Genomic DNA, 913379 nt, shown 5'->3' on the forward strand with positions numbered 1-913379 from the left:
CGGGTTGGGCATGGAGGCATTGGCGAACAGCGCGTTGTTCCAGCCCAGCGGGCGGCTGCTGTCCAGATAGAACGACTTGAGATAGGTGTAGACCCAGTCACTGCCCCGCACGCGCGAGATCAGGCTGAGATCGGGCGGCATCTTGCCGAACCACTTCTCCGCGTTCTCCTTGGGCATCGCCACCGGGATCGGGTCGCCGATCGCCGAGCCGGTGAAGTTGAGGTTGTTCATCACCTCTTCCTCGGTCAGGCCGAGGTCCTGCGCCATCCGCGAATAGCGCAGGTACTTCAATGCGTGGCAGCCGGAGCAGTAATTCATGTACAGCTGCGCGCCGCGCTGCAGCGAGGCGCGGTCACCGAGGTCGTTGCCGGCCTGCAGCAGCGGGGTGCCGCCTTCGGCGGCGGAGGCCAGGAAACTGCCCAGCATCAGGGTGGCCGCCAGGGCCAGCCGGACCATCCAGCGCTCAGTCATGCGTGGTCACCCTCTCCGGTACCGGCTTGGTCCTGTCCAACCTTGTCCATAGCGGCATGGTGATGAAGAACGCGAAGTACAGGAAGGTCAACACCCGCCCGATGTAGGTCTCGTGCACATCGGTGCCCGGGCCGGAACCAATCACGCCCAGCCACACGAAGCACACCGCCAGCACGCCCAGCATCACCTTCGAGATCCAGCCGCGGTAGCGCACCGATTTCACCTTCGCCTTGTCCAGCCACGGCACCAGGAACAGGATCGCGATGGCCGAGAACATCACCAGCACGCCGCCCAGCTTGTTCGGCACCACGCGCAACATCGCGTAGTACGGCGTGTAGTACCAGACCGGCTTGATGTGTTCCGGGGTCACCAGGCGGTTGGCTTCGGTGAAGTTGTCGTGCTCCAGGAACAGGCCGCCGAAACCGGGGGCGAAGAAGATGATGAAGGCGGCGATGATCAGCAGGAAGCCGGCACCGACGCCATCCTTGAGCGTGTAGTACGGATGGAACGGAATGCCGTCGGCCGGGGCGTTCGGCGACCAGCGGTTGCCCTTGGGCCCCTTCTTGATCTCCACGCCATCGGGGTTGTTCGACCCCACCTCGTGCAGCGCGCCCAGGTGCAGCACCACCAGCAACAGCAGCACCAGCGGCAGTGCGATGACGTGCAGCGCGAAGAAGCGGTTGAGCGTGGCGTCACTGGGCAGGTAGTCGCCCATGATCCACTCGGTCAGGCCGTTGCCGATCACCGGTATCGCGCCGAACAGCGAAATGATCACCTTGGCGCCCCAGAACGACATCTGCCCCCACGGCAGCACGTAGCCCATGAAGGCTTCGGCCATCAGCACCAGGTAGATCAGAATGCCCAGGATCCACACCAGCTCGCGCGGCTTCTGGTAACTGCCGTACAGCAGGCCGCGGAACATGTGCAGGTAGACCACGATGAAGAACAGCGAGGCCCCGGTGGAGTGCATGTAGCGGATCAGCCAGCCCCACTCCACATCACGCATGATGTATTCGATGGAGCCGAACGCCTCGGCGGCGTTGGTCTTGTAGTGCATCGTCAGGAAGATGCCGGTGACGATCTGGTTGACCAGCACCAGCAGCGCCAGCGAACCGAAGTAGTACCAGATGTTGAAGTTCTTCGGCGCGTAGTACTCGGTGACATGCTTGCGGTAGACCGGCATCAGGCCCGGCGCGCGGGCATTGACCCAGTCGGCCACGCCGCTGGCGGTACGAGCGAGGATATTGGCCATCAGGCTGCCCCCTGCGGATCGACACCGATGATGATGGTGTTGTCGTCCTGGTAATGGTGCGCGGGCACCTTCAGGTTGATCGGCGCCGGCACGTCCTTGAAGACGCGGCCGGACATGTCGAAGCGCGACTTGTGGCAGGGGCAGAAGTAGCCGCCCTTCCACTGCGGGTCATAGGGTTCAGGCCGGATCTCGGCGACCATTTCCGGCGAACAGCCCAGGTGCGTGCACAGGCCGACCAGCACGGAAATGTCCGGCTTGATCGAGCGCAGCTCGGGGTTCTGCTTCAGCACGTAGTCCGGCTGCTGGTCCTTCTCGCCGGACTCGGGGTCCTTGAGGCGGCCATCGAGCCCGTGCAGTGCATCGAGGATCGCCTTGGACCGCTTGACGATCCAGATCGGCTGGCCACGCCATTCCACGATCAGGCGTTGGCCTTCCTGCAGGGCGCTGATGTCGGCCACCACCGGTGCGCCGGCAAGCTTGGCACGGGCACTGGGGTTCCAGGATTTGATGAAAGGAACAGCGGTGAATCCGACGCCGACGGCGCCCACCACGGCTGTGGTGGCAGAAAGAAAACGCCGACGTCCGGTGTTGACTGGATCGTGTACCCCATCGTTGGCCATCCGGCACTCCGATATTGATTAGGTAGCTTTAAGGCTGCCAGCGGATCCGGTGGGGGCCAGAGCCGCATTGAATCATGGGCGAGTGTAGCGGAACCGTCGAGCGCCACACAACGCATTGCAACAACATTGATTACGGGGCTGCCAGCCAGTGGCCGGTCGGTACCGGCCATTGCCCAAGGTTGCCGGCCAGCGGCCGGCACTACTGGTGCGTCAATGCGGTGCGGTAACGCTCGGCCAGCTGCCCGACCCGGCGCACGTAGTACTGGGTCTCGCTGTAGGGCGGCACGCCACCGTGGCGGTCAACCGCGCCTTCGCCCGCGTTGTAGCCAGCCGCGGCCAGGGTCAGGTCGCCATTGAAACGCTTCAACAACCACGCAAGATACTGCACGCCACCGCGGATGTTCTGCCCGGCATCGTAGGAATCGCTGACTCCGAAACGGGCCGCGGTTGGCGGCATCAGCTGCATCAGGCCCTGCGCGCCGGCGCGGCTGAGCGCGGTCGGGTTGTAGGCCGACTCGGCGTGGATGATGGCGCGCACCACGGCTTCGTCGACGCCGAACTCGCGCGCGGCCGAGCTGATCTCGGTCTGGAACGCGGTGGTGTTCAACCGCACCGAACCGAAGTCCACGCGCGGGTTGACGCCACAGGCGTAGCAGCGCTCCATGAAACTGTAGCGGATGGTGCGCACCGGGCCGAGGTTGGCGACCTGGGTCGGGCGCGCACTGGTGTAGTGGCGCACGCCGTCCTTCATGAAGGAATAGACCTGGCCGCTGACCATGCGCCCGCTGCGCGAGGCGACCGGGGGCGCGGGTACGGCGGCTGGCGCAGCCGCCGGCGCCGCAGTGCTGGCCGCCACCGCCACCGGGTTGCGCTCGATGCTGGCCACGGTGGTCGGCGCCGGCTTCGGCGCGGCCACCACCGGGCGCGGTGCCGGGCGGAGGTCGCGGCTGTAGCTGATGGCGCTGCAGCGGGCCCCGGCCAGGCGCTTGCTGACATAGCTGGTGACCCCGTCGGCGCCCTGGCACTTGAACAGGGTGCCCGCGCTGGCCGGCGCAGCGGTCAGCGCAGCGATGATGATCGCCGTTGTCCCCAGTATCCCCTTCATGCCGGCGAGTGTCCCAGCTTCGCCGGGGCTTGCCAAGCGACGCGGCTCAGCCTGTGACCGGCGGCACAGCCAGCACCTGCCCCAATCCGGCCAGACGCTGTGCCAGTTCATCGCGCAGGCCCGGCGGCGTGGTCCACACCGCCACCGGCACCCGGTCCAGGCTGAGGATCTGCGCCAGCATCATGCCGCGGCTCTCGGCGCCCATGCGCAGCAGGCAATGGTCGGGCCCATCGTCCTCCAGCACACCACACCAGGGCGGGATGCGGCCTTCCAGCTCGGCGCGGCTGCCGGCCAGGCGGACGATGGCCTGCAGGGCGAACGGGGCCTGGCTGACCGCCTGCCGCACCATCACATCCGGCGGTGCGGGCGTACGGCGGTGCATGCCCGGCTCGGCGCATTCGCGCACCGCGCCCATCCGGTCCACGCGCAGGGTGCGCCAGTCCTGCCGGCCCAGGTCCCAGGCCAGCAGGTACCAGCGCCGCCCGTAGTTGACCAGGTGCTGCGCCTCGACCTCGCGCTGGGTCACCGCTTCCTGGGCACTGCGGTATTCGAAGGCCAGCCGTGACGCCTGCCGGCAGTGCTGGGCCAGCTGCCCGAGCAGGCGTGCGTCGGTGGACGGAAGGTCGGACAGGGTGGCGGTGGCGGCATGCACCTCGCCGGCCTGCTGGCGGCGACGGGTCGGCACCAGCGGATCGAGCTTGGACAACAGGCCGCGCGCGGTGTCGTCGATGCCGGCGACGGTCGCAGAGGCCGCGCGCAGGGCGATGGCCAGGGTAGTCGCCTCCTCCTCGTCCAGCAGCATCGGCAGCACCGGCGCCCCTGCCCCCAGCTGGTAGCCGCCGCCAACCCCGGACGAGGCCCGGACCGGATAACCCAGCTCGCGCAGGCGCTCGACGTCACGGCGGATGCTGCGCCGGTCCACGCCCATGCGCTCGGCGAGCTCGGCCCCGGACCACTGGCGACGGGCCTGCAGCAGGGCGATCAGGCGCAGCAATCGATGGGCGGTATGGCGCATGAAGGATCGAGGACAGAAGTCGTCCGCAATAGTGCCCCAGGATGGCCTCCAGTTCACCACCCACCGCAAGGAGCAATGCCATGAATTCACGCCAGATCACCCTGTACCACGCCGCCCGTTCGCGCTCGAGCGGCGCCGTGGCCCTGCTCGAAGCACTGGGTGCCGACTACCGCATGCAGGTGCTGGACCTGAAGGCGGGCGCCAACCTGGCCCCGGCCTACCTGGCCATCAACCCGATGGGCAAGGTGCCGGCGATCGTCCACAACGGTGCGCTGGTGACCGAGCAGGTGGCGATCTATCTGTACCTGGCCGACCTGTATCCGGAGGCCGGCCTGGCACCGCCGATCGGCGACGCCCTGCGCGGGCCCTACCTGCGCTGGATGGCCTTCTATGGCGCCTGTTTCGAGCCGGCGATGATCGACAAGGCGATGCACCGCGAGCCGCCGCCGCGCCTGATGTCGCCGTACAACGACGCCGAGACCGTGCTGCAGGTGATCGAGGCCCAGCTGGCGCAGGGCCCCTACCTGCTCGGCGAGACGATGAGCGCCGCCGACGTGCTGTGGGGCAATGCGCTGGCCTGGACCACGGCCTTCGGCCTGGTGCAGCCCGCGCCGGCCACGGCCGATTACATCGCACGGATGAGCGCGATGACCGCCTTCGACCGTTCGCGGCAGATCGATGCGGAGCTGGCGGCGTAAGCAGCGGCCTCTTGTAGAGCCGAGCCCACGCTCGGCTGCTCCTCCGCCTTGCAAAGGCAGCCGAGCACGGGCTCGGCTCTACGGTGATGGCCACGCTGGGCATGGGCTCGGTTGCACGGGCGCGGCGGCTGGCGTGGGATGCGGGTAGAATTGCCCGCTTTCCCGCCACCCGAATGGATTAAGCGCCATGACCGGGACGCCAGACGTCTTTCCGCCCACCACACCGGGCGGTACCCCGCTCGTTGCCCTGCCCGCTGGTCCGCGCAAGCCCGACCAGGTGAAAGGCAAGCTGTACATCAAGACCCACGGTTGCCAGATGAACGAGTACGACTCGGCCAAGATGGCCGACGTGCTTGCCGCCAGCGATGGCCTGGAACTGACCGACAGCCCGGACGACGCCGACGTCATCCTGGTCAACACCTGCTCCATCCGCGAGAAGGCGCAGGAGAAGGTGTTCAGCCAGCTGGGCGTGTGGAAGGGCCTGAAGAACAAGGGCCGCGAAGTCATCATCGGCGTCGGCGGCTGCGTCGCCTCGCAGGAAGGCGAAGCGATCATCAAGCGTGCGCCGTTCGTCGACCTGGTGTTCGGCCCGCAGACCCTGCACCGGCTGCCGGAGCTGATCCGCGCACGCCGCGAACAGAAGCGCCCGCAGGTCGACATCAGCTTCCCCGAGATCGAGAAATTCGATCGCCTGCCCGAGCCGCGCGCCGAAGGACCCTCGGCATTCGTGTCGATCATGGAAGGCTGTTCCAAGTACTGTTCGTTCTGCGTGGTGCCCTACACCCGCGGCACCGAAGTCAGCCGCCCGTTCGAGGACGTGGTGGTGGAGGTGGCGCAGCTGGCCGCACAGGGCGTGCGCGAGATCAACCTGCTCGGGCAGAACGTCAACGCGTATCGCGGGCCCTATGGTGACGGTGAGTTCGCCGACCTCGGCCTGCTGATCCGCACCATCGCCGAGATCGATGGCGTCGGCCGCATCCGCTTCACCACCTCGCATCCGCTGGAGTTCAGCGATTCGCTGATCGATGCGTTCCGCGACGTGCCGCAGCTGGCCAACTTCCTGCACCTGCCGGTACAGGCCGGCAGCGACCGCGTGCTGTCGGCGATGAAACGCGGCTACACCGCGCTGGAGTTCAAGTCGAAGATCCGCAAGCTGCGGGCGGTGCGCCCGGACATCTCGATCAGCTCGGACTTCATCGTCGGCTTCCCCGGCGAGACCGACGCCGATTTCGAGAAGACCATGAAGCTGATCGAGGACATCGGCTTCGACCACAGCTTCTCCTTCATCTATTCGCGGCGCCCGGGCACGCCAGCCGCGGACCTGGAGGACACGATCAGCGATGCCGAAAAGCATGCGCGCCTGTCGCGCCTGCAGGAGCGCATCAATGCGCATGCCGCCGGCATTTCCGAGAAGATGGTCGGCACCGTGCAGACCGTGCTGGTGGAAGGCCCTTCGCGCAAGAACCCGAACGAGCTGACTGGCAAGACCGAGAACATGCGTTCGGTGAACTTCCCGGCGCCGGCGCGATTGATCGGCCAGTTCGTGGATGTGGTGATCACCGAAGCGCTGACCAATTCGCTGCGCGCGCGGGTGGTGGCGGAATGAATCTTCGGGTCGGAGCCCCAAAGGGGCTCCGACCCGCCGGCCCGATAAATTGGGGTCGGAGCCCCTGCGGGGATCCGACCCCCTGCCTTCAATCCAGGCGCTTGCGGAAACGCAGGATGGCCAGGGTCATCATCACCACGATGAAGGCCAGCAGCGCCAGCGCGTCGTGCCACAGCTCCCACAATGAGGCGCCGCGCAGCATGATGCCGCGCACCAGGCGCAGGAAGTGGGTCAGCGGCAGCACCTCGGCCAGCCACTGCACCGGCCGCGGCATGCCAGCGAACGGGAACATGAAGCCCGACAGCAGGATCGACGGCAGGAACAGGAACAGGGTCATCTGCATCGCCTGGAACTGCGAGCGCGCACGCGTGGAGATCAGCAGGCCCAGCGCCAGGTTGGCCAGCACCAGCAGCACCGCGGCCAGATAGATGTCCAGCAGGCTGCCGCGAATGGGTACCTGGAACAGCCAGGTGCCCAGCACCAGCACCAGCGTGGTCTGCAGCAGGCCGATGGCCGCATAGGGCAGCACCTTGCCGACCATCAGCTCGCTGCGCGACACCGGCGTGGCGATCAGCAGTTCCATGTTGCCGCGCTCGCGTTCGCGCACCACCGCTACCGCCGTGAACATCACCAGGGTCATGGTCAGGATCACCCCGATCAGGCCCGGTACGATGTTCACCGCCGAGCGCCGCTGCGGGTTGTAGAAGCTGGTCACGCTGACCGGACCACTGGCGATGCTGCCTTCGCGCAGGGGACGGGTGTTGCTGGTCGGGCGCGTGTCCAGCGGCACCTGCGCCAGCTGGATCGCCGCGCTCTGCACCACGGTGTCGCTGCCATCGACCAGCACCTGCACCGCCTCGCGTCCATCGAAGCGGCGACGCTCGAAGTCGGCCGGCACCACGATGCCGACACTGATCTCGCCACGGCGCAGCGCCTGCATCAGCTGGGCAGGCGTGTAGGCTTCGCTGCGCGGCGTGATCACGCCGGTGGCCACCATGTCCTGCACCAGCGCGCGCGAAGCGGCGCTGTTGGCCTGATCGGCGACACCCGCATCGAGATGACGCAGGTTGAGGTTGATCGCATAGCCGAACAGCAACAGCTGCATCACCGGAATGCCAACGATCATCGCCAGCGTGATGCGGTCGCGGCGCAGCTGCCGCAGCTCCTTGAGCATGATCGCCCACAGCCGGCGCAGGTTCATCCCGCCGGCTCCCGGCCGCGGCCACGGGTGGCGGCCACGAACACATCTTCCAGGTTCGGCGCCACCGTCTGGATGCGGGCCTGCGGGTCAGCGTTGGCAAGTGCACGGGCCAGCACTGCGACGTCCGCTGCGCCCTCATTGCACAGCACGCGCAGCTGGGTGCCGATCTGCGCCACGCTCAGCACACCGGGCAGCTCAGACAGTGCGCGGCTGGCCTGCCGCGGCTGCGACGACGTGACCTGCAACGTGCGGCCGTCCAGCCGTGCGCACAGCTCAGCCGGCGTGCCATCGGCGACCAGCGCACCACGGTCCAGGATTGCCAGCCGGTGGCAGCGCTCGGCCTCGTCCATGTAGTGGGTCGACACCAGCACGGTGGTACCGGCGTCGGCAAGTTCAAACAGGGCTTCCCAGAAATCACGGCGCGATTCCGGATCGACCGCGCTGGTCGGCTCGTCCAGGAACAGCAGCTCGGGCGCGTGCACGACGGCGCCGGCCAGGGCGAGGCGCTGCTTCTGGCCACCGCTGAGGGTTCCGGCCAGCTGCGGCTGCCGGTCCAGGAGACGGTACTGCTGCAACAGCTCGTCGACCCGCTGCCGGGCCTGCGCGCGTGGCAGATCCTGGATGGCGGCGAGGAATTCCAGGTTCTCGCGCACCGACAGGTCCTCATACAACGAGAAGCGCTGGGTCATGTAGCCGATGCGCCGGCGCAGTGCTTCGGCCTGCTCGGGAACCTGCAGCCCCAGCACCTGGATCTGCCCAGCGCTCGGTTCCAGCAGGCCGCACAGCATGCGGATGGTGGTCGACTTTCCGGATCCATTGGGCCCCAGGAAGCCGTACACCTGCCCGCGCGGCACAGTCAGGTCGACATTGTCCACGGCCAGAAGATCGCCGAAGCGGCGGGTCAAGCCCTGCGCATGCACCGCGATGTCGTCGCCGGTGTTCAGAAGCGCACCTGCACCGGCAGTCCGGCCGGAAGCTTCTGCATGTCGGTGGCCGTGTCCACTTCGATCTCGGCCAGATAGCTCAGGCGCTCGACGTCATCACCGGTCAGTGCGTAGTACGGGGTGAACGAGGGCTCGCTGCGGATTGAGCGCACGTGCCCCTTCAGCACGGTGCTGCCGTCTTCCAGCTGCACCTGCGCAGCCTGCCCGACCTTGACCTGCAGGCGCAGCGGCTGCGGCAGGTAGACGCGTGCATAGGGGCGCTCGCCGACCAGCATCACCGCCAGTGGCGCCCCGATCGGCGCCTGGTCACCCTGCCGGTAAGGCAGGGCATCGACAATACCATCGCGCGGCGCGCGCAGCTGCAGCTTCTGCAGGTTGACGCCCTGCACCACCTGCTGCGCCTGCGCGGCATCGGCGGCCGCCTGGCCCTGGGCGATGTCCTGCGCGCGGCTGCCGTGCACCAGTTCCAGCCAGGCCTGCTCGGCGGCCCGCACGCTGGCCTCGGCACTGCCGGCAGCCGCCCGTGCACGGTCCAGCTCGGCGGCGGCGATCAGGCGCTGGCGTGCCAGCGGTTGCACCCGACGGTAGTAGGCCGTGGCTTCGGCGGACTGCGCGCGCAACGCGGCCAGCTGCGCCTGGGCCTGCGCGATCTGTTCCTGGCGCGGGCCGATCTTCAGTTCTTCCAACTGGGCCTGCGCGCGCACCGTGTCGGCCTGCGCCGCGGCGAACTGCGCGTCGCCGCGGGCGGGGTCGAGCTGCATCAGCACTGCTCCGGCCTTGACCTGCTGCCCCTCGCGCACCTCCACCGTGGCGATCACTTCGGCCGCCGGCGCCGGCACCGTGATCCGGTCCCACTCCAGCGTGCCGAGCGCTGCAGGCGGCGCCTGCCCACACCCGGCCAGCAGGCCGATACCCACCAATCCGATTCCACGCATCCCATTGCCGATGCCCATGCCATCCCCTCCTGCGACGGCGCCACGGTGCCATCCGCCCCGTGCACCCTCTATGATTCCGATCAGCCCTGACGGTTTTTTCACCACGCGTTGGCGAGCCTTTGGCTGCAAGGCTCCGCGCCACCTATCCACAGGTTGATTCGGCATCATTCCACAACCGGTGTGGAAAACCGGCAACACGGGATCCTGTTGCTCGCCTGGCAGCGGAACCTGCGCTGCGATCACGAAGAACGCCGGCGTGCCCGGGAAGTTCTCGGCCACGCGCTGCGACGTGCCCTCCCTCCCGGTCCGCCCGTCCTGCGGGTGCCGGCACGCCCGGGTCCGTGACGATTTTTTCACCACCCCCTCATGACGCTTGTGGCACAAGCACTGTAGAGGTCTATCCACAGGTTTCCGCAGCCCCCGTCCACACCGGGTGTGGAAAAGCATGTATCGACCCCGTGCTGGCCGCGCGCCCGCTGCGCGCGCTACCCTTGTCCTCCCTGAATACACTGCGGTGGAAGGCTTCCGCCCCACCCAAGGCAATGAAAAGCATCGAACATCGAGACTTCACCCTGTCGCCGGAAGACACCGAGCGGCTGGCCAACCTGTGCGGCCCCTTCGATGGGCACCTGCGCCAGATCGAGCTGAAGCTCGGCGTGGAGATCGCCAACCGCGGTTTCGTGTTCCGCATCAGCGGGCCCAACGAAGCCATCGTCGAGGCGCAGAAGCTGGTTGAAGCGCTGTACGCCGAAGCCGGCGAAACCACCTTCGACAACCACGCCATCCACCTGCGCCTGGCGCAGGCCAACGTCGAGCAGATCGCCGAACGCTCCTACGAAGCGCAGGAGGTGGCGATCAAGGTCAAGCGCGGCACGGTGCGCGGTCGCGGTGTCAACCAGGGCCGCTACCTGCACCAGATCGCCACGCATGACATCAACTTCGGCATCGGCCCGGCCGGCACCGGCAAGACCTTCCTGGCCGTGGCCAGCGCGGTCGAAGCGCTGAACGAATCACGGGTGCAGCGCCTGATCCTGGTGCGCCCGGCGGTGGAGGCCGGCGAGAAGCTGGGCTTCCTGCCCGGTGACCTGAGCCAGAAGGTCGACCCCTACCTGCGACCGCTGTACGACGCCCTCTACGAGATGATGGGCGTGGAGAAGGTGGTCAAGCTGCTGGAAAAGAACGTCATCGAAATCGCGCCGCTGGCCTACATGCGTGGCCGCACGCTCAACGATGCCTTCGTGATCCTGGACGAAGCACAGAACACCACCATCGAGCAGATGAAGATGTTCCTGACCCGCCTCGGCTACGGTTCCACCGCCGTGGTCACCGGCGACCTGACCCAGACCGATCTCCCCAAGCACGTGAAGTCCGGCCTGCGCGATGCCATCGACGTGCTGCGCGAGGTCGAGGGCGTCAGCTTCACCTTCTTCGAGTCGCGCGACGTGGTCCGCCACCCGCTGGTGGCGCGCATCGTCAGCGCCTACGATCGCCGTGACCTGCATCAGATCCAACCTGGAGCAACTCCATGACCCGTGGTCCCGTGCGACTGGACGTCGCCGTCAGTTATGCCCTGCCGCGCACCGGCCTGCCGGCGGCGGTCAGCTTCCGCAAGTGGGTGGCTGCTGCGCTGAAAGGCCGCATCCGCGAGGCCGACCTGGCCATCCGCGTGGTCGATGCCAAGGAAGGGCAGTCACTGAACCGCCATTATCGCGGCAAGGATTACGCGACCAACGTGCTCAGCTTCCCGGCCGAAGTGCCCGAAGGGCTGCCCAAGGGCGTGAAGTTTCCGCTGCTGGGCGACCTGGTGATCTGCGCACCGGTGGTGGCCCGCGAGGCCGATGAACAGGGCAAGGCGCTCAACGCCCACTACGCACACCTGACCGTGCACGGCGTGCTGCACCTGCTCGGCTGGGACCACGAGGACGACAAGGAAGCCGACGCCATGGAACAGCTGGAGCGCGAGATCCTGGCCGAGCTCGGCATCGCCGACCCCTACGCCGGCGAGCGCTGAGGCCCACGCACACCGGGATCTTCACGGAGGACGCGCCCATCGCGCTGCTGCCCGCACTCATCGCCGCTCTTCTGCAGGTGACCACTGCCCCGGGCATCGACCCCGGCCGGGAACGACCGTCGCCGTTCCCGGCCAGCGACAGCGCCGCCGACATTGCCGCCAAGGTCGCCGAGGTGCAGGCGTTCTTTGACGTCAGCCAACAGACGGCGCGTCAGGCGGTCGCCGAGGCGCAGCAGCACGCATTGATGGAACGTTTGAAAGCGCGCCACGCGGCACGCCTCGCCGGAATCTGGGTGGACAACGCGGCAGGTTGGAACGTCGTCGTTCGACTGACTGGCCCAGCACCCGCGGCCGATGAGACACATCCAGGGGCGGATGGCCCGCAACGCGTGCGCTACATCACCGGCGCCGCGATGACCGAAGCGGAGATGCAGCGCCGCCTGCACGCACAGCGGGACTGGCTGCTGGCCCAGCTGCCCGACCTGTTCGGCTATAGCCTGGATGTCACGACCGGGGAACTGGAGGTTGAGCTGCGCGATACCCCGGCCAACCGCGCGACGGCGGCGGCCGTGCGCGACCACTTGCAAGTGCAACTGGGCTACCCGGTCAGGCTGCGCTGGTACCCAGCGACCACGCGCAGGCATCCGCCCTGATTGCCTTGGGGCGCTCGCGATGGCTGGCCGGGACCGGTACGATCACCGGCCTGCCTTCCGTTGCGGATCCCGTGCCCGTGCTGCGTATTGCCCTGCCCCTGTTGCTCGCCGTGTCCGCCCCGGCCGCTGCCCTGGACCTGCCGGCCCTGATTGAATGCCGCCAGGGCGTGGCCGAGCAGGCCGCGTTGGCGCCCCTGCTGGCTGATCCGCTGAAAGCCGTCGCCCACGGCCTGCAGCCGCTGCCGCAGGGCAACCAGTTCATGAGCGAGTACCGGCTGGCCCAGCCGATCAGCGTGTTCGGCGCCCGCACCGAACGGGTCGCCGTGGCCGGGTCCAGCGTCATGGCGATCCTCGACCAGGCCGATCCGCGGCCGCTGGCCAGGCAGCTGGGGCTGGAGACCGGCTACGACCAGGACGGCAAGTTCATGGCCGGCCGCGAGCTGGTCAGCCGCGACGTGACCGATCCGAAGACCGGCGAGGCCCGGATCGAGTCGATCATCCTCAGCGTCTCCACCGTGGCCTCCCATCCCGGCAAAACCCTGGCCGGCTGCACCTACAGCCTGGACCTGCCCGAGGAAGAAGCCCCCGCCCGGCCTGAACTGGCCCCGCCGCCGATCACCGGACCGGGCAGCGACGGTCACTGACAGGCCGCCACATCCTGCTAGACTTGGGCCAACGCCCGGCTTGCCGGGTGCCCTTTTTCCAGAGATGTCAGAAGACGACAGTAGTAGCTCCGCACAGGAGCCCAGTGAAAAGAAGCGCGGCTGGCTTGAACGCCTGACCTCCGCCTTCTCCGGCGAACCCCATACCCGCGACGAGCTGGTCGCTGTCCTGCACACCGCGCAGGAAGAGGGCCTGATCGCCGCCGATACCCTGAAGATGATGGAAGGCGCCATTTCGGTGGCCGAGCTGACCGTGGGCGACGTGATGATCTCGCGCTCGCAGATGGTTTCGCTGCCGGTCGAAGCGCCCTTCCTGGAACTGATGAAGCAGGTGGTCGAATCCGGCCATTCGCGCTTCCCGGTGCACGGCGAGAACAAGGACGACATCCTTGGCATCCTGCTGGCCAAGGACCTGCTGCGCGGCGTGGTCGCCGACAACGGCCCGGCCAACGTGCGCGAGCTGCTGCGCCCGGCAGTGCTGATCCCGGAGGCGAAGAAGCTCAACGTGCTGCTGAAGGAATTCCGCCTGTCACGCAACCACATGGCCATCGTGGTCGACGAGTACGGCGGTGTCGCCGGCCTGGTCACCATCGAGGACGTGCTGGAACAGATCGTCGGCGAGATCGACGACGAGCATGACGAGGCCGAGGATCCGTCGGCGCAGATCGCCATCCAGTCCGACGGCCAGTACGTGGTCGACGCGCTGACCCCGATCGGCGACTTCAACGAACGCTTCGGCGCTACCTTCTCCGACGAGGACTACGACACCATCGGTGGCCTGGTCACCGAGGCCGTGGGCCACCTGCCGGAAGTCGGTGACGAGCTGGCGCTGGACCGCTTCATGTTCCGCGTGGCCCGCGCCGATGCGCGCCGGGTCCAGGCCTTCCACGTGACCGTGCTGCCGCCGGACGCGCAGGACGACGCTTGAAGCGCGGCGCCCTCCTGGCACTGCGCCTGAGGTTGTGGCTGGCACTGTGCGTGCTGGCCACGGCCCTGCCGCTGGCCGCCTTCGCGCAGCCGGCGGCACCCGAACCTGCTGCACCCGCCACCAGCGCCGAGGCTCCCGCCCCGCGCATCGGGGTGGTGACCATGCAGCCGGGCACGGTGTTCTTCGAGCGCTTCGGCCACGACGCCATCGTCGTGATCGATCCGCTCAGCGGCGAAGCGACCTCGTACAACTTCGGCTACTTCGATCCGTCCGAGGACGATTTCATCAGCCGCTTCGTGCGCGGCGACATGATGTACTACCTGGTGGCGCTGCCGCTGCAGCAGGATCTGTCGTACTACGACGAGACCGGCCGTGGCGCCAGCGTGCAGTGGCTGGACCTGCGCCCGGAGCAGGCACGTGCACTGGCCGCCGACCTGGCCGAGCGGGCCAAGCCGGAAAACGCGCGCTACCACTACGACTACTACACCGCCAACTGCGCCACGATGGTACGCGACACGGTGGACAAGGCGCTGGGTGGCGGCCTGCAGTCGCAGCTGTCGGGGCGCTCGCGCGGCAATACCTACCGCAGTGAATCGGTGCGCCTGGCCTCGCCGGCACCATGGATGTGGCTGGGCTTCGATGTCGGCCTCGGGCCGTTCGCCGACCAGCCGCTGTCGCGCTGGCAGGAAGCCTTCGTGCCGATGCGCCTGGCCGATGCGCTGCGCCAGGCGCGCAACAGCGATGGCCGGCCGCTGGTGCAGTCCGAACAGGAACTGCTGCCGCACCGCATCGACCCGGAGCCGAAGGAATTCGCACGCCGCTGGTGGCCGTGGCTGCTGCTTGGGCTGGTCGTGGCCGGCGGCGTGCTGGCGCTGCGCAACCGCCCGCGCCTGCTGGCCGGGCTGGCCCTGCCGTTCTGGCTGCTGTGTGCCATCGCCGGCAGCCTGCTGGCGTTCCTGTGGGGCTTCAGCACCCACTACGCCGCCTGGGCCAACCGCAACCTGCTGCTGCTTTCGCCACTGGCCGTGCTGCTGCTGCCAGGCGCGATCGCGCTGCTGCGCCGGCGCGCGCCGGGCCGCATGTTCAGGGTCGTGCTGTGGCTGCTGGCGGTGCAGGCCGTGGCGGCGCTGGTGCTGCACTGGCTGAGCCTGCAGGCGCAGTACAACGTGCAGTGGATCGTGCTGCTGCTGCCCGTCCACGTCGCGCTGGCGTGGGTACTGGGGCGCCGTCCTCACTTGTCCGAAACACGGCACTGACGCACGATGGCGGGCATGTCATTGCCCGCCTCCGCTTCCGCCCCTGCCTCGGCCAACCCCGCCTGCGTCATCAACTGCGTCCACTACGATGACGACGGCAAACGCCACGACATCAGCCTGGATGCCATCAGCGATGTCATTGCCAGTGGCAACGGCTTCGTCTGGGTCGGCCTGTACGACCCCAACGACGATGTGCTGCTGAAACTGCAGGAAGAGTTCTGCCTGCACGATCTGGCCATCGAGGACGCGCGCAATGCGCACCAGCGGCCCAAGGTCGAGACCTACGGCAATTCGCTGTTCGTGGTGGTGACCACCGCGCAGATGGTGGACGAACGCATCCAGTACGGCGAAACCCACGCCTTCCTCGGCCCGCGTTTCCTGGTGACGGTGCGCCACGGCGCCTCGCTGTCCTACGCCCCGGTGCGTGCACGGGTCGAGCGTGAACCGCAGCTGCTGAAGATGGGCCCGTCGTACTGCCTGTACGCGGTGACCGACTTCGTGGTCGACAACTACCTGCCGATCGTGCACCGCTTCCGCGACACCCTGGACCTGCTGGAAAAGGACATCTTTGCCGACAGCTACAAGCGCAGCACGGTGGTACGGCTTTACGAGCTCAAGCGCGAACTGAACAAGATGCGGATGGCGGTGGCACCGCTGCAGGATGTGCTGGCGCAGCTGCGCCGCTACCAGGGTGACCTGATTCCCGATGAAGTGAAGCTCTACGTGCGCGACGTGCATGACCACGCGGTACGCATCAGCGATGTGATCGACACCCTGCGCGAGATGCTGGGCACCGCACTGAGCGTGAACCTGTCGCTGGTGACGCTGGCGCAGGGCGAGACGGTCAAGCGCCTGGGTGCATGGGCCGCACTGCTGGCAGCGCCGACGCTGATCACCAGCTGGTACGGCATGAACTTCAGCCACATGCCCGAGCTGAGCCAGCCGTGGTCGTATCCGCTGATGATTGTCGGCGTGGGCGGTGTGTGCGTGGGCCTGTACCGGTTGTTCAAGCGCGCGAAGTGGCTGTAGCGCGAATCGACCAACGGTCGATACCCACCATGCACGGGGGCGTCGATACCCACCATGCACGGGGGCGTCGATACCCGGCAATCCGGTAGGCCGCGACCGTTGGTCGTGGCACATGCCCCGCTTCTGGTAGTGCCGGCCGCTGGCCGGCAACCAGGGCAATGCCGCCCAGCGGCCGGCACTACCCTTCGGCATCAAGCCACGTAGACGGTCTTGATGTTCATGAACTCGTGGATGCCGTGGTCGGCCAGCTCCCGGCCGAATCCGGACTGCTTGCTGCCACCGAACGGCAGCCGAGCGTCGCTCTTGACGATGGCGTTGACGAACGCGGCGCCGCATTCCATGCGCTGCGCGAAGGCTTCGCCGCGCACCGGGTCGCGCGTCCACACGCTGCCGCCCAGGCCGAAGCGGGTGTCGTTGGCCACGCGCAGCGCCTCGGCCTCATCCTTGACCCGGATCACCGCAGCCACCGGCCCGAACAGCTCCTCGTCGTAGGCAGGCATGCCTGGGCCGACCTGATCGAGCACGGTCGCCGGATAGCCCGCATGGGTGCCGGCAATGGGCTCGCCGCCGACCAGAACGCGCGCGCCCTTGGCGACGCTGGCCTGCACCTGCTTGTGCAGTTCGTCGCGCAGATCGGCACGGGCCATCGGCGCCAGCGTGGTGCCACGCTCACTGGGATCGCCATACTGGCGCTGGCCCGCGGCTTCAACGAAGCGTCGGGTGAAGTCATCGGCGACCGCATCGACCACGATGAAGCGCTTGGCCGCAATGCAGGTCTGCCCGCTGTTGTCGAAACGCGACTTCACCGCCGCCGCCACGGCCTTGTCGAGGTCGGCATCGTCGAGTACCACGAAGGCATCGCTGCCACCCAGCTCCATCACCGACTTCTTCAGCTGGCTGCCTGCAGTGGACGCGATCGAGCGCCCTGCCCGTTCGCTGCCGGTCAGCGTCACCGCCTTCACGCGTGCGTCGCGCAGCACCTCGGCAGCCTGGTCGTTGTCGATGTGCAGCACGTCGAACACGCCCTCAGGCAGGCCTCCGTCACGACACACCGCCAGGATCAGGTCGGCGCACTGCGGCACGTTGCTGGCGTGCTTGAGCAGGGCCACGTTGCCGGCCATGAACGCCGGTGCCAGGAAGCGGAACACCTGCCAGACCGGGAAATTCCACGGCATCACCGCGAACACGCAGCCGATCGGCTCGTAGCGCACATAGCTGCGCTGGGCTTCGGTGTCGATCAGCTGCGGCTTGAGATAGTCGGCCGCGTGGTCGGCGTAGTACTCGCAGGCGGCAGCGCACTTGTCGACCTCGGCCAGCGCCTCGGCCTTGAGCTTGCCCATCTCATGGGTCATCGCCTGCTGCAGGTCGTCGCGACGCGTGCGCAGCTGCGCGGCGATCTGGCGAAGGACGGCACCGCGATCCTGCAGCGAGCGATCGGCCCAGCCGGGGAAGGCATCGGCGGCAGCCTGCAGGCGCTGCTCGATGTCAGCAGCGCCCATCAGTTCATGGCGGTAGGTCACCTGGCCGGTGGCCGGGTCGATGATCTCGACGGTCATGGGGGATCTCCATCTGGAAGACCCCCATTGTGCGCCGCTGTCCGTGAGCCGGATGTTGCCGGCGCTGTCGACAGGCCGTGTACTCAGCCGTTGTCCTGCCGCGCCAGCTGCAGGTCGCGCTGGCGCCGCTTCTCGGCGCGGGCGTTGATGTACCAGCCGATCACCGCAGCGATCGACACCGCCGACACCAACAGCGTGGCCAACGCGTTGATCTTCGGACTGATGCCCATGCGCACCGAAGCGAACACCTTCATCGGCAGCGTGGTCGAGCCCGGCGTGGCCACGAAGCTGGCCACCACCACGTCATCCAGCGACAGGGTGAAGGCCAGCAGCCAACCCGCCACCAGCGCCGGCGCGATGATGGGCAGGGTGATGCGGGTGAACACGGTCAACCGGCTGGCGCCCAGGTCCATCGCCGCTTCTTCCAGCGACAGGTCCATTTCCTGCAGGCGCGAGGACACCACCACGGTGACGAAGCAGAGGGTGAAGGTCACGTGCGCGATCCAGATGGTGGCCAGGCCACGCGCCGGGAAGCCGGGAATCGCGCCCATCGATGCCAGCAGCGCCATCAGCGAGAAGCCCAGGATCACGTCCGGCATCACCAGCGGCGCGGTCACCAGCGCGCCGAACAGTGGCTTGCCACGGAATCGCTTGAAGCGGGTCATCACCATCGCCGCCAGCGTACCCAGCACGGTGGCGGTACAGGCGGTCCAGAACGCCACCACCAGGCTGGTCCACATCGCGTCCATCAGCGCGCGGTCGGCGAACAGGTCGCTGTAGGCGCGGGTGGAGAACCCGGCCCAGACCATCGCCAGCCGCGAGCTGTTGAACGAGTAGAACATCAACAACAGGATCGGCAGGTACAGGAAGGCGAAGCCGAGCAGCAGCACGCCCAGCCCCAGGCCCTTGGCGGTACGCGGGCTCATGCCTGCTTCCCTTCCAGCAGGCGCTGCTGGGAACGGTTGAACAGCAGGATCGGCACCAGCAGCAACAGGATCATCGCCACCGCCATCGCCGAAGCGCCCGGCCAGTTGCGGTTGTTGAAGAACTCGTTCCACAGCTGGCGGCCGACCATCAGCGTCTCCGAACCACCGAGCATTTCCGGGATCACGAACTCACCCACCGCCGGGATCATCACCAGCATGCAGCCGGCGATGATGCCGGCCTTCGACAGCGGCAACGTGATGCGCAGGAACGCCTGCCACGGCTTGGCGCCGAGGTCGTAGGCCGCTTCCAGCAGGCGGTGGTCATGCTTGACCAGGTTGGCGTACAGCGGCAGCACCATGAACGGCAGGTAGCAGTAGACGATGCCGATATAGGCGGCGGTCGGCGTATCGATCAGCTGCAGTTTCGGCAGCCCCATCGACGTCATCAGCGTCTGCAGGCCAGTGAACTGCAGGAACTGGTCAAGCAGGCCATTGCGGTCCAGGATTGCCTTCCACGCATACACGCGGATCAGGAACGAGGTCCACGACGGCAGCACCACCAGCATCATCGCCACGTTGCGTGCGGCCGGCGACAGGCGCGCGATGGCATAGGCCATCGGATAGCCGATCAGCAGGGTGAAGAAGGTGGCGATCGCCGCGATCTTGATCGAGCTCAGGAACGCCTGCGCATAGATCGAATCGCGGAACAGCGCCAGGTAGTTCTCCAGGTTCAGCTTCAGCGAGAAGCCGCCGTCGGCGTACTGCAGCAGCCAGGTATACGGCGGCGAGCCGACCCGGCTGAGCGAGAAGCTGATCATCAGCACGATCAGGAACGGCACTGCGAAGAACAGCAGCAGCCACAGGTACGGAATACCGATCACCGTGGCACGCAGCCCCGGCAGCCAGCGCTTCAGGCCGGCGACGCTCATGAGGTCAGCACCACGCCGTCGTTGTCGCGCCAGTGCACCCATACGCTGTCACCCCAGGTCAGGCCGTCGCTGGCCCAGCGCTGCGAGTTGGCGAAGTTGGCCAGCACCTTGGCGCCGCTGGGCAGCCGCACGTGGTAGACCGAATGGCTGCCGAAATAGGCGATGTCCTCGATCACGCCCTGCGCTTTGTTGGTGTGCCCTTCCGGCTCGTCCTTGCCGATCATCACCTTTTCCGGGCGCAGCGCGAATGCGACCGGCTGCCCTTCGTAACAGGTGATGCCATGGGCGATGTAGATCGGTGCCGGGAACAGCGGCGAGCGCACGGTCACGTATTCGGGCAGGTCCTCGTCGATCACCCCGTCGAACAGGTTGACCGAGCCGATGAACTCGGCAACGAAGCGGTTGGCCGGCTGCTCGTAGACCTCGTCCGGCTTGCCGACCTGCTGGATCCAGCCGGCATCCATCACCGCGATGCGGGTGGCCATGGTCATCGCTTCTTCCTGGTCGTGGGTGACCATCACGCAGGTCACGGCCGACGATTCGATGATGCTGACCAGTTCCAGCTGCATCTGCGAGCGCAGCTTCTTGTCCAGTGCGCCCATCGGCTCGTCCAGCAGCAGCAGCTTCGGCCCCTTGGCCAGCGACCGCGCCAGCGCCACGCGCTGCTGCTGGCCACCGGACAGCTGGTGCGGCTTGCGCTTGCCCAGGTGGCCCATCTGCACCAGGTCGAGCATCTCGCCGACGCGCTTGCTGATCGCGTCCTTGCCCAGGCCATCCTGCTTCAGGCCGAAGGCAATGTTCTGTTCGACCGTCATGTGCGGGAACAGGGCATAGGACTGGAACATCATGTTGACCGGCCGCTGGTACGGCGGCAGCGCGTCCAGGCGCTGGCCATCGACGGTGATGCTGCCCTTGGTGGGCGTCTCGAAGCCGCCCAGGCAGCGCAGCAGGGTCGATTTGCCGCTGCCGGAGCCTCCGAGCAGGGCAAAGATCTCGCCCTTGCGCACGTCCAGATTGACGTCGTCGACGGCGACGAAACCGTCGAATTCCTTGCGCAAATCACGAATGGAGAGATAGCCGGGCGCACCGGTCGTGTCGACGACGGCGGCTACCGGCTGGGCTTCAACGGGCATGGGGGCTCCGGGAGCGGGCGGTGGACAGCGGCCGCCATTCTAACGGCCGGGGGCTGCAGGGGATATGACGGCAACGGGTGGCACCCACCGGGCCGGGAGGATCTGCAGATCTGGTGGGGGCCGACCGTTGGTCGGCCCCGCCGGAAAAGCATGCCGACCAACGGTCGGCACCCACCTGCCAGCCAGCCCTTAGCGCCCGGTCTTCACCTCGGTCCACAGCCGGGTGTAGAGCTTGTCGGTCTCCGGCGTGTTGATCGAGTAGGTGAACATCTTCTCGGCCACGTCGGCCGGCGGGTAGATGGTCGGGTCGGTACGGATCGCCTCGTCCACCAGCGGGGTCGCGGTCGGCACCGGGTTGGCGTAGTGGATGAAGTTGGTGTTGGCCGCGGCAACCTTCGGCTGCAGCAGGTAGTTGATGAAGGCGTACGCGGCTTCCGGATGCTTGGCGTCCTTCGGGATCGCCAGCATGTCGAACCACTGCGGTGCGCCTTCCTTCGGGATCGAATAGGCCACGTGCACGCCATTGCTGGCTTCCTCGGCGCGGTCGCGGGCCTGGATGATGTCACCCGACCAGCCGACCACCAGGCAGGTACCGCCGTTGGCCAGCGAACCCACGTACTGCGAGGAGTGGAAGTTCTGCACGTACGGGCGGATCGACTTCAGCAGGTCGGCGGCCTTCTGCAGCTCGGCCGGGTCGCCGCTGTGCGGGTCCAGGCCCAGGTAATGCAGTGCGATCGGGATCATGTCCGCTGGCGTGTCCAGGATGGTCACGCCGCAGTCCTTCATCTTGCTGATGTTCTCCGGCTTGAACACCAGGTCCCAGCTGTTGGCGATGTCGGCGCTGCCGCCGAAGCGCTGCTTCAGCATGTCCACGTTGTAGCCGATGCCGGTGGTGCCGATCATGTACGGCACGCCGTACTGGTTGCCCGGGTCCTGGGTGGCGATGCGCTTCATCACCGCCGGATCGAGGTTGGCCAGGTTCGGGATCTTGCTCTTGTCCAGCGGCAGGAACACACCGGCCTGGATCTGGCGACCGAAGAAGTTCAGGGTCGGCACCACCACGTCATAGCCGCTGTTGCCGGCCAGCAGTTTGGTCTCGACCATCTCGTCACTGTCGAACACATCGTAGGTCACCTTGATCCCGCTCTCCTTCTCGAAGGTCGGAATGGTGTCCTCGGCGATGTAATCGCTGTAGTTGTAGACGTTCAGGACCTGGCTGTCCTGCGCGCCGCCATTGCCACCGCCACAGGCGGCGAGCATGGCGGAGGCCAGGCCGAGCGTGAGGATACGCAGCTTCATCGGGTGCTCCAGAATGCGGGAAGGGGGGGCCGGCGGGGCCGGCGACGGGTGTCAGCCTACCCCCCGGCGGCGGATTTTTCTATTCCGGATGCTCAGACGTTCAGCAGCAGGAACTCGCGCTCCCACGAGCTGATGACGCGGAAAAAGGTCTCGTATTCCTTGCGCTTGACCGAGATGTAGGCCCGGCAGAAGCGCTCACCCAGCAGGGCCTGCAGCTCGCTGCACCGCTCCAGCCCGTCCAGCGCCTCGCCCAGCGAGCGCGGCAGGTCGTAGCCCAGTTCCTTGGCGCTGCCGGTCACCGGCGCATCCGGTGCCAGCCGCTCGCGGATGCCCAACAGGCCGCAGGCCAGGGTCGCGGCCATCGCCAGGTAGGGATTGGCATCGGACCCGGCGAAACGGCTTTCCACGCGCATGTTCTCCGGCGTATCCAGCGGCACGCGCAGGCCGCAGGTGCGGTTGTCGAAACCCCAGTGGACGTTGCTCGGCGAGACTTCGCCGAACACCAGCCGGCGGTAGGAGTTCACGTTCGGCGCGAAGAACGCCATCGCCTGCGGTGCGTACTTCTGCAGGCCGCCCAGGTAGTGCCCGAACACCGGGCTGAACTCGCCCTCGGCATCGGTCTCGCCAGCGAACACGTTGCTGCCATCGCTCACCCGCACCAGGCTCTGGTGGATGTGCATGGCACTGCCCGGCTCGTTTTCCATCGGCTTGGCCAGGAACGTGGCATACACCCCGTGGCGCATCGCCGCTTCGCGCATGGTGCGCTTGAACAGGAACACCTGGTCGGCCAGGTCCATCGCATCGGCATGGGTGAAGTTGACCTCCAGCTGCGCCGCGCCGGACTCGTGGATCAGCGTGTCCACGTCCAGCTTCATCGCATCGGCGTAGTCGTACATCAGGTCGAGGATCGGGTCGAACTCGTTGACCGCATCGATCGAGTACGACTGCCGCGCGGTCTCCGGGCGCCCGGAGCGGCCGGCCGGTGGCAGCAGCGGGAAGTCCGGGTCGGTGTTCTTCTGCACCAGGAAGAACTCCAGTTCCGGCGCCACCACCGGGCGCAGGCCCAGCTCGGCGTAGGCTGCCAGCACGCGGCGCAGCACGTTGCGCGGCGCCAGTTCGTGCGGCTCACCGCTCTTGGTGTAGCAATCGTGGATGACCTGCGCGGTGGCGTCGGCCGCCCACGGCACCATGCGCACCGTGTCCGGATCGGGGCGCAGCATCATGTCCGAGTCCGACGGCGAGGTCAGCTCGTAATAATCGTCAGGGAACTCGCCGGTGACGGTGGTGGCGAAGATGCCCTCAGGCAGGCGCGTGCCGTAGTCGTGCGAGAACTTGTCGGCGGGAATGATCTTGCCGCGCGCGTTGCCGGTGATGTCCGGCACCAGGCATTCCACCTCGGTGATGCGCCGCTCCTTCAGCCAGCGCAGCAGCGTGCTTTCCTGCGGTGCGGGGGGCGTGGCCGTCTTGCGCGGGCGCGTTCGGGAACTCATCGGGAATCCAGTCGGTTCTGTTGGTGCTGCCGGCAAGCCTGGCCGAACGCACGGAAAATAGCGTGATAGAACGGCGCCTGCATGACACGCCACTCCGGGTGCCACTGTACGCCGAGCGCGAAACGATGGTGCAGGCTGCGTGCCGCTTCGACCAGCCCATCGTCGGCCACGGCCTCGACCTGCAGCCCCTGCGCCAGGCGGGCGACACCCTGCCCGTGTACCGAATTGACCTGCGCGCGGCCACTGCCGTGCCACTGCGCCAGCCAGCCATCGGCGGCCAGCGTGACCGCGTGCGCCGGCCCATACTGCACCTCCACCGGCGCCTGCGGTTCTTCGCGATGGTCGGCCAGGCCAGGCACCGCGTGCACCTGCGGATGCAGGCTGCCGCCCAGCGCGACGTTCAACTCCTGGAAGCCGCGGCAGATCGCCAGCACCGGCAGGTCCAGCGCCAGTGCCTCGTGCAGCAACGCAAAGGCATTGGCATCGCGGGCCGGGTCATGTGGATTGCCTGGCCAGCTGCGACCACCTTCATAGTGCTGCGGTTCGATATTGCTGACCGCGCCGGTCAGCAGCAGGCCATCCAGCCCCTGCAGCCAGTCGCCGGCCGGCAGCGGTGGCTGCAGGCTCGGCAACACTACCGGAGTCACCTCGGCCGCCTCGGCCAGCGCGCGCACGTACTTCTCGCCGGCCACCACGAAACGGTGATGGCCGAGCACGGTGCTGTCGGTGGGCAGGCCCACCCAGGGCAGGCGGCGCATGGGAAAACTCCTTGGCGTGCCGACACGTTACCCGTCGCCCGGCGAAGGCGGCAAGTCGGTGCCGTCACACCACAGCCGTCACGCATCGGCGAAACTACCGGGGTGAACGCCGATCGACCTGCCCCGCTCCGCCCTCCCGCCCTGCACCCGCGAGGCCTGCAGTGAGCGCCGCGTTCCCGCCCAGCTGGTACGCCGCCAGCCTGCCCGAACCGCCCGCACTGCCCCCGCTGCAGGGTAATGTGCAGGCCGACGTTGCGGTGCTGGGCGCCGGCTATACCGGCCTGACCGCAGCCCTGGAACTGGCGGCACGTGGCCGGCGCGTGGTAGTGCTGGAAGCGCAGCGGATCGGCTGGGGCGCGTCCGGCCGCAACGGCGGGCAGGCGCTGGTCGGCTATGGCTGCGAGGTGGACGAACTGGAGCGTCAGCTCGGTCGTGATGATGCGCGCCACCTGTTCGACTGGTCGCGCGACGCGGTGCAGGCGATGCGCGCCCGCATCAATCGCCACGGCATTGACTGCCATTGGGTGGAAGGCCACGCCAGCGTCGCCATCCGCGAACGCCATGAGCGCGAGCTGCGGGCCAACTGCGAGCACCTGCAACGCCATTACGACTACCCCATGCAGTGGTGGGACCGTGACGCCCTGCGCGCGCAGCTGGACAGCCCGCGCTATCGTGCCGCGATGTTCGATCCGCTCAGCGCGCACCTGCACCCGCTGGCCTATGCGCGCGGTCTGGCCGATGCGGCGCGCGCGGCCGGCGTGGTGATCCACGAGGATTCGGCGGTAACCCGCGTGCAGCGCGGACCGCAGCCCACCCTGCACACCGCGCAGGGCAGCGTACGCGCCGCGCATCTGGTGGTGGCCGGAAATGCCTGGCTGCAGGGCCTGTTGCCCGAGCTGGAACGGCGGATCATGCCGGTCGGCACCTATATCGGCGCCAGCGCGCCGCTGGGGGCCGAGCGCGCCCGCGCCCTGATCGGCAACGACATGGCCGTGGCCGACACCGCCTGGGCATTGGACTATTTCCGCCTCAGCCATGACCATCGGCTGCTGTTCGGGGGGCGCGCCAGCTACTCGGCGCTGCCCCCACCCGGCCTGCGCGGGGTGATGCAGCGGCGCATGCACCAGGTGTTCCCACAGCTGGCCGACGTGGCCCTGGACCAGGTCTGGGGCGGCTACGTGGACATCACCCGCAACCGCGCCCCGCACTGGGGCCGGCTGGACGGCAATCTGTACTTCGCGCAGGGCTTCTCCGGCCATGGGGTGGCCGCCGCCGGGCTGGCCGGCGAGGTGATCGCCGCCGCCATTGCCGGCCAGAGCGAGCGCCTGGACGTGTTCCAGCGCCTTCGGCATGCGCCCTTCCCCGGCGGCCGGCTGCTGCGCACGCCGCTGCTGGTGGCGGCGATGTCCTGGTACAAGCTGCGGGATGCGTTGTGGTGAAGATTCTGCATCTCCACCTGTATTGAACGTTCTGACAAACGTACCGCAGCGCTGATCGTGCTGCACACGTCACAGATTTTCACGCGACATCTGTGATGGATGGCTGGACAATTTCCTAAATGCGCAGCTATGCAATTGCATAATCGTTCGCAGACCGATACCGTCCTGAGAAACCGGGCCCCGCGGCGAATGGATGCTGACAGGGGACACGTAGGAGAGGGGGACGTGCGATTGGACTGGTGGAAAGAAGGATTGTTGCTGAAGGTGCGCATTCGTCCGGCTGGCCTGATGATTGCCTTGCTTTATGCAGTGGCCTATTGGGCAACCCGACAGCTGTCGCTGGATCAGTTCTATTTGCCAGCCGGCATCCGGGTGGCAGCCGTGCTGTTGTGCCCGCCGCGCCTGTGGCCCTACCTGCTGCTGGGCGAATATGCGTACTTTGCACAGTCCCGCGTGCCGATGATCGAGAAGTACGGCCTGACATGGGTCATTGTTGCCTCCGCATTCCTCATGCCAGCGGTGATGCTGATTGTGAAGCTGCAACGGCGACTGATGGCGGAGTCGCAGACGATCGGCCTCTTGTTGATTGCCGCCGCTTCCAGCGTCGTTATTACTCTGCTCAACCTCAGTTTTTCCCATCTGCTCTGGCCAACACCTCCTTCCACACCCTTCCTGACCAATGCCGCGCGCTTCAGCGTGGGTGATTTCATCGGCATTCTGACGGTGGCCCCCATCGCCATGCTGTGGGCGCGGCAGGACGTGGGGCAGGAGTGGAACGCTCGACGAAAGACCCCGATGCTGGCAGCACTTTCATCGATGCTGCTGATCGGGATAGCAGCGACTCAACTGCCCGCAGACTGGATTGCATTGAAGGCAACGTTCCTGCTGCTGTTGGCACTCCCCGCGGCCGCGCTTACCTGCCTGTATGGCTGGAAGGGGGCTGCCCTTGCAGTGCCGGTGCTCAACATGGTCATCGGCCTGACCACGCCCAACACCCATCCCACCGCATTCGATCCAGCGGCCTTCATCACCCAGCAGATCATGGCGATCAGCGGCATCGTATTGCTGCTGCTCGGATCACGCATCACCCACTTCTACCACCGTTACAGGCTGCGCGAGATGGGGGAAAGGGACGCCATCCATCTGGCGAGGAGCTCGCAATTGGCCAGCGAGATGGAGCTGCGTGAACGTGCCCTGCACCTTCGCAAGCTCGGCGACGGCATTGATACGTCGCTGGTTGAGCTGGCCGAATGGCTCAAGGCCCAGGGACATCACGCAGTGGCCAACAGCCTTCTGCATACCTCGAATGTACATTCGCGGCTCTTTCGCGAACAGACAAGCATGGTCTATCCCTCGGGCCTGGAGCATCTTGGGCTTTACGTGGCCCTGCAGGCGGGTGGCATCCGTGAGTCGTGGAAGCTGACGGAGCGCGTTCTCCGCCCGGATCTGAAAGGCGACCCCTGCAACCTGAGCGTGGAACTGCAATTGGCCGCTTACCGGACACTGATTGACGCGGTCTCCATTCTTCTCAAGCATGAAGGTGGTCAGATTCGCATTCGTGCAAGGTGCGGCAGAATGGGCTCCAGGCGCGGAATCCTCATGGTCGTGTCACTGCTGGAACAGCGCAGACGCCTTTCCAAGCAGACAACGATGGCAGCGTTCGAGCGACTGACCGGGCGAACCCTCCCCTATGACGGGACCGTTGACTGCTATCGCAACCGGGTCAGGATTCTGTTCCTCGACCGCGAAACCAGACTGGAGGCAGTAGCCAGTACTCCATCGCGGTACGGCTGCCCCGCACCCTCTGCGCTGCAGTAGTGCATTTCACAGTCAAGCGACCGGATCGAACCAACACAGCAGAATCGCATAACGTCCCGCTCGTCCCCCTGGCCCAGGGCGTCATGGGCACCCGGCGAACACCGGGTGCCCATGCAGTCTGATACTGAAGCTGGCCGATATCCCGGCAACTGTCAGTATCAGGGTGCCTCTACTGCCCACAACACATCAGCTCCGCTTGCATATCTGACCAGCGTGAATGCGGGGGCCCGATAGACAACCGTTCTGGTGGCCTTGGCGGGAACAGGCAGGCGCTGCTCCGGCAACGACACCTTCGCAGACGGGTCACCTGCCGGCAGCACCCAGAACGTGCCGGCAGCATTGCCGATCACGATGTGCACGTGCCCTGCGAGATCGTTTACCTGGAAATAATCCATGCCATCGCGCTCGAACCCATAGACCAACCAGCCGGGATCCACGCTGAGGTCTTGTGCCTGCGGAATCGACTGGCCGAGTCCTTGGCCGGCCAACTTGATTCCATGGTCGTCACTCGGGGCAAAAGCAAAAACGGATACCGGCACCAACATCAATGCACCAGCAAATGCATGAATTCGGAAACTTCTCACACTGACCTCCAGGTTGGATGCAATACGGATCAAGAAGGATGCTACCGCCAATCGCATCAGCATATACCGGGCGGACTCCGCAGTGCCTGTCGGAGATAATCCACTGGATCGATGCAAACCCATGCCACGCCGAAGCTGCCTCCGAAATCGCCAATACCCGCGGCGAAACCCGCGCACGGTGCGGGTCAGCGGCATCTGCGACAAGGACCTGGACAGGCGCGTGCAACAGCAGGATGTCGTCGATTGTGTGACGGCGAACACAGCGGACAGCATCAACCGCCGAATGTGGCGGGTGCAACGGCTGAAACGCGATCGACACATGGGCGCACTGATTGTGGATGATTCACCGTCCTCTGGTGGCTATGCCGCCGCACTGCCGGGCATGTAGGGCCTCGAAGCATGGGAAGCCGCCGATTGCAGCGCAAAGGGAGGCCAGACACCTCGATTGCACCCATCTCCAACTGTCGATAGTGTCTGCGGAAGTGGTCAGTCATCATTGGCCGGGAGACGAGAGGCGCGGGCTTGGACCGATTCAAAGAAGCAATTGAACTGAGCTTCCGGATCCGACCCGTCGGAATCGCACTCGCGGCCGTCTACGCCCTGGGCTGCCTTGCCTCGCGTCAGTTCTCGCTGGATCAGTTCTTCCTGCCCGCGGGCATCCGGGCAGCGGCACTACTGATCGTCCCGACCCGCCTGTGGCCCTACCTGCTGCTTGGCGAGTACGCGTACTTCACAACCTTGCGCATTCCCATGATCGACACCTACGGCCTGGCCTGGGTCATCCTGGCCTCGACGCTGCTGATGCCGGTGGCGATGCTGGTGGTCTACCTGCATCGCATTAGAATGCCATCGGAGTCCGCCACCGGCCTCTGGTTGCTGTCGTTGACCTTCTGCATGGCGTTGTTCGTCCCGGCTCTCAATATGGGCATTTCATTTGCTCTGTGGTCGAACCCACCGCCGAGCAACCTGCTTAGCGCAGTTGATCGCACGATCTTTGGCCACTTCGCCGCCATCATCACCCTCGTGCCGTTGGCATTCCTCTGGTCGCGACGACACGCGGCCCCCAATTGGACGCGCCGCTTTGCTGCGCCTACGGTCACGGCCATCCTGGTGATGCTGGTCCTGGGCCTGTGCATGCAGCTTACGGCCATCAGCGCCCACACCACACGCACCCACCTGGTACTGCTGTCCTCCCTCCCAGCGATCGCCCTGACCTTCATGCATGGGTGGCGTGGCGCTGCCATCGCGATTCCGCTGTTGAACCTTCCACTCCATTTCGCCACACCCAGCACCGGCCTACCGTCCTCGTTCGACCTGGGCACCTTCGCCACCCAGCAGAACATGGCCGTGATGAGTGTCGCACTGCTCGCCCTGGGGTCCAGCATCAGCTATCACCATGAGCGTGCACGGTGCCGTGGACTGGCAGAGGAAACCACGTTGCGCCTGGCACGTAGTTCGCACCAGACCCGTGAGCGTGAGCTTCGCGAGCGCGCCTCCCATCTCAAGCAACTCGGCGAAGGCATGGACAGCTCGCTCGGCGAGATGGTCAGCTGGCTGAAGGCGCAGGGGCATCATGCGGTGGCCAACAGCCTGCAGCACGCCTCATCCGTGCACTCGCGGCTGTTCCGTGAACAGGCCAGTCTGGTCTACCCCACGGGGCTGGAGCAGGTTGGGCTGTATATCGCGCTGCGGGTTGGCGGCGCATGCGAAAGCTGGGACAACTCTCATCGCGTGATTCCGCCCCGGCTGGAGGGCAACCCCTGCCTGCTGACTGTCGACCTGCAGCTCGCCATCTATCGCTCGCTGATCGAGGCGGTGTCGCTGCTGCTGGAACTGGAGTCGGGACAGGTCAGCGTGCGCGCCCGGAGCGGCCAGGCGGGCGACCGGCGCGGCATCGTGGTGGTCGTTGGCCTGCTTGACCGCGGTCGCACGCTGTCGAACCGGACCGTTCAGCAGGCCATCGAGCGTCTGGCCGGCCGGATAATGGCCTACGGCGGCACGGTGCATTGCCGTGGCAACCGGCTCCGGCTCGTCCTGCACGAATCGCTTGCGGGTACAGCGGCGGCATTCGCATCGCCTGCCTGATCGGTGAACGACGCGCAGGGCACGCTGCTCCGGCTAAAGTTGCACCCGAAACCGCCGCTATCCGTGCCGAGTCCCTCCCTCGTGAGCCACCGCATCATGCCCGTCCTGCCGCAGGCCGCCGTCGATGGCGACCTGGCCGATCCGCTGCCGCAGCGGATCCTGCTGGTCGAAAACTCCCGTGCGTTCACCGGCATGCTGCGCGAGGCCATCGAGCAGCGCCTGGAACTGCCGGTGGTGATCGCTTCCACCCTGGCCGAGGCCGATCGCCTGCTGAGCGAGGATGGGGGCTGGTTCCTGGTACTGACCGGGCTGGTGCTGGCCGACGGCGACCGCGACGCGGTGGTCGAGTTCTTCCTCAGGCGCGGCCTGCCCACCGTGGTGGTCAGCAGCGTCTACGACGAGGATCTGCGCAAGCGCGTACTGCAGCAGCAGATCATCGACTACGTGCTGAAGAACACGCCGGGCAGCATCGACTACCTGGTGTGGCTGGTGCAGCGCCTGGAGCGCAACCGGCGCATTGCGGCACTGGTGGTGGACGACTCGCCGTCCGCGCGCGGCTATGCCGCCGCCCTGCTGCGCATGTACGGCCACGAGGTGCACGAGGCCGCTGACGGCAACGAGGGCCTGGCCGCGATCGACGCGCATCCTGCGATCCGCCTGGCCGTGGTCGACCAGGAAATGCCCGGCATGCAGGGCGTGGAGTTCACCCGCCGCCTGCGCACCCTGCGCTCGCGCGACAAGGTGGCGGTGATCGGCATTTCCGGTAACACCGACGCTTCGCTGATCCCGCGCTTCCTGAAGAACGGCGCCAACGACTTCCTGCGCAAGCCGTTCTCGCGCGAGGAGTTCTTCTGCCGGGTCTCGCAGAACGTGGATCAGCTGGAGCTGATCGGCACGCTGCAGGACCTGGCCACCCGCGACTTCCTCACCGGCCTGCCCAACCGTCGCTGCTTCCTGGAACAGAGCCAGCGCCAGCTGCCGCAACTGCAGCTGCATGGCCAGTGCGTGGCGGTGGCAATGATCGACATCGACCACTTCAAGCACATCAACGACACCTACGGTCACGAAGCCGGCGATGACGCGCTGCGCGCGGTGGCCGGTGCGGTGGCCGCGCATGCCCGCAGCCACGACCTGACCGCCCGCTTCGGCGGCGAGGAGTTCTGCCTGCTGGTGCCGGACATGGAGCAGGACGAGGCCCTGCTGTACTTCGAGGAACTGCGCCAGCGCATCGCCGCGCTGGAAGTGGACATCGGCACCGCCAGCCTGCGCATGACGGTGAGCATCGGCCTGTGCTGCCTGCGCCCGCAGCGCGATGCACTGCATCGGCTGATCTCCGAAGCCGACCGCCAGCTGTACCTGGCCAAGGCCGGCGGCCGCAACCGGGTCAGCTGCACCACGGTGGCCAGCCCGCTGCGCCCGCGCGAGCCCGCGCTGACCTGACCGGGCAGCCTTGATCCAGATCAACGCCGCGCCAGCGCGGCAGCTCTACAGTCAGCCCCGACATACGCATGAAGGGGAGCCGGGGATGGCACTACTGGTCTGGCAGGACGATCTGAACATCGGCATCGATGTGATCGACCAACAACACCGCCGCATCATCGAGATGCTCAACCATTTGCACGTGGCCCAGGCCAGCATGCAGCGTGCGGCAGTGGGCGAGGTGATCGACGAAGTGGTGGACTACACCATGTCGCACTTCGCGTTCGAGGAAGAACTGATGGAGGAAGCGGGCTATCCGTTCTGTGCCGCGCACAAGCGCGTGCATGAAGTCTTCATCAAGCGGGTATCGGAGTACCGCATGCGCTTCCAGGCCGGCGAGGACATCAGCGATGAACTGCGCACCATGCTCTCGCGCTGGTTGTTCAACCACATCCGCGGCGATGACCAGGCCTACGCCGAACAGGTCAAGGCGCACTTGAACCAGTTCGCCCGCGAACACCAGGGCGGCGGTTGGCTGGGGCGCACGCTCAAGCGCTTCTTTGGCTGAGCCGCAGCGCGCGCCGGTGCAGGGCCACCAGCGCGCACAGGGTCGCTGCCGCAGTCAGGCACAGGTAGTAGCCGACCGCGACCAGGCCGAAGCGTTCCGCCAGCCAGGTGGCCAGGTACGGCGCCGGCGCCGCACCCAGAATGCCGGCCAGGTTGAATGACAGCGAGGCGCCGGTGTAGCGCACTTCCACCGGGTAGATCTCGGCCAGGAAGGTGCCGCAGGGGCCGTAGGTCAGCCCCATCAGAAACAGGCCCAGGCACAGGAACGCCGTGACCAGCCAGGGACTGTGCGGCTGGAACAGCGGAGCGAACAGCACGCCGAAGCCGATGATCAGCACGCTGGCCACGATCATCGTGCGACGCGTGCCCCAGCGGTCGCCATAGCGCGCCGACAACGGGATGCCCAGCGCGAAGAACAGCATGCCGGCCATCTGCATCAGCAGGAACTGCTCGCGGCTGTAGCCCAGCACGGCGGTGCCATGGCCGAGGCTGAACACGGTCATCAGGTAGAACAGCACGAAGGTGGCGAACGCCCCCAGCGTGCCCAGCAGCATCGCCACCGGATGGTCACGCAGCACCGTCCACATCGGCAGCCGCACCGGCGCCTTGCGCTCCAGTGCCTGCTTGAAGTCGGGCGTCTCATGGATGTTCAGGCGCACCCACAGGCCCAGGCCGACCAGCAGCGCGCTGGCCACGAACGGAATACGCCAGCCCCACTGCAGGAAGTCGTCCTGGCTCAGGCAGCGGCCGAGCGCCAGGAAAATGCCCGCCGACAACAGGAAACCGATCGGCGCGCCCAGCTGCGGGAACATGCCGTACCAGGCGCGCTTGCCCGGCGGCGCGTTCTCGGTGGCCAGCAGCACCGCCCCACCCCACTCGCCGCCCAGCCCCAGGCCCTGGCCGAAGCGGCACAGCGCCAGCAGCGCGGGCGCCCACAGGCCAATCTGCGCGTGGGTCGGCAGCAGACCGATCAGCACCGTGGACAGGCCCATGGTCAGCAACGCGGCGACCAGGGTGGCCTTGCGGCCGATGCGGTCGCCGAAATGGCCGAACACCGCCGAGCCGACCGGCCGTGCGATGAACGCCACCGCGAAGGTCGCCAGTGACTGCAACAGCGCCGCCTGTTCGCTGCTGTCCGGGAAGAACAGGTGCGGGAACACCAGCACTGCGGCCGTGGCGTAGATGTAGAAATCGAAGAATTCGATGGTGGTGCCGATCAGGCTGGCCAACAGGACGCGGCGGGGAGAGTTCACGGGCGGTGCGGCAGCGGTGATCGTCGACATCGGCAACACGGGTAACGGCGGATCGCCCGATTCTGCCACGGGCCGGTGGCCGCACGGGACGATGGTTTCAGCCGACACCGATGCCAACGAGGGTGGCAGGCGCCATTGTTCTGCAGGTCCTCGCCCCTGCTCGACCACATTCCACGAAATGCAGCCGAGCATCGGCTCGGCTCTACATGTGGGCGCAAGCCCCGGCGCTGTTACAGCTGGATCCAGGTGGCCTTGATCTCGCTGTACTTGTCGAACGCATGCAGCGATTTGTCGCGCCCATTGCCGGACTGCTTGTAGCCACCGAACGGGGCGGTCATGTCACCGCCATCCCAGCCGTTCACCCAGACGCTGCCGGCGCGCAGCTGGCGTGCGACGCGGTGGGCGCGGCCCAGATCGCGCGTCCACAGGCCGGCGGCGAGGCCGTAGCGGCTGTCATTGGCCAGGCGCACCGCTTCGGCTTCGTCGTCAAAGCCGAGCACCGCCAGCACCGGCCCGAATACTTCCTCGCGCGCCAATGCCTGGTCGGGGCTCACCTGATCGAACACCGTGGGCTGCACATAACAACCGCCCGCCTCGACATCGGCGCGATGACCGCCCAGCAGCAGGCGGGCGCCCTCGCTTTCGGCACGCACGATATCCCCCATCACCTTGTCCAGATGCGCGGCATCCACCAGCGCGCCCATCGGTGCGTCGGCGTCAAGCGGGTGGCGCGGCTGCATGTGCTGGCCGTAGGCAACCACCTGGTGCACGAAATCCTCGCGGATCGAGCGCTGCACCAGCAGCCGTGACCCGGCAGTACAGACCTCGCCCTGGTTGAAGAAGATGCCCCGTGCCACCGCCTTCGCAGCGGCATCCAGATCGGGGGCATCGGCAAACACCACGTGCGGGCTCTTGCCACCACACTCCAGCCAGACCCGCTTGAGGTTGGACCGCCCTGAATACTGCAGCAGCCGCGCGCCGGTGGCCGTGGAGCCGGTGAACGCCAGCACGTCCACATCCATGTGCAGGGCCAACGGCTCACCGACGCGCGCACCGTGGCCCGGCAGCACGTTCAGCACGCCCTCCGGCAGGCCCGCTTCGGCGGCCAGCGCCGCCAGCCGCAACGCACTCAGGGGCGAGCGCTCGGAAGGCTTGAGCACCACCGAGTTGCCCATGGCCAATGCAGGCGCGATCTTCCAGCACGCCATCAGCAACGGGAAATTCCACGGCACGATCGCCGCCACCACGCCGGCGGGCTCGCGCGTGACCAGGCCCAGCTCATGCGGGCCGGTGGGCGCGACCTCACCGTACAGCTTGTCCACCGCTTCGGCCGTCCAGCGCAGGCAGCGCACCGCGCCGGGCAGGTCGATACGACGCGCATCACGCACCGGCTTGCCCATGTCCAGGGTTTCCAGCAGGGCCAGCTCGTCCGCGTGTTTTTCCACCAACGCCGCCAACGCCAGCAGCACGCGCTTGCGATGGGCCGGGCTGGCCTGTGACCAGTGGCCCGCATCGAAGGCACGCCGCGCCGCGCCCACTGCGCGCTCCACGTCCTGTGCATCGCAGTCGGCGCCCCCCCCCCAGCACGCGACCATCAATCGGGCTGATGCAGTCGAAGCGCGCGCCGCTGGCAGCGTCGGTGTAACGACCCTCGATAAAGGCCTGTCCGGGTATCGAAAGCTGCTGGGCCAGCGCCTGCCAGTGGCTGCGGTCGGGAAAGTCGGCCATGTCGGGCTCCTCGGAACAGTTTCCCCGGTTATACCGGCGCGGCCGCGACTCCACCGTGACGTGGCTGCGCTACATTTCCCCCATCGGACCCGATGGAGCTGGCATGAAGCGTTCCGCGAGCGACCTGCACGATCTGGCCACCCGACGCCCGGAGTCATTGGAGGCGTACTGGATGCCGTTCACCGCCAACCGCCAGTTCAAGGCTGCGCCGCGTGTGCTGGTGCGTGCCGAGGGCATGCACTACGAGGATGTCGACGGCCGCCAGATCCTCGATGGCACCGCCGGCCTCTGGTGCTGCAACGCGGGCCATGCACGGCCGCGCATCGTCGAGGCCATCGTCGAGCAGGCGCGCACGCTCGACTATTCGCCGGCCTTCCAGATGGGCTCGCCGCCGGCCTTCGCGCTGGCGCAGCGGCTGGCCGCCTTGGCGCCGGCCCCGCTCAACCATGTGTTCTTCACCAGCTCCGGTTCCGAGGCGGTGGATACCGCGATGAAGATCGTGCTGGCCTACCACCGCCAGCGCGGCGAGGGCCAGCGCACGCGCTTCATCAGCCGCGAGAAGGCCTACCACGGGGTGGGTTTCGGCGGCATGGCGCTGGGCGGGCTGCCCAACAACCGCAAGCCGTTCGGCCTGCAGCTGGGCGGCGTCGACTACCTGCGCCACACCCTGGACCTGCCGCGCAATGCGTTCAGCAGGGGCCTGCCGCGCCAGGGCGCGGAGCTGGCCGATGACCTGGAACGGCTGATCGCGCTGCATGATGCCTCGACGATTGCCGCCGTATTCGTTGAACCCATTGCCGGCTCAGCCGGGGTGATCCTGCCCGCACCGGGTTACCTGCAGCGCCTGCGCGAACTGTGCGACCAGCACGGCATCCTGCTGGTGTTCGACGAGGTCATCACCGGTTTCGGCCGGGTTGGGATGCCCTTCGCCGCGCAGCGCTTCGGGGTCACCCCGGACCTGCTGACCTTCGCCAAGGCGGTCAGCAACGGCGCGGTACCGCTGGGTGGCGTGCTGGCCAGCGACGCCGTGCATGCAACCCTGATGCAGGCACCGCCACAGGCCATCGAGCTTTTCCATGGCTATACCTGTTCGGGGCACCCGCTGGCCTGCGCCGCGGCGCTGGCGACGCTGGAGGTCTATGCCGAGGAGCGTCTGTTCGAGCGCGCCATCGAGCTGGGCGAGTACTGGCAGGAACGACTGCATGCGCTGCAGGGCCTGCCCAACGTGATCGACATCCGCAACTTCGGCCTGGTCGGCGCGGTTGAGCTGGCGCCTCGCCGCGATGCGCCGGGCAGCCGGGGCTACGAGGTCTACCGGCGCTGCTTCCACGACGGCCGACTGCTGGTGCGCTGCACCGGCGACATCATCGCGCTGTCGCCGCCGCTGATCGTGGACAAGGCGCAGATCGACCAGATCACCGGCACCCTGGGCGAGATGATCCGGGCCACCGCCTGAGCCGGGCCGATGGTGGCGAGCGGGTACAATGGGCGGTTCCGCTCCTGCTCGCTGCCGTGCCCATGGATATCGTCGTCAAAGAAGAACTCAAGGCCTACATCGACCCGCTGACCGCGGACGAACATGACGCGCTGGAGCGCAGCATCCTGGCCGAAGGCTGCCGCGATGCGCTGGTGCTGTGGGGGAATGTACTGGTCGATGGCCATAACCGTTTCGGCATCTGCCAGAAGCATGGCCTGCCCTTCAATACCGTGCAGAACACCCGCTTCCAGAGCATGGAAGACGTGCACCTGTGGATGATCGAACAGCATCTGGGCCGCCGCAGCGTGTCCGACTTCCAGCGCGGCGTGCTGGCGCTGCGCAAGCGTGACATCCTGGCCGCCCGCAAGCAGGTCGAGCAGGCGCAGCTGCAGCGCGAGAGCGATGGCACCGCCGACGTCGCCGATGAGACCGGTGAAGACAGTCCGCCGTGGGAACCGGCACCGAAGATCAGCCGCGCCGAGCTGGCGCGCGAAGCCAAGCTGAGCACCAGCCAGGTCGGCATGATCGAGCGCATCCACGCCCAGGCCGCCGCCGAGGTGGTGGAAGCGGTCAAGGCCGGCGTGATCTCGATCAGCGCCGCCGCCGCCGTGGCCGACCTGCCGGAAGAAGAGCAGCGCGCCGCCGCCGCCGGTGGCAAGGACGAGCTGAAGCAGGCCGCCAAGCGCGTGCGCGAGTCCAAGCGCAAGCCGCGCGCACCGAAGCCGGAAGCGGCCGAGATGGACTTCGAGGAACCGGACGAGGAGCAGATCGCCAGCCGCGACGCCGAGGTGCTGTCGGCGCTGGAACAACTGGGCGAGGATGCCCCGGCACTGCGCCGCCGCGTCGTCGCGCTGACCCGCGAGAACGACACCCTGCGGGCGCAGCTGGCTGCGTTGCGCAAGCAACTGGAAGCGCTGTAAGCGCTCTCGACGCGCTTCTGTAGAGCCGAGCCCATGCTCGGCTGCTCTTTGCCACGCGCAAGGCAGCCGAGCATGGGCTCGGCTCTACAGGCAGGCGTCACCGGGCTGCGGTTAGACTTCCGGCATGACGCCTGCCCACGATCCGCGCCGCGCTCAGCTGCGACGCCTGAAAGCCCTCGCACTGGGCCTGCTGCTGTTGATGCTGGCCGGATTCGCAGTCAGCCACTGGCAGGGCGAACGCGGCATCTGGGCCTGGGTCTCGGCGTTCTGCGAGGCCGCAGCCGTGGGCGCACTGGCCGACTGGTTCGCCGTCGTTGCGCTGTTCCGGCGCCCGATGGGCCTGCCGATTCCGCACACTGCGATCATCCCGCGCAGCAAGGAACGCATCGGCGACAGCCTCGCCCTGTTCGTGCGTGACCAGTTCCTGGAACCGCAGGTGCTGCTGGCCAAGCTGCAGGTGTTCGATCCGGCCAGCCGCCTCGGCAGTTGGCTGGCCGACCCGGCGCGCTCGCGGATGCTGGCCGACATGGCACGCGGCTGGGCCCTGCAGGCACTGGACTTCTTCGACGAGACAGCGGTGCGCCGGCAGCTGCATGCGTTCGTGGTGCAGCAGCTGCGGCAGTGGAATGCCGCCGCCACCGCCGGTGAGCTGCTTGCCCTGCTGACCGCCGACGGGCGCCACCAGCGCGTGCTGGACGAGGGCCTGCAGCGGCTCGGCCGCTGGCTGGAACAGCCAGAAGTGAAGGAACGCGCCTCGCAGTTGATCGTGCGCTACATCCAGCGCGAATGGCCGACGCTGTCGAGCACGGTGAACTGGGTGAAGCCGATCGATGAGATCGGCGACAGCCTGGCCGAGCGCCTGGCGCGGGCGGTGCTGGAAGAACTGCAGCAGGTATTGGCCGAGCCGCAGCATCCGCTGCGCCAGGACTACGAGACCTGGCTGCAGAACTACGTGCAGCGCCTGCGCGAGGACCCGGCCCTGGCCGAGCGCATCGAACAGCTCAAGCGGGAAATGATCGACCACCCCGCCCTGCAGGACTACGTGCAAGGGCTGTGGGCGCGCATCCACGCCAGCCTGCGCGACGACCTGCAGCGCGAGGACTCGGCGCTGGTCGGACACCTGCAGCGCAGCCTCGCCTCGCTGGGCGCCAGCCTGCAGGCCGACCCGGCCCTGCGCGAGGCCCTCAACCAGCACCTGCTGGAAGGTGCGCAACGCCTGACCGGCCGCCTGCGCGAGGGTGTGACCACGCATATCGCGCAGACCGTGAAGGGCTGGGACGAGCGCCATCTGGTCGAACAGCTGGAACTGAGCGTGGGCCGCGACCTGCAGTTCATCCGCTTCAACGGCACGCTGGTGGGTGGGCTGATCGGCCTGTTGCTGCATGCGGCGACAGTGGTGTTCAGGTTCTAGGCCTCGGTGCGCCCCCGGATCATCATGCTTGATTCATAAAATGCGAATGCCTATCATTTACTGATCGGTTGTACGCTTAGCCAAGCGGGCGCGGAAGACGCGCCCATCGCCCGTGTACATCCCCGACCTCTGGATTGCCCGCCTGCGCGGGCAGTGCTTCGTCGATGGGACACGCTGGGCGACATGCGCAGGGCGCAAGGGGGCCGCGGACGCGTTCCATCCCCTCCCCTACCTGCAGGAACGCCGTGGACCGCTCGCCCGCAACCGCCAGCCCCCGCACCTTCTTCTCCAATCCACGCTGGGGCGTGCTGTCACGCTCGCTGGCCGCGATCTTCGGCGGCTACGCGCTGGCTTCGGCCACCAGCGTGTTCTGCGCGGTGGCGCTGCCCGGTGCGCGCGGCCAGGCCGTGCTGACCGGCATGCTGCTGGCCATCCTGGTGGCCGCCTGCGCAGCGCTGTGGGCGTTCGCGACCCGCAGCGCGCTGCGCGCCTGGGTGGGCATCCTCGCGCCCGCGCTGCTGATGGCCGCCATTGCGCGCCTGCTGGGGGCCTGGGCATGAAGAACGGCTTCCGCCAGTCGATGGCCTGGCTGCACACCTGGACCGGCCTGCTGGTCGGCTGGTTGCTGCTGCTGATCTTCATGGCCGGCACGGCCAGCTACTACCGCGAGGAAATCAGCCGCTGGATGCGACCGGAACTTCCGTCCAGCCAGGTCAGCATCGATGTCGCCGCGCAGCGCGCCGTGGATTACCTGCAGGCCAATGCGGCGCAGGCCGGGAACTGGTTCGTCACCCTGCCGCAGCCGCGCAACCCGGCCATGCAGATGTTCTGGCGGTTGCCACCGGAGCTGGCCGATCCCAGTCGCGGCCGTCGCGGTGGCTTCGGCGAAGCCACGCTGGACCCGAATACCGGCCAGGCACTGAAGGCACGCGAAACGCGGGGCGGTGATTTCTTCTACCGCCTGCATTTCGACCTGCACTACATCCCGGTGCTGTGGGCGCGCTACCTGGTCGGCTTCTGCGCGATGTTCATGCTGGTGGCGATCATCACCGGCGTCATCACCCACAAGAAAATCTTCAAGGACTTCTTCACGTTCCGCAAGGACAAGGGCCTGCGTTCCTGGCTCGATTTCCACAACGTCAGCGCGGTGATGGCCCTGCCCTACCACGCGATGATCACCTACACCGGCATCGTCACCCTGATGGTCATGTACCTGCCGTGGGGGGTGAAAGTCGCCTACCCGCAGGACGAAGACAAGTTCTTCAGCGAAGCCTTCGGTGGCATGCCGGAGGTGACCGCGCCGGCCGAAGGCCGCGCCACCCCGCTACCGATCGCGCAGCTGTTGGACAGCGCGCGTGCGCATTGGCACGGCGTGGAAGTGGCCGGCTTCACCGTGTCCAATCCGGGCGCAGCCAACGCCGTGATCGACATCCGCCAACGCGACGGCAAGCGCCTGTCCACCGACACTCCCGCCGTTCGCTACGACATGGTAAACGGCGCGCTGCTGGAAGAGACGCCGCCGTCCGGCGGTGCCACCGCCACCCGTGGCGTGCTGTACGGCCTGCACCTGGCGCGCTTCGCCGATTGGGGCCTGCGTGCACTGTTCTTCCTGTCCGGCCTGGTCGGCTGCCTGATGGTCGCCAGCGGCGTGGTGCTGTGGGCGGTGAAGGAACGGCCCAGGCATGCCAAGAGCGGCCGCACCGGCTTCGGCCTGCGCCTGGTCGATGCGCTGAACATCGGCACCGTGGCCGGCCTGCCGATCGCCTTTGCGGCCTACTTCTGGGGCAACCGCCTGCTGCCGCTGGACATCGCCGGGCGCGCGAGTGCGGAGGCCAACGTCTTCTTCTACGCCTGGGGCGGCGCGCTGCTGGCCGCCTTCATCTGGCCGAAGCGGATGATGTGGGCGTGGCAGCTGTACCTGGGTGCGGCTGCGTTCGCGCTGGTACCGGTGGTCAACGCGCTGACCACGCACGCGCATCTTGGCGTCACATTGCGCAGCGGTGACTGGGTACTGGCTGGCGTCGATCTGTCGATGATCGCGTTCGGTGCGATGCTGGCGCTGTGCGGCTGGCGCATGCAGCGCTGGACGCCACCGCTGAGCGCGGCCGAGAAGAAGAAGCGCGCCGCCGCAGCAGCACCCAGGGCCCCGGTGGACGCTGCGGAAACCGCCGAAGCGGAGGCCAGCGCATGATGCTGCTGGCACTGGCCCTGTCGTTCTCCGCGTTCACCGCGTTGTCGCTGGCGATGGAAAAGCACCAGCACGACCTGCACGGCAGCGCCGCAGCCACGCCCGCACGGCGCACCCAGTGGCGCGTGCTGGGCTGGGCCCTGCTGACGGTGGCGTTCGCGCTGTGCGTGATCGACCACGGCTGGGCGATGGGCCCGGTGCTGTGGCTGGGCACGATGACACTGGGCGGTCTGGCGCTGTCGTTCGGGCTGTATCCGTACCGGCCGAAGTGGATCGCGGCGTTGGCGATCGTGCTGCCGGTGCTGGGGCTGGTGGTGGCGGTGCTGTAGCCGGGCCACCGGGGTCGGATCCCTTTCGCGAAGCGCAAGGGCTCTGACCCCTGGTGCGTAGATCCGGATGGGGTCAGAGCCCCTGCCCTTCGCGCAGGGGATCCGACCCCGGGCGTCGCGTTACCCCAACCGCTTCAATTCCCACGCGCGGTGGATGCGCGCGTTGCGCTCGAAGTCCGGGCCGATGGTGCGCGCGGTGATCTCGCGGCACTGGGCGAATTCGGCGATGGCGTTCTCTTCCAGCTTGAAGCGGCGGAAATTGTTGGAGAAGTACAGCACGCCGCCCGGCGCCAGCCGCGCCACGGCTGCACGCAGCAGCTTGATCTGCTCGCGCTGCACGTCGAAGTCATCGGCGCGCGCGGAGTTGGAGAAGGTCGGCGGGTCACAGAAGATCACGTCGTACTGGCCACGGTCGCCCTCCAGCCACGCCATCGCGTCGGCCTGCACCAGCAGGTGCTGGTTGCCGCCCTGCCCGTTCAACGCCAGGTTGTCGTAGCACCACTGCAGGTAGGTCGCCGACAGATCGACGCTGGTGGTGCTGGCGGCACCGGCCACCGCCGCCTGCACGCTGGCCACGCCGGTGTAGCAGAACAGGTTGAGGAAGCGCTTGCCACGTACCTGCTCGGCCATCATCCGGCGCAGCGGGCGGTGGTCGAGGAACAGGCCGGTGTCCAGGTAGTCGAACAGATTCACCTGCAGCAGTGCATTGTTCTCGCGCACCACGATGAATTCGTCACGCTGCTCAAAGCGGCCGTACTTGCTGCCGCCCTTGCCGCGCTCGCGCGACTTCATCGAGACCTGCTCGGGCGGCACGCCGAACACTTCGCGCGCAGCGGCCAGCAGCTCGTTGCGGCGGCGGCGCACGTCGTTCTCGGGAATGGCAGCCGGTGCGGCGTATTCCTGCACGTGCAGGAAGGTACGGCGCTTGCCGCCGTCTTCCTCGTAGACGTCGATGGCGGCCGCGTACTCCGGCAGGTCGGCGTCATAGGCGCGGAAGCAGGTGATGTCTTCGCGGGCACGCCAGCTCTTGAACTTCTTCAGGTTCTTGCGCAGGCGGTTGGCCACCATCTGCGCGCCTTCGCTCAGCTCGCGCGGCTGTGCCGGATCACGGCCCGGCACGGCGATCGGGTCGCAGACGATCAGCGCACACTCCAGCGCACCATTGAACATCTGGTACTTCTTGCCGGCGCGCAGGCCGGTGGCGAAGGCCAGTTCGTCGTTGCCGCACAGCAGGCTGGCGCGCCACTGCGGCACCGCCTTCTGCAGGGCGTTGCCCAGCGCGCGGTACAGCGCCGGATCGGCGGCCAGGCGTTCGTCGTACGGCGGGTTGCAGACCACCGCACCGATCTCCTGTTCCGGCGCGGCCAGGTCGGCCACGTCGGCGCGGGTGAAGCGGATCGCGTGGGCGACGCCCGCGACCTCGGCATTCTCGCGTGCCGCCTGGATCGCGGTCGGGTCGATGTCGCTGCCGTGGATGACCGGCTTCAGCGCGGCCAGGCCAGCGGCCTCACGGTCACGCGCTTCGCTCTGGATGGTCTTCCAGACGGACTTGTCGAAGCCCAGCCAGCGGCTCGGCGGCAGGCTGCCATGACGCATCAGGCCGGGAGCGACGTCGGCGGCCATCAGCGCACCTTCGATCAGCAGGGTACCGCTGCCGCACATCGGATCCAGCAGGCCACCACCGGCAGCGTGCAGGCGCGGCCATTGCGCGCGCAGCAGCAGCGCGGCGGCCAGGTTTTCCTTCAGCGGTGCCTCGTGGGCAGCACCACGCCAGCCACGGCGATGCAGCGGGCCGCCGCCGAGATCGATCGACAACGAGGCACGGCCCTTGCGCAGCGACAGGTTGACGCGCACATCGGGCAGATCGGTGTTGACCGAGGGGCGTTCCAGGCCTTCATCGCGCATGCGGTCGACGATGGCGTCCTTGATCCGCTGCGCGGCGAAGCGGGCGTGGGTGATCTTGTCGCCGGACACGTGCGCGTCCACCGCCAGGGTCATCTCCGGCGTGATGTGCTCGTGCCACGGCAGCGCACGCACGCCGTCATACAGGGCCTGCTCATCCGGGCACTCGAACTCGTCGATGGGCCACAGCACGCGGCTGGCCAGGCGCGACCACATCACGATCCGCAGCGCCTGCGCCAGTTCGCCCTCGGCGTTGACGCCGGCAATGGTGGCAGTGGCCTTGCCAAGGCCCAGGGCCGACAGTTCATCGGCAAGCAGGTATTCCAGGCCCTTGGCGCAGGAGACGAAGAATTTCACGGGATCGGTTCGCAGGTGGTCGGGCGCGGCACAGGGGCCGGGCCGGTCGGAAAGGAGGGCCGTAGGCACGGCCGGCAGGCCCGCGCCGGGGGCGGCGGGGCTGCCATTGTAGTCAATGCGGGCGGGCGCGCCGTGCGCCCGGGCTTCACAGTTGCCGCAGCAAGCGCTCGAAGGCCTGCGCGGAAGCCTCCACGTGGCGCTCGAGGCGGTGGCCGTCGTCGACCAGCAGCAGCTGCGCCGAGCGCGCCTGCGCCCACGCGATCACTCCCGCTGCTGGCACCACGTCGTCATGCCAGGCCTGGACCACGGTGGTCGGCACGGCGGCGGCATCCAGCGCCGGCATCGGGCCCATCGTGGTCGGCGGCACCATCAGGAACAGGCCGGCCACCGGTACCTGCAAGGAGGCGATGGCGGAGATGTAGGCGCCCAGGCTGGAGCCGGCCAGCACCACCGGCCCCTGCCGGGCCGCGATGGCGGCGCGCTCGACCAGGCGGCGCAGGCGGGTCGGCACGTCGCCTACCCGGCTGACCTCGCTCATCGCGTCCAGGTCGGTGTAGTCCGGGCGCTCATGGGTCCAGCCCAGGCGCTGCGCCACGTCGGCCAGCGCGGTGACCTTGGTCGCTTCCGGGCCGCTCTCGAAGCCATGCGACAGGATGCAGTGGCCGCGGCTCATGCACGTGCTCCGTGCGAGCGGGCCAACGAGGAAAGAGAAGGCAGGTTCATGCCGCAATGCTAGCATCGCCGGATGCCCAACCCGCTCCTGCCCGGCCTGCAGCTGCAGCCCCTGCCCTACCACGACCGACTGCCGCTGCGCGACCCGGCCACGCTGGAGATGGTGGTGATCCACTGCACCGAGCTGCCCGATCTGGCGACGGCCCGCGAGTACGGCGAGCGCGTGCTGTACGACAGCGGCGCCGGCAACAGCGGGCACTTCTACATCGACCGCGATGGCAGCGTGGTGCAGTACGTGGCACCGGAACGCGTGGCCCATCACGTGCGCGGCATGAACGCGCATACGCTGGGCATCGAGCTGGTCAATACCGGGCGCTATCCGGACTGGTTCGACAGCCGCCACCAGGCGATGGACGAGGCGTACACCGAGGCACAGCTGCAGGCGCTGGAACAGCTGCTGCTGGCGCTGGTGGCGCACTACCCGTCGCTGCGACGGATTGCCGGGCATGACCAGCTGGACCTGGAACGGGTGCCGGCCAGCGACGATGCGACGTTGACGGTGGCGCGCAAGCGCGATCCGGGGCCGCTGTTCCCGTGGGCGCGGGTGCTGGCGAAGGTGCCGTTGCAGCCGGTTGGGTAAGCGGCAGGGCTGCGCCCTGCACCCGCAGAGGCAACGGCAACGTCAACGTCAAACGCTGGCATTCCGTGGGATGGCGGGGTGGGTCCGGTTGCGGACACCCCCGCAACCGGCCCCACCCCGCCTTCGACAGTTCTCCGCGATCCTTCGAATCGACACGGGGTTGGATCCCGTTGCTACGCAACGGGCTCTGACCCGATTTTCGGTTGATGGGGTCAGAACCGTTCTCCGTTGGAAAACGGATCCGACCCCGCGCGGCTCAGGCGCCGGTCGCCACCGGGCGGCTGCTGTCGCTGACCCACCCGCTCCAGGAGTCGGCGTAGATGCGCGCGCCGGACAGGCCCGCCGTTTCCATCGCCAGCAGCAGATGGCAGGCGGTCACGCCGGAGCCGCACATCAGCACCACCTGCTGCGGATCGCGGTTGCCGATCACGCCCTGCAGTTCGGCGCGCAGCGCCTGTGGGTCGCGCAGGTGGCCATCGAGTACGTTCAAGGCGAACGGGCGGTTGACCGCGCCCGGCACGTGGCCGGCGACCGGGTCCAGCGGCTCGACGTCACCGCGGAAGCGCTCACCCGCGCGCGCGTCGACCAACCAGCCCGGCGCGTGCTTCAGCCGTGCGCTGATTTCATCGGCGTTGGCGATCTGGGTGGTGTCGAAACGGCCCGGGTAGGCAGGTAACGCCGTCACTTCAGTCGGCCCGCTCGCCAGCGCGTGACCGGCGGCCTGCCAGGCGGCAATACCGCCGTCGAGCACGGCCACCCGGGTGTGCCCGATCAGCCGCAGCAGCCACCACAGGCGCGAGGCGGCCATGCTGCCGTCGCTGCCGTCGTAGACCACCACCTGGGTTTCGGGACCGATGCCCCACGTACCGAGCTTCGCGGCGAACGCATCGCTGTCCGGCAGCGGGTGCCGGCCATGGCCGCTTCGGGTCAGATCCGACAGATCACGGTTGAGATCGGCATGCACCGCAGTCGGTATGTGCCCTGCCAGATACTGGCCGCCCGCAGCCTGCGGATCGGCCAGCGAAGCACGCGCATCGACCACGCGCACGGCGGTGCTGGCGGTGGCACGCGCGTCGACGACGCGCACGCCTGCGCCCAGCGCAGCGGCAAGGGTGGTGACATCGACCAGGGTGGTCCACGGCGGATCGATCGGCTTCATTTCACTTGCTCCAGGCGACGACGCAGGTTGTAGAGAATGGCGGCGGTCGCGCCCCAGATGCGCTGCCCCGGCCAGCCATACTCCAGGACGTGGCGGACCCGGCCGCGATGAGTGATTTCGACCTGGCGCAGGCTGTCGGGCGCCATCAGATAATCCAGCGGCACCTCGAACACTTCGGCCACTTCGCTGGGCTGCGGCACCGGCACGAAATCCGGGTCGACCACCGCTACCACCGGCGTGACCCGGTAGCCGGTGATGGTGACGAAGGGATCGAGATACCCCAGCGCCTGCACCTGGCCGGGCGCCAATGCGATTTCTTCCTGGCTCTCGCGCAGCGCGGCCGCCAATGCGTCGCGGTCATCGGGTTCGGTGCGGCCGCCGGGGAATCCGACCTGGCCCCCGTGCGTGCGCAGGGTTTCGGTGCGGCGGGTCAGGATCACCTGTGCGCCGTTGGCGCGCGGGACGATGCCGGCCAGCACCGCAGCCTCCACCGGAGGCCCGGGCGGCAGCAGGTCGATCAGCTCACTGCGGTTCCAGCCGTCGCCGGCCGGCGGTTGGGCCAAGGGGTGCAGCGCGCGCATCAGTCGCTCGTGGTCGGCCAGCGAGCCACGCAGCGATTGCTGCAGTTGTTCGCGCAGGGGCTGCACGCGGTGCAGGATGCGGCTGCGTTCCTCGTTGCTCATCGACGACCACCGCGCGATCTCATCGATATGCCGCGCGCAGCCGGTGCATTGCCGGTACGGATCCAGCGTGCACACTCCGATGCAGGGACTTGCGACAACACGCGCCGTTTCTTCCATTGTTTGCACCCGGCAACAGTAGCGCGATCGGGCTGAATTTGCGCGGGTGGCCCGGCCCAACGGTAGAGTCGACTGTCAGTCGACGCTCGCGCGCAGCGCGGGCGTTTCACCGCCAGGGGCTGCACAAACAGAAACGCGCCGGTGGGATCACCGGCGCGTTTCGTTTGCTGTTTCGATTTACTTGACGCTGACCAGCTTGATCTCGAACTGCACAGCCACGTTCGGCGGGAACGGGGTGCGCGGGTCGGCACCGTAGGCCTGGTCCGGCGGCAGGGTGACTTCCCACTTCGAGCCGGCCGGCATCTGCAGCAGGGTCTCGCGCATGGCCTTCATTTCAACTTCGCTGACCTTGATCGACGGGATCTGCTGGGCAGGGCGGGCTTCGGTCGGGCGCTGGCCGTACGGGAACGGACCGGCCACCTCCAGCTGCACGGTGCTGGCCTGGGTCGGCTTGGCGCCCTTGCCGGCTTCGATCACGCGGTACTGGACGCCGCTCGGCAGGGACTGCACGCCGGCCTTGGCCTTGTTCGCCGCGATGAACTGATCGCTCTTGGTCTTGTTTTCGGCAGCCGCCTTTTCGTACTCGGCCTTGGCAGCCTGGGCACGGCCCTGCTCGCGCTTCTGGAACGCTTCAACGGCCGGCTTCAGCTGCTCGGCGGTGATCGCCGGCTGCTTCTTGGCGTAGGCATCCTGCAGGCCCTTCACCACCGAGTTGATGTCCAGCTGCTCACCGCGACCGGTCAGCTCCGCCAGGTTGTTGCCGTAGTCGTAACCGAAGTAATAACTCAGCTTGCCCTTCTCGGACGCGATGTCCTGGGCGAAGGCATTGCCCGTCAGGGCCAGGGCCGCGACGGCGACCGCGATAGAACGCAACTTCATCAAACAGTTCTCCAGGGGTGGTAACTCAGGGACGTTCTTCGCCGCCCTGAGGCGACGGGTTAGGATAACGGGCACAACGTGTAACCGCTACTCACGATGCAGGCTATGACCCGTCTGCGTTTGCAGAGTTCAATATCACTTTTTTTTAACGTTCCAGGAGTTTCCCCGTGGCCGATGCCCTGATCGCTGTTGCCGACGAAGGCGCCATCCGCACCGTGACCGTCCAGCGCCCGGACAAGCTCAATGCCCTGAACGCCGCGACCCTGCAGGCGCTGGCCGATGCCTTCAGGGACGCCGCTGCCGATCCGGAGGTGCGCGTGGTGGTGTTGACCGGGGCGGGCCCGAAGGCCTTCGTGGCCGGTGCCGACATCGCGGAAATGAACACCCTCAGCGCCGTTCAGGGACGTGATTTCTCGCTGCTGGGCCAGGCCCTGATGCGCCAGATCGAACGCATGCCCAAGCCGGTCATCGCGCGCGTGAACGGATTCGCGCTGGGCGGCGGGCTTGAGCTGGCGATGGCGTGCCACCTGCGCATCGCCGCCGATACCGCCAAGGTCGGCCAACCGGAAATCAATCTCGGCCTGATTCCCGGCTTCGGCGGCAGCCAGCGCCTGCTGCGCCTGTGTGGCCGCGCCGCCACCCTGGAGCTGTGCCTGTTGGGGGCGCCGATCAACGCCGCGCGTGCGCTGGAGCTGGGCATCGTCAACGAAGTCGTGCCGGCTGACGCGCTGGACAACCGCGTGCAGGACGTCGCCCGCCAGCTGGCACGCTCAGCACCGCTGGCCCTGCGTGGCCTGCTCGACGCGGTGCACGTGGGCGGCGAGTGCAGCCTGGAGGCCGGGCTGGAATACGAAAGTGCGCAGTTCGGCCTGCTGTTCGCCACCGAGGACATGCGTGAAGGCACCAGTGCCTTCCTGCAGCGCCGCCCGCCGGCCTTCCAGAACCGCTGACGCCATGGCATCCCGACCCAACCCCGCGCAGTTGTTCGCCCGGGTCCAGGCAGACGATCTCGATGGCGCCCTGCAGGCGGGGCTGATGGACTACGTCGCCCGAGCCGGCGACGAACAGCTGCTGCCTGGCCACCCGGACCTTCCGCAGCGGCTTCAGCAGGCCCAGCAGCAACTGCGTACGGCCTGGGCCGCACGCGAACGCTATCGCGCCCGCGCGGTGCGCCTGGCCCGCCGCGAAGCCGAGCGCGATGCACGTCGCACCCCGCCCCCGGCGCCGGACGTGAAGCCCCCCCTGCCCGCCGCGGCGGCCGCGATTCTCGCCCGGGCCAAGGCCCGCGTCACCGGCAAGGAGCCGTAATGGCCACCGCGAAGAAGACTGCCCGCGCACCGGCGCGGCGCGGCGGCCGCATGCCGCGCGCCGACGTGGTGGAAATGTTCACCCGCCTGCGCGAGCTCAATCCGCACCCGAAGACCGAGCTTGAGTACAGCTCGCCGTTCGAACTGCTGGTGGCCGTGGCGCTGTCCGCCCAGGCCACCGACGTCGGCGTCAACAAGGCCACCCGCCGCCTGTTCCCGGTCGCCAACACGCCGGCGAAGATCCTCGCGCTCGGTGAGGATGGCCTGAAGCCGTACATCGCCACCATCGGGCTGTTCAACGCCAAGGCGAAGAACGTGATCGCCACCTGCGCGATCCTGCTGCAGAAGTACGGCGGCGAAGTGCCGCGCGACCGCGAAGCGCTGGAAGCGCTGCCCGGTGTGGGCCGCAAGACCGCCAACGTGGTGCTCAACACCGCCTTCGGCGAGCCGGTGATGGCGGTGGATACGCATATCTTCCGCGTCTCCAACCGTACCGGCCTGGCCCCCGGCAAGAACGTGCGCGAAGTGGAGGACACGCTGATGAAGGTGATTCCGGCCGAGTTCCTGCTCGACGCGCACCATTGGCTGATCCTGCATGGCCGCTACGTGTGCAAGGCGCGCAAGCCGGATTGCCCGGGCTGCGTGATCGCCGACCTGTGCCGGTTCAAGGAAAAGACCACAGCCGAGACGTGACGCGGATCGTGTTGTGACGAAACGAAGACGGCGGGCACCAGGCCCGCCGTCCGCGTGTATGGACAAGGGTGCTTCAGGAGATCAGAACGACAGGTCGCCCCAGACGCCGAATTCCTTGGTCTTGTCGTTCTTCTTGTCGCTGGCGTTGGCCAGGTGCGTGTACTTGTACACGGTCGACAGCTTGAGGTTCTTCATGACCGGGAACTCGACGCCGACGTTCCAGTACTTGTCGCTCAGGGTCGGGTCCAGGGTCTTGCTGACGTCGGTGTCATCGTAACGACCGAACACGTTGATGCCGCCGTCGGTCACGCGCACGCTGCCCCACACCGACCAGCCACTGGTCTTGTCGGTGGCAACGGTCAGCACGTTGTTGAGGTTCTTGGCCTGGAAGTACTCGCCGCCGACGCGGAAGTTGCTGTCGGCGTAGGCCACCATCGCGTTGGCGCGGGTGTAGGTGTTCTCGGCGCTCTGGATGTCGGTTTCCTTGCCCAGCTTGCCGCTGTAGCCGCCGACGGCGACCACGAAGTTCTCGTTCGGGGTGTAGGCCACGCGGCCTTCCACGTCCATGCCCTTGCTGCGGGTCGGGTTCTTGTAGCCGGCGCCGGACACGACCGAGACGGCGTAGTTGAAGTTGTTGCCCAGGTTGCCGAAGCCATGCAGGCCCCAGTCGGACGAGTTGCCGTACTTCAGGCGGTCGGTCAGGGTGTTCTCGACATAGCGCATGCCGTAGAACTTCTCGACGTACGGGATCCACGGCATGTCGGCGGCACCGACGCGCAGGTTGAAGGCCGGGTCGAAGCTGCCCTGCACGTAGGCCTTCTTGACGAACAGTTCGGTGTTGCCGATGGCCGAGCTGTACTGGAAGTCGGTGGTCAGGTTGGCCGACCAGATGTCGTTGAACTTGTGGTCGACGGTCAGGTAGAAGCGCTTGACGTCCAGGCCGGTGCCGCTGGCGGCGGTGTCCTTGCCGTTGCTGGTCTTGTCGATGTTGGTCAGGTCGAAGAACATGCGACCGCCAATCTTGTTGTCATTGACCAGCTTGGCCAGCTTGTCGACGCTGGTCTGGGTCTTCTGCGCACCTTCCAGGGCCTGCGCCTGGGTGATGTTCACTTCGGACTGCGCGTCGGACTGCGCCTGCAGCGCCTGCGAATCGTTCTGCAACTGCTGGACCTGGGCCTGCAGCGCAGCGATCTGTGCCTGCAGCTGCTGCAACTGTGCCTGGGACACGCCCGAGCTGGCGGGGGCTGCGAAGGCGTCGGCGGAAACCAGACCGAGGCTTGCAACGACCGCGGCGGCGAGCAAATGGGAACGCATTTTGGATTTCTCCAGAGGGTTGGAATGGCTTGGGCAGAACGCCACGCCGGCAGGCCGGTCAAGCGTTTTGCGAACGTTCCGTTAAAACCATGACAGCCGAATGACAGATTGAGCACCAACCCCAGATTTCTTCGTGCGGTCATGCGTACGACTCATTTGCGCGCACATGCTTATCGATCCGTTGCGCCCCATGGCGTGGTGTATCGGCACCGACACGCGGGCAAGCCGCCGGGTCCCACTGGTCCGCACCGCCCGGCTTCGCGCGGATGACGCGGAATCCCTGCGCAACGCCAGGCGCAGACCGCGCGAAGGGAGGCAGCCGTCACCTCATCGGCCACCTATGCAAGGTGACCGCAACCGGCGCCGGCGCACCTCCCTTGTGCCCGCACGACCGCCTCAGCCGCTGCGCGAAACCTTCACGGCCCGCGCTGCGCAAGCGCCAGCCAGCGCTGTAACGGATGCGTCATACAACGGTCCCCGCGCTGTCATCGAACCGTTATGGAATGTGCGCCGGGCGGGTAACCCCGCATTCCAATCAACCCAGGAGCCACCCCGTGATCCACGCCTTCAAGTCGCGCGTTGCCGTTGCCGTCTTCGCAGCGTCGTCCGTGTTCGCCGCCAACGCCGCTGAAATCACCGGCGCGGGCGCCTCGTTCATCTACCCGGTGATGTCGAAGTGGTCGGCCGACTACAACGCTGCCACCAGCAACAAGGTCAACTACCAGTCGATCGGTTCCGGCGGCGGCATTGCGCAGATCAAGGCCAAGACCGTTGATTTCGGCTCTTCCGATGCACCGCTGAAGCCGGAAGAACTGGCCGCCTCGGGCCTGGCCCAGTTCCCGTCGGTGATCGGCGGCGTGGTGCCGGTGGTCAACGTGGCCGGCATCGCCCCGGGCGCACTCAAGCTGGACGGCACCGTGCTGGCCAACATCTTCCTGGGCAAGATCAAGACCTGGAACGACCCGGCCATCGCCGCGCTGAACCCGGGCGTGACCCTGCCGAGCGCCAAGATCACCGTCGTGCACCGCTCGGATGGTTCGGGCACCACCTTCAACTTCGTCAACTACCTGTCCAAGGTCAGCCCGGAGTGGAAGAGCTCGGTCGGTGAAGGCACCTCGGTCCAGTGGCCGGCCGGCATCGGCGGCAAGGGCAACGAAGGCGTTGCTGCCTACGTGAAGCAGATCAAGGGCGGCATCGGCTACGTCGAACTGTCCTACGCACTGCAGAACAAGCTGTCGTACACGGCGATGAAGAACGCTGCCGGCAGGTTCGTGCAGCCGAGCGATGCATCGTTCGCCGCCGCTGCCGCCAGCGCCGACTGGGCCAGCGCCAAGGACTTCTACCTGGTGATGACCAACGCCCCGGGCGCCGAGTCCTGGCCGATCACCGCCACCAACTTCATCCTGGTGCACAAGAAGCCGAAGAACGCTGCCAACGGCAAGGCCACCCAGGAGTTCTTCCGCTGGGTCTACAAGAGCGGCGACGCCCAGGCCCGCCAGCTGGACTACGTGCCGCTGCCGGACAGCCTGGTCCGCCAGATCGAGACCTACTGGTCGCAGAACCTGAAGTAAGCACGTTCCCCCGCAGGAACGGGGCCGGCGGGTCCTCTCTCCCCCGCCGGCCCCAACCGGGCGCGAGATCCTCGAGATCTCGCGCTCTTCTTGTTTTCGGGGATGCATGCATCTGCCTCTGCAGCGCCGAGCCCACGCTCGGCTGGGTGCTGGAGCGTGCGGACCGACGGTCCGCACCTACCGAGGGCAGGGAGCCGTCGAACATGGCTTGACTCCACACGGGCCAACCGGCCGCCATACCGGTGCGCAGATCCGGGGTCTCCGGGGCTCTGCCGGATGGGGGCCAACCCGGTGAAACCCTTGTCAGAACGTGATCCAGGACACCTCTGTCATGGTCGTAATACGGCTGTAACAAAAACATCATTTCATAGCCGCATCCGCCGACCACGTCGGCTCTTCCCCGCTATGGAGTGACCATGAAACTGCACTCGGCCGGCCTTGCCGCCCTTTCCCTGGCCATCGCCCTGGGCCTGTCGGCCTGCGGTGGCGACAAGCAGGCCGCGCAGCAGCCGGCGGCCGACGGTGCCGCTGCCCCGGCCGCTGCCGGTGCCAAGGTGACCGCCGAAGTGTCCGGCGCGGGCGCGTCCTTCATCTTCCCGCTGGTCTCCAAGTGGTCGGCCGACTACAACGCCACCACCGGGGCCAAGATCAACTACCAGTCGATCGGCTCCGGCGGCGGCATCGCCCAGATCAAGGCCGGCACCGTCGACTTCGGCTCCTCCGACAAGCCGCTGAGCAGCGAAGAGCTGGCACAGGCCGGCCTGGCCCAGTTCCCGTCGGCCATCGGCGGCGTGGTGCCGGTGGTCAACATCGAAGGCCTGGAAGCCGGCAAGCTGCGCCTGAGCGGCGCCCTGCTGGCCGACATCTTCCTGGGCAAGGTCAAGACCTGGAACGATCCGGCCATCGTCGCCGCCAACCCGGGCGTGAAGCTGCCGGACGGCAAGATCACCCTGGTCCACCGTTCGGACGGTTCGGGCACCACCTTCAACTTCTCCAACTACCTGTCCAAGGTCAGCCCGGAGTGGAAGAGCAAGGTCGGCGAAGGCACCTCGGTGCAGTGGCCGGACGGCGTCGGTGGCAAGGGCAATGAAGGCGTCGCTTCGTACGTGAAGCAGATCAAGGGCTCCATCGGCTACGTCGAGCTGGCCTACGCGCTGCAGAACGGCATGCCGTACACCGCCATGCAGAACGCCGCCGGCAACTGGGTCGAGCCCAGCGCGGAAACCTTCGCCGCGGCGGCCGCCAGCGCCGACTGGGCCAGCGCCAAGGACTTCAACCTGGTCATCACCAACGCCCCGGGCGAGCAGGCGTGGCCGATCACCGCCACCAACTTCATGCTGATGCAGAAGCAGCCGAAGGACGCCAAGCGCAACCAGGACACCCTGGCCTTCTTCAAGTGGGCCTTCGAGAACGGCCAGGCCCAGGCCAACGAGCTGCACTACGTGCCGCTGCCGGCCGAACTGGTCAAGCAGATCGAGGCCTACTGGGCGACCGACCTGAAGTGATGGACTCGACGGTGCCCGCCCCGCGCGGGCACCGCTTCCACGCCGTGCCGCCCCGCCCCTTCCTGGCCCTGCCGTCCCCATGAATGCCATCGCCCAGCCTGTAGCCGCCCCGTCCACGCGTGATGCGCGTGATGCCCGCAACGACAAACTGTTCCGATGGGTGCTGGTCGGCACCGTCATCTTCGTCCTGATCGCCCTGGCCTGCGCCGCGCTGTCGATGCTGTGGGGCGGCCGCCATGCCCTGCAGATGCAGGGCCTGAGCTTCTTCTTCTCCGCCGACTGGAATCCGGTCGAAAACAAGTTCGGCGCGCTCGCCCCGATCTACGGCACCCTGGTCACCGCCGTCATCGCGATGGTCATCGCCGTGCCGGTCAGCTTCGGCATCGCCTTCTTCCTCACCGAAGTCGCACCACGCTGGCTGCGTGGCCCGGTCGGCACAGCCATCGAACTGCTGGCCGGCATTCCCTCGATCATCTACGGCATGTGGGGCCTGTTCGTGCTGGTGCCGGTGATGACCGAGTACGTCACGCCGTTCCTCAACGAGACCCTGGGCGAATGGCCGATCATCGGCCCGATGTTCCAGGGCCCGCCGCTGGGCATCGGCATGCTCACCGCCGGTTTCGTGCTGGCGATCATGGTCATTCCGTTCATCTCCTCGGTGATGCGCGAAGTGTTCCTGACCGTGCCGACCCGCCTGAAGGAATCGGCCTATGCGCTGGGCTCCACCAAGTGGGAAGTGAGCTGGGACATCGTGCTGCCCTACACCCGCTCGGCGGTGATCGGCGGCATCTTCCTCGGCCTCGGCCGCGCCCTCGGCGAGACGATGGCGGTGGCCTTCGTGATCGGCAACAGCGTGCGCCTGTCGCCGTCGCTGCTGGAACCGGGCACCACCATTGCTGCGCTGATCGCCAACGATTTCGGTGAAGCCACTGAAACCTACCGTTCGGCCCTGCTGCTGCTCGGCTTCGTCCTCTTCATCGTCACCTTCGTGGTGCTCGCCATCGCCCGCCTGATGCTGATGCGCCTGTCCCGCAAGGAGGGCAACTGATGTCCAGCACCGCTGACTCCCTGTACCTGCGCCGCCGCATCGGCAATGTCGTTGCGATCACCGCCTCCTGCGCCACCGCGCTGTTCGGTTTGTTCTTCCTGGGCTGGATCCTGTTCACCCTGGCCTCCAAGGGCCTGGCCGGCATCAACCTGGATCTGTTCACCAAGATGACGCCGCCGCCGATGCAGGAAGGCGGCCTCGCCAACGCGTTCTTCGGCAGCGCCGTGATGTGTGCGCTGGCCATCGGCATCGGCACCCCGCTGGGCGTATTGGCGGGCACCTGGCTGGCCGAGTACGGCAACGCCCGCAAGGCCGGCACCGTGGTCCGCTTCGTCAACGACATCCTGCTGTCGGCCCCGTCCATCGTGCTCGGCCTGTTCGTCTACACCCTGTACGTGATGCAGACCGGCGGCAACTTCTCGGCGTTCGCCGGTGCGCTGTCGCTGGCCTTCATCGTGCTGCCGGTGGTGGTACGCACCACCGACGAGATGCTGCGCCTGGTGCCCTCGCAGATGCGCGAAGCGGCCCTGTCGCTGGGCATCCCGCAGTGGAAGGTGATCGTGCAGGTGCTGTACCGCAGTGCCTCGGCCGGCATCATCACCGGCATCCTGCTGGCACTGGCCCGCATCTCCGGCGAGACCGCACCGCTGCTGTTCACCGCCTTCGGCAACCAGTACTGGAACAACAACATCTTCCAGCCGATGGCCTCGGTGCCGGTGGTGATGAACCAGTTCGCCGGCAGCCCGTATGAATCCTGGCAGGTGCTGGCCTGGGCCGGTGCCCTGGTGCTGACTGTCTTCGTGTTGCTGGTCAGCCTTGCCGCCCGCGGCATCCTGCTGCGCAACCGTATCTCCCATGACTGACCTTTCCGTGGATAACGCCATGAACGACCTTTCCAACGCCGTGCCGATGCAGCGCATCGCCGTGCCGTCCTCGCACGAGAGCCTGCACACGCCGTCGCCGGTGAAGCTGGCTGCGCGTGGACTGGACTTCTACTACGACAAGTTCCACGCCCTGAAGGGCATCAACCTGGAAATCCCGGAAAAGCGCGTGACCGCGCTGATCGGTCCTTCCGGTTGCGGCAAGTCGACCCTGCTGCGCATCTTCAACCGCATCTACGCGCTGTACCCGAAGCTGGAAGCGCGCGGTGAAGTGCTGCTGGACGGCGAGAACATCCTGTCGCCGAAGTACCCGATGAACCGCCTGCGCAGCAAGGTCGGCATGGTGTTCCAGAAGCCGGTGCCGTTCCCGATGACCATCTTCGAGAACGTGGCCTACGGCATCCGCCACCACGAGAAGCTGAGCAAGGCCGACATGGCCGACCGCGTCGAGCAGGCGCTGCGCCAGGGCGCGCTGTGGGACGAAGTGAAGGACAAGCTGGGGCAGAGCGCACTGGGCCTGTCCGGCGGCCAGCAGCAGCGCCTGTGCATCGCCCGTGCCGTGGCCCTGCGCCCGTCGGTGCTGCTGCTGGACGAGCCGACCTCGGCGCTGGATCCGATCTCGACCAGCCGCATCGAGCAGCTGGTGGAAGAACTCAAGCACGAGTACACCATCGTGATCGTCACCCACAACATGCAGCAGGCCGCTCGCGTGTCCGACTACACCGCCTTCATGTACCTGGGCGACCTGATCGAGCACGACCGCACCGAAGTGATCTTCTCGCAGCCGTCGCAGCGGCAGACCGAGGACTACATCACCGGCCGCTTCGGCTGAAACGTCAGTCGAGCACGGCTCGACCCTGCAGACACCATCAGTCGAGCGTGGCTCGACTCTACAGAGTGGAACAACCATGAACCTTCCCAACGACCACATCGTCAAGAGCTACGACGAAGAGCAGCAGCGCCTGGTGGCCGAGATCGTGCGCATGGGCGAGATGGCCGTCGCCCAGCTCGAAGCGTCGATGGACGTGATCGAGAAGCGCGACGAGAACGCTGCCCATCGCATCATCGCCAACGACGAGGCGATCGATGCGCTGGAACAGCAGATCAGCCACGACGTGATGCGCCTGGCGCTGCGTGGCCCGATGGCGCGCGACCTGCGCGAGATCCTTGCCGGCCTGCGCATTCCGGCCGACATCGAGCGCATCGGTGACTACGCTGCCAACGTCGCCAAGCGCTCGATCGCGCTGGGCAAGGTGCCGCCGCTGCCGCAGATCCAGGGCCTGCGTGCACTGGGCCGCCTGGCCGCGCAGCAGGTCCGGCGTGCCATTGCCGCCTACCGCGACAACGATGCTGATGCCGCGCTGGAACTGCGTGAGGACGACGCCCGCCTGGACGCGCAGTACACCGCGCTGTTCCGCGAGCTGCTGACCTACATGATGGAAGACCCGCGCAACATCACCCCGTGCACGCACCTGCTGTTCATGGCCAAGAACCTGGAGCGCGTGGGCGACCACGCCACCAACATCGCCGAGAACGTATGGTTCCTGGTGCATGGCGAGCAGCCGCTGCCACCGCGTGAAAAGCGCGACGAGACCTCCAGCACCGGCCAGCCCTGACGCTGCACTGCAACACCGGAGTCGACTCCAAGGTGGCCGCTGTCCTGGTGACAGCGGCCTTCTTTTTTGGGGTGTTTCATCCGCATTGTGGGCGCCACGCGTGCCCGGTGCGGACCTGCCGGATGCTTCTGTAACAGATCTCACGAAAATTTGAGTTCTTGGCGAGGATTCGTTGAGTAGGATCGCTGCACCATCGATTCACCCCGGGCACCTGCCCACCACCCAGGAGTAAGACCGATGAGCAGTTCCAACAAGACCCTGTCCCTGCTGACCGCTACCGCCCTGGCCGCCGGCCTGGGCATGACCGCCAGCGCCTCGGCGCTGAGCATGAGCGACCTCGCCCAGGGCTACCTGGTGGCCGGCCAGGCAGCCAAGGCCAGCACCGATGCCAAGGCCGCCGATACCAAGATGGCAGCCGACGCGACCAAGCACGCCGAAGGCAAGTGTGGTGCCGACGGCAAGACCGGCGAAGGCAAGTGCGGTGCCGACAAGGGCAAGGCTGCCGGCGCAGCGGGCGCCAAGGCCAAGACCGGCGACACGAAGTCGGCTGAAGGCAAGTGCGGCGAAGGCAAGTGCGGTGGCAAGCACTGACGTCCGCGCCAGCCTCGTCCACCCGCAGTCGCCGCTTCGCGCGGCGGCTGCAGGGTTGGGCCTGCGCCGGGCGCTGCTGCAGGATCTGCGTGACGCTCCGGCAGGCGACTTCGACTTCCTGGAATGCGCGCCGGAGAACTGGATCCATGTCGGCGGCCCGGCCGGTGATGCCCTGGCCGAACTGGCACACCGCCATCCGCTGAGCTGCCACGGCCTGTCGCTGTCGCTGGGCGGCAGTGCCGCCCTGGACACCCCGCTGCTGGAGCAGGTCGGCCGGTTCCTCGAAAAGCACCGCGTGCCGCTGTACAGCGAGCACCTGAGCTACTGCAGCGACGACGGCCACCTGTACGACCTGCTGCCGATCCCCTTCACCGACGAAGCCGTGCGCCATACCGCGCAGCGCATCCGCCGCGTGCAGGACCTGCTCGGCCGCCGCATCGCGGTGGAGAACGTGTCCTACTACCTGGCGCCGGAACCGGCGATGGACGAGCTGGCGTTCACCAATGCGGTGCTCGCCGAAGCCGACTGCGACCTGCTGCTGGACGTCAACAACGTCTACGTCAACGCCTGCAACCACGGCTACGATGCCGATGCCTTCATCGCCGGCCTGCCCGCGCAGCGCATCGTCTGCCTGCACGTGGCCGGGCACCTGGACGAGGCACCCGACCTGAAGATCGATACCCATGGCAGCGCGGTGATTGATCCGGTCTGGGAGTTGCTGGCGCGTACCTATGCTCGCATCGGCCCACGCCCCACCCTGCTCGAACGCGATTTCAATTTCCCGCCCTATGCGGAACTGCAGGGCGAACTGCAGACCATCCGCCGCCTGCAGGCCGCACACGCCGGGGCTGCACATGGCTGACGCTATCGACACCCTGCGCGCGCAGCAGCACGCGTTCACCGCGCACCTGCGCGATCCACAGGCGGTGCCGGCACCGGCCGGCCTGGATGCACGCCGGTTGGCGGTGTACCAGCACCTGCTGTTCAACAACCTGCTCGGGCTCCTGAGCAACGGTTTCCCGGTCTGCGTCCGCCTGCTCGGCGAACCGGCATGGAGCGCGCTGGTGCGCCACTACTTCGCCACCCATCGCTGCCAGACCCCCCTGTTCACCGAGCTGGCCGCCGAGTTCGTGCAGTGGCTGCAGGCACAGCCGCAGCTGCCGCACCCGGCGCTGGCCGAACTGGCCCACTACGAGTGGGTGGAAACCGCGCTGTACCAGTTGCAGGCCGAGCCACTTCCTGCGCCTGGCGATGTCGATCCGCTGCGGGTGCCGCTGCAGCGTTCGCCGCTGGCGTGGCCGCTGCTGTACCAGTGGCCGGTGCACCGTCTCGGTGCAGAGGATGCGCCGACCCAGCCCCTCCCAGAACCCACCGGCCTGCTGGTCCGCCGCGAAGCCGACGGTGAAGTGCGATTCGCCGCGCTCAGCCCCTTGGCGGTGCACCTGCTGTCCAGCATCGGTGAACAGCCTGGGCTGGAAGGCCGTACGTACCTGCAACGCCTCGCCACCACGCATGGGCTGGCCGAAGACGCGCTGGCCGGCCCCGGTGCCGCGCTGCTGCGGCAGTTCCTGCAGGCCGGCGTGATCGGCCCGCTCACCGCCCCGCCCTGACACCCCATTTGCGGAGATCCCCTGATGAACCTTCCGACCCTGGCCGCCGCGCGTGACCAGCTGGACCGTCTCGCCCCCTGGTTGGCCCCGCTCGGCCTGCGCCTGCTGCTGGCCTGGGAATTCTTCGAATCCGGCCGCGAGAAGCTGCGCGGCCAGAACTGGTTCGCCGACCTGCAGGACGCCTTTCCATTCCCGTTCGACCAGTTGCCGGCCACCCTGAACTGGCAACTGGCGACCTGGTTCGAACTGCTCGGGGCGGCCTGCCTGCTGTTCGGTTTCGGCACCCGTTTCGCCGCCGCGAGCCTGCTGGTGCTGACCGTGGTGGCCACCTATGCGGTGCATTGGCCGATGGAGTGGAACTCGCTGGCCGACCTGGCCATGGGCTATGCGATCAGCGACCAGGGCTTCGGCAACTTCAAGCTGCCGGTGCTGTTCATGGCCATGCTGCTGCCGCTGATCTTCACCGGCGCCGGCAAGCTGAGCGTGGACGCCTGGTTGGCGCGGTGGTCTCCCTCGGCCACACCTGCGCGGCCAGCGGTTCGGTAGATGCCGACCTTGGTCGGCGCGTCATGTGCCAACCAAGGTTGGCACCTACCGGGTTCTGCGTTCGTGCCACCACGGTGGCTGGCATGGGCTGCGTGGCCGGGCGCTCAGGGCCGCTCTGATAGAATTCACGCATGACTGACCCCATCCCCGCACCTGCCGCCGTTCCCGATTCCGCACTTCCCCAGGCGCAGCGCGCGATGTCACAACGCTTCCGCGGCTTCCTGCCGGTGGTGGTGGATGTCGAAACCGGCGGCTTCGACAGCCAGCGCAACGCGCTGCTGGAAATCGCTGCGGTGCCGATCGAGATGGACGAGAACGGCCTGCTCTACCCCGGCCAGACCGCCAGTGCCCACGTGGTCCCGGCCGAGGGCCTGGAGATCGACCCGAAGTCGCTGGAAGTGACCGGCATCATCCTCGACCATCCGTTCCGGCTGGCCAAGGAAGAAAAAGCGGCGTTGGACCACATCTTCACTCCGGTGCGTGCGGCGATGAAGAAGTACGGCTGCCAGCGCGCGATCCTGGTTGGCCACAATGCCCATTTCGACCTCGGCTTCGTCAACGCGGCCGTGGCGCGGACTGGCCACAAGCGCAACCCGTTCCATCCGTTCAGCGTGTTCGACACGGTCACCCTGGCCGGTATCGCCTACGGCCAGACCGTGCTGGCGCGTGCGGCCACTGCCGCCGGGCTGGGTTGGGATGCGAATGAAGCGCACAGCGCGGTATATGACACCGAGCAGACCGCGCGGCTGTTCTGCACCATCGCCAACGCCTGGCCGCGGTAAGAAAGCGCTTTCTGTAGAGCCGAGCCATGCTCGGCTGCACCTTTTTCCGCGCTGCCGCGCGGTGGTCGAGCACGGCTCGACTCTACAGGCCGACGTCGTTCCATCGATGCATGGTGGCGAATCAATCGCCGCACAGTAGATCCACGCCATGCGTGGATGCGATCAACCAATGCTCGTGCGATCGCGGCCGTCGCTCTTGGCGCGGTACAGCGCGCGGTCGGCGCGCTGGTACAGCAGCGCCGGGGTGCGGTCGTCGGCATCCAGCTCCACCAGCCCCGCACTGAAGGTCACGCGCAGGCCTTCCACACCGGCCCAGTCGGGGTGGTCATGGAACAGGCCGCGCAGGCGCGCGCACAGCTGCGCGGCTTCCTCCAGGCGGGTGTCGTTGAGCAGCAGCGCGAACTCTTCGCCGCCGGTGCGCGCCGGCAGGTCGGAGTCGCGGCTGGCGGCTGCGATCAGCGTCGCCACCTGCACCAGCACGGCATCGCCGATGCTGTGGCTGTGGCGGTCGTTGACGTCCTTGAAATGGTCGATGTCCAGCACCACCAGGCACAGTGGATGACCACTGCGCTGCGAACGGGCGAAGTCACGCGCCAGCGTCTCGTCGAAGCCGCGGCGGTTGGCCAGCCCGGTCAGCGCATCCTCGCGGGCCTGGCGCTCGAAGGCTTCGGCCTGGCGCGCCAGGCGTTCGGCCAGCTCGGTCTTTTCCTGGTTCAGCGCCTGCAGGTGCACGGTCTTGGCCTGCAGGTCGAAGGTCGCGTCGTCCACCCGCCGCGCCAGGCGCAGGTTGCTGGCCTTCAGCTGCTGCAGCAGCAGGCGGTACAGTGCCACCAGGCCGGCCAGCAGCAACAGCCCGCCCAGCGCCTGCACGCTGCGCCGCTGCCACCAGAACGGCTCGACGCTGAAGCTCCACACCGCCTCCTGTTGGCCCCAGCTGCCGCCCGGATGCGCCGCAGCCACATGCAGGGTGTAGTCGCCCGGCGGCAGGCCAACGAACTCGACGCTGCGCTGCGGGCCACGCTCGACCCAGCCGGCATCGAGGCCATCCAGCCGCGTGCGGTAGCGGATCCGGTCGGACATCAGGTAGCTCAGGCCGACATAGCTCACCGCCAACCGGCGGCCACCGGGAATGTAATTGCGATCCGGTCCCTCCCAGTGCACCGGCGCACCATCCACCTGCACGCTCTCGATCGCCGCCGGCGGCGATGGCCGCTCGCGGAAACGCTGCAGGCGTTGCGGGTCGACCGTGCTCAGGCCACCGGCGGTGACCACCCAGAACGTGCCATCCTGGCGCAGGATCGCCGATGGACTGGAGCTGCCATTGGCCTGTGCATTGGCCATGCCGTCGATCTCGTTGTAGCGCTCCAGCACCACCCGCGGCGTGCGGCCATCGGCCACCGCATTGAGGGTGGCCATGTCGGTGCGCAGCACACCACGGTTGCTGCTGATCCAGACATTGCCGAGGCGGTCCGGCACCAGCTGGAACACCGCGTCCACCGGCATGCCCTGCTCCAGGCCGACCCGCGCCAGCGCACCGTTGCGCCAGCGGTACAGGCCACGATCACTGCTGATCCACATCGCATCGCCCAGCTGGTGGAAACCGAACACGCTGCGGCCGCCCCCCAGCGGGGCCAGGTCGATCGACTGCACGTGGTCGCCACGCAGCACGCGGATGCCTTCGATGGTGCCGATCCACAGGTTGCCCTGGTGGTCATGCTCGAGCGCGGTGATCAGGCCGCCGGGCATGCCCGGCACGTTCGAGACCTGCACCCGGTCGCCGTCGATGCGCACCACGCCCTTCTGCGTGCCGGCCCAGACCACGCCCTGCGGGTCAACGGTGATCGCACGGATGTTGCCGCCCGGCATGCCGTCAGCCGCCGCATAGTTGTGGCGCAGGCCCCCATCGCGACCCAGCCGGTAAACGCCGTCGCCGAAGGTTCCCACCCACAGGTCACCGTCCGGCCCCTGTGCCAGGCTCAGTACCGAGGGCGCCTTGCCGCCGCGGTTGTGCAGCGGCACCGCGCGGAAACGACCGTCGCGGGTCTGGAGGTCAAGGCCGCTGGCGCTGCCGACCCACAGCTGGCGGTCGCGATCCTCGAACACCGTGCGCACGTAGTCGCCACTGAGCCCATCGCGCTCGGTGAAGCTGCTGAACAGTGTTTCGCGCAGGCGGTACAGGCCCCCATTGGCTCCCACCCAGATGCTGCCTTCGGCATCCTCGCGCAGGCTGACCACGCGTCCGCCCGGCAGGTTCAGGCCGGCCGGCAGCCGCTCCAGGCCATGGGCGGAAATGCGCAGCAGGCCCTGGTTCTCGGTACCCAGCCACAGATCGCCATGCCGGTCCTGCAGCATCGAGGTCATGTGCAGCTGGCCCGGCAGGCGGTGCACCAGCACCAGCTGGTCGTCCTCCACCCGGTACAGGCGCTCGCCGGCGACGATCCACAGCGCGCCATCCGGTGCCCGGTACGGCCACGACAGGCCGCTGCCGGCGCCCAGCCCCCACGCGGCGGGCGCGCGCTTGAGCACGCCGTCGTTGTCGCGCAGCACCAGCCCGTCGAGCGTGCCGACCCATACCCGGTCCTGTGCATCGACCACCAGCTTGGTGAAGCTCATCGCCATCGGCAGGTCCGCCGCCGGTGCCTGGTAGACGATGCCGGCATCCGGCGTCAGGTAGCCGATGCCCTTGCCTTCGTACAGCAGCCACAGCCGGCCCTGGCTGTCCATCTGCATGGACTGGATCAGCACCTGCGGTGTACCGGCCTGGTGCTCCCAGACCCGCCATTGGCCGTCGCTGCCGCGGTGGCTGACGTTGCCGCGCGAATCGCTGATCCACAGCCCACCCTGGCGGTCGACGAACAGTGCGCCGATGCCGTTGTCGCGCAGGCCCGGGCGCGTACTGCGGTCGAACACGGTGAAGTCCAGTCCGTTGTAGCGCACCAGCCCTTCCCAGGTGGCGAACCACAGATGGCCCTCCGGCGTCTGTGCGATGTCGCGCAGCGAGTTGTGCGGCAGGCCGTTGCGCGAGGTCCATACGTCGATGGCGTAGTCGCGCAGCGGGGGCGCGCCCTCCTGTGCCGCCAGCGGCAGCGCGAGGGCCAGCAGCAACCACAGCAGGCCCTGCCGCAGTGCCCGCCTGAATCCTGATGCGCGGCGCTCCACCCAGCGCCCCTCGTCCCCCTGCCCGCCCATCACCGCAGCAGCGGCGGCCAGGTGCGGCTGCAGGGCGCGGCAGCGTGCGGGAACAGCCGGGCAGCGCGCACTGGCATGCCGGCGGGAACGGGCTGGCTCATCGAGGGGAGACTGGGGAGATGGGCAGATGATAGGCCAAACCCCGGCCCCGGCGTCACCGTCCGCGGCCCGCCGGCTCAGCCGGCGCGGCCGGGCGCCACCACCTGGGCACTGGCCGGCCACTGCACCACCGCCTCCAGGCCACCTTCGGCCCGGTTGCGCAGCCACAGCCGCGCGCCGTCCTTCTCGGCCAGGGCGCGGGCGATGGTCAGGCCCAGGCCGGCCCCGCCGGTCTGGCGCGAACGCGAGGTTTCCACCCGCACGAACGGATCGAACACCGCCTCCAGCTGCTCTTCGGCCAGGCCGGGACCGTCATCGGCCACCACTACGGTGATCGCACCGCCGCTGCGCTCGACCCGTACCCGCGCCCGCTGCGCGTACATCACCGCGTTGTCCACCAGGTTGGAGAACAGGCGGTGCATGGCCAGCGGACGCAGCATCAGCACCGAACCACTGCCCCCCTCGAAGACCACGTCGGCGCCGCCTTCGGCGGTGTCCTCGACGATGCTCTCCAGCAGTGAATCCAGGTCGAGTGCGGCGCGCTGCTCGGCACTCTCGGCACTGCGGGCCAGTTCCAGGCCCTCGCGCACCAGCGCCTGCATCGCCGCCAGGTCACCGATCAGGCGCTCGCGCAGGGCTTCGTCGCTGACATTCTCCAGGCGCAGGCGCAACCGGGTCAGCGGCGTCTGCAGGTCATGGGTGATCGCCGCCAGCATCTGCGTGCGTTCGGCCAGGTGCCGCTGCAGGCGGTGCTGCATGGCGTTGAAGGCTTCGGCGGCGCGCTGCACTTCACGCGGCCCGCGCAATGGCAACGGGTCGCGCTGCAGATCGTCGCCGAGATCCTCGGCAGCGGCGGCCAGTTCCTGCAGTGGCGCACTGGCCATGCGCGCAACGATATAGGCCAGCACGGCAATCGCCAGCACCAGCAGGGTCAGGAACCACGGGTCCACGGCGAGGATGCCGTTGTGCGCCACCGCCGGCGAGTCCAGCGCCAGTTTCAGCAGCGTGCCGTCGTTGAGGGTCACGTCCACCGCGCGGCACTTGGGCGGGATGAACGCCGGGTCGCGTTCGCGCGGCGGCCGCCGGTGACCCGGCGGTGGCGGCGGCAGCAGGTCCTGCAGCTTGGGAATGCAGGAGCGGAACGAAGCGAAGTGCACATGCGCGCGCGACACCGGTCCGGGGCGGTCTTCCAGCACTTCCATCAGCGCCGTGTCGGCACGCCCGAGGCGGGCTCCGGGCTGCAGCGCGCGCACGCTCGGCCCGCCGATCGCCAGCAGGCGCTCGCGCAGCTCCGGATTGCCGTCCAGCAGGTTGACGTAGCCCTGCAGGCGGTCGGCGATGCGGTTCAGGTTCTGCCGCTCGAACTCCTGCTGGCGCTTGGAAGTGGCCAGCATGGTCGCGCCGATCGCAGCCACCGCCATGCCCAGCAACAGGATCACGAACAACCGCCCGACCATCGAGGACAGGAAATGGCGCAGGCGCTTCATCGCGGCTTATTCCAGGTTGACCGCGGAGGCCAGCACGTAGCCCTCGTTGCGCACGGTCTTGATCAGTCCGTCCGGGCCACCGTCGTCGCCCAGCTTGTTGCGCAGGCGGCTGACCTGCAGGTCGATCGCGCGGTCCTGTGCCTCGTAGTTGCGGCCACTGCTGAGCGCGACCAGCTGCTCGCGCGACAGCACCTTGTTGGCGTGCGCGATGAACACGCGCAGCAGGCGGAACTCGGCGCCGGACAGCACCACCACGCGGTCATCCGGATCGACCAGGTGGCGATGCTCCAGGTCGAACACCCAGCGCGAGAAGCGCGCACGGCGCACCGCCAGCGGCTCCAGGTTGGCCGGCAGCGCCTCGGTCCGGCGCAGCACGTTGCGGATGCGTGCCAGCAGCTCGCGCGGTTCGAACGGCTTGGCCAGGTAGTCATCGGCGCCCATTTCCAGGCCCAGCACGCGATCGATCGGCTCGGCGCGTGCGGTCAGCATGATCACCGGCGTGTTCGAACGCGCACGCAGGTCACGGCACAGGGTCAGGCCATCCTCGCGCGGCAGGTTGAGGTCGAGCACGATCAGGTCCACGTGCTCGCGGTCCAGCAGCTGGCGCATGGCGGTGCCATCGGCCGCCGTGCTCACCAGGTAACCGGCGCGGCCGAGCTGCTCGGCCAGCAGCGTGCGGATGTCGTTGTCGTCGTCGACGATCAGCAGTCGATGCATCGGGTTTTCAGTCTCCATGTCGCGATCATCCCGTGTCGGCAGCTGAACCGCATCCGGGGCAATGCGTACCAGTGTATCCACCCACGGGCGGGATACCTGTGGTTACGCGTATTCACCGACAGTGTTACATACAGACATACCCCGAGGATTGAGCCGTCCATCGCCCGGTCTTCACAATGCCCGCCAACGCCGCACGCGCGGCCCCGAGAGTGAAGCCACGACGTGACGTTCCGCCTGCTGCCCGCGACACGCCGGAGTCGCCTGATACTGATCGCCCTGCTTGCCCTGATCGTCGCCGCCACCGCCTGGTGGCTGCTGCGCAAGCCCGCCGCGCCGGCGGTGGCCACCTCGCCGGTCAGCCGCGGTGACATCGAGCAGACGGTGGACGCCACCGGCGTGATCGATGCCTACAAGCTGGTCAGCGTCGGTGCGCAGGCCTCGGGCCAGATCAAGTCGCTGAAGGTGCAGCTGGGCGACACCGTGAAGGAAGGCGACCTGATTGCCGAGATCGACGCCACCACCCAGCAGAACCAGGTGCTCAACGCGCAGGCCTCGCTGGACCAGGTCACCGCCCAGCGCGCCGTCCAGCAGGCCACCCTGCGCCAGGCCGAACTGGAATTCGCGCGCCAGCAGCAGATGCTGGCCGCCGAGGCCACCTCGCGCCAGGAATACGATGCCGCCGAGGCGCAGCTGAAGACCGCCCGTGCCCAGCTGCAGTCCTACGAGGCGCAGATCAAGGGCCGCGAAACCGAGCTGGGCACCGCCCGCGCCAACCTGGCCTACACCCGCATCACCGCGCCGATGGACGGCACCGTGGTGGCGGTGGTGGCCGAGGAAGGCCGCACGGTGAACGCCAACCAGACCGCGCCGACCATCGTCATGCTGGCGCGGCTGGACGTGGTCACCGTCAATGCGGAGATCTCCGAGGCCGACGTGGTCAAGATCAAGGCCGGCATGCCGGTGTACTTCACCACGCTCGGCGACCCGGACCGCAAGTACCACGCCACGCTGCGCCAGATCAATCCGGCGCCAGCCTCGATCGCCAACGAGAATTCATCCAGCTCCAGCAGCTCCTCCAGTTCCAGTTCCAGCAGCGCGGTCTACTACAACGCGCTGTTCGACGTGAAGAACCCGGACGGCACGCTGCGCATCGACATGACCGCGCAGGTCTCGGTGCTGCTCAAGCAGGCCAAGGGCGTGCTGATGGTGCCGGCAGTGGCGCTGGGGCCGAAGCGCCGTGGCGACGAGCGCATGGTGCGGGTGCTGGACGACAAGGGCCAGCCGCAGCCGCGCAAGGTCACGGTGGGCATCAACAATGGCGCCTCGGCCGAGATCCTGTCCGGGCTGAAGGAAGGCGAGCGCGTGGTGGTTGGCGAAGCGGGTGCGGCCGGTGCCAGCGCCGGCGGCGGCAACCGCGGCGGCATGCAGATGCGGGTTGGCGGCCCGGGCATGGGGCGCCGATGAGCACGACGGCGCCGCTGCTGCGCCTGCGCGACCTGCGACGTGAATTCCCGGCCGGCGATGATGTGATCGCCGTGCTGCGCGACGTCAATCTCGACATCCACGCCGGTGAGATGGTGGCCATCGTCGGCCAGTCAGGCTCGGGCAAGTCGACGCTGATGAACATCCTCGGCTGCCTCGATCGTCCCACCCGTGGCGGCTACCAGGTGGCCGGCCGCGAAACCGGGAAGATGCAACCGGACGAACTGGCCGAACTGCGCCGCGAGCATTTCGGTTTCATCTTCCAGCGCTACCACCTGCTCGGCGACCTGGACGCGCGCGGCAACGTGGAAGTGCCGGCGGTGTACGCCGGCAGCCCCGGCCCGGTGCGCAACGCGCGTGCCGAGCAACTGCTGCAGCGGCTGGGCCTGAGCGACCGCATGCATCACAAGCCGGGCCAGCTGTCCGGTGGCCAGCAGCAGCGCGTGTCGATCGCACGCGCCCTGATGAACGGCGGCGAGGTGATCCTGGCCGACGAACCGACCGGCGCGCTGGACACGAAATCCGGCGAGGAAGTGATGGCGATCCTCGGCGAACTGCATGCCGAAGGCCACACCATCATCATCGTCACCCACGACATGAGCGTGGCCGAGCACGCGCAGCGCATCATCGAAATCCGCGATGGCGAGATCATCGCCGACCGCGCCAACCCGAATGCGCCGACCTACCGTGCGCAGCGCGAGGCCAGTACCGGCGTCGCCCGCGGCAACAGCTGGCGGGCCGCGCGCGACCGCTTCACCGAAGCGTTCCGCATGGCGCTGCTGGCGATGAACGCACATCGGCTGCGAACCTTCCTGACCATGCTCGGCATCATCATCGGCATCGCCTCGGTGGTCTCGGTGGTGGCGCTGGGCAATGGCTCCCAGCAGCAGATCCTGCAGAACATCAGCGCGCTCGGCACCAATACCATCGACGTCTATCCCGGCCGCGGTTTCGGCGACATGCGCTCGGCGCGCGTACAGACGCTCAAGGCCAGCGATGCCGATGCACTGGCAAGGCAGAGCTACGTGGACAGCGCCACCCCCAGCGTATCGACTTCGGTCACCGCGCGTTACCGCAACCAGTCGTCCACCGCCCAGGTCAGCGGCGTTGGCGAGCAGTTCTTCCGGGTCAAGGGCGTGACCCTGCTCAGCGGCAGCTTCTTCGATGCCGATGCGGTCAAGGGCCTGGGCCAGGTGGCGGTGATCGACGAGAACACCCAGTCCCAGTTCTTTCCCGATGTCGACCCGGTCGGCCAGGTGATCCTGCTCGGCAACGTGCCGGCGCGCGTGGTCGGCGTGGCCAAGCGGCAGAGTTTCGGCTTCGGCGGCAGCACCAGCCTCAGCGTGTGGGTGCCGTACACCACGGTGATGTCGCGCATGCTCGGCCAGAGCCACGTGTCCAGCATCACCGTGCGCGTGGACGATGACACGCCGATGGACGCCGCGCAGGAAGCGATCACCCGCCTGCTGACCCTGCGTCATGGCACCGAGGATTTCTTCCTCAGCAACAGCGCCGAGATCCGCGAGACCATCGAGCAGACCACGCGCACGATGACCCTGCTGATCGGTGCCATCGCCGCCATCGCGTTGCTGGTCGGTGGCATCGGCGTGATGAACATCATGCTGGTATCGGTGACCGAGCGCACCCGCGAGATCGGGGTGCGCATGGCCGTCGGTGCACGGCAGAGTGATATCCGCCAGCAGTTCCTGATCGAAGCGGTGCTGGTCTGCCTGCTCGGCGGCGTGCTCGGTATCGGCCTGGCCCTGCTGCTGGGCTCGATGATCGGCCGCTTCGCCAGCGACTTCCAGGTGCTGTTCTCCACCGCCTCGATCGTCGCCGCGTTTGCCTGCTCGACCCTGATCGGCGTTGCGTTCGGCTTCCTGCCAGCGCGCAACGCCGCGCAGCTCGACCCGGTGGAGGCCCTGGCCCGCGAATGAAGATGATGACCCGACTGCCCTTCCCCGCTCCCCGGCACCTGCTGCTGGCCGGTGCCGTTCTACTCGCCCTGTCCGGCTGCGCGTCGGTCAGCCGCTACCCGGTGCACGACCCGGCCGTGGCGGCGCAGTATGGACGTGGCGATGCCACCCTCAACGCGCCAGCCGATGACCCGCGCAGCAGCCTGGATACACCGGGCCGCGACATCCGCCAGGACACCTGGTGGACCGGCTTCGGCGATGAACGCCTGGACCGCCTGGTGGCGCAGGCGCTGGCCGCCAACAGCGATCTGGCCGCCGCCGGCCTGGCCGTGCAGCGTTCGCGCCTGCAGGCCGGCCTGGCCAGCAACGCACTGTGGCCGCAGCCCTCGTCATCCGGCGTGAGCGGCAGCGCCAGCCGCGCCACCGACCAGTCTGATGATTGGCGCCGCAGCTATTCCACCGGCGTCTCGCTGGGTTGGGAAGTGGACCTGTGGGGCCGCCTGCGCACCCAGCGCGACATCGCCCGCTGGGAAGCCGAGGCCAGCGAGGAAGATCGGCAGAACACCGCGCTGCTGGTGATCAGCGACACCATCACCCAGTACTGGAACCTGGCCTACCTCAACCAGTCGATCGCCACCGGCCAGGCCAACCTGGAGCGCCTGGAACGCACCCGCGAACTGGTGCAGGCCCGCTTCGACGCCGGTGCGGTATCGCGCCTGGAAGTGCGCCAGGCACTGCAGAACCTGCAGTCGCAGCGGTCCTCGCAGAGCGCGCTGGAACAGCAGCGGGTGGAGGTGCGCAACGCGCTGACCGTGCTGCTGGACGGCACGCCCTGGCCCCAGCAGGACGAACCACAGGACCTGCTGGGCGCACGCAGCCCAGCCATCAGCGAAGGCCTACCGACCGATCTGCTCGGCCGCCGCCCCGATCTGCGCGCGGCCGAACTTCGCCTGCGCAACAGCCTGAAGACCATCAAGGTCACCGCCACCCAGTACTACCCTGCGCTGAGCCTGACCGGCAGCCTCGGTTCCAGCGCGACCTCGCTGGGCGATGTACTGCGCAACCCGGTGGCCACGCTGGGCGCCGGCCTGTCGCTGCCGTTCCTCAACCTGCAGCGTGCGCAGCTGGATACCGATATCGCCGGCACCGCCTACCAGATCGCCGCCAGCAACTTCCGCAAGACGCTGTATACCGCGCTCTCGGAAGTGGACAACGCACTGTCGGCGCGCGAGCAGCTGGCGCGCCAGGTGGCGGCCTCGCAGGCTTCATACGACGAAGCGGTGGAAGTGGAACGCGCGCAGGAAGTGCGTTACCGCGTGGGTGCCACCGATCTGCGCACCTGGCTGGAAGCGCAGCAGACCCGGCGTGATGCCGAACTGTCGCTGGCACGTGCGCGCCAGGGCCAGCTCAACAACGACGTGACGCTGTTCAAGGCGTTGGGCGGCAGCGCGGGGTGAGGCGGGACATGAAACGGGGTCAGATCCCTTTTCCCATTGGAAAAGGGATCTGACCCCGATCACATCGCGCTGGCCGATCAACCGCGCTGGCGCACGGCCTCGAACAGGCTGACGCCGGCGGCGACGGAGACGTTCAGGCTCTCGATCTCGCCCGGCATCGGGATCTTGACCAGGCCATCGCAGTTCTCGCGGGTCAGGCGGCGCAGGCCATCGGCTTCGCCGCCCAGCACCAGCGCGATGTTGCCCTTCAGGTCCAGCTGGTACAGCGAGGCCGTGGCTTCACCGGCCAGGCCGTAGATCCACACGCCCTGCTTCTGCAGGTCCTTCAGGCAGCGCGAGAGGTTGGTCACCGCCACCACCGGGATCAGGTCGGCGGCACCGGCCGAAGTCTTGCGCACAGTGGCATTGACCGTGGCCGACTTGTCCTTCGGGATGATCACCGCGGTCGCCCCGGCGGCAGCGGCCGAGCGCAGGCAGGCGCCGAGGTTGTGCGGGTCCTGCACCTCGTCGAGCACCAGCAGCAGGGCCTTGCCCTCGGCCGCGGTGACCAGCCCTTCCAGCTCGTTCTCGCTGTAGGTACGGGCGGCGGCGTAGCGCGCGGCCACGCCCTGGTGGCGCACCGAACCGCCAACACCGTCCAGCGCCTGGCTGTTCACCTTGCGCACATCGATGCCCTTGCGGCGGGCGTTCTCTTCGATCTCGGTCAGGCGCGGGTTCTTCGCACCGGCCTCGACCAGCACTTCGCGGACGTTCTCGGCGTCGTTCTCGATGGAGGAGGCGACGGCGTTGACGCCGACAATCCACTGGCTGTTCTTGCTCATGCGGGCGGGGACCGGAAAGGGGGTGGCTATGGTAGAGCATCGGCAGGCCGGGCGCTGCGACCGGCCGCCCCTCTGTAGCGCCGAGCCCATGCTCGGCTGGCGGGGGGCCGATGAAGCCTGAACCCGGAGCAGCCGAGCGTGGGCTCGGCGCTAGAGGGGCGTTACCGACTGCGCGGCGGCCAGTGCGGGGTGTCGTGGTCGGGGTGCTGGTGGGAGACGATGGTGGCCAGGAACTCCAGCGCGGCGACGTCGTCCTCGGTGCGCCGCGCCGGCAGGCCGGACAGGCTGTCGACGAACGGCAGCTTGCGCTCCACCCCGTACTGGATCGTCGGTGGCAGGCGTTCCGGCTCATCGAAGGCGCCGGCAGCCACGGCCACGCCATCCGGGGCTTCATAGGTCAGGGGTGTACCGCAGTCGGCGCAGAAACCACGCCGCACCACGTTGGACGACTGGAAATGGCGCGGCTGGCCGCGGGTCCAGCTGAACTGCACGCCGCGCACGGATACCAGCGGCGCGTAATAGGCACCGAACGCCTTCTGGCACATCCGGCAATGGCAGATCGAGCTGTCGGTGAGCTCGCCACGCGCCTGGAAGCGGACCGCGCCGCACTGGCAGCCGCCACTGTATTCGGGTTGGCCTTGCATGCTGGGGTTCCTCCGGAACGTCGTGCCAACCAAGGTTGGCACCTACCAGTTGCGGTAGGTGCCGACCGTTGGTCGGCACACCTTTCAATACTTCTTCTTGGTGCGCTTGGCCGGCTTGCCCCGCTCGGGCGGCGGCGGCAGGCCATCGCCCTCGTCCTCGCCCTTGTGCTCGACCAGGCGGAAGTCGATCTTGCGCTCTTCCATGCTGGCCTTCAGCACCAGGATCCGCACGCGGTCACCCAGCCGGTAGCTGCTGCCGCGGCGTTCGCCGGTCAGCGTTTTGCGGGTGGCGTCGAACTTGTAATAGTCCTGCGGCAGCTGGGTCACATGCACCAGGCCCTGCACCTTGGACTCGTCCAGTTCCACGAACAGGCCGAAGCTGGTCACGCCGCTGATCACGCCGTCGAACTGGCCGCCCACGTGCTTTTCCATCCACGCCGCGCGGTAACGCTCGTCGACCTCGCGCTCGGCTTCGTCGGCACGGCGCTCGCGCTCGGAACACTGCAGCGCCAGGGCCGCCATTTCGCGCGCGTTGTAGGTGAACTTGTCCAGCGGCTTGCCGGACAACGCATGCTTGATCGCACGGTGCACCAGCAGGTCGGGGTAACGGCGGATCGGCGAGGTGAAGTGCGCGTACGCCTCCAGCGCCAGGCCGAAGTGGCCGTGATTCTCCGGGCTGTAGATCGCCAGGCTCTGGCTGCGCAGCAACACCGATTCCAGCAGCGTGGCATCGGGGCGGTCGCGGATCTTCTTCAGCAGCTTGGTGTAATCGCCCGGGCGCACCTTCGACCACGGCGGCAGGCTCAGCTTGAACTCCTTGAGGAATTCCAGCAGGTCGGCGTACTTGGTTTCCGGCGGCTTCTCGTGGATGCGGTACGGCGCCGGCACATGGCGCGACAGCAGGTACCTGGCGGCCTCGACGTTGGCCGCGATCATGCACTCCTCGATCAGCTTGTGCGCGTCGTTGCGCACCAGCATGCCGGCCTGGGTCACTTCACCACGGTTGTCCAGCACGAAGCGCACTTCACTGCTTTCGAATTCGATGGCACCGCGCTTGGCGCGTGCCTTGGACAGCACCTTGTACAGCTGGTGCAGGCGCTGCACCTGCGGCAGCAGGTCGCCCATCCAGGCCTTGGTATCGGCATCGTCCTCGCCCACCGCCTTCCACACCTGGGTGTAGGTCAGGCGCGCATGCGAGTTCATCACCGCCTCGTAGAAGCGCGAATGCGTGACCAGGCCATCGCGGTCGATCTGCATGTCGCAGACAAAGCACATGCGGTCGACCTTCGGCATCAGCGAGCAGATGCCGTTGGACAGTGTCTCCGGCAGCATCGGCACCACGAAGCCCGGGAAGTACACCGACGTCGCACGCTTCTGCGCCTCTTCATCCAGCGGCGTACCAGGGCGAACGTAATTCGAGACGTCGGCAATCGCCACCACCAGGCGGAAACCCTCGGCATTCGGCTCGCAGTACACCGCGTCGTCGAAGTCCTTGGCATCCTCGCCATCGATGGTGACCAGCGGCGTGCTGCGCAGGTCGACACGGTCGCCAATCATCGCCGGCTCGACCACCAGCGGCACCGAGGCCGCTTCGTCCAGCACCTCCTGCGGGAACTCGAACGGCAGCTCGTGGCCATGGATGGCGGTCTCCACCACCAGCGACGCGGTCAGCTTGTCGCCGAGCACCGCGATGATGCGGCCGATCGGCGGGCGGCGGCTGTCCGGCGCCTGGGTCAGTTCACAGACCACCAGCTGGCCGTCGCGCGCACCACCGGTCTGGTCCGGCGGCACCTGCACGTTGCGCTGCACGCGCTTGTCGTCGGGCACCACGTAGTTGATGCCCATCTCGATGCTGAAGCGGCCGATCAGGCGGGTCATGCCGCGCTCCAGCACGCGGGCGATGCTGCCTTCGCGACGGCCACGGTGATCGATGCCGGTCACGCGGGCCAGCACCTTGTCGCCGTGCATGACCTTGCGCATTTCATAAGGCGGCAGGAACAGGTCGTCGCCGCCCTCGACCGGGCGCAGGAAGCCGAACCCTTCCGGGTTGGCGATCACCACACCAGTGACCAGGTTCAGGGTCTGGATCGGGGCGAAACCGCCGCGACGGTTCTGCACCAGCTGGCCGTCGCGGACCATCGCACCGAGCCGGCGCGACAGCGCCTCGGCCCGGTCCGGAGCGGTCAGGCCCAGGCGCGCGCCCAGTTCCTCGGCGGTCTGCGGCCCTTCGCAGCGCTCCAGCAGGGCCAGGATGGCCTCGCGGCTGGCGATGGGCTGTTCGTACTTCTCCGCTTCGCGGGCGGCATAGGGATCGTCGATCACCTTGCCGGCCGGCGGCAGCTTGCGGCCCGGGGCCGGGCCCGGTGCATCGGTACTGCGGACCTTGCGGCCGCGTGGCGGTGCACCGCCTTCATTCAATTCGGGGAACCAGCCCGGCAGCGGCTTGCCCGGCTTGGTGGTGCGGGCTGCACCCGCCTTGGCGCCCTTGTTCGGGGCCTGGCTGCGGGACTTGCTCCCGCCCTTGCTTGGTTTTTTGGTAGTCATCGCCCTACATGGTAGCCGCTGGCGGCGTGCAGAACGGGTCAGCGGTCGCCTTCAAGCGATCGCGTCAAAAATATTCAGGAAGTCGTTGACAGCCTGCGGATTCATCTTCACAATTGCGCCTCTGGAACGCCCAGGTGGCGGAATTGGTAGACGCACTAGTTTCAGGTACTAGCGGGTAAAACCGTGGAGGTTCGAGTCCTCTCCTGGGCACCAACGAAAAAACTCCTCGCTTCGGCGGGGATTTTTTTTGCCTGTGATCCGGCAGCCGGGGTCGGATTCCTTTCCAGAGGAAAGGGCTCTGGCCCCAAGCGAGTGAGATGGGGGGCAGAGCCCGTTTCGCATGCGCAACGGCAACCGACCCGGGATCAGCAAAAAGTGTTGACACCCCCGTCACGGCACCCCATAATCTCGCTCCTCGACGCCCAGGTGGCGGAATTGGTAGACGCACTAGTTTCAGGTACTAGCGGGTAAAACCGTGGAGGTTCGAGTCCTCTCCTGGGCACCACGTCGAGAATGAGAAAAACCCGCGAAAGCGGGTTTTTTCATGCCCCGGATCCGGCATCAGAACAACGGCCGCAGCACCAGTTCCAGCCCGAGCAGCAGCAGGAACCCCAGGAAGCAGGCGCGGAACACGCGGGCACTGATGCGCTGCCGGATCACCTGGCCCAGCCACATGCCCAGCAGCGCCGGCAGCACCGCCAGCGCACTCAGCCCCAGCTGCTGGATGCCGAACGCACCGTGCAGCACCAGACCGGTGGTCAGCGAAATCGTCGACACGGTGAACGCCAGCCCGAGCGCCTGCACCAGCTCCTCGCGCTGCAATCCCAGCGACTGCAGGTACGGCACCGCCGGCATCACGAACACACCCGTCGCCCCCGTCACCACGCCGGACAGCGCACCCACCAGCGGCCCCAGCCAGCGCTCGCGCCGCTGCGGCACGCGGAACACCGGCGCGAGCAACGCATAGGCGGCATAGACCACCAATGCCACGCCCAGCGCAACGCGCGACCAGGTGCGATCGACCCGCACCAGCAGTGCGGCCGAACCCAGCGTCACCACCACCACGGCAAGCATCATCGGCCACAAACGCCGCACGATGTGGCCCAGCGACGGCCCGGACAGCAGTTGCCACGCATTGGTGACGAAGGTTGGAATGAACAGCATCGACGCCGCCGCCACCGGTGACAGGGTGCTGCCCAGCAGGCCCATCGCCACCGTCGGCAACCCCATCCCTGTCACGCCCTTGACCACGCCGGCCAGCACGAACACCACCACCAGCAGCAAATAGAAGTATGTCGATTCATGCATGGCTTCATTGGACCGGGCCCTCGCCAGGCGCACAATGCGGTCTTCCCGGCCCAGCCTTCGGCTGACCCGAAGGCGCCGGATCAGCAATGAGGCACGACATGCGGATGGACATCGCCGACCTGCGCCTGTTCCTGGCAATCGCCGAAGCCGGCAGCATCACCGCCGGCGCGGCACAGGCAAACCTGGCATTGGGTTCAGCCAGCGAGCGCCTGCGCACGATCGAAGCCGATGCCGGCACCGCGCTGTTGCACCGGCACCCACGCGGCGTCAGCCTGACCGAGGCCGGCGCCGCCCTCGCCCACCACGCACGCCTGATCCTGCAGCAGCAGGCACAGCTGCGTGGCGAACTACAGGCGTTCGCGCAGGGTGCGCGCGGCACCCTGCACCTGTATGCCAACACCGCCGCGCTGACCAACTACCTGCCCTCGCGGCTCGCGCCGTGGCTGGCCGGACGCCCACGCCTGCATGTGGAACTGCTGGAGCGCACCAGCCCCGAAGTCGTACGCGCGATCAGTGCCGGCCAGGCCGAAGCCGGCATCATCAGCGATGCGGTCGACGCTGCCGGCCTGCAGCAGCATGTGGTCGCCGAAGATCCCCTGGTGATGCTGCTGCCGGCCGACCACCGCTTCGCGACCCGGCGCAGCCTGGCTTTTGCCGAGGCTGCCGGAGAGACCTTCGTTGCCCTGGCCGACGGCAATGCACTGCAGACCTACATCGAGGACCAGGCGCGCGACATCGGGCGCCGCCTGGATGTACGCATCCGCATGAAGACCTTCGAAGGCGTGTGCATCATGGTCGGCCACGGCATCGGCGTCGGCATCGTGCCGCGGACCATCGCGCGCCAGCATCGGCGCAGCACGCACACCGTCGCCGTACCGCTCGCCGATGCGTGGGCGCAACGACGCCTGTGCGCGTGCTTTGCCGAGTGGACACGACTGTCATCGGCGATGCGCAGCCTGCTGCATCACCTGGGCGTGCAGCCCCAGAAAAAAGTGTGAAATGTTGTTGACACATCTTCTGTCGCTCCCCATAATTCATCTCCTGAGTCGCCCAGGTGGCGGAATTGGTAGACGCACTAGTTTCAGGTACTAGCGGGTAAAACCGTGGAGGTTCGAGTCCTCTCCTGGGCACCACGACTCAAGATGATCAAACCCGCGAAAGCGGGTTTTTTCGTTTCCGGGGTCTGGGAATTCACGCCCCGAGATCCATCCATGCGTGGCGTGGATCCATCAAAAGAAAAACCCCGCCTTGCGGCGGGGTTTCTGCGTTTCAACAGCAATGAACGGTCAGTGCCCGCCGCCGGCGGCAGCACCTGCACCCGCGCCGAACGGCGGCTTGGCCAGCCACAGGAACGTGATGATCGCCAGGAAGATCCAGCCCAGCAGGAAGAAGATGTCGTTGAAGCCCATCTGCGATGCCTGGTGGTTGATCATGTTGTTCAGTACCGCTGCACCGTGTTGCAGGTCGCCCTGCCCCATCGCCGTCACCTGGTCCTGCATGCCGGGCTGATAGGCCGAGATGTGCTCGGTCAGGTCGGCATGGTGCACCTGGGTACGCCGCGCCCACAGCCACGTCGTCAGTGACGCCGCGAAGCTGCCACCCAGCGTACGCAGGAACGTGGCCAGGCCGGAGCCCGCCGCGATCTCGCGCCCATCCAGGTCCGACAGCAGGATCTGCAGCACCGGCATGAAGAACAGCGCGACGCCGATGCCCATGATCAGCTGCACGCCGGCCACGTGCATGTAGTCCACCTGCTGGTTGAAGTTCGAACGCAGGAAGCTGGTCATCGACAGCACGATGAAGGCCACCGTGGCCAGCATGCGCATGTCGAAGCGCGATGCGTACTTGCCGACGAATGGCGTCATGATCACCGGCAGGATGCCGATCGGCGCGGTCGCCAGGCCTGCCCAGATCGCGGTGTAGCCCATGTCACGCTGCAGCCACTGCGGGATCAGCAGCGCCACGCTGAAGAACGCCGCGTAGGCCACCACCATCGCCAGCGTGCCGGCGCGGAAGTTGCGGTGCCGGAACAGCTTCAGGTCGACGATCGGATCCTTGTCGGTCAGCTCCCAGATCAGGAACACCGTCAGCGTCACCACCGCCACGCAGGCCAGCACCACGATCTTCATCGACGAGAACCAGTCCTCGTCGTTGCCCAGGTCGAGCACCAGCTGCAGGGCACCGACACCGATCACCAGGGTGACCAGGCCGACGTAGTCCATCTTCGGCTTCTCGATCTGCTCCGGGCGTCCCTTCAGCTGGTTGCCCACCACCAGCGCGGCGAAGATGCCCAGTGGCACGTTGATCAGGAAGATCCATTCCCAGCTGTAGTTGTCGGTGATCCAACCACCGAGGATCGGACCGCAGATGGGCGCCACCACCGTGATCATCGCCAGCAGCGCCAATGCCTGTCCGCGTTTCTCGCGCGGATAGATCGAGACCAGCAGCGACTGGGTGATCGGGTACATCGGGCCGGCCACGAAACCCTGCAGCGCACGCGACAGCACCAGCATGCCCATGCTCTGCGCCAGGCCGCACAGCAGCGAGGTGATGACGAAGGCCAGCGTGGCCCAGACGAACAGCTTGCGCTCGCCGAAGCGACGGCTGAGCCAGCCGGTCAGCGGCAGCGCGATGGCCGTGCTGACCGCGAACGAAGTGATGACCCAGGTCGCCTGCTGCGAGCTGGCGCCGAGATTACCGGCGATGGTCGGCAGTGAAACGTTGGCGATGGTGGTGTCGAGCACCTGCATGAACGACGCCATCGCCAGGCCCACGGTGCACAGGGCGACGCTGGGTGGCAGGAACCCGGAGGCCGCACCCGGCGCCGCCGGTGCACCCGGAGCGCCGGGTGCGGCTGGAGCTTGTGCGGACATGGCGACCTCAGCCCACCTTTGCCTGTTGCTGCGGCAGGTTGCCCTGGATGATCGTGTGGATCACCTCATCGGCATCATGCAGCTGCTTGGCATATACGTCGGTGTCGAACACGGTGCCCTTGGCCGGGGTGCTCGGCAGTACTTCACCCTTCTGGTCGCGCAGGCTCACTTCGGCCTTCATCGACAGGCCGATGCGCAGCGGGTGTTCGGCCAGCTGCTTGGCATCGATGGCGATGCGCACCGGCACGCGCTGCACGATCTTGATCCAGTTGCCGCTGGCGTTCTGCGCCGGCAACAGCGAGAACGCCGAGCCGGTACCCAGGCCCAGGCTCTGGATGCGGCCCTTGTACTTCACGTCACCGGCATACAGGTCCGACTTCAGCTCCACTTCCTGGCCCAGGCGCATATGGCGCAGCTGGGTTTCCTTGAAGTTGGCCTCGACCCACATCTGCTCGGTCGGCACCACGGCCATCAGTGCATTGCCCGGCTGCACGCGCTGGCCCACCTGCACCGAACGACGGGCAACGTAGCCGGTGACCGGCGCGACGATGCCGGCGCGGGCGTTGTTGAGGAAGGCCTGGCGCAGCTGCGCGGCGGCGGCCTGCACGTCCGGCTGGGTGGCGATCACGGTGTCGTCGACCAGCGCGCGGTTGCGCTCGACGGTCTCGCGCGAACCGGCAACGGCCGCTTCGGCCGCAGCCAGCTCGTCGCGGGCGTGGGCCAGTTCTTCGTTGGAAATGGCGCCAGTGGCGGCCAGATCCTTGCGGCGGGCGAAGTCCTCGCGCACGCGCTTCAGGGTCACCTGGCGGGCGTTCAGGTCCGCCTGCGCGCCTTCCACGCTGCGGTACAGGCCACGGGTCTGGCGCACGGTCTTGGCCAGGTTGGCTTCGGCCTGCTGCAGCGCCACCGAAGTGTCGGACGGGTCCAGCTGCACCAGCAGCTGGCCGCGCTCCACGCGCATGCCGTCATCGGCATTGATGGCGACCACGGTACCGGCCACCAGCGGGGTGATCTGCACCTGGTTGCCCTGCACGTAGGCATCGTCGGTCTCTTCGAACCAACGGCCGAACATGAAGTACCACAGCGCCAGGGCGGCAAGCAGCAGCACGACGATCACGAACAGGCCGCGCAGCAGGTTGCCGCGGCGGTTGGGGGCGGCCGGGGCCGCGGTGTCTTGGGTCTGGCTCATGGCGGGCGTCTTCAGGAATGCGAGGAATCGGAATGGGAGGCGATCGGTGCGCGGTCGGTGTCGGCGGGCTGGAAACCACCGCCCAGCGCCTTGCTCAGGCGCACCGAGGTCTGCACCTGCTGCGACTGCAGGCCGGCCAGCTGCTGCTGCGACTGCAGCAGGGTGGACTGCGCGGTCAGCACGTCCAGGTAGCTGCCGATGCCGGCGCGGTAGCGCTGCTGGGCCAGGTCGAAGGCCGAGCGTGCGGTGTCCACTGCCTGCTGCTGCGCGTGCGCCTGCTGCGCCAGCGAGCGCACCGCGTTGACCTGGTCGGCGACGTCGCGCAGTGCATCGAGCACGGCCTGGTTGTAGTTGGCCACCGCCAGGTCGTACTGCGCGTCGGTGTTGGCCAGGTTGGCGCGCAGCTTGCCGCCTTCGAAGATCGGCAGGCTCAACGCCGGGCCGATGTAGGCGAAGGTCGAGCTGCTCTTCAGCAGGTCACCCACGTTCGGGGCGACCACGCCGGCCAGCGCGGTCAGGTTGAAGCTCGGGTAGAACTTGGTCTTGGCGACCTTGATCTGCTTGTCGGCCGCTTCCACGCGCCAGCGCGCAGCCACGATGTCGGGGCGACGGCCGAGCAGTTCGCTGGGCAGTACGCCCGGCAGCTGCAGTGCCATCGGGTTCAACGGCTGCGGGCGCTGGATCGACAGGCCACGGTCCGGCCCCTTGCCGACCAGTGCAGCCAGCGCGGTGCGGGCGGCGTCGATGCGCTGCTGCGCGGCCAGCACCTGCTGCTGCGCGGCCGGCACGCGGGCCTCGGCCTGGCGCACCTGCAGATCGCTGTCGATGCCGGCGCTGCGGCGCTGGCGGGTCAGCTGCAGCGATTTCTGCGAGCGGGTCAGTTCTTCCTCGGCCACGTCGTTGAGCTGCCACGCGTAGGCCAGGTCGGCATAGGCCTGGGCAATGCCGGTGGACAGGTTCAGGCGTGCGGCCTGGGCTTCAACGGTGGCGGCATGCGCGCCATCCACGGCGGCTTCCCAGGCAGCGCGCTTGCCGCCCCACAGGTCCACGCCGTAGCTGAAATCGAAGGCGACCTGGCTGCTGCCGCCATAGCGGCCGCCCATCTCGCTGCCGACCATCGACTCGGGCAGGCGCAGGCCGGTGTAGCCACCGGACACCGACAGGCTGGGCAGTTCGTCGGCGCGCGCGGTACCGACCTGGGCCTGGGCCTGGCGCAGGCGCGCGTCGGCGGCGTCCAGGCTCGGATGACCGGCCAGGCCTTCGGCGACCAGTGCGTCCAGCTGCGCATCGCCCAGTGCCTTCCACCAGTCCTGCGCCGGGAAGCCGGCGGCGCTCAGGTCGGTGTCAGCCAGGGTGCGTTCGCTGTGCAGGCTGTCCACGTCAAGCACGTGGCCCTGCGGGTTGAGGCCACGACTGCTGGCGCAGGCGGCCAGGGCCAGCGCCAGCGCTGACACCAGCAGCGCGCGCCCGGACCGGCGGAGAGTGGAATGCGGGATCGGGTTCATGGGGTCGTCAGTGAATCGCGGATTCGGGTAAGGAGGGACAGCAGCAGCGTGCGCTCGTCGGCGGAAAGATCACGCAGCGCGTAATCCATCACCGCGTCGCCGCGCAGCTTCAGCCGCGCCCACAACGCACGGCCTTCGTCGGTCAGCACGATCTGCAGTGCCCGCCGGTCCTGCGCATGCGCCTCGCGGCGGACGCAGCCCAGCGCCTCCAGCTTGTCCAGCAGGCGGGTGACCGCGCTGGGCACCTGGTCGATGGCCTGGGCCAGTTCGTTGGCGGTGCAGGGCGCCATGTGGGAAAGCACCTTCAACCCGATGTAATGGGTGAAGCCGATTCCCAGATCTTCTTCCGCCATGGACGCGTCGAGTTGGCGCACCAGGCCGTCGCGCACCTGGCGCAGCAGCAGGCCGAAGCTGGGGGGAGTGGTTGCAGGACAGATCATGGGGGAGCATTCTCTTCCAAAAAAAATATTTCTCAATGGAAATATTCGATCTGGCATCGAATGCTGTGTTGCAGCAGCGGGCTCGATCAGTGAAGGCGCCTACCTTAATGATCTGGTCAGGTGGCCCGGTAGTACAATCCAGCCAATGGATGTCACATTTCAGCCAGCGGACATGATGAACAAGGCAGAAATTCAGGTTCCCAAACGCCTACTCAGAGATGAGGCACTGGACTGGTTCGAGCGCAACGACGGCCCGCCGGTCATCGCCTTCCGCTTCGACAGCCAGCAGGGCCTGGCCCGCGAGGTCGACTGGCACCACCACCAGCGTGCCCAGTTGATCTGCGTCGAACGCGGCCTGCTGACCACCCGCACCTCGCATGGCACGTGGTCGCTGGCGCCGGGCTCGGCCGGCTGGATGCCGCCGCTGGAACCGCACACCGTCACCCTCGACGGCCCGTTGCGCGGCTGGGGCATGGCACTGGCTGCACCGGCCTGCGCCACCCTGCCCGCCGACCCCTGCGTGCTGGGCCTGTCCAAGCTGGCGCAGGCGCTGGCCGACCGCATCTGCGAATGGCCGCTCGGCCATGACACCACGCCCGAGCGCCAGCACATCATCGACGTGCTGCTGGACGAGATCCGCACCGCGCCGCGCCAGCGCATGCACCTGCCGATGCCGCACGACCGGCGCCTGCTGAAGATCGCCTCGCAGTTGCTGGCCGACCCCTCCGACGAACGCAGCCTGGCCGAATGGGCGCATTGGGCCGGTCTGTCACCGCGCAGCCTGACCCGTCACTTCCGCGACGAGACCACGCTCAGCTTCGCCCAGTGGCGGCAGCAGGCGCGCCTGTCAGAGGCCCTGCGCCAGCTGACCGACGGCCGCAGCGTGGCCGACATCGCCCACGCGCTGGGCTTCAGCAGCGCCAGCGCGTTCGTTACCGTGTTCCGCCGCCACTTCGGGCTGCCGCCCGGTCGCTACCTGGCACGGGCCGGGCACGGCCTGGAAACCGGGCTGGACCCTGCGCGCGGCTTGGCATCCCCCGCCGCATCCGGATAATCACAGGATTGCGAGCGGCGACCGCCGTCGCCGCCTCCCGACAACAGGTAACAACGCCGCATGACCGAACTTGCCCGCCCCGTGTTCCACGGATTCGAACAACTGCCGCTGCGCGAGTACGCCGAACGCGCCTACCTCGACTACTCGATGTATGTGGTCCTGGACCGCGCCCTGCCGTTCATCGGCGACGGCCTGAAGCCGGTGCAGCGCCGCATCATCTATTCGATGAGCGAGCTGGGCCTGAATGCCGCGTCCAAACCGAAGAAGTCCGCGCGCACTGTCGGTGACGTCATCGGTAAGTACCACCCGCACGGCGACAGCGCGTGCTACGAGGCCCTGGTGCTGATGGCACAGCCGTTCTCGTACCGCTATCCGCTGATCGAGGGCCAGGGCAACTTCGGCTCCAGCGACGACCCGAAGTCGTTCGCGGCGATGCGTTACACCGAATCCAAGCTGACCCCGATCGCCGAAGTGCTGCTGGGCGAACTGGGCCAGGGCACCACCGACTGGGCACCGAACTTCGACGGCACCCTGCAGGAGCCGACCTGGATGCCGGCACGGCTGCCGCACCTGCTGCTCAACGGCACCACCGGCATCGCCGTGGGCATGGCCACCGACGTGCCGCCGCACAATCTCAACGAGATCGTCAGCGCACTGCTGCACCTGCTGGACCACCCCGATGCCAGCGTGCGCGACCTGTGCGAGCACGTGCAGGGTCCGGACTATCCGTCCAGCGCCGAGATCATCACCTCGGCCAACGACCTGCGGAACATCTACGAGACCGGCAACGGCAGCGTGCGTGCACGTGCGACCTTCACCAAGGAGGCCAGCAACATCGTGGTGACGGCGCTGCCGTTCCAGGTGTCGCCGTCGAAGGTGATCGAGCAGATCGCCGCGCAGATGCGCGCCAAGAAGCTGCCGTGGCTGGAAGACATCCGCGATGAATCCGACCACGCCAACCCGGTGCGCGTGGTGCTGGTGCCACGTTCCAACCGCGTCGACGCGGACCAGCTGATGGGCCACCTGTTCGCGACCACGGACCTGGAGCGCAGCTACCGCGTCAACCTCAACGTGATCGGGCTGGACGGCCGTCCGCAGGTGAAGAACCTGAAGATGCTGCTCAGCGAATGGCTGACCTTCCGCAGCAACACCGTCACCCGCCGCCTGCAGCACCGCCTGCAGAAGGTCGAGCGCCGCCTGCACCTGCTGGAAGGCCTGCTGGTCGCCTTCCTCAACCTGGACGAGGTGATCCACATCATCCGTACCGAGGACGAACCGAAGGCCGCGCTGATCTCGCGCTTCGGCCTGTCCGAGGAACAGGCCGAGTACATCCTGGAAACCAAGCTGAAGCAGCTGGCCCGCCTGGAAGAGATGAAGATCCGTGGCGAGCAGGACGAGCTGGCCAAGGAGCGCGAGAAGATCCTCGGCATCCTCGACAGCAAGGCCAAGCTGAAGAAGCTGATCCGCGACGAACTGACCGCCGACGCCAGGAAGTTCGGCGACGCACGCCGCTCGCCGCTGGTGCAGCGCCAGGCCGCGCAGGCCATCGACGAGACCGAGCTGGTGCCGAGCGAGCCGATGACCGTGGTGCTGTCGGAGAAGGGCTGGATCCGAGCGGCCAAGGGCCACGACGTCGATGCGTCCGCCCTGTCCTACCGCGATGGCGACGCCCTGCAGGGCGCAGTGCGTGCGCGCAGCACCCAGCAGGTCGCGTTCCTCGACAGCGAGGGCCGCGCCTACTCGACGCCGGTGCACACCCTGCCCTCCGCGCGTGGCAATGGCGAACCGCTGACCGGCCGCTTCTCGCCGGCAGCGGGTACCAGCTTCGTGACCCTGGCCAGTGCCGAGCCGGATGCCCGCTTCGTGCTGGCCTCCAGCCACGGCTACGGCTTCGTCACCCGCTTCGAGAACCTGATCGGTCGCAACAAGGCCGGCAAGGCGATGCTGAACCTGTCGTCCGGCTCGTCGGTGCTCACCCCGTCGATGGTCGCCAACGTGGCCACCGACCGCATCGTGGCGGTGACCAGTTCCGGCAACCTGCTGGCGATCGCCGCCAACGACCTGCCGGAACTGGACAAGGGCAAGGGCAACAAGATCATCGAGATCCCGAAGGCCAAGCTCGCCACCGAACGCGTGGTCGCCATCGTGGCGATCAGCCCGGGGCAGACCCTGCAGGTGCGCAGCGGCCAGCGCACCATGGGCCTGAAGTTCAACGAGCTCGACGCCTACCTCGGCGCCCGTGCCACCCGCGGCCACCTGCTGCCGCGCGGCTGGCAGAAGGTGGAAGGGCTGTCGGTGGAATAAGAGGTACGGGGGTCGGATCCCTTTCCATGGGAAAGGGCTCTGACCCCAGGCACGAAAAAGCCGGGGCATTCCCCGGCTTTTTCGTTGTCGGCTGGCGGGCGGTGGAGCGGCTGGCGGGCGAAGGCTGGCTGGCGGTGCTCCGGTGCTGGCGGGCGACAGAACGCTGTGCTGCTGGTGGAGCCGACCGCTGGTCGGCTGCTTTTGGCTCCTGGTGGAGCCGACCGCTGGTCGGCTGCTTTCTGCAGAGCAGCCGACCAGCGGTCGGCTCTACCGGAAGGCAGCCGAGCATTGGCTCGGCTCTACAAAAACGATGCCCGCTCAGTGCGCCGGGGCGCCGTTGCCGTCGATCTTGCTCAGCTGGTACAGCTCCAGGCCGATGCGCTTGATCAGGCCCAGCTGCTGCTCCAGCCACCAGGCGTGGTCTTCCTCGGTGTCCTTCAGCTGCGCCAGCAGGATGTCGCGGCTCACGTAATCGCCCTTCTCCTCGCACAGCTTCATGCCGGCGGCGAGATTGTTCCGAACGGCGTATTCAGTATCGAGATCCTTCTGCAGCATCTCCTCCACGGTCTTGCCCGGCTCGGTGGCATGCGGGCGCATGTCCGGGTCGCCACCCAGGAACAGGATCCGGCGCAGCAGCGCATCGGCATGCTGGGTTTCCTCTTCCATCTCGTGGTTCAGGCGCTCGTACAGCGCGAACAGGCCCTGGTCCTCGTAGCGGCGGGAATGGATGAAGTACTGGTCGCGCGCAGCAAGCTCGCCGCGCAGCAGTTCCTTCAGGCAGGCGATGACGTCCGGGTTGCCTTTCATGGGGGGCTCCTGTGAATCGATGCGGCATAGGGTGCCGCATTTCAAAATACGGTGATCTAATCGGAATCAGTCGCAGTTGCGCCTGCGGCTACAATCGGCCCACGAGTTCGGAAAGGACGTGCGATGCGACGTACATGGCGTTGGGTGCTGGGCGTGTTGATCGCCATCGTGCTGGTCACCGCACTGGTGCTGTGGCTGCTGCTGCGCGGCAGCCTGGCCGACCTGGACGGCGAGCATGCGCTGCCGGGGCTGGCCAAGCCGGTCACCATCGAGCGCGATGGGCTGGGCGTGGTCACCATCACTGCCGGCAGCCAGGCCGACGCGATGCGTGCGCTCGGCCGCGTACACGCGCAGGAACGTTATTTCGAGATGGACCTGATGCGCCGCAGTGCCGCTGGCGAGCTGTCGGCGCTGTTCGGGCCGAAGGCCATCGACGCCGACAAGCGCATGCGCGTGCACCGGCTGCGTGCACGCACCGAGGCGAATCTGCAGGCCGCACTGGGCGACAACGGCACGGCCGTGCGCGCCTACGTGGATGGCGTCAACGAAGGCCTGGCCGATCTCTCCGTGCGCCCGTGGGCCTACCTGCTGCTGCGGCAATCACCACAACCGTGGCAGGCCAGCGACAGCGTGCTGACCGGGCTGGCCATGTATGCCGACCTGCAGGACCCCGGCAACCAGACCGAGCTTGCGCTCAGCCGCATCCGCGCAGTGGTGCCGCCGGCGCTGTACGCGCTGATCGCCCATGACGGCACCGAATGGGATGCGCCGCTGTTTGGCGAACCCACCGGCAACGCCGCCCTGCCCGATGCCAGCCAGCTGGACCTGCGCACATTGAAGGGAAAAACGGGCACTGAGCAGGAAGAGGGCGACGTCATCGGCAGCAACAACTTCGCGGTGGCCGGCGCGCTTACCGCCGACGGCCGCGCCATCGTTGCCGACGACATGCACCTGGGCCTGCGTGCACCCGGCCTGTGGTTCCGCGTGCGCCTGCGCTACCCCGACCCGCAGGCCGCCGGCGGCCAGGTCGATGTCACCGGCTTCTCCCTGCCGGGCCTGCCGGCGGTGATCGTCGGCAGCAACGGGCACGTCGCCTGGGGCTTCACCAACAGCTACATCGACACGGCGGACTATCGCACGGAACCGGCCAGCGCCGCCGTGACCGTGCACGAAGAGCGCATCGCCGTGGCCGGCCAGGCCGACGTGCTGTTCGCGGTGCGCGAAACCGACTGGGGGCCGATCCTGCATACCCATGCCGATGGCAGTGGCGACGCCCTGCGCTGGGTCGCACACCTGCCCGGTGCCGTACGCCTGGATTTCGCTGACCTGGCCCGCGCCGGTGACCTCGACGGTGCACTGCACTTCGCCGACCGTGCCGGCATCCCCGCACAGAACCTGGTGGTCGGTGATCGCAGCGGGCGCATTGCCTGGCGCCTGATCGGCGCTCGCCCGGACCGCGGCCCCGGCTGTGCACCGGCCGGCTTCAATGCCGCCAGCAACCAGGGCTGCGCGCCGTGGCCGATCCGCAGCGATGCCTCGCCGGCATTGATCGATCCCCCCAACCATCGCCTGTGGACCGCCAATGGACGCGTCCTCGACGGCGAGGCACTCGCCAGCGTCGGCAACGGCGGCTATGACCTGGGTGCGCGGGCGCGGCAGATCCGCGACCTGCTGGCAATCCAGGAGCGCTTCGACGAGCACGACCTGCTGGCGATCCAGCTCGACGACCGCGCGGTGTTCCTGCAGCGCTGGTGGGCTCTGCTGCACGACGTCATCGAACGCAGTGACGACCCTGCGCTGAAGCGTTTGAAGGAGGCCAGCCATCAATGGGGCGGGCGCGCCTCGGCCAGTTCGGTCAGCTACCGGGTGGTGCGTGAATTCCGCACGCAGGTCATGGCCACGCTGTCCGATGCACTGCTGGCCCCGGCCAACGCGCAGCTGGGCGATGCCTACCTGGACCCACGCCTGGCACAGCTGGAAGGCGTGGCCTGGCCGATGCTGGAACAGCGCCCGGCCAACCTGCTGCCACCGGCCTTCGACAGCTGGGATGCGCTGCTGATCGACGCCGCCCGCCGTACCGAGGGTGAGCTGGCCAAGCAGGGGCCGCTGGCCAAGCGCAGCTGGGGTGAACGCAATACCGCGGCGATCTGCCACCCCATCGCACGGGCGCTGCCGGACATCGCCAAGCGCTGGCTGTGCATGCCCGCCGACCGCCTGCCCGGCGACCGGGACATGCCGCGCGTGCAGACGCCGAACTTCGGCGCCTCCGAGCGCATGGTGGTCTCGCCCGGCCACGAGGCCGACGGCATCGTGCACATGCCCGGCGGCCAGAGCGGCCATCCGCTGTCACCGTACTGGGGTGCCGGCCACGAGGACTGGGTGCATGGGCGCCCGACACCGTTCCTGCCGGGCAAGACGCAGCACGTGATGACACTGGTGCCAGCGCGGTAGTGCCGGCCGCTGGCCGGCATCCATGCAGGTGTGTCCAGCATCATCAGGTTGCCGGCCAGCGGCCGGCACTACCGTTCAACGCTCAGGCCCTGCGCCGTTCGATCAGGTTCAGCAGCGGCCCGGTCATCGCCGTGGTCACCAGTGCCATGATCACCAGCACCGCGAACAGGCGGTCACCGAGCAGGCCCAGCTCATACCCCAGGTTGAGCACGATCAGCTCCATCAGGCCGCGGGTGTTCATCAGCGCGCCCAGCCGCCACGCTTCGCGCGTGGGCATGCCGGCACTGCGCGCGGCACTGAAGGTGCCCAGCAGCTTGCCCGTCGTGGCCACCGCGATCACCACCACGCACAGCACGATGTCGCTGGCCTGCAGCGCATCGGCGCGCATGCGCAGCCCGGTCATGGCGAAGAACAACGGCAGCAGCAGCGTGACCGCGAACGGCTCGACACGGGCCATCAGCAGGTCACGCAGCTGCGCGTTGGACGATACCGCGACACCCGCAGCGAACGCGCCGAACAGCGCGTGGATGCCCAGCATCTCGGTGACCAGCGCACTGCCCAGCGACAGCAGCAGGATGCCGAGCAGCCAGCGCCCCTCACGGCCCGGCGCAATCTGCCGGCGCGCGAACCACGGCTTCACCAGCCCCAGCATCAGCGCCACGAACGCGACCACGCACACCAGGTTGAGGCTGGCCGGCAACCAGCCGCTGGCCTGGGCGGCAGCCACGATCAGCGCCAGCAGGCACCACGCGGTGGCATCGCCCAAGGCAGCGCAGGCGATCGCGGTCTGCCCCAGCGGCGTCTGTGTGATCCCGCGGTCGGCCAGGATGCGCAGCAGCACGGGGAAGGCCGTGATGCTCATCGAGATGCCTACGAAAAGTGCGAATGCGGTGAAGCCCACACCCTGTGGGCCATGCTGCGGATACAGCCAGATCGCCAAGGCGACGCCGAGCACGAACGGCACTGCAATGCCGGCATGGCTGACGGTAAAGGCGAAACGCCGACGGCCACGCAGCGCCGCCAGGTCCAGTTCGGCACCGGCCACCAGCAGGAACATCAGCACGCCCAGCTGGCTGAGCATGCCCAGCGGGCCCAGCGAACTGGCCGGGAACAGCGCACCATGCAGCTGCGGCAGCAGGCTGCCAAGCACCAGCGGCCCCATCATCAGGCCAGCGGCCATTTCGCCGATCACCGCCGGCTGTCCCATGCGCTTGAGCAGCGCCCCCGCGCCCTTGGCCACCAGCAGCAGTACCAGCAGCTGCAGCAGGAACAGGCCCAGCGGAGACGCCAGATGCTGCACCCAGCCGCCTTCGGCGGCGACGGAGGCACGGGCAACCGCCTCGGGCGCCGCCGGCCCGGCATACCGCGCCAGCAGCACGCCAGCCAGCAACGGAACCCCGGCCCACGCCAGGTAGCGCCATCCCCATTTCGTGGGCGGCGCGTTGCCGCCTGCCTGTACGTCCATGAACATTCCCCAATGCGCAGGGGGCGATCATACAAAAAGGGGACGGAGGGGATTAAGTCGTTTGTGCCACAAACGACTTAATCCCCTCCGTCCCCTTTTGGGGTGCTTAGGCCAGTGCCTGCTCGTGCACGCCGGCGATCGCGCGACCGGAGGGATCTGCCGCCGCGGCGAAGCTGGCGTCCCAGGCGATGGCCGCGGGCGACGAACAGGCGATCGACTTGCCTCCCGGCACGGTCTCGGCCGCTGCCCGGCTCGGGAAGAACTGCTCGAACAGGTGGCGGTAGTAGTACGCCTCCTTGGTCTGCGGCGGGTTGTGCGGGAAGCGCTTGTCGGCGGCCGCCAGTACACGGTCGCTCACCTGCGCCTCGGCATGTGCCTTCAGCCCATCGATCCAGCCATAGCCCACGCCATCGCTGAACTGTTCCTTCTGCCGCCACAGGATGCTGTCCGGCAGGTAGCCGTCGAACGCCTCGCGCAACACGGCCTTCTCGATACGGCGGCCGCCAAAACCGGCACCGACCATCTTGTGTGCGGCATCGAAGCGCATCGCCACATCGAGGAACTCACGGTCGAGGAACGGCACGCGCGGCTCCACGCCCCAGGCCATCATCGACTTGTTGGCGCGCAGGCAGTCGTAGTTGTGCAGGGCGTCGAGCTTGCGTACCAGCTCGTCGTGGAATTCACGCGCATCCGGTGCCTTGTGGAAGTACAGGTAGCCACCGAAGATCTCGTCGCTGCCCTCGCCGGAGAGCACCATTTTCACGCCCATCGCCTTGATCCGCCGCGCCAGCAGGAACATCGGCGTCGATGCGCGGATGGTGGTGACGTCGTAGGTCTCGATGTGGCGGATCACCTCCGGCAGCGCATCGAGGCCTTCCTCGAACGTGTACTCGAAACCGTGATGCACGGTGCCCAGCGCTTCGGCGGCGATCGCTGCGGCGGCCAGATCGGGCGAGCCCTTCAAGCCGATCGCGAACGAGTGCAGGCGCGGCCACCAGGCTTCGGTCTGTCCCCCATCCTCGATGCGACGACGTGCATAGCGCGCGGCCACCGCCGCCACCAGCGACGAGTCCAGGCCACCGGACAGCAGCACGCCATAAGGCACATCGCTCATCAGCTGGCGCTCCACCGCATGCTCGAACGCCTGGCGCAGTTCAGCCAGATCGGCCTGGCGGCCCTGCACGTCGGCGTAGTCGCGCCACGGTTGCTGGTAGTAGCGCACCAGCTCACCGCTGGCACTGTCGAAATAGTGGCCCGGCGGGAACTGCGCGACATCGGCACAGGTATCGACCAGCGCCTTCATTTCCGAGGCCACGCGCAAGCGCCCCTGGGCATCGTGGCCCCAGTACAGCGGCACCACGCCCACCGGGTCGCGCGCCACCAGCACGCGTCCACTGTCACGGTCCCACAGCGCGAAGGCGAAGATGCCGTTGAGCTGTTCCAGCCACTGCGCCGGCGCGCCGCCCTGGCGGTAGAGCGCGTTGATCACCTCGCAGTCCGAGCCGGTCTGGAAGTCGTAGGTGGTGGTCAGCGCCGCCTTCAACGCCTGGTGGTTGTAGATCTCGCCGTTCACCGCCAGCGCCAGCTGGCCATCGGCCGACAGCAGCGGCTGCGAACCACCGGCCGGATCGACGATGGCCAGCCGTTCATGGACCAGCAGCGCACCTTCGTCGAGGTACACGCCGCTCCAGTCCGGGCCACGGTGGCGCTGGCGTTGCGACAGTTCCAGCGCGTGCCGGCGCAGGGCGGGAAGATCGTCACCGGCCTGCAGGCCGAAGATTCCGAAGATCGAACACATGGGGGAGCTCCTGTTGGGGATTTCACGGGTGGGAAGGTGTTCGACCGGCCATCCAGGCCCGGGCAGGCTGCGCCCGGGCACAAAAAAAACCCGCATCGGCTGATGCGGGTTTTCTGGTGTCCGGGCGTGTGTTGCTGTCTATCTACCCAGGGCGCAGTCCCGCATCGGCCGCGCACGATTATTCGCGCGCAGATTATTGCGGTTGTTGTTATTGACGGCGGTGGCCAGGCGGATCGACATGGCATCGACCCTACCCCGCTTTCCGGCGCAGCGCAACCGTTGCGTTGGCAACCACTCCCCGGCGCGCATAATGGCGCGCCGTGAAACGTGTAATGGAAATGCAACACCGCACTGGACGCAACGTGGCGCTGGCCGCCCTGCTCTGCCTGGGCCTGGTCGCCTGCCAGACCCTGCCCCCACCGTCGCCCCTGCCGCCGGCCCAGCTGCAGGGCCTGGAACAACGCGGCACCGACGGCAGCTTCGAGGGTGCCTTTGACACTGCGCAAACCTTCGAGCGCTTCAACGATCCACGCGCCATCGCCTACTACGAGCGTGCCGCCGCGGTCACACCCTGGACCTTCCACAACACCAAGGCGGAAGAAGCGCTGGGACGGATCTGGATCTCCGGCACGCTGCGGCATGCCGACAGCCCCCACATCAACCCGGCACCGGTGCTGCGCGCGTCCTGGCGACGTGGCGAACGCGCGTATCTGGCGGCCGCCTACCACGGCAATCCCTATGCGTTCTACGAACTCGCCAAGGCCTATCGTCAGCGAGGCGACGCGCAACAGGCGCTGCGCTGGGACCTGCGCGGAATGATCTACGAGCGCTACCCGAGTTCATCGTCACGGCTACCGGATGCGGTGGCCGCACAGGATGGCACCGTGCATCCACTGGTTGCGCAGATCCAGCGCCGCGCCGAGCGTGGCGATGCCGAAGCGCAGGTAGACCTGGGCGCGCTGCTGGAAAAGGGCATGGGACTGCCGCGCGATCCCGCACGTGCGCTGCAGCTGTACCAGCGTGCCGGCGAGAAGGGCAATGTGTTCGGCCAGTACTTCGCCGGACTGCTGCTGGGCCGCGGTGCACCGGGCGTGGAGAAGGACACCGACGCAGCCGCACGCTGGTTCGCCCGGGCCGAGGCGCAGCGCTTCTACATGGCAGCGCCGAGCTACTGGGAAAAAGCGGTCGAGCCGCCGTTCTTCATTTTTTCTGAGTAGAGCCGAGCCACGCTCGGCTGGGCATTCCCTGCAGAAGCAGCCGAGCATGGCTCGGCTCTACAGGAAAGCAATGCCGGCGAAAGGCGTGCCGACCAACGGTCGGCACCCAGCGTCGCAGGTTCACGCCAGCAGCCGCTCCACCAGCCGCTGGTACAGCCCCGGCAATGCCTCCAGATCGGCCACGCGCACGTTCTCGTCCACCTGGTGGATGCTGGCGTTGACCGGCCCCACTTCGATGCACTGCGCGCCCAAGGGCGCGATGAAGCGTGCATCGGAGGTGCCGCCGCCGGTGCTTTCTTCCGGTGCACGGCCGATGTGCTCGGCCAGCACCGCACGCGCGGTGGCACGCAGCGTGCCCTCCGGGGTGTAGAACGGCTCGCCGCTGCGGTGCCACTTCAGCGTGTACTGCAGGCCATACCGTTCCAGCAGCGCGGTGATCTCCGCTTCCAGCTTCGATGCATCCCAGTGCGGGTTGTAGCGGATGTTGAAATCCACCTCGAGCTCGCCGGGAATCACGTTGTTGGCACCGGTACCGGCATGGATGTTGGAGACCTGCAGGCTGGTCGGCGGGAAACTCTCGTAGCCGTCATCCCAGCGCCGCGCACTCAGCTCGGCCAGGGCCGGCGCCGCCTGGTGGATCGGGTTGCGTGCCTTCTCCGGATACGCCACGTGGCCCTGCACGCCCTGCACGCGCAGCTTGGCCGACAGGCTGCCGCGACGCCCCACGCGCAGCAGGTCACCCAGCGTCGCAGTCGAAGACGGCTCGCCGGTGATGCACCAGTCGATGCGCTGGCCGCGTTCGGCGAACAGGCGTGCGACGTGGCGCACGCCATCGATGGCGTCGCCTTCCTCGTCGCTGGTCAGCAGCACCGCCAGCGTGCCGGGATGATCAGGATGCGCGGCAACGAACTGCTCGGCGGCCACCACGAACGCCGCCACGCTGCCCTTCATGTCGGCGGTGCCACGGCCGTACAGCACGCCGTCACGGATCTGCGGCATGAACGGGTCGCTGGCCCAGGCCTCACGCGGGCCCGTCGGCACCACGTCGGTATGGCCCAGCAGCACCAGTACCGGCGCGCCCTGGCCGTGGGTCGCCCACAGGTTGTCGACCTCACCCAGCCGCAGGTGATCGCACTGGAACCCGGCCTGCTTCAGGCGTGCCGCCAGCAGCGCCTGGCAACCGGCATCATCGGGCGTCACCGAGGGCCGCGCGATCAGCTCGCAGGTCAGGTCGAGCACCGCGCTCATGCGTCACCCACGCCGAAGCGGGCCTTGAAGCCGTTGTCGCTGAAGCCCTGGCTGACCGTGCCATCGGCCGTGACCACCAGCGGGCGCTTGATCAGCTGCGGGTACTCGCGCAGCAGCAGCTTCCATTCGGCCTCGGAATCGGCGGCCTTGCGGTTGTCCGGCAGCTGCCGCCAGGTGGTGGAGGACCTGTTGACCATCGCGGCCAGGCCCCCCAGCTGCGCGGCCCACGCCAACAGCATTTCCGGGCTGGGTTTGTTGTCGCGGTAGTCGACGAAGGTGTACGGCACGCCGAAGCGGTCCAGCCACCTGGTCGCCTTCTTGCAGGTATCGCAGTTCTTCAAACCGTAGACAGTGGTGCTCATGGCCATCTGTGATGCTGGAAAACAGACGGCCAGAATCTCACAACAGGCGCTCGGACACGACCCGGAAAGGTACCCTTGGCAGCTGGAAGGCCAGCCCCTCGTGCAGCGCCACGCCCATCGCCTGCAGGCGCGGGCACTGCTGTTCGCCTTCCAGCTGCAGCGGTTGCAGCTGCGCGATGTCCACCGGCAGGGCAATGCGGGTGCTGGCCCAGCGCTGGTCGCAGGTGCGGGCGATGGCCTCGTCCTGGCAGGTCAGCAAGCGCAGCAGGGCCTGGTGGCCGCCGAAGGCCGCCGCCCACCCGGCATCGTCCCAGCCCGCAGCGCCCTGCCACTGCAGGTGCAGCGCCGGCGCACTGCCCTGCCCGCCCTCGATCAGGGTGTACCCACCGCCATCGGCGCGCACCACGTGCGCGAAGCGCACCGACAGATGCGGCTGCATGGCATCGCTGAAAGCGCGCGCCGGCGACGAAGGCCAGCTGGTCCATCACGTTGCGATCAAACAGCACCACCGGCGTCCCGTCCCGATCGTCGTCACGACGCAGGTACCAGCGCCAGTTGCTCTGCCGGGGAGACGGCATCAGCGAGCGCAGCGGCCCGGCCAGCGCGGGCCCGAAGTGGCCGTGCCGGTAGCTGAGGATGGTGTAGGGCGTGCGTCCGGCATGGACCACGTAGTGATGGCCTGGTGGTGGCATCGGCGCTTGGCGTACGTCGACCCACCAGCTCACGTAGACCACGTCGCGCACATCGCTTACCAGCGCCGGCATCGGCCAGCGCCGCGACAGCGCGCGGCGCAGCCGGGTCCAGCGTGGAGCGTGCAGCAGGCGCGGCAGCATCCGCCCGAACAGGGTGTCGGACGGATGCTGGTAGATCGCGGACTGCGCCAGATCCTCCGGCGCCGTCATCTTCAGTCAGCCAGGCCGCGCAGCAGGTCGTTGACGCTGGTCTTGCTGCGGGTCTTGGCATCAACCTGCTTGACGATCACCGCGCAATACAGCGAATGGGTACCGTCCTTGCTCGGCAGCGAGCCGGACACCACCACGCTGTACGGCGGAATGTAGCCGTAGGTGACCTCGCCGGTGGCACGGTTGTAGATGCGGGTGCTCTGGCTGAGGAACACGCCCATGCCGATCACGCTGTGGTGGCCGACCACCACGCCTTCCACCACTTCCGAACGCGCACCGATGAAGCAGTGGTCCTCGATGATGGTCGGGCTGGCCTGCAGCGGCTCCAGCACGCCACCGATGCCGGCGCCGCCGGACAGATGGCAGTGCTGGCCGATCTGCGCGCAGGAACCGACGGTGGCCCAGGTGTCGACCATGGTGCCTTCGCCGACATGGGCGCCGATGTTGGTGAAGCTCGGCATCAGCACCACGTCCTTGCCGAAGTAGGTACCGCGGCGGGCGATCGCGCCCGGCACCACGCGCACGCCACCACGGCGGAACTTCGCTTCGTCATAGCCGGCGAAGCGCGATTCGACCTTGTCCCAGAACGGCGCCGGGCGTGCATCGACCACCGCCATGTCGTTGACGCGGAAATACAGCAGCACGGCTTTCTTCAGCCACTCATTGACCTTCCAGCCGCCCTGGCCGTCCGGCTCGGCGACGCGGAACTCACCGCTCTCCAGGCCGTCGATCACGCGGTTGACCAGCGGCTTGGTCGACCCTTCCAGCTCGTGCAGGGTCAAGGTGGCGCGGCGCTCGAAGGCGCTCTCGATGCCGAACTTGAGTTCTTCCACGCCTGGTGCCGACGGCTTGCGCAGCGACTTGCGGGCGATGGTTTCGGCGCGGACGGCTTCGGCGCTCCTGGCCGGGGCCGGCTTCTTCACAGCACGCTTCACTGCAGCCGTTTTCTTCGCCGGGGCCTTCACCGCAGCGGCCTTCTTCGGCGCAGGAGTCTTCTTCGCGGCCGGTGCGGCAGCAGCGGGTTTCCGGGCCGCTGCGCTCTTGGGGGTCGCGGCGGTCTTCTTGGCGGGCTTGGTGGCCATCAGGCGGGGTCTCCGGCGTTTCGATCAGGGTCCAGGCAGGCCAGCATCGCGTCATGCAGCTGCTGCCGGGCAGGTTCAGTCAGGGGGAGGTCGTGTTCGTCACTGATCACGAAGGTGTCTTCGGCGCGTTCGCCGAACGTGGCAATGCGCGCATCATGCACGCGCAGGCCCTGGTTGCGCAGCACGAACGCCACATCGGCCAGCAGGCCGGGACGGTCGGGTGCGACCAGGGCAAATCGGGTTGCGCCCGGTTCATCGCGGAACTCGATGCGCGGGGCGAAGCGGAAGTGCCGCAGCTGCCGCGGTACCACCCGGCGCGACGGCCGCAGGCGCGACAGGTCACCGCTGAGTGCCTCGCGCAGTGCCGCTTCCAGGTTGGCACTGCTGCCATCGGCAAAGGTGTCGGCCGGGTTCACTTCGAAGGTATCGAAGATGGTGTCGGCCGGACCGTCCAGCACGCGCGCGCGATGGATGCCGTAGCCCTTGCGGTCCAGGGTCATCACGATCGCGGCAAACAGGCCATCACGGTCGGGCGAGTGCACGAACACTTCCAGCGCCGGGTCGTCGACGCTGATCCGGCGCACCTTCACCAGCGCCTGGCCCTGCTTCACCGGCACCAGTGCGGCGGCCTGCCAGGCCAGCTGCTCGGGGCGCAGGCGGATGAAGCCCTCATCCGGCATCACCGCGAACTGGCGGTCGATGGTGGCATCGTCGTAACCCTGCTCGCGCACCAGTGCGCGCACGCTGTCACGTGCCTCGGCCACGCGCTCGGCGGCCGGTACCGGGTGCTCCAGCCCCTCGCGCAGCGCGCGCCGGGTGGCAAAGTACAGATCGGCCAGCAGGCGGTCCTTCCAGGCATTCCACAGTTTCGGGCTGGTGCCGGCGATGTCGGCACAGGTCAGCAGGTACAGGTAATCCAGGCGGTCGCGGCTGCCGACCAGGGTGGCGAAGCGATGGATCACCACCGGATCGGCGATGTCCTGCTTCTGCGCGGTCACCGACATGCGCAGGTGCTGTTCGACCAGCCATGCCACCAGCTCGGTATCGGTGCCACTGAGCGCATGCGCCTGGCAGAACGCGCGCGCGTCCACCGCGCCCAGCTCCGAGTGGTCGCCGCCGCGGCCCTTGGCGATGTCATGGAACAGGCCGGCCAGCAGCAGCAGTTCCGGCTTGCGCAGGCGCGGCCACACTTCGTGCGCGATCGAGAAGCGCTCGTCGGCGCGGCTGCTGGCGAACTGGCCGATGTTGCGCAGGACCATCAGCGTGTGCTGGTCGACCGTATAGACATGGAACAGGTCGAACTGCATGCGCCCGCTGACCTGGGCAAACGCGGGAATCCACTGGCCAAGCACGCCCAGCCGCGCCATGCGCGAAAGCGTATCGACCGGACGCTGGCCGCGCAGCAGGGCCAGGAACTGCTCGCGTGCATCGGCATCGGCCTGGTCATAGGCCGGCAGCAGCGGCAGCGACTCGGCCAGTGCACGCGCAGTGAGCGAATGCAGGCCGCGTACCTGCGGGTTGTTGGCCCAGCTGGAAAACAGGGCGAACACCTGGCCGATGTCGCCGCGCGGCCAGTCGGCCTCGTTGGCGGCCAGATAACCACGGCGCAGGGAAAAACCCACGGTCAGCGGCTCCGGCTGGGCCTCGCCGTCGAACTGTTCCTCGAAGCGCTGCAGCAGCCGGTCGCTGATCCGGCGCACCACCAGCGCGGCGCGGTAGAAGCCCTGCATCATCTTCTCGACGCCGAGGTTCTCGGCATCGTCTTCGAAGCCCAGCCGCGCGGCCAGGGTCTTCTGGTAATCGAAACGCAGGCGCTCTTCCGGACGGCGCGCGACCAGGTGCAGACCGAAGCGCAACCGCGCCAGCACTGCACGTTCGCGCTTCAACGCCGCGGCTTCGTCGGCGCCCAGGTGGCCAAGCCCGACCAGGGCCTCCAGGTCGCGCACGCCGAAGGCACGCAACGCCATCCAGCCCAGCGTATTGAGATCACGCAGGCCGCCGGGGCCATCCTTCAGGTCCGGCTCCAGGTTGTCGGCGGTATCGCCGAAGCGCTGGTGGCGGTTGCGCAGCTCTTCCAGCTTGGCCAGGAAGAAGGCGCGTGCCGGCCACAATTCGCGGTCGTCGATCGCCTCGCGCAGCGCGCGGCGCGCAGCATCATCGGCCAGGATCGGGCGCGCCTCGATCAACGCGGTCAGCACGGTCTGGTCAGCCGCCGCCTCCCGGCACTGCAATGCAGAACGCACCGCATGGCTGACAGCCAATCCGCAGTCCCACAGCAGCGCGAACAGGCGCGCCAATGCCGCCTCGTGCGCCAGTTGTGCCGGCGGATCGCCGAACACCAGCAGGTCGATGTCCGAACGCGGGAACAGTTCACCGCGGCCATAGCCGCCGACCGCGAACAGCGACAGGCCGCTGTCGGCCGGCAGGCAGCGCTGCCAGGCTAGGCGGATCAGATGGTCGGCAGCGCGCGCGCGCAACGCCAGCAGGCGCTCGATGTTGTCGCCCTGGTCGAAGCGGCGGTACAGGCGCGCGTCGGCCTGCTGCAGCGCCTGGCGCGCGGCAGCAGCCCAATCCGGGTCGTTGAGCGACGCGGCCGGCGTGTCCAGCAGCGAACTCGCCGGCAGCATCTTCAGGAAACCTGCGACTCGCCTGGCGACAGGGTCAGCACGTCCACGCCGGTCTCGGTGACCGCGATCATGTGCTCCCACTGCGCCGACAGCTTGCGGTCCTTGGTCACCACGGTCCAGCCATCCGGCAGCACCTTGTTGTAGCGGGTGCCCTCGTTGATCATCGGCTCGATGGTGAAGGTCATGCCGGGCTGCAGCACCAGGCCCTGGCCCGGGCGGCCGTAATGCACCACCTGCGGCTCGTCGTGGTAGACCTTGCCGATGCCGTGGCCGCAGTACTCGCGCACCACGCTGAAACGCTCGCCTTCGGCGTAGCTCTGGATGGCATGGCCGATGTCGCCCAGGGTGGCGCCCGGACGCACCGCACGGATGCCGCGCCACATCGCTTCGTAAGTGGTTTCCACCAGGCGGCGGGCCATCACCGACGGGGTGCCGACGAAGTACATGCGGCTGGTGTCGCCGTGCCAGCCGTCCTTGATGACGGTGACGTCGATATTGATGATGTCGCCATCCTTGAGCACCTTCCCTTCACTGGGGATGCCGTGGCAGATGACATTGTTGACCGAGGTGCACACGGTCTTCGGGAAGCCGCGGTAGCCGACGTTGGCCGGAATGGCACCCTGCACGTTCACGATGTGGTCGTGGCAGATGCGGTCCAGTTCCTCGGTGGTGACACCAGGCTTGACGTGGGGGGTGACGATGTCGAGCACTTCGCTGGCCAGGCGGCCGGCGATGCGCATCATCTCGATTTCCTGCGGGGTTTTCAGATTCACGGTCATGGCACCCATTATCGCCGATCCGGCCGCAATCTGAACGAACGCCGCCCAACTGGCGATCCGGGCCATGCACGATTCCGGCAAGGAAAGTGAAAGCGTGATGGCCTCCGCTCTTGCGCCTGCCTATTTATCACGGATTACAGACACTTACGCCTCCTAAGCTGGACCCACTGTCGTCAAAGCGGCGCCGAACGTGCCGTCTTCGCCTTGTTCAACGGACCTTCGGGTCAGGGAGGTTGTCCATGCGATCCCCAGTTCGATCCCCGCTGACATGGGTCATGGCCGGGCTGCTGCTTTCCAGCCCGGCGTTGGCCGCCGACACCACCACCTTCAACGTCACCCTGGTGGTCACCAAGGCCTGCACCATCACGGCGGCGGCCGCCACCAACGTCGACTTCGGCACGGCGGCCTCGACCACCGCCACGCCCACCCTGGGCCAGGGTACGGTGACCGCGCAGTGCTCGGCACTGACGCCCTACACGATTGCGCTGAACGCGGGCGCCAACGCCGGCACCGCCAACGACGTCACCACCCGGCGCATGAAGAACACCAATGCCGCGGTGACCGCCAACAACTATGTCGGCTACCAGCTCTACCAGGATGCCGCACATACCCTGGTCTGGGGCGCCACAACCGGCACCAATACCCAGGCCGGCATCGGCACTGGCCTGGCCGTGCCCTACATCGTCTATGGCCAGATCCTGAACCTGAGCACCAACAACCCGGCCACCGGTAACTACCTGGATACGGTTACCGCCACGATCACCTATTGATGGAGCACGCCCGCATGGCCGGACCCCGCCCGTGGCGCGCCACCGGCGTGGCGCTGCTCGCCCTGTACCTGCTGGCCCCCGCCGGTGCCGGCGCCACCAGCCTGCAGGTCGCCCCGACCAGCCTGCAGCTGGAAGCCCGCCAGCGTGCCGGCGAGCTGTGGCTGACCAACAGCGGCACCTCACCGGTGACGCTGCAGGTGCGCGTGTTCCGCTGGGTGCAGCAGGACGGCCAGGAACAGCTGCTGCCCACCGACGAAGTGATGGCCACGCCGCCGATGCAGGAACTGGCCGCCGGCCAGCAGCAGCTGGTGCGGGTGATGCGTCCGGACAGCGAGCCACCGCCTGCACAGCGGCACTACCGGCTGATCGTGGACGAGGTACCCGACCTGGCCACCCGTGCCGAGGGCATGCAGTTCGTGCTGCGCTATTCGATCCCGGTGTTCGTGCAGCCTTCGGCCGGCCGCCTGGCCCCCCGGCTGCAGGCGCACCTGGTGAAACTGGCGGACGGCCGCAATGGCGTGGAAGTCGCCAATACGGGCGACAGCTACGCACAGATCGCCGATCTTGCGCTGGGCAGCGCCGCGCGCCCGCGCATTGTCCATCCCGGGCTGCTGGGCTACGTGCTGCCGGGCCAGGTGATGCGCTGGCCGATCGAACGCACGGCGATCGACCGCGACAACGACCAGATCACGGCCAAGCTCAATGGCGAGTCGGAACAGACGCCACTGTCGCCCCCACCGGCTCGCTGAGGCGTTGATGGGCGCGCTGTTGGCGGCCCTGGCTCCCGCGGCGACCGAGGCCGCCGATGTGTCCGGCGTGGCGGCCGTTGATGTATCCGGCGTGTCGGCCGATGCCATCCTGCCTCCCCCGACCCCGCTGACCGCCAGCCAGGCGCTGTACCTGGATGTGTCGCTCAACAGCACCCCGCGCGGCCTGCTGCCATTCACCGAGAACCGCGGCCGGCTGCAGGCCAGCCCTGAAGTGCTGCGCCAGCTTGGCTTCAACGCCAGCGGCGATGCGCCGGTCTACCTGGACCAGATCAGCGGTGCGGTGGTGCGCTATGACGCGCACATGCAGACCCTGGCACTGGACGTGCCGCTGGACCAGCTCATCCTGCCCACCACCGTGCTCAGCCGCCCGCAGACGCGCGCGCCCACCGGCAACGCCTCGCCCGGCGCGCTGCTCAACTACGACGTCTACGGCAGCCGGGTGGACACGCTCAGCAACCTCAGCCTGAGCGCGGAGCTGCGCGTGTTCGGTATCGGCAACGGCACCTTCGAAAACACCGCCATCAGCCGCCGCTACCAGCAACCCGGCGACCGCCATTGGCGCGGCGAGAGCGTGCGCCTGGACACACGCTGGAGCCTGGATTTCCCGGACAGTGCAACCACGCTGGAGGTCGGTGACTTCTACAGCGGCTTCGTCGACTGGACCCGCCCGGTTCGCCTGGGCGGCCTGCAGATCGGCCGCAACTACGGCCTGCAGCCCTACCGTGTGCTCACGCCCACGCCGAGCTTCCTCGGCCAGGCGGTGGTGCCCTCCACGGTCGAGCTGTATGTCGATGGCCTGCGCCAGTACAGCGGCCAGGTGCCGGTCGGGCCCTTCCAGCTGGCGGCGCAGCCCGGCATCAGCGGCACCGGTAACGCGCAGGTGGTGGTGACCGATGCGTTCGGCCGCATGCAGACGCTGGATTTCAGTTTCTATGGCACCCAGCAGCTGCTGGCCAGGGGCCTTTCGGACTGGTCGGCCGGCGTCGGCCACCTGCGCGAGGACTTTGGCCAGCGCTCCTTCGCCTATGACGATCGCACGGTGGCCAGTGCCAGCTGGCGCGGCGGTGTCACCGACACGTTCACCGGCGAGGCGCATGCCGAAGGCGGCGGCGGCCTGGCCCAGGCCGGTGTCGGTGGCTGGTGGCTGCTCGGCGCCGCTGGCGTGTTCAATGCCGCCTATGCGCACAGCGGCTACCACGGCCTGCAGGGTGGGCAATGGGCACTGGGCTACAGCTGGAACAACCGTCGCTTCAACGTCAATCTGCGCAGCGTACGCAGCCATGGCGATTACCGCGACCTCGGCGCGCTGCAGGGCAACCTGCCGCCGAGTATCAGCGAGCAGGCCACGCTCGGCCTGGACCTGCTGCGGCTGGGCACGCTCAGCGCCAGCTATCTGCGCCTGCGCTACCCGGATGGAGACGACAACCGCTATGCCAGCCTGTTCTGGTCACGTACCTGGAGCCAGCGCTGGTCGGCCTATCTTTCGGTAAACCAGAACCTGGACCGCAGCGACGACCGCAGCATCTACCTGTCGGTGACTGCCAGCCTGGGCAACAACCGCCAGGCCAGCCTTTCGAGCCAGCGCAACGGCGACAGCCAGAGCTGGGTGGCGGACGTGACCCAGCCAGTGCCGGGCGATGGCAGCGCCGGCGGCGTCGGCTGGCGCGCGCAGCTGCGCCACGGCGAGGACGGCAACGGCGGCCTGGCCGAGGTCGGCATCCTCAACGATGTCGGTCGCTACTCGTTCGGCGCCTCGCGCCAGGGTGGACTCAACTATGCCTACGCCAGCGCCAGCGGCAGCCTGGTGTGGATGGGCGGGCACACCTTCGCCACGCGCGAGGTGTCCGATGCGTTCGCGGTGATCAGCACCAATGGGGTGGGCGGCGTCCCGGTGCGGCTGGAGAACCGCCTGATCGGCGTCACCGATGATCGCGGCCTGCTGCTGGTCAGTCCGTTGCTGTCCTGGCAGCGCAACCGGGTCTCGATCGACACCCTGGACCTGCCCGAAGACATGCGCGCCGACCGCATCGAGGACTGGGTGACCCCGCGCCAGCGCGCCGGCACCCGCGTGACCTTCCAGCTGCGCTCGCGGCCGTCACTGAGCCTGACCCTGCTGGCAATGGACGGCCAGCCTCTGGAGGTCGGCAGCGAGGTGCGGTTGCCCGATGGCCGCCAGGCCACGGTCGGCTACGACGGCCTGCTCTATCTGGAAGACGTTGCCGCCGGCAGCGTGCTGTACGTCACCACCAGCCGCGGCCCCTGCCGCGTGAAAGTGCCGGACCTGCCCAAGGTGGTGGCGTCCGGCGCACGGCCGAAGCCGGCGCCGCAGCAGTGCATCCCGGAGGTGGCGCCATGAGGGTGCTGCTGCTCGTCCTGCTGCTCTGGGCCGGCCTGCTGGCAGCGGCGCCCGCCGGTGCCACCGCGGTCTGCACGGCGGTCGCCAATCCGACCCTGCCGTTCGGCAACATCAACAGCAATGCACCCGGCCCGAGTACGGCCAACCTCAACATAACGGTGACCTGCACCACCGCCGCGCTGAGCCTGCTGGCCACCACCGGCGTGCGCGTCTGCGTGGGCATCGGCGCAGGCAGTGGCGGCGGCAGCAGTTCCACCTTCCGCACGATGGCCACCTCCAGCAGTGACACCCTGAATTTCCAGCTGTACAACAACGCCAGCTTCGGCCAGGTCACCGGACTGGTGCCGCGCGGCACGCCACCTGCGCAGGAACTGACCATGACCTACAACGTGCCGCTGGTGACGGGCGGCAGCGGTGCGCAGTCCATACAGCTGTTCGGGCAGATCCCGGCCAACCAGATCCTGGCCTCCGGCGCGTACAGCAGCACCTTCAGCGGGGCCAACGTGGTCCTGACCTGGGCCTGGAACGAAGTCCTGCTCGGTACCGCCACCGTGCCCGCCACCTGCAATGGCGGCGCCACCGGCACCAACAGCGCCAGTGCAGCCTTCAGCTTCACCGCCACCGCCAACGTGCTGCCGCAATGTGGCAGCTACGTCACCACCACCATGGACTTCGGCAACGTCGCCGGCGGCATTCCGGCCAACATCGACCGGACCGCCACCCTCACCCTGACCTGCCTGAAGAACACTGCCTTCCAGGTCGGCCTCGACAACGGCCAGAACAATCCCACTGCCACCACCACCCGGCGCATGGCCACCACCCTCGGCGGAAGCACCTATTACCTCGCCTACGAGCTCTACCGGGACTCGGCGCGGAGCCTGCGCTGGGGCAATACCCTGACCGTCGACACGGCCAGCGGCACCGGTACCGGCAGCGCGCAGCAGCTGACCATCCATGGCCGGGTGCCGCCGGTCAGTGGCCAGCCGCCGGCCGGCACCTACAACGACCTGGTGACGGTGACGATCACCTACTGACCGGCGTGCCGACCAACGGTCGGCACCCACCGGACGAAGGCCGTGCCGAGCGCCGGCTCGGCGCTACAGTTCCGGCACATCCCGCCGATACCGCGCAGCAAGTCTTTCAGCATGGTGGATGGCAGGTGGTTCGCACATTCCTGATCGGGGCGATGCTGGTCGCCAGCCTGCCGGCATGGGCCGAACCCAGCAGCCCCCTGCAGATCCGGCTGACCGTGGTTGAATCCTGCAGCGACGATGGCGGCGGCATCCGCTGCCCGGCACCGCACCAGCGCAGTGACGCACCCCAGGCGCCGCGCCAGGTCCGCGAGCTCGCACCACCGGCGACGGACGGGAACGCAACACCCTCCGTGACCCTCATCTACTGATGCGCGCGTTGCTGATCCTGCTGGCACTGCTGCTGGCACTGCCTGCCGCAGCGCTGGAGCTGTTGCCGACCACCCTGCAGCTGCCGGCCCAGGGCGGCAGCGCCGAACTGTGGTTGCACAACCCCGGGCCCGGCCGCTGGCAGGGCCAGGTGCAGGTGCTGGCGTGGGATCAGCAGCTGGACGCCGAACGACTGCACCCCAGCGACCAGATCCGGGTCAGCCCGGCGCGGCTGGACCTGGCCCCCGGCAGCACCCAGCGCGTCTGGCTGTTGCCGGGCGATCCGGCAGCGGCGGCCGCTGAACAGGCCTATCGGGTCGTACTGGCACCGACGTTGCCGGGGTTGCCGCGCTATTCGCTGCCGCTGTTCCGCGGCCCAGCGGGGCCAGCACTGCAGGCCCGGCTGCTGGGCCGCGTCGAGGCCCACGGGTCTCTGGCCGTACTGCGACTCAGCAATGCCGGTACCCTGCACGGCCGCCTGCACGATCTGCGCTTCATCACGGCGGACGGCCAGGCAACGCTGCTGACGGCTGGCCTGGCCGGCTACATTCTGGCGGGCCATGAACGCCGCTGGCCCCTGCCTGCCCGCGCCGATGGCTATGCAGGCGGCCGCTTCCAGGCACGCCTGCAGGACGGCCGCGAGGTCGATCTGGCCGCAACTGACCCTGCAATTGCAGCAAGCGCCCCCAGCGGGCTATAATCGACCGGATTCCTGCCGCCAGCGTGCGCGCGAACCCGTCCACACCGGACGTCACCGGTGAATCCACACCTGCTGCCCCCATCCGTGCCGGGGTGCTCCGCAAGGAGTTCGGCCACGGAGGCAACAGGGAAGCCCAACCCCGGAACCGATCGCGCTTCCACGCGTCCCGCATACCTATCCCCGCGGGCGGAATCGCTGGTTCCATATCAGGAGTATTGCAATGCCCCAGGTCACCATGCGTCAGATGCTGGAAGCCGGCGTCCACTTCGGCCACCAGACCCGCTACTGGAACCCGAAGATGGCGCCGTACATCTTCGGCGCCCGCGGCAAGATCCACATCATCAACCTGGAAAAGACCGTCCCGCTGTTCAACGATGCGATGAACTTCATCTCGTCGGTTGCCCAGAAGCGCGGCACCGTCCTGTTCCTGGGCACCAAGCGCAGCGCCCGCGAAACCATCAAGGAAGAAGCCGAGCGTTGCGGCATGCCGTTCATGAACCAGCGTTGGCTGGGCGGCACCCTGACCAACTTCCGTACCGTCAAGCAGTCGGTTGCCCGCCTGAAGGAACTGGAAGCCGGTGAAACCGACGGCACCTTCGAGAAGCTGGTCAAGCACGAAGTGCTGGGCCTGCGTCGCGAGCGCGACAAGCTGGAAGCCTCGCTGGGCGGCATCAAGGACATGAACCGCCTGCCGGACGCCATCTTCGTGATCGACATCGGCCACGAAGACATCGCGATCAAGGAAGCCAAGAAGCTGGGCATCCCGGTCATCGCCGTGGTCGACACCAACTACAACCCGGAACTGGTTGATTACGCCATCCCGGGCAACGACGACGCCATCCGCGCTGTGCAGTTGTACGCCCGCGCCGCTGCCGACGCCGTGCTGGAAGGCAAGGCGGCTGCCCCGCACGCCGCTTCGGTGCGCGAGGAAGAATTCGCTGAAGCCGCTGCTGAAGGCGAAGAGAAGCCGGCCCGCCGCGCTCCGGCCAAGAAGGCTGCCAAGAAGGGCGACGACGCCCAGGCCTGATCCAGGCCCCGGGTGGACGCCCGGCGTCCACCCTCCCTGCACGCAGCCATCGGCGCGTGACAGGACCGTGTCACACGGGCCGGCCACCATGCCGGCCCAACCCCTTTCTTTCGTGAGGTAATCCCGTGGAAATCACTGCTTCCCTGGTCAAGGAACTGCGCGAGCGCACCGGCGCCGGCATGATGGAATGCAAGAAGGCGCTTACCGAAGCCAACGGCGACATCAACGCCGCTGCTGAAGCCATGCGCAAGTCCGGCGCCGCCAAGGCCGACAAGAAGGCTGACCGCGTGGCCGCCGAAGGCCGCCTGGGCCTGGCCCAGGACGGCGGCAAGGCCGTGCTGGTCGAAGTCAACTCGGAAACCGACTTCGTCGCCAACGATGACAACTTCAAGTCCTTCGTCAACGCCGTCGCCGCTGCTGCCCTGGCATCGGGCGCCAACGACGTCGAAGCCGTGAAGGCCGCCACGCTGGCCGACGGCCGTACCGTCGAGGAAGCCCGCGCCACCGCCGTGCAGACCCTGGGTGAGAACATCCAGATCCGCCGCATGGTCAAGGTCGACACCACCGGCAACATCGGCGCCTACGTCCACACCAACGGCAAGGTCGGCGTGCTGGTCGACCTGATCGGCGGCGACGTCGAGCTGGCCCGTGGCCTGGCCATGCACGTGGCCGCGCTGAAGCCGCCGCACAACAAGGCTGCGGACGTCCCGGCCGAGTTCGTCGAGAAGGAAAAGGAAATCGAGCTGGCCAAGATGACCGATAAGGACAAGGCCAAGCCGGCCGACATCCTGGAAAAGATCATCAGCGGCAAGATCAACAAGATCGTCAGCGACGTGACCCTGTACGGCCAGACCTACGTGCTGGGCGACACCACCGTCGAGCAGGTGGTCAAGGCCGCCGGCGCCGACGTGGCAGGCTTCAAGCTGCTGATCGTCGGCGAAGGCATCGAGAAGGTGGTGGAAGACTACGCCGCCGAAGTTGCCAAGGCGATGCAGGTCTGATTCCAGCCTTCCGGCTGTGAAGCGACCAGAAGGAGCCGCGGGAAACCGCGGCTCTTTTTTTATGCATGGGCCCAGGGATCAACCCATGGCCCAGCGGTGGATGCGCACCGTTGGTGCGCACAACCGGCACCTTTGCGTTGCGCGCGAATCAAGCCGATACTCGGCGCAGGGAATCCACAGTCATTTAGCAGGAACGAAAATCGCGGACTGTGATGCATTCCTAGGTATTCTTGTCCTAATGGAATTGAACGACCCGACATGCCTCCCGAGCTGACAGCTGCCCTGGCGCTCTGCCGCAACCTGCCTTCGCCACCCGGTATTGCCCTGCGCATCATCGAACTGGCCCAGGACCCGGAAGCGGACATCGCCACCGCTGCCGACATCATCGCCATCGACATGGCGCTGAGCGCTCGCATGCTGCGCATCGCCAATTCGCCGCTGTACGCCAGCCGCCGCCGGATCGAGAACCTCGGCCAGGCGCTGACCATGCTGGGCCTGAACGCCACGATCAGCCTCGCCCTCGGCTTCACTGTCACCCAGGGCCTGACCGGCGGCACCGGCGCCGACCACGACCTGCGCCAGCGCGCCTGGAAGCGCAGCATCCTCAGCGCCCTGGCTGCCAGCCAGCTGGGCCAGGCGCGCGGCCTGCGCCGGCTGGAAGAACTGATGCTGGCCGGCCTGCTGCAGGACCTGGGCGTACTGTGCCTGGCCCAGGCCGAGTCGGAGCGCTACCTGCCGCTGCTGCGCGAGGCACGCGACAACATCGACCTGGTCGCCCGCGAACGCGAGGAACTGGGCTGCAGCCATGCCGAGGTCGGCGCGTGGGTGGCCGAGCAATGGGGCCTGCCCCGCTACCTGGTGGAGAGCATCAGCCACAGCGAGGACGAGGACGCCGCCGAATCGCCGTTCCAGGCCTGCGTGCAGCTGTCCGGCGCGGTGGCCGACATCTGGCTGGACAGCGACGCCGACGCCGCGCGTGAGCGCGCCCTGCAGCAGGTGCACGACCGCCTGGAGCTGGACAGCGCGCGCTTCGACCAGGTCCTCGCCCGCATCAGTGAAGCCCTGCCCGACATCGCCAGCCTGTTTGATGCCGGCCTCAATTCCCCGGCGCGGGTGCGCGAGCTGATCGATCACGCGCAGGAGCTGGCCACGCTGCGCAACCTGCGCGAACTGCAGGACGCCGACCAGGCACGACGCCGCGCCGACGAGTTCGAGGCGCGCGCCAAGCGCCTCGCCGACCAGGCCCATCGTGACGCGTTGACCGGCGTGCTCAACCGCCGCCAGCTGGAAGCGGTGCTGGAGCAGGAATTCCTGCGCGCCGGCCGCCAGGGCTGGCCATTGTCGGTGGCCTTCATCGACCTGGACGACTTCAAGAAGATCAACGACGCCCACGGCCACCTGACCGGCGACGAGGTACTGCGCGCCTTCGCCGGCAAGCTGCAGGGCCAGCTGCGCAACAGTGACACCGTCGCCCGCTTCGGCGGCGAGGAATTCGTCGCGCTGCTGCCAAACACCAGCGAAAGCGTGGCCCTGGACGTGATCCGCCGGGTGCTGGCCAATATCGTCGCCACGCCGATGGCCGAGCTGGAGGGCGGGCCGCTGTTCGTCACCTTCTCCGCCGGCGTGGCCACCCAGGGTGGCTACGAGCGCTTCGCCGACGTGCAGGACCTGCTGCGCGCAGCCGACGACGTGCTGTACCGCTCCAAGAACCTGGGCCGCAACCGGGTGATCGCCCGCTCGCCAGGTGCCCTCGGCCACGACGAGCTGTCGGCCACCGCTGGCGCCGAGCTGGGCTGAACGGGAAGCCCCGTTTGACCGGGGCGAACGACCGGATTCTGCGCCGCAGTGCACAAAACACTTTGGCACGACGCCGCATGCGCGTAGAATCGCCCGCGATTTCCACGCACCCGAGGTCCTCATGTCCAAGCTCGCCTATCGCCGCATCCTTCTGAAACTGTCCGGGGAGGCGCTGATGGGAGACGAGGACTACGGCATCGACCCGAAGGTCATCAATCGCCTGGCCCGCGAGGTCATCGAAGCCCAGCAGGCCGGTGCCGAAGTGGCGCTGGTGATCGGGGGCGGCAACATCTTCCGCGGCGCCGGCCTGGCCGCCGGCGGCATGGACCGGGTCACCGGCGACCAGATGGGCATGCTGGCCACGGTCATCAACGCCCTGGCCATGCAGGATGCCCTCGAGAAGCTGGGCGCCAAGGCCCGCGTGATGAGCGCGATCAAGATCAACGACGTGTGCGAGGACTACATCCGCCGCCGCGCCATCCGCCACCTGGAAAAGGGCCGCCTGGTGATCTTCGCCGCCGGCGTCGGCAGCCCGTTCTTCACCACCGATTCCGGCGCCGCCCTGCGCGCGATCGAGATCGGCGCCGATCTGCTGCTGAAGGCCACCAAGGTCGATGGCGTGTACGACAAGGACCCGAACAAGCACAGCGATGCGGTCCGCTTCGACAGCCTGAGCTACGACGAAGTGATCCGCCGCGGCCTGGAAGTGATGGACACGGCGGCCTTCGCATTGGCCCGCGACAGCGACCTGCCGATGCGCGTGTTCGACATGGGCCAGCCGGGCGAGCTGCTGAAGATCCTCAACGGCGCGAACATCGGCACCCTGGTCCAGGGCCGCGACCCGGCCTGAGCCTGAGCGCAAAGCGGCGATCGGGCCGATTCAGGCCCGGCAGCGTCCCGTATTCGCCTATAATCGCCCGATTCCAGATACATCCAGGACCGGGCGATGCTCAACGACATCAAGAACAACGCGCAGACGCGCATGGCCAAGAGCATCGACGCTCTGAAGCACACCCTCACCTCCATCCGGACCGGGCGTGCCACGCCTGCCCTGCTGGACCGCGTGACGGTCAGTGCCTATGGCAACGCCAGCACCCCGCTGAACCAGGTTGCCTCGATCTCCAACGCCGACGCGCACTCGCTGCTGGTCACGCCGTTCGACAAGGGCATGATCAAGGAGATCGAAAAGGGGCTCTACAACGCCGAGTTCACCCCGAACACCCTCGGCACCGCGATCCGCATCAACATGCCGCCGCCGACCGAAGAGCGCCGCAAGGAGCTGGCCAAGCAGGTGCAGAAGGAAGGTGAAGGCGCCAAGATCGCGATCCGCAACATCCGTCAGGACGCGAACAAGGAAATCGCCAAGCTGGTCAAGGACAAGGCGATCAGCGAAGACGAGAAGAAGCGCGGCGAAGACGACATCCAGAAGCTGACCGACGCCAACATCAAGGACGTCGACAAGGTCGTCGCCGACAAGGAAAAAGAACTGCTGTCGGTCTGAAGTCGATGCCTTCAGCCCCGCCTCCGTTACCGGCCGCCCTGCCCCGCCACATTGCCATCATCATGGATGGCAATGGGCGCTGGGCACAGCAGCGCCGTCGCCCCCGCGTGATCGGCCACCGTGCCGGCGCGCGCGCGGTCAACCGCACCATCGAGCGCTGCCTTGAACTGGGCATTCCGGCGCTGACCCTGTTCGCCTTCTCCAGCGAGAACTGGGGCCGGCCGCAGGAGGAAGTGGATGCGTTGATGAAGCTGTTCCTCGGCGCGCTCGACCGCGAGGTGGACGAGCTGCACCGGCGCGGCGTGCGCGTACGCTTCATCGGCGAACGCGAGCGCTTCGGTGCCGGGCTGGTCAGCCGCATGCAGCTGGCCGAACAGCGCACCGCCGACAACACCACCCTGACCCTGTCGATCGCGGCCAGCTATGGCGGCCGCCAGGACATCGCCCGCGCCGCGCGCGCCCTGGCCGTCGAAGTGGCGGCCGGTCGCCTGTTGCCCGAGCAGATCGACGAATCGCTGCTGGGCAGCCAGGTCGCCCTTGCCGACCTGCCGCCGCCGGACCTGTTCATCCGCACCGGCGGCGACACCCGCATCAGCAACTTCCTGCTGTGGCAGCTGGCCTACACCGAGCTGTGGTTCACCGAGGCCCTGTGGCCGGACTTCGATGCCGGGCAGCTGCAGCAGGCGCTGGACGCCTATGCCGGCCGCGAGCGTCGTTTCGGCCTGACCAGCGCCCAGATTGCCGCACTGGCCACCGAGACTTCCAGCCCATGACCAAGACCCGAGTCCTCGCCGCGCTGATCATGGCGCCGGTTGCCATTGCGGCGATCCTGCTGCTGCCCACGCAATGGCTGGCCGCCGCCGCCGCTGCGGTGCTGCTGATCGGCCTGTGGGAATGGCTGAAGCTGGCCGGTATCGAAGACACCCTGGCACGCACCGTACTTCTGGTGCTGAACCTGCTGCTGATGGTGCTGCTGGTCTGGGCCGATGGCAGTACGCTGGTGCTGTTCCAGATAACCACGCTGGCCGGCGTTGCCTGGTGGCTGGCCGCGCTGGTCTGGCTGCGCTTCTTCAATTTCGGTGCACAGCCGTCGGCGCCCTCGCGCATCCTGAAGATGCTGGCCGGCACGCTTGCCATCGTGCCCGCCTGGGCCGCGCTGGTGCTGATCCATGCCGGTGGCGATCCGCCGGGCCAGCAGGGCCACCTGTGGCTGCTGGCTGCACTGGCACTGGTGTGGGCGGCCGACTCGGGCGCCTACTTCGCCGGCCGCCATTTCGGCAAGCACAAGCTGGCCCCGCGGATCAGCCCCAACAAGACCTGGGAAGGCCTGTTCGGCGGCCTGCTGGCCGGTGTCGCCGTGGCCGTCGGCCTGGGCTGGCTGGCCGGGATCGATACCGCACACCTGCCGGGCCTGCTGATCACCGCGGTCGTGGCCGTGTTCGCCTCGGTGCTGGGTGACCTGTTCGAGAGCCTCATCAAGCGCCACGCGGGCGCCAAGGATTCGGGCCACCTGATCCCGGGCCATGGCGGCGTGCTCGACCGGGTCGACGGCGTCCTCGCCGCCGTCCCGGTGTTCGCGCTGGGCAAGGAAATCTTCGGGTTCTGACCATGAATGCTGCTGCAGACCTGCGTCGGGTCGCCGTATTCGGCGCCACCGGCTCGATCGGTACCTCCACGCTGGACGTGATCGCCCGCCACCCGCAGCGCTACCAGGCGACCGTGCTCGCCGCCGGACGCCAGGTGCAGGGGCTGCTGGCGTTGTGCCGCCAGCACAAACCCGCGCACGCGGTGATCGCCGACGAATCGCTGTTTGCCGAACTGCGTGACGGCCTGCGCGACGCCGGACTGGCCACCGAAGCCCATGCCGGCCATGCCGCGCTGGACCAGCTGGCCGCCAGCGACGCCTGCGATACCGTGGTCGCGGCCATCGTCGGCGCTGCCGGCCTGTCCTCGACCCTGGCCGCGGCCGCCGCCGGCAAGCGCATCCTGCTGGCCAACAAGGAATCGCTGGTGCTGGCCGGCGAACTGCTGACCCGTACCGCCGAACGTGCCGGCGCCGAAATCATCCCGATCGACAGCGAACACAGCGCGATCTTCCAGTGCCTGCGCTCGCGCGACGCCAGCGTCGACGGCGCCGGCGTGCGCCGGATCCTGCTGACCGCCTCCGGCGGCCCGTTCCGTGGCCGCAGCCGCGCCGAACTGGCCCAGGTCACCCCGGCCCAGGCCGTTGCCCACCCGAAGTGGTCGATGGGACCGAAGATCTCGGTCGATTCGGCGACGTTGATGAACAAGGGCCTGGAAGTCATTGAGGCCCACCACCTGTTCGGCGTGCCCGGTGAACGCATCGAAGTGCTGGTGCACCCGCAGAGCCTGGTCCATTCGCTGGTCGAGTTCGTCGACGGCTCGACCCTGGCGCAGATGGGCCTGCCGGACATGCGCACCACCCTCGCCGTTGGCCTGGGCTGGCCACAGCGCATCGAATCGGGCGTGGCCGGGCTGGACCTGCTGGCCCAGGGCCGGCTGGATTTCGAGGCCCCGGACACCGACGCCTTCCCCTGCCTGGCCCTGGCCTGGCAGGCCATGCAGGCCGGCGGCACCGCACCGGCGGTGCTGAATGCTGCCAACGAGGAGGCGGTTTCAGCGTTTCTTCAGGGCCGGATCGGTTTCCTGACGATCCCGGCGCTGGTTGCTAACGCTCTTTCAACACTGCCGACGCAAGCAGCCGATACACTGGAGGTCCTGTTGTCCGCCGACCAGCGGGCACGCCAGCTCACCCTGAACGCCATCGACGCCGCCTGAACGACCGCCTCGCCCAGCATGACGCCGCCGCCCCTGCCCGCCACTGTGAGCCTGCATGACTGACTTCATCGGATCGGTCTGGTGGATGATTGTCAGCCTCGGGCTGCTGGTCACGTTCCACGAGTTCGGGCATTACTGGGTCGGGCGCCTGTGCGGGGTCAAGATCCTGCGTTTCTCGGTCGGCTTCGGCCGGCCGCTGTGGTCGCGCCGCGACCGGCATGGTACCGAGTTCGCCATCGCCGCCATTCCGCTGGGTGGCTACGTGAAGTTCCTCGACGAACGCGAGGTCGAAGTCCACCCGCACGAGCGCGGCCAGGCCTTCAACCACAAGACCGTCTGGCAGCGCATCGCGATCGTTGCCGCCGGCCCGATCGCCAACCTGCTGCTGTGCATCCTCCTGCTGTGGGCGATGTTCGTGATCGGCAAGCAGGACTACTCGCCCACCGTCGGCCGCGTCAGCGGCATCGCCGCCAGTGCCGGCCTGGCCAGCGGCGACCGCGTGCTGCGCGTGGACGACCGCCAGGTAGTCACCCTCGGCGAGGCCAGCATGGCACTGACCGCGGCCGCGATGGACCGCCGCGACGTGAAGCTGGAAGTGCTGGATACGGCCGACCAGGTGCGCACGCGCACGCTGCCGCTGTCGCAGCTGCCGCCGGGTTTCGATGAGCGGCGGGTGCCGATCCTGGCTGGCATGTACTGGCAGTCGTGGCTGCAGCCCGCGCTGGTCGAGTCGCTCACCACGGACTCCGTGGTGGCCGGGCAACTGCAGCCGGGCGACCTGATCGTGGCCATTGACGGCCAGCGCATCGACGGCGCCGACCAGGTGATCGGCGAGATCCAGGCGCTGGGCCGTGCCGGTGGCCCGGGCATGATCGAGGTCCTGCGTGGCGGCGAGCGCCTGGCGCTGGAAGTGACGCCACGCAAGGGCCAGGACGCCAAGGGCGGCCCCACGTGGCAGATCGGCGTTCAGTTCCCGACCAAGTTCAGCCCCCCCTATGACACCCTCCTGCGCTACGGCCCCCTGGACTCGGTCACCGTCGCGGTACGCGAAACCGGCCGCCTGGCGGCCGACTCGCTGGGCATGATGGGCCGCATCGTCACCGGCAAGGCCTCGCTTCAGAACGTTTCCGGGCCGGTCACCATCGCCCGCGTGGCCAATGTCTCGGCCAAGCGCGGCCTCGACTGGTTCCTGCAGTTCCTTGCCCTGCTGTCCCTCAGCCTGTGCATCATCAACCTGCTGCCGATCCCGATCTTGGACGGCGGCCACCTGCTGTATTACCTTATCGAGTTGGTCAAGGGCAGCCCGCTGAGCGAGCGTGCCATCGCCGCCGGCCAATACATCGGCCTGGCGTTGCTGGCCGGGCTGATGGGGTTGGCGTTCTACAACGACATCCTCGGCCTGGTCCCGCGATGAACTTTTCCATGTTGTTGCCGTCTACAGCGTCGGCATCCCGCACCAATGAAATCGACCTTCCTACCGGACGTGACATGACGCGACTCCCCAATCGCCGCCTGCTGGCCCTCGCCCTCGCCGCCGTCACCGGCGCTCCCGCCCTGGCCCAGGCAGCCGAGCCCTTCACTGTCAGCGACATCCGCGTCGATGGCCTGCAGCGCATCAGCTCGGGCACGGTATTCACCTACCTGCCGGTGGAACGTGGCGAGACGGTCACCGACAACAAGGTCGGCGAGACGATCCGCGCCCTGTACAAGACCGGCTTCTTCGAAGACGTGCAGCTGGACCGCCAGGGCACGATCCTGGTGGTGACCGTCAAGGAACGTCCGGCGATCAACAAGCTGACCGTGACCGGCAACAAGGACATCAAGTCCGACCAGCTGCTCAAGGGCCTGTCCGACATCGGCCTGACCGAGGGCGGCACCTTCGATCGCCTGAGCCTGGACCGCGTGACCCAGGAACTGCGCCGCCAGTACAACGACCGTGGCAAATACAACGTCGACATCACCCCGACGGTGAGCCCGCTGGACCGCAACCGCGTGGACATCGCCATCGCCATCAAGGAAGGCAAGGCGGCCAAGATCCGCCACGTCAACCTGGTCGGCACCGAAAAGTTCGAGAGCAAGGACATCCTGGAGACCTGGGAGTCCAAGGAGCACAACTGGGCGTCGTGGTACCGCCGTGACGACCAGTACTCCAAGGAAAAGCTGTCCGGTGACCTGGAAAAGCTCAACTCCTGGTACCTGGACCGCGGCTACGTCGATTTCAGCATCGATTCCACCCAGGTCTCGATCAGCCCCGACAAGCGCGACATGTTCCTGACTGCGGGCGTGACCGAGGGTGCGCAGTACAAGATCTCCGAGATCAAGGTCAGCGGCGACACCATCCTCCCGCAGGAGGACGTCGAGCGCATGGTGATCCAGAAGTCCGGCGACACTTTCTCGCGTGCCCTGCTGGAATTCAGCTCGGACACCATCACCAATTCGCTGTCCAACATCGGCTACGCGTTCGCCAAGGTGAACCCGATCCCGACCACCAACCGTGCCGAGCAGACTGTCGCCATCAACATGCAGGTCGTGCCCGGCCCGCGCGTGTCGGTGCGCCGCATCCTGTTCCGTGGCAATACCCGCACCTCCGATGAGGTGATGCGCCGCGAAATGCGCCAGTTCGAGAACAGCTGGTACTCGCAGGCCGCGATCGACCGCTCCAAGATCCGCCTGCAGCGCCTGGGCTACTTCGAATCGGTGGAAGTGGAGACCCCGGCCGTCAGCGGCAGCAACGACCAGGTCGACGTCGTCTACAACGTCAAGGAAACCACCTCGGGCAGCTTCGTGTTCGGCCTGGGCTACTCGCAGTCCTACGGCATGACCACCTCGGTGCAGCTGTCGCAGAACAACTTCCTCGGCGGCGGCAACCGCGTGTCGGTCGAAGCCTCGCGCAGCAGCTACCTGCAGCGCTACGGCTTCAGCTACACCAACCCGTACTTCACCGATGACGGCGTGTCGCTGGGCTACAACCTGTCCTGGCGCGAACTGGACTACTCCGACTTCAATACCGCGCAGTACAACAGCACCAATGGTTCGGCGCAGGTGGTGTTCGGCGTGCCGCTGACCGAGACCGATACCGTCTCGCTGATGTTCGGCATCGACAGCAACCAGATCACCACCTACCAGGGCTCGACCCCGCAGTCGATCATCGACTACATCAACGCGGTCGGTAAGCGCACCTTCCACGCCTGGCGCACCGAGCTGGGCTGGGCGCGCGACTCGCGCAACGACTACTTCATGCCGACGCGCGGCACCTACCAGCGCATCGGCCTGGAAACCACGCTGCCGGGTTCGACCATCGAGTACTACAAGCTGAACTACCAGATCAGCAAGTACTGGCCGATCATGCCGTCGCTGGTGATCAACACCCGCGCGGAAATCGGCTACGGCGATGCCTACGGCAACGACTACACCCGTACGCTGACCAATCCGGATGGCACCACCCGCACCGTCACCGCCAGCGGCCTGCCGTTCTTCGAGAACTTCTACGCCGGTGGCACCAACTCGGTGCGCGGCTTCGAGGACAACACCCTCGGCCCGCGCGAAGTCACCACCGGTTATCCGGAAGGCCAGCCGCTGGGTGGTTCGCTGAAGACCGTCGGTTCGGTCGAAGCCTACTTCCCGCGCCTGTTCGACAGCCCGTCGGCACGCGTGTCGGCCTTCGTCGACTTCGGCAACGTCTACAACGGCACCCAGAACTTCAAGGCCAACGAGCTGCGCGTGTCCACCGGCGTGGCCCTGCTGTGGCGCGCCCCGGTCGGCCCGATCTCGATCAGCTACGCCTTCCCGCTGAAGAAGGAAGACGATGACAAGATCGAGCGTCTGCAGTTCACCTTCGGCGGTCAGTTCTAAGAACTGACCACCGAAGGTGCGCCGCGGCTTGCTGCGCAAGCAGCGGGTCCCGACCTACCTCCTATCCCCCGCGCCATTGGCGCGCCCCCCTTAACAGAAGGGGGGCTCTCCACCAGACGGGGCGCGAAGCGCCGGGCATTGCCCGGCGTTTTCGTTTTGCAGATGACACTGCACGGCACGGGCTTTTGGCCGCGCTCGCGGGAAATTGTCCAGAGGCGGCGGGTGGCCCTGGACAGGACCGTTGGCGCCATGGATGGCGCCATCGAGCACCATGGAGGGGGTTTTGCGTGTCCTGGCCAGGGCCACCCGCCGCCTCCCGCCCGTACCAGGCAGGCGCCAAGCCCTGCCCCCGCATGACCGAAATGGCGTCACACGTTAAACTCCCGCCGTGAATACTCCCACCTACACCGCCCAGCAACTCGCCGAGCAGTTCGGCCTGCAGGTCCATGGCGACCCCGCCACCGCCATCCATGGCGTGGCCACCCTCGCCCATGCCGGCCCTGGCCAGCTGACCTTCCTTGCCAACCCGCGCTACCGCGCCCAGCTGGCCGACAGCCAGGCCTCGCTGGTGGTCCTGCGTGCCGACGACGCCGAGGCCGCCCCGGGCACTGCGCTCGTCGCCAAGGACCCGTACACCGCGTTCGCCAAGATCGCCGCGCTGTTCGACATCGCGCCGACCCGCCCGCCGGGCATCCACCCCAGCGCCGTCATCGACCCCAGCGCCCAGGTGGCCGCCAGCGCCCATATCGGCCCGTTCGTTTCGGTCGGTGCGCGCAGCGTGGTCGGCGAGAACTGCATCATCGGCACCGGCAGCGTGATCGGCGAGGACTGCAGCCTGGATGCCGGCTGTGAACTGATCGCCCGCGTGACCCTGGTCACCCGGGTCACGCTGGGCAAGCGCGTGCGCGTGCATCCCGGTGCCGTGCTCGGCGCCGACGGTTTCGGCCTGGCGATGGACGCTGGCAAGTGGATCAAGGTGCCGCAGCTCGGCGGCGTCCGCATCGGCGACGATTGCGAGATCGGCGCCAATACCTGCGTCGACCGCGGCGCGCTGGAAGACACCGTGCTGGACGAGGATGTGCGCCTGGACAACCTGGTGCAGATCGCCCACAACGTGCAGATCGGCGCGCATTCGGCCATCGCCGGCTGCACCGGCATCGCCGGCAGCGCCAAGATCGGCCGCTACTGCCTGCTTGGCGGCCACGTTGGCGTGGTCGGCCACCTCGAAATCTGTGACAAGGTCGTGATCACCGGCAAGTCGGTGGTCCGCAACTCCATCCATGAGCCAGGCGAGTACTCGTCCGGCACCCCGTTGACCGACAACCGCACGTGGCGCAAGAACGCCGCGCGCTTCAAGCAGCTGGACGCATTGGCTCGCCGCGTCCTGGCTGCTGGCAAGGAGAAAGAATGAACGATTCGCTGCAGCTTCCGATCGATGTCTGCCAGATCCAGGAACTGCTTCCGCACCGCTACCCGTTCCTGCTGGTGGACCGGGTGCTTGAACTCGACGTCGAGGCCAAGCGCATCCTGGCGCAGAAGAACGTCAGCATCAACGAGCCGTTCTTCCAGGGCCACTTCCCGGGCCGCCCGATCATGCCCGGCGTGCTGATCATCGAAGCGCTGGCGCAGGCCGGCGGCGTCATGACCCAGCTCACGCTCGGCCGCGATGCGCAGTCCAAGCTGTTCTACATGGTCAAGGTGGAAAACGCCCGCTTCAACAAGCAGGTCGTGCCCGGCGACGTGCTGATGCTGGACGTGCAGATGAAGCGCCTGATCCGCAACATGGGCTGGTACTACGGCGAAGCCAAGGTCAACGGCGAAGTCGTCGCGTCGGCCGAGGTCATGTGCGCCGGCGCCAAGGGCTGATCCACTGGAGGCAGCAATGACTGACAACGCACCGCGGATCCACCCCACCGCCGTCATCGATCCGGCCGCGCGCCTGGCCGACGATGTGCAGGTGGGCGCCTTCACCCTGATCGGCCCCGATGTTGAAATCGGCGCCGGCACGGTGGTGGGCCCCCATTGCAGCATCCACGGCCCGACCCGGATCGGCCGCGACAACCGCTTCGTCGGCCACGCCGCGATCGGTGGCGAGCCGCAGGACAAGAAGTTCGCCGGTGAGCGCACCGAACTGGTGATCGGCGACCGCAACGTGTTCCGCGAGTTCGTCACGCTCAACCGTGGCACCGGCGGCGGCGGCGGCATCACCACCATCGGCAACGACAACTGGATGCTGGCCTACACGCACGTGGCGCACGACTGCCATGTCGGCAATTTCTGCGTGTTCTCCAACAACACCACCCTGGCCGGCCACGTGACCGTGGGCGACTACGTGATCATCAGCGGCTTCGCCGGTGCCCACCAGTTCTGCCGCATCGGTGCGCATGCCTTCCTCGGCATGGGCGCGCTGACCAATGGCGATGTACCGCCGTTCACCATGGTCGGTACCGATTCGCTGGGCCGCCCGCGCGGCATCAACAGCGAAGGCCTGAAGCGCCGCGGCTTCGACGCCGACCGCATCTCGGCCATCAAGCGGGCCTACCGCACGCTGTACGTGGCCGGCCTGCCGTTGGCCGAAGCCAAGCAGCAGCTGACCGAACAGGCGCGTGACAGCAATGACGTGAAGGCCATGCTGGACTTCATCGAGCACGCCGAGAGGCCCTTGCTGCGATGAGCAGCACGACCGGCCAGGCGGCGGCCGGCGCCGCGGTGATTCCGTTGGCCTCGATGGCCGGCAGCGTTCCCGCACAGCGGGTGCTCAGCGAGCGCCCGTTGCGGATCGCGCTGGTTGCCGGCGAAGCGTCCGGCGACCTGCTCGGTGCGGGCCTGGTGCGTGAACTGAAGGCGCGCTTCCCGAATGCCGAGTTCGCCGGCATTGGCGGCGATGCCATGCGCAGCGCCGGCTGCCAGACCTGGCACGATGCCAGCGAGCTGGCGGTGATGGGCCTGACCGAAGTGCTGCGCCACCTGCCGCGGCTGCTCAAGCTGCGCTCGGCGTTCCGCCAGCGCGCCCTGGAATGGCAGCCGGACGTGTTCATCGGCATCGACGCACCCGACTTCAACCTGGGCATCGAGCGCTGGCTGAAGCAACGCGGCGTGCGCACCGTGCATTACGTCAGTCCCTCGGTCTGGGCCTGGCGCGAGAAGCGCGCCGAGAAGATCGGCAGCAGCGCGGACCTGGTGCTGTGCCTGTTCCCGATGGAACCGCCGATCTATGCCAGGCACGGCATCGACGCACGCTTCGTCGGCCACCCGATGGCCGATGACATTCCGCTGCAGGGCAACCGCGAGGAAGCCCGTGCCGCGCTCGGGCTGCCGACCTCGGCCAAGGTGCTGGCGGTGTTGCCGGGCAGCCGCCTGGGCGAGATCTCGCGCCTGGGCGAACCCTTCTTCGAAGCCGCCTGGCAGGTCTCTGAACGCATTCCGGGCCTGCATGTGGTGGTGCCTGCCGCCAACCCGGCCTGCCGGCAGCTGATCGAAGAACAGCTGTCGCGCTCGGCATTGCCGGTGGCCTACTCGCACGTGCTGGATGGCCAGGCGCGCAACGCGATGATCGCCGCCGACGTGGTGGTGCTGGCCTCCGGCACCGCGACCCTGGAAGCCATGCTGGTGAAGCGGCCGATGGTCGTCGGTTACCGCGTCAACGAACTGACCTATCGCCTGGTCAAGGCGCTGGGCCTGATCAAGGTCGACCGCTTCGCCCTGCCCAACATCCTGGCCGGCCAGGACCTGGCGCCGGAGCTGATGCAGCACGACTGCACGCCGGACAGGCTGGCCGCGGCCATCCAGCAATGGTTCGACCACCCGCAGCGGGTGATCGACCTGCAGGACACGTACGTGCGACTGCACGAGCGCCTGCGCCGCAATGCTTCGGCGCGTGCCGCCGATGCCGTCGGCGAACTGCTGATGCGCGACCAGGCGCAGGCATGAGCCGCCGTCACGCCGCAGCGGCCAGCCTGGCCCTGTTCGACGGCGCGACGGTGGTCGAGCCGGAACGCCTGGTCGCTGGCGTCGACGAGGCCGGACGTGGCCCGCTGGCCGGGCCGGTGGCGGTGGCGGCGGTGGTATTCGATCCGTCACGGCCACGCATCAACGGCCTGGACGATTCCAAGCAGTTGACGGCGGCCCGCCGCGAACAGCTGCATGACCGCATCATCGAGCGTGCCCTGGCCTGGCACGTGGTGCTGGTGGACGTGGACACCATCGACCGCCTGAACATCTACCAGGCCACCCTGCAGGGCATGCGTGACGTTGTTGCAGCGGTTGCCCATGTGGCCGGCTTCGCCCGCATCGATGGCAACGTGGTGCCCAAGGGCCTGGTGCTGCCGGCGCAGGCGCTGGTCGGCGGCGATGGCATCGACCGCGCGATCATGGCCGCCTCGATCCTGGCCAAGGTCTCGCGCGACCGTTACATGCAGGTCGTGCATACCCGCCACCCGCAGTACGGCTTCGAACAGCACAAGGGCTATGGCACCCCGGCCCACCTGGCCGCCCTGCGCGAGCACGGCCCCTGCATGGAACACCGGCGCAGCTTCGCCCCGGTGCGTGAGTGCCTGGGCCTGACGCAGGCGGCGGCCATCGCCTGAGCCTGCTGGAGTTGTAGAGCCGAGCCCATGCTCGGCTGCTGTGGACAGCCGAGCATGGGCTCGGCTCTACAGAAGGCGGCCTCCCGCACGCCTGAATCCGGCGCCACGCCGTGCCCCTGTCAAGCCTTGTGGCAACCCCCTGCCCTCGCTACCCTGACCGGGCATTCCAGCGCTTCCCGACCCCGGCGACGATCGTCCGTCAGCACCCGGGGCCCGCGCGCTCCAACCTGGTCCGGCATGTCCAACTCCCGCTTCGTACATCTCCACGTCCACACCGAGTTCTCGCTGGCGGACTCCACCATCCGTGTGCCGGCCAAACCGGACCAGGCGGACCCGAAGAAGGCCAAGCAGGCCAACCTGCTGTCGCGCTCGGTCGAACTCGGCCTGCCCGCGCTGGCGGTGACCGACCTCAACAACCTGTTCGCCCTGGTCAAGTTCTACAAGGCCGCCGAAGGCGTGGGCATCAAGCCGATCGCCGGTGCCGACGTGCTGATCGCCGAGGAAGGCCAGGACCCGTGGCGGATGACCCTGCTGTGCCGCGACCGCGAGGGTTACCTGAGCCTGTCGCGGCTGCTGACCCGCGCCTGGATGGAAGGCCATCGCCCCGAGGGCGGCGTGGCCGTGCACCCGGACTGGCTGAAGGCCGGCAACGCCAACCTGTTCGCATTGGCCGGGCGGCAGAGCCTGGCCGGGCGCCTGGCGCTGGACGGCAAGCATGAACTGGCCGAGCAGCAGCTGGCCGACTGGCAGCGCGTGTTCGGCGATGGCCTGCACCTGGAGCTGACCCGCACCGGCCGCGAGGGCGAGGAAACCTTCAACCAGTTCGCGCTGATGGCCGCCGGCCAGCGTGGCCTGCCGGTGGTGGCCAGCAACGACGTGCGCTTCCTGTCGCCGTCGGACTTCAGCGCGCACGAAGCGCGCGTGTGCATTTCCACCGGCCGCGTGCTGGACGACCCCAAGCGCCCGCGCGAATACAGCGACCAGCAGTACCTGAAGTCGGCCGAGGAGATGTGCGCGCTGTTCGCCGACATCCCCGATGCGATCGACAACACGCTGGCGCTGGCCGAGCGCTGCAACATCGAGATGCGGCTGGGCACCTACTTCCTGCCCAACTACCCGGTGCCGGACGACGAGACGCTGGACACCTGGATCCAGAAGATGTCGCGCGATGGCCTGGAAGAGCGCCTGGAGAAGAATCCGCTGGCGCCGGGCAAGACCCGCGAAGAGTATTTCGAGCGCCTGGAATTCGAGCTCAACACCATCATCAAGATGGGCTTCCCGGGCTACTTCCTGATCGTGGCCGACTTCATCCAGTGGGGCAAGAACCAGGGTATTCCGATCGGCCCCGGCCGTGGTTCGGGTGCCGGTTCGCTGGTGGCGTGGGCGCTGAAGATCACCGATCTGGACCCGCTGCCGTACAACCTGCTGTTCGAGCGCTTCCTGAACCCGGAACGCGTGTCGATGCCCGACTTCGACATCGACTTCTGCATGGACCGCCGCGACGAGGTGATCGACTACGTCGCCCGCAAGTACGGGCGCGAGCGCGTCAGCCAGATCATCACCTACGGCACCATGGCCGCCAAGGCGGTGGTGCGCGACTCCGGCCGCGTGCTCGGCTTCCCGTACGGCCTGGTCGACGGCGTCTCCAAGCTGATCCCGAACATTCTGGGCATCCACCTGAAAGATGCGCTGGGCAAGGGCAAGGAAGGCCCGAGCTCTGAGATGGCGTCGGCCGAACTGATCCAGCGCTACGAGACCGAGGACGATGTCCGCGACCTGATCGACCTGGCGCTGCAGCTGGAAGACCTGACCCGCAACGCCGGCAAGCACGCCGGTGGCGTGGTGATCGGGCCCGAGCCTCTGAGCGAGTTCTGCCCGCTGTACGCCGAACACGACGAGAACGGCCTCGGCAAGAACCCGGTCACCCAGTTCGACAAGAACGACGTGGAAGAAGTGGGCCTGGTGAAGTTCGACTTCCTGGGCCTGCGCACACTGACCATCATCGACTGGGCGGTGAAGGCGATCAACAAGCGCCATGAGCGCGCCGGCATCCCGCCGGTGGACATCGCCGCGATTCCGCTGGACGACACGCCCACCTACAGGGACATCTTCGCCAACGGCAATACCGGCGCGGTGTTCCAGTTCGAATCCTCCGGCATGCGCCGCCTGCTGAAGGACGCGCGCCCCGACCGTTTCGAAGACCTGATCGCGCTGGTGTCGCTGTACCGCCCCGGCCCGATGGACCTGATTCCCTCCTTCAATGCGCGCAAGCACGGCCAGGAAGAGATCATCTATCCCGATCCGCGCACCGAAGCCATCCTGAAGGACACCTACGGCATCATGGTGTACCAGGAGCAGGTCATGCAGATGGCGCAGATCGTCGGCGGCTACTCGCTGGGCGGCGCCGACCTGCTGCGCCGCGCGATGGGCAAGAAGGTGCCGGCCGAAATGGCCAAGCACCGCGAGATCTTCCGCGAAGGTGCAGCCAAGGGCGGCGTCGATGGCCCCAAGGCCGACGAAATCTTCGACCTGATGGAGAAGTTCGCCGGCTACGGCTTCAACAAGTCGCACGCCGCTGCCTACGCGCTGGTCAGTTACCAGACCGCCTGGCTGAAACGCCATTACCCGGCTGAGTTCATGGCGGCCACGCTGTCGTCCGATCTGGACAACACCGACAAAGTGGTCGGCTTCCTCGACGAGGTGCGCAACCTCGGCCTGACCGTGCTGCCGCCCAAGGTGAACCAGTCGGCCTTCATGTTCGAAGCGGTGACGCCGGACACCATCCAGTACGGCCTCGGGGCGATCAAGGGCGTCGGCCAGGGTGCCTGCGAGGCGGTGGTCGAGGAGCGGCTGAAGGGCGGCCCGTTCAAGGACCTGCTCGACTTCTGCACGCGCGTTGGTTCGGCCAAGCTCAACAGGCGCACGCTGGAAGCGATGATCAACTGTGGTGCGTTGGACGAGCTCGGCCGCAACCGTGCCTCGCTGATGCTGCAGCTGCCGGAGGTGATCAAGGCTACCGACCAGATGGCCCGCGAGCGGGCTTCGGGACAGAACTCGCTGTTCGGTGGCCCGGACCCGAGCGCGACCACGATCCAGCTGGACCTGCCCGAAGCCGAGGAGTGGCCGCTGCTGCAGCGCCTGAACGGCGAGCGCGACACGCTGGGCTTCTATCTCAGTGGCCACCCGTTCGATCCCTGGCGCGACGATGTGCGCGACCTGGTCGGCAACGACCTGGGTTCGGTGGAGAAGATCTGGAGCGCCAACAGCGGTGGTGGCGGCGGCGGCGAAAAGCGCTGGCGCCCGGAAGTGCAGACGGTGCTGGCCGGCCAGGTGGTCGGCGTGCGCCGCAAGGGCGAGAGCCAGATCTTCATCCAGCTTGAGGACGGACGTGGCCGCGTCGAGTGCAGCGCGTTCTCCGACGCGATGGCCGAGTTCGGCCACCTGATGACCAAGGACCGCATCCTGGTGGTCAAGGGCGGCCTGCGCGAGGACGAGTTCAACGGCGGCTTCGCGCTGCGCATCCGCCAGTGCTGGGACTTCGATGAGGTCTGCGCCAACTACGCCACGCGGCTGTCGCTGCGCCTGGACCTGCGCCAGCAGCGCCCGGTCTGGGAGCGCATCGATGCGCTGCTCGACCGCCATCGCCCGGGACGGACGCCACTGCGCCTGGACCTGCTGCTGAAGGGGCCGCACGGCGGCGTCGCCGGCATGCTCGATGTGTCCGGGCAGAGCGCGGTACGCATCGATTCCAAGCTGATGGAGGCGCTGCGCGCCGACCCGGCCGTGCGCACGCTGAAGGTGCGCTACAGCCCGCCATGGGCCAGCTGAGGCTGGCTCCCTCGCTGTCCTGTCTCCCCTGTTTCCCCGTTCCAAGTATCAAGGACGATTGCCGATGAAGACCCTGCTGTTCCCGTTCGCTGCCGCACTGGCCCTGGCCGCCTGCTCCCCGTCGAAGATCGAGTTCCAGATCGACAACCCGACCGACACGCCGCTTGCGTTGAGCATCGACGGCCAGGACCTGCCGGTGGCCGCACAGGGCTCGCGCCCGGTCTCGCTCGCTGTCGGCGAGCATCGCCTGCATACCGACAAGCTCGGTGATGTGCGCTTCATCGTCTACGTCGACGGTCGTGGCGGGCTGATCAATCCGACCCTCAGCGAGTACGTGATCGCCCGCGAGATCTACGTCACCGACGAGAGCAAGGTGAAGAACTTCGGCGTCGGCAACAGCGGTATCCAGCTCGGCGGCGTCGACTTCGAAGGCCCGTTCGAGAAGCGCCACGACCTGTTCATCGACAAGACCTGGACCTACGGCGTGCGCGAACCCTTCCCCAAGGAAAAGGTGGTGGCCCACGTTGATTCCAGCGGCGGCCAGATCGTGGCCAAGGTGTTCACCGCTCCCGACTTCATCGCTTACGTGGAAGAAGGCATGGGCGAGCCCGGCGCGTTCAAGCGCGAACAACCAGGTGGCTACGTGGCCCCGGCCTACAGCCTGGAACCGGCCCCGGCCAGCCTGCCGGCGCTGGTGCCGGCCTTCGAGGCCCACGCCGCGCCCCTGCGCGAGGTCTACGCGCGCTGGCTGAAGGCCACCACCGCCGATGAACAGAAGGCCCTGCGCAAGCAGGATTTCGCCGCGCAGATGGCCTTCACCTCGGCCACTGCCACCCTGGGCAGCGGCCTTGGCCGGGAAGCCAACGAGGCCTACAACGACTTCGTCTCCCAGCGCAGCCAGTTGATGGGCCGCAGCGCCCTGGTGGTGCCCTGAGCTGACTGGCGCCCCCTGCCCGGCTGCGCTACCGTCGCCTTCCAGACGAAGGCGTACGGGTGGTTTGCACGCATTCGGCTAGAATTCCCCCCTTCTTTACACGACGGCTTCCGATGAATCCGAACTACCTCGACTTCGAGCAACCCATCGCCGACCTGGAAGCCAAGATCCAGGAGCTGCGCAACGCCAGTGCCGGGCCGGCGGTCAATGTCGAGGCGGAAGTGCACGCGCTGCAGGACAAGCTGCGCATGCGCACCGCGCAGATCTTCCGCAACCTGACCTCGTGGCAGGTGCTGCAGCTGGCCCGCCACCCGTCGCGCCCGTACACCGCCGACTACCTCCGCGTCATGTTCGATGAGTTCCAGGAGCTGGCCGGTGACCGCGCCTTCGCCGACGACAAGGCGATCATGGGCGGCCTGGCCCGCATCAATGGCCGCGCGGTAATGGTGATCGGCCACCAGAAGGGCCGCGACACCAAGGAAAAGATCAAGCGCAACTTCGGCATGCCCAAGCCGGAGGGTTACCGCAAGGCACTGCGCCTGATGAAGATGGCCGAGCGCTTCGGCCTGCCGGTGCTGACCCTGATCGACACCGCCGGCGCCTGGCCGGGCATCGACGCCGAGTCGCGCGGCCAGTCCGAAGCGATCGCGCGCAACCTGATCGAGATGGCCGAGCTGAAGGTGCCGATCATCTGCACCGTGATCGGTGAAGGCGGCTCCGGCGGTGCGTTGGCACTGGGTGTGGGCGACCGCACCGTGATGCTGGAATACGCGGTGTACTCGACCATCACCCCGGAAGGCTGCGCCTCGATCCTGTGGAAGGACGCGGGCAAGGCCAAGGAAGCGGCCGAACAGCTGGGCCTGACCGCGCCTCGCCTGAAGAGCCTGGGCCTGGTCGACAAGGTCGTGCGCGAGCCGACCGGTGGCGCCCACCGCAACCCGACGCAGATGGCCAAGCGCCTGAAGGCCGTGCTGCTGAACGAACTGGACGCGCTGGACAAGCTGTCCACCGAACAGCTGCTGGAACAGCGCTACACGCGCCTGCGCAGTTACGGCACGTACGAAGCGGCCTAAGCCCGGTAGTGCCGGCCGCTGGCCGGCAACACGAGGTGATTGCAGAAATGAAAGAGCCGGGCATTTGCCCGGCTCCTTCGTTTGCGCCCTGACAGCATCCACGCATGGCGTGGATCTACCGGACGCAGGTGACCCCGCCTCAGAACGGCTTGGCCAGCACCAGCCACACGATCGGAATGAACGCCAGCAGCGGGATCTCGTTGATCCAGCGCAGCGCGCGCGACGACGGCAGTGCCCGGCCCTTGGCCACGCCCTTGAGCAGGCGGCCGGTCCAGCCGAAGTACACCAGCAGCACCACCACCAGCCCCAGCTTGGCGTGCAGCCAGCCGGCAGCTCCCGGAGCCACCATGGTCGGGAAATCGGGGATGACCTTGTAGCCCAGCCACAGCACCAGGCCGAGCAGGAACGCCAGGCCGAACATCGAGTGGCCGAAGCGGTACAGGCGCAGGCCCATCAGCTGCAGGCGCTCGGTCACCGCCGGCTGGCCCGCGGTCTCGGCCAGGTTCACCAGGATGCGCGGCAGGTAGAACACCGTGGCCATCCACGCCACCACGAACACGATGTGGAAGGTCTTGACCCAGTAGTAGCTCTGCATGCGCTCGCTCCGGCGGCTGGCGTAGGTTGGCGGCCATTCTCGCATGCCGTGGCGAAGCCGCCGCAGGCACGCCCGCCGCGACACATCGACGCATGGCGCGCCGCAACACCGTACGATAGGCGCCGTTTTCCCCGATCGCGCACCGCCCCATGGACAAGACCTACGACGCCGCCTACTTCCAACGCTGGTACCGCCGTGCCGACATCGGCGGCAGCGCCCGCCTGGCGCGCAAGGTGGCGTTGGCCGTGGCCAGCGCCGAGTACTACCTGGAGCGGCCGATCCGCAGCGTGCTGGATATCGGCTGCGGTGAAGGCGCCTGGCGCGCGCCGCTGCTGAAGCTGCGTCCGAAGGTCGAATATCTCGGCTTCGACAGCAGCGAGTACGCTGTGCGCCGCTACGGCAGGACCCGCAACCTGCACCTGGCCCGCTTCGGCGACTTCGCCTGGCTGCGGCCCTGCGCCCCGGTTGACCTGCTGGTGTGTTCGGACGTGATGCACTACGTGCCCGACCGCGAGCTGCGTGCAGGACTGGCCGGCGTGGCCGAGCTGACCGGCGGCGTGGCCTTCCTGGAGACCTTCGCCGCCGAGGACGCGTTCGAAGGCGACCACGACGGCTTCCAGGCCCGACCGGCGCGCTGGTACCGCCGCACGCTGGCCCGCCAGGGCCTGCAGCCGGTAGGGTCGCACTGCTGGCTCGGTCCCGCCCTGGCGGGCGATGCGGCCGCGCTGGAACGGATGTGAATCCGGATTCATTATTTTCAGCCGACTTAACCTGCGGGACACCCGGATGGGATATGCTGCGCGGCAACATATGACCATACATATTCGGTCGTCATGCTCTATCAACTGCACGAACTGACCCGCAACCTGCTCGCCCCCTGGGTGCACCAGGCCCAGGCCAACGCCAGGTTCTTCGCCAACCAGGGCCACTGGTGGTCGCAGATGCCCGGCGCTGATCGCCTGGCGGCGGTCAATGAACTCTTCCACCGCATCGGCAAGGATTACGAGAAGCCCGAGTGGGGCATCAACGAAATCGACGTCGATGGCGAGCGCGTGCCGATCGTCGTGCACGAGGAAGTGAGCAAGCCGTTCTGCAAGCTGCTGCGCTTCAAGCGCCACAGCAATGAAGCCGACCAGCTGCACACCATGCTCAACCAGCCGTTCGTGCTGGTGGTGGCGCCGCTGTCCGGCCACCACGCCACGCTGCTGCGCGACACCGTGCGCACGCTGCTGCGCGACCACCGCGTGTACGTCACCGACTGGGTCGACGCGCGCATGGTGCCGGCCAGCGAAGGCGAGTTCGGGCTGGATGACTACATCGCCTACATCCAGGAGTTCATCCGCCACCTCGGCGTCGAACGCCTGCACGTGGTGAGCGTGTGCCAGCCGACCGTACCGGTGCTGGCCGCGGTTTCACTGATGGCCAGCCGTGGTGAACCGACGCCGCGCACGCTGGTGATGATGGGTGGCCCGATCGATGCGCGCTGCAGCCCGACCGCAGTGAACAACCTGGCCACGCAGAACCCGCTGTCGTGGTTCGAGAACAACGTCATCCACACCGTGCCGGCCAGCTATCCGGGTGCCGGCCGTCGCGTGTACCCGGGCTTCCTGCAGCACGCCGGCTTCCTGTCGATGAACCCGAGCCGCCACTTCAGCTCGCACTGGGATTTCTACACCGACCTGGTCAAGGGCGACCTGGAAGACGCCGACGCGCACCGTCGTTTCTACGACGAGTACAACGCGGTGCTGGACATGCCGGCCAGGTACTACCTCGATACCATCCGCGTGGTGTTCCAGGACTTCCTGCTGCCGCGTGGCGAGTGGGTGGTCAACGGCGAGAAGGTCGATCCGTCGGCGATCCGCGATACCGCGCTGCTGAGCATCGAAGGCGAGCTGGACGACATCGCCGGCCTTGGTCAGACCGAAGCCGCGCAGGCGCTGTGCACCGGCATCACTGCGGACCGCCGTGAGCATTTCATCGTCGAAGGTGCCGGCCACTACGGCATCTTCAGCGGCCGTCGCTGGCGCGAGGTGGTGTACCCGAAGGTGCGCGACTTCTTCGCCGCGCATGCCGAAGCCCCGGCGGCGAAGGCCGCGAAGAAGAAGAGCAACGTCACCCCGTTGCGGCGCAAGGCGGGGTAATGCCCCGCCCGGGGTCGGATCCCTTTCCAACGGAAAGGGCTCTGACCCCAGCATGATGGGATCCGGGGTCAGAGCCCTGTTCTGCGAACAGGGATCCGACCCCTGGCCTGTTACAGCCGCACCAGCAGGTTCTTGGCAATCAGCCCATGCAGCTTGCCGATGCCGCGTGCCAGGTGCATCGTCAGCACCAGCAGCAGTGCGCCCGCCGCAGCAACCGCGATCGCCACCAGCGGCGAGGCCGCCATCGGCAGCACATTCACGTCGTTGATGTACACGCCGGGGATGTCACCACTGAAGATCGCCGCGACCGGCGCCCAGATCAGGCTCAGCGACAGCGACAGCAGCGTCACCGCGATGGTGAAGTAGATCACGCCCAGCGGCAGCATCAGCACGAAGTACAGCAGCGTCAGCCAGGTACGGCCATCGGTGAACATGTCGCCGATGCGCTGCAGCCAGGTGCGGCTGCGGTCGGTGTAACGCGGGCGGCGCGGCATGCGCTCGCCCAGCAGCGCTTCCACCAGCCGTCCTTCCAGCAGCGCCAGCCCGCGCACCGAGCCGAAGAACAGCACGGTCAGCGGAATGCCGATGATCAGGATCAGCAGGCCCAGCGACAATGACAGGCCGGTCACCACCCAGGTGAAGAAGAAGATGCCGGTGGCCAGCGACAGCAGCATGTAGAACAGCGCACCGTAGGTGTGCGGATCGGTGACCACGCCGAAGAAGCGCGCCAGCAGCGAACGCTGCACCGGCGCCTGCGGCGGTGAGGCTGGCTCGACGCCACTGGCTTCCGCCGCTGCACGCAGCACCGGCGCGGTATCCGCACGCGGCGTACGCAGCGCGCGGTTCACCGTCACTTCGGTCTCGCGGTAGATGTCGGCCACTTCATCCGGCGCGCCATAGCTGCCGGCAACGTCGGCGATCACCTCGGCCTCGCTGCGGCCGGGCTGCGCCGCCAGCTCCGAGCGCAGGTATTCCTCGGCGTCGTACAGCGCGTCCTGCACCATCGCCGGATCGGCACCTTCCAGCGCCGCGCGCAGCTGCGCCAGGTACTGCGGGATGGTCGTAGGCAGGGCGCGGCCTGCCAGGCTCGGGTCGTTCATTGCGGTACCCCCTCCAACACGGAATCGACGGAATCGCGGGTGGCCTGCCAGGCCTGGCGCCACTGCGCCAGCACCTCGCGGCCACGTTCGTTGATGCGGTAGTAGCGCCGCGGCGGCCCGCTGCTGGAAGGTTCCACATGGCTTTCCAGCAGGCCGGCGCCCTCCAGGTTGCGCAGTACCGGGTACAGCGCGCTCTGCTTGCCGCTCAGCACGCCCTCGCCCACCCGCTCCAGCTCCTTGGCAATGAGGTAGCCGTACAGCGGCTCCCCGGCCCGGGCCAGCACCGCCAGCAGGGCCAGCGACACCGTTCCGGCGCTGAGCTCCTTCTGGAACTTCTTCAGGTGGACATCGTCCTCGGACATGACCGGCCCTCCACTACGTTGAAGTCCACAGTAGTGCGAAGTTCGGTATAGCGAATGTGTCGTTAGTCACTCTGCCGGTTGGCGCGGCTGCGCGGCTCGCGCAGAATCGAAGCCTCGTTCACGTTCCGGGGTTCCCATGCCGCACCGTCGTCGCCTTGCCCTGACCGCCCTCGCCCTGGCCTGCCTGCTGCCCGCCCTGGCCAGCGCAGCCACGCCCTACCGCAGCCCGCAGCAGATCCTGGACGCATCGGCGGCCAGCGACTGGCGTACCCCGGACCCGGCCAACCTGCTGTACATGGACCTGCCGGCCGGTCGGGTCATCATCGAGCTGGCGCCGCAGTTCGCCCCGCGCCATGTCGCCAACATCCAGACCTTCGCCCACGAGCACTTCTGGGACGGCACCAGCATCTACCGCTCGCAGGACAACTTCGTGGTGCAGTTCGGCGATGCCGACGCCGATGACGCAGGCAAGGCCAAGCCGTTCGGCAGCGCCGCGCGCAAGTTGCCGGCCGAGTTCGAGCGCGCCAGCGCCGGCCTGAAGGTCACCGTGCTGCCGGACCGCGATGGCTGGGCCGCGCAGACCGGTTTTGTCGACGGCTTCCCGGTCGGCCAGGACCCGCAGGCCGGCAAGGCCTGGCTGGCACATTGCTACGGCATGCTGGGCGCGGGCCGCAGCAACGAGGAAGACAGCAGCATCGGTGCCGAACTGTACGTGGTGACCGGACAGTCGCCGCGCCAGCTGGACCGCAACATCACCCTGGTCGGTCGCGTGCTGAAGGGCATGGAGCTGCTCAGCGCGACGCCGCGCGGGCCGGCGCCGATGGGCTTCTACACCGACCCGACACTGCGCACGCCGATCGTGTCGATCCGCCGCGCCAGCGACGTGCCGGCAGCCGAGCGCACGCCGATCCAGGTACTGCGTACCGACTCGAAGACCTTCGCCGATACGGTGGAGGCGCGGCGCAACCGCGTGGATGATTTCTACAAGCGTCCGGCCGGGCATATCGATCTGTGCAATATTCCGGTGCCGGTTCGCTGATGGTTTCCTGCGCGTGACGCGTGCTGAAGGTGCTTCACTGTTCATGGGCGTTACTTTTCTTTGTACGCAAAGAAAAGTAATCAAAAGAAACGCGCCGCCAGGTCGCGAGCCGCCGTGCTTCGCACGTCGGTCCCCTGCGCTTCTCGGTGAATCAGGGGACGGTGTGCACAAGGCAGCCGACTAGCAGTCGGCTCTACAGGACATCGGCACCTCTTCGCCCCTGATTCCCCTGCGATGCTCGGGTCGCTCAAGGCGGACCCAGTTCAAAGGCCACAGCTGCATCCAGAAGATCCACGCAATGCGTGGATGCTTTTGCTGTTGATCTTGACCTTCCAGTCCGCCTTGAGCGAGCCGAGCACCGCAGGTCTGGCGAGGGCGAAGAGGCGCGGGTGTCTGAGCGCAGCGAGTTCCCGCGCCGTCCCTCGACGGGCCGAGGAGCGCAGGGCACCGGTGCGCAGCACCGGCTCGCGGCCTGGCGGCGTGTTTCTTTGGTTACTTTCTTTGCACGAGCAAAGAAAGTGACACCTCTCCGCAGGCGTGGAAAAGAGCTGCCGGGCAGCGCCCGGCACTACCAGTGCGTCGGCGCGCTCAGCCCTTCTGACTCACCGCCACGCTGCCCAGAATCAACACACCCGCAATCAACATCTGCACCGTCACCGCCTCCCCCAGGAACAACCACGCAAACGCCGCGCCGAACAGCGGAATCAGGTAGGTCACCGTCGACGCCCGCGACGGGCCGATACGACCGATCAGGCGGTAGAACATCAGGAACGCCAGCCCGGTGCAGGCCACGCCCAAGGCAATCGCCGCGCCCCACGCCTTCAGCGGAATCGCCGCCTGCGGCCAGTGGGTCACCGCCATCGGCAGCATCCACAGCGAGGCACACGACAGCGTTGCAGCAGCGGCCGCCGCCGAGGGCAGGCCGGTCATGTGCCGCTTCACCAGGTTCACGCCCAGGCCGTACAGCAACGAAGCCGCGGCACCAGCCAGCACTGCAGTGCCGATGCTCAGGCCCGAGACCTTGGCCGTGGCGAGTACCACCACGCCGGCGAAGCCGACCAGCAGCGCGCCCGCACGGCGCATGCCGATCTTCTCGCCGAAGAACAGGAAGGCGATCAGCGCGGCGAACAGCACGGTCATCGCATTGCAGATGGCGCCGATCGCCGCAGGGGCTCGCTCGGCCGCGTAGGCGAACAGCACGAACGGCAGCGCCGAGTTGATCAGCCCGATCGGTGCCAGCCACAGCCAGCGCCGCGGTGGGAACTGCGCGCGGGCACGCCACAGGAACGGCAGCAGCACCAGCGCGCCCAGCACCAGCCGCACCTCGACCAGCGCGAACGGACCGAACGACGGCACCGCCACCCGCATGAACAGGAACGAGCAGCCCCAGATGGCGCCCAGCAGGGTCAACTCCAGCGGTGTGCGCCAGTCGCGCTCGGCTGCCTGTGGGACCGCATTCATGCCTCGCCTCCGTCCATCGTCAATTCCTCGTCAAGGCAGACAGGATCGGGCGCAGACGCCTGCCGCACAAGCGCGTAGTATCGCTGCCAGCCACAAATATGGTTTGAGGCTCGACATGCAGCTACGCCCTTCCCTGCTCCCCGCACTGGCCGTGTTCGCGGTCGCCGCGCGCCACCAGAACTTCGCCCAGGCCGCGCAGGAGCTGCACCTGACCGCCAGCGCGGTCAGCCACCATGTGCGCCGGCTGGAAGAAGTGCTGGAAGTACGCCTGTTCCTGCGCCACGCCCGCGGCGTGCGCCTGACCGCCGAGGGCCGGCAACTGGCCGACGCCGCCAGCGCCGCCTTCACCGATGTCGCGGCCGTCGCCCATCACCTGCAGCCGGATGCCGACAGCGTGCCGTTGCGGATCACCACGCTGCGCTCGCTCTCCTACTGCTGGCTGCTGCCACGGCTGCCGCGCTTCACCCAGGCCCATCCGCACATCCGCATCGAGCTGCACACCGGCAGCGGCCTGGATCGCTACGACGACAATGGGCCGGAAGTCGGCATCCGCTACGGTCTGGGCCAGTGGCCGGGCCTGCGTGCGCAGCACCTGATGGACGACTACCTGTTCCCGGTGGCCTCGCCGGCGCTGGCCGGGGTCGAAGCACTGGTCGATCCGGCGCGCATCGCCGACCTGCCGCTGCTGACCGACCTGTCGCCGCAGGGCTGGCGCGACTGGTTCCGTCATGCCGGCGTGCGCCCGCCCTCGCCGCTGCCGCCGATGCACACCTTCGCCGACAGCACCGATGCGATGCGTGCAGCGGTGTACGGCATGGGCGCGGTGCTGGCACGTACCCACATCGCGCAGCCCTACCTGCAGCGCTACGAGGTGGTACGCCTGCCCGGCCCGGCGCTGAAGGCGCGCTATGCGTATCACGTGGTGCATGCCGAAGGACAACCGCCGAGCCCGGCCGCACGCCTGTTCATCGACTGGTTGCTGGAGCAGGCGCAGGACGAACGCACGCCGATTCCCGCATTGCCGGACAGCCTGCTCGGACGCCCGGCCACACGCGCCTGACTGCGCCCTCACCCGTTCTTTGCCCGGCGCTGGCTAGGCTGCAGGCAACTCCACAACGTACCTACGCCATGGCCATGCTGCGACTGCGCATCACCGGAACCGAAGACGACGCCCGCGCCATCAGCGACCTGCTGCTCGGCCTGGAGGGCATCGAACATGTCGAGGAAACCGACGACCTGATGCCGCACATGGACGACGACGATTCCAGTTCGGCCGGGCTGTCCGATGACATCGGCCCGGGCATCCACGAGCTGGAAGTGGAAGTCGGCAATGAAAGCACCGCGCAGAAGGTGCGCGACGCGGTGCAGGAACTTGCGCTGGAGCTGGATGTGTTCGTCGAGTACGAGACCGACGAGGGCTGACGCCGGCTCCCTGCCGGCATCAGCCGTCACCTCAGCGGGTGGGCGGCAGCGTGCGACGGCGGCGACGCCACCACGCCCGCACACCCCAGGCCACGACCAGGGCCAGCACACCCACCGGCAGCAACGCGGCGACGGCGCGGATCAGGAACGCAATGCTGCCGCTGAGGATGCTGCCCGACTCGCTCAGCGCCTCGCCGATCTCGCTGCGGCTGCGCTGGCCCGAGGTGGTGTCGAAGTGGATCGTCACCAGCTGGGTATCGATGCGCCGACGCTGCTGTGCGGCATCCTTGTTGGCCTGCTCGACGCCTGCTTCGATCTCCGACAGCCGCGTGGTGATCGCCATCAGGTCCTCGATCTTCAGGTCCTTGCGGTCCTGGTAGGACAACAGCCGCGCGTGTTCCTTCTCCAGCCGGGACTTGGTCAGCGCGGTGTCCGCTACTTCCTGCGCGAGGTCCTCCGCGCGCGTGTTGCGCGACTGCAGCGTGCCGCCCTCACCGGCCATCGCGATCAGCGGCTCGGTGCCCTTCGGCGCGATGCGCACCTTCACTTCACCGCTGGGCTGCTCGCCGCCGCGCTGGTCGACCTGCAACACTGCACAGTCGCCGAACTTCGCGCTCTGGCAGGCCTGGGCGATCTGCTGGATGCGCGGTGCGATCTGCGCCGCCTCCAGCTGCACCTGCACGTCATGTTCGTAGGCCAGGAATGCGCCTTCCGGCGAAGCAACAGCGGCATCGGCCGCGGTCGCGCCCGCCTCTGCAGCGCGCTCACCGTTCTTGGCGCAGGCTGCCAGTGCCAACAGCAGCACCGGCACTGCCAGCGTGCGCGTCCACGCGCACAGCGGCCTCACAGCGCGGCTCCGTTGTAGGAGGTCACCGAAAGACCGGCCAGATCGACCTGCGGCACGCAGCGAACGTTCACCGCCACCATCGGTGTGCCGGTACGCGGATCGATCGCTTCGCTGTAGGGGGCGATACCGCATTGGCGGCAGTGGTGGTGGTCGATATGCGCCTTGTTGAAGTGGTAGGTGGCCACGTCAGCCGGATCGGTGGCCAGCTGGAACGCCTCGCGCGGGGCGAACCACAGCAGGCTGCCGCGACGGCGGCACATCGAGCAGTTGCAGTCGATGACGTCGCTGATCGGCGCCTCGGCCTGTACGGTGAATGCGATCATGCCGCAATGGCAGCTTCCTTGGTATTCCATGTCCTGCGCTCCTTTGGAGGGTCCTTGAAACCGCCCATGGTAATCCTATGGCACGGGGACAAAGCAGCGACGGGGCCCTATGCTCAGGGTTTGACCCCGTACAGGAATGCCGATGCGCCCGCATCTTCTTGCCCTCGCCCTGGTCGCTGCGCTGGCCGGTTGCCAGCCTGCCGACGCCCCGACCAACGCTTCCACCCCGGCCACCAGCCAGCAGGCCGGTGACGCGGCGGTCGATGCCGCCTTCGCCGATCTGTCCAAGCGCGCCCTGGACACCTGGATGCAGCTGTCGCCGGTCAGCGCCACCCAGATCGGTGACCACCGCTACGACAGCGAACTGGACGACCTGAGCGCCGCCGGCCAGCAGAAGACCGTGGCCGCCTACAAGGCGCTGCTGGGCGAGCTGGACAAGATCGAGGTGGCCAAGCTGGGCCGCGAGAACCAGGTGGACGCGGCGATCCTGCGCAACCAGCTGCAGTCGGAAATCTGGAACGCCGAAGTGCTCCAGTCCGGCAAGTGGGACCCGCAGCTGTACAACGGCATCGCCGGCAGCGCGATCTATGGCCTGATGGCCCGGGAGTTCGCACCGCTGCCGGAACGCCTGAAGTCGGCGACCGCGCGCATGGAAAAGCTGCCGGCGATCTTCGCCCAGGCACGCGAGAACCTGGATCCGGCCCGCGTTCCGAAGATCCATGCCGAGACGGTGGCCAAGCAGAACAAGGGCATCCTCAGCATCGTCGATACCTTCATCACCCCGCACATCGGCGAACTGCCGCAGGCCGACCAGCAGCGCCTGCAGGCCGCCATCGACGGCCTGAAGAAGGCCGTGGACGAGCAGCAGACCTGGCTGGACAAGACCCTGGTGCCGAACGCCAAGGGCGACTTCCGCATTGGTGCGGGAAAGTACGACCAGAAGCTGAAGTTCGCGCTGAGCTCCTCGCTGTCGCGCCAGGAGATCGGTGAGCGTGCACGCGCCGAACTCAAGCGCGTGCGCGAGGACATGTACGGCATCGCGCAGACCGTACTGAAGGACAAGCCGGGTGCGCCGGAGATGCCGGCCCAGCCGACCGACGAGCAGCAGCAGAAGGCGATCGAGGCCGCACTGGAACTGGCCTACGCCGACAAGCCGGCGCGCGACAAGGTAGTCGATGATGCCAAGGCCGCGCTGGAGCAGTCTACCGCGTTCGTGCGCGAGCACGACCTGGTGACCCTGCCCGATGCGCCGGTGGACATCATCCTGATGCCGGAATTCCAGCGTGGCGTGGCCGTGGCCTACTGCGATTCTCCGGGCCCGCTGGACAAGAACCTGAAGACCTTCTACGCCGTGTCGCCGATTCCGGACGACTGGAACGAGAAGCAGGTCGACTCGTTCCTGCGTGAATACAACTCGCGCATGATCCACCTGCTGAGCATCCATGAAGGCACCCCGGGCCATTACCTGGAAGGCTGGCACTCGGCCAAGTTCCCCTCCACCCTGCGTGCGGTGCTGCGTTCGGGCCTGTTCGCCGAAGGCTGGGCGGTCTATACCGAGCGCATGATGCAGGAGCAGGGCTACCTCGACAACGACCCGCTGTTCCACCTGGTGCAGCTGAAGTTCTACCTGCGCACGATCTCCAACGCGATCCTCGACCAGGGCGTGCACGTGGACAACTGGGATCGCGAGAAGGCGATGCACCTGATGACCCACGACGCGTTCCAGCAGGAAAGCGAAGCGGCCGGCAAGTGGGTGCGCGCGCAGCTGACCTCGGCGCAGCTGCCGACCTACTTCGTGGGTGCGCAGGAACACTTCGACACCCGCAAGGCGGTGCAGGAAAAGCTGGGCGACAAGTTCAACTTGAAGGCGTACCACGACCAGGTACTGTCCTACGGCGCACCGCCGGTGCGTTTCGCACGCCAGCTGATGCTGGACCAGCCGATCGAGTGATCGAACCGGTGTGAGGTGAAACGGAGCGGCCCGGGCAAACCCGGGCCGTTCTGTTTGTGCAGCATCGCCACGCCATCGCCGCATCACATGCCGGCAACATGGCCGGGCGCATCGTTCGCCGGATTCCCCGTTACGCTGGTTTCCAATGTCTCTCCCCTTGCTTCGCCTCGCCCTGCTGCCCACGCTGCTGGCCAGTGCGGGTGCCTTCGCTGCCTGCCCCCCGCCGCCGCCCGGCCAGCCGGACATCCGCGCCCTGGGCTACTACACCGACAAGGCCGGTTCGGTGATCGACCCGGTACTGCACCAGCAGAACAAGGACGCCACCGCGCCGCTGGACCGCTATGCCGCCGACGTGGCACGCATGAGCGATGACTACCTGCGCACCGGTGACCGGGCGGCGGCGCAATGCACACTGGCCTGGCTGGGTGCGTGGGCCGACGACGGCGCCATGCTCGGGCAGATGATCCGGGTCAACAACAACCAGTCGTTCTACATGCGGCAGTGGATGCTCGATGCGGTAGCGATGGCCTACCTGAAGGTGCACGACCAGGCAGATGCCCGGCAGCGCGCGCGCATCGATCCGTGGTTGCAGAGGCTGGCCCGGGCCAACCTGGTGTACTGGAACAATCCGAAACGGCGCCGCAACAACCACTACTACTGGGGCGGTCTGGGCGTGCTGGCCACCGGACTGGCCACCGACGACGATGCCCTGTGGCAAGCCGGCCACGCCGCCTTCCAGAAGGGCGTCGATGACATCCAGGACGATGGCAGCCTGCCGCTGGAGATGGCGCGCGGGCAACGCGCCCTGCACTACCACGACTACGCATTGGCGCCGCTGGTGATGATGGCCGAGCTGGCACGGCTGCGCGGCCAGGACTGGTACGCCAGCAGGGATCGCGCCATTGACCGCCTTGCCCGCCGCGTCATCGAAGGCAGCAAGGACCCTGCATGGTTCAACGAACACACCGGCGTTGCACAGCTGCCCCTGCAGGCCAGCGGCTGGGTCGAGTTCTACCGCTTGCGCTCACCCGATGGCGGCCTGTTCGATGCCGCGCATGCACGCGGACCGTTCCGTTCCCCACGGCTGGGCGGCGACCTTACGTTGATGGCTGCGCAGGGCATCGTGCGCACGCCGCTGCGATAGCCCCCTGTTTCAGCGACGGGCCCGCTGTAGCAGCTGCTGGAACTGCGCACGGCTGCAGCCCTGCCGGTCACAGCCCGGCAAGGGCAGTGCGACGCGTCCCGGCGGCTGCGCCTCGGTCAGCGGCACGGCATCGCGCAGCTGCGCGGTGGTCGGATAGACGTAGGCCAGGCGGAAACGCTCGCCACCGCCCTGGCGGTCACGCCAACGCTCGAACTGCAGCAGGCCACCGATCGGCGTCTTCTCGAACTGGCCTGGCAGGCTGTAGTCACCGATTCCTATCGCCGCCAGCACCGAACCGATATTGGAATCATGGCCGACCAGCAGGATCACCTTCGGCGACGCCGGATCACCGAACGACGCTTCCACGCGCGCCAACAGCGGAGCGGCCACGTCACGCGCCACCGCGGGTGTTCCGAACAGGATGTCCTGGTAGCGGTTGCGGATCTGCGCCAACGCCAGCCATTGGCCTTCCGTGTTCAAGCGGCCCCAACCTTCGCGCGGAACGCCACTTCCCTGGTAATGCTCCATCAGCAGGGCATCGACCAGACCGCTGGCCAGTGCCAGTGAACCCGAAGCGCGTGGCTCCTTGCCCGGCTCCGCATTGAAGGTCGTGTCGCCCAGCACCAGATGACAGTCGCTGCGCCCCGCACAGGCCGCCGACTGCGGGTAGAGGGTGATCCCCTCCACCACGGACAGTGCGGGTGCCAGATCCGATGCTGTCAGCGCCTGCTGCATTGCCGCCAGCGCGCGCTTGCGGAATGCCGCGTCATCGTTGTGGATCACCGGGTCGAACAGCGGATCCATCGTCCCCAGCGCCATGCGCTGTTCGACCGCAACATGGCAGCCCGGAAACGCACCGGCAATGAAGAACTGCGCGGTGGCCTGGGTACGCTGCAGGCTGTTGGCATGGGCGTGGAAGTCAGCCGGCTGCGGGCAACCCGACGCCGGCAACAATTGCGCCTGGCGCAGCCACTGGCCGATGTAGCGCCCCATGTAGACTTCCAGCACGCCGCCCTTGGTGGTCAGCTCGCCGGGGCCTACGTCCCAGCGTGGCCAGCGCTCCGGCGTGGCATGGGCAAGGGCGCCCGACGCCACCACCGGCGCGCGCAGGTTGTGGCGGCTGAGCAGGACGACCTGCTCGAGCTGGTCGCCTTGCACCGGTGTCGTCGCCGCGGCTGCGGCCGTGGTGGCCAGAATGAGTGCCAGCAACAAGGAGCGTACGGGTCGGATCATGCAGGTCTCCGGAAACACGTTGGGGTCAGAGCCCTTTCCTGCGGAAAGGGATCCGACCCCAAGGCATACGTGGCCAGGGTCGGATCCTGCTCGCAGAGAAGGCTCCGACCCCGAAAGCAATCATTGATCGGCGGCCACAAAACCACCGGTCTGTCGCGCCCACAAGCGCGCGTACAGGCCACCGGCGGCGATCAGTTCGGCGTGGCTGCCGGTCTCGACGATGCGGCCCTGGTCCATCACCACCAGCCGGTCCATGCGTGCGATGGTCGACAGCCGGTGCGCGATCGCGATCACCGTCTTGCCGCCCATCAGCTCATCCAGGCTGTCCTGGATCGCCGCTTCCACTTCCGAGTCCAGCGCCGAGGTCGCTTCGTCCAGCACCAGGATCGGGGCATCCTTCAGCAGCACGCGGGCAATGGCGATGCGCTGGCGCTGGCCACCTGACAGCTTCACGCCACGCTCGCCGACATGTGCGTCGTAACCACGACGCCCCTGCCCATCCACCAGCGTGTCGATGAAGGCTTCGGCACGCGCCTTGGCCACCGCAGCGCGCAACTGCTCATCGGTCGCGTCCGGACGGCCGTACAGCAGGTTGTCGCGGATCGAGCGATGCAGCAGCGAGGTGTCCTGGGTGACCACGCCGATCTGCTGGCGCAGGCTTTCCTGAGTGACGTAGGCAATGTCCTGGTCGTCGATCAGGATGCGGCCGCTTTCCAGGTCGTACAGGCGCAGCAGCACGTTGACCAGGGTCGACTTGCCGGCACCGGAAGGACCCACCAGGCCGATCTTCTCGCCCGGCTTCACCACCAGGTCCAGGCCTGCGATCACGCCGCCCTTCTTGCCGTAGTGGAAGTGGATGTCCTGGAAGTGCACGCCACCGCGGGTCACCTGCAACGGCACCGCGTCCTCGCGGTCCTGCACGGTCAGCGGCTGGGCGATGGTGGTGATGCCGTCCTGCACCGTACCGATGTCCTCGAAGATGCCATTGATGGTCCACATGATCCAGCCGGACATGTTGTGGATGCGGATCACCAGGCCGGTCGCCAACGTGATCGCACCGACGGTGATGTGGCCGCCATTCCACAACCACAGCGCGAGCCCGCAGGTACCGGCAATCAGGAAACCGTTGACGATGGCGATGGTCAGGTCCATGCCGGTGGTCACCCGGGTCTGCGCGCGGTGCTTGACCGCCAGTTCCTGGATCGATTCGGCCACATAGGCCTGCTCGCGCCCGCCATGGGCGAACAGCTTCAACGTGGGAATGTTGGTGTAGCCATCGACGATGCGGCCCATCGCCTTGGAACGCGCTTCGGACGCAATCCAGGCCCGTTCCTTCGCGCGCGGCACGAAGTAGACCATGATCACCGCATAGGCCAGCAGCCACAGGACCAGCGGCACCATCAGCCGCCAGTCCGCCTGCGCGAACAGGTACAGCGCGGTGCCGGTGTAGACCACAATGTACCAGAGCGAGTCGACCATCTGCACCGCCGACTCGCGCAGCGAGGTACCGGTCTGCATCACCCGGTTGGCGACGCTGCCGGCGAAGTCATTCTGGAAGAAGCTCAGGCTCTGCCGCACCACGTAGTTGTGCATCAGCCAGCGCGAGCGGTTGCTCAGGCCGGGCACGATCGCCTGGTTGACCAGCAGGTTGTGCAGGCCGACCAGGATCGGCCGCGCGATGACCGTGATGAACAGCATCCAGCCCAGTTCATTGGCATGGCGCTTGAAGAAATCGGCCCCCGGTTGCTCGGCGACCATGTCGACGATGCGGCCCAGGTAATCGAACATCGCCACTTCCACCAGCGCCAGCAGCAGGCCGGCGATCAGGGTCGCCAGCAGCACCGGCCACACCGGGCGCAGGTAGTGCAGGTAGAACGGCAGCACCTTGCGCGGTGGCATGCGCCCATCCACGGGCGGGAACACCGGGATCAGGGATTCAAACCAACGGAACATCGCACTCCCTCGCCTCTTGCAAGCGGCGAAGTATCCCACGCCGGATGTGTACGCCAGCCGATGATCGCCGCCGCTCCGGTAGTGCCGGCCGCTGGCCGGCACCCTTGCGGCATTTCGGAAGATCATGAGGTTGCCGGCCAGCGGCCGGCACTACCTTCATTCGTTGACCGGGGTGAACAGCAGGTCCTGGAAATCGAAGCTGAAATCGGTCAGGTCGGAGATCGACTGCATGCGCACCTCGCGCACCTTGCCGTCCGGGTCCAGGCTGAAGTTCACGAACGCATCGGCGTTGAGCGAGCGGTCATCCCAGCGCACGATGAAGGTGTCGTGCTGCCAGTGCTCCAGGCGGCCGCTCAGCTGCGCGGTCTTCATGAAGCGCAGGCGCAGGCCCTTGCCCGCGGCACTGACCTGCATGTCGCCATACCAGCGGTCGCGGAACGTACCGATGTAGCCGGCCAGCGGCAGCGACGGCCTGCTGCCCTTGTCGCGCGCGCTCTGATGCTTGGCCCAGGCCTCGTCGGCCTTGTCCTGGCCCTTGGCCACGGCCTTGGCATAGGCGTCCACCCAGTCGTGCTTGTCGCCGCCCAGATAGGCATCAAGCACGCTCAGGGTGATCGCGTTGAACGCCGCGCCCACTTCCTGGTTGGTCAGCACCACCACGCCCAGCTTCTCGCCCGGCACCAGGGTCAAGCGCGAGACCATGCCCGGCCAGCCACCGGTGTGCCAGACCAGTTTCCGGCCGCGATAGTCACTCAGGCTCCAGCCTTCGCCATAGCCGGCAAAGTTGGCCCGTGCCGGTGCCAGCTCCGGCACGCTCGGCGCCGGGATCGACTGCGGGGTGATCATCCGCCACATCTGCTGCTGGCTCTTTTCGCTGAACAGCGCAGTGCCGTCGGCCAGCTTGCCTTCGGCCAGCTGCACCTGCATCCAGCGCGCCATGTCGTGCGCACTGGAATAAATGCCACCGGCGCCGGCATTGTTCGACCAGGTCAGCGGTGCGACGGTGCGCAGGTCCTTGAAATCGTACTTGGCGTGGCCGACCGCCGCCGTGTCACCCGGCTTCAGGTGGTCGGCGTTGTAGCGCGTGCCGGCCATGCCCACCTTGTCGAAGATGCGGGTCTGCAGGAACTGCTGGTAGCTCACGCCCGAGACGTGCTCGATCACCTGCTGGGCGACCGCGTACAGGATGTTGTCGTAGGCATAGCTTTCGCGGAAGCCGCCCTTCAGCGGCACCTTGCCCAGCCGCTGCACCACTTCGGCGTTGCTGTAGGACGTGGTTGGCCAGAACAGCAGGTCACCGGCGCCCAGGCTCAGGCCGCTGCGATGCGACAGCAGGTCGCGGATCGTCATCTGCCCGGTCACGAACGGGTCGGACATGCGGAACGACGGCAGGTGGTCGATCACCTTGTCGTCCATCTTCAACTTGCCCTCTTCCGCCAGCAGGTTCAGCGAGGTGGCCGTGAACGCCTTGGTGTTGGACGCAATGGCAAACAGCGTATCGGCCTGCACCGGTTCCGGCTTGCCCTGCTCGCGCACGCCCCAGCCGCGCTCCAGCACCACCTCGCCATCCTTGACCACCGCTACGGCAATGCCGGGCACGTCGAACTGCGCGCGCACGCGCTCGACGGTCGCATCCAGGTCCTGCAGCGGCGGCGGGGTCGCCGCGCTCGCCATGGTCGTGCACGCCAGCAGCACGGCTCCTCCGATCCAGGGTTTCATCCAGCACGATCTCCGAACAGGGGTGGCGGCCATGTGCAGGCCGTCACCGGGGTTTCGCGGGATGGTAACGTCCGGCGGCGCATCCTGCCCTGTGCCATAGGAGGGGTGTCATGGGCGAGAACGGCCAACCCAGCAGCGGCTCCACGATCATTCCGTGCCTGCGCTATCGCGACGCGCAGGCCGCCATCGACTGGCTGCAGCGCGCCTTCGGCTTCCATGCCCAGGCCGTCTACGCCGATGGCGATACGGTCTTCCATGCGCAGCTCACCTTCGGCAGCGGCATGATCATGCTGGGCTCGGCCAGCAACCAGAGTGCGTGGAGCAAACACGCTGCCCTGCCTGACGAGGTCGGCGGACGCCAGACCCAGAGCGCCTGCGTGATCGTCACCGATGCCGATGCGCACTACGCGCGGGCCAAGGCCGCCGGTGCCCGCATCGTCATCGACATCGCCGACCAGGACTATGGCGGACGCGGCTACGCCTGCGCCGACCCGGAAGGCTACCTGTGGTGGTTCGGCAGCTACGACCCATGGCGCACGGACCACGGCCAGTGACCACGGCCGGCCGGCAGGCAGAGATCCGCTGCGGCATCGGCGGCTGGGTGTTTCCCGGATGGCGCGGCGGTGTGTTCTATCCAGCAGGCCTGCCGCAGCGGGAGGAACTGGCCCACGCCAGCCGCACCCTGCGCTGCATCGAGATCAACGGCACGTTCTACCGCACGCCAACTGCGGCCCAGTGCGCGCAATGGGCTGCGCAGACACCCGACGGTTTCCGCTTCTCGATGAAGGCGCCGCGCTACCTGGTGCAGCGACGCGACCTGTCCAGCACCGTGGAAGCGGCCACACCGTTCCTGCAGGCGGCACTGGCGCTCGGTGACCGGCTCGGCCCATTGCTGTGGCAGTTCGATCCGCGCCACCCGGCCGACGCCGATGCACTGGAGGCGCTGATGGCACAGCTGCCTAAGCAGCTGGACGGGGTGCCGCTGCAGCATGCGCTGGAGGTCCGCAACGCCGAGGCACATGGCCCGGCACTGGTCGACGCCGCCCGCCGCCATGGCGTGGCGCTGGTGATCGAGGACAGCGACGAGGCGCCATTGCACGGTGATGTCAGTGCCGGCTTCGTCTATGCGCGGATCAAGCGCAGCCAGGCCCGCTTGAACGAGGGCCTGCCGGCGCCCGTGCAGCAACGCTGGGCCGAACGCGCACGCCGCTGGTCACGCGGTGAACCAGTGGATGACCTGCCCTGCCTGGCCGGGCCCGCTGCGGAGGCCCCGCGCGAGGTCTACCTGCTGTGCATCGGCGCAGGCAAAGCGCGCAACCCGGCGGCAGCGATGGCCCTGCAGCGCCTCATCGACAGCGCCAGCGGTCCAGCCCCCACAGCAGGGTCCACCCCACCACGAACACGCTCGCAACGCGCAGCACGTTGAGCAGGAACGCCGCCAGCCCCAGGCGTTGCAGTTCGAGGAACGGATACGGCGCCTGTCCTGTCACTTCGGCCACCAGCATCGCCCAGCCCAGGTACACCAGCGGTACCAGCAGCACCCCGCCCAGTGCGCGCCAGCGCAGCGCGCCATGCGGCAGCAGCCACCACCACCCCAGCAGGTACAGCGCCGGCACAGCGTAGTGCAGGCCGGCATCGCCCCACCATTGCAGCCCGGTGGGTTGCCACAGCCCCTGCAACGCCAGCACGTAGATGCACGCGGTCACCCCGATGCACAACGCGATCACCGCGGCGACAGTCGCGTTCAGCACACCCGCACGGATCAGCCGGACGCATCCCAGGCACACCGCCAGGTTGCTGAGAATCGTGAAGTAACCAACGAAGCGCAGCGTCGCCATGCCGACCCCGGCAGCCGCCCCGGGGCCATGCAGCAGCAACAGGTATTGCAGCAGCAACGAGGTGGCCGCCATCAGTGCAGTCAGCGCTGCCCATGCACGCTGGGCGGAACGGTTGGCAGCCATTGCGGGGTTCCCCTGGGGAGTTTCCGCGAGCATGCCACAGGCATCGCCGGCGGCCGTGCGATTGCCGCACAATAGGCGGATGAGCACACCCGACACCCGCAAAGCGTTGTGGCAGATTCACTTCTGTGTCCTGCTGTGGGGCGTCACCGCCATCCTCGGCAAGCTGATCACCCTGCCCGCACTGCCGCTGGTGTGGTGGCGCATGCTGCTGGTGACGGCGATGCTGGCGCTGCTGCCGCGGGTCTGGCGTGGACTGCGTACGCTGCCAGTGCGGCTGGTGGCCGGTTATGCCGGCATCGGCGCCCTGGTCGCCCTGCACTGGCTGACGTTCTACGGCGCGGTAAAGCTGGCCAATGCGTCGGTGGCCGCCACCTGCATCGCGCTGGCGCCGGTGTTCACCTCGATCATCGAACCGTGGGTGGCCAAGCGGCCATTCCAGCTGCGTGAACTGGCGTTCGGCCTGGCGGTGCTGCCGGGTGTCGCGCTGGTGGTCGGTGGCGTGCCCGACGGCATGCGCCTGGGTGTGCTGATCGGCGCGATCTCGGCGCTGCTGGTGGCAGTGTTCGGCTCGCTCAACAAGCGCATGGTCAGCCACGCCGATCCGCTCACGGTCACCGCGCTGGAGCTGGGTGCGGGCACCCTCACCCTGACCCTGCTGGCGCCGCTGATGCCCTACCTGCTGCCTGCGCTGGCCAGCCCGTTGTGGGTGGTCCCGGACCTGCACGACGGCATCCTGCTGCTGGTGCTGGCCGGGTTCTGCACGCTGCTGCCGTTTGCCCTGGCCCTGGTCGCACTGCGCCACCTGAGCGCCTACACGGTGCAGCTGGTGACCAACCTGGAGCCGGTCTATGCGGTGGTGCTGGCGGTGGTGCTGCTGCGCGAGCAGCACGAAGTCACCCCGTGGTTCTACCTCGGCGTGGCGATCATCGTAGGCGCCGTGTTCCTGCATCCGCTGCTGAACCGCCGCAAGCCGGTGCAGCATCCGGAGATTCTTGGCACGGCCGAGGCGCGCAACATCGCCGATTGAGTGCATCCACGCATGACGTGGATGCCCGTATCAACGCTGCGGCCAGTGCCATGCAGGTGCATCCAGCAGGCCCTGCCCGCTCAACAGCGTGCGGCCCTGTTCCTTGTACAGATGCAGCGAATGGCACCCTGGCGCCTGTTCCAGCGCCGCGATCAGCCGGCTGGCGTGCGACACCACCCATACCTGGCTGCGCGCACTGGCTGCGATGATCAGCCGCGCCAGCGCCGGCAGCAGGTCCGGATGCAGGCTGGTCTCCGGCTCGTTGAGCACCAGCAGCGGCGGTGGACGCGGCGTGTGCAGCGCAGCGGCCAGCAGCAGGAAGCGCAGCGTGCCGTCGGACAGTTCGGCCATCGACAAGGGCCGCAGCAGCCCAGGCTGGTGGAAACGCAGCGCCAAGCGTCCATCCAGCTCCTCGAAGCCGACCGTGGCGCCCGGGAACGCATCGTCGACGCTGCGTGCCAACGCCACCGGGTCACCGATCTCGAGGATGGTGACCCAGGCCGCCGCCAGATCCCGGCCGTCGTGATGCAGCACCGGCGTGCGCGTGGCCATCGCCGGTTGCCGCGCCGGGGCATCGGCATCACTGCGGAAATGATCGTAGAAGCGCCAACGCCGGATGTACTCGCGCAGGGCGATGGTTTCCGGCAGGCGCTGCGGATCGCCGACCTGGGTGAACAGGCTGTCGAACAGCGACAACCGGTCATCCACCAGATCCCAGCCGCGCGCATGGCGTTGCCGCACCATCGCTCCACGACGGTCGACCAGCAGGTTGGCGCTGCGCAGGAACGGGCCGGCCCAGATCGCCTCGGCCTTGATCTGCGGGTCCAGTGCGAAGGCCGATCGACTGGGCGGCGGGTAGCCCAGATCGATGGCGTAGCCGAATTCGTCAGTGGCGAAGCCCAGCTTCAATCCCACCGATTCCTGGCGTGGGCCGCCCTGCAGGGGGATTTCGCCGGCAGCAACCCGACGGTCCATCTTTTCCGGACCCGCCCACAGCGCCGAGCCCAGCCCGCCTTCGCGGGCCAGCACCGCCGCGACGCCGCCCTGCGCGGTCTCGGCCAGCAGGCGCAGGGCACGGTACAGGCTGGACTTGCCACTGCCGTTGTCACCGGTCACCACGTTCAACTGCTGCAACGGCAGTACGAGCCCGTGCAGCGAGCGATAGTGGGCGATGGCCAGGGTCTGCAGCATGGTCGGCGTCCGTGGGAACAGGAGCGGCATTTTCGCCGGGCGCAATCGCACAGGCCGCGACACGGCGTGATCCAATCGGCAAAAGCATCCACGCATGGCGTGGATCTACTGCATGCAGGGCTTCAGCCCGCCCGTTCCACCCGGTTGCGGCCATTGCCCTTGGCCCGGTACAGCGCCTTGTCGGCACGTGCCAGCGTGTCATCCACGCTTTCACCGGGCTGGTGCTGGGCCACACCAATACTGATCGTGACCGGGAATCCCAGCGGCAGATCAGCCACGGCCAGGCGCAGGCACTCGCACTGCAGTTCGGCGGTGCGCAGGTCGGTAGCCGGCATCACCGCCACGAATTCCTCGCCGCCATAGCGCGCGGCCATGCCGCGACCGGCGAAATGCGAACGCAGCAGCACGCCCAGTTCGGCCAGCACGCGGTCACCGGTGGCGTGACCCTGGAAATCATTGATGTGCTTGAAATGGTCGATGTCCAGCAGCGCGACGCAGGCCACCCCGGGCTGGTCTCCGTTCACCGCCACCGCCTCTTCCAGCGCTGCCGCCATCGCACGGCGGTTCGGCAGGCCGGTCAACGCGTCGGTGCGGCTCTGTTCGGCCAGGTCGGCATTCTGCGCGAGCAGTACGTCCTGGTACTCAGACAGCAGTCGCTCGTAGTCATCGCGCTCCAGCATGTGTTTCTGGATGTCGAGCGCGAAGCGGCGCAGTTCCATCACCAGCATCACCTGCCGCGACAGCGCCGCCAGCGCTTCGGCCTTGTCGCTGGCCAGGTGCTGTGGCTGCGCATCGAATACGCACAGCGTGCCCAGCGGCAGGCCATCGGAGCTGATCAGCGGCGCGCCCGCATAGAAGCGGATGTGCGGATCGCCCACCACCACCGGATTGTCGTGGAAGCGGATGTCCTGCAGCGCGTCCTCGACCACCATGACCTGCTGCGGTTGCAGGATCGCGTGGCCGCACATCGATTCGCTGCGCAGGTTTTCTGCCGCATCGATGCCCTGGATCGACTTGAACCATTGCCGCTCGACGTCGATCAGGGTCACCGCCGCCATCGAGGTGCCGCAGACCGCCTTGGCGATCACCACCAGGTCGTCGAAGGATTTTTCACGCTCCGAATCGAGAATACGGTAGCGGTACAGCGCCTCAAGCCGAAGGGCTTCATTGGCAGGCTTGTCGGGCTTGATCATGCAGCGTCACGTTCCGGCAGGTCACCGCGAAGTCTAGCTGATGTAGAGCCGAGCCCATGCTCGGCTGCACCCGGACAAAAGAGCAGCCGAGCATGGGCTCGGCTCTACAGAAGCCGTTTACCAGTCCAGCTGCCTCGGCAGCAGGCCCTGCAGCTCCTGATCGGTCAGGTTGCGCCACTGGCCCGGCTTCAGCGCACCGATCTTGATGTTGTCGATGCGCACGCGACGCAACTGGGTCACCCGATAGCCGAACTCGGCCGCCATCAGGCGGATCTGTCGGTTCAGGCCCTGCTGCAGGGTGATGCGGAAACCGAACTTGGCGATGCGCGAGGTCTTGCACGGCAGCGTCATCTGGTCGTGGATGCGAACGCCACGGGCCATGCCACGCAGGAACTCGTCGGTGACCGGCTTGTTCACCGCCACCAGGTACTCCTTCTGGTGGCCGTTCTCGGCGCGCAGGATCTGGTTGACGATGTCGCCGTTGCTGGTCATCAGGATCAGGCCTTCGGACTCCTTGTCCAGGCGGCCGATCGGGAAGATGCGCTGTTCATGGCCGACGAAGTCGACGATGTTGCCCTTGACCGAGGTCTCGGTCGTGCAGGTGACGCCGACCGGCTTGTTCAGCGCGATGTAGACATGGCGGCGGGCACCGGGCTTGCGGGCCACGCGCGCGCGCAGCGGCTGGCCGTCGACCAGCACCTGGTCTTCCTCGCCCACCACCGCGCCGGTGCCGGCCGGATGGCCGTTGACGGTGACCCGGCGGGCGGCGATCAGGCGATCGGCCTCGCGGCGGGAGCAGAAGCCGGTGTCGGCGATATGTTTGTTGAGTCGGGTGGTCATCGCCCTATTATCCGGCATCCCCGCCCGCTGCGCTTCATGCCGGGGGCGGCGGATCGAGTTCTTCGCCGTCGAATACCCGGTTGCGGCCGGCACGCTTGGCCACGTACATGGCGTGGTCGGCCCGGCGCAGCAGCGCGGCGAGATCGTCCTCGCCCGGCCGCCACTGCGCCAGGCCGATGCTGGCGGTGACCTCCAGACCGGGCACCTGCAGCGCCCGGGCCGCCTCGCTGAGGTGCTGGCGCAGGCGATCCAGACGCGCCGATGCCGCCTCGCGCGGCATGCCCGGCATCAGCAGCAGGAACTCTTCGCCACCCATCCGCACCACCTGGTCCTGGCTGCGGACCGCGGCACGCAATGCACGTGCCACCGCCACCAGTACCTGGTCACCCACGGCGTGGCCATGGCGGTCATTGATGTCCTTGAACAGGTCGATATCGAGGAAACCGATCACCAGCGGGCCGCGCTCGCGATCGACCCGTTCCAGGTGCCGTGCCAGCTGCTGCAGCCCGGCACGGCGGTTGGGCAGCCCGGTCAGGCCATCGGTCTCGGCCAGCTGGCGAAGTTCATCGCGCTGCTGGCGCAGGCGGCCCAGCCGCTGGTTCAGCGCATAGGCAGCCATCATCAGCAGCCAGGTCACCGACAGTTGCAGTGCCTCCACGCGGTACTCCAGCAACCACGCAGCGCGGCAGGCGTCGGCCAGGATCAACACCAGCATCGGTGCCAGCGCCGCCAACCCCGCCTGCGCCCAGCGGTCGCCGCGCAGCCATGCCCACACCCCGGCCATCAATGCCAGGCCGCAGCCCAGCAGGTAGGACACCTGCAGGCCCTGCGCCACCCAGGCCAGGCTGTCCCGCTGCAGCCAGGGCACCCACGCGGCCAGCGCCAGCAATCCCCACAGCGCCAGCAGCTGCACCGGGCGCGATCGCGGCAGCAGGCGGTCGCCGCCGTTCAGTCGCCACAACGCGGGCAGCACCAGCGCCTGGGATGCAGCGGTCAACGACAGCAGCCACCACGCGCTGCGCTCACCCACCGGCAGCCATGGCTCGGGGTAGCCGCTCAGCCCTCCGAGAATGGCCTGCCACAGCACCAGCACGGTGGTACCGGCGATGTAGACCAGGAAACTGCGGTCGCGGGTGGTAAGGAAGGCCATCAGGGCCGACAACGCCAGTGCGATTGCCACGGCAATGCAGGCCGCGCGCACCAGCAGGCGGGCGGTATCGTTCTGCTGCACGGGACTGGGCGCGCCCAGCCGCAGGGTCGGTACCCAGCGCGCCTTCAGCGGCGTCTGCCATGACACCAGGAACGGTTCATGGCTGCCCGCCGGCGGCACCGCGACCAGGCCGATGCCTGCGCGGAACCGGGAATCACGGGTACGGGCATCGTGCATGTTGCCGCAGATTTCGCGATCCCCATGCTGCACGCGGACTTCGCCCGCGAACACATTGAACACGTCCAGTGCCTGCGGCTGGCCCGACCAGCCGCCCGCTGGCGCGGACACCTGCACGTGTTGCCGTGGCCCCGCCAGCATCTCCGGCGTGCATGCGCGATGCGGGGTGGGTTCATCGGTCGCCGCACCGACCAGCAGGTAGTCACGCCCGGCTTCGGCTACGGCCGCCGACAGCGGCCACGGCATTGCCAACCACACCAGCAGCACGACCAGCACCGCTCCCGTTCCGTACTGCCCCTGCCTGCCGCCCACGCCACGTCCTGTTCCTGCTTACGCCCGCGCCCACTGCGCGTCGCCCCTGCCGGGCATTATCGCAGCCGCGGCTGCAGCCCACGTGTAGACCAAAGTCGCCGACGGGCGTTCAGCCAGCGGCGGGCGGACCTTTCACCGCCACCAGGCGCACCGGCCGCAGGTCGGCCAGGGTCATCCGCTCCAGCGGTTGCGGCCGCTCGACCGCATATCCCTGCAGGCCCTGCACCCCAAGCCGGGTCAGCGCGGCGGCGACGTCGGCAGTCTCCACCCATTCGGCCACCACCTCCATCTGCAGCTCGCGCCCCAGTTCACTGATCGCGCGCACGGTGGCATGGCTGACCGGATCGGTATCCATGTCGCGCACGAAGGCCCCGTCGATTTTCAGGATGTCGGCCGGCAGCTGGCGCAGGTAGCCGAACGAGGACAGCCCGGAACCGAAATCGTCCAGCGCCATCCGGCAGCCACGCGCCTTCACTGCATCGATGAAGGCACGCGCCTGGCTGAGGTTGCTGATCGCAGCGGTCTCGGTGATCTCGAAGCACAGCTTGGAGGCCAGCGCGCGGTTGCGCTCCAGCAGGTCGCAGACGAAGGCGAGGAAGCCGGGCTCGGCGATCGACTGCGCCGAAACGTTGACATTGCACAGGCCCAGCTGCCGCACGTGTGCCGGGCACACCTGCAGGTGCCGGAACAGCAGGCCAAGCACGTGCCGGTCCAGCGCCACGGCCATGCCATAGCGCTCCACCGCCGGCATGAACTGGCCCGGCAGGTGCAGGCTGCCATCGCTGCCACGCATGCGCACCAGTACCTCGTAGTGCAGGTAGGAGGGATCGCCGACGCGGGCGATGCGCTGCGCATACAACACCATGCGGTTTTCGGCCATGGCCAGGCTGACGCCCTGCAGCCGCTCGGCTTCCTGGCGCCGTTCCTCCAGCGCCATGCGGTTCTCGTTGAAGCAGTGCACGCGGTTGCGGCCGGCCTGCTTGGCCGCATAGCACGCGCTGTCGGCGGCGCTCATCAGCCAGTTCACATCCGGCGCATCGGCGCTGACCTCGACCACGCCGATGCTGCAGCTCAGCTGCGGGCTGCCTTCGCTGACCGGGAACGTCGCCTGCCCCAGGTTGCGGATTACCCGCTGCAGCACGCGCTTGGCCTCGTCCTGCCCGGCATGGGCCAGGAACACGGCGAACTCGTCCGCGCCCAGCCGGCCCACCCAGTCGCCATCGCGCACCGCCGCCACCAGGTAGTCGGCGAAGCTGCGCAGCATCTGGTCGCCAGCGGCGTGACCGAAGCTGTCGTTGACCAGCTTGAAATGGTCCAGGTTGATGTAGCACAGCGCGTGCGTGCCACCTTCGCTGCGCACCTGCAGCAGCGCGCGTTCCAGCAGCCGTTCGATCTCGCGGCGATTGATCAGGCCGGTCAGCGGGTCGTGGCTGGCGTGGTGCTCGATCTCGCGCGCCAGTGCATGGTTCTGGCTGACGTCTTCGATGATGGCGAACACCGACAGGCCACCGCCGGTGCTGCGCACGCCGGTGCCGCTCCAGCGGCCCCAGACAAGGCTGCCATCGCGACGGCGGAAGCGCAGTTCGCTCGGGCGCAGCTGGCGGTCCCAATCGATGCGGCCCACCCCATCGATGACCAGCTCGCCGTCCATCAGCAGGTCGCCCAGCGACAGCTGCAGCAGCATGTCACGACGATGGTCGAGGATATCGGCCATCGCCTGGTTGGCCTCGATCACCTTGCCTTCGGCATCGAGCTTGAGCATGCCGACGTTGGCCTGGTAGAACGCCGCGCGGAAACGGCTCTCGTGTTCGGTCAGGTCCTTGCCGACGCGGCGCGCCAGGGCGACCGCCATCAGGCTGATCGCCAGCACCGACAGGCCCGCCACCATCAACGTGGCCAGCCTCACCAGCGTCGCCATCCGCAGCAGCGCCTGCGAGAACGCCTGGCTCTGCACCTTCATCCGCTGGTCCAGGTCACGCAGCTGCTGCAGGTAGCGGTCGCGTGCGGCAACGGGCACCAGGTTGCCGTCGTGCCGCAGCTGCAGTTCATCGATCAGTCGCTGCAGCGCCATCAGGTCGCCATCGGTCTGCCGCCACAACGCGCTCGCTTCGCGGAATGCACCGATGTCGCGCGCGTAGCGGAACGAGAACACCAGGCGTGGGATGTCGGCACGCGCATTGCCGCCCTGCAGGAAGCCCTGCCTGGCCTTCTCCTCGTCCGGTTCGGCCTGTTCCAGCGCCAGTCGCGCCTGCAGATCGCCCAACGGCACCTGCAGGGCCTGGCGTGCGTCGTCCAGGTCCTCGGCATCGCCACGCGCCAGGTAGCGACTGAGTGCGGCAGTGGCATCCTGCTGGCCACGCGACCAGTAGCCCTGGCCGGCGATCCAGGCAGTAGAGGCCGCCTGCAGTTCCTGGATCAGGGCGGACAGTGCGACCAGTCCGATCGCCATGCCGGTCAACAACGCAAATCGCAGTCCCAGCCCCCGGGTCATCGGCACCCGCCGGCTGTGTTGGTCCGTGCCACTCCTACCCATCCCGGATCCCCCTGAATGTGCTGCGGTGACAACCTCCTTAGGAACCGGCCCAGCCTAGGACCGGCAATGTGTGGGCCATGCGAAAAAGGGGACGGAGGGGATTAAGTCGTTCTTGGCACAGGCGCATGACCAGCCAGATACGACTTAATCCCCTCCGTCCCCTTTTTCTGTCCGCCAGCCCGGGGGCTGGCGGTGGTGTGGACGGCTGCGGGTGCGGCTTAGAAGCTGCGCGGGCCGCGCGGCTTGAAGCCGTCACGACGCGGCGGGCGACTGTCGCGGTCACCGCCGCGGTCGCCGCCATGGCCGCCCGGGCCGCCACGACGCGGGCCACCCGGACCGCCCGGGCCACGCTTGTCGAAGCGCGGCTTGAACGGGCGCGGGGCCGGGTTGGTGTCTTCACCCGGAGCCAGCGCACGCATCTGCAGCTGCTGGCCGGACACCCAGACCTTCTGCAGGTGCGACAGCACGTCCGGCGGCATCTGTGCCGGCAGGTCCAGCAGCGAGAAGTCGTCGTGGATGTCGATGCGGCCGATGAAGCGGCTTTCCAGGCCGGCTTCGTTGGCAATGGCGCCGACGATGTTGGCCGGCTTCACGCCATGCTGGTGACCGACCGAAATACGGTAGGTCTCCATGCCCTGCTCCGGTGCACCACGCGGCGGAACCTCACGGCGCGGACGCTGTTCAAAACCACCTTCGGCGTCGTCACGGCGCGGGCCACGCTCGAAGCGCGGACCCCGTTCGTTGCGGTCGAAGCGATCACCACGTTCCGGGCGGTCACCACGGTCGAAGCGCTCGCGCGGTGCGCGCTCTTCGCGCGGGGCACGCACCGGCGGCTGCAGCAGGAAAGGGGTATCGCCCTGCAGCAGCTTGGCCAGCGCGGCAGCGATCTCGATGGCCGGCACGTTCTGCTCGTTCTCGAAGCGCTCCAGCAGCTGGCGGTAGAAGTCCAGGCCACCGGCGCCGAGGGTTTCGCTGATGCGCGAGGTGAACTTGTTGATGCGGGTGTCGTTGACCGCTTCCACGCTCGGCAGCTGCATCTCTTCGATCGGCTGGCGGGTGGCGCGCTCGATCTGGCGCAGCATGCCCTTCTCGCGCGGGGTGGCGAACAGGATCGCCTCGCCGCTGCGGCCGGCACGACCGGTACGGCCGATGCGGTGCACGTAGCTTTCGGTGTCGTACGGGATGTCGTAGTTCAGCACGTGGCTGATGCGCTCCACGTCCAGGCCGCGCGCGGCCACGTCGGTGGCGACCAGGATGTCCAGCTTGCCTTCCTTCAGCATGGCGATGGTCCGCTCACGCTGGGCCTGCTGCATGTCACCGTTGATGGCGGCAGCGGCCAGGCCACGCGCCTGCAGCTTGCTGGCCAGTTCTTCGGTGCCGGCCTTGGTCCGCGCGAAGATGATCATCGCGTCGAACGGCTCGACTTCCAGGATGCGGGTCAGCGCGTCCAGCTTGTGCATGCCGCTCACCCACCAGTAACGCTGGCGGATGTTGGCCGACGTAGTGGTCTTGGCCGCGATGGTCACTTCCACCGGGTCCTGCAGGTAGGTCTGCGCGATGCGGCGGATCTGCGGCGGCATGGTGGCCGAGAACAGGGCCACCTGGCGCTGCTCCGGCAGCTTCTTCAGCACCGCTTCGACGTCGTCGATGAAGCCCATGCGCAGCATTTCATCGGCTTCGTCCAGCACCAGCGTCTTCAGCTCGGACAGGTCCAGGGTGCTGCGGTCCAGGTGATCGATCACGCGGCCGGGGGTACCGACCACGATATGCACGCCGCGGCGCAGGGCCGACAGCTGCTGGCCGTAGGGCTGGCCGCCGTACACCGGCAGCACGCGGAAGCCGGGGATCTTCGACGAATAGGACTGGAACGCCTCGGCAACCTGGATGGCCAGCTCGCGGGTCGGCGCCAGGATCAGGGCCTGGGGCTTGATCTGCTGCAGGTCGATGTTGGACAGTACCGGCAGTGCAAAGGCAGCGGTCTTGCCGGTACCGGTCTGGGCCTGGCCCAGCACGTCGCGGCCTTCCAGCATCGCCGGGATGGTGGCGGCCTGGATCGGCGAAGGGGTTTCGTAGCCGATGGCGGTGACGGCCTGCATCACGGGCTCGGACAGGCCGAGCTGCGCAAACTGCAGCGGCGCTTGGGAATCTTGGGACATGGGGAACTCCGAAGGCACTGCCGTCTTCCTGGCAGTGCGATAAAAAAGGTGATGGTCCGCGCTTTGGGCGCCCTTCTTATCGCGTGCCCTGGCGCTGCTCGGTCGGAGGAGATTTCACTCGCTCAGAGCGGAATGATACCGCATTGATGCTGAACGAGGCATACAGCTTTCCTCACAGGTGCCGTCGGGCCCGTGCTGGCGCACAATACGCGCCCTCTTCCCGGCCCGGCCGCTGGCCTGCGCCCTCTTCCCAGGAACCCCGCTCCATGCAGATTCTCGAATTCGACCTCGACGGTGACTACGTCGAACTCAAGCAGCTGCTCAAGCTGGCCGATCTGGTCACCAGTGGCGGCGAGGCCAAGATGGTCATCAGCGAGGGCCAGGTACGGGTCGACGGCGAAGTGGAACTGCGCAAGGCCTGCAAGATCCGCGCAGGCCAGGTGGTCGAATTCGCCGACAGCCAGATCCGGGTGCTGGCTGCAGGCTGATCTGAAGCTGTTCAGGCCACGCGCTGGGTCAGGTGCGAGGCAATCAGCTGCCTGAACGGTGCCACGCCCTGCGCCAGGCGCAGGCCGGCCGCACGCAGCAGGCGCGCCGGGCGACGGTCGTCGGTGTACAGGCTGGCGATCGCATTGGTGGCCTCGTACAGCGGCCGCGACGCCAGCCGATGACCACGCTGGTAGCTGGCCAGCATGCCGGCGGCGGCAATGTCGGCACCACGGCGCTGCTGCGCGACGATGCCCTGCGCCAACCGCTGTGCGCTGGCCAGGCCCAGGTTGAAGCCATGCGCGGTGACCGGATGCATGCCCACCGCGGCATCACCGATCAGCGCAGAACGCTCGCCGACGAAGCGATCCGCGTACACACCCACCAGCGGATACGCCTGCGGCGTGGCCACCGGCTGCATCCGGCCCAGGCGGTGTTCGAAGCAGGCACTGATGGCCTCACCGAAGGCTACCTCGTCCATCGCCAGCAGCGCCTCGATCTGCCGCGGCGGCAGCGTGATCACCGCCGATGCCTGGCCCTCGTTGAGCGGCAGCAGCGCCATCGTGCGGCCGTAGCCGAACCACTCCCAGGCGGTGTGGTGATGGTCGCGCTCGACCTGCATGCGGCACACCAGCATCGACTTGCCGAAGTCGCGCATCTGCGCACCGATGCCGAGCATGCGGCGGGTGGCGGAGAAGCGGCTGTCAGCGGCCACCAGCAGCCGCGCATGCAGTTGGCTGCCGTCATCGAGTTTGACCACGTGGCCCTGCGCATCGGCCTGCACGCCCAGCACCTTGCGCCCGTCGAACAGCTCCAGGCCGTCCTGGCCCTGCACGGCATCCCACGCGGCGCGACGGATCAGATGGTTGGGTACCAGCCAGCCCAGCGGCTGGCCGTCGACCTGGCTGCTGGCGAAGGTCAGCGCGAACGGCGAGCCGCCGTTCATCACCCTGGCATCGCGCAGATCAGCAATTTCAGCGTGCGGCAGGCGCTGCCACAGCCCCAGCTGCTCCATGCTCTGCCGCGAGGCATGGGTCAACGCGATCTCACGGCCATCAAAGGCGGCCTCGGCCAGCGCCTGGCGCGGCTGCACTTCGACCAGCCCGACCTGCAGGCCATTGCCCGCCAGCGCACGCGCGAAACACAAGCCCGCCGGTCCGGCGCCGACCACCACCACGTCCAACCTGCGCATGCGCGCCTCCTGCCGTTGATCCAGTCCGCGCCAGCATAGCGCCGCGCGCCTGAGCGGCCTTGATCTGGATCAGGCCGACTTACAGAAGTGCGAACACCAGCGCCAGGATCGACAACAGCGACACCAGCCACACCAGGCTGCGCACGTAGGGCACGCCCGCGGCATACAGCGGCAGATAGACCACGCGCGCCCAGAAGTAGGCCTGCGCGGCCAGCGCCGTGGTGTCGTTGCCGCGACCGGCCACGACCACTGCGATGGCGGCGGCGGCGAAGAACGGGAAGGTCTCCAGGAAGTTGGCCTGCGCACGCTGCAGGCGACCGGCCAGCGGGCTGAGCGGCTTTGCATCGCCATCGCGTGCCGAAGCATTCCACTTCATCCCGCGCTCGCGGGTGACCACCGTGGAGGTGGCGAAGATGTACACGAAGCCCAGCAGTACCGACCAGGCCAGCATCGTCAGTTCAGTTGCCATCATTCACCTCCTCAGGGTGCCGACGCGCGCAGGCTGTAACCGGCCAGGCGCCACACCTGGTCCTCGTCGAAACGAAACGAGACCAGCTCGCGCACCGGCTGTGCGCTGTTGGCGAAACGGGTCGGGAAGCTGACGTTGATGTACAGCCCTTCCGGCACTGCTGCACCGGCGCTGTACTTGACCCGGGTGATGGTCGGCTGGCCACGCCCGGCCAGCGCACCCAGGCGCGTACGCTCGGCGGCCAACTGGCTGACGAAAGCGGCCTTCGGCACCGCACGACGCGCGACGGCCGAAGCGCCATCCCACAATTCGCCGGCGCGGTTGGCGTCGACCAGCTGCGCTGCCTTCACTGCGGCGGCGCCCATTTCCGCGTCCTGTTTCTGCACCTGCGCCTGTTGAGCAGCGGTCAACGCAGGGGAACCGGCGGTAGCGGGCTTCGCAGCTGCCGGCGAGGCTGGTGCCGGGCGTGCCGGGGCCGGTGCGGGCGTGGCCGGCGCAGGGGCCTGCGCCAACACGGTCAGGGGCAGCAGGGACAGCAGCAGGAGCACGCGCTTCATGGACACCGCCGGTTTTCTGGAGAGAACCGCAGTCTACGCCAGCGCGGTGACTACGCCGTCAGCGTGCCGGAGCGTTGCCCTCCACCGCTGCCGCATCAGCTTGCGCGGCGGGCGCGGCGGTGTTCGCTGGCGGCTGCTCGGCCACCGGCGGCGGCTCCGACGGTGCCGGTGGCAGCGTCGCCACATCGATCTCCGACAGCGGGCTTTCGTCCGGGCATACCGCATCCGGGAAACCGAAGCGCTGCTTCAGGGCCTGGCCGCAGCTGTTGATCGATTCCATGTCGGCGCCGTCGCGCTTGCACTGCTGGTCGAAGGCGATCAGGAACGCGTCCTTGCGCTGCACGAAGTCATCGCCGCAGGCGCGCATCTGCTTGATCCGTTCCAGATCGTCCTGCACCGCGTTGGTGCCATCCAGGCCGTACTGGCGCAGCTCATCCGGCGTCAGCAGGCGAAGGCTGCGGTTGGGCACGGTCATCATCAGATCGGCCACGCCCACCGCCACGCCATTGCGCTGCAGGTAATCCTTCACGTTGTCGTAGACCTCGTGCAGCTCGCGGTTGAGTTCCGCGCGCGAGGTGGCCTTGGAGCTGATCCGCATCATGCGATGGATGCCGACCTTGCCCGACAGCAGGCGGTTGTCACCGGCAGCCAGCACGAACACGCAGGCGCTGTGGCAGATGGAGCCTTCGCGCACCCAGATGGTCCAGCCCGATTCACCGATGCTGTCACCGGCCACGATCGCCGACTCCACCTGGCCACCACTGGAGTCCAGGTCGAGGATGCGCTTGTGGATCTTCAGTTCGTCAGCGACCACCGCCAACCGCCACATCATTTCGGCGAAGCCCGGATTGATCTTGCCGGCGTAACGCACGCGCATCAGCCCACGCTCGGCACACGGCGCCAGGGCCTGGGTGATCTGCTCGCGCTGCAGCCCTTCCAGTTCGGCACCGTCGCCGGCATCGCCCGCATATTCCGTGCTGCAACTGACCCACGCACGCCCATTTTCCAGCTGCGCCTGCGGCCACGGCCGACCCGCCTGGCTGCGCGGTGGTGCCGGTGCCGGTGGCGCGTCGGCGGCATTGATCGAAACCATGTTCTCGCCATCACTGGCCGGCGCCCGCGCTGCCTTGTCGGCAGCGGTCACGTTGCCCGGATTCTCCAGCTGACTGCAGCCCGCCAGGGCCAGGCACAACAGGGGCAACCAGCGGAATTTGGCGGACATCGGGCAACCGGGATTCATGGGACCAAGAGCCACAGTCTACCCGTCCAGGCCGCGCATTCAGCGCGTGGCACTGAACCCCTTCTGACCCTTGGGAAAGCGTGTCGACCAAGGTCGGCACCTACCAACAGCCTCAGGAACCTGTCGAAGGCGTGGTGGGTCCGGTGGCAGGGGTGCGAGCGGCATGGATGCCGCGACCAAGTCCCCAGGGGTGAGGGCGCTTTGCTTGCGAAGCACTGCTTCGCAAGCGCCCGAACGCACAGCCGCCAGCGGCTGGGCCGGTCTGGGGGTTCACGGCGTCCCCTGCCACCGGACCCACCACGCCATCCCACAGGAATCCCGCTTCTGCTGTTGCTGTTGCTGTTGCCGGCCAGCGGCCGGCACTACCGCGGGTCCGGGCGCAGCCCGGCGTGACCCCCTTCAGCATCCATGTCCGAATGTGGCGAGTATCCCCGCCCGCACCCGCCTAGACTGCCGCCATGGACACCGCCCTCGCCCTCGACACCGCCGCCTGCGACCGCGCCCGCCTGGCCCGCGACGCACGTTTCGACGGCGTGTTCTTCACCGCCGTGCGCAGCACCGGCATCTATTGCCGCCCGGTCTGCCCCGCACCGCCCCCGAAGCCGCGCAACATCACCTACTACCCGACCGCCGCTGCTGCCGCCGCCGCCGGCTATCGCCCGTGCCTGCGCTGCCGCCCGGAGCTGGCACCACAGGCCCAGCAGGCACTGGCCGGGCAGACCGTACAGCGCGCCCTGGCCCTGATCCACGGCGGCTTCCTGCAGGAGCAGCCGGTGGCCGATCTTGCTACGAAGCTCGGCCTCAGCGCGCGCCAGCTGCAGCGCCTGTTCGTCGAACGCCTGGGCGCGACGCCCGGGCAGATCCACGCCACCCATCGCCTGCTGCTGGCCAAGCAACTGCTGACCGAGACCACGCTGGCGGTGACCGACGTCGCACTGGCCGCCGGATACAACAGCCTGCGCCGCTTCAATACCGCATTCCTGCAGGGCTGCGGCATGGCCCCCACCGCACTGCGCCGCCAGCATCAACCGCTGGCCGCCGACGATGGCGGCCTGGTGCTGCGCCTGGGCTACCGTCCACCGCTGGACTTCCCGCGCATGCTGGCGTTCCTGCGCAAGCGCAGCCTGCCCGGCATCGAACTGATTGGCGAGGACAGCTACCAGCGCGTGCTGGGCACGCCGGAGCGCCCCACCCTGCTGCGCGTCACTGCCGACCCGAAGCGCCCGGAGCTGCGCCTGCAGCTGGGTGCGGTGGATCCGCGCCTGATCCCGGACATCGTGCGCCGCGTGCGTCGCGTGTTTGATCTGGATGCCGACCTGCAGCAGGTGCACGCCGCATTGGGTGAGGAACCCTTGCTGGCGCGCGGCATCGCCGAGCGCCCGGGGCTGCGCGTGCCCGGCGGCTGGGATGGCTTCGAAGTGGGCGTGCGCGCCGTGCTCGGCCAGCAGGTTACTGTTGCCGCCGCCACCACCTTCGCGCGGCGGCTGGTCGATGCCTATGGCGCGCACCTGCCGGGCATGTCGTCCGACTTTGATCGCCAGTTCCCGGCACCCGAGGTATTGGCCGAGGCGCCTCTGGAATCAATCGGCCTGCCGCGCAGCCGCGCCGCGACCGTGCGTGCACTGGCCACCGCCTGCGCCAGCGGCCAGCTCGACTTCGGGCCCGGCCAGGCGCTGGAAGAGTTTGTTGCCCGCTGCGTGGCACTGCCCGGCATCGGCCCATGGACCGCGCAGTACATCGCTTTGCGTGGCCTCGGCCAGCCCGATGCCTTCCCGGCCGGCGATCTTGTACTGCAGCAGGTCCTCGGCCACGCGCAGGGCCAGCGCCTGAGCGAACGCGCAACCGAAGCGCGCTCGCAACCGTGGCGTCCCTGGCGCGCCTACGCCGTGCTGCACCTGTGGCACCTGTCCGGCACATTCGTTGGAGAACCGACATGACACTGTTGTTCGATCGTTTCGACAGCCCGATCGGCGTGTTGACCATCGCCGGCGACGAGCGTGGCCTGTCACACGTGCTGTTCCCGGAGAACCGCCACCCCGCGCGCGGGCGTGATGACTGGCATTACGCACCGGATGCCTTGCCGGAAGCACGCGAGCAGCTGCTGCAGTTCCTGCACGGCGAGCGCAACAGCTTCGACCTTGTGCTGGCGCCGCGTGGTACGCCGTTCCAGCTGCGCGTGTGGCAGGCGCTGGCGCTGATTCCGTTCGGCCAGACCTGGAGCTACCTGCAACTGGCGCAACACCTGGGACAGCCCAGCGCGACCCGCGCGGTGGGCGCGGCCAACGGGCGCAACCCGTTGCCGATTATCCTGCCCTGCCACCGCGTGATCGGCAGCAACGGCGCGCTGACCGGCTTCGGTGGCGGCCTGGAAACCAAGGCGGCGCTGCTGCGGCTGGAACAACGCCAGGCCCCGCTGTTCGCCTGAACATCGGGGTCAGATCCCTTTTCCCGTGGAAAAGGGATCTGACCCCGGGCGATCCTGGCGCGCCGTGTCTTGGGCCGGTAATTGCACCGGCTTATCATGCACGGATGACTTCCGTACGCCTGACCTGTTCGCTGGCGCTGCTGCTGCCATTGGCTGCCTGCACCACTGCGCCTGCCCCTACCGCCTCCGTTCCCACGTCCGTCGCATCGGCCGCACCGCCGAAGCTGCTGCTGATCTCCATCGACGGCCTGCGCGCCGATGCGCTGGACCGCGGGCTGACCCCGAACCTGCAGCGGATGATCGACGGCGGCGTGCGCGCCCGCTGGATGACACCGTCCTATCCTTCCCTGACGTTTCCCAACCACTACACCATCGTCACCGGCCTGCGCCCGGACCACCATGGCATCGTCAACAACAGCATGGACGATGAAGCGCTGGGCCGTTTCGAGCTGAGCAACCGCGAGGCCGTCACCACCAGTGCCTGGTGGGGCGGTGAACCGATCTGGGTCGGCGCCGAGAACGCCGGCGTGCGCACCGCCACGACGTCGTGGCCGGGCAGTGAATCGGAAATCCGTGGTGTGCGCCCCAGCCAGTGGCGCATCTACGACGGCAAGGAACCGCTGGAGCAGCGTGCCGGTATCGTGCTCGACTGGCTGGCACAGACCGACGCCGATGCCCCGCGACTGACCACGCTGTACATGGAGCACGTGGACAAGGCCGGGCACAACTACGGCCCTGGGTCGAAGCAGTACGCCGACGCCATCGCACGCGCCGACCTGATCGTCGGCCAGGTGCTCGACGGCCTGCAGCAGCGCGGCCTGGCCGCCACCACCAATGTGATCGTGGTGTCCGACCACGGCATGGCCAGCGTCGCCGACGGCCACGTGATCGCCACCGAATCGATGGCCGACCCGTCCATCGCGCGCAACGTCAGCCAGGGCCAGTCGGTGGGCTTCGCGCCAGTGGCCGGTCGTGAGGCTGAGGCCGAACGCGCCCTGCTCGGCCGCCATGCGCACTACGAGTGCTGGAAGAAGGAGAACCTGCCGGCGCGCTGGCACTACGGCACGCATCCGCGGGTTCCGGCCATCGTCTGTGCGATGGATGAAGGCTGGGATGCGCTGCACCGCGAGAAGATCGCCAAGCGCGCGAAGCAGGACCGTGGCTCGCACGGCTACGACAACGCCCTGCCCTCCATGCGCGCAGTGTTCGTGGCCAGCGGCCCGTCGTTCCGCCAGGGCCTGGTGATCGACGGCTTCGACAATGTCGACGTCTACCCGCTGCTGGCCCACCTGCTGCAGGTGCCGGCCGCGCCGAACGATGGCAATCCGGAAACGCTGAAGCAGACCCTGCGCTGAATTCCCTGTAGAGCGAGCCCATGCTCGGCTGCATTACGCCAGCCGAACATGGGCTCGGCCCTGCAGGAACGTGCATAAAAAAACGCGGCGCCAGGCGCCGCGTTTTCCTTGGACCGGTCGGTCGGCCTGATCAGGCCTTGGCGACGGCCTTCTTCGCCACGGCCTTCTTCGCCGGAGCCTTGGCCACGGTCTTCTTGGCAACCGGGGCGGCGGCGCCTACGGCGACCTTGCTCGCGGTGTGCGAACGGGCGTTGCCGTAGCTGGCGTTGTAGCGCTTGCCCTTGGCGGTCTTGCGGTCACCCTTACCCATGTCTTCAACTCCTCAAGTGTGAAATCTGGTTACCCCGTACTGACACGGGTTCGGCGGGGCCGCCTTGCTGGGCGCCCCCGCGCACGATCGGAAATCCTATCACGGCGTGCCTAGTGCGCGCAGCTTGCGTCGTGCACGTGGCCGTGGTTGAGGCGCAGGTTGACCAGGTGGGCAACGCCCACCAGCAGGCCGCCGATGGTCATCACCACCGCATGCGGCACCGCATTGTGGTGCAGCGGGTCGTACAGCACGCCGGCCCACAGCGCGACCAGGCCGGGGATCAGGAAGCCGAGCGCACGCAGCGCACCGTGGCGGCGATAGCCCCAGACCAGGCTGAACAGCCCGAGCAGGGTCACGAACACCACCAGCGCCTGTTCCACGCCATCGCTCAGCCAGAACGACAGGCCCAGCGACGGCGCCGCCGCCAGCAGCACGGGGATCACCGCGCAATGCACTGCGCACAGCATCGAACCAGTGGCACCGAAACGGTCGAGCAGGTGGCGCAGGCGTGAGGACAGGGACATGACTTCCAGCAGGGTCGGCGAATCGTTATGGAATAATATAACATCCCTCTCCGAACCGCACGGTTTTCCCTCCCCCTGTCCCCTCGACGGGATTCGTGCGCCCTGCGATTGATACATTGTAACAAAGGACCTGCCCATGCCCGCCCACACCCCTCGGCTCAAGCCGCATTCCCTGGCCCTGGCCCTCGCCGCCCTGTTGCCGTCCGTCGCCTTTGCAGCCGGCCAGGACACCTCCCACCGTGACCGCCACCTGACCGAACTCTCCTCGGTACAGGTCACCGCGTCGCCGCTGCAGGGCGATGCCGAATCCCTGGCGCGCCCGGTGGACGTGCTGGCCGGTGAGCGCCTGGACGAGCAGAAGGCCGGCACCCTGGGCGATACCGTGGCCAAGCTGCCCGGCGTACAGAGCACCTTCTTCGGCCCCGGCGTCGGCCGCCCGATCATCCGCGGCCAGGAAGGCCCGCGCGTTGCCGTGCTGTCCAACGGCATGGGCAACATGGACGCCTCCACGGTCAGCGCCGACCATGCCACCAGCATCGAGCCGTTCCTGGCCGACCAGATCGAAGTGCTGAAGGGTCCGGCCACGCTGCTGTTCGGCAGCGGCGCCATCGGTGGTGCGGTCAATGTGGTGGATGGCCGCATCGCGCGCGAACTGCCGGAGCGCCCGCTCAGCGGCCGCGCCGAGCTGCGCGGCAACTCGGTGAACAATGAGCGCAGCGGCATGTTCCGCCTTGATGGTGTCAGCGGCAATGTCGTGCTGCACGTGGATGGCCTGGTGCGCAATGGCGACGACTACCGCATTCCCGGCTACGCGGTGATCGACAGCCTTGAAGACCACCATGACCACGATCACGACCATGATCACGATGCAGCCGAGGGCGAAGAACCGCGCCGCGGCCGCCTGGACAACAGTTCGATCCGCACCCGCGCCGGCGGCGTCGGCGCAACGTGGCTGGGCGACGGTGGTTACTTCGGTGTGTCGGCCAGCACCTATCGCACCAACTACGGCATTCCCAACGGCGCGCACGTGCATGCCGATGGTGATGACCATGGCCATGACCACGGTCACGACCACGGCGATGAAGAGGAAGGCGGCGACGAGCATGACGTGCGCATCGACATGGTGCAGAACCGCTTCGAGACCAAGGCCGGCATCTACAACCCGGTCTCGTTCCTGAAGAACATCAACGCACGCGTGGCTTACACCGACTACGAGCACGTGGAGCTGGAGGCCGGCACGCCGTCGACGCGCTTCACCAACCGTGGTATCGAAGCGCGCCTGGAAGCCGTGCAGCAGCAGATCGGCGGCTGGGACGGCGCGTTCGGCCTGCAGTTCGGCAACAGCGATTTCGGCGCCAAGGGCGAAGAGGCGTTCGTACCGGATACCGGCACCAGGAACATCGGCCTGTTCGTGCTGCAGGAAAAGCAGTTCGGCCCGTTCAAGCTGGAACTGGGTGGCCGCCACGACCAGGTCAAGCTGGACCCGACCGGTGACTACCGTCGCCGCACGTTCGGTGCCACCAACCTGTCTGCCGCCGGTATCTGGAAGCTCAACGATGCCGTTGACCTGCGCATCGGCGTGGACAGCTCAGAGCGTGCACCCACCAACGAAGAGCTGTACGCCGCCGGCGCGCACATCGCCACCCGCTCGCTGGAGATCGGCGACGCCAACCTGAAAACCGAGCGCGGCCAGCGCGTCGAACTGGGCATCCATACCCACAGCGATCGCCTGGACTTCTCCGCGTCGGTCTACCAGACGAAGTTCAAGGACTTCATCTACCTCGCCGACACCGGTGTTACCGAAGGCCTGCCGGTCCGCGCCTGGACCCAGCAGGACGCGGTGTTCCGCGGCGCCGAGGCCGAAGCGCTGGTGCACCTGTTCGAGGGTGGCGCCGGTGACTGGGATCTGCGCCTGTTCGGTGACTATGTGAAGGCCAAGCTGGATGGCAGCGGCAGCCGCAACCTCGACATCGCCGTGCCGCACGGCGACCACAACCACAATTACAACGTGGAGCTGGCCAACACCGGCTACCTGCCGCGTATCGCCCCGGCCCGCGTGGGTGCCGACCTGCGCTGGTCGAAGGACGGCTGGCGCGCCTCGGTCGGTGCGGTGCGTTACAGCCGCCAGAAGGACGTTGCCCAGAACGAAGCCCCGAGCGACGGCTACACGCTGGTCGACGCGCACCTGGCCTACCGCTGGGATCGCAACGCGGGCAACAGCTACGAGGTGTTCCTGGATGGCAGCAACCTGACCAACCGCGAAGTGCGCCCGCATACCTCGCTGCTGCGCGACTACTCGCCGCTGCCAGGCCGTGGAGTCGCATTCGGGATCCGCGCGTTCTTCTGATCGCGCAAGGCGGGGTCGGATCCCTTTCCGAAGGAAAGGGCTCTGGCACCACCCCATTGCACGGGGGCCTTCGGGCCCCCGTTTTCATTCCGTCCCACGCCATCACGCATCCGTCACAAAGGTGTGCGTACGACAACAACCGGACAATCCCGTCACTCAAAGTCTCGCCAATCGGACACTTTTGTCCGAAAATGATCCCATGACCGCTCAACGTGCCGATGCTGCTGCCCGCCGTGCCCTCATCCTCGACGCCGCCGATCATGTCTTCGGCCAACATGGCGTCACCGCCCCGCTGGATCTGGTGGTCGAACGCGCCCAGGTGGGCCGCGCCACCCTGTACCGCAACTTCCCCGACCGCACCGCGCTGATCCAGGCGCTGCTGCAGCGCACGGTCGACCGCATCCGGCGCCAGGTCGAACAGCTCGGTGACCGCGATGACGCCCTGTTCGAGGTGTTCGAGGGCATGGCCCAGCGCATCATCGATTCGCCGGCACTGGCCGATTACTGGCGTGCGGTTGATTCGGACGTGCCGTCCATGCGCGCCGCGCGCGAGACCGTGCGCGACCTGCTGGAGGAACCGATCGCGCGCGCCAAGGCCGCCGGGCTGTGCCGTGACGACCTGGAAAAGACGGATATTTCACTGATCTCGGGCATGCTGGGTGCGGCCCTGCGCGGCAAGACCCGCGACGAGCGCGCCCAGTTGGCCGGGCGTGCCCTGCAGCTGCTGCGTGGGGGTCTCCAGGGAGCTGCCAGCGAGGCCCGTTGATGGTCCAGCCGTATCTGAAGCCGGTTCCGGATTGGGAGGAGCATGAGAAGCCGACCATGCCCGGCTCGGCGTCGATGCCCTGGCACCCGCCGTACCGGCGCGCGGCCTATGCGCTGGTATCGTTGCTGGTGGCGATCACCGGCGGCCTCGGCAATGCGCTGGTCACCGCCAACCTGCCGTTCCTGCAGGGCCAGCTGGCGCTCACTCCGACCCAGGGCAGCTGGCTGGTGGCCGCGTATGCGATGGTGAATGTCACCGCCAACCTGCTGGCCTTCAAGTTCCGCCAGCAGTACGGCATCCGCCTGTTCGCCGAGATCGGCCTGGGCCTGTATGCGGCGCTGGCGGTGCTGCACCTGTTCGTCGGCAGCTTCGAGACCACGATGCTGACCCGAGCCGCCAGCGGCTTCGCGGGTGCGGCCTGTTCCACACTGGGCACGCTGTACATGCTGCAGGCGCTGCCGCGCCGATTCACCGGCAATCTCCTGGTGGTCGGTGTCGGCCTGTCGCAGCTGGCGGTGCCGATCGCCTGGATCGTTTCACCAGGCCTGGTCGATACCGGCCAATGGCACCAGCTGTACTCCTTCGAAGCCGGCCTGGCCCTGTGCGCGTTCGCGGCAGTGGTGGTGCTGAAGCTGCCGCCGGGCATCCAGGTAAAGGCGTTCGAGCCATTGGACTTCCTCACTTTCGCCCTGCTCGCGCCGGCGGTCGCGCTGCTGGTGATCGTACTGGCGCAGGGCTACACGCGCTGGTGGCTCAACACCCCATGGCTGGGCTGGGCGCTGGTCGCCTCGATCGTGCTGTCCACCACCGCCTTCATCATCGAACACTACCGGCGCAATCCGCTGCTGCAGATCCGCTGGCTGTCGAAGCTGCCGGTGCTGCACTTCATCGTCGGCGCGTTCCTGATCCGCTTCCTGACCACCGAGCAGTCCTACGGCGTGGTCAACCTGATGCGCACGCTGGGCATGGGGCCTGACCAGATGCGGCCGTTGTTCGTAGTGATCCTGGCCGGGGTGATCGTCGGCATCGCCGGCGCCTCGCTCACCTTCGGACCGAAGCGGCTGATCGCGCAGCTGCTGATGGCGATCCTGCTGCTGGGCGCCGCCGCGTTCTTCGACCAGCACCGCACCAGCCTGGACCGGCCGCACGACTTCTACGCCAGCCAGTTCCTGGCCTCGGTCGGTGCCGGCATGTTCATGGGCCCGCTGATCATGCTCGGCATCTCCGCCGCGTTGAAACAGGGCGTCGACCACATGATCACCTTCCTGGTGACGCTGTCGATCACGCAGACCCTGGGTGGCCTGGCAGGTTCGGCGGTGCTGGGGACCTTCCAGCTGCATCGCGAGCAGCTGTATTCCAGCGCGCTGACCAGCCAGCTCGATCCGGCCGATCCGGTGGTCGCGCAACGGCTGCGCATCCAGCAGCAGCTGTACGCTGCGCAGATCACCGACCCGGTGCTGCGCAGTGCGCAGGGCAGCGCGCAGCTGGCGCAGACCACGCGCCGCGAAGCCAACGTGCGTGGCTTCAATGACGTGTTCACGCTGAGCGGCTGGCTGGCGATCGGCTTCCTGTGCTGGTTGCTGCTGCTGTCGCTGCGCACCGCCGTGCTCAAGCAATGGCGCAAGCGCCACCCCGCCCTTTCCACCGCGTCCACGCCGGCCGCGTCCCGTTGAGTCCTCCCATGCCTCCCGTCCCGCCCCGCCCCGACGACACCGACAACGTCACCCCACCGCCGCCGACCGACGCGGCGCCCGCGGCCACGCCGGTAGAACCTGCGGTCGCGCCGAAGTACCTCAAGCCCAGCGCCCGCAGCGTGGTGGTGATGGTGGTAGTGGCCTTGCTGGGCATTGCGCTGATCCTGCGCGCCTGGCACCTGTGGCCGTTCACCAGCAGCGTGAGGGTGACCGATAACGCCTATGTACGCGGCCAGATCACGGTGATGGCGCCGCAGGTCAACGGCTATGTGACCGAAGTGCTGGTGAAGGATTTCCAGCATGTGAAGCAGGGCGAGCCGCTGCTGCGCATCGATGACCGCATCTATGCGCAGCGCGTGGCCCAGGCGCAGGCGACGCTGGACAGCGCGCGCGCGGCGCTGGCCAACTCGGACCAGTCACAGGCGCAGAACCGCGCACAGATTGCCTCCGCCCGCGCCACGCTGTCGGCTGGCCAGGCCGAACTGCAGCGTTCGCGCAATGAATTGAAACGCTACGAGGAACTGGCGGCGCAGCAGCTGGTGTCCATCAACGACCGCGACAAGTTCCGCACCACCCAGGCGTCGGCACAGGCCAGCGTGCAACAGTCGCAGGCGCAGATCCGCATCGCCGAGGAAACGCTGGTGTCGACCCAGGTCGCGCGCAAGAGCCTGGAAGCGCAGGTGGAAAGCGCGCAGGCGCAGCTGGAACTGGCCCGCATCGACCTGGCCAACACGGTGATCCACGCACCACGCGACGGCCAGATCAGCGAAGCCAGCGTACGCGTGGGCCAGTACGTCGCTGCCGGTTCGCAGCTGCTGTTCCTGGTACCTGACACGTTGTGGGTGGTGGCCAACTACAAGGAAGGCCAGACCTGGGGCATGGCGATCGGCCAACCGGCGACGTTCTCGGTGGACGCGTTCCAGGGCCAGGTGCTGCGGGGCCGCGTGCAGGAGATCGCCCCAGCCACCGGGTCGGAGTTCAGCGTGCTGCGCCCGGACAATGCCAGCGGCAACTTCACCAAGGTGGTGCAGCGGCTGCCGGTGCGGATATCGATCAACAGGGATCAGAAGCTGGCAAAGCAGCTGCGGCCCGGCATGTCGGTGATCGTGCGAGTGGATACCCGGTCCAAGCCGATGGACTAGGACGCAGGCCCTGCCGCACCGGTATGAAACGGGGTCAGATCCCTTTGCCAGTGGCAAAGGGATCTGACCCCGTTTCCAAAATGCCGGCCAGCGGCCGGCCCTACCGTGCGTTAGCCGGCGCAGCGCGCGCAGAGGCCATGCACTTCCAGCGTCTGTGCCTGCGGCTGGAAGCCCAGCTCCTTGGCGCGCTTCTCCAGCTGGGTGACGATCTCGCGGTCTTCCAGTTCCACCGCGCTGTGGCAGCTGTTGCAGATCAGGAACGGCACCGAATGCGCGGCACTGCTGGGATGGTGGCAGGCCACGAAGGCATTGACCGATTCCAGCTTGTGCACGAAGCCATTGGCCATCAGGAAGTCCAGCGCGCGGTACACGGTGGGCGGGGCATCGGCGCCCACGCCCTTGCCGTTGCGCACCCATTCCAGCAGCTCGTAGGCCTTGACCGGCTTGCCAGCCTCGGCGATCAGCTTCAGCACGTTGGCGCGGATCGGGGTCAGGCGCAGCCCGCGTTCGCGCGAGACACGCTCGACCACCGCCACGAAATCCGATGCGTCGTGGACATGGTGGTGCGGGGCGGTACAGGCAGTGGCGGTCTTGGCGGGCATGCGTGTTCTCCGGTTCGGGCCTGGCAAGGATGCCTCAGGCCGTTGCTACCTTGGTGATGGCCACATCAATGCGTTTCAAGGCCTGCTCGCGGCCGGCCAGGTAAACGGTATGGGAGATGTCAGGACTGACCTGGGTGCCGGTGATCGCCACGCGCAGCGGCTGGGCGACCTTGCCCATGCCGATCTCCAGCGCTGCGGCCGCGTCGTGCAGGGCGACGCCCACCGACTCGGCGGTCCACTCCGGCAACGCTGCCAGCAGCTCGCGGGCCTTGCCCAGCGCCACCTCGGCACCGGCCTTGAGGTGCTTGGCCACCGCCGCTTCGTCGTACCCGGTCAGCGGCTGGTACCAGACCACGGCCTTCTCGGCCATTTCCTTCAGGGTCTGCACGCGTTCACGCAGGGCGATCACCACATCCTCCGGGGCCGGGCCGGCGGCCACGTCCAGGCCCAGCTTCTGCAACTGGTAGACCAGGTGCGGCACGATGGCGGCCACGTCCTCGGTCTTCAGGAAGTACTGGTTGACCCAACCCAGCTTGGCCATGTCCAGGCGCGAGGCCTTGGAATTGCAGTCCTTCACGTCGAACAGGTCGATCAGTTCCTGGCGGCTGAACAGCTCCTGGTCACCGTGCGACCAGCCCAGGCGGGCCAGGTAGCTCAGCAGCGCGTCGGGCAGGTAGCCGGCGTCCTTGTACTGCATCACGTCGGCCGCACCGGTGCGCTTGGACAGCTTGGCGCCCTGCTCGTCCAGGATCATCGGCATGTGGCCGAACTTCGGCACCGGCGCACCAATGCCCTCGTACAGGTTGATCTGGCGCGGGGTGTTGTTGATGTGGTCGTCGCCGCGGATGACCTCGGTGATGCCCATGTCCCAGTCGTCCACCACCACCGCGAAGTTGTAGGTGGGGTAGCCGTCCGGGCGGAAGATGACCATGTCATCCAGCTCGCTGTTGGCGATCTCGATGCGGCCCTTGATCAGGTCGTCGAACACCACCGTACCTTCCAGCGGGTTCTTGAAGCGGATGACGCGGTTCGGGTCGTCCTTGTACGGCAGGCCCAGTTCGCGTGCAGCGCCGTTGTAACGCGGCTTTTCCTGCCTGGCCATGGCGGCCTCGCGCATCGCGTCCAGCTCTTCGCGGGTTTCGTAGGCGTAGTAGGCCTTGCCGTCGGCGATCAGCTGCTCTGCCACTTCCCGGTAGCGGGCGACGCGGTCGGTCTGATAGATCGGGCCTTCGTCGTAGTCCAGGCCCAGCCACTCCATCGCCTCCAGGATGGCGTCGATCGCGCCCTGGGTGCTGCGTTCACGGTCGGTGTCCTCGATGCGCAGCACGAACTCGCCGCCACGGTGGCGGGCCTCCAGCCAGCAGTACAGCGCGGTGCGGGCACCACCTATGTGCAGGTAGCCGGTGGGACTGGGGGCGAAGCGGGTGCGGCAGGTCATGGACGGCTCGAGGAACGGGAATCCCCCGATTTTACCAGCCCGCCGCCCCCGACGGAAAAAGGGGACGGAGGGGATTAAGTCGCGATTGCCCAGCCCGTGGGCACTGCAACCGGGAAACGGAGGGGAGATGCGACTTAATCCCCTCCGTCCCCTTTTACGGTTCCACCTTGCGCGGGAACGGCTGCTCGCGCATCGCGGCGTTGTAGGCGAACGAGGCGACGATGGCTGCGGCCTGCTTCAGGTCTTCCGGCTCGGCGTGGTCCCAGGTGTCCAGGTGGCTGTGGTGGACATTGGTGAAGTAGTCCAGCCGGTCCTGGATGAACTGGAAGCCCGGCAGGCCGATGCGGTCGAAGCTGATGTGGTCGGTGCTGCCGGTGTTGCGGGTCGCCACGGTGGTGGCGCCGACGTCATGGAACGGCGCCAGCCAGGCTTCGAAGATCGGCATCGCCGCCAGGTTTTCCTGGGCGTAGATGCCCCGGAAGCGGCCGGAGCCGTTGTCCATGTTGAAGTAGACCTGGAACTTGCTGTAATCGCGGGTCTTCTGCAGTGCACCGGTCGGCTCGCGCAGCGACGCCGGCAGCGCCTTCTGCGCCGGGTCGGTGGGCTCCGGGAACCGGCCGAAATGCTTGGCCACATAGGCCTGCGAGCCGATCAGGCCCTGCTCTTCGCCGCTCCACAGCGCCACGCGGATGGTGCGCTTGGGCCTGGCGCCGGTGGCCTTGAGGATGCGCATGGCCTCCATCATCACCGCCACGCCTGCGGCGTTGTCGGCCGCGCCGGTGCCGCTGTGCCAGGAATCCAGGTGCGCGCCGATCATCACCACTTCATCAGGCCTGCCGCTGCCGCGGATCTCGGCCAGCGTGTTGTAGCCGGGCCGGTCGGCATCATCGGTGAAGCGCGCGGCCACATCCACGCGCAGGCGCACGGTCTGCCCGGCCTTCAGCGCGCGCACCAGCGGGTTGAAGTGCTCGCTGATCATCGCCAGCTCGGGGATGCCGACCGGCTCGCCGGCCTTGCGCGAACCACCACCGGCAACGCGGATGATGCCGTTGTCCCAGCTGCTGATGCTGATCGAGGCCAGCGCCCCTTCTTCGACGAAGAACGCATTGACCTTGGTCGCCAGCTGCTGGCGTTCCTGGTACTCCTTGACCCGCTTGGCGCGCTCGGCGGTGGCGTCCTGGTCCTTGGGCAGGGTGAACGCCTGCAGGCCTTCCAGCGAAGTCGCGTCATGCCGATGGGAATCCGGCTCGGTGCCGCGCTTGTACTCGCGCGCCTCGCCCAGCAGCAGGATCTTGCCGCGCAGCTTGCCGCGGTACTTCTCGATGTCTTCGGGCTTCTTGATCTCGACCTGGACCAGCTCGCCTTCAACCGGGCCCTGGGTGCCAGGCGTCCACGCCTTGGGCAGTGCGTGCAGCGGCTGCACACGGTCACCCAGCATTTCCACGCTGGCCGAGGTGAACTCCCAGCCACGGCCAAAGTCATCGAACGCTTCGTCGTGGACGTTGTCCAGCTTCCATTCGTTGAACTTGCCGCGGGTCCACGCGTTGGCGCGGCCCATCGCCGGGGAGTTGGTCAGCCGCGGGCCGATGCGTTCGGTGAGATAGCTGAAGGTGTCCATCACCTGCGAACGGTGGAAGGCCTCCTGGCGGATGCGGCTGACCATGTCCAGGTCCACCGTCTCGCGCTGCTGCGCCGCTGCATTTCCACCCATCGCCAGCGCTACGGCCAGCACGCCCCACTTCAACACATCGCACCCCTGCCTTCCGGCCTGCTCATCAACCCATCGAGTCTAGCCAGCAGCGGCGCCGCGATACCGTCCCATCGGTCATGGGCGGCGCGGAAGCGTGCGAACCAGGGTTCGCCCCCACAGAAGAGTGGTTGGGTCGCATCTGCCAAACCACCTCACCCACTCCACCCCAGCCACAGCTGCGCCCGCTCCGGCAGCAGCAGCAACCAGTGCCGCCGGTCGATGCTGCTGCAGCCATACACCGCCGCATGCGCGGGCCAGTCATCGGGCAGGCCACCGATGCCGATTTCCGCAAGTGCTTCCGCCCCGGCCTTCCATGGCCGGTAGCGCGGCACCTTCCCCGCCAGCGCACCGCGTCCCTGCCGCGCGCCCTGCAACCAGGCCAGGCCCTTGCCCTGCAATCCCTCGCAGGTCACCGCGGCCAGCTGGAAGCGGACCAGACCGGGGGCGATCCGTGCCCCCGGCAGGGCCGCCAGCACGCCATGTGCCTGCAGCAGTGCATCCACTTCCAGCAGGGCCGGAATGCCCTGCCGCGCCCGTTGCCGCAATCCCTGGCGCCAGCTCATGGCGTGCTCCTTACTTCAGGTCCGCGCCAAGCGCGTACCAGTCGACCCGGCGGGTCACCCACATCGCCAGCGCCAGGATCACGAACAGCAGCAGCGATCCCATCAGCAGTGCGTTGTTCTCCGACACCAGCAGGCCATACAGCGCGCCGTACAGCACGGTCAGCAGCGCAGCGAAGCCAAGGCCGCGCTTCCAGTGGCCCAGCACGTTGGCCAGGTACACCGCCTGCAGGCCGATGCAGGCCACGGCCGAGACCAGGTAGGCCTTCCAGAACGCGATGTGCTCGGACAGGCTGATCAGCAGCAGGAAGAAGATCGCCAGCGCCAGGCCGACCATCAGGTACTGCAGCGGATGGATGCGCAGCGACTTGATCAGTTCGAACAGGATGAAGCCGACGAAGGTCAGCACCACGAACAGCACGCCGTACTTCGAGGCACGGTCGGCCTGGGTGTAGGTATCGACCGGATCGACCAGCGACACCGTCACGGCCTGCGAATCGATCGTCCCCTCGCTGCGCAGCTGGCGCTGTGCATCGGAGGCCAGCGAGGACACCGCCCAGCGTGCTTCGAAGCCCTGTGCATCGACACGCCGTTCGTTGGGCAGGAAGGCGCCGCTGAACGACGGATGCGGCCAGCTCGACCGCAGCGCGATCCGGGTGTCATCGCCCACCGGCACCACCGACAGCATGCGGCTGCCATCCAGGCGCAGCTCCAGTTCAACGGTGCTGGCGGCCAGCGCGCCGCCCTGATCCGCGGCGAAACCGCTCACCGGCGCATGCAGGCCACGTCCGATTTCGCTGGCCACGCCTACACCGGGCAGCAACCGCAGCTGCTTGCCGTCCACCCGCAGGTTCGGCGTGCCCACCAGGCCGCGCACATCGGAAACCCCCAGCGCCACATAGGGCTGGCCATAGGTGCGGCCGTTCTTCACCGGATAGTCGTCTTCGGCGAAAGTCGCCTTCAACTGGCCATTCCAGCTGTACACCGGCACCTTGAACAGGCCGACCTCGCGCTGGCTCGGCAGCATCTCGCCGCCCACCTCCAGCGACGCCGGCATCTGCAGCCAGTGGCCCTCGGTCACCTGGATCTCGGTCTTCTTGACGCCCAGCGGGTCAACCAGTTCAACCTGCTTGCGTTCCACCCACGGCACCACCCGTACCGGGCCCACCAGCTGCTGCGTGCCGGCACGGCTGTCGGCCACCCGGGCAAAGGCCTCGTCGCGGTACTGGCTGCGCTCGGTGATGACCCCGCGGATCATCATCAGCGGCACCAGCAGCAACAGGATCAGCCCGCCGACAATGGCGAACCTCAGCAGCATCTTCAGGGATTTCATGGTCCATCCTCGTTGGAGAGGGCTGCAGGATGGACCGCTGCGGTGAGCAGGGTTTGTGGCGAAGTTGAAGCGAGTGTGAAGTCAGCGGCGCGGACGCTGGCCCGGCACTGACAACGGCAGCCACAGGCTGGCCACGGTGCCACCGCCGTCGCGCGCGTCGAGGCTGGCGCGACCATCGTGCAGGCGCGCGACCTCCTGCACGAACGGCAGGCCCAGGCCGGAACTGCGCCGGCCGCTGCCCGGGCGGGCAAGCGAATAGAAGCGTTCGAACACCCGTTCGCGCGCGTAGTCGGGAATGCCGGTACCGCGATCCGCCACCTGCAGGCGCACGCCCTGCCCGTCCACCTCGGCCTGCAGTGCGATGTCCGCGCCGGGCGGTGAGAAGGCAATGGCGTTGTCGATCAGGTTGTGCAACGCCTGCCGCAGCAGATAGGCATCGCCCTGCACGCGCAGGTCGGGCGCGCTGCCGATGCTGACCTGCACGCCGGCCGCCTGCGCACGCACCTGCGCCGCCGCTGCCGCATCGGCCAGCAACGTTGGCAGCGCGATCGGATCGCGGGTCTGCAGCCAGCCGTGCTGTTCCACTTCGGCCAGCGCCAGCAGCTTGTCGATGGTCTCGGTCAGCCGCTCCTGCTGGTCGACGATGCTGCGCGCGAAATGCACGCGGTCGGCCTCGGGCAGCGGCTCCTGCAGCAGCTCGGCGGCACCGCGGATCGCCGCCAGCGGGCTCTTCATTTCATGCGTCAGTGACTGCACGTACTGTTCGACATAGGCCTTGCCCTCCAGCTTGCGGCGCATGGTTTCCAGCGCCTGGCCCAGGTCGCCGATCTCGTCGCGGCGGCGCCGTGGCGGTGGCACCGGTTCGCCGGCGCTGACCGCGCGTGCATAGCGGCTGAGCTGGCCGAGGCCGGTGGTGAGCCACATCGTCACCAGCACGCCGACCAGCGCCGACAGCCCGATCAACCAGGCGCCGCGCTCGATGATGGCGCGCTGGCTGGCGGCGATGAACGGATCGATGCTGCGGTTGGGCTGGGCCAGGCTGAGCACGCCGATCAGGGTGCGCCCATCGGCCGGGTCGTATACCGGCGCCGCCACGTGCATCACCGTATCGCCTTCTTCGCCTGGTATTTCCGGGCTGGAGCGGGCGCCGTACTCGCCACGCAGGGTGCGGTAGACATCGTTCCAGCGCGAATTGTCACGCCCGAGGTCGCGGCCCAGCGAGTCGTAGATGACGATGCCCCTGGCATCGGTGATGGTCACCCGGTAATCCAGCGATCGCTTGGGAAAACGCCAGACCATCGCCTTCAGGTCGCGCTGCCGCGCCTTGGCCAGGTTGCGGGTGAAGCTGCCGCTGCGGATGGTGCCGTCCTTGACGTCGGCGGCGGCCATCTCGGCCAGCACGTTGGCCGCATCGACCAGGGTCGATTCCATCGCCTGGCGCACACCGGGCTTCACCTCGTTGACGAATACGCGCATCACGAAGAACGCGGCGATGCCGGTGATCAGGAAGAAGCCGAGGAACAGCTTCAGTACCAGGCGCATCGGCTAGACCTCCAGCGCGTAGCCGAGGCCACGGTGGGTGCGGATCGGGTCGTCGCTGGCACCAGCCGCACGCAGCTTGGCGCGCAACGTCTTTACATGGGTGTCGACGGTGCGGTCGGCACTGTCGGCGCTGCTGTCCCAGCCCCGGTCCATCAGCTGCGCGCGGCTGAGGATGGCACCGGGGCGCTGCAGCAGCGCTTCCAGCAACGCGTACTCGTATCGGGTCAGGTCCAGCGCATGGCCGCGGAAGCGGATACGCCGGCCTTCGCGGTCGATGGCGAAGGCGCCATGTTCCTGCCAGCCCGCATCTGCGCCGGGGGCTGCCACGACCGGTGCCACGCGACGCAGGCGCGCACGCACCCGCGCCACCAGCTCACGCGGCGAGAACGGCTTGGTCATGTAATCGTCGGCGCCCAGTTCCAGGCCGAGCACGCGGTCCACTTCATCGTTGCGGGCGGTCAGGAAGATCACCGGCAGCTGCGCCGCCGGCCCGGGCTGCGCACGCAGCCGCCGGCAGACCTCGAAACCGCCCAGGTCCGGCAGGCCCACGTCCAGCACCACCACGTCGATATCGCCGGCCTGCAGCCGTTGCAGGGCCTCGCCGCCCAGCAGGCAGTGGCTGGCGGCATAGCCTTCGCTGCGCAGCGCATAGAGCACGGTTTCGGCGATGGCGGCTTCGTCCTCGACCACCAGGACATGGGCAACGGGAGCTGTCATGGCGCGCAGCATAGCCGCTGCGGCCGCCGCCCCGTACACTGCCGCCCATGAACTATCGCCACGCCTTCCACGCCGGCAACCACGCCGATGTGCTCAAGCACATCGTGCAGCTGGCCCTGATCGACAGCTTCAAGCGCAAGGACAGCCCGTTCTTCGTGCTCGACACCCACGGCGGTGCCGGCCGCTACCTGCTGGCCAGCGAAGAGAGCCGCAAGACCCTGGAGGCCGAATCCGGGATCATGCGGCTGATGGCCCAGCCCAGGCTGCCGGAGGTGGTCGAGCGCTACCTGAAGGCGGTGCAGGCCGACAACCCGGTGGGCGCGCTGACCAACTACCCGGGCTCGCCGCTGCTGAGCGCACAGGCGATGCGCGCGCAGGACCGCATGGCGGTCTGCGAGCTGCAGGAAGCCGAAACGGCCACGCTGAAGGCCCTGTTCGCCCATGACAGCCGCGTCGATGTGCGCCCCGGCGATGGCTATGCCCTGCTGCGCTCGCTGCTGCCGCCGAAGTTCAACGGCAGCAAGATCGGCCGTGGTCTTGTGCTGATCGACCCGCCGTACGAGGCCCAGGACGCCGAGTACCAGGCCGTTCTGGCCGCCCTGGCCGAGACCCTGGCGCGCTGGCCGCAGGCGACCTGCGCGGTGTGGTTCCCGATCAAGCAGCGCCGCACCATCCTGCACTTCCTGCGCAAGGCCACCGCTCTGCCGGTGAAATCGGCGATGACGATCGAGTTCCTGGTGCGCCCGGACGACTCGCCGCTGCGCCTCAACGGCAGCGGCATGCTGCTGCTCAACCCGCCGTGGCAGTTCGACCGGGTGGTCGGCCCGGCCCTGCCGGCGCTGCGCCAGCACCTGGGCGAACCGGGGGCCAGCACCCGCCTGGATTGGCTCAAAGCCCCCGAATGACGGCCTTCACGAGGCTGTACCGCCGTGAGCCTTTCGTTCACGGAATGCAGCCCCGGTGATGCCACAATCGATGGACCACCAAGGAATCACCCGGTATGGCCACTCGCAACCGCATGCCGCCCTGGCATGAGATCTTCAAGGCTCCCAGCGGCCACGAGCTGCTGATCCGCCCCATCCGCCCGGAAGATGGCGCACCGCTGCAAGCGGCGTTCAGCCTGTTCGGGCCGGAAGAAATCCGTGATCGTTTCCTGCAGGCGGTGACCGAGCTTTCGCCGGAAACCACCCAGCGCCTGACCCACCCGAATCCCAAGACCGAGATCACCCTGGTCGCAGCCGAATCCCTGCCTGCTGGCGAAGCGGTGGTCGGCGCGGTCGCCCGGGCCTCGATCATCCCCGGCACCCGTGAAGCCGAGTACGCGATCCTGATCAGCCGCTTCCTCATTGGCCAGGGCCTGGGCCGGCAGCTGATGCGCAAGCTGGTGAAGTGGGGCCGCGGCAAGTACCTGGACCGCCTGTACGGCGACGTCGCCGCCGAGAACGAGCCGATGAAACAGCTGGCCGCCTCGCTGGGCTTCAAGCCGGTCCCGCACCCGGCCGGTGCCGAAGGCCTGGTGCGGATGGTGCTGGAGCTGGACAACTGACAGATGCGCCGGGCCCCGCCCGGCGACGCCTGCCGGTAGTGCCGGCCGCTGGCCTGAACTGCGTTACCCCAACGGCACATGAGGCTGCCGGCAATCGGCCGGCACGACCCACCGGGCTTCGATCGGGCTTCTGCTAAAATCCGGGGTCCATGTCGCGTACCTCATACCCCGCCCCGCCGCTGCCGCGCGCCGGCCAGCTCCGCGCCTGGTGGCGCGCCCCCGCCTCGCCGACCGCCCTGGCCTGGTACCTTGCCCAGGCCGCGCGTGCGCACGACGCCCCGCTGCTGGTGATCGCCCGTGACAACCACGGTGCCAACCAGCTCGAAGCCGACCTGCACACCCTGCTCGGCGGCGATCCGGCCCTGCCGGTGGTCGCCTTCCCGGACTGGGAAACCCTGCCCTACGACCGCTTCAGTCCGCATCCGGACATCATTTCGCAGCGCCTGGCCGCCCTGCACCGCCTGCCCGCGCTGAAGCGTGGCCTGGTGATCGTGCCGGTGCAGACCCTGCTGCAGCAGCTGGCCCCGCGCAGCTACGTGATCGGTGGCAGCTTCGACCTGAAGGTCGGCCAGCGCCTGGACCTGGAAGCCGAGAAGCGCCGCCTGGAAAGCGCCGGCTACCGCAACGTGCCGCAGGTGATGGACCCGGGCGACTTCGCTGTGCGCGGCGGCCTGCTCGACGTGTACCCGATGGGTGCCGACGAGCCGCTGCGGGTGGAACTGCTGGACGAGGACATCGACTCGATCCGTGCCTTTGACCCGGAAAGCCAGCGTTCGCTGGACAAGGTCGAGGCGGTGCACATGCTGCCCGGCCGCGAAGTGCCGATGGATGAAGCCAGCATCGCCCGCGTGCTGGCCACGCTGCGCGAGCGGTTCGATGTCGATACCCGGCGCAGTTCGCTGTACCAGGACCTGAAGTCCGGACTGGCGCCGGCCGGCGTCGAGTACTACCTGCCGCTGTTCTTCGAACGCACCGCAACCCTGTTCGACTACCTGCCCAGCGGCAGCCTGCCGGTGGTCTGTGCCGGTGCGTATGAAGCGTCCGTCGCGTTCTGGGCGCAGACTGCGGACCGCTATGAGCAGCGCCGCCATGATGTGGAGCGCCCGCTGCTGCCGCCGTCGGCGTTGTACCTGTCGCCGGAGCTGCTGCGCGAGCGCCTGAACGATGCCCCGCGCATCGAGGTGTGGGCGGCTGACCATGCGCGCATCGCCGACGCGCACGCGCTGGGCGACCAGCCGCTGCCCCCGCTGCCGGTGGCCGCGCGCGAAGCCCCCGCTGGCGATGCGCTGAAATCCTTCCTCGGCCATTATCCGGGCCGGGTACTGATCGCCGCCGATTCACCCGGCCGCCGCGAGGCGCTGCTGGAAGTGCTGCAGGCCGCCGAGCTGAAGCCGCCGGTGGTGGCCGACCTGCCCAGCTTCCTCGCCGATGATGCGCGCTTCGCGATCGCGGTGGCACCGCTGGAGGATGGCTTCGCGCTGGACGATCCGCGCATCGCGGTGCTGACCGAGCGCCAGCTGTTCCCCGAGCGCGCCGGCAGCACCCGGCGCACGCGCCGTGCCGGCCGCGAGCCGGAAGCGATCATCCGCGACCTCGGTGAACTGACCGAGGGCGCGCCGATCGTGCACGAGGATCATGGCGTCGGCCGCTATCGTGGCCTGATCGCGATGGACGTCGGCGGCATGCCCGGCGAGTTCCTCGAAATCGAATATGCCAAGGGCGACCGCCTGTATGTGCCGGTCGCCCAGCTGCACCTGATCAGCCGCTATTCCGGTGCGTCGGCGGAAACCGCGCCGCTGCATTCGCTCGGTGGCGAGCAGTGGAGCAAGGCCAAGCGCAAGGCCGCCGAGAAAGTACGCGACGTCGCCGCCGAACTGCTGGAGATCCAGGCCCGCCGCCAGGCGCGTGCCGGCCTGGCACTGCAGGTCGACCGCGCGATGTACGAGCCGTTCGCGGCCGGTTTCCCGTTCGAGGAGACCCCGGACCAGCTGGCCGCGATCGACGCCACCCTGCGCGACCTGGCCAGCAGCCAGCCGATGGACCGCGTGGTCTGCGGCGACGTCGGCTTCGGCAAGACCGAGGTGGCGGTGCGTGCGGCCTTTGCGGCCGCCAGTGCCGGCAAGCAGGTGGCTGTGCTGGTGCCGACCACGCTGCTGGCCGAACAGCATTACCGCAACTTCCGCGACCGCTTCGCCGATTACCCGCTGAAGGTCGAGGTGCTGTCGCGCTTCAAGACCACCAAGGAAATCAAGGCCGAGCTGGAAAAGGTCGCCGCCGGCACCATCGACGTGATCGTCGGTACCCATCGCCTGCTGCAGCCGGACGTGAAGTTCAAGGACCTGGGCATGGTCATCGTCGACGAGGAGCAGCGTTTCGGCGTACGCCAGAAGGAAGCGCTGAAGGCGCTGCGCGCCAACGTGCACCTGCTGACCCTGACCGCCACGCCGATTCCGCGCACGCTCAACATGGCCATGGCCGGCCTGCGCGACCTGTCGATCATCGCCACGCCGCCGCCGAACCGGCTGGCGGTGCAGACCTTCATCACCCAGTGGGACAACGCGCTGCTGCGCGAAGCCTTCCAGCGCGAGCTGGCGCGTGGTGGCCAGCTGTATTTCCTGCACAACGACGTGGAAAGCATCGGCCGCATGCAGCGCGAGCTGTCCGAGCTGGTGCCGGAGGCGCGCATCGGCATCGCCCATGGGCAGATGCCCGAGCGCGAGCTGGAAAAGGTGATGCTGGATTTCCAGAAGCAGCGCTTCAACGTGCTGCTGTCGACCACGATCATCGAGTCGGGCATCGACATCCCCAACGCCAATACCATCATCATCAACCGTGCGGACCGTTTCGGCCTGGCCCAGCTGCACCAGCTGCGTGGCCGCGTCGGACGTTCGCACCACCGCGCCTACGCGTACCTGATCACGCCCGACCGCCGCGCGATCACCCCCGACGCTGAGAAGCGCCTGGAAGCGATCGCCTCGATGGACGAGCTGGGCGCCGGCTTCACCCTGGCCACGCACGATCTGGAAATCCGCGGTGCCGGCGAACTGCTCGGCGAGGACCAGAGCGGGCAGATGGCCGAGGTCGGCTTCAGCCTGTACACCGAGCTGCTGGAGCGCGCGGTGCGCAGCATCAAGCAGGGCAAGCTGCCCGACCTTGATGCCGGCGAGGAAGTGCGTGGTGCCGAGGTCGAACTGCATGTGCCGGCACTGATCCCGGAAGACTACCTGCCGGACGTGCATACCCGCCTGACCCTGTACAAGCGTATTTCCAGCGCGCGCGACAGCGATGCGCTGCGCGAACTGCAGGTGGAGATGATCGATCGCTTCGGCCTGCTGCCGGATGCGGCCAAGCACCTGTTCGCCATCGCCGAGCTGAAGCTGAAGGCCAACACGCTGGGCATCCGCAAGCTGGACCTGGGCGAAAATGGTGGCCGCATCGTGTTCGAATCCAAGCCGAACATCGACCCGATGGCGGTGATCCAGCTGATCCAGAAGCAACCGAACCTGTACGCCATGGAAGGGCCCGACAAGCTGCGCATCAAGCACCCGCTGCCGTTGCCGGAAGACCGCTTCAACGCGGCCCGCGCCCTCCTGACCACCCTCGCCCCGGGTTGATCGCCCCCCGAACACCCCGCACCGGTCCCCACCCGGTGCGGGCGGATGACCATGTTTCCTGACGCCGTACCCGCCCCCGACCTGCTGCACGCGCACGCCTGCCTGATCGATGCCCTCTCGATGTCGCTGCAGATGCGCGACGCCTACACCCGCCATCACTGCGACCGCGTCGGCCTGTTCGCGCAGCGGCTGGCCGCGCACTGCGATCTCGACGACCAGGCCTGTGCGCAGGTCGGCCTGGCCGCGCGCTTCCACGACATCGGCAAGATCGGCATTCCCGACGACGTACTGCTGGCACCGCGCCGGCATACCGATGAGGAGCGCGCGATCATGCGCGAGCATCCGGTGCGCGGCGAGCACATCTTCCTGGCCACCGGCCGCAGCGACGCCGCGCCCGTGGCGCGGCTGATCCGCGCCCATCACGAAGCCTTCGATGGCAGCGGCTATCCCGATGGGCTGCGCGGCGAATCCATCCCGCTGGGCGCGCGCATCGTCACCATCGCCGATGCCTACGATGCGATGACCAGCGTGCGCCCGTACCGCGACGCGATGGAGCACGAAACCGCGTTGCGGATCATCGATTCGCAGTCTGGAGGGCTGGTGGATCCCTACGTGCTGCAGCGCTTCCATCGCATGCTGGCGCGGGAGCCGGAGCTGGCCTGAGATCTTCCGGAAGGTGAAACGACCCGTCGGTAGAGTCGACTGTCAGTCGACTGCTCTTCGTCCAGATCGCGAAAATCCCGCGCTGCGCGCGATAGTCGACTGACAGTCGACTCTACCAGTCGGCGCTGCGCTACCGGCCTGGAAGACAAAAGGCCCGGCATTTGCCGGGCCTTTCGCATCACGCAGTCACGGGTGATCGATTACCAGATCACCACGCGCTTGTCGTCGGCACGCACCATCGCGTCGCCGGCCTTGCACTGGAATGCAGCGGCATAGGACGGCATGTTCGACGGTGCGCCGTTGGCACGGAAGTTGGCCGGGGCGTGCGGATCGGTGTTCAGGCGGACGCGCAGCTCACCATCGGTGAAGTTGCGGCGCCACACGGTGGCCCAGTTCATGAAGAAGCGCTGGTCCTGGCTGTGGCCATCCACTTCGACATTCGCCTTCGGGTCTTCCTTCAGCGCCATCTGCAACGCGTCGTAGGCCACGGTCAGGCCGCCGAGGTCGCCGATGTTCTCGCCCAGGGTCAGCTTGCCCTTCACGAACACGCCCGGCACCGATTCATAGCCGTCGAACTGCGCGACCAGCTGGTCGGTACGCTCGGTGAAGGCCTTGCGGTCGGCGTCGGTCCACCAGTTGTCGAAGTTGCCGTTGGCGGCGAACTGGCTGCCCGAGTCGTCGTAGCCGTGCATCATCTCGTGGCCGATGACCGCACCGATGCCGCCGTAGTTCAGCGCCGGATCGGCCTTGGCGTCGAAGAACGGTGCCTGCAGGATCGCCGCCGGGAACACGATCTCGTTCTTGGTGGCGTTGTAGTACGCGTTGACGGTCTGCGGGGTCATGCCCCACTCGGTCTTGTCCACCGGCTTGCCGATCTTGTCCAGCATGTAGCGGTAGTTGAACGCACGCGCCGCCTGCATGTTGCCCAGGTAGCTGTCGCCGTTGGTCTGCAGGCCCGCCCAGTCACGCCACTTGTCGGGGTAACCGATCTTCGGGGTGAAGCTGGCCCACTTCTCCAGGGCCTTCTTCCTGGTTTCTTCGCCCATCCACGGCAGCTGCTCCAGGCGCGCCTTCAGCGCCTGCGACAGGTTTTCCACCAGGTGCTGCATGGCGACCTTCGACTCGGCCGGGAACACGGCGTCGACGTACAGCTGGCCCAGGGCCTCGCCCATGCCACCGTTGACCGACTCCAGCACGCGCTTCCAGCGCGGCTGCATTTCCTTCTGGCCACGCAGGGTGGTGCCATAGAAATCGAAGTTGGCCTTCTCGAACTGGCTGCTCAGGTACGGCGAGGCGTCGTCGATGGTGTGGAAGCGCAGGTAGGCCTGCCAGGTGCTGGCCGGCACATCGGCCAGCATCTTGTCCATTTCAGCGAAGAAGCCCGGCTGGGCCAGCGAGAACTTCTGCGCGGCCGGCACCTTGAGGGTCTCGAACAGCGCGGTCCAGCTGAAGTTCGGGGTCAGCTTGTCGGCCTCAGCCGCGCTGAGCGGGTTGTAGCGCTTGGCCGGGTCACGCATTTCGATGCGCGACATTGAGGCCTTGGCCAGGCGGGTTTCGAAGGCCATCACGGCCTTCGCCTGCTCGGCGGCCTGCGCCGCGTCCACGCCGGACAGGGTCAGCACCTGTGCGATATAGGCCACGTAGGCGTCGCGGATCTTGGCCTGCGCATCGTCGAAGTAGTAGCCCTTCTCCGGCAGGCCCAGGCCACCCTGGCCGACGTAGGCGATGACGTTGGCCGAATCCTTGTAGTCGGCATTGGCGAACAGCGAGAACAGCACGCCCTTGCCCTCGGCCTGGCTGTCGCGCAGGTACCGGGTGATGGCGGCGGTGTCGTTCAGCGCGGTGATCTTGTCCAGCTGCGGCTGCAGCGGCGCCAGGCCGGCAGCTTCGATCTTCGCTTCATCGTTGCCGGTCTTCCAGATGTCACCGATCTTCGCTTCCACCGAGCCCGCCTTGGCCTGGCTGGCGGCGGCCTGCTGCACCAGCGCGTGCTGCACTTCCAGCGAGCGCTCGCGCAGGATCTCGAAGCTGCCCCAGGTGGTCTGGTCGCCCGGCACCGGGTTGGCCTTCAGCCACTTGCTGTTGACGAAACCATTGAGGTCGGTACAGGCCGGAATGGCCGGATCGAGGTCGGCGCTGTTGAGCGAGATCAGCGGCGTCTTGATCTGCGACAGGTCGAAGGCCGGCTTGGCGTCGGCACTGGCCGCCGGGGCGGTTTCGTTCTTGCCACAGGCCGCCAGTGAGGCAGCGATGGCGATGGTCAGGCCCAGCGGGACCAGGTTGCGGACGTTCATGAGGCTCTCCTGCGGGTAATTTCACAGGGTAGCCGCGGGAGCGACGCTGGGGACCGGCCAAAGGTCACGAGCGCATGGCGCGGCTCCGTCTGCATGCCGCTATGCTCTGGCTTCCGCGATCACTGGACTTCATGACCATGGACGAAGCTGCGCTGCTGCAGGCCATCGACGCTTGTGAGTGTCTGTTCCTGGCGGGCATCGGCGAGCCGGAAGCGAATCGTCTGCGCCTGGTCGTCGAGGAAGGCCTGGTGGTCGGAAAGCCCTCCCGTGTGGAGCTCGCTCATGGACGTTCAATCGATGATGCGCGTGCGATAGAGGTGATGCCCCACTCGCAGCGTTTTGAGCTGATCTGGGACCACTACATCAGCTACGCCGTGCACAACGAGTCCTACCAGAGCTGGGACGACGCCGAAACCTGGAGCGGCAACCTGTTCCGCCGCTACAGCCGTTCGAAATTCCTCGATTATCTGGACCATGCCACCTTTGCCGATGTCAGTTACCCGGGCCCATTCACGCACTATCAGGTGATATGCCAGGAACACGTCATCGACATTGCCGCGTTGCAGCCGCCGAAGGTGCGCCGCATGGATCCCTCGTAGCTGGCTGATGCAGCCCCCATGGCTTGGCTCTACCGGGTTGCGACAGCGCCGGCCGAGCGTGGGCTCGGCTCGACAAAAGCGAAGGCCGGCTTGCGCCGGCCTTGTGCTTCTTACTTCGCCTTGCCCTGGTTGGCCACGGCTTCGGCGGCCTTGCGCGCTGCTTCCGGGTCGCCCAGGTAGCGGAACGACTGCACGGTCAGGTCGTCGTTCAGTTCGAACAGCAGCGGGATGCCGGTCGGGATGTTCAGCTCGAGGATCTCCTCGCGCGAGACATTGTTGAGGTACTTGTACAGCGCGCGCAGCGAGTTGCCGTGGGCAGTGACCAGCACGGTCTTGCCGTCCTTCAGCTGCGGCGCGATGGCGTCGTGCCAGTACGGCAGCACGCGGTCCAGGGTGGTGGCCAGCGACTCGGTGCCCGGCAGCGCGTTGCGGTCCAGACCGGCGTAGCGGCGGTCATGGATCGGGTGGCCCGGATCTTCCAGGTCCATCGGCGGCGGCGGGATGTCGTACGAACGACGCCAGACCTTGACCTGCTCTTCGCCGTGCTTGGCCGCGGTCTCGGCCTTGTCCAGCCCCTGCAGGCCGCCGTAGTGCCGCTCGTTGAGGCGCCAGGACTTGTTCACCGGCAGCCAGTCCTGCTCCAGCTCGGCCAGCGCACCCTGCAGGGTGTGGATGGCACGCTTGAGCACGGAGGTGTGGGCGACGTCGAACTGCAGGCCTTCCTCGCGCATCAGGCGACCGGCGGCGGCCGCTTCCCGGCGCCCCTGCTCGGTCAGGTCGACATCGACCCAGCCGGTGAAGCGGTTGTCCAGGTTCCACTGGCTCTGGCCATGGCGCAACAGTACGAGTTTACGGGTCACTGCAGGGTCTCCAACGCGAGGAAAGGCAGGCCGCCATTGTAGCCCGGCCGCCGCTCACCGGGCCGTGGCGCCGCCCGTGCGATGCTGTGACCGATGAATACGGTGATCGATCCCGGATGTTGGGAAGGCAGCGTCTCCGCGGCACGCGCGCAGCAGCTCCAGCTGGCCGGCCGCGTGGAGCGCCAGGACCGCCTGCCACGCGACGTCCGTTGGCTGGCCGGGCTGGATGTTGGCTTTGAAGACGACGGCGCCATCACCCGCGCCGCGGCGGTACTGCTGGACGTGGAGACGCTGAAGCCCGTGGCGCAGGAGATCGCGCGCATCCCCACGGTGATGCCCTACATCCCCGGCCTGCTCAGCTTCCGCGAGCTGCCGGCACTGCTGGCCGCGCTGGCGCTGCTGCCGCGCACGCCGGACCTGGTGTTCGTCGATGGCCATGGCATCAGCCATCCGCGCCGGCTGGGCGTGGCCGCGCATCTGGGCGTGGTCACCGACCTGCCCAGCATCGGCGTGGCCAAGTCGAAGCTGGTGGGCCGGTTCGTCGAACCGGGCGCCGAGGCCGGTGCACATGCGCCGCTGCAGGATGGCGACGAACAACTGGGCTGGGTGCTGCGCAGCAAGGTGCGCTGCAAGCCGCTGTTCGTGGCCGGCGGCCATCGGGTCAGTGCCGATACCGCGCTGGACTGGGTGCAGCGCACGCTGCGCGGTTACCGGCTGCCGGAACCGACCCGGCTGGCGGATCGGCTGGCCTCGCGACGCGACGAATGACCGCACCGGGCATTCCCCGGTGCGGCTTTCATTTTCATTCAATGATGCACGTGGCCGCGATGGCCCTGCGCGTCCTCACCGTGGTCGTGGCCTTCATGGCCCTGCTGCGCGCCGCCCTTTGCCGACGCCGGTCCAGCGCAGGCTTCACCACAGTGGTCCGCTTCGATCTGCAGCGTCACGTGTTCGATGCCGAAGTCATCGTGCAGGCGCCCGCCCAGCTCACGGCGCAGCGCATCGGCGTCGGTGCCGTCGCGCATCACGATGTGCGCGGTCAGCGCCGGCGTGCTGGAGGCCAGCGCCCACACATGCAGGTCATGCACGTCCAGCACCGCAGCATGACCGGACAGGCTGTCGCGCACCTTGGCCACGTTCATGCCCTTGGGCACGCCTTCCAGCAGCACGTTGATCGCCTCGCGCATCAGCACGTAGGTGCGCGGCAGTACCCACAGGCCGATCAGCACCGCCAGGATCGGGTCGATCGGCTTCCAGCCGGTCCACTTGATCAACAACGCACCGGCGATCACCGCCACCGAGCCAAGCATGTCCGCCCACACTTCCAGGTAGGCGCCCTTCACGTTCAGGCTCTCGCCGCTGCCGGCCTGCAGCAGGCGCATCGAGATCAGGTTGATGACCAGGCCTGCGGCGGCGATCACCAGCATGCCCGAAGATGCGATCTCCTGCGGTTCGCGGAAACGACCGATCGCCTCCCACAGGATGTAGGCGGCGACCACGAACAGCATGGCGCCGTTGATCATCGCGCCCAGCGCTTCCAGGCGTGCATAGCCGTAGGTGCGGCGCGCGTCCGGCGGGCGCCGGCTCAACCGCACCGCGACCAGCGCGATCATCAGTGCCAGTGCATCGGTGGCCATGTGTGCCGCGTCGGACAGCAGCGCCAGGCTGTTGGTCCAGAACGCGCCCACCACCTCGATGACGAGGAAGGTGGAGGTCAGGCCGAGCGCCCACCACAAGGGTTTCTCGTGGCGGATCTGGGATGGCAGGTGATCGTGGTCGTGGCCCATGGCAACAGCTCCTTTGCGATGCGGTGCAGGCTACGCCGTGCTGGCGGGGGAGACTATTACGGTGTTTATAACATTGCAGCCCAGGCGATCCCTCACCGTGCATGGCCCGGCGCTACCGGAGCGTGGCCGGCAGCGCCAGGCCTGGCCTGGCGACCGCAGCGGACCGGCGTCCGCGTGCGGTCAGAACCCGAAGCGCAGGCTGGCCCAGTACGCGCGGCCCGGTTCGTTGTAGGTCGCCGCACCGGCATCGCTGCTGTTGGCCTCGCGGAACAGGCGCTTGTCGGCCAGGTTGTTCACGCCGAAGCCGAAGCTGACCGTCTCGGTCACCCTGTAGCGCGCGCTCACGCCCCAGATGTTGTAGGCACCGCGGTCCTGCAGCGCGATCGAGGGATCGCAGCTGCCGGTGCAGCGCGGATCATTGTTGATGTTGGCGGTGGCCGGTTCCTGCTTGCCGTAGAACGTGCCGGTCAGCAGCACCGACAGCTTGTCGGTGGCCTGCCAGTCCAGCATCGTGTTGACGGTGTACTTCGGGATCACCGACAGCGGCTGGCCGGTGCTCTTGTTCTCGTTTTCCACCATGTAGGTGAAGTTGTTGCTCCATTTCAGGCGATTGCCCTGCTCGCCCAGCAGCGGGATCACCAGGTTGCCTTCAAGCCCCTGCACGATCGCCTTGGGCGCGTTCTCCCAGCGGAAGATGCGGCCCTTGGAGTCGGCGGTCAGGCCAACCTGGGTGTAGCCGGCCTGGATCTTGTCCTTGTAGTCGTTGTGGAAGTAGGTCAACGAGGCCTGCCAGCCGCTCTGCGGTGCCCACTCGATGCCCAGTTCCTTGTTCAGGCTGGTTTCCGCCTTCAGGTCCGCGTTGCCGCGCATGTAGCAACCGGCACCCAGGCTCGGCAGTGCATTCGGGCAGCCGTTGCCACGGGTGTAGTACAGATAGTCCGGATTGGACTGGTACAGGTTCGGCGCCTTGAACGCGCGGGCGATGCCGCCCTTCACCACCCAGTCGCTGTTGATGCGGAACTGCGCATTGAGGCTGGGGCTGGTGTTGTTGCCGAACTGGCTGTGGTGGTCGAAGCGCAGGCCCGGGGTGACGATCCAGCGCTCACCCAGGTAGATGTTGTCTTCGACGAACACTGCGGTGGTCTGCGCGTCGGCCTTGCCCCGCGCGCGATCGGCCGACAGCCCCGGGATACCGCCGCCGCTGCTGCTGGACTGGCTCATCGAGTACGGGTCGGTCAGGCGGCTGTCCAGGTATTCAAAGCCCAGCGTCCAGATGTTCTCGGCGCTGCCCAGCGAGGTCGGGAAGCTCACTTCGCCATCCAGCTGGTAGTTGCGCAGGCGCGAGGTCGACCAGTCGGTGCCGTTGAAGCTGCCTTCCGGGCCACCGGCCAGGCCTTCATTGATGCGCGAGTTGTTGACCGCTTCCACCGCGGCGGTCACCCGCGAGGTCACGTCGCCCCAGCGGCCGCGATGGGTGATCGCGCCGGTGTTGCGGTACATGCGGTTGGTTTCCGCTTCGCCGTCGGCCAGCGCCGCCAGGTCAACGCCGGTCGAGGTACCGGTAGTGCTGACCGCGCGGTCACCGGCGTAGATGTTGCCCTGGCGGCTGGTGCCGGCTTCGAACTCCACCACCTGGTCGGCGGTGATGTCCCAGCGCAGCAACGCGTTGACGTCGCGGTTCTTGACACCCTCGCGGCCAGCCGGCGGCACCGCGTTCGGGTTGGTGGCGTACTGGCGGTTGAGGTCCAGTGAGTCGGCGTCGGTCTTGTTGAGGTTGCCGTACAGGCGGAACGACAGGGTGTCGGTCATCGGCCCGCTCAGCTGCAGGCCGACGCGCTCGCTGCCGCCTTCGGCGCTGTGCTCGGGCACCAGGCCATACAGGTCGACCGCGCCGGTCAGGTCGCCGGTCGGGCGCTTGGTGATGATGTTGACCACGCCACCGGACGCACCGGAGCCATAGCGTGCCGCCGCAGGGCCGCGCAGCACTTCGATGCGCTCGATCATTTCCGCCGGCACCCAGTTGGTATCACCGCGGGTATTGCGCTCACCGCTACGGCCCATGCGCACGGCATCACGCGCACCGATGCGCTTGCCGTCGACCAGGATCAGGGTGTTTTCCGGGCCCATGCCACGCAGGTCGATCTGGCGGTTGTTGCCGTACTGGCCCGAGGCGCTGTTGCCGGTGAGGTTGACGCCCGGCATGGTGCGCAGCAGCTCGGCGATGTCGTTGGCCGGCGGGCGCTTGGCGATGTCCTCGGCGGTGATGGTCGAGGTACCCAGTGCCTGGCGGGCAATCTGCGAGGCGGTGACATGCACCGTGTCGATATCGGTGGCATCGGTTTCGGCCTGGGCGGTCAGGGCGCTTCCCGCCAGCAGGGCGGCAACGGCGAGCGCCAGCGGGCGCGGCGAAAGGACAACGGCAGGAGACATGATCTGGACCTTCTGGCAGGGCAACGGGGCCTCTGGCAAAGGGCTTGAGGCAACGACGAGGGGGAGGCGGAGCGTCGCTGCAGTCGCCTGCGGGCCGATCCGTGCGCGCATTCTCCCATCAATGCGAGTGATTCTCAAATGCGTTCACTCATTGCCGCCGCGGCGCCGACGTGCTTTGCGCGCCGTGCAACCCTGCATCGCGCATAAACTGACCGGCCAACCCGCCATCAACCGTGCGCCACCGCGGCCGATACCCGTGGTTTGCCGTACGCAGTCAGAGATCGACGTGGAACCACCCCAACTGGACGATGCCAGCCAACCGCTGGCCGAGGCCTGGCAGCACTGCCTGCAACAGGCCGGCCCTGCCGCCACCGCGCTGCTGCACGCCGCCGCCGCCGATGCCCCGCCGGCGCTGGCCCAACGCTTCTACGAGGTACTGCTGCAGGACGGGCGTGCACGCCGCTTCCTGTCCCACGATCAGGTCAAGCAGCGCCTGCAGCCGGCCATGCAGCGCTGGCTGGTGCAGTTGCTGACCACCAATGCCGACGGTATTGCCGGCGCCGTTGCCTCGCAGCGGGTGATCGGCGATGTGCATGCCCGGGTCGGTATTCCGGTCGACCTGGTCACCCGCGGCGCGCGCGTGCTCAAGCACGAACTGTTCGTGCGCCTGCACGACGACGCGCCCGACAGTGCCACTGCGTTCGCCGCCATCGACTGCCTCAGCGCGATCATGGACATCGCCATGGAAGGCATGACCCTGGCCTATACCCATGCACGCGAGCGCTCGACCCGCGCCGATGCTGCGTACCGGCTGTTCTCGCTGGTGCAGAACGTCGGCACCGAACGCGAACGCCAGCGCGCACTGCTGCTGGACTGGGAGAACGCCCTGCTCTACGCGCTCGCTGGCCACGTACAGGCCAGCGACAGCGCCAGCCTGGCCACTTCCGAGTTCGGCCTGTGGTTCACCCACAAGGGCATCCCCAGCTTCGGCGAGAGCAGCGAGACCCGGCAGGTCGGCCAGCTGATGGCCCGCATCGACAGCAACCTGCAGCGGGCGAGCAACGATGCCCCGGCACAACGACTGGCGGTGCTGCCGGCCATCCGCGAGGACCTGGCCGCCATCCGCACCCTGATGACGCTGCTGTTCGAGCGCATCGGCGAGCTGGATGCCGGCAGCGATGCGCTGACCAACCTGCTCAACCGCCGCTTCCTGCCTACCGTGCTGCGCCGGGAGATCGAGCTGGCCACGCGCAACCGCACGCCGTTCTCGCTGCTGCTGCTCGACCTGGATCACTTCAAGGCGATCAACGACGGCCACGGCCACGACGCCGGGGACCGCGCGCTGCAGCACGTCGCCGGCCTGCTCGGCCAGCTGACCCGCGGCAGTGACTACCTGTTCCGCTATGGCGGCGAGGAGTTCGTGGTGGTGCTGGTCGCGGCCAGCGAATCACAGGCCGCGGTGATCGCCGAAAGCCTGCGGCGGCAGATCGCGCAGTCACCGGTGGCATTGGCCAACGGCCAGGTACTGGCACTGACCGCCAGCATCGGCGTAGCCGGCCATGACGGCCACCCGGACTACGAGCGGCTGATGGCACGGGCCGATGCGGCGATGTACGAGGCCAAGCGCAGCGGCCGCAACCGCGTGGTAGTGGCCAGCGCGGACCTTGAGGAAGCACCGGGACGGCGTGCACTGCAGCGATGACGACAGGACAGGTAGAGTCGACCGCTGGTCGACTATCGCACGCAGCGCGGGATTTTTCGCACGCGGGGCGAAGAGCAGTCGACTGACAGTCGACTCTACCGACAGTCGACTCTACCGATTCGCCCGCCAGCCGATGCATTGGACGCCACCACCCGCCATGCTGCCCACCACAGCAGCGCCAGCGCCGCGATGCCTGCACCCAGCAGGCACACGGCAGGCCAGCCATGCCGGGCCTGCATCCAGGGCCCGGCAGCCGCACCGGCACCACTGCCCACTGCATAGAACAGCATGTACAACGCCACCAGGCGTCCATGCTGTTCTGCCGGTGCACGCAGCAGCAGCGCCTGGTTCGATACGTGCAGTGCCTGCCCACCGAGGTCGAGCACGATCACGCCCAGCAGCAGCAACGACAGCGACTGCGGCAGGCCCAGCAGCGGCCACCACGCGGCCAGCATCAGCAGCAACGCGCCAAGACTGACCCGACCGGCGAAACCGCGGTCCATCCAGTGCCCGACCCGCGCCGCCATCAAGGCGCCCACTACGCCGGCCAGGCCCAGTGCGCCGATGGCCGCGGTGGACCACTGCAACGGCGGCGCCGACAGCGGCAGCGGCACCGCCGCCCAGAACACGTTGAGGCCAGCAAACAGCAGCAATGCCAGCGGCCCACGCTCGCGCAGCGCGCGGTCCCGGCGCAGCATGCCCAGCATCGAACCCAGCAGTTCGCGCCAGCGCGGTGGTACCGCCGGCACCGGCACCGCCGGCAGACGCCGCCACAGCAGCACGGCCAGGGCCGCCATCAGCGCTGCCGACAGCAGATAGACCGCCCGCCAGCCGACGGTGGCCGCGACCGCGCCCGATACAACGCGCGCCAGCAACAGGCCGATGAACACGCCGCCCTGCACCACGCCCACCAGGCGCCCGCGCTGCTCGGGCGGCGCAAGCGTGGCGGTATAGGCGATCAAGCCCTGGGTCAGCGCGGTGCCCAACAGCCCGGCCAGCAGCATGCCCGACAACAGCCAACCGGCCGTGCGTGCCGCTGCCAGCCACAGCAGGGCCAGCACCAGCGCCATCAACTGCATCCGCAGCAGGCGTCGCCGGTCACCGCGATCGGCGAGCGGCAGCAGGCCCAGCAATGCCAGCACACTGCCGGCCTGGGTTGCCGCCAACACTGCGCCCGCCACGGCACGGTGCAATGCGAAGGCCTGTGCCAGCCGATCCAGCAGCGGTTGCGCGTAATAGACGTTGGCAACGCTGGCGCCGGCCGCGACCGCGAGCAGGGTCAGCAATGGGCGGGACATCGATGCGCTCATGATGTAGTTGCAATTTGAAACTTGATGCAGGCTATCGTCATTGGTTTTAAACTGCAACCACATTCGGAGGCCACAGCATGCACGCCAACAGTCCCTGCCCCGTTGCCCGCAGCGCCGACCTGCTCGGTGATCGCTGGGCACTGCTGGTGATCCGCGATGCCTTCGACGGCGTCACGCGCTTTGGCGACTTCCAGCGCAGCCTCGGCGCGGCGCGCAACATCCTCAGCGATCGCCTGCGCAGGCTGGTCGAGGCCGGCATCCTGCAACTGCAACCGGCCTCCGATGGCTCGGCCTACCAGGAATACGTGCTCACCCACGCCGGCCAGGAACTGTTCCCGCTGCTGGTCGCGCTACGCCAGTGGGGAGAACGCCATCGCTTCAGCGCCGGTGAAGCCCATTCGCAGTTGATCGAATCCAGCACGCGGCGACCACTGCCCTACATGCAGCCACACGGGCGCGACGGTCAGCCGCTGCAGGCCGCCGCCACCCGCGTGCGCAAGCTCAAGGACGACCGGCGCGGCGCCTGGTCCGCCCATTCGCGCACACCACGATCCGGCCGCGCCGGTTAGCATCGGAGGTTTCCGCCGCCGGACGCCGCCGATGCCGCGCTATCGCCCTTTCCTGCTGACCGCCCTGCTGTTGCCGCTGCTGGCCTGCGCCACAGCAACCACGCAGGCCCGCGAGGTTGCCGCGCCCGCCGACCACGTGCAGGCCGATGGCCCCTATGTATTCCGCCAGGGCGACCAGCTGCAGGCCAAGTGGATCTGCGACGACAAGGTCGAGTCGCGCTCGCTGGCCATCAACACGACGGGCACCGATATCGCGCCGCGCTGTGGCTACGAACACACCGTGCACGTGGCCGCGCCGAATGCGGCCTCGGTCTCCGTGCTGCCGGCCGCGCCGCGCATCGTCGCGCTGTCGGACATCCATGGCCAGTACGGGCTGCTGGTGCGCCTGCTGCGCGCCCACCAGGTCATCGACGCGCAGGATCGCTGGGCCCTGGGCAAGGACACGCTGGTCATCGCTGGCGATGTATTCGACCGCGGCCCGCAGGTGACCGAGGCGTTCTGGCTGCTGTACGGCCTGCAGCAGCAGGCCGCCGCCGCCGGTGGCGCAGTGCACTTCGTGCTAGGCAACCACGAAACCATGGTGCTGTACGACGACCTGCGCTACGTCAACCCGAAGTACCTGCGCAGCGCCCAGCTGCTGGGCCGCAGCTACCCGCAACTGTATGGCGCCGACTCGGTGATCGGGCAGTGGCTGCGCACCCGCCCGGTGCTGCTGAAGATCGGCGATACCCTGTTCCTGCATGGCGGCATCTCGCCCGAAGCGGTGCAGCTGGCGCTGGACCCGGCACGCACCAATGCGGCCTATCAGGCCTCTCTGGGCCTGCCCAAGGCCGAAGTGAAGGCCGACCCGGCCACCGCACCGCTGTATGACGGCAAGACCAGCCCGATCTGGTACCGCGGCTACTTCGATGGCCGCCTCGACACAGCGGGGGTACAGGCCGTGCTCGACCGCCTGCAGCTCACGCGCATCGTGGTTGGCCATACCTCGATGCCACACGTCAGCAGCTTCCACGGCGACCGCGTGATCGCCATCGACAGCAGCATCAAGAACGGCGAGAACGGCGAACTGCTGTTCATCGAGGATGGCAGGCTCAGCCGCGGCCTGCTGGACGGCTCACGGGTGCCGCTGGCACTGGGTGAGCCGGGCCTGCAGGACTGAATGGCGGGACAGCGCGACGGTGCCGGGAGGTGCCGGCGCGCTCCACCTTCACCCGGTTTGCGGCTACCCTCGGCAGCCGAGAGGCCCGCCCCGTCCACCCGCTGGGCCCGACCGTTACAGGAGCTCCCCGCGCATGCGCGTTCTGATTGCTGAAGACGACCCGGACATCGCCTCCGGCCTGTGCGCCTCGCTGCGCCGGCAGGGGCATGTGGTCGACCACGTCGACAACGGCGCGCACGCCGACGCCGCGCTGGGTTCGACCCAATACGCGCTGCTGGTGCTGGACCTGGGCCTGCCACAGCTGGATGGCCGCGACGTGCTGCAGCGCCTGCGCCAGCGCGGCGATGGCCTGGCGGTACTGGTGGTGACCGCCCGCGACGGCCTGGCCGAACGCGTGCGCGTGCTCGACCTCGGTGCCGACGACTACCTGGTCAAGCCATTCGCACTGGACGAATTCGAAGCCCGCGTGCGCGCACAGCTGCGCCGCGTGACCAGCAATGGCAACCCGGACCTGCGCATCGGCCGCCTGCGCATCGATCTGGCCGGGCATCGGGTGTGGATCGACGACCAGTCGCTGGAACTGACCGCACGCGAGTTCGGCCTGCTGTCGGCACTGGCGGTACGCGCCGAGCGCATCGTCTCGCGCGCACAGCTGGTGGAGGCGCTGTGCGACTGGGGCCAGGACCTGACCGACAACGGCCTGGACATCGCCCTGCACCGCCTGCGCCGCAAGCTGCAGCCCGGCGGCATGGGCATCCGCACCGTGCGCGGACTGGGCTACATGCTGGAAGACGCGCAGGACGACAGCGCCCCGTGATCAGTGGCCCCCCCAGCCTGCGCCGGCGCCTGCTCGCCTTCCTGGCGTTGCCGATGCTGGGCCTGCTTACCTTCAATACGATCCTGGCCTATTACGTTGCGTTGGATTATTCCAACCGCATCCACGACCGTAACCTGATCGACGACACGCACTCGTTCGCGCAGATGCTGAGCACCATGCCGGTGACCAGCGACCTGTCTCCGCAGGCGCGCTTCCTGATCGAATACGAGCCCGACGGCCATCGCTATTTCAACGTGGACAGCAGCCGCCAGGGGACACTCAGCGGCAATGCGGATTTCAGTGCCTACGCGCCTTCGCAGGAATGCACCGGCGTGGACCCCACCCTGTACGATGGCATTCTCAACGGCCAGCCGGTGCGCATGGCCACCGTCTGCACGCGTGCGATGAACGATCCGCAGGACCAGCTGGCGGTGACGGTGGCCGAAAGCATGGCCGAACGACGCCAGCGTGCGCGCGAGATCCTGATGATCATCATCCCGCTGATGACCATGCTGGCGCTGGGCACCGCCGCGCTGGTCTGGCTCGGGGTGACCCATGGCCTGCGCATCCTGACCCCGCTGAGGACCCGCCTGGCGCAGCGCCGCGGCGAACTGGCACCGATCTCCGATGCCGACGTGCCCGAAGAGATCCAGCCGCTGATCAGCACCATCGACGATCTGTTCGCGCGCCAGGCGGAAATGATCACGCTGCAGAACCGTTTCATCGCCGATGCCGCGCACCAGCTGCGCTCGCCGTTGGCCGGCATGGCCCTGCACGTGGACCAGGCACTGGCACATGGCGACCCGGACACGGTGCGCGAGGCATTGCAGCACATCCGCCGGCTCAACCAGCGCACCGCCCGGGTCAGCACCCAGCTGCTCGCACTGAGCCGGGCGCAGACCGTGCCCGATACCGTGGAGGCACTGGACCTGTGCGAGCTGGTGCCGCAGTGGGTCGGCATGCGCGTGCCCGAAGCGATCCGCGATGGCATCGATCTGGGCTACCGCGGCAGCCCCCACCCGCTGCGCGTGCTCGGCAATGGTGCCCAGCTGCAGGAAGCACTGGACAACCTGATCGACAATGCGCTGCGCTATGCCGGCCGCGATGCGACCGTCACGGTCGGCGTGCATGCGCTGGATGACAATGACGTCGAACTGTACGTGGAGGACAACGGCCCCGGCGTGCCCGAGGACGTGATGCCACGGCTGGGCGAGCGCTTCTTCCGAGCGCCTGGCACCGCAGCCAGCGGCACCGGCCTGGGCCTGGCCATCGCGCACGAAGCGGTGGAGCATTCCGGCGGCCGCCTGACCTTCCTCAACCGCGCCGGTGGGGGCCTGAAGGTCGCCATCACACTGCCGCTGCTGAAGGCCCCCTGACCCGTACCGGGGCGCTGAAAGGCTGGCGAAAATCGCGCTTGCGATCCTGACCATCCCCACTGCCGTCCCGGAGCCGCCAGGTGACCGAATCGCACGACTTCTTCCTCCCCGGTGGCCCGCAGGGCGTGCTGCTGGTCCACGGCCTGACCGGCACCCCGGCGGAAATGCGCATGCTGGGCAAGGGCCTGAACAACGCCGGCTTCACCGTACACGGCGTGCAGTTGCCCGGCCATTGCGGCACCGTGGATGACCTGCTGGCGACCACCTGGGAACAGTGGTACCAGGGCGTGGAAGATGCAGCGGCGAGCCTGCGTGGCAAGGTCGACCAGTTGTTCGTCGGCGGCCTGTCGATGGGCGCGGTACTGGCGCTGGCGCTGGCTGCACGCCGCCCCGAATGGGTGTCCGGCGTCGGCGTGTATGGCGCCACCTTCCGCTACGACGGCTGGAACATTCCCGCCGTGGCCCGCCTGTCGTTCCTGCTGCCGTGGTTCAAGCGCTTCAACATCGGCCGCGACCGCATGTTCATGGAAGAACCGCCCTATGGCCTGCGTGACGAGCGCCTGCGTGCGCAGGTCAGTGCCGCCATGCTGTCCGGCGACAGCGCCGCGGCCGGCCTGCCGGGCAACCCCTGGCACGCGCTGGCCGAGATGCGCGCCCTGAGCAACTGGACCCGCCGCCACCTGCACCAGGTCACCGCACCGTGCCTGGTGATGCACGCCCGCGAAGACGACGTGGCCAGCATGGGCAACGCTGAACTGGTGATATCGAGGGTCAGCGGTCCGAAGGAACTGGTGGTGCTGGAAGACAGCTACCACATGATCACGATCGACCGCGAACGCCGCGAGGTGATCCGCCGCAGCGCGCGTTTCTTCACCGAAATCGGTGAACGCAGCGGCGTGCTCAAGGCGGTGGCCTGAGATGGGGGCACTCGCCACGCTGCTGTGGCTGGCCAATGTGGTGCTCGATACCGGTGGCCAGCTCGCCTTCAAGGCCGCCGCCAGCGACCCGCAGGATGGCGAAGGACTGCAACGCTGGAAACACATGCTCAGCCGTCCCTGGCTGTGGATCGGCATCGCCTGCTACGTGCTTGAGTTCGTTGCCTGGATCGCGTTCCTGTCGCTGGTGCCGTTGTCCAAGGGCGTGCTGCTGGGCTCGATCAACATCGTCGCGCTGATGATCGCCGGCCGCATCCTGTTCCGCGAAAAGCTCACGCCATTGCGGGTGACCGGCATGCTGCTGGTCACGGCGGGCGTGGCGGTGGTGGGGGCCGGCTCATGAGGCGCCTGTATGTGATCGGCTTTCCCCTGCTGATGGCCTTCGACACGCTGGCCCAGCTGTGCTTCAAGTACGCCGGTGACGCCGCGCTGCCGGTCGAGGCCAACACCGCGTGGCTGCTGCGCGTACTGTCGCAGCCGTGGGTATACGGCGCGGTCCTCGGCTACGTCGGCGCGTTCTTCACCTGGATGAGCCTGCTGCGCCATGCGCCGATCGGCCCGGCGTTCGCGGCCTCGCACCTGGAGGTGATCAGTGTGCTGCTGCTGTCGGCCTGGCTGCTGAAAGAGCCGCTGACCCTGCATCACCTTGTCGGTGCGGTACTGATCGTGGCTGGCATCGTCTGCCTCGGCCGCGCCGAAGCGGATGATCCGCACAGCCCCGCCGACAGCACTTCGTGAGCGGGCTGCGATGAGCCTGTTCGCGCGCGAACTGCCGCCGACCGCTGGCCTGCCGATGCAGGCCAGCGACTTCCTTCCCGGCGGCGGCGACCTGCGCGACATCCTGGCCACCCAGCTCGGCACACCGCCGCTGCAGCTGACCTGTTCCGGCACCCACGCGCTGCTGATCGCACTGCGCACCCTGCGCAAGCGCGCGCCCAAGCGCGATACCGTGATCCTGCCCGCCTATACCTGTCCGCTGGTGCCGATCGCGGTGCACAGCCTCGGCCTGCGCGTGCAGCTGTGCGATACCCGGCGTGGCCATTTCGACTTTGATCCGGCACAGCTCTCGCGCCTGGCCGACGCACGGACGCTGGCGATCCTGCCCACCCACCTCGGCGGGCGCATCGCCGATGTCGAACGGGCCTGCGAGGTCGCACGCGGCGCCGGCGCCTGGGTGATCGAAGATGCCGCACAGGCGCTGGGCGCACGGGTCGGCAACAGCAGCGTGGGCCTGCGTGGTGACATCGGATTCTTCAGCCTGGCCGCCGGCAAGGGGCTGAGCCTGCATGAAGGCGGCCTGCTGGTCAGCCGCGATGACGAGCTGCGCGCCGCGCTGGCCGAACATGCCGCCGAACAGGTACGTTTCAGCCTGCGCTGGGAGCTGCTCCGCAGCGTGCAGCTGCTGGGTCTTGCCGCCTGTTACCGCCCCTCGCTGCTGTCGCTGGTGTACGGCAATCCGCTGCGCAGCGCCCTGCAACGCGGCGATCTGGAAGACGCGGTCGGAGACATTTTCCCGCTGGACATCCCCCAGCACCGGGTCAGCCAGTGGCGGCAGAACGTGGGCGCCCACGCTGCACGGCGGCTGCCTGCGTTCCTGCAGGCCGGGCGCCTGCGCGCACTGCAGCTGCGTGTGCAGCTGGCACAGCTGCCGGCGGTGGAGGTGGTCGATGGCCTGGCCGGCACCGGCGGCACCTGGCCGATGCTGATGCTGCTGCTGCCCAGCCAGCGCGCGCGCGATGCCGCACTGGACGAACTGTGGCCGCGCGGCCTCGGTGCCAGCCGCATGTTCATCCATGCCCTGCCCGACTACGCCTACCTGCGTGGCATCGTGCCGCAGGACGACATGCCGAACGCGCGCGACTTCGCCGCACGCATGCTGACCCTCGGCAACAGCGCCTGGCAGACCCGGGAAGAGACCGCGCAGATCCTGCGGGCGCTGGCCGCTGCGCAGCCCTGAAAGCGCGGTTTTCACGGCATCACGCCCATTCAGCACGCTCGATTCCTGAACACTTTCCCCACCCGGCGGTGCAGGCTTTCAACAGGAAAGGAACGAGAAAGGCTGCCTGCCTACATTGAGCCTGCCCCGGCATCGTGCCGGACGTTTCTTTCATCGACGGACCTGCCCATGCACTGGAGCATCCTGTGTGACTTCGATGGCACCATCAGCCTCGAAGATGTCATCGACTCGCTGCTGGAGAAGTACGGCCAGCCGGGCTGGCAGCAACTGGAAGACCAGTGGAAGGCGGGAAAGATCGGCTCGCGTGAATGCATGCAGGGCCAGGTGCGGCTGTTGAAGCTGGACCCGGCCACGCTCGACGCGCACCTGGACCAGGTGCAGATCGATCCGGGCTTCGCCGCCTTTGTCAGCCGCGCCGAACAGCTGGGCGTGCCGCTGCGCATCGTCAGCGACGGGCTGGACTATGCGATCCACCGCATCCTCGCCAACCACGGCCTGTCGCGACTGCCGGTGGTGGCCAACCACCTGCGCTGGTGCGAAGACCATTGGGAACTGGAGTCGCCCTACCAGGCCGAAGGATGCCGCAGTGGTACCTGCAAGTGCACCTGCGCCGCGCAGGCGCGTGCCGACGAAGCACCACGCGTGCTGATGATCGGCGATGGCAGCTCGGATTTCTGCGTCTCCGAAGATGCCGACTTCGTGTTCGCCAAGCGCCGCCTGATCACCCATTGCACGAAGGCCGGCATCGAGCATGCCGCCATCGATACCTTCCACGATGCAATCGCACTGTTGCCGCGCTTGCTCGATGGCAGCCTGCTGCAGCCACGTCGCCTCGACGCCAGCCCGCAGCCCGCCGCACTGCCCCTGCTGCTGGCCACCGCCTGAGCACTCCCTTCCAGGCGCGCTCCCTGTCACCCCTTTCGAACGTCCTTCACGGAACCGAACTGCATGAACATTTTTGACAAGAACGCCGACGCGGCTGCCTCCGACGCGCAGCTGCTGGCCGACGAAGCCCGCTACAGCTCCTTCGGCGACACCGTCCACTACGTCGACCCGCCGAAGATCTTCCAGCGCGGCGAAGGAAGCTACATGTTCGACGGTGCGGGCGTGCCCTACCTCGACCTGCAGATGTGGTACTCGGCCTGCAACTTCGGCTACAGCAACAAGCGCCTGAACGACGCGCTGAAGGACCAGATCGACACCCTGCCGCAGGTCGCCAGCCAGTACCTGCACCCGACCCGCGTGCAGCTGGCCAAGACCATTGCCGTGGACATGCACCAGAAGTTCGGCCTCGACGGCCGCGTGCACTTCAACGTCGGCGGCGCGCAGGCCATTGAAGATTCGCTGAAGATCGTGCGCAACGCGCGCGGCGGCAAGAGCCTGATGTTCGCCTTCGAAGGCGGCTACCACGGCCGCACCCTGGGTGCCTCGTCGATCACCTCCAGCTACCGCTACCGCCGCCGCTACGGCCACTTCGGCGAGCGCGCGATGTTCATCCCGTTCCCGTACCCGTTCCGTCGTCCGAAGGGCATGACCCCGGACGAGTATTCCGACCACTGCGTGTGGCAGTTCGAGCGCCTGTTCGAAAGCGAATACAACGGCGTGTGGGATCCCAAGGTCGGCCAGGCCGAGTACGCCGCGTTCTACGTCGAGCCGATCCAGGGCACCGGCGGCTACGTCATCCCGCCGCGCAACTTCTTCACTGGCCTCAAGCGCGTGCTGGACAAGTACGGCATCCTGATGGTCGTCGATGAAATCCAGATGGGTTTCTGGCGCACCGGCAAGCTGTGGTCGATCGAGCACTTCGGCGTTACCCCGGACGTGCTGGTGTTCGGCAAGGCGCTGACCAACGGCCTGAACCCGCTGTCGGGCCTGTGGGCGCGCGAAGAACTGATCAACCCGACCGTGTTCCCGCCGGGCTCCACCCACTCCACCTTCAACTCCAATCCGCTGGGCACCCGCCTCGGCCTGGAAGTGCTGAAGCTGGGCAAGGAAATGGATTACGAGCGCACCGTGCCGGAGAAGGGCGCGTACTTCCTGGACGGCCTGCGTGGCCTGCAGAAGCGTCACCCGGAGATCGGCGACGTCGACGGCCTGGGCCTGGCCCTGCGCGCCGAGATCTGCCAGACCGACGGCTACACCCCCAACAAGGAACTGCTGGACCGCATGGTCGACATCGGCCTGGCCGGTGACCTCCTGCACGACGGCAAGCGCATGGGCCTCGTGCTCGACGTGGGTGGCTGGTACAAGAACGTGATCACCTTCGCGCCGTCGCTGGACATCAGCTACGAAGAGATCGACCTGGCGATCACCCTGCTCGACCAGGCGCTGACCAAGGCCAAGGGCTGAGGTCGATGCGCTGCCGGTTCCCGTGCCGATGGAGATGACGTCACGCGCATCCAGCACCGCGCTGGAACCGGCCGCGCTGCTGGAGGGCTTCCTGGCCCACCCGCCGCTTGGATTCGAGGCAGGCCTGCTTCCCAGCGGCCTGCCGACCTTCCGTGCGCCGCTCGACCTGACCACCACGATGGACGACGACCTGCGCGGCAAGCTGCTTGGCTTGCCGCTGTCGCGCCTGTGGCGGCCCTGGATCACCTGGAAGACCCGCTTCGTCGGTGCCACCAGCACCGAGTACACCCCGTTGCCCGCGCACGTCGCACCAGAGGCATTGGCCGAGGACGTGACGCGTCACGCGATCGGCGATTCCCGGCTGCTGGTGGTCAAGGACCTGGCAATGGATTCGCCGCTGCTGGACGACGCGGCCAATGCACACAGCAGCGCCTTCCTGCAGGCGCTGCTGGCACGCGGCTTCGTCGAGCTGGAAGGCATGCCGCTGGCCTGGGTGGCGATCGATTTCGATTCGATCGATGGCTATCTCGGACGCCTGTCGTCCTCGCGCCGCAAGAACATCCGGCGCAAGCTGCGCTCGCGCGATGGCCTGCAGATCGACTGCATCGCCACCGGCGATCCGGCCCTCGCCGACCCGCAACTGCAGGCCGAACTGTACGCGCTGTACCTGGGCGTGTTCGCGCAGAGCGCGGTGCATTTCGACCAGCTCGACCTGCCCTACTTCCAACACCTGCTGGCCGACAGCCAGGGCCAGGGACGGATGTTCCTGTATCGCCACCAGGGCCAGTTGATCGGCTGGAACCTGTGCTACATCCACGCCGGAAAGCTGGTGGACAAGTACATCGGCCTGGCCTACCCGCAATCACGCGAGCACAACCTGTATGCGGTGAGCTGGATGCACAACCTCGAGTACGCGCTGCTGCACGGCCTGAGCCACTACGTGGCCGGCTGGACCGACTCGCGGATCAAGGCCGAGCTGGGCGCCCGCTTCACCTCCACCCGGCACGCGATCCACGCCCGCTCCCCGCTGCTGCGCGCTGCCCTGCGCAAGCTGGCCCCGTACCTGCAGGGCGAACCTGATGGAGGCGGTTGAACGATGTCGTCGCGTTTTCCGCTGATCCTGGACCTGGACGGTGGCGTACTGCCGCTGCCACAGGCGCAGACCCTGGCGCTGCCGCAGTGGCACGATCCGCTGCGCTTCGCCTGCAGCACTTCAACCCTGGACCGTTTCGCCGCTGAAGTGCTGGCACCGCTGCCGGCCCAGCTCGGCACGGTGATGCTCGGCAGTGGCGACTTCCACCACCTCAGCCTGCCGCTGCTGCGTCGCATGCGCGCGCACCAGCCGTTCCAGCTGGTGGTGCTGGACAACCATCCGGACAACATGCGTTTCCCGTTCGGCATGCACTGCGGGTCGTGGGTGAACGCGGCCAGCAAGCTGCCGCAGATCTCGCACATCCATGTGCTCGGCATCACCTCCAGTGACATCGGCCTGGGCCACGCCTGGGAGAACCATTGGCGCCCGCTGATGGGCGGGCGCCTGACTTACTGGTGCATGGATGTGGACGTGGGCTGGGGCCACCGCCTCGGCAGCGGCCGTGCATTCCGACGGTTCGAGCACCCGGAGGCACTGGTTGCCGCGTTCGCCGCCGAGCAGGCCAAGTCGCCGCAACCGACCTACCTGTCGATCGACAAGGATGTGTTCGCCGAGGACGTCGCCCGCAGCAACTGGGACCAGGGCCGCTTCCAGCTGGAACACGCACTGGTGGTGATAGAAGCGCTGCGCGCCGGCGGCCTGGTCGGCAGCGACATCACCGGCGAAGTGTCGCTGGCCAACTACAAGAGCCGCTTCAAGCGCTGGCTGTCGTCGCTGGACGGCCAACCTGACGTCAGCGCCGAGGATCTGCCGGTGTGGCAGGCACGGCACCAGCAGGTGAATCGCGAACTGCTGGCGGCGATGGCCGCCGTGCCGACCGCCTGCTGACCGCGCCGGTCGTGCCGGCCGCTGGCCGGCAACCTCATCGTTCCCAGGCTCGCCGGGATGCCGGCCAGCGGCCGGCACTACACTGGACTCCCGCCCCGGAGCCTCGCGATGCCCCAGACCGTCATCCCGCAACTGCGCATGCGCCATGCCGACACCACCCTGCCGTTCTACGTGCAGGGGCTGGGTTTCGTGGTCGACTGGGAACACCGCTTCGAACCCGGCTTCCCGCTGTTCGCCCAGCTCACCCGCGACGGCCAGACGATCTTCCTCACCGAACACAGCGGCGACTGCGAGGTCGGCGGCGCGGTGTACTTCATCGTTGAAGACGTCGACGCCCTGCACCGCGCCTTCAGTGCCGCCAACGTACCGATCGAGCAGCCACCGCACGACACCGGATGGGGCAGCCGCGAGATGCTCCTGCGTGACCCGGACGGCAACCGACTGCGCTTTGCCACCCACGTGGACTGAACGATGCGGGCTTGAGGCGGATATACGGAACATATATGCTTCATATATCCATTCCGCCAGGACCGCCCATGGGCATCGTCAACATCGATGACACCCTGCACGACCAGCTGCGCCGTGCCTGCACCGTCTCCAGCCGTTCGATCAACGCCCAGGCCACCTTCTGGATCCGGGTCGGCATGCTGTGCGAGATGAACCCCACGCTGAGCTTCCAGGACATCGTCGCCAGCGAACTGCGGGCAGCCGGGGTGCAGCCGCAGGCGCTGGCGCCCGGGCGGGCCTGACATGACGATGATCAAGCAGCCGCACGAAATCGCGTTGCTGGCCGAATCCGGGCGCCTGCTGGCGCAGGTGTTCGCCGCGCTCGACCAGCTGCCGCTGCAGGGACGCAGCACGATGGAGATCAACGACTTCGTCGAGCGCATGATCGTCGATGAGCTGCAGGCGCGGCCGGCCAGCAAGGGCCAGTACGGCTTCCCGTATGTGCTCAACACCTCGATCGACAACGTGGTCTGCCACGGCGTTCCCAGCACCACCGACGTGCTGCGCAACGGCCAGATCGTCAACCTCGACATCACCCTGGAGAAGAACGGCTACATCGCCGACTCCAGCACCACCTACCTGGTCGGTGAGGTCGACTACGCCGCGCGCAGGCTGGTGCAGGCCACCTACCAGGCGATGTGGAAAGGCATCGCTGCGGTGCGCCCGGGAGCGCGCCTGGGCGATATCGGCCACGCCATCGCCCGCCACGCGCGCAGCCACGGCTACAGCGTGGTGAAGGAATACTGCGGCCATGGCATCGGCCAGCAGATGCACGAGGAACCGCAGATCCTGCATTACGGCCATCCCAACACCGGCATGGTGCTGGAAGAAGGCATGGTGTTCACCATCGAGCCGATGCTCAACCAGGGCAAGCCGGCCATCCGTCAGCAGCCGGACCAATGGCCGGTCTACACCCGCGACGGCAAGCTGTCGGCGCAGTTCGAGCACACCGTGGCGGTCACCCGCAGCGGCGTGCGCGTGCTGACCCTGCGCCCCGGCGAAACCCCGCAGTGCGCGGTGGACGCGGCCTAGAGCGGGCGCAACAGCAGCAGCGTGGCGAGGCAGGACATGAAGACCGCCACGGCGGCATCCAGCACCCGCCAGGCGCCCGGCCTGCGGAACACCGGCTGCAACAGGCGCGCGCCATAGCCCAGCGTGCAGAACCAGGCCACGCTGGCGGCGCAGGCACCGGCGGCGAACGCCCAGCGCAGGTCACCGGGGTAGCGCGTGGACAGACTGCCCAGCAGCACCACCGTATCCAGATAGACGTGCGGGTTGAGCAGCGTGAACGCCAGGCAGGTCAGCAGTACCTGCCGTCCGCTGCCGCCCTGCGCCTCGGCGGCGGCCAGGGCACTGCCACCGCGCCACGCGCGCAGCCCCGCCCGCAGGCCATACCAGAACAGGAAGGCCGCACCACCGAAGCGCAGCACCTGCAGCAGCAGCGGCCACTGCAGCACCAGCGCGCCCATGCCGCCAACGCCAGCAAGGATCAGCGCGATATCCGCGCCGGCGCAGGCCAGCACTACCGTCCCCACATTGCGCTGCTGCAGGCCCTGGCGCAGCACGAAGGCATTCTGCGCGCCGATGGCGATGATCAGGCCGGCACCTGCGAACAGGCCGGCGGCGGTAGCGGCAATCCACATCGGGACAGGCCAGGCAGCGAGGGGACGCGCAGGGTGCGGCAAACCGCCTTGATTAGACAAACTGATTTTTCTTTATCCTGTGCAGGAAAACTGAAGAGGCACCGGCATGGACCTGGTACACCCGCAACTGGCCGCGTTTGCCGCGGTGCTGGAGGAAGGCAGCTTCGAGGCTGCGGCACGCCGCCTGTCGATCAGCCCGTCAGCACTGTCGCAGCGGATCAAGGCCCTGGAGGACAGGCTCGGGCAGGTACTGGTGGTGCGCCAGGCACCCTGCCGGCCGACCGCCGCGGGTGAAGCGCTGCTGCGCCGGGTGCGACCGATGCAGGCGCTGGAGGCCGAGGCATTGGCCGAGCTGCTACCCGAGCGTGGCAGCGACGCTGCGCGCACGCCGATCCCGCTGGCGGTCAACGATGACTCGCTTGATACCTGGTTCGTGCCGGCCATCGCCGACCTGCACCAGCGCCACGGCTATCTGTTCGACCTGCGCATGGACGACCAGGACCACACCCTGCAGCTGCTGCGCGATGGCAGCGTGCTCGGCGCGGTCACCGCCGAAAGCCAACCGGTGAAGGGATGCAACGCGCACCCGCTCGGCGCGATGCGCTACCACGCCATCGCCTCGCCCGGCTTCGCCCGCCAGTACTTCCGCGATGGCATGCAGGCCGCAACCCTGGCGCACGCACCGATGCTGGTGTTCAACCGCAAAGATGAACTGCAGTGGCGCTTCGTGCGGCGCCTGACCCGCGCGCGGCTGCAGCCGCCGCTACACTACCTGCCCTCCTCCACCGGTTTCGTCGAAGCCGCCGCGTGCGGACTCGGCTGGGGCATGGCTCCGGAAACCCTGGTCGCGCCCGCCGTGCGCGCCGGCCGCGTGGTGGTACTGGAACCCCGCCGCTGGCTCGATGTGCCGCTGTACTGGCAGCATGCCGCCGTGCGCTCAAGCACGCTGCAGCACATCACCCAGGCGCTGCGCACTGCGGCCAGAGGCACCCTTCGTTGAGGACAAACCGATGATCGCAGACCCGGGCTTCACGCTGCACGCACTACCGTTTGCGCACTTCTTCACTACTGGGACGGCATGGGCGTGATCGGCCGACGTACAAGGATGCACCGCGCGAAGGCCGCGCTGGCGCTGGCAGCCTGCCTGCCATTCGCTGCCGCCGCGCAGCCCACCAGCAACGCACCGGCATTGGACTGGGAACAGGCACGGCAACGCCTGGAGCAGGTCTCCGATGCGTTGGCCGCTGCCGACGCCGCCGTGCGCAACAAGCAGGACCTGCAGGACGCGACCCGCCTGCTGCGCCTGCCGGAGATCACCGGCGAAGTGCGCCGGCTGCAGTTCCAGAAGACGCTCACCCTGCCCCTGGGTTCGCTGGCTCCGGTGGCCGAGGCCTTTGGCATCGACTCGCCGCTGTCGTTCACCGAACGCGACTGGCGTACCCGCCCGGTGGTGACTGCAGTGCTGCCGCTGTACACCGGCGGCGTGATTCCGGCCGCGCAACGTGCGGCCAGTGCCGCCCACGAACAGGCCAGCGCCGAGCGCGAAGCACAACGCCAATCGCTGACCGTGCAGCTGGCCCAGGCCTATTTCGGCCAGCGCCTGGCCGAGCAGGCGGTGGACGTGCGCCGCGATGTGCGCGATGGCCTCAACCGCCACCTGTCCGACGCAGAGAAGCTGGAACGCGAGGGCTTCGCCACCCGCGCGCAGCGCCTGCAGGCCACCGTGGCCCGCGACAAGGCCGAGCGCGAATACCAGAAGACGGTGAACGACCTGGCCACGCTGAAGGCCGCACTGGCCACGCTGCTGCGCAGTGGCGGCGAGGTGCAGCCGGTGTCGCCGCTGTTCGTGCAGCGCGTGCCACTGGAACCGGTGGCCAGCTTCGAACGCACCGCGCAGGCGCGGCAGCCGCAGATCGCGCGCCTGCGGGCGATGGTGGCGCAGGCCGAACAGGGCGTGCGCGTGCAGCAGGCCAAGCTGAAACCACAGATCTTCGCCTTCGGCCAGTACGACTTCCGTCGCCGCGACGAGATGCTGACCGATCCGGACTGGGCGTTCGGCATCGGCCTGAAGTACACCTTCCTGTCGCCGAACTCGCGGCCGGCGCAGATCAGCGCCGCGCGTGCGCAGCAGGACCAGGCCGAAGCGGGCCTGCGCGAGGCCGAGAACCAGGTCGCGCTGGGTGTGCGCAAGGCCTGGAACGAGCTGGAAACCGCACGCCAGCAGTACGTGCTGCTCGACAGCAGCATCGCCCAGGCACAGGAAAACCTGCGCCTGCAGGAGCTGGCGTTCCGCGAAGGCCAGGCGACTTCGCTGGATGTGATCGACGCGCGGCTCGGCCTGGGTGGCGCCCGCGTCGAGCGCGCACAGGCCGCCTACCAATACGATATTGCGCTGGCACAGTTGCTGGAGATCAGTGGACAGATGGACCGTTTCGAAGAGTTCCGGCGGCGGGCGGACGAGGTGATCGACCATGAGTGATGTGCTGCACGACGATGCGACGACGCCCCCGGGCAAGCGCCGGTTGGGACCGATCCTGGCAGTGGTGCTGCTGGTCGTGGTGGTGCTCGGCCTGTGGCTGGCCTGGCGCAGCCCGGCCGACCAGATCCAGGGCATGGCCGATGCGGACACGATCAACGTGGCCGCCAAGATCACCGCGCGCGTGGCCGAACTGAAGGTGCGCGAGGGCGACCGCGTGCAGGCCGGGCAGGTGCTGTTCCTGCTCGACAGCCCCGAAGTGGCCGCCAAGGAACAGCAGGCGCACGGCGCTTTGGCCGCCGCACAGGCAGTGGCCGACAAGGCCGACGAAGGCGCGCGCAGCGAAGACATCCGCGCCGCCGAAGCGAACTGGAAGCGGGCCGAAGCCGGTGCGGCGCTGGCTGAAGCCACTTACCAGCGCGTGCAGAACCTGTTCAACGAAGGAGTGATGACCCGGCAGAAGCGTGATGAAGCGCATGCCCAGGCCACCAGTTCGCGTGAACTGGCCCGTGCCGCGCGCGCGCAGTACGACATGGCCCTGGCCGGCGCGCGCGAGCAGGACAAGCGTGCCGCGCAGGGCCAGGTGCAACAGGCACAGGGCGCGGTGGCCGAGGTCAACGCAGCGCGTGTCGAAGTGGAAGGGCGCGCGCCGGTCGCCGGCGAAATCAACAAGCGCATGGCCGACCCGGGCGAACTGGTGCCGGCCGGCTACCCGGTGTTCACCCTGGTCGACATCGACCGCATGTGGGTCGCCATGAACCTGCGCGAATCGCAGATGCAGGGCCTGAAGGTCGGCAGCAAGCTGCAGGGCAGCGTGCCGGCGCTCGGCCTGGACGGCGAATTCGAGGTCTACTTCATCAATCCGGCCGGCGACTATGCAACCTGGCGTACCACCCGCCAGTCGTCCGGCTACGACGTCCGCAGCTTCGAGGTGCGGGTGCGCCCGGTACGCCGCATCGAGGGCTTCCGCCCCGGCATGAGCGTGCTGTTCGCATGGCCCCAGCACTGAGCCCCGGCCGCGGCGGCTTCGCCGCCAGCTGGCGGCGCGAGCTGCAGTCGCTGCGCGGCAACCGCGCCGACCTGCTGCTGGTCACCGTGCTGCCGCTGCTGATGCTGGTGGTGATGGCGTGGATGTTCACGCCTTCGGTGATGCGCGACATCCCGATCGCGGTGGTCGACCTCGACCACAGCAGTGACAGCCGCCTGCTGCTGCGCATGCTCGACGCCAGTCCCGGCGTGCGCGTCGCCAGCCAGCCGGTGGACCTGGAAGACGCACGTTCGCAGCTGCGTCGGCTGGATGTGTTCGCCATCGTACTGGTGCCGCGCGATGTCACCCGGCAGGCGTTGCGTGGACGCCAGGGCACGGTGTTCGCCTATTACAACGCCACCTACATGACCACCGGCCAGTCCGCGTCGCGCGATATCGGCGACGCGGTCTCGGCCTGGAACGCGCGCCTGCTGCGCGAGCGCATCGGCCTGCAGGTCGGCCCGGGCAAGCTGCGCGCGGCACCCATCGCGGTGCAGTCGGACATTCTGTACAACCCAGCACGCAGCTACGAGCTGTTCCTGCTGCCGTTGATCTTCCCGGCGGTATTGTCGCTGGTACTGGCACTTGCAGTGGCCGGCAGCCTTGGCCGCGAGATCCGCGACGGCACCCTGCCCGCCTCGTTGGGCCGCACGCCATGGCCGGCGATTGCCGGCAAGGTCGCGCCATACATCCTGCTGTTCTCGCTGTATGGCGCGCTCGGCATCGGTTACCTGGCCTGGCTGCGCGGTGACGGCGTGGCCGGCAGCGTGCTCCTGCTGCTGCTCGCACAGCCACTGTTCTACCTTGCCACGGCCGCCTACGCGTTGTTCTTCGTCGGCGTCACCCGCGACATGGGTACCGCGCTGTCCGCAGTCGGCCTCAGCATCGGCACCGCGTTGGCCTTCTCCAGCGCCACCTTCCCGGTGCTGGACGGCCCTCTGTTCACCCGCATCTGGCATCAACTGCTGCCACTCAGCGCCTACATCAAGCTGCAGACCCAGCAGCAGTTCATCGGTTCGCCGCTGCAGGTTTCGGTGTGGCCGCTGGCCACGCTGTTGTTGATGGCGGTGGTGGCAGGAGGCGTCGGTGGCCTGCGCCTGATCGCCTTTGCGCGCACACCTGCCGCCGCACAGCCCGCAGGGGCCGACGCATGAGCGCACTCTGGCGCAGCCTGCGGCAGACCCTGATGGCAGTGCTCTGCGACCGCTACGCGATCGTGGTGATGGTCGGGGCGGTGATCCTGTACTCGTTCTTCTATCCAGCCGCCTACCGGCACCAGGTGGCCGGCAACCTGCCGGTGCTGGTGGTGGACGAAGACCACAGCGCGACCAGCCGCGAGCTGCTGCGCAAGCTCGACGCACTGCGCGTTGCGCGCGTGGTCGGTCAACCCGCGGACGTCGACAGCGCACGCCGGCAGCTGGAAGCCGGCCATGCCGAAGGGATCGTCGTGATCCCGGCCAATCTGGAGCGCGACATCCTGCGCGGCCACCCGGCCAAGCTGGTACTGCTTGGCAACGGTGCCTACCTGGGCCGCGCCAGCTGGGTGCTGGGCAGCGTGGCTGACGCGCTGGGTGCGTTCGGGCGTGATGCCGTGGTCGGCCAGGCCGCCTTCATGGGCGCACCGCAGGCACCACCGGTCACGCTTGTGCAGCGCCCCCTGTACAACACGCAGGAAGGCTATGGCAGCGCCATCGTTCCCGGCGTGGCCGAGCTGATCGTGCACCAGACGCTGCTGATGGGCATCGGCGTCCTGCTCGGCGGCCGCCGCCTCGCGCTCGGCCGGCGCCTGCGCTTCGACCTGCCGACCCTGGCCGGCATGGCACTGGGCTTCGGCCTGATCGGCCTGTTCGGTCTGTTCTGGTATGCCGGGTTCACTGCCTGGGTGCAGGACTATCCACGCGGAGGCAACCCGCTGGGCCAGCTGCTGGGTGGCACGCTGTTCATCGCGGCGACGGTGGCCTTCGGCCTGTTCGTCGGCAGCTTCTTCCGCACCCGCGAACGCGCCTTCCAGTACATCATCGCCACCTCGATCCCGCTGTTCTTCCTCGCCAACCTGTCGTGGCCCTCGGTGATGACGCCACAACCGCTGGTCTGGCTGGCGCAGCTGCTGCCGACCACCTCCGGCATCAACCTGATGGTGCGCCTGAACCAGATGGACGCCAGCCTGGCCGAAGTCAGCCACGAACTGATCACCCTCACCGTCCTGCTGCTGCTCTACGGCAGCCTCGCCACCTGGCGCCTCCTCGCAAAAAAGGGGACGGAGGGGATTAAGTCGTAAGCGGCCGGTTGGGGGGATTGCGACTTAATCCCCTCCGTCCCCTTTTCCTGCAATGAAGAACGCCGGCGCGAGGCCGGCGTTCGAGTACTGCGATGTGGAAGGGGAAAAACGGGGGCCGTCGGCGATCGATCAGCGATAGACGCGTTCGCAGCGGCGCTCGACCACGCGGTCGCCATTCTTCTGCTGGCTGTTGCCCTGGATCTGGCGGCCCGCCGCACCACCGGCAACAGCACCGGCCACGGTAGCGAGCTTCTTGCCATTGCCGCCGCCCACCTGGTTGCCCAGCAGGCCGCCGATCACCGCGCCAGTGGCCGTACCGGCGATGCGGTTCGGATCGCGCGAGTTGCGCTGCACTTCCACGTTCTTGCAGACCACGCGGCTGCCATCGTTGAATCGGCGTCCCTCATCGCGCGGACCATAGGTCTGCGCGCCGGCCACCGACGAAGCCGCCAGCAGGGTGCCCAGCACAAGCAATCGGGTCGAGGTCTTCATGGCCATCTCCTAGGTTCCGGTATGGCGCAAGTGTCCTCCCGCGGCTGGCAACCGGAAGTGAAATGCGCGTGTCCGCGGCCTCATCGGCCATTGCGCGTTCAGGAAGAAAATCCGCACCCATCACGATCAGCCAGCGTGATGGGCGCCGTCTCCCTACCGGCATTGCCCTCTGCTAGAACTCTTCCCACCCCCCGGCATTGGCCGCCAGTGTCGGCTCGATGCGCGGCGACAGCGTTGCCGCCCTGCGCACCGGGGTGGCCTTCGCGGCCACCGCAGCCAGGGCCGGACGCACGGCTGCAGCCGCCGTTGCCGCGCCGGTGCGGAACACCGAAACCGCCTCGGCCAGCAGGTTCGCCTGCTCCTCCATGGAACGCGCCGCAGCACTGGCCTCTTCCACCAGTGCCGCATTCTGCTGCGTGGTCTCGTCCATCTGCACCACCGCCTGGTTCACCTGTTCGATGCCGGAGCTCTGCTCCTGCGAGGCAGCAGAGATATCGGCCATGATGTCGGTCACGCGCCGCACGGAAGCAACGATCTCGCCCATCGTGGTGCCTGCCTGTCGGACCAGGGCCGATCCATCGGCGACCTTCCCAACCGAATCCTCGATCAGGCCCTTGATCTCCTTGGCCGCACCGGCCGAGCGCTGTGCCAGCGTGCGCACCTCACTGGCCACCACCGCAAAGCCCCTGCCCTGCTCGCCGGCACGCGCGGCTTCCACCGCCGCGTTCAACGCCAGGATGTTGGTCTGGAAGGCAATGCCATCGATGACCGAGATGATCTCGGCGATCTTCTTCGACGAGGCCTCGATGGCCGACATCGTGGTGACCACCTGGCCGACCACCTCGCCGCCCTGCGAGGCGACACCGTGCGCACCGATGGCGAGCTGGTTGGCCTGGCGGGCGTGCTCGGCGTTCTGCTTCACGGTGGAGGTCAGTTCCTCCATCGACGCCGCCGTCTCTTCCAGGTTCGCCGCCTGCTGCTCGGTGCGCCGCGACAGATCGGTGTTGCCCGAGGCGATTTCGCCTGCCGCCAGATTGATGCTGGACGCGCTGGCCTGGATGCGCCCGACGATCTGCTTGAGCTGATCGACGGTGGCATTGCAGTCATCGCGCATGCGGGCGAACACGCCGTGGAAGTCGCCCTGCATGCGTACGGTGAGGTCACCGCGCGAGATCGCCTGCAGCAGGCTCGACACCTGCACCAGGTTCTGGTCGGTGGTCTGCATCAGGCGATTGAGCCCGGCCACCATGTCGCGGAAATCGTAGGCGAAGCGATCTTCATCGCCGCGCAGGCTGAAGTCGCCCGCCGCCGCGGCCGTCGCCAGCCGGCGGATCTCGCTGTTGATCGCCGACAGGCTGGTCTTGGTCTCGTCCATTGCCTGGGTGATCGCCGCCTTCTCGCCCGGCAGCGGATCCATGTCCACCGACAGGTCGCCACGGGCGTAATGCTTCATCACTTCGATCAGCCGGTTCTGTACCTGCACGTGTGAGCCGACCAGCGCGTTGGTCTCGTGCACCATGCGCCCGTAGTCACCAGGGAAGGCACTCTCGTCCATGCGATAGCTGAGGCTGCCGGCATCGTGCTGGCGGGCCAACTCGCCCTGCGCCGCCATCACCGACTGCAACTGCGCCTGCATGCGCTGCATCGACCTGAGCAGCTGCGTGACCTCATCGTTGCCGGAGGCGTCAATGCTGTTGTCCAGCCGCCCATTGGCGATGCCGTCGGCCAGCTTCACCGCGCCTTCCAGCGGGCGGGTCAGGCTGCGGGTGATGGCCCACGCGGCCAGCGAGCCCAGTACCAGGCTCAACACGCCGAACACGATCGACAGCGTGCCGGTCCAGGATTCGGTTGAACGGTATTCCTCGCGGCTGCGCTCGGTCAGTGTCTCCTGATGCCGCAGCAGGGTCGAGATCGCTTCGTTCCACGCGGTTGCCAGCCCCTGCTCGGCAAGCAGTTCCTTGGCCGCGCCGTCGAAATCCCCGGCCTTCATGCGCTCGTGAAGATGCCGGGTGGAGGCGTCGGTGGCCTTGCGTGCCGCGTCGATTTTCGCCACCAGGGTATCGCCGGTCGCGTCGCGCGGAATCCTGATGTACCTGGCCCAGATACCGTCGTAGGTCTGCGACAGCTCCTGCGCCTTCTGATAATCCCTGTCGAAATCCTCGCCGCGCTTGATCACCATCAGGCGGCGGTGCATCAACACCGCGTTGTTGGTATCCAGCATGTCGTTCAACAGCCGCATCTTCACCATGTTGACGTCCACCACTTTCTCGAACTGGGCGGACTTCAGGTGATTTCCGTACAGCGCCAGGCCAACGATGGCCACGATGAACAGCAGCAGCAATCCAAACCCGGCACCCAGCCGGGATCCCACTCGGAGGTTGCGTAAGGCGAGCATCTCAATTCCCTTGATCATGGCCGTACGATCGATGGCGGCGCAGCGCGGGGAAACTTTATGGGTCGATATTATTGTATCGATCCAAATCTCTGGAACTGTGCAGACAGGTGTGAAGGACACACTTAATGGAGGTGGTTATTCCTGCCGGGCATATCAATGCACGAGCACATCAATCGCAGTCATCACGCATCGCTCGCGAGTCGTGACCGCGGAAACCGTCACTTGATGCACGGAGGGGGAGGATGAAGCCCATCGATCCCGGCACCCTTCTGTCCAGAGGAACAACGCGCTGCTTCGCGACTACCGTCAGGGCTGCAATCTGGCATCTGCCATCGCAGGGCCCCGACCCTTGAGTATTTCAACCCTGATGAAGGGGTCCAGACCCCATTACAATCGACTGCCACTGATCTCCCACTTATTGACCTTCAAGTCAATAAAACCGCAGTCATTGAGATTCTCGTCGCTCTGGAAGTAGGAGACGGGAAGGTCACCCCATGCTGCACGGACCCACGCGCTGCGCTGAGGCAATACGATCGAGGAGTGCATGGAAACTGCGTACTTTCTACTCATGCCTGTCCACGGAAATTGACTCCCAGGACGGGGCGACGGAAATTTCCTCAAGATACCGCTCAAGGTCTCTGAACGGAGGGACCCCTATAGCAGCGAAGGAGAACCACACGGCATCGCACTCGTCGCAGACAAATATCTGAACGCCGCGCTCCTTTACTTGAGCTTTCAACACCTCACCCTGCTCGCAACGGGGACAGATCAAACTACCCCCCACCTCACCGGAGACGCAGATACAACGTTACTGACCATCCCAGAAACGATTTTCCAGACCTTTCTTGCCGATGATACAGGAGGAGAATCTATTTCCATCACCCAGCCAGTCATCACTGACAGTGGAAGTTGAACGCGCCCGAGGGGGTCCTGCTGCCGATGGCACCAATCAATGAAGAAGAAGACTTCGGGCGAACTCTCTACCAGCTGATGGCCCTGCTATTGGCGATGGGTCACGTCGTTTTCTTCCCTGCAAACCGGCGCGCGCCACGACGGGAGTGCCGAGCACTTGACTCAGCAAAGAAGTTTGCCAAACCCCAGCATGGGTCCCCAAAGCATCCGGCGCTCAGCCATGTCCAACGCACAGGGAACAACGCTACAGTCGACATATGACGCTCATCCTGCAGATCGAAGGCTGTGCCATTCACGACATCCCCAGCCTGTATGCGGAGATCAACCGCGTGTTCATGGCCGGCGAGGACTGGCAGCTCGGGCCAAGCCTGGACGCCCTGGATGATCTGCTGCATGGCGTCCATGGCGTGTTGGCCGGCCATGAGCGGGCCACGGTGATCTGGAGTGATATCGAGCACAGCCGCGCCGCACTGGGACGAACTACCACATGCCAGTGGCTGCAGTCCAAGCTGGAAGCCCCGGGCACCTTCAACACGCGGACCATTGCGCGCCAGCTGGACGCCCTGCAACAGGGCGAGGGCCCAACCTACTTCGAGATCGTGATGGATATCTTCGCCAGCCACCGGCAGATCACCCTGGTCCCGGCCTGACCTCGTCGCTGTGCGGTACCCGCCTGCCACCGGTGGCGGCAGCCCTGTGCCCCAGCAGTTACCATGGACGGCCCTGTACCCGCTCCGTTGCCGCTGCCCTCCGGCGCGAACGGACGCCCCGGATTCACGAGCCCCATGTCCAAAGAAAAGTCCGCCGAACACACCCCGCTGATGAAGCAGTTCTTCGCAGCCAAGTCCGAGTATCCGGACCTGCTGCTGTTCTTCCGCATGGGCGACTTCTACGAGCTGTTCTACGACGATGCGCGCAAGGCCGCGCGCCTGCTCGACATCACCCTGACCCAGCGTGGCAGCTCCGGCGGCGCGCCGATTCCGATGGCCGGCGTGCCGGTACATGCCTATGAAGGCTACCTGGCGCGGTTGGTGGCGCTGGGCGAGTCGGTGGCGATCTGCGAGCAGATCGGCGACCCGGCGCTGGCCAAGGGCCTGGTCGAACGCAAGGTGGTGCGCATCGTCACCCCCGGCACCGTGACCGACGAAGCGCTGCTGGACGAACGCCGCGACACCCTGCTGATGGCGCTGTCGCGCACGAAGCAGGGCTACGGCCTGGCCTGGGCCGACCTGGCCGGTGGCCGCTTCCTGGTCAATGAAGTCGAGACCGACGACGCGCTGGAAGCCGAACTGGCCCGACTGGAGCCGGCCGAGCTGCTGGTGCCCGACGAGGAGAACTGGCCCGACTTCCTGCGCCACCGCACCGGCGTGCGCCGCCGTGCGCCGTGGCTGTTCGACGCGGACAGCGGCCGCCGCCAGCTGCTGAACTTCTTCAAGCTGCACGATCTGAGCGGCTTCGGTATCGATGACAAGCCACGTGCCACCGCCGCCGCCGGCGCCCTGCTCGGTTATGTCGAGGAAACCCAGAAGCAGCGCCTGCCGCACCTGACCTCGATCGCGATGGAAACCGCCGCCGAGGCGATCGCGATGAACGCCGCCACCCGCCGCCACCTGGAACTGGATACGCGCGTCGACGGCGATACCCGCAATACCTTGCTGGGCGTGCTCGACAGCACGGTGACGCCGATGGGCGGGCGCCTGCTGCGCCGGTGGCTGCACCGCCCGCTGCGCCTGCGCGAGGTGCTGGTACAGCGCCACCATGCGGTGGAAACCCTGATCGATCGCGGCAGCGATGCCGACATCCGCGAACAGTTCCGCCGCCTCGGCGACCTGGAACGCATCCTGACCCGCGTCGCACTGCGTTCGGCGCGCCCGCGTGATTTCTCCACCCTGCGCGATGGCCTGGGCCTGCTGCCGGCGGTGCGCGAAGTGCTGGCGCCGCTGGATTCACCGCGCCTGCAGGCACTGCATGCCGCCTTGGGCGAGCACGACGCGTGCGCACAACTGCTGGCCAGCGCCATCGCCGAAATGCCGCCACTGAAGCTGAGCGACGGCGGCGTGCTGGCCGATGGCTTCGATGAAGAGCTGGACGAGCTGCGCCGCCTGTCCACCCATGCCGACCAGTTCCTGGTTGACCTGGAACTGCGCGAGCGCGAGAGCAGCGGCATTCCCACCCTGAAGGTGGGCTACAACCGCGTGCACGGCTACTACATCGAAATCAGCAAGGGCCAGTCCGATCGCGCGCCGGTGCACTACACCCGCCGCCAGACGCTGACCAATGCCGAGCGTTACATCACCGAAGAACTGAAGGCATTCGAGGACAAGGTGCTGTCCGCGCGCGACCGTTCGCTGTCGCGCGAGAAGTACCTGTACGAGCAGCTGCTGGACACCCTCGGCGAACAGCTGGAACCGTTGAAGCAGTGCGCCGCTGCGCTGAGCGAACTGGACGTGCTGGCCGCCTTCGCCGAACGCGCGCAGGCGCTGGACTGGTCGCGGCCGGAACTTGAAACGGCACCTTGCCTGAAGATCGAGCGTGGCCGCCATCCGGTGGTCGAGGCGGTGCGCGAGCAGCCGTTCGAACCCAACGATCTGGATCTGCATCCGGACCGCCGCATGCTGGTCATCACCGGTCCGAACATGGGTGGTAAATCGACCTACATGCGGCAGAACGCGCTGATCGTGCTGCTGGCCCACATCGGCAGCTTCGTGCCGGCCAGCCGGGCGCTGATCGGCCCGATCGACCGCATCCTGACCCGCATCGGCGCCGGTGACGACCTCGCCCGCGGGCAGTCGACCTTCATGGTCGAGATGGCCGAGACCAGCTACATCCTGCACCACGCCACCGCGCATTCGCTGGTGCTGATGGACGAGATCGGCCGTGGCACGTCCACCTACGACGGCCTGGCGCTGGCCGACGCGGTGGCCCGCCACCTGGCCTACCAGAACCGCTGCTACACGCTGTTCGCCACCCACTACTTCGAGCTGACCGCGCTGGCCGACGAGCAGCACGAGGGCGGCCGCAGCGGCATCGCCAACGTGCACCTGGATGCCGTCGAGCACGGTGAAGCGCTGGTGTTCATGCACGCCGTTAAGGACGGCCCGGCCAACCGCAGCTTCGGCCTGCAGGTGGCCGCACTGGCCGGCCTGCCGCGCGCCACCGTGGCGCAGGCGCGCCGTCGACTGGCCGAGCTGGAACAGCGCGGCGGTGAGAGCCATGCCGCCGAGCTGGCGCCGCAGGCATTGGATGCACCGCAGCAGTTCGGCCTGTTCGCGGCGCCGTCGAACAAGGCACAGGAAGCACTGGCCGCCATCGATCCGGACGAACTGACGCCGAAGCAGGCACTGGAAGCGCTGTACCGACTGAAAGCACTGCTGTAACCGCAGCACGCACCCATGGCTTCCCGCCGCCACGCGGGAGGCCTGTCGAAAGATCCGGCAAATCTGATTCTTTGTTTCAATTGACAAAAACTATCAAACTGAGCGGATCATTCGATTATTCATTTCATCTGGCCCTAGCTAAAGTCGAGTGAAGATGTTCCATCCCGTCTTCACCCGCAGGAGCCAGCCATGAGCCAGTCCGATAACAACAGCCCGAAATGTCCGTATCACACCGCGCCGTCGCCTGCGGAAGGCGCCCAGCAGCAGCGCGAGCTGAGCACTACCCCGAAGCAGAAGCACGGCGATGAACCGGTCACGCCGATGACCACGGCCTTCGGCGCACCGGTGGTGGACAACCAGAACAGCAAGACCGCCGGCCCGCGTGGCCCGCTGCTGATGGAAGACGTGTGGCTGCTGGAAAAGCTGGCCAACCTCAACCGCGAGATCATTCCCGAGCGCCGCATGCACGCCAAGGGCTCGGGCGCATTCGGCACCTTCACCGTCACTCACGACATCAGCAAGTACACCCGCGCCAAGCTGTTCGAGAAGGTCGGCAAGCAGACCGAGATGTTCGCCCGCTTCACCACGGTGGCCGGCGAGCGTGGCGCCGCCGACGCCGAGCGTGACATCCGCGGCTTCGCCCTGAAGTTCTACACCGAAGAAGGCAATTGGGACCTGGTCGGCAACAACACGCCGGTGTTCTTCCTGCGCGACCCGCGCAAGTTCGCCGACCTCAACAAGGCCGTCAAGCGCGACCCGCATACCAACCTGCGCAGCGCACGCAACAACTGGGATTTCTGGACGCTGCTGCCCGAAGCCCTGCTGCAGGTGACCGTGGTGATGAGCGACCGCGGCATTCCGCGCAGCTTCCGCCACATGCACGGTTTCGGCTCGCACACCTACAGCTTCACCAACGCCGACAGCGAGCGCTTCTGGGTGAAGTTCCACTTCGTCAGCCAGCAGGGCATCGAATCGCTGACCGACGCGCAGGCGCAGATCCTGGTCGGCCATGACCGCGAAAGCCACGGCCGCGACCTGTTCGCCGCGATCGAGAAGGGCGACTTCCCGAAGTGGAAACTGTTCATCCAGGTCATGCCGGAACTGGAGGCGGAAACCTACCGCATCCATCCGTTCGACCTGACCAAGGTGTGGCCGAAGAGCGACTACCCGCTGATCGAAGTGGGCCAGTTCGAACTGAACCGCAATCCGGTCAACTGGTACCAGGACGTGGAGCAGTCAGCGTTCGCGCCGAGCAACCTGGTGCCGGGTATCGGCCCGTCGCCGGACAAGATGCTGCAGGCGCGCCTGTTCGCCTACTCCGATGCGCAGCGCTACCGCCTGGGCGTGAACCACCACCAGATTCCGGTGAACGCGGCGCGCTGCCCGGTGCACAGCAACCACCGCGACGGTGCGATGCGCGTGGACGGCAACTACGGCGGCCTGCCGCACTACGAGCCCAACAGCTACGGCCAGTGGCAGGAACAGCCGCAGTACCGCGAACCGCCGATGAAGATCCGGGGCGACGCCGACTTCTGGAACTTCCGTGAGGACGACGCCGACTACTTCAGCCAGCCCGGTGCGCTGTTCCGCAGCTACAACCAGGCACAGAAGGAGCGACTGTTCGCCAACACCGCCCGTGCCCTGGGCGATGCGCCGGACTTCATCAAGCAGCGCCACATCGACAACTGCAGCAAGGCCGACCCGGCCTATGGCGCTGGTGTTGCCGCGGCGCTGAAGGCGCTGGCCAGCCAGCCAACGGATCCGTTCAAGCCGGCCCAGCCGGAAGCGGACTTCCCCACCGCGACCCCGGGTGCCGAAGACATCGAGCTCTGATCGCCCTGCCCCGTGAACGCCACGCCACCTCCCCGTGAGGCGGCGTCGCCGTTTTAACGGTCTGCGTCGTACCTTCTGCACGCCCAACCCCAATCAAGGATTCCGCAGATGAGCCTGACCGACGAACTTCTCGCCAAATTGCAGGGCGCCCCGCTGCAGCAGGTATCGCAGCAGCTCGGCATCAGCGATACCCAGGCCTCCGGTGCGATCAGTGCCGCGCTGCCGGTGCTGATGGGCGCGCTGGGCAACAACGCCTCGCAGCCGCAGGGCGCACAGGCGCTGCTCGGTGCACTGCAGAACAACCACAGCGGCCTGGACCTGGGCAGCGTGCTCGGCTCGGTACTGGGCGGCGGTGGCGGTGGCGCCGCCAGCGACGGTGCCGGCATCCTCGGCCACATCTTCGGCGGCAGCCAGCAGAAGGTGGAAACCGGCCTGGCCCAGGCCACCCAGCTCGACAGCGGCCGTACCAGCCAGCTGCTGCAGATCCTCGCACCGATCGTGATGGCCTTCCTCGCCCAGCGCCTCGGTGGTGGCCAGGCCGATGCCGGCTCGCTCAGCCAGGCCCTCGGCCAGGAGAAGCAGCAGGTGCAGCAACAGGGCGGCCTTGCCGGCGGCCTGCTTGGCAGCGTGCTGGACCAGGACGGTGACGGCCAGCTCGGCGTGGGCGATCTGCTGAAGATCGGCGGCAGCCTGCTGGGCGGCAAGCGCTGAGCCAAGGCGGCGCCGGACCCGGTCTGGCGCCCTGCAACTTACAACGCGTCGATATCGCCGAGCGCGCGGATCAACCGCCGTGCGCGTTTGTCCGGCTTGTGCTCCGGCGGCTGGAAACCATCGCGTGCGGCGATGCGCAGCGCCCGCTGCTCGGCGCGGCGGGCCCTGGAGGCCTCACTCTCGGCATACAGCTGCTGCGCCGCCGGCGCCGGCCCGCGCTGATCGCTCAGCCCCAGCACCTGGATCTCGAAATGCTCCTCGCCGCGATCCACCTGCAGCTGCTCGCCGACGCGCACCGCGCGTGAGGATTTCGGGCGCTGCCCAGCCACGCTGACCTTGCCGGTCTCGATGGCCTGCTTGGCCAGGCTGCGGGTCTTGAAGAAACGGGCCGCCCACAGCCAGATGTCCAGGCGGACACTGGGCGGCAGCGGGGAAAGCTCGGTCATCGGCAGGGACTACTCCGTTCGCTTGTTCAGGGGACGCGGGTTGTCGGGGTCGGTGCGGCAGCCGCTGCCCCCGATCAGGGTGGGTACGCCGGCAGAAAGATCCTGGCGCTGGCTGCCGACCAGGCACTCGGGCCGGTCGGTGGGCCGCACCTGGGTATCGCCCAGCCGGTCACCTGTCGAACATGCGGCCAGTACGACGCTGATCAAGGCCAGCGCCAGGCTCCACTTCACCTGCAGTCGTTGATGCATTGCCACATCCCGCAAACCGGCTTGGTGCTAGTGTGCGCCTCCCGGGATTCGATCACCACTCCATGGCCAAAGCGCCGCTTGACCTGACCTCCGGCCCGATCGGCCGCAATCTCCTGCTGTTTTCCCTGCCGATCCTGGCAGGCAACATCGCGCAGTCGCTGAACGGTTCGGTGAATGCGGTCTGGGTCGGGCGCTTCCTCGGTGAGGCGGCACTGACCGCCACCGCGAACGCCAACAACATCATGTTCTTCCTGATCGGCTCGGTGTTCGGCTTCGGCATGGCTTCGACCATCCTGATCGGACAGGCGATCGGCGCGCGCGACATCGCGCAGGCGCGGCGCGTGGTCGGCACCAGTGCCACCTTCTTCATCGGCCTGTCGGTGATCATCGCCATCGCCGGTTGGTTCATGGCCCATCCGCTGCTGGCGGCGATGGGCACGCCGGCCGCCTCGCTGCCATTGGCCGAGGCCTACCTGCAGATCATCTTCCTGGCGATGCCGACGCTGTACGCGTTCGCCTTCCTCACCGCCGCCCTGCGCGGTGCAGGTGATTCGCGCACGCCGTTCCGCTTCCTGATGGTATCGGTGGCACTGGACATCGTGCTGAACCCGGTACTGATCTTCGGCATGGGGCCCTTCCCCGCGCTGGGCATCGCCGGCTCGGCCTGGGCCACGCTGGTCGCGCAGACGCTGTCGCTGGCCGGCCTGCTGCTTTACATGCGGCACAAGCGCCACACCCTGTGGCTGGGCCGCGCCGACCTGCGCCTGTTCAAGCTCGACATGACCATCCTCAAGGCGCTGGTGGTCAAGGGCGTGCCGATGGGCCTGCAGATGGTGCTGATCTCGCTGTCGGTGATCCTGCTGATGACCATGGTCAACCAGTACGGCACCGACACCGCCGCGGGCTACGGCGCGTCCCTGCAGCTGTGGAACTACCTGCAGATGCCGGCGATGGCGATCGGTGCGGCGTGTTCTTCGATGGCCGCACAGAACGTCGGTGCGCAGCGCTGGGACCGCGTGCGCGGTACCGCACGCCAGGGCGTGCTGTTCAACTTCCTGCTGACCGGCGCGCTGATCCTGCCGTTGGTTGTGTTCGATCGCCAGCTGCTGGCGCTGTTCCTGCCGCCGGCCAGCCAGGCGCTGGACATCGCCCGCCACCTCAACCATGTGGTGATCGGCTCGTTCCTGTTCTTCGGCGTCAGCTTCGTGATCTCCGGCGTGGTGCGCTCCACCGGCGCGGTGATTCCGCCACTGCTGATCCTGGCCGGCTCGCTGTGGGGCGTGCGCGTGCCGTTCGCCGAACTGCTGCAGCCGTACTGGGGCGCCGATGCAATCTGGTGGAGCTTCCCGGTCAGCTCGCTGGTGTCGATGCTGCTGTCGCTGGCGTATTACCGCTGGGGCGGCTGGCGCAAGGCGAAGATGATGGGCAAGCCCTCGCATGCCGAAGAACTGGCGACGCCGTCGGAGATTCCGGCCTGTCCGCCGTCGCCGGTGGCCGACCCGGATGCCGCACCGCTGCGGTAGTGCCGGCCGCCGGCCGGCAACCTCATGGACCGGCCAATGACAAGGTAGTGCCGGCCGCTGGCCGGCAACCTCACACCGCTCCAGCAGCATCGCGCAACAGCCGGCCAGCGGCCGGCTCTACCGTTTCTTCTTCGCCGCATTGAACGCCGCCGCTGCGCGCAGCAGCGCCTTGAACGCAGCGGCATCCGGCATCGCACCTTCATGGATGTCGATCGCACGCCGCGTGTTGCCCTCCAGGCTGGCGTTGAACAGGCCTTTGGGATCGGTCAGCGCCGCACCGTTGGCGAAGGTCAGTTTCACTGCCTGCTTGTAGGTCTCGCCGGTGCACAGGATGCCGTTGTGCTCCCACACCGGTGTACCGCGCCACTTCCAGGCTTCCTGCACGTCCGGCAGCGCTTCATGGATCAATGCACGCACGCGTGCCAGTGTTTCACCGCGCCAGTCTGCCAGCTCGGCGATGCGTGCATCGATCAGTTCGGTCGCCGGGGTTCCGGCATCGTCAGGGTTCGGCGCGTGCGTGGCCATCAGCGGTTCTCGTCGGGAAAGGAATCAGAACGGTGGGCTTACATGCGCTCGCCGGGCAACGCGGCGGCCTGGCGCACCCAGTCGAGGAACTGTGCCTCATCCAGCGCGCCATCCTGTGCGATATGCAGGTAGCGCGTATCGGCACTCCTGGACGGCTCGGGCGGCATCGGCTTCAGCACCGCGCCACGAAAGAACGCCACCTTGATGTAGCGGGTGAAGCAATGGAAGCTGAGAAACCAGCCTTCGCCCGGCGCCACCGCATACATCGGCGAGTTCCACTTCACCGCCTTGTGCACGCCGGGTACGGCCCGTTCGATCAACGCATCCAGCTGTGCGCCGACCGGGCGTTTCCAGTCCGGCATGGCGGCGATGTATGCCTGCACCGGAGCATCGCCCTCGCCCTTGGCGATCCGGGGGTTGCCGCCGGACAACAGCGTGGGCGCGGTGGAAGGTGCGGTTCGCTTGGCAGGCATCGCACGGCACGTCCATCGGGATGAAACCGCAGCCTAGCGCGGCCCGTAGCCAGCGGTCACGGCGCAGTGCGCCATCGGCTCAGTCCGCCTGCCGCGCCCGGAACTGGCGCCAATCCGGCAGCTTGCGGTGGCGGCGCAGCGAGCGCATCAGCGCCGCCATCACAAGGCCGAACAGCGCGCCGGCCACCAGACCGGCCACCAGCAACAGCACCAGCGGACGTTCGCTGCCCTGCCACAGCATCAGCCACATCAGCGCGGTCCAGAACAGCCCGAACAGCAGGCCCTGCACCAACGCGTTGGTGCCAAAGCCGGCCAGGATCGGTGGCGGCAGTGCGATGCCCAGGCGCCACAACAGGCGATGCAGCAACGGCGCCGATTGCACGCGTGCCAGCCCCTTGCCGTCGAGAAAGCGCAACGCCGACTGGATCACGGCCGGATAGCGAAGGTTGATGTCGTTCATCACCTGATCGTGGCCGATGCGATGCCGGAAACGCAAACGGCCACCCGAAGGTGGCCGTCGCGGCAACAACCGAAGTTGTTTATCAGGCCTTGTCGGCCAGACGGGCAGCCTTGGCGGCAGCAGCGGCAGCCAGGTCTTCCTTGATGCGGGCAGCCTTGCCTTCCAGGCCACGCAGGTAGTACAGCTTGCCGGCGCGGACCTTACCACGACGCTTCACTTCGACCGAGTCGATGATGGCGCTGTGGGTCTGGAAAACGCGCTCGACGCCGTAGCCGTGCGAGATCTTGCGGACGGTGAACGAGGAGTTCAGGCCGGCGTTCTTGGTGGCGATGACGACGCCTTCGTAGGCCTGCACGCGCTCGCGGCTGCCTTCCTTCACCTTCACGTTGACGACAACGGTGTCGCCCTGGCTGAACTTCGGCAGTTCACGGGTGATCTGGGCGGATTCGAATTCCGCGACGATGGACTTGTTCAGCTTGCTCATGGGTTACACCGATTCTTGTTCGGGTGGGCGTGTCGTATCGACAACGTAGGCTCATGCAGTCACCGGACTGTGCTGCACGTTTGTTTTGGGTACTGCGCGCGCCGACCAGGGTCGACGGGAATTGGCCATGATAGCCGATAAAGCCGACCCTGCGCTAGGGGCTGGCCTTCTGGTTCCGGGCCTGACGGCCCTGCTCCAGCAGTTTGCGGTCGGCCTTGCCCAGTGCCTGTTCATCCAGCAGGTCCGGGCGCCGCTCGGCGGTCCGGAGCAGCGACTGCTGGCGGCGCCAGGCGGCGATGGCCGCGTGGTTGCCCGAGCGCAGCACGTCCGGCACGTCACCCAGCGGGTGCTGGGCCGGCTGGCTGTAATGCGGGCAGTCGAGCAGGCCGAGGTCGCCCTCGAAGCTGTCCTGCGCCGCCGATTCGGCGTCGTTCAGGGCACCGTCCTGCAGGCGGGCCACGGCGTCGATGATCACCGCCGCGCCCAGTTCCCCCCCGGACAGCACGTAGTCGCCGAGGGAGATCTCCTCGTCGACATTGGCCTCCAGGAAACGCTCGTCGATGCCCTCGTAGCGGCCGCAGAGCAGGACCACGCGCGGCAGCGCCGCCAGTTCCCGCACCTTGGCCTGGGTCAGCGGCGCCCCCTGCGGGCTGAGGTAGATCACCCGCGCCGGGGTCGGATCGGCCTCACGGATCGCCTGCAGGCAGGCCTGCAGCGGCTCGATCAGCATCACCATGCCCGGGCCACCTCCGAACGGACGGTCGTCCACGCGGCGGTAGTTGCCTTCGGCGTAATCACGGGGGTTCCAGCCGTGCAGGCTGAACAGCCCCTTCTCCTGCGCGCGCCCGACCACGCCCAGTCCGGCGGACTGGGCGAGGAACTCGGGGAACAGGGTAATGACGTCGAAACGCATGCTCACGCTCAGAACTCGGGATCCCAGTCGACCACGACCAGGTTGGCCTCGAAGTCGACCGACTTGACGAAGTCCGGCTGCACGAACGGAATCATCCGCTCGCGGTCACCGCGGACCACCACCACGTCGTTGGCGCCGGTGCTGAACAGGTGCGAGACCTGGCCCAGGGCAACGCCCTCGGTGGTCTTCACGTCCAGGCCTTCCAGGTCCACCCAGTAGTACTCATCGGGCTTCGGTGGCGGCAATGCACTGCGGGCCACGTAGATCTCGGTGCCGTGCATCGCTTCGACGGTATCGCGGTCCTCGACGCCGGGGAAACGGGCGACCAGGTGCTTGCCGCTGTCGCGGCCACGCACGCCTTCAATCGTGGTTTCCACGCCGGACGGGCTGCGCACGATCCACGGCTGGTAACGGAAAATGGCGGAACGTGGCTCGGTCCAGGACTCGAGCTTGATTTCGCCGCGCACACCAAAAGCGCCGACAACCCTGCCCAGCAGGATGCGGCGCTCGATATCTTTCATCTGCTTCAACCAAGAGGGCCACGCCGAAGCGTGGCCCGTCAGGATCAGGCCGCAGCGGCCTGGGACTTGGTCGCTTCCTTGATCAGGTTGCGGACCTTGTCGGTCGGCTGGGCGCCGTTCTTGACCCAATGGTCAACGCGGGCCAGGTCCAGCTCGATGCGCTTCTCGGCGCCCTGGGCAACCGGGTTGTAGAAGCCAACGCGCTCGATGTTGCGGCCGTCGCGCGCGCTGCGCACGTCGGTGACGATGATGTGGTAGAACGGACGCTTCTTGGCGCCGCCGCGGGTCAGTCGAATCTTGACCATGGTGTTTTTCCTATTGCCCAGTCGCCAGGATGGCGAGGTAAGCGGGCGATTATAGCGGCAGAGCCCGGCCGAGCCAACCCCGGGCTGTATCCATCTTCACGGTAGCGCAGTGCTATGCCTCGCCACTTTCGTTCAGCAAAGTGATCAACCTCCGACCGCCCCTCCAAGATTCCCGGGGCGATAGCGTCAGAGCGCTCCCGCTACCGGCGCCCGATGCATGTCCAGCACATCTACCTCGTGCCGCTGCAGCAGGTCGTCAAATGCATCGCCGCCAATCCGCTCGACAAGTTGCCGCTCGGATTCGTGGATGGCGATGCACTGCAGCCAGTTGATGGCAACCGGCGGGAACTGCAGCCCCGGGAACCTGGCGTCATTCCAGAAGAAGGGCGGCACCAGATAGACGTGCGGCATCCGGGTCGACGGGAAGTAGTCCTGCAGGATGTCGGGAATCACGCTACCAGGCTGCACCGCCGCACGATCGCGCATGATCGCGAAAGCCGTCGAGGCGACGACGTTGTCCCAATGCAGCGCGTCCTGTTCTGCACACGCACACAGCTCGACGCGCGTTTCCAGTTCGTGCCCCTCCGCATGACGTAACCCAGAATCCGATAGGCCGATGGACGAGATGGACTTCAGCCCTGCTTCCGGAGAGCTGAACGTCGTGAGGATATCGACTGAACGTAGGCGATGATCATCGTGAAAGGCCTGGACCTTGGGCCGCCCCTCAGAGCCCATGACCTTGATTGCGTGCATCGCTACCGCGCGATGCTGCTCGGTGACCATACCCATATCTGATTGAAACTCCTGAGTGTTGTTCGCTGCGGACGCATCCGCCGGGCATGGCCCGGCGCTACCGGCTGCAACGCTTCAAGGTAGCGTCCGGCTATGTCCAGCGATCGGCAACCACGCGCCTCGTTCAGGAAAGCGGCTGCCAGGCCACCGCCGCCAGCACCGCCCTGCCCTGTTCAGCCAGCGCCTGCGAGCCGGGCAGGACATGCCCGTCAATGGCCTCCAGCGCCCACAGGCCGCTGGCGTTGCAGGCAAAAGCCGCCTTCACGCCGGCCAGATCGGCCAGCGGCAGCGGCTGAGTGACCTGAGGCCCCGGCCAATGCCGCTTCAGCAGCGCTTCGGCCGTCCCGCGCAGGGCAGGCGCCTGTGGCCAGAGCAGCCGCTCACCATCGTGCACGGCCAGGTTCCAGGTGCTCCCTTCACTCACGTCGCCATCGGCGGTCACGAACAGCACATCGTCGAATCCTTGCGCCATCGCCGCGCGCCGCTCGGCAAACAGGCCAAACGTGCCCACATGCTTGATCTGCGGCATTTCGCGCTGCCAGGCCACGCTGCGCACGCGCTTGGGCGCGGCCAGGGCCACCGGCGCTGAAACTGCCACCAGCACGTCCACCGGCACGGCCGCCAGCGGATTGCGGAAATCGAAGCGGCGCGAGTACACCGTCACCCGCAGCGAGGCATCGGCCAGGCCGGCCTGCCGCAGCGCCTGCGCCATCCACGCCTGCACCTGCACCGTGTCCAGTTCGCTGCCGAACAGTTCGCGCGTGGCCTGCGACAGCCGCGCCAGATGCAGGTCCAGCCCCTGCACTGCACCACCACGCACCTGCAGCGAGGTGAAGTGGCCGTAGTTCACCAGCGCCGGCAGCAGGTCCGCCACCTGCGCCGGCTGGCCATTGCAGGTGACCCTCATCGCAGCAGCGCCTGCGCCTGTTCCCACATGCCGCGCAGCACGTCGGCGGCCGGCTGTGCAGGCGCCATCCACGCCGACTGCCCGGCCCAGGCCTGCATCGCCGCCAGGCGATTTTCCTGCACGGCCTGCTTGCGCATCGGCGCGGTCAGGCCACGCTGCACCGGGTACGGGCGCGGCGCAGGGGCGCCTTCGGCAGCAGCGGCGCGCACATACGCGGTCGCCAGGCCACGGCCAAGGCGGCCGCTGAACGCGCGCGTCGGCCAGGTATCTTCCGGTTCGCTGGCGGCCAGCCCATCGGCCCACGCCGACGCGATCGCCGCCTCGGGCGTGCGCAGGAAGGCGGTGCCGATCTGGACGGCGCTGGCCCCCAGGGTGAGTGCGGCAGCAATGCCACGGCCATCGGCGATGCCACCGGCAGCGATCACCGGAATCTGCAGGTGATCGGCCAGGCGCGGCAACAGCGCGAACAGCCCGACCAGCTGGCGTTCGGCCATTGCCGGATCAAACGCACCGCGATGGCCACCGGCCTCCATGCCCTGCGCCACCACGGCGTCGGCACCGGCGTCCTGTGCGGCACGCGCTTCGGACAAGGTGGTCGCGCAGGCGATCCAGGCAATGCCGGCGTCCTTCAGCTGCTGCACGTGGCGCGGCAGCAGCACGCCCATGATGGTCGACGCCACCGCCGGGCGTGCCGCAAGCAACGCAGCGAACTGTTCTTCGAAATCGGCAGGCGTGGCGTCGGCGGCGCTGGCCGGCACGTCCGGGCCCCACTGCGCGAGGAAAGCGCGGCTGGCGGCCTCGGCAGCGACATCACGGCTCGGTGCGGGGTCCGGCAGCCACAGGTTCACCTGCGCCGGGCCGGTGGAGGTCGCGCGGAAGTCCTCCATCCAGCGACCGATATCGGCCGACGACGACAGCACCGCGCCCATCGCCCCCATGCTGCCGGCATTGGCCAGCGCGGCGGACAACGGTACGGGGCAGGCACCGGCCATCGGTGCCAGCAGGATCGGAACGGATACGCCAAAGCGCTGGCAGAACGCCTCGACGCGGGAAGTTACAGCGGAACTCTGCATGACGGCCCATCGTTTCGGACAGGCCACCATGGTGCGCGCGGGACAGGGGTGGCGTCGAGCCTGCTGCTGCGCGCCGCCGCCCGAGCGTGAGCTCGGGCGCTACATCACACTGCGGACGGGGCCGTCATCAACGGAACGGCATGCCGCGGCCGCCCATGGCGCCCATCATGCCCTTCATGCTGCGCAACATGCCCTTCATGCCACCGCCGGCCATCTTGCTCATCATCTTTTCCATCTGCATGTACTGCTTCATCAGCTTGTTGACGTCGGCCGGGGTCACGCCCGAACCCTTGGCGATGCGCGCGCGGCGCGAGCCGTTGAGCAGGTTCGGGTTGCGCCGTTCCTTCTTGGTCATCGAGCCGATGATGGCGATCATGCGCGGCACTTCCTTGCCCTGGCTGACCTGCTGCTTCAGGTGGTCGGGGATGTTGCCCAGGCCCGGCAGCTTGTCCATCAGGCCGCCGATGCCGCCCATGTTCTGCATCTGCTCGAGCTGGTCGCGCATGTCGTTCAGGTCGAACTTCTTTCCCTTCGCGACCTTCTCGGCCAGCTTGGCGGCCTTGTCCTTGTCGACCTGCTGCTCCACCTGCTCGACCAGCGACAGCACGTCGCCCATGTCGAGGATGCGGCTGGCGATGCGGTCCGGATGGAACACGTCCAGGCCTTCCGGCTTTTCGCTGACACCGACGAACTTGATCGGCTTGCCGGTGATGTAGCGCACGCTCAGCGCGGCACCGCCACGGGCGTCACCGTCGGTCTTGGTCAGCACCACGCCGGTCAGCGGCAGCGCATCACCGAAGGCCTTGGCGGTGTTGGCCGCGTCCTGGCCGGTCATGGCGTCGACCACGAACAGGGTTTCGGCCGGGTTCACGGCAGCGTGCAGGGCCTTGATCTCGGCCATCATCGCTTCGTCGATGGCCAGGCGGCCGGCGGTATCGACCAGCAGTACGTCGACGAACGACTTGCGGGCATCGTCGATGGCGGCGCGGACGATGGCTTCCGGCTTCTGGTCGGCGCTGGACGGGAAGAACAGCACGCCGACCTGCTCGGCCAGGGTCTTCAGCTGCTCGATCGCGGCCGGGCGGTAGACGTCGGCCGAAACCACCATCACCTTCTTCTTGCGCTTTTCCTTCAGGTGCTTGGCCAGCTTGCCCACCGTGGTGGTCTTGCCGGCGCCCTGCAGGCCCGCCATCAGGATGATGGCCGGAGCGGGCACATTGAGGTTCAGGTCGCTGGCCTCGGCACCCATCACCGCGGTCAGTTCGTCGCGCACGACCTTGATCAGGGCCTGGCCCGGGGTCAGCGACTTCAGCACTTCCTGGCCGACCGCGCGCACCTTGATGCGCTCGATCAGGGCCTGCACCACCGGCAGCGCGACGTCGGCTTCGAGCAGCGCGATGCGTACTTCGCGGGTCGCCTCGCGGATGTTCTCCTCGGTCAGGCGGCCGCGGCCACGCAGGCGCTCGATGGTGCCGGAAAGGCGCTGGGTCAGGGACTCGAACATGCGGCGCAACCTGTCTGAAAGCGGGGGACAATAAGGCAAACAGTATAACGGGTCCGGCTGTCCGCCCGGACTGCGACCACCGGGCCGTCGCCAGCATCACAGGGGTATGCGAAACTGCAACGATGACAATCGTTCTCATCGCCGTCCTGCTCTACCTGGCTGCCAGTGCCCTGCTGGTGCGTGCGCTCGGCCGCGATGAAAGCACCGGCTCCCCCACCTGGCTGTGGCCGGCCCTGCCAGCGATGCTGCTGCATGGCGGTTACCACGTGATGGTGGCGATGCGCACCAACGGCGGGCCGGACATGCACTTCTTCGCCGCGCTGTCGCTGGTCGGCCTGGGCATGGCCTGGCTGACCTCGCTGGTGGGCGCGCGCGGCCGCATGTCGGCGCTGGGCGTGGTGGTGTTCCCACTGGCCGCGGTACTGCTTCTGGCCTATCACGGCTACGGCCACGAGCCGAGCAAGGTGCTGGGCTGGCGCCTGGCCAGCCATGCCTGGCTGGCGCTGCTGGCCTACGCCACGCTGAGCATCGCCGCGCTGCTGGCGATCATGCTGTGGCTGCAGGAACGCGCCCTGCGCCGCCGCGAGTTCCGCCCGTGGCTGCGCGCGCTGCCACCGCTGGCCGACCTGGAATCGCTGTTGTTCCGGGTGATCACGGTCGGCTTCGCGCTGCTGACCCTGACCCTGGTCACCGGCGTGCTGTTCGTCGACGACCTGCTGGCGCAGAAGCTGGTGCACAAGACCGTGCTGAGCGTGCTGTCGTGGATCGTGTTCGGCGTGCTGATGATCGGCCGTCGCCGCTACGGCTGGCGCGGCATGAAGGCGGTGCACTGGACGCTGGCGGCAATGCTGTTGCTGCTGCTGGCGTTCTTCGGCAGCCAGTTCGTGATCGAACTGGTGTTCGGGCATTCGCGATAAAGGCATGCCGACCAACGGTCGGCACCCACCCCAACATCACCGGGTAGTGCCGGCCGCTGGCCGGCAACTGAACCGCACCCTGCGCGGATGCTGCCGCCGATCAGGGAATCGACTGCGCCAGGATCTTCCGCACCGAGCGACCGCTGTTGGTGAGGATGTCATCGACCTGCCAGCAGCCCTGGCCCTGGCGAACCATCGGCAGGCGGGTCACGTAGGCCTTATTCCATACCGCATAGCGCATCTCGACCTGGCCGGCAGTGGCCGAGGCCTCTTTCCAGCGGTAACGCACCGGGGTTTCAATGTCGCCGTCCTGCGCATCCAGCCACGGGTCGGAATCTATCGTGCAGATGCCCTGTTCGCGCTGCTGGCAGGCACGCTCGCCACGCAGTGCCTTGCCGAACGCCGGGCTGACCAGCGCGGGCGGTGGCTCCAGCAGGTCGCCATTGCCGGTCGTGGCCTCGAACAAGGCACGGGCAACGGCCATGGGCTCTTGGCAGGCCGGTGCGGCCTGCACGGTGGGGGCCAGCAGCAGCCCGGCGATCACGAACATCCCTGTCTTTCGCATGTATTCCATTCCCTGGGGGTGATGATGATCCGTTGTAGAGCCGAGCCCATGCTCGGCTGCTTTCCGCGTGGGCCGAGCGCAGGCTCGGCTCTACAGGAGCGTGCAGCTTACAGCCCGTAACGCTCGATCACGTCCAGGTGCGGCTGGCGATCCTGGTCACAGGCTTCAGCCAGGCGCAGCCAGCAATGCGGATGCGGCCACGTCGCGGTGTGCTGCTGGAGGAAGCGGTGCAGCGCCAGCGGCGCATGGTCCTGCGGCTGGGCGACGGTGAACAGCAGGCCGGGCAGCGTGCCCTCCTCCCTATCGGGGTCGGTGACAGTGTAGTCCGGGCGGCTGTGCGACCACACCTTCCAACCCTGTGCTTCGGCCGCCTCGACGAAGGCATTCCACGCCTCTTCGCCCGGGTGCGCGCCATCGATCATCCAGCTGCGGGCGAAGCCTCCGCGCTCCAGCACATGCACCTGCGCATAGGTCGGGATGAAATGCTCGCGCGCTTCCTCCTCCTCGGGTGCCGGATGCACCAGTGCGGCATCGAACACCACCCAGTCGCCCACCTGCTGGGCGCGGTTGGACGGCGCATTCTCGACGATGCGCGCGGTCACCGGGCCGCTGCGGCGGGCGTAGTACTCCATCGGCTCGCCGTTCTCTTCGCTGCGGATGATCACCCAGCCCCATGGCTCCTCGACCACACCTTCCTGGCTGGACAGCTCCATGCCGATCGCCGCGGCCGAGCGGCGCACCGCGTCCCAGTCGCGCGCCGCGCTGGCCGCACTCATGTGGTCCCAATGCGCGGCGTTCGGCTCGTCCAGCAGCTCCACCAACTGCGCATAGCAGGCCTGGGCCTCACTGAAGCGGCCGGTTTCCATGTACATGCGCGCCAGCGTGCCGCGCGCGCCGTGCGAGCCCGGAGACAGCTCCAGAAGCGATCGGGCCGCCTGCTCCAGCGCCGGCCAGTCGGACACCCGGCGTGCGCGCTGCACGTCGCACCAGTGCGCGAACACCGGCACGCTGCTGCGGTAGACCTCGGCCAGCTGGCGCAGGCCGTCGTCGTCCCCCTGCTCGGCCAGCCAGCGCATCAGCGTGTAGGCTGCGGGACCATCGTTCTGCGCATGGCTGCGTACGAACCGCCACAACAGCGCTCGCGCCTCGGCCTGCGCGCCGCAGGCGCTCAGCGCTGAGGCGGCCATCTCGGCCAAGGCCTCGTCATCGGGCAGCTGCGCCTGCGCCTGCAGCAACCACTGCGCCTCGCGCTCGGGGTCGCGCGCCTGGTTCTGTTCGCCCTGCGCGTCCAGCCATGCCAGCAGCTCGCCGGCCGGCACCGGCAGCGGTGCGACATCCGGCAATGCATCGATGCGTGCCGCCAGGCCGGCCACCAGCGCTGCCGCCCCCCGGTCCTGGCGCAGCTGCGCCAGATGGGTGCGGGCCAGTTCCAGCTGGCGCAGCGCCACCCAGCGCGCACCACGCTGCAGGGCAAGCTCCAGGCTCAGCGCTGCCACTTCGATCAGCAGGCGATGCGATCCGACCCGGGCGAAGTGCTCGATGATCGTGTTGAAGCGCGTGCCCAGGTCCCACGTATTGCGCGCAGGGTCACGCTGGCACAGCGCTGCGGCGGTGTTCGCCCACAGCCGCCAGTAGTTCGGGGTCAGCTCGCTCCACGGCACCAGCTGTTGCAGCGCTTCTTCGTCGCGGCCCAGCTGGGCCAGCGCCCATGCCTTGGACAAGCGGCGCGGCACCGTGCAGTTGGCCGGCTCGTACTCCCCGGAGGCGGCCACTTCGGCTTCGCGCTTCTCGATCAGCGCCAGTGCCTCGTCGGCGCGGCCGACAGCGAGCAGGATCTTGATCTGCATCTCCGGGAAGCTGTCGAACACTTCCTTGCCACAGGCCTCCACGGCGTCGGCCTGCGCCTGCAGGTAATCCAGCGCCTCCTGGCCACGGCCATCGTCGAGCAGCGCATCGGCTTTCTCGCAGCTCAGGCACTGGAAGCAGGCCCAGCTGGGATCGATGCGGCCGAGGGTCTCGTCGCACACCTCGATGCGCTCGGGCACCCAGCCCGGACCATCGATGTTGCCGTAGCAGGCGGCCAGGTCCTGGGTCACGCAGATCGACTGCGGGCATTCCAGGGTGTCTTCGCGGTGTGCCCGCTCGAACAGCGAAACGGCTTCGCCAAGTGCGCTCTCGCCTTCAACACGGTTGCCGACGCGGTTGCGCAGCGCCCAGTGGCCGACGTAGACGTCGACCCAGGGGTTGTCGAGCGCCTTGCCCAGTGCGCGTGCTTCGGGCAGCAGTGCATCGACGCGGTCGATCTGCAGTTCACTGACCTCGTCGGCGAGGCGGTTCAGCAGGTGCGCGTTCTGCGCCTGGCCGGCCTGGCGCAGGTCGCCCTGCAGTTTTTCGACCCAGTTCCAGATGTCCATGGGGTAAGTACTCCTGTCTAGCGAAGGCTGGATGAGAGGGCGCGGTGCTCAGCGCAGCATCTGCTGCAGAGCACCGGCGATATCGGTAAAGGCGCCGTTGAGATCCGGGCCCTGCGTGGCGGTCGTTGCCCGGGCCAAGGGACGGCCCTGCGCAGCGACGATGATCTTCAGCGAGCGCAGCAGGCGTGCCGCCGCTTCGGCCTGCGGGTGGCCCTCGCGCTGGGCGCGCAGCAGCGCCTGCACCGCCGGGTTGTCGAGGTTGAGGTACAGCCGCGAGGGTGCGCGCGATTCGATGCGTGCGGTGAACTGGCGCGCCAGGCGCAGCGCCGCCATCGAAACGCGCTTGTCGTTCTCGTCGTCTTCCAGGCGCTGCTTCAGTTCGGCCTCGCGGTCGGGCACCACCACCACCGGCAGTGCTTCCGGGCTGAAACGCGCCGGCAGCAGCTGCTCGCCATCACCCAGCTGTTCGCGCAGCCAGGCCAGCTGCGCGTCGTCGAGGCTGTCATCGCTGCGGAACAGTGCGCGATTGCCCTGCTCGGTGCCGAGTTCAACCAGGCGCAGGCCCTTGGCCTGGGCCCAGCGCCGCAGGAACGGCACCACGGCGTAACGATGGCCATGCGCGACCGGCACCCCCATCGCGCGGAACAGCATCTCTTCGAAGCCACCGCCATTGTCGAGGATGACATGCACGGCACCGCGCGCCGGCAGGGCACTGGCCGGCAGGTCGCCCTGCGAGGTCGGCACGCGCACATGCTCCATCAGCAGGTCGAACAGGCGGTCATCGCACAGCGCCGCGCCCAGCAGCGCCTCGTTGTGGCGGCTCAATACGCGTCGCCACGCCTCCGGCTGCTGCCGCGCAACGTCGGCCAGACCATCGATCAGCGCCTCCAGCAAGGCATGTTGCACAGCGCGGTACTGGTCATCGCGCTGCAGGTCTTCGCGGCTGGCGGTGGGAGTCAGCCGCGAGGATTCGATCACCCCGCCGATGAAGCCGGCCCACGGCGGCAGCAGGTCACGGGCATCGTCATCCAGCAGCATGCCGCGCACGAACACCGACAGGTTGCGGTTGTCGCTGGTGCCATAGGTGGCCCCATCCTGCACCCACAGCAGGCCGGTGGCATCGCTGTTGCCGTCGGCACGCAGCGGCACGGTGACGATCGGCTCGAAATCGTGCTCGAAGCGCGCGGCGAACTGCAGTGCCTGGCGGCGTGCCTGCACCGGGTGCACGGCCACGTCACCCTGCCCCCGCCACGGCGGCGGCTCGGGGTTGAGCGCTTCGGTCGCAGCACCGATGAAGATCGGTTCGGACAGCAGCGCGCAGTAGCGGCCCAGCACCTCATGCAGGCGCGCCTCGTTGGCCAGCGGCAGGAAGTCCGGATGCAGCTCCAGTTCCACCTCGGTGCCGACCGCACGTGCCGGCACTTCGCTGACGGTGTACTGCTCGGCATTGCTGGACACGTACAGATGGCCCAGCTCCGGCGTCTGGTACGAGGTGGTACGCACGCTGACCCGGCGCGCCAGCACGAAGGCCGACAGGAAGCCGAGGCCGAACATGCCGATCAGGCCTTCATCATCCTCGCCGCCCTGGCGCAGGCCACGGGTATAGCCGACGCCGACGGTGGCCAGGTAGTCGTGGATCTCCTGGCGGGTCAGGCCGGCACCGGTATCGGTGATGCGCAGCACGCCGGCACCGGCATCGACCTGCACCGAAATGCGCGAAGGCACCTCGACGCCGGGCTGCTCGATGCGGCGGCGGATGATCGAGTCGTGCGCGTTCTGCACCAGCTCACGCAGCGCCACCACCGGGGTGGAATACAGGTGCTTGCCCAGCACCGTCATCAGTCCATTGAGATCGACCCCGGCACGACGGATCTCGGCGTTGGGGGCGGTGAGCGCGGTGTCCTGCATGTAATCGTTTACTCCTGGGCACGGAAAGGCGCCAGAGGGCGCCTTCGTCGAGCGGGAAAAACTAGCACAGCCAGCCTGACCGTTGCCGTATATGACGTATGTAGAGGCAGGCCCCGCAGCAGCCCCCGTGCCTCACGCCGCGTCGATGGCCTCGGACAGGCGCTCCACCGCGATCACTTCCATGCCTTTCACCAATCCGCCCTTGGGCGCATTGGCCTTGGGCACGATGGCGCGCTTGAAGCCATGGGTGGCGGCCTCGCGCAGGCGGTCTTCGCCATTGGGCACCGGTCGGATCTCACCGGACAGGCCCACCTCGCCGAACGCAATCGTCTTTTCCGCCAGCGGCCGGTCCTGCAGCGAGGACAATACGGCCAGCAGCACCGGCAGGTCGGCGGCGGTTTCCTGCACGCGGATGCCACCGACCACGTTGACGAACACGTCCTGGTCGCCGACCAGCACGCCACCGTGGCGGTGCAGTACCGCCAGCAGCATGGCCAGGCGGTTCTGCTCCAGGCCGACCGCGACACGGCGCGGATTCGACAGCGGCGACGCATCGACCAGCGCCTGCACCTCCACCAGCAGCGGCCGGGTGCCCTCGCGGGTGACCATCACGCAGCTGCCCGGCTGATGGGTGCTGCCGCCGGACAGGAAGATCGCCGATGGATTGGAGACCTCCTTCAGGCCCTTGTCGCCCATCGCGAACACGCCCAGTTCGTTGACCGCACCGAAGCGGTTCTTGAACGCGCGCAGCAGGCGGAAGCGGCTGCCGCTCTCGCCCTCGAAATACAGCACTGCATCGACCATGTGCTCGAGCACGCGCGGGCCGGCGATGCCGCCCTCCTTGGTCACATGGCCGACCAGGAACACGGCCGTGCCGGTCTCCTTGGCAAACCGGACCAGCCGCGCCGCGCTCTCGCGCACCTGGCTGACCGAACCGGGCGCGGCGGTCAGGCTCTCGGTCCACAGGGTCTGCACGGAGTCGGCCACGATCAGCCGCGGGCCGGCCTTGGACGCATGCTGCAGGATCGATTCGACCCCGGTCTCGGCCAGTGCGTTGACCCCGTCCAGCGGCAGCTCCAGGCGGTGCGCGCGGCCGGCGACCTGCGCCAGCGATTCCTCGCCGGTGACGTACAGCACCGGCAGTTCGGCCGCCATCTTCGCCACCGCCTGCAGCAGCAGGGTCGACTTGCCGATGCCCGGATCGCCACCGACCAGCACCACCGCGCCCTCGACCAGGCCACCGCCCAGCACCCGGTCGAACTCGCCGATGCCGGTGGAGACCCGGCGATGCTCGGTCTGCTCCACGTCCTTCAGGGCGGTGATCTTCGGCGGGTCGATCTTGCCGGCCCAGCCGGCCCGGCGCGAAGCCGGCGCCTTGGCCGCCGCCGCGCTTTCCAGCACGATCTCCGACAGCGAGTTCCAGGCGTTGCACTCGGTGCACTGGCCCTGCCACTTGCTGAATTCGGCGCCGCATTCATTGCAGACGTAGGCGGTGCGGGCTTTTGCCATCGGATGATTTCCAGCAACGGGAACAGGCGTGGCAGGATAGCCGAGCCGGGTCGCAGGTGCTGCGACCACTCAAGTCCTGCCCACCTGCGCCGATAGGGGTCGCGGGCGTGCGCCTTGCGGGCGCCCCTCCCTCCCCCACTGGATTCATCATGACTGGCAGCTACAGTCAGAGCCTGGTCATCATCTCCCTGCTGGTGGCCATTCTTGCTTCGTACACGGCGCTGGACATGGCCGGGCGCCTGGCCACGGCCGAGGGTCGCGTGGCCCGCTGGTGGCTGGCCGGCGGCGCGGCGGCCATGGGCCTGGGCATCTGGTCGATGCACTTCATCGGCATGCTCGCCTTCGACCTGCCGATTCCGGTGGGTTACGACCTTGGCATCACCCTGTACTCGCTGGCGGTCTCGATCGGCGCCTCGGCCTATGCGCTGTGGCTGGTGTCGCGGCCCAGCCTGCCGTGGCGCCGGCTGCTGGCCGGGGCCGTGCTGATGGGCCTGGGCATCGCCACCATGCACTACCTGGGCATGGCGGCGATGCGCATGCAGCCGGGCATCGACTACCACCCGGGCTGGTTTGCCGCCTCCATCGCGGTGGCCATCGGTGCCGCCGGCGCCGCACTGTGGATCGCCTTCCGCCTGCGCGCCGAGCGGCGCAACACCCTGCTGCTGCGCGCGCTTGCTTCGCTGGTGATGGGCCTGGCCATCGTCGGCATGCATTACACCGGCATGGCGGCGGCGCGCTTCCCCGAAGGCAGCATCTGTGGCGCCGTCGGCAGTGGCGGCATCGACACGCGCTGGCTGGCGGTGCTGGTGATCGTCACCACCGTGGCCACGCTGGGCATCGCTCTGGTCGCCTCGCTGTTCGACCGGCAGATGCGCGTGCGCACCGGTCTGCTGGCCGATTCGCTGGCGCACGCCAACGACAAGCTGATCCAGGCCGCGCTGCACGACCCGTTGACCCAGCTGCCCAACCGCATGCTGCTGCAGGACCGCATCGAGCAGGCGATCGAGAAGGCGCGGCGCCGCAACCATGCAGTGGCGGTGATGTTCTGCGACCTGGACGGCTTCAAGGCGGTCAATGATGCGTACGGCCACCAGCTCGGCGACCGCCTGCTGGTGGCGGTGGCACAGCGCATCGGCGGCCAGCTGCGACCGCAGGATACGTTGGCCCGCCTCGGCGGCGATGAGTTCGTGATCGTGCTGGCCATCGACATTCCCGACGATGCGGTGGTGGTGGCCGAGCGCATCATCGCCGCGGCCGGCGAACCGTTCCTGCTGGATGCGGCCGAACTGCAGGTCAGCGCCAGCCTTGGCATTGCCCTGTACCCGGATGACGCCGGCAACGAGCGCGAGCTGATGGCCCACGCCGATGCGGCGATGTACCACACCAAGGAAACCGGGCGGAACGGCTACACCTTCTTCACCCCGTCGATGCAGCTCAGTGCCAACCGCCAGCTGCGCCTGCTGCAGGACCTGCGCAAGGCCATCGCCCGCGACGAACTGATCCTGCATTACCAGCCCAAGTTCCCTGCCGCCGGCGCACCGGCCACCGGGGCCGAAGCGCTGCTGCGCTGGCAGCACCCGGAGCTGGGACTGCTGGCGCCGGACGTGTTCATCCCCATTGCCGAGCGCAGCGGCCTGATCCTGCCGATCGGTGACTGGGTATTGGACCGCGCCTGTGCGCAGCTGCGGGCATGGCACCAGGCCGGGCATACGGAATGGACAATGGCGGTGAACCTCTCGCCGCTGCAGTTCGCCTCGCCGGCACTGCTGGACAGCGTGCGCGAGGTGCTGCACCGGCACCGGATCGAACCGGCGCGGCTGACCCTGGAGATCACCGAGACCACGGCGATGAAGGACGTCGATGCCAGCCTCGCGATTCTCAACGACCTGACCGCGATGGGCGTGCACATCGCCATCGATGATTTCGGCACCGGCTATTCCAGCCTGCTGTACCTCAAGCGCATGCCGGCCACCGAACTGAAGATCGACCGTGCGTTCGTGCACGACCTGGAGCGCAATGACGAGGACGCCGCCATCGTCTCGTCGATCATCGCGCTGGGCCGCACCCTGCAGCTGCAGGTGGTGGCCGAGGGCGTGGAGACGCAGGCGCAGCGCGAGTACCTGAGCGAACTGGGGTGTGATCAGTTGCAGGGTTACCACCTGGGCCGACCGATGGACGCCGAGGAATTCCTGCGCCGGGTGGGGTGAGGCGCCAGGTCCGGGGTCGGATCCCTTGCCGCAGGCAAGGGCTCTGACCCCATCCACGCATGGCGTGGATCTCCTGGTAGAGCCGGCCGCTGGCCGGCTTCGCGTAATTGCCGGCCAGCGGCCGGCACTACCAGCCTGGTGGGTGCACGAAACGCGCAACCACAGCAAACAGAAAGGCCGCCCGAGGGCGGCCTTTCTGCGTGGCAACGTCGCGAGGACGTCAGTGCATCATGTGCACGTTCATGTTGTGCATGACCCACAGGGTGCCGATCACGATGATGCCGATCACCACAACGGTGAAGGCCGCAGCGTTGACGTTCCAGCGGCTTTCCGAAGAGCGGTCCAGGTGCAGGAAGAACACCAGGTGGACCAGCATCTGCAGCACCGCGGTGACCGCGATCACCACACCGTTGACGGTGCGCGAGAAATCACCCGACATCACCATCCAGAACGGGATGACGGTCAGCACCACCGCCAGCACGAAGCCGATCAGGTACGACTTCACGCTGCCGTGGCTTTCGCCGCCGGTGCCGTGGTCGTGTGCGTGGTTGTCATGTGCCATTACAGCGCTCCATTGAGGTAGACGACGGAGAACACGCCGATCCAGATCAGGTCCAGGAAGTGCCAGAACAGGCTCAGGCACGCCATGCGGGTCTTGTTGGTCGGGGTCAGGCCGTACTTCTTCAGCTGCACGAACATCACCAGCAGCCACAGCAGGCCGGCGCTGACGTGCAGGCCGTGGGTGCCGACCAGGGCGAAGAACGCCGACAGGAAGGCACTGCGGTCCGGACCGTAGCCCTGATGGATCAGGTGCTGGAACTCATAGACTTCCATGCACATGAAGCCGAAGCCCAGCAGCCAGGTAACCGCCAGCCACAGGAACATCTGGCCAACCTGCTTGCGGTGCATGGCGATCATGCCCAGGCCGAAGGTCAGCGACGAGGTCAGCAGCAGCGCGGTTTCCCACGCCACGAACGGCAGTTCGAACAGGTCCTTCGCGGTCGGGCCACCATCGGTACCGCCTGCCAGCACCACGTAGGTGGCGAACAGCGAGGCGAAGATGAGGCAGTCGCTCATCAGGTACACCCAGAAACCGAAGACGGTGTTGCCGCCGGTGTCGTGGTGCTCGTGGTCGTCATGGCCATGGGCCGCCGCGTGCGCGGCGTGCCCGTGGCTCAGGGTCGAGGTATTGGTGCTCATGCCTTCAGCTCCGACTTCACCAGGCCCTGGGCTTCCAGGTGCTTGCGGTGTTCGTTCTCGATGCGTTCCACCTCGGCGGCCGGGACCCAGTAGTCCACGTCCTGGTCGAAGGTGCGGTAGATGAACGTGGCGATCATGCCGACGAAGCCGACGATGGCCAGCCACCAGATGTGCCAGATCATCGCGAAGCCGAACACCAGGCTGAAGGCACCGATGACAACGCCCGTGCCGGTGTTGCGCGGCATGTGGATGTCGGTGTACTTGGCCGGCTTCGGCCAGGCTTCACCGCGCTGCTTGCGCTCCCAGAAATCGTCCAGCTCGGTGACTTCCGGCAGCGTGCCGAAGTTGTAGAAGGCCGGCGGCGAAGAGGTTTCCCACTCCAGCGTACGGGCATCCCACGGGTCGCCGGTCAGGTCGACGGTCTTCTTGCGGTCGCGGATCGAGACGGCCACCTGGATGATCTGGCACAGGATGCCGGCGCCAACGATGAAGGCACCTGCGGCGGCGATCAGCAGCAGCGGCTCATAGGCCGGGTTGACCGTGCTCTGCAGGCGACGGGTCATGCCCATGAAGCCCAGCACGTACATCGGCATGAAGGTCACGTAGAAGCCGATGAACCAGCACCAGAACGCGCACTTGCCCCAGAACTCATTGAGGCGGAAGCCGAACATCTTCGGCCACCAGTAGGTGATGCCGGCGAACATGCCGAACACCACGCCGCCGATGATGACGTTGTGGAAGTGGGCGATCAGGAACAGGCTGTTGTGCAGCACGAAGTCGATGGCCGGGATCGCCAGCATCACGCCGGTCATGCCGCCGATGACGAAGGTGACCATGAAGCCGATGGTCCACAGCACCGGGGTGGTGAAGTGCACGCGGCCGCGGAACATGGTGAACAGCCAGTTGAAGATCTTCACGCCGGTCGGGATCGAGATGATCATCGTCGTGATGCCGAAGAAGGCATTGACGTTGGCACCGGAGCCCATGGTGAAGAAGTGGTGCAGCCACACGATGAACGACAGCACGCCGATGCAGGCGGTGGCGTAGACCATGCCCTTGTAGCCGAACAGCGCCTTGCGCGAGAAGGTCGCGATGACTTCGGAGAACACACCGAACGCCGGCAGGACCAGGATGTACACCTCCGGGTGACCCCAGATCCAGATCAGGTTGATGTACAGCATGGCGTTGCCGCCACCGTCATTGGTGAAGAAGTGCGTACCCAGGTAACGGTCCAGGGTCAGCAGCACCAGGGTGATGGTCAGCACCGGGAAGGCAGCGACGATCAGCACGTTGGTCACCAGGGCGGTCCAGGTGAACACCGGCATCTGCATCAGCTTCATGCTGGGGGTACGCATCTTCAGGATGGTGATGAAGAAGTTGATACCGCTCAGCGTGGTACCCAGGCCTGCGACCTGTAGACCCCAGATGTAGTAGTCCATGCCGACGCTTGGACTGTATTCGATGCCCGACAGTGGCGGGAATGCCAGCCAGCCGGTGGCAGCGAACTCACCGATCCACAGCGACAGCATGATCAGCACCGCACCGGACACGAACAGCCAGAAGCTGAGCGAGTTGACGAACGGGAACGCGACGTCGCGCGCACCGATCTGCAGCGGCACGGCCAGGTTCATCAGGCCGGTGATCAGCGGCATCGCCACGAAGAAGATCATGATCACGCCGTGGGCGGTGAAGATCTGGTCGTAGTGGTGCGGCGGCAGGTAGCCCTCGGAGCCACCGACGGCGATGGCCTGCTGGGTACGCATCATGATGGCGTCGGAGAAACCGCGCAGCAGCATGACGAAGGCGACGATGAGGTACATCACGCCGATCTTCTTGTGATCCACCGAGGTGAACCACTCCTTCCACAGATAGCCCCACAGCTTGAACTTGGTGATCAGGGCGACGACGCCCAGGCCACCAAGAACCGCGCCGATCAACGTCGTCAGGACGATCGGATCGTGGGGGATCGACTCAAGAGAGAGTTTTCCCAACATGTTCATTCTCCCGAACCCGCGTGGCCGGCATGGCCTGCGTGTTCGTGTTCGTTGGCATCCAGGTTTTCACCCGATTCCTTGGAATCATGCGCGTCACTGGGGGCATGGCCCTCGTGCGCTTCATGGGTGGCGGCATCGGCAGCGGCGGCACCGGCATGCGAGTGCTTCATGCCGTAATGCTTGTTGTCGCCCATGTGCTTGGCGATGACCCAGTCGAACAGGCCTTCTTCGGTCTTGCCGAAGTAGGTGACCGGATACCACTCGGCGTTGCGTGCTTCACCCAGCGCCTTGAACGAGGCCTTGTCCAGGGTCTGCTCACCGGCGCGGACCTGGTCCAGCCACTGGCGGTATTCGGCATCGGTGACCGAGTAGGCGGTGAAGTGCATCTTGGCGAAGCCCGCGCCGCTGTAGTGCGAGGACATGCCCGGGAATTCGCCGGTCTCGTTGGCGATCAGGTGGAGCTTGGTCTCCATCGCAGCCATCGAGTAGATCATGCTGCCCAGGTGCGGGATGAAGAACGCATTCATCACCGAATCGGACGTGATCTTGAAGTTCAGCGGCGTGTTGACCGGGAACTTGATTTCGTTGACGACCGCCACCTTCTCTTCCGGATAGATGAACAGCCACTTCCAGTCCAGCGAGATCGCCTCGATGGTGACCGGCTTGACGTCCGAATCCAGCGGACGATACGGGTCCAGTGCGTGCGACGAACGCCAGGTCAGGACCGCCAGCACCAGCACGATCATGCAGGGAATGGACCACACCACCACCTCGATCGCCGTCGAGTGGGACCACTTCGGCTCGTAACGGGCCTTGGTGTTGGAGGCGCGATACTTCCACGCGAACGTCAGGGTCATGATGATGACCGGGATGACGACCAGCAGCATGAGCACGGTGGCCGTGATCAGCAGGGTCTTCTCATCCTGGCCGATCTGGCCCTTCGGACTGAGGATGGCCACCGCATCGCAACCGGTGAGCATCACCAGCAACGACAGCAGCAGGCCCGGGCGCAACCAGCGCCCAAGGGTTTTCAACGGAATCATCGGTCGATCCAATTGCGAGGGAATGCCGTTCCCCGTCCCTGCCTGTTCCGGCCAAAAGCCGGTCCCACCGGTCCGGAAGACAGGCAGGGAGGTGGGGTCGAGTCAGCCTTTCAATTTTAGGCCGTCACCCACCATTTAAGAAAGGCATTGACATTGATCGAGCGCAGGAAAGGCCCGATTCTGGCTGCGACACGTTGTCGCACCGCGCAGGTGTGACGGGCGCATGACCCAGGACTGCGTCGCGGCCCCGCGCGCTCGTGGGGCCATTCGCCCTCGTTCGGCAAAGTCACCTGAACCGGTTCAGCGTACTGGCGGGTACCTGGCGTGGGATGCTCTGCACAGGAGGAAGCCCCCGATGGACAAGATCGACTTCAGGAAGCGCGACCGGGCGCTCTATCAACCGCCCGCCGGCAGGTTCGTACCGGTCGATGTGCCGCCCCTGCCCTACGTGATGGTCGATGGTCGCGGCGACCCGAACACGGCCCCCGCCTACCTGCAGGCCGTGCAGTGGCTGTATTCGGTGAGCTATGCATTGAAGTTCGCGCTGAAGGCCGAAGGGCGCGACTACGTGGTGCCACCGCTGGAGGCGCTGTGGAGCGCCGAGGACCCGGCCAGCTTCATCGCGCGACGCAAGGATGAGTGGGCCTGGACCGTAATGATCCGCACGCCCGAGGGCATCGGCCCTACGCAGTGGCAGGTCGCGATCAGCAAGGCGCGCACGAAGCTGGGGGATGCGCCGCCCAGCCTCCGCCATGAAATCCTTGCCGAGGGCCCCAGCCTGCAGACCTTGCACGTGGGCGCCTACGACGACGAAGGCCCCGTCCTGGCGCATCTGCATGACGAAGTGATGCCCGCACTGGGTTACACCTTCGCCGGCCCCCATCATGAGATCTACCTGAACGACCCGCGCAGGACCGACGCGGCGCGGTTGAAAACCGTGCTGCGGCAGCCGGTGCGGCCGATCAAGCCTGATGAGGATTCCGGCACATGACACAAGGAATGCCATGCACCTGATCAACCGACTGCTGCACTGGACCACCCTGCCCGCCGGGCGCCGCCTGATGGCCGTGCTGGGTGCCACGCTGATGATCGTGCTGGCCTGCAATCCGGATCTGCTGCCGTTGTTGCCGGTGGTGGATGCGCTGGGCCTGGACGTGCTGATGCTGTTGCTGGGTGCGCAGGTGGTGGCGGTCCTGCCTTGGGTGCGGGAGTGGGCCGTGCGCGGGACCAGAGTGCTCGCACACACCTGCTGATCGGCGCATCGGCCGGAGCAGCAGGTGGCTATCTCCGGCAGCTCGCGTGGTGGCTGGCACGGGATGCAGGGATGAGGAGACGTTGATGAAGGCTTGCAGCCTTCAGTGAGGTGACCATCCAATGATCACCGGCAGGCGCAAACAAAAAGCCCCGACCAAGGCCGGGGCTTTTCATTACAACTGGTGCCGGAAACAGGAGTCGAACCTGCGACCTACGCATTACGAATGCGCCGCTCTACCAACTGAGCTATTCCGGCCTAGCTGGACATTGTAGGACTACAAGCAACATGCGGTCAATGGCTGCGCATCTACCCTCTTCATGGGCCAACAAGCCGCTACCAGCTACTGATAGTGGCTTTCACGGATGACCTTGGAACATCGCTGGTCGAGATCAACATGAAATGACTTCAGTCCACCTTCTGGCAGCAGAACCCTGTCATGGACGTGCTGGACTGAGAAGCCAATATCTGCGGTGCCGGAAGACTCCTCCGCAATGCGATACATCTCCCGTTTCCATCCCCTCGTCTCTTGGACGTAAGTCTCGATTGTCGTCACGCATCTTTCTAGCCCTTCCAACCCCTTCTCACCTCGGGGCTCCTTCGCTGCACAGCCGCCTGCCATCAGCAATGAAAACAGCAGCCCCACTTTCAAGATGACTGAGCGTTTCATCTGCGTCCCTCCATGATAGGTACGAACTCATAACCCTCATGACTTCTAATCATCCCAGGCACTCCCATTTCTTCAAGGAACTGATAGTCATACCCGTTAGCTGCAGGGCGATAACCCTCTTCCCGAGTATTCGGGTGAGTATGGAAGAATCCTATAACTCGGCAACCACACTGAAACTCTGAAGGCTTGAAAAGCACATCCTGCCCCATTTGAGCACGAGTACCAGGTTGAGCACGAATCAATTGAGGGGCGCCAACCAGGTTCGGAGCCACGATCCACCCTCCTTGTTCCCGCTTCAGCGATCCAGGTTGCCCCCACAATACAGTTGGCGCATCGGGGTTGGAGTCCTGCCAAGCTCGCTCCATCTGCCGCTTCAGCCCAGGATCTCTCGTCCAAGCAGGATCAGTCGATTGCGGAGAGCGACCGTAACTTGGTGACGCCGAAGTTGACTGCCTGCTTCCCACTGCCCCCGTGCCCATCGTTCCTCGACCTGCAGAAGAACCACCGTATGCCCCCTGCTCCAACTGGCAGTCAGTGTCTTTGCCACATGCTCGCCGGCCATCGGGATCAAAGTAGCGATATGGGTTCGAATTGGCATACCTGTAGCGTCCGAATGCTCCCACCGAATCGCTTTGGGGCGACACCGGATCCACACTAAGGAACACACCAAGGATTGGATCCATATACCGCTGCTGCATGTAACTCAAGCCCGTCGAAGCATCACTCACGTGCCCTGCATAGCCAGGCCCATCAGCAACGGACCCACCAACCACGGCGCCATAGGGCTCATAGGTGGTACGCCGGATAACGCTGCCAGCCGCGTCAGTCTCAGCGACCGGTGACCCTAACGCATCGGTATGGATATAGGTAATCGTCTCCGCAGCAGCCTGATTGAACAGTCCACCCAGAATCAGCGCGGCCCCACCTACGGTTCGACTCACCAGCATCTTCATTCCTGCGTTCATCGCGCCCACCTCAGTTCGACCAGGCCGAGCACGCCTGCGCGTTGCAGGCACGCACCTTGTAACCACCCTGGCAGCGCGTATCGAGGTCGTAGCCGATGCCTTCTGCCCTATAGGTCGCGCCGCCGCTGCTTGAACGCATGTTGTAGTAGGTGGCACCCGGCGACGCATTCCAGATGACCGAGCAGATGTTGGGGCCGCTCTTTACGATCCTCACACCCGTAGGTACGGCCGGCGCACTGGAAATCGCAACCAGGCCAGCAGCAGAACTGGGGCTGCAGCCTGCGGGATTGCAAGCACGACCACGGTAGTAGAAGTTGCCTCCGCCGCCCTTGCTGAGGGAAACGGCTCGATCCCCCGCAATCAGCGACCAGTTGGCGCCGTCAGTACTTTCGTCGATTTCATAGCGCGTCGCGTCCGCCACTTCCAGCAGGGAGATCGAGTAAGCCGCGCCGATTCCCACCCCATCCGGCACGCGCAGGACCGGGGTCGCCGGAGGACCAATCACGCGCACGCCCGCTACCGCGGACCACGGTCCGCAACCGGCGACATTGCAGCCACGCACCTGGTAGTCCCACTGTCCCGGCCAGCGGCCGCCTCGGGCCACGGCGGTCGCACCGTCTTCCTGGGCGAGTCCGAAGCCACCCCCATTGAGCTGCTCCATCAGCTGGTAGCTCGTCGCTGCGGGGATTGCGCCCCACCACATGCTCACGGTTGAACTGTAGCTCACGCCACCGAGATTGATCGCCGTGGCTTGGACCGGTGGCAATGTCACGACGATACTGCCTACGGCGCTTGACGCACTGCACCCGGCGTCATTGCATGCAAAGGCACGATAGGCGTAACTGCCGGCGATTCGTCCGCTGATGGCCAGTTGATTCCCACTGATCCGGTTGATCTCAGTCCATGCTGCTCCGTTGAATTGTTCTTCAATGCGATAGCTGCTGGCCTGTGCCACGCTCGAAACAGAGACGGCGTAGCTGCCGTTGTAGCTCGCAGCAGGTACCGACAGTGCGGGTACGGATGGGGCATACAGCGCGGTAATCGCCGCTTCGGCCGAGTAGACGCCGCAGCCCTGTGGATTGCATGCTTTGACCCGATAGCGATAGGTGCCTGCCGGTTTGCTGGTCACTTGATAGGTGCGGCCAGCACCATCAAAGACCACGCTCCATCCACCACCCACGGCCTCTTCAAGCACAAAGCGGGCGGCACCCTGTACCGCTGACCAGCTCAGGAAATAGGTTCCGTTGATACCTTGCGCCGGTGCAGTGATCACCGGCGCAGCGGTGGGAGCAAGCTCCACCTGGATGGAGGCTTCCACACCCCAAGCACCGCAGACAGTGCCATTGCAGGCACGGCCACGATAGCGATAGACGCCGGAGCTTCGCCCGGCCAGCGAAACGTTCAGCGCAGGCCCTTGATAGACAGCCTGCCAGTCACCGCCACCCGACTCCTGCACCTCGTAACGCTGCGCACCGGCAACGGCTGTCCACTGCACCGCAAACGCACCGTCCGCGCTGTAACCCGGAACCGTTACGACCAGTGCTGCAGGCGCGATATCCACGGCACGCTTGGCAACAAGGCTGCCGTTGAGCTGGATATAGTCAAAGCCCTTCGCCTGGCGCTGATCGTGCTGATAGCGCAGCACGCCATCCTGCCCATAGAGGGAACGAATGTTGCCATTGGGCGCACTGGCCAGGGTGCGGCGTCCATGCGCGTCGTACTGATAGGCCTCCTTGCCATCGACCTCGCGCAGGCGATTGCCGTAGTCGAACCGGAACGCGACGCCATTGCGGATCTTCAGGTTACCCTGGCTGTCATAGCCAAGCCCGGTCACGGTCGCACCACTGCCGACATCCCGCACGTTCGTCAACCGATTGTTGAAGTCGTACTCAAAGGACTGCCGCCGTGCGCCGACGCTGGCGGTGACGATATTGTCCAGAACGTTGTACGCATAGCTTGCGTTTCCGAAGCTGGCCGCCGTCACCGTGGTCAGACGATCCAGGCCGTCGTAGCGCATGTCGCGGTTTCCAGGGGCTGCCGGCAGGCCGTCACTGATGGCCGCCACATTGCCATTGGCATCGTAGTCGTAGCCGTCATCGATGACCTTGCCACCTGAACCACTGTCGGTGCTGCGATCGGGCAGGCCGCGCGCGTTCTGCGTCATCTGATGCACGACGCCGTTGCCATAGGTGAAGCCGCTCATGCCGCCGTTCGCGTAATAGCGCACGTTGGTGGCGAAGGCTCCGGCTCGCGTCGGCTGCCCCAGCGCATTCGGGCCGTAGTCGATCGTCAGGCCGGACGGCTGCACATGGGTTGCCAAGGCACCGTTTGCATCGTAGCCATAGCCCAGCGCCCAGGCCTCGCCACCGTCGTAGGCCACGCTCTCGGACGTGGGCAGTCCGCGCAGGTTGTAGGTGTAGTCGTTGGTGGTGATGGCGCCGTTGTTGCGGGTCTGCACACGCTTCACTTTCCCGCCAGGCCAGTAGTTCCAGTCCTGATCACCCTGGCCATCCGAGAAGCGCAGCGTCAGCAAGCGATTCATGCTGTCGTAGGTCCGGTCAGCCCGCGAAGGCGACGCATAGGCAGCCTCGCTCTCACATTGAGGGCCCAGCAACGTCAGGCCCGAGGCAGACCAGAGCAGATTGCCTGCGGCGTCGTAGCCCATGCCGGTTGCACCGGTCTCAGGCTCCATGCTCTTGCACAGGCGCTGGGCGCCGTCATAGACATACTGCCGCCGCACACTGACGCTGCCATCGTAGTTGCGCCGCAGGATCGACAGCGGCTTGCCCAGCGTGTCGCGCTGAATCTCCGTCACCACTCCCTCAGCGTGGAGAATCCGGATGGGCGTGTCCTGGCTGGGCTTGCCGTACATCAGGTAGTCGGTGGTGGTGGCAATGCCGCGCGGATTGGTCACCTTTACGCTGCCTCCGCCAAGTTGCTCGGTGGTCGTGACAAGCCGCCCCAGTTCGCTGTCCTGCTCGCTGCGATTGGGGCGCCCGAGTGCGTCATAGCCGGTATAGGTGCCGGGCAGCGCCGAGCGGAAGTCGGACGCCGTGCGCGTCGGATAGGAGGTGAAAACCGGGCGCCCATTGCTGTCATAGCGGGTCACCGTCTGGCGCAATGTACCGCCACGGTCCGCAGCGTCGAACGACTCTTCCAATACTGGGCGCCACAACCCGTCGTAGTACGTCACCGCGCGTGCGTTGCCGGTACTGGACTCGCGCTTCCAATGGCCTGCTTCCAGCCCGATCTCCGCGCCCGCCACCTGGAAGAACCGCGTTGTGGAAGGATTCCAGGCCACGCTGTCATTGGCGGCCTGGGTCGCCAGTACGATCCGGCCCATCCCGTCGTAGTCGAAACTCCGGCTGGCACCATTGGGCTCCACCGCCGTGCGCACCCAGCCATTGTCATCCACCTGCAGCGAGGCACTGCTGCCGTCCGGGTACGCAACACTCTGCGGCAAGCCGCGCTTCCAGCTGCCCAGCGCAATGGTATTGCCCTTGCCATCGGCCACGGAGGCGAGCGTGCCATCGGCGTGATAGCCCAGCGTCTGCTGCAGCACGCCGAAGGCGTAGGTGCGTTGCGGGCGCGCCATCGAGTCGAACTCGGTACGCTCGGTCTCGATCTCAACGCCGCCAACGCTCTGTGTGCTGCGCCCGACCTGGCCGAGTATCCAGCGGCCGGTGTCGTCGAAGTAGGTGGTTCTCAGCGTCCGCGAGCGTCCCAACGAGTTACTCTCGGTATGCACCACCGGCCGCACATGCGCGTCGAACTGATCGGTCGTGTTGACGAAGTTGACGCCATCCTGGCTGAGCACAGATTGCTTCAGGGGACGAATCTTGACGGCGAAGGGATCATCGGCTGCGGTCATCGAACCGTAGCTGTCCGGGAACGGTCCGGCCTGGACCTCGTCCGAACTCATATAAGTATTGGTGGTGACCTGGACGATCTGACCGTCCGGAGCACGCACTGCCTCCTGCAACAACTGCCCCTCGTTCTCATCGAGTTTTCGTCCGAACACACTGTGACGGCGCGTACCATCCGGTTCCACGATCGTCGACACCGCGGAATTCGGTAGACCCGAGTCATACCCACCCGACTCGTAGGTCCAGGTCAGGTTGCCCAAGCCCGGCCCCGTCAGCGTCTTGCTGGTGATCGCGAAGAGGTCGAACGCATTGGAGGCGCGTTGCGCGTAGCGCCCACCGCCCATGTCTGCGCAAGCGGTACTTTTTACACCCAGCCGGGTGCGGCGCAGGTACTTGAACTCAAACTGTCCACGCGTTCCAGATGGGTGGGTCGCGATCAGGCTGAATCCAGACTGCTCGAACGTGGGCTTGGTGCAGAGCTTCGGTTCGCCATCCCAGCTCTGATATTCCGGATTCAGGCCACCGAACCCACCGTCCTGCCAGCTGTATTCGTAGCCCAAGCGCGCGCCATCAGGCTGCTGGACGGCGCGCAGCGCGGGCCAGCGTGCAAATCCCATCCCACCGGAACCTTCGTTGTACTCGTAGCTCCAGGTACGGCCATTGGCTGCCGCACTGGCAATGCGGTCCCCGGCATAGGCAATGGAGATGGCGCGACCATCACTGCCGCGAATGCCAACCAGCTTGTCGCCCGAATAGTCATAGGCTACCCAGTTGCCGTGGCGATCTTCGACCCGGCTGGCCATCAGCAGAACACGCACCAGCTTGGACCCCATGCCTTGGCCCAGCTCCATGAAGCCAGCCGTTCGTTCAATCCCCACATTGAAGAAGTAGCGATTCCCCGATGCATCCACGCCCAGGAATCCTTCGCCGGGATAGCCATTGGCCGTCGAGCCCAGGCAACTGAGGCGCATGTTGCCCCGAGTACCCCAGCGATAGGTTTCACCGCTGGTGGGTTTCGGGTTGGAGGCGTTGGCGATCAGCAGCATCTCCTGCTCGCCCTGGTCGGGGACACGCACCTGCACGCCGGTCCAAATCTCGAAGGTGCCCACGCCGGTACGCGTCTTGGGGTAGAAGGTCTGCGAGCAACGCTGGGTGGCGCCATTACCCGACTCGTTCCACTTCCAGATGGAGTCGAAGGTGGCGTGCATGTAGGGGACTTCGATGTCCCAGCTGCCGAATCCCCCCAACGGCTGCCGGTCCTTGAAGGACTGCACAGCGAGGCGACGCTGCAATCGCACCGGCAGCGCGTTGTTGCCTGGCAGGTCGATGTCGGTAACGACAAATTCGGTCGACCCCGAGCTGGGGCTGATGCTATCCCCGAACAGGCTCGAGTTCAGCGGTGCCAGCCCCTCGCCGTTCTTGATCTTTTTGTAGTACTCGGTATGCGGGGTAACCGGGCTGCTCGCCCAGCTCCCCCCGGATGACATGGCCAATGCCGCGCCCAACAACGCCTGCCACTGCCAGATACGCATGGAACATCCCTTTGTCCAAATGCGTCGGCAATCACCAGACGTTCGGTAATCCACCGACGTGTGCTGGCGTCATGTTCCGGCCGGAAAGTAGCTGCGCCGTCCCTTGCGCCCCCCTGTACCTTCAGGGGCACAAGCCCCTTCACGACAGCTTCATATGATATTCATCCAAAGTAAATACCCCAAGCGAGGAATGGGCGAGGCCCATTTCCGCATCGTGTCTGCTAAGCCCTCACCCGGTTCGCACACACCCGCCCCTCCGCGAAATCCCGCAGGTTCCCCAGCGTGATCGCCGAGATCTCCTGCAGCGCCTCAACGGTAAAGAAGCCCTGGTGGCCGGTCACCAGCACGTTGGGGAAGGTCATCAGGCGCTGGAAGGCCTCGTCGTCGATGATCTCGCCGGAAAGGTCCTGGAAGAACAGCGCGCTTTCCTGCTCATAGACGTCGATGGCCAGGTGGCCGAGCCGCCGCGACTTCAGCGCGCGGATCACCGCATGGGTATCGACCAGCGCTCCGCGTGACGTGTTGACCAGCATCGCGCCGGTCTTCATCCGCGCCAGCGAGGCGTCGTTGATCAGGTGCTGGGTATCGGGCGTCAGCGGGCAATGCAGCGAGACGATATCGGCGCGCGCCAGCAGTTCATCCAGTCCAACCCTGTCGCCCACGCCGGCAAAGGCCGGCGACGGATACGGATCATGCCCCAGCACGGTGCAGCCCATGCCATGGAAGATGCGCGCGGTGGCCAGGCCGATCTTGCCGGTGCCGACGATGCCGACCGTGCGCCCATGCAGGGTGCGCCCGAGCAGGCCATCGAGCATGAAGTTGCCCTCGCGCACGCGGTTGTAGGCGCGATGGGTCTGCCGGTTGAGCGTCATCACCAGCGCCAGCGCGTGCTCGGCCACGGCTTCGGGGGAATAGGCCGGCACCCGTGCGACGAACAGGTCCAGCGCTTTCGCGGCGGCCAGGTCCACATTGTTGAAGCCGGCACAGCGCAGCAGTACGGCGCGTACGCCCAGCGCATGCAGCGCGTGCAGTACCGGCGCGTCGAGGCGGTCATTGACAAACACGCAGACGGCGGCGCAGTCCTGTGCCAACGCAGCGGTATGCACGTCCAGCGCGGCATCGAAGTACACGAACGCAAAGCCCTGCCCGGCCGCATCGCGCTGGTTGGCCTCGTCGAGGAAACGACGATCGTAGGGGCGGGCACTGAAAACGGCGATCTGCATGACGGGGCCTGGCGGGAGTTCCCTGCCGACCATACCGCAGCACCTGCCCTGATGGGATGGCCCCGGCGATACGCATATCGCCGGGGCCGGGTACCGCTTAGAACCGGTAGCCCAGGCCCAGCATCACGCCGTTCTGGATCTGCCCGTCGCGGCGCTCACCCACGTAGTCGGCCATGATCGACAGGCGCTCGCTGGCGCGACTGGTCACGCCCACGTTCCAGGCCAGCACCTGTTCGCCCACGGCCTGGCTGCTGGCACCAAACACCAGGTCCGGGGCCGCAGCAAAACCGGTGCTGTAGCGCGCCTGTGAATCGCCCAGCTCCTTCTGCCAGACCACGCGGGCGCGCGGGGTGATGCGCTCGCCGTTGTTGCCCTCGAAGGTCTTGAACAGCTGCAGGCCGGCACCCACGCGGATGCTCTCCAGGCTGCCGCTGCGCCCCACCAGCGCGCCAGCGCCCTGCCCTTCGTTGAAGCGGGTGGCCGAGGTCCGCGCGTAATCCACCACCGGCAACAGCGGCTGGATCACCAGTCCCTTGCCGGTGGTGAAGGAGAACGCATGCTCCACCCGCGCCGAGATCGCGTCGTTGCTGTATCGGGCACGCAGCGGCTGTTGCAGGCCATCGATGGCCGAAAGGCTGCGGCGGGTATCGTGGCGCAGGTCGGTGTAGCGCACGGCCGCCGACAGGTAGCCACGCGAATAGGTCGCATCCAGGTAGCCGCCCACATCCAGCGCGCGCACGTCGCCACTGAAACCGGAGCCATCGCTGGCCTTGGTCGACATATCCGCGGCGGCCACGCTGACGCCGAGGGTGACGCGGTCATCGGCCACGCGCGTGTCGGCACCGACCACGATGCCGCCGATGTTATGGCTCAGGCCGGCCACACCACCGTCGGCGTCGATGCGGCCATGGCTGGCGAAACCGCGCGCCCACAGGCCACGGCTGCCACCCGCCGCGCGGCTGTCGCCAGCAGCCTCGCCGGCCGGCTCGACCAGATGCATGGCCAGCTGGTTGAACAGGCTGCCATGGCGCATGCCCGGCTGCGCCGACACCGACTGCGCCGCCTGCGAGGCCAGGCCATCGGCATCGCCGCCACTGCGCATCGCCGCCTGGTGCTGCTGCACCACGTTGCCGATGCTGCCCAGCAGTGCATTGTCGGCCAGGCGCAGGCTGGCGTGTGCATCACCGCGCAGGGCGCCGGCCTGCTGTGCGATCACATCGCGGTCGGCGAACTGCAGTGCGCCGAGCAGCGACTTCAGGCCGCTGTCCTGGCGATCCGATGCGGCTGCCAGCGCGCGCCCCAGTCCATCGCCGGAGGTGCCGTTGGCAAACAGGCCCAGCTGATCGAAGCCCGGGTTGGCGGTCAGCCACAGCCCGTCGGCCGTCTGGTTGACGTTGAAGCTGAGCAGCGAATTGTGGCGCGGGCGGAATACTTCGCCCGCGGTGATGCTGGCGCTGTAGCCGGTGTCGCCCAGTCGCACGGCATCCTGGAAACCGCCCTGGTAGATCGGCCCTTCCACCAGATCGCGGCGGTAGCCGCCGGCATAGAAGCCCTGGGCGACGTTCAACGCCAGGTGTGCGCCCTGCGCGATCACCAGCGCCCCCTCTTCGGCCCCGCCATCGTAGAAGCTGCCGACGCGCAGGCGGCCACTGCCGGTGCCTCCGGCCTCGGTAACATCGAACAGCACCTGCCCGCCGGGCATGATGTTGACGTAGCCGTGGGTCACCAGATCACCGCCACGCGGCATCAGCGTGCCGAACACGCGCAGTCGGTTGAAGCCGTCTTCGCGCCAGGACGGGCCGGTGCCATCCAGCAACGCATCACTGTCGGTGCCGACCGATGCGATATCGCCATGGCCAACCACCACGCTGCCCGGCATCACCCGCAGCTCGGGGGTACGCAGCGCGCCGCCCTCCAGCGCGATGGTGCCGTTGTCGACCAGCATGAAATCGGCGCCGGTGGTTTCGGCGGTGCGCCAGGTGGCGCCATTGCTGACACGGATCACGCCCGCCGAACCTGCCAGGGTGGACGCATCCAGATCGGCCAGCCGCAACTGGCCGCGCAGCTCATCCTGGAGGTCGGGGTCGGCAAGCAGCTGCTGCAGCGACTGCGTGCCGATGCCGTTCGGCCCCCGCGTGGAGACGTTGTACAGGCTCACCGCGTAGTTGATGTAGGTGCTGGCCCAGTCGGTGTTCCAGCGCGCGAAATCGTCGTCGACGAAGGCCTGCAACTGGCGCGCGGTGCGCAGGTAGCCCGGATTGATGTCGCCGCTGACGTTGCTGGTCACATGCAGGGTGTCGCCCGGATCGCGATAGCCTGCCGTGTTGATGATGTTGTTGCCGCGGATGTCCTGGCCCGGGAACGACTCCAGCTTGCTGCCGCTGCCATCCGGATCGAAGGTGACCGATGTACCCGTGGTGCGCGCCGGGTCGCGGAACACCAGCAGGCCATTGGGCCGCACCACCTCATACATGGCCTTGTGCAGCAGGCCGGCATCCATGCCGCCGCCATAGTTGCCGGTGTAGATCTGGGTCATGCGCGGCGACGGTGCGTAGGTGATCCTGCCACCACTGCTGGCGGCATGGATCTGCACCGAATCGACCAGCGGCAGGTCGCCGCCGAGATAACGGTTGACGCCGCCGGACTGCATGATCGAGCAGGACGAAATGCAGTGACCGGACACAATCGTGTCCAGGCCCTGGGTGCGGATCACCGCCTGCAGCCACTCGCCGGCGATCAGCGCGCCACCGTTGGACGTGCGCAGCACGACTTCGCGGATCGGGCGTCCTTCGGCCTGCGCCTTGGCCAGCAGCGCGGGCAGCGCCACCACATCGGCAACGGTTACGCCGCCGCTGAGGAAGACGCGATCGTCCTGCACGTGATAATTCATTGCCATGACGTCATCAACCGCCGCCATGGCGGTGATGCCCAGCAACGCTGCCAGGGCCAGGCTCAACTTCGAATGCTTCATGTGTTCTCTCTCTCCACCCGCAACGCACGGGTCGAAAGTTCAACGTCCGGACGGTGCGCCCTCCCCCAGTGCAGCGCCCCTCGAAACATGAACGCATTCACAATGGATTCGTGGGCCACGCACACTCTTCCCCATCCGGTCATCGTCGCGTAAAACTCGAAGACGTACCCGCCACCGACGTCCGAGGCCAGCCCTGTCCGCCCCCTCTCCTCTGATCCATCGCGCGCCGGACCTGTCCGCGCCGGCGGACGCGTTCATTGCGTTCGTGCGGGAGGAACGCGCGCCGTTGTGTGCGTTCCTGCGCACGCGCGGTGTCGGGCCGGAGGATGCCGAGGACATCGCGCAGGACTGCATGGAGCGGCTGATCCGCTATCGCGCGCACAGTGCCGACGAGCTGCGGCTGCTGCTGTATCGTATCGCCCGCAACCGCCTGGCAGACCGCGGCCGTTCGTCGCAGTCGCGGCCGCATCTGTCCCTCGCCGAACATGATGGCGGCAACGAGCCTTCCAGCACGTCGCCCGATCCATTGCGCCAGGCCGAGTCCGGGCAGATGCTGTCCCTGCTGCGGCAGGCCCTGTTCAAGCTGCCCGAGCGCGCGCGCGAGGTGTACCTGCTCAACCGGATCACCGGCATGAGCTATACGCAGATCGCGCGGCACTGTGGAATTACTGCCAAGACCGTGGAAAAACACATCGCCCGCGCCCTGCAGGGCCTGCGCCAGGAACTCGGAACGGATCCGCTGCACAACGACAGGGACAACGGATGAGTCACGCCAGGCCCAGGGAAGATACGCAGCTGTTCGAACGCGCCAGCGCCTGGGTGGCGCGGCTGGAGGCTCCGGACTGTACGCCGGGCGAGCGCGAGACGTTCGAGGACTGGTTGGCCGAGGACCCGGCCCATGTCACCGCCTGGATCCAGGCCGAGACCCTGTTCCAGCAGGGCGAGGAACTGGCCGCCGACCCGTGGCTGCGCACCGCCGCGGCACGTGCTGCACGGCCGGCGCCGCGTCGCTGGCTGCCGGCAGTGGCCGCTGCCGCAGGCGTCTGCCTGGCCATCGGGATCGGCTGGATGATTGCCGTCGACGGCAACCCCACGCCGCTGCGCTATGCCAACGATTCCCACCAGCCCCGGCTGCAGACGCTGGCCGATGGCAGCGTGGCCACGCTGGATGCGGGCACCACCCTGCACGCCCGTTTCGGTTGGCGCCATCGCAACCTGGTGCTGGAACGTGGCCGCCTGCAGCTGCAGGTCGCACCGTCGGGCAAGGCCCTGCAGCTGCGCGCCGGCGACAGCACCATCCGCGACATCGGCACCACCTTCCAGGTGGAACGCCTGCATGATGGCCTGGTCGAAGTCGCACTGCTGGAAGGTGCGGTGGAAGTCAGCAGCGGGGGCACCCAGCACACCCTGGCGCCCGGCCAGCAACTGCAGGTACTGCCGTCGGGCCGCATCCAGCCCGGTCCGGCACTGTCGTCCAATGCCGCCGCTGAAGGCTGGCTGCAGGGACAGCTGGTGTTCGATGCCACACCGCTATCGATCGTGGTCGAACGCATGAACCGCTACGGCCACACGCCGCTGGTGATCGCCGATCCGGAGATCGCCAGCCTGGCGGTAAGCGGCACCTTCCGTGCCGGCGACGCGCAGGAACTGCTGTCGGCACTGGAACTGGGCTGGTCGGTGGCTGGCCAGACGCGACCGGATGGCGCGCTGGAACTGCGCCGCACGTACTGAGGAGGCCTGCGGTGATGGCAGTACCGGGCGCGCTGCAGGGGGGGCTGCTGCTCCGCACCCTGTTCTGCCTCGCGTTGGGCATCCCCGCGCTGCCGTCTGCCGCTGCGGCCGAGCAAGCGGGCACCCTGGAGGTCGATGTTGGCTCAGGCCCGCTGGCGCCGGCCCTGCAGCAATGGGCGCGACAGAGCGGCATTGCCCTGCTGTTCGATGCGCGTGAGCTGGATGGCCTGCGCACGGCCGGCACCCATGGCCACCGCGATGCGGCTGCGGCCCTGAAGGAACTGGTCGCGGGCATGCCGGTGAACATCCTGCGTACGCCTGCTGGCGGATTCGTCGTCCGCCGCACCCGCCCCGCGCCACCATCGCCACCGTCGGTCGCGGCACGCGCCACGCCCGCAGCACGTTCGCCACACAAATCCGCCGACGCGCCGCCGCAGGTGGAACTGGCGCCGATCCATGTCACCGGCAGCCGGCTGCCGCGCACCTCCGTGCAGACCACGCTGCCGGTCACCATCATCGACCGCGATGACATCCTGCGCAGCGGCTACGGCAGCCTGTTCGACCTGCTGCGGCACTTGCCGGGCATGAACGGCCACCCGGCGATGAGCACCTCGCGCAGTGGCGATTCGCAGTACCTGCCGGTGGGTGCGGCCACCACCACCAGCCTGGACGGCATGGGCCCGCGTGCGACCCTGTTCCTGGTCAATGGCCGGCGCCTGCCACGCTATCCCATGGTGTCGCTGGAACAGGGTGGGCTCACCGATCTTGGGGGAATTCCGCTCAGCTTCGTCGAACGCATCGAGCTGGTACGTGGCGGCGCCTCGGCCATCTATGGCGCCGACGCGATGTCCGGCGTGGTCAACATCATCCTGCGCGACCAGGCTGACGGCCCGGAAGCCATGCTGCAGACCGGCCTGAGCGGGCGCGGCGACGCTGGCCAGTATCGCGTGCAGGCGGCCACCGGCGGCGTGCGCGACGGAGGGGACCGCTGGTTCGCCGGCATCGACCTGCACCGCATCGACCACGTGGCCGGTGATCGCCGCCAATGGCATGCGGAAACCTCGCAGTACCTGATCGGCGCGTTCCGCGATGGACGCTACTGGCCGGCAGAACGCTGCGAAGGCCCATTGACGCGGCGCGATGGTGCCTGCTGGTTCGACAGCGCCCGACCACGCTCGCTGCAACCGGCCTCGGATACCGCCTCGACCTACCTGCGCTACCGGCATGAGCGCGGCGAAGGTCGCTATGCCTACGCCGAGGCGCGGGCCAGCCACAACCGGCAACGCTTCGACCTTGGTCCAACCGCCGTTGCCATCGGCCTGTACGGGTTCACCTTCAACAGCGTGCTGCGCGAAGCCGGCAACGTGCGTCCGCATGTACGTGCCACCGACGCCGACGTCACCTTCGGCATTGGCCGCGACCAGGGCCGGCGCAGCTGGGATGCCGGCATCAGCGCACAACGCAGCGATGTCAGCCTGTCCACGTCGGGCACCGTGCGCGCCGAGCCCCTGCTGCGGGTCGCCGAGACACTGGATTTCCTGCCCGGCTTCACCTCGTTGCCGGCGGGCGCGGCCGAGCAGTTGTTCCCGTCGATCCGCAATCGCGGGCGCACCGAGCAGTGGCAGGGCTGGTGGGGCATGCAGCGGGAGCTGATGCCATTGGCCGGCGGTGCTGCACAGCTGGCCACCGGCATCGACCTGCGCCAGGAGCGCTGGACCTCGCATCCCGACGCCCTGCTGAGCCAGGGTGACCTGGCGCTGGGCCTGCCGCAGGAGCAGCGCCACCTGGCGCGCCGCAGTGGCGGCGCCTACGCCGAACTCGGCCTGCCCCTGGCGCACACGCTGCGCATGGACCTGGCAGCACGCTGGGACCGCGATGGCGACTACCAGGCCTTTTCACCCCGTGTTGGCCTGCGCTGGAGCCCCACGCCCCGGTGGTCCTTCCTGCTTGCCAGCGGGCGCGGCTACCGTGCGCCCAGCCTGTTCGAGCAGCGGCGCCCCCCGGGCTATTTCGGTGCGATCGAGCTGCCGGCCTCCAGCGCCCTGCCCGACTGCGCGCAGAGCAGCGGCAACGGGCGCTGCAGCGTCACCGTGGACGTGGTGGAGAACGATGCGTTGAAGGCCGAGCGGTCGCGCAGCCATTCCCTGGCCGCGACCTGGACGCCGACCGATACGTTCTCGCTGTCACTCACCCACAACATCGTCGAACTGCGCAACGAGATCCTGGCCCTGCAACCGGCCGACGCGGTGTGGAACCCCGGCACCTGGGAGCTGGACGAGGACGGCCAGCTGAGCAACCTGCGCCTGTCCTTCGACAACATCGGCCGCACCACCTCGCGCAACTTTGTACTGCGCGGGGAGTACCACATCGATACCGGCAGCACCGGCCAGTGGCTGTTCTCGCTCGATGCGCTGAAGCAGCAGGAACTGCGCCGCGAACGTGGCCATGATGCAACGGTGGACCTGCGCGGCCATGTCACGCCGACGATGGCCGCCGTGCTGAACGTGCAGTGGCAGAACAGCAACTGGGACATCGCCCTGCGCGGCAACCAGGTGGGGCGCACGCGCGCCTGGCTGCCCGGTGCGGAATGCCCGGAGGAACAGCGCGAGCAGAACCACTGCATGAACCCCCGGCAGCTGCGCTGGAACCTGCATCTCGCACGACGCCTGGGGCCGCGCGTGGTCGCCGCGCTGGACGTGCACAACGTGCTCGACACGCAACCGGTGAACTATCTGGTCGGCAACGGTGGCCAGATGCCGGGGCTGGACGATCCGCTCGGCCGCTACTTCCTGCTGACCCTGCAGATCCGCTGAGCGTAGTACCCTACGCGCCCTGTTCCATCGGTTCCCCACCACCCCATGAAGGCCTATCTCTGGTTCTGGGGCGCGTTCCTGCTGTTCTTCGCGTTGCCCTTCCCCTGCATCCTCTATGTCGGCACGTCGTGGCCGGTGCAACTGGCCGACCGCAGCGCGCCATGGCTGGCCCTGCTGCTGCTCGCGCTGTCGGTGATCCTGTGGCTGGCCCTGCTGCTCGCCTTCCTGCACTACCTGCTGCTGGGCCCGCCGCGCGCGCTGCATCGGGTGCGCACCATCCTGGCCGGCGGTGAGCCGCGCGACGCGTTGATCGAACAGGCCGAGCAGACCGGCGTGCACGTGCGCGGCTTCGCGCAGTGGAAGCTGCAGCTGGGCTTCCAGAACCTGTCCGGCACGCCCATCAACGAACAGATGCTGGTGGTGGACAGCAAGCCGCAACTGCAGCGTTTCGTTGCCGGCCAGCGTATCGAGGTACGCCTGAGCCGGATGCCGGGCGCGTTCCCCAACGTGGTGCTGGAGGGGGCGCAGCCCGAACTGGATGTCGCCAGCCTCTGGCGTCGTGGTGTCGGCGCAGCGATCGGCATCGTGGCGGTGGCCAGTGCCTATGTGGCCGCCTATCGGCTGCAGAGTGAGGGACTGGGCTGGACCTTCCTGTCGCTCGGTCATCCGCTGCTGGTGTGCCCGCTGGTGTTGTGCGGCTACGCGCTGGGCCTGCGCCTGCTCGGCCGGCTGCTGCAGGCCGACGCCCGCGGTGACGCGCTGAAGTATCGCGGCATCGGCGTGGATGCGAAGGTGCTGAAGCTGCGCCAGACCGGCACCTATCTCAACGAGCAGCCGCAGGTGGAGTTCCAGCTGGAATACATCGACCGCGAAGGTGGCGTGCAGCAGGTGAGCGTGCGCCGCTTCATCCCGTTGATCGAGCTGGCCAATCTTCCGCGCGAGCGGGTCACGCTGTTGTACGACCCGGAAGATCGCCGCAACGTTCGCCTGGAGGGTGTATGAAGCAACCGCCCTCGACCCGGCTGGTGTTCTCCGTGGTGTTGCTGGTGCTGGCCGGCGTCGCCGTGGCAGGCGGAGCCCTGCAGACGCTGGGCGAAACACTGGGCCATTCGGTGCAGGCCAACAGCGCAAGCGCGCCGATCGCCATGCCGCCAGCGCGCGAGAGGCCCGCTTCGCTCGCGCCGATGACCGAGCCGCGGTTGCCGCCGGTGCCCGAACGCAACAACCGGTTGTTCGATGCGGACTACCTGCTGGCCGCCCGCCAGGCACTGGAACAGATGCCTGCGCTGGCCGGGCACCGGCTGACGGTATTCCACAGCATCCACTTCTACGACGATGGCCGGATCAATCTGGACCTGGTGGATCCGCAGCAGCCGTCACGCGTGGACAGCTACCACTTCGAACGCGGCCAGTGGCGCAAGGGCGACCCGGTCAATCCGCAGCGCTTCGCGCCCACCATCACCCTGCGCCGCAGCAGCACGGCGCTGGCCAACATCGATTTCGAGGCGGTGCCGCGCGTGGCCCAGGCACTGCAGGCACAGCGCAACGCATTGATGGGCACTCCCGGTGAAGTCGGCCACGTCTATGTGATCGTGCGCAAGGGTGGCACTCTGGTCTGGCTGCCGGACGAGGTCGCCGGTGATCGCCAGTCCGCACGACTCTCTTTCGACGCACAAGGCCGTTCCGGCAACGCGACCCTCCGATAGTCAACGCGAAAAGGGGACGGAGGGGATTAAGTCGCTTGTGCCTTGGTGCCGTCTGCGACTTAATCCCCTCCGTCCCCTTTTTGCTGTTTCACGGAGCGGGCGATGGCGTACTGCGCGCCGTAGTAGGTGGACAGCACCAGCAGGCTGGCCAGTGGCAGGCCGCCGGCGAAGCGGTCCCAGGCCAGCAGCGAGTCGCTGGCGACGAACAGCAGCGCACCGGCGGCCGCCCAGCGGGAGCTGCTGGCATCCATTGCATCGGTGTGCGGTCGCCGCCACTGGCGTGCGAGCGCCAAGACCGCCATCGAGGCCAGCACCACCACGTATGCCAGCACCGGAATGCGCATCGGTGCGGGCAGGTGCGGCCACAGACCAAGTACATTGAGTACAGCGAACGCACCGAGCCGGACGCTGGCGGCGAGCAGGCCACGCCCGGCACGCAGGCCATCGCGGAAGGCGACGATGTAGCAGAGGTGCGCCAGCAGGAACGCGACCAGCCCCGGCACGAACGCATCCACCGGCAACATCAGCGCGATATCCCCCACGCACGACAGCAGCATGCCAGCCAGCACCGCGCGTCGGTAGAACGGCTGCGCTGGATCATGCACGCGCCAGGCGATGCCAGCGATCAGCAGCGTGGTGGTCGGCTTGGCCAGCCAATGCAGCCAGCGCCCGTCGCCGTGCAGGAACGCACCGAGGATGGCGAGGATCGCCATCAACAGGATCACGCCATCGCGGGCGCGCGGTTTCATCGTGCCTTCCACAGGTCCGCAAGGCGGTCAGGCTTGCCGGCGATACGCTCCAGCACCGGGTACTGCAGGCCACCGTGGTAGGCGATGTTCATCGTTTCGATGCGGTCGAACTGCTTCACCAGCAGCACGATCGGCGCCTTGTCCTTCGCCGCCGCAGCTACCGCATCCTTCAAGCGCTGGCTGCTGTACTCGCGCCCGCCAACGGCAATCACCTTCATGCCCGGCGCCAGGCCGGCATTGAACGCCGGGCTGTCCCAGATCACGTCGCCGACCACACCGCTGTCGAGCACGGTCGCGCCCAGCGAATAGGCGAGCAGCGCCGCCTTGGCGCGTTTTTCCTGTGCCTTGTAGGCGTCGTTCGGCGTATCGCGGTAGACCAGCTTCCAGCCCGCCAGTTCCAGGCCGCCGGTCAACGAACCGTGGCCGTCCAGCCGCCCGCGCAGGAACGTCGCCCAGTCATACGGCGCGATGCCGTTCAAGGTCGCGACCACGTCGTTGAAGGTGTACGGGTTGACGTCCCAGTCGCCGTTGCCGACGCCGAAGAACGCACGTGCGAAGTCATCCAGGCTACGCCGGTTGCCGCTCAGTTCGCGCAGCTTGCCCTCCACTTCCAGCCACAGCATCTGGCCGCCGGAGTAGTAGTCCTCGCTCATCTGATAGTTGCGGTAAGGCAGCGTGCGGCGCTGCGCGATGGTCGGGTCATTGGTGGTGTCCTGCAGCGGCCGCCAGGCCAGGCCCGGGCGACCACGGTCATAGGTCGCGGCCACGTTGGCCAGCATGTCGCGCGCCTGCGCGGTCGACCACAGCCCTGAACGCGCCGCCAGCACCTGGCCCCAGAACTGGGTCTGGCCTTCGTAGACCCACAGCAGGCTGTCGCCCATCGGCGTGTTGAAGTTGGCGGTGGCGAGATCCGCGCCGCGACGGTACTTGCCGTTCCAGGAATGGGTGTACTCGTGCGGCAGCAGATCGCGCATCCACGCGTTGTTGTCCCACTCGGTGAAGTAGCCCGGGTCGGCGCTGTTCTCACTGGAACGGTGATGCTCCAGGCCGATGCCGCCGAGGCGGTCCGTCAATGCCAGCAGGAACTCATAGTGGTTGTAGTGCCGCGCGCCGTAGAGCTTGTCGGCCTGCTGCACCAGCGCGCGGTGCATCGTGATCTGCGCCTCGCTCGGCTTCAGCGATTTGGCGTCGTCGGCAAACACGTTGAGGTGCACCGGCACCTTCGCGCCCGGATCGAGATCGATGCGCTGGTAGTGCTCGCCGGCAAACAAGGGCGAATCGACCAGATGGTCATAGGAGATCGGCTTGAACACCACGGTGTCACCGTCGCGGCGCGCGGTCTCCAATGCAGTGGCGAACGACCAGCCCTTGGGCAGGGTAACGCTGGCCTGCGCCTGCAGCTGGCGCGCGTCGATGCCGGCCGGATACAGCGAGTTGGCGTTCCACTGCAGGTTGAGCATTTCCGGGGTCATCACCACCCGGCCCTGGCTGCCGCCCTGCGAGGACAGGAAATCGAAGTGGGCGACGATCTCGCTGGCGCCCTCGGGCACGTTCACCTTGAACGCATAGACGTTGTACTGATCGCGCTGCCAGGCCAGCGGCTTGCCGTTGGCGGTCACGCGCAGGCCGGCCAGCTTGTCGATCGGGCCGGTGGGCGAATGGTTGCCGGGAATCCACTGCGGGTACAGCAGGGTCATCGGGCCGGGCTTGGCCGGCACGGTGGCGGTCACCTTGAAGATGCGCCGGGCCAGATCGCGCGCGTCCACATCGATGCGCAGCAGTCCTGGGGCTGCCGCGTTGGCCGGTGGCGAGGTCTGCGCAAGTGCAGGCGTGGCCGCCAGCGCGAACAGCAACGACATCGCCAGGGCTCGGGTCTTCATCGGGCAACTTCCAACAACGGAGAATCTTCCGATGCTAGGCCTGTGCCGTGCCCTGCCCCATGGCCAAAGGTCATGGGGCGAGAGAACTGTCTACGCAAATCCATGAGGGAACGTGCTTGCCAGACCGATCGCCGGCCTGGCAAGCCGCCCGGAAGGGAAGTCTAGTTTGATGCGCCTTCTTTGTAAGCCGCCTCAATGGCCCCCTTCAATCTCGTCGGATCTTCGATCCTCACACCGGTCAAGCACTTGGAGCCGGTCGCATCGAAAAACACTGTCGATGCGGAGCCGCCCTGGAAGTGTGCATAACCAAACACCGGCGCGGGGGAATCGGCCAACGGCGCCCATACGATTTTTCCGAGGAGCAGTCTAGCCTTGGCAACATCCCGCTCGATGCATCCGCCCGACGCCTTCACGACGATCGTTACCTGGCCGGATCGCTGTTCAAGTTGGGGCAGAAGCGCGATATCGCCGAAATTGCGGGCGATGCCGGAAGCCGAAGCGGAGTTCGCGCGGAAGCCATTCTCAATACCCAATGCATCAGCGGCGGCCTGCGGCCCAGCACTTCGCACCACCTCCAGCCTCTCGATGTAATCCAGTGCTGCCAGTTGGGAGTCCCTTGAGGCGGCACTCCACATTTGAGAAGGAGGTGTCACCGCAACCGCTGCGAGGGGAATGACCGCAGACAAGATGAGTAGTGCTTTCAGGGGCACTCTCACGAATTCACCAAGGATAGTTGGCATCGTAGTAGTCCTCATGCTGCTTGGTATAGGTTTTCCCCGATGCGACATGGTTGTTGTCACAGAATGCCTTGCCAATATCCACAAGCGAAGCACCACTTGACCACATGCCCCAAAGCGTAGCGGAATTCTCGGAAATCAGCGGAATCTCAACGGTTCCTTCCGAAAATCCTCGAATCTGATCACTCACGACCGCGTTATTGACAACGGCCTTGGCCTCCCACACACAATTTCTTTCAACGTACTGCGCCTTGGTAATCGGAGCATCAATATTGGGAACACCAGCCACGTGATGACCAAGCTCATGACTGAGATAGCCTACGGTCTTGTAGAGCCCGGGCAGATCAAAGCTATCACAAGAGTACGGCGGAACCAGTATTTTCGCCGTAAGCGGGTCATAGCTGGGAGGGAGACCATATGCCCTGACGCCCGAATGAGCCTGGATCTGCGAGGTAAGTGTTGTGGATGCAGCGGAGATGAAGTCTACGCATTGGCCCAAACCAGTTACAGGATAAGTTTGCGCCTTCGCGTAGACGGGACAAATAAGTGAAAAGATCAAAATCAGGTATTTCCATACCATATTCCAGCCCCATTCCCCGGATCCCAGCGATCCGGCTCAAATCCTGGCGCTAAGGATCTTTTCTCTCTATAGGAAAACTCCTAAAGACTCCGCTACCTGCAACCGATCACACCTGAAACGAGAAGGCCTTCGAACTTTCCGGCACCAAGGGGCAAGGGCTAGGGGCGTGAGACCACAACGCTGAATGCTCGCAGAGAGGTTCCAGGGTCATACAGGCGATACGACCGCTCATCACAGTGCGTCACATTCACGTCAAAATGATCACCCTGTTAAACAAGCCATGAGCGGCGCGAGAGCACGGGTCTTCATCATCAGACAAGTTCCAGCCATGAGAGAGGCCCCGCTGCCAGACCAGTAGCAGGCGCAGCACCGTCACCAAAGGCCATGGTTGTAGCATCCATCCAGATATGGAGCGGATGATGCGCATGCAGGCGCATTGCGCAGTGCGAACCAAGGTTCGCACCCACCAGAGTCAGGCCCGGTCAGTCGACCAGGCGCAGGCGCAGTTCCTTCGGCAGCGCGAACACCATCGATTCCGGTTCGCCGTCCAGCTCGCCCACGCCGGTGGCGCCCAGCTCGGCCAGGCGCGCCAGCACGCCATCGACCAGCACCTGCGGCGCCGAGGCGCCGGCGGTCACGCCGATGTGCTGCTTGCCTGCCACCCATGCCGGGTCGATCTCGTGCGCACCATCGATCAGGTACGATTCCACGCCTTCGCGGCGGGCCAGCTCGCTCAGACGGTTGGAGTTGGAGCTGTTCGGCGAACCGACCACCAGCACCAGGTCGCAGCGCTTGGCCAGGTCGCGCACGGCATCCTGGCGGTTCTGCGTGGCGTAGCAGATGTCGTCGTTCTTCGGGCCCTGCATCGCAGGGAACCGCTCGCGCAGCGCATCGATGATGCCGCGCGTGTCATCCACCGACAGCGTGGTCTGGGTGGTGTAGGCGAAGTTTTCCGGCTGGTTGATCTGCAGCGTCGCGACCTGCTCGACATCCTCGACCAGGTAGATCTGCCCGGTCCCGGCTTCGCGGTTCCACTGGCCCATGGTGCCCTCCACTTCCGGGTGACCGGCGTGGCCGATCAGCACCACGTCACGGCCGGCACGGCAGTGGCGCGCGACCTCGAAGTGGACCTTGGTCACCAGCGGGCAGGTGGCGTCGAACACCTTCAGGCCACGGCGCTCGGCTTCCTGACGCACGGCCTGGGACACGCCATGCGCGCTGAAGATCACGGTGTTGTTGTCCGGAACCTCGTCGAGCTCTTCGACGAAGATCGCGCCGCGCTGCTTCAGGTCGTCGACCACGAAGCGGTTGTGCACCACTTCATGGCGGACATAGATGGGCGCGCCCAGCGTTTCGATCGCGCGCTTGACGATCTCGATCGCACGATCGACACCGGCACAGAAACCACGCGGGTTGGCGAGCAGCACATCCATCAGTTCAGTCTCCCGGCGGCAGCCGGCTTACGGTTTCGGGTTGGCATTATCCGCCTTTTTGGCGGACTTGCCGTCGAACAGGCCAAACAGCGCGATGCCGACGGCACCCACCACGATGGCCGAGTCGGCGATGTTGAACGAGGGCCAGGTGTAGCTGCCCACATACCACTGGATGAAGTCGACCACGTGGCCGTGCACCTGGCGGTCGATCACGTTGCCGATGGCGCCACCGATGATCAGCGCATACGGCACCGCGGCCTTCCAGTTGCCGCGGGCGGTGCCGCGCAGCCACCACGCCATCAGCCCGCTGATGGCGATCGCCAGCGCGGTGAAGAAGTACTTCTGCCAGCCACCGGCGTCGCTCAGGAAACTGAATGCCGCGCCGGTGTTGTAGGTGCGGTACCAGTTCCAGAAGCCGTCGATGACCACCACCGGCTGGAACTCCGGCAGGCTGGACAGCACCCAGGCCTTGGACCACTGGTCCAGGCCGATGATGGCCACCGACAGCAGCAGCCAGACCAGGGCGTTCGGATGCGGACGGGGCGCGGCCATCAGAACCAGCTCCGCACTTCGCCGGCGCCGGTCACGTTGCTCACGCAACGGCCGCACAGCTCGGGATGGTCGGCGTTGCTGCCGACGTCGGCGCGGTGGTGCCAGCAGCGCACGCACTTGGCCTTGGTGGTCGGCTGGGCGCTGACGAACACCTCGTCGGTGGTCGCCGGGCGCACCTGCACGTCGCCACTGATGAACAGGAAGCGCAGTTCATCGGCCAGCGGCTGCCACTTCGCGGCCTGCTCCTCGTTGGCGGCAATGGTGATCTCCGCTTCCAGCGCGGCACCGATGGCGCCGTTGGCACGCATCGGCTCGAGCACCTTGGCCACCTGCTCGCGCACGGCCAGCAGCTGGTCGAAGTCGGTGGCGTTGAGCTGGGCATCGGCCGGCAGCGGCGCCAGGCCGTCGTACCAGGTGGTGAACAGCACGTGGCCGGCGTGTTCGCCCGGCAGGTAGCCCCACAGCTCGTCGGCGGTGAAGGTCAGGATCGGCGCAACCCAGCGGGTGAACGCTTCGGCGATGTGGTACATCGCGCTCTGTGCCGAACGGCGACCGTGCGAATCGGTCGGCATCGTGTACAGGCGGTCCTTGGTCACGTCCAGGTACAGCGAGCCCAGGTCCACGCTGCAGAAGTTCAGCAGCAACTGCACGATCTCGGCCATGTTGTAGCCGTCGTAGGCCGCCTTGATCTTCTCCTGCAGCTCCCACGCGCGATGCACGATCCAGCGGTCCAGCGCGACCATCTGGTCGAGCGGACGCAGGTGCTGGGCCGGATCGAAACCGTCCAGGTTGCCGAGCAGGAAGCGTGCGGTGTTGCGCAGGCGGCGGTAGGCGTCGGCGTTGCGCTTGAGGATCTCCTGCGACAGCGACATCTCGTTGCTGTAGTCGGCCGAGGCGATCCACAGGCGCAGGATGTCCGCGCCCAGCTTGTTCATGATGTCCTGCGGCTCGATACCGTTGCCCAGCGACTTGGACATCTTGCGGCCGTGCTCGTCCACGGTGAAGCCGTGGGTCAGGCACTGCTTGTACGGGGCGCGCTTGTCGATCGCCACGCCGGTCAGCAGCGAGGACTGGAACCAGCCGCGGTGCTGGTCGGACCCTTCCAGGTACAGGTCGGCCGGCTTGCCGAAGCCACGCGCGGCGAGAACGCCTTCATGGGTCACGCCCGAATCGAACCAGACGTCGAGGATGTCGGTGACCTTCTCGTAGTCGGCCGCGTCGGCACCGAGCAGTTCGGCGGCGTCCAGCGAATACCACACGTCGATGCCCTCGGCTTCGACGCGGTCGGCGACCTGCTGCATCAGCTCCACCGAACGCGGATGGATCTCGCCGGTCTGGCGGTGGGTGAACAGTGCGATCGGCACGCCCCAGGTGCGCTGGCGCGAGATGGTCCAGTCCGGGCGACCGTCGACCATGCTCTGGATGCGCGCCTTGCCCCAGGTCGGGAACCAGCCGACGGTGTCGATGGCGGCCAGCGCATCGTTGCGCAGGTTGGCCTTGTCCATCGAGATGAACCACTGCGGGGTGGCGCGGAACACCACCGGCGTCTTGTGGCGCCAGCAGTGCGGGTAGCTGTGGCGGATCGGATGGAACGCCAGCAGCGAACCGTTGTCGCGCAGCACGCCGACGATGGCCTCCTGCGCCTTCCACAGGTGCTGGCCCGCCAGCACCACGTCACCGGCCGGCGGGGTCGATTCCAGGTACACGCCGCGGCCGTCGATCGGAGTGACCTGGCCAGCGTTGTACTTGTCCAGCAGGCCGTACTTCTGGCTGACCACGAAGTCTTCCTGGCCGTGGCCGGGGGCGGTGTGCACCGCACCGGTACCGTCCTCGTCGGAGACGTGGTCGCCATTGAGCACCAGGATCTCGCGCTCCGGGTAGAACGGATGCGCCAGCAGCTGGTTTTCCAGCGCAGCGCCGGTGGTTTCACCGTGCAGCACCACTTCGTCCACGCCATAGCGCTGCAGCGCGCGCTCGGCCAGGGCCGCGGCCAGCACCAGCCAGCGGCGCTTGCCGTTGTGGGCCGGGCCTTCGGCCAGCACATAGTTGATCTCCGCGCCCAGCGACACCGCCAGCGAGGCCGGCAGCGTCCACGGCGTGGTGGTCCAGATCGGTACGGCCACTTCGACGTCGACCGGCACGCTCACGCCGAACGCCTGGCCGATGGCCTGCGCATCGCGTGCAGCGTAGGCGACGTCGATCGCCGGCGATTCCTTTTCCTGGTACTCGATCTCGGCCTCGGCCAGCGCCGAGCCACAGTCGAAGCACCAGTACACCGGCTTGGCGCCGCGGACCAGGTGGCCGTTGGCCACGACCTTGGCCAGCGCGCGGATCTCGTTGGCTTCGAAATCGAAGCTCAGGGTCTTGTACGGGTTGTCCCAGTCACCGGTCACGCCCAGGCGCTTGAAGTCCACGCGCTGGATGTTGATCTGCTCTTCGGCGAACTCGCGGCACTTCTGGCGGAATTCGACGGCGTCAAGCTTGGTGCCGACCTTGCCCCACTTCTTCTCGACCGCGATCTCGATCGGCAGGCCATGGCAGTCCCAGCCCGGCACGTAGGGCGCATCGAAGCCGGCCAGGTAGCGCGACTTGACGATGATGTCCTTCAGGATCTTGTTGACCGCGTGGCCCAGGTGGATGCGGCCGTTGGCGTATGGCGGGCCGTCATGCAGCACGAACAACGGGCGGCCGGCGGCGTTGTCGCGCAGCTGCTGGTAGAGCCCCTGCTCTTCCCACCGCGCCAGAATGCCCGGCTCGCGCTTGGGCAGGTCGCCGCGCATCGGGAATTCGGTGGCTGGCAGGTTCAGGGTGGTCTTGTAGTCCTGGCTCACGCAGTGGCTCGCAATCTATGTTCGGAAAGGATGGCGCGCGCCTGTTCGGCGTCGCGGTGCATCTGGTCGGTCAGCGCCGCCAGATCATTGAATTTCTCTTCGTCGCGCAGCTTGGCGACGAACTCCACGTCGATGTGGCGGCCGTACAGGTCGCCCTGGAAATCGAACAGGTGGGCTTCCAGCAGCGGCTCCACGCCCTCCACCGTCGGCCGCGTACCGAAGCTGGACACCGAAGGCCAGGGCTGGTCGAACACGCCGTGCACCCAGGTCGCGTAGATGCCCGACAGTGCCGGGGTCTTCGGGAAGCGCAGGTTGGCGGTGGGGAAGCCCAGCGTACGGCCGAGCTGGCGCCCGCGCACCACCCGCCCGCTGATCGCGTAGGGGCGGCCGAGCAGGTCGTTGGCGCGGGCGAAATCGCCCTCCTGCAGCAGCTGGCGGATGCGGGTGCTGGAGATGCGCTCGCCATGCAGGTCCACCGCTTCGATCTCGCCCGCGGTGAAGCCGAGTTCGGCGCCCATCTCCTGCAGCAGTGCCAGATCACCGCGGCGGCGGTTGCCGAAGCAGAACTCGGGCCCGATCCACACTTCGCGGGCGCCCAGCCGGTGCACCAGCAACCGGCGCACGAAGGTCTCGGCCGGCATCGCCGCCATCGCCGCGTCGAAACGCAGCAGGCCGATCGCATCGACGCCGAGCTCGCGCAGGATCTCGACCTTGCTGCGCGCCAGGGTCAGCCGCGGCGGCGGCGTGCCCTGGGCGAAGAATTCACGCGGCAGCGGCTCGAATGCCACGGCCACTGCGGCCACGCCCAAGGCGCGCGCGCGGGCAACCGCGTGGCGGACCAGCGCACGATGGCCCAGGTGGAGGCCGTCGAATGCACCGATACAGACCACGCTTCCGTTGGGGAACAGCTCCCCGCCCTCGACGCTTCTGAACAGCCTGCTCATCAACTCTCGTTCCGGCCCGACCGGGGCCGCCGCTTCAATGGTGTAACCCTGAAGTATAGCCGCCACGGACCGCGATCAATGCCCGCGCAGGTCGCGCGGGCGGAAGCCCATCGCCAGCATGGCCACCACGTAGGTCGCGCCGCCGCCGCCGACCAGCAGCATCAGGCCACCGATACGGTGCCATTTGTCCATGCCGGTGAAGTCGGGGACCCAGTGCAGCAGGGCCAGCAGCACGCCGACCATGGCCACGCAGGCCACCCCCAGCCGCACCAGATAGCCGCCCCAGCCCGGCCGCCGCTGGTAGACGTCGGTCTTGCCCAGCCAGTACCAGAGCAGGCCCAGGTTCAGGTAACTGGACAGCGCACTGGCAATGCCCAGCGCCAGGTGCAGGCCCGGCTGCTTGCCGATGGCCGCCATCACGCCCTGTGCCTTCAGCTCGTCCGGCACCATCACCTGGTACAGCACGGCCAGCAGGGCGAAGTTGAACACCATGTTGGCCACCAGCGCGGCAACACCGGCGCGCACCGGGGTCTTGGTGTCCTGGCGGGCGTAGAAGGCCGGCAACACCACCTTGAGCAGGGCGAACGCCGGCAGGCCGAAGCTCAGGCCATACACCGACAGCGCGGTCATGCGGGTATCGAACGCGGTGAACTGGCGGTACTGGAACAGGGTGGCGATCAGCGGCTCGGCCAGCAGCACCAGGCCCAGCATCGCCGGCACCGAGATCAGCAGGGTCATGCGCAGGCCCCAGTCCAGCGAGCGCGAGAAGCCCTCGCGGTCGGTGCTGACATGGTGGCGGGCCAGCGCCGGCAGGATCACCGTGCCCAGCGCCACGCCGAACACGCCCAGCGGCAGCTCCAGGAAGCGATCGGCCAGCGACAGCCAGGACTGCGAGCCGTCGGTCAGCTTGGCCGCGATGAGGGTATCCAGCAGCAGGTTGATCTGCGCCACCGACGAACCGAACAGCGTCGGCACCATCAGCGTCAGCACCTTGCGCACGCCCGGATGGTTCCAGCCCCAGCGCGGCAGGGTCAGCAGGTTGATGCCCTTCAGCGAGGGCAGCTGGAACAGCAACTGCAGGAGACCGGCCGCCAGCACCGCCCAGCCCAGCGCCAGGATCTGCTTCTCCGGGGTGCCGCCCAGCCGCGGCGCCAGCCACAGCGCACCGGCGATCATGCACAGGTTGAGGATGACCGGGGTCAGCGCCGGCATCGCGAAGCGCTGGAAGCTGTTCAGCGCACCGCCGGCCAGCGCGGTCAGCGACACGAACAGCAGGAACGGGAAGGTCAGGCGGAACAGGTCGACCAGCAGGGTCTGCTTGACCGGGTCGGTGTCAGCACCACTTGAGAATGCCACCGCCAGCTGCGGCGCGAAGATCAGCGCCAGGGCGGTGACCAGCATCAGCACCCCGCCCAGGGTGCCGGCGGTCCGGGACATCAGCTCACGCAGTTCGGCGTGGCTGCGGGTCTCCTTCACCTCGGTGAACACCGGCACGAAGGCGGTGGAGAAGGACCCCTCCGCGAACAACCGGCGCAGGAAATTGGGTATCCTGAAGGCAACCCAGAACGCATCGGTAACCGCATTGGTGCCGAACGTGGTAGTGATCACCTGATCCCGGACAAGTCCGAGAACCCGCGAGACCATGGTCATGCTGCTGAACGACAGCAGGCCCCGCAACATCTTCGGTGAACTCACTCAGCGTCCCTCTTGACAATCGACTTGACGTGCATTTCTCGGGCCATCATACTAGCTAGCTTGCTGTTCCCATAACACCGATTTTTTCAGGAAACCACCACCGTGGCCAATATCAAGTCCGCCAAGAAGCGCGCCAAGCAGACCGTCGTGCGCAACGCGCGCAACGTGGCTCAGCGCTCGATGCTGCGCACCGCTGTCAAGAAAGTGATCAAGGCGCTGGACGCCAACGATGCCGCCGGCGCCGAAGCCGCCTTCGCCGTTGCCCAGCCGATCCTGGATCGCTTCAGCGCGCGTGGCCTGATCCACAAGAACAAGGCTGCTCGCCACAAGAGCCGCCTGAACGACCGCATCAAGGCCCTCAAGGCCGCCTGATCCGGCGTTGCCACCCTGCCCTTCGGGGTTGGGCAGCAGACAAAAGCCCGGCCCCGGCCGGGTTTTTTGTTGCCTGCGGTTCACCGGGATTGCCGGCCAGCGGCCGGCACTACCAAATGAAAAACCCGGCCGAAGCCGGGTTTTCCGCATGGAACCACAACGGCATTCACTGCGCGTTGCGGGCTTCCAGCTCGTCTTCCTTCTGGCGATCGAAGAAGGCCATGATCCGGCTCATGATCGGGAAGGTACCTTCGCGGCCCAGCGCGGAAACCAGGAACCACGGCTCCTTCCAGCCCAGCTCGGCGACGATCTGCTCGGCCGCGGCCTGCGCCTCGTCTTCGAACATCAGGTCAGCCTTGTTCAGCACCAGCCAGCGCGGCTTGTTCAGCAGCTCCGGATCGTGCTTCTCCAGCTCGCGTTCGATCGCACGCACCTGCTCCACCGGCGAAATGCCCTCCACGCCGCCTTCCATCGGCGAGATGTCCACCAGGTGCAGCAGCAGGCGGGTGCGCTGCAGGTGGCGCAGGAACTGCGCACCCAGGCCGGCGCCGTCCGCAGCGCCTTCGATCAGGCCCGGAATGTCGGCGATCACGAAGCTGCGGTGGTTCTCCACCTTCACCACGCCCAGGTTCGGGTACAGCGTGGTGAACGGGTAATCGGCCACCTTCGGCGTTGCCGCCGAAACGGCACGGATCAGGGTGCTCTTGCCGGCGTTGGGGAAGCCCAGCAGGCCGACATCGGCCAGCAGCTTCAGCTCCAGCTTCAGCGTGCGCTCTTCGCCCGGCTCGCCCGGCAGCGCCTGGCGCGGCGAGCGGTTGGTCGAGCTCTTGAAGTGCATGTTGCCCAGGCCACCGCGACCGCCCTTGGCCACCAGCAGGCGGTCGCCGTGCTGGGTCAGGTCGCCGATGACTTCATCGGTGGCAACGTTGATGACCACGGTGCCGACCGGCACGGTGATGGTCAGGTCTTCGCCGCCCTTGCCATAGGCCTGGCGGCCCATGCCGTTCTCGCCGCGCTGCGCCTTGAAGATACGCTCATGGCGGAAGTCGACCAGGGTGTTCAGGTTTTCGTCGGCGCGAATGTACACGCTGCCGCCCGCACCGCCGTCGCCGCCGTCCGGGCCGCCGAGCGGAATGAACTTCTCGCGACGGAAGCCAATGCAGCCGTTGCCGCCGTTGCCGGCGAACACTTCGATTTCTGCTTCGTCTACCAGTTTCATTGTTTCGATGCCTGCGATGGGCGCGACCTGCTGGCCGCCACCTTGAATGTCATGCCGGCCGCGGGCCGGCAACCCGGCCCAGCCGGTCTTGCTTCAACTCTAACGAAAAGCCCCGCCGAAGCGGGGCTCTCCATGCAGCGTGCTCTTCATCCAGCACGGCCATGCCGCGGCACGGGTGCCGGCGATGCCTGGATCAGGCGTCGGCCGAGACGATGCTGACGGTGCGACGCTTCTTGACGCCCTTGACCGAGAACTCCACCTTGCCGTCCACGAGGGCGAACAGGGTGTGGTCACGGCCCAGGCCAACGCCGGTGCCCGGGTGGAACTGGGTGCCGCGCTGACGCACGATGATGTTGCCGGCTTCGATGGCCTGGCCGCCGAAGATCTTGACGCCCAGGTACTTCGGGTTGGAGTCGCGACCGTTGCGCGAGGAGCCTACGCCCTTTTTATGTGCCATGACTGCTTCTCCTGATGCTTAGCCGGCGATGCCGGTGATCTCGATTTCGGTGTAGTACTGACGGTGACCCTGACGCTTCATGTGGTGCTTGCGGCGACGGAACTTGATGATCCGGACCTTGTCAGCACGACCCTGGGACAGGACCTTGGCGGTGACGGCAGCGCCCTTCAGCGCATCGCCCAGCTTCACGCCGTCGCTGTCACCCAGCATCAGGATGTTGTCAAACTTGATCTCGCTGCCGACTTCGACTTCGAGCTTTTCAATGCGGAGCTTTTCGCCCTGCGCCACGCGGTATTGCTTACCGCCGGTGACCAGTACTGCGTACATGACCAGGCCTTCCTCTGTAGTTATTGTGGTCTGAGCTGCCGCCATCGAGGGCGGACAGGAGCGGAATTGTACGCAGATCAGCGGGCGCGGGTCAAGTCAACCCCCGAACGCCGCGGGGGGACGGCTCCGGAACGGGGTCAGATCCCTTTTCACCCCGTGAAAAGGGATCTGACCCCTGCCTGACGGCCTGTCTCACCAGATGAGACATCGGGCTGGCATTGTCGCCCATTGCCCCCATCTGGTCACCTCGGTAGGCTGACCGATTGCCGTTCCCTGCTGGCCCGGCACCCAGCCAACGCCCCCACAACCGGATCCCCCATGGCGATGGATTTCATCCGCATCCGCGGCGCGCGGACGCACAACCTGAAGAACCTCGACCTCGACCTGCCCCGCGACAAGCTGATCGTGATCACCGGCCTGTCCGGCTCGGGCAAGTCCTCGCTGGCGTTCGACACCATCTATGCAGAAGGCCAGCGCCGCTATGTCGAGTCGCTGTCGGCCTATGCGCGCCAGTTCCTGAGCGTGATGGAAAAGCCGGACCTGGACCACATCGAGGGCCTGTCCCCGGCGATCTCGATCGAGCAGAAGTCGACCTCGCACAACCCGCGTTCGACGGTCGGCACGATCACCGAGATCTACGACTACCTGCGCCTGCTGTACGCCCGCGTCGGCACCCCGCGCTGCCCGGACCACGGCTATCCGCTGGAGGCGCAGACGGTCAGCCAGATGGTCGACCAGGTGCTGACCCTGGACCCGGAACAGCGCTACATGCTGCTGGCCCCGGTCATCCGCGACCGCAAGGGCGAGCATGCCCAGGTGTTCGACCAGCTGCGCGCGCAGGGTTTCGTGCGCGTGCGCGTGGACGGCGAGCTGCATGAAATCGATGCGGTGCCGCCGCTGGCGCTGCGCCAGAAGCACACCATCGAGGCGGTGATCGACCGCTTCCGCCCGCGCGAGGACATCAAGCAGCGCCTGGCCGAGAGCTTCGAAACCGCGCTGAAGCTGGGCGACGGCATGGCCTCGGTGCAGAGCCTGGACAGTGCCGACGCTTCGCCGACGCTGTTCTCCTCCAAGTACTCCTGTCCGGTCTGCGATTACTCGCTGCCGGAGCTGGAACCGCGCCTGTTCTCGTTCAACGCACCGATGGGCGCGTGCCCCGGCTGCGACGGCCTGGGCATGGCCGAATTCTTCGATCCTTCGCGCGTGGTGGTGCATCCCGAGCTGTCGCTGGCCGCCGGCGCGGTGCGCGGCTGGGACCGCCGCAACGCCTATTACTTCCAGCTGATCGCCTCGCTGGCCAAGCACTACCGGTTCGACGTCGACGCGGCATGGAACTCGCTGCCGCAGAACGTGCAGCAGGCCGTGCTGTACGGCAGCGGCGATGAGGCGATCACCTTCACCTACTTCACCGAAGCCGGTGGCCGCACCCAGCGCAAGCACCGCTTCGAGGGCATCATTCCCAACCTCGAGCGCCGCTACAAGGAAACCGAATCGCCGGCGGTGCGCGAAGAGCTGTCCAAGTACATCAGCGAACAGCCGTGCCCGGAATGCCATGGCGCGCGCCTGAACAAGGCGGCACGCAACGTGTTCGTGGCCGACCGCCCGCTGCCGGAGCTGGTGGTGCTGCCGATCGACGAGGCGCTGAAGTTCTTCAGCGAACTGAGCCTGCCGGGCTGGCGTGGCGAGATCGCCGCGAAGATCGTCAAGGAAATCGGTGAGCGCCTCGGCTTCCTGGTCGATGTGGGCCTGGATTACCTGACCCTGGAACGCAAGGCCGACACCCTGTCCGGTGGCGAGGCACAGCGCATCCGCCTGGCCAGCCAGATCGGCGCCGGCCTGGTCGGCGTGATGTACGTGCTCGACGAGCCGTCGATCGGCCTGCACCAGCGCGACAACGAGCGCCTGCTCGGCACCCTCACCCGCCTGCGCGACCTCGGCAACACGGTGATCGTGGTCGAGCATGACGAGGATGCGATCCGCCTGGCCGACTACGTGCTGGACATCGGCCCGGGCGCGGGCGTGCATGGCGGCGAGATCGTCGGCCAGGGCACCCTGCAGGACATCCTGGAGGCACCGCGCTCGCTGACCGGCCAGTACCTGTCGGGCAAGCGCGCGATCGAGATCCCCGCGCGCCGGCACAAGCCGAACCCGAAGATGACCCTGCACCTGCGCGGGGCCAGCGGCAACAACCTCAAGGGCGTGGACCTGGCGATTCCGTCGGGCCTGCTGACCTGCGTGACCGGTGTATCCGGCTCCGGCAAGTCCACCCTGATCAACGACACCCTGTTCTCGCTGGCCGCCAACGAGATCAACGGTTCCTCGCACCCGATCGCCCCGTACAAGGAGATCGATGGCCTGGACCTGTTCGACAAGGTGGTGGACATCGACCAGTCGCCGATCGGCCGCACCCCGCGTTCGAACCCGGCCACCTACACCGGCCTGTTCACTCCCCTGCGCGAACTGTTTGCACAGGTGCCCGAAGCGCGTGCGCGTGGCTATTCGCCGGGCCGTTTCAGCTTCAACGTGCGCGGTGGCCGCTGCGAAGCCTGCCAGGGCGACGGCCTGATCAAGGTGGAGATGCACTTCCTGCCGGACGTATACGTGCCCTGCGACGTCTGCCATGGCAAGCGCTACAACCGCGAGACGCTGGAGATCCTCTACAAGGGCTTCAACATCAACGACGTGCTGGAAATGACCGTCGAGGATGCACTGAAGCTGTTCGAGCCGGTGCCGTCGATCGCACGCAAGCTGGAAACCCTGGTCGACGTCGGCTTGAGCTACATCAAGCTGGGCCAGAGCGCGACCACGCTGTCCGGTGGTGAAGCACAGCGCGTGAAGCTGTCCAAGGAACTGTCGCGCCGCGATACCGGCCGCACCCTGTACATCCTCGACGAACCGACCACCGGCCTGCACTTCCACGACATCGAAGCGCTGCTGGGCGTGCTGCACAAGCTGCGCGACGAAGGCAACACGGTGGTGGTGATCGAGCACAACCTGGACGTGATCAAGACCGCCGACTGGATCGTCGACCTGGGTCCGGAAGGCGGCCACCGCGGTGGCACCATCCTGGTCACCGGCACGCCGGAAGACGTGGCGGCCTGTCCGCAGTCGTATACCGGCCAGTTCCTGGCGCGCATGCTGCCGTCCACCAGCGCGCGCCCGGAACAGCCGGCTGCCGTGGCCAACAAGCCCGACGCCCGCCCGCCACGCAAGGTGAAGCCTGAGAAGCCGGCCAAGGTTGCCAAGAAGGCCGCGGCCGCCAAGAGCACCGGCAAGGCCAGCAAGAGCACATCGAAGAAGAAGGACGCCTGATGAGCAGCGAACACAAGATCCTGGCCCGCATCCCGATCAGCGTGCGCTGGCGTGACATGGACAGCATGGGCCACGTCAACAACGCCAAGTACATTTCCTACCTGGAAGAAGCGCGCGTGCGCTGGATGCTGGGCGTGGACGGCGTATCGATGACCGACCGCATCGCACCGGTGGTGGCCGCGACCAACGTCAATTACCGGCTGCCGATCGTGTGGCCCAACGACATACTGGTCGAGCTGTTCGTCGAGCGCCTGGGCAACAGCAGCGTGACCATCGGCCACCGCATCGTCGACCAGCAGGACGCGTCGAAGCTGTATTCCGACGGCAACGTGGTGGTGGTGTGGATGGATACGCAGACCGGCAAGAGCGCGCCGCTGCCGGAGGCGATCCGCAGCGCCTCCACTTGACGCGCCCTGGTAGGTGCCGACCTTGGTCGGCACGCTTTGGCTGCAATGAGGTTGCCGGCCAGCGGCCGGCACTACCGATCCCATTCAATGGACTGACATGATCCACCAGACTGAACTGCGCGACCTGCTGCCCGGCATGGTCCCCTTCCCCACCGACGTCTTTCCCGCCGACCAGGCCTGGCTCGGCCAGCACCTGCTGCCGCTGCTGAAGATCGACCTGGGCGTGCTGCGGCCGGAGCTGGCCGGCCAGGTGGCGACGATGCTGTGCCCGATCGAGCCGTACGACGGCTGCATCGGCGAGACCACCGAAGAACACCACAACGATTTCACCGGCACCAACTGGATCGCCTTCGAACTGACCGCCGGCAACGAGATGCGCTTCCTCGGCAATGAGGGCTATTTCATCGGCGAGGCGGTGCAGGACAAGGATGCGCAGGAGCACATCGCGCAGATGCGCGACAGCTACGCCAAGGCCCGCGATTACCATGCCGCGCACGGCCGTCTCGCCTGCTACTCGCGCTACGGCAAGGGTGAGGCCAGCGAACGCGACTACCTGGATACGCTGGGCGGACCGATAGGCTTCGGCAACTGGACTGAGACCGCGGAGATTCCCGCGGCCTTCGAACTGGGCTTCACCGACGCTGCCGATGACCCAAACGCTGCGGACGATGCCGAAACGGTGATCATCACCCGCAACGGCAACAAGTTCTTCGCCGTGGCCGGCGTAGCCGGCTACAACTGGTGCGCCACCGGCGCCGATGCGATCGTGATGCTGTACGAGCCGGAAAGCCGCACCGTGCTGTTCTCGTACGACTGGTCGTAAGGCCCTGTGGTAGTGCCGGCCGCTGGCCGGCATTGCCCGTGCTGCCGGCCAGCGGCCGGCACGACCATCCCGCTACGGCGCAGCCTTGCGTACGGCCAGCGTCGCACTTGCTTCGCCGCCGCCTTCCAGCTGCAGCCGTAGCGGCACCGCCTGCCCCTCCTTCAGCGCGCCCTTGCCCTGCATCAGCATCAGGTGCAGGCCACCGGGCTTGAGCTCGGCACGTGCACCCGGCGCCAGCGGCAGGCGCTCGATCGCGCGCATCCGGCTGACCCCATCCGTGATCGTGGTTTCGTGCAGCGACACATCATTGAAACTGCTGCTGGTCGCGCCGGTGATCACCACCGCCTTGCCGCAGCCGTTGTGGATGACGCCGTAGCCAGCGGTCATCGGCATTGCCGGATTCGGTGGCAACCGCGCCCAGCCCTGATCCACCGTGACGCAGCCCGATTCCGCCGCCGAGGCCGATGCTGCGGCCGCACACAGAAGCCACAGTACGCCAACGAATGGTTTGGTTATCATCGCCCAGGTTCCTTCTTCGCAACGAGACCGCAGCATGACGACGCTCATCGAGGTGATCAACCATGGCCCCATCCGCGAACTGCGCCTGGCGCGGCCGCCGGTCAACGCACTGGACACCGACCTGTGCCGGCAGTTGATCCATGCCATCGAGCTGGCCATGGCCGAAGACGCGCACGGCATCGTGCTGTCGGGCAGCGAGCGCATCTTCACCGGCGGCATGGACGTGCCGCACCTGCTCTCGCATGGCGATGACAAGCACAAGCTGCTGGACACCTGGAACGCCTTCTTTGGCGCCGTACGCACGCTGGCCGAGAGCCGCATCCCGGTGGTCGCGGCGATCACCGGCCACGCCCCGGCGGGCGGCTGCGTGCTGGCCCTGTGCTGCGACTACCGGGTGATGGCCCGCAGCGCCGATCCGTCGCGGCCATATGCCATCGGCCTGAACGAGGTGCAGGTGGGCCTGATCGCGCCGGAGGGCATCCAGCGCCTGCTGCGCCGTGCGGTGGGCGTGCACCGCGCCGGCGTGCTGCTGACCACCGGTTCGCTGGTACCGGCCGAACAGGCGGTGCAGATCGGCCTGGTGGATGAGCTGGCAGAGGGGGACCTGGTGGTGGCACGCGCGATTGCCTGGCTGCAGGACCTGCTCAGGCAGCCGCGCCAGCCGATGCTGCTGACCCGCGCCATCGCCCGCGCCGACCTGCACGTGGCGCTGCAGCCGGACCTGATCCAGCTCGACCGTTTCGTCGAGGCCTGGTTCGCCCCGGACGCACAGAACGCCCTGCAGGCCCTGGTAGCCCGGCTGGGCAAATAGCGGTTGCCCCGCCCGGGGTCAGATCCCTTTCGCCGGGCGAAAGGGATCTGACCCCTGACCGGTATAATCAGGCCCTCTTTCACTGCTGTGGCCGCCCCCTTGAACGACACGCCCGAACCCGTCGTCTCCGAGCTGATCGACCTGCTCACGCTGGAGCGGCTGGAGGACAACCTGTTCCGCGGGCAGAGCCGCGACATCGGCACCAAGTACGTGTTCGGCGGGCAGGTGCTGGGCCAGGCGCTGGCCGCGGCACAGGCCACGGTCGACAACGGCCGCCACGTGCACTCGCTGCACGCCTATTTCCTGCGCGCCGGCAACATCGACCACCCGATCGTCTACGACGTGGACCGTACCCGCGACGGCGGCAGCTTCTCGGTGCGCCGGGTCACCGCGATCCAGCACGGCAAGGTGATCTTCTTCTGCGCGGCATCGTTCCAGCAGGCCGAGACCGGCGCCGAGCACCAGCACAAGATGCCCGAAGTGCCGCAGCCGGAAGACATCGAACCGAACCGGCCGCTGCCGGCCGAAGTGCTGGAGCGGCTGCCGATCAAGGTGCAGCGCTGGCTGTCGCGCGGCGGCCCGTTCGAATTCCGCCACGTCTACCCGCGCGACGAACTGAACCCGCCCAAGCGCCCGCCCTACCACCAGGTGTGGCTGCGCCTGAGCGAGCCGGTCGGCGATGCTCCGGAACTGCACCAGGCCCTGCTGGCCTATGCCTCGGACTTCCACCTGCTGGGCACGGCGACGTTCCCGCACGGCATCAGCTACTACCACCCGCACGTGCAGATGGCCTCGCTCGACCACGCGATCTGGTTCCACCGCCCGTTCCGTGCCGACGACTGGCTGCTGTACTCGCTGGACAGCCCCAGCGCGCAGGATTCGCGCGGCCTGGCCCGCGGCCAGTTCTTCACCCGCAATGGTGTGCTGGTGGCCAGCACCGCGCAGGAGGGCCTGATCCGCGTGGTTCCCGACCAGGCTGCCGCGGCCGCCGTGCCGGCCAAGGAGTAAACCCATGCGCCAGATCTTCAGCAGCCAGCGCGTGGAAACCGTCGAAGGCGTGGCCGAGCTCCTGCGCGGGCATGGCATCGACGTCAAGGTGACCAACGGGCGCTCGTACAAGACCCGTCGCCGCGGCCAGTTCAGCTATACCGACCTCGGCAACGCCAACGCCTACCCGGCGGTATGGATCGTGCGCGCCGACGACCAGCCGCGTGCACGCGAGATCCTGCGTGAGGCGCGCCTGCTCGACACCACCCGCCGCGACCATCCGACCGCCGAGTTCGCCTTCCGCGACACGCCGGAACAGGGCAGCGGCGGCCGCAGCTGGGCCTGGCGCATCCGCATCGCCCTGCTGGTGGTGATCGCCGGCGTGGCGCTGGTGATCGGCCTGCGCCATCGCGGTGCCCCGGCCCCGGCAGCACCGGCCCCTGCCCCGCAGGCCCAGCCGCAGCAGGCGCAACCGGCCCCGCAGGCCGCAGCGGAAGAGGAAGAAGTCCGGGTCCGCATCCAGCCATCGAAATAACCCACGGGTCGTACCCGCCGCTGGCCGGCAACTGCAAAAAGGGGACGGAGGGGATTAAGTCGTTTGTGGCACAAACGACTTAATCCCCTCCGTCCCCTTTTTTGTCAGCACAGAAAGTCGGTCACATTGGGCGCGCGGCTCCGTCATGGGACACAATCCCAGCAGGAGAGCCGCCGCCATGACGACGTTCGCCGCATCGATCGACCAGACCCTGGAACGCGAACTGCCCGCCGCCGCCAGCGGTTGCCAGCACGCCTACGGCCGTATCGTGCTGGCCTGCCAGAACACGGTCACCGCCATCGCCCTGGCCATCACCCGCGACCGCCAGGCCAGCGAGGACATCGCCCAGGAGGCCTTCGTGAAGGGCTGGCAGCAGCTGCACCAGCTGCGCAGCGCGACCAGCTTCCTGCCCTGGCTGCGGCAGATCACCCGCAACCTGGCCCGCGACTGGCTGCGCGCCCAGCGTGGGCGGCCGCTGACCGGCGAGGCGGCCGAGGTAGCGATGGGCATGGCCGCCGACCCGTCGCCGGGCGCGGCTGACCGCCTGCAGCGGGTGGAGGAAGAGATCGCCGCCGAGGACATCATCTCCACCCTGCCCGCCGACAGCCGCGAAGTGCTGTTGCTGTACTACCGCGAGGGACAGCGCTCGCAACAGGTCGCCGACCTGCTCGGGCTCAGCGATGCAGCCGTGCGCAAGCGCCTGTCGCGTGCACGTGCCCTGGTGCGCGAAGGCCTGCTGCAGCGCTTCGGTGAATTCGCCCGCAGCAGCGCGCCGAGCGCTGCATTCGCCACCGCCGTGGTGTCGATGGTGCTGGTGGCCGCGCCCGGCACCGCCAGTGCAGCGGTGCTGCTCGGCACCGGCGTCGGCATCGGCGGCAGCAAGCTCGGCCTCGGCGGCGCCAGCGTTGCCGGTGGAACCGCGATGGGCTCGTTGACCGCCACCCTGGGCCAGCTGCATGTGTTGCCGGCCGAAAGCTGGGGGGCGGTCATTGGTGGCGTTGCCGGTGGCGCGATCGGGAGCTATCTCGGCGGGCGCTTCCTGATGTCGTACACCGAAACTGCGGCAGAGCGGGCCGATGTGCGCCGCTTCCTCTACCTCAACATCACCACCGGCATGTTCTGGTGCCTGGCGATCCTGCTGGCTGTGGTGCTGCAGGCACCGGTCTGGACGCAGCTGACGGTGCTGGCGGTCGGGTTGGGCGTGGTCAACTACCAGTGCCTGGTGACGCTGCAGCGGGTGATGGCGCCGATGATCGCGCGCGATTCGGCGCGGCGCGGGCGAACCGGCATCAACTGGAAGTTCGAATCGATGTACGGCCGCACCGCCATCATCGCCATGAACCTGATGGTCATTGCGCTTGTGGCGTACTCGCTGATGCGCAGCGGCCGCTTGTAACGGACAACGCCGGCAGTGCCGCCGGCGTTGTCGTCATCACTGCATTGACCCTCAGCGCTGCGGCTTCGGTGCGCCGCCGTCGCGCGGACCGCCATGGCGCGGGCCACCATGCATCGGGCCCTTGGCCGCATCAAACTCGGCCTTGCTCAGCTGGCCGTCCTTGTTGGTGTCGGCGGCGGCGAACCAGGCATCACGATGCTGCTTCATGCGCAGCTCGCGGTCGGCCTTGTCCAGGTAGCCGTCCTTGTTCAGATCAAGCTGGTCGAAGCGCGCGGCCAGGCGCGGATCGGCCTTGGCTTCCTCGCGGCTGATGCGGCCATCCTTGTTGACGTCCAGCGCGGCCCAGCGCTCACCGCCGTGGCCACGACGGCCATGCTGCCAGCGCGGCAGCTCGTCGCGCGAGAGCTTGCCGTCCTTGTTCTTGTCCAGCTCGTCGAACTTCGCGGCCAGGCGCGGGTTGGCGGCCGCCTCGCTGCGGTCGATCACGCCGTCACCATTGGTGTCCAGCTTGGCCGGGCGCGGTGCCGGCGTGGCCGGGGTGTCGGCCGCCAGCGCGATACCGGATGCGGAGGTGCCGAGCAGCAGGGCCAGCAGCAGGGGGGTACGGATCATGAGGTCACTCCTGGGGATGGGAACAGCGTCGGGGTGATCACTTCACCCTCGGGGGACAACAACGCCCGGGCGCGACGTCGGTTGACGCTACTGCCGATTCCATTCATCCGGCGGACAGTCGCCGCCACTGCGACAACCTGGGGCTATGCTGTGCCCATGGCGATACATGGCGACAGAGACGACGAACTGCGACTTTTCCAGACCGGCGAGCACCCCTGCGGGTACTGGTCGGACCGGGTGGCACGCGACCTGGTGCTGGACCCGAACGACCGCCGCCTCGGCGCGCTCTATCCACTGGCACTGAGCTGGGGCTTCCGCCGCAGCGGCGACCTGGTCTACCGGCCGCATTGCGCGCACTGCCAGGCCTGCGTGGCGGTGCGCATCCCGGTGGCCCGCTTCGCCCCGGACCGCAGCCAGCGCCGCTGTGCCACCCGCAATGACGACCTGGAGGTGCGGATCACCGCCGCCACCGCCCGCGATGACCTGTTCGCGCTGTACCACCGCTACCTCACCCACCGCCACGCCAACGGCGGCATGGACGACCACGGCCCGCACGAGTTCGAGCAGTTCCTGATCGGCAGCTGGTCGCACACCCGCTTCATGGAGATGCGCCTGCCCGGCCACGACGGCCAGCCCAGCCAGCTGCTGGGGGTAGCGGTGACCGACGTCACCGAGCACGGCCTGTCGGCGGTCTACACCTTCTTCGACCCGGACCACGCCACACGCGGGCTGGGCACCTTCGCGATCCTGCAGCAGATCGAGTGGGCACGCCGAGAGGGCCTGCCGCACGTGTATCTGGGCTACTGGATCCGCGGCCACCAGAAGATGGACTACAAGCGCCGCTTCCATCCGCTGGAAGCCTACGATGGCCGCCGCTGGCACGATTTCGACAAGGATCTGGACGGGCGCTGACAAACCGCTGACACCGGGCCGGGTGCACAATACGGCCCATGAACATGACCCGCCGCCATCCCCTGATCCTCGCCCTGGCCCTGCTCTGCGGCGCCACCGCCCCTGCCTTCGCCACGTCCCCTGCGATGACCGAAAAGCCGTCCGCTGCGCTGCGCCTGGCCACCTACAACACCTCGCTGTACTCCGATGACGCCGGTGGCCTGATCAAGGAGCTGGAAGGCGACAGCGAACACGCGCGCAAGATCGCCGCAGTGCTGCAGCAGGTGCGCCCGGACCTGGTGCTGCTGAACGAATTCGACTTCGACGACGCCCATCGCGCCGCCGACCTGTTCCAGAAGCGCTACCTGGAGGTCGCCCAGCCCGGTGGCGGCAAGCCGCTGCACTTCGCCTACCGCTATCTGGCACCGGTCAACACCGGCGTGCCCAGCGGCCTGGACCTGGACAACAACGGCGTGGTCGGTGGCGAAGGCCGCAGCCGCGGCAACGATGCCTGGGGCTACGGCCTGCACCCGGGCCAGTACGGCATGCTGGTGCTGTCGCGCTACCCGATCGACGAAGCCAGGGTGCGCAGCTTCCAGCTGCTGAAGTGGAGCGCGATGCCGGGCGCGATCCGACCGGTCGATCCACGTACCAGCCAGAGCTTCTACAACGACCATGTGTGGTCGCAGCTGCGCCTGTCGTCGAAGTCGCATTGGGACGTGCCGGTGAAGACCCCGGCCGGCGTGGTGCACGCGCTGGTGTCGCACCCGACCCCGCCGGTGTTCGACGGCCCGGAAAAGCGCAACGCGGCGCGCAACCATGACGAACTGCGCCTGTGGCAGGAATACCTGTCCAAGGGTGACAAGCCATGGCTGTGCGACGACAAGGGTCAGTGCGGCGGCCTGGCCCAGGACGCGCGCTTCGTGATCCTCGGCGACCTCAACAACGACCCGGTCGATGGCGATGGCCGCCATGAGGCGATCGTCGAACTGATCGAGAACGCCCGCGTGCTGCGCTACCCCACCCCGCGCAGCGTCGGTGGCGAGCAGACCAGCCTGGCCTATGCGGCCAAGGGCATCGAGCGCAAGGGCGCACCGTTCCATGCCACCGGCGATTTCGGCCCGAAGTCCGGCACGATGCGCCTGGACTACGTACTGCCCTCGACCGGTTTCGAGTACGTCGGCAGCGGCATCTTCTGGCCGGCCAATGAAAGCCCGGAAGCGAAGATCGCCGACGGCAGCGACCACCACCTGGTGTGGGTGGACGTGCGGTAGAGTCGACGGCCCTGAAAAGGGGACGGAGGGGATTAAGTCGTTTGTGGCACAAACGACTTAATCCCCTCCGTCCCTTTTTTGCTTTACGGGCGCAGTTCGACGCCGATGGCGTCGGCGGCATCTCGCGCGATGGCGCGCGCCTCGTCGATGGTTTCCGCGCGCGCCAGGGTGACACCGACGCGGCGATGGCCATGCACGCTCGGCTTGCCGAACAGGCGTACGGCAGTATCCGGCACCTGCAATGCAGCGGCGACGTTGTTGAAGTACGGCACGCCCTCGCCGTGTGCCAACAGCGCGCACGACGCCGACGGGCCGCTCTGGCGGATCACCGGGATCGGCAGGCCGAGGATGGCGCGCGCATGCAGCGCGAACTCGCTCAACTCCTGCGATACCAGCGTCACCAGGCCGGTGTCGTGCGGGCGCGGCGACACTTCGCTGAACCACACTTCGTCGCCCTTCACGAACAGCTCCACGCCGAACAGGCCCCAGCCGCCAAGGTCGTCGGTGATCGCACGTGAGATCTCCTCGGCACGTGCCAGTGCCGCGCTCGACATCGGCTGCGGCTGCCAGCTTTCGCGGTAGTCGCCATCCTTCTGCAGATGGCCGATCGGCGCACAGAACGAGGTGCCACCGGCATGGCGCACGGTCAGCAGGGTGATCTCGTAATCGAAATCGATGAAGCCTTCGACGATGCAGCGACCGGCACCGGCGCGGCCACCGGTCTGCGCGTAGTCCCAGGCCGGGGCGATGTCTGCCTCGCTGCGCAGGGTGCTCTGGCCCTTGCCCGAGGACGACATCACCGGCTTGACCACGCACGGCAGGCCGATGGCGGCGACGGCAGCACGGTATTCGGCCTCGGTATCGACGAAGCGGTACGGCGAGGTCGGCAGGCCCAGGGTTTCGGCGGCCAGGCGACGGATGCCTTCGCGATCCATGGTCAGGCGTGCGGCGCGCGCGGTCGGGATCACCCGCAGGCCCTGCTCCTGTTCCAGCTGGACCAGGGTCTCGGTGTGGATGGCCTCGATTTCCGGCACCACCAGGTGCGGCTGCTCCTGGGCGATCAGCGCCCGCAGCGCCATCGCATCGAGCATGTCGATCACGTGCGAGCGGTGCGCGACCTGCATGGCCGGGGCGTCGGCATAGCGATCGGCGGCGATCACCTCCACGCCCAGCCGCTGCAGCTCGATGGCCACCTCCTTGCCGAGTTCGCCCGAGCCCAGCAGCAGCACGCGGGTGGCGGAGGGGGACAACGGCGTTCCAAGCTTGGCCATGGCGGTTCCAGCAGCGATGTGAAGGCGGGAGGGCATTCTAGCTGGCCGGGCACCCTGACCATGGCATCCGACGAACGGTAGTGGACAGGTGATATCACTTTGATATCTTCAATTTGAACCCTCAAGGACGTACCGCCATGAAAGAGAAGTCGCTGTCTTCCCTCAACGGCCTCGGCACGCTGGTCGGCGCCCTGCTCGTCGGCCTCGCCGGCGCCGCCCTGTTCGTGGTGGGCGTGGCAGCCAAGGCCAGCACCGGCTCGCCCAGCCTGCTGCTGATGCTGCTGGGCGCCCTGCTGGTGGCGCTGGGCGTGTTCATCCTGGCCGGTCTGTACACCATCCAGCCCAACCAGGCGGCGGTCCTTAGCCTGTTCGGCAAGTACGTGGGCACGGTGAAGGACAACGGCCTGCGCTGGAACAACCCCTTCTTTGCCAAGCGCCGGGTCAGCCAGCGCGTGCGCAACTTCGAGAGCGGCAAGCTGAAGGTCAACGAGCTGGACGGCAGCCCGATCGAGATCGCCGCGGTGATCGTCTGGCAGGTGGTCGACGCCTCCGAGGCCGTCTACAACGTGGACGACTACGAGAGCTTCGTGCACATCCAGTCCGAATCTGCGCTGCGTGCGATGGCCACCAGCTATCCCTACGACCAGCACGAAGACGGCCAGCTGGCCCTGCGCAGCCATGCCAGCGAGATCTCCCAGCACCTGAAGAACGAGCTGGCCGAACGCCTGGCCGACGCCGGCGTGCAGGTGATCGACGCACGCATCAGCCACCTGGCCTACGCCGCCGAAATCGCCCAGGCGATGCTGCAGCGTCAGCAGGCCAACGCGGTGATCGCCGCACGCACGCGCATCGTGGCCGGTGCGGTGGGCATGGTTGAAATGGCCCTGGCCGAACTGCAGAAGAACGGCGTGGTGCAGCTGGATGAAGAACGCAAGGCGCACATGGTCAGCAACCTGCTGACCGTGCTGTGCTCGGACCGCGGTACCCAGCCGATCGTCAACGCCGGTTCGCTGTACTGAACCACCCTCGCAACGGGGTGCCCCACCACCCCGCCAGGAGCTTGCATGAGTGAGAAGAAAGCCTACCCGCTGCGCATCAATGCCGACGTCCTGGCCGCCGCGCAACGCTGGGCTGACGACGAGCTGCGCAGCCTCAACGCACAGATCGAATACGTGCTGCGCGACGCCCTGCGCAAGGCAGGACGCCTGCCGAAACCCACGCCATCTTCGGGGGACAAGGAATGAGCAAGCGCTGGAGCTACCAGACGATCGAGGTCAAGACGTCCATGATGGGCCAGCTCAAGGCCGAGGACATCCAGAGCGAACTGAGCCGCCAGGGCCAACTGGGCTGGGAGCTGGTCAACATCATCATCCCCGCACCGATGCGCCCGGCGATGCTGGTATTCAAGAAGGAGGCCTGAGCCATGGGTGCCAGCGATCCAAAGCAGTACGAGGTGGCCGAGAGTTCGCCGTTGCGCGTGCTGTGGATCGTGCTGCCCCTGCTCGCCGCCTTCGTGGCCTGCCTGTATGCGCAGTTGTACAAGGCACCGGCCACGGCGCCCTGGATCGAAGTGACGCTGTCGCCGCCCTGGTTCCGGATGGGCGGCAGTGCCGCCTGGAGCCTGCTGGTGATCGCCGCGCTCGGCATCGGGTTGGGCGCGGCGTTCTTCCGCCGCCGGGTGGAACTGGCCGACGACGTGCTGGACGTGCGCTCGACGATGTACCGCCGCCGCGTTCCGGTGGCACAGCTGCGGCTGGACCAGGCCGAGGTGGTCGACCTGCAGCGTGACCGCCGCTATGGCATTCGTTTCAAGACCAATGGCTATGCGATGCCGGGCTTCTATTCCGGCCACTTCCGCCTGCAGGGCGGCGGCAAGGGGTTCGCGCTGGTCACCGACCGCACGCGCGTTCTCGCCCTGCCGGTCAGCGATGGCAGCACGCTGCTGCTCAGCCTGGAGCGGCCGCAGGTGCTGCTGGACGCACTGCGCAAGGTGGCCGCACCGGCGCCTCGGCGGTAAGCTGCGGCGATGCAACGACGCGCCCCCCTGCTGATCAATACCGAGGCCATCGAGCTGTGGCCCGCCCACCTGCTGCGCGCACGAAGCAACCCGGATGCCCGCCTGCTGTCGCAGGCACAGTGGGTGCTGCGGCGCAAGCGCGATGGCCGCTACCTGGCGGCGGTAACGACGCATGGCGTGCATTCGCTGGTGCCACGCCTGCTGCGCGAGGCCGGGGCCGAGGACGCACTGGCGCTGCTCGATGCAGCGGCGGCACGTCCGTTCGGCGCCGCGCTGCAGGAACAGTGGCTGCCGCTGGCCGGGCTGCAGCAACGCCTGCAGCAGCTCGGCCTGGATGCACAGCGCTATGCCGACGACAGCGGCCTGCCACTGGAGCCCGAACCGTGCCTGCTGCACTTCGCCGGCCGTGACCGCTTCGGCCGCCCGCTGTGGCTGCGCCGTGGCGCCGCGCAGGGATGGCGGCGGATGCGCCTGCAGGCGGCACGGGAGGGCATCGCGCTCGACGCAATTTCCGGCTTCCGCAGCCATGCCTACCAGCTGGGCATCTTCGAGCGGAAGCTGGCACGTGGGTTGAGCGTGACGGAGATCCTGAAGGTCAATGCAGCGCCGGGGTTCAGCGAACACCACAGCGGCCATGCGCTGGACATCGGCAGACCGGGCGATGCCCCGGCCGAGGAATCATTTGAAGCCACCGACGCGTTCGCCTGGCTGCAGGTGCATGCCGGCGGGCATGGCTTCCATCTGAGCTACCCACGCGACAACCCGCACGGCATCGTCTACGAACCCTGGCACTGGTGCTGGAGGCCGGCCAACGGCTGAGCCCCTCGTGGCGCCCGCACGCGGAATGGAACGAGAGAGCGAAGCCAAAAGCGGGCCGCTTCGCTCGAAGCCGAGCATGGCTTGGCTCTACAGCAGCTGCCGCGCAACGCCCCCATGTAGTGCCGAGCCATGCTCGGCTGTACCCGGATTGCCGTCACCGCCTCAACGCATTGATCGCCAGCACCACCCAGCCGGCCATCATGCTGGTGCCACCGATCGGCGCCATCCGCGTCGGCCACTGCCACAGCGCCCCGCCCACCAGGCTGCCTGAAAACAACAGCACACCCAGCAGCAGCACGTACAGCGCCAGGTGTGCGATCGCCCCGTGCGCGCGCGGCCCGAGTGCCACCAGTACCGCACCATGCGCGAACGCGTACAGCGCCGCCATGTTCAGGTGCTGCTGCGCCAGCGGATCGGCCACGCCATGCGAGGCGTAGGCGGACAGGCCGATCGAGGCAGCGGCCAGCAGCGCCCCCAGGCAGGCGAGCAGGGACGGCTTACGTGCACGACGTTCGAGATTGAACATGGGGGCTCCTTGCGCAGCGCCCCTTGCCGGGCGCCGGATCAAAAAAAACGCGCCGCAATGAGCGGCGCGTTTTCGTGTCCAACACTACATGGCTCAGCCGAGGCTTACTTGACGGCCCAGTAGATGTCGTAGGTCGCTTCCGGGGTGAACGACTTGTCGATGCCGTCCTTCCAGGTTTCGTACGGGCGGTCGATGACTTCGTTGCCCGAAGTCACGGCCCAGGCACGCAGGCCGTTGCGGGCCACGTCCAGACCCGCCATGTGGCCGGTGTAGGCCGCATGCGCCGAACGGTGCGGAGCAACGTGCACGTACTTGACCGGAGCGCCGCCGTCGATCTTGACGGTCAGCTCGTCGGCAGCAGCACCTTCAGCACCCTTCTTCTTCACCGGCTGGGCGATGTCGAAGGCGTACTTCTCCTGGCCGAAGTCGGTGGTGATGATGCGGAACGGGCCGGCGGCTTCAAGGCCATTGGCCTCCATCACGCGCTTGATCCACTCCTGGTTGTCCTTGATGGACTTGGTGATGGTGTCCTGACCGCGGTCCACGTTGCCGGCGTTGACCACCAGCAGGTTCTCGGCCGGCACTTCAACGATGGCCAGGTCGGTCAGCGGGGCTTCCGGCGTGCGGTAGTCCACGTTCGGCACGGTTGCGAGCATGTTGGCGATGCGCGACAGGCCCAGCTTGATGTCGTCGCCGATCTGGCGGCTGACATACAGGCCGGCGTAACGGCCGAACAGGTCGAAGCCGTACTTCACCGAGTAGTCCTGGGTGATCTTGACGTTGCGACCGCCCTTGCCGGTCGGCTCCAGGTTGAAGGTGGTGACCTTGTCGTGACCCTTGGTGGCGTCTTCGATGGCGATCACAACACGCTTGTTCTCTTCGGCTTCGGTGATCTTCCAGGAACCGGTGCCCAGGTCCTTGGAGGTGAAGTCGAGAGTGGCACCGGTACCGGAGGCCGGGCCGGACAGCTTCAGTTCAACGGCGGGATCGCGCAGTACCAGCGGGTTCCAGTCCTTGAAGCGGCGCAGGCTGCTGACCGTGTCGTACACGATCGTCATCTTGCGGTTGGTCTCGATGCTTTCGGTGATGTGACGCTCGCCCGGCAGACATACGCCAATGATGACGAACAGGCCAGCCACGATCCCCAAGGCGATCAGGAACTCGATAATACGGGTCATTCAGAGAGTCTCCGGGGCCGATCCCACGGCCGGGTTGATTGAAGCGAAGCGCCAATCCTAGCAGGCTTCGCGGGCATTGTTTATCGGGATTGGCGCACCGGTTTCCCTGCCGGCTGCGTATTTGTATGGACAAAGAATTCGAAGGGTAACGCATACCGCTACCCGGCAAGTAGGGGGCAACCTTGGCAGGAACCCGTAACTACGACCCAAGTCTTTGTACTTGAACGATTTTCTTCAGACCAGCTGGAGTTCGAACGCCTTCAGTACGGCACGCGTACGGTCGCGCACGCCCAGCTTGGACAGGATGTTGGACACGTGGTTCTTGATGGTGCCTTCGGCCACGCCCAGCGAATTGGCGATCTCCTTGTTGGAGAAGCCGCTGGCCATCAGCCGCAGGATCTCGGTCTCGCGGTCGGTCAGCGGGTCCGGGCGGTCCAGGCTGACGAACTCGTTGCGCATGTGCTCCAGGCCGGACAGCAGGCGCTGGGTCACCGCCGGCTGCACCAGCGAACCGCCGTCGGCCACGGTACGGATGGCACCGACCAGCTGCGCCAGGGTGACATCCTTGAGCAGGTAGCCCTTGGCACCGGCCTTGAGCCCGGCCAGCACCAGCTGGTCATCGTCGAACGTGGTGAGGATGATGGTCGGCGGCAGCTGTTCCTGCCGCGACAGCACCTGCAGTGCCTCCAGACCGGACATCACCGGCATGCGCATGTCCATCAGCACCACGTCGGGGCGCACCTGCGGTATCAGCTCGACCGCCTGCCGGCCGTCGCCGGCCTCGGCCACCACCTCGATGCCGTCGTCGAGCGCCAGCAGGGAGCGGATTCCCTGCCGCACCAGGGTTTGGTCGTCGACCAGGCAGACGCGAATCATCAACGCACTCCTTCAGGAACCTTGGTAAGGGCCGCCACCAGCACCGTTGCCGGCACCGTCGCCCGCAGCCGGAAGCCTTCTCCGGGACGGGTTTCGATCTGCAGCTGGCCACCACATTGTTGCAGGCGCTCGCGCATGCCGCGCAAGCCATTGCCTACATTGACCATATCCGCGCCGACGCCGTCGTCGCGGGCCTCCACCACCACCCGGTCGGGGGCTTCACGGTACACCTTGATCCACAGGTGGCGGGCGCCGGCGTGGCGCACCGCGTTGGTAATGATCTCCTGGGTACAGCGCAGCAGCACGTGGGCCCGCTGCGGGTCTTCCACGTTCAACGGATCCTCGATCTCCAGCTGGATGTCCAGCGAGGGCACGTTCTCGGTCAGCGGGCGCAGCGCCGCGGCCAGATCGATCGCGCCGGTCTCGCGCAGCTGGCTGACCACCTCGCGCACATTGCCCAGCAGCAGCTTGGCCAGCGCGTGCGAGCGCTTCACGTGGTCCAGCGCCTGGCCCTCGGCCAGGTGGCCGGCGACCTCCAGGTTCAGGGTCAGCGCAGTCAGCTGGTGGCCCAGCAGGTCGTGCAGCTCGCGCGAAATGCGGGTGCGCTCGTTGACCCGCGCGCTCTCGGCCAGCAGGGCGCGGGTGGCACGCAGCTCCGAATTGAGCCGGCGCTGCTCGTCGCGGGCCTCGGTCTGCTGCCGTGCAACCAGGCTGGTCACGAAGATGAACATGGAGAAGCCGCCGTACAGCAGCGACTGCATCACCGCTTCGAACAGCGGGAAGCGCAGCAGCAGGTAATAGACCGGCGCCACCGCCAGCTGGCTGACCAGCAGCCACAGCACCCCCAGCCGTACCGACAGCATCCACGGAATGACCCCGGCGGCCACCATCATCAGGATGCTGCCCAGGCCCGAACCGCTGAGGAAACTGACCCCCAGCGCCGAGACCGTCAGCAACAGCAGCAGGCCGCGGTCCAGCCAGCTGGTGTGGCTGTCGCTGCGCAGGATGCGGGTCAACCAGTAGTAGGCCGTGCCGAAGGACAGGTAGGCGACGAACAACAGGATCGCCCAGCCGCCCATGTCACCGCGGCTGTGCAGGTTCTCGAACTGCGAGTACGCCAGGGGCAGGCCGACCATGACCCAGGTGAACAGGCCGGCCAGGCGGAGGACGCGGGTATGGCTGAGGACTCCCAACATGCCAGCACTCTACGGGCCGCGCCTGCGCACCGCACCCCACGGAAGTCATGCCTGCCCGGTCGCCTGTTCATGCCGCAGCCCACCCCGGGCATGCAATAATCGTGCGCAGGGTCCCTTGATGGACCAACCGCGTTACCCCACGGAGTCACAATGTCGATTGTCATCCGCGACGTGCGCGAGCACGAGCTCGATTCCGTCCTGGCTTTGAACAACAACGCTGGCCTGGCCATCCTTCCCCTGGATGCGGCCCGCCTGCGCCTGTTCTATGAAACCGCTGAGTATTTCCGCGTCGCCGAGCGCGACGGCAACCTGGCCGGCTTCCTGATCGGCTTCGGCAGCGACAGCCAGCACGACAGCAGCAATTTCGCCTGGTTCAAGCAGCAGCTGGACACCCCGTTCTTCTATATCGACCGTATCGTGGTCGCCAGCCGCCGTCGTGGCGGTGGCGTCGGGCGTGCGTTCTACGCCGACGCGCAGAGCTTCGCCGAGCTGCGCTACCCGCAGATGACCTGCGAAGTCTTCCTCGACCATGGCGCCGATGCCGCCCTGCTCTTCCACGGCAGCTTCGGCTTCCGCGAACTGGGCCAGAACACCATGCCGCAGGTCGATGTGCGCGCCAGCATGCTGGCCAAGGAACTGTGCAGCTACCCGTGGGTCCAGGAGACCTACGGCGACAAGCTGCCGGATGTGGCATGGACACGCGCCCGGCAGCTGCCGGCGCAGGCACAGCGGCCGACGGGGACCTGAGCGTGGCGGTGAATTTCGATTACGAACAGGCCGGTGAACTGAAGATCGGCCAGGTGGGCATCGCCAACCTGCGCATCCGTACCCTTGATGTCGAACGTCTCGTGCAGGAAATGCGCGAGCGCGTGACCCGCGCCCCGAAGCTGTTCGGCCGCGCCGCGGTGATCCTCGACTTCGGCGGCCTGAGCCAGGTGCCGGACGTGGCCACCGCGCAGGCGCTGGTCGACGGCCTGCGCAGCGCCGGGGTGCTGCCGGTGGCGCTGGCCTACGGCACCAGCGCGGTCGACCTGCTCTCCCAGCAGCTCGGCCTGCCGCTGCTGGCCAAGTTCCGCGCGCAGTACGAGCGTGCCGAGGGCGAACCGGCCCCGCCGCCGCCCGCACCGGAACCGCGCCGGGCAGCCCGTGCCGAACCGAAGCCAGCCCCAGCGACGCCGATGGCCAAGGTGGCCGACGCCGCTGCACCGCAGCCGGGCCGCATGCAGCTGGGCAACGTGCGTTCGGGCCAGCAGCTGTACGCGGAAAACTGCGACCTGACCGTGATGGCCACTGTCGGCGCCGGCGCCGAGGTCATCGCCGATGGCAGCATCCATATCTACGGCACCCTGCGCGGCCGCGCGCTGGCAGGGGCCCAGGGCAACACCGCGGCACGCATCTTCTGCCGTGATTTCCATGCGGAACTGGTGGCCATTGCCGGCCACTACAAGGTACTGGACGATGTTCCGGACAACCTGCGCGGCAAGGCCGTCCAGGTGTGGCTGGAACAGGACCAGATCAAGATCGCTGCGCTGGACTGACGCAGCACCAAACTCATGCAGAACCAGGAGAAGTCCTTTGGCTGAAATCATCGTAGTCACCTCCGGCAAGGGCGGCGTCGGCAAGACCACTTCCAGCGCGAGCCTGGCCTGCGGCCTGGCGCGGCGCGGCAAGAAGGTGGCGGTGATCGACTTCGACGTCGGCCTGCGCAACCTCGACCTGATCATGGGCTGCGAACGCCGCGTGGTGTACGACTTCGTCAACGTCGTGCACGGCGAAGCCACCCTCAAGCAGGCCCTGATCAAGGACAAGCGCTTCGACAACCTGTACGTGCTGGCGGCCTCGCAGACCCGCGACAAGGACGCACTGACCCAGGAAGGCGTGGGCAAGGTCCTGAAGGACCTGGCCGCCGACGGCTTCGACTACATCATCTGCGACTCCCCGGCCGGCATCGAGAAGGGCGCCTTCCTGGCGATGTACTTCGCCGACCGCGCGGTGGTGGTGGTGAACCCGGAAGTGTCGTCGGTGCGCGACTCCGACCGCATCATCGGCCTGCTCGATTCGAAGACCCACAAGGCCGAATCCGGCCAGGACGTGCCGGCCTTCCTGCTGCTGACCCGCTACACCCCGCTGCGCGTGGAAAGCGGCGAGATGCTGAGCATCGCCGACGTCGAGGAAGTCCTCGGCCTGAAGGCGATCGGCGTGATTCCGGAATCGGGCGACGTGCTCAACGCCTCCAACAAGGGCGAGCCGGTCATCCTGGATGTCGAATCCGCTGCCGGCCAGGCCTATGAAGACGCCGTCGCGCGCATCCTCGGCGAAGAACGCCCGATGCGCTTCACCAACGTCGAGAAGAAGGGCTTCTTCAGCAAGCTGTTCGGAGGGTAAGCATGGGCCTGTTTGATTTCCTCAAAGCGAAGAAGACCACCGCCGAAACCGCCAAGAACCGCCTGCAGATCATCATCGCGCAGGAACGCAGCCACCGTGGTGGCCCGGACTACCTGCCGCTGCTGCAGCGCGAGCTGCTGGAAGTGATCAAGAAGTACGTGAACATCGACGTCGATGCGGTGAAGGTCGACCTGGTGAAGGATGGCCAGCACGATGTGCTGGACATCTCCGTGGCGCTGCCGGAAGGCCCGGACAAACCCTGATCCCCTGCCCCGCCCGTGCCTGCATGGGCGGGGCTGCCTGACCCGCATGACCGATACGACAACCGCCGTGGACATCACCTGCGTGGGCGACATCGCCTTCGCCGATGCGCAGTGCCTGCTCGCCGCGCATGGCCTGCGGCTGCACCACGTGGCCGCCGGCGAGCCGATTCCCGGCAGCTACTGGGGCGAGCCCGAGGCGGGCATCATCGCCAGCAACGTCTACGTGCGCGATGACACGCCCGTGCACTCGATGCTGCATGAGGCCTGCCACCTGATCGTACTGCCGCCGGAGCGGCGGGCGCAGGTGCATACCGATGCCACCGACTCGGTGGCCGAGGAAGACGCGACCTGCTACCTGCAGATCGTGCTGGCCGGGCAGCTGCCCGGCGTCGGCAGCCAGCGGCTGATGGCCGACATGGATGCCTGGGGGTATACGTATCGGCTGGGATCTACCCAGGCGTGGTTCGAGCAGGACGCCGAAGACGCGAAGGCATGGTTGATCGAACGCGGGTTGCCGGTGGCGTGATTCACCGGGAACCGGGGTCAGATCCCTTTTGCGTCGCAAAAGGGATCTGACCCCATCACCCCGTCGCCGTATCAGCCCTGCCCGGCCAGTGCGCGCAGGGTGATGCCGACGATGTAGGCCAGGTAGGTGCCGGTGGCATAGCCCATCGTGCCCAGCAGCACGCCCACCGGCGCCAGGGCCGGATGGAACGCGGCCGCCACCACCGGCGCCGAGGCCGGGCCACCGATGTTCGACTGCGAACCGACGGCGAAATAGAAGAACGGCACCTTCAGCAGCTTGCCCAGGCACCACAGCAGCACGATGTGCACGGCAATCCAGATCAGGCCAAGCAGGAACAGCCACGGGCGATCCAGCAGCGCCAGCAGATCCATCTGCATGCCGATGCAGGCGATCAGGAAGTACAGCAGCAACGAACCCAGCCGCGATGCACCCGCCCCTTCCAGGTTGCGTGCGCGGGTGAAACTCAGGCTCAGGCCCAGCGTGGTCGACAGCACCACCACCCACACGAACGGCGCGTCCAGGCTGAACTGCGACGCCCAGCTGACGTTGGCCTTGAACCAGGCCGCCAGCGGCGCACCGATCGCATGCGACAGGCCGACGCCGCCGAAGGCCACCGCCACGATCAGCATCAGGTCGGTCAGGCTGGGAATGCGTTCGTGCTCGGCCTGGAAGCGCGCGATGCGCTCCTTCAGTTCATCGATGGCCGAGGTATCAGCGCCACTGCGTGCATCGATCTTCGCTGCACGTCCTGCCAGGAAGATCAGCGCGGCCATCCACACGTAACCGACGCCGACATCGACCACCGCGAACTGGCCAAAGGTGGTCGCGTTGACGTCGAACACTTCGCGCATCGCCAGCATGTTGGCACCACCACCGATCCAGCTGCCGGCCAGTGCCGCCATGCCGGCCCAGGTATCGCCGGCCACGGTGTCGGGATGGATCGCGCGCATCACCAGGAACGCCACCACCGCACCGAGCATGATGCTGGCCGAGGCGCCCAGGTACATCAGTACCAGCTTCGGGCCGAGCCGCAGGATGCCCTTGATATCCACTGCCAGGGTCAGCAGGATCAGCGCCGCCGGCAACAGGATGTCGCGCGCGATCGGGTTGTAGAGCTTGGTGTTCTGGCCGTCGATCAGGCCGACGGTGTTGTAGATGCCGGGAATCAGGTAGCACAGCAGCAGCGCTGGCACGAACGTATAGAAGCGCTTCCACAGCCCCTGCTCGCGCGAGGCGGTCCAGAACACGGCGCCAAGAGTGGCGGCGATCAAACCGAAGACGACGATGTCGTTCTGGATCAGGGCAGTCGAAGGCATGCAGGCGCTCTGGTAGAGCCGGCCGCTGGCCGGCTGCTGGTGGCGGCAGATCAGGAAGGTGTGCCGACCAACGGTCGGCACCCACCGGTAAAGCAGATGGTGAAACAGAAGCGCCGCCCCGGAGGGCGGCGCCGCAACCATCAGTTGCCGATGTGCTGCTTCAGCCAGGCATTGACGGTGTCATGCCACAGGATGCTGTTGTTCGGCTTCAGCACCCAGTGGTTTTCATCCGGGAAGTACAGGAACTTCGATTCGATGCCCTGGCGCTGGGCAGCGGTGAACGCGGCCAGGCCCTGCTCGACCGGGATGCGGAAGTCCTGCTGGCCGTGGATGACCAGGATCGGCTTCTTCCAGTCCGCCACGTGGTTGACCGGGTTGAACTTCTCGTAGTTCGCCGCCTTCTGGTACGGCGTACCGCCCTGCTCCCACTCGGTGAACCACAGTTCTTCGGTGGCGTAGCCCATCATGCGCTGGTCGAACACGCCGTCATGGTTGACCAGGCACTTGAACGGGCTGTTCCAGTTGCCGGCAATCCAGTTGACCATGAAGCCGCCGTAGCTGGCGCCCAGCGCACAGGCCTTGTCACCATTGAGGAAGGAATACTTCTTCAGCGCCGCATCCCAGCCCTTCTGCAGGTCTTCCAGCGGGCGGTCGCCCCAGTGCTGGCTGATCGCATCGGTGAACGCCTGGCCGTAGCCGGTGGAGCCGTGGAAGTCGATCATCACCACCGCATAGCCCTGGCCCGCGTAGGTCTGCGGATTCCAGCGGTAGCTCCAGCCATTGCCGAAGCTGCCCTGCGGGCCGCCGTGGATCAGGAACGCGACCGGGTACGACTTGCCTTCCTGGTAGTTGTGCGGCTTGACCACGTAGCCATGCACGGTGTCGTTGTTCCAGCCCTTGAACTCGAACTGTTCGTAGTCGCCGAAGCTGACATCCTTGAGCACCTCACCAGCGGCCGGGGTCAGCGCGCGCAGCTCGCCGATGGCTTCGCCCGCGGCCGGCAGCAAGCCAACCAACACCTGGTCGTTGCTCTTCAGGCTGTTGCGGGTGATCGCCACGCTGTTGCCGGCCACATCCACCGAGGTCACGCTGCCGTCGCCGATCAGCTTGGTGGCCTTGCCGCTGGCCACGTCGATCTGGAACAGCGGGTGTTCGCCGAGGTCATCGGCCGTGGTGTAGATGCTGGCGCCGTCGGCGGACAGGGTGATGCCCCCAGCCGAACGATCCCACTGCGGGGCGATCTCTCGGGTCTTGCCACTGGCCAGGTCCATCGCCATCAGGCCGAAGCGGTCAGCCTCGAAGCCCGGGCGCTTCATCGCGCGGTAGAACAGGGTCTTGCCGTCGGCACTGAACACCGGGCCGGCATCCCAGGCCGGGTTGGAGGCGGTCAGGTTGACCGGCGCCTGCTTGCCCGCCGCGTCGAAGCGGTACAGGTCGAAGTTGGTCGACCACGGCTCCTGCTTGCCGGCCACGCGGATGCTGGCGACCACGCTGGCGCCATCCGGCGACCACGCGAAATCATCATTGCCGCCGAACGGCTTGGACGGGGCATCACCGTCGATGGTGGCGCTCAGCGCGGAAGCGCCCTTGACCGGACCGGCCTTGGCTGCCGGCAGCGGCGCGACGAACAGGGTGTTGCGGCGGCCGTCGTTCCAGGTATCCCAGTGGCGCACGAACAGCGAATCGAAGACCTTTCCACTGGCCTTGGCGCCGGCGACGTCCTTGAGCTTCTTCTCGGTGCAGGCCAGGTCCGAGGCACAGGCCTGGAACACGCCGGCGCTGAACAGCACGCGGTCGTCCTGCGGCGACACGTGGTAGCTGTCCACGTCGACCGGGAAGTCGGTCAGCTGGCGCGGGGCGCCGCCGCTGAGCGGCTGCGCGTACAACTGCTGGCTGCCGCTCCTGGCGCTGAGGAAATACACGGTCTGGCCATCGGCCGACAGCGAAGCGGAATTGACGTTCCAGCCGGCCGGGGTGATCTGCTTCGGCGGTGCTGCGTCGCGGGTACGCAGGTTGCGCGCGTACAGCGCGGTGGAGGCCTTCAGGTTGGCATCCACGCTGCGCTTGGCGAACACCACGGTGCCGCCGTCAGCGGTCAGTACCGGCGCTGAGACGCGGTCCATGGCCACCATGTCGCGGACTTCCAGGCCACGGGCAGCGGCGACGCTGGGCAGGGCGGCCAGCAGGCTCAGTGGCAGCAGGGCATGACGCAGTTTCATCGGGGTCTCCGCAGGACGGCAAAAAACCGATGGTAGGCCCGTGCGGCCGGGGCTGCCAAGGCCATCGGTCATGGCTGCCGGTGGGGCGCGGCCCCGCCGCCAGAAAAAGCAAACCGCGCCGTGGCGCGGTTTGTGGGGACACCGGGGTCGGATCCGATTCCGACGGAATCGGCTCTGACCCCAGACGCTGTCAACCCGGGGTCAGAGCCCTTCCCTGCGGGAAGGGATCCGACCCCAACCCTTACGCCATGGCGCGCTTGCCGGTGCGGTAGATCAGCCAGCCGACCAGGAACAGCACGGCCAGGCCGATCCACTGTGCGCCCGGCAGGTGGAACGGCACGGCCAGCACGTCGGCGCGACTGCTCACCACGATCGGAATCGCGATGGCGATGCCCATCAGTGCCTCACCGGTGATCAGGCCGGCGGCGAACAGCACGCCCGGCTTGTGCACGCGGTCGCGACCTTCTTCGTCATCGGCACGCACCTTGTGGAAGCGCTCGACGAGGTAGGCGATCAGGCCGCCGAGGAAGATCGGCACCATCAGTTCCAGCGGCAGGTAGATGCCGATGGCGGCGGCCAGCACCGGCACGCGGAAGCGGGCGTTGCGCGACTTCAGCCAGCTGTCGAAGGCGATGATGGCGGCACCGACCACGGCACCGATGCCGATGAAGGTCCACGGCAGTTCACCACCGAACAGGCCCTTGGCCACCGAGGCCATCAGGTTGGCCTGCGGCGCGGCCAGCGCGTTCGGGTGCAGCTCCGACTTCACGCCGATGCCGTAGGCGGTGGCCAGCAGGTTCAGCACCGGGGCCATGATCAGCGCGCACGAGAACGCACCGATGCCCAGCATCAGCTGCTGCTTCCACGGGGTGGCACCGACGATGTAACCGGCCTTGAGGTCCTGCAGGTTGTCACCGCCGACCGCTGCAGCACAGCACACCACCGCGCCGATCATGATCGCGGCCACCGCGCCCAGCGGCGCGCCGAAGGCGCCGACCGGCTGCAGGCCATCCTTGCCCAGCAGCACCACCAGCACGGCCGAAGCGAACAGGATGGTGGAGATGGTGATGCCCGAAACCGGGTTGTTGGACGAGCCGATCAGGCCAGCCAGGTAGGCCGAGACCGAAACGAACAGGAAGCCGGCGACGATCATGATGAGGGTCATCGGGATGGACACGTGCCACTGGCCGACGATGGCCTGGTACAGGGCCAGCAGCGGCAGCACGAACACCACCAGGGCGACCAGCATCCACTTCATCGGCAGGTCGCGCTCGGTGTGCGCCAGCACCGGGCCACCGCTCTTGCGGGCGGCGGCAAAGCCGCTCTTGACGCCGTTGAGCAGCGACTTGCGCAGCGAGATCAGGGTCCAGATGCCACCGATCAGCATCGCACCGACGCCCAGGTAGCGCATCTTCGCGCCCCAGATGGCGAACGCGGCCTCGGTGGACGAGGCAGCGGCAACCGACGCGGCCAGCGCCGGGTCGGTGTTCATGAAGAACGCCTGGTAGATCGGGATGGCAATGTGCCAGGTCAGGATCGAGCCGGACACCACCACGATGCCGACGTTGAGGCCGACGATGTAGCCCACGCCCAGCAGTGCCGGCGACAGGTTGGTGCCGATGAAGGCGGTGACCTTGGAACTGCCGACGTAGGCCGAGGTGGCCCAGGCATCGGGAATCAGGCGCATGCCGCTTTCCGCGGCCAGCTTGACGAAGGCACCGATCACCGCCGACAGGCCGAGGATCTTCAGGCCCGGGCCAGGGTTCTCACCGGCCTTGAGCACTTCGGCCGCAGCCTTGCCTTCCGGGAACGGCAGCGGGTCTTCGACAATCATCGAACGGCGCAGCGGCACCGAGAACAGCACGCCCAACAGGCCACCGAGGCCGGCGATGCCCAGCACCCACCAGTACTTGAAGTCCGGCCAGTAGCCCATGATCACCAGCGCCGGGATGGTGAAGATCACACCGGCGGCGATCGACGAACCGGCCGAGGCGCCGGTCTGCACGATGTTGTTCTCGAGGATGGAGCCACCGCCCAGCAGGCGCAGCACGCCCATTGAAATCACCGCGGCGGGAATGGCGGTGGCGATGGTCAGGCCTGCGAACAGACCGAGGTAGGCGTTTGCGGCCGACAGCACCACCGCCAGCACGATGGCCAGGGCCACTGCGCGGAAGGTGAGCTGCTTGGGCGCAGCGTCGTGGTTCATGGGAGCCCCTGCTGGCAAAAAATCCCCTGCACGCTAGCGTTCAGGAGGCGGCAAGTCCAGTGCGGTTCGGGAGGGTTGCGGCCAGGTCGGCAGTGAGATAGTCGTTTCTGGCCAAACTCGGCCAACGCATCAAGCGCGTGAGGCACATCCCGGAGGGCTGCCGGGCCTCGCGGTCTCTTTGTCCTGCAGGGGCCAGGCCAACCAGTACTGCAGCATTCCAGCCATCATCGTTTGAAGTGCCTCAACGCCCCGTGCATCGTGTTCATGATCTGAACCGATGACGCTGAGCCGCCCGATGAACAACCCACTGCGGATCCGCCCGATCAAATCACCGGTCGTAGCTGTCGTGACCCTGACCTGCCTGATGCCGCTTTGCGATTACGCATCTGCCTGGAGCCGCATTGGCGCAGTCGAGATCACCGACCACGCCGGCAAACCTTGTTTCGGACTACCCAAGAAGGAGCGCAAGCGTATCGGTAAAACTCCAGAGGTGTTTGGTGTGGAGGTGCATGACGCAATTACTCCACCGCTGCGGCGGCAATGGTCTTTCTACTTTGCCCATCCCGCATCAATCCCACTTCCCCCCGGAGCCTGCGTGGTCTACGGAGAAGTGCCAGCCAACGCCATTACAAGGCAGACGGCGATGCCGCTGCAGCCCGGACGCCTGTACGACGTATCGCTGTCGGCCACCAGGACCGGCGCCACGCAACACCACAGCGCCCGATTCTGCTTGAAGGCCAACCCCGACGGGAGCCTGCGAGCGATTCAGGTCCACTACGACGAGGCGCTGGGCTGGAGCCCCTCGGTTTGCCTGCCCTGAGCCGACGCGCGCGCTCGTCGGAACAGCTCAGCACGCGCTGGAAAGACGCAATTGTTATGTTATATCCTGCCACGCCGACCGAACTTCGTACGTGGCCCCTTCCCCCACTACCCGCCTGGCCTCCATCGACCAGCTGCGCGGCACCGTGATGCTGTTGATGCTGCTGGACCACGTGCGCGAGACCTTCTTCCTGCAGCACCAGGTGAGCGACCCGATGGACGCAGCGACGGTCTCCCCTGCGCTGTTCGCCTGCCGTCTGTTGGCCCACCTGTGCGCCCCCGTGTTCGTGCTGCTGACCGGGCTGTCGGCCTGGCTGTACGGCCAGCGCCAGGCGGATCCGCGCGGGGCCACAGCTGCGTTCCTGCTCAAGCGCGGGCTGTTCCTGGTGGTGCTGGAACTGACCCTGGTGAATTTCGCCTGGACCTTCCAGCTGCCGCCGGAAACGCTGTACCTGCAGGTGATCTGGGCCATCGGGCTGAGCATGATCGCGCTGGCCGGGCTGCTTTGGCTGCCGCGCCCGGCCCTGCTGGTGCTGGCAATCGCGGTGGTGGCCGGGCACAACCTGTTCGACGGCTTACGGGTGCAAGGCAATGGCCTGCTGGCGCTATTGTGGAAAGTGCTGCACCAGCGCGACTGGATCGAGGCCGGCGCGCTGCGCCTGCGCACCTCCTACCCGATACTGCCGTGGATCGGGGTGATTGCGCTGGGTTATCTGATGGGGCCCTGGTTCGGCCGCGCGCGCGCGCCGGAGCAGCGCCAGCGCTGGCTGCTGTGGGCAGGCGTCGGCGCGCTGGCCCTGTTCGCGCTGCTGCGGTTCGCCAACCAGTATGGGGATGCTCCCTGGTCGTACCAGACCACTACGCTGCGCACGTGGTTGAGCATCTTCAACGTCACCAAGTACCCGCCGTCATTGCAGTTCCTGTTGCTGACCCTGGGCGTGGGGCTGTTGCTGCTGCGGCTGTACGAATGGCCGCCGCTGGCGCGGGCACTGCAGCCGCTGGCCGATATCGGCGCTGCGCCGATGTTCTTCTACCTGCTGCACCTGTACGTACTGAAGGGGCTGTACCTGGCCGCGTTGGCGGCCTGGGGGCCGACCCATGGCGAACTGTATGCCCTGGATTCGGTCAGCGGCCTGCTGCTGGTGGCCTGTGCGCTGGCGGTGGTGCTGTACCCGCCGACGCGGGCCTTCGCGCGGTTCAAAGCGCGAAGGCGCGATCTGCCTTGGTTGCGATACCTGTGAGCGGTGGCCGCCGGGGGAGCGCCATCCCTGCATGGCGTGGATCCACCGGCGGCTGCCTGCCCAGGCCCAGAGGCCTATAATCGCGCCCTTTCCGCTGTCCCCGCCGTCGATGACCGTTGCCGCCTCTGCTTCCGACGACTTCCTGGGCCACCCCAAGGGCGTCTACGTCTGCTTCTTCACTGAAATGTGGGAGCGCTTCTCCTTCTACGGCATGAAGGCGCTGTTGCTGCTGTACCTGACCAAATACCACCTGTTCGGCGACAAGGCCGGCCTGGACCTGCTCGGTGCCTACGGTGGCCTGGTGTACTGCATCCCGGTGTTCGGCGGCATGCTGGCCGACCGCTGGCTGGGCATGCGCCGGGCAGTGCTGTTCGGCGGCATCCTGCTGGTACTCGGCCACCTCGGCATGGCCTTCGAGGGCCACGCCGCGTACCGGGTGAACGGCGAAGTGGTGCGCGACACCTCGGCGCTGGCGGTGACCTACCTGTCGCTGGCGCTGATCATCATGGGCGTCGGCTTCCTGAAGCCGAACATCTCCACCATTGTCGGCAAGCTGTACGCCAAGGACGACCCGCGTCGCGACTCGGGCTTTTCGCTGTTCTACGCCGGCATCAACCTCGGCGCGCTGTTCTCGTCCCTGGTGTGTGGCTTCCTCGGTGAGGCCTACGGCTGGAAGTACGGTTTCGGTGCGGCCGGCATCGGCATGCTGGCCGGCCTGGCGATGTTCCTGTGGGGCCAGAAGTACCTGCAGGGCCATGCCGAACCGCCGCAACCGGCGGCGCTGAAGCAGAAGGTGCTGGGCCTGCCACGCGAATGGCTCATCTATCTGTGCGCGGTGCTCGGCGTGCTGCCGGTGGCATGGCTGATGTGGGCCGCCGGCAACGGCGCGTTCGCGCTGGGCGGTGAAATCAGCCTGGCGCTGATGCTGATGCTGGTGGTGCTGGGCGGCGTGCTGGTCTGGTTCGCCTGGTTCACCGGCACGAAATGCACGCCGGTGCAGCGCCAGCAGATGATCGCGCTGATGGTGCTGATCTTCATGGCGCTGGTGTTCTTCACGATGTACGAGCAGTCCTACGGCTCGTGGGTGACCTTCACCGACCGCCTGCTGACCAAGGACATCGTGCCCTCGCTGGTGATCACCGGCGGCACGCCGCTGCCGTGGTCGATCCTCTCGCTGCTGCTGGCACCGCTCGGCTTCGTGGTCAGCGCGCGCCTGTCGGAACGGCGCCCGGGCTCGGCCGCGCCGCGCACGTTCTTCGCCGCCATCGTCGTACTGATGCTGGTGCTGCTGGTGCGCGACTGCCTGGTGATTCCGCAGACCGCCGGCTCGCTGACCTACCTCGGCGGCCTGTTCCTGGTGCTGCTCGCTCCGGCCTTCGCCGCGCTGTGGACGTGGATGGACCGCCGCGGCTGGGAACCGGGCAAGCCGGTGAAGTCGGCCTGGGGCCTGGTGATCGGCGCGCTGTCGTTCGTGCCGCTGGCGCTGGCCGCACAGCAGGTGGGCGCCACCGGCGAGATGGCCAGCGTGTGGTGGCTGGTGCTGGCCTACTTCCTGCTGGCCAGCGGCGAGATGTGCCTCTCGCCGGTCGGCCTGTCGGCGGTGACCCAGCTGGCCGTGCCGCGGGTGATGAGCCTGATGATGGGCACTTGGTTCCTGGCCACCGCATTCTCGGAAACGCTGGCCGCGCTGTTCGGCAAGCTGGCCGCGATCGAGGTGCCGGAAGGCGAATCGCTGGACATGGTGGCTGCCGCCGGTGCCTACGCGCACCTGTTCTGGCTGCTGATGTGGATCGGCCTGGGTTGCGCGTTGGTGGCCTTCATCGCCGCGCCGCTGCTGAAGAAGATGATGCACGGGGTGAAGTAAGTCCCGCGTGCCGAAGACCAGGGCGGCGGAAAATTCATCCGCCGCCCTGTCAGCTCAGGGCGCCTTGTCCTTGCCGGCCACGGGCGCGGTCGTCGCGGTCTTGCCCCCCAGGCTGCGCGCCAGGAACGCCAGCAGCTTGTCGTAGTACTCGCTGCGATGCGCCTCGGTGTAGAAGCCGTGGCCTTCGGTCTTGTAGTACAGGCTTTCCACCGGTGTGCCGGTGCGCTTGAGCGCCGCTTCCATGCGCTCGGTATGCTGGATCGGCGCACGCTTGTCTTCGCCACCGGCGGCGAGGAACACCGGTACCTTGATCCGTTCGGCCAGGTTCACCGGCGACACCGCGCCCAGCTTGGCCGGATCACCCAGCCATTCGCGCAGGTAGGTCACGCCTGAGCCGCGGTCCTGGATATCGCCACGGGTGTACATCATCGGCAGGTCGTAGACCCCCACATAGCCGGCCGCGCACTGATACAGCCCGGGTTCGCGGGCGGCCCCCATCATCGCCGAGTAGGCCCCGTAGCTGGCGCCATAGATGCAGATGCGACGAGCATCGGCGATGCCTTCGCTGATTGCCCAGCGGGTGGCATCGGTGACATCGTCCTGCATCGCCGCGCCCCACTGCTGCGCACCGGCCTGGGTGTGGGCCCGGCCGTAATTGCCCGACCCACGGAAGTTGACCTGCAGCACGGCATACCCGGCGGCGGCCAGCATCTGGGTTTCGCGGTCGTACTGGCCGGAATCGAAGATGTCGAACGGACCGCCATGCGGCATCACCACCATCGGCAGGTTGCGGCCGTTGCTGCCGGCCGGCAGGGTCAGGAAGCCATGCAACGGCAGCCCGTCCCGCGCCTTCAGTGCAATCGGCTTCACGCTGGCACTGCGGTCCACGTCAATCCAGTCGCTGCGGCTGATCAGGTGGTCAGCCTTGCGCGCCACCGTGTCGTAGACGTAGAAATCGCCCGGGTTCGAGCCCGACCAGGTTTCCACCAGCACGACACGGCCATCGCGGGTGCTGGAGGTGATGTAGACCGGCCCTCCGAAGGCGGCTTCCAGGCTGCGGTACAGGCGCGCCTCCGGCGACTTCTCGTCGAAGAACCGGGTACGCGGCGTATCGCCCAGATAGAGCGCGCCCACCGGCACGTGGGTGCCGGGCCGATGGATGATGCGATACGGATTGACCACCTCGTCGCGCAGCAGCGTGGCACGCTCGCCGGTCTGCGGGTTCCAGCTGACGATCGCGTCCGGGCCCTGGGTCTGCTCGACGTTGAGGTAGGCCAGGCTGTCATCGGCCGAGAAGCCGAGGGCGGTTTCGATGCGCTTGCTGACGGCCTCGTCGTTGATCAGCTTCCAGCTGTCGCCACTGCGTTCGCGGAAGTACAGCTTGTTGATGTTGTCGCTGCCCGAGCCATGCACGAAGCGCACTTCGCCGGCGCCGTCGGTGGTGAACTCGCCGCGCCGTACCGGCGAGGACGCCACCCGCGAGCGACGCCCCGTAGTCACATCCATGCGATCTACGCGGGTGTACGGATCCTCGGCCAGCGGCCATACGGTCACCAGCACGTTGCGCTCGTCGCCCGGCAGGTCGTCGGCCAGGAAGGCGGCCACTGCTTCGACCTTCTTCGGCTGGATGCGGGTCCCCGGGCCCTTGCTTTCGACGCGATAGCCGACCAGCAGCTCGCCACGGTTGCCGTTGGCGTCGATGGCATAGAGTTCGCCGGTGGGATTGGGTTGGTCGAGCGAGCCCCACTTCTGGGCCAGGCCGATCAACAGGCGCTCGTTGCTGACCCAATCGAATTCCTGCGCGTGGTTGCGGCTGGGCGGCCAGAAACTGCCGACCACCTCCTTGTCCTTCAGGCGCAGGATCGCGATCGCGGTGCTGTCCTCCCTCGGCACCGTTGCCGCTACGTACTCGCCCCCCGGCGAGATCTTGATGTCGGTGAAGGTCTCCCGCCGCAGGTACTGCGTCAGATCCACCGCCCCCGCGCTGCCTGCGGCAACGCCCCCGATGACGGCCAGTGCGGCCGCCAGAATCGTCCTGTGCATCCTTCCCCTGCTCCTGTGGACACCTTGTCCTGGTCTCCGATTCTAGGCAGGGCAATGGGTTTCCCGCCAGAGCCGGAAAAGACGACGGCACCGTTGCCGGTGCCGTCGTTGCCACTACCTTGGAGAGAGAGTCAGGACGTGGGTTCGGGGGGCGTGCGCCGGGTCAGTGGACCCCGCGCACCGCCAACATGAGGGCCAGGATGCTGAGGATCACGGCGATGGTGCCGTCGAGCACGCGCCAGGTGCTGGGCTTGGTGAACAGCGGCGCCAGCAGGCGTGCGCCAAGGCCCTGCGCGGTCAGCCACAGGCAGCTGGCCGTGACCACGCCCGCAGCGAAGGCCATGCGGGCATTGCCGAAGTTCTCGGCGATGGAGCCGATCACCATCATGTCCAGCCAGAAGTGCGGGTTGATCAGCGAGAAGCCGACCGCGGCCATCAGCACCGCGCGACGGCTGCCGTCGTCGCTGTCGGCCTCGCCCATGCCACCGCCGCCGGCGATCGCACGGCGTGCCGACTTCATCGCATACCAGGCCAGGAACGCGACACCGGTCCACAGCACGGCGGTGGTCAGCCACGGCAGCGCTGAAGTGAGCGTGCGCAGGCCGGCCACGCTGGCAAAGATGAAGATGGCATCGATGGCCGCGCAGGTGGCGACCACCGGCACGATGTGCTTGCGCAGGATGCCCTGGCGCAGAATGAAGGCGCTCTGGGCCCCGACCACGGCGAACAGGCCGATGCCGGTGGCTGCACCAGAGAACCAGGCACCGAGGCCGGTGCTGGCGGAGATGACCGAGAACATGGGATTCACTGCCTTGTATTGCTTGGGGGACGGTGCCTCGCGAAGGCGGACAGCACCGGAACGGGCGCCATTGTCGCGCCGCAACATGGAAAAGACGAGCTAAACTTCCTAAACCAACATTAGCGGAGCTTAATTCGATGCGCATCGATCACGCCCAGCTGCGCGCCCTGGCCGCGGTGATCCGCGAAGGCAGCTTCGACCGCGCCGCGCAATCGCTGAATGTCACGCCCTCGGCCATCTCGCAGCGGGTCAAGGCACTGGAGGACCGGATCGGCCGCCTGCTGGTCAAGCGTGGCACCCCGGCCACCGCCACTGCCGAGGGCCAGTTGCTGGTGCAGCTGGCCGAGCAGACCGCCCTGCTGGAACACGATGCGCTGCACCGCATGGGCCTGGCCGACGAGGACCTGCCCCAGGCCAGCATCCCGGTGGCAGTGAACCACGACAGCCTGGAAACCTGGTTTCCGCAGGCCGCGGCGCAGTTCGCGCAGGGCACCGGGACCACCCTGGACCTGCGCGTGGAGGACCAGGACCACACCGTCGAACTGCTGCGACAGGGCACGGTGCTGGGTGCGGTGACCACGCTGGACGAGCCGGTGCAGGGCTGCCAGATCCACGCGCTGGGCAGCATCCGCTATGCAGCGACCTGTACTCCTGAATTCCGCGAACGCCACTTCGCCAAGGGAGTGACCGCGCAGGCACTGGCGCAGGCACCGGTACTGGTGTTCAACCGCAAGGACGACATGCAGTCGCGCTTCGCCCGGCGCATGGCCGGCGATGACCTGCCCAGCACCGCACCGACCTGGTGGATCCCCTCCACCCGCGCCTTTGTGCAGGCCAACCTGGGCGGCATGGGCTGGACGATGAACCCATTGCCGCTGGTCAAGCGGCACCTGGATGCCGGGCGACTGGTCTACGTACGCCAGCGCGCGTGGGAAGACGTGCCGCTGTACTGGCAGCACTGGAAGGGCGACGTGCAGACCATGGCCCTGCTGACCCGCGCCGTGCTGGATGCATCCTCGGCATTGATCCGGCGCAAGCGCTGACGCACAGCGCAAAAAGGGGACGGAGGGGATTAAGTCGCTTAAGGCCAATACGACATCCAAGGCAAATACGGCTTAATCCCCTCCGTCCCCTTTTTCGGGGCTCCATCGGATCTCCATCAAGCCTACACACCGGGTCCATGCGCGATGCGGATACTGGCGGGCCGACCATTACAAGGATGTCCGGCATGCCCGTGTACCTGCGCGATGCCCGCCCCGAGGATGCCGCTGCCTGCATCGATCTGCGTGGGCGCACCCGCGAGAACGCCTTCAGCGCCGAGCAGCTGGCCCAGCTGGGCATCACTGTGGACAGCTGGGCGGCCGGCATCGCCCAGGGCGATTCGATCGGCCGCGTCGCCTGGGAGGGCGAGCGCATGGCCGGCTACTGCTTCGCCGACCGCGACAGCGGCGAGGTGCTGGTGCTGGCCCTGCTGCCGGACTACGAGGGCCGCGGCATCGGCCGCCAGCTGCTGCAGGAAGTGGTCAGCCTGACCCGCGATGCCGGCCACCGGCGGCTGTTCCTGGCCTGCTCGGCCGACCCGCGTTCGCGCTCGCACGGCTTCTACCGCCGCCTGGGCTGGCGCCCGACCGGCGGGGTCGATGAGGCTGGCGACGAGATCCTTGAGCTGGTCTGATCCCACCGTCGCCGGGCATCGTCTGCCGCCCATGTGGCAGCGCCGCGAAACGTCGGATGCTGCGTTGCATCAAAAAAGGACCGGATCCGGTTAGAATCATCGGTGGATGATGCAAGGCGTTGTTTCTTCACGCCCTTTCCCTGCCCCACGCGCATCCTGACCCCTTCCCCTCCGCCAACGATCCCGCCCCCATGAAGAAATTTGGCAAGGCTCTTCTCGCCCTGCTCGTGCTGCTGTTGCTGGCCGCCGCGCTGTTCCTGTACTGGCCGCTGACCCAGCGCTCGGTGCCTGCCGCCAGCAACGACAAGCCCGTCGATGTTGTGCTGGTCGGCGCCGGCATCATGAGCATCACCCTGGCCACCTACCTGCAGGAGCTGCAGCCGGACTGGAACATCCAGGTCTACGAACGCCTCGACGGCGTCGCCGGTGAAAGCTCCGATGGCTGGAACAACGCCGGCACCGGCCACTCGGCGTTCGCCGAACTGAACTACACCCCGGAACTGCCCGACGGCAGCATCGAGACCAAGCGCGCGGTCGGCATCGCCGAATCGTTCGAGGTCTCGCGCCAGTTCTGGTCGCACCAGGTGAAGGAGGGCCGGCTGAGCCAGCCCAGCGACTTCATCAACCCGACCCCGCACATGAGCTTCGTCTGGGGCGATGACAACATCGCCTACCTGCACAAGCGCCAGCAGGCCCTGGTCAAGAATCCGCTGTTCTACGGCATGCAGTACTCCGAGGATCCGGCCCAGATCAAGCAGTGGGCCCCGCTGCTGATGGAAGGCCGTGACCCGAAGCAGAAGGTTGCCGCAACCTGGATGCCGCTGGGCACCGACGTCAACTTCGGCGTGATCACCCGCCAGCTGACCGCCGGCCTGCAGCGCAGCCCGAACTTCAGCCTGCACCTGAACCATGAAGTGAGCGCGCTGCGGCAGAACGCCGACAAGAGCTGGAACGTGACGGTGAAGGACCTCAAGGCCGGCACCGAATCCACCACCCACGCCCGCTTCGTGTTCATCGGTGCCGGTGGCGCCGCACTGAAGCTGCTGCAGATGTCGGGCATTCCGGAATCGAAGGACTACGCCGGCTTCCCGGTCGGCGGCCAGTTCCTCGCCTTCCAGGGCCAGGACGTGACCTCGCGCCATGGGGTGAAGGCCTACGGCATGGCCGAGACCGGCTCGCCGCCGATGTCGGTGCCGCACCTGGATGCGCGCAAGCTGGACGGCAAGCCGGTGGTCCTGTTCGGGCCGTTCGCGCTGTACAGCACCAAGTTCCTCAAGCACGGCTCGTGGTGGGACCTGTATTCCTCGGTCACCCACAACAACGTTGGCCCGATGCTGGAAGTGGGCAAGGACAACCTGGACCTGGTGCAGTACCTGATGGGACAGGCGCGCCTGAACGATGCCGACCGCCAGGCCGAACTGGTCAAGTACTTCCCCAATGCCAAGCCGGGTGACTGGAAGCTGGTCACCGCCGGCCAGCGCGTGCAGATCATCAAGCGCGATCCGCTGAAGGGCCCGGTGCTGCAGTTCGGTACCGAGATCGTGACCGACAAGGACCACACCCTCGCCGCCCTGCTCGGCGCGTCGCCGGGCGCGTCGACCTCGCCGCCGATCATGCTTGACCTGATGGCCAAGGCCTTCCCGGAGCAGATGAAGGCCGGCTGGGAAACCCGCCTGCGCGAGATCGTGCCGTCGTACGGGCGCAAGCTCAACGACAGCGCCGCGCTGGTCAACGAGATCCGCACGCTGACCAGCCAGACCCTGCAGCTGCCCTACCTGGAGGTGCCGGTGGACGCGAACGCGGCATCGCCCGCTCCGGCGGCGGTTCCGGCGCCGGCCAAGGAAAAGCGCAACGCCAACGAGGAACTGCAGGCGCTGTAAGCCCGCAGGTTCCTTTCGATGCAGACGGACGGCCACCTTCGGGTGGCCGTTTGCGTTTGTGCAGGTTACGCCTGTAGAGCCGAGCCCATGCTCGGCTCCGGCAAAAAGCAGCCGAGCATGGCTCGGCTCTACAGAAAGCGATGCCCCGTGCCGGGAACCCTGCGCACAATGACGCGAATTGTAATGTTGTTAAGAATTATTTACATTTGCGTCCTGCGCAGTGACCGCGCCTCGCCCCAGACGGACCTGACCGTGCCCGAAGCCGCCGCCCCGGGTGCTGGACGACTGTTGCCGCCCCTCCCCGCCTCCACGCTTCGAGCCCACCATGTGCCTGACCTTCGATAACCGCCTGCCCCGCCGCGCGCTGCTGCCGGCTGCCCTGCTTTCGTCTTTGACCCTGCTGGCCGCGCCCAGCGCGTTCGCCGCCACTGATGGCGCTGCCGACGCCAAGACCCTGGACCGGGTGAGCGTGCGTGCCGAACAGTCGGCGCCGCCGGCCAGTACCACGCGCCTGCCGATTACCCTGCAGGAAACCCCGCAGTCGGCCACCGCGATCAGCCTGCAGCGCCTGCAGGACGAATCGCTGTTCAGCATCAACGATGTGATGCGCAACGTGACCGGCGTCAGCGTGTCCTTCTATGACACGCAACGCCCGCTGTACTACGCGCGCGGCTTCGCCATCACCGACTTCCAGGTCGACGGCATTCCCACCTACAGCGGCTCGACCAACCAGGAGTACGACACCGCTTTCTACGACCGCATCGAAGTGATCCGCGGTGCCAACGGCCTGCTCAGCGGCGCCGGCGTGCCGTCGGCCACGGTCAACCTGCTGCGCAAGCGCCCCGGCAAGGAATTCGACGCGTCGTTCGCGGTCAGCGCCGGTAGCTGGGACTACCGCCGCATGGAAGCCGACGTAACCGCGCCGCTGACCGCCGACGGCCGCTTCCGCAGCCGCGTGGTCGCCGCCTACACCGATCGTGGCCTGTATTACGACCGCTACAAGGAAAACAAGATGGCCGGCATGGCGGTGCTGGAAGGCGATGTCACCGACAGCACCACGGTTACCGTCGGCTACCAGACCCAGGACAACAACCCGACCGGTTCGACCTGGGGCACCGTGGCGTTCTTCGACAACCAGGGCAACTTCGCCCATCTGGCGCGCTCGACCAACCTGTCGCCGAAGTGGAGCTACTGGAAGCGCGAAAGCAATACCGCCTTCGCCAACCTGGAACAGCGTTTCGGCGACCACTGGCTGCTGAAGATCAACACCGCCTACACCCGCGGCAACGTGCAGAACGTGCGCCTGTACGGCACCGGCAACCCGGACCCGGTGACCGGCGCGGGCATCTACCTGCGCGCGGCCGCCGGTGATTCGAAGGACACCCGCCGCAATGTCGATGCCTACCTGACCGGCAGCTTCCCGCTGTTCGGCCGCGACCACGACCTCACCGTCGGCGCGCAGTGGTCGGACCTGGAAGGCACCACCAATACCGTGGCGCTGAACTTCCCGGGCGACTGGGCGACCTGCGGGCGTGAGCGCTGCTACTACATCCCCAACGTGTTCAACTGGAACGGCGACATCTCCGAAGTGACCTACACCCGCACCGGCGCACGCCGCGTGGCCAAGACCACGCAGAGCGGCGTCTACCTGGCCACCCGCCTGCGCCTGGCCGAGCCGCTGTCGCTGATTGCCGGTGCGCGCCTGAGCCGCTGGGAAACGCTCAGCCGCTCGTACAACGCTGCCGGCGCCTATACCGGCACCAGCGGTGCATACAAGGTGAGCGATGAGGTCACTCCGTACGTGGGCCTGGTCTACGAGATCACCCCGAACGTGTCGGCCTATGCCAGCTACACCGAGATCTTCAATCCGCAGAACTACAAGGACCGCAACGAGAACCTGCTGGCACCGGTGCAGGGCTCGAATCTGGAAGCGGGCATCAAGACGCAGTGGTTCGATGGCCGCCTGACCGCCAATGCGGCGGTGTTCGAGGCCAAGCAGGACAACTACGCGGTGCGTGACATGAGCGTGCCGGAAGGTACGCTGAGCGACGGCAGCTCGGCCTATATCGGCATCAACGGCACCAAGGCGCGCGGTTGGGAGATGGACGTCAACGGCGAGATCCTGCCGGGCTGGACGGTCAATGCCGGCTACACCCGCGTCAAGGTGACCCGCGCCGCCACCGACCTGCTGTACGCCAATCCGCCCAAGGACCTGCTGCAGCTCAACACCCAGCTGCAGCTGCGTGGCGCACTGGAGCGACTTAGCATCGGCGGTGGCCTGCAGTGGCAGAGCCGGGTGCAGGGCTACAACATCGCCTACCCGCTCGGTGGCACGGTGACGGTGAACCAGCCGGCGTATTCGCTGGTGCAGTTCAACGCCAACTACCGCATCAGCGACAACTGGACCGCGACGCTGAGCGTGCGCAACGCGCTGGACAAGACCTACTGGGCCAACCTGGACTACAACAACTTCGGCGAGCCGCGCTTCGTGTCGGCCAGCCTGCGCTGGAAGTTCTGAGCAAACGACGGGTGCAAGGTGGGTGCCGACCGTTGGTCGGCACGCCCTCCGCCACGACCACGGTCGTGGGCTACCTGAATGGGCCCGTCTCCGTGCGGGCCTTTCCTTTTGCTGCACTGCAGGTTGCACCCTACGCCGTAATTATGCCGTAATTATTCCAACACCCGTCGGAAGCCGGTCAATGAACCCGAGCTGGGATACGTTGGAACGCAGTCGCCAGGCCCGCTTGGAACGTGCCGCGCCGTGGGCCCGGGGACGCGAGGTCGCCGCCGGCGACGTAGGCGAGCTGCTGCATGCACTGCTGGAGCCCGGCGACAAGGTCTGCCTGGAGGGCAACAACCAGAAGCAGGCCGATTTCCTCGCCCAGGCCCTGGCCGATCTTGATCCGGCCCGCGTGCACGACCTGCACATGGTGCAGTCGGTGCTGTCGCTGCCCTCGCATCTGGATGTATTCGAGCGTGGTATCGCTTCGAAACTGGACTTCTCGTTCTCCGGCCCGCAGTCGGTGCGCCTGGCCAACCTGGTGGCTGAAGGGCGCATCCAGATCGGTGCCATCCACACCTACCTGGAACTGTTCGGCCGCTACTTCATCGACCTGACCCCGCGCGTGGCCCTGGTCGCCGCGCAGGCCGCAGACCGGCACGGCAACCTGTACACCGGCCCGAACACCGAAGACACGCCGGTGATCGTCGAAGCCACTGCCTTCGGTGGCGGCATCGTCATCGCCCAGGTCAACGAGATCGTCGACGCCCTCCCCCGCGTCGACATTCCCGCTGACTGGGTCAACTTCGTGGTGCAGGCACCGAAGCCGAACCACATCGAACCGCTGTTCACCCGCGACCCGGCGCAGATCTCCGAGATCCAGGTGTTGATGGCGATGATGGCGATCAAGGGCATCTACGCCGAGTACGGCGTGAACCGCCTCAACCATGGCATCGGCTTCGATACGGCGGCCATCGAACTGCTGCTCCCCACCTACGCCGAATCGCTCGACCTGAAGGGAAAGATCTGCCAGCACTGGGCGTTGAACCCCCACCCGGCACTGATTCCGGCGATCGAATCGGGCTTCGTCAGATCGGTGCATTCGTTCGGTTCGGAACTGGGCATGGAGAAATACATCGCCGCGCGAGGTGATGTGTTCTTCACCGGCGCCGATGGCTCGATGCGTTCCAACCGCGCGTTCTCGCAGACCGCCGGCCTGTATGCCTGTGACATGTTCATCGGCTCCACCCTGCAGATCGACCTGCAGGGCAACAGTTCCACTGCCACCCGTGACCGCATCGCCGGCTTCGGCGGTGCACCGAACATGGGCTCGGACGCACGCGGCCGCCGCCATGCCAGCGAGGCCTGGATCAAGGCCGGGCAACAGGCTGCGCACCCGGGCGAAATGCCACGCGGGCGCAAGCTGGTGGTGCAGATGGTGGAAACCTTCCGCGAGCACATGGCACCGGCCTTCGTCGAACGGCTCGATGCCTGGGAACTGGCCGAGCGCGCGCAGATGCCGCTGCCGCCGGTGATGATCTATGGCGACGACGTCAGCCATGTGCTGACCGAAGAAGGCATCGCCAACCTGCTTTTGTGCCGCACCCCTGAGGAACGCGAACAGGCGATCCGCGGCGTGGCCGGCTATACCGCCGTGGGCCTGGGCCGCGACCGCGCGATGGTGGAAAACCTGCGCGACCGCGGCGTGATCCGCCGTCCCGATGACCTTGGCATCTCCGTGCGCGATGCCAGCCGTGACCTGCTGGCGGCGCGTTCGGTGAAGGACCTGGTGCGCTGGTCCGGCGGTCTGTACGACCCGCCCAAGCGCTTCCGCAACTGGTAAGGGGCTGAGCATGGAAACCCTCGACTATCGATTCGAAGGACACACTGCGGTGCAGTTCCCGCGCGAAGCGGTGCTGGTCGGCGTGCTGGCCTCGGGCAACCTGGAAATCCTGCTGGAACCCGCTGCGCTGGAAGGCGCGATGACGGTGCGCATCATCACCGCCGCGAAGGGCTTCGGCAGCGTGTGGCAAGCGGTGATCAACGACTTCGCACAGCGTCATCCGCTACGCGATGTACGCATCTCGATCAACGATGCCGGTGCCACCCCGGCGGTGGTCAGCCTGCGCCTGGACCAAGCCGTGGAAACCCTGCGTGCTGGAGATCCACGATGAACCGGACGCAGCGCTACAGCTACTACGAAGCCGATGCGCGCGAGCGTATCGCCAGCCTGGTCGATGCCGGTTCCTTCAGGGAATTCCTCGGCCCGGCGCGGCGGATGATGAGCCCGCACCTGGCACAGCTCGACCAGCCCGCGGCGTTCGACGACGGCATCGTTGTCGGCGAAGCCACGCTGCGTGGCCGACGCGTGCTGCTGGCCGCGCAGCAGGGTGAATTCATGGGCGGCGGCGTGGGCGAAGTGCACGGTGCCAAACTGACCGGGCTGCTGCGCCGCGCAGCCGAAACACATCCCGAAGGCGTGCTTCTGCTGCTGGACACCGGTGGTGTGCGCCTGCACGAAGCCAATGCAGGGCTCATCGCCATTTCCGAGATCATGCGCGCCACCCTGGACGCGCGTGCAGCGGGTGTGCCGGTGATCGCGCTGATCGGCAGCGGCAACGGCGCCTTCGGCGGCATGGGCATCGTCGCCCGCTGCTGCAGCACGGTCATCATGTCCGAAGAGGGGCGCCTGTCGCTGTCCGGCCCGGAAGTGATCGAAACCGTGCGCGGCGTGGAAGAGTTCGATTCCCGCGATCGCGCGCTGGTCTGGCGCGTAACGGGAGGCAAGCACCGCTACCTGATCGACCAGGCACAGGTGCTGGTGCCCGATGCCATCGAGGCCTTCGCGCAGGCGGCCAGCAACGCGCTGCAGCCTGATACCAGTAGCACCGATCCGGATACTGCACTGGCTGCGCTGCAGGAACGCCATGCGGCATTGAAGGCGCGCGTGCAGGCCTGGGGCGATTGCCGCGATGGCCTGGAGATCTGGGCCCGCCAAGGCATCGCAGCCCCCGAGCGACTACCGCTGCTCGACACCGATGAGTTCCTCATCGCCACCGCCGACCGGAGCCTGCCATGAGCATGCCGTTGCAGAACCTGCTCGATGCCCTGTTCCCGCATGGGCATGCCATTGCGGTGAACGATTCGGTGCTGACCGGCAGCGCCACCACCGAGGATGGCGAGGTGGCCGTGATCGGTACCGCCGACAAGCTTGAAGTCGGCGTGGACCACGCACTGGCACTGGCCGAAACCGTGCTTGCCAGCACCGGCGCACATCCACAGCGACCGATCGTGATGCTGGTGGATACCGCCGGACAGCGCCTGGCGCGGCGCGACGAACTGTTGGGCATCAATGGTTACTTTGCGCATCTCGCGCAGACGCTCGATCTGGCACGCCGCCGTGGTGCGCGCCTGATCACCCTGGTCTACGGCGAATCGGTCAGTGGTGGCTTCCTGTCATTCGGCCTGATGGCCGACCACATCCACGCCCTGCCCGACGCACAGGTGCGGGTGATGGACCTGCGCGCGATGGCACGGGTTACCAAGCAACCGCTGGAGAAGCTGCAGGCGCTCAGCCAGAGCTCGCCGGTATTCGCGCCGGGCGTGGCCAACTACGTGGCGATGGGTGCGGTGGACTCGTTGTGGGAAGGCGATCTTTCCCAGCACCTGCTGCAGGCCCTGCGCACACCCGCCGAAGGCGACCGACGTGCCGCACGCGGCGCACAGCGCGGCGGTCGCGCCCTGGCGGCAGCGGTTTCGACTGCGGTGGCCCACGGCGATGCCTGAGCGGCCCGCCCGCCACACGCTGGCCTGGCTGTCGGCCGATGCCGACTGGCGGGCTGACGTGACTGGACACGAACCGCGCCTGGCAGCATGGTTCGCACAGGGCCTGCCAGCCATGGTGGCACGCAGTGCGGCGGGTGATCCCGACCCGCGGCTTCGCCTGGGGGTGCCGCTGCCGCCAGGCGAAGGCAAGCAACGGCTGGCGCTGCGCGTGGCCCTGCAGGACATCCAGCACCTGCAGCCTCCCCCTGCCCTGGATCAGATTCTCGCCGGCGGCGTTCCGGCTGATTGGCAGGCGGCACTGCAGGCAATGCTGCGGCTTGCACCGGCCCGCGTGTTCGGCGCCTTCGCCTGGCAGCACCTCAGCGGTCTGCCCTATGTGCACGCACGCTCGGACATCGACCTGCTGTGGCAGGTGGGCGACGCGCGCCAGGCCGACCTGCTGGTCGAGCGCCTGCAGCACTGGGAAAGCGCCTTCGGGCATCGGGTCGATGGCGAACTGTGCCTGGTGGATGGTGGCGCGGTGAACTGGCGCGAATACGCCGGGCGCAGCCGCGAGGTACTGGTCAAGCGCCTCGATGGTGCCGCACTGGAACTACGTGATGCGTTGTTCGCCTCCACCGGGGTGAGCGCGTGAACGCCCTCGTGCAACCGGCGGTCAGGCCAGCTGCCGTGGACAGCGCGCGTCTGGGGCGCCTCGCCATCGCCAGCCTGCACGCCGAACTGGCCCTTGCACCCAAGCCAGGGTTGGTCACCCCCTTCGACAGCGGCAGCCACCACGACATGGACGCCGGCACGTTCCTGCGCAGCCTGTTCACGCTGCGCCACTACTTCATCGCCGTGGCCTGCCTCGGTGCAGCCGAGGCGGACTTCAATGCCTTGCGCCGGTGTGGCATCTCCGCCGAAATCGCGATGCTGCGCGCGACCGCCGGCATCAACACTCATCGCGGCGCGGTCTTCAGCCTTGGCCTGCTGGTCGCGGCTTCCGCTGCCTGTCGGGGCCGCGCGGGCGGTGCCATCGCAGCCGAGCAGGTCTGCCAGGAAGTGCGCCGCTGGGCTGCCGAGCTCGCCGGCGCACCACTTGATGCGAACAGCCCTGGCCAGCGCGCGCGCGCACGGCACGGCGTGCAGGGTGTGCGCGAACAAGCGGCCGCCGGCTACCCGCTGTTGCGCGAGGTGGCACTGCCTACACTGCGCCACGCGCTGGCCAGCGACCTGCCACGCGAGGCCGCGATGTGCCAGACCCTGGTGCAGCTGATCGCGTGCGTGGATGACCTCAACCTGCTGCACCGTGGCGGCGCCAACGGCCTGCGCTGGGCCCAGCAACAGGCGCGAGGCTTCCTCGATGCCGGTGGCGCCTTCGTACCCGGCTGGCAGGCACGCCTGCACAGCATCGGTGATGGATTCGTCGCACGCCGGCTGAGCCCCGGCGGCAGTGCCGACCTGCTGGCCTGTGCCTGGTTCCTGCTGCAGCAGGAGGTCGCATGAGCCTTGCCCTGCTCTGCCCCGGCCAAGGCGTCCAGCACGCGGAGATGTTCGAACGCGTGCGCGATCTTCCGGCCGCGCGCCACATCCTTGATCTGGCCAGCACGGTGCTCGGCCGCGATGTATTTTCCGCCGCTGGGGCCGAAGACCGCTTCGACAATGCGCAGGCGCAACCGCTGCTGTGCGCGGCCAGCCTGGCGCAGTGGCAAGGACTGCGCGACTGCGTGCCAGCGCCGACGCTGATCGCTGGCTACAGCATCGGCGAGCTCGCCGCGCACGCCATTGCCGGCAGCTTCGATGCGGCCACCTGCCTTGCCCTTGCGGCGCAGCGCGCGCGATTGATGGACAGCGCCAGCCCCGCCGATGCAGGCCTGCAGGCGGTGCTTGGCCTGGAACGCCATGTACTGCAGCCGCTGTGCGATCTGCACGGTGCGCACGTGGCCATCGCCAACGGGCAGGACCATTTCATCGTGGGCGGCACGCACGCCTCGTTGCAGCGGCTGGCCGATGCAGCGCGGGCGCAGGGCGCGGACATCCGTCTGCTGCCGGTGCGCGTGCCCGCACACACACCATTGCTGGCGGCGGCGGTCGCACCGTTCGCTGCCGCACTCGATGCATCGCCACTGCAGGCCCCACGCCTGCCGCTGCTGGCCGGCATCGATGCGCGACCGGTGCGGGACCGCGCAACGGCAGTCAACACGCTTTCGTTGCAACTGGCGCAGACCATCGAATGGGCGCAGGTGATGCGCCAGGCCTTCGAGCGCGGCGCGCGGGTATTCCTGCAGTTGGGCCCGGGCAACGCGCTGGCGCGCATGGTCGCGCCGGCCTATCCGTGCTGCGAGGTGCGCGCGGTGGAAGAGTTCCAGAGCCTCGAAGGCGCGGCGGCATGGGTCCGCAGCGCGCTGGAACGGCTGCAGTAACGGGTTCGAGCAGTACGTATCACGCAACACGCCGTACGTCGCCTTACCCCGGGATGGCGGGTCTCCATCCGCGCTGTACGTGAGTCACGTGTCTGGGAGGGCGCATGAGTCCACAAATCGCAACGATCATCGGTCTGGTGATCATGTTCATCGTCGCCACCGCGATGCCAATCAACATGGGTGCCGTCGCTTTCGCGCTGGCCTTCATCATCGGCGGGCTGTGGGTCGACATGGGCGGCAAGGAGGTCCTGGCCGGCTTTCCCGGCGATCTGTTCCTGACCCTGGTCGGCATCACCTACCTGTTCGCCATCGCGCAGAAGAACGGCACCATCGACCTGCTGGTGCACTGGGCAGTGAAAGCGGTGCGCGGCCATATCGTGGCCATTCCGTGGGTGATGTTCGTGATCACCGCGGTCCTGACCGCGTTCGGTGCGCTGGGCCCGGCCGCGGTCGCGATCATCGGCCCGGTCGCCCTGCGCTTTGCCAAGCAGTACAACATCAATCCACTGATGATGGGCCTGCTGGTCATCCATGGTGCGCAGGCCGGCGGCTTCTCGCCCATCAGCGTGTACGGCAGCATCACCAATGGCGTGGTGCAGAATGCCGGGCTGGAAGTGACCGAGATGGCGGTGTTCCTGACCAGCCTGGGCTTCAACTTCATGATGGCGACGATCTGCTTCTTCGCCTTCGGTGGCATCGCCCTGCTGCGTCGCGGTTCGATCACGGCAGCGGGAACGATCGGCAATGCCGAGCTGGCGATGGCCGGTGGCCCGCAGGCATCCTCGCGCCAGTTCGCGATCGAAGGCCATGGCGCGCTGGTCGCGGCGGGCGGCGGCACCCTGTCCAACGATCCGGCGGCACTGGATGAGGTCAGCCTGACCCGCGAGCGGTTGTTCACCCTGATCGGCCTGCTCGGCCTGGGCGTGGCCGCGCTGATCTACAACCTCAACGTCGGCCTGGTCTCGATCACCGTGGCTGTCGCGCTGGCACTGCTGTCGCCACAAAGCCAGAAGGGCGCGGTCGATGGCATCAGCTGGTCCACCGTGCTGCTGATCTGCGGTGTGGTGACCTACATCGGCGTGCTGGAACATGCCGGCGCGGTGGACTTCATCGGCAATGGCGTGTCCGACATCGGCATCCCGCTGCTGGGTGCACTGCTGGTCTGCTACGTGGGTGGCATCGTCTCTGCATTCGCCTCGTCGGCCGCGGTGCTCGGCGCAACGATTCCATTGGCCGTGCCGTTCCTGATGCAGGGTCACCTCAGCGCCGCTGGCGTGATCTGCGCGCTGGCGGTGTCGTCCACCATCGTCGATGTCAGCCCGTTCTCCACCAATGGCGCACTGGTGGTGGCTTCGGCAGCCAAGGAAGAGCGCGAGAGCCTGTTCCGTCGCTTCCTGGTGTACAGCGGTCTGGTGGTGGCGCTGGGGCCGTTGCTGGCCTGGCTGGTGTTCGTGGTGCCGGGCTGGATGTAACCGCCATCGGGTCGTGCCGGCCGCTGGCCGGCGCGACCTGGCGTTACACTCTGCGCATGGCCATTGCCCCTGCCCCGCGGTCACCGAAGAAGCGCGCGCCTCTGTACGAAGAGGTGGCCGAACACGTGCGCGAGCGCATCTATGACTACCGGTTGCCGCCGGGCGAGTGGATCGACGAGCCCGCGCTGTGCGAGGAACTGGGTATCAGCCGTACGCCCCTGCGCGAGGCGTTGAAGCTGCTGGCAGCCGAAGGCCTGGTGCAGATCGATGCCGGTCGTGGCAGCCGGGTCACCCGGCTGACGCTGGAAGACCTCAACCAGCTGTTCCCGGTGATGGCCATGCTGGAAGGCCGTTGCGCACACGAGGCGGTGAGGCACATCGACGATGCCGGCGTGCAACAGCTGGAGGCCCTGCATGCGGCGATGGAAGCGGCGGCGGCCGAGGGCAACATCGCCGAGTACTACCGCAACAACTACCTGATCCACGAAACCGTGCAGCATTACGCCGGCAACCCGTGGCTGATCCGCATCACCCACGACCTGCACCGCATCCTGAAGATGCATCGCGGCCGCCAGCTGCTGACCCCAGGGCGCACCGCGCAATCGCTGGCCGAGCACCGCGAGCTGATGGAGTGCTTCCGCCGCCGCGACGCGCAGGCCGCCGAACGCACCATGGAACGCCATCTGCTCAGCCAGGGCCAGGCCCTGGCCGCCTATGTGGCGGCAGGCGGGCTGTTGAACGTGCCGGCGCCCTTGCCGACCGAAGGCGGCGGCTGAGCGGATGTGGTTGCCGGCCAGCGGCCGGCACTACCGGGACGTGCCCTTGGTTGGACTGTTGAACGTGCCGTGGGCGCTTGCCCGCCGAAGGCGGCGGCTGAGCGGATTTGGTTGCCGGCCAGCGGCCGGCACTACCGGGACGTGACCTTGGTTGGGCTGCTGAACGTGCCGTGGCCGCTTGCCCGCCGAAGGCGGCGGCTGAGGGGAAGAGGTTGCCGGCCAGTGGCCGGCACTACCGGGACGTGACCTCGGCGGGTTAGTGCCGGCCGCTGGCCGGCATCCCGAAACGTCTGATCAATCGCCACCGCAGCTGCCGCCGTCCCCCCCACCACCATCACTGCTGCAGTCGGAGCTGCTGTAGCTGTGATGGCTGTGGCTGTCACTGGAATAGCCAACGGAGGTGTCATGGCTTCCGCCGCCATCCCCCCGGCTGCCCGAGCCACCGGCCGTGGCCACTGCCAGGCACAGGATGGCGCCGACCAGCGGCAGCAGCCAGACCAGCAGCAGCTGCACCGCGCGGCCACCCGCCGACAGGCCATCACGCCTGACGATCACCACGGTAGCCGCCACGTTCAGGCCCAGCACCAGCAGGACCAGCAGAAGGGCAACGATCAACATTCGGCGGCTCCATGCCTGGACTGGAGGGCATTATGGGCCTGCCAGCCCGGCAATGGCCCTGCCCGTCATGAAGATGGGACAATGCAGGGCGCGCCTGCCTGCTTCCAGGCCGCCGGCGCCCCCCGCACCACACGGAAGAAGAAGAACAACAACATGCTGAAAGTCATTTTCGATACCGACCCGGGCGTCGACGACGCCCTGGCCCTGCTGTACCTGCACAAGCACGCCCAGATTGACCTGATCGGCGTCACCACCACCTTCGGCAATGCCTCGGTGGAGTCGACCACGCACAACGCGCTGTACCTGAAGCAGGCCTGGGGCTTCGCCGCCCCGGTCGCGCGCGGTGCCGGTGGCCCGCTGCAGCCGGAAGCCACCCCGGAAGCCTGGCCGGTGCACATCCACGGCCACAACGGCCTGGGCAACCACCCGGTGCCGACCGAACTGGACGTGGCCGCCGACGCGCGCCCCGCTCACCAGCTGATCATCGACCTGGTCCGCGCCCATCCGGGCGAAGTGACCCTGGTCGCGGTCGGCCGCATGACCAACCTCGCGCTGGCCCTGCAGCAGGCCCCGGACATCGCCGGCCTGGTGCGCGGCGTGGTGATCATGGGCGGCGCGTTCCACGTCAACGGCAACATCACCCCGGCCGCCGAGGCCAACATCTGGGGCGATGCCGAAGCGGCCGACGTGGTGTTCACTGCCAGCTGGCCGGTCACCGCCATCGGCCTGGACGTGACCACCCGCGTGGAAATGGACCGTGACGGTCTGGACAAGCTGGCCGCCATCGGCGGTGCCGATGCCGAACTGGTGCGTGCGCTGTCGCAGGATTACGTGGACTTCTACCTGCAGGCCGGCCACAAGGGCATGGTCGTGCACGACTGCTGCGCCTGCATCGCGCTGACCCGTCCGGAGCTGTTCCAGTTCGAGCGCGCCAGCGTGCGCGTGGCCACCGACGGCGTCGCCCGCGGCATGACCATTCCCAAGCCGGAAGGCCTGGCGTTCGGCCCCAGCGTGTGGGACGGCCACGTGGTGCAGTCGATTGCCATCGGCGTGGATGCGGCCGCCGTGCTGGCCGACATCGAGCAGACCCTGAAGGTCTGACCCGCTAGCGCTTGGCCCTGCCCGGGACCGTCTCGGGCAGGGTCCACAGCACCGGCAGCACCAGCACCGCCACCAGCGCGATCATCGCGCCTGGCGCTGCTGCCCAGCCGCTGCGCTCCACCCACCATTGCGCCAGCCATGGCGTTGCCCCGCCGAAGAAGGCCGTGGCCATGGTCACCCCCAGTGCCAGCCCACTCACCCGCCCTTCGCCGGGGAACTGCTCGGCCGTGGCCGGGGCCGCGACCGCGCTCACGCCGCCGGCCACGCAGGCCAGCAGCACCGCCGCCAGCGCAATGCCCAACGGCGGCGCCTGTGCCATCCAGGCGAACAGGGACAGCGGCAACAACGCTGCCAGCAGGGTCAGGCCCAGCAGCATCGGCCGCCGCCCGACGCGGTCGGACAATGCGCCACACAGCGGCGTGATCGCAATCACTGCCACCGCCGCAATTGTCGAAAGCCACAGTGCATCGCCCTCATCGTGGCCCTGCGCGTGCAGGAACGCAGGCACATAGGTGATGCCCACGTAGTAGGTGATCGATCCCAAGGCCGAGATCGCGAAGGTGCGCGCCACCGCCAGCGGGTGGTGCTGCAGCACATGCCGCAGCGGCGTGGCAGGAATGCTGCCTTCGCGGCGCTGGCGTTCGAACTCAGGCGATTCGTGCATGCCCGAGCGCGCGACCAGGATCACCAGTGCCAGCGCAGCGCCGACGAAGAACGGAATACGCCAGCCCCAGCTGTCCAGCTGCGCGGGCGCGAGCAGCGCCACGGTGACCGCCGAGATCGCTACCGCCAGCAGTGCGCCTACTTCACTGGCGGCCGAGGCCAGCGAGGTCACCAGGCCACGCCGCCGCGCCGGTGCGCTTTCCAGCAGGTACGCCACCACGCCGGTGTACTCACCGCCCACCGAAAACGCCATCACGCAGCGCAATACCAGCAGTAGCACGCCCGCCGTGGTACCTGCGGTGGCCGCGGTCGGCAGCAACGCAGTGGCCAGCATCGCCGCCGCCATCAACGCCATCGAAGCCAGCAGCATCCAGCGCCGGCCCAGGCGGTCGCCCAGGTGGCCGAAGCACAGCGCGCCCAGCGGGCGCATCAGGTAGGACACCGCGAAGCCTGCCAGCGTGACCAGCAGCGCCTGTTCGCCGCCGCCGAAGAACACCCGCGACAGCACCGTGGCGAAATACAGGTACAGGGTGAAGTCGTACCACTCCACTACCGTGGACAGGCCCGCCACCCACATCGAGCGCTGCCGCGCCGCGGTCATTGCGTGTTCGCCTTCAACAGCCTCGGTCCCGGTTGCGCAGGTTCGGGGCAGGATGTCATGGCCCGGGTGAAATACCGGTCATCGGCCATCCGCTGCCTGCATGTACTGGGTTTCATGGCCGGTGAAGCGCTCACCGTCAAAACCGAAGCAGAAGCGCCCTTCCTCGAACACGCGGTAGACCAGCAACGCGCCATCGAGGCAGAACTGCTGCCGGTCCACGCCCGTCTCCAGTGTCCCGTAGCCGGTAGCATCACCGCCCTTTCCCGCCGGCCCGGTGAAGGCATCGAACGGCAGTGGCGTCGCCCTGCCCGTGCGGGTATCGACCAGCACCAGCGTGCGCTGGAAATACTCCGGACGATCATCGACCTGTACCAGCAGGTAGTGCCGGTTGAAATTGGGTTTCTGATGCTGGAGGGCATCTTCGATGGCTGCGCGGTGCCGCGCATCGCAGAAGTCGACCGGGCTGTAGCGGTAACTGCAACCGTCGTGGTCGTAGGGCAGGTTCATGCCGGAATAGCTGATGCTTCCCTCGCTGTCCACGTCGTGGCCCAGTTCCGGGGTGCTGCACAGCAGCCACGAACGCTGCGCATCTTCGGGATCGGCCATCAGCTTCGGCTCGCGGCCCTCCTCGTAAGCCGCACCACCCGGGAAGTCCTGGCCGAAACGCTGGCGGACGATGGGACGTGCCTTCTCCAGCGGCAGGCCGATCCTGGCCCCACGGAACGAAACGAATGTCATCGTCGGCAGGATCACCTCTTCCACCGGCAGCCCCTTCCACTGCCCCTGCACGCAGAACGTGGCGATCTCGTTCTCCCCGTCCTCCTTGCAGGGCTTCGGCGCGTTCGCCGCCAACCAGGGATGGGCCGGGCGCCCGGTCTGCTGATCGATGTACCAGCCGTCCAGCGCGCAGGTCGGCAAGGCGTCGAGCAGCGGAGAGAGGTCTGTTGCGGTGGCCGGGGCGGCAGGCGGTGTGCCCGCTGCGGGTGCCACGGTCGGCGCGTCCGGTGTGCGCTGGCAGGCCGCCAGCGCGAGCAGACCGACCAGCAGCGCGACGTGGCGCGGGCGCTGGATTGAATGCTGCGTTCCCTGCATTGCGTGTTTCCTGGTTTCGACACTCCCTGCAGATGATCGCCGATCCCAAGGCCGTGCAGGAACGTCACAGATCCCACATCGGGGTCAGAGCCCTCCGCTCCCGCAAAGGGATCCGACCCCGCCCGTTACCCCGGCAGCTGCAGCTCAGCCCTCAGCCCGCCACCCTCGCGGTTGCGCAACCGCAGCGAGCCGCCCAGCGACTGCGCCAGCTGCACCGCGATGGCCAGGCCCAGGCCAGTGCCGCCGGTATCGCGATTGCGCGAGCTTTCCAGCCGGTGGAACGGTGCCAGCACTGCCTGCAACTGGTCTTCGGGAATGCCGGGGCCACGGTCGGAAATTCCGATCCACACCCTTCCGGCCTCATCGCGGCCCGCCTCGATCTCGGCGGCACCGGCGTAACGCAACGCGTTGTCGACCAGATTGCCGACCACCCGGCGCAGCGGCTGCGGCCAGGTCTGCACGACCAGTCCAGCGGGTGCTCCGCCACTGACCGGCTTGCCCATGTCCTCGTAATCGCCGACCACACTGGCCAGGAACGCGCCCAGGTCCATCGACACCGGCGCGCCACTGGCGACGTGGCTGCTGCGCGCATAGGCCACACCCTCGCGCACCAGTTGCCCAAGGTGGTCGAGGTCGGCCAGCAGCCGCTGCTGGGTGCTGTCTTCAGGCAGGGTCTCCACCCGGAGCTTCATGCGCGTGATGGGGGTCTGCAGGTCATGCGAGATCGCGGCCAGGATCTGCAGGCGTTCACTGACATGGCCACGAATGCGTGCCTGCAGTGCGTTGAGAGCGGCTGCTGCGCCGCCCACTTCGGCCGGGCCATCTTCAGGCAGTGCAGGCCCGTCCTTGCCCGGCTGCAGATGCTCCACCGCATGCGACAACTGCTGCAGCGGGCGCATGGCCAGGCGCACCGCCAGCCACGCGCACACCAGCAGCAGCGCCAGCTGCACCAGCAGCACGGCGGGCAGCCAGCGCGCCAGCGGCAGGCCCGACGGGGTGACTTCAATGGTCAAGGGAGTGCCGTCGTGCAGGCGCAGTTCCACCTCGAACCGCTCCGGCAGGCGAGCCACCTGGCGCGCCTGCAACGGATAGCGGTGCTGCAGGCTGTCATCGATGATCGCCGTGACCTGGCGTGCACGATCGGTCTGCAGCCCCGGTCCGGCCGCGGCCGGGCGCAGCAGGTAACGGTAGGTGCGCCGCTCCAGCCGCGGCACCCAGGCATCGCGCTGGTCCGCGGGCAGGTGCTCCAGCAGCGCGACACTCACGGCCACGTCTTCGTCCAGGTTGCGCAGCATCATGCTGCGGGTGGACTGGTAGCGTTCGAAGAACAGCAGGCCGAAGGACAGTGCGTGGGCCAGCGCCAGTCCGCCCAGCAGCACCAGCAGCAGCCGCGCCGACAGCGTGCGCGGCCAGCGTGGGCGGCGTGCGGTGGCGTTCATTCGTCCGGCCCCAGCAACTGCACCGGCACGCTGAACACATAGCCTTCGCTGCGCACGGTCTTGATGTAGGTCGGCTCGCGTGCGTCGTCACCCAAGCGCTGCCGCACGCGGCTGACCAGCAGGTCGATCGAGCGGTCAAACAGTTCGGCATCGCGGCCCTGCGTGAGGCTGAGCAGCTGGTCGCGGCTGAGCACCCGATTGGCGTGATCGAGGAATACGCGCAACAGGCGGAATTCGGCGCCACTGAGTGGATACGCGGTGTCCTGTGCATCCAGCAGATGGCGTGCGGTGGTGTCCAGGCGCCACTCGCCGAAGGCCAGCTGGCGACCGGCTTCGCTCACCTGCAGATTCGGCGGCAACATCCGGGTACGGCGGATCACCGCATTGATGCGTGCCAGCAGTTCGCGCGAAGAGAAGGGCTTGGTCACGTAGTCATCAGCGCCCATTTCCAGGCCGATGATGCGGTCGGTTTCGTCGTCGCGGGCGGTCAGCAGCACCACCGGCACCGCACGATGCTTGCCGGCGCGCAGGTTGCGGCACAGGCTCAGTCCGTCCTCGCCCGGCATCATCACGTCCAGCACGACCAGATCCACGGCATGGGTATCCATCAGCGCGCGCATGGCCCGGCCACCGTCGGCCTGGCTCACGCGCAGGCCGTTGCGTTGCAGGTAATCGGCCAGCATCTGGCGGATCTCGCTGTCATCGTCGACGACCAGGATGTGCGGTACGTGGTTCATTGCGTTCTCGATGAGGACGAAGGTCAAGGCCGCGCGGTGCGGCCATGGTAGCGCGGCTCAGGGGTTGCCCAGCAGGCGCTGGATCTCGCTTTCGGTACGTGCGTAGTCGCCCTCGCCGTAATGGCGGTAGACCACCCGCCCCTGCCGGTCGAGCAGGTACAGTGCGGGCCAGAAGCGGTTGCCCCAGGCGTTCCAGATCCGGTACTGGTTGTCCTGCACCACCGGCCAGGCGATGTCCAACCGTGCGATGGCCTTGCGCACGTTGCCAGGCAGCCCTTCATAGGCGAACTCCGGCGTATGCACGCCGATCACCCTCAGGCCCTGCGACGCGTAGCGCGCATGCCACTGGTGGACATACGGCGCCACGTTGAGGCAGTTGCTGCAGGTGTAGGTCCAGAACTCGACCAGCACCACCTTCCCCCGCAACTGCTCCAGTGTGAGCGGCGGGCTGTTGTGCCAGGGCCCGCCACCGTCGAACCCGGCGGCGGGAACGGCCTGTGCCGGCTGCGCATCGGCCTCCGGGCTGGGCCAGGCCATCAACAGAGCAGCCCCACCCAGCACGCCCATCAGCAACGGCAGCACGTACGCACGCAGGCCGGCCATCGCTCAGCCCCCCTGCTCGGCCAGTGGCAGTTCCGCCGGCTTCACCCCCGCCGCTTCGAGGATACTGTCGGCCACCTGCGCCGGATGCGAAAGCAGCGACACATGGCTGCTGCCGATCGATTGCAGCTGCGCGCCAATGCGCTTTGCGGTGGCGGCCTGCAGCTGCGGCGACAGCATGCGATCGTCACGGCTGAGCACGTACCAGCTCGGCTTGCTGCGCCACGCCGCAACGTTCACTACTTCGCCCAGCGCGCTGGCCTTCAACGGGACCTGCGTGCTGTACAGCAGTGCGGCCGACTTCTTCATCACGTCCGGCGCGAAGTCCTGGGCGACAGCGTCAGCCGGCAACGTCAGGTAGCCGTCCCTTTCCTGCAGGCGGGCCAGGCCCGGACCGACCGGGAAGCCTTCGCCCTGTTGCGCCGATGATTGCCCTGCATCCGGTGCGAACGCCGCCACATACACCAGCGCCTGCACCTTCGGGTCATTGCCCGCTTCGGTGATGACCGTGCCACCCCAGCTGTGGCCGACCAGCACCACCTTGCCAGGCGCAGCGGCAATCGCACGACGGGTGGCGGCGACGTCGTCGGCCAACGAGGTGAGCGGATTCTGGACGGCCACCGCCGGCAGCTTCCAGTCATGCAGGGTGCTGATGACCTTGCTCCAGCTGGAGCCATCAGCGAACGCGCCGTGCACCAGGATGACGGTGGGCGGTGCAGCGGTATCGGCCCGGGCAGCGAAGGCAGGGGCGGCGGCGGCAAGGGCGAGAGCGGCGGCCAGCAAGCAGGTACGGATCATGGGGGCACTCCGGAGTTGGGAGTGGCCATTTCCGCCTGCCGGTGTATCGGCGCTGTTTCTCCGCAGCGCGGAGTTGTACCGGACTGTAGGGCGCAGGCGGGTTTCTACAGTGGGATACATTCGCGCGCCGGTCCTGGCCGGGCGCTTTCGGGTGGATATCGCTGCCCGCACGCGGGCGCGCAACGCCCCGATGCGCATCCGCGCATCGTCTTTGTATCTGACTGTACGAAACCCCGGCCGCGGCCACAGTCGCTGACAAAACCCCGGGCAACGGCACACGTTGCCGATACCTGCGCCGCCTGGAATGGCTTCCATCGACCACTGGCCCGCAGGACACCACCATGATCAGCACCGCTTCTTCCGTGTATACGCCCCGCCTGGACGCCGTCGGCCGCTGGCTCTCGCCGTTGGCGCTGCGCACCCTGCTGGCCTGGGAGTTCTTTGAATCCGGCCGCGAGAAGCTGGGCGGCCAGAACTGGTTCGCCGACCTGGAAGGCCGCTTCCCGTTCCCGTTCTCCACACTGCCCGCGTCGCTGAACTGGCAGCTGGCCACATGGCTGGAACTGGTGGGTGCGGTGATGCTGCTGCTCGGCCTGGCCACGCGCTCGGTGGCCTACGTCTTCTGGGTACTCACCATCGTTGCCATCGCCGCCGTGCACTGGCCCGACCAATGGAACGGCCTGGGTGAACTCTGGCAGGGCTATGCGATCACCGACCAGGGCTACGGCAACTTCAAGCTGCCGTTGCTGTTCCTGGCCATGCTGCTGCCACTGATCCTCAACGGCGGTGGCGCACTCAGCGTGGACCGGCTGCTGGCCGGGTCCGGCCGTGCCACGGCACGCAATGACGGCCTGGGTTGGGGCGTCAGCCTGATCGCCCTGCTGCTGCCGGTTGCCGCGCTGTTGCCCGGCATCGGCTTCGGCGGTGCCCTGCTCGGCGGTGTGCTGGTGCTGGGCCATCTGCTGCGCCGTCGCCGCGCCGCCTGAGCCGACTCCCCTGTTCCCGCGCGTTTCGCTTTCCGTCGCCTCTTCGGCGGCGTCCATCCCGCACGCCCCGCGTGCTTTCCCAAGGAGTCACCACCATGTCCATCTCGACCAAGAACACCTCTTCCTCCCGCCTGCCGCGCATCGGTGCCATCGGCATCGCCCTGGCCGGTGGCCTGCTGCTGGCCGGCCAGGCCGCGGCGATCCAGCCGCTGGCGATCAGCGCGGTGGCCATGAGCGCCGCCGCCGAAGGCAAGTGCGGTGAAGGCAAGTGCGGGGCCAACAAGGCCACCACCGGCAAGCCCGCCGGCAAGGCCAAGGTGGCCGAGGGCCAGTGTGGCGAAGGCAAGTGCGGCGACGCCTCGTTTGCCCGCACTGATCGCGACCACGACGGCAAGGTCTCGCGTGCCGAATTCAACGCTGTGGCCGCCAAGCGTGCCGCCGAGTTCGACCGCATCGACACCGACCACGACGGTTACATCAGCGAGCAGGAAGCGCACGACTACCTGCGCAGCGTCTACACCGCCAACGGCAAGCCGATGCCGAAGGGCCTGTTCTCCCGCGTTGCCGATTGATCGACGTTCACCCGGCGCCGCCTTCAAGGCGGCGCTCTCTGTGGAGCATCCGCCATGTCCCTGCCCCTGCCCACCCATGCCGCCGGTCTTGGCCTGCGCCGTGGCCTGATCGACGAACTGCTGGCCATGCCGGCCGGTGCCATCGACTTCCTCGAAGTATCCCCCGACAACTGGATCGGCGTCGGCGGTACACACGGCGACGCGCTGCGCCAACTCAGCGAGCGCCACCCCTTGACCTGCCACGGCCTGTCGCTGTCGCTTGGCGGTCCTGATCCGCTGGACCGCACCCTGCTGGCACAGACCCGTGCCTTCCTCGACCTGCACCAGGTGCAGCTGTACAGCGAACACCTGAGCTACTGCGCCGCCGGTGGCCATGTCTACGACCTGCTGCCACTGCCGTTCACCGCCGAGGCCGTTCACCATGTCGCCGGCCGTATCGCCCAGGTGCAGGACATGCTGGGCCGGCGCATCGCCGTGGAGAACATTTCCTACTACGCCGTTGCCGGCGCGGACATGAGCGAGATCGACTTCATCAACGCCGTGCTCGCCGAAGCCGACTGCGACCTGCTGCTGGACGTCAACAACGTCTTCGTCAATGCCTGCAACAACGGTTACGACGCCTTCGAATTCCTGGCCCACGTGCCGTCCCACCGTGTCGCCTCGCTGCACGTAGCGGGCCACTTCGATGAAGACGACGGCTTCAAGATCGATACCCATGGTGCGCCGGTGAAAGGCGTGGTCTGGGCGCTGTTGCGCGAGGCCTACATGCGGGTGGGCGTGCGTCCCACGCTGCTCGAGCGCGACTTCAACTTCCCGCCGCTGGCCGGGTTGCTGGCCGAGGTCGCGCAGATCCGCCAGGCACAGGCTGAGGCACGTTGGCCGGAGGCGGCCCATGGCTGAGTCGCTGGCTACCCTGCAACGGCGCTGGGCCGATCATGTGCGGGACCCTGCAAAGACCGCACCCGATGACGTGGAGGCGCGCAGGCTGGCGATATACCGCCGCCTGTGCATCGACAGCCTGGACACCCTGCTGGCCGGCAGCCTGCCGCGACTGCAACAGCAGTTGGGCACGTCGCGCTGGCGCGACACCGTGGCGCACTACTACGCCCACCACGCCTGCCAGACCCCGTTGTTCCCACGGATCGCCGGCGAGTTCGCGGCCTGGCTGGCAGTGCAGGACACGCTGGCACTGCCGGACTGGGCGGCGGAACTGGCGCACTACGAGAGCACGCAGCAGTCGCTGCACATTGAAGCGCGTGGCGCTGGGTGTCTGCTGCAGCGCTTACCCGAGGACAGTGATGTGCTGGCGGTTTCGCCGCTGGTGCGGGTGCTTGGGTACCGGTGGCCGGTGCATGAGGACGAGGGGCTGGAACCGGTGTTGGGCGCAGCTCCCACGCTGCTGGTGATCCAGCGCCGCGCCGATTTCAGCCTGAAGGTCGAGCAACCGTCACCGCTGGCCTACGCGCTGCTTTCGGTCTTCGGTGACGACGGCGCGCGTGTGGATGAGGCACTGCAGGCGCTGTCCGAAACACATGACGTGGCAACGGACGCATTGCGTGCTGCCTGCGTGCCCGTTCTGGGCGAGCTGTGCACGGCGGGGGTGCTGGTTGCATTGCCTGCTTTCTGAGGTTGCCGGCCAGCGGCCGGCACTACCCGTTCATTGACCGGCAAGCGGCCGGCACTACCCGCCCCCTACTTCGAGGTCTCATCATGGCTGCTTCCAACATTTCCTTCCTGCACGGCTGGCGTCTGTTCGTAGCCATCGCCGTGGTCCTGATCGCGTTCGCACTGACCGCCTTCGCCCTGTATCCCGATGCAGCCGAAGGCAGCCGCGCGGCGATCCGGCTCACCGCCCGCACATCGTTCCTGCTGTTCCTGGCGGCATTCACGGCATCCTCCTTCGCCACCCTGCTGCCCGGCCCGTTCACCCGGTTCCTGCTGCGTGAACGGCGCATCATCGGTCTGTCCTTCGCGTTCTCGCACCTGCTGCACGCAGTCGCCATCACCAGTTTCGGCATCCTCAACCCGGCGTTCTGGCCAGCACGCTCCGCGCTGGCCAACCTCCCGGGCACGGTGGGCTACATCGCCATCCTGGCGCTGGCCATCACCTCGCACCGGGGGCTCGCCCGGCGCATGGGACCCACCGCCTGGCGTCGCTTGCACGTCACCGGCATGTGGATCATCGCGGCGGTGTTCACCTACTCGTACTTCAAGCGCGTGCCCGGCAACTTCTGGTATGCGGTGCCGTCGGCGCTGCTGTTCACCGCCTTCGTGGTGCGCTGGATCGCCAAGCGGGCGCAGGCCCTGCGTCGAAGTGCGCATGCGCGGCCGCCGCTGCGGGCGGCCTGACGGGCCGGGGTCAGATCCCTTTGCCAAAGGCAAAGGGATCTGACCCCACATCAGGTCAAGGCGCGCGGCGCAGCGTGATCAGGGTGATCTCCGAAGGCACGCCGATGCGCGCCGGGAAACCGGCCCAGAGGCCCGCGCCGTTGCCCACGTACAGCGTCATCCCCTCCACGTCGTAGCGGCCGGAGACAAAGCCACCATTGGCCCGCTTCACCAGCTGGTCCATGCCGATGATCTGCCCGCCGTGGGTATGCCCGGACAATTGCAGCTTTACCCCGCGCGCCGCCGCCTCGCGCGCATTGCGCGGGCGGTGGTCAAGCAGGATCACCGGTGCAGAGGGATCGGCACCGGCCAGTGCAGCGTCCAGATCCGGCAGCGGCAGGCCGTAGCGTGCGGCCACCGGATCGGTGACACCGGCGATGGTCAGCGCCGCGTCGCCGCGCCGCACCTGCAGGTGGCTGTTCTCAAGCACCTGCATGCGCAGCGCGCGGAACGCCTGCATCCATTGCTGATACTGCGCGTAGTACTCATGGTTGCCGGTGATGGCAATGACGCCGTCCGGCGCCTGCAGATCGGCCAACGGGCGCGCGTCGTCACGGCGGGCCTCGACGCTGCCGTCGATCAGGTCGCCAGTGATCACGATCAGGTCCGGCTTCAGCGCGTTGCTCTCGTCCACCACCCTGCGCACCCAGTCGCCGGTCAGCAGGCGGCTGGCGTGGATGTCGGTCAGCTGCAGCACGCGATAGCCGTCGAACGCAGCAGGCAGATCCTTGATCGCCACGTCGATCTGCCTGGGCTGGGGCACGGCCATGCCCTGGCTGACGCCATAGCCACTCACAAGCAGCGCCAGCAGGCCAGCCAACGGCCGCAGCTTCGAGGCGCGCAGGGCCGATACGATGCGCGGCCAACGCAGCAGGCGCGAAAGCAGCAGGCCCACATCCAGCACCAGCATCAGCAACGCCAGCAGCAGCACCGCCGTGGAGCCGGTGGCCAGGACGGCGATGGCCATCCTCGGGATTTCCGGTGATGCCATCGTGCCCCAGAAGGTGGCCACGATGCGCAGCTGCACGGCCATGGCCACCACCAGCAGCGACAGCACGACCTTCAACCCGATGGGCATGCGCAGCGGCCAGAACAGGCGCCAGGCCACATACAGGCCCATCAACAAACCGATCGTACTCAGCACTGCAACCATCCATGACAGAAAGCGGGCCCGCCATGGTGACGGCTGCGGGTCGTGTTGTGTAGAGCCGCGCCCATGCTCGGCTTCTCGACACGCAGCCGGGCATGGGCCCGGCTCTACAACAACAGGCGGTCAGGCCATTCCGTCGAGGCGCTCCACCCGCAGGCGGGCGATACGGCGCTTCTCCATTGCCAGCACGGTGATGCGCACGCCGGCCACCTCCACCGCGTCGCCGACGTCCGGCAGGCGGCCCAGCTGCTCCAGCACCAGACCCGAGATGGTCATGTAGTCGGCACTGCGGGGCAGCGACACGCCCGCCAAACGCTGCAGGTCGTCCAGGGTCAGCGCACCATCGGCCTCCCATTGATCCTCGCCCTGCGCCACCACGCCATAGCGCTCGTCCTGGGTATCGACCAGGTCACCGGCAATCGCAGCCAGCAGGTCGTTGGCGGTCACCAGGCCCTCCACGCTGCCGTACTCGTCCACCGCCACCGCCAGCGGCACCGGATGCTGGCGGATCAGTTCCAGCGCCTGCAGCGCACTGGCAGTGGACAGAACGTACTGCGGTTCGCGCAGGTTGCCCTCCAGCTGCAGTGGCTTGCCCTGCAGCAGGTCGGCCAGCACGTCCCGGCTCTGCACCACGCCACGCAGGCTGTCCAGGTCACCGTCGCCGACCAGCAGGCGCGTATGCGGCGAGGCCACCAGGCGCGCCACCACATCCTCCTGACCACGCGCCAGGTCGATCCATTGCACGTCGGCACGCACAGTCATCACGCTGGACACCGGACGATCGGCCAGGCCCAGCACGCTGCGGATCATTTCGTGCTCCGCCGGCTGCAGGCGCTCGTCGGCGTCCACCTGCTCGTCCACGCCTTCGTCGTCGTGGCCGTTCACTGGACGCGCACCCAGCATCCTCAGCACGGCATCGGCGGTGCGCTGGCGGAACGGCTGGCGGCGCTCGTTGCGCTCACGGTTGAAACGCACCCACTGGTTGAACGCCTCGACCAGGATCGAGAAAGCGATCGCTGCGTACAGGTAGCCCTTCGGGATCTTGTAGCCCAGGCCTTCAGCCACCAGGCTGAAGCCGATCATCAGCAGGAAGCCCAGGCACAGCACCACCACGGTGGGATGCTTGTTGACGAAGCGGGTCAGCGGCTTGCTGGCCAGCAGCATCAGCGCCATGGCGATGGTCACGGCCGCATACATCACGCCCAGGTTGTCGACCATGCCGACGGCGGTGATCACCGAGTCCAGCGAGAACACCGCGTCGAGCACCACGATCTGTGCCACCACCATCGCGAAGCTGGCATAGACCTTCTTGCCATCCTCGTGATGCGCGCGGCCTTCCAGCCGTTCGTGCAGTTCCATGGTGCCCTTGAACAGCAGGAACAGGCCACCGCCCAGCAGGATCAGGTCGCGCCCGGAGAAGCTGTGGTCGAACAAGGTCACCAGCGGCTCGGTCAACTTCATGATCCAGGCCAGCGCCGCCAGCAGCACCAGCCGCATCAGCAGTGCCAGCGCCAGGCCGATCACCCGCGCGCGGTCGCGCTGGTGCGGCGGCAGCTTGTCGGCAAGGATCGCAATGAACACCAGGTTGTCGATGCCGAGAACGATCTCCAGCACGACCAGGGTTGCAAGGCCCATCCATATCGAGGGGTCAGCCAACCATTCCATTTCAGGTCCGTTTCGTCAGTGGGTAAGGGAAAAGGGCGTCCACTCAGTCGGCATCCTGCGCCTGCGCCGGGTCATGCCCAAGCAGGTCGCCGGGCGTGCACTGCAGCTCGCGGCAGATCGCATCCAGCGTGGAAAAGCGGATGGCTCGCGCCTTGCCGGTCTTCAGGATCGACAGGTTCGCCAGGGTGATGTCGATGCGCCCCGCCAGCTCGGACAGGGTCATGCCCCGTGCCTGCAGCATGCGGTCCAGGGTGATGACGATCGCCATCAGATGACACCATCAAGGTCATCGCGCATCGCCGCGCCCACGGCGAACACGCGTGCGAGCACGAACAGCATCAGCACCGCCACCAGCCCGGTGATCGACATGCCGCCGCCCACCTCCATCCAGGTGAAATCCGGGCCCATCCAGGCCGCGTAGGCACCGATCAGGATCGACAGCAGTTCCATTGCCAGCATCAGCCAGGCCATGCGCTGCAGGCGCTGTGCATTGGCATGGGTGAACGGCCGCTCGCGCGCCGCCGACTTCAGCAGCCTCAGCAGATGGCGCAGGAACAGCACGCACAGCACCAGCAGCGCGACGATCGCGCCCAGGCCCAGGCAGAAGTGCAGGAACAGGTCGTTGCCATGCGCGGCGGCGGCCTCGGCGTCATGCACGCTGTCGAGCAGCCAGCGGCGGTCATGGGCGACCAGGGGCACCGCCAGCAGTGCGGCCAGGATGCCCAGCCAGCACATCGCCCGGACGGCCTGTACGGCGGCCTGGGCCAGGGTGAACAAGCCTCGCGCGGGTCTGGCGCGGGCGGGACGAGCGGTCAAGCGGCCTCCGGCATTGGGGTGGTCTCGCCGCCCCAGGGTGGATTTATCGATAAACGATATAACACATCCTGCGTGAAAGGCTGAATCGCGGGCATGGTCCACCGGCTGGGCGCGGGCCCCGGCAGGCGTTATCGGGTGGGAGCCGCGGGTTCGAGCATCGCGTCCCCCGGCGTCACCGAGGCCATCGCCTGTACGCCGGCCTCGGCCGCCTGCCGCGTCACCAGCCGGAAGCGCACCTGCAGCTTGGCCTGCCCCGGCGTGGCCCAGCCGTATTGGATCGCCACCTGGTCGGCCGACAGCGGACCACGGCCTGGCAGCGAGCGCGCCTGCAATGGCTTCGGTGCCGCCTGCACCAGCCGTGCGAAGCCCTTCTGCACCACCGCCGCATCGGCCTTCTCCGCATACACCGAGCAGGTGCCATCGTCGGCCCAGCTGACCGCATAGCGGCCGCTGGCCAGCGGCACCATCCAGGCCACGCCCGACTGCCCCTGCAGCAACGTTGCCGCTTCGGCAGGCTGCAGCGGTGACAGCCCGTTGGATTCCATCAGCGACTGCAACCGCGCCGGCGCACCGATGTGCTGCATGCAGGCGGTATCGAACAACTCGCTGAAGGGATCCTGCGCCGGGGCCTTGGCCTTGGGAGTACGCGCGGGTTGCGCCACCGCCAGGGTGGGCAGCAGGGCCAAAGCCAGCCAGAACGCAGGACGCATCGGGATTCCACGCTACGGAAAACAGCAGGGAGGATGGCAAAGCCCGGGCGCGCCGCGCAATGGGTCATGGCTTGACAGTCCTAAGCTGCGGGAGCAACATTAATTAACGAATTAGTTAACTAGCTCTCCATGGACCGCATCTTCGAAGCCCTTGCCTCCACCGCCCGCCGGCAGATCCTGGCCTATCTCAGCGCCGGCGAGCTCAGCGCGGGCGAGCTGGCCGAGCGCTTCGACTTCAGCAAGCCGGCGTTGTCCAGCCACCTGCGCATCCTCGAGGAAGCCGGACTGATCGACCGCGAGAAACGCGGCCAGTTCGTGTACTTCAGGCAGGTACCCGACCGTTTGGCCAACACGTTGTTCTCGTGGGCGGCCGAAGTCTGCCCGGTCGGCGGCCCGCTCAAGCGTGAAGCCCGCGCCCGCCGCAAGTCCCCCGCCCGCTGATCCGCCCCGCCAAGGAGCATGACGATGCCTGGTTCGACCCGCGATCGCCGTTCGTTTCCAGCAGTGCAGCTTCCGGCACAGGACGGCGGCAGTCCGACCGAAGTCACCCTGATCGCGCAGCTCGGCATCGGTGCCGGCGACGCGCTGGTGAGTGACGCCGGCCAGCGTCAGCGCCACCACCCGGCCTTCATCGATGCGTTGGATGAACCTTCGGCGCGACTGGGTGGCATGCACCTGCAGCACGGGGATGCCTCCTCGCTGTACAGCTTCACCGTCGGTGCCGGTGGCCACCCGTTTCATCGCCATGCAGGCCCGCGCATGTTCACCGCCATCGCCGGCAGCGCGGGAGCCGAGCTGCGTTTCGCTACCGCCTCCGACGCGCAGCTGGCAGCAGGTCCTGGTGCCTTCGCGCGCACGCTCCGGCGCGTCCGCATCCCACCGGACTGCCTGTTTACCGTGCGCTTCGGCGGCGGCACCTGGCACCAGTTCGCGTCGAACCATCCTGCACATCCGGCGCTGTTTGCGCTGTCCTGCCACAGCGATGAACTGGCAGGCCGAATGAGCGAGCAGACCCGTGCGCAGGTGGAGCGCAATGCCGCCGATATCCCCAGCCTGACCGAGGTGCTTCCGGAATCGTACTGGCCTTCGTGCACCTCGCTTGCGGCGGCACCGCTGTTGCAGCTGTCGCTGCAGGCGGCACCTCCCAGCGTGTGCGCGCACCTGTGCGCGCGTACCCGTGCCCTGCTCGGCCCGCTGCGCCGCATCCCCATGCGGCCGCTGCGCGGGTTCGTCGAACGTGCCACACCGGCCTATCCCATCCATTCGCGGCCCGCGCCCACCGATGGCCTGCTGACCACAGCGCTGCCGCACAGCCACTACCAGGACCTGACCACCCTGTGCCTGGAACCCTCGCAGGTGCTCCACCGTTCCGCGTCGGCGCTGCTGGCCGACGTACTGGAGGGCTTCCTGCGCAATCCACCCAGCGGCGTAGGCCAGCTGATGGCGCTGCGAAACCGACTGGTGGCACCGTTGCGGTTGCGCACGTCGCCGCTGGGATGCCCGGTGTCGTCATTGCTGTCGACCGATCGCAGCCGGTTGTTCGCTGGTCGATTCCCGGTGCTGGATTCGCACATCGATACGCAGGACAACGACGCCGAAGTCCTGCTCGGCGCCGACGATCGGCACCTGCGTTTCCGCAGCAGCGTGCGCGTGCAGCGGCATCGCGATGGACATGTCGAGATCAGCCTGGGCTCACGCGTGCAGACCCTCAATGCGTTCGGCGGCATGTACATGGCCCTGATCGACGCCGGGCACCGGCACTATGTCGCACCGGCACTGCTGCGACGTGCGGTGGAGCACGCCTTGGCACCGGAACTGGCCAACCTTGAGGATCCGGCAGCACACCCTGCGCACTGCTGACCGTGGAACGCGATGCGCCGGGCGCTGCGCGGTTCCGGTCAGATCACGATTTCGCCCTCGTCCTCGCCATCCCAGTAGTGGATGCGGCTGGCGCGCACGTGAATCAGCACCAGTCCCGGTGTATCCACGCCCTGTTCGAACCAGCGCTCCAGGTCCTTCACCCAGTGCTGGCTCATCGTGGCCCGGTCGCGCACCAGCACAGCCCTGCCCTGCACGTGCACGAACAGCGGCGGCTTGCCCAGCAGCGACTTGCTGCCGGAAAAACCCAGCGCAACGGCGGGGTCAGCTTCAATCTCGCGCACCATGTCGGTGTCTTCGGTGGTGAAGAACCAGCTGTCACCGTCATAGTCCACGTCGCCATTGTTGCTCATCGGACGGCCGGCAATCTCTCCACCGGCGTGGGTCTGCAGCAGGCTGAAATCAATGCCGGCCATTTTCCTGGCCAGTTCGGGCAGGGTGAGCTGGGTCATGGCGTCGTCCTTCATGGAATGGAATCCCAGCGTCTGCGCAGCGCGGTGACCTGGGCGTGGAGGGGTAGTTGCGGCCTCTTCACAGGAAACGAGATAGAGCGCATGGCGCGTACGTGACGCATTCCTCACCACCACACTGGCGTTAACGGCAGATGGAGGAACGGCCCTGCAAGCCGCGACACGCCCCTAACGGCGTGCTGCCCCAGAATCGCGCAACCCCGTGGCGCGACCGGCATGGCTGCCGGTACAAACGCGGCCTTTCCTCCGCAACCGCATGGCCTCCACATGGACCTGTCCGCCTGGCTCGCGTTCGGCTGCTACCTGTTGGCGTTCTTCATTGTCTGCCTGTTTGCTGCGGCCTATCTGAAACGCTCCGACTTCATGCCCTACCACGGCCAGGCCGTGGACAGGCCGTGGGCACAGATCGACCCCCGCATGCAGGTGCTGCTGATGGCACTCATCCGCGTGGTCGGCGCTGCCTGGATCGCACTGGCCGGTGCCGGCGTGATGCTGGCCTGGTTGATCTTCTTCGGAGGTCACTTCGCACTGCCGCAGCTGCTGGCGTTCCAGCTGTTCTGCCTGGTCGCCACCCTGCCGCCGGTCCTGGTCGCTTCCGGCGTGCGGCGACGCACCGGTGCGCGTACACCGGTGCCCGCCGGCGCCGCGGTGGTGCTGCTGTCGGTCATCGGATTCGTGCTGGCCCTGTTGTCGCTACCGCAGTGAGTTCTTTTTCTCCCCTCTCCCCCGCGAGGCTCCACGATGAATCCCGAATCGATCTTCTACAGCGTGGTCAACGGTGATCTTCCACGCTCCCAGGCCGGCACCCTGCTCGGCTGGCGCTTCGTCGGTTACGACGATGCACTGCGCCGCATCCAGGTCGAGTTCGAGGCCGGGCCGGTGCTCACCAACCCGATGGGCAACGTGCAGGGCGGTTTCCTGTCAGCGATGCTGGACGACTGCATGGGGCCAGCGATCTACGCCACCCTGCCTGCCAACCGCATCGCGGTCACGGTCGAATCCAAGACCAGTTTCGTCAGCCCCGCACGGCCCGGGCGGATCATCGGCTGGGGCGAAGTCGAGCACAGCAAGGGCAGCATCGCCTTCACCCGCGGCTGGCTGACCGACCCGGCCGGCAAGGTGCTGGCCACTGCCAGCGCCACCTTCCGCGTGGGTGCGCTGCGCTGGCGTGGACTCTCGGTGCCGCGTCCCATCGCGCGCCGGATGATTGCGCGCACGCTGCGGCGCGTGCATGCGCAGATCGGCTGATGGGTGCCGTCAACGTGCGTTGCGGCCGCCGCCGGCCACGCGCACGCGGTCGCGGCCCTGCGCCTTGGCCTGGTACATGGCCGCGTCGGCGGCACGCAGCAGGGTGCGCCAGCCCAGCGCGTCGGTGCCGCCCTCGGCCACACCGAAGCTGGCGGTGACGCGCAGCACCTTGCCACCGACCAGGGCGATGTCCAGCCGCTGCAGCGCCACCCGCAGCGACTCGGCCAGCTGGCGGCCACCGGCCAGATCACCGTCGGCCAGCAACACGAGAAACTCCTCGCCACCATAGCGGGCAATGCTGTCGCTGCGGCGCAGGTGGCGCTGCAGCAGCTGCGCCACCTGCACCAGCACCTCGTCACCGGCGTCATGCCCGTGGCCATCGTTGATCGCCTTGAAGCGGTCCACGTCCAGCAGGATCACCACCGCGCTGTTGCCACCGTCGGCATGACGCTGCTGCACCAACTCGTCCAGCGCGCGCCGGTTCAACAGCCCGGTCAGCTCATCGGTGCCGGCCAGCTGGCGCAGCTCGCTGGTCAATGCCGAGCGCTCGCGCGACTTCTCGCGCAGCACTTCGATGGCATCGAACAGGCGCTGCATCTCGGCCAGCGGGTGGGTCACATGCTGCTCCGGGCCGGGCGCTTCCGAGGCGATCTGGATGACCTGCTTCTGCGCCTGCAGCAGCGGCCGCAGGATCTGAAGATGCGCGATGCGCAGCGCCACGCCCAGCACCACCAGCGTGCCCAGCACCGTCGCCACCAGCACCACCAGGCGCGTCGCTTCGCGATTGCGGGTGCGCTCGAAACGGGCGATGGACACGCTCAGGTAGCCGTCCCGCAGCGCTTCCAGCGACCGCAGGGTCGGCACGTAGCGAGTGGTGAATTCGGCGGTGGTCCACGGCGGCGGCACGCCGCGCCGGCCATCCTCGATCAACTGTTCGATCATCGGCAGCGATTCGCCGAAGAACTGCCGGCGCGCCATGTCCCAATGCCAGGACAGCGCCGGATCACTGCGGAACACCGCTTCATGGCTGCCTGCCAGCCGCCACAGCTCCAGCAGACGGCCTTCGGTCTGCAATGCCGCCCGCACCTGTTCGTCACGCCAGGCCCCCGGTACCGCCACCGGCGCCATCACGTTCGAGGCCAGGCGGCCGCCATGCTCGCGCAGGTCGATCAGCACCTGGCCCTGCATCGCCGGAATCGCCGCTTCGCGGTCGGCGCTGACCAGCACGTTGATCTGCGCCGAGGTCAGCACGTGCAGGCGATCAACCACGGCGAACATGCTGCTGATCGCGCGCTCCACGTCCTCCACCTGGCGCGCGCCATGCGGCTGTGCCGCCACCCGGTCCACCGCGGCCCGCGCCGATTGCAGGCGACGTTGCGCATCGGCCAGCAGCCCGTGTTCGTCGACCGCGCCCGGGTCAGCGTTGAACACGGTGTCCAGGCGTTGCAGGGCGGTATCGACCCGCTTGCGCGCGACTGCCAGCTCCGCCGCCAGCCGGGCCTGTTCGCCCGCATCGGCCGTGTCGGCCCCGAGCAGGCTGTTGGCGGGGCCGCGCTCGGCCGACACCAGGTTGGCCAGGTCGAAGGTCTGCCGCAGCTGGCGCAGGCTGACCAGGTTGTCCTCGGCGGCAGTGAAGCGCAGCGTGCCCTGCACCAGCGCGATGGCCATCAATGGCAGCGTACAGACTACGAACAGCCCGGCCAGGATCCAGACCCAGGTCCGCAATCCGATGGGCGACGCCTTGCGGGCCATGCACATTTCCCCTGTAGTGCACAACACTGTAGCGGCCGCCTGCACAGGCGCCAAGCCGCTACCGGATCAATCGTTGCCATGGGTATACCGCGCCCGCCGCGAACGCACCGACAAAGGCCGCACGGGTTGTCGAATCGGGGCAAATTACGTCATGCCCCGCCGCGTCAGATCCAGCGCTGGTCGACCAGTTCGCGCTTCACGTAGGCATAGAACACCGGTGCGGCGACCAGGCCCGGCAGGCCGAAGGCCGCCTCCATCACCAGCATGGCCAGCAGCAGCTCCCAGGCACGCGCCTGGATCTCGCCACCGACGATGCGCGCGTTGAGGAAGTACTCCAGCTTGTGGATCACGATCAGGTACAGCAGCGCCGCCACCGCCACATAGAACGAGACCGACAGCGCGACGATGGCGATGATCGTGTTGGAAATGATGTTGCCCACCACCGGCAGCAGGCCGGCCAGGAAGGTGATCAGCACCAGGGTCTTGGACAGCGGCAGGTGCACGCCGAACAACGGCAGCACGCCCAGCAGGAAGATGGCGGTGAACACGGTGTTGAGCAGCGAGATCTTCACCTGCGCGAACACCACCTGGCGGAACGCGGTGGCCAGGCGGCTGGTGCGCCCGACCAGCTCCTGCGCCAGCGGGCCCATCTTCGGCAGCGGCAGTTCGTCATACAGCGCGATCATCGCGCCCAGCACCATACCGATCAGTACGCGCACACCGACCTGTACCACCGAGGTACCGGCCACGCCCAGCTGCCGCTGGTGCTCGGCGGCCCAGTCGTTCAGCGCCGCGCGCAACGCCGGCATGTCTTCGGGAATGTAGGGTTGCAGCAGCGCCGGCACCTGGTGCCGCGAAGTGTTGAGAATCTCCATCAGGCGCGCCAGCAATGCGTCCGGGCCGCCGGTCTCGTTGCGGAAGAACGAGGCCACGCCGATGCCGGCCAGTACCAGCCCGCTGATGATGATCGCCGACAGCACGATCACTGCGATCGCCCGTGCCCGCCCCGGCGGCAGCTTGCCCTCCACGGTGGAGGCCAGCACGTGCGTCAGCTGGAACACCAGCAGGCCGGACAGCAGGGTCACTACCAGGCCGAGCTTCAGCGCCAGCCACATGCCCAGCAGCATCATCAGCCACGCCGCGATCCTTGGAATGGGGGGTTTGGGCTGGGCAACGAGAGCGTCTTGCATGGGAGCGCGTCCGGGCGGGGTGGCCCATGGTAGAGGATTGGCATGCCGATTCCGCGTGCAGGATGAACGGGCATTTCACCCTCGTTCGGCGGCGGCGGTGCCGCACTCACTCGCCGTAGCTGGCCGTGTTCTTGCCCTGCCGCTTGGCGTGGTACAGCGCGCGGTCGGCCAGTGCCAACCAGTCCTCGACACTGCCGCCACGCGGTGTGGCGGCAATGCCGATACTGACGCTGAACTCCACGCCCGGCGTGGCCTGCTGCGCGGCCTCCAGCAGGTGCAGGCGCACCCGCTCGGCCACGTGCATCGCATCGACGGGTGCGCAGTCGCGCAGCAGCACCACGAACTCATCGCCCCCCAGCCGCGCGGGCGTATCACCGGGCCGGGCAAAGGTGCGCAATGTCGCCGCGATATGCCGCAGTACCTCGTCACCGGCGCGGTGGCCATGCGAGTCATTGATGCGCTTGAAATCATCCACATCGAGCATCAGCAGGCAGGCAGAACCGCCCTGGCCCTGTGCCCGGTCCAGCGCCTGCTGCGCACGCAGGATCAGGAAGCCACGGTTGGCCAGCTCGACCAGCGGGTCCATCCGGCTGAGCCGCTGCAGCTGACGGTTCTGCGATTTGACCCGGCGCGCCAGCTGCCAGCTGAGAATGCTGAGGCCGATGCCATACACGAACAGGAACGGGACACTCAGCACGATCGTGCGCTGCGAGGTGACCGGCTGGTAAGGGAAGCCGAGCAAGCACCAGGTGAGTGCGAAGCCCAGCAGCAGGGACAGCGTGGCGCGCATCGCCAGGCGCACGCCACCGGCGGCGATCTTGTCGGCCACCAGCAGCGCGGCGAACAGTGCGCTGGGCACCGCGCTCAACGCCATGAAGGCGATCCAGCCACCGCCGAAGAAGGAGTCGGCCACCATGCAACGGAACTGGACGACCGCCGGCTGGCGGGAGCGCTGGGTCAGCCGCAGTGCCAGTGCCGGCCACGCCAGCGCGTTGAGCAGCAGCAGGACCCAGGCCAGCCCGCCGTCCTGGCGTTCAAGCATGATCGAAGCGATGGGGATCGCCCCCAGCCCATTGCCGACGAAACGCATCCAGCCGATGCGACGTGCCGCGCCAATGCCTTCGACCGCGCCTTCCGCCGAATCGGTGAAGAATGGCATTGCCGACCCCCTTGCGCGATCGCACCTGGTGCTACGGCCCTTGCCGGGCTGCCTGCGATGAGTCTGACAGCTTTGCGTCAATTCGGGATCAAGGTTGCGCGATATCGCGCGGGCCGCTGCCGCTGCCCCTCCCGCTGCCGCTCCCCGTGGTTACCCGGGGCGGGGCGCAGCCGTCGAGCCACGCAGCTTGAAGCTGAACTCCAGCGTCTGCTGAAGCGGCACATCGACGTGCTCGATGATGGCGAGCAGCAGGTTGACCGCACGCTCGCCAATCTCCCGCATCGGCTGCCGGATGGTCGTCAGCGGGGGCGTGAGGTAGCGGGAGGACGCCAGATCATCGAAGCCGACCACGGACAGCTCGTCCGGCACGCGGATGCCCAGGTCCCGGCAAGCGGCCAGGGTACCCAGTGCCATCTGGTCACTGAAGCAGAACACCGCGGTCGGCGCGGCCGTGCCATCCAGCAGCGCCATCGCCGCTGCATGGCCGGATTCCACGGAAAAGTCACCCGGCACGATGCTCAGCTGGCGCAGGCGGCCACGCGCCTTGCCGGCCGCGCGGACCCCTTCCAGCCGTTGCTGGTGCAGGGGGTTGTCAGGCGGCCCGCCGACCACCGCAATCCGTTCGTGTCCCAGCCCGTACAGATGCTCCATCACCGCGCGTGCGGCGGCGGCGTTGTCGATGTGGACGCTGGGGATGCCCAGCGCGGGGTCGAACTCGCAGCCGTTGACCACCGGTGCGGCGGCGCCGCGCTGCTCGACGATCTCGCGCGCGGTCGGTGGCAGGCGATGGCCCAGCACGATCATGCCGTCGGCCTCGTTGCGCCGGAGCATCTGCGCGTAGCGCTCCTCACGATCGGGTTGATGCTGGGTATCGCCCAGCAGGACCGCATAGCCCACCGCCTGCGCGGCCTCCTCCGCCCCCTGCAGGATCTGCGCGAAGAACGGATTGGCGATGTCCGGGACGGTGACGAGGATCTTGCCGCTGCGCTGGGTCTTGAGCGTGCGCGCCACCGTGTTGGGCACATAGCCCAGTGCGGCGGCGGCCTGCTCGATGCGCGCGCGGGTGGCCGGCAGCACCTTGTCCGGCCGGGAAAGCGCGCGCGACACCGTACCGGCGGACACGCCGACGTGTTTTGCGATGTCGTAGATGGTGGCCATGGCGTTAGTCCTCCTGCCCGCTGTGCACTGCACAACAGGTCCTGCGTAAGCCCCTGCTAGGATAATGCAATCGATTGCATCGAGGGCGAATCACGTTGAAGACGCTCAAGGGTCCAGCGCTGTTCCTGGCGCAGTTCATCGGCGACACAGCTCCTTTTGATCGGCTGGACACGCTGGCCGGATGGGCCGCGGGTCTGGGCTATTCTGGCGTACAAGTCCCCACCTCCGCGCCCCACCTGTTAGACCTGGCGGAGGCGGCGCGCAGCCAGGCGTACTGCGACGACATTGCCGGCATGCTGGCCGGGCACGGCCTGCAGATCACCGAACTGTCGACCCACCTGCAGGGGCAGTTGGTTGCCGTCCATCCTGCCTACGACAGCCTGTTCGACGGATTCGCGCCACCGGACAAGCGCGGCAACCCGGCCGCCCGCCAGGCCTGGGCGGTGGAGCAGCTGCGGCTGGCGGCGCAGGCCAGCCAGCGCCTGGGGCTGACCGCGCATGCCACGTTCTCCGGTGCATTGGCCTGGCCCTACTTCTACCCCTGGCCGCAGCGCCCGCCGGGACTGGTGGAAGAAGCCTTCGCCGAACTCGGCCGTCGCTGGCGCCCGATCCTGGATGCGTTCGATGCCTGCGGCGTTGACCTGTGCTTCGAGATCCACCCGGGCGAGGACCTGCACGATGGTGCAACCTTCGAGCGCTTCCTCGATGAGGTCGACCACCATCCCCGCGCGAAGATCCTGTACGACCCCAGCCACCTGCTGCTGCAGCAGATGGATTACCTCGGTTTCATCGACCGCTACCACGCGCGCATCGGCATCTTCCACGTCAAGGACGCGGAACATCGCCCCAGCGCAAGCAGCGGCGTGTACGGCGGCTACCAGGACTGGATCGACCGTCCGGGCCGGTTCCGTTCACCCGGTGACGGCCAGATCGACTTCAAGGCGATCTTCTCGAAGTTCGCGCAGTACGACTTCCCCGGCTGGGCGGTACTGGAGTGGGAGTGCTGCCTGAAGCACCCGGAAGACGGCGCGCGCGAGGGTGCCGCCTTCATCCGCGACCACCTCATCCGCGTGACCGAACGCGCCTTCGATGACTTTGCCGACAGTGGCACCGACGCCGCATCACTGCACCGCATGCTGGGAATCTGAGCCAAGACCGCCCCGGGAGGGCAAGCCATGACGCACGCCATGTCGCGCCTGGGCGCGATGATGTTTCTGCAGTTCTTCATCTGGGGGGCGTGGTTCGTCACCCTGGGCACCTACCTGGTGCAGGGCCCGCTGCAGGCCAGCGCGAGCCAGGTGGCGACCGCGTTCCTCAGCCAGTCGATCGGTGCCATCGTGGCGCCGTTCCTGGTCGGGCTGATCGCGGATCGCTACTTCGCGGCGCAGCGCATCCTTGCGGTACTGCATCTGGCCGGTGCCGCGCTGATGTGGCTGGCGTCCACGGCAACCAGCTTCAGCATGTTCTCTGCGTGCGTCATGGGCTACATGTTGCTGTTCATGCCGACCCTGGCACTGGCCAACAGCGTGGCCATGCGGCACATGCAATCACCCGAGAAGCAGTTCCCGCTGGTCCGCGTGGCCGGCAGCATCGGCTGGATCGTGGCGGGCGTGCTGATCGGCTGGCTGGGCTGGGAACAGGCGCATCGGCTTGAGCTGACGTTCCGGATGGCGGCGGCGGCGTCGCTGGTGCTCGGGCTGTATGCGTTCACCCTGCCGCACACACCGCCACTGGCGCAGCAGCGCGATGCCGGGCTGGGGCAGATCCTGGGGCTGGATTCGCTGCGGCTGCTGAAGTCGCGCGCCTACCTGGTGTTCTTCCTGGCCTCCATCGCCATCTGCATCCCGCTGTCGTTCTACTACAACTTCACCAATCCCTATCTCAACGACCTCGGCGTGCGCGGCGCGGCAGGCCTGCAGTCGCTGGGCCAGGTTTCCGAAGTGCTGCTGATGCTGGCCATGCCGTTCCTGTTCGTGCGGCTGGGGGTGAAGACCATGCTGGCGGTGGGCATGGCCGCCTGGGTGGTGCGCTACGCGCTGTTCGCCTTCGGCGATGCAGGTGGCGGTTTCCCGCTGCTGGTGATCGGCATCGTGCTGCACGGCATCTGCTACGACTTCTTCTTCGTTACCGGCCAGATCTACACCGATGCCCATGCCGGCCCCGCCGTGCGCAGCAGCGCGCAGGGCTTCATCACCCTGGCCACGTACGGCGTGGGCATGCTGATCGGCACCTTCCTGTCCGGCGCGGTGGTGGAGCACTTCACCACCGAGGCCGGTCCCGACTGGCAGCAGATCTGGCTGTTCCCGGCCGCTGTTGCGCTGGTGGTGCTGGTCGCCTTCCTGCTGCTGTTCCGCGACCGGCCGGCGGCTGCGGCCGCGCCCTCCACACCCTGAGGATCCCCGTCGATGCCCAAGCTTGGAATCGCCATCGTCGGCACCGGCATGATCGGCGCCGTGCACCGCCGCGCGGCCTTGCTCGCCGGCGCCGAGGTACGCGGCGTGGCCGCCTCGTCACCGCAGCGCGCGCATGAGGCAGCGCACTCCTGGAATGTCCCGCGCGCCTACCGGGATATCGAGGAGGTGATCGCCGATCCGCAGGTACAGGTGGTGCACGTGTGCACGCCCAACCATCTGCACCGCGCCATGGCACAGGCTGCGCTGGAAGCCGGCAAGCACGTGATCTGCGAGAAGCCGCTGGCGACGACGCTGGACGATGCGCAGGCGCTGGCGGTACTGGCCGCCTCGACCGGATTGGTTGCCACCGTCCCCTTCGTCTACCGCTACCACCCGGTGGTGCGCGAGGCGCGTGCACGCATCGCGCAGGGTGACCTGGGGCCGCTGCACCTGATCCATGGCAGTTACCTGCAGGATTGGCTGCTGGACCCGGCCAGCAACAACTGGCGCGTGGACCCGGCGCTGGGCGGCACCTCGCGCGTGTTCGCCGACATTGGTTCGCACTGGTGCGACCTGGTCGAATGGGTCAGTGGCGAGCGCTTCACCGAAGTGAACGCGGCGTTTGCCACGGTGATCGCCGAACGCAGCGCCGTCACCGGCCAGAGCTTCAGCACACCGGCGGCGAACGGCGCGACGCAGGCGGTCGCGAGCGAGGACGTGGCGACGGCGATGTTCAGGACCGGCGCCGGTACGCTGGCGTCGTTGACGGTGAGCCAGGTTTCGGCCGGACGCCGCAACCGCCTCTGGTTCGAGATCGATGGCGCCAAGGCCAGCATGGCGTTCAACCAGGAGGACGCCGAGCGGCTGTGGATCGGCCTGCCCGACCAGCGCGAGGAGATCTTCGTACGCGGGCCAGGCGCTGGCAGTGCCGAGCAACGCCGGCTGTCGGCGCTGCCGGCCGGGCACGCGCAGGGCTACGCCCAGTGCTTCGAGGCGTTTGTCGCCGACACCTATCGCGCCATCGACGGCGAGCAACCGGACGGCCTGCCCACCTTCGAGGACGGCATGCGTTCGGCGCGGATCGTTGATCGTGTCATTGCATCGGCCAGGTCACGCGCCTGGACCACCATCGGTTGAATCCCGGGAGGATCTGTTGATGAAAGCCCTTGTCCGTCGAAGTGCAAGCCTCGTCCTGCTGCTCGCGGCGCTGCCCGCCTTCGCAGTCGAAGCCGCCAGCGCGCAGAAGCCGATCGCGGTGCAGATGTACACCCTGCGCAATGCCGGCTCGCTCGAGCAACAGTTGAAGATCGTCCACGATGCCGGTGTGCACGCGGTGGAAACCGTCGGCACGCAGAACGTCAGTGCCGCGGAACTGAAGCAGCTGCTGGACCGGTATTCGATCAAGGCCATTTCATCGCATGTGCCGCTGGCCGAGCTGCGCAGCAACCTGGATGGGGTGGTGACCTTCAACCGGTCGATCGGCAACACCACGCTGGTGGTGCCGTACCTGGACAGGAAGGAACGCCCGAGCGATGCCGCCGGCTGGACCGCCCTGGGACAGGAACTGGGCCGGATCGCGAAACAGGTGCGCGGCAAGGGCATGCGCCTGGCCTATCACAACCACGACTTCGAGCTGGTCGACTTCGATGGCAGGACCGGGCTGGAACTGCTGTTTGCCGCCGCCGGCCCCGACCTGCAGACCGAGCTGGACCTGGCCTGGGTCGCGCGTGCGGGCCTGGACCCGGCGGTGATGCTGGGAAAGTTCCGCGGCCACGTATTCGCGGTACACGCCAAGGACAATGCGCTCAAGGGCCAGGCCGAAGACGAAGGCGGATTCGCTGCGGTCGGCCAGGGCGTACTGGACTGGAACACGATCCTGCCTGCTGCGAGGGGCGCCGGCGTGCATTGGTACATCATCGAGCACGACCAGCCACGCGAGCCGGCCAAGGTCGTCCAGGCCGGCGCCGACTATCTGCGTGAACACCTGACCACCAATACGCCTGCCCGTGCGCGGCGCTGACGCATCAAGGAGCCCCACATGAAAATGATCCTGGCAATGGCGGTGGCCCTGGGCGGCATGAGTGTTGCGACAGCCGCCTGGTGCAAGGGCGACCCGGCTGCGGGAGCAAAGCTCTACACCGCGAACTGCGTGGCCTGCCACGGCGCCGATCGCGCGGGCATGCCGGGCGCGTTCCCGACACTCACCGACATCGGCAAGCGCATGGCACCTGCACAGATCAAGGAAAAGATCAGCAAGGGCGGCGGCCTGATGCCGCCCTTCTCCCAGCTGTCACAGCAGGAGATAGACGATATCGCCAGCTACCTGGCGAAGTAAGCGGCCGGCGGCCACGCCAGCCGCATGCCACTACAGCTCGCGCACCCAGATGTTGCGGTAACTGACCCTGGAGTCATGCTCCTGCAGATAGAGCGGCGCACACGCGTGGGGCGAATACGAGGGCGCCCCGATGTACTCGGTCTTGCCTGCCAGCACGGTGTCATCCTGCACCAGCACGCCGTTGTGCAGCACCGTGATGCGCGCGGGCGACACAAGCCCACCGCCCACCGAGAAGCGCGGTGCCTTCCAGATGATGTCGTAGGCCTGCCACTGGCCAGGCGCGCGCGAGGCATTCACCCGCGGCATGGCCTGCTTGTAGATGGAGCCCGCCTGGCCATTGGCATAGGTCGGGTTGTTGTAGCTGTCGAGCACCTGCAGTTCATACAGTTCCTGCAGGAAGATCCCGCTGTTGCCCCGGTTCTGGCCGTCGAAGCCCTTCGTGTCAGTGGGCGTGCGCCACTCCACATGCAGCTGGACATCGCAGAAGCGTTGCCGGGTGCGGATGCCCTTGCTGCCCGGAACGACGGTCATGGCGCCCCCGGCAACCTTCCAGGGCACGCGTCCGCCCTGCTCCGATTCCCACGCGGAGACATCCTTGCCATCGAACAGCACGATCGCGTCGGAGGGGGCTTTGCCTGGCGGCGTGGCCACGACAGCGGGCACGGGGGTCCACACTTCGGTCTTCTTCGGGTCGCGCGCAGCGTCGGCACTGTCCTGCGCGAATGCAGATGCAGCGGCCAGCAGGCCAACAGTGATCAACGCAGGGCGGATCATCAGGGTGGTGTCCATCAGCTGGTCCCCCACGCGGGCGTACCGGGGACATAGGCGAGGTCGCCGTCGTAGCGGCCGGGCACCGCGACGTACTGCAGCACGCCGGTCGCCCCGACCTTGGAGGTGAAGAAGCCGAAGATGGCCAGCTGCTTGATCATCGTGAAGTAATGCGGCATCGCCTCGCCCTCTTCAGGCGTACCGGTCTCGGTCACGTCGGCAGAGCGCGCCTTGGCTTCGGCGTCCAGCGTTCGCAGCAACTGGGTGCGGGCTTCCGGCGCAAGCGCCACAAACCGGCCGCCGGCGCGCTTGTCGATATCGACCAGGCCTGCCCGGAACGTTGCCTGCTGCCGGGCGGTGTAGCAATCGCTGACGAAGGTCGCCATGAACAGGCCGGCGCCGGCATCCTTCGCCCCTGGCGTCCGGGTCCGCGGCAGGATGGTCTCGGCGATCTCGTCCAGCGTGCCGATGTCGGCATCGGAGAACAGGGTCTTCACCGGTGCCGCAGCGGCGTTTCCCTGCGCGAGCGCAGGCAGGCCGACCATGGCCGCGCCGGTGGCGGCAACGATCATCTTCAACAGTTCGCGGCGATCCATCAGAGGTTCCCCGCTTTCAGTTCGCGTACCGCGTGGTCGGCCGCGCGCGCGGTCAGCGCCATATAGGTCAGCGAAGGATTCACGCAGGCGCTGGAGGTCATGCAGGCACCGTCGGTCACATAGACGTTGGGCGCATCCCAGACCTGGTTGTGCGCGTTCAATACCGAGCTCTTCCGGTCACGTCCCATGCGTGCGGTCCCCATCTCGTGGATGCCCTTGCCCGGGGCATAGTCGTGGTCGTGCATCTTCACGTCCTTGACGCCAGCCGCCTCCAGCATCTCGGCAGCATCGGCGGCCATGTCCTTGCGCATCGCCAGTTCGTTGGCGCGCATGGACACGTCCATCGCCAGCACCGGCAGCCCCCATTTGTCCTTGCGGTCGTGGTCCAGGCGGATCGTATTGTCGTGGTGCGGCAGCATTTCACCGAACCCGGTCATGCCGATGCGCCAGTCGCCCGGTACGGTCAGCGCCTCCTTCAGGTCGGCACCGATGTTCAGCTCGGCGATCTCGCGCGACCAGCCGGTGCGGCTGGCACCGCCCTGGTAACCGAACCCGCGCAGGTAGCCGCGCTTGTCGGCCGCGACGTTGCGGAAGCGCGGAATGTAGAAACCGCACGGACGGCGGCCGAAGTAGTACTTGTCTTCGTAGCCCTCGACCCGGCCCGAGGCGCCCGCACCGAAATGATGGTCCATCACGTTGTGCCCCAGCTCGCCCGACGAAGAACCCAGTCCCCCCTCCCACACATCGGTCGCCGAGTTCATCAGCAGCCAGGTCGAATTGAACGACGATGCATTGAGGAAGATGACCTTGGCGGTGTACTGGTAGGTCTGCCCGGTCTCGGCATCGATCACCTCCACGCCGCGCGCACGCTTGCGATCCTTGTCGTAGAGCACTTCCTTGACGATCGAGAACGGCCGCAAGGTCAGGTTGCCGGTCTTCATCGCCGCTGGCAGCGTCGCCGCCTGGGTCGAGAAATAGGCACCGAAGGGACAGCCCAGGATGCACTTGTTGCGGTACTGGCAGTTCACGCGCCCCTGCTCGGGCATCGGCTGGGTGATGTTGGCGGTGCGCGAGTGGATCATGTGCCGCGTTCCGCCGAAGGCCTTCTTGATCCGCGCGGCCACGTCCTTCTCGACGATGTTCAACGGGATCGGCGGCAGGAACTCGCCGTCCGGCAGCACGTCCAGTCCTTCGCGCGTGCCGGCGATGCCGGCGAACCTCTCTACATGGTCGTACCACGGCGCGATGTCGGCATAGCGGATCGGCCAGTCGGTGGCGATGCCATCCTTGAGGTTCGCTTCGAAGTCCAGGTCGGAAAACCGATAGCTCTGCCGGCCCCACATCAGCGAGCGCCCGCCTACGTGGTAGCCACGGAACCAGTCGAAGCGCTTGGTTTCGATGTAGGGTGAGTCCTGCTCGTTGGCCCACATTCCTTCCAGGTTCTCGGCCAGGCCGTAGTCGCGCATCAGCACCGGGAAGGCGGCCTTCATCGCCTGCGTCGGCCGGTTGCGATGCGGGAAGTCCCACGCTTCCTTCATCGCATTGACGTAGTCCTTGACGTGCTCGATGTTGCGCCCGCGTTCCAGCATCAGGACCTTCAGGCCCTTCTCGGTCAGCTCCTTCGCTGCCCAACCGCCACTGATTCCCGAGCCAACAACAATGGCGTCGTAGTGATTATCTGCCATGGTCTCTCACCTGGGTGGATATCGTTTCAGACGTCGCAGAGGCGGATCGCCTCGCGCAATGAGGCAACGGGATCGGGCGCTGCAGGCGTGAATTCCTGCGCCAGATACCCCTTGAAACCGGTGTCGCGGATCGCGCGACAGATGGCCGGATAGTGGAGCTCCTGCTGGTCTCCAATCTCGTTCCGGCCCGGCACGCCTGCAGTGTGGTAATGCTTGAAGCAGGCGTGATGCTTGCCGATGGTGGCGATGATGTCGCCCTCCATGATCTGCATGTGGTAGATGTCGTAGAGCAGGCCGAAGTTGTCCGAGCCGAGCCGCTGGCACAGCTCCACGCCCCAGGCCGAGTGATCGCACAGGTAGTCGTGGTGATCGACCCTGGAGTTCAGTAGCTCCATCACCAGCACCACGCCGCGCTTCTCGGCATGCCCGAGGATGCGCTTGAGGCCCGCCTCGGCATTGGCCATGCCGTCCTGCGGGTCCATGCCGTTGCGATTGCCGGAGAAGCAGATGAGGTTGCGGTAACCGGCATCGGCGACCAGGTCGATGTGCCGCGTGTAGCGCTCCACCAGCGGGTCGTGGAATTCGCGGCCGGCAAAGCCCTTGGTCAGGCCCAGCTCCGCGCCATTGCACATCGAGCTGTAGACGCCGTTCGCCTTCAGCGTGGGCCAGTCTTCCGGGCCGACCAGGTCGATGGCGGCGAAGCCGATGTCCTTCACCGTCGTGCAGAGCTGGGCGACCGACAGCTGCGGGAAGGTCCAGCGTGCGACGGAGTGCTTCAGGTTGCCCTTGAGCGCTGCGGTGGCGGCGAATGCAGGCAACGCTCCCGCAGTACCCAGGGCTACGCCTCCAGCAACCGCCATGCGCAACGCATCACGCCGCGTGAGGCCCGTCGCCGGAGCCGGTCTGATCGAATGGATGGACATCCACCTGCCGGCCTCCCAACCGGTATCAAACGCAACGATTCACAGCAATGCAATCGATTGCACCATAGGGGAGGAAATTGCCTGTTTGCAAGTCGCGGCGCACGAAAACTGATGCTGCGGAGCACAATGCCAACGACATCGCGCAGAAAGAAAAGCCCCGCATTGGCGGGGCTTTCTTTTCTAACCAAATCAGTCGCCTGAGATGAAATCTACTGGTTTTTTGCTCAAGCGAGCGAACAAAATCAGTACTTCTTCAACGCCCCGAGCCTATGCATTGGCCCTTTTCTCGGAAGCATTGAATGATCACTGGGCGTTCGTAGGCTCACGAACCATATCAACCAGTTCCTGGATGTCTTCGTTCTGCATCCGGGTGCACCCCGCCGCCAGGGCCCAGCCCTGCCTCGGAGACGGCGGATTGCAGAACTGCATAGCTCGCGACGGCGAGCGACAGTAGTCAACCAAGCCAAGGCTTCGCGAAACGCGTACGCATCAGCTTTTTCCGATGACCGACTCAGACGCCGTCACAGTCACCACCTGCATTGGCTAGTCGGATAACTTCACGCAGGGAACCCTGGATGTCCGCCACTGAGCTGCAAATGTTCTCGGGCGCCACGTCGAACTTTGCAGGGCCGGCCCGACGCTTGAAAGCAGCAAATTCGGACATGCATTGCCCTGCCAGCTTCTTGGCATCCAGCTTCGACGCGGCCTGAACCACTGAATTGCCCTGCGCAGCGAGGTAGCACTTGTAGTCCTCTGAAAGCGCTCCATCCATACGGAATCGCGACAGTTCAACCAAGTGCAGAGGAGCGGCAGCACTCCTGCTGCCCCCTATCAAGGCGAGACCAAGCTCAGCACCGTCTGCTCCTGCACAAGCATATGGCGTCTGAGAGCACAGTGACTTGCTCTCGGAACTTTTGTGCACCACCAGCGAGGCAAGAATAGAGTGTTCGGCCATCTCAATGTCCGCCGCGAGTCTCTCTGACAGCGGACGGGCAGCTAGCGAGGACCCAAATTGAGCACAAAAGACGAAGCACGAAATCAGTGCGGTGGTTTTCATCGACTCACCAGAAACGTCGGAAAGGCGCGCAAACTGACACATCCTAACTCTCCACTCCTGCTCGGGGGCGAATCAAGAACAGCACTCTCGCGCAAAAACTTGAGAAACTCATCGAAGACAACGCTGCCAGCCAGGCACGGCTCGGAGAGCAACCTAACCAAAGCTTAGAGCTCGTGACGTCGAGCGAAAGTAATCGGTCAATCCAAGGCTTCGCGATTAGCGAACGCTTCAGCTATTCGTCTTCGTCACCTGCAGCCTCAACGCTATTGTTGATGAACTGGAGTGCCTTGCGGTGCTCTTCAAGGACCGTGTCGTGAGCGGGCATTCCAGGACGAGCAACCTTAGAGAAGGCATGAATGACCTCCTTAACTTCCTCGTATCGCTCCAACCGAAGCAAGCAATCCACCAATCCAGACGCGACCAACACATCGTGAGGACGAAGCTTCTCAAGCCCACGAAGTGCCCACAGGGACAACTCAGTATCATCGCTCCGAAACCCAATCCCAACAAGAAACAACCACGCGGCGTCACAAGCAGGTTCGCGCCTTACAAGATTCAAAAGGTGGTAACGCGCGCCATTGTCGTCACCCGCCTCAAGCATCTTGGTAATTTCATTAATATCCATCAAGATCGCTCTGCTTCATTAACTTCTGACACCGATAGGGAACGCACCCAAGCATGCAGCGCGCCAAGTTCCCACCCCAGACGCCCGGCTGATCGAAATCACCCTTAGCGCGCGTGCAGGTAGTCTTACAGCCCTGAATATGGCTTTGGCAATCAGCAATGAAGTCATCGTCATCTCCGTCGGCACACGCAGATCTGATCAATGCAACAGCCATCTGCGACGCTGGGCTATTCGGATTCAGAATACCGTTCGGACCAACCCCCAGCATCTCACCCGCCTTAAGAGCATTCCTAAGGCTATCGCTGTTGAACTTTGGACCAAAATCCCAATTGCCGTTCGGATTGCTGAGGTCGCCCCCATTGTACGCCCCAGCGGCACCCGGGGCGCCCGTGACCACGGGGGGCGGGGGCAGTAAAGGAACTGCCTGCATCCCATCGGGGTCAACTGATGCGAGCGGGTTGCCCTTCACGTAGCCGTAGGTGCTGATTCCCCCCTGCAATCCGAGCGGGTCTGACGTCACGAAGCGGCCACTGGCGGGATCGTAGTCACGCTGAACGTTGTAGTGAAGGCCGCTTTCAGCGTCGTATCGCTGCCCAGGGAAGCGCATCGCGAACTCAAAAAGCGTGCCGTCCTGGTCCGGATCGTCGTTTGGTGCCGTCGCACCGAACGCTTCCCCCTTCAGATCCCAACTCCAAACTGCGACGTCACGGGCTGGGTCAACGACAACGCGAGGGGTGCCCAGATGATCCGGCTGAACGTAGTAGAGCGCGCTACCCTTCAGCAATCCGACTGGCAGGTTGTCCAACCAGATCACCTGCTGACGCGCAATACCCGCCTGGTCGTATTCCCCCAGCCATTGCCCGCGCTCATCGTAAAGACTCAGTGCTGAGGCACCTCCGGCCTTACGGGCTATCTGCTGGCCAAGATCGTTGTAATGGTATTCCGCAGCAACTGTGCCGTTTCGCTTTACCGCACTCAAGCGCCCCATTGCGTTGTAAGCAAACTCGCGCTCCACGCCTTGGATCGAAAGCGTGTTGCCAGCCGCATCGTAGGCACGCGACACGCCCCCGACGCTTTGCAGGCGGTGACTGTCTGACGGATAGACGTAGGCTTGATCAGCTCCATTGACCTTCGCAGACATGCGATTGCCCGTGGCGTCGTAGGAGTAGCTGTCGATGATCGAGCCAGTGGCCGCATCCTTGAAAGCAGTCAATCGGCTCAAGGCGTCGTAGGTCAGCGATACAGACGCTGCCCCAGTCCCGCCGGCGGTGAGGCCGGTCAACTCGCCCACAGCACTGAACGAGAAGGCTGCATTCAGTGCTCCCGAGCCACTGCCGATCAACGCCGACGGACGGTAATCCTGGTCAACGTCTCGCGTCAGTGTACGCCCGTTGCCGTAGGCCCAGCCCGCAGAGGGGCCGAAGGGATGGCGCTTTGCACTGGAAAGTAACACGACACGAGCAGCGCCCGGTCGAGTCACGCCGATCTCGGTGACCATGCCGGCTGCATCTCGCTTGTAGTCCGCTACCGTTCCGTCAGGATAGGTGACAGAACGAAGTCGGCCAGCATTGGTATAGGCATAGCTGACGCCTACGCTCTGCCCCGATGACGTCTGCACCTTGCGCGTCACATTTCCGGCGCGATCGTAGCAATACTGGGTTTTAGCGCCGTCATCCTGCATGGATGAGAGGCGCCCGCTTGCAAACGACTCACCAGCTGAGCAGATGTCCTCGACTTGGTCATACACGTATGACGCAACAATCGCTTGGTCCCCATAAACCTTGCGCACCACGCGCCCCAGGGCATCGTATATGTAGCTGCTAGCCGTGCCATTGGCGTCAACCTGCTTCGCCGGCTGCCCTGCACTGTTGTAACTGGCAGTGGTTGCGCCCGTGTCAGGACTCTGGCGGCTCAACAAGTCACCCAGCCCTGAATAGCCGTAAATGGTCGCCAGGCCTTTGGGATCGACAACCTTGGTGGTCCGGCCTTCGACGTCATACTCGTATCGCGTCTCGACCGCCAACCCGGCAACATCCTGAAGCACCCTGCTGGGCCTTCCATAGGGATCGTAGTCAAACTGTGTCTTGCGCTTCAGGGCATCGGTGATGAGCTGGACGTTGTTCGCCAGGTCATAAGTAAAGTCGGTTGAATTCCCCGCTGCCGTCTTCTGGGACACCAGTTGCCCCAACTTGTTGTAAACGCGAGAGAGCGAACGCTTCAGTCCACCACCTGCGTCGAACACCTCCTCTTTGGTGCGATTGCCTGCCACATCGAGGGTGTAGCGAATGTGGTTGCCGGCCCCGTCATTGATCTGGACGAGACGGTGCGCATCATCGTAGGTGTAGCTGAGGGATACTCCGTCGGGGTCAACAACCGATGCGACATTGCCTGTCGCATCATAGGAAAGGGAGGTCACTCGATCGTTGGTAGACGCAGTTCCGTCCACGCTGCTCCGCTCGGTTATCGAGGTGAGCTTGCCTCGAGTGGAATAGCCAAAATCATGGATCGTGCCGGTCGCGTCTCGAAGGCGGCTGACACGTCCATTTCGGTCGTAGGCCAGCCGTGTCGTCACTTGACCCAAGGCATTGGTCTCGGTCTGAAGGTCACCAGCGCGGTGGCAGGAGCCCCCGAGAACGCCGCAACCCGACTCATCCGCGGTCAGGTAGTAGCTGTACCCGGTAACGTCCTGAACATCGGACCGCGGCCCGTCTTCGGCAAGGACAAGACCGACTTGCGGGCAGTGGGTGGCATCCACCGCCGAGCAGTAGGCGGTGGTCCATTGACGAACCCCAGCGGGTGCATTGGTTGCAGTTCCGCACACATACCCGACCGCAGCCGAATTGGCAGGATCCACCTCGCACCGCGCGACCTCCAGGCCCAACGCGTTGTACTTCCATGAGCTGCTGGAAACGGCCACGCCCGCAGAGTTCTTTACCACCCGACTAAGGGGCGAACGCAGTGCGCTATCCCACGTGGTCGTCGTGGTGCGCTGCTGGGGGGTGTCGGCGGCGTCAACCTGTTCGGCCAGCAACCCGTCTGCCGTGTAAGTGGTCCTTGTAGTGATTCCCTTGAAGTCCGTGACCGACGCCGGGTAGCCGTTCACGTCATAGGTCATGGCCTTGTAGGGTTGGTTGCATTGGTCACCGCAGGCGGCCGAACCGCCCGCGGGCATCAGACGCCCCTTTCCTGTATCCACGAAGCCCAACTTGGAAGTTGCTCCGAGTGGCCCCTTGACAGTTACTGGCAGCGTTCCCTTCCACGTGGAAGCGGCATAGTCCAGGGTTGTGGTATCAACGCCGCCGGCGAACTCCGCGTGATAAGCGCGATGGGTGTAGTCGAATTTGATGGTCTCGTAACGGACGCCTTTCTCATCCACAATCCCTGTGAGGAAGGACGTGCCTGCGACAGTGGGGCTGTTGGCTGTTTCGTTGTAGATGTAGCCCTTGCTTGTGGCGTCCGGATAGGTCACCGAGGCAAGCTGTCCTGCGGGGTTGTAGCCAAATGTTTGCGATGCACCGTCTGGCAACATCATCGTGGTCAATCGCGATGAGGCATCATACTTAAAGCTCAACGTGCGCCCGCTGGCGTCGCCAACGGTCAACAGGAGTCCAGCGACTGGCGCCACGTCCGCCGGCGTGGTTGCGTCCGAATACTGCAAGGACAGAAGCTTCTTGCCAGCAGCGTCGTAGACTTCCTTCAGCAAGCCTGTCGCATCGTAGATTTCGGTTTGGCGGTTCGCCGCCAACTGCAATGCATAGCCGGTGCCCGCCTCTCGATCAACGAGCACGTCTGCGACATCGGCGTCGACAGTCCAGCCGCTTGAGGTTCGAGTGAACCGCTCTGAACTGCCATCCGGCCGAATAGCACGGATGAACGTGTATTCTCCGGCCGCTCCAGTATTGGAAGCTAGCACCTCAAGTCGCCGATCAAACAGGTGGCGCCACTGAGGCCCCAAGGAAGAACCCGGAGCACGGGGAGAACTGTTGTAGAACCGCCGGAACATCAGGCCTGACGGAGATTCGAAGTCGGTTTCCTGCCGGTAAAAGTTGCCGGTAGACGTATTGATCGGATCGCCCTCAAACGGGCTCCCTGGGTCACGGGCATTGGCCTTTGAAGCACTGTCAGCAGCACCACGAGCCCCGGTTCCATCGGTTGCAGAGCCAAGCCCGGCTGAACAGCGTTTCTGACACCCTCCGAAATTCTTCTGAGGCTGTCCAATCAATATCTCGGAAGCAAAAACATTGTCACTTGCACTCCCGTTGACGTAGATCGTCGCCGCCCAGCCATCGTTGCCGTATCGCACGGTAACAACGGGCGGCTTGGTGCACTTAGGGTCCTGTTGGCAAGGGGCTTGGATCTTCCCGACCAGGAAGTTGACCGCAGCGCCGACGCTCTCAAACGAGCCAACCCCGCGGAACGACTGGACCTTATAGGGAGGGCCGTAGTAGGTGGCTGCACTTGCAGTCGATGTACCGCCTAATGCTAGGCAGAAGGAGAGAATTGCGGCAGCCTTGTGGCTGCGCAGGGGCATTGCAAATGCCATTGGTACACACTCCATGTGAAAGACAACTGGCAAGTCCGGCCAAAGGATTCCATCCGACATCAGTCCTTAATGCGCGGAACGAACATCTTGTCCCCCCAACCTTGCTGGGGATGGGCAAATCCTAGAGCAAGCTAATGACAGATTTTGTGCGACAAGACAAGCTTTGGAGAAGCACACCGCAATTGAGCATAGGCCCGCGGTAACCGTGTCCACAGGGTGTGCGACAGCCACGCGCCAGCTCGTTGGGCTTATGCCTGTCCTTCGCACGCCGTATCAAGACCCGACGAAGCCATGCACCAGCGATGGGCTCGAGCAGACGGCTTTCCCGTGCCGCTCTCCATTCTGATTCGCTATGGTGTGTCGCCAGTCATCCATCAACACCCTGCCGCAAGTAGAAGGTTAGATCACGGCTGGATTCTGCCTAACGAAAAAAAGGCCCCCATCCACAACGATGAGGGCCTCTATCAACACTAAAACCGTCAAGTAGGAATCAGAACGGAATATCGTCGTCAGCGAAGTCGTCCATCGGCGGCGCCTGCTGCGGCTGCGGGCGCTGGTTGCCACCCTGGTTGCCGTAACCCCCGCCCTGGTTGCTATAGCCGCCGCCCTGGCCACCACGCTGGCCACCACCGCCGCCACCGTACTCCTGGCGCGGCGCCTGCTGGCGCTGCGGACGATCGCCGCCGTAGTTGCCACCACCACCGCCACCGCCGCCTTCACCGCGGCCGCCCAGCATCTGCATTTCATCGGCGATGATGTCGGTGGAGTACTTCTCCACGCCGTCCTGGCCGGTGTACTTGTCGTAGCGCAGGCTGCCTTCGACGTAGACCGAGCTGCCCTTGCGCAGGTACTCGCCGGCGATCTCGCCGAGCTTGCCGAAGAACACCACGCGGTGCCATTCGGTGCGCTCCTGCTGGTTGCCATCCTTGTCCTTGCGGACGCTGGTGGTGGCCAGGCTGATGCGGGTGATCGCCATGCCGCCCTGGGTGTACTTCACGTCCGGGTCGTTGCCGAGATTGCCGACCAGGATGACTTTGTTGATGCCGCGCGCCATAGGTACCTTCGTCCGTTGTCCAGGGGCAGACCGCCAGTGATAGCACAGCCCCGGGCGGGGTGCAGTACGCTGAGCCGCCCCTGGTGAAATTTGGGGGAATGCGAGAACGACGCATCTTACCATTGCCGCCGCCTTCCGCCCGGTCAGGAGACCCCGACCGCAACGAAGGATCACGCTGATTTCCTTGTCCGGCAATGACTTACCTGTGCCCAGGCCGACGTTAAGAGGGGCATTCGCGTCTGCGCATGGCATCATGCCCGGGCACCTCCCACCTGCCCGCTCCGCCCACACATGACGATCAAAGGCAAAGCCACCTCCCTGGACATCGCCCACCTGGCCGGGGTCTCCCAGCCGACCGTGTCGCGGGCCCTGCGTGGCAGCCCGATGGTCAACGCCGAGACCCGTGAGCGCATCCTGCGCATTGCCCGCGAGCTGAACTACAAGGTCGACAAGAACGCCTCCAGCCTGCGCCTGCGCAACGCCGGCACGCTGGCCCTGCTGTTCTTCGAGGACCCGACCAACGACGACTCGCTGATCAACCCGTTCTTCCACTCGATGCTGGGCTCGATCACCCGCGCCTGCGCCCTGCACGGGCAGGACCTGCTGGTCTCGTTCCAGCAGCTGTCCACCGACTGGCAGGCCGATTACGAGGACAGCAACAAGGCCGACGGCATCATCCTGCTCGGCTACGGCGACTATCACGAATCGCGCGACCGCCTGCAGCGGCTGGTCGAACAGGGCACGCACTTCGTGCGCTGGGGCGCCGCCCTGCCCGGCCAGCCCGGTGTCTCGATCGGCAGCGACAACTTCCAGGGCGGGCATGACATCACCACCCACCTGCTGCAGCAGGGCTGCCGCCGCATCGCCTTCCTCGGCCATGCCTCCAGCCACTACCCCGAATTCCAGGAGCGCTACCGCGGCCACGTCGCGGCTCTGCAGGACCACGGCCTGGCCCCCGAACCGGCGCTGCAGCACGATGCGATCACCACTGAAGCCTCCGGCCAGGAAGCCTGCCAGGCCCTGTTGGCGCGCGGCGAGCCGATCGATGCGATCTGCGCGGCCAGCGACCTGATCGCCATCGGTGCGATGCGCGCCCTGCGCGAGGCCGGGCTGCGGGTGCCGCAGGACGTGGCGGTGACCGGCTTCGACGACATCCCGCTGGCCGCTTCGGTATCCCCCGCGCTGACCACGGTGCAGCAGGACACCAAGCAGGCCGGCCAGCTGCTGGTGGAACGCCTGCTGGCGCTGATCGGCCGGCAGCCGGTGGACAGCCAGAGCATCCCGGTGAAGCTGGTGGTGCGCGAATCATCCCTGCGCGGGTAAGGCGCCGCTGGGCCGGCGCGCTGGCCAACGCACGACGGCGGGATTCTCCCCCCATGACCAACGGCGGATGCGCACGGAGGCGGTAGCGCGGATAACGCGCAGACATTGCCCATGGAAAGGTGTACGTCGCATGCTGAAGATCGATTCGCTGTCCAAGACGTACGCCAACGGCGTGCATGCCCTCAACAACGTCACCCTGGACATCCCGCGGGGCATGTTCGGCCTGCTCGGCCCGAACGGCGCCGGCAAGTCCTCGCTGATGCGCACGCTGTCCACCCTGCAGGAGGCCGACAGCGGCACGGTGACGCTCAGCATTCCGGGCGAGGCGCCGATCGACGTGCTGCGCGACAAGGACGCCGTGCGCCGTCGGCTGGGCTACCTGCCGCAGGATTTCGGCGTGTACCCGAAAGTCAGCGCGCTGGACCTGCTGGAGCATTTCGCAGTGCTCAAGGGCCTGACCCAACGCGCGCAGCGCCGCGAGGTGGTCGATGGGCTGCTGCAGCAGGTGAACCTGTGGGATGCCCGCAAGCGCAAGCTGGGCACCTACTCCGGCGGCATGCGCCAGCGCTTCGGCATTGCCCAGGCGCTGCTGGGCGACCCGCGGCTGGTGATCGTCGACGAGCCCACCGCCGGCCTCGACCCGGAGGAACGCAACCGCTTCCTCAACCTGCTGGCGGCGATCGGCGAGAACGTGGCGGTGATCCTGTCCACCCACATCGTCGAGGACGTGACCGACCTGTGCCCGACGATGGCGATCATGAACAAGGGCCAGGTGCTGCTGACCGGCCGCCCCAGCGAAGCGATCAACGCCCTGCAGCACCAGGTCTGGCGCAAGCAGGTCGATCCTTCGGAGCTGGCCGACCATGAAGCGCGCTACGTGGTGCTGTCGACCCGTCTGGTCGGTGGCCGCCCGGTGATCCATGTGCACAGCGCCAACGACCCCGGCGACGGCTTTGCGGCCGTGGCTCCCGACCTCGAAGACGTGTACTTCCAGCGCCTGCGCCTGCAGGCCCGTGCTCGCGCAGCAGCCTGAGCGGAGCACGCCATGATCCTCGATTTCTTCCGTTTCGAGCTGCGCGAGCAGCTGCGTTCCCCGCTGCTGTGGCTGCTGGCCGGGCTGTTCGCCCTGCTCGCCTTCGCCGCTGCGTCCAGCGACGCCGTACAGATCGGTGGTGGCAGCGGCAACGTGCACAGCAACGCGCCCACCGTGATCGCGCAGATGCTGGGCATCTTCACCCTGCTCGGCATGCTGGTCACCGCCCTGTTCGTCAGCAATGCGCTGCTGCGTGACTTCGAACTGGGCACCGCCGAGCTGATCTTCGCCAGCCCGGTGAAACGCCGCGATTACCTGGCCGGCCGCATCGCCGCCGCCTTGGCTACCGGCCTGCTGTTCTGCCTGCTGGTCGCTTTCGGGCTCTGGCTGGCACCGTTCATGCCCTGGGTGGACGCCGAGCGCATGGGGCCGATCAGCTGGCAGGGCTATGCCTGGAGTTTTGCGGTCATCGTCATTCCCAACCTGTTGTTCACCACCGCGCTGCTGTCATTGCTGGCAGCGGTCACGCGTTCGATCCTGTGGGTCTACATCGGGCTGGTGGCCTACCTGGTGCTGTTCGGCGCCAGCGCGGCGGTGCTGCGCGACATCGACAACACCTGGCTGGCGGTGCTCAGCGAGCCTTTGGGCATGCGCGCCCTGTCGCGCACCATCCGCTACTGGTCCACCGCCGAGCACAACAGCGGCGTTCCCGGCCTGGCGGGCTACCTGCTGGCCAACCGTGCCCTGTGGCTGGGTGTGACGGCGCTGCTGTTCGCCGCCACGTTCGCCCTGTTCCGCACCGAGCGCAGCGGCAGCGGCCGTCGTCGCTGGGGCCGCCGGCAGGCGCAGCCGGTTGCCGACGCCGCCGCCCTCCGGCCCAACCGCACCCCGTTGCCGCGCGTGGTACCGGCATTCAGCGCGACCACCGCGTGGCAACAGTTCCTGCGCCAGGTGCGCTTCGACACGCGCGGCGTCCTGCGCAGCGTGCCGTTCATCGTGCTGCTGGTGCTGGGCCTGGCCAATTTCCTGCCCAACGCGCTGTTCCGGCAGACCCTGTACGGCACCTCGATCTGGCCGGTCACCTCGCAGATGATCATGGGCCTGCAGGGGGCCTTCAGCTGGCTGCTGGTGATCATCGTGCTGTTCTTCGCCGGTGAGCTGGTGTGGAAGGAACGCAGCGCGCGCATCAACGAAGTGACCGATGCCATGCCGGTGCCGAACTGGGTACCGCTGCTGGCCAAGTTCACCGCACTGCTGGCAGTGATCATCTGCTTCCAGGCCGCCGGTGCACTGGCGGCGATGGGCGTGCAGCTGGTCAAGGGCTACACCCACCTGGAGCCGCTGCTGTACCTGCGCAGCCTGGCGCTGGACTCGGTGATCTACATCCTGATGGGGGGCCTGGCACTGGTGCTGCAGGTGCTCACCAACAACAAGTTCGTCGGTTACGCGCTGCTGATCGTGGTGATGATCGGCCAGGGCGTGCTCGGCATGCTGGACTACACGCAGAACCTGTACACCTTCGGTGGCTGGCCCAACGCTCCCTATTCGGACATGAACGGCTACGGCCACTTCCTGCCGGGGCAGCTGGCGTTCCAGGGCTACTGGGCGCTGTTCCTGCTGACCCTGATGTGCCTGGCATCGGCGCTCTGGGTGCGCGGTGTCAGCCAGGGCCTGCGCCAGCGCCTGGCCCTGGCCGGCCGCCGCCTGCGCGGCCCGACCGGCGTCTTCGCCGGACTTGCGGCATTGGCCTTCGCCGGCGTGGGCAGCTGGCTGTACTGGAGCACCAATATCCGCAACGAGTTCATCTCGCCCGACCAGCAGCTGGACCTGCAGGCCCGCTACGAGCGCGAGCTGTCGAAGTACCGCACCCTGCCGCAGCCGCGCATCGTGGCGGTGGACAACCGCGTGGACCTGTTCCCGGAATCGCAGTCGATGGTGATCGATGCGAACTGGACGGTGCGCAATACCCATGCCACGCCGATCCAGGACGTGCATGTCTCGATGGGCGATGACAAGCAGCTGGTCGACGTCGACCTGGGTGGGCAGACGCTGTCGTTGCACGATGCCGATCTCGGCTACCGCATCTACCGCCTGCAGAAGCCGCTGCAGCCGGGCGAAACCCGCAGCGTGCATTTCCGGGTGGTGCAGAAACCCAACGGCATCACCGCCGGGCTGGCGCCGAGCAACATCGTGGACAACGGCACCTTCTTCAACAGCCGCGTGCTGCCCTCGTTCGGCTACAACGAGGGCGCCGAGATCAGCGACCGCAACGAGCGGCGCAAGCGCGGCCTGGGTGAGCCGCGGCGCATGCCCAGGCTGGAGGACGACGCCGCGCGTGCCAACACGTACATTGCCAATGATGCCGACTGGCTCGACTTCCGCACCACGGTCTGCACCGCACCGGACCAGGTGGCGCTGGCCCCGGGCTACCTGCAGCGCGAGACCACGGTCAACGGCCGGCGCTGCTTCAGCTACGCCATGGACCGGCCGATGCTGAACTTCTATGCCTATCTATCGGCACGCTGGGAGGTGCGCAAGGCGAAGTACAAGGACATCCCGATCGAGGTCTACTTCGATCCGGCGCACGGCTACAACGTGGACCGGATGATCGAGGCGGTGCAGAAGTCGCTGGCCTATTACGAGGCGAACTTCACCCCGTACCAGCACCGCCAGGTACGCATCATCGAATTCCCGGGCTATGCCCGCTTCGCGCAGTCGTTCGCCAACACCATCCCCTATTCCGAGGCCATCGGTTTCATCGCCGACCTGCGCGACCCGGACAAGGTGGACTACGTGTTCTACGTGACCGCGCACGAGATCGCGCACCAGTGGTGGGCGCACCAGGTGATCGGCGCCAACGTGCAGGGTGCGACCGTGCTGTCCGAATCGCTGTCGCAGTACTCGGCCTTGATGGTGATGGAGCAGGAATACGGCCGCCAGCACATGCGCCAGTTCCTCAAGCGCGAACTGGATGGCTACCTGTCCGGCCGCGGTGGCGAAGCCATCGAGGAACAGCCGCTGGAACGCGTGGAAAACCAGCAGTACATCCACTACCAGAAGGGTTCGCTGGTGTTCTACCGCCTGCGCGAGGAAATCGGCGAACAGGCGCTGAACCGTGCGTTGAAGCGCTTCCTGCAGGACAAGGGCTACCAGCAGCCGCCGTACACCACCTCACGCGAGCTGCTGGGCTACATCCGCGCCGAGACCCCGGCCGACCGCCAGCAGCTGGTCACCGACCTGTTCGAGAAGATCAGCTTCTACGACAACCGGGTGATGGCCGCCAGCGCCCGCAAACGTGCTGACGGCCGCTACGACGTGACCCTGGACCTGCATGCCGCCAAGCAGTACGCCGATGGCAAGGGCAGGGAGAGCGACGCGAAGATGGATGACTGGGTCGAGATCGGCGTGTTCGCCACCGGGCCGTCGGGCAAGGAACGCGACCAGAAGGTGCTGTACCTGCAGCGCCACCACATCACCAGCGCCGCGCCGAAGATCACGGTGACGGTGGATGAAAAGCCGAACGAAGCAGGCTTCGATCCCTACAACAAGCTGATCGACCGGGTGAGCGATGACAACCGGCGCAAGGTGACGATGTGAAGCAACGGGGCGCCGGCCGATGTGCCGGTGCTCCGCGCGACGCGTGCGGGCTTGGCTTGGCCTTGCTGTAGTGCCGAGCCCTGCCCCGCACACCGTCCACGACAACCGCGAAGGTTCAGCGCACCGGGGCCTTCGGCCCCAGCAACGCCAGCAGCACGAAGACCACGATCGAGGCGACGGTGCCAAGCACCGCCGGCAACCCGAATGCCCACGCCGGACGGCCCTGCTGGCGCGCCCACTGGCCCAGATGCCAGGCCGCCCCCAGGTTGATCAGCCAGGCAATGGCGAACACCGGCCACAGCACCATGCCCACCGCACGCAGAACAGGCATGGACACCAGTGCGGCGACGATGGCCGCGATCAGGAAGACCAGTGCGGAGCGGGAATGGCGTGATCGTGCCGGTGCGTCGGCGGGTGATTCGCTGAATTCCATGGAGAGTGCCTCGATCCCGATGTAGTCCAAAGGGGATCACGTACGGTGCCCGAAGGGAAGCTCTCTGTAGTATCGAGCCGTGCTCGACTGATCCGGCATTGCGCGAACGGCAGCCGAGCATGGGCTTGGCTCTACATGACAATCAACCCTGGGCGAAGTCCTTCAGGATCTCGCCGACGCCGCTGGGCGAGATCTCGAAGCCCAGCGAAGTGCCCGGGTTGATCACCACGCCGTAGCCACCCGGCACGCGGCGCAGCACGTCCAGCATCCGCCAGCGGATCTGGTGTTCGGCCTGCTGGCTGTAGATGCCCACCCGCGACGGATCGGTGAACACGGCCACGTGCAGGGTGCCCTGCTTGTCGAACAGCAGCGGGTCGAAGCCGCTGCCATCGGGGGTCACCAGGTTGCCGGTCAGCAGTACCACCTCGGAGGCGACGAAGGCCTCCATGAAGGCGCGGATCGGCACCGACCCGTCCATCGCCGCCTTCAGCAGGGTTTCGATCGGGGTCTGCGGGGCGAGGTCGGTCATGGCGATACGGCGGGGCGTGAGGGGGGGCCTATTGTGCCGGATATGGTCACCCCGGTAGTGCCGGCCGCTGGCCGGCACCTGAAGGTGCCATGGATTCATGGGTTGCCGGCCAGCGGCCGGCACTACCGCCCCAGACGCACGTCCCGCGCCCGCTGGTCGGCCATCGCCTTGTCCAGCTCGGCCTGCAGCGCCGGCTGCTGCACGGCGGCATCGAGCACGTACACCTTCACCCCGTGCGCCGGCACTTCGGCCTTCAGGGAAGCATCCACCTGCAACGAACCGCCGTCCAGCGCATCACGCCAGCGGCCCGCCTGGACGTACCGCGCCACGGTGAAGGTCTTCGCACTGTCGCCCTTGTTCAGCAGCACCAGCGCGGTCTGCGCCACCTCGCCATGCTGCAGCACGCGGAAGAACACCGCCTCATCACCCTGCAGGCGCTCGTTCACCTGCAGGCCGCGCTGCAGCGCCGGAGTGGCTGCGCGCAGCCGGGCGATACGCTGCAGCGGCGCGAAGATCGGACTCTTCGGCGCAGCATCCACACGCGGCTGGCCGAAGTAAGCGCGATTGCCGGCATGCTCGGCACGGCCACGCATGAAGCCCGTCTCCGAGCCGTAATAGACCACCGGAATGCCGCGCGCGGTGAACAGCCAGTTGTGCGCATCGATGAAGCCGTTGTCACTGGCCTGCAGGCGCGGCATGTCGTGGTTGTCGTAGAAGCTCATCAGCTCGTACGGGTTGGCATACGGCCCCCCCCTCAGGTGCAGCGGCTCGGCCAGGGTTTCAAAGCCCTTGCCGGCGGTGCCGAACGCCTGCTCCAGCGCACCGCGCAACGGGAAGTCGAGCACGCTGACGTTGGCGTTGGCCGGCCAGGTGTGCTCTGCAATGCGCGCGGCATCGTAATCGAACGCTTCGCCGAACATGAACATGCCCGGGTGCTCGGCGCGGATACGCTTGACGAAGGCATGCCACCACGGGTGCGGCAACCAGCCGATGGTGTCGATGCGCAGCGCATCCACGCCCTGAGCGGCCCATTGCAGGTAAGCACCGACCAGGTAGTCCATCACCGCCGGATTGTCCTGGTTGAAGTCGGACAGCTCGGCAAGGTTGCCATCGAAGATCGAGCCGTCCTTGCTGTCGACCGGTCCAATGCTGTTGTAGAACGCGTGCAGCGGGTTGTGCTTCGGATCCAGTTCCTGCGGCGGCAGGTTCTGGTGGTCGGCGATCAGTTTTCCGTCCTTGTCGAAGATCTGCCCGAACTGCGGCTGCCGTGTCGGCATGGTCCAGGCCGGCGAACCGTGGTTGCCTACGATGTCCAGCACCACCTTCAAGCCGGCACCGTGCAGGCCCTTGGTCAACCCGGCGAAATCCAGGTCTTTGCTGGGCAGGTGCTCATCGAGCTTGTAGAAGTTGATGCCCCAGTACCCGTGGTAGCCGGTCTTGCCGCGGTCGGTCAGCGTGCTGGTGCAGCTGATCGGCTTGCTGCCGGTAAAGGCCTCGTCCGGGTTGTCGACGATGGGCGTGATCCACACCGCGCCGAAGCCGAGGTTGCGGATGTACTGCGCATTGTCGAGCACGCCGCGGAAGTCGCCGCCGAGATAGCCGATGTTGCCGTCCACCTTGTCCGGGCAGGGCACCGGAATATCGAAGGTGCGGTGCACGCCGCCCTGGTCACGGTGATCGTTGGACGGATCACCGTTGACGAAGCGGTCGGTGACCACGAAGTACACCGCATCGCTGGCGAACGGTTCGGTGGTGCCCACATAGTCCGGGCGCGGCGCGGCCGCCGCATGGCCGGCCAGCAGCATCAAGGAAACAGCAACAGACAACGCAGCACGCATCACACCACCTCCGGACGGGACGGAACCCACAACACGCACAGGCCGGCAATGAACAGGCTGCAGCCGCCCAGCACCAGCACATGCATCGGCTGGCCGCCCAGCAACGTGCGCAGGGCGAAGCCGAGTGCACTGGCCGCCACCAGCTGCGGGATCACGATGAAGAAATTGAAGATGCCCATGTACACGCCCATCTTCGATGCCGGCACGCTGTCGGACAGCAGTGCATACGGCAGCGAGAGGATGGACGCCCAGGCGAAACCGACGCCGACCATCGACAGCAGCAGCCAGTGCGGGTCGCGGATGAACATCAGCGAGACCAGGCCGGCACCGCCCAGCCACAGGTTGACCAGGTGGCTCCAGCGCAGGCCGATCGCACGCACCATGAGTGGAATCAGCACCGCCGCCAACGCGGCGAACCCGTTGTAGGCGCCAAACAGCACGCCCACCCAGTTGGCGCCCTCGTTGTAGGCCGCCGACTCTGGTTCAGTCGAACCGAAGTGGGCGCCAGCCACCGCGGCGGTGGTGTAGATCCACATCGCAAACAGCGCGAACCACGAGAAGAACTGTACCCACGCCAGGCGACGCATGGTGACCGGCATCGCGCGCAGGTCGCCGACGATGGCGGCCAGCATGTGCGTGGCCGGCAGCGTACGCGCGAGCGCCAGCAGCAGGCCATAGCCGGCACACAGGCCGGCCAGCACGTACAGCATCCGGTCGCCCTGCCGCCAGGTGATCAGCAGCGCCAGCAGTACGCCCAGCCCCAGCCATCCGGCCACCTGCACCCAGGGCGCCGGGCCGCTGATCGGCGCCGCTGCGTGATGTGCCGGAGGTTCGGCGTCATCGAAACCGGCCAGCTCCGCCGGTGAGTATTCGCGGGTGCTGACCACCGTCCAGGTGATTGCCGCCAACAGCACCACCGCGCCGAAGTAGAACGCATAGCGCACGGTATCAGGCACCTCACCTGCGGCGGCCGTATTGGCGACCCCGAAGTGGGCCAGGATGAACGGCAGGAAGCTGGCGACGATGGCGCCCACGCCGATGAAGAAGCTCTGCATGGCATAACCGGCCGGACGCTGGCGCGGCGCCAGCTGGTCGCCGACGAAGGCGCGGAACGGCTCCATCGACACGTTGATCGAGGCATCGAGTACCCACAGCGTGCCGGCGGCGATCCACAACGTCGGCGAGTTCGGCATCACCAGCAGCGCCAGCGTGGTCAGCACCGCTCCGATCATGAAATAAGGACGGCGGCGCCCCCAGCGCGTCCAGGTGCGGTCGGACAGGTAACCGATCACCGGCTGCACCAGCAGGCCGGTCAGCGGCGCGGCGATCCACAGCCCGGGCACCGCGTCGATGTCCGCGCCCAGCGTCTCGAAGATGCGGCTGGCATTGGCGTTCTGCAGGGCGAAGCCGAACTGGATGCCCAGGAAGCCGAAACACATGTTCCAGATCTGCCAGAACGACAGCTGCGGCTTGGCGGTACGATTCATCGTGCGCCCTCTGCCGCGGCCACCGGCGCCACCATCAGCGCCTGCACCTGGGCCTGGTTGAGCACGCCATCGCGTCCGCCCTTGCCCCCGGTGTAGTGCGCGAAGTGCTGCAGCGCGCTCATGTTGAAGCCTTCTTCAAGCGTGACCGTGCATCGGCCCTTGGGCACCGTGAATGTCGCCGAGGTCGAGTCCTGCACGGCCACGCTGTGCGGCAGGGTGACGGTGTGCCGCTGCAACGGCTGGCCCGGGCACTGCAGCACCAGCTGCTTCACCGCAGCGGTGACGCCGGTGTTGATCGGCCCGTTCGGATTGCGGTACTGCAGGCGCAGGCGCACCTGCCCGGCCCTGGCGGAGGTGAACTGCCAGCGCTGCGTACCCTTCAGTCGCTGCTGCGGACCGACGCAGACCATCGGGCTGTGCAGCGATTCAATTGCACCGTCGCGCCGGGTCAGGCTGAGGCAATGCTGCAGGCCATCGTCACCGATGCGTGCCAGGCCATTGCTGGCGGCGAGCGCCCGGCCGTCCTGCCACAGCACCTGGCCGGCAGCGACCACGACATTCCAGCCCCTGCCCTTGCGTTGCACCTGCGGTGCGGCCGGCGTGGCCGGTGCGCGCGCATCTGCGTCGGCCGTCGTCGCCGCGCTGCGTGGCGCGGCTGCGGCGGGCACCAGCTGCACGGTGGTGGTGGCGCCACGGGTCTTCACCTTGCCCGCCACCAGCAGGCCATCACCCACCTGCTTCGGTCGCTCCAGCACATAACGCCTGCCATCGGCCTCCAGGGAGATGCGGCGCTGATTGCCGAACAGTTCGGGCACCAGCACGGCCGGCAGCTTGGGCTGCACGCGGCCATCGTCCTGCACGCCGAACACGCCCTCGACCACCATCGACAGATAGCCGGCCACCGACCACAGCTGGCGTTCGGAGTTGACCACCGGGCCGCTCAGCACGCCCTCGTCAACATGCACCGCCTGGCTGACCAGCTCGTAGTTCTCCATGTTGGAACCGGCCAGCGCGGCGCCCTGCATCAGCGAGCGGATCTCGGCGGCGATGCGCGGTGCATCGTCCAGCTGGCGCGCCGCGCGCAGCGAATAGGCACTGACGAACGGCCAGATCGCGCGGTTGTGGTAGATCGGCTGCTGCGCCTCCTGCGGCCACACCACCGGGCTGCCGGCCGGCCCCATCGGATAGGTGGCCAATGCACGGCGCGCCCGCTCGGGTGGCAGCACTTCGGCCAGGATGCCCAGCGACAGGCCAAGCAGATCGACCTTGGCGTACGGCACCGGGTGCGCGGCCTCGCCGATGTAGCTCATGTACTGGCCGATATCCTCGCGCCAGAAGCGCGCATTGATCTGCTGCGCCAACGCATCGGCCCAGGCCCTGTAGTCGGTCGCGCGGGCATCGCCGTGCTGCCCGGCCAGGCGTTCGGCCAGGCGCAGTGCCTGGTAGTGCAGCACGTTGGTGGACAGTGCGTAGGAATCACCGATGAAACGCACGTCCTCGCGGGTCCAGTCTGGATAGGTCTGCTCGCGCCAGTCCAGGAAGGAGGTCTCGCCGCGGTACAGACCCATCTGCGCGTCGAACACCATCGCGCGGTCCTGCGCCAGCGTGCCCTGCAGCGCCTGCCAGACCTGATCGGCAAACGCTCGGTCCTCCAGCAGGTGGCGTGCCGCCAGGAACCACACCACGCGATCACTGCTGATCGGCCAGCTGCCGCCGGAACCGGTGTCCTGCGCCACGAACAGGCCGGGCGTACGCCCGTCACGGGCTGCCGACAGCTTGAACTGCAGCGACTGCCGGGTGCGCTGCGGGTCCAGCCGCGCCAGCGCCAGGTCGGCGGCGAAGCTGACATCACGGGTCCACACATAGGGCCAGCGTGCACCGGTCTGGAAGCACTCGCACGGGACCGGCCGACCCTCGTCGAACGCCGGATCGCGGATCGCGTCCACGCGGTCCTGGGACATCTCCTGCTGGGCCAGCGCGAACAGGGCATCGAACATCACGCTGCCGGTCTGGCTGCGCATCGGTGCGGCTGCGATCTGCACTGCGCCCTTCGGCGCATGCAGCACGAAGCTGCCCTTGGCAGCGGCTTCGGCGCGCGCATGGCGACCGTCGAATTGCAGGTCGGCCGCCTGCGCGGTCGATCCCAGCGCTGCCCCCAGGGCAGCGGTCAGGCAAATGATCTTCAGCATCGAAGCGGCGGACCGGCTTGCGCCCGTCGGCCTCCCTCCCTCTCTGCACGCGTTGTAGGTCCGCACCGTCGTTGCCGGCGGGCGGGCGCGGCCCCTCCCTCAAGGTGCCTGGGCCCCATGGTAGACGCGGGGCTGTCGGCTGCGTCCAGTTGCATACGTATTCATGGCATCGCGCGGTGGCGCGCCCGCCGCGCTGGCTTATGGTCCGGGTCTGCCAACGGCGCCTTGGGAGGGGAATTGCCGATGTCATCCACTGCTGTACGCGCGGTGTTCGCGCACATGCTCGGCCTGGCCCTGATCGGGTGGGCCACGCTGGTACAGGCCGCGCCACAGGTGGCCAGCGTCGAATCGCCGGGCAAGGTATTGAAGGTCAGTCTGCTGCTGGATAGCGGCACCGCCCGCTACCGTGTCGAGCGCCTGGGCGACACCGTGGTGGAGGATTCGAAGCTCGGCTTCGCCCTGCGCGACGGCCGCCTGGACCGCGATTTCGCCCTGCTTGGCCAGCAGCGGCGCAGCGTCGATGACACCTGGGAGCAGCCGTGGGGCGAGCGCCGGCTCACCCGCAACCACTTCAACGAGCTGACCGTGCAGTTGGCTGAAACCACCGGCAGCAAGCGGCGGCTGGATGTGGTGTTCCGCGTCTACGATGATGGCCTTGGCTTCCGCTATGTGTTCCCTGAACAACCGAACCTGCGCGAAGCCATCATCGATGACGAACTGACCGAGTTCGCCATCGCGCCCGAATCAACCGCCTGGTGGATTCCCGCCGGCGAACCGATCCACTACGAATACCTGTATCAGCGCACGCCGCTGCGCGAAGTGCCGCTGGTGCATACGCCGATGACCCTGCGCAGCCGCGATGGCCTGCATCTGGCGATCCACGAGGCCGCGCTGGTGGACTATGCCGGCATGTGGCTGCGGCGCACCGAGGGGCAGCGCCTGCGCGCGCAGCTGTCGCCCTCGGCCGAAGGCTGGAAGGTACGCCGCACCCTGCCCTTCGCCACGCCGTGGCGCACGCTGCAGATCGCCGATCGTGCCGGTGGCCTGGTCGAATCGGACCTGATCCTCAACCTCAATGAACCCAACGCGCTGGGCGATGTGAGCTGGGTGAAGCCGGCCAAGTACCTGGGCGTGTGGTGGTCGATGCACCTGGACAACGAGAGCTGGGCAACCGGACCGAAGCACGCGGCCACCACCGCCAAGACCAGGAAGGTGATCGACTTCGCGGCCGCGCACGGCTTCCGCGGCGTGCTGGTGGAAGGCTGGAACCCGGGCTGGGATGGCATGTGGGTGGGCAATGGCTACGACTTCGATTTCACCCGCGCCACGCCTGATTTCGACATTGAAGCGCTGACGGCGTATGGCCTGAAGAAGGGCGTGCACCTGATCGGCCATCATGAAACCGGCTGCGCCATCGAGCACTACGAGGACCAGCTGGGTGCCGCGCTGGACCTGTATGCACGGCTGGGCGTGGACCAGTTCAAGACCGGCTACGTCTGCGACGACGGCCAGGTCGACCGCCGCAATCCGGCCGGGGGCCCACTGTGGCGCGAGTGGCACGACGGGCAGTTCATGGCCCGCCACCACCTGAAGGTGGTGCAGGAAGCCGCGCGCCGGCACCTGTCGGTCAACCCGCATGAGCCGATAAAGGATACCGGCCTGCGCCGCACCTATCCCAACTGGATCTCACGCGAAGGCGCGCGCGGCATGGAATACAACGCCTGGGGCCAGCCGCCGAACCCGCCGGAGCATGAGGTCAACCTGGTGTTCACCCGCATGCTGGCCGGGCCAATGGATTACACCCCCGGCATCCTCAGCCTGAAGGGCCGCCACGGCCAGGCCATTCCCAGCACGCTGGCCCGCCAGCTTGCCCTGTACGTGGTGCTGTACAGCCCGATCCAGATGGCCGCGGACCTGCCCGAACACTACCTGCAGCATCGCGAGGCGTTCCGTTTCATCGAGGACGTGGCGGTGGACTGGGAGCAGAGCCGCGTGCTCGATGGCGAAGTGGGTGACTACGTGACGATCGTGCGCCGCGACCGCAACAGCCGCGACTGGTTCCTCGGCAGCATCACCGACGAACACGGCCGCGTGCTGCCGGTACCGCTGGGCTTCCTGGAGCCAGGCGTGCGCTATCGCGCCGAGATCTACCGCGATGGTGAAGGCGCTGATTTCCGCAGCAACCCGTTCGCGTTCGCACGCGAAACCCGCGAGGTGACCAGTGCCGATGCACTGACGCTGGTGCTGGCACCGGGCGGTGGGCAGGCCATTCGCTTCACGCCCATCCACTGAACGTTTTCCTACCTGCGCTCCCGTAGCGCCCGAGCCCATGCTCGGGCGGCGGTGCGTAGCACCGAAACGCAGCCGAGCATGGGCTCGGCTCTACCGAACAAGGCACCTGAAAGCGATTACAACCCTGCAGACGCCATTGAATACGTATGCAGGGTGATTCCCGCGAAGAACGCGCTGCCTACCATAGCGGCGACGACAGCGGCCACCGCGTCGCACGTTCACGGCCCCGCCGGAACGCTCACAAATCGATCTGCAACATTGCCTGGGAGGGGAAAATGTTGAACCACAAGCGCAGCGCGCTGAGCATCGCGCTGGCCGTTGTCCTGGCGCCGACGCTGGCGTCGGCACAGTCCACGCAGAACACCACCACGCCGGCCGGCACCGCCGCCACCAACCTGGATACGGTGCAGGTCACCGGCATCCGCCGCGGCATCGAGAGCGCGATCGCGGTCAAGCAGGACGCCACCTCGGTGGTCGAGGCAATCTCCGCTGAAGACATCGGCAAGCTGCCCGACGTCAGCATCGCCGAATCCATCTCGCGCCTGCCCGGCCTGGCCGCCCAGCGCGTGGCCGGCCGTGCGCAGGTGATCAGCGTGCGCGGCCTGTCGCCGGACTTCGCGACCACCCTGCTCAATGGTCGCGAAGTGGTCAGCACCGGCGACAACCGCGGCGTCGAGTTCGACCAGTACCCGTCCGAGCTGGTCAACGGCGTGACGGTGTACAAGACCCCGGACGCGGCGCTGGTCGGCCAGGGCCTGTCAGGCACCATCGACATGCAGACCGCGCGCCCGCTCAGCTTCGGCGAGCGCGTGATCGCGGTCAGTGGCCGCTACCAGAAGAGCTCGCTGGGCCGCGCCGCCAACACCGATCCGTACGGCAACCGCTTCAGCGCCAGCTACATCGACCAGTTCCTGGACAAGACCCTGGGCATCGCCATCGGCTATGCGCACAGCGACATGCCGATCCAGGAGAACCAGGTCGGCCTGTACGAGCCGTGGACCACCGAGCACACCGACAAGGGCGACCGCCCGGGCGTGGGTGCCGGCACCTACTTCTCCGATGGCATCAAGGCGCTGCGCCGCACCGGCAACAACAAGCGCGACGGCGTGATGGCCACGATCCAGTTCCGCCCGAACAACAGCTGGACCAGCACCTTCGATGCCTTCCACACCGAAGCCGAGCAGATCGACACCGCCAACCAGTTCGAGCTGAACCTCAGCAACTACAACGGCAACTACACCCCGGGCCTGCTGGTCAGCAACCCGCAGGTCAACGCCAACGGCTCGTTCACCGGCGGCACCGCCAGCGGCGTGTATCCGCTGGTGCGCGGCATGTACAACAAGCGCAAGGACAAGATCGATGCGTTCGGCTGGAACAACGAGTTCAACTTCGGCGGCGTCAAGCTGGTCGCCGACCTGAACTACTCCAAGGCCACGCGCGACGAGCTGAACCTGGAAAACAACCTGCAGCTGACCCCGATGCCGCAACTGGATACGGTCGGCGTGTCGATCCGCCAGGACGGCTTCTCGCAGATCACACCGGGCCTGAACTACTCCAACCCCGATGCACTGTTCCTGACCAACACGATCTACGGCTCCGGCTACGGCAAGGTGCCGCAGGTGGAAGACCGCCTGAAGGGCGGCAAGCTGGCTGCCACCATCGCCCTTCCTGATGCCATCGCCTCGTGGGCACCGGACATCGACATCGGCGTGAACTATGCCGACCGCCGCAAGGTGAAGACCCAGTCCGAAGGCAACATCCTGCTCGGCGCACAGGGCGATGCCAACATCGCCTCGGACCTGCAGTACCGTCCGGTGGACCTGGGCTTCGCCGGCCTCGGCACCATCCCGGCCTGGAACGTACCGGCCGCTGTGGGTCGTTACATGACCTTCAACCCGGTCGACAACCTGGACTACCTGATCCCCAAGTCGTGGACGGTCGAAGAGAAGATCACCACCGCCTGGGCGCGCCTGAACATCAACACCGACATCGGTGAAGTGGGCGTGCGCGGCAACATCGGCGTGCAGATGCAGCACACCGACCAGAGCTCGGATTCGCGCTACTGGGACAGCTCGCAGTCAGCCGGCAACAACGTGCAGCCGTATTCGAACGGCCGCACTTACAACGACTGGCTGCCGAGCTTGAACCTGGCCTTCATGTTCCCCCACCAGCAGACGCTGCGCTTCGCCGCCGCCAAGCAGGTCGCGCGCCCGCGCGTGGACCAGATGCGCGCCGGCCTGGAGTTCGGCGTGGATACCGGCACCGGCCGGCCGGGCGGCAGTGGTGGCAATCCGCTGCTGGATCCGTGGCGCGCCACCGCGCTGGACCTGTCCTATGAGAAGTACTTCGGCGAGAAGGCCTACGTGGCTGCCGCGATCTTCTACAAGGACCTGAAGAGCTACGTCTATACCCAATCGGTGGACAACTACGACTTCACCGCGCTGCTGGGCAGCTACGTGCCGCCGCCGGGCATGACCGCGCCGGTGCTGACCACCGGCACCTTCTCCGCGCCGCAGAACGGCAAGGGCGGCACGTTGAAGGGCCTGGAACTGACCGCATCGTTCCCGCTGGACATGCTGACCGACAGCCTGCGTGGCTTCGGCCTGCAGGCCAGCGCGACCTTCAACAAGAGCGACATCACCATCCTGGATCCGGAGAGCGCCTCCAGCGTGGGCAGTGACCCGATCAGCCTGCCGGGCCTGTCCAAGCGCGTGTACAACTTCACTGCCTATTACGAGCGCAGCGGTTTTGAAGCACGCGTCAGCCAGCGCCGGCGGTCGGACTTCATCGGTGAGATCGGCAACTTCAACGGCAACCGCAGCCTGCGCTATGTCGTCGGCGAAAACGTGACCGATGCGCAGGTCAGCTACACCTTCAGCGACAGCAGCGCCCTGCGTGGCCTGACCCTGCTGCTGCAGGGCAGCAACCTGACCAACGAGCCGTACCGCACCTACGCCGGCAGCAAGGACCGCCCGCTGGAGTACATCGAATGGGGCCGCACCTACATGCTGGGCGTGAACTACAAGTTCTGAGGCAGCGCCGGGCCCTGCCCGGCAGCCCCGGACCCGGTAGTGCCGGCCGCTGGCCGGCAACAGGAAACAGGGAGCAGGACCGGAAACCCGCTGCGCAGGCAGCGGGTTTTCCTTTGCGCGGATGCCGGCCGCTGGTCGGCAAGGCCCAGCCACAAAAAAGGGACGGGGCGCTTCGGCCCCGTCCCCGCAAGTACCGCCACCGGAGAAAACGGTCAGCTGCGTCGGGCGCAATACACCGCGCGTGGCGGCAGCTGGAGTTCATTGCCCTGCACCGTGCCCGCATCCGGGCCCGGTACCACCACCTGCTGCCAGTTGCCCGGCGGCAGCGGATGGCTCACCGCTTCGGCCGACAGGTTGAAGGCCAGCAGGAGGGTTTCATCTGCAAGCATACGCTCGAACAGCAGCACGGGCTCGGCGCTTTCAAGAAATCTGATGCTGCCATGCAGGAGGGCCGGCTGGGTATGCCGCCAGGCCAGAAACGCGCGGAACGCCGCCAGCACCGAATGCGGGTCGCGCTCCTGCACGGCGACCGCCGCGGCCCGGTGTTCGGCCGGGATCGGCAGCCAGGGCTGGCCAGTGGTGAAGCCGGCCAGCGGTGCATCGGTCCACGGCAGCGGGGTACGGCAGCCGTCACGGCCCTTGAAATTCGGCCAGAAGGTGATGCCATAGGGGTCCTGCAGGGCCTCGAACGGCACCTCGGCCTCGGCCAGGCCCAGCTCCTCGCCCTGGTACAGGCAGACCGAACCGCGCAGCGAGCACAGCATCGCCACCAGCATCCGCGCCAGGCGCGGGTCGGCGGGGTGGCCGCCCCAGCGGCTGACCGCGCGCTCCACATCGTGGTTGGACACCGCCCAGCACGGCCAGCCTTCGGTCATCGCTGCTTCCAGGCGCGAGACCGTATCGCGGATGTAGGCCGCACTGTAGTCGTCCACCAGCAGCTCGAAGCTGTAGCCCATGTGCAGGCGGCCATCGCGGGTGTACTCGGCCGTGGTGGCCAGCGAGTCTTCCGAAGAGATCTCGCCCAGGCTGACCGCCCCCGGGTATTCGTCCAGCAGCGCGCGCAGGCGCTCCAGGAACGGCAGGTTCTCCGGCTGCGTGTTGTTGTAGTAGTGGTACTGGTAGGCGTACGGGTTGTCCGGGCTGAAGCCGCGCCCCACCCGCTTGTCGGCGGGCTTGGCCGGGTTGTCACGCAGCTGTGCGTCGTGGAAGCAGAAGTTGATCGCATCCAGGCGGAAGCCATCCACGCCGCGGTCGAGCCAGAAGCGCACGTTGTCCAGGGTCGCCTGCTGCACGTCCGGATGATGGAAATTCAGGTCCGGCTGGTCGACCAGGAAGTTGTGCAGGTAGTACTGCTCACGGCGCGGCTCCCACTGCCAGGCGCAGCCGCCGAACAGCGACAGCCAGTTGTTGGGCGGGGTGCCATCCTCGCGCGGGTCGGCCCAGACGTACCAGTCGGCCTTCGGATTGCTGCGGTCCTGGCGGCTCTCGCGGAACCACGCATGCTCGATCGAGGTGTGGCTCAGCACCTGGTCGATCATCACCTTCAGGCCCAGGCCGTGGGCCTTGGCCAACAGGCGGTCAAAGTCGTCCAGGCTGCCGAACAGCGGGTCGACATCGCGGTAATCGGCGATGTCGTAGCCGAAGTCGGCCATCGGCGACCTGAAGAACGGCGAGATCCAGATCGCATCCACGCCCAGCGCGGCAATGTGGTCCAGGCGCTGGATGATGCCGGGCAGATCGCCCACGCCATCGCCGTTGGCATCAAGGTAACTGCGCGGGTAGATCTGGTAGATGACGGCTCCGCGCCACCATGGATAGTGCGACATCGACAGCCCCCCTCCGGGCATGCGGGACCCGCCGGCAGCGGGCCGAAATCCTGATCCGGCAAGCTTAGCGGCGGGCTCCCAGGCATGGCGCAACCTGCATACGTATTCACGCGGAGGGCCGCGCAGGCCGGGCTGGAATTGCCGCTCGGGCCGGTTTGCGCCCGAATTCACGGCCAGCGCCTATAATCGGTGGTGAGCCTGAAAGCCTGATCGCATGACCATCACCGAAGACACCCGTCCCGCCCTGGGCCTGCCCCAGATCCAGTCGCTTGCCGCGGCCGACATGGCCGCCGTCGACGCCCTGATCCGGCGCCGGCTGTCCTCGGACGTCGTGCTGATCAACCAGATCGCTGACCACATCATTTCCGCCGGCGGCAAACGCCTGCGCCCGATGCTGGTGATGCTGGCCGGCCATGCGGTCGGCCAGGCCGGCCCGGAGCACCACCAGCTGGCGGCGATCATCGAGTTCATCCACACCTCCACCCTGCTGCACGACGACGTGGTGGACGAATCCAGCCTGCGCCGTGGCCGCAGCACCGCCAACGCACTGTGGGGCAACGCGCCCAGCGTGCTGGTCGGCGACTTCCTGTACTCGCGCAGCTTCCAGCTGATGGTCGAGCTGGAGCGCATGCCGGTGATGCAGATCCTGGCCGACGCCACCAACCGCATCGCCGAGGGTGAAGTGCTGCAGCTGCTGCACGTACACAACCCGGACACCGACGAAGCCGCCTACCTGCGCGTGATCGAGCGCAAGACCGCGGTGCTGTTCGCCGCCGGCACCCGCCTGGGCGCGCTGGCCAGCGGCGTGGATGAAGCGACCCAGCAGGCCCTGTTCGACTACGGCATGCACCTGGGCTACGCGTTCCAGATCGCCGACGACGTGCTGGACTACTCGGCCAACGCCGAGGAGCTGGGCAAGAACCTGGGCGACGACCTCGCCGAGGGCAAGGCCACGCTGCCGCTGATCCACGCGATGGCCCACTCCGACGACATCACCCGCGAGCGCCTGCGCACCATCGTGCAGGACGGTGACGCCTCGGCGATGCCGGAAGTGCTGGCCGCGATCCGTGCCACCGGCGGCCTGGAGTACAGCCGCGCGCGTGCAGAGGAATATGCCCAAGCCGCCGAGCGCGCGCTCGACGGCCTGGGCGACAACGATGCCGTGGCCGCCCTGCGCGGCCTGGCCCGCTACGCGGTGCAGCGCTCGCATTGACCGGCTGAGGTGTGCCGACCAACGGTCGGCACCCACCAAACCGGCATTCCGGTGGGTGCCGAGCGTTGGTCGGCACTGAAGCATCGGTAGTGCCGGCCGCTGGCCGGCATTCCCGATGACATCCGCAGCATCATGAGGTTGCCGGCCAGCGGCCGGCACTACCACTGCACGAATCAACGTTTCTCGAAGCGTTCCTCGAAGAACTCATCCAGCGCCTTCCACGCGCGCTTCGCCGCCCGCTCGTTGTACTGGCAGCCCGGCGGACTGTTGGCATCGCGCTCGGCGAAGCAGTGCACCGCACCGCTGTAGTTGGTGAATTCCCACTCGACCTTGGCCGCGTCCATTTCCTTCTGGAAGCCAGCGATGTCCTCGGCAGTCACGCTCCTGTCGTCTGCGCCGTTGAGCACCAGCACCGACGGATGGCTGCCACCGGCCTGCGCCGGCAGCGGTGAACCCAACCCACCGTGCAGGCTGACCACACCGGCCAGCGGCGCACCGGCACGGGCCAGTTCCAGCACCGTGGTGCCGCCGAAACAGAAGCCCACCGCGCCGATCCGGCCGGCATCGAGCGGCACCTTGCCCGCCTGCGCCCTGAGCACGTTCACCGCCTCCAGCGCACGTGCGCGCAGCAGCGGCCTGTCATTGCGCAGCTTGGTTGCCACCGGCCCGGCCTCTGCATCGGTCTTCGGCCGCACGCCCTTGCCGTACACATCGGCCACCAGCACCACGTAGTCATCGCCGGCCAGCTGCTTGGCCTTTTCGACCGCCGATTCGTTCACGCCCTTCCAGTTCGGCACCATCACCAGGCCCGGGCGCTTGTCGTTGTCGCCGTCGTCATAGACCAGCACGCCACTGAAGGTCGTGCCCTGGTGTTTCCATTCCACCGGCTGGGTCTTCATCGCCGCCCACGCCGGCATCGCCGCCAGCCCCAGGATCACCGCCACACCGCATCGCCAACGATTCATGCGTCTGCTCCGCAAGAAAAAGGGGACGGAGGGGATTAAGCCGCATTTGCCCCTCCCGCGTCGCATTCTGCATTGGCGACGTGACGCAGGTGTGGTTGGATACGACTTAATCCCCTCCGTCCCCTTTTTCCGTATGAACGTTGTTGACCGCTTTCTGTCTGGCCTGAACCCGCGCCTGCCTGCTGACGACGCCTCGCAATGGATCCACGTCCAGGGCGCCAGCGCCGAAGACCTGCAGCGCCTGCGCACGCAGTGGCCGCAGGTGCCGGACAGCCTGGTCGAACTGCTGTCGCGCGTGGATGGCACCCACTTCCGCGAATACCCCGGCGGCGAGGTCTGCGTGCTGATGCTCGGCTCGGACGTTGAGGACGGCGGCTATCCGTACTACCTGCGGTCGGTCGCACAGATCTTCGAAGACCAGCAGCAGTGGGACGACAGCATCCGTTCGATCTACGAAGAGTGGCTGGATGACGAACCGGAGATCCTGGGTGAGGGCATCGACGCCGATCTGCCGATGAACCGCCGCCTGTGCTTCTCGCACTGCATGAACAACGGCGGCACCTCGATGCTGTACCTGGATTTCGATCCCGCGCCGGGCGGCACGGTCGGCCAGGTGGTGCGCTACCTGCACGATCCGGACAGCTACGCGGTGATCGCGCCCAGCTTCGACGCCTACCTGCAGCAGCTGATTGACGGCGATTACGCGTTCATCGACGAAGATCTGTAGATCCACGCCATGCGTGGATAGCTGCACAGGATCCCGCCGGGGTCAGAGCCCTTTCCTGCGGAAAGGGATCCGACCCCTTACCCGATACCCAGCCCCGGAATCGCGCTGATGCTGTCCGGATCGAACCCGGCCAGCGCGGCGAAATGACGGCCACGCGCCACGTAGTCGCGGTACGCACCAAAGCTCGGTGCACCCGGCGACAGCAGCACCACCCCGCCCTGTTCGCCCAGCGCGGCGCGCGCCAAGGCCATCGCCTCGGCGAGATCGCCCGCCGCATGCAGGCCGAAGCGACCGGCGTCGGCCAACGGCTGCAGCATCGCGTGGATGCGCGGGCCGTTGCTGCCCATGGTCACGATCTCCACCGGCGGCACATCGTGCGCCATGTGCTGCATGAAATCGGTCCAGTCCAGGCCACGGTCATGCCCCCCCACCAGCAGCGCGATGCGCTGGCCGGCGAAGCACTCCAGCGCGGCCAGGCTGGCATGCGGCGTGGTGCTGATCGAATCGTTGACGTAGGTCAGGCCATCGGCCACGCCGATGCGCTGCAGGCGGTTGGGCAGCGGACGGAAGTCCTGCACCGCCGGTGCCAGCGCTACGGCATCCAGCCCCAGCGCTTCCAGCGCGGCCAGCACCGCGCACAGGTTGCCGCGGTTGTGGCGGCCTGGCAGCGGCGTGTTGCAGGTATCAAACACGGCCTGCTCACCGCGATGCACGATGTCGCCGCGCATGTGCCAGCCCTGCGGCTGGTTGAACCAGACCACTTCGCTGTCGGGCAGCGACAGCGCGGCCAGGTGCGGATCGGCGGCGTTGAGCACAGCGATGCGCGGTGCAGCTTCAGTCACCAGCCGCAGCTTGTCTTCGATGTAACGCTGTTCGCTGCCGTGCCAGTCAAGGTGTTCCGGAAACAGGTTCAGCACCACCGCCACCTGCGGGCGGGCGCCACTGCGTGCCACCTCACCGGTCTGGTAGCTGGACAGTTCCACCGCCCAGTACTCCGGCGCGGGCTGCGGATCCAGCACTTCCAGCAGCGGCAGGCCGATGTTGCCGACCAGGCCGGTGCGATGGCCGGCGGCACGCAGCAGGTGCGCAACCAGCGCGGTGGTGGTGCTCTTGCCCTTGGTACCGGTCACGCACACGGTGTCGTGCACGATGCCATCGTCGGCCGCGTGTTCGGCGAACCAAAGCGCGGTGCCACCGATGAAGCTGGTGCCCTGCCCTGCAGCCGCCAGCGCGATCGGCTGGTACGGGCTGATGCCGGGCGATTTGATCACCACGTCGAACGCGGCCAGCGCTTCAGCGGAAGGCTCGCCACGCACGTCCAGCGCGCCCTCCGTTTCCGCACGCGCCGCCTCGACCTCGGACACCGGGCAGAACAGGCTCAATGCCAGCGTGGGCAGGCGCGCGCGCAGCACCGCAAACGCGGCGCGGCCCTCACGGCCCCAGCCCCACAGCGCGACGCGCTTTCCTTCAAGCTTCGAAATCTTCACGCACCCGTTCCCACAGCGCAGCTGGAACACGGTGCTCGCCCTGCAGCTGCAGCAGCGGTGCCAGTTCCAGTTCGGCGGCATCCAGCTGCGGCTGGATCTCGTTGCAGAAGCGCTTCACCAGCACGTCTTCCTTCCACTCCGGGCGCTGTGCCAGGGTCGCCATCGCCGCACGCGATTCGCGGCCTTCGCCCACGCACTCGAACGGCTTGTGGTCCTGGAATTCCAGCAGCGCATCGAAGCCACCGGCCTGCTCGGCATCGTCCAGCAGGTTGCGGCCGAAGATGCGCACCAGGCGCGTCTTGGGCATGAACGGGGCCAGCGCCAGGAACACGAAATGGCATTTCGGGCAGACGCCGCACCAGCGGTTCACCGGGCGCTCGCCGAGGATGTGGAAGTTGCGGTTGCAACTGGAGAAATGCGCGTCGTAGAAGTCACTCTTGGCGAACTGGCGGGCCACCGCCAGCTCGGACATCGGGCGCAGCAGCGAGTAGTACTGCAGGTCCGCCGCCACGTACTTCTGCACATGGCTACCGAAGGCCTGCTCGCAGGCCCACCCCTTGGACCACTGGTGGTTCACTTCGCCGGTGCCTGGAATCTGGCTGCCGTAGCTGGCCGAGCGCTCGTTGGAGAACACAACCTGGTCCACGCCGTGCAGCAACGCGGCCAGCACCATGATCGCCGAGTTCACCACCGTCACCGGGATATGGCCGTTCCAGGCGCCCTGGCGGTTCAACTCGAACAGTTCCGGTGCCAGCGTGCGGCCCAGGTTCAAGGTCGGCAGGCCAGTGCGCTCGGCGCACGCACGGATCAGCTGCGAGCCACCGATCCAGGTCACGGTCTCGTCCACGCCGGCACGGCGCAGCGCTTCGATGCTGACCAGCGAATCCTTGCCGCCGCCGATGGCCACCAGCGCGTGCGGCTGCAGGCCCAGCGCCGGCGCCTGCGCAGCTACGCCCTGCACCGGCAACCGGAAGCGGCCGCGCAGGTTCAGGCCGTTGCGGTAGGCGAATTCGCCCAGGCCGTTGAGGTAAATGGTCTCCACCAGCGCGGCGGTATCGGCATCGATGCTGTAGCTGTCGATGCTGACCGTATCCGGTACGCCGGCCTTGTAGTAGCTGACACCGGCGATCAGGTGCAGCAGCTGCAGCGCGCGCTGCACGGCGGCGCTACGCGCTTCGTCCAGCACGAACGGGGCGCCGGGCACGGTGATGGTTTCCACCATCTCCGGGCCGTCATCAAAGGCGTAGACCAGCCTGGCCACGCCGGTATCCGCGGCGAATTCGCAGCGGACGAAGCGGAAGCGGGAAACCTGGTGTTTGTCGAAAGCAGTCATGGTGTATCCGGTCAGGCACGGGCCCGCGCGATGGCGCGGGGCGTGTCGGTGGGCGGGTGCAGGGCGCGCGCGGTGGTCATTCGATCACGTCTTCGCGCGGCAGCATCCGCTGGTTGTAGGTGTTGGCCATCACATAGCCGTACGCGCCGGCGTCGGCGATCAGCATCACGTCGTCCGGCGCAGTTGACACCGGCAGCTTGCGGCGCTTGCCGAACACATCGCTGGATTCGCAGATCGGGCCGACCACATCGAACGCCGCTTCGGCATAACCACCCTGGCGGCTGAGATTCTCGATGTCGTGCCAGGCGTCGTACAGGGCCGGGCGCATCAGCGTGTTCATGCCGGCATCCAGGCCCACGCGGCGCACGCCGTCCTTTTCCACCACCTGGGTGGCATGGGTCAGCAGCACGCCCGATTCGGCCACCAGGTAGCGGCCCGGCTCGATCGCCAGGCGGAATGCCGGGTGCAGCGCCTTGACCTCGGCCAGGCCCTCGGCCCAGGCGTCCAGGTCGAACGGCTCGTCTTCGTCGCTGTACGGAATCGGCAGGCCGCCACCGATGTCGATGGTGTGCACGCTGCCGATGCGGCGGGCGAAGCCGGCCAGCTCATCGCACATCAGGCGCCAGTGCTGCGCGGTTTCCACGCCACTGCCCAGGTGCGCATGCAGGCCGACCACGCGGCTGCCCAGCTCGGAGGCCGCGCGCACGAACTCGTCCACGCGGGCGATCGGCAGGCCGAACTTGGACTCCTTGCCGCCGGTGCGGACCTTGGCATGGTGGCCTTCGCCACGCCCCAGGTCGACGCGCAGCCACAGCTCGCGGTTGCGGAACAGGTCCGGCCAGCGTTGCAGCGCTTCGACGTTGTCGACGGTGACGGTCACGCCAAGGGCGAACGCCGCCTCGTACTCGCTGCGCGGGCAGAAGCTGGGAGTGAACAGCACGCGCCGCGGCGACAGCTCCGGCAGGTGCTGGAACACATGCTTCAGCTCGCCGTACGAGACGCACTCCAGCCCGAAGCCCTCGGCTTCCAGCAGCTGCAGGATGGCCGGGTGGCTGTTGGCCTTGATCGCGTAGTAACGCTGGTCGATCGGCTTGATCGCGGCCAGCGCGCGGGCGCGGGCGCGCACCGTCGGCAGGTGGTAGACATAGCGCGGCGTACCGGCATCGGCCAGCTGCAGCAGGTGCGCACGCTGGCCGCGCCACCACGGCGTGCCGCGCGGGCGCACGGTGCCGGCAATCTCGCGCCAGCGCGGGCCGAACACTTCGGTTTCTTCCACCGGCATCGCACCGCTGTCGATCAGCTCGGCATGCAGGATCGGCAGCAGGCCATCGGCATCGGCCTCGTCGATGACGAAGGTCAGGTTCAGGTCGTTGGACGACTGCGAAATCATGTGCACGCGCTCGCGGCCGAAGGTGGCCCACACGTCCGACAGCTTGTGCAGCAGAGAACGCATGCCACGGCCGACCAGGGTGATCGCCGCGCACGGCACGATCACCTTCACCTTGCAGATCTGCGACAGGTCGGCCGACAGCGCGGCCAGCACATCGGTGTTGACCAGGTTCTCGGACGGGTCCAGCGACACGGTGACGTTGGTCTCGGCCGAACCGATCAGGTCCACCGACAGGCCATGCTTCTTGAACAGGTTGAACACATCGGCCAGGAAGCCGACCTGCTGCCACATGCCGATGCCTTCCATCGACACCAGCACGATGCCGTTGCGGCGGCTGATCGCCTTGACGCCTGGTACCGGTGCAGCACTGCCGTCAATGCTGGTGCCCGGCAGTTCCGGACGCTCGGTATCGAGGATGGCCATCGGCACGCCTGCATCGCGGCACGGCTTGATCGAGCGCGGATGCAGCACCTTGGCACCAGTGGTGGCGATTTCCTGCGCCTCGTAGTAGTCCAGGCGGGTCAGCAGGCGCGCGTCCGGCACATCCTTCGGGTTGGCACTGAACATGCCCGGCACATCGGTCCAGATTTCCACGCGGCTGGCGCCGAGCAGCGCGCCGAAGTACGCCGCCGAGGTATCCGAGCCACCACGGCCGAGGATGGCGGTACCGCCATCGGCATGCCGCGAGATGAAACCCTGGGTGATCAGCAGGCGGGTCGGCTGCGCGCGGAAGCGCTGCATCCACTCCGCGTCGGCACGCCACTGGCAGTTCACCGACAGGCGCTGTGACCAGTCGCTCTGGTTCGGCTGCGGCGGCATCGCGTCCAGCCACTGGCGGGCATCCATCCAGCCCATGTCCAGGCCCGAGGCGTGCAGGTAGGCCGCGCCCAGCGTGGACGACAACAGTTCGCCCTGGCCCAGCACTTCGGCCTGCCACTGCAGCGGACGGGTGGCCGCACGCGGGTCGTCGAGCAGGCCCTGCAGTGCCGCCAGGCGCTCGGCCAGTACTTCGCGGCCCAGGCCCAGTTCGGCCAGGAAGCCTTCATGGCGTTCGACCAGCGCGGCCACGCGATCACGGCTGTCCGGCGCGCCATCGGCGATCGCGGTCAGCTCGTTGGTGACCCCGGACAGCGCCGACACCACCACCAGCACGCGCGAGCCGGTCTCTTCCGCGCGTTTTTTCGCCAGCTTCCCGATCGTGTCCCAGCGGTGACGACGCGACACCGAGGTGCCGCCGAACTTCAGTACGATCCAACGATCGACAAGGGGGGAAGCTGACATGGATTGGCTATGTAGAATGTGGGGAAGCCGCCCTCGGGGGCGGAACCTTTGATTCTAAGCGCAATATCCCCGTAGATGGCCCTCCTCCGTTACCTGCAGCTCGATGTCTTCGCCTCCCGCCCCGGAACCGGGAATCCACTGGGTGCCCTGCTGGACGCCGATGCGCTCTCCGGCGAGCAGATGCAGGCCCTGGCCGCCTGGCTGAACCTGTCCGAGACGGTATTCTTCCTGCGCCCCAGCGCGCCCGGCGCCGACTACCACATCCGCATCTTCACCCCGACCCGAGAGCTGGCGTTCGCCGGCCACCCGAGCGTCGGCGCGGCCTGGGCGGCGGTGAGCTGCGGCCTGGCCCAGCCTCGCGACGGCGCCCTGCTGCAGCAGTGCGCGGCGGGGGTGCTGCCCGTGCGGGTGAGCGGCCCGGCCGAGGCACTCCAGATCCAGCTGGCCAGCCCACCGGCGCGGCAACTGGCGACTGGCGCAGATGCGGCACCCGAAACACTGCTGGCCCTCGCCGCCAACGGGCACGTGCCCGAACTCTGGGACAACGGCGCGCGCTGGTGGCTGCTGCCGCTGCGCGATGCCGCCGCTGTGCGCGGCCTGGCGCCGGACATGGCCGCCCTGCGCGACTGGAGCCTTGCCACCGAGGCCACCGGCGTGGCCGTATTCGCCGACGAAGCCGGTACCGACCACACCCGCGTGGTGCGCGCATTCTGCCCCGCCGATGCGGCCAGCGTGCCGGAAGATCCGGTCACCGGCAGCGCCAATGCCCTGATCGCTGCCTGGCTGCGGCAGCGCAACGCCCTGCCCGGCCGCGAGGGCCACTACGTGGCCAGCCAGGGCCGCGAAGTCGGCCGCGATGGCCACGTGCAGGTGCAGGTCGACGCGCAGGGCACGGTCTGGATCGGCGGCCAGGTGCAGCCGGTCATCGACGGCCACCTTCGCTGGTAGCGCACGAAAAAAGGGGACGGAGGGAATTAAGTCGCTTATGGCACTTGGGGCACAAGCGACTTAATTCCCTCCGTCCCCTTTTTTGTGCCCCGCGCTACGCTATGCCGCCTGTTTACTGGAGTCCTGCCTGATGTCCACCCGCCGTTTCCTGCAGCTGGATGTGTTCTCCCCGCGCGCCGGTGCCGGCAATCCGCTGGCCGTGGTGCTTGATGCCGAAGGCCTGGACGATGCCAGCATGCAGGCCATTGCGCGCTGGACGCGCCTGCCCGAGACCACCTTCGTGTTCCCGCCGCAGGTCGCAGGCGCCAGCTACCGGCTGCGCATGTTCAGCCCGCAGAAGGAGGTCCCGTTCGCCGGCCATCCCAGCGTCGGCACCGCGCATGCGGTGCTGCAGGCGGGCCTGGCCGCGCCAGTCGACGGCGTGCTCGTGCAGGACGGCATCGCCGGTGCGCTGCCGCTGCGCGTGAGCGGCGAGGGCGCGCAGCAGCGCATTGCCATCCGCACCCCGCGCGCGCAGCTGGCGGAGATCGCCGAGGCCACCGACCCGCGCCTGCAGGCGGCGCTGAAGGATTGGCCGCTGGGCTCGCTGCCGCCGGCGCGCATGCAGGGCGGGCGCAGCTGGTGGGTGGTGCAGGTGGCCGATGAAGCGGCACTGCGCGCACTGCGCCCGGACTGGGACGCGGTCGCGGCTCTGGCCGAATCCACCGACAGCATGGGCGTGTTTGCCTACGCCTTCAGCGATGGCGGCGAAGGCTTCGATCTTGCAGTACGTGCCTTCGTCGGCAATGGCCGCCGCTTCGAGGACGCCGCCTCCGGCGCGGCTAATGCCGTGCTGGCCGCGTGGCTGGACCTGCGCGATGCGCTGCCCCGAGGCCGTGCACCGTTCGAAGTCAGCCAGGGCCGCGAAGTCGGCCATGACGCGCGCCTGACCCTGCGGGTCGATGAAGACGGCGAGGTCTGGTCGGGCGGGCAGGTGCAGACGGTGATTACCGGCACCCTTGATTGGTGATCGCGCTTGGCGGGTGGTAGAGCCGAAGGCAGCGGCAGGAGCCGCTGCCAACGTCGGACGCGACGGCCCGGAGGGTGGGGACCAGGAAGGCCGCCATAACGCTGGCCGGCTGCTACATGGACCCCGGCATCATGCGGTTGCCGGCCCGCGGCCGGCACTACCGTGGCTCAGCCCAGTTCGGCTTCCAGGCTGATCGGCACCGCGCTCAGCGCCTTGGACACCGGGCAGTTCTGCTTGGCGTCATCGGCAATGGCACGGAACTGTGCGGCGTCGATGCCCGGCACCACGGCCTTCACCTTCAGCCGGATCTGCGACAGCTGCGGGCCGCCCTCCAGGGACAGATCGACCTTGGCCTCGGTGTCCAGCGAGGTCGGGGTGAAGCCGGCCTCACCAAGCTTGGCCGACAGCGCCATGGTGAAACAGCCGGCGTGCGCGGCGGCGATCAGCTCCTCCGGATTGGTGCCCTTCTCGTCGCCGAAGCGGCTGTTGAAACCGTAGCGGGTCTTGTCCAGCAGCCCGCTCTGCGGCGTGCTCAGCTGTCCCTTGCCCGACTTCAGATCGCCTTCCCAGTGCGCGGTGGCGTTTCGCGAGATTCCCATGTGCTGCTCCTGCGTGGCGGTGATGAACGGCCACTCTCGCACGGGACGCGTTAGCCCTGCGTCGCTCCGCCGCATGCCGCACGTCCGCCGGACATCGGACAGCTGGTCACTTCTTCGCCAGACTGACGCGGACTTTTCCCTTGTTTTCAGTGGTTTCGCACATTCCAGCAACGGGCAGGCAGCAGCCATCGCGCACGCTGCAGCGCCCCCGTCCCCCACCGCCGGCCATGTACTGAATCGGCCTGGATATGAAAAAACATGCACTTTCCGCGCTTCGGGCTATTGGCGGCGCCCGAGAGTTGCCCTACATTGCGCTTGCCGACGGGGTTCGGCGCCGACCACACAACCAACCGTTCACGGAACAGGAAACCATGGCAAAGACCGCTAAGAAGGCTGCCCCGAAGAAGGCAGTGAAGAAAGTCGCGACGAAGGCAGCCGCCAAGCCGGCCGCTCCGAAGCCGATCAAGGAAGTGCTGACCAAGTCCGGCCTGGTTGCACACATCGCTGAAGCCTCCGGCGTCATCGCCAAGGACGTCCGCGCTGTGCTGGCCTCGCTGGAAAGCGCCGTCGCCTCCTCGGTGCACAAGAAGGGCGCTGGCTCGTTCACCCTGCCGGGCCTGCTGAAGATCACCACCGTCAATGTGCCGGCCAAGCCGAAGCGCAAGGGCATCAACCCGTTCACCAAGGAAGAGCAGTGGTTCGCTGCCAAGCCGGCCACCACCAAGCTGAAGGTGCGTCCGCTGAAGAAGCTGAAGGACGCCGCGCTGTAAGCGCGCGCCCCAACGCGGATTCCGACGGGACGGCTCTGGCCGTCCCGTTTTTTTTGTCCGCACCACACCCCGCAACACAGCGTTGCCGCGGCCCCGGCAATCCCCGTACAGGCCCGCCAGCATTGGCTGCCGGTGCTCCGCAAAGGGCGCGGAACGTACCGGGTGGAACACTGCGTGCAGCGCCGGCCGTCGCCGCCAGCCGTGGCCTTGCCTATGGTGGGCACATCCTCCACAGCTACGGCGAGCACACCCTCATGGCCAGCCCCTCCACCCGCTACCGGATCTCGGTAACCCCGATCGAAAAGGACGGGCTGCAGTGCACCGGGCGCTGCACCATCGAACTGGAACACCGCGCCGGCCGCGACCTGATGCGCCTGCTGGAAGCGGCCCCGCGTACCGCCGGCATCAGTGGCGACGAGCGCGCGACCCTGGTGATCGCCACCCAGCTGCTGCGCGACATCGTGCAACGCCACGCCGAGACCGACGGCCACGCACTGGCCGCCATCGCCGGTCAGGTCCTGCCGGCGCTGGACGCGCTGGAGCAGCTGCCCTCCTCCCGCTGATAGCGGCGCAACCGATACACTGCCGCCCTCCAGGTTGCCTCGGGGAGGAGGCGGGCATGCGCAGGATCCTGTTCCTGATCGCACCACTGGTGCTGCTGGGTTGTTCACGCCCGGCGGCACAGACGAATGATCACATCACGGCAGCGTCCGCTCCCGTCGCCGCAGCAGCGGACACCGGTACCGGCCCCGGTCCCGCAGCATTGCAGGCGAGCGATATGACGCTGCTGTCCGCCGTCGACGACGGCGCAGAGCCGCCGTCGACGATGCTCAACCGCTACGTCGCCGCACTGCTCAACCGCGACCGCGCCGCCAGCGATGCTGCCTGGACGATCCCACCCGGCGACCCGCGGCATGCAGACGACGCCGCGCTGCGGCAGCTGCAGGACCTGCGCACGCTGCGCCTGCACAGCGATACCCCGATCGCCCGAGATGACCGGCAGCCACCGCGGCTGCTTGAAGTCCCTGTGCAGATCCGTGCGGTCACCGCCAATGGCACGTTCCGCTTCGGCGGCTGGTACCGCGTGCAGCCCAGCAGCGACGGCAGCGCCTGGCAGATCCAGTCGGCACAGCTGCGTCCAACGCTGGACTGAACCGTTGCAGCGGCATGCACGCGCGATTCAGCCTGCGCGGCTACTCTTTGATCCATCCATCTGCTTCCCACCGGTCACCGACATGCGCCTGCGTTCCCTGATGACCCGCCTCGCGGCCTCCACCGTGCTGATCGCCGCTGCGATCGGTGCACAGGCGGCTCCCTCCATTTCCGGCCGCGAACTGTCGGTGGGCGCCAGCGACGTGCAGCAGTACCTCGATGGCAGCTTCCCGCGCACCCAGGACGCCCTCGGCGGCCTGATCGCCCTGACCATGAGCCACCCGCAGCTGAGCCTTCCGGCCGGCGAACGGTTGAACCTGGGCATGGACGTCGCGCTGGCCACCGCCGGCGGCAACCCGGCCCGACTGGGCACGGTGAAGCTCAGCAGCGGCCTGCGCTACGACGCGCAGACCCAGGGCTTTCACCTGCAGCAGCCGAGCGTGGATGACTTCACCCCGGCCAACCAGGGCGGCCGCCTCGACTCGCGCACCCGTGGCCTGCTCAATGCGTGGCTGAGCGACTACGCCCAGCGCGAACCGATCTACAAGCTGGACCCGGCCGTGGCCGGGGTGCTCGGCGCCCTGCAGGTGCAGTCGGCACAGGTGAAGAACGGCAAGCTGGTGGTCACTTTCAACCAGAACCTGGGCAACCTGGTACCGGCAGGCCTGCTGGGCAAATGAGGTGGTGCCGGCCGCTGGCCGGCAGCACGTCACTGCATCTGCCGGCCAGCGGCCGGCACTACCGGTAGCGCATCAGGCGGCAAGCGCTTTTACCACCGCCTCGCTGAAAGCCGGAATGTCATCCGGCTTGCGGCTGGTGATGACGTTGCCGTCGACCACCACCTCGGCATCGCGCCATGTCGCACCCGCGTTCGCCAGATCCTGCTGCAGGGAAGGCCAGGAGGTCAGCTCGCGGCCATCGGCCAGGCCGCTGTTGATCAGCAGCCACGGGCCATGGCAGATCGCCGCCACGGGCTTGCCGGCTTCATCCACTGAACGGATGAAGGCCAGTACGGCATCATCGGTGCGCAGTGTGTCCGGATTGATGACCCCGCCGGGCAGAACCACCGCATCGAAGCGTGCAGGATCGGCCTCATCCAACGGGATATCCACCGCGACGGCGTCGCCCCAGTTCTTCTCCTTCCAGCCCTTGATCGTCGCTTCCTTTGCGGGCGAGACCACGCTGACGCGCGCCCCTTCCGCTTCCAGCAAACGCTTGGGTTCGATCAGTTCAGACTGTTCGAAGCCGTGGGTGGCAAGGATGGCAATCTGCTTGCCCTTCAATCGCTCTGCCATGGAGGCACTCCGGTTGGGGGAGCCCACAGAATGGAAGAACGGCCCTTGCGCGGCGGTGACCCTGTCGTGCACGGCAGGTGGAGAGCCGCCGGGTGGTGCCGGCCGCTGGCCGGCACCTGGATTGCGCCTTGCCGGCCAGCGGCCGGCACTACCCGGTACCGATCAGCGCTTGGGCTGCAGCATCGTGCCGGTGCACTTGGGCGAGCCGCAACGGCACTCCCAGATCTTCTTCAGCTTGGCGGTGTGGCGCTCGGCCAGGGTGATGCCGTAGTTGTAGGTCAGCTCCTCGCCGGCCTTGATATCACGCAGTGCCTCGATGAACACCTTGTCGCCCCGGCTGTCGCCGTCCTCGTCCTCCTCGATCACCGCCTCGCAGTTCGGGTCGCAGCTGTGGTTTATCCAGCGCGCGTCGTTGCCCTTGTAGTTGGCGTCGATCACCCAGTCATCGTTGAGGGTGAACAGGAAGGTATGGCCACTTTCGACGTCGCCGCTGTCATCGGCATCAACGTCGCCGTGGCTGCGCAGCAGGCCCTTGTACTGGATCACGCGCTCGCCCTGCTTGATCGGGGCCACGGCGAACACGCCGTTGCCATGGATGGCGGACTTGCGGGCTTGGATCTTCTTCGGCATCGGCGCGGGCTGTTTGCAGCGAATGGAATGGGGATTCTCGCCCATTCCGGGTGATTGCGAAAATCACCCCGTTGGCGCAGCATTGCGCCCCGGCAACGGCCGCGGTGTGTCCTCCCGGCCTGGCCCAAGCGCCGGCTGAATGCCCGGCTTGGATGGTGGCGAATAAAAGCGTACAATTTCAGTCCGCTTTAAGAACCACTCGCATCCCCATGTTGCGCGTCACCAAACTCACCGATTACGCCACCGTCGTGCTGACCGTGCTGGCCGCCCGTCCGGGCGAAGTGCTCAGTGCCACCGAGCTGGCCGAATTCACCGGTCTGGAGCCGCCCACCGTCAGCAAGGTGCTCAAGCCACTGGCCCAGGCCGGCCTGGTCGAAGGCCTGCGTGGCGTCCGTGGCGGCTACCGCCTGACCCGCCCGGCCATCGAGATCTCGCTGTTCGAAGTGGTCGAAGCGATGGAAGGGCCACTGGCCCTGACCGAATGCAGCCACGACCACCACCAGTGCGGCATGGCGCCCAAGTGCGGCGCGCGCAGCAGCTGGCGGCTGATCAACGACGTGGTCTCCGAGGCCCTGCGCGATGTCACCCTCGCGCAGATCCTGCCCCCTCTCCCCCTTGCCGATGACGAACAGCGCCGCACCATCGCTGTCGACGTCGTCTCCTGATCCGTAGGCAGCCCCCCATGGCCACCGAAACCATCGAAAACGTCGCCCACGGCGACACCCCCAACCGCGAGATCCACGAGCAGCTCGGCCGCAAGTATTCGGCCGGCTTCATCACCGAGATCGAGTCGGACTCCCTGCCGCCGGGCCTGGACGAGGACACCATCCGTGCCCTGTCGGCCAAGAAGGACGAGCCGGAGTGGATGACGCAGTGGCGCCTGGATGCCTACCGCCACTTCCTGACCCTGCCGATGCCGGACTGGGCCAAGCTGGAGATCGCGCCGATCGACCTGCAGGCGCTCAGCTACTACTCCGCGCCGAAGGGCCCGAAGTACGCCTCGCTGGATGATGTGCCGAAGGAACTGCTCGACACCTACGACAAGCTGGGCGTGCCGCTGCACGAGCGCGCCAAGCTGGCCGGCGTGGCGGTGGATGCGGTGTTCGACTCGGTATCCGTGGGCACCACCTTCCGCAAGGAACTGGCCGAGAAGGGCGTGATCTTCTGCTCGATGTCCGAGGCCATCAAGGAACACCCGGCGCTGGTGCGCCAGTACCTGGGCACCGTGGTGCCGGTCGGTGACAACTACTTCGCCGCGCTCAACTCGGCGGTGTTCTCCGATGGCAGCTTCGTGTTCATTCCCAAGGGCGTGCGCTGCCCGATGGAACTGAGCACCTATTTCCGCATCAACGCCGGCCACACCGGCCAGTTCGAGCGCACCCTGATCGTGTGCGAGGACAAGGCCTACGTCTCCTACCTGGAAGGCTGCACCGCGCCGATGCGCGATGAGAACCAGCTGCACGCCGCGGTGGTCGAGCTGGTTGCGCTGGAAGATGCGGAGATCAAGTACTCCACGGTGCAGAACTGGTACCCGGGCGACGAGAACGGCGTCGGTGGCATCTACAACTTCGTGACCAAGCGTGCCGAATGCCGTGGCGCGCGCAGCAAGGTCACCTGGACCCAGGTCGAGACCGGCTCGGCGATCACCTGGAAGTACCCGTCCTGCGTGCTGCTGGGCGACGATTCGGTCGGTGAATTCCACTCCGTCGCGCTGACCCATCACCGCCAGCAGGCCGACACCGGCACCAAGATGATCCATGTCGGCAAGCGCACCAAGAGCAAGATCGTCAGCAAGGGCATCAGCGCCGGCCGTGGCCAGAACACCTACCGCGGCCTGGTGCGGGTGGACCGCAACGCCGAGGGCGCGCGCAACTACACCCAGTGCGACTCGCTGCTGATCGGCAAGCAGTGCGGCGCGCACACCTTCCCCTACATCGAGGTGAAGAACCCGGGCGCCACCGTCGAGCACGAGGCGACCACTTCCAAGATCTCCGATGACCAGCTGTTTTACTGCCGCGCCCGTGGCATCAGCCAGGAAGACGCGGTGTCGATGATCGTCGACGGCTTCTGCAAGCAGGTGTTCCGCGAACTGCCGATGGAGTTCGCGGTGGAAGCCAAGAAGCTGCTGGAAGTCTCGCTGGAAGGTTCGGTCGGATGAAGGCCCTGTTCGCCTTGGCCCTGCTGCTCGGCACCGCCGCGCCGGCATGGGCGGCCAGCGCCGACGCCGACGGCTGCAATCCGGAAGGCACGCAGATGGAGCTCAACGCCTGCGCCGACCGCGATTTCCGCAAGTCCGACGCCGAGCTCAACGTGGTCTACCGGCAGGTGCTGGCCAAGCTTGCCGGGCAGCCGGTGGCACTGGCCCGGCTGAAGGACGCGCAGCGCCTGTGGGTGCAGCTGCGTGATGCCGATCTGGAGGCGCGCTACCCGGTCGGCAAGGACGAGAATCCGCGCGTCCTGTACGGCTCGATGTACCCGATGCTGTATCTGCACGCCAAGTCCAGCCTGACCGATACGCGCACCGCCTACCTGCGCAGCGAATTCCTGGAGCGCAGCGAAGACGACCTGTAAGTCGCGCTGCCTGCCATCCCCCATTCGACAAGACGACCATTCCAATGCTGAAGATCGAAAATCTCCACGCCCGCATCGGCGACAAGGAAATCCTCAAGGGCCTGTCGCTGGATGTGAAGCCCGGCCAGGTGCACGCCATCATGGGCCCGAACGGCGCCGGCAAGTCCACCCTGGGCAACGTCCTGGCCGGCCGCGACGGCTACGAAGTGACCGAAGGCAGCGTGCAGTTCGACGGCGTCGACCTGCTGGAGCAGGACCCGGAAGCACGTGCCGCCGCAGGCCTGTTCCTGGCGTTTCAGTACCCGGTGGAAATCCCGGGCGTGAACAACACCTACTTCCTGCGCGCGGCACTGAACGCCCAGCGCAAGGCGCGCGGCGAAGAAGAACTCGATTCCATGCAGTTCCTCAAGCTGGTGCGGCAGAAGCTGGCCGTGCTGCACCTGAAGGACGAACTGCTGCACCGTGGCGTCAACGAAGGCTTCTCCGGCGGCGAGAAGAAGCGCAACGAGATCTTCCAGCTGGCCGTGCTGGAACCGAAGCTGGCGATCCTGGACGAGACCGACTCGGGTCTGGACATCGACGCGCTGAAGAGCGTGGCCGACGGCGTCAACGCACTGCGCGGCGCCGACCGTTCGTTCCTGGTCATCACCCACTACCAGCGCCTGCTGGACTACATCAAGCCGGACGTCGTGCACGTGCTGGCCGATGGTCGCATCGTCAAGAGCGGCGGCCCCGAGCTGGCGCTGGAGCTGGAAGCGCACGGCTATGATTTCCTGAAGGACCGGGTCGTGCCCGAGGCGGCGGTCTGATGAGCGCCCTGCTTGACTCCATGGCCCAGGCCTTCTGCGGCAGCGATGCGCGCCGCGAAGTGCTGGATGCGGCCCTGCGCGACGGTCTTCCCGCCGCCCGCAATGAAGCCTGGAAGTACACCTCGCTGCGCCAGCTGGAACGCCGTGCGTTCGCTGCAGCGCCGCTGCAGGGCCCGGCGCTGGACGCCGCGCTGCTGGACGACATCCCGGCGCCGCGCCTGGTGTTCGTCAACGGCCGCCTGGATGCCGCGCTGAGCGATGTGCAGGCCCTGCCGTCCGGCGTGCAGCTGCAGCCGCTGTCGTCCGCGCTGGCCGCTGGCGAAGACGCCGTGCGATTCCTTGGCCGTCGCTACGAGCGCAGCGAAGAGATCTTCGCCCGGCTCAACGCCGCACTGGCCGATGAAGGCGTGGTGCTGCGCGTGGATGAAGGCGTGCAGGTCGAAACGCCGCTGCAGCTGGTATTCGCCAGCGTCGCCGGCGAAGCCGACCTGGCCTGGCACCATCGCCACCTGATCGAACTGCGCGCCGGCGCCAGCCTGGGCGTGGTCGAGCACCGCTTCAGCGTGGGTGACTCCGCCCACCTGGACAACACCGTGCTGCATGCCCACGTCGCCCGCGATGGCGTACTCAAGCACGCCCGCGTGCAGGCCGGCAGCGCCCGCCAGACCAGCTTCCTGCGTACCGACGCGGTGCTGGCCCGCGACGCGCAGTACCACCGCGTGGACCTGGAACTGGGCGCCGCGCTCAGCCGCCACGAACTGAACGTGCGCCTGGAAGGCGACAACGCCCGGCTGACCGCCAACGGCGTGCTGCTCGGCAATGGCCGCCGCCACGTCGAGACCCGCCTGGGCATCGACCACATCGCGCGCGATACCGCCTGCGAGCTGCTGTGGCGCGGCGTTGCCGCCAACCGCAGCCGTGTGGTGTTCCATGGCGGCATCCAGATCCGCGAAGGCGCCGACGGCACCGACGCGAACCTGTCCAACAAGAACCTGCTGCTGTCGGCCGATGCCGAGATCGACACCCAGCCGACGCTGGTGATCGACGCCGATGAAGTGAAGGCCGCGCACGGCGCGACCGTCGGCCAGCTCGATGCCAATGCGCTGTTCTACCTGCGCTCGCGTGGCCTGCCCCAGGTCCAGGCGCAGGCACTGCTGAGCGCTGCGTTCTGCCATGAACCGCTGAAGATCCTGCCGGACGCGTTGCGCGAGCAGCTGGCACGCCGCCTGGACAAGGCCCTGGCCGAGGCGGGTGTGGCATGAACCTGTCCACGCCACGCCCGATCGAAGAACGCACCGGCGCCCCGGACTGGGATCGCGTCCGCCTCGACTTCCCGCTGCTGATGCGTGAAGTGCACGGCAAGCCGCTGGTCTATTTCGACAACGCCAACACCGGCCAGAAGCCGGTACAGGTGATCGGCGCGGTGGATGAGTTCTACCGCCGCTACAACGCCAACGTCAGCCGCGCGGTGCATGCACTGGGCAGCGAAGCGACCGACGCCTACGAAGGCGCACGCAACAAGCTGGCACGCTTCCTCAACGTGCGCGCCAGCGACCTGGTGCTGTGCAGCGGCACCACCTTCGCCATCAACCTGGTGGCCTACTCGTGGGCGCTGCCGCGATTGAAGGCCGGCGACGTGATCCTGATCACGCGCATGGAACACCATGCCAACATCGTGCCGTGGCAGCTGGTCGCGCAACGTACCGGCGCCACCATCCGCGTGGCCGAGATCACGCCCGATGGCGCGCTGGACCTGGATGCGCTGCGCGCGGCGATGACCCCGGAGGTCAGGCTGCTGGCGGTCACCCATGTCTCCAACGTGCTGGGCACGGTCAATCCGGTGCGCGAGATCTGCCGTGAAGCGCGCAAGCGCGGCATCATCACCGTGGTCGATGGCTCGCAGGCGGTGCCGCACCGCAAGGTCGACGTCGCCGCGATCGGCTGCGACTTCTACGCCATCACCGGCCACAAGATGTGCGGTCCGACCGGCACTGGTGCGCTGTGGGCGCGCCGCGAGCACCTGGACGCGATGCCGCCGTTCCTCGGCGGCGGCGAGATGATCAAGGAAGTCAGCTTCGACGGCACCGTGTTCAACGATGCCCCGCACAAGTTCGAAGCCGGCACCCCGAACATCGCCGGTTTCATCGGCCTGGGCGTGGCCGCCGACTACCTGCAGCAGCTCGGCCAGGAGAACGTGGAAGCCCGCGAAGCCGAACTGCTGGCGCACTTCACCGAGGAGCTGCGCCGCGTCGACGGCCTGCGCATCATCGGCGAAGCGCCGGAGAAGGCCGCCGTGGTCTCGTTCCTGATCGATGGCGCGCATGCGCACGATCTGGCCACCCTGCTCGACCTGGAAGGGGTGGCCGTGCGCTCGGGGCAGCACTGCGCACACCCGCTGCTGCAGTACTTCGGCGTCGCCGCCACCTGCCGTGCCTCGCTGGCGTTCTACAACACGCACGCCGAGATCGAGCGCTTCATGACCGCGCTGACCAAGGTACGCAAGCTGCTGGGCTGAGCCGGCACACCGGGGTCAGATCCCTTTCGCGACGCGAAAGGGATCTGACCCCACCAGTATTCCCGACAGCCGCCGCTGCGACCGCAATGCCCGCCGGATCGCGACCAGATGAACGCGGCATACCGCCCGCAGCACACCGGGGTCAGATTCCTTTCGCCACGCGAAAGGGCTCTGACCCCACCAGCATTCCCGACAACCGCCGTTGCGACCGCAATGCCCGCCGGATCGCGACCAGATGAACGTGGCATACCGCCCGCAGCACACCGGGGTCAGATCCCTTTCGCCACGCGAAAGGGATCTGACCCCACCAGCATTCCCGACAACCGCCGTTGCGACCGCAATGCCCGCCGGATCGCGACCAGATGAACGTGGCATACCGCCCGCAGCACACCGGGGTCAGATCCCTTTCGCCACGCGAAAGGGATCTGACCCCACCAGCATTCCCGACAGCCGCCGTTGCGACTGCAATGCCCGCCGGATCGCCAGCAGATCCCCCGCCGGAATACCCGCCTCGATGAACTCCACATAGCGCCTGCACCGTTCATCCGCATCAGAACCCATCAGCTCAAATGCCGAATGCGGCTCGAGCAGCGCATTGGGCCTGCCACGCGCATTGGCACGATAGCTCGACCAGCGATAGTCACCGGGATGCGCCACCTTCCCCGCCCGAACCGGGTTGAGCTCGATGTAGCGCTGGCAGGCCAGCAGATAGCGATCCGTATCCACCACCGTGGAGTGGAAGCGCCCTTCCCATAACGTGCCGGTGCGGCCCTGCCGATCATTCACCCGACGTACGTAGGTCCGGTTCACGGCCTGCATCATCCGCGACAGCCCGCCGCAGAGATCAGGCGTTGCCAGAAGATGGACGTGATTGTCCATCAGCACATAGGCGTGGACCCGGCACTGCTGCTGACCTGCGTGATGACACAGCAGGCGCAGGTAGGCGACGCGGTCGCCATCCGCAAAGAACACGGGCTGGCGATTGTTGCCGCGCTGGACGACATGTTGCGGATATCCGGGCGCATCGATGCGCCGTGGCCTTGGCATGGGCTGCTCCTGGTAGCAGGGGGTCAGGGCCCTTCGCTGCGCAAAGGGATCTGACCCCGAGCATCTGCCGATTCCGGGCCCGTGCCAGTCGGTCCATGGCCTGCCGTTGAGTCAGTAGATGCCGGGGTCAGATCCCTTTCGCGTTGCGAAAGGGATCTGACCCCACTCCCCCATTTGCGCCCGCCCACGCCCCACCTAGAATGGGGCCATGAGCACCCTGACCTTCCGCGCCGCCACGCCGGCCGACATCCCCGCCCTGATCGCCCTCGTCACCTCGGCCTACCGTGGCGACGCCAGCCGCGTTGGCTGGACCACCGAAGCCGACCTGCTGGATGGCGCCCGCATCGACGCCGAAGGCATCCAGGCCGACCTCGACCGCCCGCGCTCCACGATCCTGCTGGCCGAGCGCGAGGGCCAGCTGGTGGCCTGCGCCCACGTTGCCGACGTCGACGGCAACGGCTACTTCGGCATGTTCTCGGTCGATCCGGCCCAGCAGGGCGGCGGGGTCGGCAAGCAGCTGATGGACGCCGCCGAAGCGCACGCCGCACGCGAATGGAAGGTGCCGGTGATGCAGATGACGGTGATCGACGTACGCGACGAACTGATCGCCTTCTACGAGCGCCGCGGCTACCAGCGTACCGGCATCAAGAAGCCGTTCCCATATGGCGACGAACGCTTCGGAATCCCCAAGCGCGACGACCTGCGCTTCGAGGTCCTGGAAAAGCCACTGGCCGGAGCCGCCGCGTGAGCGATACCTGGACCTTCGTGTGTGCCGGCAACGAGCTGCTGCCCGGTGAAATGAAGAGCGTGTTCGACGAAGTGACCGGCACGCCGATCGTGGTGTTCAACCTCGACGGCGAGCTGTACGCGCTGGAAGACCAGTGCACGCATGAGGAGTTCGAGCTGTCCTCGGGCGAGTTCAACACCGACGAAGGCAGCGTGGAATGCGTGCTGCACGGCGCGCGCTTCGACGTGCGCGATGGCCGCGCCCTGTGCGCCCCGGCCTATACGCCGGTACCCAAGTTCCCGGTGAAGCGCGAACACGACGCCGTCTGGACCCGCGACGACCGCGATTGAAGCGCCCCCTGGCCTCCGGCGACTCCGCCCAGGGGATGGAAGCCAGCGGAGCGCGCTGAGAGGCGTTCAGGGGCCTCCCCGGGCCTCCAGACTGCTCGTTCGCCCACGCATATGCGAATCATTATCGTTGATGTTATTCTACGTAACACCTTCGTAACGACGCCGCCCCCTGCGCCATGGCTTTGCCCGCGCCCGCCGCCACGCTGTGCCAGCTTGCCCGCCATGGGTGGCCGTTGGCTGTGGCCCTGCTGCTGACGCTGCTGCTGGGCTGGTCGGCCCTGCACGAAGGGCGCGATGGACCCGCCACCTACGGCTGGCAGGCACACGCTGAAGATCTTCAGCAGGCCGTGCCGATGCCGGCCCCGCCGGCGGACGAGTGCCCGCGCCATGCGGTGCCAGCACCGGAGCCGCCGCTGGATGGCAAGGGCACAACGCCCTGTACCGGACTGGCTCCCCCGCGCGCCGCCCTGGTCGCGCATGTTCCGCTGTGGCGCTCCGATGCCCTGCACTGGCAGCTGCACGATCCCGCACTGCGGTTGAACCCCGGCCACGCACCGCCTGCACCGCACGCCAGCTGAGGCGCCCTGCGGCCGTTGCCGTGCGCCTGGAGTCGTCCGCTGCGTAGCCGAGCATCGGCTCGGCTCTACAGAAAACGCCCTCTACATGCCGTCGCGCTGTCTGCGCTTCGGCCCTCGCCCCTTTCCGATCCCAGCCACTACCACCCAAGCCATGACCCACATCACGTCCCGCAAGCGCGCCCCGCGCGTTTCCCTGCTCGCCACCGCCACCCTGGCCGCCGGCTTCGCGCCGTTGGCCGCACAGGCGGCCGACAGCGCTGACGCAGCCTCCTCCCGCAAGGCCACCGACCTGGACAAGGTGCAGGTGCGCGGCAGCTGGTTCAATCCGTCGTCACCGAAGTTCACCGCCGAGCTGCTGGACACCCCGAAGTCGGTGTCGATCGTCTCGGAAAAGCTGATCGCCGAAACCGGTGCGACCAACCTGCAGGATGCGCTGCGCATGGTGCCGGGCATCACCTTCGGCGCCGGCGAAGGCGGCAACCCCACCGGCGACCGTCCCTTCATCCGTGGCTTCGATTCGCAGAGCAACGTCTTCGTCGATGGCCTGCGCGACGTCGGCTCGCAGACCCGCGAGATCTTCGACCTGGAGCAGGTGGAAGTAGTCAAGGGCCCGAGCTCGGCCTACGGCGGCCGTGATTCCGGCGGTGGCAGCCTGAACCTGGTCAGCAAGACGCCGAAGCTGAAGAACGAGACCAGCGCCAGCATGGGCATCGGCACCGACAGCTACGCGCGCGGCACCGTGGACGCCAACTACGTGCTGGGCGATGGCATCGCCGCGCGCCTGAACCTGATGAAGCACGAATCGGACATCGCTGGCCGTGACGCCGCCAATGTCAGCCGCTGGGGTATCGCGCCGTCGATCGCGTTCGGCCTGAACGGCCCGGCGCAGCTGATCGCCAGCCACTACCACATGCAGAGCGATGATCTGCCCGATGCGGGTGGCTTCCCGTATGGCAACCCGAACGGTGCGCCGGCCTCGAAGTGGGTCGACGGCCGCCCGATGGTGCCGGACCGCAACAACTACTACGGCCTGGTCGACCGTGACTTCCAGCGTACCCGCGCCGACATCAGCACCCTGGATGCCAGCTACGACTTCGGCGGCCACAAGCTGCGCAACATCGCGCGCCTGGGCAACACCAGCAACGACTACCTGTGGACCCAGCCGGACGACAGCCAGGGCAACCCGAACAACTACGGCACCCTGTGGCGCCGGACCAACAGCCGTGCCGTCGACGTCAAGAGCTTCGCCGACCAGCTGGGCCTGACCGGTGCCTTCCAGACCGGTGCGCTCAAGCACAGCTACAGCGCGGGCGTGGAATACAGCGACGAGAAGATGACCCGCGGCAGCTATCTGATGACCCCGGGCACCAGCAACCCGCTCACCGGCAACAGCAAGTGCCCGACCACCGGCGCGGCCACCGGCTACAACTGCACCGATTTCGCCAATCCGAACCCGCGCGATCCGTGGGCGGCCACCCATTCGGTGTACCGCAGCGACAAGGCACTGGACGTAGAGCAGCGCACCAGGACCACCTCGGCCTACGTGTTCGACACCATCGAGCTCAATGAGCAGTGGATGATCAACCTCGGCCTGCGCTACGACGACTTCCGCACCACCCTGACCACCCCGGTGGCCGGCAAGGCACCAACCCGCGTGCGCAACAGCAACGACTTCCTGAACTACCAGGCCGGCGTGGTGTTCAAGCCGGCCGCCAACGGCAGCATCTACCTGTCGTGGGGCACCTCCTCGACTCCGCCGGGCATGGACGGTGGTGATGGTTCGGACGGCCTGAGCGCCGCCGTGGCCGACCTCAAGCCGCAGGATACGAAGAACCTCGAGCTGGGCACCAAGTGGGACCTGTTCGACCAGCGCCTGAACCTCACCGCGGCGATCTTCCACACGGTGATGAACAACGCGCGCGTGACGGTCGACAACGGCACCAGCCAGAATGCCGGCAAGAAGGAAATCAACGGCTTCGAGCTGGGCTTCACCGGCCAGCTGACCGACGCCTGGAGCCTGTACGGCGGCTACACCTACCTGGACTCGGAACTGAAGGACAACGGCTTCGTCTGTGGTGCACCGGTCGGCCGCACCTGCCCGTCCAACGTCTACGTGCCCTCGCCGTACAACGGCAACGTATTCCCGAACACCGCCAAGCACAGCGCCAACCTGTGGACCACCTACCGCTTCCCGATCGGCCTGACCGTCGGTGCCGGTGCGTTCTACTCGGACAAGCAGTACGGTGACGTCGCCAACACCAAATGGATCGCCAGCTACACCCGCTTCGACGCAATGGCCAGCTATGCGATCCAGGACAACATCAGCCTGCAGCTCAACGTGCAGAACCTGACCGACAAGACCTACTTCACCAAGGCCTATGCCTCGCACTACGCGAGCATCGCCCCGGGTCGCTCGACCACCCTGGCACTGAACGTGAAGTTCTGATGTAGCTTCGCTCCACCACGGCGGCAGGCTCTCCTGCCGCCGTTTTTGTTTCCGGCGATACTCACCCCATGGCAACCCGTACCCCCATCGACAGCGACGCCCTGGCCGAACTGCTGCAGCACGATCCGCAGGCCGCGTTCGCACGCGTGCGCGACGCTGCGCAGGCTGGGCAGGTCGATGCACAACTGCTGCTCGCGCAGATGCACATGGAAGGCAAAGGCACCGCGCAGGACGCCTCGGCGGCGCTGCTCTGGTACGAAACCGCCGCCAACAACGGCGCGCCGATGGCGATGAACATGCTCGGCCGCTGCCATGAGCTGGGCCACGGCACGGCGGTCAACCTGGCGCTGGCGGCGGTGTGGTACCGGCGCGCGGCCGACACCGGCCTGGACTGGGGCCTGTACAACCTGGCCAACCTGCTGGCCACCGGCCGCGGCATTGCGCAGGACCGCGCGCAGGCACTGGCCCTGTACACCCGTGCCGCGCACCTGGGCCACGCCAAATCGATGAACCTGCTGGCCCGCCACCTCGAAGACGGGCTGGATACCGCACCCGATCCGCAGGCGGCGCTGGCCTGGTACCAGCGCGCGGCCGAGGCCGGTGATTTCCGCGGCCAGGCCAACTACGCCTCGATCCTGCTGCAGGCCGGCCAGGTCGAGCAGGCCGTGCACTGGCTGCGGCTCGCACTGGCGCACGGCAGCCCGGCATTCATGGCGCACATCGTGCCGGAGCTGGCCGCGTCACCGCATCCACAGGTGCGCGCCCTGGTCGCACCGCCGTCCCTCTGAGGAGTCCCGCATGCTGCTGCACATCCCCGACATTCTCAGCGCCGACCAGGTCGCCGACTTCCGCCGCCGCCTCGACGCCGCCGACTGGACCGATGGCCGCGAAACCGTGGGGCATCTGGGCGCACAGGCCAAGCACAACCAGCAGCTGCCCGAGGCTTCGCCGCTGCGCCGCGAACTGGGCGAGATCATCCTCGTCGCGCTGGCCCGGCACCCGCTGTTCTTCAGTGCCGCGCTGCCGCTGAAGTACCTGCCACCACGCTTCAACCGCTACAGCGGTGGCGGCACCTATGGCTACCACGTCGATGGTGCGGTGATGAACCTGGCCAATGGCGAGCAGCTGCGCTCGGACATCTCCTGCACCCTGTTCCTGTCCGCGCCCGAGGAGTACGAAGGCGGCGAGCTGATCATCAGCGACACCTACGGCGAGCACGAAGTGAAGCTGCCGGCCGGCGACCTGGTCGTGTACCCGTCCAGCAGCCTGCACCAGGTGCGGCCGGTCACCCGCGGCGCGCGCGTGGCCTCGTTCTTCTGGGTGCAGAGCATGATCCGCGACGATGTGCAGCGCCGCCTGCTGTGGGAAATGGATGGCGCGATCGAGCGCCTGCGGCAGACCGGCGGCGACGCCGAGGCGATCCTGCAGCTGACCGGCGTGTACCACAACCTGCTGCGGCGCTGGAGCGAAGTCTGAGCCTTGCCGGGCCGGTCTGCGACATTTTGGCAATCATTCTCATTTGCAACAGCTAACAGCTCTCATTACAATCACGCCCCGTTGATGCCGGCCGCTGCCGGCAGCCCCAGGGAACCCCCGCTTGCTGCGCCCGCTTCGCCCTCGCCCACTCATCCATCGCAAGATGGGCACCGCCATGCGCGGCCAGCGTCCTGCGCTGGCCAGCCTGCTGGCGTGGGTGGCAATGCTGGCGTTGCTGCTGGGCACCCTGCCGCTGCTGCCACAGGCCCACGCCGGCATCGCCGTGCAGGTGCCGTTGGAGGAGCGCGGAGGCGAAGCGCCCCTGCAGGAAGAGGCGCCGGCCAAGCTGCGCCGCTGCGCCTCCGCTCCGGTGAAGTCGGCCGAGAAGGCACGCCCGCCGTTGCTGCTGGCCAGCCACTGGCTGCGCACTGAGCTCGACCTCGTACCCCCCATGCCGGCCATGCCCGGCGTGCGCGCGGACTGGCCGCTGGCCGCTCCGGACACGCCCTGGGCCGATGCGCCCGGGCGCCGTCAGCAACGCGGCCAGGCGCCGCCGCTCGCCTGATCCACGGCCCGACGTGACCGCCTGCGCGGTCGCGCCTGCACGCCGCTGCCTGCTTCATCCCTGCCGCCCCTGACCGGCCCTTCCGTGCCTGCCGCGCCCTTCGCGCACGGCACCGCGCCACCCTGCATCCTTCGAGGTAACTGCCATGGCCCAGCGCCATCGTGTCCGTTCGTCCCTGTCCCGTACCCTGCTGACCAGCGCCGTGCTGGCGGCTTGCGCCAGCCCCGCCTTCGCCCACGGTGACGCCGCAGGCGCGCCGCAGACGCTGGACAAGGTGGTGGTCACCGCCGCCGGCTTCGAGCAGAAGGTGATCGATGCCCCGGCCAGCATCAGCGTGGTCAGCCGCGAGGAACTGAGCAAGCGCCCGTACACCAGCCTGGTCGATGCGCTGCGCGACGTCGAAGGCATCGACGTCGGCCTGGAAGCGACCGACAAGAACGGCCGCGCCACCGTGTCGATGCGCGGCCTGCCGTCCGAGTACACCCTGGTGCTGATCGACGGCCGCCGCCAGAGCAATGTCGGCCAGATCTATCCGAACAACTTCGGTGGCGGCCAGTTCGCCTACCTGCCCCCGCTGGATGCGATCGAACGCATCGAAGTCGTGCGCGGGCCGATGTCCACGCTGTACGGTTCGGACGCGATGGGCGGTGTCATCAACATCATCACCCGCCGAAACCAGGACAGCTGGCACGGTTCGGTCAGCCAGGGCTTCACCGTGCAGCAGGACGACCAGTTCGGCGATGCACGCACCACCGACCTCTACCTCAGCGGCCCTTTGCTGAAGGAGCGCCTCAGCCTGGCAGTACGCGGCAGCTACTACGACGCGAAGGCTTCCAACCCGGAATGGGATGCGTTGTCCCTGCCCGACGGCACCCTGTGGGAGCGCAGCATCGGCTTCGGCGGTGGTGGCAAGTCGGTGGCCAACACCAACTGGAACAGCGGCGTGCGGTTGGACGTCCGCATCAACGACGATCACGAACTGTGGCTGGACTACGACGTGTCGCGGCAGAAGTTCGACAACAGCGAAGGCCAGACCGGCACCCTCGACAGCCTGGCCAGCCTGTGGCGCGTCGGCAATGCCGTCATTCCCAACCCGAACGGCAGCGGTACCGTCACCCGTCGCGTGGTGCAGCCGCGCGTGGGCTACACCGCCTACCAGCGCTACGAGCGCGACCAGTTGTCGCTGACCCATCAGGGCCGCTACAGCTTCGGTACCTGGCAGACCTCGCTGACCCACAGCAAGAGCAGCAACCTGGGCCGTTCGCTGCCGCTGACCCTGGAAGAGCGCGCCAACCTGCAGACGCTGTGGAATGACGTCTGCCGCCGCACCGGTGCTGCCAACAACTGTGCGGCCGGCCGCGGCAACGCCCTGGTTGCCCTCAACCCGAGCGAGATGGCGCGGCTGCAGGCGTTCCTGCCGCGCCCGCTGCGCACCATGGAACTGGAAGGCTACGTGCTCGACACGATGCTCGACCTGGACTTCGGCGCGCACACGCTGACCGTGGGCGGCCAGTACAACGACACTGACATGGTCGACGGTGTGTTCGGCATGGATGGCGCCGGCTACCGCAGCAACGTCAAGCAGACGCACCGCATGTGGGCGCTGTTCGCCGAGGACAACTGGGCGCTGACCGACACCCTCACCGCCACCTTCGGCCTGCGCTACGACGACCACAACGTATTCGGCAGCCATGTCAGTCCGCGTGGCTACCTGGTGTGGAATGCCAGCGATGCGTGGACCTTCAAGGGCGGCGTCAGCACCGGCTACAAGACCCCGCGTCCGGACCAGCTGTTCCCGGGCATCACCGGCTTCGGTGGCCAGGGCGTGCTGCCACTGGTCGGTTCGCCGAACCTCAAGCCGGAAACCAGCACCAACTACGAGCTGGCCGCATACTACGAAGGCCAGCGCTGGGGCTTCAACGTCACCGGCTTCTTCAACACGTTCGAAGACAAGATCGCCAGCGGCGGCACCTTTGCGAACTGCGAAGTGGCCCGCGCCGGCAGCGGCTACTGCGTGGACATCGGCCCGGGCTGGGCGGCACTGGGCTACAGCACGTTCACCCAGAGCGTGAACATCGACAAGGCCGAGACCCGCGGTGCCGAACTGGCCGCGCATGTCGACCTGCTCGACACCCTGCAGCTGCGCGGCAACTACACCTGGACCAGGAGCGAGCAGACCAGCGGCGCGCAGAAGGGCCTGCCGATCAGCGGCACGATGCCGGCCAGGCACATGGCCAATGCAAGCCTCAACTGGCAGGTCAACGAAGCGATCAGCCTGTCGCTGATCGGCGAAGGCCGCTACGACCGCTACCGCGACACGCTGCTGGACGCCAACGGCGCCAGCCACACCCGCTACTACCAGGACTACACCATCTTCCATCTCGGTGGCAGCTGGAAGGCCACGCCATGGCTGACGGTGAACGCACGGGTCAACAACCTGTTCGACAAGGACTTCGTTTCGCAGTCGTGCCTGCTGATCAGCCAGAGCGAGTTCAACTGCGTGGACGACTACGCGACCAAGGACCAGCGCCGCAGCTACTGGATCTCGTTGAACGCGAAGTTCTGATCGCCGCGCCCGGCCCCGGTGGGTGCCGACCTTGGTCGGCACCGCTTCATCCACGCGTGGCGTGGATCTACCGATCGGTAGTGCCGGCCGCTGGCCGGCAATCGCCCTCCAGCGATACAGAACGACACGCAATTGCGAGCTATTCTCATCAATGATGTAATGGGCAGTCCCCGTCCGCCTCGAACCGTGCCGTGAGCCGTCCTGCCTCTTCCACCGTGGCGCAGCAACAGAACCGTGGCTTCTGGCTGCGGACGCTGCACCAGTGGCACTGGATCAGCTCGGCGGTGTGCCTGATCGGCATGCTGCTGTTCGCGGTGACCGGCCTGACCCTCAACCACGCCGCGAAGATCGAAGCCAAACCCCAGGTGCAGAACCAGCATCTGGAACTGCCGGCCGATCTGCTCGGCCAGCTCGGCACGCGCGAAAACGGCAATGCACCGATCCCGCGCCCGGCCCGGCACTGGCTGGACACGCAGCTGGGCATCGCCATCGGCGGGCGCCCGGCAGAGTGGTCGGCCGAGGAGATCTACCTGTCGCTGCCGCGCCCCGGCGGCGACGCCTGGCTGAGCATCGATCGCGGGACCGGCGCGGTGGAGTACGAATCAACCTCGCGCGGCGCGGTGTCCTACCTCAACGACCTGCACAAGGGCCGCAACGCGGGCCCGGCGTGGGGCTGGTTCCTGGACCTGTTCGCCGTGGCCTGCCTGGTGTTCTGCATCACCGGCCTGTTCCTGCTGCACCTGCATGCACGCCAGCGGCGCATGACCTGGCCGCTGGTCGGCCTCGGCCTGATGATTCCGCTGCTGATCGCCCTGCTGCTGATCCACTGACTTTCCTTCGTTTCCGGAGCCGCCCCATGCGCGTCACCCTGACCATCGCCCTCAGCGGCCTGCTGGCCACCTCGCCGGCGTACGCCACCACCCTCGACATCAACGTCGAAGTGCCCAAGCTCAACGTGGCCGAGTACCACCGCCCGTACGTGGCGGTGTGGCTGGAAGGCGCCGACCAGAAGGTCGCGGCCAACCTGTCGGTCTGGTACCAGCAGACCAGCAACAGCGAAGGCCACGGCACCAAATGGCTGCCGGACCTGCGCCAGTGGTGGCGCAAGAGCGGCCGCACCCTGCAGGTGCCGGTGGACGGCGTGACCGGCCCGACCCGCCCGGCCGGCAAGCACGCGCTGTCGTTCAACGACAGGCAGCCGGCACTGAAGCAACTGGCCCCGGGCAACTACACCCTGGTGGTGGAAGCGGTGCGCGAAGTCGGTGGCCGCGAACTGCTGAAGATCCCCTTCACCTGGCCGGCCACCGCCGCGCAGAACGGCAAGGCGCAGGGCGCCACCGAACTGGGCCAGGTCACCCTCGCCGTCAAACCATAACTGCCTGAGCCGGGGTCGGATCCCTTCCGCAGGAAGGGCTCTGACCCCATCGCCCTATCCCTCGGGGTCAGAGCCCTTTCCGCTGGAAAGGGATCCGACCCCTTCCAACTGGAGTCTTCCGCATGAAGCGCACGCTCGTCCTCGCCGCCGCCCTGGCCGCTGCCCTTCCCTTCTCCGCCCTGGCCCACAAGGCCTGGCTGCTGCCCTCGCAGACCGTGATCGCCGGCAACGCGCCGTGGATCACCGTCGACGGTGCGGTCTCCAACGATCTGTTCTACTTCAACCACGTGCCGCTGCGCCTGGAATCGCTGGTGATCACCGCGCCGGACGGCAGCACCGTGCAGCCGCAGAACGCGTCGACCGGCAAGTACCGCAGCGTGTTCGACATCGAACTGAAGCAGTCGGGCACTTACCGCATCGCGTCGGTCAATGACGGCCTGTTCGCCACGTACGAGCAGAACGGCGAGCGCAAGCGCTGGCGCGGCAGCGCGGCTACCTTCGGTGAATTGCCGAAGGACGCGAAGAAGCTGGAAGTGAGCCAGTCGATCGGCCGCGTGGAGACCTTTGTCACCAACGGTGCGCCGAACGACACCGCGCTGAAGCCGACCAACCGTGGCATCGAGCTGGTCGCCGTCGGCCACCCGAACGACCTGTTCGCCGGCGAGGAAGCCACCTTCCGCGTGCTGGTCGATGGCAAGCCGACCGCCGGCCTGCAGTTCGAGATCGTGCGTGGCGCCACCCGCTACCGCAACGCGCAGGACGAGCTGAAGCTGACCAGCGATGCCAAGGGCGAGATCAAGGTGACCTGGCCGGAAGCCGGCATGTACTGGCTGGAGACCGGCACCGAGGACAACAAGACGTCGGTGAAGCAGGCCGCCAAGCGCCGCCTGAGCTACGTCGCCACGCTGGAAGTGCTGCCGCAGTAATGTGGACCGCGATGCCGGGCATCCCCCGGCATCGCCACCGCAACGCATCACCATGACCGATTCCCATCTCGACATCGCCCGCCTCGGTGGCACCACCATGGGCACCACCTGGAGCGTGTCGCTGGTCGCGTCGCGCCAGCGCGACCTGCACCCGCTGCACGCCGGCATCCAGGCGCGGTTGGACGACGTGGTCGCGCAGATGAGCACCTGGGAGCCCGGCTCGGATCTGAGCCGCTACAACCGCGCCGACGCTGGCCAATGGTGCGTGCTGCCGGCGGAGACCCGCCACGTTGTGACCTGCGCACAGGCCATCGCTGCCGCCAGTGACGGCGCCTTCGATCCCACCATCGGTCCGCTGGTTGCACTGTGGGGCTTCGGTGCACATGCCGGTGAACGCCGCCAGCCCGACGCCGCTACCCTGCAGGCCACCCGTGAGCGTTGCGGTTGGCAGCGCCTGCAGTGGCAGGATGATGCGCTGCTGCAACCGGGCCGGCTGGAACTGGATCTCTCTGCGATCGCCAAGGGCTTCGGCGTCGATCACGTAGCCGCCTGGTTGCGTAGGCAAGGGATTGGGGCGGCGCTGATCGAAGTGGGTGGCGAACTGGCCGGCTACGGCAGAAAACCGGACGGCCAACCGTGGCGCGTGCTGGTGGAATCCGCACCGGAAGAGGATGTGCACACCGAAACCCCGCCACGGGTGCTGGCGCTGGACGGCAAGGCGGTGGCCACTTCGGGCGATCGCTGGCACCAGTACCAGGCCGATGGCGAGGCCTACAGCCACAGCCTCTACCCGCGTACGGGCAGGCCGGTGCAGCAGGTCGCCGCAGCGGTCACCGTCGTGGCCGACGACGCCATGCACGCCGATGCCTGGGCTACCGCACTGACCGTGCTGGGTCGCGAACAGGGCATGGCGCTGGCCGAGCGCGAAGGACTGGCCGCGCGCTACCTGCAACGCACCGCAGACGGCCCGCAGGAATTTCTCAGCAGCGCCTTCCAGCGCCTGCTCGACGGGCAGGACGCATGAGCACTCGGCCATCGCGTGCGTGGCTCGGCAACACACTTGTACTGATCGTACTGGCGCTGATCGCCTGTGCGCTGCTGCGCCTGCACCTCGGCGAAGCCTGGTGGCAGGGCGCACCGCCGGCACGGCAATCGCAGATCGCCATCATCGCCACCGCGCTGTACGCGCTGGCCTGCGCAGCCCTGTGGTGGCGCACTCGTCCGCGCGATGATGCGGCGTCCGCCGATACCGCGCCGCTCCTGCTGGTCTGGTCCAGCCAGACCGGCTTTGCCCGCGAACTGGCCGAACGCAGTGCCGAGGCCCTGCGTGGTGCCGGCGTGCCGGTGCGTGTGCGCGGATTGCATCAGGTGGATGCAGCGTTGCTGGCCGACAGCCAGCGCGCGCTGTTCATTGCCAGCACCACCGGCGAAGGCGATCCGCCCGACCACGCCCTGCCGTTCCTGCGCGGGGTGATGGCCACGCCGCCTCCGTTGCAGCATCTGCAGTACGGCGTGCTCGCGCTGGGCGACCGCAGCTATGGCCACTTCTGCGGATTCGGCCACCAGCTGGACCAGTGGCTGCGCCAGCATGGCGCGCACCCGCTGTTCGATGCGATCGAGGTCGACAATGCCGATCCGGCGGCGCTGCGACATTGGCAGCAGTTGCTGGGACAACTTGGCGGAGGCGCCACTGAACTGCCCGACTGGAGCCCGGCCGAGTATCAGCCGTGGACGTTGCTGCAACGCCAGCATCTGAATCCGGGCAGCCCCGGCGGCCCGGTGTACCGGGTGCGCCTGCAGCCACCGCCTGGCGTCGATGTGCAGTGGCAGGCCGGCGACATCGCCGAGATCGGCCCGCAGCACCCACGCCACAGCGCGCGCGCCTGGCTCGATGCACAGGGCTTCAATGCAGACACCGTGCTGGATGACGGGCAGGCGTTACTGGCCCGTATCGAGCGCTCGCATCTGCCCTCGCTGGTTCCCCCGGGTGATCTGCCCGCACTGCTGGCAACCCTGCAACCGCTGCCGCATCGCGAGTACTCGATCGCCTCGGTGATGGCCGACGGCGCGGTGGAGCTGCTGGTGCGCCGCCAACTGCGCGCCGACGGTACACCCGGCATCGGCAGCGGCTGGCTGTGCGACCACGCGGCCATCGGCGAACCGGTGCAACTGCGGCTGCGCCGCAACGACAATTTCCATGGCGTGCCCGCCGATGTACCGCTGCTGCTGATCGGCAACGGCACCGGCATCGCCGGCCTGCGCGCGCACCTGCACGAACGTGCCCAGCGTGGCGCGCGCCGCACCTGGCTGCTGTTCGGCGAGCGCACCGCCGCGCACGACTTCCATTTCGGCGAAGAACTGCAGGCGATGCTGGCCAGCGGCACGCTGGCACGGCTGGATGCAGTGTTCAGCCGCGACGGCGGCGCGCATCGCTATGTGCAGGACCGGCTGCAGGCCGAAGCGGCGACGCTGCGGCAGTGGGTCGATGAAGGCGCGACGATCCTGGTCTGCGGCAGCCTGCAGGGCATGGCCCCGGGCGTGGATGCAGTGATCGAGCGGGTGCTGGGTACCGCAGGCAAGGAAGCGATGCTGCTGGCCGGTCGTTACCGCCGCGATGTGTATTGAACGAACCGTCGGGGTCGGTTCCCTTTCCGCAGGAAAGGGCTCTGACCCCAACCACAGCCGCACCATGACGGCGTGCCCAGGCATGGTGGCAACCGCACAGCAGTAGATCCACGCCATGCGTGGATGGCGCCCACCGGCGCCCAGGAATCATGCCCCCGCCGCGCTCACCCGTATCGCCAACAACTCGCCACCACCGCTGAGCGCATGCCGTTGCCTCTCGCCCCCCGCCAACCACGCGGTGTCTCCCGCCTGCAGCGCCGGCAGGCCACTATCGGCACCGAACTGCGCCTGTCCGGCCAGCAGATGCAGCGCCCACGCAACGCCCGGTTCGCAGAAGAAGAACATCGACCCCACCAGCGGCCGGTGCAGCAGTTCGGCCTGCAGCAGCTCGCGCTTCCACATCAGGTTGAAGTCGTGGGTGGTGCCATCGACCAGTTCACCGTGCAGCGTTTCCTCACCGGCAAAGCGCGCCCGCCCGTGTGGCGGCAGCACCTGGGCCACGCGGCCATCCTCGAAACGCAGGCGCACGCCATTGCCCTGCAGCAGCACCAGTTCGCGCTCCACGCCGGGGAAGGTGGAGAACGCAGCGTCCTGCTCGATCTCGGCCACCGACAGGCGCAGCGCCCAGTCATCACCCTGTGCGGGCAGGCGCAGGATCTCGCGGGTCCAGCCAAGTCCATTCCGCCAGCGTTCGCGACGATAGTCCAGGCTGGAAATGACCTGGCTCGGAGTGTGCAACAGGGAGTCGACGTTCATCGGCGCATTGCATCACGCCACGCGCCATCATGCATCACCGCGTAGCGAGCGTGCCCTGGCCACCGCATCCGCCGGCCAGCAGCTGCGAGTGCTTCAGCCAATCCTGGTCAGGGTAGTAAGCAAACACCATCGTGCCGCCACGCAACGCATCGATCAGCGGCTTGGCCACCGAAAGGCGCACCGCCGGGCAACCCAGGCTGCGACCCAAGCGCCCCTGCAGCTGCGCGGTGGCCGGGTTCACGTACGGCGCACCGTGGATGACGATCGCGCGTTCGCGCGCACGGTCGTTGAAGCCCGGCTCCAGCCCGGCCAGGCGCAGCGAATATCCATTACCGCCCATGTAGGTCTCCTGCGCGGTGAACGCGCCGAGACTGGACATGAAACTCCCATCGCGGTTGGAGAAGTGCTGGGTGCGGTTCTCGCCGCTGTTGCGGCCATGCGCCACCCATTCCTCGAACAGCAGGCGCTGGTGGGCCAGGTCGAACACCCACAGGCGCGGCTCGGTGGACGGCCGCGAATAATCGATCACGCTGAGACGATCACCGTTGATGCCCAGCTCCGGCCGCTGCAACGCACAGCGCATGGCGTGCGCCGCCAGCTGCAACACGTGGCGGTCAGCCTTGGGCGCACTGCGCGACAGCAAGGCAGCCAGATCATCAGCGCTGGTGGCAAGGGCGGGCGTCTGTGCCAGCGCCGGGGCGCTGGCCGAGGTCGCCAGCAGGCCGAACGCGGCCAGCCGGCACAGGCGGGATGCAGTCATGGGCACAACGAGGGGACTCAGTTGCCCTTGAGGGTGGACCCTGGCGGCTCGGATTCCAAGACCGGCTGCATTCCGGATTCAGCCGGGCTTGGGCGGACCGCCGGCAACGAGGTCACCAGCAGGGTCGTGCCCGGCACCAGCACCTGGTACAGCTGGCGGGCAAAATCGGCCGGCAGCGCCATTGGCAACGAGGGCGTGGCCAGCAGGTCCGGGGTGGCCTGGGCACGATCCTGGCCCAGCAGCGGATAGGCCGTCCACTGGTGCAGGCGCTGGTTCACGTCCAGCGGGCTGGGCGTATCACTGTAGCCCTGCCCCATCACGAACAGCGTGGTGCCCTGGAATGCCGGCAGGGCGTCGGCCTTCAGCGGCGACTCGCCGATCATCACGCCATCGCGCAGCACGTACAGGCGCTGGTCATGCAGGCTGACCAGGATGCCGACCTGCCCGGCCGGGGCTGCGCTGTCGTCCCACCAGGCCTGCGCCGGGGCCCCGCCCTCGGTTTCCGGCAAAGCCTGGCCGCGCGCGTTGACCGGGGCCAGCACCGAAGGATAGGCCAGGGTCATCGGCGAACTCTTGGCGTCGGCCACCACCACCGTATCGCCGCGCTGGGTTTCGCTGAACAGCTTCTGCGCGAACGCCTGCGGCAGGCGCACGCAGCCATGCGAGGCCGGATGCCCGGGCAGGCTGCCGCCATGCAGGGCGATGCCATCCCAGGTCAGCCGCTGCATGTAGGGCATCGGCGCGCTGTTGTAGAGGTTGGACCTGTGGTCCTTGTCCTTCTGCAGGATGGTGAATACGCCAGTTGGCGTCTCGTGCCCGGCCTTGCCCGAGCTGATCGTGGTCAGGCCGATGGCGATGCCGTTGCGGTAAACGTAGGCACGCTGCTCATCGAGGCTGACCACCAGCACGATCGGGCCGGTCGGCGAGATTTCCGGATGCCACAGGTACTCGCCCGGTTTCAGGTCGGTCGGCCCGCGCACGTCGGCGGTGCTGGCTTCGGCCGCAGGCTTGGCTGTCGGCGTCGGCGCAGCGGCATGGGCCAGCAGTGGCAGGGTCAGTGCCAGGGCGAGCATCAGGGTCGTGGGGCGGTGCACAAGCATCCAGCGGGGTCCTTTCCATGCGGAGCGGCCACCGTACACCATCGGCCCGTGGTGGCCGCGGCAAAACCAGGCGCCGGAAATGAAATTGCCCGGCGACACAGCCATGTGTCGTACCGGGCAATCGTTACGTCCTTGTCGGCCTGCTGCCGCCCCCTCGCATCCTGCGCTGTGGGGGTAGCGTTGCATCCTGCACGCGGCCGCGTCTGTCCTGTTTGTATCTCAGCCCCTTCCACAGGTCTGTGATGCCACCATCCTGGTGATTGGTGCCGCGTCCTGCGGCGGTCGGTGGTCACGGCCTTCCTGTCCGTGACCGGTGAACCAGCCTCCTGCCGGTTCCGACGATTCCTGCTGTCAGCGCCTGGGTACGGTCCGCACCGGTACCGATCCGGGTACCGGATCCGCCGGCAACAACCTGTTGCCTACGGTGATCCGCTGTCGATTCCGTTCGACGATCACTTTCCCTATCCCCTTCACCTGCGTCAGGTCCTCGACGCGATGAAACGGGCCGTGTCTGCGCCGGTGCTCGACGATCGCCTCGGCCTTGGCGGCTCCGACCATCGTCAATCCCTGCTGCAGCGCCTGGGCATCGGCGCGGTTGATGTCGATCGGTTCGGCGGCATGCGCCCCAGCGATCCCCACTACCAGCACCAGCGCCCTCAACACGACAAACCAAGGCACGACGTGTATCTCCCTGTGATTCTGGCCGCCCCGACCGGCAATCCCGTCGGCAGGAACAGTGTCCGTCACCACATGTACACAGCCTATCGGTTTCCCGGATTTCCGTAAGCCAGCCAAATACCCGACGTGATGTAGGAAAAACCCTACCCGCGGCACAGGCGTAGAATGGCCGGATCAGCCCATGCAACCGGAGTTTCAGATGGACAGCGCCAAGCTCGGCCAATTCGTCAATGACAAGTGGGACAGCGAAATCGTCCCGCAGTTGGTCGACTACATCCGCATTCCCAACAAGTCGCCGATGTTCGACGCCAATTGGGTGCAGAACGGCTACATGGAACAGGCGGTCACCCTGATGGAGAACTGGGCCAAGGCCCAGCAGCTGCCCGGCCTGAAGGTTGAGGTGGTGCGCCTGGAAGGCCGTACCCCGCTGATCTTCCTGGAAATTCCGGCTACCGGCGCCGAAACCGGCGACGACACCATCCTGCTCTATGGCCACCTGGACAAGCAGCCGGAAATGACCGGCTGGGACGACGACCTCGGCCCGTGGACCCCGGTCCTGCGCGGCGACAAGCTGTATGGCCGCGGCGGTGCGGACGACGGCTACGCGATCTTCGGCTCGCTGGCTGCGGTACTGGCACTGCAGGCCCAGGGCCTGCCGCACGCCCGCTGCGTGGTGCTGATCGAAGCGTGTGAAGAGTCCGGCAGCTACGACCTGCCGGCCTACGTCGACCACCTGGCCGACCGCATCGGCAAGCCGTCGCTGGTGGTCTGCCTGGATTCGGGCTGCGCCAACTACGACCAGCTGTGGTGCACCACCTCGCTGCGCGGCCTGACCGGCGGCAATTTCACCGTGAAGGTGCTCAACGAAGGCGTGCATTCCGGCGATGCCTCCGGCGTGATCCCGTCCAGCTTCCGCCTGCTGCGCCAGATCCTTTCGCGCATCGAGGACCAGGACACCGGCCGCATCCTGATCGACGGCATGAACGTGGAGATCCCGGCCGAGCGCCTGGAACAGGCCAAGCGTGCCGCCGAAGTGGTGGATACCGAGATCTTCGAGAAGTTCCCGATGGTCGACGGCCTGCGCCCCATGAACGAGGACCTGACCGAGCTGGTGCTCAACCGCACCTGGCGCCCGGCGCTGTCGGTCACCGGCGTCGGTGGCATGCCGCCGCTGGAATCGGCCGGCAACGTGCTGCGTCCGCAGACCTCGGTGAAGCTGTCGCTGCGCCTGCCGCCGACCGCCGATGGCAAGACCTGCGGCGAGCTGCTGAAGGAAGCACTGCTGCGCGACCCGCCGAACGGCGCGCAGGTCACCCTGGACCTGGAAAAGGCCTCCACCGGCTGGAATGCCCCGGCGATGGCGCCGTGGCTGACCCAGGCCATCGACGACGCCAGCCAGGCCTTCTTCGGCAAGCCGGCGATGTACATGGGCGAAGGCGGCTCGATCCCGTTCATGGGCATGCTGGGCGAGAAGTTCCCGGGCGCGCAGTTCATGATCACCGGCGTGCTCGGCCCGCACTCCAATGCGCATGGCCCGAACGAGTTCCTGCACATCCCGATGGGCAAGAAGGTCACCGCCTGCGTGTCCAAGGTGATCAGCGAGCACTACGCCGCCAGCCTGCGCGGCGAGACCAGCGGCTCGCCGGTGGCTGCCGACAGCGGCACCCGCCACGGCGACCACGGCTGCTGCTGATCCGGCACTCGTGACGGACGCAGCCTGGCCTTGCTAGGCTGCGTCCACACTCAAGCGGAATCCGCGCGCATGAATGGTCTGTTCGGCAGCAGCAGCTGGCTGTACATCCTGCTGGTCGGCTTCTTCGTCGGCCTGCTCGGGCGTTTCTTCATGCCCGGCAACAACCGCATGGGCTGCCTGCTGACCATCGTGCTGGGCATCCTTGGTGCCCTGCTGGCCGGTTGGTTCGGCCAGTACATGGGCTGGTACGCCCCCGGCGAACCGGCCGGTTTCCTCGGCGCGGTGGTGGGCGCGGTGGCCGTGCTGGCCGTCCTGCGCCTGTTCAGCGGTCGCCGCTGACGCCGCTCCCCCTTCCCTTCCTGTTGCCGACGTTGGCGCGCCCGGCGCGCCCGGATATGCCCGCATGACCGAACCCGCCTCCGATCCCCAGCGCAGCGCGCAGCGCCTGCAGTGGGCCCGTACCCAGCTCGATGATGCCAACGCGGTGGTCGAACGCGCTTCGGTTGACGCCGGCATGCGCAGCTACTGGCGCACCACCAGCACGCGCGGCAGCCACATCGTGATGGACGCCCCGCCGGGGCTGGAAGATCCGCGGCCGTGGCTGCGCATGCGCGGCCTGCTGCACGACAACGGTCTGCGCGTGCCCATGCTGCTCGCGCAGGACCTGGATGCCGGCTTCCTGCTGCTGGAAGATCTCGGCGGCCCGACCCTGGCCAGGATCCTCGACGAGCGCAACGCTGACGAATGGTTCGGTCGTTCGATCGAGCAGCTGCTGCGCCTGCAGGCGATCCCGGTGCCGGCCGACTTCGGCCAGTTCGGCGAAGCACTGCTGCAGCGCGATGCCGGCCTGTTCGACGAATGGTTCCTGCAGCGCCACCTGAACCTTGAACTGGACTGCGGCGAGATCGAAGACCTGCAGCTGGTGCATCGCCGCCTGATGGACAACGCGCTGGGCCAGGCCCAGCTGATGACCCACCGCGACTACATGCCGCGCAACCTGATGCCGGTCGACGACGGCCCCGCGGTCCTGGATTTCCAGGACCTGGTGCGCGGCCCGATCGCCTACGATGCGGTGAGCCTGTTCAAGGACGCCTTCCTGAGCTGGCCACTGCAACGCGTGGACGAATGGCTGGCGCAGTATCACGAGCGCGCCCGCGACACCGGCCTGCCGGTGCCCGACCGCGCCACCTTCCTGCGCGATGCCGACTGGATGGGCATCCAGCGCCACGTGAAGATCCTGGGCCTGTTCTGCCGGCTGCGTTACCGCGACAACAAGGGCCATTACCTCGACGACGCACCGCGCTTCATCACCTATCTGGATGAAGTGCTGCCGCGCTACCGCGAGCTGGCACCGCTGCAGCAGCTGCTGGACGACCGCATCAAGCCGGCGCTGGCCGAGCTGGGTGCACCGATGCGCGTAGCCCGATGAAGGCACTGGTCTTTGCCGCCGGCCTCGGCGAGCGCATGCGCCCTTTGACCCTGCACACGCCCAAGCCGCTGCTGGAAGTGGCTGGCAAGCCGTTGATCGTCTGGCACCTGGAACGCCTGGCCGCACTCGGCGTGCGCGAGGTGGTGGTCAACACCGCATGGCTGGCCGAACAGTTCCCGGCGACGCTGGGCGATGGCAGCCGATGGGGCCTGCGCCTGCATTTCCTGTACGAAGGGCAGACCCCGCTGGAAACCGGCGGCGGCATCCTCAACGCCCTGCCGGTGCTGGGCGATGCCCCGTTCCTGGTAGTGAACGGCGACATCTGGACCGATTTCGATTTCGCCACGCTGCCGCGCGAGCCGCAGGGCCAGGCGCACCTGGTGCTGGTCGACAATCCGGTTCAGCACCCGAATGGTGACTACCGCCTGGATGCACAGGGGTTCCTGCACCACGACCGCGAAGGACCATGCCTGACCTATGCCGGCATCGGCGTGTACCGTCCTTCGATCGTGGCCGACTGGCGCGCGGTGATCGGCGATGCGCCGGGCAGCGAGCGGCTGCCACCGAAGTTCTCGGTGGTGCCGCTGCAGAAGCACTTCATGGCGCAGGGGTTGATGACCGGGCAGCACCATCGCGGGCGCTGGACCGACGTCGGCACCGTGGATCGCCTGCGCGCGCTGGATGCGGAGTTGGCGGCGAACGGCTGAGCCCCTCGTGGCTGGACGTTTTGAGAGCAGTAGCCTTGCTTGGCCGGGCGGGGTGGATTCGCGGGGGACGCCGTGAACCCGTCCCTGGGGGCTTGGCCGCGGCATCCATGCCGCGGACACCCCCGCGAACCCACCCCGCCCGGCCTCAGACAGTTTCCGTGGGCGTCCAGCCACGGAAGAAAGAAAGAAAAGCAAAAGCGGGTCGCTTCGCTCTGGTGACGACCAACGGTCGTCACCCACCACAAGCAAGACACGTATCGACCAAGGTCGACACCCACCAACAGCAGTGCAGTACAGAGACCAGGCAGATCGCGGGAACCTGTCGAAGGCGGGGCGCTGTGGGCTTGCGGGGTGTGAGCCGCATGGATGCGGCGACCAAGCCCCCAGGGACGGGTTTACGGCGGCCCCGCAAGCCCACAGCGCCCCGCCTCCCCTCAGGAAGCCAGCTTTTGACGTTGACGTTGCTTCTGCGGGTGCAGGGCGCAGCCCTGCCGAACAACATCCCTCAGTAACGAGGCCGGCCTTCTTCCAGCACCTGGCGCAGGAACGGCACGGTGATCCGCCGCTTCGCCGCCAGCGATTCGCGGTCCAGCCAGTCCAGCAGGGTGATCAATCCACCCAGCTCACGGCCGGTGTGCGACAGCAGCCACTCGATGGCCGCTTCGTCGATGGCCAGGCCGCGTCGCAGTGCACGCTCGCGCAGCACGGCCGCCCGCCCTTCCTCATCCAGCGGCTGCAGCAGCACGCGTACGCACTGGCCCAGCCGCGAGCGCAGGTCCGGCAGCACCAGGCCCAGTTCGCCCGGCGCCTTCTGTGCCGTGTACAGCACGGTCACGCCCGCAGCGCGCGCACGGTTGTGGAAATCGAACAGCGCGATCTCATCCTCGCGGTTGCCGGCAACCTCGTCCAGGCCGTCCAGCGCCACCAGTTCGCGCGCTTCCAGCCCATCAAGCGCCGCACGGACACGGCCGACGGCGCTGGCCAGCGGCACGTACGTCGGCAACCGTCCGGCCTGCTCGGCGCTGGAGCACATCGCCAGCGCCTGGTGGGTCTTGCCGGTTCCCGCCGCGCCTTCCAGGTAGACCCAGTCGGGGCTGGCGCCAACCGCGATCGCGCGCAGCTGCGCCAGCGCGCCATCCGGCGCGCCGATGAAGGTCTCCAGGCGCTGGTCCCGCGGGTAATGCAGGGCCAGCGGCAGTTGCGGCACACCCATCACTTCAGGTCGGGGCCCTTGTCGTCCGGAACGATGATATGGGGCGCGTCGACCACGCCATCAAGCACGATCGCCGGCTTCTCGCCCACGTACAGTTCGCTCTGCCGATAGCGCTGGTGGGCATAGCGCAGCAGCACGTTGGTCACCGCCGCTACCGGCAGCGCCAGCAGCATGCCGAGGAAGCCGAACAGCTGGCCGCCGGCCATCACCGCGAAGATCACCGCCACCGGGTGCAGGCCGATCTTGTCGCCGACGATGCGCGGGGTCAGCACGTAGCTTTCCAGCAGCTGGCCCACGGTGAACACCACGCCGACCAGGATCAGCAGCTTCAGGTCGAAGCCCTGCGCCTGCACCAGCGCGGCGATCACCGCCATCAGCACGCCGGTGGTCGCTCCCAGGTACGGGATGAAGCTGATCAGGCCGGCAATCAGGCCGATCAGCAGGCCCAGCTTGAGGCCGACCAGCGACAGGCCACCGGCGTAGATCACGCCCAGCGCCAGCATCACCAGGAACTGGCCACGGATGAACGCACCCAGCACCTCGTTGGATTCACGCGCCAGCGCGCTGATGGTGCCGATCTGGTTGCGCGGAATCACCGAGGCCACCCGCTCGACCAGCTTGTCCCAGTCGCGCAGGAAGTAGAACGCCAGGATCGGCAGCAGCAGGATGTTGACCACCCAGGTCACCATCGCAAAGCCCGAACGCGAGACGTAGCCCATGAACGTGGTGGCGAAGCCGCCGGCCTGCTGCCAATGGCTGCGCACCCATTCGATCAGGCGGTCCGGATCCAGCCACTGCATCACTTCCAGGCCGGTCTTGTGCTCGAACCAGGGGATGCCGGTCTGCATCAGCCACGCCTGCGCCTGCGGCGCGGCCGCGATCAGGGTGGTGATCTGGCGCTCGATCATCGGCACCAGCACCAGCAGCAGTGCCACGATCACCAGCACCATCGCTGCGAACACCAGCACCACGCCGGTCATGCGCGAGCGGCCGGTGGCCTCGATGCGGTCCACCAGGGGGTCACCCAGCCAGGCCAGCGCCAGTGCCAGCACGAACGGGGTCAGGATCGGCGCCAGCAGCCACACCACCCAGCCGATCAGGCCGGCGAACAGGATGTACTTCAGCCGACGCAGGAACTGCGCGATTTCAGCTTCCGGGCTCAGGATCATCGCAGGCGGTACTCGTTGCTGACCGGCGCGGCCACCGGGGCACCGGTGGTGTCATCGATCGGGGTCGGCAGGGCCGGCAGCGGCGCGCTTGGCACCAGCACGCCGTTGTCGCCAAGCATGCGGTTGAAGCCGGCCAGGCCGGTGGTCATCTCCACGCTCAGCTCCAGTTGGCCGGCCGAGGCGTGCAGCGGGGTGACGTTGCGCACCACCGGCACCTCGCGCAGGCCAGCGGCCAGCCGCAGGTAGTCATCGGCGCTGTTGATGCCGGTCACCACCAGGCGGTAGGTGCCGGCCTGGCCGACGGCCACGCCGGCCTTGGCATAGCGCTTGACCAGCGCATCGGCGGCACCGTCGGCACCGGCGGCCATCGCGCGCATGGCGTTGGCGTCCTTGCTGGTCCACTTGTTCAGTTCGCGGCCGTTGTCGACGAACACCCAGTCCGCCTGCCAGCCACCGTTGGCGCGGTACAGCTTGCCGATCAGCTGCATCGGCGGTGAGTAGCGCGAGGAGGCACGGGCCACGGCCGCGCTGTCCTGGCGCCAGATGGCACCGGCCAGGGCCTGTTCGGCAGCACCGCCGCTGGGCAGGCCCAGCTTGTAACCCCGCTCGATGGCGCGGTTCAGCAGCGGGCGGGCGGCATTGGCCTGCTGCACGCTGACCAGGCGCGGGCCACTGCCGTCGTCGACGGCCAGCCACAGCACCGGCTTCGGTCGCGGCTGCGGCCACAGCGGCAGGCCCAGCGCCGAGACCAGCGAATCGACATCGTCCTCGCGGAAGCGGGCCACCAGCAGGGTCCGGAAGCTCGGTGCGCCGCTGGCACCCACGCTCTGGTCCTGCTTGTAGTCGTAGCTGGCCACGTAGTCCTTGGCATTGCGCAGCGCCTGCACCACGCCGGGGCGTGACATCACGTTGCGGTCGCCGGACAGCTTGCCCAGCACCACGCTCAGGGCACGGGCCAGGGCACCGTTGCGATCGGCCTCGGCCTGGCTGTTGACGGGCACTTCGGCCTCGTAGGCCCCCGAAGCGGTGGCGACATCTCCCTCGGTGCGCAGGCCGCTCTGGGCCATCGTGGCCACCGGCAGGCTCAGTGCAAGGAGCAGGGTCAGAATCAGGCTGCGGCGCATCAGGACATCCATTGGCTCGACGAATCCGGGGGAATTGTTGCCCGAATACGGCCTTTGCGCCAATGCGGCCTGTTAAAATCGCTCATTCAACCCCTGCCAGCGCCGACGCCCGTGACCAACACCCCGTCTTCCGCCCCTTCCCCCCTCACCTACCGTGACGCGGGTGTCGACATCGACGCCGGCAACGCGCTGGTCGAGCGGATCAAGCCCCTGGTCAAGCGCAGCTTCCGCCCGGAAGTGATGGGCGGCCTGGGCGGCTTCGGCGCCCTGTTCGACCTGTCCAACAAGTACCGCGAGCCGGTGCTGGTGTCGGGTACCGATGGCGTGGGCACCAAGCTGAAGCTGGCCCACCAGCTGAACCGCCACGATACGATCGGCATCGACCTAGTCGCCATGTGCGTGAACGACGTGCTGGTGCAGGGTGCCGAGCCGCTGTTCTTCCTGGACTACTTCGCCACCGGCAAGCTGGACATCGACACCGCCGCAGCGGTCGTGGGCGGCATCGCCAACGGCTGCACCGAGGCCGGCTGCGCGCTGATCGGCGGCGAAACCGCTGAGATGCCCGACATGTATGCCCCGGGCGAGTACGACCTGGCCGGCTTCACGGTCGCCGCGGTCGAGAAGAGCGAGCTGAAGGACGGCGCCAGCGTGGCCGCCGGCGACGTGCTGATCGGCATCGCCTCGTCCGGCCCGCACTCCAACGGCTACTCGCTGGTGCGCCGCATCTACGACCGCGCCGGCCGCCCGGCCGACCTGGAGCTGGAGGGCGGCGTGAAGCTGGTCGACGCGCTGATGGCACCGACCCGCCTGTACGTGAAGCCGATCCTGGCACTGCTGAAGTCGCACGGCGAGGCCATCCACGGCATGGCCCACATCACCGGTGGCGGCCTGACCGAGAACATCATCCGCGTGGTGCCCGACGGCCTCGGCCTGGACATCCAGGCCTCGTCCTGGACCCTGCCGCCGGTGTTCCAGTGGCTGCAGAAGGAAGGCGCCGTGGCCGACAGCGAGATGTGGCGCACCTTCAACTGCGGCATCGGCTTCGTGCTGATCGTGGCAGCCGACCAGGTCGCCGCCGTGTCCGAGGCGGTCAAGGCGCAGGGCCTGGACCACTGGACCATCGGCCAGGTGGTCACTGCTGAAGGCGCCGAGCGCGTCCACATCGGCTGAACCCGGCCCCGAGGAGCCCGCATGGACGCAATGCCCCCGCTGCCCCCTACCCCCGTGCCGCCGCCAACGACGGCGGTACCGGCGTTCAGCCCCCAGGACGCCGACCACCTGCGCATGCTGTCAATCGCGCACTACGTGGTCGGCGGCCTGATCGCGCTGTTCTCGCTGATCTTCATCGTCCACATCGTGCTCGGCGTCACCGCGCTCACCGGCAACCTGCCGATGAACTCCGGCGGCCAGCCCTCGTCGCCGGCCGAACAGCGCGTGTTCGGCTGGATGTTCGTCGTGATCGGCTGTGTCATCGTGTTCGGTGGCGTCACCCTGGGCGCGTTCGTGGCCTACGCCGGCCGTTGCCTGGCCCGCCGCCGCCGCTACCTGCTGTGCCTGATCGTGGCCGGGCTGGCCTGTCTGTTCACGCCGATCGGTACCGTGCTGGGAGTACTCAGCCTGATCACGCTGCTGCGTCCGCAGGTCAAGGCCGCGTTCGACACAGCGGGCACGGCGGCATGACGAGCCCGGGCGCACCGCCGCCGCTGCCGCAGCAGACCCTGCCGCACCTTCAGCTGGGCAGCCACCTGCAGACGCTGAAGGTGCTGTTCTACGCGCTGGCGGTTTTCCACTGGATGGCCGCGCTGGCCTTCCTCGGTTTCATCGGCCTGGTTGCCAGCTCGCGCGGGCTGGACGATGGCGCGGTACTGGCCACCGTGTACGGCGTCGTTTCAGCGCTGGCTGCCGCGCTGGGCTTCGTGCAGCTGCACACCGCGCGCCTGCTGTCGCGCCGCACCGGGCTGGCCTGGTGCCAGCGCGCGGCCTGGCTGGCGGTGCTGGCCGGCCCGCTGGGCATGGCCCTGACCGCCTATGCCTGGGTGTTCCTGTCCAAGCCTGACATGGCCGCCCTGTTCGACCGCGGCGACCATCTCCGCGTCTGAACTTGCCGGCAGACGCCCCGCCCTTTCCTGATCGACTTCCCATGTCCGCGCCTGCCCTCCCCACGACCGCTTCACCCAGCGCCTTCCGTTTCTCGCGCCCCAAGAAGCTGGCCTTCGCTGCCGTACTGGCGGTATTCGCGGTCAGCTGGATCCAGCCGCTGTGGCCCACCGAGCAGGCGCTGCACAGCACGCTGACCGTGATCGGCCTGGGCGCCCTGCTGTGGGTCGACCGCCGGGGTGGCTGGCTGGGCAACGGTGCCTTCATCGCGATCTGCGGCTTCATCGCGCTGCACTGTGTGGCCGCCCGCTGGCTGTACTCGAACGTTCCCTACGACGCGTGGACGCAGGCGCTGATCGGCTGGTCGCCGAATGCGGCGTTCGGCTGGCAGCGCAATCATTTCGACCGCCTCATCCACTTCCTGTTCGGCGTCTGTTTCACGCCGGCACTGCTGCAGCTGGCACGTCACGCCTGGCCGGCGCTGCGCCGCGGCCAGGCCTTCGCCCTGGTGGTGATGACGGTGATGTGCGCCAGCCTGGTCTACGAGTGGTTCGAATGGGCCATCGCGCTCGCCCTGTCGCCGGACGCCGCCGAGGCCTACAACGGGCAGCAGGGCGACATGTGGGACGCCCATGCCGACATGCTGATGGCCACCGTGGGCAGCCTGCTGACCTGGCCGCTGATCCGCCGGAGTACCCCGCAATGACCGCGCCCACCCGCATTGCCGTGCTTGCCTCCGGCCGCGGCAGCAACCTGCAGGCCATCCTCGATGCCATCGCTGCGGGACGCCTGCGCGCCGAGGTCGTCGGCGTATTTTCCGACCGCCCGGCCGCCGCCGCGCTGCAGCGGGTCAGCGCCAACCTGCGCTGGGCGCATGCGCCGAAGGAATTCGACGACCGCGCCGCCTACGAGCAGGCACTGGGCGACGCACTGGCCGCGGTCGCACCGGACTGGATCGTCTGCGCCGGCTACATGCGCATACTCGGCGCCGCCTTCGTGCAGCGCTTCAATGGCCGCCTGGTCAACATCCACCCGTCACTGCTGCCGCTGCACAAGGGGCTGGACACGCATGCGCGGGCACTGGATGCAGGCGATGCCGAGCACGGTGCCAGCGTGCACCTGGTCGTACCCGAGCTGGACGCCGGCGCCGTGCTGGCCCAGGTGCGGGTACCGGTGCTGCCCGGCGATGACGCCGACACCCTGGCCGCGCGTGTGCTGGCGGTGGAGCATCCCCTGCTGATCGCCACGCTGCAGCTGCTGTGCGCCGGCCGCCTGACTGAACGGGAGGGCCAGCCGCAACTGGACGGTCACCCCCTGTTTAGCCCGCTGGCCCTAGATTCCGCCGGGAACCTGAACCGGTAACGCCCACGCACACGCCCCGCTGACTGCGGGGCTGGCATCCTGCCCACCTCCTGCGGCTCCTCTCTTCCATGAAGACCACGACCCTGCTGTCCACTTCGCTGCTGCTGTCGCTTGTCGTGCTTCCCGGCGTGGGTTGGGGCCAGGCGCAGGCGCCTGCCGCCTCGCCGGCTCCGGCTCCGGCGCCGCTGCCAGCGGTGCAACCGCCGGCCGAAGCGGCGGCCCCGGCCCTGCCGGCCTTGGCGTGGGAACCGCCGCCGCTGCAGCCGTTCAGCGCCACCTACCAGGCCTTCTACAAAGGCAAGGAGGCCGGCGACGCCAGCATGCAGGTCACCCATACCGGCGGCAACCAGTGGCGGGTCGACATGCAGGTGGTCGGCCGCCGCGGCTTTGCCAGCGTGCTGGGCCTGAACATCGAGCAGAGCACGGTGTTCGAGGAGCGCGCCGGCGCCTATGCACCGCTGAGCCAGAGCACGGTGCGCAAGGGCCTGTTCCTGGGCAAGAAGGCGGTCGGCACGTACAACTGGCAGGCCGGTACCGCGCAGTGGACCGGCGACGTCGAGAAGAAGCGTGCGCAGCCGATTCCGCTGCAGCCGGGCGACCAGAGCGCCCTGCTGATCAACCTGGCGATCATGCGGGATGCCCGTCCGGGTGCCACCATGCACTACCGCTACGTGGACATGGGCAAGGTCCGCCAGCACGACTACCAGGCCGCGCCGCAGACCGAGAACGTCGAGGTCGGCGACCTGTCCTACAACGCGCTGCGGGTCTACCGGACCAACGGCGGCAACAACGAAACCATCCTCTGGATCGCCAACGGTGTCCCCACCCCGGTGCGCATCCTGCAACGCGAAGACGGCGAAGACCGCGTCGATCTGCGCCTGATCGAATACCAAGGAGTCTGAGCATGAGCACCCTGACCCGCCCCCTCACCTGGATCGCTGCAGCCGCGCTGTCGGTGGCCAGCCTGCCGGCCATGGCCCTGCAGCCGTTCAAGGCCGATTACCTGGCCAGCTACATGGGCATGCAGGCCAATGGCAGCATGACGCTGAGCAGCGAGGGTGCCAACAAGTGGCGCTACACGCTGCAGGTGAAGAACCAGCTGGCCGACCTGAGCCAGAGCACCGTGTTCGAAGAAGTGCGCGGCCAGCTGCGCCCGCTCAGCAGCCAGGACCGTTCGGCGCTGCTGGTGAAGAAGCGCAACGTGCAGGCCAACTACAACTGGACCAGCAACCAGGCCACCTGGACCGGCGACATCAAGCCGGACCGCGCTGGACCTATCGCACTGAAATCCGGTGACATGGACGCGCTGCTGATCAACCTGGCGATCGCCCGTGACCTCGCCGCCGGCAAGCCGCTGACCTATCGCATGGTCGACGAAGGCCGCATCAAGAACATGACCTACCGCGTGATCGGCAAGGAGTCGATCACCGTGGGCGGCAAGAGCTACGAAGCGACCAAGGTCTCGCGTGCCGACGGCAACAAGGAGCTGATCGCCTGGATCGTGCCGGAGTTCCCGGTGCCGGCGCGCATGCTGCAGCGAGAGAACGACCGCGATGCACTGGACCTGACCATCAAGGCGATGAACTGAGTGCCGGGGTCGGATCCCATTCCCTCGGGGATGGGCTCCGACCCCAGGCCCCGCGAAAAGAAAACGCCCGCTTTCGCGGGCGTTTTTCTTACTTCTTTTCTTCGGCCGCCGCCGGCTTGAACTCGGTACGGCAGTCCACGCGGATCTGCTCGCCGGTGCTGCGCCAGACGAAGGTGCGGCAATGGCGGTTGCCGTCCTGGCTGTCATTCACCGCAACCGCATAGAACGACTCGATGATCTCGTCGCGCGAGACCGTGCCATCGCCATTCCAGTCCATGTCCGTCTGCTCGATGCCCTGGGTGATGGCGATGTTGGCGTACCAGGCGTAGCCCAGCCACGCCAGCACGATCAGCACCAGCGCCAGCAGCGCCTTGCGACGCGGGCTGAACTTGCCGCGCAGGATCATGGCACGCGCCGGATGGTGGCACCGAGCGAAGACAGCTTCTCTTCGATGTTCTCGTAGCCACGGTCAAGGTGGTAGATGCGGTCGATGGTGGTCTCGCCGCTGGCCATCAGGCCGGCCAGGATCAGCGAGGCCGAGGCACGCAGGTCGGTGGCCATCACCGGTGCGCCACTCAGGTGCTCGCTGCCCCGCACGATGGCGGTGTGGCCTTCGACCTGGATGTCCGCGCCCAGGCGCAGCAACTCGTTGACGTGCATGAAACGGTTTTCGAAGATCGTTTCGTTGATCACGCCGACGCCGTCGGCCACGCAGTTGAGCGCCATGAACTGCGCCTGCATGTCGGTCGGGAACGCCGGGTACGGCGCGGTGGTCAGGTTGACCGCCTTCGGCCGCTTGCCCTGCATGTCCAGAGTGATGGTGTCGTCGGTGGTCTCGATCTTCGCACCGGCTTCGACCAGCTTGGACAGCACCGCGTCCATGGTGTTCGGGCGCGCACGGTTGACCGTGACCTTGCCGCCGGTCATCGCCGCAGCCACCAGGAAGGTGCCGGTCTCGATGCGGTCGGGCAGCACTTCATGGCGGCCGCCGGACAGGCGCTCGACGCCTTCGATGACCAGGCGGGCAGTGCCCAGGCCTTCGATCTTCGCGCCCAGCGCGATCAGGCAATGCGCCAGATCGGTCACTTCCGGTTCCATCGCACAGTTGTCGAGGATGGTGGTGCCTTCGGCCAGCACCGCGCCCATCAGCACGTTCTCGGTGCCGGTAACGCTGACCATGTCGAAGGTGAAATGGCCGCCCTTCAGGCGCTTGGCCGTGGCCTTGATGAAGCCGTTCTCGACCACGATCTCGGCGCCCAGCGCCTGCAGGCCCTTGATGTGCTGGTCGACCGGACGCGAGCCGATCGCGCAGCCGCCGGGCAGCGACACTTCCGCCGCGCCGAAGCGGGCCAGCAGCGGGCCCAGCACCAGGATCGAGGCGCGCATGGTCTTGACCAGCTCGTACGGGGCAACATGCTGGTTGACCGGACGCGGGTCGACCACGATCGCACTGCCGCGCGACAGCGTGCCCTGGTCGATGGTGACCTTGGCACCCAGTTCACCCAGCAGCTTCACCGTGGTGACCACATCGTGCAGGTGCGGCACGTTGGTGATCTCCACCGGCGCATCGGCCAGCAGGGTCGCGCAGAGAATGGGGAGGACGGCGTTCTTGGCGCCGGAGATGCTCACTTCACCGTGCAGCGCAGCGCCGCCGGTCACAACGATCTTGGCCATGTATTCGGGATCTTCTGCGGTTCAGCCGGCTTCGGCCGGGGTCACGGTTTTCAGCGCCAGCGCGTGGATCGCGCCGCCCATCAGGTCGCCCAGGGTGGCATAGACCATCCGGTGGCGGGCCAGCGGCATCTTGCCGGCAAAGGCCTCGCAGACCACGGTCGCTTCGAAATGCACGCCATCGTCGCCCTGCACGTCGGCGCGGGCGCCGGGCAGGCCGGTTTCGATCAGGTTGCGGATGGTGTCGGCGTCCAACGGGCTTTCCTAATAAAATGTGCCTCCATTCTACTTCCGCTGCGTGGCGTCCGCATGGCCGAATCCCTGTTGCCCCCCCGTTCCGTCGACCCTGCCGGCCTGGTCGCCAGCGGCCGCCGCGTCTTCGAGATCGAGCGGCAGGCGCTGGATGCCGTGGCCGACCGCCTCGGCGAGGCCTTCCAGCAGGCTTGCCAGGCGATCCTGGCCAGCCGCGGCCGGGTGGTCGCCACCGGCATGGGCAAGTCCGGGCACATCGCCCGCAAGATCGCCGCTACGCTGGCCTCCACCGGCACGCCCGCGTTCTACGTGCATCCGGGCGAAGCCGGCCATGGTGACCTGGGCATGATCACCGAGGCCGACGTGGTGCTGGCGCTGTCCTATTCGGGCGAATCGGACGAAGTGCTGATGCTGCTGCCGGTGCTCAAGCGCCAGGGCAACGTGCTGATTTCCATGACCGGCCGCCCGCAGTCCAGCCTGGCCACCGCCGCCGATATCCACCTGGACGTCAGCGTGCCGGCCGAGGCCTGCCCGCTGGCGCTGGCGCCGACCTCCAGCACCACCGCCTCGCTGGCGATGGGCGATGCGCTGGCCGTGGCCCTGCTCGACGCACGCGGCTTCACCGCCGACGATTTCGCCCGCTCGCACCCGGCCGGCAGCCTCGGCCGCCGCCTGCTGCTGCATATCACCGACGTCATGCACACCGGGGAGGACCTGCCCAGCGTGGGGGCCGACGCCAGCCTCAGCGAGGCGCTGGTCGAAATGAGCCGCAAGCGGCTGGGCATGACCGCCGTGGTCGATGCCGACGGTGTGCTGATCGGCCTGTTCACCGACGGTGACCTGCGCCGGGCGCTGGACAGCGCGCTGGACGTGCGCACCGCGAAGATCGCCGATGTGATGACCCGCAACCCACGTACCATCGGCGCCGACCAGCTGGCGGTGGAGGCTGCCCGGCTGATGGAGACCCACAAGATCACGGGCCTGATCGTGGTCGACGACCAGGGCCGGGCGGTCGGTGCCCTGAACATTCATGACCTGTTGCGGGCCCGGGTGGTTTAACCGACAGTCCGTAGACCCCATTCAGTCTGTACCGTCCCAACCCGAATCCACCGAGCCTGCCACCCTGATGCCCTGGTCCCCCCTGCCCGCCTTCCCCGCCCACCTGCATGCCGCCGCGGCCCGCGTCCGCCTGGCCTGCTTCGACGTGGACGGCACCCTCACCGACGGTCGGCTGTACTACGACAAGGACGGCAACGAGAGCAAGGCGTACTTCGTGCAGGATGGCCTGGGCCTGAAACTGCTGCAGCAGCACGGCATCCACCCCGTGCTGATCACCGCGCGCAACAGCCAGTCCGCGCTCAGGCGCGGCGCCGACCTCGGCATCGATACCCAGATCGCCGTGGGCGACAAGCTGGCCAGCGTGCAGGCGCTGTGTGCGCAGCACGGCATCGGTCTGGAGCAGGTGGCCTTCATGGGCGACGACCTGCCGGACCTGGCACCGCTGGGCGCGGTCGGCCTGGCGGTGGCGCCGGCCAACGCCCACCCGTGGATCGCCGAGCGCGTGCATTGGCAGACCCGCGCCGACGGCGGACGTGGTGCAGCCCGTGAGCTGTGTGACATCCTGCTGGCCGCGCAGGGTCATGTGGACGCGGTCCTGGCGAGGTTCGGCGCATGAACCTGCCGAGCCTGAACTGGCGCACCCTGCTCGGCATCGGCCTGCTGCTGGCGGCCCTGCTCAGCAGCTGGGCGGCCCTGCGCAACCGCGACAAGGGTCCGGCCACTGCCGGCCAGGATGTCGGCGTGGACTACGTCCTGCACGACTTCCAGGTCGTCGCCCTGGATGAGCACGGCAAGGAATCGACCACCCTGCGCGCACCGTTGCTGGAGCGCCAGCGTGGCGACCAGACCATCAACATCGCCACGCCGCTGTTCGAGATGCCGGACAAGGATGGCAAGCACTGGACCCTGCGTGCCGAGACGGGCTGGCTCAGCGCCAAGGGCGACCAGATGAAGCTGCGCGGCAATGTCGCCGGCGACAGCCCGGCCGATCCGGGCGTGGTGCCGACCACCTTCCGCACCGACCACCTGGACGTGTTCCCGAAGGAGAACCGTGCCCGCACCGATGCGCTGGTCACCATGACCCGCCCCGGCATGGAACAGTCCGGCGTTGGCTTCGAGGTGGATTCGAAGAACAACACGTATCATTTCCTCAGCCAGTCCAAGGGCCGTTACACGCCCCGACGCTGATTCCGCCGCCCTCCTGCGACGTCCCCGGACAGGCGCAAGGCAGGCAGCCCACCCATCCGCCCCCGGTTTCCCGGGCGGCCCCACCGGTAGAACGGACCCCGATGAAGATTCCCTTTGCAGCCGTACTCGCGCTCGGTCTCCTTGTTCCCAGCGCTGCCTTTGCCAAGTCCACCGACCGCAACGAGAACATGAACATCGACTCCGGCGCGCAGTCGGGCGTGCTCACCGGCGATGGCAAGACCGTGCTCTCGCAGGGCGTGACCGTCACCCAGGGCTCGCTGGACATCCGCTCGTCCGAAGCCGAGATCTACCTGAAGGACGGCGAGGCCGTGCGTGCGGTGTTCACCGGCAAGCAGGCCACGATGAAGCAGCAGCTCGACGATGGCACCTGGATGGACGCGGTGGCTGATCGCATCGACTACGACATCAAGACCGAGATCATCACCCTGACCGGCAACTACAAGGTCACCAGCGCGCGCGGCACCAATGCCGGCCAGCGCATGGTCTACAACACCCGTAGCGGCGAAATGAATTCCGGTGGCGATGGCAGCCGCGTGCGCACCGTCATTCCGCCGAAGAACAAGAACGCGGCGGCACAGCCGGCGGCCACGCCCAAGGCGGCGGCGCCGGCCAGCACGTCGGCCAAGCCGGCCGGGAGCAAGAAGTAATGCTCGTCGCCAAGGGCCTGCGCAAGCGCTACAAGCAGCGCGAAGTCGTGAAGGACTTCGGGCTGACCCTCGACGCCGGTGAAGTGGTGGGCCTGCTCGGCCCCAACGGTGCCGGCAAGACCACCTGCTTCTACATGATCGTCGGCCTGGTCGCCGCCGATGCCGGCAGCATCGTGCTCGACGGCAAGGACATCACCAGCGATCCGATGTACACCCGTGCCAAGCAGGGCGTGGGCTACCTGCCGCAGGAGCCGTCGGTGTTCCGCAAGCTGACGGTGGCCGACAACCTCCGCCTGGTACTGGAGCTTCGCGAAGACCTGGATTCGGCCGGCCGCGAACGCGAATTGAACAGCCTGCTCGACGAATTGCAGCTGGCCCATGTGGCCGACCAGCTCGGCGCCAGCCTGTCCGGTGGCGAACGTCGTCGCTGCGAGATCGCCCGCGCACTGGCCGCGCAGCCGCGCCTGATCCTGCTCGACGAACCGTTTGCCGGTGTCGACCCGATCTCGGTGGGTGAAATCCAGCGCATCGTCACCCATCTCAAGCAGCGTGGCATCGGCGTGCTGATCACCGACCACAACGTGCGCGAGACCTTGGGAATCTGCGACCGCGCGTATATCCTCGCCGAGGGCACCGTGCTGGCCCAGGGCTCGCCGGAGGCGATCCTGGACAACGCCGACGTACGTCGCGTCTACCTTGGGGATTCCTTCAAGCTGTGACCGCAGGCGCCGGGTCCCTTTCCTTCCGTTCGGCACAGGCATGAAGACTCGGCTGCAGACATCGTTGGGACAACAGCTGGTGCTCACGCCCCAGCTGCAGCAGGCGATCAAGCTGCTGCAGATGTCCACGACCGAGCTGGAGCTTGAAATCGCCCAGGCCGTGGAGAGCAATCCGCTGCTGGACTGGGCCGACAGCAACGACAGCAGTGCCGCCAATGAGGCCAGCGACAGCACCGATGCCGACGCGCCCGCCGAACGCACCGACAACGGCGACGACTGGGCGCCGGCCGAACTCGACTGGAGTGCCGCCGGCAGTGGTGGCAGCTTCGACGATGACGATGACACCGGCAGTGCCGCCGAGCGCGTGGCGGAAACCGAAACGCTGGCCGACCACCTGCTGTGGCAGCTGCACCTGTCGCATCTTTCCACGCATGACCGCAGCATCGGCGCTGCACTGATCGATGCGCTGGACGACGATGGTTACCTGCGCGAACCGCTGGCCACCATCGCCGAAACCCTGCTGCCGGCGGTCCATGCCGGTGAGGATGAAATCCTCGCGGTGCTGCATCGCATCCAGCGTTTCGACCCGGTCGGCGTTGCCGCGCGCACGCTCGGCGAGTGCCTGCAGCTGCAGCTGGACGTGTTGCCTGCCGACACGCCGGGGCTGGCGCTGGCGCGACAGATTGCCGCAGGCCCGCTGGAACGGCTGCCGCGCAGTGGCGTCTCCGGGCTGGCGCATGAACTGAAACAGCCGCTGGACGAGGTCGAGACGGCGGTCGCGCTGCTGCGCTCGCTGGACCCGCGTCCGGGCACGCAGATCGCGCCGCTGTCGCAGGACACCTATGTGGTGCCCGACGTGGTGGTGTGGCGGCAGAACGGCATCTGGCGCGCAGCGCTGGCGGCCCATGCCGGGCCGAAGGTGGTGATCCACCGTGGCTACGAACAGCTGATCCGCCGCTGTGGCGAGGCCGACGCCGGCTACCTGCGCGGCCAGCTGCAGGAGGCGCGCTGGCTGCTGAAGGGCCTGCAGCAGCGCGGCGAAACCCTGCTGCGGGTGGTGCGCAGCCTGATCCTGCAACAGGCCGGCTTCCTCGAATTCGGCGAGCAGGCGCTGCGCCCGCTGACCCTGCGCGAGATCGCCGCCGAGCTGGGCCTGCACGAATCCACGGTGTCGCGCGCGATCGCCCGCAAGCACGTGCGCACGCCGCGCGGCACCCTGCCGCTGCGCGCCTTCTTCGCCTCGGGTATCGATACCGAAGGCGGTGGCGAGGCGTCCAGCACGGCCATCCAGGCGATGATCCGCCGCCTGATCGACGACGAGAACCCGCGCAAGCCGCTTTCTGACGCCAAGCTGGCTGACCTGCTCAAATCGTCGGGAATTCCAGTAGCGCGACGCACCGTGGCGAAGTATCGTGAAGCCATGAACATTTCCGCCTCGCACGAAAGGGTCAGAATCGCTTGACGCGCCGCCGCGCCCGGCGGAGAGGTTCATTGGCACATCCGAACACAGGAGAAACCCGATGCGCATCGAAACGTTTGGCAAAGACGTCGAAGTCACCCCGGCCCTGCAGTCCTATGTAGAGGAGAAGCTGGCCCGGATCGGAAAACACTTCGACCAGCACTGCGAAGCGCGGGTGACCCTCAAGCTGCAGAAGACCGAACACCACGTCGACGCCAGCCTCAACATTCCGGGGCAGACCCTGCACGCCGAGGCCGGCGGCCAGACCATGTATGCCGCGATCGACCTGCTCGCGGACAAGCTTGACCGCCTGGTCATCAAGCACAAGGAAAAAAAACAGCAGCACGCACCGCTGCCGGTGGGCGACAATGGTGGCTGATCGCCACCGTTCCCCGCAGACATGCCCCTGACTGACCTCCTGGCGGCCGTGCAGACCCAGCTCTGCACGGCCACCGACCGTGACAGCGTCCTGCAGGCCGCCGCCGGGTTGCTGGCCTGCCGCCAGGCCAACGCCGAACAGATCTATCTGAACCTGTGCCAGCGCGAAGCCCTGGGCAGCACCGCGATCGGCCACGGCATCGCCATTCCCCACGGCCGCGCGCCGACCCTGGACCGCCCCCGTGGCGCCCTGCTGCGACTGGCGACCCCGGTCGATTTCGGCGGCGACGAACCGGTGGACCTGGTGTTCGCGATGGCCGTCCCCGCCCACTACACCCACCAGCACCTGATGCTGCTGTCCGAGCTGGCCGAGCTGTTTTCCGCACCGGACATCCGCCAGGCCCTGCGCGAAGCCGGCGATGCCCGGGCGCTGCGCGAGGCGCTGGACATGACCCCACCTGCGAGTGCCGCATGAATACCAGCATCACCGCCCGTGAACTGTTCGAACAGCAGCGCGAGCGGCTGGGGCTGCGCTGGGCCGCTGGCAAATCCGGTGAGAAACGCGAGCTGGAGGCCGGCAACACGGTCTCGCGGCGTCCGTCGCTGGCCGGCTACCTCAATGCGATCTATCCCAACAAGGTGCAGATCCTGGGCACCGAGGAACTGTCCTGGCTGGACGCGCTGGAACCCCGCCAGCGTTGGGAGACCATCGAGAAGATCATGCAGTCGCATCCGCTGGCGCTGGTGCTGACCCGCAACCAGGCGTGCCCGGAAGACCTGCGCGCGGCCGCCGATGAATCCGGCACACCGCTGTGGCTGTCGCCCAAGCGCGGCCACGAACTGCTCAACCACCTGTCCTACCACCTGGCGCGCACGCTGGCGCCGCGGGTGATCCTGCATGGCGTGTTCATGGAGATCTATTCCATCGGCGTGCTGATCACCGGTGAGGCCGGGTCGGGCAAGAGCGAGCTGGCGCTGGAGCTGCTAAGCCGCGGCCATCGCCTGGTGGCCGACGATGCGCCCGAATTCACCCAGATCGCCCCGGACGTGCTCGACGGCACCTGCCCCGAACTGCTGCAGGACCTGCTGGAAGTGCGCGGCCTGGGCGTGCTGAATGTGCGCGAGATGTTCGGCGACACGGCTGTAAAGAAGAACAAGTACCTTCGGCTGATCGTCCACCTGACCAAGCCGATGACCGAACCCACCCCGCATGGCTACGAGCGCCTGACCGGCGACTCGGGCACCCGCCATGTGCTGGACCTCGACGTTCCGCTGATCACCCTGCCGGTGATGCCCGGCCGCAACCTGGCCGTGCTGACCGAAGCCGCCACCCGCCTGCACATCCTGCGCACCAAGGGCATTGATCCGGCAGCGATGTTCATCGCCCGCCACAGCAATCTGCTGGAACGGCGAACACCCTGATTCCCCTGCCCCTCGAAGAGCCTGTCCATGAGCACCGCCACCCCCTCCGCCCCGACCCTGATCATCGTCAGCGGCCTGTCCGGCTCGGGTAAATCCGTCGCCCTGAAGACCTTCGAGGATCAGGACTACTACTGCTCGGACAACCTGCCGATCCACCTGCTGCCGGACTTCGTGCGCAGCCTGCTGGCCAACCACGATGGCAGCGCGCCGCGCCGGCTGGCGGTGGGCATCGACGTGCGCGGCCAGGCCGACCTGAGCCAGCTGGGCGACTGGCGGCAGCTGGCCACCGACGCCGGCGTGGAAGTGAAGGTGCTGTTCTTCGAGGCCAGCGACGAAACGGTGCTCAAGCGCTATGCCGACACCCGCCGCCGCCATCCGCTGAGCCAGCTGGGCCTGTCATTGCCCGAGGCGATCGCCCGCGAGCGCGAGCTGACCGCGCCATTGCGCCGCGAGGCCGATGCGGTGATCGATACCAGCAACCTCAACGTGCACCAACTGCGGCGGCGGATCATCACCGAGTTCGCGATGGACCATGCCACCGGCCTGTCGCTGCTGTTCGAATCATTCGCCTACAAGCGCGGTGTACCCGCCGAAGCGGACTTCGTGTTCGATGCGCGGGTGCTGCCCAATCCACACTGGGACCCGGACCTGCGTGCGCTCAGCGGCCGCGAACCGGGTGTGCGCGACTACCTGGAAGCGCAACCGGACGTGCAGCGCTACCTGGCCCAGCTGATGGATTTCCTCGATACCTGGCTGCCGAAACTGGGTGATGGCACCCGCAGCTACGTGACCGTGGCGTTCGGCTGCACCGGCGGCAAGCACCGCTCGGTGTTCCTGGCCGAGCGCATGGCCCGGCATGCCCGCGAGATGGGCTGGCAGGACGTGGCGACGTACCACCGCGAACAGGATTGAGGGGGGCCGGCCGGGCTGCGCCCGGCACCCGTCGGTAGTGCCGGCCGCTGGCCGGCAACAGCAACAGCAACAGCAAAAGCGGCATTCCGTGGCATGGCGGGGCGGTGTGGGTAGGTGTCGACCTTGGTCGACACGATGGATCCACACCATGCGTGGATGAATCGCTGCCAGGCATCGAAAAACGCATGGGGTCGGATCCCTTTTCCAGGGGAAAAGGGCTCTGACCCCGATAACGCTGAATACGGGACACAGTGCCCCTCATCTGCTGCTATCGCCGATTCACCTTGACCTGTTAACGTGCAGTAATGACCTGTGGCATTCTCCTCGTAACACATCCCGGGGTCGGGACCGCCCTGCTTGACGTGGCGACCCGGCTCCTGCGGCAATTGCCGCTGAAAACCGAAGCTTTCGAAGTACCGTTCGACGCAGACATGGACGCCCTGCTCCCGCTCGCCTCGGCCGCCCTGCGGCGGGTCGACAGTGGTGAGGGCGTGCTGATCCTGACCGACCTGTACGGCGCCAGCCCCGCCAACCTTGCAGGGCAGCTGGCCCGGCTGGGGACCCCGGTTCGCCGGGTGTCGGCGCTGAGCCTGCCGATGTTGCTGCGGGTGATGAATTATCCGGAACAGGGACTGGATCAACTGCCCGCCACAGCCGCGGCGGGCACCCGTAATGGAGCGATAGTCGACGATGCTTGAACGAGAACTCACCGTCAGCAACCGCCTGGGCCTGCATGCCCGGGCCACCGCCAAGCTGGTGCAGACCCTGGCGCCGTTCCGCTGCAACGTGACCATGGCCGCCAAGGGCCGTGAGATCAACGCCAAGAGCATCATGGGCGTGATGCTGCTGGCCGCCGGCCAGGGCACTCCGGTCACCGTGCGCATCAACGGCGAAGATGAAGCCGCCGCGATGGAGGCGGTGGTCGGCCTGTTCGAACGCCGCTTCGACGAGGACAGCTGAGCGTGCCACGCGCACGCGCCGGCCAGCTCCCTTCCGGCCAACGGCCGGTACAGCTGTTGGCCGGCCATGGCGCGGCGCGCGGAACGGCGATGGGCCGGGCGCGCGTGCGGCTGCCGCATGCACTGGAAGTGGCCGAGCAACGCGTGGCCGCCCACCAGGTCGAGGCCGAACTGGCCCGCCTGCACCGTGCGCTGGATGCCGCGCGTACGGAAATGCACGAACTGCGTCAGCGCCTGCATGGCGCACTGAACCAGGAAGTGGGCGAGTTCCTCGACCTGCACGCGTTGCTGCTGGACGACCCCGAGCTGCTGTATGGCCTGGACGAACTGATCCGCAGCGGCCCGTACAGTGCCGGCTACGCGCTGCGCCTGCAGCGTGACCGCCTGGCCAAGGTCTTCGATGGCATGGACGATGCCTACCTGAAGAGCCGCATGGACGATCTCGACCATGTGATCGGCCGCATCCACGCCTTCCTGCAACCCGAACGCCCGCCGGTGATGAAGGGCCTGGCCGGCGAGATCCTGGTCTGCGACAACATCGCCCCATCCGAACTGGCGCAGCTGCAGGCGCAGGGCGTGGTCGGCATCGTCACCGCCGCCGGCAGCGCGCTGTCGCACAGCGCGATCCTGGCGCGCAGCCTGCACCTGCCCCTGATCGTCAATGTGCCGCAACTGCTCAGCCGCGTCGCCGACGGCGACGTGCTGATCATCGACGGTGCCGACGGCAGCATCACCGTCAACCCGCTGGCCGACAACCTGCGTGACTACCGCGCACGCCTGAAGGAACACGCGCGCGAGCAGCGCGAGCTTGGCCGCCTGCGCAGCAAGCCCAGCCGTACCCGCGACCAGGTCGACATTGCCCTCCTGGCCAATGCCGAATCGCTGGAGGACGTCACCCAGGCGCATGCGCTGGGCGCGCAGGGGCTGGGCCTGTACCGCACCGAATTCCTGTTCCTGCAGCGCAACGAGCTGCCGGACGAAGAAGAACAGTTCCAGACCTACCGTGATGCCGCACTGGGCATGAGCGGCCGGCCGGTGACCATCCGCACGCTCGACCTGGGTGCGGACAAGGCCGATCGTACCGGTCTGACCCTGAGCAACGAAGAGAACCCGGCACTGGGCCTGCGCGGCGTGCGCCTGTCGCTGGCACGGCCCAAGGTGGCCGACACCCAGCTGCGCGCGATCCTGCGCGCCTCGGCCTACGGCAAGCTGCGCGTGCTGGTGCCGATGGTCAGCACCCGCGAGGAACTGCTGGCGGTGCGCCGGCGCATGCTCAAGCTGAGCGAACAGCTGCGCAGCGAAGGCCATATGGTGTCCGAGCACGTGCCGCTGGGCGCGATGATCGAAGTCCCGGCGGCGGCATTGGCGCTGGAGAGTTTCATCGATCTGGTCGATTTCCTGTCGATCGGCACCAACGACCTGGTGCAGTACCTGCTGGCCGCCGACCGCAACAACGAGGCGCTGGGTGAGTTGTATTCACCGTTGCACCCGGCGGTGCTGCGGCTGTTGCAGATGGTGATCGAGACCGGCGCACGCCACCGCATTCCGGTGGCGGTCTGCGGCGAGATGGCCGGTGATGCGCGGATGACCCCGTTGCTGCTGGCGCTGGGCCTGAGCGAGTTCAGCCTGCATCCCGGTACGTTGCTGGAGGTGCGCCGTGCCATCCGCGAAGCCGATCTGGGTGCGCTGCGCGCCCGTGCCCCGAAGCTGCTGGCCGCGCGCGACCGCCGCGCCATCGAACGCTGGCTGGCGCTGGTGGCCGATACGCCCTGACACCACCCGCTCGCCGGACATGCACGCCTGGGGTCAGATCCCTTTTTCGCGGGAAAAGGGATCTGGCCCCGTCTCGTTGAAGGCCAAGAGGTTGCCGGCCAGCGGCCGGCACTACCGCCACCCGGCGGCTATGCGCTGAAACATCCCCTTGCGATAATGACGCGCTGAACACCCCTGTTGCCGCATCCTTGCCGGGATCGCGGCTTTTCTTATCCCGCGGGAGCTGCGATGGCTGAAGCTGTACGCCACGACAAGACTGCGCGCCAACTGCGGATGTTGTCCGATGCACTGGACAGCGGCCGGCTGGGCCCGGTACGTCGGCTGGTCAACACCCTGGCCCCGGCCGAGATCGGCAACCTGCTTGAATCGCTGCCGCCGGGCAAGCGCGAGGTGGTGTGGGGCCTGGTTGATCCGGAAGATGACGGCGAGGTGCTGGTCCACGTCGGCGAAGACGTGCGCGAGAGCCTGCTCGCGGACATGGACCCGGACGAGATCATCGCCGCGGTCGAAGACCTGGACATCGACGACCTGGCCGACCTGGTCGAAGACCTGCCCGATACGGTCATCGACGAGGTCCTCAAGTCGATGGACCGCGAGAACCGCGAGCGTCTGGAGCAGGTGCTGTCCTATCCCGAGGACAGCGCCGGCCGCCTGATGAACCCGGACGTGGTGACCGTGCGCGCCGACGTCAATGTCGACGTGGTGCTGCGCTACCTGCGCCTGCGCGGCGAACTGCCGGACCATACCGATCACCTGTTCGTGGTCAGCCGGCGCCATCAGTACCTCGGCCGGGTGTCGCTGGCGGCACTGGTGACCCACGAGGACACCACCCCGATCAACCGCCTGATCGACGACGAGCAGCCGGCCATTGACGTCGGCGAGAGCGACCAGGAGGTCGCCCGCCAGTTCTCCGACCATGACTGGATCTCCGCGCCGGTGGTGGACGACAACAACATCCTGATCGGCCGCATCACCATCGATGACGTGGTCGACATCATCCGTGGCCAGGCCGAGCACCAGGCACTGGGCGCCGCCGGCCTGGACGAGGACGAAGACCTGTTCAGCCCGGTCTGGCGCGCCATGCGCCGGCGCTTGATGTGGCTGTCGGTGAACCTGTGCACCGCCTTCCTGGCCTCCAGCGTAGTCGGCCACTTCGAAGGCACCATCGACAAGCTGGTGGCGCTGGCCGTGCTGATGCCGATCGTGGCGGGCCTGGGCGGCAATGCCGGTACCCAGGTGCTGGCGCTGATGGTGCGCGGCCTGGCACTGGGCCAGGTAGGCGCGTCCAACGCGCGCACGCTGCTGTGGAAGGAGGTGCGGGTCGCCTTGTTGAACGGCGTGATGCTGGGTTCCGTGCTGGGGCTGATCGTGCTGGCCTGGTTCCACTCGCCCGGGCTGTCGGCAGTGATCGCCATCGCGCTGACCTGCAACCTGCTGTTCGCCGCACTGGCCGGCGTGCTGGTGCCACTGACCCTGAAACGCTTCGGCTTCGACCCGGCGCTGGCCAGCGGCATCTTCCTGACCGCCGTGACCGACTCGATGGGCTTCTTCACCTTCCTCGGCCTGGCCACGCTGGTGCTGCTGCACTGAACCCTGCAGGGTCCGATCCCCGCCGCGCGGAGTTCCGACCCACGCCAAAACCCAGGGTCGGATCTCCGCTGCGCGGGGCTCTGACCCGTTTCCAACTGGACACCCATGGCCACCACGATCGAAAACTATTTCCAGCCCGGCTGGCGCGACCAGCAGCACACCTGCCCGGCCTGCGAATGGAAGGGCAGCTCGCGTGCCATGGAGATGGAGCTGGACGAGGACGCCACCGAGTACGCCTGCCCGGTCTGCGAGAACCCGCTGCTGGTGGTGCTGCATCCGGACATCGCGCAGGTGCAGGCGGCCGCCGCCGAGGGCAATGCCGAAGCGCAGGAGCAGCTGGACATCATTGCCAGTTTCCCGCGACCGGAGTGACGCGCCGCACGATGCCGCGTTGACCTGCGGCGGGCTAGGATGCAGCTGACCCTGCCGCCCCGGGAAATCCCATGGTCCGATCGATGTCGCGCTGGCTGCCGCTGCTGGCCTTTCTGATGATGAGCGGTTGCACTTCGCTGCCGGACAGCGCGCGCGGCCGCTTCGAGGGCCGCGCAGTGAAGGTGGACGGCGAGACCGCCTACTACCAGGTGTTCATTCCGGCCGGCGTTCAGGCCACCGCTCCCACCAGACTCCCGGTCATCCTGTTCCTGCACGGCTCCGGCGAGCGTGGCGGCGACGGTGTCAAGCAGACCCATGCGGGGCTGGGGCCGCACCTGCGCAGGCACGCGGCCGACTTCCCCGCATTGGCCGTATTCCCCCAGGTGCCGGGCCACCAGGAATGGAGCGGGCGCAACAACCGCGTTGCGCTGGCCGCCCTGGACGCCACCATCGCCGAGTTCGGTGCCGATCCCTCACGGCAGTACCTGACCGGGATGTCGATGGGCGGCTATGGGAGCTGGAACATCGCGCTGGATGACCCCGGGCGCTTCGCCGCGATCGTGCCCGTGTGCGGCGCGGTGCTGGCGCCACGCGCGGTGCGCCCGACCCTGTTCGTCGAGCAGGTCGCCCAGGAAACCGATCCGTATGCGGCCATCGCCCAGCGCCTGAGAGGCACGCCGATCTGGATCTTCCACGGTGCGCTGGATGATGTAGTGCCACCGGACGACGATCGCAGACTGCACGCCGCATTCCGGAGCGCCGCTGCACGCGACGTGCGCTACACCGAGTACCCGGAAGGCAACCACAACGCCTGGGACGCCACCTATGCCGACCCGGCGATGTGGGCATGGCTGTTCGCGCAGAAGCGCTGAGCCGCAGCTTCAGTAGTTGCCAACCTTGGTTGGCATTGACTGCCCTGGTAGTTGCCAACCTTGGTTGGCACTGACTGCTCTGGTAGTTGCCAACCTTGGTTGGCACTGGCCTACCTGAAACCAACCCATTCCCCGATGTTCACTGGAAGCAGGCCCGTCCATGCTTGCTCCATGCAGAACACACGTCTCCTGCTCGGTCGTCGCTCCAGCATCGGCCTCAGCTATATCCTCACCGCCGTCGTCCATGACCGCGCGCCGCTCTTCACCAACGCCGCAGCGGCCGCCTTGGCAGTCCGCGAATTCCAGCGACTGGATCAGGAAGGCTTCACCCGCTCGATTGCGTACGTGGTCATGCCCGACCACATCCACTGGCTGGTCGAACTACGTGCGGGAACGCTGGAAACCGTCATGAAGCGTTTCAAGTCGCGCACAGCCCAGCAGGCAAACCGGTTGCTGGGGCGAGTCGGGCGCTTCTGGCAGGCCTGCTATCACGATCATGCGATCCGCTCTGACGAATCGTTGCACCGGCGTGCGATGTACCTGATGGGAAATCCGATCAGGGCCGGACTGGCGACGCGGCTTGGGCAATATCCCCATGCATGGTGCGAATGGGAGCTCGGGGCTTCGTGTGATCCGCTCGACAACTTGGGCGCGGATGGATAGTGCCAACCAAGGTTGGCATCTACCAGAGCGGTGCGCGGACAAGCCGCGCGGCAAGTGTGTCAACCAAGGTTGACACCTACCAGAGCGGGTGGTCAGCCCAGCAGGGTTTCCAGCACGGCCATGCGCACGGCGACGCCGTTGGCGACCTGGCGCAGCACCCACGACTGCGGGCCGTCGGCCACGTCGTCGGTCACTTCCACGCCGCGGTTGATCGGGCCCGGGTGCAGCACCGCGGCATCCTTGCCGGCGCGCGCCAGGCGCTCGCGGGTCAGGCCGTACTGGGCGTGGTACTGCTCCAGCGACGGCACCAGGCCTTCTTCCATGCGCTCGCGCTGCAGGCGCAGCATCATCAGCGCGTCGACGCCTTCCAGCATCGCGTCGAAATCATCGCCGACCACGCAGCCCTTCAGGGTCTCATCGTCCGGCAGCAGCGACTGCGGGCCGCACACGCGGATCTCACCCACGCCCAGCGTGCGCAGCGCATGCAGGTCGGTGCGGGCCACGCGCGAGTGCTTCACGTCGCCGACGATCACCACTTTCATCTTCGAGAAATCCGGGCCCTTGGCCTGGCGCAGGGTCAGCATGTCCAGCAGGCCCTGGGTCGGGTGCGCGCTGCGGCCGTCACCGGCGTTGATCAGTGCGGTGCCCTCGCCCGCCGCTTCTGCCAGTGCGGCTACCGCGCCATCCTCCGGGTGGCGCACCACGAAGCCGCGCACGCCCATCGCTTCCAGGTTGCGCAGCGTATCGCAGGCGGTTTCGCCCTTGCGGGTGGACGAGGTCGAGGCATCGAAGTTGAGCACATCGGCGCCCAGGCGCTGCGCGGCCAGCTGGAATGAGCTGCGGGTGCGCGTGGACGGCTCGAAGAACAGCGTGCACACCGCCGAACCGGCCAGCACGTGGCGCTTGTTGCCGACGCGGCCGACTGCGGCATCGCGGATCTGACCTGCCCGGTCAAGCAGCTGCAGCAGGGTCCCGCGCGGCAGGCCCTCCAGGGTCAGCAGGTGGCGCAGGCGTCCGGAGGCATCGATTTGCTGGGCGGTCATGGCGGTGTCGGGCAGTCAGGGAATGGGGGTGGCGTCGTCGGGGGACGACAGCCAGCGGTCGATGATCACCGCCGCGGCCACGGCATCGAGCGCGGCCGCATCACGGCGGCGCTTGCGCCCTTCGGCGCGCTCGACGGCGAAGCGGCGGGCGGCCTCGACCGAGCTGGAACGCTCGTCGATCATCACCACCGGCAGCTTGAAACGTTCCCGCAGCTGGCGGGCGAAGCCCTGCGCGCGCTTGCGGTTGGGTTGGTCCTGGCCGTCCAGGGTCAGCGGGTCGCCGACCACCAGGCCGTCGGGCTTCCATTCCTTGAGCAGGCGTTCGATCGCGGTCCAGTCCGGGCCATTGCCGTGCACATCGACCACCGCCACCGCGCGCGCATGCGCAGCGAAGGCACTGCCGATGGCCACGCCGATCCGCCGCGAGCCGACGTCGAAACCCAGAACGGTGCCGTCACGGCGGATCGCCGGGGCAGCAGGAGCCGGTACGGGCGTGGCCGGCTCAGACATGGCCGCTGTAGTCGGTCAGGCGGAACAGGTCCACGCCGATGCGCGAGGCCGCACCCTGCCAGCGCTGCTCCAGTGGCAGCTGGAACACCAGCTCGGCATCGGCCGGCACGGTCAGCCAGCTGTTCTCGGACAGCTCGCTTTCCAGCTGCCCTGCGCCCCAACCGGCACAGCCGAGGGTGACCACGGCATTGGCCGGGCCTTCGCCACGCGCCATCGCTTCAAGGATGTCGCGCGAAGTGGTCAGGTACAGGCCGTCACCCACGATCAGGCTGGAATCCCACGCGCGCGCGTCGTCATGGATGACGAAGCCGCGCTCGGGATGCACCGGGCCGCCGTTGAGCACCATGCGCGCCTGCAGGTCGCCGTCACCGGTGGTGATGTCCATCTGGGCAAGCACTTCACCCAGCGTGTACTCGGAAGGCTGGTTGACCAGCACGCCCATCGCCCCGTTCTCGTCGTGCTGGCAGATCAGCGCGACGCTGCGGGCAAAGGTCGCGTCGAGCAGCGACGGCAGCGCGACGAGGAGGTGATCGGCGAGGGAGGTCGGCGTTACAGGCATGGTCCCATTCTACCTGCTGGGGGCGGGATGGTCGCGCAAAGGCGGCGAACCGCGATGGGCTAGGATGGTGCTTTGCCATGGAAGGTCATCGATGCAGTCTTCATCGCCCCTGACCCTGCCGGCACGCGGCGCCATCGTCCTGATTGCCCTGCTGCAGGGTCTGATGCTGTATGCCGCGCAGGAACTGTCCGATGCGTGGCCGTTCCGCGATATCGGCTGGCGCTACTGCTGGTACGCCTGGGTGCTGGCCATTCCCAGCGCGGTGGCGCTGAGCCTGGTCGAGCTGGGCCAGCGCCGCCTGTGGCTGCAGGCCGTGCTCGGCTCGGCGGTGGTGCTGGCGCTGGCCGCCTGGATCGGCTGGAACCTCACTGGCGAGACCGCGCTGGAGTCGAGCGCGCTGCAGTTTCCACTGACCCTGGGCATGGCCGTGGCGGTGTTCGTGGTGCTGCCCTGGTGGCAGTTCCAGCTGCAGCACGGGCACTGGCGCGCCAGCTACCCCGAGCTGTTCGAGCGCGCCTGGCAGAACGGTTTGACCCTCGCCCTGGCGGCACTGTTCACCGGGCTGACCTGGCTGCTGCTGTGGCTGTGGGCCGCGCTGTTCCAGCTGCTGGAGGTCACCGTCTTCCGCGACCTGTTCCGCCAGGATGCCTTCATTGCGCTGGCTACCGGCAGCCTGGCCGGGTTCGGCGTGCTGATCGGGCGCACCCAGCACCGCGCGATCCAGATCACCCGCCAGGTGCTGTTCGCGATCTGCCGCGGACTGCTGCCGCTGCTCTCGTTCATCGCCGTATTGTTCGTGCTGAGCCTGCCGCTTACCGGGCTGGAACCGCTGTGGAAGACCCGCTCGGCCGCCAGCCTGCTGCTGGTGCTGTCGCTGTTGCTGGTGACGTTCACCAATGCGGTCTACCAGCAGGGGGACGACACCGCGCCCTACCCCGTCGTGCTGCGCCGTCTGGTTGAAGCCAGCCTGCTGGCGCTGCCGGTCTACGCCGCACTGGCGCTGTACGCACTGGGGCTGCGCGTGGTGCAGTACGGCTGGACCGTGGACCGGTTCTGGGCGGTACTCGTCGCAGTGGCCGTGGCCGGCTATGCCGTGGGCTACGCGCTGGCGGTGCTGCGCCGGCAGCGCCGCTGGTTGCAGATGCTGGAGCCGGTCAACCGCTGGATGTGCTGGGCGGTGCTGGCACTGGCATTGCTGGGCAACTCGCCGCTGCTGGACCCGGTGCGGCTGACCCTGTCCAGCCAGCTGGCGCGCCTGCGTGCGGACCCGCCCGCGATCACCAGCAGTGACGTCAACGTGCTGCGCTTCGATCTTGGCCACCGCGGCGTGCGGGCGCTGCGCGAGCTGCAGCGTGATCCAGCCATCACCGCCGATGCCAACGCGCCACAGGTGATCGCTGCCGCGCTGGCACGTACCTCGCGCTGGGATGACGGCCAGCGCCTCGACAAGGGGCCGCAGGACGTCGTCGCCCTGCAGCGCGCGCTGAAGCTGGCCAAGGGATCCAGCTCGCCACCGGACGACTGGTGGCAGGCACTGGCCACGCGCGTGATCGATGGCGAATCCTGCGCCCAGAGCGAGCGCGACTGCCTGATCGTGCATCGCGACCTCGACGGCGATGGTACCGGCGAAGTGCTGCTGTGCGAGCTGTACACCATCCGTGGGCCGGACTGCGTGCTGTACGCACGTGGCAGGGATACCCACTGGCGCCGGGCCGGTTCGCTGTTCGGCACCGCCAGCGGCCAGGCCGAGGCGATCAACCAGGCGCTGCGTGATGGCAAACTCACTCTCGAACCGCCGCGCTGGCCGATGCTGTCCATCGGTGGGCGCCCCGCAGTGGCCATCGATCCCGAACCCGAATCCAGCGAGTCTTCCCCATGAGCGGCTACTGCCTCATCGCCCCGGGCCATCCGGTGCACGACTACTACCACGCCAACGAGTACGGCTTCCCGCAGCGTGACGAGGGCGAACTGTTCGAGCGGCTGGTGCTGGAAATCAACCAGGCCGGGCTGAGCTGGGAAACGATCCTGAAAAAGCGCGAGGGCTTCCGCGCGGCCTATGACGGCTTCGATGTCGACCGCGTGGCGGCCTATGCCGAGCAGGACATCGAGCGCCTGCTATCGGACGCGGGCATCATCCGCAACCGGCTGAAGGTACTGGCCGCCATCCACAACGCGCAGGTGATCCAGCAGCTGCGGGCCAGTCATGGCAGCTTCGCGGCGTGGCTGGATGCGCATCACCCGCGCAGCAAGGCCGACTGGGTGAAGCTGTTCAAGAAGACCTTCCGCTTCACCGGTGGCGAGATCACCGGCGAGTTCCTGATGAGCCTGGGCTACCTGCCCGGCGCGCACGCCGAGGATTGCCCGGTGCATGCGCGGCTGCTGACGCTGTCGCCGCCGTGGTTGCAGGCCGCCGTCCGCTGAGGGATCTCCGCGCGTGGATGCCGGTAGTGCCGGCCGCTGGCCGGCAACCCCGTTGAACGGTCACACGCCCATGTAACGGCCGGGGCGGTGGTTGAACATCAGCACCAGGCTGAGCACCACCGCGCCGATGGCCGAGTACAGCACCTTCGATGGCGACAGCACGAAGAACGCGGCCACCATCAGGCAGGCGTCGTAGGACATCTGCACCTTGCCGGCGCTCCAGCCTCGGGTGCGCTGCAGGTATACCGCCAGGATGCCGATGCCGCCCAGGCTGGCGCGGTGGCGGATGAAGAACAGGATGCCCAGGCCTGACAGCGCACCACCGACGATCGCCGAATACAGCGGGTTGATGTGCGAGAAGTCGATCCAGCGCGGCAGCAGGTCGGTCAGCACGCCACAGGCGGTGACCGCAGCGAAGGTCTTCAGGGTGAATTCCCAGCCCATGCGCCGCAGCGCCACCCAATAGAACGGCAGGTTGACCAGCACGAACACCAGGCCGAAGTTCCAGCCCATCGCGTAGTGCAGCAGGAAGGCCATGCCCGCCATGCCGCCGATCATCAGCCCGCCCTTGGCGAAGATGGCCAGGCCCAGCGAGGCCACCATCGTGGCCAGCACCATGCCCTGCACGTCCTCGGCGATCGAGTGACGCAGCGCTTTTTCGTCGGCGGTGGTGCCAGCACTGTCGGGCGGCGGGGTCAGCGGACCGGCGGTGACCAGGTGGCCGTCAGCGTCGTCGCACGGCGCGGGGCCATGGGAAGGAAGGGACATGCGGTGGGGGAACAGCAGGTGGGGAGCGGTATTAGACACGATCTGCATGACAGTTGCAGATGAAATCGTTCAGCTGAATGCGCCCCGCCCTGCCTCGGGCCCGCCGCTGCTCAGCCCCTGCCGGCCAGATGGTGCGCCACCAGCGCGTTGGCATGGCCATGGCCCAACCCATGCTCGCTCTTCAGGAAGCTGACCAGTTCCATGTGTTTCAGGCCCTTCTTCCCGGCCAGCAATCCGAACCAGTGCGCCACCGGCTGCCCGTAGGTCTTCTCGATGGAGGGGAAATACGAGGCCGGGCCTTTCGGCTTGGTGTCAGTGCTCATGTGCAGCTCCCGTTGAAGTCATTCATTCGACGAACCACAGACGCAGAAATCGACACACCCAAACGTCCGACCCCGCCTCGCCCGACAGGCCGCAGCCAACTGTCGAAGGCGGGGTGGGTCCGGTTGAGGGGGTGTGAGCGGCATGGATGCCGCGACCAAGCCCCCATGGATGGGTCTACGGCGTCCCCCTCAACCGGGCCCACCCCGCCATCTCACGGATAGCCAGTTTTTGAAGTTGACGTGGCCGTTGACGTTGCTTCGGCAGGTGCCGGGCGCAGCCCGGCCGTATCATTCCAGCATGCCCCGCGAAAACCTCAACGACCTGCAGGCCTTCGTCCACGTTGCCCGCGAGGGCAGCTTCACCCGGGCCGCCGCCCAGCTGGGCGTGTCCCAGTCCGCGCTCAGCCATGCCATGCGCGGCCTGGAACAGCGCCTGGGCGTGCGCCTGCTGACCCGTACCACCCGCAGCGTATCGACCACCGAAGCCGGTGCCCGCCTGCTCGACACCCTGGGCCCACGCCTGGCCGAGATCGAGGACGGGCTGGCCGCACTGGCCGAGTACCGCGAACGCCCGGCCGGCACCATCCGCATCAATGCCACCGGCCATGCCGCCGAGTACATCGCTTGGCCGCGGCTGGCGCCGTTGTTGCAGCGTTATCCGGACCTGAAGGTGGAACTGACCACCGACTACGGCCTGGCCGACATCGTCGCCGAGCGCTACGACATCGGCATCCGCCTCGGCGAGCGCCTGGCGCGCGACATGGTCGCGGTGCCGATCAGCCCGCCGCTGCGCATGCGCGTGGTCGGTGCACCCAGCTACTTCCGCCAGCACGTGGTGCCGCAGCATCCGGACGACCTGGCCAAGCACAACTGCGTGACCCTGCGCCTGCCTACGCATGGGGGACTGATGCCGTGGGATTTCGGCCAGGATGGCAACGAACTGAGTGTGCGCGTTGGCGGGCAATGGACGTTCAACACCATGGGCATGACCCGCGCCGCTGCGCTGGCCGGCAGCGGACTGGCCTGGCTGCCGGAAGACCAGGTGCAGCCGATGCTGGACGATGGCCGCCTGCAGTCGGTGCTGGACGACTGGTGCCCGCACTTCGATGGCTACTACGCGTACTACCCGTCGCGCCGCCACGTCACCGTGGCGATGCGCACGGTGCTTGATGCGCTGCGCGGGCCGCTGGGGTGAGGGGCAAGGCGTGCGGACCAACGGTCCGCACCCACCACCAACGGTCCGCACCCAGCTGGTGATCAGCCCTTGGCCTGGGCGGCACGCTGCGCGTTGTAGCGCTCGCCGACGATCGACACTTCGTCCAGCGCCTGTGCGATGCGTTGCAGCTCCTCCGGTGCCAGCTGCAGGTCGGCCGCGCCCAGGTTTTCTTCCAGGCGATGGATCTTGGTGGTGCCTGGGATCGGCAAGATCCACGGCGCCTGTGCCAGCAGCCAGGCCAGCGCCACCTGCGCCGGCGTCGCGCCTCGTGCTGCGGCAATCGTACTGATGCGATCCACCAGCGCCTGGTTGGCGCGGCGCGCCTCCACTTCGAAACGCGGAACGCTGTTGCGGAAATCGTTGGCATCGAAGGTGGTGTCGGCATTGATCGTGCCGGTGAGGAAGCCGCGGCCAAGCGGGCTGAATGGCACGAAGCCGATGCCCAGCTCCTGCAGCGTCGGCAACAACTCGCGCTCCGGTTCGCGCCACCATAGCGAGTACTCACTCTGCACGGCGGCAACCGGCTGCACCGCATGCGCGCGGCGCACGGTGGCAGCGCTCGCCTCGGACAGCCCGAAGTGGCCGACCTTGCCTTCGGCGATCAGGTCGCGCACGGTGCCAGCCACATCCTCGATCGGCACGTTCGGGTCGACGCGGTGCTGGTAGAACAGGTCGATATGGTCGGTGCGCAGGCGCTTGAGGCTGGCTTCGGCGACGGCACGGATATTCTCGGGGCGGCTGTCCAGGCCGTCATCGGTGCGCGCGCCCTTGAATCCGAACTTGGTGGCAATCACCAGCCTGTCGCGGTAGGGCGCCAGCGCCCGGCCGAGCAGGTCTTCGTTGGTGTACGGACCATACACCTCGGCGGTGTCGAAGAAGGTCACGCCGCGCTCGACGGCGGCCTGCAGCAGGGCGATGCCCTGGCCCTGCTCCACCGGCTGACCGTAGGCATGGGTCAGGCCCATGCAGCCCAGGCCGAGGGCGGAGACCTTCAGGCCACTGCGGCCCAGTTCGCGTGTCTGCATCGTCGTGCTCCAGAGGGGGAGTGATGACGATACGCCTGTCGTGGCGCTGGATTGAGCCAGCCCGGCCGCAGTCGGTCATGACCGGAATTCATCAATCCAGCCACGACCGATACCGGCCAGGTCAACGGATCTCCGAGATCTCCACGCCGTCCAGCCCCTGCGACAGGGTACGTGCGTCGCCGCCCTGGCTGAGCTTGATGCGCAGGCGCACCTCGTTCTGCGAATCGGCGTAGCGCAGCGCGTCCTCGTAGCTGATCTCGCCGGCCTGGTACAGCTCGAACAGGCTCTGGTCGAAGGTCTTCATGCCCAGCTGGACCGAGTCCTTCATCACTTCCTTCAGCTTGTGGATCTCGCCGTCGCGGATGTAGTCCTGCACCAGCGGCGTGCCCAGCAGGATCTCCATCGCCACCTTGCGCGAGCGGCCATCGGGCGATGGCACCAGCTGTTGCGCGACCACGCCCTTGAGATTCAGCGACAGGTCCATCAGCAGCTGGTTGCGGCGGTCTTCCGGGAAGAAGTTGACGATGCGGTCCATCGCCTGGTTGGCGTTGTTCGCATGCAGGGTGCACAGCACCAGGTGGCCGGTTTCGGCGAACGCGATGGCGTGATCCATGCCTTCGCGGGTACGCACCTCACCGATCATGATCACGTCCGGCGCCTGGCGCAGGGTGTTCTTCAGCGCGGCTTCCCAGCTGTCGGTATCGATGCCGACTTCGCGCTGGGTGATGATGCAGCCCTCGTGCTTGTGCACGAACTCGATCGGGTCTTCGATGGTGATGATGTGGCCGGTCGAGTTCTGGTTGCGGTAACCGATCATCGCTGCCAGCGAGGTCGATTTACCGGTACCGGTGGCGCCGACGAACAGGATGATGCCGCGCTTGGTCATTGCCAGCGTCTTGATGATCGGCGGCAGGCTCAGTTCTTCCACGGTCGGAATGCGCGTCTCGATGCGACGCAGCACCATGCCGACCTGGTTGCGCTGGTAGAAGCAGCTGACGCGGAAGCGGCCGACGCCGGACAGGCCGATGGCGAAGTTGCATTCGTGCGTCTTCTCGAATTCCTCGCGCTGCGCCGGGGTCATCACGTTGAGGACCAGGTCGCGGCTCTGCTGCGGCGTGAGCGGGGTCTGGGTGATCGGCGAGATCTTGCCGTTGACCTTCATCGCCGGCGGCATGCCGGCCGTGATGAACAGGTCCGAGGCGCGCTGGTGCGCCATCAGCTTGAGGAACGAAGTGAAATCGATGGTGGTCGCGGTGCTGTTCACGGCGGGCTCCCAAGAGGGCATGTACCAGGAAACGGTCGGTGGAGGAAACGGCACGGGGACGGCGCCGCACTGGTGCACGCCGCCCGTGGTTGTCCCGCCTTACTCGAACAGGCGCTTGTCCTTGGCGTACTCGCGGGCCTGGTTGCGGGTGATCAGGCTGCGCTTGACCAGGTCCTGCAGGTGCTGGTCCAGGGTCATCATGCCGTACTGCTGGCCGGTCTGGATGGCCGAGTACATCTGCGCCACCTTGTCTTCGCGGATCAGGTTGCGGATGGCCGGGGTGCCGACCATGATTTCCCACGCTGCGGTACGACCGCCGCCAACCTTCTTCAGCAGCGCCTGCGAGATCACCGCACGCAGCGACTCGGACAGCATCGAACGCACCATCGGCTTTTCGCCGGCCGGGAACACGTCGATGATGCGGTCGATGGTCTTGGCCGCCGAGCTGGTGTGCAGGGTGCCGAACACCAGGTGGCCGGTTTCCGCGGCGGTCAGTGCCAGGCGGATGGTTTCCAGGTCGCGAAGTTCGCCCACCAGGATGATGTCCGGGTCCTCACGCAGTGCCGAGCGCAGCGCTTCGTTGAAGCCATGCGTATCGCGGTGCACTTCGCGCTGGTTGATCAGGCACTTCTGCGAGGTGTGCACGAATTCGATCGGATCCTCGACGGTGAGGATGTGGCCGTATTCGTTCTTGTTGATGTAGTCGATCATCGCCGCCAGCGTGGTCGACTTGCCCGAACCGGTCGGGCCGGTCACCAGGATCAGGCCCTGCGGCTGCTGGATCACCTCGCGGAACAGCGGCGGGCAGGCCAGGTCCTCGAGGGTGAGCACCTCGGACGGAATGGTACGGAACACCGCACCGGCGCCACGGTTCTGGTTGAACGCGTTCACACGGAAGCGCGCCAGCGACGGGATCTCGAAGGAGAAGTCCACTTCGAGGAATTCCTCGTAATCGCGGCGCTGCTTGTCGGACATGATGTCGTACACCAGCGCATGGACCTGCTTGTGGTCCAGGGCCGGGATGTTGATCCGGCGAACGTCGCCGTCCACGCGGATCATCGGCGGCAGGCCTGCGGACAGGTGCAGGTCGGACGCTTTGTTCTTTACGGAAAACGCCAGCAGTTCGGCGATATCCATGAGCGGCTACTCCCCAATAACGGCTTCGACTGGAAGGATCTTTCCCCGGGCGGCAGTATAGCCTCCTGATTCAACGGAACGCGTTACGTGGCCACTCCCCTGCCCCAGATCCTGAGCAACCTGCATGCCGCCGCCGAGGCGGCCGGCCGGCCCGATCCGCGCCTGCTGGCCGTTTCCAAGACCCAACCGGCCGAGGCCGTGGCCGCGCTGGCCGCGCAGGGCCAGCAGGCCTTCGGCGAGAACTATGTGCAGGAAGCGCTGGCCAAGATGCAGGCGCTGCAGCACCTGGCGCTGGAGTGGCACCTGATCGGCCACCTGCAGTCGAACAAGGCCGAGGCCGTGGCCACCCACTTCGATTGGGTGCAGAGCGTGGACCGGCCCAAGCTGGTGACGGCGCTGGCGCGCCATCGCCCGGCAGCGCGTGGTCCGCTGAATGTGCTGATCCAGGTCAACATCGACGATGAATCCAGCAAGCACGGCTGTGCGCCGGAGGATGTCGAGGTGCTGGCCGCTGCGATTGCCGCCGAGCCCACCCTGCGCCTGCGTGGCCTGATGGCGATTCCCGCGCCATGGCCCGAGGCGGAACGCCGTCGGGATGCGTTCGTGCGCATGCGCACACTTTTCCAGTCGCTGGCCGCCCAGCACGCGCAGGTCGACACGCTGTCGATGGGCATGAGCAGCGACTACGCCGACGCCATCGCCGAGGGCGCCACTTTGGTGCGCATCGGCACCGCCCTGTTCGGCGCGCGTCCTCGCCCGGCCTGATCTTGCAAGGAGAGTTTCATGACAGCTGATTCCATCACCTTCATCGGCGGCGGCAACATGGCGCGCAGCCTGATCGCCGGCCTGATCCGCCAGGGCGTGCCCGCCGCACACATCCACGTGGCCGAACCGGTTGCAGCACTGCGCGAGTCGCTGGCCACCGATTTCGGCGTGCAGGTGCACGACAATGCCGCCGATGCCGCCGCACAGGGCCGCACCTGGCTGCTGGCGGTGAAGCCACAGGTGCTGCGCGAGGTCTGCCAGTCGCTGCAGGCACTGGCCCAGGCAAGCCGGCCACTGGTGGTGTCGATTGCCGCCGGCATCACCAGCGCGCAGCTGGAACGCTGGCTGGGCGGCAACCTGCCGGTGGTGCGTGCAATGCCCAACACGCCGGCCCTGCTCGGCGCCGGCGTGACCGGCCTGTATGCCACGCCGTCGGTGGATGCACAGCAGCGCTCGCAGGCCGAACAGGTATTGGCCAGTGCTGGCCGTACCGTGTGGATCGAGCGCGAGGCGCTGATGGATTCGGTCACTGCCGTGTCCGGCAGCGGGCCGGCCTACGTGTTCCTGCTGGCCGAAGCGATGGAAGCGGCGGGCATTGCCCAGGGCCTGCCGGCCGACGCCGCGCGCACGCTGGTGGTGCAGACCCTGCTGGGCGCCTCGCGCATGCTGGATGAAGCCGGCGAAAGCCCCGCCGAGCTCCGCCGCCGTGTGACCTCGCCGAACGGCACCACCCAGGCCGCGATCGAGAGCTTCCAGGCCGGAGGTTTCGAAGTGCTGGTGGACAACGCGCTGCGTGCTGCGCAGGTGCGCGGGCAGGAATTGTCTGCGGCGAATGATTGATCCCGATGTGTGCCGACCAACGGTCGGCACCTACCATCATCCACGCATGGCGTGGATGCTCATTGCCCAAATGTGGCCATGACGAAATCCACGAAGCACTGCAGCCGCGGGCGCGGCCGTCGATCCGGCAGGTAGATCAGATGCATCGGTCGCGGTTCGGGCAGGTAGTCGCGCAGCAGCGGCTTCAGGCGCCCTGCTGCGATCTCCCCCGCCAACAGCGCGGTGGGCTGCAACACCAACCCGGCCCCGGCCACGGCGGCTTCGCGCAGCGCGAACCCGTCGTTGCAGGTCAGCCGCGCCTCCCAATCCACCTGTTCACCGTTGGCCAACTGCCAGCCATGGCCACCACGCCAGGCAAGATGGCTCAGGCAATCATGCCCCTGCAGGTCCGCCGGCGTGCGTGGCGTGCCGCGCCTGCGCAGGTAAGACGGCGCCGCGCACAGGCTCATCGCATACGGCGGCAGCGGCCGCGCCACCACCTCCTGCGATGGCAACGGCCCGACCCGGATCGCCACGTCGAAGCCGTCCTCGATCAGGTCCACACGGCGGTTGCTCAGATCCAGTTCGATGTTCAACTGCGGCTGCGCGCGCAGCAGGCCGGCCAGCTGCGGCGCCAGCACGCAGCTGCCCCAGGTGGTCGGCGCACTGACCCGCAGCAGGCCACGCGGCTGTACCTGCAGACCGGCCACATCGGCCTCGGCCTGCTGCACCTGCTCCAGCACTTGCCGGCATCCGGCCAGATAGGCGCTGCCGGCTTCGGTCAGGCGCTGGCGGCGGGTGTTCCGTTGCAGCAGCGCGGTACCCAGATGCGCCTCCAGCTGCTGGATGTACTTGCCCACCATCACCGCCGAGACCTGCAGCTGTTCGGCGGCGCCGGCGAAGCTGCCACGCTCGGCCACGGCAACGAAGGCCTGCATGCATCGAAGGGTATCCATTACTAATCCTTAGTTAGGAATCTGCGAATCATACGCCGCTTACCTAACCCCATTGTGAGGGCGCAGACTGCGCTCACTCCCTTACGCAAGGAACGGCCATGAAGATCCTCCTCGTTGGTGCCAGCGGCACCCTCGGCCAGGCAGTCGCCCGCCAGCTCGGCCAACAGCATCAGATTCTCGCCGCCGGCCGCAGCAGCGGCGAACTGCGCGTGGACCTGACCGATGACGCCAGCGTCGCCGAACTGTTCGCACGTACCGGCCCGGTCGATGCGGTGATTTCCACCGCCGGCAAGCTGCACTTCGGCCCGCTGCAGCAGATGACGCCGGCGCAGTTCAACCTCGGCCTGCAGGACAAATTGCTGGGCCAGGTGAGGCTGGCACTGGCCGCGCAGCATCATCTCAACAGCGGCGGCTCGATCACCCTGACCAGCGGCATCGTCAGCGCACAACCGATCCGCGACGGCGTCAACGCCACCTCGGTGAATGCCGCACTGGAAGGCTTCGTGCGCGCAGCCGCACTGGAGCTGCTGCCGCGCGGCCTGCGCATCAACGTGGTCAGCCCGAACGTACTGATCGAATCGATGGCCGCCTACGGCCCCTACTTCCCGGGCTTCGAGGCGGTAAGCGCACAGCGCGCGGCACTGGCCTTCCAGCGCGCGGTGGAAGGCATCCAGAGCGGCGAGACGATCACGGTCTGGTAAGAAAAAGGGGACGGAGGGGATTAAGTCGCAAGTGCACAAACGACATAATCCCCTCCGTCCCCTTTTTGTCGCTCACTCCCAGCGCATCGGGCCGTCGCCGCGCTCGCCGAGGACGTCGCCGGGATTGGCCAGGCGGCAGTGCTGCAGCGACAGGCAGCCACAACCGATGCAGCCGGTCAGTTCGTCGCGCAGCAGCTGCAGCATGTGGATGCGCTCTTCCAGCTCGGTGCGCCAGCGCGCGGACAGCCTGGCCCAATCCGCTTTGGTCGGTGCGCGTCCGTCAGGCAGGCTTTCGAAGGCACGGCCGACTGCTTCCAGCGGCATGCCCACCCGCTGCGCCACGCGGATCACCGCCAACCGGCGCAGCACGTCCCGGCTGTAACGACGTTGGTTGCCCGAGGTGCGCAGGCTGCTGATCAGCCCCTTGCGCTCGTAGAAATGCAGTGCGGAAACGGCCACGCCACTGCGCTGGGAGACCTCGCCAACGCTGAGTTCCTGGGATGCCATTGCTTGACCTCAACTACAGTTGAGGTGGCATGCTGCTACCTTCGCCGCCCGTTGACAAGCGCGGCCTGCACCTGACCCGTATGACCCCGACCCTCTCTCCCGCCGACACCCACCTGCCGGCTGAGAGCTCGATCCTGTCCGCGCGCTACCGCGCCACGACCATCGGCATGGTCGCTCTGGTCGCGCTGCACGCCTTCGAAGCACTGGCCGTCGCGGCCGCGATGCCCACCGTGGCCGAAGCACTCGATGGACTGCGCCTGTACGCACTGGCCTTTGGCGGCACCCTGGCCACCAGTGTGATCGGCATGACCCTGGCCGGGCGCTGGGCCGATCGCCACGGCCCCGCGCGGCCACTCTGGTACGGCCTGGGCTGCTTCGTGCTGGGCCTGCTGCTGGCCGGCTTTGCGACGCGCATGGGCATGCTGGTGGCCGGGCGCCTGATGCAGGGCCTGGGCGCGGGCGCGATTTCGGTCTCGCTGTACGTGATGGTCGGCCGCAGCTACCCCGAACACCTGCGGCCGAAGGTGTTCGCGGCGTTCTCCGCAGGCTGGGTGGTGCCCTCGATGGTCGGCCCGGCGTTGAGTGGCCTGATGGTGCAGCACCTGGGCTGGCGCTGGGTATTCCTGGCAGTGCCACTGCTGGCGATACCGGCCGCACTGCTGCTGCGCCCGGCACTGGCGCGCATGCAACCTCCCGTTGCGGTCTGCAACGATGGCGAACGCAGCAACGTGGTGCGCTGGGCCTCTGGCGCCTCACTGGCCGCACTACTGCTCTACGTCGGCGGCCAGCAACAGGGCATGGCCGCCCTGCTCTGCATCGGCGTGGCGATGCTGGCGCTGCTGTTCTGCGTGCATCGGCTGCTGCCGGCCGGAACCCTGATCCTGCGCCGCGGCCTGCCCAGCGTGATCGCGTTGCGCGGCATTGCTGCAGCGGCGTTCTTCGCCTGCGAGGCCTATCTGCCCCTGCTGCTGCAGCGCGAACGCGGGCTCTCGCCCAGCTGGGCAGGCGCCGTGCTCAGCCTCGGTGCGCTGGGCTGGTTCGCCGGTTCATGGCTGCAGGGCCACCAGCAGCGTGGCTGGTCACGCCAGCAGCTGCTGCGCGTTGGCACGGTGATGATGACGTTCGGCATCGCCGCAACGCTGTCGGTGCTGTTCAACCCGATGCCGCTGCCGGTCGCGCTGGTCGGCTGGGCCGTCACCGGCTTCGGCATGGGCATGATCTACGCCAGCCTGTCGGTGCTGACCCTGTCGCTGTCAGCACCGCATGAGCAGGGTGCCAATACCTCGGCGCTGCAGCTGAGCGAGGCGTTGTCGGTGACCACCGCGCTGGCGGTGTCCGGCGCGTTGTTCGCCATGTTCGTGGAAAGCGCGCCGCACACCGGCTACCTGCTGTGCCTGGCCATCACCTTCGGTCTGGCGGTGCTGGCCGCAGTGATCGCGCGGCGGGTGTAGCGCCGCCGGATTCCGGTAGTGCCGGCCGCTGGCCGGCAACCTCCGCGCACGCGGGAATCCCATGATGGCGACGGCCAGAGGCCGGCATTACCGTGTACCGGCTCCCACATCATCGATATCCCGATGCAGGATGCGGCGCACTTCCAGCACGGCCTGCGGGGTCTCCTGCACGCTGTGGCCGGAAATGATCACCTTCTCCGACAGCGCGCCCGGCAGATGCGCGCTCCAGTACGGCACCAGCCCGTCATCGGACTTCTCCACCGGCAGCTCCGGCTTGCGCTGGGCGATGATCGAGTGGTACTTCAGGCCCGCTTCGATCGGCAGCTGTGCGGCGGCCTTCACGAACGGATCGCTGGCCTTGAGGTTGTCGATGCTGTTGGGAATCTTCGGCTTGGCGGTGCCGTCGACCTGCTGCTCGGCCTGTGCCAGCGCCATGAACACGTCCTCGAACTTGCCGAGAATGGTCAGCGGCAGGCGTACCAGGCGCCCGATCAGCCGCCCGACCTTGTTGCCTGCGATATCCGTGCCCTGGTGCGGCGCGGCGATGAAGATCGCGCGTTCCACGTTCGGCTGCGCCTTGAAATGCAGCAGTGGCCCCAGCTTGGCCTGCACCCGCTTCAGCCGCTCGCCCTTCAGGTCATAGTTGGCCAGCAGGTCATCCCACAGCACATCACCCGAGTCGCTCACCAACAGCCGCGCGAGCACGCCGCCCATGCTGTGGCCGATATAGACCATGTCCTTCGATGCGCGTGTGCTGCCGTTGGGGTCGAAGTGCTTGAGCGTGTCATTGAACGCGTTGGCGATCTCGTAGCGGTTCAGCGCGATCGGCGCGTTGGTCGGGTAGTAGACCTGCCACACCTGGAACTGCTGGCGCAGCTCGGGGTCGCCCATGATCTCGTTGGCCAGGTTCACCCAGGCTTCCGGGCTGCTGGCCAGGCCGTGCAGCATGAAGATGATGCGGCGGTTCGGGTCCCACGGCTGCATCAGGTAGATGTGCGGTTCGCCGATGCCCTCACTCATGCCGAACAGGGTGCGCAGTGACTGCCGGGCGAAGCCACTCTGCGCCAGCCACAGGCCGTAGGCAGCGGTGAAATTGCCGGCCAGCGGCACCTGTTCGCCGTGCAGGGTGATGCGTTCGGTGGCCTCCGGCGAATAGGCGTCCAGTTCAACCCGGCGCGTACGCATCACGTCTTCCAGGCTGCTGCCTTCGAAACGCAGCAGCGCGGTGACGTTGATCGAGGACATCTCGCTGAATTCCGGCACCGAATCGTCATGCCGATGGCGGCGGCCACGGCGCTCGTCGTCGGCATCATCCGCCGCTGTTTCCGCCTTCGGCCCATCGCCCGCGATCACCGGCGCGACCAGCTTGGGCGGGTCCATCACCATCACCAGCTCGGCACCGAAGCCATCGCGGCGATAGGTGCTGCGCAGGCCGACGAAGCTGACCGTGCCGGCCGGCACCAGCTGCGCCGGAATGCTCTTCAGGTTCAACTGCTGGTAGTTGGAGGCCAGCGACCAGCTGCCGACCGAGATCGGCTTCGTATAGTCCTCGCCGGCCAGTGCCGCTGCACGCGCGCGCACGAACAGCACCACCGCCGCCTTCTCGGCGGCGTAGTTGTAGTAGTCGCGCACCTGCGTCTGCCGGTCTTCGAAGGCGCGGTCGGACGGCGAGCGGCCGCTGTAGAACAGGTAGGCATAGGCATAACGCGCGGCTTCCAGCCAGGCATCCAGCGCCGCATCGCTCATCGGCGGATCGCCAGCGGCGGTCTTCTTCGGCGTCAGCGCCAGCGCGGCCTTCACCCACAGTTCGGACAGCGCCGACAGCCGCTGCTCGACGTTGAGGTCATCGGTCATCAACAACGTGCTGCGGCAGACCAGGAAGTCCTTCTCGCACTGCGACTCATCCAGGCCCGCCGCACTGAGCGTCTCGCGCGCGGCCGGGCTGAGCTTGCCGGTGTTGAGCACATCGGCGCGCTTGTTCACCAGCGAATCGCTGGACTTCACCTGCTTGACAGTCACCATCGCGCAGCCGCTGCTGCCCAGCAGCAGGAAGGCGGCGAACAACACCGGCAGCGCGCGCTGCCAGCGGATCAGGAAGAGTCGGGTCATTACTGCGGGTCCTGCTCGGTGCCGGGCACGCCCTGGCGGATCACGGTAGAGAAGTGGTCGCCGCTGCCCAGGTCCAGCGCACGCTGGGTGATGCGGCCCTTGTCATGCAGTTCGGCATAAGGCACGCCCGGCGTGAGCGCGCCGACCTCCTGAGCGTATTCGGCCAGGTAGCCGGACAGCAGCAGGCGGTAGTCCAGCGGCAGGCGCGGCGCGATGTGGCGGGCCAGATCGAAGACGATGGTGGTGCAGTTGCTGGTGAGCGTGTTGTAGAAGCCCGGCTTCGCATCCAGTTCGCGCGCCTGCGCGATGTACGCGGCGAACAGTTGCTTCAGTTGCGCCTGGTCCATGCCGTGCAGGCGGTACAGGTAGACATCCTCGCCACGCGCGTTGGTGCGGGTGCGGATGATGTCGGTCTCCTCCGCGGCCACCAGGGTCATCTCGAATTTGCGGAAGAAGCCGCCCAGCGCCGAGAACGATTCGCCGCGTTCCTTGCGGATCTCCAGCGAGAACACCACGTGGCGCCCATCCTCGAAACCGAACGAGATCAGGGTGTGGGCGATCGCCGGGCCCATCCAGTACGACAGCACCAGATCGGCCGAGCGGAGTTGGTCCAGGTCGTACGCGCGGCGCACCCAGTGCGCGTCGTAGTCGGTCTCGCTGCGCCAGGTGAAATCACGCACGTTGTCGAGCACCACGTGGCGCCCGTCGAAGGACACCACGTGCAGGCGCTGGGCCACGTCATCGGCCCAGACGCGGTCCTGGCGCGGGGTGAGCAGCAGCCACCACAGGCCGGCCAGCGCCAGCGACGCGCCGAACGCCATGCCCAGGCGACGATGGCCACGGCCACGCGCGACCTGCCACGACGCCCACAGCGCAACCAGCAGCCACAGCACCGCAATGCCATTGGCCAGCCAGCCCGGCCCCGGCATCTGATAGGCCAGCAGCCCGGTCACCCACAACGCTGCCAGCGCCATGGCACTTCCTGTCATCCAACGTCCTGCGGCTCTCACTGGCATCCTGTCGCGGTCCCGAAGCCGCATAGTTAGCCACAAGCGGGTTCACCGTGGCATCTACGGCCCGTTCAGGGACCGCGGCGCACCGTCTGCGGCGGTCCATGCGGCCAGGTTCACCTCACAGGAGCAACGATGGGCATCACTTCCGTGGCCGGCGTTCCGGTCCAACCCCAGCACCGCGCCACCTGCCACTGCGGCACGGTCGAGCTGTTGCTGGACCTCCCGGACGGCATCGTCGACCCGCGCCGCTGCGACTGCTCGATGTGCCGGCGCCGGGGTGCCATCGCCGCCAGCGTCCCCCGCCAGGGCCTGCAGGTGGTGCGCGGGCAGCATCACCTGCAGAAGTACCAGTTCAACACCCATGTGGCCGAGCACTACTTCTGCGGGGTGTGCGGCATCTACACCCATCACCGGCGCCGCTCCAACCCCGACCAGTACGGCTACAACGTGGCCTGCCTGGAGGGCATCGACCCGTTCGCGCTTGGGGTGATCCCGGTCAGCGACGGGGTCAACCACCCATCAGACCGCACCGGCTAGTGGCGCGTGCGCCGCGGTGGCGTGGCCACCTTCTGCCAGGGCGCCATGCCGCTGCGCCCGGCCCGCGCCGGGCGTTTCAGCCAGGGCCGGCGTGACGGTGCCTGTGGCGCGTCCTCGACCGGGGGAGGAAGGGGTCGACGGCTGGGCCAGAGATGGTCGAGCAGCCACATGGCGGGTCTCCGTGGGGGACGGGGACGATCAACACTAGGCCCGGGTGGGCATAGGCGGCGTGAGCGGGACACGACAGCGGGATGACGGCGGAGGCGGCGATGAGCCTGCTACACCATGTCCCCGACCAAGGCACCTGTCCTTTTCCGCAGCAACAGGCGCAACACGGCGGCACAGGCGGCGGTCAGCAGCGCCAGTACGCGCAGCAGTGTCGCCAGCGCCTCACTACTGGCGTGCTGCAGCTGCATGCGGCTCATCGTCGGTAGCAGTGCCTGCGCCTGTTCCCGCGCCCCCGTGGCCAGATAGGCACCGGCACGCACCAGCGATGCCGGCGACGCGCCCTGCAGCTGATGGCCGATCAGCAGCGCAAGCAAGGCAGTGACTGCGGCCAACGCGATGCCTTCGCCGGCCACCCGCACGGTTCCGAATATGCCTGCGGCCATGCCGGCACGTTGCACCGGTACCACGCTCACCGACAGTCCATCCATCAGCCCCCACGGCAAAGCCGTGCCTGCGCCGACCAGCATCAGCAGCGGCACCCACTGCAAGGGCGACGGGTGCGACGCCTGCCGCGACAACAGGTACAGGCCGGCGGCACACACCAGCAGACCCAGCGTGCACAACCGCGCACTTCCCACGCGCTCCGCCCAACGCGCGGCCAGCATCGGCAGGACCAGCATCGGCGCGGACAGCGCCAGCATCTGCAGTCCCACCAGCGTCGCGCTCTGGCCATGCACGCCCAGCAGTTGCACAGGTAACACGACCAGCAGCACCACGTAGCCGAAGCAGGTCGCCACCGGCAGCAGCTGGACACCGAGGAACGCCGGTTGTGAGAACAGTGAGAGGTCCAGCAACGGTGAGGGGTGCCGCCGTTCGATGAAGACGAACACCCCGCCCAACAGCAGCGTCACCAGCAGCGCCAGCCGCACGCGCGCGGCATGCAGGCCGAACTCGCCCAGCCACAGCAGCGCCAGGGTCAACGCCGCCAGCGTCAGGCTGAAACTCAGCATGCCGCCGATATCCAGTGGTCGGCGCTCGCCATGACTTTCAGGCAACGCGCGTGCCCCCAGGCCGAAGGCCACCAACGTGAGCACACCGCCCGCGGCGAACACGCTGCGCCATCCCAATGTCTGCAGCAGCAGGCCCGCGAGCAGGGGCCCCAGCGCCAGCCCCATGCCGAACGTGGTGCCCAGCAGGGCGAAGACACGGGCACGCGCCGGCCCCTGCCAAGCCTGTGCCAGCAGCGCCGTGCCGGATGCCAGCGCCGCCGCCGCGGCAACGCCCTGCAACCCGCGCGCCAGATCCAGCCATAGCAGCGTGCGAGCAAGGCAGACGGCGGCGGTGGCGGTGGTGAAGCCCGCCGTGCCCAGCAGGAACAGCCGCCGACGGCCATATCGATCGGCCAAGCCGCCCGCAGCGAGCAACAGACTGCCGAAGGTGAGCATGAAGGCGTTGGTCACCCAGGCCAGCGCGGTGGGCGAAGCCGCCGCGGAACGGGCCAGCGCCGGCACCGCGACTGCACCGGCAGAGAAGGACAACGGCAACGCCAGCGCGGCCAGGCAGACCGCAAGCAGCGCCCAGCGCTGCTGCGCGCGGACAGGTACAGGGAGCATCGAATCCGGGGCCATGCGGGCCTCCATCCATCAGGGGGCATTGATGATGGACAGGCCGCTATTCCAGAAAAACAGGCTCGGTGGATGTTGATTGCGGCGAGATGTTCCGCAATCATCCAAGCATGGACTCCATCTCCGCCCTGCTCGCCTTCGTCCGCACCGCGGAGGCCGGCAGCATTGTCGGTGCCGCCCGCGTACTCGGCCTGTCAGCCTCGGCCGTCGGCAAGCGCATCGCCCGGCTTGAACAGGAACTCGGCACGCGCCTGTTCCAGCGCACCACCCGCCGCGTGCATCTCACCGACGAAGGCGAACTGCTGCTGCAACGCTGCCGGCGTGCGCTGGACGAGCTTTCCGAAGCACAGGCGGACCTGGCGCAGCGACAGCACGCCCCCAGCGGGCTGCTGCGCATCGGCCTGCCCACCATCGGCTACCGCTTCCTGCTGCCGGTGCTGCCCGGCTTCCAGCAACGCTATCCGCAGGTGCAGCTGGAACTGGACTTCAACGACCGCATCGTCGATGTGGTCAGCGAAGGCCTGGATGCGGTGATACGCAGTGGCGAACTGGCTGATTCCAGCCTGACCGCACGGCGGCTGGGGGGTTTTCGTTTCATCCTCTGTGCGGCGCCGGGCTATCTGCAGATGCATGGAACGCCCGGCGATGTGGGCGACCTGCGCATGCATACCGCGCTGCGCTTCCGTTACCCCACCACCGGAAAGCTGCATCCGTGGCAGCTGCCCGGCATCGAAGGCGACGCCGGGGCGCGCCTTCCCACGGCGATGACCTGCAACAACATGGAGGCCGTGCTGGCCGCTGCGATCGGATGCATGGGCCTGGCCTGGATGCCTGACTTCCTCGCCGCTGACGCGCTGGCCGATGGCCGCCTGCAACAGGTGCTGCCCACACTGCCCACGCACCAGGGGCAGTTCTCGCTGCTGTGGCCCGGCGGGCGCCATCCCAGTGCACGCTTGCGGGTGTTCATCGACTACGCCGTTGCGCACCTTTTCCGCAGCACCCCGGAAAAGGGGACGGAGGGGATTAAGTCGTAATTGGCCCTGCTGTGCCTGAAACGACTTAATCCCCTCCGTCCCCTTTTTCCTAGCGGCTGAAGCGGCGCGCGCCGGCGACGCAGATCACCGCGACCAGAGTCACCAGCACCATGCTGAGGCTGACCGACTCGTGCAGCAGCAGCGCGGCCAGGGCCAGGCCGAAGAACGGCTGCAGCAGCTGCAGCTGGCCGACGGCAGCGATGCCGCCCTGGGCCAGCCCGCGGTACCAGAACAGGAAGCCGATCAGCATGCTGAACACTGCCACGTAGCCCAGTGCCCACCACGCCGAGGCACCGACCGCGGTGAACGAGGCCGGGCGCATCAGCACCGTCAGCGGCAGCATCACCGGCAACGCCAGCAGCAGTGCCCAGCTGATCACCTGCCAGCCGCCCAGATGACGGGCGAGCCGACCACCCTCCGCGTAGCCCAGCCCGCACACCACGATCGCCGCCAGCATCAGCAGGTCGGCCTGCAACGAGGCTTCGATTCCGTTGCGCGCGGCATAGCCGACCACGCAGGCACTGCCCAGCAACGAGAACAGCCAGAACGCCGGGCGCGGCCGATCGCCACCGCGCAGCACGCCGAACACCGCTGTACTCAACGGCAGCAGGCCAAGGAACACGATGGTGTGCGCCGACGACGCGTGACGCAGCGCGAGCGCGGTCAGCAGCGGGAAGCCGACCACAACGCCGAGGCTGACCACCACCAGCCCCGGCAGGTCGCCGCGCCGCGGCCATGGCTGGCGCAGCAGAAGCAGCAGCCCCAGACCGAGCACCGCGGCGATGGTGGCGCGTGCGGCGGTGACGAACCCGGCATCCAGCTGCAGCACCGCCAGGCGGGTGGCCGGCAATGAGCCGGCGAAGATCACCACACCGATGAAGCCATTGATCCAACCACTCACCGACCGTTCCACGCCTGTACTCCTGAAGGTGCCGGACGATGCCCGGCTGCACCTGTATGGAAGCATCCGGCGCGGAACGACCCCAGCTACAATCCAGTACAGCCGCAAGTAACTGTACTGCCCACACTTCCACTACGGTTCCACCATGCCGCGCCCGCTCACCCGCATCGAATCGGTCATCCAGACCGTCCGCACCCGCATCAGTGCACGGGTGGATGGCCCCGGCTCCCGCCTGCCTTCGGTACGTGCGCAGGCGGCGACCATGGGGGTTTCAGTCTCCACCGTGGTCGAGGCCTACGAGCGCCTGGCGGCCGAAGGCCTGATCAGTGCGCGCGCAGGCTCGGGCTTCTACGTCAGTGGCCCGGCCGCACCGCTGGCGCTGGCTGAAATGGAGCCGCGGCTGGATCGCGCGGTGGATCCGCTGTGGGTATCACGGCAATCGCTGGAAACGCCCGCGGGCGATCTCAAGCCAGGGTGCGGCTGGATGCCCAGTGACTGGCTGTATCACGATGGCGTGCGCCGCGGCCTGCGCCGGCTGGCGCGTGCCGATGCCATGCAACTGGTGGACTACGCCGGTCCGCTCGGGCTGCCCGCGTTGCGCCAGCTGCTGCAAAGGCGCAGCGCCACGCTTGGCATCGATGCACCGATGGAGCAGATCCTGCTGACCGAATCCGGTACGCACGCGGTCGATCTGCTCTGCCGTTTCCTGCTCAAGCCCGGCGACTGCGTGCTGGTCGATGACCCGAGCTACTTCAATTACCACGCGCTGCTCAAGGCGCACCAGGTGCAGGCCATCGGCGTGCCGTACACGCACAGCGGCCCGGACCTGGAGGCGTTCGCGCAAGCCCTGCAGGCGCATTCGCCGCGGCTGTACATCACCAATTCCGGCCTGCACAACCCGACCGGCGCGGTGCTTTCGGCCAACACCGCGCACCGCCTGCTGGGCCTGGCCGAACGCAGCGAGTTGATCATCGTCGAGGACGACATCTTCGCCGACTTCGAACTGCAGCCGGCACCGCGGCTGGCCGCGCTCGATGGACTGTCACGGGTGATCCACGTCGGCAGTTTCTCCAAGACGCTGTCGGCAGCGTCGCGCTGCGGCTACATCGCTGCGCGCCACGACTGGATAGAAGCACTGACCGACCTGAAGCTGGCGACCAGCTTTGGCGGCGGCCATCTGGCCGCGCAGTTGATGCACATCGCGCTGACCGATAGCGGTTACCGCCGCCACATGCAGTCGATACGTTCGCGCCTGGCCGATGCACGCCGGCACACACTGCGGAAACTGCAGGCGCTGGGCATCACGCCGTGGCTGCAGCCGGAAGCCGGCCTGTTCCTGTGGTGCCAGCTGCCCGACGGCCGCGACGCCGCCGCACTGGCGCGGCAATGCCTGCGCGAGGGCATCGTGCTGGCGCCGGGCAACGCGTTCAGCCAGTCGCAGCGCGCGGCCGACTATCTGCGCTTCAACGTCTCGCAGTGCCAGGACCCGAGGATCTGGCAGGTGCTGGCGCGGGCGTTGCGCTGAGCTGGATGCAAGCCGGTCAGCGCAGGCAGGAGCGACCCGCGGCAAAGGCACTTGCATGCCACGGTACAGTGGTATGTCCCTGTTGCAGGAATGCACGCATGTCTTCGTTCTCCGATCCGCAGGCCGTTGCCCGCTATGCCGAGGGCCCGCTGCGCCAAGTGCCGGGCTTCCTCGCGTTGCAGCAGATGAGTCGCCTGTTGCTGGCCGAACACGTTCCTGCGCAGGGCCGCGTGCTGGTGCTGGGCGCCGGTGGCGGGCTGGAGCTGAAGGCTTTTGCCGAGGCGCAGCCGGGCTGGCAGCTGCTGGGCGTGGACCCGGCTGCACCGATGCTGGCCCTGGCCGAGCAGACACTGGGCCCGCTGATGTCGCGCGTGCAGTTGCTGGAAGGCTACATCGACGATGCCCCCGACGTGCGCTTCGATGGTGCCAGCTGCCTGCTGACCCTGCACTTCCTCGACGCCGCGCAGCGCCTGCACACGCTGCGGGAGCTGCACAGGCGCCTGCAGCCCGGCGCACCGCTGGTGGTGGCCCACCACAGCGTGCCGCAGGATCCGGCCGGCAAGCTGCGCTGGTTGGAACGCTACGCCGCGTTCGCCGAAGCCTCCGGCGTTGCCCACGCCGATGCACAGCGCGCGATCGACGCCATTGCCGAGCGGCTGCCGCTGCTGGCCCCCGAACAGGAAGTGACGCTGCTGCAGGAGGCCGGCTTCGACGACGTGGAGCTGTTCTATGCGGGCTTCAGCTTCAAGGGCTGGGTGGCGTACGCCGGCTGATGCCTACGGCACCACGGTGATGCCGATCCGCTGCATCAACAGCGCCACCTGCTGGACATCCAGCGTGGCGCCACGCAGGTTGGTGCTGCGAAGGTCCAGCTCGCCCAGATCGGAATTGGTCAGGTCGCAGTCGGTGAAGTTGGCGCTGTTCCAGTCGATTCCCTCGAACTGGCCACCGGACAGGTCCGAGCCGGCAAAGCTGGCGCCGCTGACGTTTGCACCGTCCCAGCGGTTTTCCCACAGTTCGCACTTCTCCAGCGTGACCCGCGAGAAATTGGCATAGCGCAGGTTCGACTTCTTGATGAAGGCGCTGCAGAACCAGCTGCGCGTGGTGATCTGGTTCATGAAGCTGGCGTTGCTGAAATCCGCACCCTGCGCGCGGCACTCGCTGATCTCCAGGCCCAGCGCCTTGATGAAGTTGAAGTGGCACATGCTGATGTCGCAGCTGCGGAAGCTGGCCTCCTTCAATGTGGCGCCATTGAAGCGGCAGCCGCTGCGGCTGTCGGCATCGTAGAAGCTGCAGTTGATGAACTCGGTGGCGGTCAGGTCGGCACCGGAAAAATCGCACTCATGGAACTGCTGGTCGACCACTTTCTGGCCGGTGTACTGGTCCGCGCCGATGCGCAGCTTGCGGTGAACGGTGGGGGACATCAGGGATTCCATGCCAGGTGCCCCGCCATCATGCCGGGCCGCGAGGGCGATCCATAGACGTGGGCGCGGGCGGATTCACCGGCAGTCCAGCCGCCCTGCGTCCCAACGCCGAATGCACATTGTTGCACGTTAATGCACGAACGTGCAGACTTGCAGCATGAGCTCCGATCCCAGCCCCCTCCCCGCCCAGCGCACCCGGCAGATCCTGGAGGAACTTCGCCAGCAGGGCCGCGTGGTTGCCGCCGAGCTGGCGCGCCGCTATGCCGTGTCCGAAGATTCGATCCGCCGCGACCTGCGCGAGCTGGCCGCGCAGGGCCTGTGCCAGCGCGTCTACGGTGGCGCCGTGCTGCCACCGCCCAAGGAACGCCCGCTGCGCGAGCGGCTGACCCGCGACCGCGGCGACAAGGCCGAGCTGGCCGCCCGCGTCTGCGCGTTGCTGCAACCCGGCCAGGTCGTACTGCTCGACGCCGGTTCAACCAACCTGGCGATCGCCCAGCAGTTGCCGGCCGCCCTCGGCTTGACGGTGATCACCAACGCGCCACAGATCGCCACGGCCGCCAGCCTGCTTGAAGGCACCTCGGTGCAGCTGATCGGCGGGCGCCTGGCCAGCGGTGGCGGCGCGGTCGGCGCCGAAGCACTGGCCCAGGTGCAGCGCCTGCGCGCCGATGTGTACCTGCCCGGCCCCTGCGCGGTGGACGGCGACACCGGCGTGTGGGCAATGGATGCGGAAGAAGCCACGCTGAAGCGCGCGATGGTGGCCTGCAGCAGCCGTGTCATCGTCGCCGCCACGACTGAAAAGCTGGGTGCACGCGGCAACTGGCAGATTGCCAGCCTCGACGAGATCGACGACCTGGTGCTGACCACCACCGCACCGCCCGCATTGGCGGCACGCTTCCGCGCCGCAGGCATCGCGGTACACCCCACTCCCCCCTGACCGTACCGCTCATGTCCGTTGCCAACCGCGCGCGTGCCGAACAGCACGCGACCCGCGCTGCGTTCTTCATTCCCGGCTTCGCCACCGCGCTGTGGGCCACCCTGGTGCCGTTCGCAAAGGCACGCACCGGGATCAACGACGCCACGCTGGGGCTGGTGCTGCTCTGCCTCGGTGCCGGTTCGCTGCTGGCGATGCCGTTGTCCGGCGTGCTGGCCGCGCGCCTCGGTTGCCGGCGGGTGATGGTGGCCAGCAGCCTGCTGATCTGCCTGACCGTGCCCGGCCTGGCGCTGGCCGGTTCGGCCTGGACACTCGGGCTGGTCCTGTTCGTGTTCGGCGCCGCCGTGGGGGCAATGGACTGCACGATGAACGTACAGGCCGTCATCGTCGAGCGCGAAGCACGGCGCGTGATGATGTCCGGCTTCCATGCGTTCTTCAGCATCGGCGGCTTCCTCGGCGCGGCCACCATGACCGTGCTGCTGTCTGCTCACCTGCCTCCCTTGGCGTCCGTGCTGATCGGCGTTGGCGCCATGCTGCTGGTGATGCTGCTGTCGGCGTCGTACTGGCACAGCGAACGCATGCCGCACGACACACCGATGCTGGCCCTGCCACACGGCATCGTGCTGTTCATCGGCGTGCTGGCGTTCGTCGCGTTCCTCGGCGAAGGTGCGATGCTCGACTGGAGCGCGGTGTTTCTCAGCGACGTGCGCCGCGTCGATGCCGGCCTCGCCGGCATCGGCTATGTGACCTTCACCCTGACCATGACCGTCGCACGCCTGTTCGGTGATGCACTGGTGGCACGCGTGGGCCGCCAGCGCGCGATCGTGTTCGGCGCGTTGCTTGCCGCCGCGGGCGTGCTGGTGCTGACCCTGGTCACGCCGTGGCAGGCGTCGCTGATCGGCTATGTGCTGGTCGGCCTCGGCTGCGCCAACATCGCACCGGCGCTGTTCTCGCTGGCTGGCCACCAGACCCGCATGCCCGGCGCGCTGGCCATCACCGCCGTTTCCACGCTGGGCTTTGCCGGCATCCTTGCTGGCCCGGCACTGATCGGTTTTGCCGCCAACCACTTCGGCCTGATCGCTGCATTCATCGGCGTGGCCACGGCCTTGTTGCTGGTGGCGATGTCCACGCGTTGGCTGCGGGTGTAGCCCAGGGCATCAGCGCCGCCTGCGCCGCAGCTTCATCCGCAATCGCCGATAGCCGATCACCGTCGCCGTGGCACACAACGCGGTGCCGGCAGCGCTCAGCAGCAGCAACACCGCCAACCGGGCACCTTCCTGGCGCAGCATCGCCGGCAGGTCCCAGCTATGCAGGAAGTAGAACAGCCAGCGCCCCACCCGCTCACGATGCCCCATCGTCAGCAACGGATCGCCGGTCGCCAGATCGAGATAGACGCGTGTCGCCTCGGCATCACCGAAATCCACCACTGCCACCGGGAAGCGACGTACCGCTGCACCATTCATGGCCTCGGGCGCACGCGGGTAGAAGTACGCATCCGCTGCATGCTGCACCACGAAACCCTGCATGGGTGTAGCGGACAGCGCACGTGCCCTCTGCTGCAACCACGCGGTCGGCAGCCACCGTGCGACATGCAGGTGCCCATTGCCGCCGGACACGATGCGCGTATCACCCTGCCCGTCCAGCAACACCGCGAACAGCTCACCACCGATCCGTCGCCACTGGATCTCCACCGGCTGGAAGCGCGCAGCTTCGGCCATCGCCAGAAGCTTCGCAGGATCACCCAGCGCACCATCCACCGCCACCGCGCCGCCACGGTAGTGCTCAACATCGATCGCTTCACCCGTACTGCTGAAGACACCCAATGGGTTCATCGACATCAGCCCGCTGAAGATCCAGGTGAACACGAAGGCGGACGCCATCAGGCCAAGCAGGTGGTGCCAGCGCATCCACGACTCCACGTACGGCGTCTTCGCACCGGAACGATAGTGCCCACGGAAACGCCAGCGCCATACGCCCACCACGATGCCGCTGATCGCCGCCACCGTGCACAGTGCGGACAGCACGATCACCACCCACGTCCACACCGGGTCGACCGACTGCATGCGCAGGAAGTACAGCCAGTGCAGCCAGGCGCCCACATAGTTCCAGCGCTGCTGCACATGCGGAGCGTCCAGCACCACTTCACCGGTACGCGAGGACACATACAGGTCGCCCGGCTGCGCGCCGCCCACCTCCACCCGATACAGCGGCCGATGCGCGTCCAGTGCACGCGAATGCGTCCAACGATCCTCATTCACGCGCATCGCACCCACGAAGGCCTGGCCGCCCGCGAACTGCGCAGCGGATGCTTCGGCGCGCTGTGCCGACACCGGCAGCAGCGCCTGGCCGGTCACGGCAGACCAGGCGCCCACGTTGCTGCCACTGCGCACCACATACGCCGGCTCGCCACGCAGCGTGGTCAATGCCACAGCCTCCGGCTCGGCCTGCACGGCGGCAGGCAGTACCGACAGCCCCTGCAGGTCGCGGGCCTCACCCAGCACCGGCAACGCCGCCAGCCGCTCGCCGGGCGTCAGCTTCGGGTAACCAATGAACAGCATCACCATGCCGCTGACGAACCACAGCAGCATCAGCAGGCATCCGCCGATGCCCAGCCAGCGATGCACCAGGTAGGTCCAGCGCTTGGCGGTGGAACGCATCGTCATCGCCAGCGCCCTCAGAAGCGATGGTCGACGGTGAATTCGACGCGCCGGTCCGCACCCAGCAACCACTGCGTACTGGTGTAGTACGCGGTGGCGTAGTACCCCTTGTCGAACACGTTGAACAATCGCGCGGACAGCCGCGTGTGCGGTGCCGCCTGCCAGGTCAGGGCGAGGTCGGTGGTGCTGTAACCGGGCAACTCCAGCGTGTTGGCATTATCGGCGTAGCGCTTGCCGACATAGCGAACGCCACCCGCCGCGCTCCAGTCCGGCGCGAACTGCCAGCTCAACCACATACTGGCCAGGCGCTCGGCCACGTTCGGCGGCACGTTGCCGTCGCGCGACACCAACACCGCCGGCGAACCCGTGGTTTCCAGGAAGTCCTCGAACTCGGCCTTCAGCACCGTCGCGTTGGCATCCAGCGTCCAGTGCGGCGCGACATTCCAGGTCAACGACGCTTCAATACCGCGCGAGGTCTGCGCGCCCACCTGCACCCGGCGATCCGGCACCAGCGGATCGCGGCTGAGCAGCCCGGTCTTGCGGATGCGATACGCCGCCAGCGTCCACTCGCCACCGTCGAAGGCCTGCTTCAGGCCCACCTCGATCTGCCGGCCCTTGGCCAGGTCAAAGGCGCCGTTGGCCGGGCTGATCATCAGCAGGCCACTGACCGGGTCCGCCGCCTGCGAATACTGCGCATACAGGCTCAGCGTCGGCTGCAGCGCGAGTACCGTACCCGCACGCCAGCCTGTGCTGCTGTAGGTCTTCGAGAACGCGTTCTGGCCGCTGATCAGATCGGTGCGATCAATGCGCGCGCGGTCGTGGCGCAGGCCACCCAGCACCGACCAGCGCTCGCTCAGCGCCAGCCGGTCTTCCACGAACAGCGCGTACTGCTCGGCACGGTTGCGGTAGCGCGGCAGGTTCGGCGCGTCGCTCGCGAACTGGCCCGGGACAGGATCGAACGGATCGACCGGGCCCGAGCTGCCGGCATAGGTGTTGTTGGTGTGCTTGAAGTGCGCGCGGTTGGCGTCCAGGCCCACCGCGAAGTTGTTCTGCAGGCCACCCGCCGTTCCCTGCACACGCAGCGTCGAGGTCAGTCCGGTCTGGTCCTGGTTGTGGGTGATCTCGGTATTGCCCGAGCGATCGATCAAGCCGGTAGCGCGGTTGTAGACATAGGCCTCGGCATTGCGCCAATCACGCTGGCTGTCGATCTGGTAGACGCGGGTTCGCCATTCCACGTTCGCGTTCGGTGTCCACAGCGCGTCGAGCTGGGTCCAGCGGTCGCGGAAGCGGATCTCGCTGTCGTCCACGTTGTAGTTGCGGTGGCGCAGCGCCTCCAGCTGGCGGCCCTCGACCAGCGGCGTGCCGAAGTAGCGCATGGGTTTCTGGTAGCCCTGCGCATGGGTGAGCATCAGCTGCAGGTCCGCACGTGGCTGCCACAGCAACGCACCGGAGAATGTCGCGTCGCTGTTGCGTCCACGATCAACCCAGCCACCGCTGTAGTTGCCGCTCACATCCAGCCGGTAGGCCAGCTCGGGCGTCAGCGCGCCACCACTGCCGAAGCCCAGCCGCGCGGTGTCCTCGCTGCCCACGGTCACGCTGATCTCGTTCTCGATCGCCCCACGCGTGGGCTTCTTCGGCACGATGTTGATGACACCGCCGATCGCACCGTCGCCATGGATGACCGAGGCCGGGCCGCGCAGCACTTCGATGCGCTCGATCGACCAGGTATCGAACGGGAACGTGATGCCCACGCCGCCGTACTGGCGCAGCCCATCGTACAGCCGCATCACCGAGGCACCGTCGGTGAAGCCGCGGCTGGACAGCGCACTCAGGCCATTGCCCGGATGCGGCATGGCACTGATCGCACCCGCTCGGCTGATCGCATCGTTGAGGTTGCTGTCGCCGCGCTGCTCCAGCTGCTCGCGCGAAATTACCGTCAGGCTGGCCGGTGTCTGCAACACGCTCAGGCCCAACGCAGAGCCCGCGCTGGCGGTGGACGACAGTTCACCGCTGCGGGTATCGACCACCCGCACGGTATCCAGCGTGGTCGGTGGGGCCGCGTCAGCGGCAAGTACGGGGGCGGTGTGCAGGAGCAACGCGCACAGGACAGGCAGCGTCGCCCGGCGCAGGCGCGCGGAGTTGGGGTTCGTTTTCATTTTTTCACGGCATGCAAGGCCACCCCGCAATGGCAGGGCAGCAATCAGAAAGGGACAGACACGCGCGTGCGGGCACCGGCCGTGGCCGGCAACCTCATGGAAGAACGTTCAATGCAGCGCGCGTGCGGCTCAGGCGGCCATCAGTGCCGGCGGCCCACGCGCGCCCAATGTGCCGCTGATCCGTTGCGGCAACGCCCGCACCGCGCCGCGCAGTGCGCGGCACACCGGTGCCATCGGCGCCAACAGCAGCACGGCCGCCACCAGCAGGGTGATCAGCCGTGCAGCGATCAGGCAGTAATCGCAGTCCACACCCATCTCATGATCGGCATGTGGATCGGCGGGCGGCTTCTTCGTGGCCCCGCCGTGCGGCATGGCCATTGCGTGATGGTCGTGGTGCCCTTCCATCGCGTGCAGCGCGTGCTCTGCGTGCATTGCGTGGTCCATGGCCGCCACCGGCGCAGCGGCAGCCACGTGACCATGCGCCAGCCAGCGGCTCACCAGCGGGGCGAGCAGCACCAGCAGCATGGCAAGCCATGCCAGGGCCTGGAACCGGCGGTGGAGGGCAGAACGGCACACGCCGCCATTCTACGGGGCGATGGCCAACCTTGGATCCCGTTCAGGGTTTGGCCCCTGCGACACGGTGACGCAGGGGCTCGCCTCCAGCGGCGACATGTGAGTGCACCGCACCGCGGTCCCTACGCTTGCAGGCCCCGCCTCGCCAACGTTAGGGTTCAGATGGCCACGGCAAGGAGCCAGAGGGATCCGCATGACCACTCGCATCACACACCGGCTGCGCATCAGCCTGCTCGGCCTGACCGCGTTGCTTGCCGCCTGTGCCGACAAGGGGCCGCCCCCACCGCCAGAGCCGCTGGAACTCTCACAGCCCATCGCCGTGGACACGCCGGGCCAGCAGGTGCAGTTCGAGTTCGAAACCACGGCGCGCAATTTTGCCAGCTACCGCACTTATGCGGTGGAACTGGAACTGCAGCGGCGAAGTCCAGCTACAACGGGCACGCCCGATATAGCAAGTATCAACATCCCATTCGAAGTATCCCTGCAGCGTCGGGAAGGTACTACCTGGCAGGAGATTGCAACACAGGACAGCTATCAGGCACGCGCGCGCAACGGTGTTGAGCCGCTCCCCTCGTGGCACCACTCTGAGAGCTGGCGCTATGCCTCGCTCGCATCAGGCAGCGACGGCAGCTACCTCCTGAACGTGACAGCGCTGCCGCTGGAGCTCGACAGCAGATACCGGCTGCAGATTCAAACGGTCCATGCCATATCAGGACTGCAAGACTATTCGGCAAGGCTAGTCGTGCACGCCTCGCGTCCTGCAGGGAAGTGACACCATTCATTCGAAGGAACGAAGGAGTTTCCATGAACAAGCCCCGCTACAGCCTGGACATTGTCATTGCCGCACCCGGCACCCCACTGCTCGATCCCGATTCGGGAAAGCAGCAGCTGACGCCCGATGGCACTCCTGATACTTCCGGGCCTGGCCACATGTTCTACGTTCTGCACGCTCCAGGTAAAGCGGCGCAGAGTTTCGGCTTCGCACCCGTCGAGCATGGCAGCATGAATGGTCCCGGGCGCATCGTCAGAGACGACGTGAAAGTCTATAAGGACCCCGCCCATGTCCGTACCATCGAAATCACCGAAGCCCAGTACAACAAGCTCAAGGCGTTCGGCGACGATCCAGTGGCGCACGGCTTCAGCAAGCACTACGCCGACGTGCGTCACAACTGCGTGGACTTCACCTGGGACGCATTGAATCATGCCGGCATCCAGCGCAAGCACAGCCTGGACGTGAACAGCATCGGCGGCCCCGTCGGCCAATTGCTGCCAGACGTCCGCATTCCGCTGGGCGTCCAGTCACAGGGCAAGGACGGTTATCGCCCCCTGCGCAACATCCATGGCGTGGACAGCATTGAACCGCCCTTCCCCAACAGCGAACTCAACCGCACCACCACCCATCCCCTGCCCGAGCGCAGCTTGAAGCAGCGTCTGCTCAGCGAAACCGATGGCATTGATGGCCCCTTGGGCGAGCGTCTGGCTGCGGACGCGCGCGCACCGGGGCACAGCCTTCATGCCTTGGACCAGAAAGTGCGTACCGCACTCGCCCAGGCCAGCGAACAGCAGGGACTGCCCCCCGGACAGGAGCACGAACGACTGGCCGGCCATCTGACCCACGCGGCGGTGCAGGCCGGCTTCAGCGAAAAGGACACGCTGCAGGTGGCATTCAGTTCAAACAGCACCGCCGAGGCACCCGGCTACGTATTCCTGCATCGCAGCGGCGACACCGCCTCGCCGGACCCTGCCGCCAATCGCCAGCGCCTGTCCCTGCTCGATACGCAGCAGGGCGACGCGGACACGCTGTATCAGCAGGTCAACGTGCAGCAGCAATCCCGCGACGCAAGCCGGCTGGCGCAGGACGAGCAACAGGCACAACAGCAGGCGTCGCCGCGCATGGCCTGACCAAACCGCGTCAGGCGCAGGCACCGTTCCCGCATCAACTCACGTACTGCGCCTGCCCATTGCCAAACGACCAGTTCTCCTTCTTCACCTCCACCAGATTGATGAACACGTCTTCGCGGCGGATGCCCACCGCCGCATGCAGGCCGTCGGCGATGCCCAGGTACAACGCCTTCTTCTGCTCCAGCGTGCGCCCTTCGTTCCAGGTGATCTGGATGCAGATGAAGTCGTCGGTGCGATCCACGCCCAGGTAGCCGGGGTCGTGGATCAGCGTGCCGGGCGCGTGTTCCTGGAAGATCTGGAAGCGATCATTTTCCGGCACCCCCACCGCGCGCATGGCCTGGTAGATGGTTTCGCCGACGCGTTGCAGGTAGTCGGCGGATTTACCTTTGCGAAGATCGATGCGGGCGAGCGGCATGGTGGCACTCCAGAGTGGATGGGCACGGCAACGGGCTGAGACTACGCCTGCCCGGGGCGGCGGGACAGCGCAGGGATGGAACCCTCTGGCTCCATGCGTGGCATGGTCCCGCCTCCGCCGCGCAGGGTGACGCGATTGCCGTGGCGGCGCCGCTCTGGAGTCGTCTCGTGCACGGTCGGCAGGGGCGGCGATGTGCGCCATCAGTGATGGGCCGCACTACTCGCAGGTGTCCGACGGCACACATCGGAAAACGTCTGGCCTGCCTAGGGCCAGTTGAGAACTTTCCTTACAGACTGATGTGATGGCCCGGCTTGAAGATCGCCGCGCCGAGGCAAGACGCCTTGGCCGGGATTGGCGTCTCGAATAAACGAACAGGCTTCAAGGACTGCGAGAGAAATCGCAGTTGAGAGAATGCACCGACTGCCCTCAATGGCGGGCGGTGCGTGGGGATCGCAAGATCCGCCAGGCGTTCTTCTCCCTTGAAGCTTGTTTGCCTTGGCACGCCAACCCGCACCGTCCGCCACCTTCACTCCAGAAGGTGGCCCTACGCCAGTGAGGGTTTCGCCATGACCAACCGAACCGCCATCCATCCCCGCCTGCACGCGCTTATCGGCGACGTCGCAGCCGACGTGCCCGAAGACCTTGCGCGTGAGATCGAATGCGCTCTAGCGGAGCGACTGCTGCCGCCTTCGCGCCCAACGTTCCTTTCCTGCCTCGATGCCATCCGCGCCGGTGATGACCAAGCCGGGCGCGCATGTACCCCGCAGACACTCAGCGCCACAGGCTTCGGCTCGCTCGACCGCTCGCTGGCCGCTTTGAATGCCGTACTGGATCTACTGCATGCCGCCGAACGTGCGCGCCTGGATAGCGATCCGCAGGATCAACTCGGTGACTTCCATCGGGACGGATTGATCGTTGCCGCACGCCAGATCGCGCGCGCTGCACAGGATGGGCTAGGCCATGCCATGGGATTCGCGGCAGGAAGACCTGGCTGATGCACGTGCAGCAAAGATGGCCCATTGCTGGAGGCCCTTTTTGTTCTGCAACATGGTAGGTGGCACAGGGATGGACGCGGCTCTTCTACCCAGCGAAGGCGGCCATTGCGGTATATGATCCACTCGGATCGGTGCACGAACGCCACGGTCATACTGCCTAGTCAAGTCATCTTGGACAGCGCTTTCGGGGAAAGAAAGGATGCATACATTCAAAAGGAACGCGGGCGATGAATCCGCCTGCGCATCAAGGGTTGGAGTTCGTCTCCGAACACTGGTTGCAGCAAGTACTTGGCTACACATTGCGCTGCCAATTGGGCTTGGCCTGCCTCCATCCGCGAACGCTGCAGGTCCGGAGACGGTTACCTACATTCATACCGACGCCCTTGGCTCCCTTGTTGCTGAGAGCGACGCCAACGGCAACGTGATAAAGCGTTATGACTACGAGCCCTATGGGACCCTGGTAGGAGGACAGGTCACCGACGGACCCGGATACACAGGGCATGTGAGCGACTCGACTACGGGCTTGAGCTACATGCAACAGCGATACATGGATCCGGAGCTGGGAGTCTTCCTCTCAGTGGACCCGGTCTCAGCGTATGACCAGCCTGTAGGCCAGTTCAATCGCTATCGGTATGCCAACGGGAATCCGTACAAATTCACTGATCCAGATGGGCGAAATCCAGCCCTGCCATTCATCTATGGCGCGATAGCGGGGGGCCTGTCCAATATTGCCATCCAGAAGCTGATGAATCCGGATAAACCAATCGATCAGACGCAGGCATTGATAGCAGCAGGGGTGGGTTCGGTCTCAGGCGGCGTGGGCGGTATCGCTGTCGCAGCCGTGGAGTCTGGAGTGATTTCTGTCGGCCGAGCCGTTGCCATTCAAGCAGCGGCGAATTTCGTCACTGGCGGCGCCGGTGCCGCCGCAGAGAGCGCCCTCAAGGGAGAGCCGATTTCCGCTGGTGGAGTGCTCACGGCAGCGACCGGAGGCGCTGTTGGTGGTCTGGCAGGTTCCGGTGTTGCAGCTGCAGCAGGCGACTTCGCGGGACCAGCCGCCAAAGGCGCTCTGAATAGGCTGAGCAGCTCCGCATCTCCCGGCGCCCCGAACATCGCCTCCACCACCGCATCAACAGGAGTCGCAATTCCTCGTCAGTCGATCACACAAGCGGGAGCATCACAGCTAGGGCAGAGCACCGCCGGAGCCGCCGTAGATGCGGCACAAAAGACGATGGAGAAGAAGAAGTGAATCCAGTACTACGTGGCTTTCTCGCATACCAAGCCGGGGGCATTCTCGTTCTTGGCGCCCTCTACTTCATTGCGATTCAATCAGGAAATCCGCATCCCTTTCGCGCATCATTCAGATTGTGGGCGGCGTATGCAGTTTTCTTTGCTGCCATATCTGCATTTGAGCTAGTAAAGCGACGACGGTATCGCAATCGGCGATGATCGGCCTCTGAAGTCGGGCTGCGCTCAACAATCGAATGAGAATCGAAAAGCGCTGAACCTAAAATCGGTCATCCAGACGTCCTCGAACTTCGACCATCGACTTGCAAGGACACGGATAGTGGAGTTCACGAAGGGTTTCGAGTACGAAAGCGTACAGGTGATAGTGGAGCGGGTAATCGAACGCAGAGACCTGCTTGACTATGTACGCACAAGCCTTTTCGCTAGGGAAAAAGTCAAAGCGGGCCAGGGTAAGCTAGTAGAGTCCCATATCCATCTGACGGCGAGTCACCGGTTACTTGGAGCCGACACGACCTCCATGCACTTACTCTGCGCATACGAAAAAGCCGGCTGAAAGCCGGCTTCTTCGTAACACCTGAAAAGTCAGGTCTACTATTTGGTGGGCGGTACAGGGATCGAACCTGTGACCCTTGCCGTGTGAAGGCAATGCTCTACCGCTGAGCTAACCGCCCGGTGTGTTGCTGAGCCGCTCATTATAGGGGCTTTTCAGAGGCCGTCAACAGTTTTTCACAGTCGTGTTCACGGCGTTTCGGGGCACGCAGCCGGGCATGGCCCGGCGCTACCGGAATCACATCGTATGGGTCGGCTTGTCCGAGCCGGTCAGCCCGGCCAGCAGGGTCTCGATCTTGTGCCGCACGCCCTCGCCTTCGGCACCGTCGGCCAGCTGCACGCCGATGCCGGCGGTGCGGTTGCCCTGTGCGCCGGCCGGGGTCACCCAGATGACCTTGCCGGCCACCGGCAGGCGCTCGCTGGAATCGGGCAGCGTCAGCAGCAGGAACACCTCGTCGCCCAGGAAGTAGCGCTTGGGCGTGGGCACGAAGATGCCGCCATTCTTCACGAACGGCATGTACGCGCTGTACAGCGCGGCTTTGTCCTTCACAGCCAGGGACAGGATGCCCTGGCGGGCGTTGCTGGCACTCATCGATTTCCCCTTGCGGCAGGCCGCTCGTTCACCTTGTTCCAGGCCAGCAGCAACTCGACCACCGCAAGGTCTGCACGCACCGTGGTGCGCAGCAGGTCGCGGGTGCGGTTGGCCGCATCGAACCAGGCTGCAAGCTTGTGCAATCGCTCCGGCGTGGTCAAGGCGTCGGTACTGGCCTGGGCCAGCGCCAGATCGGCAGCGAAGCGCAGGCGCAGCGCCGCGTTGTCATCACCACACCACTTCTGCGCCAGCTCCACCGCGCCGGTCTTGCCGGCGGCCAGCTGTTCCAGATCTCGACCGACTTCGCGGCGCAGGCTCAGGCCGTCTTCGCGCAGCCAGTTGTCGGCCTGGCCGGGATGGCCGCGGGCGGCGTCCAGCGCTTCGCGCGCCAACGCCTCGTTATGGCCCTGCTGCTGCAGCCAGGCCAGTGCTTCGTGCTGCGGCGGCAGCTTGAACTCCAGTCGCTGGCAACGGCTGCGGATGGTCTGCGGCAGGCGTGCCGGGTCGCTGCTGATCAGCCACAGGTAGCGACCGGGCTGCGGCTCTTCCAGGGTCTTCAGCAGCGCATTGGCCGCCGAGCGGTTGATCGCATCGGCCGGGTCGACGATCACCACCTGCGCCACGCCGTACTGCGGGGTCAGCGCCAGCTTGTCGGTGATCTCGCGCACCTGCTCGATGACGATCTCGGTACGCAGCTTGTCGCCGCTCTTGTTCGGAATGAAGCTGACCAGCTGCAGGTCCGGATGGGTGCCGGCGGCGATCAGCTGGCGCGTGCGCGTGGCATGCGTTGCATCACCCCGCGCCAGCACGTGGTCGGCCAGCGCCAGCGCCACCTCGCGCTTGCCCAGCCCGGCCGGGCCGCAGATCAGCAGGCCATGACCGAGGCGACCGGCGTCGAGCGCAGCCACGGTCTGGTCGAACGCGCGCTGCTGCCACGGCGAAAACGTGCTCATGCGCCCTCCCCTTCCTGCAGCCAACGCTCGACATGTGCGACCACATCGGCGGCCACGCGTTCCTGCACCTGGCCGGCGTCGATCAGCGCGAAGCGCTGCGGGTCCTGCTGTGCGCGGCTGCGGAACACGGCGCGCACGCGCTGGAAGAAGTCGTCCTGCTCGCTCTCGATGCGGTCCGGCCACAGGTCGCGACCGTTGGCGCGCGCGCGGCCGACGGCCACGTCCACGTCCAGCAGTAGGGTCAGCCCTGGCAGCAGGCCGACTGCGCGGCGCTCCAGGTCGGCAATCCACTGCGGGTCAAGCCCGCGGCCACCGCCCTGGTAGGCGTAGCTGGAATCGGTGAAGCGGTCGCTCAGCACGTAGGCGCCGCGCTGCAGCGCCGGCCGGATCACCTGGCGCACATGCTGCGCGCGCGCGGCGAATACCAGCAGCAGCTCGGCTTCGGCGCTGAGCGGTTCGGCGGCGATCTCGGCATCGGGCTTCAGCACCAGGCCGCGGATGCGCTCGGCCAGCGGCGTACCGCCCGGCTCGCGGGTCAGTACCACCTCGTGGCCGTGGCGTCGCAGGCAGTCACGGATGGCATTGATGGCGGTGGTCTTGCCTGCGCCCTCGCCGCCTTCCAGGCTGACGAAACGCGGGTGGCGAAGCAGCGCGGGACTCATTGCGCCGGGGTCTCCTGGGTACGTTGCTGGCGCAGCTGCTGCAGGTAGCGGGCTACGGCGGCGTTGTGCTGGTCCAGGCTGGGCGAGAACACGTGCGCGCCGCTGCCGTCGCCCGCGGCGACGAAGTACAGCGCATCACCGGCGGCCGGCTGCGCCGCGGCCATCAGCGCGTCGCGACTGGGCATGGCGATCGGGGTCGGGGTCAGGCCGGCACGGGTATAGGTGTTGTACGGCGTATCGGTGGTCAGGTCGCGGCGGCGGATGTTGCCGTCATACGCGGCACCGATGCCGTAGATCACGGTCGGGTCGGTCTGCAGGCGCATGCCGATCTTCAGGCGGCGCATGAACACGCCGGCGATCTGCGGGCGCTCGCTGGCCAGCGCGGTTTCCTTCTCGATGATCGACGCCAGCGTCAGCAGTTCGTAGGGCGTGTTGATCGGCAGGTCCGGCGCGCGGCTTTCCCAGGCTTCGTCCAGCGCCTTTTCCATTGCGGCGTGGGCGCGCTTGAGCACGTCCAGATCACTGTCTCCGCGCTGGTAAACGTAGGTCTCCGGCAGGAAGCGGCCTTCCGGGTGCTGGCCACCGAAGCCAAGGCGCTGCATCAACGCGGCGTCATCCAGGTTGTCGGTGGTGTGCAGCAGCGGCTCGGCGCGCTTGAGTGCGGCACGCAGCTGGCGGATGTTCCAGCCCTCGACAATGGTGACGCGGTGCTGCAGCACCTTGCCGGCGCGCATGCGCAGCAGCAGCTCGCGCGGGGTCAGCTCGCCACTGAGCGCGTACTCGCCCACCTTCAGTTTGCCGGCCGCATCGAGCTGGCGCGCCAACAGCTGCCACTGGGTGTCCTGGCCCTCGTCCACGCCGGCATCGCGCAGCTTGCGCAGCACGCTGTTCATGCCATCGCCGCTGGCGATGACCACGCTCTCGGCGGTCGGGGTGATCGGGGCATCGGCGAACCGGGTCTGCTGGTAGAAAAACCACGCGCCCGCGCCGGCCACGACGGCGGCCAGCACCACCACCAGCGTTACCACGAACAGACACCCGCGCTTGGCTCCCGCCATGGATTACCTCTGAACTCGATTCCGTCGTGCAGGATACCGTGCCGATGGATTGGGGTCATGACCGGGGTGGCGCCTGCGTGCCGGCCAACGGTCGATCAGTAGATCCACGCCATGCGTGGATGAACGCCCGGCGGCATGACTGCGGGGGTCAGAGCCCTCGCGCGGTGCGCAAGGGATCCGACCCCGACCGGATCAGCCCTGCTGGCCGAGCGCGCGCAGCAGGCCGCGGGCCTTGGCGCGGGTCTCGTCCAGTTCCTTGTCCGGGTCCGAATCGACCACGATGCCGGCGCCGGTGCGGAAGCTGACTTGGCGGCCATCCACTTCGGCGGTGCGGATCAGGATGTTCAGGTCCAGGTCGCCATCGCGGTTCAGCCAGCCGAACGCGCCGGTGTAGGCACCACGCGGCACCTGCTCCAGCTCGCTGATGATCTGCATGCAGCGCACCTTGGGGCAGCCGGTGATGGTGCCGCCCGGGAACGTGGCGGCGATCACCTCGCCGGGGGTGACCTCCGGGCGCAGGTGGCCGCTGACGTTGCTGACGATGTGGTGCACGTGCGCGTAGCTCTCCACGGTCATCAGCTCGTCGACCACCACGGTACCGGGCATGCAGATGCGGCCCAGGTCGTTGCGCTCCAGGTCGATCAGCATCACGTGCTCGGCGCGCTCCTTGGGGTGGCCGACCAGCTCCTGGATGCGTGCGGCATCATCGTCCCCCTCGAAGCGCGGACGCGTACCGGCAATCGGACGGGTCTGCGCGTGGCCGGCATGCACCGACACCAGCCGCTCCGGCGAGGAACTGACCACATGGCGGCCGTGGGCGCTGAACAGGCCGGCGAACGGTGCCGGATTGGCACGGCGCAGCTGCGCGTACAGCGCCTGCGGGCTGACCGGCGCAGCGAACTGCGCGCTCCAGCGCCGCGACAGGTTCACCTGGAACACGTCGCCGGCACGCAGGTACTCGATCACCCGACGCACGCCGTCGGTGAAGCGCTGCGGCGCATCCTCGCCCACCGCCTGCGGCGGCTGCCAGCCCTGCCCGGCCTCGGGCAGCGCGGCCGAGGCCAGTGCCACCAGCGCATCCAGCAACGCCTGCTCGCCGGCCTCGGCGATGACGAAGCTGGCGCCGTTGTGATGGTCATGCAGCACCGCGGCCGGGCAGCGCAGCGCCAGCGCGGTCGGGCGGCCGTCCTCGCGCGCACGCGCCGGCAGCACCGGTTCGATCTGGCTGGCCACTTCGTAATCGAGCATCAACGCCCAGCCGCCGCGGAACGGCAGGCTGTGGCTGCCGTCATGCGGCAGGCGTTCGCGCTGCCAGGCACGGTCCAGCACCTGCAGGAAGCTGCCGGCGTGCACCGCGTCGTGCTGGTCGCGCACCTGGCCATCCGCATCCAGTCGCAGGCCATCGCCCTGCGCGGCCAGCAGCAGGCTCCAGCGGCCCTGCGCGGTGCCCGAGGCAGTGGATTCCATCAGCAGCGGAAAGCGCGCCGGGTCATGCTGCTGCAGGGCCAGCAGATCGATCGGGTGCGGCAGCGGGTGGATCAGCGGTGCGTGGGTCATGGCAGCCAGTTCTGGGGTTCAGATGCACGGAAGCCGCCTTGCGGCGGCTCCGTAGAACGCGGCGTCGAGCATGGCCCGACGCTACAACTCGGTCAGACGCGCTTGAAGACCAGCGTGCCGTTGGTGCCGCCGAAGCCGAAGCCATTGGACATCACCACGTCGACCTTGGCCTGGCGTGCTTCGTTGGGCACGTAGTCCAGGTCGCAGCCTTCGCCCGGCTGCTGCAGGTTGATGGTCGGCGGGATGACGTTGTCCTGCAGTGCCATCACCGAGAAGATCGCTTCCACGCCGCCGGCAGCACCCAGCAGGTGGCCGGTCATCGACTTGGTGGAGCTGACCATCATCTTGTAGGCGTGGTCGCCGAAGGCGGTCTTCATCGCCATGGTCTCGCCCAGGTCGCCCAGCGGCGTGGAGGTACCGTGCGCGTTGAGGTAGCCCACCTGTTCCGGGCTCACGCCCGCGTCCTTCATGGCCATGGCCATGCAGCGCGCGGCGCCTTCGCCGTTCTCGCTCGGTGCGGTCATGTGGTACGCGTCGGAGCTGGCGCCGAAGCCGGCCAGTTCACAGTAGATCTTCGCGCCACGCGCCTTGGCGTGCTCGTACTCTTCCAGGATCAGGATGCCGGCGCCGTCGCCCAGCACGAAGCCGTCACGGTCCTTGTCCCACGGGCGCGAGGCCTGTTCCGGGGCATCGTTGCGGGTGCTCATGGCCTTCATCGCGCAGAAGCCGCCCAGCGCGGTCGGCGACGAGCCACGCTCGGCACCGCCAACCACCATCACGTCGGCGTCGCCGTACTGGATCATGCGCATCGCGGTACCGATCGAATGGTTCGAGGTCGCGCAGGCCGACACCGCCGAGAACGACGGGCCCTTCAGGCCGGTGATGATGCTCAGCTGGCCCGGCAGCATGTTGATGATGGTCTTGGGCACGTAGAAGGGCGAGATCTTCTTGCCCTCGTGGAACTCGATGGTCTGCTCTTCGATGCCGAGCAGGCCGCCGATGCCGGCGCCGACGATGGCGCCGATGCGCTCGGCATTGGCGTCGGTGATCTCCAGGCCCGAGTCGTGCAGGGCCATGAACGAGGCACCGAGGCCGTAATGGATGAACGGGTCCATCTTCTTGGCATCCTTGCCGCTGACCCGGAACTTGCCGAACAGTTCATTGTCGGCGGTGATGTCGAATCCCTTGACCTCACCGGCAATCTTGGTGGTGAACCGATCCAGATAGGCATCAGAAACGTTGGTCAGCGGACCGATGCCCGAACGACCGTGGGTGATGCCTTCCCAGCTGCTGGCCAGATCATTGCCCAACGGCGAGACGATACCCAGGCCGGTTACGACGACGCGACGCTTCATTGCTGATTCTCCTGGCCCGGCTGATTTCAACGGGCAACGCGGTTTGCTTCGGTGTGATGCTCAAACACACGGGGCCGCAACTGCGGCCCCATGGGGTGCGGTGCGCGGCGAGCGTGGGCCCGCGCGCGCACTGCCGTCTGACATCAGGCCTTGACGTGGGCCTTGATGTAGTCGATGGCGGCCTGCACGGTGCTGATCTTCTCGGCTTCTTCGTCCGGGATCTCGCACTCGAATTCTTCTTCCAGGGCCATCACCAGCTCGACGGTGTCCAGCGAGTCAGCGCCCAGGTCATCGACGAACGATGCGCTGTTGGTGACTTCTTCTTCCTTGACGCCAAGCTGTTCGACGACGATTTTCTTGACGCGTTCTTCGATGGTGCTCATGGGATCTCGCTCCAGATGGAGTTGTGGTTCAAAAGTGGTCGCCATCAAAGGCGATGGCCGTGGGATAGTGTAGTGGAAACCGGCGCGGCCTTGCATTGCAGCAAAAACCTCCGCAGATCAACCACTTGCGGCGCAATCCCTGCGCCCCTTGCTTACGGCATGTACATGCCGCCGTTCACATGGAGGGTTTCGCCGGTGATGTAACCGGCAGCCGGGCTGGCCAGGAAGGCCACCGCATGGGCGATGTCTTCCGGCGACCCCAGGCGTTCGAGGGCGATGTCGTTGATCAGCGCGGTGCGCGCTTCTTCCGGCAACGCCTTGGTCATGTCGGTGTCGATGAAGCCAGGTGCGACAACATTGACGGTGACGCCGCGCGAACCGATTTCCTTGGCCAGCGACTTGCTGAAGCCGATGATGCCCGCCTTGGCCGCGGCGTAGTTGGCCTGGCCGGCATTGCCGGTCACGCCCACCACCGATGCGATGTTGATGATGCGGCCCTTGCGCGCCTTCATCATGCCGCGCATCACCGCCTTGCTGGTGCGGAACACGCTGGTCAGGTTGGTGTCGATGATCGACGCCCAGTCCTCGTCCTTCATGCGCATGAGCAGGTTGTCGCGGGTGATGCCGGCATTGTTGACCAGGATCGAGATCGGGCCGAATTCCTTGGCGATGCCATCGAGCACGCTGTCCAGCGCGGCGGCATCGGTGACGTTCAGCGCGCGGCCGTGACCACCGTGGGCGGCCAGGCGTTCGCCGATCGCGGCAGCGCCGGATTCAGTGGTGGCGGTACCGATGACGGTGGCGCCCTGGGCGGCCAGCAGATCGGCGATGGCGGCACCGATGCCACGGCTGGCGCCGGTGACCAGTGCGATTTCACCCTGCAGGGGCTTGCTCATGATGTTTTCCTCAGGCTGGGGCGACCGCCGCACCCGTGCCGCTTGCCGCGGCCACCGGTACGGTCGGCAGGAACAGGGGGGATCAGGCCGACCATGCCTCGCGGGCGGCTTCGAAGTCGCCCGGCGTGGCCAGCGAACGGCCGTCGATGGCCTTGTCGATGCGCTTGACCAGGCCGGTCAGCACCTTGCCCGGGCCGCACTCGGCGATCCGGGTGACGCCACGGGCAGCCAGCGCCTGCACGCACCCGGTCCACTGTACCGGCTGGTACAGCTGCTGGACCAGCGCGGTGCGGATCGCGTCGATGCCGCTGTGCACCTGGGCGTCGACGTTCTGCACCACTGGCAGCTGCGGCGCGTGCCAGGACAGGCCGGCCATCACTTCGGCCAGGCGGTTGGCGGCTTCGCGCATGAGCGGGGTGTGCGAGGGCACGCTGACGGCCAGCTTGACCGCCTTGCGCACGCCCTTCTCGGCCAGCAGCGCCAGCGCACGGTCGACCGCGTCGGCGTCGCCACCGATCACGATCTGGCCCGGCGAATTGAAGTTGGCCGGCACCACCACCTGGCTGCCTGCCGCTTCGGCGCAGACGTCCAGCACCAGCTGGTCTTCGGCGCCGAGCACGGCGGCCATGGCGCCGACACCGGCCGGTGCGGCTTCCTGCATCAGCTGGCCGCGCAGGCGCACCAGGTGCGCACCGTCATGCAGGCTCAGTGCGCCTGCGGCAACCAGGGCGGTGTACTCGCCCAGGCTGTGGCCGGCCAATACCGACGGGCGCGGACCGCCCACGGCGTTCCAGGCGCGCCACACGCCGATGCTCGCGGCCAGCAGGGCCGGCTGGGTGTATTCGGTACGGTTGAGCATTTCCTCCGGGCCGCCCTGGGACAGCGCCCACAGGTCGACGCCGGCACCATCGGATGCCTCGGTGAAGGCTTCACGCACCTGTGGGTGCAGTTCGGCCAGCTCGGCCACCATGCCCACAGACTGCGAGCCCTGGCCGGGGAAGACAAAAGCGAGGGTGGATACGGTCACGCGGTCATCCGCTTGTTGCAATCGAAGCGGGCCATGATAAGGGCGAATCCGCTGTGTCGTCTGTACGTGCGCGTATGCAGGCGTATGGAGCGCGGCCGGGCAAGCGCAACGGGGTCAGATCCCTTTTCCTGCGGAAAAGGGATCTGACCCCTATCAGCCTCAGCAGAACAGCTGCAGGACGTCCAGGTCGCCGTCGGCGAGGAAATCCACGCACAGGCCCACCAGCATCAACACGCCGGCGGTGCTGGCGCCGTGGGCGATGAAGATGGAATGGGCCAGCGCGCGCGCCGAACGGCCCAGCTTCATGCAGACCCGGGCCAGGCTGCGCAGGCGGCCGCTGACCGCATGCACGTGCTCGCGCACCGGCGCCTGAACGTCACCCATCGCCTCGGCCATCATCGCCTGCAGGTGCCCGGGGCGGTCGGCGTAGTACTTGGCCACGCCGTAACCGAACATCAGCCAGTCGCGGGCCTGCGCTTCGGACAGATCCATCACTTCCAGCGGATCTTCCTCGAAATCGATGAAGCCGACCTTCTCGCCATCCCATGTGAGGTTGCGCGGCAACGGCTGGCCGAAATAGGCGCCGCGGGCATGAGCTTCAGCAATGGCCAGCATCGCCGCCATCACCAGCCGATCGCGACCGGCTTCGTCGGCTTCGCGCAGGCAGGTATTGAACGAGCTGCCGTTGTCGCCGATCACCAGCGCGGCATGGCCGGTGCCCAGTACGTCCGGCACGTTCACACCCTGCGCCTGCAGTTCCGCGAGGCGGCGGGCCTCGGTTTCGCGTGCGGCGTCGCCACCGCGGTGCGGCGGCGGGCGCAGCGCATCCAGATGGAAACGGCGCGCAACAAAATTGAGCAGGCCCAGGGCCATTGCCCGGCTTCCCTTGCCGTACTGCTTCAGCCAGGCACGTTGCCCTTCGATGACGATGGGCTCAACCATGACAGGTCCTCCTTAAACGCGTTACGGCCCCGAAGGGGCCGTAACGACAAGACTTCACATTGTCGTAACTTGCACTATCAATAGCGCAGCAGGGCCGAACCCCAGGTGAAGCCGCCGCCGAAGGCCTCCAGCAGCAGCAACTGGCCACGCTCGACCTTGCCCGAACGCACCGCGGCATCCAGCGCCAGCGGCACCGAGCCGGAGGAGGTGTTGCCGTGCTTGTCGACGGTCACCACGACCTGGTCCATCGACATCTCCAGCCGCTTGGCGGTGGCTTCGATGATGCGCAGGTTGGCCTGGTGCGGGATCAGCCAGTCCAGGTCGGACTTGTCCAGGCCGTTGGCGGCCAGGGTCTCGTCCACGACCGAGTCCAGCGCCTTGACGGCGTACTTGAACACGTCGTTGCCCTTCATGTTGATGGTGCCGCCACCGTTGGCGCCGTCCTTGAAGCCGGTCGAAACGCCGACCGGGTTCCACAGCAGTTCCTTCTTGCTGCCATCGGCATGCAGGTGGGTGCTGAGGATGCCGGTGTCTTCGTCGGCCTTGAGCACGACGGCGCCGGCGCCATCGCCGAACAGCACGCAGGTGGTGCGATCGTTCCAGTCGACCATGCGGGTCAGCGTTTCGGTGCCGATCACCAGCACGTGCTTGCAGTCGCCGGAGCGGATGAACTTGTCGGCCACGCCCAGCGCGAACACGAAGCCGGAACAGGCTGCGTTGACGTCGAAGGCGGGGCACCCGGCCACACCGAGCTTGGCCTGGATCAGGCACGCGGTGGACGGGAAAATGAGATCAGGGGTGGTCGTGCCGACCACGATCATGTCGAGCTGCGAGGCATCGATGCCTGCGGCTTCAAGCGCGCGCAGGGCGGCGTTGTAGCCAAGGTCGCTGGTGGTTTCGCCTTCGGCCGCGATGTGCCGTTCACGAATGCCGGTGCGCGACTGGATCCACTCATCCGAGGTTTCGACCATTTTTTCCAGGTCGGCGTTGGTCAGGACTTTTTCCGGCAAATAGCTACCGGTGCCCGCGATCCTCGAATAGATCCGCTTGCTCATCATGTTTCCTGTTGCGCGGGCCGCCGATCACCGGCACGCCCGGGAAAGAAGGCAAAGGCCGCTGCCCGGAGGCAGCGGCCTTCCGGCACATCAATCTTCTTCGACGGCCGAGGTCTTGGTCTGGATGACCTTCTTGCCGCGGTAGAAACCGTCGGCAGTGATGTGGTGACGCAGGTGCACTTCGCCGGTGGTCGGGTCGGTCGACAGCTGCTTGGCGCTCAGGGCGTCGTGGGCACGACGCATGCCGCGGCGGGACGGGGTGACACGGGATTTCTGCACAGCCATGGGATTGCTCCAAACTCGGTTCGATTTGCTTCGTCGTATCGTCGCGCAGGACGCCAGCGCCCAGCACACTTTCGCTTTCGCCGCAGCCGCCGACGACAATCCGGCTGCTATTGTTTCTTCAGTGCTGCCAACGCCGCAAACGGGTTGGCCTTCTTCGTTTCTTCTTCGCTCGGTGCCCAGTCCTTGTCGACTGCTTCACCGTCGGGCGACAGCGGCACCACGGGCACCGCCAGCACCAATTCGTCCTCGACCAGATCCAGCGGACGCAGCTGGCCGTCTTCCGGCACCAGCAACGCCTCGTATTCCTCCGGCAGGGACGATTCCTCGTCCTCGTCGCGGATCAGGCCAAGCCTCTGGGTCACCTTCACCGGCAACAGGAATCGCTGCATGCTGCGCTGACAGGTCAGCGGCAGCGCGGTGTCGATGGTCACTTCCACATAGGATACCCGCAAGACGTCGTCGCGACCGAATTCAAGCGAGTAGACACACTCGCCGTCGGTATCTGCGACCAACCCCTGCAGGCGGGTCAATTCAGCCAGGGAGACCTGACCGTCGAAGCGCCTTCGCGCTACAACCATCCGCCAGGCATCCAGCGTTTCGGGCACGTTCGCGGACATAAGCCGCTGAATACTAAGGATCGCACCGCCCGCTGTCAAATGCCCGCCCTGCAGCACTTGCCGCTGGCGCCGTGGAGGGGCCAGACTGCCGCGCCCTGCCCCGGTATTGTCACATGTCACTGGTCCTGGCCTCCACCTCCCGCTACCGTCGCGAACTGCTGGAACGGCTGGGCCTGCCCTTCGACTGCGCACGCCCGGACGTGGATGAAACCCCTCTGGGCGCCGAGACCCCGCTGGCCCTGGCCACGCGCCTGGCCGCCGCCAAGGCCGCCGACGTGGCCGCCCGCCATCCGGGCGCCTGGGTGATCGGCTCGGACCAGGTGGCCGACCTGAACGGTCAGCCGCTGGGCAAGCCGGGCACGGTCGAGGCGGCCTGTGCGCAGCTGGCGGCAATGTCCGGACAGACGGTGCGCTTTCACACGGCCATCAGTCTCAGGCGGGATGGAGAATCCCTCGCCACCCTGGATCTGACCGAAGTACGCTTCCGCGTGCTGGACCCGCAGGAAATCATCCGCTACGTCGCCGCCGAGCAGCCGCTGGACTGCGCCGGCAGCTTCAAGTGCGAGGGCCTGGGCATCAGCCTGTTCGAGGCAATCGACAACCGCGACCCGACCGCGCTGGTCGGCCTGCCACTGATCGCGCTGTGCGGCCTGCTGCGCAGGGCTGGATTCGCGGTGCCGTGAACGGTGGAGCCGAGCCCTTGCTCGGCCGTTTTTTTCGAGGCTGCCCACCATCTGTAGCAGAAGCAGCCGAGCATCGGCTCGGCTCTACAGGACCAGGGACCTCAACGAACTTCGAACGGCTGCTCCTGCCACGCCTCCACGCTGCCGTCGCGGCCGTGCAGGCGCAGGCCAAGCCAATGCCGCCCCGGCGCCAGCGTGGTGGTATCCAGCAATGCGTCGAAGCCCACCGCCGGATGCTGCGGATCGGTGCTGTCCGGCCAGGTGTGGCGGATGTCGAACATGCGCCCGTAGCGCGCATCGCCAATCGAATGGCCATCGACCAGCACTTCGATGCGCGCCAACCCCACGCCATCCTTGAATGCCCAGCCCTTGATGGCGAGCGTTCCGGAGACCTTCTCACCGTTGGACGGCGCATCCAGCCAGGCCATTGCCGGCGTCACGCAGGGCCCCTGCGCGCGCTGCACCGGCAGCTGGAACAGCAGGAAGCGCTGGAAACCATGATCGCTGCTGACCACGCGCGGCGCCGGCAACGGCCCCACCTGCTCGCAGATCGCGTGATAGCGCGCCAGCAGATCGCGGTAGCGCTGGTCGCTGGGTGACAGCACCAGCAGCATCGGCGCACTGCGCGGGCCTTCGTGCAGCAGGCCCCACTGTGCCAGCTGTGCGGTCCGCCCATGCTTGTCGTTGAGCGGGTGCGGCAGCACCTCGATATCACCGTTGCCCAGCTGGAAGCCCAGTTCGGCACCGACCTTGAAGTTGCCCGCCAGCACACGCGTGCCCGGCGGCATCTGCCGCAGTTCGTCGCGCACCGCCACGGCCAGCGGCTGCCAGCCGGCAAAGTTGCGCGGGTAGTACTTGCTGCCGGCCATCTGCTCGCGCAGCGCCGGCGTGGACGCCATCAGGTAGTAGCCGAAAGCCAGTACGGTGCCTGCAGCTGCCAGCCACCAGCCGGTGCGGCGCAGCCAGCGTGGCCAGCCGTTGAGGACCACCGGCACGGCCACCAGCAGCGCCAGGTAGCCCGGCAACGGCCAATGGAAACTGATCCGCTCGACATCGGTGAAGAAGCCCAGCAGGAAGATGCCCAGCGTCGACACCCCGCCCACCAGGCCGAAATAGCGCCATTGCACCCGCACACCACCACCGCTGCGGGTACCCGCCAGGGCGACCTTCCACATCGCGATGCACAGGATCGGCGTCACCAGCATCGGCTGGATCACCAGGAACCACAGCCCTTCCCACTCGAACGTCCACGGGTGGCGCTCGACCACCTGGAACTTCAGGCCGGCATCATGGTTGTCCGCATTCCACGCCAGCAACGGCAGCCAGGCCAGTACACCCACCGCCAGCGCCACCCATACGCGCGGGTCGGCCAGCATGCGGCGGCCCTGCGGCAGCGCCAGCAGCGCAATGAAGCCGACACCGATGACGCCAATGAAACGGTAGTGGCTGAGCGCACCGATCAGCAGGCCCAGCGCCAGCTTCATCGCCGACGACGCATCCACGTTGTGCAGCAGGCGCGCACCGGCCTGCAGGCAGATCACCGCCGCAAGCGCCATCGGCACATCCGGCACGGCCAGCAGGCCCAGCGTGGCCGACAGCGGCATCAGCAGGGTCAGGCTGCCCGCCTGCCACCCTGCGACGTTGCCAAACCAGCGCGTGGCGATGCGCACCACCAGCAACGGCAGCAACGCACCGATGGCCAGGAACGGCAGGCGCAATGCGAGCACGTGATGGCCACCGATTTCCACGCCCAGGCGTGCAAGCCATGCTGTCAACCCCGGCAGGTCGGAATAGGCGGCGGCCAGGTGCTGGCCTTCCTGCCAATAGAACGCCTCATCGACGAACAGCGGCAGGCGTGCAGCCACCACCAGCTTGGCCGCTGTGATCAGCGTCCATAACCAGAGAAATATTGCCCGCGCGCGCTGTTCGCCTTGCATTGCTCTATGGATAATCGAGTGGATTCCAGACCTGAGACGATCATGCCAGCCTCGTCCCCCAATCCCAGCATGCTAACCGATCAACTGCGCCAGGCCCTGCGGGAGGCACAGGATCAGGTGAACGCACTGGTACTGGGCAAGGTGCCGGAAGTCAGGCTGGCCTTTGTCGCCCTGCTTTCCGGCGGCCACCTGCTCATCGAAGATCTGCCCGGGCTGGGCAAGACCACGCTGGCGCATGCATTGGCCAGCAGCCTCGGCCTCAGCTTCCAGCGCGTGCAGTTCACTTCCGACCTGTTGCCGGCGGACGTACTGGGCGTATCGGTGTACGAGGCCGGCAGCCGCCAGTTCCAGTTCCACCCCGGCCCGGTGTTCACCCACGTGCTGCTGGCCGATGAGATCAACCGCGCACCGCCGCGCACGCAGAGTGCGTTGCTGGAGGCGATGGCCGAGCAGCAGGTCACCCTGGATGGACAGACGCATCCACTGCCCGATCCATTCTTCGTGATCGCCACGCAGAACCCGGTCGACCTGTCCGGCACCTTCCCGTTGCCGGATTCGCAGCTCGATCGTTTCCTGCTGCGGCTGGCGATGGGCTACCCGAGCGTGCAGGCCGAGCGCGAGCTGCTGCGTGGCAGCGATCGCCGCGACCTGATCGCCCGCGCGGTGCCGAAGCTGGATGACACCCAGGTGCGTGCGCTGCGTGAAGCCGTTGGCCAGGTACACGCCAGCGACGCGCTGATCGACTACGTGCAGGCACTGTTGACCCGCAGCCGCCAGCATGCCGGCGTACGCGTGGGCCTGTCACCGCGCGCCGGGCTGGCCCTGCTGCGTGCCGCCAGGGCGCATGCACTGCTGCTCGGCCGCGGGCATGTGGTGCCCGAAGACGTGCAGACCCTGTTCGTGGCAGTGGCCGGCCATCGCCTGGTGGCGGAGGCCGAATCCAGCTCCGGGCCGGCACTGGCGCGGGCGATCCTGCAGACCGTCGCGGTGGACTGAAGGTGGCCACACGCTGGGCACGCATGCAGCTGCTGGCACGCCCACGCAGGCCCGAAGCCCTGCCGCAGCGACTGGATCGCCATCGCATCTATGTACTGCCGACGCGCTTCGGCCTGTTCGTCGCCACCCTGCTGTCGGCGATGCTGCTGGGCGCATTGAACTACAACAACAACCCGGCCCTGCTGCTGGCACTGTTGCTGGCCGCAGCAGCGATCGCCAGCGCCATTGCCGCGCACCTGCAGCTGTCCGGCATACAGATCGATGCAATCTCCGCCGAGCCGGTTCCGGCCGGGCACCCCCTGCGCCTGCGCGTGGACCTGTCGTTGCGCGACCCGCGCGCGCGCCACGGGCTGCACCTGCAGCTGGGCGCAAGCGAGGCGTGGGTCGCACTGCCTGCACACGGTCGCGGCGAAGTGGAGCTGGATGTCCCCAGCGAGCGCCGCGGCTGGCTGGAACTGCCGCGCATCCGCCTGTCCAGCACGCAGCCGCTGGGGCTGGTGCGGGCATGGTCGTGGGTGTGGCCGGAGCAGCCGCTGCTGGTTTATCCACTGGCCGAGGCACTGGCACCACCCCTTCCGGAAAGTGGCAGCGATCCACTGCACACCCGCGCCCATGCCAGTGGCGAAGAGCTGCACCAGCTGCGCCCCTATCGTGCCGGCGACGCCCCGCGCAGCATTGCCTGGAAACACTCGGCACGCCGCGACAGCCTGCTGGTACGCGAATACGAGAAGCCGATCGGCATCGAAGTGGTGCTGGACTGGCGCACGCTGGCGCCGCTGGGCCATGAAGCACGCATCGCGCGGTTGGCACGCTGGGTCGACATGGCCGAGCGCGAAGGCCGGCGCTACACGCTGCTGCTTCCAGCCCATCCCCCGTTCGGGCCCGGCCAGGGCGCCAGCCACCACCACCTGTGCCTGCGCGCACTGGCGCTGATGCCCCATGACTGAGCCTGCCGTCCTGCTCGATCGCAACGCCCGCAGCTGGACCCTGGCCAGCGCAGCGCTGGCACTGCTGCCACTGCTGCTGCAGCTGCCGCCGGTGCTGGCCGTCGTGATCGCGATCACCGCCGTGCTGACCGCTGCGCTTTCCTGGCGGCGGGTGCTGCCGATGCCGGTGCGCCTGCTGCTGGTGCTGGCCATGCTCGCCACCATTGTCTGGCAGATGGGCATGGTGCGGCCGGGGCGTGATACCGGCTGTGCGCTGCTGGCGGCGATGCTGGCCATCAAATCCAGCGAACTGCGCAACCTGCGTGATGCGCGCAGCCTGCTCGGTTTCGCGCTGTTCTCGCCGTTCGCGGCCTTCCTGCTCGACCAGGGCCCGCTGACCACGGGACTGGCTGCGCTGGCCGCGGTTGCCGCACTGCTGGCCCTGCAACGCCTGGCCCAGGACGAGGGCCGCAGCCCACGCCTGCCACTGCACGGTCAACTGCGCGGCGTCGGCCGCCTGCTTGGCATCGGCCTGCCGCTGGCACTGGCCTGCTTCTGGCTGTTCCCGCGCTTGTCCACGCCGTTGTGGGGCGTACCCGAACGAGCGGTGGGTACACCCGGCCTGGCTGACAGCATGGCGCCGGACCAATGGCTGGACCTGATGGCCGACGACACCCCGGCGCTGCGCGTGCAGTTCTTCGGCGCGGTGCCCGAGCCCACGCAGCGCTATTGGCGCGGCCCGGTGCTGACCTCCTTCGATGGCCACCGCTGGAGCCGCGATCGCGCGACGGCCCGGCGCCCCGCCCCCGTGGTCGAAGCCGCCGCACAGGGATGGGACTACCAGATCGACTACGAACCCACCGACCGTCGCCTGCTGGTGGCCCTGGACCTGCCCAGCCGCGCACCGGAAGGCAGCAGTTTCGATGCGGACATGAGCCTGCGCAGCGACCGCACGCTGTCCGCGCTCAGCCGCTGGCGGTTGCATTCGGCGCCTCCGCAACGGTTCGACACCGATCTGTCGCCCTACCTGCGCCGTGCCGCGCTGCAGCTTCCCCCCGGCTTCAATCCACGCACCGCCCAGCTGGCACGGCAATGGCGGCAGGAGGCCGGCAACGATGACGAAGCCATCGTCCGCCGAGCGCTGCAGTGGATCACCCGCGACTTCTCCTACACGCTCGATACCCCGGTGGCCGGGCGCGATCCGGTCGACGATTTCCTGTTCAACTACAAGGCCGGCTTCTGCCAGCACTTCAGCTCGGCCTTCGTGGTGCTGATGCGCAACGCCGGCATTCCGGCCCGGGTGGTGACCGGCTTCGCAGGTGGCACCCGCAACCGCATCGGGGACTACTGGGTAGTGCGGCGCATGGACGCCCACGCCTGGGCCGAAGTCTGGCTGCCCCAGCGCGGCTGGGTCCGGGTCGACCCGACTGCGGCCGTGGCACCGGAACGCATCCTGGACACGCTGGACGACCGCTTGCAGGCCGGCACGGACACCCCGCTGCAGCAGCGCTGGCTGCAGCTGGGGCAGATGGGTGACTGGCTGCGCCGTGGCTGGAACGACCTGGTGCTTTCCTTCGACGCACGCCGTCAGCAGCAGCTGCTCAGGCCGCTCGGGCTGGATGATCTCGGGCCGGCGCAGCTGGTGGCCGGCTTCGTGGTCGCCGCACTGCTGGCATTGGCATGGATGGCCTGGCTGCTGGCCCGCGGCGAGCGCGAGCGCGACCCGCTGCTGCGCGCCTGGCACCGGCTGGGGCGGCGCTATGCACGCCTTGGCCTGGCCCGCGTACCCCACGAGACGGCATGCGACTGGTCACGACGGGTACACGCCGTGCGCCCCGACCCCGCCCTGCTGGCACTCAGCCACCGTTTCGCCGACGCGCGTTACGCTGGAACTTGCACCGACCTCGCTTCATTATTGCGGGACCTGCGCAGGCATCGCCCGACTTCCGGAGCCTCCCCATGAACACCAAGTTCCTCCTCACCGCTGTGGCCACGCTGGCCCTGTCGGCCTGCGCCACGGCCCCCAAGCCGCTGCAGGGACAGTTCAGCCTGGTCTCCCCGCGCGACTCGGTCGCCACCCAGCAGGTCGGCACGCCGGTCCGATGGGGTGGTCGCATCATCGAGACCAAGCCCGGCCAGGGCGAGACCTGCTTCCAGATGATCTCGCGCCCCCTCAACGCCAGTGGCCGCCCGAACACCACCTCGTCCGACGCCAGCGACGGCCGCTTCATTGCCTGCCGCGCCGGCTTCTACGACCCGGCCGTGTTTGAAGCCGGCCGCGACGTGACCTTCATCGGCAAGATCGACGGCTACCAGAACACCCGCATCGGGGAGTACGACTATCGCCTGCCGAAGCTGTCGGCCGATGTCATCTACCTGTGGCCGGAACAGCGCCAGGTCGATGTGGTGCCCTACCCCTATGGCCCGTGGGGCCCGGGCCCGTATGGCCCGTACTGGGGTGGTTACGGCCGTTGGGGCTGGTGGTGATCGCCACCGGCCATGCGTGATCGAAAAAGGCCGCCTTCGGGCGGCCTTTTTTTCATCCACGCATCGCATGGATCCACTGCGGGCAATGGTGGATGCCGGGCGCTCAGCGCCCCGGCGTACCGAAATGCCCCAGCGGCGCACCGGCCAGCAGGTGCATGTGGATGTGGAACACGGTCTGCCCGGCATCCTCGCGGCAGTTCATCACGATGCGGTAGCCGTCCTGCGCGAACCCTTCGCGGCGCGCATATTCGGCGGCAGCCAGGGCAAGCTTCCCGATCAGGTGCGCCTGCGACGGCTGCAGGTCGTCCAGGGTCGGGATGATCTCGTTCTTCGGAATGAACAGTACGTGCACCGGCGCCTGCGGTGCGATGTCCTTGAAGCCCAGCACCTCGTCGTCCTCGTAGACGATGGTGGCCGGGATCTCGCGACGGATGATCTTGCTGAAGAGGGTTTCGTTGCTCATGGTCGGCCTCGGCGGGATGTCTTCCGCATTGTAGGCCGGACACGCCGGGCGCTGCCCGGACAGCGCTCAGTCGCGGAATTCGCTGCGCGTGCCGAACGCGTGCGACAGCGTGCCGCGGTCAACGTATTCGAGTTCGCCGCCGAGCGGCAGGCCCTGCGCCAGGCGGCTGGGCTGCACCTTGCGCGCGCGCGCCAGCTGCGCCAGGTAGTGCGCGGTGGCTTCGCCTTCGACGGTGGCACTGGTGGCGATGATCAGCTCCTGCACCTCACCTTCGGCCAGACGCTGCTCCAGCTGCTCCAGGCCCAGCTCGCGCGGGCCGATGCCATCGAGCGGCGACAGCCGGCCCTGCAGCACGAAGTAGACACCGCGGAAGCCGGTGGCGTTTTCGATGGCCAGGCGGTCGGCCGGCGATTCGACCACGCACAGCTGGCTGCGCTCGCGGCTGCTGTTGGCACAGGTCGGGCACAGCTCGGTTTCGCTGAAGTCGCGGCACTGCGCGCAGTGGCCGATGCGCTCCACCGCCAGCGCCAGGGCTTCGGCCAGTCGCTGGCCACCTTCGCGCTCGCGCTCGAGCAGGTGGTACGCCATGCGCTGTGCGGTCTTCTGGCCCACGCCAGGCAGCACCCGCAGTGCGTCGATCAATTGTTCAAGCAGGGGTGCGGACACGGCGGCATGCTTTCATGGCGTCGAGCAGGCTCGACAGCTACAGATTCTGTGGCACCCGCTTGCACGGGTGCCACGCTGGCAATCAGAACGGCAGCTTCATGCCCGGCGGCAGCTGCATGCCGGCGGTGGCCGAACCCATCTTCGACTTCGACTCGGCGTCGATCTTGTTCGAAGCGTCGTTGAAGGCGGCGGCGATCAGGTCTTCCAGCATCTCCGGGTCGCTGGTCAGCGACGGGTCGATGCGCACCTTGCGGCATTCCTTGGCACCGGTCAGGGTCACGCTGACCATGCCGCCGCCGGCACTGCCGGTCACTTCGATCTTGGCGATTTCTTCCTGGGCCTTCTGCAGGTTTTCCTGCATCTTCTGGGCCTGCTGCATCAGTTGGGCGATGTTTCCGCGCATGGTGTCTTACTCGTCAAAAGAACGGATGGAATCGGAAACAACCCGGGCACCGTGCTGCTGGATCAGCACCTGCACTTCCGGGTCGTCCATGAAAACGGCCTCTGCCACCTGCTGCCGCTCGCCACGCTGGCGGTCGGCCCGCTGATGCAGGGTCTCGGCCGGAACGTGTTCGGTTTCCACGGTCTCGACCACGATCTTCGGCGCCTGGCCGAGGGCCTTCTGCAGCATCTCGCCCAAGGCAGCCAGCGCGCGCTCCGAGCGCAGGTATTCAAATCCGGGCGAAAGGCCCAGTTTCAAGGTCCCATGCTGGCAGCTGATGAAGGCGGCGTTGGCGGCCAGCTGTCGCGAGGGGCCGCTCAGGCCGCTGTTGGCGACCAGGTCCAGCCAGTCTTCGGCCGTGGCCAGCTCGCTGACACCTTCCTGCGGCGCGGCGGCATGCGCCGGGGCCGGCTTGGCATGTTCGGCCGGCGCAATGGCAATGCCTTCGGCGCGGAACGGGCGCTCGGGCGGCGCAGGCTCGCTGGGAGCCGCGACGGGAGCCGGCGGTTCGTGCCAGGGCGCAGCCATGGCGGCGTCCGGGCCGGACATCTCGGCCGCCAATGCCTCGTCACGCGCCTCGGCTTCGTCAGTGGCCCACGGCGGCAGGTCGTCGCCTGCCTCTGCAGTGACGGCAGGCGCCGGCGCCTGTGGCTCAGCCTTCACCGGCGGCGGCGACACGGGCTCTTCCACCGGAACCGGCTCGGGCTCGGGCGTCGGATCTGGTTCCGGTTGCGGGGCCGGTTCGGGCTCGGGTTCAGGTTCGCGCGGCGCGGCTGCCTGCGCCGCTACCGCCGGGCTGCCCGAAGCGGCAGCAGCGGCCGGCGTCGCATCGCGGCTACCGGTACCGGCGCCACCACCGGCAGCGTTGCCACCCGGCGTGCCGCCCAACGCACCGTCGACGGCCTTCGGCACCGGCGGTACCGCTGCGGCCGGACGGAACGCCAGCATGCGCAGCACGGCCATTTCAAAGCCCGCGCGCGGGCTGGGTGCCAGCGGCAGGTCGCGGCGGCCATTCAAGGCCATCTGGTACCAGAGCTGCACCACTTCCGGGCGCAGGCGCTCGGCGAATGCGGCGACATCCAGGCCTTCCGCCGCGGCAGCGCCCGGCACCAGCTGCTGCACCTGGATGCGGTGCAGCCCTTCGGCCAGCGCTTCCAGCACACCACTCCAGTCCGGCGAGAACTCTGCCAGCGCGGCTACCACCTGCAGCAGGCGCGGGCCATCGCCGTCGGCCAGCGCATCGAGCATCGCCGCCACCTGGGTGCGGTCCACGGTACCCAGCATGGTGCGCACCACGTCCTCACGCAGCGCGCCGCCGGCATAGGCGATCGCCTGGTCCAGCAGTGACAGGCCATCGCGCAGGCTGCCGTCAGCGGCCTTGGCCAGCTGCACGATGGCGCTGCCATCGGCCTCGATCGCTTCCGCCGCCAGGATGCGGGTCATCTGGCCCTGGATCTGGTCTTCATCCAGGCGCTTGAGGTTGAACTGCAGGCAGCGGCTGAGCACGGTGACCGGCAGCTTCTGCGGATCGGTGGTGGCCAGCAGGAACTTCACGTGCTCCGGCGGTTCTTCCAGCGTCTTCAGCAGCGCGTTGAACGCCGCCTTGGACAGCATGTGCACTTCGTCGATCAGGTAGACCTTGTACTTGCCGCGCGAGGGCATGTACTGCGCGTTCTCGATCACCTCGCGCACGTCATCCACACCGGTGTTGGACGCGGCGTCGATTTCCAGCAGGTCGATGTAGCGGCCGGCGTCGATGTCCAGGCAGGCCGCGCACTGGCCGCACGGGTCGGCGCTGGTACCCTGCTCGCAGTTCAGCGACTTGGCGAAGATGCGCGCGATGGTGGTCTTGCCCACGCCGCGGGTGCCGGTGAACAGGAACGCGTGGTGGACCCGGCCGCTGTCCAGCGCGTTGCTGAGCGCACGGACCACGTGTTCCTGGCCCACCAGCTCGGCGAAACGCTTCGGACGCCACTTGCGGGCAAGGACGAGATAGGACATCAGGCCACCGTTTTCCATCGGATGTTCCATTGTGCCATGCCTGTCCAGCCCCCTCGCCACCCATGGCCATGGATACGCCGTCGATCGGGGTGCTTGTGTCCGGCCGCGCCGCCCGCTAGAATCTGCGCCCCTGCTGAGGCGTTTGCCGATGGCAGGGATCCGGAGAGGTGTCCGAGTGGTTGAAGGAGCACGCCTGGAAAGTGTGTAAGCGTCTAAACCGCGCTTCGGGGGTTCGAATCCCCCTCTCTCCGCCAGACAAATGAAGAAGCCGCCCTCTGGGCGGCTTTTTTATTTGGCTGGCGGAGAGCATCGGGCGAGAGAAGCCCTGCCGGGGTTCGACGGTTCTGCAGGAGCAGAACCGGACCGCCGAAGGCGGGTCCCGGGGCGCAGCGCGCACCGGGATCGGGTGCATGGATGCACCCGACAATCCCCCTCTCTCCGCCAGATAACTGAAAAAGGCTGCCTTCGGGCAGCCTTTTTCAGTTATCTGGCGGGGGATGCGAAGTGCGCTGCGCGCGCTTCGCCCCAAACGTTGCTGCGCAACGTTCGGGCCCCTCCCCTTGCCGGCCTCTCCCCGCCCCTGTCGGGGCAGCCCCTCAACAGAGGGGCTTGTTGCTCCAGATCCATCAATGGGTTTCCGCCGTGCGGGGATGCCTGGTCGGCTGTACCTCGCAGAAGCCACTGGCGGGAGATGCGAAGTGCGCTGCGCGCGCTTCGCCCCAAACGTTGCTGCGCAACGTTCGGGCCCCTCCCCTTGCCGGCCTCTCCCCGCCCCTGTCGGGGCACCCCTCAACAGAGGGGCTTGTTGCTCCAGATCCATCAATGGGTTTCCGCCGTGCGGGGATGCCTGGTCGGTTGTACCTCGCAGAAGCCGCTGGCGGGAGATGCGAAGTGCGCTGCGCGCGCTTCACCCCAGACGTTGCTGCGCAACGTTCGGGCCCCTCCCCTTGCCGGCCTCTCCCCGCCCCTGTCGGGGCAGCCCCTCAACAGAGGGGCTTGTTGCTCCAGATCCATCAATGGGTTTCCGTCGTGCGGGGATGCCTGGTCGACCGTCCCGCTTCCACGTTCGATGGCCGTCCAACGACAGGATCTGCCCCACGTCGTGGCACCCCGCGCTTCCTGTCCACGCCCTGACCACTGGCCGTGCCGTGGCGATGCAACGACACGCTGGCACTCACTGCCTGTTGCTATGCTCGGGCCACAGGGGATTGATGCCCGCTATCGGGCCGGATGAGGAACATCAACATGCGGTATTTCATGACGAAGCTAGTGATCACCTCCGCCTTGCTGATCGGCAGCGGCACCGCAGTCGCACAGGGCGGCGGTGCGGCGCAGTTCGGCGCACTGGGAGGCACGCATGCAGGCAATGCCCTGGCGTGCGGCGCAACCCCGGAACAGGCCGCCAAGCTGCGCGCAAGCCACAAGGCACAGGCAAAAACCGTGTTCGGCGCCGAAGCAGGCTTCGACCAGGCCTATGACACGGCCGAAGCGCAGACACAGAAGAAGATCACCGATGCCTGGAAGAAGGGCCAGTACAAGCCCACCAGCGAAGTCTGCAACGAACTGATGAAGCAGGTGCGTTCATGACGCAGAAGCACGGATCGACGATGTCCGCAGTGCGCGCGAGCCTGTTGGCCGCCAGCCTGGTACTGGCACTGGGTGCCTGCAAGCGCGCTGGCGAAGCGCCTGCAGAGGGTGGCGCTTCCTCGGCCGCACCTTCCAGCACCGCAGCCGAACCATCACCGCAGGCGGCTGCGGCCACGGATGGAAGCCAGAAGGCCGCAGCGTTCAATGTTGCCGAGCTGCCCGTATCGCAGGCAACGATCGGCAGCTTCCCTTATCTCGGACTGCCGCAGGGCTACACCAGCCAGGACGTCGTAGACAGCGAATTCGATCGCGTACCGTTCTGGACCGGCGATCGCGTGGAATGGATTGAAGGCAAGGTTCATTCTTCGGTCCTGCAGAGCAGCAGCGATCACCCTTATTCGCAGCTGGAGCTCAGCCGCAATGTACAGAGCCTGGTCGAGGCCCTGGGGGGCAAGCGCATTTTCTCCGGCACCATACCGGCCGATGCATCGCGTGACATCGGCAACAGCAAGGCGGCGACCACCTATGTCGGCGGCATCGGCGACATCTACAACGAACCCGCAGAAACCTATGTCATCCATCGCGAAGATCGCGATATCTGGATTCACCTGGGCTCGGGTGGAAACTCCGGCGGCCTGCTCGTCGCAGAGACAAAACCGGTGCAGATCACGGCCAAGGTCATTGAAGCGGACACGCTGAAACAGGCACTGGACAGCAGTGGCAAGGTATCCATCCAGGTGAACTTCGCAACCGACGCGGCCGAGATCCTGCCCGATTCGGAACCGCAGATCGCACAGGTCACCCAGCTGTTGAAGGCCGACCCACAGCTTCGCCTTTCCGTTGAAGGACACACCGACAACAGCGGCAGCCAATCGCACAACCAGACGCTCTCGCAGGCGCGTGCGGAGTCGGTGCGCACGCGTCTTGTCGGCGGTGGAATCGCAGCCGAACGCCTGAGCGCGAAAGGCTATGGGCAGAGCCAGCCGGTCGCCGACAACGCAACCGAAGAAGGGCGCCGCGCCAATCGTCGCGTGGAACTGGTCAAGCGCTGATATCACCACGACGTTACTGCGTTGAAGCACTCCGGAAAAAGCACATGCCCTGCATGTGCTTTTTTCTTTTCCGCGCCGCACGGTCATTTGTTTTGCCGCGGATGCAACGAGATAAAAACACGCGGATCTCTCATCCCGTTCGAACAAGAAGCAGGCCGTGCACGCGCCCTCTGTAGCGCGCCAATATTCCGGCACCACAAGCCGCCTGCGTGACACAAATATGTCAGTTAAGTGTTAATTTCCTTAACGAAAAGCGGTGCATCTAGCTCAAATTTGACGTGATTATGTGCAGACAATTGTTAATCTGCAATGTGCATCACATTTTCAAATATTTCATTGCATATCGGAAAAACCTGACTTGTATCGTCAATTTTCTGTCGATAGGCTTGGCCCCGTTCTCGAACAAGCGACAAATTTTCGACGAACCAGGGTGTGAGCTTCCTGTCTTTACCTCGCCCTGCCATTAATCAGGATCCCCCAGCGGACACGCCGAATATCCCGCACACCCGGGAGGATTCCTGCCATCAAGGAGGAAATACATGGAACGCAGCCGTCGTCACATCCGTTTTTCCCGTAAGCAGGCCGGTCAGGGCATGACCGAGTACATCATCATCACCGCGCTGATCGCCATCGCCGCGATCGGAGCCGTCACCTTCTTCGGAGGCACGGTTCGCAGCCAGGTGGCAGGCATGTCGAAGGAACTTTCCGGCCAGAGCGCGACGCAGTCGATCAACCGCGCCAAGAACCAGGCCAACAGCGCCCAGCAGGAAGCTGACAAGACCAAGGGCATGGACGCGTACAAGAACAAGTAATACCCCAGCCCTGGCGGCATGAAGCCGCCAGGGCCCTCCCAGCATAATCTCCCTGCGCGCACCGCACGCGGCGCGCGACGGGCAGCCATGGCCTCCGGCCCAGGAATTCGTTATGCGCAGCGCATTGGCTTTGGCACGAAGCCGTGCGGCCCGGGGCGTTTCCAGCCACCGAACGGTCGCCGGCCAAGCAATGGTTCTCGGGCTGGCACTCATTCTGGTTCTATGCATCGGGATTGTCCTGCTGTTCAACACAGGGCAGGTGGTGAACAAGAAGGTGGAGTTGGTCAATGCGGCTGACGCCGCCGCCTACAGCGTTGCGATCCAGCAGGCACGCGCACTGAACTACGCGGCCTACATGAACCGTGCCCGCGTTGCCAACGAAGTGGCCGTGGCACAGACGATCAGCCTCTATTCGTGGCTGAACCAGATGCACACCACCTCCATCGTCATCCGCACCACGCTGGATGTGCTCTCCGCCATTCCCTACATCGGCGTGGTGTTCAAGGCATTGGCAACCGCCTTCAAGGTCGCCGAACGCATTCTCAAGGTCACCCGCCAGACGTTCCAGCCTGTCGCGCAGGCGGCCATCATCGCCATCGACAAGCTCAACATGATGTTCGCCGCCTCGGTGCAGCTCGTCATCGAGGGCGTATCGCGGCTGGACAGCTACACCATCGCCAAGGATGTGCTGCAACGGAACTCACCGCAGGCACAACTGGGCACCATCGGAACCGCGGTGCTCGGCACGCAACTGGCCACGGCCGAGAACCGGCTGCTGCAGCGCTACAGCATTCCCCGTACCGCCAACGGTGGCTCGGCCACGCAGCGCCAGGGCGCCGACCGCTTCCGCAATGTGGTGATGCAGTCGCGTGATGGCTTCAGCAAGAGCCGCAGCGATGATTTCCTCGGCTTCCTGGTGCAGTCCGGCGGCACCGACATGGTCGACTACAACCGATGGGCAGCGCTGGATACCATGGCCGTCGAGCTTCCGCTGCCATGGCCGCTTTCCGATATCGATATTCCGGTCGGCTGGGGCGGTGCGCAGGCCGTGGAAAGCTATCGCAACCAGCGCTTCCTCAACGGCTTCGGCAACGGCAACGGCTGGTACTCGGACTGGGACCGCCGCCGCTACCGCCCGTATGGCGAAGCGGTGCGCCGCAATCGTGGCGCGGCGTGGATTGTCGACCGCAGCCAGGATGCCAACGTGCGCTTCGCCAATGGCCAGCATCGCAAGGCCTTCTTCACCGGCTACAACGGCCTGCGCGACTATCACGACGTCAAGGCCGGGCAGGCACTGCAGCCCTACGCCGAGAATGATCGTGACCGCGACAAGGTCGGCCCGGTCTTCACCATCTATGCCGAGACCGCCGGCACCAGCGCGCGCACCACGTCCGGCGCCGGCATCGGCGCCCCGGCCGGCTCGCAGATGGAACTGCCGGACAGGATGGCCAACAACAAGATCGCCGCACTTTCCTCCGCGCAGGTGTTCTTCGACCGCCCGGTGCAGCTGCGCATGTTCAGCCGCGATGACCGCAAGCGTGAAACCGGAAACCTGTTCAGCCCTTACTGGCAGGCACGACTGGTCAAGACCGATGCCACCACCAAGGCTGCCCTGGCGGCAGCCGGAGCCTTGATGCCATGACGTTTGCTGTTTTCAATCGCTTGCACCTGTCGATCGCCACACTGCTGATCAGCGGCTGTGGCAGCGCGGCGGACAACGGCGAGCCCGCCGCTGCCAGGAACATGCCGGGCATCCATCTTGACCAGATTGCCGAAACCCTGGTGGATGGACGCAACGCGGCGCGCACCAGCTACCAGCAGGCACTGAGCGACTGCCAGGCGGCAGGATTGCCGACCCGCGCACTGGATGACGCCGATGTCGCCCGCCTGGGAACCGTTCGTTACGAAGCCTGGCTTTCCAGCAAAGAGGAAGTGTTCCGTACCCGCGAGTGGCGCCTGCTCAACGATGGCCCTGCGACCAGCTGCCAGTTCCGGCTGGAGGCTACCGGCCTGCAGGAGACCCAGAGCGCCTCCGGCGTGGAGCAGGTCGATCTGGCAACGGGAGAGCGTAGCCAGTCCCCCGCCGACAGCGACGGGCTCACCCGCTTTGCCGCCGAAGCCGACGAAGGCAGCGCCTCGCCGGGCTTCCAGCGCGCGGGCAACCGCAGGGTCGCTGGCCAGCCGTGCAACGTGTGGAAGGACGAGAACGGACGGTTCAGCCAGTGCGTGTGGTCGGCTGGTGCCAGCTGGGGCTTTACCCCCGGTGCACTGAACGACTACCGGCCGAGCCGCTACGCCATTGTCCTGGAGCAGGAACCCCTCGACGGCAATGGCACCCGCCTGACCACGCAGCGCATGACGGTGGGCCAACCCTTTGAACGCGGCGACCTCGAGGTACCGCGCGAACCGTCCTCCCAACGATGACCTGCTGAGGTAGCCATGGACAGGGAACGCCCATTCCGCGGCGCGCGTCGCCAGCGCGGCCAGAGTCTCACCGAAGTCGCCGTGCTCTGCGCCGTGCTGGTGCCGATCTTCCTGCTGATCCCGATCCTGGCCAAGTACATCCACGCCCGCCAGGCCACCCAGCAGGCCGCGCGCGCGATCGCCTGGGAAGCCACCGTATCGCCGGACTACAAGCTGCCGGCCAGCGGCCGCCAGCGCGATCTTGCCGTCGACCGCTATTTCGGGCGTGCCAACGATCCCATCGTCAGCCAGGCGCAGACCGGCGCACGCGATGCCGCCGTCGGCGACGTCCTGATGAATACCTTCTCCAACCAGCCGCTGGTGCGGCGCGGTGACCTCGCCCTGGTCTCCTACACCAGCACGTCGGCAGGCGGCATGATGAAGAAGATCGGCGACGTGACCTCGATGTTCGGTTCGTTCCCGCCCAACCGCAACGGCCTGACCCAGGCCCAGCTGCGGTTGGATGTGCAGGATCTGAAAAGTGCCAACGGCAGTGCTGCCGCCTATCTGGAACCCTTCGATTCGCTGGGCCTGAAGCTGCAGGCCACCCATGTGGTGCTGGCCGACCCCTGGAATGCAGCCGGTTCCGGGCTCAAGGTCAACTCGTCACGCTCGGTGATCGCGCAGGTCAAGCCACTGGTGCCATCCCAGCACATGGCGGGCATCGCCAAGGCGTTTGACGGCCTCTCCGGCATCCCGATGATCGGGACGCTGAGCAGGCTTGATCCCGGTTACATCGCGCCCGACGTGGTGCCTGTCGACAAGTTGCCTGCCTATGCGCCGTCGCGTTGACCTGCTGGCGGCACTGGCCGCGCTGCTGTTCGCCTGGCCTGCGCTGGCCGCGTCCTGGCCGGACATTCCCGAGCCCGAGGGCGCGCAGAGCGAGTGGGTGGCCAAGGACATGCTCTACAACGGCCTGCCCATGCGCATCTCGCGCTTCACGTCCGCATTGCCGGTGTCGTCCATCGTCAGCTACTACAACCGCGAATGGCCCGGGCAGACCGTGATCAACGAGGTCGGCGGCAAGACCGTGATCGGCCACGCACACGGCGAGTACTACGTGACCATCGAGGTATCGGCCAAGGGCAGTGGCAGCCAGTCACAGATCGGCATTACACGCCTGCTCAAGCGCAAGCCCGATGCCGCGGCCGGCGCCGATTTCCCGAAACCGTCCGGGACGCAGGTGATCAATGACATCACCTACCTGGACACGCCCGGGCGCAGCCTGTCCATGGAAAGCACGCTGTCTCCGTTCCAGACCGATGCCTTCTATGCCAGCCGCCTCCCTGCGGACGGCTGGAGCCGAAGTTCCGGCCCTGCGGGGTGTTCGATGATCGCGCTGCAGTGCGTTGTCCGCTACAGCAAGGGCAGCCAGGAAATGACCATGACCTTCAACCGGCACGAGCAGGGAACCTCGATTGTCGTCAACCAGTCGCAGCACTGAGACCACCGCCATGAGAAAACGCATTCCCCCGTCCCTACGCCGCCAGCGCGGGGCCGCACTGATCGAGTACGCCGTGGTCGCTTCCGTCGGTGTCCTGGTCCTGGTCGCCGAGCCGAACATCGTGCTCGAGCTGATCGATTCACTGCGCAAGGCGTACCAGGGGTTCACCTACATGCTGTCGATGGGAGTCGTATGAAGGCGCTCCCGCTGAAAGCCAACCGCAACGTCGTCTTCATCATCATCGCCCTCGCGCTCGGCCTGTTCGCGGCCCTGGTCGCCGTGCGCTACGTGCAGAAGGCAGTGAACGAGCGTGCCGCTCCGCCGGTGGAAATGGTGCCGGTAGCCGTGCCCAAGACCGACATGGAGCCGGGCAGCATTGTCACCGTTGCCGACCTTGCAGTGCGCGAAGTCCCCGCCGACCTGCCGCCTGCCGATGCGATCACGCCGGACAATGTGTCCGAGTACAGCGGCCGCATGCTGCGCGCGCCGATCCGCGAAGGTGCACCGCTGGGTGCCAGTGCACTGGTACCGCTGTACGACCAGTTCTCGCGCGTGATCGCCAAGGGCAACGTGGGCTACACCCTCCAGGTGGACGAGACGAACTCGATCTCCGGCATGATTGCTCCCGGAGATCACGTCGACATCCTGCTCACCGTCGAGCAGGAACAGACCGGTGCCCGGGTGCTGCCGCTGCTTGAGGACATCAACGTTCTGGCAACCGGCAACCGCGTCGGCGAAACGCCGGCCTCGGAAGACCAGCAGGGCTATTCGAACATCACTCTGGAACTGACACCGGCACAGGCGCAGCGACTCACGGTCGCCGCCAAGGCGGGTTCGATGCGGGTGATGCTTCGCCAGGTGGAGGATCGTGGTGCGTTCGGCCTCAGTGGCATGACGCAGAGGGAACTGCTCGGCAACGGCACGCAGGGTCGTGCTGGCGTGCAATTCATCATTGGGGGCAAAGGGTCGACGAATGCGCAGCAATAATGGAATCCGCAGCCTCATCGCCGCCACTGCGGCCATCGCTGTTGTCACCTCGCCACTGCTGGCCGTGGCACAGACCACCGGCACCCAGCTGACCCCGGTACCGGTCATGGCCGCACCGCGCCCTGCTGTCCAGGCGCAACCGCAGCCCAACACCAACCATGCACCGGTACCCGGTGGGCAGAGCGCCTTCCCGGCGCCGGTTCCCGATCCCGCCTATCGCACCAGCGCATCGGCCATGCCTGCGGTGCCGCTGCCCACCCGCGCCCGGATCTATGCCGGCCAGGCCGCCGTCTACACGCTGCCCAGCGGGCTCAAGCGCGTGGCCGTCGGTAGTGGCGAGATGCTCGAGGTCACCAACGTCGGCCCGCGCGACCTGATCATGATGGGCATGAAGCCCGGCTCCACCACGGTTCACCTGTGGCTGCAGAACGGCAAGCAGCTGCAGGTGCAGGTGGACATCTCCGAGAACGATGCCGTCAGCCTGGCCGAGACCATCCGTACCCTGCTGGCCGACGTGGAAAAGATCAATGTGCATGCGGTCGCCGACCGTGTGGTCATTACCGGCCAGGACATCAACCCGGGCATCGGCAGCCGCATTGATGCGATCCAGAAGATCTACCCGACGGTGTTGAATTTCACTACTGCCGACCCGGTGGGCATGCGCCCGATGGTGCAGATGGACGTGAAGATCATGGAATTCGACACCAATGCGCTGGAAGAACTCGGCATCCAGTGGGACAACGTCATCCGTGGCCCGGTGGCGGGCATCGTCAAGGATTTCACCAACAACAACTACTACCGCATCAACCCCGAGCAGAGCCCGGCCAACGGCGTGCTGCTGCCGAACAAGCTGCAGGGAACCCAGGCCTTCTTTGGCATCGCCACGCAGATCGGCTCGGCGATCAACCTGATGATGAACAAGGGCAAGGCGTTCCTGCTGGCCTCGCCCCAACTCAGCGCCCGCAGCGGCGGGCAGGCCAAGTTCCTGGCCGGCGGCGAAGTGCCGATCCCGGTTCCGCAGGGCTTCGGCCAGGTCACCGTCGACTACAAGGAATACGGCATCAAGCTCGACATCGAGCCCCTGGTCAACTTCAACCAGGACATCTCCACCCGCATCCTGGCTGAGGTCAGCCGCGTCGATCCGACGGTGACCGTGCAGGGCGTGCCTGGCTTCACCACCCGCCGCACCGAGTCGGAAATCAACGTCCACGCAGGGGAAACCATCGTCATCTCCGGGCTGATCGACTCCAGCGCGCAGCAGGATGCCAAGCGCCTGCCGCTGCTGGGCGATATCCCGATCCTCGGAAAGCTGTTCCGCTCCGATGGCTTCCGTGGCAACCGTACCGAGCTGGTGATGTTCGTTACTCCGCGCGTGGTGACGCCGGGCTCGCAGGAAAACCTCGATGGCCTGGAGCGTGCGCGACAGATCCAGGAGCGCGGCCAGCAGGCCATGCCGCGCCGGAACAAAGATTTCGTGCAGTGACCGGAGCCGTCGCATGTTCAACATCCTCATCGACACACCCAACCGCGACCAGCGACGTGTCCGCTGCCTGCACCGTGAATGCGGGATCGGCCGTGGCGACGGCAACCTGGTGGTGCTGCAGGGCTGGAGCATCGCCCAACGCCATGCGGCGCTGAAGCGCGAGGACCAGGGCATCTTCATCGAGAGCCTGGGAGGCCGCTCGCCGGTACTGGTGAATGGCGAACAGGTCAAAGGCAGCCGTGGCCCGCTCACCAGCCGTGACCGCGTGCAGATCGGCGACTACCTGCTGCAGGTGGTGGACGACGACCCGCCGGCCGAACCCCTCGCCGATGCTGGAAGTTTCAATGCGGGCGCGGCCAACGATGTACCGGTGGACGCCACGCCCGCACCGGCACCCGCACCGGCGCAGCCATCCAGCGAACGCCAGCTGGCGCGGCCGGAGCAGCTGCCGCCGGACATGGCGGTCTATCGTGCAAAGCTGCATGCCTCGCTGGTCAAGCAGATGGACCTGCGCCGGCTTGACGTGCGCAGCATGGACGATGAGTCGCTGCGCAACGCCACGATCAAGCTGATCGATGAGGTGATGCAACGGGAGTTCTCCGAGCTGCCCAAGACGATCAACCCACGCAGGCTGGCCAAGGAGGTGCTCGATGAGGCCATCGGCCTGGGCCCGCTGGAAGACCTGATCGACGATGCGACGGTGACGGAAATCATGGTCAACGCGCACGACCAGATCTTCATTGAACGTGCGGGCCGGATCGAACGGTCCCCCATTGTCTTCACCAGTGACCGCGCGGTGCTGTCAGCCATCGAGCGCATCGTGACGCCCCTCGGTCGCCGCATCGACGAAAGCTCGCCGATGGTCGACGCGCGGCTGAAGGATGGCTCCCGCGTCAACGCCATCATTCCGCCGGTGGCGCTGCGCGGTCCGAGCATCAGCATCCGAAAGTTCGCCAAGCGCAAGCTGGAAGGAAAGGACCTGCTCACCTTCGGTTCGCTCAGCCAGCCGATGCTGGAATTCCTGATCGTTGCGGTGCGCGAACGGCGCAACATCGTCGTCACCGGCGGCACCGGCTCCGGCAAGACCACCCTGCTCAACATCCTTTCCAACTTCATTCCCGATACCGATCGCATCGTCACCATCGAGGACGCGGCCGAACTGAAGCTCGTCCAGCCCAACCTGGTTGCCCTGGAAGCGCGTCCTCCCAACATGGAAGGCAAGGGCCACATTTCCATCCGCGACCTGGTGCGCAACGCGCTGCGCATGCGCCCGGACCGCATCGTGGTCGGCGAGTGCCGCGGCGGCGAAGCACTGGACATGCTGCAGGCCATGAACACCGGCCACGAAGGATCGCTGACCACCGCCCATGCCAACAATCCGCGCGAGGCGCTGTCGCGCCTGGAAGTGATGGTCATGATGTCCGGCATGGAGCTGCCGATGACGGTGGTGCGCGAACAGATCTCGTCGGCAGTGGACCTGATCGTGCACCAGAAGCGCTTCCCCTGCGGTTCGCGCAAGGTCAGCCACATCACTGAGTTGACGGGCATGGAAAGCGGAACCATCCAGCTGCAGGATGTGTTCCTGTTCAAGGCACGCTCCACTGCCGGACGCGATGGCAAGGTGGTGGGCGAGTTCGTCGCGACCGGTGCAGTGCCGGAGTTCTATGAAGAGCTTGCCGAGCGCGGCGTCGCCGTTGACCTGGACATTTTCCGTACCGGGGGACGGCGGAATGAGTGACATCCTGCTGATCGCCCTGCTGTGTTTTGCCTGCGTGACGGGCTCGGTGCTGTTGCTGGCGCGTGCCAGCTCCGGCTTCATGGACCGCTACCGCGCCAACTTCATGGACCAGGCGCGGGTCAATCTGGCCGACATGTTCCTGTTCGTCGACCCGCGCGTGCTGTTCAGGACCAATGTCCTGATGCTGCTGGCGATTCCCGTGCTGCTGTGGATCGTCACCGGCGGCAACCTGCTGCTGCCGATCCTGGCCCTGATCCTGCTGGCCATAGCGCCACGCAAGATCTACCTGTGGCTGAAGCAGCGCCGCCTCGACCAGATCCAGCAGCAGTTGCCCGACGGGCTGCTGATGCTGGCCGGCAGCCTCAAGGCCGGCGTCGGCTTCAATCCTGCGCTGGAAGCACTGGCCCATGACGGCCTGCCTCCGCTGGCCCAGGAGCTGGCACTGGTACTGCGCGAGCAGCACATGGGCGTGCGCACGGAGGAGGCGCTGGACAACTTCGCCGCCCGCGTGCCCATTGCCGACGTGAAGCTGTTCGTGGCCGCCGTCAGCATTTCGCGCGAGGTTGGTGGCAATCTCGCCGAGAGCCTCTCCACGCTCGCCGAAACGCTGCGGCGCAAGCTCATCATGGAAGGCAAGGTCAAGGCACTTACCGCGCAGGGGCGCCTGCAGGGCATCGTCATGGCGATGCTGCCAGCCGGCCTTGTCGGCTTCCTCGTGCTGTTCTATCCAGAAACGATGAACCCCATGTTCCACACCTTCATCGGCTGGTGCGTCATGGCCCTGATCGGGGTACTGGAATACCTCGGCTACCGCATGTGCCGCAAAATCATGACGATCGATATATGAACGCCCTGCTCATCCTGGTCGCACTGCTTGCCGCTGCCGCTGTTGGGCTGCTTGCATTCGCGCTGCGCGGACTGGTGCAGTCGGTCGAGGTGGACCAGCGCAACTACCAGGATCCGCTGCCGCTGCTGCTGCGCATCCTGTGGCCGCTGATTACGGTCGCTACGCGCCTGGCCGGGCCGCGCCTGTCCTCGGCACAGCTGGAGCGCGCGCATCGCAGCCTGCAGTCGGCCGGCCAGGACTTCGTGCTGTCACCGGAAGAACTGTATGGCGCACGGATCGTCTCCGCCGCCGTGGCCAGTACCTTCCTGTTGCTCACCATCATCCTGCTGGGCCGGTTCGGAGTCGGCTCCGTGCTGATGGCCCTGGCATTCGGCGCACCCTTCGGGTGGATGTATCCCACGCTGTGGCTGGGCGAACGGCGGAAAGCGCGCTCCAAGCATGTGATCCGCGACCTGCCTATCTTCCTCGACTTCATCACCATGGCCGTCGAAGCGGGCCTGAACATCACCGGTGCGATCGAACAGTCCGTCGACAAGGGTCCACCCGGTCCGCTGTCACAGGAGTTCTCGCGCATGTTGCGTGATCTGCGCGCCGGCCTTCCGCGTGCCGAAGCGCTGCGGCGCATGTCCGATCGCGCCGACATTTCCCAGGTGACCAGCTTCACCAGCGCTTTGATCCAGGCGGACCGGGTGGGTGCCAGCCTGAGTGACACACTGCGCTCGCAGGCCATGCAGCGCCGCGAAGAGCGCTTCCTTCGCGCCGAGAAGCTGGCCCTGGAAGCGCCGGTGAAAATGATGCTGCCGCTGGTGCTGTTCTTCTTCCCGCTGATCTTCGTCGTCCTGGCCTACTTCATCTTCCTGCAGATGAAGCAGCAGGGCATCCTGTGAGTCCCCGCACATGAGAACCGGCGCCCTGATCCGCAACCACCAGCAGTTGCTCAGCTGCGTCTGGCATGCCGATCGCTGGCACCAGCGGCTGCGCGGCCTGCTGTTGCGCGCGCCACTCCAGCCTGGGCAAGGCCTGCTGATAACCCCCTGCTCGAGCGTGCACACCCTGGCCATGGGGTATCCACTCGACCTGTTGTTCCTGGACCGCGATCAGCGCGCCGTTGGCTGGCGCGAGGCCGTGCGCCCATGGCGCGGCGCCTGGTGCCGCGGCGCCTACTCGACGCTGGAAATGCCGGTGGACAGCCTCAGGCATATTGCTCCGGTGCTGGGCGAGACGTTCCAATGGTGCCCTTCTCCGCCTGCGGCACCGCCATCCACGAGGGCGTTGCAATGAAGCACATCCGCACATCCATCCGCCAGCAGCGGGGGCAATCGCTGATTGAATTCTGCATCGTGGTTCCGGCCTTCGTCTTCCTCATCCTGGTCATCTTCCAGTTCGTCCTGATCTATCGCGCCAAGTCGCTGCTGGATTTCGCCACGCTGCAGGCCGCGCGTGCCGGCGCGGTCAGTGGCGTCAATCATTCCGAGATGCGCAGCGCACTGGAAATGGCAATGGCTCCCCTGTACGCGACCTCGCCGGATGCCGCCGGTGCCGTCGCCGCCCGCGCCAAGGTCGCCCTGCTGTGGAAGAACCCGTTGCTGTCACCGAAGATCGAGGTCATTTCACCCAGCCGCGCGGCGTACAACGAGTTCCGCGAGCGCCAGTTCGATGGGCGCTATGCGCTGCCGAACGACAATCTTGCCTTCCGCGATGCACGTGTCGGCAGCAGCCGCGTCAGCGTGCAGGACGCCAACATCCTCAAGATCAAGGTCACCTATCCGATGCCCCTGATCGTTCCCTTTGCCGACCGGGTGATTGCCGGTCTTTCAGACCTGGTCAGCGAAGGCGACAGCTTCCGCCCGGCCTCGATGCTGATCGAGGACCCGATCACCGGCCATCGCCGCATGCCGATCGAGTCCTACGCGATCGTCCGCATGCAGAGCCCCGTGCATGACAGCAACAACCTGGCGCGCTGACATGCAGGTGCTGCTGGCCAGCCTGTTGATGGCAGCAACCTGGGCCGTCGCCGCACAATCCACGGACGCTGCTGACAACGAACCTCCACAGGCGCGATTGCTGGCACGCGCTTATGGCCTGGGCCCACTCGGTCCAAGCTCGCCTGGTGGTGAGGTCGAGGTCGAGATCCGTTTGCGCGGGCCTGCCATCCGTATTGATTTCCGCGGCGACAATGCGCCCGATGCATGGCTGACCACCCAGGGCCAGCGCGGCCGGGCATGGCTGGTGAGCGAGCGCGGCAACTACACGCTGCCGGTCGCCGACGCCAGTGGTCCCTACTGGTACGATCCTGCCGCCCCATGCCACACGATCGGAGGGCGCTGCTCTCCCGCACCCGGCGAGTTCATCCTGGGTCGCCTCGCTGCCGGCTGGCGCTATGACAATGCGCAGGGCCCTGATGGCACCACCTCCGGCACGTTGTGGATCGATACCCGCACGGGCCTGCTGCTGGGTTACCGCGGACGCACCGGCAACCAGCGTACCGAACGCGGCCTGCGGGTTACCGAGGTCACATTCGATGAGGTGCCGTCGAGCCTGTTCGACCCGCCCGCCGGATTGCGGCGACGCACGCAGGATGCGGCGAACTGAGCGAGGTGGTTGCAGTGCCGACACCGTGGCGCGGGAGGTCTCACTCCCTCCGCGCCGGTAGATCCACGCAGCGCGTGGATCTACCGCTGGCCCGCCCCCCTTAGAAGCCTACCCGCAGGTTGATCTGCCCGCCGACATCGCGGCGGCCATCACCGTGCTGGCCCTGCACGAACATCGACAGCTGGCTGTTGCGACCCAGGCCGACCGCCACGCCGAGCTGGCTGACCAGCGCATTGCGTGCCATCACCGCGCTGTAGACATCGAAGGCATCGCCACCGACCGCGAAGCGGTTGCGGCTGGCCACATCGGTGTCACCCGATGCATGCTGCCAGCCCAGGCCGACGGTCAGCTGCGCCGGGAAGCGCGCGCCGCTACCCACGTCCCAGCGGCCCCGCACGCCCACTGTGCTGACGTTGAGCGTGTCCTTGCCACCTTCCAGCACCAGTGCGGCACTGCCACCCTGCTCCAGCGCACGATCACTGTCGACCCAGTGCCGGGTGAACTGCACGTACGGCTGCAGTTGGGTCCTGCCATGGGTCCAGGTCCAGCTGCCTTCGACCTGGGCGATGGTCACGTCCGAATCCTGGCGGCTGTACAGGGTCTGGCCCAGCAGAGGCACTTCACGCGTGGTGCGCGTGCGGTAGTCACCGCGCGACACGCTGCCACCGACCGCAAAGCCGTTGTTCCACTGTCCCTGTGCATACAGGCCGAACGTGTTGCCGCGCAGGCGGGCGCGCGAACTGCGATCGTACAGGCGCGTATCCAGCCGTTCGTTGCCGGCCGCCGCACCCAGCACCACGTGTTCACCCAGCTGCCAGTCCACACCCGCCATCACCGCATTGCGGTTGGAACGGATCTCATCGCCATTGCCATCGCCATCCTGCTTGAACACCTTGCCGCTACCAGCCAGCCAGGCCGAGGCACGCTCACCACGCACGGTCGGCAGCTCACTGCCCAGGCGTTGGCGGATGCCCTCTTCCAGATAGTTGTCGTACAGCAGCACCGCGCGGCTGGCCGCGTGCACTTCGCCGGAGAGCTGGTCGAATGCGCTGCGCGCAGTGCTGGCGTCATACAGCAGCACCGTGTTGTACAGGCCCAGCGCCGCGCCACTCTGCGGCAGGCTGTCCAGCGCCGCAGCGGTGTTGTACTGGTTGCGCGTGTTGGCCACGGTGGTGAACGCCGCCGTCTGCGCCACGTCGATCTGCAGGTTGGCGGTGTTGGCGGTGTAGACCGGGGTGATGGTCAGGAAGGCCGACGGCGAGTTCGCCGAGGCGAACTGCCCGCTCACCCCACCGCCCGCGTTGATCACCGTGTACTGCTGGCCCTGCTGGTAGCTGGTGCTCGGCGAGATGGTGTTCACCTTTACGGTGCTGCCACCCACGTTGGCGCTGCCGCCCACCTGTACCGTATCGCTGCCGCTGGCACCCAGATCGATGCCCAGCGTGCTGCCCGGCGACAGGGTCAGGTTGCCACCCACGGTGATCGTGCCGGTGCCATTGCCTGTGCCGCTGCCGTTGCCCGGGCCATTACCCGGCGACAGCACGCCACCACTGGACACCGTCACGCCACCGCCGGTGCCACCAATGGTGCCGGTGCCGGACAGCGTGGTACCGCTGCCGATGGTCCACTGGCCGCCGATGGTGCCGGTGACATTCAGGCCGCCGCCGGTGACCTGGCCGGTACCGTTGAAGCCACCACTGTTGCCGCCGAGGTTCAGGCCACCGGGGCCGGCCTGCACGATGCTGCCGCCGCCGCTGATGCTGCCGCCCAGCGTGGTGGTGCCACCGGTGTTGATCACCAGGCCACCGTTGTTGGTGATGTTGCCGGTGATCGCGCCGCTGGCCCCACCGTTGCCGACCTGCACCGTGCCACCGGCGTTGATGGTGGTGCCACCGGTATAGGTGTTGTTGCCGGTCAGGATCACGGTGCCGGTGCCGGCCTGGGTCAGGCCGCCGCTGCCGCTGATGGTGCCGCCGACGGTGCTGTTGCCGCCCACGTTGAACACCAGGCTGCCGTTGTTGCTGACGTTGCCGGTGATCGCACCGCTCGCGCCACCGTTGCCGACCTGCAGCGTGCCGCCGGTGTTGATGGTGGTGCCGCCGGTATAGGTGTTGTTGCCGGCCAGGACCACGGTGCCGGTGCCGGCCTGGGTCAGGCCGCCGCTGCCGCTGATGGCGCCGCCGACGGTGCTGTTGCCACCCACGTTGAACACCAGGCTGCCGTTGTTGACGACACTGCCGCCGATCGCACCGGTCGCGCCGCCATTGCCAACCTGCAGCGTGCCACCGGCGTTGATGGTGGTCGGGCCGGTATAGGTGTTGTTGCCGGTCAGGGTCAGCGTGCCGCTGCCGGCCTGGGTCAGGCCGCCACTGCCGCTGATGGTGCCGCCCAGCGTGGTGTTGCCGGCCACGTTGGACAGCAGCGTGCCATTGTTGGTGACATCACCGACGATCGAACCGGTCGCACCGCCATTGCCCAGCTGCAGCGTGCCACCGGCATTGATGGTGGTACCGCCGGTGTAGGTGTTGGTGCCGGTCAGCAGCAGCGTACCGCTGCCGGCCTGGGTCAGGCCGCCACTGCCACTGATGGTGCCGCCCAGCGCGGTGTTGCCGGCCACGTTGGAAATCAACGCACCATTGTTGGTGATGTCGCCGGCGATGGCGCCGGTTGTACCGCCATTGCCCACCTGCAGCGTGCCGCCGGCATTGATGGTGGTACCGCCGCTGTAGGTGTTGTTGCCGACCAGGGTCAGCACCCCGCTGCCGGCCTGGGTCAGGCCACCACTGCCACTGATCGCGCCGCCGACGGTGGTGTTGCCCGCGACGTCGAAGACCAGGCTGCCGTTGTTGGCGACATTGCCGGTGATCGCACCGGTGGCACCGCCATTGCCCACCTGCAGCGTGCCACCGGCATTGATGGTGGTACCGCCGGTATAGGTGTTGTTGCCGGTCAGGGTCAGCGTACCGGCACCGGCCTGGGTCAGGCCACCGGTGCCGCTGATGGTGCCGCCCAGCAAGGTGTTGCCGGCCACGTTGGACACCAGCGCACCGTTGTTGGTGATGTCACCGACGATCGCGCCGGTCGCACCGCCATTGCCCACCTGCAGCGTGCCGCCGGCATTGATGGTGGTACCGCCGGTGTAGGTGTTGTTGCCGGTCAGCACCAGCGTGCCACTACCGGCCTGGGTCAGGCCGCCGCTGCCACTGACCACCGCACCCACGGTTGCCGTCGTGCCCAGGTTGTAGACCAGGCTGCCATTGTTGGTGATGTCGCCCAGCACCGAGCCGGTGCTGCCGCCATTGCCGATCTGCAGCGTGCTGCCACCATTGATGGTGGTGCCGCCGGTATAGACGTTGTCGCCGCTCAAGGTCAGCGTGCCGGTGCCGCTCTGCACCAGGCCACCAGTGCCGCTGAGCACACCGCCGAAGGTGGTGCTGCCGTTGTTGCCGCCGGTGGTCAGGGTCGCACCGCCCAGCACCACGCTGGATCCGGTCACGCCGGCCAGGCCACCGATGCTCTGGCTGCCACCGGCACTGATGTCCAACGTGCCGGCACCGGACAGGTTCACCGTGCTGGCACCGGACAGGCTGCCACCGGCCGCCACCGCCAGCGTGCCGCTGTTGATGGTGGTGGTACCGGTGTAGGTGCTGGCGCCGCCCAGGGTGACGGTTGCCGCGCCATCTTTCAGCAGGCCGCCAGCGCCGCTGATCGGGCCATTCAAGGTCAGCGCGTTGCTGCCCGCCAGGGTCAGCGTGCCATTGGCCAGCTGCACGGTGTTGGCCAGGGTCAGCGCGCTGGTGCCGTCCAGGCTGGCGTTGCCGCCCACGGTCAGCGCGCCGGTGCCCAGCGAACCGTCGTTGCCCAGCAGCAGGCCACCGGCATTGAGGGTCACGCCGCCCGTGAAGACATTGACGCCAGTCAAGCCCTGGATGCCTGCGCCGTTCTTTACCAGGCCACCGGCCCCTCCGATGGTGCCGGCGAACGTGGTATTGCCCACGCCATTGAGGGTCAGCGTGCTGCCGCCCAGCACAACGGTCGAACCCGCCACGCCTGCCAGCGAACCGATCGCCTGCGCACCACCCGCGCTGATGTCGAAGGTGGTACCGGCATTGGCCAGGTTCACCGCACCGGTCGCCGCCAGGCTGCCACCGGCGCCGATCGCCAGCGTGCCGGCGTTGATGGTGGTACCCCCGGTGAAGGTGTTGGTGCCGGTCAGCGTCTGAGTCCCCGAGCCCTCCTTGATCAGGCCACCCGAGCCGGCCAACGAACCACTGAACGTGCCATTGCTGGCATCACCGATCGTCAGCGTGTTGGCCCCCAGGTTCACCGTACCGTTGCCGACCAGTGTGCCGAACTGCTGCGTGCCGCTGCCCGCCGACAGATCGAAGATCGCACCCGAGGCCAGGTTGACGATGCCACTGGCGTGCAGGCTCGCGCCAGCGCCCAGTGCCAATGTACCGGCGTTGATGTTGGTGCCACCGGTGTAGGTGTTGGTGCCGTTCAGGGTCAGCGTTGCGGCTCCCTCCTTGGTCAGGCTGCCGGTGCCGCTCAGGTTGCCGTTGAGGGTGAGGTTGTTGCTGCCGAGGACGGTCAACGCGTTGTTGAGGGTGAAGTTGTTGGCGAGGGTGACCGCTGTGTTCGAATCGAGCGTCGCAGCGCCTGCGACCGTCACCGCACCGGTGCCCAGCGCAGCATTGTTGCCGACCACCAGGCCGCCGGCGTTGAGCGTTACGCCGCCGCTGAAGGTGCTGCCGCCGTTGAGCGTCTGCACGCCTGCACCGTTCTTGACCAGGCCGCCGTTGCCACTGATCGCACCGCTGAAGGTGCTGTCCACGGTGCCGCCCAGGGTCAGCGTGCTGCCACCCAGCGCCACCGTGCTGCCGGCGACGCCGGCCAGCGAGCCGATGGCCTGGTTGCCCGCCGAAATGTCGAACGTGCCGGCACCGGCCAGGTTCACCGCGCCGGTCGCGGCGAGGCTGCCACCCGCGCCGATCGCCAGCGTGCCGTTGTTGATGGTGGTACCACCGGTGTAGGTGTTGGCACCGCTCAGGGTCACGGTGGCCGCACCGTCCTTGACCAGGCCGCCGGTACCGGAAATCACACCGCCCAGTGTCAGCGCCTGGCTGCCAAGCAGGTCGAGGTTCGCGCCCGCTGCGAGCCCGATGTTGTTGGCCAGGTTGACGCCTGTCGATGCGTCCAGCGTCGCGTTGCCGCCCACTGCCAGCGCACCGCTGCCGAGCGCAGCGTTGTTGCCGACCACCAGGCCACCGCCGTTGAGTGCGACGCCACCACTGAACAGATTGGCGCCTCCCAGTGTGAGGACGCCGGCGCCATTCTTGACCAGGCCACCGGTGCCGGAAATCGCGCCATCGAAGAGGCTGTTGCCCACACCACCGAGTGTCAGCGTCTGTGCACCCAGGCTCACCGTCGAGCCCGCCACGCCGTTCAACGAGCCGATGGTCTGGTTGGCCCCTGCGGTGGAGATATCGAAGCCGGTGCCTGCAGCGCTCAGCGTCACCGCGCCGGTGGCTGCAAGGCTGCCGCCCGGACCAATCGCCAGCGTACCGGCAGTGATGAAGGTGCCGCCGGTGTAGGTGTTGGCACCGGTCAGCGTCTCGATGCCCGTACCGACCTTGGTCAGGCCACCCGTGCCTGCGATCGAGCCACTGAAGGTGCCATTGGTGGCGCCGCCGACTTCGATCGAGTTGGCGCCGAGGTTCACCGTACCGTTGCCGACCAGGGTTCCGAACACCTGCGTGCCGCTGCCGGCAGACAGATCCAGCGTGGCACCTGTGGCGAGGTTCACGGTACCGCTCGCCGCCAGGCTGGCACCGGCCCCCAGCGCCAGCGTGCCGGCGTTGATGTTGGTGCCACCGGTATAGCTGTTGATGCCATTCAAGGTCAGCGTCGCGCTGCCGTTCTTGGTCAGGCTGCCGGCACCGGAAAGGACGCCGTTGAGCGTCAGTGCGTTGGTCCCGAGCACGGTCAGCCCGGCGTTGAGCGCGATGTTGTTGGCCAGCGTTGCCAGGCCGGTGGTATCCAGCGTGGCAGCACCGCCGACCGTCAATGCACCGGTGCCCAGCGCCGCGTCATTGCCGAGTACCAGCCCGCCTGCATTGAGGGTCACGCCGCCGCCAAAGGTGTTGGCACCGGACAGCGTCTGTACGCCCGCGCCCACCTTGACCAGCCCCCCGCCGCCACTGATCACGCCGTCGAACGCGGCGTTGCCGGCCGTACCGAACGTCAATGAGTTTCCGCCCAGCGCCAGCGTGCTGCCGCCCAGACCATTGAGTGCGCCGATGGTCTGGCTGCTGCCGGCACCGGAGATATCGAAGCCGGCGCCCGCCCCCAACGTGACGTCACCCGCCGCGGCCAGGCTGCCGCCCGTGCCCAGCGCCAGCGTGCCGGCATTGATGGTGGTACCGCCGGTGTAGGTGTTGGCACCGGACAGCGTCAGCGTGGTAGCGCCGTTCTTGATCAGGCTGCCATTGCCGCCGACCACGCCCGACAGCGTCAGCGCATTGCTGCCCGGCACCGTCAGTGCAACGCCCGAGCCCAGCGTGACCGCATTGCCGAGCGTCACTGCCGCGCCCGCATCCAGCGTGGTGCTGGTATTCACCGCCAGCGCGCCGGTACCAAGCGCACCATCCGCACCGACGACCAGGCCACCACCGTTCAGGGTCAGGCCGCCAGCGAAGGTGTTGGTGTTGTTGAGGGTCAGCAGGCCCGTACCGTTCTTGACCAGGCTGCCATTGCCGGCCACCACGCCACCGAGCGTGACATCGTTGCTGCCGCCCAGCGTCAGCTGCGTGCCCGCACCGAAGTTCACTGCATTGGCCAGGTTCAACGCCACCGTGCTGTCCAGCGTGGTGGTGCCACCGATGCCCAGCGCACCGGTGCCGAGCGCGCTGGCATTGCCGAGGATCAGGCCACCCGCGTTGAGTGCAACACCGCCACTGAAGGTGTTGGCACCGGACAGCGTCTGCACGCCGGTACCCGTCTTGACCAGGCCGCCAGTGCCACCGATCACGCCGGCAAAGCTGCCGTTGCCGGCGCCGCCAAAGGTCAGCGACTGCGCGCCCAGCGCCAGCTGGCTGCCTGCGACGCCGTTGAGTGCGCCAATGGTCTGCGCGGCACCGGCTGCGGAGATGTCCAGCGTCGCACCGGCGCCGGCAAGATCCACCGCACCGGCCGCGGCAAGGCTGCCACCGGCCCCCAGCGCCAGCGTGCCGGCGTTGACGGTGGTGCCCCCCCCGAACGTGTTGGCGCCAGACAGCGTGAGGCGCGCCGCGCCATCCTTGATCAGCCCGCCGGCGCCGAACACCGGACCGGTCAGCGTCAGGTCATTGCTGCCCAGCACGGTGAGGTTCGCGCCGGCGGCGAGGCCGAGGGTGTTGCCCACCGAAAGCGCCGCAGTGGCATCCAGCGAAGCGTTGCCGCCCAAGTCCAGCTGGCCGGTACCCAGCGCCTGTGCGTTGCCAAGCTGCAGTACGCCCGCGTTGAGCCCGACGCCCCCGCTGAACGTATTGGCGCCGTTCAACGCCAGTGTCGCCGCACCGTTCTTGACCAGCCCGCCGGTGCCGCTGATGACGCCCCCCAGCGACACGTTCTGGCTGCCCAGCAGATCCAGCACCGCACCGGCGCCGAGGTTGACGCTGTTGGCCAGGTCCAGCGCCACCGAACTGTCCAGCGTGGTATTGGCCCCCACCGACAATGCACCGGTGCCCAGCGCGCCGGCATTGCCCAGCAGCAGGCCGCCGCCGTTGACGGTCAGCCCGCCACCGAAGCTGTTGGCGCCATTGAGGGTCAAGGTGGTGGCACCGTTCTTCACCAGCCTGCCCGCACCGGACACCACCCCACCCAGCGTGATCGACTGCGAACCCGGCAGCGACAACGCGGCGCCTGCACCCAGTGCCACGTTGTTGCCCAGGTTCAGCGGCGCACTGCCGTCGAGCGAGACGTTGCCACCGATGCCCAGCGTCCCCGTGCCGAGTGCGCCGCTGTTGCCCAGCAGCAGGGCGCCAGCGTTTGCGTTCAGTCCACCACTGAAGGTGTTGGTACCGTTCAAGGTCAGTGTCGCCGCGCCGTTCTTGACCAGGCTGCCGGTGCCCGTGATGTTGCCGGCCAGGGCCAGGTTCTGGCTGCCCGGCAGGGTCAGGGCCGCGCCGAGGTTGATCGCATTGCCCAGGTTCAACGCTGCCGTGGTATCCAGCGAACCGTTGCCGCTGACCGTCAACGCCCCGCTGCCGATCGCACTGCTGTCGCCCAGCAGCAGGCCACCCGCCGTCAGATTCACGCCGCCACTGAAGGTGTTGGCGCCGCTCAGCGTCTGCACGCCGGTGCCCTGCTTGATCAGGCCACCGGTGCCGCCGATCACGCCGGCGAACGTCTGGTTGGTGGCATCACCGAAGGTGAGCGTGCTGCTGCCCAGCGTCACCGTGCTGCCGGCAATACCGGACAGCGCGCCGATGGTCTGGTTGCCGCCGAGCGAGATGTCCAGGTCCGCGCCAACGCCGGCCAGGCTGACCGCACCGCCGGCGGCCAGGCTTCCGCCGCTGCCCACCGCAACCTTGCCGGCATTGATCGCCAGGCCGCCGGTGAAGGTATTTGCGCCACCCAGCGTAAGCGTGGCTGCACCGTTCTTGACCAGGCTGCCGGTGCCACCGATGGCGCCGCCCAGCGTCAATGCGTTCGAGCCCAGCACATTGAGCGAGCCACCCGCGCCCAGCGTGATGCCATTGCCGACCGCAAGCGCCGCGCTGGTGTCGAGCGACACCACGCCACCAACATTCAGCGCACCGGTTCCCAGTGCTCCAGCGTTGCCCAGCACCAGGCTGCCGGCATTGAACGCCACGCCGCCGCCGAAGGTGTTGGCGCCATTGAGCGTCAGCGACGACGCACCGCTCTTGACCAGGCCACCGGCGCCACCGATCACGCCGTTGAACGTCAACGCCTGGTTGCCGAGCAGATTGAGGCTGGCACCCGAACCGAGGTTGACCGCGTTGGCCAGTGCAAGCGCCCCCGTGGTTCCATCGAGCGTCACGTTGCCGCCGACACTGAGCGCACCGCTGCCCAGCGCAGCAGCATTGCCCAGCAGCAGGCCGCCGCCGTTGAGTGCCACGCCGCCACTGAGGTTGTTCACGCCCGACAAGGTCTGCACGCCGGTGCCCAGCTTGACCAGGCCACCCGTGCCTGCGGCGAACGTGCCGCTGTAGCTGGTATCGCCCAGCCCCGCGAGGGTGAGCGTGTGGCTGCCCAGGTTGACCGAACCGCCGAGGCCCGCCAGCGAACCGATGGTCTGGTTGGCGGCCGCCGACAGGTCCAGGGTGGTACCGACGCCGACCGTGATCGCACCGGTGGGTGACAGGCTGCCGCCCGCGCCCAGCGCCAACGCGCCTCCGGCCAGGTTGAAACTGCCGGTCAGCGCATTGGCGCCGTTCAAGGTGAGGGTGCCGGCGCCGCTCTTGGTCAGGTTGCCGGCACCGGAGATCGAACCGTTCAATGACAACGCATTGCTGCCGAGCAGGTTCAGCGAGCCCCCGCCATTGATCACCAGATTGTTGCCCAGGGTGAAGCCCGCCGTCGTATCCAGTGAAGCGCTGCCACCCACGGTCAGGTTGCCGCTGCCCAGTGCACCGGCATTGCCCAGTACCAGGCCGCCGGCATTGAGGTTGACGCCGCCGGAGAACAGGTTTGCGCCGCCGAGAGTAACGATGCCGGTGTTGTTGACCGTCAGCCCGCCAGTACCGGACAGCAAGCCCCCCAGGCTGAACGCATTGGTCCCTGCCAGGGACAGACTGCCACCAAGGCTGAAAGCGTTGGCCAGGTTCAGACCGGCCGTGGCGGAGGCGATGGCACCGCCGTTGGCGGTGAACAGCCCTGTGCCGAAGGAACCGGCATTGTTGAAATTGACCAGGCCATCATTGAGCGTGGTCGTACCTGCACCCGCCCACGCACCCTGCAGGTTCCAGGTGCCGCTGTTGACGGTGAGCTTCTGGAAGTTGAGGTACTGGTTCCAGCCCAGCGTGGTCACCGCTCCGCCGGTGCCGGACCCCGGACCGCTGACGACGTTCTGCAACACCAGCGTGTTGTTGGCCGCACCACTGCCGGTACCGGCGTCGACCGATCCCGCAGCCGCAACCTTTACCCCGGTGACACCGGTAATCACGCCGGCAAGAGCGCTGCCGCCGCCGCTCACAACGCTGGAACCCGACACTGCGGTGAAGGTGTTGCCGCCGCTTGAATCACCCAGGTGAACGCTGCCACTGACCGCCCCCGCATTGAGGAACGTGTTACCGCCAGAAGCACCCAGGCCGACGCGTCCGTCGATGGTGCCTGTGTTGGCCACATTGGCGGCTGCACCACCATAAGTCACCACCGTGGTCGCGTCGGAAACGCTGCCTGCACCGATCAGCGACGTGCTGATCAGGCCGGCGTTGTTGATGGTGGTGGTGCCGTTGACATTCTGTGCCACCAGCGCCTGTCCACCGAAGCCCAGCAGCGTTGCGATGTTGACGACACCCTTGATCTGTCCGCTGGCGTTGTTGTTGACGACGATCGCGCTGTTGTTGGCAGAACCATTGCCGATGACCAGGCCGGGCGAGGCGAGGATGATCGAGCTCGGATCGATCGTGCCATTGTTGTTGACCGTCACGTTGTCGCCGGTCAGCGTTGCTGCGTTGCCGCCGCCTACAATCGGCGGCGTACGCAGCAATGCACCCGCGTCGATGTTCAGCGTGAGGCCGTTGGTCGCGTTGGAGTAGTTGTTGATGCTGGTGGTGCTGTCGCAGTTTACGGTTGTGGTGCCCGTGCACGCTGCGAATGCCGATCCGCTGGCCAGTGTGGCGGCCAAAGCCGCCGCCAGCTGGTGCGCCCGCAATCGCGGCACCCGCCCTGCGCTGACCGCGCTTCCGCCGGGGTTCTGGGCGACCTCCGAAGCAACCTGCATTACCCCAAGGGCACGATTGAAAACCAGACGGTAAATGCGGTTCATCGGTAAATCTCCATGAAAAGACCGGATGGCACAGCTGGCAGGTTTTTTGGAGACAATGCGGCCCACCCCGGCTCCCCGAACGGGAACAAGGCCTGAAGGCATTAACTCCTGAAAATCTTCACATCTTCACGCGATCGCACCCGGGGACAGGTGCGCCAGCGCGTCCGTCAAGCCGAAAACTCCCCGATTTCGCCCGACGAATGGCGGCACTGTGCGACCGACGGTGCCAGCGGCATGTGAATCACGCGCGCTATTTTTATGACGTGCGTCAAATAACAGGGGCGGACAAAATGGTTTTGCCGAAAATGCATATTGCTGCATGTGGCGGAGAATCCATTCCCCGCCATGAGTAAATAAATTCAGCTGCTGGAGAGTTTCATCAGCACCAGGCCGGAAACGATCAACACCGCCGCACCGATCCGCATCGGGCTGACCTGCTCGCCCAGGAACACAATGCCAACCACGAACGCCCCGACCGCGCCGATGCCGGTCCAGATCGTATAGGCGGTTCCCAGCGGCAGGCTGCGCATGGCCACCGCCAGCAACCAGAAGCTGGCGATCATGCCGATGATGGTGACCACGGTGGGGGTGAGCCGGGTGAAGCCTTCGGACTGCTTCATGGACACGGCCCAGACGATTTCCAGCAGGCCGGCAAACAACAGATAGATCCAGGCCATGACGGCCCTCCTCTTGGTAGGGCCAGGCCGTCCTGGTCATTGGTTCCCGATGTGGGGGAGGTCGTTCCTCCTGGCCGGCATTCTAGCAACGGGGGTGGGTACCGGCCGCTGCCGCCGGGAGCGGGTTACAGCCGATTCAGTGCATGAAGCTGGCGTCGATGGGCCCGTCTGCGCTAGAATGCGCGTCTGCCATCGGCCAGCCCGATGTGCAGTCCGGCTGTGGTCTCCGGCGCGCCGCGCGCTGTTTCCCCTGATCCGTGAACTGGCCGCCCACCGGGCGGCCAACGTCTCTATGGTGGCCCCGTCGGCCCCTCGCGACGCTAGGTCGAAAACCCCGCCAGGGCCGGAAGGCAGCAACGGTATCGATCGACGCGGGCGCCGAGGTCAGCCGGCGGGGCCACCGCCTTTTCCGCACTGGGCTCAGATCCCTTTGCATGGCAGAGGGATCTGACCCCGGCTTCGCATTCTTGGCCCGGCATGGCGCCGCGCTACCCTGCCTCGGGCGTGCCCTGGTGGAACACCATGCGCCATCTGTCCCCGTGCCGGCGCCACAGCGAACTGCGCAGCACCCAGTGCTGCAGCTGCCCATCAAGGTGATGGCGGCTGCGGTAGCGCACCTGGGCCAGGTCCTGCGACAGCAGCCAGACGGCGTACTGCTCCGATTCGATCTGCACCTGGGCACGCTCCAGCGGAATCTCCACCAGCGCGGCCGCACGGTCGTAGCACTGGCCGGAGCTGCCGATCTCGCTGAAATCCTCATCCAGCAATGCGGCCAGTTGCTCGCGGTCGGCACGCACCTGCGGCGCATGCAGTGCGCGCTCCAGCGCCTCCAGCCCGGCAGCCAACGCCGCATCTGCGGGCTGGCCGGTACCCCTCACGGCGGGTCCTGGGCCAGCACGTGCGGGGCGGTCGGGCTCGCCAGCGGCACGCACTGCCCCGGCTGCGCCACGCGGTGCCCACGCGCAGCCAGCGCCAGACCATCGGCCGCGCTGGCGTAGTGGTACAGCATCATCCGCGCCTGCAGTTCGGCGCTGTACTCACGCTCCAGATCGTCCACGCCGGTATGCGAGGGATTGCCGTGCAGGCCGCAATCGTGAGCGATCAGTTCGTTGTCACTGGCAAAGCGTGCCAGCATCTCCGGAATCGGCCGGGTATCGCCGCTCCAGGTCAGCGCGCCCTGCAGGCGCAGGCCATAGGCCGTCTCCGGCCAGTGGTGGCGCACCGGAAACACTTCCAGGCGCACGCCCTCGTGCCAGAACGCCTCGCCCACCACGATCAGCTGGAAGGCATCCCAGAAGTTCGCACCGCCCTCGGCCAGCACGTTCGGGTAATCCCCGATGCGCTTGTGCAGCAGCGGAACCACCGTGGCGGGCACGTACAGGCGCACCTTGCCGCGCCGGTGCGCATTGAAGAAGGTATCCACGAACAGGCGCTCGAAGCCGGCCACGTGGTCCAGGTGCACATGGGTGACGAACAGCGCCTGCGGCATCTGCCCGTAGTGCGCCTTGAACGCGGTCAGGCCTTCGCCACCACAATCGATGGTCAGCCATGGGCGCCCATCGCGCTCGATCACCGACATCGGCGACCCCAGCTCGACCGCCGACGCATTGCCGACGCCGAGGAAACGCAACGCCCAGTCCATCAGGTGCCCCGGTTCCAGGCCATGTCATAGGCACGGCGCAGCCGCGCGTAGTCCTTCTGCACGTCTTCCACGCTGCGCTCGCCGCGCAGCTTGATCAGCGAGCGCAGCAGGCGCTTGAGGTTGCGCTCGCGCCAGGCGGTCGCCGGGATGCGGATCACGCCGCGGTCGAAATCGATCAGCCAGCCATGGCCGCTGCCATCGAACAGGATGTTGTGCGCGTTGAGATCGGCATGGTCCAGGCCGGCACGATGGAAACGGGCAATCAGGCGCCCGGTCTCCTCCCAGGGAGCCCCCCGGCCGGCCACCAGTGCGCGGTCGGCCAGCGAGCGCACGCCCTCGATCCGCTCCATCAGGATCGCCGCCCGGTAGCGCAGGCCCTCGCGCATGTAGAACGCGGCGATCGGCCGTGGCACCGGCAGCTTTTTCTCGCGCAGGGCGCGCATCAGGCGGAATTCGGCGAAGCTGCGGGTCCGGTCCGAGCCGCGCCAGAGGTACTGGTCATGGCTGATACGGGCCGCCATGCCGCCGCGCAGATAGTGGCGCAGCACGCTGGCACCGAACGGCGCATCGACGAACCAGGCGCTGCCGCGGCCGCCCTCGCCCACCGGCCGGGCCCTGCTGCCCCAGTGCTGGGGCGAGAACAGGCCGATCTCGGCTTGCCGCAGCCGCTCGCGGTCGAACAGAATGGCCCCGATGCCGCGACCCTCGCGGCATGGCGTCAGCGCTTCATTGGCGTCGAATGCGACCATTTCATTGAGTCTAACAACACATGGCATCAGCGTCCTCCTCCTTGTGCCTCCTGCGCCTGTCCGCACTTGGCGATGTCACCCACGTGGTGCCCCTGGTGCGTACCCTGCAGGCCGCGCGCCCGGACACGCCGATCCACTGGATCATCGACAAGGTCGGCCACAAGCTGCTCGACGGCCTGCCCGGCGTCACCTTCCATGCCTACGACAAGAAGAGCGGCATGGCCGGGGTCAAGGAACTGCGCAGGCAGCTGCCGCCGGGGCGCTTCGAAGCGCTGCTGCAGATGCAGGTCGCGTTCCGCGCCAACCTGCTGTCGGCCTTCATTCCGGCCGAGCGCCGCATCGGCTACGACCGCAGCCGCTCGAAGGACCTGCATGGGCTTTTCATCAACGAACGCATTCCCGACCGTCCGGGCATCCATGTGCTCGATGCCATCGGCAGCTTCTGCGAACCGCTGGGCCTGCGCCAGACCGAGGTCAGCTGGGACCTGGCCGTGCCGCAGTCGGCATATGAGTGGGCCGCCGCGCAGTGGCACGACGATGGTCGCCCGGTGCTGATGATCTCGCCGTGCTCCAGCCACGTGCGCCGCAACTGGTACGCCGACCGCTACGCCGCCGTGGCCAACCACGCGGTCACGCGCGGCTGGCAGGTGGTGCTGTGCGGCGGCCGCAGCGAACTTGAGCGCAGCATGGCCGACGCCATCCAGGCACAGCTGCACACGCCGGCGCTGGACCTGGTAGGCAAGGACACGCTGAAGCAGCTGCCCGCCCTGCTGGCCCGCGCCAACCTGGTGATGACGCCCGATTCCGGCCCGATGCACATCGCCAACGCGATGGGCGCCAAGGTGCTGGGCCTGCATGCGGCCAGCAATCCGAACCGCAGCGGCCCGTACTCGGATCGTCGCTATTGCGTGGACCGCTACGACGATGCGGCACGCAAGTACCTCGCCAAGCAGGCCACCGATCTGAAGTGGGGCACCAAGATCGAGTTCGACGATGTGATGGAACTGATCACCGTGGAAGACGGTATCGCTGCCTTCGAACGCTACGTCGCCGACCACCTGGGGTGAGCGGCAGGCCGCCCGGGATTACACGCGCTGCGCGTAATCCTGATAGGACTTCTCCTCCACGTACGCCGAGCCCAGCGCCAGGTTGATCGCCTTCTTGATGCGCGCGCGTTCGTCATTGCGCAGGTACACGCTGCGCGCCAGGTCGATGAAGCCCTGGTCGAACGCCTGCGCCTTCTCCTTCAGCCGGATGTCGTCCTCGATTTCCCACAGCTGCTCGTTGACCACCTTCAGCTCGGCACGCAGCCTGGCGATGTCCTTCACGGCCGCCGGGTGCGCCATCCAGGTCTGCTCCAGCGCCGACAGCTCCCTGCGCACGTTGGCCAGCTTGCCCTCGTCGCTGATGCGCTCGGACTTGATCTGCAGGATCGAAATCTTGTCCAGCAGCTCGCCGAAAGAAACGGGAACGAGGATTTCAGCGGTCATGGGGAAAAGCTCCAGCAGGTGATGCGTACATGGTAACCCGCAGCGTCCGCACGGATATCCCCGGTAGATCCACGTCATGCGTGGATGAGCCTGCCAGCAGGAACAGCATCCACGCACCGCGCGGATCTCAGTGATGCATCTGGAGGACCAAGCCCCTCTGTTGAGGGGCTGCCCCGACAGGGGCGGGGAGAGGCCGGCAAAGGGAGGGGCCCACGCGTTGCGCAGCAACGTGTGGGGCGACGCGCAGAGCGCGTCGCGTCCCGCGCCAGATCAGTACAGGGTCACTACGGCGTGATTCCCGCCGCGCATCGCACCGCGCGGATCTCCCGTGATGCATCTGGAGGACCAAGCCCCTCTGTTGAGGGGCTGCCCCGACAGGGGCGGGGAGAGGCCGGCAAAGGGAGGGGCCCACGCGTTGCGCAGCAACGTGTGGGGCGACGCGCAGAGCGCGTCGCGTCCCGCGCCAGATCAGTACAGGGTCACTACGGCGTGATGCCCGCCGCGCATCCACGCACCGCGCGGATCTCCCGTGATGCATCTGGAGGACCAAGCCCCTCTGTTGAGGGGCTGCCCCGACAGGGGCGGGGAGAGGCCGGCAAAGGGAGGCGCCCACGCGTTGCGCAGCAACGTGTGGGGCGACGCGCAGAGCGCGTCGCGTCCCGCGCCAGATCAGTACAGGGTCACTACGGCGTGATTCCCGCCGCGCATCCACGCACCGCGCGGATCTCAGTGATGCATCTGGAGGACCAAGCCCCTCTGTTGAGGAGCTGCCCCGACAGGGGCGGGGAGAGGCCGGCAAAGGGAGGGGCCCACGCGTTGCGCAGCAACGTGTGGGGCGACGCGCAGAGCGCGTCGCGTCCCGCGCCAGATCAGTACAGGGTCACTACGGCGTGATGCCCGCCGCGCAACCACGCACCGCGCGGATCTCAGTGATGCATCTGGAGGACCAAGCCCCTCTGTTGAGGGGCTGCCCCGACAGGGGCGGGGAGAGGCCGGCAAAGGGAGGGGCCCACGCGTTGCGCAGCAACGTGTGGGGCGACGCGCAGAGCGCGTCGCGTCCCGCGCCAGATAAAGAAAAAGGGCTGCCTTTCGGCAGCCCTTTTTCTTTATCTGGCGGAGAGGGGGGGATTCGAACCCCCGAGGCGCTATAAACGCCTGCCTGATTTCGAGTCAGGTACATTCAACCACTCTGCCACCTCTCCGGGTGGTCCCCGGCGGACCGGGGACGCGCATCATACGAGGAAGTCAGGCCGACGACAAGTCATTCCGGTCAATGAAGTGAAAATTTCCTGGATGCATGCCTTGCCGGATGCCCGCAGCCCCCCGATGATGCCTGTCTCCCCAGCAATACCCCGCCCCTGCACACCATGATCGAATTCGGACACCTCACCCACCCCGGCCTGCGCCGCGAGCTCAACGAAGACACCTACTACGGTGACAGCGAGCTGGCCCTGTGGCTGGTGGCCGATGGCATGGGCGGCCACGCCTGCGGCGAGGTGGCCAGCGCGCTGGCGCGCGAAACCATCGTGCGCGAGATCCGCCGTGGCGCGCCGCTGGCCCAGGCCATCCGCACCGCCGACGAAGAGATCATCCGCGCCTCGCGGCGGCGCAACGACACCCTGCCGATGGGTACCACCGTGGTCGCCGCACGCGTGCAGGGCAATCGCTATGAAGTGGCATGGGTCGGCGACAGCCGTGCCTACCTCTGGCGTGACGGCCAGCTGGCACAGCTCAGCCAGGATCACAGCGTGGTGCAGGAACTGGTCGCGCAGGGCAACCTGACGGCCGAACAGGCACGCGCGCATCCACATCGCAACGTGGTCACCCAGGCGCTGGGCGTCACCGATCCGGCACATCTGAACGTGGCCACCACCAGCGGCGAGCTGCGCCCCGGCATGCAGCTGCTGCTGTGCAGTGACGGCCTGACCGAGGAAGTGGACGACCGCGGCATCGCCCGCACCCTCGCCTTCGAGGATGCAAGCGCACAGGAATGCGTGGACACGCTGGTCGCCGCCGCGCTCGACGGCGGTGGCCGCGACAACATCAGCGTGATCCTGGTGCGCTGCCATTAACCCGTAGATCCACGCCATGCGTGGAGGCGGTAGTGCCGGCCGCTGGCCGGTTCACCGGGAAACGTGTTCACGCAAATGCCGGCCAGCGGCCGGCACTACCTCTTCCAGGCATTACGCGCTGGCGGCCTCTTCCACCTTCGGCCCATCCCACAGTGCGTGGCCGGCCTTCTTGCGCAGCCGCTCCAGCCGCGCGGCATGCGCTTCCAGCTCCGACGGCGTGGCCATTACGCGCGGGCGCGGCAGCAGCTTGCTGGTATCGAAGGCCTGCAGCGCCGCACCGGCGCCACCGCCATCGTCATCCCCCAGGCCGAATCCGATCTCTTCCTGCCCCGAGGTCAGCGCGATGTACACGTCACCCAGGATCTGCGCATCGAGCAGGCCGCCGTGCAGCGCACGGTGCGAGTTGTCAACGCCCAGTCGCTTGCACAGCGCATCCAGCGAATTGCGCTGGCCCGGGAAGCGCTCGCGCGCCATCACCAGGGTATCGATCACTGTGCAGCGATCGGTGATCTTCCCGTACTGCGGGCCCAGCAGCGACAGCTCGTTGTCGAGGAAGCCCAGGTCGAACGCCGCGTTGTGGATGATCAGCTCGGCGCCATCGATGAAGGCCAGGAACTCATCGGCGATCTGCGCGAAGTCCGGCTTGTCAGCCAGGAACTCCAGGGTCAGGCCGGTGACTTCCTGCGCGCCCTGTTCGAACTCGCAGTCCGGCTTGATGTACTGGTGGTAGTTGTTGCCGGTCGGGCGGCGCTTGAACAGCTCCACGCAGCCGATTTCGACGATGCGGTTGCCCTTCTTCCATTCCAGGCCGGTGGTTTCGGTATCGAGGATGATCTGACGCATGGGCTCAGTTTACCGGGCTGGCGTCGCGGATCTGGATGGCCGCGTTGCGCGCCAGCGTATCCACCCGCTCGTTGTCCGGGTCACCGGAGTGGCCCTTTACCCAGCGCCAGTCGATCTGATGCCGCAGCGTCGCGGCATGCAGGCGCTCCCACAGCTCGCGGTTCTTCACCGGGTCGCCGCCGGCGGTCTTCCAGTTCTTGCGGATCCAGCCGGGCAGCCACTGCGTCAGGCCCTGCCGCACGTACTGCGAATCGGTATAGAGCACGATGTTGCAGGGCTCGGTGAGCGTCTCCAACCCGGAAATGGCCGCCATCAGCTCCATCCGGTTGTTGGTGGTGTGCGCTTCGCCGCCGCTCAGTTCACGCTCGTGGCCCTTGTAGCGCAGCAGCGCAGCCCAGCCGCCGGGGCCGGGATTGCCAAGGCAGGAACCGTCGGTGTGGATTTCGATGGTTTTCAATACAACTCCAGATCAGGTGGCAACGGTGCCGAGCCAACGCACCGGCAACGGTTTCGGCCCGGGCAGGGCCAGCGTGCGCTTTTCAGCATGGAACAGGCAGGCCGCGCGCAGCGGCGCCCAACCGCCCGTGCGGCGACTGCCTGCACCGCGCCAGAGCGGGCCGAGGTAACGCATATCGTCGCACTCCAGCCCGTGGCGGCCGAGCAGCAGGCGGATCCGCTGTGGCGTGCGCACCACCAGTCCGTGCTGGCGCCAATGCGTGCGGTAAGGGCTGAACGGGTTGAGGCTGCTCAGCCACAGGTGGCCGCCCGGCATCAGCACGCGCTCGCACTCGTCCAGCAGTCGCTCCGCATCGCCCGCGGTCACATGCTGCAGCACGACCGCGTTGACGCTCTCGCTGGCCAGCGGCAGCGGCAGCGCACAGCGGGTGTCGCCGGCATAGCCCTGGCCCTGCCGGAACAGCCGCAGCCCGCGCCCGCCCAGCTGCGCATCCTCCAGCCAGGCCGCACTCGGTGCGATCCACAGCCAGGGCTGCGTCGGCAGGACAGACAGCTGCGGCAGCAGCAACTGCCGCTCCAGCACGCGCAAGGAGCCCGCCGGTTCAGTGTCGAACCACGGGGCCTGGCTCGCTTGACGGGTGCTCTGCAGCGCGGGCATGGTCCAATTCTATGCGACTGACTGCCCTGCCCGCATTTGCGGACAACTACATCTGGACGTTGATCGACGACGCTGGCGCCGCCGTGGTCGTCGATCCCGGCGATGCCGCGCCGGTGCTTGCGCTGGCCGATCAGGGCCTGCGCGTGGACACGATCCTGCTCACCCATCATCACGATGACCACATCGGTGGCGTGCCCGCGTTGCGGGCACGTTTTCCCGGTGTACGGGTCATCGCGCCCGTCGAGGAGCGCATCCCTGCAGCGACCGAGCGGGTCGGCGAAGGTGAACGCGTTCAGGCACTGGGCCGGACGTTCCACGTACTATCCGTGCCCGGGCATACCCGCAGCCACATCGCGTTTCACACTGCTGAACATCTTTTCAGCGGAGATTCGTTGTTCAGCCTGGGCTGTGGACGCCTGTTCGAAGGTACGCCGTCCCAGCTGCTGGCATCGATGCGCAAGCTGGGTACCTTGCCCGCGCAACTGCTGCTTTGTTGCGCCCACGAGTACACCGTGTCAAATGCCGTCTTCGCGCGGCATGTCGACCCCGCCAACGCTGCCCTGTGGCAGCGCCAAGAGGAGGCTTTGGCCATGCGCCGCGATGACCGTTCCACCCTGCCGGTAACCCTGGCCAACGAATTCGACTGCAATCCGTTCCTGCGTGTGCACACGGCGCCGATCCGCGCGGCAGTGTCGGCGCACCTGGGCCGCGACGTCGTTGACGACGTCGACGTCATGGCCGGTCTCCGGCACTGGAAAGACGGCTTCCGCGCATGATGCGCCGAAGTCTGCCGCTGGCCCTGGGCCTGGTCCTGGGGCTGGCCGGAACCGCCGGTGCCCAGTCGCTGGGCGCGGGCATCGGCCAGAACCTGGCCGCCGCGGCGGCCCTGCCGCTGGATCCGGCCGCGTTGCCGGCCGCGTCGGTCCGCAATGGCCAGGAGATCTTCTCCAGCTTCCGCGACGGCCTGGCCGAGCCCACCTGCAATGCCGAGGCCACCAGCCCGCGCTGGCAGAAGCAGTTCGCCCACGCCCCGTCGCGCCTGGCCAACCAGGATGACGATGCGCTGGTGCTGTTCGGCTACGTGGTTGAAGAGCTGCGCAAGGCCAACCTGCCTACCGAATTCGCACTGATCCCGTTCGTGGAAAGCGGCTACCGGCCCAATGCCCGCAATGGCAGCGGCCCGACCGGCCTGTGGCAGTTCATCGCCACCACCGCGCGCAACCACCGCGTGCCCATGGCCAACGGCTACGATGGCCGCCTGTCGGCGGTCGATTCCACCCAGGCCGCAGTGCGCTACCTGAAGACCCTGCACGGCATGTTCGGCGGCGACTGGCGCCTGGCCACCATGGCCTACAACGCCGGTGAGTACCGCGTGTTGCAGTCCATGCGCAAGGCCGGCATGAACGCGCAGAACGCCAAGCCGTCGGCGCTGCCCGGCCTGTCGCCGGTCACCCATGCCTACGTCGAGAAGCTGCACGCCCTGGCCTGCGTGCTGGAAGACGTGGAAGACCAGCCGGGCGTGATGGCCTCGCTGGACCGCACCGTGCCGGTGCTGAAGGACCACACCCTGCCCGCCGGCACCAGCGTCCAGCAGTGGGCCGCACAGCGCGCCCTGGACCCGGCCAGGATCGCCCGCCTCAACCCCGCCCTGGCGGGCGGTGGCCGCGCCTCGTCGGGTACCACCCGCGTGCTGGCTCCTGTCTCGGCTGCCAATGCGACGGTGGCGGACACCGCATCCGTCTTGGTCGCCAGCGCTGCGCCGGTCGCCACCGCAGCACCGACGTCGCAGGTGGCCAAGACCGTCGCCGCGATCGCCGATCGTCCGCGCAGCCGCCGCCACACCGTGCGTGATGGCGAGTCGGCCTGGACCATCGCCCGCCGCTACGGCATGCCGGTCAAGGCCCTGTTGTCGCTGAACGGCCTGAGCGGCAGCAGCGTGCTGAAGCCGGGCGCCGTGCTGCGCGTGGAAGACTGAGTCCGGCGCGGCACCGCCGCGCCCTGCCCTGTTTCCTGCAGAGCCGAGCCCTTGCTCGGCTTTTTCATGCCTGCGCCCGGCAGACGCAGTCGAGCATGGCTCGACGCTACACATCGGCAGGCACAAAAAAAGGCCCGGCAGTGCCGGGCCTTTCTCATGGATGCAGCCGCAAGGCTTACAGGTTCGCCTCGGTGGTCTGGATCACGAACTTCTTGCGCATCGCCTCGATGTAGGCCTTGGCCGCGGCCATGCCATCGATCTGGCTCAGCTGTTCCTTCAGCTGCTTCTGCTGCTCTGCAGTCACTTCCTTGATGTCGCCCGGATTGACCTTGTTCACCGCGAACAGCAGCGCGTGGCCATTGACGTCGACCTTGCCATAGCTCGGCTTGCCTTCGGCCGGCACCGGCGCACTGAAGATCGCGCGGTTGATTTCCGGGGTCGGCACCGGCTGGCTGCGCGGCAGGCCCGGCATCGGGCTCAGCTGCAGCTTCTCGCTGGCGGCCAGCGACTGCAGGGTGGCACCCGCCTTCAGCTTGGCCAGGATCGCATCGGCCGCCTTGTCGCTGGCCTGGCGCTGGCGGTCAGCGCGGATCGCGGCGATCACCTGGTCACGAGCCTTGTCCAGCGGCAGGGCCTGTTCCGGGGTGTGCGCAGCCACGCGGATGACCACGCTGTGGTTGGTCGCGCCCCCCAGGGCGATCGGGTCACTGGCGGTGCCGTCCTGCACCAGCACGTCGGAGAACGCCGCACGCAGCACGGCCGGGTCAGCGGCAATGCCACTGGCGGTCGCGCGGGTGATCGGGCCCAGCGTCTGCAGCGGCAGGTTCACCTCCTTGGCGGCAGCGGCCAGGTCGCTCGGGCTCTTGTTGATGGCATCGACCAGGCGACCGGCCAGCTCGTTGAAGCCACGCTCACCGTCGGCCTTCAGCTGTTCGGCGGCCAGCGTGTCACGCACTTCCTCGAACGACTTGCCCTGGCCACCGCGCACAGCGGCCACCTTGATGATGTGGTAACCGAACTCGGTCTTCACCGGGCCGATCACATCACCGGCCTTGGCCGCAAACAGCGCGTCCTCGAACGGCTTCACCATCGCACCGCGCTCGACCCAACCCAGGTCACCGCCCTGGTCCTTGGAGCCCGGATCTTCCGAATTGGCCTTGGCCAGCGCGCCGAAATCGGCACCAGCGGCCTTGGCTTCGGCAGCGATCCTGCTCGCCTTGGCTTCTGCACCGTCACCGGTGATCAGGATGTGCGAGGCCTGGCGCTGCTCCGGCGAGGTGAACTTCGCCTTCTCGTCTTCATAGCGCTTGCGCAGGGTGGCTTCATCGGCCGCCGCCGGTGCCGGAAGGTTCGCGCCGTTGATCTCGACGTATTCCAGCGACACGCTCTCGGCCTGGCGGAAATCCTTGCCGTGGCTGTCGTACCACTGCTTGATCTGCTCATCGGTCACCGGCGCGGTATCGGCCGGTACGGGCGGCAACGCGGCCAGCTCGACGTCGCGGGTTTCGCCCAGCAGCTTCAACAGGCGCTCGGTCTCGGCCTGGGTGACGAAGCCGGAGCTCTGCAGGCCCGACGGAATCACCGACTGCTGCAGGCTCTCGCGCACCAGCTCCTGGAACTGGGTCGGCGTACGCGGCGGGTTGCCGCCGGCCAGGGCCAGGCGATAGTTGTTCTCGTTGAACTTGCCGTTCGAATCGAGGAATGCGGGCATGGTCGCGATGTACTCGCGCACCGCGCCGTCGCCGATCACCACGCCTGCCCGCTCACCGACCAGGCGCACGACCTGCTCGTCGATCAGCTGATCGAGCACGGCCATCTTGTTCTCGGTGCTCTCGAACGCGCGCGGGTCGAAGTTGTCGCCCTGCTGCTGGCGCTCACGCATGCGCTCCTGCTCGAAACGCGTGCGGAAATCCTGCGAGCTGATCTCGTGGTGCTGCCACAGCATGCGCACCGGCCACCACGACGGCGCCGAACGCCACCAGGTCGGCGGCGCGGAAACCTTGGCCACGTTCTGTGCGCCAACGCCACCGAGGTAGCTGTTGTCGATCACGAACAGGAACGGAATCATCAGCAGCCCCAGGATCACAGTGACGATCCAGCCTGAGGTCTTGTCGCGGAGTTTCTGCAGCATGGTGAGGAATCACAAGGCCTTATTGGCGAGCCCGGCAGTGTAACCCGCTTCGCCGCAGGGACCAAAAGCAGCGCCAGCGCGGCCTGCGCCCACATCGGCAGGCATGCGCCATCCGCGTGTCGGCCATTTCCACCATGGCGCAAAGAAAAAGCCCCCGGCTTGCGCCGAGGGCTTTTGAAGTTGGCGGAGCGGACGGGACTCGAACCCGCGACCTCCGGCGTGACAGGCCAGCATTCTAACCAGCTGAACTACCGCTCCGCGCTTGAACTTTGCAGGCGCCCAGTATATCCGAAGACTGTCTGGAAACCCAGCCCGATGAACACTTTTTTCAAAGTTTTTTCACAGGGACTTAAGAATTCTGCAATGGCGGAGCGGACGGGACTCGAACCCGCGACCTCCGGCGTGACAGGCCAGCATTCTAACCAGCTGAACTACCGCTCCGTTCTTGCAAAAACCTTTTCGCCTTCCTTCCGAACCTGTCGGTGAGAAGACAAGGCCCCCAGCTTCAGGCCGGGGGCCTCGATGTAGTGGCGGAGCGGACGGGACTCGAACCCGCGACCTCCGGCGTGACAGGCCAGCATTCTAACCAGCTGAACTACCGCTCCGCGTTGTTACCTTTTTTGCTTTCAGCCGGCCTGGACCGGGGAGAAAACAAAGCCTCCAGCTTTTGGCCGGAGGCCTCGTTGAATGGCGGAGCGGACGGGACTCGAACCCGCGACCTCCGGCGTGACAGGCCAGCATTCTAACCAGCTGAACTACCGCTCCACACTCAAACTTTTACCGCGGTGCTGTGGTGGGTGCTGAGGGTTTCGAACCCCCGACCCTCTCCGTGTAAAGGAGACGCTCTACCGCTGAGCTAAGCACCCCAGCGAGCCGCTTAGTTTACAGCATCCTTCAGGGCCTTACCAGCCTTGAACGACGGATTCTTCGAAGCAGCGATCTTGATGGTGTCGCCGGTCTTCGGGTTGCGGCCGGTGCGGGCAGCACGGTCGCGGACCTGGAAGGTACCGAAGCCAACCAGGGTGACCGCATCGCCGTCCTTCAGCGCCTTGGTGACGGCAGCAACGACGGCATCGACAGCGCGGCTGGACTCGGCCTTGGTCAGGTCTGCAGCTTCAGCAACGGCATCGATCAATTCGGTCTTGTTCATTCTCTACAACTCCTTTGGCGGTGGGTTCCGCTTATTCGACAGGGAAGCAACCGCACGCGCTCTGCATGCGGCCGCCATGTGGAAACGGTTCGCCGAATTCAGCGATCGCCAGACTGCGATCACTCATTCGCGAGTGCTGCTTTTATACCAGTGGCCCTACCCCCACGCAAGCTGGAAAGCCAGCAACGACGCGGGTTTCGGGCCATTGGACAGCGCGCGTCAATGCTTGACGCGCGCGTTTCCACTCGGTTTGGCCTTGCTGCGCACCGTGACACGTTGCGCACTCTTGCGCGCCTTCTTCGGTGCCAACGGACGCTCCAGCGCCAGGTCCAGGACTTCTTCGATGTACTTCACCGGCACGATCTCCAGATCGCGGGTGACGTTGGCCGGGATGTCGGCCAGGTCCTTGCGGTTCTCCTCGGGAATGATGACCGTGCGGATTCCGCCACGCAGTGCGGCCAGCAGCTTCTCCTTCAGTCCACCGATGGCCGTGACGCGACCACGCAGGGTGATCTCGCCGGTCATCGCCACGTCGGCACGCACCGGCACCTTGGTCAGCATCGATACCAGCGAGGTGACCATCGCCGCGCCGGCACTCGGGCCGTCCTTCGGCGTAGCGCCATCGGGCACATGCAGGTGCACGTCGTGCTTCTGCAGGAAGTCGCTGTCGATGCCGAAGCCGACGGCGCGCGAACGCACCACCGACAGCGCCGCTGAAGCCGATTCCTTCATCACGTTGCCGAGCTGGCCGGTCAGGATCAGCTGGCCCTTGCCCGGCACCAGCGTCGATTCGATCTGCAGCAGATCGCCACCCACCTCGGTCCAGGCCAGGCCGGTGACTAGGCCGATCTCGTTCTCTTCCTCGGCACGGCCGAAGTCGAAGCGACGCACGCCCAGGTACTTGTCCAGGTTCTTGCTGGACACGCTCACCAGCGCCTTCTTCTTCGCGCCCTTCTTCGCCTTCACCGGCTGCGGGCCGGCCAGCGCGATCTCCTTCACCACCTTGCGGCAGATCTTGGCGATCTCGCGTTCCAGGTTGCGCACGCCCGACTCGCGCGTGTAGTAGCGCACGATGTCCTGGATGGCGTCACTGCCGATCTCCAGCTCTTCCGGCTGCAGGCCGTTGGCCTTGACCTGCTTGGGCACCAGGTAACGGGTGGCGATGTTGAGCTTCTCATCCTCGGTGTAGCCGGGGATGCGGATCACTTCCATGCGGTCCAGCAGCGGGCCGGGAATGTTGAGCGAGTTCGAGGTGGCCACGAACATCACTTCAGACAGGTCCAGGTCCACTTCCAGGTAGTGGTCGTTGAACGCGTTGTTCTGCTCAGGGTCGAGCACTTCCAGCAACGCCGAGGACGGATCGCCGCGGAAGTCCATCGACATCTTGTCGATCTCGTCGAGCACGAACAGCGGGTTCTTGCTGCCGACCTTGTTGAGGTTCTGCACGATGCGGCCCGGCATCGAACCGACGTAGGTGCGACGGTGGCCACGGATCTCGGCCTCGTCACGCACGCCGCCCAGCGACATGCGCACGAACTTGCGGTTGGTGGCCTTGGCGATGGACTGTCCCAGCGAGGTCTTGCCCACGCCCGGCGGCCCGACCAGGCACAGGATCGGGCCCTTCATCTGCTTCACGCGCGACTGCACCGCCAGGTATTCAAGGATGCGTTCCTTGACCTTCTCCAGCCCGTAGTGATCGGCATCGAGGGTGTCCTGCGCCACCTTCAGGTCCTTGCGAACCTTGCTGCGCTTCTTCCACGGCACGCCCAGCAACCACTCCAGGTAGTTGCGCACGACCGCCGCTTCGGCCGACATCGGCGACATCTGCTTGAGCTTGTTCAGCTCGTTGCGCGCCTTGGCCTCAACGGCCTTCGGCATGCCGGCCTCGGCGATCTTGCGCGCCAGCTCTTCAAGCTCGCCAGGCGCATCGTCCAGGTCACCCAGTTCCTTCTGGATGGCCTTCATCTGTTCGTTGAGGTAGTACTCGCGCTGGCTCTTCTCCATCTGCGACTTCACGCGGCCGCGGATGCGCTTCTCCATCTGCTGCACGTCGATCTCGCCGTCGACCAGGCCGACCAGCATCTCCAGGCGGTCACCGACGGTCAGCGTTTCCAGCAGGCGCTGCTTGTCGGCCAGGCGCACGCTGATGTGCGCGGCGATGGTGTCGGCCAGGCGCGCCGGCTCATCGATGCCCGACAGCGTCTGCAGCAGTTCCGGCGGCAGCTTGCGGTTGGTCTTCACGTACTGCTCGAACAGCGACATCAGCGAGCGGGCGATCGCCTCGACCTCGCGCGCTTCGCGCTCGTCGCTGGCGTCGATCTCCACGGCCTGGCCGTGCAGCGAGCCGTTGCGCTCGTCAACGTGGGTGACCTGCACGCGCGACAGGCCTTCGACCAGCACCTTGATGGTGCCGTCGGGCAGCTTCAGCAGCTGCAGCACCTGCGCCAGCGTACCGACCTGGTAGAGGTCGGCCGCATGCGGGTCGTCGGTTTCGGCCGACTTCTGCGCCAGCAGCAGGATGCGCTTGTCCGCCTCCATTGCCTGTTCGAGCGCGTGCATGGACTTGTCACGGCCGACGAACAGCGGAATGACCATGTGCGGGAACACCACTACGTCGCGCAGCGGCAGGACCGGCAGGTCGAGGGTTTCACTTGGGGAACGGGCCATGGGGGCTCCAGGGAAGGGGGAAAACCGCCTCCGGGAGGGCATCTTCCGGAGACAAAAAAAGCCGATGGCCCCGTTATGGGGCCATCGGCTTTCAGATGCAAGGCATTCCTTGAAAATCCTTTCCAATCAACAACCTGGAAGGATCACTCGGCGCCTGCGGCCTTCTGTTCAGGGACCGCCGGGGTCTGGTAGATCAGGTACGGCTCGGACTTGTGCTCGATCACCGATTCGTCCACCACCACCTTGCTGACGTTTTCCTGCGACGGCAGGTCGTACATGGTGTCCAGCAGGACCGATTCGACGATGGTGCGCAGGCCACGGGCACCGGTCTTGCGCTTGAGCGCCTTCCTGGCGATGGCCGACAACGCGTCCGGACGGAACTCCAGCTCGACGTTCTCCATCTCGAACAGCTTCTTGAACTGCTTGGTGATGGCGTTCTTCGGCTCGGTCAGGATCTTGATCAGGGCCGGCTCGTCCAGCTCCTCCAGGGTCGCCACCACCGGCAGGCGGCCGACGAACTCCGGAATCAGGCCGAACTTGATCAGGTCTTCCGGCTCGACTTCGGCCAGCACCTTGCCCACTTCCTGCTTGCGCTCGCTGCTCTTCACCTTGGCGCCGAAGCCGATGCTGCCGACGTCGGTGGAACGGGCCTGGATCACCTTGTCCAGCCCGGCGAACGCGCCGCCGCAGATGAACAGGATGTTCTTGGTGTCCACCTGCAGGAATTCCTGCTGCGGATGCTTGCGCCCGCCCTGCGGCGGAACGCTGGCCACGGTGCCTTCGATCAGCTTCAGCAGGGCCTGCTGCACGCCTTCGCCGGACACATCGCGGGTGATCGACGGGTTCTCGCTCTTGCGCGAGATCTTGTCGATTTCATCGATGTAGACGATGCCCTGCTGTGCCTTCTCGACGTCGTAGTCGCACTTCTGCAGCAGCTTCTGGATGATGTTCTCCACGTCCTCGCCCACGTAACCGGCTTCGGTCAGCGTGGTGGCGTCGGCCATGGTGAACGGCACGTTGAGCAGGCGGGCCAGGGTTTCGGCCAGCAGCGTCTTGCCCGAACCGGTCGGGCCGACCAGCAGGATGTTCGACTTCGCCAGTTCGACGTCGTCGTTCTTCTGCCGGCTCTCGATGCGCTTGTAGTGGTTGTACACGGCCACGGCCAGGGTGCGCTTGGCGCGGTTCTGGCCGATCACGTACTGGTCGAGGACCTCGAGGATCTCGCGCGGCTTGGGCAGCGAACTGCGCGCCGACTGCGCCTTTTCCTCAAGTTCCTCACGGATGATGTCGTTGCACAGCTCCACGCACTCATCGCAGATGAATACGCTCGGACCCGCAATCAGCTTGCGCACTTCATGCTGGCTCTTGCCGCAGAAAGAGCAGTAGAGGATCTTGCCGGTGTCCGTGGAACGACCTTGGCGGTCTTCGCTCATGCTTCGCTTACCCAGTTACCCCACCCGCTGAACGGGGGTTCGATTCGAGAATAGCACAGGGCCGAGGGGACACCAGTCCCGCCCGACCCTGCAGGAACGGGGCCTCCCTGGCCCCGTGAAGGCCGGTCAACCGGCCTGGATCGACTCATCCGGACGACGCTCCAGGACCTGGTCGACCAGACCGTAGGCCTGCGCCTCGAAGGCGCTCTTGAAGTTGTCGCGCTCGGTGTCGCGGGCGATCGTCTCCAGCGACTGGCCGGTGTGCTTGGCCAGGATCTCGTTCAGGCGCGAACGCAGGGTCAGGATCTCACGCGCGTGGATGTCGATGTCGGTGGCCTGGCCCTGGTAGCCGCCCAGCGGCTGGTGGATCATCACGCGCGAGTTCGGCAGCGCATAGCGCTTGCCGGCTTCGCCCGCGGCCAGCAGCAGGGCGCCCATCGAGGCGGCCTGGCCGATGCAGGTGGTGCTCACATTCGGCTTGATGTACTGCATGGTGTCGTAGATCGCCATGCCGGCGGTGACCACGCCACCCGGCGAGTTGATGTAGATGTTGATGTCCTTTTCCGGGTTCTCCGATTCCAGGAACAGCAACTGCGCCACCACCACGTTGGCCATGTGATCGTCGATCGGGCCCACGAGGAAGATCAGGCGCTCCTTCAACAGGCGCGAATAGATGTCGTAGGCACGCTCGCCGCGGCTGGTCTGCTCGACCACCATCGGAACCAGGTTCAGGGCTTTGGTTCGGTTGTCCATTACGTGAGGTACCTATCTTGGGGGGCAACAACCCCGCGCCGGCAAAGGCGCGGGGCATCCGGTGATCCGCCGGCTTACTGGCGGATCGCGTCCTGGAACGACAGCTTCTCTTCGGTGTGCTGGGCACGCTCGGCGATCCAGTCGATCACCTGCTCTTCCATCACACGGTTCTGCAGGCCAGACATCAGCTGGGGGTCGTTGCGGTACATCTCAATGACCTGCTCCGGCTCTTCGTAGGTCGAGGCGATCAGACGCATCGTTTCGTTCAGGCGCTTGGCTTCCAGGCGCAGGTCGTTGATGCGGGCCACTTCACCGACCAGCAGGCCGACCAGCACGCGCTTGGCGGCGGCGTCCTTGAAGCCTTCGTGGGCATCGGCCGGGATCTCGCCGACGTTCTGGCCGTTGCGGCGCAGCTGCTCGACCTGCTGGGCCAGCATGGCGCGGGCTTCGTTCTCGACCAGGCGCGGCGGCATTTCCACCGACGAGTAGGCCGCGATCAGCTGCTCGCCCACTTCGCGGCGCAGGCGGTTCATCAGCGCGCCCTTCAGCTCACGCTCCAGGTTGGCGCGGATGTCGCTGCGGAACTGCTCGACGTCGCCCCCCTTCACGCCGAAGCTCTTGATGAAGGCTTCGTCGACCGCCGGCACGACCGGCTCGGACACGTCGGCAACCTTGACGGTGACCTGCACGGTCTTGCCGGCCAGCACCGGCACGCGCCAGTCAGCCGGGAACTCGACGTCCAGGGTCTTCTCTTCGCCCTTGGCCAGGCCGACCAGGCCCTTTTCGATGGTGTCGAACATCATGCCCTGGCCGAGCACGATCGAACCCTTCTCGGTGCCCTCGGCCGGCAGGCGCTCTTCGCCGGCCTGCGACCAGGTTTCCACCGCGACCAGGTCACCGTCCTGCGCGCCACGGCTGACCGGGGCCCAGGTGCGACGCTGGTTCTGCAGGTTCTCGATCATCTGGTCGATGTCGGCGTCGGTGATCTCGGCGGTGTGGCGCACGACGGTCAGCTTGCTGACGTCGATGTCGCCGAAGTCCGGCACCACTTCCACGGTGGCCACGAAGGAGAACTCACCCTCGTCGCCCTTGTCGATGCGCGGGCTGCCGACGACGCGCAGGTCGTGCTCGCGCACGGCCGCGTCGAAGGTCTCGCGCAGCAGGCCGTCCAGCGCCTCGCCACGGACCTGCGCGCCGAAGCGCTGCTCGATCACCTTGGCCGGCACCTTGCCCGGACGGAACCCCTTGATGCGGGTGGTACGGGCGATTTCGCCCAGGCGGCCGGCGATGTGGCTCTGCAGACGCTCTTCCGGCAGCGAGAAGCTCAGGCGGCGTTCCAGGTTGCCGGTGGATTCGATCGAAGCTTGCATGTTGACTCCTGCCACCGGTGGCCCAGGCCCCCGGCTCGATGATTGGGATGAAACGGTTGTTAGGACACGACGTCTGGGACGCGCCTGCTTGCCGCAGCCCTTTAGTTTCGCCCAATTCGGCCTGCACTGCCAGCGCGTGCCGGTCAAGGGGGCGCCGATGGCCCGATCAGGGCGGGGACAGGCCGGCACTGGTGCGAAAGGGGGGACTCGAACCCCCACGCCTTGCGGCACTGGAACCTAAATCCAATCCGGTCCGAGCTAACTATTTGACTACGTAGAGTTTAGCGCCGTTTTGTGTGCCAGACGAAAGGGCTTGTGCCTCCGCCTTCGGATTTCCATCAGGGAACGGAGGCACATCCGATGACTGCAGCTTCTTCATGGCGCCCTTCAGGTTGCTGGCGGACAGGTGCGCGTAGCGCTTGGTCACCTCCACCGAGCTGTGTCCCAAGAACGCGGCCACGGTGTAAATCTCCTCGCCGGACTGGATCAGGCGGCTGGCCGTGGTGTGGCGCAGGGTGTGAAGCGTCACTCCCTCAATGCCCAGCTTCAGCATCACCACCTGGAGCGCGCGCCCGGCGTTCTGGCTTGTCCAGCGTCCGTGGACCGGCGAGGCCAACATCTCCCGGGCCGAATACGACGCCCTTGGCGTCAGCGGGACCATGCGCCCCCTGCCCGACTTCGTGTCGCCGTGAGGTAGATGCACCAGCCAGTCGCCGTCGCGGTCCTGGACGAGGCGGTCCTTGGTCATCACCTCCAGTGCCTCCGTAGCCCGCATGCCCGTGTCCAGGAGGAGGATCACGAGGTGCCACAGGTAGCTGCGCTCCTTCATACCCGGGGCCGTGTTGTCCGCGAACCAACCGAGCAGGCGCTGCTCTTCCTCTTGCGTGAGGTAGCGCTCCTTCACGTTGTTCTCGGGCCACGAGGGCAGCTTCGGGACGCGGTACGCGCTGTCCTCCCGGTACGCATAGTTCAGGGCGGTGCTGATCGCGGACACATAGCGGTTCTTCGTGGCCGCCTTCATGGGCTTGGGATGCGCTGTACCCACCTGCAGGCTATCGAGGTAGTCCCTGAGACGGTCATGGGTGATCAGATCGCGGGGCCAGTGGCCGATTTCCCGCATGATCTTGCCGACGAGCTTCCGCTTCTCCGGCTCAGACTTCTGGCCGCGCCAGACGTGCTCTAGGGCGACTTTGAGGGCGTCCCCGAGGGTGCCCGTCGGGGCCGCAGAAGGGGTCATCAGGTGTTCGTTGACGATGCGCAGGGCCTCAGCTCGCGCCTCCATCTCGATGGATTTCCCTGTACTGATCCTCATCCGCTCGCCGTTATTTCCGGCAAAATGAACGTAGAACGGTCCGCCCGGGGACCGCCTCTTGAGGGTGATGTCTGTAGCGCTCATGCAAGGTTCCTTAGAAGTTTGTCCACGGCGGTCCGGCCGGCTTTCGTCAGGCGGACCAACCGGCGGCGTCCATCAGCCGGATCGAGGAAAAATTCAGCCAACCCGTGTTCCTGGCACATCAGCTTCAGGTTGCGGGAGGTGGTGCTCTGGGCCGATTCAGTGGCCTTTTCGATAGATGCCTGCTCCGCGCCTGCCTCGCCCGCCTCGGCGATCATCAGGAGCGTCAGCACTTGCCGGTTCGTAGCGTCCTGGCCCAGCAGCTCGGCGGCGGTACGAAGTAGGCGAAGCGACTTGTGCAGCGACATCGTATCCATGGTGGATATCCTTTAAGTGATGGGCAAACGGAAGGAGAAAAGCAACCGCCAACGGAAGACTACCACGGCGAAGTTAACGAATCCCGAATGTCGGGACGATTTCAGACGGTCGGCTACTTCGCCGGGGAGCAGTGTTTCGATTGCAAACATCGGGTGTTCTCAGGTGGTGAAGAGACGCAGTCTGCGCGGGTCCAGTCGCGCGGCTTGCGATTCGGTGAGGCACTCCCTGCTCATCCGTATGACGCTTCCTTCCGTACTACTCGCCACCAGAACCGAATGGTTCAGGTGCCGCGCCTACACGGGACATTAGGTACTGCAAAGCCCGTGCCACTCTGAAAAATGAATGCGGGTTGTCCCCTCCCCGCTCACTGGCGTTTGTTCCTGGGGACGAGGATGCAGGCCGCACTGGCAGCGGCCCACAGGGCGAGGATCAGGTTCGCCAGAGTCATGGCCGGGCCGCCTTCAGACTGCGGTTCATTCGCTCGACGTACGCAGCGGCGTCCTCAGGGGTTGCCTCGGTGCGCACGAGGGGCTCGTGATAGGTGTCGGGACGGTGCAGGTAGACGCGGCAGGTTCCGTAGGTGCGCAGTTCCATTAGCGCCCCTCCGCTTCAATCATCTCGGCCAGCTTGGCGTCCACTGCGGCGCGCAGCGGCGGCAAACCGGTGGCCGCGTAGGTGTTCACCCACCACATGCCCAGAGGCTCAGCGATGTCGTAGGCCCAGCAGCCGCCAGTCCAGCCCTCTGCAGTCGCGTCGATCTGCGCCCAGGTATCGCGCAGGGCCGCATCGCAAGCGCCCAGCATCTCGCCGATCAGGCCGCACTCGCCGTCGGCCACGGTCAGGTTGTCGTAGGGCTTATCCTTCAGCGCCTTCAGCGCCTGATAGGCACCGATGGTCAGATAGGCGGTGTCCAGCGGGTCGCGCTGGCGGCTCACGGATTCGTTGCTCATGGGTGTGGCTCCGATGCACAGACGCGCAGCGCCGGGCCGCCTGAGGGGCACCGGGCGGGCGCTTTGGGATGGGTAGGAAGTGGCGGCGCAGGGGCCGCGAGCGGGCCGCGTAGGGCCGCGCTCCGAAGGGTGGCGGCAGGGCCGCTAGGGCGTTACAGGAACAGCTTGGTGAAGGCCGCAGCGGCGCCGAAGAAGGCCGCACCGACGACGAACGGATACCAACGCGATTCCGCGTTGATCTTCGACGTTTCGGCGATCAGCTTGGCAATTTCGGCGTCTACCTTTTGGGCGTCCATCGACTTAGCTCGGGGTGTCATCGGGTGTCCTCAGTGTACTGCGCACTTGGCGCGTGGTGGGTGAAGTGGTTCCGTGGTGTCCGCCTCAATGCCAGGGCGTAAGGCGGACACGGCGGAATCACTGCTGGGCCGCGTAGGCGCGGTAGACGGTGGCTAGCTCGCGGTAGGAGACGGCCTGCCGGGTATGGAACGCGGCGCGGTGGGCGTGCCCTGCGGCCGCGTCCTCTGCCGCCCATGCTTCGTGTTTAGCGGCGACGGTATCCGCGTCGGTGGCGAGCTTGAGGTCTGCGTTTCTGCTCATGCGAGAGGATCAATCCGGGTGATGGTTGAGGTGTTGAGCGTCAGGCCGCGCTTCCAGCTCTCCTGATGCTCTCGGGTGATTCGCGCCTTTGCCCCGGCCTCTGTGTAAAGGCCGTCATCGTTGAGGCTGTAGAGCGGCACAGGCTCGCCCGGCATTTCGTGGTACTCGACAGTCACTGCGTATCGGCGCATCAGGTGTTCTCCAGAATCCAGCGGTGTGCGTTGATGTGGTCTGCGGCGTCGTGCATGGGGTGTCCCCGTGGTGGTCAGCGGATGCGCCCTCAGGGAAGGCGCACCGACTGGCAACCTCAGTTGTTCACAAGCAGCATTTCGGAGTAGCCCATGGCCGTGCCGATGGCGCGCAATGCGTCCTCAATCGCTCGGTGGCCGACACCGGCAATGGACTTGTGCAAGCCAATGCCCGCGCTTTGGATCGCGGCAGCAGCAGCCGACGACCGCTTGCAGTAGCCGTAGCCGCCCGCCTGCCCGTGCCCCGCGGTGTAGTAGGAGGCACCACCGCTGTACTGGCCGCCGACCCAGATAGACGCGTAGACCGTCGATGCTCCGCGAGACCTGCCCATGTAGAGCCTCAGGGTTACAGCGGTGAACATCTCGCCGACTTTGTTCCGCACTACGAGGTTGAACGTCTCGACAGTCTCTTTATCCCCGCCGAGGTTCTTTCCGTTGTCTTTGGGGGCGCTCAGGGTTGCGACTTGTTCGTTCATGGGATGCATATCCTTTAACTGATGTATTAGAGAAAACGACGGGCCACAGCGCGGCCGATGAGGTAGCCCGACAGGCAGCAGGCGGCGAATACGGGAATCATGCGTGGTAGTCCTTCAGAGCGTTGGCGAGCAGGCCCGCAGTCATCAGGTTGTCGCAGTCGGCTACCCAGGTGAAACCGATGGTGTCCTTCGGCATCACGTAGACGCTCCACACTGCGCCCTTATCCAGCGGGTCGCAGGCGAGCATTTCGCCGTCGTGATCCTCGCGGCGTGGGCCGTACTGGATCATGGTGCCGTCTGCAGCGGTCAGAAACGTGTCGTGTGCCATGCTCATTCCTCAGTAGGTGAACTCGGTGGACAGGATCGTGCCGCGCTTCACGTAGACCTCCCGGCTTACGTTGTCGCAGTCGATCAATGCGAAGCGCTTCGTACTGGGGCAGTAGTCGCCGCGCTGGTAGGTGCGGGCTTGCTCGCTGCCGTCTTTGTTGACCTTGCGGACAAACTCGCCGCGCTTGATATCCTCAACAGGCTTCATGCGGTGTTACTCCGGTGGGTTCGTTGATGCACCCTCTAGCGAAGATGCATCCCCAAGCCTTGCGGGTGGGTGGCGCTATGTTGGGAAAGAGCGGAGGGGCTGAACCCCTGTCCCGTTGGCCTCAGCGCCGCTGGTGAGAGAATCATCCCATTGCGGATGCATCTCCGTCAACGGATATTTCATAAGTGATTGATTTGTATCCTGTGCAGGATGCGTCGAGAGGCGCATTTAGGGCACTCGAATAGGCCCGCAGCCTTACTGCCCCAACACTTGCGCAGTTTTCGACAGGTGCATACCTGCCCTGTGCTGCCCCATCTCATATAGGCGCGCGTGGGCGCTCCTCAGGAACCCTCAGGCGTCCTCAGGTGCGAGCAGCAACGATGCAGCGCCCTGCCCTCAGGCATGCCCCTCAGCGATCCTCAGGCGGCCTAGCGCTGGTCCTCAGGGGCCAGCGGTCCCCGTGGCCTCAGGGATGCCGCAGGTAGGCAGTGAGTGGGCCTCAGGTGTGCGTGGGTGGCCGGGTCGAAAAAGACAGATAGGGGCGAGAGGGCGCGGGAATCCGCAGGCCCTCAGGCATCCCCATGCCCTGCCCTATGCAGCCCCTCAGGCCACCTCAGGCATGCCCCATGTGTGCCTCACAGGATGCGCTATCCAATGCACTGCCCTTGCCCATCAATCACTTACGCCGCAGGTGTGCCCGATGTGTGCCATCTAGGCCCCCGAAGGTGCCCTCAGGACGGCGGAAGGAGGCCAGGGCGAACGCGTTCCGACGCAGGGGGCCAGGGGGGATTTGGCGCAGTCCGATCTATCGATGCCCCTTCGGATTTTTCTGCAGAAACCGCTCGTTGCGCGCGCCCATTACCTGCTGCAATCTAACTAGGACACAGCGCCCCAAGGTCAACCTATGGAAAGAGACAGCATTTTTAAGGAACACCACTTCAGGGAGCTGCAACGCCGCGATAGTCTGCACAGCGGTCTGTCGCTCACCATCGGCGTCGCGACGTTGATCGTGGGAGGACTAGCCAGCCTAACGAAGGAGATACCACTGGGGAGCCAGTGGCTGACCAAGCTGCAGTTCGGCCTCGCGGGGATCACTGCGCTCACCACGCTTGCTACCATTTTCTGTATCGCACGCGCTCTAATTGGATACCGATACGCTCAGTTCGCTGATCCACGGAAACTGTTTGAGCGGAGAAAGGAGTGGTTGGAAACCCATGATGGGGACGAGAGTAAAGCGCAGGCGTCCTTCAACGAACAGGTGGATGAGCTGTATGCGTCCAATGCCGGGCACAACGGCGAAAACAACAAGACAAAAAGCACTTGGGCTGCAAGAGCCAATCGTTGTCTGCTCTTCTCCCTTTTAGGCTTCTTTCTGCTAGGGAGCATCCAGTTGCTGGGCAGCCTTGGCAAACCCAAGGAGCCGTTTCAAGTAGTCCTCAAACAACCAGGAGTCGTCATGATTCAGAAGTCTGAACCCGAGAAGCCCGCCCCGTCCCCGGAGCAGCCTGCAACCCAAGACAAGCCGGTCCCGCCCCCGCTGGAAACGATCTACTCCCAGGATGGCAAGCTGCCCAAGCCGCCTGCCGGCTACCGTTAACTCCTGACGGAGGGCCAACACGGCTCTCCTCAGGTACACTTGCCGGGCACTGCGGGATTGGCGGAATTGGTAGACGCAACGGTTTTAGGTGCCGTCGCCTTTGGCGTGAGGGTTCGACTCCCTTGTCCCGCACCACATCAGGACCACACAGGTGGACCTCAGGAGAGGCAGGGGACCGATCGCTGATCCCCTGCCCTACTCCCTCTCTGTCAGCGGTGCCTGGACCGGGCAAAGTTGCTAGTGCTCGCAGACGCGGCCTCAGCCCTCCGCGAGAAGAACCCAGCCCAACGGGCCTCGTCCAGCTTCTTCAGGTGCTCCCGCTCCAGGGCCTCAGCGTCCACCCTCAGGCTCGTCAGGAACCACCTCACGCCGTGTGCAAGCGCGTCCAGGCGGTCGTCATGGCGCAGGCACCCGCGATCCTTGGTGACCCGCGTGAGCTGATACAGCAGGCTGTACTTCTGCTCCTTCTCGTCACCCTTGCAGGCCTCGGCGTCAGCCTTGGCAGCTCGGGCATCCACGATCAGGCGGTGCTGATTGAGCACAGGTTCCAGGTCGTCGATGATCCGGCGCTCCTTCTGGCCGGTCGCTCGGACCTCCTCAAGGGTGCAGGGGTATACGCGGGACATCACCGGCTCCAGCAGCGCGGCGAACATGCCGTCACCGAAGTTGCTCTCGATGAGCACATGGTTGACCCGGTACTGCTTGGCAGTGAGAGCCAGGCCGTCCAGGCACGCCTTGTCGTAGCCGGACCGGAATCCGCCCCAGGCCTTCAGGAACAGGTTACCTTCCAGCAGATACAGCACCACCCATGCGGTCTCGTCTCCGCCCCGGCCCGAGGGGTCGATCACCAGCAGGCGCCCTTGGTATTCCTTGAAGACGTCTGAGGTGTTCATCGGGCGGTACATCCGGTCCCCGGTGAAGCCCAGGTTCGGGATGTCGTCGCCGTAGCACTGCTGCGGCCCACTGGCCCACACCAGCTTGACCGGCGCAACGTCGTTGTCGATGTCGGTAACGATCAGGTCGGAGGTCTTCAGCGGGTAGCGGTCGGCATCCGCCAGGGACGTGTCGAGCATGAACTGCAGGGCGAAGCCGGAGCGGCCGTAGGACGCCTCACGCTCCGCGAGGTCCATATCGGTGAACCGTGAGGGCTCCACTGTGCGGCCGGCGAGAGAGGGGTCACCCAGCAGCTCAGCCAACAGCTCAGGACACAGGGCCCCGTCGTACTTGTTCGGGTCGATGGGGTAGCGGACAGGCCAGATGCGGCAGGCATAGCCACGCTCACGGACCTTCTTGTAGATCGACTGCTCCGTCTGGGGTGTACCCAGGTAGATGATGTCGAAGCCCTCAGGCACCACCAGCGCGTCGTACTCCTTGATCAGCTCGGCCAGTCGCTCACGCATCGCCTCGGTCAAGGAGTTCTTCGGCACCTCGACGTCGTCGGAGATGAGGATGGTGGCGCGGCCGCCAGTAAGCTGGCCGGTGATGCCCACACAGGAGACCGAAGGGGTCACTGCGGCATCCGAAGGGCCAACATCGAAGGCCTGGGTGGCGTCTCGCTGGCTACCCTTCGCCTTCAGGAATTGGAGTTGCGGCACCTCGTGGATCAGGCGCTTGATGAAGACGGCATTCTCAATGGCCTTGTCTTCGTTGGCCGAGACGATCTTGATGCGCTCGTTCGGGTTCCTATAGAGACGCCACAGGGCGTACGCACAGGTGATCCAGGTCTTCGCCGCACCACGCCACGCCTGGATCATTCGGCGGCGTGGGCCGGTCGCCACGTACTGGGCGATGGCGTACTGACGCTTGGTCGGCGGGGGCAGCTTCAGGTGCTTCCATAGGACGAACAGGAAGACGCGGAAGTCGTCGAACATCCGACGCTCCGTCTCGCAGGTCACCCATTCTGGATAGGATTTAGATTCGCTCACGGATACATTTGCCCGCAGAGGCCCCTAGGCGCGCCTCACGGGCACGCGCAGTGGCGATTTGTACGGATATGGCGGGCCCCCCGGGGCGGCCCCTCAGGGGCTGTTCCGGGGGCCCGAAGGAAGACTCAGGACGGCCCGATCACGCTAGACTTCCCGCACCACAAGGAGCGGATATGAAGTACGTACTGGGCGGGCTGATAGCCCTGGCTGCAGCGGGGAGCGCCGAAGCATCGGCACTGGTATGCAAGGGCGTGTTCTTCACGAAGGCGGAGGGTCCGATGCAGATCGAGGTCACGATCACACTCGATGACGCGAAGACAAAGGCACGCATGCCGTCAGACGTTGGTTGGGTTGAGGGCCCCTTGGCTCTTGCCCCTGACCGCTACACAGGGAGCCTCACCTCTAAGGACGGAACAGTGCGTTTCCTTACGCTTGAACGCTACACCGGCGACATGCTCCTCGAAAACCGGGAAGCGAACCGGGTGATCTATCAAGCGAACTGCAAGGCAGCGGAAGCACGCTTCTGAGGAGCGCTGACATGACTGACTACAAGAAGTTGGCTGAAGACTTGGAGCGGCGCCAGAACGAGCGCGCAGTGAAGTACGTGTACTTCCTGCTAGCTGCGACTGGCGCGGGATTGGGCTTTGCCGTGCAAAAGCTCGACGGGCAAACATTTGATTTGCCCGGACTGCTTTGTCTAGGCGGAGCGGCATCTTGGTTGATCAGCCTCATCTTGGGATGTCTGTCACTTGAGCACGAAGTGCTGATGACAGCTGAGAGCGTTTCACTGGCTGACTACTACGGAGATACGGCGGGCACAGAAAAGGGCCCAGACCCACAGGAGGTCGCAAGGCTCCGCAATCAGTATGTTAAGCACTCGGACAAAGCGCACGGGTGCCAGCAGTGGCAAGTTCGCATGCTGATCTTAGGCGCCGTGCTTCTTGTCGCATGGCGCATGGTTGAAATGCTGCCGCCTTTGGACCCTAGTGAGGCACCCCCGCCCCCACCGCATCTTCTGGACCGAAGTCCGGCAGATGAGGCGCCATCGAGTCGTGCGCCTTCTTCGCCCGCACAGGTGACTCAATCCCGTTGTCCTTCAGGAGCTTGATGGCCTGCCCAATCAGGGCGGGCGGCACCGGTTCGTTCCGGTCGCGGTAGCCCTGAATCTCCTGCTGGATCACCTCGAAGGTGAGCGCATGCAGGGCGTCCGCCGCTTCTTCACTGGCGCGGCTCATTTCGTACCTCCTTGAGCTGCTCCTGGAACACTGCGAGGTTCTTGTTGGTCTCCGTGAGCTGCTCGCTCAGGGAGTCGATCTTGAGCAGGGTCTTCTCGTGGCGATCCAACTGAGCGTCCTGGAGGGCGTTCGTGGTCTTGCCTTCTACGAGGGTCGAGGTGGCCCACAGGGCACCAGCGGTTACGACGCCGATCAGGATCTTGGGGATCACTGCGGAGGCCGTCAGGTTCATTCGGTCTTGTCCTGGTGGAGGAAGGACACCCGAAGGTGTCCTCAGGGGTTACTTCGCCTGCGATTCACTGTTCGGCCGCTTGGCCGGACCCACGCCACCTGAGCCGCCCTGGGAGCCCTTGGACTTCGAGCGACGGCGAGCGATGGTGATGACGGCCGCGAAGGCGACCACGACGACGATTGCAATTGCGATTTCCACGATAGTTCTCCTGATTCGTGCTTAGAGCGTGTTGTAGTAGTTGTAGGAGGTGCCCGTCGTCACAGTGGCCGACAGGCCGAAAGAAACGTCAGTGACTACGCACTGGAGGCTCACAGAGCCACCGCCATTGAGAGTGCAGGTAGCGTTGACGGTCGCGCCTTGGGAGCTGGCATTGCTCAGCGAGACCCCGGTCACTCCGGAGCTGCTCAGGATGCTCCAGCTGTAGGCGTAATTGCCGGAACCGCCATTAGGGAACGCGGTGACTCCCACGGATGTAGCCACCGTGCGCGGCGTGTTGGCGTTACCGATGTTCCGTTCAAATGAGCCGCCGCTCGCGCTTGCCGAGAAGGCTGACCACACGTTTCGCCATACGCCGCCCGTGGCGACCCATACATTCCTCACGGCAGAGCCACCCACACGCATACCGCGCGGAGTCCTCCAGCTTCCACCTGAGGCAGCGTAGAGAGGCATGAGAGCTACTCTGCCGGCGACAGGGCCACGTCGTAGGTGCCGCCGATGGTGTACCGCGCCGCCTCCTCAGCGGTAACGGTGATCACCAACGTGTTCTGGCCGTACAGGCCCACACCGACAGCGGCCACTTCGACAGAGGCGAAGGTAAGCGCGTGGGTGCGGTCCTCGGGCTTGGTCAAATCGCTCACATTTGAGGCGATGGTCTTGAGCTTGAGCTTCATTACTGTTCCTTAGATTTGAATCCAGATGCGGCCGTCGGCAGCACCGGGGTCGCCCGAAGAGACAACGAGGTTTCCTGAGTGCCAGAGCTTTCGCCATGGCTGGTCGTAGCCGCCGTTGTACTTACGGCGATACCACAGGTCGTCCTCGAACCAACCATGGCTGATCTGGAAGCCCCATGTGCTATCGCTGTTAAGCGCGTTGATCATGGTTGTCCATGACCCCGTCGGCGTGTTCTGCGTTGTGCCGCCCGGGAAGTTGGCGATGTAATGACCGCCCGCCACTGCGTTAGCGTCCGTGGTGCCCATATAAACGTTCGGACCGAAGCGCAAGCCGGCCCAAGTCAGGTTCTCTCCATTCCAACCCAGTGAGTAGCCGGTGCCGAACTGAAGGAAGCCGATGCTTCCGGAGGTAGAACTGCGAAGGCCCAGGGTATGAGCAACGCCAATGTCGAGTAACGACGTGTCGTCGCCAATCGACAACTTTCCGGTGCCCTGCCCGATCTGGAGCGAGCCACCTGAGTTCGGCCCCAGGATGTATGCGTCTCCACTCATCCCTACTTTGAATACGTCACCGTTGTAACTACTCCAGACGCGATACTGATTCCCCGAGGCGTATGTGGACCATGTCTGCCCAGCATTGTCACGAGCAGCCATGTTGTAGCTGGAGCTGACGCCGGTCACGCCGACGCCGCCATCCCGCGTCGCCTTGAAGAACGGCTGCGCACCTGGGGTCGCGTCCGACAACGTCAGCGCGCCGGTCGAACAGTTGACGCCAAGCTCAAGGTAGTTCGCGTGGTTCACACCTGAGGGCCAGCTGCGGAGCATGGTCGAACCGCCCCAGGAGCCCACGAAGCCCTCACCTTGGGTCACTGGCGTGCCCGGCTGGCGGAACTCCACGAGCGGGTAGAGGTGGGAGGAGTAAATCTGACTACCGAAGCTGCCAGACCCTGCAACGGAGAGGGAGCCAGTGTTGTCGATACTGACGTCCTTGAAGTTGCCGCCCGAGTCGTACTTGCGTAGCGTCAGCAGATCGCCGGCACCGTCCCAGAGAGTTACCGCGCGGCCCTTACCAGCGGAATCGGCAAACCACAAAGTGCTATTGCCCCCACCAGCAGCTGCACGAACGGTTGCGGTGCCGCCAGCGGCGGCCAATGCACCGCGCACGGTGAAGTCACCATTGACGCCCGCGATAGGTGCGAAGTTGGCCGGGTTGAAGGTGTTGGCCTGAGCTGCGGAATTGGCAGCGGCAGTAGCGGAGCCTTTTGCATCTGCGGCACTGCCGTCTGCGGAGGCGGCACTAGAAGCGGCGGACCTCGCCGACTCTGCCGACTCCGAAACCGAATCGGCCAAGGCCTGGAGGTCGATCTTCGCCAGTTCCGCAGACGCGGCAGCATCTTGCGCGTAGGCGCGAGCGTTAGCGGCATGGGAGCCGGCCTGATCCGCATACATCTGCGAAAGATCCCTCGCGACCATAGCCGCTTGGGCGAAGTCGTTGGCAACGTCCCGCGCCAGCGAAGACTGCGTCAGAAACGTCTGCGACGCAGCCAGGGAAGACGACGCCTGCGCGGCATAATCCCTGGCCGAGTCAACCTGACCATTCACGCGAGCGCTATCTAGTGCCGGGCACGGAACGAGATAGGTCGTACCCAGATAGTCCGTCAGGGGATACGTTCCGTTACCCTCGGGACCACCCGTCGGCGTGCCTGCGAGCCACTCTTTCTGCTGCTTGGTGAACGTCTGAAAGCGCATCAGAAGCTCGGACATTTGTTGTGCGAGCTGCGCCTGCGTAGGTGCCTCTGTGGTCATTACTGCTCCGTAGATACGATGCCCACGCGCTGACTCCAGTCGCTGATGTTGATGCCGCTCACATGAGTGAATCCGGCGTCAGTCCTGGAGATGATTTGAGCGCGATACGTGATGTTCGACGCGCCAGTGTTGTCGGTGAACGTCCCCGAGCCCGCGCAATGCGACTCGGCGATGTCAGGGCCGTCGAACTCGTTGTTGATCGAGACGCCGCCGCTGAACGACCATCGAGCGCACTCGACGAAGCCGCCCCCGTTGATGCTCCGGTAGAGCGCAATGGTTGCGGCGGGGTTGACGCCATTCCACTGCATGTTGTTGCGGTTGTACGCGTTGCTTTGCTGGAAGTTGTCGAGCTGATAGGACACGACCACAGTCTTCTGCTTGCCGTTCGTCCAGAACGGACCAACGTCCACGTAGGCGGACCCGCTGGTCGATGTGGTTTGCGCCGCGTTGTAGAGCACGCCGGCCCGCAAGTTGCCGCCGAAGTAAGCAGACCCGTCCGTACCGACGTAGGTCGTCGCGTTCGTCTTCGTACACTGATTGATGGGCATGACCGGGCCGAACCATTCGATCAGGTCTCCGTACATTCCAAACCCGACGCCGAGCACTTTCATGAAAGCACCTGTGTTCAACACGATGCGCCCTGAAGAGCTATTGAGTGCCCACTCGCTCTGAATGGCGCCACCGCTAATCTTGTCCACGCTCAGGTTGCGGATGTACGCGTTGTTCATGTAAACGCCGTTAGCGTCCACAGCGAACGGAACGACGCCTGGGTAGCCCGGGGATACGATGGCGAACCTGTCTGCCAGGATGTTGAACTGCGAGGTCGCACCGTTGTTCCATAGACCGAAGCCGGCAACGTAGCCGTTCACGTCGGTCTTCAGCATGTAGTTCGCACTCAGCCCGTTGACCGTGTTCATCGTCTGCTGAATCTGCGCGCTGTTACCGTCCACCTTCGTTCCCAGCTGGGTGATCGCGAGCGCATTGGCAGAGTTGGCAGTGGTGAGCGTCGTCACCTGCTGGTCGAAGGTCGCCTTCAGGCTGCTCGCGGCCGTCTCGATGGACGACTCAAGCGAAGTGAACGCATCGGCGAGGGACTTGCCCGGCTCGACCTGGACGGTGTCCGTATTGAGCACCCAGGCCTTCCCGTCGCCGGACTTGGCGCCAATCAGCGCAAGCTGCTGGGCAATGGCCTTGTCACCGTCCACGACCTGCTTCTGCAGGTTTCGCAGGAACGTCCCGGTCTCTACACCGTCCAGTTCAGCGAACGCGTCCAGAACCTCGGCGAATCGGTTGAGCTGTAGGCGCACACCCAGAAGCGCCGCTGCAGTGTCGTCAATGCTGACGATGCGGCCTTGCAGCTCCTTCAGCTCCTCGCTTTCAAGGATCTTCTGGATGACCTTGTCGATCACAGGACCAGCTGTCGGCGCCCCGCTCTGCAGTACCAAGGCATCCAGCGTGCCGTCGATTAGGGCTTGGTAGTAGTCCTTCATCTCCTGGGTCGAGTAGAGCGACTGCAGGACGGCCATGTTCAGCTCCTCTTGAGTGAGCTGTGAGCCATTGTGGAAGGTGACCAGCGCCTCTTCAGTGGGCGTGTTCCGGATCACTTCCAGAACGCCCTTACCGGGCGCCGTGAAGAACTCGATGTTGGCTGCGTCCTTCCAGTAGTAGTCGATACCCGCCTTCTTGATGAGGCGGTTGAACGCGACGATGACGTGCCGCTGGCTGATATAGGGGAACGGAACCGAAAACTGCGAGTCGGTCGCCTCAATGGCGATGGCAATGCGTGACGTCATTGGGAGTCCAAAAGAGAAGAGGCCCCGAAGGGCCTCTTGTGGTTACTGCCAGGACCACTTGGTGGAGTCCGGGTCGTCGTCTTCGTCGGTCGTCGGCAGATCCTGAGCAATGCTCTGGAACAGCGGCGCCACCGCGAGGTGGTTACCGAACGGAATCAGCGCCTGGAGCGCCTTGAGGTCTTTCTGCTTGTACTGCCGGTCACCCCGAAGGATGGCCTGGGTGACACCTGAGGCCGCCGTGCCGATGTTGTTGACCAGCGCAACGCCCGGGACGCCTCCGATCAGGTCGGAGCTGTTGCCGGAGTTGCGGAAGTCGAACAGCGGGTTGCCGGTTGCGCGGCCGACGGTCGAGTCCGCCGCGTCGGGCAGGAGGAACATAAAGCCTGCGTTGCGCAGCGCTGCACGAGCGATCTGAGAACCGCCCATGGTGTCCTTCTGGAACTTGTCCAGCTTTGCCTGCTCGACCCCAGCGGCCTGCATGCCTTGCAGCTGCAGCTCCTGCTTGGTCCAGTACGCGGCGCCCGCCAGGATCACCTGGAGCGCGTTGCGAGTAATGGCCTCTGCGTCGCGCTCATTGAGTGAGCGCAGGAACTGCTTGCTGTAGGCGGTGATGCTGAAGCGACGGAACTGCGACAGGAACTTACCCAGGCCGGAGTGCTGCCACAGGAACGTGTCGCCGAGGTCTTCTTCCTGGATGTTCTTGCGGGCTTCCTTGTTGACGGCATACAGCAGCCGGTCGCGGGCCTCCAGATCCTTCCAGTCGGCCCAGTTCACCTTGCGGATCTTTCCGCCCAGCTCACCTTCGGCCCATTCCGTGTGCGCCTTCATCTCCTTGGCGATGCGCTTGCCCATCTCATCGTCGATGCCCAGGGCGGCCATACGCACCTTGTTGAACTCGCCGCGACCGAAGAAGTCGTCCTTGAGGCGGTGCAGGATGTTCTGCGCGGCTGCGCGTTGGGCAAAGGCGTTGAGCCCGGCCATGCCGGAACCAACGGTCACCGCACGGCCCGTCACACGAGCGCCGTGGGAAACCGCCGAGCCAGCTTTAGCCAAGGTCCGGAGACCGGCATTAGGGATCACAGCCTCGGCCGCCACGTCGTAGGACGAGAACACGGTGTTGTTCAGGTAGTCAGTGCCGATGCCCAGCCACTCTTCCTGCTCTCGCATGGTCGCGTCCTTCAGGCGGCCATCGGCGTCCCGAGCGAACATCGAAGGGAGATGCATGATGTTGCGAAAGGTGTACCGGAGGTTGCCCCAGGCCAGCAGCGACGCGAGGTCTGGCACGTTTGCGAGACCAGCGTTCTCCATCTGGGTCGCATAGGTCAGGTCGCGCGTGGTGCGCATCATCTCCTGCCAGAAGCCAGCCTCTTCCAACGGACGGCCGGCCACGATGTCGTAGGCGGCTTGGCCCTTCTTCAGGATGGTATCCCGGTCAGGGTGCCCTTCCAGGGCGTTGGTCACGGCCTTCACTCGGTCGATCCAATCAGCGTTGCTCTTGATGCCGATCTTCGCCAGCGCCGTGTTGCCCGTCATGGTTCGCGTGTAGCGCCCCAGGAGCGTCTCCACGTTACTGTCGAGGAGGTCACTGATGGAGACCCTTACGGTCGAACCATCGTTGGCTACGCTGTCGCGCAGCTCCATGCTGAAGCTCTCATCGAACTTCGCCCGCCGCTTTGCGTTCCGGAACCCACCCTCGCCCGTGCCCGTCTCCTTCCCGGTCTTCGCCTTGGCGAACTTGGCGACCACCTCTTCCAGCTCGTCGCCGTCGATGCCAGCCTCCTTCAGGAACGACCGGAGGTACGCGATGTCGTCGAAGGTCATGCCTGCCAGGATGCCCGGGTCATTACCCACTCGCAGCTCTCGCATCCTTTGGATGTAGTGCGCGCCGAGCCTGTCGGCGATCTTCTCGTCCAGCTCGGGATTGACCTCCCGCATGCCGTGGCTGATCAGCTTCGCGAGCTGGTCGGTGCCGTGCTTCAGCTCCAGGTCGTGGAACCGGTGGAAGTCGAAGATGCGCGGCAGATACCTGTCGTTGACCTCGACCGAGTCGAAGCCCTGGACTCCGGCGTCTTTCGCCTCCTTCAGCATATCCGCGAACAGCTTGCGGACACGGCCGGCCATCGCTTCGACTGCAGGCGACTCTACCTCCCCGCCCCGGATGTGCAGACCCACGTCCGTCATAAACTTGGCGCGGACGCCTCGGTCGTAGTAGCGCCAGGACGGAATGCCCTGCTCCTTCAGCCAGGGGCCGTAGTGAGCCTTGACGGCAGTGTTGAAGTGGCCCACGAAGCGCTTCGTCAGCAGGGAGGCAATTTCGCTCGCACCGCGATCAACGGCGGTGCCGTCTACGTGACCGAACTCGTTGCCCACAAGGCGCCCGAAGTTGTCCCGGACGGCCTCCACTTCGCTACCACGCAGGACACCACTGAAGGTGCCCTTGTTGGCAAGGCGGAGTGCCCCGGCCATCTTCATCTGCGGTAGCTTCTCGCCGGAGCCGACTGCGGTCGGGAACATCTCGTCGGAGTAGCCGAGCACCTTCGCAGCGGACAGGGTGTCCTTACCGAACGATGCCTGCCCCGCGATCACCGCGTCCGTGTTCGCCTTGGCGGCATCGAACTCCTCCAGGCGGTCCAGCTTTTCGCGCATCGGGGCAACCTGCCGGTTCTCCTCACGAAGGCCTTCACGCCGCGCATGGAGACCCAGTGCCTCCCGAAGCGCCTCGCGGTCGGCCTCTTGGGCGCGGATGCGCTTGGCCTCCCCGCGTGCCACGACGGCCCCCTGATGCATCTTGAGGGAGGCCTCACGATCTGCCTTAGTCTTCTCGGTGGTGCGCCGCAGGGCGTCGTACTTGCCCTGCAGGTCGGCCAGCTTGGCCTTGAGGGGGGCGGTCTGCTCGGCAATCTGCCGATCAACGACGCCTGCCCGGAGCTTCGAGTATTGCTTGCTCTCGGCGACGTCGTTGCCCAGCTTCAGGCGGTCCTCTGCGAGCATTCGCTCAAGAGCACCCTCGCGGCCCTCTGCCAGCGCCTGCACTTTCGCCTGCAGGGCGTTCAGCTCAGCACGGGCCTGCCCCAAGGGGGTGCCGTGGTTGTCCCGCAGCGACGCCGCGTCGCGGTCCAGGGCACGTTCGAGTGCGCGGGCCTCGCCGTTCTTCAGCGCGGTTCCGGCCTCGAAGTCCAGTGCGGTCAGCCGGCCTTCGTCGGCGAGGTACTCACGCATGCGTACGTCAGCACCGTCGGCGTCGAAGTCGGCCAGGGCGCTGGCGCGGTACTGCTCGGCCGTGCCCAGGCCGGTGCGACGGATCATCGTGTCGATGTCCACGCCACCCTTCCGTGCTCGCTCCGTCCAGTTCGTTACGACCTCACCCTTCGTCTTCCCCTTGAGGTAGGGATTGGCGTCGAGCACGCCCTTAGGCAGCAGGTCTTCCATCAGTGCATCGGCTTCAGCCTTCGCGAACTTGATGGCGCGCTGCGGCCCAAAGTGGTGCGCGGCGTACAGGTTGAACACGTTAACCGGGACGCCAGCCTTCTCCAGCGCTGCGCTGTTCTGGCTGTCCAGGAAGTTCGCCATCTCGGCGGACTTGGCCGGATCAGTGCGAAGCTTCAGCAGGTCTTCTTCCGATAGGCCATCAGCCCACGCGGGCTTGGCCTGGGCGACCACCGATTTCCACGTCTTGGCGATGAACTGATCAGCGCCAGTTGCGCTCGACGTCGAAGAAGCTGCGTCGGCTCGCCCACCTGATTCGAGCGTACGGCGGAAGTCGGCGTAGTTGGCGATGTCGCCGTTGTGGCTGGTCAGGAAGTCGGCAGTGCGCCCATCCACCACGCCCGACGCCATCCGCGCCGCAGCTTCACCACCGGCAAGGGAGGCGACGATTGCGCCGCGCTGCTCGACGATGGATTCAGCCAGCTGATGCAGCTTGAGCTGATTGCTTGCCTCGGCGGAAAGTTGGGCGAGCTTGCCCACCTCGGCGCGCGTATGGACGCCGCTGATGGCGCCATGCAACGCCATACCTGCGAACGCAGCAATCGCCACGTCGGTGCCGTCTTTGGTCACATCGCCCTGCTGTAACGCGGACTGGATGAGCGCGTTCTCGACACCACTGCCCGCGAGACCTGCGATGTAGCGCGTGGCTGTGCCAGCCTTGGCGGCATCGACGGCAGCGAGCGCAGTCTTCGCTGTTGCAACAGAGTCCACGATCTTCACCGCGTCACCGAGCTGCGCCACCTTCGTAGCGTAACCGGCGCCGCCTGTGCTCATTCCGATCAGCAGCATTCCCGGGTCTACAACGCCCATGCCCATGCGGCCGGCGATGCCCCAACCGCCGTAGGCGGCCAGCTCTTCCTCGTTCTTCATCTGGCGATGAGCCTCGTCCGCCAGGAAGTACAACTTCTCTCGGCTGGAGGCTTGGTAAGCCAGTTCTTCCTTCGCGCTGTCGGGCAAGCCTGCGGTGAGCTGATTCCACTCCGCCTTCGGCACGGAATGCTCGACGCTGAACGTCTCGTCCTCCGGCATCTGGCTCACAACCGCCCAGCGCGCTGCGGAGTTGCCCATTGAGTCGGTGTCGCGCCACAGCGCCAGGAAGCCCCGCTTGTCGGGGTCATCCTGGGCCACGGGTGCCTTAGGGGCTACCAGGGTCGGCGCTACAGTCGCGATGCCATCTTCTTGCTGGGCCGATTGCAGGTCGGCGATCTGTGCGTCTTTGGTTGCCATGAGGTTCTCGTTACTGGAGCATCTTGGTTGCGAAGGGGTTGTCGGGTGAATAGATTTCGTTCATGCGCTGGCGGTATGCCTGCCCCTGACGACTCTTCTTCACCACTTCGTCGTAGTTGTCGCCGTGCGCCTTTCGGTATGCCTCGGTGAGCTTCGACAGGCTGAGGACCGGCCCGAAGGGGACACCGTGGGCATCCACGGTCATCACCGTCGCGTCCTGGCCGTTGGCCGGGGGCATGAAGCGAAGAGTGGCGCCCTTAGGATTGACGCCTGCAGCCTTGGCGAGTTCTTCGGCCTTCGGAGCTGCCCATTCGATGGTGGCTTTGAGGGTCTGCGGGTCGCCGCTGGTCGTTGGCACTAGGATGTTCTGGCCGTTGATCCGAATCGCTTGGTTCGTCGCCTTGAAGCGATCGGTCGCCTTCTGCACTGCGGCGTCCGGCGAATCCCCCATGCCGACGAACACGTTGGCGATCTGCTTGATCTTGGACTGCGCGTACAGGCGGGAGGGCCCTGCCATTGAATCGAGACCCTGATCGAACCACTTGCCCTGCGTGTCGAAGCTCGCTGAGGCCACCTTCTTGTCGATCTGGGAGCGGGCTTCAACTTGAGAGGCACGGAAGGTCGGATCGTTGTACCGCGCGATGTTCCGCGCGATGTCCTCATCCTTCACCCCCATATCCTTCTGCCCAAGCGCGGCTTCATACACGGCAGCTTGGGTGTCGTCCGGAAGGTAGCTCGCGGTCTGGCCTTGGGCCTTCACTGCGCGGTACGCGTCCAGGCGCTTGATGACCGTGTTGCCGTCCGACAGGTCGATGTTGTTCAGCGCGCCCTTCAACGCCGGGAAGGCGGTCCGGGTTGCCTTCGACAGCGCCAGCGCCTGGGCCATCGCCTGAGGGCTCTGCATGATCTGCGGGCCCGACAGTTCAGTGCCCTGGCCGATGGTCGCAGACATCACCTCGGTCATCCGACGGCCATTCCACTCGTCAGCCTCAGAGGCCGTCTTGGGGCCGTCCGTGACGCCGATGATGTCGTGGAACGATTGGACACCGAAGGACGACAGGAGGCTCTTCTCGGTATCCCACTTCAGCGCCTTCTCGTGCAGCGCCTTACGTGCGGTCTCGGACCGATTCACTAGGCCCCAGGCACCCTCAGCGGACATCTGGCCGGACGTGACGAACGGCTTGAGTTCCGCGAAAGCGATGGGCAAGCCCTTGTCGATGCGATCCTCGAACGGCGCCAGCGCCTGGGTGAACTCCCACTCCTTCTGCGGCTTGGCGATCTTGGCCTGATACTGAGCGATTCGGTCCTTCGCGAGGTTCAGGCGGGCCTGGGCCTTCACTGAGTTGATCGGGGACGCCACTGTGACGCCGTCGTCGTTGACGTAGGTCTTCGGCAACAGCTCCAGTACCGTCAGGTCATTCCGCTCCTCGGCGATCTGGGCCAGCCGGTCCACACCGACTTCCCACGCCTGCGTACGACCTCCTGGGAACACGCCTGCGGCCTGCGCGATGGCGTCCGGGAGGCTGATAGGGCCACCGTCCACGGCGGCGCCGATCTGGGCGCTGAGGGCGTCTGCCGCTTCAGCCTGATGCTGACCAACCAGGGACTGACCCCGGGTTCCGGCGATCTGACTGTAGTAGTCCCGAATCAGGGGCGCCGCAGCGCGTCGCGCGATGGGATCGGAGGCGACGATGGGGCCGGTGTGGGATTGAATGATCCCATCCACCTTGAGCATCTGCTCGTCGAGCGGGAGGGTCTTATCGACCGTCTCCTCGATTTCCTGCAGGGCGTCCTGAAGGGCGGCCTGGGTCTGCGTCACAGCAGCAGCGTGGGTAACGCCGTCCGCGTAGGCGCGATGCTTCTGCTCCAGCGCGTCGTCAACATGGTCGGTCTGCCGGTCGGCAACGCCCTGCGCCTTCCAAGCGGCAGCGTTTGCTTCTTCCTGTTGCTTCGCCACTCCGGCAATCTGTCCACCGAGCAGGAGGACATTCTTCAGGCTCGCCCAGTTGTCCGGGGCGTTATTGCGCGGGGCGACGATTTGCGCCGTGACCTCAAGGCCCGGCGCGCTGGTGACTTGCGGGTTGGAACCGGCTCGCTGACGCGATGCCGTTACGGTTTCGCGGGGCATAGAGATTCCTTAGGTGCCCGGAGGCTTCTGTGCGAACGAGCCACCAGCGGAGGCGTAGGTGCTTGCACCGGCCTGAGCGGCGTCCATCGCGATGTTCAGGCCGGACTTGAAGTTGAGCTGAGACAGGGAGACGTTCAGCGAAGTGCTGTTCGACTCGATGCTGTTCTTCAGGTTCTTGGACTGCAGACCTTGGGCTTCATCAAGCTGCGCGTCGAACGCGTTGAGCTGTGCCAGGAACGATCCCGAGCCGAGGTTGATACCCGCACCGCCAGCGTTCGCGCGAGCCGAAGCCCGGGCTGCTCTGACCTGCTTGGCACGGACATTCATCTCAGCACTGGCCTGATCAGCAAGCTGGTCAGCGCGCTTGCTTGCCTGCTCCCTCAGGAGGTCGGCCTGCTTCTGGGCCTTCTTGTTCTGCTCGATACCGGACGCCACGGCGGCTGCAGCGGATGCTGCGGCCATCGCCCAGGCGACGGCGGGGGCTACAACTACGCACATGGGAGGATTCTCGTGAAGCGAACAAACGGCACGCCGTGCGGCCCGAACGGCTCCGGCTCGTCGAAGACGAAGCCCATGCGTTCGAGCCACTTCAGGCAGACGTAGTTGTCCGGGAGGATGTAGTTCTCCAGGACCGGGTACATGCTGTTGAACTCGTCAACAAACTGCGTGCCGAAAGAGAACATGAAGTCCTTCTCAGTCACCAGCTCATCCGTGGCGAGCATCCAGGTGCAGCCGATTTCTGGGATGTCGGTGGGGGCGACGCCGAAGATCGCGACCACGCGACCCTCGTTCGTCCAGGTGTAGCACTTGTCGCTCGCCGCCACCGAGGTCTCCACGACGGAGGTCATGGACGCATCGGTCAATGCCACAATCTCGCGGCGATCCTGATCACGCAGGTTGCGGGCCAGCAGCGCGGCGTCAGAGGCGACGGTGGGGCGAACGATGTTCATCGGAACTGTGCTCTCTTTTGCCAGAACAGCTCGACCTCAGCGCTCGTGAAGAACGCACCGAGGTGGCTGTCGTTGGCGATGGTGATGGTTGCGTCTTCAGCGGAGCCGTACACCTGGAAGGAGTACACGCCGTCACTGAAGGATGGGGAGCCGACAAGCAAATCAGCGTTGCCGATGGTCTTGCCTGTGAACTGCGCCAGCAGATGGGGAACAACAGGCTGCACGTCCGGCGCAGTCCCATAGGGCGCCACCTCTGTGCGGAAGTAGCCAGCGCGGGTGTAGGCCAGGGAGACCGTTCGGATCTGCAGTCGGCCAGAAAGGTCTGGCGCACCCTGCGAGTTCTTCTGATACCAGCGCGAGAAGGTCCAGCGTGCGTCGTACTGCACGCCCACGAACGACTTCCCGTAGGTCACATTGCCGGGGACAAGGATCGTCCAGTCGTTGAGCCATACGTACGTTTTGGGATCGACGAGCCCGCCTGCACCTGAAGGTGCCTGTGGTCCCCTGACGATCTGCCACAGGTTGTGCTCAGATGCGGGCACCTGGAACGGCAGATCGAACAGGGTGTAGTCGCCGTTCGCGTTGTAGCTGCCCTGTAGGGACATACGGCGATCCAGGTGGACTTGGAAGCCCATGCCCGGCGCATTTGCCGTGGCCGAGAGGTTGATCTGCTCCAGGAACGTACCTCCAGGGCGCGCAATGACGAGCCAGAGGACGCCGTTGATGCACTGGCAGGCGAGCACGCGGGTGCCCTGAGGGAACTCCCAATGGCCCCACGCGGACTGCGCGAGCTTGTCGCCTTCCCAGTAGAACTTGTAGTGGTAGACGCGGTTCGGCGCACCGTCGGTGATCAGGAAGACGGCGTCCAGGTCCGAGCTGACGGCCAGCCCCCGAATGCCCTGAGGAACGTAGCGCGGCACATGGCCGGTCACATCGTCTGCGTCGGTGCTGTTTGTACCGTCCTGTCGAACGTAGTACTGGAGTAGCTTGGCCCAGCCCCCCTCTTCCGAGGTGAAGTAGACGTCGCTGCCGAGCGGCGCGGGCGGGACGCTGCTCGACGCCGGGTACTGCGTGACCGGAGTCAGCGAGCAGCCGTTTGGCGTGAACGCACCGTTGTTGCCCTTCTCCATGCGGAACTGGACTTGGTCCGAGAACAGCATGATCGAGCCCAGCATCGGCAACGCGTGGAGCATCTTGGTGACCTTGGTCTCCGATGCCTGGATGTCAATGACGTCATCGTCGAGCTGCTGCGTGACCGTCATACGCCAGAACATGCCGAAGTCCCCCGCCCGGCTAAGAACGGTGCTCTCGTCGCAGAGGAACCCAAGCCGATTCTCGACAAACAGCACGTCGTTGATCGTGCGGCCAAGAAACGACGGGCCGGGATTGGTGACTGCGTCGCCCGCGCGACGGGGGCCCCATGCGAACGGCGCGACCTCGAACACACCGTCCGACTGGCGAACAAGCGCCCACGGCATGGTGTACGGGTCGATGGTGTTGTTGCCGTTAGGATCAGTGACCTCGATCCAGGTGCCCTGCGTGCGGCGCACGAAGTAGCCAGCGAAGCCGCTGTCTGAGGTAGCCACGACGCGGTAGGTCTGACCTTCGGACGCGGCCTTCGGCAGATCCTGGAACGTCTGAACGTTACCCATGAACGTGCCGACTGAGGGGTTCGGGGCGTAGGAGCCGTATGAAGCACCTGGGGCGGCGGTCTGGCGATTTGGATCGTAGTAGTTGTACTGCGAGGTGGCGCGGTCGCTGTCCTTGACGCCCTGCTTGACGACCACAGACTTGTTCACGATGAACGTGTAGTCAGCAACGGTCACAGCAGCGAAGGTGTCGCGTGCAGTGGCACCTGCTGGGATCGTCAGGTAGGCCTTGCCGTACGGGAAGTTGACCGCACGAGGCTTGCCTTCCATATCGAAGCACAGCACCTGGGCGGCGCTCGTGATCACGACGACGTACCGTTCGCGGACGTCGCGATTGATGATGTGGATGAAAGCGTCCTGCAGGTTGTCGCCGGACAGTAGCGCGGCGAACTCCGTCGGAGCGCGCTTGCCCACACCATCCACGATGGTTGCCCAGCAGTTGGTCATTTCTTGAAGCTGAATCTCGCTTCGCAGTGTGTCCGGCTGCTGCGAAACGCCGCCGTACAGCGCGGGGATCGACTTAGAGGTGAGCATGCTAGCTCCGGCTGAAGATGCGGTTGGACGTGGCGCCAGAGGTGAACCAATTCGGCTTCTTCCCGCGCAGGTTGTTGCGATCCATCTCGACCGACGCTTCCGCTTCCATCTCCTTGGTGAACTGATAGAGGATCGGAGAGCCGACGATGTTCGACTGGAAGACGCGACCGGCGCGGGCTTCGATGTAGCGGCGGGCGACTTGGGGAAGCTCTGAGTACGCGAGGAACAGGTTCAGGGTCGCCGTCGGGGGCGACTTAAGGACGAACGTCCGGTTGACGGTGTCGTAGAGCTTTCCTGCGCGCTCCACCAACGTGGTGTCGTCGGGCAGGGTCTCCATCGCGTTGGCCGGAAGGACACACATACGGTTGACGTCTAGAGGCAGCGGGTAGGCGGTTTCGGTGTTGAACCACCAGCCCTTCGACTGCACCTCGCGGGAGGTGTTGTGCAGCGTGAGCTGCGCGATGCTGACGTCCTTGACGCCGGGCACCGCAAGCGAATTCACAGGTGACTGCCCAATCGACATCAGGAGGTTGTTCACGCTGTCCAGTTCGGTCAGCGGGACGAAGTTCAGAGGAGGCAGTGACATGGGAACTCCAGAAAGAAAAAAGGCCCCCACCCCGGTGAGGGTGAGGGCCGATTCGGCTGTGCTTACTTGCCCTTCAGGGCAACGGCGCACTTGTTGCGCAGCGAGTCACCGCCTGCACACATTTCCGCGATCAGCAGGGTGGCGCGACGACGCGCGTCCCAGTAGGTCTCGGTGTTCAGATCCAGGACGTGCAGCATCGCGGCGGCGTCCTCGGTGAACACGAGGCCACGGACCTTGGTCAGGTCGCCCTGATACTTCGCGGCGATGGTGGCCGGCAGGCGGCGGACATCGGTCGGGTGACCGACCAAGCCATCGGCATTGGTGCTCGCGTTGTACGGGGTGACATCGCGGCCGAACATGAAGTTGTTCGACTTGTGGATCTGGATGTCGCTGATGGTGCGCAGGACGGTGGACGCGGTGGAACCCTGACCGCCGAAGTCGCGGTTGATGTTCTTGTCCGAGTTCGCGATCAGCGACCACTGCAGCGGCAGCAGCACCGAGTGCAGCACGTTGGTATCGACGTCCTTCTGCTCCAGGGCCAGCTTGGCGGCGTTCAGCGAGTCGATCAGGTCGCTGCCCGAGGTCATGAAGTCCTGGGAGGCCGACTCGGTGATGGTGGTGCCACCGCCGTCGCCCGGGAACAGCTCGCCGCCCTGCGATGCCTTGAACACCAGCATCTGGGCCATGACGTCGTAGATGCGCGCGATGGCTGCGCCCTGGGCCTTGGCGTACGGACCGCGCAGGTCGTAGTGCAGAAGCATCTCGTCGATGCGGTCCACGTAGATGTCGTGGATCAGCAGGCCGTCAGCTTCGATGGTCACTTCGTTCTTCAGCACGTCCTTGCCGGTCAGCTCGGTGCCCGGCACCATCAGATCGGCGAAGGCCTTGAAGAAGGCCGGGAACTGGGCGGTCTTGCCACCCGAGATGGAACGGTTGCGGATCAAGCCGTTCATCACGACGTTGGAGTTGAAGGCCTCCAGCACCTCGCCACCGTACTGGACGAGACGCAGGGCGTCGGTGTCACCCGCGCCGCCCTTCTGGGCGCCGTAGGAAATTGCAGCGTTGGTCATGTTGTTTTTCCGAAAGGGGTATAGGTTGTGAAGCAGTCGGCCCGGCGCGCCTTAGCGGCGTACACGCAGCTGCGTCCCGCAGTTGTCCACCGTGGCGGGCTGCAAGCTGTAGAAGGTGTTTGCGCTATGAGCGCGCTGTAGGCATTGGCGATGGAATCGCCGTGGTACACGTCAAGCGGTCCCTAGGTGAGCCTCGGGACGACGGCAGGACTTATCGGCGGCTGACGCTCACGCCCAGCTGCACGCCGTTCTGCAGGGCTGCCTGCAGCTTCTTCTCGACGCTGGCGCGGAACGCCGGGTCGGTCTTGTACTCAGGCTTTCGGATGTCGGCCAGCCACTCGGACTTGGTCGTGTAGCCACCCGGGACGGTGTTTGCGGATTCGCCCATGACCATTCGGCCTTCGGTGCCCATAGCTTCGTTGTACCTGTTCTGGAGGGTGCGCACTGCTTCGAGCGCGGCGTTCTTGTCGGGGCCGAAGATGGCGGCGTTGTACGCCTCCGCTTCTTCGACCGTGTACGAACCGGCGACCGCCCAGTCGAGCAACGCCCGGTACTGATCTGGACCACCAACTTCACTGGCGACCTGCAGCGTTCGCAGCTCGAACATTGCGTTCTGGCCCGCGACGTGCGCATCCACGGCCGCGCGCGGCACGCCGGCAGCTTCGAGCAGGCCGTAGGTTTCCTCGGAGATGGCGCCCGCCTGGGCAAGCTCCTCGGACGCGCGGTCGGCGGCGGCCTTGTAGGCCTCCTGGTTCGTCACGCTCGCTGGAGCTTCGATGGGCGGTGGCGCATCCACAGGCGTCGGCGCCTCGGACAGCCTGCGCTCGGCCTCGGCATAGGAGGCCAACAGGGCCTCGGTGTTCACCGAGCCGGTCTCGGCGTTCCAGAATTTCTCCGGTACGTTCTCTGGCCGGGCGGCAGGAGCCACTGCAGCGGGGGCGCCCCCTTCACTGCCGGGGACGACTTCGGGTACGGGATCAGGCATGTTCTCTCTCGGTTATTGCTGGGCCATCTGGCCGAGCTGTGATGGGTCGATGTCACCCCGTGCAACGCCCTGGGCCATCGGGCCTGCGGCCTTGTCGATCAGGTTGGAGGCCATGGCCTGCTGCTGCGCAGCCGCCTGCTCCTGCTTGATCTGCTCGGGGGACTTGAGGATTTCCGTAAGGTTCGTCACGCCCCAACCGGTGCCGAGGCGCTGTGCCAGGACCGGCGCATTGAGCAACGGCAATGCGTACTGCGGCGTCAGCATCTGGAAGACGTCCGCAACGAAGCCACGAAGCTGGTTGAGCTGATGATTCCGGCCGAGGGCCTGGAAGCCGGTCACGATGACGGGCGTCACTGAGCCCTTAGGGAGCTGCGGGATGAGCCGCCCCTTCTCCAGGATGTGAATCGTCCGGTTCACCCACGGGAGCTGAAGGTCTTGCGACTGGACGGTGTAGATACCGCCGACGACATCTTCCAGTTCCTGAGCGGTCTGGCGGATTTCCTCGGCAGTGACGCGCTCGGCATTGCGGGTCGTACCCGACTGCAGCAGGAAGGCCTGCGAGAGGCGCTGCTCCAGGGACTCGCCCGTCTTCTGGGCCACCTGGAAGTCTGCATACTTCTCTAGCTGCAGGACGTCGATGTCGGCCTTGCTGCCCGCCACACAGTCGCCGGACTCGGCGTTCGTGATGTCCTCGATTCGGGTCGAGGACGACGGATGTTTCAGGAAGACGATCTTGGCGGCCACGGCGGCGAACCGCACGATTGCCTCACAGATGCCGTCGTAGGAGATGAGGTCACCCAGCAGCTCCTCGATATGGCCTCGGCCGTAGTGCGAACTTGGCACCGCCTTCCAGCGGCCGACGATCCACGGGGCCTTGTCGGCGGGAACTGTCGAGCGCGAGCCCGGGACTTCGATGTCGTTGATTTCCTGCCAGTACACGCACTTTCCAGCGCGCCACTGGACGGCGGTATACATCTCGACGTCTTCGTTCGAGGCCGGGTCCAAGTCGCATGCAGTGACGACCTCTAGTGGCAAGCCTGCCGGAGAGACCTTCTCCAGGATCGCGAGGTCGAGCATTGCACCCGACGGTGTGCGACGGGCCCGGAATTGATCCAAGGTATACATCCGCACGTTCTGCATATCCGGATAGAAGAGGACGGCATTGCCGGCCACGATCAGATGCAGGAAGTATTCGTAGAGGATCGGGCGCTGAGGCGAAGCCTCGACCTGATCCATGATGTCGCTCTCTCGCTGCGCGAGAGCGGCCTCGACCTCAGACGTGTCTTCAGTCCCGGCACCTTGGCGCGCGATCTTCGAGAGCGTGTACCGGAACGGCGCGCTACCGGGCGGGAACAAGGCCATCAGCATCTTGGATGCGAGGTTGTTGACGCCGCGCGAGCCGAGGGACTGATACGGGTTCGTGAGGGTGCTGGAGTCATTGCTGCCTTCCGGGGGAAGGAGCGACGGAATGGTGAGCGCAGAGGCCGTGCGGGCGCGGGTCAGCGGCGCAGAGTGCGCCGACGAGTTCGCGTTCCAGAGGCCCTTCGCCGACACCACCGGTTGCTTGGAGGCATCGGTCATGGTGGGCTCATCTCAGTTGGGTTTGCACGTTCCGCCAGGGGGACCCACCGCCAGTTCGCATACCGAGGCCGCTGGGCGGCGTGGGCGAAGGCATAGGCGTTTCGACTGGGGTCGCTACGACAGGTAGGCGTACGGTGGGCTTCTGCCCACTGCCTAGGTCCATGCGCAACGCGTTGCGGGTGATGCCTTCGGACGAAGCTGCGCCGTCCAGCCAGACGTTCGACAGGTACTGGACGACCTTCTCCTCTTCCTTCTCCGTCTTCGGAGCGTTGGGGAAGAGGTTGAGGGGGTCCGAGAGCTTGTCTACGGTCTTCTGGCCGAGCACCTTGTTGAGGCCCGGGTGCGTGATCTTGCCCAGCGTGCCCTTCGTTACGTTGCACATCAGGGCGACCTCTCGCGACGTGAGGAGTCCGCAAGGGACTTGAGGTGACCGATCAGGCGCGCGGCGCCGAGCTTCATCCAGACCTCTCGGTCCGTGTCGGCGGCAATGGGCGTGATCGGGTAGGTCTCTTCGAGGAGCTTCACGAGCCCCTCGGCGTGCAGCGCTGTGGCCTCAGCCCAGCGTTCGTTCTGAGTAGCCATGCGGAGTTCTCGAAAAAAATAGCCCCACCAGCTCCGGGAGAGAATCGGAGTGGTGAGGCTATTGGCGATCTGAGGCGGCTTGCCTCTGATCAGTCGGATGGTCGCCCTGCTTATCCGCTGCCTGGTCTAGGACTCTGGCTTGGAACCGCAGGGCGGTGGAACTTAGGGGAGGCACCTGGACGCTATCGCGCCGCTTACGGTGCCCCCAATATGGCTGGCAAGGCAGGACTTGAACCTGCAACTGGCGGCTTAACGGGCCGCTGCTCTACCAATTGAGCTACTCGCCAATGTTGCCGACGCTGCGTGTCCTTTTACGGCGGGACACTTCACCCCGCCGGTTCTTGGGGTTACAGCGAAGATGGTCGCCCTATTGTCGGACCTCTCACGGTCCTATCGTCGGGCGGTAATAGGGCCGCGTGAGGGGACTCGAACCCCCGACCCCGGACTCATCTATGTCCGGCGCTCTCGCCACTGAGCTACACGCAGCATTGTGGCCCCCGCACCTTGAGCAGGGGGCCGGAGCACCTAAGTAACCTTAGGTTGCTCTGTAAGGACTATCTGTCCCTCTTGGGTGCGCCACAATCAAAATGGCGGCGTCCAGAGGCGGACCCGCTTGTTCGGGAAGTCCCAGTCGTTGGCGCGCAGGATGCGGGCACACCGGGCTTGAACAATCGCGTCCTTCTCCGTCAAGCCCTTCTTGGCGTAGGCGGCCTTGACCAGCTCCCACATCTCCCTGGCTGTCTTGCACTCCTCCAGCCCGGTCACGAAGGGGGACTTCTCGCCGATCCCCGGGGCACCGGGGTAGCCGTCGGTCGAGTCTCCGATCATGGTCTGGCGCATGAAGTAGCGGTCGGCCATGACCTCGGTGATCGTCCGGACCTCGCGGTCCTTCTTTGGGTTGAACAGCAGGCCGGGGATGGTCTGCATATCCTTGTCGTCGGAGACGATCACCTTTCGGCCCGGGATCAGGGTCTTGTGGGTGGACAGGATGCCCATGCAGTCGTCAGCCTCCAGGCCGGGACGCTGGTAGGTCTCGTAGTTGCGCCCCAGGTAGTCCTTGATGGCGCGGAGGGTGCTCGGCTTGCGCAGGTTCTTCCGGTTGCCCTTGTAGTCCGGGTAGACCCCGTACCGAAAGTTCTCGGTGTCGGTCAGGCAGACGATCAACCGCGTCGCCTTGAGCTTGTTGGCGACCGCTTCGATGTCGGCCTTGGCCTTGCGCATGCCCTCCTCCAGGTTCTCGGAGACGGAGGGCTCTTGGTCAACGCCGTTGAAGTAGAAGACTTTCTCGGTGGCAGACGAAGCTGCGAACGCGAAGATGTCTGCGTCGAGCAGCAGGGTAGTCATTCCAGAGCACTCCGTACATCATCAGACAGGCACTCCTCCGGAACCTTCACGAGCTGGTCGAACGACGGTCGGCCGTTCATCTTCGACCACCCCCTGCCCCAGCTGCCGTCAGCACGCCGCACGCAGCCCCTGCTGACGACGTGCAGCTTCCCATCGGCTCGGACCTTGCCGGCGCGCATACCGACGCTGCGGTTCTGCAGCGCGGCGTACACGAAGGCGTCACCCGGGCGCAGCTCGTTGCCCATCATGTCGCGAAGGGTGGTTGAATCGGTTGACATCAGGATTCCTTTGGATGTCGTTTGAGCCACGCCGCGAGGTCGGTCTCGTACTGCTGGTAGCGGCGCACGTAGTCCGGTCCGTCACCGGCCGGGTACTCGTGTTGGTCACAAACATAGTTGGAAGAAGGAACGAACACCGGGTATCCGTTGCCGTCGATAGCAACGTAGGAGGTGTCCTCCTCGTGCCCGGCAAGGCATTCGCCGTAGTCCATGAAGAATGGCGGCGTGGGCTTCCAGTCATGGCGGCACGCTGCGATGACAAGCACCACAAGCAGACCAGTGAGGGCGGCGATCAGGAGGCTGCGCTTCACCACTCCACCCCCAGCTCCCGCAAGATGTCGCGAGCCATCTCCACTTCGCCGTCCAACAGGCCGTGCTCGTATGCGCCGTCCAGGTTTCCACCAGCGAAGTCATCGATGCAGACGTCGTCATCTTCTTCCTGGCGGTCACGGATCGTGACGCGGCGGGCAAGCGCCTTGAGGCGCTCGATTGCATCAGCGGTCAGCTCGTTCACGGGTCCATCCCCAGGTCTTGGATGACACCCACGAGGAAGCCGATAGCGGTTCCCACGACGAACCCCACAGCCAGCCAGATCACTGGCCGGCTCCGTGCAGCTCGCGCCATTTGCGCACGACCGCTGCCTCTGCCTTGGACATACTGCCGTCGGCCCAGATGGCGCGAGACAACTCGTCCCAGCTCATTTCCATCAGACCGGAGACATCCGGGGCCGGGGTGTTGGCGCGCTCATGGGCGGACAGCAGGTTCCATGCTGCCAGGGCGCCGAAGGCGTACCAGCCAGCGTTGCTCTGGACGAACGAGGGGCGCGGGGCCGGATTGCTGTAGTAGCTGTAGTGCGGACGGCTGTAGGAGCCGCGATTGACCACGGTCGTACGGTTGACGACGGTCCGGTTGACCACGGTGGTGTTGCGCGGAGCAGTGGCCGGACGCGACGCCGGCCGCACGGAGGGCGCAGTACGGGCGCCGCTGAAGTAGCTGCGGCTCGGGCCGGCGTAGCTGCGGCTCGGTGCCGAGTAGCTGCGCGAGGGCGCGGTGTAGGAGCTACGGAAGCTGCTCGACGAGAACGACGAACGGCTCGACGAATAGGAACCAGCGGTTGCGGCAAAGGAGGCCAGCAGCAGCGCCGCAGCCATCAGGAACTTCTTCATGGGTCTCTCCAGGTTCAGTTGAGGGGCAAACCGAGGGCAGTACGCCCGGCTGCGGAAATGAGGTCGCGGGTCAGCTCACGGACAACGTGCTCACCCATCGAATCGGCGTAGGCGCCGTGACAGGCGTAAAGGTTGATCCGATGCGAGACGCCCAGGGTCTGCCCCTCGACGTTGGCGCGCGCTTCAACGCGGACGTCATTCAGGCCGACTTCCACGGACCAGCTGGTGTTCTTGAGATTAGGGAATGTCAGGCGCATCAGGGTTCCTTGAGCACATTCCGTGCGGCGGCCTTGTCGGCGTTGCACTGCTTCAACCCGTCTTCAGCGCTTCCGCCGAACAGGTACAGGTCGTAGGTGGTGGACGTGGTGTCCTTCAGGACGGCATCCAGCGAGGGGTACTTCCCCTCAATGACCGTCGGCTGCAGAAACGGACTGGTGTCCGGCCGGCTCACCGAGGTGTGCCCGGCGCAGGCTGTCAGGAATACGCTCATCGAGATAAGCGCGAACTTGCGGATCATCGGTATGTGCCTTGTCGATTCGCACGACGACGCTCTGCCGCTCCGCGCGAATGGCGGCACTGAGCTTGTCGCGGGTGATGGTTTCGGACGCGAGGGTCTGCTGCTGCTTCTGCAGCGCTTCGACCTGGGCCTGGAGAGGCGCGATCTGCGCGACCTCTCCCTCCATGCGGTTGTAGTTCCACACGAAGTAGCCGCAGACCCCGAGGAACGCCAACAGGACCAAGCCCTTGGCGACGTCGAGGTACTGCTTCATCAGATGTTGTTCCACAGCCAGATGCAGCCGAGGATCGGCAGCGCCACCGAGGCGATGACGGCGACGGCGTAAACGGCGATCAGGGCAACGCCCACGGTGACTTCGATCAGGGTCTTCATTTGGTTCTCTGCATGAGTGCGTCGCGCAGATCCGGCTTCCACCAGCCGATGACGGCGAGCAGAACGTTCCACGCTGCGGGGGTGATGAGGCCAGCCACCAGCGCGCCGACGATTGCGTCGTTGCCGGTGTTGCCCCAGGAGAGGAAGGTGACTGCGAAGGCGATGACGAATACGAGGGCCTGGGTGGCGACCTCGTGCGTCTTGTCATCCCACACGTCGGGCAGCAGCTTGCGCAGCCGCTGGGTCACGCCGAAGCCTGCGAACAGGCCTGCGGCGATTGCCCATACCGGACGCGGGACTTCGCTCACCTTCGACAAACTGTCGAGGAGGGCGTCAATCATTGGCTGACGCCGTCCCAGAACGACTTGAAGCCCTTTCGGCCGTCGCTGATGTAGAAGAACAGCGAGCCGACGAACACGATCAGCAGGCCCAGCAGAGCAGCCGGCCACTGGATGGTGTAGGCGAAGAGCGCCTTCGCGGCGGCCTTCGCGTCTGCACCAGCGGCGCGCAGCAGACGCTTCACGAACTTCTTCGCGTAGTAGCGCTGCGTGTTCGCGAGGACGGCCTTCTCAGCCTTGTGATCGGCCTGCAGGGCGGCCTCGGCAGCGGCGTGCAGCTTGCGCAGGTCGGCCAACTCTTCAGCATGTGCGGCGCGACGGTCGCTCAGCCGGGCTTTCGCCTGGGCCACGTAGCGCTCATCGCCCTTGAGGTGCTCACTTGCCGAGTGCCAGTCGGCCTTGATTTCCTTGGCGGCGTTCTTCAGGTGCATAGGGGTTACCTTTGGTGGGTGGTGCGTTTCAGGAGGGTCAGCGCCTGGACCACGCGGTCGCGGTCGGGCCCCTTGGGGAGAGAGCGGAAGTGCTTTCCGAGGTAGGCCTGCGGGCCTTTCTCGACGAGGTACGGCTCGATGGACGCGAGGGCGTCTTCAGCGCGCTTGCCGTACGTGCGCCACACCCACGACAGGCGGGACTTCTCGTCGCCTGCGTTGTGGATGTCCACGGACCCGCCGAACAGCTGCTGGAATCGCTCCAAGGCTGGCTTGTAGGTGTTCGTGATGCGCACGCAGAGGGAGCCACCGGCGATGCCGATGGACCCCTCCCCGTCGAAGTAGCCGGCGAGGTACGCCAGCTCAGTGGGTGTCGCCCCAGTTACTTCCGATGTCGAATGCCCCGGCGAGGGGGCAACGCATTCCGAAGTGCTCGCCTGCGAGGCGAATAGCGTCGGCTGCAAGGCGTCCGAGTTCTGCTGCAACATCAGGGTGTGCTTCCATTTGGAACTCGTCATGCACGTTCGCGACGAACATCACGGCGCGCATGAGAGGGTTGGGGTGAGTGCGAAGGGCTTCGTCCAGGATCACGAGGGCCTTCTTCATGGCGACGGCGCCGCCTGACTGCAGCAAGGTGTTGAGCGCGGCGTGCTCGCCTCGAACGTGCAGGAGGCGGCCATCGAGGCCCTTGAGGTTGCCGCGCTTCTTTGCGGCTTCCTTGACTGCCTTGGTCAGTGCGGCCAGTGCTGGCAGACGCTCCATTAGGCGCTGACGACGCTTACGTCCCAGCGTTGCCAGGGCGCGGTCTTTGGACTTCTTCGCACCTTCCGACGAGTCGAACTTCTGCTTCTGAGCGTCAGTCATGTCGTCGTAGATGACGGTGCCGAGCTTGAAGTCACCGGCGCCATAGATCAGCGCGTAGATGAAGGTCTTCGCCGCGTCGCGCTTGTTGAGGCCGACGGCATGTTGGTTGACCGTATGAACGTCAGTTCCGTCTTCCTTCTTGCCGTTGACCACGGCATCGCCATAGGCGCCGCCATCCCACCGGGCCATGTAGTGCGCAAGCATGCGCAGCTCTAAGCCCTCCGCGTCGCAACCCACCAGCACGTTCCCGGCAGCGACCGTCCACAAAGCGCGCATCGGCTTCCACTTGTCGCACTGAGCCACGTTGGGTTTGCTGTGGGTCATACGACCCGTCACCGCACCGTTCGTGTTCACGCGGCCATGGATGCGGCCGTTTCGTACCGCCTTCAGCCAGCCTTCCTTGCCGTCTGCGAGCTGCCCGAGGCGCTTCGTCACGGTCAGGTACTCGGTCAGCTGCTTGGCCTCCGGCCAGGGCAGCGCGCCTAGGACGACTTCGTCCACCTTGGGCTTGCCCTTGTCGGTGAACTCCGTGGGCTCCCATCCGTAGATGGCCTTCAGGCGGTTGGCGATGTGATCGCGGGAGCCAGGGTTGAACACCATCGTCTTCACGACGACGTACTCTTCCCCCTTCACCCGGCCGAGCTTCTTGTTGTTGGCCTTCGCGATTGCCCGCTTGGTGATGACTTCCCAGGGCGGGAAGATGTCGCGCAGGCTCTCCTCCAGAACGATCTTCTGCTTCAGCAACAGCGCATGCAGCTCCAGGGCAGCCGCTTCGTTGAAGGCGAAGCCGTTGCGGGTCTGCTGGCTGATGATCAGCGCAACGGCCGTCTCCAGCGTCAGGCACTCGAACGAGTAGTCCTTCGAGTCGATCTTGTCGAACCACTTCTCGGTGACCGTGCAGTCCTGCGAGCAGTAGTCGTCCATCTCCACGAGGAACGGGACGTTCTCCCAGGTGTAGCCAAAGTCCTTCGGGTTGAAGTCGCCCTTGAAGCAACCAAGGCGGTAGCCCCACGCTTCCAGCTTGTGGAGACCGATGAGACCCTTCTTCGCGAACTCTGGAGGCAACTTGCCGGCGCGGATCATGGTGAAGTCCACGTCCCGCATGTTGGTCCAGATGACGCGGGACTCGACCAGCGTGTCTCGGACACGTTGCTCAGGCCGGGGCTCCCATCCGTAGAGCTTCTTCAGGACGGGGTTGTCGTAGTCGATGACGTTCTGCCCACCGATGACGCTGGCCTCCGAGAGCAGCTTCAGGCCGTCGGCCAGAGTTCCGTTACGCTTCGTGGGGGCGCCGCAGTGGTAATGCGTGTGGTCGGTGAAGCGCAGATCGCGCTGGTTGACGCGGTCGCGAATGTTGAGGCAGTGGATCTTCGTGACGGTCTCAAGGAGACCATCCGTCTCCAAGTCGTAGATGAGCATGTGGCTCCTTGAGTTGCGGTCAGTAACCGCCGTTGCCGCAGCGGGGCAGACGCGCGATGTAGCGCTGCTTCGGGGTCGCGCTGACCACGGAGACCTGACCCAGGTCATCCAGGACGTCGGTATCCGCCTCTTCGGTCAGGTGCTCGACCACGTCGAGGTCCAGCTGATAGCCGTAGTCCAAGACGTAGTGATCGATGCGGCGCAGCGTGCGCTCCGTACCGTTGTTGACCATGACGATCAGCGCCTTGATGACGGCGTCGGAGACCGCATGCGGATCGGACACGAACTCCATCCCGCCGTTGACGTTCATCCACGCAGCCATGCGGCAGCAGCGGAAGTCGAAGCGCTCGATCGTTTCCAGCGGCGTACCGAACGCGAAGCCGATCAGGTTGAACTCGATGCCGTCCGCGACTCGGGTGAATACCTCCGAGCGCCCCTTGCAGCCGCCGTAGCGGAACCCGGGGTGCGCGTGCATTACGTCCAGACAGCGGAGGTAGTCCTCATCACTGCGGAAGAACAGATCGACGTCTGCTTGCTCGGTCTTGTCGAAGAAGCAGCGCAACGCGCCACCAGCGAGAATCACATCGCCACGCACTGCCGTGGGCAGCAGCATGAGCAGCGCCTTGGCGTAGGCGCCGATACCGGGTGTGAACATGGGTCTCTCCAGAATGAGAAAGGCCCCTTGCGGGGCCTTGAGGGGTTACAGCGGCGCGAACATCTCGGGCGGCGGTAGATCGTTCCCGGACTTGAAGCTGTCGTAGAACGTGCGGAGCATCACGAGGTTGCACATGAAGTGCCCCTCATGGGCTTCGTTCGATTCCGCGTCCAGGGTTTCGTCCAGATCCAGAATCGCCAGCGCGTGACGTGCGGCGCATGCCAGCGGCACGGACCACGCCATGCCCTTCGCCCAGTTCCACTCGGCGTACTTCCTGCGGCCGTAATCGAAGACGCGCGCGCAAGAGAACCAGCGGTGGCTCAGCCACTCGATTGCCTTGTCCAGCTCGGCAACGTCGTGGGTGGTCTGGAAGCGGCCGAGGTGATACAGCGCCTTCTGCACCGGCTCCAGGTCGTCGTCGTGGCTCGCCTTGTCAGCGAACGAGTTGGCGACGACCCACAGCGGGATCAGATCCATTGGTGCCTTGTTCGCGTTGTACCGCGCACCGCTGCCACGGGCATTGCTAGTTACGTCGCCGACGGTGGCGACCGGTGGGATGTGAGCTTGCATTTTCTCTCCAGGTCAGAACGAATCGGACTCATCACGGAAGCCGTGAGGGGAGCCGGAGTTGTCATCGAGCGCGCATTCGGTCATGCGGCCGGTTTCTTGGTCGTACATCAGCCCGATGCACAGGCCGTTGGAGTCGCCAGTGAAGCGATCCTTCAGGACGCGCAGGACGCGCGGTGATCCGGGCGATTGCTTGTCGCCTTCGACCGCGAAGATGAAGTGGCTCCAGAAGACGATTGCGCGGGAGCCACGCAGGTGCTTCTCCAGGACGCGGCCACCCTCTTCGTGGGACTTGCCCTCGGGTGTCGTCAGATGGCTGATGTAGTACAGCGTGGAGTCCAGCTCCAGCATCAGCGCGGCCAGCTCTGCCATCATCTTGTCGATGGCCTTGCGCTCGTCCTGGGCATCCATTACTGCCGCCAGCGCCGTCAGGTGATCCAGGAAGAAGTCCCGAACACCAAAGGCGTGGTGCATGTACCGCATCTTCTCGATGATGGCTTCGTAGGTGATGCCACCGAAGTGGTCGAAGAGATACACGCGGCCGGCGAGTCCTGTCAGGGTCACCTTCAGCTTCGCCGGGTCGTAGGCCGTGCCCGGCACGTGGTAGCGGACGCCGTCAATCACGCCCGCCAGCGTCTTCGCGGAGTGGTGCGGCGGCTCTTCCAGATGGAACAGAGCGATCGGCAGCTTCTCGGTGTCGCAGATGTGTGCTTCGATCTGCTTGAACACAGTCGTCTTGCCCATGCCTGTGCCACCAGCGAGACCATAGACCTCGCCACGGCGACGACCGTAGGTCATCTTCGTGAGCGTGGGCCACGGCCACTGCAGCTCGGACACAGACACCGTCTCGGCCGCCTTGTCGGCGACGCTGCAGATGTCCACGATCCCGTCGGGGCGGAACTCCTTTGCACCCCAGATGGCGTCGATTACCCGACTGCCCTCCTTCGCCACCAGCGCCTCGTTGGCATCCTTGTAGCCGTCAATGCGGCCCACCTTGCATTGACCCGGCTTGAAGAGCGGCGCGCATTCCTCAGCGGCCTTGCGGCCCACCTCGTCATCGTCGAACAGCAGTACGACTTCGTCGAACTTCTGCAGCCACTGCAGTGCCGCACCCAAAGACTTCTTCGCCGCTGGCGCCCCGTTGGGCAGGCTCACGACCGGCCATTTGTGGCCCTGGAGCTGGGATACCGAGAGGGCGTCAATTTCGCCCTCGACGATCACGACCTTGCGGCCACCGTCGCGCCACAGCCATTGACCGTACAGGCCAACGTGCTTGAAGTCGCCGACGGTCTGGAAGCTCTTGTCCTTCCAGCGCAGTTTCTGCGCAACCGGTCGCCCCGCCTCGTCGCGGTAAACCGCGATCTGGCACGTCTCCATTTCCTTCGTCTTCGGATGCGGCACTTGGCCTACCAAGTAGCCCCACTTCTTGCAGGTTTCATCTGTCAGGCCACGCGATGCGAGGGCGCGCACCTCGCCGGTCGCCAACGCACGTGGCCTCTTGCCCGTCGTCGGTTCCTGCGGTGCTGCGCCCTCGCCCGGCGTGTAGTGGTTACAGACGAAGCAGTAGGAGTGCCCATCGGTGTAGAGCGCGTTGCCATCGCTGCTCCCACATTCATCGCAGGCGCCCTTGCTCACGAGTTCGCTGTCGGTTGTCGTCTGTTCCACGTTCGTTCCTTACAGAGGGTTGTTGGCTAGCCACTCCTTCACGTCGAATGACGGACAGGCCTTGCCCTTGTTGAGGTCGCGATGACCTACGATCTGTGCGTTGGGATAGAGCGCCTTGAGCTTCTTCAGCAGGAAGCGCAGTTCGTGGAACTGCTGCGGCGTGAAGTTGTTCTCGGCGACGTTGACGTCGTGCTCGGTGACGCCGCCGACGAGGCAGATGCCCAGGCTCTTGCCGTTGAAGCCGGACACGTGCGCGCCTGGACGGGTGTCCTCACGCCCCTTCTCCAGGGTTCCGTCACGTCGAATGACGTAGTGGTAGCCGATGTCGAAGAAGCCACGCTGCAAGTGCCACTTGCGGATTTCGGCTTTACCCACGTCCATCGACGGGCGGGTGGCGGCGCAATGGACCACGAGGTAGGCGATTTTGGAGGCGTCCAGCGCCTTGAAGGTCGGGCCGCTCATGCGTGGAATACCGAGACGTCGATCTGATCATCCGGCCCCCACTGCTTGATCACGGCCAGCTCGCGAACCAGCGTGTCGTCGGGCCACAGGTCAGCTTGGGTCATTGCGTCGAGCACGCCCTTGGCGAAGTTGTCCACGTCCGGCTTCGGATGCGGCAGCTTGGTGGTCTTGGGTTTCTTGAGGGTCACCGTGATGCAGACGCGCACCGGTACTTCGATGAACTCGCTGTAGTCGAAGTCGCGCCGGAAGTCCGCCGAAAGGGCCTTCAGGTACTCGGTGTATTCCTTGGGGTTGTACGTGCTGCTGATGACCTTGCCCTTCACCAGGAAGGCACGGTGCCGGGCGCGCGGCGTTGGCATTGCCGCCCGGTTGATGAGGAAGCGCATGGTGTTGCTCCAGAAATGCGAAAGGCCCCACGAGGGGGCCTTCCGGGCTGCTACGGGGCGGGCGACTTAGAAGTCGTCGGTGCCGCCGTCGCCGGCAGCGCTGTCGTCAACCGAGCCAGCGTCGTCACCGACGTCTTCCTCGGCGCTGTAGCCGTCTTCGGAGCCGAAGCCGTATGCACTGGCCGAACGGCCGCCACCGGACACGAGGTCGATGACTTGCACCGCTTCCAGTCGCAGGGTGATGCCCACGACGTTGTCGTTGGCGGCGTAGTACGGCACGGCTTCAACCGCCACCTTCAGCACGCTACCGCCGTAGATGGCCGGGGCCTTCGCCGGGAACGGCTTGCCCTTGGCGTCGAACAGCTTCGGCGCACGGGTCCACGGCTTGCCGTCCTTCTTGCTGATGCCGCTGGCCTTCATCTTGGCCTTCAGGATCAGGTTGCCGGTCTCTTCGCCGGTATCGTCGTCGCACTCCATCTCGCCGATGTCGCGGACGGTGAGTTCCTTGGCCTTCTTCTTCTGCTTGCCGTCGCCGGCCATCAGCTCTTCGCGCTTGGCGTCGGCGAACTCATCGCGCAGGGTCTTCAGGCGTTCCAGGATGCCTTCCAGGTCGATTTCGTTTCGACCGATCAGGCCCAGCTCGGTCTGGCCCTCCTCGTAGCGCAGCTTCACTTCGTAGACGCCGTCCGAGTCGAACTTGGTGTCCGGGGTGTTCAGCTTCGGGAAGATGGCCGGTGCCTTCGGCAGCAGCAGCTTGATGACCGGGTATGCGTTGTTCTTTGCCATTAGGCGGTGACTCCTTCGGTTACGACTGCCGTCTTACGGGCGGGGCGGTTGGGGGTACGCGGCGGGGCCTGGATCAGGTCCAACTGCGGTGCTGCATCGGGTGCCGGGGACACGGTCGGGGGTTCCGGAGCCGTGGTTGCGGCCGGCGCTGCAGGGGTCTGCGGGTCGTCCTGCTGCTCTTCCTCGGTCTCCGGCTCGGCGTCGATGACAACTTCGGCGTAGGTGATCCAAGCGCCGCGCAGCGGCACACGGTTGATCACGAACAGGAAGGCGTGCTGGCTGTACTCGAACTTGACTTCACCGCGTACGTCCACGGTCATGCCGTGGTCGATGCTCAGCACCGCGCCGGTGTCGTCCACGGTGGCGACGGTAGCGACCGTCTGGCAGTTGCCCAGGCCACGCTCGGCGTTACGCGAGATGGCTTCGGGGTCGATCAGGAGAACCTTGCGAGTGCCTTCGGCGAGGATCTTCATGCGCGCTCCAGGACCAGCAGCAGCTCGTCGAAGTTGAGGTTTGCCAGGGTCTCGTCCGACAGGTAGCCGCTGTCTTCCAGCTCGGCGACCGCCGAGTTCAATTTGCCGATCATGTGGATGCTCCGGTTCAGGCGCGCCGCAGTTCGCTCGTGGCGTAGTCGCGGATGGCCTGGATTTGATGGGTGTAAGGGGATTCGAGGTCGTTCATGGCGCGCCGCGAGACGGCGACCACGTCGTACGGGTCGAGCCCTGCTGCCTCGGACATAGCGGTGAGCGCTACGGCCGTGGAGAAGAGCTGCATTGCGGGCGAGGTGCCCTGGATGTGGTTGATCTGCTGGACCGCGAGCGGCCTGCATGCGCTGAGGTCAGGCATGCCGATCTGATCGCGGACGGACTGGGCTGAGGCCATTGGGTCTCCCAAGAACGAGGAAGCCCCGACCGGAGCCGGGGCGGTTTGGTCGTGCTTGGGTGCGACTTAATTGCTCACCACTCGAACGAGGTGGTGTCCAGAAATGAGGAAGCCCCCGGCCGGATGGCCGAGGGCGACTTGGTCGTGCTTGGGTGCGCCTCAATCACCTCACGGATACATATCCGCTCATCGATATATCAGGCAAATAGATAGTCGGACTCCCGGATGCCTTCCAGCTCCAGCGTCCCCATCGGCGGCAGTGGTGCCAGTTCTTCGACCAGCTCCGGTGCGACCATGGTCAGATGGCTGACCACCTCGTCGCGGAACATCTCCAGGCGATTCGGTGTGTACTGCTGCACCAGCGCCTCCCGGATCACCGCATGGAGCATATCGGTGTCGGCCGCATGCGTGCCGAAGGAGTCGTGGATGACCGCAAGGGCTGTGATGCCGTTCAAGCTAGCCAGCTTTGCCGTCCGCATCAGGTGGGCACCGTCCAGGCTGTGTACGTAGTTCGGAGCGATGCCGGCCGCCTGCCTGCGGCTGTCGATCACAGACGTCTCGGCGTTGAGCGTCAGCTCCACACGCTGACCGTTGACGAACACCTTCACGCGGGTGCCCTTCTCTTCCTTGTACGCCTGCATAACCGGCAGTCCCATCGGCGTGGTCCAGCGCATCGGCAGGTTCGCCTTGGCGACGACCTTGGATGAGTGCTGCAGCCACTCCATGGCGCCGCGAGCGGCCACCACCACCTTGCCCAACGCGATCCAGATGCAGTCGGCAGCGTAGACGCAGGCCTTGTAGAGGTCCACGTCATTGTTGAGGTACGTCGAGCCATCCTCCTGCTCTTCCTCAACTGCCTTCAGGATCATCTTCGCCATACCCAGCTTCGTTGCGGAGTAGCAGAGCGTCATCGTCGGGTGCTTGCTGATGCTGCGCTTGAACTTGCCAGCCCAGGCAGCAGCGAACTCGGCGTACTTCTCCTCCCCTGCCCGGCTGTCGCTGATGATCTGCGCTTCCTTGTAGACCGCCGTGTAGATGTCACCCGGCTTGTCCTGGGGAACCAGGTTGACGGCCTTGCCGCCTACCGGGTCGCGCAGCAGCGCGCTGAAATGCTGAAGGCCCGAGCACGAGCCGTCCATGGCGATGGCGAGGTGGGACACATATGCCTCACCCTGCAGCTTGTAGCCCACCCATTCCATGCAGGCCGCCAGCGCACACACCTTACTGTCGGCGGTCTCCCAGAAGCGAGCGCCGTCCAGGGGGTCCATACCGCTGTCGAGGATCTGCTCCTCGTTCTCCATCACCCACTGGACCCGGTCCTCAAAGGACACCTTGTCCACGCCGAAGCAGTTCGCGATGTGGACCGCGAGCCAGTACGCGCCGGTATCGCCCAATGCCTTGCCTTCGGAGAACCGCAGGAGACCCTTGGACAGGTCACTGCCTTGCGGCGACAGGTAGGCGGAGAACGGGTATACGCGGCCCCGGAAGTCCAGGTAGTGGGGAAAGTAGATGGCAGCGTCGTCCGCAAACTTGCCGGCCACCGACAGTGCCTTGGCGACCTGGGCACGCTGAGAGACGCGCTTTGCGTTCTTCTCGTGGATGCGCGCGCACTTGCCCTTGAACACCTTCAGCTCCTCCTGCTGATCCAGCGTCATGTGCTCCTTCGCGAGGTCCGCAGGAATGCCGTAGGGGCGCGGGGGCATCGGCTCATCGTGCGCCGGGGGCATGCAGGGGCTGTTCTCTTCCGCGTCCACGATGGCCTTCAGGACTTCGTAGACTGGCTTGTTGATCTGCCACGCGGTCGCCTGCACGGCGTTGATGGATTCCAGGACGTCGGACAGGTCCAACCCGCCCAGCTCAGTCATGTAGTCCTTGTTGGACGTCGCGACGAGCTGCGTGGGGAGGAACTTGGTCAGGTAGCCGCCTTCATAGGCGTTCCGCCAGGGCATCGGCGGGTGGACCATCGGCTGATACTGCGGGCACAGCAGCGCGCACTGATCGTGGGCCTTCTCGATCACCGCCAGCCAGCTTTCCTCGAACTGCACCTCGACCACGGTGTCGTGGGTGCCCCGGGAGACCCGCTCCAGCTTGACCATGCCGGTAGCTTCAATGAACAGCTCCAGCAGCTTCATGCCCAGGTTGAGCATCTCCTGATCATCCCAGGTCACCGCCTGCGCGCCGTAGCGGCTGCAGACGACGCTGTAGACCTTAGAGCGGTGGCGGGCGTTGTTCACGCTCTTGAGCTGATCGGCCACCTTCTTGTAGAGCCCCTTCTTCTCGTCGGCCAGCTTGCTGATGTTCAAGTGGGCCTCCACCGAGCGCCCAATGTTCAGGGCCACGCTCTGCACGGTCCGCTTCTTGGCCGTCGCGCCGTCCAGAGCACCTCGGGCCGCCAAGTAGGCCGCCTCGTACTCGTCGAGCTGGCACACGTAGGGCAGCGCCATGTGCTTCCGCCCCGCCTTGCCGTTGCCGGCCTCCTCAATGAACTCCACGATCCGCGCTGCGGTGGGCTCGACCGCCTTCTTCAAGAGACGCACGCCCGGCAGCATCTCGGACTCAGGGGTGTCCGCGCGCATGTCGTTGTAGGCCTTCTGGCCGAGGGTCACCGATTCAGCTTCGAGCGTTTCCTGGCGGTCGCGCAGGGACTGAAGGTTGCTCTGGATGTTCACTTTAGGTCTCTCCTGTAGAAGGTGGGCTTCGCCCTTGGGTGCGCCTCAATCGCCCCGGATGCATATCCGATAACGGATGCTTTCGGGCACAACTTCCCCAGCACGGCCGATGGCCGCCTCGGGCAAACTGGGGGTGGGTGGGGATGCGCATCTTAAACGGATTCATATCCGCTCGTCGATGCATTTCGCGCACGGCTGCGCTGACTCGTTCAGGACGAGTCGCTGGGACGTCTCACGCGGTGAGCGCGCGGGGTCGTAAGGTGGGCGCTATGAGCACTTCAGACGATCCGAAGCACGGACCGGCCGCAGCCGAGAGGCCGCCACCGGTGGACCCCTCGCAGATGATGCCTACGAGCTGGCATCTCTCCCTCCAAGACAAACGAAGTCCTGAGGAGCAGGCGGAGGCGCGGCAGCGGGAGGCCGACAGGCGCGCCGGGAGGAAGCGGGGAAAGTGGTGGGAAAAGACGCCCTGACGAGGGCCCAGGGCTGTCGTTAGTCTTGGAAATTGTCCATCTGGAATTTCAACATGCGCAGCACCTCGTTGCTCTTGGGCTTAAGCCCGCTGCGTTGCGCAAAGCGAATCCCTTCGTCGGCAAGCGAGTACAACTTGCCTCTCAGATGGTCGATATGGAACGACACGAAGCGCTGCTCGTTCAACTCTCGAAGAGCGAGGTTCACGTCTGCTAAAGGCCATTCACCTAGCTCCAACGCGCGCATCATCCCTCGCACTTCATTTGCGTTCAGGTAGCCAGCATCCACGGTCCGCAGCGCCTTCACGACCTCTAAATGCAGTCCTTCAGGCGTCCAGCTTTCGTGCTGAGGCGGGGCATCTTCAGGCTCCTTCGCCGGGGCTGTAGGAGAAGAAGCACGTCTCTCTACTAAGATCAGAAACAGCGTCCAACCCATAAAGACGCTAAGCAACAGCCAGCGGGGCATGACCGCCTCCACGCTCAGCCACTTCCCAATTACAGGTAGCTTGTTAAGCGCCCAGCCGCCCGCAGCCAGGATGGCGCCCGCTACCACGGCCTCAACGATTGAGCGCCAAGATGTCTTGCCGTCCGCCACCTATCCCCCTGCAGTTGATCGCTTGCCTTAGCCGCTACGCGCCCCTGACTACATCTTAAGGGTGCCTAGGTGTGCCAAACCATGTGCCAAGGCGGCGGCACAATTCTTCAATTTGGCTGTGCCATCTGTGCCACTGTGCCAGGATTGTGCCGTGTCTTTGTCCGTAAGCCCCTGATCGAGAAGGGACCGGAAAGGAACCTAAATCCAGGGCGTCTACCAATTCCGCCACTTTCGCGTGGCCGGCACAGGTGTTCATTGTCGCAGGCGGCGACTGGAATCGGAAGGCCTGCACAAAGCTGAATCCACTACGCTCCGCGCCATCGCTGCATCGCGGCCACCCCGGCGGGCGCGCGACCCGCCGGGCTGGCCGCAGCCTACTGCTGCGGTACCGTGCGGGCCGGCGCCGCGCCTGAACCCGGGTCGACGGCCGCATCCACCTTCCGGACCTCCACGCCCCCATCGTCGGTGCGACGCAGGGCCACCGACGCCGGCGCAGCCCTGCGCACATCCACCGAACCGTCCGCATTGCGCTGTACGTCCACCGCGCCGGGCAGGACCTCCCCCTCCGCGGGCCGGGCCGGCCGCAACTGCATGGCGTCGTCGATCTGGCGCGCCGGAATGCGCTCTGCGCCCGCATCGCGCTCGACAGCCTGCGCAGGATCATTGCCCGGCGTGCAGGCCGCCAGTGCCATCAACGCGAAGGGAACCCACACCGTGCCGTGCAATCGAGTGATCTCAGCCATCAACTTCTTCCTTCCTGCATGCGCCATCAGCGCGGAAGATCTATTGGGTGCGATGCAGGACGCCATGCGGTGAGAAGCAGTGCACAGCATTGAAAACACTGATGACGCGTATGCCACTGATTTCAGCACTGCTTCAGTAGATCCACGCCATGCGTGGATGAAGCGCAACCCGGCGTACGGGCAAGAAAAAAGCCACCTGGATGACCAAGTGGCTTTCGTCTGGTGGGCTGTCAAGGATTCGAACCTTGGACCTATTGATTAAGAGTCAACTGCTCTACCAACTGAGCTAACAGCCCGAAATCGGGGCGCGAATTATGACCCGATCCGCTCGGTGGGTGCAAGCACTTTCTTCAACATCGTTGAAACCAGCACTGCGATCCCGATGCGCTGCAGATCCACGCCAGGCGGGGCCCTGCAACGTGTGGCCCATTGAAACGAAAGGGTCACACCTATAAGAAAAAAGCCACCTGGCGTACCAGGTGGCTTCCGTCTTGGTGGGCCGTCAAGGATTCGAACCTTGGACCTATTGATTAAGAGTCAACTGCTCTACCAACTGAGCTAACGGCCCGTGAAACCCAGACGCACATTGTAGCGTGCTTTCTGTTTATTGCAATACCGTTTCGGCTGCGCCGATGCGGTTGAATCAGTGGGGTGGCTGAGGGGATTCGAACCCCCGACCACCGGAATCACAATCCGGTACTCTAACCAACTGAGCTACAGCCACCACTGAAACTTTCGCTCCACCGCCGATACCGCCAGCACTGGAACCTTGAAACCTTGCCTGGAGACTGTCACCGAAGTTCCGGTCCGCCGAAGCGAGTCCGATATTCTGGTGGAGTCTTTACGCTTTTGCAAGCACTTCTTCACATCCGCCGATGCGATCCCGCTTTCCCGCCAATGGCGCGCCCGACAGGAATCGAACCTGTAACCGCCGGCTTAGAAGGCCGGTGCTCTATCCAGTTGAGCTACGGGCGCCCGAACCGGAACGGTGTCCAATCCGACGTGACGTGGGATTGGTCGGGGTAGAGGGATTCGAACCCCCGACATCCTGCTCCCAAAGCAGGCGCGCTACCAGACTGCGCTATACCCCGGTCTTGCAATCCCCTCGGGTCAGGCCCGGGGAGTTGGTCATTGTCGCCAAGCGCGCTGGGAACTGTCAACGAAGGATGCGCAGTTCCGCGGCCTGCCACAACGCCGAAAGCAGTCATCGGCTATGCTCACGCCCATCGGCCGGATGGCCGTCCTGACCCTCATTCGCACGGAGAACACGCATGCGCAGCGGCAACCCGGCTCTTTCCGAGTCGACCTTCCTCGACCTCGCCAGCGGTTCGGTGGTGACCAGCCCCGACCAGGCAATGACCCTCAACGGCACCGTCAACAAGACCGGTTTCCTGCTGCTGTTGACCGTGCTGACGGCCGCTTTCGCCTGGAACCAGACCATCGACGACTACGGCCAGGTCATGGACGCGGCCAAGCTGTACGCCATGGGCGGCGCCATCGGCGGCCTGGTGCTGGCGCTGATCACCATCTTCAAGAAGGAATGGTCGCCGGTCACCGCGCCGATGTACGCGCTGGTGGAAGGCGTGTTCCTCGGCGCCATCTCGGCCGTGTTCGACGCCAAGTTCCCGGGCATCGTGTTCCAGGCCGTGCTGCTGACCTTCGGCACCCTGTTTGCGCTGCTGTTCGCGTACCGCAGCGGCGTGATCAAGGCCACCGAGAACTTCAAGATGGGCGTGGTCGCCGCCACCGGCGGCATCGCCCTGCTCTACCTGGCCTCGTTCGTGCTGGGCTTCTTCAACATCAACGTGCCGGTGATCCACGACTCCAGCTGGCTGGGCATCGCCTTCAGCCTGTTCGTGGTGGTCGTGGCGGCGCTGAACCTGGTGCTGGACTTCGACTTCATCGAAACCGGCGTGGCCCAGCGCGCGCCGAAGTACATGGAGTGGTATGGCGCATTCGGCCTGATGGTGACCCTGGTCTGGCTGTATGTGGAGTTCCTGCGCCTGCTGTCGAAGATCCAGCAGCGCTGAGTCCAGCCTCGCCGAGAAAGACAAGCCGCGATCCGCAAGGGTCGCGGCTTTTTTGTAGAGTCGAGCAAGCCCACACGTCCCCTGCCCCCATGCCCGACACCTTCCACAGCTACCGCCCGGCAGAGGGCCACCGTCTGCCGCATGACCCGTTCAACGCCATCATCGGCCCGCGCCCGATCGGCTGGATTTCCAGCCGCGACGCACAGGGCACGTTGAACCTGGCGCCCTACAGCTTCTTCAACGCCTTCAACTACACCCCGCCGATCATCGGCTTCTCCAGCCAGGGCCGCAAAGACTCGCTGCGCAACATTGAAGCCACCGGTGAATTCGTCTGGAACCTGGCCACCTTCGACCTGGCCGAGGCGATGAACGAAAGCTGCCGTGCGGTCGCGCCGGATGTCGACGAGTTCGCCCTTGCCGGCCTGACACCACTGGCCTCAACGCAGGTCGCACCGCCCCGCGTGGCACAGAGCCCGGTAAGCATGGAATGCCGCTGCACGCAGATCGTCCGCCTGCGCGATGCCGCCGGCCAGGACACCAACGGCTGGCTGGTGCTGGGCGAAGTGGTGACGGTGCATATCGATGAACGGCTGCTGGTCGATGGCATCTACGACACCGCTGCGGCGGCCCCGATCCTGCGCGGCGGCGGGCCTGCCGACTACTTCCGCATCGGCGCCGGACAGCGCTTCCGCATGTTCCGCCCGACCTGACGTTCAACCGGTTACGACCGCGCCAGCAGCGCCGGCATCGACGACGCCAGCAATGCGATGCCCGACGCGGTCAACAGGCTCAGTACGATCTGCCGGAAGCGCGCCTCGCTGATGCCGATGTAGACGCGCGCACCCAGCAGGGTCGGCACCAGCATCGCCGGCGCCACGATGGCGAAGTACGGCAGCATCTGCCGGCTCACCAGGCCGCTGCCGACATAGGTGGCCATGGTCACTGCCAGCATCGCCAGGTTGAAGTTCTGGATGACCGCGCGCTGCTCGTCCTTGCCGAAGCCACGCAGCGTGCTCCACAGCGTCGGCACCGGTCCGGCGAAACCGCCGATGCCGCTGAGCACCCCACCTGCCATGCCGGCGATCGCGTCACCGATGCGACCACCCACGCGGATCGGCGGCAATGATCGCGCCATCAGCATCACCGGGCACCACAGCGCAAGGAAGCCGCCCAGCAGCGCCTTGAACCAGTCCATGTCCAGGTGTGGCAGTACCATCACGCCGAGCGGAATGCCCGCCAGGCCGCCCAGCACGAACGGCAGCAGCAGGCGCAGGTTGAAGCCACGCCGCACGGTGAACACGGCCACCAGCTGACCGACCAGCGCGCCGAACACCGACAGCGCAGCGGCCAGTCGCGGCTCCAGCCCCCATGCCCAGAACGACATCGCTACCATCCCGAAGGCGAAACCGGACAGGCCCTGTACGAATCCGGCGACGATCGCGCCAAGCGCGACCAGCAGATACACCGACTCCATCATCACCCCGGCTGCAACCGCGCGACTACCCTGCCGCGCTCACCTGTGCAGCGTAGTGCGCCGCGAGATGCTCGACCAGCGCACGCACCTTGGGCGCCAGTGCACGTGCATGCGGGTACAGCGCGAAGTAGCGTCGCTGGCCCGCATGCCAGGCCGGCAGCACGCGGATCAAACGACCGGCGCGCAGATCCTCCTGCACGGTGAAGGCGGTGAACAGGCTGATGCCCATGCCGGCCAGCGCGGCGGCGTACAGTGCGGGCGTGGCATCCACGCGCAGGCGCTGCCCGGCTTCGATGCTCGCGGTTGCGCCGCGCGGCCCCTGCAACTGCCAGGGCGGCAGTGCTGGCGTGGGACTGAAACCCAGCAGCGTGTGATGAGCCAGGTCCGCTGCCTGCCGCGGCAGTCCGTGGTGTGCCAGGTAGGCCGGTGCGGCGACCAGGATGCGCGGGCAGCTGGCCAGCTCGCGCGCGACCAGCTGGCTGTCCGGCAGTGAAGCCGCGATGCGCAGGGCCAGGTCGAAACCACCACCGACCACATCGACCAGCTGGTCATCGGCCGACAGGTCCAGCGTGACCTGGGGGTAACGCTGCAGGAATGACGGCAGCCAGTGCGGCAGCTCCTGGCTGGCCACCACCTGCGGCACGCTGATCCGCACGCTTCCACTGGGCTGCGCCTGCCCGGCACGGGCACGGTCGTCGGCTTCCTGCAGGCGGTCCAGCAGCGTTGCCGCCTCACGGTAGTAGTCGCGCCCGGCCTCGGTCAACGACAGCCGGCGGCTGTTGCGATCGAGCAGGCGCACCTGCAGGTGTTCTTCCAGCTGCCGCAGTTGCCGCGACATCGCCGAGTGGGTGGTACCGAGGCGCTCGGCTGCCGCGGTGAAGCTGCCCGCATCGACGATGGCGCGCAGTGCACGCAGGGCAGCGAAGTGATCCATCGGCGGGCAGCTCCACGTGGCGGAGCCCGCGGCATGCGGGCCCCGCCAGCTTATCAAGCGCCGTCGCCGGCCTTGCGCACCGGCAGTGCCAGGATCGCGTCAGTCGTCATGACATCGCCGAAGGCGTCCTCGATCTGGGCCAGAGCGGCTTCATGCAGCGTGCGATGGCCGATGCGCCGGCCGCCAGCCAGGTCCAGGTCACGGCTGGCGCTGGCATCGGACGAGACGATCACCCGGTAACCACGGGGCGCGGCCGCCGCGTCGCGCGCGGCACCAGCCACGCAGGCATGGGTCTGCAGGCCGGTGACGATCAGGGTGTCGATGCCGGCGTTCTTCAGCAGCGGGTCGAGCACGGTGGAGGACGCGCCGGCGAACACGCTGACATTGTCCTTCTGCACCACGGTCTCGCCCTGGCGCGGCTGCAGGTCGCGATGGAAGGCAGCATTGACGCTGCCCTGTGCGAACAGCGGCGCACCCGCCGGCAGCACGTGCTGCACATGGATCACGCGGATGCCATGAGCATCGGCGAATTCGACCACCCGCTTCGCCTGCCGCAGCGCGGCCACGCCATCGGGAATGACCATGCGGCCACCGGCAAAGCCCGGTGCGGCCGTGGCATCGAAGTACTCATTCTGGAAGTCGATGACCAGCACGGCGGTCTTTGCCGCATCCAGCGAGGTCGCGACCGGCGCGCCAGCCATGTGGCGGATGGTGGGATGGGCCGGCTCGGCGGCGGCGACCGGGGCGGTGGTGGCCATGCCGATCAGGCTGGCCAGGCCGAAGGCGGTGAGGTTCATGTTCGAGCTCCAGTGCGTTGGGCAGTGGGCACAGGATGCGGAGCGCGTGACGCACGAACCAGCTGCGTAGCGGCACATGATCTGTGCAATGTACGCACAGACAATTTCCATGTAGAGCCACCCCATGGGTGGCTGCGGACCAAGGCCCCGTCATTCCACGCACGGCGTGGATCTACCGGGCCGGCCCACAACGCAACGGGGCGCCCGAAGGCGCCCCGCTGTGGATCCAACCGAGGTCGGCCGGCCGCTTACAGGCGGCTGGCGATGGCCTGGGCAAAGCTCATGGTGGTGCCGGTGCCGCCCAGGTCGCCGGTCAGCGAATCCTTGGCTTCCATGGTCGCCACGATGGCCTTGCGCAGGCGCTCGGCGTTTTCCGGCTGGCCGACATGGTCCAGCATCTGCGCGGCTGCCAGCAGCAGCGCGCACGGATTGGCCTTGCCCTGGCCGGCGATGTCCGGCGCGGTGCCGTGCACGGCTTCGAAGATCGCCGCGTCCTTGCCGATGTTGGCACCCGGGGCCAGGCCCAGGCCGCCGACGAGACCGGCGCACAGGTCGGAGATGATGTCGCCGAACAGGTTGGTGGTGACGATCACATCGAACTGTTCCGGACGCATCACCAGCTGCATGCAGCAGTTGTCGACGATCATTTCCTGGAACTCGATCTCCGGGTACTGTGCGGCGACTTCACGGGCGACGTTCAGGAACAGGCCCGAGGTCGACTTGATGATGTTGGCCTTGTGCACGGCAGTGACCTTCTTGCGGCCAGTGCTCTTGGCCAGCTCGAAGGCGTAGCGCACGATGCGCTCGGAGCCCTTGCGGGTGATGCGGGTGCCGGAGAAGGCGGTTTCGCCGTCGGCCGACACTTCCTGGCCTTCGGCCAGGTAGGCACCTTCGGTGTTCTCACGGACGGTGATCAGGTCGACGTTGTCGAAACGCGACTTGGTGTTCGGGAAGGTGTGGGCCGGACGCACGTTGGCGTACAGGTCGAAGTGGCGGCGCAGGCTGACGTTGATCGAGGTGAAGCCACCACCGACCGGGGTGGTCAGCGGGCTCTTCAGCGCGACCTTGTTGCGCGCGATCGATTCCAGGGTCACTGCCGGCATCAGGTCGCCGTGCTTTTCCAGGGCCACCAGGCCGGCGTCGGCGTCTTCGTACTCCAGGCCAGTCTTGAGCTGGTCGAGCACGAACAGGGTGGCGTCCATGATTTCCGGGCCAATGCCGTCGCCGCGGATGACCGTAATTTTCTGCGTCATTGATCGATGTTCCGAACAGGGGGAAAAACGCCGTCCGGACGTGCCCGGAAACGCCGGCGCAAAGGAAGTTTCACCGGCAATTATGCCTGAGCCGGGGCCGAGGTCCCAAATAGACCATGGTCCCAGTGCCCGGCCCAGGCAGAATTGCCCGCGCATTCCGCCTTATCCCCGCGCCTGTCGGCGCGCCCCCTTGAACAACAAGGGGGCTCCTGGGCTGTTGGATCGTGGGAAGGCCCCTCGCGGGTGCGGTAGTGCCGGCCGCTGGCCGGCAACCCCGGCCATGCCGGATTCAGGGAATACCGGCCAGCGGCCGGCACGCCCCTCAGTGCTCGTGCGCTGCCGGGGCGGCGGCGCCACCTTCAAGCTGGTCGAGGAAGTCGACCGCGCGGCGCAGGTGCGGGATCACGATCGATCCGCCCACCACCAGGCCGACCGAGAAGGTCTCGAAGAACTCCTCGCGGGTCACGCCGGCGTCCTTGCACTGGGCCACGTGATAGCTGATGCAGTCGTCGCAGCGCAGCACCATCGAGGCCACCAGGCCCAGCAGCTCCTTGGTCTTCACGTCCAGCGCGCCGGCCTGGTAGGTCTGCGTGTCCAGCGCGAAGAAGCGGCGCACCACCTGGTTCGGCTCACCCAGGATCCGCTCGTTCATGCGCTTGCGGAACTCGGTGAACTCGGCGATGCGGTCCTTGCTGCCGTCGTCGGCCGCGCTCATGCCTGGCCCTGCCCGGCCAGCAGCGGCTCGAGCTTGCCTTCACGGTGCAGGGCCATCATGTCGTCGTAGCCGCCGACATGGACGTCGCCGACGAAGATCTGCGGCACGCTGGTGCGGCGGGTCAGCGCCATCATCTTCTCGCGCTCGGCCGGGTCCAGGTCGATGCGGACCTCGGTCCACTGCTGGCCCTTGCTCTTCAGGAAGTTCTTGGCGGCCACGCAGTACGGGCAGACGGCGGTGGAATAGATGGTGATGGCGGGGGCACCGCCGGCGGTCTGGGCTGTCACGGGAAACTCCACGATGGATCGACGGTCTACATATGGTACCGGTGCGCTGGAATTTCCACGCCACGGCCGCAACACTGTGGATTAACGAATGGTTGCCCCCCGCCCTGCCACGCTTGGCGCGCCCCGCCCGAGGAACTCCTGCTTGCGAGCCCTGCTGCTGACTACCGCCGTCACCCTGGCCCTGACCATGCCGCTGGCCCAGGCCCAGGAGAAGCTGCCCGACATCGGCTCCTCGGCCGGCGAGCTGCTGACCCCGGCCCGCCAGGCCGAGTACGGCGCGATGATGCTGCGCGAGCTGCGCAACTACGGCTACCTGCTGGAAGATCCGCTGGTAAACGACTGGCTGCAGACCATGGGCACCCGGCTCGGCTCCAACAGTGACCAGCCGCGGCAGCCGTACACCTTCTTCGTGATGAACGACCGCCAGATCAACGCGTTCGCCACGCTGGGCGGCTACATCGGGGTCAATGCCGGCCTGGTGCTGACCGCCGAGCGCGAGGACGAGGTCGCTGCGGTGCTGTCCCACGAAATCGCCCACGTCACCCAGCAGCATGTGCTGCGCGGCGTCGAGCGCGCCCAGCGTGACCAGATCCCGATCCTGCTGGGCATGCTGGCAGCGGTGGTGGCCGCCCAGGCCAGCAACAGCACGTCGTCCGGCAACGCGACGATGGCCGCGATCAGCTCGGGCATGGGCCTGATGCAGCAACGGCAGATCAACTACACCCGCTCCAACGAGTCCGAGGCCGACCGCCTGGGCATCCGCACCCTGTCGCGCAGCGGCTACGACGTGGATGCCATGGCCGGCTTCTTCGAACGGATGTCGGCGGCCATGCGTGGCAACGAAGGGGGCTACAGCGTGCCCGAGTTCCTGCGCACCCACCCGGTCAACATCACCCGCATCAGCGAAGCCAAGGCCCGCGCCGAGCAGATGAAGAAGGATACGGTGCTGCTGACCACCAGCACCCCCACCGGCGAGCGCAAGGAGCGGGTGGACCCGGCCGATCCCAGCCTGGGCGAGCCGCTGCTGCGCGGCAACAACCCGCTGCTGCCCAGCAGTGTGCTGCGCCTCCCGATCGGCCAGCTCAACCGTGGCGCCAGCGGCGACTTCGACTGGGCACGTGAGCGCCTGCGCGTGCTCAGCGCGGATTCCACCCCCGAGCTGGAACGCGAGTATGCCGACCTGGCCAAGCGGCAGAAGGACGGTCTCAACGATGCGCAGCGCTATGGCCAGGCGCTGGCGGTCATGCGCGGTGGCCGTGCCGGCGCCGGCCAGGCCCGGCAGACCCTGGCCGGCCTGCTCCAGACCCATCCCGGCAACCTGTGGCTGGCGCTGGGCCTGGGCGAAGCGGAATCGCGGGCAGGCCAGGCGGCCCAGGCCAACAGCCGCTTCGAGCAGCTGCTGCGCGAACACCCCAACAGCCGCCCGGTGGCGCTGACCTATGCCGAGATCCTGAACGAACAGGGCAACCGCGAGGCCGGCCAGCGCGCGCAGGCGATGCTGCGCCCCCTGTTGTCGCAAAGCGGTAACGATCCGGTCTTCCAGCAGCGCTTTGCCCGCGCCAGCGAGCTGGCCGGCGACAGCGTGCGTGCCAGCGAGGCCTATGCCGAGGCCGCCTTCCTCAGCGGTCGGCCGGAACAGGCGCTGCTGCAGCTGCAGGCGCTCAAGCGCAACCCGGCGCTGGATTACATTGGCCGCGCGCGGGTCGATGCCCGCATCGAAGCGATCACCCCGACCGTGCTGGAGCTGCGCCGCCAGGGCGTGCAGGACCCGGACCTGGACCGGCGCTGAGCGCTGCATGACCGGCCGATGGCAATCCAGGCCGGTTCCGGCCGGGCAGTCACAAACATGTCATCAAACCGTAGTCTACTGGCACCACTCCAGTAACCGAGCCCTACGGTGTCCTCGTGCAGAAACGCATCCTGATCGTCGATGACGAGCCCGCGATCCGTGAAATGGTCGCCTTCGCCCTTCGCAAGGGCGATTACGAACCGGTCCACGCCGGCGATGCCCGGGAGGCCCAGACCGCGATCGCCGACCGCGTTCCGGACCTGATCCTGCTGGACTGGATGCTGCCCGGCACCAGCGGCCTGGACCTGGCCCGTCGCTGGCGCAAGGAAACGCTGACCCGCGAAGTGCCGATCATCATGCTGACCGCCCGCGGCGAAGAGAACGACCGCGTCGGTGGCCTGGAAGCCGGCGTCGACGACTACGTGGTCAAGCCGTTCTCGGCGCGCGAACTGCTGGCGCGCATCCGTGCGGTGATGCGCCGTGCCCGCGAGGACGACGAGGACGGCAGCGTGGCAGTCGGCCCGATCCGCATCGACGGCGCCGCCCATCGCGTGTTCGCCAACGACCAGCCGGTGCCGATCGGCCCGACCGAATACCGCCTGCTGCACTTCTTCATGACCCATCCGGAGCGCGTCTACACCCGCGCGCAGCTGCTGGACCATGTATGGGGTGGCAGCGTGTACGTGGAGGAGCGCACCATCGACGTGCATATCCGCCGCCTGCGCAAGACGCTGGAACCGTTCAACGCCGAGAACATGGTGCAGACCGTGCGCGGCGCCGGCTACCGGTTCTCCACTGCCACCTGAGTCTCGTCGTGCCGGCACCGCGCACCTGCAGGTGCCGGTGCCGGCAACTCTGCTATAACCCTTGGTTCACTCCAGTGAACCGCCGCACCTCAACGACGAGACCGCAATGCCCCGCCACATCCGCTCTGCCTGGTTGAAGACCCTGGCCACCGTTGCCGCGGTACTGCTGTTCGCCGGACTGGTGGGGTGGTTCACGGGCCATCTGTGGTTGTGCATCGCGCTGGGCGCACTGGCCACCCTGGCCTGGCATTACTGGCGCCTGCGCAGCGTGCTGCGCCGCCTGACCGCACGCCAGCGCTGGGATACCGCCGAAGAAGGCACCGGCGTCTGGAACGAACTGGACCGCCTGCTGTATCGCAACCAGGTGGAAATGCGCGTGCGCAAGCGCCGCCTGCTGGACATGCTGCGCAGCTACCGCGCCGCCGCCGCCGCATTGCCCGACGCGGTGGTGGTGCTGGACCGCAACAGCCAGCGCGTGCAGTGGTTCAACGAAGCGGCCACCGCCCTGCTCGGCCTGCACCATCCCGGCGACCTTGGCGAGGCCCTGGTCGAACGCCTGCAGCCGATGCCGCTGGCCCACTGGCTGGCCGGTGGCCGCAATGCCGAACCGATCCTGGACGTGCCCTCGCCGGTCGATCCGGCGATCCGCCTGAACCTGCGCCTGATTCCCTATTCGTCGGATTACTGGCTGCTGATCGCCCGCGACGTCAGCAAGCTGCTGCGCCTGGAACAGGTGCGCCGCGACTTCGTGGCCAATGTTTCACACGAGCTGCGCACGCCGCTCACCGTGGTCCACGGCTACCTGGACATGATGGATCCGGAGGACTTCCCCGGCACCGGCCCGATGCTGGAAGAAATGCGCAAGCAGAGCCAGCGCATGGCCCAGCTGGTGGAAGACCTGCTGACCCTGTCGCGGCTGGAATCGCAGGAGCACAGCGAGGAAGAGACCGTGGCCATGCAGCCGATGCTGGCGACCCTGCGCCGCGAGGCCGAGGCGCACAGCCAGGGCCGCCACCAGATCAGCATCGATGATCTGGCCGGTGTCGACCTGCAGGGTTCGACCAAGGAACTGCACAGTGCCTTCTCCAACCTGGTCACCAACGCGGTGCGCTATACCCCGGCCGGGGGCCGCATTGCGGTGGAGTTCCGCCGCGAAGGCGACGGCGCCGTGCTGGCGGTGCGCGATTCCGGCTACGGCATTCCCGCCACCCACCTGCCGCGCCTGACCGAACGTTTCTACCGTGTGTCCAGCAGCCGCTCGCGCGAGAGCGGCGGCACCGGGCTGGGCCTGTCCATCGTCAAGCACATCCTCGGCCTGCACCACGCACGGCTGGAGATTGAAAGCGAAGTCGGCAAGGGCTCGGTGTTCTCCTGCCATTTCGATGCCGACCACGTGCGCCCGCGCGAGTCCGCCCCCCTGACCTCCATCGAAGAATGATGCCATGAGCAGCCTCGGATCCCTCCCCCTCCCCGTGAGCCCGGACAACGATCCGTTGCGCGACCCGTCGCTGTACATCAACCGCGAGCTGTCGCAGCTGGATTTCAACTTCCGCGTGCTGGCGCAGGCCATGGACCCGCAGGTGCCGCTGCTGGAGCGCCTGCGCTTCATGTGCATCTCCTGCACCAACCTCGACGAGTTCTTCGAGATCCGTGCCGCCGCCGTGCGCCACGCGCAGGAATTCGGCCTGCCGCCGGCGCCGGACGGCATGAGCCCGCAGGCCATCCTCAACGCCATCCATGACCGCGCTGCGGAGCTGGTGGACCAGCAGTACCGCTGCTGGAACGAGACGCTGCGCCCGGCGCTGATGGAGGCCGGCATCGGCGTGCTCGGTCGCCATTCCTGGACCGACCGCCAGAGGCGCTGGCTGCGCGCCTACTTCCGCAACGAGATCATGCCGGTGCTGTCGCCGCTGGGCCTGGACCCGGTGCACCCGTTCCCGAAGATCCTCAACAAGTCGCTGAACATCGTGGTGGTGCTGAAGGGCACCGATGCGTTCGGCCGCGCCGGCCACCTGGCGATCGTGCGTGCGCCGCGCTCGCTGCCGCGCATCATCCAGCTGCCGGAGAAGCTCGGCGGATCGCAGAACTTCGTGTTCCTGTCCTCGGTGCTGTCGACCTTCGTCGATGAGCTGTTCCCGGGCATGGAAGTCCAGGGTGCCTACCAGTTCCGTGTCACCCGCAACTCCGAGCTGGTGGTGGACGAGGAGGAAGTGGAGAACCTGGCGCTGGCGCTGCGCGACGAACTGGTCGACCGCGGCTACCGGCCGGCGGTGCGCCTGGAGATCGCCCACGACATGCCGCGCGAGATCGTGCGCACGCTGCTGCAGAATTTCGGCCTGACCGAGAACGCGGTGTACCGCATCGACGGCCCGGTCAACCTCAACCGCATCATCCAGCTGTACGACCTGATCGCGCAGCCAGACCTGAAGTACCCGCCGATGACCCCGCGCACGCTGCGCGACAGCGACGGCATCTTCGAGACCACGGCGCGCCAGGACCTGCTGCTGCACCACCCGTTCGATGCCTTCACCGCGGTGCTGGACCTGATCCGGCAGGCGGCGATCGATCCCAACGTGCTGGCGATCAAGCAGACGCTGTACCGCACCGGCAAGGATTCGCTGATCGTCGACGCACTGATCCAGGCCGCGCGCAACGGCAAGGATGTGACTGTAGTGGTCGAACTGCGTGCGCGCTTCGACGAAGAGGCCAACCTGGGCCTGGCCGATCGCCTGCAGGAGGCCGGGGTGCAGGTGGTGTACGGCGTGGTCGGCTACAAGACCCACGCCAAGATGCTGCTGATCGTGCGCCGCGAAGGCCGCAAGCTGCGCCGCTACGTGCACCTGGGCACCGGCAACTACCACAGCGGCACTGCCCGCGCGTACACCGACATCAGCCTGATCACCGCCGATCCGGACATCGGCAATGACGTGCACCTGTTGTTCCAGCAGCTGTCCGGGCTGGCCTCGAAGATGAAGCTCAAGCGCCTGCTGCAGTCGCCCTTCACCCTGCACACCGGCATCCTCGGCCGTATCGAGCGCGAGACGCGCATCGCCGCCGCCGGCCGCCCAGCGCGGATCATCGCCAAGATGAACGCGTTGAACGAACCGCAGGTGGTGCGCGCGCTGTACGCCGCGTCGCAGGCCGGCGTGCAGATCGACCTGATCATCCGTGGCGCCTGCACCCTGCGTCCGGGCGTTCCGGGTGTCTCGGACAACATCCGCGTGCGCTCGATCGTCGGCCGCTTCCTGGAGCACAGCCGCGTCTACTGGTTCGGCAACGACGGCGCGCCGGAGATGTACTGCGCCAGCGCCGACTGGCTGGAACGCAACCTGCTGCGCCGGGTCGAGACCTGCTTCCCGATCCTCGATCCGGAACTGGCCAAGCGGGTGTACCGCGAGGTCCTGCAGAACTACCTGGACGACAACCTCAACGCCTGGGAACTGGACGCCGACGGCCTCTACCACAAGCGTGCGCCGGCGCACGACGAAGCCCCGCATTCTGCGCAGATGGCATTGATGCAGGGGCTGTAGTCCTGCCCCGGTGGACCCCGACCGCTGGTCGGGATTCGATCAGCGGTCGCCCGGGGTCAGATCCCTTTCCTGCGGGAAAGGGATCTGACCCCTTGCAATCCTGCTGCACGCCTCCTTCCAAAATGTGAAGGCCGCGCGGTGACGAGCACACCGCCGCTTCGGCTAACATTCGCCCATGCCGCATACCTCCACGACTCCGCCCGCATTGCAGGATGGCGACCTGCTGGCCGCCATCGACCTTGGCTCCAACAGTTTCCACATGGTCATCGCGCGCTACACGCTCGGCCAGCTGCGGGTGATCGACCGCCTGCGCGAGACGGTGCGCATGGCCGACGGGCTGGATGGCAAAGGCGGACTGTCTTCCGCCGCACGGCAGCGCGCGCTGGAATGCCTGGCCCGTTTCGGCCAGCGCATCCGCAATGTGCCGCCGCATCGGGTGCGCGCGCTGGCCACCAACACGGTGCGCCAGCTGCGTTCTCCCCAGTCGTTCCTGGTCCCGGCCGAAACTGCACTGGGACACGCCATCGAAGTGGTCAGCGGCCGCGAAGAAGCCCGCCTGATCTACCTGGGCGTGGCCCACGCGCAACCCCCCAAGCCCGGCCAGCGCCGGCTGGTGATCGACATCGGTGGCGGCTCCACTGAATTCATCATCGGCATGGGCATGCAGACCCTGGAGCGCGAAAGCCTGCAGGCCGGTTGCATCGCCAGCACCCGGCGCTTCTTCCCCGGCGGCAAGCTCAGCAAGAAGCGCTGGAAGGACGCGCTGGCCGAGATCGGCCGCGAGTTCCAGCCCTTCGCCAGCAAGTACCGCGCGCTGGGCTGGCAGGAGGCGCTGGGTTCTTCGGGCACGCACAAGGCGATCAGCGAGATCTGCGCGACGATGAAGCTGAGCAAGGGCGCGATCACCGCCGAGGCCCTGCCGCAACTGCGCGATGAGCTGCTGAAGGCCAAGAAGATCGACGACATCCAGTTGCCGGGCCTGTCCAGCGACCGCCGCCCGATCATCGCCGGCGGCATCCTGGTGCTGGAAGCGGCGTTCCAGGCACTTGGCCTGCAGAAGCTGCTGGTCAGCAAGGCCGCGATGCGCGAGGGCATCCTCTACGACATCGTCGGCCGTGCCGGCGAGAACGACCTGCGCGATGAATCGGTGGCCGCGCTCAGCCAGCGCTACGGTATCGATACGGTACAGGCCGACCGCGTGCAGGACACCGCTCTGTCACTGCTGGAGCAGGTGCAGGAACGCTGGAAGCTCGATGCCGATGATGCGCGCATGCTCGGCTGGGCCGCACGCCTGCACGAGCTGGGCCTGATGATTGCCCACAGCGGCTACCACGTGCATGGCAGCTACGTGCTGGAGCACTCGGACATCGCCGGCTTCTCCCGCCAGGAACAGCAGATGCTGGCCGCGCTGGTGCGCAGCCATCGCCGCAGCGTGACCAAGACCGCCTTCGACGCCCTGCCCGAACGCCTGCTGCTGACCGCGCGCCGGTTGGCGGCCCTGCTGCGGCTGGCGGTGCTGCTCAACCGCGCGCATGAAGACGACCCGCTGCCGGCGCTGGAACTGACCGCCGACGACAACCGGCTGTCGCTGATCGTGCCGCAGGCGTTCATCGATGCCCGTCCGCTGCTGCGCGCCGACCTGATCGGCGAGACCGACGGGATCGCCGGGCTGGGCATCCAGTTCCGTCCGTTCGTAGCCTGAATACGCCGTCGCCTGTTGTCCACAGGACAGCAGGAGTGACGCACTTCGCACCCCCACTTTGCGCAGTCTGGCGGTTTTTTGTGCTGCTTCGCATCACGACGGCACCGTATCGCGTATCGCACCTCTCACGTAAGCGCCTGCTTTTGTTCACGTTTTGTGAAGGATGGGGGTGTCCCGTGACATAAATCGATACGAACTCTTTACAGAGCATTAACTAACGAGACTACTATCGGGTCACCGGCTCGGTCATCAACCCAGCTGGCTCCTTCGACGCCCACTTTGGCGTCTTGTGCACGACCTGAGAGAGAGAGCTCGCCATGACTTCACGCACCACCGCACTGGGGCAGGCCATCCGCTATGCCCTGGCTACCACCGCAACGTTGGCCGCCCTGCCCGCGTTTGCCCAGGACGGCAGCAACGCAACGCCCACCAACCTCGACCGCATCGAGATCACCGGCTCGCGCATCCGTCAGGTGGACGTGGAAACCGCCCAGCCGGTGTTCGCGATCAGCCGCAACGACATCGAAAAGCAGGGCTTCAGCTCGGTTGCCGACATCCTGCAGAACGTCACCGCGATGGGCAGCCCGACCATCAGCCGCGCCAATGCGCTGACCGCGGGTGAAAACGCGGGTGGCACCTACATCGACATGCGCAACCTGGGCACCCAGCGCACGCTGGTGCTGGTCAACGGCAAGCGCATGGGCATCAGCACGTCCGGCTACCAGGACATCTCCACGCTGCCGGTGTCCGCCGTGGAGCGCATCGAGGTGCTGAAGGACGGCGCCTCTGCGATCTATGGCTCCGACGCCATGGCCGGCGTGGTGAACATCATCACCCGCTCCAATGTCACCGGTGTGACCGCCAACGTCTATCACGGCCAGTACAGCCAGGGCGACGGCGCACGTGACCGCTTCGACGTGGTCGCCGGCTGGAGCAACGATCGCGTGTCGTTGACCTTGTCCGCCGAGCATGCCGAAGAGAAGGGCGTGTGGGCGCGCGATCGCGGCTTCAGCAAGTACGGCATGACCGATCGCCATCCGTACGACAGCAGCAACTGGACCACGATCAGCCAGTACGGCCAGTTCACCGGTCTGCGCGGCCCGGGCTGTACCGCCACTGCGGGCTGCGGCTATTCCCTCAACCGCGGCGCGGATCCCACCAACCCGGCCAATTACCACCTCACCGATAGCACGCCGTTCACCGGTGACGTGAGCAACGCCAACGACCAGATGCACGTGATGTATCCGGTCAAGCGCGACTCGGTCTATTTCGACGGCCGCTTCAAGATCACCGACAACGTCAACTTCCGCACCGAGCTGGGCTACAACCAGCGTGAGTCCACCCGCCAGATCGCGGGCTATCCGCTGCAGTCGAGCACCGCCGGTGTCGGCTCGATGTCGATCAACAGCTACTTCAATCCGTTCGGCCGCCAGCACGGGTATGCCACCCCGACCGCCGTGGCATGGAACCGCCGCACCTGGGAAGTGCCGCGCGTGACCACCAGCGAGCTGAAGACCTACCGCGCGGTGGCGTCGTTCGACGGTTCGTTCGAGATCGGCAGCCGCTACTTCGACTGGGAAGTGGGTTACCAGTACAACCGCAATGAACTGGAATCGGTGGCGACCGGCAACCTGCACAAGGGTCGCGTCGCCGGCGGCGTCGGCCCGTCGTTCTACAACGCCGCCACCGGCAAGGTGCAGTGCGGCACCGCCGCTGCACCGATCTCCTATGACGTGTGCAAGCCGTGGAACCCGCTGGTGCCGTACGGCACGACGGCTGCCGATGGCCTGTACGGCAACGAAGAACTGCAGGCGTGGCTGTTCCCGGAAGAGATCACCAAGGGCCGTACCACCTCCAAGAACTTCTTTGCCAACATCGCTGGCAGCATCGTGACCCTGCCGGCTGGCGACCTGGGCTTCGCGTTCGGCGTGGAAAGCCGCAAGGAAGAAGGCAAGTACACCCCGGATGCCCTGGCCCAGACCGGCGCGACCACCAACCTGGCCGCGGGCCCGACCGGCGGTGACTACACCGTCAACGAGGCCTACCTGGAAGTGAACGTTCCGGTGCTGGCCGACCTGCCGGGCGCGAAGGAACTGACCTTTAATGGCGCAACCCGCTTCTCGGACTACAACACCTTCGGCAACACGCTCAACAGCAAGTTCGGCTTCAAGTGGAAGCCGATCGACTCGCTGATGGTGCGTGGCACCTGGGCCGAGGGCTTCCGTGCACCGACCATCAGCGACCTGTTCGGTGGTGGTTCGGAGACCTTCGCGCAGTTCAGCGATCCGTGCGACACCCGCTTCGGTTCCTCGGCCTCCAGCGCGGAAGTCCGTGCACGTTGCGCACGCGACATCGCCAATGCGAATACCTTCCGCCAGCTGCGCCAGGGTGGCACCCCGGTGAACACGTCGACGGACGCGACCCCGGTGCCGTTCACCTCCGGGTCGAACCCGCTGCTGACGCCGGAAACCTCGACCAGCAAGACGCTGGGCCTGGTCTGGAGCCCGAGCTTCATCCAGGGCTTCAACGCCTCGCTGGACTGGTGGAAGATCCGCATCGACAACACGATCATCGCCGACACGCCGACCCAGATCCTGCAGGACTGCTACGAATCGGGTATCGACGCGCGCTGCTCGCGCTTCCAGCGTGACCCGGTGACCGGCATCGTGACCAACCTGAAGTTCGGCAACCGCAACGCGGGCTTCATGGAAACCGAAGGCTACGATCTGGACGTGAGCTACCGTCTGGACACCCGGTTCGGCAAGTTCAACGTGAACTCGGCCACCACCTACGTGTCCAGTGCGACCTACCGCACCTCCAACGACAGCTCGATCGTCCCGATCGTCACCAACGGCATCGGCAGCGCTTTCCGCGTCCGTTCCAACCTGGTGCTGGGCTACGAGCGGGGCAACTTCGGCGCGAGCTGGACCGCGCGTTACTATTCGGGCGTGAAGGAAACCTGCTCGAACATCGCGCTGTACCCGGACGAGTGCTCGGATCCGGGTGTGTACGCACCGTGGTACAAGGGCGCACGCAACTACAACGAGCGCGGCGCGGTCACCTTCCACGACGTGCAGGTGCGTTACTCGCTGCCGTGGGACGCCACCGTGTCGGTCGGTGCCAACAACGTGTTCGAGAAGACCGGCCCGGTCATGTACAGCAAGCCGAACTCGGCCTTCTCGTACTACGGTGGTTACGATATCGGCCGCTTCATCTACATGAAGTACCAGCAGCGCTTCTGATCCATCGCGCTGTGACGGAAGCATGACGACCACGGCCCTTCGGGGCCGTGGTTTTTTATTGGCCGCCGCGCCCAGGCGCTGGCCGGCGCCACCGTCATCTGATGGTCGCAAAGCGGTCATGTCGGCTACATCGCCAGGCCCGAGCATGCCGGAAACCCGGAGGCCCGCCATGCGCTATGCCATCGTCACCGAGACCTATCCACCGGAAGTGAACGGCGTCGCCCTCACCGTGCAGGGGCTGGAACAAGGTCTGCGCGCAGCCGGGCACGAGATCGACCTGGTCCGCCCCCGCCAGTCCAGCGAAGCGCTGGATTCGGCACCCGGCACCTTGCTGGTTCCCGGCGCCGCCCTGCCCCGCTACCCCGGCCTGCGTTTCGGACTGCCGGCGCCGATCCGGCTGGGCCGCCATTGGCAGAAACAACGCCCGGATGCGGTCTACATCGCCACCGAAGGTCCGCTCGGCTGGTCGGCACTGCGCACTGCGCGCCGCCTCGGCATTCCGGTCGCCAGCGGCTTCCACACCCGCTTCGACGAGTACCTGCCCGACTACGGCGTGGCGTGGCTGCAGGCCGCAGCCATGCGCTGGATGCGCCGTTTCCACAACCAGGCCGATGCCACCCTGGTGCCGACCCGCGAGCTGCAGCAGTTCCTCGGCGAACAGGGCTTCGAGCGCGTGCGCCTGCTGGCCCGCGCGGTGGACAGCCAGCAGTTCGATCCGGGACGGCGCGATCCCGCGCTGCGCGAGGAATGGGGCGTGGATGGCAACGGCCTGGTGGCGATCTATGTCGGCCGCATCGCTGCTGAAAAGAACCTCGGCCTGGCAGTGAAGGCATTCCGCCGGCTGCAGCAGATCCGGCCCAAGGCACGCTTCGTGTGGGTCGGAGATGGCCCGGCCCGCGAGAAGCTGGCACATGAAAACCCCGACTTCATCTTCTGTGGCATCCAGCGCGGCGATGCGCTGGCCCGGCACTTCGCCAGCGGCGATCTGTTCCTGTTCCCCAGCCGCAGCGAAACGTTCGGCAACGTGACCCTGGAAAGCATGGCCAGCGGTGTGGCCACCGTGGCCTTCGACTACGGCGCCGCGCGCGAGTACCTGCGCAATGGCGAGAACGGCGCAGCCGTGGACAGCGACGATCAGTTCATCGATGCCGCCGTGCGACTGGCCGCCGATGACGCGCAGCGCCGCGAACTGGGCGGCAATGCCGCACGCGCGATGAAGCGCCTGCATCCACAACAGGTGGTGGCCGAGTTCGATGCACTGCTGGCCGAACTGGCACAGTCGCGGAGGAACGGCCATGCGCACTACGCCGCTTGAGCTGCTGGCCGGGCGCGAAGCACGCTGGTGCCGGCGCGCAAACCACTACTGCCGGCGGCGCCGCGTGCGTCGCCTGTTCGCGGTCATCAGCCGGCTCGGCGATGGCGTGTTCTGGTACGTGCTGATGGCCGCGCTGGTGGTGCTGGACGGCTTCGACGGCCTGCGCGCCTCGGTGCACATGGCCGCCACGGGCCTGGCCGCGCTGCTGCTGTACAAGGTCCTCAAGCGCTGGACCCGGCGCCCGCGGCCCTACGCGGCCGACCTGCGCATCCGCGCCTGGGTGGCGCCGCTGGACGAGTTCAGTTTCCCCTCCGGACACACCCTGCATGCGGTGTCGTTCACCATCGTGGCACTGGCCTACTACCCGTGGCTGGCGCCGCTGCTGGTGCCGTTCACCTGTGGCGTTGCACTGTCGCGGGTGGTCCTGGGCCTGCACTATCCTTCCGATGTGCTGGCAGCCACCGCCATCGCCATCGTGCTGGCTTCGGCCAGCCTGACCTGGCTGCCGCTGCCGGTGTGACGACCGGAGCCAGGCAAGGCCCGGCGCCACCATCATCATTGATGGCCTAGAATGCGGGCATGACCACGCTGTTCATTTCCGACCTGCACCTGGACCCCAGCCGTCCGGAGATCACCGACCTGTTCCTGCGCTTCCTGCGCGAGCAGGCGCCCGGCGCCGATGCGCTGTACATCCTCGGCGACCTGTTCGAGGCCTGGATCGGCGACGACACGCCCTCGCCCGCCGCCGACACGGTGGCCGATGCGTTGAAGGTGCTGTCCGACAGCGGCGTGCCGGTGTACTTCATCCGCGGCAACCGCGACTTCCTGCTCGGTGAGGACTACGCGCGCCGTGCCGGCCTGCGCATCCTGCCCGACCCGTGCATGATCGAACTGTACGGCCGCGCGGTGCTGCTGCAGCACGGTGACCTGCTGTGCACCGATGACATTCCCTACCAGCAGTTCCGTGCACAGACGCGCGACCCGGTATTCCAGGCGAAGTTCCTGTCGCAGCCGCTGGCCGCACGCATCGCGTTCGCGCAGAAGGCGCGCGAAGCCAGCCAGGCGCGCCAGTCCGAGATGAAGCAGGACGATCGTGCGCAGTTCGAGTCGGTGACCGACGTGGCCCCTGCCGAAGTCGATGCCACCTTCGTGCGCCATGGCGTGGACACCATGATCCATGGCCATACCCATCGGCCGGCGATCCACACGCTGCAGGCCGGTGGTCGCGAGCGCACCCGCATCGTGCTGGGTGACTGGTACGAACAGGGTTCGGTGCTGCGCGTGGATGCCAGCGGCTGGACGCTGGATACGCTCGCGCGCGAATAACGGATCGCAAGGTGCCAACCAAGGTTGGCATCTACCAGAGCAGGTGCATGCGCCCGGGTAGACGCCGGCCTTGGTCGGCGCCTGGACAGTGTCAGCGGAAGGCCGCGATGGTGGCCTTGGTGTTGACCAGCACGCGCTGGTTGTCGGCGGTGCTGGCGTTGCCCATCGGGATGCCGTTGTAGCTGATGTTGGGGTTGGACCAGTAGTTCAGGCGCGGGCAGCTGCGGGTGCAGTTGTAGGCCATGATCGTGCGCCAGCCGGTGCCGGTGGCCGGCTCGTAGCGATAGCCGTGGCCATAGGCATAGGGCGAGGTGCTCGAGTCGGTGGCGATGTCATGCCGCGCACTCTGCAGATGGCCGATCTCGTGCGCGAACGAGTAATAGCCGGTCGCGCAATCCCAGTACACGGCCGCGAACGCGGTCGACGCCGTCGAGCCGATGCCCGAGGCCAGGCCGCAGTAGGCGGTGTTGTTGATCAGCAGCACGCCCACATCAGCCGTGTAGGTATTCCGGCTGGTGTGGATGCTGTCCATGTAGCCATCGCTGGTGCCACGGAAACGCGCCAGGTCGGTATCGAAGCTGCCCGATTCGGTGTAACTGGTGGTTTCGTAGCGGGCCAGTTCCATGGTGATGCCGACGTTGCTGTTGACATAGCCCTGGTTCGATTCGGCCACGGCCAGCTGCACCAGTGACTGCATGTTGCCGCCATAGGCGGCGACGGCGGCATTGGTCGCCACCACCAGCACGCGGATGGTGGCCGGCGTGCCGGACGACGCCTGCGCGATGCCGAGGCGATCGTTGTTGCCCATCGGGATCTTCGGCAGCTGGTTGTAATCGGCCGGATGGTCGGCCGGCATCCGCGACTCGTCCACTTCCACAAGCACGTGGCGGTTGCCCAGCGGGCGCAGGCGGTACAGCTTTCCATCCTTGCGGATCGAGCCGGTGATGGTATCGCCCGAGCGCACCAGGATCAGCGAATTGCCGGGGTCGTCCTGGCCGTTGGAGGTGGCCGCGGTCAGCTTGTCCGAGGGCGAACGGAACTGGCCATACCAGATGCTGCCGCCATCGGGCAGCGCTTCAACCTTGCTGCGCACGGCCTGCACGCGCTGGCCGAGCAGTTCGAATTCCAGCTGCGGCTGTGCAGTCGCGGCTGCATCAACGCGCACTTCCTGTACCGTCGCGGTGGACGGGGTGGCCAGCAGCTTGCCCAGCGCGGGCTCACTGTTTGCCGATGCGCGGCTGATGACCGTCACCGGCTCGAACAACGGTGCCGCATGCGCGGCCGCCGCCACCGACAAACCCAACACCAGGCCACCTGCCGCTTTGCCAATCGATCTGGACAACATTGCGTCGCTCCTTGAATGATGTGAACAGCGTGGATGCAGCACGACCCGGTTTGCCGGGTTTGGCCATATGGCCTGCGCGGCTCGTGTGAATTCAATAGGCGAGTGGAATGAAAGTCAGGATTTGTGATCGACCGCATCTGCGTTCAGTCAGGTCAAAAGCGTCACTACACTTCGCCAATACACCGCTTTCGCGCTACCGTGACGCAGCCACGACGGGGAATGCACATGGCACCATCGCAGGACACGGACGAAGATGTCGGCTTGCTGCGGATCGGCCTGTTCTTCGATGGCACCCGCAACAACGCGCACAACCTCGCGCGTGGTCGACCACAGCAGCCGCGACCGCGCCCGGCGCAGCTGCGTGCGGATGATGATTCGACCTACCAGAGCCGGCTGACCAGCAGCTACGACAACGGCCTGACCAACATCGCACGCCTGCAGCAGCTGTACCCGGACAGCCGCCGCGATGCGATGGCCACGCCTTCGCTGTCGATCTACGTGGAAGGTGTCGGTACCCGCGATGACGCCGACGACGACCTGATCGGACTGGCGTTCGGTATCGGCGCCAGCGGCGTCCGCGCAAAGGTGCAGCGCGCGCTGCAGGTGGTGCTGCCGGCTGCGCTTGCAGAACTGTCCACGCGTTGGCGGCAACCGCTGCGTCGCGTGCAGCTGGATCTGTTCGGGTTCTCTCGAGGCGCTGCCGCCGCACGTGATATCGCCAACCAGCTGCAGGGCTGGGATACCACGCGTTGGCGGCAACTGCTGCAGTCGTCCGGCCTGGTCTGTACGCCGGACTTCGCCCCTGCCCTTCCGGTGCTGCGATTCATGGGCCTGTTCGATACCGTGGCTGCGGTCAGTGGTGGCCGCGCCGACGAACAACCGCAGCTTGCCTTGTCCAGTGGCATCGCTGCACGCGTGGTGCAGTTGACCGCGCGCGACGAGCATCGCCAGCACTATCCGCTGACCACGGTGGCACCGCCGTTCACCGAGATCGCTTTGCCCGGCGTGCACGCCAACATCGGCGGGGGCTACAACCAGCTGGAGGAAGGCCCCAAGCTGCTCAGCCGCCCACGTCGCCAGCAGCTGCGCCGCCCCGCCGTTGCCGACTACCAGATTCCCCCGCTGGCGATGCTGCAGGCCACCACGGCTTACGCTGAAACGCAGGCCGATGCCGAACGCTGGCGGCAGCAGCTGGGCGTGGACGAAAAGGAAGTGTGGGTGGATGTCTGGCACCAGTGGCAGCAGCAGCGCCGCGCCGGCAGCCGCAGCGTGCTGCTGTCCCCGGTGCTGTACGTGACTGCCGCCGTGGTACTGCGGCGGCGCATCGACTGGCGCTACCAGTTGATCGCGCTGCAGGTGATGCAGCAGCATGCCATCGATGCCGGCGTGACCTGGCGCGCCAGCGCTGCCGAGGTTCCCGGCTGGGAACTGCCGTCGGCCCTGCAACCGATCGCACGGCGGCTGGTGGCAGGGCAGGCGTTGACCCAGACCCAGGAGGCGCTGCTGCGCCGACGCTACCTGATGCAGTCGGCGCACTGGAATTTCGACGCGCTGGGCGACACCGCCCTGACCTATGCCGCCGATGCCGGCGTCAGCGAACTGCCCTACCGGCCCGGTCCCGGCCTGTTCTACATCAACCGGCCCACCGTGGATGGCAAGCGCGTGGTGCTGCCCAACGCATGAAAAAGGGGACGGAGGGGATTAAGTCGTTTGTGCCACAAACGACTTAATCCCCTCCGTCCCCTTTTGTTCAACCGGCCTGTTCGACCAGGTTGCCGAGCTCGTCGGCGTCGAAGCCGGCCAGCAGGCGCGCTTCGATGTTGAACGGCCCGTGCAGGTAGCCGCCGGCGTATTCCACCAGCAGCGCCTTGAAGCGCGCACGCGGCTCGACGCCGGCGCGATCGCAGTACCAGCGGTACCAGCGCGAACCGGCGGCAACGTGCGCCACTTCCTCGCGCAGGATCACTTCCAGTACGTCGGCGGTTTCACCATCACCGACATTGCGCAGCTTCTCGATCATGCCCGGTGTCACGTCCAGGCCGCGCGCTTCCAGCACGCGCGGTACCAGGGCCATGCGCGCCAGGCCGTCATGCGCGGTCTTTTCGCACATTTCCCACAGGCCGTTGTGCGCGGGGAAATCGGCGTAGTCGTGGCCATGCGCCTGCAGGCGCTCGCGCAGCAGCATGAAGTGCCGCGATTCGTCGTCGGCACAGCTGACCCAGTCGGCATGGAACGCTGGCGGCAGGCCGCGGAAGCGGTACACCGCATCCCAGGCCAGGTCGATCGCGTTGAGTTCGATGTGGGCGATGGCGTGGATGAAGGCGGCGCGTCCTTCCACGCCGCCCAGCCCGCGCCGGGGCACTTCGCGCGGATGCACCAGCACCAGCCGTGCCGGCCGGCCAGGCATGCGGATCGGTTCCGGCGGCGGCGCATCGGCAGCCACCTTCAGGCGACCGGCACGGAACGCGGCGGCATACGCCTGGGTCAACGCGACCTTGCGCAGCGGGTCGGCTTCGGCCAGGCACTGCTGCGCCGCGCGCAGCAGGTCGCCACCAACGTCGGGTACATCGACCACGCCTGGACCTCAGGCGCGGCGCTTGTGCTTGGCGTCGTCCGAACGCAGCTGCTGGATGCGCTCGAAGTAGCCCGGCTCGATACCCGTCGGGTAGTGGCCGTTGAAGCAGGACGAATCGAAGTTGCGCAGCGCCGGGTTGCCCTCGCTCACCGCCGCTTCCATGTCCTCCAGATCCTGGTAGATCAGCCAGTCGCAGCCCAGGTGGGCCTCGATCTCTTCGACGGTGCGGTTGTGCGCGACCAGCTCTTCGGCCGCCGGCATGTCGATGCCGTAGATGTTCGGGTAGCGCACCGGCGGTGCCGCGCTGGCCAGGTAGACCTTGCGCGCGCCCGCATCACGGGCCATCTGCACGATCTGCTGGCTGGTGGTGCCACGCACGATCGAGTCGTCCACCAGCAGCACCACGCGGTTGCGGAACTCCAGGTGGATCGGGTTGAGCTTGCGGCGCACCGACTTCACGCGTTCGCCCTGGCCCGGCATGATGAAGGTGCGGCCGATGTAGCGGTTCTTGATGAAGCCTTCGCGATACTTCACCCCAAGCACGTTGGAGATCTCCAGCGCGGCATCACGCGAGGTATCCGGGATCGGGATGATGGTGTCGATATCGTGGTCCGGGCGCAGGCGCAGGATCTTCTCGCCCAGCTTGATGCCCATGCGCATGCGCGCCTTGTGCACCGAGACGTTGTCGATCATCGAATCCGGACGCGCGAAGTACACGTACTCGAAGATGCACGGGGTGTGCTCGGCAGGCTCGGCGCAGATTTCCGAGAACAGCTCGCCGCGGGCGGTGATCACCAGGGCTTCGCCCGGCTGCACATCGCGCACCCGCTGGAAGCCCAGCACGTCCAGCGCGGCCGACTCGGAGGCCACGATGTACTCGTCGCCCTCGGCATGGCTGCGCTTGCCCAGCACCAACGGACGGATGCCGTGCGGGTCGCGGAAGGCCACCAGGCCCAGGCCCAGCACCACGCTGACCACCGCGTAGCCGCCCTTGCAGCGGCGGTGCACGCCAGCCACCGCGCGGATCGCGGCTTCCGGGCTCAGCTGGCGCTGCTGCTCCAGCTCATAGGCGAACACGTTCAACAGCACTTCGCTGTCCGAATCGGTGTTGACGTTGCGGCGGTCCTGCTCGAACACCTGCTGGCGCAGCGCCTCGGTGTTGATCAGGTTGCCGTTGTGGGCCAGCGCGATGCCGTACGGCGAGTTGACGTAGAACGGCTGCGCCTCGTCCATGCCTTCCGAGCCGGCCGTCGGGTAGCGCACATGGGCGATGCCGACGCTGCCTTCCAGGGTGGACATGGTACGTGCATCGAACACATCGCGGACCAGGCCGGTGGCCTTCTGCACCCGCAGGCGGCTGCCATTGGCCGTGGCGATGCCCGCGGCATCCTGGCCGCGATGCTGGAGAACGGTCAAGCCGTCATACAACTGCCCGGCGACGTTCTGGTTGCCGACGATTCCGACGATGCCACACATGGTGCGAAGTCTCCGCTGGGCTGTGCCCAGTTACAAGGAAGGTGGCCGTACCTGGCCGCGGTGGTCGCCGCGCCTGCGGTCGACATTGGCCGGATCGCCCGGCTCGATACTGTCTGGCAGTGCTGGGGCGTCCGGGCGCACTTCGGCCGGATCGTATGCGTCGCCCTGTTCCGCTTTCGCGGGCCGCAGCCATCCGCTGCCCGCCACTACCTGGTTGAGGATGCCATTATCGCCTGCCGCGCCCGGCTTTCCCAGATCGGCGCCTGCGCTCTTCCCCAGCTCCATCAATGCAGATGGGGACAGCATGTCGGTCGGCAAGGTCTTGGGCAGCAGATCGGCGCCGGGCACCTGCCAGTGCGGCAGCTTCCCGTTCATCCAGGCCACGGCCGGGTTCAGCACCGGGCGGACCGCCGAGCGCTTCCAGGAGGGTTCGGCGGTCAGCGGGGTGAAGCCGGCCAGCAGCACCAGGATCGCCGCTATCAGGCCGCCACGCACGGCGCCCAGCACGCCGCCCAGCAATCGGTCCAGGCTGGTCAGCATGCTGCGATGGATCATCGCCTTGATGACCATGCCGATCACCGCGACCACGATCATCACGCCAATGCCCACGCCCAGGTAGCCGCCAACGAAATGCTCGCCGCCGGGTGCGGCCGGGGCCGCCCACCAGCGTGCCGCATCGTTGCCGAAGGCGAAGGCCGCCCACGCGGCCAGCAGCCACGACAGCGTGCCGATGACGATTCCAACAAAGCCACGCAGCATCCCGAGCAGGGTCGAGGCGGCGATCACGATCAGCAGCACCACGTCGATCATGGCGCCCCGCTCCTTCGGCGGCGCTGGCAACGGGCCTGCGCGTGGATCATGGGTGCGGTCGGACCATGCCGGCCACGCCGACCTTGGCGGCGACCTGCGCCTTCAGCTGCTCGGCGTCAGCGCGGTTGGCCACCGGTCCGACGCGGACGCGATGCAGCGTGCCCTTTTCAGTGCGTACCTGCTCGACGAAAGCACTGAAGCCGGCGGCGCGGACCTTGTCGCGCAGCGCGTTGGCATCGTTGGCCTGGCCGAACGCGCCCAACTGCACGGCGAAGCCGACGCCACTGGCCGCCGGTGCTGTCGGCGTGGCAGGGGCCGGCTTGCTGGCGGCAGCCTCCGGCTTCGGCTCGGGCTTGGCGTCCGGCTTCGGAGCCTCGGGCTTCGGTGCCGGCTTGGGCGGCTCTGGTTTGGTGGTCGCCGTCGGCGTGCTTGGCGGCAGGCTTTCGCTGCGCACCGGGTTGCTGGTGGCCGACGGCGTGGTGGCCGCGGCCGGGGTGCTGGTGGTCGGCGCCGGCGTGGCGGCAACCGCCGCACTGCTGCCTGCCGCCGCATCCAGGGTGATGACTTCTGCCTTCACATCGGCGCGGATCTTGACCGCCTGCAGGCGCGCGGCTTCGGCCTGGGCACGGTCGGCATACGGCCCGACACGCACACGCCACGCCTGGCGCCCGCTGATGGTGGTGGTTTCGGCGAAGCCTGGCAGCTGCGAGCGCTGCAGGTAGGCGATCACCGCATCGGCGTCGGCCTTGCTGCCGTAGGCGCCAAACGTGACGGCGAAGTTGCCGGCGGCAACCGCCGGAGACGTGTCCACGGTCGGCGGCGTAGCCGGCGCGGCCGTCTCCTGCAGCGGCTTGGCCTGCCCGGTCTGCAGGCCGGTGGCTCCACCGGCCGGAGCAACCAGCGGCAGCTCACGGGTTTCGAACTGGCCATCGGCCGGTGCGTCCGGCGCGGCGATCGGCACCGAGGCCACACCGCTGTCCGGCGCCGGTCCCTTGACCAGCATCGGCAGGAAAATCACGGCCAGCGCCACCAGCACGATGGCACCAATCAGACGCTGTTTCAGAGGCGTATCCACGTGAGGCGGCAACTGTCCGGAGGTTGCGGTCGATTATACGGGTGCCGGACCGGACGGCGTCGGCATTGGCTGAACGCGGATCAGGCGGCGCCCTGCAACCATTGCAGCGCGGCAGCGGCGGTATGGAAGGAGCCGAACACCAGTACGCGGTCACCGCGCCCGGCCTGGGCCAGTACCTGTGCCAGCGCCTGCTCGACAGTATCAGCGCGCTGGGCCTTGGCCGCCGCCGTACCGGCCAGGCGGGCCTGCAACTGGGCAGCACTCTGCCCGCGCGGGCCGTCCAGTCCGGCCAGGGTCCACTCGCCGACCACGTCCTGCAGCGCCTGCACAACGCCCACCGCGTCCTTGTCCTGCAGCGCGGCGTACACCGCCAGGGTGCGCCCGGCCGACGCTTCGGCCTTCAGCGCGCGCGCCAGCTGGCCCGCCGCCTGCGGGTTGTGCCCGACATCGACACGGACCTGCACGCCGTCACGCTCGAACGCCTGCAGGCGGCCAGAGATGCGCGCCGCCGCGACACCAGCAGCCCACGCCGCACGCGGCACCGGCTTGTCCAGCGCGCGCAGCGCAGCGATGGCGGCACCCGCGTTGGCCAGCTGGATCGGGCCGGCCAGCGCCGGGGTCGGCAGTTCCATGCGCAGGCCGACATCGCGCCAGCGCCAGCGCTGGGCATCGATTGGTTCGTAGAAATAATCGCTGCCGCCGCGGATCGCGTTGGCGCCGACCAGGTAGGCACGTGCGAGCACGCTCGACGGCGGGTCGGTCTCGCCCAGGATCACCGGCTTCCAGCCACGGATGATGCCGGCCTTCTCGGTGCCGATCGCTTCGCGGTCCTCGCCCAGCCATTCGGCATGGTCGATGTCCACGGTGGTGATCACCGCCACGTCAGCGTCGACGATGTTGACCGCATCCAGGCGACCGCCCAGGCCCACTTCCAGCACCGCCAGGTCCAGCCCGGCGTCGGCGAACAGCTGCAGCGCGGCCAGCGTGCCGTACTCGAAATAGGTCAGCGTGATATCGCCACGCGCGGCCTCGATGGTGTTGAAGGCGGCGACCAGCGCCGCATCCTCCACATCGTGGCCGTCGATGCGCACGCGCTCGTTGTAGCGCAGCAGGTGCGGCGAGGTGTACGCGCCGACCTTCCAGCCGGCAGCACGCGCGATGGCTTCGATGAAGGCCACGGTGGAGCCCTTGCCGTTGGTGCCACCGACCACGATGGTGCGCTGGGCCGGCGCCCCCAGGCCCATCGCCGTGGCCACGGCGCGCACGCGCTCCAGGCCCATGTCGATGGTCGCCGGGTGCTGGCGTTCAATGTAGTCCAGCCAGTCGGCCAGGGTGGTCGGGGTGTTCGTCACGGCAGCGGTTCCAGCAGAAGCAGTTGATGCGAGGGGATGGATCAGAGTGCGCGGTGCTTGGCTTCGCCGAAGAACGGCGTGTGGTGGGCACAGTCGTTCAGGCGCACCACTTCCAGGCTGTCCAGGTCGGCGCCTTCGAGCAGGTTGAGCGTGGTCGGCGCCTGGCGGAAGGTCCACAGGCGGGAGATCGGCAGGCCCAGCACCTTGCACAGGATCACGCGGTTGACCGCATCATGGGCGACCACCAGCAGGGTGTCGTGCTCGCCGAGGCCTTCGGTGGCGCGGGCCAGGCCGCGCCAACTGCGCTCCAGCACCAGGCGCAGCGATTCACCGCCGGGCATCAGCACGGTGTCCGGCTCCTCGCGCCACGCCTTCAGGCGCGACGGGTCCTTTTCGTTGATTTCGCTGGCCAGCAGGCCTTCCCACTCGCCGTGGGCGATTTCCTGCAGCTCCGGCTCGGTCAGCAACATGTCGGCACGGGCGGCACCGAGTGCCAGCTGCGCGGTGCGCTGCGCGCGTGACAGCGGCGAGGCGACGGCACGGGTGATGTCCACCGAGGCCAAGCGGGCGCCCAGGGCCTGGGCCTGGGCTTCACCGATCGGCGAAAGCGGGATGTCGATCTGGCCCTGGTAGCGGCCTTCGGCGTTCCACGGCGTTTCGCCGTGGCGGGCAAGCAGGATGCGCATGCGTGCAAGGGGTCCTGGGGGGAGGAGGTTCCGCGTTTCGTTCACATCCTGTGAAGTGCGCGGAACAGGGATGATACCCGTTCGGCGCACCGGGCCGTGCCGGGCATGAAAAAACCCCGCGACGTGGATCGCGGGGTTTTGGAAACTCCGGCTATCTGGTCGGGGTTGCCGGCCAGCGGCCGGCACTACCGCAACGGGTTTATTTCGCCAGGTTCAGTTCCTTCAGCAGCGCCGGCGCCGGCGCCACTTCCTGCATGATCCACTGCATGTAGCGGCTGTCGACCGCGATCATGCGGGTCATCACCGGGTCGAACACCCAGTTGGAGCTGACCGATTCCCAGTTGCCGTCGAAGGCCAGGCCGACCAGCTTGCCGTTGGCGTCCAGCACCGGTGAACCCGAGTTGCCACCGGTGATGTCCAGGTTGGACAGGAAGTTCACCGGCACCGAGCCCACGCGCTTGTCTTCCAGGCCGCCGTAGCGCTTGGCCTTGACCGCGTCGAGCAGGGCCTTGGGCGCATCGAACGGATCGACGCCGGTGTCCTTGGCGACGATGCCCTCCAGCGTGGTGAACGGGGTGTAGGCCACGCCGTCCCTGGGCTCATAGCCCATCACGTTGCCGAAAGTGATGCGCAGCGACAGGTTGGCATCCGGGTACACGAACTCGCCCTGGCTCTTCTTGTAGTCAGCCAGTGCCTGCAGGTACAGCGGACGTGCGGTCAGCGACTCGCCTTCGCGGATCTTCTTCTGCTCTTCCTGCTTCAGCAGCGACGGCATGATCGCCACCGCGTACTGGATGGCCGGATCGGTGCTGGCTTCGAACGCGGCGCGGTCGGCCTTGAACCACTTCAGGCGTGCATCCAGGCTGCCCAGCTCAGTGCCCGACAGCTTGCTCACCAGTGCCTTGACCGCGCTGGCATCGCTGCCGCCCAGCCAGGTGTTCAGCACGTCGTTGTTGCGCTGCGCGGCCGGCAGGGCGACGTACTGGTCCAGCCAGTAGGTCTGCAGCTGCTGGTCCATCTTCGCCACATAGCGGCGATCCATCTGCTTCAGGCCGCCTTCCAGGGTCGGCAGGTCGCGCTGCTGGTAGCCGACCTCGCGCTCGGCGTCCGGCTTGGTGCGCTCGATCGACAGGCGGTACAGGCCGATGGCGGCGTTGACCGCCGAGGTGTTGTTGAACTGGCCGACGAACAGATCGCGCTCGCGGGTCGCCTTGCTGGTATCCAGGTGCTTGACCAGCTGCGCGTGCGCTGCCAGGGCCGGCTTGCCGGCGGCGCCCTGCTTCTTCAGCCAGGCCAGCACGGCGGCTTCTTCAGCCTGCTTCTGGCCAGCAGCGTCGATGCGCTTGAAGCCTTCCAGCTGGCCGGCGTAGTTCTTGGCCACGTTGTTCATGCTGGCCGCGGTGGCGGCGTACTTCACCTTGACGTCGGCGTCGGCCTTGCCCGCCTCATCGATCATCTTCAACACTGCGTTGTAGTGCCTGGCGATGGTCGGGTAGGTCCAGCTGGCGGTTTCGTTGAACTCACCGGCCAGCGCGTAGCGGTTGGTGCGGCCCGGATAGCCTGCCACCATCACGAAGTCACCGGCGCCCAGCGGCTGGTCGGTGAACTTCAGGAAGTGCTTGGGCTGGTACGGCACGTTGTCGGCCGAGAATGCGGCCGGCTTGCCGTCCTTGCCGACGTAGGCGCGGTAGAACGAGAAGTCGCCGGTGTGGCGCGGCCACATCCAGTTGTCGACGTCGCCGCCGTACTTGCCGACGCTGCCCGGGGGCGCGTAGACCAGGCGCACGTCCTTGATTTCCATGTTGCGGAACAGTCGGTAGGTGTTGCCGCCGGAGAAGGTGTACAGGCGGCAGCGGAAGCCGTCCTCGGCTTCACACGCGGCGACCTGGGCCTTGTCGAAGGCATCCAGCGCACGGCTGCGGGCCAGCGGGTCGTTGCCGGCGGCGGCAATGGCGGCCTTGGCCTGGGCGGTGACGTCGGTGATCTGGTCGAGCACGTAGACGCGGGCGTTCGGGCCGGCGCTCAGTTCATCGCTGTGCTTCGGCGCGTTGAAGCCGTCCTTGATCAGGTTCTTCTCGGCGGTCGAATTCAGCTGGATCGCACCGTAGGCGCAGTGGTGGTTGGTGACCACCAGGCCCTGCGGCGACACGAAGCTGGCGGTGCAGCCGCCGAGGGCGACGACCGCGCCCATCGGGTCGCCGGTGAGGTTGGACAGCTGCTCCGGGGACAGCTTCAGGCCGGCCTTCTGCAACGGACCGGCGATTTCCGGCAGCTGCTGCGGCACCCACATGCCTTCAGCGGCATGGGCGACCTGGGCCAGCCCGAGGCTGGCGACGATGGAGAATGCAAGCAGGTTCGAGCGCATGGAGCAGCCCCTGGTAGTGGAACCCTCGATTGTAGCCCGCCGCCCTGCCCCGGCCCGAACCCCGGAAGTCATGGGCCTACTTCTTGCTCTGCCATGCGCACATCGGCCGCGCACATGGAATCGTCCAGAGGAGGCGTGGTCACCCTGGCCGGGACCGTTGGCGCCATGGGCCGGGCGCATGCGACTGGCGGGTTGGGCAGGACGCCCAACCCCGGTCTTGCCGTGTGCGCAGGATAGCGCGCACGAGCAAGGCGCCATCGAGCACCATGGATGGGCTTTTGCGTGTCCCGGCCAGGGTGACCGCGCGCCCTCCCCAGGAATCAAGGAGGCGCTGCTGTTTGCAGCACGTTCGAAACGCCCGTCGGCGCACGCCTTTCGTTCCGCCATTGCACCCGCAACGCAACATGGGAAATCCGCGCGGCACCCTATAATCCGCGCTTTCCCCCTGATGAGTTCCACCCCGATGGCGCAGCAAACGATGAAGGCCCTGGTCAAGCGCGAAGCGGCCAAGGGCATCTGGCTGGAAGAAGTTCCGGTGCCGACCCCGGGCCCGAACGAGGTCCTGATCAAGCTGGAAAAGACCGCGATCTGCGGCACCGACCTGCACATCTACCTGTGGGACGAGTGGAGCCAGCGCACCATCAAGCCGGGCCTGACCATCGGCCATGAGTTCGTCGGCCGCATTGCCGCGCTCGGCTCGGCGGTGACCGGCTATGAGATCGGCCAGCGCGTCTCGGCCGAAGGTCACATCGTCTGTGGCCATTGCCGCAACTGCCGTGGCGGCCGCCCGCACCTGTGCCCGAACACCGTCGGCATCGGCGTCAACGTCAACGGCGCCTTCGCCGAATACATGGTGATGCCGGCCAGCAACCTGTGGCCGATCCCGGACCAGATCCCGTCGGAACTGGCCGCGTTCTTCGACCCGTACGGCAATGCCGCACACTGCGCGCTGGAATTCGACGTGATCGGCGAAGACGTGCTGATCACCGGCGCCGGTCCGATCGGCATCATCGCCGCCGGCATCTGCAAGCACATCGGTGCGCGCAACGTGGTGGTGACCGACGTCAACGACTTCCGCCTGAAGCTGGCCGCCGACATGGGCGCCACCCGCGTGGTCAACGTCGCCAACCAGTCGCTGAAGGACGTGATGAAGGAGCTGCACATGGAGGGCTTCGACGTGGGCCTGGAAATGAGCGGCAACCCGCGCGCGTTCAACGACATGCTCGACTGCATGTACCACGGCGGCAAGATCGCCATGCTCGGCATCATGCCCAAGGGCGCCGGCTGCGACTGGGACAAGATCATCTTCAAGGGCCTGACCGTGCAGGGCATCTACGGCCGCAAGATGTACGAGACCTGGTACAAGATGACCCAGCTGGTGCTGTCCGGCTTCCCGCTCGGCAAGGTGATGACCCACCAGCTGCCGATCGACGAGTTCCAGAAGGGCTTCGACCTGATGGAAGAAGGCAAGGCCGGCAAGGTCGTGCTCAGCTGGAATTGACCCGAAGGGTCAATTCCCCCGCATGTTTCCTTATCCCCGCGCCTTTGGCGCGCCCCCTTGAACAACAAGGGGGCTCTTCCCCAGATGGGATCAAGAACACCGCGGAACTGAAAAAGGCGCCCGATGGGCGCCTTTTTCGCAATGCGTGCCAGGCAAGCTTGGCACCTACCGTAACGCCTGCGGCGTTACTTGCCCACGGCCACGGTCAGCAGCACCCGGCTGTGGGCCAGCTTGCCCGAGTTCTCGCGTCCATTGCCGTCGGTGCCGTAGTAGCCCAGGCCGACGTTGAACAGGCCGAACTGGCGGCTGACGCCGACGTTCCAGTCGGTATAGTCCTTGGCGATGCCGTCCTCGAAGGTGCTGCGACCGACGTTGGCATTCAGCGTGAAGTCCTTCGGCAGGCCCCAGCTGCCGCCCAAGCCGTAGTACCAGCCATCGGTGCCGCTGTTCCACTGGTCGTTGGTGTAGGCCACGGTCAGCTTGTAGGTGTCGTCGAGCGTGGTGGTGGTCACCAGCTCGTTGTAGTTCTGGTGGCTGGCACCGAGGTAGGTGTAGCGGTTCAGCAGCACGTCGAAGTTGACGCGCGAAGTGACGTCCACGCCGTAGCCGATCTGGTAGTCGATCTCGGTGTTCGGATCGCCCGGACCGAAGTCCACGCCCGAACCCCAGACACCGGCATACAGGCCCACCGGCGAGGTGTAGGTGAAGCCCGCCTGCAGGGTCGGCTTCTCGTCGGTCTGCGACACGCCACGGAACAGGTAGTCGGAAACGGCGGTGACATTCCAGCTGTACGGCGATTCGTTCTCCTGCGCGCTGGCGGCGAACGGGGCGGCCAGGGTCAGGGCAGCGGCAATGGCGAGGCAGGCACGGGCGTGCTTCATGAGCGTCTCCGGTGGGGGCGGTGGCGTGGCGTGGAAGGCGGGAGCGGCCGGAGCGCGACAGCTCCGGTTCACGAATTCTTAACCACTTTGCTATTGCGATGCAACATGCACTGCCCATGGCGATGCCCCATCCAGCCCGGTTGATGACCGGCGATGCCCGGTAGAATCAGCGGTTTCCCCGTTCAGAGCCGTGCCCACGCCATGACCGACGTCTCCTCCGCCCTGACCCGCCACTACGCCGAGGAACTGGACGCCATCCGCGCCCAGGGCCTGTTCAAGTCCGAGCGGATCATCACCAGCCCGCAATCGGCCGAGATCACCCTCGACGACGGCCGCAAGGTGCTGAACTTCTGTGCCAACAACTACCTGGGCCTGGCCGACCATCCGGACCTGATCCAGGCCGCCAAGGACGCACTGGATACCCACGGCTTCGGCATGGCCTCGGTGCGCTTCATCTGCGGCACCCAGGACCTGCACAAGCAGCTGGAGAAGCAGATCGCCGATTTCTTCGGCAAGCAGGACACCATCCTGTACGCGGCCTGCTTCGATGCCAACGGTGGCCTGTTCGAGCCGCTGCTCGGCGAGAACGACGCGATCATTTCCGACGCGCTGAACCATGCTTCGATCATCGACGGCGTGCGCCTGTGCAAGGCCAAGCGCTTCCGCTACGCCAACTGCGACATGGCCGATCTGGAAGCGCAGCTGCAGGCCGCCGATGCCGCAGGCTGCAAGACCAAGCTGATCACCACCGATGGCGTATTCTCGATGGACGGCTTCATCGCGCCGCTGGACGAGATCACCGCGCTGGCGAAGAAGTACAACGCGCTGGTACACATCGACGAATGCCACGCCACCGGCTTCCTTGGCGCTACCGGCCGTGGTTCGGCCGAGGTCAAGGGCGTGCTGGAGAAGATCGACATCATCACCGGCACTCTGGGCAAGGCCATGGGCGGCGCGCTGGGCGGCTTCACCTGCGCCAGCGCCGAGGTGATCGAACTGCTGCGCCAGCGCTCGCGCCCGTACCTGTTCTCCAACTCGCTGCCGCCGCATGTGGTGGCCGCCGGCATCAAGGCGTTCGAAATGCTGGCTGCCGCTGACGACCTTCGCAGCACGCTGGCCGAGAACACCGCCTACTTCCGCGAGAAGATGGCCGCCGCCGGTTTCGACGTGAAGCCGGGCGTGCATCCGATCAGCCCGGTAATGCTGTATGACGCACCGTTGGCGCAGAAATTCGCCGAGCGCCTGCTGGAAGAAGGCATCTACGCGATCGGCTTCTTCTTCCCGGTGGTGCCCAAGGGCCAGGCCCGCATCCGGACCCAGATCAGCGCCGCGCACAGCCGCGAGCACCTGGATCGCGCGATCGATGCGTTCACCCGCATTGGTGTCGAACTGGGCGTGGTCAAGGGCTGATCATGCCGGGGTCGGATCCCTTTCCTGCGGAAAAGGCCCTGACCCCGCTGGTCAAAGCGTGCCGACCAAGGTCGGCACCTACCGGGCTGGATGGCTGCCGACCACGGTCGGCACCCGCCGTGGCCTGAGGGCGTGCCGGCCAGGGTCGGCACCGCCAGGCGTCACTTCTTTTTCTTCTTGCCCTTCGGCTCTTCCTTGCTGGCCACCACTACCGGCTTGGCGGCGGCGTCCTGGCCGTTGCCCTTGGCAACGCGGATGCCGTTGGCCTTCATCCAGGCATCGAACTCATCGGCGGTCATCTTCTTGTCGCCGTTGCTCATCAGGAAGCGGTAACTGCCGCGACCATCCAGCTCCGGGGTCTTCACTTCCACCACCGGGGTCTCGACAGGCGTTTCCGCCTTGGCCACCTTCTTGTGGCCGCCACAGGCGGCCAGCAGCACCATCGGCAGCAGCAGGCCTGCGCAGCGCAGGGTTTGGTTGAGGGTCGGGTGGTACATGGGCAGGCTCCGTTCGGGAAATTCAGCAACCAGGCGCCCCCTACGCCTGGAACGGTGGCCGGCAACTGCCGGCCGCGGGCGATGATCAGCCCGGTGCAGCGGCCCCCAGCCGCTGCTGGTCGCTGACCTCCAGCACCCGCCATTGCCCCTTGCCGAGATCGCCGAGCAGCAGCCCACCGATCGCGACCCGGACCAGGCGCAGCACCTGCAGGTCGAAGGCCGCCAACAGGCGGCGGATATGGCGGTTGCGTCCCTCGTCGAGGACCACCTCCAGCCATGCGGTCTTGTCGCCACTGCGCAGTACGCGCACGGCCTGGGCGACGAGGAACTCGCCCTCGTCCTCGACACCGGCGCGCAGCGCGGCCAGGGTGTCCTCATCGGGAAGACGATCCACCTGCACGTGATAGGTCTTCTGTGGGCCGGTCTCCGGATCGGTCAGGCGCGCCGCCCACTGCGGATCATTGCTGAACAACAACAGCCCTTCGCTGGCCTTGTCCAGGCGCCCGACCGGCGCGATCCACGGCAGGCCGGCACCATCGAAGCAGCGATACACCGTGTCGCGACCACGCTCGTCCTGCGCCGTGGTCACCACGCCGCGCGGCTTGTTGAGCACCAGGTACAGCCGCTGCGGCGCATCCATCGGCCGGCCATCGACTTCGATCGGCGGGTGCGGACTGGCAATCGGGAACTCGGGATCACGGATGATGCGGCCGGACACGCGCACGCGGCCATCGGAAATCCATCGCGCGGCCTCGCTGCGTGAGCACACGCCGGCCTTGGACAGCACGCGCGCCAGGCCATGGCGCACGCCATTGGAGACATCCGGAACCGCACGCCCACGCGATGCGTGGGAGCGGGCAGCGGGGGCAGCAGGTGGGCGGCGCGTGCGCAAGCCTCTGCTCCCCGCCGCGCTTACTTCTTGTCGACCGGCTTGGTCTCAGCCGGTGCTTCGGCCGCAGCCGGAGTGGCGGCCGGAGCCGGACGCGCCTTGACCACACGCACGCCACGCGCCTTCATCCAGGCGTCGAACTCTTCGGCGGTCATGCGCTTGCCGTTCTGGCTCATGTCGAAGCGCCAGGGCGTGTTGTCGAATTCGGTCTGCGGCTTGTAGGCCGCCGGATCGTTCGGCTTCACCGCCGGTGCGCTCGGAATGGCCTTGGCGATGTTCTGGCACCCATCGATGCGCAGGCGCTGCAGCACCTGGTCCAGCGACTGCGACGGATCGTAGTTGCTGCTCAGCACGCCGGCCGGCATGCCCAGCTGGTTGCCACGGATGTAGAGCTCGTCGGCCACCGGCGCGATGGTCGTGGCCGGCAACGGCAGCGGCGAGGCGCTGGTGTTGACCGAGCAATCGACCGCAGCGTGGGCGGCGGGAACCAGGGCCAGCGCCAGGAAGGCGGCCGATGCAGAGCGCAGCATGAAGGGCATCCAGGAAAGGAAGTGACGCGGCGAGTTTAGCAATGCCGCGACAGCTTTCAAGCGCCACTTTCAATGAATACGGCAACTCATTGGTTTTATGGGCAAAATCCCGACGAACGGTTACTCCCGCGCCTGAAACGCCGGGTTCCGGACCGCAGAAACAACAAGACCCGGCCGAAGCCGGGTCCTGCTGTGTCCTACTGGCAGAGCGTCAGAACTTAGTTCTGGACGTTCAGCTCGGTACGACGGTTCTTGGCGCGACCTTCCGGGTTGTCCGAACCATCCGGGTTGGTGTTCGGAGCAATCGGACGGCTCTCGCCGTAGCCGATCGGGCCGACCAGGCGACCGGCGTCGACGCCGTTCTTGGTCAGGTAGTTGTACACGGCGGTGGCGCGACGCTCCGACAGCTTCTGGTTGTAAGCGTCGGTACCCTTCGAGTCGGTGTGACCGGCAACTTCAACGCGCAGATCCGGGTAACGCTTCAGGATCTCGGTGGCTTCGCTCAGGATCGCCACGGCGTCCGGACGCAGGTTCGACTTGTCGAAGTCGAAGTTGACGCCCTTCAGGTCGATGGAGACCGGAACCGGGCAACCGTCCGGACCGATGGTCTGACCCGGCTGCGAGTTCGGGCACTTGTCGTCGCAGTTGTTGACGCCGTCACCGTCGTCATCCAGGTCGGCGCAGCTCGGGGCAACCGGAGCCGGAGCCGGAGCAGCCGCGACCGGAGCCGGGCCCAGCGGGATCACGACGCCGACCGAAGCCAGCACGTCGCCGAACCAGCTCTCGTCCTTGGCGGCGATGCTCTGGTCGTCGAAGTCAGCGCGGTAGGCCACTTCGGCGCGGACAGCAACACGCTTCTCGAAGGTGGTCTGCAGGCCGACGCCCAGCTTGGCGGCAACGTTGCCGTCCTTACGCTGGCGCGGACCGTTGTTGTCGATTGCAGCGTACTCTTCTTCCGACTTCTGGTAGCCCAGGCCACCGACGATGTACGGGTTCCAGCCGCGGCCTTCCTTGATGAAGTGGCGACGCAGGTCCAGCGAGACGCCGTACTGCGACCAGTTCAGGTCCTGGTTGCTGTCGAAGTTCGGGTTCTGGTAGTTCAGTTCACCGTCCAGCGACCAGTTCGGGCTGATGAACTTACCCAGGCCCAAGGTCACGAACGGAGCGTCATTGGTCAGACGGTCGCTGTCCTGGAAGTTGAAGCCGGCCGAACCGGTCAGGTACCAGCGGTCATCGAACTCCTGCGCCGAAGCTGCCTGGGCGAAAGCCAGGCCGCCCAGCAGCGCGGCAGTAAGGATCTTCTTGTTCATTGAGTACAGCTCCTATTTCGGGGGTATGAAACCGGTAGAGGCATGGGCCAGCACTAGTGCGTCGATGTACGACAGCCGATTCAGCACGCCACCGCCGCGAACATTATGCTCAGGCGGGTGAAGGCCATGTTAACAGTCCCGTAACATGTGAAGTGTTGCGCCCGACCGTCGACCGGTCCGACGTTGAAACCCTATACAGGATGATGAAAATCCGCAAGACCCACACGCTGCAAGGGTTTGACGGGGTTTAAGCGCGAAAACCGACATACTGCGCAGCACATTGCATCGCACGGTTCAGCAGGTTTGCGGAAACGTGAGGAACCTTATGATGTGATCACGAACCCAGCCGGAGCCGTGATGAAAGCCGTCGCCCTGAGTCGTGAATACGCACCTGCCCTGCGTGATGTCCTGCTGCCGCCGCCGCTGCCTCCTCGCGGCCGCGATCTGCTGGTGCGGATCGAAGCGGTATCGGTCAACCCCGTCGATGGCAAGCAGCGGGCCGCTACCGATCCGGCCACCCTTGAGGTTCCCCGGGTGCTCGGCTGGGACGCCGCCGGTGTGGTCGAAGCCATCGGTGACGAGGCCAGCCTGTTCGCCTCCGGTGACGAGGTCTACTTCGCCGGTGACGTTACCCGGCCGGGCTGCAACGCCCAGTACCAGTGGGTGGACGAGCGCCTGGTCGCCCGCAAGCCGAGCACGCTCGATTTCGCCGAAGCCGCCGCACTACCCCTGACCACGCTGACCGCCTGGGAGCTGTTGTTTCAGCGCATGCCGCTGCACCTGGATGATCGCCGCCATGGCGGCCAGCACCTGCTGGTGATCGGCGGTGCGGGAGGCGTGGGCTCGATGGCGATCCAGCTGGCCCGCCATGCCGGCTTCGAGGTGATCGCCACCGCCTCGCGCGAGGCCTCGATCGACTGGTGCCGGCAGATGGGGGCCACGCATGTGATCGACCATCGGCAGCCGCTGCAGCCCCAGCTGCAGGCACTGGGCATCGACGCAGTGCAGGTGGCGCTCAACCTGGCCGACACCGATCACTACTGGGACGAACTGGGCCAGCTGCTGGCACCACAGGGCCATGTCGGCCTGATCGTGGAGCCGCGTGGCGCACTGCGCATCGGCGATCCGTACAAGGCCAAATGCATCGGCATCCATTGGGAGTTCATGTTCGCGCGCTCGCGCTTCGCCACCGCCGACTGCATCGAACAGCATCGCATCCTCAGCCGCGCCGCCAGCATGATCGATGCCGGCCAGCTGCGTGGCACGCTCAGTGAAACGCTGGGCACGATCAATGCGGCCAACCTGGACATCGCGCATCAGCGCCTGGCCAGCGGGCACACGGTGGGCAAGCTGGCGCTGGTGGGCTGGGACACTGACGCCGTGATGTAGGCCGAGCCCACGCCAGGCTGCTACGCCTGCCGCCACCAGCAGAGCACGGGCGCGGCCCTGCTCAACCGCCCGCCTGCAGGATCGGCGCTGCCTGTACCAGCGGATTGGCTGGGATCTGTATCTATGGGCTCAAGGAAATCAGGGATACGGTGGAAACAGATCTCCCCTCCCCCGAGCCCACCATGCCTACCGCCCTGCCCCTGCGCCTGCTGCAACTGATCACCGGCCTGTTCCTGTATGGCTTCGGTGCCTCGCTGATGATCCGTGCCGCCATCGGCGTGGCGCCCTGGGACGTGCTGTCGCAGGGCATCGCCGCACAGACGCCGCTGTCCTTCGGGCTGGCGACCAATGTCATCGGCGCACTGGTGCTGTTGCTGTGGTGGCCACTGCGCCAGAAGCCGGGCGTCGGCACGGTGCTCAACGTGATGCTGATCGGTCCCTCCGCACAGTTCGGGTTGTGGCTGCTGCCACCGGCCATCGGCGTGGGCTGGCAGCTGGCGATGTTCTGTGCAGGCATGCTGCTGGTCGCGCTGGCCACCGGCCTGTACATCGGCGCCCGCCTCGGCCCGGGACCGCGCGATGGCTTGATGACTGGCCTGCATGCCCGCACCGGTTGGCCGATCTGGAAGGTGCGCAGCCTGATCGAAGGCAGCGTATTGCTGCTGGGCTGGTGGCTGGGCGGCAATGTCGGCCTCGGCACCCTCGCCTTCGCCCTGCTGATCGGCCCGCTGTGCGGCGTCACGCTGGGCTGGTTCGGGATCGGCCGCCCCCCGGTCGTACCCGCCGCTGCCCGGCAGCCGCAATCACCCTGAGCTGCCCCGAATGCCGGCCAGCGGCCGGCACTATCGCCCCCGGAGTTCGGGGGCAGCGCCGCAGGCGCGGAGGGGGAGGCCGGTAAGTGGGGCCCGCGATTCGCGCAGCGAAACGCGGGAGCGACAGCACGCATGTGCCGAGCGTACCCGGCCAGCGGCCGGCACTATCGCCCCCGGAGTTCGGGGGCAGCGCCGGCGCCATCCAGCGGCCCTTGCCCCGGCCGCCGTTTCGCGGCACGCTTCGCGCTTCCGTACGCAAGCGTATCGACCATGTCGCCAGCCAACGAAAGCGCCTATCCCCATCTGTTCGCCCCGCTGGACCTGGGCTTCACCCAACTGCGCAACCGCGTATTGATGGGCTCGATGCACACCGGCCTGGAGGATCGCGCCCGCGACTTCCCGCGGCTGGCGGCGTATTTCGCCGAGCGCGCCGAGGGCGGCGTCGGCCTGATCGTCACCGGCGGCTTCGCACCGAATGTGGTCGGCTGGCTGAAGCCGTTCGGCGGCAAGCTGTCCTGGCCCTGGGAAGTGCGGCCGCACCGCCAGCTCACCGCCGCCGCGCACCAGCACGGCGCGAAGATCTGCCTGCAGCTGCTGCATGCAGGCCGTTACGCCTATCACCCGTTGTCGGTGGCACCGTCGAAGCTGAAGGCACCGATCAACCCGTTCACCCCGCGCGTGTTGTCGGCCAGCGGCGTCGACCGGCATATCGCCGATTACGCACGCAGCGCGAAGCTGGCCCGCGAGGCTGGCTACGACGGCGTGGAAGTGATGGGTTCGGAGGGCTACCTCATCAACGAATTCATCGCCCCGCGCACCAACAAGCGCACCGATGCCTGGGGCGGCGACGCGCGCCAACGCATGCGCTTCGCGGTCGAGATCGTAGGCCGCATCCGCGAGGCCTGCGGCCCGGACTTCATCATCATCTATCGCCTGTCGCTGGTGGATCTGGTCGACGACGGCAGCAGCTGGGAAGAAATCGTGCAGCAGGCGCAGGCCATCGAGGCGGCCGGCGCAACGATCATCAATTCCGGCATCGGCTGGCACGAAGCGCGCATTCCGACCATCGCCACCTCGGTGCCGCGTGCTGCCTTCGCCGGGGTCACCGCCAAGCTCAAGCCGCATGTGAAGGTGCCGCTGGTGGCGACCAACCGCATCAACATGCCCGACGTCGCCGAGCGCATCCTCGCCAATGGCGGCGCCGACATGGTGTCGCTGGCGCGCCCGCTGCTGGCCGACCCGCAGTGGCCGAACAAGGCCCGTGCCGGCCGCGCCGAGGCGATCAACACCTGCATCGCCTGCAACCAGGCCTGCCTGGACCACGTGTTCGAGAACAAGCTGGCCAGCTGCCTGGTCAATCCGCGCGCCGCGCACGAGACCGAGCTGGTCTATCACCCCACCGCCACGCCGAAGAAGATTGCCGTGGTCGGTGCCGGCCCTGCCGGCCTGGCCTGTGCCACCGTCGCTGCCCAGCGCGGCCACCAGGTCACCCTGTTCGACGCCAATGATGAGATCGGCGGCCAGTTCAACGTGGCCAAGCGCATCCCCGGCAAGGAAGAGTTCCACGAGACCCTGCGCTACTTCCGCCACAAACTGGCCGAAACCGGTGTGCAGCTGCGCCTCGGCACCCGCGCCGATGCCGCCCAGCTGACCGGCTTCGACGAAGTGGTGCTGGCCACCGGCATCACGCCGCGCAGAGTTGATTTCCCCGGTGCCGACCACGCCAGGGTGGTCAGCTATCTGGACGTACTGCTGGGCCGGGTCGAAGTGGGCGCCAGTGCGGCGATCATCGGCGCCGGCGGCATCGGCTTCGATGTCGGCGAATTCCTCAGCCACGCCGGCGAGTCCCCCTCCCTCGACCCGCAGCGCTGGATGGCCGAATGGGGCGTGGACAGCACCTTCGAGGCCCGCGGCTCACTGGCCAGGCCGGAGGTTGAAACCTCGCCGCGCCGGCTGTGGCTGCTGCAGCGCAGCCCGGGCAAGCCCGGCGCGCGCCTGGGCAAGACCACCGGCTGGATCCATCGCGCCACGCTGAAGGCCAAGGGCGTGCGCATGCTCGGTGGCGTCGAGTACCTCGGCGTGGACGACGCGGGCCTGCGCATCCGCGTGGACGGCAGCGAACAGCTGCTGCCGGTCGACCATGTGGTGATCTGCGCCGGGCAGGAACCCAACCGCGCGCTGCAGGCCGAACTGCAGGCGGCCGGCATCAACGCGCAGCTGATCGGCGGTGCCGACGTGGCCGCAGAACTCGACGCCAAGCGCGCCATCGACCAGGGCAGCCGGGTTGCCGCCGGGCTCTGATGAGCGCCTGAATGGGGGGCGGAATGTGATTTCCGTCACCCTCATTGAACCTGAATGTCAAGCCGAGCGGTTCACGATGCGTTCGGCTACGCCCCCCTACCTTGCGCCATCTTTCCGCTCACCAGCCAGTTTCCGGTGAGCCGGCGCAGCCCCACGATCGGTACTGGTCGTTTCTTTTGGGGCTGCCCAACGGGGCGGCCCCGATGGCCGCCTCCCCATGACGCCAAGTCGTACCCCGCCTCCTGTCGCCCTGCGGCCGGAACCGGAGGGTGCGGCCCATACGGAGCAAGGAGTTATATGAAACTGGCCTGGATTCTCTGGCTGTCGCAGTTGTTGCCGCAGCCGGCCGCTGATTCACTGTGTTTGAGCACCACCGTTTACCTGGAAGCCCGCGACCAGACCCTGCGCGGCCAGCAGGCCGTCGCCGAGGTCGCACTGCGCCGTCTCGACAGTGGCCTGTGGGGCGACTCGATGTGCCAGGTGGTCACCGCGCGCAAGCAGTTCGCACCGACCATCGTCTCCCCCGGCACCCAGTTGGGCAACGACGCGGCCTGGAGCGAGGCAATGAACGTGGCCTTCGACGCCGAGCGCAACTGGGCGCTGCCGGCCGGCGAGCGCCGCGAGATCGTGCCCGGTGCCAGCCACTTCGCCGCGCTGTCCATCGCCAGCCCGAACTGGCGCAATGCCTACCAGGTGGCCACCATCGGCGATCACACCTTCTATAAGGTGCAGAACCTCAAGCCGCGGCAGTCGTAACGATCCGTGCCGGCGGCAGCGTTGCCGCCTGCCGGCAGGCTCTGGGATAGTGGGCGTTTCCCGCCCGCATCGCCTGGAGTTCCCATGAAGCTGTACAGCAAGCCCGGTGCCTGTTCCACCGCCGACCACATCGCCCTGCAGTGGACCGGCCAGCCGTTCGAGGTTGAACTGCTGAACAAGGACACCCTGAAGGGTCCGGAATTCCTCAAGATCAATCCGGCCGGTGCGGTGCCCGCGCTGGTCGACGGCGACTTCGTGCTGCTGCAGAACGCCGCGATCATGGGCTATATCGCCGACAGCTTCCCGCAGGCCGGCCTCGGCGGTGACGGCAGCCCGCGCCAGCGCGCCGAAGCCACCCGCTGGCTGGCGTTCGTCAATTCCGACGTGCACCCGGCCTTCTCGCCGCTGTTCGCGCCGGGCAAGTTCATTGCCGACGAAGGCCAGTACGACGCGATCCGCGCCGCCGCGCACAAGCGCCTGCGTGGCCTGTTCGAGACCGCCGACAGGCAGCTGGCCGACAAGCCCTGGCTGGCCGGCTTCCGCAGCTTCGCCGACCCGTACTTCTACATCACCCTGCGCTGGGCCGCCGGCACCAAGGTCGACCTGTCGGGCCTGGACAATCTGGCCGCCTACAAGGCACGCATGGATGCCGATGCCGGCGTGCAGGCCGCGCTGAAGGCCGAAGGCCTGGCCTGACCTTGGTCAGGGGTCAGAGCCGTTCGCGTGGCGGACGGATCTGACCCCACCGGCCACCAGACGGGGTCGGATCCGCCTGCGCAGCAGGCGGCTCCGACCCCTCGATATCATTCGCGCGATCAGCCGATCTGGCGGATCACTTCCCCCTTGGCATCGCGCAGGTAGGTCGGCACCACTTCGATGCGCAGCGCCCCCGCCACCGGGTAAACCCCGCGCTCGGCGCGCACCCCTGCCAGGGCCTGCAGGCCCGCCTCGTCCAGTGACCAGCGCGCGCTGTCGGCGGATACGTCCGCCGCTTCACCGCCCCCGTGCGCGATGAACTCCCACTGCCGCTCGCGGCTGGCCAGTTCCAGCGATTTGCCATGGCGCAGGCGCAGCGGCAACAGTTCGCACACGCTGGCGACCTGACCGGCGCCGAGCACCAGCGTGGTGACGCCCGCCTCCTGCCGCCAGTCCAGGGTCTCGATGAACAGCATGCCGGTGCTGGAACCCTCGCGTTCGCTGCCGGCCTGCACCCGCTGTGCCAGCGCAGGGTCCTCCAGCAGGTTGTCGCGATGCAGATCGCTGATCCACAGCGGCATCGCCGGCAGCAGCGCCTGCAGCACGCCACGCGTCGACCAGCGCTTGACCGCCTCCATCTCCTCATCGGTCAATCCGACCAACTGCAGGAACTGCAGATGGCCGTTGGCCGTGTCCCGCGCCGGCAACTGCGGGTCCGCAATGAAGGCCAGATGGCACAGCCGCGTGCCGGTCTCCAGCGCGATCGGACCGTTGGCGTTGAGGTGATGGCCATCCTCGAACACGTTCCCACTGCCGAACACGTAACGCGCCAGGTTCTGCAGCAGGTTCATCGGCCACACCGGCGGGGTGCTGCCGGCGTTCTCACCGGCCTCGGCAGCCAGACGGAAGGTCAGCTCGAAGCCATAACCGCTGGCATCTGCATCACTGCTCTCCTTGGCGTACAGCTCGGAGAAGCCGTAGGTGATGTAATGCCAGTGCGGTACCGGCGCATCCGCCCAGTACACGCTGATGCCATCCAGTGGATCCTGGCCACCGAGCGTGTACGGAAGCGCGGTGCCGAAGTGGCGCGGCTCCTGGCCGGCATACAGCGGCGCCAGCGCCGCATTGATCGCGTCCCAGCCTGGGGTGTCGGTGTCGTCGTGGTCGTCCTGCACGCGGGACTCCTTGTAGGGAAGTGAACCGATCACTTTACGCGGTGGCTCAGGCCTGCACGACCTCACTGCCAGCGTTCAGCACCGCCGACTGGGTTTCCTGCCACCAGCGCTGCGCCAATGCCGGGCTGCGTGCCTTGCCCACCGCCGCCAGCAACTCCGGGCACAAGCGCTCCAGCGCCAGCGCATCGGTGCAGCGTTCGATCTTCAACTGCATGAAGTAGCCCTTCAGGCCCAGGTGGCGGCGCACCGCCTCGCTCATCGCGTCGTACAACTGCTGGTACAGCACCGGGTCGTGTTCGCGCCCGGTGCTGATGCCGCGCGCCGGCGCCACCTCTGCGCTTCCGCCGATCACTTCGATCAGGCCCTGTGCTGACAATTGCTCCAGTGCGTCCGGTGGTGCCCGCAGGCCTTCGAACAGGCCACGCAGTTCGGTGTCGTTGCGATGGCCATCGACCATCAGCAGGATCGAACGCAGTGCCGCCGGCAGGCGCCGGCTACGGTCTTCGATTTCCTGACGGCCAGCAGCCGTCTTGGCGTGCAGCAATGCCATTGCCTCCCCCTCGCTCGATGCGCAATGCCAGCGCGCCCTCGCGGGCACGCTCCCCTGTGTTGCCATCTCCGGACGGCACGCGCGTTCCCCGGCGCGAGCCGCGTATTGCAGGTCGATGACAGGCCGAGCTTAGCGCAAGTACTGCGGGTAGTGCCGGCCGCTGGCCGGCAACCTCGGGGTGGATGGGGGGGGCCGGCCAGTAGCCGGCACGACCGGCTCAACGGCCCAGCGCCCGGCGGATCTCCTCCAGCGCGCCGGGATCGTCCAGCGTCGACAGGTCACCCGGGTCGCGCTGCTCGGCCAGCGCCTGCAACGAGCGCCGCAGCAGCTTGCCCGAACGGGTCTTGGGCAGCGCGTTGACCACGTGCACGTGCGCCGGGCGGGCCACTGCGCCGAGCGAGGTGGTCACCGTGGCCATCATCTCGGCCACCACTTGCGCCGGATCCTCGCCATCCAGGCCCTGCTTGAGGGTGACGAACACCAGCGGCACCTGCCCCTTCAATTCGTCCTTGACCCCGATCACGGCAGCCTCGGCCACGCGCGGGTGGCTCGAAATGGCCTCTTCGATCTCGCGCGTGCCCAGCCGGTGCCCGGCCACGTTGATCACATCATCGGTACGGCCGAGGATGAAGGTGTAGCCATCGTCGTCGCGGATTGCCCAGTCCAGCGAGCTGTACAGCAGTTCCTTGAAGTGGCTGAAGTAGCTCTGCAGGAAACGGTTGTCGTCGTTCCACACCGTGCTCATGCAGCCCGGCGGCAACGGTGGCGACACCACCAGCACCCCCTTCTGCCCCGGTGCGACTTCCTCGCCGGTGTTCTCGTCGATCACCTTCATCCGGTAGCCGAGGTTGGGGAAGCCCGGCGAACCGAAGCGCACCGGCTTCATCTCCAGGCCCGGCAGCAGGGTCAGCGCCGGCCAGCCGGTCTCGGTCTGCCAGTAGTTGTCGATGATCGGCTTGCCGAGCGCTTCGCTGATCCAGTGCGCGGTCGGTTCGTCCAGCGGCTCGCCGGCCAGGAACAGGTATTTCAGCGCGCGCAGGTCGTGGCGATGGATGAAGTCCGCATCGTGCTTCTTCAGCACGCGGATGGCAGTGGGGGACGAGAACATCGTGCGCACGTTGTACTGCTCGCACAGCGCCCACCAGATGCCCGGGTCCGGGTTGGTCGGCAGCCCTTCGTACAGCAGCGAGGTGCAGCCGCCGATCAGCGGGCCGTACACATTGTAGGAATGGCCTACCGCCCAGCCGACATCGGAAGTGGAGAACATCACCTGCCCCGGCCTGCAGTCGAACACGGTTTCCATCGACTGTGCCATCGCCACCGCGTAGCCGCCGACATCGCGCTGCACGCCCTTCGGCTTGCCGGTGGTGCCCGAGGTATACAACAGGTAGCTCGGCTCGCTCGATTCCAGCCACTGCACCGGCACGTCGACCTCACCGATCTGCGCACGCAGCGCGGCGTACTCCACATCGCGGCCCGGCACGCGTGGTTCGGCGGCATCCAGTCCGCGCGACACGATCAGCACGTGCGGCGGTGGCGACGTGGCTTCGGCGCAGGCTGCATCGACCATCGGCTTGTACGGAATCAGCTTGCCACCGCGCATGCCGGCATCGGCGGCGATCAGCAGCTTCGGCTTGGCATCGTCAATGCGCAGCGCCAGGTTGTGCGCGGCGAAGCCACCGAACACCACCGAATGCACCGCACCGATGCGCGCGCAGGCCAGCATCGCGAACACGGCTTCGGCCATGTTCGGCATGTAGATCACCACACGGTCACCGTGACCGACGCCGAGGTGCTTGAGCACGGCAGCGAAGTCGTTCACTTCCCGATACAGCTGGCGATAGGTGATCTCGCGGGTGCTGCTGGTCTCGGTGGAAATGGCAACCAGCGCGAGCTGGTCGGCGCGCTCGGCCAGATGGCGGTCGACGGCGTTGTAGCAGAGATTGGTTTCACCGCCGACAAACCAGCGCCGGAACGGCGGGTTGCTGTAGTCGAGTACCTGCTGCGGCGGTTTGTGCCAATGGATGCGCTTGGCTTCCTCGCCCCAGAAGGCCTCCGGCTCGTCGATCGAGCGACGGTAGGTTTCCTCGTAGTTCATGACGCAGCCCTCCCAGACAAAGTCATGGGTTCGAGGATAGTCCGGCGCTGCCGCGCGGGCCGCCCTACCTTGGTAGGGGGTGGGGTTTTCATGCAGGGCTGCGCCCTGCACCCGCGGTAGTGCCGGCCGCTGGCCGGCAACCTCAGAAGCAACAGCCGAAGCAACAGCGGGTTTCCCGTGGGATGGCGAGGTGGGTCCGGTTGCGGGGGACGCCGTGAATCCGTCCATGGAGGCTCGGTCGCCGCATCCATGCGGCTCACGCCCCCGCAACCGGACCCACCCCGCCTTCGACAGACTTCCGCGATCTGTCGGAGCACGGGGTCGGATCCCCAGATTCAATATTCAATTCGATATCTGACAGAAAAATCGTGTCGACCAAGGTCGACACCTACCAAGACCAACAGCGACAGCCGTTACCAACTGCCGCGGGAATCTGTCGGGGGTGGGGCGGTGTGGGTTGGCAGGACCGTTGGCGCCATGGATGGCGCCATCGAGCCCCCTTGGGTGAGGGCGCTTTGCTTGCGAAGCACTGCTTTGCAAGCGCCCGAACGCACAGCCGCCAGCGGCTGGGCCGGACCCCGGAGGGGGGTTTACGGCGTGTCCTGCCAACCCACACCGCCCCGCCCAGCAAGCAGAAGACCAGAGCCGCCTTGGCCTTTGACGTTGCTCCGGTTCGTAGCAGGTGCAGGGCTGCAAGCCCTGCCGAACCCCTAGAACGGAGTGGCGGACTCGAACGCGAGCGCCTCGCCCGTCACCGGGTGGGTGAACCGCAGGCTGCGCGCATGCAGATGCACGCGCTGCGCAGGCGCGGCGTCATAAAGCACATCGCCAACGATGGGATGGCCGAGACTGGCCATGTGCAGGCGCAGTTGATGGCTGCGGCCAGTAACCGGCTCCAGCGCCACGCGCGTGCGCTGCGCTTCGGCATCACGCGCCATTACGCGCCAGCGCGTCAGCGCCGGCTTGCCGCGTTCGTGATCGATCATCTGCTTCGGCCGGTTTGGCCAGTCCACGATCAGTGGCAGGTCCACGTCGCCGGCATCGCCTTCAAGCAGCCCCTCCACGATCGCTTCATAACGCTTGCCGACCTGGCGCTGCTCGAACTGCATCGACAACGCCACCTGCATGTCCTTGCCGCGCGCATGCAGCAGCAGGCCGGAGGTCACCTGGTCCAGGCGGTGCACGGTCAACGCATCCGGGTACAGCGCCTGCAGGCGCGCGACCACGCAATGCTGGTTCTCGGCGCCGCGGCCGGGCACGGACAGCAGGCCGGCCGGCTTCTCGGCCACCAGCAGCGCGTCGTCGATGTAATGCAGGTGGATCATGCGGCTCCGTATCCGTCCAAACAGAAACGGGGAAGCCGAAGCTTCCCCGTTCTGCGTACCGACCAACGGTCGGTACCTACCTCGATGGGAATGTACCGACCAGCGGTCGACACCTACCTTGATGAAAGAGGTACCGGCTCGAGCCGGTACCGCCTGCATCAGCCCAGCAGGTGGGCAACGCCGGCGCGCTCTTCTTCCAGCTCGGCCAGGGTCTTGTCGATGTACTTCTGGCTGAAGTCGTCGATCGGCAGATCCTTCACCAGGGTGTACTTGCCGTTCTCGGTGGTCACTGCGAAGCCGAAGATCACGCCTTCCGGAATGCCGTAGGAACCGTCGGACGGCACGCCCATGGTGACCCACTTGCCGTTGCTGCCCAGCACCCAGTCACGCACGTGGTCGATGGCAGCGTTGGCGGCCGAAGCGGCCGAGGACGAGCCACGGGCTTCGATGATCGCCGCGCCGCGCTTGCCCACGGTCGGGATGAAGGTGTTGGCGTTCCATTCCTGGTCATTGATCGCATCGGCGATCGACGCGCCATCGGCGGTGGCGAAACGGTAGTCCGGGTACATGGTCGGGCTGTGGTTGCCCCACACGACCAGCTTCTCCATGCCACCGACCGGCTTGCCGAGCTTGGTCGACAGCTGGCTCAGCGCGCGGTTGTGGTCCAGGCGCAGCATGGCGGTGAAGTTTTCCGGCTTCAGGTCCGGGGCCGACTTCATGGCGATGTAGGCATTGGTGTTGGCCGGGTTGCCGACCACCAGCACCTTCACGTCACGGCTGGCGACCTTGTTCAGCGCCGCGCCCTGGGCGGTGAAGATCTTGGCGTTTTCCAGCAGCAGGTCCTTGCGCTCCATGCCCGGGCCACGCGGACGTGCGCCAACCAGCAGGGCGATGTCGGCGTCCTTGAACGCGACTTCGGCATCATCGGTGCCGACCATGCCGGCCAGCAGCGGGAAGGCGCAGTCTTCCAGCTCCATCATCACGCCCTTCAGGGCGGCCTGGGCCTTGTCGACCGGCAGTTCCAGCAGCTGCAGGATGACCGGCTGGTCCTTGCCCAGCATTTCGCCGGAGGCGATGCGGAACAGCAGGGCATAACCGATCTGGCCGGCGGCGCCGGTCACGGCAACACGAACGGGTGCTTTCATGGGGGTTTCCTCTTGCTTGCAAGCGTTTGATGGGACGCCGCGGGCAGAGCCACGCAGGCCTGGCGGGCGGCGGGGAACAGGGAAACGGCCACCCGTGGGTGGCCGTTTCGAAGGGGGATCAGGCGGCGAGGTGCTTGTTCCACTCCGCGACGCGGTCGGCCTGGGCGGCCAGCACGGCGTCGACGTCGCCTTCCAGGGTAATCGAATGGATCACGTCGCCCTGCTTGACCGAATCGACGATCGCCTGGCCTTCCAGGACCTTGCCGAAGACGGTGTGGCGGCCGTCCAGCCAATCGGTCTTGATGTGGGTGATGAAGAACTGGCTGCCGTTGGTGTTCGGGCCGGCGTTGGCCATCGACAGCGAGCCGACCTCGTGCTTCACGCCATTCTTCTCGTCTTCGAACTTGTAGCCCGGGCCGCCGGTGCCACGACCCTGCGGGCAGCCGCCCTGGATCATGAAGTCGGCGATAACGCGGTGGAAGATCAGGCCGTCATAGAAGCCGTGCTTGACCAGGTTCACGAAGTTGGCCACGGTCAGCGGTGCCTTGTCGGCGAACAGCTCGACCTTGATCGGGCCCTGGGTGGTGTCGAAAGTGGCGATGAGGGACATGAAGATCCTTGATGCAAAGGGGAATGCGTCTAGCCACCTAGTTTACACCCGCCTCGTGTCGGCGGCGGCTTCGACCATTGGTGAAGCGCCCCGCTTCAGCCCCCGGACGGGGAGCCGCGCAGCCGGGTCCTGGCGACCCCGGCCGGGGCGGCGGATGCCCAGCTGAATGGGCCCCGTGACAGGCGTGAAATCCACCTTTTCGCGAATCGTCAAGTTCGACGTATAATGTTGGACTTCTTTTTCCAAATCCGGCGCCGACTGGCCCCCTTTCGTATGTCCATCGAAAATCTTCGCAACATCGCCATCGTCGCCCACGTCGACCATGGCAAGACCACCCTGGTCGACCAGCTGCTGAAGCAGTCCGGCACCCTGTCCGAGCGTACCGTCCTCGCCGAGCGCGTGATGGACAGCAACGACCAGGAAAAGGAACGCGGCATCACCATCCTGGCCAAGAACACCGCCATCACCTGGGAAGACAAGAAGACCGGCATCAAGAACCGGATCAACATCGTCGACACCCCCGGCCACGCCGACTTCGGTGGCGAGGTCGAGCGCGTGCTGTCGATGGTCGACACCGTGCTGATCCTGGTCGATGCGATGGACGGCCCGATGCCGCAGACCCGCTTCGTCACCCAGAAGGCCTTCGCGATGGGCTTCAAGCCGATCGTCGTGGTCAACAAGATCGACCGTCCGGGCGCGCGTCCGGAATGGGTGATCGACCAGGTCTTCGACCTGTTCGACAAGCTCGGCGCCACCAATGAGCAGCTGGACTTCCCGATCGTCTACGCCTCGGCCCTGAACGGCTACGCCGGCCTGGAAGACACCGTGCGCGACGGCGACATGACCCCGCTGTACGAAGCGATCATGCAGCACGCCCCGCGTCCGGAAGTGGACCCGGAAGGCCCGTTCCAGATGCGCATCAGCCAGCTGGACTACAACAACTTCGTGGGCGTGATCGGCATCGGCCGCATCCAGCGCGGCACCCTGAAGAAGAACATGCAGGTCGCCGTCATCGACCGTGAAGGCAAGAAGCGCAACGGCAAGGTCGCCCAGGTGCTGGGCTTCCTGGGCCTGGAGCGCATCGAGCAGGAGACGGCCGAGGCCGGTGACATCGTGGCCATCTCCGGCATTCCGGAGCTGACCATCTCCGACACCCTGTGCCACCCCGATACCCCCGAAGCCCTGCCGGCGCTGACCGTCGACGAGCCGACCATCTCGATGACCTTCCAGGTCAACAACTCGCCGTTCGCCGGCAACAAGGACCTGTCCGGTGGCAAGTTCCTGACCAGCCGCCAGATCAAGGACCGCCTGGACCGCGAGCAGGTCCACAACGTGGCACTGAAGGTCGAACAGCTGGAAGACGCCGACAAGTTCCTGGTCTCCGGCCGCGGCGAACTGCACCTGTCGGTGCTGATCGAGAACATGCGCCGTGAAGGCTACGAGCTGGCGGTGTCGCGCCCGGAAGTGATCATCAAGGAAATCGACGGCCAGATGATGGAGCCGATCGAGCAGCTGGTGGTGGACATCGAAGAAATCCACCAGGGCGGCGTGATGGAAAAGCTGGGTACCCGCAAGGGCCAGCTGAAGAACATGGAACCGGACGGCAAGGGCCGTGTGCGCCTGGAATACCAGATCCCGGCCCGTGGCCTGATCGGTTTCCAGAACGAGTTCAAGACCCTGACCCAGGGTTCGGGCCTGCTGTTCCACGTGTTCGACCATTACGGTCCGAAGGAACAGGGCGCGATCGCCAAGCGCATCAACGGCGTGATGATCGCCAATGCGCCGGGCGTCACTCCCGCCTACTCGCTGGGTCCGCTGCAGGAGCGCGGCAAGCTCTTCGCTGCCGAAGGCGACAACGTGTATGAAGGCCAGCTGGTCGGCATCCACTCCAAGGACAACGATCTGACCGTCAACGCGATCAAGACCAAGCCGCTGACCAACATGCGCGCTTCGGGCAAGGACGACGCGATCCAGCTGACCCCGGCGATCAAGTACTCGCTGGAACAGGCCCTGGACTTCATCGAAGACGACGAGCTGGTCGAGATCACCCCCAAGGAGATCCGTCTGCGCAAGAAGTTCCTGACCGAAAGCGACCGCAAGAAGGCTTCGCGCGGCGGCTGAGCCAGCACCCCGTGGACCAGAGCGGCTGCAACCCGGATCCGCACCGGCATCCGGGCCTCCACGTCATCGCCCTGCTCGAAGCGAGCAAGGCGATGCTGGCGCTGTTGGCCGCCACCGGGCTGGAAGTGCTCGGACCGCAGCCGCTGCGGCACGGCATCATGGTCCTGATCCGGCGTTTCAGCCTGGATCCGGACCATGGCACCCTGCCCTCGCTGCTGCACATGATCAGCCCCGACGCGGTCCACCTGGCCGCGGCGGGGATGATCGGCTACGGCCTGCTGCACCTGGTCGAAGCCTGGGGCCTGTGGCGGGCCAAGGCCTGGGCCTCCTGGCTGGGCTGCCTGACCGCCTCCCTGTACCTGCCTTTCGACATCTTCGCGATCATCCGCCATCCCGGCTGGCCATCGTGGACGATCCTGGCGATCAACCTGATCGTGGTCTACGTCCTCGCCCGCGACCTGCGCAAGCGCCACCGCTGAGCACCGGCTACACTGGGGATTGGAGCCGACCAAGCCGCCCCATGCGCCCGTCCTTGCCGCCTCTGCTGACCTGCCTGCTTGCCGCGCTGCCTGCGCTGCTTTCGGCTGGCTGCAGCCCGGCCGCGTCCAGCGCGCATGCGGCCGAACCCGCGAGCCGCAACGTGCCGTTCCCGTACGCCGAAACCGATGTCACCGACCTGCAGGCGCGGATGAGCGCCGGTGAGCTGGACAGCACCACCCTGACCCAGGCCTACCTGCAGCGCATCGCCACCCTGGACCGCACCGGGCCGCGCCTGCGCGCGGTGATCGAGCTCAACCCGGATGCACTGAAGGAAGCCGCTGCGCGCGACCGCGAGCGCCGTGATGGACGCCTGCGCGGCCCGCTGCACGGCATTCCGGTACTGCTGAAGGACAACATCAACGCCGCCCCGATGGCCACCAGCGCCGGCTCGCTGGCCCTGCAGGGGTTCCGCCCGGACGACGCCTACCTGGTGCGCCGGCTGCGCGACGCCGGCGCGGTGGTGCTGGGCAAGACCAATCTCAGCGAGTGGGCCAATTTCCGCGGCAACGATTCGGTGTCCGGCTGGAGCGCACGCGGCGGCCAGACCCGCAATCCCTATCGCCTCAGCCACTCGCCCTGCGGCTCCAGCAGCGGCAGCGCGGTGGCGGTCGCCGCCAACCTGGCCAGCGTGGCGATCGGCACCGAAACCGACGGCAGCATCGTCTGCCCTGCGGCGGTCAATGGCATCGTCGGCCTCAAGCCGACCGTCGGCCTGGTCAGCCGCGAGGGCATCATCCCGATTTCCTTCAGCCAGGACACCGCAGGGCCGATGACCCGCAGCGTCGCCGACGCTGCAGCCGTGCTGACCGCTATCGCCGGCCGCGACGATGCCGACCCGGCCACGGCGACCATGCCTGGCCGCGCGGTGTACGACTACACCGCGCGCCTGGACCCGCAGGGCCTGCGTGGCAAGCGCATCGGCCTGCTGCAGACACCGCTGCTGAAATACCGCGGCATGCCGCCGCTGATCGAACAGGCGGCCACCGAGCTGCGTCGGGCGGGTGCCTTCGTGGTGCCGGTGGAGCTGCCCAACCAGGGCGCCTGGGCCGAGGCGGAACGCACGGTGCTGCTGTACGAATTCAAGGCCGGGCTGGAGCGCTACTTCAGCACCCATCGCGCGCCACTACGCAGCCTGGCCGACCTGATCGCCTTCAACCAGGCGCACAGCAAGCAGGAGCTGGGCCTGTTCGGCCAGGAACTGCTGGTGGCGGCCGACGCTACCGCCGGCCTGGCCGACCCCGCCTATATCCGTGCACGCAGCAATGCGCGCCGGCTGGCCGGCGCGGAAGGCATCGACGCCGCCCTCGCCGCCCACCAGCTCGATGCCCTGGTGGCGCCGACCACCGGTGTGGCGTGGCCGATCCGCAGCGAAGGCGACGACTTCCCCGGCGAGAGCTACAGCGCCGCCGCCGTCGCCGGCTATCCCAGCCTCAGCGTGCCGATGGGCCAGATCAATGGCCTGCCGGTCGGCCTGCTGTTCATGGGCACCGCCTGGAGCGAACCGAAGCTGATCGAAATGGCCTACGCCTACGAACAGCGCACCCGCGCGCGACGCCCGCCGCACTTCGACACCGACACCCTGATCGACGCCGGCGAGCCGTGATCGTGTTTCTGTAGAGCCGAGCCCACGCTCGGCTTCAACGGAAAATCGAAAGCAGCCGAGCATGGCTCGGCTCTACAGCGGCTGGTCGGGCTCCACCGGCACGATCGCCGCCTCACCGTCTTCAGCCCCCGGCGAACGCACATCCGCAGTGCGCGCACGTGGACCGCGCGGCATGTCCAGTTCGTCTGCATGCTGCAGCCGCGCACGCACCTGCGGCAGCGACTGCGGATGCTCGCGCGCGAGGAAATCGAGCATGCGTTCGCGCACCAGGCAGCGCAGATCGAAGGCATCACCGGAGCTGCGCGCACTGACCAGCAGGCGCACCTGGATCGCGCGCTCGCTGGTCTCGGTCACCTGGGTCACGCAGACCCGGCCATCCCACAGCGCTTCACCGCGGCAGATGCGTTCCAGCTCGGCACGGATCGCTGCCACCGGGGCACGATAGTCCAGCCACAGGAACGCGGTGCCGAGCAGGTCGGCGCTGCGCCGCGTCCAGTTCTGGAAGGGGTTCTCGATGAACCAGGTCAGCGGCACCACCATTCGCCGCTCATCCCAGATGCGCACCACCACATAGCTGCTGCCGATCTCCTCGATGCGCCCCCACTCGCCTTCGACGATCACCACATCATCCAGCCGGATCGGCTGCGTCACTGCGATCTGCAGGCCGGCGATCAGATTGCCGAACACGGGCTTTGCAGCGATACCGGCCACCAGGCCGATCAGGCCCGCCGAGGCCAGCAGCGCGGTGCCGATCTTCTGCACCATGGGGAAGGTCAGCAGCACCAGCGACGCGCCCAGCACGATGATGCCGCCCATCAGCACGCGGCTGAGCACCCGCGTCTGGGTCTGGATGCGGCGCGCCTCCAGGTTGTCGGAGACATCGATGGGATGGCTGCGCAGGATGGCACGTTCGCCCGCCGCCACCGCCCGCACCAGCAGCCAGATGAAGCACGCGGTCAGCGCGATATGCAGCACCCGTTGCAGGTTGCCCAGAACGGGATCCTGCAGCGGCGTGGCCTGCAATGCAGGGATCAACAGCAGCAGCGGCCATGCGGTGGCCATCGGCAGCCCGAGCACACGCCCGATACGCGCGCGCCGACGATCGCGCCCCTTCAGCCGATGGTAGATCCACAGGATCAGCCACGCGCCGATGCCACCCACCACTACGGCCAATCCCAACGGCCATGCGTATGCCTGTGCGCTTTGCCAGTGCACCGTTGCCACCTCCACTCGAACAGCCAAGTGGACAGACTCGCGCATGGCGCATGAGCGCCACGTCAGTCGTTCGTAAGCAGGGTGTTGGTCGGCAGGGCTTGCAGCCCTGTACCTGCGGTAGTGCCGGCCGCTGGCCGGCAACCTCAACAGCAACAGCAACAGCAACAGCATGCATTCCGAGGGATGGCGGGGTCGGTCCGGTTGCGGGAGACGCCGTGAATCCCGCTCCGGGGTCCGGCCCAGCCGCTGGCGGCTGTGCCGGACCCCGGAGCGGGATTCACGGCGTGTCCTGCCTGCCCACATCGCCCCGCCATCCCACGGAATGCATGCTGTTGCCGTTGCTTAGGCCGTTGCCGTTGCCGTTGCGTCAGCAGGTGCAGGGCTGCAAGCCCTGCCGCAACGCCCTTACCGCACCTGCTCCTGCTTGCGCACGATCGCCATCGCGATCTCCAGCGACTGCTCGTAGTTCAAACGCGGGTCCACCGTCGAACGATACGCACGTTCCAGGTCGCGCTCGGTCAGTTCGCGCGCGCCACCGGTGCATTCGGTCACGTCTTCGCCGGTCAGTTCCAGGTGCACACCGCCCAGTCGCGTGCCTGCGGCCGCATGCAGATCGAACGACATCTCCACTTCGCCACGCACGTTGTCGAAGCGGCGCGTCTTGAAGCCATTGGCGGTGCTTTCGGTGTTGCCATGCATCGCGTCACACACCCACAGCACGCGACGGCCATCGCGCTTGACCGCATCCAGCAGCGGCGGCAGCTTCTCGGCAATCTGCGCTGCCCCCATGCGGTGGATGAAGCTCAGTCGCCCTGGCTCGTCATGCGGGTTGAGCACATCGATCAGGCGCAGCAGCTGGTCCGGCGTCACCGACGGGCCGACCTTGATCGCAATCGGATTGCGCACGCCACGCAGGTATTCCACGTGCGCGCCGTCAAGCGCGGCGGTGCGCATGCCGATCCACGGATAATGCGTGCTCAGGTTCAACCAGCCCTGCTGGCGCGGCACCTGCCGGGTCAGCGCCTGCTCGTAGGGCAGCAGCAGCGCTTCATGCGAGGTGTAGAAGTCGATGCGGTTGAGGTTGTGCACGCGGGCCCCGGCCAGGGTTTCCATGAAGTGCACCGCATCACCGATCGACGCCACCATCTTCTGGTACTCGGCGGCCAGCGGCGAATGCCGCACCCACTCCAGGTTCCAGTACTCCGGATGATGCAGGTCGGCGAAGCCGCCATCGATCAGCGCACGCACGAAGTTCATGGTCATCGCCGAATGCGCATGCGCCTGCAGCATCCGCTTCGGATCCGGCAGGCGCGCCGCCTCGGTGAACGCCGGCGCATTGATCACATCGCCGCGGTAGCTGGGCAGGGTCACGCCGTCGCGGGTCTCGGTATCGGCCGAACGCGGCTTGGCGTACTGGCCGGCAAAGCGCCCGACGCGGATCACCGGCTGGCGAAGGCCATGCACCAGCACCAGGCTCATCTGCAGCAGCACTTTCAACCGGTTGGAAATCGTGCCCGATTCGCAGTCGCTGAAGTTCTCGGCGCAGTCGCCGCCCTGCAGCAGGAAGCGCTTGCCTTCCTGGGCCTCGGCCAACTGTTGCTTCAGCGCCAGGATCTCCCACGAGGTGACCAGCGGCGGTAGCCGCTTCAGTTCGTGCAGGGCGGCGTCCAGCGCCACCGGGTCCGGGTAGGTCGGCATCTGCAGCGCGGTCTTGCCGCGCCAGCTCTCCGGCGACCAGGCAGCGCCAGCGGCGGTCGCGGCAGGATCGAGGACGGGCGGAACGGCGGACAGGCTCATTGCAGACTTCCGGGGAGGGGGGCGGTCATGGTCGCAGAGCCAGCCGCTGGCGCAAAGGGCTGGGCACGCCCTGCACATGACTGAACGCCGGGGAAAGGGCATCGCGATCGGCCAGAAACCGCATGGTCACGGCCGCCCGGACAGGCGCATGATTCGCCACGCACTGTTACGAAGTAACACTCCGTCCCCGTCGGCCCCTTCCACAGCCTATCTGCCATGAAGCCCTCCCTGCTCGCTACCGGCATTACCTTCGTCCTGACCCTGGCCAGTCTGCCCACCCTCGCTATGGCCGCCGATGCCGCCGCTCCCGTGAAGGACCTCGACACGGTCACTGTCAGCGCCCAGCTCGATCAGGCCCGCAATGCGCTGTCGCCGGACATCGGCAGCAGCCAGTACCAGATCACCGCCGAGGACATCCAGAAGCAGCCGCTGGGTGCCTCCGCGCCGCTCAGCCAGGTGCTGCTGCAGGCTCCGGGCGTGGTCCAGGATTCCTACGGTGGCGTGCACGTGCGCGGCGACCACGCAAACCTGCAGTACCGCATCAACGGCGTACTGCTGCCCGAGTCGATCTCCGGCTTCGGCCAGACCCTGGATGCCCGCACCATCAAGAGCATCCGCCTGATGGACGGGGCGCTGCCGGCGCAGTTCGGCGAGCGCACCGCTGCGGTGGTCGACATCACCACCCGCAGCGGCGCCGAGCTCGGCAATGGCGGCAGCGCCGGTCTGACCGCAGGCTCGTTCGGCAAGATCAATCCGAATGCCTCGTGGTGGGGCAATCAAGGGCGCTGGAGCTGGTTCCTGACCGGCAACTACGACCAGAACGAGGTCGGCCTGGAGAACCCGACCCGCTCGCGCAAGCCGCTGCACGACGACACGCACCAGGGCAAAGCCTTCGCCGACCTGACCTACCTGGTCAACGAGAACACCCGCCTGAGCGTGTTCGCCGGCTTTGCCAACAATCGCTTCCAGATCCCGGTCAATCCCGGGCAGACCCCGCAGTTCGGTTACCTGGACACGACCACCTTCGACTCCAGCCAGCTGGATGAAACCCAGCGCGAGACCACCCGCTTCGGCATGCTGGTGCTGCAGGGCACGCTGGGCGGCACCGCCTACCAGCTGTCCGCCGGGCAGCGCTACAGCGACGTGGCGTTCAACCCGGATGTCATCGGCGATCTGGTATTCAGTGGCGTCGCCTCCCAGGTCCAGCGCAGCAACCGCGCCAACACGCTGCAGGCCGACCTCTCCACCCCGCTGGGCAACGACCACACGCTGCGCTACGGCCTGTACGGCAACTACGAGAATGCGCGCGCCAGCAACAACAGCTGGGTGTTCCCGGTCGATGGCGCCGGCCAGCAATCCAGCACCACGCCACTGCTGATTCCAGACCGCAGCGCCTTCCACGCCAGTACGCTGGCGGTGTACGTGCAGGATGAGTGGAAGATCGGCGACGACTGGACAGTGAACTACGGCCTGCGTGGTGATCGCTACAAGGCCTTCGGCCGCACCGAGGGCCAGCTCAGCCCCCGCCTGGGCGCGGTCTGGAATGCCAGCGACAGCACCACCGTGCATGCCGGCTATTCGCGTTACTTCACGCCACCGGCCAGTGAGTTGATCGCCAGCAGCGATATCGCCCTGTACGACGGCACCAGCAACCAGCAGCCGGGCGGCGGCAACAACATTCCGCTGGCCGAACGCAGCGACTACTACGACATCGGCGTCTCGCAGCAGCTGGGTGAACACCTGACCCTGGGCCTGGACGCGTACGACCGCCGCGTCGCGCGCCTGCAGGACGAAGGCCAGTTCGGCGCCGCCTACATCTACTCGACGTTCAACTACCGCCGCGGCCATATCCGTGGGCTGGAGTTCAGTGCCGACTACAGCAGCGGTCCGTTCAGCGCCTACTTCAACGCGGCGTACAACAAGGCCATCGGCACCCAGGTCATCACCAGCCAGTACAACCTCGATCCGGACGCGCTGGCCTATGTGGCCGACCACTGGATCCACCTGGACCACGACCAGAAGCTGACGTCGTCGGGGGGCTTCAGCTACGCCTTCGCCGGGCACAACCGGGTCGGTGCCAACTACGTGTTCGGCAGCGGCCTGCGTTCGGATATCGAGGGCGTGCCCAACGGCGGCGAGCTGCCGTCCTACCTGCAGGTGAACCTCAGCGCCGGGCATGATTTCAATGCCGACAGTGGCCATCCGCTGCACGTGCAGCTGGCCGTGATCAACGCATTGGATCGCAGCTACCAGCTGCGCGATGGCGGCGGTGTCGGCGTGTTCGCCCCGCAATGGGGACCGCGCCGCGGCGCCTACCTGAGCCTGCAGCAGGACTTCTGACGAGACAGGGGTCGGATCCCTTTCCGCAGGAAAGGGCTCTGACCCCGCACCGGGAATGGGGTCGGATCCCTTTGCGATGCAAAGGGATCCGACCCCATCCTGCTTCAGCGCTTGACCTTGCGCAGCGACACCACCAGTGCCCACAGCGCCAGCAGCACGAACCACACGCCCGACCACATCGGCATGGTCAGGCCCAGGAACGTCCAGTCGATGTTGCCGCAGTTGCCGGTACCGGTCAGCACCGTGCGGAACACTTCCAGCGGCCCCATGGTCTCGCGCAGGAAGCTCAGCGGCGGGCCACAGGTCGCGCCCATCTCCGGCGGCAGCATCTGCACGTAGACGTGGCGCGCAGCGATGCCCACGCCGACGGCCGCCGCGATGAAGGCGAGCACGCCGTAGGTGGCGCGCCCGGAACGGTTGGACGGCCCGTGCAGCGCACCGATCAGGAACAACAGGCCCAGCGCGGCAAAAGCCAGGCGCTGGAAGATGCACAGCGGGCACGGCTCCAGGCCCATCTTCAGCTGCAGGAAGATCGCGTAGCCGAGCAGGCCCGCGCAGATCAGGAAGCCCAGGAAGAACTGGGCGCGGAAGGGCCAGCGCAGTGGATTCATCGTCAACGCTCGAATGGATCAAGACGCCAAGCGTAACCGAGAGCGCGCCCCGTTCGAACCGCCACAGGTGACGCCTGTCGGAACGGTGCGGGTCGGATCCCTTTGCGAATGCAAAGGGATCTGACCTGCGGTGCTGCCTGCTCGGGGTCAGAGCCCTTTCCTGCGGAAAGGGATCCGACCCCTGGAAACGCAAAAGCCCGGCAGGAGCCGGGCTTTCGCTGTGTCGCGTTGGAGCGGTCCGATTACTCGGCCACTTCCTCGGCCACGACCGGACGGTCAACCAGCTCGACGTAGGCCATCGGTGCGTTGTCGCCGGCGCGGAAACCGCACTTCAGCAGGCGCAGGTAGCCGCCCGGACGGTTCGCGTAGCGCGGGCCCAGGATGGTGAACAGGTTGCCCACGGCTTCGTTGTCGCGCAGGCGGGCGAAGGCCAGACGGCGGTTGGCGACCGAGTCGACCTTGGCCAGAGTGATCAGCGGCTCGGCAACGCGGCGCAGTTCCTTGGCCTTCGGCAGGGTGGTCTTGATCAGCTCGTGCTTGAACAGCGAGGCGGCCATGTTCTTGAACATCGCTTCGCGGTGCGCGCTGGTGCGGCTGAACTTACGGCCAGACTTCTGGTGACGCATGGTGATATTCCTTGGTTAATGATGCGGCTGTGTGGATCGTTGTCGCCATCCTGGCGTTACTGCGCGGACTGCGGTTGGTCCTGGCCGCCCGTCCTGGACGACCTGCCCGCGAACCTGCGGTTCGTCGTGGCATGGTGTGTTGCGTTGAAGGCTCCACCGCGAGCGGTGGAGCCTCCAGGCATTACCGATATCAGCCCAGCATGCCGTGGCTGGCGACGCCGGCCGGCGGCCAGTTCTCCAGCTTCATGCCGAGGGACAGGCCGCGCTGAGCCAGCACTTCCTTGATCTCGGTGAGCGACTTCTTGCCCAGGTTCGGGGTCTTCAGCAGCTCCACTTCGGTCTTCTGGATCAGATCGCCGATGTAGTAGATGCTTTCAGCCTTCAGGCAGTTGGCCGAACGCACGGTCAGCTCCAGATCGTCGATCGGGCGCAGCAGCACCGGATCCACGCCGTTGTTGGCCGGCTTGGCCGCACCGCGGTCGCGGTGGGTGAAGTCACCGAACACCGACAGCTGGTCGCTGAGGATGTCGGCGGCGGTGCGCACGGCTTCCTCGGCATCGATGGTGCCGTTGGTCTCGATATCGATGACCAGCTTGTCCAGGTCGGTACGCTGTTCGACACGCGCCGCTTCCACGGCGTAGGCGACACGGCGGACCGGCGAGAACGAGGCATCCAGGACCAGGCGGCCGATGGCACGGGTTTCTTCGTCCGGACGACGACGCGCGGCAGCCGGCTGGTAGCCGAAACCACGTTCGATCTTCAGACGCATGTTGATCGCCGTATCCTTGGTCAGGTGGCAGATCACATGGTCGCCGTTCAGGATCTCCACATTGTGGTCGACCTTGATGTCGGCAGCGGTGACAACGCCCGGGCCCTGCTTGGACAGGGACAGGGTGGCGCTGTCGCCGGAGTGCATACGGATGGCCACGTCCTTCAGGTTCAGCAGGACTTCGAGCACGTCCTCCTGCAGACCTTCGACCGTGGTGTACTCATGCAACACGCCGTCGATTTCGACTTCCGTGATGGCGAAGCCCGGGATGGACGACAGCAGCACGCGACGCAGGGCATTACCCAGCGTATGCCCGTAACCCCGCTCCAAAGGTTCGATAACGACCTTTGCACGGGTGTCGGTAAGGCGTTCGATCTGCGGACCGCGAGGACGCAGAACCTGGTTGGCGGTAACCGTCATGTTGCGGGTTCTCCTAGTGAACCCCCGGCCGTCGCCGGGGGCTCTCCAATGTGAATTACTTCGAATACAGCTCGACGATCAGCGCTTCGTTGATGTCCGCAGGCAGATCCGAACGATCCGGAACAGCCTTGAAGATGCCGGTGAACTTGCCGGAATCCACTTCAACCCACGACGGGCTCAGGTCATGCTGGGCGGCGACGGTCAGGGCTTCCTGGACGCGCAGCTGCTTGGCAGCCTTTTCAGACAGGGCGATGGCGTCGCCAGCCTTGACCTGGTACGAAGCCAGGTTGACCGACTTGCCATTCACGGTGACGCCGCGGTGCGACACCAGCTGACGGGCAGCCGGACGGGTCACGGCGAAGCCCATGCGGTAGACGACGTTGTCCAGGCGGGTTTCCAGCAGCTGCAGCAGGTTCTCGCCGGTGTTGCCCTTCTTGGTCGAGGCCTTCTTGTAGTAGTTGCGGAACTGACGCTCCAGCAGGCCGTAGATACGCTTGACCTTCTGCTTTTCACGCAGCTGGGTGGCGTAGTCGGACAGCTTGCCCTTGCGGGCAGTGGCGCCGTGCTGGCCGGGCTTCTGCTCCAGCTTGCACTTCGAGTCCAGCGCACGCGCCGGGCTCTTCAGGGACAGGTCGGCGCCTTCGCGGCGGGCGAGCTTACAGGTAGGACCGATATAACGAGCCATTTCTTATCGCTCCCTTTAGACGCGACGCTTCTTCGGCGGACGGCACCCGTTGTGCGGGATAGGCGTCACGTCGATGATGTTGGTGATCTTGTAGCCGACGTTGTTCAACGAACGCACGGCCGACTCACGGCCCGGACCCGGGCCCTTGATGCGGACTTCCAGCGACTTCACGCCGTAGTCCAGCGCAGCACGACCGGCCTTTTCAGCAGCCACCTGGGCAGCGAACGGGGTCGACTTGCGCGAACCGCGGAAGCCAGCGCCACCGGAGGTCGCCCACGACAGAGCATTGCCCTGGCGGTCGGTGATGGTGACGATGGTGTTGTTGAACGAAGCGTGGACGTGGGCAACGCCGTCGGTGACGACGCGCTTGATCTTCTTCTTGGTCTTAGCAGCGGGCTTAGCCATTTCTCAGTCCCTTACTTCTTGATCGCCTTGCGCGGACCCTTGCGGGTGCGGGCGTTGGTACGGGTGCGCTGGCCACGCAGCGGGAGGCCACGACGGTGACGCAGGCCGCGGTAGCAGCCCAGGTCCATCAGGCGCTTGATCGCGATACCGATTTCACGGCGCAGATCGCCTTCCACGATGTACTTGCCGACTTCGGCGCGCAGGCGCTCGATTTCCGGCTCCGACAGATCGCGGATCTTGGTGGTCGAAGCAACGCCTGCGACTTCGCAGACCTTCTTCGAACGGGTACGGCCGATGCCGTAAATGCTTTGCAACCCGACCCAGACATGCTTCTGGGCTGGCAGGTTGACGCCTGCAATACGCGCCATGACGCGGTTCTCCAGCTGAGTGATGGCCGACAGCGCGCCTCGGGCACGCCAATCCGGCAGGATGGATCAAAAAAGTGAACTAGCGATACTAACAAGGTTCCGGTTTACATGGAAGCCCGTGAAACCGTTGGTTTCATGAACCCGGCCTGGGGAGTGTGCCCAGGCTCCGGCGCCGGATGGGGTTGGACCTGGGGTTTCCCCCGGGGCCGCCCGCGCTACTCCAGCGCGGGACCACCTCATCACACCCCCACCCGGAACCGCTGCGGGGGCCGCCCTTCGTTTGTGTGGCCGGAGTCCGCGAAGCGGAGGGACCATCACGTCAGGAAGACGAAAGTATAACAGGCCTATCAGCCGCGGGCAAAACCGCCGCGGTTGCCACCCTTCAGGTTGGCCTTCTTCAGCAGGCTCTCGTACTGGTGGGACATCAGGTGCGCCTGCACCTGGGCGATGAAGTCCATCACCACCACCACCACGATCAGCAGCGAAGTACCACCGAAGTAGAACGAGGCGTTCAGCTGCGTGCGCATCAGTTCCGGCAGCAGGCAGACGATCACCAGGTACGCCGAGCCGGCCGCGGTCAGGCGGGTCAGCACGCCGTCGATGTAGTCGGCGGTCGCCTTGCCCGGACGGATGCCCGGAATCAGCGCACCGGACTTCTTCAGGTTGTCGGCGGTTTCCTGCGAGTTGAACACCAGCGCGGTATAGAAGAACGCGAAACCGGTGATCAGCGCAGCGAACACGATCATGTGCAGCGGCTCGCCCGGGCCCAGGGCGTTGGCGACCTTCTGCAGGACCTGGCCGAAGCTGCTCTGGTTGGCGGCCTGGCCGGACCACATGGCCAGGGTGGCCGGGAAGGCCAGCAGGCTCGAGGCAAAGATCGCCGGGATGACGCCGGCCATGTTGAGCTTCAGCGGCAGGAACGAGGTCTGGTTCATGTACGCGTTGCGACCACCCTGGCGGCGCGCGTAATTGACCGTGATCCGGCGCTGGCCACGCTCGACGAACACCACGAAGAAGGTGAAGGCGAGCACGACGATGGCGATCAGCAGCAGCTGGATGAACTGGATGTTGCCGTCGCGGTAGGCATCGAAGGTGTGGATGACCGCACCCGGCAGGCCCGCCACGATACCGGCGAAGATGATCAGCGACACGCCGTTGCCGATGCCGCGCTCGGTGACCTGCTCACCGACCCACATCAGGAACATGGTGCCGGCGGTCAGTGCGACCACGGCAGTGAGCACGAAGCCCATGCCCGGCGCATACACGACCGGAGCGCCCGACGGCGAGACCTGGCCCTGCAGGGCCAGCGCGATCGAGCCGCCCTGCACCACTGCCAGCAGCACGGCGCCGATGCGCGAATACTGGGTGATCTTGCGGCGGCCGGACTCACCTTCCTTCTGCATCGCCTTCAGGGCGGGGAAGATGTGCACGGCCAGCTGCATCACGATCGATGCCGAGATGTACGGCATCACGTTCAGCGCGAAGATGCTGAAACGGTGCAGGGCGCCGCCCGAGAACATGTTGAACATGTCCACGATGCCGCCGCCCTGCTGTTGCATCATGGCAAGCATGGCATCGGGATTGACGCCCGGCACCGGCACGTAGCAGCCGATGCGATAGACGATCAAAGCCCCGACGACGAACAGCAAACGTTGGCGAAGTTCAGTGAACTTGCCCATTCCGCCCGCGAGGTTACCGATGCCAGCTTGCGCCATGATTTTCTTACTCCGTTACGCTGCCGCCGGCAGCTTCGATTGCAGCCTTGGCACCCGCCGTGGCAGCAATACCCTTCAGGGTGAACGCCTTGGTCACTTCGCCCTTGACGACGACCTTGGCCTTCTTTGCGGTGCTCGGGACCAGCTTGGCAGCACGCAGGGCGGCGAAATCGATCTCACCGGCCGGCAGCTTGTCCAGCGCGTACAGCAGCACTTCAGCGGTGTCCTTGGCGATCGGCGAACGGAAGCCGATCTTCGGCAGACGACGCTGCATGGGGGTCTGGCCGCCTTCGAAGCCAGCCTTGATCTTGCCGCCACCCTTACGGGCGAACGAACCCTTGTGGCCGCGGCCGGCAGTCTTGCCCAGGCCCGAGCCGATACCGCGGCCGACGCGGGTGCGCTCGGTGCGGGCGCCCGGTGCCGGGCTCAGTTCATTGAGACGCAGAGTCATGGTCGATTACTCCTCAACCTGGACGAGGTACTGAACCTTGTTGATCAGGCCGCGTACCTGCGGGCTGTCCTTCAGTTCACGCACATCGTTGAGCTTGTTCAGGCCCAGGGCACGCACCGACAGGCGGTGACGCGACTGGGTACCACGCAGGCCACGCACCAGGCGGACCTTCACAGTCTTGTTGGACTCATTAGCCATGGTTGAGTTCCTCCACCTTCTTGCCGCGCTTGGCCGCGATGCGAGCCGGCGACTGCGCAGCAGACAGGCCCTTCACGGTGGCACGCACCAGGTTGATCGGGTTGCGCGAACCGGTGGCCTTGGCCAGCACGTTCTTCACGCCAACGGCTTCCAGCACGGCGCGCATGGCACCGCCGGCGATCACGCCGGTACCTTCCGAAGCCGGCTGCATGAACACGCGGGCTGCGCCGTGACCATCCTTGATGGTGTGCCACAGGGTGCCGTTGTTCAGGTCAACGCTGACCAGGTTCTTGCGGGCCTGTTCCATCGACTTCTGGATGGCGACCGGCACTTCGCGGGCCTTGCCATAACCGAAACCGACCTTGCCTTCGCCGTCGCCGACAACGGTCAGGGCGGTGAAGGTGAACTGGCGGCCACCCTTGACGGTCTTGCTGACGCGGTTGACCGCGACCAGCTTTTCGATCATGCCGTCGTCGATCTTCTCTTCGCGGTTACGGTCGCGATCGCGACCCCGCTGCTGACGCTCTTCTGCCATGTTGATTCCTTGGTTGTTTGGGTATGTACGGCTCGAGGCCGCTTATGGTTGTGGAGTGACGCGTTGTTCCGGTGGGCCACTGCAGAAGAGCGGCGCCGTCCAGCCTCGCTCAGGCTGGCGAGCAGGCAGGCAGGAGGCCATCGACCCCCTGCCCTTGTCCCTTAGAACTGCAGGCCGGCTTCGCGGGCCGCTTCTGCCAGGGCCTTGATGCGGCCGTGGTAGCGGTAGCCCGAACGATCGAAGGCAACCTTCTCGACGCCGGCGGCCTTGGCGCGCTCGGCGACGATGCGGCCAACCTTGGCAGCGGCATCGGCGTTCTTGCCGTTCTTCAGGCCTTCCTTGACGTCGGTCTGGGTGGTGTTGGCGGCAGCCAGCACCTTCGAACCGTCAGCGGTGAAGACCTGGGCGTACAGGTGCTGGCCGGTGCGCAGCACCGACAGGCGGGCGACGCCGAGCTCACGGATGTGGGCGCGGGTCGACTTGGCGCGACGCAGGCGGGCGATGTTCTTGTTCATTTTGATTATTCCTTGAAAGCTGAAGGATGGGCTTCTCCCTGAGGAGTCCGCACATGGATGTGCGGGCTCTTGCGAGGGACTCGCACTTACGCCTTCTTGGCTTCCTTACGGATGATGACTTCGTCGGAGTACTTCACGCCCTTGCCCTTGTACGGCTCCGGCTTGCGGAACGCACGGATCTTGGCGGCGACTTCACCGACGACCTGCTTGTCAGCGCCCTGGACCAGGATCTCGGTCTGGGTCGGGGTGGTGATGGTGATGCCTTCCGGCGCCACGAACACGACCGGGTGCGAGAAGCCCAGCGACAGGCTCAGGTCTTTGCCCTGCATGGCAGCGCGGTAACCCACGCCAACCAGCTCCAGCTTGCGCTCGAAGCCTTCGGACACGCCCTTGACCATGTTGGACAGGATCGCACGCACGGTGCCGGTCAGTGCGACCAGCTCGGCGTTCTCGGTGCTCAGGGTGGCAACGCCATTGTCGACGTTGATGGCAATGCCGGCCGGCTTGGCCAGCGACAGGGTGCCCTTCGGGCCCTTGGCGGTGACGCTGTCCGACTGGACGTTCAGTTCAACCTTACCCAGGGTGATCGGCTTCTTGGCTACGCGGGACATAGTTCTACTCCTTTCGCCTTAGGCCACGAAGCACAGGACTTCGCCGCCGACGCCCAGCTGGCGCGCCTGCGCATCAGTCATGATGCCCTTGGAGGTGGAAATGATGGAGATACCCAGGCCGTTCATGACCTTCGGCAGCTCGCTCTTGCCGCGGTACTGGCGCAGGCCCGAACGCGAGAAGCGCTTCAGGGTCGCGATGACCGGCTTGCCTTCGAAATACTTCAGCACGATTTCCAGCTCGGACTTGTTGTTTTCCAGCTGGGTCACGCGCAGGTCGGTGATGTAACCCTCGTCCTTCAGGACCTGGGCGATCGCAACCTTGATCTTGGACGACGGGGCTTTCACCGTCTGCTTGCCAACTGCGGCCGCATTCTTGATGCGGACCAGCAGGTCGGCGATGGGATCAGTCATGCTCATATGAGTACCTTTGAGTGCACCGATATCCGCTTTCGCGAAAATCTGTTGTCTCCTGGAAACGGGCCAGGTCCCTTGATGCAGCGGGCCAGGCCCACTCCTACAACCCCGTCTGCACAGGGCAAGACGCGGGAGTATACGCCAAAAGAGCCCGACTTGCGTCGGGCTCTTCGGGTTTTTTCGCAGAAAGGAAGCTGAACAGCCCCCTCCCCCGGTTCAGCACCCCCGCAAGGGGGTGCTGAGCGCAGGGCCGGCTGGGATTACCAGCTGGCCTTGCGCAGGCCCGGGACGTCGCCACGCATGGTGGCTTCGCGCAGCTTGTTGCGGCCGAGGCCGAACTTGCTGTACACGCCACGCGGACGACCCGACAGCTCGCAACGGTTGCGCTGACGGCTCGGCGACGAATCGCGCGGCAGCTTGGCCAGCTTGGTTGCGGCGTCGATCTTCTCTTCGTAGGTCGCGTCCACGGAGGACACGATCTTCTTCAGAGCCGCACGCTTCTCAGCGTACTTCTTGGCCAGCTTTTCCCGCTTGATGTCGCGGTTGACCATGGAGGTCTTTGCCATTTCGGTTTCCTCGACAGATCAGTTACGGAACGGGAACTTGAACGCTGCCAGCAGCGCCTTCGCTTCCGCGTCGGTCTTCGCAGTGGTGGTGATGGCGATATCCATACCGCGGATCGCGTCGACGGCGTCGAAGTCGATTTCCGGGAAGATGATCTGTTCCTTCACACCCATGTTGAAGTTGCCGCGGCCGTCGAAGGAACGACCGGAAACACCACGGAAGTCGCGCACGCGCGGCAGCGAGATGTTGATCAGGCGGTCCAGGAACTCGTACATCTTGTGGCGACGCAGCGTGGTCTTGCAGCCGATCGGCCAACCATCACGGATCTTGAACGACGCAACCGAGATACGCGACTTGGTGACAACCGGCTTCTGGCCGGAAATCTTGGTCATGTCCGCGACGGCGTTTTCCAGGATCTTCTTGTTGGTGGCAGCCTCGCCGACACCCATGTTCAGGGTGACCTTGACGAGCTTCGGTACTTCCATCGGATTGGTGTAGCCGAACTGCTTCATCAGCGCCGGCACCACTTCTTCCTTGTAGATCTTTTCGAGACGGGAAGTCATCTTCACATTCCTCAGGCGTCGAGCGCCTCACCGCTGGAGCGGAACACACGCAGTTTGCGTCCATCCTCCAGCACCTTGAAGCCAACGCGTTCGCCCTTGCCCGAAGCCGGGTTCAGCACGTTCACGTTGGAGATATGGATCGAAGCTTCGCGCTCGACCACGCCGCCGGCAACACCTGCCTGCGGGTTCGGCTTGGTGTGGCGCTTGACGATGTTCACGTTGGCGACGACCACACGGTCACCGTCGACGCGGACGACTTCGCCCTGCTTGCCCTTGTCCTTGCCAGCGTTGACGACAACCTGGTCGCCCTTCTTGATACGGTTAGCCATGATTATCTCCTGTCGCTCACAGCACTTCGGGAGCGAGCGAGACGATCTTCATGAACTTCTCCGAACGAAGTTCACGGGTCACCGGCCCGAAGATACGGGTACCGATCGGCTCCTGCTTGTTGTTCAGCAGGACGGCAGCGTTGCCGTCGAAGCGGATCAGCGAACCGTCGGCGCGACGCACACCCTTGCGGGTACGCACCACGACGGCGTCATACACTTCACCCTTCTTGACCTTGCCGCGCGGAATCGCATCCTTCACGGTGACCTTGATGATGTCGCCGATGCCGGCGTAACGGCGCTTGGAACCACCCAGCACCTTGAAGCACATCACCTGCTTGGCACCCGAATTGTCCGCGACGTCAAGGTAGCTCTGCATCTGGATCATGATTCAGACTCCTTATTCAGCCGCACGCGTGATGACTTCCACCACGCGCCAGTTCTTGGTCTTGGACATCGGAGCAATCTCGGTCACGCGGACGACATCGCCTTCCTTGCAGGCGTTGTCGGCATCGTGGGCGTGCAGCTTGGTCGAGCGCTTGATGTACTTGCCGTACAGCGCGTGCTTGACCTGACGCTCAACCAGGACGGTAACCGTCTTGTCCATCTTGTTGCTGACGACACGGCCTTCGACCGTGCGCAGCGTCTTCTTTTCAGTATTGTCGCTCATAGCGGCCATCCTTACTTCGTGCTGCCGAGCAGGGTCTTGACGCGAGCAATCTCGCGACGGACCCGGCGAATGTCGTGGGTCTTCGGCAGCTGGCCGGTGACCTGCTGCATACGGACAGAGAACTGTTCCTTACGCAGGTCGATCAGGTGGGCCTTGAGTTCGTCAGCCGACTTTTCACGGAGAGTTTTGATATCCATCAGCGCACCGTACGGGTCACGAAAGTGGTGGTGACCGAGAGCTTGGCGGCGGCCAGGCGGAACGCCTCGCGAGCCACTTCCTCGGAAACACCCTCGATTTCATAGATCATGCGGCCGGGCTGGATCTGGGCCACCCAGTATTCCACGTTACCCTTACCCGAACCCATTCGAACTTCGATGGGCTTCTTGGTGATGGGCTTGTCGGGGAACACGCGGATCCACATCTTGCCGCCGCGCTTGACGTAGCGGCTGATCGAGCGGCGGGCCGCTTCGATCTGACGCGCGGTCAGCTGACCGTGTGCGGTTGCCTTCAGGCCGTATTCGCCGAAGCTGACAGCGTTGGCGCTCCAGCTCAGGCCATCGTTACGGCCCTTGTGTACCTTGCGGTACTTGGTTCGCTTGGGTTGCAACATTGTCGTTACCTCGCTTCACGGGCCGGGCGCTGACGGTCACCACGGTCGCCGCGATCGTGACGATCGTTGCGCGACGGGGTGTCGTCCTGCTTTTCCTGGCCAACCTGGGAGAAATCGAAGACCTCGCCCTTGTAGATCCAGACCTTGATGCCGATGATGCCGTAGGTCGTCTTGGCTTCAGCGAAGCCATAGTCGATGTCGGCACGCAGGGTGTGCAGCGGCACGCGGCCTTCGCGGTACCACTCCGAACGGGCGATTTCAGCACCGTTGAGGCGGCCACCAACGTTGACCTTGATGCCCAGGGCACCCAGGCGCATCGCGTTGCCGACCGAGCGCTTCATTGCACGGCGGAACATGATGCGACGCTCCAGCTGCTGGGCGATCGACTCGGCAACGAGCTGCGCGTCCAGTTCCGGCTTGCGCACTTCGGTGACGTTGATGTGCGCCGGGACGCCCATCATCTCGCTCACTTCCTTGCGCAGCTTCTCGATGTCCTCACCGCGCTTGCCGATCACCACGCCCGGACGGGCGGTGTGGATCGTCACGCGAGCGGTCTTGGCCGGACGCTCGATCAGGATCTTGCTGATGCCGGCCTGGGCCAGCTTCTTGCGCAGCATTTCGCGCACTTTCAGGTCGGCTGCCAGGTAACCGGCGAACTCGGCCTTGTTGGCGTACCACTTGGAGTTCCAGTCCTTGGAAATGCCGAGGCGGATACCAATCGGATGAACTTTATGACCCATGGTCTTTTCCTTATCCGCTTACTTGGCGGCGCCCACAACCACAGTGATGTGGCTGGTGCGCTTGAGGATGCGGGTACCGCGGCCTTTCGCCCGCGCCATGAAACGCTTCAGGGTCGGACCTTCATCAACCATGATGGTCTGAACCTTCAGCTCGTCGACGTCGGCGCCCTGGTTGTTCTCGGCGTTGGCAATTGCCGACTCCACCACCTTCTTGATCAGGTGGGCAGCCTTCTTGTCCGAGAACTTCAGCAGGTTGACCGCACGTTCGGCCGGCAGACCGCGCACCTGGTCAGCGACCAGACGAGCCTTCTGCGGGGAGATGCGCGCAGTGCGCAGGATGGCTTTCGCTTCCATTGTCATCTCTCCTTACTTGCCCGACTTCTTGTCACCACCGTGACCCTTGAAGGTCCGGGTGATGGCAAATTCGCCGAGCTTGTGGCCGACCATGTTCTCGTTGACGAGAACCGGGATGTGGTTCTTGCCGTTATGCACGGCAATGGTGATGCCTACCATGTCAGGCAGGATCATCGAACGGCGCGACCAGGTCTTGATCGGCTTCTTGCTGCCCGCAGCGGCCTCCACCTTCTTGACGAGGTGGTGATCGACGAACGGGCCCTTCTTGAGTGAACGTGCCATGGTCGATTAGCCCCTACGATCGCGGACGATGAACTGCTGAGTGCGCTTGTTATGGCGCGTCTTGTAACCCTTGGTCGGAACACCCCACGGGGTGACCGGATGCGGGTTACCCTGGCCGGCCTTGGCCTCACCACCACCGTGCGGGTGGTCAACCGGGTTCATGGCAGCACCACGAACGGTCGGGCGGACGCCGCGCCAACGCTTGGCACCGGCCTTGCCCAGCTTTTCCAGGCTGTGCTCGTCGTTGCCGACTTCGCCGATGGTGGCGCAGCACTCGACCGGAACCTTGCGCATTTCACCCGAGCGCAGGCGCAGGGTGGCGTAGATGCCTTCGCGAGCCACCAGCTGCACGGCCGCACCAGCGGCGCGAGCGATCTGAGCGCCCTTGCCCGGCTTCAGCTCGATGCAGTGGATGGTGGTGCCGACCGGGATGTTGCGCAGCGGCAGGGTGTTGCCGGCCTTGATCGGGGCGTCCGAACCAGCGATCACCTGATCACCGGCCTTCAGGCCCTTCGGGGCGATGATGTAGCGACGCTCACCATCGACGTAGCACAGCAGGGCGATGTGGGCGGTGCGGTTCGGATCGTATTCGATGCGTTCCACGCGCGCCGGGATGCCCAGCTTGTTGCGCTTGAAGTCGATGATGCGGTAGTGCTGCTTGGCACCACCACCGACGTGACGCACGGTGATGCGGCCGTGGTGGTTGCGGCCACCCGAGCGGCTCTGCGACTCGACCAGTGCGGCGTGCGGAGCACCCTTGTGCAGGTCGGGCGTAACCACGCGCACGGCCGAACGGCGGCCGGGGGAAGTGGGCTTGAATTTCATCAATGGCATGGGATGTACCTCAGGCCTTGGCCGTTACATCGATCGACTGGCCGTCGGCCAGGCGAACGTACGCCTTGCGCCAATCGCCGCGGCGGCCAGCACGGTTACGGAAGGACTTGTTCTTGCCCTTGACGTTGACCACGTTGACGGCTTCGACCTTGACGTCGAACAGCTGCTCAACCGCGGCCTTTACATCGGCCTTGGTGGCTTCGTTCGAAACTTCGAAGACATACTGGTTGGAGAGTTCCTGCAGGCGCGCGGTCTTTTCGGAGACACGCGGGGCACGCAGCACGCTGAAGATTTTTTCGTTGCTGTTCATGCCAGCCACTCCTCGACCTTCTTGACCGCGTCAGCGGTGATGACGACCGTGTCGGCACCCACCAGCGAGACCGGATCCAGACCCTGGACGTCACGCACCTGCACGTACGGCAGATTGCGGGCGGACAGGTACAGGTGCTCGGACGCTTCTTCGGTGACGATCAGCGGGCGCTTGCCCACTTCCAGGCCGGCCAGCTTGGCGATCAGACCCTTCGTGTTGGTCACTTCGACATCGAAGGACTCCACGATGGTCAGACGGCCCTGACGGTTCAGCTCGGACAGGATCGCGCACATGGCGGCACGGTACTGCTTACGATTGACCTTCTGCTCGAAGCTGCGCGGCTTGGCCGCGAAGGTGACACCGCCGCCGACGAAGATCGGAGCCGTCAGTGCGCCATGACGCGCGCCGCCGCCCTTCTGCTTCTTCGACTTCTTGGTGGTACCAGCCACTTCGGAGCGAGTCTTCTGTGCCTTGGTGCCGGCGCGACCGGCGTTGCGGTAGGCAACGACGACCTGGTGGACCAGATCTTCGCTGAAATCGCGACCGAACACGGCGTCGGAGACCGAGACCTTGTTGTTGCTACCCGTGATAACGAGTTCCATCGTCATCTCTCCTTATGCCTTGCTCGCCGGACGGACGATCACATCGCCACCCGCCGCGCCCGGAACGGCGCCGCGAACGGCGATCAGACCGCGCTCGACGTCGACCTTGACCACTTCCAGGTTCTGGGTGCTCTGCTGCACCGCGCCCATGTGGCCCGACATCTTCTTGCCCGGGAAAACGCGACCCGGGGTCTGGCGCTGACCCAGCGAACCCGGCGCGCGATGCGACAGCGAGTTACCGTGGGTTGCATCGCCCATACGGAAGTTGTGGCGCTTGATGGTGCCCTGGAAGCCCTTGCCCTTGGTGACACCCTGGACGTCGACGATCTGGCCGACTTCGAAGATGTCCGCCTTGACTTCGCCGCCAACGGCGAAATCGCCGAGCTGCGCGTCTTCAACGCGGAACTCCCACAGGCCACGACCCGCTTCCACCTTCGCCTTGGCGAAGTGGCCGGCTTCCGGCTTGTTGACCAGGGCAGCGCGACGCGCGCCGACGGTCACCTGCACGGCGCTGTAGCCGTCGGTTTCGACGGTCTTGATCTGCGCGATGCGGTTCGGGGTTGCTTCGATCAGGGTCACCGGGATGGAACGGCCATCTTCGGTGAACACGCGGCTCATGCCGGCCTTGCGGCCCACGAAGCCCAACGAATACTTCTTCGTCATGGTCGTAGTCCTCAGGTCAGCTTGATCTGAACGTCGACGCCGGCAGCCAGTTCGAGCTTCATCAGCGCGTCCACGGTCTTGTCATTCGGGTCAACGATATCGAGCACGCGCTTGTGCGTGCGGGTCTCGTACTGGTCACGCGCGTCCTTGTCGACGTGCGGGGAGACGAGAACGGTGTAACGCTCGATCTTGGTCGGCAGCGGGATCGGGCCACGCACTTGCGCGCCGGTCCGCTTTGCCGTTTCAACGATCTCGCTGGCCGAACGGTCGATCAGACGATGATCGAACGCTTTCAGCCGGATCCGGATCTTTTGGTCCGCCATGGCGGTAGGTTCCTTCGTTAAAAGAGCGACAGACAAAGCCTCTGGGTTGCTTTGCCCCATGAAATTCCTGAATACGGACGGCCCGCAGTCCTGCAGGCCGACAAGGTCACTCCATGGACCTCAAAAACGTAGGCAGACCAGTTTCCCGGCCTGCCCAGACGTAGAAGCATAATGGCACGCAAGGCAGCTGTCAACAGTCGCCTGTTGACGCCGCCTGAATGGCATTGACCCTTCCTGGTCCGGGGAACACAAGGCACATCCTGTGCCTGCTTTCCCATTTGATACGCCCCGATGCCCTACCCAGGCAACATCGGGGCGCAGATACTACCAGATTACTCGATGATCTTCGAGACCACGCCGGCGCCGACGGTACGGCCGCCTTCGCGGATGGCGAAGCGCAGGCCTTCGTCCATTGCCACCGGGTTGATCAGGGTGACGACCATCTTGACGTTGTCACCCGGCATCACCATTTCGACGCCTTCCGGCAGCGCAGCTGCGCCGGTGATGTCGGTGGTGCGGAAGTAGAACTGCGGACGGTAGCCGTTGAAGAACGGGGTGTGGCGGCCGCCCTCGTCCTTCGACAGGACGTACACTTCGCCTTCGAACTTGGTGTGCGGCTTGATCGTGCCCGGCTTGGCCAGCACCTGGCCACGCTCGACGTCGTCACGCTTGGTGCCGCGCAGCAGCAGGCCAGCGTTGTCGCCTGCCTGACCCTGGTCCAGCAGCTTGCGGAACATTTCAACGCCGGTCACGGTGGTCTTCTGCACCGGACGGATGCCGACGATTTCGATTTCGTCGCCAACCTTGATCACGCCGCGCTCGATACGACCGGTCACCACGGTGCCGCGGCCCGAGATCGAGAACACGTCTTCCACCGGCATCAGGAACGGCTTGTCGATCGCACGCTCCGGCTCCGGAATCCAGCTGTCCAGCGCGTCGACCAGCTTCAGGATGGCCGGCACGCCGATGTCGCTCTGGTCGCCTTCCAGCGCCAGGCGGGCCGAACCGGCGATGATCGGGGTGTCGTCGCCCGGGAACTCGTACTTGCTCAGCAGTTCGCGCACTTCCATCTCGACCAGCTCGAGCAGCTCGGCGTCGTCGACCATGTCGGCCTTGTTCAGGAACACGACGATGTACGGCACGCCGACCTGGCGCGACAGCAGGATGTGCTCACGGGTCTGCGGCATCGGGCCGTCAGCGGCCGAGCACACCAGGATCGCGCCGTCCATCTGGGCGGCACCGGTGATCATGTTCTTGACGTAGTCAGCGTGGCCCGGGCAGTCAACGTGGGCGTAGTGACGGATCGGGGATTCGTATTCGACGTGCGCGGTCGAGATCGTGATACCACGAGCCTTTTCTTCCGGCGCGGCGTCGATCGAGGAGTAATCCTTGAACTCGCCACCGAAGCGCTCGGCACCGATCTTGGTCAGTGCGGCGGTCAGCGTGGTCTTGCCGTGATCGACGTGACCGATGGTGCCGACGTTGACGTGCGGCTTGGTGCGCTCGAACTTACCCTTTGCCATTGTTCTATACCTTGATTGTTCGTAAGTGGTTTCAAGAGAGGCTGAGCGAGGCTCAGCCCTTCTTCATGACGGCTTCGGCGATGTTGGTCGGAGCCGGCTCGTAGTGATCGAATTCCATGGTGAAGGTGGCGCGGCCCTGGGTCTGCGAACGCAGCGCAGTGGCGTAGCCGAACATTTCACCCAGCGGGATCATCGCGTTGATGATGCTGGCCGAACCGTCACCGGTGGTGTCGGAACCCTGCAGCACGCCGCGACGACGGCTGACGTCGCCCATCACGTCACCCTGGTAATCCTCCGGGGTCACGATCTCGACCTTCATGATCGGCTCCAGCAGCACCGGCTTGGCCTTGGCGAAGCCCTGCTTGAAGGCCATCGACGAAGCCAGCTTGAACGCCATTTCCGAGGAGTCGACGTCGTGGTACGAACCGAACACCAGCTTCACCTTGACGTCCACGACCGGGAAGCCAGCCAGCGGACCGCTGGTGATGGTTTCGCGCAGGCCCTTTTCAACCGACGGAATGAATTCCTTCGGGATCACGCCGCCGGTGATGTCGTTGATGAACAGGAAGTCGTCCTTGATGGCCGGAGCCAGCTTCGGATCGGCACGGTCTTCAGCGGTGATCGGCGACAGCTCGATCACGACGTGACCGTACTGACCCTTACCACCGGACTGCTTGGCGTGCTTGTAGTCCGACTTGACGTCGGCCAGGGTGATGGTTTCGCGGTAGGCCACCTGCGGCGCGCCGACGTTGGCTTCAACGTTGAACTCGCGCTTCAGGCGGTCGACGATGATGTCCAGGTGCAGCTCGCCCATGCCCGAGATGATGGTCTGGCCGGATTCTTCGTCGGTCTTGACGCGGAACGACGGATCTTCCTGCGCCAGACGGCCCAGGGCCAGACCCATCTTTTCCTGGTCCGACTTGGTCTTCGGCTCGACGGCCATCGAGATCACCGGCTCCGGGAAGGTCATGCGCTCCAGGATGATCGGCGCGTCCACGGCGCACAGGGTGTCACCGGTGGTGGTGTCCTTCAGGCCCACGGCAGCAGCGATGTCACCAGCCAGAACTTCCTTGATTTCCTCGCGGTTGTTCGAGTGCATCTGCAGGATGCGACCGATGCGCTCCTTCTTGCCCTTCACCGAGTTCAGCACGGTGTCGCCACCGTTCAGGGTGCCCGAGTAGACGCGGAAGAAGGTCAGCGCGCCGACGAACGGGTCGGTGATGATCTTGAAGGCCAGCGACGAGAACGGAGCCTTGTCGTCCGACTTGCGGGTCATCTCGACGGTGTCGTCGTCAACGTCCACGCCCTTCACGTCCGGCACGTCGACCGGCGACGGCAGCAGCTGGATCACGCCGTCCAGCATGGCCTGCACGCCCTTGTTCTTGAAGGCCGAGCCGCAGTACATCGGCACGATCTCGGTGGCCAGGGTGCGGGTACGCAGCGCGTTGATGATTTCAGCCTCGGCCAGCTCCTCGCCGCCCAGGTACTTTTCCATCAGCTCTTCGCTGGCTTCGGCAGCGGTCTCGACCATGAACTGGCGAGCCTCTTCGGCAGCCGCCTGCAGATCGGCCGGGATGTCGCTGTATTCGAACTTCATGCCCTGCGAAGCCTCATCCCAATGGATGGCCTTCATCTTCAGCAGGTCGACAACGCCCTTGAAGTTGTCTTCAGCGCCGATCGGCAGCTGCATCGGCACGGCGACCGCGCCCAGCTTGGCCTTCAGCTGGCCGACGACCTTCTGGAAGTTGGCACCGGTGCGGTCCATCTTGTTGACGAACGCGATGCGCGGCACGTGGTACTTGTTGGCCTGGCGCCACACGGTTTCCGACTGCGGCTGCACGCCACCGACGGCACACAGGACGAAGACGGCACCGTCGAGCACGCGCAGCGAGCGCTCCACTTCGATGGTGAAGTCGACGTGCCCGGGGGTGTCGATGATGTTGAAGCGGTGCTCCGGCAGGGACTTGTCCATGCCCTTCCAGAACGCGGTGGTGGCAGCGGACTGGATCGTGATGCCACGCTCCTGCTCCTGCTCCATCCAGTCCATGGTGGCGGCGCCGTCGTGCACTTCACCGATCTTGTGGCTCTTGCCGGTGTAGAACAGGATGCGCTCGGACGTGGTGGTCTTGCCGGCATCGATGTGAGCCATGATGCCGAAGTTACGGTAACGCTCGATGGGAGTGGAACGGGCCACGGGAGCCTCTCAGATTTCTTGGATTTCGGATGGCCGAACGCCGCCTTTCGGCGGCCTTCGGATTGGCGCAGCCCTTCTGGGACCGCGAGGCAGCACGCACCGAAGTGGTGCTGCCCTGCCTGTTTTACAAGGCCGTCAAACTCACCAGCGGTAGTGGGCGAATGCCTTGTTGGCTTCGGCCATGCGGTGGGTTTCTTCGCGCTTCTTGATGGCGCCGCCACGGTTTTCCGAGGCGTCGATCAGTTCAGCAGCCAGCTTCTTCGGCATGGTGTTCTCACCACGCTTGCGCGCGGAGTCGATCAGCCAGCGCATGGCCAGGGCCATCTTGCGCGACGAACGCACTTCGACCGGCACCTGGTAGGTGGCACCACCGACGCGACGCGACTTGACTTCGACCGCCGGAGCGACGTTGTCCAGAGCCTTCTGCACCAGTTCAATGGCGTTGGCGCTGCTGTTCTTCTCGGTGATCACGTCCATGGCGCCGTACACGATCTTTTCGGCGACGGACTTCTTGCCGCTCTGCATGACCATGTTGATGAAGCGGGCGATGGTTTCGCTTCCGTGCTTCGGATCGGGCAGGACGGAACGCTGCGGAGTATTACCCTTACGCGACATAGTGCTCTCTCCTTATGCCTTCGGACGCTTGGCGCCGTACTTGGAACGGGCCTGGCGACGCTTGGCAACGCCGGCGGCGTCGAGTGAGCCACGAACGGTGTGGTAACGCACACCCGGCAGGTCCTTGACGCGACCGCCGCGGATCAGGACCACGGAGTGCTCCTGCAGGTTGTGGCCTTCACCACCGATGTAGGAAATCACTTCTTCCTGGTTGGTCAGGCGGACCTTGGCAACCTTGCGCAGAGCCGAGTTCGGCTTCTTCGGAGTGGTGGTGTAGACACGGGTGCAGACGCCACGGCGCTGCGGGCACTTGTCGAGCGCCGGCGAGGCACTCTTGTAGGTGGTCGCTTGCCGCGGCTTGCGGACCAGCTGGTTGATCGTCGCCATCAGTAGGTTCTTCTGATTGGTGGCCGGAAAATCCGACCAGAGATGCGGAAATGTTAAAGCAGGCCGAAATTCTGGCCTGCTGAGACAGACGATTGTAGCAACCTGCCAGGAAAGCAGTCAAACGCCTCCTGTCAAGCCCGTCCCTGATCCCGGGACGTTACTGGGGGGCCTCCATGTACCCCGTTCAGGTTGACAGGGTCGATCGCGGACGATCTCCCCTGCCCTTTCCCAATCCCATCGATGGACCGATGGGGTGGTCCGGCCTTGCGGCCGGACCGGCTACCTCATTCTTCGCCCGACGCCTGTTCAGCTTCGGCTTCAACCACCGGCGCCTCGACCGCGACCGGGGTACCGGCCAGGGTCTGCATTTCCGACTCGGTGAGACCGGAAGCGCCGCGACGGCGGTTGCTGTGGTACGCCAGGCCGGTACCGGCCGGAATCAGGCGACCCACGATGACGTTTTCCTTCAGGCCACGCAGGTTGTCCGAGGTGCCGCGGACGGCCGCTTCGGTCAGCACGCGGGTGGTTTCCTGGAACGAAGCGGCCGAGATGAACGATTCGGTCGCCAGCGACGCCTTGGTGATACCCAGCAGGACCGGATCGAAGTGCGCCGGCAGCTCGTTGCGGGCCGACAGGCGCGCATTTTCCTCGATAACGCGCTGACGCTCCACCTGTTCGCCGTTCAGGAACTTGCTGCTGCCCTGATCGGTGATCTCGACCTTGCGCAGCATCTGGCGGGTGATCACCTCGATGTGCTTGTCGTTGATCTTCACGCCCTGCAGGCGGTACACGTCCTGGATTTCCTTCACCAGGTAGGCCGCCAGCGGCTCGACGCCCAGCAGGCGCAGGATGTCCTGCGGGCTCGGCTCGCCGTCCACGATGGTTTCACCCTTGGTGACATGCTCGCCTTCGAACACGATGACCTGGCGGTACTTCGGGATCAGCTCTTCGTGCTCCGAACCATCGGTGTCCTTGATGATCAGGCGCTGCTTGCCCTTGGTGTCCTTGCCGAAGCTGATGATGCCCGAACGCTCGGCCAGCACCGCCGGATCCTTCGGCTTGCGCGCTTCGAACAGGTCGGCCACGCGCGGCAGACCACCGGTGATGTCGCGGGTCTTCGACGCTTCCTGCGGGATCTTGGCGACGACGTCGCCCACGCCCACCGGGGCGCCGTCCTGCAGGTTGACGATCGAACGCGGCGGCAGCAGGTACTGCGCCGGCAGGTCGGTGCCCGGAATCGACAGGTCGTTGCCCTTGGCGTCGACGATGCGCACGATCGGGCGCAGGTCCTTGGCCTGGGTACCACGACGCTTCGGATCGGTGATTTCGCGCGAAGCCAGGCCGGTCAGCTCGTCGGTCTTCTCGATGACGGTGATGCCATCAACGAAGTCGATGAAGCGGATGAAGCCGGCCACTTCCGACACGATCGGGTGGTTATGCGGATCCCAGTTGGCCACGGTCTGGCCAGCCTTGATCGCATCACCGTCCTTGGACGTGATGGTCGCACCGTACGGCAGCTTGTAACGCTCACGCTCACGGCCGTGGGCATCGAGCACCGAGATTTCGCCCGAGCGCGACACTGCGACCAGCGAGCCGTTGGCATGCTCGACCGACTTGAGGTTGCTGAACTTGACCGAGCCGGTGGTCTTGACGGTGATGTTGTCGACCGCTGCAGCTCGCGACGCCGCACCACCGATGTGGAACGTACGCATGGTCAGCTGGGTACCCGGCTCACCGATGGACTGCGCGGCGATGACGCCGACTGCTTCACCGATGTTGACCAGGTGGCCACGGGCCAGGTCGCGGCCGTAGCAGCGCGAGCAGACACCGAACGCCGATTCGCAGGAGATGGTCGAGCGGACCTTGATGGTCTGCACGCCGGCATCTTCCAGCTTGGCGACCCAGGCTTCGTCGAGCAGGGTGTTGCGGGTGACGATCGGATCCTCGTCGTTGCCCGGCAGGAACACGTCCTCGGCAACCACGCGGCCCAGCACGCGGTCCTTCAGCGGCTCGACCACGTCGCCGCCTTCCACGATCGGGGTCATGATCAGGCCTTCGGTGGTACCGCAATCCACCTCGGTGATCACCACGTCCTGCGCGACGTCGACCAGACGACGGGTCAGGTAACCCGAGTTCGCGGTCTTCAGTGCGGTATCGGCCAGACCCTTACGGGCACCGTGGGTGGAGTTGAAGTACTCCTGCACGTTCAGGCCTTCGCGGAAGTTCGCCTTGATGGGCGTCTCGATGATCGAGCCGTCCGGGCGGGCCATCAGGCCGCGCATGCCCGCCAGCTGACGGATCTGCGCCTGCGAACCACGCGCACCGGAGTCGGCCATGATGTACAGCGAGTTCATCGACTTCTGGTCGATGGTCTCGCCCTTGGCATTGACCACCTTCTCGGTACCGATGGTGTCCATCATCGCCTTGGCGATGCGCTCGTTGGTGCGCGACCAGATGTCGACCACCTTGTTGTAGCGCTCGCCGGCGGTGACCAGGCCCGACTGGTACTGCTCCTGGATTTCCAGCACTTCGGCTTCGGCCTCGGTGAGGATGCCCTTCTTCTCGTCCGGGATCAGCATGTCGTCGATGCCGATCGAGACGCCGGCGCGGGTCGCGTAGGCGAAGCCGGTGTACATCAGCTTGTCGGCGAACACGACCGTGTCCTTCAGGCCCAGCTGGCGGTAGCTGGAGTTGATCAGGCGGCTGATGTTCTTCTTGGTCAGCTCGGTGTTGGCCAGCGCGAACGGCAGGCCTTCCGGCAGGATTTCAGCCAGCAGGGCGCGACCGATCGTGGTGTCCACGATCGAGGTCTTGTTCTGCTTGTTGCCGTCTTCGTCGGTCACCACCTCGGTGATGCGGACCTTGACCTTGGCGTGCAGTTCCACCACACGGTTGTCGTAGGCACGCTTCACTTCGGCGATATTGGCGAAGGCCATGCCCTCGCCCTTCTTGTTTTCCAGCGAGCGGGTCATGTAGTACAGACCCAGCACGACGTCCTGCGACGGCACGATGATCGGCTCGCCGTTGGCCGGCGACAGGATGTTGTTGGTCGACATCATCAGCGCACGCGCTTCCAGCTGGGCTTCCAGCGAGAGCGGCACGTGGACGGCCATCTGGTCACCGTCGAAGTCGGCGTTGAACGCGGTGCAGACCAGCGGGTGCAGCTGGATGGCCTTGCCTTCGATCAGCACCGGCTCGAACGCCTGGATGCCCAGACGGTGCAGGGTCGGCGCACGGTTCAGCATCACCGGATGCTCGCGGATGACCTCTTCCAGGATGTCCCAGACTTCGGCTTCTTCGCGCTCGACCAGCTTCTTGGCGGCCTTGATGGTGGTGGCCAGGCCACGACGCTGCAGCTTGGCGAAGACGAACGGCTTGAACAGCTCCAGCGCCATCTTCTTCGGCAGGCCGCACTGGTGCAGGCGCAGGTACGGACCGACCACGATGACCGAACGGCCCGAGTAGTCGACGCGCTTGCCGAGCAGGTTCTGGCGGAAGCGACCCTGCTTGCCCTTGATCATGTCGGCCAGCGACTTCAGCGGGCGCTTGTTGGTGCCGGTGATGGCACGGCCGCGACGGCCGTTGTCCAGCAGCGCATCGACCGATTCCTGCAGCATGCGCTTTTCATTGCGCACGATGATGTCCGGCGCGCTCAGCTCGAGCAGGCGGCGCAGGCGGTTGTTGCGGTTGATGACGCGGCGGTACAGGTCGTTCAGGTCGGAGGTCGCGAAGCGGCCGCCATCCAGCGGGACCAGCGGGCGCAGGTCCGGCGGCAGCACCGGCAGCACGGTCATGACCATCCACTCCGGACGGTTGCCCGATTCCAGGAAGGCCTCGATCAGCTTGATGCGCTTGGTCAGTCGCTTCAGCTTGGTTTCCGAACCGGTAGCGGCGATTTCCTCGCGCAGGCGGGTCATTTCCGACTGCAGGTCGATCGTGCGCAGCAGCTCGTACACCGCCTCGGCGCCCATCGCGGCGTCGAAGTCGTCACCGTGCTCCTGGCGGGCCTGCAGGTACTGTTCTTCGGTCAGCAGCTGGCGGCGCTCCAGGGCGGTCAGGCCCGGCTCGGTCACCACGTACGCTTCGAAGTACAGCACGCGCTCGATATCGCGCAGGGTCATGTCCAGCATCAGGCCGATGCGCGACGGCAGCGACTTCAGGAACCAGATGTGCGCGACCGGCGACGCCAGGTCGATGTGGCCCATGCGCTCACGGCGCACCTTGGCCAGGGTCACTTCGGTGCCGCACTTTTCGCAGACCACGCCGCGGTGCTTCATGCGCTTGTACTTGCCGCACAGGCACTCGTAGTCCTTCACCGGGCCGAAGATGGCGGCGCAGAACAGGCCGTCGCGTTCCGGCTTGAAGGTACGGTAGTTGATGGTTTCCGGCTTCTTCACTTCGCCGAAGGACCACGAACGGATCAGGTCCGGCGAGGCCAGCGCGATCTTGATCGCGTCGAAGTCCAGCGTCTGGCGCTGCTGGTTGAAGAGGTTGAGCAGGTCTTTCATGGTGTTCTCCAGAAGGAGGAATGCTGTGTCGATGGGCTTTCAGTTGACTGCCAGCGGCGCGGCGGCGGAGGCCGCCGCGCCGGCATGGATCAGTTGTCTTCCAGTTCCATGTTGATGGCCAGCGAGCGGATTTCCTTCACGAGCACGTTGAAGGATTCCGGCATGCCCGCGACCATCTCGTGCTCACCGTCGACAATGTTCTTGTACATCTGGTTGCGGCCCTGCACGTCATCGGACTTCACCGTCAGCATTTCCTGCAGGGTGTAGGCCGCGCCGTAGGCTTCCAGCGCCCAGACTTCCATTTCACCGAAGCGCTGGCCGCCGAACTGCGCCTTGCCGCCCAGCGGCTGCTGGGTGACGAGCGAGTACGGACCGGTCGAACGGGCGTGCATCTTGTCGTCGACCAGGTGGTTCAGCTTCAGGTAGTGCATGTAGCCAACGGTGGTGTGGCGATCGAAGGCTTCACCGGTGCGGCCGTCGTACAGCTGGGTCTGGCCGCTGCTCGGCAGGTCGGCCAGTTCCAGCATGCGCTTGATTTCCGCTTCGGTGGCGCCGTCGAACACCGGGGTAGCCATCGGCACGCCGTCGGTCAGGTTGCGGGCCAGGCGCAGCAGTTCCTCGTCGCTGAACTGCGACAGGTCGACACGGTTGGCCACGTTGGTGTCGTCGTGGTTGTAGATGTCGTCCAGGAACTTGCGCAGGTCGGCGACCGCCGCCTGGGCTTCCATCATCGCCTGGATCTTGCGACCCAGACCCTTGGCGGCCCAGCCCAGGTGCACTTCCAGAATCTGGCCGATGTTCATGCGCGACGGCACGCCCAGCGGGTTCAGCACGATGTCCACGGTTTCGCCCGAGGCCATGTACGGCATGTCCTCGACCGGCACCACGTTGGAGACCACACCCTTGTTGCCGTGGCGGCCAGCCATCTTGTCGCCCGGCTGGATGCGGCGCTTCACGGCCAGGAACACCTTGACCATCTTCAGAACGCCCGGAGCGAGGTCGTCACCGGCGGTGATCTTGCCGCGCTTGTCGGCGAAGCGACGCTCGAACTCCTTCTCGTGCGCCTGGATCTGCTTCTGCGCGCGCTCGATGGCTTCCGAAGCGTCCTCGTCCTTCATGCGCAGGGCGAACCAGTCAGCCTTCTTCAGGCCGTCCAGGAAGGCGTCGGTGATCACGTCACCCTTCTTCAGGCCAGCGCCACCGTTGACCACCTTGCCCACGATCTGCGAACGCAGACGCATGTAGATGGCGGCTTCCAGGATGCGGAACTGGTCGTCGAAGTCCTTCTTGACGCGCTTGATTTCAGATTCTTCGATCTGGCGGGCGCGCTTGTCCTTCTCGATGCCGTCGCGGGTGAAGACCTGCACGTCGATGACGGTGCCGTCCATGCCCGGCGGAACGCGCAGCGAGCTGTCCTTCACGTCCGAAGCCTTCTCGCCGAAGATCGCGCGCAGCAGCTTCTCTTCCGGGGTCAGCTGGCTTTCGCCCTTCGGGGTGACCTTGCCGACCAGGATGTCGCCGGCACGGACTTCCGCGCCGATGTACACCACGCCGCTCTCGTCCAGGCGGTTCAGCGCCTGCTCGGAGACGTTCGGGATGTCGGCGGAGATTTCCTCCGGCCCCAGCTTGGTGTCACGCGCGACGCAGGTCAGCTCTTCGATGTGGATCGTGGTGTAACGATCCTCTTCCACCACGCGCTCGGAGAGCAGGATGGAGTCTTCGAAGTTGTAGCCGTTCCACGGCATGAACGCGATCAGCATGTTCTGGCCCAGGGCCAGTTCGCCGATGTCGGTGGACGGACCGTCGGCCAGCACGTCGCCGCGGGCGATGACGTCACCGACCTGGACCAGCGGGCGCTGGTTGATGCAGGTGTTCTGGTTCGAACGGGTGTACTTGACCAGGTTGTAGATGTCCACGCCTGCGTCGGTGGCGCCAACGATCTCTTCCTCGTTGACCTTGACCACGATGCGGGCCGCGTCGATCTGCACGATCTCGCCACCACGACGGGCATTCACGGTCACACCGGAGTCACGCGCCACGGCGCGCTCGATGCCGGTACCGACCAGCGGCTTCTGCGCACGCAGGGTCGGCACGGCCTGACGCTGCATGTTGGCGCCCATCAGTGCGCGGTTGGCGTCATCGTGCTCCAGGAACGGAACCAGCGCGGCCGCGATCGACACGGTCTGCATCGGCGAGACGTCCATGAAGTGGACTTCCGCCGGCGGCTTCAGCAGCGATTCGCCCTGGAAGCGGCACGGGACGAACTGCTCGGTCAGGGTGCCCTTGGCGTCGGTCAGCGCGTTGGCCTGCGCAATGACGTACTCGTTTTCTTCGATCGCCGACAGGAACTCGACTTCGTCATAGACCTTGCCGTCCACGACCTTGCGGTACGGGGTCTCGAGGAAACCGTACTGGTTGGTGCGGGCATACACGGCCAGCGAGTTGATCAGGCCGATGTTCGGGCCTTCCGGGGTTTCGATGGTGCAGACGCGGCCGTAATGGGTCGGGTGCACGTCGCGCACTTCGAAGCCGGCGCGCTCACGGGTCAGACCGCCCGGGCCCAGGGCCGAGACGCGACGCTTGTGAGTCACTTCCGACAGCGGGTTGTTCTGGTCCATGAACTGCGACAGCTGCGAGGAGCCGAAGAACTCCTTGATGGCAGCGGCGACCGGCTTGGCGTTGATCAGTTCCTGCGGGGTCAGGCCTTCCGACTCGGCCATCGACAGGCGCTCCTTGACCGCGCGCTCGACGCGGACCAGGCCGACGCGGAACACGTTCTCGGCCATTTCACCGACCGAACGCACGCGACGGTTGCCCAGGTGATCGATGTCATCGACCACGCCGCGACCGTTGCGGATCTCGGTCAGGACCTTGATCACGTCCAGGATGTCGGAGCTGTCGCCGTGGGCAGCGACCAGGCGCTTGGACTCTTCGTCGTTGCGCTCACCGAAGTACTTGCTGTCGTACAGCACGGCTTCGCCGGTGGTTTCCTTGCGGCCCACGCGACGGTTGAACTTCATGCGGCCGACCGCGGACAGGTCGTAGCGCTCGAAGGTGAAGAACAGGTTGTGGAACAGGTTCTGCGCGGCATCCTTGGTCGGCGGCTCGCCCGGACGCATCATGCGGTAGATCTCGACCAGGGCTTCCAGCTGGGTCTTGGTCGGGTCGATGCGCAGGGTGTTGGACAGGTACGGACCACGATCCAGGTCGTTCACCCACAGGGTGCCGACCGCGTCAACGCCGGCCTTGCGGAAGGCCTGCAGCTGCTCGTCGGTGATCTCGTCGTTGGCCTGGGCCAGCAGCTCGCCGGTGGAGGCATCGACCACGTCGTGCGACAGGATGCGGCCGACGATGTAGTCGTCCGGCACGGCCAGGGCGGCGATGCCCGAGGCTTCCAGCTGCTTGATGTGGCGCGCGGTGATGCGCTTGCCGGCTTCCACGATGACCTTGTCGCCGTCGGCGAGGTCGAAGCCCAGGGTTTCGCCACGCAGGCGCTCCGGCACCAGCTCCAGCTGGACGCCTTCATCCGGATTGATGTGGAAGGTGTTGATCTCGAAGAACTCGGCCAGCATCTCCTCGTTGCTGTAGCCGAGCGCGCGCAGCAGGATCGACACCGGCAGCTTGCGGCGACGGTCGATACGGGTGAACAGCGCGTCCTTCGGGTCGAACTCGAAGTCCAGCCAGGAACCGCGGTAAGGAATGATGCGGGCGCTGTACAGCAGCTTGCCCGAGCTGTGGGTCTTGCCACGGTCGTGGTCGAAGAACACGCCCGGCGAGCGGTGCAGCTGCGAGACGATGACGCGCTCGGTGCCGTTGACGATGAAGGTGCCGTTCTCGGTCATCAGCGGGATTTCGCCCAGATAGACCTCCTGCTCCTTCACGTACTTGATGGCCTTGGTCGACGACTCACGGTCGTAGATCACCAGGCGCACGGTCACGCGCAGCGGGGCGCCGTAGCTCATGCCGCGCTGGCGGCACTCACGCTCGTCGAAGACCGGTTCGCCCAGCTTGTAGCCGACGTATTCCAGGGCAGCATTGCCGCTGTAGCTGGCGATCGGGAAGACCGACTTCAGCGCAGCGTGCAGGCCGTGGTCCGTGCGCTTGGCCGGATCGACGTTTTCCTGCAGGAATTCACGATAGGAATCCACCTGGATGGCGAGCAGGAACGGCACTTCGAGAATCGAGCGCTGCTTGCCGAAATCCTTGCGGATACGCTTTTTTTCGGTGAACGAATAGGACGTCATGAGGTCTTCCACCTTGTTGTGCGGATCGTGCGCCCACGATCCGAAGGGAACTTGAAATTGTCAGTTGGAAGTCGCTGGTATTGCCGGCACCAGCACGCCTTCTCCCGCTACTTCCAACTGCCAACTCGTCTGCTACCACTCCCCCGCTGCCGCGCCGTGCGCTGGCCTGCCGGGGTTTGACTGCAGCCCGTGTTGGGCTTTTTCCTGCTTTTGAAACAGTCGACTAACAGTCGACCCTACCGGTACCGCAACAACGACCAAAGGCCGGGGGCTTACGCCCCCAGCCTTGGCTGCATCGCCGTGAATCGGTGACGATGCAAGGTAACTGCTTACTTGACTTCGACAGTCGCGCCAGCAGCTTCCAGGTCCTTCTTCATCTTCTCGGCGTCTTCCTTCGAAGCGCCTTCCTTCAGGACGCCACCGGCTTCGGCCAGGTCCTTCGCTTCCTTCAGGCCCAGGCCGGTGATGGCGCGGACGGCCTTGATGACCTCGACCTTCTTCTCGCCGGCGGTCTTCAGGGTGACGGTGAACTCGGTCTGCTCTTCAACAGCAGCGGCCGGGCCAGCGGCAGCAGCCACGGCAACCGGAGCAGCGGCGGAGACGCCGAACTTCTCTTCGATGGCCTTGACCAGCTCCATCACTTCCATCAGGGACTTCTCGGCGATGGCGTCGACGATCTGTTCGTTGGTAAGGGACATGATTAATACCTTTGGATGATTTTCTGGGTTGAGGTTCCGTCAGGAACCACGGTAAGTCGAAACTCAGGCGGTCTCGGCGGCCGGCTCGGCAGCGTCGGCGGCGACATCGCCCCCCCCCTGCTTCTCGCCAACGGCCTTGATGGCGCGGGCAAACATCGTGACCGGCTCGGTCAGGACGCGGGCCAGCATGGCCAGGGCCTGGTCGCGGGTCGGCAGCGAGGCCAGCACTTCGACGTGGCTTGCCGGGAACACTTCGCCACCGATGGCGACGACCTTAGCCTTCAGCTTGTCGTTGCCCTTGGCGGCTTCCTTGATCAGGCGACCGGCAGCGCCGGGCTCCTCGAGCGAGAACGCGTACAGCAGCGGACCAACCATCTGGTCCTGTGCGACTGCGAACTCGGTGCCTTCAACGGCGCGCGAAGCCAGGGTGTTCTTGACAACCTTCAAGAAAACACCGGTTTCACGAGCCTGCTTGCGCATCGCGGTCATCTGGGCGACCGTGGTGCCAGCGTATTCGGCTGCGATCAAGGAGTGGGCCTTGGCGGCGACGTCTGCCAGCTCGGCGACTACTTCTTGCTTCTGGGACAGATTGAGAGCCATTGCACTCCTCCTATTGAACTCCGCTTACGGCTCCTGCCGTGTGCGGTCCTGTGCGGCATCCGTCCTGGACGCCGGGAACATCGGGATGATGTTCCGGGGGTGGGCCGTTCTAGACCTGGAGTGGGCCAACCTGGGAAACCCAGACGTGCGTGAACCAGAAAAACTCCAGAAGGGCACCATCTACGCAGGGTGATTCCGGGGAATCGATTAAGCGCTCATGACTGCTCCGGCGGCGACTCCTTGCCAGATCGAGCTTCCGTGCCCGTCGCCGGTATTGCCACGACCGCGCCTGCGGTCTTTGACGGCTACCGCAGGCGATGCACTGCCAGCGATGCCTTCAAATGTCACGGTCACGGCACCGAAGGTACCGTGACCGCTTGAAACAATTACTTCAGGGTCAGCGACGACTGGTCGACGGTGACGCCCGGGCCCATCGTCGAGCTGACCGAAACCTTCTGCAGGTAGGTGCCCTTCGAGGTGGCCGGCTTGGCCTTGATCAGGTCCAGCAGCAGCGCGGTCAGGTTCGACTTCAGCGCGTCTTCGGCGAAGTCGGCCTTGCCGATGGTGCAGTGGATGATGCCGGCCTTGTCGGTGCGGTAACGGACCTGACCCGACTTGGCGTTCTTCACGGCTTCACCCGGGTTCGGGGAAACGGTGCCGACCTTCGGGTTCGGCATCAGGCCGCGCGGGCCCAGCACGGTGCCCAGCTTACCGACGACACGCATGGCGTCCGGGGTTGCGATGACGACGTCATAGTTCAGATCACCGGCCTGCATCTTCTCGGCCAGATCGTCCATACCGACGGCTTCGGCGCCAGCGGCCAGGGCTTCATCAGCCTTGGCACCGGCCGGAGCGAACACGGCGACGCGGACCGACTTGCCGGTACCGGCCGGCAGCACGGTGGAGCCACGGACCTGCTGGTCGGACTTCTTCGCATCGACGCCCAGGCGCACGGCAACGTCGATCGACTCGACGAACTTGGCCTTGGTGGCGGTCTTCAGGATGTTGATCGCGTCCTCGAAGGCGTACGCCTTGCCCGGAACGACGGCGGCCTTGATGGCCTTCTCACGCTTGGTCTGTGCCATCTTATTAACCCTCCACCACGAGGCCCATGGAACGGGCAGAGCCAGCGATGGTACGCACGGCGGCGTCCAGGTCGGCGGCAGTCAGATCCGGTTCCTTCGCCTTGGCGATCTCTTCCAGCTGCTTACGGGTGACCTTGCCGACCTTCTCGGTGTTCGGGCGCTTGGAGCCCGACGAGATGCCAGCGGCCTTCTTCAGCAGGGTGGTGGCCGGGGTGCTCTTGGTGATGAAGGTGAACGTACGGTCCGAGTAGGCCGTGATGATCACCGGAACCGGCAGACCCGGCTCGAGCTTCTGCGTGGCAGCGTTGAACGCCTTGCAGAATTCCATGATGTTCAGACCACGCTGACCCAGCGCAGGACCGACCGGCGGCGAGGGGTTGGCCTGACCGGCCTTCACCTGCAGCTTGATGTAACCGACAACTTTCTTTGCCATGTGAGTGCTCTCCGGGTGCTAGCGCCTTTCGACAACAGGCTCCCCATCGGACCGGGAATCACGCGTCCCGGCATCGCGTTTTGAAATCATGCTGAAGGCCACCTTGCGGCGGCCTCATCCTGCTGGCTTTCCCAGCAGGGAGCCGCGCACTATAACAGGTTTTTTCTTCACATGCCTGAAGCGGCAGGTAAACGAACGAAACCGGGCCAGGCCCGGTTTCTGGTCCGACGCCGAGCCATGCTCGACGCTACAGACAGGTCAGACGGCCTTTTCGACCTGGCCGAACTCGAGCTCGACCGGGGTCGCACGACCGAAGATCAGCACCGAGACGCGCAGACGGCTCTTCTCGTAGTTGACTTCTTCGACGACGCCATTGAAATCATTGAACGGACCGTCGGTGACGCGGACCATCTGGCCCGGCTCGAACAGCACCTTCGGACGCGGCTTCTCGACACCTTCCTGAACGCGGTTCAGGATGGCCTCGGCCTCGGAATCGGCGATCGGCAATGGACGATCGGCAGTACCGCCGATGAAGCCCATCACACGCGGGGTTTCCTTGACCAGGTGCCAGCTTTCGTTGTCGATGCGCGGAATACCGGCTTCTTCGTGGGTCTCGATCTGGACCAGCACGTAACCCGGGAAGAACTTGCGCTCGGAGCGGCGCTTCTGGCCAGCGCGCATCTCGACCACTTCTTCGGTCGGGACCAGGACGTCGCCGAAGCGCTCTTCCATGCCGTCACGGACGATGCGATCGCGCAGGGCCTGCGCCACCGACTTCTCGAAGCCCGAATAGGCGTGAACGACGTACCAACGCTTCATGCAATTCTCCTTAGCGGCTCAGGAACCACTGAGTCAGTTTCTGGATCAGGAAGTCGAAGCCACCCAGCAGCAGGCTGAGGATGAGCACCACGACGATCACGACCCAGGTCATGCGGATGGCTTCCTGGCGCGTCGGCCAGACCACCTTGCGCAGTTCGAAGCGCGACTCGGAGAGGAATTCGCGGGTGTCGCGCCCCTTGCCGGTCAGCATGAACACGCCGATACCGCCAACCAGACCGACCACGACCGCCAACGCACGCACCTGACCCGCCCACGCACCCAACTGGGCGGCGCGACCGGAGTCGGCGGAGAACCAGAACCAGACGAACAGACCGGCCAGCACCAGCAACGATGCGGCGACATACTTGACGATATCTCCACCATTGGCGGAGTTGTCCTTGGAGTGTTCGATCTTGCTATTCATCCGGCTGTGTCTGCTTTAGCGGCGCAGGCCGCTGGGTAAGGTGGGCAGATGGCACGCCAGGAGGGACTCGAACCCCCAACCTGCGGTTTTGGAGACCGCTGCTCTGCCAATTGAGCTACTGGCGTACGTTGAAAACTTGCCTTCCCTTAGACGGCGAAGGCGGACCGAGGTTCCCGGCCCGCCATTCGCGTAACCGGCGGCGCTATGCAACCACCGGTACTGCAGGCTTACTCGATGATCTTCGAGACCACGCCGGCGCCGACGGTACGGCCGCCTTCGCGGATGGCGAAGCGCAGGCCTTCGTCCATTGCCACCGGGTTGATCAGGGTGACGACCATCTTGACGTTGTCACCCGGCATCACCATTTCGACGCCTTCCGGCAGCGCAGCTGCGCCGGTGATGTCGGTGGTGCGGAAGTAGAACTGCGGACGGTAGCCGTTGAAGAACGGGGTGTGGCGGCCGCCTTCGTCCTTCGACAGGACGTACACTTCGCCTTCGAACTTGGTGTGCGGCTTGATCGTGCCCGGCTTGGCCAGCACCTGGCCACGCTCGACGTCGTCACGCTTGGTGCCGCGCAGCAGCAGGCCAGCGTTGTCGCCTGCCTGACCCTGGTCCAGCAGCTTGCGGAACATTTCAACGCCGGTCACGGTGGTCTTCTGCACCGGACGGATGCCGACGATTTCGATTTCGTCGCCAACCTTGATCACGCCGCGCTCGATACGACCGGTCACCACGGTGCCGCGGCCCGAGATCGAGAACACGTCTTCCACCGGCATCAGGAACGGCTTGTCGATCGCACGCTCCGGCTCCGGAATCCAGCTGTCCAGCGCGTCGACCAGCTTCAGGATGGCCGGCACGCCGATGTCGCTCTGGTCGCCTTCCAGCGCCAGACGGGCCGAACCGGCGATGATCGGGGTGTCGTCGCCCGGGAACTCGTACTTGCTCAGCAGTTCGCGCACTTCCATCTCGACCAGCTCGAGCAGCTCGGCGTCGTCGACCATGTCGGCCTTGTTCAGGAACACGACGATGTACGGCACGCCGACCTGGCGCGACAGCAGGATGTGCTCACGGGTCTGCGGCATCGGGCCGTCAGCGGCCGAGCACACCAGGATCGCGCCGTCCATCTGGGCGGCACCGGTGATCATGTTCTTGACGTAGTCAGCGTGGCCCGGGCAGTCAACGTGGGCGTAGTGACGGATCGGGGATTCGTATTCGACGTGCGCGGTCGAGATCGTGATACCACGAGCCTTTTCTTCCGGCGCGGCGTCGATCGAGGAGTAGTCCTTGAACTCGCCACCGAAGCGCTCGGCACCGATCTTGGTCAGTGCGGCGGTCAGCGTGGTCTTGCCGTGGTCGACGTGACCGATGGTGCCGACATTGACGTGCGGCTTGGTGCGCTCGAACTTACCCTTGGCCATGGCTGCTTATCTCGAATTCGTCTGAGAGGTGATGCTTAAGATGGTGCTCACGAAAGGAATCGAACCTTCGACCTCTTCCTTACCAAGGAAGTGCTCTACCGACTGAGCTACGTGAGCCGAGTTTTGCATTATGACATGAACTCGATAAGATTCAAAGTTCATTCAATGGAGCGGGAGACGGGAATCGAACCCGCACCATCAGCTTGGAAGGCTGAGGTTCTACCATTGAACTACTCCCGCGCCGGGAATGTCACAACGTGAAACTGGTGGAGGGAGGTGGATTCGAACCACCGAAGGCGTAAGCCAGCAGATTTACAGTCTGCCCCCGTTGGCCGCTTGGGTATCCCTCCTTACCACCCCATTCCGTTGCCGCCGAAGCGTTGCGGTGTGTGGTGGTGAGCCGCTTATTCTGCTGATGGGACGGGGGGCTGTCAACGCTTTTTTCCATCTTTTTCACACGTTGTCGCAAACCCATTGATACGCAAGGTTATTGACCGGGGACCGGCAGGGTCTCGCTGGCGAAAATTGCGACATGGGGGACTCCGTCGGCGCCGATCCAGCCCCGATACATGCCCTGGGTGTTGAACGGCGTGGCCATTCTGCCGTCCGCGGCAAGCACGATCGCACCACCGTCGCCGCCCATCTGCGGAATCGTCTCGTTGATCACGCCCTTGCCGGCCTGCTCCGGGCTCTGCCCCTGGTAGCGCATGCGCGCACAGATCTCGTGCGCGGCCGCGGTGCGGATGTAGTACTCGCCCCAGCCGGTGCCCGACACCGCACAGCGCGCATCGGCCCAGGTGCCGGCGCCGATGATCGGCGAGTCACCCACCCGGCCATAGCGCTTGTTGGTCATGCCGCCCGTGGAGGTGCCGGCGGCCAGCTGCCCCTGCGCATCCAGCGCGACCGCACCGACGGTACCGAAGTGCTTTGCGGTCTCCAGGTCGGCATGGGCCTGGCCATTGGCCTCTTCCTTAAGCGCGCGCTGCAGCTGCTGCCAACGCTTCTCCGTGCGGAAGTAGGAGGGATCAACCAGAGCAATGCCCTGCTCCACCGCGAAGGCTTCGGCACCCTGCCCTACCATCATCACGTGCCTGGACTTCTGCATCACGGTCTGCGCCAGCAGGATCGGGTTACGCACCCGCTGCACGCCGGCCACCGCACCTGCTGCCTGGGTGGCACCGTCCATCACCGCCGCATCCAGCTCGTTGTGGCCGTCATGGGTGAACACTGCGCCCTTGCCAGCGTTGAAGGTCGGATCGTCCTCCAGCACGGTGATTGCCGCAGTGACCGCTGCAAGCGCCGGACGACCGGCCGCCAGTTCGGCATGGCCTTTCAGCAGTGCGGCGCGCAACGCATCGCGCGCAGCCTTCTCTTCGGTCGGCGACAGGTCCTTGCGTTCGACGCCGGCGCCGCCATGGATGACCAGCAATGGCGACGCAGCCGGGGCGGCCTGGGCGATCAATGGAAAGGACAGCAGCGCGGACAGCGCCAGGCGCAGTTTCATCAGGTACGTCTCCAGCAGGACAAGGGAATGGATTGCAGGGTAGCGCCGGCCGCTGGCCGCAAGGGGCGCATCAGCTCAGGGAAAGTGAGTTGCCGGCCAGCGGCCGGCGCTACCGAAGCGTGAACTCGATCTGGCCGTCGCTGATGTCGGCCACGGCCTGGTAGTCGGCCTCGGCCTGGAAATCGTCCAGGCGCATACGGCTGCCACTGGCGACCACGGTCACCGGAACGGCATGGAAGCGCAATGGTTCGCCCTCGACCAGGCGATCGGCATCACGACCGGGGCTGACCACCCAGACCTTGCCCTCGCCATCAGCGCTGTAGACCTGGGCCTGGCCATCGGGCTCCACGCACAGGGCGGTGTCCTCATCAACGCCGATGCCGACGATGTCAGGGTCGCCGCTGTCCTGCGCGGCGCGTGCCACGAACACGATGAGGCGGCCAAGGCGGTCACGCTTGTCGAAATGGGTGTCGGTGACCACGCGCTGCAGGTAGGGCATCTGCAGGAAGCCACTGTCCATGGTGACTGCGCTGCCCATCGGATCGGCCAGCGCACCGGCCGAGCTGATGCTGCCGCCATCCATGGCGCCATAGGCATAGCCGCCGAGGATGGCCAGGCCAGCGCTGGTACCGGCAATCGGCTTGCCGGCGCGTACATGGGCGTTGAGCGCGCGGTTGAGTGCGGTGCCCTTCCAGAAGCGGATGTAGCGCGACTGGTCGCCGCCGGCAATGAAGATGGCATCGGCCGCAGCGACCACGCGCAGCACGGCTGGATCATCGGCACCGCGGCGGCTGTCGAAGACCAGCGTCTGTACCGCGGTGGTGCCGCCGATCTCGCGGTACAGGCGGTCCTGCAGTTCATCGCCACCGGAGGCACGCAGGATCAGTACACGGCCATTGCCGGCCTGCTTCAACCACCACTGGAAGGCATCCGGCACCCACTCGCCACCGCCCATTAGCATCATCGCGGATGCACGCGGCCCGGGACGTGGGGCCTCAAGGTCGCCGACCTCGTAATAGGAAAAGCCCGGGCCCTGCAGATCCTGCGCGGGCGCGGCCGACGGCCAGGCCAGCATCAGCAGCGCCAGCCAGGCAACAGGGGTACGCAGGGTTCCGTGAACGCGTCGCATCTTGATCTCCCTGAACAAAATCGACTTGCAAGCGTTTTCACTCTTTGCCAGATAGGGACCCAGTAGTCAAGGACATAAAAAAGGCGTTAAATGCGCGCGCCCATTCCGGAAATCTGAATGGGGGACAGGCCCCTCCTCTGCGGGCCGGCTTCATTTCCGAGAATTCCTCATGCGTAGAAAGGCGATGGCGTGGTCGATCCAGCTAGCGTTGATGGGTGTGGCTGCTTCCGCGGCCGCCCAGGCTCCGGCGTCCTCTCCGGTACAACAACTGGACGCGGTGCAGGTCACCGGTTCGCGCATTCCGCGCGCCCAGGTGGAAGGCCCCGCCCCGATCACGGTGATCAACGCCGAACAGATCCGCTCCAGTGGCTTCACCAGCGTGCCGGACGTGCTGCGTGCGATGACCCAGAACGGCGGTGAGACGCAGAGCCAGCAGTCTTCCAGCGGCGCCGACTTCTCGCCGGGTGCCCAGCAGGTGGACCTGCGCGGCCTGGGCCCGAACCACACGCTGGTGTTGGTCAATGGCCGCCGTATCGCCGACTTCCCGATGCCGTTCAAGGGCCGCAGCAACTTCACCGATGTCTCCAACATTCCGCTGGGGATGATCGAGCGCATTGAAGTACTGACCGGCAGCGCCTCGGCCATCTATGGATCGGACGCGATCGCCGGCGTGGTCAACTTCATCCTGAAGAAGAAGGCCGACGGCACCACGATCGACATGCGCATGGGCACCACCACTGAAGGCGGTGGCGAGTCGTTCGACATGAGCATCGCCAGCGGTTTCAGCCGTGGCAACTTCAACGCGGTATACAGCGTCGAACTGCAGTCGCAGACGCCGCTGTGGGCCTATGAGCGCGACATCCAGGACTCGACCCAGGACGGCCCCACCGAGGGTTCGCGCATCGCGCGCCGTGCGTACCTGCGCACCGACTACAACGATGACTATCTGGACCCCGGCGCCGCCACCTGCGAAGCGCTGTCCGGCCAGAACCAGGGCAGCACCTACCGCGCCTACCGCCCGAAGTACGGCTACTACTGTGGCAGCGACAGCTCGATCGGCTACGGCACCATCCTCAGCAAGCGCCGCGGTGCCAACGGCTACGCGTCGTTGAGCCATGACTTCGACAATGGCCAGCAGTGGTTCGCCGACGTGCAGCTGGGCTACCACACGATGTCGCTGATGCGCGACGTCACCAAGTGGGGCCGCATGGACGCCAACGGCGATGAGTCGGGCTACTTCAACAACGAAGCCACCGGCGAGATCGAGTTCTGGCAGCGCCAGTTCTCGCCCGAGGAAATGGGTGGCCTGCGCAATGCCATGGTGCGCAGCACGCAGAAGACCTTCAGCGTGACCACCGGCTTCAAGGGCAACCTGGCCGGCAACTGGGACTACGAAGCGGCATTGAGCCATTCGCAGTACCAGTCGCGGATCAGCTGGGCGCAGATCATCGCCGCCAAGGCCAATGACCTGTTCCTCGGCCCGCAGCTGGGCGTGGATGACGACGGTTTCCCGATCTACAACGCCGACCCGTCACGCCTGTACCGGCCGCTGACCCGCGCCGAGTACGATTCGATCGCCGCGCGTACCACCTACACGCCGAAGTCGCGCACGGAGACGGCGGCATTCACTCTGACCAATTCCGCGCTGTTCGGCCTGCCCGGCGGTGACGCCGGTTTCGCCGCGACCGTGGAAGTGGGCCAGCAGGCGTACTCGCTCAATCCTGATCCGCTGGCGACCCAGTACTACTATTACAGCTGGAAGGATTCGGACGGCCAAGGTTCGCGCAACCGCTGGGCTACGGCGGCCGAGCTGCGCATGCCGCTGCACGAAACGGTCAACCTGAGCGTGGCCGGCCGCTACGACCAGTACCGCTATTCCGGCCACACCATCGGCAAGGCGACCTGGAGCGGTGGCCTGGAATGGCGCCCGATCGACACGCTGCTGGTGCGCGGTTCGTATGGCACCGCGTTCCGTGCGCCGGACCTGCACTATGTATTCGCCGGCCCGGGCAACGATGAGACCACCGCCGAAGACCTGTACAGCTGCCGCGCCGACGGCGCCACCGACTGCGCCGACTACGAGCGCAACCTGATCCGCAGCCGCACCGGCAACCGCCAGCTCGACCCGGAAACCAGCACCTCGTGGAGTGCCGGCTTCGTCTGGTCGCCGGCCGTCGGCCTGGACCTGTCGGTGGACTGGTTCGACATCGACATGCGCGACCAGGTGCAGGACATGGACGTGCGCACGATCCTGGCCAACGAAGCGAACTGCCGCCTGGGCAGCGCCGACATCACCTCGCCGACCTGCGTGGATGCACTCGCCCGCATCACCCGCAGCAACGACGGGCGCCTGTATGGCGTGCGCGTGGCGCCGATCAACGTCGCCCGCGAATCCACCTCCGGCATCGACGTCGGCCTGCGCTACCGCCTGCAGACGGGCATCGGCGACTTCATCTTCAACGGCACCCACACCTGGGTGAAGAAGCATGACTTCCAGCGCTACCCGGGCGACCGTACCGAAGACCAGTTCGCAGTGAACAGCGGCTTCGACATCCCACGCACCAAGACCAGCCTGAGCGTGACCTGGGAAAAGGATGCGTGGTCGGCAACGGTGTACGGTTCGCGCCTGGGCAAGCTGCCGACCTCGGACAGCTACGACCAGGTGTTCGACTGGGACAGCGGCGACAGCCCGTACGTGAAGGCGACCTATCGCTACAACGCCTCGCTGCAGTACCGCTTCGACGACCACTCGCGCCTGTCGCTGTCGGTGGTCAATGTGTTCAACAAGATGCCGCCGACGGACCGTACCTACACTGCATACCCGTACTACGACGTGTCCTGGTTCGACAGCGTGGGGCGCACGATCAACCTGCAGTACACCCACAAGTTCGGTGGCAGCGCGCTGTAAGGCACGCCGCATTGCAGAACGTGGACGACAAGGCCCGCCATTGGCGGGCCTTGTTGTTTGCGGTTCTGGTAGATGCCCACCCTGGTGGGCACTGTTTCGCCCCGCCCACCAAGGTGGGCGACTGCCAGAGCGGGCCATCTGGGGTTTTCCACACCGCACGTGGAAAGCAATGGGAACTTGGTGTGGACAAGTGGGTTCGAGCGTTGCGGTGCAGGCGTTTCCGGACGTGGTGATTCTTTGTCCACGGCCCCGATTGTTTTCCACACGGTACGTGGAGAGCAATGGGAACTTGGTGTGGACAAGTGGGTGCGAGCATTGCAGCGCAGGCGTTTCGAAGCGCGGTGAAAATTTGTCCAGGTCGCGCGGGCGAGCCCCTTGTAGAGCCGAGCCCACGCTCGGCTCCGGCTGGCATCAGCCGAGCATGGGCTCGGCTCTACATCAGGTTCGTCGGTTCTCCACACCACGCGTGGAAAGCGATGGGAGTTTGCTGTGGACAAGTACCGGCGAACGTCACACCGCAAGCGTTTCGCAGCCTGGTGTTTTTTTGTCCATCACCGGAAACGCGAACGCCCCGCACAGGGCGGGGCGTCCGGGGTCGATCCGATGCCGCAGGATCAGACGTTGAAGCGGAAGTGCAGGACGTCGCCTTCCTGCACGCGGTACTCCTTGCCTTCCAGGCGCAGGCGGCCGGCTTCCTTCGCGCCGGCTTCGCCCTTGTACTTGATGAAGTCGTCATACGCGATGGTTTCGGCGCGGATGAAGCCCTTCTCGAAGTCGGTGTGGATGACGGCGGCAGCCTGCGGAGCGGTAGCGCCCTTGCGCACGGTCCACGCACGGACTTCCTTCACGCCGGCGGTGAAGTAGGTCTGCAGGCCGAGCAGGCTGTAGGCCGCGTTGATCACGCGGTTCAGGCCCGGCTCGCTCAGGCCCAGGTCCGCCAGGAAGGTATCGCGGTCTTCGTCGTCGAGCTGGGACAGCTCTTCTTCGATCGCGGCCGACACCGGCACCACCTGCGCGCCTTCGGCGGCAGCATGCGCACGCACGGCTTCCAGGTGCGGGTTGTTGTCGAAACCGTCTTCCAGCACGTTGGCGATGTACATCACCGGCTTCAGGGTCAGCAGGAACAGGTCGCGCACCAGCGCCTTCTCTTCCTCGTCCAGCCCGGCCGAGCGCCCAGCCTTGCCCTCCGACAGTGCAGCCTGCAACTTGGCCAGCACCGGCTTGCGCGCCGCCGCATCCTTGTCGCCACCCTTGGCCGCACGCTCGGCACGGTTCAGCGCCTTCTCGACACTGTCCAGGTCGGCCAGCGCCAGTTCGGTGTCGATGGTTTCGATGTCCGAGATCGGGTCGACCTTGCCGGCCACGTGCACGATGTCACCGTGCTCGAAGCAGCGCACCACGTGGGTGATCGCATCGACTTCGCGGATGTGCGCCAGGAACTTGTTGCCCAGGCCCTCACCGCTGGCGGCACCGGCGACCAGGCCGGCGATGTCGACGAACTCGACCGCGGTCGGGATGACCTTCTGCGGGTTGATGATGCCCGCCAGCTCGTTCAGGCGCGGATCCGGCACCGGCACGATGCCGACGTTCGGTTCGATGGTGCAGAACGGGAAGTTCGCCGCGGCGATGCCCGCCTTGGTCAGCGCATTGAACAGGGTCGACTTGCCGACGTTGGGCAGGCCGACGATGCCGCATTTGATACCCATGGGTTGAATCCGGGTTTGAGTGTAAGTGGATGATTCGGGATTCAAGGCTCGCCTGCGGGCATGCCCTCAATCCCCAATCGTCCTTCCAGTAGCCAAAGCTAGAACGCAGCGTACAGCTTGTGCTTCTCAGCGTAGGTCTGCAGTGCAGTAGAAAGCTCTAGCCTCTCCTCAGTCTCACAAAATCTCTGGCTCAAGCGGCCCAGCAGAGCTTCGACACCGTCCGGCAACTCATTATGCTGACCGTACATTTTCTCCCACCGGACACCTCCATCCTTGGGCACGGCGTCGTCACCGAACAGCACCATCTTGGCTTCTTTCAGCACGTCTCCCAATTCGACCAGCCCCATTTCTTCAAGACCTGCGAGCGTCTCTTCGTAATAGGCACCCGAGTAACTGTCGAAGTACGTACCAATGCCGCCACGCCAGACTTCGCTACTTGTCACCGAAACCGCGAAGTAGCGCTGATCTGGCGTCAGGAGACCTGAGAATCCACAGCCCGAGCCGCCTTCCTGTTCCACCAGCCAGTTCCAGTGGCGCCCCGCAGCGGAATTCTCGTATCGGTCCAGCTCTTCGCGCATTTCCTTGTTTCGCATCTTCGCCTCTTCCATGCTTTGCCGCGTGCCATTCCGGCACGGCATGCAGAGCCCATCGTTCCGGGCCGCCGTCGCCAGCAGGATCATGGCGCCACACACGGTGCAGGGAGTACGCGGGTCGGTCATGGTCAGCGCGGGGTGTGCAGCCGCTTCATCGCTTCGTTGAAATCGCCCTGCACCGCCAGCGGCAGCACGTCGATCGCATCGTCGATGGCGCGTGCGATCAGCACGTCATCCTCCTTGGACGGGCGCCCCAGCACCCAACCCACCACGCGGTCCTTGTGGCCGGGATGGCCGATGCCCACGCGCAGGCGGTGGAATTTGCCATGACCCAGCAGGCGGATGGTATCGCGCAGGCCGTTCTGGCCGCCGTGGCCACCGTCGAACTTCAGTCGCGCCGCACCGGGCGGAAGGTCCAGCTCGTCGTGGGCCAGCAGGGTTTCCTCCGGCTCGATCTTCCAGAACCGCTGCGCGGCGGTGACCGACTTGCCGCTGAGGTTCATGAAGGTGGCGGGCTTGAGCAGCCACACCGTCTGCCCGGCGATCTCGACCTTGGCGGTCTCGCCGAACAACTTGCTGTCCACATTCCATCGCGCACCGGCTTTTTCCGCCAGGGCCTCAACGAAATGAAACCCGGCATTGTGCCGGGTCCGGGCGTGTTCCGATCCGGGATTGCCCAGACCGACGATCAGTCGCAGTCCTGCCATGGTTCCTTCCAGTACGGTGCCTGCCCGGAGGCAGGCACCGTAACGGTATTACTCGGCGGCAGCCGCTTCTTCGTCAGCCTCGTCGGCCTTGCCGGCCTTGGCGGTGACGATGGCGTCGTCGTGGTCCTTGCCCAGCGCCAGCGCCGGGATTTCCACGCCCTTCGGCAGCTTGATGTTGGACAGGTACACGACGTCACCGGCCTTCAGCTCGCCCAGGTCGACTTCGATCGACTCCGGCAGGTCCTTCGGCAGGCAGGTGATGGTCACTTCCTTCAGTTCGTGGGTGACCACGACGTCGGCAGCCTTGCCGGCCGGCGAGGTGTCTTCGTTGACGAAGTGCAGCGGGACCGAAGCGGTCAGGGCTTCGTTCTCGTTCACGCGCTGGAAGTCCAGGTGCATGATCAGCTGCTTGTACGGGTGGCGCTGCATGTCACGCAGCAGGACCTTCTGCACCTGGCCATCCAGGTTCAGGTCCAGGATCGAGGCATAGAACCACTCGTTCTGCTGGGCCAGCCAGATTTCGTTGTGGTCCAGGCTGATGGCGACCGGCTCGGCGTTGCCGCCGTACACGATGGCCGGGATCACACCAGCGTGACGCAGGCGGCGGCTCGCACCCTTACGCTGCAGTTCACGCTTGGTGACCTTGATTTCATGGGTCTTCGACATTTTCGACTACTCAGGTTGTTGCCGCGCCCTGCGGCGTGGCGGTTGAAGATGCTTCCGCGACCAGAAGCATCCGGGTATGTCCCGCCGTTGCCAGCAGGGACGAAAACTCAGTCGACGTACAGCGAGCTGACCGACTCGCCGAAGGCGATGCGGCGCATCGTTTCGGCCAGCATTTCCGCCACGCTCAGCTGGCGGATCTTGCTGCACACCCGCGCTGCGTCCTTCAGCGGGATGGTGTCGGTCACCACCAGCTCGTCGAGCTGGGAATTGGTGATGTTGTCCACCGCCGGGCCCGACAGCACCGCGTGGGTGCAGTAGGCGGCGACCTTGAGCGCACCGCGCGCCTTCAGGGCAGCGGCAGCGGCGCACAGGGTGCCGGCGGTATCGACGATGTCATCGACCATCACGCAGGTCTTGCCTTCGACGTCACCGATGATGTTCATCACGGTGGAGACGTTGGCGCGCGGGCGGCGCTTGTCGATGATCGCCAGGTCGGCGTCATCCAGGCGCTTGGCCACCGCACGGGCGCGGACCACGCCGCCCACGTCCGGCGAGACAACAATCAGGTTCTCGGTGCCGTAGGCGCGCCAGATGTCGGCCAGCAGCAGCGGGGACGCATACACGTTGTCCACCGGAATATCGAAGAAGCCCTGGATCTGGTCGGCGTGCAGGTCGACGGTCAGCACGCGATCAGCGCCAGCGGTGCTGAACATCTTGGCCGCCAGCTTGGCGGTGATCGGCACGCGCGAGGAACGCATGCGGCGGTCCTGGCGCGAGTAGCCGAAGTACGGCACCACGGCGGTCACGCTGGCCACCGATGCGCGCTTGAGCGCGTCGATCAGCACCAGCAGTTCCATCAGGTTTTCCGCGCTCGGCGCGCAGGTCGGCTGGATCACGAACACGTCCTGCTTGCGGACGTTCTCTTCGATTTCCACCTGCACTTCACCATCGGAGAAGTGCGACACCAGCGCCTTGCCCGGGCGGACCCCCAGTTCCTTGCAGATGTTCTGCGCCAGACGTTTGTTGGCGTTGCCGGAAAAGACCAGCAGGTTCGGGGACTCTTGCATCATGATTGTCTCGGGCGGGGACGAGTGGCGGGGATCCGGAGTCGGCAAGGACCCCGATGGACCCTTGCTGCTGACAACACCGCGGTTGTTTCCACGTCCCGCGCGGGCGATGCGCTGGAAGGCGCGGACACAGCCGCTATTGGCAGGGGCGGTAGGATTCGAACCTACGAATGCCAGGATCAAAACCTGGTGCCTTGGGCCTCTTGGCGACGCCCCTGCATTGATAAATCAGTGTTGCTCGAGTGCATCCAGCAGTGGCGAACGCGCAACGCCCGCTGCCACCCTTGCCCGCAACTCCTTCGGCAACTTCGACCGCCCCTGCTCTGCAGCAGCCTGCGATGCGAACTCGACGAAACAACCACTTCCCGAACCGGTCAGCCGCGCCGCGCCGATGTCGCTCAACGCGGCAAGCGCTGCCTCGACGGCAGGCTCACGGCGGCGCAGCACCGGTTCGAACGCGTTCCCGACCAGGGTCCCGGAAGCGAAGTCCTCTATTTTCGCCACTGGGCTGTCGCGCGTCAAATCCGGGTCTGCAAACAGGACCGGCGTAGGAACATGAACACCCGGTTCAACCACCACATACCAGGCCGGCGCCAGCGTGATCGGCTGCAAGCGCTCGCCCACCCCTTCGGCCCAGGCATTGTGGCCACGCACGAACACCGGCACGTCGGCGCCCAGGCGCAGGGCCAGCGCGGCCAGGGCATCCTCGTCCAGGCCGGCGCGCCAGAGCCGATTCAGCACCACCAGCACGGTGGCCGCATCGGACGAACCGCCGCCGAAGCCACCACCGGCAGGAACGTGCTTTTCGACGATGATGTCAGCACCTTGCGCGCCCTTCGCCTCATCCTGGAGCAGGCGCGCGGCCCGCACCGCCAGGTCATCGGCCTCGGCCACGCCGGCCAGGCCCTCGCCCTGCCGACGCACCTGACCGTCTTCACGCAGGCGCAGGCCGATGCGGTCCCCCCAGTCCAGCAGGCGGAATACGGTCTGCAGCTCGTGGTAGCCGTCGGCCCGGCGGCCAGTGATGTGCAGGAACAGGTTCAGCTTGGCCGGGGCCGGCCACCAGGACCAGCCCGCGTCGTCGCGCCCGGCGCTCATGGCGTGCCCTGCCCCCACTGGTCCACCAGCAGGCGCACCTTGGCGTCGCCATTGCTGGCCTCGATCCGTCGCGGCAGCGCCGGTCGTCCGGCGTCGGCCGGGTACCAGTCCAGGTACTGCACCTGCCAGCCCATCTGCTGCATGCGGCGCGGCCGGCCTTCACCGTCGCGCTCGACCTTTTCCGGACCGGCAGCATCCCCGGCCACCAGGCCGCGGATCCACTCCGGCAGCTGATTGACCGGGATGTCCCAGCCAGTCGCTTCCAGCAGCAGCTGCTGGGCGTCCTCGCCATCGCGCGGACCGCCGGACAGCCCTTCCAGGCGACCGGCTTCGGAATGGGTGTCGCCGGTCAGCTTCCAGCTCTGCCGGGTCACCGGCGCGCTCAGTTCGACCACGTAGCGGCGGCCGTCCTGCTTCCAGTCGATGCGACCGCTGCCGCCGTCCTTGCCCTTGCTGACCGCCACCCGCCCCTGGAAGGCCCAGTCCGGCTGTGCCTGCAGCGCGGCCACGCGCGCTGCCTCGGCCTGCGCCGCTTCAGCCGAAACAATCTCGACCACCGCTGGCGCCGGGGTCTTCTGCGTGCCGACACTGGTACAGGCGCTCACCGCCAGGGTCACGGTCGCCAACAGCAGCGGCCGGATCAGGGAACCACTCATGGATTGAATTTCTCACGGGCGCGCAGCAGCGCGCGGTTTTCAGGGTCGAGCTTGGCCGCTTCGTCGAAGAAGTGGCGGGCCTCGTCATGCTTGCCCAGCACCCACAGCACTTCGCCGACGTGGGAAGCGATCTCCGGGTCCTTGGCCAGGGTCCAGGCCCGGCGCAGCTGTACCAGTGCCTCTTCCTTGCGGCCCAGGCGATACAGCACCCAGCCATAGCTGTCGACGATGGCGGCGTTGTCCGGCTCGGCCACGCGGGCGCGGTCGATCAGCTCCAGCGCTTCCTGCAGGCGGCCGGTGCGATCGGCCAGGGTGTAGCCCAGCGCGTTCAGCGCCGGCACGTTTTCCGGGTCGGTCACCAGGATCTTGCGCAGGTCGGCCTCGGCGCGCGGGATGTCGTCGCGGCGCTCCCAGGTGAGCGCACGTGCGTACAGCAGGCCGTTGTCGTCCGGGTAGGCGGCCAGGCCGCGGGCCAGCGCATCCAGTTCACCGGCGCTGTCGTCACCACGCTGGCGCAGTTCGGCTTCCAGCAGGTAGGCGTCACGGCGCACATCGTCGTCGACCACCGCGTCGGACTGGATCGCGTGCACTTCCTCCAGCGCCAGCGGCAGGCGCCCGGCCAGGGCCTGGGCATTGGCCGCGCGCAGGCGCGCTTCGCTCAGCTCATCGCCACCGGGCACGCTGTGGTACCACTGCACCGCCTCGGGGTAACGCTTCAGGTATTCGGCGATCTTGCCCAGCAACAGGCGCTGCGCCGGATCCGGCTTGGCCGCCTGCCGCGACAGCTCGTTGTAGAGGTTGGACAGCGCCGCCTTGTCGCCCTGCTTGGCCAGCAGCGAGGCGCGCATGCCCCAGGTCTGTACGTCCTGCGGGCCGAACGCCAACACGCGCTCGGCCGCAGCCGGCTGGCCCAGGCTGTCGTAGGCGATGGCCACCGCATTGCGCAGCTCGGGGTCCTGGCGGGTCTTCGGCTCGACGTCGTGCAGCAGCGACAATGCCTTGTCGGTCTCGCCCGCCTGCTGCAACTGGCTGGCACGCAGCAACGCTACGCGCGGCTCTTCCGGGAAGCGCTTGACCACTTCATCGATCATGCGCCGCGCCAACTCGGGCTTGTCCATGCGCAGGGCCAGGCGACCGAACTCCTGCCAGGCCTCGATCTTCGGCGGAATCGCATTGGCATCGACCAGCTCGCCGAGCACCTGCGCCGGCACCGCCGGGTCGCGGCCACCGCCGATCAGCGCGGCCAGGGCGAACTTCCAGCCGCGCTCGTCGGGGTCGGCCAGCAGCGCCTGCAGCTCGGTGCGGGCAGCCTTCACATCGCCCTGGCGCATGGCCAGCGCACCGGCGGCGCTGCGCATGGTCAACGAGCGCGGGGCGCGCTGCTGCCACAGGGCCAGGCCCTTGGCGGCGCTGGCATCATCGTTGGCCAGCATGGAGATACGGGTCGCGCGCTCGGCCAGGCCGGCGTCGCCGTCGGTCTGCTGCGCGGCCTGCAGGTACCAGCGCGCGGCCTCGGCCAGCTTGCCGGCCTGCAGGGCGAACTCACCGGCCATCACCGGTTCCAGCGCCAGTTCCTCAGTGGCCGCGGCCCGCACGGGGGCCTTGGCCGGCACCGCCGCCAGGGCCTGGGTGCAGGCCAGGGACAGCAGCAGAACACTGGGGATGCGAATCAATGCGGGCATCGTCGGCATCGGGGCCTTAAAATGTCGTCCAATGGCCAGCAGCTTATCGCAAGCAACTGAACAATGACCCTGTGGGTGCTCGGACTGAATCACCAGACCGCACCGGTGGAGCTGCGCGAGCGCGCGGCCTTCGCCGGTGAGGCGTTGCCGCGTGCGCTGGGCTCGCTGCGCGATACCCCGCAGATCGCCGAGGCAGTGCTGCTGTCCACCTGCAACCGCACCGAACTGTATGCCGTGGCCGAGTCGGCACAGGCGCTGGACCAGTGGCTGCACAGCCAGGCAGGCGACCTGCAGGGCTACCTGTACCAGCATGCCGATGCCGAGGCCGTGCGCCACCTGTTCCGGGTCGCCACCGGGCTGGACTCGATGGTGCTGGGCGAACCGCAGATCCTCGGCCAGGTAAAGGATGCCTGGTCGACCGCGCGTGACCACGGCCTGCTCGGCCAGCGCCTGGACCGCCTGTTCCAGCAGACCTTCTCGGTAGCCAAGCGTGCGCGCACCGATACCCAGGTCGGCGCCAACCCGGTGTCGGTGGCCTCGGCGGCGGTGCGCCTGGCGCAGAACGCCTTCGCGCGCCTGGATGACTCCACCGTGCTGCTGGTCGGTGCCGGCGAGACCATCGAGCTGGCTGCACGCCACCTGAGTGAGGGCAAGGTGCGGCGGCTGCTGATCGCCAACCGCACCCTCGCCCACGCGCAGGAACTGGCCAGCCGCCATGGCGGCGTGGCCCTGCCGCTGACCGAACTGGACCGCCATCTCGGCGAGGCCGACATCGTGTTCTCGGCCACCGCCGCGCGCGAACCTGTGATCCATCGCGAGATGGTGGCCAAGGCACTGCGCGCGCGCCGGCACAAGCCGATGCTGCTGTTCGACCTGGCCGTGCCGCGCGACATCGAAGCCGAGGTCGGCACGCTCAACGACGCCTTCCTCTACACCGTCGATGACCTGGAACGCGCGGTGGAAGACAACCGTCGTGGCCGCCGCGAGGCCGCCGCCGAGGCCGAGGCGATCATCGACCTGCAGGTGTCGCGTTTCATCGAGACCCAGCAGGCCAGCGCCCACCAGGCACCGCTGCGGCAGCTGCGTGCGTTCGGCGAAGCGACCCGCGCCGAACTGCTGGAGCGCGCACGGCAGCAGCTGGCCAACGGCAAGCCCGCCGACGAAGTGCTGGAACTGCTGGCCCATGGCCTGACCAACCGCCTGCTGCATCCGCCGACCGCCGCTCTGCGCGCGGCCGCGCTGAGTGGCGATGCCGACCTGACCCGCGCCGCCGAGCGCCTGTTCCCGGCCACGCCGGGTTACCGCCACCCACCCGTGAGACCCGATGACGCCGACCCTGCGCCGTAAGCTGGAAGCGCTGGCCGAGCGCCGCGAAGAACTGGAACGCCTGCTCGCCGAACCCGATGTGGTCGCCGACAACACCCGTTTCCGCGACCTTTCGCGCGAATTCGCCCAACTTGAACCGGTCGCTGCCGCGCTCGCCGAGGAAGCCCGTGCCAAGGCCGACCTGGCCGCCGCCGAAGGCATGCGCGCCGACCCCGACCTGCGTGAACTGGCAGACGAGGAAATCGCTGCGGCGCAGGCGCGCCTGCAGGAACTGGAACAAGAACTGGCCCTGCTGCTGGTACCACGCGATCCGCGCGACGAAGGCAACCTGTTCCTGGAAGTACGCGCCGGCACCGGCGGCGATGAAGCCGCGATCTTCGCCGGCGATCTGTTCCGCATGTACGCCCGCTATGCCGAGCGCCAGGGCTGGAAGGTCGAGATCGAATCGGACAACCCCGGTGAGCATGGCGGCTACAAGGAAGTGGTGGCGCGCGTGGTCGGCCGTGGTGCGTTCTCGCGCCTGAAGTTCGAATCGGGCACGCATCGCGTGCAGCGCGTGCCGGCCACCGAATCGCAGGGCCGCATCCACACCTCGGCGGCCACCGTGGCGATCATTCCCGAGGCCGACGAGGTCGATGACATCGTCATCAACCCGGCCGACCTGAAGGTGGATACGTTCCGCTCGTCCGGTGCCGGCGGCCAGCACGTCAACAAGACCGAATCGGCCATCCGCATCACCCACGTGCCGACCGGCGTGGTGGTGGAGTGCCAGACCGAGCGCAGCCAGCACGCCAACCGCGACAAGGCGATGAAGCGCCTGAAGGCGCAGCTGCTCGATGCCGAGCGCCAGCGCCAGGACGCCGCGCAGGCCGAATCGCGGCGCCTGCAGGTCGGCAGCGGCGACCGCAGCCAGCGCATCCGCACCTACAACTTCCCGCAGGGCCGGATCACCGACCACCGCGTGGAAGGCCTGACCCTGTACGACCTGCCCAACATCCTGGCCGGCGACCTCGACCCGCTGCTGCAGCGGCTCAGCCACGAACACCAGGTCGATGCCCTGGCCCAGCTGTCGGCGGGCTGAGCACGATGTCGGCCTGGCAGCAGCGACAGCACCTGCAGCAGGCGATCGCACGCCAGCCCGGCGATTTCGTCGCCTGGGTGATGCTGGCCGACCTGGAACTGGAAGCCGGCGACATCGCCGCCGGCGAGCAGGCGGCACGACGCGCGCTGCAGCTGCGCCCGAACCACCCCGAGGCCCTGGCGCGCCTGGGCCGCGTGGCCTGGATGGCCGGCGCGCACGCCGACGCGGCGAAGCTGCTTGGCCAGGCCTCGGCATTGGCCCCGCAGCACCCGGGCATCGCGCTGTGGCTGGGCCATGCGCTGGAAGACGCCGACGATGCCGAAGGCGCAGCAGCGGCCTATCGCCGCGCGCATGCGCTGATGCCGGAGGAACCCTACATCGCCGCGCAGCGCCTGGCATGGCAGCGCCGCCTGTGCGACTGGCAGGACGTGGACACGCTGGCTGCGCAGGTACGCGCCGCGCTCGCCGCCGGCCACGGTGCGGTGGAACCCTTCGCCTTCCTCAGCGAAGACGCCAGCGCGGGCGAGCAGTTGGCCTGTGCACGTGCGCGCGCCGCACTGATCGCCGCCTCGGTCCGGCCCTTGCCGGCAGTGACGGTACGCGCGCGCGGCCCGTTGCGCGTCGGCTTCCTTTCCAATGGCTTCGGCGCCCATCCCACCGGGCTGCTGACCGTGGCCCTGCTCGAACACCTGCGTCATGACCCGGCGTTGCAGCTGCACCTGTTCGCGCTGAACCGCGCCGATGGCAGCGGCATCCGCGAACGCCTGCAGTCCGCGACCCGGCTGCATGAGGTGGCCGCACTGCGGCATGCCGACATCGCGGCCCGCATCCGCGCACAGGGCATCGACCTGCTGTTCGACCTGCGCGGCTGGGGCGGCGGCGGCACGCCCGAAGTGCTGGCGATGCGCCCGGCCCCGCTGCAGCTGAACTGGCTGGCCTACCCCGGCACCTCGGGCGCGCGATGGCTGGACGCCGTGGTCGCCGACGAATTCGTACTGCCGGCAGCGCTGGAACCGCACTTCAGCGAACGCGTCCTGCGCCTTCCGCGGGCCTTCCAGCCCTCGGACAACACCCGCACGCTGGAGCCGTCGCCGTCCCGCGCCGAGTGCGGGCTGCCCGAGCACGGCGTGGTGTTCTGCTGCTTCAACAACAGCTACAAGCTCAACCCGCGCAGCATGGGCCGCGCCTTCGCAGTGTTGCAGGCCGTGCCCGGCAGCGTGCTGTGGCTGCTGTCCGGCCCCGGCCAGGCCGACGCCCGCCTGCGCACCGCCGCGCAGGCTGCCAGCCTGGACCCGGCGCGGCTGGTGTTCATGGCCAAGCTGCCGCATCCGCAGTACCTGGCCCGCTACCCACTGGCCGACCTGTTCCTCGACACGCATCCGTACAACGCGCACACCACCGCCTCCGATGCACTGTGGGCCGGCTGCCCGGTGCTGACCTGCCCGGGCGACACCTTCGCCGCGCGCGTGGCCGGCAGCCTCAACCACCATCTGGGGCTGGCCCGGATGAATGTCGCCGATGATGCGGCGTTCATCGCCACCGCCAGCGCACTGGGCAATGACCCCGCAGCACTGGCCTCGCTTCGCGCCGAGCTGGCGCAGGCGCGCGAACGCAGTGGCCTGTTCGACATGGCCGGGTTTGCCCGCGACCTGTCGGCCCTGCTGCAGCGGCTTGCCGGTGAACACGGCTGGCAAGGTGTCGACAACACCTGAGCGACCCCTGCGTTACGCTCGGGCTTCCTCCCCGCGTGGTGTGACGATGGCCAAGCTCAAGCGCAAGGACTACGACGAACTGCTGCTGCCGCTGCAGCTGGAACTGACCGCGATGGCGCGCTGGGTGCAGCTCAGCGGGCAACGCCTGCTGGTGCTGTTCGAGGGACGGGATACGGCAGGCAAGGGCGGCGCGATCCAGGCCATCAGCCAGCATCTCAATCCACGCCAATGCCGGGTGGTAGCACTGCCCAAGCCTACCGACCGCGAAGCCACGCAGTGGTATTTCCAGCGCTATGCCTCGCATCTTCCCGCCGCCGGCGAGATCGTGCTGATGGACCGCAGCTGGTACAACCGCGCAGGCGTCGAGCGGGTGATGGGCTATTGCAGCGAAACCGAGTACCAGCAGTTCCTGCGCCAGGCACCGGTGTTCGAGCAGCTGCTGGTGGATGACGGCATCCTGCTGTTCAAGTACTGGCTGTGCGTGGACCAGGAGCAGCAGGAGAAGCGCTTCGCCGAACGCCACCTCGATCCGCTGAAGGGCTGGAAGCTGTCCCCGGTCGACCTGAAATCGCGCAGCAAGTACAGCGCCTATACCGAAGCCCGCGAGGCGATGCTGCGCGCGACGCATCGCGAGGCGGCGCCGTGGACGCTGGTGGATTTCAACGACCAGCGGCTGGGGCGACTGACCCTGGTGCGCAACCTGCTGGACCGGTTGCCGGACACACGGGTGGATGCGCCGTTGCCGGAGCTGCCGAAGCTGAAGGGCAAGCTGCATCGCGAGCACTACGATGTGCTGAAGCCCATCGAGGATTTCCCGGTCGAGGATTAGGGTTGTTCGGCAGGGTTGCACCCTGCACCTGCTCAACGCAACGGCAACGGCAACAGCAACAGCGGGCATCCGCGGGATGGCGGCGCGGTGGGTGGGCACGACCGTTGGCGCCATGGATGGCGACATCGAGCCCCATGGACGGGTCTACGGCGTGTCCTACCCACCCAACCGCCCCGCCTCTGACAGATCCCTGCGGCTGTTGGTAGGTGTCGACCTTGGTCGACACATCTGTCAGATATCGAAATGGAACCGGGGTCAGATCCGTTTTCCTGCGGAAAGCGGATCTGACCCCATCGGCAATCCCATTGGCCTGGCGGGCGTCGGATCGTGTCTGGGGCAGAGCCCCCTGAGTCAGGGGGCGGCCGCGAAGCGGCGGGGGTTTGGGTGCTGGTAAGTGGGGCCCGCGGTTCGCGCAGCGAAGCGTGGGAGCGGCAGCGCGCATGCGATGGCGCGTACCGAGGTGCAGGGCCGCAGGCCCTGCCGACCCACCCACTACTTGGCGGCCGCGATCTGCTTTTCGATGTCGGCGGCGGTCACCGGGCCAAGGAAGGTGTGGGCCAGCTTGCCCTGCGGATCCAGCAGATGCGTCAACGGCAGGCCTCGCGGCGTGGCGAAGTCGGCCGGCGGATCGAACGGGTCCACGATCACGATCGGATAGGTCACCGGATGCTTGGTCAGGAACGACTGCATTTCCGGCACTTCGATGTCCTCGTAGGCCAGGCCGACCACCTCGATGTTGCTGCGCATCGCATGCAGCGCCGACAGCTCGGGCATCTCCTTGCGGCACGGGGCGCACCAGGTCGCCCAGAAGTTCACCACCACCCACTTGCCACGATGCGCGGCCAGATCGTAGTCGCTGCCATCCACCGCCTTCATCTTCAAGGTCGGGAATTCGGCAGTGGTGCGCTCGGCCGGGGTTTCATCGACCGGTGCCGGAGTGGTCGGCGTCGGCGCCTGTGCCGGCGGCTGGCTGCTGGCCGGTGTCGGCTCCTGGGCCGGCTTGCAGGCCGCCAGGGCCAGCAGCAGGGTCAACGGGAGCAGCAGCGGCAACGGCGTCTTGCGGGTCATGGCATGTCTCCAGAGTCGGTATAGATATCACTGACCTTGCGCTTCAGGCGTTCGCGCAGGGGCAGCCGCAGATCGTCCAGCGCCGCCAGTGCGGCACGGCCCAGGCTGTCATCACGGTACGGCAGGTGCTGCTCGGCCACCGGGATGCGCAGCTGGGTGCATTCGTACAGATCGGCCAGGCTGACCTGGTCCAGGTCACGCGACAGCAGCCACTCGCCCCGCTCGTCGCGGCGCAGCAGGTCGATCTCCTGCAGGTTGCAGATCAGGTCCTGCAGCAGTGAATCGGTCAGCATCGGCTCCAGCCGCAGGATCTCGTCATCGGCCAGGCCCTTGCCCTTGGCCCGTGCATGCTGGAAGCGGCCAAGCAGCCGCAGCAGTCCATAGAACTCATACCCCTGCGGCAGGCGCAGTTCCACCGGCTGGTAGCGGAAGGCGGCCATCGAAGAAGCCAGCGACGCCCCCAGCAGCACCGCCACCCAGCACAGGTAGATCCACAGCAGCAGGATCGGCACGAACGCCACCGTGCCATACAGTTTCTGGTAGGACTGGAAGCTGCCCAGATAGGCACCGATGCCCCACTTCACCAGTTCCAGGATGACCGCCGCCAGGATCGCGCCGGGCACGGCATGCCGCCATTTCACCGTGTGGTGCGGCACCACCCGGAACATCAGCGTGATGCAGACGAACTCGATCAGGATCGGCGCCAGCCGCAGCGCCAGCTCGGCCAACCAACGGCCCTCCTGGGTACCGAACAACGGCATCGCGAACACCCGCGCCGATACCGCAAGCGATGCGGCGGCGAGCATCGCGCCCAAGGTCAGCACGGTCCAGTAGACCAGGAAGCGGGTCAGCTTGGGCCGGGTCGAGCCGACCCGCCAGATCTGGTTGAAGGTCTCTTCCACACTGTTGAGCGTGATCAGCAGTGAGGCCACCAGTGCGATGAAGCCGGCCGCCGTCAGCTGGCCGGCACTGGCCGAGAACTGCCGCAGGTAGCCCTCGGCCGCACGCGCCGCGGAGGGCACGAAGTTGGAGAATACGTAGTCGCTGAGCTGATCGCTCCAGCGGTCGAAGACGGGGAAGGCCGACAGCACACCGAATACCACGATCGCCAGCGGTACCAGCGCGAACACCGTGGTGTAGGCCAGCGCCGCCGCTGCCTGGAACAGGCGGTCGTCGAGGAAGCGATGCCACAGGAAGCGGCCGAAACTGATGGCCCGTGCGCGATCCCGCGCGCGCTCCATCCACAGGTTGAGCGTATCCAAAGGTTCCATCGGTGGAAGGGTACCCGATGCGGAATGCTGGCAGGATAGCCATACTGGTAGCCACACGACGAGGAGAAGCGGGCACGATGGGCGAGATTCTGGTGCTGTACTACAGCCGGGGCGGTTCGGTGGCACGGCTGGCGCGCCAGATCGCGCGGGGCATCGGCGAAGTGCCGGGCATGACCGCGCGCCTGCGCACGGTGCCGCCGGTGGCCGCCGTGACCCAGACCGCGCAGCCACCGGTACCCGACGATGGCGCCCCCTACGTGAGCGTGCAGGACCTGGTCGACTGCCAGGGCCTGCTGCTCGGCAGCCCCACCCGCTTCGGCAACATGGCCGCGCCGGTCAAGCACTTCCTGGATGGGCTGGGCGCCGAATGGGTCAATGGCACCCTGTCCGGCAAGCCGGCCGGCGTGTTCACGTCCACCGCCTCGATGCACGGCGGCCAGGAATCGACCCTGCTGTCGATGCAGGTGCCACTGCTGCACCACGGCTGCGTGATCGTCGGCATCCCGTTCACCGAACCGGCGCTGAGCCACACCATCAGTGGCGGCACGCCCTATGGCGCCAGCCACGTGGCCGGTGCCGCCGACGATCCGCAGCCGACCGACGACGAAGCGGTTCTGGCGCGCGCGCTGGGGCGCCGGGTGGCCGACATCGCGCAGCGGTTGGCCCGATGAACCGCGCGCCGCGCACGGTCCTGCTGTTGGCCCTGATGGGGCTGGCCGCGCTGTTCGCAGGCTGGTTCATCAATGACAGGCACTGGCTGGCCACCCAGCTGGTGTTCACCGCGCCACCGCTGGCGCTGGCCATCGCCGTGCGCCTGGGCTGGCGCAAGGCCGGCTTCTGGGCCTCGGTGCTGGCGCTGGGCTGGTTCAGCCACGGCGTGATGAGCGCCTGGAGCCACCCGGAGACGCGCTGGCTGGCGCTGATCGAGATCGCGCTGGCGCTGCTGGTGATCTTCAGCGCCAGCCTGCCCGGCCTGCGCGCCCGCTTCGGCAGGCGGCGCTGACGCTGCGCGCCCAGGGCCTTATCATCTGCATTCCTGGCCCCGCGCCGCAGTCCCTGTCCTGGTTTCGCGCATGCACATGATGGAAGAGCTCCTGGTCGTCACCACCGGTGGCACGATCGACAAGATCTACTTCGACGACAAGTCGGACTACCAGATCGGCGATCCGCAGATCGGCATGATCCTGCGCGAGCTGGGCGTGACGTTCCGCTTCAACGTGATTCCGATCCTGCGCAAGGATTCGCTGCACATCAACGACGAAGACCGCGAGCTGATCCGCGCCACCATCGCCGCGCAGCCCACCCGGCACGTGCTGGTGACCCACGGCACCGATTCGATGGTGCAGACAGGCAAGGTGCTGGCGACGATCCCGGACAAGACCATCGTGATGACCGGTGCGCTGAGCCCGGCACGCTTCCGCGGCTCGGATGCGGAGTTCAACATCGGTTGTGCGATCGGTGCGGTGCAGTCGCTGCCGAGCGGCGTGTACATCGCGATGAACGGGCGGATCTTCGACCCCCAGCATGTGCGCAAGAACGTGGCGGCGAACCGTTTCGAGTCGGTCTGAGGAACAGCGTGCCGGCCGAGGTCGGCACCCACCCGGACAAAAACGCCCCGGCCGAAGCCAGGGCGTGCCCTTGGAGAGGGACTTGGGCTCAGTACTGGGCGCTGAGGGTCAGGCCCGAGAAGGTGCTGTACGCCTTCACCCGCACATACCAGGTGCCGGCGGCAGGGCTGTTGATGGTGCAGGTCTCGCTGTTGCCGCTCAGGTACGGACGGCAGGTGTAGGTGGTATCGGTCGGGGCACTGCCCTGGCGCACGTACAGGTCGGCATCACCGCTGCCGCCACTGATTGCCACGCGCAGCTGGGTGCTGCCGGCCGGGACGGCGACGGTGTAGTTCAGCTCGGCACCGGTCGCGGCGCCCAGGCCGGTCACCGGCACATTGTTCTGCAGCACGTTGCCACCCGGGTTCGGGTTGCCACCGCCGTTGATCGCTGCGGTGACCGCCGCGTTGGCGTCGACGATGCCGGCGCCGCAGCCCCCCGAGCAGGCGCCCGGCAGCGGGCGTGCGGTGCTCTTGATGATGCTCTCGACCTGTGCCGGGCTCAGCGGGCTCGGCGCCACCGACTGCATCAGGGCCACCACACCGGCCACATGCGGCGCCGCCATCGAGGTGCCGTTGTAGGACGCGTAGCTGGCGCTGCCCGGCGTGGTGGTGCCGGTGTTGAGGGTGGACAGGATGCTCTGGCCCGGGCCGGAAATGTCGATGCCGGCACCATAGTTGGAGAAGCTGGCACGCGCACCGGCCGAGGTCGTGGCCGCCACCGCGATCACGTTCGCGCAGTTGGCCGGCACCGACGAGGACACGTTGGTGTTGCTGTTGCCGGCGGCGACCACCACGGTGGTGCCGCGGCTGACCGCGCCGTTGATCGCGTTCTGGTAGGTGGCCGAGCAGGTGCCGCCGCCGCCCAGCGACATGTTGATGACTTCCGCCGGATTGGCATTGGCCGGCACGCCACTGACGGTGCCGCCGGAGGCCCACACGATCGCATCGGCGATGTCGGAGGTATAGCCGCCGCACTTGCCGAGCACGCGCACCGGGACGACCTTGGCGTTGAACGCCGTGCCGGCCACGCCGGTGCTGTTGTTGGTCACCGCCGCCACGGTGCCGGCGACGTGGGTGCCGTGCCAGCTGGAGTTGGACGCCGGGATGCCCGAGCCGCACTCGTTGGCGCCATACCAGTCGCCCTCGTCGTTCGGGTTGCTGTCGCGGCCACCGCCATCGCGCGCCATCGCGGCATCGCTGATGAAGTCATAGCCGGGCAGGATGTTGGCGTTGAGATCGGGATGGTTGGTGATGCCGGTATCGATCACGGCCACCACCACGCCGGTGCCGGTGGCCTTGTCCCAGGCCGGCCGCACGTTGATCGACGCGTTGGAGGTACCAAAGCCCCACTGTTCGCTGAAGCGGGTGTCATTCGGGGTCAGCGTCGCACGCATGATCTGGTCGACTTCGACGTATTCCACGTTCGGGTCGGCGGCCAGCTTGCGCATCAGCAGCTCGGATTCAGCCTGGTCAAGCGGGCGGTCGGTCCTGACCAGGGTCGGGCCGACGGCCAGCTTGCGGACCTGCTGCAGGCCCAGCGCACGGCCCTGGCTGCTGGCCAGGCCGGCGGCGGCACTCTTCAGCGAAGAGGCCAGTGCGGTGGTGTTGGCCACCGGCGCACTGCCGTCGCGGTACTTCACGATGAAGCGCTGGTGCGTCGGCGCAGACTGCAGGCCGCTGAGCTGGACGTCACCGGCCAGCGCAGGCGTGGCCAGCAGCAGCGATGACAGAACGGACGCACCAAGGACCACCCACACTCGACGCACACGCGGTTGCGTTACCTGGGACATCGTATTTCCCTTTCTAGTGGTGTGAATGCCGGAATCGGCAGAAGCACCGGCCCGAACCATGGGCTGGCTTGCGTTGGCGAGGTTCGAAGTCCGGCGAGTCAGCGGATCCCCCTATCGATCCGCCGTGCAGATGACGCTAATGACCAAAACCGGACACCACAAGATTTTCAGCGTCTTTTCAGCAAGATGAAATGTTCGTTCTGAGACTTCCCGGGTCGAGGGTTTGTGAAGGTGAAGGAACTTTCTCATCTTCTGCACACACCTGACTGGGTCATCACCTGTCCTGCGATGACTTTGCCGACATCGGCATCCGCCGATTCGGGGTCGGAGTGGGGGGGGCAGATCCCTTTTCCCACGGAAAAGGGATCTGACCCCACCCACCTGTCCACAACGCAGAAAGCCCGTCACAGGGACGGGCTTTCCAGAAACGCAGCCGGGCGTGGGCTCGGCTCTACAGTTCAGCGTGAGCGATCAGCCCAGCTTGACCAGCCAGTTGTGCCGGTCCGGCAGGCGGCCGTACTGGATGTCGGTCAGTTCCTTGCGCAGCGACATGGTCACTTCGCCGGCCGGCGCGTTGATGTCGCCCACCGAGAAACCCTCGCCCTTCAGCTGGCCGATCGGGGTGACCACCGCCGCAGTGCCACAGGCAAACACTTCGCTGATCGCACCGGAGGCCACGCCGTCCTTCCACTCGTCGATGCTGACCTTGCGCTCTTCGACCTTCATGCCACGGTCGCGCGCCAGCTGCAGGATGCTCTCGCGGGTGATGCCCTCGAGGATGCTGCCGGACAGTTCCGGGGTGACCAGCGTGCCGTCCTTGTAGACCAGGAACACGTTCATGCCGCCCAGTTCTTCCAGGTACTTGCCTTCGACCGGGTCCAGGAACAGCACCTGCGAGCAGCCCTGCGCCTGCGCCTTCTGCTGCGGCAGCAGCGAGGCGGCGTAGTTGCCACCGCACTTGGCGGCGCCGGTGCCGCCCTTGGCCGCGCGCGCGTATTCGGTGGACAGCCAGATCGACACCGGGGCCACGCCCTTGGCAAAGTACGGGCCGGCCGGGCTGGCGATGACGTAGTAGCCGGCCTTGTGCGCGCCGCGCACGCCGAGGAAGGCTTCGTCGCCGATCATGAACGGGCGGAAGTACAGGCTCGACTCGTCGGCCGACGGCACCCACTCGCTGTCGACGGCGATCAGCTGCTTCAGCGATTCGACGAAGATCTCCACCGGCAGTTCCGGCAGCGCCAGGCGCTGCGCCGAACGCTGCAGGCGACGGCCGTTGGCATCCGGGCGGAAGGTCCAGATCGAGCCGTCAGCATGGCGGTAGGCCTTGATGCCTTCGAAGATCTCCTGGCCGTAGTGCAGCACGGCCGCGGCCGGGTCCAGCTGCAGCGGGCCGTAGGCACGCACGCTGGCGTTGTGCCAGCCGGCATCCTTGTCCCAGCGCACTTCCACCATGTGATCGGTGAAGTGCAGGCCGAAGCCCGGCTTCTCCAGGATCTTGGCGCGCTCTTCAGCGCTGCGCGGGTGGTCCGAACGGGTGACGGCGAAGCTGGGAATGGACTGGGACACCGGAGGATTCCTGTTCTGGTTGCGGGTAGTGCCGGGCCCGCGTCACTGCGGGCCCTGGGTCAAAGCATGCCGGTCTCGAGCCGCGCCGCCTCGGACATCATGTGCTGGTTCCACGGCGGGTCGAACACCAGGTCGACGTCGGCCTCGGCCACCGTCGGGATCATTTCAAGCTTGCTGCGCACGTCGTCGACCAGGATCTCGCCCATGCCACAGCCCGGTGCGGTCAGGGTCATCTTCACGTCGATCTCGCGCTTGCCTTCGTCCAGATGCTTGATCTCGACTTCATAGACCAGGCCCAGTTCAACGATGTTGACCGGAATCTCCGGGTCGAAGCAGGTGCGCAGCTGCTGCCACACCAGTTGTTCCACCTGCTCATCGGTGGCGTCGGCCGGCAGCTCGAGCGGTGCCGGCGCCTCCTTGCCGATGGCGTCGCCGTCCTTGCCGGCGATGCGGAACAGGTTGCCCTCGACGAACACCGAATAGCTGCCGCCCAGCGCCTGGGTGATGTACCCATAGCTGCCGGCAGGCAGGGTCACGGTATCGCCCTGCGGGACCATCACGGCCTCGCAATCGCGTTCGAAGTGGACAGGTTCGCTGCTACGGGAATACATGGGGACCGATATGGGGCCGTGGCCGGGGCCACGCAAGACGGCATTCTAGCCCAGCCGCCCCGGCACCGCCGGTGCACTGCGGCAAACCACAGTATCCTGTGGGTGATCTTCAGGGAGCTTCGATGTCCTCCATTGCCACGCGTGCCAGGACCGTCACCTGGCTCTGGTCCCTCATGCTGTTGCTGGGTCTGCTTGTTGCTCCCCTCGCCTGGATGGTCCTGGCGCTGATGACCGGCCGACAGGTCGGCTGGATGGCGGTAGTGTCCGCCCTGGAACTGGTGTTCATGCTGCGCCTGGGCACACTGGGCCCGGGCCGGTTGCGCATCGCCCTGGTCGTGCTCGGCACTCTGCTGGTGGCCGCCGTGGCCAACTGGGCCATCGCCAGCGCCTGGATGGGCGGCTCGATCGGTCTGGACCTGTGGGACGCCACCACGCGGATGGGCCCGCACCTGGCCTGGACCCTGATCACCCTGGCCAATGGCGCGATGGAATGGCTGTGGCTGGCCGTGGCCGTGGTCGTCGGCGCCTGGCTGGCGCGCTGAGCGCGTAGATCCACGCCACGCGCGGATGGGGGGTAGTGCCGGCCGCTGGCCGGCAAAAGCGTGCGGACCAAGGCCCGCACCTACCAGATGCAACCACCACGCGCGGATCCGGTAGTGCCGGCCGCTGGCCGGCAAAGGGATCAGAGCCCTGTCCTGCGGAAAGGGATCCGACCCCGGTCTTCAATGCCCGCCGTCGAGCGCCTTCAGCTCGCTCACCAGCGAGGCGGCCGCTTCGGCGCCGTCGCCATAGAGCATGCGGGTATTGTCAGCGTAGAAGAGCGCATTCTCGATACCGGCGAAGCCGGTGCCCTTGCCGCGCTTGATCACCACCACGTTGCGCGCGTTGACCACGTCCAGCACCGGCATGCCGTAGATCGGGCTGGCCGGATCAGTACGCGCGACCGGATTGACCACGTCGTTGGCACCGATCACCAGTACCACGTCGGTGTTGGTGAACTCCGGATTGATGTCATCCATGTCGGCGATCAGGTCGTAGGGCACGCCCGCTTCGGCCAGCAGTACGTTCATGTGCCCGGGCATGCGCCCGGCGACCGGGTGGATGGCGAACTTCACCTTCACCCCGCGCTGGCCCAGCCGCTGCGCCAGTTCCCAGATCTTGTGCTGGGCCTGGGCCACGGCCATGCCGTATCCAGGCACGATCACCACGCGTTCGGCGTAGGCCATCATCGCCGCGACATCCGGGGCTTCGATCGGCTTCTGCGCGCCGCTGATCGCCTGCGCTTCGCCACCAGCACCGCCGCCGAAGTTGGAGAACAGCACGTTGCGGATCGGCCGGTTCATCGCCTTGGCCATCAGCCGGGTCAGCAGGATGCCGGCCGCGCCGACCATCATGCCGGCGATGATCAGCGCCTCGTTGCCCAGCACATAACCTTCGAACGACACTGCCAGGCCGGTGAACGCGTTGTACAGCGAGATCACCACCGGCATGTCGGCACCGCCGATCGGCAGCGTCATCAGCACGCCCAGCGCCAGTGCCAGCACGAAGAAGGCGACGATCGCCCAGGCACTGAGCGTACTGGCCGCGATGATCGCCAGCACCACCACCGCCAGCGCCACCAGCAGGTTCATCACCTGCTGGCCGGGCCAGGTCACGCGCTTGTCCAGGCGTCCATCCAGCTTGGCCCAGGCGATCACCGAGCCGGACAGCGACACCGCGCCGATCGCCGCGCCGACCACCGCCAGCAGCAGCATCGTGCCGGACGGCTGGCGCGCGGCCAGGTCGGCCAGCGCCTGCGCGCTCCAGTGGCTGGTATCGCGGTGGGCCAGGAAGGCATAGCGCAGCAGTTCCACCGCGCCGATCGCCGCCGCCGAGCCGCCGCCCATGCCGTTGTACAGCGCCACCATCTGCGGCATGTCGGTGATGGCAACCTTGCCGGCCGACCACCAGGCCAGGCCCGCACCCAGCAGCAGTGCCACCAGGATCAACGGCACGTTGTGCAGTTCGGGCAGGAAGAAGGTGGCCGCGGTGGCCAGCAGCATGCCCAGCCCGGCCCAGCGGATGCCGCTGCGCGCGGTCAGCGGCGAGGCCATGCGCTGCAGGCCGAGCAGGAACAGCGTGGCGGCGACCAGGTAGCTGGCCTTGACCAGCCAGTCGAGCAGTTCGACGGTGCTGATGTTCAAGCCTGCGGCTCCTTCGGTTCGTCCTTGCCGCCCCTGGGCGCGCTCGGCTTGAACATTTCCAGCATGCGCGCGGTGACCACGTAGCCACCGGCGGCATTGCCGGCGCCGAGCACCACGGCCAGGAAGCCCAGTGCCTTCTCCAGCGGCGTCTGCGCATGCCCCAGTACCACCATCGCGCCGATCAGCACGATGCCGTGGATGAAGTTGGAGCCCGACATCAGCGGGGTATGCAGGATCACCGGCACCCGCGAAATGATCACGTGGCCGGCGATGGCTGCCAGCATGAAGATGTACAGCGCTACGAACCCGTCACTCACCGGCAACGCTCCTGCTCTGTCTTCGTCGGCCCATCATAACCATGGGCTGAACCCGGCGCGCACCCGGCGTCAACCGGAGCGCCGCTCACGCGTTGTCGATGGTGACCCCGAGCGAGGAACCGTACCCTGTGCTGGTGAGCAGCCCCGCCCCCCCGAGCGCCGAGACCGATGCCCTGCCGGCATCGCTGGAGGCATTCCTGGCCAGCGTCGGCCCGCGTGCGTTCCGCTTCGCCGAGGCCGGCCTGCGCCAGCGCGAAGACGCCATGGATGCGGTGCAGGACGCGCTGCTGCGCATGCTGGACTACGCCGACAAGCCGGCCGCCGAATGGGCGCCGCTGTTCTGGAGCATCCTGCGCCGCCGGGTGATCGACCTGCAGCGCCGGCGCCGCTTCCGCCTGCCGTTCTGGCGCGACAACCAGGACGCGGAAGGCGGCGAGATCGACTGGGCCGATCCCGGCCCGGACCCGGCACAGGCACATGAGCAGCGCCAGCAGTACCAGCAGCTGGTGGACGCGTTGCGCACCCTGCCCGCCCGCCAGCGCGAGGCCTTCACCCTGCGCGTGCTGCAGGACCTGGACGGGGCCACCACCGCCCGCGCCATGGGCTGCAGCGAAGGCGCGGTAAAAACCCATCTGGCACGCGCCCGGCAGGCGCTGCAGGACTACCTGGAGACCCACCCGTGAACCGCTCCCTGCCTTCCGATGACACCCTGCGCCGCCTGCACGCGCAGTCGCTGCAGGCGCTGGCGCCGGCAACGCTGGCCCGGCTGCGCCAAGCTCGCCACGGCGCCACGGCCACCACCCATCGTGGGCGCTGGCGCTGGTGGCTGGCCAGCGCCTGCTCACTGGTGGTTGCACTGGGCATCGGCCTGCAGTTCACCGGCCATGGCACGCTTGCGGGTCCGCCGCCGGACCCCGTACTTGCTTCAGTGGAAGACAACGGCGCGCTCTACGACGAGAATCCCGATCTGTACCTGTGGCTGGGCGATACCGACCTGGCGATGGAGTAAATCATGTCCCGACTGCTTGCCCTGCCACTGCTGTTGACCCTGGCGCTGCTGCCGGCCGTTCCGGCGCTGGCGCAGAACGCCACGCCCGCCCCTGCCGCACCGGTCGCGCCATTGCCTGCGTGGGAGCAATTGAGCGAATCCCAGCGAGAGTCCCTGCTGGCGCCGCTGCGCGACCGTTGGAACAGCGCTGATGCCGGCCAGCGCCAGCGCATGCTCTCGCACGGCCAGCGCTGGCAATCGATGAGCCCGGAGGAGCGCGACAAGGCCCGCCGCGGCCTGCGCCGCTTCGAGCACATGAGCCCGGAACAGCGTGAACAGGCACGCGCCCTGTTCGGGCAGATGCGCAACATGCCGCCGGCACAGCGCGACGCGCTGCGCGAGCGCTGGTCGCAGATGACGCCGGAGCAGCGCCGGGACTGGGTGCGCGACAACCCGCCGCCGGCGAAGCCGCGGTAAGGCCCCGGGGAACGGGGTCAGAGCCCTTTGCTGACGCAAAGGGATCCGACCCCTGGCAGATTGCGGGAGATCGGGGTCAGATCCCTTTGCCAGAGGCAAAGGGATCTGACTCCACGTCATTCATGCCTGCCAGCGCGTCTTTGCCAGCAGCTCGTCGTCCCAGTCGAAACCGAGCCGCCCCTCGCGCACGAACAGCGCAACGAAGTTGAGCAGGTTGCGCGCATACATCTCACTGGCCTGGGTCGCGCCGCGACTGGCCAGGCCCAGCGGACCATCGATGGTCACGCCCTGGTGTTCGATGCAGTGCCCCGGCTGGGTCAGTGCACAGTTGCCGCCGCTCTCGGCCGCCAGATCGACAATGACGCTGCCGGTGGCCATGCCCTCCACCATCGCGGCGGTCACGATGGTCGGCGCCGGCCGACCGGGTACGGCAGCCGTGCAGATCACCACGTCCACGCTGCGCAGGTGGTCGGCCAGCCGACGCTGCTGCTCGGCGCGCTCCTCGTCGGTCAACGCACGCGCGTAGCCGCCTTCACCGGCCGCGCTCACGCCAAGATCGAGGAAGCGCGCACCCAGTGACTGGATCTGCTCGCGGGTTTCCGGGCGCACATCGAAACCTTCCACCTGTGCACCGAGGCGCCGCGCGGTGGCGATGGCCTGCAGGCCCGCCACGCCGGCACCGATCACCAGCACCTTGGCCGGTCGCACGGTGCCAGCGGCGGTGGTCAGCATCGGGAAGAAGCGCGGCGCGCGTTCGGCGGCAATCAGCGCGGCCTTGTAGCCGGCCATGCCGGCCTGCGAACTGAGTACATCCATCGCCTGCGCGCGGGTGGTGCGCGGCAGCTGCTGCAGCGGGAACAGCTGCAGGCGATCATCGGCCGCCAGCGCGGCCAGCGCCGGATCGTTGGCCGGGGCCAGCAGGCCAACCACGCTGGCACCGGGCCTGAGCTGCTCCAGCACCGTCGCAGGAGGTGCCTGCACGCACAGCAGGATATCGATCTCGGCCCAGCGGCCCGCGTCGAAGACACGTGCGCCGGCGTCGTCATAGGCGGCATCGGTGAAGCCGGCGGCCAGCCCGGCGCCGGCCTCGTACCAGACCGTAATGCCGAGGGCACCGAGCTTGCGCGCGGTTTCCGGTGTCAACGCCACGCGCCGTTCACCCGGCGCGGTCTCCTTGATCCCCAGCAACGCCACGGCCATGCAGGTCCCCGCTGATCGGTGAGTTTTCCCGATCCTAGCAGGCAGCCAGCACTCAGTGCAGGGTGGTGCTGCCCGGGTCGAGGCGGTCGATCACGCCCTGCATGGCGCTGTCGAAGGCGCCATCGTCAACGTGGGCACGCAGGCGGCCGAGCCGCACCATCACCGCCAGCTCTTCTGGCGAGGCCACGCAGAAGCGCACGCCGCGACGGTTGACGAACAGCAGGCGCGAGGAAATCGGGCTGACCCAGGACAGCTTGCCCGCCTGGACCTTGCCGTCCTTGTCGACGAAGTCCAACCAGTTGCCGATTTCCATGCGTCGGAAGCGGTCGGCATCGGCGTTGTCGAAATCGTCGGCATCGATCTGCCCGCTGAGTTCCACCGCTGGCGATTCGGCCACCGGCGGTGCCGGCAGCGCGACCTGCGGCAGCTCGGGCAGCGCGCGCTGCAGTTCCGGCCGCGACTCGGCGATGCCCTGCAACGTGTCGTGCAGGGCGTCGATCGCACCGGTAGCCGCATCGCCGTGCACACCGACGCTGGCAAACACCTTGGCCAGCACCGGCTGCCAGGCCTGCAGCCATGGCTTGCCGACAATCTGCCGGCGTGCCTCGGCCACTTCCTCCAGCAGGCCGTCGCCGAGGCTCAGTGCCTCGGCCACCGACGCGCCTTCTTCGCCCTCGCGCAGCAGCGCCAGGGTCAGGTGGTGCTGCCAGGGCTGGCGCAGGAACTCGGCAATGGCCGGCGGAAGGGTGGCATCACCGATGCGACGATCCAGTTCCGCACCGGCCCGGGTGCGGGCCATTTCCAGCTTTTCCTGGCCGCGTTGCGTTTCTGCGGCGCGACGCTCGGCGATTTCCACGCGGCGGCGATGCTGCACCAGGAACTCGCGGAATTCTTCTTCCAGGGTCAGGAAGATCGCCAGGTTCTCGTTGAACTCGGCCACCAGGCGCTCGATGATCTCCTCGACCTTGGCCATCAGCATGCGCTCGGCCTGGCTCTCGCCGGTGTTGCCCTCGCAGGCCTCGGCCAGCGAATTGAGCAGCTTGCGCGCCGGATGGGTCTTCTGCACGAACATGCGGCGGTCGAGCATGGCGACCTTGACGAAAGGCACGACCAGGCGGCCGATCAGTTCGCGCGAGCGGCCTTCCAGTTCACGCTCGTCCAGCATCACGTCGAACAGCATGCCGACCAGGTCGATGGCATCCTCATCCTGCGGGTCCAGCCGGGTCTGGCCCGGATCGACGCCGAGCTGGGTGGCGCTGGACAGCACTTCGCTCTTCAGCCGCTGCGCCAGCGATTCGCCGTCCTCGCCGATGGCTGCACGCAGCGTCGCGCTCGGCGTGGCCTGCAGCAGCGACAGCACCGACATCATTTCGCGCTGGCTGAGCGGGCGCTGCTGGCCGACCGCCACCTGTGCCGCAGACGTGGCGTCCTCACGCACATGGCGGGTCTGCTGCAGCAGTTCGTGCAACGCTTCCAGCAGCATGCCCTGCTGGCCGGCGTAGGCCTCGCCGGCGGCGCCATCATCGCCGCCCAGGTGCTGCTGCATATGCCCGCGGCGCTCGGACCAGCGGGCGGCAAAGCGCTGCGCCCAAGCCGGTGCGGCCTGCTCGTCATCGCTGAACCCCGGATCGACGCCCGCGCCGTGGCGATGCTCGACCAGGTCATCCAGCATCCCGGTCATGCGCGGATCCGGTGCCGGCGGTTGTGGGCGCTGCGGAGCCCCCATCTGCGACATCACGCCGGCTGCGGCCAGCTGCTCGTCCAGCTTCTCGTAGATGCGGCCGACCGGTGCACGCAGGTCGCGCTCGCACAGCTTGATCAGCACCAGATGCACTTCCGGGGCCAGTTCGCAACCGGCAAAGGCCTCGTGGATGGCCACGCCCAGATGTTCGGGGCTGATGGGATTGTGGTCGGCGTCCAGTTCCACGCCGCCGATCAACCGGCCCAGGCGGCGGTCCAGCCGCGCCAGCACCGGCTTGAAGTCACGCAGCAATACAGTGGCGAAATTGCGCACCGCCAACCGCGATTCCAGTACGTGTTCGGCCAGCAGGCTCAGGCCATCCTCGGCCGGCCCCGACAGGGTCGCCTCGGCCGACAGCGGCTCACCGGCCGCCAATGCGGCCCACGCCTGCTGCAGGTGGCCGGCGAAGGCGGCAGCGATCTCCTCACGGCGGCGGCGCAGTTCGCGCATCGCGTCCAGGAACAGCAACTGCGACGAGCCGGCATTGCCGGCGCGGTCGAACAGGGCATCGTCGAATCGCGCCAGTGCGGCCCCGAAGGCCTGGCACAGCGCGGGCAGGACCATGTCCCGGGCAAGCTGGAGCTGGGCCGGGTCACGGCCCGGCGATCCCATCGGTGTGGGCACGCTCATCATTCGGGAAGGCTCCCCACCTTCTCTGGTACGACAGACAGCATGGACATCGCGACGACCGGCACACCCCATGTACCGGAACGTCGATGGTAGGCCGGCCAGCCCGTCACGGACAGTGAAACAGTCCTCACTTCAAACCTCATGACCGGCGGCCCGGCAAGAGGGGTATCGTAAGCCGTGCAAGGCCCACGAGGCGAGGGGAAGCGGCTGTCCGTTTCCCGCCAGTGGCATGATGTTCATCACAGTTTGGTATTCAGGGGCCGGACGCGACACAGACGGCGTCATTGACCACCCCGACTATAATCAAACACCCGTGATGACCGGTTCAGACTCCATGCCCGACCCCGCTGCCCTGCTCGCCCTGGATGCCCGCCGCTCAGTGCCTTCGCGGCAACTGGGCGAGCCCGGCCCGGACCCGGCCACCCTGCAGCGGATGCTGGCGTCGGCCGTGCGCGTGCCCGACCACGGCAAGCGCGTGCCGTTCCGCTTCCTGAAGATCGCCGGCGATGCACGTCACACTCTGGGCGACTTCCTGGCCAAGCGCAGCCGCCAGCGCGACCCGCATGCCGGCGAGGCCGTGTTCGAGAAGGACCGCCAGCGTTTCAGCCACGCCCCTCTGGTGATCGTGGTGGTCGCCAGCCCGCGCCCGGACCCGAAGGTGCCGGAACAGGAACAGCTGATGACCGCCGGCTGCGTCTGCTTCGCCCTGCTGCAGGCCGCGCAGGCGCTTGGCTTCGGCGCACAGTGGCTGACGGCCTGGATGGCCTTCGATCCGGTCGTGCAGGCCCACCTGGGCCTGGTCGAGGGTGAACGCATCGCCGGCTTCATCCACATCGGCACCGCCAAGGCCGACGTGCCCGAGCGCGAGCGCCCCGACCCAGCGACCCTGCTGCAGGACTGGACGCCGCCGGCATGACCCTGCCGGCACCGCCGCCGTCGCTGTACCTGGTCGATGCCAGCATCTACGTGTTCCGCGCCTGGCACTCGCTGCCGGACCAGTTCCAGGACGCGCAGGGCTGGCCGACCAATGCTGTGCACGGCTTCGCCCGCTTCCTGCTGGACCTGCTGGAGCGCGAGCGCCCGCGGCACATCGCCATTGCCTTCGACGAAGCGCTCGACAGCGGCTTCCGCCACCGCCTGTATCCGGCCTACAAGGCCAACCGTGATCCGGCACCGGAAGCGCTCAAGCGCCAGTTCGTGCACTGCAAGGCGCTGTGCGCGGCGTTGGGCCTTGCCGTCCTCGCCCACCACGACTACGAAGCCGACGACCTGATCGGCAGCGCACTGCACGTGCACCGCGGCAGCCATCGCGGGGTGATCATCTCCGCCGACAAGGACCTGTCGCAGCTGCTGCTGGATCACGACGAACAGTGGGACTACGCCCGCAACCAGCGCTGGGACGTGGCCGGCGTGAAGGCAAGGCACGGCGTGCACGCGCACCAGATTGCCGATTACCTGGCGCTGTGCGGCGATGCGGTGGACAACATTCCCGGTGTCAGTGGTGTCGGCAGCAAGTCCGCCGCCGTGCTGCTGGCCCATTTCGGCAGCTTGGATGCGCTGTACGAACGCCTGGACGAAGTGCCGTTCCTGCGCCTGCGCGGTGCCGCCCAGATGGCGGTGCGCCTGCGCGAGCAGCGCGAGCACGCCCTGCTCTGGCGCCAGCTGACCACCATCGCGCTGGACGCGCCGCTGGAAGGCAGCCAACCCGGCCTGCTGCGCCAGACCGCCGACCCCGAGCTGCTCGGCGGCCTGTGCCAGACCCTGCGCTTCGGCCCGATGACCCGCCGCCGGCTGTTCGATGCCGCCGGCGTACCCGATATTCTTCCCACCCACAGCGAGCCCGCATGAGCCAGCGCAACACCGAAGCCCCGCGTGTCGTCTATGAAGGCAAGTACCAGCGCATGCTGGTACGCGGCACCTGGGAATACAGCGAACGTACCCATGCCGGTGGCCTGGCCGCGATCATCATCGCGGTGACCCCGGAGGACAAGGTGCTGTTCGTCGAACAGTTCCGCGTGCCGCTGCAGGCCCCCACCATCGAGATGCCGGCCGGCCTGGTCGGCGACATCCACGCCGGCGAATCGATCGAAGTCTCGGCCGTGCGCGAGCTGGAAGAAGAAACCGGCTGGACCGCCGATCACGCCGAAGTGCTGATGATCGGCCCGACGTCCTCCGGCGCCAGCAGCGAGAAGATCGCCTTCGTACGCGCCACCGGCCTGCGCCGGATCGGCGAAGGTGGCGGCGATGACAGCGAAGACATCACCGTGCACGAGATTCCGCGCGCGCAGGCGGCGGCCTGGCTGGTGCAGAAGATGGGCGAAGGCTATGAGCTGGATGCCAAGCTTTGGGCGGGCCTGTGGATGATCGAGCACCACCTGGACGGGCGCCCGCGTGGCTGACGCCGATCTGCACGTACTGCCGGCGCTGCTGGGCGCCGACGACCCGGCGATCTATACCCTCCACCGGCCGCAGGGCGCCTCGCCTTACCTGCTGCTGGCCGATCACGCCGGCCAGCAGGTGCCACGCGCGCTGACCGGGCTCGGCCTGGCCCAGGCCGAGCTGGACCGCCATATCGGCTGGGACATCGGCATCGCCGGCACCACCCGCGCACTGGCCGAACGGCTGGATGCATGGGCGATCGAACAGACCTATTCGCGGCTGCTGATCGACTGCAACCGCCCACTGGCCTCGCCGACGCTGATTCCGGAAGTGAGCGACCACACCGTGGTCCCGGGCAATGCCAGGCTGTCGGCTGCACAGCGGCAGCAGCGCATCGATGCGATCCACGCGCCCTACCATGCGCGCATCGACGCGGAACTGGATGCACGCCGCGATGCCGGCCGCCCCACCCTGCTGGTGATGATGCACAGCTTCACGCCAGTGATGAACGGCACGCAGCGGCCGTGGCACGCCGGCGTGCTGTACCACCAGGACACGCGCTTTGCGCATGCACTGCTGCAGGCACTGCGCGATGAAGGCGACCTGGTGGTGGGTGACAACGAACCGTATTCGGTCAGCAGCACCAGCGACTACGCGGTACCGGTGCACGGCGAAGGGCGCGGCCTGGTGCACGTGGAACTGGAGATCCGCCAGGACCTGATCGCCGATGCCGCCGGGCAGCAGGCGTGGGCGGAGCGGCTGGCGCGGATCTTCAGCGCCTTGCAGCCACAGTTGCTGGCGTTCGGTTGAACGCTCTTGGACCCATCCCGTATCGGTAGTGCCGGCCGCTGGCCGGCAACCTCAATGATCCAACCACCCCGAGGTTGCCGGCCAGCGGCCGGCACCACCGCAGGCGTGGCACATCCACCTACGGCAGCGCCTTCAATCATGCCTCGTTGACCGGGCAGACGGCAGCAGCCGATTCGACCGGCGCCGGGCGCAGGCCCAGCGCGATCACCACGCCGAGCGCGGCGAACAGCGCGGCGCCGTACTGCGCATTGACCATGCCCTGCAGCGCATCAGGGCTGGTTGCCTCCTGCGTGCCGCGCGCGGCGTTGGCCACCATCACCAGTACCGCCAGTCCCAACGCGCCGCCGATCTGCTGTGCGGTGGCGGCCATGCCGGACGCCACACCCTGCTGCGGCCCCGGCACGCCCTGCCCGGCCACGATCCACATCGCCGTCCAGCTCATGCCCTGGCCCACGCTGAGCACCACGATGCCCGGCAGCAGCGGCCAGTAACCGGCGCCATGCGGCATCGCCAGCGCCACCGCAGTGATGCCGATGGCACCGGCCGCGAAGCCCCAGGCCAGCACCTGCCGTGGCGAACGGCGCCGCAGCATGCGTTCGGCAATGCGGATGCCGAAGGTGCACACCACGGTCGGCAGCAGGAAGGCCATGCCGGCCTGCAGCGGGCTCCAGCCGTAACCATCCTGGAAGTAGAGCGCCAGGAAGTAGTACTGCACGCCATAGCTGCTCATGAAGGCGAAGGTCAGGCCGAGTGCCGCGCGCAGGCCGGGCAGGCGCAGCAGCGCAAACTGCATCAGCGGGTCACGGCTGCGCTTTTCGATCTGTACGAACACCGTCAACAGCACGGCTGAAAGCAGCAGGCAGATGAGCGTGGCCCGTGCCGTCCAGCCCCACTCCGGCCCTTGCACCAGGGTGGTGACCAGCAGGCTGCCGCCGGCGGTGACGGTGAGGCAACCGGCCAGATCGAAGGAACGGCCCTGCACACGCGGGCCATCGGCCGGCAACCACGCGCCGGCCGCGACTGCACAGGCGGTGGCCAGCGGAACGATCACCGCCAGCACCGCCGGCCAGCCGAACGCCTGGGTCAGCACGCCACCGAGCAGCGTGCCCAGCGCCAGGCCGACCGCACTGGCCATGCTCCAGATCGCCAGTGCGCGGTTGCGCACCGGGCCTTCCGCATACAACGTGTTGATCAGCGCCAGCGTGGCCGGGAACAGCAACGCGGCACCGATGCCCTGCGCCGCGCGCGCGATGATCAACAGGGTGGCATTCGGCGCCAGCGCGCCGAACAGCGACGCCAGCGCGAACAGCAGCATGCCCAGCCGGTAGAAGCGGCGGCGGCCGATCAGGTCGGCGGCGCGCCCGCCCAGCAGCAGGCTGCCGCCGAACGCCACGGTGTAGGCACTGACTACCCATTGCAGCTGCTGCGCGTTGATCTGCAGCGCGCGGCCCATGTCGTGCAGGGCGACGAAGATGATGGTGGCATCCAGGGCGATGATCAGCTGGGCAGTGGCCAGCAGGGTCAGCGCCCAGCGCGGGTACTTGAGGGGAGGCATCGGCGGTCTGGCGCGGTGGGGGAGCGCAGTCTCATTGATGCGACCGAATCAATAAACCCCCTGCCAGCCATATCTGTCATGATTTTCATCATGAATGGAACTTCGATGGACCTCAATGCAGTGCGCATGCTGGTGCAGGTGGCCGAAGCCCGCAGTTTCACCGTCGCCGCCGGGCAGCTGGGCCTGAGCCAGTCCGGCCTGTCGCGCGCGATCGGCCGGCTGGAGGCCACGCTGGGGGTGAAGCTGCTGCAGCGGAACACCCGCAACGTGGCGCTGACCCCGGATGGCCGCCAGTTCGTCGATCAGGTGGCACCGCTGCTGTGTGGCCTGGAGGATGCCGAACGCCAGTTGGCCGACCGTCCCTGCACGCCCGCTGGCACCCTGAAGATCAGCGCGCCCTCGATGTTCGGGCGCAAGGTGCTGGTACCGCTGCTGGCGCCGTTGCTGCAACAGCACCCGCAACTGCAGGTGGAGGCCGTGCTCAGTGACCGTCTGGTCGATCTGGTCGAGGAAGGTTTCGATGCCGCCCTGCGCACCGGCGTCATCGCCGACCAGCGCATCGTCGCGCGCCCGCTGCGTCCGCTGCGCTGGGTGACGGTGGCCAGCCCCGCGTATCTGGCCCGCTGTGGCGCACCGGACGATGTGGCCGCGCTGCGGGATCACGCGTGCCTGGCGGTGCGCAACCTGCGCAGTGGCCGGCTGGTGGACTGGCAGTTCCTGCAGGAGGGCCAACTGCGCGACTTCACCCCACCGACGCGGATGGTGTTCGACAGTGGCGATCCGCTGGTGGAAGCGGCCATCGCCGGCATCGGCATCGTGCAGGTGATGGATTTCGCGGTGGCCGACGCGCTGGCTGACGGCCGCCTGCAACGCGTGCTGCAGCCGCTTGAAGGCCGCAGCCGCGCGCTGTCGCTGATCTACCCACCGTCGCGCCAGCACTCGCCAAAGCTGCAGGTGCTGGCCGACGCGTTGCTGGCCGGGGATTGGTAAATCCACGCCATGCGTGGATGAAGGTTTCGGCGGGGTCAGAACCCTTGGGTATCCGGTAGCGCCGGCCGCTGGCCGGCGAGCCACATCGGCCGGCGGCGAAACGGACCGGCAAGGCATTGCCGGCCAGCGGCCGGCACTACCGATCAGGCGAAGCCATCGGTGGCGCGCACCAGCGCGTCCACGTTCTCGGCCTCGAACGCCGAATGGCCCGAGGCCGGGGTGATTTCCAGCTTCGCCTTCGGCCACACCTTGGTCAGGTCCCAGGCGTTGGCCAGCGGGCAGACCACGTCGTAGCGGCCGTGCACGATCACGCCCGGGATGTCGGCGATGCGGTGCGCGTCGCGCAGCAGCTGGTCTTCCACCTCGAAGAAGCCACCGTTGACGAAGTAGTGGTTCTCGATGCGGGCGAAGGCCAGGGCGAAGTGCGGGTCTTCGTGGCTGTTGATGAAGTCATCATCGACGTGCAGGAAACTGGTCGCGCCTTCCCACACCGCCCACGCCTTGGCGGCTTCCAGGCGGGTGGTTTCGTCGTCGCTGGTCAGGCGGCGGTGGAAGGCCGAGATCAGGTCATGACGCTCCACCGACGGGATCGGCTTCAGGTAATGCTCCCACGCATCCGGGAACAGGCGGTTGGCGCCTTCCTGGTAGAACCATTCCAGCTCCCAGCGGCGCAGCATGAAGATGCCGCGCAGGACCAGTTCGGTCACGCGCTGCGGATGGGTCTCGGCATAGGCCAGGGCCAGGGTCGAGCCCCAGCTGCCACCGAACACCTGCCAGCGATCGACCTTCAGGTGCTCGCGCAGCTTCTCGATATCGGCGACCAGGTCCCAGGTGGTGTTGTCCACCAGGTCCGCGTGCGGGGTGGATCGACCCGCACCACGCTGGTCGAACAGGATGATGCGGTACTTGGACGGGTCATGGAACTGGCGCATCTTGTCGCTGCAACCACCGCCCGGGCCACCGTGCAGCATCACCACCGGCTTGCCGTCCGGGTTGCCGCACTGTTCGAAATACAGCGTGTGGCGGTCGTCGACCTTCAGGGTGCCGACGTCGTAGGGGGTGATGGCGGGGTACAGCGTACGCATGCTTGCAGCTCCAGGGTGATGCCCTGCCGGGGCAGGAGAACCCCCATTCTAGGCCGGTCGCCGGCCCAGGGTGATGCGGTCGCGCTGCTCCAGGTCCTGCACGGTCTGCACCTCGGCAAAACCGGCGGCGTCGAACAGCGCGCGGATCGCCGCGCCCTGGTCCCATCCGTGCTCGATCAGCAACCAGCCACCGGGCAGCAGATGCGCCTGGCCGCCGTCGATGATGCAGCGGATGTCATCCAGGCCGTCCACACCGGACGCCAGCGCGGAGGCCGGTTCGAAGCGCAAGTCGCCCTGTCGCAGGTGCGGGTCGTCGCTGGCGATGTACGGCGGATTGCTCGCAATCAGGTCGAAGCGCATGCCCTGCAACGGCGCGTACCAATCGTGCCCGCCCTCGGCGAAGCGGACGTTGCGCAGTTCATGGCGCGCGGCATTGCGTGCGGCCACGGCCAGCGCACCCGGGCTGGCATCGGTGGCCAGCACCTGTGCCTGTGGCCGCTCGCTGGCCAGCGCCAAGGCGATCGCGCCGCTGCCGGTGCCCAGGTCAGCCAGCCGCAGCGCACGGTCCTGCGGCAGGCGTTCCAGCGCCAGCTCGACCAGCAGTTCGGTCTCCGGGCGCGGGATCAGCGTGGCCGGATCGACCTCCAGATCCAGCGTCCAGAATCCGCGGCGGCCGGTCAGGTAGGCCACCGGCTCGCCGGCCACGCGGCGGGCCAACAGCGTCTCGAAGGCGGCCTGGTCGGCGGCGGCCAGCGGATCGGTGGCATGCGCGAACAGCCAACTGCGTGGGCGTTCCAGCACATGCAGCAGCAGCAGCTCCGCCTCATGGCGGGCTTCGACGCTGCCGAGGCGGACACTGGCCTCGGCCACGATCTGGCGCAGGGTGGGTTCGGTTTGGAAAGGCATTCCGCAATTGTAGAGCCGAGCCCACGCTCGGCTGCTTCTGGAACAGCCGAGCATGGGCTCGGCTCTACAAAATCGGAATCCGTTCAGTTTCCCCCGGACGGGATAAGGAGGGGCTATCGGCCCCAGGCAGCGGTCCGGCGAGATTTTCCTTGTCACACAGTCAGTTGCAGGATGAAAGCGGCCGGGTTCAGTGCCTGCTCAGTGCATTTTGATAGACTCCATCTATCAAATAGATGCAATCAATGCATTGTTCTTATCGCCAGCGAATGGGTAACCTAGCTCCTGTCGATTCACCCACTCCCCTTCACCAAGAGGAAAAATGATGTCCCTCATCAACACCCAGATCCAGCCGTTCGAAGCCAACGCTTACCACAACGGCGAGTTCATCAAGGTTTCCGACGCCAGCCTGAAGGGCCAGTGGTCCGTCCTGATCTTCATGCCGGCCGCCTTCACCTTCAACTGCCCGACCGAGATCGAGGACGCAGCTGACCACTACGCCGAGTTCAAGAAGGCCGGCGCCGAGGTCTACATCGTCACCACCGATACCCACTTCTCGCACAAGGTGTGGCACGAGACCTCGCCGGCCGTCGGCAAGGCCCAGTTCCCGCTGGTCGGCGACCCGACCCACCAGCTGACCAACGCTTTCGGCGTGCACATTCCGGAAGAAGGCCTGGCCCTGCGCGGCACCTTCATCATCAACCCGGAAGGCGTGATCAAGACCCTGGAGATCCACTCCAACGAGATCGCCCGTGACGTGTCCGAGACCCTGCGCAAGCTGAAGGCTGCCCAGTTCACCGCCGCCAACCCGAACCAGGTCTGCCCGGCCAAGTGGAAGGAAGGCGAGAAGACCCTGACCCCGTCGCTGGACCTGGTCGGCAAGATCTAAGGCAGTACCGGCCTGCCGTGGCCCCACGCCGCGGCGCGCCCTTCATCCCCGTGCCGGTCCCCCCGCCGGCGTGGGGGTGAACCCAAGACAGCCAACGCTCGCCCGCCTTGGCCAGCCAGCCCCTTCCACGGTCGCTGTCTTGGGTTCACCCCTACCCCCAGCTGGTCCGCTACCTTGTACAGCGGTGCCACGCCCTCTGTTTGCCTGAAGCCAGGAGAAGACCGATGTTGGACGCCAACCTGCAGTCGCAGCTGAAGACCTATCTGGAGCGCGTGACCCGCCCGATCCAGATCACCGCGCACGCCGACGACGGCGCCAAGTCGCAGGAAATGCTGGAACTGCTGCAGACCCTGGACAGCCTGTCGGACAAGATCTCGCTGCAGGTGCTGCGCGATGGCCAGGGCCGCGTGCCGTCCTTCGACCTGGGCACCCCGGGCCAGGACATCCACCTGACCTTCGCCGGCCTGCCGATGGGCCACGAGTTCACCTCGCTGGTGCTGGCGCTGCTGCAGGTCGGCGGGCACCCGTCCAAGGCCACCGCCGAGCTGATCGAGCAGGTGCAGAACCTGGAAGGCGACTACCGGTTCGAGACCTACTTCTCGCTGTCCTGCCAGAACTGCCCGGACGTGGTGCAGGCGCTGAACCTGGCCGCGGTGCTCAACCCGCGCATCCAGCACGTGGCCATCGATGGCGCCCTGTTCCAGGACGAAGTCGAGAAGCGCGAGATCATGTCGGTGCCGACCGTGTACCTCAACGGTGAAATCTTCGACCAGGGCCGCATGACCCTCGAGCAGATCGTGGCCAAGCTGGACACCAACGCCGGCAAGCGCGATGCGGAGAAGATCGCCGCCAAGGACGCCTTCGACGTGCTGGTGGTGGGCGGTGGCCCGGCCGGCGCTGCAGCGGCGATCTATGCCGCACGCAAGGGCATCCGTACCGGCATCGCCGCCGAGCGTTTCGGTGGCCAGGTGCTGGACACCATGGCGATCGAGAACTTCATTTCGGTGAAGGAGACCGAGGGCCCCAAGCTGGCCACGGCGCTGGAGCAGCACGTGCGCGAGTACGAGGTGGACATCATGAACCTGCAGCGCGCCAGTGCGCTGGTGCCGGCCGGCGAAGACGGCCTGGTGCAGGTGCAGCTGGAAAACGGCGCGGTACTGAAGTCGCGTTCGGTGATCCTGTCCACCGGCGCGCGCTGGCGGCAGATGAACGTGCCGGGCGAAGACCAGTACCGCAACAAGGGCGTGGCGTACTGCCCGCACTGCGATGGCCCGCTGTTCAAGGGCAAGCGCGTGGCGGTGATCGGCGGCGGCAACTCCGGCGTGGAAGCGGCCATCGACCTGGCCGGCATCGTGTCGCATGTAACCCTGCTGGAGTTCGATTCCAGCCTGCGCGCCGATGAAGTGCTGCAGAAGAAGCTGCGCAGCCTGGGCAACGTGACCGTGCTGACCAGCGCGCAGACCACCGAAGTGCTGGGCGACGGCAGCCGCGTCACCGGCCTGGTCTACAAGGACCGCGTCGGCGGCGATGCCCACCGCGTCGAGCTGGAAGGCATCTTCGTGCAGATCGGCCTGCTGCCCAACACCGAGTGGCTGAAGGATGTGGTGGCGCTGTCGCCGCGCGGCGAGATCGTCATCGACGACCGCGGCCAGACCAACCTGCCGGGCGTGTTCGCCGCTGGCGATTGCACGACGGTGCCCTACAAGCAGATCATCATTGCCATGGGCGCCGGCTCGACCGCCGCACTGAGTGCGTTCGACCACCTGATCCGCTCGTCGGTGAGCAACAGCAGCGGTGCCGTTGCTGAAGCAGCCTGATCCACCGTTCCCAGATCACCGGGAACATTGTCTGCCTGTCGGGTAACCACGCCGTCAGCCGGTCCGTTACCCCTGGGGTGTAAGGATGAACCTACGTGATCTGAAGTACCTGGTAGCCCTGGCCGACCACAAGCATTTCGGCCGGGCTGCCGCCTCCTGCTTCGTCAGCCAGCCCACGCTGTCGACGCAGATCCGCAAGCTGGAAGAAGAGCTGGGCCTGCCGCTGGTGGAACGCGCACCGCGCAAGGTGATGCTGACCCCGGCCGGCCAGGAAGCGGCGGCACGGGCGCGGGTGATCGTGTCCGAAGTGGAACAGCTGAAGGAAGCGGCGCGACGCAGCCGCGATCCGGAAGCCGGCACGGTGCGCCTGGGCATCTTCCCGACCCTCGGCCCGTACCTGCTGCCGCATGTGATCCCGCGCATCCGCGAGCGCTTCCCGGAGCTGGAACTGCTGCTGGTCGAGGAAAAGAGCGACGTGCTGCTGGACCGCCTGCGCGAAGGCAAGCTCGACGCCGCACTGCTGGCCCTGCCGGTGATCGACGACCAGCTGCATGCCGAATTCCTGTTCGAGGAACCGTTCCTGCTGGCCGTGTCCGGGCGCCACCCGCTGGCCCGCCGCGAACACCTGGACGTGCAGGAACTGGCCACGCAGAAGCTGCTGCTGCTGGAAGACGGGCATTGCCTGCGCGACCAGGCGCTGGAAGTCTGCCGCCTGTTCGGCGCCAACGAGAAGTCCGAATTCCGCGCCACCAGCCTGGAAACCCTGCGGCAGATGGTCGCCGCCGACGTCGGCATCACCCTGCTGCCGAGCCTGTCGGTGCAGCCGCCGGTGCCGCGCTCGAACAACATCCGGCTGCTCGATTTCACCGGCGAAGGCCGTCCCAGCCGCCGCATCGCCATGATCTGGCGCCGCAGCTCGGCCATGAACGACTTCCTGATGGAGCTGGCCGACCAGTTCAAGCGCCTGCCGCAGGCACTGTTCACGCTGGAGGCGCTCGATGCCGGCAGCGATGCACCGGCCCTGCCCGGCCCCGCGCTGAACGGCTGAGCCCCCGCAGCACCGGCCCGGAATCGGCAGGAGTCGATTCCGGCCGCATTTGTCCCCACAATACAGACAGGCGGCGCCAGCAGGTGCCGCCTTTTGCATGGCTTTCAACCAAGGAGCTTCACCATGAACACCGCCAGCGGCCTGCCGCCGTCGATCACCGTTTCTACCTTCGACATGGACCGCCTGGACGCCATGCTCGAATCCCCTGCGCTGAGCCAGACGCCTGCCGCGCTCGCGCTTGCTGAAGAACTCAACCGGGCCACCGTGCTGGCACCGGACCAGATTCCCGAAGGCATCGTCATGATGCATTCGCGCGTGGAGTGCGAAGATGAAGTGTCGGGCGAAAAGCACGTCCTGACCCTGGTCTTCCCCCGCGAAGCCAATGTCGATGAAGGCAAGGTCTCCGTGCTGGCCCCGGTCGGCAGTGCCCTGCTCGGCCTGGCCATCGGCCAGAGCATCGACTGGAACGCGCCCGGCGGCCGCAAGCTGCGCCTGCGCGTGACTGCGGTCCACAACGACCGCCCCTGATTACCGCTGCGCACCGCGCGCGATTCGATCCCCCTGCACCAGGAGCCGTAATGAGTACCCCGTCCAAACTGTCCCAGCTGCGCGAACTGTCCGTGGTCGTTGCCGATACCGGTGACTACGAGGCGATCAAGCGCCTGCAGCCGGTGGACTGCACCACCAACCCGACCCTGGTGAAGAAGGCGCTGGACCTGCCGGTCTACGCCGAACTGATCGAACGCGAACTGGCCTGGGGCCGCCAGCAGGCCGGCGACCGCGAAGCCGTGGTGCACGCCGTGGCCGACCGCCTGACCATCGGCGTCGGCGCGCTGCTGAGCACGCTGGTGCCGGGCCGCGTGTCCACCGAAGTGGACGCCGACCAGGCCCACGACACCGCCGCCACCGTGGCCAAGGCCCGCCAGTTCATCCAGATGTACGCCGATGCCGGGGTGCCGCGCGAGAAGATCCTGATCAAGATCGCCGCGACCTGGGAAGGCGTGGAAGCCGCGCGCATCCTGCAGGCCGAAGGCATCGACTGCAACCTGACCCTGATCTTCAACCCGACCCAGGCGCTGGCCTGCAGCGAGGCCGGCGCGTTCCTGATCTCCCCGTTCGTCGGCCGCATCCTGGACTGGTACGTGGCCAACGGCCAGACCCCGGCCAGCATCGACGAAGACCCGGGCGTGAAGTTCGTGCGCGGCGTCTATGCCGAATTCAAGCGCCGCGGTTCGAAGACGGTGGTGATGGGCGCCTCGTTCCGTTCGACCGCACAGATCGAAGCGCTGGCCGGCTGCGACCGCCTGACCATTTCGCCGGACCTGCTGGAGAAGCTGGACGCCGACCACGGCGCGCTGCCGCGCAAGCTGGTGGCCGGTGCCGCTGATGGCGCGGCGGTGCCCCCGATCGATGCGGCGACGTTCGCAGCAGACCTGGCGGCCGATCCGATGGCGACCGAGAAGCTGGCGACCGGTATCGATGCGTTTGCCAAGGATCTGGAAGCGCTGCGCGAGCGGATCCGCGCGGCACTGTGAGGATTCCGGCCAACGGCTGAGCCCCTCGTGGCAGGTCGGTTGGTCGCAAAGAGCAAAAAGCCGCGCTGGGTCGGGCGGGTTGGGTTCGCGGGAGACGCCGTGAATCCATCCCTGGAGGCTTGGCCGCCGCATCCATGCGGCGGACACTCCCGCGAACCCAACCCGCCCGCCCTCTGACAGTTTCCGGTGGCCACCCGCCACGGAAGAAAGAAAGAAGAGCAACAGCGGGTCGCGCGCTTCGCTTGCTCGGAGCCGAGCATGGCTCGGCTCTACAAGGGCAATGCAGAACCAAATAAAAAGGACGCGGCGAACGCCGCGTCCTTTTTGTTTTCCATCAGTTCGTCAGTAACCCAATGCTCTTTCCCACCGTCACCGGGAAACTGTCGGGGGTGGGGCGGTGTGGGTTGGCAGGACCGTTGGCGCCATGGGCCCGAGGCATGCCTCGGTCGGGTTGGGCAGGACGCCCAACCCCGGTCTTGCCGTGTGCGCAGGACAGCGCACACGAGCAAGGCGCCATCGAGCCCCCAGGGACGGGTTCACGGCGTGTCCTGCCAACCCACACCGCCCCACCCAACAAGCAGCAACCCAGAGCCGCTTTGGCTTTGGCTTTGGCTTTGGCTTTGGCTTTCAGCCGTTGACGTTGCCCGCCGCAGGCGGACCACCGCGCGTCAGCGCGGCGCCTCCACATCCAACCCGATCGGGCAGCTCACGCCGGTGCCGCCGATGCCGCAGTAGCCGTTCGGATTCTTCGCCAGGTACTGCTGGTGATAGTCCTCGGCGTAGTAGTACGCCGGTGCCGGGTACACGATCTCGGTGGTGATCGGGCCGTAGCCGGCCGCATCCAGCTGGGCCTGGTAGGCCTCGCGGCTGGCCAGCGCGGCAGCGTACTGTGCCTCGTCGGTGGCGTGGATCGCCGAACGGTACTGGGTGCCGGTGTCGTTGCCCTGGCGCATGCCCTGGGTCGGGTCGTGGCTTTCCCAGAACAGCTGCAGCAGCCGTTCCAGGCTCACCACCGCCGGGTCGAACACCACCTGCACCACTTCGGTGTGCCCGGTCAGGCCCGAGCACACTTCTTCATAGGTCGGGTTCGGGGTGATACCGCCGGCGTAGCCGACCGAGGTGCTGTACACGCCCGGCTCGGTCCAGAACTTGCGCTCGGCGCCCCAGAAACAGCCCAGCGCGAAGCGGATCTGCTGCAGGCCGGCGAAACGGTCCTTCAGCGGATGGCTGTTCACGAAGTGCTGGTTGCTGTGCAGCGGCAATGGCTGCTCGCGCCCCGGCAATGCCTCTTCCGGGCGCGGCAGGCGCTGCTTGAAGGCCCCGATGCCGAGGATGCCCTGGCCAATTCCCAACATGATGCGCTCCTACGCCGGCAGTCCGGCCATATCGTCTGCATCGGAAATGGGGTCGGCGGCGGCCTGGCCCAAGTCCAGCGCCGCGATGATGTCCTCCGCCTGCGGCCGCGCCGCGTCGGGGATGCCGACCCGCAACACACCGAACAACGGCAGCTCGCCCATGCCCCCCAGCAGCTGCTCGCCGAACACGAAGGCGGGGATGCCGGCGTTCTCCAGCGCGTGCTTGACCAGATGGGCGTCGAACAGGTTGTCGGCCTTGTACACGATGTGCATGCGGCGGCTCCTCGGGGCAGGGCTCCAGCATACGCCCGGGGGCTGAATGGTGCCGGGGGCGGGATCGGAGAGTTGCCGGCCAGCGGCCGGCACTACCAGAGGGCGGGGCCGGCATCCCCACACCCCACCGGGCAGCCCTGCCCCGTACGCGCTAGACTGTTGGTCTTTCTGCCTTTCTTTTCGCCGACTCATGTCCGAGCACACCCCCGCCAGCCCCGAGACCCCCGCCGACAGCCACGAAAAGCGCGATTTCATCCGCCAGATCGTGCGCGAGGACCTGGCCAGCGGAAAGCACCAGGCGATCAAGACCCGCTTCCCGCCGGAGCCGAACGGCTACCTGCACATCGGTCACGCCAAGTCGATCTGCCTGAACTTCGGCATCGCCGGCGAGTTCAGCGGCGTCTGCAACCTGCGCTTCGATGACACCAACCCGGCCAAGGAAGATCCGGAATACGTGGCCGCGATCCAGGACGACGTGCGCTGGCTGGGCTTCGAGTGGAACGAGCTGCGCCACGCCTCGGACTATTTCCAGGCCTATTACCTGGCCGCCGAGAAGCTGATCGAACAGGGCAAGGCCTACGTCTGCGACCTGTCGGCCGAGGAAGTGCGCGCCTACCGCGGCACCCTGACCGAGCCGGGCCGCCCGTCGCCATGGCGCGACCGCAGCGTCGAGGAAAACCTCGACCTGTTCCGCCGCATGCGCGCCGGTGAATTCCCGGATGGTGCGCGCACCCTGCGCGCCAGGATCGACATGGCCAGCGGCAACATCAACCTGCGCGATCCGGCGCTGTACCGCATCAAGCACGTCGAGCACCAGAACACCGGCAATGCGTGGCCGATCTACCCGATGTACGACTTCGCCCACGCGCTGGGTGATTCGATCGAAGGCATCACCCACTCGCTGTGCACGCTGGAATTCGAAGACCACCGCCCGCTGTACGACTGGTGCGTGGACAACGTCGACTTCGCCCATGACGACGCGCTGACCCAGCCGCTGGTCGATGCCGGCCTGCCGCGCGAAGCGGCCAAGCCGCGCCAGATCGAGTTCTCGCGCCTGAACATCAACTACACGGTGATGAGCAAGCGCAAGCTGATGGCGCTGGTCACCGAACAGCTGGTGGACGGCTGGGAAGACCCGCGCATGCCGACCCTGCAGGGCCTGCGTCGCCGTGGTTACACCCCGGCCGCGATGCGCCTGTTCGCCGAGCGCGTGGGCATCAGCAAGCAGAATTCGCTGATCGACTTCAGCGTGCTGGAAGGCGCGCTGCGCGAGGACCTGGACAGTGCCGCACCGCGCCGCATGGCAGTGGTCGATCCGGTCAAGCTGGTGCTGACCAACTTGCCGGAAGGCCACGAAGAGCAGCTGACCTTCAGCAACCACCCGAAGGACGAAAGCTTCGGCAGCCGCGAAGTACCGTTCGCACGCGAAGTGTGGATCGACCGCGAGGACTTCGCCGAAGTGCCGCCGAAGGGCTGGAAGCGCCTGGTCCCGGGGGGCGAAGTGCGCCTGCGCGGCGCCGGCATCATCCGCTGCGACGAAGTGATCAAGGATGCCGACGGCACCATCACCGAGCTGCGTGGCTGGCTGGATCCGGAATCGCGTCCGGGCATGGAAGGCGCCAACCGCAAGGTCAAGGGCACCATCCACTGGGTCAGCGCCGTGCACGGCGTACCGGCCGAGATCCGCCTGTACGACCGCCTGTTCTCGGTGCCGAACCCGGACGACGAATCGGAAGGCAAGACCTACCGCGATTACCTCAACCCGGAATCGCGCCGCACTGTCACCGGCTATGTCGAGCCGGCCGCGGCCAGCGCCGCGCCGGAGCAGTCGTTCCAGTTCGAGCGTACCGGCTACTTCGTGGCCGACCGCCGCGACCATACCGCAGCCACGCCGGTATTCAACCGCAGCGTGACCCTGCGCGATACCTGGTCGGCCTGAGGGCCTGCGCGGGCGCCTGGATGGCGCCCGCACGACCGCGACGATGATCACCGCCCTTTCCGTCCTGCTCTGGTTCATCTCGCAGCATCCGCTGCTGACGTTCTTTGCAGCAATGGTGCTGGCCGGGCTGGTCTCGTGGTGGCGGCGCTTTCCGGGCTACGCCATCGTGGTGTTCCCGCTGGCGATGCTCAACATGTTCCTCGGCCACTTCCTCAACGCCGCCTTCCTCAACGTGGTGGGCGAGCGTGGTGAAGCGGTGATCGTCAAGACCGAGCGGACCAGCTCCACGCTCAACGAGCAGTACATCTGGCGCTACGAAGGGGTGCTGCGTACCGCCGAGGGCCGCGACGTGGACGTGGTGTTCCACACCAACACCGCTTCGCTGTGGCCGCTGGAAAACGCCATCCGTATCCCGGCGCGCGACCAGCCGTTCGTGGTCAAGTACACGCCGGGCTTCCCACGCAACTTCGTCATCCTCACCAACGAGTCACCGCACGGCGTCGCCCAGGCCCGGGCCAGCGCGCGCGAGCGGGTGGAGGTGGCGGCACGCAAGCTGCATTTCAGCCCGGGTAATGCCGGTTTCCGCGCGGACTATCGCCGCGAGCTGGAAACCTGGCTGCGCGACCACGGCAACGATCCGCGGCAGCAATCCGACGCGCAGCGATATCGCGCCGAGCTCGACGCACTCGACCGCTAGCCCCAGGCCCTGCCTGGATGTTCCGCCCCATCCATCCACAGGCCTGACATGACCACGAGCGCCACCGCCCTCCTCCCGCTGCTGCAGCAGGCCCTGCAGGACACCGGCACCGCCAGCCGCATCGACGGCAACGCGCTGCTGCTCGACAGCGGCCTGCGCCTGACCCCGCATGCAATGGCCGCGCAAGCGCGCGACAACGGCGGCTGGCAGACCTCCACCGTCATTGAAAGCCAGCATCCGCAGTTGTTCGCCGATGGCCTGTTCGAGTACCAGCACGCAAATGGTGCCGATGAGCAGGCATCGCTGTTGTCCGGCTTCCAGGCCTGGGCCCGGGTGGACCTGGTGACCCTGCAGACCGCGATCGGCGCCCAAGACGCACAGGGCCTGCCGATGATGGGCCTGACCTATCCGGTCGGCGACGAGGGTGAGGAACATCAGCGCACCGTTGTGCTGGGGCCGTTGGCGCACTACCGTGCACAGGACGTGGATGCCTCCACCTGCAGCGAAGACGATCATGGCTCCTGCCCCTGCTGCCTGTTCACCCGCAGCATGGAGGCCTTCGACGAGCTGCTGAAAGCCCGCCATTTCCTCGCCATCCGCCTGTTCGCCTCGCGCGATGCCGACGGCCTGTGCGAGGCCGATTGCCGGGTCAACGGCCACGACTTCGCCGCCGCCCTGCCCCTGCTGCGCGCCTATGCTGCCAGTTGGCCGCAGGCCGGGCTGGAATTCCGCAAGCAGTACGTGGTGATCCGCACCGGCTCGCCGGGCTGAGCCCGGCCCACGCGCGGTACAGGCCGGTGCGGCTACACTGCGCGCCGGTTTCCCCAAGCAACCGCACTTTTTCCCATCCCACACGAGGCACCCCCGCGATGCTGTACGCGCAAGTCCACCTGACCCTTCCCGCCTGGATCCACGACCAGATCGACCTGGATCGTCGATATCCGGGCGATGAGGCCAAGGTCGCGCTGGCGATCGAGCTGTCGCGGCTGAACGTCGAGCACGCCAGTGGCGGTCCGTTCGGTGCGGTGGTGTTCGGACCGGACGACAAGGTCATCGCCGCCGGCGTGAACCGGGTGATGCCGCACGCGACCTCGCTGGCGCACGCCGAGAACATGGCCTACATGCTGGCCCAGCAGCGCCTGCAGACCCCGCGCCTGAACGCGGTGCTGTCGCCGGTCACCCTGGCCACCAGCTCGCAGCCGTGCTGCCAGTGCTACGGCGCCACCGTGTGGGCCGGCATCGACCGCCTGCTGATCGGTGCCAACTCGGCCGACGTCGAGGAACTGACCCCGTTCGATGAAGGCCCGCTGCCGGCCGACTGGGTGGGTGAACTCAACAAGCGCGGCATCGAAGTGGTGCAAGGCCTGAACCGCGACGCCGCGCGCAGCGTGCTGCGTGCCTATGGGGAAAGCGATGGCGCCCGTTACTGAAACCGGCATCGGCCTGCTGTGCCTGTGCCGGCAGGGCTTCGAGCCCGAGCTGGCCGGCGAGCTGCAGTTCCGCGCCGGTGAAGCCGGTTTCGCCGGCTATGCGCGCACCCAGCGCAATGACGGCTACGTGCTTTTCATGTGCGACGAAGCCGCCGCGCTGGCGCCGCGCCTGCGCTGGCGCGAGCTGATCTTCGCGCGGCAGAAGCTGGTGGTGCTGGCCGAACTGCCGCAGCTGGACCCGGCGGACCGGATCACCCCGATGCTGGAAGTGCTGGCCGATGCGCCGCGCTTCGGCGACCTGTGGGTGGAACACCCCGATTCGGACGCCGGCAAGCCACTGTCCGGTCTGGCCCGTGCCTTCGGCAATGCACTGCGCCCGGCGCTGCGCAAGGCCGGCAAGCTCACTGATAAGCCGAACAACCGCCTGCCGCGCCTGCATGTGGTGTTCGTCGATGGCACCCATGCCTTCGTCTGCGTGGCCGACCCGGCCGACAGCGCACCGTGGGCGCTGGGCATCCCGCGCCTGAAGCTGCTGCCCGAGGCGCCTTCGCGTTCGGCGCTGAAGCTGGACGAGGCGCTGCTGACCCTGCTGACGCCGGAAGAACGCGAGGCGCTGGCCAAGCCCGGCATGCGTGCGGCCGACCTCGGCGCCGCACCCGGCGGCTGGACCTGGGTGCTGACCCGCCAGCACATGCACGTGCTGAGCATCGACAACGGCCCGCTGCGCCAGCACGTGCTGGACACCGGACTGGTCGAGCACCTGCGCGCCGATGGCTTCCACTGGCACCCGGAACAGCCGCTGGACTGGATGGTCTGCGACATGGTCGAGCAGCCGCGCCGCGTGGCCGAACGCATGGCCACCTGGTTCCGCGAGGGCTGGTGCCGGCATGCGATCTTCAATCTGAAACTGCCGATGAAGAAGCGCTGGGACGAAACCCGGCTGTGCCTGGACCTGTTCCAGGACCAGGCCGGCAAGCCGCTGGTGGTCCGCGCCAAGCAGCTCTATCACGATCGTGAAGAGATCACCGTGCTGGCTTCGCCGCTGCGCTGATCCGTCATCGGCGGCACAGGTTGCCGGGAGTACGCTCCCGGTACCCTCTGGCAAGGAGCCTGTCATGAACCTTCCGCGTACTGCGCTGCTGTTGACCATCCTGCTGGCCTCGGTACCGGCCATCGCCCAGCACGGCCCGTCCACGCCGGCGCAGAGCCAGCCGCTGGGCCCCACCGGCGGCGCGATCCGCCAGCAACCGCTGGATGCGGGCCGGGTCAGCGGCAGCGTCGAGATTCCGCAGCCGGCCGGCGAGGCACAGGTGACCGTGCGTTCGCTGGAACCGAGCAGCGTGGTCGGCCAGTACCGCATCCATTTCGCCGCGCTGGATGTGAATGGCGACGGCTTCATCAGCCGCGAGGAAGCACAGGCCAATCCGGCGCTGGCCGACGAATTCAATTCGCTGGACCGCAGGCACCGCGGCAAGCTGGACCGCACCGACCTGGCCGGCTGGCTGGTGGATTGAAAAAGGGGACGGAGGGGATTAAGTCGTATGTGCACAAACGACTTAATCCCCTCCGTCCCCTTTTTGCTTCAGACGCCGGCGGCGCGCTTCCAGAACGCCTGTACCAGCGGCGGCCATTTGCCGACACAGCCCAGCGCGCGGCCACGGGCCAGGGTCAGGTGCATCTCGTCGTTGGAGAACAGGCGGTTGATCGCATCGAAGCTGTAGGCGGCGATCTGGTTGTCGCTGCGCCGTTCGCGTGCCCAGCGCTGCAGGCGCTGCGGCGACAGCCGCGGCTGGCCACGGCGCTCGGCCGACGGCGCCAGCCACTGCTGCAGGGCGGCGACATCGCGCAGGCCCAGGTTCACGCCCTGCCCGGCCAGCGGATGCACCACATGCGCGGCATCACCCAATGCCAGCACGCGGCCGGCCACGTAGTGACGGGCCAGTTGGCGACGCAGCGGGAAGGCCGCACGCGGTGACGCCAGTCGCAGCTCACCCAGCCGTGCGGCGAAGGCGCGGGTCAGTTCCCGGTTGAAGGCGTCCTCGTCCAAGGCCAGCACACGTGCCGCCTCGTCCTCGGGCAGGGTCCAGACGATCGAGCTGCGGCGCTCGGCCACCGGCAGCAACGCCAGCGGCCCGCCCGGCAGGAAACGCTGCCAGGCGGTGGCCTGGTTGGGAAGATCGCTGTCCACGTAGGCCACCACGCCACGCTGGTGGTAGTCATGCTTTTCAACCTCGATCCCGGCCAGTTGGCGCAGGGTCGATTCGGCGCCGTCGGCGGCCACTGCCAACGCCGCTTCCAGGCGACGCCCGTCATCCAGGCGCAGGCGCACGCCCTCCTCGTCCTGCTCCAGCGCGTCCACCCGTGCCGGGCAGTGCAGCTGCACACCCGCCGCCGGCAACGCCGCCCACAGGCGATCCTGCAGCAGGCCGTTCTCGACGATGTAGCCCAGTTCACGACGGCCGAAGCGATCGGCATCGAACAGCAGATCTTCGCCACCGGCCGCATCCCACACCTGCATGCGCCGATAGGGCCAGGCACGGGCCTGCGCGATCGCCGGCCACACACCGAGGCGGTTCAGCAGCTGAACGTTGTCAGCAGCGAAGGCGAACACGCGCAGGTCAGGCTGTGCGGCCTGCCACGGCGCGGGCTCACGACCTTCCACCAGCGCAACCGACAGGCCGGCATCGGCCAGCGCCAGCGCGCACGCGGCACCGACCACGCCACCACCGACGATGGCCACATCAAGGCGCATGCGCCGGCTCATGCGGCTTCTCCGCGGCACAGGCGCGGCACTTCGCCGCGGAAGCCCATCGCGCCACCGACCAGCATCGACTGCACCGAGGCGCGTTGCGCGGCCACCAGGCCGAGGCTGCGCAGCGGCCGCATCAGCGGTGCCGGATTGCTGGTCAGCCGTGCCAGGCCACCCGAGAACGCCACCGTCTGCCGTCGGTCTTCCTGGCGGCGCGCAACATAGGCCTGCAGCAGCACATCGCTGCCGGCATCCTCGTGCGCATCCTCCAGCAGTTCGGCCAGGGTCAGCGCATCGCGCAGGCCCAGGTTGAAGCCCTGCGCACCCAGCGGGTGGATGGTCTGCGCGGCATTGCCCAGCAGCACCGTGCGTTCACCGGCCAATGCGCGCGCCAGCACCTGGATGAGCGGATAAGCGCTGCGTGGACCGGATTCGAGCAGGCGGCCGGCACGCCAGCCGATCGCATCCTGCAGGCGCTGCAGCCAGGCCGCATCGTCCAGCGCCATCACCGCATCGGCCTGGTCCCGCGCCACGCCGTGCACGGTGCCGAAGTGGCGGTCGCCGCGCGGCAGCAGGGCGGTCGGGCCGGTATCGGTGAAGCGCTCCCAGGCCGTGCCATCCGGCGCGCGCTGGCTGCGCACGCGGGCCACGAACAGGGTCTGCTGGAAATCATGCCGGTCGACCTCGATGCCCAGCGCGCCACGCACACCGCTGGTCGTGCCATCGGCACCGACCACCAGCCGTGCCAGCAGTACGCGCTCGCCGGTCTCGTCGGCCACCCGCACCTGGCGGTAGCCGTCGACCACCTCGCCCAGGCCCAGGAACCGCATCGGCCGGTAGCGCCGCAGCTGCGGCAGCTCCTGCAGGCGCGCTTCCAGCGCCTGGCCGAAGTCACGCGCGACAACCACCTGGCCGAACCACGGCCGGTCGTAGTCGGAAGCCTCCAGCTGCACGCGGCCGAAATCGCCGGCGCGGCTGACATGGATGCGGCGGATCGGGCCCGGCGCCATCGCCAGCTTCTGCATGACCCCCAACGCGGTCAGCGCGTTGACGGTCGCCGCGGCGAAACTGAGGTTGCGCTGGTCGAACACCGCCGGCAGCTCGCCGGCCGGGCTGGCTTCGAGCAGGCCCACGTCGCGGCCCAACCGGTCCAGGGCAATGGCCAGGCTGGCACCGACCAGGCCGCCACCGACGATCAGCACGTCATGTCGTTCACTCATGGTGTTCATGATACGCGCTCGCCCCGCCCGGACACCCAACAGCCCCCGACCTGCGCCAACCGGCGCGGCGGGCTAGAATGAAACCTGAATCCGCTCCGGGCCCGCTGCCATGTCCGCCACCGCCAACCGTGCCTTCGTCCTGTCCGTACTCGTGCTGTTGCTGGCGGCGACCCGGGTCAACCACTTCGCGGCGATCCCGGATGCCTCCTGGGCGGTGTTCTTCATCGGCGGCTTCTACCTGGCTGGCTGGACCCGCTGGGCGTTCCCGCTGCTGATGGTGTTCGCGGTGCTGGTGGACTGGATCGTGATCCGCAGCAGCGGCCTGGATTTCTGGCAGCACTACTGCGTGTCGCCGGGTTACTGGCTGCTGCTGCCGGCGTATTTCTCGCTGTGGGCCGGCGGCATGCTGCTGGGCCGCAACTACCAGGGGGCACGCTGGCCAGTACTGGCCAAGGGCGCGCTGCTGCTGGTGGCCTCGGTGGCGGTCTGTCACCTGCTCGCGCAGGGCGGCTTCTACTGGACCAGCCGCAACGTGGCCGAGCCGACGCTGGCCGGCTGGGCACAGAACTACGCACAGTGGTTCGGGCCGTACCTGCGCACCACCGCCATCTACGTGGCGCTGGCCTCCGCCCTGCAGCTGGCCGTGGAGCAGGTACTGAAGCTCCAGCAGGCCCGCCGCGACATCCGGCACTGAGCCGCGCCATGGGTCATCGCCTCTCGCGCATCTATACCCGCACCGGCGACGACGGCAGTACCGGCCTTGGCGACGGCCAGCGCGTGGCCAAGGATGATGCCCGCGTGGCGTCCTACGGCACTGTCGACGAAGCCAATGCCGCACTCGGCCTGCTGCTGGCCACGGCGCTGCCCGAAGACGTGCGCGCGCTGGTGGTGCATCTGCAGCACCAGCTGTTCGACCTGGGCGCCGAACTGTGCATCCCCGGCCACGCCGCGATCCACGCCGCCGATGTGTCGGCACTGGAACAGCAGCTGGATCACTACAACGCCAGCCTGCCGATGTTGAAGGAATTCATCCTGCCAGCCGGTGGCGAGGCCGCCGCACGCTGCCACCTGGCGCGCACCATCGTCCGCCGGGCCGAGCGCGAGACGGTCACCCTGGCCCGCCACGACGCCGTGCGCAGCGAGGCACTGCAGTACCTCAACCGGCTGTCGGACCTGTTGTTCGTGCTGGCCCGGGTGCTGGCCCGTGCCGATGGCCATGGCGAAGCGCTGTGGCAGCCACAGCAGCGCCAGCGCTGAGTCGGCACGATGCTGGTCTTCACCCATCCGTCCTGCCTGCTGCATGACCCCGGCCCTGGCCATCCGGAGTGCCCGCAACGCCTGCAGCATGTGCTCGATGCCCTGCACGCCGCCTTCCCCGGCCAGCTGGACTGGCGCGAGGCGCCGCCGGCCAAGTTCGGCGAACTGACCCGGGTCCACGACAGCGCCCTGCTCGACTTCGTGCTGCAGCCGCAGACCGCGCCGCTGCGACAGCTGGACATGGACACCTGGACCTCGCCCGGCTCGGCCAGTGCCGCCGTGCATGCCGCCGGCGCCGGCGTGGCGGCGGTAGATGCGGTGATGCTGGGCGAGGACCCGCTGGCGTTCTGCGCGGTGCGGCCACCGGGCCACCACGCCACCAGCAGCACTGCGATGGGCTTCTGCCTGCTCAACAACATCGCCATCGCCGCCGCCTACGCCCGTGACCGTCATGGCCTGGAGCGGATCGCGGTGGTCGATTTCGATGTCCACCATGGCAACGGCACCCAGGACATCTTCCAGCACGACGCCCGGGTCTCGTACTACAGCACCCACCAGGCCGGGCTGTTCCCCAACTCCGGCCTGCGCCGCGACCGCGGTGCCGGCAACCTGATGAACATCCTGCTGCCCCCCGGCAGCGGCGGTTTCCGCTTCCGCAATGTGTGGGCCGACGAGATGCTGCCGGCCATCGACGACTTCCGGCCGCAGCTGCTGCTGATTTCGGCCGGCTTCGATGCCCACCTGCGCGATCCGCAGGCCGACCTGATGCTGGAAACCGACGATTTCGCCTGGATCACCCGCGAACTGCATGCGCTGGCGCGCCGCCATGCGGCCGGCCGGGTGGTCTCGATGCTGGAAGGCGGCTATGACCTGCAGGCCCTTGCCGAGTGCAGCGTGGCCCATGTCCGGGCCCTGCTGTCCCCCCCACCGGGGAGCGTCTCCGGATGAACCCGAACCGGCAGGATCCGACGCCCTTCATTGCCCCTATGCAAGGGATGGGGCAAGCTACCGTCCGTTTTCGCCCGAATCCGAACCGCGTGCGCCGAGCCCTCCGCCTGCTTCCCCTGCCTCTGAGCATCGCCATCTGCCTGCCGGCAATGGCCGATGAAAAGCCGCTCAACTGGGGCCTGTGCCCGGCTACCGACGTGATTCCCGCGTTCACCGATGCCCCTGTCCCGGTCCCGGTCCCGGGGCAGGACAAGGCCGCCGCCAGCGCCGCGCGCGAGCAGCAGCCGACCGACATCGAGGGTGACCAGCTGCTGGGCACCACCACCGTGCCGCAGTACGAAGGCAACGTGGCCCTGCGCCGTGGCGACCAGTTCGTCGGCACCGACAAGCTCAGCTTCGATACCGAGACCGGCAACTACATCGCCGACGGCAATGTCCGCTACCAGGACTCCTCGATCCGCATGGTCGCCAAGCGCGCCGAGGGCAACCAGGAAAGCGACACCCACAAGATCACCGACATCAAGTACCAGCTGGTGTCGCGCCGCGGCAACGGCGATGCCGAATCGGTCGACCTGCAGGGCGCGGTCGGCCAGATGCACCGCTCCACCTACACCACCTGCGACCCGTCGCAGCCGGTGTGGAAGCTGTCGGCGCCGCAGATCGAAGTGGACAACGACGAAGGCTTCGGTACCGCCCGCAACGCCGTGCTTCGCATCGGCAAGGTGCCGGTGCTGTGGGCGCCGTACTTCAAGTTCCCGATCGACGACCGCCGCAAGACCGGCCTGCTGTTCCCGCAGCTGGGCATGTCCGGCCGCAACGGTTTCGATTACGCACAGCCGATCTACTTCAACCTGGCGCCGAACTACGACGACACGTTGACCCCGCGCTACATGAGCCGGCGCGGCCTGATGCTCGACAACGAATTCCGCTACCTCTACAACGGCGGCCGCGGCGAACTGCTGACCGCGTTCATGCCCAACGACAAACTGCGCGACCGCGACCGCGGCCGGGTGATGTTCGGCGGCTACCACAACCTCGACGACCACTGGCAGGCCCGCGCCAACCTGGCCTGGGTCAGCGACGAACGCTATGTGGAAGACTTCGCCAACCGCCTGGTGGGGGTCACCGCGTCGAACCTGCAGAGCACCATCGGCCTGTACGGCACTGGCAGGAACTGGACGGCCGGCATCATGGCCGACCGCTGGCAGCTGACCGACTACACCCTCAACGAGGGTGCGCTGGCCTACAACCGCCAGCCGCGCCTGTATCTCAACTGGGACAAGCCGGTCCTGCCGTGGCTGGAAACCGGCATCTACGCCGAAGCCGTGCGTTTCACCCACGACGACATCAACTTCAAGTACGGCGCTGATGCGGGACCGGACCTGCAGTACACCCGCAACGGCAGCCGTCAGACCGACGGCATCGGTGTCAGCGGCGGCTCGCGGCTGGATGTCAAACCCTACGTGTCGTTCCCGATCAGCGGCGCGGCCTGGTATGTCACGCCGACCCTGGCCTACCGCTATACCGGTTACCAGCTGGACCGTGGCCTGGTTGATGGCGTGAACGGCATCCGCGGCCAGATCCTGCGTTCGCAGGGCATCGACCCGAACACCGCCACACCGGAACAGCTGCGCGGCAACACCTCGCCCAGCCGCAGCCTGCCGATCGGCAGCATCGACGCCGGCCTGTTCTTCGATCGCGAGACCCGCATCGGTGGCAAGTCCTTCCTGCAGACCCTGGAACCGCGCCTGTTCTACCTGCGCACGCCCTACCGCGATCAGGACGAGCTGCCGATCTTCGACACCCGCGACTTCACCTTCAGCTGGGGCCAGCTGTTCCGCGATTCTCGCTATACCGGCGCCGATCGCCAGAACGACGCCAACCAGCTGACCATGGCGCTGAGCACCCGCTTCATCGACCAGACCACCGGCAAGGAACGCTTCTCGGCCTCCATCGGCCAGATCCAGTACTTCGACGAATCGCGGGTGACCGTCACCCCGGGTGGCGCGCCGGTGGAGAAGGGCAAGTCGGCGTGGATCGCTGACGGCAACTACATGATCAACGACCGCTGGACCCTGGGTGCCACCTACCAGTGGGACCCCAAGTACAAGCGCGAGGATCTGGCCAGCGTCCGCGCCCGCTACCTGATGCCCAACGATGGCGTGATCAACCTCAGCTACCGTTACCGCATCAACTCCGGCGCCCCGGCCACCGCCAACAAGCATGACCGCACGCTGCTGGAACAGGCCGACCTGTCGTTCCTGTACCCGCTGAATGCGCGCTGGAGCCTGGTCGGCCGCTACTACTACTCGCTGCAGGACAAGGAACCGCTGGAGATCATCGCCGGCGTCCAGTGGGACAGCTGCTGCCTGGCCGTGCGTGCGGTCGCCCGCCGCTACGTCCGCAACCGCGAAGGCGAGATGAACAACGCCATCCAGCTGGAGTTCGTGCTCAAGGGCCTGAGCTCCCTGGGCCAGGACACGGACCGTACCCTGCGCCGTGCTATCCTCGGCTACAACCGCGACGACCTCTATCTCGTGCCGCCGAGCAACACCGGGGCGACCCGGGATGACTACGATCCGAACCTGATCCCATGACCAAGCGCTTCCCCGTTCTTCTCGCCTCGCTGCTGGCGGTGTCCAGCGTGTCCGCCCCCCTGCAGGTGCTTGCCCAGGAGGCGCAGCCGCTTGACCGCATCGCCGCCGTCGTCGATGAGGACGTGATCCTGCAGAGCGAGCTCCAGCGTGCGATCGCCAACATCAAGGCGCAGTACGCCGGCCGTGAAAACCAGCTGCCGCCGGAAGACGTGCTCAGCCGCCAGGTGCTCGAGCGCCTGGTGCTGGTCAAGCTGCAGGTGGCCCGCGCCCAGGGCAGCGGCATCCGGGTCAGCGACCAGGAGCTGAACCAGGCGATGAACTCCATCGCCCAGCAGAATGGGTCCAACCTGGACGCCCTGCGCCAGCGCCTGGCCCATGACGGCATCGACTTCAACGATTTCCGCGCTTCGGTGCGTGATGAGATCACCGTGCAGCGCCTGCGCCAGAGCTTCGCGCAGAGCCGCATCAGCGTCAGCGAGGGTGAAGTCGACGCCGCGCTGAAGCAGCAGGCCACGGTGGGCAACCAGTACCACCTGGCGCACATCCTGATCGCCCTGCCCGACGGCGCCAACGCTGACCAGATCGCCACCGGCCAGAAGAAGGCCGATGGTGTGAAGACCCTGCTGGACAAGGGCGAGCTGGACTTCAACGCAGCGGCCGTGCGCTATTCGGACAGCCCGAATGCACTGGAAGGCGGCGACCTGGGCTGGCGCAGCCTGGATGAAATCCCGCAGGCCTTTGCCCAGATGATGGAAAAGATGAAGCCCGGCGAAGTGGTCGGCCCGATCCGTGGCCCGAGCGGCTTCCAGCTGCTGAAGCTGGTGGAAGTGCGTGACGCCAGCTCCGCCGCCGCCGGTGAGCATACGGTCACCGAATTCCACGGCCGCCATATCCTGGTGCGCGTGGACGACCACCAGACCGACGCCGCCGCCAAGGCCAAGATCGACACCCTGCGTGCCCGCATCGCCGGTGGTGCCGAGTTCCAGACCGTTGCCAAGGAGTCCTCCGAGGACAACAACAGCAAGGGCCAGGGCGGTGACCTGGGCTGGTTCCCGGCCGACGCGTTCGGTCCGGCCTTCGGCCAGCAGGTGGAAGGTCTCCAGGACGGTGGCGTCAGCCAGCCGTTCCGTACCGATGCCGGTTGGCACATCGTGCAGCGCGTGGCGACCCGCCAGACCGACGTGACCACCGACAACCAGCGTGCCCAGGTCCGCGAGACCATCGGCCGCCGCAAGCTGGAAGACGAGTACAACCGCTTCCTGCAGGAACTGCGTGGCGAAGCCTACGTCAGCTTCCGCAGCGGCGACCGCGCGGAAAACACCGCCACCCCGCCGCAGTCCTGACCGATGCGCCCCGAGCTCGCTCTGGTACCGGGCGAGCCCGCCGGGATCGGCCCGGAGCTATGTGTCCGCCTCGTCCAGCAGCCGCGTGAAGATTGCCGGCTACTGGCCTTCGCCGATCCGGACACCCTGCACGCGGCCGCGGCCGCGCTGAACCTGCCCCTGCAGCTGCTGCCCGAGGACGCCGAAGCACGCGCCCCCGGCGATCTGCGCCTGCGCGCTGTCCGCAACGCTGCGCCCAGCCGCTTCGGCCAGGCCGATCCGGCCAATGCCGGCGCGGTCATCGGCGCCCTGCTCGGCGCCGGCCAGGCCTGCCTGTCCGGCGAACTGCACGGTGTTGTGACCGGCCCGGTGCACAAGGCGGTCATCAATGAAGGCGGCATCGCCTACAGCGGCACCACTGAACTGCTGGCCGACCAGGCCGGGGTAAAGGTGGTGATGATGCTGGCCAACCACATCGTGCGCGTGGCCCTGGCCACCACCCACCTGCCGCTGCGCGAGGTGGCCGATGCGATCACCGCGCCCGGCCTGGAGCACGCGCTGCGCACGGTGCACGCCGCACTGCGCCGTGAGTTCGGCCTGCCTGCGCCGCGCATCGCCGTGCTCGGCCTGAACCCGCACGCCGGCGAAGATGGCCACCTGGGCCGCGAAGAACTGGATCTGGTCATCCCGCTGCTGCAGCGCCTGCGCGCGGAGGGCATGGACCTGGTCGGGCCGCTGCCGGCCGATACCGCCTTCCTGCCCGCCAAGCTGGCCGGCTTCGACACCGTGCTGGCGATGTACCACGACCAGGGCCTGCCGGTACTGAAATATTCCGGCTTCGAACAGGCGGTGAACCTGACCCTGGGCCTGCCCTATCCGCGCGTGGCGGTGGACCATGGCACCGCGCTGGAGCTGGCCGGCCGCGGCATCGCCGATCCCTCCAGCCTGCAGGCGGCAACGACGCTGTGTGCGCAGCTTGCGCGGCAACGTACACTGGGCGCATGAATTCCCCGCATTCCCCCTCCGGCCCGGTGTTCACCGCACCGGCCAAGAAGCAGCTTGGCCAGCATTTCCTGGCCGACCGCCACTACATCGACAAGATCGTGATGGCGGTCAACCCGAAAGACGGCGACCGCCTGGTCGAGATCGGCCCTGGCCAGGGCGCGATCACCCTGCCGCTGCTGCGCGCGCACCCCACGCTGACGGTGATCGAGTTCGACCGCGATCTGATCGCGCCGCTGACCGCCGCCGCCGAGCCGCTGGGCGAGCTGACCATCGTTCATCGCGACGTGCTGCGCGTGGACTTCACCGAACTGGCCGCCGGCCAGCCGATCCGCCTGGTCGGCAACCTGCCCTACAACATCTCCTCGCCGATCCTGTTCCATGCGCTGGAGCATGCCGCGGTCATCCGCGACATGCACTTCATGCTGCAGAAGGAAGTGGTCGACCGCATGGCGGCCGGCCCCGGCAGCAAGGTGTATGGCCGCCTCAGCGTGATGCTGCAGGCCTACTGCCAGGTGACCTCGCTGTTCGTGGTGCCGCCGGGCGCGTTCCGGCCGCCGCCGAAGGTCGATTCGGCCGTGGTGCGTCTGGTGCCGCGTGACCCGGCCGCGATCAACATCAACGACCACAAGCGCTTCGCCGAGGTGGTCAAGGCCGCCTTCGGGCAGCGCCGCAAGACCCTGCGCAATGCCCTGAACAACGTGGTGTCCGCCGAGCAGTTCATCGCCGCCGGCGTGCGTCCCGATGCCCGCGCCGAACAGCTGGACGTGGCCGAATTCATCGCTTTGGCCAATGCCTCCTGATTACACTGCCGGTATGGAAGACGCTGACGTTTATGCCATCTCCGTCGAAGTCGCGCCGCGCTTCCTCGACGATCAATCCGCGCCGGAAGACGGTCGCTTTGCGTTCGCCTACACGATCCGCATCCACAACCAGGGGCGGGTCGCGGCACGCCTGGTCGCCCGCCACTGGCGCATCACCGATGCCAATGGTCGTGTCGAGCATGTCGATGGCGACGGGGTGATCGGCGAGCAGCCGCGGCTGCGCCCCGGTGAAGACTTCCGTTACACGTCCGGTGTCATGCTGGGGACCGATCACGGGACCATGCAGGGGCACTACGACATGGTCGCCGACGATGGCACCGAATTTGCCGCGCCGGTCGCACCCTTCGTGCTGGCCGTGCCGCGTACCCTGCACTGACACGGAGGCCGAACGATGAGTGTGTGGGCGATCGGCGACCTGCAGGGCTGCTATGACGTCACCCAGCGATTGCTGGAGAAGATCCGCTTCGACCCGGCGCAGGACACCCTGTGGTTCTGCGGCGACCTGGTCAACCGCGGCGGGCAGTCGCTGGAAACGCTGCGGCTGGTGCACTCGCTGCGCGAGCACAGCGTGGTGGTGCTGGGCAACCATGATCTTTCGCTGCTGGCCGTCGGTTCGCGTACCGAAGAGGAACAGCGCAAGGTCAACCCGGACCTGCTGCGCATCGTGCAGGCCGAGGACCGCGACGAACTGCTGGACTGGCTGCGCCTGCAGAAGCTGGTGCACGTGGACCGCGAGCTGGGCTGGATGATGGTGCACGCCGGCCTGGCGCCGAAGTGGACCACGCAGATGGCCGAGAAGCATGCCGCCGAGGTCGAGGTGCAACTGCATGGCGCCGGCTACCGCAAGCTGTTCCGCAACATGTACGGCGACAAGCCGAGCTGGGCCCCGAACCTGTCCGGTTACGACCGCTCGCGCGCGATCATCAACGTGCTCACCCGCATGCGCTACTGCACCCCGCGGGGGCGCATCGGCATCGAGGACAAGGGCACGCCGGGCACGCAGGAACAGGGGCTGTATCCCTGGTTCGAAGTGCCCGGCCGGGTCGAGCGCGACCTCAAGGTCGTCTGCGGCCACTGGTCGGCGCTGGGCCTGACCATCACCCAGGGCGTGCACGCCATCGACACTGGCGCGGTCTGGGGCGGCAAGCTGACCGCGCTCCAGCTTGATACCGACGAGCTGCGCGTGGTGCAGGTTCCGGGCCGCGACGTACCGGCACCCGTGCCCAACGCCCGCCCGCCGGCGCGACCGGCGCACGAGCGCCCCGGCGCCGCGACGCAGGGCAAGGAACAGGGCGGCAACGCCGCTGCCACCCCGGGCAACCGTGGCCCACGCCGCCGTCGCCGTCGTGGTGGCGGAGGGGGCGGCGCGGGTGGCGGCACCCACAACAGTCCCCCGCCGCAGGCGTGACGCGGCGCGGCTGGGCACCAGGGACGGTGCTGCTGACGCTGGCCCTGGCCAGCGGCTGCCAGCCCGGCTCGCCGCCTGCTCCCACGGCTGCGGATGGTGCTGCACATGCGCCGACGCAGCCGCAGGCCCCTTCGCCGCCACTGGTGGCCGCAGCCCGCGCGCAGGTCGGCGTCACCACCCGTTACGATCCTGCTTACCAGGTACTGGCCTATCCTGGCGGCGACGTGCCACTGGATCGCGGCGTGTGCACGGACGTGGTGGTGCGCGCCCTGCGCGATCTGGGCCTGGACCTGCAGGCACGCGTGCATGAGGACATGCGCGGCAGTTTCAGTGCCTATCCGGCGATCTGGGGCCTGTCACGGCCGGACCGCAACATCGATCATCGTCGTGTACCGAACCTGATGCGCTGGTTCGAGCGCCAGGGCTGGCAGCAACCGATCACAGCCCTCGCCGCCGACTACGCGGCCGGCGACATCGTTGCCTGGAAGCTCAATGGCAACGGCCTGCTGCACGTGGGCATCGTTTCTGACCGGCGCCTGGCCAACGGCACACCGCTGGTGCTGCACAACATCGCGCGCGGCACGCGCGAAGAGAACCTGCTGTTCCAGCACGCGATCATCGGGCATTACCGGATGCCGTAGCGACAGTCCCGGTAGAGTCGACTGTTAGTCGACTATCGCGCGCAGCGCGGGTTTTTCGGGTGACCGCCGAGAGCAGTCGACCAACAGTCGACTCTACCCCGTCGGTGTTTTCGTTGGTATTTCCGCGATCAGCGGCGCACGTAGTGCACGAAGCGGAACGCGTAGGCGTGCCGTTCGTCGGCAGGGTGCGGCTCGCTGCTCACTTCCTGCCAGTCCTGCACGTCCACTTCGGGGAAATGGGTATCGGCGGGGACTTCGGCATCGACCCAGGTCAGGTACAGGTCACTGGCCTGGTCCAGCAACTGGTGGAAGATCTCGCCGCCGCCGATGATGCACAGCTCGCTGGCGCCCTCGCCTTCGGCAATCGCCTTCGCCTCGTCCAGCGACGCCACCGCACGCATGCCCTCGAACGGCACCTGGCCGCTGCGGGTCAGTACGAGGTTGGTCCGCCCCGGCAGCACGCGGCCGATCGACTCGGCCGTCTTGCGCCCCATCAGGATCGGCTTGCCCAGGGTGAGCGCCTTGAAGTGCTTGAAGTCATCCGGCAGATGCCAGGGCATGGCATTGCCCTGGCCGATGCCACGGTTGCGGTCCAGCGCCACGATCATCGACAGCTTCAGGGCGCTCATACCGCCACCGGCGCCTTGATCGCCGGGTGCGGGTCGTAGCCATCGATGCGGATGTCGTCGAACTGGAAGCCGAACAGGTCGGTCACCTCCGGGTTCAACCACAGCTTCGGCAGCGCGCGCGGTTCACGCGACAGCTGCTCGCGGGCCTGCTCGAAATGGTTCGAATACAGGTGCGCGTCACCCAGCGTATGCACGAAGTCGCCCACGCCCAGGCCGGTGGCCTGCGCCACCATGTGGGTCAGCAGCGCGTAGCTGGCGATGTTGAACGGAACGCCAAGGAAGATGTCACCGCTGCGCTGGTACAGCTGGCAGCTGAGCTTGCCGTCCACCACGTAGAACTGGAACAGGTTATGGCATGGCATCAACGCCATCTGCGAAAGCTCGCCCACATTCCAGGCACTGACCACCAGCCGGCGCGAATCGGGGTTGCGCTTGATCTCGTCCACAAGCCACTGCATCTGGTCGATCTGGCGGCCGTCGGCGGTGGCCCAGCTGCGCCACTGCTTGCCGTAGACCGGGCCGAGGTCGCCGTTCTCGTCGGCCCACTCGTCCCAGATGCGCACCTGGTTGTCCTTCAGGTAGCCGATGTTGGTGTCGCCCTTCAGGAACCACAGCAGCTCGTGGATGATCGAGCGCAGGTGCAGTTTCTTGGTGGTGACCAGCGGGAAGCCTTCGTTGAGGTCGAAGCGCATCTGCCAGCCGAACACGCTGCGGGTGCCGGTACCGGTGCGATCACTCTTCTCGGCGCCGTGCTCGAGCACGTGCGCCAGCAGGTCCAGGTAGGGCTTCATGCCTTGCCCTCGGCAGCCACCGGCAACTGCGGCTGCAGTACCGGCGCGCGGCGCGACATCACCAGCAGCACCAGGCCGAAGGCGATCAGCGGCAGGCTGAGGATCTGGCCACGGGTCAGCCAGTCGAAGGCCACGTAGACGCCGTTGTCCGGCATGCGCACGAACTCCACCGCGAAGCGGAACAGGCCGTACATCAACGCGAACAGGCCACCCACCAGGTAGCGGTGGCGCGGCTTGGCCGACACCGCCCACAGCACCACGAACATCACCAGGCCTTCCAGGAACGCTTCATACAGCTGCGACGGATGGCGGGCGTACGGGTTCAATGCGCCGGTGGCGAACTGCGCCTGCAGCGTCGCGTGGTCGAGCTGGTTCAGCGGGGCCGGCAGGCCGGACGGGAACACCACGCCCCAGGTCCCGTCGGTGTACTTGCCCCACAGCTCGGCGCCGATGAAGTTGCCGATGCGGCCGAAGCCCAGGCCCAGTGGCACCAGCGGCGCCATGAAATCCATGGTGTCGAAGAAATGCAGCTTGTGCTTGCGCGACCACCACCAGCAGGCGCCCAGCACGCCCAGCAGGCCACCGTGGAAGCTCATGCCGCCGTCCCACACCTTGAACAGCAGCAGCGGGTTGTGCAGGAAATCGCCCAGCGCGTAGAACAGCATGTAGCCGATGCGCCCGCCCAGCACCACGCCGAGCATGGCATAGAACAGCAGGTCGGAGAAGCCGTTGGCATCGACGCCCGGCAGGCGCCCCGCGGCAATGCGCGTGCGGCCCAGCAGCCACGCCGCGGTGAAGCCGAGCAGGTACATGATGCCGTACCAGTGCACCTTGATCGGCCCCAGCGAAAGGGCGATGGGGTCGATGTCGTGGAAATAGATCATGGAAAACGCCTGGCGGGAGTACGGGTATTTTAGCGTCCCTGCCCCGCCCGGGGCCGGGGCGGGCGGAGGACCACGCCGCAGATCAGGGTTCAGTCCAGGATCTGCGGCGCGTCAGGCAACGCGTCATGCTCGGACCGCGTGGCGGCCGGAAAGTGCCCTTCGATCAGGCTGGAGACCTCGTCGATGGCATCCTGCAATGCCTCGACCGGATGGGCCCCGCGCAGGCCCTCGCGCAGGTGGGTGCAGACCCGCTGCCACTGCGCCGGGCTGACCCGGCCGTGCAGGCCACGGTCGGCAACGATCTCGATCGCGTGATCGGCCAGCAGCAGGTAGATCAGTACGCCGTTGTTGTGGGCGGTATCCCAGGTTCGCAGGCGCGCAAAGGCATGCTCGGCGGCCTGGCGCGGGGTCACCCTGTGCCACAGCGCCCCCAGCGGCAGGTCCGCTTCCACCGCGAACATCACCTGCCCGCCGTGGCGCTGCTCACCGGCCGCGATGGCCTCGGTGATCGCCTGCAATGTGGCCGGCGGGAAGGCACGCCGCACCGAGGGCGAGAATACATGGCGGAACAGACGTTGGATCATCACCAGCCTCCCGAAGCGCCACCGCCACCGGAACGGCCGCCGCCACCGCCCCAGCCACCACCACCACCGAATCCACCGCCCCCGCCGAAACCGCCTCCGCCACCCCAGCCGCCACCGCCCCAACCGCCACCGCCGGCAAAGCGACCCGGGTGGCCGGACAGCATCGCCACGATCAGGCCGACCACGCCGGCCAGGCCACTGGCCAGCAGCGTGGAGGTGAACAGGAATGCTGCCAGCGCCGCACCCGCGCCGCCGAGCAGGCCGCGCAGCGGACGCGGCACGCGCGAGAAGACCCCGCGCAGGATGCTGCCGGCGAACACGCCGATGAACAGCGCCAGGAACCAGGTATCGCCACCACCACCGGGCTCGCGCCCGCGATGACCGCTGACCGGTGCCGGCAGCGGTTCGCCGTCGATCAGCTTGACCAGCACCGCCGTGGCATCGGTGATGCCGCCGGCATAGTCGCCGCTGCGGAAGCGCGGGACCAGGTATTCCTGGATCACCCGGTTGGCGATGGCATCGGGAATGGCGCCTTCAAGGCCGTAGCCCGGCTCGATGCGCACGCGCCGGTCATCCTTGGCCACCACCAGCAGCACGCCGTCATCCACGCCCTTGCGGCCGATCTGCCATTGATCGAAGACCCGCGTGGTGTACTGCGCGATGTCCTCCGGCTGGGTGGTGGGCACCACCAGCACCTGCAGCTGGCTGCCCTTGCGCTGCTGCAGCTCGATCGCCTGCTGCACCAGCGCCTGCTTCTGCGTGGCGTCCAGCGTGCCGGTGGTATCGACCACCGGCGAGTCCAGCGCAGGAATCGGCGCCAGCGGCTGTGCCTGCGTTGCCAACGGCAGCCACAGCAGCAGGGCCAGCAGCGCAGTGGCCAGGCGCATCGGTCAGTGACCCGGCTGCGGCGCCGGCTGCTGCTGCGGCGCGTTGCCGAAATCGACCGCTGGCGCGTTGGAAATCTGCGCTTCGTTGTCCACCGTGAAGTTCGGCTTGGTCTTGTAGCCGAAGATCTTGGCGGTGACCACCTGCGGGAACGAACGGATGTAGGTGTTGTAGTCCTGCACCTGCTGGATGTAGCGGCCGCGCGCAACCGTGATGCGGTTTTCGGTGCCTTCCAGCTGGGCCTGCAGGTCGCGGAAGTTCTGGTCGGACTTCAGCACCGGGTAGTTCTCGGTGACCACCAGCAGCCGCGACAGTGCGCTGCCGAGTTCACCCTGGGCCTGCTGGAACTGCTTGAGCGAGGCTTCGTCGTCGGCGTTGACGTTGATCTGGCCGACGCGCGAACGGGCGTTGGTGACTTCGGTCAGCACGCGCTCTTCCTGGCTGGCAAAGCCCTTCACCGTCTGCACCAGGTTGGGCACCAGATCGGCGCGGCGCTTGTACTGGTTGAGCACTTCGGACCAGCTGGCCTTGACCGCCTCATCCTTCTGCTGGATGGCGTTGTAGCCGCAGCCGGACAGCAGGGAGGCCAGCAGCATCAGGGGCAGGACACGGGTGAACAGGCGCATGGCGGAGGTTCCGGGTGGACTGGGCACCGAGCATGCCACGGTTCGGGTGAAAGACCGGCCATCGGGCGCCGCCCCCTCCGCGGTGGGTGGCAAGGAAGCGTTATCGGGGTCGGCCGGGAGGGTGGGTTGGCTGGGGGGCGCTGCAAGTACGTCCATGTAAGCTCGGTCGCCGCATCCATGCGGCTCACGCCCCCAGCCAACCCACCCTCCCGGCCACGGACAATTTCCTGCGCACCGCGGGAGGATCAAAAGAAAAAATCAAAAGCAAAAGCCGGTTCTTCAGGCATTCGTGTCGACCAAGGTCGACACCTACCAGAGCGGAACGCCGTTACGACAGATCGCGGGAATCTGTCGAAGGCGGGGTGGGTCCGGTTGAGGGGGCGTGAGCCGCGTGGATGCGGCGACCGAGCTTACATGGACGTACTTGCAGCGTCCCCCTCAACCGGACCCACCCGCCAACCCACGGAATGCAGGCTTTTGCCGTTGACGTTGACGTTGATTCGGCGGGTGCAGGGCTGCAAGCCCTGCCGGAATCCAACACCCCTCAGCAGGCCTCAGCCACCGCAGTGCGGGGACGCCCCAGCCACGCCAGCAGCAGGCCCGATGCCGCCAGCAGGCCACCGGCCACCGGAATCGCGGCATAGCCCAGGCCCGAGCTGATCACCGCACCGCCCAGCGCCGCACCCACCGCATTGCCCAGGTTGAACGCACCGACGTTGATCGACGACGCCAGGCCCGGCGCCTCGCTGGCCGCCTGCATCACCCGGATCTGCAGCGGCGGTACGAGGGCGAAGGTCGCCGCGCCGAACAGCAGCACACCGAGGGCGGCGGTGGCGTGGCTCATGAAGGCCAGCGGCAGCACGAACATCAGCACCGCCAGGACGGCCAGCAGGATCCGTGTGGCGCCATCCAGCGACCAGTCGGCCATGCGCCCACCGATGCCGTTGCCGAGGGTGAAGCCGATACCGATCAGCGCCAGCGAGATCGCGATGAAGGTATTGGAGGCGCCGGTCAATTCGGTCAGCACCGGTGCGACGTAGGTATAGAGGGTGAACATGGCACCGGCGCCGAGCACGGTGGTGGCCATCGCCAGCAGCACCGGCGGCTGCAGGATCGCCTTCAGTTCGCGGCGCACGTCCGGGCGCGGCCCCGGTGCAGATGCCGGCAGCGCGAAGCCCAGCGCGGTGATTGCGATCAGGCCCAGCGCCGCAGTACCGGCAAAGGACAGGCGCCAGCCCAGCTGCTGGCCGACCCAGGTCGCCAGCGGCACGCCGCCGATGTTGGCGATGGTCAGGCCCATGAACATGGTGGCCACGGCGGCAGCCTGCTTTTCCTTCGGCACCAGGCTGGCGGCGACCACCGCACCGATGCCGAAGAAGGCGCCGTGGTTGAGGCTGGTGACCAGGCGCGACAGCAGCAGCAGCCCGTAGTTCGGCGCCAGCGCGGACAGCAGGTTGCCGACCACGAAGATGGACATCAGCAGCATCAGCGCGGTGCGCTTGCCGAAACGGCCCATCAGCAGGGTCATCACCGGCGCGCCCAGCATCACGCCCACGGCGTAGGCGGTGATCAGCATGCCGGCGGTGGGGATGCCAACCCCCACGCCGTCGGCGATGACCGGCAACAGGCCCATCGGGGCAAATTCGGTGGTTCCAATGGCGAAGGCGCCAACGGCAAGCGCCAGCAAGGCGGCTCTGGAATTCATGGGGGGTTTCCTGGGGGGCGGGAATCGGGAGTGCGTAGCCTGCGCGCTTTGCTGCGCCGGATTAAGCCTCGGCCCGGGAAAACACTGTTGATCCTGATTCACAAGTGGAGGCCGGAACGCCGCCGCAAGTGCAAAAACCGCAGCGCCGTTCGTTGTAGAGCCGCGCCCACAACGCAGAACCCCCGGCCAGGCCGGGGGTTCTGGGACACACGTGCCAATGGCGCGCTTACCAGTTGCCGGCGCCCGGCACGTTGTGTTCGCGGGCGCGGCGGCGCATCAGCAGGTTCAGCCACTCCACCAGCACCGAGAAGCCCATCGCGGCGTAGATGTAGGGCTTGGGCACGTGCACGTCCAGGCCGTCCAGGATCAGCACCGCACCGATCATCAGGATGAAGGCCAGGGCCAGCATCTTCACGGTCGGGTTGGCGTCGATGAAGCGGCCCAGCGGGTTGGCGGCCAGCAGCATCACCAGCACCGACAGCAGGATGGCCGCCACCATCACCGGGATGTGGTCGGCGATGCCGACGGCGGTGATCACCGAGTCAAGCGAGAACACGATGTCGATCACCGCGATCTGGGCGATCACGTAGCCGAACACGGCCGAGGCCTTGGTGGTGCTGGGGTCTTCGTCCTCGCCACCGCTGATCAGTTCCTTGATCTCCATGCAGCCCTTGATGATCAGGAACAGGCCACCAACGATCAGTACCAGGTCGCGGATGGAAATGCCCATGCCGGCCACGGTGAACAGGTTGGCCGCCATGTGCGCCAGGTAGGCCAGCGAGACCAGCAGGCCGATGCGGGTGATGCAGGCCACCGCGATGCCCAGCTTGCGTGCGAACGGACGACGCTCTTCCGGCAGCTTGCTGACCGCGATGGAAATGAACACCAGGTTGTCGATGCCGAGCACGATTTCCAGCGCGCTGAGCGTGAACAGGGTCACCCAGGCATTGGGGTCGGCGAGGAACTCAAAGGACATGGAAACTCTTCAAGGCAGTGGGGGAATGGGGTTTCAGCCGTAGCTGCCGGCCAGCGCGTGCGGAACCACGACCAGCGCCCAGCACAGCAGCACGTTCATCATCAGCACGAACACCGCTGCCGAGCCCATGTCCTTGGCGCGGCCAGCCAGCTCGTGGATCTCGCTGCCGTAGCGTTCGATCACCGCTTCGATGGCCGAGTTGGCAAGCTCCATCGCCAGCACCAGCAGCATCGAGCCGATCAGCAGCGCGCGTTCGACCGGGGTCTGGCCCAGCCAGATCGCGACCGGAGTCAGCATCACCAGCAGGTATACCTCCAGCCGGAACGAGGACTCGTGCAGCCAGGCGGCGCGCAGGCCCTGCCAGGACCAGCGGGCGGCCTGGAAGATGCGGCGCGGGCCGCGGGGCATGTGGCCGAACTGATCAGCCACGGGTGGAACATCCAGCAACAGGGGCGCGGCGCAGCGACCGCTCAGACGCACGGCAGGAAATCATGGGTGCACAGGAATAGGCAGATGGCCGCCATTTTGCCACAAGGCCGCCAACCGCACCCCGCACCGGCCCGCTGAACGGCCTGCCAGGGGCAAGCACCGGGCTGGGCCGTGCTTCTATGATGGAGCTCCCCTTGCCTGCTGGAGCGCCTGATGTCCCGTCGCCGTACCTGCCTGCTGATGCTGGGCCTGCTGACTGCCGCACCGCTTGCCCAGGCCCTGAGCCCGGCCAGGCCGCCGCAGGTGCCCGAACAGGTCTCCAATGTGGCCTGGGCCGGCGACATGGCCCGCTTCGCCAGCGCCGACCAGGCCAACCCGCCGCCCCGTGGTGGCATCGAGTTCATCGGCAGCTCCTCGATCCGCTTCTGGGAGAGCCTGGCCACCGACTTCCCCGGCCAGCCGGTGTTCAACCGCGGCTTCGGCGGTTCGGAAGTGCGCGACAGCACCTGGTATGCCGGCCAGATCGTGGTGCCGTATGCGCCGTGCAAGGTGTTCTTCTACGCCGGTGACAACGACCTCAACAGCGGCCGCAGCGCCATGCAGGTGCGAGATGACGTGGTCGCCTTCGTGCAGCGCGTGCACCGCGACCTGCCGAAGACCAGGGTCGAGTACCTGTCGATCAAGCCGAGCCCGTCGCGTGCGCACCTGCTGCCGGCGATCAACGAAGCCAACGCGCTGATCAAGGCTGCGCTGGCCAGGCTGCCCAACACCGGCTTCACCGACATCTACACGCCGATGCTCGGCGCCGATGGACAGCCGGACGCGACGCTGTTCCGCGAGGACATGCTGCACATGACCCCGGCCGGCTATGCGATCTGGACCAAGGCGCTGGCGCCGAAGGTCAACTGCAACTGAGGCACTGTGGACGTCGGGCATGGCCCGGCGCTACCGCACCCCATCCACGCATGGCCTGGATCTACCGACATTTCAGCGGGATGGGGTCAGAGCCGGTTGCGCCGCAACGGGATCCGACCCCGGCAGGTCGCCACGTTACCGGAAGACCACCGTGGCTTCGGTGCCCTTGCCCGGCTGGCTGGCCAGGCTGACCTTCCAGCCGAAGCGGTCGCACAGCCGGCGCACGATCGACAGGCCCAGGCCGGTGCCCTGCGGGCGGCTCGGCTCGGCGCGGTAGAAGGGTTCAAACGCGCGCGACAGCGCCTCGGCGGACATGCCGATGCCGGTGTCGCGCACCACCACCCGGTCATTGAGCACGTGCACGTCGATACGCCCTTCGTCGGTGTAGCTGCAGGCGTTGCGCACCAGGTTGCTGACCACCACCTGCAGCACCCGCGGCGGCGCGTGCAGCTGCACCGGGCCTTCGCTGTGCAGGTGCACTGACACCAGACGCGTACCCAGCAGTTCGTTGGCGTTGTCCACCTCGTAGCGGACGATGTCGTTGACGTCGAACAGCTCGATCTGGGGTTCGACGTCGGCCTCGCGGGCCAGGATCAGGAACGCGTCGATCACCGCTTCCATGTCACGGCCGGCGCGCTGGATGCGCTGCAGGCTGCGGCGCAGGCGCGGCTGCAGGGTTTCATCGCCCAGGGCCATGTCGCTGGCCACGCGGATGACGGTCAACGGCGTGCGCAGCTCGTGGCTCGCATCGCGGGTGAAATTGCGCTCGCGCGCCACATGCGCGCTGACCCGGTTGGCCAGCGAATGCAGCGCGGCCGCCAGCTGCCGGGTCTCGCCCTGCATGTCCGCGGGCAGCTTGTTCGGTTCCAGGTCGGCCGCCTCCGGGTGACCCGGGTCCCAGCGCGAGACGCGCCGTGCCAGCCAGTTCACCGGCGACACCAGGCGCTTGGAGGCCCGGTAGGTGACCCAGCTGGCGCCATACACCGCCAACAGGGTCAGCAGCACCGGCACGATGCCGAACCAGAACGCCAGCATCTCCGCACGCGAACGCAGGAACACCAGGTACAGGCGGCCGGCCGGACGCACATCGACCAGTACCAGCTGGTCATCCTTGGGCAGCTCGTGGAAACCGGGTTCCAGGTTGCGCAGGTTGGCCGGCAACGACAGCGCCGACTGCCCGCTTTCCAGCAGGTAGCCGCGGATGTTCTGTGTGTTGGGCGGTGGCTGCACCGGCGAGGCCTCGTGCAGCGTCCAGTAATAGGCCGCTTCCTCGCGCAGGGCGGCGCCGACCAGGCTGTGCTTGATCACCAGCGAAACCAGCCAGGCACCGAGCAGGATGCCCAGGCTGGCCAGGACTGCCTGCAGGATGAAGGCGATACGGATCTTGCGCGGCAGGCCGTGCGGCATTGCGGGGTCCCGGTCAGAGCGCTGCGATTATAGGCAGCGCGCTGCGCCGTAGTCGTGCACGGAGGATGACCGGCGGCAGTGCCGGCCGGTCATCCGTGCCCGGTGCGGGGGTCGTTGCCCGGCCGGGCCTGATGCTGCACCGGCCTGGCCCCGATCAGGCCATCGGCTGGGCGATATCGGCAATGCGGTAACCGGCGCTCTGCACGGTGTGCAGCAGCGGACGGTCGAACGGCTTGTCGATGATCTTGCGCAGGTTGTACAGATGGCTGCGCAGGGTGTCCGAATCCGGCAGGCCATTGCCCCAGATCTCGCGTTCGATCTCCTGGCGGGTGACCACGCGCGGCGATTCGCGCATCAGGATGGTCAGCAGGCGCAGGCCGATCGGCGACAGCTGCAGTTCGGTACCGGCACGGGTGGCCCGCATGCTGACCGGATCGAGCACCAGGTCGGCGACCTTCAGCACTTCCGAACCCACCTGGCGGCGTTCGCGGCGGATCAGCGCGCGCAGGCGGGCTTCCAGCTCCTGGATCGCGAACGGCTTGGTCAGGTAGTCATCGGCGCCGAAACCGAGGCCGGTGAGCTTGTCGTCCAGCGTGTCGCGTGCCGTGAGCATCAGCACCGGGGTGGACTTGCGCGCATCGTTGCGCAGGCGACGGCATACTTCGATGCCATCCAGGCGCGGCAACATGAGGTCGAGCACCACGACGTCATAGCTGTTCTCCGCCGCAAGGCGGTAGCCATCCAGGCCGTCCTGTGCATAGTCGACTTCGAAGCCGCGACCTTCCAGGTATTCCCCGATCATCTCGGAGATGTTGCGGTTGTCTTCGACCACCAGCACCAAGCCGGAGGTCTCCTTCGTCTGACGCATGTGATTCCCTCTAACTTCAGCTTTGTGAAACATGCCGGATCGACGGTGGACGCGATGTGAAGTTCCGTCAAGAGGGTTGTAAATCGTTCAGAGCAGGGGCCGCAGGAGTGGCCAGACGTTGTCCAGCACCCTCGATTGCGCCTGCGCCGTGGGGTGCAGGCCATCGGCCTGCATCATGCCCGGCTGCAGGGCCACGCCCTCCAGCAGGAACGGCAGCAGCGGCACCTTGTACTGCGTGGCCAGCGCCTTGTAGGCCGCCGCCAGGCGCTGGCGGTAAGCGGGCCCATAGTTGGGCGGCACGTCGATGCCCAGCAGCAGCACCCTGGCGCCGGCCTTCTGGCTGGCCTGTACCATCTTTTCCAGGTTGCCCTGCACCTGTGCCGGGGTCAGCCCGCGCAGCGCGTCGTTGCCGCCCAGCGCGATCACCACCACCGTCGGCTTTTCCTTCGCCAACAGGCCCGGCAGGCGGGTCAGCGCGCCGGCCGTGGTTTCCCCGCTCATGCTGGCATTGACGATGCGCGCCGGTGTTTTCGACTGTTGCCTGACCCGCTGCTGCAACAGGCTGACCCAGCCGGCGTCGGCAGGGATATTGTGGGCAGCACTGAGGCTGTCGCCGAGCACCAGCACCGTGCCTGCCGGGTCTTTGGCTCCGGCCAGCCCGGGCAGCAGCAATCCCAGCAGCAGCACCATCATCGCGCCGGCTCGCCGGCTCCATCCCGTCTTGCGCATTGGAGTCTCCTCATCGACAGCCTGTCCCCCCGCAGCACGCCCGTCGCCATCGCCGTCGACCAGGTCGGCAAGTCCGTGCAGGGCCCGGAGGGTGAAGTCCACATACTGGACAACATCACCCTGACCGTCCATGAAGGCACCAGTGTGGCCATCGTCGGCGCTTCGGGGTCCGGCAAGACCACCCTGCTCGGCCTGCTGGCCGGACTGGACCTGCCCAGCCGCGGCCACGTCGCGCTGGCGGGCCAGAACCTGGGCGACCTGGATGAAGAAGCACGGGCCCAGCTGCGCGCGCGTGCGGTCGGCTTCGTGTTCCAGAGCTTCCACCTGCTGCCGGCGCTGACTGCCGCCGAGAATGTCGCGCTGCCGTTGGAACTGGCCGGACGCGAGGACCGCGCGCGGGTGGACGAGGTGCTGGCGCAGGTCGGCCTGGCCCATCGCGCCCGCCACTACCCGCGCCAGCTGTCCGGCGGCGAGCAGCAGCGCGTGGCGCTGGCACGTGCCTTCGTCACCCGCCCGCGCATCCTGTTCGCCGACGAACCGACCGGCTCGCTGGACCACGCCACCGGCCAGCACATCAGCGACCTGCTGTTCGAACTCAACGCCGGCAGCGGCACCACCCTGGTCCTGGTCACCCACGACCTGCGCCTGGCCCAGCGTTGCCAGTACATCCACCGCATCGATGACGGCCGCCTGCTGCCGGTCGAGCGTGGGGCACAGGCATGAACGTGCTGCGCCACGCGTGGCGCGCGCTGCGCCGCGAGGCGCTGGCCGGCGACCTGCTGACCGTGTTCGCCGCGCTGGTGCTGGGCGTGGCGGTGATGACTGCGGTGGGCACGCTGGTGAACCGGGTCAACCTGGCGCTGACCGGCAGCGCGGCGGAAATGCTCGGCGGCGACCTCGGCATCGCCGGGCGCGATGATCCGCCGCAGGCATTCGCCGACGAGGCGCAACAGCGCGGCCTGGCGCATACCCGCATCGCCAGCTTCGGCAGCGTGCTGTTCAACGGCGATGCCAGCCAGATGGCCAGCATCAAGGCGGTACAGGCAGGTTATCCACTGCGCGGCACGCTGCGGGTCCGGGCCACGCCCGGCGGTGCGTTGATCGCCGATGCCGGCATGCCGCCCAAGGGCCAGGCCTATGCCGACCCACGCCTGCTGCAGGGGTTGGGGCTGAAGGCCGGCGATGACCTCGAGTTCGGCGCCGGCACGCTGCGCATCGCCGGCATCATCGAGGCCGAGCCGGACAGCGGTGGCGACCTGCTGACACTCTCGCCCACCCTGCTGGTCAACCGCGCTGATGTGGAGGGCACGGGCCTGCTCGGCCCGGGCAGCCGTATCAACTACCGGCTGATGTTCGCCGGCGCAGCGGAGCCGATCGCGGCGCTGCGCCAGTGGCTGCTGCCGCAGGTGAAAGGCCTGCGCCTGCTGAGCGTGGACGACACCCAGCGTGGCGTGCGCCAGGCATTCGATCTGGCCGGGCGCTTCCTCGGCCTGAGCGCGCTGCTGGCGGTACTGCTGGCCGGTGTGGCCACCGCGCTGGCGGCCAACCGCTTCGCCCTGCGTCGCATCGACCAGGTGGCGATCCTGCGCTGCCTGGGCGCACGCCAGCGCGACATCCTGCTGGGCCTGGCGCTGCAGCTGCTGATGCTGGCGGTGCCAGCCTGTGCGCTCGGCATCGGCCTGGGCATGGCCGCGCAGGAAGGCCTGGTGCAGGTGCTGGGCAGCCTGGTGCCGCAGCGCCTGCCGCTGCCGGAAGCGATGCCGGCGCTGACCGGTGCCGGCATCGGCCTGCTGCTGCTGTTCGGCTTCGGCCTGCCACCGCTGCTGCGCCTGCGCGGGGTGCCGCCGATGCGGGTGCTCAACCGTTCCTTCGCCGCCCTGCCGCCGGCGTCGCTGCTGGCCTATGTGGCGGCGCTGGCGGCCAGCCTGCTGCTGGCGGTGCAGGTCACCGGCGATCTGAAACTGGCGCTGTGGGTGCTGGGCGGCCTGGCCGCGCTGGCGCTGGCGGCCGGTGCGGTCGGCTTCGTGCTGCTGCAGCTGCTGCGCGGCCTGCAGCACCGCCTGCATGGCAACTGGCGGTTGGGCCTGGCCGCGCTGACCCGGCGCCGGCTGCTGGCGGTGATGCAGCTGGTGGGGCTGTCGCTGTCGCTGTGCGCGTTGTTGCTGCTGGCGGTGACCGGACCCGGCCTGCTGCAGCAGTGGCGCGAGCGCCTGCCTGCGGATACGCCGAACTACTTCCTGATCAACATCCAGCCCGAACAACGCGACGGTGTGCTGGCCGCATTGCGTGGACTGCGCGCCGGCGACGCCAGTATCGAGCCGATGGCGACCGGCCGCCTGATCGCGATCAACGGCAAGCCGCCGCTGCGCGTGGACCAGGCCGCCGCCGAGGGGAACGGCGCGAACAACGGCCCGCGCGAGGACGACGACGAGTACCGGCCGCTGAACTTCAGCTGGCGCAGCAGCTTCCCACCCGCCAATGCGCTGCTGGAGGGCCGCTTCTGGCAGGCCGGCAGCACCGCGGCGGAAGCCTCGGTGGAAACCGGCTGGGCGCGGCGCTACGGCGCGCACCTGGGTGATCGCATTACGATTTCCGTAGGCGAGCAGCAGCGCGAGTTCACCGTCACCAGCATCCGCAAGGCGGACTGGAACACATTCCGCCCGAATTTCTTCGTGCTGTTGAACCCCAATGCGGTGGGCGATACCCCGCACAACCTGCTGTCGGCCTTCCATCTGCCGTCCGGCAACGCGGCCGGGCTGGGCGAGCTGGTGCGCGCGCAGCCGAACCTGTCGCTGCTGGACGTGGACGCGGTGATCTCGCAGGTGCGCGATGTGATGGAGCGCGTGGCGCAGGCAGTGCAGCTGGTGATGGTGTTCAGCCTGCTGGCCGGCGTGCTGGTGCTGCTGGCGGCGCTGCAGGCCACCGCCGGCGAGCGCCGCTACGACAGCGCGGTGCTGCGCACGCTGGGCGCGACCCGGCGCCAGCTGCGCGGCGCGGTGCTGGTGGAGTTCGGCGCGCTGGGCACGCTGGCGGCGTTGCTGGCGGTGGGCGCGGCCGCAGCGATCGGCGTGGCGGTGTCGCAGAAGGTGTTCGAGCTGCCCTTGCTGCCGCCGTGGCCGGGCCTGCTGATCGGCGGCGTGGTCGGCATCGGCTTGAGCCTGCTGGCGGGCTGGTGGGGTACGCGGGCGATCCTGCATACGCCGCCGGCATTGGCGCTGCGCGAGGCCTGAATCGGTTGCGCCTCCGGATGGCGTGCCGAGCAAGCCCGGCCCCCACCGGCAGCCGGTGAATGCGGTGCCGGGTACCCCCGGCACCTCTCTCCATCGCGGCGATCAGCCTTCCTTCGGCGCCTTTTCCACGTACTTGGCGAACACCTCGTCGATCTGCTTGTCCTTCACCTTTTTGCCGGACTGGATCGCTTCGGCCTGGGTGAACAGCGGAATGATCATCGCCATGCCATCGATCTTGGTCTTCAGGTGCACGCCCGGGGCCTGGCCGAGAAAGCCGTCCCAACGCTGGCGCACCTTGGCCCAGTAGCCGGCAGTGGCCTTCCAGTAGTCACGCGCCGGGGTGAAGTCGACCTCGGTGGTCTTCACGTAGTCGTTGAAGCCGAACTCGCGTGCGATCTCCACCTGGCTGCCGTCGGCGTTGCGCTGCACCTTGGTGTTGAACTGCTCGTGGGTCCAGCCATTGGGCGTGAGCGTGTGGCGGTTGACGACGGCCAGCGCGTTGTAGTCGCTGCGCTTGGTGTACTCACGGCGCGGCAACGGGCGCCAGCTGAGGTCGCTGGTCCAGCTCGGCACGTTGTTGGTGTAGGTCCATTTGCCGGTGCCGCAGTAGCGCGGTGCGTCGCTCACTTCGTACACGCACTGGGTCCAGGCGCCCTGGTTCACCGCTGCGGGAATGCGGCGTACCTGCCAGGTCTGGTCGGCGCTGAACTCGAATCGGTTCGGTGCTTCGTAGACCCAGTCCTGGCGCCAGTGCTTGGTGATGTGGCCGCTCTTCTCGTCCAGCAGCAGGTGCTGCAGCACGATGCGCTTCGGCGTGTCCTCGACCACGATCACCAGTTCGTTGCCGCCGCTGCGCATCGCCGGGGCGCGCTCGTAGCCGGGCTTCAGCAGCACGGTCTCGTCGAATGCGAAATCGACGGTGTACTCGCCCTGCATGGCAAGGATGCTGTCGTGGTCGCGGGCGATGCCGGAGGGCTGCGCGCTGGCCACGCCGCTGGTGGCGAGCAGCAGCAGGACGCTGGCTGTCTGGAGCTTCATCGGGGTCTTCCTTCGGGGTTGCAGATGCAGTGAGAGGCCGTCCGTGGCCGACAGGCGTTCCATCGGGAAAGGGTTACAGCCGGATCAGCGGCAGGTCGCCGGGAACCCGCGGCGCCGAGCGACGTGCAGCATCGGCGCAGCAGCAATCGTCGATCGCCAGCTCGCCTTCGGCACCTTCCAGCCGCGCGATGCGACGCGCGGTGGCTGCGCCCAGCGAGGACAACGTCGACAGGCTTGCAGCCAGGGTGCGGCCGTCGTCGGCGGCATGCAGGCGCAGCGCGCACAGTCGCCAGCGCTGGCCACCGAGATGGCCGGCCAGGCGCCGCCACAGGCGTTCGCCGACACTGCCCTCGCTGTCATGCTCCGGGCCCGGCGGCAGCGCCGCGACCAGCCGGTCCCAGGCCAGGAAATCGCTGTCGGGCAACAGGTACAGCCGCCACACGCAGCGGCCGCGGGCATCGAGGAAGCACAGGCTTTCGCGCACGCCCTCGCTGTCCACGCCCTGGCAGGCATGCACGCGTACTGCCTGGCGCCAGCCACCGAGCTCGTTGCCGTCGGCGCGGTACAGGCACAACACGGTGCCGAGCGTGGCCAGCTGTGCCGGCGTCGGCCAGGCCGCGCTGCCCTGCGCGGCGATGGCGTCGTTCCTGCGTGCGGACAAGGCTCGGCTCATGAGGTCACCAGGAAACGGCAAGGCTGGCGGAGAGGGTGCGGCCCGGGTTGGTATAGCGGTCCAGCACGCGGCTGCCCGGCGACAGCGTCGAACCCACGTTGGACCAGTCGATGTAACGCTTGTCGCCCAGGTTGAACACGCCGACGTTGAAGGTGGCGCCCGGGGCGAAGTTCCAGTGCGCCATCAGGTCGGCCACGCCGTAGCCGGCCGGGCGGTACACCGTGGCGGCGGTGACGCGGTCCTTGCGCTTGACGAAGGTACCGGCCAGTTCGACGCCCCAGGTGTCGGTGTCGTACATCAGGCCGACGGTGCCACGCAGCGGGTCGACCGAATCCAGCGGGGTGTCTTCGGTCCTGTTGTCGCCGCGCGACCAGGCCACCGAGCTGCGCAGCGCCCAGCCCTGCAGCGCCGGGCTGATCTGGCCGAAGTCGACGCCGGCCTTCATTTCGGCACCATAGATGCGCGCATCCGCGATGTTGCGCGACTGGAACACCATCAGGCCCTGGGCGTTGGTGCCGACCAGCGACTGCGACTCGATGAAGTCCTTGTACTCGTTGTAGTAGCCGCTGAGGCTGACGTAGGCCGCTGGCGACAGGAAGCGCAGGCCCAGCTCCATGCCGTCACTGGTTTCCGGCTTCAGGTCCGGATTGGGAATGGCGGTGTAACCGAAGGCGAAGTTGGTGAAGCCCAGGTTGACGTCGTTGTACGGCGGCGAGCGGAAGCCATGCGAATAGCCGGCAAACAGCGACCATTCGTCGGTGAAGCGATAGACCATGCCCAGCTTCGGCGAGACGCTGGTCTTGGTCAGCCTGGCCACCGCAACGCCGGGATTGTCGTCGGCGAAGATGCTGTCCACCTCCGGCTTCAGCTCGTAGCGGTCCACGCGCACGCCCGGCACCAGCGACAGCTTGCCGTTGGCCATGCGCATTTCGTCCTGTGCGTACAGGCCCAGCTCGGTGGTCTTGCTGATCGGGAAATCGCGCACCGGGAAGGCGTCGGGCAGGATGGTGGTGCTGGTCTGGCCATTGGCCAGCACCTGGTAACCGTCGCGCTTCTGGCGGATCTCGGTATGCGCGCCCTCGAAACCGTAGGTCAGCGCGTGTTCGACGCTGCCGGTGCTGAACGCCTTGTTGAACTGCGCCTGCAGGCCGTAGACGCGCTGGTCGAAGTTGAACTCGCGGTGGCGGCGGCTGCGGTTGGCGCGGTCCTCGTCGGTGATCTGGGTGGTTTCGCTGTGCTGGGTATACAGCTGCCAATGCAGGCTGTCGGCGAAGCCCTTGTCCAGCGCATCCATTTCATGGGCGAACGACACGCGGGTGCGGTTCTGCGTATCGCGCGCCTTCATGCCGGTGGTCGTGGTGCGGTCGATCGAGGACAGCACGTTGGTATCGGTGTTGTCTTCGTTGCCTTCCACGGTCAGGCGGAAGCGCTGGGCCTCGCTCGGCGCATAGACCAGCTTGGCCAGGCCACTGCGACCATCGCGGTCCTGCGGGTTGGGCGCGGTGCGGGTATTGTCGAGGCTGCGTACATCACCCTTGTTGCCGGTTTCCTGGCCCTGGCGATGGTTGATGTTGACCATGCCGCTCCAGTGTTCGCCGCCGAACGCGCTGGTCACGCCGCCGAGCAGGCCCTTCCACTCACCGTCGTAGCCGAACTTCAGGCCGACGTAGCTGTCCTTGCCATCCTTGAGGTAGTCGGCAGGATCCTTGGTGACGAAGGCGACCACACCCCCGAGCGCGTCGGACCCATACAGCGAGCTGGCCGGGCCGCGCACGATCTCCACGCGCTTGAGCGTATCCAGATCGGTGAAGTTGCGGTTGGCGTTGGAGAACGAGCCGATGTTGAAGCTGGTGGGCATGGCGATGCCGTCGGTCTGCACGCGCACGCGGTTGCCGTCCAGGCCACGGATGCGGATGCTGCCAAGGCCGAAGCGCGCGGCGCTGCGGCTGACCGACAGGCCCGGCTCGTAGCGCAGCAGATCCTTGATGTCCTGCACCAGGTGCCGGTCCATCTGCTCGCGGTCGATGACGTCCACGGTGGCCGCCACATCGCTCACCGCCCGCTCGGTGCGGGTGGCGGTGACCTGCACACGGTCGAATTCGCGCGCATCGGGCGCGGCGGTGGCCGCGGCAGCAGCATGGGCGGACAGCGGCAGGGCCATCCAGACGGCAAGGCAAAGGGCGGTAGGGCGGGTCATCGGGTTCGTTCGGTCAGGCAGGGGAACCCCCGGTTACCGGCACACCCGGAGGGTGCACGCGGTAGACCGAGGGGGAGAGAGCGGGAGCGGACCGATCGCCCACCCTGCCGGCGCGGCCGGCAGGAGGGAGGGGGGCGGGCGACCAGGCCGCGATTACTTGGTCAGGATCAGCTTGTCGTTGCTGGTGTGCCGCAGGCGATAGAAGCGGTCGCCGTGCTGGATCAGGATTTCACGACGGCCCTTGAGCAGGGCTTCGCTGTCGATGACCTCTTCCGGCGGAACGACACGGACCGGACGATCGCGGAGGGTCAGCGTTTCGGGGCGCAGCAGTACAGGTTGAGCATTCATGAGCATCTGGACTCGTGCGAGGGACGAGTCAAATGATAATGATTCTCAGTTGACAATCAACAACCATTCTCAATTTGATTGATGAGATTAATGATCGAATTCTGAAATTCGATAGACCATGTCAATCGAGTGGCGACGCAGCCGTGTAGAGTCGACTCTACCGAGGCCCCCGAGGCCCGGTCGGCCCCCGGGTTCAGGCGAAGGCGGCTTCGATGTCGGCCCAGCCGGCGGCGTCGACCTGCTCCAGCACCTCCAGCGCCTGCAGGTTCTGCAGCAGCTGGCTGACCCGGCTGGCACCGAGGATCACGCTGGAGACGTTCGGGTTGCGCAGGCACCAGGCGATGGCCAGCGTGGCCGGCGCCTGCCCCAGCGCACGCGCCATCTCGCTGAAGCGGCGCACCTGGGCCAGACGGGCCTCGGCGTCGTCACCCAGCACCAGCGCCTGCAGCCATTCCATGCCCTCGCGGCCCAGCCGCGCATCGGCCGGAATGCCCTGGTCGTACTTGCCGCTCAGCAGGCCCGACGCCAGCGGCGAGAAGATGGTGGTGCCCAGGCCGGCACCGGCATACAGCGGCGCGTACTCGACCTCGACCCGTTCGCGGTGCAGCAGGTTGTACTGCGGCTGCTCCATCGACGGGCCCTGCAGGTTGCGCGCCTCGGCGATGTCCAGCGCCTGCTGGATCTGCACCGCCGACCACTCCGAGGTCCCCCAGTAGAGGATCTTGCCTTGCCGCACCAGGGTATCCATGGCATGCACGGTCTCGGCGACCGGCGCGTCCGGATCCGGGCGATGGCAGTAATAAAGGTCCAGGTAGTCCACCCGCAGGCGCTTGAGCGCCGCATGGCAAGCGTCGGTCACATGCTTGCGCGACAGGCCGCGCTGGGTCGGCCGTGGGTCCTTGGCGCTGCCGAAGAACACCTTGCTGGAGACGCAGATGCCGTCGCGCGGCAGGCGCAGGTCGGCGATCACATCGCCCATCACCTGTTCGGCGCGGCCGTTGGCATAGCCCTCGGCGTTGTCGAAGAAGTTGACGCCGTGGTCCCAGGCGGCGGCCACCAGGTTGCGGGCCTCGTCGCGCGGGATCTGGTCACCGAAGGTCACCCAGGCGCCGAAGGACAGGGCGGAAATCGGCAGGCCGGTGGAGCCCAGGCGACGGTATTGCATGCGAATCTCCTGCTGCGGGCCCGCATCCGGGCCGGGATCGAGCCCCATTCTACCTGCCGCCGCCGGCCGCAAGCCCTTGCCGTTGCTGGCCTGATCGGTACCGATAGATGCGCGCACGCTGCTTTTTCTTGCCCCGGCCCCTGCCCTGCACTAGGCTTCCCGTTTTTCGCGACGCCCCAGGGGAGTCACTCACATGGTCGAAGGTTTGGGCAGGATCGGCTTCGGCCTGTTCGGGTTGGCGGTGCTGATCGGCATCACCTGGTTGTTTTCCAACAACAAGCGTGCGGTTGACTGGAAGCTGGTTGCCACCGGTATCACCCTGCAGATCGCGTTCGCGGCGCTGGTGATCCTGGTGCCGGGCGGCCGCGACGTGTTCGATGCGCTGGGCAAGGGCTTCGTCAAGGTTCTCAGCTTCGTCAACGAAGGCTCGGGCTTCATCTTCGGCTCGTTGATGGACACCAAGAACTACGGCTTCATCTTCGCCTTCCAGGTGCTGCCGACCATCATCTTCTTCTCGGCGCTGATGGGGGTGATGTACCACCTCAACGTCATGCAGGCGATCGTGCGCGTGATGGCGTGGTCGATCACCAAGGTGATGCGCGTGTCCGGCGCGGAAACCACCAGCGTCTGCGCCAGCGTCTTCATCGGCCAGACCGAGGCGCCGCTGACCGTGCGCCCGTACATCGCCAGGATGACCCAGTCCGAGCTGCTGACCATGATGATCGGCGGCATGGCCCACATCGCCGGCGGCGTGCTGGCGGCCTATGTGGGCATGCTCGGCGGTGGCGACCCGGCGCAGCAGGCCTTCTACGCCAAGCACCTGCTGGCAGCGAGCATCATGGCCGCACCGGCCACCCTGGTCGTGGCCAAGCTGCTGATTCCGGAAACCGGCACCCCGCTGACCCGCGGCACGGTGAAGATGGAAGTCGAAAAGACCTCCAGCAACATCATCGACGCGGCCGCTGCCGGTGCCGGTGACGGCCTGAAGCTGGCGCTGAACATCGGCGCGATGCTGCTGGCCTTCATCGCCCTGATCGCGCTGCTGAACGCCCCGTTGACCTGGATCGGCGAGGTGACCGGCCTGGCCGCTGCCATCGGCAAGCCGACCAACCTGTCGACCATCTTCGGTTACGTGCTGGCCCCGATCGCCTGGGTGATCGGTACCCCGTGGGCTGATGCCACCACCGTCGGTTCGCTGATCGGCCAGAAGGTCGTGATCAACGAATTCGTCGCCTACACCGAACTGTCGCAGATCGTGAACGGCCAGGTGGCCGGCGTGAGCCTGTCCGAGGAAGGTCGCCTGATCGCCACCTACGCGCTGTGCGGCTTTGCCAACTTCAGCTCGATCGCGATCCAGATCGGCGGCATCGGCGGCCTGGCCCCGGAACGTCGCCACGACCTGGCCAAGTTCGGCCTGCGCGCGGTGTTGGGCGGTACCATTGCCACCTTCATGACGGCGACCATCGCCGGCGTGCTGACGCACTTCAGTTGAACCCTTGGTTGAGAAAAGATTCCCTATGAGCAGCAGTGTCGTTGTCGTCGGTTCCTTCAATGTCGATCACGTGTGGCGGTGTGAGTCGCTGCCGGCACCGGGTGCGACCATTGCCGGCCGCTACAGCACCGGCCCCGGGGGCAAGGGCTTCAACCAGGCGGTGGCGGCCTGCCGCGCCGGTGCCGACACGCACTTCGTGTGCGCGTTGGGCGATGACGCCGGTGGCGCCACCGCGCGTGAACTGGCTGCGCAGGATGGCTTCGCGCTGATCGCCGAGGCCAGCAGCGAACCAACCGGCACCGCGGGCATCTACGTGGACGCGCGTGGCCGCAACACCATCGTGATCGGCCCGGGTGCCAACGCCGCGCTGGGCACCGATTTCCTGCAACAGCAGCAGGCCCTGCTGACCCGCGCCAAGGTGGTGCTGGTGCAGCTGGAATCGCCGGTGCAGACCATCGAAGCGGCGCTGGCCACGGCCCGCGAGGCCGGTGTCACCACCGTGCTCAATACCGCACCGGCCGATGCGCCCTCGACCATCGGCCTGCTCAAGCTGGCCGATGTGATCACCCCGAACGAAACCGAGTTCGCTGCCCTGCTCGGCCGTCATGTCGGTGAGCGCGTGGATGCCAACGACGTCGCCGCGCTGGATGGCGCCAGCCTGCACGCGCTGTGCCGCAAGCTGGTCGGCAACGGCACCGTGGTGGTGACCCTGGGTTCGGTGGGCGTGTTCGTGTCGCATGCCGACGAGAACCTGCGCGGCGATACCCAGCCGTACTACCGCGTGGGTGCCGAACAGGTGCAGGCGATCGACACCACCGGTGCCGGTGACGCCTTCAACGGTGCGCTGGCCGCGTCGCTGGCGCAGGTGGCCGACGCCCCGTTCGCCCGCCACGTGCGCTTCGCCAACCAGTTCGCCGGCCGTTCGACCGAGAAGGAAGGCGCCGCTGCGGCGATGCCGCGCTTCACCCCGGCCGACGCTGAAACCAAGTAATTCCACGCCACGCGTGGATGACAAGGCCCGGGTGTGCAGACACCCGGGCCTTTCTTTTGCCCATTGCCCAGCCCCTGCGACCGCCTGTCGCATTGCCCACATCCTGCCCCTCGCCCACCATCCGCGCAGCTTCCTCGCACGGGCAGGACATGGACGGATTCCCCTGGCTGCTGGTCGCGGCCGCCGGCAGTGCCGTGGCGGCGCTGCTGCATATCGGCTGCATCGCCTTCGGCGCCGCGTGGTACAGGTACTTCGGTGCCGGCCAGCGCGTGGTCCGGTTGGCGCATGCGGGGCACTGGTGGCCACCGCTGATGACCGCCGGCATCACTGCCGTGCTGGTGGCCTGGACCCTGTACGCACTGGCCGCCGCGGGCTGGCATTCGCCGCTGCCGGCCAGCCGCCTGGTCCTGCCCGGCATCGCCGCGCTGCTGTTGCTGCGTGCCGCGATGGGCTTCGGCCTGGCGCTGTTCCGGCCGGGGTACAACGGCACGCGCTTCTGGGCGGTCAGCTCGCTGGTCTGCCTGGGCCTGGGGCTGGCCTTCGCTCTGGGTACCCGCCAGGCCTGGCAGAGCCTGGGGTAGCCGCCCACCATCGCCCGCCCGTGGGGGCGGCGGAAGCAACCGTCAAGCATCTGCTGATGCCGGTACGGCATGAGGTCGGTGCCGATCGGCCTGAACCGGACCGCGCCCGGCACGGCCGTACCGCCGCCCGCGCCCTACAATGGGCGCATGCAGATCGGCCCGTACACCATTGCCCCCAACGTCGTGCTGGCACCCATGGCCGGCGTCACCGACAAGCCCTTCCGCCTGCTGTGCAAACGGCTGGGTGCGGGACTGGCCGCCTCGGAAATGACCATCAGCGACCCGCGCTTCTGGAACACGCGAAAGTCGATCCACCGCATGGACCATGAAGGCGAGCCGGCCCCGATCAGCGTGCAGATCGCCGGCACCGAGCCGCAGCAGCTGGCCGAGGCCGCGCGCTACAACGTCGACCACGGCGCGCAGATCATCGACATCAACATGGGCTGCCCGGCCAAGAAGGTGTGCAACGCGTGGGCGGGCTCGGCGCTGATGCGCGACGAGCAGCTGGTGGCGCGCATCCTCGAAGCCGTGGTCAACGCAGTGGACGTGCCGGTCACGCTGAAGATCCGCACCGGTTGGGACTGCGACCATCGCAATGGCCCGGTGATCGCCCGCATCGCCGAGGCCAGCGGCATCGCCGCACTGGCCGTGCATGGCCGCACCCGCGACCAGCATTACACCGGCCAGGCCGAGTACGCCACCATCGGCGAGATCAAGGCTGCGCTGCGCATCCCGGTGATCGCCAACGGTGACATCGATTCACCGCAGAAGGCCGCCCACGTGCTGCAGCAGACCGGGGTGGATGCAGTGATGATCGGCCGCTCCGCGCAGGGCCGGCCGTGGATCTTCCGCGAAGTGGCGCACTACCTGGCCACCGGCGAGGAACTGCCACCGCCGTCGCTGGCGGAAGTGCGCGACATCCTGCTCGGCCACCTGCATGCGCTGCATGCGTTCTATGGCGAGCCGCAGGGCGTGCGCATCGCGCGCAAGCACCTGGGCTGGTACGCCAAGGATCGTCCGGAGAACGCCGCGTTCCGCGCGGTGGTCAACCGTGCCGAAGACCCGCAGGGCCAGATCGCGCTGACCACGGAATACTTCGACCGCCTGATCGCCGGGGAACCCGCGTTGTCATCTGCTGCCTGAGCGTACTGCCATGCCGTCGAGTCGAGCTTGCTCGACTGAATTTCCAGAGCCGTCGAGCACGCTCGACGCTACAAGAGCCCGCCCCATGACCCCGCCGATTTCCTCCCCGACCTATCTGCACGGATTTTCCGGCACCGAACAGCAGCGCCTGATGACCCAGGCCCGGCTGCTGGAATCGAGCATCTTCGGCCAGATCGACTACAGCGGCGCGCGGCGCCTGCTGGAAGTCGGCAGTGGCGTCGGTGCGCAGACCGAGATCCTGCTGCGCCGCTTCCCCGAGCTGCACGTGACCGGCGTGGACCTGAGCGAAACGCAGCTGGCCACCGCGCGCGAGAACCTGGCGCGCACGCCGTGGTGCAGCGACCGATACACCCTGCAGCAGGCCGACGCCGGCGAGCTGCCGTTCGAGGCACGCAGCTTCGACTCGGCGTTCCTGTGCTGGGTGCTGGAACACGTGCCTTCACCGGCGCGGGTGCTGAGCGAAGTGCGCCGCGTGCTGGCACCGGGTTCGCCGGTCTACATCACCGAAGTGATGAATGCCTCGTTCCTGCTCGACCCGTACTCGCCGCACATCTGGCGCTACTGGATGGCCTTCAACGACTTCCAGTACGACCATGGCGGTGACCCGTTCGTCGGTGCAAAGCTGGGCAACCTGCTGCTGGCCGGCGGCTTCCGCGACGTGCACACCGAGATCAAGACCATCCACCTGGACAACCGCGAACCGGCGCGTCGAAAGACGATGATCGCGTTCTGGGAACAGCTCCTGCTGTCGGCCGCCGACCAGCTGCTGCAGGCCGGCTCGGTGGACGAGGAAACCGTGGAAGGCATGCGCCGCGAGTTCCGCCTGGTGCAGAACGACCCGAACGCCGTGTTCTTCTACTCGTTCGTCCAGGGCCGCGCCACGGTGTATTGATCCGGTGTTCTGCTGCCGATCGGGGCCGTAGAGCCACGCCATGCGTGGATCCACTGATCAATGCACGGCGGTGTGGTCGGCCGCGCCCGGCGCCGCCGCCGGCTCCTGCCAGATCCGCTGCCACATCGCCGCCAGGCGGCGACCGGCGTCGGCACGCGCGGCGGGACTGCTGTAGTCCACCCGCACCTGCTCGGGAACGATCGCCCGCCACTGCCCGTCGGCCTGCCCGGCCACGACGAAGTTGAAGGTGTAGTCCGGCTCCAGCCCCATGCGCAGGTCACTCAGCACCAACCGGCCGTCAACCACCTGCGCACGCATGAAACCGCGGTTGAACCACGTCAGCTGCTGCACCGCCGGGATGGCCTGCGCTTCGCGCAAGGCCTGTACGTTGGACGCATGGCCTTCGAACCGCATCGGCCCGTGGTCGGCCACCAGCGAGCGGTCACCCACCACGTAGCCATTGGGCGTCATCGCCACCACCCGCCACAGCAGGGTGTTGAACGGCATCGGTACCGAGAAGCGCGGCGCATCGCCCAGGCCCATCGCGGCCAGGCTCTGCTGTGCGGCACGGTCGACCTGTGACTTGGCGATCAGGCCCCAGCCCAGGTAGCCACTGCTGAGCAGCAGGGCCACGCCCAGCACCCTGCCCGCCCAGGGCCGGGCGCGGCCGAACCAGGCCAGCACGCAGCCCAGCAGAAGCCACACCGTATACCCCGGGTCGATGATGAAGACACTGGATCCCATGGTCGGATGCGGGCGCAGCGGCCACCACAACTGGGTGCCATACACGGTGAACGCATCCAGCACCGGATGGGTGACCAGCGCCAGCTGGATCGCCCAGAACCAGCGCAGCGGTGACTGCGCGACGCGGCCATTGCCGAAGCGCTTGAACAGCCACCAGATCAATGCCGCCACCCATGGCAGTACCAGCAGCGAATGACTGAAACTGCGGTGCTCGATCATGTTCGCCACCGGATCGGCTGCGGTGAAACCGAGCCACAGCGCGTCGAGGTCCGGCAGGGTGCCAAGCGCGGCACCAGCGAGCAGGGCCGCACGGCGATGTCCGGGCGGGGCGATGGCAGCGGCGACGGCGCCACCGAGCACGATCTGGGTCAGGGAGTCCATGGGCCGATGCTAGCGGCTTGCGGGCGGTGCATGTAGAGCCGAGCCCATGCTCGGCTGCGCTTCGTTCTGCGCCACGTCAGCCGAGCATGGGCTCGGCTCTGCAGTAGGACAGACGCGGGTTACGCCGCCTGCGACAACCGCGCGCCTGGCAGTTCCACCAGGGTCTGGCCGTTGTGGTCGAGCAGGCGCAGCGCACCATCATGGTCCTCGGCCAGTGCGGTCAGGCTCTCCACCCAGTCGCCGTCGTTGGCGTAGACCAGGCCATCGCGTTCGACCAGCGCCGCGCGGTGGATGTGGCCGCAGACGATGCCATCCAGGCCGCGCCGGCGCACGTCGTCCAGCCCGGCCTGCACGAAGCGCTCGATGTAGCGTTCGGCGGCCCCGCTGCGCTTCTTCAGGAACTCCGACAGCGACCAGTAGCGCATGCCAAGCCGGCGCCGTACCGCGTTCAGCGCCTGGTTGCCGGTCAGGATGCGGTAGTACAGCCAGTCGCCGAACTTTTCCTGCAGGCCACCGAAATGGGTAACGCCGTCGTAGTCGTCGCCATGCGCGACCAGCAGCCGGCGGCCATCGGCGGTCACGTGGATGGCACGGCGGCGCACCTGCATGGCCGGCAACATCAGCCCGCACACCTGGCGCAGCGAGGCATCGTGGTTGCCGGGAATGTAGATGATCTCGGTCCCTGCACGGCGCAGCGCGTGCAGGGCCTGGATGACTTCGCTGTGCGACTGCCGCCAGTTGGCGCGGCGATGCGCCATCCACCACAGGTCGATGATGTCGCCGACCAGGTACAACCGCTCGCAGCGCAGCTGCGAGAGGAACCGCGCCAGTTCGGTGGCGTGGCAATGACGTGAGCCCAGGTGCACGTCGGAGACGAACACTGCGCGCCGGTGCGGCGACAGGTTCGCCAGCGTGCTCATGCCGGCGCACCCGCGTCGCGCAGATAGCGTTTGCGCTTGTTCGGCCGGATCGCGCACAGGTCCACTTCGATCAGGCCGTCGATCGAATCGCTGAAGTCCGGGTCCACACCGAAGGCGAGGAAGCGCGCGCCGCCGGGTTCGCACAGATCGGTGTACTGGCGGTACAGCGTCGGCACGCCGGTACCCAGTGCGGCCAGGTTGGCCTTGAGCACATCGAACGCGGCACCCGCATCCAGCTCGCCGAAACTTGGCGGTGCGGCGAAGTACTGGAAGGGGCGGTTCGATTCGGCCAGCCCGGCGGTTCCGCCGTAGTAGCGCTGGTAGTAGGCCACCAGCTGCTCGCGCGCATCGCGCGGCAGCGCTGCGCTGATCGAGACCGCGCCGAACAGGTAGCGGATGCCCGGCCGGCACTGCAGGTAGGCGCCGATGCCCTGCCACAGGTAGTCCAGGCTGCGGCTGCCCCAGTAATCGGGCACCACGAAGCTGCGGCCCAGCTCCAGGCCCTCGGCAATGTGGGTGATGGCATCGTCGGAATAGCGGAACAGCGACGCGCTGTAGAGCCCGGACAGGCCGTGCCGGGCCAGGGCCTGGGCGCCGCGCATGATGCGGTAGGCACCGGCAATGCGCTGCGCCGCCGGGTCCCAGATCACGATGTGCTCGTACTGTGGATCGTAGGCGTCCAGGTCGCGGCTGCGCCCGGTGCCCTCGCCCACCTGGCGGAAGGTCAGCTCGCGCAGGCGGCCCAGTTCCAGCAGCAGCGGTGAATCGGCGGTACAGGTCGCCAACAGGATCTGCTTGCCATCGGCGGTCTGGCCCAGCTGGGTGGCCGCGGCAATGCCGGCGGCGACCTGCGAAGGCGGCACCGGAGACGCCAATGGCTCGGGGCCTGCGCACGCAGCGGCATTGCCGGCCGCGCCGTTGCGGCCCAGCGCGTACAGCGCGCGGCGCACCGCCAGCAGCTGTGCGCCCGGGTCACCGCCCTTGCCCAGCTGCATCGGCTCGCCGATGCTCAGCCGCAGCGGGCGGCCACGACGGGCGAACATTTCGCGCGCCAGCAGCGCGGTGCCGGCCGGCTTGAACAGGGTCGAGGCGCCGTAGAACAGCGCCGAGTTGCGCGCTTCCACCCGCACCGGCAGCACCGGCGCAGCGGCCGCGCGGGCAAAGCGGACGAATCCCCGCTGCCAACGGCCATCGCGGATGCCGCGCAGCGACAGGCGCGAGACCTCGCCGGCCGGGAACACGATCACGCACTGCTCGGCGGCCAATGCTTCCTCCACCGCATGCAGGCTGCCGCGCCGGGCCTTGCCACCGAGGATGCGCACCGGCAGCAGCAGGTCCTGCAGCGGCGCGATCGCCCCCAGCAGATCGTTGGCCACGATCCGCACGTCGCGGCGGATACGGCCAACCGCGTCCAGCAGTGCGAGGGCATCCAGCGCCCCGGAGGGGTGGTTGGCGACGATCAGCAGGCGGCCGGTGGCCGGGATCCTGGCCAGCGCGGCCGGATCCACCTGGTACTGGCCGCCGATGAATTCCAGGCCGGCGGCGACGAAACCGAAGCCGCGCAGTCCTGAGCTGCGCTGCAGGAAGGCTTCGATCTGGTCCAGGCGCGACCAGCGCCCGACGCTGCGCAGCAGCGGCCGCGCCAGTTGGCCGCGACGGCCATGGAACCAATCGGGGAAACGTTGCTGGAGACGCTGTTCGAGTTCCTGCATGGCGGATCCAGTGATGCCCGGCGGCCGGATTGGCCGACAGCCTGCGCCCGGCAGGCGGCAGCCAGATGGCGGTTTCGGGGCAGAACGATGACGGCCGGCCCGCCTTCGCGGCGAGGTCGCTGCCTGCGCGGTCGGGGCCGGCAGCCGTCCCGTCTGTTGTCACGCTGGTGGAACACTGGGCCTCAAGGCTGGGCCCCAATCCCCAAAGGACGGCCCCTCCAGGCCTACGCGGGCTTAACCACCGGCAACCGGCACAGGTTCACAATGCACAGGCGGCGCACCCCGTGTATCATGCGCGCCCATCTTTCCATCCGAATCAAGGGATATTACGCCTGATGTCCAGCTATCTCTTCACCTCCGAGTCGGTCTCCGAAGGCCATCCGGACAAGGTTGCCGACCAGATCTCCGATGCGGTGCTGGACGCGATCCTGACCCAGGACCAGCGCGCCCGCGTGGCCTGCGAGACCATGGTCAAGACCGGCGTTGCCATCGTGGCCGGTGAAATCACCACCAGCGCCTGGATCGACCTGGAAGCGCTGACCCGCAAGGTCATCACGGACATCGGCTACGACAGCTCCGACGTCGGTTTCGACGGCGCCACCTGCGGCGTGCTGAACCTGATCGGCAAGCAGTCGCCGCACATCGCCCAGGGCGTGGATCGCAAGAAGCCGGAAGAAATGGGCGCTGGCGACCAGGGCCTGATGTTCGGCTATGCCACCAACGAGACCGACAGCTACATGCCGGCCGCGATCCACCTGTCGCACCGCCTGGTCGAGCAGCAGGCCAAGATCCGCAAGAAGAAGAACTCGCCGCTGTCGTGGCTGCGTCCGGACGCCAAGAGCCAGGTCACCCTGCGCTATGAAAACGGCGTGGTCTCGGCCATCGACGCCGTGGTCCTGTCGACCCAGCACGCCCCCGGCATCAAGCAGAAGGACCTCATCGAGGCCGTCCGCGAAGAGATCATCAAGCCGGTGCTGCCGGCCAAGTGGCTGCACAAGGGCACCAAGTTCCACATCAACCCGACCGGCAAGTTCGAGATCGGTGGCCCGGTGGGCGACTGCGGCCTGACCGGCCGCAAGATCATCGTCGACACCTACGGCGGCTGGGCCCGTCACGGTGGTGGTGCCTTCTCCGGCAAGGACCCGTCCAAGGTCGACCGTTCGGCAGCCTACGCGGCCCGCTACGTCGCCAAGAACGTGGTGGCCGCCGGCCTGGCCGACCGTTGCGAAGTGCAGGTCTCCTACGCCATCGGCGTGGCTGAGCCGACCTCGATCTCGGTCACCACCTTCGGCACCGGCAAGATCAGCGACGACAAGATCGAGAAGCTGATCCGCAAGCACTTCGACCTGCGCCCGTACGGCATCATCAAGATGCTGGACCTGGTGCACCCGATGTACCAGCAGACCGCGGCCTACGGCCACTTCGGCCGCAAGCCGAAGGAGTTCAGCTACCTCAACGGCGAAGGCGAGACCGTCAACGCCACGGCCTTCTCCTGGGAGAAGACCGACCGCGCCGCCGCCCTGCGCGCCGATGCGAAGCTGAAGTAAGAAACACGAAGGGCCGCTCACGCGGCCCTTCTGCTTTCTGTAGAGCCGAGCCCATGCTCGGCTTTCTTTTTCCTGCGACAAGAGCAGCCGAGCATGGGCTCGGCTCTACAAGAGCTACGCCACGCCGATACAATCGCCGCATGTCGACCGAACTGAAAACCCACCAGCTGTCCATGACCGTGCTGATGTCGCCGGAGATGGCCAATTTCTCCGGCAAGGTCCACGGCGGCGCCATCCTGCGCCTGCTCGACCAGGTTGCCTACGCCTGCGCCAGCCGTTACGCCGGCAGCTACGTGGTCACCCTGTCGGTGGACCAGGTGATGTTCCGCCAGCCGATCGCGGTGGGCGAGCTGGTCACCTTCCTGGCCTCGGTGAACCATACCGGCACCTCGTCGATGGAGATCGGCATCAAGGTGGTGGCCGAGGACATCCTCAAGCGCAGCGTGCGCCACGCCAACAGCTGCTTCTTCACCATGGTGGCCGTGGATGAGGAAGGCCGGCCGACGCCCGTCCCGCCCCTGCAGCCGGCGACGTCCGACGAGAAGCGCCGCCAGGCCGCCGCGCAGATCCGCCGCCAGCTGCGCCAGGAAATGGAACAGCGCCATCTGGAACTGCTGGCATCGAATCCGCCGTCACCGGAGGAATGAGGTAGTGCCGGCCGCTGGCCGGCAACCTCGCGCGTGCTGCCGGACATCATGAGGTTGCCGGCCAGCGGCCGGCACTACCATTGCGAATTCGCCGGGCCATGCCCGGCGGATGCGGATCAACCGGTGTTCTGCACGCCCTGCGCAACACCGTTCACGCAGGCCACCAGCGCGCGCAGCAACCCGTCATCCTCGCGCCCGCTGGCCCGCCAGCGCTGCAACAGGTCCACCTGCAGCACGCTGATCGGATCGACGTAGGGATTGCGCAGGCGGATCGACAGCGCCAGCCGCGCATCGTGGTCGAGCAGCGTCCGCTGGTCCATCAGCGCCAGCAGCCAGTGCCGGGTGAGTTCCAGTTCGCGCTGCACCTGCGGGAAGAAGTGCCCGTGCAGTTCACCCGACAACAGCGAAAACTGCTCGGCGATGGTGATATCGCCCTTGGACAGCACCATCGCGATGTCGTCCAGGAAGGTGCGGAAGAACGGCCAGTCCCGCGCCATCTCGCGCAGGGTCTGTTCGTGGCCGGCATCAACCGCCGCCTGCAGGCCACTGCCCACGCCATACCAACCGGGAATCACCGCGCGCGCCTGGCTCCAGGCGAACACCCAGGGAATCGCACGCAGGTTGCCCAGCGCGGCGTCCTGGCCGAGCCGGCGCGATGGCCGCGAGCCCAGCGTCATGCGTTCGATCACGTCGATCGGCGTGGCGGTGCGGAAGTAGTCCATGAAACCGGCCTGGCCAACGAACGCGCGATACACCTCGCTGCTGGCCGATGCCACCGCGTCCATCACCGGTCGCCACTCATCCTCGCGCGGCTCGGCGGCACGCGGGCGCAGGCTGGCACGCAGCACCGCACCGGTGGCCTGCTCCAGCGAGCGCAGGGCCAGCGCACGGATGCCGTACTTGCGATGGATCACCTCGCCCTGCTCGGTCACCCGCAGGCGGCCATCGATGCTGCCGCGCGGCGATGCGTCCACCGCGTGCGTGGTCTTGCCGCCACCGCGGCTGATCGAGCCGCCACGGCCATGGAAGAAGGTCAGGCGGATGCCGGCCTCGGCCGCCACCTCCAGCAGCTCCACCTGTGCACGCTGCAGGCCCCAGCGCGATGCGGCGATGCCACCGTCCTTGCTGCTGTCCGAATAGCCCAGCATCACCATCTGCACGTCATCGCGCGCTTGCAGGTGCGCGCGATAGATCGGGTCGGCCAGCAGATCACGCAGGGTCGCGGTGCCGCGCTTGAGGTCCTCCACCGTCTCGAACAGCGGCGCGATATCCAGCGGTACTGATCCGTTCTCTTCCACCAGGCCGCCACGGCGCGCCAGCGCCAGCACCGCCAGCACGTCGCTGCGGTCATGTGCCATCGAGATGATGTAGCTGCCCAGTGCATCGCCACCATGCCGCGCACGGGCATCGGCCAGCGCGGCGAACACGGCGTCCAGTCGCCGGTTGCCTTCGTCGTCGCCCTTCGGCAACGGCGCGTCACCACTGGCATGCGGCGCCAGCAGGCGTGCGCGGCCCAAGGCATCCAGACCGTCCCACGCTGCGTCGCCGCCCAGCACCGTGGCCAGCGTGCGCGCGTGCACGCTCGATTCCTGGCGCACGTCCAACCGCGCCAGGTGGAAGCCGAAGGTCTTCACCCGCCACAGCAGGCGCTGCACGGCGAAGCCACCGGCATGTTCGCCGCGGTTGGCGCGCAGGCTGTCGAGGATCAGCTGCAGGTCGTCGATCAGTTCGTCCGGACCGGCGTAGGCGCCTTCGCCGTCATCCAACGTGGCCTGCAGGCGTGCGCGCATGCGGTCGTTGAGCAGGCGGTACGGCATGTCGGCATGGCGCGGGCGCGACTGCACCTGCGGCAGCAGCTGCTGGTAGTGCGCCACGCGCGCCTGCAGCGCCTCGCTCACGCCCACCCGCTCGGTGGACTGGCTGAGCAGGCTGGCCAGCTGCAGCAGTTCCTTCTGGTAGCGACCCAGCACGGCCTGCCGCTGCGCGTCCAGCGTAGTGCGGATGGTGTGGGCATCCACGTTCGGGTTGCCGTCCATGTCGCCGCCCACCCACGTACCGAAGCGCAGCAGGCGCGGCAGCGGCAGTTCTTCGCCGTAGGTATCGCGCAGCGCCTGCTGCAGCGATTCGTACAGCACCGGGATCACCCGGTACAGCACCTGCACCAGATAGAAGCCGACGTGCTCGCGCTCGTCATCGACGGTAGGCCGCACCGGCGAGGAATCGGTGGTTTGCCACGAAGCGGTCAGCGCCATGCGGAAGCGCGCAGCATCGGCGGCCGCTTCCCCCGGCGTGCGCTGGCCGTCGAGGTTGTCGACCAGGCTGGCCACCATCAGCTGCTCTTTCTCCAGCAGCGCGCGGCGCACCGCTTCGGTCGGGTGCGCGGTGAACACCGGTTCGATGTCGATGCAAGGCAGCCACTGCGCCAGCTCATCCAGGCCCACGCCCTGCGCCTTCAGATGCTGCAGCGCATCCTGCAGGCCGTCGGGCTGCGCCCCGGCGGTACCGGCACGCTGGTAATCACGGCGGCGGCGGATGCGATGCACGCGCTCGGCGATGTTGACCACCTGGAAGTAGGTGCTGAAGGCCCGCACCATGGTCTCGGCCTGCTGCGGCGTGCGCCCGGCCAGCCCTTCGGCCAGCTCCGACAGGGGCGCCTGGTTCTCGCGGCGGGCAATGGCGCGGGTGCGCACGTCCTCGACATCGTCGAGAAAAGCGGCCGAAACCTGTTCGACCAGCAGGTCACCGACCAGTGCGCCGAGCCGGCGCACGTCATCGCGAAGCGGAAGATCGGGGGAAGCAAACTCGATGCTGCTGCGGTACTCGTTCATCGGCGACGCACAGGCCTCGGTCAACGGATCCAGACCCCAAGCCTATCCCAGATCGGGCGTCGTGCTGCGATGCAAGAATGGTTTCATCTGCACGTATCCATGGCGGACGCAGCCGAGCATGGGCTCGGCTCTACAAGCGTCATGGCGCGTGACACCGTGTAGCGCCCGAGCCCATGCTCGGGCGGCGGCGCAGCCGCACAGGCGGCCGCTGTTGCAGCGGCCACCCTCATGCACGTATCAGCGCTTCTTCTTCGCCGTGCCCTGCTCGGCCGGGCCGATGGTCTGCTCCAGCCAGCGCTCGCTCTCGGCCAGCATGGTCATGATCGATTCGCGTGCGCGGTAGGCATGCGATTCGTTGGGCAGCATCACCAGCCGCGCGGTGCCACCCAGGCCCTTCACCGCCGCGAACATGCGCTCGCTCTGGATCGGGAACGTGCCGGAGTTGTTGTCGTCCACGCCGTGGATGAACAGGATCGGATCCTTGATCCTGTCGGCGTAATTGAACGGCGCCATCTTCTGGTAGACGTCCTGCGCCTGCCAGTAGTTGCGCTCCTCGGCCTGGAAGCCGAACGGCGTGAGCGTGCGGTTGTAGGCGCCGCTGCGCGCAATGCCCGCCTTGAACAGGCGGGTGTGTGCCAGCAGGTTGGCCGTCATGAACGCACCGTACGAATGGCCACCAATGGCGATGTGATCGCGGTCGGTCACGCCACGCCGCACCACTTCATCCACGGCCGCCTGCGCATTGGCCACCAGCTGTTCGATGTAGGTGTCGTTCGGCTCCTTGTCGCCCTCGCCGATGATCGGCATCGACGGGCTGGCCAGCACCACGTAACCCTTGGCCAGGAACGCCTGCGGGCCCCAGTAGCTGACCGCATTGAAGCGATACGGCGAATCGGTCACCTGGCTGGCCGCGGCCGCGCTCTTGAACTCGCCCGGGTAGGCCCACATCAGCAGCGGGCGCGGGCCGTCGCGCTTCGGGTCGTATCCCGGCGGCAGCAGCAGGGTCGCGGTCAGGTCGACGCCGTCCTTGCGCTTGTAGCGGATCTGCTCCTTCTGCACACCCTTCAGCTGCGGCAGCGGATGCGCGAAATGGGTCAGCGCGCGCGGTGCGCTCCCAGCATCGGCCAGCGACTGCACGTAGAAGTTGGCCGGCTCGTCCGGGCTCTCGCGGCTCAGCAGCAGCGAACTGCCCTGCTTGTCCAGCAATGCCACCGGCAGCGCATAGCTCGGTGCCTGCGAGTGGAACAGGCGCGTTGCCTTGCCCGTGGCGATGTCGAAGCGGTCCACGAACGGACGGTCGCCTTCCGGCGAAGCACCGGCGCCGGCCAGGTACAGGCTGCCGCCATCGGCGCTGGTCTGCAGCAGCGAACGGCCGCGCTCGTCGCTGGCCCGCAGCGGCCGGCCCGGATCGGCGTAGCGGTCCTGCGCATCGCGATCCCACAGCAGGCGCGGTTCGGCGCTGGCATTGTCCGGGGCGATCAGCCAGGTCTTGGTCCTGCGGGTCTTCCACCACGATTCGGTCAGCAGGGCCAGGTCGCCACGGCCCCAGCTGATACCGGCCAGGCGGCTGCCCAGCTGGGCCAGCGTCACCGGCGGCGTGTCGAACGGCGCGGCCTGCATCAGCACCGCATCGCGCACCTTGGCATCCCTGTTCGGGTCGCCACCATCCTGCGCTTCAGCCCAGACCAGGGTCGCGTCGGCATCACCACGCCAGCCGATGTCACGCACGCCGGTCACTTCGGCGTCGTTGCCGGTCGGCAGGCCTTCCACCAGTGGACGCACGGCCACGGTATGCACCAGCTTGCCGCTGGCACGGTCGATCACTTCAATGCGGCGCGGGAAACTGCTCACCGGCACCACGTAGGAATACGGGCGCTGCACCGGCTGGCGCAGCACGAAGCGGCCATCCGGCGACACGGAGAAGCCCATGAAGATGCCGGCCGCGCCGATCGGGCGGGTGCTGCCATCCAGGCTGACTTCCACCGGCTGTGTGGTGGCGTAGTAGTCGAACTGGCGCGCGTCAGCCTCGTTCTTCAGCAGGTCCTGGTAGGTACGGATCGACACCACGCCATCGCCCCGGCGGGTCTGCTGCACGGCCGGGCCGGTCGGGATGCCGTCGGTGGCCGGGGCCGCACCGAGGTTGGCCGGGCGGGTGAACACCACCAGCCCGCGGCTGTCCGGCAGCCACTGGTAACCGCTGCCGATCACCGTGTTCAAGCCGGCAACCAGGCGGCGGGCGCTGCCGGCGGCCACGTCCACCAGCCACAGTTCGTTGGCGCCGCTGGTGGCGTCGACCTGGTTGAAAGCGAGCCACTTCTGATCCGGAGACCACATCAGGCTGGCGATCGACAGCGTGGCCGGCAGGCCGCTGATCTGCCGTTCCTTGCCATCGGCCACGTTCATCAGCCACAGCTTCTCGCCGAAGCTGAAACGGCTGTCGGAGAACGTGCGCGGGTTGATGCGCAGGCCGGCCAGCTTCAGTTCCGGCTGCGCCACCACCCGGATCGACGGCAGCGACGGCATCTGCATCAACGCGGCCATGTCGCGGCGAGGCGACAGGTGCAGCGACGGCGCGCGCGGTGCGTCGACCACCGCCTGCAGCGCCGCCGAGGGCAGTTCGTAGCCATTGGCACCCTGCGCCTGTGCTGCAGCGGGCTGTGGGGCCAGCGCCCAGGCCAGCGGGGCCACGGCCAGCAGTCCCATCGACAGGACCAGGCCGGTCCAGCGCCGCGTACGGCGCGCGTGCATGCTCATCGTTCTACCTGCGTGATGCGTGAAAGCACCGACCTTAACAGGCCGTGCACGCGCCCCCATCTGCCGATGGTTGGGTCATCCGGATGTCATGCCGGGGCCGCGATATAATGGGGGTTCTCCCCTGCCGAGGGGCGCTGCGACCGGATCCGATGAGGCCCGGCCAGGCTCGGTAAGGTGGCTTTGTAACAACGGCGCCCGGCTAGATGCGAGCACCCGCTCGCCCACAACCGGAGCACACGAATGAACGCTGTTGCCAAGACCTTCTCCACCGAAGGTGATTACAAGATCCGCGACATCACGCTGGCCGACTGGGGCCGCAAGGAACTGGACATCGCCGAGCACGAAATGCCGGGCCTGATGTCGATCCGCCGCAAGTACCAGGCCGAGCTGCCGCTGAAGGGCGTGCGCGTGACCGGCTCGCTGCACATGACCATCCAGACAGCGGTGCTGATCGAGACCCTGAAGGACATCGGCGCCGACGTGCGCTGGGCCTCGTGCAACATCTTCTCGACCCAGGACCACGCGGCTGCCGCCATCGCCGCCACCGGCACCCCGGTGTTCGCCTGGAAGGGCGAGACCCTGGAAGAGTACTGGGACTGCACCCTGGACGCGCTGACCTTCACCCTGGCCGACGGCACCCTGACCGGCCCGGAACTGGTGGTGGACGACGGCGGTGACGTGACCCTGCTGATCCACAAGGGCTACGAACTGGAGAACGGCAGCGACTGGGTCAACACCGCGTCCGCCTCGCACGAAGAACAGGTCATCAAGAACCTGCTCAAGCGGGTCGCCAAGGAGCGCCCGGGTTACTGGGGCCGCGTGGTCAAGGACTGGAAGGGCGTCTCCGAAGAGACCACCACCGGCGTGCACCGCCTGTACCAGCTGGCCCAGGCCGGCACCCTGCTGATCCCGGCGATCAACGTCAACGACTCGGTCACCAAGAGCAAGTTCGACAACCTGTATGGCTGCCGCGAGTCGCTGGCCGACGGCCTGAAGCGCGCGATGGACGTGATGCTGGCCGGCAAGGTAGCCGTGGTCTGTGGCTACGGCGATGTCGGCAAGGGCTGCGCCGCGTCGCTGCGTGCCTACGGCGCGCGCGTGATCGTCACCGAGATCGACCCGATCTGCGCCCTGCAGGCGGCGATGGAAGGCTATGAAGTCAACACCATCGAATCGACCCTGGGCCGTGCCGACCTGTACGTCACCACCACCGGCAACAGGGACATCATCCGCATCGAGCACCTGAGCGCGATGAAGGACCAGGCCATTGTCTGCAACATCGGCCACTTCGACAATGAGATCCAGGTCGACGCACTGGTGTCCTTCGCCGGCATCAAGCACGTCAACATCAAGCCGCAGGTCGACAAGTACATCTTCCCGAACGGCAATGCGATCTTCCTGCTGGCCGAAGGCCGCCTGGTGAACCTGGGCTGCGCCACCGGCCACCCGAGCTTCGTGATGTCCAACAGCTTCGCCAACCAGACCCTGGCACAGATCGACCTGTGGGCGAACAAGGACAGCTACGAGAAGAAGGTGTACCTGCTGCCGAAGAAGCTGGACGAAGAAGTGGCTCGCCTGCACCTGGAAAAGATCGGCGTGAAGCTGACCACCCTGAGCCAGGAACAGGCCGACTACATCGGCGTGCCGGTGGAAGGCCCGTTCAAGCCGGACCACTACCGCTACTGATCGTGCGCGGTGCCGGCCAGCGGCCGGCACTACCGGCGCAGGCGGGGTCGGATCCCTTTCCGCAGGAAAGGGCGCTGCCCCCGGCAACAGATGCAGACAGAACGGGCGCCTTCGGGCGCCCGTTCTGCGTTGCGTCGCCCCGCAGCAGATCCGCGCGCCCTGTCACAGTGCCCTAAGAAGCCGCTTGCTAGTCTCTATGCCCCCATGGACTGCCAACTGCAAGGCCATGCGCCGGGACGCTGACAGCAAAGGACAGGACATGCCGCGCAACAATGACCGAGTGACCCGGGCGATGAAGCCCCTGATGATCCTGTGCTGGGTGGCCCTGCTGGCCGCCTGCAGCCCGTCTGGCAGCGATGCCGGTGCCAGCGCGCCGGCGGCGAACACCGGCCAGGCAAGCACCGACGGCAAGGCAACCAGCCCCCCGGCAGCGGCCACGGGCAGCAGCGCTGCCTGCGCCGAGGGGGCATCACAGGTACAGACCCTGATCTGCAACGACCCCGCCCTGTTGCAGCAGGAAGCCGAGCTGGCCAAGGCTGAAGCCTCCGCACGCGACACCCTCGATGCCGCCGGCAAGGACAAGCTGCAGGCCGAGCAGCAGCGCTGGATCCAGCATACGCGCGACCTGTGCGGTGACGCGCACTGCCTGCAACAGGTATTTGCCGATCGCCTCAAGGTGCTCTCGGCCACGCGCGAGGGCCTGGTCGACCAGGACGCCTGCGAAGTGCCCGACGGCCAGCAGCAGTGCGTGGACCTGCTGGTGCTGCGCGACCCCAACAGCCAGTTGGCGAACTTCAACACGCTGCTGGGAGAAAACGGCCAGGAAGGCCGCCTGCTGGGCTGTACGGCCGCCACCAACGTGGGCGGTGGCCCCAACGCCGTGCTGGCGGCCAACTGCATCCAGGAAACCACCGCCGGCAAGCGCAACGTGCAGTTGTGCAGCAACCAGATGGTCGGCCAGTTCGCCCTCGTACCGGCATCGGCCGCCTACGGCACCCAGGCCGTCCGCCAGCTGCTCGGCTTTACGCAGCAGCACTGCGCCGGCTGACATCCGCTGGGTGCGCCCGGCGCTTTTTCCCACATTGAAGGACGATGACCATGGCAAAGGATTCCACCCTTACCCGCGAACAGCTGTCCACGCTGTTCCTCAACACGGAGCTGGGCGGCAACACCCGCCACCTGGACCACTTCTCATACGCGCAGAAAGGCGCAAGCACCTACTCGTTCGGACTGGTGCAGTTCGATGTCGGCGGCAATCCACAGGCCAGGCGTTTCCTGCGCGACAACGGCTTCACCGCCGCTGACATAGAACTGCTGTCCCAGCAGGGCGGATTGAGCACCCGGCAGCTGGCGGCGCTTGACGCCAAGTTGCAGGCCATTCCGCAGGCGAAGATGGACCAGCTCACCAACGACAAGCTGGACAGCGCCATCGAGCGCGTCGATGAAGCCATCGCCAAGGTGCGTGCCACCAACCCGGCCGCCGCCGATGCCATCGCGGCCAACCCCGAACTGCAGCTGGCCATGGCCGACTATGACAACCAGTTCGGCGGCATGGGCCCGCAGTTCATCAGCTATCTGGCCGGCAACGCGGAAAAGCTGCAGGGCGGTACGGTCCAGGCCGGCAATCCGCCGACCCGCGGCGACGTGCAGAACTTCGTCGATGCCACCAAGTACGGCATCCAGTCGCCGGCCGCGGTGACCAGCCGCGATGAGCGCTTTGACCGGGCGATGACCCAGCTGGGCATCACCCCCACCCATGCCCCCTCGCACGGGTCGCCCGGCGCGCCCGGCGGCAACGGCGTACTGGTCAGCGGCGCCAGGGGCGATGAGGTAAAGACGATGCAGCAGAAGCTGGCCGACCTGGGCTATCTGGGCAAGGACGGCAAGCCACTGGTAGCCGATGGCGATTTCGGGCCCGGCACCCTGGAAGCGGTCAAGCAGTTCCAGCGTGAGCACCAGCTCACCGTCGATGGCAAGGTCGGTGCCACCACCCTGGGTGCGCTCGACAAGGCCATCGCGCAACAGCAACAGCGGGCCGCCGAACCGACCATGGCCACCCCCGGCCACGCCGACAACCCGCGTTACCAGCAGGTCGTGGAAAAGCTGGAAACGCTGGAAGAACAACGCCGCCAGGGTGGCCTGGCGCCACTGTTCAATGACCGCAGCCAGCTCGAGAACGCCGCAGGCCTGGTGGCTTACGAGTCCAAGCTGGCCGGCATGAGCCAGGTCGATACCGTGCTGGCGCGGCCGGACAACCAGGGCGTGTTCGCCGTGCAGGGCCAGCTTGGCGATCCCGCCATGCACCGCACTTACGTCGATCTGTCGCAGGCGGCGAACCACACGCTGCAGGACAGCACGCGGCATAGCCAGGCGCTGGACAACGAACTGTCGCAGCGACAGACCCAGGAACAGATTCAGACGCAGCAGTCGATGTCGCGCTGACGCGGGATGCCGACGATCACAGCCGGGACGGGCGCCTTCGGGGGCCCGTCCTGCGTTGATGCGCGAGTTTCGGTCAAGGCAATATCCCTACCTCGCGCTAGGATGCGCCCATGACCCCGGCCATCAACCTGCTCAAGCGCGAGAAGATCGCCCACACCGTGCGCAGCTACGTGCACGACGCCCACGCCGAATCGTATGGCGGCGAAGCCGTCGACAAGCTCGGCCTCGACCCGGCCCAGGTGTTCAAGACCCTGCTGGCCAGCACGGAAGCACACGAACTGCTGGTGGCGATCGTGCCGGTCGCCGGCCAGCTTGACCTGAAGGCGCTGGCCGAAGCCGCCGGCTGCAAGAAGTGCGAGATGGCCGCCGCCGATGCCGCACAGCGCGCGACCGGCTACCTGGTCGGTGGCATCAGCCCGCTGGGGCAGAAGAAGCGCCTGCGCACGTTCCTGGACGCCAGTGCCGAAGCGCTGCCCGCGCTGCATGTCAGCGCCGGGCGCCGCGGCCTCGAGGTAGAACTGGCACCGGCCGACCTTCTGCGCCTCACCGCCGGCCACTACGCTGCCATCGGCAAGTCACGCTGATGCGCTGGCCGTGGTCTGCAGCGCCGGTACCCCGGCTCGACGATGCACAGGCCGACGTGCTGCTGCAGGACCTGCTGTCGCGCGATGCCACGCGCATCACCGATGCCGCACGCACGGTGGCACGGCTGTTCAGCACCGCATCGTTGGACGCGTTGGTCGCACATGTGGATACGATCGAACGCAACTGCGAGGGCATCGCACTTGGCGGCATGCTGATCAGCAACCAGGCGCACCTGAAGGCGGCCCTGCAACGGCTGCGCTACTGGCGGGCGCGTGAGGGGTGCCTGTGCGCACTCTACCCTTCTTATGTGTTCTTCAACCCTGCACCGCTGCTGGAACAGGGCCACGTGCTGCTGCTCGGACGAGGCGAGGCCCAGGATGGCTGGGGTGAGTGCTACCGGGTGACGTGCACGTCCTGCACGCAGCCGTGGAGCGCCACCGAGCGCGAATACCACTACCCGTGGTGGGAGTGGAAGCGCCTCTGACAGTGATGCAGCCACGCACGGCGTGGCTCCGCTGCGGTACGTCCAGATCCATGCCATGCATGGATGACGCTCACTCCACGAATTCATACCGCATCGGCATGCGCACGAGGGTCAACGCCGGCACCGTACCCTTCGCATCGGCGCGGCTGAAACGCCAGCCCTGCAGCTCCTCCGCTGCAGCGTCATCCAGCAACCCATGACCGCTGGAGGTCTCCACGATCACGGCCGCAACGCGCCCCCGCGCATCGACCAACGCCTTCAGCATGCTGCGGCCGGACAGCCCCTGCCGCATGGCCTCCACCGGATAGCGCGGCGACACGCCGTGTGGAGGCAGCCAGGGAATACCTTCACCCGCGAACAGATCCCGTTTGCTGCGTGCCGTGCAGGGCGTCGGCAGGCGCAGCTGCAGGGATACCTGCACCTCATTCACGGTCACGTGCGCCGGCGCGGCACAGGCATGCTGCACCAGCGCCTCCAGCATTCGTTGCTGCCGACGCAGCGCGTTGCCATTGGACGCCGCCACTTCAATCACGCAGCGGCCGTCCTGCGGCTGCATCGACAGCGCGGTCACGCCCGCATCGCGCAGCCCGGGAAGGCGTGCCATGGGTTCGCAGGCCATCCCGGCAGAGGGCTTCGCGGCCAGTACCGGGGTGGCGGGCAGCGTGCCCGCCAGCAACATCAGGATCATCCTTGCCCAGACCGCCATGCCCTGCCCTCCTTGGGTTTGCCTGGCCCGATCATAGCGCGCGCCTGGGGTCGGATCCCCTCCTCAGGGAAAGGCTTCGACCGGGGGCTCGAATGATCGGGTCAGAGCCCTGCGATGCGGGGATCCGACCCCGGCCGCCAGTTGGCGTTGTTCTCCCAGAACTCCACCGAGCGCCGGTAGGCCTCCTTGTCCAATGGCACGCCGGAACCGCCCTCCTCCACGCCCAGCGCATTGCGCATCATGGTGATCGGCGCCATCGGCACCTCTTCCGGTTCGGCGGTATAGATGCAGCCGACGATGCCCCAGTCGGCTTCGATCGGTGAGCCTTCCCTGGCCAGCTGCTCGGCGTTGTACAGGATCACCACCAGGTAGTTCGCGCGCGGCGACTCCACGCCCTCGAACCAGCGCACCAGTACCGGCAGTTCCTCGCGGTTGCGCGCTTCGTAGCCGCTGCGCAGCTGGTGGCGGTTGGCCTCGGTGACCGGCACCGTCAGGCAGCGCGTGCTGGTCCAGTTCTCGTAGACGAACAACTTGCAGAACGGGGCGTAGCCGTCGAGCACCTTCAGCGGCGCGTGCGCATTGAGGTGTGCCTCGAACTGCTCGGCAGTGCAGTCCTGGATGGTATTGCCGCGTGGCACGCGCGGGAACAGGCGGGGACGGGCGAAATCGGTGAGGACGATGGACATGGCGCGGCGTGATCTGGGAATCCGCTGCACAGGGTAACCGCTGGCAGCACCTACAACGCCATCCGCTCGCGCAGCTCGCGTGCCTGCCGCCGCGATACCTCCACCTCGCTGCCATCATCCAGCGTCAGGTCATAGCCGTCGCCGATGCTGGGCGACACCCCACGGATACGGCGCAGGTTGACCAGTGTGTTGCGGTTGGCGCGGAAGAAAAGATCCGGCGGCAGGCGTGCTTCCAGCGCGCTCAGGCTGCGGGTCAGCAGTGCGTTCTGGTCGCGGAACCACAGCCGCGTGTAATTGCCATCCACCACCAGCCGACGGATCTCGGAGACTGCCACGAACCAGCAGCGTTCACCCTCGCGCACGAACACCTGGTCGTGCGCGCCCAGCGTGCCGCGCGATTCCGGCACGTCGGCCGCAACCGCCTCGCACTGCCGCGCCCGCTCGAGCGCTTCCAGCAGCCGCGGCGCCTCCACCGGCTTCACCAGGTAGTCCAGCGCGTTGGCCTGGAACGCACGCACCGCATAGGTGTCGTAGGCGGTGACGAAGACCACGGCCGGCACCGTGTCCAGGCCGTCCAGCACGTCGAAACCACTGCCGGAGGGCATCTGCACATCCAGCAGCACCAGGTCCGGTGCCAGCGTGGTGATCGCCTCGCGTGCGGCGGGCACGTCGTCGGCCTCGCCCACGCACTGCACCCACGGCAGCGCCGACAGCAGCGTGCGCAGCTCCTGCCGGGCCAGCCGTGCGTCATCGACGATCAACACGCGCAGCATGCCAGTCATTGCGGAATCTCCAGCAGGGCCTGCATGCGGTCACCGGCCGGTTGCAGCACGAATCGGCCACGCATGCCCAGCTGCGCACGCAGGTAGGCCAGGCCGACGCCATGGCCATGGGTGGGTTCGCTGCCGGTTGGAAGTGGATTGTCCACCTGCAACCGCAGCACGTCATTGTCCAGCGTGGCGCGGATCTGCACCTCGCCGCCGCCGGGACGGCTGGCGATACCGTGCTTGATCGCGTTCTCCACCAGCAACTGCAACGCCATCGCCGGCAGCTGCGCCTGCGTGGCATCGGCATCGATCTGCTGCAGCACCTGCAGGCGCTGTTCGAAATGGACCGCCTCGATGGCCAGGTAATCATCGACCACCGCCAGTTCCTCGGCCAGCGTGACCTGCTCGCTGCGGTTGTGGGCGAGCGCCTGGCGCAGCGTGCGCGACAGGCGGGTGACCATGTCACGGGCCCGTTCCGGGTCTTCCAGGATCAGCGCACGCAGGTTGTTCAGCGCATTGAACATGAAATGCGGATTGAGCCGCGCACGCAGTGCGTCACGTTCCAGCACACTGCGTTCGGCTTCGGCGCGCAGGCGTGCCAGCTCGCTGTAGCGTGCCCGCCGCAGGCCGTGCAGGCCCGCCCACAAACCGGTCCACACCAGCAGGAACAACGCGGTGTTCATCCAGTACAGCAGCACCGAAGACCACTGGTAATCCGCATGGCCGCCAGGCAGCTGCACCCAACCCAGCGCCAGCGCCGGCAGCAGCAGCGCCGCCGTTACCGCCTGTGCGACGCTGGCCCCGAGCACCACGCCGGCAGCCAGTTTCAGCACCAGGCTGCCCAGGCTGCCCTCCCACCAGCGCTGGCGCAGTGCAACCGAACGCAATGCGCCGCTGCACAGCCAGAGTGAGACCGCGACGCTGACGGTGATCAGCACGATGCCACTGAACACGATGCCGCCACCGATCCGCATGCCGACCCACAGCCCGTACAGCGCATAGCCGGCCCATGCCAGTGCATTGAGCGTCCAGAAACGGCGGGAAGGCGTGGTGGCGTCCATGCGGGCTCTCGGCGGTGGCAGGAGGGCGGACAAGGGTCAGGGATGCGCGGCGAGGAATCGCTGCACCTGTTCCTGCAACCAGCGCGGATCATCCCACATCAGGAAGTGGAAACCCTGCGCGCTCATCGCGATCTGCACGCCCTGCAGTTTCGCGTACTGGGCCTGGAACACCGCACGCGTGCCGTCCTCGGTGCCGCCCATCGGCTGGTAGCCGGCCCAGCTGCCGAGCACCAGCGTCGGCGCGGTGATCGAAGCGATGCTGTCGCGCAGGTCGGTGGTCATCACCGCATGCATCGCATCGGCCGTGGTCTGGCGGTCGCTGGCTTCGCCCCAGCGGCCCAGTTCGGCCTGGCGCCGCGGATCGCGGGTCATGCCCGGCAGGCCCGCCTTCAACTGCGCCTGCCATTGCACGGCATCGGCGGCCAGCATGCCCTTGCGCAGCTGGTCGGCCATCGGCCGCACGCTGTCAGCGGTGGCACTCGGGTCGCGCGCCGCCGGCAGGAACGGCAGGGCATCGACCACCACCAGTGCGCTGATCGCCTTCGGCTCGGCCTGCGCCATCTGCAGGCCCAGCACGCCACCGAGGCTGTGGCCGACCACCACCACCGGCCCCAGGTGCTGGTCATGCAGGTAGGCCAGCAGCTGCCCGCGCATCGCCGGCAGGAAGCCGGCCGGGCGCGGGTCGGCCGCTGCCGCGCCAGCAAAGCCCGGCAACTGCACCAGGTGGCACTGCACGTCCTTCAGGGCCAGGCAGGTCTCGCGCCAGGCCTCGGCGCTGCTGTTGAGGCCGGGGATCATCAGCAGCGGTCGCCCCATGCCGACCACCTCGACCTGTACCTTGCCAGCGGTCGAGCCGGTGGCGGCATGCGCGGAACCGGAGCCGAGCACGGCCATCGCCATGCCGATCATCGCCAGCCGGGCCAGGGCCTTCATCGCGTACCAGAGTGCCAGGAAGATCTTCATCGTGTGCTCCTTCATCAGGTGGGGGGTGCCGGGATGGGAGCAGCGTGCGCCCGGCTACGGCAGCCAGGTTGCGATTCCGGAGCAACGGCCGCAGACCCGGGCAAACGGTCGCCGGCGGCGGACGGTGCCAGTCCATGCAGCCAACTAACATCCATCTTGATGAAGCGATATACTGACCCGCACCCGCCGCTGCCGCCCGTGCCATGACCGCCATCAGCTTCGAGTTCTATCCGCCCAAGACCGACGAACAGCGCAGCCAGCTGGACCGCGCCGCGGCCAGGCTGAAGGACTACGACCCCGAGTACGTGTCCTGTACCTTCGGCGCCGGTGGCTCGACCCTGAGCTATACCTCCGAGACCGTGCGCCACCTCAACCAGCACCACGGCTTCGAGGCTGCACCGCACCTGTCCTGTGTCGGCGGCACCCGCCAGGAAATCCGCGAACTGCTCAAGCTGTACCGCGCCATCGGCTGCCATCGCCTGGTCGCGCTGCGTGGCGACCTGCCCTCCGGCATGGGCTTCCCCGGTGACATGCGCTACGCCGCCGAGCTGATCGACTTCATCCGCGCCGAACACGGCACCGCCTTCCGCATCGAAGTCGGTGCCTATCCGGAGACCCATCCACAGGCCTCCGATGCACTGGCCGACCTGAAGCACTTCAAGGCCAAGATCGATGCCGGCGCCGACGCGGCGATCACCCAGTATTTCTACAACCCGGATGCGTACTTCCACTTCGTCGATGCCGTGCGCCGGCTCGGCGTGCAGGTGCCGATCACGCCCGGCATCATGCCGATCGCCAACTTCAGCCAGCTGCGCCGCTTCTCCGAGCAATGCGGTGCGGAGATCCCGCGCTGGATCAGCCGCAAGATGCAGGCCTATGGCGATGACGCCGAATCGGTGCGGGCGTTCGGTACCGAAGTGGTGGCCAAACTGTGCCAGCGCCTGATCGAGGGCGGCGCGCCGGGCCTGCACTTCTACACCTTGAACCTGGCCAAGCCGACCACGTCGGTGTTGAAGCTGCTGCACGGCTGAAAGCACGCCATGCCACCGCGATCGGCGCTACCCTGCGCCGATGAACCGGTTTTCCTTCCTGCTGTTGCTGCTGTCGTTGTGTTCGGTATCGAGCATTGTCCATGCGCAGTCCCCGCGCTTGAACCGCTGCACCGATGCGCAGGGGCAGAGCGTGTATACCGACCGCCCCTGCGACAGCGTTGGCGCCCGGTCGCGATTGCCACCGCCCGCGCCCACCGGCAGCACCCTGCCACGCGACACCCTGGGTGCGCGCTGCCCACGACGCCTGAGCGAGCTGGTGGAGGCACTGCGCACCGGCATCGTCAGCAACGATGTGAACCGGCTGTCCTCGCTGTACCTGTGGGGTGCGGTCTCCGATGCCGGCGCGCAGCGCATCCTCGGCCAGTTGGAATCCTTGGCACGGCGGCCACTGGTGGACGTGGTGCCGGTGTATCCGCCACAGGGGCTGGCGTCCTCGCAGGAGGAGGGTCAGAGCCCTGCGGCGCAGGAATCCGCCCCTGAGCCGCCAGCGCCACGGCATCCGGTCGGCCTGCGCCTGGAGCAGACGCTGCCCGGCAGCGCGTCGCGAGCGTCCACGGTGCTGGGATTGCGGCGGCAATACGGATGCTTCTGGATCACGTTGTGATCGGGAGGGGTCGGATCCCTTCCCAGCGGAAAGGGCTTCGACCCCGGATTGCCGCGATGGGGTCAGAGCCCTGCTGCGCAGGGATCTGACCCTGCATGCCGGCTCACGCCGGCCACAGCCCACGAATCGCAGCGATGCCCTGCCCGCCATGCCGACGCGCTTCGGCGATATGGCCGGCGGCCATGCCGCCCAACGCGTAGATCGGCAGCGATACCTGCGCGCGCAGCGCAGCGAAGGCCTCCCAGCCCAGCGGCACCGCCCCGGGATGGCTGGCCGTGGCCTGCACCGGGCCGAGCACCGCGAAGTCGCAGCCCAACTGCTGCGCCGCCTGCAGCTGCTCCAGGTCGTGGCAGGACGCGGCGACCAGCTGTCCTTCCGGCAAGGGCCGCTCCTGCAGGGCCAGCAACTGCTCGCTGCCCAGGTGCACGCCCACGCCCAGTGTGCGGGCCAACGCGACATCGCGGTTGAGCAGCCACTGCACGCCGCGACGATGCGCGCGCACGGCCTGTTCGATCATCGCCTGCCGTTGCGGATGCTCCGGCGGCAGGCGCAGCTGGATGCGCTGCTGGCCCGCCGCCACTGCCTGCTGCAGCCGTTCATGCCAGTGCTGCACGCCGCCGGCATCTTCGGCCGGCGCCGGCGTGATCAGGTAGCGATCCGGTTGGCGCAGTGCGGCCACCACCGGCAGGTCGGCCGGCGGCATGGAATAGCGGCCCAGCTTGTCCTGCGCCACCCAGGTGATCGCCTGGCCCTCGCGCCCGCGCGGTGTGCCCTTCCAGCTGCGCACGTGGCGCACTTCCAGGGTCAGGTGCTTGTCCGGATAGCGCTGCGGCACATCCATCAGCCAGAGCCCGACATCGGCCTCGATGCCCAGCTCTTCGCGCAGTTCACGCACCAGCGCCTGTTCGGAGGTCTCGCCGGATTCGCGCTTGCCGCCGGGGAACTCCCACAGGCCAGCCATGTCGCGGTTCTCGGTACGGCGGTTGAGCAGCACGCGGCCACGGGCGTCGGTGATGACGGCGGCCACGACATGGATCGATCGGGTGGGAGAAACCATGGGGCCAGCATGCCCAGAACAGGGCGGCCAGCGCAATCACGAATCCGCGCCGGATCGCCCGCGCCAAAGCAGAAGGCCCCGCTTGCGCGGGGCCTTCCGGGGTCAGCTCAGCTGGCCGTGGCAGTGCTTGTACTTCTTGCCACTGCCGCACGGGCACGGATCATTGCGGCCGATCTTCGGCTCGTCGCGCTGCAGCGTGGCCACGCCCTGCTGGGCGGCTTCGACCTGCGCGGCTTCCTCGTCGGCGCTGTAACCGCCGGCATCCTGGTGCTGGAACTGCGACTGGCTCAGGCGCGCCTGCGCCTGCTGGCGCTCGGCCGCTTCCAGCGCCTGCACTTCCTCGTCGCTGCGGATGCGCACGCGGGCCAGCAGGGTCACCACTTCGCGCTTGACGTTCTCCAGCATGTCCGAGAACAGCTCGAAGGCTTCCTTCTTGTATTCCTGCTTCGGCTGCTTCTGCGCGTAACCACGCAGGTAGATGCCCTGGCGCAGGTAATCCATGCGCGCCAGGTGCTCCTTCCAGCTCTGGTCCAGCACGGTCAGCATCACGTGCTTCTCCAGCGCGCGCATGGTTTCTTCGCCCAGGCCGGCTTCCTTCTCGGCGAAGTGCTGGTTGACGCGCTCCTGGACCTTGGTGGCGATGGCCTCGGCGTCCAGCTCTTCGTGTTCCTTGACCAGGTCGGTCAGCGACATCTGCAGGCCGAAGTCCGACTCCAGGGTCGCTTCCAGGCCGCGCAGGTCCCACTGCTCGTCGATCGAGTTCGGCGGCACGAAGCGCGCCACGATGTCGAAGATCACGTCGTCGCGGATGCCATCGACATTCGCCTTCACCGACTCGGCATCCAGCAGCTCGTCGCGCTGGGCGTAGATCACCTTGCGCTGGTCGTTGTTGACGTCGTCGAAGTCCAGCAGGTTCTTGCGGATGTCGAAGTTGTGGGCCTCGACCTTGCGCTGCGCCTTTTCGATCTGGCGGCTGACCAGGCGGTCCTCGATGACGTCGTCTTCCTTCATGCCCATCATGCGCATGGCCTTCTGCACCCAGTCGGAGGCGAAGATGCGCATCAGGTTGTCTTCCAGCGACAGGTAGAAGCGGGACGAACCCGGGTCACCCTGGCGGCCCGAACGGCCGCGCAGCTGGTTGTCGATACGACGCGATTCGTGGCGCTCGGTGCCGACGATGTGCAGGCCGCCGGCCGCCTTCACTGCCTCGTGGCGCTTCTGCCATTCGGCCTTGACCGCCGCCTTCTGCTCGTCGGTCGCGTCCTCGCCTAGGGCGTGGATCTCGGCTTCCAGCGAACCGCCCAGCACGATGTCGGTACCGCGGCCGGCCATGTTGGTGGCGATGGTCACTGCGCCCGGGCGGCCAGCGTTGGCGACGATGGTCGCTTCGCGGTCATGCTGCTTGGCGTTGAGCACTTCGTGCTTCACGCCGGCCTTGCTCAGGTGCTCGGACAGCATTTCCGAGGTTTCGATCGAGGTGGTACCCACCAGCACCGGCTGGCCGCGCTTGGCGCACTCTTCGATGTCGGCCAGCACCGCATTGAACTTGCCCTTGCGGTTGAGGAACACCTGGTCCGGACTGTCCTTGCGGATGGTCGGGCGGTTGGTCGGGATCACCACCACTTCCAGGCCGTAGATGCTCTGGAATTCGAACGCTTCAGTGTCGGCCGTACCGGTCATGCCGGACAGCTTCTTGTACATGCGGAACAGGTTCTGGAAGGTGATGCTCGCCAGCGTCTGGTTTTCGCGCTGGACCGGCACGCCTTCCTTCGCTTCCACCGCCTGGTGCAGGCCGTCGGACCAGCGGCGGCCGGCCAGGGTACGGCCGGTGAACTCATCGACGATGACCACTTCGCCGTCGCGCACGATGTAGTCCACGTCACGCTGGTAGATCGCGTGCGCGCGCAGGGCGGCGTTGAGGTGGTGGACCACGGTCAGGTTCTGCGCCGCGTACAGGCCTTCGGTCTCGCCGTCGAGGATGCCGGCTTCAACCAGCAGCTGCTCGGCGTGCTCCATGCCCGCTTCGGACAGGTGCACCTGCTTGCCCTTCTCGTCGACCCAGAAATCGCCTTCGCCGTCTTCCGCTTCCTGCTTGACCAGGTGCGGCACGACGCGGTTGACGCGGATGTACAGCTCCGGGGAATCATCGGCCGGACCGGAGATGATCAGCGGGGTACGCGCTTCGTCGATCAGGATGGAGTCGACTTCGTCGACGATGGCGTAGTGCAGGCCGCGCTGGTAACGGTCGGCCTTGGACAGCGCCATGTTGTCGCGCAGGTAGTCGAAGCCGAATTCGTTGTTGGTGCCGTAGGTGATGTCGGCCGCGTAGGCCTCGCGCTTGTCGCTGTGCGGCATGCCCGGGTACACCACGCCCACGCTCAGGCCCAGCCAGTTGTACAGCTTGCCCATCTGCGCGGCGTCGCGGCGGGCCAGGTAGTCGTTCACGGTGACCACGTGCACGCCCTTGCCTTCCAGCGCGTTGAGGTACACCGGCAGGGTCGCCACGAGGGTCTTGCCTTCACCGGTGCGCATTTCTGCGATCTTGCCCAGGTGAAGCACCATGCCGCCGATCAGCTGCACGTCGTAGTGGCGCATGCCCAGCACGCGGCGGCCGGCTTCGCGGCAGACCGCGAACGCTTCCGGCAGCACCTTGTCCAGGGCTTCACCGCCGGCGATGCGCTGCTTGAACTCCGGCGTCTTGGCCTGAAGCTGCTCGTCGGAAAGCTTCTCGATCTCCGGCTCCAGCGCATTGATCTTGGCGACGATGCGGTTGAGCTGGCGCAGCTGTCGTTCGTTACGACTGCCAAATACGCGGGTAAGCAGGCTGTTGATCATTGAAGGAACCGGGTTGGATGGACACGACGCCCGGCCTCCCCCTTGGGATCCGTCCGCCGCAAACGAAACAGGGCGCCTGGCGCCCTGTCGATGGCAACACCCATTGTAGCTTGGGACGGGCGGCTGAGGTTTCAAGCGCCAATCCGGTCGCAATCGCCCCGGATTCGGCAAAGAAACACGGATGCGGGGTCGGACCCCTTTCGCCATGGCGAAAGGGCTCTGACCCCAGCCCTCAACCGCATCGGGTCAGAGCCCTTCCGCGGCGCGGAAGGAATCCGACCCGGGCATCAGCCGCGGCTGACGCGGCCGACCGGCGTGTTGCCGCCGTCGCCGAGGAACTTGCGCGGGTTGACCACGTTGCCGTTCTCCCACACCTCGAAGTGCACGTGGGCACCGGTCGAACGGCCGGTGGAACCGGCCTTGGCCACTTCCTGGCCGGCGCGGACCAGGTCACCGGCCTTCACCACCAGGCGCGAATTGTGCGCGTAGCGGGTGACATAGCCGTTACCGTGGTCGACATCGACGACGTTGCCATAGCCGCCCTTCACACCGGCGAAGCTGACCACGCCTTCGGCCACGGCCATCACCGGGTCACCGACCTTGGCGTGGAAGTCCATGCCCTTGTGGGTGGCGGCGCCGCGGCCGAACGGGTCGGCACGGGTGCCGAAGCCGGAGGTCACGTAGCTGTTGCGGATCGGCATGCGCGACGGCACGGCGTTCTGCTGCAGCTGGTGGTCGAACATCAGCGATTCCATCACCGACAACTGGCGGCCTGAAGCAGCGAAGCGCTGCTCCAGCACCTGTAAGTCGGCGTTGACGTCCTTGACCGGGATGTCGCTGGTCGGGCCGCCGGCGTCGCCATCACCGAGGCCGGGGGTCTCGTTGAAGTCGAATTCGCCATCTTCCAGCTTGCCCATCTGGGTCAGCCGTTCGCCAAGCGCGTTCAGGCGGGTGGCCTGCGCCTGCAGCTCGCCGAGGCGGGCAGCCAGCGCGTTGACCTGGGTCTGCGCATCGCGCTTGACCTTGGCCAGCTCCGCATCCTGGCGCTCGACCTTGGCCTGCAGGCGCGAATCATTCAGCGCACTGGCGCCAATGCCGCCGGCAAGGCCGATAATGCAGCCTACCCCGAGCACGCTGCCCAGCAGGGCGCGGGGGCGGTCCTCGAAATAGAACCGCAAACGCGTGATCGGCGACGCCTTGGCCTGTCCTTCACGCGTTTTGATTACGATCTTTTTGAATGCCATCAGTGAGTTTTCATGTCTGAGCCGAAATCCAGCGTTCGCCCCGCGTCAGTGCCGAAACCGGCGCTGGATGCGGTAATGGCGGACAAAAGCGGGAACCCGCTGCGTCGGGCCTTGTGGCTCGACGCGCTGGACCGGCAGTTGCGCCCCCAGTTGCCGCCACCTCTGCGCAGCCGCTGCCGGCTGGCCAATGTGGACGGGGAACACCTCGTTTTTCTCGTCGAGTCCCCGGTCTGGCATGCCAAGTTGCGGCTTGCCGAAGCCCAGTTGCTCGACGCGGCCCGTTCCATCGGGCTGAAGGCCACCAGGGTGACCATCAAGACTGCGTCCACCACTCCCTCACGCTCCCCAGCGATCGACAACCGGAATGGCCCCCACGCAGTTTCAGCCGCCACGCACAAAGGGCTACGCGACGCCTTGGCTTGCCTGCAGGACGTTCCCTCGAAGCCGAAGAAGCGATCCTGATGGCAACGGAGCATCCGGCTCCGCTCCCCGTCGCGCGTGTCACCACGGCGTGAAACATTTCGGGGGCCGGGTCGCATCCTAGCGGCCATCCGGAGGCCTGTCGTTAGATTGAAGTTAAAACTTCGTTAAATTCAGGCTTCCGATCCAACAGGTTCACAAAACCGTGACCTTGAACCGGCCTTGACGCCTTTCAAGCACGCTGAATGCGTCGCAAGCGCCGGAAACAACGACGCCGCCCTGGAAGGCGGCGTTTTTATCTTGAAATTCAACGATCTACGGAATCAGGCGTAGGCCGGGGTGGCATATTCCACCGGATCCGGGGTGGTCGGCGAGTCGAAGCTGACCCATTCCCAGGCGCTGGCGTCGGCCATCAGGGCCCGCACCAGCTTGTTGTTGAGCGCGTGGCCGGACTTGAAGCCCTCGTAGGCGCCCAGCACCTGGCCACCGGCCAGGTAGAGGTCGCCAATGGCGTCAAGGATCTTGTGGCGCACGAACTCGTCGGCGTAGCGCAGGCCGTCTTCGTTGAGCACGCGGAACTCGTCCAGCACGATGGCGTTGTCCATCGAACCGCCCAGGCCCAGGTTGCGCTCGCGCATGTATTCCAGGTCGCGCATGAAACCGAAGGTGCGCGCGCGGGAGATTTCCTTGGTGTAGGCCAGCGTCGAGAACTCGATTTCCTGCCGCGACTGCTTGGCCGGGATCATCGGGTGGTCGAACTGGATGGTGAAGCCCAGCTTGTAGCCCTCGTACGGGGTGAAACGGGCCACCTTGTCGCCCTCGGTCACCTCCACGGTCTTGAGCACGCGGATGAAGCGCTTGGGCGCATCCTGTTCGATGATGCCCGCCGACTGCAGCAGGAACACGAACGGGCCGGCCGAACCGTCCATGATCGGCAGCTCGGCCGAGGACAGTTCGACGATGATGTTGTCCACACCCAGGCCGGCCAGCGCCGACATCAGGTGTTCGACGGTCTGGATCTTTGCGTCGTTGCAGGTCAGGCCGGTGCACAGGGTCACTTCGGTGACCAGTTCGGCCTTGGCCGGCACCTCCACCACCGGGTCCAGGTCCACGCGGCGGAACACGATGCCATGGTTGACCGGTGCCGGGCGCAGGGTCATGTAGACCTTGTCACCACTGTGCAGGCCAACGCCGGTGGCGCGGATCGTGTTCTTGAGGGTGCGTTGCTGGATCATGGGGGATGGACCGGAAGTGACACATTAGATTAACACGCGCACTCCCCTACCCCGGCTGAAACGCCAGTTGCAGCCACCGGCAGGATCCACCGGCACGCCGCTGGAAAGCGCGTGAAGCAGGGCGGCCGGGCCCATCCTGGCCCGGCGCCCGCGTTTTCAGGACATGGTGGCGCAACCCGGGGAGGACAACCCCGGGCCGCCCCGCTTAGTCCGCCTGGCGGCGCAGGAACGCCGGGATGTCCAGGTAATCGTTCGGCAGTTCCGCCGCCGCCGGGGCCGAAGCGGCCGGGGCCGAAGGGGCGGAGGCCGCTGCGGTATCGCTGCTGGCGCGACGCAGGCCCAGGCCCATGCCACCCACCGCCTTGGAGACGGCATCGCCGCCGTTGTCGAACTCGCCGAACTCCGGCTGGCCGGTGGTGGCGTTGCGGACCAGCTTGATCGGCGCACGCTCGCCCGGACGCTGGGTCTTGCTGGCCGAGACGCGGTTCAGGCCGGTGGCCACCACGGTCACGCGCACTTCGTCCTGCATGTCCGGATCGAGCACGGTGCCGACCACCACGGTGGCATCTTCGGAAGCGAAGCCATCGATGGTGCGGCCGATCTCGTCGAACTCGGCCATGGTGAAATCGGCGCCGGCGGTGATGTTGACCAGGATGCCGTTGGCACCAGCCAGGTTCACATCGTCCAGCAGCGGGTTCTGGATCGCCGATTCGGCAGCGGCCTGGGCGCGGTCATCGCCACGGGCGGTGCCGGTACCCATCATCGCCAGGCCCATTTCGGACATGACGGTGCGCACGTCGGCGAAGTCGACGTTGATCAGGCCCGGACGCACGATCAGGTCGGCGATGCCCTGCACGGCGCCCTGCAGCACGTCGTTGGCAGCGCGGAAGGCCTGGATCATGGTCGCGTTGCGACCCAGCACGGTGATCAGCTTCTCGTTCGGGATGGTGATCAGCGAGTCGCAGTGCTGGCTCAGTTCCTCGATGCCCTTCAGCGCCACCTGCATGCGGCGACGGCCTTCGAACGGGAACGGCTTGGTGACCACGGCCACGGTCAGGATGCCCATTTCCTTGGCCAGCTGTGCCACCACCGGCGCAGCGCCGGTACCGGTGCCGCCGCCCATGCCGGCGGTGATGAACACCATGTCGGCGCCCTGCAGCGCGTCCATGATGCGCTCACGGTCTTCCAGCGCGGCCTGGCGGCCGACTTCCGGGTTCGCGCCTGCGCCCAGGCCCTTGGTCACGTTGGTACCCAGCTGCAGCTGCAGCTTGGCACCACAATTCTTGATGGCCTGCGAGTCGGTGTTGGCAGTGATGAATTCCACGCCATCCACTGCCGAGTTGACCATGTGCGCCACGGCATTGCCGCCGCCGCCGCCCACGCCAACCACCTTGATCACCGCATTGGGTGCCATCTTTTCGATCAGTTCAAAATGCGCCATGTCCGTGTCCTCGTTGTATCCGCTTTGGCTGGCATGGGCATTCGGGCGTCCTGCCGTCCTGCTGCATGCCGACGTTGCGGCTGTGTGGGTTGTGTGTAGCCAGTATTGCGTTGTGATGCGGGTACTGCGGGTGTTGCGCCCGGGCGAGGCCCGGGTTTTCGGGTTCCGCGTCAGAACTCGCCGCGGAACCAGGTCTTGAGTTTCTTGAACATGCTTCCGGCGCGCCCGGTGGGCAGCGACGGCCGCCGCGGGTGCTCGATCTGGCTTCCCATCAGCAGCAGGCCCACGCCGGTGGCGTGCACCGGGTTGCCGACCACTTCGCCCAGGCCGGTGACGTGCTGCGGGATACCCACGCGCACCGGCATCTGCAGCATTTCCTCGGCCAGTTCGACCACGCCTTCCATCTTCGACGCGCCACCGGTCAGCACCATGCCGGCGCGCACCAGTTCCTCGAAGCCGGAGCGGCGCAGTTCGGCCTGCACCATCTCGAAGATTTCCTCGTAACGGCCCTGCACGGCCTGCGCCAGCGAATGGCGCGGCATGCGGCGCGGCGGGCGGTCGCCCACCGACGGCACCTGGATGCTCTCCTCGGCCGTGGCCAGCTGGGCCAGGGCGCAGGCATAGCGCACCTTGATCTGCTCGGCTTCCGGGGTCGGCGTGCGCAGCATGTGCGCGATGTCGTTGGTCACGTGGTCGCCGGCGATCGGCAGCGAGGCGGTGTGGCAGATCGCACCCTGCACGAACACCGCGATGTCGGTGGTGCCGGCGCCCATGTCGACCAGCACCACGCCCAGCTCGCGCTCGTCGGCGGTCAGCACCGCCACGCTGGAGGCCAGCGAGGACAGCACCAGGTCGTCCACCTGCAGGCCGCAGCGCTGCACGCACTTGCTGATGTTGGCCGCCGCCGACTGCGCGCACACCACCAGGTGCGCATGCACTTCCAGGCGCACGCCGGTCATGCCGACCGGGTTGCGGATGCCTTCCTGCGAATCGTCCAGCACGTACTCGCGCGGGATCGCGTGGAGGATCTTCTGGTCGGCCGGGATCGCCACCGCCTTGGCCGCGTCGAGCACGCGATCCAGGTCGCCCCAGGTCACTTCACCGTCGCGGATCGGCACGATGCCCGGCGAGTTCTTGCACTGCACGTGGTTGCCGGAAATCGAGGCGTACACCGAACGGATCTCGCAGCCGGCCATCAGCTCGGCTTCTTCCACCGCGCGCTGGATCGACTGCACGGTCGATTCGATGTCCACCACCACGCCGCGCTTCAGCCCGCGCGATTCGTGCGAGCCGATGCCGATCACTTCGATCGGGTTGCCCGGCGAATACTCGCCCACCAGCGCCACCACCTTGGAGGTGCCGATGTCCAGGCCAACGATCAGCGATTTGTCACCCTTGCGATTCATGTCCTTTCCTGCGTGCTTCTGGCCGGGGTCGCCGGCGTTTTCGCCGGCGTGGCCGGGGTACCCCAGCTCAGCGTGAAACCATTGGTGTAACGGAGGTCGGCGCGCTCGATCGGCGCGTCCTGACGGTTGAGCTGCGGCAGTACCTTGACGAAGCGCTGCATGCGCGAGCGCGCGTCGTCGCGGCCGACCACCACTTCGGTGCCGTTGCTCAGCACCAGCGACCAGCTGCCGCGTGCGTCCATCGTCACCCGGCGCACATCGACGCCGGCCGGTGCGAACAATGCACGCGAGTCGCTGTACAGCTTCATCACTTCCGCGGTCTGGCTGTCCGGGCCATCCAGCTCCGGCAGCGCCAGGTCGGACAGCTTCTTCGGCGTGGGGAACAGCTTGCCCTGCTCGGACACCAGGCGGTCGGTACCCCAGCGGGCGAACGGCTTGTGCTCGACCAGGGTCACTTCCAGCACGTCCGGCCACTGCTTGCGGACCTGCGCGCTTTCCACCCACGGCAGCTTCTCCAGGGCGTCCTGCGCGTCCTGCAGCTTGACCGCGAAGAAACCGGCGCGCGCATACGGCAGCAGCACCTGCTGCAGCTGTTCGGCCGGCACCCGCTTGAACTCACCATGCACGCGCAGCTTCGCCAGCGGCCAGCGCTCGGCGCCGACCCAGCCATTGACTACGGCCACCACCGGCAGTGCAACCACCGACAGCGCCAACAGCCAGACGAAGATGCGCAGCACCGCGTTCATGCGTGCGAGGCCTCCAGGGTCTGTTCCAGCACGCGCCACACCAGTTCCTCGAAACCGATGCCGGCCTGGCGGGCCGCCTTGGGCACCAGCGAATGGCTGGTCATGCCCGGCGCGGTGTTCACTTCCAGCAGGAAGAAACGGCCGCTGTCGCGATCGCGCATCACGTCCACGCGGCCCCAGCCACGGCACCCGGCGGCACGGAACGCGGCCAGCGCGATGCGCCGGATGTCCTCTTCGTCGCCACCGTCCAGGCCCGGACACAGGTACTGGGTGTCCTCGGCGATGTACTTGGCGTTGTAGTCGTACCACTGGCCCTTGGGCACGATGCGGATCGACGGCAGTGCGACGTCGCCAAGGATGGCCACGGTCAATTCGTCGCCGACCACCATCTGCTCCATCAGCAGCTGGCCGTCGTAGCGCGCAGCCAGGGCCACCGCTTCATCCAGCCCGGCGTCATCGGTGACCCGGCTGATGCCCACGCTGGAGCCTTCGTTGGCCGGCTTCACCACCACCGGCAGGCCGAGTTCGGCGGCATTGGCGTGCACGTCCTCGGCAGTGACCTTGCGGTACTGCGGGGTCGGCAGGCCCAGCGACAGCCACACCTGCTTGGTGCGGATCTTGTCCATGCTCAGCGCCGAACCCAGCACGTTCGAGCCGGTGTACGGCACGCCGAAGGCGTCCATCAGGCCCTGCACGATGCCGTCCTCACCGCCACCGTTGTGGCCGTGCAGGATGTTGAAGACGCGATCGATGCCACCGGCGGCGAGCGCGCTGGCGAGCGCCGGAATGCCGTCCACCGCGAACGCATCGACGCCACGCGACTGCAGGGCTTCGAGCACGTTGCGGCCCGAATCCAGCGACACCTCGCGTTCGCTGGAACTGCCGCCCAGCAGCACGGCGACGCGGCCGAACTCGGCCGGGTCGGTCACGCGCAGCGGCGGGAAGGTCAGCGTGCTCACGCCTGGCCCTCCCCCTTGAAACCTTCCGCCGCGATATGGGTGGCCACGGCACCGATGTCGCCGGCGCCCATCATCAGCAGCAGGTCACCGTCCTGCAGCACGTCCGGCAGCACGCTGGCCAGCTCGGCGGCCTTGCCCACCACCACCGGCTCACTGCGGCCACGCGCGCGGATGGCACGGGCCAGCGCGTGCGAGTCGGCGCCGGCAATCGGTTCTTCACCGGCCGGGTAGACCTCGCTCAGCACCAGCGCATCAACGCTCGACAGCACGGCGGCGAACTTGTCGAACTGGTCGCGGGTACGGCTGTAGCGGTGCGGCTGGAAGGCCACCACCAGGCGCTTGTCGGCCCAGCCACCACGAGCGGCGGCGAACACTGCCTCCAGCTCGCTCGGGTGATGGCCATAGTCGTCGATGATGCGGACCTTGGCGCCACTGGCGGTGGTCACCTCGCCCAGATCGTTGAAGCGACGGCCGACACCGGCGAAGCCCTCCAGCGCGCGTGCGATCGCGTCCGGGGCCACGCCCAGCTGCCAGCCCACCGCAGCGGCGGCCAGCGCGTTGAGCACGTTGTGCCTGCCCGGCAGCGCCAGCACCACTTCCTGGCTGGTGCCCTGCGGCAGGCGCAGGGTGAAGCGCATGCGCGACCCTTCCTGCACCACGTTCTCGGCGCGCACGTCGGCCTGCGGGCTCATGCCGTAGCTCATCACGTGGCGCGGGGTCCTGGCGGCCAGCGCGGCGACTTCCGGATCATCGATGCACAGTACCGCCAGGCCGTAGAACGGCAGGCGCTGCAGGAACTCGGCAAACGCCGCCTGCACGCGGGCGAAATCGTTGCCGTAGTTTTCCAGGTGGTCGGCATCGATGTTCGTGATGATCGACATCAGCGGGTTCAGGCGCAGGAAGCTGCCATCGCTTTCATCAGCCTCGGCCACCAGCCACTGCCCGCCACCCAGCTTGGCGTTGGCACCGGCGGCCAGCAGCTGGCCACCGATCACGAACGTCGGGTCCAGGCCACCTTCGCTCAGCACCGCAGCGGTCAGGCTGGTGGTGGTGGTCTTGCCATGGGTACCGGCCACGGCGATGCCGCGGCGGAAGCGCATCAGCTCGGCCAGCATCGCCGCACGCGGCATGATCGGAATGCGCTGGCTGCGTGCTTCCATCAGTTCCGGGTTGTCTTCGCGGATGGCACTGGAGACCACCACGCAGTCGGTGCCCAGCACGTTGGCCGCGGAGTGGCCGCGCATGATGCGCGCACCCAGGCTGGCCAGGCGGCGGGTCGCCACGTTGTCGGCGTTGTCCGAGCCGGACACTTCATAGCCCAGCGTCAGCATCACTTCGGCGATACCGCTCATGCCGGTGCCGCCGATGCCGACGAAATGCACGCGCGGGAACGCGCGCACCAGGTCGTTGGTGTCGTGCAGGCGGCGGATCATGCGCGGCCTCGCGCAGGGCAGGCGCGGTGGCATGCCTTCTTCATACAGCTTCCTCGAGAATGATATCGGCGATGCGCTCGGCGGCATCGACCTTGGCCAGGGCACGCGCGGCTTGCGCCATCTGCATGCGGCGGGCGGGATTTTCGGACAGATCGCGCAGCAGTGCGGCAATGCCGTCGGCCAGCGTTCCGTCCTGCTTCAGCAACACCGCCGCGCCGCGCTCGACCAGGTACTCCGCGTTGCGGGTCTGGTGATCGTCGACGGCAGCGGGGAATGGCACCAGCACGCTGCCGACACCGACCGCGCACAGCTCGGCCAGCGTGGACGCGCCGGCGCGGCAGACAACCAGGTCAGCCCAGGCGAAGGCTTCGGCCATGTCGGCGATGAACGGCGTGATTTCCGCCTGCACACCGGCCTTGGCGTAAGCCTCCACCGCTTCGGCATGCATCTTCTCGCCGCTCTGGTGGCGCACCTGCACCGGCAGGCCGGCGCCCAGCGCGGCAATCGCCTGCGGCACGCCGGTATTGAGGGCACGCGCGCCCTGGCTGCCGCCCACCACCAGCACGCGCAGCGGGCCTTGCCGGTCGGCGAAGCGCTGTTCCGGCGGCGCGATGGCAGCGATTTCCGCGCGCACCGGGTTACCGACGAACTCCTCGCCCTTCGCGAAGGTGCCCGGGAAACCGGTCAGCAGGCGACGCGCATAACGTGACAGGATGCGGTTGGTCAGGCCCGGCGCACGGTTCTGCTCATGCACGATCAGCGGCAGGCCATGCAGGCGCGTGGCCATGCCACCGGGGCCGGAGGCAAAGCCACCGAAGGCGACCACCGCGCGCGGCTGGCGCTGGCGGATGATGAGCCCGGCCGCGCGCAGCGCGCGCATCAGCCGCCACGGCGCCGCCAGCAGGGCCAGCTTGCCCTTGCCGCGCAGGCCAGTGATGGCCAGCGTATCGATGGCGATGTCGTGCTGCGGCACCAGGCGGGTTTCCATCGCACCGTCGGCGCCCATCCAGGTCACCGGCACGCCGCGCTGGCGCAGCACGCGGGCCACGGCCAGGCCGGGGAAGATGTGACCGCCGGTGCCTCCGGCCAGGATCATCACCGGGCGCCCACTCTCGGTGGCTGCACTCATGACAGCCTCCCGAAGGTCGGTTCGATGCGCGACTGCAGGCGGCTGGTGCCACGTGCGGCGCTCGCTGCAGCGGACGCGGGTGCGACCGGCTCGGCACGCATCGGCACGCTGGCGTCCACCGCTGCGGCGGGCTTGTCCATCGGTTCGGCTGCGGCGTCTTCGGCGCCACCGATGCGCACGGCCTGGCGGCGCTCGGCGCGCTTGAGTTCATACGACACGCGCAGCAGCAGGCCCATCGCCACGCAGGTCATCAGCACCGACGAACCGCCGGAGGAGATCAGCGGCAGGGTCAGGCCCTTGGTCGGCAGGATGCCCAGGTTCACGCCGATCGAGACGAAGGTCTGCATGCTGATCCACAGGCCGATGCCGAAGGCGATGTAGCCGGAGAAGTGGCGCTTCATTTCCACGCAGCGCATGCCCAGCCAGAAGGTGCGGCCGACCAGCAGCGCATACAGCGCCACGATCACGCAGGTACCCAGGAAACCGAATTCCTCGGCGGTGACCGAGAAGATGAAGTCGGTGTGCGCTTCGGGCAGGTAGTACAGCTTCTGCACGGAGTTGCCCAGGCCGACGCCGGTCCATTCACCACGGCCCACCGCCATCAGCGCGTTGGACAGCTGGTAGCCGTCGCCCTGCTGGTCGGCCCACGGGTCCAGGAAGGAGGTGATGCGGCGCATGCGGTACGGCTCGATGATCGCCAGCGCGCTCATGCCGACCAGGCCGATGATCACCGGCATCGACATGCGCGGCATGTTCACCCCGCCCAGCACCAGCATGCCGGCGGTGATCGCCAGCAGCAGGGTCGAGGAACCGAAGTCCGGCTGCAGCAGCAGCAGCACCACCAGCGCACCGGCCACGCCCAGCGGCTTGAGCATTGCCGGCCAGGTCGCATTGACCTCGTCGCGGAAACGTACCAGGTAGCTCGACAGCCAGACGATGTAGAGCACTTTCACCGCTTCGACCGTCTGGAACTTGGAAATGCCCAGGTTGATCCAGCGGCGCGCACCGTTGACCGTGCTGCCCAGTCCCGGTGCGAACACCGCCAGCAGCAGTACGAAGCAGCCCAGCAGCAGCATCTGGTTGTACTGCTCGATCGACTTCAGCTCGGTGCGGGCGGCAATGACCGCCAGCACGATACCCACCGCCAGGAAGATCAGGTGGCGGTTGAGGTAATAGAACGGGCTGCTCATCAGCGCGATCGAGCTGGAGGCCACCATCACCACGCCGACACCGGTGAGCGCGATGATCGCGCCCAGCAGCCACTTGTCGTAGCTGCCTTCGATGGCTTCAAGGCGTGTTGCCTGGCGGGACAGGTCGTTCATCTCAGCGCACCTTCAACGTGGCCAGGCCGATCAGCACGAGCACAACGGAGATGATCCAGAAACGCACGATCACGCGCGGCTCCGGCCAGCCCTTCAGTTCGAAATGGTGGTGGATCGGCGCCATGCGGAACACGCGCTTGCCGGTCAGCTTGAACGAGGCGACCTGGATCATCACCGACAGCGTTTCGATGACGAACACGCCGCCCATGATCACCAGCACCAGCTCCTGGCGGGTGATCACCGCGATCGTGCCCAGCACCGCACCCAGTGCCAGTGCGCCGATGTCGCCCATGAAGACCATGGCCGGGTAGGTGTTGAACCAGAGGAAGCCCAGGCCCGCGCCGGCGATGGCCGCACAGATGATGACCAGCTCGCCGGCGCCCGGGATCTGCGGGATCTGCAGGTAGTTGGCGAACACCACGTTGCCCGAGGCATAGGCGAACACGCCCAGCGCGCAGGCCACCAGCACGGTGGGCATGATCGCCAGGCCGTCCAGGCCGTCGGTCAGGTTCACCGCGTTGGAGAAACCGACGATCCAGAAGTAGGCGATGGCCACGAAGCCGATGCCGGCCAGCGGCAGCGCGACCGACTTGAACATCGGGATGTAGAAGGTCAGCGCTGCCGGCACGTCGGCCGTGTAGAACAGGAACAGGCCCGCAGCCAGGCCGAAGATCGACTGCAGCAGGTACTTCCAGCGCGACTTCAGGCCGTTCGGGTCACGGCGGACGATCTTGATCCAGTCGTCATACCAGCCGATGGCGCCGAAGCACAGCATCACCGCCAGCACCAGCCACACGTAGCGGTTGCGCAGGTCGGCCCACATCAGCACCGACAGGGTGATGGTGAGCAGGATCAGCGAACCGCCCATGGTCGGCGTGCCGGCCTTGGAGAAATGGGTCTGCGGACCGTCCTTGCGGATCGGCTGGCCGCCCTTGAACTGGGCGAGCTTGCGGATCATCGCCGGGCCCAGCCACAGCGACAGGAACAGGGCCGTCAGCGCGGCAAGGATGGCGCGGAACGTCTGGTAGTTGAACAGCCCGAACAGGCTCTCCAACTGCTGCAACCATCGAGCCAGTTCATACAACATGCGGGGATTCCTCTCCTTGCGCCAGCAGCGCTTTGACAATCGTGTCCATGGCGCTGCCACGGGAACCCTTGACCAGGCAGCGCACGCCGGCGTGCAGCTCGTCCTTCAGCGCCTGCGACAGCGCGTCGTGGGTGGCGAAATGGCGGCCGCCTTCGCCGAAGGCGGAGGCGGCAGCGGCGCTGAGCGGGCCCAGTGCATACAGGCGCTTCAGGCCGGCAGCACGTGCGCGGATGCCGGCCTGCGCATGCAGCGCTTCCGCGTCCGGGCCCAGCTCGCGCATGTCGCCCAGCACCAGCCAGCCCTCTTCCGGCGCCGCGGCCAGGGCATCGATGGCCGCGGCCAGCGACCCGGGGTTGGCGTTGTAGCTGTCATCCACCAGCACCGCGCCATTGCGCAGCTGATGGGCGATCTGGCGACCCGGCACCGGCTGCGCTTCGGCCAGGCCGGCGGCAATCAGCGCCAGATCGACACCGGCGGCCAGCGCCAGGCTGGCGGCGGCCAGCGCATTGCTGACGTTGTGGCGACCCGGCAGGCCCAGCACCACGCGGGCTTCGCCGGCCGGTGCGACCAGAGTGAACTGGCTGCCCTGCGCACCGGCGCGGATATCGCGCGCGGTCACGTCCGCCGAGTGTTCCAGGCCATAGCGCAGCACGCGGCAACGCGCCGGGGTGCTGATGAAATGCTGTTCGAACCAGCGGCCATAGGCATCGTCGGCGTTGATCACCGCCACGCCATCGGCCGGCAGCGCGGCGTAGATCGCGCCCTTGGTCACCGCCACGCCGAGCAGGCTGCCCATACGTTCCAGGTGCGCCGGGGCGATGTTGTTGACCAGCGCATAACGCGGGCGGGCGATCTCGGTCAGGTAGGCGATGTCGCCCGGCTTGCCGGCGCCCATCTCGTAGACGGCGTAGTCGGCATCTTCCGGCGCATCGATCACCGCCAGCGGCAGGCCGATCTCGTTGTTGCGGTTGCCCGGGTTGGCGTAGACCACCTTGTGCGCGTGCTGGGCCACCTGCTGCAGGATCGACAGCAGCAGGCTCTTCACGCTGGTCTTGCCATTGCTGCCGGTGATCGCGAACACCTCGGTGCCACGGTCACGCTGCATGCCGGTGGCGATCTTCGCCAGCGCCAGTTCGCTGTCGGCCACCAGCACCTGCGGCAGTTCGACCGGCAGCAGGCGCTCGACCAGCAGCGCACTGGCACCGCGCGCCTGCGCGTCGGCCGCGAAGTCATGGCCGTCGAAACGCTCGCCGCGCAGCGCCACATACAGACTGCCCGGACCGAGATTGCGGGTGTCATTGCTGACCGCATCGATGGCCACGTCGTCGCCGTGGATCTCGCCGCCGGCCCAGTGTGCGATCAGCGAAAGCAGGGTGCGCTTCATGCGGCGCCCTCCCCGGCCTGCGCGCTGAGCACACCGGCCTTGGCCGCCAGTGCAGCGGCGGCCACTTCGGTGTCGTCGAAGTCATGGCGCACGCCATTCACTTCCTGGTACGGCTCGTGGCCCTTGCCGGCGATCAGGATGATGTCGCCGGCACCGGCACGCTTCACCGCCAGGCCGATCGCACGCGCGCGGCTGCGCTGCACGGTCACGGCATCGGCGTTCTGGAAGCCGGCCAGGATGTCAGCCACGATCACATCGCCATCTTCGCCGCGCGGGTTGTCGTCGGTGACGATGACCTGGTTGGCCAGGCGCTCGGCGATCGCCGCCATCTGCGGGCGCTTGCCGGTGTCGCGCTCGCCGCCGCAGCCGAACACGCAGAACAGCGTGCCCTGCAGGTGCCCGTGGAGGCTGTCCAGCGCCTGTTCCAGCGCATCCGGGGTGTGCGCGTAGTCGACCACCACCGTCGGCAGGCCGTCTTCACCGCCCAAGCGGTTCATGCGGCCGCGGATCGGCTGCAGCGCCGACAGCACTTCGGCGATACGCGGCAGCGGCTGGCCCTGCGCGTGCAGGGTACCGGCCACGGCCAGCAGGTTGTCCACGTTGAAGCGGCCCAGCAGCGGCGACTGCACCGCCGCGCGCTGGCCGTCGATGACCAGCTCGAAGGCGATGCCACGACCGTCAAGCTGCAGCGCCTCGGCGCGCACGCTGGCGTCGGTGGCACCACGCGAGCTCAGCCCGATCGCCTGCACGCCGGCCGGCAGGCCCGCGAACAGCTGCCGGCCGAAGGCATCGTCCAGATTGATCACCGCGGCCTTCAGGCCCGGGCGATGGAACAGCCGCGCCTTGGCCGCGCCGTAGCTGGCCATGTCACCGTGGTAGTCCAGATGGTCGCGGGTGAGGTTGGTGAACACCGCCACGTCGTAGTGCACGGCGTCCACGCGGCCCTGGTCCAGCGCATGCGAGCTGACTTCCATCGCCACCGCGCGCGCACCGGCGTCGCGCAGCTGCGCCAGAAGCGCATGCATCTGCAGCACCAGCGGCGTGGTGAAGCCGGTCGGCTCGACCGCACCATAAAGTCCGGCACCCAGCGTGCCGATACTGCCACTGGGCGTTCCGAGCAGATGCCAGGCCTGGGCCAGCAGCTGCACGGTGGAGGTCTTGCCGTTGGTGCCGGTCACGCCGACCATCGCCATCGCCCGCGATGGCGCGCCATGGAACTGGTCGGCCATCGCGCCCATGCGCGCGCGCAGGCCCGGCACGGCGATCGCATCAGCCGGGGCCGGCAGATCGGCCGGTGCCGGCGGTTCGAACAGGATGGCACTGGCACCGGCAGCGCGCGCCTGCTCGACAAAGCCCAGGCCATGCGCGCCGAAACCGGCGATGGCGACGAAGGCGTTACCGGGGCGCACGGCACGGCTGTCCAGCACCAGGCCGGTCAGAACGGGATCATGACCCGCCAGGGCCACGTCCGGAAGCAACTGCGAAAGCAACATCGAAGGACTCATTGCGTGCCTCCCGTAGCGGGCGGCGTCTGGGCTTGCGCGCTTGGCAGCGCAGCGTCGAATTCAGCGGCGGCATCGACCGGCAGCGCGGTCTCGGCCGGCGGCGCAGGCAGGATCGACGCCGAATGGCCGACCTTGCCCGACTGCTGTGCGGCCAGCCACGACTGCAGGTCGTCCAGCGGCACGTCCATCAGGCGCAGGGTGCCTTCCATCACGTTGTGGTAGACCGGCGCCGACACCAGGCCGCCGTAGAACTTGCCGGCCTGCGGGTCGTTGATGACGATGACGGTAGCGAAACGCGGGTTGGTGGCCGGCACCACGCCGGCGAACAGCGCGTTGTAATGGCCGCGCTCATAACCGCCCGGGCCGGCCTTGCGCGCGGTGCCGGTCTTGCCGGCCACGCGGTAACCCAGCACCGCCGCCTGCTTGGCGCCGCCCTGGGTGACTACCGTTTCCATCATCGCCACCACCTGCCGGGCGACGTTCTCGTCGATGATCTGCTGGCCTTCATTGCGCTGGCCCTTGACGAAGGTCGGCGCGATCAGGCGCCCGCCGTTGGCCAGCGCCGAGTACGCGGTGGCAATCTGCAGCGGCGTGACCGACAGGCCGTAGCCATAGGACATGGTGGTCTTGGTGGTACCCGACCAGCGTGCCGGACGCATCACCACGCCGGCCGATTCACCCGGGAAACCGCTGTGCGGCGCCGAGCCATAGCCGAAGCGGCGCACGCCGTCGTAGAAGGTCTGGTCCGGCATCTTCGCCGCAACCTTGGCCGCACCCACGTTCGAACTGCGGGTGATCACGCCGGTCACGTTGAGCACACCGTTGTTGCGCGGCACGTCGCGGATGGTGAAGCGGCCCAGGGTCATGTAGCCCGGGTTGGTGTCGATGATGGTGTCCTTGGTCACCGCACCGGCCTGCAGCGCGGTGGCGATGGTCAGCGGCTTCATCGTCGAACCCGGCTCGACCAGGTCGGTCACCGCGCGGTTGCGGCGCGTATCGGGGATCGCGCCGGTCAGCGAGTTCGGGTTGTAGGTCGGCAGGTTGACCATGGCCAGGATCTCGCCGGTGGTCACGTCCATGATCACCATCGAACCACCGGCCGCCTTGTTGGCCACCAGCGCGTTGCGCAGTTCCTTGAAGGCCAGGTACTGGATGCGGCGGTCGATGCTGAGGGTCAGGTCCTTGCCCGGCTCGGCGGCGCGCAGCAGATCGCTTTCGACGGTCTCGCCCTTGCGGTTGCGGATCACCCGCTTGGCACCGGCCTTGCCGCGCAGCCATTCGTCGAACGCCAGTTCCAGGCCTTCCTGGCCGCGGTCGTCGATGTTGGTGAAGCCCAGCACGTGCGCCATCGCTTCGCCCTGTGGGTAGAAGCGGCGGAACTCGCGCTGCGCGGCCACGCCCGGAATCTTCAGCGCGACCACCTTCTCTGCCTCGTCCGGATTGATCCGGCGGCGCAGGTACATGAATTCCTTGTCCGACTTCTGCGACAGGCGGCTGCTCAGCTCATCCACCGACATGCCGACCGCCTGGGCCAGCTCCGGGATGCGCTCGGGCGAACGCAGCAGGTCCTGCGGGTTGACCCAGATCGAGGCGACCGGGGTGGACACCGCCAGCGGCTCGCCGTTGCGGTCGGTGATCATGCCGCGCGAGGTCTTGATCGGCAGCTCGCGCAGGTAGCGGGCCTCGCCCTGGCGCTGGTAGAAATCGCTGTTGATGATCTGCACGTAGGCCGCGCGACCCACCAGCGACACCGAGCACAGGCCAAGCGCCAGCGCGACCCAGCGCAGGCGCTGGCGCAGGTTGAAGGCGTTGCGCGGGCGGTTGCGGCCGGTCTTGCTCATGGGCGCACCACCACGATGTCAGCGGCCTCGGGGAACTTCATGCCCAGCTTCTCGCGGGCAATGCGGTCCACGCGGTTGGCTTCGGCCAGGGTGGCCTGTTCCAGCTGCAGGCGGCCGAACTCAAGGTTGATGTCATCGCGCTTGCGCTCGGCACGCGACAGCTCGATGAAGGTCTGCCGGTGGCGGTGGCGCACGAACACCACGCCGATCGCCGAGGCGACGGTGCAGGCCAGCAGGATGATCAGCAGCAGCCGGCTCATGCATCGCCCCCCCGCTTCTGTGCCACGCGCAGCACGGCGCTGCGGGCACGCGGATTGGCGGCCAGCTCTTCGTCGGTGGCCTTGATGGCGCCGCCGATCAGGTCCAGCGTCGGCACGAACGCAACCGCCTCGGGCAGCCGGCGGTTGGCCGGCGGCGCCTTGGCCAGGCGGTTCATGTACTGCTTGACGATGCGGTCTTCCAGCGAGTGGAAGCTGATCACCGCCAGGCGGCCACCTGGCTTGAGCCGTTCCACCGCCGCATCGAGCCCGGCTTCCAGATCGGCCAGCTCGCGGTTGATGTGGATGCGGATGGCCTGGAAGCTGCGCGTGGCCGGGTGAATCTTGTCCTTCCCACGCGGCATCACCGAGGCGATCAGCTCGGCCAGTTCGGCGGTGCGGGAGAACGGCTGCTTCTCGCGGCGGGCCACGATGGCGCGGGCGATGCGCCGGCTCTGGCGCTCTTCGCCGTAGGTCCACAGCACATCAGCGATCTCGCGCTCTTCGACGCGGTTGATCCACTGCGCGGCGCTTTCACCGCTGTCCGGATCCATGCGCATGTCCAGCGGGCCGTCCTTGCCGAAGCTGAAGCCACGTTCGGCCACGTCCAGCTGCGGCGACGACACGCCGAGGTCGAACAGCACGCCGTCCAGGCCTTCGGCCGTCGCATCCCACTGCAGCAGCTGGGCGAAGCTGCCCCGGAAGATGGACACGCGCGGGTCCGGCGCGAAATCGCGCTCGGCAACGGCGATGGCTTCCGGATCCTTGTCCATGACCAGCAGGCGCCCCCCGGGACCGAGCTGGGTGAGCACGCCACGTGCATGACCGCCACGACCGAACGTGCCATCCAGATAACGTCCGTTTTCGATCACCCTCAGGCCTTCAAGGACCTGGGTGTACAGGACCGGCAGGTGCACCGCCGGCGACTGCGACACCGGAAGGTGACCGGCCTGCGCTTCTGGGCGCATCCGGGCACCCCGGCTCACAACTTCAGGTCGAGCAACCCATCACCCAGATCCTCGTCAGACAACGTCTGCTGGATCAGGGCCCGATGCGCCTGCTCGCTCCACAATTCGAACTTGTCGCCCATACCGAGCAATACCGCCTTCTTCTCAATGCCCACCGCACCGCGGTGGCTGGCGGGGATGCTGATGCGACCGTTGCCGTCCAGTTCCAGATGGGCGGCCGAGCCGACCAGCTTCTGCTGCAACAGGCGCACGACGCGCTGGGTGTTGGGCTTGGACATCACATCGTCGCGGACCCGCTCCCATTCCGACTCTGCATACAGCCACAGGCAGCCGGCTTCGAACGGGTTGTAGGTCAGCACGAGACGGTTGTTGCTGGCGCGCGCGACGAGGTCGCGGTAAGCGGTGGGAACCGCCATGCGCCCTTTGTCGTCAACTGTGATGGCCGTCTCGCCCTGGAACACGACGCCTGCACCTTGTCCTTCGCCCGGTGAAACATTGAACCACGAAAACCCACAAAACACCCGGATTTCCCTCTGATGCCCACCTTAGCAGCGGGCCGAGGGTTGTCAACAACTTTTCAGCGGGGAAATCGCCAGCCGCATCAATGGCTTGCAACAACCTTTAGAGAATTGTTCAAGGCTTATCCACAAGTTGCTGATCCGTCTCAATTTTTGAGATTGAACGGAAGTTCAGGGGCGTGGAGAGGGCGTGAAACATCGGCCGCGCATTCATCCGGAACGGGCCGGAAACGGCGCCGGACTGCGCAAACCGTGCACAATGAGGCCATGTGCCTGCTCGCTCTTGGCTGGATGCACCACCCGCGCTGGCGGCTGGTGATGACCGGCAACCGTGATGAGTTCCACGCCCGCCCGACGGCGGCGCTGGCCCCCTGGCAGGATGAGACGTCCGTCATCGGCGGGCGCGATCTGCGCTCCGGCGGTGGCTGGGCCGGGGTTGGCGCCTCGGGCCGGATGGCGGTGGTCACCAACGTCCGCGACCCGCTGGCGGCCCAGACCGGCCCGTCGCGGGGCGCGCTGGTGGCCGACTTCCTGCGCGGCCGCGACCCGGCCGCCGTGCATATCGACCGATTGGCGACCGTGGCTGGCGCCTATGCCCCGTTCAATCTGTTGCTGGCCGATAGCGACAGCCTGGAGTACCTCGGCAACCATCCCGCCGAACGGCAGACCCTCGGCCCGGGCGTGCACGGCATGTCCAACGGCGCGCTGGACGCGCCCTGGCCGAAGACCCGGCGGCTGATGGCGGCCCTTGAAGCCTGGCTTCAGAAAGACGGGGTCAGATCCCTTTCGCACAGCGAAAGGGATCTGACCCCGGACCTGACCCCACTCTGGAATGCCCTGGCCGACGAACACCGCCCTGCCGACAGCGACCTGCCCGACACCGGCATCGGCCTGGAACGCGAGCGCTGGCTGAGCCCGGCCTTCATCCGTGGCGATGACTACGGCACCCGCGCCAGCACCGTGCTGCTGATCGACGCCGACGGCCATGGCGAGATCCACGAACGCCGCTTCGGCCCGCAGGGCGCTCCCAGCGGCCAGAGCCACGTCATTTTCTGACCCGGTCATGACGGCCCTTGGCCGGATGCTCTTGGCGGGGGGGGGGTAGTGCCGGCCGCTGGCCGGCAACCTCTGGATCTTCGGATGCAGCATGAAGTCGCCGGCCAGCGGCCGGCACTACCCGCAGCGTGCTGTCGCGATCCACGCGACGGCAGTCGTCATCGCAGCGGGCCTGAAACGTCATTCAGCTTCCAGCCGCGACCACGATCCGTCCGTGCCACAGGGGTTTCAGCATCACAGCCATCCGACTGTGCCCTTTTCGCAATCGGCACTGTGTCTATAAATGTCGCCCCTGACCTCCCAGGGTGATCGCGCCCGGCACCTCGCCGCGCCATCGACCGCAACCCCAAGGAGGCCCCATGCGTCGCATTCTCATCCTGTTCGCCACCCACCTGCTTGCTCTCGGCCTGGGCTTCGGCCTGGGCATCTATCTGCTGCCGATCCTGATCGCCCCCGATGACCCGCCGGTCACGCAGGTGCAGGCCGCGATGAACGACGCCACCTATCGCACCACCTTCCGTCGCGACCTCAAAGGCAGCGACGCGGTGCACTGGGCCGAAGGCAAGGTCAGCGTCAGCGCCACCCAGGTTGCCTTCGACGGCAAGATGGGACCGGGCCCGGACTACAAGGTCTACCTGGTCCGCGACTTCGTCGACAACAAGGCCGACTTCCTGAAGATCAAGGCGCAGGCCCAGCGCATCGGCGAGGTGAAGACCTTCAACCGCTTCCTGGTGGATGTGCCCGCGAACGTGGACGTGGACGACTACACCACGGTGGTGGTGTGGTGCGAGCGCTTCTCGCAGTTCATTTCCGCCGGGCAGTACCGCACGCCGGGCTGAGGACAGCATGGGGTCGGATCCCTTTCCTCCGGAAAGGGATCCGACCCCGCAATCACGGTAGCTCCACGCCATGCGTGGAAGAAGAAGGAGGCGGAGCCGGCCGATAAGCCGGGTTCTGTCGTGGACAGTCATTCCTCTAGGCGTTACGTCACCGCAACGCTCAAGCAACCTACCCGGATCCAACGCGGGCCGCGCCAAAGGATCCCTATTTGGTCTTGCTCCAGGTGGGGTTTGCCGTGCCGGTCTGTTGCCAGACTCGCGGTGCGCTCTTACCGCACCATTTCACCCTTACCGGCCTTCCGAAGAAGACGTAGGCGGTATCTTTCTGTTGCACTTTCCGTCGGCTTGCGCCGCCCAGGCGTTACCTGGCACCTTGCCCTGTGGAGCCCGGACTTTCCTCGGCACCCCCGAAGGGATGACGCGACTGTCTGGCCGGCTCCGCCAGCGCATATTCTAGCGTACGCAGGTCCTTCCTGCCGTGCTGATCGCGGCGTCCGGTTCATCCATCCACGCATGGCGTGGATCTACTGCAGTAGCGCCACGCCATGCGTGGCTGCAGCAATCCATCAACTACCGTACAACGCCTTGCGCGGCGCGCCGGTCAGTTCCGCGGCCAGTTTGGCGGCGGTGGACGGTGGCAGGTGCTCGCTCAGCTTCGCGTAGACGCGGCGGCCATGTGCCAGCTGCGCTTGCTCGTCATCACCCGCGCCCTGCACCATCACCACGAACTCGCCCTTGCGCTGGTTGTCGTCGGCCTCGACCTTGGCCAGCAGGCCCGCCAGGTCACCATCGAGCACGGTCTCGAACAGCTTGGTCAGCTCGCGGGCCAGCACCGCCGGGCGTTCGCCACCGAAGATCGCCGCCATGTCGGCCAGCGATTCGGCGATGCGGTGCGACGATTCGTAGAACACCATCGTGCGCACTTCGCCGGCCAGCGCCTGCAGGCGGTCGCGGCGGCCGCTGGCCTTGGCCGGCAGGAAGCCCTCGAAACTGAAACGGTCGCTGGGCAGGCCGGCCACGCTCAGCGCGGCGATGGCGGCACAGGCACCGGGCACCGGGCTGACCTTGATGCCCGCCGCGCGCGCGGCACGCACCAGGCGGAACCCGGGGTCACTGACCAGCGGGGTACCGGCATCGCTGACCAGCGCCAGCGACTCGCCGGCCTGCAGGCGCGAGACCAGGCGCTGCGCCAGGGCCTCTTCATTGTGTTCGTGCAGGGCCACCAGTGGTTGCTGGATGCCAAAATGGGACAGCAGCTGGCCACTGCGGCGGGTGTCCTCGGCACAGATGGCCGCCACCGAACGCAGCACCTCCTGCGCGCGCGGGCTCAGATCGGCCAGGTTGCCGATCGGGGTGGCGACGACGTACAGGGTTGGGACACTCATTTCAGCGGTACTCACGGGGCAAGGGTAGAATCGTAGCGTGTACCCGGCCAAGGCCGCTGCCCTCATCGCATGGACCCGATCATGAACAAGCCCGCCGCACGGTTCTCCGCCCTGTCGTTGTCGCTGATGCTGCTGGCCGGTTGTGCCACCACCAGCCTGACCAGCACCCCCGATTCGCCGGCCCAGGGCCAGGCGCTGGCGCTGATCGAACAGGGCAAGCCGCGCGACGCCGCACTGCAGCTGGAAGGCCTGGCCGCCACGCTGCGTGGCGGTGCCCGCAGCAACGCACTGGCCGATGCGGCCTGGGCCTGGCATCTGGCCGGTGACAGTGCCCGCGCGCGCAGCCTGCTGGGCCAGCTCACCGCCCGCCAGCTGTCCGGCGCCAGCCTGCAGCGCTACCAGCTGACCGGTGCCGAGCTGGCGCTGGCCGACAAGCAGCCGGCGCAGGCGCTGGCCCTGCTGAAGGATCATGCCGACAGCGTTGCGGTCGGCCTGCGCACCCGCTGGCTGCTGGCCCGCGCCCAGGCCCTGCAGGGCACCGGCGATGCCTTCGGTGCCGCCAACGAGCGCGCCCGTGCCCATGCCGGCCTGACCGGCAGCGCGCGCAGCGAGAACCAGGCCGCCATCGCCGGCCTGCTCGGCACCCTCGACGACGCCACCCTGCGCAGCCGTGCCGCCGCGCTGCCGGCCAACGACCCGCTGTACAACTTCGCCGGCCGTGCGCTGATCGCGCGCGGCCTGCCGCTGCCGCGCCCGTTCGACCGCGATGGCGCGGCCCAGTTCGACACCAGCAAGCGCCCGCCGGCGATGAGCGACGGTTACCGCCCGCCGGCCAAGCTGGCCGTGCTGCTGCCGCTCAGCGGCCGCCTGGCCACCGCCGCGCAGCCGGTGCGCGATGGCCTGTTGAGCGCCTACTACGGTGAAAGCCGCCGCCGTCCGGACATCAACTTCTTCGACACCGCCGGCACCCCGGCCGGTGCCCTCGCCGCCTATGACAAGGCGGTCGCCTCCGGTGCCGACTTCGTGGTCGGACCGCTGGGCCGCGACGAAGTGGACGCCGTGTACGGCCGCCAGCAGCTGCAGGTGCCGGTGCTGGCCCTGAACCGTGGCAAGGACGCACCGCCGGCCGGCAGCGCCGGTTTCTCGCTGGCACCGGAAGACGACGGCATCGTCGCCGCCGAATACCTGCGTGGCCGCGAACGCAACCGCGCACTGGTGATCAGCAGCAATGACGACACCGGCCGCCGTTCCGCCGCCGCCTTCGCGCAGCGCTTCGCACAGCGCGGTGGGCAGGTGGTGGCCACCTTCAACGTCAGCGATGCCGTTGGCGATGTCGGCGCGCAGGTGCGCAATGCCGGCCAGGTCGATGCGGTGTTCCTCGCCGTGCGTGCACCGCAGGCCCGCCTGCTGGCGCCGCAGCTGGCGCTGGCCGGTGCCGGTGGCGCCACCCGCGTCGGCACCTCGCAGCTGACCGTCGGCAGCGGCAAGGTGGAAGAAGACGTGGCCCTGGACGGCATCGTCTACCCGAATGAAGCCTGGAACGTGCGCAGCGTGTCCGGCCTGCCCTCGGCCAGCCAGGTGGCCAGCACTCTGCCGAGCGCACGCGGTGCGGCCGGCCGCCTGTTCGCCTTCGGCGCCGACGCCTGGAAGATCACCGCCTATCTGGACAAGCTGTCCAACGAAGGCGGCCTGGACGGTGCCACCGGCACCCTGTTCCTGGACAGCAACGGGAACATCCTGCGCCAGCCGGCATGGTCGACCTTCAATGGCGGCCGGCCGATGCCGATCGTCGGTGGTCGCTGAGCGCAGCCAACGTGGCTCGGCGGTGGAAGCCGCCGCCGAGCAGCATCTGCAACAGGCCGGACTGCAGCCGCGCGCGCGCAACGTGCGTTATCGCGGCGGTGAACTGGACCTGGTGATGGACGATGCCGGCATCGTGGTGTTCGTGGAGGTGCGCTATCGCGCGCGATCAGAGTACGGTGGCGGTGCCGCTTCAGTCGATGCGCGCAAATGCCGGCGCCTGGCGCATGCCGCGCAGCTGTACCTGCAGGACCACCCCGCGCTGGCCAATGCGCCCTGCCGCTTCGACGTGGTGGAAGCCAGTGGCGAACCGCCGCAGCTGCATTGGCTGCGTGACGCATTCCGGCTGGATGATTGCTGATGTGTACTGTCCGCCTTGGTAGAAGCCGACCTTGGTCGGCGCGTCTGTGCCAACCAAGGTTTGCCCCCGCCAGAGCGCAGCCTGGCCGGCACTACCATGGTGCGTGACTGATGCCTTCGATCATCACCCATGCCGCCGTGCCGCTGGCGCTGTGGTGCGCCGCTGATCGTGGCCGCATCCCGCCGCGCCTGCTGGTTGCAGGCGTGATCGCCGCGATGCTGCCCGATGCCGATGTACTGGCCTTTGCGCTGCACATTCCCTATGCGGATGCCTTCGGCCATCGCGGTGCCAGCCATTCGCTGCTGTTTGCCGGCGTGCTGGCGGCATTGGCGGCGGCGTTGGCGTTCTTTGGTAGTCGCCGACCTTGGTCGGCGCAGCACAGCTCCGGTAGTCGCCGACCTTGGTCGGCGGTTTCGTGCCAACCAAGGTTGGCACCTACCAAGGCAGGGCCAACGGTGGCATCGACCGTACAAGCCGCTGTATTCGTCTTCGTCTGCGCCGCCAGCCATCCACTGCTGGATGCGATGACCTCCGGCGGCCTCGGCGTCGCACTGGCCTGGCCGTGGAGCGAACACCGCTTCTTCGCACCGTGGCGACCGATCCGCGTTTCACCCTTCGCCCCACAGTTCTTCAGCGCACGCGGCGTGGCTACCCTGCTCTCCGAACTGCGCTGGGTGTGGCTGCCACTGGCCGGCGCCGTTGTCGCCTGGAAACTGATCCAACCCGCTCCTGCTGCCTCTCGAGATCCGTCATGAGTCCTGCCCTGCCTGCTGCCCTGGTCGCCGAACTGTCCACCCTGCTGGGCGCGGAGGGCTGGCGCATGGATGACAGCGCGCTGGAGGCCAACGCGCAGGACAATTCATGGCGCCGCCAGCGTCCGGCAGCCGTGGCGCTGCCCGCCGACGTCGAACAGGTTCAGGCACTGGTACGTGCCTGTCGCGCGCATGGCGTGGCGCTGGTCGCGCGCGGCGCCGGCACCGGCACGACCGGTGCAGCCGTCCCGCGGCCGGGCAGCATCGTGCTGTCGTTCACCCGCATGGACCGCATCATCGAGATCCGCGCCGGTGATCGCTGCGCGGTCGTGCAGCCCGGCGTGCTCAATGGCACCCTGCAGCAGGCACTGGCCCCGCATGGCCTGTTCTGGGCGCCGGATCCTTCCAGCGCCGAGATCTGCAGCATCGGCGGCAACCTCGCTTGCAATGCCGGCGGCCCGCGCGCGGTGAAGTACGGCACCAGCCGCGACAACGTGCTGGGCCTGGTGGCGGTGACCGGCACCGGCGAGCTGATCCGCTGCGGTGGTGCCTACACCAAGGACGCCACCGGCTACGACCTCACCCATCTGCTGGTGGGCAGCGAAGGCACGCTGGCACTGATCGTGGAAGCCACGCTGAAGCTGACCCCGTTGCCGGTCAGCCAGGCCGGGCTGCGCGTGCTGTACCGTGATGCCGATGCTGCTGCGGCCGCCGTATCGCGGTTGATGTCGCAGCCGGTGGTACCCACCCGCCTGGAATTCATGGACGCGCGCAGCCTGGAGCTGCTGCGGCTCAATGGTGCTGACGTGCCAGAGGCCGGTGCGATGCTGCTGGTCGAGGCCGATGGTGACCACGACACCCTGCCCTATCTACTGCAGGCCCTGGCCAGCGCCGCCGAAGGCGACGGCATGATCGAACTGGACGTGGCGATGGAAGGCCGCGCACGCGACCAGCTGTGGGCGGCGCGCAAGGCGCTGTCGCCTGCGCTGCGCAGTGTGGCGCCGGGCAAGATCAATGAAGATGTAGTGGTCCCGGTGTCGCGCATTCCGGAGCTGGTGGCCGGCGTGCAGGCGCTGGCACGTGACTACACGCTGACCATCGTCACCTTCGGCCATGCCGGCAACGGCAACCTGCACGTCAACATCCTCTACCACCCGGACGATGCCGACGAGAACACGCGCGCGCATGCCGCGCTGCCAAGGATCTTCGAGCTGACGCTGGCATTGGGCGGCACGTTGTCGGGCGAACACGGCATCGGCCTGGCCAAGCGCGATTTCATGGCGCAGGCCTTCACCCCGGAAACGCTGGCAACGATGCGCGCGATCAAGGCCGCGCTGGACCCGGACGGCATCCTCAACCCCGGTAAGGTGCTGCCGCCGGCATAGACTGCGCGCACTCCTGCGCGCTCCTGTAGAGCCGAGCCATGCTCGCTGCTCTTCGACCAGATCGCGATGACGCCCGCGCTGTGCGCGCAAGCCGAGCGTGGGCTCGGCTCTACAACGAGGTGTCGTTCACCTTCGCGCTCCTGTAGAGCCGAGCCATGCTCGGCTGCTCTTCGACCAGATCGCGATGACGCCCGCGCTGTGCGCGCAAGCCGAGCGTGGGCTCGGCTCTACAACGACGTGTCGTTCACCTTCGCGCTCCTGTAGAGCCGAGCCGTGCTCTGCTGCTCTTCGACCAGATCGCGATGACGCCCGCGCTGTGCGCGCAAGCCGAGCGTGGGCTCGGCTCTACAACGACGTGTCGTTCACCTTCGCGCTCCTGTAGAGCCGAGCCATGCTCGGCTGCTCTTCGACCAGATCGCGCAAGCCGAGCGTGGGCTCGGCTCTACACCGTCTTGTCGGCTGCGATATCGATCAGGGTCTGCCGGAAGCTGGGCAGCAGCACGCGGTTGCCATGGCCGCTCAGGTGATCGTTGTCGAAGAACAATGGTTCGCCGTCTTCCACCGCCAAACAGGCTTGCGGCCCACACAGCAGCGGCAGCGGATCCCACACGGTGAGCGATGGATGGTGCGCTGCCAGCTCGGCCAGCAACGCCATCTGCGGCGCCCGCAGCCTCTCCAGATCCGCGCGCGACATACTCAGACCTCCCGCGCATGCCGGGTTGTGGCGGTTGAACCAGTCTGAACAGCGGTACGCACCGGCCTTGAACAGCGGCAGCGGTGCGTCGATCACCACCTGTACGCCCAGCTTCTGCAAACGCCCCAGCACGCGATCGGCTTCGTCGCGTGCAGCCTGTGCATGCGCGGGCGTGCGTTCGGCCAGCAGCTGTTGATAGATCTGCTGTGCATCCTGCCGCTGCCAGTCGAACCCACGCAGTTCCGGCATGCGCAAGGCCGCCAGCAGCACGATGTCACCCGGGCGCGCCTCGCGTTCGATGGTCGACAGCGTGTCTTCAATGAAGTCCTGGCAGTCGGCCGGGCTGGCCCGCAGCAGGTTGACGAAGCTGCAGCCGCCGCGATCCTGCTGGCGTACCTCCATGCCGGTCTGGCGCGCGACCATGCTGGTCATGGTGCGATACGCCGCTGCATGCGAGTCGCCCACCACGAACAGGCGCCGCCCGTCGAGCGCTGGCGCACTCACCGGCTCCAGCGGTCGCCACGCCGGGTAGCGGCGCGCCTGCCATGCATAGCCGTCGCGGGTCACGCTCAGCGAGACCTGCTCGTGGTACTCCACCGTTGCCCAGGCGCCCGCACCGCACAGCGCCACCAGCGGCAACGCCATCGCCAGCACCTTGGCCGGTGCCAGCCGCAGCAGCGGCGCCGCACTGCGCAGCGGGCGCTCGATGAAGTGGTAGGACGCGGCCGACACCGCCAGCAGCAGCACCGGATACAGCCACAGCGCGACGCCATGCAGGCCATAGGTCCAGCGCAGCAGTACCAGCAGCGGCCAATGCCACAGGTACAGCGAATAGGACAGCCGACCCAGGTAGGCCAGCGGTGCGCAGCCCAGCGCACGGGCGATGCGCGATGTCCCCGCTGTCGACACGCCCGCCAACAGCAGCAGGGTACCGGCCACGGTCGCCAGCACGCCCGGCACCGGCATCGCCAACTGCGGGGCGATCAGCACACCCGCGGCCAGCAGCGCCAGGCCCGCCACGGCAGCCGCGTCGCTGCCCTGGCGTGGCGTACGTTTATGCATCCACTGGTAGAGCAGCGCACCTGCGGCCAGCTCCCAGAACCGCGCCGGCAGCAGATAGAACGCCGACGCCGGCGCCGATCGCGCCTGCCAGCCCGCCCACGCCAGCGACAGCATGGTGAGCGCCGGCAACAGCCAACGCGCCCCCGGCCAGCGCTCACGCCCGCGCAGCCACACGAAGAACAACAGCGGGAAGACCAGGTAGAACTGCTCTTCCACACCCAGCGTCCAGGTATGCAGGAACGGATTGAGTTCAGCGCCGGGCGAGAAGTAATCGTCCTGCTGGCCGGCCAGCACGATGTTGCTGAAACCGACCAGCGCGGCCCAGCCGGCCTGGTCGAACTGCTCATTGCGCCACGCGCGGGGAATGAACAGTGCCGACAGTACGAAAGTGGCCATCAGCATCACCAGCAGCGCCGGCAACAGGCGCAGCACGCGACGCCGGTAGAAATCGAGCAGCATCGCACCCAGCGATGCTTGGGCGCGCGAGGCCAGCGACTGGCTGATCACGAAGCCGGATACCACGAAGAACAGGTCCACACCGGTGAAGCCGCCGGGCAGCCACGTCGCGTTGGTGTGGAAAAGGACGACGGCCAGCACCGCCAGTGCACGCAGGCCATCGATGGCGGCGTTGTGGGAACGTTCGGGAGAGGACACGCGGGCAACCGGCAGAAGACAGGGCGGCAGCATCGCCACCGTTTGCGCAGTCATTCAATGGACAATCGCGACAGACGTGGACAACGTTCAGGTCCAGTCCCGGATCGGCGCGGTTGTAGAGCCGAGCCATGCTCGGCTGCCCTTCGTCCAGATCGCAGTGAGCCGAGCATAGGCTCGGCTCCACAGCAGCAACTGGGGGGTCAGAGCCCATTGCCTTGGCAATGGGATCCGACCCCGCCGCAGGCGCGCTTACCAGGCCATGCGCAGGCCCAGCTGGCCGCCTACGTTGCGGTAGCCATGATCGCCGCGCTGCACGCTCATGCCACCCCACGCACCCCAACGCTGGCCCAGCCTCAGCTCGGCACCGGCCTGCACTTCATAGCGGTTGCGCGGCACGTCCGCAGCCAGCGTGTCGCCGTTGAACTGCAACGTACTGGTGCCGCTGCCACGCAGCCAGTTCACGCCCAGGTACGGCTGCACGGTGTTGCCGGCGGCCGTGCCATGGCCGAACACACGCACGCCCAGGCGCCCGCTAAGGCCACCGGCGTCGGCATGGTCGACCACCGTACCGTTGCTCTCCACGTGGCGATCGGCGCGGAAATCGACATGGCTCAGCTGCAGTTGTGGCTGCACATACAGTGCGCTGGCGGTGTCCTGCCACACATTGAATGTGTAGCCGGACTCCAGTGACGCAGTGGCCATGCGCGAGTCGTAGTGCTCCGGCGCCAGGCCGATGCCCTGCACGCGGTTATCGAAGCGGCCGTACTGCAGGGCTGCATCCACATACGCGCCCCGCGTGCCGTCCGCTTCCTGCATCCAGGTGCCGTACACACCCACGGCGCTGCCACGCACCCGGCCCTTGGCGCTGTAACCGGTCAGATCGGACATTACGCTGCTGTCGGCGCGGCCGCTGCCCAGCATCACACCGGCAACCGCGTTGCCACGCTGCAGCAGGTCAGTGCCGATCTGCAACATCGAGGTGTTGCCATCAATCGACAGCTGGCCGCCGACCGCGCTGAAATCCGCCTGCTGCCGACCCACGCGTGCCCAGGCCTGGCGCTCGCTGCCCATCGAACGCGCGCCATTGCGCTCGTGCATGCGGTGCGCGAACAGGTTGATTGCCGCCGACTGGTTGGCCAGGTAAGCCCCCGCTTCCGGGCGCAGCACCGGTGGCGGCAGGATCGGATCGCCCGGATCAGTCGGATCAGTCGGATCAGTCGGATCGCCGGGACCAGTCGGATCGGTTGGATCCGGATCCGGGCCCGGATCGACCACGCACCCCGGTGCGGCCGGGTTGTCCTGGCAGATATCGAACCACTGCGAACGCAGATACCAGTTGCCATCGGAAGGATCGGCCAGGCCGCCCTGGAACAGGAAGTACTCGTACGATCCGCCCACCGCGCGGCCGCTCAGCGTGTAACTCGCCAGCGATGCACCGTCGATCTCGATCAGCGCGATGCCATCCACGGTAGGTGCGCCTACGCCACCGATGTTCTTCACCGCGATCAGCGCGTCGCCGGAGCTGTCGCCGCGCACGTGCACGCGGTCCATCGCGCTGTCATCGCCGGCCAGCGTGCCCTGGAACAGGAACGTCGCCCCTGCGCTATGCAGGTCGCCGTCCACGGTGAGGGTATTGAAGCGACCACTGCCGTCGGACAAGGCCACGCCACTGTTGAGCACCTGCAGTTCGCCCACCGTGGCATCACCGGTCAGTGTCCATTGGCTGCCACTCTCGATCGCCATCGTCTGCACCAGATCCGACGAACCCTGCCATAGCGATCCATCCGCCAGCCGCACATGCACGTCCGACTGTGGCGGCAGTCCAGCGTCCTCGTCTTCCGGAGTAATGACGATGTCACCCACCATCTGCGAGCGCCCCTCCAGCAGCACGTCGAAACGCCCGGCCACCGCCGCATCCAACGCCAGCGCGATGCCATTGCCGCCCGATACCACCGCACCGTTGGACAATGTCAGGCCCGGGTCGCGGCTGCTGCGCACCCACACACCACCATGCTGGACGCTCACCAGCGAGCCGCCGTCGATACGCATCCGACCGTTGTCATTGATCACCGCCGCCCACGCGCCCTCGCCTTCGGTGCGTACATGGGTGTTGTTCAAAGCGATCTGCCCAGCACCACCGGCAATGACACCGTGCGAGGATCGGCCAAGGGTCTGCAAGCGGCTGTCGACCAGCGTGACGGTCCCGCCGGTGCGTGCAATCGCCGCAGCAGACCCATCACCCTCGGTCAGCACCTGGGAATCGACCGCCTCGATCCCGGGCGGCCGCCCGGCGCCACCCTGCGCATACAGACCATGGGCAGAACGCCCCCCTGTGCGCAGGTTGGTACTGAAAAGCTGCGCGCTGCCGCCCCGTGCATCAAGGCCGAGCCCACCGTCTCCCTGGGCCACCACTGAAGACTCACTCAGCACCAGCGTGGAATCGTTCGGCATCCAGATGGCGGTACCTGCAGACGTTGCAAGCGAGCTGCGCTCCACTGTCACGACGTTGCCTCGGCCATTGATATCCAATGCGACCAGCTCGCTGCGGATACTGCTGTCACGCAGGTTCACGCTGCCATTGTCCATCAGCCTCAGTCCCGTATTGCCGGACAGCTCGCTGCTCTGCACGTCCAGCGCACCACCTGACTGATCGACGGCACGACCATGGGCGCCCTGCACGCTGATGCGGCTGTCGGAAACGTTTACGCTGCCTCCCATCGCCAGACCGACGGCGGCGTCACCGCGCATGTCGATGTCCACACCCTTCATCACCAGGCGCGCGCCGCGATGCGCCGTTGCGGCCACACCCGAATGACCCACGCGTCCAATGCTCGCGTCCTGCAGGACGACCTCGGCCGTGCCGGTCGCCAGGACACCATTGCCCGCGTCACCCGCCATGTCGATGTGGACCCCATCCAGCGTTGCTGTGCCCGCATTCGCATACAGACCGTAAGTACCGTAGCGGTTCACCTGCAACTGAGCGCCCTGAACCTGCAGCGTGCCCCCCATCAACCGCAGCGCATCGCCGCCAGTGCTGCGGACCTGCACGTTTCTCAGCACGGCATCCGCCCCCTGCACCTGTACCCCGTGGGCGCTGTTGCCGCGTGTCTCGATCACTACATCGGCGGCCTCCAGCCGGGCGCCCGTAGCAACTGACGCGCCTGCTGCGGAGATGCCGGTGGTGCTCACCGATGCGCCCTGCAACGAGATCAGGCTGCCGGTACCTTCGGCGTGCGCAGCGTGCGCTCCGCGTCCTTCGGTGGAGAGGTTGACCGGCCCTGTCGGAAGAATGCGGCCGCCGTTGACTGCGTAGAAGGCATGCCCCGACGGGTCGCCCGGCAGCACCGGCTCAGTGGTGTGGTAATCGCCTTCGGCGGGCATCTGGTCGTCGCCGTCGGCCACGATCTGCTGGGCCGAGGCGGGAATGCTTGCAAGCAGTGCAATGGCGAGGGCGGCGGCCAGCGCATGGTGGCGTGGGGTGGGTGTGTGCATGGGGTTGCTCCTGAAAGGAGGCGCCATGCTCGTCATCTCCGTTCACTGCCTCCATCGAATCACTTGCAACTCACCTGCGACAGGCTGTCGCAGTGCTGGCTGAAAGCTGAAGGCGCTACCGGTGTTCAGTGTGCTTTACAACTTTTTGCATGGGTTCGGCCGGGCTGCGCACAGAGACTGGCGCCAGTCCGGTAGAGACACTTGACTTCGCAATTGCCCGCCCTTCACGCCATCGTCACAGAGATGAAGGATATACGGCACGTCGTCTGAATGCGGTTGCGTCGTGTCGCGTCTCTTCCCCTTCTCCGACACAAGGATTCCCCCATGAAGCGCACCGCCACCGCCTCCCATCCTCCGACGCCGCGCCTGTTGTTCCGCAGCCTGCTGCTGGCACTGGCATCCCTTCCCTCCGGCGTCGCCCTGGCCGGTGATCTCGATGGCCAGACTGCGGAGGTCGGTGCTGGGGATCCGGTCGAAGCGTGGACGTTGAAGAACGGCTCGCTGCTGACCGTGAATGACGGCGCAACCCGCAATCTGACCGCTGCTGACTCGACCGTGGTGCTGTCCAACACTAGTGTGGATGCGACGACGGCGGGCCCCGCTGTGCGCCTCTCCGGCGCCTCGGTCCTGGCGGCTCGATCGACGCAATTCAACGGTGGCGTCCATCTTGTCGACAGCAGCACCGCCTGGATCGAAGACAGCCAGATCTCCGTCGCGGCGGGAGCGGGCGTGCATCCCGGCATTGCCAGCGTAGGCATCGACCTCTCTCCTGCTGGGGGTGCCTTCCCACAGAACGCGTTCGCAACGGTGCGCAACAGCACCATCCGTGTCGAGGATGCGCCCGGCACACCTGACATCAACAGCGGGCTGGGCGTACGTCTGATGGGGGGCACGATCCATCTGGAAGGCTCCCGCATCGACGCCGACAACATGGCCGCACTGCTGGCGCCCTCAGCGGCTGGCCAGCCCCCGATCGAACTTCGTGTTGACCACTCCGTGCTCCAGTCCCGTCGCGGCGCCGCAATCCGCGTCGCACCGCGCGCGCCGGATGCCGAGTACCAGATCACCGTCGCGAACGGGTCACAACTTGTCGCAGGCGACGGGAATCTGCTGCTGATGAGTTCGTGGACCGGCAACCCTGTCGCCGCCGACAGTCGTGTCAGCTTCACAGTGGACGACGCGCGGCTGATCGGTGATGTCAGGCTCGATACGGCAACGGTTGCCAACGGCACGATCAACGTAACCCTGCGCAACAAGGCGCAGATCGACGGCCGCTTCCTCAACGTCACTTCGGCCAGCATCGACAGCGACAGCACCTGGCTGATGACCGGCGACAGCAATGTCGGCCACCTGGCGCTGGGCAACACCGGCACGGTGGCGCTGGGCAATGGCAGTACGTTCAACACGCTCACCGTGGATACCTTCGACGGCGCCGGTGGCACCCTGCTGTTCAACACCCAGCTGGGTGACGACAGCTCGGCCACCGACACGCTGATCATCAAGGGCGATTCGAACGGCCAGGCCAACGTACGCGTGCTCAATGCCGGTGGCGCGGGCGCCAAGACCGACAAGGGCATCGAGCTGATCCGTGTGGGCGGTGCGTCCAATGCGCAGTTCGACCTGCAGGGCCGCGCGGTGGGTGGGCAGTACGAGTACTTCCTGTTCAAGGACGCGACCAACGGCGGCTGGTACCTGCGCTCGGAACTTGCCGGGGCGCCGGATCCGTGTGTGATCGACCCGACGCTGCCGGAGTGTAAGCCGGTCGATCCGGTGGACCCGGTGGATCCGGTCGATCCGGTCGATCCGGTCGATCCGGTCGATCCGATCGACCCCACGCCGGTGCTGCGCCCGGAAGCCGGCGCGTACCTGGCCAACCAGTTCGCGATGAGCCAGCTGCTGCGCCACGGCTGGCACGACCGCCAGGGCGGCAGCACCGCCGCCGTGGATGGCGTGCGTGGCTGGGCCCGCGTGGACGCTACACAGAGCAAGCTGTCGGCGGTGGAAGACCAGCTGGACCTGCGCGTGGACCGCTCGCGCCTGCAGCTGGGTGCGGACATCGGCGTGTTCGACAACGGCCAGGGCCGCGTGGGCCTGATGGGCACGCTGGCCAGGTCCGACGCCACCTCGCGTTCGCAGCTGACCGGCTACAGTGCACGCGGCAAGATCAACGGCGGCGCGCTGGGCGTGTACGGCAACTGGAGCAACGATGCACTGTATGTGGATGCCAGCGTGCAGCGCGGCCAGTTCCGCAACCGCGTGCAGGGCGAAGGCCTGGCCGAGGAACGCTACGACTCGGACATCTGGCAGAGCTCGCTGGAAGCCGGCTACCGCATTGGCATCGGCCAGATCGGCAGCACCGCGCTGAGCCTGCAGCCGGAACTGCAGCTGACCTACACCGACGCCAACACCGATCGCCACGAAGAAGCCAACGGCACGGTGGTGCGCAGCCTGGGCGACAACGGCCTGTCCGGCCGCGTGGGCCTGCGCCTGCAGGGTGAAGGCCGCAGTGCCGCCGGTGCATCGGTCAGCCCGTATGTGGTGGCCAACTGGTACCGCGATGGCGCCAGCAACGGCATGGCGTTCGATGATGAAGCACTGAAGGCCAGCGTGCCGCGCAACCGCTACGAGCTGAATGCCGGTGCGCGCGTGGACTTCCGTTCCGGGCTGAGTGCCTGGGGTGGCTTCGGCGTGATGCGCGGTGACCATGGTTACCGCGAGGCGACGGCGAACCTGAGCATGTCGTACAAGTGGTAAGGTAGAAATACGCACGGCGCCGGATGATTCCGGCGCCACTTTTCTTTGCTCTTGTAGAGCCGAGCCAACGCTCGGCTACGTTCTGCATCAGCCAAGCAAGCTCGGCGCCGTCAGCGCAGGGGAACCATGGACCTGTCTGGTCAATGCCTTCTTCCAGCAGCGATCCACTCTTTGGGCTGATTCGGGCTGATTTGGGCTGATCCGGCCAGAGGAGCAATCAGGATGGGCCTCCCATGCGGCTCTTCTGCACCGCTTCACAGCTGAGCAGCGGGAACCCCGAAAACCGGCAGCGCCCCCGGCATCCCGACCAATGAATGCCTGGGTATCAACAAACACCTGGAAGACAGCGATGGCGAAAGCGTCACTCTGCGCCAATCAGGATAAGGCGGCCGTCGTCTGTGGGATGCAGTTGCAGAAAAATATCCCGGCCATTCTTGTGGAACATGGACCAGCAGACCGCCTGCCAGCCGCGGCCACAATTGACCTCGGGAAATCCAAGCACGTTCGGATGCGAGTACTCGCGTGGTATTCCGCCCCACCCCGCTTTCAACAGGGCAGGGCGTAGTGTTCTGTAGTCCATCTCCCATCGCGCGCCCAATGCCTTCAGCGTGCCCGGCATCGGCGATGGATTTTCCTTGTAGCTTCCCATTCTGTAGCCGGGCTCTATGACGTCCGGCGAAGATGCCAGCAAGAAGGCGATCAAGAGAATTTTCATCTACCCAGCGTAGCGGCATCGCTGAGCTCGGCAACTCCCATTGAAGCTGATGCCACTCTGACGAAGTGATGAAGCGCGCTCGACTCTACGATACGTAGTGGCGAAGAATGTCGCATTCGGCAGGCAGCACCATCCGCTAGCTGCCAGCGACGAAGTTGCAACGCTTTCGAACTTTCCAACAATTCTCATTGGCAGCATTGGCGCTTCATGCAAATCATGTAGCGCCACCGACAACGGGTGGCACGGGCTTCCAATCCCGTTAGGTTGATGTGTTGGTTACGCTTGCCTGCCGGCGTCGCTCTTTCCTTGTTGGGTGGCGTCGGCAGGCATTCTGTCCGCGCTTACATGGCGGGCGGTGCGTGGGGGCCTCGTGCCCGCCGGCGCTTCTACATCGACCTCCGGTATTGGAACCACGCACCGTCCGCCACCCTCGCTGTTAAGCAGGGTGGCCCCTTGCCGCTTGCACAAGGACGCCGCCATGACCGCTTCCCCTTACCCGCACCTGTTCGCCACCCTGGGCGAGGCCGCCACGCGCCTGCCCGATGACCTGGCCCGCACGCTGGAAGACACCTTCGTTGCGCTGCAGACCGGTAACAGCCCTGGCGCCATCACCCTGCAGGCCTGCCTGCAGTACATCCGCCAGGGCGATGCCGCCGACGGCCAGCCGTGGCCCGGCCACAACCGTACGCCTGGTCAGCGGCTGGCATTGGCGCGCATCGACCGCGCCAATGCGGGGCTGAGTTTCCTGCTGGAACTGCTGCACGCCACTGAACGCGTCCGCGTGGACGGGGATATCGACCAGCAGATGGGTGACGGCGCGCGCGAAGGGCTGCTGCTGGCCTGCCGTGGGCTGGCCGAGTATGTGGATGTGCAGTTGCGAGCAGCGTAAGCACCCAACAAGGAGAAGTGCGGGGTAGCGCTCAGTTCAGTTGCACGCTGCACGCAATTGCAACGATTCCGATGGCTCATCATCACAGGAGCACCAATAGTGCGCACTTCTTTTCAGGGAGTGCCCGGATGCACAAGATGATGATTCCGCTTACCCGCTATGCCCAGTTCAGCGGGCGCGCCAGCCGCGGTGAGTTCTGGTGGTTTCAGTTGTTCGTCGTGATCGTGTTGATACCGTCGAATGTGCTGGGCTTCATTGCTGGCTACACCGGTTCAAGCACGCTGGCACTGATATCGACGGGCGTGGGCGCGTTGGTGTGGCTGGCGATCATCGTGCCGATGATTGCAGTGACCGTGCGCCGCCTGCATGACACCGACCGTTCAGGCTGGTGGTACCTGCTGATGCTGGTGCCGATTGTGGGCCTGGTGGTGCTGGTGTTCCTGCTGCTACCCGGCACGCCGGGCAACAACCGCTTCGATACAGCGGTTCCGCACGTGTAACCCGCCCGCGTTGGTGGGTGTCGACCTTGGTCGACACGCTGTTGGCACGGGCGGCTGACGCATTCGTGCCAACCAAGGTTGGCACCTACCAGAGCAACATCGATGTGCTTCACTTGGGGTCAGATCCCTTTGCGGCGCAAAGGGATCTGACCCCACACCGAAGCTTGGCACCCAGCAGGGCGGTACCGCTGCGGCTACGCGAAGTGCTGGTAACCGCCGTCGGCGGCTTCGCCATCCACATGCACGCCCTGCCCTTCGGCAATCCGACCGATGCGGGTGAGCGGCACGTCCAGCGATTCGGCGAGGTAGTGCAGTGCGTCGCGCTGGTCGGCGGCGGCGGTGAAGCACAGTTCGTAGTCGTCGCCCCCGCGCAGTGCGCAGTCGCGCGCAGTGTCGCGGCCGAGCAGCTCACGCAGCGCGTGCGAGATCGGCAGCGAATCGGCGTCCACATGCGCGGCCACGTTGCTACGCGTGGCGATATGACCGAGGTCGGCCAGCAGGCCGTCGGACACATCCACCGCCGCGTGCGCGAAGGCCCGCAGGCGCAGGCCCAGGGTCACGCGCGGCGTCGGCCGCAGCAGGCGCAGGCGCAGGCTTTCGTAGTCGGCCAGCAGCGTGGCGGTGGCGATGCTCAACGCACCTTGTTGCCACAGGCGCAGCGCGCCGGCGGCATCGCCCAGCGTGCCACTGATCCAGATGTCATCGCCTGCCTGTGCGCGGTCGCGCCGCAGGGCCTGGCCACGCCCGACCTGGCCCATCGCGGTCACCGACAGCGACAGCGGACCGCGCGTGGTGTCGCCACCGATCAGCGCGATGTCGTGCTGGTCGGCCAGGGCGAAGAAGCCATCGGCAAAGGCCTCGATCCAATCTTCAGACGCTTCCGGCAGTGACAGTGCCAGCGTGCACCACGCCGGGCGCGCGCCCATCGCGGCCAGGTCCGACAGGTTGACCGCCAGGGTCTTCCAGCCGATGTCGAAGGCAGGCGTCTCAACCGGGAAGTGCACGCCGCTGTTGAGCGTATCGGCGGTGACCACCAGTTGCTCGTTGGCACGCGGCTGCAGCAGCGCGGCGTCGTCACCGATGCCGAGCAGGATGTCGTCGCGCTCGAGGGTGCGGGCGCGGATGCGGTCGATGAGGGCGAATTCGGCCAGGGACATGGGGCGTTCTGCTTTTTTGTAGAGCCGAGCCATGCTCGGCTGCAGTTCGATCACGCGCCGCATTGCCGAACGCAACCGTGCGCTGCACGGTGAGCCGAGCATGGCTCGGCTCTACAGAAATCGGGTCAGTGACCCGATTCGACCTTGCGCCATTCCACGGCGGCACGATCCAGCACGCCGTTGACGTAGGTGTGGCCGTGTTCGGAACCGAAGCGCTTGGCCGATTCGATCGCTTCGTTGATCACCACGCGGTATGGCACGTCCAGGCGGTAGCGCAGCTCGTAGGTGGCCAGGCGCAGCACCGCGCGTTCGATCGCGTCCACTTCCTCGATGCCACGGTCCAGGTACGGGCCGAGCGCTTCATCGATGTCACGACGGTTGTCGAGCACGCCGTGCAGCAGCGCCTCGAAGTACGCCAGGTCGGCGATTTCACGGGCCTGCTCGTGGGCGAACTGGGCGATCAGCGACTGTGCGTTGCCGCCGGAGATCTGCCAGGCGTAGATGGCCTGCACGGCACGACGGCGGGCGCGCGAGCGCAGCACCGGATCGACGCCATCGCGGCGGACGGGTTTACCGGAGGGCTTGCCCTGGGTGTTCTTGTTCATGGCAGTTGCTCCAGCAGATTGACCATTTCCAGTGCGGCGAGTGCGACTTCCTCGCCCTTGTTGCCGTGGCTGCCGCCTGCGCGCGCCTCGGCGTCTTCAACGCGTTCCACCGCCAGCACGCCGTTCAGCACCGGCACGCCGAAATCCAGCTGCACGCGCATCAGGCCTTCGGCGCAGCGGTCGGCCACGTGTTCGTAGTGGCGGGTGTCGCCACGGATCACGCAGCCCAGGGTGAGGATGGCGGCGTGTTCATGGGCGGCGGCCAGGCGCGCGGCCACCAGCGGCAGTTCCCAGGCACCCGGCACGCGGATCACGTCGATGTTGGCTTCGGTGATGCCGTTGCCGGCCAGGCTCAGGCGCGCGCCTGCGACCAGCGCGTCGGTGATGCGGGCGTTCCAGCGGCTGGCCAGGATGGCGAAGCGCGCCGACTCGGGAGTGCGAAGATCGCCTTCGTAGTGGCTCATATGCGGCTTGGGGACTCGATAAGGGGGTAATTCTAGCGTGGATGGGCCCCGGCCGTGGCTGGCGGGGGCCCGCAGGGTGTGCCGACCAACGGTCGGCACCCACCGGTGGCATGGGGCCGGCACCCACCGGTAGTGCCGGCGGCTGGCCTGCAATCCCCCATTACAGGGTGACCGTCTCCACCACTTCCAGGCCGTAACCGGCCAGGCCAACCTGGCGGCGCGGGGTGCCCAGCACCCGCAGCTTGCCCAGGCCCAGGTCAGACAGGATCTGTGCGCCGGCACCGTTGCGGCGCCACTGGCCCACATCCTTGTCCTTGCCCGGCACCACCGGCGCCGGCTGCTGGCGCAGGCGGGCCAGCAGGGCTTCACCGTCGCGCGGGGCCGACAGCACCACCATCACGCCGGCGCCCTCGGCATCGATCGCGCGCAGGGCATCGGTGGCCGCCACGCCGAAGTCGTCGCGGCGCCAGTGCAGCAGGTCGGCCAGCGGGTTTTCCACCTGCACGCGCACCAGGGTCGGGGTGTCCGCATCCGGCGTGCCACGAACCAGCGCGAAGTGCAGGTCGTGGGCGATGCGGTCGCGGTAGGTCACCAGCTTGAACGGACCGAATTCGGTGTCGATCTCGCGCTCGTCCACGCGCTCGACGGTCTTTTCGGTGGCCAGGCGGTAGGCGATCAGATCGGCAATGGAGCCCATCTTCAGGCCGTGCTCGCGGGCGAACACTTCCAGCTCCGGGCGGCGCGCCATGCTGCCATCCGGGTTCAGGATCTCCACCAGCACGCCGGCCGGTTCCAGCCCGGCGAGCATGGCCAGGTCGACGCCGGCTTCGGTGTGGCCGGCGCGGGTCAGCACGCCGCCCGGCTGGGCGATCAGCGGGAAGATGTGGCCCGGCTGGTGCAGGTCCGACGGCTTGGCATTGGGCTTTACCGCGGTGCGGATGGTATGCGCGCGGTCATGCGCCGAAATGCCGGTGGTGACGCCCTCGGCGGCCTCAATGCTGACCGTGAAGTTGGTCTGGAACTGGGCGGTATTGGCCTGCACCATCGGCGCCAGGCCGAGGTCGGCGGCGCGGCTGCGGGTCAGCGGCAGGCACACCAGGCCGCGGCCGTGGGTGACCATGAAGTTGATGTCCGACGGCTTGACCAGCTCGGCGGCCATGATCAGGTCGCCTTCGTTCTCGCGGTCTTCGTCATCGACGATGACCACCATGCGGCCCAGGCGGATGTCTTCCAGGATTTCCGGAATCGGGGCGAAGTTCATGCTGCGTCTCCCTGTGGGTGCTGACCGTTGCTCGGCACACCCATCAATCGCTCGACGTAACGGGCCACCAGATCGATTTCCAGATTGACCGCGCTGCCCACGCCGGTGGCGGAGAAGGCGGTGTTGGCCACGGTGTGCGGGATCAGGGCGACTTCGAAGCCTTCGTCGTCCACTTCGTTGACGGTGAGGCTGACGCCGTCCACGCAGATCGAGCCCTTCTTGGCGATATAGCGGCGCAGCGAGGCCGGCGCGGCGAAACGCCAGCGCTGGGCGCGCGCGTCTTCATGGATGGACAGCACCTGGCCGAGGCCGTCGACGTGGCCGCTGACCAGATGGCCGCCGAGGCGGTCGGTCGGGCGCATGGCGCGCTCCAGGTTGATGACCGCGCCCTCGCCCAGCTGGCCCAGCGTGGTCAGGCCCAGGGTCTCGGTGGAGGCATCGGCCTGGAAGCTGCTGGCGTCGAACGCGATGACGGTGAGGCAGACACCGTTGATGGCAATGCTCTCGCCCATCTGCACGTTGTCGAACGGCAGATTCCCGACGTTGAAGGTGAAGCGGACATCGCCGCCGATGGATTCGCGTGCGGCCAGACGGCCGACGCCTTCGATGATTCCAGTAAACAAGTAACGTTCTCCGCGAAAAGTGAGCGAAAAACGCCGCAAGGCAAACAGGCGGGCGCAGGGCCGCGAAGGCCCTGTGGCACCGTCTTCTTTCATCCGGACTATGACCGTCGGCTCCGGCATTGGACCGGATCTGCTGACCCCCGGCCGTGGGCCGGGGCGCTCGCGGGCTCGTGCTTGCGCACCTACCGCCGGTGGGGAATTGCACCCCGCCCTGAAGACGTTTGTGTACCGGCGAACCGGCGCGGCTAGTGTACCAGCCCGTGCTGAACGGGGTGGGATGCCCGGGGTCGGATCCCTTTCCGCCCCGGAAAGGGCTCTGACCCCGGGTCCCTCGAAATCGCGGAGGGGTCAGAGCCGTTTTCCGACGGAAAACGGATCCGACCCCGATGCAGGCCCGCTCGCATTCTGATGACCGGGGTCGGATCCCTTTCCGCAGGAAAGGGCTCTGACCCCGGGTCCCTCGAAATCGCGAGGGGTCAGAGCCGTTTTCCGACGGAAAACGGATCCGACCCCGATGCAGGCCGGCTCGCACTCTGATGGCCGGGGTCGGATCCCTTTCCGCAGAAAAGGGCTCTGACCCCGGCCAAGCCAGACCAGCCTGTGACGGCCGTCTCTCGCATTTTGTAAAACTTTCATTAAAATCCGCAGCGGACGACATGAGGTCGCCACGGGCAGCCGCGAGGGCAGGCCCGCCAATGGACTGAAATTCACAGGAATTCCCATGCGCAAGATCCTGATCGTGGCCGCCCTGCTGGCCGCTGCTCCGTTCTCGGCTTCGGCCGACGCCCTGAGCTACACCTACGTGGAAGGTGGCTGGACCCAGGTCCAGGTTGACGACAACGTGCTGGACGACCCGAAGGTCGACGGTGGCTACCTGCGCGGCTCGGTCGCGCTGGCCGAGCAGGTCTACGTGTTCGGTGGCTGGTCGCGCACCAGCAAGACCCGCCACTACGGCGAAGACTCGCTGAAGCTGGAACTGAACCAGCCGGAGCTGGGTATCGGCTACCACATGCCGTGGACCGACCGCCTGGACTTCACCGCCGATGCCGCCTGGGTGCGCCAGAACGCCGAATCGACCCTGCGCTACGACGGCGTGCGTTACCACGGCAAGGACCACACCAACCTGGGCCGCGTCACCATGGGTATCCGCGGCAAGCCGTCGCGCATGACCGAAGCCTGGGCCAAGGCCGGTTACATGGATGGCGGCAACAACTACAAGGGCACCTGGGTCGGCACCGTCGGCGGCCAGGTCAACTTCACCAAGACCTGGGGTGTAGTGGGCGAGATCGCCGGCTACCGCGACGTCACCCAGTACTCGGTCGGAGTCCGCGCCAGCTTCTGATTTACCGATCGCTCCTCGTCGTGCGATCGAACGGGCCCCGCAAGGGGCCCGTTTTTTTGGGCCCGCGCGCGCCGGCAGGCGGCCACAGGCACCAACGGGCCTGCGCAAAGATGCGCTACGCTTGCGCGCCTCTGGAACAGGAAACACCGTCATGAAGACTCCCTTGCGTACCCTGCTGGCCAGCGCCCTGCTGGCGGCCCCGCTGCTGGCCGGCGCCGCCCCGGCCACACTGACGCCCGAACAGGCTTTCGACCTGTACGCACGCGTGCTGCTGGAAGATGACGCCGTGGCGACCCGCGCGCTCAACGATGCACTGAAGCCGGCGTTCGAAGGCCAGGACGCGGTGACCCCGAACCCGGGTGCGCTGGCCAAGGCGCTGGCCGATCCGTGGCAGGTCGTGCTTGCCAGCACCGGCGCAAAGGCCGACGCGGCCGCCAGCGAAGCGCTGTATGCCAAGGCCCTGCGTGATTCGAAGTGCCGCGCCAGCAAGAGCGTGATTGAAGACAACGAGTACGTGGAAGACCAGAAGCTGGCGCGCATCACTTTCAGCTGCCAGCTGCCCGACCTCGGCAAGGTGCGCCCGCTGTTCGCCGCCAGCCTGGCCGACGATGCCAGCCCGGCCTCGCGCAAGCAGTTCACCGATGCCTATGCCCAGGCACTGCAGAGTGGCGCACGCATGCCGGTCAGCGGCACCTTCACCCTGTACCCGGCCAAGGACAACGGCTACTGGTACAGCGGCAACTTCGATGACCTGGTGGGCACCGTAGCCGGTGCGCTGGCACCGTTCGAGGACTGGATGCAGGACGCGCAGGCGGCCAACGCGCCGAAAGTGACCGGCGTACCCGGCTGCGACCTGCTGCTGCAGCAGCACCGCGCCTGCGTGGCGAAGATCGCGCCGGACCAGATCAGTGGCGTGGATGCCATGACCGAGGAACTGAAGGCCAAGGCGAAGGTGAAGTCAGCCGAAGACATGACGCAGGAATGCAAGGCACTGCGCCCGATCGCCGAGATGATGTGGACCGACGAATGCGCGTGAGCGGGATGTAACGCCGAGCCTACGCGCTGCCCAGCGTTGCCGACGGCAAGGGCAACTGCATTTTCAGAACCCTTGCATGGCCCTGCGCGGCCTGCATGGTCAATGCTGTTGCCCTCTTCCACCAGGGCAACCGCATGAAACACCGTATGACGTCGACCGCGCTCATGTTGCTGGCGCTGATGGTGTGCTGGCAGGCCGAAGCGTCCAGGTTCAAAGCCACGAAGATCATCGTCGTCCAACCCTCGGTCGCCTTCGAGTCAACCCAGCTGAGCGACAGGCACCTGGATGCGTGGATGAGTGAGGATGATCACTGCCGCGACTTCCTGATGTACCACGACCAGTGTGCCGTGCTGGTACTGCCGGATGAGTACGACGACGGTTTTACGCGTCGCCAGTTGCGGTTCAAGGCGAGGCAACTGCCGGGCGAGGCGCTCGGCGCGTACTGCCGCGACCTGCATGTGCTGTGGAAGCAGCAGTGGAAGGGCCAGTGCCCGGTCGGCGAAGAAGACGACGAAGCGGCCTGACGCCATGGGCGTAGCCCCCTGCCCTGCGTCATTCCTTCATGGGCGCAGCAGCAGCCTGTTGTCCTCGCCGACCTGGCGCTGGTCAACCACGCGCAGGCGACGCTGCTGGTCCATGGCATCAATGCCGAGGCCAGCCAGCAGCGGGCGGCCGTTGTCGCCCAGCAGCGTGGGCGCCTGATAGAGCAGAAGCTCATCGACCCAGCCAGCGCGCAGCAGCGCACCGGCCAGTGTCGCGCCGGCTTCGGTGTGCACTTCGTTGATGCCGCGCTCGGCCAGCAGCGCCAGCACCGCGCCCAGGTCCAACCGCCCCTCTGCGCTGGGCACGCTGGCGAATTCGGCATCGGCCGCATCCGGCGCGCTCACCGCCGCAGCGTGCAGGTACAGCGTCGGTGCCCCGCCCTCGCGCACGCGGCTGCATTCGAGCGAGCGCAGGCGCGAATCCAGCACCACACGCAGTGGCGCCATCACTTCGGTATCGGCCAGGCGCACGGTCAGCATCGGGTCGTCGGCCAGCACCGTGTCGGCGCCGGTCAGGATCGCACCGGCGCGCGCGCGCCAGTGCTGCACGTCCTCGCGCGCGGCCGGCCCGGTGATCCACTTGGAACTGCCATCGGCCATCGCGGTACGGCCATCCAGGCTGGCGGCCAGCTTCACCCGCAGCCACGGCCGATTGCGCTCCACGCGCGACAGGAAGCCCTTGTTGAGCTCGCGCGCCTGCGCCGCCATCAGCCCTTCGGCGACGTCGATGCCGGCATTGCGCAGCAGATCGAACCCACCGCCATCGACCTTCGGGAACGGATCGCGCATCGCCGCGACCACGCGCGACACGCCGGCTTCGATCAAGGCCAGCGCACACGGTGGCGTGCGCCCGTAGTGGGCGCAGGGTTCCAGGGTGACGTAGGCGGTGGCACCGCGTGCTTCGGTGCCGGCCTCGCGCAGGGCGAACACTTCCGCATGCGGGCCACCGGCGCGCTGGTGCCAGCCCTGCCCGACCACGCGTTCGCCATGGGCGATCACGCAGCCGACCATCGGGTTGGGGCGGGTGGTATAGGCAGCGCGCTCGGCCAGGCGCAGCGCGTTGGCCATGTGCAGGTGGTCGAGGACGGAGAACGAAGTGGTCATGCAGCCATGGTAACGCCGCCGGTGTTGATCCATGCCGTCAGTGCCAACCAACGGTTGGCACCCACCAGTGAATGCGGCCACCGGTGCCCACCAAGGTTGGCACCCCCAAGGCAGAGGCAGTCAGCCCTTCTTCTTGGTCAGGGCGATCACATCGCCCAGCAGCTGCAGCTGTTCGGTACTGGACGGCAGGTCGCGCTCGAGCTTCTCGATCTCCTCGCGGAAATCGGCCACGTCCTCGAAGCTGCGGTAGACCGAAGCGAAGCGCACGTAGCCGACATGATCGAGCTTGCGCAGTTCGTTCATCACGAACTCGCCGACCTTGATCGAGGGCACTTCGCGCTCGCCGCTGATGCGCAGCTGGTGAACCACCGCACGCACCGCTGCTTCGATCTTGTCTTCGGCCACCGCACGCTTCTGCAGCGCGCGGTCGAAGCCAGCGCGGACCTTGCGCTGGTCGAACGCCTCGCGGGTGCCATCGCTCTTGACGATGGCCGGCAGCTTCAGTTCGACCGTTTCCAGGGTGCTGAAGCGCTCGCCGCAGGCTTCACATTCACGCCGACGACGGATCGTCGCGCCGTCTTCAGAGACGCGCGAGTCGATGACCCGGGTATCGGCATGTTGGCAGAAGGGGCAGTGCATGGAACGCCTGGCTCAGGAAAGTACCTATTGCCACGGTCATGGCAGCGTCGCAAAGGTACCTGAGAAAGGGCGCAGCGGCAAATGCTGTCTGCGCGGAAGTACCTGCATTTCGGCCAACCAGAGCGTCCAGTGAGGGTCAGCAGGACCAGACGTTCAACCAGGTGCCGACGGCACCGGGGCCGCGCGTGCCCAGCGCAGCCACGCCAGGTGCCCGGCCATCACCAGCAGCGGCGGGCCGAACCCAAGGAAGGCCAGGGTCGAGATTTCCCCATGCTTGAAGGTGAAGTACAACGCGGCGGCGACCACGGCCAACGCGGCCAGCACCCCCAGCGCAAGGCCGACCCAGGCGACAACCGGTGATTGGCGCAGGCCGGCAACACCGCGCCACAGGAACAGGCCGCTCAGCCACAACCACGACAGCAGGCCGATGATTCCAGCCGACGACCACAGCAGCAACCACGTGTGCTCGTCGCCCGTCAGGTACTTGCCGTCCCATACGACCATAAGCCCCAGCACGGCACCCGTGCCGCCTGCTGCCACGGTGGGCAGGCCCACCAGCAGGCCGGCGATCGCCATCCAGCGTTTGTGCAGACGCTCATCCATGCGTTCGATTTCCTTCCATGGGCCACGTCATGCGCGGCGTTTGATCCACACCAGCATCGCAGCCGGCACCAGCATCGACGGGCCCAGCAGCAACAAGCCGATGCCTTCGGCATGCACGGCGATGCCCCACCACAGCGCCAGCCCCAGCGGGGGCAAGGCGGCGAGACCGCCCGCCAGCAGCATCCACCACCAGAGGCGGTGCACGTGCAGCCCGGCACGCCCCTGCAACAGAAAACCCGCGCTGAGCCACAACCAGGCCAGGCAACCGGCAATGCCGGCCAGGCTCCACAGCGGCATCACCGTCACCGAGGCCAGCGTGCCATGACCGAACTGGCCCAGCCCCATCAGCAGCAGCATCGTCGCCGCCGCGCCGCCCATCACCAGGCTGGGCAGGCCAAACAGCACCGCCAGCGCGGTGTACAGGTACTTGAGGTGGCGCTCATCCATGCGGGCCTACTCCTCTGATCGCGCCGGGCCGGATGGCTCGCCCAGGGCGTCAGCACGCAGCCGCAGGAGGATCAACGTACCGGTGGGCACCAACAGGGACGGCCCGGCGAACAGCCCGCTGAGCACGGACGAACCCAGCTCGGCGAAGTAATACAGCGCCATCGCCAGCAAGGGCAGGCCTGCCAGCACGCCCAGGCCCAACAGCAGCCACCAGCGGCGTGATGCCATGTGCAGCCCGCGTGAACCATCGCGCAGCCAGACGATGCTGAGTGCGACCCAGGCCACGAGGCCGGCGATCGCGCACGATCCCCACGCGAGCATGCCGGCGGCAAACCACAGGTTGTCCGCGTCCAGCGAGACCAGCCCGATCACGCCCATGACCACGGCGATGCAGGCGCCGGCACCGCCGAAGAACAGGCTGGGCAGGCCGAACAGCACCGCCAGTGCGATGTACAGGTACTTGAGGCGGCGCTCATCCATGCGCGGGATTCCTGATGACGGGGTCAGAGCCCTTCCCTGCGGGAAGGGATCCGACCCCTGCGTCGATCCGGAAGGCGGGGTCGGATCCCTTTCCGCCAGGAAGGGCTCTGCCCCCACTCTCCGATCAGCCGTAGACCGGGTACTTGCGGCACTGCGCGCTGACGGCGTCGCGCACGCGGGCGATGACCGCGTCATCGTTCGGTGCGTCGAGCACGTCGGCGATCCAGTTGGCCAGATCCACGCAGTCCTGTTCGACGTAGCCACGGGTGGTCACCGCCGGGGTGCCCAGGCGCAGGCCCGAGGTCACGAACGGCGAACGCGGGTCGTTCGGCACCGAGTTCTTGTTGACGGTGATGTGGGCCTTGCCCAGCGCGGCTTCCGCGTCCTTGCCGGACACGTCCTTGCCGATCATGTCCACCAGCATCAGGTGGTTCTGGGTGCCGCCGGAGACGATCTTGTAGCCACGCGCGATCAGCGTATTGGCCATCGCCTGGGCGTTCTTCACCACCTGCTGCTGGTAGGCCTTGAAGCCCGGCTCCAGCGCTTCCTTGAAGGCCACGGCCTTGCCGGCGATGACGTGCATCAGCGGACCGCCCTGGATGCCCGGGAACACGATCGACTGCAGCTTCTTGACCAGGTCTTCGTCGGCGCCCTTGGCGATGATGATGCCGCCGCGCGGGCCGCGCAGGGTCTTGTGGGTGGTCGAGGTGACCACGTGGGCGTGTTCCAGGGGGCTCGGGTAGACGCCTGCGGCGACCAGGCCGGCGACGTGGGCCATGTCGACGAACAGGTAGGCGCCGACCTTGTCGGCGATGGCGCGGAAGCGCGCCCAGTCGATCACCTGCGAGTAGGCCGAGAAGCCGGCCACGACCATCTTCGGCTTGTGCTCCAGCGCCAGGCGCTCGACTTCGTCGTAATCGATCAGGCCCTGGTCGTTGACGCCGTACTGCACGGCGTTGAACAGCTTGCCCGAGGCATTGACCTTGGCGCCGTGGGTGAGGTGGCCACCGTGGGCCAGGCTCATGCCGAGGATGGTGTCACCCGGCTGCAGCAGGGCGAAGTACACGGCCTGGTTGGCCTGCGAACCGCTGTGCGGCTGCACGTTGGCATAGTCCGCATCGAACAGCTGCTTCAGGCGGTCGATCGCCAGCTGCTCGGCGATGTCCACGTATTCGCAGCCACCGTAGTAGCGCTTGCCCGGGTAGCCTTCGGCGTACTTGTTGGTCAGCTGGCTGCCCTGGGCTTCCATCACCGCCGGGCTGGTGTAGTTCTCGCTGGCGATCAGCTCGACGTGGTCTTCCTGGCGCTGGGTCTCAGCGGCGATGGCCTTGGCCAGTTCGGGATCGTAGGATTCGATGCGGACGTCACGCGGGAACATCGGGTACTCCAGCAGGCAGGGAAAAGGGGTACGGCTCAGCCCTCGATTGTAGCTCCGCACTGGCCCGCTGGGGCCGAAACGGACGGGGCCGGCATCCCCGAAGGAATCCGGCCCCGTATGGTTTCGATCGATAGTTGTGGGGTCAGAGCCCTTTCCGTTGGAATGGGATCCGACCCCGGCCGCGATCCTCAGCGACTGAGCACGTACTGGGCGATCACACCGGTGGCGATGGCCACCAGCAGCATGTTGCCGCGATCATCCCGAATCCACTGATGGCCGTACGGCGGGCGGCGCAGGTTGTAGCGCGGGTAGTCGTTCACCACGTAGACCGGGCCGCGGTAGTAGTCGCGGTAGCGGTGGCCGACCTTCCAGCCATAGCCCGGGCCATAGGCCGGGCGATAGACCACGCGCGGCGGTGCCGGGCGGTAGTAGCGATCATGGTCACGGTGCCAGTCGCGGCGGTCGCGTTCCCAGTCGCGCCGGGCCTCGCGGCGGTCGCGCTCCCAGTCGCGGCGGTCCTGGCGCCACTCACGGCGATCCTCGCGCCACTCGCGGCGGTCGTGGTCGCGGCGATGGTCGTTGTCGGCGAAGGCCGGGGTCACGGCGCCCAGCGCCAGCACAGAGGCCACGGCGCCGGCCATTACTCGATTGATGCGCATGTCAGACCTCTGCTTGGGTGGGTGGTGAGCCCATATTGCGCAACCGATCTGAACCGTTTCCGGCTGGAAACGCTTCCCGCTGCAGGACTGTGACGGAGTATTCAGGCCACGGCCAGCCTGCGCGGCTCCGGCCGGGCGCGGGCCGGAACCGGTTCCGGCTATAATTGGCGGTATTCCATTCCAGTCTGTGCCCGCTGCCGCAACGGGATGTTCCCGTGACGGGTCGGGCGCAGGGCCGCGCCTACGGAGACCGCATGTCCTCGCAATACATCTACACCATGAACCGCGTGTCCAAGGTGGTCCCGCCCAAGCGGCAGATCATCAAGGACATTTCCCTGTCCTTCTTCCCGGGCGCGAAGATCGGCCTGCTGGGCCTGAACGGCGCCGGCAAGTCCACCGTGCTGAAGATCATGGCCGGCGTGGACACCGATTTCGAGGGTGAAGCCCGCCCGCAGCCCGGCATCAAGGTCGGTTACCTGGCGCAGGAACCGGAACTGGACCCGAACAAGACCGTGCGCGAGTCGGTCGAGGAAGGCGTGGGCGAAGTGCTGCAGGCCCAGGCCGCGCTGGAGGCGGTGTACGCCGCCTACGCCGAGGAAGGCGCCGACTTCGACGCGCTGGCCAAGGAACAGGAGCGCCTGGAGGCGATCCTGGCCGCTGGCGACGCGCATACCCTGGAAAACCAGCTGGACGTGGCTGCCGATGCGCTGCGCCTGCCGCCGTGGGATGCCAAGATCGCCAACCTGTCCGGCGGTGAAAAGCGCCGCGTCGCACTGTGCCGCCTGCTGCTGCAGAAGCCGGACATGCTGCTGCTCGACGAACCGACCAACCACCTCGACGCCGAGTCGGTGGAATGGCTGGAACAGTTCCTGGCGCGCTATACCGGCACCGTGGTGGCGGTCACCCACGATCGCTACTTCCTGGACAACGCCGCCGAGTGGATCCTGGAACTGGACCGCGGCCGCGGCATTCCGTGGAAGGGCAACTACACCGAATGGCTGGTGCAGAAGGATGAGCGCCTGAAGCAGGAAGAGAACCAGGAAAAGGCCCGCCAGAAGGCGATCCAGAAGGAACTGGAGTGGTCGCGCCAGAACGCCAAGGGCGGCCGCTCCAAGGGCAAGGCCCGTCTGGCCCGCCTGGAAGAGCTGCAGTCACAGGATTACCAGAAGCGCAACGAGACCAACGAAATCTTCATCCCGCCGGGCGAGCGCCTGGGCAACATGGTGATGGAGTTCAAGAACGTCTCCAAGAAGTTCGGCGACCGCCTGCTGATCGACAACCTGTCGATGCTGATTCCGCCGGGCGCGATCGTCGGCATCATCGGCCCGAACGGCGCCGGCAAGTCGACGCTGTTCAAGATGATCACCGGCCAGGAGAAGCCGGATTCGGGCGAGATCGTGATCGGCCCGACCGTGCAGCTGTCCTACGTGGACCAGAGCCGCGACAAGCTGGAAGGCAACCACAACGTCTTCCAGGAAATCGCCGGTGGCCTGGACATCCTCAACATCAACGGCATCGAGATCCAGTCGCGCGCCTACATCGGCCGCTTCAACTTCAAGGGCCAGGACCAGCAGAAGATGGTCGGCTCGCTGTCCGGTGGTGAGCGTGGCCGCCTGCACATGGCCAAGACCCTGCTGCAGGGCGGCAACGTGCTGCTGCTCGACGAACCGTCCAACGACCTGGACATCGAAACGCTGCGTGCGCTGGAAGACGCGCTGCTGGAGTTCCCGGGCAACACCTTCGTGATCTCGCACGACCGCTGGTTCCTGGACCGCATCGCCACGCACATCATCGCTTTCGAAGGCGACTCGCACGTGGAGTTCTTCCAGGGCAACTACCGCGAGTACGAGGAAGACAAGAAGCGTCGCATGGGCGACGATGCCGCGCCGAAGCGCCTGCGCTTCAAGGCGCTGAAGTAAGAAAGGAAGAACGGCCGCGCTCTGCGCGGCCGTTCTGCATTCGGGTAGGTCACGACCGTTGGTCGTGACACCTTATTGTTGCGAGACGCCCCATGTCCCTGTTCGAACGCCTGTTCCAGCTGCAGCAGCACGGCACCACCGTGCGCACCGAGCTGCTGGCCGGTGTCACCACCTTCCTGACGATGTCCTACATCGTCTTCGTCAACCCGGAAATCCTCGGCACCACCGGCATGGATGCGGGTGCGGTGTTCGTGGCCACCTGCCTGGCCGCTGCGCTGGGTTCGGCGGTGATGGCGCTGGCGGCCAACTTCCCGGTCGGCATGGCACCGGGCATGGGCCTGAACGCGTTCTTCGCCTTCACCGTGGTCGGTGCCGCCGGCCTGCCGTGGCAGCAGGCACTGGGCGCGGTATTCATCTCCGGCCTGGTGTTCCTGGTGCTGTCGCTGACCGGTGTGCGGGCGTGGCTGGTGTCGGGCATTCCTTCGTCGCTGCGCTCGGCGATCGTGGCCGGCATCGGCCTGTTCCTGGCGATCATCGCGCTGCAGAAGTCCGGCGTGATCGTCGGCAATGAAGACACGCTGGTAGCGCTGGGCCCGTTGAATACGGCGCCGCCGCTGCTGGCACTGGCCGGCTTCCTGCTGATCGCGGTGCTGGAAGCGCGCCGTATCCGTGGCGCGATCCTGATCGGGATCCTGGCGGTGACCGGCGCGGGCTGGGCATTGGGCGACGTGCAATACCAGGGCCTGGTCTCGCTGCCGCCGAGCCTGGCGCCGACCTTCCTGCAGCTGGACCTGCCGGGCCTGCTGCACCACAACGGTGGCGCGCCGATCGCCGTGTTGCTGCAGGTGGTGCTGGTGTTCGTGCTGGTGGAAGTGTTCGATGCCACCGGCACCCTGTATGGCGTGGTCGGTCGCGCCGGACTGCTGAAGCTGCCGGGCGCGCAGAAGCGTTTCGGCCGCGCCCTGCTGGCCGACAGCACGGCGATCGTGGCCGGTTCGCTGCTGGGCACCAGCAGCACTACCGCGTTCGCTGAAAGCGCCTCGGGCGTGCAGGTGGGCGGCCGCACCGGCCTGACTGCACTGGTGGTGTCGGCACTGTTCCTGGCCGCACTGCTGTTCTCGCCGCTGGCGGCGATGGTGCCCGGCTATGCCACCGCACCGGCGCTGCTGTTCGTGGCCGGCCTGATGCTGCGCGAGCTGGTGGACGTGGACTGGAGCGACCTGACCGAATCGGTGCCGGCCGCACTGTGTGCCCTGGCGATGCCGTTCACCTACTCCATCGCTAATGGCCTGGCGTTTGGCTTCATCGCGTATGCGGCGCTGAAGGCCGGCACCGGCCGCTGGCGCGAAGTGCATCCGGCGGTGTGGCTGGTGGCGGTGCTGTTCGCGCTGCGCTACGCGTTGGAATAATCGGGGCGCGATGCCGGCCAGCGGCCGGCACTACCGGATGGTGATTCACCTGCCACCCGGGGCACGATGCCGGCCAGCGGCCGGCACCACCCGGCGCGGGGTTCACCTCCCACCCACGGTGCTCTGGGATGATGCGGGCATGGTTCGGCCCGACCTTCCCACGGATCCGTCTTCGCCGTTGCGCCGCCGGTTGCTGCGCGCGGCAGTGCTGGCGCCGTTGGCCGCTACGCTCGCCACCCTGCCCGGCTGTTCGCTGCCGGTGCAGGTGGATGGCACCTTCCTGCAGCCCTGGCGCAGCCATCTGCAGTGGGGCCCGGCCGACTGGCAACGTTCGTTGAAGCTTGCCCACGCGCTGGGCTGCCGGCAGCTGGTGCTGCAGTGGACCGGCATCGTCGGTGGCAGCGATGGCGACTGGTCGCTGCCGGACAGCAACCTGCAGCAGCTGTTCACCGCGGCCAGCGAGAACGACATCCGCATCCGCGTTGGCCTGCCCTTCCAGCAACGCTGGTGGCAGGCCATCGGCGCCGACGACGCCACGCTGCAGGCGTTCCTGGCCGACAGCCTGGCGCACGCGCGCAGCTGGTTGGCACAGGCGCCGTGGGCGCAGCAGCCCGCCTTCGGCGGCTGGTACCTGCCCTACGAACTGGAGCAGTTCCACTGGGCCGATCCGGCCCGCCAGCAATGGCTGGCGCAGTGGCTGCACGGGCTGGCGCAGGCCGCCAGCGCGCGCGGCGGTGACTGTGCGATCTCCTGCTACTTCAGCCGCCTGCAGACCGACGGCGACCTGGTCGCGCTGTGGCAGGCGGTGCTGGCACGGGCCGCGCTGCGGCCGATGGTGCAGGACGGCGTGGGGGTGGCCGGCGCCGGCAACGTGCAGCAGCTGCAACCGCTGCTCGGCCATTTCCGGGCACAGGGCATCGGGTTCGATGCGATCGTCGAACTGTTCCGCGAACTGCCCGGCAGCCCCGCCGACGGCAGCGCGTTCAAGGGCGAAACCGCAGATGCCGCGCGCATCCAGCGGCAGCTGGCGTGGGCGCACGACAGCGGTGCGCAGCACGTGCTGGTCTATGCACTGGAGCCGTGGCTGACCCAGGACACGCCGCAGGCCGCGGCGCTGCGACGACGTTGGGGCCTGCCTCAGTAGGAGAGGATGGCGGTGGCGAACAGGCCCTTGGCGCGCTGCGTATCACCGCCGCCGATCGCGAAGCGGTACTGCACGGTCAGGTCCAGGTAGGAACGCGGCGTGTTGTAGTGGTCTTCGCGGAACCAGTAGCGCACGCCCACGCCCGGCCCTGCGCCGAGTGACCAGCTACGCCGCGTATCGTTGAGTGCGAACGACTGCGCCGGGAACAGCGGGTAGCGGATGTCGCGCACGCGCGAGCGCTGGTCCAGCCAGTCCGCCCCCACCACCCCATACGGCGTGACCACCCAGTGGGTCTGCCCGGCACCAAAGCGGAAGCTGCGGCCGGCACGCAGTTCACCGGCAGCGAACCACTGTTCGCGATGCAGGCGCCCGTTGGCATCGCCCACCCGGCGCACCGGCGTGCCATTGGCATCGAGTGCGTCGAGGGTGAAATGCGCGCTGTTGTCATCCCACGTGTAACCGCCCTGCGCGTAGCCACTGACCATCCACCACTGATTCACGTCGGTGCGCAGGTCGGTGCCGTGGTAATAGCCGTAGGTCAGGTAGGACATCCAGCCACCGGAACCGCTGGCCAGGCGGTAGCGGGCCAGTGTGCTGGCTTCCAGTGGCGGGTTGCGGGCCAGCTGCAGGCTGCATTGCACGGCCGCCGAAGCGGGGTAGACATCGCCCGTGCGGGTGGCGCTGCCGAGGAACTGGCGACGCTCGATGCCGGCGCTCAGGCCGGTCTGGCCGAAGGCGTAGCGCAGGCCGAACGAGGCTATGGTGGACGGCCAGCCGGTGGTGGAACGCGAGCGGCTGAGCCGTTCGGCGCGCGCGCGTGCATCGGGCGTCGATTCGCCGGTGCACGGGTCCACGGCGCGGATCGACTCGTAGGTGCCACCCTCGTCGTACAGGGTGTTGAGCAGCCGCGCGTAAAGCTCCAGCGTGCCGTGCTGGTCATTGAAAGCCGGCGGGCGCCAGAACGCTTCAAGCGTGCTGAACACCGAATCACCCGGCGTACTGATCGCCGCGCCGCCGACATTGGTCGCCGCCTGGCGCGCGCCACGGAAGCCGGCCGAGGCGATCACGCCCCACTCGCGCGAATAGTTGGCGATGGCATTGCGCACGTTGTGGCGCTGGTGCGCATCCAGTGGCAGCTCACCGGCATCGGCACGATCAATGGCCGTCCGCAGCAGGGTCACCGCCTGCGGGTGATCGCCGTTGGCCGCGCTGGCGTAGGCCTGGTCAAGCACCACGCCCTTTGGTGCCCTGCCGGTGGCCTCGGCGGCACGGAAGTCGGCCAGTGCGCGCGCCGGCTCGTGCGCCTTCTGGTTGAGGTAGCCGCGCTGCATCAGCGCCTCCGCATCGTCAGGGCGCTGTGCCAGCGCCGCATCCAGGCGCTGCCGTGCTTCGTCCTGCTGGCTGCGGTTGCCTGCCGCCAGCGTGGTGGTCAGCAGGCCGTGCAGGCTCGCGTCGTCCGGTGCGAGCTGCACGGCCTGCCGCGCCTCACCGATGGCCTCGGCATAGTCCCGGCGCGCGTAGGCCGCGTAGGCACGCTGTGCGGCACCACCGTCGCCCTGCAGGTCGGCCGGCATCAACTCGCAACGGTTGCCGCTGTCGCCAGACTGGCAGTGCTGGAACGGCGCCGGATAGGTCTGCGCGCTCAAACGCGGACGCTCGCGACTGGAACGGACCGCCTTGGCGCGCTGCTCGATGCCCTGCTGCAGCAGCTGCTGCGCGCGTGCATCGCTGGCATCTGCTGGCAATGCCGCGCGCAGCGGCGCCAGCAGTGCAGCCGCACGTGCGCGATCCCCAGCGGCCAGGGCCGCATCCACCGCCAGCAGGCGCACGTTGCGCTGCTGCGTCGTTGAGCCCGGCATGGCGAGCGCGGCGTCGAAGTCCTCGTTGGCGAGCAGGCTGTTGCCCTGGCGCTGGCGCAGGTAGCCGCGCATCACCCGCGCATTGAGATCCTGGCCGTCGGCCTGCAACGCCTGGTCGGCACTGCGCTCGGCGTCGGCCAGCTGCCCCTGCTGCAGCTGCGCGGTAATCAGCAGCAACCGGTACGTCGCCACCTCCGGTGCCAGCTCGACAGCGGCACGTGCCTGCGCAACGGCCGCGGCATCATCCTGCGTGGACAGCGACCGGTACGCCTGCTGGGCCTGCAGCAGCGCGCGCTGTCGATCCAGCGCCACGCGCCGTGCGCGCAATGCCTCGACATTCGGCGCGCCCAGCTGCAGCGCGGTGGCAATGGCGGCGTCGGCCTGTTCGGGCTGCTGCTGTGCCTCCAGCGCGGCCACCCACAGCATCGCCCAGGCGCCCTGCGTTGGCTGCTGCCGGAAAGCCTGCTCGGCCTTGCTGGCTGCCTCTCCCATCCGCCCGGCGTCATAAGCGGCGTAGGCCTCGGTGGCCAGCGCGTAGGCCTGCTGCCTGGCGCGGTCTGCGCCGCTGCCAGCCACGCGCGGTGGGGAGGGTGCGCGCCCGCTCCTGGCATCCGGAGGCGTGCTGCGCGCAGCGGTGGCAGCGGCCAGCGCCGGCAACGCCGGATCCTTCAACCCCGCATCCAGTGCACGACGTGCCTGCTGCTGGGCCTCGGCACCCCGCCCCAGTTTCTGCAGCGCATAGATCTGCAACAGGCGCAGCCGCACCACGTCCGGGCGCAGCCGGATCGCTTCGGTGGACTGCTGGTAAGCCGCCGGGTAGTCACCGCGCTCATAGGCGGCAAACGCCTGCTCGGCGACGCGGTAGGCCGCACCGGACAACGGCAGTGCTGCATCGGCCTGGGCCAGCACCGGCGCGGCCGCCGTGGCCAGTGCCACGGCAATGACGGAGGACAGCAGCGTGGTCTTCATGCCGGCAAGGCTCCGGGAGGCGGCGACTGCAGCGCGGCCGCACGCCGGCGCTGTTCCTGCATGGCCTGGGCCACGGCGTCTTCGGTGGTGATGCCCTGCTTGACCAGGTAATCGCCGATGCGGCCGTCGCGCTGCGGCTTGTACGCGTCCAATGCGATCTCGAAGCGCGCGTGGTCGATCAGGCGCATCTCCACCAGCAGGTCGCCCAGCAGGGGCACGTTGTCCAGCTGCCAGTGCCGGTCGCCGCCGATCAGGCGCAGGCCTGCGTTGATTTCGCTTTCGCGGGCAATGCTCTGTTCGATGTGCTCGCTGCGGGTTTCCTGCTTCAGCAGCGCCAACGCTTCTTCGGGCAATGGGCTGGCCACGGCCAGCCGCAGGGTGCCCTGCTGGCGCGGTGGCAGCGGCAACATGCGCCATTGCACGCAGGCATCGGCACTGACCGGGAAGTGGCAGGCGCGCAGGTAGTCCACGTCGATCACCGCACGAGGCAGGTCGCCCTGGAAGGCGATCGCCTCGGCCAGCGTTTCATCATCCAGCCACCCCTGGGTGAGCAGGATGCGGCCCAGTGGCTGCTGCCGGCCGGCATGCTGCTGGTCCAGCGCCTGCTGCAGGCGCTCCGGCTCCACCGCCTGCCAGGTGGTCAACAGCTCGCCGAGCTGCTTGCGCGTCTGCACCAGCTGCGCCGCATCCGGGAAGTCGTGCATGGTCTTGTCCCAGACCATGCGCTTGCCGAACAGCAGGTAAGCCAGGAACACCTTCCACGCACGGGCGGTGGCCATGAAATTGATCATGTTGCCGACCACCATCCGCGGGATCGACATCAAGGCATGCTCCCAGCCGTACAGCCGGTTGACGAAGTAGAAGCGCTGCACGACGCGGGTGGCCAGCGCTGCGGTGGTCAGCAGCGCGACGTTCATCTGCCAGGTACCGGCCTGGAACACGCTGGGGAACTGCATCGTCCACACCCCGGACATCTTCAGCAGCCAGAACAGCAGCAGCTGCAGGAAGATGAGGTAGGCAATGATGCTGACGAACGAGGTGATGATGCCCTTGCGGTCGCGCGCCAGCAGGTACTTGGTGGCCAGCGAGCCACGCCAGCCCAGCGACTCCCAGCTCTGCAGGCCGATGCCCAGCACCCAGCGCGCCTTCTGCCGGTACGAGGCACGGAAGTTGTCGGGGAAGTACTCGCGCACGCACAGCGCCATCTGCTGGGTGCGCTCGCGCACCGGCCCCCAGCCGAACCAGGACGGGCGACGCACGCGGAACTGCACCGGGAAGCGGGCGAAGATCGACTGCATGCCCATCGCCGCCAGCCGCGCACCGACGTCATAGTCCTCGGTGAGGCTGTCGGTGTTGAAGGGCTGGTTGCCGGTCTGCGCGCTCAGCGCCAGCAGCGCGCGCCGCGAGAAGCAGGTACCGACGCCCGCCGATGGCACCATGCCGGAAACACTTTCACGCACGACCAGATCCTTGGCGTGCCATTCGGCGAATTCGTCCATGTAGACACCGGCAACCAGCTCATACCACTCGCGGTCCAGCGAGGTGACCGGCAGCTGGATCATGTCCTTGCGCGGCAGCAGGTAGTTGTAGAAGCGCAGTTCCATCGGATGCAGCACGTCCTCGCTGTCGTGCAGGATCACCCCGGCGAACTCGATGTCGTGGCGCTTCTCGTAGTCGAAGATCGCCAGGATCAGCCAGTTCAGGCAGTCGGCCTTGCTGGTCGGCCCGTCGTGCGGCACTTCCACGCGGCGCAGGCGCTTGTAGCGGCGACGCATGCGCTCGACCTCATCGATGGTCTGCTGGTCGTTGGGATAGGTGCCGACGAACACGACGTACTCGCGGTAATCGAGCACGTTGATCATGTTCTCCACCATCTGCGCGATGACGTCGTACTCCATCCACGCCGGCACCATGATCGCCAGCGGCTGCTGCGGGCGCTGCAGCAGGTCGTCCTGGGTCAGCGGCCGGTAGGCATCGCGGCGCTTGATCGTGAGCGCGCGCCAGCTCTCGCGTACCCAGTACCAGACATCGATGAACAGGTCATCGAGGCTGGAGATCAGGATCAGCACGGCCACCGCAGCCGCCGTGGTTTCCAGGGCGGCGTAGTAGTTGGCCAGCTGGATGTTCCAGAACAGACCGTCCACGGTGGATCAGTGCCCTGTGTTGGCGGACTTGCGGCGACGCACCTGGGTGACGCGGGCGGCCAGCAGCGCGAACACGATCACGCCGACCAGCAGCAGCAGCCAGACCATGTGCCGTTCCCACTTCGATTGCGGGTTGCCGTCCTGCGCGATACGCGTGCCGTAGGGATCGTGGCGGTCGAATTCGCGCACGGCATCACTGCCGTCGAGCACGGCGAGATCGCCCCGCAGCAAACGGAATGGGGCGCCGAACGGCGGTGACTGCGCACCGAGGTCGCTGTAAACAACGCCCAGCTGGCCACCGGACGACCCCACCTGCACCACCGCGGCACGATCCAGCCCGCTCACATCCAACAGCGGTTGCGGCTTGCCGCCGATCAGCAGGTGGCCATCCTTCAGGCCGGCCACATCGACACCGGATGGCGCCACGCCGAACGCCAGCCACGGCGCGCCCGGGCTGACCACGGCACCGGCTTCGACCACCTTCAGTTCCGATGCCTCCGGCGATGCGCCCACTGCGCTGGTCACCGCGATGACCTTGCCCAGCGAGGCCGGCGCATCCTGCAGCCAGGTGCCGGGCACGAACACCTGGTTGCCGCGCGACAGCTGGCTGCTGGCACCCACGAAGTCACTGCCCAGCGAACGCTTGGCCAAGGTCAGGTGGCTGCTGGGCAGGATCGAGACCGGATAGCCCGTGGCCGGATCGTGGCAGTAGGGACGCGCCGGCTGGCGCAGGAAGCTGACACGGATCTCGTTGCGTGCCGACAGCGCGTAGGCCGGCACCTTGGCCACCAGCCGTTGCGGCTGGCCGTTGGCCGACAGCACCTTGCCACCCAGCAGGTAATCGTTGAGGTAGATCGTGGCGACCGCGCCCTGCCCGGCCGCGTTGGGGGCCGCCGAGACATCGATCACCACCTGCTCGGGCAGGCGGCCATCGGCCGACAGTGCGCCGAGGTCGAAGCTGGCGCTGCGGTCGGCGCGGGTCACCACATCCATGGTGCCGGCGATGTTGCCGAGCCGGCTCAGCAGTACCTGGTCACCATCCAGTCTGGGCGTGCCCGCTGCGCTGACCTGCAGGCTGCGGCCCAGTGCATAGCTGCGCCACTGCTCGGCGAGCAGCCCGGCGACGTTACCCGCCGCCGCCGGGTCGACCACCAGCGTCGGACGCCCGGCCACGGCCACCACGCTGACCGACGCGTTGGCGGCGGGCTTTTCCAGGCCGCCCATGCCGGTGCCGCGCCACGCGGCGAACGCGGTGCCCGCATCGGCCCCCGCCGCGCCGACCTGTACGGCCAGCGCATCCAGCGCCGCACGCACGCCGGCGCGCAGTGCATCGCTGCCGATCATCACATCGGCGGCCAACGGCCCGCTGTCGCGCAATGACAGCAGCGCGCCGACTTCGGCCAGATCCCTGATCGCATGCGCGCGCTCACCCGTGGCCAGCGCGGCGTAGGCCGGCACGCCCTGCAGGCTGGCCGGGATGCTGATACCGGCCAGGTCAACGCTGTCCCCGACCTTGGGCAGGGCCACCACCTGCACCTGTTTGCCCCCGGCCTGCAACGCGGTACCGATGCGCCAGGCCGCATCGTAGGCCGGTGCCTGCAGCGCCTTGCCATCCACCAGCAGGCGCACCCGCGGTGGCAGCGCCCCCCACGCCTTGGCCACGGTATCCACGGCGCGGCCGTCGAAGCGGTAGCTGAAACGCGAGTCCGGCGACAGCCGCAGCACATTGGCCGGCGCGCTCTGGTCGGCGCACTGGTAATCGGACACGATCGACCACCAGCCGACGCCGACCCGTACGAAGCCGCTCTGGCGGGGTTCGCCATCGATGGCCAGCAGCTGGCTGGCATCGCCTTGGGCATCGGTGATCGAACGCGCCGCGATCGGGTCGCCATCGACCGACCACAGGCCCGAGGTGCGCCCGGCGTGGCCGCGCACATAGCGCCCATCCAGCTGCAGCTGCGCGTCGCGGGTGGCCACACCGGCCGGCACCGGCAGGTAGACCTCGCGCTGGCTCTCCTGCCCGCTCAGCACCAGTGGCTGGCGGAAACCGAGTTCGCGCAGGGTCATCTGCCGGTTCACCGTGCTGTCGCTGCTCCATTCGGTGAACTGGCCGGCGACGCTGTCGGCGGCATGGGCACTGCCAACCACGCCCGACAGGACGAACGCAGCGGCGGATGCAAACAGGGAAGAGCGGCCGGTCTGGGTCATGGCGTCACTTCGCGTGGATGGGGTGGACGGCGCCGCTGCTGCGGACGCCGGGCGAGAATTCGGGAAGGGGCGCACCGCGCAGGGCGGCGACGATGCGGGCGCTGGCGCGGCCATCCCCGTACGGGCTGGCATCGGGGTCGAAGCGGGCCGGCTGCGGCGGGCGTGCCAACACCGCGTTGACCGCATCGACGATGCGCGAGGGCGTGGTGCCGACCAGCGTGACCACACCGGCTTCGACCGCCTCCGGCCGTTCGGTGACATCGCGCATCACCAGCACCGGTTTGGCCAGCGCCGGGGCTTCTTCCTGCACGCCACCGGAGTCGGTGAGGATGACGTCGGCGCGCTGCATCAGGCGCACGAAGCGCAGGTAATCCTGCGGCGGCACCAGGTGCACGTTGTCGAGGTTGCCGAGGTGGGCATTGACCGGGCCCTGCACGTTCGGGTTGAGGTGCACCGGGTACAGCACCTGCAGGTCCGGCCGCCGTGCCAGCTCGGCCAGCGCACGGCAGATGTCCTCGAAGCCCTGGCCGAAACTCTCGCGGCGATGGCCGGTGACCAGCAGCAGCCGGCGGCCGGGGTCGAGCATATGGAAGGGTTCGTCGGCCTGCGCACGCAGTGCCGGATCGGCATCCAGCCGCTGCACGGTCTGCTGCAGGGCATCGATGACGGTGTTGCCGGTGACCAGGATCTGCCCGCCCAGGTGCTCACGGGCCAGGTTGGCGCGCGAGCCGGGAGTGGGTGCATACAACTGATGGCCGACCACATCGATCACCCGCCGGTTCATCTCCTCCGGCCACGGCCGGTGGATGTCGCCGGTGCGCAGGCCGGCCTCGACATGGCCGATCGGGATGCGGTGATGGAACGCGGCCAGGGCCGCGGTCATCGCCGTGGTGGTATCGCCATGCACCAGCACGTAGTCGGGGCGGACCTGCGTGTAGAGCGCGTCAAGCCGTTCGAACAGCCTGGAACACAGGCCATTGAGGGTCTGGTTGGGCACCATGACATCGAGGTCATGGTCGGCGGTGATCTCGAACAGCGCCATCACCTGGTCGAGCATCGCCCGGTGCTGCCCGGTGATGCAGACCACCGATTCGATATCCGCAGCGTGTGCCAGGGCGCGCACCAGCGGCCCCATCTTGATGGCTTCCGGTCGCGTGCCGAACACCGACAGGACCTTCACCGGAGCGCTCCCGAAAGCCGGCGCGGAAGGGGGCAAGCAGCAGTAGCCACGTCTGGATCCTTTCGGCGTTGCCGTCCAGCACCCGCAGGCAGGAGACGGTCACCTCATGAGGAAACTCCAAATTCGCGACATACATCACACTAAGGCGTCTGTATGCGCGTCGTGGCATCGATCTTCATCGTTGCAGGATCAAGACGCAGTCAACGCCGCCCGTGAGCCGGGCGACGTTGCGGCGGAGCGCAGCAGGGGCAGCCGCCGGGGCGGCCTTACTCGTACTGGATGGTGAACGTGGCCTGGCCGTTTGCGACACCCGCGCCCACCGTACCGGCCTGGGTCTGCACGTAGCGCGCGCGCAGCGGCAGCGCCATGACGCTGGTACCCGGCGCGGTGGTGCCAACGCTGATGGTCTGGCCAAAGCGCACTTCACGCTCGGTGCTGCCATCGCGCTGGACCATCTGGATGCCGATGCGGGTGGCACTGTTGCTGGCCGCGCTCAGCTTCAGCACGCCCGGCATGTTCGAGCTGTCCTGGTCGGCATCGAGGCGGATGCCGATCTTGCTCTGGTAGGCGGCAACGTTGCTGCCCTGGCAGTTCAGGCGGATCTCGAAGTCGCGATCAACGGCCTTGGAGCCGACACCAGTGAAGGTGGTGTTGGGCACACTGCCGAAATCGACGGCAATGTTGCGGCTGCCGGCCTGCACTTCACAGGTCGGGCTGACCACGGTGGTGCCCGAGCCCTTGAACGTCGAGGTCAGTACCGGGCGCCCGGGGCCATCGCCGTCGAAGTAGTAGTTGGTGAAGCGGCCGTTCGGCGCGATCACGCCCGAACCGGTCTGCGCAGCGGTCTTGATCAGCTGGATGCGGAACTGGCCACCGATGAGGCTGACCACGGAACCGCCACCGAAGTTGATCGAGTGCGGGTAGTAGGTCTGGATCGCACCCGAATCGCGGTACAGGCGGATGCCGACGCCTGCCACATCGGTTTCATAGACGTTCGAGAAGCCGGCCACGGGGCGCTTCTGCGCTGCGTTGACGTACTCACCGATCGAACGACCGCCGGTCCAGGAATCGCAGCGGGCAACGCTGTTCTGCTGGGTGATCGGTTCACTGATTTCCTTGATCACACCGCCGACCGGGGTACTGGGCAGGATCACGATCTGGCCCATGTCCATGGTCACGTCCTGGGCGATGAACCAGCTGTTCTGGATGCGGCAGGCGGCGCTGGCCTGCTGCGCCAGCAGCACGCCGCCCAGTACGGCCAGCGCGGCCAGCGCCTTGCGGCCACGGGAAGAAATCATCGGCATGCTGCCTCCAGCGGGATGAAGCCGGTCTTGGACGCATCGGCGCCCGCCGGTACCTGGTAATCAATGGTGCAGCGCTGGTCGGCACCGGCGCCCCACTCGACCTGCAACTGGCCCTGGTTCTTCTCGCTGCGCACGTACAGGCGGCCGCCCTGGCTGACCATGCCGACCGGCTGGCCCTGTTCGTCCTTGACCTGCGCACCGAACGGCATGCTGCGGCCATCGGCGTTGCGCACCTGGATCAGCAGCGCGTTGCCCTTGCGGGTGTCGAAGCGCAGGTAGCTGATGGCACCGGCGAACGGCGCGATGGACTGGCTGGTGCTTTCCAGTTCGACGTCGTGGGCCATGCCCTGCGGATCGAGGGTGACGGTGTTGAGGCGGTACGGCGACACGTACGGCACCACGGCGTAGCCGCGGCCATCGACGCGCAGGCCCGGCGCGTTGCTGACGATCGCATCGCGCGCGCCCGGCGCTTCGACCAGCACCATGGTGTCGCCGCGCTGCGGGGTGAAGGTGAAGCCGCCCGGATGCACGACCACGCTGCCGTTGGCACCGACCGACGCCTGGCGGAAATCACGCGAGTGGCTGTAGGTGGCGTTCAACGCCGAGTAGCGGCTGCGGTACTCGGCATTGCCGACCGCAGTGGTGCCACCCTCGCGGGAATCGGACAGGGCCACGCCGTAGCTGAAGTTGTTGTCGACGCCGGCCGAACCGGTGATGCCGACGCGGCTGTTGTCGTAGCCACCGCGGTCGCGCGCGCCAAGGTCGGCGCTGAACGACACCGGGTGGGTGCCCCGGCCCAGCGGCACGCTCATCGACAGCAGGTACTGGGTATCGGAACGGCCGAGCACGCCTTCTTCGGTGCGCAGCGCCGAGAAACCGTAGTTCACCGAGCGCCAGGCGTTGTTGTAGCCCACCTGGTACTGCTTGGAGGTGCCGGAACGGTCGTAGAAGTCACGCACCGAGCCGGTCACGTACAGCGCACCGCCACGTCGGCCCAGCGGCTGGTTCAGCGTTACCTGGAACTGGCTGCGCTGACGGCCACGGGTGGTCGGGTCGATGCCGCGCTTGTCCGAATCACGGCCATACAGCGCGTCCTGCAGGCTGTAGAAGCCTTCAGTGGAGTAGCGGTAGGCGGCCAGGGTCAGGTTGGTCCCGGTCTCGCCGATCATGTTGCTGTAGCTCAGCCGCACACTGGCGCCGGTATGGCTGCCGTAGTGGTCGAACGAGGTCCGTGCATGGGTGACGTCGGCAGCGAAGGCACCGACGCGCGTGGACAGGCCGACACCGTACAGCAGCGACAGGTAGCCTTCGCTCAGCGCGCTGCCGCCGTACAGGGTCAACTGGTTGCCGATGCCACGCTGGTAGGTACCCTGCACCAGCCACGGCTCATCGGCCAGCAGCTTGTTGCGCACCTGGCCGGCGGTCAGCGAGTAGCGCGACACGCCTTCGCGCAGCATCTGCGGCACAGAACCGAACGGCACCTTGAATTCGCGGCGGCGGCCGTCGGCCTCGATCACGCTCACTTCCAGGTCGCCGCCGTAGCCGGTCGGGTACAGGTCGTCGATGACGAAGCTGCCCGGCGATACGGTGGAGGAGTAGATCAGCTGCTGGTTCTGGCGCACTTCGATGCGCGCGTTGGTTTCGGCAATGCCGCGCACGACCGGCGCGTAACCGCGCAGCGAATCGGGCAGCATGCGGTCGTCGCTGGCCAGGCTGGCACCCCGGTAGCCGATCGAATCGAACAGCTCGCCCGTGGTGTAGGCCTCACCAATGGTGAGCATGCCGCGCACCTGCGGGATGCCGCGCTGCGCATAGGTGGCAATGCTCTGCCAGTGGCGGCCGTTGCCTTCGGACCAGGTCAGGTTGGCATCGTGGCGGAACTGCCAGCCTCCCAGGTTCAGGCCGGCGTTGAGGCCGAGGTAGGCGCTGCGATTGCGCTGCCCCCCTTCAACACGGCTGTCGCTGTCGATGGCGTTGAAGCTGTAGCCGACGAAGCCAGCGTTGATGCCGCGGTCCCACAGCGACGGATTGACGTAGCCGCGCGCCTCGCGGCGCAGGAACACCTGCGGGATGCTGAGGTCGTAGCGCAGGTTGCCACTGTCATAGATGCCATAGGCATTGGCCATGCGCCGCTGTACCGGCACGCAGCTGGTCGTGTCGGTCGGCAGCGTCGGGTCCTGCTGCAGCAGCACGGCCTCGCTGTCCACACCCATTTCTTCCAGCATCGGCAGCGGCAGGCAGGCGTCGACGCGGCCCTGCTCATCGGCCTTGAACTGCAGATCGCGACGGCCCTGCCAGCCACCGTTGACGTAGACGTCGACACGGTAGGTGCCAGCCACCATCGGGTTGCCATTGGTGAAGGAGGCCAGGTCGACCTGCTTGGCCTGGCCGGAGAGGAAGCTGGAGTTGAACTGGGCCGACTCGGGTGCACGCGCATTGGCCGCACCGCTCTGCGCCATCAGCGCCTGTTCGCCGAGATTGGCCGGCGCAGCCAGCGCCCATCCTGGGCAGGCCACGCCAGCAACCAGCAGGCAGATCGCCTGGTGGATCGACAATGTCAATCTGTTTCCGATCACACTGACATTCCTTCAATTCGCCGCACGGCGGCGGTGGCGGGATGCGCAGGCCCATGGCCGGCGCGGCGCGTTCAGCCCCCGGTACTGCCGAGGCGGACCGTGTGCTCCACCCGACCGCCGTAATCGTTGATGGTGATGAAGCGCACCTGGTCGGAGCCCGCCGGTGCGGTGAACTCCAGGCTCTGCTTCGGCGCGACCATGGCGCCCTTGTCCTCGACGGTCTTCTCGCTGCTGCCGGTCACGGCATGCACTTCGGCCAGCGTAACGTGGAAGGGGCTGGGGTTTTCCACCCGCAGGCGATCGCCCGTGCGGGTCCAGCGCAACGCTGCCGGCGCGTCGTTGGCGACGCCCTTCAGGCCCTGCGGCCGGTAGAACAGTTTCAGGCGCGAACGGAACGCGACCTGCAGGTAATTCTGGTCGCCGCTGTCGGCGTTGTCGGGCGACGGCGGCACATCCAGCACGTTGAGCCAGAACACCGACTCACGGTCGGTCGGCAGCTGCGCACCGGAGAAGATCACGCGCAGCGCCTGGCTGCGGCCCGGCTCGACACGCGCGATCGGCGGCGTCAGTACAAACGGGGCGTCGCTGTTGTCGGCGGTCTGGTTGGCGTCGCCGCTGTCGATCCAGGCCTGGACCAGCGCCGGCGAATCGCCCACGTTGTCGACCTGCACGGTCACTTCGCGCGCCTGCGCCGGATAGATCACTCGCGTGCCGTTGACCACCACGCCGGCCAGAGCGTTCTGGCAGAAGGGCAGCGTGAACGCTGCCAGCAGCAGCGCCCGGGGAAAGATTGCTTTCATCGGAAGTACTACGCTCGAGGGGTGTGGCCAAGGGCCGCGAAGCACTGGCCGGCGCTTACGCCGGCCAATGCGGGTACGACGACGATCAGTTGTAGATGATCGTGTACTTGACGCTGCTGGTGACGTCGCCCGGGGTGGCGGCGGCAGTGGCGTAGTACTCAGCGTAGTAGTTCAGATCGGCCGAGCCGTCGGTGCCGACGGTGACCCACTGCGAGTTGGTCTGCGCCAGGCCAGCGCCGGCAGCCTTGATCGGCAGGAACTGGTTGTTCGAGCCCAGCAGCTGCAGCTGCACGTTGGTGGCAGCGTTGGCCGAGGCCTGGTTGACCAGGCGGCCGCTGTTGAAGTCGACGGTCGAACCCGGCTCGAAGTAGGTGGCGACGTTGCCGGCGCTGCACTTGGTCAGGTTGATGGCGAACGGGGTACGGCCCGCAACGGCACCGGCGGTGGCCAGGGTGTTCTTGGACACGGTCGGCAGGGTCACGGCGAAGTCCTTGCCGCCCGGGGTCGAGATGGTGCAGGTCTTGTCGGTCACCTTGCCATTGAAGGTGATGGTGCCGTCGGCGGCGTTGGCGGCCAGCGGAGCGGCGGCCAGCATCAGAGCGGCAATGAGGTTCATCTTGTGCATTCGCTTTTACCTAACCCTACTGAAGAGATGAGAAGTAGAGGAGGAAGCAAGGAGCACTGCCGGGCTAACAAGACCCATCCTTGCGTCTCACCTGTGGCCGGACTCGGACATACCTCTCCCTGAATCCGTGACGCAAGTATAGGCACAACTGTGATGAAAGTCTCATTATTTTTCTGAACGCCAATTCATTGACGCATTAAATGTGACGTGCTAGGCGAAATCACAGCCTCGGGGTGCGGGGGATTTGACGCGGGGCCGGTCACGCTACAAACGACTGGGGATGTCGCATTGCGCGACGCGTTCGGCACGCGCGGAAACAGGCATTTTTCAGGGGGAATTTGGCTTCTTTGATGCGCATCACTCTTTCTTGGTGATGGCCCTAGCAGATTCGGAATCGTCCTATTAAAGGTTGATCGATCCTGTCGCTAACTAGGACACACCGAACCAGAGAACGTGTCATGAGGAACTCCATTCTGCTGTGCGTGGCCCTGATGTCCGTCAGTGCGCTGGCCCAGGCCAGCAGCGGCAGCATCCGTTTCAGCGGCCGTATCGCCGAGCCGGGCTGCACGACGAACCTGTCCCAGGGTGAGCTGAGCCTGGCGGCCTGCCCGCCGTCGGCCAAGGGTTCGACGGTGGCCGTGACGGCACTGGCCGATGGCCAGGCGGCGACGCTGCGTGACGGCAAGCGCCAGGGCCAGAAGCTGTCGGTGTCGGCCAGCGCGATGCGCGCCGGCGATATCGCCTTCTCCGAGCGCTACAGCGTGCAGGCTTCGAAGCAGCAGCCGCTGCAGGGCGCCTACCTGGTGGTCGTCGACTACCTGTAAGCCCTGCAGGCCGGTATTACTCCGGCTGCGGCAATTCGAACACCTGGCGCAGGTAGGCCAGGTAACCCGGGTCGTCGCACATGCTCTTGCCCGGCGAATCGCTGAGCTTGGCCACCGGCTGGCCGTTGCAGCGGACCATCTTGATGACGATGTTGAGCGGCGTCGGGCCGAGGTCATTGGTCAGGTGGGTGCCAACGCCGAACGCGACCTGGCAGCGACCGCGGAAGTAGTCGTACAGCCGCATCACCTTGGCGATGTCGAGCCCATCGCTGAACACCAGCACCTTGCTGCGCGGATCGACCCGGCGCTGCTGGAAATGCGCCAGCATGCGGTCGCCCCAGTCGAACGGATCGCCGGAGTCATGGCGCACACCGTCGAACAGCTTGCAGAAATACATGTCGAAGTCGCGCAGGAACGCGTCCAGGCCGACCACGTCGGACAGCGCGATGCCAAGATCGCCGCGGTACTCGCGCGCCCACGATTCCAGTGCCGCCACCTGCGAATCACGCAGGCGCGGGCCGAGCGCCTGGAACGCCTGCAGGTACTCGTGGGCCATGGTGCCGTGCGGGGTCATGCCATACAGGCGCGCGAAGTGGACGTTGCTGGTACCGACCAGCTGCGGGCCGAGCGCGTCGCGCAGCAGCGGCAGCAGGCGGGCATGCCAGTCACGCGAGTAGCGGCGGCGGCTGCCGTAGTCGGCGATGCGGCAGTGCTCGAAACCGGGGGTATCGCGCAGCAGCGCGGCCTTGGCCTGCAGGCGGCGCTCGCCTTCGGCGAAGTCGGCCGTGGTGGTGTTGCGGAACCAGACTTCGTTGATGATCGCCAGCAGCGGCACTTCGAACAGGATGGTGTGCAGCCACGGGCCGGTGATGTCCAGCTCGATCTCGCCGGGCACGGCCGTCGACGCACGCAGCTGGATGTACTTGCGGTCCAGATGGAACAGGCCGAGGAAATCGGCGAAGTCCGGCTTCACGAAGCGCAGGCCTCGCATGTAGTCCAGTTCCGCGTCGCTGAAACGCAGGCTGCACAGGTGGTCGATTTCCTCATCGATCTGGGCGATGTAGCTTGCCAGGTCGATGCCGGGGGTGCGGCACTTGAACCGGTACTGCACCTGGGCGCCGGGGTGCTGGTGGAGCACCGCCTGCATCATGGTGAACTTGTACAGGTCGGTGTCGAGCAGGGACTGGATGATAGGCATGGGGCGGATTATGCGCCCGGCGGAGTGAACCGTGGGCGCGGCGAGTGGAGCCACACCATTGCGTGGATGACCCTTTCCATGCAGCCGAGCGTGGGCTCGGCTCTACAACGACCTGCGCAGCAGGCGCGGCACCAGCATCAGCGCATGCGCCCAGATCGCAGCCCATACCGCCGCGCGCACCGGCAGCGAACGCTGCCTGGCCTCGAACTTCTGGAAGTAGCGCCACAGCCCCCTGTGCTTGTGCCATTCCACGAAGAACGGCCGCGAGCGGCTGGAGACACCGCGCACATGGGTAACCTGCAGGTCGTTGGCGATCGCTACCACCGCGCCGGCTTCGCGCGCGCGCCGGCACAGGTCCAGGTCCTCGGCGTGCAGGCGATAGCCCGCGTCCCAGCCACCGATACGGTCGAACAGCGCGCGCGGCATCATCAGCAGTGCGCCGGACAGTGCCGGCACCCGCTGCAGTGCCTGGTGCGGCTCACGCGGAACCGCCAGCTTCGAGCCCTTGCCGGGCGAACGCAGCATCCTCAGGAAATCCGGGTCGCGGCGGCGCACCGCCTCGTCGGCATGGCCATGCTCGTCCACCTGTTCAACGCCCAGCAGGCAGTCGCCCAGCGCTTCGGCGCGGGAGCGCAGTTCGGCCAGCGTGTCCGGCTCGACCATCAGGTCCGGGTTGATGAAGGCCAGCCACGGGCTGTGCGAGTCGGCCACGCCCTGGTTGTTGGCGGCGGCGAAGCCGGGATTGTCCGGGTTGCCGACGAAGCGCACGCGTGGATCGTGGCTGGCATGCCGCTGCACGATGTCCAGGGTGCCATCCAGCGAACCATTGTCGATCACCCGGATCTCGGCCACATCCTGCGCCTGGCGCAGGCGCGAGAGGCAGGCATCGATGGTGCTCCCACTCTGGTAAGTGACGACGATGGCGGCGATGGCAACATTCAAACGGGTGGCTCCGGCACTGACGGGACGAACAGGTCGCCCTGTTCCTTCGGCATTATCGCCTGCCGCATGCGCTGCTGCAGGTCGGCGCGCAGCCCGTGCAGCGGGTCGTGCATCAGGAAATCGGCCAGCCGCGGTACCCAGGCCGGCCAGCGCGCGGCCAGGGCCTCCAGATCGCCATCGCGGCTGACCGCCTCCCCTGCCCGGCTGACGAAGGCGGTCTCGCACAGCACGTTGCGCCAGCCAAGGCCGGCCATGCGCAGGCTGAGGTCGACCAGTGCCGCGTTCCAGCCAGCGTAGCTGTCCACGTCCAGGCCGCCGGCGCGACGGCGCGCGTTGCCGCGCACCAGCACCGCGTGGGTGACCGCCGATGGCAGCTCCGGGTGCAGCGTCGGCAGCGTCGCGCAGGTGTGCGCCAGCAGGACCGGGTCCTGCGGCTCGGGATTGATCTCGCCCAGCCGTGGCCACGCGGCGGTCTCGCCGGCATTGCACCAGGGGGTTGCGGTGGCGATCGCGGCATCGCGGGCGAAGGCATCCTGCAACTGCTGCAACCAGCCGGGTGATGGCACGCTGTCCGGCGCCAGCACGGCCACGTCCAGGCCATCGCAGGCGCGCAGCATCTCGTCCAGATGGGCGACTTCGCCCAGTGGCCGCGCGCGCCGGGTGTACTCGGCCTGCAGCGGCGTATGCGCCAGCCAGTGTTCCACCACCGCCTGCGCGCGTGGCCCGGTCTGTGCGTCATCGGCCAACCAGACCGCGGTCCCTGGCGCCGTGCCGGCATCCAGCGCGGCCAGGCAGCGGTCGAGTGCGGCATCGTCCACGCACAGCGGCAACAACACGATCGCCCCCATCCCGCCTCCGTGGTTGTCGGTGGCCACAGCGTAGCACCGGGAGGGTATCGGCCGGGTTGCACCCGGCACCCGCGGAGGCTGGAGCTGGAGCCGAAGCAACAGCAGAAGCCGGCTATCCGTGGGATGGCGGGGTGGGTCCGGTTGCGGGGGACGCTGCAAGTACGTCCATGTAAGCTCGGTCGCCGCATCCATGCGGCTCACGCCCCCGCAATCGGACCCACCCCGCCTTCGACAGATTTCTGCGATCTGTCGGCAAAGCCTGGGGTCAGATCCGTTTTCCAGAGGAAAACGGATCTGACCCCATTTTCTGATTTCGAAATCTGACAGACAGTCATCCACGCATGGCGCGGATCCACCGTGTCGACCAAGGTCGACACCTACCAACAGCCGCGGCAGTCTGTCAGAGGTGGGTCGGCGTGGGGTGACAGGACCGTTGGCGCCATGGATGGCGCCATCGAGCCCCCAGGGACGGGTTTACGGCGTGTCCTGCCACCCCACGCCGACCCACCCTCCCTCAGTAAACCCGCTGTTGCTGTTGCTGTTGCTTTCGCTTTGGCCGTTGCCGTTGCTCCGGCCTCGGCGGGTGCCGGGCGCCGCCCGGCCGTAACCCCTTACTTCTTCGCGCGCGGCTGGTTCAGCGGCTCCATCGCGCGGAAGCGCTTGCTGTACTCGTCGGTCAGGTTGCGCGATTCCAGGCTGTTGCGCACGATGCTCGGGGTCAGCAGCACGATCACCTCGGAACGGCGGCTGGAGCGGCTCTTCTGCCCGAACAGCGCGCCAACTACCGGAATACGGCTCAGGCCGGGAATGCCGCTGCTGCCATCGGTGCCCGAATCCGTGATCAGGCCAGCCAGCATGATGGTGTCGCCGCTCTGCACCGCCGCTTCGGTCGACAGCTTCTTTGTGGAAATTCGCGGGTTGCAGTTGCGCTCGGTCGGATTGCAGTTGTCGGGCACGTTCGAGGCGCTGCTCACTTCCTGCACGATATCCAGGAACACCGTGCCATCGCGGGTCACGCGCGGGCGCACCTTCAGGATCACGCCGGTGTCGATGTACTGCACCGAGCTGTAGGTGCTGGTGCCCACGCCGGTGTTCACCGTGGTGGTGTTGATCGGCACCTTGTCGCCCACGTTGAGCGTGGCCTCGGCGTTGTTGCGCACGAACACCGAAGGCGTCTGCAGCAGGCGTACATCCGTGACCTTGTCCAGCGCACTTACCACCGCCGCGCCATTGTGGCCGGTGAATGCCCAGCCCAGGCCTTCGCCGCCCGTTGCGGCACCGGCGAAGCTGCTCCACGAGCCACCCGCTGCCGCCGGCAGGGTCACGCCGCCCAATGCGCCCGTCAGGGCACGCCCGGCCACGGCATTGTCAAAGAACCAGTTCACGCCGTACTTCAGGTCGCCATCCAGCGAGACCTCGGCCACCTGGGCTTCGATGTGTACCTGCAGCGGCATCACGTCCAGCTTCTCGATCACCTCGCGGATCGAGCGCCACGCCTGCGGCGTCGAGCGCACCAGCAGGGTGTTGGTTTCCTCCACCGCCGACACGCCGACGCGGTCGCCCTCCACCTCCAGGCTGACACTGACGTTGCCGGGCTGGCGCTGCGGCAGGTTCAGGCTGCCATTGCTGCTGCCACTGCCACTACCACTGGTTCCGCCCAGCGTCGAACCCAGGTTGCTGCTGCTGTTGTCCATGCCACGGTCGCCGTCGCCGCCCAGCTGCGACGGAATGGCGCCCGGTGCCAGCGAGGCCGGGCTGGAGCCGCCGCGGTTGCCACTGCTGGCGAAGGCCTCGCTGAGGCGCTCGGCCAGGTCGCGCGCCTTGATGTAGCGCAGCTCGTAGGAGAACAGGCGGGCGCTGCCACCAGCGGTGTCGATGCGATCCAGCCACTGCTGGATCTGGTCCAGGTAGCGCACCTGCGGCGTGATCACCAGCACGGCGTTGGCATTCTCCAGCGGCAGGAAACGGAACATGCCGGCGCTGGGCGTCTTGCTCTCTTCGCCGAACACCTTTTCCAGGTCGGCCGCGACCTGCTCGGCCTTGCCCGACTGGATCGGGAACACGCCCACCGACATGCCCGACAACCAGTCGACGTCGAAGATCTCGACGGTGCGCAGGTAGTTTTCCAGTTCCGCGCGGGTACCCCCCAGGGTGATCACGTTGCGGCCACTGTCCACGTTGACGATGGCGTTGGGGCGCGCGTACGGCTCCAGCACCTTCTTCATTTCGGTGGCGGAGATGAACTGCAGCGGGACCACGCGGACTTCGAAGCCGCGCGCGCTGGCCGCGGGTGCCGTGCTTGGCGCGACCGTGCCGGCCAGCGCCTGGTCGGCGGCGACGATGTTGTAGCGCCCACCGCTGTAGACCATCCGCGCGTTGTTCCAGCCCAGCACCATCTCCAGCAGGTTCAGTGCCTGCGCCGGCGATACCGGCTTGGGCGTGGCCAGGGTGACCGTGCCCTGCACGCCTGGTGCGATCACGTAGTTCTGGCCAAGCATGTCACCAAGGATGGCCTTGACCACCGCATGCAGCGATTCGCCTTCGAAGTTGAAGGTCGCCTCGCCGGTACTGGCACCGTGCAGCGCCGGTGCCGGCGCACGCGCGGCCTCGCGGTTGATCATGGTGCCGGTGCCGCGGCGGATCACCGCCTGCGGTGCCCCCTGGCTTTCACGGGCGGCATCGGCAGCGACATCGGCCGCCTGGCCGGCGTCGGCGCTGGGCGACAGATTGCCGTTGCGCTGCACGTGCGGCGCGGACACCGTACTGCAGCCGACCAGCAGCGCGAGGGCAAAGGACCAGGGAAGAAAACGCAGGTTCATGCATTCACTCTATCGGTTGGTGCCATCGCCCGGGGGCGGCGACGGTTGTTGCTGCTGTTGCTGCAGCTGGCGGCGGCGGGCCTGGATGCGCTCGCGGATGGCCTGCATCTGCGCTTCACTGGGACCGTTGTTGTTGGCCGGTGGGGTTGTTGCAGCGGCCGCCGCAGGCGCTGGTGCATTGCCAGCGGGCGACGGCGATGGGATTGCCGCGGGCGGTGGCGGCGCCGGCGGAGCGCCCGCCGAGGGCGGCACCACGATCGCACCTGCAGGCGGTGCGCCGTTGGCACCGCGCAGCACCGTCGGCGGCTCACCGCCCTGGCCGTTGAACACCGCCAGTTCCAGGACCTGGTTGCCACCGGGGCCGATCACCGTCGCCTGGCGCGGCTGCAGCGCCACCAGCTGCCAGCCATCCACGGCTTCGCCGTTGAGGCGCAGGCGCAGCGAGCGGTTCTGTTCGGTGGTGAACGTGGCCATGCCGAAATCGCCGGTCAGCAGCACACCGGTGAGGCGCAACGCGGCGCTGGCCGCCGGTTCGCTGCCACCCAGCAGATAAGGCCGCGGCCTGCGGTCTTCGGCGAACAACGGGCGCTCACCGATCGCGCTGTAGCTGTCGGCGCTGGCCATGCGCTCGGCCGCCAGCGGCGGCAGCGATGGCAGCGATGGCGCGGCGTCGGCATCACCGCCGGCACCCGGCAGCTGGCTGCCCAGCCCGAAGCCGGTCGCCAGCCAGACGGCGGCCGCCCAACCGGCCAGCGCCAGCAGGAAGCCGGTACGCAGGCTGATCTGCTCAAGCTTCATCGGCCACCTCCTGCCCTTCGGACGGTGGCGCCGGCTGCGGCGCAGGTACGGCCTCGGCCGGCGACGCGGACGGTGCCGGTGTCGCAGCGGGCGCCGGAACCGTGCCATCGGCGGCAGCGCCCGGCAGCAGATAGCCGGCCAGCTCGAAGGACACGTCCAGGCCCAGCCCCGATTCGTTCGGTGATTGCTGGAAGCGCTGCGCGATCAGGTTGAGGTTGTCGACGAACAGGCGTGGGCTGCCGGTTTCCAGGCTGTGCAGCACGGTGGCCAGTTCGGCCACCCCGCAGCGCAGGCGCACCTGCATGGCGACGCGCACGAACTCGGCGTCGCGCCGGTTGTCGGTCAGCGGCGTGCGGTTGCTGATGGTGCAGCTGCGGTTGCCCGGGCTGGCCATCGCCACCGCATCCTGCAGCCGGGCGCCCAATGCAGCGGCGGCAGCTTCGGCAGTGGCTTCGCGCAGGAAGCCTGGCCGCTGCTGCAGTGCCTCGCGGGTAGCGCGAAGGTGCTGTTCGATCTGCGGCTGCTGCTGCAGCTGCGCCTGCACGCGCGACTCGCGTTCGCGCAGGGCGGCGACATCGGCATCGATCGCACGCAGCGGCTGGGTGAACCAGGGGTGCACCAGCAGCAGATAGGCCAGGCCCAGCACTGCCAGCAGCAGTGCCAGCGCCAGCCAGCGGTCACGGCGTGCGCTTGGCATCGGCATCGGCCGCCTCCGGGGTTGGTGCGGCGGCCGGCAACGGCTGCAGTTCGGCGGTCATGGTGAAGCGGTCGCGGCCACTGGCCGCGCCATCGGCCTGCAGCACCCCGGTCAGGTTGACCTTGCGCCACTGCGGTGCGTCCTGCAGCAGCTGCACCAGCTGCGACGCCTCGCGGCTCAGGCCGATCAGCTGCAGGTTGTTGTTCTCGATCGCCAGCTTCTCCAGGTAGGTACCTTCCGGCAGGCGCCGGGTCAGTTCGTTCCAGATTTCAACGGTGCCGGCGCGCTGGCTGCGCTGCTTCTCCAGGAATGCGGCGCCATCGATCAGCGCCTGCAGCTGCGCGCGTTCGCTGGCCACACCTCGCGCACTGCGCGCGCTGCGCTCGACCTGTGCACGCAGCTCATCGGCGGCGGCCTGGCGGTTGTCGAGCAGCTGCACCGCGGCCAGTACCAGCATCACGACGGCAGCCACTGCCAGCAGCAGGTTCCAGCGTCGCATCGGGTCTGGCCGCAGTTGGCGCTGTGCGGGCGGCAGCAGGTTCACCTGCAGCACGTTGCCCTGCGCATCGATGGCATCGACGCCCGCCAGCGCATCGGCCCATGGGCCCACACTGGTGCGCCATGCGTCCAGCTGCCGCAATGGCCACGCCACCAGTTCGACCTGCAGCTGGCCCTCGCCGCCCGCGCCGAGCTCACGCACGTCATAACTGACCTGGGATGATTCGAACGGGGTCTGCCGGTCGATCTCGAAACCGACCACGGCGCGCAGGCGGTCGGCCGCTGCGGCAGGCAGGCGCAGGCTACGCCGCAGGACGTCCGTCGCCGGCAGCAGCCACACCCGCGGCAGAGTACGCAGGCGAGGCTCCAGCACGCGGTCCAGCTCCACCGGCGACAGCGGCCACGGCAGGCGCGCCACCGCTTCGCGGCGTTCGCCGGCTTCACGCCAGACCTGCAGCTGGTCGCCCTCGTGCTGCAGCAGCAGGCGTGCCTGGCCCCAGCCCAATGCCCATTGCCAGCGCACCGGCACCCAGGCCAGCAGCGACTGCCGCCACCAGCGCAGGAAACGGCCGGCGCCCGGGCCGATCCGGCCCTGCACCTGCCGCAGACTGTCCTGCCACGCCGTCATCTTGCTGTCATTCCCTGCTCCCAGCGAAGCACTGTGTAAGTCCGCCCGGGAACCCCGCCCGAGCCACTGCGTACCACTGCCTGCAACACCGACCTGCGTCCACTGCCGTCGATGGCACCGGACTCGATACTATAGGTGCCGCTGCTGCTGGCAAGCGTTGTCGTGCCGCCAGCGGAATCTGCATCACGCTCCTGCTGTGCGCGCTGCGCCATCACACTGTCCGCATCCAGGCCCAGCGCGGTCAGCACCGGCGCGCTGGCGAACTGCGGATCCGGCCGTGCCTGGCGGCTGTAGAGGGTCAGGTGCGGCAGCATCGCCCGGTACAGGGGTCCGCGCATGCCCAGGACCCGCTGCAGCTCGCCCAGGGTCTCGAAGCGCTTGTTGCGTGGGCCGTAGGGCAATCCGGCTGCGGCGTAGTCCGGCGCTTCGGCGCCACCGCCCGGTTGCAGCAGGCTGTCCTCGTCGCGCCAGTCGATGATGGCGCCGGCCAACTGCCGGGCCTGTGCATCGTCTTCGCCCAGCGCCTTGAGGAAGGCGGTCAGCAGTGCGGCGTCGGCCAGGTTCAGGTTGATCTTGCCGTTCTCGTCCAGCACCTTGATCTCGATGCTGGCGTCGTCGAACTGCCAGCGGTAGGTACGGCCATCGGCACGCCAGGGCGCCCGTTGCGGATCGGCTGACAGGCGCAGGAGGGCATATTCGAGGCCGGCGCGCGCACGTTCCTGCCCGCGTGCATCGTCATCCAGCACGCGCTGCTGCAGGTGCTCGACCCGTGCGCTCAGCGCGAACGCACCGACCAGCGCCGTCATCAATGCGATCAGCCACAGCACCAGCACCAATGCCGCCCCGCGCTGACGGCTCATCGCGTGCCTCCACTGCCACCGGCACGCAGCGCCACCACCAGTGGCGGCCACGGCGCGCCCCGGGATGGCACGATCTGGATTTCCACCAGCATCGGCAGGCGGCGGGTGTCATCCCAGCGCGGCAGCCAGTCGGTCACCTGCCCGGTGCTGGCATCGATGCCGCGATAGCGCAGCTGCACTGACTTCAGGTTGTCCACCAGCACCTCCGGCGGGCGCGGCGGATTCTCGGCGATGCGCTCGCCTTCCTGCAGCAGCACGAGGTCCAGCAGCAGGCGCTGTTGGCCACCGCGTCCGTCCACCTGCAGCGCGTGCAGGTAGGGGCCGCCACGGCCGAGGTAACCGGGCAGGTCGGCGGCGAACAGCATGCGTTGCTCCTCGCCCTGGAAGAAGATGGGTTCGCGGGTGGGGTCCGGGGCCTCCAGCGGGGTGCGCAGTGCACCCGCCAGCTGCCTGCGCAGCAACGACTCGACCGCGCGCATGCGTTCGCTTTCAGCGGCGATCTGCTCGCCGCGCTGGCTGACCGCCATCGCCGAGCGCACGCTGGCAAAGGCCAGTGCCAGGCCGCCGGCCAGCAGCACGGTGGCCAGCATCACTTCGACCAGGGTGAAGCCCGCGGCGCGCCGCTTCATCGCGCGTTCTCCAGGTCGGGCGGCAACAGGCGCAGGCTGCGCCAGTGCAGTTGTTCGCGCTCGCTGTCGCCCCAGCGCACCCGCAGCTGCAGCTCGGCCAGCCATGGGGTGCCCGCTGACGTGGCCTGCACGACGTTGCCGGCGCGTGGCTCGACCCACGGCTGGACCTGCAGCTCCCAGTGATAGCGCCCCTGTTCCCAGTCACCCTGCTGGCTGCCCACCTGCAGCGGCGCGTCGACACCGGCCTGGGCCAGCAACGACTGTGCATGCAGCACCGCACGCGTGCGCAGCTCGGCGTCACGTACCTGCTTCGCGCCACCGGACAGGCTGCCCAGCAGCAGGGTCAACGCCAGGCCCAGCAGGGCGAAAGCGACGATCACTTCCAGCAGGGTGAAGCCACGCGCGCGCCGCTTCATTGCGCCCGCCAGGGGCCGGAGCGGACCTCGCCGGTCAGCCAGCCGACGTCGACGCGCCATTCGGCACCGTCGCGCTGCAACCGGATACGGCCGCCGCTGGAGCCACCATCGGGATGGAACTCGATCACGCCCTGCCCCGCCGCGGTGGCCAGCTGTGCGGCACCTTCGAACTGCACCTGCAGCTGTGCCGGCACCTCACCGTGGCGCTGGTTGGCCCCCTCCCAGCGGCGCCGTGCCGGTTCGATCACGAAGCGCTGCGGTTCGCCGCGGGCGATCGCCTGCGCGCGCACCATGCGCAGCTGGCTGGCGATGTCCTTGCCGGCGCTGCGCAGCTGCATGCCGGCGAACCCGCGCGACAGGCCGGCGGCGGTGATCAGGCCGATCGCCGCGATCAATGCGATCACCAGCAGCATTTCCAGCAACGACAGTCCAGCCGCGCGCCTGCCGTGCAGGCGCGGGCGTGGCAACCGGCGCGGCAGGAAGTGCGTCATGCGCGGTTACGGCTGGTAGCGGATGTCAGCGTCGACGCTGCTGCCGCCAGCCTTGCCATCCTTGCCCAGGCTGACCAGCTCATACGGCTGGCCTTCGCCCGGCGCCCGGTACTCCAGTGCGTGGCCCCACGGGTCATTCAGGTCGGCGGGCTTGGCGTACGGGCCGAGCCAGCCGCCGACACCGGCCGGCGCCGTCACCAGGTCGTTGAGCGTGGCCGGCAGCTTGCCGGTGTCGATCTGGTAGTTGTCGATCTTGGAGGCGACGGTCTGCACCTGCGCCTTGGCGATGTTGGCCTTGCCACGGTCGGCGCCGCCCAGCACGCGGCTGGCGACCAGGGTGAGCACCGCGCCGATCAGCACGATGACGATGATGATTTCCAGCAGGCTCATGCCCGACTGGTTGCGCGCGGCGGTGAAGGAAAGGCGGATCGGTCGGCGACGGGCAATCATGGACGGTCCTTTCAGTTGCGGAGTGTCGGGGTTGCAGGGAGTGCCATCGTCAACCGATGGCATTGGTCAGGTCATACAGCGGCACCAGCACAGCCACGATCACCGCGCCGACCACCGAGGCCAGCACCAGGGTGATCGCCGGCACCATCGCCGCCAGCATGCGGTCGATGCGCCGGGCGCTGTCCTGTTCGAAGGTGTCGGCGGCCTTGAGCAGCATGGTATCGAGTGCGCCGGATTCCTCGCCGACCTGGATCATCTGCAGCGCCAGGCGCGGGAACCGCTTGCCGCGCGACAGGGCCAGCGACAGGCCGGCGCCGTTCTTCACTTCATCGGCGGCCGTTTCGACGTCAGCGGCCAGGGCGCGGTTGCCCAGCACGTTGCGCGCGATGCCCAGTGCCCCCAGCAAGGGGACGCCGTTGCGCAGCAGTGTGCCCAGCGTGCGCGCCAGCCGGGCGGTTTCCAGCTCGCCGATGAGGCGACCGATGCCACGCCGCTGCAGCAGCCAGCCATCCAGCGCCAACCGGAACGCCGGTTGCCGCGCCTTGCGCTCGAAGAACAGCACCAGCACGCCGGGCACCACCAGCAGCAGCACCCACCAGTCACGCACGAACAGGCCCAGCTGCAGTACCGCGTTGGTGAACCACGGCAGCGCCACGTCCAGGCTTTCGTACATCTGCGCGAACTGCGGCACCACGTAGCCGAGCAGGAACAACAGCGCGCCACCGACCACCACCAGCAGGATCGCCGGGTAGACCAGCGCGTTGATGACCTTGCCCTGCAGCGCGCGGCTGCGCTCGAGGTAGTCGGCCAGGCGTTGCAGGGTTTCATGCAGGCTGCCACCGGCTTCGCCGGCGCGCACCATGTTCACGTACAGGCGCGAGAACAGCCCATGCTGGCGCTCCAGCGCGGTGGACAGCGGTGCGCCACCGCGCACCACGTCGCGGATGTCGGTGATCGCGCGGCGCGATCGTTCGTCCTCGGGCAACCCCAGCAGGATCGACAGCGCGCGGTCCAGCGGCTGGCCGGCACCGAGCAGGGTCGCCAGCTGCTGGGTGAACTGCAGCAGGGCGGCGCCCTGCAGCGGGCGCTGCTGCAGCAGGTTGCGCCAGCTGCTGCCGCCGATCGCGCCGGCGTCGGCCAGCTGCGTCTCCATCGGCAGGTGGCCCTGGTCCTGCAGGCGCGCGATCAACTCGGCCTCGCTGGCCGCTTCCATCTGCCCATCGAAGACCTCGCCATGCGGATTGAGCGCCTTGTAGCGATAGTTCGGCATGTCAGCCCCGGCGTCCTGCACGCATCAGCTTTCCTCGGTCACGCGCAGCACTTCCTCGATGGTGGTCTGCCCGCTCAACGCCTTGGACAGGCCATCCTCGTACATAGTGCGCATGCCGGCCTCGCGGGCGATGCGCTCGATCTCGCCCATGCCATCGCGGCGCATCACCGCACGGCGCAGCGCATCGTTCATCACCAGGAATTCCATGATGGTGGTACGCCCCAGGTAGCCGGTCGGCGCCAGCGCAGACGGCTTCGGGCGGTACAGGTGGATCGGCCCTTCCGGCTGCAGGCGGCGCAGTTCGAACCGCTCGATCTCTTCCGGCGAGGCTTCGTAGCGCTCGGCGTGGGTCGGCTCCAGCCGGCGCACCAGGCGCTGGGCCAGGATGCCGTTGATGGTGGACGTGAGCAGGTAGTCCTCCACGCCCATGTCGAGCAGGCGGGTGATGCCACCGGCTGCGTTGTTGGTATGCAGGGTGGACAGCACCAGGTGGCCGGTCAGCGCCGACTGGATGGCGATGCGCGCGGTTTCCAGGTCGCGCATTTCACCGATCATGATGATGTCCGGATCCTGGCGCACGATGCTGCGCAGGGCATTGGCGAAGTCGAGGCCGATCTGCGGCTTGGCCTGGATCTGGTTGATGCCTTCGATCTGGTATTCCACCGGGTCTTCGACCGTGATGATCTTGACGTCGGCGGTGTTGAGCTGGCTCAGCGCGGTGTACAGCGTGGTGGTCTTGCCCGAGCCGGTCGGGCCGGTGACCAGCAGGATGCCATGCGGCTGTTCCAGCACCTTGCGGAACTGCGGCAGGAAGGCATCGGTGAAGCCGAGCCGGTGGAAATCGAACACCACCGTTTCGCGGTCCAGCAGGCGCATCACCACGCTTTCGCCATGCGCGGTCGGTACCGTGCTCACGCGCAGGTCCAGCTCCTTGCCCTGCACGCGCAGCATGATGCGGCCGTCCTGCGGCAGGCGGCGCTCGGCGATGTTGAGCCGGGCCATGATCTTGATGCGGCTGATCACCGCAGCGGTGAGGTTGGCCGGCGGGCTTTCGCCCTCCACCAGCACGCCATCGACGCGGTAGCGGACCTTCAACCGGCTCTCGAACGGTTCGACATGGATATCCGAAGCGCGCAGCTCCACCGCACGCTGGATCACCAGGTTGACCAGGCGGATCACCGGTGCTTCCGACGCAAGGTCGCGCAGGTGCTCGATGTCGTCGACCGCACCGCCCTCGCCATCCGCGGTTTCCACGATCGCGCCCATCGCGCTGCGGCCCTGGCCGAACCAGCGCTCGACCAGGTCATCGATCTCCGCGCGCATGCCCAGCACCGGTATCACCGGAACCCCAAGGGCCAACTGCACGGCCTGCTGTGGATAGGCGTCGTGGGCATCGGCCAGCCACAGCCGCACCCCGTGTTCATCCAACTCCAGCGGGCACACATGGAACTGCTTCAGGAAGCGCAGCGACAGCGGAAGTCCCTCGGCCAGCGCCTGCGGCGGGGCCTCCGGCACCTGCTTGCCCTCCAGCAGCGGCAGGCCCAGCACCTCAGCGCTGGCCTGTGCCTGGTCGCGTTCAGACACCAGGCCCAGGCGCACCAGCAGGCCCAGCAGACTGCCGCCGGCCTCGGCATGCAATGGCCGCGCGCGTGCCAGGTCTCCTTCCTTGAGCCGGCCGCGCGCCAGCAACGCATCCAGGATGCGGCCTTCGGCGTCGTCGGTAACGGTTGCAGCGAGCGCGTTCACGTGACTCTCCTGTCAATCGGCCCGACTTTAGCAGTTAAGCCGTGATTTCCGCCGCCCTGCGGCCACCTTTCGTAAAAAGACGAAGCCCGTCACACAGGGTGACGGGCGTCGGCCGTTCAACTACGACACGAGGTGATTACTGCGTGGCGAGAATGCTCACGCCGTTGTATGCCGCTTCGCCCACCACCTTGATGTAATAGGTGCCCGCCACCGGCTTGTTCACCCGCACCGTTTCGGACGTGCCGGGCCGGGTCGACTTGCCGTCGTTGTCGCTGGCGCTCGGCTCACGCCCCTGGGCAATGTAGACCGAGACGTTGCCGGTGCCACCGTAGGTGATCACGCTGAGCTGCTTTCCGGCGACGGCTTCGAAGCTGTACAGCTTGCTGCTGCCGGCAGCACCGTTCAGGCCGCCGACTGCGGCCTTGTTGGTCAGCGGCGTGGCCACCGGCCCGCAGTTCTCGGTGCACGGTTCTTCCAGTGCCTTGGCCAGCGCGGCCTTGGCATCCAGGATGCCGGTACCGATCGGGGTCGCCGCCGGGATGGCGACCGGGAACGGACGCGCCGTTTCCTTCAGCAGGGTACGCATCGCGGCCGGGGTCAACGGATCCTTGCCCTTGGCGATCAGTGCGCTCTGCACCAGTGCCGCAACGGCGGCCACATGCGGCGAAGCCATCGAGGTACCGCCCATGCCCATGTAGCCCGGCGTGCCCGATTCCGGCGTGGTGGCCGCATTGGAGCCGGTCTGCCAGATGTAGCCGCCCGGGTTGCCGTCGACACTGCCGCCACCGCCCGGACCGGACAGGTCCACGCGGGCTCCATAGTTGGAGTAGTAGGTGATGCCACCGGTGATGCGGGTGGCACCCACGGTCACCACGCCTTCGCAGCTGGCCGGCTGGTACTTGGACGCGTTGTCGGCTTCATTGCCGGCAGCCACCACCACCGTGGTACCGCGCGAGATCGCGCCGTTGATCGCGTCCTGGTAGGTGCTGGCGCAGGAACCACCGCCCCCCAGGCTCATGTTGATGATCTCGGCCGGATTGGTGTTGGCCGGGATGCCGGTCACGGTACCGCCGGAGGCCCAGGTCACCGCATCAGCGATGTCGGACAGGTAGCCGCCGCACTTGCCCAGCACGCGGACCGGCAGCACCTTGGCCTTGTAGGCGACACCGGCCATGCCGACGCCGTTGTTGGTCTGCTCGGCCACGGTGCCGGCGACGTGGGTGCCGTGCCAGGAACTGTCGTCGGCCAGCGAGCCGTCATAGCACTCGTTGTCGTTCTCGACCCAATCACCGTAGTCCTGCGCACCCGGCACGCGATCGTTGGTCGGGCGCCGCGAGGTCTCCGCATCGCTGATGAAGTCGTAGCCTTCCAGCAGGTTTCCGACCAGGTCCGGATGCTGCGGCAGGACGCCGGTGTCGATCACTGCCACCACGATGCCCTCGCCCTGCGAGACATCCCACGCCGCCGGTGCGTTGATGCCGCCGACCGCATTGTGCAGATGCCACTGGTTCTGCTGGTAGAAGGGATCGTTCGGCACCAGCGCCGGCTGCACGTTGCCGGCACGCAGTTCGCTGCGGCGCAGCTTCACGTCGGCTTCGGCGTACTGCACCGACGGATCGGCCTTCAGTTCCTTCAGCACGCGCTGCAGTTCGGCCGGTGCCAGGCGGCCCTGCACACGGATGAGGTCCGCACCGGTAGACAGCTTGCGGACCACCTGCGGGCCGAGCGTGCTGGCGCGTGACGTGCCGCCGGAGAGACTGGCACGGGTCAGTGCGGACTGCACGGTGGACAGCTTCGCCGAGCGGTCGGTGGCGGCAGCAGCGCCGGCCCGGTACTTGACGATGATGCGCTCGGTACCCGGCTGGGCGGTGCTGGCCTGGCGCACCGGTTCACGGGTCGGCAACCCGGCGGCGTGGACGGCACCGACCGCCGTCATCGACAGCACGGCGGCGGCAAGCACATTGATGCGAAGGTTCTGCTTCTTGATCACGTCGAATTCCTCTTCTGGGTCATGGATCGAACCAACACTGCGGCCATCATTCCTTGACGACTCCCGGCCGGCCCAGCCGGGATTGCCGTGACCTCCCCCCAGGCCCTCACTGCAGGTACGGCGCCGGCGTGGGTGGCCGCCGGCGCGATGGAGTGGCTTACCAGCCGAAGCCGGCACCGACGCCGACCGAACTGTCGTCACTGCTGAAGGCGCCGCCGAAGGTGACCGTGGCGCGATCGCTGATCGCACGCTGGTAACCCAGCGACAACGCCGACTCGCCACCCTGGAAACCGATGCCGACGCCGACACGGTTCTGGGTGCGGATACCGGCGGCACTGGTAGCCATGTTGAGCATCGCTGCGCTCATCGCGCCCTGGCGATCGATGCGGCGGTCCATGTGGCGCAGGCGTCCGTCGATCTCGCCCTTGAACACATCGAAGCTGTCGGCAACGGCCTGGACGCGACTGTCGGTGTAGCTGTTCGCCGTCGCCATGCCACGATCCAGCTGGCCCTTGTTGACGGCGTCGGTGGCGGTGGTGCCCGCGGCGACGTTGGTGACCTGGCGTTCGTTGCCTTCGCTGCCCACCGAGACCGTGTTGGCACGATCGGCAACCGAGCCCTGGCCCAGCGCCACGGCATTTGCCGCCGTGGCACTGGCGCCCTGGCCGATGGCCGTGGACGAAGCGCCGCTGGCTACCGCGCCATCGCCCATGGCCACGGCGTTGAAGCCGGTGGCCGGGGTGCCGACCGGAATGCCCGCCCCCGCCGCGGCCACCGTCGGCGTGCCCTGCACGCGTGCGGTACTGGCCGGCGCGGCATCGGCCGTTGCCGGTGCGTCGGCCAGGCTGGCCTGCGGGCTTTCATCCAGCGAAGCACTCATTGCGCGCAGGCTGGACGCGCCTGCTCGCGTGCCACCGGCAGTGCGACGGTCAATCTCACTGACCTTGCGGTCCAGCGCGCCCAGCGCATCGCCGACATTGCTGTAGGTGGCGCCCTGGATCACGTAGTTCGGTGCCACGAACACGCCCTGCATGCCGACGCTGGCACCACCGCCGAGGAAGCTGGCGGCATCACTGAGCGACTGGAACAGCTGCCCGCCATTGATCGCCTGGCGGCTGCCGGCGGCGATGTTGCCCGCGCCGACGTTGTCGATGGTGGTGCCCTGGAAGCCGGACAGGGTCAGGCGGTCACGGCTGGCGTCGTCATAGCCGACGGCGCTGGCCGCCGTGGTCTCGACCGTGGCGATGCGCGAGTCGAAATCACCGACACGGGTTTCCACGGCGCCCACGCGCTGGTTGGTGACGTTGAGCTGCGAGCCGGTGACCGCGTCGCTGCTGCCGGCGGCGATGCGGCCGTCGGCCACATTGACGATGCGGCGCGCGGCCGGGCCATCGGTGCCGTTGCCACCACCGACCGACACCACGTTGGCATCGAGCGCACGCGAGCCCGCACCCAGTGCCACCGAGTTCGCACCGGACGCGCCGGCACTGTTGCCCAGTGCAAGCGCACCGTTGCCGATGGCCATCGCATTGGCACCCAGCGCATTGCTGCGTGCGCCGCTGGCACTGGCGGCCGAACCGATCGCTGCGGCATCGCTGCCGCTGGCACTGGCGGTACCCGCGCCGCTGGCCTTGACGTAGCGTGCGGTGCCATCGGCGGTCGCCGCGACCGCATCGAGCTGGCCACGATTGACTGCATCGGTGCGCTCGGTACCGGCGGCGACACGGGTGATCTGTCGATCACTGCTGGCACTGCCGACCGACACGGTGTTGGCACGATCAGCCACCGAGCCTGCGCCCAGTGCGATGCTGCCGGCCGCCGAAGCGTTGGCACTGACACCCACCGCGGTGGCGTTCGCACCGGTGGCCTTGCTGCCGTAGCCCACCGCAGTACCCAG

At 66.9% G+C, this 913379-nt stretch carries 834 protein-coding genes, 24 tRNA genes, 2 other RNA genes, 7 pseudogenes and 2 riboswitches (2 of these 869 cut by a window edge); of the genes and pseudogenes, 384 read left to right on the forward strand and 483 right to left on the reverse strand.

All coding sequences use genetic code 11. The features are described from left to right. The 5 genes from ACUVWL_RS10230 to ACUVWL_RS10250 all read right to left on the reverse strand — a co-directional run. Nucleotides 1-471: the 5' portion of a cytochrome c1 gene (locus ACUVWL_RS10230; RefSeq protein WP_032960911.1), read on the reverse strand. It extends 279 nt beyond the left edge of the window; 471 of the gene's 750 nt are visible here — the first part of the coding sequence; the start codon lies at nt 469-471; its stop codon lies off the left edge, out of view. Further along, nucleotides 464-1723, reverse strand: coding sequence for a cytochrome b (locus tag ACUVWL_RS10235; protein ID WP_445979145.1), 1260 nt, complete (start codon nt 1721-1723; stop codon nt 464-466). The genes ACUVWL_RS10230 and ACUVWL_RS10235 overlap by 8 nt, the downstream gene beginning before the upstream one ends. Further along, the gene (gene petA, locus ACUVWL_RS10240) at nt 1723-2343 is read right to left on the reverse strand and encodes a ubiquinol-cytochrome c reductase iron-sulfur subunit (RefSeq protein WP_004151998.1); all 621 of its coding nucleotides are present in this window, start codon (nt 2341-2343) and stop codon (nt 1723-1725) included. Before petA ends, ACUVWL_RS10235 begins: the two co-directional genes overlap by 1 nt. Nucleotides 2344-2542: 199 nt before the next feature. Then, nucleotides 2543-3448 carry a lytic transglycosylase domain-containing protein gene (locus tag ACUVWL_RS10245; RefSeq protein WP_046429799.1) on the reverse strand — a complete coding sequence of 302 codons (906 nt, stop codon included), beginning with the start codon at nt 3446-3448 and terminating at the stop codon, nt 2543-2545. Between the two features lie 46 nt (nt 3449-3494). Then, entirely contained in the window at nt 3495-4463 is a 969-nt protein-coding gene (locus ACUVWL_RS10250; RefSeq protein WP_014646579.1) for a helix-turn-helix transcriptional regulator, read from the reverse strand. A gap of 80 nt (nt 4464-4543) precedes the next feature. Between ACUVWL_RS10250 and ACUVWL_RS10255 the strand changes: the two genes are divergently transcribed. After that, the gene (locus ACUVWL_RS10255) at nt 4544-5161 is read left to right on the forward strand and encodes a glutathione S-transferase family protein (RefSeq protein ID WP_014646578.1); all 618 of its coding nucleotides are present in this window, start codon (nt 4544-4546) and stop codon (nt 5159-5161) included. A gap of 187 nt (nt 5162-5348) precedes the next feature. Continuing rightward, complete coding sequence (miaB, locus tag ACUVWL_RS10260) at nt 5349-6767, forward strand: tRNA (N6-isopentenyl adenosine(37)-C2)-methylthiotransferase MiaB (RefSeq protein WP_014646577.1); 1419 nt, start codon at nt 5349-5351, stop codon at nt 6765-6767. Nucleotides 6768-6855: 88 nt separating this feature from the next. Here miaB and ACUVWL_RS10265 read toward each other — a convergent pair whose 3' ends face one another. The 3 genes from ACUVWL_RS10265 to ACUVWL_RS10275 are packed head-to-tail and all read right to left on the reverse strand — an operon-like array spanning nt 6856 to nt 9865. Continuing rightward, nucleotides 6856-7968 (reverse strand): ABC transporter permease, encoded by a 1113-nt coding sequence (locus tag ACUVWL_RS10265; RefSeq protein ID WP_032960915.1) that lies wholly within the window; start codon nt 7966-7968, stop codon nt 6856-6858. Continuing rightward, nucleotides 7965-8888: an ATP-binding cassette domain-containing protein gene (locus ACUVWL_RS10270; RefSeq protein ID WP_445979146.1), complete on the reverse strand. Its 924-nt coding sequence runs from the start codon at nt 8886-8888 to the stop codon at nt 7965-7967. The genes ACUVWL_RS10265 and ACUVWL_RS10270 overlap by 4 nt, the downstream gene beginning before the upstream one ends. 20 nt (nt 8889-8908) lie before the next feature. Next, nucleotides 8909-9865: an HlyD family secretion protein gene (locus ACUVWL_RS10275; protein ID WP_069117295.1), complete on the reverse strand. Its 957-nt coding sequence runs from the start codon at nt 9863-9865 to the stop codon at nt 8909-8911. 524 nt (nt 9866-10389) lie between these two features. Here ACUVWL_RS10275 and ACUVWL_RS10280 point away from each other — a divergent pair. The 7 genes from ACUVWL_RS10280 to ACUVWL_RS10310 all read left to right on the forward strand — a co-directional run bounded on the left by ACUVWL_RS10280 (nt 10390) and on the right by ACUVWL_RS10310 (nt 16386). Then, a complete protein-coding gene (locus ACUVWL_RS10280; RefSeq protein ID WP_069117297.1) occupies nt 10390-11376 on the forward strand; it encodes a PhoH family protein in 987 nt (328 codons plus the stop codon). Next, nucleotides 11373-11858 (forward strand): rRNA maturation RNase YbeY, encoded by a 486-nt coding sequence (gene ybeY, locus ACUVWL_RS10285; RefSeq protein ID WP_014036587.1) that lies wholly within the window; start codon nt 11373-11375, stop codon nt 11856-11858. Before ACUVWL_RS10280 ends, ybeY begins: the two co-directional genes overlap by 4 nt. A gap of 77 nt (nt 11859-11935) precedes the next feature. Next, nucleotides 11936-12511 carry a hypothetical protein gene (locus ACUVWL_RS10290; RefSeq protein WP_014646572.1) on the forward strand — a complete coding sequence of 192 codons (576 nt, stop codon included), beginning with the start codon at nt 11936-11938 and terminating at the stop codon, nt 12509-12511. 77 nt (nt 12512-12588) lie between these two features. Continuing rightward, the gene (locus ACUVWL_RS10295; protein ID WP_014646571.1) at nt 12589-13155 is read left to right on the forward strand and encodes a hypothetical protein; all 567 of its coding nucleotides are present in this window, start codon (nt 12589-12591) and stop codon (nt 13153-13155) included. A 64-nt stretch (nt 13156-13219) separates the two neighbouring features. Continuing rightward, complete coding sequence (locus tag ACUVWL_RS10300; protein ID WP_014036584.1) at nt 13220-14101, forward strand: HlyC/CorC family transporter; 882 nt, start codon at nt 13220-13222, stop codon at nt 14099-14101. Then, the gene (locus ACUVWL_RS10305) at nt 14098-15357 is read left to right on the forward strand and encodes a lipoprotein N-acyltransferase Lnb domain-containing protein (protein ID WP_445979147.1); all 1260 of its coding nucleotides are present in this window, start codon (nt 14098-14100) and stop codon (nt 15355-15357) included. The genes ACUVWL_RS10300 and ACUVWL_RS10305 overlap by 4 nt, the downstream gene beginning before the upstream one ends. A 6-nt stretch (nt 15358-15363) precedes the next feature. Continuing rightward, nucleotides 15364-16386 (forward strand): magnesium and cobalt transport protein CorA, encoded by a 1023-nt coding sequence (locus ACUVWL_RS10310; RefSeq protein ID WP_014646569.1) that lies wholly within the window; start codon nt 15364-15366, stop codon nt 16384-16386. A 191-nt stretch (nt 16387-16577) separates the two neighbouring features. Here the strand turns inward: ACUVWL_RS10310 and ACUVWL_RS10315 are convergent, their stop codons facing one another. The 7 genes from ACUVWL_RS10315 to ACUVWL_RS10345 form a co-directional block, all read right to left on the reverse strand. Next, nucleotides 16578-17942, reverse strand: a complete 1365-nt coding sequence (locus ACUVWL_RS10315) for an NAD-dependent succinate-semialdehyde dehydrogenase (RefSeq protein WP_169410621.1) — start codon at nt 17940-17942, stop codon at nt 16578-16580. 83 nt (nt 17943-18025) lie between these two features. Further along, the gene (locus ACUVWL_RS10320) at nt 18026-18868 is read right to left on the reverse strand and encodes an ABC transporter permease subunit (RefSeq protein WP_005415928.1); all 843 of its coding nucleotides are present in this window, start codon (nt 18866-18868) and stop codon (nt 18026-18028) included. Next, nucleotides 18865-19797: an ABC transporter permease subunit gene (locus tag ACUVWL_RS10325; RefSeq protein WP_049442230.1), complete on the reverse strand. Its 933-nt coding sequence runs from the start codon at nt 19795-19797 to the stop codon at nt 18865-18867. The genes ACUVWL_RS10320 and ACUVWL_RS10325 overlap by 4 nt, the downstream gene beginning before the upstream one ends. After that, complete coding sequence (locus tag ACUVWL_RS10330) at nt 19794-20930, reverse strand: ABC transporter ATP-binding protein (RefSeq protein WP_049442229.1); 1137 nt, start codon at nt 20928-20930, stop codon at nt 19794-19796. Before ACUVWL_RS10330 ends, ACUVWL_RS10325 begins: the two co-directional genes overlap by 4 nt. A 189-nt stretch (nt 20931-21119) precedes the next feature. Beyond that, on the reverse strand, nt 21120-22229 hold the full coding sequence (locus ACUVWL_RS10335) for a polyamine ABC transporter substrate-binding protein (RefSeq protein WP_014646565.1): 1110 nt from the start codon (nt 22227-22229) through the stop codon (nt 21120-21122). A 92-nt stretch (nt 22230-22321) separates the two neighbouring features. Further along, a complete protein-coding gene (locus ACUVWL_RS10340; protein ID WP_046429791.1) occupies nt 22322-23719 on the reverse strand; it encodes a glutamine synthetase family protein in 1398 nt (465 codons plus the stop codon). Then, on the reverse strand, nt 23716-24477 hold the full coding sequence (locus ACUVWL_RS10345) for a gamma-glutamyl-gamma-aminobutyrate hydrolase family protein (protein WP_445979148.1): 762 nt from the start codon (nt 24475-24477) through the stop codon (nt 23716-23718). The genes ACUVWL_RS10340 and ACUVWL_RS10345 overlap by 4 nt, the downstream gene beginning before the upstream one ends. Nucleotides 24478-24638: 161 nt before the next feature. Here ACUVWL_RS10345 and ACUVWL_RS10350 point away from each other — a divergent pair, with 161 nt between their 5' ends. Together ACUVWL_RS10350 and ACUVWL_RS10355 are read left to right on the forward strand one after the other, a co-directional pair. Beyond that, nucleotides 24639-25916, forward strand: coding sequence for an NAD(P)/FAD-dependent oxidoreductase (locus ACUVWL_RS10350; RefSeq protein WP_445979149.1), 1278 nt, complete (start codon nt 24639-24641; stop codon nt 25914-25916). A gap of 225 nt (nt 25917-26141) precedes the next feature. Next, nucleotides 26142-27734: an MASE1 domain-containing protein gene (locus ACUVWL_RS10355; RefSeq protein WP_049405548.1), complete on the forward strand. Its 1593-nt coding sequence runs from the start codon at nt 26142-26144 to the stop codon at nt 27732-27734. A gap of 158 nt (nt 27735-27892) precedes the next feature. Here ACUVWL_RS10355 and ACUVWL_RS10360 read toward each other — a convergent pair whose 3' ends face one another. Then, nucleotides 27893-28351 carry a hypothetical protein gene (locus ACUVWL_RS10360; protein ID WP_229767378.1) on the reverse strand — a complete coding sequence of 153 codons (459 nt, stop codon included), beginning with the start codon at nt 28349-28351 and terminating at the stop codon, nt 27893-27895. Nucleotides 28352-28538: 187 nt separating this feature from the next. Between ACUVWL_RS10360 and ACUVWL_RS10365 the strand changes: the two genes are divergently transcribed. The 4 genes from ACUVWL_RS10365 to ACUVWL_RS10380 all read left to right on the forward strand — a co-directional run bounded on the left by ACUVWL_RS10365 (nt 28539) and on the right by ACUVWL_RS10380 (nt 32390). Then, nucleotides 28539-28706, forward strand: a complete 168-nt coding sequence (locus ACUVWL_RS10365) for a hypothetical protein (RefSeq protein WP_157806038.1) — start codon at nt 28539-28541, stop codon at nt 28704-28706. A 134-nt stretch (nt 28707-28840) separates the two neighbouring features. Continuing rightward, nucleotides 28841-30403 (forward strand): MASE1 domain-containing protein, encoded by a 1563-nt coding sequence (locus tag ACUVWL_RS10370; protein WP_445979150.1) that lies wholly within the window; start codon nt 28841-28843, stop codon nt 30401-30403. Between the two features lie 96 nt (nt 30404-30499). Next, complete coding sequence (locus ACUVWL_RS10375; RefSeq protein ID WP_041863220.1) at nt 30500-31843, forward strand: diguanylate cyclase; 1344 nt, start codon at nt 30500-30502, stop codon at nt 31841-31843. Between the two features lie 85 nt (nt 31844-31928). Then, on the forward strand, nt 31929-32390 hold the full coding sequence (locus ACUVWL_RS10380) for a bacteriohemerythrin (RefSeq protein ID WP_004151683.1): 462 nt from the start codon (nt 31929-31931) through the stop codon (nt 32388-32390). Here ACUVWL_RS10380 and ACUVWL_RS10385 read toward each other — a convergent pair. Together ACUVWL_RS10385 and ACUVWL_RS10390 are read right to left on the reverse strand one after the other, a co-directional pair. Then, entirely contained in the window at nt 32371-33672 is a 1302-nt protein-coding gene (locus tag ACUVWL_RS10385) for an MFS transporter (protein ID WP_032961593.1), read from the reverse strand. The genes ACUVWL_RS10380 and ACUVWL_RS10385 overlap by 20 nt on opposite strands. Before the next feature lie 200 nt (nt 33673-33872). Beyond that, nucleotides 33873-35370: pseudogene (locus tag ACUVWL_RS10390) on the reverse strand (aldehyde dehydrogenase). 103 nt (nt 35371-35473) lie between these two features. On the opposite strand from ACUVWL_RS10390, the gene ACUVWL_RS10395 reads away from it, so the two are divergent. The 6 genes from ACUVWL_RS10395 (at nt 35474) to ACUVWL_RS10420 (ending at nt 41695) form a co-directional block, all read left to right on the forward strand. Then, nucleotides 35474-36826 carry an aspartate aminotransferase family protein gene (locus tag ACUVWL_RS10395; protein ID WP_142234475.1) on the forward strand — a complete coding sequence of 451 codons (1353 nt, stop codon included), beginning with the start codon at nt 35474-35476 and terminating at the stop codon, nt 36824-36826. A gap of 62 nt (nt 36827-36888) precedes the next feature. Next, nucleotides 36889-37767 (forward strand): hypothetical protein, encoded by an 879-nt coding sequence (locus tag ACUVWL_RS10400; protein ID WP_014646555.1) that lies wholly within the window; start codon nt 36889-36891, stop codon nt 37765-37767. 124 nt (nt 37768-37891) lie between these two features. After that, entirely contained in the window at nt 37892-39178 is a 1287-nt protein-coding gene (locus ACUVWL_RS10405; RefSeq protein ID WP_046429775.1) for a DUF445 domain-containing protein, read from the forward strand. Nucleotides 39179-39423: 245 nt separating this feature from the next. Next, on the forward strand, nt 39424-39738 hold the full coding sequence (locus ACUVWL_RS10410) for a DUF3649 domain-containing protein (RefSeq protein WP_046429774.1): 315 nt from the start codon (nt 39424-39426) through the stop codon (nt 39736-39738). After that, the gene (locus ACUVWL_RS10415) at nt 39735-41369 is read left to right on the forward strand and encodes a PepSY-associated TM helix domain-containing protein (protein ID WP_445979151.1); all 1635 of its coding nucleotides are present in this window, start codon (nt 39735-39737) and stop codon (nt 41367-41369) included. Before ACUVWL_RS10410 ends, ACUVWL_RS10415 begins: the two co-directional genes overlap by 4 nt. After that, the gene (locus ACUVWL_RS10420) at nt 41366-41695 is read left to right on the forward strand and encodes a DUF3325 domain-containing protein (RefSeq protein WP_046429772.1); all 330 of its coding nucleotides are present in this window, start codon (nt 41366-41368) and stop codon (nt 41693-41695) included. Before ACUVWL_RS10415 ends, ACUVWL_RS10420 begins: the two co-directional genes overlap by 4 nt. A 120-nt stretch (nt 41696-41815) precedes the next feature. Here ACUVWL_RS10420 and rlmKL read toward each other — a convergent pair whose 3' ends face one another. Both rlmKL and ACUVWL_RS10430 read right to left on the reverse strand, forming a co-directional pair. Continuing rightward, nucleotides 41816-43954: a bifunctional 23S rRNA (guanine(2069)-N(7))-methyltransferase RlmK/23S rRNA (guanine(2445)-N(2))-methyltransferase RlmL gene (gene rlmKL, locus ACUVWL_RS10425; protein WP_197574665.1), complete on the reverse strand. Its 2139-nt coding sequence runs from the start codon at nt 43952-43954 to the stop codon at nt 41816-41818. 145 nt (nt 43955-44099) lie between these two features. Further along, entirely contained in the window at nt 44100-44627 is a 528-nt protein-coding gene (locus ACUVWL_RS10430; RefSeq protein ID WP_032961606.1) for an alpha/beta hydrolase, read from the reverse strand. A gap of 72 nt (nt 44628-44699) precedes the next feature. Between ACUVWL_RS10430 and ACUVWL_RS10435 the strand changes: the two genes are divergently transcribed. After that, a complete protein-coding gene (locus tag ACUVWL_RS10435; protein ID WP_032961607.1) occupies nt 44700-45266 on the forward strand; it encodes an N-acetylmuramoyl-L-alanine amidase in 567 nt (188 codons plus the stop codon). A gap of 256 nt (nt 45267-45522) precedes the next feature. Here ACUVWL_RS10435 and ACUVWL_RS10440 read toward each other — a convergent pair whose 3' ends face one another. The 3 genes from ACUVWL_RS10440 to ACUVWL_RS10450 all read right to left on the reverse strand — a co-directional run bounded on the left by ACUVWL_RS10440 (nt 45523) and on the right by ACUVWL_RS10450 (nt 48104). Then, the gene (locus ACUVWL_RS10440; protein ID WP_046429767.1) at nt 45523-46425 is read right to left on the reverse strand and encodes a sulfurtransferase; all 903 of its coding nucleotides are present in this window, start codon (nt 46423-46425) and stop codon (nt 45523-45525) included. Beyond that, on the reverse strand, nt 46422-47225 hold the full coding sequence (locus ACUVWL_RS10445) for a CoA pyrophosphatase (RefSeq protein WP_032960242.1): 804 nt from the start codon (nt 47223-47225) through the stop codon (nt 46422-46424). Before ACUVWL_RS10445 ends, ACUVWL_RS10440 begins: the two co-directional genes overlap by 4 nt. 177 nt (nt 47226-47402) lie before the next feature. Then, on the reverse strand, nt 47403-48104 hold the full coding sequence (locus tag ACUVWL_RS10450; protein ID WP_014646545.1) for an FKBP-type peptidyl-prolyl cis-trans isomerase N-terminal domain-containing protein: 702 nt from the start codon (nt 48102-48104) through the stop codon (nt 47403-47405). 167 nt (nt 48105-48271) lie between these two features. Between ACUVWL_RS10450 and ACUVWL_RS10455 the strand changes: the two genes are divergently transcribed. The 3 genes from ACUVWL_RS10455 to nth are packed head-to-tail and all read left to right on the forward strand — an operon-like array spanning nt 48272 to nt 50104. Beyond that, on the forward strand, nt 48272-49054 hold the full coding sequence (locus ACUVWL_RS10455; protein WP_049407492.1) for an enoyl-CoA hydratase/isomerase family protein: 783 nt from the start codon (nt 48272-48274) through the stop codon (nt 49052-49054). Nucleotides 49055-49058: 4 nt separating this feature from the next. Beyond that, the gene (locus tag ACUVWL_RS10460) at nt 49059-49412 is read left to right on the forward strand and encodes a hypothetical protein (protein WP_049442206.1); all 354 of its coding nucleotides are present in this window, start codon (nt 49059-49061) and stop codon (nt 49410-49412) included. Beyond that, nucleotides 49412-50104, forward strand: coding sequence for an endonuclease III (gene nth / locus ACUVWL_RS10465; RefSeq protein WP_445979152.1), 693 nt, complete (start codon nt 49412-49414; stop codon nt 50102-50104). Before ACUVWL_RS10460 ends, nth begins: the two co-directional genes overlap by 1 nt. Nucleotides 50105-50185: 81 nt before the next feature. Here nth and ACUVWL_RS10470 read toward each other — a convergent pair whose 3' ends face one another. Then, the gene (locus ACUVWL_RS10470; RefSeq protein WP_014646541.1) at nt 50186-51418 is read right to left on the reverse strand and encodes a porin; all 1233 of its coding nucleotides are present in this window, start codon (nt 51416-51418) and stop codon (nt 50186-50188) included. Nucleotides 51419-51972: 554 nt separating this feature from the next. Between ACUVWL_RS10470 and pstS (ACUVWL_RS10475) the strand changes: the two genes are divergently transcribed. From pstS (ACUVWL_RS10475) to rnt, 11 genes are all read left to right on the forward strand, one after another. Next, complete coding sequence (gene pstS, locus ACUVWL_RS10475) at nt 51973-52989, forward strand: phosphate ABC transporter substrate-binding protein PstS (protein ID WP_014646540.1); 1017 nt, start codon at nt 51973-51975, stop codon at nt 52987-52989. A 416-nt stretch (nt 52990-53405) separates the two neighbouring features. Then, entirely contained in the window at nt 53406-54494 is a 1089-nt protein-coding gene (pstS, locus tag ACUVWL_RS10480; RefSeq protein ID WP_014646539.1) for a phosphate ABC transporter substrate-binding protein PstS, read from the forward strand. Between the two features lie 79 nt (nt 54495-54573). Beyond that, nucleotides 54574-55542, forward strand: a complete 969-nt coding sequence (gene pstC, locus ACUVWL_RS10485; RefSeq protein WP_005412771.1) for a phosphate ABC transporter permease subunit PstC — start codon at nt 54574-54576, stop codon at nt 55540-55542. Further along, nucleotides 55542-56405 (forward strand): phosphate ABC transporter permease PstA, encoded by an 864-nt coding sequence (pstA, locus tag ACUVWL_RS10490; RefSeq protein WP_014646538.1) that lies wholly within the window; start codon nt 55542-55544, stop codon nt 56403-56405. The genes pstC and pstA overlap by 1 nt, the downstream gene beginning before the upstream one ends. Nucleotides 56406-56424: 19 nt before the next feature. Next, on the forward strand, nt 56425-57255 hold the full coding sequence (gene pstB / locus ACUVWL_RS10495; RefSeq protein ID WP_005408788.1) for a phosphate ABC transporter ATP-binding protein PstB: 831 nt from the start codon (nt 56425-56427) through the stop codon (nt 57253-57255). 76 nt (nt 57256-57331) lie between these two features. Next, nucleotides 57332-58039 (forward strand): phosphate signaling complex protein PhoU, encoded by a 708-nt coding sequence (phoU, locus tag ACUVWL_RS10500; protein WP_005408787.1) that lies wholly within the window; start codon nt 57332-57334, stop codon nt 58037-58039. A gap of 237 nt (nt 58040-58276) precedes the next feature. Continuing rightward, nucleotides 58277-58630 (forward strand): HvfA family oxazolone/thioamide-modified RiPP metallophore, encoded by a 354-nt coding sequence (locus ACUVWL_RS10505; protein WP_014646537.1) that lies wholly within the window; start codon nt 58277-58279, stop codon nt 58628-58630. Continuing rightward, a complete protein-coding gene (locus tag ACUVWL_RS10510) occupies nt 58617-59492 on the forward strand; it encodes an HvfB family MNIO-type RiPP peptide maturase (protein WP_032956527.1) in 876 nt (291 codons plus the stop codon). The genes ACUVWL_RS10505 and ACUVWL_RS10510 overlap by 14 nt, the downstream gene beginning before the upstream one ends. Continuing rightward, the gene (locus tag ACUVWL_RS10515; protein WP_014646535.1) at nt 59485-60240 is read left to right on the forward strand and encodes an HvfC family RiPP maturation protein; all 756 of its coding nucleotides are present in this window, start codon (nt 59485-59487) and stop codon (nt 60238-60240) included. Before ACUVWL_RS10510 ends, ACUVWL_RS10515 begins: the two co-directional genes overlap by 8 nt. A 24-nt stretch (nt 60241-60264) precedes the next feature. Further along, a complete protein-coding gene (locus tag ACUVWL_RS10520; protein WP_032956524.1) occupies nt 60265-60786 on the forward strand; it encodes an HvfX family Cu-binding RiPP maturation protein in 522 nt (173 codons plus the stop codon). Between the two features lie 131 nt (nt 60787-60917). Beyond that, nucleotides 60918-61568 (forward strand): ribonuclease T, encoded by a 651-nt coding sequence (rnt, locus tag ACUVWL_RS10525; protein ID WP_032956522.1) that lies wholly within the window; start codon nt 60918-60920, stop codon nt 61566-61568. Between the two features lie 162 nt (nt 61569-61730). Here the strand turns inward: rnt and ACUVWL_RS10530 are convergent, their stop codons facing one another. From ACUVWL_RS10530 to ACUVWL_RS10540, 3 genes are all read right to left on the reverse strand, one after another. Then, nucleotides 61731-64757, reverse strand: coding sequence for a ligand-binding sensor domain-containing diguanylate cyclase (locus ACUVWL_RS10530; protein WP_041864114.1), 3027 nt, complete (start codon nt 64755-64757; stop codon nt 61731-61733). A 176-nt stretch (nt 64758-64933) separates the two neighbouring features. Next, nucleotides 64934-66343, reverse strand: coding sequence for an ATP-binding protein (locus ACUVWL_RS10535; protein WP_032956880.1), 1410 nt, complete (start codon nt 66341-66343; stop codon nt 64934-64936). Nucleotides 66344-66349: 6 nt separating this feature from the next. Next, a complete protein-coding gene (locus ACUVWL_RS10540; RefSeq protein ID WP_041863210.1) occupies nt 66350-67078 on the reverse strand; it encodes a response regulator in 729 nt (242 codons plus the stop codon). A gap of 204 nt (nt 67079-67282) precedes the next feature. On the opposite strand from ACUVWL_RS10540, the gene ACUVWL_RS10545 reads away from it, so the two are divergent. From ACUVWL_RS10545 to ACUVWL_RS10555, 3 genes are read left to right on the forward strand one after another with little or no spacing between them, the layout of a single operon-like run. Further along, the gene (locus tag ACUVWL_RS10545) at nt 67283-68524 is read left to right on the forward strand and encodes an efflux RND transporter periplasmic adaptor subunit (protein WP_445978327.1); all 1242 of its coding nucleotides are present in this window, start codon (nt 67283-67285) and stop codon (nt 68522-68524) included. After that, nucleotides 68521-70479 carry a MacB family efflux pump subunit gene (locus tag ACUVWL_RS10550; protein ID WP_445978328.1) on the forward strand — a complete coding sequence of 653 codons (1959 nt, stop codon included), beginning with the start codon at nt 68521-68523 and terminating at the stop codon, nt 70477-70479. Before ACUVWL_RS10545 ends, ACUVWL_RS10550 begins: the two co-directional genes overlap by 4 nt. Continuing rightward, nucleotides 70476-71915: a TolC family protein gene (locus tag ACUVWL_RS10555; RefSeq protein WP_329855753.1), complete on the forward strand. Its 1440-nt coding sequence runs from the start codon at nt 70476-70478 to the stop codon at nt 71913-71915. The genes ACUVWL_RS10550 and ACUVWL_RS10555 overlap by 4 nt, the downstream gene beginning before the upstream one ends. A 77-nt stretch (nt 71916-71992) precedes the next feature. On the opposite strand, the gene rlmB is transcribed toward ACUVWL_RS10555, so the two are convergent. The 3 genes from rlmB to rnr form a co-directional block, all read right to left on the reverse strand. Beyond that, nucleotides 71993-72736: a 23S rRNA (guanosine(2251)-2'-O)-methyltransferase RlmB gene (gene rlmB, locus ACUVWL_RS10560; RefSeq protein ID WP_005408775.1), complete on the reverse strand. Its 744-nt coding sequence runs from the start codon at nt 72734-72736 to the stop codon at nt 71993-71995. Between the two features lie 161 nt (nt 72737-72897). Beyond that, nucleotides 72898-73380 (reverse strand): GFA family protein, encoded by a 483-nt coding sequence (locus ACUVWL_RS10565; protein WP_126411882.1) that lies wholly within the window; start codon nt 73378-73380, stop codon nt 72898-72900. An 84-nt stretch (nt 73381-73464) separates the two neighbouring features. Next, nucleotides 73465-75924: a ribonuclease R gene (rnr, locus tag ACUVWL_RS10570; protein WP_049442198.1), complete on the reverse strand. Its 2460-nt coding sequence runs from the start codon at nt 75922-75924 to the stop codon at nt 73465-73467. A gap of 128 nt (nt 75925-76052) precedes the next feature. Here rnr and ACUVWL_RS10575 point away from each other — a divergent pair. Both ACUVWL_RS10575 and ACUVWL_RS10580 read left to right on the forward strand, forming a co-directional pair. After that, nucleotides 76053-76137: transfer RNA gene (locus ACUVWL_RS10575), tRNA-Leu, on the forward strand. A 207-nt stretch (nt 76138-76344) separates the two neighbouring features. Next, nucleotides 76345-76429: transfer RNA gene (locus ACUVWL_RS10580), tRNA-Leu, on the forward strand. Between the two features lie 56 nt (nt 76430-76485). On the opposite strand, the gene ACUVWL_RS10585 is transcribed toward ACUVWL_RS10580, so the two are convergent. Then, a complete protein-coding gene (locus ACUVWL_RS10585) occupies nt 76486-77232 on the reverse strand; it encodes a sulfite exporter TauE/SafE family protein (protein WP_014646526.1) in 747 nt (248 codons plus the stop codon). A 98-nt stretch (nt 77233-77330) separates the two neighbouring features. Between ACUVWL_RS10585 and ACUVWL_RS10590 the strand changes: the two genes are divergently transcribed. Next, complete coding sequence (locus tag ACUVWL_RS10590; protein ID WP_014646525.1) at nt 77331-78230, forward strand: LysR family transcriptional regulator; 900 nt, start codon at nt 77331-77333, stop codon at nt 78228-78230. A 50-nt stretch (nt 78231-78280) separates the two neighbouring features. Continuing rightward, a tRNA-Leu gene (locus ACUVWL_RS10595) sits at nt 78281-78365 on the forward strand. Nucleotides 78366-78518: 153 nt separating this feature from the next. Here the strand turns inward: ACUVWL_RS10595 and emrB are convergent. From emrB to emrR, 4 genes are read right to left on the reverse strand one after another with little or no spacing between them, the layout of a single operon-like run. Further along, nucleotides 78519-80105, reverse strand: a complete 1587-nt coding sequence (gene emrB / locus ACUVWL_RS10600; RefSeq protein ID WP_445978329.1) for a multidrug efflux MFS transporter permease subunit EmrB — start codon at nt 80103-80105, stop codon at nt 78519-78521. A 7-nt stretch (nt 80106-80112) separates the two neighbouring features. Then, the gene (gene emrA / locus ACUVWL_RS10605; protein ID WP_032956867.1) at nt 80113-81294 is read right to left on the reverse strand and encodes a multidrug efflux MFS transporter periplasmic adaptor subunit EmrA; all 1182 of its coding nucleotides are present in this window, start codon (nt 81292-81294) and stop codon (nt 80113-80115) included. 11 nt (nt 81295-81305) lie between these two features. Beyond that, on the reverse strand, nt 81306-82799 hold the full coding sequence (gene emrC, locus ACUVWL_RS10610; RefSeq protein WP_046429738.1) for a multidrug efflux transporter outer membrane subunit EmrC: 1494 nt from the start codon (nt 82797-82799) through the stop codon (nt 81306-81308). Further along, the gene (gene emrR / locus ACUVWL_RS10615) at nt 82796-83239 is read right to left on the reverse strand and encodes a multidrug efflux system transcriptional regulator EmrR (RefSeq protein WP_014646521.1); all 444 of its coding nucleotides are present in this window, start codon (nt 83237-83239) and stop codon (nt 82796-82798) included. The genes emrC and emrR overlap by 4 nt, the downstream gene beginning before the upstream one ends. Nucleotides 83240-83411: 172 nt before the next feature. On the opposite strand from emrR, the gene ACUVWL_RS10620 reads away from it, so the two are divergent. Beyond that, on the forward strand, nt 83412-84293 hold the full coding sequence (locus ACUVWL_RS10620) for a helix-turn-helix domain-containing protein (RefSeq protein WP_046429737.1): 882 nt from the start codon (nt 83412-83414) through the stop codon (nt 84291-84293). Between the two features lie 60 nt (nt 84294-84353). Then, a complete protein-coding gene (parC, locus tag ACUVWL_RS10625) occupies nt 84354-86597 on the forward strand; it encodes a DNA topoisomerase IV subunit A (RefSeq protein ID WP_445978330.1) in 2244 nt (747 codons plus the stop codon). Nucleotides 86598-86915: 318 nt separating this feature from the next. On the opposite strand, the gene bfr is transcribed toward parC, so the two are convergent. Further along, on the reverse strand, nt 86916-87404 hold the full coding sequence (gene bfr / locus ACUVWL_RS10630) for a bacterioferritin (protein ID WP_005408763.1): 489 nt from the start codon (nt 87402-87404) through the stop codon (nt 86916-86918). A 123-nt stretch (nt 87405-87527) separates the two neighbouring features. Here bfr and ACUVWL_RS10635 point away from each other — a divergent pair, with 123 nt between their 5' ends. Beyond that, nucleotides 87528-89855 carry a penicillin acylase family protein gene (locus ACUVWL_RS10635; protein WP_041863208.1) on the forward strand — a complete coding sequence of 776 codons (2328 nt, stop codon included), beginning with the start codon at nt 87528-87530 and terminating at the stop codon, nt 89853-89855. A gap of 82 nt (nt 89856-89937) precedes the next feature. Here ACUVWL_RS10635 and ACUVWL_RS10640 read toward each other — a convergent pair whose 3' ends face one another. Both ACUVWL_RS10640 and asnB read right to left on the reverse strand, forming a co-directional pair. Continuing rightward, nucleotides 89938-91326: a cation:proton antiporter domain-containing protein gene (locus ACUVWL_RS10640; RefSeq protein ID WP_014646517.1), complete on the reverse strand. Its 1389-nt coding sequence runs from the start codon at nt 91324-91326 to the stop codon at nt 89938-89940. Nucleotides 91327-91426: 100 nt separating this feature from the next. Next, nucleotides 91427-93118, reverse strand: a complete 1692-nt coding sequence (gene asnB / locus ACUVWL_RS10645; RefSeq protein WP_014646516.1) for an asparagine synthase B — start codon at nt 93116-93118, stop codon at nt 91427-91429. A gap of 338 nt (nt 93119-93456) precedes the next feature. Between asnB and ACUVWL_RS10650 the strand changes: the two genes are divergently transcribed. After that, nucleotides 93457-94335 (forward strand): tetratricopeptide repeat protein, encoded by an 879-nt coding sequence (locus ACUVWL_RS10650; protein ID WP_197604445.1) that lies wholly within the window; start codon nt 93457-93459, stop codon nt 94333-94335. 120 nt (nt 94336-94455) lie between these two features. Here the strand turns inward: ACUVWL_RS10650 and dapE are convergent, their stop codons facing one another. From dapE to map (ACUVWL_RS10680), 6 genes and pseudogenes are all read right to left on the reverse strand, one after another. Next, entirely contained in the window at nt 94456-95583 is a 1128-nt protein-coding gene (dapE, locus tag ACUVWL_RS10655) for a succinyl-diaminopimelate desuccinylase (protein WP_032956857.1), read from the reverse strand. Further along, a complete protein-coding gene (locus ACUVWL_RS10660) occupies nt 95580-95951 on the reverse strand; it encodes an arsenate reductase (protein WP_014646513.1) in 372 nt (123 codons plus the stop codon). Before ACUVWL_RS10660 ends, dapE begins: the two co-directional genes overlap by 4 nt. A 31-nt stretch (nt 95952-95982) precedes the next feature. Further along, nucleotides 95983-96847 (reverse strand): annotated as a pseudogene (locus tag ACUVWL_RS10665) (hypothetical protein). Nucleotides 96848-96849: 2 nt separating this feature from the next. Then, entirely contained in the window at nt 96850-97929 is a 1080-nt protein-coding gene (dapD, locus tag ACUVWL_RS10670; protein ID WP_014646511.1) for a 2,3,4,5-tetrahydropyridine-2,6-dicarboxylate N-succinyltransferase, read from the reverse strand. Beyond that, nucleotides 97929-100538, reverse strand: coding sequence for a [protein-PII] uridylyltransferase (locus ACUVWL_RS10675; RefSeq protein WP_445978323.1), 2610 nt, complete (start codon nt 100536-100538; stop codon nt 97929-97931). The genes dapD and ACUVWL_RS10675 overlap by 1 nt, the downstream gene beginning before the upstream one ends. Before the next feature lie 20 nt (nt 100539-100558). After that, a complete protein-coding gene (gene map / locus ACUVWL_RS10680; protein WP_049441558.1) occupies nt 100559-101344 on the reverse strand; it encodes a type I methionyl aminopeptidase in 786 nt (261 codons plus the stop codon). 230 nt (nt 101345-101574) lie between these two features. Here map (ACUVWL_RS10680) and ACUVWL_RS10685 point away from each other — a divergent pair, with 230 nt between their 5' ends. The 24 genes from ACUVWL_RS10685 to ACUVWL_RS10800 all read left to right on the forward strand — a co-directional run bounded on the left by ACUVWL_RS10685 (nt 101575) and on the right by ACUVWL_RS10800 (nt 129729). Further along, complete coding sequence (locus ACUVWL_RS10685; RefSeq protein WP_032956855.1) at nt 101575-102105, forward strand: Csu type fimbrial protein; 531 nt, start codon at nt 101575-101577, stop codon at nt 102103-102105. Continuing rightward, nucleotides 102105-102854, forward strand: a complete 750-nt coding sequence (locus ACUVWL_RS10690; protein WP_049403820.1) for a fimbrial biogenesis chaperone — start codon at nt 102105-102107, stop codon at nt 102852-102854. Before ACUVWL_RS10685 ends, ACUVWL_RS10690 begins: the two co-directional genes overlap by 1 nt. Before the next feature lie 7 nt (nt 102855-102861). Further along, nucleotides 102862-105231 carry a fimbria/pilus outer membrane usher protein gene (locus ACUVWL_RS10695; protein WP_111206647.1) on the forward strand — a complete coding sequence of 790 codons (2370 nt, stop codon included), beginning with the start codon at nt 102862-102864 and terminating at the stop codon, nt 105229-105231. Further along, on the forward strand, nt 105228-106265 hold the full coding sequence (locus ACUVWL_RS10700) for a Csu type fimbrial protein (protein WP_329889877.1): 1038 nt from the start codon (nt 105228-105230) through the stop codon (nt 106263-106265). Before ACUVWL_RS10695 ends, ACUVWL_RS10700 begins: the two co-directional genes overlap by 4 nt. A 152-nt stretch (nt 106266-106417) precedes the next feature. After that, nucleotides 106418-106633 (forward strand): hypothetical protein, encoded by a 216-nt coding sequence (locus ACUVWL_RS10705; protein ID WP_032956850.1) that lies wholly within the window; start codon nt 106418-106420, stop codon nt 106631-106633. Further along, nucleotides 106633-107331 (forward strand): fimbrial biogenesis chaperone, encoded by a 699-nt coding sequence (locus ACUVWL_RS10710; RefSeq protein ID WP_014646503.1) that lies wholly within the window; start codon nt 106633-106635, stop codon nt 107329-107331. The genes ACUVWL_RS10705 and ACUVWL_RS10710 overlap by 1 nt, the downstream gene beginning before the upstream one ends. A gap of 220 nt (nt 107332-107551) precedes the next feature. Next, on the forward strand, nt 107552-108358 hold the full coding sequence (rpsB, locus tag ACUVWL_RS10715; protein WP_005408748.1) for a 30S ribosomal protein S2: 807 nt from the start codon (nt 107552-107554) through the stop codon (nt 108356-108358). 125 nt (nt 108359-108483) lie between these two features. Continuing rightward, nucleotides 108484-109359: a translation elongation factor Ts gene (gene tsf / locus ACUVWL_RS10720; protein WP_032956847.1), complete on the forward strand. Its 876-nt coding sequence runs from the start codon at nt 108484-108486 to the stop codon at nt 109357-109359. A gap of 258 nt (nt 109360-109617) precedes the next feature. Beyond that, nucleotides 109618-111156, forward strand: a complete 1539-nt coding sequence (locus tag ACUVWL_RS10725; protein ID WP_046429719.1) for a GGDEF domain-containing protein — start codon at nt 109618-109620, stop codon at nt 111154-111156. 121 nt (nt 111157-111277) lie between these two features. Further along, nucleotides 111278-112006: a UMP kinase gene (gene pyrH, locus ACUVWL_RS10730; RefSeq protein ID WP_014646500.1), complete on the forward strand. Its 729-nt coding sequence runs from the start codon at nt 111278-111280 to the stop codon at nt 112004-112006. 96 nt (nt 112007-112102) lie between these two features. Next, nucleotides 112103-112657 carry a ribosome recycling factor gene (frr, locus tag ACUVWL_RS10735; protein ID WP_014646499.1) on the forward strand — a complete coding sequence of 185 codons (555 nt, stop codon included), beginning with the start codon at nt 112103-112105 and terminating at the stop codon, nt 112655-112657. A gap of 5 nt (nt 112658-112662) precedes the next feature. After that, nucleotides 112663-113430: a polyprenyl diphosphate synthase gene (gene uppS, locus ACUVWL_RS10740; RefSeq protein ID WP_032956844.1), complete on the forward strand. Its 768-nt coding sequence runs from the start codon at nt 112663-112665 to the stop codon at nt 113428-113430. After that, the gene (locus tag ACUVWL_RS10745) at nt 113427-114263 is read left to right on the forward strand and encodes a phosphatidate cytidylyltransferase (RefSeq protein ID WP_445978331.1); all 837 of its coding nucleotides are present in this window, start codon (nt 113427-113429) and stop codon (nt 114261-114263) included. The genes uppS and ACUVWL_RS10745 overlap by 4 nt, the downstream gene beginning before the upstream one ends. Nucleotides 114264-114265: 2 nt before the next feature. Then, a complete protein-coding gene (locus ACUVWL_RS10750) occupies nt 114266-115456 on the forward strand; it encodes a 1-deoxy-D-xylulose-5-phosphate reductoisomerase (protein ID WP_445978332.1) in 1191 nt (396 codons plus the stop codon). A 55-nt stretch (nt 115457-115511) separates the two neighbouring features. Beyond that, the gene (rseP, locus tag ACUVWL_RS10755; protein WP_049441551.1) at nt 115512-116870 is read left to right on the forward strand and encodes an RIP metalloprotease RseP; all 1359 of its coding nucleotides are present in this window, start codon (nt 115512-115514) and stop codon (nt 116868-116870) included. A 74-nt stretch (nt 116871-116944) separates the two neighbouring features. Beyond that, nucleotides 116945-119308, forward strand: coding sequence for an outer membrane protein assembly factor BamA (gene bamA, locus ACUVWL_RS10760; RefSeq protein WP_032956838.1), 2364 nt, complete (start codon nt 116945-116947; stop codon nt 119306-119308). Between the two features lie 388 nt (nt 119309-119696). Continuing rightward, nucleotides 119697-120719, forward strand: a complete 1023-nt coding sequence (gene lpxD, locus ACUVWL_RS10765) for a UDP-3-O-(3-hydroxymyristoyl)glucosamine N-acyltransferase (protein ID WP_014646493.1) — start codon at nt 119697-119699, stop codon at nt 120717-120719. After that, a complete protein-coding gene (gene fabZ / locus ACUVWL_RS10770) occupies nt 120716-121174 on the forward strand; it encodes a 3-hydroxyacyl-ACP dehydratase FabZ (protein WP_005415845.1) in 459 nt (152 codons plus the stop codon). The genes lpxD and fabZ overlap by 4 nt, the downstream gene beginning before the upstream one ends. 16 nt (nt 121175-121190) lie before the next feature. Continuing rightward, nucleotides 121191-121982: an acyl-ACP--UDP-N-acetylglucosamine O-acyltransferase gene (gene lpxA, locus ACUVWL_RS10775; RefSeq protein ID WP_014646492.1), complete on the forward strand. Its 792-nt coding sequence runs from the start codon at nt 121191-121193 to the stop codon at nt 121980-121982. Between the two features lie 53 nt (nt 121983-122035). Continuing rightward, nucleotides 122036-123238 (forward strand): lipid-A-disaccharide synthase, encoded by a 1203-nt coding sequence (gene lpxB, locus ACUVWL_RS10780; protein WP_134967132.1) that lies wholly within the window; start codon nt 122036-122038, stop codon nt 123236-123238. Beyond that, entirely contained in the window at nt 123235-123894 is a 660-nt protein-coding gene (locus tag ACUVWL_RS10785) for a ribonuclease HII (protein WP_111206641.1), read from the forward strand. The genes lpxB and ACUVWL_RS10785 overlap by 4 nt, the downstream gene beginning before the upstream one ends. Nucleotides 123895-124131: 237 nt before the next feature. Further along, nucleotides 124132-127722 carry a DNA polymerase III subunit alpha gene (gene dnaE, locus ACUVWL_RS10790; protein ID WP_014646489.1) on the forward strand — a complete coding sequence of 1197 codons (3591 nt, stop codon included), beginning with the start codon at nt 124132-124134 and terminating at the stop codon, nt 127720-127722. A gap of 64 nt (nt 127723-127786) precedes the next feature. Further along, nucleotides 127787-128656, forward strand: a complete 870-nt coding sequence (locus ACUVWL_RS10795) for a hypothetical protein (RefSeq protein WP_014646488.1) — start codon at nt 127787-127789, stop codon at nt 128654-128656. A 113-nt stretch (nt 128657-128769) separates the two neighbouring features. Further along, on the forward strand, nt 128770-129729 hold the full coding sequence (locus ACUVWL_RS10800; protein WP_014646487.1) for an acetyl-CoA carboxylase carboxyltransferase subunit alpha: 960 nt from the start codon (nt 128770-128772) through the stop codon (nt 129727-129729). Nucleotides 129730-129868: 139 nt separating this feature from the next. On the opposite strand, the gene ACUVWL_RS10805 is transcribed toward ACUVWL_RS10800, so the two are convergent. After that, complete coding sequence (locus ACUVWL_RS10805) at nt 129869-130324, reverse strand: CopD family protein (RefSeq protein ID WP_014646486.1); 456 nt, start codon at nt 130322-130324, stop codon at nt 129869-129871. A 149-nt stretch (nt 130325-130473) separates the two neighbouring features. Here ACUVWL_RS10805 and ACUVWL_RS10810 point away from each other — a divergent pair, with 149 nt between their 5' ends. Together ACUVWL_RS10810 and ACUVWL_RS10815 are read left to right on the forward strand one after the other, a co-directional pair. After that, nucleotides 130474-131064: a class I SAM-dependent DNA methyltransferase gene (locus tag ACUVWL_RS10810; protein WP_014646485.1), complete on the forward strand. Its 591-nt coding sequence runs from the start codon at nt 130474-130476 to the stop codon at nt 131062-131064. Between the two features lie 93 nt (nt 131065-131157). Then, nucleotides 131158-132465 carry a polyhydroxyalkanoate depolymerase gene (locus ACUVWL_RS10815; RefSeq protein WP_014646484.1) on the forward strand — a complete coding sequence of 436 codons (1308 nt, stop codon included), beginning with the start codon at nt 131158-131160 and terminating at the stop codon, nt 132463-132465. Nucleotides 132466-132575: 110 nt separating this feature from the next. Here the strand turns inward: ACUVWL_RS10815 and ACUVWL_RS10820 are convergent, their stop codons facing one another. Both ACUVWL_RS10820 and ACUVWL_RS10825 read right to left on the reverse strand, forming a co-directional pair. Continuing rightward, nucleotides 132576-133565 (reverse strand): sensor domain-containing protein, encoded by a 990-nt coding sequence (locus tag ACUVWL_RS10820; RefSeq protein ID WP_014646483.1) that lies wholly within the window; start codon nt 133563-133565, stop codon nt 132576-132578. Next, the gene (locus tag ACUVWL_RS10825) at nt 133562-133927 is read right to left on the reverse strand and encodes a PadR family transcriptional regulator (protein ID WP_004150914.1); all 366 of its coding nucleotides are present in this window, start codon (nt 133925-133927) and stop codon (nt 133562-133564) included. The genes ACUVWL_RS10820 and ACUVWL_RS10825 overlap by 4 nt, the downstream gene beginning before the upstream one ends. Before the next feature lie 136 nt (nt 133928-134063). On the opposite strand from ACUVWL_RS10825, the gene ACUVWL_RS10830 reads away from it, so the two are divergent. Then, nucleotides 134064-134966 carry a peptidylprolyl isomerase gene (locus tag ACUVWL_RS10830; protein WP_445978333.1) on the forward strand — a complete coding sequence of 301 codons (903 nt, stop codon included), beginning with the start codon at nt 134064-134066 and terminating at the stop codon, nt 134964-134966. A gap of 588 nt (nt 134967-135554) precedes the next feature. Here ACUVWL_RS10830 and ACUVWL_RS10835 read toward each other — a convergent pair. Continuing rightward, nucleotides 135555-136427, reverse strand: coding sequence for a DMT family transporter (locus ACUVWL_RS10835; protein ID WP_049406973.1), 873 nt, complete (start codon nt 136425-136427; stop codon nt 135555-135557). A 115-nt stretch (nt 136428-136542) separates the two neighbouring features. Between ACUVWL_RS10835 and ACUVWL_RS10840 the strand changes: the two genes are divergently transcribed. Then, nucleotides 136543-137487, forward strand: coding sequence for a LysR substrate-binding domain-containing protein (locus tag ACUVWL_RS10840; RefSeq protein ID WP_014646480.1), 945 nt, complete (start codon nt 136543-136545; stop codon nt 137485-137487). Between the two features lie 68 nt (nt 137488-137555). After that, entirely contained in the window at nt 137556-137849 is a 294-nt protein-coding gene (locus ACUVWL_RS10845) for a hypothetical protein (RefSeq protein ID WP_005408721.1), read from the forward strand. Between the two features lie 31 nt (nt 137850-137880). Here the strand turns inward: ACUVWL_RS10845 and ACUVWL_RS10850 are convergent, their stop codons facing one another. Further along, nucleotides 137881-138696, reverse strand: a complete 816-nt coding sequence (locus ACUVWL_RS10850) for a DUF4349 domain-containing protein (protein WP_032956827.1) — start codon at nt 138694-138696, stop codon at nt 137881-137883. Next, entirely contained in the window at nt 138693-139049 is a 357-nt protein-coding gene (locus ACUVWL_RS10855; RefSeq protein WP_046429700.1) for a GFA family protein, read from the reverse strand. The genes ACUVWL_RS10850 and ACUVWL_RS10855 overlap by 4 nt, the downstream gene beginning before the upstream one ends. A gap of 112 nt (nt 139050-139161) precedes the next feature. On the opposite strand from ACUVWL_RS10855, the gene ACUVWL_RS10860 reads away from it, so the two are divergent. Then, a complete protein-coding gene (locus ACUVWL_RS10860; RefSeq protein ID WP_445978334.1) occupies nt 139162-140970 on the forward strand; it encodes a DUF885 domain-containing protein in 1809 nt (602 codons plus the stop codon). Between the two features lie 145 nt (nt 140971-141115). Next, a complete protein-coding gene (locus ACUVWL_RS10865; protein ID WP_445978335.1) occupies nt 141116-142114 on the forward strand; it encodes a polysaccharide lyase in 999 nt (332 codons plus the stop codon). 9 nt (nt 142115-142123) lie between these two features. On the opposite strand, the gene agp is transcribed toward ACUVWL_RS10865, so the two are convergent. The 3 genes from agp to ACUVWL_RS10880 form a co-directional block, all read right to left on the reverse strand. Continuing rightward, nucleotides 142124-143347, reverse strand: coding sequence for a bifunctional glucose-1-phosphatase/inositol phosphatase (agp, locus tag ACUVWL_RS10870; RefSeq protein ID WP_445978336.1), 1224 nt, complete (start codon nt 143345-143347; stop codon nt 142124-142126). Between the two features lie 120 nt (nt 143348-143467). Continuing rightward, complete coding sequence (gene smrA, locus ACUVWL_RS10875; RefSeq protein ID WP_180835048.1) at nt 143468-145300, reverse strand: multidrug efflux ABC transporter SmrA; 1833 nt, start codon at nt 145298-145300, stop codon at nt 143468-143470. 156 nt (nt 145301-145456) lie between these two features. Beyond that, entirely contained in the window at nt 145457-147019 is a 1563-nt protein-coding gene (locus ACUVWL_RS10880; protein WP_197604472.1) for a serine hydrolase, read from the reverse strand. Between the two features lie 110 nt (nt 147020-147129). On the opposite strand from ACUVWL_RS10880, the gene ACUVWL_RS10885 reads away from it, so the two are divergent. Both ACUVWL_RS10885 and ACUVWL_RS10890 read left to right on the forward strand, forming a co-directional pair. Next, complete coding sequence (locus ACUVWL_RS10885; protein WP_014646472.1) at nt 147130-147573, forward strand: VOC family protein; 444 nt, start codon at nt 147130-147132, stop codon at nt 147571-147573. Next, nucleotides 147549-148445 (forward strand): DUF72 domain-containing protein, encoded by an 897-nt coding sequence (locus tag ACUVWL_RS10890; RefSeq protein ID WP_445978337.1) that lies wholly within the window; start codon nt 147549-147551, stop codon nt 148443-148445. Before ACUVWL_RS10885 ends, ACUVWL_RS10890 begins: the two co-directional genes overlap by 25 nt. Here ACUVWL_RS10890 and ACUVWL_RS10895 read toward each other — a convergent pair. Then, on the reverse strand, nt 148366-148980 hold the full coding sequence (locus tag ACUVWL_RS10895) for a Pr6Pr family membrane protein (protein ID WP_445978338.1): 615 nt from the start codon (nt 148978-148980) through the stop codon (nt 148366-148368). The two genes, ACUVWL_RS10890 and ACUVWL_RS10895, sit on opposite strands and share 80 nt — an antisense overlap. Nucleotides 148981-149059: 79 nt before the next feature. Here ACUVWL_RS10895 and ACUVWL_RS10900 point away from each other — a divergent pair, with 79 nt between their 5' ends. Next, entirely contained in the window at nt 149060-150007 is a 948-nt protein-coding gene (locus ACUVWL_RS10900) for a DMT family transporter (protein ID WP_014646470.1), read from the forward strand. Between the two features lie 30 nt (nt 150008-150037). Here the strand turns inward: ACUVWL_RS10900 and ACUVWL_RS10905 are convergent, their stop codons facing one another. The 6 genes from ACUVWL_RS10905 to ACUVWL_RS10930 form a co-directional block, all read right to left on the reverse strand. Further along, the gene (locus ACUVWL_RS10905) at nt 150038-151198 is read right to left on the reverse strand and encodes an AAA family ATPase (RefSeq protein WP_014646469.1); all 1161 of its coding nucleotides are present in this window, start codon (nt 151196-151198) and stop codon (nt 150038-150040) included. Nucleotides 151199-151320: 122 nt separating this feature from the next. Continuing rightward, nucleotides 151321-152391 carry a sensor domain-containing diguanylate cyclase gene (locus ACUVWL_RS10910; protein WP_445978339.1) on the reverse strand — a complete coding sequence of 357 codons (1071 nt, stop codon included), beginning with the start codon at nt 152389-152391 and terminating at the stop codon, nt 151321-151323. Between the two features lie 117 nt (nt 152392-152508). Then, a complete protein-coding gene (locus tag ACUVWL_RS10915; RefSeq protein ID WP_049441533.1) occupies nt 152509-153231 on the reverse strand; it encodes a pseudouridine synthase in 723 nt (240 codons plus the stop codon). 34 nt (nt 153232-153265) lie between these two features. After that, complete coding sequence (locus ACUVWL_RS10920; protein WP_445978340.1) at nt 153266-154930, reverse strand: diguanylate cyclase; 1665 nt, start codon at nt 154928-154930, stop codon at nt 153266-153268. A 109-nt stretch (nt 154931-155039) separates the two neighbouring features. Next, the gene (locus ACUVWL_RS10925; RefSeq protein WP_053495335.1) at nt 155040-157463 is read right to left on the reverse strand and encodes a putative bifunctional diguanylate cyclase/phosphodiesterase; all 2424 of its coding nucleotides are present in this window, start codon (nt 157461-157463) and stop codon (nt 155040-155042) included. Between the two features lie 218 nt (nt 157464-157681). Continuing rightward, complete coding sequence (locus ACUVWL_RS10930; RefSeq protein WP_046429684.1) at nt 157682-159619, reverse strand: DEAD/DEAH box helicase; 1938 nt, start codon at nt 159617-159619, stop codon at nt 157682-157684. Nucleotides 159620-159885: 266 nt separating this feature from the next. Here ACUVWL_RS10930 and ACUVWL_RS10935 point away from each other — a divergent pair, with 266 nt between their 5' ends. Further along, entirely contained in the window at nt 159886-160107 is a 222-nt protein-coding gene (locus ACUVWL_RS10935; RefSeq protein ID WP_014036469.1) for an RNA-binding S4 domain-containing protein, read from the forward strand. A gap of 11 nt (nt 160108-160118) precedes the next feature. Here the strand turns inward: ACUVWL_RS10935 and ubiM are convergent, their stop codons facing one another. The 4 genes from ubiM to ACUVWL_RS10955 all read right to left on the reverse strand — a co-directional run bounded on the left by ubiM (nt 160119) and on the right by ACUVWL_RS10955 (nt 163545). Beyond that, entirely contained in the window at nt 160119-161297 is a 1179-nt protein-coding gene (ubiM, locus tag ACUVWL_RS10940) for a 5-demethoxyubiquinol-8 5-hydroxylase UbiM (RefSeq protein WP_014646462.1), read from the reverse strand. A 79-nt stretch (nt 161298-161376) separates the two neighbouring features. Continuing rightward, on the reverse strand, nt 161377-161766 hold the full coding sequence (locus tag ACUVWL_RS10945; protein ID WP_046429692.1) for an MAPEG family protein: 390 nt from the start codon (nt 161764-161766) through the stop codon (nt 161377-161379). A gap of 11 nt (nt 161767-161777) precedes the next feature. Then, nucleotides 161778-162323, reverse strand: coding sequence for a DUF4019 domain-containing protein (locus ACUVWL_RS10950; protein WP_046429681.1), 546 nt, complete (start codon nt 162321-162323; stop codon nt 161778-161780). A 58-nt stretch (nt 162324-162381) separates the two neighbouring features. Further along, nucleotides 162382-163545 (reverse strand): COG3904 family protein, encoded by a 1164-nt coding sequence (locus ACUVWL_RS10955; protein WP_041863185.1) that lies wholly within the window; start codon nt 163543-163545, stop codon nt 162382-162384. 476 nt (nt 163546-164021) lie between these two features. Here ACUVWL_RS10955 and ACUVWL_RS10960 point away from each other — a divergent pair, with 476 nt between their 5' ends. The 3 genes from ACUVWL_RS10960 to ACUVWL_RS10970 all read left to right on the forward strand — a co-directional run bounded on the left by ACUVWL_RS10960 (nt 164022) and on the right by ACUVWL_RS10970 (nt 167343). Beyond that, nucleotides 164022-165500, forward strand: coding sequence for a DNA-3-methyladenine glycosylase 2 family protein (locus ACUVWL_RS10960; RefSeq protein ID WP_014646458.1), 1479 nt, complete (start codon nt 164022-164024; stop codon nt 165498-165500). After that, the gene (locus ACUVWL_RS10965; protein ID WP_005408696.1) at nt 165497-165988 is read left to right on the forward strand and encodes a methylated-DNA--[protein]-cysteine S-methyltransferase; all 492 of its coding nucleotides are present in this window, start codon (nt 165497-165499) and stop codon (nt 165986-165988) included. Before ACUVWL_RS10960 ends, ACUVWL_RS10965 begins: the two co-directional genes overlap by 4 nt. A gap of 104 nt (nt 165989-166092) precedes the next feature. After that, a complete protein-coding gene (locus tag ACUVWL_RS10970; RefSeq protein WP_046429675.1) occupies nt 166093-167343 on the forward strand; it encodes an alkaline phosphatase family protein in 1251 nt (416 codons plus the stop codon). A gap of 130 nt (nt 167344-167473) precedes the next feature. Here the strand turns inward: ACUVWL_RS10970 and ACUVWL_RS10975 are convergent, their stop codons facing one another. Both ACUVWL_RS10975 and ACUVWL_RS10980 read right to left on the reverse strand, forming a co-directional pair. Further along, nucleotides 167474-167653: a 30S ribosomal protein THX gene (locus ACUVWL_RS10975; protein WP_004150462.1), complete on the reverse strand. Its 180-nt coding sequence runs from the start codon at nt 167651-167653 to the stop codon at nt 167474-167476. A 110-nt stretch (nt 167654-167763) separates the two neighbouring features. Further along, a complete protein-coding gene (locus tag ACUVWL_RS10980) occupies nt 167764-168177 on the reverse strand; it encodes a MerC domain-containing protein (RefSeq protein WP_008264835.1) in 414 nt (137 codons plus the stop codon). A 136-nt stretch (nt 168178-168313) separates the two neighbouring features. Here ACUVWL_RS10980 and ACUVWL_RS10985 point away from each other — a divergent pair, with 136 nt between their 5' ends. The 4 genes from ACUVWL_RS10985 (at nt 168314) to ACUVWL_RS11000 (ending at nt 174126) form a co-directional block, all read left to right on the forward strand. Then, nucleotides 168314-170524, forward strand: a complete 2211-nt coding sequence (locus tag ACUVWL_RS10985) for a TonB-dependent receptor (RefSeq protein WP_329768020.1) — start codon at nt 168314-168316, stop codon at nt 170522-170524. Nucleotides 170525-170723: 199 nt separating this feature from the next. Beyond that, a complete protein-coding gene (locus tag ACUVWL_RS10990) occupies nt 170724-171290 on the forward strand; it encodes a TetR/AcrR family transcriptional regulator (protein WP_014646454.1) in 567 nt (188 codons plus the stop codon). Continuing rightward, nucleotides 171290-172963: an MFS transporter gene (locus ACUVWL_RS10995; RefSeq protein WP_032956775.1), complete on the forward strand. Its 1674-nt coding sequence runs from the start codon at nt 171290-171292 to the stop codon at nt 172961-172963. The genes ACUVWL_RS10990 and ACUVWL_RS10995 overlap by 1 nt, the downstream gene beginning before the upstream one ends. 8 nt (nt 172964-172971) lie before the next feature. After that, a complete protein-coding gene (locus ACUVWL_RS11000; RefSeq protein ID WP_445978341.1) occupies nt 172972-174126 on the forward strand; it encodes an HlyD family secretion protein in 1155 nt (384 codons plus the stop codon). A gap of 110 nt (nt 174127-174236) precedes the next feature. Here ACUVWL_RS11000 and ACUVWL_RS11005 read toward each other — a convergent pair whose 3' ends face one another. From ACUVWL_RS11005 to creB, 7 genes are all read right to left on the reverse strand, one after another. Continuing rightward, entirely contained in the window at nt 174237-174728 is a 492-nt protein-coding gene (locus ACUVWL_RS11005; protein ID WP_004150412.1) for a Fur family transcriptional regulator, read from the reverse strand. 34 nt (nt 174729-174762) lie between these two features. Continuing rightward, a complete protein-coding gene (gltX, locus tag ACUVWL_RS11010) occupies nt 174763-176166 on the reverse strand; it encodes a glutamate--tRNA ligase (protein WP_445978342.1) in 1404 nt (467 codons plus the stop codon). 154 nt (nt 176167-176320) lie between these two features. Continuing rightward, nucleotides 176321-177913 (reverse strand): M20/M25/M40 family metallo-hydrolase, encoded by a 1593-nt coding sequence (locus tag ACUVWL_RS11015; protein ID WP_445978343.1) that lies wholly within the window; start codon nt 177911-177913, stop codon nt 176321-176323. A 155-nt stretch (nt 177914-178068) separates the two neighbouring features. After that, nucleotides 178069-178479 carry a hypothetical protein gene (locus ACUVWL_RS11020; protein ID WP_014646449.1) on the reverse strand — a complete coding sequence of 137 codons (411 nt, stop codon included), beginning with the start codon at nt 178477-178479 and terminating at the stop codon, nt 178069-178071. 10 nt (nt 178480-178489) lie between these two features. Continuing rightward, nucleotides 178490-179809 carry a cell envelope integrity protein CreD gene (creD, locus tag ACUVWL_RS11025; protein ID WP_049441519.1) on the reverse strand — a complete coding sequence of 440 codons (1320 nt, stop codon included), beginning with the start codon at nt 179807-179809 and terminating at the stop codon, nt 178490-178492. Between the two features lie 81 nt (nt 179810-179890). Beyond that, nucleotides 179891-181351 (reverse strand): two-component system sensor histidine kinase CreC, encoded by a 1461-nt coding sequence (gene creC, locus ACUVWL_RS11030; protein WP_032961976.1) that lies wholly within the window; start codon nt 181349-181351, stop codon nt 179891-179893. Nucleotides 181352-181354: 3 nt separating this feature from the next. Then, nucleotides 181355-182080 (reverse strand): two-component system response regulator CreB, encoded by a 726-nt coding sequence (creB, locus tag ACUVWL_RS11035; RefSeq protein ID WP_080376403.1) that lies wholly within the window; start codon nt 182078-182080, stop codon nt 181355-181357. Nucleotides 182081-182115: 35 nt separating this feature from the next. Between creB and ACUVWL_RS11040 the strand changes: the two genes are divergently transcribed. The 4 genes from ACUVWL_RS11040 (at nt 182116) to ACUVWL_RS11055 (ending at nt 187891) form a co-directional block, all read left to right on the forward strand. Then, complete coding sequence (locus ACUVWL_RS11040) at nt 182116-182973, forward strand: 23S rRNA (adenine(2030)-N(6))-methyltransferase RlmJ (RefSeq protein ID WP_075076203.1); 858 nt, start codon at nt 182116-182118, stop codon at nt 182971-182973. A gap of 95 nt (nt 182974-183068) precedes the next feature. Further along, nucleotides 183069-183614 (forward strand): GNAT family N-acetyltransferase, encoded by a 546-nt coding sequence (locus ACUVWL_RS11045; RefSeq protein ID WP_014646444.1) that lies wholly within the window; start codon nt 183069-183071, stop codon nt 183612-183614. Between the two features lie 149 nt (nt 183615-183763). Beyond that, nucleotides 183764-187228: a transcription-repair coupling factor gene (mfd, locus tag ACUVWL_RS11050; protein ID WP_049441517.1), complete on the forward strand. Its 3465-nt coding sequence runs from the start codon at nt 183764-183766 to the stop codon at nt 187226-187228. A gap of 45 nt (nt 187229-187273) precedes the next feature. Continuing rightward, entirely contained in the window at nt 187274-187891 is a 618-nt protein-coding gene (locus ACUVWL_RS11055) for an HD-GYP domain-containing protein (protein ID WP_445978344.1), read from the forward strand. A gap of 200 nt (nt 187892-188091) precedes the next feature. Here the strand turns inward: ACUVWL_RS11055 and ACUVWL_RS11060 are convergent, their stop codons facing one another. After that, nucleotides 188092-190185, reverse strand: coding sequence for a M13 family metallopeptidase (locus ACUVWL_RS11060; protein WP_046429631.1), 2094 nt, complete (start codon nt 190183-190185; stop codon nt 188092-188094). A 137-nt stretch (nt 190186-190322) separates the two neighbouring features. Between ACUVWL_RS11060 and ACUVWL_RS11065 the strand changes: the two genes are divergently transcribed. Continuing rightward, the gene (locus ACUVWL_RS11065) at nt 190323-190784 is read left to right on the forward strand and encodes a hypothetical protein (RefSeq protein WP_227863652.1); all 462 of its coding nucleotides are present in this window, start codon (nt 190323-190325) and stop codon (nt 190782-190784) included. 110 nt (nt 190785-190894) lie between these two features. Here the strand turns inward: ACUVWL_RS11065 and gpmA are convergent, their stop codons facing one another. Next, nucleotides 190895-191644 carry a 2,3-diphosphoglycerate-dependent phosphoglycerate mutase gene (gene gpmA, locus ACUVWL_RS11070; protein WP_014036448.1) on the reverse strand — a complete coding sequence of 250 codons (750 nt, stop codon included), beginning with the start codon at nt 191642-191644 and terminating at the stop codon, nt 190895-190897. Between the two features lie 93 nt (nt 191645-191737). On the opposite strand from gpmA, the gene nfi reads away from it, so the two are divergent. Continuing rightward, nucleotides 191738-192412, forward strand: coding sequence for a deoxyribonuclease V (nfi, locus tag ACUVWL_RS11075; RefSeq protein WP_014646440.1), 675 nt, complete (start codon nt 191738-191740; stop codon nt 192410-192412). 38 nt (nt 192413-192450) lie between these two features. On the opposite strand, the gene ACUVWL_RS11080 is transcribed toward nfi, so the two are convergent. Beyond that, nucleotides 192451-193431 (reverse strand): cation diffusion facilitator family transporter, encoded by a 981-nt coding sequence (locus ACUVWL_RS11080; protein ID WP_014646439.1) that lies wholly within the window; start codon nt 193429-193431, stop codon nt 192451-192453. Nucleotides 193432-193611: 180 nt separating this feature from the next. Then, complete coding sequence (locus ACUVWL_RS11085) at nt 193612-195861, reverse strand: TonB-dependent siderophore receptor (protein ID WP_445978345.1); 2250 nt, start codon at nt 195859-195861, stop codon at nt 193612-193614. 286 nt (nt 195862-196147) lie between these two features. Between ACUVWL_RS11085 and ACUVWL_RS11090 the strand changes: the two genes are divergently transcribed. Continuing rightward, on the forward strand, nt 196148-197563 hold the full coding sequence (locus tag ACUVWL_RS11090; RefSeq protein WP_032958025.1) for a GGDEF domain-containing protein: 1416 nt from the start codon (nt 196148-196150) through the stop codon (nt 197561-197563). A 95-nt stretch (nt 197564-197658) separates the two neighbouring features. On the opposite strand, the gene ACUVWL_RS11095 is transcribed toward ACUVWL_RS11090, so the two are convergent. Further along, on the reverse strand, nt 197659-198861 hold the full coding sequence (locus tag ACUVWL_RS11095; RefSeq protein ID WP_414611939.1) for an MFS transporter: 1203 nt from the start codon (nt 198859-198861) through the stop codon (nt 197659-197661). Between the two features lie 89 nt (nt 198862-198950). Between ACUVWL_RS11095 and ACUVWL_RS11100 the strand changes: the two genes are divergently transcribed. From ACUVWL_RS11100 to map (ACUVWL_RS11170), 15 genes are all read left to right on the forward strand, one after another. Continuing rightward, the gene (locus ACUVWL_RS11100) at nt 198951-199442 is read left to right on the forward strand and encodes a winged helix-turn-helix transcriptional regulator (protein ID WP_049441508.1); all 492 of its coding nucleotides are present in this window, start codon (nt 198951-198953) and stop codon (nt 199440-199442) included. Between the two features lie 31 nt (nt 199443-199473). Beyond that, complete coding sequence (locus ACUVWL_RS11105; RefSeq protein ID WP_126411856.1) at nt 199474-200601, forward strand: metallophosphoesterase; 1128 nt, start codon at nt 199474-199476, stop codon at nt 200599-200601. Between the two features lie 133 nt (nt 200602-200734). Next, complete coding sequence (locus tag ACUVWL_RS11110; RefSeq protein ID WP_014646433.1) at nt 200735-201418, forward strand: response regulator; 684 nt, start codon at nt 200735-200737, stop codon at nt 201416-201418. Then, nucleotides 201415-202794: a sensor histidine kinase gene (locus ACUVWL_RS11115; protein WP_445978346.1), complete on the forward strand. Its 1380-nt coding sequence runs from the start codon at nt 201415-201417 to the stop codon at nt 202792-202794. The genes ACUVWL_RS11110 and ACUVWL_RS11115 overlap by 4 nt, the downstream gene beginning before the upstream one ends. 80 nt (nt 202795-202874) lie before the next feature. Then, nucleotides 202875-203711: an alpha/beta hydrolase gene (locus ACUVWL_RS11120; RefSeq protein WP_032958029.1), complete on the forward strand. Its 837-nt coding sequence runs from the start codon at nt 202875-202877 to the stop codon at nt 203709-203711. Nucleotide 203712: 1 nt separating this feature from the next. Further along, complete coding sequence (locus ACUVWL_RS11125; RefSeq protein ID WP_014646430.1) at nt 203713-204072, forward strand: EamA family transporter; 360 nt, start codon at nt 203713-203715, stop codon at nt 204070-204072. Beyond that, nucleotides 204069-204467, forward strand: a complete 399-nt coding sequence (locus ACUVWL_RS11130; protein WP_049441504.1) for a DMT family transporter — start codon at nt 204069-204071, stop codon at nt 204465-204467. The genes ACUVWL_RS11125 and ACUVWL_RS11130 overlap by 4 nt, the downstream gene beginning before the upstream one ends. 10 nt (nt 204468-204477) lie before the next feature. After that, complete coding sequence (locus tag ACUVWL_RS11135; protein WP_014646428.1) at nt 204478-205686, forward strand: DegT/DnrJ/EryC1/StrS family aminotransferase; 1209 nt, start codon at nt 204478-204480, stop codon at nt 205684-205686. A 168-nt stretch (nt 205687-205854) separates the two neighbouring features. After that, the gene (locus ACUVWL_RS11140) at nt 205855-206571 is read left to right on the forward strand and encodes an MtnX-like HAD-IB family phosphatase (protein WP_014646427.1); all 717 of its coding nucleotides are present in this window, start codon (nt 205855-205857) and stop codon (nt 206569-206571) included. 63 nt (nt 206572-206634) lie between these two features. Beyond that, nucleotides 206635-208035 carry an aspartate aminotransferase family protein gene (locus ACUVWL_RS11145; RefSeq protein WP_014646426.1) on the forward strand — a complete coding sequence of 467 codons (1401 nt, stop codon included), beginning with the start codon at nt 206635-206637 and terminating at the stop codon, nt 208033-208035. 28 nt (nt 208036-208063) lie between these two features. Next, on the forward strand, nt 208064-209128 hold the full coding sequence (locus tag ACUVWL_RS11150) for a GNAT family N-acetyltransferase (RefSeq protein WP_445978347.1): 1065 nt from the start codon (nt 208064-208066) through the stop codon (nt 209126-209128). Nucleotides 209129-209131: 3 nt separating this feature from the next. Then, entirely contained in the window at nt 209132-210016 is an 885-nt protein-coding gene (locus ACUVWL_RS11155; RefSeq protein ID WP_049459917.1) for an arginase family protein, read from the forward strand. 108 nt (nt 210017-210124) lie between these two features. After that, nucleotides 210125-210484: a bleomycin resistance protein gene (locus tag ACUVWL_RS11160; RefSeq protein WP_014646423.1), complete on the forward strand. Its 360-nt coding sequence runs from the start codon at nt 210125-210127 to the stop codon at nt 210482-210484. A 68-nt stretch (nt 210485-210552) separates the two neighbouring features. Next, a complete protein-coding gene (locus ACUVWL_RS11165) occupies nt 210553-210765 on the forward strand; it encodes a ParD-like family protein (RefSeq protein WP_014646422.1) in 213 nt (70 codons plus the stop codon). A gap of 7 nt (nt 210766-210772) precedes the next feature. Next, nucleotides 210773-211555, forward strand: a complete 783-nt coding sequence (map, locus tag ACUVWL_RS11170; protein WP_014646421.1) for a type I methionyl aminopeptidase — start codon at nt 210773-210775, stop codon at nt 211553-211555. Here map (ACUVWL_RS11170) and ACUVWL_RS11175 read toward each other — a convergent pair. Continuing rightward, on the reverse strand, nt 211552-212166 hold the full coding sequence (locus ACUVWL_RS11175; RefSeq protein ID WP_014646420.1) for a LysE/ArgO family amino acid transporter: 615 nt from the start codon (nt 212164-212166) through the stop codon (nt 211552-211554). The two genes, map (ACUVWL_RS11170) and ACUVWL_RS11175, sit on opposite strands and share 4 nt — an antisense overlap. A gap of 106 nt (nt 212167-212272) precedes the next feature. Between ACUVWL_RS11175 and ACUVWL_RS11180 the strand changes: the two genes are divergently transcribed. The 5 genes from ACUVWL_RS11180 to ACUVWL_RS11200 all read left to right on the forward strand — a co-directional run bounded on the left by ACUVWL_RS11180 (nt 212273) and on the right by ACUVWL_RS11200 (nt 217947). Further along, entirely contained in the window at nt 212273-213166 is an 894-nt protein-coding gene (locus ACUVWL_RS11180; RefSeq protein WP_445978348.1) for a LysR family transcriptional regulator ArgP, read from the forward strand. A gap of 78 nt (nt 213167-213244) precedes the next feature. Beyond that, complete coding sequence (locus tag ACUVWL_RS11185) at nt 213245-214645, forward strand: TolC family protein (protein ID WP_014646418.1); 1401 nt, start codon at nt 213245-213247, stop codon at nt 214643-214645. After that, a complete protein-coding gene (locus tag ACUVWL_RS11190; protein ID WP_197604509.1) occupies nt 214638-215651 on the forward strand; it encodes an HlyD family secretion protein in 1014 nt (337 codons plus the stop codon). The genes ACUVWL_RS11185 and ACUVWL_RS11190 overlap by 8 nt, the downstream gene beginning before the upstream one ends. After that, the gene (locus ACUVWL_RS11195; protein ID WP_046429612.1) at nt 215636-216823 is read left to right on the forward strand and encodes an ABC transporter permease; all 1188 of its coding nucleotides are present in this window, start codon (nt 215636-215638) and stop codon (nt 216821-216823) included. The genes ACUVWL_RS11190 and ACUVWL_RS11195 overlap by 16 nt, the downstream gene beginning before the upstream one ends. Continuing rightward, nucleotides 216820-217947, forward strand: coding sequence for an ABC transporter permease (locus ACUVWL_RS11200; RefSeq protein ID WP_014646415.1), 1128 nt, complete (start codon nt 216820-216822; stop codon nt 217945-217947). Before ACUVWL_RS11195 ends, ACUVWL_RS11200 begins: the two co-directional genes overlap by 4 nt. Nucleotides 217948-218076: 129 nt before the next feature. Here ACUVWL_RS11200 and ACUVWL_RS11205 read toward each other — a convergent pair whose 3' ends face one another. The 3 genes from ACUVWL_RS11205 to ACUVWL_RS11215 all read right to left on the reverse strand — a co-directional run bounded on the left by ACUVWL_RS11205 (nt 218077) and on the right by ACUVWL_RS11215 (nt 221618). After that, the gene (locus ACUVWL_RS11205; protein ID WP_014646414.1) at nt 218077-218445 is read right to left on the reverse strand and encodes a glycine zipper 2TM domain-containing protein; all 369 of its coding nucleotides are present in this window, start codon (nt 218443-218445) and stop codon (nt 218077-218079) included. Between the two features lie 166 nt (nt 218446-218611). Next, nucleotides 218612-220834, reverse strand: coding sequence for a methyl-accepting chemotaxis protein (locus ACUVWL_RS11210; RefSeq protein ID WP_445979166.1), 2223 nt, complete (start codon nt 220832-220834; stop codon nt 218612-218614). Nucleotides 220835-221396: 562 nt separating this feature from the next. Further along, on the reverse strand, nt 221397-221618 hold the full coding sequence (locus ACUVWL_RS11215) for a zf-TFIIB domain-containing protein (protein WP_445978349.1): 222 nt from the start codon (nt 221616-221618) through the stop codon (nt 221397-221399). A 385-nt stretch (nt 221619-222003) separates the two neighbouring features. On the opposite strand from ACUVWL_RS11215, the gene ACUVWL_RS11220 reads away from it, so the two are divergent. The 4 genes from ACUVWL_RS11220 (at nt 222004) to ACUVWL_RS11235 (ending at nt 227667) form a co-directional block, all read left to right on the forward strand. Continuing rightward, nucleotides 222004-222396, forward strand: a complete 393-nt coding sequence (locus ACUVWL_RS11220; RefSeq protein ID WP_164077463.1) for a barstar family protein — start codon at nt 222004-222006, stop codon at nt 222394-222396. A 135-nt stretch (nt 222397-222531) separates the two neighbouring features. Then, nucleotides 222532-225123: a DNA mismatch repair protein MutS gene (mutS, locus tag ACUVWL_RS11225; protein WP_049441490.1), complete on the forward strand. Its 2592-nt coding sequence runs from the start codon at nt 222532-222534 to the stop codon at nt 225121-225123. A 189-nt stretch (nt 225124-225312) separates the two neighbouring features. After that, nucleotides 225313-226956: a catalase gene (locus tag ACUVWL_RS11230; RefSeq protein WP_049441489.1), complete on the forward strand. Its 1644-nt coding sequence runs from the start codon at nt 225313-225315 to the stop codon at nt 226954-226956. Between the two features lie 108 nt (nt 226957-227064). Beyond that, a complete protein-coding gene (locus tag ACUVWL_RS11235; RefSeq protein WP_014646409.1) occupies nt 227065-227667 on the forward strand; it encodes a DUF937 domain-containing protein in 603 nt (200 codons plus the stop codon). A 38-nt stretch (nt 227668-227705) separates the two neighbouring features. Here ACUVWL_RS11235 and ACUVWL_RS11240 read toward each other — a convergent pair whose 3' ends face one another. Beyond that, nucleotides 227706-228113: an RNA-binding S4 domain-containing protein gene (locus tag ACUVWL_RS11240; protein WP_014646408.1), complete on the reverse strand. Its 408-nt coding sequence runs from the start codon at nt 228111-228113 to the stop codon at nt 227706-227708. 9 nt (nt 228114-228122) lie between these two features. Further along, nucleotides 228123-228362 (reverse strand): hypothetical protein, encoded by a 240-nt coding sequence (locus tag ACUVWL_RS11245; RefSeq protein ID WP_014646407.1) that lies wholly within the window; start codon nt 228360-228362, stop codon nt 228123-228125. 62 nt (nt 228363-228424) lie between these two features. Between ACUVWL_RS11245 and ACUVWL_RS11250 the strand changes: the two genes are divergently transcribed. After that, nucleotides 228425-229885 (forward strand): MATE family efflux transporter, encoded by a 1461-nt coding sequence (locus tag ACUVWL_RS11250; RefSeq protein WP_197604517.1) that lies wholly within the window; start codon nt 228425-228427, stop codon nt 229883-229885. Nucleotides 229886-230002: 117 nt separating this feature from the next. On the opposite strand, the gene ACUVWL_RS11255 is transcribed toward ACUVWL_RS11250, so the two are convergent. The 11 genes from ACUVWL_RS11255 to ffh form a co-directional block, all read right to left on the reverse strand. Then, entirely contained in the window at nt 230003-230410 is a 408-nt protein-coding gene (locus ACUVWL_RS11255) for a DUF1801 domain-containing protein (protein WP_445978350.1), read from the reverse strand. A 38-nt stretch (nt 230411-230448) separates the two neighbouring features. Further along, nucleotides 230449-230883 carry a DUF1801 domain-containing protein gene (locus tag ACUVWL_RS11260; RefSeq protein WP_032956352.1) on the reverse strand — a complete coding sequence of 145 codons (435 nt, stop codon included), beginning with the start codon at nt 230881-230883 and terminating at the stop codon, nt 230449-230451. A 79-nt stretch (nt 230884-230962) separates the two neighbouring features. Then, nucleotides 230963-231343: a DUF6404 family protein gene (locus ACUVWL_RS11265; RefSeq protein WP_032956354.1), complete on the reverse strand. Its 381-nt coding sequence runs from the start codon at nt 231341-231343 to the stop codon at nt 230963-230965. Between the two features lie 82 nt (nt 231344-231425). Next, nucleotides 231426-231827, reverse strand: a complete 402-nt coding sequence (gene rplS / locus ACUVWL_RS11270) for a 50S ribosomal protein L19 (RefSeq protein WP_005415736.1) — start codon at nt 231825-231827, stop codon at nt 231426-231428. Between the two features lie 154 nt (nt 231828-231981). Next, the gene (gene trmD / locus ACUVWL_RS11275; RefSeq protein ID WP_046429552.1) at nt 231982-232740 is read right to left on the reverse strand and encodes a tRNA (guanosine(37)-N1)-methyltransferase TrmD; all 759 of its coding nucleotides are present in this window, start codon (nt 232738-232740) and stop codon (nt 231982-231984) included. A gap of 8 nt (nt 232741-232748) precedes the next feature. Next, nucleotides 232749-233261: a ribosome maturation factor RimM gene (gene rimM / locus ACUVWL_RS11280; protein WP_010483256.1), complete on the reverse strand. Its 513-nt coding sequence runs from the start codon at nt 233259-233261 to the stop codon at nt 232749-232751. 44 nt (nt 233262-233305) lie between these two features. Beyond that, on the reverse strand, nt 233306-233566 hold the full coding sequence (rpsP, locus tag ACUVWL_RS11285) for a 30S ribosomal protein S16 (RefSeq protein ID WP_005415733.1): 261 nt from the start codon (nt 233564-233566) through the stop codon (nt 233306-233308). 186 nt (nt 233567-233752) lie between these two features. Next, nucleotides 233753-234355, reverse strand: a complete 603-nt coding sequence (locus ACUVWL_RS11290; RefSeq protein ID WP_049441482.1) for a suppressor of fused domain protein — start codon at nt 234353-234355, stop codon at nt 233753-233755. Nucleotides 234356-234482: 127 nt separating this feature from the next. Further along, nucleotides 234483-235265, reverse strand: a complete 783-nt coding sequence (locus ACUVWL_RS11295; protein WP_049441481.1) for an aminotransferase class IV family protein — start codon at nt 235263-235265, stop codon at nt 234483-234485. Then, nucleotides 235262-236338, reverse strand: a complete 1077-nt coding sequence (locus tag ACUVWL_RS11300) for an NAD(P)H-dependent flavin oxidoreductase (RefSeq protein ID WP_445978351.1) — start codon at nt 236336-236338, stop codon at nt 235262-235264. The genes ACUVWL_RS11295 and ACUVWL_RS11300 overlap by 4 nt, the downstream gene beginning before the upstream one ends. Nucleotides 236339-236465: 127 nt before the next feature. Further along, complete coding sequence (gene ffh, locus ACUVWL_RS11305) at nt 236466-237842, reverse strand: signal recognition particle protein (RefSeq protein WP_014036403.1); 1377 nt, start codon at nt 237840-237842, stop codon at nt 236466-236468. 122 nt (nt 237843-237964) lie between these two features. Here ffh and ACUVWL_RS11310 point away from each other — a divergent pair, with 122 nt between their 5' ends. Then, complete coding sequence (locus ACUVWL_RS11310) at nt 237965-238759, forward strand: cytochrome C assembly family protein (protein WP_014646399.1); 795 nt, start codon at nt 237965-237967, stop codon at nt 238757-238759. Nucleotides 238760-238859: 100 nt separating this feature from the next. On the opposite strand, the gene ACUVWL_RS11315 is transcribed toward ACUVWL_RS11310, so the two are convergent. From ACUVWL_RS11315 to radA, 4 genes are all read right to left on the reverse strand, one after another. Beyond that, nucleotides 238860-239324, reverse strand: a complete 465-nt coding sequence (locus tag ACUVWL_RS11315) for a hypothetical protein (RefSeq protein WP_142234424.1) — start codon at nt 239322-239324, stop codon at nt 238860-238862. Between the two features lie 107 nt (nt 239325-239431). Next, complete coding sequence (locus ACUVWL_RS11320) at nt 239432-241738, reverse strand: tetratricopeptide repeat protein (protein WP_046429547.1); 2307 nt, start codon at nt 241736-241738, stop codon at nt 239432-239434. Between the two features lie 48 nt (nt 241739-241786). Beyond that, entirely contained in the window at nt 241787-243646 is a 1860-nt protein-coding gene (locus ACUVWL_RS11325; RefSeq protein WP_049441477.1) for an ATP-binding protein, read from the reverse strand. 132 nt (nt 243647-243778) lie between these two features. Continuing rightward, a complete protein-coding gene (gene radA / locus ACUVWL_RS11330; protein WP_445978352.1) occupies nt 243779-245155 on the reverse strand; it encodes a DNA repair protein RadA in 1377 nt (458 codons plus the stop codon). Between the two features lie 149 nt (nt 245156-245304). Between radA and ACUVWL_RS11335 the strand changes: the two genes are divergently transcribed. Beyond that, nucleotides 245305-247362 (forward strand): putative bifunctional diguanylate cyclase/phosphodiesterase, encoded by a 2058-nt coding sequence (locus ACUVWL_RS11335; RefSeq protein ID WP_049404407.1) that lies wholly within the window; start codon nt 245305-245307, stop codon nt 247360-247362. Between the two features lie 220 nt (nt 247363-247582). Here the strand turns inward: ACUVWL_RS11335 and cyoD are convergent, their stop codons facing one another. From cyoD to cyoA, 4 genes are read right to left on the reverse strand one after another with little or no spacing between them, the layout of a single operon-like run. Beyond that, nucleotides 247583-247924 (reverse strand): cytochrome o ubiquinol oxidase subunit IV, encoded by a 342-nt coding sequence (gene cyoD / locus ACUVWL_RS11340; protein WP_005415725.1) that lies wholly within the window; start codon nt 247922-247924, stop codon nt 247583-247585. Continuing rightward, nucleotides 247924-248562, reverse strand: a complete 639-nt coding sequence (cyoC, locus tag ACUVWL_RS11345) for a cytochrome o ubiquinol oxidase subunit III (RefSeq protein WP_014646393.1) — start codon at nt 248560-248562, stop codon at nt 247924-247926. The genes cyoD and cyoC overlap by 1 nt, the downstream gene beginning before the upstream one ends. Next, nucleotides 248559-250556, reverse strand: coding sequence for a cytochrome o ubiquinol oxidase subunit I (cyoB, locus tag ACUVWL_RS11350; protein ID WP_032956371.1), 1998 nt, complete (start codon nt 250554-250556; stop codon nt 248559-248561). Before cyoB ends, cyoC begins: the two co-directional genes overlap by 4 nt. Nucleotides 250557-250558: 2 nt before the next feature. Next, nucleotides 250559-251599, reverse strand: a complete 1041-nt coding sequence (cyoA, locus tag ACUVWL_RS11355) for a ubiquinol oxidase subunit II (protein ID WP_014646391.1) — start codon at nt 251597-251599, stop codon at nt 250559-250561. Nucleotides 251600-251954: 355 nt separating this feature from the next. Between cyoA and ACUVWL_RS11360 the strand changes: the two genes are divergently transcribed. Both ACUVWL_RS11360 and ACUVWL_RS11365 read left to right on the forward strand, forming a co-directional pair. Continuing rightward, nucleotides 251955-252590, forward strand: a complete 636-nt coding sequence (locus ACUVWL_RS11360; protein WP_262224945.1) for a GyrI-like domain-containing protein — start codon at nt 251955-251957, stop codon at nt 252588-252590. A gap of 13 nt (nt 252591-252603) precedes the next feature. Then, nucleotides 252604-252938 (forward strand): annotated as a pseudogene (locus ACUVWL_RS11365) (hypothetical protein). Between the two features lie 95 nt (nt 252939-253033). On the opposite strand, the gene ACUVWL_RS11370 reads toward ACUVWL_RS11365, so the two are convergent. The 6 genes from ACUVWL_RS11370 to ACUVWL_RS11395 form a co-directional block, all read right to left on the reverse strand. Next, nucleotides 253034-253109: transfer RNA gene (locus ACUVWL_RS11370), tRNA-Thr, on the reverse strand. A gap of 85 nt (nt 253110-253194) precedes the next feature. Next, nucleotides 253195-253521, reverse strand: coding sequence for a hypothetical protein (locus tag ACUVWL_RS11375; protein ID WP_041863164.1), 327 nt, complete (start codon nt 253519-253521; stop codon nt 253195-253197). Next, nucleotides 253518-254486, reverse strand: a complete 969-nt coding sequence (locus tag ACUVWL_RS11380) for an RHS repeat domain-containing protein (RefSeq protein WP_087786596.1) — start codon at nt 254484-254486, stop codon at nt 253518-253520. Before ACUVWL_RS11380 ends, ACUVWL_RS11375 begins: the two co-directional genes overlap by 4 nt. Nucleotides 254487-254496: 10 nt before the next feature. After that, nucleotides 254497-259884 (reverse strand): hypothetical protein, encoded by a 5388-nt coding sequence (locus ACUVWL_RS11385; protein ID WP_445978353.1) that lies wholly within the window; start codon nt 259882-259884, stop codon nt 254497-254499. A gap of 221 nt (nt 259885-260105) precedes the next feature. Next, complete coding sequence (locus ACUVWL_RS11390) at nt 260106-261107, reverse strand: 2-hydroxyacid dehydrogenase (protein WP_445978354.1); 1002 nt, start codon at nt 261105-261107, stop codon at nt 260106-260108. A gap of 97 nt (nt 261108-261204) precedes the next feature. After that, nucleotides 261205-264078, reverse strand: coding sequence for an autotransporter domain-containing protein (locus ACUVWL_RS11395; protein ID WP_445978355.1), 2874 nt, complete (start codon nt 264076-264078; stop codon nt 261205-261207). Between the two features lie 265 nt (nt 264079-264343). Between ACUVWL_RS11395 and ACUVWL_RS11400 the strand changes: the two genes are divergently transcribed. Genes ACUVWL_RS11400 through ACUVWL_RS11420 form a run of 5 tightly spaced genes read left to right on the forward strand, consistent with a single transcriptional unit; the run spans nt 264344 to nt 270328 of the window. Then, the gene (locus tag ACUVWL_RS11400; protein WP_229653741.1) at nt 264344-264844 is read left to right on the forward strand and encodes an RNA polymerase sigma factor; all 501 of its coding nucleotides are present in this window, start codon (nt 264344-264346) and stop codon (nt 264842-264844) included. Then, nucleotides 264841-265809, forward strand: coding sequence for a FecR family protein (locus ACUVWL_RS11405; RefSeq protein WP_014646384.1), 969 nt, complete (start codon nt 264841-264843; stop codon nt 265807-265809). Before ACUVWL_RS11400 ends, ACUVWL_RS11405 begins: the two co-directional genes overlap by 4 nt. Nucleotides 265810-265823: 14 nt before the next feature. Then, nucleotides 265824-268622: a TonB-dependent receptor plug domain-containing protein gene (locus ACUVWL_RS11410; RefSeq protein ID WP_445978356.1), complete on the forward strand. Its 2799-nt coding sequence runs from the start codon at nt 265824-265826 to the stop codon at nt 268620-268622. 45 nt (nt 268623-268667) lie between these two features. After that, nucleotides 268668-269624, forward strand: a complete 957-nt coding sequence (locus ACUVWL_RS11415; protein WP_046429530.1) for a hypothetical protein — start codon at nt 268668-268670, stop codon at nt 269622-269624. Continuing rightward, nucleotides 269621-270328, forward strand: a complete 708-nt coding sequence (locus ACUVWL_RS11420) for a hypothetical protein (RefSeq protein WP_049441217.1) — start codon at nt 269621-269623, stop codon at nt 270326-270328. Before ACUVWL_RS11415 ends, ACUVWL_RS11420 begins: the two co-directional genes overlap by 4 nt. 59 nt (nt 270329-270387) lie before the next feature. Here ACUVWL_RS11420 and ACUVWL_RS11425 read toward each other — a convergent pair whose 3' ends face one another. The 9 genes from ACUVWL_RS11425 to murJ all read right to left on the reverse strand — a co-directional run bounded on the left by ACUVWL_RS11425 (nt 270388) and on the right by murJ (nt 281714). Continuing rightward, nucleotides 270388-271077, reverse strand: coding sequence for a lysoplasmalogenase (locus tag ACUVWL_RS11425; protein ID WP_445978357.1), 690 nt, complete (start codon nt 271075-271077; stop codon nt 270388-270390). Next, on the reverse strand, nt 271074-272957 hold the full coding sequence (locus ACUVWL_RS11430) for a M61 family metallopeptidase (RefSeq protein WP_014646379.1): 1884 nt from the start codon (nt 272955-272957) through the stop codon (nt 271074-271076). Before ACUVWL_RS11430 ends, ACUVWL_RS11425 begins: the two co-directional genes overlap by 4 nt. A gap of 161 nt (nt 272958-273118) precedes the next feature. Beyond that, nucleotides 273119-273697: a hypothetical protein gene (locus tag ACUVWL_RS11435; RefSeq protein WP_046429524.1), complete on the reverse strand. Its 579-nt coding sequence runs from the start codon at nt 273695-273697 to the stop codon at nt 273119-273121. Next, the gene (locus tag ACUVWL_RS11440; RefSeq protein WP_160314641.1) at nt 273678-274253 is read right to left on the reverse strand and encodes a hypothetical protein; all 576 of its coding nucleotides are present in this window, start codon (nt 274251-274253) and stop codon (nt 273678-273680) included. The genes ACUVWL_RS11435 and ACUVWL_RS11440 overlap by 20 nt, the downstream gene beginning before the upstream one ends. 503 nt (nt 274254-274756) lie before the next feature. Continuing rightward, nucleotides 274757-275707, reverse strand: coding sequence for a 4-hydroxy-3-methylbut-2-enyl diphosphate reductase (gene ispH, locus ACUVWL_RS11445; protein ID WP_005408565.1), 951 nt, complete (start codon nt 275705-275707; stop codon nt 274757-274759). A 27-nt stretch (nt 275708-275734) separates the two neighbouring features. Beyond that, nucleotides 275735-276259 carry a signal peptidase II gene (gene lspA, locus ACUVWL_RS11450; protein ID WP_032956391.1) on the reverse strand — a complete coding sequence of 175 codons (525 nt, stop codon included), beginning with the start codon at nt 276257-276259 and terminating at the stop codon, nt 275735-275737. Further along, nucleotides 276259-279090, reverse strand: a complete 2832-nt coding sequence (gene ileS, locus ACUVWL_RS11455) for an isoleucine--tRNA ligase (RefSeq protein WP_445978358.1) — start codon at nt 279088-279090, stop codon at nt 276259-276261. The genes lspA and ileS overlap by 1 nt, the downstream gene beginning before the upstream one ends. Continuing rightward, nucleotides 279087-280034, reverse strand: a complete 948-nt coding sequence (locus ACUVWL_RS11460; RefSeq protein WP_014646375.1) for a bifunctional riboflavin kinase/FAD synthetase — start codon at nt 280032-280034, stop codon at nt 279087-279089. The genes ileS and ACUVWL_RS11460 overlap by 4 nt, the downstream gene beginning before the upstream one ends. Before the next feature lie 75 nt (nt 280035-280109). Next, a complete protein-coding gene (gene murJ / locus ACUVWL_RS11465; protein WP_241884182.1) occupies nt 280110-281714 on the reverse strand; it encodes a murein biosynthesis integral membrane protein MurJ in 1605 nt (534 codons plus the stop codon). A gap of 117 nt (nt 281715-281831) precedes the next feature. Between murJ and rpsT the strand changes: the two genes are divergently transcribed. Continuing rightward, the gene (gene rpsT, locus ACUVWL_RS11470) at nt 281832-282101 is read left to right on the forward strand and encodes a 30S ribosomal protein S20 (protein WP_005408560.1); all 270 of its coding nucleotides are present in this window, start codon (nt 281832-281834) and stop codon (nt 282099-282101) included. A gap of 166 nt (nt 282102-282267) precedes the next feature. On the opposite strand, the gene cgtA is transcribed toward rpsT, so the two are convergent. The 3 genes from cgtA to rplU form a co-directional block, all read right to left on the reverse strand. Next, nucleotides 282268-283320, reverse strand: coding sequence for an Obg family GTPase CgtA (cgtA, locus tag ACUVWL_RS11475; RefSeq protein ID WP_014646373.1), 1053 nt, complete (start codon nt 283318-283320; stop codon nt 282268-282270). Between the two features lie 193 nt (nt 283321-283513). After that, nucleotides 283514-283777: a 50S ribosomal protein L27 gene (gene rpmA, locus ACUVWL_RS11480; protein ID WP_445978359.1), complete on the reverse strand. Its 264-nt coding sequence runs from the start codon at nt 283775-283777 to the stop codon at nt 283514-283516. An 18-nt stretch (nt 283778-283795) separates the two neighbouring features. Then, complete coding sequence (gene rplU / locus ACUVWL_RS11485) at nt 283796-284104, reverse strand: 50S ribosomal protein L21 (protein ID WP_005408557.1); 309 nt, start codon at nt 284102-284104, stop codon at nt 283796-283798. A gap of 318 nt (nt 284105-284422) precedes the next feature. Here rplU and uvrA point away from each other — a divergent pair, with 318 nt between their 5' ends. From uvrA to ACUVWL_RS11500, 3 genes are all read left to right on the forward strand, one after another. Then, a complete protein-coding gene (gene uvrA / locus ACUVWL_RS11490; protein WP_049441204.1) occupies nt 284423-287416 on the forward strand; it encodes an excinuclease ABC subunit UvrA in 2994 nt (997 codons plus the stop codon). Further along, entirely contained in the window at nt 287416-287823 is a 408-nt protein-coding gene (locus tag ACUVWL_RS11495; protein WP_032956469.1) for an acyl-CoA thioesterase, read from the forward strand. Before uvrA ends, ACUVWL_RS11495 begins: the two co-directional genes overlap by 1 nt. Before the next feature lie 97 nt (nt 287824-287920). Next, a complete protein-coding gene (locus ACUVWL_RS11500) occupies nt 287921-288646 on the forward strand; it encodes a hypothetical protein (RefSeq protein ID WP_014646370.1) in 726 nt (241 codons plus the stop codon). A 72-nt stretch (nt 288647-288718) separates the two neighbouring features. Here the strand turns inward: ACUVWL_RS11500 and ACUVWL_RS11505 are convergent, their stop codons facing one another. Beyond that, entirely contained in the window at nt 288719-289165 is a 447-nt protein-coding gene (locus tag ACUVWL_RS11505) for a copper chaperone PCu(A)C (protein ID WP_041863160.1), read from the reverse strand. Between the two features lie 34 nt (nt 289166-289199). On the opposite strand from ACUVWL_RS11505, the gene ACUVWL_RS11510 reads away from it, so the two are divergent. The 4 genes from ACUVWL_RS11510 to ACUVWL_RS11525 all read left to right on the forward strand — a co-directional run bounded on the left by ACUVWL_RS11510 (nt 289200) and on the right by ACUVWL_RS11525 (nt 292894). Beyond that, complete coding sequence (locus tag ACUVWL_RS11510) at nt 289200-289976, forward strand: enoyl-CoA hydratase/isomerase family protein (protein WP_014646368.1); 777 nt, start codon at nt 289200-289202, stop codon at nt 289974-289976. An 87-nt stretch (nt 289977-290063) separates the two neighbouring features. Then, complete coding sequence (tesB, locus tag ACUVWL_RS11515) at nt 290064-290984, forward strand: acyl-CoA thioesterase II (RefSeq protein WP_005408551.1); 921 nt, start codon at nt 290064-290066, stop codon at nt 290982-290984. A gap of 4 nt (nt 290985-290988) precedes the next feature. Further along, nucleotides 290989-291498, forward strand: coding sequence for a pathogenicity-like protein (locus ACUVWL_RS11520; protein ID WP_126411833.1), 510 nt, complete (start codon nt 290989-290991; stop codon nt 291496-291498). Between the two features lie 178 nt (nt 291499-291676). Further along, nucleotides 291677-292894, forward strand: a complete 1218-nt coding sequence (locus ACUVWL_RS11525; protein ID WP_346601833.1) for an RNA polymerase sigma factor — start codon at nt 291677-291679, stop codon at nt 292892-292894. A gap of 51 nt (nt 292895-292945) precedes the next feature. Here ACUVWL_RS11525 and ACUVWL_RS11530 read toward each other — a convergent pair whose 3' ends face one another. Next, complete coding sequence (locus tag ACUVWL_RS11530) at nt 292946-293506, reverse strand: EF-hand domain-containing protein (RefSeq protein ID WP_014646365.1); 561 nt, start codon at nt 293504-293506, stop codon at nt 292946-292948. A 156-nt stretch (nt 293507-293662) separates the two neighbouring features. Between ACUVWL_RS11530 and ACUVWL_RS11535 the strand changes: the two genes are divergently transcribed. Together ACUVWL_RS11535 and ACUVWL_RS11540 are read left to right on the forward strand one after the other, a co-directional pair. After that, nucleotides 293663-294418: an arginyltransferase gene (locus tag ACUVWL_RS11535; RefSeq protein ID WP_100449614.1), complete on the forward strand. Its 756-nt coding sequence runs from the start codon at nt 293663-293665 to the stop codon at nt 294416-294418. A gap of 38 nt (nt 294419-294456) precedes the next feature. Further along, nucleotides 294457-295671 carry an endonuclease/exonuclease/phosphatase family protein gene (locus tag ACUVWL_RS11540; protein ID WP_445978360.1) on the forward strand — a complete coding sequence of 405 codons (1215 nt, stop codon included), beginning with the start codon at nt 294457-294459 and terminating at the stop codon, nt 295669-295671. Nucleotides 295672-295754: 83 nt separating this feature from the next. Here ACUVWL_RS11540 and purT read toward each other — a convergent pair whose 3' ends face one another. Further along, a complete protein-coding gene (gene purT / locus ACUVWL_RS11545) occupies nt 295755-296942 on the reverse strand; it encodes a formate-dependent phosphoribosylglycinamide formyltransferase (protein ID WP_014646362.1) in 1188 nt (395 codons plus the stop codon). A 137-nt stretch (nt 296943-297079) separates the two neighbouring features. On the opposite strand from purT, the gene ACUVWL_RS11550 reads away from it, so the two are divergent. The 5 genes from ACUVWL_RS11550 to ACUVWL_RS11570 are packed head-to-tail and all read left to right on the forward strand — an operon-like array spanning nt 297080 to nt 299778. Beyond that, a complete protein-coding gene (locus ACUVWL_RS11550) occupies nt 297080-297961 on the forward strand; it encodes an SPFH domain-containing protein (RefSeq protein ID WP_014646361.1) in 882 nt (293 codons plus the stop codon). Nucleotides 297962-298006: 45 nt separating this feature from the next. Then, on the forward strand, nt 298007-298186 hold the full coding sequence (locus ACUVWL_RS11555) for a hypothetical protein (RefSeq protein ID WP_014646360.1): 180 nt from the start codon (nt 298007-298009) through the stop codon (nt 298184-298186). After that, a complete protein-coding gene (locus ACUVWL_RS11560; RefSeq protein ID WP_014646359.1) occupies nt 298183-298362 on the forward strand; it encodes a DUF4177 domain-containing protein in 180 nt (59 codons plus the stop codon). Before ACUVWL_RS11555 ends, ACUVWL_RS11560 begins: the two co-directional genes overlap by 4 nt. Before the next feature lie 3 nt (nt 298363-298365). Beyond that, nucleotides 298366-298959, forward strand: coding sequence for a PH domain-containing protein (locus tag ACUVWL_RS11565; RefSeq protein WP_014646358.1), 594 nt, complete (start codon nt 298366-298368; stop codon nt 298957-298959). A 9-nt stretch (nt 298960-298968) separates the two neighbouring features. Continuing rightward, on the forward strand, nt 298969-299778 hold the full coding sequence (locus tag ACUVWL_RS11570) for a M15 family metallopeptidase (RefSeq protein WP_445978361.1): 810 nt from the start codon (nt 298969-298971) through the stop codon (nt 299776-299778). Nucleotides 299779-299932: 154 nt separating this feature from the next. Here the strand turns inward: ACUVWL_RS11570 and ACUVWL_RS11575 are convergent, their stop codons facing one another. The 4 genes from ACUVWL_RS11575 to ACUVWL_RS11590 all read right to left on the reverse strand — a co-directional run bounded on the left by ACUVWL_RS11575 (nt 299933) and on the right by ACUVWL_RS11590 (nt 303554). Beyond that, entirely contained in the window at nt 299933-300304 is a 372-nt protein-coding gene (locus ACUVWL_RS11575) for a DUF423 domain-containing protein (RefSeq protein ID WP_014646356.1), read from the reverse strand. Nucleotides 300305-300408: 104 nt separating this feature from the next. Beyond that, nucleotides 300409-301482 carry an SRPBCC family protein gene (locus tag ACUVWL_RS11580; RefSeq protein ID WP_014646355.1) on the reverse strand — a complete coding sequence of 358 codons (1074 nt, stop codon included), beginning with the start codon at nt 301480-301482 and terminating at the stop codon, nt 300409-300411. A gap of 234 nt (nt 301483-301716) precedes the next feature. Continuing rightward, entirely contained in the window at nt 301717-302358 is a 642-nt protein-coding gene (locus ACUVWL_RS11585) for a response regulator (protein WP_006424175.1), read from the reverse strand. Next, entirely contained in the window at nt 302358-303554 is a 1197-nt protein-coding gene (locus tag ACUVWL_RS11590; protein ID WP_032961359.1) for a sensor histidine kinase, read from the reverse strand. The genes ACUVWL_RS11585 and ACUVWL_RS11590 overlap by 1 nt, the downstream gene beginning before the upstream one ends. A 150-nt stretch (nt 303555-303704) precedes the next feature. Between ACUVWL_RS11590 and ACUVWL_RS11595 the strand changes: the two genes are divergently transcribed. From ACUVWL_RS11595 to ACUVWL_RS11615, 5 genes are read left to right on the forward strand one after another with little or no spacing between them, the layout of a single operon-like run. Continuing rightward, nucleotides 303705-304301, forward strand: a complete 597-nt coding sequence (locus tag ACUVWL_RS11595) for a GNAT family N-acetyltransferase (RefSeq protein WP_014036357.1) — start codon at nt 303705-303707, stop codon at nt 304299-304301. Further along, complete coding sequence (gene minC, locus ACUVWL_RS11600; RefSeq protein ID WP_445978362.1) at nt 304247-305092, forward strand: septum site-determining protein MinC; 846 nt, start codon at nt 304247-304249, stop codon at nt 305090-305092. Before ACUVWL_RS11595 ends, minC begins: the two co-directional genes overlap by 55 nt. A gap of 37 nt (nt 305093-305129) precedes the next feature. Further along, nucleotides 305130-305939: a septum site-determining protein MinD gene (minD, locus tag ACUVWL_RS11605; RefSeq protein ID WP_005415682.1), complete on the forward strand. Its 810-nt coding sequence runs from the start codon at nt 305130-305132 to the stop codon at nt 305937-305939. Between the two features lie 2 nt (nt 305940-305941). Beyond that, nucleotides 305942-306202, forward strand: a complete 261-nt coding sequence (gene minE / locus ACUVWL_RS11610; RefSeq protein ID WP_005408532.1) for a cell division topological specificity factor MinE — start codon at nt 305942-305944, stop codon at nt 306200-306202. Between the two features lie 46 nt (nt 306203-306248). Next, nucleotides 306249-306728, forward strand: a complete 480-nt coding sequence (locus tag ACUVWL_RS11615) for a hypothetical protein (protein ID WP_032961355.1) — start codon at nt 306249-306251, stop codon at nt 306726-306728. A 71-nt stretch (nt 306729-306799) separates the two neighbouring features. Here ACUVWL_RS11615 and ACUVWL_RS11620 read toward each other — a convergent pair whose 3' ends face one another. The 3 genes from ACUVWL_RS11620 to ACUVWL_RS11630 all read right to left on the reverse strand — a co-directional run bounded on the left by ACUVWL_RS11620 (nt 306800) and on the right by ACUVWL_RS11630 (nt 312469). Beyond that, entirely contained in the window at nt 306800-308044 is a 1245-nt protein-coding gene (locus ACUVWL_RS11620) for a DUF819 family protein (protein ID WP_046429580.1), read from the reverse strand. 140 nt (nt 308045-308184) lie between these two features. Further along, nucleotides 308185-310263, reverse strand: coding sequence for a prolyl oligopeptidase family serine peptidase (locus ACUVWL_RS11625; protein ID WP_445978363.1), 2079 nt, complete (start codon nt 310261-310263; stop codon nt 308185-308187). 241 nt (nt 310264-310504) lie between these two features. Further along, nucleotides 310505-312469 (reverse strand): OPT family oligopeptide transporter, encoded by a 1965-nt coding sequence (locus ACUVWL_RS11630; RefSeq protein WP_014646348.1) that lies wholly within the window; start codon nt 312467-312469, stop codon nt 310505-310507. Nucleotides 312470-312746: 277 nt separating this feature from the next. On the opposite strand from ACUVWL_RS11630, the gene ACUVWL_RS11635 reads away from it, so the two are divergent. The 3 genes from ACUVWL_RS11635 (at nt 312747) to ACUVWL_RS11645 (ending at nt 316393) form a co-directional block, all read left to right on the forward strand. Further along, the gene (locus tag ACUVWL_RS11635; RefSeq protein ID WP_227863628.1) at nt 312747-313289 is read left to right on the forward strand and encodes a hypothetical protein; all 543 of its coding nucleotides are present in this window, start codon (nt 312747-312749) and stop codon (nt 313287-313289) included. Nucleotides 313290-313380: 91 nt separating this feature from the next. Continuing rightward, a complete protein-coding gene (locus ACUVWL_RS11640) occupies nt 313381-314529 on the forward strand; it encodes a heparan-alpha-glucosaminide N-acetyltransferase domain-containing protein (protein ID WP_049441187.1) in 1149 nt (382 codons plus the stop codon). Between the two features lie 109 nt (nt 314530-314638). Then, complete coding sequence (locus tag ACUVWL_RS11645; RefSeq protein WP_049441185.1) at nt 314639-316393, forward strand: peptide MFS transporter; 1755 nt, start codon at nt 314639-314641, stop codon at nt 316391-316393. A 54-nt stretch (nt 316394-316447) separates the two neighbouring features. On the opposite strand, the gene ACUVWL_RS11650 is transcribed toward ACUVWL_RS11645, so the two are convergent. Beyond that, nucleotides 316448-318436, reverse strand: coding sequence for an alpha/beta hydrolase family protein (locus ACUVWL_RS11650; RefSeq protein ID WP_111205853.1), 1989 nt, complete (start codon nt 318434-318436; stop codon nt 316448-316450). A gap of 163 nt (nt 318437-318599) precedes the next feature. Beyond that, nucleotides 318600-319235 carry a LysE/ArgO family amino acid transporter gene (locus ACUVWL_RS11655; protein ID WP_005415673.1) on the reverse strand — a complete coding sequence of 212 codons (636 nt, stop codon included), beginning with the start codon at nt 319233-319235 and terminating at the stop codon, nt 318600-318602. A gap of 137 nt (nt 319236-319372) precedes the next feature. Here ACUVWL_RS11655 and ACUVWL_RS11660 point away from each other — a divergent pair, with 137 nt between their 5' ends. The 13 genes from ACUVWL_RS11660 (at nt 319373) to ACUVWL_RS11720 (ending at nt 333726) form a co-directional block, all read left to right on the forward strand. Further along, nucleotides 319373-320278: a LysR family transcriptional regulator ArgP gene (locus tag ACUVWL_RS11660; protein ID WP_049441179.1), complete on the forward strand. Its 906-nt coding sequence runs from the start codon at nt 319373-319375 to the stop codon at nt 320276-320278. Between the two features lie 185 nt (nt 320279-320463). After that, nucleotides 320464-320910 carry a GNAT family N-acetyltransferase gene (locus ACUVWL_RS11665; protein ID WP_014646343.1) on the forward strand — a complete coding sequence of 149 codons (447 nt, stop codon included), beginning with the start codon at nt 320464-320466 and terminating at the stop codon, nt 320908-320910. A 191-nt stretch (nt 320911-321101) separates the two neighbouring features. Beyond that, complete coding sequence (mqo, locus tag ACUVWL_RS11670; RefSeq protein ID WP_046429482.1) at nt 321102-322790, forward strand: malate dehydrogenase (quinone); 1689 nt, start codon at nt 321102-321104, stop codon at nt 322788-322790. A 325-nt stretch (nt 322791-323115) separates the two neighbouring features. Next, on the forward strand, nt 323116-325308 hold the full coding sequence (locus ACUVWL_RS11675) for a TonB-dependent siderophore receptor (RefSeq protein ID WP_075076127.1): 2193 nt from the start codon (nt 323116-323118) through the stop codon (nt 325306-325308). Nucleotides 325309-325489: 181 nt separating this feature from the next. Further along, complete coding sequence (gene mdcA / locus ACUVWL_RS11680) at nt 325490-327133, forward strand: malonate decarboxylase subunit alpha (RefSeq protein ID WP_262224967.1); 1644 nt, start codon at nt 325490-325492, stop codon at nt 327131-327133. A 10-nt stretch (nt 327134-327143) separates the two neighbouring features. Then, complete coding sequence (gene mdcC / locus ACUVWL_RS11685) at nt 327144-327464, forward strand: malonate decarboxylase acyl carrier protein (protein WP_134808613.1); 321 nt, start codon at nt 327144-327146, stop codon at nt 327462-327464. After that, nucleotides 327461-328369: a biotin-independent malonate decarboxylase subunit beta gene (locus tag ACUVWL_RS11690; protein ID WP_014646338.1), complete on the forward strand. Its 909-nt coding sequence runs from the start codon at nt 327461-327463 to the stop codon at nt 328367-328369. Before mdcC ends, ACUVWL_RS11690 begins: the two co-directional genes overlap by 4 nt. Nucleotides 328370-328371: 2 nt before the next feature. After that, the gene (mdcE, locus tag ACUVWL_RS11695) at nt 328372-329076 is read left to right on the forward strand and encodes a biotin-independent malonate decarboxylase subunit gamma (RefSeq protein ID WP_262225021.1); all 705 of its coding nucleotides are present in this window, start codon (nt 328372-328374) and stop codon (nt 329074-329076) included. After that, nucleotides 329069-329710 (forward strand): malonate decarboxylase holo-[acyl-carrier-protein] synthase, encoded by a 642-nt coding sequence (gene mdcG / locus ACUVWL_RS11700; protein ID WP_262224968.1) that lies wholly within the window; start codon nt 329069-329071, stop codon nt 329708-329710. Before mdcE ends, mdcG begins: the two co-directional genes overlap by 8 nt. A gap of 35 nt (nt 329711-329745) precedes the next feature. Next, entirely contained in the window at nt 329746-330561 is an 816-nt protein-coding gene (gene mdcB / locus ACUVWL_RS11705) for a triphosphoribosyl-dephospho-CoA synthase MdcB (RefSeq protein WP_080355777.1), read from the forward strand. Continuing rightward, nucleotides 330558-331478: a malonate decarboxylase subunit epsilon gene (gene mdcH / locus ACUVWL_RS11710; RefSeq protein WP_014646334.1), complete on the forward strand. Its 921-nt coding sequence runs from the start codon at nt 330558-330560 to the stop codon at nt 331476-331478. Before mdcB ends, mdcH begins: the two co-directional genes overlap by 4 nt. A gap of 104 nt (nt 331479-331582) precedes the next feature. Further along, the gene (locus ACUVWL_RS11715; protein WP_197606254.1) at nt 331583-332950 is read left to right on the forward strand and encodes an SLC13 family permease; all 1368 of its coding nucleotides are present in this window, start codon (nt 331583-331585) and stop codon (nt 332948-332950) included. 56 nt (nt 332951-333006) lie between these two features. Continuing rightward, nucleotides 333007-333726, forward strand: coding sequence for a GntR family transcriptional regulator (locus ACUVWL_RS11720; protein ID WP_049441166.1), 720 nt, complete (start codon nt 333007-333009; stop codon nt 333724-333726). A gap of 294 nt (nt 333727-334020) precedes the next feature. Here the strand turns inward: ACUVWL_RS11720 and ACUVWL_RS11725 are convergent, their stop codons facing one another. Next, entirely contained in the window at nt 334021-334344 is a 324-nt protein-coding gene (locus tag ACUVWL_RS11725) for a hypothetical protein (protein WP_197621323.1), read from the reverse strand. A 153-nt stretch (nt 334345-334497) separates the two neighbouring features. Here ACUVWL_RS11725 and ACUVWL_RS11730 point away from each other — a divergent pair, with 153 nt between their 5' ends. Further along, nucleotides 334498-335445 carry a nucleoside hydrolase gene (locus ACUVWL_RS11730; protein ID WP_049441242.1) on the forward strand — a complete coding sequence of 316 codons (948 nt, stop codon included), beginning with the start codon at nt 334498-334500 and terminating at the stop codon, nt 335443-335445. Between the two features lie 4 nt (nt 335446-335449). On the opposite strand, the gene ACUVWL_RS11735 is transcribed toward ACUVWL_RS11730, so the two are convergent. The 6 genes from ACUVWL_RS11735 to ACUVWL_RS11760 form a co-directional block, all read right to left on the reverse strand. Continuing rightward, entirely contained in the window at nt 335450-336709 is a 1260-nt protein-coding gene (locus ACUVWL_RS11735) for an MFS transporter (RefSeq protein WP_075076132.1), read from the reverse strand. Between the two features lie 78 nt (nt 336710-336787). Further along, a complete protein-coding gene (locus tag ACUVWL_RS11740; protein WP_445978364.1) occupies nt 336788-337801 on the reverse strand; it encodes a hypothetical protein in 1014 nt (337 codons plus the stop codon). A gap of 125 nt (nt 337802-337926) precedes the next feature. After that, the gene (locus tag ACUVWL_RS11745; protein WP_111205845.1) at nt 337927-339240 is read right to left on the reverse strand and encodes a sensor histidine kinase; all 1314 of its coding nucleotides are present in this window, start codon (nt 339238-339240) and stop codon (nt 337927-337929) included. Continuing rightward, complete coding sequence (locus tag ACUVWL_RS11750; protein ID WP_032960784.1) at nt 339237-339977, reverse strand: response regulator; 741 nt, start codon at nt 339975-339977, stop codon at nt 339237-339239. The genes ACUVWL_RS11745 and ACUVWL_RS11750 overlap by 4 nt, the downstream gene beginning before the upstream one ends. Before the next feature lie 57 nt (nt 339978-340034). Beyond that, the gene (locus ACUVWL_RS11755; protein ID WP_046429445.1) at nt 340035-340580 is read right to left on the reverse strand and encodes a redoxin family protein; all 546 of its coding nucleotides are present in this window, start codon (nt 340578-340580) and stop codon (nt 340035-340037) included. Between the two features lie 3 nt (nt 340581-340583). Continuing rightward, on the reverse strand, nt 340584-341375 hold the full coding sequence (locus tag ACUVWL_RS11760) for an alpha/beta fold hydrolase (protein ID WP_014646324.1): 792 nt from the start codon (nt 341373-341375) through the stop codon (nt 340584-340586). A 341-nt stretch (nt 341376-341716) separates the two neighbouring features. Here ACUVWL_RS11760 and ACUVWL_RS11765 point away from each other — a divergent pair, with 341 nt between their 5' ends. From ACUVWL_RS11765 to ACUVWL_RS11785, 5 genes are all read left to right on the forward strand, one after another. After that, nucleotides 341717-342361 (forward strand): HvfX family Cu-binding RiPP maturation protein, encoded by a 645-nt coding sequence (locus ACUVWL_RS11765; protein ID WP_014646323.1) that lies wholly within the window; start codon nt 341717-341719, stop codon nt 342359-342361. 95 nt (nt 342362-342456) lie between these two features. Continuing rightward, complete coding sequence (locus ACUVWL_RS11770) at nt 342457-342933, forward strand: HvfA family oxazolone/thioamide-modified RiPP metallophore (RefSeq protein ID WP_014646322.1); 477 nt, start codon at nt 342457-342459, stop codon at nt 342931-342933. A 54-nt stretch (nt 342934-342987) separates the two neighbouring features. Beyond that, nucleotides 342988-343833 (forward strand): HvfB family MNIO-type RiPP peptide maturase, encoded by an 846-nt coding sequence (locus ACUVWL_RS11775; protein ID WP_445978365.1) that lies wholly within the window; start codon nt 342988-342990, stop codon nt 343831-343833. Continuing rightward, nucleotides 343826-344560, forward strand: coding sequence for an HvfC family RiPP maturation protein (locus tag ACUVWL_RS11780; RefSeq protein ID WP_445978366.1), 735 nt, complete (start codon nt 343826-343828; stop codon nt 344558-344560). Before ACUVWL_RS11775 ends, ACUVWL_RS11780 begins: the two co-directional genes overlap by 8 nt. 83 nt (nt 344561-344643) lie before the next feature. After that, entirely contained in the window at nt 344644-345282 is a 639-nt protein-coding gene (locus tag ACUVWL_RS11785) for a ferric reductase-like transmembrane domain-containing protein (RefSeq protein ID WP_014646319.1), read from the forward strand. 55 nt (nt 345283-345337) lie between these two features. Here the strand turns inward: ACUVWL_RS11785 and ACUVWL_RS11790 are convergent, their stop codons facing one another. The 5 genes from ACUVWL_RS11790 to ACUVWL_RS11810 all read right to left on the reverse strand — a co-directional run bounded on the left by ACUVWL_RS11790 (nt 345338) and on the right by ACUVWL_RS11810 (nt 349662). Beyond that, nucleotides 345338-346474 (reverse strand): metallophosphoesterase, encoded by a 1137-nt coding sequence (locus tag ACUVWL_RS11790; RefSeq protein ID WP_049441145.1) that lies wholly within the window; start codon nt 346472-346474, stop codon nt 345338-345340. A gap of 120 nt (nt 346475-346594) precedes the next feature. Further along, nucleotides 346595-348136 (reverse strand): TerC family protein, encoded by a 1542-nt coding sequence (locus ACUVWL_RS11795; RefSeq protein WP_445978367.1) that lies wholly within the window; start codon nt 348134-348136, stop codon nt 346595-346597. 43 nt (nt 348137-348179) lie between these two features. Next, nucleotides 348180-348404 (reverse strand): helix-turn-helix domain-containing protein, encoded by a 225-nt coding sequence (locus ACUVWL_RS11800; protein ID WP_012479411.1) that lies wholly within the window; start codon nt 348402-348404, stop codon nt 348180-348182. After that, nucleotides 348404-348871 carry a DUF2975 domain-containing protein gene (locus ACUVWL_RS11805; RefSeq protein WP_445979167.1) on the reverse strand — a complete coding sequence of 156 codons (468 nt, stop codon included), beginning with the start codon at nt 348869-348871 and terminating at the stop codon, nt 348404-348406. Before ACUVWL_RS11805 ends, ACUVWL_RS11800 begins: the two co-directional genes overlap by 1 nt. Before the next feature lie 209 nt (nt 348872-349080). After that, complete coding sequence (locus ACUVWL_RS11810; protein ID WP_014646315.1) at nt 349081-349662, reverse strand: NMCC_0638 family (lipo)protein; 582 nt, start codon at nt 349660-349662, stop codon at nt 349081-349083. Nucleotides 349663-349791: 129 nt separating this feature from the next. Here ACUVWL_RS11810 and ACUVWL_RS11815 point away from each other — a divergent pair, with 129 nt between their 5' ends. Next, nucleotides 349792-350103, forward strand: coding sequence for a metalloregulator ArsR/SmtB family transcription factor (locus ACUVWL_RS11815; RefSeq protein ID WP_445978368.1), 312 nt, complete (start codon nt 349792-349794; stop codon nt 350101-350103). A gap of 24 nt (nt 350104-350127) precedes the next feature. Beyond that, a complete protein-coding gene (locus ACUVWL_RS11820) occupies nt 350128-351522 on the forward strand; it encodes a DUF2867 domain-containing protein (RefSeq protein WP_046429429.1) in 1395 nt (464 codons plus the stop codon). A 38-nt stretch (nt 351523-351560) separates the two neighbouring features. Here the strand turns inward: ACUVWL_RS11820 and ACUVWL_RS11825 are convergent, their stop codons facing one another. Beyond that, nucleotides 351561-351992 carry a pyridoxamine 5'-phosphate oxidase family protein gene (locus ACUVWL_RS11825; protein ID WP_046429427.1) on the reverse strand — a complete coding sequence of 144 codons (432 nt, stop codon included), beginning with the start codon at nt 351990-351992 and terminating at the stop codon, nt 351561-351563. Between the two features lie 285 nt (nt 351993-352277). Between ACUVWL_RS11825 and ACUVWL_RS11830 the strand changes: the two genes are divergently transcribed. After that, the gene (locus tag ACUVWL_RS11830; protein WP_046429425.1) at nt 352278-352715 is read left to right on the forward strand and encodes a hypothetical protein; all 438 of its coding nucleotides are present in this window, start codon (nt 352278-352280) and stop codon (nt 352713-352715) included. Between the two features lie 36 nt (nt 352716-352751). Next, nucleotides 352752-353258 (forward strand): PaaI family thioesterase, encoded by a 507-nt coding sequence (locus ACUVWL_RS11835; protein WP_046429424.1) that lies wholly within the window; start codon nt 352752-352754, stop codon nt 353256-353258. Between the two features lie 9 nt (nt 353259-353267). Here the strand turns inward: ACUVWL_RS11835 and ACUVWL_RS11840 are convergent, their stop codons facing one another. The 4 genes from ACUVWL_RS11840 to ACUVWL_RS11855 form a co-directional block, all read right to left on the reverse strand. After that, nucleotides 353268-355010: a GGDEF domain-containing protein gene (locus ACUVWL_RS11840; RefSeq protein WP_126411822.1), complete on the reverse strand. Its 1743-nt coding sequence runs from the start codon at nt 355008-355010 to the stop codon at nt 353268-353270. Between the two features lie 164 nt (nt 355011-355174). Then, nucleotides 355175-356200: an AI-2E family transporter gene (locus tag ACUVWL_RS11845; RefSeq protein ID WP_032961540.1), complete on the reverse strand. Its 1026-nt coding sequence runs from the start codon at nt 356198-356200 to the stop codon at nt 355175-355177. Nucleotides 356201-356306: 106 nt separating this feature from the next. Beyond that, complete coding sequence (locus tag ACUVWL_RS11850) at nt 356307-357359, reverse strand: diguanylate cyclase (RefSeq protein WP_445978369.1); 1053 nt, start codon at nt 357357-357359, stop codon at nt 356307-356309. A 150-nt stretch (nt 357360-357509) separates the two neighbouring features. Next, nucleotides 357510-358517, reverse strand: coding sequence for a LacI family DNA-binding transcriptional regulator (locus ACUVWL_RS11855; RefSeq protein ID WP_046429416.1), 1008 nt, complete (start codon nt 358515-358517; stop codon nt 357510-357512). 95 nt (nt 358518-358612) lie between these two features. On the opposite strand from ACUVWL_RS11855, the gene ACUVWL_RS11860 reads away from it, so the two are divergent. The 5 genes from ACUVWL_RS11860 to ACUVWL_RS11880 are packed head-to-tail and all read left to right on the forward strand — an operon-like array spanning nt 358613 to nt 363245. Next, a complete protein-coding gene (locus ACUVWL_RS11860; protein ID WP_445978370.1) occupies nt 358613-359665 on the forward strand; it encodes a sugar phosphate isomerase/epimerase family protein in 1053 nt (350 codons plus the stop codon). A gap of 27 nt (nt 359666-359692) precedes the next feature. Beyond that, complete coding sequence (locus ACUVWL_RS11865) at nt 359693-360910, forward strand: nucleoside permease (RefSeq protein ID WP_262088367.1); 1218 nt, start codon at nt 359693-359695, stop codon at nt 360908-360910. Nucleotides 360911-360922: 12 nt separating this feature from the next. After that, a complete protein-coding gene (locus ACUVWL_RS11870; protein WP_445978371.1) occupies nt 360923-362047 on the forward strand; it encodes a Gfo/Idh/MocA family protein in 1125 nt (374 codons plus the stop codon). 19 nt (nt 362048-362066) lie between these two features. Next, complete coding sequence (locus ACUVWL_RS11875; protein WP_032961528.1) at nt 362067-362930, forward strand: sugar phosphate isomerase/epimerase family protein; 864 nt, start codon at nt 362067-362069, stop codon at nt 362928-362930. 18 nt (nt 362931-362948) lie between these two features. Further along, entirely contained in the window at nt 362949-363245 is a 297-nt protein-coding gene (locus tag ACUVWL_RS11880; protein ID WP_445978372.1) for a c-type cytochrome, read from the forward strand. 30 nt (nt 363246-363275) lie between these two features. On the opposite strand, the gene ACUVWL_RS11885 is transcribed toward ACUVWL_RS11880, so the two are convergent. From ACUVWL_RS11885 to ACUVWL_RS11920, 8 genes are all read right to left on the reverse strand, one after another. Further along, nucleotides 363276-364034 (reverse strand): 3-keto-disaccharide hydrolase, encoded by a 759-nt coding sequence (locus ACUVWL_RS11885; RefSeq protein WP_046429464.1) that lies wholly within the window; start codon nt 364032-364034, stop codon nt 363276-363278. Continuing rightward, nucleotides 364034-364609, reverse strand: coding sequence for a gluconate 2-dehydrogenase subunit 3 family protein (locus ACUVWL_RS11890; RefSeq protein ID WP_014646300.1), 576 nt, complete (start codon nt 364607-364609; stop codon nt 364034-364036). Before ACUVWL_RS11890 ends, ACUVWL_RS11885 begins: the two co-directional genes overlap by 1 nt. Next, nucleotides 364609-366294 carry a GMC oxidoreductase gene (locus ACUVWL_RS11895; protein WP_046429409.1) on the reverse strand — a complete coding sequence of 562 codons (1686 nt, stop codon included), beginning with the start codon at nt 366292-366294 and terminating at the stop codon, nt 364609-364611. Before ACUVWL_RS11895 ends, ACUVWL_RS11890 begins: the two co-directional genes overlap by 1 nt. A 26-nt stretch (nt 366295-366320) precedes the next feature. After that, nucleotides 366321-367217, reverse strand: coding sequence for a hydroxypyruvate isomerase family protein (locus ACUVWL_RS11900; protein ID WP_049404955.1), 897 nt, complete (start codon nt 367215-367217; stop codon nt 366321-366323). A 511-nt stretch (nt 367218-367728) separates the two neighbouring features. Continuing rightward, on the reverse strand, nt 367729-368274 hold the full coding sequence (locus ACUVWL_RS11905) for an Imm57 family immunity protein (protein ID WP_160314160.1): 546 nt from the start codon (nt 368272-368274) through the stop codon (nt 367729-367731). 232 nt (nt 368275-368506) lie between these two features. Beyond that, nucleotides 368507-368899 carry a hypothetical protein gene (locus ACUVWL_RS11910; protein ID WP_152906969.1) on the reverse strand — a complete coding sequence of 131 codons (393 nt, stop codon included), beginning with the start codon at nt 368897-368899 and terminating at the stop codon, nt 368507-368509. Continuing rightward, on the reverse strand, nt 368889-373442 hold the full coding sequence (locus tag ACUVWL_RS11915) for an RHS repeat-associated core domain-containing protein (RefSeq protein WP_445978373.1): 4554 nt from the start codon (nt 373440-373442) through the stop codon (nt 368889-368891). Before ACUVWL_RS11915 ends, ACUVWL_RS11910 begins: the two co-directional genes overlap by 11 nt. A gap of 490 nt (nt 373443-373932) precedes the next feature. Further along, nucleotides 373933-374496, reverse strand: coding sequence for a single-stranded DNA-binding protein (locus ACUVWL_RS11920; RefSeq protein ID WP_126411816.1), 564 nt, complete (start codon nt 374494-374496; stop codon nt 373933-373935). Nucleotides 374497-374787: 291 nt separating this feature from the next. On the opposite strand from ACUVWL_RS11920, the gene ACUVWL_RS11925 reads away from it, so the two are divergent. From ACUVWL_RS11925 to ACUVWL_RS11935, 3 genes are all read left to right on the forward strand, one after another. After that, a complete protein-coding gene (locus ACUVWL_RS11925) occupies nt 374788-375819 on the forward strand; it encodes a substrate-binding domain-containing protein (protein ID WP_049441119.1) in 1032 nt (343 codons plus the stop codon). 130 nt (nt 375820-375949) lie between these two features. Then, nucleotides 375950-376852 carry an ABC transporter ATP-binding protein gene (locus ACUVWL_RS11930; protein ID WP_046429400.1) on the forward strand — a complete coding sequence of 301 codons (903 nt, stop codon included), beginning with the start codon at nt 375950-375952 and terminating at the stop codon, nt 376850-376852. 12 nt (nt 376853-376864) lie between these two features. Continuing rightward, nucleotides 376865-380449, forward strand: a complete 3585-nt coding sequence (locus ACUVWL_RS11935; protein WP_445978374.1) for an ABC transporter permease/M1 family aminopeptidase — start codon at nt 376865-376867, stop codon at nt 380447-380449. Between the two features lie 115 nt (nt 380450-380564). Here the strand turns inward: ACUVWL_RS11935 and ACUVWL_RS11940 are convergent, their stop codons facing one another. The 5 genes from ACUVWL_RS11940 to ACUVWL_RS11960 form a co-directional block, all read right to left on the reverse strand. Further along, the gene (locus ACUVWL_RS11940; protein ID WP_049404961.1) at nt 380565-380882 is read right to left on the reverse strand and encodes a hypothetical protein; all 318 of its coding nucleotides are present in this window, start codon (nt 380880-380882) and stop codon (nt 380565-380567) included. A gap of 142 nt (nt 380883-381024) precedes the next feature. Beyond that, nucleotides 381025-381411, reverse strand: a complete 387-nt coding sequence (locus ACUVWL_RS11945; RefSeq protein WP_445978375.1) for an SseB family protein — start codon at nt 381409-381411, stop codon at nt 381025-381027. 122 nt (nt 381412-381533) lie between these two features. Next, nucleotides 381534-383249: an alpha-amylase family glycosyl hydrolase gene (locus ACUVWL_RS11950; RefSeq protein WP_169411635.1), complete on the reverse strand. Its 1716-nt coding sequence runs from the start codon at nt 383247-383249 to the stop codon at nt 381534-381536. Then, on the reverse strand, nt 383249-384736 hold the full coding sequence (locus tag ACUVWL_RS11955) for an MFS transporter (protein ID WP_032957795.1): 1488 nt from the start codon (nt 384734-384736) through the stop codon (nt 383249-383251). The genes ACUVWL_RS11950 and ACUVWL_RS11955 overlap by 1 nt, the downstream gene beginning before the upstream one ends. Next, nucleotides 384733-386925, reverse strand: a complete 2193-nt coding sequence (locus tag ACUVWL_RS11960) for a Six-hairpin glycosidase-like protein (protein WP_445978376.1) — start codon at nt 386923-386925, stop codon at nt 384733-384735. Before ACUVWL_RS11960 ends, ACUVWL_RS11955 begins: the two co-directional genes overlap by 4 nt. Before the next feature lie 237 nt (nt 386926-387162). Here ACUVWL_RS11960 and ACUVWL_RS11965 point away from each other — a divergent pair, with 237 nt between their 5' ends. Then, nucleotides 387163-389217 (forward strand): glycoside hydrolase family 97 protein, encoded by a 2055-nt coding sequence (locus tag ACUVWL_RS11965; RefSeq protein WP_445978377.1) that lies wholly within the window; start codon nt 387163-387165, stop codon nt 389215-389217. A 275-nt stretch (nt 389218-389492) separates the two neighbouring features. Further along, a complete protein-coding gene (locus ACUVWL_RS11970) occupies nt 389493-392249 on the forward strand; it encodes a TonB-dependent receptor (protein WP_053494617.1) in 2757 nt (918 codons plus the stop codon). A gap of 212 nt (nt 392250-392461) precedes the next feature. Here the strand turns inward: ACUVWL_RS11970 and ACUVWL_RS11975 are convergent, their stop codons facing one another. Beyond that, entirely contained in the window at nt 392462-394075 is a 1614-nt protein-coding gene (locus tag ACUVWL_RS11975) for an alpha-glucosidase family protein (RefSeq protein WP_032957799.1), read from the reverse strand. A 214-nt stretch (nt 394076-394289) separates the two neighbouring features. Between ACUVWL_RS11975 and ACUVWL_RS11980 the strand changes: the two genes are divergently transcribed. After that, on the forward strand, nt 394290-395288 hold the full coding sequence (locus ACUVWL_RS11980) for a polyprenyl synthetase family protein (RefSeq protein WP_197606151.1): 999 nt from the start codon (nt 394290-394292) through the stop codon (nt 395286-395288). Nucleotides 395289-395461: 173 nt separating this feature from the next. Here ACUVWL_RS11980 and ACUVWL_RS11985 read toward each other — a convergent pair whose 3' ends face one another. Beyond that, nucleotides 395462-396253, reverse strand: a complete 792-nt coding sequence (locus ACUVWL_RS11985; RefSeq protein ID WP_126411811.1) for a dienelactone hydrolase family protein — start codon at nt 396251-396253, stop codon at nt 395462-395464. A 133-nt stretch (nt 396254-396386) separates the two neighbouring features. Here ACUVWL_RS11985 and ACUVWL_RS11990 point away from each other — a divergent pair, with 133 nt between their 5' ends. Further along, a complete protein-coding gene (locus ACUVWL_RS11990; RefSeq protein WP_180835685.1) occupies nt 396387-396980 on the forward strand; it encodes an SMI1/KNR4 family protein in 594 nt (197 codons plus the stop codon). 77 nt (nt 396981-397057) lie between these two features. Here ACUVWL_RS11990 and murD read toward each other — a convergent pair whose 3' ends face one another. The 3 genes from murD to ACUVWL_RS12005 form a co-directional block, all read right to left on the reverse strand. Continuing rightward, on the reverse strand, nt 397058-398467 hold the full coding sequence (gene murD, locus ACUVWL_RS11995) for a UDP-N-acetylmuramoyl-L-alanine--D-glutamate ligase (protein ID WP_014646281.1): 1410 nt from the start codon (nt 398465-398467) through the stop codon (nt 397058-397060). Next, complete coding sequence (gene murL, locus ACUVWL_RS12000) at nt 398448-399800, reverse strand: UDP-N-acetyl-alpha-D-muramoyl-L-alanyl-L-glutamate epimerase (protein WP_014646280.1); 1353 nt, start codon at nt 399798-399800, stop codon at nt 398448-398450. The genes murD and murL overlap by 20 nt, the downstream gene beginning before the upstream one ends. Before the next feature lie 76 nt (nt 399801-399876). Next, nucleotides 399877-402471: a bifunctional aspartate kinase/diaminopimelate decarboxylase gene (locus tag ACUVWL_RS12005; RefSeq protein WP_164077021.1), complete on the reverse strand. Its 2595-nt coding sequence runs from the start codon at nt 402469-402471 to the stop codon at nt 399877-399879. 75 nt (nt 402472-402546) lie between these two features. Here ACUVWL_RS12005 and ACUVWL_RS12010 point away from each other — a divergent pair, with 75 nt between their 5' ends. After that, nucleotides 402547-403419 carry a PhzF family phenazine biosynthesis protein gene (locus ACUVWL_RS12010; protein ID WP_014646278.1) on the forward strand — a complete coding sequence of 291 codons (873 nt, stop codon included), beginning with the start codon at nt 402547-402549 and terminating at the stop codon, nt 403417-403419. 130 nt (nt 403420-403549) lie between these two features. Continuing rightward, entirely contained in the window at nt 403550-404428 is an 879-nt protein-coding gene (locus ACUVWL_RS12015) for a PhzF family phenazine biosynthesis protein (RefSeq protein WP_053496181.1), read from the forward strand. Nucleotides 404429-404595: 167 nt separating this feature from the next. Here the strand turns inward: ACUVWL_RS12015 and ACUVWL_RS12020 are convergent, their stop codons facing one another. Next, the gene (locus ACUVWL_RS12020; RefSeq protein ID WP_445978378.1) at nt 404596-405027 is read right to left on the reverse strand and encodes an OsmC family protein; all 432 of its coding nucleotides are present in this window, start codon (nt 405025-405027) and stop codon (nt 404596-404598) included. Nucleotides 405028-405398: 371 nt separating this feature from the next. On the opposite strand from ACUVWL_RS12020, the gene ACUVWL_RS12025 reads away from it, so the two are divergent. The 4 genes from ACUVWL_RS12025 (at nt 405399) to ACUVWL_RS12040 (ending at nt 407629) form a co-directional block, all read left to right on the forward strand. Continuing rightward, on the forward strand, nt 405399-405797 hold the full coding sequence (locus ACUVWL_RS12025) for an HU family DNA-binding protein (RefSeq protein WP_010483539.1): 399 nt from the start codon (nt 405399-405401) through the stop codon (nt 405795-405797). A 254-nt stretch (nt 405798-406051) separates the two neighbouring features. Then, nucleotides 406052-406360 (forward strand): DUF3861 family protein, encoded by a 309-nt coding sequence (locus ACUVWL_RS12030; RefSeq protein WP_014646275.1) that lies wholly within the window; start codon nt 406052-406054, stop codon nt 406358-406360. A gap of 56 nt (nt 406361-406416) precedes the next feature. Beyond that, complete coding sequence (locus ACUVWL_RS12035) at nt 406417-406950, forward strand: hypothetical protein (protein ID WP_032957813.1); 534 nt, start codon at nt 406417-406419, stop codon at nt 406948-406950. 82 nt (nt 406951-407032) lie between these two features. Further along, a complete protein-coding gene (locus ACUVWL_RS12040) occupies nt 407033-407629 on the forward strand; it encodes a DUF1439 domain-containing protein (RefSeq protein ID WP_014646273.1) in 597 nt (198 codons plus the stop codon). A 72-nt stretch (nt 407630-407701) separates the two neighbouring features. Here the strand turns inward: ACUVWL_RS12040 and ACUVWL_RS12045 are convergent, their stop codons facing one another. Together ACUVWL_RS12045 and ACUVWL_RS12050 are read right to left on the reverse strand one after the other, a co-directional pair. Continuing rightward, nucleotides 407702-408244: a type 1 glutamine amidotransferase domain-containing protein gene (locus tag ACUVWL_RS12045; protein WP_032957815.1), complete on the reverse strand. Its 543-nt coding sequence runs from the start codon at nt 408242-408244 to the stop codon at nt 407702-407704. Between the two features lie 162 nt (nt 408245-408406). Beyond that, nucleotides 408407-408874, reverse strand: coding sequence for an SET domain-containing protein (locus ACUVWL_RS12050; RefSeq protein WP_012479369.1), 468 nt, complete (start codon nt 408872-408874; stop codon nt 408407-408409). 209 nt (nt 408875-409083) lie between these two features. Here ACUVWL_RS12050 and ACUVWL_RS12055 point away from each other — a divergent pair, with 209 nt between their 5' ends. Genes ACUVWL_RS12055 through ACUVWL_RS12080 form a run of 6 tightly spaced genes read left to right on the forward strand, consistent with a single transcriptional unit; the run spans nt 409084 to nt 414769 of the window. After that, nucleotides 409084-409539 (forward strand): SUF system Fe-S cluster assembly regulator, encoded by a 456-nt coding sequence (locus tag ACUVWL_RS12055; RefSeq protein WP_005408436.1) that lies wholly within the window; start codon nt 409084-409086, stop codon nt 409537-409539. A 17-nt stretch (nt 409540-409556) separates the two neighbouring features. Further along, nucleotides 409557-411032 carry a Fe-S cluster assembly protein SufB gene (sufB, locus tag ACUVWL_RS12060; protein WP_111205821.1) on the forward strand — a complete coding sequence of 492 codons (1476 nt, stop codon included), beginning with the start codon at nt 409557-409559 and terminating at the stop codon, nt 411030-411032. Further along, complete coding sequence (locus tag ACUVWL_RS12065; RefSeq protein WP_032957816.1) at nt 411029-411445, forward strand: lysozyme inhibitor LprI family protein; 417 nt, start codon at nt 411029-411031, stop codon at nt 411443-411445. Before sufB ends, ACUVWL_RS12065 begins: the two co-directional genes overlap by 4 nt. Nucleotides 411446-411489: 44 nt before the next feature. Next, on the forward strand, nt 411490-412254 hold the full coding sequence (gene sufC, locus ACUVWL_RS12070; protein WP_032957818.1) for a Fe-S cluster assembly ATPase SufC: 765 nt from the start codon (nt 411490-411492) through the stop codon (nt 412252-412254). Next, nucleotides 412254-413516: a Fe-S cluster assembly protein SufD gene (sufD, locus tag ACUVWL_RS12075; RefSeq protein ID WP_445978379.1), complete on the forward strand. Its 1263-nt coding sequence runs from the start codon at nt 412254-412256 to the stop codon at nt 413514-413516. The genes sufC and sufD overlap by 1 nt, the downstream gene beginning before the upstream one ends. Then, nucleotides 413513-414769: a cysteine desulfurase gene (locus ACUVWL_RS12080; RefSeq protein WP_046429365.1), complete on the forward strand. Its 1257-nt coding sequence runs from the start codon at nt 413513-413515 to the stop codon at nt 414767-414769. The genes sufD and ACUVWL_RS12080 overlap by 4 nt, the downstream gene beginning before the upstream one ends. 396 nt (nt 414770-415165) lie before the next feature. Here ACUVWL_RS12080 and ACUVWL_RS12085 read toward each other — a convergent pair whose 3' ends face one another. Then, nucleotides 415166-415816, reverse strand: coding sequence for a transposase (locus ACUVWL_RS12085; protein ID WP_126411804.1), 651 nt, complete (start codon nt 415814-415816; stop codon nt 415166-415168). A 208-nt stretch (nt 415817-416024) separates the two neighbouring features. Between ACUVWL_RS12085 and ACUVWL_RS12090 the strand changes: the two genes are divergently transcribed. The 13 genes from ACUVWL_RS12090 to ACUVWL_RS12150 all read left to right on the forward strand — a co-directional run bounded on the left by ACUVWL_RS12090 (nt 416025) and on the right by ACUVWL_RS12150 (nt 429450). Beyond that, a complete protein-coding gene (locus ACUVWL_RS12090) occupies nt 416025-416564 on the forward strand; it encodes a GNAT family N-acetyltransferase (protein ID WP_014646266.1) in 540 nt (179 codons plus the stop codon). After that, on the forward strand, nt 416561-416893 hold the full coding sequence (locus tag ACUVWL_RS12095; protein WP_014646265.1) for a non-heme iron oxygenase ferredoxin subunit: 333 nt from the start codon (nt 416561-416563) through the stop codon (nt 416891-416893). Before ACUVWL_RS12090 ends, ACUVWL_RS12095 begins: the two co-directional genes overlap by 4 nt. A 176-nt stretch (nt 416894-417069) precedes the next feature. Continuing rightward, entirely contained in the window at nt 417070-417471 is a 402-nt protein-coding gene (locus ACUVWL_RS12100) for a hypothetical protein (RefSeq protein ID WP_445978380.1), read from the forward strand. A 151-nt stretch (nt 417472-417622) separates the two neighbouring features. Next, on the forward strand, nt 417623-419917 hold the full coding sequence (locus tag ACUVWL_RS12105) for a TonB-dependent receptor (RefSeq protein WP_046429352.1): 2295 nt from the start codon (nt 417623-417625) through the stop codon (nt 419915-419917). A gap of 68 nt (nt 419918-419985) precedes the next feature. Beyond that, nucleotides 419986-420705 (forward strand): tetratricopeptide repeat protein, encoded by a 720-nt coding sequence (locus tag ACUVWL_RS12110; RefSeq protein WP_014646262.1) that lies wholly within the window; start codon nt 419986-419988, stop codon nt 420703-420705. Between the two features lie 10 nt (nt 420706-420715). Next, the gene (locus ACUVWL_RS12115; protein WP_100449577.1) at nt 420716-421393 is read left to right on the forward strand and encodes a Fe2+-dependent dioxygenase; all 678 of its coding nucleotides are present in this window, start codon (nt 420716-420718) and stop codon (nt 421391-421393) included. A 163-nt stretch (nt 421394-421556) separates the two neighbouring features. Then, complete coding sequence (locus ACUVWL_RS12120; protein ID WP_069117505.1) at nt 421557-421958, forward strand: hypothetical protein; 402 nt, start codon at nt 421557-421559, stop codon at nt 421956-421958. A gap of 145 nt (nt 421959-422103) precedes the next feature. After that, entirely contained in the window at nt 422104-424524 is a 2421-nt protein-coding gene (locus tag ACUVWL_RS12125) for a TonB-dependent receptor domain-containing protein (protein WP_069117507.1), read from the forward strand. A 191-nt stretch (nt 424525-424715) separates the two neighbouring features. Beyond that, entirely contained in the window at nt 424716-425354 is a 639-nt protein-coding gene (locus tag ACUVWL_RS12130; RefSeq protein WP_014646258.1) for a PepSY-associated TM helix domain-containing protein, read from the forward strand. A 26-nt stretch (nt 425355-425380) separates the two neighbouring features. Further along, a complete protein-coding gene (locus ACUVWL_RS12135; protein WP_005408420.1) occupies nt 425381-425899 on the forward strand; it encodes a DUF2271 domain-containing protein in 519 nt (172 codons plus the stop codon). Between the two features lie 122 nt (nt 425900-426021). Further along, nucleotides 426022-426825, forward strand: a complete 804-nt coding sequence (locus tag ACUVWL_RS12140) for a DUF4198 domain-containing protein (RefSeq protein ID WP_014646257.1) — start codon at nt 426022-426024, stop codon at nt 426823-426825. A gap of 52 nt (nt 426826-426877) precedes the next feature. After that, nucleotides 426878-427849, forward strand: coding sequence for an FAD:protein FMN transferase (locus tag ACUVWL_RS12145; RefSeq protein WP_445978381.1), 972 nt, complete (start codon nt 426878-426880; stop codon nt 427847-427849). Beyond that, nucleotides 427846-429450 (forward strand): sulfite reductase subunit alpha, encoded by a 1605-nt coding sequence (locus ACUVWL_RS12150; RefSeq protein ID WP_445978382.1) that lies wholly within the window; start codon nt 427846-427848, stop codon nt 429448-429450. The genes ACUVWL_RS12145 and ACUVWL_RS12150 overlap by 4 nt, the downstream gene beginning before the upstream one ends. Before the next feature lie 147 nt (nt 429451-429597). Here the strand turns inward: ACUVWL_RS12150 and ACUVWL_RS12155 are convergent, their stop codons facing one another. The 4 genes from ACUVWL_RS12155 to ACUVWL_RS12170 form a co-directional block, all read right to left on the reverse strand. Next, nucleotides 429598-430206, reverse strand: a complete 609-nt coding sequence (locus ACUVWL_RS12155) for a HutD/Ves family protein (RefSeq protein WP_046429337.1) — start codon at nt 430204-430206, stop codon at nt 429598-429600. A gap of 34 nt (nt 430207-430240) precedes the next feature. After that, a complete protein-coding gene (locus tag ACUVWL_RS12160) occupies nt 430241-430966 on the reverse strand; it encodes a murein L,D-transpeptidase catalytic domain family protein (protein ID WP_032957373.1) in 726 nt (241 codons plus the stop codon). A gap of 17 nt (nt 430967-430983) precedes the next feature. After that, nucleotides 430984-432066: a L,D-transpeptidase gene (locus tag ACUVWL_RS12165; RefSeq protein WP_041863141.1), complete on the reverse strand. Its 1083-nt coding sequence runs from the start codon at nt 432064-432066 to the stop codon at nt 430984-430986. A 351-nt stretch (nt 432067-432417) separates the two neighbouring features. Continuing rightward, nucleotides 432418-432744 (reverse strand): ComEA family DNA-binding protein, encoded by a 327-nt coding sequence (locus ACUVWL_RS12170; RefSeq protein ID WP_445978383.1) that lies wholly within the window; start codon nt 432742-432744, stop codon nt 432418-432420. A gap of 199 nt (nt 432745-432943) precedes the next feature. On the opposite strand from ACUVWL_RS12170, the gene ACUVWL_RS12175 reads away from it, so the two are divergent. From ACUVWL_RS12175 to murU, 4 genes are all read left to right on the forward strand, one after another. Next, the gene (locus ACUVWL_RS12175; RefSeq protein ID WP_032957377.1) at nt 432944-434437 is read left to right on the forward strand and encodes a M20 family metallopeptidase; all 1494 of its coding nucleotides are present in this window, start codon (nt 432944-432946) and stop codon (nt 434435-434437) included. A 69-nt stretch (nt 434438-434506) separates the two neighbouring features. Beyond that, the gene (locus ACUVWL_RS12180) at nt 434507-434776 is read left to right on the forward strand and encodes a GlsB/YeaQ/YmgE family stress response membrane protein (RefSeq protein WP_005415577.1); all 270 of its coding nucleotides are present in this window, start codon (nt 434507-434509) and stop codon (nt 434774-434776) included. A gap of 64 nt (nt 434777-434840) precedes the next feature. After that, nucleotides 434841-435866 carry an aminoglycoside phosphotransferase family protein gene (locus tag ACUVWL_RS12185; protein WP_445978384.1) on the forward strand — a complete coding sequence of 342 codons (1026 nt, stop codon included), beginning with the start codon at nt 434841-434843 and terminating at the stop codon, nt 435864-435866. Further along, entirely contained in the window at nt 435863-436573 is a 711-nt protein-coding gene (gene murU / locus ACUVWL_RS12190) for an N-acetylmuramate alpha-1-phosphate uridylyltransferase MurU (protein WP_046429329.1), read from the forward strand. Before ACUVWL_RS12185 ends, murU begins: the two co-directional genes overlap by 4 nt. A 505-nt stretch (nt 436574-437078) precedes the next feature. On the opposite strand, the gene hda is transcribed toward murU, so the two are convergent. The 3 genes from hda to ACUVWL_RS12205 are packed head-to-tail and all read right to left on the reverse strand — an operon-like array spanning nt 437079 to nt 440091. Continuing rightward, complete coding sequence (gene hda / locus ACUVWL_RS12195; RefSeq protein ID WP_142234380.1) at nt 437079-437786, reverse strand: DnaA regulatory inactivator Hda; 708 nt, start codon at nt 437784-437786, stop codon at nt 437079-437081. Continuing rightward, a complete protein-coding gene (locus ACUVWL_RS12200) occupies nt 437786-438955 on the reverse strand; it encodes an AI-2E family transporter (RefSeq protein ID WP_014646246.1) in 1170 nt (389 codons plus the stop codon). Before ACUVWL_RS12200 ends, hda begins: the two co-directional genes overlap by 1 nt. Then, nucleotides 438952-440091 carry a DUF2066 domain-containing protein gene (locus tag ACUVWL_RS12205; protein ID WP_032957235.1) on the reverse strand — a complete coding sequence of 380 codons (1140 nt, stop codon included), beginning with the start codon at nt 440089-440091 and terminating at the stop codon, nt 438952-438954. Before ACUVWL_RS12205 ends, ACUVWL_RS12200 begins: the two co-directional genes overlap by 4 nt. Before the next feature lie 99 nt (nt 440092-440190). Here ACUVWL_RS12205 and purM point away from each other — a divergent pair, with 99 nt between their 5' ends. The 7 genes from purM (at nt 440191) to ACUVWL_RS12240 (ending at nt 445126) form a co-directional block, all read left to right on the forward strand. Then, nucleotides 440191-441249 (forward strand): phosphoribosylformylglycinamidine cyclo-ligase, encoded by a 1059-nt coding sequence (purM, locus tag ACUVWL_RS12210; protein ID WP_014646244.1) that lies wholly within the window; start codon nt 440191-440193, stop codon nt 441247-441249. A gap of 21 nt (nt 441250-441270) precedes the next feature. Continuing rightward, nucleotides 441271-441759: a hypothetical protein gene (locus tag ACUVWL_RS12215; RefSeq protein WP_032957615.1), complete on the forward strand. Its 489-nt coding sequence runs from the start codon at nt 441271-441273 to the stop codon at nt 441757-441759. Continuing rightward, complete coding sequence (locus tag ACUVWL_RS12220) at nt 441756-442178, forward strand: hypothetical protein (protein ID WP_445978385.1); 423 nt, start codon at nt 441756-441758, stop codon at nt 442176-442178. Before ACUVWL_RS12215 ends, ACUVWL_RS12220 begins: the two co-directional genes overlap by 4 nt. Nucleotides 442179-442219: 41 nt before the next feature. Continuing rightward, nucleotides 442220-442882, forward strand: a complete 663-nt coding sequence (locus tag ACUVWL_RS12225; RefSeq protein ID WP_069117523.1) for a DUF2238 domain-containing protein — start codon at nt 442220-442222, stop codon at nt 442880-442882. Next, nucleotides 442879-443538 carry a phosphoribosylglycinamide formyltransferase gene (gene purN / locus ACUVWL_RS12230; protein WP_049441056.1) on the forward strand — a complete coding sequence of 220 codons (660 nt, stop codon included), beginning with the start codon at nt 442879-442881 and terminating at the stop codon, nt 443536-443538. The genes ACUVWL_RS12225 and purN overlap by 4 nt, the downstream gene beginning before the upstream one ends. Before the next feature lie 68 nt (nt 443539-443606). Beyond that, nucleotides 443607-444440, forward strand: coding sequence for a DUF3108 domain-containing protein (locus ACUVWL_RS12235; protein WP_049441054.1), 834 nt, complete (start codon nt 443607-443609; stop codon nt 444438-444440). A 2-nt stretch (nt 444441-444442) separates the two neighbouring features. Then, nucleotides 444443-445126: a DUF3108 domain-containing protein gene (locus ACUVWL_RS12240; protein ID WP_014036249.1), complete on the forward strand. Its 684-nt coding sequence runs from the start codon at nt 444443-444445 to the stop codon at nt 445124-445126. A gap of 88 nt (nt 445127-445214) precedes the next feature. Here the strand turns inward: ACUVWL_RS12240 and ACUVWL_RS12245 are convergent, their stop codons facing one another. The 3 genes from ACUVWL_RS12245 to ACUVWL_RS12255 are packed head-to-tail and all read right to left on the reverse strand — an operon-like array spanning nt 445215 to nt 447052. Then, nucleotides 445215-445532, reverse strand: coding sequence for an EF-hand domain-containing protein (locus ACUVWL_RS12245; protein WP_445978386.1), 318 nt, complete (start codon nt 445530-445532; stop codon nt 445215-445217). Then, nucleotides 445529-446800, reverse strand: a complete 1272-nt coding sequence (gene murA / locus ACUVWL_RS12250) for a UDP-N-acetylglucosamine 1-carboxyvinyltransferase (RefSeq protein ID WP_014646237.1) — start codon at nt 446798-446800, stop codon at nt 445529-445531. The genes ACUVWL_RS12245 and murA overlap by 4 nt, the downstream gene beginning before the upstream one ends. A 21-nt stretch (nt 446801-446821) precedes the next feature. Then, nucleotides 446822-447052 (reverse strand): BolA family protein, encoded by a 231-nt coding sequence (locus ACUVWL_RS12255; RefSeq protein ID WP_005408396.1) that lies wholly within the window; start codon nt 447050-447052, stop codon nt 446822-446824. Nucleotides 447053-447106: 54 nt separating this feature from the next. Here ACUVWL_RS12255 and ACUVWL_RS12260 point away from each other — a divergent pair, with 54 nt between their 5' ends. The 17 genes from ACUVWL_RS12260 (at nt 447107) to ACUVWL_RS12340 (ending at nt 461083) form a co-directional block, all read left to right on the forward strand. Beyond that, the gene (locus ACUVWL_RS12260) at nt 447107-448108 is read left to right on the forward strand and encodes a KpsF/GutQ family sugar-phosphate isomerase (RefSeq protein ID WP_014646236.1); all 1002 of its coding nucleotides are present in this window, start codon (nt 447107-447109) and stop codon (nt 448106-448108) included. A gap of 67 nt (nt 448109-448175) precedes the next feature. Beyond that, a complete protein-coding gene (locus ACUVWL_RS12265) occupies nt 448176-448724 on the forward strand; it encodes a KdsC family phosphatase (protein WP_014036245.1) in 549 nt (182 codons plus the stop codon). Next, a complete protein-coding gene (lptC, locus tag ACUVWL_RS12270) occupies nt 448721-449296 on the forward strand; it encodes an LPS export ABC transporter periplasmic protein LptC (RefSeq protein WP_014646235.1) in 576 nt (191 codons plus the stop codon). The genes ACUVWL_RS12265 and lptC overlap by 4 nt, the downstream gene beginning before the upstream one ends. Nucleotides 449297-449397: 101 nt before the next feature. After that, complete coding sequence (gene lptA, locus ACUVWL_RS12275) at nt 449398-449964, forward strand: lipopolysaccharide transport periplasmic protein LptA (protein WP_032959333.1); 567 nt, start codon at nt 449398-449400, stop codon at nt 449962-449964. After that, the gene (lptB, locus tag ACUVWL_RS12280) at nt 449964-450683 is read left to right on the forward strand and encodes an LPS export ABC transporter ATP-binding protein (protein WP_445978387.1); all 720 of its coding nucleotides are present in this window, start codon (nt 449964-449966) and stop codon (nt 450681-450683) included. The genes lptA and lptB overlap by 1 nt, the downstream gene beginning before the upstream one ends. Nucleotides 450684-450723: 40 nt before the next feature. Next, nucleotides 450724-452145: an RNA polymerase factor sigma-54 gene (locus ACUVWL_RS12285; protein WP_014646233.1), complete on the forward strand. Its 1422-nt coding sequence runs from the start codon at nt 450724-450726 to the stop codon at nt 452143-452145. Between the two features lie 58 nt (nt 452146-452203). Further along, complete coding sequence (hpf, locus tag ACUVWL_RS12290; RefSeq protein WP_005415556.1) at nt 452204-452521, forward strand: ribosome hibernation-promoting factor, HPF/YfiA family; 318 nt, start codon at nt 452204-452206, stop codon at nt 452519-452521. 21 nt (nt 452522-452542) lie between these two features. Then, entirely contained in the window at nt 452543-452995 is a 453-nt protein-coding gene (locus ACUVWL_RS12295; protein WP_032130191.1) for a PTS sugar transporter subunit IIA, read from the forward strand. Next, on the forward strand, nt 452992-453942 hold the full coding sequence (gene hprK, locus ACUVWL_RS12300; protein WP_005408388.1) for an HPr(Ser) kinase/phosphatase: 951 nt from the start codon (nt 452992-452994) through the stop codon (nt 453940-453942). The genes ACUVWL_RS12295 and hprK overlap by 4 nt, the downstream gene beginning before the upstream one ends. Nucleotides 453943-453969: 27 nt before the next feature. Beyond that, nucleotides 453970-454854 carry an RNase adapter RapZ gene (gene rapZ / locus ACUVWL_RS12305; protein ID WP_014646231.1) on the forward strand — a complete coding sequence of 295 codons (885 nt, stop codon included), beginning with the start codon at nt 453970-453972 and terminating at the stop codon, nt 454852-454854. A gap of 305 nt (nt 454855-455159) precedes the next feature. Beyond that, the gene (locus tag ACUVWL_RS12310; RefSeq protein ID WP_032958481.1) at nt 455160-455552 is read left to right on the forward strand and encodes a PTS sugar transporter subunit IIA; all 393 of its coding nucleotides are present in this window, start codon (nt 455160-455162) and stop codon (nt 455550-455552) included. Continuing rightward, complete coding sequence (locus ACUVWL_RS12315) at nt 455545-455814, forward strand: HPr family phosphocarrier protein (protein WP_005408385.1); 270 nt, start codon at nt 455545-455547, stop codon at nt 455812-455814. The genes ACUVWL_RS12310 and ACUVWL_RS12315 overlap by 8 nt, the downstream gene beginning before the upstream one ends. A 2-nt stretch (nt 455815-455816) precedes the next feature. Beyond that, nucleotides 455817-457586 (forward strand): phosphoenolpyruvate--protein phosphotransferase, encoded by a 1770-nt coding sequence (ptsP, locus tag ACUVWL_RS12320; protein ID WP_032958484.1) that lies wholly within the window; start codon nt 455817-455819, stop codon nt 457584-457586. Between the two features lie 228 nt (nt 457587-457814). Then, nucleotides 457815-459176, forward strand: coding sequence for a magnesium transporter (gene mgtE, locus ACUVWL_RS12325; protein WP_008266103.1), 1362 nt, complete (start codon nt 457815-457817; stop codon nt 459174-459176). Between the two features lie 105 nt (nt 459177-459281). Beyond that, nucleotides 459282-459548, forward strand: coding sequence for a hypothetical protein (locus ACUVWL_RS12330; protein ID WP_032958486.1), 267 nt, complete (start codon nt 459282-459284; stop codon nt 459546-459548). Nucleotides 459549-459619: 71 nt separating this feature from the next. Beyond that, nucleotides 459620-460420, forward strand: a complete 801-nt coding sequence (locus tag ACUVWL_RS12335; RefSeq protein ID WP_180835094.1) for a carboxylesterase family protein — start codon at nt 459620-459622, stop codon at nt 460418-460420. A gap of 171 nt (nt 460421-460591) precedes the next feature. Next, complete coding sequence (locus tag ACUVWL_RS12340) at nt 460592-461083, forward strand: REP-associated tyrosine transposase (RefSeq protein ID WP_014646227.1); 492 nt, start codon at nt 460592-460594, stop codon at nt 461081-461083. 92 nt (nt 461084-461175) lie between these two features. Here ACUVWL_RS12340 and ACUVWL_RS12345 read toward each other — a convergent pair whose 3' ends face one another. From ACUVWL_RS12345 to ACUVWL_RS12355, 3 genes are read right to left on the reverse strand one after another with little or no spacing between them, the layout of a single operon-like run. Continuing rightward, nucleotides 461176-462126 carry an aspartate carbamoyltransferase catalytic subunit gene (locus ACUVWL_RS12345; RefSeq protein WP_014646226.1) on the reverse strand — a complete coding sequence of 317 codons (951 nt, stop codon included), beginning with the start codon at nt 462124-462126 and terminating at the stop codon, nt 461176-461178. A gap of 15 nt (nt 462127-462141) precedes the next feature. Continuing rightward, entirely contained in the window at nt 462142-462636 is a 495-nt protein-coding gene (ruvX, locus tag ACUVWL_RS12350; RefSeq protein ID WP_049440988.1) for a Holliday junction resolvase RuvX, read from the reverse strand. Further along, entirely contained in the window at nt 462629-463195 is a 567-nt protein-coding gene (locus ACUVWL_RS12355; protein ID WP_014646224.1) for a YqgE/AlgH family protein, read from the reverse strand. Before ACUVWL_RS12355 ends, ruvX begins: the two co-directional genes overlap by 8 nt. Before the next feature lie 91 nt (nt 463196-463286). Between ACUVWL_RS12355 and ACUVWL_RS12360 the strand changes: the two genes are divergently transcribed. Further along, nucleotides 463287-465074 carry a DUF4153 domain-containing protein gene (locus ACUVWL_RS12360; protein ID WP_445978388.1) on the forward strand — a complete coding sequence of 596 codons (1788 nt, stop codon included), beginning with the start codon at nt 463287-463289 and terminating at the stop codon, nt 465072-465074. Continuing rightward, nucleotides 465071-465616, forward strand: a complete 546-nt coding sequence (locus ACUVWL_RS12365) for a DNA-3-methyladenine glycosylase I (protein ID WP_111205534.1) — start codon at nt 465071-465073, stop codon at nt 465614-465616. The genes ACUVWL_RS12360 and ACUVWL_RS12365 overlap by 4 nt, the downstream gene beginning before the upstream one ends. Nucleotides 465617-465676: 60 nt before the next feature. Here the strand turns inward: ACUVWL_RS12365 and ACUVWL_RS12370 are convergent, their stop codons facing one another. Further along, on the reverse strand, nt 465677-466384 hold the full coding sequence (locus ACUVWL_RS12370) for a YitT family protein (protein ID WP_014036228.1): 708 nt from the start codon (nt 466382-466384) through the stop codon (nt 465677-465679). A 110-nt stretch (nt 466385-466494) separates the two neighbouring features. After that, entirely contained in the window at nt 466495-466707 is a 213-nt protein-coding gene (locus ACUVWL_RS12375; protein ID WP_046429254.1) for a DUF4287 domain-containing protein, read from the reverse strand. Nucleotides 466708-467005: 298 nt separating this feature from the next. On the opposite strand from ACUVWL_RS12375, the gene ACUVWL_RS12380 reads away from it, so the two are divergent. Beyond that, nucleotides 467006-467902 (forward strand): LysR family transcriptional regulator, encoded by an 897-nt coding sequence (locus tag ACUVWL_RS12380; RefSeq protein WP_014646219.1) that lies wholly within the window; start codon nt 467006-467008, stop codon nt 467900-467902. A 62-nt stretch (nt 467903-467964) separates the two neighbouring features. Here ACUVWL_RS12380 and ACUVWL_RS12385 read toward each other — a convergent pair whose 3' ends face one another. The 3 genes from ACUVWL_RS12385 to ACUVWL_RS12395 form a co-directional block, all read right to left on the reverse strand. Continuing rightward, on the reverse strand, nt 467965-468948 hold the full coding sequence (locus ACUVWL_RS12385) for an aldo/keto reductase (RefSeq protein ID WP_445978389.1): 984 nt from the start codon (nt 468946-468948) through the stop codon (nt 467965-467967). 121 nt (nt 468949-469069) lie between these two features. Next, on the reverse strand, nt 469070-470164 hold the full coding sequence (locus ACUVWL_RS12390) for a PilT/PilU family type 4a pilus ATPase (RefSeq protein WP_043033789.1): 1095 nt from the start codon (nt 470162-470164) through the stop codon (nt 469070-469072). Between the two features lie 147 nt (nt 470165-470311). Next, a complete protein-coding gene (locus ACUVWL_RS12395; RefSeq protein WP_004147099.1) occupies nt 470312-471349 on the reverse strand; it encodes a type IV pilus twitching motility protein PilT in 1038 nt (345 codons plus the stop codon). Nucleotides 471350-471436: 87 nt separating this feature from the next. On the opposite strand from ACUVWL_RS12395, the gene ACUVWL_RS12400 reads away from it, so the two are divergent. Further along, the gene (locus ACUVWL_RS12400) at nt 471437-472114 is read left to right on the forward strand and encodes a YggS family pyridoxal phosphate-dependent enzyme (protein ID WP_032958502.1); all 678 of its coding nucleotides are present in this window, start codon (nt 471437-471439) and stop codon (nt 472112-472114) included. Nucleotides 472115-472132: 18 nt separating this feature from the next. Next, nucleotides 472133-472954 (forward strand): pyrroline-5-carboxylate reductase, encoded by an 822-nt coding sequence (gene proC, locus ACUVWL_RS12405; RefSeq protein WP_014646216.1) that lies wholly within the window; start codon nt 472133-472135, stop codon nt 472952-472954. Between the two features lie 59 nt (nt 472955-473013). On the opposite strand, the gene ACUVWL_RS12410 is transcribed toward proC, so the two are convergent. After that, nucleotides 473014-473889, reverse strand: coding sequence for a LysR family transcriptional regulator (locus ACUVWL_RS12410; protein WP_014646215.1), 876 nt, complete (start codon nt 473887-473889; stop codon nt 473014-473016). A 98-nt stretch (nt 473890-473987) separates the two neighbouring features. Here ACUVWL_RS12410 and ACUVWL_RS12415 point away from each other — a divergent pair, with 98 nt between their 5' ends. Beyond that, complete coding sequence (locus tag ACUVWL_RS12415; RefSeq protein WP_014646214.1) at nt 473988-474590, forward strand: short chain dehydrogenase; 603 nt, start codon at nt 473988-473990, stop codon at nt 474588-474590. 72 nt (nt 474591-474662) lie between these two features. On the opposite strand, the gene soxR is transcribed toward ACUVWL_RS12415, so the two are convergent. After that, on the reverse strand, nt 474663-475097 hold the full coding sequence (soxR, locus tag ACUVWL_RS12420) for a redox-sensitive transcriptional activator SoxR (protein ID WP_021202603.1): 435 nt from the start codon (nt 475095-475097) through the stop codon (nt 474663-474665). Between the two features lie 29 nt (nt 475098-475126). Between soxR and ACUVWL_RS12425 the strand changes: the two genes are divergently transcribed. Then, nucleotides 475127-476548, forward strand: coding sequence for an MFS transporter (locus ACUVWL_RS12425; RefSeq protein ID WP_445978390.1), 1422 nt, complete (start codon nt 475127-475129; stop codon nt 476546-476548). Between the two features lie 87 nt (nt 476549-476635). On the opposite strand, the gene ACUVWL_RS12430 is transcribed toward ACUVWL_RS12425, so the two are convergent. Continuing rightward, nucleotides 476636-478657, reverse strand: coding sequence for an esterase/lipase family protein (locus tag ACUVWL_RS12430; RefSeq protein WP_014646211.1), 2022 nt, complete (start codon nt 478655-478657; stop codon nt 476636-476638). Continuing rightward, the gene (locus tag ACUVWL_RS12435; protein WP_014646210.1) at nt 478657-479631 is read right to left on the reverse strand and encodes an Lnb N-terminal periplasmic domain-containing protein; all 975 of its coding nucleotides are present in this window, start codon (nt 479629-479631) and stop codon (nt 478657-478659) included. The genes ACUVWL_RS12430 and ACUVWL_RS12435 overlap by 1 nt, the downstream gene beginning before the upstream one ends. Before the next feature lie 171 nt (nt 479632-479802). Here ACUVWL_RS12435 and ACUVWL_RS12440 point away from each other — a divergent pair, with 171 nt between their 5' ends. Further along, complete coding sequence (locus ACUVWL_RS12440) at nt 479803-480207, forward strand: GFA family protein (protein WP_014646209.1); 405 nt, start codon at nt 479803-479805, stop codon at nt 480205-480207. 278 nt (nt 480208-480485) lie between these two features. Here ACUVWL_RS12440 and ACUVWL_RS12445 read toward each other — a convergent pair whose 3' ends face one another. After that, complete coding sequence (locus ACUVWL_RS12445; RefSeq protein WP_445978391.1) at nt 480486-482003, reverse strand: MFS transporter; 1518 nt, start codon at nt 482001-482003, stop codon at nt 480486-480488. Between the two features lie 107 nt (nt 482004-482110). On the opposite strand from ACUVWL_RS12445, the gene ACUVWL_RS12450 reads away from it, so the two are divergent. Next, a complete protein-coding gene (locus ACUVWL_RS12450; RefSeq protein WP_058979452.1) occupies nt 482111-483034 on the forward strand; it encodes a LysR substrate-binding domain-containing protein in 924 nt (307 codons plus the stop codon). 49 nt (nt 483035-483083) lie between these two features. Here ACUVWL_RS12450 and ACUVWL_RS12455 read toward each other — a convergent pair whose 3' ends face one another. Continuing rightward, nucleotides 483084-483947, reverse strand: a complete 864-nt coding sequence (locus tag ACUVWL_RS12455; RefSeq protein ID WP_445978392.1) for a DMT family transporter — start codon at nt 483945-483947, stop codon at nt 483084-483086. Nucleotides 483948-484080: 133 nt separating this feature from the next. On the opposite strand from ACUVWL_RS12455, the gene ACUVWL_RS12460 reads away from it, so the two are divergent. After that, on the forward strand, nt 484081-485460 hold the full coding sequence (locus tag ACUVWL_RS12460) for an aminotransferase-like domain-containing protein (RefSeq protein WP_069117551.1): 1380 nt from the start codon (nt 484081-484083) through the stop codon (nt 485458-485460). Nucleotides 485461-485558: 98 nt separating this feature from the next. Beyond that, nucleotides 485559-486233 (forward strand): class I SAM-dependent methyltransferase, encoded by a 675-nt coding sequence (locus ACUVWL_RS12465; protein ID WP_227864273.1) that lies wholly within the window; start codon nt 485559-485561, stop codon nt 486231-486233. A gap of 3 nt (nt 486234-486236) precedes the next feature. Here ACUVWL_RS12465 and smqnr read toward each other — a convergent pair whose 3' ends face one another. Next, complete coding sequence (gene smqnr, locus ACUVWL_RS12470) at nt 486237-486884, reverse strand: SmQnr family pentapeptide repeat protein (RefSeq protein WP_014646203.1); 648 nt, start codon at nt 486882-486884, stop codon at nt 486237-486239. A 157-nt stretch (nt 486885-487041) separates the two neighbouring features. Here smqnr and ACUVWL_RS12475 point away from each other — a divergent pair, with 157 nt between their 5' ends. Beyond that, nucleotides 487042-487818: a DeoR/GlpR family DNA-binding transcription regulator gene (locus tag ACUVWL_RS12475; protein WP_014646202.1), complete on the forward strand. Its 777-nt coding sequence runs from the start codon at nt 487042-487044 to the stop codon at nt 487816-487818. Nucleotides 487819-487829: 11 nt separating this feature from the next. Next, complete coding sequence (locus ACUVWL_RS12480; RefSeq protein WP_227864272.1) at nt 487830-488963, forward strand: MFS transporter; 1134 nt, start codon at nt 487830-487832, stop codon at nt 488961-488963. 9 nt (nt 488964-488972) lie between these two features. Here ACUVWL_RS12480 and ACUVWL_RS12485 read toward each other — a convergent pair whose 3' ends face one another. The 3 genes from ACUVWL_RS12485 to ACUVWL_RS12495 form a co-directional block, all read right to left on the reverse strand. Then, entirely contained in the window at nt 488973-490478 is a 1506-nt protein-coding gene (locus tag ACUVWL_RS12485; protein WP_227864271.1) for a PepSY domain-containing protein, read from the reverse strand. An 11-nt stretch (nt 490479-490489) separates the two neighbouring features. Then, nucleotides 490490-492628: a TonB-dependent receptor gene (locus ACUVWL_RS12490; protein WP_445978393.1), complete on the reverse strand. Its 2139-nt coding sequence runs from the start codon at nt 492626-492628 to the stop codon at nt 490490-490492. Between the two features lie 129 nt (nt 492629-492757). Continuing rightward, on the reverse strand, nt 492758-493153 hold the full coding sequence (locus ACUVWL_RS12495) for a DUF2946 family protein (RefSeq protein WP_014646198.1): 396 nt from the start codon (nt 493151-493153) through the stop codon (nt 492758-492760). A gap of 241 nt (nt 493154-493394) precedes the next feature. On the opposite strand from ACUVWL_RS12495, the gene ACUVWL_RS12500 reads away from it, so the two are divergent. Continuing rightward, nucleotides 493395-493973, forward strand: coding sequence for a hypothetical protein (locus ACUVWL_RS12500; protein WP_032958533.1), 579 nt, complete (start codon nt 493395-493397; stop codon nt 493971-493973). Between the two features lie 32 nt (nt 493974-494005). Beyond that, nucleotides 494006-495103 carry an XVIPCD domain-containing protein gene (locus tag ACUVWL_RS12505; RefSeq protein WP_014646196.1) on the forward strand — a complete coding sequence of 366 codons (1098 nt, stop codon included), beginning with the start codon at nt 494006-494008 and terminating at the stop codon, nt 495101-495103. Between the two features lie 34 nt (nt 495104-495137). On the opposite strand, the gene ACUVWL_RS12510 is transcribed toward ACUVWL_RS12505, so the two are convergent. After that, nucleotides 495138-495518, reverse strand: a complete 381-nt coding sequence (locus tag ACUVWL_RS12510; protein ID WP_014646195.1) for a tautomerase family protein — start codon at nt 495516-495518, stop codon at nt 495138-495140. 566 nt (nt 495519-496084) lie between these two features. Between ACUVWL_RS12510 and ACUVWL_RS12515 the strand changes: the two genes are divergently transcribed. Beyond that, nucleotides 496085-496513, forward strand: coding sequence for a hypothetical protein (locus ACUVWL_RS12515; RefSeq protein WP_445978394.1), 429 nt, complete (start codon nt 496085-496087; stop codon nt 496511-496513). 199 nt (nt 496514-496712) lie between these two features. Then, entirely contained in the window at nt 496713-497759 is a 1047-nt protein-coding gene (locus tag ACUVWL_RS12520; protein ID WP_080281850.1) for an RHS repeat-associated core domain-containing protein, read from the forward strand. Between the two features lie 595 nt (nt 497760-498354). Here ACUVWL_RS12520 and ACUVWL_RS12525 read toward each other — a convergent pair. From ACUVWL_RS12525 to ACUVWL_RS12590, 14 genes are all read right to left on the reverse strand, one after another. Further along, nucleotides 498355-498429: transfer RNA gene (locus ACUVWL_RS12525), tRNA-Val, on the reverse strand. Between the two features lie 116 nt (nt 498430-498545). After that, nucleotides 498546-498899, reverse strand: a complete 354-nt coding sequence (locus tag ACUVWL_RS12530; protein WP_005412452.1) for a PilZ domain-containing protein — start codon at nt 498897-498899, stop codon at nt 498546-498548. Further along, nucleotides 498896-499852 (reverse strand): DNA polymerase III subunit delta', encoded by a 957-nt coding sequence (locus tag ACUVWL_RS12535; RefSeq protein ID WP_445978395.1) that lies wholly within the window; start codon nt 499850-499852, stop codon nt 498896-498898. Before ACUVWL_RS12535 ends, ACUVWL_RS12530 begins: the two co-directional genes overlap by 4 nt. After that, on the reverse strand, nt 499849-500514 hold the full coding sequence (tmk, locus tag ACUVWL_RS12540) for a dTMP kinase (RefSeq protein WP_032958538.1): 666 nt from the start codon (nt 500512-500514) through the stop codon (nt 499849-499851). Before tmk ends, ACUVWL_RS12535 begins: the two co-directional genes overlap by 4 nt. Next, on the reverse strand, nt 500511-501572 hold the full coding sequence (mltG, locus tag ACUVWL_RS12545) for an endolytic transglycosylase MltG (RefSeq protein WP_445978396.1): 1062 nt from the start codon (nt 501570-501572) through the stop codon (nt 500511-500513). The genes tmk and mltG overlap by 4 nt, the downstream gene beginning before the upstream one ends. 192 nt (nt 501573-501764) lie before the next feature. Then, nucleotides 501765-503129: an aminodeoxychorismate synthase component I gene (locus tag ACUVWL_RS12550; RefSeq protein ID WP_445978397.1), complete on the reverse strand. Its 1365-nt coding sequence runs from the start codon at nt 503127-503129 to the stop codon at nt 501765-501767. A gap of 92 nt (nt 503130-503221) precedes the next feature. Beyond that, the gene (gene fabF, locus ACUVWL_RS12555) at nt 503222-504484 is read right to left on the reverse strand and encodes a beta-ketoacyl-ACP synthase II (protein ID WP_032958543.1); all 1263 of its coding nucleotides are present in this window, start codon (nt 504482-504484) and stop codon (nt 503222-503224) included. A 143-nt stretch (nt 504485-504627) separates the two neighbouring features. Continuing rightward, nucleotides 504628-504867, reverse strand: coding sequence for an acyl carrier protein (acpP, locus tag ACUVWL_RS12560; RefSeq protein WP_005415509.1), 240 nt, complete (start codon nt 504865-504867; stop codon nt 504628-504630). A gap of 152 nt (nt 504868-505019) precedes the next feature. Next, nucleotides 505020-505763, reverse strand: coding sequence for a 3-oxoacyl-ACP reductase FabG (gene fabG, locus ACUVWL_RS12565; RefSeq protein WP_005408312.1), 744 nt, complete (start codon nt 505761-505763; stop codon nt 505020-505022). An 82-nt stretch (nt 505764-505845) separates the two neighbouring features. Beyond that, nucleotides 505846-506790 carry an ACP S-malonyltransferase gene (fabD, locus tag ACUVWL_RS12570; RefSeq protein WP_032958546.1) on the reverse strand — a complete coding sequence of 315 codons (945 nt, stop codon included), beginning with the start codon at nt 506788-506790 and terminating at the stop codon, nt 505846-505848. A 159-nt stretch (nt 506791-506949) separates the two neighbouring features. Further along, the gene (locus tag ACUVWL_RS12575) at nt 506950-507732 is read right to left on the reverse strand and encodes a serine/threonine protein kinase (protein ID WP_014646187.1); all 783 of its coding nucleotides are present in this window, start codon (nt 507730-507732) and stop codon (nt 506950-506952) included. 77 nt (nt 507733-507809) lie between these two features. Next, nucleotides 507810-508787 (reverse strand): beta-ketoacyl-ACP synthase III, encoded by a 978-nt coding sequence (locus ACUVWL_RS12580; protein ID WP_014646186.1) that lies wholly within the window; start codon nt 508785-508787, stop codon nt 507810-507812. Nucleotides 508788-508877: 90 nt separating this feature from the next. Next, nucleotides 508878-509072 carry a 50S ribosomal protein L32 gene (gene rpmF / locus ACUVWL_RS12585; protein ID WP_004154640.1) on the reverse strand — a complete coding sequence of 65 codons (195 nt, stop codon included), beginning with the start codon at nt 509070-509072 and terminating at the stop codon, nt 508878-508880. Between the two features lie 107 nt (nt 509073-509179). Further along, nucleotides 509180-509689: a YceD family protein gene (locus ACUVWL_RS12590; protein WP_445978398.1), complete on the reverse strand. Its 510-nt coding sequence runs from the start codon at nt 509687-509689 to the stop codon at nt 509180-509182. Nucleotides 509690-509802: 113 nt separating this feature from the next. Between ACUVWL_RS12590 and ACUVWL_RS12595 the strand changes: the two genes are divergently transcribed. After that, nucleotides 509803-510372 (forward strand): Maf family protein, encoded by a 570-nt coding sequence (locus ACUVWL_RS12595; RefSeq protein ID WP_046429198.1) that lies wholly within the window; start codon nt 509803-509805, stop codon nt 510370-510372. A 101-nt stretch (nt 510373-510473) separates the two neighbouring features. On the opposite strand, the gene ACUVWL_RS12600 is transcribed toward ACUVWL_RS12595, so the two are convergent. Continuing rightward, nucleotides 510474-512309 (reverse strand): glycosyltransferase family 39 protein, encoded by a 1836-nt coding sequence (locus ACUVWL_RS12600; RefSeq protein WP_445978399.1) that lies wholly within the window; start codon nt 512307-512309, stop codon nt 510474-510476. Between the two features lie 42 nt (nt 512310-512351). On the opposite strand from ACUVWL_RS12600, the gene ACUVWL_RS12605 reads away from it, so the two are divergent. Genes ACUVWL_RS12605 through ACUVWL_RS12620 form a run of 4 tightly spaced genes read left to right on the forward strand, consistent with a single transcriptional unit; the run spans nt 512352 to nt 516718 of the window. Then, nucleotides 512352-513305 (forward strand): AAA family ATPase, encoded by a 954-nt coding sequence (locus tag ACUVWL_RS12605; RefSeq protein ID WP_032958559.1) that lies wholly within the window; start codon nt 512352-512354, stop codon nt 513303-513305. A gap of 23 nt (nt 513306-513328) precedes the next feature. Next, nucleotides 513329-514252, forward strand: coding sequence for a DUF58 domain-containing protein (locus ACUVWL_RS12610; protein WP_049441032.1), 924 nt, complete (start codon nt 513329-513331; stop codon nt 514250-514252). Next, nucleotides 514245-516194 carry a transglutaminase family protein gene (locus ACUVWL_RS12615; RefSeq protein ID WP_445978400.1) on the forward strand — a complete coding sequence of 650 codons (1950 nt, stop codon included), beginning with the start codon at nt 514245-514247 and terminating at the stop codon, nt 516192-516194. Before ACUVWL_RS12610 ends, ACUVWL_RS12615 begins: the two co-directional genes overlap by 8 nt. Continuing rightward, the gene (locus tag ACUVWL_RS12620) at nt 516191-516718 is read left to right on the forward strand and encodes a Slp family lipoprotein (protein WP_014036182.1); all 528 of its coding nucleotides are present in this window, start codon (nt 516191-516193) and stop codon (nt 516716-516718) included. Before ACUVWL_RS12615 ends, ACUVWL_RS12620 begins: the two co-directional genes overlap by 4 nt. A gap of 103 nt (nt 516719-516821) precedes the next feature. Here the strand turns inward: ACUVWL_RS12620 and ACUVWL_RS12625 are convergent, their stop codons facing one another. The 4 genes from ACUVWL_RS12625 to dnaX form a co-directional block, all read right to left on the reverse strand. Further along, nucleotides 516822-517181: a histidine triad nucleotide-binding protein gene (locus tag ACUVWL_RS12625; RefSeq protein ID WP_014646179.1), complete on the reverse strand. Its 360-nt coding sequence runs from the start codon at nt 517179-517181 to the stop codon at nt 516822-516824. Between the two features lie 66 nt (nt 517182-517247). Then, nucleotides 517248-517847 (reverse strand): recombination mediator RecR, encoded by a 600-nt coding sequence (gene recR, locus ACUVWL_RS12630; RefSeq protein WP_049441038.1) that lies wholly within the window; start codon nt 517845-517847, stop codon nt 517248-517250. 82 nt (nt 517848-517929) lie between these two features. After that, the gene (locus ACUVWL_RS12635) at nt 517930-518250 is read right to left on the reverse strand and encodes a YbaB/EbfC family nucleoid-associated protein (RefSeq protein WP_005408298.1); all 321 of its coding nucleotides are present in this window, start codon (nt 518248-518250) and stop codon (nt 517930-517932) included. A 6-nt stretch (nt 518251-518256) separates the two neighbouring features. Beyond that, nucleotides 518257-520308: a DNA polymerase III subunit gamma/tau gene (gene dnaX / locus ACUVWL_RS12640; RefSeq protein ID WP_445978401.1), complete on the reverse strand. Its 2052-nt coding sequence runs from the start codon at nt 520306-520308 to the stop codon at nt 518257-518259. 143 nt (nt 520309-520451) lie between these two features. On the opposite strand from dnaX, the gene ACUVWL_RS12645 reads away from it, so the two are divergent. The 18 genes and pseudogenes from ACUVWL_RS12645 to ACUVWL_RS12730 all read left to right on the forward strand — a co-directional run bounded on the left by ACUVWL_RS12645 (nt 520452) and on the right by ACUVWL_RS12730 (nt 535295). After that, nucleotides 520452-520544 (forward strand) — tRNA-Ser (locus ACUVWL_RS12645). A gap of 1003 nt (nt 520545-521547) precedes the next feature. After that, nucleotides 521548-521877, forward strand: coding sequence for a hypothetical protein (locus tag ACUVWL_RS12650; RefSeq protein WP_126411778.1), 330 nt, complete (start codon nt 521548-521550; stop codon nt 521875-521877). 44 nt (nt 521878-521921) lie between these two features. After that, nucleotides 521922-522929, forward strand: a complete 1008-nt coding sequence (locus tag ACUVWL_RS12655; protein WP_168708242.1) for an OmpA family protein — start codon at nt 521922-521924, stop codon at nt 522927-522929. Between the two features lie 539 nt (nt 522930-523468). Beyond that, nucleotides 523469-523741: a hypothetical protein gene (locus ACUVWL_RS12660; RefSeq protein ID WP_014036176.1), complete on the forward strand. Its 273-nt coding sequence runs from the start codon at nt 523469-523471 to the stop codon at nt 523739-523741. A gap of 190 nt (nt 523742-523931) precedes the next feature. Then, nucleotides 523932-524000: pseudogene (locus ACUVWL_RS12665) on the forward strand (hypothetical protein); the annotation flags it as partial. 3 nt (nt 524001-524003) lie between these two features. Continuing rightward, nucleotides 524004-525383, forward strand: a complete 1380-nt coding sequence (locus tag ACUVWL_RS12670; RefSeq protein ID WP_229653740.1) for a hypothetical protein — start codon at nt 524004-524006, stop codon at nt 525381-525383. Then, a complete protein-coding gene (locus tag ACUVWL_RS12675) occupies nt 525380-526165 on the forward strand; it encodes a hypothetical protein (protein ID WP_014646173.1) in 786 nt (261 codons plus the stop codon). Before ACUVWL_RS12670 ends, ACUVWL_RS12675 begins: the two co-directional genes overlap by 4 nt. A gap of 15 nt (nt 526166-526180) precedes the next feature. Continuing rightward, nucleotides 526181-526996 carry a TadE/TadG family type IV pilus assembly protein gene (locus ACUVWL_RS12680; protein ID WP_014036173.1) on the forward strand — a complete coding sequence of 272 codons (816 nt, stop codon included), beginning with the start codon at nt 526181-526183 and terminating at the stop codon, nt 526994-526996. Continuing rightward, nucleotides 526980-527648, forward strand: coding sequence for a hypothetical protein (locus ACUVWL_RS12685; RefSeq protein ID WP_014646172.1), 669 nt, complete (start codon nt 526980-526982; stop codon nt 527646-527648). The genes ACUVWL_RS12680 and ACUVWL_RS12685 overlap by 17 nt, the downstream gene beginning before the upstream one ends. Before the next feature lie 10 nt (nt 527649-527658). After that, a complete protein-coding gene (locus ACUVWL_RS12690; RefSeq protein WP_014646171.1) occupies nt 527659-527844 on the forward strand; it encodes a hypothetical protein in 186 nt (61 codons plus the stop codon). Beyond that, the gene (gene cpaB, locus ACUVWL_RS12695; protein WP_014036170.1) at nt 527841-528635 is read left to right on the forward strand and encodes a Flp pilus assembly protein CpaB; all 795 of its coding nucleotides are present in this window, start codon (nt 527841-527843) and stop codon (nt 528633-528635) included. The genes ACUVWL_RS12690 and cpaB overlap by 4 nt, the downstream gene beginning before the upstream one ends. Beyond that, on the forward strand, nt 528622-530118 hold the full coding sequence (locus ACUVWL_RS12700; protein WP_014646170.1) for a type II and III secretion system protein family protein: 1497 nt from the start codon (nt 528622-528624) through the stop codon (nt 530116-530118). The genes cpaB and ACUVWL_RS12700 overlap by 14 nt, the downstream gene beginning before the upstream one ends. Nucleotides 530119-530131: 13 nt before the next feature. Continuing rightward, nucleotides 530132-531856 (forward strand): ATPase, T2SS/T4P/T4SS family, encoded by a 1725-nt coding sequence (locus ACUVWL_RS12705; protein ID WP_111205553.1) that lies wholly within the window; start codon nt 530132-530134, stop codon nt 531854-531856. Beyond that, a complete protein-coding gene (locus ACUVWL_RS12710; protein ID WP_014646168.1) occupies nt 531849-532703 on the forward strand; it encodes a type II secretion system F family protein in 855 nt (284 codons plus the stop codon). Before ACUVWL_RS12705 ends, ACUVWL_RS12710 begins: the two co-directional genes overlap by 8 nt. Beyond that, the gene (locus ACUVWL_RS12715) at nt 532700-533590 is read left to right on the forward strand and encodes a type II secretion system F family protein (RefSeq protein WP_014646167.1); all 891 of its coding nucleotides are present in this window, start codon (nt 532700-532702) and stop codon (nt 533588-533590) included. The genes ACUVWL_RS12710 and ACUVWL_RS12715 overlap by 4 nt, the downstream gene beginning before the upstream one ends. A 10-nt stretch (nt 533591-533600) precedes the next feature. Then, entirely contained in the window at nt 533601-533984 is a 384-nt protein-coding gene (locus tag ACUVWL_RS12720) for a DUF192 domain-containing protein (RefSeq protein ID WP_041863110.1), read from the forward strand. After that, entirely contained in the window at nt 533981-534667 is a 687-nt protein-coding gene (locus ACUVWL_RS12725; RefSeq protein WP_032958205.1) for a TadE/TadG family type IV pilus assembly protein, read from the forward strand. Before ACUVWL_RS12720 ends, ACUVWL_RS12725 begins: the two co-directional genes overlap by 4 nt. Nucleotide 534668: 1 nt before the next feature. Then, the gene (locus tag ACUVWL_RS12730; RefSeq protein WP_032958203.1) at nt 534669-535295 is read left to right on the forward strand and encodes a hypothetical protein; all 627 of its coding nucleotides are present in this window, start codon (nt 534669-534671) and stop codon (nt 535293-535295) included. 100 nt (nt 535296-535395) lie between these two features. Here the strand turns inward: ACUVWL_RS12730 and ACUVWL_RS12735 are convergent, their stop codons facing one another. Together ACUVWL_RS12735 and ACUVWL_RS12740 are read right to left on the reverse strand one after the other, a co-directional pair. After that, nucleotides 535396-546288, reverse strand: a complete 10893-nt coding sequence (locus ACUVWL_RS12735; RefSeq protein ID WP_445978402.1) for an autotransporter-associated beta strand repeat-containing protein — start codon at nt 546286-546288, stop codon at nt 535396-535398. A gap of 359 nt (nt 546289-546647) precedes the next feature. Beyond that, nucleotides 546648-546965 carry a DMT family transporter gene (locus ACUVWL_RS12740; RefSeq protein ID WP_005415486.1) on the reverse strand — a complete coding sequence of 106 codons (318 nt, stop codon included), beginning with the start codon at nt 546963-546965 and terminating at the stop codon, nt 546648-546650. A 301-nt stretch (nt 546966-547266) separates the two neighbouring features. Between ACUVWL_RS12740 and ffs the strand changes: the two genes are divergently transcribed. Further along, nucleotides 547267-547363: signal recognition particle sRNA small type (ffs, locus tag ACUVWL_RS12745), an RNA gene on the forward strand. A gap of 90 nt (nt 547364-547453) precedes the next feature. Here the strand turns inward: ffs and ACUVWL_RS12750 are convergent. Genes ACUVWL_RS12750 through ACUVWL_RS12760 form a run of 3 tightly spaced genes read right to left on the reverse strand, consistent with a single transcriptional unit; the run spans nt 547454 to nt 549356 of the window. Continuing rightward, on the reverse strand, nt 547454-547843 hold the full coding sequence (locus ACUVWL_RS12750) for a nuclear transport factor 2 family protein (protein WP_053495267.1): 390 nt from the start codon (nt 547841-547843) through the stop codon (nt 547454-547456). Beyond that, on the reverse strand, nt 547840-548607 hold the full coding sequence (locus tag ACUVWL_RS12755) for an MBL fold metallo-hydrolase (protein WP_046429135.1): 768 nt from the start codon (nt 548605-548607) through the stop codon (nt 547840-547842). The genes ACUVWL_RS12750 and ACUVWL_RS12755 overlap by 4 nt, the downstream gene beginning before the upstream one ends. After that, nucleotides 548607-549356, reverse strand: coding sequence for a 3-deoxy-D-manno-octulosonic acid kinase (locus ACUVWL_RS12760; protein WP_032958195.1), 750 nt, complete (start codon nt 549354-549356; stop codon nt 548607-548609). The genes ACUVWL_RS12755 and ACUVWL_RS12760 overlap by 1 nt, the downstream gene beginning before the upstream one ends. 20 nt (nt 549357-549376) lie before the next feature. Here ACUVWL_RS12760 and ACUVWL_RS12765 point away from each other — a divergent pair, with 20 nt between their 5' ends. Continuing rightward, the gene (locus ACUVWL_RS12765; RefSeq protein ID WP_046429133.1) at nt 549377-550423 is read left to right on the forward strand and encodes a glycosyltransferase family 9 protein; all 1047 of its coding nucleotides are present in this window, start codon (nt 549377-549379) and stop codon (nt 550421-550423) included. 18 nt (nt 550424-550441) lie between these two features. Here the strand turns inward: ACUVWL_RS12765 and ACUVWL_RS12770 are convergent, their stop codons facing one another. Next, on the reverse strand, nt 550442-550846 hold the full coding sequence (locus ACUVWL_RS12770) for a DUF6165 family protein (protein WP_014646159.1): 405 nt from the start codon (nt 550844-550846) through the stop codon (nt 550442-550444). Between the two features lie 1111 nt (nt 550847-551957). Next, nucleotides 551958-552048, reverse strand: a tRNA-Ser gene (locus ACUVWL_RS12775). A 165-nt stretch (nt 552049-552213) separates the two neighbouring features. Here ACUVWL_RS12775 and ACUVWL_RS12780 point away from each other — a divergent pair. After that, nucleotides 552214-552918: a PP2C family protein-serine/threonine phosphatase gene (locus ACUVWL_RS12780; RefSeq protein ID WP_014036153.1), complete on the forward strand. Its 705-nt coding sequence runs from the start codon at nt 552214-552216 to the stop codon at nt 552916-552918. A 111-nt stretch (nt 552919-553029) separates the two neighbouring features. Here ACUVWL_RS12780 and dnaQ read toward each other — a convergent pair whose 3' ends face one another. Genes dnaQ through ACUVWL_RS12795 form a run of 3 tightly spaced genes read right to left on the reverse strand, consistent with a single transcriptional unit; the run spans nt 553030 to nt 554875 of the window. Next, the gene (gene dnaQ, locus ACUVWL_RS12785) at nt 553030-553761 is read right to left on the reverse strand and encodes a DNA polymerase III subunit epsilon (RefSeq protein WP_014646158.1); all 732 of its coding nucleotides are present in this window, start codon (nt 553759-553761) and stop codon (nt 553030-553032) included. A 4-nt stretch (nt 553762-553765) separates the two neighbouring features. Continuing rightward, nucleotides 553766-554218: a ribonuclease HI gene (gene rnhA, locus ACUVWL_RS12790; protein WP_014646157.1), complete on the reverse strand. Its 453-nt coding sequence runs from the start codon at nt 554216-554218 to the stop codon at nt 553766-553768. Nucleotides 554219-554230: 12 nt separating this feature from the next. Beyond that, a complete protein-coding gene (locus tag ACUVWL_RS12795) occupies nt 554231-554875 on the reverse strand; it encodes a methyltransferase domain-containing protein (RefSeq protein ID WP_041863105.1) in 645 nt (214 codons plus the stop codon). A gap of 11 nt (nt 554876-554886) precedes the next feature. Between ACUVWL_RS12795 and gloB the strand changes: the two genes are divergently transcribed. Both gloB and ACUVWL_RS12805 read left to right on the forward strand, forming a co-directional pair. Beyond that, a complete protein-coding gene (gloB, locus tag ACUVWL_RS12800) occupies nt 554887-555651 on the forward strand; it encodes a hydroxyacylglutathione hydrolase (RefSeq protein ID WP_049440253.1) in 765 nt (254 codons plus the stop codon). Further along, nucleotides 555648-556850, forward strand: a complete 1203-nt coding sequence (locus ACUVWL_RS12805; RefSeq protein ID WP_169410548.1) for a lytic transglycosylase domain-containing protein — start codon at nt 555648-555650, stop codon at nt 556848-556850. Before gloB ends, ACUVWL_RS12805 begins: the two co-directional genes overlap by 4 nt. Before the next feature lie 175 nt (nt 556851-557025). On the opposite strand, the gene ACUVWL_RS12810 is transcribed toward ACUVWL_RS12805, so the two are convergent. From ACUVWL_RS12810 to ACUVWL_RS12910, 21 genes are all read right to left on the reverse strand, one after another. Continuing rightward, entirely contained in the window at nt 557026-558981 is a 1956-nt protein-coding gene (locus ACUVWL_RS12810) for a peptidyl-prolyl cis-trans isomerase (RefSeq protein WP_445978403.1), read from the reverse strand. Nucleotides 558982-559162: 181 nt separating this feature from the next. Beyond that, nucleotides 559163-559239: transfer RNA gene (locus ACUVWL_RS12815), tRNA-Asp, on the reverse strand. A 106-nt stretch (nt 559240-559345) separates the two neighbouring features. Next, nucleotides 559346-559422 (reverse strand) — tRNA-Asp (locus ACUVWL_RS12820). Between the two features lie 87 nt (nt 559423-559509). After that, nucleotides 559510-559586, reverse strand: a tRNA-Asp gene (locus tag ACUVWL_RS12825). 83 nt (nt 559587-559669) lie between these two features. Continuing rightward, nucleotides 559670-559746 (reverse strand) — tRNA-Asp (locus ACUVWL_RS12830). Nucleotides 559747-559772: 26 nt separating this feature from the next. Continuing rightward, nucleotides 559773-559847: transfer RNA gene (locus tag ACUVWL_RS12835), tRNA-Val, on the reverse strand. Nucleotides 559848-559858: 11 nt separating this feature from the next. After that, on the reverse strand, nt 559859-560131 hold the full coding sequence (locus ACUVWL_RS12840) for an HU family DNA-binding protein (RefSeq protein ID WP_004146343.1): 273 nt from the start codon (nt 560129-560131) through the stop codon (nt 559859-559861). 219 nt (nt 560132-560350) lie between these two features. Next, nucleotides 560351-562798, reverse strand: a complete 2448-nt coding sequence (gene lon / locus ACUVWL_RS12845; RefSeq protein ID WP_445978404.1) for an endopeptidase La — start codon at nt 562796-562798, stop codon at nt 560351-560353. Nucleotides 562799-562941: 143 nt separating this feature from the next. Further along, entirely contained in the window at nt 562942-564231 is a 1290-nt protein-coding gene (gene clpX / locus ACUVWL_RS12850; RefSeq protein ID WP_014646099.1) for an ATP-dependent Clp protease ATP-binding subunit ClpX, read from the reverse strand. Between the two features lie 126 nt (nt 564232-564357). Continuing rightward, the gene (gene clpP, locus ACUVWL_RS12855; RefSeq protein WP_019659528.1) at nt 564358-564984 is read right to left on the reverse strand and encodes an ATP-dependent Clp endopeptidase proteolytic subunit ClpP; all 627 of its coding nucleotides are present in this window, start codon (nt 564982-564984) and stop codon (nt 564358-564360) included. A 74-nt stretch (nt 564985-565058) separates the two neighbouring features. Next, nucleotides 565059-566354, reverse strand: a complete 1296-nt coding sequence (gene tig / locus ACUVWL_RS12860) for a trigger factor (protein WP_014646097.1) — start codon at nt 566352-566354, stop codon at nt 565059-565061. Nucleotides 566355-566616: 262 nt separating this feature from the next. Continuing rightward, nucleotides 566617-567750: a tyrosine-type recombinase/integrase gene (locus ACUVWL_RS12865; RefSeq protein ID WP_445978405.1), complete on the reverse strand. Its 1134-nt coding sequence runs from the start codon at nt 567748-567750 to the stop codon at nt 566617-566619. Continuing rightward, nucleotides 567747-568064 (reverse strand): hypothetical protein, encoded by a 318-nt coding sequence (locus ACUVWL_RS12870; RefSeq protein WP_445978406.1) that lies wholly within the window; start codon nt 568062-568064, stop codon nt 567747-567749. Before ACUVWL_RS12870 ends, ACUVWL_RS12865 begins: the two co-directional genes overlap by 4 nt. 445 nt (nt 568065-568509) lie before the next feature. Next, entirely contained in the window at nt 568510-568659 is a 150-nt protein-coding gene (locus ACUVWL_RS12875) for a hypothetical protein (RefSeq protein ID WP_445978407.1), read from the reverse strand. Next, on the reverse strand, nt 568659-569015 hold the full coding sequence (locus ACUVWL_RS12880; protein WP_445978408.1) for a hypothetical protein: 357 nt from the start codon (nt 569013-569015) through the stop codon (nt 568659-568661). The genes ACUVWL_RS12875 and ACUVWL_RS12880 overlap by 1 nt, the downstream gene beginning before the upstream one ends. 152 nt (nt 569016-569167) lie before the next feature. Continuing rightward, nucleotides 569168-569311, reverse strand: coding sequence for a hypothetical protein (locus ACUVWL_RS12885; protein ID WP_164114688.1), 144 nt, complete (start codon nt 569309-569311; stop codon nt 569168-569170). Nucleotides 569312-569429: 118 nt separating this feature from the next. Further along, nucleotides 569430-569612, reverse strand: coding sequence for a hypothetical protein (locus ACUVWL_RS12890; protein WP_445978409.1), 183 nt, complete (start codon nt 569610-569612; stop codon nt 569430-569432). Then, on the reverse strand, nt 569609-569803 hold the full coding sequence (locus ACUVWL_RS12895; RefSeq protein WP_445978410.1) for a hypothetical protein: 195 nt from the start codon (nt 569801-569803) through the stop codon (nt 569609-569611). Before ACUVWL_RS12895 ends, ACUVWL_RS12890 begins: the two co-directional genes overlap by 4 nt. A gap of 116 nt (nt 569804-569919) precedes the next feature. Continuing rightward, nucleotides 569920-570336 carry a hypothetical protein gene (locus tag ACUVWL_RS12900; protein WP_445978411.1) on the reverse strand — a complete coding sequence of 139 codons (417 nt, stop codon included), beginning with the start codon at nt 570334-570336 and terminating at the stop codon, nt 569920-569922. A gap of 97 nt (nt 570337-570433) precedes the next feature. After that, on the reverse strand, nt 570434-570664 hold the full coding sequence (locus ACUVWL_RS12905; protein WP_445978412.1) for a hypothetical protein: 231 nt from the start codon (nt 570662-570664) through the stop codon (nt 570434-570436). A 9-nt stretch (nt 570665-570673) separates the two neighbouring features. Continuing rightward, nucleotides 570674-570871, reverse strand: a complete 198-nt coding sequence (locus tag ACUVWL_RS12910; RefSeq protein ID WP_445978413.1) for a hypothetical protein — start codon at nt 570869-570871, stop codon at nt 570674-570676. A 904-nt stretch (nt 570872-571775) separates the two neighbouring features. Here ACUVWL_RS12910 and ACUVWL_RS12915 point away from each other — a divergent pair. Together ACUVWL_RS12915 and ACUVWL_RS12920 are read left to right on the forward strand one after the other, a co-directional pair. Further along, nucleotides 571776-572468, forward strand: coding sequence for a hypothetical protein (locus ACUVWL_RS12915; RefSeq protein WP_445978414.1), 693 nt, complete (start codon nt 571776-571778; stop codon nt 572466-572468). Nucleotides 572469-572519: 51 nt separating this feature from the next. Beyond that, nucleotides 572520-572603, forward strand: a tRNA-Leu gene (locus ACUVWL_RS12920). A gap of 74 nt (nt 572604-572677) precedes the next feature. Here the strand turns inward: ACUVWL_RS12920 and terL are convergent. Continuing rightward, nucleotides 572678-574339 (reverse strand): phage terminase large subunit, encoded by a 1662-nt coding sequence (gene terL, locus ACUVWL_RS12925; protein WP_445978415.1) that lies wholly within the window; start codon nt 574337-574339, stop codon nt 572678-572680. 227 nt (nt 574340-574566) lie between these two features. On the opposite strand from terL, the gene ACUVWL_RS12930 reads away from it, so the two are divergent. Beyond that, on the forward strand, nt 574567-574920 hold the full coding sequence (locus tag ACUVWL_RS12930) for a hypothetical protein (protein WP_445978416.1): 354 nt from the start codon (nt 574567-574569) through the stop codon (nt 574918-574920). Nucleotides 574921-575376: 456 nt separating this feature from the next. Here the strand turns inward: ACUVWL_RS12930 and ACUVWL_RS12935 are convergent, their stop codons facing one another. From ACUVWL_RS12935 to ACUVWL_RS13160, 46 genes and pseudogenes are all read right to left on the reverse strand, one after another. Beyond that, the gene (locus ACUVWL_RS12935; protein ID WP_445978417.1) at nt 575377-575628 is read right to left on the reverse strand and encodes a hypothetical protein; all 252 of its coding nucleotides are present in this window, start codon (nt 575626-575628) and stop codon (nt 575377-575379) included. After that, nucleotides 575612-575860: a hypothetical protein gene (locus ACUVWL_RS12940; protein WP_445978418.1), complete on the reverse strand. Its 249-nt coding sequence runs from the start codon at nt 575858-575860 to the stop codon at nt 575612-575614. The genes ACUVWL_RS12935 and ACUVWL_RS12940 overlap by 17 nt, the downstream gene beginning before the upstream one ends. 48 nt (nt 575861-575908) lie before the next feature. Further along, entirely contained in the window at nt 575909-576058 is a 150-nt protein-coding gene (locus ACUVWL_RS12945; protein ID WP_445978419.1) for a hypothetical protein, read from the reverse strand. 476 nt (nt 576059-576534) lie between these two features. Beyond that, on the reverse strand, nt 576535-576750 hold the full coding sequence (locus tag ACUVWL_RS12950; RefSeq protein ID WP_445978420.1) for a hypothetical protein: 216 nt from the start codon (nt 576748-576750) through the stop codon (nt 576535-576537). 9 nt (nt 576751-576759) lie between these two features. Next, the gene (locus ACUVWL_RS12955; RefSeq protein WP_445978421.1) at nt 576760-578556 is read right to left on the reverse strand and encodes a hypothetical protein; all 1797 of its coding nucleotides are present in this window, start codon (nt 578554-578556) and stop codon (nt 576760-576762) included. Beyond that, nucleotides 578556-580349: a phage tail fiber domain-containing protein gene (locus tag ACUVWL_RS12960; protein ID WP_445978422.1), complete on the reverse strand. Its 1794-nt coding sequence runs from the start codon at nt 580347-580349 to the stop codon at nt 578556-578558. Before ACUVWL_RS12960 ends, ACUVWL_RS12955 begins: the two co-directional genes overlap by 1 nt. A gap of 42 nt (nt 580350-580391) precedes the next feature. Then, the gene (locus tag ACUVWL_RS12965) at nt 580392-585062 is read right to left on the reverse strand and encodes a hypothetical protein (protein ID WP_445978423.1); all 4671 of its coding nucleotides are present in this window, start codon (nt 585060-585062) and stop codon (nt 580392-580394) included. A 10-nt stretch (nt 585063-585072) separates the two neighbouring features. Beyond that, on the reverse strand, nt 585073-587190 hold the full coding sequence (locus ACUVWL_RS12970) for a hypothetical protein (protein ID WP_445978424.1): 2118 nt from the start codon (nt 587188-587190) through the stop codon (nt 585073-585075). Between the two features lie 9 nt (nt 587191-587199). After that, nucleotides 587200-587688, reverse strand: a complete 489-nt coding sequence (locus ACUVWL_RS12975) for a hypothetical protein (RefSeq protein ID WP_445978425.1) — start codon at nt 587686-587688, stop codon at nt 587200-587202. Beyond that, a complete protein-coding gene (locus tag ACUVWL_RS12980; protein ID WP_445978426.1) occupies nt 587679-588140 on the reverse strand; it encodes a hypothetical protein in 462 nt (153 codons plus the stop codon). Before ACUVWL_RS12980 ends, ACUVWL_RS12975 begins: the two co-directional genes overlap by 10 nt. After that, nucleotides 588137-590323 carry a phage nozzle protein gene (locus tag ACUVWL_RS12985; RefSeq protein WP_445978427.1) on the reverse strand — a complete coding sequence of 729 codons (2187 nt, stop codon included), beginning with the start codon at nt 590321-590323 and terminating at the stop codon, nt 588137-588139. The genes ACUVWL_RS12980 and ACUVWL_RS12985 overlap by 4 nt, the downstream gene beginning before the upstream one ends. 1 nt (nt 590324) lies before the next feature. Then, complete coding sequence (locus tag ACUVWL_RS12990; protein ID WP_164114828.1) at nt 590325-590909, reverse strand: hypothetical protein; 585 nt, start codon at nt 590907-590909, stop codon at nt 590325-590327. A gap of 62 nt (nt 590910-590971) precedes the next feature. Beyond that, a complete protein-coding gene (locus ACUVWL_RS12995; RefSeq protein WP_445978428.1) occupies nt 590972-591979 on the reverse strand; it encodes a hypothetical protein in 1008 nt (335 codons plus the stop codon). 211 nt (nt 591980-592190) lie between these two features. Continuing rightward, nucleotides 592191-592964 carry a capsid assembly protein gene (locus ACUVWL_RS13000; RefSeq protein WP_445978429.1) on the reverse strand — a complete coding sequence of 258 codons (774 nt, stop codon included), beginning with the start codon at nt 592962-592964 and terminating at the stop codon, nt 592191-592193. A 12-nt stretch (nt 592965-592976) separates the two neighbouring features. Further along, a complete protein-coding gene (locus ACUVWL_RS13005) occupies nt 592977-594545 on the reverse strand; it encodes a portal protein (protein WP_445978430.1) in 1569 nt (522 codons plus the stop codon). A 7-nt stretch (nt 594546-594552) separates the two neighbouring features. Beyond that, nucleotides 594553-594927, reverse strand: coding sequence for a hypothetical protein (locus ACUVWL_RS13010; RefSeq protein ID WP_445978431.1), 375 nt, complete (start codon nt 594925-594927; stop codon nt 594553-594555). Beyond that, nucleotides 594927-595127, reverse strand: a complete 201-nt coding sequence (locus ACUVWL_RS13015) for a hypothetical protein (protein ID WP_445978432.1) — start codon at nt 595125-595127, stop codon at nt 594927-594929. The genes ACUVWL_RS13010 and ACUVWL_RS13015 overlap by 1 nt, the downstream gene beginning before the upstream one ends. Before the next feature lie 211 nt (nt 595128-595338). Then, nucleotides 595339-595414, reverse strand: a tRNA-Asn gene (locus ACUVWL_RS13020). A 124-nt stretch (nt 595415-595538) separates the two neighbouring features. Next, nucleotides 595539-595613, reverse strand: a pseudogene (locus ACUVWL_RS13025). Nucleotides 595614-595709: 96 nt separating this feature from the next. Next, nucleotides 595710-596471, reverse strand: a complete 762-nt coding sequence (locus ACUVWL_RS13030; RefSeq protein WP_445978433.1) for a hypothetical protein — start codon at nt 596469-596471, stop codon at nt 595710-595712. Further along, a complete protein-coding gene (locus tag ACUVWL_RS13035; RefSeq protein ID WP_445978434.1) occupies nt 596468-596749 on the reverse strand; it encodes a hypothetical protein in 282 nt (93 codons plus the stop codon). The genes ACUVWL_RS13030 and ACUVWL_RS13035 overlap by 4 nt, the downstream gene beginning before the upstream one ends. Further along, nucleotides 596749-597060: a hypothetical protein gene (locus tag ACUVWL_RS13040; protein WP_445978435.1), complete on the reverse strand. Its 312-nt coding sequence runs from the start codon at nt 597058-597060 to the stop codon at nt 596749-596751. The genes ACUVWL_RS13035 and ACUVWL_RS13040 overlap by 1 nt, the downstream gene beginning before the upstream one ends. Beyond that, a complete protein-coding gene (locus ACUVWL_RS13045; protein WP_445978436.1) occupies nt 597057-597263 on the reverse strand; it encodes a hypothetical protein in 207 nt (68 codons plus the stop codon). The genes ACUVWL_RS13040 and ACUVWL_RS13045 overlap by 4 nt, the downstream gene beginning before the upstream one ends. Nucleotides 597264-597342: 79 nt before the next feature. Beyond that, the gene (locus ACUVWL_RS13050) at nt 597343-597915 is read right to left on the reverse strand and encodes a hypothetical protein (RefSeq protein ID WP_445978437.1); all 573 of its coding nucleotides are present in this window, start codon (nt 597913-597915) and stop codon (nt 597343-597345) included. Nucleotides 597916-597929: 14 nt separating this feature from the next. After that, nucleotides 597930-598172, reverse strand: a complete 243-nt coding sequence (locus ACUVWL_RS13055) for a hypothetical protein (protein WP_445978438.1) — start codon at nt 598170-598172, stop codon at nt 597930-597932. A 147-nt stretch (nt 598173-598319) separates the two neighbouring features. Then, complete coding sequence (locus tag ACUVWL_RS13060) at nt 598320-598685, reverse strand: hypothetical protein (RefSeq protein ID WP_445978439.1); 366 nt, start codon at nt 598683-598685, stop codon at nt 598320-598322. A 115-nt stretch (nt 598686-598800) separates the two neighbouring features. Next, nucleotides 598801-599145 carry a hypothetical protein gene (locus tag ACUVWL_RS13065; protein WP_445978440.1) on the reverse strand — a complete coding sequence of 115 codons (345 nt, stop codon included), beginning with the start codon at nt 599143-599145 and terminating at the stop codon, nt 598801-598803. Beyond that, nucleotides 599142-599573, reverse strand: a complete 432-nt coding sequence (locus ACUVWL_RS13070; RefSeq protein ID WP_445978441.1) for a hypothetical protein — start codon at nt 599571-599573, stop codon at nt 599142-599144. The genes ACUVWL_RS13065 and ACUVWL_RS13070 overlap by 4 nt, the downstream gene beginning before the upstream one ends. 5 nt (nt 599574-599578) lie before the next feature. Then, nucleotides 599579-600034, reverse strand: coding sequence for an LAGLIDADG family homing endonuclease (locus ACUVWL_RS13075; RefSeq protein WP_445979168.1), 456 nt, complete (start codon nt 600032-600034; stop codon nt 599579-599581). Then, complete coding sequence (locus ACUVWL_RS13080) at nt 599934-601853, reverse strand: DNA polymerase (protein ID WP_445978442.1); 1920 nt, start codon at nt 601851-601853, stop codon at nt 599934-599936. The genes ACUVWL_RS13075 and ACUVWL_RS13080 overlap by 101 nt, the downstream gene beginning before the upstream one ends. 19 nt (nt 601854-601872) lie before the next feature. Beyond that, nucleotides 601873-602508 (reverse strand): hypothetical protein, encoded by a 636-nt coding sequence (locus tag ACUVWL_RS13085; protein ID WP_445978443.1) that lies wholly within the window; start codon nt 602506-602508, stop codon nt 601873-601875. Nucleotides 602509-602553: 45 nt separating this feature from the next. Then, entirely contained in the window at nt 602554-603078 is a 525-nt protein-coding gene (locus ACUVWL_RS13090) for a dATP/dGTP diphosphohydrolase domain-containing protein (RefSeq protein ID WP_445978444.1), read from the reverse strand. Between the two features lie 12 nt (nt 603079-603090). Next, nucleotides 603091-604740, reverse strand: coding sequence for a toprim domain-containing protein (locus ACUVWL_RS13095; RefSeq protein WP_445978445.1), 1650 nt, complete (start codon nt 604738-604740; stop codon nt 603091-603093). A 9-nt stretch (nt 604741-604749) separates the two neighbouring features. Further along, nucleotides 604750-605202: an N-acetylmuramoyl-L-alanine amidase gene (locus ACUVWL_RS13100; RefSeq protein ID WP_108771170.1), complete on the reverse strand. Its 453-nt coding sequence runs from the start codon at nt 605200-605202 to the stop codon at nt 604750-604752. Continuing rightward, the gene (locus ACUVWL_RS13105; protein ID WP_445978446.1) at nt 605199-605588 is read right to left on the reverse strand and encodes a RusA family crossover junction endodeoxyribonuclease; all 390 of its coding nucleotides are present in this window, start codon (nt 605586-605588) and stop codon (nt 605199-605201) included. Before ACUVWL_RS13105 ends, ACUVWL_RS13100 begins: the two co-directional genes overlap by 4 nt. Before the next feature lie 66 nt (nt 605589-605654). After that, a complete protein-coding gene (locus ACUVWL_RS13110; RefSeq protein ID WP_445978447.1) occupies nt 605655-606374 on the reverse strand; it encodes a hypothetical protein in 720 nt (239 codons plus the stop codon). Further along, complete coding sequence (locus tag ACUVWL_RS13115; RefSeq protein WP_445978448.1) at nt 606374-606847, reverse strand: hypothetical protein; 474 nt, start codon at nt 606845-606847, stop codon at nt 606374-606376. Before ACUVWL_RS13115 ends, ACUVWL_RS13110 begins: the two co-directional genes overlap by 1 nt. Nucleotides 606848-606974: 127 nt before the next feature. Further along, nucleotides 606975-607220: a hypothetical protein gene (locus ACUVWL_RS13120; RefSeq protein WP_445978449.1), complete on the reverse strand. Its 246-nt coding sequence runs from the start codon at nt 607218-607220 to the stop codon at nt 606975-606977. A 233-nt stretch (nt 607221-607453) separates the two neighbouring features. Then, nucleotides 607454-609925, reverse strand: a complete 2472-nt coding sequence (locus ACUVWL_RS13125) for a DNA-directed RNA polymerase (protein ID WP_445978450.1) — start codon at nt 609923-609925, stop codon at nt 607454-607456. A gap of 492 nt (nt 609926-610417) precedes the next feature. Then, nucleotides 610418-610990, reverse strand: coding sequence for a hypothetical protein (locus ACUVWL_RS13130; protein ID WP_445978451.1), 573 nt, complete (start codon nt 610988-610990; stop codon nt 610418-610420). Nucleotides 610991-611364: 374 nt separating this feature from the next. Continuing rightward, on the reverse strand, nt 611365-611733 hold the full coding sequence (locus ACUVWL_RS13135; RefSeq protein ID WP_014646096.1) for a hypothetical protein: 369 nt from the start codon (nt 611731-611733) through the stop codon (nt 611365-611367). Nucleotides 611734-611953: 220 nt separating this feature from the next. Beyond that, nucleotides 611954-612029: transfer RNA gene (locus tag ACUVWL_RS13140), tRNA-Lys, on the reverse strand. 196 nt (nt 612030-612225) lie between these two features. After that, a tRNA-Lys gene (locus ACUVWL_RS13145) sits at nt 612226-612301 on the reverse strand. Between the two features lie 79 nt (nt 612302-612380). Then, a tRNA-His gene (locus ACUVWL_RS13150) sits at nt 612381-612457 on the reverse strand. A 174-nt stretch (nt 612458-612631) separates the two neighbouring features. Then, nucleotides 612632-612708 (reverse strand) — tRNA-Arg (locus ACUVWL_RS13155). Nucleotides 612709-612747: 39 nt separating this feature from the next. Then, nucleotides 612748-612824: transfer RNA gene (locus tag ACUVWL_RS13160), tRNA-Pro, on the reverse strand. A gap of 180 nt (nt 612825-613004) precedes the next feature. On the opposite strand from ACUVWL_RS13160, the gene ACUVWL_RS13165 reads away from it, so the two are divergent. Continuing rightward, entirely contained in the window at nt 613005-613763 is a 759-nt protein-coding gene (locus ACUVWL_RS13165; protein WP_445978452.1) for a Bax inhibitor-1/YccA family protein, read from the forward strand. An 89-nt stretch (nt 613764-613852) separates the two neighbouring features. After that, nucleotides 613853-614473: a flavin reductase family protein gene (locus ACUVWL_RS13170; protein ID WP_069118489.1), complete on the forward strand. Its 621-nt coding sequence runs from the start codon at nt 613853-613855 to the stop codon at nt 614471-614473. A gap of 11 nt (nt 614474-614484) precedes the next feature. On the opposite strand, the gene ACUVWL_RS13175 is transcribed toward ACUVWL_RS13170, so the two are convergent. From ACUVWL_RS13175 to grxC, 6 genes are all read right to left on the reverse strand, one after another. After that, nucleotides 614485-615237: a sulfite exporter TauE/SafE family protein gene (locus ACUVWL_RS13175; protein WP_049407513.1), complete on the reverse strand. Its 753-nt coding sequence runs from the start codon at nt 615235-615237 to the stop codon at nt 614485-614487. A 25-nt stretch (nt 615238-615262) separates the two neighbouring features. After that, entirely contained in the window at nt 615263-616171 is a 909-nt protein-coding gene (locus ACUVWL_RS13180; protein WP_053496445.1) for a LysR family transcriptional regulator, read from the reverse strand. A gap of 53 nt (nt 616172-616224) precedes the next feature. Next, a complete protein-coding gene (locus ACUVWL_RS13185) occupies nt 616225-616968 on the reverse strand; it encodes a cysteine hydrolase family protein (protein ID WP_014646091.1) in 744 nt (247 codons plus the stop codon). Nucleotides 616969-617216: 248 nt separating this feature from the next. Continuing rightward, entirely contained in the window at nt 617217-618221 is a 1005-nt protein-coding gene (locus ACUVWL_RS13190; RefSeq protein ID WP_014036138.1) for an isocitrate dehydrogenase, read from the reverse strand. Nucleotides 618222-618543: 322 nt separating this feature from the next. Continuing rightward, on the reverse strand, nt 618544-618936 hold the full coding sequence (locus tag ACUVWL_RS13195; protein WP_004154542.1) for a carboxymuconolactone decarboxylase family protein: 393 nt from the start codon (nt 618934-618936) through the stop codon (nt 618544-618546). Next, nucleotides 618933-619223, reverse strand: coding sequence for a glutaredoxin 3 (gene grxC, locus ACUVWL_RS13200; RefSeq protein WP_004154541.1), 291 nt, complete (start codon nt 619221-619223; stop codon nt 618933-618935). Before grxC ends, ACUVWL_RS13195 begins: the two co-directional genes overlap by 4 nt. A 142-nt stretch (nt 619224-619365) precedes the next feature. Between grxC and ACUVWL_RS13205 the strand changes: the two genes are divergently transcribed. The 9 genes from ACUVWL_RS13205 to lpxH all read left to right on the forward strand — a co-directional run bounded on the left by ACUVWL_RS13205 (nt 619366) and on the right by lpxH (nt 632933). Then, nucleotides 619366-621012 carry a M48 family metalloprotease gene (locus ACUVWL_RS13205; protein ID WP_445978453.1) on the forward strand — a complete coding sequence of 549 codons (1647 nt, stop codon included), beginning with the start codon at nt 619366-619368 and terminating at the stop codon, nt 621010-621012. A gap of 116 nt (nt 621013-621128) precedes the next feature. Further along, nucleotides 621129-621818 carry a phosphate regulon transcriptional regulator PhoB gene (gene phoB, locus ACUVWL_RS13210; RefSeq protein WP_005408258.1) on the forward strand — a complete coding sequence of 230 codons (690 nt, stop codon included), beginning with the start codon at nt 621129-621131 and terminating at the stop codon, nt 621816-621818. A gap of 106 nt (nt 621819-621924) precedes the next feature. Further along, nucleotides 621925-623256 carry a phosphate regulon sensor histidine kinase PhoR gene (phoR, locus tag ACUVWL_RS13215; protein ID WP_005415460.1) on the forward strand — a complete coding sequence of 444 codons (1332 nt, stop codon included), beginning with the start codon at nt 621925-621927 and terminating at the stop codon, nt 623254-623256. A gap of 4 nt (nt 623257-623260) precedes the next feature. After that, the gene (gene ppk1, locus ACUVWL_RS13220) at nt 623261-625348 is read left to right on the forward strand and encodes a polyphosphate kinase 1 (protein ID WP_046429123.1); all 2088 of its coding nucleotides are present in this window, start codon (nt 623261-623263) and stop codon (nt 625346-625348) included. Between the two features lie 175 nt (nt 625349-625523). After that, nucleotides 625524-627050: an exopolyphosphatase gene (gene ppx / locus ACUVWL_RS13225; RefSeq protein WP_032955928.1), complete on the forward strand. Its 1527-nt coding sequence runs from the start codon at nt 625524-625526 to the stop codon at nt 627048-627050. A gap of 317 nt (nt 627051-627367) precedes the next feature. Next, nucleotides 627368-630292 carry a TonB-dependent receptor domain-containing protein gene (locus ACUVWL_RS13230; protein WP_032955931.1) on the forward strand — a complete coding sequence of 975 codons (2925 nt, stop codon included), beginning with the start codon at nt 627368-627370 and terminating at the stop codon, nt 630290-630292. Between the two features lie 169 nt (nt 630293-630461). Next, nucleotides 630462-631607 (forward strand): glycosyltransferase family 4 protein, encoded by a 1146-nt coding sequence (locus tag ACUVWL_RS13235; protein WP_014646086.1) that lies wholly within the window; start codon nt 630462-630464, stop codon nt 631605-631607. Next, nucleotides 631588-632127 (forward strand): phosphatase PAP2 family protein, encoded by a 540-nt coding sequence (locus ACUVWL_RS13240; protein ID WP_032955935.1) that lies wholly within the window; start codon nt 631588-631590, stop codon nt 632125-632127. The genes ACUVWL_RS13235 and ACUVWL_RS13240 overlap by 20 nt, the downstream gene beginning before the upstream one ends. Nucleotides 632128-632186: 59 nt before the next feature. Further along, complete coding sequence (gene lpxH, locus ACUVWL_RS13245) at nt 632187-632933, forward strand: UDP-2,3-diacylglucosamine diphosphatase (protein ID WP_445978454.1); 747 nt, start codon at nt 632187-632189, stop codon at nt 632931-632933. A gap of 91 nt (nt 632934-633024) precedes the next feature. On the opposite strand, the gene ACUVWL_RS13250 is transcribed toward lpxH, so the two are convergent. Further along, nucleotides 633025-634278, reverse strand: a complete 1254-nt coding sequence (locus tag ACUVWL_RS13250; protein WP_014646083.1) for a M12 family metallo-peptidase — start codon at nt 634276-634278, stop codon at nt 633025-633027. Between the two features lie 225 nt (nt 634279-634503). Here ACUVWL_RS13250 and ACUVWL_RS13255 point away from each other — a divergent pair, with 225 nt between their 5' ends. After that, entirely contained in the window at nt 634504-635961 is a 1458-nt protein-coding gene (locus ACUVWL_RS13255; protein ID WP_046429116.1) for a DUF2235 domain-containing protein, read from the forward strand. A gap of 67 nt (nt 635962-636028) precedes the next feature. Here the strand turns inward: ACUVWL_RS13255 and ACUVWL_RS13260 are convergent, their stop codons facing one another. The 7 genes from ACUVWL_RS13260 to ACUVWL_RS13290 all read right to left on the reverse strand — a co-directional run bounded on the left by ACUVWL_RS13260 (nt 636029) and on the right by ACUVWL_RS13290 (nt 644617). Further along, nucleotides 636029-636853 (reverse strand): ferritin-like domain-containing protein, encoded by an 825-nt coding sequence (locus ACUVWL_RS13260; protein ID WP_049440272.1) that lies wholly within the window; start codon nt 636851-636853, stop codon nt 636029-636031. Nucleotides 636854-636862: 9 nt separating this feature from the next. After that, a complete protein-coding gene (gene purF / locus ACUVWL_RS13265; RefSeq protein ID WP_005408246.1) occupies nt 636863-638329 on the reverse strand; it encodes an amidophosphoribosyltransferase in 1467 nt (488 codons plus the stop codon). A gap of 30 nt (nt 638330-638359) precedes the next feature. After that, the gene (locus tag ACUVWL_RS13270) at nt 638360-639139 is read right to left on the reverse strand and encodes a CvpA family protein (protein ID WP_014036126.1); all 780 of its coding nucleotides are present in this window, start codon (nt 639137-639139) and stop codon (nt 638360-638362) included. 46 nt (nt 639140-639185) lie between these two features. After that, nucleotides 639186-640214 carry an SPOR domain-containing protein gene (locus ACUVWL_RS13275; RefSeq protein WP_049440275.1) on the reverse strand — a complete coding sequence of 343 codons (1029 nt, stop codon included), beginning with the start codon at nt 640212-640214 and terminating at the stop codon, nt 639186-639188. Between the two features lie 80 nt (nt 640215-640294). Then, on the reverse strand, nt 640295-641566 hold the full coding sequence (gene folC, locus ACUVWL_RS13280; protein ID WP_046429107.1) for a bifunctional tetrahydrofolate synthase/dihydrofolate synthase: 1272 nt from the start codon (nt 641564-641566) through the stop codon (nt 640295-640297). Between the two features lie 41 nt (nt 641567-641607). Then, entirely contained in the window at nt 641608-642252 is a 645-nt protein-coding gene (locus tag ACUVWL_RS13285) for a histidine phosphatase family protein (RefSeq protein ID WP_014646078.1), read from the reverse strand. Between the two features lie 199 nt (nt 642253-642451). After that, nucleotides 642452-644617 (reverse strand): S46 family peptidase, encoded by a 2166-nt coding sequence (locus ACUVWL_RS13290; RefSeq protein WP_046429104.1) that lies wholly within the window; start codon nt 644615-644617, stop codon nt 642452-642454. A gap of 478 nt (nt 644618-645095) precedes the next feature. On the opposite strand from ACUVWL_RS13290, the gene tdh reads away from it, so the two are divergent. Further along, nucleotides 645096-646118, forward strand: a complete 1023-nt coding sequence (tdh, locus tag ACUVWL_RS13295; RefSeq protein ID WP_032955954.1) for an L-threonine 3-dehydrogenase — start codon at nt 645096-645098, stop codon at nt 646116-646118. Between the two features lie 185 nt (nt 646119-646303). Here tdh and ACUVWL_RS13300 read toward each other — a convergent pair whose 3' ends face one another. Beyond that, entirely contained in the window at nt 646304-646999 is a 696-nt protein-coding gene (locus ACUVWL_RS13300; RefSeq protein WP_014646076.1) for a TorF family putative porin, read from the reverse strand. A gap of 201 nt (nt 647000-647200) precedes the next feature. Between ACUVWL_RS13300 and kbl the strand changes: the two genes are divergently transcribed. After that, nucleotides 647201-648409 (forward strand): glycine C-acetyltransferase, encoded by a 1209-nt coding sequence (kbl, locus tag ACUVWL_RS13305; protein ID WP_046429102.1) that lies wholly within the window; start codon nt 647201-647203, stop codon nt 648407-648409. Between the two features lie 161 nt (nt 648410-648570). Here kbl and ACUVWL_RS13310 read toward each other — a convergent pair whose 3' ends face one another. The 4 genes from ACUVWL_RS13310 to ACUVWL_RS13325 all read right to left on the reverse strand — a co-directional run bounded on the left by ACUVWL_RS13310 (nt 648571) and on the right by ACUVWL_RS13325 (nt 651635). Continuing rightward, nucleotides 648571-648906: a hypothetical protein gene (locus tag ACUVWL_RS13310; protein WP_046429100.1), complete on the reverse strand. Its 336-nt coding sequence runs from the start codon at nt 648904-648906 to the stop codon at nt 648571-648573. 85 nt (nt 648907-648991) lie between these two features. Then, complete coding sequence (locus ACUVWL_RS13315; RefSeq protein WP_153643616.1) at nt 648992-649798, reverse strand: pseudouridine synthase; 807 nt, start codon at nt 649796-649798, stop codon at nt 648992-648994. 20 nt (nt 649799-649818) lie between these two features. Then, a complete protein-coding gene (locus ACUVWL_RS13320) occupies nt 649819-650325 on the reverse strand; it encodes a hypothetical protein (RefSeq protein ID WP_014646073.1) in 507 nt (168 codons plus the stop codon). 218 nt (nt 650326-650543) lie between these two features. Beyond that, nucleotides 650544-651635 carry an OmpA family protein gene (locus tag ACUVWL_RS13325; protein WP_014646072.1) on the reverse strand — a complete coding sequence of 364 codons (1092 nt, stop codon included), beginning with the start codon at nt 651633-651635 and terminating at the stop codon, nt 650544-650546. Between the two features lie 357 nt (nt 651636-651992). Between ACUVWL_RS13325 and ACUVWL_RS13330 the strand changes: the two genes are divergently transcribed. From ACUVWL_RS13330 to ACUVWL_RS13350, 5 genes are all read left to right on the forward strand, one after another. After that, nucleotides 651993-653024, forward strand: coding sequence for a zinc-binding alcohol dehydrogenase family protein (locus ACUVWL_RS13330; protein WP_445978455.1), 1032 nt, complete (start codon nt 651993-651995; stop codon nt 653022-653024). A gap of 182 nt (nt 653025-653206) precedes the next feature. After that, nucleotides 653207-653836, forward strand: coding sequence for a membrane protein YczE (gene yczE / locus ACUVWL_RS13335; RefSeq protein ID WP_014646070.1), 630 nt, complete (start codon nt 653207-653209; stop codon nt 653834-653836). Between the two features lie 270 nt (nt 653837-654106). Next, nucleotides 654107-656137 carry an FAD-dependent oxidoreductase gene (locus tag ACUVWL_RS13340; RefSeq protein ID WP_445978456.1) on the forward strand — a complete coding sequence of 677 codons (2031 nt, stop codon included), beginning with the start codon at nt 654107-654109 and terminating at the stop codon, nt 656135-656137. Nucleotides 656138-656434: 297 nt separating this feature from the next. After that, nucleotides 656435-656893, forward strand: a complete 459-nt coding sequence (locus tag ACUVWL_RS13345; RefSeq protein WP_004154513.1) for a cell wall hydrolase — start codon at nt 656435-656437, stop codon at nt 656891-656893. 84 nt (nt 656894-656977) lie between these two features. Continuing rightward, nucleotides 656978-657589, forward strand: a complete 612-nt coding sequence (locus ACUVWL_RS13350) for a glutathione S-transferase N-terminal domain-containing protein (RefSeq protein ID WP_014646068.1) — start codon at nt 656978-656980, stop codon at nt 657587-657589. Nucleotides 657590-657708: 119 nt separating this feature from the next. Here ACUVWL_RS13350 and ACUVWL_RS13355 read toward each other — a convergent pair whose 3' ends face one another. The 6 genes from ACUVWL_RS13355 to ACUVWL_RS13380 all read right to left on the reverse strand — a co-directional run bounded on the left by ACUVWL_RS13355 (nt 657709) and on the right by ACUVWL_RS13380 (nt 664492). After that, entirely contained in the window at nt 657709-658764 is a 1056-nt protein-coding gene (locus ACUVWL_RS13355) for a suppressor of fused domain protein (RefSeq protein WP_049406569.1), read from the reverse strand. A 46-nt stretch (nt 658765-658810) separates the two neighbouring features. Then, complete coding sequence (locus tag ACUVWL_RS13360; protein WP_329768255.1) at nt 658811-659314, reverse strand: hypothetical protein; 504 nt, start codon at nt 659312-659314, stop codon at nt 658811-658813. Between the two features lie 217 nt (nt 659315-659531). Then, the gene (gene prpE, locus ACUVWL_RS13365; RefSeq protein ID WP_014646065.1) at nt 659532-661412 is read right to left on the reverse strand and encodes a propionate--CoA ligase; all 1881 of its coding nucleotides are present in this window, start codon (nt 661410-661412) and stop codon (nt 659532-659534) included. A 710-nt stretch (nt 661413-662122) separates the two neighbouring features. Next, the gene (locus ACUVWL_RS13370; protein WP_445978457.1) at nt 662123-662737 is read right to left on the reverse strand and encodes an RluA family pseudouridine synthase; all 615 of its coding nucleotides are present in this window, start codon (nt 662735-662737) and stop codon (nt 662123-662125) included. Nucleotides 662738-662895: 158 nt separating this feature from the next. Further along, nucleotides 662896-663882 (reverse strand): malate dehydrogenase, encoded by a 987-nt coding sequence (locus tag ACUVWL_RS13375; protein WP_004153634.1) that lies wholly within the window; start codon nt 663880-663882, stop codon nt 662896-662898. Between the two features lie 118 nt (nt 663883-664000). After that, the gene (locus ACUVWL_RS13380; protein ID WP_005408225.1) at nt 664001-664492 is read right to left on the reverse strand and encodes a peptidylprolyl isomerase; all 492 of its coding nucleotides are present in this window, start codon (nt 664490-664492) and stop codon (nt 664001-664003) included. Between the two features lie 273 nt (nt 664493-664765). Here ACUVWL_RS13380 and typA point away from each other — a divergent pair, with 273 nt between their 5' ends. The 3 genes from typA to ACUVWL_RS13395 are packed head-to-tail and all read left to right on the forward strand — an operon-like array spanning nt 664766 to nt 668756. Beyond that, nucleotides 664766-666613, forward strand: a complete 1848-nt coding sequence (gene typA / locus ACUVWL_RS13385; protein ID WP_046429077.1) for a translational GTPase TypA — start codon at nt 664766-664768, stop codon at nt 666611-666613. Nucleotides 666614-666624: 11 nt separating this feature from the next. Beyond that, entirely contained in the window at nt 666625-667092 is a 468-nt protein-coding gene (locus ACUVWL_RS13390; protein WP_445978458.1) for a DUF2127 domain-containing protein, read from the forward strand. 41 nt (nt 667093-667133) lie between these two features. Beyond that, on the forward strand, nt 667134-668756 hold the full coding sequence (locus tag ACUVWL_RS13395; protein ID WP_049440294.1) for an amidase: 1623 nt from the start codon (nt 667134-667136) through the stop codon (nt 668754-668756). Nucleotides 668757-668828: 72 nt separating this feature from the next. Here the strand turns inward: ACUVWL_RS13395 and ACUVWL_RS13400 are convergent, their stop codons facing one another. Beyond that, nucleotides 668829-670016, reverse strand: coding sequence for a mechanosensitive ion channel family protein (locus tag ACUVWL_RS13400; protein WP_169411760.1), 1188 nt, complete (start codon nt 670014-670016; stop codon nt 668829-668831). Nucleotides 670017-670376: 360 nt separating this feature from the next. Beyond that, nucleotides 670377-671768: a class II 3-deoxy-7-phosphoheptulonate synthase gene (locus tag ACUVWL_RS13405; RefSeq protein ID WP_046429066.1), complete on the reverse strand. Its 1392-nt coding sequence runs from the start codon at nt 671766-671768 to the stop codon at nt 670377-670379. A gap of 216 nt (nt 671769-671984) precedes the next feature. Between ACUVWL_RS13405 and ACUVWL_RS13410 the strand changes: the two genes are divergently transcribed. Continuing rightward, on the forward strand, nt 671985-674108 hold the full coding sequence (locus tag ACUVWL_RS13410; protein ID WP_445978459.1) for a TonB-dependent receptor: 2124 nt from the start codon (nt 671985-671987) through the stop codon (nt 674106-674108). Between the two features lie 104 nt (nt 674109-674212). Here ACUVWL_RS13410 and ACUVWL_RS13415 read toward each other — a convergent pair whose 3' ends face one another. The 47 genes from ACUVWL_RS13415 to ACUVWL_RS13645 form a co-directional block, all read right to left on the reverse strand. After that, nucleotides 674213-674719 carry a disulfide bond formation protein B gene (locus ACUVWL_RS13415; protein WP_065186362.1) on the reverse strand — a complete coding sequence of 169 codons (507 nt, stop codon included), beginning with the start codon at nt 674717-674719 and terminating at the stop codon, nt 674213-674215. A gap of 242 nt (nt 674720-674961) precedes the next feature. Further along, nucleotides 674962-675345: a 50S ribosomal protein L17 gene (gene rplQ / locus ACUVWL_RS13420; RefSeq protein ID WP_005408217.1), complete on the reverse strand. Its 384-nt coding sequence runs from the start codon at nt 675343-675345 to the stop codon at nt 674962-674964. Between the two features lie 190 nt (nt 675346-675535). Continuing rightward, entirely contained in the window at nt 675536-676534 is a 999-nt protein-coding gene (locus tag ACUVWL_RS13425; RefSeq protein WP_005408216.1) for a DNA-directed RNA polymerase subunit alpha, read from the reverse strand. Nucleotides 676535-676589: 55 nt separating this feature from the next. Then, complete coding sequence (rpsD, locus tag ACUVWL_RS13430; RefSeq protein WP_004145446.1) at nt 676590-677219, reverse strand: 30S ribosomal protein S4; 630 nt, start codon at nt 677217-677219, stop codon at nt 676590-676592. Nucleotides 677220-677234: 15 nt separating this feature from the next. Further along, nucleotides 677235-677624, reverse strand: coding sequence for a 30S ribosomal protein S11 (gene rpsK / locus ACUVWL_RS13435; protein WP_004145443.1), 390 nt, complete (start codon nt 677622-677624; stop codon nt 677235-677237). An 11-nt stretch (nt 677625-677635) separates the two neighbouring features. Next, the gene (rpsM, locus tag ACUVWL_RS13440; protein WP_004154500.1) at nt 677636-677992 is read right to left on the reverse strand and encodes a 30S ribosomal protein S13; all 357 of its coding nucleotides are present in this window, start codon (nt 677990-677992) and stop codon (nt 677636-677638) included. Nucleotides 677993-678339: 347 nt separating this feature from the next. Beyond that, nucleotides 678340-679707, reverse strand: a complete 1368-nt coding sequence (gene secY / locus ACUVWL_RS13445) for a preprotein translocase subunit SecY (protein WP_005415420.1) — start codon at nt 679705-679707, stop codon at nt 678340-678342. A 7-nt stretch (nt 679708-679714) separates the two neighbouring features. Beyond that, nucleotides 679715-680158: a 50S ribosomal protein L15 gene (gene rplO / locus ACUVWL_RS13450; protein WP_004154498.1), complete on the reverse strand. Its 444-nt coding sequence runs from the start codon at nt 680156-680158 to the stop codon at nt 679715-679717. 6 nt (nt 680159-680164) lie between these two features. Further along, nucleotides 680165-680356, reverse strand: coding sequence for a 50S ribosomal protein L30 (rpmD, locus tag ACUVWL_RS13455; protein WP_005408214.1), 192 nt, complete (start codon nt 680354-680356; stop codon nt 680165-680167). Next, entirely contained in the window at nt 680349-680891 is a 543-nt protein-coding gene (gene rpsE / locus ACUVWL_RS13460; RefSeq protein WP_005408213.1) for a 30S ribosomal protein S5, read from the reverse strand. Before rpsE ends, rpmD begins: the two co-directional genes overlap by 8 nt. A gap of 161 nt (nt 680892-681052) precedes the next feature. Beyond that, nucleotides 681053-681412, reverse strand: coding sequence for a 50S ribosomal protein L18 (gene rplR, locus ACUVWL_RS13465; RefSeq protein ID WP_169411773.1), 360 nt, complete (start codon nt 681410-681412; stop codon nt 681053-681055). Between the two features lie 80 nt (nt 681413-681492). Further along, nucleotides 681493-682017: a 50S ribosomal protein L6 gene (rplF, locus tag ACUVWL_RS13470; RefSeq protein WP_014646052.1), complete on the reverse strand. Its 525-nt coding sequence runs from the start codon at nt 682015-682017 to the stop codon at nt 681493-681495. Nucleotides 682018-682035: 18 nt separating this feature from the next. Then, complete coding sequence (gene rpsH / locus ACUVWL_RS13475; RefSeq protein WP_005408210.1) at nt 682036-682434, reverse strand: 30S ribosomal protein S8; 399 nt, start codon at nt 682432-682434, stop codon at nt 682036-682038. 257 nt (nt 682435-682691) lie between these two features. Beyond that, on the reverse strand, nt 682692-682997 hold the full coding sequence (gene rpsN / locus ACUVWL_RS13480; RefSeq protein ID WP_005408209.1) for a 30S ribosomal protein S14: 306 nt from the start codon (nt 682995-682997) through the stop codon (nt 682692-682694). Nucleotides 682998-683015: 18 nt separating this feature from the next. After that, the gene (gene rplE / locus ACUVWL_RS13485; RefSeq protein WP_005415416.1) at nt 683016-683558 is read right to left on the reverse strand and encodes a 50S ribosomal protein L5; all 543 of its coding nucleotides are present in this window, start codon (nt 683556-683558) and stop codon (nt 683016-683018) included. Between the two features lie 11 nt (nt 683559-683569). Beyond that, nucleotides 683570-683887 carry a 50S ribosomal protein L24 gene (rplX, locus tag ACUVWL_RS13490; RefSeq protein WP_004154490.1) on the reverse strand — a complete coding sequence of 106 codons (318 nt, stop codon included), beginning with the start codon at nt 683885-683887 and terminating at the stop codon, nt 683570-683572. 16 nt (nt 683888-683903) lie between these two features. Continuing rightward, on the reverse strand, nt 683904-684272 hold the full coding sequence (gene rplN / locus ACUVWL_RS13495; RefSeq protein WP_010483978.1) for a 50S ribosomal protein L14: 369 nt from the start codon (nt 684270-684272) through the stop codon (nt 683904-683906). Nucleotides 684273-684284: 12 nt separating this feature from the next. After that, on the reverse strand, nt 684285-684554 hold the full coding sequence (gene rpsQ, locus ACUVWL_RS13500) for a 30S ribosomal protein S17 (protein ID WP_004154489.1): 270 nt from the start codon (nt 684552-684554) through the stop codon (nt 684285-684287). 11 nt (nt 684555-684565) lie between these two features. Then, nucleotides 684566-684751 carry a 50S ribosomal protein L29 gene (gene rpmC / locus ACUVWL_RS13505; RefSeq protein WP_004154487.1) on the reverse strand — a complete coding sequence of 62 codons (186 nt, stop codon included), beginning with the start codon at nt 684749-684751 and terminating at the stop codon, nt 684566-684568. Next, nucleotides 684751-685164 carry a 50S ribosomal protein L16 gene (rplP, locus tag ACUVWL_RS13510; RefSeq protein ID WP_004154486.1) on the reverse strand — a complete coding sequence of 138 codons (414 nt, stop codon included), beginning with the start codon at nt 685162-685164 and terminating at the stop codon, nt 684751-684753. The genes rpmC and rplP overlap by 1 nt, the downstream gene beginning before the upstream one ends. Nucleotides 685165-685169: 5 nt before the next feature. Continuing rightward, entirely contained in the window at nt 685170-685904 is a 735-nt protein-coding gene (gene rpsC / locus ACUVWL_RS13515; RefSeq protein WP_004145350.1) for a 30S ribosomal protein S3, read from the reverse strand. 18 nt (nt 685905-685922) lie between these two features. After that, nucleotides 685923-686258: a 50S ribosomal protein L22 gene (rplV, locus tag ACUVWL_RS13520; protein ID WP_004145348.1), complete on the reverse strand. Its 336-nt coding sequence runs from the start codon at nt 686256-686258 to the stop codon at nt 685923-685925. 12 nt (nt 686259-686270) lie between these two features. Next, complete coding sequence (gene rpsS, locus ACUVWL_RS13525) at nt 686271-686540, reverse strand: 30S ribosomal protein S19 (protein ID WP_005415413.1); 270 nt, start codon at nt 686538-686540, stop codon at nt 686271-686273. 6 nt (nt 686541-686546) lie between these two features. Next, entirely contained in the window at nt 686547-687374 is an 828-nt protein-coding gene (gene rplB, locus ACUVWL_RS13530; RefSeq protein ID WP_004145339.1) for a 50S ribosomal protein L2, read from the reverse strand. Between the two features lie 10 nt (nt 687375-687384). After that, nucleotides 687385-687684 (reverse strand): 50S ribosomal protein L23, encoded by a 300-nt coding sequence (rplW, locus tag ACUVWL_RS13535; protein WP_004145338.1) that lies wholly within the window; start codon nt 687682-687684, stop codon nt 687385-687387. After that, a complete protein-coding gene (gene rplD, locus ACUVWL_RS13540; RefSeq protein WP_004145337.1) occupies nt 687681-688286 on the reverse strand; it encodes a 50S ribosomal protein L4 in 606 nt (201 codons plus the stop codon). The genes rplW and rplD overlap by 4 nt, the downstream gene beginning before the upstream one ends. A 12-nt stretch (nt 688287-688298) precedes the next feature. Next, a complete protein-coding gene (gene rplC, locus ACUVWL_RS13545) occupies nt 688299-688949 on the reverse strand; it encodes a 50S ribosomal protein L3 (RefSeq protein ID WP_004145336.1) in 651 nt (216 codons plus the stop codon). Nucleotides 688950-688960: 11 nt separating this feature from the next. Next, nucleotides 688961-689272, reverse strand: coding sequence for a 30S ribosomal protein S10 (gene rpsJ / locus ACUVWL_RS13550; RefSeq protein ID WP_005408208.1), 312 nt, complete (start codon nt 689270-689272; stop codon nt 688961-688963). A gap of 332 nt (nt 689273-689604) precedes the next feature. Beyond that, nucleotides 689605-690795 carry an elongation factor Tu gene (gene tuf, locus ACUVWL_RS13555; protein WP_014036096.1) on the reverse strand — a complete coding sequence of 397 codons (1191 nt, stop codon included), beginning with the start codon at nt 690793-690795 and terminating at the stop codon, nt 689605-689607. 52 nt (nt 690796-690847) lie between these two features. Then, nucleotides 690848-692989, reverse strand: coding sequence for an elongation factor G (gene fusA / locus ACUVWL_RS13560; protein ID WP_014646050.1), 2142 nt, complete (start codon nt 692987-692989; stop codon nt 690848-690850). A gap of 141 nt (nt 692990-693130) precedes the next feature. Further along, nucleotides 693131-693604: a 30S ribosomal protein S7 gene (gene rpsG, locus ACUVWL_RS13565; protein ID WP_004145321.1), complete on the reverse strand. Its 474-nt coding sequence runs from the start codon at nt 693602-693604 to the stop codon at nt 693131-693133. A 12-nt stretch (nt 693605-693616) separates the two neighbouring features. Beyond that, on the reverse strand, nt 693617-693991 hold the full coding sequence (gene rpsL / locus ACUVWL_RS13570; RefSeq protein ID WP_004145320.1) for a 30S ribosomal protein S12: 375 nt from the start codon (nt 693989-693991) through the stop codon (nt 693617-693619). 284 nt (nt 693992-694275) lie between these two features. Then, complete coding sequence (gene rpoC / locus ACUVWL_RS13575; RefSeq protein WP_053495944.1) at nt 694276-698499, reverse strand: DNA-directed RNA polymerase subunit beta'; 4224 nt, start codon at nt 698497-698499, stop codon at nt 694276-694278. Nucleotides 698500-698588: 89 nt separating this feature from the next. Beyond that, nucleotides 698589-702743, reverse strand: coding sequence for a DNA-directed RNA polymerase subunit beta (gene rpoB, locus ACUVWL_RS13580; protein WP_014646048.1), 4155 nt, complete (start codon nt 702741-702743; stop codon nt 698589-698591). A 329-nt stretch (nt 702744-703072) separates the two neighbouring features. Further along, nucleotides 703073-703441 (reverse strand): 50S ribosomal protein L7/L12, encoded by a 369-nt coding sequence (gene rplL / locus ACUVWL_RS13585; protein ID WP_014646047.1) that lies wholly within the window; start codon nt 703439-703441, stop codon nt 703073-703075. 63 nt (nt 703442-703504) lie between these two features. After that, nucleotides 703505-704041, reverse strand: a complete 537-nt coding sequence (gene rplJ, locus ACUVWL_RS13590; RefSeq protein ID WP_010480377.1) for a 50S ribosomal protein L10 — start codon at nt 704039-704041, stop codon at nt 703505-703507. 386 nt (nt 704042-704427) lie between these two features. Continuing rightward, nucleotides 704428-705126 (reverse strand): 50S ribosomal protein L1, encoded by a 699-nt coding sequence (rplA, locus tag ACUVWL_RS13595; protein ID WP_014646045.1) that lies wholly within the window; start codon nt 705124-705126, stop codon nt 704428-704430. 4 nt (nt 705127-705130) lie between these two features. Beyond that, nucleotides 705131-705559, reverse strand: a complete 429-nt coding sequence (gene rplK, locus ACUVWL_RS13600; RefSeq protein ID WP_004145248.1) for a 50S ribosomal protein L11 — start codon at nt 705557-705559, stop codon at nt 705131-705133. Nucleotides 705560-705817: 258 nt separating this feature from the next. After that, nucleotides 705818-706378, reverse strand: coding sequence for a transcription termination/antitermination protein NusG (nusG, locus tag ACUVWL_RS13605; RefSeq protein ID WP_004154362.1), 561 nt, complete (start codon nt 706376-706378; stop codon nt 705818-705820). Between the two features lie 10 nt (nt 706379-706388). Then, a complete protein-coding gene (gene secE, locus ACUVWL_RS13610) occupies nt 706389-706802 on the reverse strand; it encodes a preprotein translocase subunit SecE (protein ID WP_014646044.1) in 414 nt (137 codons plus the stop codon). Nucleotides 706803-706851: 49 nt separating this feature from the next. After that, a tRNA-Trp gene (locus tag ACUVWL_RS13615) sits at nt 706852-706927 on the reverse strand. Between the two features lie 102 nt (nt 706928-707029). Further along, the gene (gene tuf, locus ACUVWL_RS13620; RefSeq protein ID WP_014036096.1) at nt 707030-708220 is read right to left on the reverse strand and encodes an elongation factor Tu; all 1191 of its coding nucleotides are present in this window, start codon (nt 708218-708220) and stop codon (nt 707030-707032) included. Nucleotides 708221-708261: 41 nt separating this feature from the next. Beyond that, nucleotides 708262-708337: transfer RNA gene (locus ACUVWL_RS13625), tRNA-Thr, on the reverse strand. 49 nt (nt 708338-708386) lie between these two features. Further along, nucleotides 708387-708460: transfer RNA gene (locus ACUVWL_RS13630), tRNA-Gly, on the reverse strand. A gap of 24 nt (nt 708461-708484) precedes the next feature. Then, nucleotides 708485-708570 (reverse strand) — tRNA-Tyr (locus tag ACUVWL_RS13635). Between the two features lie 137 nt (nt 708571-708707). Further along, nucleotides 708708-709724, reverse strand: a complete 1017-nt coding sequence (locus ACUVWL_RS13640; protein WP_445978460.1) for an isoaspartyl peptidase/L-asparaginase family protein — start codon at nt 709722-709724, stop codon at nt 708708-708710. Nucleotides 709725-709833: 109 nt separating this feature from the next. Next, nucleotides 709834-710853: a cyanophycinase gene (locus tag ACUVWL_RS13645; protein ID WP_445978461.1), complete on the reverse strand. Its 1020-nt coding sequence runs from the start codon at nt 710851-710853 to the stop codon at nt 709834-709836. Between the two features lie 169 nt (nt 710854-711022). Between ACUVWL_RS13645 and ACUVWL_RS13650 the strand changes: the two genes are divergently transcribed. Then, nucleotides 711023-713761, forward strand: coding sequence for a TonB-dependent receptor plug domain-containing protein (locus ACUVWL_RS13650; protein WP_142235467.1), 2739 nt, complete (start codon nt 711023-711025; stop codon nt 713759-713761). 614 nt (nt 713762-714375) lie between these two features. Here ACUVWL_RS13650 and ychF read toward each other — a convergent pair. From ychF to ACUVWL_RS13695, 9 genes are all read right to left on the reverse strand, one after another. After that, the gene (gene ychF, locus ACUVWL_RS13655) at nt 714376-715467 is read right to left on the reverse strand and encodes a redox-regulated ATPase YchF (protein ID WP_197621248.1); all 1092 of its coding nucleotides are present in this window, start codon (nt 715465-715467) and stop codon (nt 714376-714378) included. A 98-nt stretch (nt 715468-715565) separates the two neighbouring features. Then, entirely contained in the window at nt 715566-716147 is a 582-nt protein-coding gene (locus ACUVWL_RS13660; protein WP_445978462.1) for a DMP19 family protein, read from the reverse strand. A 41-nt stretch (nt 716148-716188) separates the two neighbouring features. Beyond that, nucleotides 716189-716767, reverse strand: a complete 579-nt coding sequence (gene pth, locus ACUVWL_RS13665) for an aminoacyl-tRNA hydrolase (RefSeq protein WP_032956928.1) — start codon at nt 716765-716767, stop codon at nt 716189-716191. Nucleotides 716768-716815: 48 nt separating this feature from the next. Continuing rightward, nucleotides 716816-717433: a 50S ribosomal protein L25/general stress protein Ctc gene (locus ACUVWL_RS13670; protein WP_010481743.1), complete on the reverse strand. Its 618-nt coding sequence runs from the start codon at nt 717431-717433 to the stop codon at nt 716816-716818. Nucleotides 717434-717540: 107 nt separating this feature from the next. Further along, the gene (locus ACUVWL_RS13675; protein WP_005415400.1) at nt 717541-718500 is read right to left on the reverse strand and encodes a ribose-phosphate diphosphokinase; all 960 of its coding nucleotides are present in this window, start codon (nt 718498-718500) and stop codon (nt 717541-717543) included. A gap of 140 nt (nt 718501-718640) precedes the next feature. Then, nucleotides 718641-718717, reverse strand: a tRNA-Gln gene (locus tag ACUVWL_RS13680). Between the two features lie 11 nt (nt 718718-718728). Then, a complete protein-coding gene (gene ispE, locus ACUVWL_RS13685; RefSeq protein WP_014646034.1) occupies nt 718729-719598 on the reverse strand; it encodes a 4-(cytidine 5'-diphospho)-2-C-methyl-D-erythritol kinase in 870 nt (289 codons plus the stop codon). After that, nucleotides 719595-720254 (reverse strand): lipoprotein insertase outer membrane protein LolB, encoded by a 660-nt coding sequence (lolB, locus tag ACUVWL_RS13690; RefSeq protein WP_014646033.1) that lies wholly within the window; start codon nt 720252-720254, stop codon nt 719595-719597. The genes ispE and lolB overlap by 4 nt, the downstream gene beginning before the upstream one ends. Next, a complete protein-coding gene (locus ACUVWL_RS13695; protein WP_172601383.1) occupies nt 720251-721936 on the reverse strand; it encodes a tetratricopeptide repeat protein in 1686 nt (561 codons plus the stop codon). The genes lolB and ACUVWL_RS13695 overlap by 4 nt, the downstream gene beginning before the upstream one ends. Nucleotides 721937-721999: 63 nt before the next feature. Between ACUVWL_RS13695 and hemA the strand changes: the two genes are divergently transcribed. From hemA to ppk2, 4 genes are read left to right on the forward strand one after another with little or no spacing between them, the layout of a single operon-like run. Further along, nucleotides 722000-723283: a glutamyl-tRNA reductase gene (hemA, locus tag ACUVWL_RS13700; RefSeq protein ID WP_014646031.1), complete on the forward strand. Its 1284-nt coding sequence runs from the start codon at nt 722000-722002 to the stop codon at nt 723281-723283. Then, nucleotides 723261-724343 carry a peptide chain release factor 1 gene (prfA, locus tag ACUVWL_RS13705; protein WP_014646030.1) on the forward strand — a complete coding sequence of 361 codons (1083 nt, stop codon included), beginning with the start codon at nt 723261-723263 and terminating at the stop codon, nt 724341-724343. The genes hemA and prfA overlap by 23 nt, the downstream gene beginning before the upstream one ends. A gap of 5 nt (nt 724344-724348) precedes the next feature. Then, the gene (locus ACUVWL_RS13710) at nt 724349-726055 is read left to right on the forward strand and encodes an O-linked N-acetylglucosamine transferase, SPINDLY family protein (RefSeq protein WP_445978463.1); all 1707 of its coding nucleotides are present in this window, start codon (nt 724349-724351) and stop codon (nt 726053-726055) included. 46 nt (nt 726056-726101) lie between these two features. Further along, nucleotides 726102-726884, forward strand: a complete 783-nt coding sequence (ppk2, locus tag ACUVWL_RS13715; RefSeq protein WP_032956942.1) for a polyphosphate kinase 2 — start codon at nt 726102-726104, stop codon at nt 726882-726884. Between the two features lie 492 nt (nt 726885-727376). Here ppk2 and ACUVWL_RS13720 read toward each other — a convergent pair whose 3' ends face one another. After that, complete coding sequence (locus tag ACUVWL_RS13720) at nt 727377-727952, reverse strand: TlpA family protein disulfide reductase (protein ID WP_014646027.1); 576 nt, start codon at nt 727950-727952, stop codon at nt 727377-727379. Continuing rightward, nucleotides 727949-729223, reverse strand: a complete 1275-nt coding sequence (locus tag ACUVWL_RS13725) for a YihY family inner membrane protein (protein ID WP_032956948.1) — start codon at nt 729221-729223, stop codon at nt 727949-727951. The genes ACUVWL_RS13720 and ACUVWL_RS13725 overlap by 4 nt, the downstream gene beginning before the upstream one ends. Before the next feature lie 77 nt (nt 729224-729300). Between ACUVWL_RS13725 and wrbA the strand changes: the two genes are divergently transcribed. The 3 genes from wrbA to ACUVWL_RS13740 all read left to right on the forward strand — a co-directional run bounded on the left by wrbA (nt 729301) and on the right by ACUVWL_RS13740 (nt 730791). Beyond that, the gene (wrbA, locus tag ACUVWL_RS13730) at nt 729301-729894 is read left to right on the forward strand and encodes an NAD(P)H:quinone oxidoreductase (RefSeq protein ID WP_069118531.1); all 594 of its coding nucleotides are present in this window, start codon (nt 729301-729303) and stop codon (nt 729892-729894) included. Continuing rightward, nucleotides 729891-730226 (forward strand): DUF2069 domain-containing protein, encoded by a 336-nt coding sequence (locus ACUVWL_RS13735; RefSeq protein WP_227864570.1) that lies wholly within the window; start codon nt 729891-729893, stop codon nt 730224-730226. The genes wrbA and ACUVWL_RS13735 overlap by 4 nt, the downstream gene beginning before the upstream one ends. A 79-nt stretch (nt 730227-730305) precedes the next feature. Continuing rightward, on the forward strand, nt 730306-730791 hold the full coding sequence (locus ACUVWL_RS13740; protein WP_010481766.1) for an asparaginase domain-containing protein: 486 nt from the start codon (nt 730306-730308) through the stop codon (nt 730789-730791). An 88-nt stretch (nt 730792-730879) separates the two neighbouring features. Here the strand turns inward: ACUVWL_RS13740 and ACUVWL_RS13745 are convergent, their stop codons facing one another. The 3 genes from ACUVWL_RS13745 to sufT all read right to left on the reverse strand — a co-directional run bounded on the left by ACUVWL_RS13745 (nt 730880) and on the right by sufT (nt 734799). Next, nucleotides 730880-732622, reverse strand: coding sequence for a S8 family peptidase (locus ACUVWL_RS13745; protein ID WP_197606791.1), 1743 nt, complete (start codon nt 732620-732622; stop codon nt 730880-730882). Between the two features lie 471 nt (nt 732623-733093). Continuing rightward, complete coding sequence (locus ACUVWL_RS13750; RefSeq protein ID WP_014646022.1) at nt 733094-734188, reverse strand: branched-chain amino acid aminotransferase; 1095 nt, start codon at nt 734186-734188, stop codon at nt 733094-733096. Nucleotides 734189-734247: 59 nt separating this feature from the next. Beyond that, a complete protein-coding gene (gene sufT, locus ACUVWL_RS13755; protein ID WP_005415385.1) occupies nt 734248-734799 on the reverse strand; it encodes a putative Fe-S cluster assembly protein SufT in 552 nt (183 codons plus the stop codon). Nucleotides 734800-734921: 122 nt separating this feature from the next. On the opposite strand from sufT, the gene ACUVWL_RS13760 reads away from it, so the two are divergent. After that, nucleotides 734922-735341 carry a hypothetical protein gene (locus ACUVWL_RS13760; protein ID WP_041863078.1) on the forward strand — a complete coding sequence of 140 codons (420 nt, stop codon included), beginning with the start codon at nt 734922-734924 and terminating at the stop codon, nt 735339-735341. Between the two features lie 180 nt (nt 735342-735521). Here the strand turns inward: ACUVWL_RS13760 and ACUVWL_RS13765 are convergent, their stop codons facing one another. Together ACUVWL_RS13765 and ACUVWL_RS13770 are read right to left on the reverse strand one after the other, a co-directional pair. After that, complete coding sequence (locus tag ACUVWL_RS13765; RefSeq protein WP_032956961.1) at nt 735522-736982, reverse strand: NAD(P)(+) transhydrogenase (Re/Si-specific) subunit beta; 1461 nt, start codon at nt 736980-736982, stop codon at nt 735522-735524. Then, nucleotides 736979-737299: an NAD(P) transhydrogenase subunit alpha gene (locus ACUVWL_RS13770; RefSeq protein ID WP_014646018.1), complete on the reverse strand. Its 321-nt coding sequence runs from the start codon at nt 737297-737299 to the stop codon at nt 736979-736981. The genes ACUVWL_RS13765 and ACUVWL_RS13770 overlap by 4 nt, the downstream gene beginning before the upstream one ends. A gap of 98 nt (nt 737300-737397) precedes the next feature. Here ACUVWL_RS13770 and ACUVWL_RS13775 point away from each other — a divergent pair, with 98 nt between their 5' ends. Genes ACUVWL_RS13775 through ACUVWL_RS13785 form a run of 3 tightly spaced genes read left to right on the forward strand, consistent with a single transcriptional unit; the run spans nt 737398 to nt 738764 of the window. Then, nucleotides 737398-737982, forward strand: coding sequence for an RNA polymerase sigma factor (locus ACUVWL_RS13775; RefSeq protein ID WP_445978464.1), 585 nt, complete (start codon nt 737398-737400; stop codon nt 737980-737982). After that, nucleotides 737979-738308 carry a hypothetical protein gene (locus ACUVWL_RS13780; RefSeq protein ID WP_126411755.1) on the forward strand — a complete coding sequence of 110 codons (330 nt, stop codon included), beginning with the start codon at nt 737979-737981 and terminating at the stop codon, nt 738306-738308. Before ACUVWL_RS13775 ends, ACUVWL_RS13780 begins: the two co-directional genes overlap by 4 nt. A 3-nt stretch (nt 738309-738311) precedes the next feature. Next, entirely contained in the window at nt 738312-738764 is a 453-nt protein-coding gene (locus ACUVWL_RS13785; RefSeq protein ID WP_014646015.1) for a DUF3106 domain-containing protein, read from the forward strand. A 120-nt stretch (nt 738765-738884) separates the two neighbouring features. Here ACUVWL_RS13785 and ACUVWL_RS13790 read toward each other — a convergent pair whose 3' ends face one another. Further along, entirely contained in the window at nt 738885-739964 is a 1080-nt protein-coding gene (locus tag ACUVWL_RS13790) for an NAD(P) transhydrogenase subunit alpha (RefSeq protein WP_262216491.1), read from the reverse strand. A gap of 52 nt (nt 739965-740016) precedes the next feature. Beyond that, nucleotides 740017-742338, reverse strand: coding sequence for a DUF1631 domain-containing protein (locus tag ACUVWL_RS13795; RefSeq protein WP_041863077.1), 2322 nt, complete (start codon nt 742336-742338; stop codon nt 740017-740019). A gap of 331 nt (nt 742339-742669) precedes the next feature. Here ACUVWL_RS13795 and ACUVWL_RS13800 point away from each other — a divergent pair, with 331 nt between their 5' ends. From ACUVWL_RS13800 to ACUVWL_RS13815, 4 genes are read left to right on the forward strand one after another with little or no spacing between them, the layout of a single operon-like run. Next, entirely contained in the window at nt 742670-743251 is a 582-nt protein-coding gene (locus ACUVWL_RS13800) for a nitroreductase family protein (RefSeq protein ID WP_014646012.1), read from the forward strand. Further along, complete coding sequence (locus ACUVWL_RS13805) at nt 743248-744183, forward strand: 5'-3' exonuclease (RefSeq protein WP_014646011.1); 936 nt, start codon at nt 743248-743250, stop codon at nt 744181-744183. Before ACUVWL_RS13800 ends, ACUVWL_RS13805 begins: the two co-directional genes overlap by 4 nt. After that, nucleotides 744180-744734, forward strand: coding sequence for an NUDIX hydrolase (locus ACUVWL_RS13810; protein ID WP_024957736.1), 555 nt, complete (start codon nt 744180-744182; stop codon nt 744732-744734). The genes ACUVWL_RS13805 and ACUVWL_RS13810 overlap by 4 nt, the downstream gene beginning before the upstream one ends. Beyond that, nucleotides 744727-745524: an N-formylglutamate amidohydrolase gene (locus tag ACUVWL_RS13815; protein WP_014646009.1), complete on the forward strand. Its 798-nt coding sequence runs from the start codon at nt 744727-744729 to the stop codon at nt 745522-745524. Before ACUVWL_RS13810 ends, ACUVWL_RS13815 begins: the two co-directional genes overlap by 8 nt. Nucleotides 745525-745660: 136 nt before the next feature. Here the strand turns inward: ACUVWL_RS13815 and ACUVWL_RS13820 are convergent, their stop codons facing one another. Beyond that, nucleotides 745661-747079, reverse strand: coding sequence for an MFS transporter (locus ACUVWL_RS13820; protein ID WP_032956978.1), 1419 nt, complete (start codon nt 747077-747079; stop codon nt 745661-745663). A 105-nt stretch (nt 747080-747184) separates the two neighbouring features. Here ACUVWL_RS13820 and ACUVWL_RS13825 point away from each other — a divergent pair, with 105 nt between their 5' ends. Beyond that, the gene (locus ACUVWL_RS13825; RefSeq protein ID WP_014646007.1) at nt 747185-748069 is read left to right on the forward strand and encodes a LysR family transcriptional regulator; all 885 of its coding nucleotides are present in this window, start codon (nt 747185-747187) and stop codon (nt 748067-748069) included. Nucleotides 748070-748212: 143 nt separating this feature from the next. Here ACUVWL_RS13825 and pip read toward each other — a convergent pair whose 3' ends face one another. After that, entirely contained in the window at nt 748213-749154 is a 942-nt protein-coding gene (gene pip / locus ACUVWL_RS13830) for a prolyl aminopeptidase (protein WP_010481800.1), read from the reverse strand. Nucleotides 749155-749202: 48 nt separating this feature from the next. Next, complete coding sequence (gene prmC, locus ACUVWL_RS13835) at nt 749203-750060, reverse strand: peptide chain release factor N(5)-glutamine methyltransferase (RefSeq protein WP_445978465.1); 858 nt, start codon at nt 750058-750060, stop codon at nt 749203-749205. A gap of 322 nt (nt 750061-750382) precedes the next feature. Between prmC and ahpC the strand changes: the two genes are divergently transcribed. The 5 genes from ahpC to ACUVWL_RS13860 all read left to right on the forward strand — a co-directional run bounded on the left by ahpC (nt 750383) and on the right by ACUVWL_RS13860 (nt 755346). Then, nucleotides 750383-750946 (forward strand): alkyl hydroperoxide reductase subunit C, encoded by a 564-nt coding sequence (ahpC, locus tag ACUVWL_RS13840; RefSeq protein ID WP_005408159.1) that lies wholly within the window; start codon nt 750383-750385, stop codon nt 750944-750946. A gap of 224 nt (nt 750947-751170) precedes the next feature. Then, nucleotides 751171-752763: an alkyl hydroperoxide reductase subunit F gene (gene ahpF / locus ACUVWL_RS13845; protein ID WP_014646004.1), complete on the forward strand. Its 1593-nt coding sequence runs from the start codon at nt 751171-751173 to the stop codon at nt 752761-752763. Nucleotides 752764-752848: 85 nt separating this feature from the next. Beyond that, a complete protein-coding gene (locus ACUVWL_RS13850; RefSeq protein WP_014646003.1) occupies nt 752849-753811 on the forward strand; it encodes a LysR substrate-binding domain-containing protein in 963 nt (320 codons plus the stop codon). Between the two features lie 123 nt (nt 753812-753934). Then, complete coding sequence (rnk, locus tag ACUVWL_RS13855) at nt 753935-754339, forward strand: nucleoside diphosphate kinase regulator (protein WP_014036052.1); 405 nt, start codon at nt 753935-753937, stop codon at nt 754337-754339. Between the two features lie 50 nt (nt 754340-754389). Beyond that, complete coding sequence (locus ACUVWL_RS13860) at nt 754390-755346, forward strand: transaldolase (protein ID WP_049440146.1); 957 nt, start codon at nt 754390-754392, stop codon at nt 755344-755346. A gap of 668 nt (nt 755347-756014) precedes the next feature. On the opposite strand, the gene msrA is transcribed toward ACUVWL_RS13860, so the two are convergent. Together msrA and ACUVWL_RS13870 are read right to left on the reverse strand one after the other, a co-directional pair. Further along, nucleotides 756015-756680 carry a peptide-methionine (S)-S-oxide reductase MsrA gene (gene msrA, locus ACUVWL_RS13865; RefSeq protein ID WP_032956996.1) on the reverse strand — a complete coding sequence of 222 codons (666 nt, stop codon included), beginning with the start codon at nt 756678-756680 and terminating at the stop codon, nt 756015-756017. A gap of 30 nt (nt 756681-756710) precedes the next feature. Continuing rightward, complete coding sequence (locus tag ACUVWL_RS13870; protein WP_032956987.1) at nt 756711-756974, reverse strand: putative signal transducing protein; 264 nt, start codon at nt 756972-756974, stop codon at nt 756711-756713. A 190-nt stretch (nt 756975-757164) separates the two neighbouring features. On the opposite strand from ACUVWL_RS13870, the gene ACUVWL_RS13875 reads away from it, so the two are divergent. The 6 genes from ACUVWL_RS13875 to ACUVWL_RS13900 all read left to right on the forward strand — a co-directional run bounded on the left by ACUVWL_RS13875 (nt 757165) and on the right by ACUVWL_RS13900 (nt 762554). Then, nucleotides 757165-758913 carry a glutamine--tRNA ligase/YqeY domain fusion protein gene (locus ACUVWL_RS13875; RefSeq protein WP_049440148.1) on the forward strand — a complete coding sequence of 583 codons (1749 nt, stop codon included), beginning with the start codon at nt 757165-757167 and terminating at the stop codon, nt 758911-758913. A 43-nt stretch (nt 758914-758956) separates the two neighbouring features. Next, nucleotides 758957-759610, forward strand: a complete 654-nt coding sequence (locus ACUVWL_RS13880; protein ID WP_049440149.1) for a membrane protein — start codon at nt 758957-758959, stop codon at nt 759608-759610. A 48-nt stretch (nt 759611-759658) separates the two neighbouring features. Continuing rightward, nucleotides 759659-760381 carry a DUF6348 family protein gene (locus ACUVWL_RS13885; RefSeq protein WP_014645997.1) on the forward strand — a complete coding sequence of 241 codons (723 nt, stop codon included), beginning with the start codon at nt 759659-759661 and terminating at the stop codon, nt 760379-760381. Nucleotides 760382-760479: 98 nt separating this feature from the next. Continuing rightward, a complete protein-coding gene (locus tag ACUVWL_RS13890; protein ID WP_004154307.1) occupies nt 760480-761040 on the forward strand; it encodes a nucleoside deaminase in 561 nt (186 codons plus the stop codon). After that, nucleotides 761024-762091, forward strand: coding sequence for a 23S rRNA (cytidine(2498)-2'-O)-methyltransferase RlmM (gene rlmM, locus ACUVWL_RS13895; protein WP_046428937.1), 1068 nt, complete (start codon nt 761024-761026; stop codon nt 762089-762091). Before ACUVWL_RS13890 ends, rlmM begins: the two co-directional genes overlap by 17 nt. Nucleotides 762092-762155: 64 nt before the next feature. Further along, on the forward strand, nt 762156-762554 hold the full coding sequence (locus tag ACUVWL_RS13900) for a hypothetical protein (RefSeq protein ID WP_049440150.1): 399 nt from the start codon (nt 762156-762158) through the stop codon (nt 762552-762554). A gap of 68 nt (nt 762555-762622) precedes the next feature. Here ACUVWL_RS13900 and ACUVWL_RS13905 read toward each other — a convergent pair whose 3' ends face one another. Both ACUVWL_RS13905 and ubiH read right to left on the reverse strand, forming a co-directional pair. Continuing rightward, nucleotides 762623-763804: a UbiH/UbiF family hydroxylase gene (locus ACUVWL_RS13905; protein ID WP_126411748.1), complete on the reverse strand. Its 1182-nt coding sequence runs from the start codon at nt 763802-763804 to the stop codon at nt 762623-762625. After that, nucleotides 763801-765009, reverse strand: coding sequence for a 2-octaprenyl-6-methoxyphenyl hydroxylase (gene ubiH / locus ACUVWL_RS13910; protein WP_014645993.1), 1209 nt, complete (start codon nt 765007-765009; stop codon nt 763801-763803). Before ubiH ends, ACUVWL_RS13905 begins: the two co-directional genes overlap by 4 nt. A 109-nt stretch (nt 765010-765118) precedes the next feature. Here ubiH and ACUVWL_RS13915 point away from each other — a divergent pair, with 109 nt between their 5' ends. The 10 genes from ACUVWL_RS13915 (at nt 765119) to ACUVWL_RS13960 (ending at nt 775008) form a co-directional block, all read left to right on the forward strand. Further along, nucleotides 765119-765703, forward strand: a complete 585-nt coding sequence (locus tag ACUVWL_RS13915; RefSeq protein WP_053495544.1) for a hypothetical protein — start codon at nt 765119-765121, stop codon at nt 765701-765703. 8 nt (nt 765704-765711) lie between these two features. Continuing rightward, the gene (locus tag ACUVWL_RS13920) at nt 765712-766266 is read left to right on the forward strand and encodes a cob(I)yrinic acid a,c-diamide adenosyltransferase (RefSeq protein WP_049404150.1); all 555 of its coding nucleotides are present in this window, start codon (nt 765712-765714) and stop codon (nt 766264-766266) included. 9 nt (nt 766267-766275) lie between these two features. Continuing rightward, nucleotides 766276-767214: a histone deacetylase family protein gene (locus ACUVWL_RS13925; protein WP_032959020.1), complete on the forward strand. Its 939-nt coding sequence runs from the start codon at nt 766276-766278 to the stop codon at nt 767212-767214. An 89-nt stretch (nt 767215-767303) separates the two neighbouring features. After that, nucleotides 767304-769811, forward strand: coding sequence for an LPS-assembly protein LptD (lptD, locus tag ACUVWL_RS13930; RefSeq protein ID WP_162838511.1), 2508 nt, complete (start codon nt 767304-767306; stop codon nt 769809-769811). After that, on the forward strand, nt 769808-771154 hold the full coding sequence (locus ACUVWL_RS13935; protein WP_032959016.1) for a peptidylprolyl isomerase: 1347 nt from the start codon (nt 769808-769810) through the stop codon (nt 771152-771154). The genes lptD and ACUVWL_RS13935 overlap by 4 nt, the downstream gene beginning before the upstream one ends. 3 nt (nt 771155-771157) lie before the next feature. Further along, entirely contained in the window at nt 771158-772138 is a 981-nt protein-coding gene (gene pdxA / locus ACUVWL_RS13940; RefSeq protein ID WP_032959015.1) for a 4-hydroxythreonine-4-phosphate dehydrogenase PdxA, read from the forward strand. Next, nucleotides 772135-772938: a 16S rRNA (adenine(1518)-N(6)/adenine(1519)-N(6))-dimethyltransferase RsmA gene (gene rsmA / locus ACUVWL_RS13945; RefSeq protein WP_445978466.1), complete on the forward strand. Its 804-nt coding sequence runs from the start codon at nt 772135-772137 to the stop codon at nt 772936-772938. The genes pdxA and rsmA overlap by 4 nt, the downstream gene beginning before the upstream one ends. 13 nt (nt 772939-772951) lie before the next feature. Further along, the gene (gene apaG / locus ACUVWL_RS13950) at nt 772952-773335 is read left to right on the forward strand and encodes a Co2+/Mg2+ efflux protein ApaG (protein WP_008268668.1); all 384 of its coding nucleotides are present in this window, start codon (nt 772952-772954) and stop codon (nt 773333-773335) included. A gap of 15 nt (nt 773336-773350) precedes the next feature. Further along, nucleotides 773351-774367 (forward strand): symmetrical bis(5'-nucleosyl)-tetraphosphatase, encoded by a 1017-nt coding sequence (locus ACUVWL_RS13955; RefSeq protein ID WP_014645985.1) that lies wholly within the window; start codon nt 773351-773353, stop codon nt 774365-774367. Continuing rightward, the gene (locus ACUVWL_RS13960; RefSeq protein WP_126411744.1) at nt 774364-775008 is read left to right on the forward strand and encodes a DUF1287 domain-containing protein; all 645 of its coding nucleotides are present in this window, start codon (nt 774364-774366) and stop codon (nt 775006-775008) included. The genes ACUVWL_RS13955 and ACUVWL_RS13960 overlap by 4 nt, the downstream gene beginning before the upstream one ends. 128 nt (nt 775009-775136) lie before the next feature. Here ACUVWL_RS13960 and ACUVWL_RS13965 read toward each other — a convergent pair whose 3' ends face one another. From ACUVWL_RS13965 to ACUVWL_RS14005, 9 genes are all read right to left on the reverse strand, one after another. After that, nucleotides 775137-775628, reverse strand: coding sequence for a dihydrofolate reductase (locus tag ACUVWL_RS13965; RefSeq protein WP_049440214.1), 492 nt, complete (start codon nt 775626-775628; stop codon nt 775137-775139). A 5-nt stretch (nt 775629-775633) separates the two neighbouring features. Then, entirely contained in the window at nt 775634-776428 is a 795-nt protein-coding gene (locus ACUVWL_RS13970; RefSeq protein ID WP_049440158.1) for a thymidylate synthase, read from the reverse strand. Further along, entirely contained in the window at nt 776425-777312 is an 888-nt protein-coding gene (lgt, locus tag ACUVWL_RS13975) for a prolipoprotein diacylglyceryl transferase (RefSeq protein WP_014645981.1), read from the reverse strand. Before lgt ends, ACUVWL_RS13970 begins: the two co-directional genes overlap by 4 nt. A gap of 89 nt (nt 777313-777401) precedes the next feature. Continuing rightward, nucleotides 777402-777896 (reverse strand): TPM domain-containing protein, encoded by a 495-nt coding sequence (locus ACUVWL_RS13980; RefSeq protein WP_032955917.1) that lies wholly within the window; start codon nt 777894-777896, stop codon nt 777402-777404. Next, entirely contained in the window at nt 777896-778783 is an 888-nt protein-coding gene (locus ACUVWL_RS13985; protein ID WP_262094085.1) for a TPM domain-containing protein, read from the reverse strand. The genes ACUVWL_RS13980 and ACUVWL_RS13985 overlap by 1 nt, the downstream gene beginning before the upstream one ends. Before the next feature lie 3 nt (nt 778784-778786). Next, nucleotides 778787-779407, reverse strand: a complete 621-nt coding sequence (locus ACUVWL_RS13990; protein WP_049404134.1) for a LemA family protein — start codon at nt 779405-779407, stop codon at nt 778787-778789. Nucleotides 779408-779951: 544 nt separating this feature from the next. Continuing rightward, nucleotides 779952-781112 (reverse strand): MFS transporter, encoded by a 1161-nt coding sequence (locus ACUVWL_RS13995; protein ID WP_014645977.1) that lies wholly within the window; start codon nt 781110-781112, stop codon nt 779952-779954. Between the two features lie 226 nt (nt 781113-781338). Beyond that, nucleotides 781339-782088: a TerC family protein gene (locus tag ACUVWL_RS14000; protein ID WP_005408127.1), complete on the reverse strand. Its 750-nt coding sequence runs from the start codon at nt 782086-782088 to the stop codon at nt 781339-781341. A 33-nt stretch (nt 782089-782121) separates the two neighbouring features. After that, complete coding sequence (locus tag ACUVWL_RS14005; RefSeq protein ID WP_014036025.1) at nt 782122-782517, reverse strand: diacylglycerol kinase; 396 nt, start codon at nt 782515-782517, stop codon at nt 782122-782124. Between the two features lie 213 nt (nt 782518-782730). Here ACUVWL_RS14005 and ACUVWL_RS14010 point away from each other — a divergent pair, with 213 nt between their 5' ends. Next, nucleotides 782731-783432 (forward strand): SGNH/GDSL hydrolase family protein, encoded by a 702-nt coding sequence (locus tag ACUVWL_RS14010; RefSeq protein ID WP_014645976.1) that lies wholly within the window; start codon nt 782731-782733, stop codon nt 783430-783432. Between the two features lie 135 nt (nt 783433-783567). On the opposite strand, the gene ACUVWL_RS14015 is transcribed toward ACUVWL_RS14010, so the two are convergent. From ACUVWL_RS14015 to ACUVWL_RS14025, 3 genes are all read right to left on the reverse strand, one after another. After that, complete coding sequence (locus ACUVWL_RS14015; protein ID WP_014645975.1) at nt 783568-784839, reverse strand: sensor histidine kinase; 1272 nt, start codon at nt 784837-784839, stop codon at nt 783568-783570. Nucleotides 784840-784993: 154 nt separating this feature from the next. After that, nucleotides 784994-785707, reverse strand: a complete 714-nt coding sequence (locus tag ACUVWL_RS14020; RefSeq protein ID WP_002811889.1) for a response regulator transcription factor — start codon at nt 785705-785707, stop codon at nt 784994-784996. 87 nt (nt 785708-785794) lie between these two features. Next, on the reverse strand, nt 785795-786436 hold the full coding sequence (locus tag ACUVWL_RS14025; RefSeq protein ID WP_032956728.1) for an arylesterase: 642 nt from the start codon (nt 786434-786436) through the stop codon (nt 785795-785797). A gap of 75 nt (nt 786437-786511) precedes the next feature. On the opposite strand from ACUVWL_RS14025, the gene ACUVWL_RS14030 reads away from it, so the two are divergent. Both ACUVWL_RS14030 and ACUVWL_RS14035 read left to right on the forward strand, forming a co-directional pair. Next, nucleotides 786512-787159, forward strand: coding sequence for an ABC transporter ATP-binding protein (locus ACUVWL_RS14030; protein ID WP_075076551.1), 648 nt, complete (start codon nt 786512-786514; stop codon nt 787157-787159). Further along, nucleotides 787156-789666 (forward strand): ABC transporter permease, encoded by a 2511-nt coding sequence (locus tag ACUVWL_RS14035; RefSeq protein WP_445978467.1) that lies wholly within the window; start codon nt 787156-787158, stop codon nt 789664-789666. The genes ACUVWL_RS14030 and ACUVWL_RS14035 overlap by 4 nt, the downstream gene beginning before the upstream one ends. Nucleotides 789667-789768: 102 nt before the next feature. Here ACUVWL_RS14035 and ACUVWL_RS14040 read toward each other — a convergent pair whose 3' ends face one another. The 5 genes from ACUVWL_RS14040 to ACUVWL_RS14060 form a co-directional block, all read right to left on the reverse strand. Further along, the gene (locus ACUVWL_RS14040) at nt 789769-790704 is read right to left on the reverse strand and encodes a DUF6607 family protein (protein ID WP_032956723.1); all 936 of its coding nucleotides are present in this window, start codon (nt 790702-790704) and stop codon (nt 789769-789771) included. A gap of 73 nt (nt 790705-790777) precedes the next feature. Beyond that, complete coding sequence (locus ACUVWL_RS14045) at nt 790778-791377, reverse strand: hemin transporter (protein WP_032956720.1); 600 nt, start codon at nt 791375-791377, stop codon at nt 790778-790780. 4 nt (nt 791378-791381) lie between these two features. Continuing rightward, nucleotides 791382-793574, reverse strand: coding sequence for a TonB-dependent hemoglobin/transferrin/lactoferrin family receptor (locus ACUVWL_RS14050; protein WP_445978468.1), 2193 nt, complete (start codon nt 793572-793574; stop codon nt 791382-791384). Nucleotides 793575-793727: 153 nt separating this feature from the next. Then, nucleotides 793728-793922, reverse strand: coding sequence for a hemin uptake protein HemP (gene hemP, locus ACUVWL_RS14055; RefSeq protein ID WP_005412278.1), 195 nt, complete (start codon nt 793920-793922; stop codon nt 793728-793730). A gap of 193 nt (nt 793923-794115) precedes the next feature. Next, nucleotides 794116-795087, reverse strand: a complete 972-nt coding sequence (locus ACUVWL_RS14060; RefSeq protein ID WP_445978469.1) for an aldo/keto reductase — start codon at nt 795085-795087, stop codon at nt 794116-794118. A gap of 193 nt (nt 795088-795280) precedes the next feature. Here ACUVWL_RS14060 and ACUVWL_RS14065 point away from each other — a divergent pair, with 193 nt between their 5' ends. The 5 genes from ACUVWL_RS14065 (at nt 795281) to ACUVWL_RS14085 (ending at nt 800207) form a co-directional block, all read left to right on the forward strand. Next, the gene (locus ACUVWL_RS14065) at nt 795281-796579 is read left to right on the forward strand and encodes a NupC/NupG family nucleoside CNT transporter (RefSeq protein ID WP_014645968.1); all 1299 of its coding nucleotides are present in this window, start codon (nt 795281-795283) and stop codon (nt 796577-796579) included. A gap of 25 nt (nt 796580-796604) precedes the next feature. Continuing rightward, nucleotides 796605-797570, forward strand: a complete 966-nt coding sequence (locus tag ACUVWL_RS14070; protein WP_049406099.1) for a ribokinase — start codon at nt 796605-796607, stop codon at nt 797568-797570. Between the two features lie 149 nt (nt 797571-797719). After that, nucleotides 797720-798151: a hypothetical protein gene (locus ACUVWL_RS14075; RefSeq protein ID WP_049406097.1), complete on the forward strand. Its 432-nt coding sequence runs from the start codon at nt 797720-797722 to the stop codon at nt 798149-798151. 147 nt (nt 798152-798298) lie between these two features. Further along, entirely contained in the window at nt 798299-799294 is a 996-nt protein-coding gene (dusB, locus tag ACUVWL_RS14080) for a tRNA dihydrouridine synthase DusB (protein WP_445978470.1), read from the forward strand. A gap of 85 nt (nt 799295-799379) precedes the next feature. Next, on the forward strand, nt 799380-800207 hold the full coding sequence (locus ACUVWL_RS14085) for a class I SAM-dependent methyltransferase (protein WP_005415318.1): 828 nt from the start codon (nt 799380-799382) through the stop codon (nt 800205-800207). A 57-nt stretch (nt 800208-800264) separates the two neighbouring features. Here the strand turns inward: ACUVWL_RS14085 and ACUVWL_RS14090 are convergent, their stop codons facing one another. From ACUVWL_RS14090 to ACUVWL_RS14100, 3 genes are all read right to left on the reverse strand, one after another. Next, nucleotides 800265-801332 carry a metal-dependent hydrolase gene (locus ACUVWL_RS14090; RefSeq protein WP_053494928.1) on the reverse strand — a complete coding sequence of 356 codons (1068 nt, stop codon included), beginning with the start codon at nt 801330-801332 and terminating at the stop codon, nt 800265-800267. A 119-nt stretch (nt 801333-801451) separates the two neighbouring features. Then, the gene (locus tag ACUVWL_RS14095; protein ID WP_005412268.1) at nt 801452-802252 is read right to left on the reverse strand and encodes a UDP-2,3-diacylglucosamine diphosphatase; all 801 of its coding nucleotides are present in this window, start codon (nt 802250-802252) and stop codon (nt 801452-801454) included. Continuing rightward, nucleotides 802249-803964: a lysophospholipid acyltransferase family protein gene (locus tag ACUVWL_RS14100; RefSeq protein ID WP_445978471.1), complete on the reverse strand. Its 1716-nt coding sequence runs from the start codon at nt 803962-803964 to the stop codon at nt 802249-802251. Before ACUVWL_RS14100 ends, ACUVWL_RS14095 begins: the two co-directional genes overlap by 4 nt. Nucleotides 803965-804299: 335 nt before the next feature. On the opposite strand from ACUVWL_RS14100, the gene metK reads away from it, so the two are divergent. After that, the gene (metK, locus tag ACUVWL_RS14105; protein WP_010481882.1) at nt 804300-805511 is read left to right on the forward strand and encodes a methionine adenosyltransferase; all 1212 of its coding nucleotides are present in this window, start codon (nt 804300-804302) and stop codon (nt 805509-805511) included. 140 nt (nt 805512-805651) lie between these two features. Further along, nucleotides 805652-806158, forward strand: a complete 507-nt coding sequence (locus ACUVWL_RS14110; RefSeq protein ID WP_010481883.1) for an acyl-CoA thioesterase — start codon at nt 805652-805654, stop codon at nt 806156-806158. A gap of 116 nt (nt 806159-806274) precedes the next feature. On the opposite strand, the gene ppc is transcribed toward ACUVWL_RS14110, so the two are convergent. Both ppc and ACUVWL_RS14120 read right to left on the reverse strand, forming a co-directional pair. Beyond that, the gene (gene ppc, locus ACUVWL_RS14115) at nt 806275-808986 is read right to left on the reverse strand and encodes a phosphoenolpyruvate carboxylase (protein WP_445979169.1); all 2712 of its coding nucleotides are present in this window, start codon (nt 808984-808986) and stop codon (nt 806275-806277) included. 237 nt (nt 808987-809223) lie between these two features. Next, nucleotides 809224-811740: a S9 family peptidase gene (locus ACUVWL_RS14120; protein ID WP_414614032.1), complete on the reverse strand. Its 2517-nt coding sequence runs from the start codon at nt 811738-811740 to the stop codon at nt 809224-809226. A 120-nt stretch (nt 811741-811860) separates the two neighbouring features. Continuing rightward, nucleotides 811861-811944, forward strand: a riboswitch (S-adenosyl-L-homocysteine riboswitch). Between the two features lie 36 nt (nt 811945-811980). Here ACUVWL_RS14120 and ahcY point away from each other — a divergent pair. From ahcY to ACUVWL_RS14145, 5 genes are all read left to right on the forward strand, one after another. Continuing rightward, complete coding sequence (gene ahcY, locus ACUVWL_RS14125) at nt 811981-813426, forward strand: adenosylhomocysteinase (protein ID WP_014645960.1); 1446 nt, start codon at nt 811981-811983, stop codon at nt 813424-813426. 259 nt (nt 813427-813685) lie between these two features. Next, on the forward strand, nt 813686-814474 hold the full coding sequence (locus ACUVWL_RS14130) for a lysozyme inhibitor LprI family protein (RefSeq protein WP_126411738.1): 789 nt from the start codon (nt 813686-813688) through the stop codon (nt 814472-814474). A gap of 50 nt (nt 814475-814524) precedes the next feature. Next, the gene (locus tag ACUVWL_RS14135; RefSeq protein ID WP_445978472.1) at nt 814525-815868 is read left to right on the forward strand and encodes an XVIPCD domain-containing protein; all 1344 of its coding nucleotides are present in this window, start codon (nt 814525-814527) and stop codon (nt 815866-815868) included. 110 nt (nt 815869-815978) lie between these two features. Further along, on the forward strand, nt 815979-816452 hold the full coding sequence (ybaK, locus tag ACUVWL_RS14140) for a Cys-tRNA(Pro) deacylase (protein WP_014645957.1): 474 nt from the start codon (nt 815979-815981) through the stop codon (nt 816450-816452). Then, nucleotides 816452-816937 carry a hypothetical protein gene (locus ACUVWL_RS14145; protein WP_445978473.1) on the forward strand — a complete coding sequence of 162 codons (486 nt, stop codon included), beginning with the start codon at nt 816452-816454 and terminating at the stop codon, nt 816935-816937. The genes ybaK and ACUVWL_RS14145 overlap by 1 nt, the downstream gene beginning before the upstream one ends. Before the next feature lie 70 nt (nt 816938-817007). Here the strand turns inward: ACUVWL_RS14145 and ACUVWL_RS14150 are convergent, their stop codons facing one another. The 5 genes from ACUVWL_RS14150 to ACUVWL_RS14170 all read right to left on the reverse strand — a co-directional run bounded on the left by ACUVWL_RS14150 (nt 817008) and on the right by ACUVWL_RS14170 (nt 821120). Beyond that, nucleotides 817008-817643, reverse strand: a complete 636-nt coding sequence (locus tag ACUVWL_RS14150; RefSeq protein ID WP_049440187.1) for an energy transducer TonB — start codon at nt 817641-817643, stop codon at nt 817008-817010. 101 nt (nt 817644-817744) lie between these two features. Then, on the reverse strand, nt 817745-818329 hold the full coding sequence (locus ACUVWL_RS14155; RefSeq protein WP_014645954.1) for a DUF3228 family protein: 585 nt from the start codon (nt 818327-818329) through the stop codon (nt 817745-817747). A gap of 50 nt (nt 818330-818379) precedes the next feature. Then, nucleotides 818380-819111, reverse strand: a complete 732-nt coding sequence (locus ACUVWL_RS14160; protein WP_014645953.1) for a LytR/AlgR family response regulator transcription factor — start codon at nt 819109-819111, stop codon at nt 818380-818382. Then, a complete protein-coding gene (locus tag ACUVWL_RS14165) occupies nt 819108-820157 on the reverse strand; it encodes a sensor histidine kinase (protein ID WP_445978474.1) in 1050 nt (349 codons plus the stop codon). Before ACUVWL_RS14165 ends, ACUVWL_RS14160 begins: the two co-directional genes overlap by 4 nt. Before the next feature lie 36 nt (nt 820158-820193). Then, nucleotides 820194-821120: an alpha/beta fold hydrolase gene (locus tag ACUVWL_RS14170; RefSeq protein ID WP_111205766.1), complete on the reverse strand. Its 927-nt coding sequence runs from the start codon at nt 821118-821120 to the stop codon at nt 820194-820196. A gap of 203 nt (nt 821121-821323) precedes the next feature. Between ACUVWL_RS14170 and metF the strand changes: the two genes are divergently transcribed. Continuing rightward, nucleotides 821324-822151 carry a methylenetetrahydrofolate reductase [NAD(P)H] gene (gene metF / locus ACUVWL_RS14175; RefSeq protein WP_014645950.1) on the forward strand — a complete coding sequence of 276 codons (828 nt, stop codon included), beginning with the start codon at nt 821324-821326 and terminating at the stop codon, nt 822149-822151. A gap of 40 nt (nt 822152-822191) precedes the next feature. Beyond that, nucleotides 822192-822776, forward strand: coding sequence for a DUF4124 domain-containing protein (locus tag ACUVWL_RS14180; RefSeq protein WP_049440193.1), 585 nt, complete (start codon nt 822192-822194; stop codon nt 822774-822776). A 103-nt stretch (nt 822777-822879) separates the two neighbouring features. On the opposite strand, the gene ACUVWL_RS14185 is transcribed toward ACUVWL_RS14180, so the two are convergent. The 3 genes from ACUVWL_RS14185 to ACUVWL_RS14195 all read right to left on the reverse strand — a co-directional run bounded on the left by ACUVWL_RS14185 (nt 822880) and on the right by ACUVWL_RS14195 (nt 827912). Next, nucleotides 822880-823833, reverse strand: a complete 954-nt coding sequence (locus ACUVWL_RS14185; protein WP_445978475.1) for a Nudix family hydrolase — start codon at nt 823831-823833, stop codon at nt 822880-822882. Nucleotides 823834-823935: 102 nt separating this feature from the next. After that, nucleotides 823936-826668, reverse strand: coding sequence for a preprotein translocase subunit SecA (secA, locus tag ACUVWL_RS14190; protein ID WP_014645947.1), 2733 nt, complete (start codon nt 826666-826668; stop codon nt 823936-823938). A 287-nt stretch (nt 826669-826955) separates the two neighbouring features. Then, nucleotides 826956-827912, reverse strand: a complete 957-nt coding sequence (locus ACUVWL_RS14195) for a M23 family metallopeptidase (protein ID WP_014645946.1) — start codon at nt 827910-827912, stop codon at nt 826956-826958. Nucleotides 827913-827924: 12 nt separating this feature from the next. Here ACUVWL_RS14195 and ACUVWL_RS14200 point away from each other — a divergent pair, with 12 nt between their 5' ends. Then, nucleotides 827925-828374 carry a DUF721 domain-containing protein gene (locus tag ACUVWL_RS14200; protein ID WP_032956682.1) on the forward strand — a complete coding sequence of 150 codons (450 nt, stop codon included), beginning with the start codon at nt 827925-827927 and terminating at the stop codon, nt 828372-828374. Between the two features lie 281 nt (nt 828375-828655). On the opposite strand, the gene lpxC is transcribed toward ACUVWL_RS14200, so the two are convergent. The 15 genes and pseudogenes from lpxC to ACUVWL_RS14275 form a co-directional block, all read right to left on the reverse strand. Next, nucleotides 828656-829567 (reverse strand): UDP-3-O-acyl-N-acetylglucosamine deacetylase, encoded by a 912-nt coding sequence (gene lpxC / locus ACUVWL_RS14205; protein ID WP_049440195.1) that lies wholly within the window; start codon nt 829565-829567, stop codon nt 828656-828658. Between the two features lie 205 nt (nt 829568-829772). Beyond that, a complete protein-coding gene (gene ftsZ / locus ACUVWL_RS14210) occupies nt 829773-831008 on the reverse strand; it encodes a cell division protein FtsZ (RefSeq protein ID WP_005415297.1) in 1236 nt (411 codons plus the stop codon). 170 nt (nt 831009-831178) lie between these two features. Beyond that, complete coding sequence (ftsA, locus tag ACUVWL_RS14215) at nt 831179-832414, reverse strand: cell division protein FtsA (protein ID WP_005408083.1); 1236 nt, start codon at nt 832412-832414, stop codon at nt 831179-831181. A 68-nt stretch (nt 832415-832482) separates the two neighbouring features. Continuing rightward, nucleotides 832483-833160, reverse strand: a pseudogene (locus tag ACUVWL_RS14220) (cell division protein FtsQ/DivIB); the annotation flags it as partial. Next, a complete protein-coding gene (locus ACUVWL_RS14225) occupies nt 833157-834119 on the reverse strand; it encodes a D-alanine--D-alanine ligase (RefSeq protein WP_014645943.1) in 963 nt (320 codons plus the stop codon). The gene ACUVWL_RS14225 and the pseudogene ACUVWL_RS14220, both read right to left, overlap by 4 nt. Beyond that, nucleotides 834116-835552 (reverse strand): UDP-N-acetylmuramate--L-alanine ligase, encoded by a 1437-nt coding sequence (murC, locus tag ACUVWL_RS14230; RefSeq protein WP_445978476.1) that lies wholly within the window; start codon nt 835550-835552, stop codon nt 834116-834118. The genes ACUVWL_RS14225 and murC overlap by 4 nt, the downstream gene beginning before the upstream one ends. Nucleotides 835553-835592: 40 nt before the next feature. After that, nucleotides 835593-836681 (reverse strand): undecaprenyldiphospho-muramoylpentapeptide beta-N-acetylglucosaminyltransferase, encoded by a 1089-nt coding sequence (gene murG, locus ACUVWL_RS14235; RefSeq protein WP_049406067.1) that lies wholly within the window; start codon nt 836679-836681, stop codon nt 835593-835595. Then, nucleotides 836678-838003, reverse strand: coding sequence for a putative lipid II flippase FtsW (gene ftsW / locus ACUVWL_RS14240; protein WP_014645940.1), 1326 nt, complete (start codon nt 838001-838003; stop codon nt 836678-836680). The genes murG and ftsW overlap by 4 nt, the downstream gene beginning before the upstream one ends. 1 nt (nt 838004) lies before the next feature. Continuing rightward, the gene (gene mraY / locus ACUVWL_RS14245) at nt 838005-839090 is read right to left on the reverse strand and encodes a phospho-N-acetylmuramoyl-pentapeptide-transferase (RefSeq protein ID WP_004154219.1); all 1086 of its coding nucleotides are present in this window, start codon (nt 839088-839090) and stop codon (nt 838005-838007) included. Next, entirely contained in the window at nt 839080-840474 is a 1395-nt protein-coding gene (locus ACUVWL_RS14250) for a UDP-N-acetylmuramoyl-tripeptide--D-alanyl-D-alanine ligase (RefSeq protein WP_126411734.1), read from the reverse strand. The genes mraY and ACUVWL_RS14250 overlap by 11 nt, the downstream gene beginning before the upstream one ends. Next, on the reverse strand, nt 840471-841979 hold the full coding sequence (locus ACUVWL_RS14255; RefSeq protein WP_111205763.1) for a UDP-N-acetylmuramoyl-L-alanyl-D-glutamate--2,6-diaminopimelate ligase: 1509 nt from the start codon (nt 841977-841979) through the stop codon (nt 840471-840473). Before ACUVWL_RS14255 ends, ACUVWL_RS14250 begins: the two co-directional genes overlap by 4 nt. Continuing rightward, on the reverse strand, nt 841976-843820 hold the full coding sequence (locus tag ACUVWL_RS14260) for a peptidoglycan D,D-transpeptidase FtsI family protein (RefSeq protein ID WP_014645937.1): 1845 nt from the start codon (nt 843818-843820) through the stop codon (nt 841976-841978). The genes ACUVWL_RS14255 and ACUVWL_RS14260 overlap by 4 nt, the downstream gene beginning before the upstream one ends. Continuing rightward, nucleotides 843817-844080 carry a cell division protein FtsL gene (gene ftsL / locus ACUVWL_RS14265; RefSeq protein ID WP_005415286.1) on the reverse strand — a complete coding sequence of 88 codons (264 nt, stop codon included), beginning with the start codon at nt 844078-844080 and terminating at the stop codon, nt 843817-843819. The genes ACUVWL_RS14260 and ftsL overlap by 4 nt, the downstream gene beginning before the upstream one ends. Next, complete coding sequence (rsmH, locus tag ACUVWL_RS14270) at nt 844077-845045, reverse strand: 16S rRNA (cytosine(1402)-N(4))-methyltransferase RsmH (RefSeq protein WP_049440201.1); 969 nt, start codon at nt 845043-845045, stop codon at nt 844077-844079. The genes ftsL and rsmH overlap by 4 nt, the downstream gene beginning before the upstream one ends. A 14-nt stretch (nt 845046-845059) precedes the next feature. Further along, nucleotides 845060-845461, reverse strand: a complete 402-nt coding sequence (locus ACUVWL_RS14275) for a division/cell wall cluster transcriptional repressor MraZ (protein ID WP_008266948.1) — start codon at nt 845459-845461, stop codon at nt 845060-845062. A gap of 369 nt (nt 845462-845830) precedes the next feature. On the opposite strand from ACUVWL_RS14275, the gene ACUVWL_RS14280 reads away from it, so the two are divergent. Continuing rightward, complete coding sequence (locus tag ACUVWL_RS14280; protein ID WP_111205762.1) at nt 845831-846619, forward strand: NRDE family protein; 789 nt, start codon at nt 845831-845833, stop codon at nt 846617-846619. A 359-nt stretch (nt 846620-846978) separates the two neighbouring features. After that, complete coding sequence (locus ACUVWL_RS14285; protein ID WP_049405822.1) at nt 846979-847458, forward strand: DM13 domain-containing protein; 480 nt, start codon at nt 846979-846981, stop codon at nt 847456-847458. Between the two features lie 88 nt (nt 847459-847546). On the opposite strand, the gene rnpB is transcribed toward ACUVWL_RS14285, so the two are convergent. Both rnpB and rsmI read right to left on the reverse strand, forming a co-directional pair. Then, an RNA gene (gene rnpB / locus ACUVWL_RS14290) (RNase P RNA component class A) lies at nt 847547-847898 on the reverse strand. Nucleotides 847899-848024: 126 nt separating this feature from the next. Then, nucleotides 848025-848843 carry a 16S rRNA (cytidine(1402)-2'-O)-methyltransferase gene (rsmI, locus tag ACUVWL_RS14295; protein WP_014645933.1) on the reverse strand — a complete coding sequence of 273 codons (819 nt, stop codon included), beginning with the start codon at nt 848841-848843 and terminating at the stop codon, nt 848025-848027. An 81-nt stretch (nt 848844-848924) separates the two neighbouring features. Between rsmI and ACUVWL_RS14300 the strand changes: the two genes are divergently transcribed. The 4 genes from ACUVWL_RS14300 to ACUVWL_RS14315 all read left to right on the forward strand — a co-directional run bounded on the left by ACUVWL_RS14300 (nt 848925) and on the right by ACUVWL_RS14315 (nt 853141). Further along, nucleotides 848925-850646 (forward strand): penicillin-binding protein activator, encoded by a 1722-nt coding sequence (locus ACUVWL_RS14300; protein ID WP_032956659.1) that lies wholly within the window; start codon nt 848925-848927, stop codon nt 850644-850646. Further along, the gene (locus ACUVWL_RS14305; protein ID WP_041864068.1) at nt 850636-851004 is read left to right on the forward strand and encodes a YraN family protein; all 369 of its coding nucleotides are present in this window, start codon (nt 850636-850638) and stop codon (nt 851002-851004) included. The genes ACUVWL_RS14300 and ACUVWL_RS14305 overlap by 11 nt, the downstream gene beginning before the upstream one ends. 110 nt (nt 851005-851114) lie before the next feature. Further along, entirely contained in the window at nt 851115-851759 is a 645-nt protein-coding gene (locus ACUVWL_RS14310) for a metal-dependent hydrolase (protein ID WP_049440207.1), read from the forward strand. Then, complete coding sequence (locus ACUVWL_RS14315) at nt 851756-853141, forward strand: FAD-binding oxidoreductase (protein ID WP_445978477.1); 1386 nt, start codon at nt 851756-851758, stop codon at nt 853139-853141. Before ACUVWL_RS14310 ends, ACUVWL_RS14315 begins: the two co-directional genes overlap by 4 nt. Before the next feature lie 442 nt (nt 853142-853583). On the opposite strand, the gene ACUVWL_RS14320 is transcribed toward ACUVWL_RS14315, so the two are convergent. Both ACUVWL_RS14320 and ACUVWL_RS14325 read right to left on the reverse strand, forming a co-directional pair. After that, entirely contained in the window at nt 853584-855605 is a 2022-nt protein-coding gene (locus ACUVWL_RS14320; protein WP_445978478.1) for an acyltransferase family protein, read from the reverse strand. Nucleotides 855606-855800: 195 nt separating this feature from the next. Further along, a complete protein-coding gene (locus ACUVWL_RS14325) occupies nt 855801-859043 on the reverse strand; it encodes an autotransporter family protein (RefSeq protein WP_445978479.1) in 3243 nt (1080 codons plus the stop codon). Between the two features lie 324 nt (nt 859044-859367). Between ACUVWL_RS14325 and ACUVWL_RS14330 the strand changes: the two genes are divergently transcribed. Continuing rightward, complete coding sequence (locus tag ACUVWL_RS14330; RefSeq protein WP_445978480.1) at nt 859368-861797, forward strand: autotransporter family protein; 2430 nt, start codon at nt 859368-859370, stop codon at nt 861795-861797. 361 nt (nt 861798-862158) lie between these two features. On the opposite strand, the gene ACUVWL_RS14335 is transcribed toward ACUVWL_RS14330, so the two are convergent. Beyond that, complete coding sequence (locus ACUVWL_RS14335) at nt 862159-862512, reverse strand: hypothetical protein (RefSeq protein ID WP_445978481.1); 354 nt, start codon at nt 862510-862512, stop codon at nt 862159-862161. A gap of 478 nt (nt 862513-862990) precedes the next feature. Here ACUVWL_RS14335 and ACUVWL_RS14340 point away from each other — a divergent pair, with 478 nt between their 5' ends. Beyond that, nucleotides 862991-863401 (forward strand): hypothetical protein, encoded by a 411-nt coding sequence (locus ACUVWL_RS14340; protein ID WP_445978482.1) that lies wholly within the window; start codon nt 862991-862993, stop codon nt 863399-863401. A gap of 128 nt (nt 863402-863529) precedes the next feature. Further along, entirely contained in the window at nt 863530-863901 is a 372-nt protein-coding gene (locus ACUVWL_RS14345) for a DUF805 domain-containing protein (RefSeq protein ID WP_032956635.1), read from the forward strand. 194 nt (nt 863902-864095) lie between these two features. Here ACUVWL_RS14345 and thiL read toward each other — a convergent pair whose 3' ends face one another. From thiL to ACUVWL_RS14370, 5 genes are all read right to left on the reverse strand, one after another. Then, nucleotides 864096-865058: a thiamine-phosphate kinase gene (gene thiL, locus ACUVWL_RS14350; protein WP_032956633.1), complete on the reverse strand. Its 963-nt coding sequence runs from the start codon at nt 865056-865058 to the stop codon at nt 864096-864098. A gap of 125 nt (nt 865059-865183) precedes the next feature. Continuing rightward, nucleotides 865184-865663 carry a transcription antitermination factor NusB gene (gene nusB / locus ACUVWL_RS14355; protein WP_445978483.1) on the reverse strand — a complete coding sequence of 160 codons (480 nt, stop codon included), beginning with the start codon at nt 865661-865663 and terminating at the stop codon, nt 865184-865186. Further along, the gene (ribH, locus tag ACUVWL_RS14360; RefSeq protein WP_005415267.1) at nt 865660-866127 is read right to left on the reverse strand and encodes a 6,7-dimethyl-8-ribityllumazine synthase; all 468 of its coding nucleotides are present in this window, start codon (nt 866125-866127) and stop codon (nt 865660-865662) included. The genes nusB and ribH overlap by 4 nt, the downstream gene beginning before the upstream one ends. 160 nt (nt 866128-866287) lie before the next feature. After that, a complete protein-coding gene (ribB, locus tag ACUVWL_RS14365; RefSeq protein WP_014645922.1) occupies nt 866288-867388 on the reverse strand; it encodes a 3,4-dihydroxy-2-butanone-4-phosphate synthase in 1101 nt (366 codons plus the stop codon). Continuing rightward, on the reverse strand, nt 867385-868011 hold the full coding sequence (locus tag ACUVWL_RS14370; protein ID WP_049442184.1) for a riboflavin synthase: 627 nt from the start codon (nt 868009-868011) through the stop codon (nt 867385-867387). Before ACUVWL_RS14370 ends, ribB begins: the two co-directional genes overlap by 4 nt. Before the next feature lie 77 nt (nt 868012-868088). Then, a riboswitch (FMN riboswitch) is annotated at nt 868089-868234 on the reverse strand. Nucleotides 868235-868732: 498 nt separating this feature from the next. Here ACUVWL_RS14370 and ACUVWL_RS14375 point away from each other — a divergent pair. The 3 genes from ACUVWL_RS14375 (at nt 868733) to ACUVWL_RS14385 (ending at nt 870913) form a co-directional block, all read left to right on the forward strand. Then, nucleotides 868733-869353, forward strand: coding sequence for a hypothetical protein (locus ACUVWL_RS14375; protein WP_014645920.1), 621 nt, complete (start codon nt 868733-868735; stop codon nt 869351-869353). A 151-nt stretch (nt 869354-869504) separates the two neighbouring features. Next, nucleotides 869505-870389, forward strand: coding sequence for a hypothetical protein (locus ACUVWL_RS14380; protein ID WP_445978484.1), 885 nt, complete (start codon nt 869505-869507; stop codon nt 870387-870389). Between the two features lie 95 nt (nt 870390-870484). Continuing rightward, nucleotides 870485-870913, forward strand: a complete 429-nt coding sequence (locus ACUVWL_RS14385; protein WP_080052962.1) for a hypothetical protein — start codon at nt 870485-870487, stop codon at nt 870911-870913. Between the two features lie 36 nt (nt 870914-870949). Here ACUVWL_RS14385 and ribD read toward each other — a convergent pair whose 3' ends face one another. The 7 genes from ribD to ACUVWL_RS14420 all read right to left on the reverse strand — a co-directional run bounded on the left by ribD (nt 870950) and on the right by ACUVWL_RS14420 (nt 876241). Then, nucleotides 870950-872035 carry a bifunctional diaminohydroxyphosphoribosylaminopyrimidine deaminase/5-amino-6-(5-phosphoribosylamino)uracil reductase RibD gene (gene ribD / locus ACUVWL_RS14390; protein WP_445978485.1) on the reverse strand — a complete coding sequence of 362 codons (1086 nt, stop codon included), beginning with the start codon at nt 872033-872035 and terminating at the stop codon, nt 870950-870952. A gap of 120 nt (nt 872036-872155) precedes the next feature. Further along, entirely contained in the window at nt 872156-872674 is a 519-nt protein-coding gene (gene nrdR, locus ACUVWL_RS14395; RefSeq protein WP_445978486.1) for a transcriptional regulator NrdR, read from the reverse strand. 153 nt (nt 872675-872827) lie between these two features. Beyond that, nucleotides 872828-873277 (reverse strand): hypothetical protein, encoded by a 450-nt coding sequence (locus ACUVWL_RS14400; protein ID WP_032962449.1) that lies wholly within the window; start codon nt 873275-873277, stop codon nt 872828-872830. A gap of 27 nt (nt 873278-873304) precedes the next feature. Continuing rightward, a complete protein-coding gene (locus ACUVWL_RS14405; RefSeq protein WP_445392153.1) occupies nt 873305-873724 on the reverse strand; it encodes a hypothetical protein in 420 nt (139 codons plus the stop codon). A 6-nt stretch (nt 873725-873730) separates the two neighbouring features. Then, nucleotides 873731-874204: a hypothetical protein gene (locus ACUVWL_RS14410; protein ID WP_069118004.1), complete on the reverse strand. Its 474-nt coding sequence runs from the start codon at nt 874202-874204 to the stop codon at nt 873731-873733. Between the two features lie 124 nt (nt 874205-874328). Next, the gene (glyA, locus tag ACUVWL_RS14415; RefSeq protein ID WP_014645914.1) at nt 874329-875582 is read right to left on the reverse strand and encodes a serine hydroxymethyltransferase; all 1254 of its coding nucleotides are present in this window, start codon (nt 875580-875582) and stop codon (nt 874329-874331) included. A gap of 188 nt (nt 875583-875770) precedes the next feature. Then, nucleotides 875771-876241: an RcnB family protein gene (locus ACUVWL_RS14420; RefSeq protein WP_049408719.1), complete on the reverse strand. Its 471-nt coding sequence runs from the start codon at nt 876239-876241 to the stop codon at nt 875771-875773. A 254-nt stretch (nt 876242-876495) separates the two neighbouring features. Between ACUVWL_RS14420 and ettA the strand changes: the two genes are divergently transcribed. The 3 genes from ettA to ACUVWL_RS14435 all read left to right on the forward strand — a co-directional run bounded on the left by ettA (nt 876496) and on the right by ACUVWL_RS14435 (nt 880713). Beyond that, on the forward strand, nt 876496-878160 hold the full coding sequence (gene ettA, locus ACUVWL_RS14425) for an energy-dependent translational throttle protein EttA (protein WP_005415249.1): 1665 nt from the start codon (nt 876496-876498) through the stop codon (nt 878158-878160). 92 nt (nt 878161-878252) lie between these two features. After that, nucleotides 878253-879569: an NCS2 family permease gene (locus ACUVWL_RS14430; RefSeq protein WP_032962452.1), complete on the forward strand. Its 1317-nt coding sequence runs from the start codon at nt 878253-878255 to the stop codon at nt 879567-879569. Nucleotides 879570-879708: 139 nt separating this feature from the next. Further along, nucleotides 879709-880713, forward strand: a complete 1005-nt coding sequence (locus ACUVWL_RS14435; protein ID WP_230548470.1) for a DUF4434 domain-containing protein — start codon at nt 879709-879711, stop codon at nt 880711-880713. Here ACUVWL_RS14435 and ACUVWL_RS14440 read toward each other — a convergent pair. From ACUVWL_RS14440 to ACUVWL_RS14475, 8 genes and pseudogenes are all read right to left on the reverse strand, one after another. Next, nucleotides 880707-883541, reverse strand: a complete 2835-nt coding sequence (locus ACUVWL_RS14440) for an NfrA family protein (RefSeq protein WP_445978487.1) — start codon at nt 883539-883541, stop codon at nt 880707-880709. The genes ACUVWL_RS14435 and ACUVWL_RS14440 overlap by 7 nt on opposite strands. Continuing rightward, nucleotides 883538-885685 carry a glycosyl transferase family protein gene (locus ACUVWL_RS14445; RefSeq protein ID WP_197606345.1) on the reverse strand — a complete coding sequence of 716 codons (2148 nt, stop codon included), beginning with the start codon at nt 885683-885685 and terminating at the stop codon, nt 883538-883540. The genes ACUVWL_RS14440 and ACUVWL_RS14445 overlap by 4 nt, the downstream gene beginning before the upstream one ends. 6 nt (nt 885686-885691) lie before the next feature. Continuing rightward, entirely contained in the window at nt 885692-887893 is a 2202-nt protein-coding gene (locus ACUVWL_RS14450) for a cellulose biosynthesis cyclic di-GMP-binding regulatory protein BcsB (RefSeq protein WP_227864474.1), read from the reverse strand. Continuing rightward, nucleotides 887890-889073 (reverse strand): annotated as a pseudogene (gene wecB / locus ACUVWL_RS14455) (non-hydrolyzing UDP-N-acetylglucosamine 2-epimerase). Before wecB ends, ACUVWL_RS14450 begins: the two are co-directional and overlap by 4 nt. Before the next feature lie 266 nt (nt 889074-889339). Further along, nucleotides 889340-890377, reverse strand: a complete 1038-nt coding sequence (locus ACUVWL_RS14460) for a fimbrial protein (RefSeq protein ID WP_049442171.1) — start codon at nt 890375-890377, stop codon at nt 889340-889342. Next, a complete protein-coding gene (locus ACUVWL_RS14465) occupies nt 890368-892932 on the reverse strand; it encodes a fimbria/pilus outer membrane usher protein (protein WP_445979170.1) in 2565 nt (854 codons plus the stop codon). The genes ACUVWL_RS14460 and ACUVWL_RS14465 overlap by 10 nt, the downstream gene beginning before the upstream one ends. Nucleotides 892933-893024: 92 nt before the next feature. Continuing rightward, on the reverse strand, nt 893025-893753 hold the full coding sequence (locus tag ACUVWL_RS14470; protein WP_014645904.1) for a fimbrial biogenesis chaperone: 729 nt from the start codon (nt 893751-893753) through the stop codon (nt 893025-893027). A gap of 85 nt (nt 893754-893838) precedes the next feature. Continuing rightward, entirely contained in the window at nt 893839-894378 is a 540-nt protein-coding gene (locus ACUVWL_RS14475; protein ID WP_014645903.1) for a fimbrial protein, read from the reverse strand. A gap of 458 nt (nt 894379-894836) precedes the next feature. Between ACUVWL_RS14475 and ACUVWL_RS14480 the strand changes: the two genes are divergently transcribed. After that, the gene (locus tag ACUVWL_RS14480) at nt 894837-895202 is read left to right on the forward strand and encodes a hypothetical protein (protein WP_014645902.1); all 366 of its coding nucleotides are present in this window, start codon (nt 894837-894839) and stop codon (nt 895200-895202) included. Nucleotides 895203-895218: 16 nt separating this feature from the next. Here ACUVWL_RS14480 and pncB read toward each other — a convergent pair whose 3' ends face one another. The 16 genes from pncB to ACUVWL_RS14560 form a co-directional block, all read right to left on the reverse strand. After that, the gene (gene pncB, locus ACUVWL_RS14485) at nt 895219-896400 is read right to left on the reverse strand and encodes a nicotinate phosphoribosyltransferase (protein ID WP_014645901.1); all 1182 of its coding nucleotides are present in this window, start codon (nt 896398-896400) and stop codon (nt 895219-895221) included. 102 nt (nt 896401-896502) lie between these two features. Further along, a complete protein-coding gene (locus ACUVWL_RS14490) occupies nt 896503-897342 on the reverse strand; it encodes a glycosyltransferase family 2 protein (protein ID WP_014645900.1) in 840 nt (279 codons plus the stop codon). Then, nucleotides 897339-898190: a glycosyltransferase family 2 protein gene (locus tag ACUVWL_RS14495; protein ID WP_046428748.1), complete on the reverse strand. Its 852-nt coding sequence runs from the start codon at nt 898188-898190 to the stop codon at nt 897339-897341. The genes ACUVWL_RS14490 and ACUVWL_RS14495 overlap by 4 nt, the downstream gene beginning before the upstream one ends. A 611-nt stretch (nt 898191-898801) precedes the next feature. Further along, complete coding sequence (gene gspD / locus ACUVWL_RS14500) at nt 898802-901009, reverse strand: type II secretion system secretin GspD (RefSeq protein ID WP_049404733.1); 2208 nt, start codon at nt 901007-901009, stop codon at nt 898802-898804. Nucleotides 901010-901018: 9 nt separating this feature from the next. Then, entirely contained in the window at nt 901019-901807 is a 789-nt protein-coding gene (locus ACUVWL_RS14505; RefSeq protein ID WP_014645897.1) for a hypothetical protein, read from the reverse strand. Then, nucleotides 901797-902504, reverse strand: a complete 708-nt coding sequence (gene gspM / locus ACUVWL_RS14510) for a type II secretion system protein GspM (protein ID WP_288496538.1) — start codon at nt 902502-902504, stop codon at nt 901797-901799. The genes ACUVWL_RS14505 and gspM overlap by 11 nt, the downstream gene beginning before the upstream one ends. Continuing rightward, nucleotides 902485-903630, reverse strand: coding sequence for a PilN domain-containing protein (locus ACUVWL_RS14515; RefSeq protein ID WP_014645895.1), 1146 nt, complete (start codon nt 903628-903630; stop codon nt 902485-902487). The genes gspM and ACUVWL_RS14515 overlap by 20 nt, the downstream gene beginning before the upstream one ends. Further along, the gene (locus ACUVWL_RS14520) at nt 903627-904490 is read right to left on the reverse strand and encodes a general secretion pathway protein GspK (RefSeq protein WP_046428741.1); all 864 of its coding nucleotides are present in this window, start codon (nt 904488-904490) and stop codon (nt 903627-903629) included. Before ACUVWL_RS14520 ends, ACUVWL_RS14515 begins: the two co-directional genes overlap by 4 nt. Beyond that, nucleotides 904487-905119, reverse strand: coding sequence for a type II secretion system protein J (locus ACUVWL_RS14525; RefSeq protein ID WP_049404741.1), 633 nt, complete (start codon nt 905117-905119; stop codon nt 904487-904489). The genes ACUVWL_RS14520 and ACUVWL_RS14525 overlap by 4 nt, the downstream gene beginning before the upstream one ends. After that, a complete protein-coding gene (gene xpsI, locus ACUVWL_RS14530; RefSeq protein WP_075076486.1) occupies nt 905116-905535 on the reverse strand; it encodes a type II secretion system protein XpsI in 420 nt (139 codons plus the stop codon). The genes ACUVWL_RS14525 and xpsI overlap by 4 nt, the downstream gene beginning before the upstream one ends. After that, a complete protein-coding gene (gene xpsH / locus ACUVWL_RS14535; RefSeq protein WP_014645891.1) occupies nt 905532-906026 on the reverse strand; it encodes a type II secretion system protein XpsH in 495 nt (164 codons plus the stop codon). The genes xpsI and xpsH overlap by 4 nt, the downstream gene beginning before the upstream one ends. A gap of 6 nt (nt 906027-906032) precedes the next feature. Further along, nucleotides 906033-906476 (reverse strand): type II secretion system major pseudopilin GspG, encoded by a 444-nt coding sequence (gene gspG, locus ACUVWL_RS14540; RefSeq protein WP_014645890.1) that lies wholly within the window; start codon nt 906474-906476, stop codon nt 906033-906035. 49 nt (nt 906477-906525) lie between these two features. Beyond that, entirely contained in the window at nt 906526-907746 is a 1221-nt protein-coding gene (gene xpsF, locus ACUVWL_RS14545) for a type II secretion system protein XpsF (protein ID WP_032956504.1), read from the reverse strand. 24 nt (nt 907747-907770) lie between these two features. Then, the gene (gene gspE / locus ACUVWL_RS14550; RefSeq protein WP_032956506.1) at nt 907771-909492 is read right to left on the reverse strand and encodes a type II secretion system ATPase GspE; all 1722 of its coding nucleotides are present in this window, start codon (nt 909490-909492) and stop codon (nt 907771-907773) included. 136 nt (nt 909493-909628) lie between these two features. Then, nucleotides 909629-911482 (reverse strand): S8 family peptidase, encoded by a 1854-nt coding sequence (locus ACUVWL_RS14555; protein WP_014645887.1) that lies wholly within the window; start codon nt 911480-911482, stop codon nt 909629-909631. Between the two features lie 157 nt (nt 911483-911639). Further along, nucleotides 911640-913379: the 3' end of an ESPR-type extended signal peptide-containing protein gene (locus ACUVWL_RS14560; RefSeq protein WP_445978488.1), read on the reverse strand. 5442 nt of this gene lie beyond the right edge of the window; only the last 1740 of its 7182 coding nucleotides appear in the window; its start codon lies beyond the right edge, outside the window; the stop codon is at nt 911640-911642.

This window comes from Stenotrophomonas muris, from assembly GCF_052751275.1.

Coding starts and splice junctions, on each gene's coding strand:
- ACUVWL_RS11335 (WP_049404407.1), top strand. CDS start 245,305: ATGACTGGCAGCTACAGTCAGAGCCTGGTCATCATCTCCCTGCTGGTG.
- ACUVWL_RS12505 (WP_014646196.1), top strand. CDS start 494,006: ATGAACAAGCCCCGCTACAGCCTGGACATTGTCATTGCCGCACCCGGC.
- mqo (WP_046429482.1), top strand. CDS start 321,102: ATGAAGAAATTTGGCAAGGCTCTTCTCGCCCTGCTCGTGCTGCTGTTG.
- ribH (WP_005415267.1), bottom strand. CDS start 866,127: ATGAGCCACTACGAAGGCGATCTTCGCACTCCCGAGTCGGCGCGCTTC.
- creB (WP_080376403.1), bottom strand. CDS start 182,080: ATGCTGCGCGCCATGACAGCTCCCGTTGCCCATGTCCTGGTGGTCGAG.
- ftsZ (WP_005415297.1), bottom strand. CDS start 831,008: ATGGCGCATTTTGAACTGATCGAAAAGATGGCACCCAATGCGGTGATC.
- ACUVWL_RS12480 (WP_227864272.1), top strand. CDS start 487,830: ATGTCCGTTGCCAACCGCGCGCGTGCCGAACAGCACGCGACCCGCGCT.
- ACUVWL_RS12065 (WP_032957816.1), top strand. CDS start 411,029: ATGAAGGCCCTGTTCGCCTTGGCCCTGCTGCTCGGCACCGCCGCGCCG.
- lon (WP_445978404.1), bottom strand. CDS start 562,798: ATGGCCCGTTCCCCAAGTGAAACCCTCGACCTGCCGGTCCTGCCGCTG.
- ACUVWL_RS11535 (WP_100449614.1), top strand. CDS start 293,663: ATGGCGATACATGGCGACAGAGACGACGAACTGCGACTTTTCCAGACC.
- rplB (WP_004145339.1), bottom strand. CDS start 687,374: ATGCCATTGATGAAATTCAAGCCCACTTCCCCCGGCCGCCGTTCGGCC.
- ACUVWL_RS11125 (WP_014646430.1), top strand. CDS start 203,713: ATGGGGGCACTCGCCACGCTGCTGTGGCTGGCCAATGTGGTGCTCGAT.
- ACUVWL_RS10995 (WP_032956775.1), top strand. CDS start 171,290: ATGGTCCAGCCGTATCTGAAGCCGGTTCCGGATTGGGAGGAGCATGAG.
- ACUVWL_RS12970 (WP_445978424.1), bottom strand. CDS start 587,190: ATGCCCCGCGAAACCGTAACGGCATCGCGTCAGCGAGCCGGTTCCAAC.
- agp (WP_445978336.1), bottom strand. CDS start 143,347: ATGATCCGACCCGTACGCTCCTTGTTGCTGGCACTCATTCTGGCCACC.
- ACUVWL_RS14440 (WP_445978487.1), bottom strand. CDS start 883,541: ATGAAGACCACGCTGCTGTCCTCCGTCATTGCCGTGGCACTGGCCACG.
- ACUVWL_RS13010 (WP_445978431.1), bottom strand. CDS start 594,927: ATGTGCAACGTAACGAAGGGCACGCTGGGCAAGATCACGCACCCGGGC.
- ACUVWL_RS11585 (WP_006424175.1), bottom strand. CDS start 302,358: ATGATTCGCGTCTGCCTGGTCGACGACCAAACCCTGGTGCGGCAGGGA.
- ACUVWL_RS11310 (WP_014646399.1), top strand. CDS start 237,965: ATGACAATCGTTCTCATCGCCGTCCTGCTCTACCTGGCTGCCAGTGCC.
- ACUVWL_RS11785 (WP_014646319.1), top strand. CDS start 344,644: ATGGCTGCTTCCAACATTTCCTTCCTGCACGGCTGGCGTCTGTTCGTA.
- ACUVWL_RS12910 (WP_445978413.1), bottom strand. CDS start 570,871: ATGAAGCCTGTTGAGGATATCAAGCGCGGCGAGTTTGTCCGCAAGGTC.
- ACUVWL_RS11570 (WP_445978361.1), top strand. CDS start 298,969: ATGCAACGACGCGCCCCCCTGCTGATCAATACCGAGGCCATCGAGCTG.
- ACUVWL_RS11595 (WP_014036357.1), top strand. CDS start 303,705: ATGTCGATTGTCATCCGCGACGTGCGCGAGCACGAGCTCGATTCCGTC.
- ACUVWL_RS12395 (WP_004147099.1), bottom strand. CDS start 471,349: ATGGATATCGCCGAACTGCTGGCGTTTTCCGTAAAGAACAAAGCGTCC.
- ACUVWL_RS14165 (WP_445978474.1), bottom strand. CDS start 820,157: ATGGACGCCACCACGCCTTCCCGCCGTTTCTGGACGCTCAATGCACTG.
- ACUVWL_RS11300 (WP_445978351.1), bottom strand. CDS start 236,338: ATGCAGAGTTCCGCTGTAACTTCCCGCGTCGAGGCGTTCTGCCAGCGC.
- rpsL (WP_004145320.1), bottom strand. CDS start 693,991: ATGGCGACGATCAACCAGCTGGTCCGCAAGCCGCGGCAAGCGACCACC.
- nth (WP_445979152.1), top strand. CDS start 49,412: ATGGCCACCGCGAAGAAGACTGCCCGCGCACCGGCGCGGCGCGGCGGC.
- ACUVWL_RS12575 (WP_014646187.1), bottom strand. CDS start 507,732: ATGGTTGAGCCCATCGTCATCGAAGGGCAACGTGCCTGGCTGAAGCAG.
- ACUVWL_RS13175 (WP_049407513.1), bottom strand. CDS start 615,237: ATGGAGTCGGTGTATCTGCTGGTCGCGCTTGGCGCGATCGTCGCCGGA.
- ACUVWL_RS11990 (WP_180835685.1), top strand. CDS start 396,387: ATGAACGTTGTTGACCGCTTTCTGTCTGGCCTGAACCCGCGCCTGCCT.
- ACUVWL_RS12765 (WP_046429133.1), top strand. CDS start 549,377: ATGGCATCAGCGTCCTCCTCCTTGTGCCTCCTGCGCCTGTCCGCACTT.
- ACUVWL_RS13345 (WP_004154513.1), top strand. CDS start 656,435: ATGAAACTGGCCTGGATTCTCTGGCTGTCGCAGTTGTTGCCGCAGCCG.
- ACUVWL_RS10380 (WP_004151683.1), top strand. CDS start 31,929: ATGGCACTACTGGTCTGGCAGGACGATCTGAACATCGGCATCGATGTG.
- ACUVWL_RS11810 (WP_014646315.1), bottom strand. CDS start 349,662: ATGCGTCCTGCGTTCTGGCTGGCTTTGGCCCTGCTGCCCACCCTGGCG.
- rseP (WP_049441551.1), top strand. CDS start 115,512: ATGACTGACTTCATCGGATCGGTCTGGTGGATGATTGTCAGCCTCGGG.
- lpxH (WP_445978454.1), top strand. CDS start 632,187: ATGACCACGCTGTTCATTTCCGACCTGCACCTGGACCCCAGCCGTCCG.
- rplE (WP_005415416.1), bottom strand. CDS start 683,558: ATGACTTCCCGTCTCGAAAAGATCTACAAGGAAGAAGTGGTGCCGGCG.
- ACUVWL_RS10530 (WP_041864114.1), bottom strand. CDS start 64,757: ATGGGCGGGCAGGGGGACGAGGGGCGCTGGGTGGAGCGCCGCGCATCA.
- ACUVWL_RS10950 (WP_046429681.1), bottom strand. CDS start 162,323: ATGAAGCGCGTGCTCCTGCTGCTGTCCCTGCTGCCCCTGACCGTGTTG.
- ACUVWL_RS13115 (WP_445978448.1), bottom strand. CDS start 606,847: ATGAAGATCCTCGCCGAAGGCACTCGCAAGGTTCTCCTGATCGACCCC.
- asnB (WP_014646516.1), bottom strand. CDS start 93,118: ATGTGTTCGATCTTCGGAATCTTCGGCCTGCAGGCCGGTGACGATCTT.
- pyrH (WP_014646500.1), top strand. CDS start 111,278: ATGTCCAAGCTCGCCTATCGCCGCATCCTTCTGAAACTGTCCGGGGAG.
- hda (WP_142234380.1), bottom strand. CDS start 437,786: ATGGGTGTGCCGCAACTGCCGCTGGCCCTGCATTACCCGCGGGACCAG.
- ACUVWL_RS13410 (WP_445978459.1), top strand. CDS start 671,985: ATGAAGCCCTCCCTGCTCGCTACCGGCATTACCTTCGTCCTGACCCTG.
- ACUVWL_RS14045 (WP_032956720.1), bottom strand. CDS start 791,377: ATGAGCCGAGCCTTGTCCGCACGCAGGAACGACGCCATCGCCGCGCAG.
- ACUVWL_RS11890 (WP_014646300.1), bottom strand. CDS start 364,609: ATGGATCGCCGCGAACTGTTGAAGATGATCGTTGCCGCCACCGGCGCG.
- ACUVWL_RS10880 (WP_197604472.1), bottom strand. CDS start 147,019: ATGAAACCCTGGATCGGAGGAGCCGTGCTGCTGGCGTGCACGACCATG.
- ACUVWL_RS12145 (WP_445978381.1), top strand. CDS start 426,878: ATGACCGATTCCCATCTCGACATCGCCCGCCTCGGTGGCACCACCATG.
- ACUVWL_RS11160 (WP_014646423.1), top strand. CDS start 210,125: ATGCCCCAGACCGTCATCCCGCAACTGCGCATGCGCCATGCCGACACC.
- ACUVWL_RS13955 (WP_014645985.1), top strand. CDS start 773,351: ATGAGTGTGTGGGCGATCGGCGACCTGCAGGGCTGCTATGACGTCACC.
- mutS (WP_049441490.1), top strand. CDS start 222,532: ATGTCCAAAGAAAAGTCCGCCGAACACACCCCGCTGATGAAGCAGTTC.
- ACUVWL_RS14155 (WP_014645954.1), bottom strand. CDS start 818,329: ATGTCCATCGTCCTCACCGATTTCGCCCGTCCCCGCCTGTTCCCGCGC.
- tdh (WP_032955954.1), top strand. CDS start 645,096: ATGAAGGCCCTGGTCAAGCGCGAAGCGGCCAAGGGCATCTGGCTGGAA.
- bamA (WP_032956838.1), top strand. CDS start 116,945: ATGACGCGACTCCCCAATCGCCGCCTGCTGGCCCTCGCCCTCGCCGCC.
- smrA (WP_180835048.1), bottom strand. CDS start 145,300: ATGTTCCGTTGGTTTGAATCCCTGATCCCGGTGTTCCCGCCCGTGGAT.
- ACUVWL_RS11095 (WP_414611939.1), bottom strand. CDS start 198,861: ATGTCCCGCCCATTGCTGACCCTGCTCGCGGTCGCGGCCGGCGCCAGC.
- ACUVWL_RS11390 (WP_445978354.1), bottom strand. CDS start 261,107: ATGCAGATCGCCGTTTTCAGTGCCCGCCCCTACGATCGTCGTTTCCTC.
- clpP (WP_019659528.1), bottom strand. CDS start 564,984: ATGGACAACCGAACCAAAGCCCTGAACCTGGTTCCGATGGTGGTCGAG.
- ACUVWL_RS12900 (WP_445978411.1), bottom strand. CDS start 570,336: ATGAACGAACAAGTCGCAACCCTGAGCGCCCCCAAAGACAACGGAAAG.
- ACUVWL_RS10385 (WP_032961593.1), bottom strand. CDS start 33,672: ATGTCGACGATCACCGCTGCCGCACCGCCCGTGAACTCTCCCCGCCGC.
- ACUVWL_RS11510 (WP_014646368.1), top strand. CDS start 289,200: ATGACGACGCTCATCGAGGTGATCAACCATGGCCCCATCCGCGAACTG.
- ACUVWL_RS12115 (WP_100449577.1), top strand. CDS start 420,716: ATGCTGCTGCACATCCCCGACATTCTCAGCGCCGACCAGGTCGCCGAC.
- ACUVWL_RS14010 (WP_014645976.1), top strand. CDS start 782,731: ATGTCCCGTCGCCGTACCTGCCTGCTGATGCTGGGCCTGCTGACTGCC.
- ACUVWL_RS14180 (WP_049440193.1), top strand. CDS start 822,192: ATGAACCGGTTTTCCTTCCTGCTGTTGCTGCTGTCGTTGTGTTCGGTA.
- ACUVWL_RS11855 (WP_046429416.1), bottom strand. CDS start 358,517: ATGGCCACCATCTACGACATCGCAAAACACGTCGGCGTGTCCGCCGGT.
- ACUVWL_RS11295 (WP_049441481.1), bottom strand. CDS start 235,265: ATGAGGGTCACCTGCAATGGCCAGCCGGCGCAGGTGGCGGACCTGCTG.
- ACUVWL_RS10710 (WP_014646503.1), top strand. CDS start 106,633: ATGCGCGCGTTGCTGATCCTGCTGGCACTGCTGCTGGCACTGCCTGCC.
- nfi (WP_014646440.1), top strand. CDS start 191,738: ATGAATACGGTGATCGATCCCGGATGTTGGGAAGGCAGCGTCTCCGCG.
- ACUVWL_RS11780 (WP_445978366.1), top strand. CDS start 343,826: ATGGCTGAGTCGCTGGCTACCCTGCAACGGCGCTGGGCCGATCATGTG.
- ACUVWL_RS11935 (WP_445978374.1), top strand. CDS start 376,865: ATGATCCTCGATTTCTTCCGTTTCGAGCTGCGCGAGCAGCTGCGTTCC.
- ACUVWL_RS12520 (WP_080281850.1), top strand. CDS start 496,713: ATGCATACATTCAAAAGGAACGCGGGCGATGAATCCGCCTGCGCATCA.
- rplA (WP_014646045.1), bottom strand. CDS start 705,126: ATGGCACAGACCAAGCGTGAGAAGGCCATCAAGGCCGCCGTCGTTCCG.
- ACUVWL_RS11525 (WP_346601833.1), top strand. CDS start 291,677: ATGACGACGTTCGCCGCATCGATCGACCAGACCCTGGAACGCGAACTG.
- ACUVWL_RS11850 (WP_445978369.1), bottom strand. CDS start 357,359: ATGCCATTCTTCACCGATTCGGCGGAAGGCGCGGTCGAAGGCATTGGC.
- ACUVWL_RS13650 (WP_142235467.1), top strand. CDS start 711,023: ATGCGTAGAAAGGCGATGGCGTGGTCGATCCAGCTAGCGTTGATGGGT.
- ACUVWL_RS10990 (WP_014646454.1), top strand. CDS start 170,724: ATGACCGCTCAACGTGCCGATGCTGCTGCCCGCCGTGCCCTCATCCTC.
- ACUVWL_RS13640 (WP_445978460.1), bottom strand. CDS start 709,724: ATGAAACTGCGCCTGGCGCTGTCCGCGCTGCTGTCCTTTCCATTGATC.
- ACUVWL_RS13890 (WP_004154307.1), top strand. CDS start 760,480: ATGCTGTACGCGCAAGTCCACCTGACCCTTCCCGCCTGGATCCACGAC.
- ACUVWL_RS12875 (WP_445978407.1), bottom strand. CDS start 568,659: ATGGAACTGCGCACCTACGGAACCTGCCGCGTCTACCTGCACCGTCCC.
- ACUVWL_RS10985 (WP_329768020.1), top strand. CDS start 168,314: ATGCCCGCCCACACCCCTCGGCTCAAGCCGCATTCCCTGGCCCTGGCC.
- ACUVWL_RS12715 (WP_014646167.1), top strand. CDS start 532,700: ATGAACGCCCTGCTCATCCTGGTCGCACTGCTTGCCGCTGCCGCTGTT.
- ACUVWL_RS13990 (WP_049404134.1), bottom strand. CDS start 779,407: ATGCGCCTGTTCACCCGTGTCCTGCCCCTGATGCTGCTGGCCTCCCTG.
- ACUVWL_RS12880 (WP_445978408.1), bottom strand. CDS start 569,015: ATGAGCAACGAATCCGTGAGCCGCCAGCGCGACCCGCTGGACACCGCC.
- ACUVWL_RS12995 (WP_445978428.1), bottom strand. CDS start 591,979: ATGACCAACGCTGCAATTTCCTACGGCGCCCAGAAGGGCGGCGCGGGT.
- ACUVWL_RS12100 (WP_445978380.1), top strand. CDS start 417,070: ATGGCTTTGCCCGCGCCCGCCGCCACGCTGTGCCAGCTTGCCCGCCAT.
- ACUVWL_RS11195 (WP_046429612.1), top strand. CDS start 215,636: ATGGCCCCAGCACTGAGCCCCGGCCGCGGCGGCTTCGCCGCCAGCTGG.
- ACUVWL_RS11385 (WP_445978353.1), bottom strand. CDS start 259,884: ATGCGTATCTGGCAGTGGCAGGCGTTGTTGGGCGCGGCATTGGCCATG.
- purF (WP_005408246.1), bottom strand. CDS start 638,329: ATGTGTGGCATCGTCGGAATCGTCGGCAACCAGAACGTCGCCGGGCAG.
- ACUVWL_RS11395 (WP_445978355.1), bottom strand. CDS start 264,078: ATGAAGCATTCGAAGTTGAGCCTGGCCCTGGCAGCGTTGCTGGGCATC.
- ACUVWL_RS12865 (WP_445978405.1), bottom strand. CDS start 567,750: ATGAGCGCTACAGACATCACCCTCAAGAGGCGGTCCCCGGGCGGACCG.
- ACUVWL_RS12600 (WP_445978399.1), bottom strand. CDS start 512,309: ATGCAAGGCGAACAGCGCGCGCGGGCAATATTTCTCTGGTTATGGACG.
- ACUVWL_RS14250 (WP_126411734.1), bottom strand. CDS start 840,474: ATGAAGCGCACCCTGCTTTCGCTGATCGCACACTGGGCCGGCGGCGAG.
- ACUVWL_RS12265 (WP_014036245.1), top strand. CDS start 448,176: ATGCCCTGGTCCCCCCTGCCCGCCTTCCCCGCCCACCTGCATGCCGCC.
- ACUVWL_RS13980 (WP_032955917.1), bottom strand. CDS start 777,896: ATGATCCAACGTCTGTTCCGCCATGTATTCTCGCCCTCGGTGCGGCGT.
- ACUVWL_RS11500 (WP_014646370.1), top strand. CDS start 287,921: ATGATCCACCAGACTGAACTGCGCGACCTGCTGCCCGGCATGGTCCCC.
- ACUVWL_RS10695 (WP_111206647.1), top strand. CDS start 102,862: ATGGGCGCGCTGTTGGCGGCCCTGGCTCCCGCGGCGACCGAGGCCGCC.
- ACUVWL_RS11005 (WP_004150412.1), bottom strand. CDS start 174,728: ATGCCCGCCAAGACCGCCACTGCCTGTACCGCCCCGCACCACCATGTC.
- ACUVWL_RS13900 (WP_049440150.1), top strand. CDS start 762,156: ATGAACCTTCCGCGTACTGCGCTGCTGTTGACCATCCTGCTGGCCTCG.
- ACUVWL_RS14000 (WP_005408127.1), bottom strand. CDS start 782,088: ATGTCCTTTGAGTTCCTCGCCGACCCCAATGCCTGGGTGACCCTGTTC.
- phoU (WP_005408787.1), top strand. CDS start 57,332: ATGAACCTTCCCAACGACCACATCGTCAAGAGCTACGACGAAGAGCAG.
- ACUVWL_RS12940 (WP_445978418.1), bottom strand. CDS start 575,860: ATGAACCTGACGGCCTCCGCAGTGATCCCCAAGATCCTGATCGGCGTC.
- ACUVWL_RS13105 (WP_445978446.1), bottom strand. CDS start 605,588: ATGCGCTTCCTCATCAACCGGGCGGCAATGCCAACGCCGCGCGCCCGG.
- ACUVWL_RS10275 (WP_069117295.1), bottom strand. CDS start 9,865: ATGGGCATCGGCAATGGGATGCGTGGAATCGGATTGGTGGGTATCGGC.
- ACUVWL_RS10590 (WP_014646525.1), top strand. CDS start 77,331: ATGCGGATGGACATCGCCGACCTGCGCCTGTTCCTGGCAATCGCCGAA.
- ACUVWL_RS12360 (WP_445978388.1), top strand. CDS start 463,287: ATGCAGTCTTCATCGCCCCTGACCCTGCCGGCACGCGGCGCCATCGTC.
- ACUVWL_RS10585 (WP_014646526.1), bottom strand. CDS start 77,232: ATGCATGAATCGACATACTTCTATTTGCTGCTGGTGGTGGTGTTCGTG.
- ACUVWL_RS10855 (WP_046429700.1), bottom strand. CDS start 139,049: ATGGAATACCAAGGAAGCTGCCATTGCGGCATGATCGCATTCACCGTA.
- ACUVWL_RS14095 (WP_005412268.1), bottom strand. CDS start 802,252: ATGAGCACGCTGGCGAACCTGTCGCCGCACCGGCGCGCAGTGTTCGTC.
- ACUVWL_RS12140 (WP_014646257.1), top strand. CDS start 426,022: ATGAAGCGCACGCTCGTCCTCGCCGCCGCCCTGGCCGCTGCCCTTCCC.
- ACUVWL_RS10265 (WP_032960915.1), bottom strand. CDS start 7,968: ATGAACCTGCGCCGGCTGTGGGCGATCATGCTCAAGGAGCTGCGGCAG.
- ACUVWL_RS10845 (WP_005408721.1), top strand. CDS start 137,556: ATGGCCATGCTGCGACTGCGCATCACCGGAACCGAAGACGACGCCCGC.
- ACUVWL_RS12840 (WP_004146343.1), bottom strand. CDS start 560,131: ATGAACAAGACCGAATTGATCGATGCCGTTGCTGAAGCTGCAGACCTG.
- ribB (WP_014645922.1), bottom strand. CDS start 867,388: ATGAACTTCGCCCCGATTCCGGAAATCCTGGAAGACATCCGCCTGGGC.
- ACUVWL_RS11425 (WP_445978357.1), bottom strand. CDS start 271,077: ATGAAACCGCGCGCCCGCGATGGCGTGATCCTGTTGATGGCGATCCTC.
- ACUVWL_RS12530 (WP_005412452.1), bottom strand. CDS start 498,899: ATGAGTGCCAGCAACGCCCGCCAGGGCATCCTGTCCCTGGCTGTGAAG.
- ACUVWL_RS11060 (WP_046429631.1), bottom strand. CDS start 190,185: ATGAACGTCCGCAACCTGGTCCCGCTGGGCCTGACCATCGCCATCGCT.
- ACUVWL_RS11760 (WP_014646324.1), bottom strand. CDS start 341,375: ATGATCCGTACCTGCTTGCTGGCCGCCGCTCTCGCCCTTGCCGCCGCC.
- ACUVWL_RS13195 (WP_004154542.1), bottom strand. CDS start 618,936: ATGAGCGCGGCCGACGACGGCAGCAAGGACCGCATCGCCGAGTTCACC.
- ACUVWL_RS14520 (WP_046428741.1), bottom strand. CDS start 904,490: ATGAGCCGTCAGCGCGGGGCGGCATTGGTGCTGGTGCTGTGGCTGATC.
- ACUVWL_RS10555 (WP_329855753.1), top strand. CDS start 70,476: ATGAAGATGATGACCCGACTGCCCTTCCCCGCTCCCCGGCACCTGCTG.
- ACUVWL_RS12915 (WP_445978414.1), top strand. CDS start 571,776: ATGGAAAGAGACAGCATTTTTAAGGAACACCACTTCAGGGAGCTGCAA.
- ACUVWL_RS12475 (WP_014646202.1), top strand. CDS start 487,042: ATGAGCTCCGATCCCAGCCCCCTCCCCGCCCAGCGCACCCGGCAGATC.
- secY (WP_005415420.1), bottom strand. CDS start 679,707: ATGGCGCAAGCTGGCATCGGTAACCTCGCGGGCGGAATGGGCAAGTTC.
- glyA (WP_014645914.1), bottom strand. CDS start 875,582: ATGTTCCCGCGTGACGTCCGCATCGAATCCTACGATCCCGAACTGGCC.
- ACUVWL_RS11360 (WP_262224945.1), top strand. CDS start 251,955: ATGGACAAGATCGACTTCAGGAAGCGCGACCGGGCGCTCTATCAACCG.
- ACUVWL_RS11085 (WP_445978345.1), bottom strand. CDS start 195,861: ATGTCTCCTGCCGTTGTCCTTTCGCCGCGCCCGCTGGCGCTCGCCGTT.
- ACUVWL_RS10505 (WP_014646537.1), top strand. CDS start 58,277: ATGAGCAGTTCCAACAAGACCCTGTCCCTGCTGACCGCTACCGCCCTG.
- rplV (WP_004145348.1), bottom strand. CDS start 686,258: ATGGAAGCGAAAGCCATCCTGCGCACTGCGCGCATCTCCCCGCAGAAG.
- ACUVWL_RS11905 (WP_160314160.1), bottom strand. CDS start 368,274: ATGAAAACCACCGCACTGATTTCGTGCTTCGTCTTTTGTGCTCAATTT.
- ACUVWL_RS11985 (WP_126411811.1), bottom strand. CDS start 396,253: ATGAATCGTTGGCGATGCGGTGTGGCGGTGATCCTGGGGCTGGCGGCG.
- ACUVWL_RS12710 (WP_014646168.1), top strand. CDS start 531,849: ATGAGTGACATCCTGCTGATCGCCCTGCTGTGTTTTGCCTGCGTGACG.
- ACUVWL_RS12885 (WP_164114688.1), bottom strand. CDS start 569,311: ATGGACGCCCAAAAGGTAGACGCCGAAATTGCCAAGCTGATCGCCGAA.
- xpsI (WP_075076486.1), bottom strand. CDS start 905,535: ATGAAGCGGCGCGCGCGTGGCTTCACCCTGCTGGAAGTGATCGTCGCT.
- ACUVWL_RS10650 (WP_197604445.1), top strand. CDS start 93,457: ATGCAACACCGCACTGGACGCAACGTGGCGCTGGCCGCCCTGCTCTGC.
- cyoD (WP_005415725.1), bottom strand. CDS start 247,924: ATGGCACATGACAACCACGCACACGACCACGGCACCGGCGGCGAAAGC.
- tuf (WP_014036096.1), bottom strand. CDS start 708,220: ATGGCCAAGGGTAAGTTCGAGCGCACCAAGCCGCACGTCAATGTCGGC.
- ACUVWL_RS14275 (WP_008266948.1), bottom strand. CDS start 845,461: ATGGCGGTTCCCACCGCTTACCGCGACCTCGTCGCGCGCGCCAGCAAC.
- ACUVWL_RS10815 (WP_014646484.1), top strand. CDS start 131,158: ATGCTCTATCAACTGCACGAACTGACCCGCAACCTGCTCGCCCCCTGG.
- ACUVWL_RS11315 (WP_142234424.1), bottom strand. CDS start 239,324: ATGCGAAAGACAGGGATGTTCGTGATCGCCGGGCTGCTGCTGGCCCCC.
- ACUVWL_RS11235 (WP_014646409.1), top strand. CDS start 227,065: ATGAGCCTGACCGACGAACTTCTCGCCAAATTGCAGGGCGCCCCGCTG.
- ACUVWL_RS14470 (WP_014645904.1), bottom strand. CDS start 893,753: ATGAAAGCAATCTTTCCCCGGGCGCTGCTGCTGGCAGCGTTCACGCTG.
- rsmA (WP_445978466.1), top strand. CDS start 772,135: ATGAATTCCCCGCATTCCCCCTCCGGCCCGGTGTTCACCGCACCGGCC.
- ACUVWL_RS12955 (WP_445978421.1), bottom strand. CDS start 578,556: ATGACCACAGAGGCACCTACGCAGGCGCAGCTCGCACAACAAATGTCC.
- ACUVWL_RS11550 (WP_014646361.1), top strand. CDS start 297,080: ATGAAAGAGAAGTCGCTGTCTTCCCTCAACGGCCTCGGCACGCTGGTC.
- kbl (WP_046429102.1), top strand. CDS start 647,201: ATGACCGACGTCTCCTCCGCCCTGACCCGCCACTACGCCGAGGAACTG.
- sufT (WP_005415385.1), bottom strand. CDS start 734,799: ATGTATTCCCGTAGCAGCGAACCTGTCCACTTCGAACGCGATTGCGAG.
- ACUVWL_RS12015 (WP_053496181.1), top strand. CDS start 403,550: ATGTCCACCCGCCGTTTCCTGCAGCTGGATGTGTTCTCCCCGCGCGCC.
- miaB (WP_014646577.1), top strand. CDS start 5,349: ATGACCGGGACGCCAGACGTCTTTCCGCCCACCACACCGGGCGGTACC.
- ACUVWL_RS12990 (WP_164114828.1), bottom strand. CDS start 590,909: ATGTCACTGCCTCCTCTGAACTTCGTCCCGCTGACCGAACTGGACAGC.
- ACUVWL_RS14335 (WP_445978481.1), bottom strand. CDS start 862,512: ATGAAAATTCTCTTGATCGCCTTCTTGCTGGCATCTTCGCCGGACGTC.
- creD (WP_049441519.1), bottom strand. CDS start 179,809: ATGAAATCCCTGAAGATGCTGCTGAGGTTCGCCATTGTCGGCGGGCTG.
- ACUVWL_RS11575 (WP_014646356.1), bottom strand. CDS start 300,304: ATGTTCAATCTCGAACGTCGTGCACGTAAGCCGTCCCTGCTCGCCTGC.
- ACUVWL_RS12375 (WP_046429254.1), bottom strand. CDS start 466,707: ATGAGCACTGACACCAAGCCGAAAGGCCCGGCCTCGTATTTCCCCTCC.
- ACUVWL_RS11580 (WP_014646355.1), bottom strand. CDS start 301,482: ATGACCCGTATTATCGAGTTCCTGATCGCCTTGGGGATCGTGGCTGGC.
- ACUVWL_RS10930 (WP_046429684.1), bottom strand. CDS start 159,619: ATGTCCCAAGATTCCCAAGCGCCGCTGCAGTTTGCGCAGCTCGGCCTG.
- ACUVWL_RS10255 (WP_014646578.1), top strand. CDS start 4,544: ATGAATTCACGCCAGATCACCCTGTACCACGCCGCCCGTTCGCGCTCG.
- rpmC (WP_004154487.1), bottom strand. CDS start 684,751: ATGGATATCAAAACTCTCCGTGAAAAGTCGGCTGACGAACTCAAGGCC.
- fabZ (WP_005415845.1), top strand. CDS start 120,716: ATGAACGATTCGCTGCAGCTTCCGATCGATGTCTGCCAGATCCAGGAA.
- ftsW (WP_014645940.1), bottom strand. CDS start 838,003: ATGAACGACCTGTCCCGCCAGGCAACACGCCTTGAAGCCATCGAAGGC.
- ACUVWL_RS12055 (WP_005408436.1), top strand. CDS start 409,084: ATGTTGCGCGTCACCAAACTCACCGATTACGCCACCGTCGTGCTGACC.
- lpxB (WP_134967132.1), top strand. CDS start 122,036: ATGGCCGGCAGCGTTCCCGCACAGCGGGTGCTCAGCGAGCGCCCGTTG.
- ACUVWL_RS13300 (WP_014646076.1), bottom strand. CDS start 646,999: ATGAAGCACGCCCGTGCCTGCCTCGCCATTGCCGCTGCCCTGACCCTG.
- ACUVWL_RS11655 (WP_005415673.1), bottom strand. CDS start 319,235: ATGTTCTCGGTCATCTCCGCCAGCACCGGCCTCGGTGCCTGGTTCTCT.
- ACUVWL_RS11325 (WP_049441477.1), bottom strand. CDS start 243,646: ATGCAGGACACCGCGCTCACCGCCCCCAACGCCGAGATCCGTCGTGCC.
- ACUVWL_RS13065 (WP_445978440.1), bottom strand. CDS start 599,145: ATGATTGACGCCCTCCTCGACAGTTTGTCGAAGGTGAGCGAAGTCCCG.
- ACUVWL_RS13905 (WP_126411748.1), bottom strand. CDS start 763,804: ATGAGCCGGCGCATGCGCCTTGATGTGGCCATCGTCGGTGGTGGCGTG.
- rplW (WP_004145338.1), bottom strand. CDS start 687,684: ATGAACAGCAACGAAAAAATCTTCAGCGTGCTGCGTGCCCCGCGTGTC.
- emrR (WP_014646521.1), bottom strand. CDS start 83,239: ATGATCTGTCCTGCAACCACTCCCCCCAGCTTCGGCCTGCTGCTGCGC.
- sufD (WP_445978379.1), top strand. CDS start 412,254: ATGAGCGCCCTGCTTGACTCCATGGCCCAGGCCTTCTGCGGCAGCGAT.
- ACUVWL_RS13080 (WP_445978442.1), bottom strand. CDS start 601,853: ATGCTCATCTACGACTTGGAGACGGATGGTCTCCTTGAGACCGTCACG.
- ACUVWL_RS11790 (WP_049441145.1), bottom strand. CDS start 346,474: ATGGTTGCAGTGCTGAGTACGATCGGTTTGTTGATGGGCCTGTATGTG.
- ACUVWL_RS12675 (WP_014646173.1), top strand. CDS start 525,380: ATGACGTTTGCTGTTTTCAATCGCTTGCACCTGTCGATCGCCACACTG.
- ACUVWL_RS13920 (WP_049404150.1), top strand. CDS start 765,712: ATGGGTCATCGCCTCTCGCGCATCTATACCCGCACCGGCGACGACGGC.
- ACUVWL_RS10820 (WP_014646483.1), bottom strand. CDS start 133,565: ATGAACGACCCGAGCCTGGCAGGCCGCGCCCTGCCTACGACCATCCCG.
- ACUVWL_RS11940 (WP_049404961.1), bottom strand. CDS start 380,882: ATGGAATTCAGCGAATCACCCGCCGACGCACCGGCACGATCACGCCAT.
- ACUVWL_RS12120 (WP_069117505.1), top strand. CDS start 421,557: ATGGGCACCGCCATGCGCGGCCAGCGTCCTGCGCTGGCCAGCCTGCTG.
- ACUVWL_RS12155 (WP_046429337.1), bottom strand. CDS start 430,206: ATGAACGTCGACTCCCTGTTGCACACTCCGAGCCAGGTCATTTCCAGC.
- rplD (WP_004145337.1), bottom strand. CDS start 688,286: ATGGAACTCGTTATCACGGGTAGCAACAACAAGGTCTCGGTCTCCGAC.
- ACUVWL_RS12930 (WP_445978416.1), top strand. CDS start 574,567: ATGAAGTACGTACTGGGCGGGCTGATAGCCCTGGCTGCAGCGGGGAGC.
- ACUVWL_RS12080 (WP_046429365.1), top strand. CDS start 413,513: ATGAACCTGTCCACGCCACGCCCGATCGAAGAACGCACCGGCGCCCCG.
- rpmD (WP_005408214.1), bottom strand. CDS start 680,356: ATGGCTAATGAGTCCAACAAGACTGTGAAGGTCCGCCTGGTGCGTGGC.
- ACUVWL_RS11835 (WP_046429424.1), top strand. CDS start 352,752: ATGAATCCCGAATCGATCTTCTACAGCGTGGTCAACGGTGATCTTCCA.
- ACUVWL_RS13775 (WP_445978464.1), top strand. CDS start 737,398: ATGGTGACCCCGAGCGAGGAACCGTACCCTGTGCTGGTGAGCAGCCCC.
- ACUVWL_RS13795 (WP_041863077.1), bottom strand. CDS start 742,338: ATGATGAGCGTGCCCACACCGATGGGATCGCCGGGCCGTGACCCGGCC.
- ACUVWL_RS12365 (WP_111205534.1), top strand. CDS start 465,071: ATGAGCGGCTACTGCCTCATCGCCCCGGGCCATCCGGTGCACGACTAC.
- ACUVWL_RS10975 (WP_004150462.1), bottom strand. CDS start 167,653: ATGGGTAAGGGTGACCGCAAGACCGCCAAGGGCAAGCGCTACAACGCC.
- lgt (WP_014645981.1), bottom strand. CDS start 777,312: ATGATCTATTTCCACGACATCGACCCCATCGCCCTTTCGCTGGGGCCG.
- ACUVWL_RS13645 (WP_445978461.1), bottom strand. CDS start 710,853: ATGCGACGCGTTCACGGAACCCTGCGTACCCCTGTTGCCTGGCTGGCG.
- ACUVWL_RS11765 (WP_014646323.1), top strand. CDS start 341,717: ATGATCAGCACCGCTTCTTCCGTGTATACGCCCCGCCTGGACGCCGTC.
- ACUVWL_RS10635 (WP_041863208.1), top strand. CDS start 87,528: ATGCGACGTACATGGCGTTGGGTGCTGGGCGTGTTGATCGCCATCGTG.
- ACUVWL_RS14410 (WP_069118004.1), bottom strand. CDS start 874,204: ATGGATGAGCGCCGCCTCAAGTACCTGTACATCGCACTGGCGGTGCTG.
- ACUVWL_RS13425 (WP_005408216.1), bottom strand. CDS start 676,534: ATGACGGTTACCGCCAACCAGGTTCTGCGTCCTCGCGGTCCGCAGATC.
- metK (WP_010481882.1), top strand. CDS start 804,300: ATGTCCAGCTATCTCTTCACCTCCGAGTCGGTCTCCGAAGGCCATCCG.
- ACUVWL_RS11320 (WP_046429547.1), bottom strand. CDS start 241,738: ATGGACATCTGGAACTGGGTCGAAAAACTGCAGGGCGACCTGCGCCAG.
- ACUVWL_RS11375 (WP_041863164.1), bottom strand. CDS start 253,521: ATGAAACGCTCAGTCATCTTGAAAGTGGGGCTGCTGTTTTCATTGCTG.
- rpsP (WP_005415733.1), bottom strand. CDS start 233,566: ATGGTCAAGATTCGACTGACCCGCGGCGGCGCCAAGAAGCGTCCGTTC.
- pstA (WP_014646538.1), top strand. CDS start 55,542: ATGTCCAGCACCGCTGACTCCCTGTACCTGCGCCGCCGCATCGGCAAT.
- terL (WP_445978415.1), bottom strand. CDS start 574,339: ATGTTCGACGACTTCCGCGTCTTCCTGTTCGTCCTATGGAAGCACCTG.
- ACUVWL_RS10970 (WP_046429675.1), top strand. CDS start 166,093: ATGACTTCCGTACGCCTGACCTGTTCGCTGGCGCTGCTGCTGCCATTG.
- rpoC (WP_053495944.1), bottom strand. CDS start 698,499: ATGAAAGACCTGCTCAACCTCTTCAACCAGCAGCGCCAGACGCTGGAC.
- ACUVWL_RS11615 (WP_032961355.1), top strand. CDS start 306,249: ATGACCGATACGACAACCGCCGTGGACATCACCTGCGTGGGCGACATC.
- ACUVWL_RS14405 (WP_445392153.1), bottom strand. CDS start 873,724: ATGGATGAGCGCCACCTCAAGTACCTGTACACCGCGCTGGCGGTGCTG.
- mdcH (WP_014646334.1), top strand. CDS start 330,558: ATGAGCCTTGCCCTGCTCTGCCCCGGCCAAGGCGTCCAGCACGCGGAG.
- ACUVWL_RS13340 (WP_445978456.1), top strand. CDS start 654,107: ATGTCGCCAGCCAACGAAAGCGCCTATCCCCATCTGTTCGCCCCGCTG.
- ACUVWL_RS12010 (WP_014646278.1), top strand. CDS start 402,547: ATGGCCCTCCTCCGTTACCTGCAGCTCGATGTCTTCGCCTCCCGCCCC.
- rpmF (WP_004154640.1), bottom strand. CDS start 509,072: ATGGCTGTGCAGAAATCCCGTGTCACCCCGTCCCGCCGCGGCATGCGT.
- ACUVWL_RS13760 (WP_041863078.1), top strand. CDS start 734,922: ATGTCCTCCATTGCCACGCGTGCCAGGACCGTCACCTGGCTCTGGTCC.
- ACUVWL_RS12005 (WP_164077021.1), bottom strand. CDS start 402,471: ATGTCAGCTTCCCCCCTTGTCGATCGTTGGATCGTACTGAAGTTCGGC.
- ACUVWL_RS13030 (WP_445978433.1), bottom strand. CDS start 596,471: ATGACTACCCTGCTGCTCGACGCAGACATCTTCGCGTTCGCAGCTTCG.
- ACUVWL_RS13415 (WP_065186362.1), bottom strand. CDS start 674,719: ATGAATCCACTGCGCTGGCCCTTCCGCGCCCAGTTCTTCCTGGGCTTC.
- ACUVWL_RS10810 (WP_014646485.1), top strand. CDS start 130,474: ATGGACAAGACCTACGACGCCGCCTACTTCCAACGCTGGTACCGCCGT.
- ettA (WP_005415249.1), top strand. CDS start 876,496: ATGTCCTCGCAATACATCTACACCATGAACCGCGTGTCCAAGGTGGTC.
- ACUVWL_RS14420 (WP_049408719.1), bottom strand. CDS start 876,241: ATGCGCATCAATCGAGTAATGGCCGGCGCCGTGGCCTCTGTGCTGGCG.
- ACUVWL_RS10470 (WP_014646541.1), bottom strand. CDS start 51,418: ATGCGTTCCCATTTGCTCGCCGCCGCGGTCGTTGCAAGCCTCGGTCTG.
- ACUVWL_RS13250 (WP_014646083.1), bottom strand. CDS start 634,278: ATGTTGTCCAGATCGATTGGCAAAGCGGCAGGTGGCCTGGTGTTGGGT.
- ACUVWL_RS12430 (WP_014646211.1), bottom strand. CDS start 478,657: ATGACCCGACTCTTCCTGATCCGCTGGCAGCGCGCGCTGCCGGTGTTG.
- ACUVWL_RS11165 (WP_014646422.1), top strand. CDS start 210,553: ATGGGCATCGTCAACATCGATGACACCCTGCACGACCAGCTGCGCCGT.
- ACUVWL_RS12460 (WP_069117551.1), top strand. CDS start 484,081: ATGCCGCGCCCGCTCACCCGCATCGAATCGGTCATCCAGACCGTCCGC.
- ACUVWL_RS11530 (WP_014646365.1), bottom strand. CDS start 293,506: ATGATCCGTACCCCCCTGCTGCTGGCCCTGCTGCTCGGCACCTCCGCA.
- ACUVWL_RS13170 (WP_069118489.1), top strand. CDS start 613,853: ATGCCCGACACCTTCCACAGCTACCGCCCGGCAGAGGGCCACCGTCTG.
- ACUVWL_RS11150 (WP_445978347.1), top strand. CDS start 208,064: ATGGAGATGACGTCACGCGCATCCAGCACCGCGCTGGAACCGGCCGCG.
- ACUVWL_RS13165 (WP_445978452.1), top strand. CDS start 613,005: ATGCGCAGCGGCAACCCGGCTCTTTCCGAGTCGACCTTCCTCGACCTC.
- ACUVWL_RS14255 (WP_111205763.1), bottom strand. CDS start 841,979: ATGAGTCCTTCGATGTTGCTTTCGCAGTTGCTTCCGGACGTGGCCCTG.
- ACUVWL_RS12385 (WP_445978389.1), bottom strand. CDS start 468,948: ATGCAGACACGCGAACTGGGCCGCAGTGGCCTGAAGGTCTCCGCCCTC.
- ACUVWL_RS11560 (WP_014646359.1), top strand. CDS start 298,183: ATGAGCAAGCGCTGGAGCTACCAGACGATCGAGGTCAAGACGTCCATG.
- ACUVWL_RS10885 (WP_014646472.1), top strand. CDS start 147,130: ATGGGCGAGAACGGCCAACCCAGCAGCGGCTCCACGATCATTCCGTGC.
- ACUVWL_RS11110 (WP_014646433.1), top strand. CDS start 200,735: ATGCGCGTTCTGATTGCTGAAGACGACCCGGACATCGCCTCCGGCCTG.
- rlmM (WP_046428937.1), top strand. CDS start 761,024: ATGGCGCCCGTTACTGAAACCGGCATCGGCCTGCTGTGCCTGTGCCGG.
- ACUVWL_RS12740 (WP_005415486.1), bottom strand. CDS start 546,965: ATGGCCTGGATCTATCTGTTGTTTGCCGGCCTGCTGGAAATCGTCTGG.
- ACUVWL_RS12965 (WP_445978423.1), bottom strand. CDS start 585,062: ATGGCAACCAAAGACGCACAGATCGCCGACCTGCAATCGGCCCAGCAA.
- fabG (WP_005408312.1), bottom strand. CDS start 505,763: ATGAGCAAGCCCCTGCAGGGTGAAATCGCACTGGTCACCGGCGCCAGC.
- ACUVWL_RS13785 (WP_014646015.1), top strand. CDS start 738,312: ATGTCCCGACTGCTTGCCCTGCCACTGCTGTTGACCCTGGCGCTGCTG.
- ACUVWL_RS14040 (WP_032956723.1), bottom strand. CDS start 790,704: ATGAAGCTCCAGACAGCCAGCGTCCTGCTGCTGCTCGCCACCAGCGGC.
- ACUVWL_RS12205 (WP_032957235.1), bottom strand. CDS start 440,091: ATGGATGTCCTGATGCGCCGCAGCCTGATTCTGACCCTGCTCCTTGCA.
- mdcE (WP_262225021.1), top strand. CDS start 328,372: ATGCCGTTGCAGAACCTGCTCGATGCCCTGTTCCCGCATGGGCATGCC.
- ACUVWL_RS10725 (WP_046429719.1), top strand. CDS start 109,618: ATGCCTCCCGAGCTGACAGCTGCCCTGGCGCTCTGCCGCAACCTGCCT.
- ACUVWL_RS14435 (WP_230548470.1), top strand. CDS start 879,709: ATGGTTCGGCCCGACCTTCCCACGGATCCGTCTTCGCCGTTGCGCCGC.
- ACUVWL_RS10960 (WP_014646458.1), top strand. CDS start 164,022: ATGGACACCGCCCTCGCCCTCGACACCGCCGCCTGCGACCGCGCCCGC.
- ACUVWL_RS14110 (WP_010481883.1), top strand. CDS start 805,652: ATGTCGACCGAACTGAAAACCCACCAGCTGTCCATGACCGTGCTGATG.
- mfd (WP_049441517.1), top strand. CDS start 183,764: ATGTCGCGTACCTCATACCCCGCCCCGCCGCTGCCGCGCGCCGGCCAG.
- ACUVWL_RS12485 (WP_227864271.1), bottom strand. CDS start 490,478: ATGACGATGCGTTCCACCGCCAAGCGCTGGACCTACCTGGTGCATCGC.
- rplC (WP_004145336.1), bottom strand. CDS start 688,949: ATGACGAAGAAGTATTCGTTGGGCTTCGTGGGCCGCAAGGCCGGCATG.
- rpsD (WP_004145446.1), bottom strand. CDS start 677,219: ATGGCTCGTTATATCGGTCCTACCTGTAAGCTCGCCCGCCGCGAAGGC.
- ACUVWL_RS11830 (WP_046429425.1), top strand. CDS start 352,278: ATGGACCTGTCCGCCTGGCTCGCGTTCGGCTGCTACCTGTTGGCGTTC.
- ACUVWL_RS11135 (WP_014646428.1), top strand. CDS start 204,478: ATGAGCCTGTTCGCGCGCGAACTGCCGCCGACCGCTGGCCTGCCGATG.
- ppk1 (WP_046429123.1), top strand. CDS start 623,261: ATGAGCAGCCTCGGATCCCTCCCCCTCCCCGTGAGCCCGGACAACGAT.
- ACUVWL_RS13310 (WP_046429100.1), bottom strand. CDS start 648,906: ATGTACCACCCGACCCTCAACCAAACCCTGCGCTGCGCAGGCCTGCTG.
- ACUVWL_RS11630 (WP_014646348.1), bottom strand. CDS start 312,469: ATGAACCACGACGCTGCGCCCAAGCAGCTCACCTTCCGCGCAGTGGCC.
- ACUVWL_RS10405 (WP_046429775.1), top strand. CDS start 37,892: ATGACGCCTGCCCACGATCCGCGCCGCGCTCAGCTGCGACGCCTGAAA.
- ACUVWL_RS12960 (WP_445978422.1), bottom strand. CDS start 580,349: ATGACGTCACGCATTGCCATCGCCATTGAGGCGACCGACTCGCAGTTT.
- ACUVWL_RS11775 (WP_445978365.1), top strand. CDS start 342,988: ATGTCCCTGCCCCTGCCCACCCATGCCGCCGGTCTTGGCCTGCGCCGT.
- ACUVWL_RS10345 (WP_445979148.1), bottom strand. CDS start 24,477: ATGCGCCGCCTGCCCTGGGTGGGCCTGCCCACCGACAGCACCGTGCTC.
- ACUVWL_RS13035 (WP_445978434.1), bottom strand. CDS start 596,749: ATGTCAACCGATTCAACCACCCTTCGCGACATGATGGGCAACGAGCTG.
- ACUVWL_RS11505 (WP_041863160.1), bottom strand. CDS start 289,165: ATGATAACCAAACCATTCGTTGGCGTACTGTGGCTTCTGTGTGCGGCC.
- ACUVWL_RS12720 (WP_041863110.1), top strand. CDS start 533,601: ATGAGAACCGGCGCCCTGATCCGCAACCACCAGCAGTTGCTCAGCTGC.
- ACUVWL_RS11130 (WP_049441504.1), top strand. CDS start 204,069: ATGAGGCGCCTGTATGTGATCGGCTTTCCCCTGCTGATGGCCTTCGAC.
- ACUVWL_RS11255 (WP_445978350.1), bottom strand. CDS start 230,410: ATGGCCACGCACGCGCCGAACCCTGACGATGCCGGAACCCCGGCGACC.
- ACUVWL_RS11410 (WP_445978356.1), top strand. CDS start 265,824: ATGGCAGTACCGGGCGCGCTGCAGGGGGGGCTGCTGCTCCGCACCCTG.
- gspM (WP_288496538.1), bottom strand. CDS start 902,504: ATGCCAAGCGCACGCCGTGACCGCTGGCTGGCGCTGGCACTGCTGCTG.
- ACUVWL_RS12610 (WP_049441032.1), top strand. CDS start 513,329: ATGCAGCTGCTGGCACGCCCACGCAGGCCCGAAGCCCTGCCGCAGCGA.
- ACUVWL_RS14170 (WP_111205766.1), bottom strand. CDS start 821,120: ATGAAGATCTTCCTGGCACTCTGGTACGCGATGAAGGCCCTGGCCCGG.
- ACUVWL_RS10310 (WP_014646569.1), top strand. CDS start 15,364: ATGGCGGGCATGTCATTGCCCGCCTCCGCTTCCGCCCCTGCCTCGGCC.
- ACUVWL_RS10445 (WP_032960242.1), bottom strand. CDS start 47,225: ATGGAAGAAACGGCGCGTGTTGTCGCAAGTCCCTGCATCGGAGTGTGC.
- uvrA (WP_049441204.1), top strand. CDS start 284,423: ATGGCGATGGATTTCATCCGCATCCGCGGCGCGCGGACGCACAACCTG.
- map (WP_014646421.1), top strand. CDS start 210,773: ATGATCAAGCAGCCGCACGAAATCGCGTTGCTGGCCGAATCCGGGCGC.
- pstB (WP_005408788.1), top strand. CDS start 56,425: ATGAACGACCTTTCCAACGCCGTGCCGATGCAGCGCATCGCCGTGCCG.
- ACUVWL_RS11735 (WP_075076132.1), bottom strand. CDS start 336,709: ATGACCGCGGCGCGGCAGCGCTCGATGTGGGTGGCGGGCCTGTCCACG.
- ACUVWL_RS13875 (WP_049440148.1), top strand. CDS start 757,165: ATGTCCGAGCACACCCCCGCCAGCCCCGAGACCCCCGCCGACAGCCAC.
- ppc (WP_445979169.1), bottom strand. CDS start 808,986: ATGAACGAGTACCGCAGCAGCATCGAGTTTGCTTCCCCCGATCTTCCG.
- ACUVWL_RS12310 (WP_032958481.1), top strand. CDS start 455,160: ATGACCTGTGGCATTCTCCTCGTAACACATCCCGGGGTCGGGACCGCC.
- ACUVWL_RS13400 (WP_169411760.1), bottom strand. CDS start 670,016: ATGCGCGAGTCTGTCCACTTGGCTGTTCGAGTGGAGGTGGCAACGGTG.
- ACUVWL_RS11245 (WP_014646407.1), bottom strand. CDS start 228,362: ATGCATCAACGACTGCAGGTGAAGTGGAGCCTGGCGCTGGCCTTGATC.
- ACUVWL_RS14345 (WP_032956635.1), top strand. CDS start 863,530: ATGCACAAGATGATGATTCCGCTTACCCGCTATGCCCAGTTCAGCGGG.
- ACUVWL_RS11240 (WP_014646408.1), bottom strand. CDS start 228,113: ATGACCGAGCTTTCCCCGCTGCCGCCCAGTGTCCGCCTGGACATCTGG.
- pip (WP_010481800.1), bottom strand. CDS start 749,154: ATGCGTACGCTGTACCCCGCCATCACCCCCTACGACGTCGGCACCCTG.
- wrbA (WP_069118531.1), top strand. CDS start 729,301: ATGGGCGAGATTCTGGTGCTGTACTACAGCCGGGGCGGTTCGGTGGCA.
- thiL (WP_032956633.1), bottom strand. CDS start 865,058: ATGTCCCTGGCCGAATTCGCCCTCATCGACCGCATCCGCGCCCGCACC.
- ACUVWL_RS14090 (WP_053494928.1), bottom strand. CDS start 801,332: ATGGACTCCCTGACCCAGATCGTGCTCGGTGGCGCCGTCGCCGCTGCC.
- ACUVWL_RS13405 (WP_046429066.1), bottom strand. CDS start 671,768: ATGAGCCTGTCCGCCGTTCCGCCCGTCCTCGATCCTGCCGCGACCGCC.
- ACUVWL_RS13850 (WP_014646003.1), top strand. CDS start 752,849: ATGAACCTACGTGATCTGAAGTACCTGGTAGCCCTGGCCGACCACAAG.
- ACUVWL_RS13740 (WP_010481766.1), top strand. CDS start 730,306: ATGGAAGAGCTCCTGGTCGTCACCACCGGTGGCACGATCGACAAGATC.
- ACUVWL_RS10915 (WP_049441533.1), bottom strand. CDS start 153,231: ATGACCACCCGACTCAACAAACATATCGCCGACACCGGCTTCTGCTCC.
- ACUVWL_RS12245 (WP_445978386.1), bottom strand. CDS start 445,532: ATGATCCTGCGCGGCAAGTTCAGCCCGCGTCGCAAGGCGCTGCTGGCG.
- ACUVWL_RS11380 (WP_087786596.1), bottom strand. CDS start 254,486: ATGAACGCAGGAATGAAGATGCTGGTGAGTCGAACCGTAGGTGGGGCC.
- ACUVWL_RS10515 (WP_014646535.1), top strand. CDS start 59,485: ATGGCTGACGCTATCGACACCCTGCGCGCGCAGCAGCACGCGTTCACC.
- nusG (WP_004154362.1), bottom strand. CDS start 706,378: ATGAAGCGTTGGTACGTCGTTCACGCCTATTCGGGCTTCGAGAAGTCG.
- ACUVWL_RS13870 (WP_032956987.1), bottom strand. CDS start 756,974: ATGCACATCGTGTACAAGGCCGACAACCTGTTCGACGCCCATCTGGTC.
- ACUVWL_RS13710 (WP_445978463.1), top strand. CDS start 724,349: ATGTCGGCCTGGCAGCAGCGACAGCACCTGCAGCAGGCGATCGCACGC.
- purN (WP_049441056.1), top strand. CDS start 442,879: ATGACCGCGCCCACCCGCATTGCCGTGCTTGCCTCCGGCCGCGGCAGC.
- ACUVWL_RS10315 (WP_169410621.1), bottom strand. CDS start 17,942: ATGACCGTCGAGATCATCGACCCGGCCACCGGCCAGGTGACCTACCGC.
- ACUVWL_RS12260 (WP_014646236.1), top strand. CDS start 447,107: ATGGCCGAATCCCTGTTGCCCCCCCGTTCCGTCGACCCTGCCGGCCTG.
- ACUVWL_RS13880 (WP_049440149.1), top strand. CDS start 758,957: ATGATCACCGCCCTTTCCGTCCTGCTCTGGTTCATCTCGCAGCATCCG.
- ACUVWL_RS12135 (WP_005408420.1), top strand. CDS start 425,381: ATGCGCGTCACCCTGACCATCGCCCTCAGCGGCCTGCTGGCCACCTCG.
- ACUVWL_RS12620 (WP_014036182.1), top strand. CDS start 516,191: ATGAACACCAAGTTCCTCCTCACCGCTGTGGCCACGCTGGCCCTGTCG.
- ACUVWL_RS13805 (WP_014646011.1), top strand. CDS start 743,248: ATGACCCTGCCGGCACCGCCGCCGTCGCTGTACCTGGTCGATGCCAGC.
- ACUVWL_RS13660 (WP_445978462.1), bottom strand. CDS start 716,147: ATGATCCTGCTGGCGACGGCGGCCCGGAACGATGGGCTCTGCATGCCG.
- ACUVWL_RS13820 (WP_032956978.1), bottom strand. CDS start 747,079: ATGCCTCCCCTCAAGTACCCGCGCTGGGCGCTGACCCTGCTGGCCACT.
- xpsF (WP_032956504.1), bottom strand. CDS start 907,746: ATGCCGAACTATCGCTACAAGGCGCTCAATCCGCATGGCGAGGTCTTC.
- ACUVWL_RS13350 (WP_014646068.1), top strand. CDS start 656,978: ATGAAGCTGTACAGCAAGCCCGGTGCCTGTTCCACCGCCGACCACATC.
- ACUVWL_RS13925 (WP_032959020.1), top strand. CDS start 766,276: ATGCTGGTCTTCACCCATCCGTCCTGCCTGCTGCATGACCCCGGCCCT.
- ACUVWL_RS12590 (WP_445978398.1), bottom strand. CDS start 509,689: ATGTCCGCGAACGTGCCCGAAACGCTGGATGCCTGGCGGATGGTTGTA.
- ACUVWL_RS13790 (WP_262216491.1), bottom strand. CDS start 739,964: ATGGCCGTGGCGTTGCTGGGGATCAAGGAGACCGCGCCGGGTGAACGG.
- ACUVWL_RS10450 (WP_014646545.1), bottom strand. CDS start 48,104: ATGAAGTTGCGTTCTATCGCGGTCGCCGTCGCGGCCCTGGCCCTGACG.
- ahpC (WP_005408159.1), top strand. CDS start 750,383: ATGTCCCTCATCAACACCCAGATCCAGCCGTTCGAAGCCAACGCTTAC.
- ACUVWL_RS10640 (WP_014646517.1), bottom strand. CDS start 91,326: ATGTTCATGGACGTACAGGCAGGCGGCAACGCGCCGCCCACGAAATGG.
- ACUVWL_RS13695 (WP_172601383.1), bottom strand. CDS start 721,936: ATGCCCGCATTGATTCGCATCCCCAGTGTTCTGCTGCTGTCCCTGGCC.
- rpmA (WP_445978359.1), bottom strand. CDS start 283,777: ATGGCACATAAAAAGGGCGTAGGCTCCTCGCGCAACGGTCGCGACTCC.
- ACUVWL_RS13240 (WP_032955935.1), top strand. CDS start 631,588: ATGCGCACTACGCCGCTTGAGCTGCTGGCCGGGCGCGAAGCACGCTGG.
- soxR (WP_021202603.1), bottom strand. CDS start 475,097: ATGGCATCCCAGGAACTCAGCGTTGGCGAGGTCTCCCAGCGCAGTGGC.
- yczE (WP_014646070.1), top strand. CDS start 653,207: ATGCCTACCGCCCTGCCCCTGCGCCTGCTGCAACTGATCACCGGCCTG.
- ybaK (WP_014645957.1), top strand. CDS start 815,979: ATGACCCCGGCCATCAACCTGCTCAAGCGCGAGAAGATCGCCCACACC.
- ACUVWL_RS11675 (WP_075076127.1), top strand. CDS start 323,116: ATGTGCCTGACCTTCGATAACCGCCTGCCCCGCCGCGCGCTGCTGCCG.
- ACUVWL_RS13290 (WP_046429104.1), bottom strand. CDS start 644,617: ATGCGCTCGAACCTGCTTGCATTCTCCATCGTCGCCAGCCTCGGGCTG.
- ubiH (WP_014645993.1), bottom strand. CDS start 765,009: ATGAGTGAACGACATGACGTGCTGATCGTCGGTGGCGGCCTGGTCGGT.
- ACUVWL_RS10420 (WP_046429772.1), top strand. CDS start 41,366: ATGATGCTGCTGGCACTGGCCCTGTCGTTCTCCGCGTTCACCGCGTTG.
- murC (WP_445978476.1), bottom strand. CDS start 835,552: ATGATCCGCCGCCTGCACGACACCAACGACCTGGTGCGCGCGTTCCCG.
- ppk2 (WP_032956942.1), top strand. CDS start 726,102: ATGGCCAAGCTCAAGCGCAAGGACTACGACGAACTGCTGCTGCCGCTG.
- ACUVWL_RS12050 (WP_012479369.1), bottom strand. CDS start 408,874: ATGCCGAAGAAGATCCAAGCCCGCAAGTCCGCCATCCATGGCAACGGC.
- ACUVWL_RS10925 (WP_053495335.1), bottom strand. CDS start 157,463: ATGGGTAGGAGTGGCACGGACCAACACAGCCGGCGGGTGCCGATGACC.
- ACUVWL_RS11460 (WP_014646375.1), bottom strand. CDS start 280,034: ATGAGCAGGCTGTTCAGAAGCGTCGAGGGCGGGGAGCTGTTCCCCAAC.
- ACUVWL_RS13360 (WP_329768255.1), bottom strand. CDS start 659,314: ATGGCATTGCTGCACGCCAAGACGGCTGCTGGCCGTCAGGAAATCGAA.
- rplK (WP_004145248.1), bottom strand. CDS start 705,559: ATGGCAAAGAAAGTTGTCGGTTACATCAAGCTGCAGGTGAAGGCCGGT.
- ACUVWL_RS13810 (WP_024957736.1), top strand. CDS start 744,180: ATGAGCCAGCGCAACACCGAAGCCCCGCGTGTCGTCTATGAAGGCAAG.
- ACUVWL_RS13015 (WP_445978432.1), bottom strand. CDS start 595,127: ATGGCTACTCAGAACGAACGCTGGGCTGAGGCCACAGCGCTGCACGCC.
- ACUVWL_RS13235 (WP_014646086.1), top strand. CDS start 630,462: ATGCGCTATGCCATCGTCACCGAGACCTATCCACCGGAAGTGAACGGC.
- ACUVWL_RS11840 (WP_126411822.1), bottom strand. CDS start 355,010: ATGGCCCGCAAGGCGTCGCCCATCGGATTGCGGACCTGGGTCTGGATC.
- ACUVWL_RS12550 (WP_445978397.1), bottom strand. CDS start 503,129: ATGACCCACGCACCGCTGATCCACCCGCTGCCGCACCCGATCGATCTG.
- nusB (WP_445978483.1), bottom strand. CDS start 865,663: ATGAACAAGAACACCCAGGGCAAGCCCTCCGGTAAACCCGTCCGCCGC.
- ACUVWL_RS11635 (WP_227863628.1), top strand. CDS start 312,747: ATGACGCTGAGCCGCCCGATGAACAACCCACTGCGGATCCGCCCGATC.
- purT (WP_014646362.1), bottom strand. CDS start 296,942: ATGGCCAAGCTTGGAACGCCGTTGTCCCCCTCCGCCACCCGCGTGCTG.
- ACUVWL_RS11100 (WP_049441508.1), top strand. CDS start 198,951: ATGCACGCCAACAGTCCCTGCCCCGTTGCCCGCAGCGCCGACCTGCTC.
- ACUVWL_RS14200 (WP_032956682.1), top strand. CDS start 827,925: ATGTCTGAGCCGAAATCCAGCGTTCGCCCCGCGTCAGTGCCGAAACCG.
- ACUVWL_RS12345 (WP_014646226.1), bottom strand. CDS start 462,126: ATGACCGCCCAGCAAATCGATGCCTCCGGACGCCTGCGCCACCTGCTG.
- gloB (WP_049440253.1), top strand. CDS start 554,887: ATGCGACTGACTGCCCTGCCCGCATTTGCGGACAACTACATCTGGACG.
- ACUVWL_RS11065 (WP_227863652.1), top strand. CDS start 190,323: ATGGACGAAGCTGCGCTGCTGCAGGCCATCGACGCTTGTGAGTGTCTG.
- ACUVWL_RS11145 (WP_014646426.1), top strand. CDS start 206,635: ATGAACATTTTTGACAAGAACGCCGACGCGGCTGCCTCCGACGCGCAG.
- ACUVWL_RS10415 (WP_445979151.1), top strand. CDS start 39,735: ATGAAGAACGGCTTCCGCCAGTCGATGGCCTGGCTGCACACCTGGACC.
- ACUVWL_RS10335 (WP_014646565.1), bottom strand. CDS start 22,229: ATGAAGCTGCGTATCCTCACGCTCGGCCTGGCCTCCGCCATGCTCGCC.
- murL (WP_014646280.1), bottom strand. CDS start 399,800: ATGACTGCTTTCGACAAACACCAGGTTTCCCGCTTCCGCTTCGTCCGC.
- ACUVWL_RS12415 (WP_014646214.1), top strand. CDS start 473,988: ATGAAGATCCTCCTCGTTGGTGCCAGCGGCACCCTCGGCCAGGCAGTC.
- ruvX (WP_049440988.1), bottom strand. CDS start 462,636: ATGTCTGAGCCGGCCACGCCCGTACCGGCTCCTGCTGCCCCGGCGATC.
- ACUVWL_RS10825 (WP_004150914.1), bottom strand. CDS start 133,927: ATGTCCGAGGACGATGTCCACCTGAAGAAGTTCCAGAAGGAGCTCAGC.
- ACUVWL_RS14330 (WP_445978480.1), top strand. CDS start 859,368: ATGAAGCGCACCGCCACCGCCTCCCATCCTCCGACGCCGCGCCTGTTG.
- ACUVWL_RS12175 (WP_032957377.1), top strand. CDS start 432,944: ATGGACAGCGCCAAGCTCGGCCAATTCGTCAATGACAAGTGGGACAGC.
- ACUVWL_RS12780 (WP_014036153.1), top strand. CDS start 552,214: ATGATCGAATTCGGACACCTCACCCACCCCGGCCTGCGCCGCGAGCTC.
- ACUVWL_RS12705 (WP_111205553.1), top strand. CDS start 530,132: ATGTTCAACATCCTCATCGACACACCCAACCGCGACCAGCGACGTGTC.
- rpsS (WP_005415413.1), bottom strand. CDS start 686,540: ATGGCACGTTCACTCAAGAAGGGCCCGTTCGTCGATCACCACCTCGTC.
- rpsC (WP_004145350.1), bottom strand. CDS start 685,904: ATGGGTCATAAAGTTCATCCGATTGGTATCCGCCTCGGCATTTCCAAG.
- ACUVWL_RS11720 (WP_049441166.1), top strand. CDS start 333,007: ATGGCCATTGCCCCTGCCCCGCGGTCACCGAAGAAGCGCGCGCCTCTG.
- ACUVWL_RS11565 (WP_014646358.1), top strand. CDS start 298,366: ATGGGTGCCAGCGATCCAAAGCAGTACGAGGTGGCCGAGAGTTCGCCG.
- ACUVWL_RS14145 (WP_445978473.1), top strand. CDS start 816,452: ATGCGCTGGCCGTGGTCTGCAGCGCCGGTACCCCGGCTCGACGATGCA.
- ACUVWL_RS12295 (WP_032130191.1), top strand. CDS start 452,543: ATGCCCCTGACTGACCTCCTGGCGGCCGTGCAGACCCAGCTCTGCACG.
- ACUVWL_RS12450 (WP_058979452.1), top strand. CDS start 482,111: ATGGACTCCATCTCCGCCCTGCTCGCCTTCGTCCGCACCGCGGAGGCC.
- ACUVWL_RS10330 (WP_049442229.1), bottom strand. CDS start 20,930: ATGCCCGTTGAAGCCCAGCCGGTAGCCGCCGTCGTCGACACGACCGGT.
- ACUVWL_RS10250 (WP_014646579.1), bottom strand. CDS start 4,463: ATGCGCCATACCGCCCATCGATTGCTGCGCCTGATCGCCCTGCTGCAG.
- ACUVWL_RS11725 (WP_197621323.1), bottom strand. CDS start 334,344: ATGTTGATCGTTGCCCTTCTGCTGGTCCTGCTGGTGCTGGGCCTGAAC.
- lpxA (WP_014646492.1), top strand. CDS start 121,191: ATGACTGACAACGCACCGCGGATCCACCCCACCGCCGTCATCGATCCG.
- ACUVWL_RS10685 (WP_032956855.1), top strand. CDS start 101,575: ATGCGATCCCCAGTTCGATCCCCGCTGACATGGGTCATGGCCGGGCTG.
- ACUVWL_RS11520 (WP_126411833.1), top strand. CDS start 290,989: ATGCGCCAGATCTTCAGCAGCCAGCGCGTGGAAACCGTCGAAGGCGTG.
- ACUVWL_RS10620 (WP_046429737.1), top strand. CDS start 83,412: ATGATGAACAAGGCAGAAATTCAGGTTCCCAAACGCCTACTCAGAGAT.
- ACUVWL_RS12495 (WP_014646198.1), bottom strand. CDS start 493,153: ATGCTGCTGGTGCTGCTCGCCCCGCTGGTGAGCCGCTGGCTGGCGCAT.
- ACUVWL_RS12285 (WP_014646233.1), top strand. CDS start 450,724: ATGAAGACTCGGCTGCAGACATCGTTGGGACAACAGCTGGTGCTCACG.
- ACUVWL_RS12085 (WP_126411804.1), bottom strand. CDS start 415,816: ATGCCAAGGCCACGGCGCATCGATGCGCCCGGATATCCGCAACATGTC.
- ACUVWL_RS11435 (WP_046429524.1), bottom strand. CDS start 273,697: ATGCCAACTATCCTTGGTGAATTCGTGAGAGTGCCCCTGAAAGCACTA.
- ACUVWL_RS11795 (WP_445978367.1), bottom strand. CDS start 348,136: ATGGAATGGTTGGCTGACCCCTCGATATGGATGGGCCTTGCAACCCTG.
- ACUVWL_RS12025 (WP_010483539.1), top strand. CDS start 405,399: ATGGCAAAGACCGCTAAGAAGGCTGCCCCGAAGAAGGCAGTGAAGAAA.
- ACUVWL_RS14310 (WP_049440207.1), top strand. CDS start 851,115: ATGCCTTCGATCATCACCCATGCCGCCGTGCCGCTGGCGCTGTGGTGC.
- ACUVWL_RS10700 (WP_329889877.1), top strand. CDS start 105,228: ATGAGGGTGCTGCTGCTCGTCCTGCTGCTCTGGGCCGGCCTGCTGGCA.
- ACUVWL_RS12895 (WP_445978410.1), bottom strand. CDS start 569,803: ATGCGCCGATACGCAGTGACTGTCGAGTACCACGAAATGCCGGGCGAG.
- ACUVWL_RS10540 (WP_041863210.1), bottom strand. CDS start 67,078: ATGGAGACTGAAAACCCGATGCATCGACTGCTGATCGTCGACGACGAC.
- ACUVWL_RS13050 (WP_445978437.1), bottom strand. CDS start 597,915: ATGAAGAAGTTCCTGATGGCTGCGGCGCTGCTGCTGGCCTCCTTTGCC.
- ACUVWL_RS10945 (WP_046429692.1), bottom strand. CDS start 161,766: ATGGCAACTGAACTGACGATGCTGGCCTGGTCGGTACTGCTGGGCTTC.
- ACUVWL_RS14060 (WP_445978469.1), bottom strand. CDS start 795,087: ATGCAATACCGTCGCCTGGGCTCCACCGGCCTGCCGATTTCCGCCCTG.
- ACUVWL_RS13675 (WP_005415400.1), bottom strand. CDS start 718,500: ATGCAAGAGTCCCCGAACCTGCTGGTCTTTTCCGGCAACGCCAACAAA.
- uppS (WP_032956844.1), top strand. CDS start 112,663: ATGCCTTCAGCCCCGCCTCCGTTACCGGCCGCCCTGCCCCGCCACATT.
- ispH (WP_005408565.1), bottom strand. CDS start 275,707: ATGGATGTGCTGCTCGCCAACCCGCGTGGTTTCTGTGCCGGTGTCGAT.
- ACUVWL_RS11880 (WP_445978372.1), top strand. CDS start 362,949: ATGAAAATGATCCTGGCAATGGCGGTGGCCCTGGGCGGCATGAGTGTT.
- ACUVWL_RS12165 (WP_041863141.1), bottom strand. CDS start 432,066: ATGCTTGTGCACCGCCCCACGACCCTGATGCTCGCCCTGGCACTGACC.
- ACUVWL_RS11925 (WP_049441119.1), top strand. CDS start 374,788: ATGACGATCAAAGGCAAAGCCACCTCCCTGGACATCGCCCACCTGGCC.
- ACUVWL_RS11430 (WP_014646379.1), bottom strand. CDS start 272,957: ATGAAGACCCGAGCCCTGGCGATGTCGTTGCTGTTCGCGCTGGCGGCC.
- ACUVWL_RS10340 (WP_046429791.1), bottom strand. CDS start 23,719: ATGAGTTCCCGAACGCGCCCGCGCAAGACGGCCACGCCCCCCGCACCG.
- emrC (WP_046429738.1), bottom strand. CDS start 82,799: ATGAACCCGATCCCGCATTCCACTCTCCGCCGGTCCGGGCGCGCGCTG.
- ACUVWL_RS12770 (WP_014646159.1), bottom strand. CDS start 550,846: ATGACCGCTGAAATCCTCGTTCCCGTTTCTTTCGGCGAGCTGCTGGAC.
- ACUVWL_RS12330 (WP_032958486.1), top strand. CDS start 459,282: ATGGCCACCACGATCGAAAACTATTTCCAGCCCGGCTGGCGCGACCAG.
- ACUVWL_RS11740 (WP_445978364.1), bottom strand. CDS start 337,801: ATGCAGGGAACGCAGCATTCAATCCAGCGCCCGCGCCACGTCGCGCTG.
- ACUVWL_RS13120 (WP_445978449.1), bottom strand. CDS start 607,220: ATGCCTGACCTCAGCGCATGCAGGCCGCTCGCGGTCCAGCAGATCAAC.
- rpsN (WP_005408209.1), bottom strand. CDS start 682,997: ATGGCAAAGACCTCCATGGTCAACCGCGACATCAAGCGGGAAAAGCTG.
- cgtA (WP_014646373.1), bottom strand. CDS start 283,320: ATGAAACTGGTAGACGAAGCAGAAATCGAAGTGTTCGCCGGCAACGGC.
- ACUVWL_RS11815 (WP_445978368.1), top strand. CDS start 349,792: ATGGACCGCATCTTCGAAGCCCTTGCCTCCACCGCCCGCCGGCAGATC.
- hprK (WP_005408388.1), top strand. CDS start 452,992: ATGAATACCAGCATCACCGCCCGTGAACTGTTCGAACAGCAGCGCGAG.
- ACUVWL_RS13935 (WP_032959016.1), top strand. CDS start 769,808: ATGACCAAGCGCTTCCCCGTTCTTCTCGCCTCGCTGCTGGCGGTGTCC.
- parC (WP_445978330.1), top strand. CDS start 84,354: ATGACCGAACTTGCCCGCCCCGTGTTCCACGGATTCGAACAACTGCCG.
- ACUVWL_RS13285 (WP_014646078.1), bottom strand. CDS start 642,252: ATGCGCATCCTGCTTGCCCGCCACGGCGAAACGCCGTGGAACGCCGAA.
- ACUVWL_RS11190 (WP_197604509.1), top strand. CDS start 214,638: ATGAGTGATGTGCTGCACGACGATGCGACGACGCCCCCGGGCAAGCGC.
- ACUVWL_RS10980 (WP_008264835.1), bottom strand. CDS start 168,177: ATGTCCCTGTCCTCACGCCTGCGCCACCTGCTCGACCGTTTCGGTGCC.
- lpxC (WP_049440195.1), bottom strand. CDS start 829,567: ATGATCCAGCAACGCACCCTCAAGAACACGATCCGCGCCACCGGCGTT.
- lspA (WP_032956391.1), bottom strand. CDS start 276,259: ATGGCCGCGCCCCGTCCGCATCCGAACGCCCTGGTCTGGCTGCTGCTG.
- ACUVWL_RS13375 (WP_004153634.1), bottom strand. CDS start 663,882: ATGAAAGCACCCGTTCGTGTTGCCGTGACCGGCGCCGCCGGCCAGATC.
- ACUVWL_RS11650 (WP_111205853.1), bottom strand. CDS start 318,436: ATGCACAGGACGATTCTGGCGGCCGCACTGGCCGTCATCGGGGGCGTT.
- ACUVWL_RS10795 (WP_014646488.1), top strand. CDS start 127,787: ATGAAGACCCTGCTGTTCCCGTTCGCTGCCGCACTGGCCCTGGCCGCC.
- murA (WP_014646237.1), bottom strand. CDS start 446,800: ATGGCCAAGATCGTTGTGACCGGCGGCGCTGCGCTGCACGGTGAAGTG.
- pstC (WP_005412771.1), top strand. CDS start 54,574: ATGAATGCCATCGCCCAGCCTGTAGCCGCCCCGTCCACGCGTGATGCG.
- mdcC (WP_134808613.1), top strand. CDS start 327,144: ATGGAAACCCTCGACTATCGATTCGAAGGACACACTGCGGTGCAGTTC.
- ACUVWL_RS11540 (WP_445978360.1), top strand. CDS start 294,457: ATGAACATGACCCGCCGCCATCCCCTGATCCTCGCCCTGGCCCTGCTC.
- ACUVWL_RS11875 (WP_032961528.1), top strand. CDS start 362,067: ATGAAAGCCCTTGTCCGTCGAAGTGCAAGCCTCGTCCTGCTGCTCGCG.
- ACUVWL_RS12690 (WP_014646171.1), top strand. CDS start 527,659: ATGAGAAAACGCATTCCCCCGTCCCTACGCCGCCAGCGCGGGGCCGCA.
- ACUVWL_RS10955 (WP_041863185.1), bottom strand. CDS start 163,545: ATGTCCGCCAAATTCCGCTGGTTGCCCCTGTTGTGCCTGGCCCTGGCG.
- ACUVWL_RS13185 (WP_014646091.1), bottom strand. CDS start 616,968: ATGAACCTCACCGCCTTCGGCCTGGCCAGCCTGATCGGCATGGCCACC.
- gspG (WP_014645890.1), bottom strand. CDS start 906,476: ATGATTGCCCGTCGCCGACCGATCCGCCTTTCCTTCACCGCCGCGCGC.
- ACUVWL_RS11210 (WP_445979166.1), bottom strand. CDS start 220,834: ATGCTCGCCTTACGCAACCTCCGAGTGGGATCCCGGCTGGGTGCCGGG.
- ftsL (WP_005415286.1), bottom strand. CDS start 844,080: ATGAGCCGGCTGCTGCTGATCATCCTGCTGGCCTGCACCGTCGCCTCG.
- ACUVWL_RS12810 (WP_445978403.1), bottom strand. CDS start 558,981: ATGCTGCAGAAACTCCGCGACAAGACCTCAGGCTGGATCGTCACTGTG.
- ACUVWL_RS14525 (WP_049404741.1), bottom strand. CDS start 905,119: ATGAAGCGGCGCGCCGCGGGCTTCACCCTGGTCGAAGTGATGCTGGCC.
- ACUVWL_RS11960 (WP_445978376.1), bottom strand. CDS start 386,925: ATGCTGAAGATCATTTGCCTGACCGCTGCCCTGGGGGCAGCGCTGGGA.
- ACUVWL_RS13885 (WP_014645997.1), top strand. CDS start 759,659: ATGACCACGAGCGCCACCGCCCTCCTCCCGCTGCTGCAGCAGGCCCTG.
- ACUVWL_RS13100 (WP_108771170.1), bottom strand. CDS start 605,202: ATGAGCGGCCCGACCTTCAAGGCGCTGGACGCCTCCAAAATCGCCTAC.
- ACUVWL_RS11955 (WP_032957795.1), bottom strand. CDS start 384,736: ATGAATCGTACCGCCAAGCCGCAGCTGTCGTTCTGGCAGATCTGGAAC.
- rnt (WP_032956522.1), top strand. CDS start 60,918: ATGACTGACCCCATCCCCGCACCTGCCGCCGTTCCCGATTCCGCACTT.
- ACUVWL_RS13085 (WP_445978443.1), bottom strand. CDS start 602,508: ATGTTCACACCCGGTATCGGCGCCTACGCCAAGGCGCTGCTCATGCTG.
- ACUVWL_RS12380 (WP_014646219.1), top strand. CDS start 467,006: ATGCCCCGCGAAAACCTCAACGACCTGCAGGCCTTCGTCCACGTTGCC.
- ACUVWL_RS12735 (WP_445978402.1), bottom strand. CDS start 546,288: ATGAACCGCATTTACCGTCTGGTTTTCAATCGTGCCCTTGGGGTAATG.
- ACUVWL_RS10830 (WP_445978333.1), top strand. CDS start 134,064: ATGCCGCACCGTCGTCGCCTTGCCCTGACCGCCCTCGCCCTGGCCTGC.
- ACUVWL_RS11800 (WP_012479411.1), bottom strand. CDS start 348,404: ATGGCGATCGTCATCACCCTGGACCGCATGCTGCAGGCACGGGGCATG.
- ACUVWL_RS12035 (WP_032957813.1), top strand. CDS start 406,417: ATGCGCAGGATCCTGTTCCTGATCGCACCACTGGTGCTGCTGGGTTGT.
- secE (WP_014646044.1), bottom strand. CDS start 706,802: ATGAATAGCAAGATCGAACACTCCAAGGACAACTCCGCCAATGGTGGA.
- ACUVWL_RS12335 (WP_180835094.1), top strand. CDS start 459,620: ATGGTCCGATCGATGTCGCGCTGGCTGCCGCTGCTGGCCTTTCTGATG.
- ACUVWL_RS10395 (WP_142234475.1), top strand. CDS start 35,474: ATGAAGCGTTCCGCGAGCGACCTGCACGATCTGGCCACCCGACGCCCG.
- ACUVWL_RS12040 (WP_014646273.1), top strand. CDS start 407,033: ATGCGCCTGCGTTCCCTGATGACCCGCCTCGCGGCCTCCACCGTGCTG.
- rapZ (WP_014646231.1), top strand. CDS start 453,970: ATGAGCACCGCCACCCCCTCCGCCCCGACCCTGATCATCGTCAGCGGC.
- ACUVWL_RS13070 (WP_445978441.1), bottom strand. CDS start 599,573: ATGCACCTGAAGAACGCCGCCAAGGAAATCAAGGCCGACTGGCACTCG.
- ACUVWL_RS13090 (WP_445978444.1), bottom strand. CDS start 603,078: ATGCAAGCTCACATCCCACCGGTCGCCACCGTCGGCGACGTAACTAGC.
- ACUVWL_RS12370 (WP_014036228.1), bottom strand. CDS start 466,384: ATGTCCCTTCCTTCCCATGGCCCCGCGCCGTGCGACGACGCTGACGGC.
- ACUVWL_RS12500 (WP_032958533.1), top strand. CDS start 493,395: ATGACCACTCGCATCACACACCGGCTGCGCATCAGCCTGCTCGGCCTG.
- ACUVWL_RS11200 (WP_014646415.1), top strand. CDS start 216,820: ATGAGCGCACTCTGGCGCAGCCTGCGGCAGACCCTGATGGCAGTGCTC.
- ACUVWL_RS14400 (WP_032962449.1), bottom strand. CDS start 873,277: ATGGATGAGCGTCTGCACAAACGCTGGATGGCGATCGCCGGCCTGCTG.
- rplN (WP_010483978.1), bottom strand. CDS start 684,272: ATGATCCAGATGCAGAGCTACCTTGACGTCGCGGACAATTCGGGTGCC.
- clpX (WP_014646099.1), bottom strand. CDS start 564,231: ATGAGCGAAGACCGCCAAGGTCGTTCCACGGACACCGGCAAGATCCTC.
- ACUVWL_RS11420 (WP_049441217.1), top strand. CDS start 269,621: ATGAAGCAACCGCCCTCGACCCGGCTGGTGTTCTCCGTGGTGTTGCTG.
- ACUVWL_RS12890 (WP_445978409.1), bottom strand. CDS start 569,612: ATGAGCAGAAACGCAGACCTCAAGCTCGCCACCGACGCGGATACCGTC.
- ACUVWL_RS14185 (WP_445978475.1), bottom strand. CDS start 823,833: ATGGTTTCTCCCACCCGATCGATCCATGTCGTGGCCGCCGTCATCACC.
- ACUVWL_RS12680 (WP_014036173.1), top strand. CDS start 526,181: ATGGACAGGGAACGCCCATTCCGCGGCGCGCGTCGCCAGCGCGGCCAG.
- prmC (WP_445978465.1), bottom strand. CDS start 750,060: ATGCCTTTCCAAACCGAACCCACCCTGCGCCAGATCGTGGCCGAGGCC.
- rplJ (WP_010480377.1), bottom strand. CDS start 704,041: ATGGCTCTCAATCTGTCCCAGAAGCAAGAAGTAGTCGCCGAGCTGGCA.
- minE (WP_005408532.1), top strand. CDS start 305,942: ATGGGCCTGTTTGATTTCCTCAAAGCGAAGAAGACCACCGCCGAAACC.
- ACUVWL_RS11660 (WP_049441179.1), top strand. CDS start 319,373: ATGCGCATCGATCACGCCCAGCTGCGCGCCCTGGCCGCGGTGATCCGC.
- pstS (WP_014646539.1), top strand. CDS start 53,406: ATGAAACTGCACTCGGCCGGCCTTGCCGCCCTTTCCCTGGCCATCGCC.
- tuf (WP_014036096.1), bottom strand. CDS start 690,795: ATGGCAAAGGGTAAGTTCGAGCGCACCAAGCCGCACGTCAACGTCGGC.
- lptA (WP_032959333.1), top strand. CDS start 449,398: ATGAAGATTCCCTTTGCAGCCGTACTCGCGCTCGGTCTCCTTGTTCCC.
- ACUVWL_RS12390 (WP_043033789.1), bottom strand. CDS start 470,164: ATGGCGCACCAGCGCGCCTCGGACCTGTTCATCACGGCCGGCATGCCG.
- ACUVWL_RS12535 (WP_445978395.1), bottom strand. CDS start 499,852: ATGAGCACGTTTTCGCCGTGGCAGCAGCGCGCGTTCGACCAGACCGTG.
- ACUVWL_RS14100 (WP_445978471.1), bottom strand. CDS start 803,964: ATGCAGGAACTCGAACAGCGTCTCCAGCAACGTTTCCCCGATTGGTTC.
- ACUVWL_RS10835 (WP_049406973.1), bottom strand. CDS start 136,427: ATGAATGCGGTCCCACAGGCAGCCGAGCGCGACTGGCGCACACCGCTG.
- ACUVWL_RS12030 (WP_014646275.1), top strand. CDS start 406,052: ATGGCCAGCCCCTCCACCCGCTACCGGATCTCGGTAACCCCGATCGAA.
- ACUVWL_RS13230 (WP_032955931.1), top strand. CDS start 627,368: ATGACTTCACGCACCACCGCACTGGGGCAGGCCATCCGCTATGCCCTG.
- ACUVWL_RS14070 (WP_049406099.1), top strand. CDS start 796,605: ATGAGCAGCAGTGTCGTTGTCGTCGGTTCCTTCAATGTCGATCACGTG.
- ACUVWL_RS12105 (WP_046429352.1), top strand. CDS start 417,623: ATGACCCACATCACGTCCCGCAAGCGCGCCCCGCGCGTTTCCCTGCTC.
- ACUVWL_RS10430 (WP_032961606.1), bottom strand. CDS start 44,627: ATGAGCCGCGGCCACTGCATCCTGTCGCATGGCTTCGAGAGCGGCCCG.
- ACUVWL_RS12225 (WP_069117523.1), top strand. CDS start 442,220: ATGTCCGCGCCTGCCCTCCCCACGACCGCTTCACCCAGCGCCTTCCGT.
- tig (WP_014646097.1), bottom strand. CDS start 566,354: ATGCAAGCTTCGATCGAATCCACCGGCAACCTGGAACGCCGCCTGAGC.
- phoR (WP_005415460.1), top strand. CDS start 621,925: ATGCCCCGCCACATCCGCTCTGCCTGGTTGAAGACCCTGGCCACCGTT.
- mraY (WP_004154219.1), bottom strand. CDS start 839,090: ATGTTGTATGAACTGGCTCGATGGTTGCAGCAGTTGGAGAGCCTGTTC.
- cpaB (WP_014036170.1), top strand. CDS start 527,841: ATGAAGGCGCTCCCGCTGAAAGCCAACCGCAACGTCGTCTTCATCATC.
- rplF (WP_014646052.1), bottom strand. CDS start 682,017: ATGTCCCGCGTAGCCAAGAAGCCGATCACCCTGGGTAAGGTTGAACTG.
- ACUVWL_RS12580 (WP_014646186.1), bottom strand. CDS start 508,787: ATGAGCAAGCGGATCTATTCGAGGATCGCGGGCACCGGTAGCTATTTG.
- ACUVWL_RS10705 (WP_032956850.1), top strand. CDS start 106,418: ATGCTGGTCGCCAGCCTGCCGGCATGGGCCGAACCCAGCAGCCCCCTG.
- pncB (WP_014645901.1), bottom strand. CDS start 896,400: ATGCCTATCATCCAGTCCCTGCTCGACACCGACCTGTACAAGTTCACC.
- ACUVWL_RS11975 (WP_032957799.1), bottom strand. CDS start 394,075: ATGTCGCACTATCCATGGTGGCGCGGAGCCGTCATCTACCAGATCTAC.
- rpoB (WP_014646048.1), bottom strand. CDS start 702,743: ATGACGTCCTATTCGTTCACCGAAAAAAAGCGTATCCGCAAGGATTTC.
- murG (WP_049406067.1), bottom strand. CDS start 836,681: ATGAGTGCAGCCACCGAGAGTGGGCGCCCGGTGATGATCCTGGCCGGA.
- ACUVWL_RS10905 (WP_014646469.1), bottom strand. CDS start 151,198: ATGCTGCAGACCCTGGCCATCGCCCACTATCGCTCGCTGCACGGGCTC.
- rplL (WP_014646047.1), bottom strand. CDS start 703,441: ATGTCCCTTACCAACGAACAGATCGTCGACGCCATCGCCGAGAAGTCC.
- ahpF (WP_014646004.1), top strand. CDS start 751,171: ATGTTGGACGCCAACCTGCAGTCGCAGCTGAAGACCTATCTGGAGCGC.
- prpE (WP_014646065.1), bottom strand. CDS start 661,412: ATGAACTACGAGGAAACCTACCGTCGCTCGATCGACGAGCCGGAGGCC.
- lolB (WP_014646033.1), bottom strand. CDS start 720,254: ATGAGTGGTTCCCTGATCCGGCCGCTGCTGTTGGCGACCGTGACCCTG.
- secA (WP_014645947.1), bottom strand. CDS start 826,668: ATGATCAACAGCCTGCTTACCCGCGTATTTGGCAGTCGTAACGAACGA.
- sufC (WP_032957818.1), top strand. CDS start 411,490: ATGCTGAAGATCGAAAATCTCCACGCCCGCATCGGCGACAAGGAAATC.
- ACUVWL_RS12160 (WP_032957373.1), bottom strand. CDS start 430,966: ATGACTGCATCCCGCCTGTGCCGGCTGGCCGCGTTCGGCCTGCTGGCG.
- dnaX (WP_445978401.1), bottom strand. CDS start 520,308: ATGGAAAACGGTGGCCTGATGTCCTATCTCGTCCTTGCCCGCAAGTGG.
- smqnr (WP_014646203.1), bottom strand. CDS start 486,884: ATGTCCCCCACCGTTCACCGCAAGCTGCGCATCGGCGCGGACCAGTAC.
- ACUVWL_RS11900 (WP_049404955.1), bottom strand. CDS start 367,217: ATGTCCATCCATTCGATCAGACCGGCTCCGGCGACGGGCCTCACGCGG.
- ACUVWL_RS10235 (WP_445979145.1), bottom strand. CDS start 1,723: ATGGCCAATATCCTCGCTCGTACCGCCAGCGGCGTGGCCGACTGGGTC.
- ACUVWL_RS10865 (WP_445978335.1), top strand. CDS start 141,116: ATGTCTCTCCCCTTGCTTCGCCTCGCCCTGCTGCCCACGCTGCTGGCC.
- ACUVWL_RS14260 (WP_014645937.1), bottom strand. CDS start 843,820: ATGAGCAAGACCGGCCGCAACCGCCCGCGCAACGCCTTCAACCTGCGC.
- gltX (WP_445978342.1), bottom strand. CDS start 176,166: ATGACCTGCCGCACCCGCTTCGCCCCCAGTCCCACCGGCTACCTGCAC.
- ACUVWL_RS13380 (WP_005408225.1), bottom strand. CDS start 664,492: ATGTCCCTCATCGCCACTTTCGACACCACCCAGGGCCCGATCAAGGTC.
- ACUVWL_RS10520 (WP_032956524.1), top strand. CDS start 60,265: ATGAACCTTCCGACCCTGGCCGCCGCGCGTGACCAGCTGGACCGTCTC.
- ACUVWL_RS11715 (WP_197606254.1), top strand. CDS start 331,583: ATGAGTCCACAAATCGCAACGATCATCGGTCTGGTGATCATGTTCATC.
- ACUVWL_RS12510 (WP_014646195.1), bottom strand. CDS start 495,518: ATGCCGCTCGCCCGCATCGATCTTCGCAAAGGTAAATCCGCCGACTAC.
- ACUVWL_RS12200 (WP_014646246.1), bottom strand. CDS start 438,955: ATGATCCTGAGCCCGGAAGCTGAAATCGCGCAGTTCCTGCGTCGGCTG.
- ACUVWL_RS10245 (WP_046429799.1), bottom strand. CDS start 3,448: ATGAAGGGGATACTGGGGACAACGGCGATCATCATCGCTGCGCTGACC.
- ACUVWL_RS14460 (WP_049442171.1), bottom strand. CDS start 890,377: ATGCCGATGATTTCTTCCCGTGGCCGCAAGGCGCTGGCCGCGCTGGCC.
- ACUVWL_RS12950 (WP_445978420.1), bottom strand. CDS start 576,750: ATGAAGCTCAAGCTCAAGACCATCGCCTCAAATGTGAGCGATTTGACC.
- ACUVWL_RS10785 (WP_111206641.1), top strand. CDS start 123,235: ATGAGCCGCCGTCACGCCGCAGCGGCCAGCCTGGCCCTGTTCGACGGC.
- ACUVWL_RS14120 (WP_414614032.1), bottom strand. CDS start 811,740: ATGAGCATGCACGCGCGCCGTACGCGGCGCTGGACCGGCCTGGTCCTG.
- ACUVWL_RS14375 (WP_014645920.1), top strand. CDS start 868,733: ATGCGCAAGATCCTGATCGTGGCCGCCCTGCTGGCCGCTGCTCCGTTC.
- frr (WP_014646499.1), top strand. CDS start 112,103: ATGCTCAACGACATCAAGAACAACGCGCAGACGCGCATGGCCAAGAGC.
- ACUVWL_RS11045 (WP_014646444.1), top strand. CDS start 183,069: ATGGCCACTCGCAACCGCATGCCGCCCTGGCATGAGATCTTCAAGGCT.
- emrA (WP_032956867.1), bottom strand. CDS start 81,294: ATGAGCCAGACCCAAGACACCGCGGCCCCGGCCGCCCCCAACCGCCGC.
- ACUVWL_RS12625 (WP_014646179.1), bottom strand. CDS start 517,181: ATGAGCAACGAAACCCTCTTCAGCAAGATCATCCGTCGCGAGATCCCG.
- ACUVWL_RS13670 (WP_010481743.1), bottom strand. CDS start 717,433: ATGTCGAAGACCCATGAAATCAAGGTCACCAAGCGTGAACTGCAGCGT.
- ACUVWL_RS14130 (WP_126411738.1), top strand. CDS start 813,686: ATGCCGCGCAACAATGACCGAGTGACCCGGGCGATGAAGCCCCTGATG.
- ACUVWL_RS13915 (WP_053495544.1), top strand. CDS start 765,119: ATGTCCGCCACCGCCAACCGTGCCTTCGTCCTGTCCGTACTCGTGCTG.
- ACUVWL_RS11265 (WP_032956354.1), bottom strand. CDS start 231,343: ATGAACGACATCAACCTTCGCTATCCGGCCGTGATCCAGTCGGCGTTG.
- ACUVWL_RS10535 (WP_032956880.1), bottom strand. CDS start 66,343: ATGAAGCGCCTGCGCCATTTCCTGTCCTCGATGGTCGGGCGGTTGTTC.
- ACUVWL_RS12235 (WP_049441054.1), top strand. CDS start 443,607: ATGAAGACCACGACCCTGCTGTCCACTTCGCTGCTGCTGTCGCTTGTC.
- ACUVWL_RS11000 (WP_445978341.1), top strand. CDS start 172,972: ATGCCTCCCGTCCCGCCCCGCCCCGACGACACCGACAACGTCACCCCA.
- ACUVWL_RS10745 (WP_445978331.1), top strand. CDS start 113,427: ATGACCAAGACCCGAGTCCTCGCCGCGCTGATCATGGCGCCGGTTGCC.
- ACUVWL_RS11175 (WP_014646420.1), bottom strand. CDS start 212,166: ATGTGGATTGCCGCTACCGCCGCCGGCCTGTTCGCAGGTGCCGGCCTG.
- ACUVWL_RS12650 (WP_126411778.1), top strand. CDS start 521,548: ATGACGAAGCTAGTGATCACCTCCGCCTTGCTGATCGGCAGCGGCACC.
- ACUVWL_RS12615 (WP_445978400.1), top strand. CDS start 514,245: ATGACTGAGCCTGCCGTCCTGCTCGATCGCAACGCCCGCAGCTGGACC.
- ACUVWL_RS14025 (WP_032956728.1), bottom strand. CDS start 786,436: ATGCGCAAGACGGGATGGAGCCGGCGAGCCGGCGCGATGATGGTGCTG.
- ACUVWL_RS13370 (WP_445978457.1), bottom strand. CDS start 662,737: ATGATCCACCTGCATTACATCGACGACGCGCTGCTGGTGGCCGAGAAG.
- ACUVWL_RS12725 (WP_032958205.1), top strand. CDS start 533,981: ATGAAGCACATCCGCACATCCATCCGCCAGCAGCGGGGGCAATCGCTG.
- ACUVWL_RS12240 (WP_014036249.1), top strand. CDS start 444,443: ATGAGCACCCTGACCCGCCCCCTCACCTGGATCGCTGCAGCCGCGCTG.
- rpsB (WP_005408748.1), top strand. CDS start 107,552: ATGCCCCAGGTCACCATGCGTCAGATGCTGGAAGCCGGCGTCCACTTC.
- fabF (WP_032958543.1), bottom strand. CDS start 504,484: ATGAAGCGTCGCGTCGTCGTAACCGGCCTGGGTATCGTCTCGCCGTTG.
- ACUVWL_RS12795 (WP_041863105.1), bottom strand. CDS start 554,875: ATGCCCGCGCTGCAGAGCACCCGTCAAGCGAGCCAGGCCCCGTGGTTC.
- ACUVWL_RS11055 (WP_445978344.1), top strand. CDS start 187,274: ATGACCATGTTTCCTGACGCCGTACCCGCCCCCGACCTGCTGCACGCG.
- ACUVWL_RS12110 (WP_014646262.1), top strand. CDS start 419,986: ATGGCAACCCGTACCCCCATCGACAGCGACGCCCTGGCCGAACTGCTG.
- ACUVWL_RS10325 (WP_049442230.1), bottom strand. CDS start 19,797: ATGAGCGTCGCCGGCCTGAAGCGCTGGCTGCCGGGGCTGCGTGCCACG.
- ACUVWL_RS14020 (WP_002811889.1), bottom strand. CDS start 785,707: ATGCGTCAGACGAAGGAGACCTCCGGCTTGGTGCTGGTGGTCGAAGAC.
- ACUVWL_RS13725 (WP_032956948.1), bottom strand. CDS start 729,223: ATGGAACCTTTGGATACGCTCAACCTGTGGATGGAGCGCGCGCGGGAT.
- ACUVWL_RS14050 (WP_445978468.1), bottom strand. CDS start 793,574: ATGACCCGCCCTACCGCCCTTTGCCTTGCCGTCTGGATGGCCCTGCCG.
- ACUVWL_RS14495 (WP_046428748.1), bottom strand. CDS start 898,190: ATGGGGGCGATCGTGTTGTTGCCGCTGTGCGTGGACGATGCCGCACTC.
- murJ (WP_241884182.1), bottom strand. CDS start 281,714: ATGTTGCGGGGCCTGCTGTCGTTCAGCAGCATGACCATGGTCTCGCGG.
- ACUVWL_RS13135 (WP_014646096.1), bottom strand. CDS start 611,733: ATGGCTGAGATCACTCGATTGCACGGCACGGTGTGGGTTCCCTTCGCG.
- ubiM (WP_014646462.1), bottom strand. CDS start 161,297: ATGCGCAGGTTGGACGTGGTGGTGGTCGGCGCCGGACCGGCGGGCTTG.
- ACUVWL_RS12760 (WP_032958195.1), bottom strand. CDS start 549,356: ATGGTCGCATTCGACGCCAATGAAGCGCTGACGCCATGCCGCGAGGGT.
- pdxA (WP_032959015.1), top strand. CDS start 771,158: ATGCGCCCCGAGCTCGCTCTGGTACCGGGCGAGCCCGCCGGGATCGGC.
- rpsH (WP_005408210.1), bottom strand. CDS start 682,434: ATGAGCATGACTGATCCCATCGCCGACCTGCTGGTCCGCATCAAGAAT.
- ACUVWL_RS10660 (WP_014646513.1), bottom strand. CDS start 95,951: ATGGCCATGAGCACCACTGTCTACGGTTTGAAGAACTGCGATACCTGC.
- ribD (WP_445978485.1), bottom strand. CDS start 872,035: ATGACCACTTCGTTCTCCGTCCTCGACCACCTGCACATGGCCAACGCG.
- ACUVWL_RS12660 (WP_014036176.1), top strand. CDS start 523,469: ATGGAACGCAGCCGTCGTCACATCCGTTTTTCCCGTAAGCAGGCCGGT.
- ACUVWL_RS11625 (WP_445978363.1), bottom strand. CDS start 310,263: ATGAAACTGCGTCATGCCCTGCTGCCACTGAGCCTGCTGGCCGCCCTG.
- ACUVWL_RS11155 (WP_049459917.1), top strand. CDS start 209,132: ATGTCGTCGCGTTTTCCGCTGATCCTGGACCTGGACGGTGGCGTACTG.
- ACUVWL_RS11140 (WP_014646427.1), top strand. CDS start 205,855: ATGCACTGGAGCATCCTGTGTGACTTCGATGGCACCATCAGCCTCGAA.
- ACUVWL_RS10460 (WP_049442206.1), top strand. CDS start 49,059: ATGGCATCCCGACCCAACCCCGCGCAGTTGTTCGCCCGGGTCCAGGCA.
- ACUVWL_RS13270 (WP_014036126.1), bottom strand. CDS start 639,139: ATGATCGACGTGGTGCTGCTGATCGTGATCGCCGCCTCGACCCTGCTC.
- ACUVWL_RS12020 (WP_445978378.1), bottom strand. CDS start 405,027: ATGGGAATCTCGCGAAACGCCACCGCGCACTGGGAAGGCGATCTGAAG.
- ACUVWL_RS12805 (WP_169410548.1), top strand. CDS start 555,648: ATGATGCGCCGAAGTCTGCCGCTGGCCCTGGGCCTGGTCCTGGGGCTG.
- ACUVWL_RS12340 (WP_014646227.1), top strand. CDS start 460,592: ATGCAGAACACACGTCTCCTGCTCGGTCGTCGCTCCAGCATCGGCCTC.
- ACUVWL_RS13000 (WP_445978429.1), bottom strand. CDS start 592,964: ATGCCTGATCCCGTACCCGAAGTCGTCCCCGGCAGTGAAGGGGGCGCC.
- rpsK (WP_004145443.1), bottom strand. CDS start 677,624: ATGGCTAAGCCCGCTGCTAAGACCAAGAAGAAGATCAAGCGCGTCGTC.
- ACUVWL_RS11495 (WP_032956469.1), top strand. CDS start 287,416: ATGAGCAGCGAACACAAGATCCTGGCCCGCATCCCGATCAGCGTGCGC.
- ACUVWL_RS11730 (WP_049441242.1), top strand. CDS start 334,498: ATGCTGAAAGTCATTTTCGATACCGACCCGGGCGTCGACGACGCCCTG.
- ACUVWL_RS10375 (WP_041863220.1), top strand. CDS start 30,500: ATGCCCGTCCTGCCGCAGGCCGCCGTCGATGGCGACCTGGCCGATCCG.
- dnaE (WP_014646489.1), top strand. CDS start 124,132: ATGTCCAACTCCCGCTTCGTACATCTCCACGTCCACACCGAGTTCTCG.
- ACUVWL_RS12635 (WP_005408298.1), bottom strand. CDS start 518,250: ATGCGCGGAAACATCGCCCAACTGATGCAGCAGGCCCAGAAGATGCAG.
- lptB (WP_445978387.1), top strand. CDS start 449,964: ATGCTCGTCGCCAAGGGCCTGCGCAAGCGCTACAAGCAGCGCGAAGTC.
- ACUVWL_RS11885 (WP_046429464.1), bottom strand. CDS start 364,034: ATGGACACCACCCTGATGATCCGCCCTGCGTTGATCACTGTTGGCCTG.
- ACUVWL_RS12185 (WP_445978384.1), top strand. CDS start 434,841: ATGACCGAACCCGCCTCCGATCCCCAGCGCAGCGCGCAGCGCCTGCAG.
- ACUVWL_RS12870 (WP_445978406.1), bottom strand. CDS start 568,064: ATGGATACGATGTCGCTGCACAAGTCGCTTCGCCTACTTCGTACCGCC.
- ACUVWL_RS13255 (WP_046429116.1), top strand. CDS start 634,504: ATGGCACCATCGCAGGACACGGACGAAGATGTCGGCTTGCTGCGGATC.
- ACUVWL_RS12905 (WP_445978412.1), bottom strand. CDS start 570,664: ATGGCACACGACACGTTTCTGACCGCTGCAGACGGCACCATGATCCAG.
- ACUVWL_RS11620 (WP_046429580.1), bottom strand. CDS start 308,044: ATGCCTTCGACTGCCCTGATCCAGAACGACATCGTCGTCTTCGGTTTG.
- ACUVWL_RS14505 (WP_014645897.1), bottom strand. CDS start 901,807: ATGAAGCTTGAGCAGATCAGCCTGCGTACCGGCTTCCTGCTGGCGCTG.
- ppx (WP_032955928.1), top strand. CDS start 625,524: ATGCCGCATACCTCCACGACTCCGCCCGCATTGCAGGATGGCGACCTG.
- rplO (WP_004154498.1), bottom strand. CDS start 680,158: ATGACTCTGCGTCTCAATGAACTGAGCCCGGCACCGGGCGCCCGCACC.
- ACUVWL_RS14450 (WP_227864474.1), bottom strand. CDS start 887,893: ATGACCCAGACCGGCCGCTCTTCCCTGTTTGCATCCGCCGCTGCGTTC.
- ACUVWL_RS11910 (WP_152906969.1), bottom strand. CDS start 368,899: ATGGATATTAATGAAATTACCAAGATGCTTGAGGCGGGTGACGACAAT.
- cyoB (WP_032956371.1), bottom strand. CDS start 250,556: ATGTTGGGAAAACTCTCTCTTGAGTCGATCCCCCACGATCCGATCGTC.
- ACUVWL_RS12150 (WP_445978382.1), top strand. CDS start 427,846: ATGAGCACTCGGCCATCGCGTGCGTGGCTCGGCAACACACTTGTACTG.
- ACUVWL_RS13180 (WP_053496445.1), bottom strand. CDS start 616,171: ATGGATCACTTCGCTGCCCTGCGTGCACTGCGCGCCATCGTCGATGCG.
- ACUVWL_RS12490 (WP_445978393.1), bottom strand. CDS start 492,628: ATGAAAACGAACCCCAACTCCGCGCGCCTGCGCCGGGCGACGCTGCCT.
- ACUVWL_RS10400 (WP_014646555.1), top strand. CDS start 36,889: ATGGATATCGTCGTCAAAGAAGAACTCAAGGCCTACATCGACCCGCTG.
- ACUVWL_RS10800 (WP_014646487.1), top strand. CDS start 128,770: ATGAATCCGAACTACCTCGACTTCGAGCAACCCATCGCCGACCTGGAA.
- ahcY (WP_014645960.1), top strand. CDS start 811,981: ATGAACGCTGTTGCCAAGACCTTCTCCACCGAAGGTGATTACAAGATC.
- ACUVWL_RS12700 (WP_014646170.1), top strand. CDS start 528,622: ATGCGCAGCAATAATGGAATCCGCAGCCTCATCGCCGCCACTGCGGCC.
- ACUVWL_RS11690 (WP_014646338.1), top strand. CDS start 327,461: ATGAACCGGACGCAGCGCTACAGCTACTACGAAGCCGATGCGCGCGAG.
- ACUVWL_RS10440 (WP_046429767.1), bottom strand. CDS start 46,425: ATGAAGCCGATCGATCCGCCGTGGACCACCCTGGTCGATGTCACCACC.
- ACUVWL_RS11820 (WP_046429429.1), top strand. CDS start 350,128: ATGCCTGGTTCGACCCGCGATCGCCGTTCGTTTCCAGCAGTGCAGCTT.
- rnr (WP_049442198.1), bottom strand. CDS start 75,924: ATGACTACCAAAAAACCAAGCAAGGGCGGGAGCAAGTCCCGCAGCCAG.
- minC (WP_445978362.1), top strand. CDS start 304,247: ATGGACACGCGCCCGGCAGCTGCCGGCGCAGGCACAGCGGCCGACGGG.
- rplU (WP_005408557.1), bottom strand. CDS start 284,104: ATGTACGCAGTACTGGTCACCGGCGGTAAGCAATACCGCGTGGCGCAG.
- ACUVWL_RS12045 (WP_032957815.1), bottom strand. CDS start 408,244: ATGGCAGAGCGATTGAAGGGCAAGCAGATTGCCATCCTTGCCACCCAC.
- bfr (WP_005408763.1), bottom strand. CDS start 87,404: ATGAAAGGCAACCCGGACGTCATCGCCTGCCTGAAGGAACTGCTGCGC.
- pth (WP_032956928.1), bottom strand. CDS start 716,767: ATGGCAGGACTGCGACTGATCGTCGGTCTGGGCAATCCCGGATCGGAA.
- ACUVWL_RS13395 (WP_049440294.1), top strand. CDS start 667,134: ATGCGCCCGTCCTTGCCGCCTCTGCTGACCTGCCTGCTTGCCGCGCTG.
- rsmI (WP_014645933.1), bottom strand. CDS start 848,843: ATGAGTGTCCCAACCCTGTACGTCGTCGCCACCCCGATCGGCAACCTG.
- ACUVWL_RS14150 (WP_049440187.1), bottom strand. CDS start 817,643: ATGGCGGTCTGGGCAAGGATGATCCTGATGTTGCTGGCGGGCACGCTG.
- radA (WP_445978352.1), bottom strand. CDS start 245,155: ATGGCAAAAGCCCGCACCGCCTACGTCTGCAATGAATGCGGCGCCGAA.
- ACUVWL_RS11260 (WP_032956352.1), bottom strand. CDS start 230,883: ATGCCTGCCAAGCGAACCGCACCTTCCACCGCGCCCACGCTGTTGTCC.
- ACUVWL_RS11865 (WP_262088367.1), top strand. CDS start 359,693: ATGACGCACGCCATGTCGCGCCTGGGCGCGATGATGTTTCTGCAGTTC.
- ACUVWL_RS11870 (WP_445978371.1), top strand. CDS start 360,923: ATGCCCAAGCTTGGAATCGCCATCGTCGGCACCGGCATGATCGGCGCC.
- ACUVWL_RS11020 (WP_014646449.1), bottom strand. CDS start 178,479: ATGAGCTGGCGCCAGGGATTGCGGCAACGGGCGCGGCAGGGCATTCCG.
- ACUVWL_RS13190 (WP_014036138.1), bottom strand. CDS start 618,221: ATGACGCAGAAAATTACGGTCATCCGCGGCGACGGCATTGGCCCGGAA.
- rimM (WP_010483256.1), bottom strand. CDS start 233,261: ATGAAAGATATCGAGCGCCGCATCCTGCTGGGCAGGGTTGTCGGCGCT.
- ACUVWL_RS13330 (WP_445978455.1), top strand. CDS start 651,993: ATGAAAGCCGTCGCCCTGAGTCGTGAATACGCACCTGCCCTGCGTGAT.
- ACUVWL_RS14430 (WP_032962452.1), top strand. CDS start 878,253: ATGTCCCTGTTCGAACGCCTGTTCCAGCTGCAGCAGCACGGCACCACC.
- ACUVWL_RS11220 (WP_164077463.1), top strand. CDS start 222,004: ATGACGCTCATCCTGCAGATCGAAGGCTGTGCCATTCACGACATCCCC.
- ACUVWL_RS12355 (WP_014646224.1), bottom strand. CDS start 463,195: ATGCCTGTAACGCCGACCTCCCTCGCCGATCACCTCCTCGTCGCGCTG.
- cyoC (WP_014646393.1), bottom strand. CDS start 248,562: ATGAGCACCAATACCTCGACCCTGAGCCACGGGCACGCCGCGCACGCG.
- map (WP_049441558.1), bottom strand. CDS start 101,344: ATGGGTGCCATGACCGTGAATCTGAAAACCCCGCAGGAAATCGAGATG.
- ACUVWL_RS12125 (WP_069117507.1), top strand. CDS start 422,104: ATGGCCCAGCGCCATCGTGTCCGTTCGTCCCTGTCCCGTACCCTGCTG.
- rpsM (WP_004154500.1), bottom strand. CDS start 677,992: ATGGCGCGTATTGCAGGCGTCAACCTGCCAGCCCAGAAGCATGTCTGG.
- ACUVWL_RS11930 (WP_046429400.1), top strand. CDS start 375,950: ATGCTGAAGATCGATTCGCTGTCCAAGACGTACGCCAACGGCGTGCAT.
- ACUVWL_RS12605 (WP_032958559.1), top strand. CDS start 512,352: ATGCCAGCCTCGTCCCCCAATCCCAGCATGCTAACCGATCAACTGCGC.
- ispE (WP_014646034.1), bottom strand. CDS start 719,598: ATGAGCGCCGGGCGCGACGACGCGGGCTGGTCCTGGTGGCCGGCCCCG.
- cyoA (WP_014646391.1), bottom strand. CDS start 251,599: ATGATTCCGTTGAAAACCCTTGGGCGCTGGTTGCGCCCGGGCCTGCTG.
- creC (WP_032961976.1), bottom strand. CDS start 181,351: ATGCGCCTGGTACTGAAGCTGTTCCTCGGCTTCTTCCTGATCACCGGC.
- prfA (WP_014646030.1), top strand. CDS start 723,261: ATGACGCCGACCCTGCGCCGTAAGCTGGAAGCGCTGGCCGAGCGCCGC.
- ACUVWL_RS12445 (WP_445978391.1), bottom strand. CDS start 482,003: ATGGCCCCGGATTCGATGCTCCCTGTACCTGTCCGCGCGCAGCAGCGC.
- rpsJ (WP_005408208.1), bottom strand. CDS start 689,272: ATGGCGGACCAAAAGATCCGGATCCGGCTGAAAGCGTTCGATCATCGT.
- rpsQ (WP_004154489.1), bottom strand. CDS start 684,554: ATGAGCGACAATACTGAAAAGAAGACGCTGCGCACGGTCGAAGGCCGT.
- proC (WP_014646216.1), top strand. CDS start 472,133: ATGACAGCTGATTCCATCACCTTCATCGGCGGCGGCAACATGGCGCGC.
- mdcA (WP_262224967.1), top strand. CDS start 325,490: ATGAACCCGAGCTGGGATACGTTGGAACGCAGTCGCCAGGCCCGCTTG.
- ACUVWL_RS11230 (WP_049441489.1), top strand. CDS start 225,313: ATGAGCCAGTCCGATAACAACAGCCCGAAATGTCCGTATCACACCGCG.
- ACUVWL_RS14280 (WP_111205762.1), top strand. CDS start 845,831: ATGTGCCTGCTCGCTCTTGGCTGGATGCACCACCCGCGCTGGCGGCTG.
- ACUVWL_RS14340 (WP_445978482.1), top strand. CDS start 862,991: ATGACCGCTTCCCCTTACCCGCACCTGTTCGCCACCCTGGGCGAGGCC.
- ACUVWL_RS14480 (WP_014645902.1), top strand. CDS start 894,837: ATGAGGAACTCCATTCTGCTGTGCGTGGCCCTGATGTCCGTCAGTGCG.
- rsmH (WP_049440201.1), bottom strand. CDS start 845,045: ATGCGCCCAGAAGCGCAGGCCGGTCACCTTCCGGTGTCGCAGTCGCCG.
- ACUVWL_RS11205 (WP_014646414.1), bottom strand. CDS start 218,445: ATGGCCATGAAGACCTCGACCCGATTGCTTGTGCTGGGCACCCTGCTG.
- mdcG (WP_262224968.1), top strand. CDS start 329,069: ATGCCTGAGCGGCCCGCCCGCCACACGCTGGCCTGGCTGTCGGCCGAT.
- ACUVWL_RS10690 (WP_049403820.1), top strand. CDS start 102,105: ATGGAGCACGCCCGCATGGCCGGACCCCGCCCGTGGCGCGCCACCGGC.
- ACUVWL_RS14075 (WP_049406097.1), top strand. CDS start 797,720: ATGGACGGATTCCCCTGGCTGCTGGTCGCGGCCGCCGGCAGTGCCGTG.
- ACUVWL_RS11080 (WP_014646439.1), bottom strand. CDS start 193,431: ATGGGCCACGACCACGATCACCTGCCATCCCAGATCCGCCACGAGAAA.
- ACUVWL_RS12985 (WP_445978427.1), bottom strand. CDS start 590,323: ATGCTCACCTCTAAGTCGATCCCCGCGCTGTACGGCGGCGTTTCGCAG.
- ACUVWL_RS13720 (WP_014646027.1), bottom strand. CDS start 727,952: ATGACCCGCAAGACGCCGTTGCCGCTGCTGCTCCCGTTGACCCTGCTG.
- ACUVWL_RS11645 (WP_049441185.1), top strand. CDS start 314,639: ATGACCGTTGCCGCCTCTGCTTCCGACGACTTCCTGGGCCACCCCAAG.
- ACUVWL_RS12215 (WP_032957615.1), top strand. CDS start 441,271: ATGGACGCAATGCCCCCGCTGCCCCCTACCCCCGTGCCGCCGCCAACG.
- ACUVWL_RS10895 (WP_445978338.1), bottom strand. CDS start 148,980: ATGGCTGCCAACCGTTCCGCCCAGCGTGCATGGGCAGCGCTGACTGCA.
- ACUVWL_RS12425 (WP_445978390.1), top strand. CDS start 475,127: ATGCTGCTACCTTCGCCGCCCGTTGACAAGCGCGGCCTGCACCTGACC.
- ACUVWL_RS11920 (WP_126411816.1), bottom strand. CDS start 374,496: ATGGCGCGCGGCATCAACAAAGTCATCCTGGTCGGCAATCTCGGCAAC.
- ACUVWL_RS13745 (WP_197606791.1), bottom strand. CDS start 732,622: ATGTCCCAGGTAACGCAACCGCGTGTGCGTCGAGTGTGGGTGGTCCTT.
- ACUVWL_RS11980 (WP_197606151.1), top strand. CDS start 394,290: ATGACCATCACCGAAGACACCCGTCCCGCCCTGGGCCTGCCCCAGATC.
- ACUVWL_RS14385 (WP_080052962.1), top strand. CDS start 870,485: ATGGTCAATGCTGTTGCCCTCTTCCACCAGGGCAACCGCATGAAACAC.
- nrdR (WP_445978486.1), bottom strand. CDS start 872,674: ATGCACTGCCCCTTCTGCCAACATGCCGATACCCGGGTCATCGACTCG.
- lptC (WP_014646235.1), top strand. CDS start 448,721: ATGAACCTGCCGAGCCTGAACTGGCGCACCCTGCTCGGCATCGGCCTG.
- ACUVWL_RS11250 (WP_197604517.1), top strand. CDS start 228,425: ATGGCCAAAGCGCCGCTTGACCTGACCTCCGGCCCGATCGGCCGCAAT.
- ACUVWL_RS12440 (WP_014646209.1), top strand. CDS start 479,803: ATGGGCATCACTTCCGTGGCCGGCGTTCCGGTCCAACCCCAGCACCGC.
- ACUVWL_RS11770 (WP_014646322.1), top strand. CDS start 342,457: ATGTCCATCTCGACCAAGAACACCTCTTCCTCCCGCCTGCCGCGCATC.
- ACUVWL_RS12090 (WP_014646266.1), top strand. CDS start 416,025: ATGAGCACCCTGACCTTCCGCGCCGCCACGCCGGCCGACATCCCCGCC.
- rplX (WP_004154490.1), bottom strand. CDS start 683,887: ATGGCTAACCGTATCAAGAAGGGCGACCAGGTTGTCGTCAACGCTGGC.
- ACUVWL_RS12180 (WP_005415577.1), top strand. CDS start 434,507: ATGAATGGTCTGTTCGGCAGCAGCAGCTGGCTGTACATCCTGCTGGTC.
- ACUVWL_RS10280 (WP_069117297.1), top strand. CDS start 10,390: ATGAAAAGCATCGAACATCGAGACTTCACCCTGTCGCCGGAAGACACC.
- ACUVWL_RS11755 (WP_046429445.1), bottom strand. CDS start 340,580: ATGGCCGGCCTGCGTGCGTACGTGCTGCCGTTGCTGATGGGCGTGCTG.
- ACUVWL_RS12220 (WP_445978385.1), top strand. CDS start 441,756: ATGACGAGCCCGGGCGCACCGCCGCCGCTGCCGCAGCAGACCCTGCCG.
- ACUVWL_RS13800 (WP_014646012.1), top strand. CDS start 742,670: ATGCCCGACCCCGCTGCCCTGCTCGCCCTGGATGCCCGCCGCTCAGTG.
- ACUVWL_RS11825 (WP_046429427.1), bottom strand. CDS start 351,992: ATGACCCAGCTCACCCTGCCCGAACTGGCCAGGAAAATGGCCGGCATT.
- ACUVWL_RS14320 (WP_445978478.1), bottom strand. CDS start 855,605: ATGACTGCGCAAACGGTGGCGATGCTGCCGCCCTGTCTTCTGCCGGTT.
- ACUVWL_RS13005 (WP_445978430.1), bottom strand. CDS start 594,545: ATGACCGATGCCTCCAAGCAACCGGTGGTGTCGGCGAAGGGCCTCTGG.
- rnk (WP_014036052.1), top strand. CDS start 753,935: ATGAACACCGCCAGCGGCCTGCCGCCGTCGATCACCGTTTCTACCTTC.
- dapE (WP_032956857.1), bottom strand. CDS start 95,583: ATGAGCGCGGTGCTCGACCTGACCTGCGAGCTGATCGCGCGGCCCTCG.
- typA (WP_046429077.1), top strand. CDS start 664,766: ATGTCCATCGAAAATCTTCGCAACATCGCCATCGTCGCCCACGTCGAC.
- ACUVWL_RS10860 (WP_445978334.1), top strand. CDS start 139,162: ATGCGCCCGCATCTTCTTGCCCTCGCCCTGGTCGCTGCGCTGGCCGGT.
- ACUVWL_RS14515 (WP_014645895.1), bottom strand. CDS start 903,630: ATGACGGCGTGGCAGGACAGTCTGCGGCAGGTGCAGGGCCGGATCGGC.
- ACUVWL_RS13985 (WP_262094085.1), bottom strand. CDS start 778,783: ATGCGCCTGGCCACTGCGCTGCTGGCCCTGCTGCTGTGGCTGCCGTTG.
- ACUVWL_RS12975 (WP_445978425.1), bottom strand. CDS start 587,688: ATGTGCGTAGTTGTAGCCCCCGCCGTCGCCTGGGCGATGGCCGCAGCA.
- rplP (WP_004154486.1), bottom strand. CDS start 685,164: ATGTTGCAACCCAAGCGAACCAAGTACCGCAAGGTACACAAGGGCCGT.
- ACUVWL_RS11750 (WP_032960784.1), bottom strand. CDS start 339,977: ATGAACCACGTACCGCACATCCTGGTCGTCGACGATGACAGCGAGATC.
- ACUVWL_RS12685 (WP_014646172.1), top strand. CDS start 526,980: ATGCGCCGTCGCGTTGACCTGCTGGCGGCACTGGCCGCGCTGCTGTTC.
- ACUVWL_RS11945 (WP_445978375.1), bottom strand. CDS start 381,411: ATGACCGACCTCGCCCCGCAGACCCCGATCGAAACCCTGCTGAAGGCG.
- ACUVWL_RS11805 (WP_445979167.1), bottom strand. CDS start 348,871: ATGTGCTGGCTGGGCATCCTGGCCGCACTGCTGGCGGTGCCCCTGGTC.
- ACUVWL_RS11845 (WP_032961540.1), bottom strand. CDS start 356,200: ATGCAAGACGCTCTCGTTGCCCAGCCCAAACCCCCCATTCCAAGGATC.
- ACUVWL_RS14285 (WP_049405822.1), top strand. CDS start 846,979: ATGCGTCGCATTCTCATCCTGTTCGCCACCCACCTGCTTGCTCTCGGC.
- ACUVWL_RS14015 (WP_014645975.1), bottom strand. CDS start 784,839: ATGCCGCACGGCCTGCCGCGCAAGATCCGTATCGCCTTCATCCTGCAG.
- ACUVWL_RS12730 (WP_032958203.1), top strand. CDS start 534,669: ATGCAGGTGCTGCTGGCCAGCCTGTTGATGGCAGCAACCTGGGCCGTC.
- ACUVWL_RS11105 (WP_126411856.1), top strand. CDS start 199,474: ATGCCGCGCTATCGCCCTTTCCTGCTGACCGCCCTGCTGTTGCCGCTG.
- ACUVWL_RS10550 (WP_445978328.1), top strand. CDS start 68,521: ATGAGCACGACGGCGCCGCTGCTGCGCCTGCGCGACCTGCGACGTGAA.
- ACUVWL_RS10435 (WP_032961607.1), top strand. CDS start 44,700: ATGCCCAACCCGCTCCTGCCCGGCCTGCAGCTGCAGCCCCTGCCCTAC.
- ACUVWL_RS12755 (WP_046429135.1), bottom strand. CDS start 548,607: ATGGACTGGGCGTTGCGTTTCCTCGGCGTCGGCAATGCGTCGGCGGTC.
- ACUVWL_RS13060 (WP_445978439.1), bottom strand. CDS start 598,685: ATGAAGCAGTACCTCGACGTCGCCAAGGGCTTGGTCCTGTTGGCGTTC.
- ybeY (WP_014036587.1), top strand. CDS start 11,373: ATGACCCGTGGTCCCGTGCGACTGGACGTCGCCGTCAGTTATGCCCTG.
- ACUVWL_RS14160 (WP_014645953.1), bottom strand. CDS start 819,111: ATGACTGGCATGCTGCGCGTGTTGATCGTCGATGACGCACGGCTGGCC.
- ACUVWL_RS11185 (WP_014646418.1), top strand. CDS start 213,245: ATGGGCGTGATCGGCCGACGTACAAGGATGCACCGCGCGAAGGCCGCG.
- ACUVWL_RS14195 (WP_014645946.1), bottom strand. CDS start 827,912: ATGGCATTCAAAAAGATCGTAATCAAAACGCGTGAAGGACAGGCCAAG.
- rpsG (WP_004145321.1), bottom strand. CDS start 693,604: ATGTCGCGTAAGGGTAATACTCCGCAGCGTTCCGTCCTGCCCGATCCG.
- ACUVWL_RS10805 (WP_014646486.1), bottom strand. CDS start 130,324: ATGCAGAGCTACTACTGGGTCAAGACCTTCCACATCGTGTTCGTGGTG.
- ACUVWL_RS14035 (WP_445978467.1), top strand. CDS start 787,156: ATGAACGTGCTGCGCCACGCGTGGCGCGCGCTGCGCCGCGAGGCGCTG.
- ACUVWL_RS13995 (WP_014645977.1), bottom strand. CDS start 781,112: ATGAATTCCAGAGCCGCCTTGCTGGCGCTTGCCGTTGGCGCCTTCGCC.
- ACUVWL_RS11950 (WP_169411635.1), bottom strand. CDS start 383,249: ATGCGTGCTGCGTTGTCTGTTGCTGTTTCCTTGATGCTGCTGGCCGGC.
- ACUVWL_RS10900 (WP_014646470.1), top strand. CDS start 149,060: ATGAGCACACCCGACACCCGCAAAGCGTTGTGGCAGATTCACTTCTGT.
- ACUVWL_RS10965 (WP_005408696.1), top strand. CDS start 165,497: ATGACACTGTTGTTCGATCGTTTCGACAGCCCGATCGGCGTGTTGACC.
- ACUVWL_RS13825 (WP_014646007.1), top strand. CDS start 747,185: ATGGACCTCAATGCAGTGCGCATGCTGGTGCAGGTGGCCGAAGCCCGC.
- ACUVWL_RS10910 (WP_445978339.1), bottom strand. CDS start 152,391: ATGATCAAGCCCGACAAGCCTGCCAATGAAGCCCTTCGGCTTGAGGCG.
- ACUVWL_RS14475 (WP_014645903.1), bottom strand. CDS start 894,378: ATGCACAAGATGAACCTCATTGCCGCTCTGATGCTGGCCGCCGCTCCG.
- ftsA (WP_005408083.1), bottom strand. CDS start 832,414: ATGAATCGCAAGGGTGACAAATCGCTGATCGTTGGCCTGGACATCGGC.
- ACUVWL_RS14315 (WP_445978477.1), top strand. CDS start 851,756: ATGAGTCCTGCCCTGCCTGCTGCCCTGGTCGCCGAACTGTCCACCCTG.
- ACUVWL_RS11895 (WP_046429409.1), bottom strand. CDS start 366,294: ATGGCAGATAATCACTACGACGCCATTGTTGTTGGCTCGGGAATCAGT.
- acpP (WP_005415509.1), bottom strand. CDS start 504,867: ATGAGCACCATCGAAGAACGCGTCAAGAAAATCGTCGTCGAACAGCTT.
- ACUVWL_RS11745 (WP_111205845.1), bottom strand. CDS start 339,240: ATGAACGCCACCGCACGCCGCCCACGCTGGCCGCGCACGCTGTCGGCG.
- ACUVWL_RS11290 (WP_049441482.1), bottom strand. CDS start 234,355: ATGGGTATGGTCACCGAGCAGCATCGCGCGGTAGCGATGCACGCAATC.
- murU (WP_046429329.1), top strand. CDS start 435,863: ATGAAGGCACTGGTCTTTGCCGCCGGCCTCGGCGAGCGCATGCGCCCT.
- ACUVWL_RS13325 (WP_014646072.1), bottom strand. CDS start 651,635: ATGAACAAGAAGATCCTTACTGCCGCGCTGCTGGGCGGCCTGGCTTTC.
- dnaQ (WP_014646158.1), bottom strand. CDS start 553,761: ATGCGTCAGATCATCCTCGATACCGAAACCACCGGCCTGGAATGGAAG.
- ACUVWL_RS14085 (WP_005415318.1), top strand. CDS start 799,380: ATGACCCCGCCGATTTCCTCCCCGACCTATCTGCACGGATTTTCCGGC.
- ACUVWL_RS10890 (WP_445978337.1), top strand. CDS start 147,549: ATGGCGCACGGACCACGGCCAGTGACCACGGCCGGCCGGCAGGCAGAG.
- dusB (WP_445978470.1), top strand. CDS start 798,299: ATGCAGATCGGCCCGTACACCATTGCCCCCAACGTCGTGCTGGCACCC.
- ACUVWL_RS12595 (WP_046429198.1), top strand. CDS start 509,803: ATGTCACTGGTCCTGGCCTCCACCTCCCGCTACCGTCGCGAACTGCTG.
- emrB (WP_445978329.1), bottom strand. CDS start 80,105: ATGTCCGCACAAGCTCCAGCCGCACCCGGCGCTCCGGGTGCACCGGCG.
- ACUVWL_RS10935 (WP_014036469.1), top strand. CDS start 159,886: ATGCAGATTCTCGAATTCGACCTCGACGGTGACTACGTCGAACTCAAG.
- mgtE (WP_008266103.1), top strand. CDS start 457,815: ATGGCTGAAGCTGTACGCCACGACAAGACTGCGCGCCAACTGCGGATG.
- ACUVWL_RS11180 (WP_445978348.1), top strand. CDS start 212,273: ATGGACCTGGTACACCCGCAACTGGCCGCGTTTGCCGCGGTGCTGGAG.
- ACUVWL_RS11040 (WP_075076203.1), top strand. CDS start 182,116: ATGAACTATCGCCACGCCTTCCACGCCGGCAACCACGCCGATGTGCTC.
- sufB (WP_111205821.1), top strand. CDS start 409,557: ATGGCCACCGAAACCATCGAAAACGTCGCCCACGGCGACACCCCCAAC.
- ACUVWL_RS14135 (WP_445978472.1), top strand. CDS start 814,525: ATGGCAAAGGATTCCACCCTTACCCGCGAACAGCTGTCCACGCTGTTC.
- petA (WP_004151998.1), bottom strand. CDS start 2,343: ATGGCCAACGATGGGGTACACGATCCAGTCAACACCGGACGTCGGCGT.
- ACUVWL_RS12980 (WP_445978426.1), bottom strand. CDS start 588,140: ATGAACATCGTTCGCCCCACCGTCGCCTCTGACGCCGCGCTGCTGGCC.
- ffh (WP_014036403.1), bottom strand. CDS start 237,842: ATGTTCGAGTCCCTGACCCAGCGCCTTTCCGGCACCATCGAGCGCCTG.
- ACUVWL_RS10565 (WP_126411882.1), bottom strand. CDS start 73,380: ATGCAAGGCCAACCCGAATACAGTGGCGGCTGCCAGTGCGGCGCGGTC.
- ACUVWL_RS14380 (WP_445978484.1), top strand. CDS start 869,505: ATGAAGACTCCCTTGCGTACCCTGCTGGCCAGCGCCCTGCTGGCGGCC.
- ACUVWL_RS11555 (WP_014646360.1), top strand. CDS start 298,007: ATGAGTGAGAAGAAAGCCTACCCGCTGCGCATCAATGCCGACGTCCTG.
- hemA (WP_014646031.1), top strand. CDS start 722,000: ATGACCCTGTGGGTGCTCGGACTGAATCACCAGACCGCACCGGTGGAG.
- mltG (WP_445978396.1), bottom strand. CDS start 501,572: ATGGCGGGAGCCAAGCGCGGGTGTCTGTTCGTGGTAACGCTGGTGGTG.
- ACUVWL_RS12410 (WP_014646215.1), bottom strand. CDS start 473,889: ATGGATACCCTTCGATGCATGCAGGCCTTCGTTGCCGTGGCCGAGCGT.
- ACUVWL_RS12435 (WP_014646210.1), bottom strand. CDS start 479,631: ATGGCGCTGGCAGCGTTGTGGGTGACCGGGCTGCTGGCCTATCAGATG.
- ACUVWL_RS11665 (WP_014646343.1), top strand. CDS start 320,464: ATGCCCGTGTACCTGCGCGATGCCCGCCCCGAGGATGCCGCTGCCTGC.
- apaG (WP_008268668.1), top strand. CDS start 772,952: ATGGAAGACGCTGACGTTTATGCCATCTCCGTCGAAGTCGCGCCGCGC.
- ACUVWL_RS13055 (WP_445978438.1), bottom strand. CDS start 598,172: ATGCGCCTGACATTCCCTAATCTCAAGAACACCAGCTGGTCCGTGGAA.
- ACUVWL_RS11970 (WP_053494617.1), top strand. CDS start 389,493: ATGTTGAACCACAAGCGCAGCGCGCTGAGCATCGCGCTGGCCGTTGTC.
- ACUVWL_RS13735 (WP_227864570.1), top strand. CDS start 729,891: ATGAACCGCGCGCCGCGCACGGTCCTGCTGTTGGCCCTGATGGGGCTG.
- ACUVWL_RS12465 (WP_227864273.1), top strand. CDS start 485,559: ATGTCTTCGTTCTCCGATCCGCAGGCCGTTGCCCGCTATGCCGAGGGC.
- ACUVWL_RS13320 (WP_014646073.1), bottom strand. CDS start 650,325: ATGCTGCGCTCTGCATCGGCCGCCTTCCTGGCGCTGGCCCTGGTTCCC.
- ACUVWL_RS10840 (WP_014646480.1), top strand. CDS start 136,543: ATGCAGCTACGCCCTTCCCTGCTCCCCGCACTGGCCGTGTTCGCGGTC.
- ACUVWL_RS14325 (WP_445978479.1), bottom strand. CDS start 859,043: ATGCACACACCCACCCCACGCCACCATGCGCTGGCCGCCGCCCTCGCC.
- ACUVWL_RS11915 (WP_445978373.1), bottom strand. CDS start 373,442: ATGGCATTTGCAATGCCCCTGCGCAGCCACAAGGCTGCCGCAATTCTC.
- dapD (WP_014646511.1), bottom strand. CDS start 97,929: ATGGCCACCAAGCCCGCCAAGAAGACCGCCGCGACCCCCAAGAGCGCA.
- ACUVWL_RS13970 (WP_049440158.1), bottom strand. CDS start 776,428: ATGAAGCCCTACCTGGACCTGCTGGCGCACGTGCTCGAGCACGGCGCC.
- metF (WP_014645950.1), top strand. CDS start 821,324: ATGACCGCCATCAGCTTCGAGTTCTATCCGCCCAAGACCGACGAACAG.
- rplS (WP_005415736.1), bottom strand. CDS start 231,827: ATGAGCAAGCTGAACAAGTCCATCGTCGCGGAATTCGAATCCGCCCAG.
- rpsE (WP_005408213.1), bottom strand. CDS start 680,891: ATGGCAGAAGAGCGTCAGCAGCGGGGTCGCGATCGCGACCGTAACCGC.
- hpf (WP_005415556.1), top strand. CDS start 452,204: ATGCGCATCGAAACGTTTGGCAAAGACGTCGAAGTCACCCCGGCCCTG.
- ACUVWL_RS11405 (WP_014646384.1), top strand. CDS start 264,841: ATGAGTCACGCCAGGCCCAGGGAAGATACGCAGCTGTTCGAACGCGCC.
- ACUVWL_RS13110 (WP_445978447.1), bottom strand. CDS start 606,374: ATGGCAAAGAACAACGCATACCCGGTCATCAAGCTGCTGCTGCCGAAG.
- gspD (WP_049404733.1), bottom strand. CDS start 901,009: ATGAACCTGCGTTTTCTTCCCTGGTCCTTTGCCCTCGCGCTGCTGGTC.
- ACUVWL_RS13860 (WP_049440146.1), top strand. CDS start 754,390: ATGAGTACCCCGTCCAAACTGTCCCAGCTGCGCGAACTGTCCGTGGTC.
- ACUVWL_RS14065 (WP_014645968.1), top strand. CDS start 795,281: ATGGTCGAAGGTTTGGGCAGGATCGGCTTCGGCCTGTTCGGGTTGGCG.
- ACUVWL_RS12935 (WP_445978417.1), bottom strand. CDS start 575,628: ATGAGCCGCGCCAGTGAAGAAGCGGCGGACGCCCTGCATGCGCTCACC.
- ACUVWL_RS12515 (WP_445978394.1), top strand. CDS start 496,085: ATGACCAACCGAACCGCCATCCATCCCCGCCTGCACGCGCTTATCGGC.
- trmD (WP_046429552.1), bottom strand. CDS start 232,740: ATGCGTTTCGACGTCATTACCCTGTTCCCCGAGTTCCTCGCCCAGTCC.
- ACUVWL_RS10320 (WP_005415928.1), bottom strand. CDS start 18,868: ATGAGCCCGCGTACCGCCAAGGGCCTGGGGCTGGGCGTGCTGCTGCTC.
- ACUVWL_RS11590 (WP_032961359.1), bottom strand. CDS start 303,554: ATGTTGGGAGTCCTCAGCCATACCCGCGTCCTCCGCCTGGCCGGCCTG.
- rplQ (WP_005408217.1), bottom strand. CDS start 675,345: ATGCGTCACCAGAAGTCTGGCCGTAAGTTCAGCCGCACCAGCGCGCAC.
- ychF (WP_197621248.1), bottom strand. CDS start 715,467: ATGGGTATCAAATGCGGCATCGTCGGCCTGCCCAACGTCGGCAAGTCG.
- rlmB (WP_005408775.1), bottom strand. CDS start 72,736: ATGAGCAAGAACAGCCAGTGGATTGTCGGCGTCAACGCCGTCGCCTCC.
- hemP (WP_005412278.1), bottom strand. CDS start 793,922: ATGAATGCTCAACCTGTACTGCTGCGCCCCGAAACGCTGACCCTCCGC.
- ACUVWL_RS11415 (WP_046429530.1), top strand. CDS start 268,668: ATGAAGGCCTATCTCTGGTTCTGGGGCGCGTTCCTGCTGTTCTTCGCG.
- ACUVWL_RS14300 (WP_032956659.1), top strand. CDS start 848,925: ATGAACAAGCCCGCCGCACGGTTCTCCGCCCTGTCGTTGTCGCTGATG.
- ACUVWL_RS10750 (WP_445978332.1), top strand. CDS start 114,266: ATGAATGCTGCTGCAGACCTGCGTCGGGTCGCCGTATTCGGCGCCACC.
- tmk (WP_032958538.1), bottom strand. CDS start 500,514: ATGAGTCCCGCGCTGCTTCGCCACCCGCGTTTCGTCAGCCTGGAAGGC.
- xpsH (WP_014645891.1), bottom strand. CDS start 906,026: ATGACGCACTTCCTGCCGCGCCGGTTGCCACGCCCGCGCCTGCACGGC.
- ACUVWL_RS12315 (WP_005408385.1), top strand. CDS start 455,545: ATGCTTGAACGAGAACTCACCGTCAGCAACCGCCTGGGCCTGCATGCC.
- ACUVWL_RS10300 (WP_014036584.1), top strand. CDS start 13,220: ATGTCAGAAGACGACAGTAGTAGCTCCGCACAGGAGCCCAGTGAAAAG.